The 899,001-nt window shown below is 72.0% G+C and carries 900 protein-coding genes, 18 tRNA genes, 1 other RNA gene and 3 pseudogenes (2 of these 922 only partly in view); 438 read left to right on the top strand and 484 right to left on the bottom strand.

Annotation, left to right across the window (positions count from 1 at the left end; genetic code table 11):
* From nuoL to FHX81_RS23680, 16 genes are all read right to left on the bottom strand, one after another.
* Positions 1–1,820, bottom strand: partial view of an NADH-quinone oxidoreductase subunit L gene (nuoL, locus tag FHX81_RS23755; protein ID WP_425473841.1) — the 5' portion only. It extends 115 nt beyond the left edge of the window; 1,820 of the gene's 1,935 nt are visible here — the first part of the coding sequence; it begins with the start codon at positions 1,818–1,820; the stop codon falls past the left edge of the window.
* A gap of 10 nt (positions 1,821–1,830) precedes the next feature.
* Complete coding sequence (nuoK, locus tag FHX81_RS23750; protein WP_053715303.1) at positions 1,831–2,130, bottom strand: NADH-quinone oxidoreductase subunit NuoK; 300 nt, start codon at positions 2,128–2,130, stop codon at positions 1,831–1,833.
* Positions 2,127–2,969 (bottom strand): NADH-quinone oxidoreductase subunit J, encoded by an 843-nt coding sequence (locus tag FHX81_RS23745; protein ID WP_425473840.1) that lies wholly within the window; start codon positions 2,967–2,969, stop codon positions 2,127–2,129. The genes nuoK and FHX81_RS23745 overlap by 4 nt, the downstream gene beginning before the upstream one ends.
* Entirely contained in the window at positions 2,966–3,532 is a 567-nt protein-coding gene (gene nuoI, locus FHX81_RS23740) for an NADH-quinone oxidoreductase subunit NuoI (RefSeq protein WP_141980237.1), read from the bottom strand. The genes FHX81_RS23745 and nuoI overlap by 4 nt, the downstream gene beginning before the upstream one ends.
* Positions 3,519–4,850 (bottom strand): NADH-quinone oxidoreductase subunit NuoH, encoded by a 1,332-nt coding sequence (gene nuoH, locus FHX81_RS23735; RefSeq protein WP_141980236.1) that lies wholly within the window; start codon positions 4,848–4,850, stop codon positions 3,519–3,521. The genes nuoI and nuoH overlap by 14 nt, the downstream gene beginning before the upstream one ends.
* Positions 4,847–7,297 carry an NADH-quinone oxidoreductase subunit G gene (locus FHX81_RS23730; protein ID WP_141980235.1) on the bottom strand — a complete coding sequence of 817 codons (2,451 nt, stop codon included), beginning with the start codon at positions 7,295–7,297 and terminating at the stop codon, positions 4,847–4,849. Before FHX81_RS23730 ends, nuoH begins: the two co-directional genes overlap by 4 nt.
* Positions 7,294–8,574, bottom strand: coding sequence for an NADH-quinone oxidoreductase subunit NuoF (gene nuoF, locus FHX81_RS23725; protein WP_141980234.1), 1,281 nt, complete (start codon positions 8,572–8,574; stop codon positions 7,294–7,296). The genes FHX81_RS23730 and nuoF overlap by 4 nt, the downstream gene beginning before the upstream one ends.
* Before the next feature lie 14 nt (positions 8,575–8,588).
* Entirely contained in the window at positions 8,589–9,374 is a 786-nt protein-coding gene (nuoE, locus tag FHX81_RS23720; RefSeq protein ID WP_246107949.1) for an NADH-quinone oxidoreductase subunit NuoE, read from the bottom strand.
* Positions 9,371–10,774 (bottom strand): NADH-quinone oxidoreductase subunit D, encoded by a 1,404-nt coding sequence (locus FHX81_RS23715; RefSeq protein ID WP_141980233.1) that lies wholly within the window; start codon positions 10,772–10,774, stop codon positions 9,371–9,373. The genes nuoE and FHX81_RS23715 overlap by 4 nt, the downstream gene beginning before the upstream one ends.
* Complete coding sequence (locus FHX81_RS23710; protein ID WP_246108290.1) at positions 10,771–11,469, bottom strand: NADH-quinone oxidoreductase subunit C; 699 nt, start codon at positions 11,467–11,469, stop codon at positions 10,771–10,773. The genes FHX81_RS23715 and FHX81_RS23710 overlap by 4 nt, the downstream gene beginning before the upstream one ends.
* Before the next feature lie 86 nt (positions 11,470–11,555).
* Entirely contained in the window at positions 11,556–12,104 is a 549-nt protein-coding gene (locus FHX81_RS23705; protein ID WP_141980231.1) for a NuoB/complex I 20 kDa subunit family protein, read from the bottom strand.
* A 14-nt stretch (positions 12,105–12,118) separates the two neighbouring features.
* On the bottom strand, positions 12,119–12,484 hold the full coding sequence (locus tag FHX81_RS23700) for an NADH-quinone oxidoreductase subunit A (protein WP_053715312.1): 366 nt from the start codon (positions 12,482–12,484) through the stop codon (positions 12,119–12,121).
* Positions 12,485–12,829: 345 nt separating this feature from the next.
* Positions 12,830–14,107 (bottom strand): geranylgeranyl reductase family protein, encoded by a 1,278-nt coding sequence (locus FHX81_RS23695; RefSeq protein ID WP_141980230.1) that lies wholly within the window; start codon positions 14,105–14,107, stop codon positions 12,830–12,832.
* A 68-nt stretch (positions 14,108–14,175) separates the two neighbouring features.
* Complete coding sequence (locus tag FHX81_RS23690; protein ID WP_141980229.1) at positions 14,176–14,865, bottom strand: demethylmenaquinone methyltransferase; 690 nt, start codon at positions 14,863–14,865, stop codon at positions 14,176–14,178.
* Between the two features lie 228 nt (positions 14,866–15,093).
* A complete protein-coding gene (locus FHX81_RS23685; protein ID WP_141980228.1) occupies positions 15,094–16,209 on the bottom strand; it encodes a glycosyltransferase family 4 protein in 1,116 nt (371 codons plus the stop codon).
* Between the two features lie 13 nt (positions 16,210–16,222).
* Complete coding sequence (locus FHX81_RS23680) at positions 16,223–17,326, bottom strand: glycosyltransferase family 4 protein (protein WP_141980227.1); 1,104 nt, start codon at positions 17,324–17,326, stop codon at positions 16,223–16,225.
* Between the two features lie 144 nt (positions 17,327–17,470).
* Here FHX81_RS23680 and FHX81_RS23675 point away from each other — a divergent pair, with 144 nt between their 5' ends.
* Entirely contained in the window at positions 17,471–18,295 is an 825-nt protein-coding gene (locus FHX81_RS23675; RefSeq protein ID WP_141980226.1) for an inositol monophosphatase family protein, read from the top strand.
* A gap of 257 nt (positions 18,296–18,552) precedes the next feature.
* Here FHX81_RS23675 and FHX81_RS23670 read toward each other — a convergent pair whose 3' ends face one another.
* From FHX81_RS23670 to FHX81_RS23640, 7 genes are read right to left on the bottom strand one after another with little or no spacing between them, the layout of a single operon-like run.
* Positions 18,553–19,185: a hypothetical protein gene (locus FHX81_RS23670; RefSeq protein ID WP_141980225.1), complete on the bottom strand. Its 633-nt coding sequence runs from the start codon at positions 19,183–19,185 to the stop codon at positions 18,553–18,555.
* A gap of 17 nt (positions 19,186–19,202) precedes the next feature.
* Positions 19,203–20,237, bottom strand: coding sequence for a 1,2-phenylacetyl-CoA epoxidase subunit PaaE (gene paaE, locus FHX81_RS23665; protein ID WP_141980224.1), 1,035 nt, complete (start codon positions 20,235–20,237; stop codon positions 19,203–19,205).
* On the bottom strand, positions 20,237–20,728 hold the full coding sequence (paaD, locus tag FHX81_RS23660; RefSeq protein WP_141980223.1) for a 1,2-phenylacetyl-CoA epoxidase subunit PaaD: 492 nt from the start codon (positions 20,726–20,728) through the stop codon (positions 20,237–20,239). Before paaD ends, paaE begins: the two co-directional genes overlap by 1 nt.
* Complete coding sequence (gene paaC, locus FHX81_RS23655) at positions 20,725–21,615, bottom strand: 1,2-phenylacetyl-CoA epoxidase subunit PaaC (protein ID WP_141980222.1); 891 nt, start codon at positions 21,613–21,615, stop codon at positions 20,725–20,727. The genes paaD and paaC overlap by 4 nt, the downstream gene beginning before the upstream one ends.
* Positions 21,612–21,896, bottom strand: a complete 285-nt coding sequence (paaB, locus tag FHX81_RS23650; protein ID WP_106616896.1) for a 1,2-phenylacetyl-CoA epoxidase subunit PaaB — start codon at positions 21,894–21,896, stop codon at positions 21,612–21,614. Before paaB ends, paaC begins: the two co-directional genes overlap by 4 nt.
* On the bottom strand, positions 21,893–22,825 hold the full coding sequence (gene paaA, locus FHX81_RS23645) for a 1,2-phenylacetyl-CoA epoxidase subunit PaaA (RefSeq protein ID WP_141980221.1): 933 nt from the start codon (positions 22,823–22,825) through the stop codon (positions 21,893–21,895). Before paaA ends, paaB begins: the two co-directional genes overlap by 4 nt.
* A gap of 42 nt (positions 22,826–22,867) precedes the next feature.
* Positions 22,868–23,332: a DUF3592 domain-containing protein gene (locus tag FHX81_RS23640; protein WP_425473839.1), complete on the bottom strand. Its 465-nt coding sequence runs from the start codon at positions 23,330–23,332 to the stop codon at positions 22,868–22,870.
* A gap of 63 nt (positions 23,333–23,395) precedes the next feature.
* Between FHX81_RS23640 and FHX81_RS23635 the strand changes: the two genes are divergently transcribed.
* Genes FHX81_RS23635 through FHX81_RS23625 form a run of 3 tightly spaced genes read left to right on the top strand, consistent with a single transcriptional unit; the run spans position 23,396 to position 26,314 of the window.
* The gene (locus FHX81_RS23635) at positions 23,396–24,637 is read left to right on the top strand and encodes an isochorismate synthase (RefSeq protein ID WP_141980219.1); all 1,242 of its coding nucleotides are present in this window, start codon (positions 23,396–23,398) and stop codon (positions 24,635–24,637) included.
* A gap of 44 nt (positions 24,638–24,681) precedes the next feature.
* Positions 24,682–25,236, top strand: a complete 555-nt coding sequence (locus FHX81_RS23630; protein WP_246107948.1) for an RNA polymerase sigma factor — start codon at positions 24,682–24,684, stop codon at positions 25,234–25,236.
* Positions 25,229–26,314, top strand: a complete 1,086-nt coding sequence (locus FHX81_RS23625) for a CU044_5270 family protein (protein WP_141980217.1) — start codon at positions 25,229–25,231, stop codon at positions 26,312–26,314. The genes FHX81_RS23630 and FHX81_RS23625 overlap by 8 nt, the downstream gene beginning before the upstream one ends.
* Before the next feature lie 48 nt (positions 26,315–26,362).
* Here FHX81_RS23625 and FHX81_RS23620 read toward each other — a convergent pair whose 3' ends face one another.
* Positions 26,363–27,859, bottom strand: coding sequence for a M1 family metallopeptidase (locus tag FHX81_RS23620; protein ID WP_141980216.1), 1,497 nt, complete (start codon positions 27,857–27,859; stop codon positions 26,363–26,365).
* Positions 27,860–27,915: 56 nt separating this feature from the next.
* Positions 27,916–29,538: a 2-succinyl-5-enolpyruvyl-6-hydroxy-3-cyclohexene-1-carboxylic-acid synthase gene (menD, locus tag FHX81_RS23615; RefSeq protein ID WP_141980215.1), complete on the bottom strand. Its 1,623-nt coding sequence runs from the start codon at positions 29,536–29,538 to the stop codon at positions 27,916–27,918.
* A 95-nt stretch (positions 29,539–29,633) separates the two neighbouring features.
* Between menD and FHX81_RS23610 the strand changes: the two genes are divergently transcribed.
* From FHX81_RS23610 to FHX81_RS23595, 4 genes are all read left to right on the top strand, one after another.
* The gene (locus FHX81_RS23610) at positions 29,634–30,545 is read left to right on the top strand and encodes a 1,4-dihydroxy-2-naphthoyl-CoA synthase (RefSeq protein WP_141980214.1); all 912 of its coding nucleotides are present in this window, start codon (positions 29,634–29,636) and stop codon (positions 30,543–30,545) included.
* A complete protein-coding gene (gene menE, locus FHX81_RS23605; protein WP_141980213.1) occupies positions 30,545–31,609 on the top strand; it encodes an o-succinylbenzoate--CoA ligase in 1,065 nt (354 codons plus the stop codon). Before FHX81_RS23610 ends, menE begins: the two co-directional genes overlap by 1 nt.
* A gap of 129 nt (positions 31,610–31,738) precedes the next feature.
* Positions 31,739–32,935 carry a hypothetical protein gene (locus tag FHX81_RS23600; protein WP_141980212.1) on the top strand — a complete coding sequence of 399 codons (1,197 nt, stop codon included), beginning with the start codon at positions 31,739–31,741 and terminating at the stop codon, positions 32,933–32,935.
* A gap of 64 nt (positions 32,936–32,999) precedes the next feature.
* Entirely contained in the window at positions 33,000–33,872 is an 873-nt protein-coding gene (locus FHX81_RS23595; RefSeq protein ID WP_141980211.1) for a 1,4-dihydroxy-2-naphthoate polyprenyltransferase, read from the top strand.
* 271 nt (positions 33,873–34,143) lie between these two features.
* On the opposite strand, the gene FHX81_RS23590 is transcribed toward FHX81_RS23595, so the two are convergent.
* On the bottom strand, positions 34,144–34,542 hold the full coding sequence (locus FHX81_RS23590; protein ID WP_141980210.1) for a hypothetical protein: 399 nt from the start codon (positions 34,540–34,542) through the stop codon (positions 34,144–34,146).
* 73 nt (positions 34,543–34,615) lie between these two features.
* Positions 34,616–35,710, bottom strand: coding sequence for an L-cysteine desulfhydrase Cds1 (gene cds1 / locus FHX81_RS23585; RefSeq protein WP_170232148.1), 1,095 nt, complete (start codon positions 35,708–35,710; stop codon positions 34,616–34,618).
* Positions 35,711–35,733: 23 nt separating this feature from the next.
* Between cds1 and FHX81_RS23580 the strand changes: the two genes are divergently transcribed.
* Positions 35,734–36,726, top strand: a complete 993-nt coding sequence (locus FHX81_RS23580; RefSeq protein WP_141980209.1) for an ADP-ribosylglycohydrolase family protein — start codon at positions 35,734–35,736, stop codon at positions 36,724–36,726.
* A gap of 13 nt (positions 36,727–36,739) precedes the next feature.
* Here the strand turns inward: FHX81_RS23580 and FHX81_RS23575 are convergent, their stop codons facing one another.
* Entirely contained in the window at positions 36,740–37,741 is a 1,002-nt protein-coding gene (locus FHX81_RS23575; protein ID WP_141980208.1) for an aldo/keto reductase, read from the bottom strand.
* A 119-nt stretch (positions 37,742–37,860) separates the two neighbouring features.
* On the opposite strand from FHX81_RS23575, the gene FHX81_RS23570 reads away from it, so the two are divergent.
* Both FHX81_RS23570 and FHX81_RS23565 read left to right on the top strand, forming a co-directional pair.
* Positions 37,861–38,190, top strand: a complete 330-nt coding sequence (locus tag FHX81_RS23570) for a PadR family transcriptional regulator (protein WP_141980207.1) — start codon at positions 37,861–37,863, stop codon at positions 38,188–38,190.
* Positions 38,187–38,498, top strand: coding sequence for a hypothetical protein (locus tag FHX81_RS23565; RefSeq protein WP_141980206.1), 312 nt, complete (start codon positions 38,187–38,189; stop codon positions 38,496–38,498). Before FHX81_RS23570 ends, FHX81_RS23565 begins: the two co-directional genes overlap by 4 nt.
* Here FHX81_RS23565 and FHX81_RS23560 read toward each other — a convergent pair.
* Complete coding sequence (locus FHX81_RS23560) at positions 38,495–38,752, bottom strand: DUF4229 domain-containing protein (RefSeq protein ID WP_281291746.1); 258 nt, start codon at positions 38,750–38,752, stop codon at positions 38,495–38,497. The two genes, FHX81_RS23565 and FHX81_RS23560, sit on opposite strands and share 4 nt — an antisense overlap.
* 11 nt (positions 38,753–38,763) lie before the next feature.
* The gene (locus FHX81_RS23555) at positions 38,764–39,231 is read right to left on the bottom strand and encodes an Lrp/AsnC family transcriptional regulator (protein ID WP_141980205.1); all 468 of its coding nucleotides are present in this window, start codon (positions 39,229–39,231) and stop codon (positions 38,764–38,766) included.
* A gap of 129 nt (positions 39,232–39,360) precedes the next feature.
* Here FHX81_RS23555 and FHX81_RS23550 point away from each other — a divergent pair, with 129 nt between their 5' ends.
* Together FHX81_RS23550 and FHX81_RS23545 are read left to right on the top strand one after the other, a co-directional pair.
* A complete protein-coding gene (locus FHX81_RS23550; RefSeq protein WP_245950114.1) occupies positions 39,361–39,618 on the top strand; it encodes a BldC family transcriptional regulator in 258 nt (85 codons plus the stop codon).
* 52 nt (positions 39,619–39,670) lie between these two features.
* Positions 39,671–39,850 carry a hypothetical protein gene (locus tag FHX81_RS23545; RefSeq protein ID WP_141984098.1) on the top strand — a complete coding sequence of 60 codons (180 nt, stop codon included), beginning with the start codon at positions 39,671–39,673 and terminating at the stop codon, positions 39,848–39,850.
* Between the two features lie 64 nt (positions 39,851–39,914).
* On the opposite strand, the gene FHX81_RS23540 is transcribed toward FHX81_RS23545, so the two are convergent.
* The 4 genes from FHX81_RS23540 to FHX81_RS23525 form a co-directional block, all read right to left on the bottom strand.
* Positions 39,915–41,333, bottom strand: a complete 1,419-nt coding sequence (locus tag FHX81_RS23540) for an AAA family ATPase (RefSeq protein ID WP_141980204.1) — start codon at positions 41,331–41,333, stop codon at positions 39,915–39,917.
* 156 nt (positions 41,334–41,489) lie between these two features.
* Positions 41,490–42,431 (bottom strand): c-type cytochrome biogenesis protein CcsB, encoded by a 942-nt coding sequence (gene ccsB / locus FHX81_RS23535; protein ID WP_141980203.1) that lies wholly within the window; start codon positions 42,429–42,431, stop codon positions 41,490–41,492.
* Positions 42,431–43,942, bottom strand: a complete 1,512-nt coding sequence (gene resB / locus FHX81_RS23530; RefSeq protein ID WP_141984097.1) for a cytochrome c biogenesis protein ResB — start codon at positions 43,940–43,942, stop codon at positions 42,431–42,433. The genes ccsB and resB overlap by 1 nt, the downstream gene beginning before the upstream one ends.
* A 50-nt stretch (positions 43,943–43,992) precedes the next feature.
* Positions 43,993–44,769, bottom strand: coding sequence for a cytochrome c biogenesis CcdA family protein (locus FHX81_RS23525; RefSeq protein ID WP_141980202.1), 777 nt, complete (start codon positions 44,767–44,769; stop codon positions 43,993–43,995).
* A 191-nt stretch (positions 44,770–44,960) separates the two neighbouring features.
* Between FHX81_RS23525 and FHX81_RS23520 the strand changes: the two genes are divergently transcribed.
* Entirely contained in the window at positions 44,961–45,926 is a 966-nt protein-coding gene (locus FHX81_RS23520) for a M64 family metallopeptidase (RefSeq protein WP_141980201.1), read from the top strand.
* A 3-nt stretch (positions 45,927–45,929) separates the two neighbouring features.
* Here FHX81_RS23520 and FHX81_RS23515 read toward each other — a convergent pair whose 3' ends face one another.
* The 19 genes from FHX81_RS23515 to FHX81_RS23425 all read right to left on the bottom strand — a co-directional run bounded on the left by FHX81_RS23515 (position 45,930) and on the right by FHX81_RS23425 (position 61,853).
* Complete coding sequence (locus FHX81_RS23515; protein ID WP_141980200.1) at positions 45,930–46,511, bottom strand: TlpA disulfide reductase family protein; 582 nt, start codon at positions 46,509–46,511, stop codon at positions 45,930–45,932.
* Positions 46,508–47,116, bottom strand: a complete 609-nt coding sequence (locus FHX81_RS23510) for a histidine phosphatase family protein (protein WP_141984096.1) — start codon at positions 47,114–47,116, stop codon at positions 46,508–46,510. The genes FHX81_RS23515 and FHX81_RS23510 overlap by 4 nt, the downstream gene beginning before the upstream one ends.
* Positions 47,117–47,133: 17 nt before the next feature.
* Positions 47,134–48,423, bottom strand: coding sequence for a glutamate-1-semialdehyde 2,1-aminomutase (gene hemL, locus FHX81_RS23505; RefSeq protein WP_141980199.1), 1,290 nt, complete (start codon positions 48,421–48,423; stop codon positions 47,134–47,136).
* An 11-nt stretch (positions 48,424–48,434) separates the two neighbouring features.
* Positions 48,435–48,821 carry a hypothetical protein gene (locus tag FHX81_RS23500; protein WP_141980198.1) on the bottom strand — a complete coding sequence of 129 codons (387 nt, stop codon included), beginning with the start codon at positions 48,819–48,821 and terminating at the stop codon, positions 48,435–48,437.
* Positions 48,814–49,251, bottom strand: a complete 438-nt coding sequence (locus FHX81_RS23495) for a hypothetical protein (RefSeq protein ID WP_141980197.1) — start codon at positions 49,249–49,251, stop codon at positions 48,814–48,816. The genes FHX81_RS23500 and FHX81_RS23495 overlap by 8 nt, the downstream gene beginning before the upstream one ends.
* 3 nt (positions 49,252–49,254) lie before the next feature.
* On the bottom strand, positions 49,255–49,782 hold the full coding sequence (locus FHX81_RS23490) for a hypothetical protein (protein WP_141980196.1): 528 nt from the start codon (positions 49,780–49,782) through the stop codon (positions 49,255–49,257).
* Positions 49,779–50,393, bottom strand: coding sequence for a hypothetical protein (locus tag FHX81_RS23485; RefSeq protein WP_141980195.1), 615 nt, complete (start codon positions 50,391–50,393; stop codon positions 49,779–49,781). The genes FHX81_RS23490 and FHX81_RS23485 overlap by 4 nt, the downstream gene beginning before the upstream one ends.
* A 35-nt stretch (positions 50,394–50,428) precedes the next feature.
* Positions 50,429–50,857, bottom strand: coding sequence for a hypothetical protein (locus FHX81_RS23480; protein ID WP_141980194.1), 429 nt, complete (start codon positions 50,855–50,857; stop codon positions 50,429–50,431).
* A complete protein-coding gene (locus tag FHX81_RS23475) occupies positions 50,854–51,396 on the bottom strand; it encodes a tripartite tricarboxylate transporter TctB family protein (RefSeq protein WP_141980193.1) in 543 nt (180 codons plus the stop codon). Before FHX81_RS23475 ends, FHX81_RS23480 begins: the two co-directional genes overlap by 4 nt.
* 76 nt (positions 51,397–51,472) lie before the next feature.
* Positions 51,473–52,009, bottom strand: coding sequence for a hypothetical protein (locus tag FHX81_RS23470; protein WP_141980192.1), 537 nt, complete (start codon positions 52,007–52,009; stop codon positions 51,473–51,475).
* 43 nt (positions 52,010–52,052) lie between these two features.
* A complete protein-coding gene (locus FHX81_RS23465) occupies positions 52,053–52,610 on the bottom strand; it encodes a hypothetical protein (protein WP_141980191.1) in 558 nt (185 codons plus the stop codon).
* Positions 52,607–53,584: a porphobilinogen synthase gene (gene hemB / locus FHX81_RS23460; protein WP_141980190.1), complete on the bottom strand. Its 978-nt coding sequence runs from the start codon at positions 53,582–53,584 to the stop codon at positions 52,607–52,609. The genes FHX81_RS23465 and hemB overlap by 4 nt, the downstream gene beginning before the upstream one ends.
* Before the next feature lie 225 nt (positions 53,585–53,809).
* Positions 53,810–55,342 carry a bifunctional uroporphyrinogen-III C-methyltransferase/uroporphyrinogen-III synthase gene (locus tag FHX81_RS23455; protein WP_141980189.1) on the bottom strand — a complete coding sequence of 511 codons (1,533 nt, stop codon included), beginning with the start codon at positions 55,340–55,342 and terminating at the stop codon, positions 53,810–53,812.
* Between the two features lie 14 nt (positions 55,343–55,356).
* The gene (hemC, locus tag FHX81_RS23450; protein ID WP_141980188.1) at positions 55,357–56,298 is read right to left on the bottom strand and encodes a hydroxymethylbilane synthase; all 942 of its coding nucleotides are present in this window, start codon (positions 56,296–56,298) and stop codon (positions 55,357–55,359) included.
* On the bottom strand, positions 56,295–57,617 hold the full coding sequence (locus tag FHX81_RS23445; protein ID WP_141980187.1) for a glutamyl-tRNA reductase: 1,323 nt from the start codon (positions 57,615–57,617) through the stop codon (positions 56,295–56,297). Before FHX81_RS23445 ends, hemC begins: the two co-directional genes overlap by 4 nt.
* Before the next feature lie 37 nt (positions 57,618–57,654).
* A complete protein-coding gene (locus FHX81_RS23440) occupies positions 57,655–58,425 on the bottom strand; it encodes a redox-sensing transcriptional repressor Rex (RefSeq protein WP_141980186.1) in 771 nt (256 codons plus the stop codon).
* 153 nt (positions 58,426–58,578) lie between these two features.
* Positions 58,579–60,078 (bottom strand): molybdopterin-dependent oxidoreductase, encoded by a 1,500-nt coding sequence (locus FHX81_RS23435; RefSeq protein ID WP_141980185.1) that lies wholly within the window; start codon positions 60,076–60,078, stop codon positions 58,579–58,581.
* Between the two features lie 63 nt (positions 60,079–60,141).
* Complete coding sequence (locus FHX81_RS23430) at positions 60,142–60,378, bottom strand: glutaredoxin family protein (RefSeq protein ID WP_211363549.1); 237 nt, start codon at positions 60,376–60,378, stop codon at positions 60,142–60,144.
* A 5-nt stretch (positions 60,379–60,383) separates the two neighbouring features.
* A complete protein-coding gene (locus FHX81_RS23425) occupies positions 60,384–61,853 on the bottom strand; it encodes an AMP-binding protein (protein WP_141980184.1) in 1,470 nt (489 codons plus the stop codon).
* Between the two features lie 171 nt (positions 61,854–62,024).
* Between FHX81_RS23425 and FHX81_RS23420 the strand changes: the two genes are divergently transcribed.
* The 3 genes from FHX81_RS23420 (at position 62,025) to FHX81_RS23410 (ending at position 64,797) form a co-directional block, all read left to right on the top strand.
* Positions 62,025–62,678, top strand: coding sequence for a sigma-70 family RNA polymerase sigma factor (locus FHX81_RS23420; RefSeq protein ID WP_141980183.1), 654 nt, complete (start codon positions 62,025–62,027; stop codon positions 62,676–62,678).
* A 103-nt stretch (positions 62,679–62,781) separates the two neighbouring features.
* Positions 62,782–63,870: a DUF5667 domain-containing protein gene (locus FHX81_RS23415; RefSeq protein WP_141980182.1), complete on the top strand. Its 1,089-nt coding sequence runs from the start codon at positions 62,782–62,784 to the stop codon at positions 63,868–63,870.
* Positions 63,871–63,909: 39 nt separating this feature from the next.
* Positions 63,910–64,797 (top strand): HAD family hydrolase, encoded by an 888-nt coding sequence (locus FHX81_RS23410; RefSeq protein ID WP_141980181.1) that lies wholly within the window; start codon positions 63,910–63,912, stop codon positions 64,795–64,797.
* 93 nt (positions 64,798–64,890) lie between these two features.
* Here the strand turns inward: FHX81_RS23410 and FHX81_RS23405 are convergent, their stop codons facing one another.
* The 13 genes from FHX81_RS23405 to FHX81_RS23345 all read right to left on the bottom strand — a co-directional run bounded on the left by FHX81_RS23405 (position 64,891) and on the right by FHX81_RS23345 (position 76,351).
* Entirely contained in the window at positions 64,891–65,892 is a 1,002-nt protein-coding gene (locus FHX81_RS23405) for a lysophospholipid acyltransferase family protein (protein ID WP_211363548.1), read from the bottom strand.
* A gap of 19 nt (positions 65,893–65,911) precedes the next feature.
* Entirely contained in the window at positions 65,912–66,949 is a 1,038-nt protein-coding gene (locus FHX81_RS23400; protein ID WP_141980180.1) for an NAD-dependent epimerase/dehydratase family protein, read from the bottom strand.
* A 231-nt stretch (positions 66,950–67,180) separates the two neighbouring features.
* Positions 67,181–67,282, bottom strand: a complete 102-nt coding sequence (locus FHX81_RS23395; RefSeq protein WP_015105422.1) for a 30S ribosomal protein bS22 — start codon at positions 67,280–67,282, stop codon at positions 67,181–67,183.
* A gap of 121 nt (positions 67,283–67,403) precedes the next feature.
* Entirely contained in the window at positions 67,404–67,607 is a 204-nt protein-coding gene (locus tag FHX81_RS23390) for a helix-turn-helix domain-containing protein (RefSeq protein ID WP_053722699.1), read from the bottom strand.
* A 120-nt stretch (positions 67,608–67,727) separates the two neighbouring features.
* Positions 67,728–68,540 (bottom strand): pyrroline-5-carboxylate reductase, encoded by an 813-nt coding sequence (gene proC / locus FHX81_RS23385; protein ID WP_141980179.1) that lies wholly within the window; start codon positions 68,538–68,540, stop codon positions 67,728–67,730.
* Between the two features lie 49 nt (positions 68,541–68,589).
* A complete protein-coding gene (locus tag FHX81_RS23380; RefSeq protein ID WP_141980178.1) occupies positions 68,590–69,396 on the bottom strand; it encodes a thioesterase family protein in 807 nt (268 codons plus the stop codon).
* 8 nt (positions 69,397–69,404) lie between these two features.
* A complete protein-coding gene (locus FHX81_RS23375; RefSeq protein ID WP_141980177.1) occupies positions 69,405–70,325 on the bottom strand; it encodes a proline dehydrogenase family protein in 921 nt (306 codons plus the stop codon).
* A 149-nt stretch (positions 70,326–70,474) separates the two neighbouring features.
* Complete coding sequence (locus FHX81_RS23370; protein ID WP_141980176.1) at positions 70,475–71,260, bottom strand: sugar phosphate isomerase/epimerase family protein; 786 nt, start codon at positions 71,258–71,260, stop codon at positions 70,475–70,477.
* Entirely contained in the window at positions 71,257–72,495 is a 1,239-nt protein-coding gene (locus FHX81_RS40710; RefSeq protein ID WP_170232146.1) for a hypothetical protein, read from the bottom strand. Before FHX81_RS40710 ends, FHX81_RS23370 begins: the two co-directional genes overlap by 4 nt.
* Positions 72,495–73,505 (bottom strand): Ppx/GppA family phosphatase, encoded by a 1,011-nt coding sequence (locus FHX81_RS23360; protein ID WP_141980175.1) that lies wholly within the window; start codon positions 73,503–73,505, stop codon positions 72,495–72,497. The genes FHX81_RS40710 and FHX81_RS23360 overlap by 1 nt, the downstream gene beginning before the upstream one ends.
* A 27-nt stretch (positions 73,506–73,532) precedes the next feature.
* Positions 73,533–74,213: a response regulator transcription factor gene (locus tag FHX81_RS23355; RefSeq protein ID WP_141980174.1), complete on the bottom strand. Its 681-nt coding sequence runs from the start codon at positions 74,211–74,213 to the stop codon at positions 73,533–73,535.
* Positions 74,210–75,409 carry a sensor histidine kinase gene (locus FHX81_RS23350; RefSeq protein ID WP_141980173.1) on the bottom strand — a complete coding sequence of 400 codons (1,200 nt, stop codon included), beginning with the start codon at positions 75,407–75,409 and terminating at the stop codon, positions 74,210–74,212. The genes FHX81_RS23355 and FHX81_RS23350 overlap by 4 nt, the downstream gene beginning before the upstream one ends.
* Before the next feature lie 108 nt (positions 75,410–75,517).
* Complete coding sequence (locus tag FHX81_RS23345) at positions 75,518–76,351, bottom strand: oxidoreductase (protein ID WP_246107947.1); 834 nt, start codon at positions 76,349–76,351, stop codon at positions 75,518–75,520.
* Positions 76,352–76,388: 37 nt separating this feature from the next.
* Between FHX81_RS23345 and FHX81_RS23340 the strand changes: the two genes are divergently transcribed.
* Entirely contained in the window at positions 76,389–77,036 is a 648-nt protein-coding gene (locus tag FHX81_RS23340) for a helix-turn-helix domain-containing protein (RefSeq protein ID WP_170232145.1), read from the top strand.
* On the opposite strand, the gene FHX81_RS23335 is transcribed toward FHX81_RS23340, so the two are convergent.
* A complete protein-coding gene (locus FHX81_RS23335) occupies positions 77,033–77,779 on the bottom strand; it encodes a phosphoglyceromutase (protein ID WP_141980172.1) in 747 nt (248 codons plus the stop codon). The genes FHX81_RS23340 and FHX81_RS23335 overlap by 4 nt on opposite strands.
* 117 nt (positions 77,780–77,896) lie before the next feature.
* A complete protein-coding gene (locus FHX81_RS23330; RefSeq protein ID WP_141980171.1) occupies positions 77,897–78,133 on the bottom strand; it encodes a hypothetical protein in 237 nt (78 codons plus the stop codon).
* A 274-nt stretch (positions 78,134–78,407) separates the two neighbouring features.
* Between FHX81_RS23330 and fxsT the strand changes: the two genes are divergently transcribed.
* Entirely contained in the window at positions 78,408–80,921 is a 2,514-nt protein-coding gene (fxsT, locus tag FHX81_RS23325; protein WP_211363547.1) for an FxSxx-COOH system tetratricopeptide repeat protein, read from the top strand.
* Between the two features lie 216 nt (positions 80,922–81,137).
* Here fxsT and FHX81_RS23320 read toward each other — a convergent pair whose 3' ends face one another.
* From FHX81_RS23320 to FHX81_RS23295, 6 genes are all read right to left on the bottom strand, one after another.
* Entirely contained in the window at positions 81,138–82,700 is a 1,563-nt protein-coding gene (locus tag FHX81_RS23320; protein ID WP_141980169.1) for a 4-coumarate--CoA ligase family protein, read from the bottom strand.
* Between the two features lie 410 nt (positions 82,701–83,110).
* On the bottom strand, positions 83,111–83,989 hold the full coding sequence (locus tag FHX81_RS23315) for a DUF4349 domain-containing protein (RefSeq protein WP_141980168.1): 879 nt from the start codon (positions 83,987–83,989) through the stop codon (positions 83,111–83,113).
* Between the two features lie 68 nt (positions 83,990–84,057).
* Positions 84,058–84,540 (bottom strand): type III secretion system chaperone family protein, encoded by a 483-nt coding sequence (locus FHX81_RS23310; protein WP_141980167.1) that lies wholly within the window; start codon positions 84,538–84,540, stop codon positions 84,058–84,060.
* Positions 84,537–85,790: a D-inositol-3-phosphate glycosyltransferase gene (gene mshA / locus FHX81_RS23305; protein ID WP_141980166.1), complete on the bottom strand. Its 1,254-nt coding sequence runs from the start codon at positions 85,788–85,790 to the stop codon at positions 84,537–84,539. The genes FHX81_RS23310 and mshA overlap by 4 nt, the downstream gene beginning before the upstream one ends.
* Positions 85,787–86,584, bottom strand: coding sequence for an alpha/beta fold hydrolase (locus tag FHX81_RS23300; RefSeq protein WP_141980165.1), 798 nt, complete (start codon positions 86,582–86,584; stop codon positions 85,787–85,789). Before FHX81_RS23300 ends, mshA begins: the two co-directional genes overlap by 4 nt.
* Positions 86,585–86,707: 123 nt before the next feature.
* Positions 86,708–87,853: a L,D-transpeptidase gene (locus FHX81_RS23295; protein ID WP_141980164.1), complete on the bottom strand. Its 1,146-nt coding sequence runs from the start codon at positions 87,851–87,853 to the stop codon at positions 86,708–86,710.
* Positions 87,854–87,944: 91 nt separating this feature from the next.
* Here FHX81_RS23295 and FHX81_RS23290 point away from each other — a divergent pair, with 91 nt between their 5' ends.
* The gene (locus FHX81_RS23290) at positions 87,945–88,676 is read left to right on the top strand and encodes an SDR family NAD(P)-dependent oxidoreductase (RefSeq protein ID WP_141980163.1); all 732 of its coding nucleotides are present in this window, start codon (positions 87,945–87,947) and stop codon (positions 88,674–88,676) included.
* Here the strand turns inward: FHX81_RS23290 and FHX81_RS23285 are convergent.
* A complete protein-coding gene (locus tag FHX81_RS23285; protein ID WP_141980162.1) occupies positions 88,630–89,625 on the bottom strand; it encodes a trypsin-like peptidase domain-containing protein in 996 nt (331 codons plus the stop codon). The genes FHX81_RS23290 and FHX81_RS23285 overlap by 47 nt on opposite strands.
* 79 nt (positions 89,626–89,704) lie before the next feature.
* Positions 89,705–90,814, bottom strand: coding sequence for a UDP-N-acetylmuramate dehydrogenase (locus tag FHX81_RS23280; RefSeq protein ID WP_246107946.1), 1,110 nt, complete (start codon positions 90,812–90,814; stop codon positions 89,705–89,707).
* On the opposite strand from FHX81_RS23280, the gene FHX81_RS23275 reads away from it, so the two are divergent.
* The 5 genes from FHX81_RS23275 to FHX81_RS42645 are packed head-to-tail and all read left to right on the top strand — an operon-like array spanning position 90,813 to position 94,837.
* Positions 90,813–91,307, top strand: a complete 495-nt coding sequence (locus FHX81_RS23275; RefSeq protein ID WP_170232143.1) for a DUF2505 domain-containing protein — start codon at positions 90,813–90,815, stop codon at positions 91,305–91,307. The genes FHX81_RS23280 and FHX81_RS23275 overlap by 2 nt on opposite strands.
* Positions 91,286–92,089, top strand: coding sequence for a class I SAM-dependent methyltransferase (locus tag FHX81_RS23270; protein WP_141980159.1), 804 nt, complete (start codon positions 91,286–91,288; stop codon positions 92,087–92,089). Before FHX81_RS23275 ends, FHX81_RS23270 begins: the two co-directional genes overlap by 22 nt.
* Positions 92,090–92,099: 10 nt before the next feature.
* Positions 92,100–92,834: a maleylpyruvate isomerase family mycothiol-dependent enzyme gene (locus tag FHX81_RS23265; RefSeq protein WP_141980158.1), complete on the top strand. Its 735-nt coding sequence runs from the start codon at positions 92,100–92,102 to the stop codon at positions 92,832–92,834.
* 12 nt (positions 92,835–92,846) lie between these two features.
* Positions 92,847–93,725, top strand: coding sequence for a formyltetrahydrofolate deformylase (purU, locus tag FHX81_RS23260; protein ID WP_141980157.1), 879 nt, complete (start codon positions 92,847–92,849; stop codon positions 93,723–93,725).
* Between the two features lie 44 nt (positions 93,726–93,769).
* Complete coding sequence (locus FHX81_RS42645; RefSeq protein WP_141980156.1) at positions 93,770–94,837, top strand: LOG family protein; 1,068 nt, start codon at positions 93,770–93,772, stop codon at positions 94,835–94,837.
* A gap of 25 nt (positions 94,838–94,862) precedes the next feature.
* Here the strand turns inward: FHX81_RS42645 and FHX81_RS23250 are convergent, their stop codons facing one another.
* Both FHX81_RS23250 and FHX81_RS23245 read right to left on the bottom strand, forming a co-directional pair.
* Positions 94,863–95,948, bottom strand: a complete 1,086-nt coding sequence (locus tag FHX81_RS23250; RefSeq protein WP_211363546.1) for a hypothetical protein — start codon at positions 95,946–95,948, stop codon at positions 94,863–94,865.
* A 31-nt stretch (positions 95,949–95,979) separates the two neighbouring features.
* Positions 95,980–96,528 (bottom strand): YbaK/EbsC family protein, encoded by a 549-nt coding sequence (locus FHX81_RS23245; protein WP_141980155.1) that lies wholly within the window; start codon positions 96,526–96,528, stop codon positions 95,980–95,982.
* 71 nt (positions 96,529–96,599) lie between these two features.
* On the opposite strand from FHX81_RS23245, the gene FHX81_RS23240 reads away from it, so the two are divergent.
* Complete coding sequence (locus FHX81_RS23240) at positions 96,600–97,358, top strand: MerR family transcriptional regulator (RefSeq protein ID WP_141980154.1); 759 nt, start codon at positions 96,600–96,602, stop codon at positions 97,356–97,358.
* Positions 97,359–97,404: 46 nt separating this feature from the next.
* On the opposite strand, the gene FHX81_RS23235 is transcribed toward FHX81_RS23240, so the two are convergent.
* From FHX81_RS23235 to FHX81_RS23215, 5 genes are all read right to left on the bottom strand, one after another.
* Positions 97,405–97,959 carry a type 1 glutamine amidotransferase domain-containing protein gene (locus FHX81_RS23235; protein ID WP_141980153.1) on the bottom strand — a complete coding sequence of 185 codons (555 nt, stop codon included), beginning with the start codon at positions 97,957–97,959 and terminating at the stop codon, positions 97,405–97,407.
* A gap of 9 nt (positions 97,960–97,968) precedes the next feature.
* Complete coding sequence (locus FHX81_RS23230; protein ID WP_246107945.1) at positions 97,969–98,631, bottom strand: alpha/beta fold hydrolase; 663 nt, start codon at positions 98,629–98,631, stop codon at positions 97,969–97,971.
* Positions 98,625–98,909, bottom strand: a complete 285-nt coding sequence (locus FHX81_RS23225) for a DUF2516 family protein (protein WP_281291785.1) — start codon at positions 98,907–98,909, stop codon at positions 98,625–98,627. The genes FHX81_RS23230 and FHX81_RS23225 overlap by 7 nt, the downstream gene beginning before the upstream one ends.
* A gap of 117 nt (positions 98,910–99,026) precedes the next feature.
* Positions 99,027–99,725 (bottom strand): hypothetical protein, encoded by a 699-nt coding sequence (locus FHX81_RS23220; RefSeq protein ID WP_141980152.1) that lies wholly within the window; start codon positions 99,723–99,725, stop codon positions 99,027–99,029.
* A gap of 5 nt (positions 99,726–99,730) precedes the next feature.
* Positions 99,731–100,114 carry a helix-turn-helix domain-containing protein gene (locus tag FHX81_RS23215; RefSeq protein ID WP_170232142.1) on the bottom strand — a complete coding sequence of 128 codons (384 nt, stop codon included), beginning with the start codon at positions 100,112–100,114 and terminating at the stop codon, positions 99,731–99,733.
* A 112-nt stretch (positions 100,115–100,226) separates the two neighbouring features.
* Here FHX81_RS23215 and FHX81_RS23210 point away from each other — a divergent pair, with 112 nt between their 5' ends.
* The gene (locus FHX81_RS23210; protein ID WP_170232141.1) at positions 100,227–101,351 is read left to right on the top strand and encodes a methyltransferase domain-containing protein; all 1,125 of its coding nucleotides are present in this window, start codon (positions 100,227–100,229) and stop codon (positions 101,349–101,351) included.
* A 40-nt stretch (positions 101,352–101,391) separates the two neighbouring features.
* Here FHX81_RS23210 and FHX81_RS42150 read toward each other — a convergent pair whose 3' ends face one another.
* The gene (locus FHX81_RS42150) at positions 101,392–101,919 is read right to left on the bottom strand and encodes a TFIIB-type zinc ribbon-containing protein (RefSeq protein WP_246107944.1); all 528 of its coding nucleotides are present in this window, start codon (positions 101,917–101,919) and stop codon (positions 101,392–101,394) included.
* Between the two features lie 73 nt (positions 101,920–101,992).
* On the opposite strand from FHX81_RS42150, the gene FHX81_RS23200 reads away from it, so the two are divergent.
* Positions 101,993–103,930, top strand: a complete 1,938-nt coding sequence (locus FHX81_RS23200; RefSeq protein ID WP_246107943.1) for an NACHT domain-containing protein — start codon at positions 101,993–101,995, stop codon at positions 103,928–103,930.
* Here the strand turns inward: FHX81_RS23200 and FHX81_RS23195 are convergent.
* Entirely contained in the window at positions 103,910–105,082 is a 1,173-nt protein-coding gene (locus FHX81_RS23195; RefSeq protein WP_141980150.1) for a pyridoxal phosphate-dependent aminotransferase, read from the bottom strand. The two genes, FHX81_RS23200 and FHX81_RS23195, sit on opposite strands and share 21 nt — an antisense overlap.
* A gap of 29 nt (positions 105,083–105,111) precedes the next feature.
* Between FHX81_RS23195 and FHX81_RS23190 the strand changes: the two genes are divergently transcribed.
* Positions 105,112–106,368, top strand: a complete 1,257-nt coding sequence (locus FHX81_RS23190; protein ID WP_425473838.1) for a DUF445 domain-containing protein — start codon at positions 105,112–105,114, stop codon at positions 106,366–106,368.
* A gap of 99 nt (positions 106,369–106,467) precedes the next feature.
* Here FHX81_RS23190 and FHX81_RS23185 read toward each other — a convergent pair whose 3' ends face one another.
* The gene (locus FHX81_RS23185) at positions 106,468–107,004 is read right to left on the bottom strand and encodes a CGNR zinc finger domain-containing protein (protein ID WP_141980149.1); all 537 of its coding nucleotides are present in this window, start codon (positions 107,002–107,004) and stop codon (positions 106,468–106,470) included.
* 152 nt (positions 107,005–107,156) lie between these two features.
* On the opposite strand from FHX81_RS23185, the gene FHX81_RS23180 reads away from it, so the two are divergent.
* The 7 genes from FHX81_RS23180 (at position 107,157) to FHX81_RS23150 (ending at position 115,579) form a co-directional block, all read left to right on the top strand.
* Entirely contained in the window at positions 107,157–107,681 is a 525-nt protein-coding gene (locus FHX81_RS23180; RefSeq protein ID WP_141980148.1) for a PadR family transcriptional regulator, read from the top strand.
* Entirely contained in the window at positions 107,678–108,376 is a 699-nt protein-coding gene (locus FHX81_RS23175) for an ABC transporter ATP-binding protein (RefSeq protein ID WP_141980147.1), read from the top strand. The genes FHX81_RS23180 and FHX81_RS23175 overlap by 4 nt, the downstream gene beginning before the upstream one ends.
* Positions 108,373–110,667 (top strand): FtsX-like permease family protein, encoded by a 2,295-nt coding sequence (locus FHX81_RS23170; RefSeq protein WP_141980146.1) that lies wholly within the window; start codon positions 108,373–108,375, stop codon positions 110,665–110,667. The genes FHX81_RS23175 and FHX81_RS23170 overlap by 4 nt, the downstream gene beginning before the upstream one ends.
* 171 nt (positions 110,668–110,838) lie before the next feature.
* On the top strand, positions 110,839–113,025 hold the full coding sequence (locus tag FHX81_RS23165) for an FtsX-like permease family protein (protein WP_141980145.1): 2,187 nt from the start codon (positions 110,839–110,841) through the stop codon (positions 113,023–113,025).
* A gap of 88 nt (positions 113,026–113,113) precedes the next feature.
* The gene (locus FHX81_RS23160; RefSeq protein WP_141980144.1) at positions 113,114–113,656 is read left to right on the top strand and encodes an RNA polymerase sigma factor; all 543 of its coding nucleotides are present in this window, start codon (positions 113,114–113,116) and stop codon (positions 113,654–113,656) included.
* A complete protein-coding gene (locus tag FHX81_RS23155) occupies positions 113,653–114,078 on the top strand; it encodes a hypothetical protein (RefSeq protein WP_141980143.1) in 426 nt (141 codons plus the stop codon). The genes FHX81_RS23160 and FHX81_RS23155 overlap by 4 nt, the downstream gene beginning before the upstream one ends.
* A 562-nt stretch (positions 114,079–114,640) precedes the next feature.
* A complete protein-coding gene (locus FHX81_RS23150) occupies positions 114,641–115,579 on the top strand; it encodes a hypothetical protein (RefSeq protein ID WP_141980142.1) in 939 nt (312 codons plus the stop codon).
* Positions 115,580–116,243: 664 nt separating this feature from the next.
* Here the strand turns inward: FHX81_RS23150 and yczR are convergent.
* The gene (yczR, locus tag FHX81_RS23145; protein WP_141980141.1) at positions 116,244–117,704 is read right to left on the bottom strand and encodes a MocR-like transcription factor YczR; all 1,461 of its coding nucleotides are present in this window, start codon (positions 117,702–117,704) and stop codon (positions 116,244–116,246) included.
* 61 nt (positions 117,705–117,765) lie between these two features.
* On the opposite strand from yczR, the gene yczE reads away from it, so the two are divergent.
* Entirely contained in the window at positions 117,766–118,395 is a 630-nt protein-coding gene (gene yczE, locus FHX81_RS23140; protein ID WP_141980140.1) for a membrane protein YczE, read from the top strand.
* Here the strand turns inward: yczE and FHX81_RS23135 are convergent.
* Both FHX81_RS23135 and FHX81_RS23130 read right to left on the bottom strand, forming a co-directional pair.
* Positions 118,364–118,900: a Clp protease N-terminal domain-containing protein gene (locus tag FHX81_RS23135; protein ID WP_141980139.1), complete on the bottom strand. Its 537-nt coding sequence runs from the start codon at positions 118,898–118,900 to the stop codon at positions 118,364–118,366. The two genes, yczE and FHX81_RS23135, sit on opposite strands and share 32 nt — an antisense overlap.
* The gene (locus FHX81_RS23130) at positions 118,897–119,109 is read right to left on the bottom strand and encodes a helix-turn-helix domain-containing protein (RefSeq protein WP_141980138.1); all 213 of its coding nucleotides are present in this window, start codon (positions 119,107–119,109) and stop codon (positions 118,897–118,899) included. The genes FHX81_RS23135 and FHX81_RS23130 overlap by 4 nt, the downstream gene beginning before the upstream one ends.
* 65 nt (positions 119,110–119,174) lie before the next feature.
* Between FHX81_RS23130 and FHX81_RS23125 the strand changes: the two genes are divergently transcribed.
* Positions 119,175–119,918 (top strand): protein phosphatase 2C domain-containing protein, encoded by a 744-nt coding sequence (locus tag FHX81_RS23125; protein WP_141980137.1) that lies wholly within the window; start codon positions 119,175–119,177, stop codon positions 119,916–119,918.
* 42 nt (positions 119,919–119,960) lie between these two features.
* Here FHX81_RS23125 and FHX81_RS23120 read toward each other — a convergent pair.
* The 4 genes from FHX81_RS23120 to FHX81_RS23105 form a co-directional block, all read right to left on the bottom strand.
* Positions 119,961–120,037, bottom strand: a tRNA-Phe gene (locus FHX81_RS23120).
* A 35-nt stretch (positions 120,038–120,072) separates the two neighbouring features.
* Positions 120,073–120,146, bottom strand: a tRNA-Asp gene (locus tag FHX81_RS23115).
* Positions 120,147–120,182: 36 nt separating this feature from the next.
* A tRNA-Glu gene (locus FHX81_RS23110) sits at positions 120,183–120,255 on the bottom strand.
* A 287-nt stretch (positions 120,256–120,542) separates the two neighbouring features.
* Positions 120,543–120,788: a hypothetical protein gene (locus tag FHX81_RS23105; RefSeq protein ID WP_073886083.1), complete on the bottom strand. Its 246-nt coding sequence runs from the start codon at positions 120,786–120,788 to the stop codon at positions 120,543–120,545.
* A gap of 164 nt (positions 120,789–120,952) precedes the next feature.
* On the opposite strand from FHX81_RS23105, the gene FHX81_RS23100 reads away from it, so the two are divergent.
* Positions 120,953–121,390: a hypothetical protein gene (locus FHX81_RS23100; RefSeq protein ID WP_141980136.1), complete on the top strand. Its 438-nt coding sequence runs from the start codon at positions 120,953–120,955 to the stop codon at positions 121,388–121,390.
* A gap of 303 nt (positions 121,391–121,693) precedes the next feature.
* On the top strand, positions 121,694–121,942 hold the full coding sequence (locus FHX81_RS23095) for a hypothetical protein (protein ID WP_246107942.1): 249 nt from the start codon (positions 121,694–121,696) through the stop codon (positions 121,940–121,942).
* A gap of 125 nt (positions 121,943–122,067) precedes the next feature.
* Here the strand turns inward: FHX81_RS23095 and FHX81_RS23090 are convergent, their stop codons facing one another.
* The 3 genes from FHX81_RS23090 to FHX81_RS23080 all read right to left on the bottom strand — a co-directional run bounded on the left by FHX81_RS23090 (position 122,068) and on the right by FHX81_RS23080 (position 124,318).
* Positions 122,068–122,271: a cold-shock protein gene (locus FHX81_RS23090; protein ID WP_015105489.1), complete on the bottom strand. Its 204-nt coding sequence runs from the start codon at positions 122,269–122,271 to the stop codon at positions 122,068–122,070.
* Positions 122,272–122,483: 212 nt separating this feature from the next.
* Positions 122,484–123,311 carry a glutamate ABC transporter substrate-binding protein gene (locus FHX81_RS23085; protein ID WP_141980134.1) on the bottom strand — a complete coding sequence of 276 codons (828 nt, stop codon included), beginning with the start codon at positions 123,309–123,311 and terminating at the stop codon, positions 122,484–122,486.
* 167 nt (positions 123,312–123,478) lie between these two features.
* Positions 123,479–124,318, bottom strand: coding sequence for an oxygenase MpaB family protein (locus FHX81_RS23080; protein ID WP_141980133.1), 840 nt, complete (start codon positions 124,316–124,318; stop codon positions 123,479–123,481).
* Between the two features lie 128 nt (positions 124,319–124,446).
* Between FHX81_RS23080 and FHX81_RS23075 the strand changes: the two genes are divergently transcribed.
* Positions 124,447–124,965 carry an excalibur calcium-binding domain-containing protein gene (locus tag FHX81_RS23075; protein ID WP_141980132.1) on the top strand — a complete coding sequence of 173 codons (519 nt, stop codon included), beginning with the start codon at positions 124,447–124,449 and terminating at the stop codon, positions 124,963–124,965.
* A gap of 10 nt (positions 124,966–124,975) precedes the next feature.
* Here FHX81_RS23075 and FHX81_RS23070 read toward each other — a convergent pair whose 3' ends face one another.
* From FHX81_RS23070 to FHX81_RS23050, 5 genes are all read right to left on the bottom strand, one after another.
* Positions 124,976–129,850 carry a DNA repair ATPase gene (locus FHX81_RS23070; protein ID WP_141980131.1) on the bottom strand — a complete coding sequence of 1,625 codons (4,875 nt, stop codon included), beginning with the start codon at positions 129,848–129,850 and terminating at the stop codon, positions 124,976–124,978.
* Positions 129,847–131,844, bottom strand: a complete 1,998-nt coding sequence (locus FHX81_RS23065; protein ID WP_141980130.1) for an SPFH domain-containing protein — start codon at positions 131,842–131,844, stop codon at positions 129,847–129,849. The genes FHX81_RS23070 and FHX81_RS23065 overlap by 4 nt, the downstream gene beginning before the upstream one ends.
* On the bottom strand, positions 131,844–132,425 hold the full coding sequence (locus tag FHX81_RS23060; protein WP_141980129.1) for a hypothetical protein: 582 nt from the start codon (positions 132,423–132,425) through the stop codon (positions 131,844–131,846). Before FHX81_RS23060 ends, FHX81_RS23065 begins: the two co-directional genes overlap by 1 nt.
* 80 nt (positions 132,426–132,505) lie before the next feature.
* Positions 132,506–133,726: a hypothetical protein gene (locus FHX81_RS23055; protein ID WP_141980128.1), complete on the bottom strand. Its 1,221-nt coding sequence runs from the start codon at positions 133,724–133,726 to the stop codon at positions 132,506–132,508.
* Positions 133,727–133,775: 49 nt separating this feature from the next.
* Positions 133,776–134,324 carry a TetR/AcrR family transcriptional regulator gene (locus FHX81_RS23050; RefSeq protein ID WP_141980127.1) on the bottom strand — a complete coding sequence of 183 codons (549 nt, stop codon included), beginning with the start codon at positions 134,322–134,324 and terminating at the stop codon, positions 133,776–133,778.
* Between the two features lie 57 nt (positions 134,325–134,381).
* Here FHX81_RS23050 and FHX81_RS23045 point away from each other — a divergent pair, with 57 nt between their 5' ends.
* Positions 134,382–135,395: an FAD-dependent monooxygenase gene (locus tag FHX81_RS23045; protein WP_141980126.1), complete on the top strand. Its 1,014-nt coding sequence runs from the start codon at positions 134,382–134,384 to the stop codon at positions 135,393–135,395.
* Between the two features lie 34 nt (positions 135,396–135,429).
* Here FHX81_RS23045 and FHX81_RS23040 read toward each other — a convergent pair whose 3' ends face one another.
* Positions 135,430–136,287: an exodeoxyribonuclease III gene (locus FHX81_RS23040; RefSeq protein WP_141980125.1), complete on the bottom strand. Its 858-nt coding sequence runs from the start codon at positions 136,285–136,287 to the stop codon at positions 135,430–135,432.
* Positions 136,288–136,442: 155 nt separating this feature from the next.
* On the opposite strand from FHX81_RS23040, the gene FHX81_RS23035 reads away from it, so the two are divergent.
* A tRNA-Lys gene (locus FHX81_RS23035) sits at positions 136,443–136,518 on the top strand.
* A 52-nt stretch (positions 136,519–136,570) separates the two neighbouring features.
* Here the strand turns inward: FHX81_RS23035 and FHX81_RS23030 are convergent.
* On the bottom strand, positions 136,571–137,152 hold the full coding sequence (locus FHX81_RS23030; RefSeq protein WP_141980124.1) for a site-specific integrase: 582 nt from the start codon (positions 137,150–137,152) through the stop codon (positions 136,571–136,573).
* 108 nt (positions 137,153–137,260) lie between these two features.
* On the opposite strand from FHX81_RS23030, the gene FHX81_RS23025 reads away from it, so the two are divergent.
* Entirely contained in the window at positions 137,261–137,659 is a 399-nt protein-coding gene (locus tag FHX81_RS23025; RefSeq protein WP_141980123.1) for a GntR family transcriptional regulator, read from the top strand.
* Between the two features lie 120 nt (positions 137,660–137,779).
* Here the strand turns inward: FHX81_RS23025 and FHX81_RS23020 are convergent, their stop codons facing one another.
* Positions 137,780–138,115 carry a hypothetical protein gene (locus tag FHX81_RS23020; protein ID WP_246107941.1) on the bottom strand — a complete coding sequence of 112 codons (336 nt, stop codon included), beginning with the start codon at positions 138,113–138,115 and terminating at the stop codon, positions 137,780–137,782.
* Positions 138,112–138,441, bottom strand: a complete 330-nt coding sequence (locus FHX81_RS23015) for a hypothetical protein (protein ID WP_141980122.1) — start codon at positions 138,439–138,441, stop codon at positions 138,112–138,114. Before FHX81_RS23015 ends, FHX81_RS23020 begins: the two co-directional genes overlap by 4 nt.
* Positions 138,442–138,617: 176 nt before the next feature.
* On the opposite strand from FHX81_RS23015, the gene FHX81_RS23010 reads away from it, so the two are divergent.
* On the top strand, positions 138,618–139,253 hold the full coding sequence (locus FHX81_RS23010; RefSeq protein WP_141980121.1) for a helix-turn-helix domain-containing protein: 636 nt from the start codon (positions 138,618–138,620) through the stop codon (positions 139,251–139,253).
* 126 nt (positions 139,254–139,379) lie between these two features.
* Entirely contained in the window at positions 139,380–140,066 is a 687-nt protein-coding gene (locus FHX81_RS23005) for a hypothetical protein (protein ID WP_141980120.1), read from the top strand.
* Between the two features lie 11 nt (positions 140,067–140,077).
* Here FHX81_RS23005 and FHX81_RS23000 read toward each other — a convergent pair whose 3' ends face one another.
* The 3 genes from FHX81_RS23000 to FHX81_RS22990 all read right to left on the bottom strand — a co-directional run bounded on the left by FHX81_RS23000 (position 140,078) and on the right by FHX81_RS22990 (position 144,654).
* Positions 140,078–140,725 (bottom strand): HAD family hydrolase, encoded by a 648-nt coding sequence (locus tag FHX81_RS23000; RefSeq protein WP_141980119.1) that lies wholly within the window; start codon positions 140,723–140,725, stop codon positions 140,078–140,080.
* Between the two features lie 447 nt (positions 140,726–141,172).
* Positions 141,173–142,231 carry a DNA cytosine methyltransferase gene (locus tag FHX81_RS22995; protein ID WP_141980118.1) on the bottom strand — a complete coding sequence of 353 codons (1,059 nt, stop codon included), beginning with the start codon at positions 142,229–142,231 and terminating at the stop codon, positions 141,173–141,175.
* 56 nt (positions 142,232–142,287) lie between these two features.
* Positions 142,288–144,654, bottom strand: coding sequence for an ATP-binding protein (locus FHX81_RS22990; RefSeq protein ID WP_170232140.1), 2,367 nt, complete (start codon positions 144,652–144,654; stop codon positions 142,288–142,290).
* Between the two features lie 737 nt (positions 144,655–145,391).
* Between FHX81_RS22990 and FHX81_RS22985 the strand changes: the two genes are divergently transcribed.
* The 7 genes from FHX81_RS22985 to phoU all read left to right on the top strand — a co-directional run bounded on the left by FHX81_RS22985 (position 145,392) and on the right by phoU (position 153,664).
* Complete coding sequence (locus FHX81_RS22985) at positions 145,392–145,862, top strand: superoxide dismutase (protein ID WP_141980116.1); 471 nt, start codon at positions 145,392–145,394, stop codon at positions 145,860–145,862.
* Positions 145,863–145,900: 38 nt separating this feature from the next.
* Complete coding sequence (locus FHX81_RS22980) at positions 145,901–146,386, top strand: GNAT family N-acetyltransferase (protein WP_141980115.1); 486 nt, start codon at positions 145,901–145,903, stop codon at positions 146,384–146,386.
* Between the two features lie 228 nt (positions 146,387–146,614).
* Positions 146,615–147,763 carry a tRNA dihydrouridine synthase DusB gene (gene dusB, locus FHX81_RS22975; protein WP_141980114.1) on the top strand — a complete coding sequence of 383 codons (1,149 nt, stop codon included), beginning with the start codon at positions 146,615–146,617 and terminating at the stop codon, positions 147,761–147,763.
* Positions 147,756–148,214 carry a hypothetical protein gene (locus FHX81_RS22970; RefSeq protein WP_141980113.1) on the top strand — a complete coding sequence of 153 codons (459 nt, stop codon included), beginning with the start codon at positions 147,756–147,758 and terminating at the stop codon, positions 148,212–148,214. Before dusB ends, FHX81_RS22970 begins: the two co-directional genes overlap by 8 nt.
* 180 nt (positions 148,215–148,394) lie before the next feature.
* Positions 148,395–149,258: a GGDEF domain-containing protein gene (locus FHX81_RS22965; RefSeq protein WP_141980112.1), complete on the top strand. Its 864-nt coding sequence runs from the start codon at positions 148,395–148,397 to the stop codon at positions 149,256–149,258.
* Positions 149,259–149,468: 210 nt separating this feature from the next.
* Positions 149,469–152,912, top strand: coding sequence for an LCP family protein (locus FHX81_RS22960; protein ID WP_141980111.1), 3,444 nt, complete (start codon positions 149,469–149,471; stop codon positions 152,910–152,912).
* Between the two features lie 80 nt (positions 152,913–152,992).
* Positions 152,993–153,664, top strand: coding sequence for a phosphate signaling complex protein PhoU (gene phoU, locus FHX81_RS22955; protein ID WP_141980110.1), 672 nt, complete (start codon positions 152,993–152,995; stop codon positions 153,662–153,664).
* Between the two features lie 3 nt (positions 153,665–153,667).
* Here the strand turns inward: phoU and FHX81_RS22950 are convergent, their stop codons facing one another.
* The 10 genes from FHX81_RS22950 to FHX81_RS22905 all read right to left on the bottom strand — a co-directional run bounded on the left by FHX81_RS22950 (position 153,668) and on the right by FHX81_RS22905 (position 163,007).
* Positions 153,668–154,465: an ESX secretion-associated protein EspG gene (locus FHX81_RS22950; RefSeq protein ID WP_141980109.1), complete on the bottom strand. Its 798-nt coding sequence runs from the start codon at positions 154,463–154,465 to the stop codon at positions 153,668–153,670.
* Positions 154,462–156,033 (bottom strand): hypothetical protein, encoded by a 1,572-nt coding sequence (locus FHX81_RS22945; protein ID WP_141980108.1) that lies wholly within the window; start codon positions 156,031–156,033, stop codon positions 154,462–154,464. The genes FHX81_RS22950 and FHX81_RS22945 overlap by 4 nt, the downstream gene beginning before the upstream one ends.
* Positions 156,034–156,052: 19 nt before the next feature.
* Positions 156,053–156,595, bottom strand: coding sequence for a DUF3558 domain-containing protein (locus FHX81_RS22940; protein WP_141980107.1), 543 nt, complete (start codon positions 156,593–156,595; stop codon positions 156,053–156,055).
* 12 nt (positions 156,596–156,607) lie between these two features.
* Positions 156,608–156,967 (bottom strand): hypothetical protein, encoded by a 360-nt coding sequence (locus FHX81_RS22935; protein ID WP_246107940.1) that lies wholly within the window; start codon positions 156,965–156,967, stop codon positions 156,608–156,610.
* 206 nt (positions 156,968–157,173) lie between these two features.
* Entirely contained in the window at positions 157,174–157,950 is a 777-nt protein-coding gene (gene pstB, locus FHX81_RS22930) for a phosphate ABC transporter ATP-binding protein PstB (protein WP_141980105.1), read from the bottom strand.
* 10 nt (positions 157,951–157,960) lie between these two features.
* Positions 157,961–158,875, bottom strand: coding sequence for a phosphate ABC transporter permease PstA (gene pstA, locus FHX81_RS22925; RefSeq protein ID WP_141980104.1), 915 nt, complete (start codon positions 158,873–158,875; stop codon positions 157,961–157,963).
* Positions 158,872–159,927 (bottom strand): phosphate ABC transporter permease subunit PstC, encoded by a 1,056-nt coding sequence (pstC, locus tag FHX81_RS22920; protein ID WP_141980103.1) that lies wholly within the window; start codon positions 159,925–159,927, stop codon positions 158,872–158,874. Before pstC ends, pstA begins: the two co-directional genes overlap by 4 nt.
* Positions 159,928–159,961: 34 nt before the next feature.
* Positions 159,962–161,083: a phosphate ABC transporter substrate-binding protein PstS gene (gene pstS / locus FHX81_RS22915; protein ID WP_141980102.1), complete on the bottom strand. Its 1,122-nt coding sequence runs from the start codon at positions 161,081–161,083 to the stop codon at positions 159,962–159,964.
* A gap of 194 nt (positions 161,084–161,277) precedes the next feature.
* Positions 161,278–162,156 (bottom strand): mycothiol synthase, encoded by an 879-nt coding sequence (gene mshD, locus FHX81_RS22910; protein WP_141980101.1) that lies wholly within the window; start codon positions 162,154–162,156, stop codon positions 161,278–161,280.
* 95 nt (positions 162,157–162,251) lie between these two features.
* A complete protein-coding gene (locus tag FHX81_RS22905; RefSeq protein WP_141980100.1) occupies positions 162,252–163,007 on the bottom strand; it encodes a response regulator transcription factor in 756 nt (251 codons plus the stop codon).
* Positions 163,008–163,236: 229 nt separating this feature from the next.
* On the opposite strand from FHX81_RS22905, the gene FHX81_RS22900 reads away from it, so the two are divergent.
* The 11 genes from FHX81_RS22900 to FHX81_RS22855 all read left to right on the top strand — a co-directional run bounded on the left by FHX81_RS22900 (position 163,237) and on the right by FHX81_RS22855 (position 172,221).
* Positions 163,237–163,935 (top strand): alpha/beta hydrolase family protein, encoded by a 699-nt coding sequence (locus FHX81_RS22900; RefSeq protein ID WP_246107939.1) that lies wholly within the window; start codon positions 163,237–163,239, stop codon positions 163,933–163,935.
* Entirely contained in the window at positions 163,932–164,735 is an 804-nt protein-coding gene (locus FHX81_RS22895) for an LmeA family phospholipid-binding protein (RefSeq protein ID WP_246107938.1), read from the top strand. The genes FHX81_RS22900 and FHX81_RS22895 overlap by 4 nt, the downstream gene beginning before the upstream one ends.
* A gap of 1 nt (position 164,736) precedes the next feature.
* Positions 164,737–165,177 carry a TlpA family protein disulfide reductase gene (locus tag FHX81_RS22890; RefSeq protein WP_141980098.1) on the top strand — a complete coding sequence of 147 codons (441 nt, stop codon included), beginning with the start codon at positions 164,737–164,739 and terminating at the stop codon, positions 165,175–165,177.
* A 66-nt stretch (positions 165,178–165,243) separates the two neighbouring features.
* Entirely contained in the window at positions 165,244–165,321 is a 78-nt protein-coding gene (locus FHX81_RS43025) for a putative leader peptide (RefSeq protein WP_360462167.1), read from the top strand.
* Between the two features lie 105 nt (positions 165,322–165,426).
* Positions 165,427–165,882 carry a DUF4395 domain-containing protein gene (locus FHX81_RS22885; protein WP_141980097.1) on the top strand — a complete coding sequence of 152 codons (456 nt, stop codon included), beginning with the start codon at positions 165,427–165,429 and terminating at the stop codon, positions 165,880–165,882.
* A gap of 37 nt (positions 165,883–165,919) precedes the next feature.
* Positions 165,920–166,765: a sulfurtransferase gene (locus tag FHX81_RS22880; RefSeq protein ID WP_141980096.1), complete on the top strand. Its 846-nt coding sequence runs from the start codon at positions 165,920–165,922 to the stop codon at positions 166,763–166,765.
* A 2-nt stretch (positions 166,766–166,767) separates the two neighbouring features.
* Complete coding sequence (locus FHX81_RS22875; protein WP_141980095.1) at positions 166,768–167,070, top strand: DUF1416 domain-containing protein; 303 nt, start codon at positions 166,768–166,770, stop codon at positions 167,068–167,070.
* Between the two features lie 216 nt (positions 167,071–167,286).
* Complete coding sequence (locus FHX81_RS22870) at positions 167,287–167,922, top strand: heme-binding beta-barrel domain-containing protein (protein ID WP_141980094.1); 636 nt, start codon at positions 167,287–167,289, stop codon at positions 167,920–167,922.
* Between the two features lie 71 nt (positions 167,923–167,993).
* Positions 167,994–168,599, top strand: coding sequence for a 5-oxoprolinase subunit B family protein (locus FHX81_RS22865; RefSeq protein ID WP_141980093.1), 606 nt, complete (start codon positions 167,994–167,996; stop codon positions 168,597–168,599).
* Positions 168,600–168,685: 86 nt separating this feature from the next.
* Positions 168,686–169,528: a 5-oxoprolinase subunit C family protein gene (locus tag FHX81_RS22860; RefSeq protein ID WP_246107937.1), complete on the top strand. Its 843-nt coding sequence runs from the start codon at positions 168,686–168,688 to the stop codon at positions 169,526–169,528.
* A gap of 131 nt (positions 169,529–169,659) precedes the next feature.
* On the top strand, positions 169,660–172,221 hold the full coding sequence (locus FHX81_RS22855) for a glycosyl hydrolase family 18 protein (protein ID WP_141980091.1): 2,562 nt from the start codon (positions 169,660–169,662) through the stop codon (positions 172,219–172,221).
* Positions 172,222–172,363: 142 nt separating this feature from the next.
* On the opposite strand, the gene FHX81_RS22850 is transcribed toward FHX81_RS22855, so the two are convergent.
* Complete coding sequence (locus FHX81_RS22850) at positions 172,364–173,206, bottom strand: aminodeoxychorismate lyase (protein ID WP_141980090.1); 843 nt, start codon at positions 173,204–173,206, stop codon at positions 172,364–172,366.
* Positions 173,207–173,240: 34 nt separating this feature from the next.
* Between FHX81_RS22850 and FHX81_RS22845 the strand changes: the two genes are divergently transcribed.
* From FHX81_RS22845 to FHX81_RS22825, 5 genes are all read left to right on the top strand, one after another.
* The gene (locus FHX81_RS22845; protein WP_246107936.1) at positions 173,241–173,690 is read left to right on the top strand and encodes a Fur family transcriptional regulator; all 450 of its coding nucleotides are present in this window, start codon (positions 173,241–173,243) and stop codon (positions 173,688–173,690) included.
* On the top strand, positions 173,687–174,778 hold the full coding sequence (gene ygfZ, locus FHX81_RS22840) for a CAF17-like 4Fe-4S cluster assembly/insertion protein YgfZ (RefSeq protein WP_141980089.1): 1,092 nt from the start codon (positions 173,687–173,689) through the stop codon (positions 174,776–174,778). The genes FHX81_RS22845 and ygfZ overlap by 4 nt, the downstream gene beginning before the upstream one ends.
* 103 nt (positions 174,779–174,881) lie before the next feature.
* On the top strand, positions 174,882–175,730 hold the full coding sequence (locus FHX81_RS22835; protein ID WP_141980088.1) for a beta-keto acid cleavage family enzyme: 849 nt from the start codon (positions 174,882–174,884) through the stop codon (positions 175,728–175,730).
* Between the two features lie 60 nt (positions 175,731–175,790).
* The gene (locus tag FHX81_RS22830; protein ID WP_141980087.1) at positions 175,791–176,372 is read left to right on the top strand and encodes an RsiG family protein; all 582 of its coding nucleotides are present in this window, start codon (positions 175,791–175,793) and stop codon (positions 176,370–176,372) included.
* Positions 176,373–176,418: 46 nt separating this feature from the next.
* On the top strand, positions 176,419–177,615 hold the full coding sequence (locus tag FHX81_RS22825) for an MFS transporter (RefSeq protein WP_246107935.1): 1,197 nt from the start codon (positions 176,419–176,421) through the stop codon (positions 177,613–177,615).
* On the opposite strand, the gene FHX81_RS22820 is transcribed toward FHX81_RS22825, so the two are convergent.
* Entirely contained in the window at positions 177,568–178,449 is an 882-nt protein-coding gene (locus FHX81_RS22820; protein WP_141980086.1) for a DUF8083 family protein, read from the bottom strand. The genes FHX81_RS22825 and FHX81_RS22820 overlap by 48 nt on opposite strands.
* A 162-nt stretch (positions 178,450–178,611) precedes the next feature.
* On the opposite strand from FHX81_RS22820, the gene FHX81_RS22815 reads away from it, so the two are divergent.
* Positions 178,612–178,797 (top strand): DUF3073 domain-containing protein, encoded by a 186-nt coding sequence (locus FHX81_RS22815; RefSeq protein WP_141980085.1) that lies wholly within the window; start codon positions 178,612–178,614, stop codon positions 178,795–178,797.
* 75 nt (positions 178,798–178,872) lie between these two features.
* Here FHX81_RS22815 and FHX81_RS22810 read toward each other — a convergent pair whose 3' ends face one another.
* Positions 178,873–179,934, bottom strand: a complete 1,062-nt coding sequence (locus FHX81_RS22810; RefSeq protein WP_141980084.1) for an NADH:flavin oxidoreductase/NADH oxidase — start codon at positions 179,932–179,934, stop codon at positions 178,873–178,875.
* 346 nt (positions 179,935–180,280) lie between these two features.
* Here FHX81_RS22810 and FHX81_RS22805 point away from each other — a divergent pair, with 346 nt between their 5' ends.
* The 4 genes from FHX81_RS22805 to FHX81_RS22795 all read left to right on the top strand — a co-directional run bounded on the left by FHX81_RS22805 (position 180,281) and on the right by FHX81_RS22795 (position 184,276).
* Positions 180,281–180,967 carry a Crp/Fnr family transcriptional regulator gene (locus FHX81_RS22805; protein WP_246107934.1) on the top strand — a complete coding sequence of 229 codons (687 nt, stop codon included), beginning with the start codon at positions 180,281–180,283 and terminating at the stop codon, positions 180,965–180,967.
* A gap of 108 nt (positions 180,968–181,075) precedes the next feature.
* Entirely contained in the window at positions 181,076–181,918 is an 843-nt protein-coding gene (locus tag FHX81_RS22800; RefSeq protein WP_141980083.1) for a hypothetical protein, read from the top strand.
* A 1-nt stretch (position 181,919) separates the two neighbouring features.
* Positions 181,920–182,279 (top strand): hypothetical protein, encoded by a 360-nt coding sequence (locus FHX81_RS40705; RefSeq protein WP_170232138.1) that lies wholly within the window; start codon positions 181,920–181,922, stop codon positions 182,277–182,279.
* Positions 182,276–184,276 (top strand): ATP-binding protein, encoded by a 2,001-nt coding sequence (locus FHX81_RS22795; protein WP_170232137.1) that lies wholly within the window; start codon positions 182,276–182,278, stop codon positions 184,274–184,276. The genes FHX81_RS40705 and FHX81_RS22795 overlap by 4 nt, the downstream gene beginning before the upstream one ends.
* Here the strand turns inward: FHX81_RS22795 and iolD are convergent.
* From iolD to FHX81_RS22750, 9 genes and pseudogenes are all read right to left on the bottom strand, one after another.
* A complete protein-coding gene (iolD, locus tag FHX81_RS22790) occupies positions 184,267–186,114 on the bottom strand; it encodes a 3D-(3,5/4)-trihydroxycyclohexane-1,2-dione acylhydrolase (decyclizing) (RefSeq protein WP_141980081.1) in 1,848 nt (615 codons plus the stop codon). The two genes, FHX81_RS22795 and iolD, sit on opposite strands and share 10 nt — an antisense overlap.
* Positions 186,111–186,992: a 5-deoxy-glucuronate isomerase gene (iolB, locus tag FHX81_RS22785; protein WP_141980080.1), complete on the bottom strand. Its 882-nt coding sequence runs from the start codon at positions 186,990–186,992 to the stop codon at positions 186,111–186,113. The genes iolD and iolB overlap by 4 nt, the downstream gene beginning before the upstream one ends.
* The gene (locus FHX81_RS22780; protein WP_141980079.1) at positions 186,989–187,921 is read right to left on the bottom strand and encodes a Cgl0159 family (beta/alpha)8-fold protein; all 933 of its coding nucleotides are present in this window, start codon (positions 187,919–187,921) and stop codon (positions 186,989–186,991) included. The genes iolB and FHX81_RS22780 overlap by 4 nt, the downstream gene beginning before the upstream one ends.
* A gap of 103 nt (positions 187,922–188,024) precedes the next feature.
* Positions 188,025–188,954 (bottom strand): 5-dehydro-2-deoxygluconokinase, encoded by a 930-nt coding sequence (iolC, locus tag FHX81_RS22775; RefSeq protein ID WP_141980078.1) that lies wholly within the window; start codon positions 188,952–188,954, stop codon positions 188,025–188,027.
* On the bottom strand, positions 188,951–189,739 hold the full coding sequence (locus FHX81_RS22770) for an ATP-binding cassette domain-containing protein (protein ID WP_141980077.1): 789 nt from the start codon (positions 189,737–189,739) through the stop codon (positions 188,951–188,953). Before FHX81_RS22770 ends, iolC begins: the two co-directional genes overlap by 4 nt.
* Entirely contained in the window at positions 189,736–190,782 is a 1,047-nt protein-coding gene (locus tag FHX81_RS22765; RefSeq protein WP_141980076.1) for an ABC transporter permease, read from the bottom strand. The genes FHX81_RS22770 and FHX81_RS22765 overlap by 4 nt, the downstream gene beginning before the upstream one ends.
* Positions 190,783–190,793: 11 nt before the next feature.
* Complete coding sequence (locus tag FHX81_RS22760; protein ID WP_246107933.1) at positions 190,794–191,780, bottom strand: sugar ABC transporter substrate-binding protein; 987 nt, start codon at positions 191,778–191,780, stop codon at positions 190,794–190,796.
* A gap of 18 nt (positions 191,781–191,798) precedes the next feature.
* Positions 191,799–192,659 (bottom strand): TIM barrel protein, encoded by an 861-nt coding sequence (locus FHX81_RS22755; RefSeq protein ID WP_246107932.1) that lies wholly within the window; start codon positions 192,657–192,659, stop codon positions 191,799–191,801.
* Positions 192,656–193,672: pseudogene (locus tag FHX81_RS22750) on the bottom strand (Gfo/Idh/MocA family protein); the annotation flags it as partial. The gene FHX81_RS22755 and the pseudogene FHX81_RS22750, both read right to left, overlap by 4 nt.
* A 115-nt stretch (positions 193,673–193,787) precedes the next feature.
* Between FHX81_RS22750 and FHX81_RS22745 the strand changes: the two are divergent.
* Positions 193,788–194,777: a LacI family DNA-binding transcriptional regulator gene (locus tag FHX81_RS22745; protein WP_141980074.1), complete on the top strand. Its 990-nt coding sequence runs from the start codon at positions 193,788–193,790 to the stop codon at positions 194,775–194,777.
* Here FHX81_RS22745 and FHX81_RS22740 read toward each other — a convergent pair.
* The gene (locus FHX81_RS22740) at positions 194,770–195,078 is read right to left on the bottom strand and encodes a DMT family transporter (protein WP_141980073.1); all 309 of its coding nucleotides are present in this window, start codon (positions 195,076–195,078) and stop codon (positions 194,770–194,772) included. The two genes, FHX81_RS22745 and FHX81_RS22740, sit on opposite strands and share 8 nt — an antisense overlap.
* Positions 195,079–195,080: 2 nt before the next feature.
* A complete protein-coding gene (locus FHX81_RS22735; protein ID WP_141980072.1) occupies positions 195,081–195,815 on the bottom strand; it encodes an SDR family NAD(P)-dependent oxidoreductase in 735 nt (244 codons plus the stop codon).
* Between the two features lie 86 nt (positions 195,816–195,901).
* On the opposite strand from FHX81_RS22735, the gene FHX81_RS22730 reads away from it, so the two are divergent.
* The gene (locus FHX81_RS22730; protein WP_141980071.1) at positions 195,902–196,453 is read left to right on the top strand and encodes a TetR/AcrR family transcriptional regulator; all 552 of its coding nucleotides are present in this window, start codon (positions 195,902–195,904) and stop codon (positions 196,451–196,453) included.
* 143 nt (positions 196,454–196,596) lie between these two features.
* Here FHX81_RS22730 and FHX81_RS22725 read toward each other — a convergent pair whose 3' ends face one another.
* From FHX81_RS22725 to FHX81_RS22690, 8 genes are all read right to left on the bottom strand, one after another.
* A complete protein-coding gene (locus FHX81_RS22725) occupies positions 196,597–197,253 on the bottom strand; it encodes a class I SAM-dependent methyltransferase (protein ID WP_141980070.1) in 657 nt (218 codons plus the stop codon).
* 11 nt (positions 197,254–197,264) lie between these two features.
* On the bottom strand, positions 197,265–197,693 hold the full coding sequence (gene arfB / locus FHX81_RS22720) for an alternative ribosome rescue aminoacyl-tRNA hydrolase ArfB (RefSeq protein WP_141980069.1): 429 nt from the start codon (positions 197,691–197,693) through the stop codon (positions 197,265–197,267).
* A gap of 9 nt (positions 197,694–197,702) precedes the next feature.
* A complete protein-coding gene (locus FHX81_RS22715; RefSeq protein WP_141980068.1) occupies positions 197,703–198,521 on the bottom strand; it encodes a hypothetical protein in 819 nt (272 codons plus the stop codon).
* The gene (locus tag FHX81_RS22710) at positions 198,518–199,009 is read right to left on the bottom strand and encodes a SigE family RNA polymerase sigma factor (protein ID WP_141980067.1); all 492 of its coding nucleotides are present in this window, start codon (positions 199,007–199,009) and stop codon (positions 198,518–198,520) included. The genes FHX81_RS22715 and FHX81_RS22710 overlap by 4 nt, the downstream gene beginning before the upstream one ends.
* 57 nt (positions 199,010–199,066) lie before the next feature.
* Positions 199,067–200,155: a phosphoribosylformylglycinamidine cyclo-ligase gene (gene purM / locus FHX81_RS22705; protein WP_425473837.1), complete on the bottom strand. Its 1,089-nt coding sequence runs from the start codon at positions 200,153–200,155 to the stop codon at positions 199,067–199,069.
* A 68-nt stretch (positions 200,156–200,223) separates the two neighbouring features.
* On the bottom strand, positions 200,224–201,756 hold the full coding sequence (gene purF, locus FHX81_RS22700) for an amidophosphoribosyltransferase (RefSeq protein ID WP_141980065.1): 1,533 nt from the start codon (positions 201,754–201,756) through the stop codon (positions 200,224–200,226).
* A gap of 117 nt (positions 201,757–201,873) precedes the next feature.
* Positions 201,874–202,605 (bottom strand): maleylpyruvate isomerase N-terminal domain-containing protein, encoded by a 732-nt coding sequence (locus FHX81_RS22695; RefSeq protein ID WP_141980064.1) that lies wholly within the window; start codon positions 202,603–202,605, stop codon positions 201,874–201,876.
* A gap of 138 nt (positions 202,606–202,743) precedes the next feature.
* On the bottom strand, positions 202,744–203,751 hold the full coding sequence (locus FHX81_RS22690) for a hypothetical protein (protein ID WP_141980063.1): 1,008 nt from the start codon (positions 203,749–203,751) through the stop codon (positions 202,744–202,746).
* A 169-nt stretch (positions 203,752–203,920) separates the two neighbouring features.
* Between FHX81_RS22690 and FHX81_RS22685 the strand changes: the two genes are divergently transcribed.
* Positions 203,921–204,226 carry a hypothetical protein gene (locus FHX81_RS22685; RefSeq protein ID WP_246107931.1) on the top strand — a complete coding sequence of 102 codons (306 nt, stop codon included), beginning with the start codon at positions 203,921–203,923 and terminating at the stop codon, positions 204,224–204,226.
* A complete protein-coding gene (locus FHX81_RS22680; RefSeq protein WP_141980061.1) occupies positions 204,223–206,217 on the top strand; it encodes an alpha/beta hydrolase in 1,995 nt (664 codons plus the stop codon). Before FHX81_RS22685 ends, FHX81_RS22680 begins: the two co-directional genes overlap by 4 nt.
* A gap of 28 nt (positions 206,218–206,245) precedes the next feature.
* Here FHX81_RS22680 and FHX81_RS22675 read toward each other — a convergent pair whose 3' ends face one another.
* The 7 genes from FHX81_RS22675 to FHX81_RS22645 form a co-directional block, all read right to left on the bottom strand.
* Complete coding sequence (locus tag FHX81_RS22675) at positions 206,246–206,584, bottom strand: hypothetical protein (protein ID WP_141980060.1); 339 nt, start codon at positions 206,582–206,584, stop codon at positions 206,246–206,248.
* Positions 206,585–206,598: 14 nt separating this feature from the next.
* Positions 206,599–206,976 carry a sterol carrier family protein gene (locus FHX81_RS22670; protein WP_141980059.1) on the bottom strand — a complete coding sequence of 126 codons (378 nt, stop codon included), beginning with the start codon at positions 206,974–206,976 and terminating at the stop codon, positions 206,599–206,601.
* A gap of 44 nt (positions 206,977–207,020) precedes the next feature.
* Positions 207,021–207,833 carry an ESX secretion-associated protein EspG gene (locus FHX81_RS22665; protein WP_170232136.1) on the bottom strand — a complete coding sequence of 271 codons (813 nt, stop codon included), beginning with the start codon at positions 207,831–207,833 and terminating at the stop codon, positions 207,021–207,023.
* A 67-nt stretch (positions 207,834–207,900) separates the two neighbouring features.
* Positions 207,901–209,250, bottom strand: coding sequence for a PPE domain-containing protein (locus FHX81_RS42640; RefSeq protein WP_141980057.1), 1,350 nt, complete (start codon positions 209,248–209,250; stop codon positions 207,901–207,903).
* Positions 209,251–209,285: 35 nt separating this feature from the next.
* The gene (locus FHX81_RS22655; RefSeq protein WP_141980056.1) at positions 209,286–209,678 is read right to left on the bottom strand and encodes a transcriptional regulator; all 393 of its coding nucleotides are present in this window, start codon (positions 209,676–209,678) and stop codon (positions 209,286–209,288) included.
* Between the two features lie 107 nt (positions 209,679–209,785).
* Entirely contained in the window at positions 209,786–210,370 is a 585-nt protein-coding gene (locus FHX81_RS22650) for a DUF3558 domain-containing protein (RefSeq protein WP_141980055.1), read from the bottom strand.
* 71 nt (positions 210,371–210,441) lie between these two features.
* On the bottom strand, positions 210,442–212,358 hold the full coding sequence (locus FHX81_RS22645; RefSeq protein WP_246107930.1) for a glycoside hydrolase family 15 protein: 1,917 nt from the start codon (positions 212,356–212,358) through the stop codon (positions 210,442–210,444).
* 10 nt (positions 212,359–212,368) lie between these two features.
* Here FHX81_RS22645 and FHX81_RS22640 point away from each other — a divergent pair, with 10 nt between their 5' ends.
* Entirely contained in the window at positions 212,369–214,264 is a 1,896-nt protein-coding gene (locus tag FHX81_RS22640) for a glycoside hydrolase family 15 protein (RefSeq protein ID WP_170232450.1), read from the top strand.
* Positions 214,261–215,286, top strand: a complete 1,026-nt coding sequence (locus FHX81_RS22635) for an alcohol dehydrogenase catalytic domain-containing protein (RefSeq protein WP_141980053.1) — start codon at positions 214,261–214,263, stop codon at positions 215,284–215,286. Before FHX81_RS22640 ends, FHX81_RS22635 begins: the two co-directional genes overlap by 4 nt.
* Positions 215,287–215,307: 21 nt before the next feature.
* Here FHX81_RS22635 and FHX81_RS22630 read toward each other — a convergent pair whose 3' ends face one another.
* Together FHX81_RS22630 and FHX81_RS22625 are read right to left on the bottom strand one after the other, a co-directional pair.
* Positions 215,308–217,467 (bottom strand): putative bifunctional diguanylate cyclase/phosphodiesterase, encoded by a 2,160-nt coding sequence (locus tag FHX81_RS22630; protein WP_211363545.1) that lies wholly within the window; start codon positions 217,465–217,467, stop codon positions 215,308–215,310.
* A 96-nt stretch (positions 217,468–217,563) separates the two neighbouring features.
* Entirely contained in the window at positions 217,564–218,385 is an 822-nt protein-coding gene (locus FHX81_RS22625) for an SAM-dependent methyltransferase (protein ID WP_141980052.1), read from the bottom strand.
* A gap of 149 nt (positions 218,386–218,534) precedes the next feature.
* Between FHX81_RS22625 and FHX81_RS22620 the strand changes: the two genes are divergently transcribed.
* Positions 218,535–219,632, top strand: a complete 1,098-nt coding sequence (locus FHX81_RS22620) for a pentapeptide repeat-containing protein (RefSeq protein ID WP_141980051.1) — start codon at positions 218,535–218,537, stop codon at positions 219,630–219,632.
* 1 nt (position 219,633) lies between these two features.
* Entirely contained in the window at positions 219,634–220,596 is a 963-nt protein-coding gene (locus FHX81_RS22615) for a pentapeptide repeat-containing protein (protein ID WP_141980050.1), read from the top strand.
* Here the strand turns inward: FHX81_RS22615 and FHX81_RS22610 are convergent.
* Positions 220,540–221,424 carry a LysR family transcriptional regulator gene (locus FHX81_RS22610; protein WP_141980049.1) on the bottom strand — a complete coding sequence of 295 codons (885 nt, stop codon included), beginning with the start codon at positions 221,422–221,424 and terminating at the stop codon, positions 220,540–220,542. The genes FHX81_RS22615 and FHX81_RS22610 overlap by 57 nt on opposite strands.
* Before the next feature lie 108 nt (positions 221,425–221,532).
* Between FHX81_RS22610 and FHX81_RS22605 the strand changes: the two genes are divergently transcribed.
* The 3 genes from FHX81_RS22605 to FHX81_RS22595 all read left to right on the top strand — a co-directional run bounded on the left by FHX81_RS22605 (position 221,533) and on the right by FHX81_RS22595 (position 223,716).
* A complete protein-coding gene (locus FHX81_RS22605; RefSeq protein WP_141980048.1) occupies positions 221,533–222,378 on the top strand; it encodes an aldo/keto reductase in 846 nt (281 codons plus the stop codon).
* 273 nt (positions 222,379–222,651) lie between these two features.
* Positions 222,652–222,831 (top strand): hypothetical protein, encoded by a 180-nt coding sequence (locus FHX81_RS22600; RefSeq protein ID WP_141980047.1) that lies wholly within the window; start codon positions 222,652–222,654, stop codon positions 222,829–222,831.
* Positions 222,832–222,915: 84 nt separating this feature from the next.
* Positions 222,916–223,716: a lysozyme gene (locus FHX81_RS22595; protein ID WP_141980046.1), complete on the top strand. Its 801-nt coding sequence runs from the start codon at positions 222,916–222,918 to the stop codon at positions 223,714–223,716.
* 49 nt (positions 223,717–223,765) lie between these two features.
* Here the strand turns inward: FHX81_RS22595 and purL are convergent, their stop codons facing one another.
* From purL to FHX81_RS22575, 4 genes are all read right to left on the bottom strand, one after another.
* Positions 223,766–226,027, bottom strand: a complete 2,262-nt coding sequence (gene purL / locus FHX81_RS22590; RefSeq protein ID WP_141980045.1) for a phosphoribosylformylglycinamidine synthase subunit PurL — start codon at positions 226,025–226,027, stop codon at positions 223,766–223,768.
* The gene (purQ, locus tag FHX81_RS22585) at positions 226,027–226,698 is read right to left on the bottom strand and encodes a phosphoribosylformylglycinamidine synthase subunit PurQ (RefSeq protein ID WP_141980044.1); all 672 of its coding nucleotides are present in this window, start codon (positions 226,696–226,698) and stop codon (positions 226,027–226,029) included. Before purQ ends, purL begins: the two co-directional genes overlap by 1 nt.
* Entirely contained in the window at positions 226,695–226,934 is a 240-nt protein-coding gene (gene purS / locus FHX81_RS22580) for a phosphoribosylformylglycinamidine synthase subunit PurS (RefSeq protein ID WP_141984077.1), read from the bottom strand. Before purS ends, purQ begins: the two co-directional genes overlap by 4 nt.
* Positions 226,935–227,162: 228 nt before the next feature.
* Positions 227,163–227,612, bottom strand: a complete 450-nt coding sequence (locus FHX81_RS22575; RefSeq protein ID WP_246107928.1) for a hypothetical protein — start codon at positions 227,610–227,612, stop codon at positions 227,163–227,165.
* Positions 227,613–227,850: 238 nt separating this feature from the next.
* Between FHX81_RS22575 and FHX81_RS22570 the strand changes: the two genes are divergently transcribed.
* Positions 227,851–228,822, top strand: coding sequence for an NAD-dependent epimerase/dehydratase family protein (locus tag FHX81_RS22570; protein WP_141980042.1), 972 nt, complete (start codon positions 227,851–227,853; stop codon positions 228,820–228,822).
* A 28-nt stretch (positions 228,823–228,850) separates the two neighbouring features.
* Positions 228,851–229,462: an MBL fold metallo-hydrolase gene (locus FHX81_RS22565; RefSeq protein WP_141980041.1), complete on the top strand. Its 612-nt coding sequence runs from the start codon at positions 228,851–228,853 to the stop codon at positions 229,460–229,462.
* On the opposite strand, the gene FHX81_RS22560 is transcribed toward FHX81_RS22565, so the two are convergent.
* Both FHX81_RS22560 and FHX81_RS22555 read right to left on the bottom strand, forming a co-directional pair.
* Positions 229,384–230,103 carry a DUF2334 domain-containing protein gene (locus FHX81_RS22560; protein ID WP_141984076.1) on the bottom strand — a complete coding sequence of 240 codons (720 nt, stop codon included), beginning with the start codon at positions 230,101–230,103 and terminating at the stop codon, positions 229,384–229,386. The two genes, FHX81_RS22565 and FHX81_RS22560, sit on opposite strands and share 79 nt — an antisense overlap.
* Before the next feature lie 71 nt (positions 230,104–230,174).
* On the bottom strand, positions 230,175–231,065 hold the full coding sequence (locus tag FHX81_RS22555) for a phosphoribosylaminoimidazolesuccinocarboxamide synthase (protein WP_141980040.1): 891 nt from the start codon (positions 231,063–231,065) through the stop codon (positions 230,175–230,177).
* A gap of 64 nt (positions 231,066–231,129) precedes the next feature.
* Between FHX81_RS22555 and FHX81_RS22550 the strand changes: the two genes are divergently transcribed.
* From FHX81_RS22550 to FHX81_RS22535, 4 genes are read left to right on the top strand one after another with little or no spacing between them, the layout of a single operon-like run.
* The gene (locus FHX81_RS22550) at positions 231,130–231,984 is read left to right on the top strand and encodes an ABC transporter substrate-binding protein (RefSeq protein ID WP_141980039.1); all 855 of its coding nucleotides are present in this window, start codon (positions 231,130–231,132) and stop codon (positions 231,982–231,984) included.
* Positions 231,981–232,811: an amino acid ABC transporter permease gene (locus tag FHX81_RS22545; RefSeq protein WP_246107927.1), complete on the top strand. Its 831-nt coding sequence runs from the start codon at positions 231,981–231,983 to the stop codon at positions 232,809–232,811. Before FHX81_RS22550 ends, FHX81_RS22545 begins: the two co-directional genes overlap by 4 nt.
* A complete protein-coding gene (locus tag FHX81_RS22540; protein ID WP_141980037.1) occupies positions 232,808–233,557 on the top strand; it encodes an amino acid ABC transporter ATP-binding protein in 750 nt (249 codons plus the stop codon). The genes FHX81_RS22545 and FHX81_RS22540 overlap by 4 nt, the downstream gene beginning before the upstream one ends.
* Positions 233,558–233,613: 56 nt before the next feature.
* Positions 233,614–234,051, top strand: a complete 438-nt coding sequence (locus FHX81_RS22535; RefSeq protein WP_141980036.1) for a hypothetical protein — start codon at positions 233,614–233,616, stop codon at positions 234,049–234,051.
* 63 nt (positions 234,052–234,114) lie between these two features.
* On the opposite strand, the gene purB is transcribed toward FHX81_RS22535, so the two are convergent.
* The 7 genes from purB to FHX81_RS22500 all read right to left on the bottom strand — a co-directional run bounded on the left by purB (position 234,115) and on the right by FHX81_RS22500 (position 239,245).
* The gene (purB, locus tag FHX81_RS22530; RefSeq protein WP_141980035.1) at positions 234,115–235,548 is read right to left on the bottom strand and encodes an adenylosuccinate lyase; all 1,434 of its coding nucleotides are present in this window, start codon (positions 235,546–235,548) and stop codon (positions 234,115–234,117) included.
* A gap of 47 nt (positions 235,549–235,595) precedes the next feature.
* On the bottom strand, positions 235,596–236,372 hold the full coding sequence (locus tag FHX81_RS22525; protein WP_141980034.1) for a hypothetical protein: 777 nt from the start codon (positions 236,370–236,372) through the stop codon (positions 235,596–235,598).
* Positions 236,369–236,899: an RNA polymerase sigma factor gene (locus FHX81_RS22520; RefSeq protein ID WP_141980033.1), complete on the bottom strand. Its 531-nt coding sequence runs from the start codon at positions 236,897–236,899 to the stop codon at positions 236,369–236,371. Before FHX81_RS22520 ends, FHX81_RS22525 begins: the two co-directional genes overlap by 4 nt.
* Positions 236,900–236,947: 48 nt before the next feature.
* The gene (locus FHX81_RS22515; protein ID WP_141980032.1) at positions 236,948–237,532 is read right to left on the bottom strand and encodes a TetR/AcrR family transcriptional regulator; all 585 of its coding nucleotides are present in this window, start codon (positions 237,530–237,532) and stop codon (positions 236,948–236,950) included.
* Between the two features lie 13 nt (positions 237,533–237,545).
* On the bottom strand, positions 237,546–237,869 hold the full coding sequence (locus FHX81_RS22510; RefSeq protein WP_141980031.1) for a DMT family transporter: 324 nt from the start codon (positions 237,867–237,869) through the stop codon (positions 237,546–237,548).
* Positions 237,870–237,953: 84 nt separating this feature from the next.
* Positions 237,954–238,709 carry a hypothetical protein gene (locus tag FHX81_RS22505; protein WP_141980030.1) on the bottom strand — a complete coding sequence of 252 codons (756 nt, stop codon included), beginning with the start codon at positions 238,707–238,709 and terminating at the stop codon, positions 237,954–237,956.
* A 17-nt stretch (positions 238,710–238,726) separates the two neighbouring features.
* Complete coding sequence (locus FHX81_RS22500; RefSeq protein ID WP_141980029.1) at positions 238,727–239,245, bottom strand: SigE family RNA polymerase sigma factor; 519 nt, start codon at positions 239,243–239,245, stop codon at positions 238,727–238,729.
* Between the two features lie 152 nt (positions 239,246–239,397).
* Between FHX81_RS22500 and FHX81_RS22495 the strand changes: the two genes are divergently transcribed.
* Positions 239,398–240,417: a threonine aldolase family protein gene (locus FHX81_RS22495; RefSeq protein ID WP_141980028.1), complete on the top strand. Its 1,020-nt coding sequence runs from the start codon at positions 239,398–239,400 to the stop codon at positions 240,415–240,417.
* Between the two features lie 39 nt (positions 240,418–240,456).
* Here FHX81_RS22495 and FHX81_RS22490 read toward each other — a convergent pair whose 3' ends face one another.
* From FHX81_RS22490 to FHX81_RS22435, 13 genes and pseudogenes are all read right to left on the bottom strand, one after another.
* A complete protein-coding gene (locus FHX81_RS22490; protein ID WP_141980027.1) occupies positions 240,457–241,209 on the bottom strand; it encodes a potassium channel family protein in 753 nt (250 codons plus the stop codon).
* A gap of 70 nt (positions 241,210–241,279) precedes the next feature.
* Positions 241,280–241,453: a hypothetical protein gene (locus FHX81_RS40700; RefSeq protein WP_170232135.1), complete on the bottom strand. Its 174-nt coding sequence runs from the start codon at positions 241,451–241,453 to the stop codon at positions 241,280–241,282.
* Positions 241,454–241,520: 67 nt separating this feature from the next.
* Positions 241,521–242,675, bottom strand: a complete 1,155-nt coding sequence (locus FHX81_RS22485) for a pyridoxal phosphate-dependent aminotransferase (RefSeq protein WP_141980026.1) — start codon at positions 242,673–242,675, stop codon at positions 241,521–241,523.
* 268 nt (positions 242,676–242,943) lie between these two features.
* A pseudogene (locus FHX81_RS42135) lies at positions 242,944–243,111 on the bottom strand (transglycosylase); the annotation flags it as partial.
* 163 nt (positions 243,112–243,274) lie between these two features.
* Complete coding sequence (locus FHX81_RS22475) at positions 243,275–243,805, bottom strand: ESX secretion-associated protein EspG (protein WP_141980025.1); 531 nt, start codon at positions 243,803–243,805, stop codon at positions 243,275–243,277.
* A gap of 105 nt (positions 243,806–243,910) precedes the next feature.
* Positions 243,911–244,678, bottom strand: a complete 768-nt coding sequence (locus FHX81_RS22470) for an ESX secretion-associated protein EspG (RefSeq protein ID WP_141980024.1) — start codon at positions 244,676–244,678, stop codon at positions 243,911–243,913.
* Between the two features lies 1 nt (position 244,679).
* Complete coding sequence (locus tag FHX81_RS22465; protein ID WP_141980023.1) at positions 244,680–245,969, bottom strand: PPE domain-containing protein; 1,290 nt, start codon at positions 245,967–245,969, stop codon at positions 244,680–244,682.
* Positions 245,970–245,979: 10 nt separating this feature from the next.
* Positions 245,980–246,549, bottom strand: coding sequence for a DUF3558 domain-containing protein (locus FHX81_RS22460; RefSeq protein WP_246108285.1), 570 nt, complete (start codon positions 246,547–246,549; stop codon positions 245,980–245,982).
* 16 nt (positions 246,550–246,565) lie between these two features.
* Positions 246,566–247,018 carry a hypothetical protein gene (locus tag FHX81_RS22455; RefSeq protein ID WP_141980021.1) on the bottom strand — a complete coding sequence of 151 codons (453 nt, stop codon included), beginning with the start codon at positions 247,016–247,018 and terminating at the stop codon, positions 246,566–246,568.
* Positions 247,019–247,170: 152 nt separating this feature from the next.
* Positions 247,171–248,427 (bottom strand): phosphoribosylamine--glycine ligase, encoded by a 1,257-nt coding sequence (gene purD, locus FHX81_RS22450; RefSeq protein ID WP_141980020.1) that lies wholly within the window; start codon positions 248,425–248,427, stop codon positions 247,171–247,173.
* Positions 248,428–248,455: 28 nt separating this feature from the next.
* Positions 248,456–249,451 (bottom strand): TAXI family TRAP transporter solute-binding subunit, encoded by a 996-nt coding sequence (locus tag FHX81_RS22445; protein WP_141980019.1) that lies wholly within the window; start codon positions 249,449–249,451, stop codon positions 248,456–248,458.
* Entirely contained in the window at positions 249,432–251,429 is a 1,998-nt protein-coding gene (locus tag FHX81_RS22440; RefSeq protein WP_141980018.1) for a TRAP transporter permease, read from the bottom strand. Before FHX81_RS22440 ends, FHX81_RS22445 begins: the two co-directional genes overlap by 20 nt.
* 120 nt (positions 251,430–251,549) lie before the next feature.
* On the bottom strand, positions 251,550–251,810 hold the full coding sequence (locus tag FHX81_RS22435; RefSeq protein ID WP_141980017.1) for a UBP-type zinc finger domain-containing protein: 261 nt from the start codon (positions 251,808–251,810) through the stop codon (positions 251,550–251,552).
* Between the two features lie 28 nt (positions 251,811–251,838).
* Between FHX81_RS22435 and FHX81_RS22430 the strand changes: the two genes are divergently transcribed.
* From FHX81_RS22430 to FHX81_RS22420, 3 genes are all read left to right on the top strand, one after another.
* Entirely contained in the window at positions 251,839–253,392 is a 1,554-nt protein-coding gene (locus FHX81_RS22430) for a Na+/H+ antiporter (RefSeq protein WP_141980016.1), read from the top strand.
* Positions 253,393–253,517: 125 nt separating this feature from the next.
* A complete protein-coding gene (locus FHX81_RS22425) occupies positions 253,518–254,624 on the top strand; it encodes a glycerophosphodiester phosphodiesterase (RefSeq protein ID WP_141980015.1) in 1,107 nt (368 codons plus the stop codon).
* Between the two features lie 94 nt (positions 254,625–254,718).
* Positions 254,719–255,234 (top strand): protein kinase family protein, encoded by a 516-nt coding sequence (locus tag FHX81_RS22420; protein ID WP_170232133.1) that lies wholly within the window; start codon positions 254,719–254,721, stop codon positions 255,232–255,234.
* A 534-nt stretch (positions 255,235–255,768) separates the two neighbouring features.
* Here FHX81_RS22420 and FHX81_RS22415 read toward each other — a convergent pair.
* The 5 genes from FHX81_RS22415 to FHX81_RS22395 form a co-directional block, all read right to left on the bottom strand.
* Complete coding sequence (locus tag FHX81_RS22415) at positions 255,769–256,971, bottom strand: LLM class flavin-dependent oxidoreductase (RefSeq protein WP_141980013.1); 1,203 nt, start codon at positions 256,969–256,971, stop codon at positions 255,769–255,771.
* Positions 256,968–257,918, bottom strand: a complete 951-nt coding sequence (locus tag FHX81_RS22410; RefSeq protein WP_141980012.1) for an ABC transporter substrate-binding protein — start codon at positions 257,916–257,918, stop codon at positions 256,968–256,970. Before FHX81_RS22410 ends, FHX81_RS22415 begins: the two co-directional genes overlap by 4 nt.
* Complete coding sequence (locus FHX81_RS22405; protein WP_141980011.1) at positions 257,902–258,603, bottom strand: ABC transporter ATP-binding protein; 702 nt, start codon at positions 258,601–258,603, stop codon at positions 257,902–257,904. Before FHX81_RS22405 ends, FHX81_RS22410 begins: the two co-directional genes overlap by 17 nt.
* Positions 258,588–259,412, bottom strand: coding sequence for an ABC transporter permease (locus FHX81_RS22400; RefSeq protein ID WP_141980010.1), 825 nt, complete (start codon positions 259,410–259,412; stop codon positions 258,588–258,590). The genes FHX81_RS22405 and FHX81_RS22400 overlap by 16 nt, the downstream gene beginning before the upstream one ends.
* Before the next feature lie 151 nt (positions 259,413–259,563).
* Positions 259,564–260,856, bottom strand: coding sequence for an adenylosuccinate synthase (locus tag FHX81_RS22395; RefSeq protein WP_141980009.1), 1,293 nt, complete (start codon positions 260,854–260,856; stop codon positions 259,564–259,566).
* An 88-nt stretch (positions 260,857–260,944) separates the two neighbouring features.
* On the opposite strand from FHX81_RS22395, the gene FHX81_RS22390 reads away from it, so the two are divergent.
* From FHX81_RS22390 to FHX81_RS22380, 3 genes are all read left to right on the top strand, one after another.
* Positions 260,945–261,622: a hypothetical protein gene (locus FHX81_RS22390; protein WP_141984075.1), complete on the top strand. Its 678-nt coding sequence runs from the start codon at positions 260,945–260,947 to the stop codon at positions 261,620–261,622.
* Between the two features lie 108 nt (positions 261,623–261,730).
* Entirely contained in the window at positions 261,731–262,390 is a 660-nt protein-coding gene (locus FHX81_RS22385; protein WP_141980008.1) for an HNH endonuclease family protein, read from the top strand.
* Positions 262,391–262,396: 6 nt separating this feature from the next.
* Positions 262,397–262,645: a hypothetical protein gene (locus FHX81_RS22380; RefSeq protein ID WP_141980007.1), complete on the top strand. Its 249-nt coding sequence runs from the start codon at positions 262,397–262,399 to the stop codon at positions 262,643–262,645.
* On the opposite strand, the gene FHX81_RS22375 is transcribed toward FHX81_RS22380, so the two are convergent.
* Entirely contained in the window at positions 262,642–263,739 is a 1,098-nt protein-coding gene (locus FHX81_RS22375; protein ID WP_141980006.1) for an FUSC family protein, read from the bottom strand. The two genes, FHX81_RS22380 and FHX81_RS22375, sit on opposite strands and share 4 nt — an antisense overlap.
* A 4-nt stretch (positions 263,740–263,743) precedes the next feature.
* Entirely contained in the window at positions 263,744–264,151 is a 408-nt protein-coding gene (locus FHX81_RS22370; protein ID WP_141980005.1) for a DUF3151 domain-containing protein, read from the bottom strand.
* Positions 264,152–264,445: 294 nt separating this feature from the next.
* Here FHX81_RS22370 and FHX81_RS22365 point away from each other — a divergent pair, with 294 nt between their 5' ends.
* Together FHX81_RS22365 and FHX81_RS22360 are read left to right on the top strand one after the other, a co-directional pair.
* Entirely contained in the window at positions 264,446–265,561 is a 1,116-nt protein-coding gene (locus FHX81_RS22365) for a hypothetical protein (protein ID WP_246108284.1), read from the top strand.
* Positions 265,562–265,626: 65 nt separating this feature from the next.
* Positions 265,627–266,793: a serine hydrolase domain-containing protein gene (locus FHX81_RS22360; protein WP_141980003.1), complete on the top strand. Its 1,167-nt coding sequence runs from the start codon at positions 265,627–265,629 to the stop codon at positions 266,791–266,793.
* A gap of 64 nt (positions 266,794–266,857) precedes the next feature.
* On the opposite strand, the gene fbaA is transcribed toward FHX81_RS22360, so the two are convergent.
* A complete protein-coding gene (gene fbaA, locus FHX81_RS22355; RefSeq protein WP_141980002.1) occupies positions 266,858–267,892 on the bottom strand; it encodes a class II fructose-bisphosphate aldolase in 1,035 nt (344 codons plus the stop codon).
* A 94-nt stretch (positions 267,893–267,986) separates the two neighbouring features.
* Between fbaA and FHX81_RS22350 the strand changes: the two genes are divergently transcribed.
* On the top strand, positions 267,987–268,274 hold the full coding sequence (locus tag FHX81_RS22350) for a DUF427 domain-containing protein (RefSeq protein ID WP_141980001.1): 288 nt from the start codon (positions 267,987–267,989) through the stop codon (positions 268,272–268,274).
* Here the strand turns inward: FHX81_RS22350 and FHX81_RS22345 are convergent.
* Complete coding sequence (locus tag FHX81_RS22345; protein WP_141980000.1) at positions 268,271–269,095, bottom strand: TIGR03620 family F420-dependent LLM class oxidoreductase; 825 nt, start codon at positions 269,093–269,095, stop codon at positions 268,271–268,273. The two genes, FHX81_RS22350 and FHX81_RS22345, sit on opposite strands and share 4 nt — an antisense overlap.
* Before the next feature lie 109 nt (positions 269,096–269,204).
* On the opposite strand from FHX81_RS22345, the gene FHX81_RS22340 reads away from it, so the two are divergent.
* Both FHX81_RS22340 and FHX81_RS22335 read left to right on the top strand, forming a co-directional pair.
* Complete coding sequence (locus FHX81_RS22340; RefSeq protein ID WP_141979999.1) at positions 269,205–270,137, top strand: aldo/keto reductase; 933 nt, start codon at positions 269,205–269,207, stop codon at positions 270,135–270,137.
* Positions 270,138–270,210: 73 nt separating this feature from the next.
* Positions 270,211–271,089, top strand: a complete 879-nt coding sequence (locus tag FHX81_RS22335) for an SDR family oxidoreductase (protein WP_342787224.1) — start codon at positions 270,211–270,213, stop codon at positions 271,087–271,089.
* Here FHX81_RS22335 and FHX81_RS22330 read toward each other — a convergent pair.
* A complete protein-coding gene (locus FHX81_RS22330) occupies positions 271,086–271,364 on the bottom strand; it encodes a YciI family protein (protein ID WP_141979997.1) in 279 nt (92 codons plus the stop codon). The genes FHX81_RS22335 and FHX81_RS22330 overlap by 4 nt on opposite strands.
* Before the next feature lie 66 nt (positions 271,365–271,430).
* Here FHX81_RS22330 and FHX81_RS22325 point away from each other — a divergent pair, with 66 nt between their 5' ends.
* From FHX81_RS22325 to FHX81_RS22305, 5 genes are all read left to right on the top strand, one after another.
* Positions 271,431–272,009 (top strand): SigE family RNA polymerase sigma factor, encoded by a 579-nt coding sequence (locus FHX81_RS22325; RefSeq protein ID WP_141979996.1) that lies wholly within the window; start codon positions 271,431–271,433, stop codon positions 272,007–272,009.
* Between the two features lie 389 nt (positions 272,010–272,398).
* Complete coding sequence (locus tag FHX81_RS22320; RefSeq protein WP_246107926.1) at positions 272,399–273,304, top strand: ROK family protein; 906 nt, start codon at positions 272,399–272,401, stop codon at positions 273,302–273,304.
* Entirely contained in the window at positions 273,301–274,458 is a 1,158-nt protein-coding gene (gene nagA, locus FHX81_RS22315; RefSeq protein ID WP_141979995.1) for an N-acetylglucosamine-6-phosphate deacetylase, read from the top strand. The genes FHX81_RS22320 and nagA overlap by 4 nt, the downstream gene beginning before the upstream one ends.
* 4 nt (positions 274,459–274,462) lie before the next feature.
* The gene (locus FHX81_RS22310; RefSeq protein ID WP_141979994.1) at positions 274,463–274,648 is read left to right on the top strand and encodes a hypothetical protein; all 186 of its coding nucleotides are present in this window, start codon (positions 274,463–274,465) and stop codon (positions 274,646–274,648) included.
* A 10-nt stretch (positions 274,649–274,658) separates the two neighbouring features.
* Positions 274,659–275,411: a DedA family protein gene (locus FHX81_RS22305; RefSeq protein WP_141979993.1), complete on the top strand. Its 753-nt coding sequence runs from the start codon at positions 274,659–274,661 to the stop codon at positions 275,409–275,411.
* Positions 275,412–275,414: 3 nt separating this feature from the next.
* Here FHX81_RS22305 and FHX81_RS22300 read toward each other — a convergent pair whose 3' ends face one another.
* The gene (locus tag FHX81_RS22300) at positions 275,415–276,794 is read right to left on the bottom strand and encodes an FAD-binding oxidoreductase (RefSeq protein ID WP_141979992.1); all 1,380 of its coding nucleotides are present in this window, start codon (positions 276,792–276,794) and stop codon (positions 275,415–275,417) included.
* 200 nt (positions 276,795–276,994) lie between these two features.
* Between FHX81_RS22300 and FHX81_RS22295 the strand changes: the two genes are divergently transcribed.
* Positions 276,995–277,600, top strand: a complete 606-nt coding sequence (locus tag FHX81_RS22295; RefSeq protein ID WP_141979991.1) for a DedA family protein — start codon at positions 276,995–276,997, stop codon at positions 277,598–277,600.
* A gap of 7 nt (positions 277,601–277,607) precedes the next feature.
* On the opposite strand, the gene FHX81_RS22290 is transcribed toward FHX81_RS22295, so the two are convergent.
* A complete protein-coding gene (locus tag FHX81_RS22290) occupies positions 277,608–278,243 on the bottom strand; it encodes a nucleoside/nucleotide kinase family protein (protein ID WP_246107925.1) in 636 nt (211 codons plus the stop codon).
* Positions 278,225–279,049 (bottom strand): PfkB family carbohydrate kinase, encoded by an 825-nt coding sequence (locus FHX81_RS22285; RefSeq protein ID WP_170232131.1) that lies wholly within the window; start codon positions 279,047–279,049, stop codon positions 278,225–278,227. The genes FHX81_RS22290 and FHX81_RS22285 overlap by 19 nt, the downstream gene beginning before the upstream one ends.
* A 77-nt stretch (positions 279,050–279,126) precedes the next feature.
* Here FHX81_RS22285 and FHX81_RS22280 point away from each other — a divergent pair, with 77 nt between their 5' ends.
* Complete coding sequence (locus FHX81_RS22280) at positions 279,127–280,092, top strand: LacI family DNA-binding transcriptional regulator (protein WP_141979989.1); 966 nt, start codon at positions 279,127–279,129, stop codon at positions 280,090–280,092.
* Here FHX81_RS22280 and FHX81_RS22275 read toward each other — a convergent pair.
* On the bottom strand, positions 280,081–281,151 hold the full coding sequence (locus tag FHX81_RS22275) for a glycoside hydrolase family 76 protein (RefSeq protein WP_141979988.1): 1,071 nt from the start codon (positions 281,149–281,151) through the stop codon (positions 280,081–280,083). The genes FHX81_RS22280 and FHX81_RS22275 overlap by 12 nt on opposite strands.
* A gap of 25 nt (positions 281,152–281,176) precedes the next feature.
* Positions 281,177–281,860 carry a TrmH family RNA methyltransferase gene (locus FHX81_RS22270; protein WP_141979987.1) on the bottom strand — a complete coding sequence of 228 codons (684 nt, stop codon included), beginning with the start codon at positions 281,858–281,860 and terminating at the stop codon, positions 281,177–281,179.
* Positions 281,861–281,953: 93 nt separating this feature from the next.
* Between FHX81_RS22270 and FHX81_RS40695 the strand changes: the two genes are divergently transcribed.
* Entirely contained in the window at positions 281,954–282,109 is a 156-nt protein-coding gene (locus FHX81_RS40695) for a hypothetical protein (protein WP_170232130.1), read from the top strand.
* A 43-nt stretch (positions 282,110–282,152) separates the two neighbouring features.
* Here FHX81_RS40695 and FHX81_RS22265 read toward each other — a convergent pair whose 3' ends face one another.
* The 4 genes from FHX81_RS22265 to pyrE all read right to left on the bottom strand — a co-directional run bounded on the left by FHX81_RS22265 (position 282,153) and on the right by pyrE (position 284,901).
* Complete coding sequence (locus tag FHX81_RS22265; protein ID WP_141979986.1) at positions 282,153–282,983, bottom strand: hypothetical protein; 831 nt, start codon at positions 282,981–282,983, stop codon at positions 282,153–282,155.
* Between the two features lie 212 nt (positions 282,984–283,195).
* Entirely contained in the window at positions 283,196–283,585 is a 390-nt protein-coding gene (locus FHX81_RS22260; RefSeq protein WP_141979985.1) for a DUF2784 domain-containing protein, read from the bottom strand.
* A gap of 67 nt (positions 283,586–283,652) precedes the next feature.
* Positions 283,653–284,345, bottom strand: coding sequence for a hypothetical protein (locus tag FHX81_RS22255; protein ID WP_141979984.1), 693 nt, complete (start codon positions 284,343–284,345; stop codon positions 283,653–283,655).
* A 1-nt stretch (position 284,346) separates the two neighbouring features.
* Complete coding sequence (gene pyrE / locus FHX81_RS22250) at positions 284,347–284,901, bottom strand: orotate phosphoribosyltransferase (protein WP_073886212.1); 555 nt, start codon at positions 284,899–284,901, stop codon at positions 284,347–284,349.
* A 53-nt stretch (positions 284,902–284,954) separates the two neighbouring features.
* Here pyrE and FHX81_RS22245 point away from each other — a divergent pair, with 53 nt between their 5' ends.
* Positions 284,955–285,524, top strand: coding sequence for a hypothetical protein (locus tag FHX81_RS22245; protein WP_141979983.1), 570 nt, complete (start codon positions 284,955–284,957; stop codon positions 285,522–285,524).
* A gap of 61 nt (positions 285,525–285,585) precedes the next feature.
* Here FHX81_RS22245 and FHX81_RS22240 read toward each other — a convergent pair whose 3' ends face one another.
* The 6 genes from FHX81_RS22240 to clpB all read right to left on the bottom strand — a co-directional run bounded on the left by FHX81_RS22240 (position 285,586) and on the right by clpB (position 291,812).
* Complete coding sequence (locus FHX81_RS22240) at positions 285,586–286,020, bottom strand: hypothetical protein (RefSeq protein ID WP_141979982.1); 435 nt, start codon at positions 286,018–286,020, stop codon at positions 285,586–285,588.
* Complete coding sequence (locus tag FHX81_RS22235) at positions 286,017–286,958, bottom strand: WXG100 family type VII secretion target (protein ID WP_141979981.1); 942 nt, start codon at positions 286,956–286,958, stop codon at positions 286,017–286,019. The genes FHX81_RS22240 and FHX81_RS22235 overlap by 4 nt, the downstream gene beginning before the upstream one ends.
* On the bottom strand, positions 286,955–287,311 hold the full coding sequence (locus tag FHX81_RS22230; RefSeq protein ID WP_141979980.1) for a hypothetical protein: 357 nt from the start codon (positions 287,309–287,311) through the stop codon (positions 286,955–286,957). The genes FHX81_RS22235 and FHX81_RS22230 overlap by 4 nt, the downstream gene beginning before the upstream one ends.
* A gap of 69 nt (positions 287,312–287,380) precedes the next feature.
* Positions 287,381–288,160 carry an SDR family NAD(P)-dependent oxidoreductase gene (locus tag FHX81_RS22225; RefSeq protein WP_141979979.1) on the bottom strand — a complete coding sequence of 260 codons (780 nt, stop codon included), beginning with the start codon at positions 288,158–288,160 and terminating at the stop codon, positions 287,381–287,383.
* Positions 288,157–288,852, bottom strand: coding sequence for a type III secretion system chaperone family protein (locus FHX81_RS22220; RefSeq protein WP_141979978.1), 696 nt, complete (start codon positions 288,850–288,852; stop codon positions 288,157–288,159). The genes FHX81_RS22225 and FHX81_RS22220 overlap by 4 nt, the downstream gene beginning before the upstream one ends.
* Positions 288,853–289,229: 377 nt before the next feature.
* A complete protein-coding gene (gene clpB / locus FHX81_RS22215; RefSeq protein WP_141979977.1) occupies positions 289,230–291,812 on the bottom strand; it encodes an ATP-dependent chaperone ClpB in 2,583 nt (860 codons plus the stop codon).
* Positions 291,813–291,996: 184 nt separating this feature from the next.
* Here clpB and FHX81_RS40690 point away from each other — a divergent pair, with 184 nt between their 5' ends.
* Positions 291,997–292,377, top strand: a complete 381-nt coding sequence (locus FHX81_RS40690) for a VOC family protein (protein ID WP_170232129.1) — start codon at positions 291,997–291,999, stop codon at positions 292,375–292,377.
* Between the two features lie 510 nt (positions 292,378–292,887).
* On the top strand, positions 292,888–293,991 hold the full coding sequence (locus tag FHX81_RS22205) for an FAD-binding oxidoreductase (protein ID WP_141979975.1): 1,104 nt from the start codon (positions 292,888–292,890) through the stop codon (positions 293,989–293,991).
* 60 nt (positions 293,992–294,051) lie between these two features.
* Here FHX81_RS22205 and FHX81_RS22200 read toward each other — a convergent pair whose 3' ends face one another.
* The 9 genes from FHX81_RS22200 to FHX81_RS22160 all read right to left on the bottom strand — a co-directional run bounded on the left by FHX81_RS22200 (position 294,052) and on the right by FHX81_RS22160 (position 301,741).
* A complete protein-coding gene (locus FHX81_RS22200) occupies positions 294,052–294,729 on the bottom strand; it encodes an alpha/beta fold hydrolase (RefSeq protein ID WP_141979974.1) in 678 nt (225 codons plus the stop codon).
* A 208-nt stretch (positions 294,730–294,937) separates the two neighbouring features.
* Positions 294,938–295,366 carry a heat shock protein transcriptional repressor HspR gene (locus FHX81_RS22195; RefSeq protein ID WP_141979973.1) on the bottom strand — a complete coding sequence of 143 codons (429 nt, stop codon included), beginning with the start codon at positions 295,364–295,366 and terminating at the stop codon, positions 294,938–294,940.
* Positions 295,363–296,532, bottom strand: a complete 1,170-nt coding sequence (dnaJ, locus tag FHX81_RS22190; protein ID WP_141979972.1) for a molecular chaperone DnaJ — start codon at positions 296,530–296,532, stop codon at positions 295,363–295,365. The genes FHX81_RS22195 and dnaJ overlap by 4 nt, the downstream gene beginning before the upstream one ends.
* Before the next feature lie 18 nt (positions 296,533–296,550).
* A complete protein-coding gene (gene grpE / locus FHX81_RS22185; protein WP_141979971.1) occupies positions 296,551–297,270 on the bottom strand; it encodes a nucleotide exchange factor GrpE in 720 nt (239 codons plus the stop codon).
* A complete protein-coding gene (dnaK, locus tag FHX81_RS22180; protein ID WP_141979970.1) occupies positions 297,267–299,120 on the bottom strand; it encodes a molecular chaperone DnaK in 1,854 nt (617 codons plus the stop codon). The genes grpE (FHX81_RS22185) and dnaK overlap by 4 nt, the downstream gene beginning before the upstream one ends.
* A 248-nt stretch (positions 299,121–299,368) precedes the next feature.
* Positions 299,369–300,157: a DUF4097 family beta strand repeat-containing protein gene (locus FHX81_RS22175; RefSeq protein WP_141979969.1), complete on the bottom strand. Its 789-nt coding sequence runs from the start codon at positions 300,155–300,157 to the stop codon at positions 299,369–299,371.
* Positions 300,158–300,295: 138 nt separating this feature from the next.
* Positions 300,296–300,865 carry a hypothetical protein gene (locus FHX81_RS22170; RefSeq protein WP_141979968.1) on the bottom strand — a complete coding sequence of 190 codons (570 nt, stop codon included), beginning with the start codon at positions 300,863–300,865 and terminating at the stop codon, positions 300,296–300,298.
* A gap of 23 nt (positions 300,866–300,888) precedes the next feature.
* Positions 300,889–301,422 (bottom strand): TetR/AcrR family transcriptional regulator, encoded by a 534-nt coding sequence (locus tag FHX81_RS22165; RefSeq protein WP_141979967.1) that lies wholly within the window; start codon positions 301,420–301,422, stop codon positions 300,889–300,891.
* Positions 301,409–301,741: a DMT family transporter gene (locus FHX81_RS22160; protein ID WP_141979966.1), complete on the bottom strand. Its 333-nt coding sequence runs from the start codon at positions 301,739–301,741 to the stop codon at positions 301,409–301,411. Before FHX81_RS22160 ends, FHX81_RS22165 begins: the two co-directional genes overlap by 14 nt.
* A 140-nt stretch (positions 301,742–301,881) precedes the next feature.
* Between FHX81_RS22160 and FHX81_RS22155 the strand changes: the two genes are divergently transcribed.
* Positions 301,882–304,155, top strand: a complete 2,274-nt coding sequence (locus tag FHX81_RS22155; RefSeq protein ID WP_141979965.1) for a (Fe-S)-binding protein — start codon at positions 301,882–301,884, stop codon at positions 304,153–304,155.
* A 59-nt stretch (positions 304,156–304,214) separates the two neighbouring features.
* Here the strand turns inward: FHX81_RS22155 and FHX81_RS22150 are convergent, their stop codons facing one another.
* Together FHX81_RS22150 and FHX81_RS22145 are read right to left on the bottom strand one after the other, a co-directional pair.
* A complete protein-coding gene (locus FHX81_RS22150; protein WP_141979964.1) occupies positions 304,215–304,598 on the bottom strand; it encodes a phage holin family protein in 384 nt (127 codons plus the stop codon).
* Positions 304,599–304,632: 34 nt separating this feature from the next.
* Positions 304,633–305,928, bottom strand: coding sequence for a hypothetical protein (locus FHX81_RS22145; protein ID WP_141979963.1), 1,296 nt, complete (start codon positions 305,926–305,928; stop codon positions 304,633–304,635).
* A gap of 117 nt (positions 305,929–306,045) precedes the next feature.
* On the opposite strand from FHX81_RS22145, the gene FHX81_RS22140 reads away from it, so the two are divergent.
* Entirely contained in the window at positions 306,046–307,029 is a 984-nt protein-coding gene (locus FHX81_RS22140) for a cation diffusion facilitator family transporter (protein WP_141979962.1), read from the top strand.
* Here FHX81_RS22140 and dcd read toward each other — a convergent pair.
* A complete protein-coding gene (gene dcd / locus FHX81_RS22135) occupies positions 307,026–307,607 on the bottom strand; it encodes a dCTP deaminase (RefSeq protein WP_141979961.1) in 582 nt (193 codons plus the stop codon). The genes FHX81_RS22140 and dcd overlap by 4 nt on opposite strands.
* A 74-nt stretch (positions 307,608–307,681) precedes the next feature.
* Between dcd and FHX81_RS22130 the strand changes: the two genes are divergently transcribed.
* Positions 307,682–307,752, top strand: a tRNA-Gly gene (locus FHX81_RS22130).
* A 406-nt stretch (positions 307,753–308,158) separates the two neighbouring features.
* Here FHX81_RS22130 and FHX81_RS22125 read toward each other — a convergent pair.
* The 4 genes from FHX81_RS22125 to FHX81_RS22110 all read right to left on the bottom strand — a co-directional run bounded on the left by FHX81_RS22125 (position 308,159) and on the right by FHX81_RS22110 (position 311,433).
* Positions 308,159–308,557, bottom strand: a complete 399-nt coding sequence (locus FHX81_RS22125) for a DUF5313 family protein (RefSeq protein ID WP_170232128.1) — start codon at positions 308,555–308,557, stop codon at positions 308,159–308,161.
* The gene (locus FHX81_RS22120) at positions 308,554–309,003 is read right to left on the bottom strand and encodes a MarR family winged helix-turn-helix transcriptional regulator (protein ID WP_141979960.1); all 450 of its coding nucleotides are present in this window, start codon (positions 309,001–309,003) and stop codon (positions 308,554–308,556) included. The genes FHX81_RS22125 and FHX81_RS22120 overlap by 4 nt, the downstream gene beginning before the upstream one ends.
* 97 nt (positions 309,004–309,100) lie before the next feature.
* The gene (locus tag FHX81_RS22115) at positions 309,101–309,808 is read right to left on the bottom strand and encodes a class I SAM-dependent methyltransferase (protein WP_211363542.1); all 708 of its coding nucleotides are present in this window, start codon (positions 309,806–309,808) and stop codon (positions 309,101–309,103) included.
* Positions 309,809–309,918: 110 nt separating this feature from the next.
* Positions 309,919–311,433 carry a sodium:solute symporter family protein gene (locus tag FHX81_RS22110; RefSeq protein WP_141979959.1) on the bottom strand — a complete coding sequence of 505 codons (1,515 nt, stop codon included), beginning with the start codon at positions 311,431–311,433 and terminating at the stop codon, positions 309,919–309,921.
* Positions 311,434–311,711: 278 nt separating this feature from the next.
* Here FHX81_RS22110 and FHX81_RS22105 point away from each other — a divergent pair, with 278 nt between their 5' ends.
* Both FHX81_RS22105 and FHX81_RS22100 read left to right on the top strand, forming a co-directional pair.
* Positions 311,712–312,401 (top strand): response regulator transcription factor, encoded by a 690-nt coding sequence (locus tag FHX81_RS22105; RefSeq protein WP_246107924.1) that lies wholly within the window; start codon positions 311,712–311,714, stop codon positions 312,399–312,401.
* A 179-nt stretch (positions 312,402–312,580) separates the two neighbouring features.
* Complete coding sequence (locus FHX81_RS22100; protein ID WP_141979957.1) at positions 312,581–314,419, top strand: acyl-CoA dehydrogenase; 1,839 nt, start codon at positions 312,581–312,583, stop codon at positions 314,417–314,419.
* A gap of 148 nt (positions 314,420–314,567) precedes the next feature.
* Here the strand turns inward: FHX81_RS22100 and FHX81_RS22095 are convergent, their stop codons facing one another.
* The 4 genes from FHX81_RS22095 to FHX81_RS22080 form a co-directional block, all read right to left on the bottom strand.
* Positions 314,568–315,377, bottom strand: coding sequence for a DUF1206 domain-containing protein (locus FHX81_RS22095; RefSeq protein ID WP_246107923.1), 810 nt, complete (start codon positions 315,375–315,377; stop codon positions 314,568–314,570).
* A gap of 46 nt (positions 315,378–315,423) precedes the next feature.
* Positions 315,424–317,670 carry a VanW family protein gene (locus tag FHX81_RS22090; protein ID WP_246107922.1) on the bottom strand — a complete coding sequence of 749 codons (2,247 nt, stop codon included), beginning with the start codon at positions 317,668–317,670 and terminating at the stop codon, positions 315,424–315,426.
* A gap of 99 nt (positions 317,671–317,769) precedes the next feature.
* Entirely contained in the window at positions 317,770–318,063 is a 294-nt protein-coding gene (locus FHX81_RS22085) for a GroES family chaperonin (RefSeq protein ID WP_141984069.1), read from the bottom strand.
* Positions 318,064–318,099: 36 nt separating this feature from the next.
* Positions 318,100–319,935, bottom strand: coding sequence for an NHL domain-containing thioredoxin family protein (locus FHX81_RS22080; protein ID WP_141979956.1), 1,836 nt, complete (start codon positions 319,933–319,935; stop codon positions 318,100–318,102).
* 98 nt (positions 319,936–320,033) lie between these two features.
* On the opposite strand from FHX81_RS22080, the gene FHX81_RS22075 reads away from it, so the two are divergent.
* From FHX81_RS22075 to FHX81_RS43150, 3 genes are read left to right on the top strand one after another with little or no spacing between them, the layout of a single operon-like run.
* Positions 320,034–320,522, top strand: coding sequence for a helix-turn-helix domain-containing protein (locus FHX81_RS22075; RefSeq protein ID WP_170232127.1), 489 nt, complete (start codon positions 320,034–320,036; stop codon positions 320,520–320,522).
* Positions 320,523–320,525: 3 nt separating this feature from the next.
* Positions 320,526–321,002: a PIN domain-containing protein gene (locus FHX81_RS22070; protein ID WP_211363541.1), complete on the top strand. Its 477-nt coding sequence runs from the start codon at positions 320,526–320,528 to the stop codon at positions 321,000–321,002.
* Positions 320,986–321,081 (top strand): hypothetical protein, encoded by a 96-nt coding sequence (locus FHX81_RS43150; protein ID WP_484336715.1) that lies wholly within the window; start codon positions 320,986–320,988, stop codon positions 321,079–321,081. The genes FHX81_RS22070 and FHX81_RS43150 overlap by 17 nt, the downstream gene beginning before the upstream one ends.
* 1 nt (position 321,082) lies before the next feature.
* Here the strand turns inward: FHX81_RS43150 and FHX81_RS40685 are convergent, their stop codons facing one another.
* From FHX81_RS40685 to FHX81_RS22060, 4 genes are all read right to left on the bottom strand, one after another.
* Entirely contained in the window at positions 321,083–321,232 is a 150-nt protein-coding gene (locus tag FHX81_RS40685) for a thioredoxin domain-containing protein (RefSeq protein WP_170231856.1), read from the bottom strand.
* 74 nt (positions 321,233–321,306) lie between these two features.
* Entirely contained in the window at positions 321,307–321,687 is a 381-nt protein-coding gene (locus FHX81_RS22065) for a PIN domain-containing protein (protein WP_141979955.1), read from the bottom strand.
* Between the two features lie 425 nt (positions 321,688–322,112).
* Entirely contained in the window at positions 322,113–322,259 is a 147-nt protein-coding gene (locus tag FHX81_RS40680) for a hypothetical protein (RefSeq protein WP_170191759.1), read from the bottom strand.
* Positions 322,260–322,511: 252 nt separating this feature from the next.
* Entirely contained in the window at positions 322,512–323,705 is a 1,194-nt protein-coding gene (locus FHX81_RS22060; protein ID WP_141979954.1) for an ATP-binding protein, read from the bottom strand.
* Between the two features lie 122 nt (positions 323,706–323,827).
* Between FHX81_RS22060 and FHX81_RS22055 the strand changes: the two genes are divergently transcribed.
* A complete protein-coding gene (locus tag FHX81_RS22055) occupies positions 323,828–324,454 on the top strand; it encodes an SIMPL domain-containing protein (RefSeq protein ID WP_141979953.1) in 627 nt (208 codons plus the stop codon).
* Positions 324,455–324,553: 99 nt separating this feature from the next.
* On the opposite strand, the gene FHX81_RS22050 is transcribed toward FHX81_RS22055, so the two are convergent.
* Together FHX81_RS22050 and FHX81_RS22045 are read right to left on the bottom strand one after the other, a co-directional pair.
* Complete coding sequence (locus tag FHX81_RS22050; protein ID WP_141979952.1) at positions 324,554–325,597, bottom strand: OmpA family protein; 1,044 nt, start codon at positions 325,595–325,597, stop codon at positions 324,554–324,556.
* A 152-nt stretch (positions 325,598–325,749) separates the two neighbouring features.
* Positions 325,750–327,018, bottom strand: coding sequence for an acetyl-CoA C-acetyltransferase (locus FHX81_RS22045; RefSeq protein ID WP_141984067.1), 1,269 nt, complete (start codon positions 327,016–327,018; stop codon positions 325,750–325,752).
* 89 nt (positions 327,019–327,107) lie between these two features.
* Between FHX81_RS22045 and FHX81_RS22040 the strand changes: the two genes are divergently transcribed.
* Positions 327,108–328,424 (top strand): 3-oxoacyl-ACP reductase, encoded by a 1,317-nt coding sequence (locus FHX81_RS22040; RefSeq protein ID WP_141979951.1) that lies wholly within the window; start codon positions 327,108–327,110, stop codon positions 328,422–328,424.
* Entirely contained in the window at positions 328,424–329,224 is an 801-nt protein-coding gene (locus FHX81_RS22035; RefSeq protein ID WP_141979950.1) for a MaoC/PaaZ C-terminal domain-containing protein, read from the top strand. The genes FHX81_RS22040 and FHX81_RS22035 overlap by 1 nt, the downstream gene beginning before the upstream one ends.
* On the opposite strand, the gene FHX81_RS22030 is transcribed toward FHX81_RS22035, so the two are convergent.
* Entirely contained in the window at positions 329,214–329,645 is a 432-nt protein-coding gene (locus FHX81_RS22030) for a MarR family winged helix-turn-helix transcriptional regulator (RefSeq protein ID WP_211363540.1), read from the bottom strand. The genes FHX81_RS22035 and FHX81_RS22030 overlap by 11 nt on opposite strands.
* A gap of 144 nt (positions 329,646–329,789) precedes the next feature.
* Between FHX81_RS22030 and FHX81_RS22025 the strand changes: the two genes are divergently transcribed.
* Positions 329,790–330,716 carry an alpha/beta hydrolase gene (locus tag FHX81_RS22025; RefSeq protein WP_211363539.1) on the top strand — a complete coding sequence of 309 codons (927 nt, stop codon included), beginning with the start codon at positions 329,790–329,792 and terminating at the stop codon, positions 330,714–330,716.
* Here FHX81_RS22025 and FHX81_RS22020 read toward each other — a convergent pair.
* Positions 330,713–331,396 (bottom strand): TetR/AcrR family transcriptional regulator, encoded by a 684-nt coding sequence (locus tag FHX81_RS22020; RefSeq protein ID WP_141979948.1) that lies wholly within the window; start codon positions 331,394–331,396, stop codon positions 330,713–330,715. The genes FHX81_RS22025 and FHX81_RS22020 overlap by 4 nt on opposite strands.
* 101 nt (positions 331,397–331,497) lie before the next feature.
* Here FHX81_RS22020 and FHX81_RS22015 point away from each other — a divergent pair, with 101 nt between their 5' ends.
* On the top strand, positions 331,498–332,142 hold the full coding sequence (locus FHX81_RS22015) for an SCP2 sterol-binding domain-containing protein (RefSeq protein WP_141979947.1): 645 nt from the start codon (positions 331,498–331,500) through the stop codon (positions 332,140–332,142).
* A gap of 7 nt (positions 332,143–332,149) precedes the next feature.
* On the top strand, positions 332,150–333,364 hold the full coding sequence (locus tag FHX81_RS22010) for an acyl-CoA dehydrogenase family protein (RefSeq protein ID WP_141979946.1): 1,215 nt from the start codon (positions 332,150–332,152) through the stop codon (positions 333,362–333,364).
* A gap of 95 nt (positions 333,365–333,459) precedes the next feature.
* Here the strand turns inward: FHX81_RS22010 and FHX81_RS22005 are convergent, their stop codons facing one another.
* Positions 333,460–334,365: a helix-turn-helix domain-containing protein gene (locus FHX81_RS22005; RefSeq protein ID WP_246107921.1), complete on the bottom strand. Its 906-nt coding sequence runs from the start codon at positions 334,363–334,365 to the stop codon at positions 333,460–333,462.
* Between the two features lie 286 nt (positions 334,366–334,651).
* Positions 334,652–335,107: a hypothetical protein gene (locus tag FHX81_RS22000; protein WP_141979945.1), complete on the bottom strand. Its 456-nt coding sequence runs from the start codon at positions 335,105–335,107 to the stop codon at positions 334,652–334,654.
* Between FHX81_RS22000 and FHX81_RS21995 the strand changes: the two genes are divergently transcribed.
* The gene (locus FHX81_RS21995; protein WP_141979944.1) at positions 335,061–335,807 is read left to right on the top strand and encodes a pentapeptide repeat-containing protein; all 747 of its coding nucleotides are present in this window, start codon (positions 335,061–335,063) and stop codon (positions 335,805–335,807) included. The genes FHX81_RS22000 and FHX81_RS21995 overlap by 47 nt on opposite strands.
* 51 nt (positions 335,808–335,858) lie before the next feature.
* Here FHX81_RS21995 and FHX81_RS21990 read toward each other — a convergent pair whose 3' ends face one another.
* From FHX81_RS21990 to pdhA, 3 genes are read right to left on the bottom strand one after another with little or no spacing between them, the layout of a single operon-like run.
* Entirely contained in the window at positions 335,859–337,223 is a 1,365-nt protein-coding gene (locus FHX81_RS21990; protein WP_141979943.1) for a dihydrolipoamide acetyltransferase family protein, read from the bottom strand.
* Positions 337,224–337,233: 10 nt separating this feature from the next.
* A complete protein-coding gene (locus FHX81_RS21985) occupies positions 337,234–338,256 on the bottom strand; it encodes an alpha-ketoacid dehydrogenase subunit beta (protein ID WP_141979942.1) in 1,023 nt (340 codons plus the stop codon).
* Positions 338,256–339,449 carry a pyruvate dehydrogenase (acetyl-transferring) E1 component subunit alpha gene (pdhA, locus tag FHX81_RS21980; protein ID WP_141979941.1) on the bottom strand — a complete coding sequence of 398 codons (1,194 nt, stop codon included), beginning with the start codon at positions 339,447–339,449 and terminating at the stop codon, positions 338,256–338,258. Before pdhA ends, FHX81_RS21985 begins: the two co-directional genes overlap by 1 nt.
* Positions 339,450–339,901: 452 nt before the next feature.
* Here pdhA and FHX81_RS21975 point away from each other — a divergent pair, with 452 nt between their 5' ends.
* From FHX81_RS21975 to FHX81_RS21945, 7 genes are all read left to right on the top strand, one after another.
* Positions 339,902–341,314, top strand: a complete 1,413-nt coding sequence (locus FHX81_RS21975; RefSeq protein ID WP_141979940.1) for a M20/M25/M40 family metallo-hydrolase — start codon at positions 339,902–339,904, stop codon at positions 341,312–341,314.
* A 133-nt stretch (positions 341,315–341,447) separates the two neighbouring features.
* Positions 341,448–344,129 carry an MGH1-like glycoside hydrolase domain-containing protein gene (locus tag FHX81_RS21970; RefSeq protein WP_246107920.1) on the top strand — a complete coding sequence of 894 codons (2,682 nt, stop codon included), beginning with the start codon at positions 341,448–341,450 and terminating at the stop codon, positions 344,127–344,129.
* A gap of 156 nt (positions 344,130–344,285) precedes the next feature.
* Positions 344,286–345,104, top strand: coding sequence for a transporter substrate-binding domain-containing protein (locus tag FHX81_RS21965; RefSeq protein ID WP_141979938.1), 819 nt, complete (start codon positions 344,286–344,288; stop codon positions 345,102–345,104).
* Between the two features lie 74 nt (positions 345,105–345,178).
* A complete protein-coding gene (locus FHX81_RS21960) occupies positions 345,179–346,003 on the top strand; it encodes an amino acid ABC transporter permease (RefSeq protein WP_141979937.1) in 825 nt (274 codons plus the stop codon).
* Positions 346,000–346,764 (top strand): amino acid ABC transporter ATP-binding protein, encoded by a 765-nt coding sequence (locus tag FHX81_RS21955; RefSeq protein WP_141979936.1) that lies wholly within the window; start codon positions 346,000–346,002, stop codon positions 346,762–346,764. Before FHX81_RS21960 ends, FHX81_RS21955 begins: the two co-directional genes overlap by 4 nt.
* A gap of 49 nt (positions 346,765–346,813) precedes the next feature.
* Positions 346,814–348,994, top strand: coding sequence for a hypothetical protein (locus tag FHX81_RS21950; RefSeq protein ID WP_141979935.1), 2,181 nt, complete (start codon positions 346,814–346,816; stop codon positions 348,992–348,994).
* 49 nt (positions 348,995–349,043) lie between these two features.
* Positions 349,044–349,946: an ROK family protein gene (locus tag FHX81_RS21945; RefSeq protein ID WP_141979934.1), complete on the top strand. Its 903-nt coding sequence runs from the start codon at positions 349,044–349,046 to the stop codon at positions 349,944–349,946.
* A gap of 13 nt (positions 349,947–349,959) precedes the next feature.
* Here FHX81_RS21945 and mctP read toward each other — a convergent pair whose 3' ends face one another.
* The 3 genes from mctP to FHX81_RS21930 form a co-directional block, all read right to left on the bottom strand.
* Positions 349,960–351,594, bottom strand: coding sequence for a monocarboxylate uptake permease MctP (gene mctP / locus FHX81_RS21940; protein WP_141979933.1), 1,635 nt, complete (start codon positions 351,592–351,594; stop codon positions 349,960–349,962).
* Positions 351,594–351,860, bottom strand: coding sequence for a DUF3311 domain-containing protein (locus FHX81_RS21935; protein ID WP_141979932.1), 267 nt, complete (start codon positions 351,858–351,860; stop codon positions 351,594–351,596). Before FHX81_RS21935 ends, mctP begins: the two co-directional genes overlap by 1 nt.
* 117 nt (positions 351,861–351,977) lie before the next feature.
* Positions 351,978–352,679 (bottom strand): GntR family transcriptional regulator, encoded by a 702-nt coding sequence (locus FHX81_RS21930; RefSeq protein ID WP_141979931.1) that lies wholly within the window; start codon positions 352,677–352,679, stop codon positions 351,978–351,980.
* A 91-nt stretch (positions 352,680–352,770) separates the two neighbouring features.
* Between FHX81_RS21930 and FHX81_RS21925 the strand changes: the two genes are divergently transcribed.
* The 3 genes from FHX81_RS21925 to FHX81_RS21915 all read left to right on the top strand — a co-directional run bounded on the left by FHX81_RS21925 (position 352,771) and on the right by FHX81_RS21915 (position 355,823).
* On the top strand, positions 352,771–353,544 hold the full coding sequence (locus FHX81_RS21925) for a LamB/YcsF family protein (RefSeq protein WP_141979930.1): 774 nt from the start codon (positions 352,771–352,773) through the stop codon (positions 353,542–353,544).
* A gap of 253 nt (positions 353,545–353,797) precedes the next feature.
* Complete coding sequence (locus tag FHX81_RS21920; RefSeq protein WP_141979929.1) at positions 353,798–354,988, top strand: hypothetical protein; 1,191 nt, start codon at positions 353,798–353,800, stop codon at positions 354,986–354,988.
* Positions 354,989–354,992: 4 nt separating this feature from the next.
* Positions 354,993–355,823, top strand: a complete 831-nt coding sequence (locus tag FHX81_RS21915; RefSeq protein WP_246107919.1) for a septum formation family protein — start codon at positions 354,993–354,995, stop codon at positions 355,821–355,823.
* Positions 355,824–355,874: 51 nt separating this feature from the next.
* Here FHX81_RS21915 and FHX81_RS21910 read toward each other — a convergent pair whose 3' ends face one another.
* From FHX81_RS21910 to FHX81_RS21880, 7 genes are all read right to left on the bottom strand, one after another.
* On the bottom strand, positions 355,875–356,339 hold the full coding sequence (locus FHX81_RS21910) for a hypothetical protein (protein ID WP_141979928.1): 465 nt from the start codon (positions 356,337–356,339) through the stop codon (positions 355,875–355,877).
* 113 nt (positions 356,340–356,452) lie between these two features.
* A complete protein-coding gene (locus FHX81_RS21905) occupies positions 356,453–358,264 on the bottom strand; it encodes a phosphoenolpyruvate carboxykinase (GTP) (protein ID WP_141979927.1) in 1,812 nt (603 codons plus the stop codon).
* A 481-nt stretch (positions 358,265–358,745) separates the two neighbouring features.
* Complete coding sequence (locus FHX81_RS21900) at positions 358,746–359,216, bottom strand: GNAT family N-acetyltransferase (RefSeq protein ID WP_141979926.1); 471 nt, start codon at positions 359,214–359,216, stop codon at positions 358,746–358,748.
* Positions 359,217–359,330: 114 nt separating this feature from the next.
* Positions 359,331–360,014, bottom strand: a complete 684-nt coding sequence (locus FHX81_RS21895) for a putative sodium/potassium/calcium exchanger (RefSeq protein WP_141979925.1) — start codon at positions 360,012–360,014, stop codon at positions 359,331–359,333.
* A gap of 92 nt (positions 360,015–360,106) precedes the next feature.
* A complete protein-coding gene (locus FHX81_RS21890; RefSeq protein WP_141979924.1) occupies positions 360,107–361,924 on the bottom strand; it encodes a dynamin family protein in 1,818 nt (605 codons plus the stop codon).
* Positions 361,921–362,298, bottom strand: coding sequence for a nucleotide exchange factor GrpE (gene grpE / locus FHX81_RS21885; protein WP_141979923.1), 378 nt, complete (start codon positions 362,296–362,298; stop codon positions 361,921–361,923). The genes FHX81_RS21890 and grpE (FHX81_RS21885) overlap by 4 nt, the downstream gene beginning before the upstream one ends.
* Positions 362,295–363,812: a dynamin family protein gene (locus tag FHX81_RS21880; protein ID WP_141979922.1), complete on the bottom strand. Its 1,518-nt coding sequence runs from the start codon at positions 363,810–363,812 to the stop codon at positions 362,295–362,297. Before FHX81_RS21880 ends, grpE (FHX81_RS21885) begins: the two co-directional genes overlap by 4 nt.
* 86 nt (positions 363,813–363,898) lie before the next feature.
* Between FHX81_RS21880 and FHX81_RS21875 the strand changes: the two genes are divergently transcribed.
* From FHX81_RS21875 to FHX81_RS21865, 3 genes are all read left to right on the top strand, one after another.
* Positions 363,899–364,384, top strand: a complete 486-nt coding sequence (locus tag FHX81_RS21875; protein WP_141979921.1) for a hypothetical protein — start codon at positions 363,899–363,901, stop codon at positions 364,382–364,384.
* 120 nt (positions 364,385–364,504) lie between these two features.
* Positions 364,505–365,668 (top strand): sensor histidine kinase, encoded by a 1,164-nt coding sequence (locus FHX81_RS21870; RefSeq protein ID WP_141984063.1) that lies wholly within the window; start codon positions 364,505–364,507, stop codon positions 365,666–365,668.
* 28 nt (positions 365,669–365,696) lie between these two features.
* Positions 365,697–366,353 carry a response regulator gene (locus FHX81_RS21865; RefSeq protein ID WP_141979920.1) on the top strand — a complete coding sequence of 219 codons (657 nt, stop codon included), beginning with the start codon at positions 365,697–365,699 and terminating at the stop codon, positions 366,351–366,353.
* Between the two features lie 33 nt (positions 366,354–366,386).
* Here the strand turns inward: FHX81_RS21865 and FHX81_RS21860 are convergent, their stop codons facing one another.
* Positions 366,387–367,298: an SDR family oxidoreductase gene (locus FHX81_RS21860; protein WP_141979919.1), complete on the bottom strand. Its 912-nt coding sequence runs from the start codon at positions 367,296–367,298 to the stop codon at positions 366,387–366,389.
* On the bottom strand, positions 367,298–367,870 hold the full coding sequence (locus FHX81_RS21855; RefSeq protein WP_141979918.1) for a TetR/AcrR family transcriptional regulator: 573 nt from the start codon (positions 367,868–367,870) through the stop codon (positions 367,298–367,300). The genes FHX81_RS21860 and FHX81_RS21855 overlap by 1 nt, the downstream gene beginning before the upstream one ends.
* Positions 367,871–367,920: 50 nt before the next feature.
* Here FHX81_RS21855 and FHX81_RS21850 point away from each other — a divergent pair, with 50 nt between their 5' ends.
* The 4 genes from FHX81_RS21850 to FHX81_RS21835 all read left to right on the top strand — a co-directional run bounded on the left by FHX81_RS21850 (position 367,921) and on the right by FHX81_RS21835 (position 371,747).
* A complete protein-coding gene (locus tag FHX81_RS21850; protein WP_141979917.1) occupies positions 367,921–368,715 on the top strand; it encodes an HAD family hydrolase in 795 nt (264 codons plus the stop codon).
* 294 nt (positions 368,716–369,009) lie between these two features.
* Positions 369,010–369,930, top strand: coding sequence for an ABC transporter ATP-binding protein (locus FHX81_RS21845; RefSeq protein WP_141979916.1), 921 nt, complete (start codon positions 369,010–369,012; stop codon positions 369,928–369,930).
* A gap of 6 nt (positions 369,931–369,936) precedes the next feature.
* On the top strand, positions 369,937–370,698 hold the full coding sequence (locus FHX81_RS21840; protein ID WP_141979915.1) for a hypothetical protein: 762 nt from the start codon (positions 369,937–369,939) through the stop codon (positions 370,696–370,698).
* Positions 370,699–370,838: 140 nt separating this feature from the next.
* The gene (locus FHX81_RS21835) at positions 370,839–371,747 is read left to right on the top strand and encodes an ABC transporter ATP-binding protein (RefSeq protein ID WP_141979914.1); all 909 of its coding nucleotides are present in this window, start codon (positions 370,839–370,841) and stop codon (positions 371,745–371,747) included.
* Positions 371,748–371,799: 52 nt separating this feature from the next.
* Here the strand turns inward: FHX81_RS21835 and FHX81_RS21830 are convergent, their stop codons facing one another.
* On the bottom strand, positions 371,800–373,002 hold the full coding sequence (locus tag FHX81_RS21830; protein ID WP_246107918.1) for a S8 family serine peptidase: 1,203 nt from the start codon (positions 373,000–373,002) through the stop codon (positions 371,800–371,802).
* A 230-nt stretch (positions 373,003–373,232) separates the two neighbouring features.
* On the opposite strand from FHX81_RS21830, the gene FHX81_RS21825 reads away from it, so the two are divergent.
* The 4 genes from FHX81_RS21825 to FHX81_RS21810 all read left to right on the top strand — a co-directional run bounded on the left by FHX81_RS21825 (position 373,233) and on the right by FHX81_RS21810 (position 377,291).
* Positions 373,233–373,829, top strand: a complete 597-nt coding sequence (locus FHX81_RS21825) for a hypothetical protein (protein ID WP_141979912.1) — start codon at positions 373,233–373,235, stop codon at positions 373,827–373,829.
* A 92-nt stretch (positions 373,830–373,921) separates the two neighbouring features.
* Entirely contained in the window at positions 373,922–374,563 is a 642-nt protein-coding gene (gene trmB / locus FHX81_RS21820; protein ID WP_246108283.1) for a tRNA (guanosine(46)-N7)-methyltransferase TrmB, read from the top strand.
* Positions 374,564–374,708: 145 nt separating this feature from the next.
* A complete protein-coding gene (locus tag FHX81_RS21815) occupies positions 374,709–375,851 on the top strand; it encodes a nitric oxide synthase oxygenase (protein WP_246107917.1) in 1,143 nt (380 codons plus the stop codon).
* Positions 375,852–376,130: 279 nt separating this feature from the next.
* A complete protein-coding gene (locus FHX81_RS21810) occupies positions 376,131–377,291 on the top strand; it encodes a sensor histidine kinase (RefSeq protein WP_141979910.1) in 1,161 nt (386 codons plus the stop codon).
* Positions 377,292–377,294: 3 nt separating this feature from the next.
* Here the strand turns inward: FHX81_RS21810 and FHX81_RS21805 are convergent, their stop codons facing one another.
* Positions 377,295–378,149: a hypothetical protein gene (locus FHX81_RS21805; RefSeq protein WP_141979909.1), complete on the bottom strand. Its 855-nt coding sequence runs from the start codon at positions 378,147–378,149 to the stop codon at positions 377,295–377,297.
* Positions 378,150–378,323: 174 nt separating this feature from the next.
* On the opposite strand from FHX81_RS21805, the gene FHX81_RS21800 reads away from it, so the two are divergent.
* Positions 378,324–379,625 (top strand): amidohydrolase family protein, encoded by a 1,302-nt coding sequence (locus FHX81_RS21800; protein WP_141979908.1) that lies wholly within the window; start codon positions 378,324–378,326, stop codon positions 379,623–379,625.
* A gap of 1 nt (position 379,626) precedes the next feature.
* Here the strand turns inward: FHX81_RS21800 and FHX81_RS21795 are convergent, their stop codons facing one another.
* The 4 genes from FHX81_RS21795 to FHX81_RS21780 form a co-directional block, all read right to left on the bottom strand.
* Positions 379,627–380,307, bottom strand: a complete 681-nt coding sequence (locus FHX81_RS21795) for an SDR family oxidoreductase (protein ID WP_141979907.1) — start codon at positions 380,305–380,307, stop codon at positions 379,627–379,629.
* 222 nt (positions 380,308–380,529) lie between these two features.
* Positions 380,530–382,611, bottom strand: a complete 2,082-nt coding sequence (locus FHX81_RS21790; RefSeq protein WP_141979906.1) for a PhoX family protein — start codon at positions 382,609–382,611, stop codon at positions 380,530–380,532.
* 161 nt (positions 382,612–382,772) lie between these two features.
* Complete coding sequence (locus FHX81_RS21785) at positions 382,773–384,791, bottom strand: PhoX family protein (protein WP_141979905.1); 2,019 nt, start codon at positions 384,789–384,791, stop codon at positions 382,773–382,775.
* A 62-nt stretch (positions 384,792–384,853) separates the two neighbouring features.
* Positions 384,854–386,014 (bottom strand): MFS transporter, encoded by a 1,161-nt coding sequence (locus FHX81_RS21780; protein WP_141979904.1) that lies wholly within the window; start codon positions 386,012–386,014, stop codon positions 384,854–384,856.
* Between the two features lie 65 nt (positions 386,015–386,079).
* Between FHX81_RS21780 and FHX81_RS21775 the strand changes: the two genes are divergently transcribed.
* Both FHX81_RS21775 and FHX81_RS21770 read left to right on the top strand, forming a co-directional pair.
* Positions 386,080–386,730 carry an HAD family hydrolase gene (locus tag FHX81_RS21775; RefSeq protein ID WP_141979903.1) on the top strand — a complete coding sequence of 217 codons (651 nt, stop codon included), beginning with the start codon at positions 386,080–386,082 and terminating at the stop codon, positions 386,728–386,730.
* A 252-nt stretch (positions 386,731–386,982) separates the two neighbouring features.
* On the top strand, positions 386,983–387,711 hold the full coding sequence (locus FHX81_RS21770) for an SDR family NAD(P)-dependent oxidoreductase (RefSeq protein WP_141979902.1): 729 nt from the start codon (positions 386,983–386,985) through the stop codon (positions 387,709–387,711).
* 57 nt (positions 387,712–387,768) lie between these two features.
* Here the strand turns inward: FHX81_RS21770 and FHX81_RS21765 are convergent, their stop codons facing one another.
* Positions 387,769–388,860, bottom strand: coding sequence for an inositol-3-phosphate synthase (locus tag FHX81_RS21765; RefSeq protein WP_141979901.1), 1,092 nt, complete (start codon positions 388,858–388,860; stop codon positions 387,769–387,771).
* A 41-nt stretch (positions 388,861–388,901) separates the two neighbouring features.
* Positions 388,902–389,447 carry a PadR family transcriptional regulator gene (locus tag FHX81_RS21760; protein WP_141979900.1) on the bottom strand — a complete coding sequence of 182 codons (546 nt, stop codon included), beginning with the start codon at positions 389,445–389,447 and terminating at the stop codon, positions 388,902–388,904.
* 167 nt (positions 389,448–389,614) lie between these two features.
* Between FHX81_RS21760 and FHX81_RS21755 the strand changes: the two genes are divergently transcribed.
* The 3 genes from FHX81_RS21755 to FHX81_RS21745 all read left to right on the top strand — a co-directional run bounded on the left by FHX81_RS21755 (position 389,615) and on the right by FHX81_RS21745 (position 394,683).
* Positions 389,615–390,019 (top strand): DUF5318 domain-containing protein, encoded by a 405-nt coding sequence (locus FHX81_RS21755; RefSeq protein WP_211363538.1) that lies wholly within the window; start codon positions 389,615–389,617, stop codon positions 390,017–390,019.
* Positions 390,020–390,113: 94 nt separating this feature from the next.
* Positions 390,114–392,966, top strand: a complete 2,853-nt coding sequence (locus FHX81_RS21750) for a transglycosylase domain-containing protein (RefSeq protein ID WP_281291744.1) — start codon at positions 390,114–390,116, stop codon at positions 392,964–392,966.
* A gap of 151 nt (positions 392,967–393,117) precedes the next feature.
* Entirely contained in the window at positions 393,118–394,683 is a 1,566-nt protein-coding gene (locus tag FHX81_RS21745; protein ID WP_246107916.1) for a glycosyltransferase family 87 protein, read from the top strand.
* Here the strand turns inward: FHX81_RS21745 and FHX81_RS40675 are convergent.
* Genes FHX81_RS40675 through FHX81_RS21730 form a run of 3 tightly spaced genes read right to left on the bottom strand, consistent with a single transcriptional unit; the run spans position 394,680 to position 398,440 of the window.
* On the bottom strand, positions 394,680–396,248 hold the full coding sequence (locus FHX81_RS40675) for a hypothetical protein (RefSeq protein WP_170232125.1): 1,569 nt from the start codon (positions 396,246–396,248) through the stop codon (positions 394,680–394,682). The two genes, FHX81_RS21745 and FHX81_RS40675, sit on opposite strands and share 4 nt — an antisense overlap.
* Positions 396,249–396,260: 12 nt before the next feature.
* A complete protein-coding gene (locus FHX81_RS21735) occupies positions 396,261–397,673 on the bottom strand; it encodes a glycosyltransferase family 87 protein (protein WP_211363840.1) in 1,413 nt (470 codons plus the stop codon).
* Entirely contained in the window at positions 397,670–398,440 is a 771-nt protein-coding gene (locus tag FHX81_RS21730; protein ID WP_141979899.1) for a deoxyribonuclease IV, read from the bottom strand. The genes FHX81_RS21735 and FHX81_RS21730 overlap by 4 nt, the downstream gene beginning before the upstream one ends.
* Before the next feature lie 156 nt (positions 398,441–398,596).
* Here FHX81_RS21730 and FHX81_RS21725 point away from each other — a divergent pair, with 156 nt between their 5' ends.
* The 10 genes from FHX81_RS21725 (at position 398,597) to FHX81_RS21675 (ending at position 407,489) form a co-directional block, all read left to right on the top strand.
* Positions 398,597–399,607 (top strand): hypothetical protein, encoded by a 1,011-nt coding sequence (locus FHX81_RS21725; RefSeq protein WP_141979898.1) that lies wholly within the window; start codon positions 398,597–398,599, stop codon positions 399,605–399,607.
* 129 nt (positions 399,608–399,736) lie between these two features.
* A complete protein-coding gene (rpsF, locus tag FHX81_RS21720) occupies positions 399,737–400,078 on the top strand; it encodes a 30S ribosomal protein S6 (RefSeq protein ID WP_141979897.1) in 342 nt (113 codons plus the stop codon).
* Positions 400,079–400,091: 13 nt separating this feature from the next.
* Positions 400,092–400,589, top strand: coding sequence for a single-stranded DNA-binding protein (locus FHX81_RS21715; RefSeq protein ID WP_141979896.1), 498 nt, complete (start codon positions 400,092–400,094; stop codon positions 400,587–400,589).
* Positions 400,590–400,640: 51 nt separating this feature from the next.
* Positions 400,641–400,880 (top strand): 30S ribosomal protein S18, encoded by a 240-nt coding sequence (gene rpsR / locus FHX81_RS21710; RefSeq protein WP_015805710.1) that lies wholly within the window; start codon positions 400,641–400,643, stop codon positions 400,878–400,880.
* A 13-nt stretch (positions 400,881–400,893) separates the two neighbouring features.
* Positions 400,894–401,352, top strand: coding sequence for a 50S ribosomal protein L9 (gene rplI, locus FHX81_RS21705; protein WP_170232445.1), 459 nt, complete (start codon positions 400,894–400,896; stop codon positions 401,350–401,352).
* A gap of 411 nt (positions 401,353–401,763) precedes the next feature.
* Positions 401,764–404,349, top strand: coding sequence for a replicative DNA helicase (gene dnaB / locus FHX81_RS21700; RefSeq protein ID WP_425473836.1), 2,586 nt, complete (start codon positions 401,764–401,766; stop codon positions 404,347–404,349).
* A gap of 70 nt (positions 404,350–404,419) precedes the next feature.
* Positions 404,420–404,830 carry a VOC family protein gene (locus FHX81_RS21695; protein ID WP_141979894.1) on the top strand — a complete coding sequence of 137 codons (411 nt, stop codon included), beginning with the start codon at positions 404,420–404,422 and terminating at the stop codon, positions 404,828–404,830.
* 342 nt (positions 404,831–405,172) lie between these two features.
* Entirely contained in the window at positions 405,173–405,730 is a 558-nt protein-coding gene (locus FHX81_RS21685) for a TetR/AcrR family transcriptional regulator (protein WP_141979893.1), read from the top strand.
* Between the two features lie 25 nt (positions 405,731–405,755).
* On the top strand, positions 405,756–406,640 hold the full coding sequence (locus FHX81_RS21680) for an exonuclease domain-containing protein (RefSeq protein WP_141979892.1): 885 nt from the start codon (positions 405,756–405,758) through the stop codon (positions 406,638–406,640).
* A 66-nt stretch (positions 406,641–406,706) separates the two neighbouring features.
* Positions 406,707–407,489 (top strand): GGDEF domain-containing protein, encoded by a 783-nt coding sequence (locus tag FHX81_RS21675; RefSeq protein WP_141979891.1) that lies wholly within the window; start codon positions 406,707–406,709, stop codon positions 407,487–407,489.
* Between the two features lie 63 nt (positions 407,490–407,552).
* Here the strand turns inward: FHX81_RS21675 and FHX81_RS21670 are convergent, their stop codons facing one another.
* The 3 genes from FHX81_RS21670 to FHX81_RS21660 form a co-directional block, all read right to left on the bottom strand.
* Positions 407,553–410,960: a hypothetical protein gene (locus tag FHX81_RS21670; RefSeq protein WP_141979890.1), complete on the bottom strand. Its 3,408-nt coding sequence runs from the start codon at positions 410,958–410,960 to the stop codon at positions 407,553–407,555.
* 199 nt (positions 410,961–411,159) lie between these two features.
* Entirely contained in the window at positions 411,160–411,969 is an 810-nt protein-coding gene (locus FHX81_RS21665) for a hypothetical protein (protein ID WP_141979889.1), read from the bottom strand.
* 168 nt (positions 411,970–412,137) lie between these two features.
* Positions 412,138–414,330: a translocation/assembly module TamB domain-containing protein gene (locus tag FHX81_RS21660; RefSeq protein ID WP_141979888.1), complete on the bottom strand. Its 2,193-nt coding sequence runs from the start codon at positions 414,328–414,330 to the stop codon at positions 412,138–412,140.
* 131 nt (positions 414,331–414,461) lie between these two features.
* Between FHX81_RS21660 and FHX81_RS21655 the strand changes: the two genes are divergently transcribed.
* Entirely contained in the window at positions 414,462–415,655 is a 1,194-nt protein-coding gene (locus FHX81_RS21655; protein ID WP_141979887.1) for an AI-2E family transporter, read from the top strand.
* A 3-nt stretch (positions 415,656–415,658) separates the two neighbouring features.
* Here the strand turns inward: FHX81_RS21655 and FHX81_RS21650 are convergent, their stop codons facing one another.
* Positions 415,659–416,855 (bottom strand): GGDEF domain-containing protein, encoded by a 1,197-nt coding sequence (locus tag FHX81_RS21650; protein WP_141979886.1) that lies wholly within the window; start codon positions 416,853–416,855, stop codon positions 415,659–415,661.
* A 222-nt stretch (positions 416,856–417,077) separates the two neighbouring features.
* On the opposite strand from FHX81_RS21650, the gene macS reads away from it, so the two are divergent.
* The 6 genes from macS to FHX81_RS21620 are packed head-to-tail and all read left to right on the top strand — an operon-like array spanning position 417,078 to position 423,171.
* The gene (gene macS / locus FHX81_RS21645; RefSeq protein WP_141984056.1) at positions 417,078–418,184 is read left to right on the top strand and encodes a MacS family sensor histidine kinase; all 1,107 of its coding nucleotides are present in this window, start codon (positions 417,078–417,080) and stop codon (positions 418,182–418,184) included.
* Positions 418,181–418,831, top strand: a complete 651-nt coding sequence (locus FHX81_RS21640; protein WP_141979885.1) for a response regulator — start codon at positions 418,181–418,183, stop codon at positions 418,829–418,831. The genes macS and FHX81_RS21640 overlap by 4 nt, the downstream gene beginning before the upstream one ends.
* Positions 418,832–418,834: 3 nt before the next feature.
* Complete coding sequence (locus FHX81_RS21635; RefSeq protein ID WP_141979884.1) at positions 418,835–419,404, top strand: DUF1707 SHOCT-like domain-containing protein; 570 nt, start codon at positions 418,835–418,837, stop codon at positions 419,402–419,404.
* A 54-nt stretch (positions 419,405–419,458) separates the two neighbouring features.
* Positions 419,459–420,922 (top strand): SDR family oxidoreductase, encoded by a 1,464-nt coding sequence (locus FHX81_RS21630; RefSeq protein WP_141979883.1) that lies wholly within the window; start codon positions 419,459–419,461, stop codon positions 420,920–420,922.
* A gap of 36 nt (positions 420,923–420,958) precedes the next feature.
* The gene (gene tdh / locus FHX81_RS21625; RefSeq protein ID WP_141979882.1) at positions 420,959–421,993 is read left to right on the top strand and encodes an L-threonine 3-dehydrogenase; all 1,035 of its coding nucleotides are present in this window, start codon (positions 420,959–420,961) and stop codon (positions 421,991–421,993) included.
* The gene (locus tag FHX81_RS21620) at positions 421,993–423,171 is read left to right on the top strand and encodes a glycine C-acetyltransferase (RefSeq protein ID WP_141979881.1); all 1,179 of its coding nucleotides are present in this window, start codon (positions 421,993–421,995) and stop codon (positions 423,169–423,171) included. The genes tdh and FHX81_RS21620 overlap by 1 nt, the downstream gene beginning before the upstream one ends.
* A 4-nt stretch (positions 423,172–423,175) precedes the next feature.
* Here the strand turns inward: FHX81_RS21620 and FHX81_RS21615 are convergent, their stop codons facing one another.
* Positions 423,176–423,370: a hypothetical protein gene (locus FHX81_RS21615; protein WP_141979880.1), complete on the bottom strand. Its 195-nt coding sequence runs from the start codon at positions 423,368–423,370 to the stop codon at positions 423,176–423,178.
* Between the two features lie 51 nt (positions 423,371–423,421).
* Here FHX81_RS21615 and FHX81_RS21610 point away from each other — a divergent pair, with 51 nt between their 5' ends.
* Complete coding sequence (locus FHX81_RS21610) at positions 423,422–424,318, top strand: LysR family transcriptional regulator (protein ID WP_141979879.1); 897 nt, start codon at positions 423,422–423,424, stop codon at positions 424,316–424,318.
* On the opposite strand, the gene FHX81_RS40670 is transcribed toward FHX81_RS21610, so the two are convergent.
* Entirely contained in the window at positions 424,288–424,557 is a 270-nt protein-coding gene (locus FHX81_RS40670) for a hypothetical protein (protein WP_170232124.1), read from the bottom strand. The two genes, FHX81_RS21610 and FHX81_RS40670, sit on opposite strands and share 31 nt — an antisense overlap.
* Before the next feature lie 110 nt (positions 424,558–424,667).
* Here FHX81_RS40670 and FHX81_RS21605 point away from each other — a divergent pair, with 110 nt between their 5' ends.
* Together FHX81_RS21605 and FHX81_RS21600 are read left to right on the top strand one after the other, a co-directional pair.
* Complete coding sequence (locus FHX81_RS21605) at positions 424,668–425,504, top strand: helix-turn-helix domain-containing protein (RefSeq protein WP_170232123.1); 837 nt, start codon at positions 424,668–424,670, stop codon at positions 425,502–425,504.
* Positions 425,501–425,680 carry a DUF397 domain-containing protein gene (locus tag FHX81_RS21600; protein ID WP_141979877.1) on the top strand — a complete coding sequence of 60 codons (180 nt, stop codon included), beginning with the start codon at positions 425,501–425,503 and terminating at the stop codon, positions 425,678–425,680. The genes FHX81_RS21605 and FHX81_RS21600 overlap by 4 nt, the downstream gene beginning before the upstream one ends.
* Here the strand turns inward: FHX81_RS21600 and ptsP are convergent.
* The 3 genes from ptsP to FHX81_RS21585 form a co-directional block, all read right to left on the bottom strand.
* The gene (ptsP, locus tag FHX81_RS21595) at positions 425,648–427,279 is read right to left on the bottom strand and encodes a phosphoenolpyruvate--protein phosphotransferase (RefSeq protein WP_141979876.1); all 1,632 of its coding nucleotides are present in this window, start codon (positions 427,277–427,279) and stop codon (positions 425,648–425,650) included. The two genes, FHX81_RS21600 and ptsP, sit on opposite strands and share 33 nt — an antisense overlap.
* A 67-nt stretch (positions 427,280–427,346) precedes the next feature.
* Complete coding sequence (locus FHX81_RS21590; protein WP_141979875.1) at positions 427,347–428,255, bottom strand: phosphotransferase family protein; 909 nt, start codon at positions 428,253–428,255, stop codon at positions 427,347–427,349.
* A 31-nt stretch (positions 428,256–428,286) separates the two neighbouring features.
* Positions 428,287–429,150: a ribokinase gene (locus FHX81_RS21585; RefSeq protein WP_141979874.1), complete on the bottom strand. Its 864-nt coding sequence runs from the start codon at positions 429,148–429,150 to the stop codon at positions 428,287–428,289.
* A 522-nt stretch (positions 429,151–429,672) separates the two neighbouring features.
* Between FHX81_RS21585 and FHX81_RS21580 the strand changes: the two genes are divergently transcribed.
* Together FHX81_RS21580 and FHX81_RS21575 are read left to right on the top strand one after the other, a co-directional pair.
* Positions 429,673–431,313, top strand: coding sequence for a DUF2339 domain-containing protein (locus tag FHX81_RS21580; protein ID WP_246107915.1), 1,641 nt, complete (start codon positions 429,673–429,675; stop codon positions 431,311–431,313).
* A 271-nt stretch (positions 431,314–431,584) separates the two neighbouring features.
* A complete protein-coding gene (locus FHX81_RS21575; protein ID WP_141979872.1) occupies positions 431,585–432,598 on the top strand; it encodes a YncE family protein in 1,014 nt (337 codons plus the stop codon).
* Here the strand turns inward: FHX81_RS21575 and FHX81_RS21570 are convergent.
* Entirely contained in the window at positions 432,595–434,697 is a 2,103-nt protein-coding gene (locus FHX81_RS21570) for an MMPL family transporter (RefSeq protein WP_141979871.1), read from the bottom strand. The genes FHX81_RS21575 and FHX81_RS21570 overlap by 4 nt on opposite strands.
* Before the next feature lie 122 nt (positions 434,698–434,819).
* Here FHX81_RS21570 and FHX81_RS21565 point away from each other — a divergent pair, with 122 nt between their 5' ends.
* Both FHX81_RS21565 and FHX81_RS21560 read left to right on the top strand, forming a co-directional pair.
* Positions 434,820–435,569, top strand: coding sequence for a TetR/AcrR family transcriptional regulator (locus FHX81_RS21565; RefSeq protein WP_141979870.1), 750 nt, complete (start codon positions 434,820–434,822; stop codon positions 435,567–435,569).
* Between the two features lie 162 nt (positions 435,570–435,731).
* Positions 435,732–436,334 carry a hypothetical protein gene (locus FHX81_RS21560; protein ID WP_141979869.1) on the top strand — a complete coding sequence of 201 codons (603 nt, stop codon included), beginning with the start codon at positions 435,732–435,734 and terminating at the stop codon, positions 436,332–436,334.
* A gap of 15 nt (positions 436,335–436,349) precedes the next feature.
* On the opposite strand, the gene leuS is transcribed toward FHX81_RS21560, so the two are convergent.
* Both leuS and FHX81_RS21550 read right to left on the bottom strand, forming a co-directional pair.
* Positions 436,350–439,151, bottom strand: coding sequence for a leucine--tRNA ligase (gene leuS, locus FHX81_RS21555; protein ID WP_141979868.1), 2,802 nt, complete (start codon positions 439,149–439,151; stop codon positions 436,350–436,352).
* 149 nt (positions 439,152–439,300) lie between these two features.
* Positions 439,301–440,416, bottom strand: a complete 1,116-nt coding sequence (locus tag FHX81_RS21550; protein WP_141979867.1) for an esterase-like activity of phytase family protein — start codon at positions 440,414–440,416, stop codon at positions 439,301–439,303.
* Between the two features lie 103 nt (positions 440,417–440,519).
* Here FHX81_RS21550 and FHX81_RS21545 point away from each other — a divergent pair, with 103 nt between their 5' ends.
* On the top strand, positions 440,520–440,927 hold the full coding sequence (locus FHX81_RS21545; RefSeq protein WP_141979866.1) for an SdpI family protein: 408 nt from the start codon (positions 440,520–440,522) through the stop codon (positions 440,925–440,927).
* Between the two features lie 3 nt (positions 440,928–440,930).
* On the opposite strand, the gene FHX81_RS21540 is transcribed toward FHX81_RS21545, so the two are convergent.
* The gene (locus FHX81_RS21540) at positions 440,931–441,512 is read right to left on the bottom strand and encodes a YqgE/AlgH family protein (protein ID WP_141979865.1); all 582 of its coding nucleotides are present in this window, start codon (positions 441,510–441,512) and stop codon (positions 440,931–440,933) included.
* A 273-nt stretch (positions 441,513–441,785) separates the two neighbouring features.
* Here FHX81_RS21540 and FHX81_RS21535 point away from each other — a divergent pair, with 273 nt between their 5' ends.
* Positions 441,786–443,081: an MFS transporter gene (locus FHX81_RS21535; protein ID WP_141979864.1), complete on the top strand. Its 1,296-nt coding sequence runs from the start codon at positions 441,786–441,788 to the stop codon at positions 443,079–443,081.
* On the opposite strand, the gene FHX81_RS21530 is transcribed toward FHX81_RS21535, so the two are convergent.
* Both FHX81_RS21530 and FHX81_RS21525 read right to left on the bottom strand, forming a co-directional pair.
* Entirely contained in the window at positions 443,070–443,327 is a 258-nt protein-coding gene (locus FHX81_RS21530) for a response regulator transcription factor (RefSeq protein WP_073897834.1), read from the bottom strand. The two genes, FHX81_RS21535 and FHX81_RS21530, sit on opposite strands and share 12 nt — an antisense overlap.
* Positions 443,328–443,424: 97 nt before the next feature.
* Entirely contained in the window at positions 443,425–444,897 is a 1,473-nt protein-coding gene (locus FHX81_RS21525; RefSeq protein ID WP_141979863.1) for a CCA tRNA nucleotidyltransferase, read from the bottom strand.
* A gap of 118 nt (positions 444,898–445,015) precedes the next feature.
* Between FHX81_RS21525 and FHX81_RS21520 the strand changes: the two genes are divergently transcribed.
* The 9 genes from FHX81_RS21520 to FHX81_RS21480 all read left to right on the top strand — a co-directional run bounded on the left by FHX81_RS21520 (position 445,016) and on the right by FHX81_RS21480 (position 455,769).
* The gene (locus tag FHX81_RS21520; RefSeq protein WP_141979862.1) at positions 445,016–445,534 is read left to right on the top strand and encodes an NUDIX hydrolase; all 519 of its coding nucleotides are present in this window, start codon (positions 445,016–445,018) and stop codon (positions 445,532–445,534) included.
* Positions 445,531–447,792 (top strand): DUF6049 family protein, encoded by a 2,262-nt coding sequence (locus tag FHX81_RS21515; protein ID WP_141979861.1) that lies wholly within the window; start codon positions 445,531–445,533, stop codon positions 447,790–447,792. The genes FHX81_RS21520 and FHX81_RS21515 overlap by 4 nt, the downstream gene beginning before the upstream one ends.
* A gap of 14 nt (positions 447,793–447,806) precedes the next feature.
* Positions 447,807–449,420, top strand: a complete 1,614-nt coding sequence (murJ, locus tag FHX81_RS21510; RefSeq protein ID WP_246107914.1) for a murein biosynthesis integral membrane protein MurJ — start codon at positions 447,807–447,809, stop codon at positions 449,418–449,420.
* 37 nt (positions 449,421–449,457) lie between these two features.
* Positions 449,458–450,987: a protein kinase family protein gene (locus FHX81_RS21505; protein ID WP_141979860.1), complete on the top strand. Its 1,530-nt coding sequence runs from the start codon at positions 449,458–449,460 to the stop codon at positions 450,985–450,987.
* Between the two features lie 622 nt (positions 450,988–451,609).
* A complete protein-coding gene (sigM, locus tag FHX81_RS21500; protein WP_141979859.1) occupies positions 451,610–452,227 on the top strand; it encodes an RNA polymerase sigma factor SigM in 618 nt (205 codons plus the stop codon).
* Entirely contained in the window at positions 452,224–452,982 is a 759-nt protein-coding gene (locus FHX81_RS21495; protein ID WP_141979858.1) for a hypothetical protein, read from the top strand. Before sigM ends, FHX81_RS21495 begins: the two co-directional genes overlap by 4 nt.
* 117 nt (positions 452,983–453,099) lie before the next feature.
* Positions 453,100–454,098 (top strand): thioredoxin-disulfide reductase, encoded by a 999-nt coding sequence (gene trxB, locus FHX81_RS21490; RefSeq protein ID WP_141979857.1) that lies wholly within the window; start codon positions 453,100–453,102, stop codon positions 454,096–454,098.
* A 31-nt stretch (positions 454,099–454,129) separates the two neighbouring features.
* Entirely contained in the window at positions 454,130–454,456 is a 327-nt protein-coding gene (trxA, locus tag FHX81_RS21485) for a thioredoxin (RefSeq protein ID WP_141979856.1), read from the top strand.
* Positions 454,457–454,626: 170 nt separating this feature from the next.
* Positions 454,627–455,769 carry an N-acetylmuramoyl-L-alanine amidase gene (locus FHX81_RS21480; RefSeq protein WP_141979855.1) on the top strand — a complete coding sequence of 381 codons (1,143 nt, stop codon included), beginning with the start codon at positions 454,627–454,629 and terminating at the stop codon, positions 455,767–455,769.
* Between the two features lie 274 nt (positions 455,770–456,043).
* On the opposite strand, the gene FHX81_RS21475 is transcribed toward FHX81_RS21480, so the two are convergent.
* On the bottom strand, positions 456,044–456,268 hold the full coding sequence (locus FHX81_RS21475; RefSeq protein ID WP_141979854.1) for a hypothetical protein: 225 nt from the start codon (positions 456,266–456,268) through the stop codon (positions 456,044–456,046).
* Positions 456,269–456,309: 41 nt separating this feature from the next.
* On the opposite strand from FHX81_RS21475, the gene FHX81_RS21470 reads away from it, so the two are divergent.
* Positions 456,310–456,729, top strand: a complete 420-nt coding sequence (locus tag FHX81_RS21470) for a hypothetical protein (RefSeq protein WP_141979853.1) — start codon at positions 456,310–456,312, stop codon at positions 456,727–456,729.
* Here the strand turns inward: FHX81_RS21470 and FHX81_RS21465 are convergent.
* Together FHX81_RS21465 and FHX81_RS21460 are read right to left on the bottom strand one after the other, a co-directional pair.
* Complete coding sequence (locus tag FHX81_RS21465; protein ID WP_141979852.1) at positions 456,726–457,484, bottom strand: ArsR/SmtB family transcription factor; 759 nt, start codon at positions 457,482–457,484, stop codon at positions 456,726–456,728. The genes FHX81_RS21470 and FHX81_RS21465 overlap by 4 nt on opposite strands.
* A 69-nt stretch (positions 457,485–457,553) precedes the next feature.
* Complete coding sequence (locus FHX81_RS21460; protein ID WP_141979851.1) at positions 457,554–458,189, bottom strand: GNAT family N-acetyltransferase; 636 nt, start codon at positions 458,187–458,189, stop codon at positions 457,554–457,556.
* A 144-nt stretch (positions 458,190–458,333) separates the two neighbouring features.
* Here FHX81_RS21460 and FHX81_RS21455 point away from each other — a divergent pair, with 144 nt between their 5' ends.
* Together FHX81_RS21455 and FHX81_RS21450 are read left to right on the top strand one after the other, a co-directional pair.
* Positions 458,334–459,650 carry an aminotransferase-like domain-containing protein gene (locus tag FHX81_RS21455; protein WP_141979850.1) on the top strand — a complete coding sequence of 439 codons (1,317 nt, stop codon included), beginning with the start codon at positions 458,334–458,336 and terminating at the stop codon, positions 459,648–459,650.
* A 13-nt stretch (positions 459,651–459,663) separates the two neighbouring features.
* A complete protein-coding gene (locus FHX81_RS21450) occupies positions 459,664–460,608 on the top strand; it encodes a D-alanine--D-alanine ligase family protein (protein ID WP_141979849.1) in 945 nt (314 codons plus the stop codon).
* Between the two features lie 103 nt (positions 460,609–460,711).
* Here FHX81_RS21450 and FHX81_RS21445 read toward each other — a convergent pair whose 3' ends face one another.
* From FHX81_RS21445 to rpmH, 9 genes are all read right to left on the bottom strand, one after another.
* Positions 460,712–461,713, bottom strand: coding sequence for a ParB/RepB/Spo0J family partition protein (locus tag FHX81_RS21445; RefSeq protein WP_141979848.1), 1,002 nt, complete (start codon positions 461,711–461,713; stop codon positions 460,712–460,714).
* Entirely contained in the window at positions 461,710–462,618 is a 909-nt protein-coding gene (locus tag FHX81_RS21440) for a ParA family protein (protein WP_141984054.1), read from the bottom strand. Before FHX81_RS21440 ends, FHX81_RS21445 begins: the two co-directional genes overlap by 4 nt.
* A gap of 116 nt (positions 462,619–462,734) precedes the next feature.
* On the bottom strand, positions 462,735–463,412 hold the full coding sequence (gene rsmG / locus FHX81_RS21435) for a 16S rRNA (guanine(527)-N(7))-methyltransferase RsmG (protein ID WP_141979847.1): 678 nt from the start codon (positions 463,410–463,412) through the stop codon (positions 462,735–462,737).
* A 164-nt stretch (positions 463,413–463,576) separates the two neighbouring features.
* On the bottom strand, positions 463,577–464,035 hold the full coding sequence (locus FHX81_RS21430; protein ID WP_141979846.1) for an NUDIX domain-containing protein: 459 nt from the start codon (positions 464,033–464,035) through the stop codon (positions 463,577–463,579).
* A gap of 299 nt (positions 464,036–464,334) precedes the next feature.
* A complete protein-coding gene (locus tag FHX81_RS21425) occupies positions 464,335–464,877 on the bottom strand; it encodes a Jag family protein (RefSeq protein ID WP_141979845.1) in 543 nt (180 codons plus the stop codon).
* A gap of 18 nt (positions 464,878–464,895) precedes the next feature.
* Entirely contained in the window at positions 464,896–465,936 is a 1,041-nt protein-coding gene (gene yidC / locus FHX81_RS21420; RefSeq protein WP_141979844.1) for a membrane protein insertase YidC, read from the bottom strand.
* A gap of 3 nt (positions 465,937–465,939) precedes the next feature.
* Complete coding sequence (gene yidD / locus FHX81_RS21415; protein WP_073897786.1) at positions 465,940–466,212, bottom strand: membrane protein insertion efficiency factor YidD; 273 nt, start codon at positions 466,210–466,212, stop codon at positions 465,940–465,942.
* Positions 466,209–466,550, bottom strand: coding sequence for a ribonuclease P protein component (gene rnpA, locus FHX81_RS21410; protein WP_141979843.1), 342 nt, complete (start codon positions 466,548–466,550; stop codon positions 466,209–466,211). Before rnpA ends, yidD begins: the two co-directional genes overlap by 4 nt.
* Positions 466,551–466,563: 13 nt before the next feature.
* A complete protein-coding gene (gene rpmH / locus FHX81_RS21405; protein ID WP_073897783.1) occupies positions 466,564–466,707 on the bottom strand; it encodes a 50S ribosomal protein L34 in 144 nt (47 codons plus the stop codon).
* Between the two features lie 475 nt (positions 466,708–467,182).
* On the opposite strand from rpmH, the gene dnaA reads away from it, so the two are divergent.
* The 11 genes and pseudogenes from dnaA (at position 467,183) to FHX81_RS21355 (ending at position 479,876) form a co-directional block, all read left to right on the top strand.
* The gene (gene dnaA / locus FHX81_RS21400) at positions 467,183–468,757 is read left to right on the top strand and encodes a chromosomal replication initiator protein DnaA (RefSeq protein WP_141979842.1); all 1,575 of its coding nucleotides are present in this window, start codon (positions 467,183–467,185) and stop codon (positions 468,755–468,757) included.
* Between the two features lie 1,118 nt (positions 468,758–469,875).
* A complete protein-coding gene (gene dnaN / locus FHX81_RS21395) occupies positions 469,876–471,012 on the top strand; it encodes a DNA polymerase III subunit beta (protein WP_141979841.1) in 1,137 nt (378 codons plus the stop codon).
* A gap of 41 nt (positions 471,013–471,053) precedes the next feature.
* Entirely contained in the window at positions 471,054–471,968 is a 915-nt protein-coding gene (gene gnd, locus FHX81_RS21390) for a phosphogluconate dehydrogenase (NAD(+)-dependent, decarboxylating) (protein WP_141979840.1), read from the top strand.
* Between the two features lie 4 nt (positions 471,969–471,972).
* Complete coding sequence (recF, locus tag FHX81_RS21385; RefSeq protein WP_141979839.1) at positions 471,973–473,115, top strand: DNA replication/repair protein RecF; 1,143 nt, start codon at positions 471,973–471,975, stop codon at positions 473,113–473,115.
* A gap of 118 nt (positions 473,116–473,233) precedes the next feature.
* The gene (locus FHX81_RS21380; protein WP_170232120.1) at positions 473,234–473,734 is read left to right on the top strand and encodes a DciA family protein; all 501 of its coding nucleotides are present in this window, start codon (positions 473,234–473,236) and stop codon (positions 473,732–473,734) included.
* A gap of 236 nt (positions 473,735–473,970) precedes the next feature.
* Positions 473,971–475,941: a DNA topoisomerase (ATP-hydrolyzing) subunit B gene (gene gyrB, locus FHX81_RS21375; RefSeq protein WP_141979837.1), complete on the top strand. Its 1,971-nt coding sequence runs from the start codon at positions 473,971–473,973 to the stop codon at positions 475,939–475,941.
* A gap of 33 nt (positions 475,942–475,974) precedes the next feature.
* Entirely contained in the window at positions 475,975–478,593 is a 2,619-nt protein-coding gene (gyrA, locus tag FHX81_RS21370; protein ID WP_281291743.1) for a DNA gyrase subunit A, read from the top strand.
* Between the two features lie 27 nt (positions 478,594–478,620).
* Positions 478,621–479,478 carry a DUF3566 domain-containing protein gene (locus tag FHX81_RS21365; protein WP_141979836.1) on the top strand — a complete coding sequence of 286 codons (858 nt, stop codon included), beginning with the start codon at positions 478,621–478,623 and terminating at the stop codon, positions 479,476–479,478.
* Between the two features lie 63 nt (positions 479,479–479,541).
* Positions 479,542–479,615: transfer RNA gene (locus tag FHX81_RS21360), tRNA-Ile, on the top strand.
* A 35-nt stretch (positions 479,616–479,650) separates the two neighbouring features.
* Positions 479,651–479,764 (top strand): annotated as a pseudogene (locus FHX81_RS41350) (DLW-39 family protein); the annotation flags it as partial.
* A gap of 39 nt (positions 479,765–479,803) precedes the next feature.
* Positions 479,804–479,876: transfer RNA gene (locus tag FHX81_RS21355), tRNA-Ala, on the top strand.
* Between the two features lie 273 nt (positions 479,877–480,149).
* Here FHX81_RS21355 and FHX81_RS21350 read toward each other — a convergent pair.
* A complete protein-coding gene (locus FHX81_RS21350) occupies positions 480,150–480,566 on the bottom strand; it encodes a DoxX family protein (RefSeq protein ID WP_141979835.1) in 417 nt (138 codons plus the stop codon).
* A gap of 126 nt (positions 480,567–480,692) precedes the next feature.
* Between FHX81_RS21350 and FHX81_RS21345 the strand changes: the two genes are divergently transcribed.
* A complete protein-coding gene (locus tag FHX81_RS21345; protein ID WP_141979834.1) occupies positions 480,693–481,247 on the top strand; it encodes a DUF2020 domain-containing protein in 555 nt (184 codons plus the stop codon).
* 55 nt (positions 481,248–481,302) lie between these two features.
* On the opposite strand, the gene FHX81_RS21340 is transcribed toward FHX81_RS21345, so the two are convergent.
* On the bottom strand, positions 481,303–481,911 hold the full coding sequence (locus FHX81_RS21340; protein WP_141979833.1) for a hypothetical protein: 609 nt from the start codon (positions 481,909–481,911) through the stop codon (positions 481,303–481,305).
* A gap of 86 nt (positions 481,912–481,997) precedes the next feature.
* Here FHX81_RS21340 and FHX81_RS21335 point away from each other — a divergent pair, with 86 nt between their 5' ends.
* Genes FHX81_RS21335 through FHX81_RS21325 form a run of 3 tightly spaced genes read left to right on the top strand, consistent with a single transcriptional unit; the run spans position 481,998 to position 484,162 of the window.
* Entirely contained in the window at positions 481,998–482,555 is a 558-nt protein-coding gene (locus FHX81_RS21335) for a peptidylprolyl isomerase (RefSeq protein WP_141979832.1), read from the top strand.
* Complete coding sequence (locus FHX81_RS21330; RefSeq protein ID WP_141979831.1) at positions 482,556–483,440, top strand: rhomboid family intramembrane serine protease; 885 nt, start codon at positions 482,556–482,558, stop codon at positions 483,438–483,440.
* Between the two features lie 2 nt (positions 483,441–483,442).
* The gene (locus FHX81_RS21325; RefSeq protein ID WP_141979830.1) at positions 483,443–484,162 is read left to right on the top strand and encodes an MBL fold metallo-hydrolase; all 720 of its coding nucleotides are present in this window, start codon (positions 483,443–483,445) and stop codon (positions 484,160–484,162) included.
* Here the strand turns inward: FHX81_RS21325 and FHX81_RS21320 are convergent, their stop codons facing one another.
* Together FHX81_RS21320 and crgA are read right to left on the bottom strand one after the other, a co-directional pair.
* The gene (locus tag FHX81_RS21320) at positions 484,163–484,576 is read right to left on the bottom strand and encodes a PH domain-containing protein (RefSeq protein WP_246107913.1); all 414 of its coding nucleotides are present in this window, start codon (positions 484,574–484,576) and stop codon (positions 484,163–484,165) included.
* A gap of 216 nt (positions 484,577–484,792) precedes the next feature.
* Entirely contained in the window at positions 484,793–485,059 is a 267-nt protein-coding gene (gene crgA / locus FHX81_RS21315; RefSeq protein WP_053714567.1) for a cell division protein CrgA, read from the bottom strand.
* Between the two features lie 596 nt (positions 485,060–485,655).
* On the opposite strand from crgA, the gene FHX81_RS43020 reads away from it, so the two are divergent.
* Positions 485,656–487,134, top strand: a complete 1,479-nt coding sequence (locus tag FHX81_RS43020; protein WP_425473835.1) for a class E sortase — start codon at positions 485,656–485,658, stop codon at positions 487,132–487,134.
* A complete protein-coding gene (locus FHX81_RS40665) occupies positions 487,134–487,292 on the top strand; it encodes a hypothetical protein (RefSeq protein ID WP_170232119.1) in 159 nt (52 codons plus the stop codon). Before FHX81_RS43020 ends, FHX81_RS40665 begins: the two co-directional genes overlap by 1 nt.
* Positions 487,293–487,295: 3 nt before the next feature.
* On the opposite strand, the gene FHX81_RS21305 is transcribed toward FHX81_RS40665, so the two are convergent.
* Positions 487,296–488,651: an FAD-dependent oxidoreductase gene (locus tag FHX81_RS21305; protein ID WP_141979829.1), complete on the bottom strand. Its 1,356-nt coding sequence runs from the start codon at positions 488,649–488,651 to the stop codon at positions 487,296–487,298.
* A 65-nt stretch (positions 488,652–488,716) separates the two neighbouring features.
* Between FHX81_RS21305 and FHX81_RS21300 the strand changes: the two genes are divergently transcribed.
* Positions 488,717–489,361 (top strand): aminodeoxychorismate/anthranilate synthase component II, encoded by a 645-nt coding sequence (locus FHX81_RS21300; protein ID WP_141979828.1) that lies wholly within the window; start codon positions 488,717–488,719, stop codon positions 489,359–489,361.
* 68 nt (positions 489,362–489,429) lie between these two features.
* Here the strand turns inward: FHX81_RS21300 and pknB are convergent, their stop codons facing one another.
* The 7 genes from pknB to FHX81_RS21265 form a co-directional block, all read right to left on the bottom strand.
* Complete coding sequence (pknB, locus tag FHX81_RS21295; protein WP_141979827.1) at positions 489,430–491,436, bottom strand: Stk1 family PASTA domain-containing Ser/Thr kinase; 2,007 nt, start codon at positions 491,434–491,436, stop codon at positions 489,430–489,432.
* Between the two features lie 72 nt (positions 491,437–491,508).
* Entirely contained in the window at positions 491,509–492,951 is a 1,443-nt protein-coding gene (locus FHX81_RS21290) for a serine/threonine-protein kinase (RefSeq protein WP_141979826.1), read from the bottom strand.
* Complete coding sequence (locus FHX81_RS21285; protein WP_141979825.1) at positions 492,951–494,414, bottom strand: peptidoglycan D,D-transpeptidase FtsI family protein; 1,464 nt, start codon at positions 494,412–494,414, stop codon at positions 492,951–492,953. The genes FHX81_RS21290 and FHX81_RS21285 overlap by 1 nt, the downstream gene beginning before the upstream one ends.
* Positions 494,411–495,874, bottom strand: a complete 1,464-nt coding sequence (locus tag FHX81_RS21280) for an FtsW/RodA/SpoVE family cell cycle protein (RefSeq protein WP_141979824.1) — start codon at positions 495,872–495,874, stop codon at positions 494,411–494,413. The genes FHX81_RS21285 and FHX81_RS21280 overlap by 4 nt, the downstream gene beginning before the upstream one ends.
* 4 nt (positions 495,875–495,878) lie before the next feature.
* Complete coding sequence (locus tag FHX81_RS21275; RefSeq protein WP_141979823.1) at positions 495,879–497,264, bottom strand: PP2C family protein-serine/threonine phosphatase; 1,386 nt, start codon at positions 497,262–497,264, stop codon at positions 495,879–495,881.
* Positions 497,261–497,722, bottom strand: a complete 462-nt coding sequence (locus tag FHX81_RS21270; protein WP_141979822.1) for an FHA domain-containing protein FhaB/FipA — start codon at positions 497,720–497,722, stop codon at positions 497,261–497,263. Before FHX81_RS21270 ends, FHX81_RS21275 begins: the two co-directional genes overlap by 4 nt.
* 70 nt (positions 497,723–497,792) lie before the next feature.
* Entirely contained in the window at positions 497,793–498,971 is a 1,179-nt protein-coding gene (locus tag FHX81_RS21265) for an FHA domain-containing protein (protein WP_141979821.1), read from the bottom strand.
* Between the two features lie 116 nt (positions 498,972–499,087).
* Between FHX81_RS21265 and FHX81_RS21260 the strand changes: the two genes are divergently transcribed.
* From FHX81_RS21260 to FHX81_RS21250, 3 genes are all read left to right on the top strand, one after another.
* Positions 499,088–499,170, top strand: a tRNA-Leu gene (locus FHX81_RS21260).
* A gap of 449 nt (positions 499,171–499,619) precedes the next feature.
* Positions 499,620–500,237 carry a hypothetical protein gene (locus tag FHX81_RS21255; RefSeq protein WP_141979820.1) on the top strand — a complete coding sequence of 206 codons (618 nt, stop codon included), beginning with the start codon at positions 499,620–499,622 and terminating at the stop codon, positions 500,235–500,237.
* A 14-nt stretch (positions 500,238–500,251) separates the two neighbouring features.
* Positions 500,252–500,884, top strand: coding sequence for an SDR family oxidoreductase (locus tag FHX81_RS21250; protein WP_141979819.1), 633 nt, complete (start codon positions 500,252–500,254; stop codon positions 500,882–500,884).
* A gap of 12 nt (positions 500,885–500,896) precedes the next feature.
* Here the strand turns inward: FHX81_RS21250 and FHX81_RS21245 are convergent, their stop codons facing one another.
* Positions 500,897–502,174, bottom strand: coding sequence for a D-arabinono-1,4-lactone oxidase (locus FHX81_RS21245; RefSeq protein ID WP_141979818.1), 1,278 nt, complete (start codon positions 502,172–502,174; stop codon positions 500,897–500,899).
* 73 nt (positions 502,175–502,247) lie between these two features.
* Between FHX81_RS21245 and FHX81_RS21240 the strand changes: the two genes are divergently transcribed.
* Positions 502,248–503,435, top strand: a complete 1,188-nt coding sequence (locus tag FHX81_RS21240; RefSeq protein WP_141979817.1) for an amino acid deaminase/aldolase — start codon at positions 502,248–502,250, stop codon at positions 503,433–503,435.
* Between the two features lie 9 nt (positions 503,436–503,444).
* Here FHX81_RS21240 and FHX81_RS21235 read toward each other — a convergent pair whose 3' ends face one another.
* Positions 503,445–504,059 (bottom strand): TetR/AcrR family transcriptional regulator, encoded by a 615-nt coding sequence (locus tag FHX81_RS21235; RefSeq protein ID WP_141979816.1) that lies wholly within the window; start codon positions 504,057–504,059, stop codon positions 503,445–503,447.
* A 117-nt stretch (positions 504,060–504,176) separates the two neighbouring features.
* Here FHX81_RS21235 and FHX81_RS21230 point away from each other — a divergent pair, with 117 nt between their 5' ends.
* From FHX81_RS21230 to FHX81_RS21220, 3 genes are read left to right on the top strand one after another with little or no spacing between them, the layout of a single operon-like run.
* Positions 504,177–505,403, top strand: a complete 1,227-nt coding sequence (locus tag FHX81_RS21230) for a glycoside hydrolase family 1 protein (RefSeq protein WP_141979815.1) — start codon at positions 504,177–504,179, stop codon at positions 505,401–505,403.
* A gap of 47 nt (positions 505,404–505,450) precedes the next feature.
* Complete coding sequence (locus tag FHX81_RS21225; RefSeq protein ID WP_141984051.1) at positions 505,451–506,623, top strand: MFS transporter; 1,173 nt, start codon at positions 505,451–505,453, stop codon at positions 506,621–506,623.
* Between the two features lie 11 nt (positions 506,624–506,634).
* Complete coding sequence (locus tag FHX81_RS21220) at positions 506,635–507,426, top strand: SDR family NAD(P)-dependent oxidoreductase (RefSeq protein WP_141979814.1); 792 nt, start codon at positions 506,635–506,637, stop codon at positions 507,424–507,426.
* A 248-nt stretch (positions 507,427–507,674) separates the two neighbouring features.
* On the opposite strand, the gene FHX81_RS21215 is transcribed toward FHX81_RS21220, so the two are convergent.
* The gene (locus tag FHX81_RS21215; protein WP_141979813.1) at positions 507,675–508,037 is read right to left on the bottom strand and encodes a hypothetical protein; all 363 of its coding nucleotides are present in this window, start codon (positions 508,035–508,037) and stop codon (positions 507,675–507,677) included.
* Positions 508,038–508,050: 13 nt separating this feature from the next.
* On the bottom strand, positions 508,051–508,377 hold the full coding sequence (locus FHX81_RS21210) for a hypothetical protein (protein ID WP_141979812.1): 327 nt from the start codon (positions 508,375–508,377) through the stop codon (positions 508,051–508,053).
* Positions 508,378–508,647: 270 nt separating this feature from the next.
* Here FHX81_RS21210 and FHX81_RS21205 point away from each other — a divergent pair, with 270 nt between their 5' ends.
* The 3 genes from FHX81_RS21205 (at position 508,648) to FHX81_RS21195 (ending at position 511,267) form a co-directional block, all read left to right on the top strand.
* Positions 508,648–509,970, top strand: coding sequence for a helix-turn-helix domain-containing protein (locus FHX81_RS21205; RefSeq protein ID WP_246107912.1), 1,323 nt, complete (start codon positions 508,648–508,650; stop codon positions 509,968–509,970).
* A 20-nt stretch (positions 509,971–509,990) separates the two neighbouring features.
* Positions 509,991–510,881 (top strand): aminoglycoside phosphotransferase family protein, encoded by an 891-nt coding sequence (locus FHX81_RS21200; protein ID WP_141979810.1) that lies wholly within the window; start codon positions 509,991–509,993, stop codon positions 510,879–510,881.
* A gap of 92 nt (positions 510,882–510,973) precedes the next feature.
* Positions 510,974–511,267, top strand: coding sequence for a hypothetical protein (locus FHX81_RS21195; RefSeq protein WP_246107911.1), 294 nt, complete (start codon positions 510,974–510,976; stop codon positions 511,265–511,267).
* 46 nt (positions 511,268–511,313) lie between these two features.
* Here the strand turns inward: FHX81_RS21195 and FHX81_RS21190 are convergent, their stop codons facing one another.
* From FHX81_RS21190 to FHX81_RS21170, 5 genes are all read right to left on the bottom strand, one after another.
* The gene (locus FHX81_RS21190) at positions 511,314–512,108 is read right to left on the bottom strand and encodes an NAD(P)H-binding protein (protein WP_141979809.1); all 795 of its coding nucleotides are present in this window, start codon (positions 512,106–512,108) and stop codon (positions 511,314–511,316) included.
* 61 nt (positions 512,109–512,169) lie between these two features.
* Positions 512,170–513,192: a copper resistance D family protein gene (locus FHX81_RS21185; RefSeq protein ID WP_141979808.1), complete on the bottom strand. Its 1,023-nt coding sequence runs from the start codon at positions 513,190–513,192 to the stop codon at positions 512,170–512,172.
* Positions 513,189–513,740: a copper resistance CopC family protein gene (locus tag FHX81_RS21180; RefSeq protein ID WP_141979807.1), complete on the bottom strand. Its 552-nt coding sequence runs from the start codon at positions 513,738–513,740 to the stop codon at positions 513,189–513,191. Before FHX81_RS21180 ends, FHX81_RS21185 begins: the two co-directional genes overlap by 4 nt.
* Positions 513,737–514,495 carry a YcnI family copper-binding membrane protein gene (locus tag FHX81_RS21175; protein WP_141979806.1) on the bottom strand — a complete coding sequence of 253 codons (759 nt, stop codon included), beginning with the start codon at positions 514,493–514,495 and terminating at the stop codon, positions 513,737–513,739. Before FHX81_RS21175 ends, FHX81_RS21180 begins: the two co-directional genes overlap by 4 nt.
* A gap of 50 nt (positions 514,496–514,545) precedes the next feature.
* Entirely contained in the window at positions 514,546–515,070 is a 525-nt protein-coding gene (locus FHX81_RS21170; protein ID WP_141979805.1) for a hypothetical protein, read from the bottom strand.
* Between the two features lie 125 nt (positions 515,071–515,195).
* Here FHX81_RS21170 and FHX81_RS21165 point away from each other — a divergent pair, with 125 nt between their 5' ends.
* A complete protein-coding gene (locus FHX81_RS21165; RefSeq protein ID WP_246107910.1) occupies positions 515,196–516,845 on the top strand; it encodes a BCCT family transporter in 1,650 nt (549 codons plus the stop codon).
* Here FHX81_RS21165 and FHX81_RS21160 read toward each other — a convergent pair.
* Positions 516,826–517,257: a DUF6474 family protein gene (locus FHX81_RS21160; protein WP_141979803.1), complete on the bottom strand. Its 432-nt coding sequence runs from the start codon at positions 517,255–517,257 to the stop codon at positions 516,826–516,828. The two genes, FHX81_RS21165 and FHX81_RS21160, sit on opposite strands and share 20 nt — an antisense overlap.
* 107 nt (positions 517,258–517,364) lie before the next feature.
* Here FHX81_RS21160 and FHX81_RS21155 point away from each other — a divergent pair, with 107 nt between their 5' ends.
* Positions 517,365–518,999, top strand: a complete 1,635-nt coding sequence (locus tag FHX81_RS21155; protein WP_141979802.1) for a TM0106 family RecB-like putative nuclease — start codon at positions 517,365–517,367, stop codon at positions 518,997–518,999.
* A gap of 87 nt (positions 519,000–519,086) precedes the next feature.
* Here the strand turns inward: FHX81_RS21155 and FHX81_RS21150 are convergent, their stop codons facing one another.
* Positions 519,087–519,839: an SDR family NAD(P)-dependent oxidoreductase gene (locus tag FHX81_RS21150; protein ID WP_141979801.1), complete on the bottom strand. Its 753-nt coding sequence runs from the start codon at positions 519,837–519,839 to the stop codon at positions 519,087–519,089.
* A 282-nt stretch (positions 519,840–520,121) separates the two neighbouring features.
* Between FHX81_RS21150 and FHX81_RS21145 the strand changes: the two genes are divergently transcribed.
* Both FHX81_RS21145 and FHX81_RS21140 read left to right on the top strand, forming a co-directional pair.
* Positions 520,122–521,420: a UDP-glucose dehydrogenase family protein gene (locus FHX81_RS21145; protein WP_141979800.1), complete on the top strand. Its 1,299-nt coding sequence runs from the start codon at positions 520,122–520,124 to the stop codon at positions 521,418–521,420.
* An 85-nt stretch (positions 521,421–521,505) separates the two neighbouring features.
* Entirely contained in the window at positions 521,506–523,302 is a 1,797-nt protein-coding gene (locus FHX81_RS21140; protein WP_141979799.1) for a gamma-glutamyltransferase family protein, read from the top strand.
* A 119-nt stretch (positions 523,303–523,421) separates the two neighbouring features.
* On the opposite strand, the gene FHX81_RS21135 is transcribed toward FHX81_RS21140, so the two are convergent.
* Both FHX81_RS21135 and FHX81_RS21130 read right to left on the bottom strand, forming a co-directional pair.
* A complete protein-coding gene (locus tag FHX81_RS21135) occupies positions 523,422–523,691 on the bottom strand; it encodes a hypothetical protein (RefSeq protein WP_141979798.1) in 270 nt (89 codons plus the stop codon).
* A 60-nt stretch (positions 523,692–523,751) separates the two neighbouring features.
* Positions 523,752–524,030: a hypothetical protein gene (locus FHX81_RS21130; protein WP_141979797.1), complete on the bottom strand. Its 279-nt coding sequence runs from the start codon at positions 524,028–524,030 to the stop codon at positions 523,752–523,754.
* A 136-nt stretch (positions 524,031–524,166) separates the two neighbouring features.
* Here FHX81_RS21130 and FHX81_RS42115 point away from each other — a divergent pair, with 136 nt between their 5' ends.
* The 5 genes from FHX81_RS42115 (at position 524,167) to FHX81_RS21105 (ending at position 527,096) form a co-directional block, all read left to right on the top strand.
* On the top strand, positions 524,167–524,958 hold the full coding sequence (locus tag FHX81_RS42115; RefSeq protein WP_246107909.1) for a helix-turn-helix domain-containing protein: 792 nt from the start codon (positions 524,167–524,169) through the stop codon (positions 524,956–524,958).
* Between the two features lie 10 nt (positions 524,959–524,968).
* Positions 524,969–525,151: a DUF397 domain-containing protein gene (locus tag FHX81_RS42110; protein WP_246107908.1), complete on the top strand. Its 183-nt coding sequence runs from the start codon at positions 524,969–524,971 to the stop codon at positions 525,149–525,151.
* 73 nt (positions 525,152–525,224) lie between these two features.
* The gene (locus FHX81_RS21115; RefSeq protein ID WP_246107907.1) at positions 525,225–525,401 is read left to right on the top strand and encodes a DUF397 domain-containing protein; all 177 of its coding nucleotides are present in this window, start codon (positions 525,225–525,227) and stop codon (positions 525,399–525,401) included.
* Between the two features lie 221 nt (positions 525,402–525,622).
* Positions 525,623–526,540: a sensor histidine kinase gene (locus FHX81_RS21110; RefSeq protein ID WP_141979793.1), complete on the top strand. Its 918-nt coding sequence runs from the start codon at positions 525,623–525,625 to the stop codon at positions 526,538–526,540.
* On the top strand, positions 526,437–527,096 hold the full coding sequence (locus FHX81_RS21105) for a response regulator transcription factor (RefSeq protein WP_141984049.1): 660 nt from the start codon (positions 526,437–526,439) through the stop codon (positions 527,094–527,096). The genes FHX81_RS21110 and FHX81_RS21105 overlap by 104 nt, the downstream gene beginning before the upstream one ends.
* A 142-nt stretch (positions 527,097–527,238) precedes the next feature.
* Here the strand turns inward: FHX81_RS21105 and FHX81_RS21100 are convergent, their stop codons facing one another.
* Positions 527,239–527,613 (bottom strand): hypothetical protein, encoded by a 375-nt coding sequence (locus FHX81_RS21100; RefSeq protein WP_141979792.1) that lies wholly within the window; start codon positions 527,611–527,613, stop codon positions 527,239–527,241.
* Positions 527,614–527,978: 365 nt separating this feature from the next.
* Here FHX81_RS21100 and FHX81_RS21095 point away from each other — a divergent pair, with 365 nt between their 5' ends.
* From FHX81_RS21095 to FHX81_RS21085, 3 genes are read left to right on the top strand one after another with little or no spacing between them, the layout of a single operon-like run.
* Positions 527,979–529,280, top strand: a complete 1,302-nt coding sequence (locus FHX81_RS21095) for an alginate O-acetyltransferase AlgX-related protein (RefSeq protein ID WP_170232118.1) — start codon at positions 527,979–527,981, stop codon at positions 529,278–529,280.
* A 54-nt stretch (positions 529,281–529,334) separates the two neighbouring features.
* Complete coding sequence (locus tag FHX81_RS21090) at positions 529,335–530,819, top strand: polysaccharide pyruvyl transferase family protein (protein ID WP_141979790.1); 1,485 nt, start codon at positions 529,335–529,337, stop codon at positions 530,817–530,819.
* The gene (locus FHX81_RS21085; protein WP_141979789.1) at positions 530,816–532,783 is read left to right on the top strand and encodes a glycosyltransferase; all 1,968 of its coding nucleotides are present in this window, start codon (positions 530,816–530,818) and stop codon (positions 532,781–532,783) included. Before FHX81_RS21090 ends, FHX81_RS21085 begins: the two co-directional genes overlap by 4 nt.
* 37 nt (positions 532,784–532,820) lie before the next feature.
* On the opposite strand, the gene FHX81_RS21080 is transcribed toward FHX81_RS21085, so the two are convergent.
* The 6 genes from FHX81_RS21080 to FHX81_RS21055 all read right to left on the bottom strand — a co-directional run bounded on the left by FHX81_RS21080 (position 532,821) and on the right by FHX81_RS21055 (position 538,665).
* A complete protein-coding gene (locus FHX81_RS21080) occupies positions 532,821–533,927 on the bottom strand; it encodes a hypothetical protein (RefSeq protein WP_141979788.1) in 1,107 nt (368 codons plus the stop codon).
* A 110-nt stretch (positions 533,928–534,037) separates the two neighbouring features.
* A complete protein-coding gene (locus tag FHX81_RS21075; RefSeq protein ID WP_141979787.1) occupies positions 534,038–535,120 on the bottom strand; it encodes a hypothetical protein in 1,083 nt (360 codons plus the stop codon).
* Complete coding sequence (locus FHX81_RS21070; protein WP_141979786.1) at positions 535,104–536,234, bottom strand: acyltransferase family protein; 1,131 nt, start codon at positions 536,232–536,234, stop codon at positions 535,104–535,106. Before FHX81_RS21070 ends, FHX81_RS21075 begins: the two co-directional genes overlap by 17 nt.
* Positions 536,231–537,229: a hypothetical protein gene (locus tag FHX81_RS21065; protein WP_141979785.1), complete on the bottom strand. Its 999-nt coding sequence runs from the start codon at positions 537,227–537,229 to the stop codon at positions 536,231–536,233. Before FHX81_RS21065 ends, FHX81_RS21070 begins: the two co-directional genes overlap by 4 nt.
* A 116-nt stretch (positions 537,230–537,345) precedes the next feature.
* Positions 537,346–537,945 (bottom strand): hypothetical protein, encoded by a 600-nt coding sequence (locus FHX81_RS21060; RefSeq protein WP_141979784.1) that lies wholly within the window; start codon positions 537,943–537,945, stop codon positions 537,346–537,348.
* A gap of 168 nt (positions 537,946–538,113) precedes the next feature.
* Positions 538,114–538,665, bottom strand: coding sequence for a hypothetical protein (locus FHX81_RS21055; RefSeq protein ID WP_170232117.1), 552 nt, complete (start codon positions 538,663–538,665; stop codon positions 538,114–538,116).
* Between FHX81_RS21055 and FHX81_RS21050 the strand changes: the two genes are divergently transcribed.
* Positions 538,640–539,296 (top strand): hypothetical protein, encoded by a 657-nt coding sequence (locus FHX81_RS21050; protein WP_170232116.1) that lies wholly within the window; start codon positions 538,640–538,642, stop codon positions 539,294–539,296. The genes FHX81_RS21055 and FHX81_RS21050 overlap by 26 nt on opposite strands.
* Before the next feature lie 47 nt (positions 539,297–539,343).
* Here FHX81_RS21050 and FHX81_RS21045 read toward each other — a convergent pair whose 3' ends face one another.
* The 3 genes from FHX81_RS21045 to FHX81_RS21035 form a co-directional block, all read right to left on the bottom strand.
* On the bottom strand, positions 539,344–539,772 hold the full coding sequence (locus FHX81_RS21045) for an OsmC family protein (RefSeq protein WP_141979781.1): 429 nt from the start codon (positions 539,770–539,772) through the stop codon (positions 539,344–539,346).
* A gap of 118 nt (positions 539,773–539,890) precedes the next feature.
* Positions 539,891–539,963: transfer RNA gene (locus FHX81_RS21040), tRNA-Gly, on the bottom strand.
* Between the two features lie 26 nt (positions 539,964–539,989).
* Positions 539,990–540,388 (bottom strand): DUF7674 family protein, encoded by a 399-nt coding sequence (locus FHX81_RS21035; RefSeq protein WP_141979780.1) that lies wholly within the window; start codon positions 540,386–540,388, stop codon positions 539,990–539,992.
* 248 nt (positions 540,389–540,636) lie between these two features.
* Between FHX81_RS21035 and FHX81_RS21030 the strand changes: the two genes are divergently transcribed.
* The 5 genes from FHX81_RS21030 to FHX81_RS21010 all read left to right on the top strand — a co-directional run bounded on the left by FHX81_RS21030 (position 540,637) and on the right by FHX81_RS21010 (position 545,232).
* Positions 540,637–542,022, top strand: coding sequence for a sigma-70 family RNA polymerase sigma factor (locus FHX81_RS21030; RefSeq protein ID WP_141979779.1), 1,386 nt, complete (start codon positions 540,637–540,639; stop codon positions 542,020–542,022).
* A gap of 85 nt (positions 542,023–542,107) precedes the next feature.
* A complete protein-coding gene (locus FHX81_RS21025; RefSeq protein WP_141979778.1) occupies positions 542,108–542,542 on the top strand; it encodes a DUF983 domain-containing protein in 435 nt (144 codons plus the stop codon).
* A 27-nt stretch (positions 542,543–542,569) separates the two neighbouring features.
* A complete protein-coding gene (locus tag FHX81_RS21020) occupies positions 542,570–543,433 on the top strand; it encodes an Fpg/Nei family DNA glycosylase (RefSeq protein WP_141979777.1) in 864 nt (287 codons plus the stop codon).
* A gap of 92 nt (positions 543,434–543,525) precedes the next feature.
* Entirely contained in the window at positions 543,526–543,786 is a 261-nt protein-coding gene (locus tag FHX81_RS21015) for a hypothetical protein (RefSeq protein ID WP_141979776.1), read from the top strand.
* A 186-nt stretch (positions 543,787–543,972) separates the two neighbouring features.
* A complete protein-coding gene (locus tag FHX81_RS21010) occupies positions 543,973–545,232 on the top strand; it encodes a histidine kinase (protein ID WP_141979775.1) in 1,260 nt (419 codons plus the stop codon).
* 17 nt (positions 545,233–545,249) lie between these two features.
* Here the strand turns inward: FHX81_RS21010 and FHX81_RS40660 are convergent, their stop codons facing one another.
* Positions 545,250–545,417 carry a hypothetical protein gene (locus tag FHX81_RS40660; RefSeq protein WP_170232115.1) on the bottom strand — a complete coding sequence of 56 codons (168 nt, stop codon included), beginning with the start codon at positions 545,415–545,417 and terminating at the stop codon, positions 545,250–545,252.
* Between the two features lie 53 nt (positions 545,418–545,470).
* On the opposite strand from FHX81_RS40660, the gene FHX81_RS21005 reads away from it, so the two are divergent.
* The 8 genes from FHX81_RS21005 to FHX81_RS20970 all read left to right on the top strand — a co-directional run bounded on the left by FHX81_RS21005 (position 545,471) and on the right by FHX81_RS20970 (position 553,160).
* Complete coding sequence (locus FHX81_RS21005) at positions 545,471–546,337, top strand: S49 family peptidase (RefSeq protein ID WP_141979774.1); 867 nt, start codon at positions 545,471–545,473, stop codon at positions 546,335–546,337.
* A gap of 61 nt (positions 546,338–546,398) precedes the next feature.
* Complete coding sequence (locus tag FHX81_RS21000; protein WP_425473834.1) at positions 546,399–547,274, top strand: LytR/AlgR family response regulator transcription factor; 876 nt, start codon at positions 546,399–546,401, stop codon at positions 547,272–547,274.
* On the top strand, positions 547,271–547,711 hold the full coding sequence (locus FHX81_RS20995) for a hypothetical protein (RefSeq protein ID WP_141979772.1): 441 nt from the start codon (positions 547,271–547,273) through the stop codon (positions 547,709–547,711). The genes FHX81_RS21000 and FHX81_RS20995 overlap by 4 nt, the downstream gene beginning before the upstream one ends.
* A gap of 35 nt (positions 547,712–547,746) precedes the next feature.
* Complete coding sequence (locus FHX81_RS20990; protein ID WP_425473890.1) at positions 547,747–549,495, top strand: sodium/solute symporter; 1,749 nt, start codon at positions 547,747–547,749, stop codon at positions 549,493–549,495.
* Positions 549,496–549,875: 380 nt separating this feature from the next.
* Entirely contained in the window at positions 549,876–550,226 is a 351-nt protein-coding gene (locus FHX81_RS20985) for a DUF485 domain-containing protein (protein WP_141979770.1), read from the top strand.
* Entirely contained in the window at positions 550,223–551,809 is a 1,587-nt protein-coding gene (locus FHX81_RS20980; RefSeq protein ID WP_141979769.1) for a solute symporter family protein, read from the top strand. The genes FHX81_RS20985 and FHX81_RS20980 overlap by 4 nt, the downstream gene beginning before the upstream one ends.
* A gap of 105 nt (positions 551,810–551,914) precedes the next feature.
* Positions 551,915–552,253 (top strand): rhodanese-like domain-containing protein, encoded by a 339-nt coding sequence (locus FHX81_RS20975; protein ID WP_141979768.1) that lies wholly within the window; start codon positions 551,915–551,917, stop codon positions 552,251–552,253.
* A 1-nt stretch (position 552,254) separates the two neighbouring features.
* On the top strand, positions 552,255–553,160 hold the full coding sequence (locus tag FHX81_RS20970; protein WP_141979767.1) for a DUF4328 domain-containing protein: 906 nt from the start codon (positions 552,255–552,257) through the stop codon (positions 553,158–553,160).
* Between the two features lie 31 nt (positions 553,161–553,191).
* Here the strand turns inward: FHX81_RS20970 and FHX81_RS41345 are convergent, their stop codons facing one another.
* Together FHX81_RS41345 and FHX81_RS20960 are read right to left on the bottom strand one after the other, a co-directional pair.
* Positions 553,192–553,407: a hypothetical protein gene (locus FHX81_RS41345; protein WP_211363536.1), complete on the bottom strand. Its 216-nt coding sequence runs from the start codon at positions 553,405–553,407 to the stop codon at positions 553,192–553,194.
* Positions 553,404–553,715, bottom strand: coding sequence for a hypothetical protein (locus tag FHX81_RS20960; RefSeq protein WP_170231855.1), 312 nt, complete (start codon positions 553,713–553,715; stop codon positions 553,404–553,406). The genes FHX81_RS41345 and FHX81_RS20960 overlap by 4 nt, the downstream gene beginning before the upstream one ends.
* Here FHX81_RS20960 and FHX81_RS20955 point away from each other — a divergent pair.
* Positions 553,672–554,634 carry a helix-turn-helix domain-containing protein gene (locus FHX81_RS20955; RefSeq protein WP_425473833.1) on the top strand — a complete coding sequence of 321 codons (963 nt, stop codon included), beginning with the start codon at positions 553,672–553,674 and terminating at the stop codon, positions 554,632–554,634. The genes FHX81_RS20960 and FHX81_RS20955 overlap by 44 nt on opposite strands.
* A gap of 14 nt (positions 554,635–554,648) precedes the next feature.
* On the top strand, positions 554,649–554,861 hold the full coding sequence (locus FHX81_RS20950) for a DUF397 domain-containing protein (protein ID WP_211363535.1): 213 nt from the start codon (positions 554,649–554,651) through the stop codon (positions 554,859–554,861).
* Here FHX81_RS20950 and FHX81_RS20945 read toward each other — a convergent pair whose 3' ends face one another.
* From FHX81_RS20945 to FHX81_RS20935, 3 genes are read right to left on the bottom strand one after another with little or no spacing between them, the layout of a single operon-like run.
* Entirely contained in the window at positions 554,862–557,000 is a 2,139-nt protein-coding gene (locus tag FHX81_RS20945; RefSeq protein WP_141979764.1) for an ATP-binding protein, read from the bottom strand.
* Positions 556,975–557,571, bottom strand: a complete 597-nt coding sequence (locus tag FHX81_RS20940; protein WP_211363534.1) for a DUF6879 family protein — start codon at positions 557,569–557,571, stop codon at positions 556,975–556,977. The genes FHX81_RS20945 and FHX81_RS20940 overlap by 26 nt, the downstream gene beginning before the upstream one ends.
* A complete protein-coding gene (locus tag FHX81_RS20935; RefSeq protein WP_141984047.1) occupies positions 557,558–557,743 on the bottom strand; it encodes a hypothetical protein in 186 nt (61 codons plus the stop codon). Before FHX81_RS20935 ends, FHX81_RS20940 begins: the two co-directional genes overlap by 14 nt.
* A 318-nt stretch (positions 557,744–558,061) precedes the next feature.
* Here FHX81_RS20935 and FHX81_RS20930 point away from each other — a divergent pair, with 318 nt between their 5' ends.
* Both FHX81_RS20930 and FHX81_RS20925 read left to right on the top strand, forming a co-directional pair.
* Positions 558,062–559,078: a glycerophosphodiester phosphodiesterase gene (locus FHX81_RS20930; RefSeq protein ID WP_141979763.1), complete on the top strand. Its 1,017-nt coding sequence runs from the start codon at positions 558,062–558,064 to the stop codon at positions 559,076–559,078.
* Between the two features lie 31 nt (positions 559,079–559,109).
* The gene (locus FHX81_RS20925) at positions 559,110–562,049 is read left to right on the top strand and encodes an NACHT domain-containing protein (RefSeq protein ID WP_141979762.1); all 2,940 of its coding nucleotides are present in this window, start codon (positions 559,110–559,112) and stop codon (positions 562,047–562,049) included.
* Here the strand turns inward: FHX81_RS20925 and FHX81_RS20920 are convergent.
* On the bottom strand, positions 562,009–563,241 hold the full coding sequence (locus FHX81_RS20920) for a cytochrome P450 (protein WP_141979761.1): 1,233 nt from the start codon (positions 563,239–563,241) through the stop codon (positions 562,009–562,011). The genes FHX81_RS20925 and FHX81_RS20920 overlap by 41 nt on opposite strands.
* A gap of 92 nt (positions 563,242–563,333) precedes the next feature.
* On the opposite strand from FHX81_RS20920, the gene FHX81_RS20915 reads away from it, so the two are divergent.
* The 4 genes from FHX81_RS20915 to FHX81_RS20900 all read left to right on the top strand — a co-directional run bounded on the left by FHX81_RS20915 (position 563,334) and on the right by FHX81_RS20900 (position 566,041).
* Positions 563,334–564,041 carry a glycerophosphodiester phosphodiesterase gene (locus FHX81_RS20915; protein ID WP_211363533.1) on the top strand — a complete coding sequence of 236 codons (708 nt, stop codon included), beginning with the start codon at positions 563,334–563,336 and terminating at the stop codon, positions 564,039–564,041.
* Positions 564,042–564,058: 17 nt separating this feature from the next.
* On the top strand, positions 564,059–565,006 hold the full coding sequence (locus tag FHX81_RS20910; RefSeq protein WP_141979759.1) for a DUF5926 family protein: 948 nt from the start codon (positions 564,059–564,061) through the stop codon (positions 565,004–565,006).
* 60 nt (positions 565,007–565,066) lie between these two features.
* Positions 565,067–565,390, top strand: a complete 324-nt coding sequence (locus FHX81_RS20905) for a DUF952 domain-containing protein (RefSeq protein WP_141979758.1) — start codon at positions 565,067–565,069, stop codon at positions 565,388–565,390.
* Positions 565,391–565,537: 147 nt separating this feature from the next.
* On the top strand, positions 565,538–566,041 hold the full coding sequence (locus FHX81_RS20900; protein WP_141979757.1) for a hypothetical protein: 504 nt from the start codon (positions 565,538–565,540) through the stop codon (positions 566,039–566,041).
* 62 nt (positions 566,042–566,103) lie between these two features.
* Here the strand turns inward: FHX81_RS20900 and FHX81_RS20895 are convergent, their stop codons facing one another.
* Entirely contained in the window at positions 566,104–566,664 is a 561-nt protein-coding gene (locus FHX81_RS20895; RefSeq protein WP_141979756.1) for a ferritin, read from the bottom strand.
* Positions 566,665–566,770: 106 nt separating this feature from the next.
* Positions 566,771–568,018, bottom strand: a complete 1,248-nt coding sequence (locus FHX81_RS20890) for an arginine deiminase (protein ID WP_246107905.1) — start codon at positions 568,016–568,018, stop codon at positions 566,771–566,773.
* Between the two features lie 201 nt (positions 568,019–568,219).
* Between FHX81_RS20890 and FHX81_RS20885 the strand changes: the two genes are divergently transcribed.
* Together FHX81_RS20885 and FHX81_RS20880 are read left to right on the top strand one after the other, a co-directional pair.
* Complete coding sequence (locus FHX81_RS20885) at positions 568,220–568,579, top strand: hypothetical protein (protein WP_141979755.1); 360 nt, start codon at positions 568,220–568,222, stop codon at positions 568,577–568,579.
* Between the two features lies 1 nt (position 568,580).
* Positions 568,581–570,623 (top strand): caspase, EACC1-associated type, encoded by a 2,043-nt coding sequence (locus FHX81_RS20880; RefSeq protein ID WP_141979754.1) that lies wholly within the window; start codon positions 568,581–568,583, stop codon positions 570,621–570,623.
* An 18-nt stretch (positions 570,624–570,641) separates the two neighbouring features.
* On the opposite strand, the gene FHX81_RS20875 is transcribed toward FHX81_RS20880, so the two are convergent.
* From FHX81_RS20875 to FHX81_RS20865, 3 genes are all read right to left on the bottom strand, one after another.
* Positions 570,642–571,865, bottom strand: coding sequence for an alpha/beta hydrolase family protein (locus tag FHX81_RS20875; protein ID WP_141979753.1), 1,224 nt, complete (start codon positions 571,863–571,865; stop codon positions 570,642–570,644).
* A 97-nt stretch (positions 571,866–571,962) separates the two neighbouring features.
* On the bottom strand, positions 571,963–572,724 hold the full coding sequence (locus FHX81_RS20870; RefSeq protein WP_141984045.1) for a CPBP family intramembrane glutamic endopeptidase: 762 nt from the start codon (positions 572,722–572,724) through the stop codon (positions 571,963–571,965).
* A 27-nt stretch (positions 572,725–572,751) separates the two neighbouring features.
* Positions 572,752–573,510: a DUF2470 domain-containing protein gene (locus FHX81_RS20865; RefSeq protein WP_141979752.1), complete on the bottom strand. Its 759-nt coding sequence runs from the start codon at positions 573,508–573,510 to the stop codon at positions 572,752–572,754.
* A 165-nt stretch (positions 573,511–573,675) separates the two neighbouring features.
* Between FHX81_RS20865 and FHX81_RS20860 the strand changes: the two genes are divergently transcribed.
* Together FHX81_RS20860 and FHX81_RS20855 are read left to right on the top strand one after the other, a co-directional pair.
* Entirely contained in the window at positions 573,676–574,149 is a 474-nt protein-coding gene (locus tag FHX81_RS20860) for a hypothetical protein (protein WP_246107904.1), read from the top strand.
* Positions 574,150–574,209: 60 nt separating this feature from the next.
* On the top strand, positions 574,210–574,674 hold the full coding sequence (locus tag FHX81_RS20855; protein ID WP_141979751.1) for a hypothetical protein: 465 nt from the start codon (positions 574,210–574,212) through the stop codon (positions 574,672–574,674).
* Between the two features lies 1 nt (position 574,675).
* Here the strand turns inward: FHX81_RS20855 and FHX81_RS20850 are convergent, their stop codons facing one another.
* The 7 genes from FHX81_RS20850 to FHX81_RS20820 all read right to left on the bottom strand — a co-directional run bounded on the left by FHX81_RS20850 (position 574,676) and on the right by FHX81_RS20820 (position 583,937).
* Positions 574,676–575,848, bottom strand: a complete 1,173-nt coding sequence (locus FHX81_RS20850) for a VWA domain-containing protein (protein WP_246107903.1) — start codon at positions 575,846–575,848, stop codon at positions 574,676–574,678.
* Between the two features lie 635 nt (positions 575,849–576,483).
* A complete protein-coding gene (locus FHX81_RS20845; RefSeq protein ID WP_141979750.1) occupies positions 576,484–578,682 on the bottom strand; it encodes a DUF5682 family protein in 2,199 nt (732 codons plus the stop codon).
* Complete coding sequence (locus tag FHX81_RS20840; protein ID WP_141979749.1) at positions 578,682–579,770, bottom strand: ATP-binding protein; 1,089 nt, start codon at positions 579,768–579,770, stop codon at positions 578,682–578,684. Before FHX81_RS20840 ends, FHX81_RS20845 begins: the two co-directional genes overlap by 1 nt.
* On the bottom strand, positions 579,767–581,194 hold the full coding sequence (locus FHX81_RS20835; RefSeq protein ID WP_141979748.1) for a DUF5691 domain-containing protein: 1,428 nt from the start codon (positions 581,192–581,194) through the stop codon (positions 579,767–579,769). Before FHX81_RS20835 ends, FHX81_RS20840 begins: the two co-directional genes overlap by 4 nt.
* Complete coding sequence (locus tag FHX81_RS20830; RefSeq protein WP_141979747.1) at positions 581,191–581,433, bottom strand: hypothetical protein; 243 nt, start codon at positions 581,431–581,433, stop codon at positions 581,191–581,193. The genes FHX81_RS20835 and FHX81_RS20830 overlap by 4 nt, the downstream gene beginning before the upstream one ends.
* Complete coding sequence (locus tag FHX81_RS20825) at positions 581,430–582,719, bottom strand: SWIM zinc finger family protein (RefSeq protein ID WP_141979746.1); 1,290 nt, start codon at positions 582,717–582,719, stop codon at positions 581,430–581,432. Before FHX81_RS20825 ends, FHX81_RS20830 begins: the two co-directional genes overlap by 4 nt.
* 39 nt (positions 582,720–582,758) lie before the next feature.
* On the bottom strand, positions 582,759–583,937 hold the full coding sequence (locus FHX81_RS20820; RefSeq protein WP_141979745.1) for a homogentisate 1,2-dioxygenase: 1,179 nt from the start codon (positions 583,935–583,937) through the stop codon (positions 582,759–582,761).
* A gap of 69 nt (positions 583,938–584,006) precedes the next feature.
* On the opposite strand from FHX81_RS20820, the gene FHX81_RS20815 reads away from it, so the two are divergent.
* From FHX81_RS20815 to FHX81_RS20800, 4 genes are read left to right on the top strand one after another with little or no spacing between them, the layout of a single operon-like run.
* The gene (locus FHX81_RS20815) at positions 584,007–584,873 is read left to right on the top strand and encodes a hypothetical protein (RefSeq protein ID WP_281291742.1); all 867 of its coding nucleotides are present in this window, start codon (positions 584,007–584,009) and stop codon (positions 584,871–584,873) included.
* A complete protein-coding gene (locus FHX81_RS20810; RefSeq protein ID WP_141979744.1) occupies positions 584,870–586,042 on the top strand; it encodes a fumarylacetoacetate hydrolase family protein in 1,173 nt (390 codons plus the stop codon). Before FHX81_RS20815 ends, FHX81_RS20810 begins: the two co-directional genes overlap by 4 nt.
* A gap of 3 nt (positions 586,043–586,045) precedes the next feature.
* Complete coding sequence (locus FHX81_RS20805; RefSeq protein ID WP_141979743.1) at positions 586,046–586,714, top strand: IclR family transcriptional regulator; 669 nt, start codon at positions 586,046–586,048, stop codon at positions 586,712–586,714.
* A 49-nt stretch (positions 586,715–586,763) separates the two neighbouring features.
* On the top strand, positions 586,764–587,366 hold the full coding sequence (locus FHX81_RS20800) for a Uma2 family endonuclease (protein WP_246107902.1): 603 nt from the start codon (positions 586,764–586,766) through the stop codon (positions 587,364–587,366).
* A 39-nt stretch (positions 587,367–587,405) separates the two neighbouring features.
* Here FHX81_RS20800 and FHX81_RS20795 read toward each other — a convergent pair whose 3' ends face one another.
* Together FHX81_RS20795 and FHX81_RS20790 are read right to left on the bottom strand one after the other, a co-directional pair.
* Complete coding sequence (locus FHX81_RS20795) at positions 587,406–588,005, bottom strand: TMEM165/GDT1 family protein (RefSeq protein ID WP_141979742.1); 600 nt, start codon at positions 588,003–588,005, stop codon at positions 587,406–587,408.
* A gap of 249 nt (positions 588,006–588,254) precedes the next feature.
* Positions 588,255–588,593, bottom strand: coding sequence for a hypothetical protein (locus FHX81_RS20790; protein ID WP_141979741.1), 339 nt, complete (start codon positions 588,591–588,593; stop codon positions 588,255–588,257).
* Between the two features lie 151 nt (positions 588,594–588,744).
* On the opposite strand from FHX81_RS20790, the gene FHX81_RS20785 reads away from it, so the two are divergent.
* The 4 genes from FHX81_RS20785 to FHX81_RS20770 are packed head-to-tail and all read left to right on the top strand — an operon-like array spanning position 588,745 to position 595,470.
* A complete protein-coding gene (locus FHX81_RS20785) occupies positions 588,745–590,241 on the top strand; it encodes a cytochrome ubiquinol oxidase subunit I (RefSeq protein ID WP_141979740.1) in 1,497 nt (498 codons plus the stop codon).
* 11 nt (positions 590,242–590,252) lie between these two features.
* Positions 590,253–591,269 carry a cytochrome d ubiquinol oxidase subunit II gene (gene cydB / locus FHX81_RS20780; protein WP_211363532.1) on the top strand — a complete coding sequence of 339 codons (1,017 nt, stop codon included), beginning with the start codon at positions 590,253–590,255 and terminating at the stop codon, positions 591,267–591,269.
* Positions 591,266–594,355 (top strand): thiol reductant ABC exporter subunit CydD, encoded by a 3,090-nt coding sequence (gene cydD / locus FHX81_RS20775; protein WP_141979738.1) that lies wholly within the window; start codon positions 591,266–591,268, stop codon positions 594,353–594,355. Before cydB ends, cydD begins: the two co-directional genes overlap by 4 nt.
* On the top strand, positions 594,352–595,470 hold the full coding sequence (locus FHX81_RS20770; RefSeq protein WP_141979737.1) for a GAF domain-containing sensor histidine kinase: 1,119 nt from the start codon (positions 594,352–594,354) through the stop codon (positions 595,468–595,470). Before cydD ends, FHX81_RS20770 begins: the two co-directional genes overlap by 4 nt.
* On the opposite strand, the gene FHX81_RS20765 is transcribed toward FHX81_RS20770, so the two are convergent.
* Positions 595,462–596,091, bottom strand: a complete 630-nt coding sequence (locus tag FHX81_RS20765; RefSeq protein WP_211363530.1) for a response regulator — start codon at positions 596,089–596,091, stop codon at positions 595,462–595,464. The genes FHX81_RS20770 and FHX81_RS20765 overlap by 9 nt on opposite strands.
* Before the next feature lie 60 nt (positions 596,092–596,151).
* Between FHX81_RS20765 and FHX81_RS20760 the strand changes: the two genes are divergently transcribed.
* On the top strand, positions 596,152–596,634 hold the full coding sequence (locus FHX81_RS20760) for a GNAT family N-acetyltransferase (RefSeq protein WP_141979736.1): 483 nt from the start codon (positions 596,152–596,154) through the stop codon (positions 596,632–596,634).
* Positions 596,635–596,692: 58 nt separating this feature from the next.
* Here the strand turns inward: FHX81_RS20760 and FHX81_RS20755 are convergent, their stop codons facing one another.
* Positions 596,693–597,307, bottom strand: a complete 615-nt coding sequence (locus FHX81_RS20755; protein ID WP_141979735.1) for a macro domain-containing protein — start codon at positions 597,305–597,307, stop codon at positions 596,693–596,695.
* A 103-nt stretch (positions 597,308–597,410) separates the two neighbouring features.
* On the opposite strand from FHX81_RS20755, the gene pheA reads away from it, so the two are divergent.
* Both pheA and FHX81_RS20745 read left to right on the top strand, forming a co-directional pair.
* A complete protein-coding gene (gene pheA, locus FHX81_RS20750) occupies positions 597,411–598,304 on the top strand; it encodes a prephenate dehydratase (protein WP_141979734.1) in 894 nt (297 codons plus the stop codon).
* Positions 598,301–598,915, top strand: coding sequence for a histidine phosphatase family protein (locus tag FHX81_RS20745; protein ID WP_141979733.1), 615 nt, complete (start codon positions 598,301–598,303; stop codon positions 598,913–598,915). The genes pheA and FHX81_RS20745 overlap by 4 nt, the downstream gene beginning before the upstream one ends.
* Here FHX81_RS20745 and FHX81_RS20740 read toward each other — a convergent pair whose 3' ends face one another.
* A complete protein-coding gene (locus FHX81_RS20740) occupies positions 598,916–600,010 on the bottom strand; it encodes a bifunctional NAD(P)H-dependent oxidoreductase/GNAT family N-acetyltransferase (RefSeq protein ID WP_141979732.1) in 1,095 nt (364 codons plus the stop codon).
* A gap of 55 nt (positions 600,011–600,065) precedes the next feature.
* Here FHX81_RS20740 and FHX81_RS20735 point away from each other — a divergent pair, with 55 nt between their 5' ends.
* Complete coding sequence (locus FHX81_RS20735) at positions 600,066–600,515, top strand: MarR family winged helix-turn-helix transcriptional regulator (protein WP_141979731.1); 450 nt, start codon at positions 600,066–600,068, stop codon at positions 600,513–600,515.
* Positions 600,516–600,551: 36 nt separating this feature from the next.
* Here the strand turns inward: FHX81_RS20735 and FHX81_RS20730 are convergent, their stop codons facing one another.
* Together FHX81_RS20730 and FHX81_RS20725 are read right to left on the bottom strand one after the other, a co-directional pair.
* On the bottom strand, positions 600,552–600,902 hold the full coding sequence (locus FHX81_RS20730) for a metallopeptidase family protein (RefSeq protein ID WP_141979730.1): 351 nt from the start codon (positions 600,900–600,902) through the stop codon (positions 600,552–600,554).
* A gap of 4 nt (positions 600,903–600,906) precedes the next feature.
* Positions 600,907–601,974, bottom strand: coding sequence for a septum formation family protein (locus FHX81_RS20725; protein WP_246107901.1), 1,068 nt, complete (start codon positions 601,972–601,974; stop codon positions 600,907–600,909).
* A 120-nt stretch (positions 601,975–602,094) separates the two neighbouring features.
* Here FHX81_RS20725 and FHX81_RS20720 point away from each other — a divergent pair, with 120 nt between their 5' ends.
* The 4 genes from FHX81_RS20720 (at position 602,095) to FHX81_RS20705 (ending at position 605,427) form a co-directional block, all read left to right on the top strand.
* On the top strand, positions 602,095–602,772 hold the full coding sequence (locus FHX81_RS20720) for a hypothetical protein (protein ID WP_342787221.1): 678 nt from the start codon (positions 602,095–602,097) through the stop codon (positions 602,770–602,772).
* Positions 602,773–603,936, top strand: coding sequence for a glutathionylspermidine synthase family protein (locus tag FHX81_RS20715; RefSeq protein ID WP_141979729.1), 1,164 nt, complete (start codon positions 602,773–602,775; stop codon positions 603,934–603,936).
* An 85-nt stretch (positions 603,937–604,021) separates the two neighbouring features.
* Positions 604,022–604,474 (top strand): DUF350 domain-containing protein, encoded by a 453-nt coding sequence (locus FHX81_RS20710; protein WP_141979728.1) that lies wholly within the window; start codon positions 604,022–604,024, stop codon positions 604,472–604,474.
* A 356-nt stretch (positions 604,475–604,830) separates the two neighbouring features.
* Positions 604,831–605,427 (top strand): class I SAM-dependent methyltransferase, encoded by a 597-nt coding sequence (locus tag FHX81_RS20705; RefSeq protein ID WP_141979727.1) that lies wholly within the window; start codon positions 604,831–604,833, stop codon positions 605,425–605,427.
* Positions 605,428–605,465: 38 nt separating this feature from the next.
* Here the strand turns inward: FHX81_RS20705 and FHX81_RS20700 are convergent, their stop codons facing one another.
* Together FHX81_RS20700 and FHX81_RS20695 are read right to left on the bottom strand one after the other, a co-directional pair.
* Positions 605,466–606,719: an MATE family efflux transporter gene (locus FHX81_RS20700; RefSeq protein WP_141979726.1), complete on the bottom strand. Its 1,254-nt coding sequence runs from the start codon at positions 606,717–606,719 to the stop codon at positions 605,466–605,468.
* A gap of 61 nt (positions 606,720–606,780) precedes the next feature.
* The gene (locus tag FHX81_RS20695) at positions 606,781–607,929 is read right to left on the bottom strand and encodes a glycosyltransferase family 4 protein (protein WP_141979725.1); all 1,149 of its coding nucleotides are present in this window, start codon (positions 607,927–607,929) and stop codon (positions 606,781–606,783) included.
* A 172-nt stretch (positions 607,930–608,101) separates the two neighbouring features.
* Between FHX81_RS20695 and serS the strand changes: the two genes are divergently transcribed.
* Positions 608,102–609,352, top strand: a complete 1,251-nt coding sequence (gene serS, locus FHX81_RS20690) for a serine--tRNA ligase (protein ID WP_141979724.1) — start codon at positions 608,102–608,104, stop codon at positions 609,350–609,352.
* A 13-nt stretch (positions 609,353–609,365) separates the two neighbouring features.
* Here the strand turns inward: serS and lhgO are convergent, their stop codons facing one another.
* The 5 genes from lhgO to FHX81_RS20665 form a co-directional block, all read right to left on the bottom strand.
* On the bottom strand, positions 609,366–610,559 hold the full coding sequence (gene lhgO, locus FHX81_RS20685) for an L-2-hydroxyglutarate oxidase (RefSeq protein WP_141979723.1): 1,194 nt from the start codon (positions 610,557–610,559) through the stop codon (positions 609,366–609,368).
* Positions 610,556–611,470: an NAD-dependent epimerase/dehydratase family protein gene (locus FHX81_RS20680; protein WP_141979722.1), complete on the bottom strand. Its 915-nt coding sequence runs from the start codon at positions 611,468–611,470 to the stop codon at positions 610,556–610,558. The genes lhgO and FHX81_RS20680 overlap by 4 nt, the downstream gene beginning before the upstream one ends.
* Positions 611,454–612,488, bottom strand: coding sequence for a GDP-mannose 4,6-dehydratase (gene gmd, locus FHX81_RS20675; RefSeq protein WP_141979721.1), 1,035 nt, complete (start codon positions 612,486–612,488; stop codon positions 611,454–611,456). The genes FHX81_RS20680 and gmd overlap by 17 nt, the downstream gene beginning before the upstream one ends.
* 120 nt (positions 612,489–612,608) lie before the next feature.
* A complete protein-coding gene (locus FHX81_RS20670; protein ID WP_170232112.1) occupies positions 612,609–613,697 on the bottom strand; it encodes a glycosyltransferase family 4 protein in 1,089 nt (362 codons plus the stop codon).
* 45 nt (positions 613,698–613,742) lie between these two features.
* A complete protein-coding gene (locus FHX81_RS20665; RefSeq protein ID WP_141979719.1) occupies positions 613,743–614,627 on the bottom strand; it encodes an LLM class flavin-dependent oxidoreductase in 885 nt (294 codons plus the stop codon).
* A gap of 33 nt (positions 614,628–614,660) precedes the next feature.
* Here FHX81_RS20665 and FHX81_RS20660 point away from each other — a divergent pair, with 33 nt between their 5' ends.
* Together FHX81_RS20660 and FHX81_RS20655 are read left to right on the top strand one after the other, a co-directional pair.
* Positions 614,661–615,479, top strand: a complete 819-nt coding sequence (locus tag FHX81_RS20660; RefSeq protein WP_141979718.1) for an HAD family hydrolase — start codon at positions 614,661–614,663, stop codon at positions 615,477–615,479.
* Between the two features lie 42 nt (positions 615,480–615,521).
* Entirely contained in the window at positions 615,522–616,463 is a 942-nt protein-coding gene (locus FHX81_RS20655; RefSeq protein ID WP_141979717.1) for an NAD-dependent epimerase/dehydratase family protein, read from the top strand.
* 64 nt (positions 616,464–616,527) lie between these two features.
* On the opposite strand, the gene FHX81_RS20650 is transcribed toward FHX81_RS20655, so the two are convergent.
* The 3 genes from FHX81_RS20650 to FHX81_RS20640 form a co-directional block, all read right to left on the bottom strand.
* Positions 616,528–616,893, bottom strand: coding sequence for a DUF2304 domain-containing protein (locus tag FHX81_RS20650; protein ID WP_211363529.1), 366 nt, complete (start codon positions 616,891–616,893; stop codon positions 616,528–616,530).
* A 1-nt stretch (position 616,894) separates the two neighbouring features.
* A complete protein-coding gene (locus FHX81_RS20645) occupies positions 616,895–617,584 on the bottom strand; it encodes a glycosyltransferase family 2 protein (RefSeq protein ID WP_141979716.1) in 690 nt (229 codons plus the stop codon).
* Positions 617,585–617,661: 77 nt separating this feature from the next.
* Positions 617,662–619,632 (bottom strand): DUF6541 family protein, encoded by a 1,971-nt coding sequence (locus FHX81_RS20640; RefSeq protein ID WP_141979715.1) that lies wholly within the window; start codon positions 619,630–619,632, stop codon positions 617,662–617,664.
* A 306-nt stretch (positions 619,633–619,938) separates the two neighbouring features.
* Here FHX81_RS20640 and FHX81_RS20635 point away from each other — a divergent pair, with 306 nt between their 5' ends.
* From FHX81_RS20635 to glf, 3 genes are all read left to right on the top strand, one after another.
* Entirely contained in the window at positions 619,939–621,543 is a 1,605-nt protein-coding gene (locus tag FHX81_RS20635) for a glycosyltransferase (protein ID WP_246107900.1), read from the top strand.
* Positions 621,540–622,439 carry a glycosyltransferase family 2 protein gene (locus tag FHX81_RS20630; RefSeq protein WP_141979713.1) on the top strand — a complete coding sequence of 300 codons (900 nt, stop codon included), beginning with the start codon at positions 621,540–621,542 and terminating at the stop codon, positions 622,437–622,439. The genes FHX81_RS20635 and FHX81_RS20630 overlap by 4 nt, the downstream gene beginning before the upstream one ends.
* Before the next feature lie 109 nt (positions 622,440–622,548).
* Positions 622,549–623,733, top strand: coding sequence for a UDP-galactopyranose mutase (gene glf, locus FHX81_RS20625; RefSeq protein ID WP_141979712.1), 1,185 nt, complete (start codon positions 622,549–622,551; stop codon positions 623,731–623,733).
* A gap of 90 nt (positions 623,734–623,823) precedes the next feature.
* Here the strand turns inward: glf and FHX81_RS40655 are convergent, their stop codons facing one another.
* From FHX81_RS40655 to FHX81_RS20590, 6 genes are all read right to left on the bottom strand, one after another.
* Positions 623,824–624,906, bottom strand: coding sequence for an SdrD B-like domain-containing protein (locus tag FHX81_RS40655; protein WP_170232111.1), 1,083 nt, complete (start codon positions 624,904–624,906; stop codon positions 623,824–623,826).
* Positions 624,907–625,208: 302 nt separating this feature from the next.
* Entirely contained in the window at positions 625,209–625,427 is a 219-nt protein-coding gene (locus tag FHX81_RS20610) for a hypothetical protein (RefSeq protein ID WP_141979711.1), read from the bottom strand.
* 93 nt (positions 625,428–625,520) lie between these two features.
* Positions 625,521–626,432 carry a galactofuranosyltransferase GlfT1 gene (glfT1, locus tag FHX81_RS20605; protein ID WP_141979710.1) on the bottom strand — a complete coding sequence of 304 codons (912 nt, stop codon included), beginning with the start codon at positions 626,430–626,432 and terminating at the stop codon, positions 625,521–625,523.
* 3 nt (positions 626,433–626,435) lie between these two features.
* Complete coding sequence (gene wzt, locus FHX81_RS20600; RefSeq protein WP_141979709.1) at positions 626,436–627,251, bottom strand: galactan export ABC transporter ATP-binding subunit Wzt/RfbE; 816 nt, start codon at positions 627,249–627,251, stop codon at positions 626,436–626,438.
* Between the two features lie 17 nt (positions 627,252–627,268).
* Positions 627,269–628,177 carry a galactan export ABC transporter permease subunit Wzm/RfbD gene (gene wzm / locus FHX81_RS20595; protein ID WP_141979708.1) on the bottom strand — a complete coding sequence of 303 codons (909 nt, stop codon included), beginning with the start codon at positions 628,175–628,177 and terminating at the stop codon, positions 627,269–627,271.
* 223 nt (positions 628,178–628,400) lie between these two features.
* On the bottom strand, positions 628,401–628,952 hold the full coding sequence (locus FHX81_RS20590) for a bacterial proteasome activator family protein (protein ID WP_141979707.1): 552 nt from the start codon (positions 628,950–628,952) through the stop codon (positions 628,401–628,403).
* Between the two features lie 113 nt (positions 628,953–629,065).
* Between FHX81_RS20590 and FHX81_RS20585 the strand changes: the two genes are divergently transcribed.
* Positions 629,066–630,265, top strand: a complete 1,200-nt coding sequence (locus tag FHX81_RS20585) for a cysteine desulfurase-like protein (protein ID WP_053715712.1) — start codon at positions 629,066–629,068, stop codon at positions 630,263–630,265.
* Positions 630,262–630,921, top strand: coding sequence for a class I SAM-dependent methyltransferase (locus tag FHX81_RS20580; protein ID WP_246107899.1), 660 nt, complete (start codon positions 630,262–630,264; stop codon positions 630,919–630,921). Before FHX81_RS20585 ends, FHX81_RS20580 begins: the two co-directional genes overlap by 4 nt.
* Positions 630,922–630,957: 36 nt before the next feature.
* Here the strand turns inward: FHX81_RS20580 and FHX81_RS20575 are convergent, their stop codons facing one another.
* On the bottom strand, positions 630,958–631,926 hold the full coding sequence (locus FHX81_RS20575; protein ID WP_141979706.1) for an NAD(P)H-quinone oxidoreductase: 969 nt from the start codon (positions 631,924–631,926) through the stop codon (positions 630,958–630,960).
* A 56-nt stretch (positions 631,927–631,982) separates the two neighbouring features.
* Here FHX81_RS20575 and FHX81_RS20570 point away from each other — a divergent pair, with 56 nt between their 5' ends.
* From FHX81_RS20570 to FHX81_RS20560, 3 genes are all read left to right on the top strand, one after another.
* Entirely contained in the window at positions 631,983–632,630 is a 648-nt protein-coding gene (locus tag FHX81_RS20570; RefSeq protein WP_141979705.1) for a GNAT family N-acetyltransferase, read from the top strand.
* A 62-nt stretch (positions 632,631–632,692) separates the two neighbouring features.
* Positions 632,693–634,222 carry a M28 family metallopeptidase gene (locus FHX81_RS20565; protein ID WP_141979704.1) on the top strand — a complete coding sequence of 510 codons (1,530 nt, stop codon included), beginning with the start codon at positions 632,693–632,695 and terminating at the stop codon, positions 634,220–634,222.
* Between the two features lie 167 nt (positions 634,223–634,389).
* On the top strand, positions 634,390–636,147 hold the full coding sequence (locus FHX81_RS20560; RefSeq protein ID WP_141979703.1) for an SdrD B-like domain-containing protein: 1,758 nt from the start codon (positions 634,390–634,392) through the stop codon (positions 636,145–636,147).
* A gap of 37 nt (positions 636,148–636,184) precedes the next feature.
* Here FHX81_RS20560 and FHX81_RS20555 read toward each other — a convergent pair whose 3' ends face one another.
* The 3 genes from FHX81_RS20555 to FHX81_RS20545 form a co-directional block, all read right to left on the bottom strand.
* Positions 636,185–636,478 (bottom strand): hypothetical protein, encoded by a 294-nt coding sequence (locus tag FHX81_RS20555; RefSeq protein WP_141979702.1) that lies wholly within the window; start codon positions 636,476–636,478, stop codon positions 636,185–636,187.
* 264 nt (positions 636,479–636,742) lie between these two features.
* Positions 636,743–636,827, bottom strand: a tRNA-Ser gene (locus tag FHX81_RS20550).
* A 17-nt stretch (positions 636,828–636,844) separates the two neighbouring features.
* The gene (locus FHX81_RS20545) at positions 636,845–637,315 is read right to left on the bottom strand and encodes a MarR family winged helix-turn-helix transcriptional regulator (RefSeq protein ID WP_246107898.1); all 471 of its coding nucleotides are present in this window, start codon (positions 637,313–637,315) and stop codon (positions 636,845–636,847) included.
* Positions 637,316–637,448: 133 nt separating this feature from the next.
* On the opposite strand from FHX81_RS20545, the gene FHX81_RS20540 reads away from it, so the two are divergent.
* Together FHX81_RS20540 and ypfJ are read left to right on the top strand one after the other, a co-directional pair.
* On the top strand, positions 637,449–639,182 hold the full coding sequence (locus FHX81_RS20540) for a bifunctional metallophosphatase/5'-nucleotidase (RefSeq protein WP_141979701.1): 1,734 nt from the start codon (positions 637,449–637,451) through the stop codon (positions 639,180–639,182).
* 554 nt (positions 639,183–639,736) lie between these two features.
* The gene (ypfJ, locus tag FHX81_RS20535) at positions 639,737–640,639 is read left to right on the top strand and encodes a KPN_02809 family neutral zinc metallopeptidase (protein ID WP_141979700.1); all 903 of its coding nucleotides are present in this window, start codon (positions 639,737–639,739) and stop codon (positions 640,637–640,639) included.
* A gap of 10 nt (positions 640,640–640,649) precedes the next feature.
* Here the strand turns inward: ypfJ and FHX81_RS20530 are convergent, their stop codons facing one another.
* Positions 640,650–641,084, bottom strand: coding sequence for a MarR family winged helix-turn-helix transcriptional regulator (locus FHX81_RS20530; protein WP_211363528.1), 435 nt, complete (start codon positions 641,082–641,084; stop codon positions 640,650–640,652).
* A gap of 82 nt (positions 641,085–641,166) precedes the next feature.
* On the opposite strand from FHX81_RS20530, the gene FHX81_RS20525 reads away from it, so the two are divergent.
* The 3 genes from FHX81_RS20525 (at position 641,167) to FHX81_RS20515 (ending at position 645,625) form a co-directional block, all read left to right on the top strand.
* Positions 641,167–641,421 carry a hypothetical protein gene (locus tag FHX81_RS20525; RefSeq protein ID WP_141979699.1) on the top strand — a complete coding sequence of 85 codons (255 nt, stop codon included), beginning with the start codon at positions 641,167–641,169 and terminating at the stop codon, positions 641,419–641,421.
* A 106-nt stretch (positions 641,422–641,527) separates the two neighbouring features.
* Positions 641,528–644,767 (top strand): SdrD B-like domain-containing protein, encoded by a 3,240-nt coding sequence (locus FHX81_RS20520; protein WP_141979698.1) that lies wholly within the window; start codon positions 641,528–641,530, stop codon positions 644,765–644,767.
* A 108-nt stretch (positions 644,768–644,875) separates the two neighbouring features.
* On the top strand, positions 644,876–645,625 hold the full coding sequence (locus tag FHX81_RS20515) for a sulfite exporter TauE/SafE family protein (RefSeq protein ID WP_141979697.1): 750 nt from the start codon (positions 644,876–644,878) through the stop codon (positions 645,623–645,625).
* Positions 645,626–645,629: 4 nt separating this feature from the next.
* Here the strand turns inward: FHX81_RS20515 and hisC are convergent, their stop codons facing one another.
* The gene (gene hisC / locus FHX81_RS20510; protein ID WP_141979696.1) at positions 645,630–646,697 is read right to left on the bottom strand and encodes a histidinol-phosphate transaminase; all 1,068 of its coding nucleotides are present in this window, start codon (positions 646,695–646,697) and stop codon (positions 645,630–645,632) included.
* A gap of 121 nt (positions 646,698–646,818) precedes the next feature.
* On the opposite strand from hisC, the gene FHX81_RS20505 reads away from it, so the two are divergent.
* From FHX81_RS20505 to FHX81_RS43015, 10 genes are all read left to right on the top strand, one after another.
* Positions 646,819–647,496: a dienelactone hydrolase family protein gene (locus tag FHX81_RS20505; protein WP_141979695.1), complete on the top strand. Its 678-nt coding sequence runs from the start codon at positions 646,819–646,821 to the stop codon at positions 647,494–647,496.
* 134 nt (positions 647,497–647,630) lie between these two features.
* Positions 647,631–648,263 carry a hypothetical protein gene (locus FHX81_RS20500; protein ID WP_141979694.1) on the top strand — a complete coding sequence of 211 codons (633 nt, stop codon included), beginning with the start codon at positions 647,631–647,633 and terminating at the stop codon, positions 648,261–648,263.
* On the top strand, positions 648,263–649,612 hold the full coding sequence (locus tag FHX81_RS42635; RefSeq protein WP_141979693.1) for a PPE domain-containing protein: 1,350 nt from the start codon (positions 648,263–648,265) through the stop codon (positions 649,610–649,612). The genes FHX81_RS20500 and FHX81_RS42635 overlap by 1 nt, the downstream gene beginning before the upstream one ends.
* Positions 649,609–650,373: an ESX secretion-associated protein EspG gene (locus FHX81_RS20490; protein WP_141979692.1), complete on the top strand. Its 765-nt coding sequence runs from the start codon at positions 649,609–649,611 to the stop codon at positions 650,371–650,373. Before FHX81_RS42635 ends, FHX81_RS20490 begins: the two co-directional genes overlap by 4 nt.
* A 59-nt stretch (positions 650,374–650,432) precedes the next feature.
* Positions 650,433–652,430 carry an acetoacetate--CoA ligase gene (locus FHX81_RS20485; RefSeq protein ID WP_141979691.1) on the top strand — a complete coding sequence of 666 codons (1,998 nt, stop codon included), beginning with the start codon at positions 650,433–650,435 and terminating at the stop codon, positions 652,428–652,430.
* A 117-nt stretch (positions 652,431–652,547) separates the two neighbouring features.
* Positions 652,548–652,637, top strand: a tRNA-Ser gene (locus FHX81_RS20480).
* Positions 652,638–652,676: 39 nt separating this feature from the next.
* Positions 652,677–652,749: transfer RNA gene (locus tag FHX81_RS20475), tRNA-Arg, on the top strand.
* Positions 652,750–653,084: 335 nt separating this feature from the next.
* Entirely contained in the window at positions 653,085–653,927 is an 843-nt protein-coding gene (locus tag FHX81_RS20470; protein ID WP_246107897.1) for a GntR family transcriptional regulator, read from the top strand.
* The gene (locus tag FHX81_RS40650) at positions 653,924–654,088 is read left to right on the top strand and encodes a hypothetical protein (RefSeq protein ID WP_170232110.1); all 165 of its coding nucleotides are present in this window, start codon (positions 653,924–653,926) and stop codon (positions 654,086–654,088) included. The genes FHX81_RS20470 and FHX81_RS40650 overlap by 4 nt, the downstream gene beginning before the upstream one ends.
* 18 nt (positions 654,089–654,106) lie before the next feature.
* Complete coding sequence (locus FHX81_RS43015; protein WP_425473832.1) at positions 654,107–654,538, top strand: HAD family hydrolase; 432 nt, start codon at positions 654,107–654,109, stop codon at positions 654,536–654,538.
* 32 nt (positions 654,539–654,570) lie between these two features.
* Here the strand turns inward: FHX81_RS43015 and FHX81_RS20460 are convergent, their stop codons facing one another.
* Both FHX81_RS20460 and FHX81_RS20455 read right to left on the bottom strand, forming a co-directional pair.
* The gene (locus FHX81_RS20460) at positions 654,571–655,119 is read right to left on the bottom strand and encodes a hypothetical protein (protein ID WP_141979690.1); all 549 of its coding nucleotides are present in this window, start codon (positions 655,117–655,119) and stop codon (positions 654,571–654,573) included.
* Complete coding sequence (locus tag FHX81_RS20455; RefSeq protein WP_141979689.1) at positions 655,109–655,312, bottom strand: hypothetical protein; 204 nt, start codon at positions 655,310–655,312, stop codon at positions 655,109–655,111. Before FHX81_RS20455 ends, FHX81_RS20460 begins: the two co-directional genes overlap by 11 nt.
* Positions 655,313–656,492: 1,180 nt before the next feature.
* Here FHX81_RS20455 and mobC point away from each other — a divergent pair.
* Together mobC and FHX81_RS20445 are read left to right on the top strand one after the other, a co-directional pair.
* On the top strand, positions 656,493–656,930 hold the full coding sequence (gene mobC / locus FHX81_RS43010) for a plasmid mobilization relaxosome protein MobC (RefSeq protein ID WP_141979688.1): 438 nt from the start codon (positions 656,493–656,495) through the stop codon (positions 656,928–656,930).
* 92 nt (positions 656,931–657,022) lie between these two features.
* Entirely contained in the window at positions 657,023–657,376 is a 354-nt protein-coding gene (locus FHX81_RS20445; protein WP_141979687.1) for a hypothetical protein, read from the top strand.
* Here the strand turns inward: FHX81_RS20445 and FHX81_RS20440 are convergent.
* Together FHX81_RS20440 and FHX81_RS20435 are read right to left on the bottom strand one after the other, a co-directional pair.
* Positions 657,322–657,747: a hypothetical protein gene (locus FHX81_RS20440; protein ID WP_141979686.1), complete on the bottom strand. Its 426-nt coding sequence runs from the start codon at positions 657,745–657,747 to the stop codon at positions 657,322–657,324. The two genes, FHX81_RS20445 and FHX81_RS20440, sit on opposite strands and share 55 nt — an antisense overlap.
* A 193-nt stretch (positions 657,748–657,940) precedes the next feature.
* Complete coding sequence (locus FHX81_RS20435; RefSeq protein WP_141979685.1) at positions 657,941–658,498, bottom strand: hypothetical protein; 558 nt, start codon at positions 658,496–658,498, stop codon at positions 657,941–657,943.
* Positions 658,499–658,770: 272 nt separating this feature from the next.
* Between FHX81_RS20435 and FHX81_RS20430 the strand changes: the two genes are divergently transcribed.
* On the top strand, positions 658,771–662,676 hold the full coding sequence (locus FHX81_RS20430) for a WD40 repeat domain-containing protein (RefSeq protein ID WP_170232107.1): 3,906 nt from the start codon (positions 658,771–658,773) through the stop codon (positions 662,674–662,676).
* A 68-nt stretch (positions 662,677–662,744) separates the two neighbouring features.
* On the opposite strand, the gene FHX81_RS20425 is transcribed toward FHX81_RS20430, so the two are convergent.
* The 13 genes from FHX81_RS20425 to FHX81_RS20375 form a co-directional block, all read right to left on the bottom strand.
* Entirely contained in the window at positions 662,745–663,599 is an 855-nt protein-coding gene (locus tag FHX81_RS20425; protein WP_141979683.1) for a hypothetical protein, read from the bottom strand.
* Entirely contained in the window at positions 663,596–664,720 is a 1,125-nt protein-coding gene (locus tag FHX81_RS20420; protein ID WP_141979682.1) for a hypothetical protein, read from the bottom strand. The genes FHX81_RS20425 and FHX81_RS20420 overlap by 4 nt, the downstream gene beginning before the upstream one ends.
* On the bottom strand, positions 664,671–665,003 hold the full coding sequence (locus FHX81_RS20415) for a hypothetical protein (RefSeq protein WP_141979681.1): 333 nt from the start codon (positions 665,001–665,003) through the stop codon (positions 664,671–664,673). The genes FHX81_RS20420 and FHX81_RS20415 overlap by 50 nt, the downstream gene beginning before the upstream one ends.
* A 27-nt stretch (positions 665,004–665,030) precedes the next feature.
* A complete protein-coding gene (locus FHX81_RS40645) occupies positions 665,031–665,207 on the bottom strand; it encodes a hypothetical protein (protein WP_170232106.1) in 177 nt (58 codons plus the stop codon).
* Entirely contained in the window at positions 665,204–665,365 is a 162-nt protein-coding gene (locus FHX81_RS41340) for a hypothetical protein (protein WP_211363527.1), read from the bottom strand. Before FHX81_RS41340 ends, FHX81_RS40645 begins: the two co-directional genes overlap by 4 nt.
* Complete coding sequence (locus tag FHX81_RS41335) at positions 665,362–665,985, bottom strand: AAA family ATPase (RefSeq protein ID WP_211363526.1); 624 nt, start codon at positions 665,983–665,985, stop codon at positions 665,362–665,364. The genes FHX81_RS41340 and FHX81_RS41335 overlap by 4 nt, the downstream gene beginning before the upstream one ends.
* The gene (locus FHX81_RS20405; RefSeq protein WP_141979680.1) at positions 665,982–666,431 is read right to left on the bottom strand and encodes a hypothetical protein; all 450 of its coding nucleotides are present in this window, start codon (positions 666,429–666,431) and stop codon (positions 665,982–665,984) included. The genes FHX81_RS41335 and FHX81_RS20405 overlap by 4 nt, the downstream gene beginning before the upstream one ends.
* Positions 666,432–666,803: 372 nt before the next feature.
* Entirely contained in the window at positions 666,804–667,289 is a 486-nt protein-coding gene (locus FHX81_RS20400; RefSeq protein WP_141979679.1) for a hypothetical protein, read from the bottom strand.
* A gap of 323 nt (positions 667,290–667,612) precedes the next feature.
* Positions 667,613–669,040, bottom strand: a complete 1,428-nt coding sequence (locus FHX81_RS20395) for a DUF4407 domain-containing protein (protein WP_141979678.1) — start codon at positions 669,038–669,040, stop codon at positions 667,613–667,615.
* A complete protein-coding gene (locus tag FHX81_RS20390; protein ID WP_141979677.1) occupies positions 669,037–670,443 on the bottom strand; it encodes a hypothetical protein in 1,407 nt (468 codons plus the stop codon). The genes FHX81_RS20395 and FHX81_RS20390 overlap by 4 nt, the downstream gene beginning before the upstream one ends.
* Positions 670,444–670,459: 16 nt before the next feature.
* Positions 670,460–672,454, bottom strand: a complete 1,995-nt coding sequence (locus FHX81_RS20385) for a hypothetical protein (protein ID WP_141979676.1) — start codon at positions 672,452–672,454, stop codon at positions 670,460–670,462.
* Positions 672,451–673,203 (bottom strand): hypothetical protein, encoded by a 753-nt coding sequence (locus FHX81_RS20380; protein WP_141979675.1) that lies wholly within the window; start codon positions 673,201–673,203, stop codon positions 672,451–672,453. The genes FHX81_RS20385 and FHX81_RS20380 overlap by 4 nt, the downstream gene beginning before the upstream one ends.
* 93 nt (positions 673,204–673,296) lie before the next feature.
* The gene (locus FHX81_RS20375) at positions 673,297–674,013 is read right to left on the bottom strand and encodes a Crp/Fnr family transcriptional regulator (protein ID WP_141979674.1); all 717 of its coding nucleotides are present in this window, start codon (positions 674,011–674,013) and stop codon (positions 673,297–673,299) included.
* A gap of 550 nt (positions 674,014–674,563) precedes the next feature.
* On the opposite strand from FHX81_RS20375, the gene FHX81_RS40640 reads away from it, so the two are divergent.
* Entirely contained in the window at positions 674,564–674,722 is a 159-nt protein-coding gene (locus FHX81_RS40640) for a hypothetical protein (protein ID WP_170232105.1), read from the top strand.
* Between the two features lie 254 nt (positions 674,723–674,976).
* Here FHX81_RS40640 and FHX81_RS20370 read toward each other — a convergent pair whose 3' ends face one another.
* Positions 674,977–676,956 carry a glycosyl hydrolase family 28-related protein gene (locus FHX81_RS20370; protein ID WP_141979673.1) on the bottom strand — a complete coding sequence of 660 codons (1,980 nt, stop codon included), beginning with the start codon at positions 676,954–676,956 and terminating at the stop codon, positions 674,977–674,979.
* A 113-nt stretch (positions 676,957–677,069) separates the two neighbouring features.
* Complete coding sequence (locus tag FHX81_RS20365; RefSeq protein ID WP_141979672.1) at positions 677,070–677,891, bottom strand: serine hydrolase domain-containing protein; 822 nt, start codon at positions 677,889–677,891, stop codon at positions 677,070–677,072.
* A 17-nt stretch (positions 677,892–677,908) separates the two neighbouring features.
* On the opposite strand from FHX81_RS20365, the gene FHX81_RS20360 reads away from it, so the two are divergent.
* Entirely contained in the window at positions 677,909–678,805 is an 897-nt protein-coding gene (locus FHX81_RS20360) for a ribonuclease Z (protein WP_141979671.1), read from the top strand.
* Here FHX81_RS20360 and FHX81_RS20355 read toward each other — a convergent pair.
* A complete protein-coding gene (locus tag FHX81_RS20355) occupies positions 678,796–679,632 on the bottom strand; it encodes an NAD-dependent epimerase/dehydratase family protein (RefSeq protein WP_141979670.1) in 837 nt (278 codons plus the stop codon). The genes FHX81_RS20360 and FHX81_RS20355 overlap by 10 nt on opposite strands.
* 117 nt (positions 679,633–679,749) lie before the next feature.
* On the opposite strand from FHX81_RS20355, the gene FHX81_RS20350 reads away from it, so the two are divergent.
* A complete protein-coding gene (locus FHX81_RS20350; protein WP_141979669.1) occupies positions 679,750–679,962 on the top strand; it encodes a hypothetical protein in 213 nt (70 codons plus the stop codon).
* A 150-nt stretch (positions 679,963–680,112) separates the two neighbouring features.
* On the top strand, positions 680,113–681,546 hold the full coding sequence (locus FHX81_RS20345) for an ATP-grasp domain-containing protein (RefSeq protein ID WP_141979668.1): 1,434 nt from the start codon (positions 680,113–680,115) through the stop codon (positions 681,544–681,546).
* Here FHX81_RS20345 and FHX81_RS20340 read toward each other — a convergent pair.
* Positions 681,536–682,354, bottom strand: coding sequence for a hypothetical protein (locus FHX81_RS20340; RefSeq protein WP_211363525.1), 819 nt, complete (start codon positions 682,352–682,354; stop codon positions 681,536–681,538). The genes FHX81_RS20345 and FHX81_RS20340 overlap by 11 nt on opposite strands.
* 76 nt (positions 682,355–682,430) lie before the next feature.
* Here FHX81_RS20340 and FHX81_RS20335 point away from each other — a divergent pair, with 76 nt between their 5' ends.
* From FHX81_RS20335 to FHX81_RS20315, 5 genes are all read left to right on the top strand, one after another.
* On the top strand, positions 682,431–683,642 hold the full coding sequence (locus tag FHX81_RS20335; RefSeq protein ID WP_141979667.1) for a DNA cytosine methyltransferase: 1,212 nt from the start codon (positions 682,431–682,433) through the stop codon (positions 683,640–683,642).
* Positions 683,643–684,098: 456 nt separating this feature from the next.
* Positions 684,099–685,286: a thioester domain-containing protein gene (locus tag FHX81_RS20330; RefSeq protein WP_170232104.1), complete on the top strand. Its 1,188-nt coding sequence runs from the start codon at positions 684,099–684,101 to the stop codon at positions 685,284–685,286.
* A gap of 143 nt (positions 685,287–685,429) precedes the next feature.
* A complete protein-coding gene (locus FHX81_RS20325) occupies positions 685,430–685,603 on the top strand; it encodes an antitoxin (protein WP_141979665.1) in 174 nt (57 codons plus the stop codon).
* Positions 685,600–686,223 (top strand): putative glycolipid-binding domain-containing protein, encoded by a 624-nt coding sequence (locus FHX81_RS20320; protein WP_141979664.1) that lies wholly within the window; start codon positions 685,600–685,602, stop codon positions 686,221–686,223. The genes FHX81_RS20325 and FHX81_RS20320 overlap by 4 nt, the downstream gene beginning before the upstream one ends.
* A gap of 97 nt (positions 686,224–686,320) precedes the next feature.
* On the top strand, positions 686,321–686,878 hold the full coding sequence (locus FHX81_RS20315) for a GxxExxY protein (protein ID WP_141979663.1): 558 nt from the start codon (positions 686,321–686,323) through the stop codon (positions 686,876–686,878).
* A gap of 129 nt (positions 686,879–687,007) precedes the next feature.
* Here FHX81_RS20315 and FHX81_RS20310 read toward each other — a convergent pair whose 3' ends face one another.
* The 5 genes from FHX81_RS20310 to FHX81_RS20290 form a co-directional block, all read right to left on the bottom strand.
* Positions 687,008–688,192, bottom strand: coding sequence for a thiolase family protein (locus FHX81_RS20310; RefSeq protein ID WP_141979662.1), 1,185 nt, complete (start codon positions 688,190–688,192; stop codon positions 687,008–687,010).
* Positions 688,193–688,205: 13 nt separating this feature from the next.
* Positions 688,206–690,011, bottom strand: a complete 1,806-nt coding sequence (locus FHX81_RS40635; protein WP_170232103.1) for a fibronectin type III domain-containing protein — start codon at positions 690,009–690,011, stop codon at positions 688,206–688,208.
* Between the two features lie 92 nt (positions 690,012–690,103).
* Positions 690,104–691,861 (bottom strand): fibronectin type III domain-containing protein, encoded by a 1,758-nt coding sequence (locus FHX81_RS20300; protein ID WP_141979661.1) that lies wholly within the window; start codon positions 691,859–691,861, stop codon positions 690,104–690,106.
* 9 nt (positions 691,862–691,870) lie between these two features.
* Entirely contained in the window at positions 691,871–692,830 is a 960-nt protein-coding gene (locus tag FHX81_RS20295) for a prephenate dehydrogenase (RefSeq protein ID WP_211363524.1), read from the bottom strand.
* Positions 692,831–693,016: 186 nt separating this feature from the next.
* Positions 693,017–694,252 carry a M20 metallopeptidase family protein gene (locus FHX81_RS20290; RefSeq protein ID WP_141979659.1) on the bottom strand — a complete coding sequence of 412 codons (1,236 nt, stop codon included), beginning with the start codon at positions 694,250–694,252 and terminating at the stop codon, positions 693,017–693,019.
* Between the two features lie 89 nt (positions 694,253–694,341).
* Here FHX81_RS20290 and FHX81_RS20285 point away from each other — a divergent pair, with 89 nt between their 5' ends.
* The 6 genes from FHX81_RS20285 to FHX81_RS20260 all read left to right on the top strand — a co-directional run bounded on the left by FHX81_RS20285 (position 694,342) and on the right by FHX81_RS20260 (position 698,727).
* Positions 694,342–694,830: a tRNA adenosine deaminase-associated protein gene (locus FHX81_RS20285; RefSeq protein WP_141979658.1), complete on the top strand. Its 489-nt coding sequence runs from the start codon at positions 694,342–694,344 to the stop codon at positions 694,828–694,830.
* 213 nt (positions 694,831–695,043) lie between these two features.
* Complete coding sequence (locus tag FHX81_RS20280; RefSeq protein WP_141984031.1) at positions 695,044–695,478, top strand: nucleoside deaminase; 435 nt, start codon at positions 695,044–695,046, stop codon at positions 695,476–695,478.
* Between the two features lie 82 nt (positions 695,479–695,560).
* Positions 695,561–695,645, top strand: a tRNA-Ser gene (locus tag FHX81_RS20275).
* Positions 695,646–695,700: 55 nt separating this feature from the next.
* Positions 695,701–696,702 carry a tyrosine-type recombinase/integrase gene (locus FHX81_RS20270; RefSeq protein WP_141979657.1) on the top strand — a complete coding sequence of 334 codons (1,002 nt, stop codon included), beginning with the start codon at positions 695,701–695,703 and terminating at the stop codon, positions 696,700–696,702.
* A gap of 173 nt (positions 696,703–696,875) precedes the next feature.
* On the top strand, positions 696,876–697,238 hold the full coding sequence (locus tag FHX81_RS20265; protein WP_141979656.1) for a hypothetical protein: 363 nt from the start codon (positions 696,876–696,878) through the stop codon (positions 697,236–697,238).
* Positions 697,231–698,727, top strand: a complete 1,497-nt coding sequence (locus tag FHX81_RS20260) for a DNA primase family protein (RefSeq protein ID WP_141979655.1) — start codon at positions 697,231–697,233, stop codon at positions 698,725–698,727. The genes FHX81_RS20265 and FHX81_RS20260 overlap by 8 nt, the downstream gene beginning before the upstream one ends.
* Before the next feature lie 323 nt (positions 698,728–699,050).
* On the opposite strand, the gene FHX81_RS20255 is transcribed toward FHX81_RS20260, so the two are convergent.
* Both FHX81_RS20255 and FHX81_RS20250 read right to left on the bottom strand, forming a co-directional pair.
* Positions 699,051–699,932 (bottom strand): phosphotransferase, encoded by an 882-nt coding sequence (locus tag FHX81_RS20255; protein WP_141979654.1) that lies wholly within the window; start codon positions 699,930–699,932, stop codon positions 699,051–699,053.
* A 19-nt stretch (positions 699,933–699,951) separates the two neighbouring features.
* Positions 699,952–700,467 (bottom strand): glycine-rich domain-containing protein, encoded by a 516-nt coding sequence (locus FHX81_RS20250; RefSeq protein ID WP_141979653.1) that lies wholly within the window; start codon positions 700,465–700,467, stop codon positions 699,952–699,954.
* 178 nt (positions 700,468–700,645) lie between these two features.
* Between FHX81_RS20250 and FHX81_RS20245 the strand changes: the two genes are divergently transcribed.
* Positions 700,646–701,770 (top strand): helix-turn-helix domain-containing protein, encoded by a 1,125-nt coding sequence (locus tag FHX81_RS20245; protein ID WP_281291783.1) that lies wholly within the window; start codon positions 700,646–700,648, stop codon positions 701,768–701,770.
* A 155-nt stretch (positions 701,771–701,925) separates the two neighbouring features.
* A tRNA-Ser gene (locus FHX81_RS20240) sits at positions 701,926–702,010 on the top strand.
* A 212-nt stretch (positions 702,011–702,222) separates the two neighbouring features.
* Here FHX81_RS20240 and FHX81_RS20235 read toward each other — a convergent pair.
* A complete protein-coding gene (locus FHX81_RS20235; protein WP_141979651.1) occupies positions 702,223–703,353 on the bottom strand; it encodes a toll/interleukin-1 receptor domain-containing protein in 1,131 nt (376 codons plus the stop codon).
* A gap of 257 nt (positions 703,354–703,610) precedes the next feature.
* Between FHX81_RS20235 and FHX81_RS20230 the strand changes: the two genes are divergently transcribed.
* Complete coding sequence (locus FHX81_RS20230; RefSeq protein WP_342787218.1) at positions 703,611–706,061, top strand: endonuclease/exonuclease/phosphatase family protein; 2,451 nt, start codon at positions 703,611–703,613, stop codon at positions 706,059–706,061.
* Positions 706,062–706,122: 61 nt separating this feature from the next.
* Here FHX81_RS20230 and FHX81_RS41330 read toward each other — a convergent pair whose 3' ends face one another.
* A complete protein-coding gene (locus tag FHX81_RS41330) occupies positions 706,123–706,728 on the bottom strand; it encodes a hypothetical protein (protein ID WP_211363523.1) in 606 nt (201 codons plus the stop codon).
* A 118-nt stretch (positions 706,729–706,846) separates the two neighbouring features.
* A tRNA-Ser gene (locus FHX81_RS20220) sits at positions 706,847–706,931 on the bottom strand.
* A gap of 88 nt (positions 706,932–707,019) precedes the next feature.
* Between FHX81_RS20220 and FHX81_RS20215 the strand changes: the two genes are divergently transcribed.
* Positions 707,020–707,937, top strand: a complete 918-nt coding sequence (locus tag FHX81_RS20215) for an iron-siderophore ABC transporter substrate-binding protein (RefSeq protein ID WP_141979649.1) — start codon at positions 707,020–707,022, stop codon at positions 707,935–707,937.
* Here the strand turns inward: FHX81_RS20215 and FHX81_RS20210 are convergent.
* Together FHX81_RS20210 and FHX81_RS20205 are read right to left on the bottom strand one after the other, a co-directional pair.
* Positions 707,934–708,206, bottom strand: a complete 273-nt coding sequence (locus FHX81_RS20210) for a hypothetical protein (protein WP_211363522.1) — start codon at positions 708,204–708,206, stop codon at positions 707,934–707,936. The genes FHX81_RS20215 and FHX81_RS20210 overlap by 4 nt on opposite strands.
* On the bottom strand, positions 708,203–708,499 hold the full coding sequence (locus tag FHX81_RS20205; protein WP_141979647.1) for a hypothetical protein: 297 nt from the start codon (positions 708,497–708,499) through the stop codon (positions 708,203–708,205). The genes FHX81_RS20210 and FHX81_RS20205 overlap by 4 nt, the downstream gene beginning before the upstream one ends.
* Positions 708,500–708,598: 99 nt before the next feature.
* On the opposite strand from FHX81_RS20205, the gene ffs reads away from it, so the two are divergent.
* The 5 genes from ffs (at position 708,599) to FHX81_RS20180 (ending at position 712,450) form a co-directional block, all read left to right on the top strand.
* Positions 708,599–708,693: signal recognition particle sRNA small type (gene ffs / locus FHX81_RS20200), an RNA gene on the top strand.
* Positions 708,694–708,724: 31 nt separating this feature from the next.
* Positions 708,725–710,974 (top strand): DNA polymerase III subunit gamma and tau, encoded by a 2,250-nt coding sequence (locus FHX81_RS20195; protein WP_141979646.1) that lies wholly within the window; start codon positions 708,725–708,727, stop codon positions 710,972–710,974.
* A 74-nt stretch (positions 710,975–711,048) separates the two neighbouring features.
* Positions 711,049–711,375, top strand: a complete 327-nt coding sequence (locus FHX81_RS20190) for a YbaB/EbfC family nucleoid-associated protein (RefSeq protein ID WP_053715665.1) — start codon at positions 711,049–711,051, stop codon at positions 711,373–711,375.
* On the top strand, positions 711,375–711,968 hold the full coding sequence (recR, locus tag FHX81_RS20185) for a recombination mediator RecR (RefSeq protein WP_141979645.1): 594 nt from the start codon (positions 711,375–711,377) through the stop codon (positions 711,966–711,968). The genes FHX81_RS20190 and recR overlap by 1 nt, the downstream gene beginning before the upstream one ends.
* Positions 711,965–712,450 (top strand): uridine kinase family protein, encoded by a 486-nt coding sequence (locus tag FHX81_RS20180; protein ID WP_141979644.1) that lies wholly within the window; start codon positions 711,965–711,967, stop codon positions 712,448–712,450. The genes recR and FHX81_RS20180 overlap by 4 nt, the downstream gene beginning before the upstream one ends.
* 24 nt (positions 712,451–712,474) lie before the next feature.
* On the opposite strand, the gene FHX81_RS20175 is transcribed toward FHX81_RS20180, so the two are convergent.
* The gene (locus FHX81_RS20175; RefSeq protein ID WP_141979643.1) at positions 712,475–715,747 is read right to left on the bottom strand and encodes an AfsR/SARP family transcriptional regulator; all 3,273 of its coding nucleotides are present in this window, start codon (positions 715,745–715,747) and stop codon (positions 712,475–712,477) included.
* Positions 715,748–715,978: 231 nt separating this feature from the next.
* Between FHX81_RS20175 and FHX81_RS20170 the strand changes: the two genes are divergently transcribed.
* From FHX81_RS20170 to FHX81_RS20150, 5 genes are all read left to right on the top strand, one after another.
* Positions 715,979–717,658 (top strand): ABC transporter substrate-binding protein, encoded by a 1,680-nt coding sequence (locus FHX81_RS20170; RefSeq protein ID WP_141979642.1) that lies wholly within the window; start codon positions 715,979–715,981, stop codon positions 717,656–717,658.
* Between the two features lie 72 nt (positions 717,659–717,730).
* On the top strand, positions 717,731–718,735 hold the full coding sequence (locus FHX81_RS20165; RefSeq protein ID WP_141979641.1) for an ABC transporter permease: 1,005 nt from the start codon (positions 717,731–717,733) through the stop codon (positions 718,733–718,735).
* Positions 718,732–719,658 (top strand): ABC transporter permease, encoded by a 927-nt coding sequence (locus FHX81_RS20160; RefSeq protein ID WP_141979640.1) that lies wholly within the window; start codon positions 718,732–718,734, stop codon positions 719,656–719,658. The genes FHX81_RS20165 and FHX81_RS20160 overlap by 4 nt, the downstream gene beginning before the upstream one ends.
* Before the next feature lie 6 nt (positions 719,659–719,664).
* On the top strand, positions 719,665–720,663 hold the full coding sequence (locus FHX81_RS20155) for an ABC transporter ATP-binding protein (protein WP_141979639.1): 999 nt from the start codon (positions 719,665–719,667) through the stop codon (positions 720,661–720,663).
* Positions 720,660–721,802: an ABC transporter ATP-binding protein gene (locus tag FHX81_RS20150; protein ID WP_141979638.1), complete on the top strand. Its 1,143-nt coding sequence runs from the start codon at positions 720,660–720,662 to the stop codon at positions 721,800–721,802. Before FHX81_RS20155 ends, FHX81_RS20150 begins: the two co-directional genes overlap by 4 nt.
* 46 nt (positions 721,803–721,848) lie before the next feature.
* Here FHX81_RS20150 and FHX81_RS20145 read toward each other — a convergent pair whose 3' ends face one another.
* Positions 721,849–722,550: an SDR family oxidoreductase gene (locus tag FHX81_RS20145; RefSeq protein WP_141979637.1), complete on the bottom strand. Its 702-nt coding sequence runs from the start codon at positions 722,548–722,550 to the stop codon at positions 721,849–721,851.
* Positions 722,551–722,632: 82 nt separating this feature from the next.
* Here FHX81_RS20145 and FHX81_RS20140 point away from each other — a divergent pair, with 82 nt between their 5' ends.
* Complete coding sequence (locus tag FHX81_RS20140) at positions 722,633–723,064, top strand: winged helix-turn-helix transcriptional regulator (protein WP_141979636.1); 432 nt, start codon at positions 722,633–722,635, stop codon at positions 723,062–723,064.
* On the opposite strand, the gene FHX81_RS20135 is transcribed toward FHX81_RS20140, so the two are convergent.
* Together FHX81_RS20135 and FHX81_RS20130 are read right to left on the bottom strand one after the other, a co-directional pair.
* On the bottom strand, positions 722,968–723,366 hold the full coding sequence (locus tag FHX81_RS20135; protein WP_141979635.1) for a hypothetical protein: 399 nt from the start codon (positions 723,364–723,366) through the stop codon (positions 722,968–722,970). The two genes, FHX81_RS20140 and FHX81_RS20135, sit on opposite strands and share 97 nt — an antisense overlap.
* Before the next feature lie 109 nt (positions 723,367–723,475).
* Positions 723,476–724,039 (bottom strand): TIGR03086 family metal-binding protein, encoded by a 564-nt coding sequence (locus FHX81_RS20130; protein ID WP_141979634.1) that lies wholly within the window; start codon positions 724,037–724,039, stop codon positions 723,476–723,478.
* 76 nt (positions 724,040–724,115) lie between these two features.
* On the opposite strand from FHX81_RS20130, the gene FHX81_RS20125 reads away from it, so the two are divergent.
* A complete protein-coding gene (locus FHX81_RS20125; RefSeq protein ID WP_211363521.1) occupies positions 724,116–724,724 on the top strand; it encodes a TetR/AcrR family transcriptional regulator in 609 nt (202 codons plus the stop codon).
* Here the strand turns inward: FHX81_RS20125 and FHX81_RS42630 are convergent.
* On the bottom strand, positions 724,688–724,822 hold the full coding sequence (locus FHX81_RS42630) for a hypothetical protein (RefSeq protein WP_281291741.1): 135 nt from the start codon (positions 724,820–724,822) through the stop codon (positions 724,688–724,690). The genes FHX81_RS20125 and FHX81_RS42630 overlap by 37 nt on opposite strands.
* A gap of 7 nt (positions 724,823–724,829) precedes the next feature.
* A complete protein-coding gene (locus tag FHX81_RS20120) occupies positions 724,830–725,297 on the bottom strand; it encodes a helix-turn-helix domain-containing protein (RefSeq protein ID WP_170232101.1) in 468 nt (155 codons plus the stop codon).
* 106 nt (positions 725,298–725,403) lie between these two features.
* Between FHX81_RS20120 and FHX81_RS20115 the strand changes: the two genes are divergently transcribed.
* Both FHX81_RS20115 and FHX81_RS20110 read left to right on the top strand, forming a co-directional pair.
* Positions 725,404–726,237 carry a helix-turn-helix domain-containing protein gene (locus FHX81_RS20115; protein ID WP_170232100.1) on the top strand — a complete coding sequence of 278 codons (834 nt, stop codon included), beginning with the start codon at positions 725,404–725,406 and terminating at the stop codon, positions 726,235–726,237.
* A gap of 15 nt (positions 726,238–726,252) precedes the next feature.
* Complete coding sequence (locus FHX81_RS20110; protein ID WP_211363520.1) at positions 726,253–726,426, top strand: DUF397 domain-containing protein; 174 nt, start codon at positions 726,253–726,255, stop codon at positions 726,424–726,426.
* Here FHX81_RS20110 and FHX81_RS20105 read toward each other — a convergent pair.
* A complete protein-coding gene (locus FHX81_RS20105; RefSeq protein ID WP_170232099.1) occupies positions 726,413–727,372 on the bottom strand; it encodes a helix-turn-helix transcriptional regulator in 960 nt (319 codons plus the stop codon). The two genes, FHX81_RS20110 and FHX81_RS20105, sit on opposite strands and share 14 nt — an antisense overlap.
* A 63-nt stretch (positions 727,373–727,435) precedes the next feature.
* Here FHX81_RS20105 and FHX81_RS20100 point away from each other — a divergent pair, with 63 nt between their 5' ends.
* A complete protein-coding gene (locus FHX81_RS20100; protein WP_141979629.1) occupies positions 727,436–728,563 on the top strand; it encodes an epoxide hydrolase family protein in 1,128 nt (375 codons plus the stop codon).
* A 166-nt stretch (positions 728,564–728,729) separates the two neighbouring features.
* Complete coding sequence (locus FHX81_RS20095) at positions 728,730–729,197, top strand: hypothetical protein (RefSeq protein ID WP_141979628.1); 468 nt, start codon at positions 728,730–728,732, stop codon at positions 729,195–729,197.
* Positions 729,198–729,251: 54 nt separating this feature from the next.
* Here FHX81_RS20095 and leuA read toward each other — a convergent pair whose 3' ends face one another.
* On the bottom strand, positions 729,252–731,042 hold the full coding sequence (leuA, locus tag FHX81_RS20090) for a 2-isopropylmalate synthase (RefSeq protein WP_141979627.1): 1,791 nt from the start codon (positions 731,040–731,042) through the stop codon (positions 729,252–729,254).
* Between the two features lie 229 nt (positions 731,043–731,271).
* Between leuA and FHX81_RS20085 the strand changes: the two genes are divergently transcribed.
* Positions 731,272–731,571, top strand: a complete 300-nt coding sequence (locus FHX81_RS20085) for a hypothetical protein (RefSeq protein WP_141979626.1) — start codon at positions 731,272–731,274, stop codon at positions 731,569–731,571.
* 1 nt (position 731,572) lies between these two features.
* Here the strand turns inward: FHX81_RS20085 and FHX81_RS20080 are convergent, their stop codons facing one another.
* Both FHX81_RS20080 and FHX81_RS20075 read right to left on the bottom strand, forming a co-directional pair.
* A complete protein-coding gene (locus tag FHX81_RS20080; protein ID WP_246107896.1) occupies positions 731,573–732,154 on the bottom strand; it encodes a nitroreductase family protein in 582 nt (193 codons plus the stop codon).
* A gap of 7 nt (positions 732,155–732,161) precedes the next feature.
* Positions 732,162–733,361, bottom strand: coding sequence for a hypothetical protein (locus tag FHX81_RS20075; protein WP_246107895.1), 1,200 nt, complete (start codon positions 733,359–733,361; stop codon positions 732,162–732,164).
* Positions 733,362–733,462: 101 nt separating this feature from the next.
* On the opposite strand from FHX81_RS20075, the gene FHX81_RS20070 reads away from it, so the two are divergent.
* The 3 genes from FHX81_RS20070 to FHX81_RS20060 are packed head-to-tail and all read left to right on the top strand — an operon-like array spanning position 733,463 to position 737,239.
* Positions 733,463–734,728, top strand: a complete 1,266-nt coding sequence (locus FHX81_RS20070) for an aspartate kinase (protein ID WP_141979624.1) — start codon at positions 733,463–733,465, stop codon at positions 734,726–734,728.
* Positions 734,725–735,792: an aspartate-semialdehyde dehydrogenase gene (locus FHX81_RS20065; protein WP_141979623.1), complete on the top strand. Its 1,068-nt coding sequence runs from the start codon at positions 734,725–734,727 to the stop codon at positions 735,790–735,792. Before FHX81_RS20070 ends, FHX81_RS20065 begins: the two co-directional genes overlap by 4 nt.
* Positions 735,793–735,802: 10 nt before the next feature.
* Positions 735,803–737,239 (top strand): gluconokinase, encoded by a 1,437-nt coding sequence (locus FHX81_RS20060; RefSeq protein WP_141979622.1) that lies wholly within the window; start codon positions 735,803–735,805, stop codon positions 737,237–737,239.
* Here FHX81_RS20060 and FHX81_RS20055 read toward each other — a convergent pair.
* Together FHX81_RS20055 and FHX81_RS20050 are read right to left on the bottom strand one after the other, a co-directional pair.
* Positions 737,236–737,880: a class I SAM-dependent methyltransferase gene (locus FHX81_RS20055; RefSeq protein ID WP_141979621.1), complete on the bottom strand. Its 645-nt coding sequence runs from the start codon at positions 737,878–737,880 to the stop codon at positions 737,236–737,238. The genes FHX81_RS20060 and FHX81_RS20055 overlap by 4 nt on opposite strands.
* A 62-nt stretch (positions 737,881–737,942) precedes the next feature.
* The gene (locus FHX81_RS20050; protein WP_141979620.1) at positions 737,943–739,112 is read right to left on the bottom strand and encodes an MFS transporter; all 1,170 of its coding nucleotides are present in this window, start codon (positions 739,110–739,112) and stop codon (positions 737,943–737,945) included.
* A gap of 85 nt (positions 739,113–739,197) precedes the next feature.
* Between FHX81_RS20050 and FHX81_RS20045 the strand changes: the two genes are divergently transcribed.
* Entirely contained in the window at positions 739,198–739,614 is a 417-nt protein-coding gene (locus FHX81_RS20045; protein WP_141979619.1) for a Fur family transcriptional regulator, read from the top strand.
* 31 nt (positions 739,615–739,645) lie between these two features.
* On the top strand, positions 739,646–741,094 hold the full coding sequence (locus FHX81_RS20040; RefSeq protein WP_141979618.1) for a catalase: 1,449 nt from the start codon (positions 739,646–739,648) through the stop codon (positions 741,092–741,094).
* A gap of 85 nt (positions 741,095–741,179) precedes the next feature.
* Here the strand turns inward: FHX81_RS20040 and FHX81_RS20035 are convergent, their stop codons facing one another.
* Complete coding sequence (locus FHX81_RS20035; RefSeq protein WP_342787216.1) at positions 741,180–742,289, bottom strand: cytochrome P450 family protein; 1,110 nt, start codon at positions 742,287–742,289, stop codon at positions 741,180–741,182.
* Between the two features lie 122 nt (positions 742,290–742,411).
* On the opposite strand from FHX81_RS20035, the gene FHX81_RS20030 reads away from it, so the two are divergent.
* Positions 742,412–742,957 carry a MarR family winged helix-turn-helix transcriptional regulator gene (locus FHX81_RS20030; RefSeq protein WP_246107894.1) on the top strand — a complete coding sequence of 182 codons (546 nt, stop codon included), beginning with the start codon at positions 742,412–742,414 and terminating at the stop codon, positions 742,955–742,957.
* A 19-nt stretch (positions 742,958–742,976) separates the two neighbouring features.
* Here the strand turns inward: FHX81_RS20030 and FHX81_RS20025 are convergent, their stop codons facing one another.
* Positions 742,977–744,044, bottom strand: coding sequence for an alpha/beta hydrolase (locus tag FHX81_RS20025; protein WP_141979616.1), 1,068 nt, complete (start codon positions 744,042–744,044; stop codon positions 742,977–742,979).
* A gap of 80 nt (positions 744,045–744,124) precedes the next feature.
* On the opposite strand from FHX81_RS20025, the gene FHX81_RS20020 reads away from it, so the two are divergent.
* The 3 genes from FHX81_RS20020 to FHX81_RS20010 all read left to right on the top strand — a co-directional run bounded on the left by FHX81_RS20020 (position 744,125) and on the right by FHX81_RS20010 (position 745,722).
* Positions 744,125–744,685, top strand: coding sequence for an NADPH-dependent FMN reductase (locus FHX81_RS20020; protein ID WP_141979615.1), 561 nt, complete (start codon positions 744,125–744,127; stop codon positions 744,683–744,685).
* A gap of 114 nt (positions 744,686–744,799) precedes the next feature.
* A complete protein-coding gene (locus FHX81_RS20015) occupies positions 744,800–745,222 on the top strand; it encodes an organic hydroperoxide resistance protein (RefSeq protein ID WP_141984028.1) in 423 nt (140 codons plus the stop codon).
* Positions 745,223–745,236: 14 nt separating this feature from the next.
* Complete coding sequence (locus FHX81_RS20010) at positions 745,237–745,722, top strand: Dps family protein (protein ID WP_141979614.1); 486 nt, start codon at positions 745,237–745,239, stop codon at positions 745,720–745,722.
* Between the two features lie 148 nt (positions 745,723–745,870).
* Here the strand turns inward: FHX81_RS20010 and FHX81_RS20005 are convergent, their stop codons facing one another.
* Both FHX81_RS20005 and FHX81_RS20000 read right to left on the bottom strand, forming a co-directional pair.
* Entirely contained in the window at positions 745,871–747,679 is a 1,809-nt protein-coding gene (locus FHX81_RS20005; protein ID WP_141979613.1) for a S9 family peptidase, read from the bottom strand.
* Positions 747,676–748,467, bottom strand: a complete 792-nt coding sequence (locus FHX81_RS20000) for a class I SAM-dependent methyltransferase (protein ID WP_141979612.1) — start codon at positions 748,465–748,467, stop codon at positions 747,676–747,678. The genes FHX81_RS20005 and FHX81_RS20000 overlap by 4 nt, the downstream gene beginning before the upstream one ends.
* A gap of 36 nt (positions 748,468–748,503) precedes the next feature.
* Here FHX81_RS20000 and FHX81_RS19995 point away from each other — a divergent pair, with 36 nt between their 5' ends.
* Positions 748,504–749,004, top strand: coding sequence for a DUF3291 domain-containing protein (locus FHX81_RS19995; protein ID WP_425473889.1), 501 nt, complete (start codon positions 748,504–748,506; stop codon positions 749,002–749,004).
* Here FHX81_RS19995 and FHX81_RS19990 read toward each other — a convergent pair.
* Positions 749,001–749,213: a hypothetical protein gene (locus tag FHX81_RS19990; RefSeq protein WP_141979610.1), complete on the bottom strand. Its 213-nt coding sequence runs from the start codon at positions 749,211–749,213 to the stop codon at positions 749,001–749,003. The two genes, FHX81_RS19995 and FHX81_RS19990, sit on opposite strands and share 4 nt — an antisense overlap.
* 256 nt (positions 749,214–749,469) lie before the next feature.
* Between FHX81_RS19990 and FHX81_RS19985 the strand changes: the two genes are divergently transcribed.
* The 3 genes from FHX81_RS19985 (at position 749,470) to FHX81_RS19975 (ending at position 751,371) form a co-directional block, all read left to right on the top strand.
* Positions 749,470–749,670, top strand: coding sequence for a hypothetical protein (locus FHX81_RS19985; protein ID WP_073897285.1), 201 nt, complete (start codon positions 749,470–749,472; stop codon positions 749,668–749,670).
* A gap of 92 nt (positions 749,671–749,762) precedes the next feature.
* Complete coding sequence (locus FHX81_RS19980; protein WP_141979609.1) at positions 749,763–750,524, top strand: class I SAM-dependent methyltransferase; 762 nt, start codon at positions 749,763–749,765, stop codon at positions 750,522–750,524.
* A gap of 487 nt (positions 750,525–751,011) precedes the next feature.
* On the top strand, positions 751,012–751,371 hold the full coding sequence (locus tag FHX81_RS19975) for a MerR family transcriptional regulator (protein ID WP_141979608.1): 360 nt from the start codon (positions 751,012–751,014) through the stop codon (positions 751,369–751,371).
* 136 nt (positions 751,372–751,507) lie between these two features.
* Here FHX81_RS19975 and FHX81_RS19970 read toward each other — a convergent pair.
* Both FHX81_RS19970 and FHX81_RS19965 read right to left on the bottom strand, forming a co-directional pair.
* Positions 751,508–751,581, bottom strand: a tRNA-Pro gene (locus tag FHX81_RS19970).
* 25 nt (positions 751,582–751,606) lie between these two features.
* Positions 751,607–752,566 carry a metallophosphoesterase gene (locus FHX81_RS19965; RefSeq protein ID WP_141979607.1) on the bottom strand — a complete coding sequence of 320 codons (960 nt, stop codon included), beginning with the start codon at positions 752,564–752,566 and terminating at the stop codon, positions 751,607–751,609.
* A 64-nt stretch (positions 752,567–752,630) separates the two neighbouring features.
* Between FHX81_RS19965 and FHX81_RS19960 the strand changes: the two genes are divergently transcribed.
* Entirely contained in the window at positions 752,631–753,098 is a 468-nt protein-coding gene (locus tag FHX81_RS19960; protein ID WP_141979606.1) for a GatB/YqeY domain-containing protein, read from the top strand.
* 450 nt (positions 753,099–753,548) lie between these two features.
* Here FHX81_RS19960 and FHX81_RS19955 read toward each other — a convergent pair whose 3' ends face one another.
* Entirely contained in the window at positions 753,549–756,017 is a 2,469-nt protein-coding gene (locus FHX81_RS19955; RefSeq protein WP_141979605.1) for a penicillin-binding protein, read from the bottom strand.
* A 258-nt stretch (positions 756,018–756,275) separates the two neighbouring features.
* On the opposite strand from FHX81_RS19955, the gene FHX81_RS19950 reads away from it, so the two are divergent.
* Complete coding sequence (locus tag FHX81_RS19950) at positions 756,276–756,566, top strand: WhiB family transcriptional regulator (RefSeq protein ID WP_106616446.1); 291 nt, start codon at positions 756,276–756,278, stop codon at positions 756,564–756,566.
* A gap of 14 nt (positions 756,567–756,580) precedes the next feature.
* On the opposite strand, the gene bagB is transcribed toward FHX81_RS19950, so the two are convergent.
* The 4 genes from bagB to FHX81_RS19930 are packed head-to-tail and all read right to left on the bottom strand — an operon-like array spanning position 756,581 to position 759,299.
* The gene (gene bagB, locus FHX81_RS19945) at positions 756,581–757,699 is read right to left on the bottom strand and encodes an ATPase BagB (protein ID WP_141979604.1); all 1,119 of its coding nucleotides are present in this window, start codon (positions 757,697–757,699) and stop codon (positions 756,581–756,583) included.
* Entirely contained in the window at positions 757,696–758,688 is a 993-nt protein-coding gene (bagA, locus tag FHX81_RS19940; protein WP_141979603.1) for an ATPase BagA, read from the bottom strand. The genes bagB and bagA overlap by 4 nt, the downstream gene beginning before the upstream one ends.
* A 55-nt stretch (positions 758,689–758,743) precedes the next feature.
* Entirely contained in the window at positions 758,744–758,995 is a 252-nt protein-coding gene (locus FHX81_RS19935; RefSeq protein WP_141979602.1) for a hypothetical protein, read from the bottom strand.
* A 31-nt stretch (positions 758,996–759,026) separates the two neighbouring features.
* Entirely contained in the window at positions 759,027–759,299 is a 273-nt protein-coding gene (locus FHX81_RS19930; protein ID WP_141979601.1) for a hypothetical protein, read from the bottom strand.
* Between the two features lie 95 nt (positions 759,300–759,394).
* On the opposite strand from FHX81_RS19930, the gene FHX81_RS19925 reads away from it, so the two are divergent.
* The 6 genes from FHX81_RS19925 to FHX81_RS19900 all read left to right on the top strand — a co-directional run bounded on the left by FHX81_RS19925 (position 759,395) and on the right by FHX81_RS19900 (position 763,040).
* The gene (locus tag FHX81_RS19925; protein WP_141979600.1) at positions 759,395–760,252 is read left to right on the top strand and encodes a helix-turn-helix domain-containing protein; all 858 of its coding nucleotides are present in this window, start codon (positions 759,395–759,397) and stop codon (positions 760,250–760,252) included.
* On the top strand, positions 760,249–760,431 hold the full coding sequence (locus FHX81_RS19920; protein ID WP_211363519.1) for a DUF397 domain-containing protein: 183 nt from the start codon (positions 760,249–760,251) through the stop codon (positions 760,429–760,431). Before FHX81_RS19925 ends, FHX81_RS19920 begins: the two co-directional genes overlap by 4 nt.
* Before the next feature lie 69 nt (positions 760,432–760,500).
* Positions 760,501–760,656: a Sp36 family protein gene (gene sp36 / locus FHX81_RS19915; RefSeq protein WP_141979599.1), complete on the top strand. Its 156-nt coding sequence runs from the start codon at positions 760,501–760,503 to the stop codon at positions 760,654–760,656.
* Entirely contained in the window at positions 760,653–761,111 is a 459-nt protein-coding gene (locus FHX81_RS19910; RefSeq protein ID WP_141979598.1) for a RidA family protein, read from the top strand. Before sp36 ends, FHX81_RS19910 begins: the two co-directional genes overlap by 4 nt.
* A 1-nt stretch (position 761,112) precedes the next feature.
* Positions 761,113–761,715: a hypothetical protein gene (locus FHX81_RS19905; protein ID WP_141979597.1), complete on the top strand. Its 603-nt coding sequence runs from the start codon at positions 761,113–761,115 to the stop codon at positions 761,713–761,715.
* A gap of 86 nt (positions 761,716–761,801) precedes the next feature.
* Positions 761,802–763,040 carry a hypothetical protein gene (locus FHX81_RS19900; protein WP_141979596.1) on the top strand — a complete coding sequence of 413 codons (1,239 nt, stop codon included), beginning with the start codon at positions 761,802–761,804 and terminating at the stop codon, positions 763,038–763,040.
* On the opposite strand, the gene FHX81_RS19895 is transcribed toward FHX81_RS19900, so the two are convergent.
* The 3 genes from FHX81_RS19895 to FHX81_RS19885 are packed head-to-tail and all read right to left on the bottom strand — an operon-like array spanning position 763,037 to position 765,341.
* Complete coding sequence (locus FHX81_RS19895; protein WP_141979595.1) at positions 763,037–764,080, bottom strand: tetratricopeptide repeat protein; 1,044 nt, start codon at positions 764,078–764,080, stop codon at positions 763,037–763,039. The two genes, FHX81_RS19900 and FHX81_RS19895, sit on opposite strands and share 4 nt — an antisense overlap.
* Positions 764,077–764,976: a Gfo/Idh/MocA family protein gene (locus tag FHX81_RS19890; protein WP_141979594.1), complete on the bottom strand. Its 900-nt coding sequence runs from the start codon at positions 764,974–764,976 to the stop codon at positions 764,077–764,079. The genes FHX81_RS19895 and FHX81_RS19890 overlap by 4 nt, the downstream gene beginning before the upstream one ends.
* 8 nt (positions 764,977–764,984) lie before the next feature.
* Positions 764,985–765,341 carry a hypothetical protein gene (locus FHX81_RS19885; RefSeq protein WP_141979593.1) on the bottom strand — a complete coding sequence of 119 codons (357 nt, stop codon included), beginning with the start codon at positions 765,339–765,341 and terminating at the stop codon, positions 764,985–764,987.
* 28 nt (positions 765,342–765,369) lie between these two features.
* Between FHX81_RS19885 and FHX81_RS19880 the strand changes: the two genes are divergently transcribed.
* A complete protein-coding gene (locus tag FHX81_RS19880) occupies positions 765,370–766,173 on the top strand; it encodes an NUDIX hydrolase (RefSeq protein ID WP_141979592.1) in 804 nt (267 codons plus the stop codon).
* Positions 766,170–766,943, top strand: coding sequence for an MBL fold metallo-hydrolase (locus tag FHX81_RS19875; RefSeq protein WP_141979591.1), 774 nt, complete (start codon positions 766,170–766,172; stop codon positions 766,941–766,943). The genes FHX81_RS19880 and FHX81_RS19875 overlap by 4 nt, the downstream gene beginning before the upstream one ends.
* Here the strand turns inward: FHX81_RS19875 and FHX81_RS19870 are convergent.
* On the bottom strand, positions 766,929–767,222 hold the full coding sequence (locus FHX81_RS19870; RefSeq protein ID WP_141979590.1) for a YybH family protein: 294 nt from the start codon (positions 767,220–767,222) through the stop codon (positions 766,929–766,931). The two genes, FHX81_RS19875 and FHX81_RS19870, sit on opposite strands and share 15 nt — an antisense overlap.
* 25 nt (positions 767,223–767,247) lie before the next feature.
* On the opposite strand from FHX81_RS19870, the gene FHX81_RS19865 reads away from it, so the two are divergent.
* A complete protein-coding gene (locus tag FHX81_RS19865; protein WP_246107893.1) occupies positions 767,248–767,694 on the top strand; it encodes a winged helix-turn-helix transcriptional regulator in 447 nt (148 codons plus the stop codon).
* Here FHX81_RS19865 and dnaN (FHX81_RS19860) read toward each other — a convergent pair.
* The 4 genes from dnaN (FHX81_RS19860) to FHX81_RS19845 form a co-directional block, all read right to left on the bottom strand.
* Entirely contained in the window at positions 767,691–768,797 is a 1,107-nt protein-coding gene (dnaN, locus tag FHX81_RS19860; RefSeq protein WP_141979588.1) for a DNA polymerase III subunit beta, read from the bottom strand. The two genes, FHX81_RS19865 and dnaN (FHX81_RS19860), sit on opposite strands and share 4 nt — an antisense overlap.
* 31 nt (positions 768,798–768,828) lie before the next feature.
* Positions 768,829–770,064, bottom strand: coding sequence for an MFS transporter (locus FHX81_RS19855; RefSeq protein ID WP_141979587.1), 1,236 nt, complete (start codon positions 770,062–770,064; stop codon positions 768,829–768,831).
* A 432-nt stretch (positions 770,065–770,496) separates the two neighbouring features.
* On the bottom strand, positions 770,497–771,171 hold the full coding sequence (locus FHX81_RS19850) for a Crp/Fnr family transcriptional regulator (RefSeq protein ID WP_033441932.1): 675 nt from the start codon (positions 771,169–771,171) through the stop codon (positions 770,497–770,499).
* Positions 771,172–771,368: 197 nt separating this feature from the next.
* A complete protein-coding gene (locus FHX81_RS19845) occupies positions 771,369–771,620 on the bottom strand; it encodes a hypothetical protein (protein ID WP_015097743.1) in 252 nt (83 codons plus the stop codon).
* 274 nt (positions 771,621–771,894) lie between these two features.
* On the opposite strand from FHX81_RS19845, the gene nth reads away from it, so the two are divergent.
* Genes nth through FHX81_RS19825 form a run of 4 tightly spaced genes read left to right on the top strand, consistent with a single transcriptional unit; the run spans position 771,895 to position 775,114 of the window.
* Positions 771,895–772,662: an endonuclease III gene (gene nth / locus FHX81_RS19840; protein ID WP_141979586.1), complete on the top strand. Its 768-nt coding sequence runs from the start codon at positions 771,895–771,897 to the stop codon at positions 772,660–772,662.
* The gene (locus FHX81_RS19835; protein WP_141979585.1) at positions 772,659–773,261 is read left to right on the top strand and encodes a TlpA family protein disulfide reductase; all 603 of its coding nucleotides are present in this window, start codon (positions 772,659–772,661) and stop codon (positions 773,259–773,261) included. Before nth ends, FHX81_RS19835 begins: the two co-directional genes overlap by 4 nt.
* On the top strand, positions 773,258–773,926 hold the full coding sequence (locus FHX81_RS19830; protein WP_141979584.1) for an NUDIX hydrolase: 669 nt from the start codon (positions 773,258–773,260) through the stop codon (positions 773,924–773,926). Before FHX81_RS19835 ends, FHX81_RS19830 begins: the two co-directional genes overlap by 4 nt.
* Positions 773,927–775,114 (top strand): MarP family serine protease, encoded by a 1,188-nt coding sequence (locus tag FHX81_RS19825; RefSeq protein WP_141979583.1) that lies wholly within the window; start codon positions 773,927–773,929, stop codon positions 775,112–775,114. It abuts the gene before it with no gap.
* A 5-nt stretch (positions 775,115–775,119) separates the two neighbouring features.
* On the opposite strand, the gene FHX81_RS19820 is transcribed toward FHX81_RS19825, so the two are convergent.
* The 7 genes from FHX81_RS19820 to FHX81_RS19790 form a co-directional block, all read right to left on the bottom strand.
* Positions 775,120–775,725 (bottom strand): short chain dehydrogenase, encoded by a 606-nt coding sequence (locus FHX81_RS19820; RefSeq protein WP_141979582.1) that lies wholly within the window; start codon positions 775,723–775,725, stop codon positions 775,120–775,122.
* Positions 775,722–776,573, bottom strand: a complete 852-nt coding sequence (locus FHX81_RS19815; RefSeq protein ID WP_141979581.1) for a helix-turn-helix transcriptional regulator — start codon at positions 776,571–776,573, stop codon at positions 775,722–775,724. Before FHX81_RS19815 ends, FHX81_RS19820 begins: the two co-directional genes overlap by 4 nt.
* Before the next feature lie 79 nt (positions 776,574–776,652).
* Positions 776,653–777,579, bottom strand: a complete 927-nt coding sequence (locus FHX81_RS19810; protein ID WP_141979580.1) for an alpha/beta fold hydrolase — start codon at positions 777,577–777,579, stop codon at positions 776,653–776,655.
* Between the two features lie 8 nt (positions 777,580–777,587).
* Complete coding sequence (locus FHX81_RS19805) at positions 777,588–778,058, bottom strand: phage holin family protein (protein WP_141979579.1); 471 nt, start codon at positions 778,056–778,058, stop codon at positions 777,588–777,590.
* Between the two features lie 59 nt (positions 778,059–778,117).
* Positions 778,118–779,314 carry a Na+/H+ antiporter NhaA gene (gene nhaA, locus FHX81_RS19800; RefSeq protein ID WP_141979578.1) on the bottom strand — a complete coding sequence of 399 codons (1,197 nt, stop codon included), beginning with the start codon at positions 779,312–779,314 and terminating at the stop codon, positions 778,118–778,120.
* A 124-nt stretch (positions 779,315–779,438) separates the two neighbouring features.
* A complete protein-coding gene (gene acs / locus FHX81_RS19795; protein ID WP_141979577.1) occupies positions 779,439–781,415 on the bottom strand; it encodes an acetate--CoA ligase in 1,977 nt (658 codons plus the stop codon).
* A gap of 202 nt (positions 781,416–781,617) precedes the next feature.
* The gene (locus FHX81_RS19790; protein ID WP_141979576.1) at positions 781,618–782,187 is read right to left on the bottom strand and encodes a GNAT family N-acetyltransferase; all 570 of its coding nucleotides are present in this window, start codon (positions 782,185–782,187) and stop codon (positions 781,618–781,620) included.
* Between the two features lie 91 nt (positions 782,188–782,278).
* Between FHX81_RS19790 and FHX81_RS19785 the strand changes: the two genes are divergently transcribed.
* Positions 782,279–783,004: a Fic family protein gene (locus FHX81_RS19785; protein ID WP_141979575.1), complete on the top strand. Its 726-nt coding sequence runs from the start codon at positions 782,279–782,281 to the stop codon at positions 783,002–783,004.
* A gap of 194 nt (positions 783,005–783,198) precedes the next feature.
* Here the strand turns inward: FHX81_RS19785 and kynU are convergent, their stop codons facing one another.
* The gene (gene kynU, locus FHX81_RS19780; RefSeq protein WP_141979574.1) at positions 783,199–784,320 is read right to left on the bottom strand and encodes a kynureninase; all 1,122 of its coding nucleotides are present in this window, start codon (positions 784,318–784,320) and stop codon (positions 783,199–783,201) included.
* The gene (locus FHX81_RS19775; protein ID WP_141979573.1) at positions 784,317–785,135 is read right to left on the bottom strand and encodes a tryptophan 2,3-dioxygenase; all 819 of its coding nucleotides are present in this window, start codon (positions 785,133–785,135) and stop codon (positions 784,317–784,319) included. Before FHX81_RS19775 ends, kynU begins: the two co-directional genes overlap by 4 nt.
* Positions 785,136–785,241: 106 nt before the next feature.
* Here FHX81_RS19775 and FHX81_RS19770 point away from each other — a divergent pair, with 106 nt between their 5' ends.
* Positions 785,242–785,691, top strand: a complete 450-nt coding sequence (locus tag FHX81_RS19770) for an Lrp/AsnC family transcriptional regulator (RefSeq protein WP_211363518.1) — start codon at positions 785,242–785,244, stop codon at positions 785,689–785,691.
* Here FHX81_RS19770 and murQ read toward each other — a convergent pair.
* The 6 genes from murQ to FHX81_RS19740 form a co-directional block, all read right to left on the bottom strand.
* Entirely contained in the window at positions 785,660–786,595 is a 936-nt protein-coding gene (gene murQ / locus FHX81_RS19765) for an N-acetylmuramic acid 6-phosphate etherase (protein ID WP_141979572.1), read from the bottom strand. The two genes, FHX81_RS19770 and murQ, sit on opposite strands and share 32 nt — an antisense overlap.
* Positions 786,592–787,509, bottom strand: coding sequence for a MurR/RpiR family transcriptional regulator (locus FHX81_RS19760; RefSeq protein ID WP_073886864.1), 918 nt, complete (start codon positions 787,507–787,509; stop codon positions 786,592–786,594). The genes murQ and FHX81_RS19760 overlap by 4 nt, the downstream gene beginning before the upstream one ends.
* A 109-nt stretch (positions 787,510–787,618) precedes the next feature.
* Positions 787,619–789,271 carry a serine hydrolase domain-containing protein gene (locus FHX81_RS19755; RefSeq protein ID WP_141979571.1) on the bottom strand — a complete coding sequence of 551 codons (1,653 nt, stop codon included), beginning with the start codon at positions 789,269–789,271 and terminating at the stop codon, positions 787,619–787,621.
* A gap of 12 nt (positions 789,272–789,283) precedes the next feature.
* A complete protein-coding gene (locus tag FHX81_RS19750; RefSeq protein ID WP_141979570.1) occupies positions 789,284–790,534 on the bottom strand; it encodes an exo-beta-N-acetylmuramidase NamZ family protein in 1,251 nt (416 codons plus the stop codon).
* 5 nt (positions 790,535–790,539) lie between these two features.
* The gene (locus FHX81_RS19745; protein ID WP_141979569.1) at positions 790,540–792,255 is read right to left on the bottom strand and encodes a glycoside hydrolase family 3 protein; all 1,716 of its coding nucleotides are present in this window, start codon (positions 792,253–792,255) and stop codon (positions 790,540–790,542) included.
* Positions 792,256–792,845: 590 nt separating this feature from the next.
* Complete coding sequence (locus tag FHX81_RS19740) at positions 792,846–793,658, bottom strand: HAD-IB family hydrolase (protein ID WP_141979568.1); 813 nt, start codon at positions 793,656–793,658, stop codon at positions 792,846–792,848.
* Positions 793,659–794,129: 471 nt separating this feature from the next.
* Here FHX81_RS19740 and ssd point away from each other — a divergent pair, with 471 nt between their 5' ends.
* The 9 genes from ssd to FHX81_RS19700 all read left to right on the top strand — a co-directional run bounded on the left by ssd (position 794,130) and on the right by FHX81_RS19700 (position 800,595).
* Positions 794,130–795,182 (top strand): septum site-determining protein Ssd, encoded by a 1,053-nt coding sequence (gene ssd, locus FHX81_RS19735; protein ID WP_141979567.1) that lies wholly within the window; start codon positions 794,130–794,132, stop codon positions 795,180–795,182.
* Between the two features lie 845 nt (positions 795,183–796,027).
* Positions 796,028–797,158 carry a TadA family conjugal transfer-associated ATPase gene (locus FHX81_RS19730; RefSeq protein WP_246107892.1) on the top strand — a complete coding sequence of 377 codons (1,131 nt, stop codon included), beginning with the start codon at positions 796,028–796,030 and terminating at the stop codon, positions 797,156–797,158.
* Positions 797,155–797,910 carry a type II secretion system F family protein gene (locus tag FHX81_RS19725; RefSeq protein WP_141979565.1) on the top strand — a complete coding sequence of 252 codons (756 nt, stop codon included), beginning with the start codon at positions 797,155–797,157 and terminating at the stop codon, positions 797,908–797,910. Before FHX81_RS19730 ends, FHX81_RS19725 begins: the two co-directional genes overlap by 4 nt.
* Positions 797,907–798,461 (top strand): type II secretion system F family protein, encoded by a 555-nt coding sequence (locus FHX81_RS19720; RefSeq protein WP_141979564.1) that lies wholly within the window; start codon positions 797,907–797,909, stop codon positions 798,459–798,461. Before FHX81_RS19725 ends, FHX81_RS19720 begins: the two co-directional genes overlap by 4 nt.
* 38 nt (positions 798,462–798,499) lie before the next feature.
* On the top strand, positions 798,500–798,667 hold the full coding sequence (locus FHX81_RS19715; RefSeq protein ID WP_425473831.1) for a DUF4244 domain-containing protein: 168 nt from the start codon (positions 798,500–798,502) through the stop codon (positions 798,665–798,667).
* A complete protein-coding gene (locus FHX81_RS19710; protein WP_141979562.1) occupies positions 798,664–799,008 on the top strand; it encodes a TadE family type IV pilus minor pilin in 345 nt (114 codons plus the stop codon). The genes FHX81_RS19715 and FHX81_RS19710 overlap by 4 nt, the downstream gene beginning before the upstream one ends.
* The gene (locus tag FHX81_RS40630; RefSeq protein WP_170232098.1) at positions 799,005–799,151 is read left to right on the top strand and encodes a hypothetical protein; all 147 of its coding nucleotides are present in this window, start codon (positions 799,005–799,007) and stop codon (positions 799,149–799,151) included. The genes FHX81_RS19710 and FHX81_RS40630 overlap by 4 nt, the downstream gene beginning before the upstream one ends.
* Positions 799,152–799,283: 132 nt before the next feature.
* Complete coding sequence (locus FHX81_RS42095) at positions 799,284–799,724, top strand: Rv3654c family TadE-like protein (RefSeq protein WP_141979561.1); 441 nt, start codon at positions 799,284–799,286, stop codon at positions 799,722–799,724.
* A 268-nt stretch (positions 799,725–799,992) separates the two neighbouring features.
* The gene (locus FHX81_RS19700) at positions 799,993–800,595 is read left to right on the top strand and encodes a bifunctional DNA primase/polymerase (protein ID WP_141979560.1); all 603 of its coding nucleotides are present in this window, start codon (positions 799,993–799,995) and stop codon (positions 800,593–800,595) included.
* On the opposite strand, the gene FHX81_RS19695 is transcribed toward FHX81_RS19700, so the two are convergent.
* Positions 800,565–803,003 (bottom strand): DEAD/DEAH box helicase, encoded by a 2,439-nt coding sequence (locus FHX81_RS19695; protein ID WP_141979559.1) that lies wholly within the window; start codon positions 803,001–803,003, stop codon positions 800,565–800,567. The two genes, FHX81_RS19700 and FHX81_RS19695, sit on opposite strands and share 31 nt — an antisense overlap.
* A gap of 204 nt (positions 803,004–803,207) precedes the next feature.
* Between FHX81_RS19695 and FHX81_RS19690 the strand changes: the two genes are divergently transcribed.
* From FHX81_RS19690 to FHX81_RS19650, 8 genes are all read left to right on the top strand, one after another.
* Entirely contained in the window at positions 803,208–805,511 is a 2,304-nt protein-coding gene (locus FHX81_RS19690) for a sodium-translocating pyrophosphatase (RefSeq protein WP_141979558.1), read from the top strand.
* Between the two features lie 131 nt (positions 805,512–805,642).
* On the top strand, positions 805,643–806,227 hold the full coding sequence (locus FHX81_RS19685; protein ID WP_141979557.1) for a hypothetical protein: 585 nt from the start codon (positions 805,643–805,645) through the stop codon (positions 806,225–806,227).
* A gap of 43 nt (positions 806,228–806,270) precedes the next feature.
* Positions 806,271–806,888: a hypothetical protein gene (locus FHX81_RS19680; RefSeq protein ID WP_141979556.1), complete on the top strand. Its 618-nt coding sequence runs from the start codon at positions 806,271–806,273 to the stop codon at positions 806,886–806,888.
* Positions 806,889–806,978: 90 nt separating this feature from the next.
* On the top strand, positions 806,979–807,905 hold the full coding sequence (locus FHX81_RS41325; RefSeq protein ID WP_211363517.1) for a hypothetical protein: 927 nt from the start codon (positions 806,979–806,981) through the stop codon (positions 807,903–807,905).
* Between the two features lie 126 nt (positions 807,906–808,031).
* Positions 808,032–810,794, top strand: coding sequence for a type I DNA topoisomerase (gene topA, locus FHX81_RS19665; RefSeq protein ID WP_141979555.1), 2,763 nt, complete (start codon positions 808,032–808,034; stop codon positions 810,792–810,794).
* Between the two features lie 13 nt (positions 810,795–810,807).
* Positions 810,808–811,245, top strand: coding sequence for a hypothetical protein (locus FHX81_RS19660; protein WP_141979554.1), 438 nt, complete (start codon positions 810,808–810,810; stop codon positions 811,243–811,245).
* An 84-nt stretch (positions 811,246–811,329) separates the two neighbouring features.
* Positions 811,330–813,357, top strand: coding sequence for a bifunctional MFS transporter/dTMP kinase (locus tag FHX81_RS19655; RefSeq protein ID WP_246107891.1), 2,028 nt, complete (start codon positions 811,330–811,332; stop codon positions 813,355–813,357).
* A gap of 20 nt (positions 813,358–813,377) precedes the next feature.
* Complete coding sequence (locus FHX81_RS19650) at positions 813,378–814,577, top strand: DNA polymerase III subunit delta' (protein ID WP_141979552.1); 1,200 nt, start codon at positions 813,378–813,380, stop codon at positions 814,575–814,577.
* Here the strand turns inward: FHX81_RS19650 and FHX81_RS19645 are convergent, their stop codons facing one another.
* Complete coding sequence (locus FHX81_RS19645) at positions 814,578–816,140, bottom strand: hypothetical protein (RefSeq protein WP_141979551.1); 1,563 nt, start codon at positions 816,138–816,140, stop codon at positions 814,578–814,580.
* A gap of 124 nt (positions 816,141–816,264) precedes the next feature.
* Between FHX81_RS19645 and FHX81_RS19640 the strand changes: the two genes are divergently transcribed.
* Both FHX81_RS19640 and FHX81_RS40625 read left to right on the top strand, forming a co-directional pair.
* Positions 816,265–816,338: transfer RNA gene (locus FHX81_RS19640), tRNA-Thr, on the top strand.
* A 174-nt stretch (positions 816,339–816,512) separates the two neighbouring features.
* Entirely contained in the window at positions 816,513–816,683 is a 171-nt protein-coding gene (locus FHX81_RS40625) for a hypothetical protein (RefSeq protein ID WP_170232097.1), read from the top strand.
* Here the strand turns inward: FHX81_RS40625 and FHX81_RS19635 are convergent.
* The 3 genes from FHX81_RS19635 to FHX81_RS19625 form a co-directional block, all read right to left on the bottom strand.
* Positions 816,670–817,620 (bottom strand): TIGR03617 family F420-dependent LLM class oxidoreductase, encoded by a 951-nt coding sequence (locus tag FHX81_RS19635; protein WP_141979550.1) that lies wholly within the window; start codon positions 817,618–817,620, stop codon positions 816,670–816,672. The two genes, FHX81_RS40625 and FHX81_RS19635, sit on opposite strands and share 14 nt — an antisense overlap.
* An 11-nt stretch (positions 817,621–817,631) precedes the next feature.
* Positions 817,632–818,447 carry an excalibur calcium-binding domain-containing protein gene (locus FHX81_RS19630; protein WP_141979549.1) on the bottom strand — a complete coding sequence of 272 codons (816 nt, stop codon included), beginning with the start codon at positions 818,445–818,447 and terminating at the stop codon, positions 817,632–817,634.
* A 72-nt stretch (positions 818,448–818,519) separates the two neighbouring features.
* The gene (locus FHX81_RS19625; RefSeq protein WP_141979548.1) at positions 818,520–818,972 is read right to left on the bottom strand and encodes a DUF4442 domain-containing protein; all 453 of its coding nucleotides are present in this window, start codon (positions 818,970–818,972) and stop codon (positions 818,520–818,522) included.
* Positions 818,973–819,100: 128 nt separating this feature from the next.
* Between FHX81_RS19625 and FHX81_RS19620 the strand changes: the two genes are divergently transcribed.
* Both FHX81_RS19620 and FHX81_RS19615 read left to right on the top strand, forming a co-directional pair.
* Positions 819,101–819,616, top strand: coding sequence for a MarR family winged helix-turn-helix transcriptional regulator (locus tag FHX81_RS19620; RefSeq protein WP_141979547.1), 516 nt, complete (start codon positions 819,101–819,103; stop codon positions 819,614–819,616).
* Positions 819,616–821,289, top strand: coding sequence for an MDR family MFS transporter (locus FHX81_RS19615; RefSeq protein WP_141979546.1), 1,674 nt, complete (start codon positions 819,616–819,618; stop codon positions 821,287–821,289). Before FHX81_RS19620 ends, FHX81_RS19615 begins: the two co-directional genes overlap by 1 nt.
* Positions 821,290–821,352: 63 nt before the next feature.
* Here the strand turns inward: FHX81_RS19615 and FHX81_RS19610 are convergent, their stop codons facing one another.
* Positions 821,353–821,859: an inorganic diphosphatase gene (locus tag FHX81_RS19610; RefSeq protein WP_141979545.1), complete on the bottom strand. Its 507-nt coding sequence runs from the start codon at positions 821,857–821,859 to the stop codon at positions 821,353–821,355.
* A 114-nt stretch (positions 821,860–821,973) separates the two neighbouring features.
* Here FHX81_RS19610 and dacB point away from each other — a divergent pair, with 114 nt between their 5' ends.
* The 4 genes from dacB (at position 821,974) to hpt (ending at position 826,262) form a co-directional block, all read left to right on the top strand.
* On the top strand, positions 821,974–823,593 hold the full coding sequence (gene dacB / locus FHX81_RS19605) for a D-alanyl-D-alanine carboxypeptidase/D-alanyl-D-alanine endopeptidase (protein ID WP_246107890.1): 1,620 nt from the start codon (positions 821,974–821,976) through the stop codon (positions 823,591–823,593).
* A gap of 178 nt (positions 823,594–823,771) precedes the next feature.
* The gene (locus FHX81_RS19600) at positions 823,772–824,785 is read left to right on the top strand and encodes a zinc-dependent metalloprotease (protein ID WP_141979544.1); all 1,014 of its coding nucleotides are present in this window, start codon (positions 823,772–823,774) and stop codon (positions 824,783–824,785) included.
* Positions 824,782–825,693, top strand: coding sequence for a tRNA lysidine(34) synthetase TilS (gene tilS, locus FHX81_RS19595; RefSeq protein ID WP_141979543.1), 912 nt, complete (start codon positions 824,782–824,784; stop codon positions 825,691–825,693). The genes FHX81_RS19600 and tilS overlap by 4 nt, the downstream gene beginning before the upstream one ends.
* 17 nt (positions 825,694–825,710) lie before the next feature.
* The gene (gene hpt / locus FHX81_RS19590; RefSeq protein WP_106616505.1) at positions 825,711–826,262 is read left to right on the top strand and encodes a hypoxanthine phosphoribosyltransferase; all 552 of its coding nucleotides are present in this window, start codon (positions 825,711–825,713) and stop codon (positions 826,260–826,262) included.
* A gap of 54 nt (positions 826,263–826,316) precedes the next feature.
* Here the strand turns inward: hpt and FHX81_RS19585 are convergent, their stop codons facing one another.
* Positions 826,317–828,017 (bottom strand): substrate-binding and VWA domain-containing protein, encoded by a 1,701-nt coding sequence (locus FHX81_RS19585; RefSeq protein ID WP_141979542.1) that lies wholly within the window; start codon positions 828,015–828,017, stop codon positions 826,317–826,319.
* Between the two features lie 419 nt (positions 828,018–828,436).
* Between FHX81_RS19585 and ftsH the strand changes: the two genes are divergently transcribed.
* Genes ftsH through FHX81_RS19545 form a run of 9 tightly spaced genes read left to right on the top strand, consistent with a single transcriptional unit; the run spans position 828,437 to position 835,952 of the window.
* Positions 828,437–830,686, top strand: a complete 2,250-nt coding sequence (ftsH, locus tag FHX81_RS19580; RefSeq protein WP_141979541.1) for an ATP-dependent zinc metalloprotease FtsH — start codon at positions 828,437–828,439, stop codon at positions 830,684–830,686.
* A gap of 17 nt (positions 830,687–830,703) precedes the next feature.
* Positions 830,704–831,327: a GTP cyclohydrolase I FolE gene (gene folE / locus FHX81_RS19575; RefSeq protein ID WP_246108273.1), complete on the top strand. Its 624-nt coding sequence runs from the start codon at positions 830,704–830,706 to the stop codon at positions 831,325–831,327.
* Between the two features lie 29 nt (positions 831,328–831,356).
* Positions 831,357–832,145: a dihydropteroate synthase gene (gene folP / locus FHX81_RS19570; protein WP_141984023.1), complete on the top strand. Its 789-nt coding sequence runs from the start codon at positions 831,357–831,359 to the stop codon at positions 832,143–832,145.
* A gap of 1 nt (position 832,146) precedes the next feature.
* A complete protein-coding gene (folB, locus tag FHX81_RS19565; protein WP_141979540.1) occupies positions 832,147–832,527 on the top strand; it encodes a dihydroneopterin aldolase in 381 nt (126 codons plus the stop codon).
* Positions 832,520–833,002 (top strand): 2-amino-4-hydroxy-6-hydroxymethyldihydropteridine diphosphokinase, encoded by a 483-nt coding sequence (gene folK, locus FHX81_RS19560; RefSeq protein ID WP_141979539.1) that lies wholly within the window; start codon positions 832,520–832,522, stop codon positions 833,000–833,002. Before folB ends, folK begins: the two co-directional genes overlap by 8 nt.
* 54 nt (positions 833,003–833,056) lie before the next feature.
* On the top strand, positions 833,057–833,242 hold the full coding sequence (locus tag FHX81_RS41320; RefSeq protein WP_211363516.1) for a maleylpyruvate isomerase N-terminal domain-containing protein: 186 nt from the start codon (positions 833,057–833,059) through the stop codon (positions 833,240–833,242).
* Between the two features lie 12 nt (positions 833,243–833,254).
* Positions 833,255–833,713 (top strand): hypothetical protein, encoded by a 459-nt coding sequence (locus FHX81_RS19555; protein WP_211363515.1) that lies wholly within the window; start codon positions 833,255–833,257, stop codon positions 833,711–833,713.
* Between the two features lie 17 nt (positions 833,714–833,730).
* Positions 833,731–834,183: a DUF3180 domain-containing protein gene (locus FHX81_RS19550; RefSeq protein ID WP_141979538.1), complete on the top strand. Its 453-nt coding sequence runs from the start codon at positions 833,731–833,733 to the stop codon at positions 834,181–834,183.
* 50 nt (positions 834,184–834,233) lie between these two features.
* Entirely contained in the window at positions 834,234–835,952 is a 1,719-nt protein-coding gene (locus tag FHX81_RS19545; protein WP_141979537.1) for a DUF6779 domain-containing protein, read from the top strand.
* A 3-nt stretch (positions 835,953–835,955) separates the two neighbouring features.
* Here FHX81_RS19545 and FHX81_RS19540 read toward each other — a convergent pair whose 3' ends face one another.
* From FHX81_RS19540 to FHX81_RS19530, 3 genes are read right to left on the bottom strand one after another with little or no spacing between them, the layout of a single operon-like run.
* Positions 835,956–837,029: an NADH-quinone oxidoreductase subunit D gene (locus tag FHX81_RS19540; protein ID WP_141979536.1), complete on the bottom strand. Its 1,074-nt coding sequence runs from the start codon at positions 837,027–837,029 to the stop codon at positions 835,956–835,958.
* Between the two features lie 36 nt (positions 837,030–837,065).
* The gene (locus tag FHX81_RS19535) at positions 837,066–837,512 is read right to left on the bottom strand and encodes a DUF1203 domain-containing protein (protein ID WP_141979535.1); all 447 of its coding nucleotides are present in this window, start codon (positions 837,510–837,512) and stop codon (positions 837,066–837,068) included.
* A gap of 51 nt (positions 837,513–837,563) precedes the next feature.
* The gene (locus tag FHX81_RS19530; protein WP_141979534.1) at positions 837,564–838,481 is read right to left on the bottom strand and encodes an SAM-dependent methyltransferase; all 918 of its coding nucleotides are present in this window, start codon (positions 838,479–838,481) and stop codon (positions 837,564–837,566) included.
* A 30-nt stretch (positions 838,482–838,511) separates the two neighbouring features.
* On the opposite strand from FHX81_RS19530, the gene FHX81_RS19525 reads away from it, so the two are divergent.
* From FHX81_RS19525 to FHX81_RS19505, 5 genes are all read left to right on the top strand, one after another.
* On the top strand, positions 838,512–839,684 hold the full coding sequence (locus FHX81_RS19525) for a PrsW family intramembrane metalloprotease (RefSeq protein ID WP_141979533.1): 1,173 nt from the start codon (positions 838,512–838,514) through the stop codon (positions 839,682–839,684).
* Positions 839,685–839,775: 91 nt separating this feature from the next.
* Positions 839,776–840,666 (top strand): Rossmann-like and DUF2520 domain-containing protein, encoded by an 891-nt coding sequence (locus FHX81_RS19520; protein WP_141979532.1) that lies wholly within the window; start codon positions 839,776–839,778, stop codon positions 840,664–840,666.
* Positions 840,663–841,553, top strand: a complete 891-nt coding sequence (panC, locus tag FHX81_RS19515) for a pantoate--beta-alanine ligase (RefSeq protein WP_141979531.1) — start codon at positions 840,663–840,665, stop codon at positions 841,551–841,553. The genes FHX81_RS19520 and panC overlap by 4 nt, the downstream gene beginning before the upstream one ends.
* 10 nt (positions 841,554–841,563) lie before the next feature.
* Entirely contained in the window at positions 841,564–842,046 is a 483-nt protein-coding gene (panD, locus tag FHX81_RS19510; RefSeq protein WP_141979530.1) for an aspartate 1-decarboxylase, read from the top strand.
* A gap of 59 nt (positions 842,047–842,105) precedes the next feature.
* Positions 842,106–842,891: a type III pantothenate kinase gene (locus FHX81_RS19505; protein WP_141979529.1), complete on the top strand. Its 786-nt coding sequence runs from the start codon at positions 842,106–842,108 to the stop codon at positions 842,889–842,891.
* 7 nt (positions 842,892–842,898) lie between these two features.
* Here FHX81_RS19505 and FHX81_RS19500 read toward each other — a convergent pair whose 3' ends face one another.
* On the bottom strand, positions 842,899–843,654 hold the full coding sequence (locus FHX81_RS19500; RefSeq protein WP_246107889.1) for a class I SAM-dependent methyltransferase: 756 nt from the start codon (positions 843,652–843,654) through the stop codon (positions 842,899–842,901).
* A gap of 62 nt (positions 843,655–843,716) precedes the next feature.
* Here FHX81_RS19500 and lysS point away from each other — a divergent pair, with 62 nt between their 5' ends.
* The 5 genes from lysS to FHX81_RS19475 all read left to right on the top strand — a co-directional run bounded on the left by lysS (position 843,717) and on the right by FHX81_RS19475 (position 848,802).
* A complete protein-coding gene (gene lysS, locus FHX81_RS19495; protein ID WP_141979528.1) occupies positions 843,717–845,228 on the top strand; it encodes a lysine--tRNA ligase in 1,512 nt (503 codons plus the stop codon).
* 114 nt (positions 845,229–845,342) lie between these two features.
* Complete coding sequence (locus FHX81_RS19490; RefSeq protein ID WP_073886911.1) at positions 845,343–845,690, top strand: histone-like nucleoid-structuring protein Lsr2; 348 nt, start codon at positions 845,343–845,345, stop codon at positions 845,688–845,690.
* A 273-nt stretch (positions 845,691–845,963) separates the two neighbouring features.
* Entirely contained in the window at positions 845,964–846,953 is a 990-nt protein-coding gene (locus FHX81_RS19485) for a FecCD family ABC transporter permease (protein ID WP_246107888.1), read from the top strand.
* Positions 846,950–847,999 (top strand): FecCD family ABC transporter permease, encoded by a 1,050-nt coding sequence (locus tag FHX81_RS19480; RefSeq protein WP_141979526.1) that lies wholly within the window; start codon positions 846,950–846,952, stop codon positions 847,997–847,999. The genes FHX81_RS19485 and FHX81_RS19480 overlap by 4 nt, the downstream gene beginning before the upstream one ends.
* Positions 847,996–848,802, top strand: a complete 807-nt coding sequence (locus tag FHX81_RS19475) for an ABC transporter ATP-binding protein (RefSeq protein ID WP_141979525.1) — start codon at positions 847,996–847,998, stop codon at positions 848,800–848,802. The genes FHX81_RS19480 and FHX81_RS19475 overlap by 4 nt, the downstream gene beginning before the upstream one ends.
* Before the next feature lie 145 nt (positions 848,803–848,947).
* Here the strand turns inward: FHX81_RS19475 and FHX81_RS19470 are convergent, their stop codons facing one another.
* Complete coding sequence (locus FHX81_RS19470; RefSeq protein WP_141979524.1) at positions 848,948–849,748, bottom strand: (2Fe-2S)-binding protein; 801 nt, start codon at positions 849,746–849,748, stop codon at positions 848,948–848,950.
* A gap of 365 nt (positions 849,749–850,113) precedes the next feature.
* Between FHX81_RS19470 and FHX81_RS19465 the strand changes: the two genes are divergently transcribed.
* Entirely contained in the window at positions 850,114–852,672 is a 2,559-nt protein-coding gene (locus FHX81_RS19465; protein ID WP_141979523.1) for an ATP-dependent Clp protease ATP-binding subunit, read from the top strand.
* A 91-nt stretch (positions 852,673–852,763) separates the two neighbouring features.
* Here the strand turns inward: FHX81_RS19465 and pcp are convergent, their stop codons facing one another.
* A complete protein-coding gene (gene pcp, locus FHX81_RS19460; RefSeq protein WP_141979522.1) occupies positions 852,764–853,396 on the bottom strand; it encodes a pyroglutamyl-peptidase I in 633 nt (210 codons plus the stop codon).
* Between the two features lie 18 nt (positions 853,397–853,414).
* Between pcp and FHX81_RS19455 the strand changes: the two genes are divergently transcribed.
* On the top strand, positions 853,415–854,392 hold the full coding sequence (locus tag FHX81_RS19455) for an endonuclease/exonuclease/phosphatase family protein (RefSeq protein ID WP_141979521.1): 978 nt from the start codon (positions 853,415–853,417) through the stop codon (positions 854,390–854,392).
* Here FHX81_RS19455 and FHX81_RS19450 read toward each other — a convergent pair.
* The 4 genes from FHX81_RS19450 to FHX81_RS19435 are packed head-to-tail and all read right to left on the bottom strand — an operon-like array spanning position 854,364 to position 857,595.
* On the bottom strand, positions 854,364–855,161 hold the full coding sequence (locus tag FHX81_RS19450) for an SIR2 family NAD-dependent protein deacylase (RefSeq protein WP_211363512.1): 798 nt from the start codon (positions 855,159–855,161) through the stop codon (positions 854,364–854,366). The two genes, FHX81_RS19455 and FHX81_RS19450, sit on opposite strands and share 29 nt — an antisense overlap.
* A gap of 10 nt (positions 855,162–855,171) precedes the next feature.
* Positions 855,172–855,480, bottom strand: a complete 309-nt coding sequence (locus tag FHX81_RS19445; RefSeq protein ID WP_141979520.1) for an antibiotic biosynthesis monooxygenase family protein — start codon at positions 855,478–855,480, stop codon at positions 855,172–855,174.
* Positions 855,481–855,490: 10 nt separating this feature from the next.
* Positions 855,491–856,102 (bottom strand): CGNR zinc finger domain-containing protein, encoded by a 612-nt coding sequence (locus FHX81_RS19440; protein ID WP_141979519.1) that lies wholly within the window; start codon positions 856,100–856,102, stop codon positions 855,491–855,493.
* Between the two features lie 17 nt (positions 856,103–856,119).
* Positions 856,120–857,595, bottom strand: a complete 1,476-nt coding sequence (locus tag FHX81_RS19435; RefSeq protein ID WP_141979518.1) for a M1 family metallopeptidase — start codon at positions 857,593–857,595, stop codon at positions 856,120–856,122.
* A gap of 17 nt (positions 857,596–857,612) precedes the next feature.
* Between FHX81_RS19435 and FHX81_RS19430 the strand changes: the two genes are divergently transcribed.
* Positions 857,613–858,359, top strand: a complete 747-nt coding sequence (locus FHX81_RS19430; protein WP_141979517.1) for an alpha/beta fold hydrolase — start codon at positions 857,613–857,615, stop codon at positions 858,357–858,359.
* Here FHX81_RS19430 and FHX81_RS19425 read toward each other — a convergent pair.
* The 3 genes from FHX81_RS19425 to FHX81_RS19415 are packed head-to-tail and all read right to left on the bottom strand — an operon-like array spanning position 858,308 to position 860,213.
* The gene (locus FHX81_RS19425; RefSeq protein ID WP_141979516.1) at positions 858,308–858,805 is read right to left on the bottom strand and encodes a 2'-5' RNA ligase family protein; all 498 of its coding nucleotides are present in this window, start codon (positions 858,803–858,805) and stop codon (positions 858,308–858,310) included. The genes FHX81_RS19430 and FHX81_RS19425 overlap by 52 nt on opposite strands.
* A gap of 3 nt (positions 858,806–858,808) precedes the next feature.
* Positions 858,809–859,684, bottom strand: coding sequence for an HhH-GPD family protein (locus FHX81_RS19420; RefSeq protein ID WP_141979515.1), 876 nt, complete (start codon positions 859,682–859,684; stop codon positions 858,809–858,811).
* Positions 859,685–859,721: 37 nt separating this feature from the next.
* Entirely contained in the window at positions 859,722–860,213 is a 492-nt protein-coding gene (locus FHX81_RS19415; RefSeq protein ID WP_141979514.1) for a beta-class carbonic anhydrase, read from the bottom strand.
* Between the two features lie 139 nt (positions 860,214–860,352).
* On the opposite strand from FHX81_RS19415, the gene FHX81_RS40620 reads away from it, so the two are divergent.
* A complete protein-coding gene (locus tag FHX81_RS40620) occupies positions 860,353–861,006 on the top strand; it encodes a hypothetical protein (RefSeq protein ID WP_170232096.1) in 654 nt (217 codons plus the stop codon).
* A 226-nt stretch (positions 861,007–861,232) separates the two neighbouring features.
* On the opposite strand, the gene FHX81_RS19400 is transcribed toward FHX81_RS40620, so the two are convergent.
* Both FHX81_RS19400 and FHX81_RS19395 read right to left on the bottom strand, forming a co-directional pair.
* Positions 861,233–862,336, bottom strand: coding sequence for a LacI family DNA-binding transcriptional regulator (locus FHX81_RS19400; RefSeq protein ID WP_141979511.1), 1,104 nt, complete (start codon positions 862,334–862,336; stop codon positions 861,233–861,235).
* Between the two features lie 107 nt (positions 862,337–862,443).
* Positions 862,444–863,493 carry a LacI family DNA-binding transcriptional regulator gene (locus FHX81_RS19395; RefSeq protein ID WP_141979510.1) on the bottom strand — a complete coding sequence of 350 codons (1,050 nt, stop codon included), beginning with the start codon at positions 863,491–863,493 and terminating at the stop codon, positions 862,444–862,446.
* Between the two features lie 238 nt (positions 863,494–863,731).
* Between FHX81_RS19395 and FHX81_RS19390 the strand changes: the two genes are divergently transcribed.
* The 15 genes from FHX81_RS19390 to FHX81_RS19320 all read left to right on the top strand — a co-directional run bounded on the left by FHX81_RS19390 (position 863,732) and on the right by FHX81_RS19320 (position 877,260).
* Positions 863,732–864,988: an extracellular solute-binding protein gene (locus FHX81_RS19390; protein ID WP_141979509.1), complete on the top strand. Its 1,257-nt coding sequence runs from the start codon at positions 863,732–863,734 to the stop codon at positions 864,986–864,988.
* Between the two features lie 65 nt (positions 864,989–865,053).
* Complete coding sequence (locus tag FHX81_RS19385; RefSeq protein WP_425473830.1) at positions 865,054–865,971, top strand: carbohydrate ABC transporter permease; 918 nt, start codon at positions 865,054–865,056, stop codon at positions 865,969–865,971.
* Positions 865,971–866,864, top strand: a complete 894-nt coding sequence (locus tag FHX81_RS19380; RefSeq protein ID WP_141979508.1) for a sugar ABC transporter permease — start codon at positions 865,971–865,973, stop codon at positions 866,862–866,864. The genes FHX81_RS19385 and FHX81_RS19380 overlap by 1 nt, the downstream gene beginning before the upstream one ends.
* Before the next feature lie 162 nt (positions 866,865–867,026).
* Entirely contained in the window at positions 867,027–867,716 is a 690-nt protein-coding gene (locus FHX81_RS19375) for a response regulator transcription factor (protein ID WP_141979507.1), read from the top strand.
* Positions 867,717–867,767: 51 nt separating this feature from the next.
* Entirely contained in the window at positions 867,768–868,238 is a 471-nt protein-coding gene (locus FHX81_RS19370; protein WP_141979506.1) for a hypothetical protein, read from the top strand.
* On the top strand, positions 868,235–868,642 hold the full coding sequence (locus tag FHX81_RS19365; protein WP_141979505.1) for a hypothetical protein: 408 nt from the start codon (positions 868,235–868,237) through the stop codon (positions 868,640–868,642). The genes FHX81_RS19370 and FHX81_RS19365 overlap by 4 nt, the downstream gene beginning before the upstream one ends.
* Positions 868,643–868,671: 29 nt before the next feature.
* Positions 868,672–869,100 carry a hypothetical protein gene (locus FHX81_RS19360; RefSeq protein ID WP_141979504.1) on the top strand — a complete coding sequence of 143 codons (429 nt, stop codon included), beginning with the start codon at positions 868,672–868,674 and terminating at the stop codon, positions 869,098–869,100.
* A gap of 82 nt (positions 869,101–869,182) precedes the next feature.
* Positions 869,183–870,082 carry a hypothetical protein gene (locus tag FHX81_RS19355; RefSeq protein WP_141979503.1) on the top strand — a complete coding sequence of 300 codons (900 nt, stop codon included), beginning with the start codon at positions 869,183–869,185 and terminating at the stop codon, positions 870,080–870,082.
* Between the two features lie 5 nt (positions 870,083–870,087).
* Complete coding sequence (locus FHX81_RS19350; RefSeq protein ID WP_141979502.1) at positions 870,088–871,404, top strand: peptidoglycan-binding protein; 1,317 nt, start codon at positions 870,088–870,090, stop codon at positions 871,402–871,404.
* Complete coding sequence (locus FHX81_RS19345; protein ID WP_141979501.1) at positions 871,401–872,099, top strand: ABC transporter ATP-binding protein; 699 nt, start codon at positions 871,401–871,403, stop codon at positions 872,097–872,099. The genes FHX81_RS19350 and FHX81_RS19345 overlap by 4 nt, the downstream gene beginning before the upstream one ends.
* Entirely contained in the window at positions 872,096–873,322 is a 1,227-nt protein-coding gene (locus tag FHX81_RS19340; RefSeq protein ID WP_141979500.1) for an ABC transporter permease, read from the top strand. The genes FHX81_RS19345 and FHX81_RS19340 overlap by 4 nt, the downstream gene beginning before the upstream one ends.
* A gap of 71 nt (positions 873,323–873,393) precedes the next feature.
* Positions 873,394–874,494 (top strand): ABC transporter ATP-binding protein, encoded by a 1,101-nt coding sequence (locus tag FHX81_RS19335; protein ID WP_141979499.1) that lies wholly within the window; start codon positions 873,394–873,396, stop codon positions 874,492–874,494.
* A gap of 161 nt (positions 874,495–874,655) precedes the next feature.
* Positions 874,656–875,615: a metal ABC transporter solute-binding protein, Zn/Mn family gene (locus tag FHX81_RS19330; RefSeq protein WP_141979498.1), complete on the top strand. Its 960-nt coding sequence runs from the start codon at positions 874,656–874,658 to the stop codon at positions 875,613–875,615.
* Positions 875,612–876,424, top strand: coding sequence for a metal ABC transporter ATP-binding protein (locus FHX81_RS19325; RefSeq protein ID WP_141979497.1), 813 nt, complete (start codon positions 875,612–875,614; stop codon positions 876,422–876,424). The genes FHX81_RS19330 and FHX81_RS19325 overlap by 4 nt, the downstream gene beginning before the upstream one ends.
* 62 nt (positions 876,425–876,486) lie before the next feature.
* Complete coding sequence (locus FHX81_RS19320; RefSeq protein WP_141984019.1) at positions 876,487–877,260, top strand: metal ABC transporter permease; 774 nt, start codon at positions 876,487–876,489, stop codon at positions 877,258–877,260.
* Positions 877,261–877,466: 206 nt separating this feature from the next.
* Here FHX81_RS19320 and FHX81_RS19315 read toward each other — a convergent pair whose 3' ends face one another.
* From FHX81_RS19315 to FHX81_RS19270, 10 genes are all read right to left on the bottom strand, one after another.
* Positions 877,467–878,882: a GGDEF domain-containing protein gene (locus tag FHX81_RS19315; RefSeq protein WP_246107887.1), complete on the bottom strand. Its 1,416-nt coding sequence runs from the start codon at positions 878,880–878,882 to the stop codon at positions 877,467–877,469.
* Positions 878,883–879,175: 293 nt separating this feature from the next.
* A complete protein-coding gene (locus FHX81_RS19310) occupies positions 879,176–880,399 on the bottom strand; it encodes an MFS transporter (protein ID WP_141979495.1) in 1,224 nt (407 codons plus the stop codon).
* A gap of 362 nt (positions 880,400–880,761) precedes the next feature.
* Complete coding sequence (locus tag FHX81_RS19305; RefSeq protein WP_141979494.1) at positions 880,762–882,183, bottom strand: MBOAT family O-acyltransferase; 1,422 nt, start codon at positions 882,181–882,183, stop codon at positions 880,762–880,764.
* A gap of 121 nt (positions 882,184–882,304) precedes the next feature.
* Positions 882,305–883,273 carry a 23S rRNA (guanosine(2251)-2'-O)-methyltransferase RlmB gene (gene rlmB, locus FHX81_RS19300; RefSeq protein WP_141979493.1) on the bottom strand — a complete coding sequence of 323 codons (969 nt, stop codon included), beginning with the start codon at positions 883,271–883,273 and terminating at the stop codon, positions 882,305–882,307.
* A 4-nt stretch (positions 883,274–883,277) separates the two neighbouring features.
* A complete protein-coding gene (cysS, locus tag FHX81_RS19295; RefSeq protein ID WP_141979492.1) occupies positions 883,278–884,669 on the bottom strand; it encodes a cysteine--tRNA ligase in 1,392 nt (463 codons plus the stop codon).
* A 45-nt stretch (positions 884,670–884,714) separates the two neighbouring features.
* Entirely contained in the window at positions 884,715–885,326 is a 612-nt protein-coding gene (locus FHX81_RS19290) for an HAD family hydrolase (protein ID WP_141979491.1), read from the bottom strand.
* An 83-nt stretch (positions 885,327–885,409) separates the two neighbouring features.
* On the bottom strand, positions 885,410–885,805 hold the full coding sequence (locus tag FHX81_RS19285; protein WP_141979490.1) for a PPOX class F420-dependent oxidoreductase: 396 nt from the start codon (positions 885,803–885,805) through the stop codon (positions 885,410–885,412).
* A gap of 5 nt (positions 885,806–885,810) precedes the next feature.
* Positions 885,811–886,284: a 2-C-methyl-D-erythritol 2,4-cyclodiphosphate synthase gene (gene ispF, locus FHX81_RS19280; RefSeq protein WP_246107886.1), complete on the bottom strand. Its 474-nt coding sequence runs from the start codon at positions 886,282–886,284 to the stop codon at positions 885,811–885,813.
* Complete coding sequence (ispD, locus tag FHX81_RS19275) at positions 886,281–886,988, bottom strand: 2-C-methyl-D-erythritol 4-phosphate cytidylyltransferase (RefSeq protein WP_141979489.1); 708 nt, start codon at positions 886,986–886,988, stop codon at positions 886,281–886,283. The genes ispF and ispD overlap by 4 nt, the downstream gene beginning before the upstream one ends.
* 32 nt (positions 886,989–887,020) lie before the next feature.
* The gene (locus tag FHX81_RS19270) at positions 887,021–887,509 is read right to left on the bottom strand and encodes a CarD family transcriptional regulator (protein WP_012782996.1); all 489 of its coding nucleotides are present in this window, start codon (positions 887,507–887,509) and stop codon (positions 887,021–887,023) included.
* 302 nt (positions 887,510–887,811) lie between these two features.
* On the opposite strand from FHX81_RS19270, the gene FHX81_RS19265 reads away from it, so the two are divergent.
* Both FHX81_RS19265 and radA read left to right on the top strand, forming a co-directional pair.
* Entirely contained in the window at positions 887,812–888,591 is a 780-nt protein-coding gene (locus FHX81_RS19265; RefSeq protein WP_141979488.1) for a copper chaperone PCu(A)C domain-containing protein, read from the top strand.
* 123 nt (positions 888,592–888,714) lie between these two features.
* Positions 888,715–890,079 (top strand): DNA repair protein RadA, encoded by a 1,365-nt coding sequence (radA, locus tag FHX81_RS19260; protein ID WP_141979487.1) that lies wholly within the window; start codon positions 888,715–888,717, stop codon positions 890,077–890,079.
* A gap of 51 nt (positions 890,080–890,130) precedes the next feature.
* Here the strand turns inward: radA and otsB are convergent, their stop codons facing one another.
* The 3 genes from otsB to FHX81_RS19245 all read right to left on the bottom strand — a co-directional run bounded on the left by otsB (position 890,131) and on the right by FHX81_RS19245 (position 895,649).
* A complete protein-coding gene (gene otsB / locus FHX81_RS19255) occupies positions 890,131–892,665 on the bottom strand; it encodes a trehalose-phosphatase (protein WP_141979486.1) in 2,535 nt (844 codons plus the stop codon).
* Between the two features lie 66 nt (positions 892,666–892,731).
* Complete coding sequence (locus FHX81_RS19250) at positions 892,732–894,156, bottom strand: alpha,alpha-trehalose-phosphate synthase (UDP-forming) (protein ID WP_141979485.1); 1,425 nt, start codon at positions 894,154–894,156, stop codon at positions 892,732–892,734.
* 155 nt (positions 894,157–894,311) lie between these two features.
* Positions 894,312–895,649, bottom strand: coding sequence for a threonine/serine exporter family protein (locus FHX81_RS19245; protein WP_141979484.1), 1,338 nt, complete (start codon positions 895,647–895,649; stop codon positions 894,312–894,314).
* Positions 895,650–895,927: 278 nt separating this feature from the next.
* Here FHX81_RS19245 and FHX81_RS19240 point away from each other — a divergent pair.
* A tRNA-Thr gene (locus FHX81_RS19240) sits at positions 895,928–896,003 on the top strand.
* Positions 896,004–896,128: 125 nt separating this feature from the next.
* On the opposite strand, the gene FHX81_RS19235 is transcribed toward FHX81_RS19240, so the two are convergent.
* Together FHX81_RS19235 and FHX81_RS19230 are read right to left on the bottom strand one after the other, a co-directional pair.
* Entirely contained in the window at positions 896,129–896,551 is a 423-nt protein-coding gene (locus tag FHX81_RS19235; RefSeq protein WP_141979483.1) for a nuclear transport factor 2 family protein, read from the bottom strand.
* Positions 896,552–896,693: 142 nt separating this feature from the next.
* The gene (locus FHX81_RS19230) at positions 896,694–898,286 is read right to left on the bottom strand and encodes a vWA domain-containing protein (RefSeq protein ID WP_141979482.1); all 1,593 of its coding nucleotides are present in this window, start codon (positions 898,284–898,286) and stop codon (positions 896,694–896,696) included.
* 171 nt (positions 898,287–898,457) lie between these two features.
* Here FHX81_RS19230 and mgrA point away from each other — a divergent pair, with 171 nt between their 5' ends.
* Positions 898,458–899,001 carry the 5' portion of an L-glyceraldehyde 3-phosphate reductase gene (mgrA, locus tag FHX81_RS19225; RefSeq protein WP_141979481.1) on the top strand. It continues 485 nt past the right edge of the window, so the window shows 544 of its 1,029 coding nt (coding positions 1–544); the start codon lies at positions 898,458–898,460; its stop codon lies beyond the right edge, outside the window.

The following is an 899,001-nucleotide window of genomic DNA, read 5'->3' as shown; positions in this document are numbered from 1 at the left end:
CCGCCGAGCAGCGCCGCCGACCCGTTCACCAGGCCGTCGACGCCCTTGTTGTCCACGAACACCAGCGCGCGGGTGAGCCAGGTGCCCGGCCGCGCGAACAGCGCCTCGTTGAGCGCGTTGCCGTACAGGTCGGCACGCGCGGCGCGGACCGGGAACGACACCCGGGCCGGCCGTTCCACCGGCTGCTCCCCGCGCAGGAAGAGCAGGAAGCCGAGCGCGGCGCCGAGCGCCGACAGGGCCAGCACCAGGATGTTCACCACGCCGTGGTCCAGCACGCCGTGCTGCTCCTGCAGCTCGCCCAGCGACGGCGTGAGCCAGCCCGCCAGGTTGTGGCCGGAGGAGAAGAACCAGCCCGCGCCGACCGAGCCGACCGCCAGCACGATCATCGGCAGCGTCATGCTGACCGGCGACTCGTGCGGGTGGTACTCGCGGCCGTCCGCGGAGCGCAGCTCGGTGTAGCGGGGCTTGCCCAGGAAGACCAGGACGAACAGGCGGGTCATGTAGAACGCGGTCAGGCCCGCGCCCAGGGCGGCCACGCCGCCGAAGACCCAGCCGCGCCACCCCTCCATGCTGAACGCCGCCGCGATGATGGCGTCCTTGGAGAAGTAGCCGGACAGGAACGGGAAGCCGATGAGGGCCAGGTAGCCGAGCGTCCAGGTGACGAAGGTGATCGGCATCTTCTTCATCAGCCCGCCCATGCGGCGGATGTTGCCCTCGTCGTTCATGCCGTGCATGACCGAACCGGCGCCGAGGAACAGCCCGGCCTTGAAGAAGCCGTGCGTGAGCAGGTGCATGATGCCCAGCGCGTAACCGATCGGGCCCAGGCCGACGGCCAGGATCATGTAGCCGATCTGGCTGACCGTCGAGTAGGCCAGCACCTTCTTGAAGTCGTCGTACGCGCAGCCGATGATGCAGCCGATCAGCAGCGTGACGCCACCGATGATCATCACGACCAGGCGGCCGTCGGCCGACAGGTTGTAGATCGGGTTGGAGCGGGCGATCAGGTAGACGCCCGCGGTCACCATCGTGGCCGCGTGGATCAGGGCGGACACCGGGGTCGGGCCGGCCATCGCGTCGGGCAACCACGCCTGGAGCGGGAACTGGCCGGACTTGCCGCACGCGCCGAGCAGCAGCAGCAACGTGATGGCCAGCACCTCGGCCGACGAGAGCTCGCCGACGCGGGCGAACACCTCGGTGTACTGGGTGGTGCCCAGTTCCTTGAACATGATGAAGATGGCGATCGCCAGGCCCAGGTCACCGACCCGGTTCATCAGGAACGCCTTCTTCGCGGCCGACGCCGCCTCCGGCTTGTACTGGTACCAGCCGATGAGCAGGTACGACGCCAGGCCGACGCCCTCCCAGCCGAAGTACAGCGTGACGAAGCCGTTGCCGAGCACCAGCAGCAGCATCGCGGCGACGAAGAGGTTCAGGTAGGCGAAGAACTTCCGCCGCCCGGCCTCGTGCGCCATGTAGCCGATCGAGTAGATGTGGATCAGCGACCCGACACCGGTGATCAGCAGCACGAACGTCAGCGACAGCGGGTCCAGGCGCAGGCCGAACTCCACGTCGAGCGCGCCGACCGGGATCCAGTCGAACAGGTGCACCTCGGTGGTGCGCGCGTCCGGCGCCAGCGCGACCGTGTCGAAGAACAGCGCGACCCCGTACGCGAACGCGGCGATCACGGTGGCGCAGCCCAGCAGGTGGCCCCACTTGTCGGTGCGCTTGCCACCCACGAGCAGCACGAGCGCGCCGAAGGCCGGCAGGGCGAGCAACAACCAGGCGAGACTGCCGATCCCGCTGGCGGCAACAGGTTCCGTCACCGTGGACCTCTCAGTACTTCAACAGGTTGGAATCGTCGACCGAGGCCGAGCGACGCGTCTTGAAGATCGCCATGATGATCGTCAGACCGACCACGACCTCGGCCGCCGCGACGACCATCACGAAGAACGCCATCACCTGGCCGTCCAGCCCGCCGTTGATGCGGGCGAACGTGACCAGGCTGAGGTTCACCGCGTTGAGCATCAGCTCCACGCACATGAACACCACGATGGCGTTGCGCCGCACCAGCACGCCGACCGCGCCGAGGCTGAACAGCAGCGCGGACAGCAGCAGGTAGTACGTAGGGGTCACGACGACTCTCCCTTGAGCGCGTGCGCGTCGGGCTGGTGCCCGGTGCCGGACACCTCCGCGACGTCGTCCTCGAGAGTTTCCTTGGCGGTCGTCTCGATCAGCTCGGACAGCGACTCCGGTGCCACCGAGCCGTCCGGCAGCAGGGCGGGCGTGGCCACCGAGTTGGCGGTGGCGAACACGCCGGGGCCGGGCAGCGAGCCGGGGCGGTCGCCGCGGAAGCGCTCCTCGACCAGCTGGCGCTGGGTCTTCTTGGCGTCCTTGCCGGTGCGCGAGGTGAACGCGAGCACCATGGCGCCGACGGCCGCGGTGATCAGCAGCGCCGACGTCAGCTCGAACGGGAACAGGTAGTCGGTGAACAGCGCCTCGCCGAGGTTGGCGACGTTGCCGCCGTTCTGCGTGTTCTGCGCGGCCAGCCCGGCCGGTTCCACGTCGGTCAGCGCGCGGGCGACCGAGGAGACCACGATGCCCGCGAAGCCGACGCCGATCACCGCGGCGGCGAGCCGCTGCCCGCGCAGCACCTCGACCACCGAGTCCGAGCTGTCCCGGCCGACCAGCATCAGCACGAACAGGAACAGCATCATGATCGCGCCGGTGTAGACGATGATCTGCACGAAGCCGAGGAACGGCGCCTGCTGGACCATGTAGAGCACGCCCAGGCTGAGCATGGTGAGCACCAGCCACAGCGCCGAGTGCACGGCGTTGCGCGCGAACAGCATGCCCAGCGCGCCGGCGAGGGCCAGCGGGCCGAGGATCCAGAACGCGACCGCCTCGCCGGTGGTGACGGTGTCGACCACGCGCTGGACCTCGTCGGGCTGCTGGAGCAGGAACGACAGGCTCACTTGCCGGCCTCCTCGGGCCCGGTCTCCACCAGTGCGCCGGCGGGCACGCCCGCCTCGCGGGCCAGCCGCGGGCCGTTCACGTAGTAGTCCTGCTCGTTCTCGCCCAGCCGCATCGGGTGCGGCGGCTGCTCCATGCCGGAGAGCAGGGGCGCGAGCAGGTCCTCCTTGGTGAAGATCAGCTTCTGGCGGTTGTCGTCGGCCAGCTCGTACTCGTTGGTCATGGTGAGCGAGCGGGTCGGGCACGCCTCGATGCACAGGCCGCAGCCGATGCACCGCAGGTAGTTGATCTGGTAGTCCTTGCCGTAGCGCTCGCCCGGGGAGTAGCGCTCCTCCTCGGTGTTGTCGCCGCCCTCGACGAAGATCGCGTCCGCCGGGCACGCCCACGCGCACAGCTCGCAGCCGACGCACTTCTCCAGCCCGTCCGGGTGCCGGTTGAGCTGGTGGCGGCCGTGGAACCGCGGCGCGGTGACCTTCTTGACCTCGGGGTACTCCTCGGTGACGACCTTCTTGAACATCGTGCCGAAGGTGACGCCGAAGCCCTTGACGGGATCAAACACGCCCATCGCTGGCCTCCTTGTGTGAAGCTGCGGGTACCGCTGCCGGTTCCTGCGTCTGGTCGTCGGCGCCGGGCAGCTCGGCCACCCGCACCTGGCGGCGGGGCGGTGCCTTGGGCACCTTGAGGTCCAGCGGCGGCACCGGGAAGCCGCCGCCGGTGATCGGCACGGCGTCGGGGTCCTGCACTTCCCGCTTGTCCGGCAGCAGGAACGCGATCACCAGCACCACCGCGAGGAACGCGCCGATCACGATCAGCGCCGTGCTGGTGTCCAGGCCGCCCGCGGTCTCCCACTCCTGGCGCAGGTAGCGCGCGAACGCCACCGCGACGAACCACACCAGCGCGATCGGGACGAGGAACTTCCAGCCCAGCCGCATGAACTGGTCGTAGCGCAGGCGGGGCAGCGTGCCGCGCAGCCAGATGAACAGGAACAGGAAGCCGAGCGTCTTGATCACGAACCAGAGCAGGCCGAACCAGCCGCTGTTGAGGACGTGGTCGTCGCCGACGAACGGGAACCGCCAGCCGCCCAGGAACAGGGTGGTGGCCAGCGCCGAGACGGTCACCATGTTGACGTACTCGGCGAGGAAGAACAGCGCGAACTTGAGCGAGCTGTACTCGGTGTGGAAGCCGCCGACCAGCTCCGACTCGGCCTCGGGGAGGTCGAACGGCGCGCGGTTGGTCTCGCCGACCATCGAGCACACGTAGATGAGGAAGCTGACCGGCAGCAGGTAGAAGAACCAGCCGTTGCTCTGCGCGTCGACGATGTCCGAGGTGGACAGCGAGTGCGAGTGCATGACGACCGCGATGATCGACAGGCCCATCGCGATCTCGTAGGAGATCACCTGCGCGGCCGAGCGCAGCGCGCCCAGCAGCGGGTACGGCGAGCCGGACGCCCAGCCCGACAGCACGATGCCGTAGACGCCGAGCGAGGAGCAGGCCAGCACGACCAGCACGCCGACCGGCAGGTCGACCAGCTGCAGCGCCGTGCGCTCGCCGAAGATCGAGACCTCACCGCCGATCGGGATCACCGAGAAGGCGACGAACGCGGGGATCGTGGAGATCACCGGCGCGAGGAAGAACACCCACTTGTCGGCCAGGACCGGGCGGATGTCCTCCTTGAACGCGAGCTTCAGGCCGTCGGCGAGCGACTGGAGCCACCCGCCGGGGCCGACCCGGTTCGGTCCCGGGCGCTGCTGCATCCGGGCCACGACCTTGCGCTCCCAGTTGATCATGAACAGCGTCATGACCACGAGGAACGCGAAGATCGCCACGACCTTGACGATGATCAGCCAGAGCGGATCGTCGGCGAGGAGTTCTGCCGTGCTCATGCCTTGCCTCCGCTAGAGACGGCCACCAGGGAACCGTGGCCGGCGACGAGGTTGCGCCGCACGGTGACCGGGCCGGAGTTGCCGGGCAGCCACACGACGCCGTCGGGCAGGTCGGCCGCCTCGACCGGCAGCACCACCTCGCCCCGATCGGTGGAGACGGTGATCTCGCCACCGAGTTCGACACCCAGGTGCGCGGCGGTGGCGACCGACAGCTTGGCCACCACCGGGCGCGCGGTGCCCGCCAGGTTCGGCTCGTCGTCCTGCAACGAGCCGTTGTCCAGCAGCCGCCGCCAGGTCGCCAGCACCGCCTGACCGGCCTTCGGCTGGGTCAGCAGCGGCGTCGGCACGGTGGGCGCGGCCGCCGTGACGGTCACCGAACCGAGGCGCGCCCGGTCGGCCGCCGCGGCGGCCGGGGTCTGCGTGAACAGGTCCGCGTCCATCTCCACGGCCAGCGTGTCGAGCACCCGGCCGTCCGGCAGCGCGCCGGTGCCCTCCAGCGTGGTGACGAAGGGACGCGGGCGGCCCTCCCAGTTCAGGTAGGTGCCCGCCTTCTCCACCGCGGGGGCGACCGGGAGCACCACGTCGGCGTGCGCGGTGACCGCGCTGTGCCGCAGCTCCAGGCTGACCACGAAACCGGCGAACTCGAGCGCCCGCTCGGCCAACCCCGGGTCCGGCAGGTCGAACGGGTCGACCCCGCCGACCACCAGCGCGTCCAGCCCACCGCTCGCGGCGGCGGTCAGGATGCCCGCGGTGTCACGGCCGGCCTTCGCGGGCAGCGCGCCGGCCGCCAGGCCCCAGGCCCGCTCGACCTCGGCCCGTGCCGCCTCGTCGCCCACCAGGCGACCGCCCGGCAGCAGCGTCGGCAGCAGGCCGGCCTCCAGCGCACCCCGCTCACCGGCGCGGCGCGGGATCCAGGCGACCTTGGCGCCGGTCCGCTCGGCCAGCGCGGCGACCGCGGAGAACAGGCCCGGCACCTCGGCGGCGCGCTCGCCGACCAGGATCACCGAACCCGGCTTCGCCAGCTCCTCGACCACGTCGGCGGCGTGCTCGGGCAGCGCGTTGATCGCCGACGGCTCGCCACCGGGCACGCACGCGAGCAGCACGCCGTTGGTCTTCTCCACCGCGGGCGTCGTGTACTGGCCCAGGTGGTAGACCTTCGTCCGGTTCTTGCGGGCCGCCTTGCGCAGCCGCAGGAACACGATCGGCGACTCCTCCTCCGGCTCGAACGCGACCAGCAGCGCGGCGGGCGCGGACTCGATGCCCGCGTACGTGACGCCGCCGTTGTCCGGGTTCGTGCCGAGGACGGCGCTGGTCAGGAACTCCAGCTCCTCCGCCGAGTGGGCGCGGGCGCGGAAGTCGACGTCGTTGGTGCGCAACGCGATCCGGGCGAACTTCGAGTACGCGTAGGCGTCCTCGACGGTGAGCCGGCCGCCGGTCAGCACGCCGACGCCCTTGCCGTCACGCGCCTTCGCCAGGCCCTCGGCGGCGTACTGCAGCGCCTCGGTCCACGACGACTCGCGCAGCTCGCCGCTGTCCTCGTCACGCACCAGCGGCCGGCGGATGCGGTCGGCGGCGGTGGCGTAGGTGAACGCGAAGCGGCCCTTGTCGCAGGTCCACTCCTCGTTGACCTGCGCGTCGTCGCCCGCCAGCCGGCGCTGCACCTTGCCGCGCCGCCAGTCGGTGCGGGTGGCGCAGCCCGACGAGCAGTGCTCGCACACGCCGGGCGTGGACACCAGGTCGAACGGCCGGGCGCGGAACCGGTACGCGGCGCTGGTCAGCGCGCCCACCGGGCAGATCTGGATGGTGTTGCCGGAGAAGTACGACTGGAACGGCTTCTCCTGCGCCACGCCGACCTGCTGCTGCGCGCCGCGCTCCAGCAGCTCGATGAACGGGTCGCCGGCGATCTGCGCGGAGAACCGCGTGCAGCGCTGGCACAGCACGCACCGCTCGCGGTCCAGCAGCACCTGCGTGGAGATCGGGATCGGCTTCGGGAACGTGCGCTTGTGCTCGTGGAACCGCGAGTCCGCGCGGCCGTGCGCCAGCGCCTGGTTCTGCAGGGGGCACTCGCCGCCCTTGTCGCAGATCGGGCAGTCCAGCGGGTGGTTGATGAGCAGCAGCTCCATCACGCCCTGCTGCGCCTTGTCCGCCACCGGCGAGGTCAGCTGGGTCTTGACCACCATGCCGTCGGCGACCGTCATGGTGCAGGAGGCCTGCGGCTTCGGCATCGGCCGGCCGCCCATCTCCACCTCGACCAGGCACTGACGGCAGGCGCCCGCGGGCTCCAGCAGCGGGTGGTCGCAGAAGCGCGGCACGACGATGCCCAGCCGCTCCGCGGTGCGGATCAGCAGCTCGCCCTTGGGTGCGACGACCTCCAGGCCGTCGATGACGAGCTTGACGTGCCCCTCGGGGACCACCAGCTCGGCCTTCTGTTCCGGCGCGATCGTCATGCGCTAGCTCCAGCCAGGACCTGGGAGTTCTGGTCGCACAAGGCCAGGAACTCGTGCTTGAAGTACTTGATGCCGCTGGTGATGGGGCTGACCGCGCCGTCGCCGAGCGCGCAGAACGAGCGGCCCAGGATGTTGTCGCAGACGTCCAGCAGCGTGTCGATGTCGCTCGCCGTGCCCTCGCCGCGCACCATCCGCTGGAGGATCTGCACGAGCCAGTAGGTGCCCTCGCGGCACGGCGTGCACTTGCCACACGACTCGTGCTTGTAGAACTCGGTCCACTTCATGACCGCCCACGGCACGGACACCGTTTCGTTGAAGATCTGCAGCGCGGTGGTGCCCAGCATCGACCCGGCCTCGGCCGCGCCCTCGAAGTCCAGCGGCACGTCCAGGTGGTCGGCGGTGAACAGCGGGGTGGACGAGCCTCCCGGCGTCCAGAACTTCAGCGGGATGCCGTCCTTCATGCCGCCCGCCAGGTCCAGCAGCTCGCGCAGCGTGATGCCCATCGGGGCCTCGTACTGGCCGGGCCGCTCCACGTGGCCGGACAGCGAGAAGATCTTCGGCCCGGGCGAGCGCTCGCGACCCATGGTGCGGAACCAGTCCGCGCCGCCGTTGACGATGTAGGGCACGCTGGCGATCGTCTCGACGTTGTTCACCACGGTCGGCGAGGCGTACAGGCCGGCGGTCGCCGGGAACGGCGGCTTGAGCCGGGGCTGGCCGCGCTTGCCCTCCAGCGAGTCAAGCAGCGCCGTCTCCTCGCCGCAGATGTAGGCGCCGGCGCCCGCGTGCACGACCACGTCCAGGTCGAAGCCCGAACCCAGGATGTCCTTGCCCAGGTAGCCCGCCTCGTACGCCTCGCGCACGGCCGCGTGCAGCCGGCGGATCACGTGCAGCACCTCGCCGCGCACGTAGATCGCGGCGAAGTTCGCCCGGATCGCGTACGAGGTGATGATGATGCCCTCGATCAGCGAGTGCGGGTCCGCCATCATCAGCGGGATGTCCTTGCAGGTGCCCGGCTCGCCCTCGTCGGCGTTGATGACGAGGTAGTGCGGCTTGCCGTCGTTCTGCGGGATGAAGCCCCACTTCATGCCGGTGGGGAAGCCCGCGCCGCCGCGGCCGCGCAGCCCGGAGTCCTTGCACTGCTGGATCAGCTGGTCCGGGTGGGCCTTGAGCGCCTTGCGCAGCGCCGTGTACCCCTCCAGCTGCTCGTAGGTCTTCAGCGTCCACGAGCGCGGCGAGAGCCAGCGCTTCGTCAGGACGGGAGTCAGGTTGTCGACCACGTCAGCTCCCCTACCTACTTCTTCTCCGGCAGCGGCGGGAACTCCGCGTTGTCCGGCATGGCCGGCGCGGTCCAGCCGCGTTCCGCGGCGATCTTGGCCCCGCGCACCGTCTCCGGCGCGGCCGACGGGCCGTCCAGGTCCGCGTCCCGGCCCTCGAAGAACCCGGCCAGCTGGAGCTCGGCCTGGCGGAAGTCGGTCAGCGGCGCGCCCCGCGTCGGGTGGGGCTTCTCCCCCGCCTGCAGGGACTTCACCAGCTCCAGCGCGCCGTCGGGCGTCTGGTTGTCGAAGTACTCGTAGTTCACCTGGAGCACCGGGCCGAGGTCGCAGGCCGCCAGGCACTCGGCGTGCTCCAGCGTGATCGAGCCCGTCGTGCCCGGCTCGCCCGCGGTCTCCTCGTGGCCGACGCCCAGGTGGTCCTTGAGCTTGGCGTAGATCGCGTCACCGCCGAGCGCGGCGCACAGCGTGTTCGTGCAGACGCTGACCAGGTGCTCGCCGCACGGGCGGCGCTTGTACATGGTGTAGAACGTCGCGACCGCGCTGACCTCGGCGTTGGTCAGGTCGAGCTGGTCGGCGCAGAACGTGATGCCCGCCTGGCTGACGTAGCCCTCGACCGACTGCACCAGGTGCAGCATCGGCAGCAGCGCCGACCGGGCCTGCGGGTAGCGCGCGATGATCGCCCGCGCCCGGTCCACGACCGACTGGTCGAACACACCGGTGTCGGCGACGCCTTCGGTCACCAGCCGCTGCGTCTCGATCGGGTCGAGCGCGGAGGCCTCGTAGACCTCTTCCGAAGTGCTCATCGGTCACAACCACCCATCACCGGGTCGATAGAGGCCACCGACGCGATGACGTCGGCGACCATGCCGCCCTCGCACATCGCGGGCATCGACTGGAGGTTCACGAAGCTGGGTTCGCGCACGTGCACGCGCATCGGCCGGGTGCCGCCGTCGGAGACGATGTGGTAGCCCAGCTCGCCGCGCGGCGACTCGATCGGCACGTACACCTGGCCCGGCGGCACCGCGAAGCCCTCGGTCACCAGCTTGAAGTGGTGGATCAGGGACTCCATCGACTGGCCCATGATCTTGCGGACGTGCTCGAGCGAGTTGCCCATGCCGTCCGCGCCGATCGTGAGCTGCGCGGGCCACGCGATCTTGGCGTCTTCGACCATGACCGGGCCGGGCGTGAGGTTGTCCACGGCCTGCCGCACGATCTTGAGCGACTGGTGGATCTCCTCCAGCCGCAGCAGGTACCGGGCGTAGGAGTCGGCGGCGTTCGACGTGGGCACGTCGAACTCGTAGTTCTCGTAGCCGCTGTAGGGCTCGACCTTGCGCAGGTCCCACGGCAGGCCCGCGGACCGGAGGATCGGACCGGTGATGCCCAGCGCGAGGCACGCGTCCACCGGCAGGTAGCCGACGCCCGCGAGGCGGTTGCGCCAGATCGGCTGGCCGGACAGCAGCTTGTCGTAGTCGGGCAGCCGGGAGTCCATCACCTTGATGAAGTCCTTGATGCGCTGCTCCGCGCCCTCGGGCAGGTCCTGCGCCAGGCCGCCGGGCCGGATGAACGCGTGGTTCATCCGCAGGCCGGTCAGGAACTCCAGCAGGTGCAGGACCTCTTCGCGCTCGCGGAAGCCCGCGGTCATGCCGGTCAGCGCGCCCAGCTCCATGCCGCCGGTGGCCAGCGCCACCAGGTGCGAGCTGATCCGGTTGAGCTCCATGAGCAGCACGCGGATCGTCTGCGCCCGCTGCGGGACGGTGACGCCGAGCAGCTTCTCGACCGCCATGCAGTACGCGGCCTCGTTGTGCAGCGGGGCCAGGTAGTCCATCCGCGTCACGAACGTGACGCCCTGGGTCCAGTTGCGGTACTCGACGTTCTTCTCGATGCCGGTGTGCAGGTAGCCGATGACGCTGCGGGCCTGGGTGACCGTCTCGCCCTCCAGCTCCAGCACCAGGCGCAGCACGCCGTGCGTGGAGGGGTGCTGCGGGCCCAGGTTCATGACGATGCGCTCATCACCCGCGGCCTCGGCCAGCACCTCGTCCCAGTCGCCGCCGGTCACCGTGTAGACGGTGCCCTCGGTCGTCTCGCGGGAGCCCGCGTACGCGTCGGGGTTCGCCGTGGTGCGGTTGGCGTCGTGGGAGTCGCTGTCGCGGCCCGGGTCGCTGGTGTCGGTGCCCGTGGTCACGTCGGAAATACGCTCGGTCATGAGTAGGACCGCCTCTGGTCTGGCGGGGGGATCTCCGCGCCCTTGTACTCCACCGGGATGCCGCCGAGCGGGTAGTCCTTGCGCTGCGGGTGGCCGTCCCAGTCGTCCGGCATGAGGATCCGGGTGAGCCCCGGGTGGCCGTCGTAGACGATGCCGAACATGTCCCAGGCCTCGCGCTCCTGCCAGTCCGCGGTCGGGTAGACCGAGACGATGCTGGGGATGTGCGCGTCGTCCACGTCGACCGCGACCTCCAGCCGGATGCGCCGGCGGTAGGTCATCGACGTCAGGTGGTAGACCGAGTGCAGCCGCTGCGGCGCGTCCGCGCCGTAGTCCACACCGGACACCGAGCTGCACAGCTCGAAGCGCAGGGCCGGGTCGTCGCGCAGGATGCGCGCCACGTCGACCAGCCGCTCGCGCCGCAGGAAGAACGTGATCTCGCCGCGGTCCACGGTGATCTGCTGGACCGTGTCGGCGGGCAGGCCGTGCTCCCGGATGGCACCCAGCAGCTCGTCGGCGAGCTCGTCGAACCAGCCGCCGTAGGGCCGCTCGGACGGCGCGGCGACGTGGGCGGGCAGCCGCAGGCCGCCGAAGCCGGACGTGTCGCCGGTGCCGGAGATGCCGAACATGCCCTGGCGTGCCTTGCCCGCCACCACGCCGCCGTGCGCGAGGTGCTCCTCGTGCTCGGCCTGGTTCATGCTCGCCGAGCTGAGCGCCTCGTCGTTGCCGGGCGTGCCGGCGCCGGGCGCCTTGTCGACCTCTTTGCTTTCGTCAGCCATGCCGCTCACTTCTTCGCAAAGCGCTGGGAGGACGGGATCAGGTCCGTGGTGCGGCCCGACTCGGCCAGCGCCGCGGCCCGGTTCGCACCCAGCGGCTCGTCCATGATCTTCGCGTGGATCTTGAGGATCGCGTCGATCAGCATCTCCGGCCGCGGCGGGCAGCCCGGCAGGTACATGTCGACCGGCACGACGTGGTCCACGCCCTGCACGACCGCGTAGTTGTTGAACATGCCGCCGCTGGAGGCGCACACGCCCATGGCGAGCACCCAGCGCGGCTCGGGCATCTGGTCGTAGATCTGCCGCAGCACCGGCGCCATCTTGTTGGTCACCCGGCCCGCGACGATCATCAGGTCGGCCTGGCGCGGCGAGGCGCGGAAGACCTCCATGCCGAACCGCGCGAGGTCGTAGCGCGGGCCGCCGGTGGTCATCATCTCGATCGCGCAGCACGCCAGGCCGAAGGTGGCCGGCCACAGCGAGGACTTGCGGGTCCAGTTGACCAGCTTCTCCACGCTGGCGAGCAGGATGCCGTTCGGGAGCTTCTCTTCGAGACCCACTTCGATCTTCCCCCTCAGTTCCAGTCGAGGCCGCCGCGACGCCACACGTAGGCGTACGCGAAGCCGACCGTCGCGACGAACAGTGCGATCTCCACCAGGCCGAACAGCCCGAGCCGGTCCGCGGAGACCGCGAATGGGTAGAGGAACACCATTTCGATGTCGAACAGGATGAACAGCATCGCCGTGAGGTAGTAGGCGACCGGCATGCGGCCGCCGCCCACCACGGGCTGTGGCGACGGCTCGATGCCGCACTCGTACGCGTCGAGCTTCGCGCGGTTGTAGCGACGGGGACCGATGTACGGCGCGGCCGTCACCGAGAACAGCGCGAAGGCCCCGGCGAGGACGAACATCAATACGAGGGGGAGGTAAGGGTCCAGCACTCTCCGTCGTCCTTTCCTCGCGTCGCGGTGGTGGTGCACCGCCGACCGTTGCGCACCCTAAAGGGTGTTCTTGCGGCCTCCGGAGGTTAGGCGCACCTAACAATCCGCAGGTCGCTTGTGAAACACTTCACAAGCCATCTCAGCCGGTTGTGAAGTGATTCACAAGACCTGAGGGCCAGTGTAGAACGTCACACACAGGCGTGACGAGCACCCCCGGCATAGGCCCTGAGCTGCACTTTCACGGTGCAGATCAACAGTTGGAGTACCCAGCAGTGAACGGGACCACACGGGAAAACGAAACAGCGCCGTCCCGGAGGACGGCGCTGCAACGGTCAGCGGAGGCGGTTAGGCCGTTGGGGCGAGTTTCGTGGCGGCCGTGATGATGCGGTCGAACGAGTCGCCGTCCTTGGGGTCGTAAAGGCCCGCGAGGAGCTTCAGCACCAGCTTCATCAGCGTCTTGCGGGGCAGCCCGTACTTGGTCGCGGTGCGCATGACGGTCGGGTTGCCGATCAGCTTGCTGAAGATGTTGCCGAGCCGGTAGTAGCTGCCCAGGGCCTGCTCGATGCGCACCGGGTAGCCGTGCAGCGCCCGTTCCCGGCTCGCGCCCTGGCGGGCCAGCGCCTGCACCACGGTCTCGGCCGCGATCCGGGCCGACTCCATCGCGTACCCGATGCCCTCGCCGTTGAACGGGTTCACCATGCCGCCCGCGTCACCGACCAGCAGGAGGCCGTCGCGGTAGTGGGGCTTGCGGTTCAGCCCCATCGGCAGGGCCGCGCCGCCGATCTTGCCGGTGGCGTTCTCCTCGCGGAAACCCCACTCCTCCGGGGTGCCGTCCAGCCAGCTCTTGAGCAGCGCGCGGTAGTCCGTGGTGCCGTAGGCCTTGGAGGTGCTGAGGATGCCGAGGCCGACGTTCACCGTGCCGTCGCCCATGCCGAAGATCCAGCCGTAGCCGGGCAGCAGGACGTCGTTGGCGCGGTCCCACAGCTCCAGGTGCGACTCCAGGTAGTCGTCCTTGGTGCGGGGGCTGGCGTAGTAGCGGCGGACCGCGACGCCCATCGGCTTGGCGTCGTCCTTCTGGATGCCGACGCTGAGGGCGAGGCGGGCGCTGACGCCGTCGCAGGCCAGGACGATCGGGGCGCGGTAGGTGACCGGGGTCTTGTCCGGGCCCTGCTTGGCCTCCACGCCGACCACGCGGCCGTGCTCCACGACCGCGCCGGTGACGGTGGTCTGCTGGTGCATCCGCGCGCCCGCCGCGACCGCGGTGTTCGCCAGCATCTCGTCGAAGTCCTGCCTCGGGCGCACCAGGCCGTAGGGCGGGAACGTGGCCAGCTCGGGCCAGTCGAGCTCCAGCGTGACGCCGCCGCCGACCACGCGCAGGCCGCGGTTGTGCAGCCAGCCCGCTTCCTCGCGGGTGTCGACGCCGAGGTCGATCAGCTGCTTGACCCCGCGCGGGGTCAGGCCGTCACCGCACACCTTCTCGCGGGGGAAGGTGCTCTTCTCCAGCAGCACCACGTCCAGGCCCGCGCGTGCCAGGTAGGTGGCCGCGGTGGAGCCGGCCGGCCCCGCCCCGACCACGATCACCTCGGCGTCCTCGCCTGCCTTGCGGCGGCTGGGAGTCGTCATCCCCGCTCCTTGTGCCCGTGTTCACAAAGTCCCGGCCGAGTCTACTTGCGGGTCGCTGAGGGCTCCCGCTACTGGGGCTTGGTGCCCCGGTGCAGCGCGACCACGCCGCCGGTGAGGTTCATCCAGGCGACGTCCTCCCAGCCGGCGCGGGCCACGACCTCGCCGAGTGCGCGCTGGTCGGGCCACGTGCGCATGGACTCGGCGAGGTAGGAGTAGGCCTCCGGGTTGGAGGACACGAACCGGGCGATGAACGGCAGGATGCGCAGCAGGTAGCGCATGTAGACGAAGCGGAACGGGCGGAAGGTGGGCGTGGAGACCTCGCACACCACGAGCCGTCCGCCCGGCTTGACCACGCGGGCCATCTCGCGCAGGGCCGCCTCGGTGTCGTTGAAGTTGCGCAGGCCGAAGGACACCGTGACGGCGTCGAACGAGTTGTCGGCGAACGGCAGGCGCAGGGCGTCGGCGGCGACCTTGGGCACCGGCCGGTGCGCGCCGCCGAGCAGCATGCCGAGCGAGAAGTCGGCCGCCACGCACCACGCGCCGGAGGCCGCGTACTCCACGGTGGACACCGCCGTGCCGGCGGCGAGGTCGAGCACCTTCTCGCCGGGCTTGGCGTCCAGCACCCGCCTGCTCCACTCCCGCCAGCGCCGGTCGAACCCCAGCGTCATGACCGAGTTCGTCCGGTCGTAGCCCCGGGCCACGCCGTCGAACATCTCGGCGACCTCGCGGGGGTTCTTGTCCAGACCTGCACGCGCCATGCCGGAAGCCTAGGTGACGCCCCCACCACCGGCATTCCCTCCCACCCCCGTGAGTCGAACCCTCAGGTCCCGTGAGTCGAACCCTCGAGACCCGCGTGTCGAACGCTCAGGACCGGTGAGTTCGACACTCGGGTTCCGGTGGCGGGTACCTGAACGTTGAATTCACGGGTCCTGAGCGTTCGACACTCGGGTCCTGAGCGTTCGACACGCGGGACCTGGGGGTTCGACTCACGGGGTGGTGGCGCGGAGGGCGGTCAGCATGCCGGTGACGGCGGCGTGCCAGGGGTACTGCTCGGCGCGGGCCCGGGCGGCGGAGCGGCGGGTCGGCTCCGGGTGGTCCAGGAGGGCCGTCACGGCTCCCGCGAACGCCGGGGCGTGGTCGGGGACGGCGGCACCGCAGTCGGGCTCGACGATCTCGCGCAGGGCCGAGGAGGCGGAGACGACGACGGGGGTGCCGGAGGCCAGGGCTTCGAGGGCGGCCAAGCCGAACGTCTCGTGCGGGCCGGGCGCCAGGCAGACGTCGGCGCTGGCCAGGAGGGTGGCCACGTCCGCACGCCGGTCGACGAACCCGAGGAACGTGACCGGCAGCCCGGCGGCACGCCGTTCCAACGCCTCGCGGCGCGGGCCGTCACCGGCGATCACCAGCCGCACGTCCTGCCCGGCCGCGTGCAGCTCCGCCGCCGTGTCGACGCTGCGCTCGACGTGCTTCTCCGGCGACAACCGCCCGCAGTGCACGAGCAGCGCGTCCGCACCCCGCGCCAGCTCCGCCCGCAACGACCGGTCGTGCCGGCTCGGTGTGAACGTGCGCAGGTCCACCCCCAGCGGCACGCGGGCCACGTTGCGCGCCCCGATCCGCTCGAACTCCTCCAGCGCGAACTCCGTCGTGCACACCACCGTGTCGTAGGACGCCGCCATCCGCGCGTTCGCCCGATCGGCACACCGTCGGGCCAGCGGCGCGGGCAGCAGGAACTGCTCCAGCAGCCGGTCCAGCCGCTCGTGCGAGATCACCACGCTCGGCACGCCGCGCGCCGCCGCCCACCGGCCCATCCCGCGCAGCGTCAGCCGGTCCGACACCTCCAGCCGGTCCGGCGCCAGGTGGTCCAGCAACGCCCGCACGCGCCACGGGTCCACCGCCCGGTACCCGCCCGCGCCGGGGATGCGCGGCGCGGGCAGCGTCACCCGCCGCACGCCCGGCGACAGCTCCTCGTCGGCGTGCGCGGGCCCCGGCACGACGAGCGTGACCTGGTGCCCGTTTGCCGCGTAACCGCTGCCGAGGTGGTGCAACGCGGTGCGCAGCCCACCGGAGCGCGGCCCGTAGAAGTTGGCCAGCTGCACGATCCTCATGCGTGCCCGATCCTCATGCGGCCCGCCGCTCCGGCACGTCCAGCACGGCCGCGTAGTGGCCGAGCAGCTCGTCGCACACCGCCGACCACGTCCGCCCGCGCACCCAGCGCCGTGCCGCCAGTCCGAACCGCCGGCGGCGCAACGGGTCGCCCAGCTCCACGACCGCCCGCCTGAGCTGCGCGTCGTCGGAGAACAGGTACCCGGTGTCCGGTCGTACCAGGTCACGCGGCCCGCCCGCGTCCGGTGCGACGACCGGCACACCGCTGGCCAACGCCTCCTGCACGGCCTGGCAGAACGTCTCGTGCGGGCCCGTGTGCACGAACACGTCCAGGCTGGCGTAGGCCGTCGCCAGGTCCGTGCCGCTCTTGAACCCGAGGAACGCCGCGCCGGGCAGGTCCCGCCGCAACCGCGCCTCCTCCGGCCCCTCCCCGACCACGACCAGCCGCACGCCGGGCAGGTCCGCGAGCGCGGCGAGCCGGTCCACCCGCTTCTCCGGCGACAACCGGCCGACGTACCCGACCAGCAGTTCACCGCCCGGCGCGAGCGAGGCGCGCACCCCTTCGTCCCGCCGGGACGGGTGGAACAGCTCCAAGTCCACGCCGCGCGCCCACCGGTGCACGCGCGGCACGCCGTGCTCCCGCAGCGCGTCCACCGCCCACGTGGACGGCGCGAGCGTGCGGTCGGCCTGGGCGTGCAGCCGGCGCGTCCACCGCCAGGCGGCGCGGGCGGTGACGCCGAGGCCGTAGTGCCCGGCGAACCCGGCGACGTCGGTCTGGTAGACCGCGACCGTCGGCACGCCCAGCCTGCGCGCCGCGGACAGGCCCCGCGCGCCCATCACGAACGGGCTGGCCAGGTGCACGACGTCCGGCTCGAAGTCGGCCAGCGCGGTCAGCACCCGGCGCGTGGGCACGCCGACCGGCAGCGAGCTGAACCTGGGCAGGTCCACCGACGGCACGCGCACGACCGGCGTGCCCAGGTGCTCGTCCGCACCCGCCCCGGGCGCTACGACCAACGCCGGGTGACCGTGCGCCCTCAGGTGGTCCAGGATCCGCACCACGGAGTTGGTGACCCCGTTGACCAGGGGCAGAAAGCTCTCGGTGACGATCGCTACGCGCACACCGAGAACCCTCGGGTGCCAAGGACACGGCGGCGTGACACCTCGGCGAACGCCCGCCGAACTCCTCGCGTCGCGGTTGACGTTGGCCCCGGGTTCACCTGGAGTACGCGGCGCGGTCACTCCGTGCGGTGACACTAGGTCGGCATGACCGTCTTGTCGTCCCGACCCGCGCAGCCCGTCGATCCCGGCCTGGTGTCGATCGCGCTGGAGATAGCGGGCCGACTCGCCAACGACGCGTCCGACGTCATCATGGCGACGGCCGGGCGGGGCGCGCGACCCGACGACGAGGCGTCGCCGTTCGACTGGGTGACCGACACCGATCGGACGCTGGAGCGGCACACGCGGCGGGTGCTGACCGCCGAGTTCCCGCACATCCCGGTGTTCTGCGAGGACACCGACCCGGACGTGGCCGACGACGCGGAGTTCCGCTGGGTCGTGGACCCGGTCGACGGGACCGCGAACTACGTCGCCGGGGTGCCGTGGTGCGCGTACAGCCTGGCGCTGGTCGACCGGTGGGGCCCGGTGGTCGGGGTGGTCGCCGACCCCTACCGGGCCCAGATCTACGCGGCCGCGCGGGGGCGGGGCATGCGGGCGAACGGCACGCCGGTGCGGCTGGGCGACCAGGCCCTGAGCCCGATCGTGTGCACGGAGATGACGCGGACGGGGCCGTGGCCGGGCATGGGCGAGTTCATCTCCCGGGCCGCGGCGGCGGGCACGGGCGTACGGGTGCTGGGCTCGAAGGCGCTGGCCGTCGCCCAGGTGGCCCTGGGTCACGCCGCGGCCGCCGTCCTGGACAGCTACCACGAGTGGGACGTGGCCGGCGCGGTCGCCCTGGCCGTCGAATCGGGCGCGGTGGTGCTGGACCGGCGGGGTGAGGACGCCCGGCTGCCGGTCGACGGCCTGCTCGTGGCCGTGCCGGAGGTGGCGGAGGAAGTCCTGGGCTGGTGGCAGGCGTCGACGTCCCGCTAGGCCGTTCGGCGGATCGACGCGTTCTGGGTACCACCAGCCGCGACACACCCAGGTCGACCATCTTCGGCACGACCGCGCTCAGGCACACCTCGCGCGCGATGACGTCGTGGTTGTCCCGGCAGTGCCACACACGTCCGCGAAGACCCAGGTCGGCGATCCGCGCCAAGAGAGCAGGTCGGGCCGCGACGGGATTCGTCGAGGAACGCGTGCCACATGGCGAGGTGATCGCGAAGGGCCGACCCGTTGCCCCGTTCGGCCTAAGCATTGCCCAGGTGCGGCAGTTGTTGTTCCAGGACTTCCAGGTCCGTGCGGACCGCGTCCAGGGAGGACTGGTTCAGCAGGCGCAGGGCGGCGCGGCCCACCTCGTCCTCGAACGACGTGAAGTCGCGGACGGCCGCGTTCAGGCGGTCGGTGACCGGGTGGCGTTGGTCGGCGTCCAGGGCGCGGCCCAGGTCGGCGATGCGGCGGACGTCCGGGAGTTCGGCGGCGAACCGGCCGGCGATGCGTTCCAGCCACTCCCGCGCCGGCGACGGGGGCACGGTGGCCACGGCGGCGTGCACCCGGCGCACGGCCAGCTCGCAGCGGCCCACCATCGCGGACCAGCGGTCGTTCAGCGGAGGCGGAGGAGGGGGCGGGGGCATCGGCGGCGGCCCCATGGGCTGTGGTGGCAGTGCCGGGCGGCGACGGCGGACGGCGCCGACCACCGCGCCGACGATGGTGCCGGGCACGCCACCGAAGACCACGCCGACGATGCCGGCCGCGACCACGCTCGCCAGCACCGGCGAGTCGGCACCGTCGGCCGAGGACGCCGGGAGCGTGATGCCGAACAGGATCAGTACCGTCATCAGCGCCGTGCCGATGAGCAGTCCCCACAGCGCCGAACGTGACATGCCCACAATGTGCCAGATCAGGCGTCGTAATCCACGGTGACGGCGGGAGTCACGGCCACCGACTGGCACGTCAGCACGAAACCCGCCTCCACCTCGCGCGGCTCGAGCGCGTAGTTCCGCCGCATCTCCACCTCCCCGGACACGACCAGCGCACGGCACGTCCCGCACACGCCGCCCTTGCACGCGAACGGCAGGTCGGCGCGCACCCGCTGGGCCGCGTCGAGGATCGGCACGTCGGCCGGCAGCGGCACCTCCGTGCTGCGGCCGTCCAGGACCACGGTCGCGACGCCGGCGGCGGCCGAGGCGGTCTCGGCGCGGCGCGGCGGGGGCGGCGGTTCGTCCACGTAGAACAGCTCGTGGTGCACGGACGACGCGGGCACGCCGAGGGAGCCCAGCACCTCCTGCGCGTCGCGCACCATCCCGTACGGCCCGCACAGCCACCACTGGTCCACGTCGGCCCACGGCACCACGGTCGAGAACAACGCCCGCAGCTTCACCGCGTCCAGCCGGCCGGTGAACAGCTCGACGTCCCGAGGCTCGCGCGACAGCACGTGCACGAGCTGGAACCGCGCCGGGTACCGGTCCTTCAGGTCCGCCAGCTCCTCGGCGAACATCACCGTGTCCGCGCGCCGGTTGCCGTACAGCAGGGTCACCCGCGCACCGCCCGCCAGCGCCGACGCGGCGATGGACAGCGCGGGCGTGATGCCCGACCCGGCGACGACCAGGCCGTGGTGTGACCCGCCGGACGGGGTGAAGGTGCCCTGCGGCGGCAGCACCTCCAGCACGTCGCCGCGCTGCAGCCGGTCGACCAGCAGGGTGGAGAACAGCCCGCCGTCCACCCGCCGCACCCCGATTTGCAGCGGACCGCCGGCGGGCGCGCAGATCGAGTAGGAGCGCCGCTCGTCGCCGTTGCGCAGGGTCAGGTGCTGCCCCGGCGCGAACGCGAACTCGGCGGCCAGCGCGGGGGGCACCTCGAACGTCACCGCGACCGCGTCCGCGCACAGCGGCTCGACCGAGGCGACGGTCAGCTTGCGGAACACCGGCCGCGCCATCAGATCTCCTTCACGTGCTCGAACGGCTCCGCGCAGTCCGCGCACCGGCGCAGCGCCTTGCACGCCGTCGACCCGAACCGCGACACCTCCGATGTGCGCGACGACCCGCAGCGCGGGCACGGCACCCGCCGCGACGGCGGCACCAGGTTCAGCGGCACGGGCCCGACCGCGCGCGGCCCGAGCCGGGACGGCGGCGCGATGCCCGCTTCGCGCAGCTTGCGCAGCCCGTCCTCGCTGATCCAGTCCGTGGTCCACGCGGGCGACAGCGACAGCCGCACGTCCACCTCCGCGTACCCGGCGGCGTGCAACGATCGCCGCAGGTCGGCGGCCATCTCGTCCAGCGCCGGGCAGCCCGAGTAGGTGGGGGTGATCGTCACCGACACCCGCCCGTCGGACTCGGTCACGTCGCGCAGCACGCCGAGGTCGGCCAGCGTCAGCACCGGCAGCTCCGGGTCCCGGACCCGCGCGGCGACGTCGAGTGCGGTGCTCACCACTTCGCCCCCGGCAGCGAGCGGTGCAGGTGCTGCATCTCGGCCAGCAGGTAGCCGAACGCCTCGGTGTGCACGCCGTCACGCCCGGCCAGCCCGTTGACCCGCGCCGCGGGCACGTCCGCCGGCCGGGTCAGCCCCGCCGCCGACAGCACCGCGTCCAGCGCACCGTCCACTTCGGACCTCAGCTCGGCCGGGTCGACCGCGACGCCCGCCAGCCGCAGCTCCACGGCGTGCGGGGTGAACAGCTCGGCCAGGAACGGCCACACCCGCTCCAGCCCGGCCTGCACGCGCCGGTGCGACTCCTCGGTGCCGTCACCGAGCCGCACGACCCACTGGGCCGCGTGGTCGCGGTGGTAGGCCAACTCCTTCACGGCCTTCGCGGCCACGGCCGCCAGCACCGGGTCGGCGCTGCCGCGCAGCCGCGAGTACTGCGCGAGCTTCCAGGACGAGAACACCAGCAGCCGGGCCGTGGTCGTGCCGAAGTCGCCGCCCGCGAACGGGCCGCACTCGATCTCCGCCAGGTGCACGTTGCGGAACTCGCGCTCGGCGCGCAGGTACGCCAGCGCGTCCTCGTCCCGACCCGCGCCCTCGACCTCGCCCGCGCGGGTGAGCAGCATCCGGGCCTGGCCGAGCAGGTCGAGCGCGATGTTGGCCAGCGCGACGTCCTCCTCCAGCTCGGGCGCGCGGGAGCACCACTCGGCCAGGCGCTGGGACAGGACCAGCGCGTCGTCGCCGAGCATCAGGCAGTACGCGGTCAGGTCGGCGCGGTCGACGTCGGGCACCTCGCGGTCCACCCCGGCCAACGCCTCGGAGAACCCGGTGCCGAACGCCCAGTGCGCGTCCTCGTGGCCGTCGACCAGGGATTCGTACGCGTTGTCGAAGCTCATAGGTGCGGCACGTCCTCGGGGATCTCGTAGAACGTCGGGTGCCGGTAGACCTTGTCCCCGCTCGGCTCGAAGAACGGGTCCTTCTCGTCCGGCGATGAGGCGGTGATCGCCGCCGCGGGCACCACCCAGATCGACACGCCCTCGTTGCGCCGGGTGTAGACGTCACGCGCGTTGCGGACGGCCATCTCGGCGTCCGGCGCGTGCAGCGAGCCGACGTGCACGTGGTTCAACCCGCGCTTGCCGCGCACGAACACCTCCCACAACGGCCAGGACGAACTCATGCCACACCCTCCCGAGCCGCGTGCTTCGAAGCGTGCGCCGCGGCCGCGGCGCGCACCCACTCGCCGTCCTCGTGCGCCCGGCGCCGGTGCGCGACGCGCTGGGCGTTCGCCGGCCCGTTGCCGCCGACGACCTGCCAGAACTCGTCCCAGTCCGGCTGACCGAAGTCGTGGTGCCCGCGCTCGGCGTTCCACCGCAGCTCGGGGTCGGGCAGCGTCACGCCGAGCTGCTCGGCCTGCGGCACGGTCATGTCCACGAACTTCTGCCGCAGCTCGTCGTTGGTGTTGCGCTTGATGCGCCACCTCATCGACTGCTCGGTGTTGGACGACTCGGCGTCGGGCGGGCCGAACATCATCAGCGACGGCCACCACCAGCGGTTCACCGACTCCTGCACCATGGCGCGCTGGGCGTCGGTGCCGGACATCATCGTCATCAGCAGCTCGTAGCCCTGCCGCTGGTGGAAGGACTCCTCCTTGCAGATGCGGATCATCGCCCGCGCGTAGGGCCCGTAGGACGTGCGGCACAGCGGCACCTGGTTGCAGATCGCGGCACCGTCCACGAGCCAGCCGATCACGCCCACGTCGGCGTAGGACAGCGTCGGGTAGTTGAAGATCGAGGAGTACTTCTGCCGGCCGGAGATCAGCTTCTCGGTCAGCTCGCCCCGGTCCGCGCCCAGCGTCTCGGTCGCGGCGTACAGGTACAGCCCGTGCCCGGCCTCGTCCTGGACCTTGGCCAGCAGGATCGCCTTGCGGCGCAACGACGGCGCGCGGCTGATCCAGTTGCCCTCGGGCTGCATGCCGATGATCTCGGAGTGCGCGTGCTGGGCGATCTGGCGGATCAGCGTCTTCCGGTAGCCGTCGGGCATCCAGTCACGCGGCTCGACACGCTGCTCGGCCGCGACGGTGCGCTCGAACTGTGCCTCCAGGTCCATGGAGGCGATGTTACACCTGAAGGTCGAATTTGGGCAGAACTGTCACACGGTGCTGGACCTGCGTTGTCGGACCGACCCCTGCCCGCCCAACCACCAGATCAACGGTGCCAGCACCGCCCACACCGCGAGCAGGAACGTGCCGATCGGCAGCAGCGCGAGCACCGCCGTGCGCCCGGCCACCCGGGCCACCTCGGGGTCGGCCGTGTCGTACTCGACGCGCACCAGCTGCCCGGGCTCCAGCCCGTCCGGGTACAGCAGGCCCTGCGACGGGCTGTGCACCGCGCCGTCGGGGGTGGCGAAGCGCACCACGGTCCGCTGGAACGAGACCGACACCACCTCGGCGGTCGCCTTGCCCAGCCGCTGCTCGATCATCAGGTCGTCGCGCCAGCACGCCGCGAGCAGGGTCACCCCGATCAGCGTCACCACCGCGCCCAGCACCGCCAACGCCCGGCTGACCAGGAGCCGAGCCGGGGGGCGGGCACCTGTCCGCACTGCGTCGTCCACCACAACTGAGGAGTCTAGGGCGGCCTCCGCGCCGGATCTCAGCGATGAGTCCATACCCTCGACGCCGTGACCTCAGCTCCTGCCTCGCGGACCCGACAACGGCTGCGCGTGCACACCAGGCGCGTCGCGGGCGACGAACTGCTGGGCAGGCTGCCCCAGCCGACCGGCGCGCTGAGCTGGGTGCGCGACGGAACGGGCCTGGTCGGGTGGGGCGAGGCGGCCCGGTTCGAGGTCTCGGGACCGGACCGGTTCGCCGCCGCCGACCGCTGGTGGCGCGAGTTCACCGACGACCTCGACGTGGACGACGAGCTCGGCGTGCCCGGCACGGGACCGGTCGCGTTCGTCAGCATGGCGTTCTCCGACCGGCCCGGCCACTCGGTGCTCGTGGTGCCGGAGGTCGTCCTGGGCCGCCGCAACGGGCACGCCTGGCTGACCACCATCGGCGACAGCGGCAAGCGGCGGGTCGAGCCGGTGCGCAAGCCGTCGGAGGTGCGCTACAGCGACGGACAGGTGTCCGTCACCGGATACCGGGCGGCCGTGCGCGCGGCGGTGGAGCGGATGCGCGCGGGCGAGCTGGACAAGGTGGTGCTGGCGCACGACCTGCTGGCGGTCGCCGACATCGGCATCGACCACCGGTTCGTGCTGGAGGGCCTGGCCCGCCGGTACCCCGAGTGCTGGGTCTACGCCGTGGACGGCCTGATCGGCGCCACGCCCGAACTGCTGCTGCGGCGCAGCGGTTCGGTGGTCGACTCCCGGGTGCTCGCCGGCACGACGTGGCCGCACGACGGCATGTCGGACGACGAGCTGGCCGCCGCGCTGATGTCGTCGGGCAAGAACCGCGACGAGCACGAGTACGCGGTGGCGTCGCTGGTGCAGACGCTGCGGCCGTTCTGCGACACGATGTCGGTGGAGGGGCCGTCGGTGCTGCGGCTGCCGAACGTGTCGCACCTGTCCAGCGACGTCATCGGCACGCTCGGCGACACCCTCGGCGGCACGCCGTCGCTGCTCGCGCTGGGCGAGGCGCTGCACCCCACGGCGGCCGTCGGCGGCACGCCCCGCGCGGACGCCATCGCGGTGATCGAGGAGCTGGAGGGCATGGACCGCGGCCGCTACTCCGGCCCGGTCGGCTGGATCGACGGCAACGGTGACGGCGAGCTGGGCATCGCGTTGCGCTGCGCGCAGGTCGACGGCCGCACGGCGCGCCTGTTCGCGGGCTGCGGCCTGGTCGCCGAGTCCGACCCGGACTCCGAGGTCCACGAGGCGCACGCCAAGATGCTGCCCTTTCGGGAAGCCCTCGAAGGCATGTGACGCACGTCACCGGGACGCCCGATCGTCCTGCGGCCAACCGGTACGTGACCACAGCACTGGACAAACCACCCGACCTGCGCGGGCCGGACGTCACGGCCGCGTTCGCCGACCTGTTCGACGCGCACGCGCGGCAGTTGCGCGGTTACCTGGCCGGCCGGGTCGGCGACGCGGCGGCCGACGACCTGGTCGCCGAGACGTTCCTGGTGGCGTTGAAGCGACGCCACAGCTACGACCCCGAGCGCGCGCCCGTGAAGGGCTGGCTCTACGGGATCGCCACGAACCTCGTGCGCGAGCACGTCCGCCGGGAGACCCGCGGCCGGCGCGCGGGCCTGCGCGCGGTCGGTCGCCCCGAACCCGACCACGGCGGCGCGGTCGCCGAACGGGTCGACGCCCAGCGCCACACCGAACTGCTCACCCGCGCCCTGGCGGACCTGCGCGACCCCGACCGGGACGCGCTGCTGCTCACGTCGTGGGCCGGGCTCACCCCGGCCGAGGTCGCCGCCGCGCTCGGCGAGAAGGACAGCACCGTCCGCTCCCGGCTGCACCGGGTCCGCACCAGGCTCCAAGCCCTGCTCACCGAGGAGGATCGCGATGCGTGAGCTCGACGACGCGCTCGACCGGCTCCACCACGACGCCCGCACCGCCGACGTGCCGCTGGACGCCGTGCGCGCCCGCGTCCTGAGCGCCGCTGCCGCGTCCGCGGCCCCCAAGCGCAAGCACACCGCGCGATGGCTGGCACCGGTCGCCGTCGCCGCCGCGGCCGCCCTGGTCACCGGTGTGGTCACGACCGGCGGCCGGAACGAGCCCGTCGCCACCGCGTCCTCGGACGCGCCACCGCCGCCGAGCGTGCGGCTGCTGTCCGCCCGGGAGTACCTGACGCGGGCGGCCGACGCCGTCACCGCCGTCGACCAGCCCCTCGCACCCGGCCAGTACCGCTACATCGCGGCGCACGAGTGGAACTCGCGCGGCACGGGGACGGCCACTCCCGTCGGCCAACCGGCGCGGGACCACGGCTACACCTACCTGGTCGAGTCCCGCACCGAGACCTGGATCCCCCACGACGTGACGCAGGAGTGGCTGAACCGGCGCACGCCGCTGGACGGCGTGAAGTGGCTCGGCGGCACGGTGCCGCAGTCCGAGGCACCGCTGGGCGAGCCGGACGTGACGGCGACCGGCGAGCGCCGCGGCAGGTGCGGCGACTTCTTCCCGGACGCCCAGCCGAAGAAGGTGTGCGGCGACCCGGACGACTGGGACAACCCCGAGTTCTACGCGCAGCTCCCGCGTGACCCGCAGGCACTGCTCCAGTGGCTGCGCGACCGCACCGCCCACCGCGGCGGCGGGCCGGCGGTGGTGTTCCACTGGGCCGTGCAACTGCTGCGCACCGGCCTCGTGCCCGCCGACCTGCGCGCCTCGCTCTACCGGGCGCTGGCGCTGCTCGACGGCGTCGCGGTGGCCGACGGCGCGGCCGACCTCGACGGCCGCGCGGGCGTCGCGATCACCGTCGAGGACGTCCACGAGCGGCGCGAGCTGATCGTGGACCCGGCCACCGGCGACTTCATCGGCGAGCGCACCGTCGCCGGGCCGCGGCCGCACGAGTCCTACATCCCGCCGGGCACCGTCACCGGCCACAGCGCGATCACCACGAAGGTCGTCGACCGGCTCGGCCAGACCGGCTGACGCGCGAAGGGCCGCCCCCGGACGTCGGGGGCGGCCCTTCGCGCGCGCTCAGTGCTGGTGACCCGCGAGCAGCTCGCGCGTCTCCTGGATCTTCTTGAACGACTTCGGCTCGCTCACGGTCGCCGCCCGGGCCGAGAACCCGGTCGCACCCGGCGCCGCGGCCGGCTTCTCCGGCGTGAACAGCCAGGTCTGGAACAGCTCGTCGAGCTGCTTGCCGGACAGCCGCTCGGCGAACGCGATGAACTCGTCCGTCGTCGCGTTGCCGTTGCGCTTGGCCGCCGGCCACTCCTGGAGCAGCCGGAAGAACGCCTCGTCGCCGATCTCGCCGCGCAACGCGTGCACGGTCAGCGCGCCCCGGTCGTACACGGCGCCGTGGAACTGGTTGGCCGCGCTCGGGTCACCCGGCAGCACCTGCCAGAACGGGCTGTCGGCCGGGTAGGAGGCGTAGACGAAGTCCGAGTTCTCCTGGACCGTGCCCTCGCCGACGTGCTCCGACCACAACCACTCGGCGTAGCTGGCGAAGCCCTCGTTCAGCCAGATGTCCTTCCAGCCTCGCACCGACACCGAGTCGCCGAACCACTGGTGCGCGACCTCGTGCGCCACGACGTAGGTGTTCGAGCCGCGGCGGAAGAACGCGGCGTCGTAGGTCGAGCGGGTCTGGTTCTCCAGCGCGAAGCCGATGCCCGGCGTCGCCACGCCGCCCTGCGCCTCGAACGGGTAAGGCCCGAACCGCGACTCCAGGAACTCCGTCACCTCGGGCGTGCGCTCGATGCTGGCCACGGCCGCGCCGTAGTCCGCGCCGAGCCGCTCGGAGTAGGCGTTGAGCACCGGCTGGCCGTTCGGCGCGGTCGACTGGCGGACCTCGAACTGGCCGATCGCCAGGAACGCCAGGTAGGTGGCCATGGGCTCGACGTGGCGGTAGCGCCACCTCGTCCAGCCGTTGATCTGCTGGGTGGTGCCGCCGAACGTGCCGTTGGAGATCACCTCGACGCCGGTGGGCACGGCCACCGAGATGTCGAACTTCGCCTTGTCGGTCGGGTGGTTGTTGCTCGGGAACCACCACGGCGCGATGTCGGGCTGGTCGATCGCCAGCGCGCCGTCCGGGGTCCGCTTCCACGACGTGTAGCCGTCCACGGCGTGCGTGGAGGGCACGTCGGAGTACGTGACGACGACCGTCACGTTCGAGCCCCCGCGCAGCGTGCCGCGCGGGTCGACCACGAGCTCGCCGCCGGACTGCGAGAACGCGGCCACCTTGTTGTCGACCCGGACCGAACTGACCTTCAGCAGGAAGTCGAGGTTGAACCGGCTCAAGTCCTGGGTGGTTCTGGCCAGGATCGTCGTGGTGCCGGAAAGCGTGTCGCTCGCCGGTTGGTAGTTGAGCCTGATGTCGTAGTGGGAGACGTCGTACCCGCCGTTGCCCGCGTTCGGGTAGTACGGGTCGCCGATGCCCGGTGCTCCCGGTTGCGCCGCCGTCGCCGTGCCGGCGAGCAGGAGCAGGGACGCCGCGGCGGCGGTACCGAGGGTCAGCTTCGCTCTCAGGGACATGCGGCGAAGCTAGTCGCGGCCCACCCCCCGCTGTACCCCCGTCGGTAGGATTCCGACTAGTGGAACGCGGTGGCCACCGCGGCCTTCAAGCGGCCGTGCAGATCGCGCAGTCCGTGGCGCTCCGCCCGGACTTCCACCACCCGGATTCCGCTCGGCCGGCCGAGCGCGCGTCGCAACTCCTCCGCCGTCCGCGCCTCGGTGTGCGGCACGTGGTGCGCCGCGCACAGCGACTCCAGGTCCACGCCGTGCGGCGTGCCGAACACGCGCTCGAAGGTCCGCTCGTGCTCCTTCGCGCCCTGCTCCAGCAACGCGAAGATGCCGCCGCCGTCGTCGTTGAGCACCACGACGGTCAGGTCGGGCCGCGGCTCGCCGGGGCCGATGAGCAGGCCGTTGGCGTCGTGCAGGAACGTCAGGTCGCCGATCAGGGCGTAGGTCGGGCCGCGGGTCAGCGCGATGCCCGCGGCGGTGGAGACGCTGCCGTCGATGCCCGCCACGCCCCGGTTGGCGTAGGTGCGCACGTCGCGGCGCGGCTCGGCGACCAGGTCGACGTCGCGGACCGGGTTGGACGAGCCGAGGAACAGGTTCGCGCCCGGCGGCAGCGCGGCGACCAGGTCGCGGGCCACGTGCAGGCCGGTCGGCCACGACTCGTGCGCCAGCAGGTCGTCCACCACGTCGGCGACCGCCTTGTCCGCGTGCTGCCAGGCGGTGAGCCAGTCGTCGTCCACGTCGTGCTCGCCCAGGACCAGGTCGGTGGACGTGTGCGTGGCGGTGAACTGGGCGTCCGGCCAGTCCAGGTCGTCGGACAGCACGTGCACGACCGGGGTCCGCGCGAGGAGCCGGGACACGCCCCGGGACAGCGTGGCGCGGCCGACCACGACCACGGCCTGCGGCCGCAGGTGCTCGGGCAGCTCGCCCGCGTTGAGCAGCAGCGCGCCGTGCCGCAGGCCGTTCCCGGTCGGTTCGGCGATCACGGGCCAGCCGGCGCGTTCGGCCAGGTCGGACAGGTCGTGCCCGGTGTCGCCGACGATCACCAGGGTGCGCGGGCCGAGGTGGTCGGCGGCACTGGTCGAGGTGGTCGTGCGGTGGGCGGTGCGGGTCCACGGCATGTCGAACGGGCGGCCGTCCAGGCTCTCCGGCCAGTCGTCGTCGCCGTCGGGCACCAGGGGCTCGCGGAACGGGACGTTGACGTGCACCGGGCCCCGCTCGCGCGCGGTGGACACAGCACGGCACACCAGGGACCGCCACAGGCCGTTCTGGTTGTCCCGGCGCTCGGCGATGGGGAACTGGAGCGTGTCCGTGCCGAAGATGCGCTGCTGGTCCACGGTCTGGCTGGCGCCGGTGCGGTACAGCTCGACCGGGCGGTCCGCGGTCAGCGCGATGACCGGCACGTTCGCGTGCGCGGCCTCCAGCATCGCGGGGTGCAGGTTCGCCACGGCGGTGCCGGACGTGCAGGTGACGGCGGTCACCTCGCCGCCGCCCTTGGCGAGCCCCAGGGCCAGGAACCCCGCGGTGCGCTCGTCGACGCGGACGTGCAGGGTGAGGCGTCCGGCCGCGGCTGCCTCGTGCAGGGCGAACGACAGCGGTGCGTTGCGCGATCCGGGGCTCAGCACGACGTGCCGGACGTCGTTGCGGATCAGCTCGTCGACGAGCACCCTGGCCTGCGCGGTGGACGGGTTCACCCCGACATTGTCGCTCAGCCCGCGACCAGGTGATTCCACGCGCTGAGCCGCACCGGGCCGCCTCTCAGCCGCCGCGCGGGCCTATTGTCGCTGCCGTGGCAGATCAGGACGTTTCCGAGCTGTTCGACCCCGCCCGCTGGAAGCAGGTCGAGGGGTTCGACTTCACCGACATCACCTACCACCGCGCGGTCGACCAGGGCACGGTGCGCATCGCGTTCAACCGGCCGGAGGTGCGCAACGCGTTCCGGCCGCACACCGTGGACGAGCTGTACCGCGCGCTGGACCACGCCCGGATGAGCTCGGACGTCGGCTGCGTGCTGCTCACCGGCAACGGCCCGTCACCGCGCGACGGTGGCTGGGCGTTCTGCTCGGGCGGTGACCAGCGCATCCGCGGCCGCAGCGGCTACCAGTACGCGTCGGGCGAGACGGCCGAGACGATCGACCCGGCGCGGGCGGGCCGGCTGCACATCCTGGAGTGCCAGCGCCTGATCCGGTTCATGCCCAAGGTCGTCGTCGCGGTCGTCCCGGGCTGGGCGGCGGGTGGCGGGCACAGCCTGCACGTGGTGTGCGACCTCACGCTGGCCAGCGCCGAGCACGCCCGGTTCAAGCAGACCGACGCCGACGTCGGCAGCTTCGACGGCGGCTACGGCTCGGCCTACCTGGCCCGCCAGGTAGGCCAGAAGTTCGCCCGCGAGATCTTCTTCCTCGGCCGCGCCTACACCGCCGACGACATGCACAGGATGGGCGCCGTGAACGCGGTCGTGCCGCACGCCGAGCTGGAGTCCACGGCGCTGGAGTGGGCCAAGGAGATCAACGGCAAGTCGCCGACCGCCCAGCGGATGTTGAAGTACGCGTTCAACCTGATCGACGACGGCCTGGTCGGGCAGCAGATCTTCGCGGGCGAGACCACGCGGCTGGCGTACATGACCGACGAGGCGGTGGAAGGCCGGGACGCCTTCCTCGAGAAGCGCCCGCCGGACTGGTCCGACTACCCCTACCACTACTGATGGTCACCCGGGAGCAGGTGCGCGCCGCCCTGGGCGGCCGGGGCGGCCTGGTGGTGGCCCAGGGCGGCGACGTGCCACCGCCGCGCGGCTGGGAGACCGCGGCGGCGCTCGCGGTCACCACGTCCGGCTCCACCGGCGAGCCGAAGACCGTGCTGCTCGGCGCGGACGCGCTCACCGCGTCCGCCGAGCTGACCCACGCCCGCCTCGGCGGGCCCGGCACGTGGCTGCTCGCCCTGCCGACCACGCACATCGCGGGCATCCAGGTGCTGGTGCGGTCGGTCGTGGCGGGCACCGAGCCGGGCGTGATGGACCTGACCCCGGGCTTCCGCGCCGCCGACTTCGCCGTCGCGGCCCGACCGGTCCTGGCCACGCCCGGTCGGCACTACACGGCCCTCGTGCCCACGCAGCTCGCCCGGCTGGTCGCCACCGACGGTCCGGGGCTGGCCGCGGTGCGGCAGTTCGACGCCGTGCTGATCGGCGGCGCGGCCACCCCGCCGAGCCTGCTGGAGCGGTCCCGGCGGCTCGGGGTCCGGGTGGTGACCACGTACGGCATGAGCGAGACCGCCGGCGGCTGCGTCTACGACGGGCTGCCGCTCGACGGCGTGCGCGTGCGGCTGACCGGGGGCCGGATCGAGATCGGCGGCCCGGTGCTGGCGCTGGGCTACTTGGGCGGCGAGCCGTTCGGCGAGTGGTTCCGCACCGGTGACCTCGGGCGCGTCCGGTCCGACGGCACGGTGGAGGTCCTGGGCCGGGCCGACGACGTGATCATCAGCGGTGGGGAGAACATCGCGCCCACCGCGGTCGAACGCGTGCTCGCGGCCCAGCCTGGTGTGCGGGAGGCGTGCGTGGTGGGGCTGACCGACCCGGAGTGGGGTCAAGTGGTGGCCGCGGCCGTGGTGCCGGAGGATCCGGGTGACCCGCCCGACGCGCACGGGCTGTGCGCGGCGGTCGGCGAGGTGGTGGGGCGGTTCGCCATGCCGAAGCGGGTCGTGTTCGTGGCGGAACTGCCCTTGCGCGGGCCCGGCAAGGTGGACCGGAAGGCGGTCGCTAGCTCGTTTGGGTGAGTTTCTGTCTTATTAGCAAGATTGTTGGTTGACAGGTAACCACGCCAGGCGATTGGCTCGGCTGCGCCGGGACGCGCGGCCCTGCCGCGGTCACCACCGCACCGCGCCGTCCGGACGAGGAGTGCTGCGATGACCAGGCGCTACCTGATACCGCTCGCCCTCGCCACCGTCCTCACCGCGGGACTCGCGGCGCCCGCCGCCGCCGCGGGCGAGGTCGAGTGGCGAGCCGACCTGTCCACCGTGGACGCCGACGACAACGGCGTCACCACGCACGACGGCGCGGTGCGGCTCGACCGCGCCGCGCCCACGCCCGCCAGCGCGCGGGCGGCCATCCGCACCGGGTTCCTGCAACTGGCGCCCCGCACGGTCGACGCGCCGGTCAACGCCGTCGCCGCGAGCGTGGCGAGCACCGTGCCCGCCGGCGCGGAAGTCGCCGTCGACGTGCGCGGCGCGGTGGGCGACGAGCAGTGGACCGAGTGGGTCGAGGCGCGGCCCGACGCGCCCGCCGTGCTGCCCACCGCGGTCACGACCGTGCAGGTCCGGCTGGCGCTGACGGCCGAGAAGGCGTCGCCCTCGGTGAGCCGGCTCGACCTGCGGGCGTTCACCACGACCACGTCCTCGGGCGTCGTCGCGGAGGCCGCCGGCCTGTCCTACCGGATCTTCGCCACCCGCGAGGGCCTGGTCGGCGGCACCACGGCGAACGGGCACGTGATCGTCAGCCGCGACCACTTCGTCGCCCTGCCGTCGCGGCGCGGCCTGTCCGCCAAGGGCACCGGCACCTACAGCGTGCGGGTGTGCGCGGCGAACGGCCGGTGCGAGTGGGCGCCGGTTTGGGACGTCGGCCCGTGGAACACCAAGGACGACTACTGGAACCCGTCGTCCACCCGCGAGATGTGGAAGGACCTGCCGCAGGGCAAGCCCGAGGCGCAGGCCGCCTACCAGGACGGCTACAACGGCGGCAAGGACCAGTTCGGCCGCGCCGTGGCCAACCCGGCGGGCATCGACCTGGCCGACGGCACGTTCTGGGACGGCCTGAAGCTGACCGACAACGCGTGGGTCACCGTCACCTACCAGTGGACCGGCTCGGGCCCGGCCGGGTTCATCCGCACGGCGGGCGACCCGCTCAACGTGCGCAGCGGCGCGACCTCCACGGCGTCCCAGGTGGGGCTGGCCGCGAACTACGCGCAGGTGCGGGTCGAGTGCCAGGTCACCGGCCAGTCCGTGACGGGCTCGCAGGGCACGTCGAACATCTGGTACCGGATCGCGGCGGGCAAGTTCGTCGCGCGGGCGTACGTCTCCGGCGTGTCGGGCGCCACCGCCTGCTGATCACCGGCTGATCACGCCGCACCCGGGAGCGGGTCCCCGTTCACCATGTCGGAGGATGTCCGGCATGGCCACAGTCGCCCAGTGGGTATCGGGGACCCGCCCCCGCACGCTGCCGAACTCCATCGCCCCGGTGCTGGTCGGCGCGGGTGCCGCGCACCACATCGACGGCTTCCACCTCACCTGGGCGGTGCTGGCGCTGGTGGTGTCGGTGGCGTTGCAGGTGGGCGTGAACTACGCCAACGACTACTCCGACGGCATCCGGGGCACCGACGCCGACCGCGTCGGCCCGTTCCGCCTGGTCGGGTCGGGCGCGGCCAACCCGAAGGCGGTGCGCACGGCGGCGTTCGCCGCGCTGGGCGTGGCCGCGCTGGCCGGCCTGGTGCTGGTGGTCCTGACCGGCCGGTACTGGATGGTGGCGTTCGGCGCGGTGTGCATCGCGGCCGCCTGGTTCTACACCGGTGGCCGCAAGCCCTACGGGTACTCGGGCCTGGGCGAGCTGGCCGTGTTCCTGTTCTTCGGCCCGGCGGCGGTGCTGGGCACGCTGTACGTGATGACCGGCGAGGTCACCGGCATCGGCATCGGCGGCGCGGTGGCGATGGGCGCGTTCTCCACCGGCGTGATGATCGCGAACAGCCTGCGCGACATCCCGACCGACGTCCGGGCGGGCAAGCGGACCCTGGCGTCCACGCTGGGCGACCGCGACTCGCGCCGGCTGTACCTGGCGCTGGTGTCGATCCCGTTCCTGATCACGCTGGCGATCGGCCTGCGCGTGCCGCTGGCCCTGATCGGCTTCCTGGCCCTTCCGCTCGTGGTCCTGGGCGCGCGCCGCGTGCTGAACGGCAGCAAGGGCCGCGACCTGATCCCGGTGCTGCGCGACACCGGTCTGGCGATGCTCGTGTGGGGCATCGCGGTGCCCGTCGCGCTGGTGCTGGGCTGACGTCCTTCGGCCGTTGGTGGCCGATGTGGGACAAACGGGGTCCGACGCCCGCCCGGAGCGCCGGAACGGTCGGGTGGGTGGACCGAGGCGGTCCGGGTCGCTGTGCGCGGGCGTGGTCGTGCTGGTCGGGTGCTGACCGGCGGCGTTCGCGACGATCGCCGGGTGGGCGCTCCCGGACTCGGGTGGAGTCCTGCCGGCGTCCCCCGTCGTGGTGCCGTTGCTGTTCCTCGGGGCGACGCCGGGAATGGTGCCCGAGGTGGGCCCGAGGTGCTCACCAGGCGTCCTCGGTGAACGAGATCGGCTCGTCGTCGTCACGCGGCTTGGGCTTGGGTGGTTCGACGCGGGGTTCCTCGCCGCGGCACAGGGCGGCCAGGGCTTCGCGGTCGGCTTCCAGGGCCGCCTTCACGCCCCGGTCGTCGGCCGCCTCGCCCATGAGCACCTGCCGCCAGCTCAGGTAGCCGCCCGCGATCCGCCGCTGCAACGCCCGCAGCTCCGGCGACGCCGCGTTCGACTTCGCGTACTGCATCACCCGCCGCACGTCCTCGGCGGAGGGCTCGCGCTGCGGGTACCGCAGCTTCGCCGCCTCGCGCATCGCCCGGTCGGCGTCGGCGACCGACCTGGCCAGCACGTCCTCCGCCGTGAGCACCTCCGCCGTCCGCCACGCGCTCACCGCACACCCCTTCCCACGCGCCGATCCCGCTGCGACGCACGGCACGCGCTCCGCGTTCCCATGAAAGCAGGAATCAACGGCCCCACATACCCGTCGAGCGGAACCTGTCGAGCGCGGCCAGGTGCGGCTCCAGGTCCATGCCCTGCCCGGCCACCCACTCGTCGTCGTAGTAGGTGTGCGCGTAGCGCTCGCCGCCGTCGCACAGCAGCGTCACCACGCTGCCCCGCAGCCGGGACGCCCGCATCTCGGCGATCAACTGGAACGCGCCCCACAGGTTCGTGCCGGTCGACCCGCCGACCCGGCGGCCCAGCACGTGCTCGACGTGCCGGATCGTCGCCACCGAGGCCGCGTCCGGCACCTTGATCATCCGGTCGATCACGTCGCCGATGAACGACGGCTCCACCCGCGGCCGGCCGATGCCCTCGATGCGCGAACCCCGCGTGCCGGTCAGCGTCGCGTCGCGGTCGCACCACGCGTCGAAGAACACCGAGTGCTCGGGGTCCACCACGGCCAGCCGGGTGCGCAGCTTGCGGTAGTGGATGTAGCGGCCGATGGTGGCGCTCGTGCCGCCCGTGCCCGCGCCCACCACGACCCACTCCGGCTCGGGCGCGGCCTCCAGCGCCATCTGCTGGAACACCGACTCGGCGATGTTGTTGTTCCCGCGCCAGTCGGTCGCCCGCTCGGCGTGGGTGAACTGGTCCATGAAGTGCCCGCCGAGCTCGGCCGCGAGCCGCCGGGACTCGTCGTAGATCGCGCCCGGCTCGTCCACGAAGTGGCACTGCCCGCCCTGGCGCTCGATCAGCGCCACCTTCTCCTTGCTGGTGGAACGGGGCATCACCGCGATGAACGGCAACCCGAGCAGCCGCGCGAAGTACGCCTCCGACACGGCCGTCGAGCCGGACGACGCCTCGATCACGGGCGTGCCGCCGACGACCCAGCCGTTGCAGATCGCGTACAGGAACAGCGAGCGCGCGAGCCGGTGCTTGAGCGAGCCGGTGGGGTGGGTCGACTCGTCCTTGAGGTACAGGTCGATGCCCCACTCCGGTGGGAGGGGGAAGTGCAGCAGGTGCGTGTCGGCGCTGCGGTTGGCGTCCGCCTCGATGATGCGGACGGCCTCGCACACCCATTCCCTGGTCCGGGAGCTGCATCGGTCTACCGAAGAGGTCACGCCGGCACGATAACTTCTGCGACGTGAACCCACTTCGGATCGGCTCCCCGCGAGGCAGTCTGCTGGCCGGCGCGGTCGGCGACGCGCTCGGCGGTGCGATCGAGTTCGACCGGATCGACCGCATCCGGGGCCGGTTCGGGCCCGCGGGCCTCACCGACTACGCGCCCGCCTACGGCCGGCTCGGGGCGATCACCGACGACACCCAGATGACGCTGTTCACGCTGGAGGGCCTGCTGCTGGCCCGCAAGCGCGGCAGCGACCCGGTGCACGAGGTGCGCGTGGCGTACGCGCGGTGGCTGCGCACGCAGGGCGGCCCGGAGGTCAGACCGGACGGGTGGCTGCTGGACGTGCCCGAGCTGCACGACCGACGGGCGCCCGGCAACACGTGCCTGACGGCGTTGCGCTCGGGCGTGCTGGGCACGGTCGACGCCCCGATCAACGACTCCAAGGGGTGCGGCGCGGTGATGCGCGCGGCGCCGGTCGCGCTGTGGTCCGACGACGTCCGGGAGGTGTTCGAGCTGGCCGCCGCGACCGGCGCGCTGACCCACGGCCACCCCAGCGGCTACCTGTCCGCGGGCGTGCTGGCGGTGCTGGTCGGGCAGCTCCTGGCGGGTGTCACGCTGCCGGCCGCGATCGAGGTGGCCCGGGCCGAGCTGATCCGGTGGGACGGCCACCAGGAGCAGCTCGCCCTGCTCGACCTGGCCGTGGAGCTGGGCGTGGGCGGCGTGCGGCCGACGCCCGAGGTGATCGAGACGGCGTTGGGCGGCGGGTGGGTCGGCGAGGAGGCGCTGGCCATCGCGGTGCTGACCGCGCTGGCCGCGCGCGACATGGCCGACGGGCTGCTGCTCGCGGTCAACCACTCGGGTGACAGCGACTCGACCGGCGCGCTGTGCGGGAACCTGCTCGGCGCGCGGGACGGCGTGGAGGCCGTCCCGGAGCACTGGCTGGAGGCGTTGGAGCTGCGGGACGTGGTGGAACGCCTGGTCGACGACGCGGAGACCACCTTCGCGCGGTGAGCGACGGGCCCGCTCAGGACGACCGGCGCACGAACCGCGGCAGGCGCTGCAAGGCGTACGGGTAGGGCAACGCCCGCTCGCCGGCCTCGGTCAGGCGCGCCAGTCGGTCGGCGTCGAGCGACCAGCCGGTGGCGCCGAGGTCGTCCCGGAGCTGCTCCGGCGTCCGGACCCCGATGATCGGGGCGGTCACGCCGGGCTGCTGGAGCAGCCAGCGCAGGGCGACCTGGGACGGCGTCCGCCCGACCTCGGCGGCCACGGCCGAGACCGCCTCCACGACCCGCCAGGTGGACTCGGCCGCACCGTCGGGCACCGGCTGCCCCCGGTCGGCCAACCTGGTGCCGGCGGGGGCCTCGACCATGTCCCGGGTGTACTTGCCGGTCAGCAGGCCGCCGCCGAGCGGGCTCCACGGGATCAGGCCGAGGCCCTCGTTGCGGCAGATCGGCAGCAGTTCGAGCTCCACGTCGCGTTCGAGCAGGTTGTAGAGCGGTTGCAGGCTGACGAACGGCTCCCACCCGTGCCGACGGGCGAGGTCGACCGACTTCTGCAACTGCCACCCGGTGTAGTTGCAGGCACCGACGAACCGCACCTTGCCGCTGCCGACCAGCCGGTCGAGGGTGGACAGCGTCTCCTCGATCGGCGTGGCGTCGTCGAAGACGTGGATCTGGTAGAGGTCGATGTAGTCGGTGCCGAGCCGTTCCAGGCTCGCCTCGACGGCCCGCACCAGGTGCTTGCGACCGGCGCCGTTCACCGGCGCCCCGGCGGCCATCTCGCCGTACGCCTTGGTCGCGATCACCAGGTCGTCGCGGTCGTGCGAGCGCAGCCACCGGCCGATGATCCGCTCCGAACCGCCGAACCGGTAGGTGTCGGCGGTGTCGACGAAGGTGCCGCCGGCGGCGGTGAACTCGTCGAGGATCCGGTGGGCGGTCGGCTCGTCGGTCTGGTCGCCGAAGGTCATGGTGCCGAGCGCGATCTCGCTGACCGCGAGGCCGGTGTTGCCGAGGAATCGTCGTCGCACGGGCCGAACGGTAGGCGCGGTCACGGCCGGGGGACCGGGCCAATCCGCCGCGGAGATCCCGGACCGATTCGCCCGCCGAACCGTGGACAGACCTTAATCTACATAGGTAGACTGGGTTCGTGGAACCGCTCGGACGCATCGGAGGGGCCACGGTCGACGTGCTGGAGGTGCTGCTCGGCAGCGACCAGCCGCGCTGGGGCCTGGAGATCATCAAGCTGACCGGACGCCCGTCCGGCAGCGTCTACCCGCTGCTCGACCGCCTGGAACGGGCCGGGTGGGTCACCTCGTCGTGGGACGACGACAGCGAACGCCGCGGCCCGCGCCGCCGGATGTACGTGCTCACGCCGGACGGCGCCCGCGAGGCGGTCAAGGTGTGCGCGAAGGCCGCCGGACGAGCCGGCCGCCGGACGAGATCCACGCCCGCCACCCGACCGGAGGTCGCCCGATGACCGGATTCACGACCCGACTCGCCCTGGCCGTGGTCGCGGTGGCCGCGCTGCGGCTGCCGCGCGGGCAGCGGGACCGCTACCTGGAGCAGTGGCGCGCCGATGTCCGGGGCGCCCGGGAGCTGGGGCTCAGCCCGCTCGGCGTGGCGCTCGGCGCGGCCCGCATCGCGGGTCGGGAGCGCGGACCGGTGCTGCTGCCGATCGGCCCGTTGGCGCTGGCCCTGCGGCTGCGCGAGAGCACGAACCTCGGCGCGGTGCTGGCCGTGATGGTGCTGGCCAACCTCGGCGGGGCGATCCTGCTGGTGATCTAGGCGGCGTCGCCGCGCAACTGGGCGCGCAGCTTCTCGCGCTCGGCGCGGCGCACGGCCTGCTTCTCCTCCAGGCCCTGCGCGACCCGCGTGCGCAGGCCGCGGAACACGAACAACGACAGCGGCAGGGCCACCACCACGCCCACGGCGAGGGCGACCAGCAGCGGCACGTTCACGAGCACGAGCAGCGCGGTGACCGCGGCGACCATGCCCAGGCGCGCGCCGATGTAGAGCGTCACATCACGACCCAGGTGCACGGTTACCCAGGTTACGCGTCGTCCGACGGCCCGGCCGCCGCGGTGTTCGGACGGCCCTCGAACCGGGTGGACAGCACGACCGTGGTGCGCGTGCGCGCGACGCCCTGGATGCGCCGCAGCCTGCCCAGCGAGCGCTCCAGGTCGTCCACCGTGGCGACCCGGACCTTGACGATGAACGACTCGTCGCCCGCCACCCGGTAGCACGACTCCACCTCGACCAGCTCCGCCAGCGCGACGGCCAGCTCGTCGTCGTCCGCGGTGTCGGTGGGGTGGATGCTGACCAGGGCGGTCACGCCCAGGCCGACGGCGCTCGGGTCCACCACCGCGTGGTAGCCGACGATGACCCCGGTGGCTTCGAGCTTGCCGACCCGCTCGTGCACGGCCGAGGCCGACAGGCCCACCTTGCGGCCCAGGTCGGCGTAGGTGGCCCGACCGTTCTCCCGCAGGGCGGCGATGATCTGGCGATCAAGAGCGTCCACCGGGCACAGGGTAGGCCCACCGGCCCGCCCGGGGTGACACGGCGGTGATGTCCGAACCGCACCCTTCGTCCCTTACTACCTCTTTACCATCACCCAAGCGTTCGAGTACCCGATGGGTGAGGTGCCACGATGCGTCCGGTACGTCTGTTCACCATCGGGGAGGATGCCGTGACCGTGACGCAGGGACACCAGGGGGAGCGCCTGCTGACGCCGGGTGAGGTCGCGAACCTGTTCCGGGTCGACCCGAAGACGGTCACCCGCTGGGCCACCGCGGGCCGGATCGGCTCGATCCGCACGCCCGGGGGCCACCGGAGGTTCCGCGAGTCCGAGGTCCAGCAGCTGTTGTCCCAGTTGACCACGGAGGCCACCGAACCCGTTCGGCACTGACGACGCGCATCTCCAAGACACGGGTAATCTCGTGGCAAAGGAGGTGGCGACCATGCTCTACCTGCTCGCGGTGATCGGTGCGCTCACCATCGCCGTGCTGCTGTGGCGTGCGTTCGGACCGGACCGGGTCGATACCGCCCCCAGCCGTCGTTTCGTGGCACCGGACGACGACCCCGACTTCCTGCGCAAGCTCGGCGAGCAGCGCAAGAAGAAGGCGGACGACGAGGAGTGAGCCGAACGAAGGGGCCTCACGTCGAGGCCCCTCGTCCTGTGCCGCTCCGGCTGTTCGGCCCGCCCTAGTTGTTCGGGAAGTCGTCGGCCACGGTCGCGGCCAGCTCCAGCAGGGCGAGCCGGGTGTCCGGGGCGAGCTTGTCCAGCTCGATCTCCGCGCCCTCCTCCAGGTGCGCGTCGAACGGGATCCGCACCACCGCGCGGCAGCGCTGGGCGAAGTGCGCCGCCAGCTTGTCCAGGTCGACCTTGCCCGAGCCCGGCCGCACCGAGTTGATCACCGCGACGGACTTCGCGACCAGGTCGCGGTAGCCGTGGGCGTCGAGCCAGTCCAGCGTCGCCGCCGAGGTCTGCGCGCCGTCCACCGAGCCGGACGAGACGAGCACCAGCGAGTCGGCCTGGTCGAGCACGCCCTTCATGGCCGAGTGCATCAGGCCGGTGCCGCAGTCGGTGAGCACGATGTTGTAGAACAGCTCCAGCAGCGAGATCGTGCGCAGGTAGTCCTGGTCGCTGAACGCCTCCGACACGGCCGGGTCCTGCTCGGACGCCAGCACCTCCAACCGGCTGGGCGACTGCGAGGTGTACGCGCGCACGTCGCTGTACCGGGTGATCTTCGAGGCGTCGCGGAGCAGGTGCCGCACGGTCGCCGTGGTCTCCCGGGGCACCTTCAGCGCCAGCGTGCCGCGGTCGGGGTTGGCGTCCACCGCGATGACCCGGTCGCCGCGCAGCGAGGAGAACGTCGAGCCGAGCGTGGTCGTCGTCGTGGTCTTGCCGACGCCGCCCTTCAGGCTCAGCATCGCGATCTTGTAGCACCCGCGCAGCGGCTGGTTGATCCGGGCGATCAGCTCGCGGCGCCGGACGTCCGCCGGGCTCTCGCCGAGGTTGACCAGGCCACCGGTGACCGAGTGCAGCGTCTTGCGCCAGCCGGACTGGGGCGGGCGCTTCGCGCGCTTGATCAGCTGCTGCGAGGTGACGTCGCCCGCGTTGGCCCGCTGCGGGTGCGGCGGCTGCTGGGGCTGCACGCTCTGCGGGAAGTTGTTGGGGAACCCGCCCTGGTACTGGTGCGGCCCCGACTGCCCCGGACCGGGGTACGGACCGGACTGGCCACCCGAGACCTGGTACGCACCGGACTGGTTGCCCGACACCTGGTACGCGCCGGACTGCCCGCCCGACACCTGGTACGCGCCGGACTGGCCACCGGGGACCTGGTGGGGCCCGGACTGCTGACCGGCCACGGGGTACGGACCCGACTGCTGACCGGGGACCTGGTACGGCCCCGACTGCGCCGGGAAACCGCCCGACGGCGGGCCGGTCACCGGGCCGGACTGCGCCGGGTCCAGGTACACGGTCTGGGGGTCGACGTAGTGGGCTCCCGATCCCGGCTCGACCTGGTAGCCGCCCGACTGGTTCGGGTTGGGCTGCTGCTGCCCCTCCGCTCCGGTCGGCTGCTGCCACGACGGCTCAGGATTCTCGTAGCGACCGGTCACCGCTGGGGTCCTCCCTGAGCGAAGCGGATCGAGACCTCCCCGACCCCACGCGTCCGACGGTAGTCGGCGACGAGTGGTTCCACGACACTGGGTGCGCGCTCCCCACCAGGCATCCGAACAGGTCGCGAACACCGCCCGGCACCGGGTCCGCGCCGATCAGCCGACGCCCGCGTACGAGTGCAACCCAGTCGTTACGAGGTTGATGAAGAACAGGTTGAACACGGTCAGCGCGAAGCCGAGCGAGTTGATCCACGCGGCGGGACGGCCGCGCCAGCCCGCCGTCGCCCGCGCGTGCAGGTACGCGGCGAACACGACCCACGAGACGAACGCCACCGTCTCCTTGGGGTCCCAGCCCCAGAACCGGCCCCACGCCGCCTCGGCCCAGATCGCGCCGCAGATGATGCCGATGGTGAACAGCGGGAACGCGAACACCGTGCTGCGGTAGGCGAGCCGGTCCAGCAGGTCGGCGTCGGGCAGCCGGGTGAACCGCGCGCGGCCCGACGTCTTGAGCAGGTACAGCACGCTGGCCACGCCGGGCACGAGCAGCACGCCGCTGGACACCGAGATGACCGAGACGTGCACCACGAGCCAGTACGACTGCAACGCGGGCTGCACGGGCGCGGCGTCGGCGTAGAGCACCGTGCCGCCGAGGAACATCAGGACCACGATCGGCACGAGCACGAAGCCGCCGAGCTTGCGGACGTCGAACGTGCGCGAGAGCACCAGCCACGTCACGACCGCGGCCAGCGTGAGCAGCGAGCCGTACTCGTACATGTTGCCCCACGGCGCGCGTTCGGCCGCGAAACCGCGCAGCACCAGCGAAGCGGCCTGGAGCAGCGCGCCGAGGACGGTGAGCGCCACGCCCATGCGGCCCAGGCGTTCGGCGCGGGACCGCTCCACCTTGGCGACCAGGCCCGGTGCCCACGTGCCGTCGGCCTGCGTGCCACCCGCCGCGACGGCCCCGGCGAGTTCCCGGGACTTCGCGGGCCGGGCGAACGCGGCCTCGCACAGGTACAGCACGGCGGCGAAGAAGTAGATCGCCACGGCCGCGCCGTAGGTCCAGTCGCTGTAGGTCGCCAGCGTCGTGTTGACCGGCATCAGCCCTCCTCCTTGTGAGCGAGCGGGTCGCGGGAGGGGACCAGCTCGCGGGCCAGCACCGTGAACTCCTCGCCGTACCCCGCCTGATCAGTGCGCGCGAGGCCGCCGACCTCGACCACGGTACGCCCGTCGTCACCGGGGGTCGCCCGCACCCACACGCGGCGGCGCTTGATGCTGAGCGAGACGCCCAGACCCAGGATGACCAGCACCGAGAACACCAGCACCCACACCTGCGTCGGGTCGTGCGAGACCTGCAGCGACACCCAGTCGCGGACGCCGTCGAAGCGGATCACGGTGCCGTCGTCCAGGGTCAGCTGCTCACCCTGCTTCAGGTTCTGCCGGGCGACCTTGGTCAGCTTGCCGTCCTGCACCATCTTCTGGTCGATGGAGAAGATGGACTGGCCGCGCCCGGAGTCGGTGCCGAGGTCGCCGCGGTAGACGTCGACCGCCACCGCCGGGTCGTTCGCGGCGGGGAACGCGGAGTCCAGCAGCTCGCCACGGAAGGCGGCGGTCGGCGCGAGCAGGCCGGTGATCGCGAGCTGGCTCTTGCGGCGCTGCTCGGCGTCCGGCACGTTCGGCGGGTCGAACTTGGTCGCGCCCTCCGAGGCCAGCGTGACCAGGTCGACCGGCCGCCACTGGGTCGCGCCGGTGCGGGTCTCGCCGTTGGGGAAGGTGACCGTGAACACCGGCGTGTAGCCGTGGCCGAGGAGGTAGAGCCGGTCGCCCGCGGTGCGCAGCGGGCTGTTGACCTCCAGCGGGTACGGCCGCCAGGTGCCGGTCTCCAGGTCCGCGCCGGACTGGTACTGGATGGCCGCGCGGAAGCTCTCGGCCTGGCCGTTGTGCAGGAACGTGGCGTCGAAGTCGTCGACCCGGACGCAGAACTGGTTGAGCTGCGTGCCGTCGACGCGCAGGCCGGGGCGGAACGTGTCGTAGTTGTAGACGCCCGAGTTGCAGAACTGGCCGCCGTCGGCCTGCACGATGACCTGGCCCTCGTAGCCGAACATCTTGCCCAGCGCGAACGCGACCAGCAGGCCCAGCAGGGAGAAGTGGAACACCAGGTTGCCGGTCTCGCGCAGGAACCCGCGTTCGGCGCTGATCGTGCGGCCGCCGCCCGGCTCGTCGCGGGTGACCGTGCGCCAGCCCTTGAGCGTGCGTTCGGCGTGCTCGATCACGGCCCGCGGCGTCGCGGAGGTGTCCCCGGACGCGTGGTGCGGCATCCGGGCCAGGTTGCGCGGCGTGAGCACCGGCTTGGCCCGCATCTGCTTGGAGTACTCCCAGGTGCGCGGCAGCAGGCAGCCCACCAGGGACACGAACAGCAGCACGTAGATCGCGGAGAACCAGACGCTGGCGTAGACGTCGAAGAACTGGAGCTCGTCGAGGAACCGGCCCCACCAGCCCTTGTCGGCGATGTACTCGTCGACCTTGACGGCGTTGAGCGAGCGCTGCGGCAGCAGCGCGCCCGGCATCGCGCCGAGGGCGAGCAGGAACAACAGGGTCAACGCGGTGCGCATGGCCGTGAGGCCGCGCCACGTGTTGCGCAGGAAGGCGAGGAAGGCGGCCACTACAACGGCAGTTTCAGGTCGTTGATCACGGCGTCGCGCAGCCAGCCGACGAAGTCGCCCCACAGGCCGGTGACCAGCGCCACGCCGACGGCCATCAGCAGCACACCGCCGAAGACCTGGACCTGGCGGACGTGCGAGCGCAGCCAGCCGGTCGTGCGGACCGCCCAGCGCGCGCCGAGCGCGATGAGGATGAACGGCAGGCCGAGGCCGAGGCAGTAGGCGAGCACCAGCACGCCGCCGCGCAGGGTGATCGAGCCGACCTCCGTGCTGCGGGTCAGCGCCAGCACGCCCATGAGGGTCGGGCCGACGCACGGCGTCCAGCCGAGCGCGAAGACGCCGCCCAGCAGCGGTGCGCCGAACAGGCCGGCCCGGGGCGTGCGGTGCAGGCGGACGTCGCGCTGGAGGGCGGGGACCAGCCCGATGAACACCAGGCCCATGGCGATGGTGATGACGCCGCCGATGCGCTGGAGCAGCTCGCCCTGGAACCAGAACAGGTCGGTCAGGCCGAGCACCACGAACGAGGTCAGGGCGAACACGACGGTGAAGCCGAGCACGAACAGCAGGGCGGCGCCGGCGACCCGCCAGCGACCGGACTTCGCGGCCTCGCCCTCGCTGACGGCCGGCGCGTCCGCGCCCACCAGGCCCGCGAGGTACGCGAGGTAGCCGGGCACGAGGGGGACCACGCACGGCGAAGCGAACGAGATCGCCCCGGCCAGCACCGCCACCCCGGTCGCGAGCAGGATCGGGCCGGAGGTGGCCAGATCGGTCGGGTTCACGGGTTCAGCGTAGGTAGGCGGTCTTGACGCCGTGCACCGGCATCCCTTATGGGCGACTTGCGTCACAGTGTTCGATCGCGCCGCTTCGGCGGCGCGGGCGTCTTAGCAGCTCCGCGTTACCCGTCTCAGCGAAGGACTAAACGCGACCATCAACCCTTGTGGGTGAGCGGGCAACTTCATAGCGTGACCGCATGCGTGCACACCGGCTCACCCTGCCCGTGCTGGCCGTCGCCTTCGCCGTCGTCGCCGCGCCCCTGCCCGGTGGCGCCGCGGAGTCCGACGCCCCCGGCGTGGAGTGGGTGGAGGTCTTCTCCCCGGACGGCACGATCTCGCGGACGCCCGTGCCGATCGCCGTCGAGGCCGCGGCCGCACCGGAGGCGGTGGCCGCCGACGTGGTGGCCGTCCAGGAGACCGGCCCGTCCGACCAGCGGTTCGACCTGGTGTTCGTCGGCGACGGCTACACCTCCGCCGAGCTGGGCGCCTACCACGAGCACGTGGTGAGCAAGTGGACCGAGCTGTCCGCCGTGGAGCCGTTCAAGTCCTACCGCCAGTACTTCAACGTCTGGCAGGTCGACGTCGTGTCGGCCGAGTCCGGTGTGGACCACGACCCGACCCTGGGCACGGACCGCGACACCGCTCTCGACATGGGCTTCTGGTGCCAGGGTCGGGACACCCAGACCGAGCGCCTGCTGTGCGTGAACCAGACCAAGGCCGTCCAGTTCGGCGCCCTCGCGCCGGAGGCGGACCAGGTCGTCGCGCTCGGCAACACGGCCAAGTACGGGGGCGCGGGCGGTGGCGTGGCGACCGCCGCGGGGGCCAACGACCAGGCCGGGCAGATCGCCGTGCACGAGTTGGGCCACTCGATCGGCGGGCTCGCCGACGAGTACGACTACCCGTACGACCGGTTCGGCGGCACCGAGCCGACCGAGGTCAACGTGACCGCGGACCCGACCGGCGCGAAGTGGGCGGCCCACCTGGGCCAGGCGTCGCCGGACGGCGGCGTGGTCGGCGCGTTCGAGGGCGCGCGGTACTACCGGTTCGGCCTGTACCGGCCCACCGACAACTCGATCATGCGCACGCTCGGCCGCGAGTTCAACCTGGTCGGCCGGGACGCGATGGTCGAGGCGTTCGAGGCCAGGGTGCCCGAGCTGCGCTGACGGCTACTCCGCGGCGAGGTCCTCCACCAGCGGGACCAGGTCGGACGCGATCACGCCACCGAGGAACGCCGCCGCCACCCGGTGCTGCTTGTCCAGCACGAACGTGGACGGCACCGTGTTGGGCGGCAGCCCGCGGAACGACAGCATCGCCCGACCGGACTCGTCGTAGATCGACGGGTAGCTCAACTGCCGGTTGGTCATGAAGTCGCGCGGCGACTCGGTCGAGTTCTCCTTGACGTCGACGCCCAGCACCTGCACGCCCAGCGGCCCGGTCTCGTCCTGCACCTTCTGCAGCTCGGGCGCCTCGGTGCGGCACGGCGGGCACCACGCGCCCCAGATGTTGACCACGACGACCTTGCCCGCGTAGTCCTCCAGCGAGATCGTCTTGCCGTCCTCCATCAGGCTCGGGCCGGTCAGGCCCTTGATGCCCTTGCGCTCGTCGCCCTCGTAGCGCAGCTTCGTCTCGCCGTTGGGCGCGACGAGCTGGAACTCCGAGCCGGCCACCACCGCGTCGTCGCCGGTGGTGCAGCCGGTGACGAGCAGCAGCGCCGCGGTGAGGGCCGCCAGTGCCGGTCGCGCCCTCATGCCCCGGTCACCCTCGGGTTCGTCGCGCCGACCGGCTCGGTGTAGACCACCCGCACGAGCTGCTCCCCCTCGAACACCAGGCTCGTCAACGACGCCAGCGAGCACTCGCGGCGGCGCGGGTCGTGCCACATCCGCTTGCCCTCCAGGAACCGCCGCAGCGTCCAGATCGGCAGCTGGTGCGACACGCACACCGCCTCGTGGCCCTCGGCGGCCGACCGGGCCCGCTGCACCGCGCCGAGCATGCGGTGCGCGATCTCCAGGTACGGCTCGCCCCACGACGGCCGGAACGGGTTGACCAGCTTGGGCCAGTGCCGGGGCGAGCGCAGCGCGCCGTCGCCGACGGCCACCTTCAGGCCCTCGAACAAGTTGTCCGCCTCGATCAGCCGCGCGTCGGTGGCCAGTTCCAGGCGGTGCGAGTCGGCGATCGGCGACGCGGTCTGCTGCGCGCGGTCCAGCGGTGACGCGACGACGTGCGCGATGTCGTGGTCGGCGAGGTGCTCGGCCACGGTCAGCGCCTGCTTCTGGCCGCGTTCGGACAGCGTGAAGCCGGGCAGGCGGCCGTAGAGGATGCCGGTCGGGTTGTGCACCTCGCCGTGCCGCAGCATGTGGACGACCGTGCGGCTCACTGGGTCGCCTCCGCGGCGGCACGGGCGGCGTGCGGCAGGGCGTCGGCGATGACCTGGAAGTCGTCGTCGGTCATGGCGGCGTTGACGAACCACGCCTCGAACGCGCTCGGCGGCGCGTACACGCCCCGGTCGAGCAGGGCGTGGAAGAACGGCGGGAAGCGCCACGTCTCGGCGGCCTGCGCGCCCGCGTAGTCGGTGACCTCGGCGTCGGTGAAGAACACGCTGACCAGGTTGCCGGCGAACTGCACGCGGTGCGCGACACCGGCCTCGGTCAGGGCGGCGGTGAACAGCGCGCCCAGGCGCGTGGCGTTGGCGTCCAGGGTGCGGTAGACGTCGTCGGTGGCGGCGCGCAGCGTGGCCAGGCCGGCGGCGACGGCGACCGGGTTGCCGGACAGCGTGCCCGCCTGGTAGACCGGGCCGGCCGGGGCGAGCTTCGACATCACGTCCGTCCGGCCGCCGAACGCCGCCGCGGGCAGGCCGCCGGACATGACCTTGCCGAACGTGTAGAGGTCGCCCTCGACGTTCTCCAGGCCGTACCAGCCGGCGCGCGAGACGCGGAAGCCGGTCATCACCTCGTCCATGATCAGCAGCGCGCCGTTGTCCCGGCAGAGCCGCTTGAGCTCGGCGTTGTGCCGCGGCGCGATCGCGCCCATGTTGCCCGCCGCGGCCTCGGTGATCACGCAGGCGATCTCGTCGGGGTTCTCGGCGAACGCCCGTTCGACGGCCTCGACGTCGTTGTAGGGCAGCACGAGGGTGTCGGCGGCCTGCGCGCCCGTGACACCGGGCGAGGTGGGCAGGCCGAGGGTGGCGACCCCGGAGCCCGCCTGGGCGAGCAGCGCGTCGACGTGACCGTGGTAGCAGCCGGCGAACTTGACGACCTTGCGGCGGCCGGTGAAGCCGCGGGCCAGCCGGATCGCGCTCATGGTGGCCTCGGTGCCCGAGTTGACCAGGCGGACCTGGTGCACCGGGGCGACCCGGTCGATGATCTGTTCGGCCAGCTCGATCTCGCCCTCGGTGGGCGTGCCGAACGACAGGCCGTGCACGGCCGCCTCGCGGACGGCGCGGACCACGTCCGGGTGGGCGTGCCCGAGGATCATCGGGCCCCACGACGACACCAGGTCGACGTACCGGTTGCCGTCGGCGTCCCACAGGTGCGGGCCCTCGCCGCGCACCATGAACCGGGGCGTGCCGCCGACCGAGTGGAAAGCCCGCACCGGTGAGTTCACGCCACCGGGGATCACCGCCGCCGCGCGCTCGAACAGTGCCTGGGATCGCGTCGCTGTCACGCCGTCCAGTCTCACACGCCGGGTTCTTCGACCTGCTTCCGACCACGGGTGCGCACGGCGAGCACGGTCTGGCGCACCGCGTCGAGCAGCAGCACGCCCGCGACGGTGACCACGGCCACGGACGCGCCGATCCAGTTGCCCCTGAACCGGGTGGACTCGAGCGGCGGGCGGTCGGGCACGGGGAAGCTGTAGTGCAGGACACCCCGGTTCCAGCACCACACGGCCAGCGGCACGAGCAGCGCGACGAGCACCACCTCGCCGATCGCGACGAGCGCGCGTCCCGGCTGGTGCAGCGTCGGCGCGCCCGGTCCGGGCTCGGGTTCCGGCACGGTCTCGGTCTCGACGGTGGCCGCAGTCACGCCGGTCAGCTTCTCACGCCCGGGCCGCTCGTCACGCACGCGTGCTCAACAGCTTCCCGATCTCGGCGCGCAGCGCGTCGGCGTCGCGCGCCCAGCCCGTCACCACCGTGCCGTCGGTGAGCCGCAGCGGCACCGCTCCCGTGCCGCGGGGCAGGGTCCAGCCGCCGCCGAGCACCTTCGCGCCGGCTCGCGGCTCGACGCCTTCGACGGCCTCGACGTCGCGCAGCCGCAGCTCCTCGCGGCCCTGGTGCAGGGCGGCGGGGGTGAGTCGGACCCGGTAGAGGCGGCGGCGGGCCTGCACCCAGAGCGCGGTGGGCAGGAGCAGCACCACACCGACGAGGAGCCACAGCAGCGGGCGGGTCGGGCCGGTCAGCGCCTCCACGCCGCACCCGAGCGCGGCGAACACCGGGCCCCACAGCAGGGGCCACCAGGACGTGCCGGGTTCGGCGTAGAGGGTCGGCTGGTCCACCGGTCAGGTCCCCGAGAAGTAGGACCGGGTGCCGGGCAGGAAGGCGGCCACCGAGGCGGCGACGGGCAGCACCAGCCGCAGCACGATCACCACCCAGCCGACGGGCTCGGTGTCGGCGTCCCGGGCGGCGATGATCGCGGCGGCGAGGACGAGCACGCCGATGACCAGCGAGCCGCCGCACAACCCCAACCGGGCGTGGTAGTTGCCGTTGAGCAGCAGGACCGCGCCCCAGACGCACGCGATGGCCAGGCAGGTGCTGGTGAACAGGGCCATGATCGGGCCGAAGCCGGCGAGCGCACCGTCCTCGGCGAGGCTGCGCACGAGCGAGCCGACCGGCCAGGACAGGGCGGTGAGGACCCAGAGCACGAAGGAGGCGGTGACGGCGGCGGGCCGGACGCGCGCGCTGGTGTGCTGGTCGACGGCGCGCATCTGCCCGGGGTACGGGGACTGGTAGTGGGGTTGGGGACCGGCCCGCGGGTACTCGACGGGGTGCATCGGCTGCCCGTACGGGTCGAACGGCGGCTGGGTCATCTCGTCACCGCTCTCGTGTAGGCGTTCGAGGCGGGCAGGTACATCGTCGCGAAGCCGAGCGCGCAGGCGCCCAGGAACGCCCACGACCACGCCACGCCCCACAGCCAGTGCACGTAGGGCACGCCACCGGCGGCGAACACCAGCATCCAGACGAACCCGAACGCCCCGGCGGGCAGTCCGAGCGCGGTGAGCGTGACGCGGGCCCAGTTGCGGCCCGAGCGGAGCTTGGCGGCGGCGATGACGAACGGCACGGACAGCACCGCGAGCGACAGCATGAGCAGGACCGGCGTGAACCGCGCGCTCAGCTCCGCCTCGCCCCTGGTCATCGGGTCGACGTCGGCCGCGGAGTCGCGCACGAGGTCGTCGGTCAGCAGGTCGACGCCGGTGTAGAACAGCGCGGGCAGGGCGATCACCGCGAGCACCGCGCCCGCGATCCAGCTCCAGGACGCGACGGTGGTCGTGACCGGGCGGCGTGGGCCGAGGTCGGCCGGGTGCACCGGCGGCATCGGGGCCGGCAGCTGGAAGCCGGGTGGCAGGGGCGCGTGCGCGTGCCCCTGCCCCGGCAGGTCCACCCGGTGGAAGGGCGAGGCGAACGGGTCCGGTTCGGGCATGGGGTTCTCCGCGGGGTTCAGGGCTGGTCCGCCCTTCAGTGCTGCTTCACCCACTGTGCCGTACCGGGGAGCCAGGTGAACGCCGAACCGACGGCGATCAGCAGGAGCGTGACCAGGTTCGCGGCGCTCGCGCCCGGCAGCACGATCCACAGCACGTGCAGCACGGCCACCCCCGTGAGCACGCCGCGCGCCCACCGCCTGCCGCGCCGCAGCAGCCACCCGAACAGGCCGTAGCCGATCGCGAAGGCCACCGCGACGACGGTGAGCTGACCGAGCAACCCGGTTACCGCGGCCGGGTCGTCGCCGGCGCGCACGGCCGCCTGCTCGAGCTCCGCGCGGCGCAGCCACAGCACGAGGTTCTCCAGCAACAGGAACGCGCCGAGGGCGAACCACACGGCGACCGCGCCGCGCACCACCGGGGGCGGAGCGGGTGGCGCGGGCGCGGCGTGCGGCTGCTCGGTCATCCGACCCGTTTGGCCGAGTCGAAGTAGGCCTTCGACGCGGGCAGGTACATCGTCACCACGGCGGCGGCCACGACCAGCACGATGACCAGGCCGACCAGCGAGAACCCGAACAGGTGGTAGAGGAGCACGGCCACGCCGATCACGGTCAGCGTGACCCGGGCCCAGTTGCGGCCCGCGCGCAGCTTGAACGCGAAGAACGCCATCAGCGCCGCCAGCACGACACCGATGATCACGAGGAACATCAGCACGGCGGTGACGGCCGACTCCAGCTGCTCGGCCGTGACGCCCGGCGTCGGGGGCGCCTTGCGCGCCTCTTCGAGCGCCAGGTCGCGCTGGGTCAGCACCAGCACGGACGACACGACGAGCAGGATCGCGCCGGCCAGCCAGAGGAAGAACGACAGGCGGACTTCCTTCGGCTCCGGCCCGGCGGGCTGCCCGTGGCCGCCGTGCCCGGCCAGCTCCGACTCGCTCAGCGGCGGCGGTGCGGGCGTGTAGGGCTGCTGCGGAGGCCGGTGATCAGGGTCCTGTGGGGTCGTCACGGTTCAGAACGCTAGGGCGGCCGAGGTGTGCTGTCCACCGCGACGAGCGGCGGACAGCACATCTGTTACCTCGTGGTCAGCTGACCTTGAAGTAGTGGTTCGAGTCGGACTTGAACATGAACACGATCGCGCCGACGATCGCGACCAGGGACGCCAGCACCAGCAGGGCCGAGAGCACGCCCAGGAAGCCGAGCGAGAACAGGATCCCGAAGGCGAGCAGGCTGAGCAGGTTGCCGATGACGGCCAGGCCGCCGAGGACGGTCAGCAGGATGCGGGCCCAGTTGGCGCCCTTGCGCATCTGCATCACGACCACGATCCACACCACCACGAGGACGAGGCTGAAGATCGTGGAGCCGTAGCTCGGCTCGGCCGCCGCGCCGGACACCCCGAGCGCCGCCGCGGTCTCCCGGGCCAGGTCACCGGCGATGACCAGGCCGATCAGGTTGCTGAGGATGCTGATACCAGCCGCGACCAGCCACAACAAGTAGGCGGTGTCGACGGACTTCGGACGGGCGGGCTGCCGCAGCTCGCTCTCGTTCAGGGGCGGGGCGGGCGGCGGGTAGCCGGGCTGCTGCGGCTGTCCCTGGTTGCGCGGGTCATGGGGATTGGTCATGCGACGGACCGTAGGAGTGCCGGAGCGATCCGTCGACCGGTAATCACAACCCGTTAGCTACGGGTGGTGGCCGGCGACTGACCGATCGCACTGATCGGAAGTGTCCGGAAACTGATGCCTGGTACATCAGCGCCACGGCGGTCGCGTCGATCAGCATCGTGACCACGCCGAACGCCAGGTCGACGGGGCTGACGGCCAGGCCGAACGCGGCCGTGACGCCGGAGACGGCGGCGACCAGGCGCAGCACGCCCAGGAAGATCCCGGCGGTCGCGATGATCGTGAGCACGACGCGGGCCCAGTTGCGCCCGCCGGCCATCCGGTTCGCGAGCAGCGTGTAGACCAGGACCATGCCGACGCCGATCAGCAGGCCGAACACGATCCCGCCGGTCGCGGCGGCGTCCAGCTCGTCCTGGCTCAGGTTCGGCTGCTGCGAGCGCAGCTCGCGGATCAGCATCTCCCGGTCGGCCAGCTGCACCACGAACCGGACCAGGCCCACGGCCGCGCTGAGGATGAACAACCACCGGGCGATGTCGAGCAGCTTGGGCGGGGTGGGTCTCGGCGGCTTGCCGCGGGTCGACCGGTCGGGGTTCGGCGAGGTCATGAGCGGTCCAGCCACCCGGCGGCCTCGACGGCCCAGTAGGTCAGCACCATGTCCGCGCCGGCCCGGCGGATCGACGTGAGCATCTCCAGCACGGTCCGCTCGCGGTCGATCCAGCCGTTGCGGGCGGCGGCCTCGACCATCGCGTACTCGCCGGAGATCTGGTACGCGGCCACCGGCACGTCGGAGACCTCGGCGACGGCCTTGACCACGTCGAGGTAGGGCAGTGCGGGCTTGACCATGACCATGTCGGCGCCCTCGGCGAGGTCGAGCGCGACCTCGCGGACCGCTTCGCGGGCGTTGGCCGGGTCCTGCTGGTAGGTCTTGCGGTCGCCCTGGAGCTGGGACTCGACGGCGTCGCGGAACGGGCCGTAGAGGGCGGACGCGTACTTGGCGCTGTAGGCGAGGACGGCGGTGTCGGTGTGGCCCGCCTCGTCCAGGGCGTTGCGGATGAACCCGATCTGGCCGTCCATCATGCCGCTGGGCCCGACCACGTGGGCCCCGGCCTCGGCCTGGGCGACGGCCATCTCGCCGTAGACCTCGAGGGTGGCGTCGTTGTCGACGGCACCGTCCGGGGTGAGCACGCCGCAGTGGCCGTGGTCGGTGAACTCGTCCAGGCAGCAGTCGGACATCAGGACGGTCGCGTCGCCGAGCTCCTGGCGCAGGTCGCGCAGGGCCGCGTTGAGGATGCCGTCCGGGTCGGTCGCGCCGGAGCCGACCGCGTCCCGCTCGGCGGGCACGCCGAACAGCATGATCCCGCCGACCCCCGCCTGGACCGCTTCGACGGCGGCTTTGCGCAGCGACTCGCGGGTGTGCTGGAAGACCCCCGGCATGCTCTGGATCTCGGCGGGTGCCGGGGCGCCCTCCTTGACGAACATGGGCAGGATCAGCTGGCGCGGGCGCACGGTGGTTTCGCTGACCAGGCGGCGCATGGCCGGCGTGGTGCGCAGGCGGCGGGGGCGGTGGGCTGGGAACACTGCGGGTACTCCCTGGTGCTGCGTTAGGGCAAGTCCGGCTCGGTGTGACATGGGGCCCTCACGAGCACCCCGGGCTGGTCGGAGCCGGCGGGCTCGGCGGGGAAGAGCGTCCCGCCGAGCCTGCCGGCTACGGCCGGCCCAAGGCACTCGAACCCAGGTCGGATCGGGCCTCGGTGGGTCGGTCCCGGGTCCGTCGTGGTCGGCGTCGGGGCCTGGTGGCTCCGGTCAGGACCGGCGGAGGCGCTTGGTCTTGCGTGGTGGGGGGAGGGCGCCTTCGGCTCGCAGGCGGGCGGCGTGTTGGGCCAGGGCGTCGACCAGGGCCGGGACGTTGGCGTCCTCGGGTTGGACGTCGACGCGGAGGCCGAACTCGCGGGCCGTTTCGGCGGTCTGCGGGCCGATGCACGCCACCAGGGTGCGGGTGTGCGGCTTGCCCGCGATGCCCACCAGGTTGCGGACCGTGGAGGACGAGGTGAAGCAGACGGCGTCGAAGCCGCCCGACTTGATCATCTCGCGCGTGTCCGCGGGCGGCGGGGCGGCGCGGACGGTGCGGTAGGCGGTGACGTCGTCGATCTCCCAGCCGCGTTCCCGCAGGCCCGCGGCGAGGGTTTCGGTGGCGATGTCGGCGCGCGGGAGCAGGACGCGGTCCACCGGGTCCAGGATGTCGTCGTAGGGCGGGAAGTCCGCGAGGAGGCCCTCGGAGGACTGCTCGCCGGACGGCACCAGCTCCGGGATGATGCCGAAGCCGCGGACCTTGGCGGCGGTCGACTCGCCGACGCACGCGATCTTCACGCCGGAGAACGCACGGGCGTCCAGGCCGAACTCGCGGAACTTCTCCCAGACCGCCCGGACGGCGTTGGTGGAGGTGAAGACGACCCACTGGTAGCGGCCGTCGACCAGGCCCTTCACCGAGCGCTCCATCTGGGCCGGGCTGCGCGGCGGCTCGACGGAGATGGTCGGGACCTCGACCGGGATCGCGCCGTGGGAGTGCAGGCGGTCGCTCATCGCGCCGGCCTGCTCCTTGGTGCGCGGGACCAGGACGCGCCAGCCGTACAGGGCGCGGGACTCCCACCAGGACAGCTTGGGGCGGCCGGCGACGGCTTGGCCGACCGTGACGACCAGCGGGCCGCCCAGGTCGCCCGCGTCGGCGGCCAGCGAGGCCAGGGTGGTGTCGACGGTGCGCTGGCCGAAGCCGGTGCCGTCGCAGGTCACCGCGACCGGGGTCTGCGGTGCCACGCCGTTCTCCACCAGGGAGGACGCGGCTTCGGCCAGGTGGCCGCCGGTGGCGTGCAGGACGAGCGTGCCGGGGGCGGCGGCGAGGCCGGCCCAGTCGGTCACGCCGCGGACGTCGGCCTCGGTGTGGACGGCGCCCAGCGCGACGCCCGCGTAGGCGGGCACGGCGGTGCCGGCGGGGACGCCGGGCACCACGTCGAACGCGATCGTGGTCTTGGAGACGGCCTGCGCCTCCTTGACCACGGAGTCCAGGGTCAGCGGGTCGCCGGCCACCAGGCGGACGACGGCGTGGCCGTTCTTCGCCTCGGCGACCAGGTCCTTCGCGACGTCGGCGGGATCGCCCACGGCGGGTCGCACCTCGACGCCGTCGGGTACCAGCGCCACCACCTCGGCCGGGACGTCCGGGTCCGTGACCACGAGCTCCGCCTTGTGGAGCAGGTCGCGGGCCCGGACCGTGAGCAGCCCGGTGTCGCCCGGACCTGAGCCGACGAACGCGACTCGGCCGGGGGTCTTGCGTGCGCGGGTCATCAGGGCACTCCCCATCAACTACGCCCCGCCGGCGACGCGGTGGCGTGGCCGGAGAGGTCGAGCAACTCGGCGGCCAGCGCGCGGCCGAGTTCCTCTGCTGCGGTCAAGTCACCGGTGGCGGACGCACGGAGGAGGTCGCCGTCCTCCGTCGCCATGACCCCGCGCAGGGACAGGCGGAGAACCACGGCCCCTTCATCGCTGAGGTCTTCCACCACATCGGCCAGTGCGCCGACCGGCGCGCTGCAGCCTGCTTCGAGCGCGGCCAACAGGGCACGCTCGGCAGCGACAGCGGCCCTGCTGGCCGAGTCGTCCAGAGTGGACTGGAGGAGGTGCTCGGTGTCGACGTCGTCGACCCGGCACTCCACTGCGAGGGCGCCCTGAGCGGGCGCGGGGAGCATCTGGATGGGCTCCAAGGTCTCGGTGATCTCGGCCGTGCGGCCGAGGCGGGCGATGCCGGCGCGGGCGAGCACGACGGCGTCCAGTTCGCCGTCGGCGACCTTGCGGATGCGGGAGTCGACGTTGCCGCGCAGGGCGACCACCTCGATGCCCAGTCCGAGGGCATTGAGCTGCGCGGCGCGGCGGGGTGAGCCGGTGCCCACCTTCGCGCCGGTGGGCAGCTCGCCGAGGGTCAGGCCGTCACGGGCGACCAGCGCGTCGCGCGGGTCCTCGCGGGGCGGGACGGCGGCCAGCGACAGGCGCGGGTCGCGCGCCGTGGGCAGGTCCTTGTACGAGTGCACGGCGACGTCGATCTCGCCGTTCGCGAGCGCGTCGCGCAGCGCCGAGGTGAACACCCCGATGCCGATCTCGGCGATGGGTGCGGACGAGCGGTCACCGGGCGTGGAGATCGTGACGATCTCCACGGTCGCGCCCGCTTCGCGCAGCGAGTCGGCCACGTGGCCGGTCTGCGCGAGCGCGAGGGCGCTGCCGCGGGTGCCGATCCTCAGGGTGCGGTTCACCGCTTCTCACCTTTGGGTTGCGTCGAATGGAGGGTGCTGACGGCGGACGGCGCCTGCGGGTCGAGCCCGAACAGCTCGCGCAGCGCCTCGGCGTAACCGGCACCGCCGGGCGCCGCGGCCAGCTCCTTCACCCGCACGGTGGGGGTGTGCAGGAGCTTGTCCACCACCCGGCGCACGGTCTTGGCCAGCTCGTCGCGGACCGCGCCGTCCAGCTCGGGCAGCCGCGAGTCCAGGCGCAGCAGCTCGGCGTCCACGACCTCGGCGGCGCGCTTGCGCAGTGCCGTCACGGTGGGGGTGACCCCGGCCGAGCGCTGCCCGGCCAGGTAGGCCCGGACCTCCTCGGCCACGATCTCCGCCGCGCGCAGCGTGCCCTGCCCGGTCGGGGCGTCGGACAGCCTGCGCTGGAGGGTTTCCAGGTCGACCACGCGGACGCCGTCGAGCAGCGTCGCGGCCGGGTCGACGTCCTTGGGCAGGCCGAGGTCGCAGACGACCAGCGGCCGGTCCGGTGCGCGGTCGCCGATGTGCTCGGCACCGACGACCGTGCCGACCGAGCCGGTGCAGGCGAACAGCACGTCCGCCTCGGCGACCGCGTCGGTCAGGGTGTCGAGGCCGGTGGACGTGGCCCGCACGCCGTCCGCGCGCAGGGCCGCGGCCAGGCGTTCGCCGTTGGCGGCGGTGCGGTTGGCGATGACGACCTCGCCGATGCCGGCCCGGCGCAGGTGGGCGGCGGCCAGGCCGCCCATGGAGCCCGCGCCGACGATCAGGGCGGTGCGCCCCTCGAGGCCGCCGAGCGCGTCCGCGGCGTCGGCGAGCGCCTCGGAGACGACGGACGCGCCGGCGTGGTCGATGTCGGTCTCGGTGTGCACGCGCTTGCCGACCCGCAGCGCGTGCTGGACCAGCTCGTGCAGCGTGCGGCCGACCACGCCCCGCTCGTCGGCGGCGTTGTAGGAGTTGCGCAGCTGGCCCAGGATCTGGGCCTCGCCGACCACCATCGAGTCCAGGCCGCCGGCCACGGAGAACAGGTGCTCGACCGCGGCGGCGGAGTAGTGCACGTAGAGGTGCTCGAACAGGTCGGCGGGCTCGGCGCCGGCCTGGCGGGCGAGCACCTCGACGACCTCGTTCATGCCGCCGTGGAACGTCTCGACGACCGCGTACACCTCGACCCGGTTGCAGGTCGACAGCAGCACGGCCTCGGACACGCTCGGCGCCGTCAGCAGCTGGTCGAGGACCTTGCCGCGGTCGGCGTCGGCGACCGCGACGCGCTCCAGCACGGGAACCGGGGTGGTCCGGTGGGACAGACCGACGACGAGCACGCTCATACCGCCGTCACCACCGACCGGCTCACTACCCGCACGATCACGGGCGAATCACCACCCCGTCCACACCGATGCCGTTGACCACGTCACCGGCGGCCTCGTCAGCCCGCCGCGCGACGTGGAACGACAGGATCTGCATCTCGACCGCCAGGTCGACCTTGCGCACTTCGACGTAGTCCGGCACTTGGAGCACGACGGGTGCGAAGTTCAGGATGCACTGGACTCCGGCGGATACCAAACGGTCGCAGACGGCCTGAGCTGCCTGCGGCGGCGTCGCGATGACCCCGATCGAGACCTCGCGCTCGGCGCAGACGGTCGTGATGTCGTCGATGTGGTTGACAGGTATGCCACCTACCGGCACTCCCGTCAGGTCCGGGTCGATGTCGAACAGCGCGGCGACCGGGAAACCCCGGCTGGGGAAACCGCCGTAGTTGGCCAGCGCGTGACCAAGATTACCGATCCCGACCACGGCCACGGAGTGCTTGCGGGTGAGGCCGAGGATCCGCTCGATGTGGCTCACGAGCACCTCGACGTCGTAGCCGACGCCGCGCGTGCCGTACGAGCCGATGTAGGACAGGTCCTTGCGCAGCTTCGCCGAGTTGACGCCGGCCGCGCCGGCCAGCTCCTCGCTGGAGATGGTCGTCACGCCCTGCTCGACCATGCCCGAGAGGACGCGGAGGTAGACCGCGAGCCGCGCCACCGCCGCCTCGGGGATCGCGCGTGCCCGCTCCCGGACGTCGGCGGGCGCTTCGGTACCGGTCTCCCCTGGGCGGGTCACGACACCGTCACCCTCGCCCCGCTGAGCCGCCACGCTGGAACTCCTCGACATCCGTCGCACTGACCCGCCGGGTACCGCCACCAGCGGAGTGATGCACCCACCGTACCGCTTGTGAACGCTTGCACAAAGTTGACGACGGCCCCTGGACCCGTGGGGTGAATTCCGGTTCCAACCCGTTCGGGTGACTCAGGCGACGGTGAAGAAGACGCTGTGCCAGCCGGTCGCGCCGTCCGGGACGGGCGCCACGCGGGCCTGCGGTTGGGTGGCACCGGCCCGGTCCGTGGCACGTGCCTCGATCGTGTGACCGCCCGGCGGCAGGTCGAACTCGGCCCGCCACATGCGCCACGTGGAACCGCTCACGTCGTCGGCGAGGGTCGCGGTCCGCCACGGGCCGTTGTCGACGCGGACCTCGACCTTGTCGACGCCCGTGGGCTGGGCCCAGGCGACGCCGGTGGCGACGACCCGGCCGGGGACCGTCGACCCGCGCTCCGGCCGGTCGATCCGGGACATCACCTTGACCGGTGCCTCCCGCGCCCACCCGCGGTCGAGCCAGTAGCCCCGACGCGCGTCGAACGTGGTCACCTCCAGGTCGACGACCCACTTGGTGGCCGAGACGTAGCCGTAGAGGCCGGGCACGACCAGGCGGGCCGGGAAGCCGTGCTCCAGCGGCAGCGGCTCGCCGTTCATGCCAAGCGCGATGAGCGCGCCCCGGTCGGGCTCCAGCACGACGTCGAGCGGCGAGCCCGCCGTCCAGCGGTCCGCGCTGGTGGAGAACAGCTGGTCGGCCCCGTCGCGGACGCCCGCTTCGAGCAGGACGTCCCGCAGGGGCACGCCGACGAAGTTCGCGGTGGAGATGTGGGGCCCGCCGACCTCGTTGGACACGCAGACCAGCGTGACCGTGCGTTCGACCAGGTCACGGCGGCGCAGGTCGTCGTAGCGGAGCACGAGCTCGCGGTCGACCATGCCGTGCACGCGCAGCACCCAGTCCTCGGCGCGGACGCGCGGCACGCTCAGCGCCGTGTCGATCCGGTAGAAGTCGGCGTTCGGCGTGATGAAGGTGGGCGTGCCCTGGGCGGCGAAGTCGGCGTTCGGCGGCAGGGGCGGCGCGGGCGAGGCGGGCTTGAGCTCGCCGACGGCCCGGCGGGACGCCTCCACGTCGACCCGGGTGCCCGCGAACTGGCCGACCAGGGCGGCCAGGCCCGTCGCGCCCGAGGCGACGAGGAACGCCCGGCGGCTGTCGGCGGGGCCGGCGGGGTCGGCAGCCCCGGCGGCCTTGGCGTGCAGCCACCGGAAGACGGCGACGCCGGCGACCAGCGCGGCGACGGGCGCGAGGATGCCCAGTTGGCCCAGGTCGGGGCGGTAGAGCACGGCGGCCGCGCCGAGCAGGCCGAGGACGACGGCCAGGACCGTGCCCGGCAGCGGCGAGCGGCGGGACAGCAGGCCGGCGGCGACGGCCGCGCCGAGCAGGACCGCGGCCATGCCGAGCAGCAGCACGAGCTTGTCGTGGGTGCCGAACGCGCGGACCGCGAAGTCCTTCAGCGGCCTGGGCGCGAGGTCGATCGCGGTGTTGCCCACGGCCAGGAACGGCGAGGCCGACGGCCCGACGAGCCCGGCCACGAGGTGCCCGGCCGCCAGGGCGGCGGCCACGCCGAGGACTCCGACCAGGGCGGCGGTCACGCGGTTCATGCCGTCGATTCGACACCCCCGACCGCCCGGCCGGCCGATTTCGTAAGCGGCCGGTAATCGTCGTCAGCGCAGGGCCGCGCGCAGGCGGTCCTCCTCGACCGACCAGTACCCGTGCTCCTCGCCGTCGACCAGGATCACCGGCACCCGGTCGCCGTACTCGGCGCGCAGCTCGCGGTCCGAGTCGACGTCCTGGACGTCCCACGGCACGCCCAGCTCGCCGCAGATCCGCTCCAGGTCGGCCTTGGCCTGCTCGCAGGCGTGGCAGTCGACCCGGCTCATCAAGGTGACGTGGTGGCTCACGGCGTTCAGGTTAGGGGCAGGCGCAGCCGGGCCCGCGCGAGCTTGCCGGTCGGCGAATGCGGCAGCGCGTCGGCGAACTCCACCACGGTCGGCACCTTGAACTTCGCCAGCCGTCCCGCGCAGTGGTCCTTCACCGCGTCCTCGGTCAGCTCGGCGCCGGCCGCGGGCACCACGACGACCTTCACCGACTCGCCGGTCCGCTCGTCCGGCACGCCGACCGCCGCCGCCTCGGCCACGCCGGCCAGCTCGGCCAGCACCTGCTCGACCTCGTGCGGGTAGACGTTGAAGCCGTTGACGATGATCAGGTCACCCGCCCGGTCCACCAGGTGCAGGTCGCCGTCGGCGTCGAGGTAGCCGACGTCACCGGTGCGGAACCAGCCCTCGGCGTCCGGGCCGTGCGCGCCGTCGGGCCAGTAGCCGCTGAACAGGTTGTCGCCCTTGGCCGCGACCAGGCCGGTACCCGGCTCGTCCTCGTCCAGGTCCAGCGGCCGGCCGTCGGTGTCGACCAGCCGGACCAGCACGCCGGGCAGCGCGCGGCCGACCGAACCGGGCTTGGGCGCGCCGCCGGCCAGGGTCGTGGTCAGCACGGGCCCGGTCTCGGTCAGGCCGTAGCCCTCGTAGACGGGGAGGCCGACCGCCTCGCGCATGGCGTCGAGCAGCCCGGCGGCCAGCGGCGCGGCGCCGGAGGTGAACAGGCGGACCGTGGCCAGGTCCGCGCGGAGCCGGTCGACGGGCTGGGCCAGGATCGCCGCGTACATCGGCGGCACGCCGACCAGCGTGGTCACCCGGTGCTCGCGGATCGCGGTCAACGCCTGGTCCGGGTCGAACCGCTCCAGCAGCACGGCCGTCGCGCCCGCGCCCGCCACCTGCAGCAGGCCGGGGCCGAGGCCGTAGACGTGGAACAGCGGCAGCGCCAGCAGCACCCGGTCGCCCGCCGTCACCGGCGCGGGGCGCAGCGACGCGCACTGCTCGACGTTGGCCAGCAGCGCCCGGTGCGACAGCATCGCGCCGCGCGGCGAACCGGACGTGCCCGAGGTGTAGCCGAGCACGGCCAGGTCCTCGCCGGAGCCGAGGGCGGGAAACTCCTCGCCCGGTTCCATCGTCGGCGCGGGCAGCACCTCGACGTCCGCGCCGCCGCCGTCGCCGACGAGCAGTTCCGCGCCGCTGTCGGCGACCAGGCGCTGCAGCTCGCGCGTCGGCTGGCCCGGCCCGGCGGGCACCAGCACGCCGCCCGCGCGCAGCACGCCGAACACCGCGACGCAGAACTCGGGACCGGTCGGCAGCCGCACCACCACCCGGTCCCCCGGTCGCACGCCCGCTCGGGCGAGCCGGTGCGCCTCGCCGTCCACGGCGGCGTCGAACTCGGCCCAGGTGTAGCTGTTCGCAGTCGTGACATCGACCAGGGCAGCGTGATTGGGTCCACGGTGCGCGGAGGCGCGAACCAGGTCGGCGATGTTGCTTGCGGAAGCGGTCAACGTGACCTCCTGGTGAACCACAGCGGACCTCAGCGCAGTCTGTCACGGGCGGGCGGCGTCACGCAGTGCCTCCATCCGCGTCGTGATGTCGACACCGGTTGCCGCTACCTACTACGGAGTAACAACACGTATGCTGCCGGCACGGCGACCCTGTGGAGGTGCCGCGAGCCGATGACCGCACGGGCACGCGAGAACTCCGTCCGAACCATCCGGACGCTCCGCTCGAGGTGGAGCGCGGGAGGGCAGTCCAGCACGATCGACAGCGTGGAGAGCAACGCGGCCGACGAGCCGTGGAACCTGGTCCGCGCCGCTCAGGGCGGCGACACGGACGCGTTCGGCGCGCTCTACGACCGGTACGTCGACGTGGTCTACCGGTACGTGCTCTTCCGGGTGGGCGACCGCACGCTGGCCGAGGACGTCACCAGCGAGACGTTCCTCCGCGCGCTGCGCAGCATCGGGTCCATCAGCTACCAGGGCCGCGACGTCGGCGCGTGGTTCGTCACGATCGCGCGGAACATCGTCTTCGACCACGTGAAGTCCAGTCGCTACCGGCTGGAGGTCACCACGGCCGAGCTGGCCGACAACCGCGAGGTCACCGACGGTCCCGAGCAGGAAGTGCTGACCGACGCGACCAACGCCGAGCTGCTCCGCTGCGTCGCCCAACTGGGTGACGACCAGCGGGAATGCATCACCCTGCGCTTCATCCAGGGGTTGTCCGTGGCCGAGACGGCCGCGAGGATGGGCCGCAACGAGGGCGCGATCAAGGCCCTGCAGCACCGAGCGGTGCGCCGGTTGGCCCAGCTGCTGCCCACGTGGCTGCGGTGAGATCACCGTCGCACCACCCGTCGCCCGCGTAACCCCGGGATGCCCCGGTTCGTTGTCCGGGGCAGGATCGCTCGAAACGGTTCGGGATGGTTGGCCACGCGGGATGGTAGGCAGAGGGATCACGCCGCTATGGCGTCACAGGCAGCGCGAGCAGTTCGCCCGCGCCGTCGACGCGCATCCCGACCCCGTCGCGACCGAGGCCGAGGAGTTCGCCGACGAGCTGGCCGTGGTGGCGCTGCTGCGGAAAGCCGCAGTCACCGCGGGCCCCGACGACGAGGCCAGGGCACGGATGCGGGCGCGGATCCTCGGCGCGGCCGAGCCGCCGCCCACCAAGCTCGACCAACCCGTGCGGGAGCGCCGCACCGGGGCGCGCGGGCGATTAGCGGTCGCCCTCGCCGCGGCGCTGTGCCTGTTGTTCTCGCTGGCCGGGATGAGCCTGCTGCTCAGCCGGGACGCGCTGCCGGGCGACGCGCTGTACGGCGTCAAGCGCACCGCCGAGTCGGCTTCGCTCGGCCTCACCTTCGGCGAGGAGTCGAAGGGCAACAAGCGCCTGGAGTTCGCCGCCGCGCGCCTGGCCGAGATCGAGACGCTGGTCGACCGCTACCGCGACTCCGGCGGCGGTCCGCTCGGCGGCTACCTGACCGCGCTGACCGACTTCGACGCCGACGCCGCGGCCGGTTCCCGCGTGCTGGCCGCGCTCGGCTCGAACTCGGATCAGCGCGCCCTCGAGGACCTGCGCGACTGGGCCACCGCGCAGGCGACCCGGCTGACCGACCTGCGCCCCTCGCTGCCCGCCCGGGCCGCCGAGCGCGCGGGCACGTCGCTGGACCTGCTCACCCGGATCGCCGACCGCGCGTCCGCGCTGCACGCCCGGGCCGACTGCGCGTCCGTGACGTCGGGGCAGGTCGACCAGGTCGGCCCGGTGCCCGCGCGGGAGGAGTGCGCGGCACCGCCTGTCGACCCCGGCTCATCGCCCAGCGCCGCGCCGACCCCGACCGCGCCGACCACCACCGTCGCGCCCACCACGGCCGGCAGCGCGCCGGGTGCCACCAGCACGCCGGGCGGCGGCGTGCCGAGCGCCCCGACGCCCTCGGCCCCGCCCGCGCCGACGACCACCACACCCGCCGGCCCGCTGCCGCCGCTGCCCACGTTGACCCTGCCGTCGCTGCCGCTGCCCGGCCTCGGCGGCTGATCGCTACCCTGTCCCCATCGGACCGCGGGAGGCGCTGACGTGGTGAAAAGGCGTGTGGTGGAGGGCTCGGCGGAACGGGAGCGGCGTGCCGCGCTGGCCGGCGAGGCCTCGGCCGAGGCCGCGCTCACGATCGGGCCGTCCGGGAGCGCGCCCACCGATCTCACCGCCGCCGCGTTCTTCGACGTCGACAACACCATGATGATGGGCGCGTCGATCTTCCACTTCGCCCGCGGACTCGCGGCGCGCAAGTTCTTCAAGAACTCGGACCTCGCCGGGTTCGCCTGGCAGCAGCTCAAGTTCCGGGTCGGCGGCCGGGAGGACCCGCAGAGCGTGGCCGCGTCCCGGGAGCAGGCCCTGTCGTTCGTGGCCGGCCGGTCCGTGGCGGAGCTGGTCTCGCTCGGCGAGGAGATCTACGACGAGCTGATGGCCGACCGGATCTGGGCCGGCACGCAGGCGTTGGCGCAGATGCACCTGGACGCGGGCCAACGGGTGTGGCTGGTCACCGCGACACCGGTCGAGCTGGCCCAGATCATCGCGCGGCGACTCGGCCTGACCGGCGCGCTGGGCACGGTGTCCGAGAGCCGCGACGGCATCTACACCGGCCGGTTGGTCGGTGACCTGCTGCACGGCCGGGCGAAGGCCCACGCGGTCCGTGCGCTGGCCGCCAAGGAGGGCTTGGACCTGCGGCGCTGCACGGCGTACTCGGACTCGGTGAACGACGTGCCGATGCTGTCGGTGGTCGGCACGGCGGTCGCCGTGAACCCGGACTCGGGTCTGCGCGAGACGGCGCGCAAGCGCGGCTGGGAGATCCGCGACTTCCGCACGGGCCGCAAGGCGGCGAAGATCGGCGTCCCGTCCGTGCTGGGGGCGGGCGCGTTGGCGGGCGTGGTGGCCGCCACCCTCGCCTATCGCCGCCGCACGCGCTGAACTCCCGGGTGCCGGGACGACAACCGGCGTCCGCGCCGGGCGGGCCGGACCAGCGGGACGACCCCGGCACGCACCGCCCGGCCGTCCGTTCCCTCACCCCAGGAAGACGTTCCGCCGCTGCGTGAGCAACCGGTACAGGGTCTGCTGGATGGTCTCCCGCACCTGGTCCGTCAGGTTGAAGACCAGCATCGGGTCATCAGCCGCGTGCTCGCCGTACACATCCGTCCGGATCGGCTCACCGAACTCGATGTACCACTTCGACGGCAGCGGGATCGCGCCGAGCGGGCCCAACAGCGGGAAGAACGGCGTCACCGGGAAGTAGGGAAAGCCGAACAGCCTGGCCAGCGCCTTGATGTCGCCGATCTTGGGGTAGATCTCCTCGGCGCCCACGATCGAGCACGGGATGATCGGCACGCCGGTGTTCAGCGCCGCCGAGACGAACCCGCCGCGCCCGAACCGCTGCAACTTGTACCGGTCCTTGAACGGCTTGCCGATGCCCTTGAAGCCCTCCGGCCACACGCCGACCAGCTCGCCCGACCGCAGCAGGCGCTCCGCGTCCGGGTTGCAGGCCAGCGTCTGCCCCGACTTGCGCGCCAACGCGCCCAGCACCGGCGTCTTGAACACCAGGTCCGCGCCGAGCATGCGCAGGTGACGGCGCTTCGGGTGGTCGGCGCGCACCGCGAAAGCGGTCATGGTCGCGTCGAGCGGCAGCGTGCCCGAGTGGTTGGCGACGATCAGCGCGCCGCCCTCGCCCGGCACGTTGTGCATGCCGATCGTCTCCACCCGGAACCACTTCTCGTACAGCGGCCGCAACGGCGGCATCAGCACGTTGTCGGTGAGGTCCGGGTCGAAGCCGAACTCGTCCACCTCGTAGTCGCCCTGGATCCGCCGCCGCGCGAACGCCAGCAGCTCCGCCAAGCGGTGCTCCCAACCGACCTGCGCCCCCGGGGTCGCCGCCTCGGCGTCCTCCGGCTCGGGCGCGTGCGACGGCGGTTCGGGCACGGGAACCGGTCCGGGCGCCCGGACCGCCGCGCGCCGTCGTCGCGGAGCCTCCCGGTCCGCGCCGTGCAGCGGGATCACCCGTGCCTCCGCCACGCGTCCACCTCCTCGCCCGTCAGCGGAACCTGGCGGCCAGGTCGAGCACACCCCGCTCGACCGACGTCACCAGCTCCGGGTCGATGAGCGGTCGCAGCGCGCGCCCGCTCACGTAGTCGTCGAAAGCCTGCTGAGTCGTCCACCTCGGCGTGAACCCGAACTCCTCCTTCAGCAGGGTCGTGTCCACCACCCGGCCCCAGTTCAGGAACCTCATCTGGTCCGGGGAGAAGTCCACCAGCCGCGCGCCGCGGAAGAACCGGCCCATCGTCGGCACCGCCGCGCTCGGCACGGGCAGCGCGATCCGACCCGCGCGGCGGATGGCCTGCGACAGCATCAGCACGCCGTCACCGCCCACGTTGTAGACGCCGGGCAGGTCGTGCAGCGTCGCCCGCTCCAGCACCGCCAGCGCGTCCTCGGAGTGCAGCAGCTGCACCCTGGCGTCGTAGCCCATCACCGTCGGCACCACGGGCAGGGCGAAGTACCTGGTCAGCACCGTGTCGATGCGCGGGCCGATGAAGTTGGTGAACCGCAGCGCGGTCACGTCCACGTCCGGCCGGCGGCGGGCGAACCCGCGCACGTAGCCCTCGACCTCGACCGCGTCCTTGGCGTACCCGCTCGACGGCAGGTCCTTCGGGCCCATGTCCTCGGTGAACACGGCCGGGTCGCGCGAGCTGGACCCGTAGACCGCGCTGGTGGACTTCACCACGAGCTTGCGCACGTGCGGCGACTTCTGGCACGCGGCCAGGAGCTGCATCGTGCCGATGACGTTCATCTCCTTCATCACGGTCCGCCCGGCCGGACCGGCCGGGTTCGCCGTCACCGACGCGTGCACGACCGTGTCGACGTGCGCGGTGGCGATGACCTTCGCGATGAGGGGGTTGCGGATGTCGGCGCGCACGAACTCGGCGCGGCCCATGCGGCGCAGCAGGTCGCGTGACGGCGGTTCGGTGTCCACGCCGAGCACGCGCTCGATGTCGGGGTTCGCCGCGAAGCGCGCGGCGAGGTGCCCACCGAGGTACCGGCTGCAGCCGGTGACGAGAACGACCCTGGGCCCCATGCGGCTCCCTGTGCGAGGGGTGCGACTCGGACGATGCTATCCGGGAACCCGCAGCGCCATCGGTCGTGGAACCTCGTCTTGACGCAGGTCACGGAGCCTTTACCGGACAATCACCCGGATGGCGGGATGCGGCGGCGCCCCGGCCCGGCGACGACACCGCCACCCAACGAAGACACCGCCAGTCCCGCGGCCGCGGGGGCCGGGGACTGGCGGTGCGAGAACCCGCAGGGGCTACTTGCCGCGCTTCCTGCGCTGGACCCGCGTCTTGCGCAGCAGCTTGCGGTGCTTCTTCTTCGACATGCGCTTGCGGCGCTTCTTGATGACCGAGCCCATGCGGGTTCCTTCACTACTAGACGTCGGGGTCTCCACGCGCTGGTGGAGACACCCGTCAAGTGGGCGCGCCGACACCAGGCACGAACGGCCTATGAGTTTACCCGCCCGCCCGCACGGGCCCTCACCCGGCGTCGAAGTAGGCGTTCCGCAGGTACTCGTGGACCGCCTTCTCCGGCACTCTGAACGACTTGCCCACGCGCACCGCCGTCAGCTCACCGGAGTGGACCAGGCGGTACACCGTCATCTTCGACACGCGCATCATCAGCGCGACCTCGGCGACCGTCATGAATCTGACTTGACCGAGCGACTTCTCCTCCGCAGGCATGGATCACCGCGTCCTTCGACACGCGTCGTGCCGTCGGCTTCCCCACCGACGGTTCGACACGCACGTGCTCCCCTGAGGGTAACGGGACGGGTGGGGCTGGTGCGACGGCCAATGGCGGTATCAGTCCACCTCGTGGGCGCGTCCCAGTTCCACCGAACGGTCGCGCGCCGCCTCCAGGGCCGCCAGCATGGCCGCGCGCACGCCGTGCCGCTCCAGCTCCCGGATGGCCATGATGGTGGTGCCCGCGGGCGACGTGACGGCTTCGCGCAGGATCGTCGGGTGCTGGCCGCCCTCGCTGAGCATGGTGGCCGCGCCGACGGCGGACTGGATGATCAGGCTGCTGGCCAGGTCGCGCGGGATGCCGAGCAGGATGCCCGCGTCGATCATGGCCTCGACCAGGTAGAAGAAGTAGGCGGGGCCGGAGCCGGACAGCGCGGTGACGGCGTCCTGCTGGTTCTCCGGCACGCGGGCCACCTTGCCGACCGTGGTCAGCAGCTCCTCGACCAGGTTCAGGTGCTCGTCGGTGGCGTACCTGCCCGCCGAGATGGCGCTCATCGCCTCGCCGACGAGCATCGGGGTGTTCGGCATGACCCGGACGACGGGCGTGTGGTCGGGCAGCCTGCGCTCGTACAGCGCCGTCGGCAGGCCCGCGCACAGCGACACCACCAGCGTGCCGGGCTTGAGCACCGGCGACAGCTCGTCCAGCAGCGGCTCGATGTCCTGCGGCTTGACCGCGACCACGAGCACGTCGGCCCGCTGGGCGGCGCCGGGCACGTCCAGGCCCTCCACCCCGTACCGCTCGGTCAGCGCGGCGGCCCGCTCCGGGTGCTTCTCGGTGAACAGCAGCTCGTCGGCCGCGCGCCCGCCCTGCAGCAGCCCCGACAGCAGCGCTTCCCCGATCTTGCCTGCACCCAACACGGCGATCGTCGTCATGCGCCAAGCGTGCCACGGTGGCACAACGGCAATACCGCAGGTCCCCGGCTCAGGTCGCCGGCGTCAGCGCCAACTGCCGCGCCTGGCACACCAGCCGCCCGGCCGAGTCGACCACCACCGCGTCCTCGTCGAACCACTGGCCGTGCACCGCGCTGCACGACACCCGCACGCGCAGCCACCCCGGCGCCGGGTTCGCCCGCAGCAACGCCGTCAGCTGCACCGTCGGCGACCACCCGAACCGGCCCAGGTTGAACGTCACCGGCATCGAGATGTCCCCGACCACCAGCCCGAAGTACGGGTCGGGCCGCTCGCCCAGCGGACGCACCCACAGCCGCAGCACCAGCGGGTCGCCCACCCGCCCGGTCAGGAAGCCCGCGCCCTCCTGGTCCAACCGCACGTCGCACACCGCACCCAGCTTGTAGACGCCGCCCGCGCCCATGGACGCCAGGTCGATCGCGTTCGCGGGCGGCGCGGCGGGCATCTCGGGCAGGTCCACGTAGTCCGGCGCGGCCGTCGGCATCCGCCCGACCGTCACCACCGCCTCCACGCAGCTGCGCCCGCGCTGCTCCAGCGTCGACGTCACCACCGTCGCCGTCCGGCCGGCCTTGCGCACCTGGGTCCGCACCAGCACCGGCCCCACCTCGGGCGCGCGCAGGAACTGGGCGCTCACCGCCAGCGGCGCGAGGTCGTCGGCACCCGGCACGGCCGCCCGCGCGCCGTCCACCGCCGCACGCGCGACCACGGCCAGCAGGAACCCGCCGTGCGGCTTGGGCCCGACCGTCCACTCGGCGGGCAGGGACGCGGTGTACGTGCCGTCGCCGAGGGGGCGGACCGCACTGGCTGCCGAGAACGACACGGGGCTCCTCACGAGCGGGTGACCAGCGAACGCAGGAAGAACGCGACGTTGGCCGGGCGTTCGGCGAGCCGGCGCATCAGGTACCCGTACCACTGGTCGCCGTACGGCACGTAGACGCGCACCACGTGACCTTCCGCCGCGAGGTGGCGCTGCTCGCCGGGCCGCACGCCGTGGAGCAGCTGGAACTCGAAGTCCTCGACCGACTTGCCGTACCAGCGGGCGCGCTCGCCGACGATCTCGATCAGGCGGGGGTCGTGGGTGGCGAACATCGGGTAGCCGGAGCCGGCCAGCAGGGCGTTGGCGCAGCGCACGTAGTTCAGGTCGACCTCGTGCGGGTCGGTGTAGGCGACCGACGGCGGTTCGGCGTACGCGCCCTTGCACAGCCGGACGCGCGTGTCGGCGAGGTCGCGGACGTCGTCCAGCGTGCGGCGCAGGTACGCCTGGAGCACCGCGCCCACCGACGGCCAGTGGCGGCGCAGTTCGGCGAGCACGCGCAGGGTGGCGTCGGTGGTGGTGTGGTCCTCCATGTCGAGCGTGACCGTGGTGCCCGCCTGCTCGGCGGCCGCGCAGACGCGGGAGGCGTTGTCCAGGGCGAGCGTCTCGCCCAGGTGCAGGCCGACGGCGGACAGCTTCACGCTGACCTCGGCGTCCGCGGCGAGGCCGACGGCGTGCAGCTGGTCGAGCAGCTCCAGGTACGCGCGCACGGTGCGTTCGGCGGTGTCGTGGTCGGTCGTGTCCTCGCCGAGGTGGTCGAGGGTGACGCGCAGGCCGTCGCCGATCAGCCGGCCCGCCGCGTCGATCGCGTCGGCGGTGGTCTCCCCGGCCACGAACCGGCGCACCACGTCACGGCTGACGGGTGCGGTCGCGACGACCCGGCGCACCGCGTCGTTGCCCGCGGCGGCGAGGATCAACGTGCGCACCGGGTTCACGATCAAGACCCTAGCCGCTGATCGGCGGATGAGCGGTCGCGAGTTGGCCCACCGTCGACCTGAGCGTTGAATTCAGGGGTCCTGGACGTTCGACTCACGCGCTCTGGACGTTCGACTCACGGGTCCTGGGGGTTCGACACGCGCGGGGGTCAGAGGTGGAGGCGGGCGAAGAGGAGCGATTCGGAGAGCAGTTCGGCGCGTTCGGCGGCGGTGCGGGCGCGGCGGGTGTTGACCTCCAGCACGACCTGTCCGGTGAAGCCCGTGCGGGTCAGGTGGGCCAGCAGCTCGCCGCACGGCTGGGTGCCGCGACCCGGCACCAGGTGCTCGTCCTTGGGCAGGCCGGAGCCGTCGGCCAGGTGCACGTGGGTCAGCCCGTCGCCCATGCGCTTGGCCAGCTCCATCGTGTCCTGGTGCGCGGCGGACGCGTGCGACAGGTCCAGCGTGTAGTTGCGGTGGCCCACGTCGGTCGGGTCGATCGACGGTCGGAACGCCGTGACCTGCACCGATCGCCCCCGGCCCAGGGGACGCCGCACCGGGAACATGTTCTCCACCGCGATGGCGACGCCGCTCTCGTCCTCCAACGACGACACCAGGTCGGCGAACCCCTCGGCGTACCGCCGCTGCCACACGAACGGCGGGTGCAGCACGACCGTGCGCGCGCCCAGGTCGGACGCCGCCCGCACGCTGCGCCGCAGCCGCTCGGCCGGGTCCGGTGACCACACGCGCTGGCTGATCAGCAGGCACGGCGCGTGCACGGCCAGCACCGGCATGCCGTAGCGCTTCGAGAGCCGCTCGACGGCCCGCACGTCCTGGCTCACCGGGTCGGCCCACACCATCAGCTCGACGCCGTCGTACCCCAGCTCAGCCGCCGCTTCGAACGCGGCGCCCGCGGGCTGCGGCCACACGGCCGCGGTGGACAGGCCGACCGGGATCAATTGTTCACCAGCAGCATCGCCGCGGGCGACACCGTCACGATCAGCCCGACCAGCACGGCCAGGACGGTGGTCTGCAGGTCGTCCGCGCGGCGGATCTTGCGCACCATCATGACCAGGCCGACGGTCACCGCCAGGGCCACCACCAGCGCGGCCGGCGCGGCGGTGCGCCACAGGAAGTTGAAGCCGAGCCACAGCGCCGCGCCGCCGACCACGCCGGCCGCGAGCTGGCCGATCATGAGCAGCCACTCCTTGCCGGCGGAGCGGGCGACGGGCCGTTCGTCGTCCTCGTCGTCGAGGTCGGCGAGCCCCGCGGGCTCGTCGTCGTCCAGGTCGCGGCGCTGGAAGTCGCGGCGCGGGTAGTCGTCGTCGTCTTCCTCGTCGAGGTCGACGTACGGGTGGAACGCCGTGCTCTCCTGCTCCACCACCTCTTCGGGCTCGTCGTCGTCGCCGAACCAGTCCTCGGGGGACTGGTCGGGCAGCGGGTCGGGCAGCCGCGGCGGCGCGGGCGGCACGATCAGCACCGACTCGGTCGGCAGCGACTCCAGCGGCACGTTCGGCGTCAGCTTGTCGGTGATGCGCGGCATCACCTCGGTCACCGGCTCGCGGACCGGCGGCTTCACCGCGCCGGGCGGCACGGGCCGCACCAGGTTCGTCCGCGGCGGCTCGGGCGCGACCGGGGGTTTCGGCAGGGTGGGCCGGGACGGCTCGCCCTGGTAGTCGGCCACGATCGGCGGCACGACCCGGGTCTCCTCGGCCGGGTCCACCTCGGGGGCCCGTCTGCGCCCGCTCTCGGCCTTCTTCGGCGGCTCCAGCCGCGACGACGGCGGTTCCAGCCGGGAGGCGGGCGGCTCCAGCCGGGAGAGCGGCGGTTCCGGGCGCGCCGCGGGCGGCTCCGGCCGGGTCAGCGGCGGCGGCGGCTGGTAGGCGGTGCGCTCGGCCTCCACGGCGCGCTGACGCTGCCGCTGGGGCAACGGCGCGGGCGGCGGCGGCGCGGCGGGCGGCGGCGCGGCGGGCGGCGGCGCGGCGGGCGGCGGCTCGGGCTCGTCCCGGATGGCGCGCAGCCGGCCGCTGTCGGAGTTGACGCGGTCGATGATGGCCTGCGGACCGGTCTCCGTGTTCTCCTCGGCCCGCCGCCGTCGCCGACGCGGCGTCACCTCGCCGGAGCCCCCGCCGTACTGGGCGAGCAACTCCGCGACGGTGCGCTGGGTCTGCTCCGACTCGCTCTCTCGACTCATCAACTCCACCGTGCCCCGTGGCGGCCAGTCCGTCCAGTGTCACCCGTCCGGCGGGTGCGGTCCGGCGGGGTGTCCAGGTCCGAACCGTTAGTGTGGTCCAGCCGACGCAGGATGACACCTTCCCGCAGGGCCCAGGGGCAAATCTCCAGCTCGTCCAGTGACAGGGCTCGCATCGTGGCCTCCGCCACCAGAGCACCCGCCACCAGCTGGTGAGCCCGGCTGGCGCTCACCCCTTCGAGCTCGGCCAGGTCGGCCGCGGACATCCGGGAGATGAACGCGATGAGCTGCCGCAGGCCCGCGTCGGTGAGCACGCGCCGCGCGCGCGGACCGGCCGACGACGGCGCCGCGCCGGTCAACCTCGCCAGCGTGCGGAACGTCTTCGACGTCGCGACCACCCGATCGGGGGCCCCCACTCGGCGGATCTTCTTCGCCACCGGCGCAAGCTGCTCGGCCAGCCACTCGGTGGTCTCGCGCACCTCGGACCGGGTCGGCGGGTCGTGGCGGAACCGGGTCCGGGTCAGCCTGCCCGCGCCCAGCGGCACGGAGAACGCCCCCTCCGGCTCCTCGTCCACGCCGACCGCCAGCTCCAGCGACCCGCCGCCGATGTCCAGGCACAGCAGCCGGCCCGCCGACCAGCCGTACCAGCGGCGCACCGCGAGGAACGTGTACCGCGCCTCGTCCTCGCCGGTCAGCACCCGCAGGTCGACGCCGGTCTCGGCGCGCACCCGGTCCAGCACCTCGGCGGCGTTGCCCGCCTCGCGCACCGCCGACGTGGCGAACGCCATGAGGTCCTCGCAGCCCAGCCGCTGCGCCGCCGCCTTGGACGCGGCGACGGCGCGCACGAGCTGGTCGGCACCCTCGCGGCCGAGCGTCCCGGAGCCGTCGAGCTGCTCCGCGAGGCGCAGCACGGACTTCTCCGAGCTCATCGGCGTCGGGTGGGCACCCCGATGAGCGTCCACCACCAAGAGGTGGACGGTGTTGGACCCGACATCAAGCACCCCGAGGCGCACGCGGTGCACCGTACCTGGTCGGGATGATCAGGATTCGAACTTGTATCCCAGTCCGCGCACGGTGACGAGGTAGCGCGGGGTCGACGGGTCGGGCTCGATCTTCGACCGCAGCCGCTTGACGTGCACGTCCAGGGTTTTGGTGTCCCCGACGTAGTCCGCGCCCCACACCCGGTCGATCAGTTGGCCGCGGGTCAACACCCGGCCGACGTTGCGCAGCAGGTACTCCAACAGGTCGAACTCCTTGAGCGGCAGGCTCACCTCGGCGCCGTCCACGGTCACCACGTGCCGCTCGACGTCCATCCGCACCGGCCCGGCCTCCAGGACCTGCGGCAGCAGCTCCTCGGACTCGCCGCCGCGGCGCAGCACGGCGCGGATGCGGGCGATCAGCTCGCGGGCGGAGTACGGCTTGGTGACGTAGTCGTCCGCGCCCAGCTCCAGCCCGACGACCTTGTCGATCTCGCTGTCCCGCGCGGTGACCATGATCACCGGCACGGCCGAGCGCGCGCGGAGCTGCTTGCAGACGTCCGTGCCGCTCATCCCGGGCAGCATGAGGTCGAGCAGCACGATGTCGGCGCCGTTGCGGTCGAACTCCTCCAGCGCGTCCTGGCCGTTGGCCGCGAGCGCCGCGGTGAAACCCTCCTTGCGCAGCAGGAAGGCGAGCGGATCGGAGAAGGACTCCTCGTCCTCCACGATGAGCACCCTGGTCACAGCTCTCCTCCGTGGTTGCCGCCCGTGCCGCTCGGCACGGGGCTCGCCAGCTCCTGCTTGGTCAGGTCCTGGGTGGGCTCGTCCTGATCGGGATGAGCCGGGATGCGCAGCGTGAACGTGGAGCCGGTGCCCGGCAGGCTCCACAGCTTCACCTCGCCGCCGTGGTTGTTGGCGACGTGCTTGACGATGGCGAGGCCGAGCCCGGTACCGCCGGTGGCGCGCGAGCGGGCCTTGTCGACCCGGTAGAAGCGCTCGAACACGCGGGTCTGCTGGTCCTCGGCGATGCCGATGCCGCGGTCGGTGACGGCGATCTCGACGAAGCCGTCCACGAGCTTGCGGCTGACCGACACGGGGCTGCCCGGCGGCGAGTACGCGACCGCGTTGTCGAGCAGGTTGCTCAACGCGGTGACCAGCAGCGTCCGGTCGCCCTCCACCTCGAGGCCGCTCGGCTCGTCGGTGGTGATCCCGATGCCCGCGGACTCGGCGGCCAGCCGCGACCGGCCCATCGCCTCGTCGATGACCACGTCGACCTCGACCCGGCTGAGCTCCGGCAGCTTCTCCGCGCCCTGCAGGCGCGAGAGCGCGATCAGCTCGGTGACCAGGGTGCCCAGCCGGGTGGCCTCCTGCATGATCTTGGCGCTGAACCGGCGGACCTCCTCCTGGTCGTCCGCGGCGTCCAGCACCGCCTCGGCCAGCAGCGCGAGCGCGCCGACCGGGGTCTTCAGCTCGTGGCTGACGTTGGCCACGAAGTCGCGCCGGGTCGCCTCCAGCCGCACCGACTCCGACTCGTCGGAGGCGTCCACCACCACGAAGCCCTCGGTCAGCACCTTGACGGTGGCGTGCACCGCCTGCGGCTGGCGGCCCTTGATGACCTCCAGCGACGACAGGTCGACCGCGATGACGCCGCCGTCGGAGCGGGCCATCTCGGCGGCGCGCCGGGCCCGGTCGTCCACCCGGTTGTTGCGCACCACGCCCAGCTCCTCGGCGCGGGCGTTGTGCAGCACGACGTCCCCGAAGCCGTTGAGCACGACGAGGCCGTCGGGGGACGAGTGGACGACCATGGCCATCAGGTCGGCGACGGTGAGGCCCTTGGGACGCGTTTCGCGGCGGCGGGCGGTGACCCGTCCGACGAGAAACGCGGTGCCGCCGATCAGCAGAGCGCCGATCGACAGGACGAGGTAACCCGTTGCGGTCACGAGCGCATCGTAAGCAGGTCAGCCGGGGTACGGCCTAGAGCTCACGCGTGGTTCGTGACTCCCGCGACACCGTCCGGGACCGATGTTTTCCCGGCAGACGACCGGCGTTCACCCAATCGTGTCCAATTGAGTCAGGTCGTGTTCGGACAGGTGCAGATCCGCCGACGCCAGGTTCTCCTCCAGGTGACGGGTGGAGGACGTGCCGGGGATGAGGAGCACGTTCGGCGCGCGGTGCAGCAGCCACGCCAGGGCGACCTGGCGCTCGGTCGCGCCGTGCCGCGCGGCGACCTCGCCCAGGGTCGCGTGCTGCAGCGGCGTGAAGCCCCCCAGCGGGAAGAACGGCACGTAGGCGATGCCCTCCGCGGTGGTGCGGTCGAGCAGCTCGTCGTCCCGGCGCTCGGCGACGTTGTAGAGGTTCTGCACGCACACCACGGGCGCGATCGACAGGGCCTGGTCCAGGTGGTGCCCGCGGACGTTGCTCAGGCCGAGGTCGCGGACCAGGCCCTGCTCGCGCAGCTCGGCGAGCACGGTGAACGGCTCCTCGACCGACCCGGGGTCGTCCGCGCCGCCGACGCGGAGGTTGACCACGTCCAACCGCTCCAGGCCGAGCCGGCGCAGGTTGTCGTGCACGGCGTCGCGCAACTGCCCCGGCTCCCGGGCGGTCACCCAGTCGCCGTCCGGGGTGCGCCGGTAGCCGACCTTGGTGACGATGGCCAGGTGCTCCGGGTACGGGTGGAGCGCGGCCTTGATCAGCTCGTTGACCACGTGCGGGCCGTAGAAGTCGCTCGTGTCGATGTGGTCCACGCCCAGCTCGACGGCGCGGCGCAGCACGGCCTTGGCGTTCTCCGGGTCGGCGGGCGGCCCGAAGACGTGCTTGCCCGCGAGCTGCATGGCGCCGTACCCGACGCGGTTGAGGTTCAGCATGGTGTCCACGATCGCCATCAGCGATCACGCCCGCGTGGATTGGCAGGTTGCTGCCATGCTCGTGGACGTGGAGACGGTGACCGTGGTGCGCGGCGAGGCGGAGCTGTTCGAGCGGACGGCGCACCTGTTCGCGGCGACCAGGACCGAGCTGCTGTGCGCGGCGAACGCGCTGCGCACCTGGATGGGCACCCACCCCCGCACCGGCATCGCGCAGCACCCGCCGGGACTGCGGGTGCGCAAGCTGTTCCGGTTGAGCACGCTGCTCGACGCGAGGTGGGCCGACCACGCGCGGCACATGGCCGACCACGGCGCGGACGTGCGGGTCAGCGCGCACGACGTGAACGAGACGATCGTGCTGGACGGCCGGGTGGTGATCCTGGCGGGGGACGAGTCGCACGGCGCGCGCAGCTACAGCGTGATCACGCAGCCCGAGGTGGTGCACGGGATCACGTCGCTGTTCGAGGCGGCGTGGCGCGCGGGCACCGAGCTGGCCGTGCACGACGCGGAGATGTCCGAGCTGCGGGCGTTCGCGCCGGGGGTGCTGGACGCGTTGAACGAGGGATGGACGGACGAGACGGCGGCACGCGCGCTGGGCGTGTCCCTGCGCACGTACCGCCGCCGCGTGGCGGAGCTGATGGCCGCTCTGGGCGCGTCCTCCCGGTTCCAGGCCGGAGCGCGCGCCCGCGAGCTGGGGTTGGTCTAGCGACCCTGGTTGGCCACGGCCTTGATGGCGTCCGCGGCCGCCTCGGGGTCGAGGTACTCGCCGCCCGGCTTGATCGGCTTCAGCTCGTCGTCCAGGTCGTAGCGCAGCGGGATGCCGGTGGGGATGTTCAGGCCGGCGATCGCCTCGTCCGAGATGCCGTCGAGGTGCTTGACCAGGGCGCGCAGCGAGTTGCCGTGCGCGGCGACCAGGACGGTCCGGCCCGTGCGCAGGTCCGGCACGATGGCGGACTCCCAGTACGGGATCATCCGCTTGACCACGTCCAGCAGGCACTCGGTGAGCGGCAGGTCGGGCCCCAGGTCGGCGTAGCGCGGGTCGCTGTCCTGGCTGAACTCGGTGCCGGGCTCGATCGGCGGCGGCGGGGTGTCGTAGGAGCGGCGCCAGAGCATGAACTGCTCCTCGCCGAACTCCTCCAGCGTCTGCTTCTTGTTCTTGCCCTGCAGCGCGCCGTAGTGGCGCTCGTTGAGCCGCCAGTCCCGGCGCACCGGGATCCAGTGCCGGTCGGCCGCGTCGAGGGCGAGGTTGGCGGTGCCGATGGCCCGCCGCAGCAGCGACGTGTGCACCACCTCGGGCAGCACACCCGCTTCGCGCAGCAGCACGCCGCCGCGCTTCGCCTCGTGCACGCCCTTCTCCGAGAGGGGGACGTCCACCCAGCCGGTGAACAGGTTCTCCGCGTTCCAGACGCTCTCGCCGTGGCGGAGCAACACCAGGGTTCCGACAGCCATGGGCGTCAGCCTGCCAGATGGTCCGGCGCGCCGAACGCCGGTGGTAGGTGTGATCTTGATCGGTGCAGCCGACGGCGGCCGGGTCGGGCCGCCGAAGGGCCCGACCCGAAGCCTGGATCAGCCGCCGAGACCGCCGAGCGCGCCGCCACCGAGCCCGCCGGTCGCGCCACCGAGCGCGCCACCGCCGAGCCCACTGGTCACGCCGCCGAGCACGCTGCCGACCACCTTCTGCACCGCGGCCAGCGGGCTGGTGCGCGGGACGGCGTCCATCGAGGACGCGTTGGCGGCCGGTGCGGCGAGCAGGATGACGGCGGTGGCGCCGGCCGCGACGGCCAGCTTTCCGAGGATGCGCATGCGTGTGTTCTCCGATGTGTGGTTCCGATTCGCACCCGACATGGTTGTGGAGCGTGACCGGACCGGCTCGCCCAGTAGCCGAGATCAACACGATCGAGGGACACCCGACCGCAGAAAGGCCGCGGCAGCGTGTCCGCCACCGGGACGCGCGTGTTCCGCGCTGGTGCGTTCCGTGCGTGTTCCGCTGTTCGGGTCTTCGAGGTGTGGCTTGTGCTGTAACCAGGTGTCGGGCGGGCACGATGTGTCCGGGTACGCGGCGTGGAGGGTGGTGTCCGTGGCGGACGGGTGGGACTTCTTCGTCTCCTACACGCAGGACGATCGGCAGTGGGCCGAGTGGATCGCGTGGGAGTTGGAGGAGGCCGGTCACCGTGTCCTGATCCAGGCGTGGGACATCGTGCCGGGCAGCAACTGGGTCGCCACGATGCAGGAGGGCGTGCAGAAGGCGGAACGCACGATCGCCGTGCTGTCGGCGGCCTATCTGGAGTCGGCGTTCGGTGCGTCGGAGTGGCAGGCCGCGTGGCGCGACGCCCCGCTCGGTGAGAACCGCAAGCTGCTGGTGCTGCGGGTGCAGGACTGCGACCGGCCGGGCCTGTTGGGCTCGGTGGTGTCGGAGGACCTGTTCGACCTGCCCGCCGATGACGCCCGTGACCGGCTGCTGCGGGTGGTGAAGGGTGCGGTCGAGGGCCGGTTGAAGCCCGCCACCGCGCCCGTCTTCCCGGGCCGGACGAGGGCGGTGACCCGGGAGCCCGCGTTCCCGGGTGCGTTACCGGGCGTGTGGAACGTGCCGGCGCGCAACCCGAACTTCACCGGGCGCGCCGGCTCGCTGTCGCGGTTGCGCGAGGCGATGCGGTCGCCGGGGACGGTGGCGGTGCACTCGCTGCGCGGCCTGGGCGGGGTCGGCAAGTCGCAACTGGCGATCGAGTACGTCCACCGCTGTGCGACCGACTTCGACGTGGTGTGGTGGATCCCCGCCGAGCAGCCCTCGCTGATCCCCGACCACCTGGCCGAGCTGGGTGCCGCGCTGGGCATCGACGGCGGTGCCGACCCCACGGCCACGGCCGCCATGGTCCTGGCCGAGTTGCGCGGACGGCGACGGTGGTTGCTGGTCTTCGACAACGCCGAGGACGTCGACGCCCTGCGGCCCTACCTGCCACCCGGCGACGGCCGGGTGCTGATCACCACCAGGCGCAACGGCTTCCGGTCCCTCGGCCCCGTACTGGACGTGGACGTGCTGGACCGCGACGAGAGCGTGGCGCTGCTGCGACGCCGCCTCCCCCGGATGGACGACGACGCGGCGGATGCGCTGGCCGAGTGGCTGGGCGATCTGCCCCTGGCGCTGGAACAGGCGTCGGCCTACCTGGAGGCCACCGAACTCCCCGCCACCGCGTACCTGGAGCTGCTGCGCACGCGTACCGCCGAGATGATCGGCCGCGGGCGGGTCGCCGGTCGTGGGGAGACGTTGGCGACCCTGTGGGACCTGTCGCTGACCGCCTTGCGGGCACGTGACCGGGCGGCGGTGCAACTGCTCGACCTGCTGGCCTGGATGGCTCCCGAACCCGTCCCCCTGGACCTGTTCACCGCCCACCCGGAGGTGCTGCCCGAACCGCTGGCCGAGGTCGCCGCGGACCCGGTCGGGTTCGCCGAGGCGGTCGGGGCGCTGGCCGGCTGGTTCCTGGTCCGGCGGTCCGGCGACGAGGTGACCATCGCCCATCGGCTGCTCCGACAATCACTCCGCGCCCGCACCGCAACGCCGGCACAGGATCCCGCGTCTCCGGCACTGGTGGTCCAGCAACTGCTCGCAGCGGACCTCCCGAGCGCGATCGTCACCGCACCGCAGAACTGGCCCCGCTGGCGGGCACTGCTCCCCCACGTCCTGACCGTGCACGAGGACAGCTCGAACGCCCCGTCCGCCACCGGCAAGCACACCGCGTGGCTGCTCGACCGCGCCGCCACCTACCTCCGGACACACGGCCGTCCCGGTGACGCCCACCCCCTGTTCGAACGCGCGCTGGGCATCACGGAGGCCACCTACGGACCCGACCACCCCACCGTCGCCACCCGTCTCAACAACCTCGGCGGCGCGTTGCGGGACCTGGGCCGACCCGGCGACGCCCAACCCCTCTACGAACGGGCGCTGGGCATCGACGAGGCCACCTACGGACCCGAGCACCCGACCGTCGCCACCGACCTGAACAACCTCGGCCTCGCGTTGCGGGACCTGGGCCGCCCCGGCGACGCCCAACCCCTGTTCAGACGGGCGCTGGGCATCGACGAGGCCACCTACGGACCCGACCACCCCACCGTCGCCATCCGACTGAACAACCTCGGCCTCGCGTTGCGCGGTCTGGGCCGCCCCGGCGAAGCCCAACCGCTTTATGAACGGGCGATGGGCATCGACGAAGCCATCTACGGCCCCGACCACCCCAACATCGCCATCCGCCTGAACAACCTCGGCCTCGCGTTGCGGGACCTGGGCCGGCCCGACGACGCCCAACCCCTGTTCGAGCGGGCGCTGGCCATCACCGAGGCCACCTACGGACCCGACCACCCCACCGTCGCCATCCGACTGAACAACCTCGCGCTAGTACTGCGAGACCTGGGCCGCACCGACGACGCCCAGAGCCTCTTCGAACGAGCGCTGGGCATCACCGAGGCCACCTACGGACCCGACCACCCCGCCGTCGCCACCCGCTTGAACAACCTCGCGCTCCTGTTGCGAGACCTGGGACGCGTCGACGAGGCGCAACAGCTCGCCGAGCGCGTGAAGCGCATCCGGTCCTCCGAGTAGTCGGAACACCCGATGACGCAGAAGGCGACCGGTTCGCCGTGGCGGAACGAACCCTTCAAGGGTCGTTCCTCATCAGGGACCACCACGGTGCAGCACCACCCTCGGCGCGCTTCCGGCGACCGACAGGGCTCGACCGATGTCCGACCTCGCCAGGGAACCCGTTGGCGCGGGTCGGCCATGGTCCAAGCGGCCGACCCGCACCCACCGGTCACCTGATCAACGCACCTCGCGGGCGCGGAGGTCCTTGCGGAGGATCTTGCCGGAGGCGGACTTCGGGATCGCGTCGATGAACTCCACCACCCGCACCTTCTTGTGCGGTGCGACCTGGGAGGCCACGAACGCCATCACGGCGGACTCGTCCAGTGCCGCGCCCGGCTGGCGGACGACGAAGGCCTTCGGCACCTCCTCGCCCTCGTCGTCGCGCACGCCGACCACCGCCGCGTCGGCGATCTCCGGGTGGGTCAGCAGCAGTGCCTCCAGCTCGGCGGGCGGGACCTGGTAGCCCTTGTACTTGATCAGCTCCTTGACCCGGTCCACGATGCTGACCAGGCCGTTCTCGTCGATCACGGCGACGTCGCCGGTGTGCAGCCAGCCCTCGTCGTCGAGCGTGGCGGCGGTGGCTTCGGGGTTGTTCAGGTAGCCCTTCATCACGTTCGGGCCGCGGCACCACAGCTCGCCGCGCTCGCCGACGCCGACGTCCTCGCCGGTGGCCGGGTCCACGAAGCGGCACTCCATGTTGGGCGCGATGACGCCCACCGTGCCGACGGAGATGTCGTCGCGGCCGTCCGGGATGGCGTGGCTGACCGGGCTCATCTCGGTCATCCCGTAGCCCTGCGAGACGCGGCAGCCCAGGCGCTCGGCCACGGCCGCCGCGAGGTCGACGTCCAGCGGCGCGGCGCCGGAGAAGATCGTGTCGATGCCGGACAGGTCGTACTGGTCGACCAGCGGGTGCTTGGCCAGCGCCACGGCGACCGGCGGCGCGATGTAGACGCGGTCGGTGCGGTGGTCCTGGATCACCCGCAGGAACTCGGGCAGGTCGAACTTCGGCAGCGTCACCACGGTCGCGCCGACGTGCAGGCCGTTGTTCATCAGCACCTGCATGCCGTAGATGTGGAAGAACGGCAGCACGGCGAGGATCTTCGTGCTCTCGCCGATCTTGAGCAGCGGTCCGCACTGGACGATGTTCGCCACCAGGTTGCGGTGCGTCAGCATCACGCCCTTCGCCCGGCCGGTCGTGCCGGACGAGTAGGGCAGCACGGCCACGTCCCGCGCCGGGTCGATCACCACCTCGGGCACCGGCTCGGTGTTCGCCAGCAGCGACGACAGGCTGGGGTAGCCGTCGGCCGCGTCCAGCACGACCACGTCGGAGATGCCCGCCTTCTCCGCGCCCGGCGCGGCGTTGGGCAGCAGCACGGACACCGTGAACAGCATCTTCGCGCCGGCGTCGCGGAGCTGGTGCCCGACCTCGTCCGCCGTGTAGAGGGCGTTGATGGTGGTCGCGGTGGCGCCCGCGCGCAGGATGCCGTGGAACACGACGGCGTAGTACGGGGTGTTCGGGCTGAGGATGCCGACGACGTCGCCCTTGCCGATCCCCCTGGCGGCCAGCGCGGCGGCCAGGCGGTCGACCGCCCCGGCCAGTTGGCGGTACGTCAGCGACGCGCCCGAGGTGCCGTCGACCAGGGCGACCCGGTCGGCGCGCTCGCCGAGGTCGGCGAACAGCAACTCGTGCAGCGTGACGTCCGGGACCGCGACGTCGGGGAACGGACTGCGGAAGACCATGCGGCTGCCTCATTCATCCAGGGGGCCGGGATCCCGCCATCGTGAGTCAAGCCACATCGCTGGTCAAGGACGGTGACCGAGCCGCTACAGCGTTACTTAACTCGGCTAAGAACACTCGAACGGAGTAGCGGCACCCCTTGTGGGGATCACCGGCCATCTGCCAAGTTGGCAGGGCCCTGCGGGTCGGCTCCCACGCACTCCGACCGACCGGCGCGGCACCACCGCGGTTCGCCCTCCCCCCGTCGAACCGCGCCCGCAGGGACACCGGGCTCCCCCCGCCCGAACCCACCGCGGGGATCGACGCGGGGCGGCTTGAACTCGCGACTCCCCCTCTCTCCCAAGCCGCCCCGCGCTCCCGCGCGATGATGCTCTCAGTAGCTTTTTCGTCAGGAAACCGTCCCGACCGGGTGCTACGGCGTGCTCGTCGACGCGGCCGCGACGGTCGCCTTCCGACGCCGCCGCCACCAGAGGTAGCCCACCGTCGGCAGCCCCAGCACCACGGCGAACGGCAGCACGGCGCCCAGCACCACCAGCAGCCACGAGAACGCCTCCACCAGCGCCTTCCAGCCGCCCGCGAACGCGTCGAGGAAGTCGTCCTCCTCCGCCACGGCCACGGGCTCGCCGGTCTCGGAGATCGACACGGTCAGCGTCGCCATCGCGGTCTGGCCCTTGAGCGCCTCGTACCGGCGTTGCAGCGACTCCAGCTCGGACTGCCGCGAGGTCAGCTCGGCCTCGATGTCGGTGATCTCGGCCGTGGTCGTGGCGCGGTCCAGCAACCCGCGCACCCGCTCCACGCTGGCCCGCTGGTTGGCCAGCCGGGCCTCGATGTCCACGACCTGCTCGGTGACGTCCTCGGTCTGCAGCTCCCGGCGGCCGACCTCGACGCCCTCCAGCTCGCCGATCGACTCCATCACGGGGTCGAGCCGGTCGCCGGGCACCTTCACCGTCACCGACGCCCGACCGGTTTGCGACCGCTCCTGCGACGAGTACCCGCCCTCGGCGATCACGAGGTCCTTGACCCGCGCCAGCACCGCGTCGGAGTCCGGCGCGCGCAGCTCGACCGTCGCCGTGCGCACGAGCTGCCGGTTCTGCTGCGCCGACGTGCCCGCCCGCTGCGCCTCACCCGCGGACTCCTGCTTCGGCGGCGCGCCGCCGCGCTGCGCGTTGTCCTGCGCCGGAGCGGGCGCCGCCGCCTGGTCGGCGGACGACCCCGCCGAGCCGCCGGCACCGCACCCCGCCAGTGCCGCCACCGCGAAAGCGGCGACCACCAGCCCCACCCGTCTGCCCATGTGACCCTCCCTGGTCCGCGGTCACCGGTGGGACGGGAGGCGGGGTCAGCCCCGTTGCCCGCGCGCGATCACGATTCGGACACCAGGTGGCGGAACGCCTGGAGGTTGGCCAGCGACTCGCCGCGCGAGACCCGCCAGTCCCACTCCCGCTGGATCGCGCCCGCGAACCCGATCTCCAGCAACGCGTTGAAGTCGCCGTCCGCGGCCTCCACCACCTGCCCCAGCACGCGGTCCAGCTCGTCGGGGGTCACGGCGTGCAACGCGACCCGGCCGACGAGGTAGATGTCACCGGTCGTGTCGATCGTGTAGTGCACGCCGTACAGCCTGGCGTTGCGCCGCAGCAGGAACCGGTAGACGTCCTCGTGCGCCTCGTCCGGCTTGCGGCACACGAACGCCTCGACCACGAGCGCGTGCCGGCCGACCACCAGCCAGCAGTTCGTCTGGAGCTTCTTGGCGCCGGGCAGGGTCACGAAGAACCGGCCCGGTTCCTTGTGCTCGTAGCGCAGCTCGCGGTCGTCCAGCGTCGACCGGATCACGTCGTCCAGGCTCAAGCGAAAACCTCCTCGCGGAACACGTCCCCGGCCTCGGCGTACCCGGCGAGGAGCGAATCAGTCGTCCGGTCCCAGGAGAACCGGCGGGCGTGGCCGACGGCGTTGCTGGCCAGCTCCTCGCGGCGAGCGGGGTTCAGCGCGATGGTCGACAGCACCCGCGCCCACGTCCCGGCCTCGTGGCCGTCCACCAGCGCGCCCGACACGCCGTCGCGCACCGCCACCGGCAGCCCGCCGACCGCCGCCGCGACCACCGGCGTGCCGCAGGCCTGCGCCTCCAGCGCCACCAACCCGAACGACTCGTTGTGGCTGGGCACCGCGACCACGTCGGCCGCCCGGTAGACCCGCGCCAGCGCCTCGCCGCCCTGCGGCGGCAGGAACCGCACCACGTCCGAGATCCGCAGCTCGGCCGCCAACCGCACCAGCTCGTCGGGCGTCTTCATGCCCGACCCGGACGGCCCGCCGACCACCAGCACCACCAGCCGCGACCGCAACCCGGGGTCGCGCGCGACCATCTCCGCCGCCGCCCGCAGCAGCACGTCCGGCGCCTTCAACGGCTGGATGCGCCCCACGAACGCCAGCACGACGGCGTCCCGCGGCAGCCCCAGGGCAGCACGCGCGCCGTCGCGGTCACCGGGCGTGAACCGCTCCAGGTCCACGCCCGGCGGCACGACCAGCACCTTCGCCGGGTCCGCGTCGTAGAGCTTGACCAGCTCGGCGGCCTCGACCTCGGTGTTGGCCACCAGCCGGTCCGCCTCGGCGGCGACCTGCTCCTCGCCGATGACCCGCATCCGGGGCTCCGGCGTGTCGTCGGCCGCCAGCGCCAGGTTCTTCACCTTGGCCAACGTGTGCGCCGTGTGCACCAGCGGCACCGCCCACCGCTCCCGCGCCAGCCACCCGACCTGCCCGGACAGCCAGTAGTGCGAGTGCACGACGTCGTAGTGACCCGGCTCGTGCCGCGCCTCGGCCCGCAGCACGCCGGCCGTGAACGCGCACAGCTGACCGGGCAGCTCCTCCTTTCCGAGCCCCTCGAACGGCCCCGCCACCACGTGCCGCACCTTCACGCCGGGCGCGAGCTCGGCCACCGGCGGCAGATCCGACGACGTGGCCCGCGTGAAGATCTCGACCGCGATGCCCCGCTGCGCCATCCGCGTGGCCGTCTGCACGATGTAGACGTTCATCCCGCCGGCGTCACCGGTGCCCGGCTGCTCCAACGGCGAGGTGTGCACCGACAGCACCGCCACCCGCTTCACCGGGAGACCCCCGCGACGAAGCCGGCCAGGTCGGCCGCGAAGCGCTCGGGTCGTTCCAGGAACGGCGCGTGGGCAACTCCGTCGTAGCGGCGCAAGTCGGCTCCGGGGATCAGGGCCGCCGCGTACTCCCCGGCGGCCGGGTCGACCACCTCGTCGGCGGTGCCGTGCACCACCAGTGTCGGCTTGTCCACCGACTTCAGCACAGCGGCGCTGTCCACGTCACGCCGGAACATCTCCCGCCGGACCCGCGGCGGCACCCGCAACGCCGTGCCCAGCATCCGCTGCACCACGTCACCGGCCACCCCGCGGGCCTGGTCGCGGTAGAACCGCGCCAACGCGGGCACCGCCACCTCCGGGTCGTCCGAGAACGCGTCCGGCAACGCCGCCCGCATGACCTCCCCGATCACCCCGCCGGGCCGCCCGCGCCCGATCTCGGTGACTGCGCCGACCAACACCAGCCCGCTGATACCCACGGTCCCGTGTACCCGCAGGTAGTCCGCGATCACCAACCCGCCGTACGACCACCCGACCACCACCGCCGGCCGGCCGACGTGGTCGAGCACGGCCTCCAGGTCGGCCGCCCAGCACGCCGAGTCCCCGTACCCACCGCTGCCCACCTCCGACCGCCCGTGACCGCGCAGGTCGAGCGCGTACGAGCGCAGGGACGGCTGGGACGGCCACACCTCCCCGGACTGGGCCCAACCGTGCACCAGCACGACCGCCGGGGCATCGACCGGCCCGGACTCGCGGACCGACAGCCGGACGCCCTCGGCGCCGAGGAGAGTGTTTCGCACGACCTACGACAACGCGCGGATCAGCGCATCACTTCCCGGAGCAGGCGATTTTCCGCCACCACCGCCGCGGGATCACCGCGAAGCGGGCTCGGGCCCGACCGGGCACCGGCCCGCGACCACCCCTCACAGGGCCGACATCGTCTGCCACTGCGCCCACGGGATCTGCCAGTCGTACCACTCGTACTGCGCCGGCAACGTCGTGATCGACCCGGTCACCTCCACCGGGTCGCCGACCAACGCGCTGTCGTAGTAGGCCTTCGCGTCGGCCTCCAACAGGTTCGCGCACCCGTGCGACGTGTTGGCCTTCCCGATGTTCCCCGCGTTGTCGTTGTTCTCGTGGATGAACTCACCGTGGTTGGAGATCCGCACGGCCCACTTCTTGACCACGTTCGTGTACCCGTACCGCGGGTTGTCGAAGCTGAACTGCTCGAACTTCTCCATCACCACGAACGTGCCGTTGGGCGTGGTCAGCTCCGGGTCGTCGGGCTTGCCGAACGACGCCGGGTACGTGGCCACGGTCTGCCCGTCGCGCTGCACGACCATCTGGTGCGTCGGGTTGTCGATCTTCACGACCTGGTTCCGGCCGATGGTGAAGTCGCTGGTCACGTCCGCGCGCCCGAACGCACCACCGCCGTAGGGCACCCCGTACAGCTTCGCCTCGACGTGGACCTGCGTGTTCGCGGGCCAGTACGTCTCCGGCCGGTAGTGGACCTCGTGCGAGTTCAGCCACGCCCAACGACCCTGGACGCCCGCCGAGTTGGTCACCGTCAGCGCCTTCTCCACGGTGGCCCGGTCCGAGACGTCGGCGTCGAACTCGACCTTGATCGGCACGGCGACGCCCACGGTCTGGTTGTCGCCGGGGAACAGGGTGGCGCGCACCTGGGACGCCGGGTTGACCGTGGTGAACCCGCCCTTGAGCTCGACCGGGCGCCCGTCGGTCCCGGTCGCCCGCCCGCTGTAGGCGTAGGCCTTGCCGAAGCCGAGCGGCTCGGTGCTGGTCCAGGTCTTCCTGTCCTCGGAGAGCTTGCCGGCGACCGCCTTGCCCTCCGGGTTGGTGACCGCCACCTGGTCGATCGCGCCCTCGGCCACGGTGACCTGGACCGGTTGGTTCACCGGCGCGTCGGCCGCACCGTCCGGGGGCGCGGTGGTGAACTTGGCCACCGGCGGCTTGTCGCCGCCGACCGGCTTCGCCGTGCCCTGTTCCACCTTCACCGAGCAGCCGGCCACCAGGGCCAAGCCGAGCAGCAGAGCCGCCACTGTCCTGTGCACGTTTCACGACCTCCCGATCGAAGGACGTCCCACTCGACGCCCGGTGCGAGTGATCCGCGTCACGCACGGGCCCGCACATAGGATCATCGGTGTGAACCGTCCTATCGCAGTCGTTACCGGAGCCAGCGCGGGGATCGGTGAGGCGACCGCCCGCCGGCTCGCCGCCGAGGGCTTCCACGTGGTGCTGGGCGCCCGGCGGCTCGACCGCCTCCAGGCTATCGCGGACGGGATCGGGGGTACCGCGGTCGAACTGGACGTCACCTCCGCTCCGTCCGTCGAGGCCTTCCTCGACGCGGTGCCCGCGGTGAACGTGCTGGTCAACAACGCGGGCGGCGCGCGCGGCCTGGCCACCGTCGCCGAGGCCGACGAGGAGCACTGGCGGTGGATGTGGGAGACGAACGTGCTGGGCACGTTGCGCGTCACCAAGGGCCTGCTGCCGAAGCTGATCGCCTCGGGTGACGGGCACGTGGTCAGCGTCACCTCGATCGCCGCCTACGAGGCCTACGACAACGGTTCCGGCTACACCTCGGCCAAGCACGCCCAGTCGGCCCTGCACCGCACCCTGCGCGGCGAGCTGCTCGGCCGGCCGGTCCGGGTGACCGAGATCCTGCCGGGCATGGTGGAGACCGACTTCTCGGTGAACCGGTTCGACGGGGACGCCGACCGCGCGGCCGCCGTCTACCAGGGCGTCACGCCGCTGACCGCCGACGACGTGGCGGACGTGATCGCGTTCGCGGTGACCAGGCCACCGCACGTGAACCTGGACCGGATCGTGCTCAAGCCCCGGGCGCAGGCGTCGGCGACCCGCGTCCACCGGGCGTGATCAGCTCCACGTCCAACTGGTCGAGCACCGGGCCGATCGGGTTGGCGAACCCCCGGTCCGGGCTCCCGCCGCAGTAGAGCCCCACCACCCGGTTCGCGTCGTCCAGCAGCACCGCGCCCGAGTCGCCGTGGTCGGCGAAGCCGGGCGTCTCGATCCGGATCTGGTCGTGCAGCGTCCGCACGCCCAGCCCCACGCCGAAGTCCAGCGTGATCGCCGCGTCCGTGGACGCCACCACGCCTTCGGTCACGGCGGTCGTCCGGCCGCGCTTGCGCACCCGGTCGCCCACCCTGGCTCGAGCCCGGCCGGTGACCGGCCCCAGCCCCACCACCTCGGGCCGCGCGCGCGGCGTGGTCAGCACGATCGCGGCGGCGTCCACCTGCGCCGACAGCGCGGCCCGTGCCAGCGCGCCGACCCGGTCGCGCACCGGGTGGCCGCCGTCCACGCGGGACGGGTGCACCATCGGGTCGCCGACCGCCCAGGCGTCGTCCACGCAGGCCACGTGGAAGGCCGTCAACGCCATCACCCCGTGCCTGCGGCGCGGCCGGACCAGCGCGCCGAGCGTCCCGGCCACCACGTAGTCGTCGACCTCGGCGACGTCGGGCGGCACCAGCCGGACCGCCCGGCTCGGACCGATCCCGATGCCGCCCGCCGGCGTCTCGTGCCGCTCCGCGCCGCTCACGCCCTCCGGCGACGCGATGGTGTGGTGCGGCCAGAGCGTGTCCTCGACCACGTCGGTCGGCACGCCGAGCACGTCGGGCGGGATGGCGAACTGGGCGGCGGGCCCCTTGCGGCGGACGAACACGACGATCGCCAGCTCACCGGTCACCCGGCCGCCGACGGTCTTCTCGCCGAGGTCGACACCCACCACGCCGGGCCGGCTCAGGAAATCGTCCTCAACCAGCTTCTTGATCGGCCTGACGGCCGCGCGATCGTCGTCGGGGTAGGCCATGACGACCTCCAACGGGTGCCCCTACCTCCATGAAACGCGTGGAGTGAGGATTCGTCACACCGAGTCACCCGTTCGGCCGTCAACCCAGGTCGCAGCCCACCAGCACGGGCTCCGGGTGCAGCTCCACCCCGAACGCCGCCCGCACCCCGTCGCGCACCTCGCGCGCCAGCTCCAACAAGTCCTCCGTGGACGCCCCGCCCCGGTTCGTCAGCGCCAGCGTGTGCTTGCCCGACAGCGCCACGCGCCCACCGCGCCCCCGGTGGCCGCGCCCGAACCCGGCCCGTTCGATCAGCCACGCCGCCGACAGCTTCGCGAACCCCGCGCCCGCCGGGTACGTCGGCACGTCCACGTGCGGCCCCAGCCGCTCCGCGATCCGGATCAGCACCCCGGCCAGCGTCGAGTCGTCCAGCATCGGGTTGGTGAAGAACGAGCCCGCGCTCCACGTGTCGTGGTCGGCCGCGTCGAGCACCATGCCCTTGCCGCGCCGCAGCTCCAGCACGGCCTTGCGGGCCGCGTCGGCGGGCACCCGGTCACCCGGCGCGACGCCCAGCACGCGGGCCAGCTCGGCGTACCGGATGGGCGCGGACTGGCCGCCCGCGGTCAGCGCGAACCGGGCCCGCAGCACCACCGCGTGGTCGGTGCCCTTCAGCACGCTCGTGCGGTACGCCAGCCCCAGCCCGTCCGCGGGCACCTGGTGCACCCGGCCGGTGCGCCGGTCCAGCAGGTCGACCGACGTCAGCACCTGCGCGACCTCGACGCCGTACGCGCCGACGTTCTGCACCGGCGTCGCCCCGACCAGGCCGGGGATGCCGGACAGGCACTCCAGCCCGCCCAGCCCCTGCGCCACGGCCTCCGCGACGACCGAGTCCCAGTCCTCGCCCGCCTCCACGGTGAGCTGCACGAGACCGTCGCCCAACGGGTCGAGCCGGCGGCCGGACGTGCCGACCGCCACCACCGTGCCGGGGAACCCGGCGTCGGACACGACCAGGTTCGACCCGCCGCCGAGCAGCAGCAGCGGTTCGCCGTCGGCGTCCAGGGAACGCACGGTCTCGACCAGTTCGGCGGCTGTGGTGGCGCGCGTGAACCTCGTCGCAGGGCCACCGAGCCGCAGCGTGGTGCACTCGGCCAGCGGCACACGGGCACTGGAGGGCGGGGTGGTCACGACCGAGAACGGTAGCCTCCGCGACATGGCACGCCGCATCGAGCACCGAACCACGTCCCGCCGGCCCGCGCGGGACGTGTACGCAGCGCTGGTGGACCAGACGTACCTGCGCGACCGGCTCGCCGAGCTGGGTGGCACGAACCCGGAGCTGGTCGCCTTCACCACCACCGACCAGACCACGTCCTACCAGCTCAGGCAGGGTGTGCCCGCGGACAAGCTGCCGTCGGTGGCGCGCGGCCTGCTCGGCGGGGACCTCGTGATCGACCGCGCCGAGTCGTGGACCGAGGCCGGGTACGCGGGCACGGTCGAGGTGACGCTGAACGGCGTCCCGGGCCGGCTGGACGGCACGATCACGCTCGCCGACACCGCGAGTGGGAGCGAACTCACCCTCACCGGTCAGGTCAAGGTGGGCATCCCGATCATGGGCGGCAAGCTGGAGGCGATGATCGCCGAGCAGGTCGCGCTGCTGCTGGACAAGGAAGCCGAGTTCACCACCGAATGGCTCGCGCGCCGCGCCTAGCCGCGGGCCGGGCCCGCGCGCTCGGCCTGCCGACGAGGGGCACCACCAACCCGAACCGCCTGCGCCGGGTCGACCGGTGGGTCGCGCACGCCCACCGCGACCTGTTGACCGCACCCGACGCGCTGGTGGTCGACCTCGGCTACGGCTCGTCCCCGATCACCACCGTCGAGATGGCGGCACGGCTGCGCGCGGTCAACCCGGGTGTGCGCGTCCTCGGCCTGGAGCTGGACGCCGACCGGGTCGCCGCGGGCAAGGAGGTCGCCGACCCGCCGCTGCTGGAGTTCCGGCGCGGCGGGTTCGAGCTGGCGGGCGCGCGCCCCCTGCTGCTGCGGGCGTTCAACGTGCTGCGCCAGTACACCGAGGAGCAGGCCGCCGAGGCGTGGGACACCATGGTCGGCCGGCTCGCGCCCGGCGGTGTGCTGGTCGAGGGCACGTGCGACGAGATCGGCCGCCGCTGCTGCTGGGTGGCGTTGACCGCGGACGGGCCGCGGACGTTCACGCTGTCGTGCCTGCCCGCCGACCTGGAGACACCGGGTGACCTGGCCGAACGGCTGCCCAAGGCGCTCATCCACCACAACGTGCCGGGTGAGCGGGTGCACGCCCTGCTCGGCGAGCTGGACGCGTGCTGGGCCACGTGCGCGCCCTTCGCGCCCTACGGTCCGCGGGCGCGGTGGGTGGAGTCGGTGCGGCTGCTGGCCGAACGCGGCTGGCCCGTGCTGGACGACCGCAAGCGGTGGCGGCTCGGCGAGGTCACCCTGCCCTGGGAGGTCGTGAGTCCCTAGGCTGTGCGGAGTGGACCACGCCGATTTCGTGCAGCACCTCAGGACCGAGTACGCCGCACTGCGCGCCGCGGCGGTCGCCGCCGGGTCGGACGCCCCGGTGCCGACCTGTCCCGGGTGGACGGTGCGTGACCTCGTCGACCACGTCGCGAGCACGCACTCCTGGGCGTTGCGGGCGCTGCGCACGCCGGCGGACGGCGAGCGGCCCAGGCCCGACGACCGCCCCGCCGACTGGGACGAGCTGCTCGACTGGTGGGACAAGGTGGTCACCGAGCTGGCCGACACCCTGGCCTGGACCACGTCGAACACGCCCGCGTGGACGTTCGCCGAGCCTCGGACGTTCGCCTTCTGGTCGCGCCGGCAGGCGCACGAGACCGCGATCCACCGGCTGGACGCCGAGCACGCCCGCCACGGCGCGGACGTGCCGTCGCTGCTGTTCGACGTCGAGTTCGCGGCCGACGGGGTGGACGAGTTCCTGACCCGGATGCTGGTGCGCGTCGCGCGGCGCAAGCCGGTCGAGCGGGCCGGCCGGGTGCTGTTCCACGCCGCCGACGCGGGTCGCGCCTGGGAGGTGCGGCTCACGCCGGGGGAGGCGCCGGAGGTCGGCCCGATCACCGGGTCGGCGACCGACGAGGACGCCACCGTGGCGGGCACGGCCGACGCGCTGTACCGCGCGGCGTGGGGCAGGCCCAGCGGCGCCATCACATCGGGTGACAGGTCTCTGCTGGACGCGCTGCCGCGACCGTAGATACTTCCGGTCGTGCCCCTGCCTGAACGACGCTACGTGATCACCTTCGGCTGCCCCGACCGCACCGGCATCGTGGCGCGGATCTCCTCGTTCCTGGCCGAGCACGGCGGCTGGATCGTCGAGGCGGCCTACCACACCGACCCGACCACCAACTGGTTCTTCACCCGCCAGGAGGTGCGGGCGGACTCGCTGCCGTTCGACGTGGACGAGCTGCGCGCCCGGTTCGCGGAGGTGGCGCGGGACCTGGGCGCGCACCCCGGGTCGTGGCGGGTCTCGGACTCCGGCGAGCGCAGGCGCGTGGTGATCCTGGTGTCCAAGGAGGGGCACTGCCTGTACGACCTGCTGGGCCGGGTGGCGTCGCACGAGCTGGACGTCGACGTGGCCGCGGTCATCGGCAACCACGCCGACCTGGCCGGGATCACCCGGGCGCACGGCATCCCGTTCCACCACGTGCCGTTCCCGACGAACGACCCGGAGGGCAAGGCTGCGGCGTTCGCGCAGCTGCGGCAGCTCGTCGACGGCCACCGGCCGCACGCGGTGGTGCTGGCGCGGTTCATGCAGATCCTGCCCGCGGAGCTGTGCGCGGCCTGGGCCGGGCGGGCGTTGAACATCCACCACAGCTTCCTGCCGTCGTTCGTGGGCGCGCGGCCGTACCACCAGGCGCGCGGCCGGGGCGTGAAGCTGGTCGGCGCGACCTGCCACTACGTGACCGCCGACCTCGACCAGGGCCCGATCGTGGAGCAGGACGTGATCCGGGTCGACCACACCGACTCGATCAACGACATGGTGCGCAAGGGCCGTGACATCGAGAAGGTCGTGCTGGCGCGGGGTCTGCGGTGGCACCTGGAGGACCGCGTCCTCGTGCACGGGAACCAGACCGTCATCTTCTGACGAAACCCCGATCCGGGGCGGGCGCCCGCACGTAGGCTGCGCCGGTGCGCACCGAGTACACCGACCTGGAGCAGGTCCGCGCGGCGACCGAGTTGAGGAACGCCGTGCTCGTCGGGCTCGACCTGGGCGAGGAGGAGCTGCGCGTGCCGATGGACGGCGCGCTGTTCCTCGGCTGCACGCTCTCGCCGCTCGCCCAACGGCGTGCGGCGGCGGCCGGTGCGCTGGTGTTCCCGGCCATCCCCGACCTGCCCTACGACGTGTACCGGTCGCGGCTGTACACGCCCGCGGAGCTGTTCGCCGGGTTCGACCCGGACGACCCGGTCTCCTACGCCGAGACCCCGGACGCCCGGATCTACCGGCACAGCCGCGCCCAGGGCCACAACCCGGACCCGCTGCACGCGCTCGCCGAACGCCTGCACGACCACGCGATCACCGAGGCGCTGGCCGCCGTCCTGCCCGAACGGCCGGTCGCCGTGATGGGCGGGCACGCGCTGGGCCGCGACACGGACGGCTACCGGCGGGCCGTGGAGCTGGGCGCGGCGCTCGGCGCGGCCGGGTTCACCGTGCTGACCGGCGGCGGACCGGGCGTGATGGAGGCCGTGCCGCTGGGTGTGCGGATCGGCGTGGACGAGCCGACGTTGGGGGACCTGGCGAAAGCACCGAAGTTCGGCGGCGACGCCGAGTCGATCGGCCGCTGGATCGCCGCGTGCCCCACCGACCTGCCCACCTCCGGCAGGCCGCGGACGATCGGCATCCCGACCTGGTTCTACGGCCACGAGCCGCCGAACCCGGCGTGCGAGCTGCACGCCAAGTACTTCGCCAACTCGGTGCGCGAGGAAGGCCTGCTCACCGTCGCCACCGGCGGGATCATCTACACGCCGGGCAGCGCGGGCACCGTGCAGGAGGTCTTCCAGGACTACTGCCAGAACCACTACGGCTCGGTCGGCCCGGCCGCGCCGATGGTGTTCCTGGGCGAGGCGTTCTGGGTGGACGAGGTCCCGGCCGCGCCCCTGGTGCGCAGGCTGGCCGCCGGCCGTGAGGCGGAGCGCTGGATCCTGGTCACCGACGACGCCGACGAGGCGGTCGACTTCCTGCGCGGCTACGCGGGCTGACCCGCCGCCCGCGCCCGGTCCGCGCTCACTTCAGCCCGAGCCGGCGCAGCTCCACCGCCGCGCGCCGCTCCACGTGCGCCCGCCCGTACTTGCGGATCAGCGCCAGGTAGAACAGCGGCGGCCCCACCGACGACCACCGGTCGCGCCGCTGCGGCGACAGCAGCATCCGCACGACCGGGGCGACCTCGAACGCCTCGAACTCCATCCGGTCGTGCTCCCACTTGTCCGCCACGCCCTTCGACCGGCGTTCCACCAGGTCGGCGCCGGTCAGGTCGTGCAGGAACGCGACGAACAGCGCACCCCACTGCTGCCGCCGGGTGTCGATGGTGAACGCGAGCAGCTCCAAGTGGTACTCGGTCTCCTCGATCGCCAGCTCCTCGACGATGCCGCGCCGCATCACGTCGTAGAGGTTCGGGGCGGACCTGCCCCGAGAGTCGAGCTGCCGCGACAGCGCCTCGTTCGCCGAGGAGCTCCACGTGCCGGGCTGCGACCCGACGCGCGTGCTGCGCTGCTGCACGACGAGCAGGTTGTCCGCCGTGATCACGGCGACGTTCGTGCCGAAGCTGCAGTTGAGGAAGTCGGGCACGTCCAGCGGCGTCGTCGGGGCCAGGTAGCGCTCGCGCGGGGTGGTGCCGTCGGCGAACTCGCGATCGAGCTGTTGCGCGGTCAGGAAGGTGTAGTAGTCGGCGGGCCGCAGGCGCAGCGCCACCTCCGGCGACTCGTCGAGCGCGGTGCGGCTCACGGTGAACCCGCTCACGGCGTAGTTCGGGCCGTTCCAGAACGCGTGCTCGCCCGCGGCGCGCCTGCGTTCCTGCTCGGCCGCCACCTCGTCGCGCCAGGGGACCATCTCGGCGGGCAGCTCGACCGGGTCGTGGTCGACCACCACGCGCACCGACTGCTCGTTGATGACCTGCTCGCCGTCGCCCTCGACGATCAGCATCGGGCACTTCAGCGGGCCGAGGTGGAACTCCGCCCGCTGTTCGGGCAGGCCGCCCCGGGCCACCAGGCGCCGCACCCGCCTGCCCACCCGGGAACGGCGGTCCTTCAGGTAGTCCTCGAAGAACACGGTCAGCAGCAGACCCATCAGCGCGCCGAGGACCAAACCGGCCACCCCCGAGCTCACGTCCACCGGCTTCCCCCGTTCACCGGGCCAGGCCCTCGACGACTTCCGCGCCCGGCAGCTTCGCCAGCACGTCGCCGGGCACGAGCAGCTTGCTGCCCCGCACGCCGCTGCCGATCACCAGTTCCGGCGCGGCGGCGACCTCCGGTGACAGCAGCACGGGCCAGTCGTCGGGCAGGCCGACGGGTGTGATGCCGCCGTACTCCATGCCGCTGAGCGACACCGCGTCGTCCATCGGCGCGAACGACGCCTTGCGCGCGTCCAGCCTCCGCCGCACGACGCCGTTCACGTCCGCGCGCGTGGTCGCGAGCACGACGCACGCGGCGTACCGGACGGTGTCGCCGCGCTTGCCCGCGACGACGACGCAGTTCGCGGACGCCTCCAGCGGCGAGCCGTAGTGCGCGCAGAACTCGGCGGTGTCCGCCAACGCGGGGTCGATCTCCGCGACCGCGAGCCGGCCGCCGTCCGCCATCGCCCTCAGCGCGGCGGCGACCGGGGCGGCCACCAGGTCCAGCCGGTCGAGGACGGGCAGCGGGGTCAGGGTGCCTGCGATGGTCCACACGCCGACCATCCTGCCGGCTGCGCTTGACCTTGACGTTACGTCAACCTCTACCGTTGTCGGCACAGGGAGGGAGCACGGTCATGGCCTGGTCGATCGCGCAGGTCGCGCGGATGTCGAAGGTGACTTCGCGGACGCTGCGGCACTACGACGCGATCGGCCTGCTCGAACCGGCGTGGGTCGGCGACAACGGCTACCGCTACTACGAGCGGGCGCAGGTGCTCCGGCTCCAGCGGATCCTGCTGCTGCGCGAGCTGGGACTCGGCCTCGACACCGTGGCCGAGGTCCTGGACGGGCGGCACCGGGCGGTCGACGTGCTGCGCAACCACGCGCGGTGGCTGGCCGCCGAGCAGGACCGGCTGGCGAAGCTGGCCCGGACCGTCTCCCGGACGATCGAGGAACTGGAAGGGGGTGACGAGGTGAAGATGGACGAGCTGTTCGACGGCTTCGACGCCGACCGCCAGGCCCGCTACGAGGCGGAGCTGGTGGAGCGCTACGGCGAGCAGGCGCAGGAGCACATCGACGAGGGCAAGCGCCGGATGAAGGACTGGACGAAGGCCGACGCCGACGGTTACCTGGCCGAGTGGAAGGCGATCGTCGAGGCCTACGCGGACGTGTTCCGCGCCGGTGTCGCGGCCGACGCGCCGCGCGCGCTGGAGGTGACCGACCGGCACCACGCCTGGCTGTCCCGCAGCTGGACGCCGAACCGGGAGTCCTACACCGGCCTCGGTGAGCTCTACGCCGACGCGCCGGAGTTCAAGGCGCAGCTCGACGAGCACGCCGAGGGCCTGGCCGAGTACGTGCGCGACGCGATCGCGGCGTACGCGGCGGCCAGGCTCTAGCGAGTCCACGGGGAGGTGCACATCCCCGTGGACCCGGTGCGAGCGGTCAGAGGCCTTGCAGCCCGAAGGCCTTGAGCGCCTCGCGGTTGAACGCGGGCAGGTCGTCGGGCTTGCGGCTGGTCACCAGGGTCCACCCGGCCATGTCGCAGACCCGGACCTCCTCGTCGGACCAGTCGCCGCCCGCGTTGCGGATGTCGGTGGCCAGGCTGGGGAACGAGGTCAGCATCTTGCCCCGCACCACGTCCGCCTCGACCAGCAGCCACGGCCCGTGGCAGATCGCCGCGACCGGCTTGCCCGCGGCCACGTGCTGCTTGACGAACTGCACCGCGTCGCGGTCGAGGCGGAGGTTGTCCGAGTTGGCCACCCCGCCCGGGATCACCACGCCGTCGTAGTCCATGGGGTCGGCGTGCGCGAACGGCACGTCCACGTCGAACGTGTCGGCCGGCGTCAGGTGGTCGAACGCCCGCACCTGCCCCAGCTTGGGCGCGAGCAGCCTCGGCACGGCACCGGCCTTCTCCACGTGCTGCCAGGGCTCGGTCAGCTCGACCTGCTCGATGCCCTCCGTGTCGACCAGGAATGCGATCCTCTTCTGTTCGGCCATGCCCTTCGGCTACCCGCGCAGGAAGTCGGACAACCACCCTCGGACCTCGCCGCGGTGGGTCAGCCACGACGGCACGAGCTCCAGCCTGCCGTTCGGGAACGAGGCCGCGACCTGCTCGGCCACGTCGCCGGGGTGCAGCGGGTCCCGCGTCGCGCCGATCACCAGCACCGGGGCCGTGACCCGCGCCAGCGCCGCCCGGTCGGGCACCGCGACCTGGCCGGGCAGCTCGGCGAGCGCCCCGTCGAGCCGGGCGAACGCCAGCCGCCGTTCCGCCTGGTAGTCCGGCGGCCCGCCGACGGCGGTGATCGCCTCCTCGCGGCCGAGCATCCGCCGGGGCTCGTCCAGCACGGCGGGCAGCAGCAGGGCGACCCGCTCGAACGCGTCGGGTTCCCCGGCCAGCAGGGCGAGCAGCGCTCCCGCGGTCAGCGACACGCCGAGCGCCCGGGTCGCGCCGGTCTCCCGTGCGACGGCGCGCAGGTCGGCGGCGATGCGCCGGTAGGTCCAGTAACCCTCCGGCGCGTCCGGCGCGTCGCCGTGCGAGGGGAGGGTGACCACGACCTTCGTGCCCGGCAGGCCGGACGTGGGCAGCCGTGCCTCACCGGGTGTCGCGCCCAGGCCGTGGCCGACGAGCGTGACGGGTGCGCCGGAGCCGAAGCTCCGGTGCGTCACCACCGCGGGCCGCGCTGGACCTCGATCAGCCGGGGCCGGACGTCGACCACGTACACCGTGACCGCGACCAGCCCGGCGAGCCAGAACATGCCGCCGGCGGAGAACGGGTGGAACAGCAGCAGCGCGAACGCGCCACCACCGGTGATGCCGAGCCACGCGGGCTTGGTCATGCGCTCGGCCGCCGTGTAGGCGTCCGCCCGCTGCGAGAGCGCGTGCGCGAACGCGAACACCCCCATGACCAGCGCGGCGTAGTAGGCCGCGAACATGACCCAGATGTCCAGGTAGAGCGGACTGAACGGGGGGAATGGTGGCAACACGCCTCCAGCGTACGTGCGCGGCGCCGTCGCGGTACAGCCGAAACGGGGCGTCCTCGGTCAGGACGCCCCGTCACGGTCGGGTCACTGGCCGCTGTCGGCCGGCTTCTTCGCCGTGGTCGAGCGGGTGGCCGCGGTCTTGGTCGAGCTCGCGGGCTTGGCCACCGGCTTGGTCGCGGTGACCGGCTTGGTCGCGGCGGGCTTGCGCGGCGCCGCCTTGCGGGTGGTCTCGCGGACCTCGGCGGCGACGTCGCCACCGACCTCGACCACGGTCTCGGCGAGCTTCTCGGTCGCGTCGTCCAGGTCGTCGGCGACCTTCTCGCCGACCGCGCGGGTGCGGCGGGACACCTTGCCGAGCACGTCGTCGGCCAGCACGCGGGCGTCGGCGGCGGCGGCCTCGGTGCGCTTCTGGGCGGTCTCGACGGCCTCCTCGACCTGGTGCAGCGCCTTCTGCAGGCCGGGCTGGGTCTTCAGCTTCTCCAGCGCCTCCTCGCCGTGCTGGGCGAGGAACTGGTAGAGGTTCAGCGCGGACTGCGTGTAGGCGTCGACGACCTTGCGCAGCTCGGCCGGGTCGAGCCGGTCGCGCAGGTCCTTCTTCAGGTCGGCGGACTCGGCGGCGCTCTTCGCCGACTCGGCGCGCTCGCGGGCCTTGTTCAGCGCCTCGATCACGGCCTTGGCGGCCAGGTCACCGGCGCCCAGGGCGGCGAGCAGCGGGGTGCGGGCGGCGGCGACGGCCTGCTCGCCCGCCTTGCGCAGTTCCTCGGTGGTGGGCAGGTTCGGCATGGAGATCACTCCTCCGGCTTGGTCTTGGTGGCGGTGTTCTCCCGCCGGAACGACTCGTAGACGTCGAGCAACACCTGTTTCTGCCGCTCGGTCAGGTCGGGGGCGGTGACGATGGCGTCCGCGAGGGCGCCGCCCTCGCGCTGCTCCAGGATCCCGGCCTCGACGTACAGCGCCTCCGCGGAGATCCTCAGCCCCTTGGCGATCTGCTGCAGGATCTCCGCGCTCGGCTTGCGCAGACCGCGTTCGATCTGGCTCAGGTACGGGTTGGAGACCCCGGCGAGCTTGGCCAGCTGCCGCAACGAGATCTTCGCCGTGTTGCGCTGCTGGCGGATGTACTCGCCGATGTCGCGGCCGAGATCGGCCACCGCCTCGTCGATGGACTTGTCCAACTTCGCGGCACCTCCTCGATCCGCTGTCGACCGTACGCGGAGGTGCTAGCTACTGCAAGCGCTCTGCTAGCGATCGGGACGTGTGCTCGCCCACAGGGCTACCGTGGACCGCGTGGATGTCGCGGCGAACCTGCGGGCTCGGCTGGTCGACGCGCTCGTGGCCGCCGGCGTGCTGCGCGACCCGCGGTGGGTCGACGCGTTTCGGCAGGTGCCGAGGCACGTGTTCCTGCCGGGGTTCTTCGCGCCCCGTCCCGACGGCGCCTGGGAGCCGGTGACCGACGCGCACCCGGACCACCTCGCGCTGGTCTACCGCGACGACGTCCGCGTGACCCAGCTCGACAACGACGACCGAGCGTGGCAGCAAGCACTCGCCACCGGTGCCGCGACCGGGGTACCCACGAGTTCGTCGAGCATGCCGACGATCATGGCGATCATGCTGGAGGCGCTGTCCGTCGCGCCCGGCGACCGGGTGCTGGAGGTCGGCACCGGCACCGGCTACAACGCCGCCCTGCTCGCCCACGTGCTCGGCGACGACCGGGTGACCTCGATCGACGTCGACCCCGGCGTGCTGGCGCGGGCGCGGGCGCGGCTGGCCGTCGCTGGCCACCACCCGACGTGCGTCGCGGGCGACGGTGAGCGGGGTCACGCGCCGCGTGCGCCCTACGACCGCGTCCTCGGCACGTGCGCGGTGTCGCGGATCCCGACGGCGTGGCTGGCGCAGACCGCGCCCGGCGGGGTGGTCGTGACCACGTTGAACCGGGCCATCGGCGCGGGCCTGGTGCGGCTGACCGTGCGGGACGGGCGGGCCACCGGTCGGGTGCTGCCGGAGGACGGCCGGTTCATGCCGTTGCGCGCCCACCGGCAGGCGTGGGCCGACGAGGCGCTGGTAGCGGCCTCGACCGCGGAGCCGACGACGTCACGCACGACCCTGCTGTCCTCGCGCGCGGTGCTCGACCCGGGCGGTGGTTTCGAGTTCTTCGCGGGCCTCGCGCTGGCCGAGGTGGCGGTGGCGGGCGACCCGGTCCGCCTGGTCCACCCGGACGGCTCGTGGGTCCGGCACCGGGGTGCCGTCGTGGACCAGGGCGGGCCGCGGGCGCTGTGGGACGTCGCCGAGGCCGCCTACCGCCAGTGGCGCGCGCTGGGCGAACCCCGCCGGCACCGGTTCACCTTCACCGCGACCCCGACCGCCCAGCACTTCGCCCTGGACGGCACCGCCCTGACCTGGCCCCTCCCGTGAGTCCTGCGTCCGGGGCGCACGAGTCGAACGCTCGGACCGTTCAGTCGAGCAGTTCCTCCAGGAAGCTGCGCCTGCGGCGCGGCGGGTAGTGCGGGTCGTGGTACCCGACCGGGTACACCGCCGGCGGTGGCGCGGCGGGCACGGTGCCGGGCGGTGGCTGGTACGGGGGCGGCGGGCCGGTGTGCGTGCCCGGCGGCGGCTGGTAGGGCGGAGGCGGCCCGGCCGCGGGCGGGACGTCGGCGACCTCGCCTGCTCCCGGCGCCGCGGGCTCGACCGGCGCGGCACCCTCGACCGGCGCGGCCACCGTCGGATCACCGGCGGCCACCGGCCCGGGTGAGACCGGCCCAGGAGCGACGGGCACGGGAGCGACGGGCACGGGTGCGACCGGCGTGTGCACCGGGACGCCCTCCGGCCGGTACGGCTGCGCGTAGTGCGCCCGTTCGGCGGCGATGATCTGCTCCAGCTCGCCGCCGTCCAGGAACACGCCCTTGCAGTTCTCGCACTGCTCGATGTGAACGGAACCACGGCTGATGGTCCGCATCAGGTCCTGGCACTTCGGACAGATCACCTCTTCGAGGGTACGCACGACACAGGGGTGACCGTGTCACCACCACCAGTGATCGGTCCGTCATGATGCGGTGGTGTCCAGATTCCGCCAGCGGGCCGTGCTCACCGGGTGCGTGCTGGCCGCCGTGCTCGCCGCGGCCGGCCTGTTCGTCACCGACTACGGCATCGACCCCGACCTGTGGTTGACCGGCCTCGCCCTCGGGTTCCTGGCGCTGCTCGCCGCGCTGGACCCGTGGCTGCACCGCAAACGCGCCGCCGGACTGGCCACCGACGACAACCTCGACGCCGCCGCGAGCGCCCTGGCCCGCGCCCTGCACGCGCAGTGGAACGAGGAGTGCCACGCCCGCGGCCTGCGGGAACACCTCCTCGACCTGCACTGGAGCGCCGTGCGGGGTGAACCGGGGCACAGCGACGCGGTCGTCCGCGCGTTCCAGCGCACCCCGCGCATGGTGTTCCTCGGCGAGCCCGGCGCGGGCAAGAGCACGACCGCGATGCTGCTCACGATCGGCCTGCTCGACCGCCTCGTGGACGGCCCGGTGCCGTTCCTGCTGCCGCTGTCCACGTGGAACCCGGAGGCGGAGGACGTCCGCACCTGGATGACCCGGCGGCTCTACGAGGACCACCCGGCGCTGCGCAACACCGAGCTGTACGGCAGCTACGCGGGTGACCTGCTGGTCGAGCAGCGCCGGATCTTCCCCGTGCTCGACGGCCTGGACCAGATCCCGGCGGAACGGCGCGCCGACGCGCTCGACCGCATCAACCGCGCGTTCCCCGGCTCGCACCCGCTGGTGCTGACCTGCCGCACCGCCGAGTTCGCCGAGTCGGCCGCCACCGTGCCGAACGCGCAGGTGGTGGAGTTGCAGCCGGTGGACCTGGAGGAGGTCGCGGGCTACCTGCGGTCGGTCTCCGACCCGGTCGGCGCGGCCCGCTGGGAGCCGGTGTTCCTGCACCTGCGCGACGAGCCGGACGGCCGGCTGGCCGAGGCGCTGTCCACGCCCCTCGCGGTGTGGCTGGCGGGCGTCGTCTACGGGTACGGCGAGCCGAGCGAGCTGCTGGACCGCACCCGGTTCCCCGACCGGTTCGCCATCGAGAACCACCTGGCGGACCTGCTGGTCGGCGGCGCGTTCGGTGATCGCGGGGTCGCGCACCAGGCCCGTGCCAGCCAGGTGTGGCCCCGGGAGAAGGCGGCCCGCTGGCTCGCGTTCCTGGCGGGCGAGATGCGTCGGCGCGGTGTGCGCGAACTGGGCTGGTGGGAGCTGCGCCGCTCGGTCGGCAGCACGTGGCTCGCCCTGCTCGGCGCGGTCGCGCTCGGCCTGATCGGCGGGTTCGGCGTGGCCTGGCTGATGGCGTACGCGAGCACGCCGGAGCTGGCCCCGATCACGGGGTTGGCCGCCGGGGTCGCGGTCGCGGTGGCGGCGCTGTACGCGTCCGGGCACCGGGTGCCGAAACCGCGGCTGGGGGTGTGGCGCAGCCTGGTCGTGGTCAGCGGTGTGCTCGGCACGGCCGCCGGCCTGGTGTTCGGCGCGCTGTACGGGCTGTCCGCCGGCTTGGTGGTCGGCCTGGGCATCGCGGTGGCGGTGGCGCTGCGGTTCGGGTTGGGCAGCACGGCCGAGCTGAGCCACCCGTCCAGTCCGAAGTGGACGATGGCGCGGGACCGGATCGCGGTGTGGACGGGGTCGCTGGTGCTGGCCGTGGTGTTCGGCGCGGCGGCCGGACTGGTGTTCGGGCCCAAGCAGTCCGGCATGGTCGGGCTCGGCCTGGCGTGCGGGCTGATGCTCGGCTTCACCCTGTCCGTGCTGCACCTGCGCTGGTGGTGGTTCACCGTGGCGCGGATCTGGCTGGCGCTGCGCGGCAAGCTGCCGTGGGAGCTGATGGTGTTCCTGGAGGACGCGCGCAAGCTCGGCGTGCTGCGGCAGGCCGGGGCCGCCTACCAGTTCCGGCACGCGTTGGTGCAGGACCGGCTGGCGGGCGACCGCGCGGCCCCGGTCCGGTCAGACGCCGAGCTCGCGTAGCCGGGAGATCGCCTCGTCCAGCACCTCGTCGCGCTTGCAGAACGCGAACCGCACCAGGTGCCGCCACTGGTCGGGGTGGTCGGTGAACACCTGCACCGGCACGGCCGCCACGCCGATCCGCTCCGGCAGCTCCCGGCACAGCTGCGCGCCGTCGGTGAAGCCGAGCGGCCGGACGTCCGCGGTGATGAAGTAGGTGCCCTCGCTGGGCCGCACCGCGAACCCGGCCTCGGCCAGGCCGTCGGACAGCCGCGAGCGCTTGTCCTGCAAGGACGTGCGCAAGCCCTCGACCCACTCCAGCTCGTGCCGCAGCGCGTGCGCCACGGCCGGCTGGAACGGCGCGCCGCCCACGAAGGTCAGGAACTGCTTGGCCGCGCGGGTCGCGCCGACCAGCTCCGCCGGGCCGCACGCCCAGCCGATCTTCCAGCCCGTGCAGTTGAACGACTTGCCGGCGCCGGAGATCGTCACGGTCCGCTCGGCCATGCCGGGGAACGTGGCCAGCGGCACGTGCTCGAGCCCGTCGAAGACCAGGTGCTCGTACACCTCGTCGGTGATCGCCACCAGGTCGTGCTCGACGCACAGCGCCGCCACGGCGGCCAGCTCGTCGCGGTTGAGCACGGTGCCGGTCGGGTTGTGCGGCGAGTTGAGCAGCACCGCCCTGGTGCGCGGGCCGACGGCGGCGCGCAGCGCGTCGACGTCCAGCCCGAGCCGACCCGTGCCCGGCTCCTCGACCAGCCCCACCGTGCGCCGGGTCGCCCCGGCCAGCGCCACGGACGCCGCGTAGGAGTCGTAGTAGGGCTCGATGAGCACCACCTCGTCACCGGGCTCCACCAGCGCCAGCAACGTGGCCGCGATGGCCTCCGTGGCGCCGACCGTCACCAGGACCTCGGTGTCCGGGTCGTAGTGCGTGCCGTAGCGCGACCGGTGCTCGGCGATCGCCCGGCGCAGCTCCGGCGTGCCCGGCCCCGGCGGGTACTGGTTGAGGCCCGCGTCGATGGACGCCTTGGCGACGTCGAGCATCCCGGTCGGGCCGTCGGTGTCCGGGAAGCCCTGCCCGAGGTTCACCGCCCCGGTGCGCGTGGCCAATGCCGTCATCTCGGCGAAGATCGTCGAGGTGAACGGCCTCATCCTGGTGACTAGCGCTGGTGCCCGCACAACGCCGAATCTTCACGGACAATGGCGGCGTGGAGCAACTGACCCCCGCTGACCAGCTCAAGCGCCAGGGACTGCGCCGGATGAAGCTCGTGGCGACCGGCTTCTTCCTGGCCGCGACGGCGATCTTCCTGGTGGCCCTGCTGTTCGAGGACGGCGGCCCGGCGTGGGTCGGGTACGTCCGGGCCGCCGCCGAGGCGGGCATGGTCGGCGCGCTGGCCGACTGGTTCGCCGTGACCGCCCTGTTCCGCCGGCCGCTCGGCCTGCCGATCCCGCACACGGCGATCATCCCGACCCGCAAGGACACCTTCGGCGACGCGCTGGGGTCGTTCGTCGGGACGAACTTCCTGTCCGAGGCGGTGGTGCGGGACAAGCTGCGCCGGGCGGGCATCGGGCGGCGGATCGGCGAGTGGCTCGCCCGGCCGGAGCACGCCGAGCGGGTGACGTCGGAGCTGGCCAACGTCGTGAAGGGCGCGGTCACCGTGCTGCGCGACGACGACGTGCAGGCCGTGGTGGAGCAGGCGGTGGTGCGGCGGTTGGTCGACCGGCCGTGGGGTCCGCCGCTGGGCAAGCTGCTGGGCCAGGTGCTCACCGACGGCGCGCACCACAAGCTCGTGGACCTGATGTGCGACCGGGCGTACGACTGGGTGCGGGACAACTACGAGAAGGTCATGGGCGTGGTGTCGGACCGGGCGCCGTCGTGGTCGCCGAAGTTCGTCGACTCGCTGCTGGGCGACAAGGTCTACACCGAGCTGCTGAACTTCGCGTGGGCGGTGAAGACCGACGTCAACCACCCCATGCGGCTGGCGGTGGACCAGTTCCTGATCGAGTTCGCGACCGACCTGCGCACCGACCCGGCGACCATGCAGCGGGCCGAGCAGGTCAAGCAGCAGGTGGTCGAGCACCCGGACGTGCAGCGGGTGATCGGGTCGGCATGGGGCACGGCGAAGAAGATGCTGCTCGACGCGGCCGAGGACCCGTCGTCGGAGCTGCGCAGGCGGGTGCGCGAGGGGCTGGTCGCGTTCGGCCGCCGGCTGGTGGAGGACGAGTCGATGCGCGCGAAGGTCGACGGGTGGCTCGAGGGCGCGGCGGGGTACGTGGTGACCAACTACCGCGACGAGATCACCACGCTGATCACCGACACCGTGGAGCGCTGGGACGCCGAGGAGACCTCGCGCAAGATCGAGCTGCAGGTCGGGCGCGACCTGCAGTTCATCCGCATCAACGGCACGGTCGTGGGCGCGCTGGCCGGCCTGGCGATCTACACCGTCGGCCAGCTCGTGACGTGACCTGAGCGGTGAACCCGGGGTGCCCGCACGTGGGACTCTCGCGAGTGTCGAACGCTCGGGTCCCGAGTGTCGAACGCCCGGGTACCCCGAATTCCACGCTCAGGTCACGCTCAGGGCGCGGCGTTCCCGCCAGTTGCGCGCCTTCTCCCGGTTGCCGCACGTCTGCATCGAGCACCAGGTGCGCGAGCGGTTGCGCGAGCGGTCGAAGAACGCCCACCGGCAGTCGTCCGCCTGGCAGATCTTGAACCGCTCCCACGTCCCGAGCACGGCCAGCCGCGCCGCCGCGCCGAGCACCGCGCCGAGCGCGTCGGTGCTGGACATCGTCGGCACGCCGTGGCTGAGGTCGACGCGGATCAGGCCCGCGACGGGGGTGGGGTCGGGTCCGTCGTGCCGTTCACCCAGCGAGGCCCGCAGCGAGGAGCGGACGGCGCGGACCTCGTGCGGATCACCAGCCCGGCCCAGGCCGCGTTCGGTGACCCACGCGCGCCAGGCGGCGGCGCTGTCCAGGACGTCCGTGCCGAGTTCGAGGTCTCGGGTGTTCAGGAAAGCGAGCAGCAGCTCCACATCGTGTTCCGCATCGCCGGCTCGACCCTGCGTGAAAGCCGCGTGGTCCCAGCCGGCCGCCAGACCAGTCACCCCTCCACTGTAGGCGTCGGAGAGGGCGGATGTGGCGAAGTAACCGTCAATCCACCGTGATCGGTTACGCCGACTGCCTGTTCGGACCAGCGGTCCCGCTGCGCCGATCAGGCTATGAACCGAGTGTATACACCGTGTGTATAGTCGCCCGCATGTCGATCGGACACACCCTGCTGGGCCTGCTCGAAAAGGGCCCCCGGCACGGTTACGACCTGAAGAAGGCCTACGACGAGCGCTTCGGCCACGACCGCCCGCTGCACTACGGGCAGGTCTACACCACGCTGTCGCGCCTGCTCCGCAACGGCCTGGTCGAGGAGGCGGGCGTCGAAGCGGGCGAGGGCCCGGAACGCAAGCGGTACGCCATCACCGACGCCGGCGTCACGGACGTGGAGCACTGGCTGGGCACGCCGGAGAAGCCGGAGCCCTACCTGCAGAACACGCTCTACGCCAAGGTCGTGCTGGCCCTGCTGTCCGGCCGCAGCGCGGACGACGTGCTCGACGTCCAGCGCGCCGCCCACCTGGTCACCATGCGCGAGCTGACCAAGCGCAAGGCGCGCGGCGACCTCGCCGACCAGCTCATCTGCGACCACGCCCTGTTCCACCTGGAAGCCGACCTGCGCTGGCTGGAGCTCACCGCCGCGCGCCTCGGCCGACTCAAGACGGCGGTGACCCGATGACCGGCACGGACTCGACCACCCGACCCCTGCTCGAAGCCGTCGACCTGCACAAGTCGTTCGGCCCCACCCCCGCGTTGGACGGCGCCGGCCTGCGCGTGCTGGCGGGCGAGGTGGTCGCCGTGATGGGCCCGTCGGGCTCCGGCAAGTCGACCCTGCTGCACTGCCTGGCGGGCATCCTCACGCCCGACCGGGGCACCGTCCGCTACCGCGACGTGGAGCTCAGCGCGATGGGCGACGGCGCGCGCAGCGAGCTGCGGCGCACCGACTTCGGCTTCGTGTTCCAGTTCGGCCAGCTCGTGCCGGAGCTGAGCTGCCTGGAGAACGTCGCGCTGCCGCTGCGGCTGGGTTCGGTGAAGCGCAAGGAGGCCGAGTCCCGCGCCCGCGAGTGGCTGGAGCGGCTGGAGGTCGCCGACGTCGCGGACAAGCGCCCCGGCGAGACGTCCGGCGGCCAGGGCCAGCGCGTGGCCGTGGCCCGCGCCCTGGTCACCGGTCCGCGCGTGGTGTTCGCCGACGAGCCGACGGGCGCGCTCGACTCGCTCAACGGCGAGCGCGTGATGCAGCTGCTGGTCACCGCGGCGAAGGAGACCAACGCGGCGGTGGTGCTCGTGACGCACGAGGCCCGGGTGGCGGCCTACTCCGACCGCGAGGTCGTGGTGCGCGACGGCCGGTCCCGCGAGATGGAGCCGGTCACGTGAGGCAGTGGTTCACCGACCTGGCGCTGGGCGTCCGGCTGGCGCTCGGCGGCGGCCGGACCTCGTGGGTGCGCCTGACGCTGACCGGCGCGGGCATCGGCATCGGGGTGGCCGTGCTGCTGGCCGCGTCGTCGGTGACGACGGTGCTGTCCGAACGCGCGGAGCGAGAGGCCGCGGCCTCGCCCGTGACCGACCGCGAGGCGACCGGTGACGTGCTCTACTCGATCTTCTGGAACACCGAGTACCGAGGCGACACGATCACCGGCCGGTTCGTGCACGCCACCGGTCCGAACGCGCCCGTGCCACCGGGTACGTCGAGGGTGCCCGGCGACGGCGAGGTGTTCGTGTCGCCCGCGCTGGCGGAGCTGCTGGCCTCCCCGGACGGCGCGCTGCTGCGCGAGCGGTTCCCCCAGCAGGTGATCGGCACGCTCGGTCAGGCGGGGCTGAACGCGCCGGACGACATGGTGTTCTACGCGGGCGACTCGACCGTGACGCGGGACGCGGGCGAGGTGGTCGTCCGGTACGGCGGCGAGCGGCAGGAGCGCACCCTCGACCCGATCCTGTCCCTGCTGATCATGGTCGGCGTGGTCGCGCTGCTGTTCCCGGTGCTGGTGTTCGTGGGCATCACGACCCGGCTGGCGGGCGCCGAGCGGGACCGCAGGCTGGCCGCGTTGCGGTTGGTCGGCGCGGGCGCGCAGCGGGTGCGGCGGATCGCGGCCGGCGAGGCGTTGCTGGGCGCGGTCGTCGGTCTGGCCGTCGGCGCGGCGCTGTTCTTCGCGGCACGGCAGTTCGTCGAGCACGTCCAGCTCCTCGGCATCAGCGTGTTCGTCAGCGACCTGACCCCGTCGCTGCCGCTCGCGGTGCTGATCGCGGTGCTGGTGCCGGTCATGGCCGTGGTGACGGCGATCGTCGCGATGCGCCGCACGGTGGTCGAGCCGCTGGGCGTGGTGCGGCGGACGAAGCCGGTGCGGCGGGTGCTGTGGTGGCGGCTGGTGCCGATCGCCCTCGGCGCGGCGGCGCTGCTGACCCAGGCCGGCGCGTTCGGCGGCGCGGTGAGCAGCGGGTCCGCCGAGATCGTCATCGGCGGGATCATCCTGCTGCTGCTGGGCATCCCGGTGCTGCTGCCGTGGGTGGTCGAGCGCACGGTGGGCCGGTTGCGCGGTGGCGCGCCGTCGTGGCAGCTCGCGATCCGCCGGCTCCAGCTGGAGAGCGGCACGGCGGCGCGCGTGGTCGGCGGCGTGGCCGTGGTCCTGGCGGGCGGGATCGCGCTGCAGTCGGTGCTGGCCAGCGCGGAGAGCGAGGTCGTGGACCGGCCCCTGCCGCAGGCCGACCAGACCCGGATCTCGGTCGTCCTGCAGGAGTCGACGCCCGAGACGATCGAGCAGACCGTGGGCCTGTTGCAGCGGTCGGTCGGCGTGGAACGGGTGCACCCGCTGCGGACCGTCGCGTTCAAGCTCGGTGAGGACTACTACTCGGCGACGGTCGGCACGTGCGAGGTGCTGCGGACGGTGTCGGCGCTGCCGAGCTGCGCGGACGGCGACTCGTTCCACATCGGCGTCGAGCAGGTGCCCGGCTCCAACCGGCCGGAACCCCAGCCGGGGCAACGAGTTTCGGTGTTCGCGAACGACCAGGAGCAGGAGCCGAGTCTGGAGTGGACGGTGCCCGCGTTCACCGAGGTCGCCGGGCCCGCGGACGATCCGATGAGCGCCTCCGGGCTGCTCGTCACGCCGTCTTTGGTGCGGGACCTGCCGGCGACCGCGGGCCACACCAGGGTGCTCGTGCGGGTGGACCCGGACCGGCCCGACATCGCCGAGCACGTCCGCAACGCCGTGGCGCCGATGACGTGGCGCGCCTACGCGGCCTACTACGGGCAGGTCGACCTGTCCGACCGCATCAAGGAGTTCCAGAGCATCCGGCAGGCGCTGCTGGCGGGCTCGCTGGTCACGTTGCTGCTGGCGGGCGCGAGCCTGCTGGTGCTCGCGCTGGAGCAGGTCCGCGAACGCAGGCGGCCACTGGCCGTGCTGGCGGCGGGCGGTGTCCCGCGCGGCGCGCTGGGCCGGTCGCTGCTGTGGCAGAACGCCGTGCCGCTGCTGCTGGCGCTGGTCGTGGCCGTCGGCGTGGGCGGCGGTCTCGCGGTCCTGCTGCTGCGGATCATCTCCCAGCCGGTCGTGCTCGACTGGCCGGGCATCGGCGTGCTCAGCGCCGCCGCCGCCCTGCTCGTCGTGATCGTGACCCTGCTGTCGCTGCCGTCCCTGTGGCGCGCCACCGGCGCCCTCGGCCTGCGCTCCGAGTAGGTCCTCGGCGGACGTCGCCGTCCCCGGTCGGGGGCGGCGGCGTCACCGGTGGTCGGCACACCGAAGCCACGTTCGGGCGCTCCGAAGCGTCTAAGGAGATGTGACCCCATATCCGCACCACCGTCACCACACCGCCCGCGCGGGCGGCCGGAGCACCCAGGGCGTGTTCCGATGAGGTGGCTCGCCGACCTGGTCCTCGGCGTCCGGCTGGCTGTCGGGGGCAGCCGGACGTCGTGGGCCAGGTTGGCGCTCACCGCCGCGGGCGTCGGCCTCGGCGTCACCGTGCTGCTGCTGGCCGCCTCGGTCGGCCCCGCGCGGGAGGCGAAGTCGCAGCGCGTGCAGGCGGCGTCCCTCGACCCGACGTCGGCGGGCGGGACGCTGAGGGCCCGGCCCGTCAGCGTGTCGTGGCAGGGCCGCCTGATCACCGGCGTGGAACTGGCCGCCACCGCGAGCGGCGCACCCGCGCCGCCCGGCGTCGGCCGCATCCCCGGACCGGGCGAGCTGGTCGTCTCGCCCGAGCTGCTCGACCTGATGCGCACCGACGACTCGGTCCGCGCCCGCTTCCCGGAGAGCGTCATCGGCGTGATCGCCGACGCGGGCCTGCCCAGGCCGAAGTCCTTGATCTTCTACGCGGGCCTGGCCGACGCCAACCTCGCCGCCGCCCACCCTGCCGCCGGGTTCGGCGGCGACCGGCCACCGCCCACACTGCCGCCGGTCTACCGGCTGCTCATGGTCGCCGCGATCAGCGCCCTGCTCGTGCCGCTGGGCATCTTCGTGCTGGTCGCCACCCGCCTCGGCGCGACCGGCCGGGAACAGCGCCTGGCCGCGATCCGGCTGGTCGGCGCGTCCCGCACCCAGCTCCGCTGGATCGCCAGCGGCGAGACCCTGACCGGGGCCGTGCTCGGCCTGTTCGTCGGCGTGGCCCTGTTCTTCGCCGCCCGGCCGCTCGCCCGGTTCATCGAGGTGGAAGGCGTCGGCTTCTTCCCCACGGACCTGCTGCCCGACCCGCTGCTCGGCGCGCTGATCGCGGTGGGCGTGCCGGTGGTGGCCGTCGTGTCGGCCCTGCTGGCCCTGCGCACCGAGGACGTCGGCCCGCTCGGCCTGTCCCGCGCCGTCGAGCTGCCGCGCCGCCGGGCGTGGTGGCGGTTCGCCCTGATCGGCGCGGGCGCGGCGCTGATCGTGGTCATCTCGCTGATCGGCAGCTACTGGCAGGTGGTGGCCGACGCACGGCTGGCGGTCGGGCTCGGCGCGGGCATCGCGCTCGTCCTCGCCGGCACGGGCGCGGTGCTGCCGTGGCTCGTCGGCGAGGTCGCGCACCGCGTGGAGCCGAACGGCATCGCGCCGCTGCTCGCCCTGCGCGCCCTGCGCTTCGACGCGGGCACGCCCCGCGTGCTGTCCGGCGTCGTCGTCGTGCTGACCGGCTCGTTGACGTTGCAGGTGCTGCTCGGCGTCGCGGCCCAGTACACCGCCGCACCACCGACGGACACACCCGACCGCTGGGTGCTCGACCTGCCGCCGCACGCCTCGGTGCGACCGCTGGAGGAGGCGATCGCGCTCGTCGGCGGCGTGCGGCAGGTCAGCGAGGTGCGCACGCACACCGTCGACCGCACCACCGTCGACCGCACCACCGTCACCAGCACCGACTGCGTCGAGATCGCCGAACGCCTCGACGTGCGGGACTGCGTGAACGGCTCGGCGTACCTGGTCGGGTCCGGGCCCGCACCCGGCACCAGGCTGAAGGTCGCCGGTCAGGACTGGGTCGTGCCGCCGCACAAGCGGGCGGAGGGCGCGTTCCGGGGGCTCGTCGTGGCCGGCGGAGCCGATCCGGTGCTGGCCTCCCTGCCGCCGACCGAGCTCGTCGTGCGAGGCGACCCGGACGAGTCGTTCGGCGACCGCCTGCTCGCCGCCACCGGCCGCACCGACCGGGGCGTCACGCTGCGCCGCCAGTTCGCGGCGGGTCAGGTCGAGCTGTTCACGTCGCTGCGCAGCGGCGTCATCGGCGGGTCGGTGCTGCTCACCCTGCTCGCCGTGATCGGTCTCGCGGCGGCGGCCGTGGACCAGGTCTTCGAACGTCGCCGGCCCACCGCGGTGCTGGTCGCGAACGGCGTGCCGGCCAAGGTGCTCGCGATGTCCTCGCTCTGGCAGTCGGCGGTGCCGGCGGCGCTCGGCCTCGCCGTGGCCATCCCGATCGGCCTGGGCACGGCCTGGCTCGTGGCCCCGTCCGGGCGGTTCCGCGTCGACTGGACCGAGATCGCCACCACGGTCGCCGCGGCGGCGGTCGCCGTGCTCGTGGTGTCGCTGTGCACGCTGCCCGCGCTGCGCTCGGCGATCCGCCCGGCGAGCCTGCGAACCGAGTAGCGACGCACCCCGACGATCATCGGTTCCTTCGACCACACCATCGTGCGGCGACGGTATCCCCAGGTCAGAACCCGTGCTCTCAAAGAGCATGCGAGATTGGGAGAACACCGAGCTGCTCGTGCACGCCTGCCGCGGCGACGCCGCCGCGTGGCACGAGATCGTCCGCCGCTACGCGCGCCTCGTGTGGGCGGTGCCGCGCTCGCACCGGCTGAGCCGGGAGGACGCGGCCGACGTCTGCCAGGCCACCTGGCTCGCGCTGGCCGAGAACCTGGCCCGCATCCGCCGGCCCGACCGGCTGGGCGCGTGGCTGGTCACCACCACCCGGCGCGAGACGCTCGCCGTGCTGCGGTCGCGCGGCCGGGAAGTGCCGCTGGAGCTGGCGAAACCCGTCGACCGCGCCGACGGCGGGCCGACGCCGGAGGAGGTGGCGCTGGCCCGTGACGCCGGGTTGTGGCGGGCGTACGCGACGCTGACCGACCGGTGCCGGGAGATCCTGCGGCTGGCCGCGTTCGCGCCCGAGCTGTCGTTCACCCAGGTCGCCGCGGCGGTCGGGGTGCCGGTGAACAGCCTGGGCGCCACCCGCGGCCGGTGCCTGGACCTGCTGCGCCGCCGCCTCGGGGTGGCGCGGTGATCGGCGTGGAGCGGGCGTGCGGCGACCGGGCGCTGCTCGACGCCCTGGCCGCGGTGGTGGACCGCTTCGACCCGATGCCGCGGCGCGTGGCCGTCCGGGCGCGCGCCGCGTTGCGTGAGCGCACCGAAGCCCTGCCGCTGCGGTTGCTGTCGGATTCGGTCCTCGTGGACCCGCCGGGTGGGTCGCGGAGGGTGACGTTCAGCGGGCTTGACCTGCGTCTTGCGCGTGACGGCGGTGGGGTGCGGGTCAGCGGGTCGGCCCGGGTCGGTGCGTTCGCGGTGGTGCGGTGGCCGGGCGGGTCGGTGACGTCGGCGCTGGACGCGGCCGGGTGGTTCTACGTCGAGCGGGTGCCGTTCGGGCCGGTGCGGTGCGTGCTGCGGGGCGGCGGTCCGGACCACGCCACGCCCTGGTTCGTCGCGTGACGGCGCGGGGGGACGTGGTGGACGCGTCGGGCATGTGGGCGAATTCTTTTCGCATTTATCGTCGGCGGACGAACTGCCGCGCGGGCACGACTTGGCCGAATGGGTGCGAGAGCCTTTGGTGTTGTCGGCAGTGCGGCCGGATTGGTGCTGCTGTTGTCGCGACCGACTCGGCGCAAACGCTTGCGGACGCGCGGTCCGAGCCGGGTGGCCTGTGCTTCGCCTGCTTCGGAGCGGGGCGACTATGCGTTCACTGTCACCCATCCGAGGGACGCCCAATCGGGCGTCATGGGCCGTGGTGGCCGAAGTGGCCGGTCAGGCGTCCACAGCGGACACCACCCGCCAGTCCACAACGGACATTTCCCGCCATCACCCCATCAGGTGGACACGACGGACTGTGTTCGCGCACCGGTGGAACAACACGGACAGCCGCACCGCACCGCCCTTCCGAGCGGTTTCCGCCGGAGAACGTTCGAAAATGCGGTTCCCAGTGCTAGACATAGCAGAACGTCGACCTCGAACGGTCCGTCCCGTTCGCTTCAGCCCGGAACGGTGGTGATCCACGGTGGCCACTCCCTACGCGGTGCGCCGCGGAGGATCGCTGCTGCTCCGGACCCTCACCGTGGGCGGGTTGGCGGCGGCGGCGTGGTTCGTGTGCGCCGGGGTGGCGTCCGCGGGCGAGGACCACTCGGACGAGGCGGTGAAGACGCTCGACGCGGTGAACGCGGCGTTCGGCGGACCGCAGACCGCGATCGTCGACCAGGCCGTCGCCGAGGCCGTGCCGGAGAAGCTCGCGCCGTTCGCGACCGTCACGCACGAGCCTCAGCCGATCGAGTCGGCTCAGTCGTTCGAGTCGTTCCCCGCGGTCGCGCTGTTCACCGCCGACCTGACCGGGGCCGACGTACTCGCCCCCGCCGCGCCGGCCGTGATGAGCGGCCCGGTCGAGCCCGAGGTCTACCGCTACCCGGACGCCGACCCGTACTCGGACAGCACCGGCGAGGAGAGCTACGAGTACGCGGGCAGTGCCGGGAGCCACGGCGGGTACAGCCACTCGGGCGCGGTGTCGAACACGATGCCGGTGCCGCTGTTCGAGGCGAAGGTGGCCGCGAAGGCCGCCGCCCGTGCAGCGGAGGCCCAGGCCCGGACGGCCGTGACGCCGACCGCGGTGCCCGCGGCCACGCCGGTCCCCGTGACCGTGCCGCTGTTCGCACCTCTGACCCCGCCCGCGCCGGCCGTGCCGCCGGCCACCCCGGACGCCGAGGTGGTCTGGGAAGCGCCGCAACCGAGCGCTCCCGCGCCCGCGCCGAAGCAGGCGCCCGCGCCGAGCGCGCCGACGGCGTCCTCGGGCAGCGCGGACAGCGGCGGCGGCCACCGGGGCGGCGTGCTCGTGTCGCTCACCGGCCAGTCCGACCCCAAGCCGTTGGCCGCGTGGTCGGCCGAGCGCTGGGACGACGGCCGCACCCCCGGCAGCGTGCCGGGGCTGCCGAGCACGTCACCCGACTGAGTCAGACGGGACCCGTGTGCCCTGAGCACACGCGATCACACACCGTTTGACTTGGTCTTTTCTCACACATCACACCTGTTCGCGCATCAACCGCGAGGCTCCCCGTCCTGCCAACCGCGCCCTGGCAGGAACGGGTGAGGTCCCGTCGCCGCGCTGCCCCCGCGAGCGCCGGGACCGCACGGGAACCTGCGGCAGGGGACGCCAATCCCTGGAGCGTCCCCGCCGCAGGTCCACGAACCGCCGTCGGGCTCCGGCACACCGAGGGGCTGCGCCGGACCCGACGGCCGGGAAACACAATCGGGTGATCATCACCCGAAAATGTACGGAAACACTGTTACCACCCCTCGGTTAGAACATGAGGACCCCCTGCCAACCACACCCCCGCCCACACCCCGCCACCGGCACCACCCAGCCCGGTGGCGAGACGGTCGGACGGGCCACCGACCAGAAGACGGCCGCCCGGACTTCCCGGAGCGCCACTGGCGAGACCACCACCCGGACCACCGGCCGCGGCATCAGCCGCAGCTCCGGCCAAGCCACCGGCCGGCCTGGTGGTCGAGCCTCCAGCCCGGCCTTCCGTCCGCGCTGACCGCCGAGCTGCCCGCCGAGCGGGGCGTCGCGCGGACCGTCGCGCGAACGGGCCACCAGCCGAACAGCGGACCCGTCAGGCGACCGGCACGGTGAGCTCGGCATCGGCGGGGACCGCCGGACCCGCCACCGACGCGGCGACCAGCCCCAGCCGGCGGACCGCGTCGCGCAGGACCTCCGGCGGCTGCACGAACGGCAGGCGCAACCAGCGCTCGAACCCGCCGTGCACCCCGAAGCGCGACCCCGGTGCCAGGCGGATGCCGTGGTTCTGGGCCACGACCGCGATGCGGGTGCTCACCGGACCGTCCAGCTCGCACCACAGGCTCAGCCCGCCCCCCGGCCTGCGGACGCGCCAGGTCGGGCAGTGCTCGCGCAGCCCCGCCAGCAGCACGTCCCGCTGGGCCGCCAACTGCGCCCGCCGGTCGCGCAGGGCCGGTTCGGGGTCGGCGAGGAGCTCGGCCAGCACCAGCTGCTCGACCACCGCGGAGCCCAGGTCGAGCGCGGTGCGGGTGGAGATCAGGCGGTGGACCACCTCGGGTGACGCCCGGATCCAGCCGATCCGCAGGCCGCCCCAGTGCGATTTGCTGGCCGAGCCCAGGGTCACGACGAGGTCGTCGGCGAACTTCGCCATCGGCGGCGGGCCGTCCAGCGGGTCGCCGTCCAGGTCCAGTTCGACGACGGTCTCGTCCACCACCAGCGGGGTGCGGGCGCGGCGGGCCGTGTCGGCCAGTTCGGCCCGACCCTCGGCGTCCAGGCGGTGGGCGGTGGGGTTGTGGAAGTCGACCACGACGTACGCCATGCGCGGTGCGGCTTGGCGGAGGGCGGCGGCGATGCCGGGCAGGTCCCAGCCGGTGTCGGTCATCGCGACCGGCACCGGGATGGCGGAGACGGCCTTGATCGCGTCCAGCGCGTTCGGGTAGCTCGGCTGCTCCACCAGCACCCGGTCACCCGGTCCGGTGAACAGTCGCAGGGTCAGGGCGAGGGCGTGCTGCGCGCCGCTGGTCACCACGATCTGGTCGGGTGACGTCGGCAGGCCGCGCGCGGTGTACCGGTCGGCGATGCGCCGGCGCAGCTCGGGCAGGCCGTGCTCGTAGTACCCGTGGTCGGCCAGGTGCTCCGGCAGGACCCGTCTGACCTGGTCGAACGCCGCCAGCACGCCCGGCAGCGCCGGTGGTGCGGCCCGCGCGAAGTCGACCATGCTGTGCCCCACCAGCGGGGTGTCCGGCTCGACCCCGAGCGTCCCCGTCGGCAGGCTGATCCACGTCCCGGCCCCGCGCCGGCTCGCGACCAGCCCCTCCGACCGCAACTGGTCCAGCGCCGCGGTGATCATCGTGCGGCTCACCGGCAGCACCTCGGCCAGTTCGCGCTCCGCCGGCAGCCGCGTCCCCGCGGGCAGCCGACCGTCGAGCACGAGCATCCGGATCGCCGCGGCCAGGTCAGCCGAGCCGTGGCGTGCGCCACGGCGACGCCACTCACCGAGCAGTCGGGCCAGTCGGAAGCCGGATATGCGTCCACCTGGCGGGACATCGGGGTTCATAAGGCCAATTATTGCGGATTGGCTCTGGAATACAAGGCCAATCGGAACGAAGGATGGCCACATGCTCGCCGCCCTCACCCCGGTCCCGGTCACCGTCTCCCCCGTCCGCCGCGTCCCCCAGCTCCTCGCGGGCCTGTGGCTCTACGGCGCGAGCATGGCGCTGCAGATCCGCGCCACCCTCGGCCTCGACCCGTGGGACGTGCTGCACGAGGGCCTGACCAAGCTCACCGGCCTGTCGTTCGGCCTGATCACGGCTCTTGTCGGCGTGGTGGTCCTGCTCTGCTGGATCCCGCTGCGGCAGAGACCCGGGGTCGGCACGGTCAGCAACGTGGTCGTCATCGGTGTCGCCGTCGACGTCACGCTCGCGATCCTGCCGAACCCCACCGACCTGCTGCCGCGCATCGTGTTCCTCGCCGCCGGCATCGTGCTGAACGGCCTGGCCGCCGCCGTCTACATCGGCGCCCGCCTCGGTCCCGGTCCGCGGGACGGCCTCACGACCGGTTTCTGCGCGCGGACCGGGACCTCGTTGCGCCTGGTGCGCACGGTGGTCGAGGTGACCGTGCTGGCGGTCGGCTGGCTGCTCGGCGGCACGATCGGCGTGGGCACGGTGCTCTACGCCGTCACCATCGGCCCGCTGACCCAGGCGTTCCTCCCCCTGGTCACCTGGGTGAGCGAGCGACCCGCTTCCTGACCTCCACGTAGCTCACGCCCCGCGCGCCCAGCACCTCGGCCACCAACCCGCGCTCGGCCAGCAGCGCCAACAGCAGGTGCTCCTGGCCGAGCGAGCCGTGGCCCAGGTCGCGTGCTTCGACCAGGCTGCGCTCCAGCGTCTTCTTCGCCGCCGCGGTGAACGGCAGGTGGTTGCCGAAGAACCGCCGGCGGCGCCGGATCGGCGCACCGGCCAGCGCGCCTTCGCCGTGCGTGCGCTCGACCGACGCCACGATCTCGTCGACGTCGATGCCGAGCCGCCGCAGCGCTTCGGTGTCGGCGTCGCTGAGGCCGCCCTTGCGCCGGGCGGCGGCGAACGCGTCGACGACCTCGTCGCGCGCCAGCTCGAACTCGGCCAGCACCGGCGCGTCGAGCAGGGCCAGCGCCAGGTGCTCGGGCCCGATCTCCGGCGCGTCGAGGCGTTCGGCCTGCACGACGGCTTCGTGGACGGCTTGGCGGGCCGCCCTGGTGAACCGTTCCCCGATCATCGGTCTCCCCCGTGCTTCTTGTGGACGGCCTGTCGGGTGACCCCGAGTTCGGCCGCGATCTCCTGCCATGACCAGCCGCGGGCACGGGCGTTGCGCACCTGCACGGTTTCGAGCGTTTCCAGCAGTCGGCGCAGTGCGCTCACCGCCCGCAGCCCGACCCTGGGGTCCTGGTCGCCCGCCGCCGAGGCGAGCTCGGTTGCCTCCGTCATGCCGTCAACTTTGGTTGACACACGCCCGGTTGTCAACCCAAGTTGACGCACTAGGCTCGGCCGTGATGCCGGAGATCACCACCGCCGAACGGGCCGGGGTGGGCCGCGACGGCCTGCCGCGCCCCACCGAGGACCGCGTCGTAGTCCTGCCGAACGCCGTGGTGCTGCTGGACGGCGCCACCTCGCCGACCCCGCGGGAACGCGACGGCGGCTGGCACTCCCGCCACCTCGCCGAGGAGCTGACCGACCTGGACGGCGACCTGGCCGACGACCTCGCGCGGGCCATCGCCCGGCTGGCCGCCCGGCACGGCCTGACGCCGGGCGACTCGCCGTCGAGCACGGTCGCGATCACGCGCTGGACCGACACCGCGGTCGACGTCCTGGTGCTGGCGGACAGCCCGGTCGTGGTGTTCACCCGGGACGGCGCGGAGGTCGTCGCCGACAACCGGTTGCGGGACCTGCGCGGCCGGGTCGACCGGATCACGGACTGGCGCAACCGCGAGCACGGCTGGTGGGTGGCGGAGGCGGAGCCGGCCGCCGCGCACCGGGCGGTGCGGGCGAGCTGGCCGCGCCACCGGGTCCGGGCCGTGCTGATGGCGACCGACGGCGTGTCCTGCGGCGTGGACGACTACGGCTTGTTCGCGGACTGGCAAACCGTGTTGGACATCACGTCGGAAAAAGGTCCGGAAGCCGTGCTGGACGAGATCCGCGCGGCCGAAGAGGCTGACGGTGGTCGTGCGAAGTGGCCGCGGCCGAAAGTGCACGACGATCAAGCGCTGGCGGTCATCCGATTCGCCGCCGCGAAATGAAAAAGCCCCTCCCGGCAATGGGAGGGGCTTTTTCGAGCGATCTGGTGGCCAGGGGCGGGGTCGAACCGCCGACCTACCGCTTTTCAGGCGGTCGCTCGTACCAACTGAGCTACCTGGCCAGGTAGCGGCTCGACCAACCGGCCGAACTGCCTTGCGACCCAGACGGGACTCGAACCCGCGACCTTCGCCGTGACAGGGCGACGCGCTAACCAACTGCGCCACTGGGCCTTGCTCACTTCTGCCTTGCTGTCTCACTGTACTACGTGCCCCCAACGGGATTCGAACCCGCGCTACCGCCTTGAAAGGGCGGGGTCCTAGGCCGCTAGACGATGGGGACCTGGTTTCCTCCGGCAGCCCTTGGGCCACCTTCTTTCCCAGGCCCTCCACGCTGTCCGGTGGAAGCATCGTAAGCATAGGGCACGAGGCACCACACTTCCAAAACGGGGGTCGAACAAGGTGTTGACCTGCGATTCCAGCCCGGTCGGCACGGCGCGCGCGTCGCCGAACCGCTCGTCGGTCGACCGCTCGGCCCGCCGCCACCGCTCGTGGCGGACCGCCGTGCCACCGCGACAGGACGGCCCCTCCGGATCGAGCCGTCCCGGAGGGGCCGTGACCCGTGACGTCCTACCGCTGCACCGGCGGCACGCCCCCGTCCTCACCCGGTGACAGCCCGAGCATGTCGAGCAGCAACCGGCAGTCCTCGGCACTGGTGGCACCGCGCGCCACCGACAACCGAGCCCGGTGCACCTGCTCGTCCGAGATCCGCGACGGCTCACCGGTGCGCTGGGCGGGCACCCCACCGCCGCCCGGCCTGGACATCGTGTCGTCCTGGTTCCACAGGAACTGACGCACTTCAAGGGACCCGCTCATGACGCCTCCCCGACTTGAGGTTGGCGTGAGGCTAAGCGAGCCCATCGAACCGCAGCAGCCCCCCGGAGAGTGATTCAGGCACAACAGAGCGTCACTTTCCGTGTAGGCCACTTGGTGTCAAGCGTCGCGTGATGTGCTTGTCGCGAACGAGGAGGGTGCAACCCATGACCGAACCGGTACCGGGGCAGACGCCGGAACCAGCGGCGGCGGACGGCGCGACCACGACGCCACCGCCGGCGCGCGAGCCCGAACCCGATCCCGCCGAGCGGGCCGTGCCCGAGCCGGCCGCCGCCGAGCCGACCGACGCCGAGCCGGGGACCGCCGAGGCCGACGCCGCCCAGCCGGACACCGAGGCCGACGGCGCACCGGCGGCCGGGAGCCCGGCCGCCGGTGGACCCGGGTCCGCCGCGGCGAACCCGCAGGAGTTGTTCGGCAGCCTGTCGCTGTCGGCGATCGAAGCGGACATCGACCGGCTGATGAGCGACAAGATGAGCCAGCTCGACGGGATGCTCGCGGGCTTGGAGGACCTGGTGCAGCGACTGGAGGGCGAGATCACCGACCTGGAGACGCCGCCCGACGAGCCGCACACCCCTCAGGGGTAGCTCCACCGGCGCACCGGAACGGGTCGGCGCCGTCGACTACCTGAAGATTTCGGGTCAACCCACTCCCCAGGTCCACGTGCGCGTGCAAGAATCCGAATTGCTGACACACCCCCGGTCAGCGCCTGTGGAGATCCCCTCCGGCCCCCGCGTTCCTCCCCCTGGCGCGGGGGCCTCTCCATGCACACATCTGTGACCCAGGCCACACTTCGGCCGCCTCCGCAATCCAACCGTTATCGTGTCGCCGTGCCTCTTGGATCCCTTGGACGGTCGAAGTCCGGCCGGCATCGCCCGCCCTCGCGCGAAGTGGAAGAACCGTTGCCCGACGAGGAGCTGGAGTCCTACCTGGCCGCCCTCGCCCCGGAGACGACGGCCGCGGAGACGACGGCCGGCACCAGCTTCGGCAACGCGCAGGTCTACCAGCTCCGCCTCCAGCTGATGGCGAACGAGCAGCTGAAGGAGCTGGCCGCCGAGCGGCAGACGTCACCCCAGGCGCTGGCCACCGAGTGGGTCATGCAGCGACTGGAGTGGGAAGCCCGCCAGCGCGGCTTCTAGCCCACCCGCACCGCCCCGGCCCCGAAGCCGGGCCCGAACCCGAAGCGCGAGCGGGCCCCCGACCATCCCGGTCGGGGGCCCGCTTCGTGATCGCCGAGACGTGCAGTTGTGACGACCGGCCGTGATCAGACCTTGCGCACGTTCTGGGCCTGCGGACCCTTGGTGCCCTGGCCGATCTCGAACTCGACCCGCTGGTTCTCCTCCAGGGTGCGGAATCCCTGGCCCTGGATCTCCGAGTAGTGCACGAAGACGTCCGGCCCGCCGTTCTCCTGGGCGATGAAGCCGAAGCCCTTCTCGGAGTTGAACCACTTGACAGTGCCCAGTGCCATGTACCTGCCTCCATCGCAGGAAAGCTTGGGGCTGCACCGTGCAGCCCCGGCCGTCCCGGGGCGTTTCCCCCACCGCTGGGGTGGGGACGGCACGCCCGCGTGTCGTTCCGCGAGCGTGAGACACGAACACAGAAACCACGGCCTGCGTGGCTGAGCGTATCGGTTGGTGACGCCCAGCACTACACCCCCGAAGTCATTGGTCCACCGGACAGCTACTTCTCCGTCACCTTGGGTGGTTCCGGGAGTTCCACGCCGGCCTGGCCGATGTTGCGCTCCAGCGCGGACCGCCACTCGCCGGAGCCGACCATCTTCTCGATGGCCGAGCTGACCACCGCCCGGCCCGCGGCGTCCTCCTTGGGCAGGCCGATGCCGTACCGCTCGGTGGTGAACGGCGTGCCGACCAGCTTGAGCAGCTCGGGGTTCTCGGCCACGTACCCGGCGAGGATCACCTCGTCGGTGGTCACCGCGTCGACGTTGCCCGCGAGCAGCGCGATGACGCAGTCGGAGTACTGGCCGTACTCGACGAGCTGCACGTCCTGGGCGAACTGGTCCTTCACCTTCTGCGCCGAGGTGGAACCGGTGACCGAGCACAGCTTCTTGCCGTTCAACGTCTCCGGGCCGGTGATGTCGTCCTCGGTGAAGCGGACGAGCACGCCCTGGCCGGTCTCGAAGTACGGCCCGGCGAAGGCGACCTGCTCCTTGCGCTTGTCGGTGATCGAGTAGGTGGCGACGACGAAGTCCACCTCGCCGGAGGCGAGCAGCTTCTCGCGGTCGGCGGAACGGGCTTCGCGCCAGGTGATGCCCTTCTCGTCGACGCCGAGCTGGGCGGCCACGTACTTGGCCACGTCCACGTCGAAGCCGACGTACTTGCCGTCGAGGCGGCGCTGGCCCAGGCCCGGTTGGTCGAACCGGATGCCGATGGTCAGCTCGCCGTCGTCGGCCTTGCCGGCGAGGGTGTCGTCGCTCGCGCCGCCGCAGGCGGCGGTCAGGGACAGGGCCGCGGCCAGCGCGGTCGCGGGCAGCAGTCGTCGGAACAGCATGAGGTGCGAACCTCTCGGGGTGCTCGGGGACGTCGGCGCGGGTCGGCGCGCCGGACGTTGGCCATGCTAAGCAAACCGAGCGTTCCTCCAAGTGCGATAAAGGTCGCAGTGGTCCACTCCACTGCGCCGTTCGGAGCAGTGGCGGCTGTGAGTCCGCCGACTCCGCCCTAGGACGGCAGGAGTGCTCGCCTGGGCGCCACCCGCAGGCCGAGTCGCCGTATCGCCTTGTTCACGTGGCCTTCGGGCACGCCCCAGCGGATCGGCGCGGGCACCAGCAGCGCGGCGGCGCGGACGGCGCGCAGCAGTGCGGTGGCGGCGGGTTCCGGGTAGGGCCGGTGGCCGTGCAGGGCGATGGCCCACTCGGGCAGCACGGAGTACGCGAGGTGGCCGAGCAGCGGCTCGTAGGCGTCCAGGCCGAGGCGCAGCAGGCCGGTCACGGGCGGGCGGTGCAGGAACCGGTACACGACCTCGGAGTCCGCGGTGCGCTTGAGCTCCGGGAGCACGGCGGCGAAGTAGTCGGCCACCTCGGCGGCGCTGCCGGGCACCTCGTCGGCGTGCAGGCCGACGAGGGCGGCGGTGCGGCGCTGCTCGGCGTAGTAGCGGTCGACCTGGGCGTCGGTGAGGCGGTAGCCGGCGCGGCGCAGCACGGTGAGGAAGGAGTGGACCTCGGCGCAGTGCACCCACAGCAGCAGTTCCGGGTCGTCGATGCGGAAGCCGCGGCCCGTCGTCGAGTCCTTGGCGCGCAGGGTGCGGTGCACGCCGCGGACGCGTGCGGCGGCTCGTTCGACCTCGTCGGTGGAGCCGTAGCTGACCGTGCCGACGAAGTCCGCGGTGCGCAGCAACCGGCCCAGCGGGTCCTGCTGGAAGGTGGAGTTCTGCACCACGGCGGCGACCGCGCGGGGGTGCAGCGCCTGGAGGTAGAGGCTCGCGATGCCGGCGACCCACATGGCGGGATCGGCGTGCAGCTGCCACGTGACGGTTCCCGGTCCGAGCAACCCGACGTCCACCACCCGATCGTGTCACGTGGTGCGGTTCTCGTCACCCCCCGCGACCTGCCGGAACGACTGGGGCGTAACGCCTCCCGCGGCACGAGCGATTCCACGTGACAGCTTGGAGCCTCGGAGCGGGTGCTGGGATGAGCAGTGGCAGGAGTGTCGCGTTCGCCGGAGTGGTGCTGTTACTGGCGACCGGCACGCTCGTGGCGCTGGCGATCACGGTGGACGAGCCGCGCCCGGTCGACGTGCGGCAGGTGCAGCAGAGCCCGGTGGAACCCGGCGTGCTCAGCGCCACCTACACCACCACCCTGGAAGTCGCGCGGCCGACGACCGTGCCCGTGGTCGTCCTGCCGCCCGCGCCCCGGCCCACGCCGCCGGTCACCACCACCGAAGTCGCCGTGACGACGACCACGACCGAGCCGCCCCCGTCGTCGAGCGCCCCGGAGAGCACCCCGTCCACGAGCCCGTCGTGGGGCGAGGACTGCGACCGCTCGTACCTGACCGAGGGGCCGTGCGTGCCCTGGCGGTTCCCGCGCGGCGTGCGGCGGCTGTGCGACTGGCTGAACGAGCAGGGCACCACGCGCGTCGAGGTGGTCGGCTGGGACCGCCACCACCTCGACCGCGACGGCGACGGCATCGCCTGCGAACGGGCCGACTGACGGCCGGCGGTCAGCGGTCGGCCAGGCGGTCCAGCGCCGACCCCACCCGGTCGGTGAGCAGGGACAGCGCGCCGACCGTGCGGGACGTCGGGTCGTCGTCCGCGCCGCCGAGAGCCTGGGCCCGGACGTAGGCGGCCTTCACCGCGGCCCACCGCGCGGCCTGCTCCTCGGTCAGCGTGCCGCGCAACTCGGCCAGCTTCAGCAGGTTCGCCTCCGCGCCGGAGGTCAGGGTCTGCGCCTCGCCCGCGTAGTGGTCGTCGATCACCGCCGCCAGCTCCGCGTCGTCCATCACCGGCACCACCTTCTCCGCCAGCTTGTTCATGTTCCGGTAGGAGCCCTGCAACCTGAACGGCGGCTCGACGCGCGACGCGTCGGACTGGGCGGCCGAGGCGATGTACGCCTGGTTGTTCGCCAGCACGACCTCCTGCACCCGCACCAGCTTGCGCAGCACGGACAGCACCTGCTCCAGCTCCACCGGCGAGTACGGGTGCGCGAGCCGGTCGGCCCGCACGTCCTCGCCGCGCGCCATCCGCACGAGCAGCTCCACGTCGCCGCGGTCGCGGGTGGACAGCGGCGCCAGCACCGGGTTGGACGTGAGCGCGTTCTCGACGTAGCTCAACGCGAACAGCTCTTCGCGCCCGGACAGCACGTCGCCCAGGTTCCACACGTCGGCGCGGTTGGCGAGCATGTCGGGGATGCGGAAGCGCTGCCCCGTCTCGGTGTAGGGGTTGCCGGCCATGCACACCGCGAACCGCTTGCCGCGCAGGTCGTAGGTGCGCGTGCCGCCGTCCCACACGCCTTCCATCCGCCGCTGCGCGTCGCACAGCGAGATGAACTTCTGGAGCAGCTCCGGCGACGTGTGCTGGATGTCGTCCAGGTACAGCAGCACGTTGTTGCCCGCCTCCAGCGCGAACGAGATCTTCTCGACCTCCTGCCGCGCGGTGGCGTTCGGCGCGTCCGCCGGGTCGACCGACGTCACCTCGTGGCCCAGCGACGGGCCGTTGACCTTGACGAACACCAGGCCGAGCCGGTTGGCCACGTACTCCATCAGCGTGGTCTTGCCGTAGCCGGGCGGTGAGATGAGCAGCAGCAGGCCCATCTGGTCGGTGCGCTTGCCGTCACCCGCCGCGCCGAGCTGCTTGGCCAGGTTGTCGCCGATCAGCGGCAGGTACACCTCGTCCAGCAGCCGGTTGCGCACGAACGCGCTCATCACCTTCGGCTGGTACTCGTCCAGCCGCAGCCGCGCCCGTTCGGCGGCCACGACCTCGTTGCGCCGCCGCTGGTAGGCCCGGTAGGCGGGCACGCGCTGCTCGCGGAACGCCCGCGTGCGGGCCAGCAGCTCGTCCAGCCGGAACGCCAACGACCGGTCGACGACGCGCGGGTGCGTGCCGAGCAGGCCGTCCACGGTCGCCGTGAGCTGGGCCGAGGACTCGTGCCGCGGCAGGTCGCGGCACAGCTCCAGCGCCACCGCCTCCGGCAGGTCCGGCAGGTACCGGTCCCGGTCGGGCGAGCCGGTCAGGAACGCCTCGTACCAGCCCTCCACCAACCGGCGCCGCGAGGACGGGTCCGCCACCGCGCGCAGGTCGTCGTCGAACTCCTTCCGCCCGCCCAGCGCGCGGTGGAACGCGTCCACCAGGGCACGCGCCCCGGCGCTCGTGGCGAACCCGGACGGGGCGCCGCACAGCTCCTCGAACAGGTACTCGCCCGCCAACGGGTCACCGGCCGCCTCGGCCAGCTCCGCGCACAGCTCGTCGATGGCCGTCGTGTGCCCGAACGCCGCCCGTGCCCGCCCCAACGACACCGCGCGCCGTTCGAGCACCGCCCGCACGTCCTCGTCGGCCGAAGCCCAGAACAGCTGCGCCGCCGCCCGCGCCGAGGGCGGGTACCGCAGCACCCCCGCGCCCGCGTGCACCCGCAGCAGGACGTCGAGGATGCGTGCCGCGTCGTGGTCGTGCACGCCGCGCTCGTAACCCTCGTCCAGCCTGGACTCGGCCACCTGCCGCACCAGCCCGGGCAGCCGCTCCTCGGTGACGGCGACGTGCAGCGCGTCCACCGGGTGCGTCGCCAGGATCGAGGTGGCCAGGTGCTCGGCCCGGTACACCTCGGCCGTCTCCGACACCAGCAGCTGGTCCCAGAACGGCTTGGTGTCGGCGAACGCGGGGTCGCGCACCGGCGAGCGGAAGTCCGTGCCGGTGATGGCGAACGACAGCGCGCCGTCCTTCGGCACCAGCGTCAGGTCCACCGGCTGGGTGTTCACCGCGAACCGGTGCCGGCCGAGCCGGATCGTGTCGCCGTCGAACAGGTCCAGCCGGTCGCGCAGCGCGCGGCCCGCCTCCTGCCGCGCGGCCAGCACCCGCCCGTCCAGCTCCTCGGCCCGCACCTGGTCGCCCAGCGACCGCAGCTCGTCGGCCACCGAGCGGAGCTTGCCCACCATCGGGTCGGACGCGAAGTAGGTGTTGACCTCGTCCACCGACGCCAGCGACGCCACCCGCCTGGTCACGCTCGCCAGGATCCGGTCGGCCGACGACGAGAGCCGGTCCGCGCGCCGCGCCCGGTCGTCCAGCAACGCCTGCTTGCGCGACGAGAACGCCTCGTACACGTCGGTCCGCTTGCCGCCCAGCCGCGCCAGGAAGTCGTCGAACTCGCCGAACCGCGACTCCAGGTTCTCCACCTGGAGCAGCAGCCGGCCCAACTGCTCGTCGCACCGCTGCGGGGTGTCCGCGACCGCCAACGCGGCGGTGATCGCCTGGCCCAGCAGCGCGAACTCGGCGGCGAACTCGGCCCGGCCCTCGGTGGCCGCCAGGGCGCGCCTGCGACCGTCCACCGTGGCCCGCGCCCGGTTCAGCCCGCCCAGCACCTCGCCGATCCGCTCCAGGATCGACGTGCGCACGGTGGCGTCGGCGATGTCCAGCGACCCGACGACCTCGGTCAGCACCTCCAGGCCGCGCTGCTGCTCGGCGAGCTCCGCCACCACCGGCTCGGCCTCGGCGACCGTGCCGATCGCATCCGCCTTGCCGACCAGCGCCTCGACCTGCTCGTGGTAGCCCGCGAACGCGTCGTCGCGGCGCAGGTGCTCGACCGCGCGCTGCGCCGTGCCGCCCAGCTCCTCGCGCAGCGACGCCGTCAGCGAGTCGATGCGCGCCACGTCGGCGTACCGCATCTCCCGCAACGTCACCAGGTGGCCCTGCGCCTGCCGCAGGTCGGCCAACTGCCGCACCCACGCGTCCGCGGTCCTCGGCACCTCGCCGCGCACCCGGCGCACCAGCGACGCGATCCGCTCGTCCGCCTCGACCACCGCGGCCGCCGCCTGGTCGGTCAGCGCCTGCACGGTCTCGAACTCGTCCAGCACCTGCTCGGCCGTCGCACGCACCTGCGTCAACGGCGCGCGCAGGTCCTCCAGCTCCGGGTCGCCCAGCCAGTGGTAGGCGTCGAACACCCTGGTGCACGAGGCGATCAGGTCCTCGAACACCGCCACCGACGGCGCCATCTCGCCGACCACTCGGGTCACCGACAGGCAGTCGGAGATGCCGCGCACCAGGTCGGCGTTCCCGACCCGGGCCAACGGGCCCGTGCCCGCGGGCTGCGCGGCGGCGTACGCGTCGGACAGGTACGGCGTCTGCCACACCTGCATCGGGTGCACGCGGGTCGGCTCGTCGCTCATCGCGCGGAACACGACCAGCGTGCCGTCGTCGAACAGCGAGTACCCGTGGCACGACAGCGGGTTCGCCACTTCCTTGCGGATCACGTTGTACGGCAGCAGCAGCGACCGGCCGTCGCGGCGGGCGTGGAAGACGTACAGCACGTCCTCGCCGTTGGTGGAGCGGATGACCCGCTCGAACTCCAGCTCGTCCACCGGGGTGTCGAACGTCTTGCTGACGCCCGTGGCCAGGTAGTAGCCGCCGGGGAAGATCAGCCCCTGGTCCTCGGGCAGCCGCTGGCACGCCTGGCCGATGCCGTCGAGCCGCACCACGGACCGGGTGCGGGTGTTGAACACCAGGTGCCGCCACGCGGTCTCGTTGTACGGGCGGATGCGCAGCAGGATCAGCGAGCCGACCCGCGCGTACTGCACGTCGCCGTCGGCCAGCGACTGCAGCGGCTCGTCCACCGGCTCGGTGTACACGCCCTCGCCGGTCTCGGTGTTGTCCTCCACCTTGATGGTGAGGTCGCCGCCGATGGTCTCGACGAACACCTCGTCCTCGATCGAGATGTGCGGGTGGCGGCCGAGCACGTGGTGCTCGCGGCCGGTCACGACCCACTCGAAGTCGTGCGACGGCGGGAACACGTGGTCGCGCTCGCCCCGGTTGTCCAGGTACTCCACCGCGCCGTCCACGCCGACCCGCCAGCGCAGCACCCGGATGTCCCCGATGCGCGCGCCGGTCTGGAACACCGCCAGCAACCGGCCCTCGACCCGGCGCAGCTGGATCAGGCGCGTGTCGCGGTAGTACCGGTACAGCTCGGCGAAGTCCCGCTCGAACCGCGGGTCGCGCAGCAGGCCGGGCAGCTCGTCGTCCGCCGCGTCCTCGAACCGGAACGCGTCACCGTCGCGGGCGAACCGGTGCAGCGAGAACACGTCGTCGACCGTCGTCTCCGGCTTCAGGCCGATGAACACGTTGTAGCCGAACAGCATCAGCCCGGCCACCGGGGATCCCCGCCCCTCGGCGACGGAAAGGGAAACGCAGTCCCGCGGCACGCAGTTGTGCTCGGTGCGGATGCGCTCGGTGCCCAGCAACGTCAGCTCGGCGCTGCCGAACGCCTCCAGCCGACGCGCGTTCAGCGCTTCCGCCCGGCGGGCGAGCCCGGCCGCCTGCTCGGCCAGCCGGGCCCGCAGCACCTCGTAGGTGCCCGCCTCCAACGCCGCGCCCGAAGGCTCCACCGCCGCGGTCACGACAGCGAGGCGACCGGCCGCTCGGCCACGCCCAGGCGCTGCGCGGCGGCCAGCAGCTCGCGCAGCTTGCCCTCGTCCGGCCCGCCGGAGTTGATCAGCTTGAGCAGCAGCGCGGACACCGTCAGGTTCTTCACGTCACCGGTGCCGATCGAGCCGAGCAGCCTGCCGATGTCGTCGGTGAAGCTCGCCGTCCCGTTCAGCCACGGCCCGGCGAGGGTCTGCGCGACGTCGGAGTGCTCCACGAACCCGTCGACCTGCTTGCCCATCGTGATGGCGCCGACGATCCGGTCGAAGAACATGCTGTCGCCGCCGACGATGTCGATGTCGGCCTTCTCCAGGCCCGCCGCCAGCACCAGCGCCTGCGACTCGGCCACCTGCCGCTGCACGTCGATCCCGGCGAGCCGGACCTCCTTGTCCGCCTCCAGCCGCAGCCGGTACTCCTCGTGCTCGCGGGTCACCTCGTCCAGCGCGGCCATCGCGCCCGCCTTGTCCGCCAGGCCCTCCGCCTCGCCCTTCAGCTTCTCGCGGATCGCGAGCGCGGCCACCAGCGCCTTCTCCTTCTCCACCACGGCCTCGGCGCGACCGACCTTCTCGATCGCCTCCGCGTCCCGCTCGCGCACCTGCACGTCGGCGAGACCGGACGCCGCCGCCTCGGCCTGCTTGCCCTCGGCCAGCCGGATCATCGCGCGGGTGTCGAGCTCCGCGGCCTGCTGCCGCGCCTCGGCCAGCAGCAGCTCCTCGCGCGCCTTGAACTTCGCGGCCTGCTCGGCGGCCTCGGCCGCCTTGATGTCCTTGACCAGGCCTTCCTGCGCCTGCGCCTCGGCCTTGATCACCACGGTCTGCCGCTCCCGCTCGGCCTCCTCGACCGCGCGCAGCCGCTTGATGATCTCCTCCTGCTCGGCCACGGTCTTCTCCACCGCGATGCGCTCGCGCACCACCTCGGCGATGGACCGCTTCTCGGCCTCCAGCTCCTTGTCCGCGGCGATCCGGGTCAGCTCGGTCTCCCGCTCCCGGCCGATGACCTCCAGCATCCGGTCCTTCTCGATGCGCTCGGTCTCGATCGCGATCACGCGCTCGCGGTTCTTCTCCGCCACCGCGATCTCCCGCGCCTTGTTCTCGGTCTGGATGCCCAGCTGCTCGTCCGTGCGGATGTGCGCGGTGTTGGCCTTGAGGCGCTCCTCGGCCTGCACCTTGGCGATCTCGGCCTCCTCGCGGGCGCGCATCGTCTCGACCTCGCGCTTCTGCTTGATCTCCGCGTCCGCCTGGCGGCGCTCCAGCTCCAGGATCGCCTCGCGCGCCTCGACGTTCTGGCGCGTGATCTCCTTCTCCTCGTGCCGGGTGAACTCGTTCGTGCGCACGTGCTCGATCGCGGTCAGCTCGGTGATCTTGCGGATGCCCTGGGCGTCGAGGATGTTCGACGGGTTGAGCTGCGCCATCGGCGTCTGCTCCAGGTAGTCGATCGCCGCGTCCTCCAGGCTGTAGCCGTTGAGGTCGGTGCCGATGACCTGGATGATCCGGTCGCGGAACTCGTCGCGCTTGGTGTAGAGGTCGATGAAGTCGAGCTGCTTGCCGACCGTCTTCAACGCCTCGGAGAACTTGGCGTTGAACAGCTCCTGCAACGTCTGCTCGTCGCTCGCCCGGGCGGTGCCGATCGCCTGGGCGACCTTGATGACGTCCTCGACGGTCTTGTTCACCCGCACGAAGAACGTGATCCGGATGTCGGCCCGGATGTTGTCCTGGCAGATCAGGCCTTCCTGCCCGGCGCGGCGGATCTCGATCGTCTTCACCGAGATGTCCATGATCTCCGCGCGGTGCAGCACCGGCAGCACCACGGCGCCGGTGAACGTCACGTCCACCTTGCGCACCTTGGAGATGATCAGCGCCTTGCCCTGGTCGATCTTGCGGAACAGGCGGCTGATCAGGATCAGCAGGCCGATGACGACGACCAGGACGACGGCGACGAGAATGCCGAACCCGGTGGTGATGACGTCCATCAGTGGTCCCCCCGTGTGAGAGTCGGGTCGTGTCCGAAGTCGAGGGACGCGACCCAGAAGAACTCGCCGTCCACGTCGTAGTCGAAGATCAGCGCGGTGGTGCCGGCCGTCAGCGGGTCCTCGCCCGGCTGCCGCACCTGCACGACCGCCGACGAGCCGTCCGCGGCGGTGACCTCCGCCTGGCCGAACGTGCGCGTCACCCGACCCGTGCGGATGACGCACGGGCGGCCGACGAAGTCCAGGCGCGACGCGGGCGGGTCCTCCGGGAACAGCCGCTTCAACGGCGTCATGGCGAACCGGGTCAGCACCAGGCCGACGACCAGCGACCCGCCCAGCACGCCCAGGCGCGCGGGCGTCGAGGTCGGACCGAGCAGCTCGACGCCCGCCAGGCACGCGAACCACGACACGGCGATCAGCAGGGAGAGCCCCAGGGTCGCGGGCACGCCGCCGATGTCCAGCTCGACCCAGTCCGCGTCCGCCGCGCCGAAGGCCACCAGCAGCCAGTAAGCCACCACGACGACCAGCAGCACGCTCAGCACCGCGACCGGGAATCCCAGCGACGCCGCGAAGAACTCCCCCATGTACCCCCCTTTCACGGGACCCTAACCCGTTTTCGGCGGTGATCCGGGGGAAATGACGCAACGCGGTCGGACCGCGCCGGTCAGTGCACGAGCAGGCCGGAGACCTTCGTCGCCGGGTTGCCGGCGTAGCTGACCACGGCGCCGTCGGCGAACGGCATGGACCGGATGCTCATGCCCGCGAAGCCCTGGTCGGTCACGAACCAGCCCCACGTCGTCAACCACGGCCGGTCGTCGCCGGGCACGACGTCGGGCGTGGGCCGCACTCGTTCCTGCACGACGTACGGCTGCCCCGCGACGTCGTCCAGCACCCGCGCCCACTCCCGGTCCGTCAGCAGCCAACCGGGGTGCACGCCCGCGCCCGCGAACCCGCCCGCCGCCTTGACGATCAGGTTCTCCCGGTCCGCGCGCAGCCGGTCGCGCGGCACGTCGCGCACGTACCGGGTCCACGGCACCAGCCGGTCCACCAACGCCTTCTCGTCGTCGGTCAGCACCTCGCGGTGCTCGGACAACAGCGCGATGGTCGACTTGCTGCCGTAGTAGTAACTCGACAACGGCGTGTAGAGCTCGGTCTTGTGGCCCTTGGCGAGCAGCTCGGCGTAACCGACGGCCTGGGCGGCGTTGAAGTACCGGACCGCCACGTCGAGCTTCGTGCCGTGCAGGTGGAGGTGGCCGTTGCGCTCGGTCAGCTCGTGCAGCTCGCCCAGCAGCACGTCCACGCCCGACCGCGCGCAGGTCTCCCGGAAGCTCTCGAACCCCTTGGCGAACCTGGTCAGCATCCCGCCCTCTTCGAGGAACGCGATGGTGCGGTCGCGGCCAACGGCGTCCAGCAGCTTCTCGACCGGGTTGACGTGGCGCAGGTCGTGCTCCCGCACGAACGGCTCGAAGCCGGCGTCCTGCTGGATGACGCGGGCCAACTCGCCGAGGTCGGGGCCGCCGAGCTGCGAGCCCGCGTTGATCTCCAGCAGCCGGAACGCGTCGCCGACCCGGTAGATGTCCGCGCGACCGTGCGTCGGCGGGCGCTCGGAACCCATGATCGCGGCTTCGGCGGGCGGGATGCCCAGCGCTTCGGCGAACCGCGTGAAGCTGCCGTCGAACATCCTGCGCGGTAAGGAGAAGAGGAGTTCGAAGAAGTCCATGACGTCCGCCGCGACGTCGTGCGCGGTGTACTCGTCCAGGAAGAACGGCCGGTTCACCAGCCGGTGGCCGTACGCGGCGCGCAGGGCGGGCGGCAGGTCGAGCCCCGCCATCACCCCGTGCAGGCTCTCGTCGTCCAGGTACGCCTGCGTCACGTGGTCGGTCACCGTCGCCGCTCCTCCGGGTCGTGGGTCGGCGCACATGATGGCCGAGCGCTCAGCCCGGGAGCATCCCCCGAAGCACCGTGCGGACGGCCGCCGCGGGGTCGAAGCGCGGGCTCGGGTCGGCCAGCTGGTTGGTCAGCAAGCCGTCGATCACGGCGAGGAGCAGGGCCAGGTCGGCGGGCGGGTCGGCCGAGCCGAGCTCCGCGACCAGGGGCACGGCCCAGCGCGCGATCTCGCGGTGCGCCCGGTCGACCGCGCCGCGCAGTCCGGGGCGCTGGGCCACTTCGACCAGCAGCGCGTGACGGGCCAGCGTGAGGACGCGGTCCTGCTCGGCCAGCCGCCGGACCAGCGCGCCGACCGCGTCCGCGAGGGCTTCGGGGGTGGTGACGTCGCCGGCCACCCCCCGCCACACCGCGGTCTCGCGTTCCAGGAGTCGGGCGAGGACCGCACCGACCAGGGCATCCCGGGTGCGGAAGTGGTTGGACGTCGAGCCCTGCGGCAGGCCGGCTTCGGTGTCGACGGCGCGGTGGGTGAGCTGCCGCATGCCGCCGGTGCCGAGGACGCGGATCGCGGCGTCGAGCACCTGCTGCTGCCTGGTCATCGATCGTGATACTACACCCGTAGTGCGGTACACTACAGCTGTAGTACGGTGGCCGGCGTGGGAGCGCGACGTGCGGCGGTGGTGGGTGGAGGGGTCGGCGGCCTGGCCGCGGCCGTCGGCTTGCGGCGCAGGGGGTGGGAGGTCGACGTCTTCGAGCGCTCGGCGGCGTTGCCGGACGCGGGCACCGGGCTGGGGATCTGGCCCGACGCCCTGGCCGCGCTGGACCGGCTCGGGGTCGGCGACGCCGCGCGGCGGGCCGGGCGGCGGCAGACCGACGGGACCGTGCGCAAGCCGGACGGGACGGTGCTCGGGACCATCCCGGCGAGCTCCGTGCACCTGCTCACGCGGCCCGCGCTGCTCGGCGTGCTCGCGGAGGCGTTGCCGGACGGGGTGGTCCGGTTCGGCGCGGCGGCGACCCTGGCCGACTGCGCCGGGTACGACGTCGTGGTCGGCGCGGACGGCGTCCACAGCGCCGTGCGCGGCGAGCTGTTCGACGCGCGGGTCCTGCGGTCCGGGGCGGTCGGGTGGCGCGGCACCGTGGACGTCGAGGTGGGCGCGGGCGGCGAGACCTGGGGCCGCGGCGGCAAGTTCGGCCTCACACCGCAGGCCGACGGGCGCACCAACTGGTACGCGATGGGCCGGGACCTCTCGGTGTTCGCCGACTGGCACGACCCGATCCCGCGCGTGCTCGCCGCCGCGACCGACGTGCTGCGGCACGACCTGCTGCACCTGTCGCCGTTGCGCCGGTACGTGTCGGGGCGGGTGGCGCTGCTCGGTGACGCCGCGCACGCCATGACACCGGACCTCGGGCAGGGCGCGTGCCAGGCGATCATCGACGGCGTGGTGCTGGCCGAGTGCCTGACCGGCGACGTCGAGGAGGGGCTGCGGGCGTACGACTCGAAGCGGCGGCGGGTGACGCAGCGGCTGGCCGCGCGGTCGTTGTGGCTCAACCGCTTGGCCAGGGTGCGCCGGTTCACCGGGGTGCGCGACGCGGGCCTGCGGGTGGCACTGGCGCTGGCGCCGCAGCCGTCGTGGAGCGCGGACCTGGAGCGCGACGAGCTGGCGGGCTGAGGGACGTCAGGACCGGGCGCTCAGGACCGGGCGCTCAGGACTGGGGCAGCTTCACGGACTTGCGGGCGCGCGGTGCCGACGGCGGCGGCACGACCGGCCCGATGTCGCCGTCCGGCGCCACGTCCAGGTCGACGATCACCGGCGCGTGGTCGCTGGGCCCGGTGCCCTTGCGCGCCTGCCGGTCGACCCACGCGGCCCTCACGCGCGCCGCCACCGGGGTCGACGCCAGCACCAGGTCGATGCGCATGCCGAGGTCCTGGTGGAACATGCCGGCGCGGTAGTCCCAGTAGGTGAAGACCCGCTCGTCCGGCCACCGGTCGCGGACCACGTCGTGCAGCCCGACCGCCTGGAGCGCCGCCAGCGCCTCCCGTTCGGGCGCGGTCACGTGCGTGTGACCGACGTAGGCCGCCGGGTCGAACACGTCCGCGTCGGCGGGCGCGATGTTGACGTCACCGCACACCACCGCGTCCTCCGGCCCGGCCGCCACCACGTCGCGCAACGCCGCCAACCACGCCAGCTTGTAGCGGTAGTGGTCGGAGTCCGGCGCGCGCCCGTTCGGCACGTACACGGAGTGCACCCGCACCCCACCGCACGTCGCCGCCACCGCCCGCGCCTCGGGGTGCGGGAACCCCGGCCCGTCCGCGAGCCCGTTCACCACGTCGTCCAACCCGACCCGGGACAGGATCGCCACCCCGTTCCAGCGCCCCTCCCCGTGCGCCGCCACCTCGTACCCGCGAGCGGCCAACTCGTCACCGAGCAACGCCGCGAAGGCGTCGTCGGCGAGCTTCGTCTCCTGCAGGCAGACCACGTCGGGCCGCCGCTGCTCGAGCCACGGCAACAACCGCGGCACCCGCTGCTTCACCGAGTTCACGTTCCACGTCGCCACCCGCACCACGCCACGGTAGTCCGAACGCCCGCCGTCGACTCGTCACCAACCCCTGACCTGCCCCGCACCGCTCCGCGCCACCCAGAACGTGACCGCACCCACACCACGCCGTCGACCACCCGGCTCGTCGGGCACGCCGACCTCGGTAAGCTGTCGAGCACGGGCTGCTAGCTCAATTGGCAGAGCAGGAGACTTTTAATCTTCGGGTTCAGGGTTCGAGTCCCTGGCGGCCCACCAAACTCGCTGGTCCAGCGGTTGGACCAGGGTTCAGCGGAGTCGGATCCCCCGTTTACCCCTCACTTACGGTGATGACTGCTCCCAGCGCGTCCGCCGCCGCCCGACCGGGTGACCTGCGGCCCATGTACACGTCCTGCGTCATCGACGGCCGCGAGTGACCGAGCAGGTCGGCGATCTGCCGGGCCGTCAGACCCGCCTCGTCCAGCAGCGTGGCGACGGTCCTCCGAAAGGTTCGGAAAGTCACCCATTCGTACCCGGCCCGGGTGATGAACGGCTTCCACGCGCGATTGCGGACGTTCGTAGCCTCACGAATCGTGCCGGTCGAGCTGGGGAAGATCGGGCCGTCGAGGTCCGAAGCCTTCGAGCGCCTCCCCACCAGCATGACGACGCACCAGTCCGGCAGCGGGATCGGTCGTTCAGCATTCTCCGTCTTGCCCCGATTCACGACCCGGCCTCGACCGCGTGCGCGGATGACGTTGCCAGACATGGCCAGTTCCCGCGCCTCTTCGTTGAAGTCAGGCCAGTACGCGCCCAGTGCCTCCTCGGTCCGTTCTCCGGTGCCCAGGAAGAACCGGACGAGGTCCGGCAGGTCGTCCTTGACGGCCTGCTCGTCCTGGTCCCGCTTCTTGAGCAGGTCGACAACCTCAACCGCGGTCGAAGCACATAGCTAGTAAAGGCATTAGAGACACTAGGCCGATCGAGTGACTTCCAGCGGTGCTAGCTCCATCGCTGCAGCCTGTGCATGCGCCCAGACGCAACCGATCGCCGACCTGCGTACCAGCAGATCGCAGACGACCTGCGCCACTACATCGCGTCCGACGAGGTCGAGGTCGGCGACAAGCTCCCGTCCCTGACCGAGCTTCAGACCAAGTACGGCCGCGCCGTGATGACGTTGCAGAAGGCACTGGACCAGCTCCGCAACGAAGGACTGGTCATCTCCCGCCAGGGCGAAGGCACGATCGTGGTGAAGAAGCCCGAAGCCCATGCGGGGGACGACGTGCCCTCACCGCATGAGCTTCGGCAGATGTTCGACCGCATCAACACGGTCCTGGACGACCTCAGCCGGCGCGTCGCCGCTGTCGAGGCTGAGATTCTCGGGACCACGCCAGCCGAGCCTCAACCCGACTCAGCCGATCACTGAGTTCCTCCAGGCGCACCAGGAGTTCGGAGGCCTGGGGAGATCCCGCCAGTGCTCCGCCGTCCACTCGTCCTCTTCAGACATCACGCCCCCTTGCCGGCGCCGAACCCCGGACCTCGACCGCTACACCGAGCAGGTAGCCACCTCCGAGACGTCCGGTCGTTCGCCGACGTCGGGCAGCCACACCAGCCGCGCCGTCAACTGATTGCGCGCGCTGCTGAACAGGTGCAACGCGTTCTCCGGCTTGCCCAGACTCATGCGGGAGTGGTCATGGACCGAGAAGACCTCCGCGCGGTCCTCGAAGGCGAAGCCCCACCCAGCGACCCAGCCGTCGAGGCGTTCACCGAACTCCTGCACCACCGCAAACACCCGCGGCGCAGAGGTCACCACCATCGTCTCCAACAGGGCCGCGAACTCCGTCTCGTCGCACAACGGCTTCAAGCCGTCGACCTCACTCACCGCTCGACTTCCTTCACGTCATCACCGGCAGGGACCGTCAGCGCGTTCACCTCGTCCGGCGTCGCGCCCACCAGAGCGCTCAAGTGCTCGAAGTCGAGCGGTGCGAGCTTGGTGAGGGCTTCGCACCGGTCGGCGAACTGCGCAGCCGACTCGGCCAGCTCACGCGCGAACCTGATCGCGAGCTGCGCCCCACCTTCACGACCAGCGATCTGCACCGTCAGCCGCGCGTCACCGGACGCGATCACCAGGGACGGATGCCCCTGTGCCCGTTCCACCAACGCCGACTCGGCGTCCTCCTCCGGCTGGAAGAGCAAGTACATCCCCATGGGTTCGACCTCCGTGTACACCTGGGACTTGCTCGACCAGATTCACTCGGACGCAACGCCGATCCCATACCAATGACTGATCGAAGATCGCCGTCACCACTAACCGCAGCTCAGCACCGTAATCGGCGAGTTACACTCCGAAGTAGGCACAGCTCGACCAAGGGGTGAACGACCACGTGACCACGTCCAAGCGACGCTGCCGCACGTGTGACACCTTGCTGGCCAAGGACAACCGGGGCGAACTTTGTGGCCGCTGCACCGCGGCTTCTACGCTCCACGCCCCGACGCTGCCGCCGGAGTTCTGGGCCAAGCCCACCATCCGCGAGGCGTTCGAGTCCCGCAACATCGGCCAGGTCTTCCGCGCCTACCGCCAGGCCCAGAACCCGACCGTCCCCCAAGCCACCCTCGCCGTCTGGCTCGACCTCACCCAAGGCCGCGTCAGCGAAGTCGAACGCTCCCGCCGCCCGGTCACCGACCTCGAACGCCTCGAACGCTGGTGCGACGCCCTCCACGTCCCGCGCCACCTCCGATGGTTCGACGGCACCGCGCGCGAAGTCCACGACGTCCGCAACCTCTACGCCGGCCGCACCGTCGACCCGAGCCCGGCCTACTCGCCCCACCAGTCGTGGGCACCGGCCGATCAGCCACCACCCCAACCAGCTCAAGAGCTGGACATCGTGCAGGTCGGCATCCCACGCCTACGCCGCGCGCTCGACATCCTCGACCTACCCGACGACGGCCCGACGCGAAGCCTTCCCGAGCTGGCCGCCGACGTCGCCCGCATGAACAACCACCGGCTCGAAGCCCGCTAAGGCGAACTCGTCCGCCACCTACCCGCCCTAATCGGCGAACTTGCCCGAGCCCGCCAACTCCTCGACCCAGCCGACCGCCGCCACGTCGCATCCCTGCTGACCCTGGCCCTACGCGCCGCCGATGGCGTGGCCTACAAGTACCGCTACTTCGACCTGTCGGCCCGCCTCATCGACCTCATGCGCACAACAGCAACCGAGGCCGACAACCCACTACTGTTCGCCGCAGTCGCCTACGTGCGCACCGAAACGTTCTTCGCCAGCGGCGACCTCCACACCGCCGCCCGCGCCCTGGACCACGCCGCCGACCAACTCCCGACCCGCGACCTGAAACAGGCACCCACCGCAGCCGCCTTCGGCGCACTCCACATGCGAGCCGCGGTCGTCGCCGCCCGAGCAGGCAAAGCCGACATCGCCGCCGACCACCTGCTCACCGCCCGCTACGCCGCCCACGCCGCACCCGAAGGCATCTACCACGGCACCGCCTTCGGCCCCGCGTCTCTGCGCATCCACGAGCTGGCCGTTGCCGCCGAGCTACGAGACGCCGCAGGCATCCAACGAGCCTCCACCTGGCACCCGCCCGCCGAACTACCCGCCGAACGCCGCTCGCACTACTACATCGACTTGGCCCGCGCCCAACTCGACCTCGGCCGCCACGAAGACGCCTACATGTGCTTGCAGGCCGCCCGCCAAGCCGCACCTGAACACGTGCGCGCCCATCCACAGGTCCGCCAAGCCCTGTCCGTGCTGCTACGCACCCACCCGTCACTCAGTTCCGGCCTACTCGACCTGGCCGCCTGGGCAGGCGCTCGCTGAGCGGCTACGCCTCAGCCGTTCGCCAGCAGCTCCGGCAGGTCGTGCAGTGAGTCGATGACCCAGTCGGCGTCCCGACGCACCAACGGGTCATCCGCCCACAGGTATCCCCAAGGTCCACGCCGGATCAGCGCCGTACGCAACCCAGCCGCCTTCGCCGCCACAACATCGTTGTCCCGGTGATCACCGACGTAGAGCACATCACCAGCCACCACCGCAGGCGTCATCCCCACCACCCGCTCGAAGAACTCCGCCGCAGGCTTGGCCACACCCCACTCACCAGACGTCGCCAACCCATCCACCGGCAACCTCAACCCCCGCAGCAACTCCGCCGCCCGAGCAGTCTGGTTCCCCGCCACCCCAACCCATAGCCCGACCTCCCGCAGCCGAGCCAGCCCGATCCGCACATCCGGGTACAAGTCCCGATCCTCGATGCGCTCACCCACCCCAGCCCGCTCCCGAAGCTGCCGCTCTTGAGCCACATCGAACCCAGGCCGGAAGTACTGGAACGTCTCCGCGTTATCCCGCCCTGCCGCTGTCACCGCCCCGAGCACCGTCGAGAACGTGTGCCGAGACACCCCGATCCAATCCGCCCATGCCCCCCACTCCCGCGAGTCATCCAGCAACGTCTCACCCACGTCAAACACCACGGCAGCGACCATGCCCTACTCCTACGCCATCACCGCCCACCACGCGACAGTGGCATCAACTCCAGCGGACACCGAGGCAGCCTGACCACGGTGTTCAGAGTTTCTTTTCTTCATCAAGGCGGCCCCCTCCGGGGCCGCTGGCCGTTCGTGCCCTTGCGGGCTGTTGTGGGCAGGCTCCGGCGATGTCTTCGGTCGCGCCAAGTGGGCCTGGCGGCCCACGGGCGCGACACGCGAGGCACCGAAACCTGCCCACAACAGCCGGAGGCCACGGCCAGTGCCCCCAGAGAACCGCTTGAACAGATCTACCCATCTGCTCGACGACGATACTTCCGGCCTCAGGGCTTGAGACGAGCGCGCGGTGGTCGACTCGGCCGCGTGGTTATGGCGCTCGGCTGCCGCGCCTGTGGACAGCTCGACGCCTGACGGCATCGACCAGCCCACAGCCTTGCCAACGTGCAATTAGAGCAACCGAGCCCTACGTACTGACTTAAGCACAGCAATCCCGAGATATTTAGCCATTTCAACTGGGACAGCATTTCCTATCTGGCGCTCGATCGACTCGTAAGAGCCCAGAAAGTCATACGTTACGGGAAAAGTTTGGAAGTATGCCGCTTCGCGCAAGGTCAGGCCGCGATTTTCAATAGGGTGAATGAAAGAACCACATGCAGGCGTCGTACAGCGCGTCGTCATAGTAGGTGCTGGTAGGTCGAGCTTTACTCGACCGTATGAGGCTGTTGCTCGATGCCCCCCCTTACTGTCCACTTCGTTATGGCAGCGGAGACGATGCTCCGGAGGCAGGTCAAATCGCGTACCACCGACTGGAATCGCCTTCACTCGTTCGGCAGTAGATTTCGACAGTGAACGATGACGATTGAGCGGGTCATTCTTGCGAGCCAAGCTGTACAAATTTTGCAAAGCCTCGCCTGCAGTAAGAGCGACAGGCGCATAACCCTGACCCAGAATCTCCCAAATATCGGAAGAGATAACCGCCTTCCGGCTTCTAATGCCGAGAACAACCAATCGGTTTCGGCGCTGAGGAACACCGAAGACTGTGGCATTCAATTTGTAACTACCGAACGAGTATCCAAGCTTGCTCAGCTTCTCGGTCAATTCAGTAAACCGTCTATCACGCGCCAAACCTGGAACATTTTCTAGCAGAATAGCCTTAGGCATGAAAGCCCTAGTGAACCGCACCACTTGGTGAACTAGATCATTACGCGTTTCATCCATGCTTCGCCCACCCGCAAGGGATGAAAATCCCTGACACGGCGGGCATGCCTTCAAGAGAGTCAGTTCACGAATGCGCAAGCCTAGTTCAATGCGCATCCGTTCTGCTGGCAACGATCGTATATCAGATTGCCAAAGCCGAGTTCTTGGGTGATTCAGACGGTAAGACCGAGACGCTTCTGGATCGAACTCCACAGCTCCTACTACGTTGAAGCCAGCATCTCGGAGTCCTTGAGTTGCCCCTCCGGCTCCGGCGAACAAGTCAACTGCGGTAGGCGCTGTAGCGGTCACTACGTGATCTTATCGTCATCGTCACGCAGTCCACCACATAGGTGGCAACAGATGTATCACGACTTCTTATCCGGATTTCCTTCGACAGAAGCAGCGATCCTTGCCGCGACTAGATCTGGTGCTTGCAGCAGATTCACCGTGTGCTGAGACGTTGTAACCTTCAGTAGGCCACCTGACAGAGAGTCAAGGCCAACTAGCACTTGGTCAAAAGACTCCCGGGACATTGCTTTCCACTCAGGCCGTGCTTGTCGAAGTGCCAAGGTAGAGACCGGCTCTCTACTAGCCGTTCCCTGCTGCATGCTCCATAGTTCATCGAAGACGTCACGCCAATCAAAGTTGGCTGTAAGCGGGTTACGCATTTCCGCTATGCGACGCCTTTTTTCTTCAGGGGAGCATATTTCGGCCAACGTATCAGAAATCATAGGTAGAGGGTATTGGTGACGCTTGACCGCCTCATATAGATCAACCAGCGCGTCTACCGTGATGATTGATACATCGACTTTCTGCGCTCTGCACTCCTTCAGGATGGCTGGCTCCTCGCCTTCGGGTAGCCGCGCAAATCCCGCGAATTCACGAGCAACAACGACGCTAAAAAGAGCGTCTACCTCTATAGCATGAGCGGCTGCGCCACTGATTTCAGCGTCGTCGTTCGCCAATGACTTCTTCGAGCCTTTGGCTTCTACGGTGAATCGCTTCTCTTCTTCACCGACAGGTGCAATAACCAAGACATCTTTTTTGCCCGATGCGCCATCGATTTCAGCGTAGAAACCCATCAGTTGGAACAACTTAGCCAAAGCCTGTTCGAATGGCTTGTGACCTTTGTAGCTTGTGTCGATAACTTCCTTAATAATTACATCCGGGCTCTGCTTGAAGCCCGCTTGCAACGAACGCAATTGCGCTTCACGCCATTTCATTACATTGTCGACGATGTCGATGTCGACACCGAGGTCGAGGAGCCTGCCTTTGAGCAAAAGGTCTGCCACCGCGAACATCTCTACAAGCTTCTGTGCCTCTTGACTCCTTCTACTGCGACCAAAAGTCTCCAGCATTGTCACGTACATCGGATGGTCGATATTAGTAACGATGCGATTTTCCGCTACGTCTAGGCTAGACAAAGGGGATTTCGAACCTCTTGCTTCAATTGTCATGCGAGTTTCACTAGGGTTAACGGCAGTCAGATCACCCCCCGGCTCGTTCATAATCAGCGCTGTAAGTGGATCCCTAAGGTACTCCCGAGCAATAATGGGGAGTTCCGCTACACGTGACTCAAGCCTGGCGTGAGATTCTGTCGCAGTTAGCTTATTGCGGCCGGCTCGATATAGGGCAACTTGTAATATTTCAAGTTCTACCCCAGTTGGTGCCAAACGATGCAAACGTTCACGGTCGGCGAGAAGGTCACTATCTAGGCCATCAGCCCAAATGAAAATCTGCATCCGGTTGAACGCGCCGTACGACGGGTCGTGCAAGAAAAGCTTCGGATCGTCCGGGTTCAGCAGACGGTCTCGAACCATCACGAAGAAGCCTTCACTTCTTCCGGATTCGGATCGGTCCTTCTGAAACAGAGATCTATCGAATAGCTTAACTCGCAAACGGACATCGCCAAGGTGTGGCATTACCACAACAGGGTGATCGCCCTTCTTGGTAAATTCTATATCGCCCGTGACACGTCCTGCCTTCTTTGCCTCATCCCACTCAGCTTTAAGTCGCTCCTTGATTCCTTTATCAGAGGCGTCCCATGTGGCTAGAGCTCCCTGCTCAATTTTGGGCGTAACCTCTACCTGGTTAACAAACGCCTTGAAATCTGGCCTGCTCGGCATGCCGTTGCCCAGCACCCAGCGCAAACGGCCAGGAGTAAGATTGACTTCTTCCTTAAGTTCGTCGATAATAGCCAGCGTCCATGACGGTTGAGACCACAGCTCATTAAAGTTGCTAGGAACCGTCCTATACAGACTCTTGGTGAAAGTCTTAGCGCTTTCCTCGGACAGCTCCAGGACTGGGACTTCGAACCCCTTCCTGGGGGACGCATCGCCAGGGTCGGTCTTCGGCGCCTGCCCATACGACACTGCGATAAGGTAGTATCGGCCTTCTCGGTGGCAAAGGTGCGATATTCTGTCCCCGAGAGCGTAGCTTGCGAGCTTGCCGATGCCGAACTTGCCGATCATTGCTCTTTCGATTCCCCGAGCAGCAGATCGTGCGACCCTCGCAGTTCCATCGTTTTTTGGGCTGCGCGCAATCCACCACAACTGACGTATTCCGTCGAGATCCATGGAGTCGCCGTCATCCCACACAAGAACGCAATCCCGAGCAGAGGATCCCGGAAGGAAGACGTTCACCTTCATGGCCAATGCGTCGTAGCCATTAGTGACTAGCTCTTCGACGGCCTTGTTTGGCGACGAGTACAGGTGCTGCGAGAAGTGCTGCAAGATTGCATAATCAATCTCTACCTGTACGTAGGCTACGGGACTTCCGGGCTCTGATACTTGGGTCAACGGCGTTCCCCTGGTTGTGCTTTCATTGACCTTTAATGATAGATCGCCACACAGATGCACACATGTCATCACATCGGGTGTAGCACGTTACCCGTATTCGAACGTGTGTTCGGCAAGACGCTTGAACTGTCAACAACTCATAACAATTCGCCCGCCTGGTAACGAACTGTCGAGACTTGTCGATAGAGATCCACGGTCTTCAACTTGAGGACGATTCATATCCACTGCGCGCCTACGCTAGACCATCACAGGTCAGTGGTTCACAAGCTACCTTCATCGTCGTTTGATCACAAAACGGATAGCGATAACCTTGCTATCTAAGAGGTCGAGACGAAGGTGGACGACACGTCAAAGGGTAGGCAGTGGACGCGACGGACGATGTCCGCAGCAGGGTTAGGCCCCTCAGTTACCCCTAACTAACGACGATAGAGCACCGCATCGATCTATACACAGTGGCGGTTCACGATTGAAAATTCTGCAGGTGGCAGCAGACGACGGACAATATTGGCAGACGTCAAGCGAGCAAGATTTACAACCTTCGGGTTCAGGGTTCGAGTCCCTGGCGGCCCACCAAACTCGACCGCGCATCCCCCATCGCCGACCGGTGCGAATTCCACCGGAACGGGTGATCGCGGTGGCGGGTGGGGGTGGGCGGCGATAAGCAGAGAGCCATGCACTTCGCTGTGGCACTCGCCCTCACCGCTTCGTTCACCGTCGTGTCCGGGGACCTCATCAGTTACGACCCGCGGGTGCCCGCCGGGGCGCGGGCCGATGTGGCGGCCGCGCCCGTGAACGGCGGCACGGTCGTGTTGTTGCGCGCCCGCGGTCTGCTGCCGGACCGTGCCTACGGCGCGCACGCGCACGTGAACCCCTGCGGGCCGGCGCCCGCCGACTCCGGGCCGCACTACCAGCACGTCCAGGGTGGAGCGACGGATCCCGCGTTCGCCAACCCGGACAACGAGATCTGGCTCGACTTCACCACCGACGCGAACGGGTGGGGTGAGGCGCGGGCGCGGGTGGAGTGGCGGTTCGGGGAACGGCGGCCCCGGTCGATCGTGCTGCACGAGGAGCACACGCACACCGAGCCGGGGCACGCGGGCACGGCGGGTGCGCGGGTCGGCTGCATCACCGTCCCGTTCTGACACCGGGGACTGTCGTACCCCGCCGGCACCCTGCCCCCATGACCCCGCACATCGACCTGCGGCCGTGGTCCGAGGGCGACCTCGGGTTGTTGCGCCGGCTGAACGCGCCGGAGCTGACCGACCACCTCGGCGGCCCGGAACCCGACGACCGGGTGACCGACCGGCACCGGCGCTACCTCCTGCTCGGCGACGGTCGGATGTTCCGGGTCGAGGTCGACGGGGTTCCCGCGGGCAGCATCGGGTACTGGGGCCGGACGTGGCGCGACGAGGAGGTCTGGGAGGTCGGGTGGAGCGTGCTGCCGGAGTTCCAGGGTCGCGGGGTGGCCTCGGTGGCGGCACGGGCGACGGTGGCGGCCGCGCCGGTCGAGGGCGGTCGGCGGTCGGTGCACGCGTTCCCGTCGGTGGACCACCCGGCGTCCAACGCGGTGTGCCGCAAGGCGGGCTTCACGCTGCTCGGCGAAGTCGACTTCGAGTACCCGCCGGGCCGCTGGATGCGCTGCCACGACTGGGTGGTGCGGCGCTGACCCGGGCTGGTCGACCTCCAGCGCGCTCCCCAGGTGGACCGCCTGTGACGTGCGAAGCGCCACGTGCGGGCGCCGGCCATGGCGGACGCGGCCGTGCTCGGGGGTCTCGTCGCCCACCTCGCCCCGGACCGCGTGCTCGCGGCCACGAGCCGGAGCCGGCGTGGCGGGTGCGGTCCGTTCGGTGATGTGGCGCCCACCACTACCGGGGCTGGGCGACAATGGACGGCGATGTCCACCGCCCTGCACGCCACCAAGCCCCTGACGATCGGCCGGTACCCGGTCGATCCCGCCGTCGTGCTCGCCCCCATGGCCGGCATCACGAACGTGGCCTTCCGGCAGCTGTGCCGCGAGTTCGGCAGCCCGACCTCGCTCTACGTCTGCGAGATGATCACGGCCCGCGCCATCGTCGAACGCGACGCCAAGACGATGCAGATGATCACCTTCGGCGAGGGCGAGAACCCCCGCTCGATGCAGCTCTACGGCGTGGACCCGAAGTCCATGGCCGAAGCCGCGAGGATCATCGTCGCCGAGGACCGGGCCGACCACATCGACATGAACTTCGGCTGCCCCGTGCCCAAGGTGACGCGCAAGGGCGGCGGCGCGGCCCTGCCGTACAAGCGCCAGCTGTTCCGGCAGATCGTCCGGGCCGCGGTACGGGCCGCCGAGCCCGCCGGGGTGCCGGTGACGGTCAAGTTCCGCATCGGCATCGACGACGACCACCTCACCTACCTGGACGCGGGCCGCATCGCCGAGGACGAGGGCGCGCGAGCCGTCGCCCTGCACGCGCGCACCGCCGCCCAGCGCTACTCCGGCCAGGCCGACTGGTCCGCCATCGCCCGCCTGAAGGAGGCCGTGACCAGCATCCCCGTGCTCGGCAACGGCGACATCTTCAGCGCCCGCGACGCCCTAAACATGGTCGCGAGGACCGGGTGCGACGGCGTGGTCGTCGGGCGCGGCTGCCTGGGGCGGCCGTGGCTGTTCGGCGAGCTGCAGGCCGCGTTCCGGGGCGAGCCCATCCCGGAGGGGCCGCGGCTGGGTCAGGTCGGGGAGGTGCTGCGCCGCCACGGTGCCCTGCTCGCCGACTTCCTGGGCGAGGACAAAGGGCTGCGTGACCTGCGCAAGCACGTGTCCTGGTACCTGAAGGGCTTCCCGGTCGGCGCGGAGCTGCGGCGCGCGCTGGCCATGGTCTCCACGCTCGCCGAGCTGGACGACCTGGTCGGCCGGCTCGACCCGGACCTCCCGTTCCCGGACAACGCCGACGAACCGCGCGGCCGGCAGGGCTCGCCCGGCAAGGTCGTGCTGCCCGACGGCTGGCTGGACGACCCGGAGGACGCCACCGTGCCGGTGGGCGCCGACGAGCTGCACTCGGGTGGCTGAGGTGCTCGCGCGCGCCGCGATCGCGCTGGCGTGCGCCCTCGTGCTGACCGGGTGCGGCTCGACGATCACCGGCGTGGCCCGTCCGCTGCGGGTCACCGACGTGGAGCGCGAGCTGGTGTCCGGCTACTTCGCCGACCTCAACGAGGCGGGCGGGCAGGGCACGTCCGAGCAGCACGAGCTGCTCGACGACACCCAGCACCCCGACTTCCGCGACGAGGACTGCGAGCTGCCCGCGGGCACCATCAAGGTGCAGCCGACCATGTCGACGCTGCGCCTGGACCCGGCGTGGACGCCGCCCGGCGCGGACGAGCACCCGCGCGGCGTGGTGCTGGTCGTCGCGGTGACGTTGACCGTGGTGCAGGAGGGCACGGAGGTCGGCAGCCAGATCGGCTCGCAGCACGTCGTCCTGCTCAACGGCAAGGCCTACGGCTTCGCCCCGTGCGTCAATTGAGGTGACGCGGAGCCCGTTGACCACGCTCGGCAAGTTTTTGGGTCGTTGGATCACCGAATGTCACTGGTTCGGAGCAGTGCACGGTCAACCAGTCGAGGGAAATCCCTCTGTGACGCGTCCCGCCGGCTCAAGCGTCGCCTCGTATCAGACGACACCTTGGCAAGGAGGGAGGTGAGCGCGATGACCGCACTGCGACCCGAAGTGGCCGGGTCCGACCACGACGGCCGGCCCGCAGGAGGCGTGCCCGCGTCCGAGCACGAGGGCACCGGCCTGGTGCAGCTGCACGAGTCGATCGCCGCGCTGCTCGCCTCCAGGGGCCAGTGGCGGCAGGCCTACCAGCACCTGCGGTCCGCGTTCGACCTGGTCTACGCCGACCAGGACGACCCGCCGCAGGTGCCCGAGCAGCTGCGGCGGGAGGTCGACCGGCTGCGCCGCGAGCACGCCGAGGCGCGCGAGCAGAGCCTGCGCGACAGCCTCACCGACAGCTACAACCGCCGGTACCTGGACGAGCGGCTGCTGGGCATGGTCGCCGAGCGCGGGTCGACCGCGTCGGGGCTGGCCATCGCGTTGATCGACCTGGACTGGTTCAAACAGGTGAATGACACTTTTGGTCACCTCCTGGGCGACCGGGTGTTGCAGCGCGTGGTCGAGCTGTTGCAGGAGGAGCTGCCGGAGGGCGGGTTCTGCGCCCGCTACGGCGGCGAGGAGTTCGTCCTCGTGCTGCCGGGCGTGGAGCCCGCGCCGGCGGTGGAGATCGCCGAGGCGGCCCGGTTGCGTGTCGAGCGTCACGCCTGGGCTTCGCTCGCGCCGGGTTTGCGAGTGACCGTCAGCATCGGCCTGGCCTACGAGCCGCCCGCCGCGGGGTCGCCGACGCGCCCGCCGGTCACCCCGGAGCAGCAGCTCCTGCTCGCGGACAGCCTGCTCTACACCGCCAAGCAGTCAGGACGCAACGCCGTCGCCTACCGGGAGAACGGTCGCGTCCGCCTCGCGGGTGCCGCTTCCGGGCGACGAGGCATAGCCGAATCGAGGGTCGTCGGTTACTGACACCGACCAGCAACTCACCCTTTCGGTCGTAGTCTGCTGCGCGCAACCGAGTACTGCCGACCCCTGTATCACCGGGAGTGGTCGTCAGGACTGGCGGTCATCCGTAGTATCGCCAAGGCAAGTGACACGCCGTTGGTGCAACCACTGTGTCCTTGCTGTCGTCAACTCGTGATGACGACCTACTAATGACCGACGCTGAAGGGAGACCGGGTGCCCGACGAGCCCCGCCGTGGCGGCCCCGGACCCGGAGGTGACCAGGCCCCGCAGGACGACCAGCCGACCGGCCGTCGCCGCAGGTCGCTGGACGGTGGCGGGCTGAGCGTGTCCGACCTGCTGGAGCAGCACAGCCGCACGAACATCCCCCGCCCGGTCCCACCCGGTCCGTCGGACACCGGCCGGCGCGCCGCGCCCGAGCCCGAGCCGCCACGCAGACCCGCGCCGCCCCAGAACGGCCGCCAGGCCCCCGAGGGCACCGGCCGCCGCGCCGCGCCGGAACCGCCGCGCCGCCAGGCCCCGCCGCCGGCCGCGCCGCCCTCCAACGACTTCTTCGCCCCGGCGGGCGAGGGCACCGGGACCAGGACGCCGCGCCCCGTACCGGAGGACACCGGCGCGCGCCGCCGTCCCGACGAGCCCGGCCCGGCACGTCCCGGCCGCACCGCGCCCCCGCCGAACGGTCACCCCGGCCGCCCGGACGACCTCGCACCGCGGCCGGGCGAGCCGAGCAGGCGCATCCCCGCCAACGGCCGCCCCGGCCCGGACGTCCCGCGCGCACCGCAGGACCCGGCCGCACCGCCCCGGCCCGCCGACGGCACCGGCCGGCGTCCGCACCCCGGCCGACGGCACCCCGACCCCGCCGCGCCCCGCCCGGAAGGCCTCGCCCCCGACGCGTCCCGGCGCGTGCCCGACGGCAGCGGACCGCGCCGCCGGCCCGAAGACCTCACACCGGATGGCCCCGGCCGGGTCGCCGAGAGCACCGGGCAACGCCGTCGTCCCGACGACCTGGCTCCCGACGCGCCACGGCGCGTGCCGGACGGCAGCGGACCCCGTCAACGGCCCGAGAACGCGCCCCGCCGCCCGGCGGAAGGCCCGCAGGCCCTCGCCCCGGACGCGTCCCGGCGCGTGCCCGACGGCAGCGGACCGCGCCGCCGGCCGGACGACCTCGCACCGCCCGGACGCCGGGTCGCCGAAGGCGCGCCGGCCGACGGCACCGGGCGGCGGCTCGCGGACGGGCCGCGTCCCGGTGAGCACACCGGCCGACGGCCCCACCCCGGCCCGCCGGCCACCGGCAGCGGCCCGCACGACCTGACCGGCGGACCCGGCACCGGCCGCCGACCGCGCCCCGAAGCACCCGCCGACCCGCGCCGCCCGGCACCCGGTGCGCCCGGTGAGGACCCGGTCGGCCGCCGTCCCGACGGCAGCGGCCCGCGTCGGCTCGCCGACGGACCCCCGGCCCCCCCGATCGCGCCGCCCGACGGCCCGCGCCGCCTCGCCGACGGACCTCCCGCACCCCCGGTCGACGGCCCGCGCCGCCTGGCCGACGGCCCACCGGTGGACGGCCCTCGGCGGCTCGCCGACGGCCCACCCGCGGTCGACGGTCCCCGTCGCCTGGCGGACGGACCACCCGCACCCCCGGTCGACGGCCCACGTCGCCTGGCCGACGGACCCCCCGCACCCCCGGTGGACGGTCCCCGCCGCCTCGCCGACGGCCCGCCGGTGCCCCCGGTGGACGGCAGCGGCCCGCGTCGCCTCGCGGACGGTCCCGCGGACGGCAGCGGCCCGCGGCCCGTCGGTGACGTGACCGGTCGCAGGTTCGCCGACGACGGCGACGTCGTCGTGCCCGACGCGGCACCCGTCATCGCCGACCGCCTCGGCGGCGGCGCGAGCCCCGAGCCGCGCGAGGCCATCGACCCGGCCAGCCTCACCACGGAGATGGAGGCCATCAGCGACGACGTCAAGAAACGTCGCGAGGTCGACCACACCCTGGCCCGCTTCTCCGCCGTCCACGACGAGCTGGCCGAGCAGGAACGCCTGCGCAAGGAACGCCGCCAGAAGCTCATGCCGTGGAAGGCCGACCACGACGAGGACGCCACCGAGTACGCCTCACCGGTCGACGCCCCCGACGACGAAGGCCCGCGCCGCCGCGGCCGCACCGCCAAGCACAGCAAGATCGTGCGCACGGTCAAGGTCGTGTCGCTGGCCGCCGCGGTGCTGGTGTTCGTGTCCACCGGCCTCGGCTGGGGCGCGATGTTCTACATCGACAGCAAGTTCACCGAGATCGACGCGCTGAACACCAACTCCGCCGCGGTGCACGAGGCGGAGAAGCAGCTCGGCGACGAGAACTTCCTCATCGTCGGCTCGGACACCCGGGCGGGCGCCAAGCCGCAGGACGGCGTCGGCGACGCCAACTTCGAGCCGGGCGCGCGCTCGGACGTGCTGATGCTCGCGCACATCCCCGCCGACCGTAAGCGCATGGTCGTCGTCTCCGTGCCGCGCGACCTGCTCATCAAGCGCCCGCAGTGCGAGCGGTGGGATCCCTCCACCGGCCAGTACACCGGCGAGCAGCTCGACGCCGAAGAGGACGTGAAGGCCAACGAGCCGTACGCGGTCGGCGGGCCCAAGTGCGTCAGCAAGTTCATGACCGAGCTGACCGGCCTGGAGATCAACCACTTCATCAGCGTCGACTTCAACGGCTTCAAGGGCATGGTCGACGCCATCGGCACCGTTCCGGTGTGCGTGCCGAAGCCGATGAAGGACGACGAGCTCGGCGTGATCTTCGACCAGGCGGGCCGGTTCGAGGTCAACGGCACCAAGGCGCTGGATTACGTGCGCGCCCGCAAGGTCTCGGGCGAGGACAAGACCGACTACGACCGGGTCAACCGGCAGCAGCAGTTCCTGTCCTCGTTGCTGCGCAAGGCGTTGTCGTCGGAGATCCTGCTGAACCCGGGCAAGCTCAACGCGTTCCTCAACGCGTTCGCCTCCTCGACCGTCGGCCAGAACATCGGCGTGAACGACATGCTGACGCTGGCGCAGTCGTTGCGCAGCCTCGAAGCGGGCCGGGTCACCTTCATCACCATCCCGCACGAGACGTCCGAGGGCGAGACGCTGTCCAACGACGACAACCTGGAGCTGTTGAAGGAAGCGGACACCAAGGCGTTGTTCCAGGCGATCATCGACGGCACGCCGCTGCCCGAGGAGACGCCGGACAACACCCCGGCCGACCCGAACCAGGCCCAGCCGACGCAGGCGTCCGCGCCGCCGCCGGGTCCGAAGCAGGGCAGGATCATCGACCACAAGGGCATCAAGATCCAGGTGCGCAACGGTGACCCGGACAACGGCGGCGCGGCCCGTCGGGCCACGGACGCGTTGCGGGAACTCGGTTACGACGTCGTCATCCCCGGTGACGCGCCGCCCGCCGAGAAGACCGTGATCCTGTACGGCATCGGCGCGGAGGACGCGGCGGCGACGCTGCAGTCCTCGGTGCCCGGCGCGACGCTGCAGTTCCAGGCGAACATGGGCGGCGCGGTGCAGTTGCTGATCGGGCCCGGCTGGGACGAGGAGACCCGCGCACCGCAGGCGGCGGGCGGCGAGCCGGGCAAGACGTCGCCGCCGGAGGACCTGGCCGTCGTCAACGCCGGGAAGGACCCCTGCGCCTAGTCGGACTGGACGTCTCGGGTTCATCCGCGGTTCACCGGGGTGGGTCGCTACCGCGATGACCTGGCCGTAGGCTGACGGCCATGCGTGAGGCCTACCACGACCAGCTCGGACAACTCGCCGACCAGCTCGCCGACATGTGCGGCATGGCCGGTGACGCGATGGAGCGCGCGACCGCTTCCCTGCTCGGGGCCGACCTGGCCCTGGCCGAGCAGGTGATCGGCGACGACGCCAAGATCGACGACGTGCGCGCCGACATCGAGGAGCAGGCCTACGCGCTGCTGGCGCTGCAGGCGCCGGTCGCGACCGACCTGCGCATCGTGCTCGCGGTGATCCACGCGGCCGAGAGCGTGGAGCGGATGGGCGACCTGGCGCTGCACGTGGCCAAGGCCGCGCGCCGCAGGCACCCCAACCCGGTGCTGCCGGACACGGTGCGGCCGTACTTCGCCGAGATGGGCCGCATCGCGGTCGAGCTGGCGCGTGAGGCGACCGACATCATCCGCACGCAGGACGTGCAGCGGGCCCGGTCGTTGGAGGACGCCGACGACGCGATGGACGACCTGCACCGGCACCTGTTCACCGTGATCATGGACAAGGACTGGCAGCACGGCGTGCCGTCCGCCGTCGACACCACGCTGCTGGGCCGGTTCTACGAGCGGTTCGCCGACCACGCCGTGTCGGTCGCCAAGCGCACCGTCTTCGTGGTCACCGGGCGGATGCCCGGCTACCACCCCGACACCGCGGACGGCTCCTGAGGTTCAGGCGAGCAGGCCGTTCAGCTCCTGCGAGAGCTGGGCGGCGATGCGCGCGTTGTCGGCGGGGGCGTGGGTGAGCCACTTCTGGCCGTCCGGCCCCTGCCGCGTCTGCGACAGGTAGCGACCCTGGTCGTTGTCGAACCAGGCGACCTGCGGCGCGCGCTGCTCCCGGCCGTGCCTGCCGCGGACCGTGACGCCGAACTGGCCGGCCCGCAGGCGCGGCCGTTCGAACACCGCCTCCAACGCGCGGACCTGCGTGGACGTCGACGAGCGCGGTGCCATGGCCTGGGTGAACGTGGCATTGCCGAAGTCGTCGTCCCGGCGCGGTGGCGGCGGTGGCGCGGACGACGGCACCGGCACGGTGATCGACTGACCGGGACCGGGCCGTGACGGCGGGACCAGGTCCACGATCGCGCGCAGCAGGCCGGGCGCGCGCAGCACGTCGACCTTGATCTGCCGGTCGTCCATCACGGCGAGCGCCGCGTTCTCCCCGGCCGCGCCGCCGCGCGCCAGCATCTGGCGCTCGACGTTGCGCGCGTCCAGGGACGCGATCGCGGTGAGGCAGTAGTCGAAGCGGACCAGCAGGGTGAGCGCTTCCGCCACTTCGGGCGCGACCCGGCCGCGGTGGGCCAGGCCGCGCGACTCCAGGTCGCGGTAGACGGCGTTGCGGATGCCGCGCCGCTCGTCGAACGTCTGCCCGAGGTAGGGGAATTCGAACGGGTAGGGGCGGCTGCCGAGCTTGAGGTCTTCCCAGAGCATGTCGGCCGCCGCGAAGGACAGGGCGAACGAGAACACGCTCACCCGCCGATGACCGGCGGAGCGACCATCGTGCCGTCGCCGAAGACGTCCTCGGTCTCCACCAGGTAGGACGCGGCCTTGTGCTCCTTGTCCTCCTCGCCCTGACCACGTCCGGCGCCGGCGCCCATGCCGCCGGCGCCCATGCCGCCCACACCGCCGCGACCCGCCGCGCCCGCGCCACCGAGGCCGCCGCTGCCGCCCGGCCCGAAGCCGCCCGCGCCGGACCGGCCCGCCTCGCCGAGCGTGCCCGCGCTGCCGCCGGGCCCGAAACCACCCAGGCCACCGCGACCGGCCGCCGCCATGCCACCGGGACCGCCACCGGGCACACCGCCCGGGCCGCCGCCGAAGCCGCGGCCACCGGGGCCACCGCCGGGGCCCCGGCCGGGACCGTTCGGCATGCCCGGGGGACGTCCGCCGGGCGGGGTCGTCGGCCGCTGGTTGGGCCCGGTGCCCGGCGGGTAGATGCCGGGCGGGTAGGGGCCGCCGCCGGGACCGGGGATGGTCGTGTTGCCGCCACCACCGCCGCCACCGCCACCGGGGCCGGGCAGGGTCGAGATGCCGCCGGGACCGTTCAAGCCGGACTGGTTGGTGTTGCCACCGCCGCTGCCGCTGCCCGTGCCGCCGCCACCGCCGGGCACGCCGAGGTCGCCGAACCCGCTGCCGCTGCCCGTGCCGTTCCCGTTGCCGCTGGGCACGGTCGGCCGGCTGCCGATCTGGCCGGTGCCGGGCTGCCCCGGGTCACCGCTGCCACCGGAGCCCTCCATGGGCGGGGGCGGCGAGAAGGCGGGCATGGTGGAGCCCGACTCCTGGAAGCTCGTGGACATGGTCGTCATGACCTCGGCCGCACGTTCGTGGGCCTGCTGCTTCTCCTCGAACTTCTGCTCGATCTGGTCGATCGTCTCGGCCCACTTGAACGGGTTGGGCTCGGAGAAGAACATCTTGTAGGCGTCGGCGGTGCTGAACTCGACCGGCTCGGGCATCGCGTTCTTCGCCTGCTCGGCCGCCGTGCTCTGGGCGTACAGCTTGTTGCCGGTGAGCTGCGCGCCCTGGGCCGCGTTGCCCGACCAGGTGGCGACGTTGGTGAAGTACCCCTGCGCCGACTCCGCCGCCGCGCCCTGCCAGGCGCCCTTGCTGGCCGCCGTGGCGCTGGTCAGGTTGGCCTGCAGCTCGGCCAGCGTGTTGCCGATCTTGGTCCAGGCCTCGCCCTGCTCGTTGGCGGTGGTCGGGGCCATGTTCGTGGTGACCATGTCCTTGAGCGCCTTGTGGTCCCAGGACAGGTAGTGCGAGCCGGGCGCGGACAGCGGCGGGCGGTAGTTCTCGACCACCTGCTCCAGCTGCTGCTCCTGCGTGGCCTGGTACTGCGCCGACTGCTGCTTGTAGCGCAGGTAGTCGTCGAGCGTCGTGATGGCGCCGAAGATGCCCGGGTTGGCGGCGCGCTCGCGCTCGTACTCGGCACGCAACTCGGCCTCGGTCTGCCCCGCGTAGGTGACCTGGGTCGCCTGGTTGCTGCTCTGCGGCGGCAGCGAGTTGGACGGCGGCCCGTACGGCGGCTGCGTGTTCGGCGGCGTCACGACGTTCTCCCCCCTCGGGTTACTTCGGCAGCTTCGGCTCGATGGCGGTGGCCACATTGGTGGCCAACTCGCACGAGGATTCCAGCGAGCGGGTGGAAGCGATGACGTCGACCCTGGACGTCGGACTGACTTCAACCGCGACCAGGCACGATGTGTTGGTTCCCGGCGCCTCCACGAGCCGGGCCTTGCGCGGACCGATGGAGGTATCGGACTTCTTGCCATCGCCGACCGCGTCGGCGATGGCGAGCTCGGGTTGAGCCTTGATCGACACGCCACCGGCAGGTGAGGTCGCTGCACCGCACGCGCCGCGACTCTCCTCCTCGACTTCGGTCAGGTTGAGCTGTGCCGCGACAGAGTTGAGAACCTCGCACGAGTCGAAGTCCGCGAGCGAGTCACCACCACCGGAAGGCTTCGTCGTGGTGGTGCCCTTCCCCGTCTGCTCAGTCGTGCCCGATGTGGTGGTCGACCCCGGCGTGGCCGTTCCGCCGGTGGTGCAGCCGGTGACAACGGCGCCGAGCACCGTCAGCGACAAGACGATGCGGACCGACAATCCCTTGATCAACTGCTTCCACCCTCAGTAGCGCTTATAGGTGCTTGCGTTCGAGCTGTCGACCTCACGATAGTTCTCGATCGCCTTCTGCAACGCCTCACGTGCCTCGCTCAACGCGGACCGCAACTGCTCGATCGCTGGCACTATCCCGGACGTGCCTGCTCCACCCTCGACGTTCTCACGGTTGTAGCTCGTCAGCGCAGTAGCGTCGGGACTGGTGCCGAGCTTGACGTCCTGGCGCAGCAGACCCACCTGGCGGTCAAGCTTGAAGAGGTCCTGCTCGGCGCGGTCGATCGCCTTCAGGTACGCCTCCGCACCGTCCTGGCTGATGGCGAACGAACCGGACTCGGCGGCCTGCTTCAAGCCCACCATGCCGGCCGTCATAGCTTGCATGGACTGTGCGCTCCACGCACCTTCCGCCGCCACGGTTACCCCCTGCGAGTCTGCCGATCCCAACCGTCACGGTACCTCCGAAAGGAGGACCGTGTCTCGATTTTGACGGTAGGGGCGGCGCCTCGGTTCCCCCTGTCACCCGAACGCGTAGAAGCCCTCCCACTGCAGGTGGGAGGGCTTCCGGGGTCGGGGCGCGATCAGCCGAAACGGCCCGAGATGTAGTCCTCGGTCGCCTTCTGGCTCGGGTTGGAGAAGATCTTCTCCGTGTCGTCCACCTCGATCAGCCGACCGGGCTGGCCGACACCCAACAGGTTGAAGAACGCGGTCTGGTCGCTGACCCGCGCCGCCTGCTGCATGTTGTGGGTCACGATGACGATCGTGTACTCCTTCTTCAGCTCGGTGATCAGGTCCTCGATCGCGAGCGTGGAGATGGGGTCCAGCGCCGAGCACGGCTCGTCCATCAGCAGCACGTCCGGCTGCACGGCGATCGCCCGCGCGATGCACAGCCGCTGCTGCTGACCGCCGGACAGGCCGCCGCCGGGGCGGTCGAGGCGGTCCTTGACCTCGTTCCACAGGTTCGCCCCGCGCAACGACCGCTCGGCCACCTCGTCGAGCTTCTTCTTGTTCCGCTCGCCCGCGAGCTTCAGGCCCGCCACCACGTTGTCCCGGATGGACATCGTCGGGAACGGGTTGGGGCGCTGGAACACCATGCCGATGGTCCGGCGCACCTGCACCGGGTCGACGGAGGACGCGTAGATGTCCTCGCCGTCGAGCAGCACGGTGCCCTCCACCCGCGCCCCGGGCGCCACCTCGTGCATGCGGTTCAACGACCGCAGCACGGTGGACTTCCCGCAGCCGGACGGGCCGATGAACGCCGTCACGTTCTTCGGCGGCACGGCGAGCGAGACACCGTCCACGGCGTGGAACTTGCCGTAGTACAGGTTCAGGTCTTTCACGTCGATGCGCTTGGCCATGACCGCCCGCTCACTTCGTCTTCGGAGCCAGCCACCGCGAGATCACGGTCGCCAGCAGGTTGAACAGCGTGATGATGATGACCAGGGTGATCGCCGCACCCCAGATCCGCTCGAAACCGGCCTGCGTCGGGTTGTTCCGCTCCGACGTCATGAGCAGCGGCAGCGACGCCATCGGCCCTTCGAACAGGTTGTAGTTGATGTAGGGCGCGTACGCGGCCAGCACGAGCACCGGCGCGGTCTCGCCCATGACGCGGGCCAGGGCCAGCATGATGCCGGTGATGATGCCGGACAGCGCGGTCGGGATGACGACCTTCACGATCGTCTTCCACTTGGGGATGCCGAGCGCGTAGGACGCCTCGCGCAACTCGTCCGGCACGATCTTCAGCATCTCCTCGGTGGTCCGCACGATCACCGGCACCATCAGCAGCACCAGCGCGAGGGACACCGCGAACCCGCTGCGGCCGAAGCCGAAGTAGGTGATCCACAGCGTGTAGATGAACAGCGCGGCCACGATGGACGGCACACCGGTCAGGATGTCGACCATGAACGTGGTGGCCTTGGACAGCTTGGACCGGCCGCCGTACTCCACCAGGTACACGCCGACGAACAGGCCGATCGGCACGGACAGCAAGCCGCACACCAGGCCCTGGACCAGGGTGCCGTAGATCGCGTGGTAGACGCCGCCGCCCTGCTGGCGGCCCAGCAGGCCGGACAGCGACTTCTGCCACCAGTCGCCGTCGAGCACGACCGGGAAGCCGCGCTGGATGACGACCCACAGCACCCAGATCAGGGGCACGATCGCGACGAGGAACGCCCCGTAGACCAGCGCGGTGGCGATGCCGTTCTTGAGCTTGCGCGTGCCGCTGACGCTCTGGAACGTCGGCGGCGTGGCGAGGCGGTTCAGGTCCGCCGTGTCGGTCGTCATTCGTACTCCTTGTGACCGGCGACGATGGACCGGGCGAGGGCGTTGACGCCGAAGGTGAGGACGAACAGCACCAGGCCGGCGGCGATGTAGGCGCCCGCCGTGCGCGGGTCGTTGAACTCGGGCGCGGCCAGCGCGATCTTGGACGCGAACGTCGCGCCGCCGTCGAACAGGCTCCACGCGAACGCGGCGCCCGTGCCGCTGAGGATGATCGTCAAGGCGATCGTCTCGCCCAGGGCGCGGCCGAGGCCGAGCATGGAGGCGCTGACGTAGCCCGCCTTGCCGAACGGCAGCACGGTGGTGCGCACGACCTCCCACTTGGTGGCGCCGAGCGCGATGGCGCCCTCCACGTGGGTGACCGGCGTGCGGTCGAACACCTCGCGGCTGACGGCGGTGATGATCGGCAGGATCATCACGGCCAGCACGATGCCGGCGGTGAAGATGGTGCCGCCGAGCTCGATGCTGACGTTGCCCTTGGCGAACAGCGGGATCCAGCCGAGCGACGAGGTCAGCCACTCGCCGATCGGGGTGAGCACCGGGCCGAGCACGAGCAGGCCCCACAGGCCGAAGATGATCGACGGCACGGCGGCCAGCAGGTCGATGATGTAGGCGAACGGCCGGGCGAGCCGGCGCGGCGCGTACTGGGTGAGGAACAGCGCGATGCCCAGGGCGATCGGCATCGCGATGACCAGCGCGAACGCGGACGACACCACGGTGACCAGGAGCAGGTCGAGGATGCCGTAGCGCATGTTGTTGACGTCGCTGGTGGACCACTCGCGGCTGGTCAGGAAGTTGACCTTGTCCAGCGCGAGCGAGGGGATGGCCTGGAGCAGCAGGAAGACGCCGATCGCCGCGATCAGGACCACGATGAAGATGCCCGACCCCGTGGCCAGGCCTGCGAAGATCCGGTCACCCGGCCGGACGTGGGTCTTCTGGTCGGCTTCCGTGGTCGGGGGAATCGGAGCCTCCGAGTCGGGTCGAGCAGCCGGAACGCCCCCGCGGGCACCGGTCGTGCCGGTGCCCGCGGGGCGCGGGGCCACAGTGCGGTCGTTCATCGCGATGGCGTTCCCGGGACGCGTGTCGGCCTGGTCAGGCGATGGCCTTGACGGCGGTCAGCAGCTTGTCCTGGAAGGCCTTCGGCAGCGGAGCGTAGCCCGCGTCCGCCAGGCCGTCCTGGCCAGTCGTCGCCGCGACGGTCAGGAACGCCTTCACGGCCTTCGCGGTGTCGGCGTCGTAGCCCTTGGAGCAGACGATCTCGTAGGTGGCCAGCAGCAGCGGGTAGGCGCCCGCGGTGGTGGAGCCGTAGATCGAGTTCAGGTCGAGGACCAGGTCGTTGCCGGTGCCCTTGATGGTGGCGCCGTCGATGGCCTTGCCGACCGTCTCGTTGGTCAGCTCGACCGGGCCGGAGCCGTTGTCGATCTTGGCCAGGGACAGCTTGTTGTCCTGCGCGAACGACAGCTCGACGTAGGTGATGGCGCCGTCGACCGAACCCGCGGCCTGCGCGACACCGGCGGACTTCTCCTTGGCCTCGCCGACGCCGCCCTTGAACTGCTTGCCGTCACCCTGGGTCCACGCGCCCTTGGAGGCGGCGGTCAGGTACTTCTGGAAGTTGTCGGTCGTGCCGGACTCGTCCGAGCGGTAGACGACCTTGATGTCCTTGTCGGGCAGCGACGCGCCGCTGTTCAGCGCCGCGATGGCCGGGTCGTTCCACTTCTTGATGCCGCCGTTGAAGATCTTGGCGGTCACCTCGCCGTTGAGGACCAGGTCGTTGACGCCCTCGAGCTTGTAGCCCAGCGCGACCGGGCCGAAGACCAGCGGCAGGTTCCACGCGGGGTTGCCCTTGCAGCGCTCGGCAGCCGCGGCGACCTCGCCCTTGCTCTCCGACAGCGGCGAGTCGGAGCCACCGAAGTCGACCTGGCCCGCGTTGAACTGCTTGACGCCCGCGCCGGAGCCGGAGGCGTTGTAGGCGAGGTCCGAGCCCGGGCACTTCGCCTGGTAGGCCTGGATGAACGTGGCGATCGCGTTCTGCTGCGCGGAAGAGCCCTCTGCGCTGAGCTTCGACTTGCCACCGCACTCGACGGGGACCGACGAGTCGCCGGCCGCCGACGTGGAACCGGCGCTGGGGGCGTTGTTGTCGCTGCCACACGCGGTGAGCAGAAGCGCACCGGCCGCGATCAGGCCGAGTACGGCGCCGTGTCGCTTGGTCTTCACCTGGGAGTCCTCCAGCTACGGAAGCGGGTTTCGCGGCGAAGCCCCGCCGCTCGACACGGACGGTAGGTAGCGATGGTGGACAGGCACCCAGGAGTAGGTGAACGGCGGGTGAACATGACACGGGAAGTGACCGAGTACACCGCCTTTTGGGTGTCCCGTGACCAGCGCGTTTGCAGCGCGTGATGGGTTTGTCACTACCGGGCGTACTGGACGTCCGAGTCCCAGCGGGTGAAGCCCAACCGGTCGTACACGGCCAGTGCCGCGGCGTTGTCGGACTCGACGTACAGCATCACCTCGGTGAGCCCGGCGTCGCGCAGGTGCGCGAGACCGGCCAGGGTGATCGCCTTGCCGAGGCCGCCGCCCTGCGCGTCCGGGTCGACGCCCACCACGTACACCTCGCCCAGCTCGGCGGTGTGCGCCTTGGTCCAGTGGAAGCCCAGCAGCCGCCCGTCGCCGTCGACGGCCAGGAGGAACCCGGCCGGGTCGAACCACGGCTGCTCCTCCTTCTGCCGCACGTCCTCGATGCTCATCGCGCTCTGCTCGGGGTGCCACGAGAACGCGCGGTGGTTGACGTAGACCACCGCCGCCTCGTCCCGGCCGGGCACGAACGGGCGCAGCGTCACGCCGTCGGGCAGCACGGGCGCGGGCAGGTCGGCGTCCAGGGGGCGGCGCAGGCGCAGCAGCTCGCGGACCTTGCGGTAACCGAGCTTGACGGCCAGCGCCCCGGCGCCGGGGTGGCCGCCGTGCGACCAGACCCGCAGGGGCTTGGCGCGGTCGGCCACCGCTTCGACCAGCGCAGCGCCGTGACCGCGGCGGCGGTGGTCGGGGTGCACGGCCAGCTCCGCGACCTCGTTGCCGTCGGAGTCGCCGAAGACGTCGAGGTGCAGGTAGCCGACCAGCGTTCCGCCATCACGGGCCAGCAGGTGCCGGCTGCCGTGCGCGTCGGGGCGCAGGCGCAGGATCACCGCCTCGCCGACGGGGGCGACGCCGTCGGCGGCTTGGGCGGCTCCGAGCAGGCCGGAGACCTCGTCGGCCTGCTCGGGGGACAACACGTCGAACCAGGTCAAGTCCACGGTGTTGGATTGTCCACGCTCCGCGTGGACGGGCGAGGCCGCCCCGGAAGTCGGTCATCCGTTGGCGGCCTCGCGGGCCGGTGGGGGTGGCCCCGTCAGGCCCTGAAGATGAGCTCGGCGTCGTCGATCGTGGTCTCGGGGGCGTCGATCGCGTGGTCCACGCGGCGGGCGCTGCCCGGGCGCGGGGGGCGCACGAACTTGTAGCCCACGTTGCGCACGGTGCCGATGAGGGACTCGTGCTCGGGGCCCAGCTTGGCGCGCAGGCGTCGGACGTGCACGTCGACCGTGCGCGTGCCGCCGAAGAAGTCGTAGCCCCAGACCTCCTGCAGCAGCTGCGCGCGGGTGAACACGCGGCCGGCGTGCTGGGCCAGGTACTTGAGGAGCTCGAACTCCTTGTAGGTCAGGTCGAGCGGGCGGCCGCGCAGGCGGGCGGTGTAGGTGGCCTCGTCGATGACCAGCTCACCGAGCTGCAGCGAGCCGTCGCCGCCGGGCTGCGTGGTGCCGCGCCGGGAGCGCACCAGGCGCAGCCGGGCGTCCACCTCCGCCGGCCCGGACGTCGGCAGCAGGATCTCGTCCACGCTCCAGTCGGAGTTGACCGCGACCAGGCCGCCCTCGGTGACGACGGCCACCACGGGCACGTCCACGCCGCTGGAGTCGAGCAGCCGGCACAGGCTGCGCGCGGCCACCAGGTCCGTCCTCGCGTCGACCAGCACGATGTCGTGCGGGCCGGCTTCCAGCAGCGCCGAGACCTCCGGGCGCAGCGGGCGCACCTCGTGCGGGAGGAGCGACAGCGCGGGCAGGACCGCCTCGGGGTCGGCGTCCGTGGTCAGCAGCAGCACATCGATACTCATCGCGGCGCCCTCTCGTTCGGCCGGTGCTTGGTCACCGACCGAGCACAGGCGAAGTACGGTGACCGGGCCCCGTTGCCTGCGGATGACGGAGACAATACCGGTGCACACGACGAAAGACCCAGGTCAGCAGGTCAGAGTCACAGTTGTTTCCACAAGCGTCACGCGTGTTACATCGACGTCACATGACGCCGTCCGCCTGCACGGCGTGCATGTGAGGTCGGCACCCGCTGTGACCGACCTCGCATTCGTGGTGGGTCACGGCTTCACCAACCACGTCCGCAAGCCGTTCGTGGCGCGGGTGCTGCACCGCTTCGCCAGGCACGGCGGGGTCGTCGCGCTGGACTTCCGCGGCCACGGCCGCTCCGGCGGGCGGTCCACCGTCGGCGGCGACGAGATCCACGACCTCGCCGCGGGTGTCGCGCTCGCCCGCGACCTCGGGTACCGGCGGGTGGCGACCGTCGGCTTCTCCATGGGCGCGTCCGTCGCCCTGCGCCACGCGGGCCTGCACGAGGACCGCCCGGACGCGGTGGCGGCGGTCAGCGCGCCGTCGCGCTGGTGGGTCCGCGACACGGTGGCCATGCGCCGGGTGCACTGGCTGCTCGAACAGCCTCACGGCAGGCTGGCCGCCCGCGCGCTCGGCGTGCGCCTCGCCCCGCCGTGGGAGACCGTGCCGGAGAGCCCGCTGGAGGTGGTGCACCGCATCACCCCGACCCCACTGCTCATCGTCCACGGTGAGCAGGACCACTACTTCGGCCCCGCGCACGCCGTCGCGCTGCACCGCGCGGCGGGCGGCGACGCGGAGCTGTGGCTGGAACCCGGTGTGCGGCACGCCGAGTCGTCGATGACCCCCGCGCTGGTGGACCGCATCGCGACCTGGCTGGACGACCGCGCGCAGCACCCGACCGACCGGACAGAGAGCAGGCGATGACCGCGATGACCGAGACCGACCGCCGCCGTCCCGCGCGCGGCCGCAAGCTGATCATCGTCGCGCTCGTGGTGGGCGGGCTGCTGGTCGCCGCCGACTTCGCGCTGGCCGCGATCGGCGAGTACCAGGTCGCGCAGAAGATGCGGGAGAAGTTCGGGCTCAGCGAGGACCCGTCGGTCCGGATCAACGGCTTCCCGTTCATCACCCAGGCGATCGGCGGCGACTACCGCGACATCGAGATCAGCGCGACCGGTGTGCCCGTGCGCGACCAGCTGCGCGACCTGGAGATCCGGGCGAACCTCAAGCACACCCGCATCGGCCTGTCCGACCTGCTGGCGGGCAACACCCGCGGCGCGAAGATCGACCAGGTGCTGGGCAGCGTCAAGATCAAGGCCAACGACCTGAACCGGGTGGTCAACCAGGTCACGCCGTTCACCGACATGACGATCGAGCCGGACAAGCGCACCAGGGTGACCGACGGGCAGCCCGACCCCACGGTCGCGGCGGTGAAGCTGTCCGGCAAGACCAAGGTCGCGGGCCGCGACCTGCGCATCACCGCCTACGGCACGGTGTCGCTGGTCAACGGCCAGGTGATGATCGCGGTGAACGACGTCGAGCTGGACGACGTGGCGCTGGACGGCTTGGACGCGGTGCTCGGCGTGGTGCGCGAGGCGTTGAGCGTGACCATCGACCCGGGCGCGCTGCCGTTCACCGTGACGCCGACCGCGGTGAAGGTGGAGAGCGGCGCGTTCACGCTGGAAGGCGCGATCAACGACATCCTCCTCGACCAGGGCGGCAGCTGAGATGACCGGTGCGTGGGCGCTGCTCGGCGCGATCGCGGTGGTGGCGGTGGTCGCCGTGGTGCTGCGGGCGCGGGACGGCCGCGTCCGCCCAGCCGGGGCGCACGCCGCCGAGGCGCACGCCGACCTGCCCGCGCCCGTGCGCGCGCTGCTGGACCCCGGCACCCCCGTGACGCTGGTGCAGCTCTCCACGACCTTCTGCGCGAACTGCCGGCGGACCCGGACCGTGCTCGAAGAGCTCGCCGACCGCACCGAGGGGCTGCGGCACGTCGAACTCGACGTGACGGACCTGCCGGAGGTCGCCGCGACGCTCGGGGTGCTGCGCGCGCCGACGACGCTGGCGCTGGCGCCGTCCGGCGCGGAACTCCTGCGCGTCGGCGGGATCCCGAAGCCCGACGCGTTGGTCGCGGCTCTGCGACCGCACCTGCCTGGACCGATCGGGTGAACCTGGGCATTCCCACGACTTGGACGCCACTCCCGACAGCAGGGACGAGCGGCTAGGCTCGGACCCATGACCACGCTGCTGACCAAGCGACTCGCGGTGGATCTGTGCCGCGTGCGCAGCAGCCTGTGTCGCGCGGCGCGCTGACCGGGCGGTCCCCGGCGGCCCACGTGCCCCTTGACGGGCGGGTGCGCCTGCCCCTAACACCGCCTGAGACGGACTGCCAGTCTTGTCCACCGTCAGGAGGTCGCCGTGCCTTTAGATGCCACCGCCACCAAGGACGCGCCGGTCGATCCCCGCGGGCCCCGGTTCAGCGCCTGGATCACCTCCGCCATCCTCGCGGTCGTCCTGCTGACCGGGTCGTGGCGGCTGCTGGCCGCCCAGACCCTGCTGTTCGCGATGTGCGCGTTCATCTCGCTCAAGCTCAACCCGTGGGGCCACGTCTACCGGTTCGCCGTGCAGCCGAGGCTCGAACCGACGGCCGAGCGCGAGGAGGCCGCCCCGCTGCGGTTCGCGCAGGGCGTCGGGTTCGTCTTCGCGCTGACCGGCACGATCGGCTACGCCACCGGCCTCACCGCGCTCGGGGTCGTCGCGACGTCCGCCGCCCTGGTCGCCGCACTGCTCAACGCGGCGGTCGGCCTGTGCCTGGGCTGCGAGATGTTCCTGCTCCTGCGCCGCTACGCACCCGCCCTCGCCCGACCCCAGTGACACCACCGTCGCACAGAAAAGAAATTGGAGCAGCTCGATGAGCCGTGAAGACGTCCTGGTCTCGGCCGCGTGGTCCGAGGAGAACCTCAACGCGCCCGGCGTGGTGTTCGTGGAGGTGGACGAGGACACCACCGCCTACGACGGGGGTCACATCCCGGGTGCGGTCCGGATCGACTGGAGGACCGAGCTGCAGGACCCGGTGCGGCGCGACTTCGTCGACCGCGAGGGCTTCGAGAAGCTGCTGTCCGCCAAGGGCATCGCCAACGACGACACGGTCATCCTCTACGGCGGCAACAACAACTGGTTCGCGGCCTACGCGTACTGGTACTTCAAGCTGTACGGGCACGACTCGGTGAAGCTGCTCGACGGCGGCCGCAAGAAGTGGGAGCTCGACGGCCGCCCGCTGGACAAGGAGCAGGTCGAGCGCCCGGCGACCGAGTACAAGGCCCAGGAGCAGAACCTGGCGCTGCGCGCGTTCCGCGACGAGGTCGTGGACGCGATCGGCAACAAGAACCTGGTCGACGTGCGCTCGCCCGACGAGTTCTCCGGCAAGCTGCTCGCGCCCGCCCACCTGCCGCAGGAGCAGGCGCAGCGCGCCGGCCACATCCCCAGCGCGATCAACGTGCCGTGGAGCAAGGCCGCCAACGAGGACGGCACGTTCAAGTCGAACGAGGAGCTGGCGGAGATCTACGGCGAGGCCGGCTTCGACGGTTCCCGCAAGACGATCGCCTACTGCCGCATCGGCGAGCGCTCGTCGCACACGTGGTTCGCGCTGCACGAGCTGCTCGGCCACGAGGACGTGAAGAACTACGACGGTTCCTGGACCGAGTACGGCTCGCTGGTCGGCGTGCCGGTCGAGCTCGGCAGCGGCAAGGAGGCCTGATCATGAGCTTGGACGGTTGCGGCGCGCCCCAGCAGGGCGTGGACGTCCAGGTCGGCGCGAACGAGGTCGTGCTGACCGGCAAGGTCAAGAGCGAGGGCGCACCGGTCGGCGGCGCGTTCGTGCGCCTGCTGGACGCCTCGGGCGAGTTCACCGCCGAGGTCGTGTCCTCGCCCGACGGCGACTTCCGGTTCTTCGCCGCGCCGGGCACGTGGACCATCCGCGCGCTGCACCGGTCCGGCAACGGGCAGGCGTCGGTCAGCGCGGAGGGGCCGGGCGTGCACCCGGTCGAGGTCGCGGTGGCCTGACACCACGTCCCCCGAGACACGGGGAGCGCACGGGCTGCCCCCGGCGCTACCCCTCGCCGACCCCGGTGGCGTTCGCCACCGGGGTCGGCGGCTCCCGGGGTCGGCCGCCTAGACTGGGCGGGTGGAACACTTCTTCACAGGACTGCTGGTGCTCGTGTCCCTGCTGGTCGTGTGGTTCGCCGGGTACGTGGTGTACCGCCTGTTCTCCGACCAGCGGTGAGCGGCGACGGGCCCGTTCCGGGCAGTGGTGACGCGGCCGTGCAGGCCGCCGCGGCGCGCGCCGAGGTGACCGGCACGCGCAACCTGCCGCAGTTCAACGACCTGCCGATCCCGGCGGACACGGCGAACCTGCGCTCCGGACCCTCGCTGCACGACGCGTGCCTGGCCCTGCTGCCGCTGGTCGGCGTGTGGCGCGGCGAGGGCGAGGTCGTGTACCCGACGATCGACGGCCCGTTCCGCTACGGGCAGCAGGTCACGTTCGCGCACGACGGCCGGCCGTTCCTCTACTACGAGGCGCGGGCGTGGCTGCTGGACGAGAACGGCGGCGTGATCCGCCAGGCGGCGCGCGAGACGGGGTTCTGGCGGCCCCAGCCGGACGACACGATCGAGGTGCTGCTCACGCACAACACCGGGATCGTGGAGCTGTACTACGGCAAGCCGCGCAACCAGACCTCGTGGGAGTTCGTGACGGACGCGGTGGTGCGCACGGCGACCGCCAAGGAGGTCACGGGCGCGCAGCGGCTGTACGGCATCGTCAACCACGGCGACCTGGCGTACGTCGAGGAGCGGGCCATGGTCGGCCGGCCGCTCCAGACGCACATCTCGGCGCAGCTGAAGCGCATCGTCGGCTGAACGGGTCGGCGACGGTCCGGCGACCGCCGCTGCCGGTGGATTGTTCAACAATCCTCATCTAGGCTGTCCCCATGCAGCTGCGGCGTTGCGGCACGGACGGCGTGCTCGTCGAGGTGGACTCGCTGGGCGAGGTGGAGGCCGTGCGCGCGGCGCTCGCGGCGGCGCGGCTGCCGGACGTGGTCGAGCTGGTGCCGGCGGCCCGCACCGTGCTGGTCGTGACCAGGCCGGGCGGCGTGCCCGCCGTGCGCGCGGCCCTGGCCGGGGTCGACCCGGTCGACCACCCCGCGGCGGCCGGTGACGAGGTCGTGCTCGAAGTCCGCTACGACGGCCCCGACCTGGACCTGGTCGCCGAGACCGCGGGGCTGACCGCGGCCGAGGTGGTCGCCCTGCACACCGGCGCGGACTACCGGGTCGCGTTCTGCGGCTTCGCGCCCGGCTTCGCCTACCTGACCGGGCTGCCCGAGCCGCTGCGCCAACCGCGCCTGGACTCGCCGCGCACGAAGGTCCCGGCGGGTTCGGTGGGCGTGGCGGGCGAGTTCACCGCCGCCTACCCCCGCGCCACGCCGGGCGGCTGGCGGCTGATCGGCCGGACCGACGCGCCGCTGTTCGACCCGCGCCGCCCGACCCCGGCCCTGCTGACGCCGGGCGCCCGCGTCCGCTTCGAGGCCGCCCGATGACCACCGGCACCCCCGGGAGCCCTACGTCCAGCGCCCGGGAGTCCTGCGTCCAGGAGCCCCGAGTCCACCGCTCGCGGACGCTCACCGTGCTCCGCACCGGCCCGCAGACCCTCGTCCAGGACCTCGGCCGACCCGGTCACGCCCACCTGGGCGTCCCGCCTTCGGGCGCGCTGGACACCCGCTCGGCCACCCTGGCCAACCGCCTGGTCGGCAACCCCGAGGACGCCGCCTGCCTCGAAGTCCTCCTCGGCGGCCTGGCCCTGCGCGCCAACGCCTCCTGCACCGTCGCCGTCACCGGTCCGTCGACGTCCGTGCTGGTCAACGGCCTCACCCGGGACTCGCCGCTGCACCTGGCCCCCGGCGACACCCTCACCCTCGGCACGCCGCGGCACGGCCTGCGCAACTACGTCGCGGTCTCCGGCGGCATCACCGTCCCCGCCGACCTGGGCAGCCGGTCCACCGACCTGCTCTCCGGCCTCGGCCCCGCCCCGCTGCGCCCGGACGACGAACTGCCGCTCGGCGACCCGACCGGCGTCCCCGTGGGCGTGGACGTGCTGGTCCCGGCGCACGTCCCGGACGACCTCGTGGTGCCCGTCCTCCTCGGCCCCCGGGACGACTGGTTCGCCGACCCGGCCCGCGCGCTGCGGGCGGGCCGCTGGACGGTGTCCGACCGGAGCAACCGCGTCGGCGTCCGCCTCACCGGCACCGCCCTCGACCGGACCGCGGACCGGGTGGGCCGGGAGCTGCCGAGCGAGGGTCTGGTCACGGGCGCGGTGCAGGTCCCGGCCGACGGGCGGCCCGTCGTGTTCCTCGCCGACCACCCGACGACCGGCGGTTACCCGGTGATCGGCGTGGTCGCGGCGCACGCCCTGCCGCTGCTCGGCCAGGCCCGGCCGGGCACCCGGCTCCGCTTCGACCCGCAGGGCTGAACGGACGCAATTGGTCTAGACCCATTGTCAAGGTCGCGCGCGCGACCTACGTTCGGAGGAGTTCCGGTAAAGACCGGCACGACCAGGCCGCCGTGGTTCTCGACCGTCCCTGTATCGAGAGGCACACCCTGATGCGCCGACCAGTCATCGCGCTCGTGGCCTTCCTCCTGGCCACCGCAGCGCTGTCCGCACCGGCCGCCGCGGCGACCGGCCTGACCGCCACGTTCGGCAGGTCCGGTACGACCGGCACGTTCGTGGTCACCAACCCGACGACCGCCGCCATCTCCGGCTGGACGATCAAGTTCGACCTGCCCGCGGGCGTCACCGTCAGCGGCGCGCAGCACGCCACCACCACGCAGAGCGGCACGCGGGTGACCCTGACGCCCGCGTTCTACATCGGCACGATCCAGGCGGGCCGCACCACCGACCCGTACAGCCCGACGATCACGCTCAGCCAGGCCGCCGACCCGACGGCGTGCACGATCAACGGCGCGAACTGCGACGGCAGCGGCCCACCGCCACCACCGCCCGCGCCGATCACGGCCGACTTCAGCGTCACCGGCTCGACCGGCAAGTTCGTGGTCAACAACAACACCGACGCGGTGCTCGCCGACTGGTCGATCACGTTCACCCTGCCCGCCGGCGTCACGGCGAGCGGCGCGCAGCACGCCACGCTCAGCCAGACCGGGGCCACCGTCACGCTCAACCCGGTGCACTACAACCGCAGCGTGGGCGCCCGCCGCTCCACCGAGCCGTACAGCCCGACGTTCACGCTGAGCCGGGCCGCCGAGCCGGTCACGTGCCGGGTGAACAACGCCAACTGCGACGGCACGCCCGACACGCCGCCCACCCCGCCCACCACCCTCCACTCGCCGGTGAAGACCACCAGGACCGTCTCGCTGGCGTGGACCGCCTCCACCCCCGGCTCGCTGCCGATCGCCGGGTACGAGGTCTACCACGGCTCGACCCTGGCCACGACGGTCACGTCCACCGGCGCGACCGTCACCGGCCTCGCCCCGAACACCGCCTACAGCTTCACGGTGAGGGCCAAGGACACCAAGGGCACGTCGTCCGCGGCGTCCAACACCCTGGCGGTGACCACCAACAACCCCGCCGACGACGCCCAGCCGCCGACCGCCCCGGCCAACCTGCGCGCCACCGCGAAGGACGCGGGCAGCGTCACGCTCGGCTGGGACGCGTCCACGGACAACCGGGGCGTGGCCAACTACGACGTCTACCAGGGCACGACGGTGAGGGCGACGGTCACCGGCACCACGGCCCGCGTCGACGGCCTGTCACCGTCCACGGCGTACACGTTCACCGTCCGCGCCCGCGACCTCTACGACAACGTCTCGGCCGCGAGCACCCCGATCACCGCCTCCACCGGCGACCTCGTCGACGGCTACGCGCGGGTCGGGTACTTCGTGCAGTGGGGCATCTACGGCCGCCAGTACTTCGTGAAGAACCTGGACACCAGCGGCACGGCGGCCAAGCTGACCCACCTCAACTACGCGTTCGGCAACATCGACCCGGTCAACCTGACGTGCCTGCACGGCGTCACCAAGGGCACCTCGCCGAACCCGCAGGACCCCAACCAGGGTGACGGCGCGGGTGACGCGGAAGCCGACTACAGCAGGCCCTTCAGCGCGGCCCAGTCCGTCGACGGCGTCGGCGACACCGGCTGGGAGCCGTTGCGCGGCAACTACAACCAGCTGCGCAAGCTCAAGGCCAAGCACCCGCACCTGAAGGTGCTGATCTCGCTGGGCGGCTGGACCTACTCCAAGTACTTCTCCGACGTGGCGGCCACGGACGCGGCGCGCAAGAAGTTCGTCAAGTCCTGCCTGGACGTCTACATCAAGGGCAACCTGCCCGTTTACAACGCGGCCGGCGGGCCGGGCACGGCGGCGGGCATCTTCGACGGCATCGACCTGGACTGGGAGTGGCCGGGCGCGGAGGGCCACCCGGGCAACCACATCGGTCCGGACGACAAGCGGAACAACACGCTGCTGATCGAGGAGTTCCGGCGGCAGCTCGACGAGCTGAGCCGGGAGACGGGCAAGCGCTACGACCTGACCGCGTTCACCCCGGCCGACCCGGCGAAGATCGAGGCCGGCTGGGACCTGCCCGAGGTGGCGAAGTCGCTGGACGTGTTCAACGTGCAGGGCTACGACTTCCACGGCGCGGGCAGCGACAACTCGTGGGAGCCCCACCGCACCGGCCACCAGGGCAACCTGTACGCCGACGCGGACGACCCGTACTCGTTCCACTTCAGCGTGGAGAACGCGGTGGACGCGTACACGTCGGCGGGCGTGAACCCGCGCAAGATCACCATCGGGTTGGCGTTCTACGGTCGCGGCTGGCAGGGCGTGCAGGCGGGCGCGAAGAACGGCGAGTGGCAGTCGGCCACCGGCGCCGCACCCGGCCAGTTCGCCGAGGAGGCCGGCACGCGCGGCTACTCGAACCTGCTGGCGAGCGTGCCGGGCTGCACGGTCCACCACGACGAGGTCGCCGTGGCGACGTCCTGCTTCACCGGCAACGGTGGGCAGTGGTGGACGTTCGACGACGTGTGGGCGATCCAGAAGAAGACCGCGTGGCTCAAGCAGCGCGGCCTGCTCGGCGCGATGATCTGGGAGATGTCCGGTGACACCGCCAACGGCACCCTGATCAACGCCGTGGACGCCGGCCTGAGGTAGGGCCGCCGCCCCGCGAGGTCGCATCGGTCGTCCGCTCCCTCGTCCCCCGGCGATCACGCTCTTCGATCGTCGGGGGATCAGGGGGCGGACGACCGACTTCCGGGCGACCTCGCGGCCGTCTGCGGAGCAGCGGCCACCGGGCTCAGTACTCCGACTCGTACAGCTCGGCCAGCCGCGCGTGCAGCTCGGCGGAGTCCGGCAGCGTCTTGCCGTCCAACGTGTGCACGCGGGTGATCTTGCGGACGCTCGACACCAGGAACACGCCGTCCGCCGGGTACAGCTCCTCCACCGCGATCGGCCGCACCTCGACGGTCCAGCCCTCCCGCTCGGCGGCCCGGAACAGCGCCGCCTGCGTCGTGCCGGGCAGGATGCCCAGCTCGGCGGGCGGCGTGGTCAGCGTCCGGCCGCGCGCCATGATCAGCGTGGACGTCGGGCCCTCCAGCACCGAGCCGGACGACGTGGTGAACACGACCTCGGCCGCGCCACGCCGTTCGGCCTCGCGGATCGCCGCCATGTTCACCGCGTACGACAGCGACTTGGCGCCCAGCAGCAGCCACGGCGCGCGCTCCATCAGGCCCGGCTCGATGCCCCGGTCCAGGGTGACCGCGGCGATGCCGTCGGCGCGCTGCGCCATGACCTTCGGCGAGATGTCCATGCCCAGCGCGAAGCCGGTCGGCGTGCCGTCACCGCCCTCGACGCCCCGGGTGTGGACGAGCTTGAGCGCGATCTCCGCGCCGCCCGTCCAGTTGTCCAGCACGAGGTCCACGGCCCGCTCGAACGCGGCCCGGTCCGGCTCGGGCAGGTCGAGCATGGCCGCCGAGCGGGCCAGCCGGTCCAGGTGCGGACCGAGTTCCCGGGGCTTGCCGCCGACGACGAGGATGGTCTCGAAGACACCGTCGCCGCGCATCAGGCCGAAGTCGTCGACCCGGATCAGCGGGGCGTCGGGGTCGGCCAGCGTTCCGTCCAGTAGAGCGAGCACGCGCATACGGTGAGACTACTCACGGCCTACCATCGGTCCCGTGGACACCGCCGGCGCTCCGAAGGCCCTGCGCAAGACGCTGCACGAACGCGGCATGCGGATGACACCCCAGCGCCAGCTCGTGCTCGACGCGGTGCGCGACCTGGGCCACGCCACGCCCGAGCAGATCTGCCAGCGCGTCCAGGTCACCGCCCCCACGGTCAACATCACCACGGTCTACCGCACGCTGGACCTGCTGGACCGGCTCGGCCTGGTCCGGCACACCCACCTCGGGCACGGCGCGCCCAACTACTCGATCCACGCCCACGAGCACGTCCACCTGGTGTGCCACCGGTGCGGCCGGGTGGACGAGGTGCCGTGCGAGCTGCTGTCCCCGCTCGGGGGAACACTGAGGGACGCGTACGGGTTCGAACTGGATGCGAGCCACCTCGCGCTGTCCGGCACGTGCCGCGAGTGCCTGACCCCGAGCGCCCCGAAGGAGTCCGAGTGAACTCACCGCTGTTGACCGCCCCCGGTGCGGTCGCCCCGTTCGCGGGCGCCCCCGACCAGGGCGTGCCGTGGCACTTCGGCGACCCGTTCGCCGAGCAGCGCTCGGCCGCGCGGTCGGTGGCGGTGGTCGACCGGTCGCACCGGGCCGTGCTCGCCGTGCCCGGCGACGACCGGCTGACCTGGCTGCACTCGCTGACCAGCCAGCACCTCACCGCGCTCGGCGAGGGCGAGGGCACCGAGGCGCTGATCCTGGACGTGCAGGGGCGGGTCGAGCACCACGCCGTGGTGGCGAACGTCGGCGGTGTCGCCTACCTGGACACGGAAGCGGACCGGGCGGCCGAGCTGCTGGCGTACCTGACCAAGATGGTGTTCTGGTCGAAGGTGGAGCCGCGCGACGCCACGGCGGAGCTGGCCGTGCTGACCGTCGTCGGCCCGGAGGTCACCGACCTGTTCGCCAAGCTGGACGTGCCGCTGCCCGCCGGTCCGAACGGCGTGGTCGCGCTGGGGGGCGGGTTCGCCCGCCGCATGCCGTGGCCCGGTCACGACGCGGTGGACCTGGTCGTGCCGCGCGGCGAGCTCGCCGACTGGTGGGCCCGGCTCACCGACGCGGGCGCGCGGCCGGCCGGCAGCTGGGCGTTCGAGGCGCTGCGGGTGGAGTCGCTGCGGCCCAGGCTCGGCGTGGACACCGACGAGAAGACCATCCCGCACGAGGTGAACTGGATCGGCTCGGCCGTGCACCTGGACAAGGGCTGCTACCGGGGCCAGGAGACGGTGTCGAAGGTGCACAACGTCGGCCGCCCGCCGCGCCGGATGCTGCTGCTGCACCTGGACGGGTCGCGCGAGGTGCAGCCGGAGACCGGCGACCCGGTGCTCGTGGACGACCGCGTGGTCGGTCGGGTCGGCAGCGTCGCCCTGCACCACGAGCTGGGCACGATCGTGCTGGCGCTGGTCAAGCGGTCGGTGTCGCCGGAGACGGAGCTGCTGGTCGGCGCGGAGGACCGGCGGGTGCAGGCGCGGGTCGACCCCGACTCGGTGCCGCCGGACACCCCCGGGCTGGGCCGCGAGGCGGCGCGCGGCCTCGGCCGCTGATCATCCGGACCGGAAAACCGGCCACCGCCCCCGCCTGCGGTTCCGGGTCGTCCGGGCACCGCTGAGGCGCTAGCCCGAACGGGTTCTGTGCCAGGATCACGACATGTCCCGACCCGGATCCCACGGCACGCTGCTCACCGTCGCCCCCACCGGGGCCGAGCACGCGAAGGCCGACGTCCCCCAGCTGCCGGTCACCCTGGAGGAGCTGGTCCGCACCGCGCAGGCCTGCGAGCAGGTCGGCGCGGCGATGGTGCACGTGCACATCCGCGGCGCCGACACCAGGCCGACGTTGGACCTCGGCCGGCTCAAGGAGGCGGTCGCCGCCCTGCGCGAGCACACGAGCCTGGTCGTGCAGCTGTCCACGGGCGGCGCGGTGACCGACCCGGAGGCCGACCGGCTCCGGGTGCTCGACGCCCTGCCCGACTCGGCGTCCTGCACCATGGGCACGGTGAACTTCGGCGACGACGTGTTCCTGAACCGCTGGGAGTTCGTCGTGGCGTTGCACAAGGGGATGCAGGAGCGGGGCATCGTCCCGGAGTACGAGATCTTCGACATCGGCCAGTTGGCGTCGCTGCGGCGGCTGCTGGACCAGCACGGGCTGCCCGCGGGCGGCAAGGTGCACGTCGACCTGGTGATGGGCGTGCCGGGCGGCATGCCGGGCGACGCGGAGACGCTGGTGGCGGCGTTGCGGCTGCTGCCGGAGGGCGCGTCGTTCTCGGCGACGGGCATCGGGCGGACCACGCTGCCGGTGATGCTGACGGCGCTGGCCGCCGGCGGTCACCTGCGGGTGGGCATGGAAGACACCATTTCGTACGCCAAGGGCCAGCCGGTCCGCGACAACGCGCAACTGGTCGCTCGCGCGGCGGGACTGGCGAAGATCGCCCAGCGCCCACCGCTGTCGCCCGCGGACGCGCGTGCACTGCTGGGCGTGCGCAGTCCGGTACAGGTTTGAGACAACTTTGGAAGCAGGTTTGTGTTGGCGGGTGGACACGAACTACCTCAGGATGAGTACGTGATCGAGGTGCGTCCCGGCGGGCGCCGCCGTATCGACCGGGTGCTCGCCCCCGACTACGCGGAGGGGGTCGAGCGGCTCCCGCTCGCCGAGGTGCGCGCGTTGCGCGACGAGGCGGCGCAGGAGGAGACCGACCTGTCGTACCTGCGGCGGCTGCTCCACGCGCGCATCGACATCGTGCGGGCCGAGCAGGAGCGCCGGACGTCGGGCGGTTCGGCGGTGGTCGACCAGCTCGCGACGATCCTCGCGTCGAACGCCGTGGGGCCGGCGACCGGTCACGGGCGCTACCAGACGCAGGAGCCGTCCCGGGCCGAGGCGCACCGGCGGCACGTCGAGGCGCTGGTCTCCGACGTGGACCTGTCGGACGTGAGCGCGCTCTCGGACGACAAGCTGGACCTGGCGCTGCGGGTGTTCATCGGCGAGGAGGCGTCGGTCTCGGCGCGGCGGCGCGAGGTGCAGGCCGTGGTCGACCTGCTCAACGCCGAGATCGCCGGGCGGTACCAGAGCGGCAGCGCCTCGGTGGACGAGCTGCTGGCCGCCGAGCGCGGCTGGCCGGCCAACCCCGGTCGTTCCAAGGAGTAGGAACACACTCCCGTCATGTGAACCGGCCGCCTAACGTGGCAGGTCGATGGCACAACGACGCTCGACCTCGCCCGGGCACCGCTGGGTGGTGCTCGCGGTCGGCGCGGTCGCCCAGGGCACCAACGCCGCGGTGTTCCTCGGGCTGCCCGCGATCACGCCGCAGCTGCGCGCCCACTTCGACCTGTCGTTGCCGCAGGTCGGGATGCTGCTCGGCGCGGTCAACCTGGGCACCGCGCTCACCCTCGTGCTGTGGGGCGCGGCGGCCGACCGGCGCGGCGAGCGGCTGGTCATGGCCATCGGCGGCTTCGGCGCGGCCGGGTGCCTGGCCCTGGCCGCGGTCGACGGGCCCGTGGTGGCGGGGTTGGCGCTGGTGGGCGTGGGGTTGTTCGGCGCGAGCGTGAACGCGGCCAGCGGTCGGGCGGTGCTGACCTGGTTCCCCGCGCAGCGGCGCGGGTTCGCCATGGGCATCCGGCAGACCGCCACGCCGCTCGGCGCGGCCCTGGCCGCCGCGGTGCTGCCGGTGGTCGCGCTGCACGCGGGCGTGCCGGTGGCGTTCCTGGTGCTCGCGGGCTGCACCGGGTTCGTCGCGATCGCCGTGGTGCTGTGGGTCCGGGAGCCGCCGTGGGCCGTGCGGTCCGGCCGGGGTCGGCACGGGGTCGTGCTCAAGGACCCGGACCTGATCCGGCTCAGCACGGCCGGCGGCCTGCTGGTCGTGCCCCAGTTCACCGCCGCCGCGCTCATGGTCGAGCTGCTGCACGACCACCGCGGCGTGGCCGTCGGGGCGGCCGCCGGGCTGTTCGCCGCCGCCCAGGTCAGCGGCGGTGTCGGCCGGCTGGTCGTGGGCGTCTGGTCGGACCGGTCGGCCACCCGGGTCGGGCCGCTGAAGGTGCTGAGCGTGCTGATCGCGGTCGGGTTCGCGCTGTGCGCGGCGCTGGACCGGGCCCCGGTCTGGCTGCTGGCCGCCGTGCTGGTCCCGACCGCCGCGCTGGGGCTGTGCTGGAACGGCGTCGCGATCACCGCCGCGGGCGAGCTGGCGCCTCCCGGCCGCACCGGCACCGCCCTGGGCATGCAGAACACCGCCAACTACGTCAGCGCCACCGTCACGCCCCCGCTGGCCGGGTGGGTCGCGGTGGCCGTCGGGTGGCCCGCCGCCCTGCTGCTGGCCGCCGCGGCGGCCGTGGGGGCCCGCGTGCTGCTAGCCGTGCCGTTCGCGGCGCGCCAGCTCGCCCCAGAACTCCCGTAGCCGCTCGTACCGGAGGGCGACCTCCTCGGCGTCACCGGTCTCCAGCGCGTCCACGATCGCGTTGACGTCCGTCGCCGAGCTGTCCTCAAGCAGGTCCTGGTCCTCGATGAGCTGCACCAGGCCGCCGTAGTCGAGCTCGACGGCCGAGTCCGGCGCGAAGTGGTCGAGCCAGCGCCCGGTGTCGGCGAGCACCTTGGCCGGGCCCGCGTCGCCCAGCGAGCCGGACACCACCCGGTGCGCCCTGGCCACCCGCTCGCGGGCGTCCGCCATGGACACCCGCCACGACACCTGCCGCTCGGGGTCGTCCCTGGGTGCCAGCACCACCCGCCGCGCCTCCGGCTCGACCAGCGCGAACCACGGCAGCGGCACCGTCCAGGTGGTCGAGATGACGTGCACCGCGCCCGCGGTCAGCTCGGCCATCACCGCCGACGCCCGCGACCGGATCGCCTCCGGCTCCACCGCCAGCGCCTCCTCGCGCAGCGGCCCGGTGGCCGTGGCGAGGAAGCCGACCAGCGCGGCGGCCGACCGGGCGCGCAGGTCCAGCGGGCAGACCAGCGGACCGGGGCCGACCTCTCCCGGCACCTCGGCGGGGCTGATGGTCATCACGTCGAACGGCGCGTCGGGGGCGACGCTGCCGTCCGACCGCTCACCGGGCAGGAGGCGGCGCGGCCGGGCCAGCTGTGATCGCAACCACAGCTCCCGTTCGCGCGCGCCGACGTCCGCACGGCTCAACGCCCCGTCTTCCAGGGCTTTCCGCACCTGATCCGCCAACGGTGCGTCAAGAGCCGACAGCGGTTCGTACACCCTGAGGTAGGCGACGAACGGTCGAGGCACCCGCGCATCCTCCCACGCGGAGATTTGGCGGTACGTGTCACGCCTACCGCGTCGCGGGGAACCCCTTCGACACGGTACGGTAGTTACCAGGAACTAGTTGTCGAGACGAGTGGGGCCGCCGTTCCCCCGGCCGCCCCCGTCCCTGTGCGAGGGGGTCGAGCCATGGGGCGCGGCCGAGCGAAGGCCAAGCAGACCAAGGTGGCGCGGGAGCTCAAATACAGCTCTCACAACATCGACGTCGACGCCTTGCAACGCGAGCTGTCCGGCGGCGAGTCCGCTGGTGGTCGCCGAAGCGAAGAACGCTTCGACGACCCGTCGGACGACGAATACGACGACTACCGTCGCTGACAGACACAACACCCGCTGCTGAGGTTGGGCTGCCGGTTGTCCAGACCGGCAGCCCGACCTTTGCAGCGGCCCCTACTACGCCCTGGCGTACTGCCTCGGCGGGTTGACCTGCACCCCCAGCTCCTGAGCCGCGCGCTGCGGCCAGTACGGGTCGCGCAGGAACTCCCGGCCGAGCAGCACCAGGTCGGCCGAGCCATCGGCGAGGACCTGCTCGGCCTGCCGGGCGTCGGTGATCATGCCGACCGCCCCGGTGGGCACGTCGGCCTTCCGCCGCACGGCCTCGGCGAACGGCACCTGGTAGCCGGGTCCGATCGGGATGTCGGCCGTGGGCGTGTTGCCCCCGGTGGACACGTCGATCACGTCGGCACCCAGGGCCGCGAGGTCGCGTGCCAGCACGACGCTGTCCTCGCCGGTCCAGCCGCCCTCGACCCAGTCGGTGGCGGAGATGCGCACGAACACCGGCACCCCCGTGCCCACGGCTTCCCGGACGGCGGCGGTGACCTCGCGCACCAGCCGGGTGCGGTTCTCGAAGGAGCCGCCGTAGGCGTCGGTGCGGTGGTTGCCGAGCGGCGACAGGAACTCGTGCAGGAGGTAGCCGTGGGCCGCGTGCACCTCGACCACCCGGAAGCCGGCCGCCAGCGCGCGCTTCGCCGCGGCGGCGAAGTCGGCGACCACCCGGGCGATGCCGTCGGCGTCCAGCTCGGCCGGCGTGCGGTAGCTGTCGTGGAACGGCACGGCGCTGGGCGCGACGGGCGTCCACCCGCCGTCGGCGTCGGCGACCCCGCCGCGGCGCTCCGCGAACGGGGCGTAGGTCGACCCCTTGCGCCCGGCGTGGGCGAGCTGGACCCCGGCGACGGAGCCCTGCTCGTGGATGAAGTCGACGACCCGCCGCCACGACTCGACGTGCGCGTCGTCCCACAGGCCCGTGTCCTCGGGCGAGATGCGGCCGACCGCCTGGACCGCGGTCGCCTCGGTGAACACCAGGCCCGCGCCGCCGACGGCACGCGAGCCGAGGTGGACCAGGTGCCACTCGTTCGGGTGGCCGTCCTGGGCGGAGTACTGGCACATGGGGCTGACCGCGATGCGGTTGGGCAGCGTGACGGCGCGGACGGTCAGCGGGCTGAAGAGCAAGCTCACGTGCGGCTCCTGGGTACGTTCCGGTATGGCAACGGCCTCTCGGCGCGTCACCTGGTCCAAGGTCGCCGCGACGGCCCCTTGTTCCCCGGTGTGGCGGCCGTCCCACCTCACGGGAGCTGCGCAATTCCATTCGATTCGGTATTGCGCGTGCATTCGCACGTGATCTTCAATGGGAGGTCGGTCGGCAAAACGCCGAACAAGAGGACACCAGTTACGCCCATTCGGGTGTACTGTCCGCAGCACGTTCGGGGAGACCATCACTTGCCGCCCGACGCAGGTCGGCCCATTGGAAGTTCCCGCCGGTCACGACAGTAACAGGATCCACATGCTGCCCATGCCGACCACGATGACACAGGATCCAGGGTGGCCCAGCAACAGCCTCCTGGGTCGCCTCCGAGACAACACCCGACAAGAGCTGTTGAACATCGGCACGGTCGTGCGGTACACGGCCGACCGCGAAGTCATCGAGCAGGACGCGAAGGACACTCATGTCCTTCTGCTGCTCGACGGCGTGGTCAAGGTGCAGACCACGGACGAGACCGGTGACACGGCGCTGCTCGCGATCCGGGTCGCGGGCGACCTGGTCGGCGAGATGGCCGCGCTGGACCAGAAACCGCGCTCGGCCACCGTCGTCACGTGCGGTGACGTGGTCGCGAAGCTGATCACCAGCGGTGAGCTGATGGGCTTCCTGCACCGGCGCAACGACGTGTTCGTCGAATTGATCGGGATGATCAACGACCGGCTGCGCTGGGCGAACCAGCGCCGGCGCGATTTCCTGTCCCACCCGGCCGCCGAACGGGTGGCCCGGGTGCTGGCCGAATTGGTGCAGACCTACGGCCGGGAAGAGGCCCACGGGTGGACGCTGGGAATTCCGCTGACGAAGGTGGAACTCGCCTCGATCGCCGGGATGAAGCCCCGAACGGCCGAGAAGGCGTTCTCCGATCTGCGAAAAGCGGGGGTGGTGGTGAGTCACCTGAGGCGTGACGTGCTGGTGCCGGATCTGGCCGGGCTGCGCAAATTCGCCGGCTTCTGACGCGAGACCGCACTTCTGCGGTATTCGCGCCGATGTCGTAGTCCACAGTGACTCTGCGCAGTCGTGTGCCCGCAGTGCGTCAACACCCTCCGTCGAAAGGCCTGGCCGATGAGCTTCCAGCGCAGCTTGCTGGTGTGTTGTGACCTGAAGAGCTACGGGTCGGCGGACGACCTGCTGCAACGCGAGCTCCAGGAGCTGCTGGTGCGCAGCCTGGACCGGGCGGGCGAGGAGGCCGGCCTGGACCGGGCGTCCTGGCGGCGGCAGGCCAAGGGCGACGAGGAGTGGGCGGTGCTGCCCGCCTCGACGCCGGAGGGCGACGTCGTGGACCGGTACGTGCGCGCGCTGGACGCGGAGCTGGCCAAGACCAACCGCTACCGGGTGCCGGAGGCCAAGCTCCGGATGCGGATGGCGATCCACTTCGGCACCACGGTCGAGGGCGCCAACGGCTACCCCGGTCAGGACGCCGTGCTGGTCAGCAGGCTGCTCAACAGCGAGCCGCCGCACGCGGCGCTGGAGCAGTCACCGGGCTCCGACCTCGTCGTGGTGCTGTCGGACACGCTGTTCACGTCGCTGGTCGCGGCCCGGTACACCACGCTGCGGCCGGAGGACTTCCGCCGCGTGGACGTGCGGGTGAAGGACTTCCGCGGCCACGGGTGGATGTGGCTGCCCAGCGGTGACGTGCACGCGCTGGTGCTGGACGACGGCACCGCCGAGCCGGGCCCGGCGGCCGAACCGGGCGTGGGCGTCACCGAGCCGGTGTCGCCGGTCGTCAACCCCGCCCCGGTCAACCAGCACGCGGTCGCCACCGGCGGGTCGACCGTGATCCAGGCCGGGCGCGACGCGCGCGTGTCCACCCAGAACGCCGACGTGATCCAGCACTTCGACCGCAACGACCAGCGGGGCTCGCACTTCGGCCCGGTCTACCGCCGGGACACCGACGAGAGGGCGTGAGATGCGCGAGGAACCGCTGAGACTCCTCGCCGGCGCCGCGGCGGGGGCGCTGGCGGCGGTCGCGGACACCGAGCAGTGGCCCGACCTGCGGACGCGGGTGGCCGCGGTCCTCGCGCCCGACCACGTCGACCTGGTCAGCGCCCGGTTGGACGAGGCGCGCCGCAGGCTGGTCGCCGTGCCGCGGGTGCGGCTGGAGCCGGCGCGGGCCGAGTTCACCACGGAGTGGCGCGGTTCGATCCACACCATGCTGTGGGAACGCCCCGAGGCCGCCGCTCCGCTGCGCGCCGTGCTGCACGACGTGAGCCCCGCCCTGCCGCGCGTGGTCGGGGACTTCGCGGCCGGTGCCACCGCGCGGCGGTGACGGACGACGCGGCCGGACCGCCGGCCGCCGTGGGCAACCACGTCAGCGGTGCCGTGAGCGGGCCCGTGGTGCAGGCGGGGCACATCGGGCACCTCCACCTGCGGCCGGACGCGCCCGTCGCGCTGGCCGGGCTGCCGCCGTCCGAGCCCGCGTTCACCGGGCGCGCCCGGGACCTGGCGACGCTGGCGCAGGCGTTGACCTCCCCGCGTCCGGTGCTGGTCACGGCGGTGGCCGGGGTCGCGGGCGTCGGCAAGACGACGCTCGCCGTGCGGGCCGCGAGCCGGTTCGCGGGCGGCGTGCTGTTCATCGACCTGCGCGGCTACTCGGCCAACCCGGTCCAGCCCGCCGAGGCGCTGTCGGTGTTCCTGCACGCGCTGGGCGTTCCGGGCGAGCACGTGCCACCGGACGCGGCGGCCCGCGCCAACCTCTACCGGTCCGTGCTGGCGGGCCGCGCCGAGCCGGTGCTGGTGCTCGCGGACAACGCCTCGTCCGCCGACCAGGTCCGCCCGCTGCTGCCCGGCGGCGGCGCGCACCGGGTGCTGATCACCAGCCGCGAGGTGCTGGGCGAGCTGAGCGCGCACCAGGTCCGGGTGGACGTGCTGCCGCCCGCCGAGGCGGAGGAGCTGATCAGGGCCGCCGTCCGCACCCGCAACCCCGACCGCGTCCTGGACGGCCCGGTGGCCGAGCTGGCCCGGCTGTGCGGGCACCTGCCGCTGGCGCTGGGCATCGTGGCGGCGCTGCTGGCCGAGGACGCCGACCTGTCCGTGCCCGACCTGGTCGGCCTGGTGGCCACCGCGACGAACCGCCTGGACGAGCTGGCGTACGCCGGGAACTACGCCGTGCGCGCCGCGTTCGAGCTGTCCTACCAGCGGCTGGGCGGCGCGGAGCGGCGGATGTTCCGGCTGCTGTCGCTCAACCCGGGCGCGCGGACGAGCGCCGAGGCGGCGGCCGCGCTGGTCGGTGAGCCGGTCGGCCGGGCGAAGCGCCTGCTGGCGGGCCTCAAGCGGGCGCACATGGTGGAACCGGTCGGTCCGGGCCGGGTCCGGTTCCACGACCTGCTGCGGATCTTCGCCGAGGAGTGCCTGGCCCGGGACGAACCCGACCCCCGAGCGGCGTTCGACCGCCTGCTGGACCACTACGTGACCGCCACCCGCCGGGCCACCCCGCGGTGGATCGAGGTGGAGCGCTCGAACCTCGTCGCGGCGGTGGAGCTGGCCGACGACGACCGCGCCGTCGACCTGGCCCTGGCGATCGGCCGGACGTTCGCGCCCCAGGAGAGGTGGGACGACTGGGAGTCCACCTACCGGGCGGCCGTCGCCGCCGCCCGCCGGCGGGAGCGGACGGCCGACGAGGGCACCCTGCTCAACCGGCTGGCCATGCTGGTGCTGGAACAGCGCCGCTTCACCGAGGCGCGCGAGCTGTGCGACCGGGCGATGGCCGCCCACCGGACCGTCGGCAACCGGCACGGGGTGGCCGTGACCTGGAACAACCTGGGCGACCTCGCGCTCGACCGGCACGACTTCGGCGAGGCCGAGCACCACTACACCGCCGCCGAGGCGTTGTTCCGCGAACTGGGCGACTCCCACTGGCAGGCGATCGTGCTCAACCACCTCGGCACGCTCCAGGCGTGGCGGCGGGACCTCGACGGTGCTCGGGACCTCTTCCGGCACGCCATGCTGCTCTACCGGTCGCTCGGCGAGGAGCGCGGTGGCGCGCGGGCGCTCACCAACCTGGGCAACGTCGCCCTGCAAACCGGTGACCTGGCCGAAGCGCGCTCGTCGTCGTTGCGGGCGCTGGCCACCTTCCGCGCCCTCGGTGACCGGTTGGGCGCGGCGAAGGTGCTGGTGAACCTCGGGATCGTGCACGAGCGCGCGCGGATGCCGGACAAGGCGCGCGAGTACTGGGCCGAGGCCCGGGACGTGTTCCGCGGGTTCGGTGACCTGGAGTCCGCGAGCCACGTCGAGCGGTGGCTCGCGGAACTCGACCGTCAAAGGTAGCGAATTTGTTTCGCTTTACCGGCGGCCACGTCGTCGTGGGCGGCGGTGATTTCCGGGCGGTGCGCCACGTCCGGCACGCCGACTTCCCACCACGCGCCCGCTTCGGTCCACGCGGACGGGTGAGTGCGGATCACGACCACGGCCGGGCGGTGCTCGGTCTTCGCGACTTCCCTCGCCCGCCGATAAGCGGCACGCAGGCCGCCGAGGTCGTCCACCGGGAACGTCGCGCACCCCATCGCGGCGGCGTGCGCGGCGAAGTCGGTGCGCGGCGGACGGGCGTGCGCCGTGCGGACGTCGTCGTAGAGGTTGTTGAACCCCGCGCCGCCGTTGCCGGTCTGGAGGCGGTGGATCACCGCGTAACCGTCGTTGTCGCACACGACCGCCACGAAACCGTGCCCGGCGAACGCCGCCGAGAACAGCTCCGAGTTCAACATCAGGTACGAGCCGTCGCCCAGCAGCGAGGTGACCACGCCGTCCGGTCGGGCGATCGCCGCGCCCCACGCGCCCGCCAGCTCGTAGCCCATGCAGGAGAAGCCGTACTCGACGTCCATGGTCGCCTCGCCGAGCGCCCGCCAACCGCCGATCAGCTCGCCGGGCAGGCCGCCGGACGCCGTCAGCACGTAGTCCTCCGGCGTCGACTCCTCGTTCACCACGCCCACGACCTGCGCGTACGTCGGCGTGCCCGCGGGGGTGCGCAGGCCGTCGACGTGCGCGTCCCACTTGCCGCGCTCCTCCGCCGCGCGGGCCGCCCAGTCCGCGTCGGCCCGCCAGTCGCCGAGTGCGTCGGTCAGCTCGCGGAGGCCTTCGTCGGCGTCGGCGACCAGCGCCAGGGCGCCGTGCTTCACGGCGTCGAACCGGGCCGTGTTGAGGGAGACGATCCGGACGTCCGGCGCGAAGACCGTCCACGACGCGGTGGTGAAGTCCTGCAGGCGGGTGCCGACGGCGAGGACCACGTCGGCCCGCGCGGCCAGGGCGTTGGCCGAGGCGGAACCGGTGATGCCCAGCGGGCCGGCGTGCAGCGGGTGGTCGTGCGGCACCTCCGTGCGGCCGGCCGTCGTCTCGGTGACGGGGACGGCGTGCTGCTCGGCGAAGCGGATCGCGCGGCCGGCGGCGCGCGAGTAGCGGACGCCGCCGCCCAGGACGAGCAGCGGTCTGCGCGCACCGCGCAGGGCGGTGGTGGCTTCGGCGAGGGCCCGGGTGTCGGGGCGGGGGCGTTGCGGGCGGTGGACGACCGGGGCGAACAGGGCGTCGGGGAAGTCGAACGACTCGGCCTGCACGTCCTGCGGCAGGGCCAGCACGACCGGGCCGCAGTCGGCCGGGTCGGTGAGTACGCGGGCCGCCTGCGGCAGGGTGTTGAGCAGCTGCTCCGGGCGCGTGACGCGGTCGAAGTAGCGGCTGACCGCGCGGAACGCGTCGTTCACCGTGGTCGACGGGTCGCCGAAGTGCTCGACCTGCTGCAGCACGGGGTCGGGCGCGCGGCTGGTGAACGTGTCGCCGGGGAGCAGCAGCAGGGGCAGGCGGTTGGCGTGGGCGACGCCGGCGGCGGTGACCATGTTCAACGCGCCCGGCCCGATGGACGAGGTGGCGACGCCGACCTGCCGGCGGTGGGTGGCCTTGGCGACGCCGACCGCGGCCAGCGCCATGCCCTGCTCGTTGTGGCCGCGCCAGACCGGGAGCGCCCGCCGGGACTCCTCCAGGGCGTTGCCGAGGGCGAGGACGTTGCCGTGGCCGAAGATCGCGAAGACGCCGGGGAACAGCGGTGCCTCGCGGCCGTCGGGCAGTTCGGTGCGCTGCGCGGTGAGCCAGCGGACCAGTGCCTGCGCGGTGGTGAGCCTCATCCCACCCGTCCTTCCGCGGTCGTGACGGGGCAGCGGGGGTCGAGGTCCTGGCTCGCCCAGGTGTCCCGGATCCAGGTGTGCGCGGGGTCGTCGCAGAACGCCATGGAGCGCTCGGGGTTCGGGCCGGCGAGGACGTTCAGGTAGTACATCGGGTAGCCGGGCGCCGCGACGCACGGGCCGTGGTAGCCGCGGGGGATGAGGAAGACGTCACCGTCGCGGACGAGCACGTCCTCGTCAACGTCGCCGTCGTCGGTGTAGGTGCGGTGGAAGCCGAAGCCCTCACGCGAAGGGGTGATCTTGTCGCGGCCGGCGATGCGGAAGTAGTAGATCTCCTCGTTGGCCACGTCGCAGGTCCGGTCGTGCTTGTGCGGCGGGTAGGAGGACCAGTTGCCGTCCGGGGTGATCAGCTCGCAGGCGATCAGCTTGTCGGCGTGGTCCCAGACGCCCGGCACGCCGAAGTTGGTGACCTGGCGGGTGGCGTTGCCCGCACCCCTGACCTCGACCGGGACGTCCTCGGCCGGGCCGTACCCTGGGTCGAGCCTGCGGTCGCACCGGGCCATCGGCAGCGCCACCTCGACACCGTCCTTCGTGGACAGGCGGACGGTGGCGTCCCGGGGGACGTAGGCGAAGTCGGAGACGCGGGTGAAGACGGAATCCCGGCCCCGCAGCACGAACCGCTCCCCGTCGACTTCCACCACGCAGCCACCGGAGAGGGGGAGCACGAACGCTTCGCAGTCGCCGGTCTCGAACGTGGTCACCCCACCGGGGTGCAGCAGGAGGACGCGCAACCCGGCGTGATCCCACCCGGCGACGTCGGGGGTGAGCTCGACGGCGTTCTCGCCGCGCGCCACCGTGCCCAGCGGTCGATGCCAGCTCATCCCCGCACACCACCCTCTCCGGCCGCCTGCCCCGTCGCGGACTCCCGCGCCGTGCGCAACACCCTCGCCGCCGCGTCGACGGCCGCCGCCACGTCACCGTCCGGCGGGTAGAGCAGCGCCCGCCCGACCACCAGCCCCCGCACGGTCGGGTGACGCAACGATCGCCCCCACGACTCCAAGTCTTCACTCAACCGGGCGGACGGCACCCCGCCGAGCACGAGCGCGGGCAACGTCGTCGCACCAAGCACCTCATCGGGTGACGGCGGCAGCTTCAACCAGGTGAACGCCGACGTCACCCCCAACCCCGCCGCGACACTCCCCGCCCGCGCCAACGCCGCGGCGTCCTTCTGCAGCACCAGTTCCCCGGCCGCGTCACGCGCGTAGGGCAGCGGCTCGACCATCGCCATCAGCCCGCGCTCGGCCAACGCCGACACCGCCGCCGCGCAGCTCTCCAACGTGGGCGCGGTGCCGGGATCGGAGTCGACCAGCCGCAACAACATCTTGCCGCCGTCCAACCCGCCGCCCGCGATCGACGTGGGGTCGTACGCCGTGAACCGGTCGTCGATCTCCCACTCCGCCCCCGCCAGCCCGCCGCGGTTCATCGAGCCGATGACGACCTTGTCGTGCAGGCCGTCCAGCAGCAGCAACTCCTCGATCACGTCCGGCGCGCCGAGCACCCCGTCCACGGCCGGGTTCGCCAGCGCGGTCAGCAGCCGGTCCAGCAGCGAGCGGCGGTCGGCCATGGCCAGCGGGTCGCCGCCGACGCCGAGCGCGCCGCGGGCCGGGTGGTCGGCCGCGACCAGGAACAGGGTGCCCCGGTCGGACAACACCTGCGTCCGCCGCCGTCGTGCCTGGTAGGCGCGGCGGATGGCGGCCGGGTCGGTGGCCCTGGTGTCCAGCAACCCCGTCCACTGCGCGTCGGTGATCACCGCGCACCTCCGGCTGCGGCCACCGCTGCGGCCATCCCTGCGGCCACCGTTGCGGCGGGTAATGGGCAGGAGGGGTGGTCGTCGGGCGCTCGGTGCGGTGTTCTCACAGGTGGGCCTCGATCTCCGGACCCGTCGGCATGGCGTCGGCGCAGGCCAGGCGGCCCGCGACCAGGGCGCCGGCGACGTTGGCGTAACGGGCGATCCGGTCCGGCGACCAGCCCGACAACAGCCCGTGCGCCAGTGCGCCGCCGAACGCGTCACCCGCACCCAGCCCGCAGACGACGTCCACCGGGTGCGGGGGGACGGTCCAGGAGTCGGTGGCCGTGGCGAAGAGGACGCCGTCGCCGCCCAGCTTCACCACGGCCAGCTCGACGCCGCGGGCCAGCAGGCGGGTGGCGGCTTCGGCGGGGTCCGGGGTGCCCACCGCCACCTCCACCTCCGCCCGGTTGCCCACGGCCACCGTCACGTGGTCCAGCATCCAGGCGATCTCGCGGCGCGCGGTGGTCGCGTCGGGCCAGAACATCGGCCGGTAGTCGAGGTCCAGGACGGTCCAGCGGCGGTGGGCGCGGTGTTCCAGGATCCGGCGTTGGGTTTCCCGGGCCGGTGAGGCCGAGACGCCCGTTCCGGTCACCCACAGCAGGGGGACGTCGGCCACCAGGTCCCACGGCACGTCCTCCGGCGTGAGGGACAGGTCGGGGGCGAGGGGCGCGCGGTAGAACAGCAGCGGTGGGTCCTCGGGCGGGTCCAGGGCGCAGAACACGACCGGGGTCTGGAGGTCGGGGGCGGTGCCGACGTGGGACGACGACACGCCGAACGACTCGAGCGCCGAGCGCACGTACGGGCCGAAGCCGTCCGGCCCGACCTTCGTCAGCACGGCGGCGGAACGGCCCAGTCGCGCCGCCGCCACGGCCACGTTCGTCGCCGTCCCCCCGAGCGACTTGGCGAACGTCCGCACCCGCGCCAGCGGCACGCCGCTCTGCTCCGGGTACAGGTCGACCCCGACCCGGCCGACGGTCAGCACGTCGACCGTCATCCGGCCACACCGCGCAGCTCGTGCGCCAACGCCTCCAGCTCCGCCCCGCCGGCCATCTGCCTGGTCAGCTCCTGCAGGTCGATCCCCGCCTTCTCGTACGACCCCAGCGCGCGTCCCCGCTTGAGCAGCAGGAACCGGTCGCCGACCGGGTAGGCGTGGTGCGGGTTGTGGGTGACCAGCACGACGCCGAGTCCTCGGTCCCGCGCCTGGGCCACGTACTTGAGCACCACCCCGGCCTGCTTGACGCCGAGCGCGGCGGTGGGCTCGTCCAGGATCAGCACCTTCGCCCCGAAGTGCACGGCACGGGCGATGGCGACGCACTGCCGCTCACCGCCGGACAGCGTGCCCACCGGCTGTTCGACGTCCCGCAGGTCGATGCCCATCTCGGCCAACGCCGTCCGCGTCACGTCCCGCGCCCGCCGCCGGTCGAGGAAGCCGAACCGGGTGGTCGGCTCGGACCCGAGGAAGAAGTTGCGCCACACGCTCATCAGCGGCACCACGGCCAGGTCCTGGTAGACGGTGGCGATGCCCCGGTCGAGCGCTTCGCGGGGCGACGTGAACCGCACCGGCGAGCCGTCGACCAGGAACTCGCCGGTGTCGTGCTGGTGGACCCCGGCCAGGATCTTGATCAACGTGGACTTGCCCGCGCCGTTGTCGCCCAGCACGCACGTCACCTCGCCCGCGTGCACCGCGGTCGACACGTCCCGCAGGGCGATCACGCTGCCGTGCGTCTTGCCGATCCCGCGCACCTCCAGCAGTGCCCGCCCACCACGTGGCCGCTTCATCGCCGCACCCTCTCCGCCCGCCGCCGCAGGGCGTTGTTGACGAGCACGGCGGCCAGCAGCATCACGCCGAGGAAGAGCTGGAACCAGTCCGAGTTCCAGTTGGCGTAGACGATGCCCTGCCGCGCCATGCCGAAGATCAGCGCGCCGATCGCCGCGCCGACGGCCGAGCCGAACCCGCCGGTCAGCAGGCACCCGCCGATCACGGCGGCGATGATGAACTGGAACTCCAGCCCGATGCCCTGGTTGGCCTGCACGCTGGTGAACCGCAGGATGTTGATCGAGCCGACGAGCCAGGCCGCGCCGGCCGTGGTCATGAACAGCAGCACCTTCGTGCGCACCACGGGCACGCCGACCGCCCTCGAGGACAGCGGCGACCCGCCGACGGCGAAGATCCAGTTGCCGAACCGGGTCCGCAGCAGCACCACCGCGGCGAGGATCGCGCACAGCACCCACCACACGATGGACACGTGGAACCCCGTGCCGCCGAGCGTGAACGTCGAGGCGAACACGAAGCCGGCCGACGAGTAGCCTTCCGCCGACCGCATGCCGGACACCTGCACGGTGCCGGTCACCAACCGCGTGACGCCGAGGTTCAAGCCCTGCAACGCCAGGAACGTCCCCAGCGTCACGATGAAGCTGGGCAGCCCGGTGCGCAGCACCAGCCAGCCGTTCAGCGCGCCGACCCCCAGGGCGAACGCCAGCGAGACCAGCAGCGCGAGCCACACGTTCCAGCCGAGGCGGGTCGCCAGGACCGCCGTGACCAGGGCGGTGGACGCGGTCATCACGCCGGCCGACAGGTCGAACTCGCCGCCGATCATGAGCAGCGCCACCGCGACCGCCATGATGCCGAGCGTGGACGCGTCGTCCAGCCACGTCGCCACCCCGCCCGCGCTGAGGAACCGCTCGGTCGCGACCGAGAAGAACGCGAAGACCAGCACCGCGCCGAGCAGCGCGCCGATCTCGGGTCGCAGCACCAGCCGGTCGAGCAGCCGGGCGGAGCCGACCCGTTCGTCCGCGGGTGCGGCCACAGGCGCTGATGTCACCGGCGTCCTCCTCAGCGGGTGCCGCGGGCGGCGTACTCGGCCACCTTGTCCACGTTGGACTCGTCGACGAACCCGGGTCCGGTGAGGACCGGCTTGCCGCCGCCGACGGTGTTGGCGTTGTCGCGGTAGAGCTTGAGCATCACGACCGGCAGGTAGCCCTGCTCGTACTGCTGCTGGTCGACGGCGAACAGCACGTCACCGGCCTTGATCGCGGCGGTGACGTCGGCGTTGAGGTCGAACGTGGCCACGGCCGCCTTCGCGGACGCGCCCTTGACCGCGCTCACGGACGACACGGCGACCTGCGGGTTCAGCGCGAGCACCGCGTCGACGGACGGGTCGGTCTGCAACGCGCCCTTGATGCGGGACTCGACGTCGGTCGGGTTGTTGATGTCGACCTGGAGGTTGGTGACCGTGCCGCCGAACCCGGCGCGCGCGCCGTCGCAGCGCTGGTTGAGGCCGACGTTGCCGGCTTCGTGGATGACGCACAGCAGCTTGGTCCGGCCGGTTTCGCGGAGCTTGCGCCCGGCCTGTTCGCCGGCGACGCTCTCCTCCTGGCCGACGTGCGCCAGCGCGCCGAACGCCGCGCTCTTGTCCGAGCCGGAGTTGATGGTGATGACCGGGATGCCGGCCTTGACCGCGTTCTCGATCGAGGTGCGCAGCGCGTCCGGATTGGCCATGGAGACGACGATGCCGCCGACCTCCTGCGACACGGCGTTGTCGATCAGCGTGGACTGCCGGCCGGGGTCGCCGTCGGAGTTGTAGTCGACCGTGACGCCGAGCTGCTCGCCCGCGTCGGTGGCCCCGTTCTTGACCACGTTCCAGAACGCGTCACCGGGGGTGCCGTGGGTGACGACGGCGACGCGCAGGTCACCGGTGGGCGCCGGGGCGGCGGTGGTGTCGCCGGTCGTGTCCTGCGCGCCCGGGCCGCTGCACGCGGCCAGCAGCGCGAGCCCGGTCAGGGCCAGGCCCGCTCGCAGGGCCGTTCGAGTGGACGTCACTGTCTCTCCTCGCTGGGTTCAGGCGGTGATCCGGGTGAGGTGCGCGAGGCTGCGCGCGGTGTCCCGCACCGGTGTGTCGAGCGGGCTGTCGGCGCCGAGCGCGGTGTCCTGCTCCAGGACGTACCAGCCGGTGTAGCCGGCGTCCCGGAGGAACGCCACCAGCGCCGCCACGTCCACGTCGCCGTCGCCGAGCGGCACGTACATGCGCTGCTGGACGGCGGCCGTGTAGCCGATGCGCCCTTCGCGGACGGTGGCCGCGATGTCGGCGCGCACGTCCTTCAGGTGGACGTGCCCGATCCGCGAGGGGTGGCGGCGGGCCAGGTCGACCGGGTCCGTGCCGCCGATGAGCAGGTGGCCGGTGTCCAGGCAGAGGTCGAGGTCGGAGTCGGCGAGGAACCGCTCGACCTCGGCGGCGCGCTCGACGTGCGTGCCGACGTGCGGGTGCAGCGCGGTGCGCAGGCCGTGGTCGGCGGCCCGGTCGCGGACGAGCAAGGCCGTGCCGACCAGGGTGCGCCACTCGTCGTCGGTGAGCGCGGGGCGCTCGTCGTAGCCGTCGAGGCCGGTGGCGGCGGCCAGCACGAGGACTTCCGCGCCCGCGGCGGCGAGGAGCGCGGCGACCCGGCCGGCCTCGTCCACGGTGGACCGCGCACCGGTGTGCAGCGGAACGGCCAGGAAGCCGCCGACGAGCGCGAGCCCGTGCTCGTCCAACAGGGACTTCAACGACGACGGTTCGGCGGGCAGGTAGTCGGGCGGACCGAGTTCGGTGGCCCGCAACCCGAGGGACGCCATCTCGGCCAGCACCGACGCCGGTTCGCGGACCTCGCCCCAGCCGGGTACCTCGCAGACACCCCACGAGATGGGCGCTCCGGCGATCTTCACGCGGCGACCTCCGTCCCGATCCGGACCGGCGCGCCCGAACGCCGCGACCGCTCGCACGCCTCGGCGAGCCGCAGGCTGACCAGGCTCTCCCGCGCGGGCGACGGGTTCGCCACCGCGCCCGCCACGACCTGCGTGAACACCGCCACCTCGGCGAGGTAGGCGCGGTGGAAGCGCTCGGGGAAGCCGGGATAGGCGTCGACCGCGGCCTTCGGGCCGTCGGGTTCCAGCGACGTCAGCGGCGTGCGCGGGTCCAGGCCCGCGGCCAGGGAGTCGCGGCTGCCCAGCACCTCGATGCGGTGGTCGTAGCCGAGCGGGTCGTGCCGACCACCCGCCAGCACGGCGTGCGCGCCGCCCGCGAACCTGAGCACCACCACGGCGTTGTCCACGTCGTCGGCGTCCGCGAACGCCCGGTCCACCAGCACGGACCCCGACGCGTACACCTCGACCACCGGTTCGCCGACCAGCCACGGCACCGCGTCCAGGTCGTGGATCAGCAGGTCGCGGAACAGGCCGCCGGACTGGGGCAGGTAGGAGGAGTCGGGTGGTCGGGCGTCGTTGCCGAGCGCGCGGACGAGGTAGACGTCGCCGACCTCCCCGGCGCGGACGCGCCGGTGCAGTTCGGACACCGCCGGGTCGAACCGGCGCTGGAAGCCGACCAGGACGTCCACGCCGGACGCCTCCACGTCGTCCACCAGTGCGCGCATCTCGTCCAGGTGGCTCGCGATCGGCTTCTCGCACAGCGTCGGCACGCCCGCCGCGATGGCCGCGCGCAGCAGCGCCGGGTGCGTGGTGGTGGGCGTGGCGAGCAGGACGCCGTCACTGGCGGTGAGCAGCGCGTCGAGGTCCGGCACGCTCCGGGTGCCGGGCAGCAGGGCCGACGCCTGCGCCGCGCGGCCGGGCACGGGGTCGAACAGGAGGACTTCGTCGACCTCGTCGAGGGCGGCCAGGTTGGTGGCGTGCATGGTGCCGATCCGACCCACTCCGGCTACTCCGATGCGCATGCCGCAGGTCTCCGTCCTGGTAGAGGCGCTCCGGCGTTAGAGCGCTCTATTTGTTGGAGCGCTCTTAGGCTGTAGCGTCCGTCACACGGGTGTCAAGGGCGCGTTTCTTTCCGGAGGAGAGGCACCGGTGGCCAGACCCACGATGGACGACGTCGCGGCCCGCGCCGGGGTGTCCCGCGCCCTGGTGTCGCTGGTCATGCGGGGGTCACCCAAGGTGAGCGACCAGCGGCGGGCGGCCGTGCTCGAGGCGGCCGAGGAACTGGGGTACTCGCCGCACGCGATGGCCCGTTCGTTGGCCAGCCGCACGTCCCACGTGCTCGGCGTGATGGTGTCCGACCTGCACAACGCGTTCTTCGCGGAGGTGGTGGACGGGCTCGACGCGGTCGCGGCCGAGCAGGGCTTCGACCTGATCCTCAACACCGGCGGCCGCAGCCCGGCGCGGGAGCGGCGGGCGTTGCGCAGCCTGCTGTCGTTCCGGCCGGCGGGCCTGGCGCTGCTCTCGCCCGTGGTGCCGTCGGCGGACATCGGCCGCGCGGCGGAGCAGACACCCGTGGTGCTGGTGGCGCGGTCGTCCCGACTGGCCACTGTGGACACGGTGAACGACGACGGCGAGCGCGGCATCAAGCTCGCCGTGGACCACCTGGTGTCGTTGGGGCACAAGCGGATCGCGCACCTCGACGGTGGCGGCGGCGCGCAGGCCGCGCCACGCCGGCGCGGGTACCTGGCCGCGATGGCGGCGCACGGCCTCACGCCCCGGGTGGTGGCCAGCGAGTACACCGACGCGGCCGGCGCGCGTGCCGTGCGCGGCATGTCGGCCGACATGCCGACCGCGATCGTCTCGTGCAACGACTTCAACGCCGTCGGCGCGATCTCGGCGTTGGAGGAGGCCGGGTTCCGCGTGCCGCGTGACGTGTCGGTGGTCGGTTACGACAACACGTCGCCGGCCGCCCTGCGGCACGTCTCGCTGACCACGATCGACCAGCCGCGCAACGAGTTCGGCCGGCTCGCCGCGGCGGCCCTGCTGCAACGGGTGCGCGGCGAGCGGGACGAGCCCGTGCGCCACCTGCTGCACCCGTCGCTGGTCGTCCGCTCGACCACGGCCCCGCCCGTCAGGTGAGCTTGAGGCCCGCCACGCCGAGCACGATCAGCGCCAGGCACGCCAACCGCGGCGGCGACGCGCTCTCGCCCGCGGTGATGCCCACCAGGACCACGCCCACCGCGCCGAGCCCGACCCACACCGCGTAGGCCGTGCCCACGGGCAGGTCGCGCATGGCGATCGCGAGCATCACGAAGCTCGCCGCCGCCGCGGCGATGCCGATCACCGTCGGCCACGGGCGGGTGAAACCGTCCGACCGGCCCAACGCCGTGGCCCACACGGCCTCCAACAACGCCGCGCCGAGCAGCAGCACCCAGGCCACGGCTACGCCACCGCGCCCGCGTCGACCACGAACGCCGCGCCCGTGACGTTGCGCCCGCCGTCGCCGACGAGGTGCGCGACCGTCGCGGCCACGTCCTCCGGGTCGCAGTACCGGCCGAGCGCGGTGAAGCGGCGCTCCTCGTCGGCGTCCGGCCCGCCTGCCGGGTTCATCCCGGTGTCGGTCGAGCCGGGGTGGACGAGGTTGACCGTGATGCCGCGCGGGCCGAGGTCGCGGGCCAGGGCCTTGGTCAGCCCGGTCAACGCCGACTTGCTCATCGCGTAGAGCGCCCAGCCCGGGTACGGCACCCGTTCGACCAGGCTGCTGCCGATGTTGACGATCCGGCCGCCCGCCACCATGTGCGGGACGACCGCTTGGGCCGGCACGAACGCCGCCCGTGCGTGGATCGCGAGGACCCGGTCGACCTCGTCGGCGGTGACGTCCTCGAACGGGCCGCACGGGGCGATGCCCGCGTTGTTGACCAGGACGTCCAGGCCGCCGAACGCGGCCGCGGCGCGGGCCGCGGCGTCACGCAGGGCGTCGACGTCGGTCGCCTCGGCCCGCACCGCGAGCGCGCGTACGCCCGTCGCGGTCATCTCCTCGACCACCGCTCCCGCGCGGTCGGCCGAGCGCGCGTACGTGATCGCGACGTTCACGCCGTCCCGTGCCGGCCGCTTGGCGATCGCCGCCCCGATACCCCGACTGCCGCCCGTCACGAGCGCGGACCTGCTTGTGCGCATGCGCTTCCCCCATTAAACGGAACTGGTTCCGCTTCAGCCTGAGCGGAACGAGTTCCGGTTGTCGAGGGGCGGGATAAGCTGCCGGCGTGACGCGGGAACGGGCCGACGCCGCCAAGAACCGGGCGAAGATCCTGGCCGCCGCCGACATCGTGGCCGAGCGCGGCATCGAAGGCCTCGCGATGGCCGAGGTGGCCGCCGCGTCCGGCGTCGGCGTCGGCACCCTGTACCGCCGCTTCGGCGACCGCTCCGGCCTGGCCCACGCGCTGATCGACGCCTCGGAGCGCGAGTTCCAGGCCGCCTTCCTCACCGGCCCGCCCCCGGTCGGCCCCGGCGCGCCACCCGCCGACCGCGTCCGCGCGTTCCTGCACGCCCTGGTCGACCGGACGCTCGCCCAGCTCGACCTGCTGCTGATGGCCGAGACCGCCGGCCCGCCGGCCCGCTTCGGCGGCGCCTACGACGCCCACCACCGCCACCTGACCGTGCTGATCGCCCGGGCCGCGCCGGACCTCGACGCCGCGTTCACCGCCGACGCCCTGCTCGCACCCCTGGCCGCGAACCTGGTCACGCACCGGGGTGTCGGGGCCGCCCGGCTCAAGCGCGGCCTCGACACCCTGGTGGACGGTCTGCTGCCGCGCTAGGCGTCGGCCTCCGGCCGTTCCGGCTCCGGTGCGGCCCCCGTCGGCGGGGCGCGGACGCCCGGTTCCGAGGTCGTCGGCGTGGCGCACGCCGGCGCGGGCGCCGTGCGGCTGGAGCACGACGGCACCGGGCGACCCGAGCGCCTCTACGCGTGGCTGGGCTGACCGGCCTTGCGCACGAGCAGGTAGCCCTGCGGTGTCTTCTCCCACTTCGGGTCGGCTGCCTCCCGCTCCACGCGGGTGTGCGGCTCGAAGCCCGCGTCGGCGAGCTGCCCGAGCAGCTTGTCCGGGTCGAGCCGGTAGGCGTCCGCCTCGATGTCGTGCCCGTAGGCGTGCTCGATCCGGCGGACCTCGTCCCCGACCTGGAACGCCAGGAGCAGCAGGCCGCCGGGCGCGAGGACGCGGTGGAACTCGGCGAACACCACCGGGTGCAGGTCCCACGGCACGTGGATCAGCGAGTACCAGGCGAGTGCGCCGCCGAGCGAGGCGTCCGGCAGGTCCAGGTCGAGCATCGAGCCGACCTCGAAGCCGATCCCCGGGTGGTCGCGGCGGGCGACGGCGACCATCTCCGGCGACAGGTCGACACCGAACACGTCCACGCCGAGGCCGCGCAGGTGGCCGGAGATCCGGCCGGGTCCGCAGCCGACGTCCGCGACCCGGCCGTCGACCAGCTCGGCGAACAGGCCGAGCACCGCCCGGTCCGCCGGGCTCTCGGCCAGGTGGTCGCGCAGGGCGTCGGCGTAGTCGTGGGCGACGGTGTCGTAAGCGGTGCGGGTCGTGGTCAGGAACTCGGGCTCGGTCACGACCCGGGACGCTAGTCCCAACCGCCGCCGCGCCGGCCCTGTTTCGTCTCGGCGCGGCGCTTCTTCTCCGCGATGCGGCGTTCCTTCGAGCCCTTGGTCGGCTTCGTCGGACGGCGCACCGGCGGCGGCGCGGCGGCCGCGTCACGCAGCAACCGGGCCAGCCGCTCCCGGGCAGCCTGGCGGTTCTGCAACTGGGCCCGGTGCTCGCTCGCGGTCACCGTGAGCACACCGTCGACCAGGCGCTTCTCCAGGCGGCCGAGCATCCGGGAGCGCAACCAGCCGGGCACCGCCGACGACGCAGCCAGGTCGAAGCTCAGCTCGACCCGGCTGTCCGCCGTGTTCACGCCCTGGCCTCCGGGGCCGGACGACCGGGAGAACCGCTCGCTCAACTCGGCCGCCGGGATCACCAGCGTCCGCGTCACGGTCAGGTCGTCGGCCACCGCCACAGGTTAGAAGACGAGCCCCGGCACGGTCACGATCTTTGCCAGCTGCTCCCAGGTCAGCGGCGGCGGCGTGCCGTTGCTGGTCGCCTTGTCGCTGCTGTTGGACGTCTGCGCCGACATCACCGCGCCGTCGGGCGTGGCCGTCCGGACCGTGAGCAGGGTGATCCCGTTGTGCTCCGACACCGACACCGACACCGACCGGCCGTCGTACTGCCGCTCCTGGCACGTCGGGTCGGTGGCCTCGCACCGCGCGTCACCCGGGTACAGGTGCAGCAGCACCGAACCCCGGCCCGTCGCGGTGGTGACGTCGGTGAGCGACAGGTACGCGTTGGAGTTGCTGATGCGGAACGTCCACGGGTCCATCGGGTCCTGCGGCACCGGCTTGGCCTGCACGACCGCCGGGAACGCCTCGGCGGCGGCGATCAGCGCGCCCAGCTCGCCCGCGCGTTCGGGCGTGACCGGCCTGGGCGGCGGCGGCAGCAGCGCCGACCCCGGCACGCCCGACGAGCCCGGCTTGGTGGTGAACCCCGTTTCGGGTACGGACGTGGTGGTGGCGGCGGGCGCGCTCGTGGTCGTCAGCGTCGGCCCGGTGGTCGAGGCCTGACCCGCCACGTCGAGCCGCTCACCCCCGCTGCCACCCCCGGCCCCGGACCAGAGCAACGCCGGGACGGCCACGGCGGCGACCGTGGCGAGCACGGCGGCGCCGGTGTAGCCGCGGCGGAAGGTCGCCTTGCGCCGGCCGCTCCTGAGGATCGCCGCCTTGTCGATCCGCAGCGGCGGCTCGTCGTCGAACGCGGTGGACAGGGTCTGCTTGATGTCGGTCATCGCTGCTCCTCGAATACGTGGCGCCCGAGAAGTTCGCGCAGCGCGGCGAGGCCCTTCGCCGCCTGGCTCTTCACGGTGCCTTCGGTCCGACCGAGCAGTCGGGCGGTTTCGGTGACGCTCAGGTCCTCCCAGTAGCGGAGCACCACGACGGTGCGCTGGCCCGGCGGCAGCAGGGCCAGCGCCCGGCGGACGTCCAGGTCGCCGGGCGCCGTCCCGGCCACCGCGGTGTCCGGGACGGTGTCGACCACGGTCTCCCGGCTGCGGAACCCGCGCCGGCCCTCGTCGATGGCCGCGCGCACCAGCACCTTGCGGGCGTAGGCGTCGACGCTGCCGCGCCGCACCCTCGGCCAGGCGACGTACAGCTTGGTCAACGCCGTCTGCACCAGGTCCTCGGCGCGGTGCCAGTCACCGCACAGCAGGTACGCGGTCCTCCGCATCACCAACGCGCGGGCATCGACGAACTCACCGAACTCGCGATCGCGTTCCACTCACCCTCCTCGGTCGCCGCTTAGTACGGAACGACGACCGCAGGAGGTTGCCGGTGACTAGAAACGCGGGTGCTCGCCCGTCAGCGCGGCGCCCGGCTCGTCGGAGCGGACCACGTCGCCGAGCACCCACGCGGGCACGTGACGGGCCGTCAGCACGGCCAGGGCGCGGTCCACGTCCTCCGGGGCGACCACGGCGACCATGCCGACGCCCATGTTGAACGTCTTCTCCATCTCCTCGCGCTCCACCCGGCCGCGCTGGGCGATCAGGGCGAACACCGGAGCGGGCGTCCAGGTGCCGCGGTTGAGGTTGGCGCGCAGGCCCTCGGGCAGCACGCGGGCCAGGTTCGCGGCCAGGCCACCGCCGGTGACGTGCGCGAACGTGCGGACCTCGGCCTCGGCGGCCAGCGCCAGGCAGTCCTTGGCGTAGATGCGGGTCGGTTCCAGCATCTCCTCGCCGAGGGTGCGGCCGAACTCCTCGACGTGGCCCTCCAGCGGCATGCGGGCGATGTCCAGCAGCACGTGCCGGGCCAGCGAGTACCCGTTGGAGTGCAGGCCGGACGAGCCCATGGCGATCACCACGTCACCCGCGCGCACCCGGTCCGGGCCGAGCATCGCGGACGCCTCGACCACGCCGACGCCCGTGCCGGAGATGTCGTAGTCGTCCTCGCCCATCAGGCCCGGGTGCTCGGCGGTCTCGCCGCCCAGCAACGCGCACCCCGCCAGCACGCAGCCCTCGGAGATGCCCTTGACCAGCGCCGCCACCTTGTCCGGCACGACCCGGCCGATCGCGATGTAGTCCTGCAGGAACAGCGGCTCCGCGCCGCACACCACCAGGTCGTCCACGACCATCGCGACCAGGTCGATGCCGACCGTGTCGTGCTTGTCCAACGCCTGCGCGACCGCGATCTTGGTGCCGACGCCGTCGGTCGAGGACGCGAGCACCGGCTCCTTCCAGCGGTCCAGCTTGAGCTGGAACAACCCGGCGAAGCCGCCGATGCCGCCGAGCACCTCGGGACGCTGCGCCTTCGCCGCCCACGGCTTGAGCTTCTCCACCGCCTCGTCACCGGCTTCGATGCTTACTCCAGCTGCGGCGTAGGTCGCCTTGGCGCTGTCCGTCACGTCTCTGTGCTCCACACTTCCGGGCATCCACATTTCCGGGCATCCACATTTCCGGGCACTGCGTTTCCTCCGGGCGCGCCCGGCTCTGCCGACACTCAGGGGCGTTGCAGGGCGTCCTCGGCACCGTACCCGTTCGTCAGCACGGGGGTGGCCGAGCCCGCGACGCCCCGGATGCCCTCGAGCAGGTGCTTGCCGATCAGCGCGTCGTCGGGCAGCGGGATCGGGTAGTCGCCGTCGAAGCACGCGCAGCACAGCCGCGTCTTCGGCTGCTCGCTGGCCGCGATCAGCTCCTCCAGCGACACGTAGCCCAGCGAGTCGGCGCCCACCGAGCGGCGGATGCCGTCGGTGTCCAGGCCGTTGGCGATCAGCTCGGCGCGGGAGGCGAAGTCGATGCCGTAGAAGCACGGCCACTTGACCGGCGGCGACGCGATCCGCACGTGCACCTCGACCGCACCCGCCTCGCGCAGCATCCGCACCAGGGCGCGCTGCGTGTTGCCGCGCACGATCGAGTCGTCCACGACGACCAGGCGCTTGCCCCGGATCACGTCGCGCAGCGGGTTCAGCTTGAGCCGGATGCCGAGCTGGCGGATGGTCTGCGACGGCTGGATGAACGTGCGTCCGACGTAGGCGTTCTTGACCAGGCCCGAGCCGTACGGGATGCCGCTGGCCTGGGCGTACCCGATGGCGGCGGGCGTGCCGGACTCGGGCACCGGGATCACCAGGTCGGCCTCGACCGGGTGCTCCGCGGCCAGCCGGCGACCGATCTCGACGCGGGTGGCGTGCACCGAGCGGCCGGCGATCGTGGTGTCCGGGCGGGCCAGGTAGACGTACTCGAAGATGCAGCCCTTGGGCTCGGGGTTGGCGAACCGGCTCGACCGCAGGCCGTTCTCGTCGATCGCGATCAGCTCGCCCGGCTCGACCTCGCGGACGAACGACGCGCCGACGATGTCCAGCGCCGCCGTCTCGCTGGCCACGACCCAGCCGCGCTCCAGCCGGCCCAGCACCAGCGGGCGCACGCCCTGCGGGTCGCGGGCCGCGTAGAGGGTGGACTCGTCGGAGAACGCGAGGCAGAACGCGCCGCGCAGCGTCGGCAGCAGCTGCATGGCCGCCTGCTCGATGCCGATGTCGGCGGCCTGGGCGGCGAGCAGGCCGCACACCAGGTCGGAGTCGGTGGTGGCGCCGTGGCTGGTGTCCACGCCCACCTCGCGGGCCTTGGCCAGCAGCTCGGCGGTGTTCACCAGGTTGCCGTTGTGGCCGAGCGACAGGCCCGAGCCGGTGGCCGTGGTGCGGAACGTCGGCTGCGCGTTCTCCCACGTGGTGGAGCCGGTGGTGGAGTAGCGGCAGTGGCCGACGGCGACGTGGCCGCGCAGCGACTGCAGCACCTGCTCGTCGAACACCTGGCTGACCAGGCCGAGGTCCTTGAAGACCACCACCTGGCTGCCGTCGCCCACCGAGATGCCCGCGGCTTCCTGGCCGCGGTGCTGCAGGGCGTACAGGCCGTAGTAGGTGAGCTTGGCGACCTCTTCGCCGGGAGCCCACACGCCGAACACGCCGCATTCTTCGCGGGGTTCGCGTTCTTCCTGGGTTTCGGGGTCAATGCGGCCGGTTGCTGAATGGTCGGTGACCACCGGGTTGCTCCCTAGCGACGAGGGTCGGGGCTGCACCGTCGAGTGTAAGGCTGATGGGGGCGGTACCACCCCCCTCGGACCCCCTCCGACGTGACCAAACGCACCCTCGGCCGCTGGTCAGTCCAGCTTGAGCGCGTACCAGACCCGTTCGTCACCGGTGTGCTTGAGCGGCAGGCGACCCCACAGGCCGTAGTGCACGAGTTGCGCCTCGCCGCTGACCTGGAGGTCCGTCTCCTCGCCCGGCCACGCCGCCCGCACCTCCGGCACGACGCCCGGCGCGAACGTCACCACCCACGCCTCCGGCACGTCGGTGAGCTGCACCAGGGCGGTGCCCTCGGCGGTCGGCGGCACGTCGGTGGCGTACTTGGCGGCCAGCAGGGTGGTGAGCGCCTCGTCGATGCCGTCGACGGCGAAGTCCGCGTCGCCCACCACCAGCTCCCGCAGCGCCGCCTGGGCGTCCCAGCGGCGCAGGTCCAGCTCGTGCGCGATGCGCCGGTGCCAGACCCACGCCAGGTCGGGCGAGGACGGGGAGAACGTCCACGCCGTCCGGTTGCCCGGGGTGGACGGCAGCAGCTCGGCGGCTTTGGCGAGCTGCTCGTCCAGGTAGTCCAGCGGCGCCACCCCGGCGGGCGGGCTCGGCAGGCGGAGCTGCACGGTGCTGCCGGTGCGCAGGTACTCCAGGGACGTCTCCAGGAACCTGCCGACGTGCAGCGCCAGGTCGGTGAACGTCCAGCCTGGGCAGCTGGGCACCGCGGCGGCGGGATCGGCCTTCCCGACCGCCGCCCGGAACATCGCCGCCTGCGCGGTGAAGACCTCGGTCCACCGCTGGGTGGTCCAACCTCCAGGCACGTCCAGCCTCCGCTCGAGTCGATCGCTGCGCGGCCATCGTGCCGCACGGACGTCCGTCGCGGCGGCGGATGGCCGACCTTCACCCCTACCGACGCGGGGACGCGGCCGGCGGTGCCCTCGGATCCCGGGCGGTCGCGCTCACCACAGCCGGTCGCGACCCTCGCCCCGGGCCACCGCGTCGAGCCGCGCGATGGCCTCGTCCCACCACCGGGCCAGGTCGCCGACCTGGAACTCCCACTCCTCCTCGGGCTCGGGCTCGGCGGGCGCGGTGTCGACGGGTGCGGTGCCGGTGGACGTGGTGTCGGTGGACGCCGTGTCGGCGTGACCGGGCTCGACGGCGGCGGGCCAGTCCGTGACGGGGTCGAAGGACGTGGTCTCCTCGGCGGACCACTCGGCGGCGCAGCCGGCGGTGGCGGGATCACCGGTGGCCGCCCACGTGGCGGCGAACTCGACGACGGGGTCGACGTGCGCGGAGCGGGCGGCCCGGTCGACGTACTCGCGCGGGGTGAAGAACTGCGCCACGCGAGGTCGCTCGAAGTCGGGGTTCTCGACGTGGCCGGCGAAACCCGCCTCGGCTCGCCCGGTCCACGGCTCGGCCCGGGCCCCGGTCTCCGGCTCGGCCCAGGACTCGGCCCAGGGCTCGGTCAGCGGTGCGGCCGACGCCTCGGACCACCCCCCGGGCTCCGCCGACAGCGGGCCGTGCGCACCGAAGCCCGGCTCGAACCCGGGCTCGAAGTCGGGCCCGAACCCCACCTCCCGGCCGGGCCCGGTGTTCGGCATGGCGTACGCGGCGGCCGACGTGCCGGGGTCGGTCGAGCAGTCGTCGTCGTGCTCGGCGACGGCCGGGGATTGGGCCGTTCGGGGCGGTGGGTGCAGGGCGCTCCACGGGGTCGGCCGCAACGAGAAGCCGTTCCCGCGGGGGTGCTTGAGCCGGTAGGGCGAGACACCCGGCCCCAGGCTCTCGTCGAGGCGGACGGCGAGCTCCACCTTCCAGCGCTGCCAGCGGATTTGCCGGGGCGAGCGCAGGCGGTGGCGCGGACCGGAGCGGCGCATCAGGAGGGCGCCGAGCATTTCCCGGAACCGCCACACCAGTTCCTGGGCGATGTGGACGACCACGGATCTGGGTGCGGGGAGCAAAAATGTCATGTGTCAATGGTCGAACTGGCGTTCGACGTGGGCAAGATCACCTTCGAGTGATCACCAACGGGCGGTTTTTTCACCTCCTTGGCCCATGGGGGCGAGGGAACCGAAGATGGGGGACGCGCGTCGCATTTCCGGTGGTTAGCGGCACGAAGGGTGGGCAATCGTGTTCGGGGTGCAACCAGAGACGTTGCGCGAGGCGTCCAAGCAGTTCCACGAGGGCGCGGACGCGACCGGCGACGGCGCCGAGATGATCTCCATGCTCAGGCTCGACGCCGACGCGCTGGGGCAGGTGCCCGCGGCGGCGGAGTTCGTCGACGCGCTGGCCAGGTGGTCCGGCGAGCAGTCCGACGACCTGCGCCGGGGCAGCGCCTGGTACCGCGACGCCGGTGACGGCCTCAACGAGAACGCCGACGCCTACCAGCGCGCGGACGACGACTCGAACTCCTCGTTCCGCGGCATCGAAGGGGGCATGGCGTGAGCTTCACCGACCCCGAGGTCCTGTACGGGCAGTTGGCCGCGGGTGACGCGGGCCGCGTCGCCGCCGCCGCCGACCCGATCACCGGCGCGATGAGCGCCGTCGGCCGCGCGGGCCAGGCCGTCTCCGCGGGCGGCAGCACCGCCACCTCGACCTGGAAGGGCGACGCCGCGTCGTCCTTCGGCGCGCGTGCCGAGCTGTCCGCGAAGTCCGCGACCGTGGCCGGCGAGCGGCTGGGCGCCGGCGCGGACATCGTCCAGGCCGCCTCCCGCGCGTACGCGCAGATGCGCGGCAGCGCCGACCAGCTCATCGACTTCTGGCGCGGCCGCTCACCCGCCCTCGACGAGGCGCAGACCCGGGAGCTCGCCAATCGGGTGAACGAGCAGCTGACCAACGTCAAGACGGGTTACGAACGGGTCCTCCGCTCCTACGCCGACGCCCTCGCCAAGGTCCGCCCCGGCTTCGGGGAGACGGCGGCCAAGGACGCCGGCTGGCAGACCGCCGTCACGGCCCTGCGCACCACCGCCACCGTGCCCGGCCCCGGCACGGACCCCAAGCAGGTCGCCTCCTGGTGGAAGTCGCTGACCAAGGAGCAGCAGGACGAGCTGCTGCGCACGAAGTTCCAGGAACTGGGCCGGTTGCGCGGCCTGCCGTCGGAGGTCCTGGACCAGGCCAACCGGATGCGCATCGAGGACGACGCCCAGCGCTTCGGCGCGCAGCGCGACCAGCTCGACGCGCAGATGGCCGAACGGGCACGGGAGCTGGGGCTCGACCCGGGCAAGTCCGAGGACATGACCAAGCTCCTGAACGACGAGCAGTACGCGTCGTTGACCGAGCAGCGCCAGGAAGCCGCCACCAAGGCCGAGAACGCCGAGAAGGTGCAGGAGAGCATCGAGCGGGCCGAGGAACTCGCCAGGGACAACGGCTGGCTCAACGCCGAGGGGAAGCCGGACGTGCGGATCCTGGCGTGGGACCCCTACGGCCCGCGCGGCGACGGCGGCACCGCCATCGCCTACGGCAACCCCGACACCGCCACGAACCTCGCGATCAGCGTGCCGGGCACCGGTTCGACGCTGGACGGCTTCTCCGTGGACCAGGCGGGCAACCTGCGGGCGGCCATGGGCGCGGAGGGCAACGCCACCATCCAGTGGCTCGGCTACGACGCGCCCGGCTGGGCGCCCGGCGAGGTCGACAACCCCGCGCAGGCCCGTGAGGGCGGCGCGAACCTCGTCGCCGACGTCAACGGCTACCGCGCCGCCGCCGAAGCCGCGGGCAACAACCCGCACGTCACCGTGATCGGCCACTCCTACGGCTCGACCACGGTCGGCTACGCGGGCATGAACGGCCTGGCCGCGGATGACATCGCGTTCGTCGGCTCCCCCGGTGTGGGCGCGTCGAACGTCAACCAGCTCTCCGCGGGCCCCGGTCACGTCTACGTCGGCGCGACCGAGCACGACCCCGTCGTGCAGGGCACGAGCCAGACCTGGTTCACCGAGGACGGCTCCTCCATCGGCCCCTACGACGACCGGTTCGGCGCCAGGACCTTCGGCACCACGGACGGCACGTCCGCGCTCGGCGCGCACTCGCAGTACTACGCCCCGGGCTCCGAGTCGGTGCAGAACCTGGCCCGGATCGCGACCGGCGACGGCGGTTCGGTGACCGCCCAGGACTGGGACGAGAACCCGCTCGGCCCGTCGCTGCCGGGCTCGCACATCCCGGGTGTCGGACCGGTGGTCGACTTCGTGGGCGGCACGGCCGTCGGCGCGGCCGACCTCGCGAAGGACGCGGGCACCGGGCTGTGGAACGCCGGTCGGGAAGCGGTGAACGGCAACTGGTCCGAGGCGGGCACCGGCTTGCTCGACACGGGCAGGGAGATCGTCAACGACACCGTGGACGTGGTCGTCGGCGGTGTCGGTGACGTGGTCGAACTCGGTCGTGACGCGGTGGAGGGCGTCGGCAGGGCCTGGGACAAGACCGTCGGGTCCTGGTTCTAGGCCAACCGCCACGGGCGTGGTGAACGGTTCAGCGCAGGCGGCAGGGCCCGACCTCGGTCTGGACGCCTTCCTGGTCGAAGCCGCCCCGGTCGGACTGCCGCACCGTGCACACGACGCGGTCGCCGACCTCGATCCCCTCCGGGAACCGGTCCAGGTCGGCGGACTTCTTGTCGATCCGCTCGATCCCGCCGGGCTGGTCCTGGTCGAGCTCGAGGTTCACGTACGACGGCTTGGTCTCGCCCATCGACTCGTACGGTGGGTTGATCTTCACGACCTTGAAGTCGACCTCACCCGTCCACTCGCTGCCGCACCCCCCGAGGAAGGTTCCGACCGCGAGAACGGCGACACACGCCTTGAGCGCCTTCACGCGGTCGAGCTTAGCTAGAAGCGGAGCACCGGGAGCAGGGTCGAGAGATCGGCCCGGCTGCCCGACGCGGTGACTCTGGCGTCCGCCAACGCCTGCGCCCACCCGAGCCGGCCCACCGCCAGTTCCAGCCACGTGCGCGGGTCGGTCTCGACCACGTTCGGCGGCGTGCCGCGGGTGTGGCGAGGGCCCGCCACGCACTGCACGGCGGCGAACGGCGGCACGCGCACCTCCACGCTGCGCCCGGGCGCGAGGAGTTCCAGCGTGCGCAGGCTCAGCCGCACGGCCGCGGCCAGGACCGGGCGGGCGGGCTGGTCCGCGTCACCGGTGAGCCAGGGCAGCACGGCCTCGACCGCGGCGCGCACTTCGTGGGGGTCGACGGGCTTGGACGGCACCCGCCCAGGCTATCGCCGCCGGTGCGGCGACCGGCCGGGCGTGGTCAGATCCGCGCGGCGCGCACCGCTTCGGCGAGCAGTTCGTCGACCTGGTGGGCGAGCCGGCGCGAGTCGGTCGGGCTGAACGTGCTCCACGGCGCGGTCCCGTTCGACGCCCGCCGCTGCTGGAGGTAGCGGCCGTCCTCGGTGTCGAAGAACGCGACCACCCGGTCCGGGCGGCACCGCTTGCCGTACTTGTCCCGCGCCGCCGCGCCGAAGTTGCCGGTGTGCACGAGCCCCGTGAACATCTTCACCAGCGTGGCCGCGTCCTCCTGCCGCACGCCGTGCGCGCGCAGGGAGTTCTCCAGGCTCTTGGGCGAGCCGTCGGACTTCTTGACCGCGGCCTCCAGGTCGGCGCTGGGCATGGTGACCGAGTGCCCGGTGCCGGCCGGGTGCGCGGGCAGCGCGCCGAGCACCGCCGACGGCAGGCCGCTGCCCGCCGCGCGGCGGAACGCGAGCCGGTTGTCGGTCAGGGTGGCCACCGCGCCGTCGTCGCCGTTGGCCACGGCCAGCACCCGCACGCTCCTGCCGATCCAGACCCGGCCGTCGACCTCGCGCTCGGGCCTGCTGAACAGCCGCAGCAGGTGGTCGAGCTCCGGGTGCAGCCCGGTCGGGTCGCCCAGGCCGCGGGCCCCGATCGACTGCCACACGCGCCGCTCCAGGTCGGCGCGCTCCGCGTGGGTCTTGCCCGGCGAGGGCACCTTGATCACCAACGGCATCTGGCCGAGGTCGAGGCGCTCCCAGAGCACGTCGAACTCCTCGGCCGAGAGCTCGATCGGCTCCCGCTCCGCGGACCCCCCGAAATACGTCACCGACATCCCCGTCCCCTGGACACCGGACACGGGCCCGCGCCGTGACGACGCGGACCCGTGCACCGGAGACTCGCTACTGCGGCATCTCGCCGATCACCGGCGGCGCGACGAGCCGGTCGTCGCCGAACACGTCGTTCGTCTCGACCAGGTAGTCGGCTGCCTTGTGCTCGATGTCGTCCTCGCCGTTGCCGCCCTGCGCACCGGGCACGCCACCGGCCATGCCGGGACCGCCCGCACCCGGACGACCCGCACCGCCGGGGCCACCCGCACCCGGGCCGAAACCCGCGCCGGGCACGCCACCGCGACCGGGCACGCCGGCCGGGTTGCTACCGCCGGGCATCCCCGCACCGGGCATCCCCGCGCCGGGCACGCCACCCGCACCGGGCATGCCGGGGCGCAGCGCGTTGGGACCGCCGGGACCACCCGGGCCGTGGGGACCGTTCGGGCCACCGGGCATGCCGGGCACCCCCGGCACCCGGCTGGTCGGCAGGCCGGGACGCGGACCGCCGGTGGGACCGGTCGGCACCTTCGGCGCGACCGGCGGGCCGCTGGTCGGCGGCTTCGGCGGCGTCCACATCGGAGGCGGCGTGCCGACGGGCGGACGGACCGGCGGGTTCACCGGCGGGTTGACCACCGGCGGGGTCGGCGTCGGCGTGCCGTTCGTCGGCGGTGCCCACGAGGGGTTCGTGGTGCCGCCGGAGCCGGGCAGCTGGCCGGGCGTCGGCACGACCGAGCCGGTCGAAGGCGGTGCCCACGACGTGTTCGTGGTGCCGCCGCCCCCGCTCGGCGCGGTCCAGGTCGGGGTGGAGTTGTAGTTCGCGCTCGAGTTGTTGAACTCGCCCGCGCCCGCGGGCGGCGGCGTGTCGATGACGACCTTCGGCGGCGGGACGAACCTGCCCAGCGTGTCGGCGTTCCACTCGCTGCTGGACTGGTAGTTGTTCATCACCTCGACGGCCTTGGCCTCGGCGTTGTCCTGCGCCGCTTCCTGCCGCTCGTGGTCCTGCTGCTGCTGGATGACGTGCATCATGCCGACCGGGCCGGTCAGCCCGCCCAGGATCTTGTCGCCCAGCGACGGCGCCTCGGTGGTCACCGGCACCGGCTCGGGCATCTCCTTGCGGGCGTTCGCGATGTAGTCCGCCTGCAACTGGGCGGAGGTCTCCATCGTGCTCGAACCCTGCTGGGCGTCCTGGGCCCACGCGGCCAGCGGCGACAGCGCGGCCGTCGTCGTGTCGGCGGTCTCGCCCTCCCAGCTCGCGCCGAGCTTGGCCAGGCCTTCCTGGATCGACGTGTCGATCTCGCCCAGTGCCTCGGACAGCGACTTCCAGGAGTCCTCGAGCGGCCGGGACGCGGCGACGCCCGGCCCCTCGTTGATCATCCGGTAGAGATCGGGGTGGGCATACCCGCGCCAGCGGTGGTCACCCATCGTGCTCGCCCCCCTCGGGTGCGTAGGTCAGCAGGTCAGCCGTTGTTGATGCGTCCCCAGGACGCGGTGTTGTCGCCTTCGACGCGCCGGTAGTCGGCCTCGATCGCGGTGAGCTGCTCGACGACGCCCTTGAGCTGCTCGCGGTAGGCCTTGAGCGCGACCAGGCCGGCCGAGTCACCCGCCTGGAACGTGTCCCGGTTGAACCGGTCGGCGGTCTCGCTGCTCACCGGGTCGCCCGCCCAGGGCCGTGCCTCGAGCTGCGTCATCGCGTCGGCGAGCCTCGTGTCGAGCTGGTCCAACGCCCGGGCGAACACCTCGCGCGCGGCCGGGATCGCCGAGGGCTCGATGCTGAGCTTCCGCTGCGCACCGGCGTAGTCGGGCAGCGTCGTCGGCGTCGTTCCCCCGCCACCACCATCCGCGATGAACACGGCACACCCCTCCTCAGTGCTGCACATACCCCAGCGTGTGCATGTGTGACGACTTTAGCTCTGATGCATGACGCGGATGGGCGGTTCCCTCCGCAAAGGGAGTAGTTCTACTCGTTCAAGGTGGTGACGACGGCCGCGGCGACCGGTTGCACGATCTGGCACAGCGCCGGCATGTCGGTCTCGCCCACGCTGCTCGCGCGCACGTCGACCACCTGGCCGTCGGAGACGTCCACCGGGACGGAGCAGGTGACGCCGAGGTCGGTGGTCGACTCGACCAGCAGCGCGGGGAAGCCGCCGACCTCCAGCTTCGTCACCTTGCCCTTCGACTTGGCGTAGTCGTCGATGCCCGCGGTGGAGTCGGTGACGAGGGCGACGAAGTACTTCCGGTCCTCGCGGCTCATCGTGCAGCTCTCCTTGTCCGGCGCGCCGCCCTGCTGCGGCGGCCGGTCCAGGCCGAACTCCGAGCGCTGCGGCCCGGTCAGCAGCGTGCACGGGTCGACGTCCCCGATGTTGATCGTCTTCGGGCGCTTCGCCCGCTCCTCCGAGGTCGCGGTCGGCTTGGTCGACGTGGGGCCGTCGGCCGCGGTGGTCGTCGTCGGCGTCGCACCACCGGGGTTCGCGGACCCGTCCGTGGATTGCGAGCAGCCCGCGAGCAGGGCCAGGGCGGCGAGGAGCGGCACGACACGGCGCATGAGCACCAACGTATCGGATCGACGTCACCCGGAAGACGCATTGCCGACAACGCGACCGGGTGACCGCGTCGTCAGCAACCCGCGTACCGGCACGCCACCGCGGCGGGCCGCTCCACCGGCCGCCCCGCGTCGATCGACCACGCCAGCCGCACGTACTGGGCGTGCGTCCAGGCCAACGGCGTCGCCGACGTCGTCCCCCGACCGGCCCAGACCTGCTCCGGCAGCATCCGGCCGTCGTTCGCGGTGGACGCGATGTCGGCCAGCCGGCGGCGGGCCGCGGCCACGTCGCCGGCCAGCAGCTCGTACTCCCCGCGCTCGCCCGCGAAGATCGGCCAGAGCCGGCCGTACGTGCGGCCGTGGCCGATGTTCCACGGCCCGCCGTCGGCGCGCTCGCCGTAGCCGTCGCCGTTGTACCGGTGCCAGAACCGGTCCACCTCCAGCTGCTCGTCCACCACCCGCACGGTGGTGCGGACGACCGGGTCGTCGTGCGGCCGCACGCCCAGCCGCACCAGTTCCAGGAAGCTCGGGTCGACGACGGCACGCTGGTCGACGTTGGTCGGGTGGTTGTCGCCGGGGTTGTAGGCGGTGCCCGCGTCGGGCCGGCCGTCCTTCGTCAGCCGCAGGTAGTACGGGTCGGGCGAGAACGGGCCGGTGCGCGTGACCGTCCAGCCCTCCAGGCGGCGCTCCCAGTCGTCGGCGACGGCCAGGTACCGCGCCGCGCGCGGGTCGCCCGACCGCCGCAACAGGTCGGCCAGGCACACCAGGCCGGCGATCTCGTGGGCGATCGTGCCGGGCGAGTAGCCGCTCTGGTTCTCCCACCGCTCCTGCTGCGTGGCCGGCGCGTCCGGCCGGCCGATCATGAACTCCGCCGCCGCCACCAGTGAGTCCACAGTGGACTTGTCGGCGCGGTCGAGCAGCCAGGCCAGCAGCATCGGCGCGGCCTGCTCGTCCTGCTGGATGTTCGTCCAGTACGGCTCGCCGTCCACCCTGGTGTTCTGCGGCAGGTGCCCGTCGGGCTGCTGCTGCACGTCGAGCATGAAGTCGAGCGCGCGCTCGGCCGCCGCACGGTCGCCGGCCGCGAGCATCGCGCTCGCCACCTGGTACAGGTCGCGCGGCCAGACCAGGGCGTACGAGCCGAACTCCGGCGCGATCGTGCGGTCGAACCCGAACGCCCAAGGGAAGCTCGGCGACGCGATGAACGCGCCGGGGTGTCCTTTGTCCTCGGTCGCCGCCAGCACCATCATCGACGTGTCGTAGAGGTCCCGGTCGGCGCTCTTCGGCCGCTCGAGGCCTGCCAAGTACTCGTCCCAGCCCTGGTCGTACCGGCGGGCGTGCCGGGGGAAGCCTTCGAGCAAGGACCTCTTCGCGCTGCTCAACGCCTGCTCGACGTGCGCGCCGAAGCCGATCGCCAGCGTGGTCGCGCGGTCGCGCACACCGTCCAGGCCCAGCGTCCCGGTCTGGATGACGTTGCCCTCGGTGGAGCTCCGCGACGTGATCGGCTCGTCGGCGACCAACGCGCTCGCGGACCGGTCGTCCCGGGCCACCAGCGCCCCGGGGTGCTCGACCGCCCGGTCGTCGTCACCGTCCCGGGACAGGTTCGGGTCGAAGACCACCCGCACGTCCACCGGCCGGTCGGCGCGCAGCCGCACGTCGGCCAGGACGGTCGGGCGGGACGGGTCGGTGGTGTAGGCGACCTCGGCCTGCCAGCCGTCGCCCCGGAACACCTGCCGGTAGCGGAGCCTGCCGACCGGTTCGGTGCGGCCCTCGGCCGTGCGGCCGTCGACCACCAGCCGCAGGTCGCGCGTCGCGGGCGTGCTCAGGTCGGGGTAGAAGACCTCGGTGAGGCCGGTGCGGCCGAGGGTGAACCAGACCGGGCTCGTCGCCTGGCGGGCCGTGCCGAACCCCTGCTTGTCGGCGGGTGCGTAGGAGGCCGGGGGACCGGGGACGGTCAACGCGCTCGCCAGCAGCACCGCGACTAAGGGGGTCATGTCCTTCTGGATGCGCAACGACGCGCGATGTCAAACGCGGGTACGTAGGGTCGGCGGGGTGGGAGACACGGGACCTGGACGGATCGAGGACTACGCGCTGCTGTCCGACCTCAGGACGGCGGCCCTGGTGGGACGGGACGGGTCGATCGACTGGCTGTGCATGCCGCGGTTCGACTCGCCGTCCTGCTTCTCGCGGCTGCTCGGCACCGAGGACGACGGGCACTGGCGGATCGCGCCGGTCGCCGAGGCGCTGTCGGTGCGGCGGTCCTACCGGGACGGCGGCCTGGTGCTGGAGACCGAGTTCGAGACGGTGGACGGCGTGGTGCGGCTGATCGACACCATGCCGCCCGAGCAGGACGACTGGGACGCCGACACGCGGGTCGTGCGCGTGCTGGAAGGCGTGTCGGGGCAGGTCGAGATGTCGTTGCGGTGGGTGCTGCGGTTCGCCTACGCCGACTCGGTGCCGTGGGTGCGCCGCGGCGAGCGCGACGGGCAGGAGTGCATCGTGGCGCTGGCCGGGCCGTCGGCCGTCGCGCTGTACGGCGACCGGCTGCCGTACCGGGTGCACGGCGAGCGCGCGCACGAGGCCGAGTTCACCATCTCGGCGGGCGAGCGGCTGTCGTGGGTGATGGAGTTCGCGTACTCGCCCGACGAGCCGCCCGCGCCGGTGGACGCGCTGGCCGAGGTGGCGCGGTCGGAGGCGTTCTGGCTGGCCTGGTCGTCCCGGATCGGCTACGACGGGCCGCACGCGCAGGCCGTGCGGCGGTCGCTGGTCACGTTGAAGGGCCTGTCCTACGCGCCGACCGGCGGGATCGTGGCCGCGCCGACGACGTCGCTGCCGGAGACGTTCGGCGGCGAGCGCAACTGGGACTACCGGTACTGCTGGCTGCGCGACGCCACGTTCACGTTGCTGGCGCTGGACAACTTCGGCTGCACGGACGAGGCGGCGGCGTGGCGCAAGTGGCTGCTGCGCGCCGTCGCGGGCGACCCGGCGGACCTGCAGATCATGTACGGCCTGGGCGGCGAGCGGCACCTGGTGGAGTGGGAGGTCGACTGGCTGCCCGGCTACCGGGGCGCGCGGCCGGTGCGGGTCGGCAACGCGGCCTACCGGCAGTTGCAGCTCGACGTGTACGGCGAGGTGATGGACGCGCTGCACCTGGCCCGGGAACGCGGGCTCGGCGAGACGCCCGACTCGTGGGCGATGCAGCGCGGCATGATGCGGCACCTGGAGAAGGTGTGGGAGCGGCCGGACAAGGGCCTGTGGGAGGTGCGCGGGCCGGACCGGCACTTCACCCACTCGCGGGTGATGCTGTGGGTGGCGTTCGACCGGGCGGTGCGGGCGGTGGAGGAGTTCGGCCTGCCCGGTCCGGTGGAGCGGTGGCGCGAGCTGCGCGCCACCGTGCACGCGGAGGTGCTGGCCAAGGGCTGGAACGAGGAGCTGGGCTCGTTCACCCAGTACTACGGCGGCACGGAGCTGGACGCGGCCACCTTGCTCATCCCGGCGGTCGGCTTCCTGCCCGGTGACGACCCGAGGGTGGTCGGCACTCTGGACGCGGTCGCGCGGGTGCTCAAGCGCGGCGACCTGGTCGACCGGTACGAGACGTCGCACGGCGAGTCCGAAGTGGACGGCCTGGCCGGTGTCGAGGGAAGCTTCCTGGCGTGCTCGTTCTGGTACGTCGACGCGCTCGCGTTGGCCGGGCGACGCGAGGAGGCGCTGGCGATGTACGACCGGCTGGTCGACCTGTGCAACGACGTGGGCCTGTTGGCGGAGGAGTACGACGCGGGCAGCGGGCGGATGCTCGGCAACTTCCCGCAGGCGTTCAGCCACCTGGCGCTGGTGAACAGCGCGGCGGTGCTGTTCGGCGGCCACACCCGCGACGAGCGCCACCGCGGCGGTGCGGCGTGAGGGCGGCGGAGGTCGTGCCCGGGAAGCCGTCGGCGTCGCGGGTGGTGGAGCGCGAGGTCGTGCCGGTCGACGGCGAGCTGGTGGTGGAGGGCCTGCTGGCGGGCGTGTGCGGCACCGACGTGGAGATCGTCCGCGACGGCTTCGGCTGGTTGCCGCCCGGCCGCGAGCACATCGTGCCGTTCCACGAGTCGCTGGGCCGGGTGCTGTCCGCGCCGGAGGACTGCGGGTTCTACGAGGGCGACCTGATCGCCGGGGTGGTGCGCCGGCCGGACCCCGAGCCGTGCCCGGCGTGCGCGGTGGACGCGTGGGACTTCTGCCGCAACGGCAAGTACACCGAGCGCGGCATCAAGGAGCTCGACGGGTACGGGGTGCAGCGCTGGACCGTGCCGCCGAAGTTCGCGGTGAAGCTCGACCCCACGCTGGGCGACGCGGGCGTGCTGACCGAACCCGCGTCGGTGGTGGCCAAGGCGTGGGCGCAGGCGTCGGCGGTGGCCGCGCGGTCGCACCTGCCGGTGCGGTCGGCGCTGATCACGGGCGCCGGCCCGATCGGCCTGCTGGCCGCGTTGCTGGGCGTGCAGCGCGGCCTGGCGGTGCACGTGGTCGACCGCGTCACCGACGGCCGCAAACCCGACCTGGTGACCGCGTTGGGCGCGACCTACCACCCGGACCTGGCGGAGGTCACCGCCGAGGTCGACGTGGCGATCGAGTGCACCGGCGCCGCACCGCTGATCTGGGAGTGCGCCCGCCGCGCCTCGATCACCGTGCTCGCGGGCCTGAGCGGCGACCACGCCCCCGTGCCGCTGGACCCGGGCGTGTTCGACGGCATGGTGCTGGGCAACAAGACGATCGTGGGCACGGTCAACGCGGGGCTGCCGGACTACCTGGCGGCCGCCGAGGCGCTGTCCGCCGCGAGCCGCCCCTGGCTGAACGGCCTGATCACCCGCCGCGTCCCGCTGGAGCGGTTCACCGACGCCCTGGAGAAGGAACCCGACGACGTGAAGGTGGTCGTGGACCTGACCTGACGGTGCCGGCCGTGAACCGGACTAGCGGCGCAGGAGTTCGTCGATGTCCTCCGGCTTCATCGGCTTGGCGAAGAACCAGCCCTGGCCCGTGTCGCAGCCGATCCGGTGCAGGCGCTTGGCCTGCGCCGGGGTCTCGACGCCCTCCGCGGTGACGCCCAGTTGCAGCGCGTGGGCCAGTTGCACGAGCGTCGAGACGATCTGGGCGTCCACCGCGTCCTCCTCGTCCGCCGCCCGCAGGCCCTCCATGAACGAGCCCGCGATCTTCAGCTCGTGCACCGGCAGGTGCTTGAGGTAGGCCAGGTTCGAGTAGCCCGTGCCGAAGTCGTCGATCGCGATCCGCACGCCCATCTCCGACAACGCCCGCAGCGCCTCCAGCGGCTCGTCGGCGGTGCCCATGATCGCGCTCTCGGTCAGCTCCAGCTGCAGGTGGTGCGGCGGCAGGGCGCACTCGTCCAGGATCCGCTTCACGTCCCGCACCAGCTCCGGGTCGCGGGACTGGCGCACGGCCAGGTTCACCGACACGAACGGCGCGGAGTCGCCGAACTCCTGCCGCCACCGCCGTGCCTGCTCGCACGCCCGCCGCAGCACCCACCGGCCCAGCGGGACGATCAGCCCGGTCTCCTCGGCCAGCTCGATGAACCGGTCCGGCGCGAGCCGCCCGAACTCCGGGTGCTGCCAGCGCACCAGCGCCTCGACGCCGACCACCGTGCTGTCCTCCAGCCGCACCAGCGGCTGGTAGTCCACGTAGAACTCGTCGCGCTCCAACGCCGCCGGCATCGTCGCCGACAGGGTGAAGCGGGCGACCTCCTTGGCGTTGCGCTCCGGGTTGTAGAGCGCCCACCGCGACTTGCCGTCCGCCTTCGCCCAGTACAGCGTGATGTCCGCGTCGCGCATCAGGTCGGCCGCCGTGGTGCCGGACAGCGCGCGCTCGACGATGCCGATCGACGCCGACACGGTCAGCTCGTGCCCGCCGATCCGGATCGGCGACTCCAGCTCGCGCAGCACCCGGTCGGCGACGTCGACGATGTCCTGCGTGTCGCGCGAGCCCTCCACCAGGATGACGAACTCGTCACCACCCATCCGGGCGACGAGCTTGCCCTCGCCGGACACCGAGTGGTCCAGCCGCCGCCCGACCTCGACCAGCAACTGGTCGCCGATGTCGTGACCGAGGCTGTCGTTGATCACCTTGAACCCGTCCAGGTCCAGGTAGCACAGGCCGGCGCGGTGGCGCGCCCGGTTGTTGAACACCCGGCCGAGGCGTTCCAGGAACAGCGCCCGGTTGGGCAGGCCGGTCAACGGGTCGTGCAGCGCCTGGTAGCGCAGCCGGTTCTGCAGCAGGTGGCGGTCGGTGACGTCCTCGATCATCGCCACCTGGTACTGCGGGTCGCCGTGGTCGTCGCGCACCAGCGACAGCGTCAGGTGCGTCCACACCTGCTCGCCGTCGGCGCGGCGGAACCGCTTCTCCGCCCGGTAGTGGTCGCACTCGCCCGCGGTGAGCTGGTCGTACAGCCGCCAGACGTTGCCGCCGTCCTCGGGGTGCATCAGGTCGCGGATGTTGTACTGCCGCATCTCCTCGACGCTGAACCCGAGCATGTCCTGCAACGCCTGGTTCACGTCCAGGATGCGGCCCTCGATGTCGGCGATGCCGATGCCGATCGCGGCCTCGGTGAACATGGCCCGGAACCGCGCCTCGGACGCGCGCAACGCGGCTTCGGCCTGGTCGCGGGCGTCCAGCACGGCCGCGCGGATCGCCTCCTGCTCGGCCAGCGTGCGCTCGCGCAGCGCACGGGCGTACCCGGCGGCCAACGCGCCCTGCAACGCCGCCAGGCGCGAACGCATCAGCTCGTCGGGCTGGATGCCCAGCTCGCCGAGCAGGTCGTCGCCGAGCAGCTGCACGGTGCGGCCCAGCGTGTCGGTGCCGGTGAAGTGCGCCTCGACCAGGCGGGCACCGATCTCGTAGCCCGGCGCGGTGCGGAACGGGCTGGCGTGCAGCGCGTGCACCAGCACCTCGGTCAACGCCTGGAGGTGCTCGGCGACCTCGGCCCGCGTCATGGGGACGTAGCTGCTGCCGATGACCGCGGTGGCCCAGGTGCGGGCGAAGGACTCCGCCCCGGCCAGTACGGCGGGGTCGAGGTTCGATCGGCCCGGTGCTGCCACCAGATGGTCAACCTGTTCCGTCATGTCCGCCGGCCTACCGCCACAACCCAGAGGATACGGCCGGTCGCGGGGCGCGGTCGACAACCGCGCCGGGTCCGCGACCGGCGCCGCGGCCGTTCATCAGGCCTTCCGCCCGACGCCGCCGAAGCTGATGAAGTGCGCCGCGCCCTCGTCCACGTCGTCCGGCGACTCGGGCCGCCACAGCGGCAGCCGCGCCACGCCCGGCTCGACCAGCTCGAACCCGTCGAACATGACCTCGACCTCGTGTTTCGGGCGGAAGCACATCTCGCTGACGCCCCGGTTGTAGACGACCTTCGCCTCGTCCCACGCCGGGTCCCACTCGCCCTCCTCGAACCCGGCGTGCGAGATCGCCAGGTAGCTGCCGCCGGGCAGGGCGTCGCGGTAGTCGGCCACGATCCCGCGCGGGTCCTCGTCGTCCGGCACGAAGTGCAGCAGGGCGATCATCAGCACGCCGATCGGCTCGTCGAAGTCCAGCAGCCCCTGCACCTCGGGCGAGGACAGCACCTGCTTGGCGTCGCGCACGTCGGTCTGCAGCACGTTGACCAGCTCGTTGCCGGTGAGGATGGCCCGGCTGTGCGCGACCGCGACGGCGTCCACGTCGACGTAGACGACCCGCGCGGCCGGGTCGGCGGCCTGCGCGATCTCGTGCACGTTGCCGACCGTGGGGATGCCGGAGCCCAGGTCCAGGAACTGGCGGATGCCCCGCGACAGCATGAACCGCACCGCGCGGCGCAGGAAAGCCCGGTGGTTGAGCACGATGCTCTTGATGATCGGCACGTCGGCCAGGACCTTGTCGGCCACGGCCCGGTCGACGGCGAAGTTGTGCGCGCCGCCGAGCCAGTAGTCGTAGACCCGCGCGATGCTCGGGCGGGCCAGGTCGATGTCGCCCGGCGCCCAGTTGGGCCGATCCACGCTGTCCACCCGAGATCTTCTCCTCTGACGTGCTCGTGTTCCCACCGTTGCGGTGACACCCACATCATGGGCCAATCCGGTGAGTTAGCACACCGTCGGTTTGCCGGAGTTCTCCAATCACCCACCACCGAGGTGATCACCGGGAAGAATGACGGCTCGTGAGGCACCTGTGGATCGCGGGCGCGGTCGTCTCGGCGGTGGCGGTCGTGCTGCTGGTCGTGCGGCACCGGCGCGGGCACAGCTTGCTGGTGCCGACCCTGACCGGCTCGATCGGCGCGTTCCTGCTGGTCGCGGGCTGGCTGTTCGTCGTCGACCCCGGCGCGCCGAAGAACGAGGCGATCAAGACCGGCGGCCTGGCGGGCGGCGCGCTGGTGGCGCTCTACGCGCTGTGGCTGAACGACCGGCGGCGTCGCACGGACGAGGAAAGGCAGCAGGTCGAGTCCGCGCGGCAGGAGCTGGAGAACGCGCGGGCCGAACACGATCGGTCGCGGGTCGCGGACGAGCGGTTCGCCCGATCGGTGGAACTGCTGGGTCACGACGCGGAGCAGGTGCGGGTGGGCGCGATGCACGCCCTGGCCGGCCTGGCGCGGTCCCGCCCGGAGTACACCCAGACCGTGCTCGACGTGCTGTGCGCCTACCTGCGGCGGCCGTTCGAGGGCCGGCCGGAGGACCGGGAGGAGCTGGAGGTCCGGCTCACCGCGCAGCGGCTGGTCGCCGACCTCCTGCCGCGCGCCGACGTCGAGGGCGGCCCGTCCTACAACCTCGACCTGACCAGGGCCTACCTGGAGTACTTCGACCTCTCGCACCGCCGGGTGGGTGAGCTGGTCCTGCGGGCGGCCCGGCTGAGGCGGTCGAACTCCTTCCACCACGCCGTCGTGCGCGGCGGCGCGTGGTTCACCGACGCCGAGAGCACCGGCCGGCTGTACCTGCACCACATGGCCTTCCACGACAAGGCCTGGTTCAGCCGGTTCTCGTGCGCGGACCGGGTCGACTGCACCGGGACGAGGTTCCTCGGCGCGAACAAGTTCGCCGGCGCGTCGTTCACCGGTGCGGTGAGCTTCGAGGGCTGCGAGTTCGCCGAGCCCATCGACTTCACCGACACGAGGTTCACCGGTGGCCTGAACCTGGCCCTGGGCAGGCCTTCGGTGGCCCGCACGCACGCGATGCACATCTCGCTGGCGCACGAGAACACCCTGCCCGACGGCTGGGTGGTGGAGCGCCGCGAGGACCGCGGCCTCGGACTGGTCAGGAGCTGACGTGCGGGGACGCTGGTTGCTGGTGGTGAGCGTGCTCGCGGCCGTCGTGGTGGCGGTCGCGACGACCGCGGTGCTGCTCCTGGTCGACCCGAAGCAGCCGAAGGCGGAGGCGATCAAGACCGGTGGGCTGGCGGGCGGCGCGATCGTCGCGCTGTACGCGCTGTGGCTCAACGACCGGCGCCGGCGCGTCGAGGAGGCGCGGCACGACCTGGAGAGCGAGAAGGCCGCCGACGAGCGGTTCGCGCGGGCGGTCGAGCTGCTGGGCAACGAGGCCGACCAGGTCAGGGTGGGTGCGATGCACGTGCTCGCCGGCCTGGCCCACACCACGCCCCGGTACAAGCAGACCGTGCTGAGCGTGCTGTGCGCGTACCTGCGGCGGCCGTTCGAGCACGCGGCGATCACCGCGAAGCCCGAGGACCCCGAGCAGGCGTTCTCCGGGAAGAAGCGCGCCGTCTCGCCCGAGGAGGACCGCGAGATGACCGTCCGGATGACCGCGCAGCGGCTCATCACGGACATGCTGCCCTGGGGCGAGGACGCGGACGACGCGCCGTACCAGCTCGACCTGACCGGGGCGAAGCTCGTGCACTTCCGGCTGGAGGGCCGCCGCTTCGGCCGGCTCGTCGCCCGCCGGGCGCACTTCTACGGCATCACGCAGTTCGGCGCGGCCGAGCTGAGCAAGCCCGCGCTGTTCTCCGGCGCCACGTTCCACGGCCGGCTGAACCTCCGCGACGCCCGGCTCGACGGCGGCCTGTCGTTCCAGGACGCCGCGTTCAAGGGCGAGGTCAACGTGACCGGTGCGAAGGTCGGCACGTTCCTGCACGTCGCGCCGCAGCCGCCGGACGAGCAGGTCGGCGAGCTGGAGGTGCTGCCGGGCACCGCGATGCGCACCGACCCGGCCGGCTGGCGGCTAACCGGCGACGGGCAGCCCCCGGCCCGCCTCCAGGACCATGTCCAGCAGGACTGACGCGGCGGCGCTCACCGTGGGCGTGGTGACCACGGCCGTCTCGGCGGTCGGCGCGTCGACCAGGTCCACGAACCGCGCCCGGGTCGACTTGCCCGCGAACGACGCGGGCACCAGCGCGACGCCGAGGCCGAAGCCGACGAAGTCGAGCAACGAGTGCACGTCGTTGACCTCGACCGCGACCTTGCGGTCCACGCCGGCGGTGGCCAGCGCGCGGTCCACGTCGTCCCGCGTGCCCCAGTCGCGGTTGAAGTCCACGAACGGCTGACCGGCCAGCTCGGCGAGCCGCACCGACTCCCGCTCGGCGAACGGCAGCTCCGGCGCGCACGCCAGCACCAGCGGCTCGCTGGACAGGGTCGACACCTTCAGGTCCTCGACCGCCCGGCCCGCGGTGACGAACGCGAGGTCCAGCCGCCCGGCCCGGACCAGGTCGACCAGCTCGCCCGAGCCCGCCTGCCGCAGCCGCAGCTCCACGCCGGGGTGCAGCTCGTGGAACCGGGCCAGCACCGCGGGCAGGTGGACGGCGTGCAGGCACTGGACGCTGCCGACGGCCAGCGTGCCGCGCAGCAGGCCCTGCACGGCGGCCACCGCGTCGCGCGCCGCGTCGATCGTGCCCAGCACGCGCCGCGCCTCGACCAGCAGCGCGCGTCCGGCCTGGGTCAGCTCCACCTGGCGGGTGCTGCGCACGAACAGCGGCGCGCCCAGCTCGACTTCCAGCGCCCGGATCGACGCGGAAAGACCCGATTGGGCGACGTGCATGCGCCGGGCGGCACGCGTGAAGTGGCACTCCTCGGCCACGGCGACGAAGTACTCGAGCTGCCGGAGTTCCACGATTCATCACCCGTACTGCTGAATTGCATCAGCTTCTTCTGTTGGACAGCTTAATGAGTACCGCCCAAGCTGGAGGAGCACAACCGCGACAGACGGAGGTACTGCCAGATGCTGACTCGCCGAATCGGAGGGGTCGAGGTCAGCGCCATCGGCCTGGGCGCGATGCCGATGTCGCTGGAAGGCCGTCCCGACCGCGCCCAGGCGATCGGGACGATCCGCACCGCCCTGGACAAGGGCGTGACGCTGATCGACACGGCGGACGCGTACTCGGCCGACGACAGCGACTTCGGGCACAACGAGGAGCTGATCGCCGAGGCGCTGAAGGGCGTCGACGGCGTCGTGGTCGCGACCAAGGGCGGCCACACCCGCGTTCCCGGCGGCGGCTGGGACGTCGACGGCCGGCCGGAGTACCTGAAGGCCGCGTGCGAGGCGTCGTTGCGCCGGCTCGGCGTGGACGCCATCGACCTCTACCAGTTCCACCGGCCCGACCCGAAGGTGCCGACGGCCGAGTCCGTCGGCGCGCTGGCCGAGCTGCTCGACGCGGGCAAGATCAAGCTCGCGGGCGTGTCCAACTTCAACCCCGCGCAGATCCGCGAGGCGAACGACGTCCTCGGCGGCCGGCTGGCGAGCGTGCAGAACCAGTTCTCGCCCGCCTTCCGGTCCAGCGAGCCGGAGCTGGAGCTGTGCGCCGAGCTGGACATCGCGTTCCTGCCCTGGAGCCCGCTGGGCGGCATGAGCGCGGCCGGGCAGCTGGGCGAGCGGTTCGGCGCGTTCGCCGAGGTCGGCCGGGAGCACGGGGTCAGCCCGCAGCAGGTGTGCCTGGCGTGGATGCTCGCCAAGGCGCCGCAGGTCGTGCCGATCCCGGGCTCCTCGCGGCCCGCCAGCATCTCCGACTCGGCCGACGCGGTGCACCTGCGGTTGTCGGAGGAGGAGCTGAAGCGCCTGGACGGGTGACGTCCTGCGGATGCGGCGGTGGGCGTCCGGCCTGACGATCCAGGTCGGACGTACCGGCACTGCCGACCGAATGGGGGCGCGGATGGCGACGCACACCCGGCTGCGCACGGTGATCGCCCGACCGGGTGCGCTCACGATCACGCTCGCGACCGTCCCGGCACCCGGCGCGGAAGCGCGGCCGGGGGTGCCGCGGACCACTTCGCGGGATCGCAGATCGCGAAGCACGAGGGCCGGGGCCGCACCGCGCGGCACCGGCCCCGCGCCGGGGCCTCCGTGCCCGTCCATCCACACGCCGACGAGCTCGGGCCGCTGCCGCACGGGTGGGACTACGAGACGATCCGGCAGTGGCGGGCGGCGGGGCGGTTCCCCGGCGACCGGAACCTCGTCAACGGCGACGACGGGCAGTTGCGCAGGATCGCGCTCGGCCGAGCGTTGCTCCGTTTTCGTGACTAATTAACACGAACCCTGGTGAATTGGTTAGAGGTGCCGCACACTGCCCAACGAGTCAACTCCCTGCACTGGCTCGAGGAGTCCCTGATGAACAACCTCGCACGCTCCGCAACCGCCTTGCTCGCCGCGGTCGGACTGGCCGTGCTCGGCCTGGCCGCGCCCGGATCGGCCAACGCCGCGCCCGTCGTCGAAGACCACGCCATGGGTTCCCAGATCGCCAAGCACGAAGGCCGCGGCGACCGGCGCGTCGTCATCCCGACCGACCCGAGCGCCCAGGCCGTCGTCTACGGCATCGACGTCAGCGGGCACCAGGGCAACGTCGACTGGAACTACTGGTGGGGCCAGGGCAAGCGGTTCGCCTACGTCAAGGCGACCGAGAGCACCACCTACCGCAACCCGTACTTCGCGCAGCAGTACAACGGCTCCTACAACGTCGGCATGATCCGCGGCGCGTACCACTTCGCGCTGCCGGACCGCTCCGCCGGCGCCACCCAGGCCGACTACTTCGTCAACAACGGCGGCGGCTGGTCCCGGGACGGCAAGACCCTGCCCGGCGCGCTGGACATGGAGTACAACCCGTACGGCTCCACCTGCTACGGGCTGTCCAAGGCGAGCATGACGGCCTGGATCAAGTCGTTCAGCGACCGCTACCAGGCCCGCACCGGCCGCTGGCCGGTCATCTACACGTCCACGAGCTGGTGGTCCCAGTGCGTGAGCGGCGACTTCAGCTCCACCAACCCGCTGTGGGTCGCCCGCTACTCGTCCACCGTCGGCACCCTGCCCTACGCGTGGCCGTTCTACACGTTCTGGCAGTACTCGTCGTCACCGATCGACCAGAACCAGTTCAACGGCGCCTACGACCGGCTCCAAGCGCTCGCCAACGGCTGACCGCCGGGTGGTCGGCCGGGGCGTTCCCCCGGCCGACCACCCTGCCGGATCAGTCGAACAACGCCGGGAGGGTGCCCTCCCAGGCTTCGCGCAGCTCGGCCAGCGGCAGCGAGCCCAGCTCCTGGACCTCCAGCGCGTCGGACTCCGGGTCCACCACGCCGACCTTGCGCCACGGCAGGCCGCGCGCGGTGCACATGTCGGTGAACCGCAGTTCCTCGGTGCGCGGCACGGCCACCAGCACGCGGGCCGTCGACTCGCTGAACAGCTCGGTGAACAGGTCGCCCTCGAGGAACACCCGCGCACCGACCTCGCCGATCAGGCAGGTCTCCACCAGCGCCTGCGCCAGGCCGCCGTCGGACAGGTCGTGCGCGGCGGACAGCATGCCGTCGCGCGAACCCGCCACCAGCACCTCGCCCAGCAGCTTCTCCCGCGCCAGGTCCACCTTCGGCGGCAGACCGCCCAGGTGCCCGTGCACGACGTGCGCCCACTCCGAGCCGCCGAACTCGGCGCGCGTCTCACCCAGCAGCAGCAGCGTCTCGCCCGCCTCCGCGCCGATCCCGGTCGGGATGCGGCGGCGGACGTCGTCGATCACGCCCAGCACGCCCACCACCGGCGTCGGCAGGATCGCCGTCGAACCGGTCTGGTTGTAGAAGCTGACGTTGCCGCCGGTCACCGGGATGCCCAGCTCGACGCACCCGTCCGCGAGGCCCTTCACGGCCTGCTCGAACTGCCACATCACCGCCGGGTCCTCCGGCGAGCCGAAGTTCAGGCAGTTCGTGACCGCGACCGGCGTCGCGCCCGTCGTCGCCACGTTCCGGTACGCCTCGGCCAGCGCCAACTGCGCGCCCGCGTACGGGTCCAGCCTGGCGTAGCGGCCGTTGCAGTCCGTGGACAGCGCCACGCCCCGGTTGGTCGACTCGTCAATGCGGATCATGCCCGAGTCAGCGGGCTGCGCGAGCACCGTGCCGCCGCGCACGTACCGGTCGTACTGCTGGGTCACCCACCGCTTCGACGCCAGGTTCGGCGACGCGGCCATGGTCTTCACCAGGTCGAGCAGCTCGTCCTTCGCCGGCTTCGGCAGCCGGTCCGGCGTGTCGGCCTGCACGGCGTCCTGGTCCGCGGGCCGCTCGATCGGCCGGTCGTAGACCGGGCCCTCGTGCGCGACCGTGCGCGGCGGCACGTCCAGCACGACCTCGTCGTGCCACGTGATCACCAGCCGGTCGCCCTCGGTGACCTCGCCGATCTCGGTCGCGATGACGTCCCACTTCGCGCAGACCGCCATGAACGCGTCCAGGTCCTCCGGCCGCACGACCGCGCACATGCGCTCCTGCGACTCGCTGGACAGGATCTCCGCGGGCGTCATGCCCGACGCGCGCAGCGGCACCCGGTCCAGGTAGACGTGCATGCCGCCGTCACCGGCGCTGGCCAGCTCCGACGTCGCGCACGCCAGGCCCGCGCCGCCCAGGTCCTGGATGCCGACGACGATCCGCTCGGCGAACAGCTCCAGGCAGCACTCGATCAGCACCTTCTCGGTGAACGGGTCGCCCACCTGCACGCTGGGCAGCTTCTTGCGCTTGCCCGCCGTGTCGTCGAACGTCTCGGAGGCCAGCACGGACACGCCACCGATGCCGTCCAGGCCCGTGCGGGCACCGAACAGGATCACCTTGTTGCCGGTGCCCGAGGCGTGCGCCAGGTGCAGGTCCTCGACCCGCATCGCACCCACGCACAGGGCGTTGACCAGCGGGTTGCCCGCGTAGGTCGCGTCGAACACGACCTCGCCACCGATGTTGGGCAGGCCCAGGCAGTTGCCGTAGCCGCCGACGCCCGCCACGATGCCCGGCAGCACCCGGCGGGTGTCCGGCGCGTCGGCCGGGCCGAACCGCAGCGGGTCCATCACGGCCAGCGGGCGGGCGCCCATCGCCAGGATGTCGCGCACGATGCCGCCCACACCCGTCGCCGCGCCCTGGTACGGCTCGACGTAGGACGGGTGGTTGTGGCTCTCGGCCTTGAACGTGATCGCCCAGCCGTCGCCGATGTCGACCACGCCCGCGTTCTCGCCGATGCCCGCGAGCATCTTCGCGCGCATCTCGTCCGTGGTCGTCTCGGAGAAGTACTTCAGGTGCACCTTGGACGACTTGTAGGAGCAGTGCTCGCTCCACATCACCGAGTACATGGCCAGCTCGGCGTCCGTGGGGCGGCGGCCCAGGATCTCCTTGATGCGGGCGTACTCGTCGTCCTTGAGGCCCAGCTCCTTGTAGGGCTGCTCCTGGTCCGGCGTGCTCTCCGCGTTCTTGACGGTGTCGACGGTCATCAGGCCTTCACCACCGAGTCGACGAGGGACAGGAACATGCCCAGGCCGTCGTCGGTCGGGCCGGTGAGCGCGTCGATCGCGTGCTCGGGGTGCGGCATCAGGCCGACCACCCGGCCGTTGGCGCTGGTGATGCCCGCGATGTCGTTGCGCGAGCCGTTCGGGTTCTCGCCGACGTAGCGGAACACCACGCGGCCCTCGCCCTCCAGCTCGTCCAGGGTGGACTGGTCGGCCTGGTAGCCGCCCTCACCGGACTTGAGCGGCACGAGGATCTCCGCGCCCTGGTCGTACCGGCTCGTCCAGGCGGTGGAGTTGTTCTCGACCTTCAGCCACTGGTCGCGGCACACGAAGTGCAGCTTGTGGTTGCGGACGAGCGCGCCGGGCAGCAGGTGCGCCTCGCAGAGGATCTGGAAGCCGTTGCAGATGCCGAGGACCGGCATGCCCTTCTTGGCCGCGTCGACGACCTCGGTCATGACGGGCGCGAACCGGGCGATCGCGCCGCAGCGCAGGTAGTCGCCGTAGGAGAACCCACCGGGCACGATGACCGCGTCGACGCCCTTGAGGTCGTGATCGGCGTGCCAGAGCTTGACCGCCTCCCCGCCCGCGTACCGGACCGCGCGCTCGGCGTCGACGTCGTCCAGCGTGCCGGGGAACGTGATGACCCCGACCCTCATGCCTCCACCCGCCTCACGACCCAGTCCTCGATGACGGGGTTGGCGAGGAACGTCTCGGCGATCTTGGCGAGCGTGGCGTCGTCGACGTCTTCGGCGACCTCCAGCTCGAAGTGCTTGCCCTGGCGGACAGAGGTGATTCCGTCGAACCCGAGACGGGGCAGCGCGTTGGCCACCGCCTGTCCTTGCGGGTCGAGGATTTCGGGCTTCGGCATGACGTCGACGACGACTCGGGCCACGACAGGCTGCTCCAAGGTAGGAGGGCTGGCGGTACTGCCAAAGCCTACCTGACCAGGGTGTTCATCAACTTCACCGGTGGCGGACGGCACACGTTCACCGGAGATCACCCGATCGTGATGCGGCGTTCGGCGCCCGGTTCCTGCTAACCTGATCACAGCCGAGGCTGTTGAGCCGAGGAAGTGAGCGCGGTCTCCCTCCGGACGGTGGGCGGCCGCGCTTCGCGCTGTCTACGGCCAGTCGAGCCGGATCACGGAACCGATCACCGGCGCGGCACGACGAGCCCACTCACCGCCCGCGCCGGTGCACCAGGCGGCGATGTCCGCCAGCCAGAGGAGCGGTTCGTCGAAACTGGCGCAGTGCTCGTAGACGAGTCGACTCTGCTCGGGGTACTTGTCCAGCACGCGGCGAATGGTGTGCGCGTCCAGGAAATCCCGGTCCTGGCGGCTGTCGAGGACCAGCCGATGTCCCTTCAGGTCGAGCAGGTCTTCCGCCAGCCTCGCCAGGCACTCCTGTCGAGCGCGTTCCTCACCCTGGCGGCAGTTCGACCGGTAGACGTCGACCCGGGCACCCAGCTCGACCACTTTCGCCAGCAGCAGCTTGCGCCGAGCCTGCTTCTCCTTGCAGAAGTGCAGTTCCCGCTGGCCGGGGAAGAGCAGGCGGCGAAGCCCCGACCGCAAGCTCCTGAGGTCTCCGGGTCGCACTACCGCCGCCGCCAGGTAGTACGTGTCATTTCGCCGGGACTCGTCCACAAATGCGTGCACACTCACGGTCGGGTATCGGCACCGCGCCGGTCGTTCCGAAGCGCTTCAGCCCGAACGTGCGTTCGCTGGACCACTGGTACCACCGGCCAAGCGGCCCGTTCGCTATCGGCTGATGTGGTGGCAGCACGGCCGGGTCGGCCGCAGGGTGGGGATCATGCGGATCCTGGTGCTCGGTGGGACGGTGTTCCTCAGCAAGGCGACGGCGGCCGAGGCGGTGCGGCGGGGGCACGAGGTGGTCTGCGCGGCGCGTGGGGAGTCCGGGCGGGTGCCCGACGGGGCGGTGCTCGTGCCCGTCGACCGGGACGTCGACCTGGGGCCGTTGGAGGGCGCGCACTTCGACGCGGTGGTGGACGTGGCCAAGATGTCGGTCACGTGGGTGCGGCGGGCGTTGAGGGCGGTGACGGCGGACCACTGGACGTTCGTCTCCAGTTGCTCGGTCTACGCCGACCACTCCGTCCCCGGCACGACCGCCACGCTGGAGCCGCTGGAGGACGACCCGGCCGCGCCGATGTCGTCCGAGCGCTACGGCGCGATCAAGGTCGCGAGCGAGCACGCCGTCCTGGACGCCGTCGGCGACCGCGCGTTCATTGTCCGCGCCGGCCTCATCACCGGCCCCGGCGACCCGAGCGACCGGTTCGGGTACTGGCCCAACCGGCTGTCCCGGGGTGGCCGGGTCGCCGTGCCGGACGCGCCCGACCAGCCGGCTCAGCACGTCGACGCGCGCGACCTCGCCACGTGGATCGTGGACGCCGCCGAGCGGCGCACCGCCGGCACGTACGACGCGGTCGGCCCGGCCAACCCGTTGTCGCTGGTCCTGGGCGAGGTCGCGGGCGCGGTGGCGCCACCCGGAACGGTGCTGGTCCGCATCCCGGAGCCGGTCCTCCAGCGGCACGGCGTGGAGCCGTGGACGGGGCCGAAGTCGCTGCCGCTGTGGCTGCCGCCGTCGCACCGGGCGATGATGTTCCGCGACGCGGGCCCCGCGCTGGCCGCGGGCCTGCGGGTCCGGCCCACGGCCGAGACGGCGGTGGACGCGTTGGCGCACGAACGAGCCCTCGGCCCGGACCGCACCCGGCGGGCGGGCCTGCCGCCGGACGTGGAGGACGCCCTGCTGCTCGAGGTGGGGTGAACCGGCCACGCCAGAGAGGAGCACCCGGATGCTGATCGCCCACTTCGGGCACTCGTGCCTGCTGGTCGACACAGGCGCGGCGCGGCTGCTGTTCGACCCCGGCGTCTACTCGTCGGGCTTCGAGCAGGTCGAGGGCCTGGACGCGATCCTGATCACCCACGAGCACCGCGACCACGTCGACCTCGACAAGCTGCCCGCGGTCCGCGCGGCGAACCCGGGCGCACGGCTGTTCGCCCCGTTCGCCCTGGACGGCGCGGAGGTCGTCGGGCCCGGTGCGGTGCTGGAGGTCGGCGGCTCGGTCGTCACCGTCCTCGACGCGCCGCACGAGGTCATCCACGAACGGGTCGAGCTGCCGGTGAACGTGGGCTACCTGGTCGACCACGGCGCGTTCTACCACCCCGGCGACTCGCTGACCGTGCCCGGGCAGCGCGTCGACGTGCTCGGGCTGCCCACGGCCGCGCCCTGGCTGAAGGTCTCCGAGGCGGCGGACTTCCTGGCCCGGGTCGGCCCGCGCAAGGCCGTGCCGATCCACGAGGCGGTCCTGGCGCAGACCGAGATCTTCTACCGCGTCCTGGTCGGCACCGCACCCGACGGCGTCGAGGTGGTCGTGCTGCCGCGCGGCGAGGCGGTCGAGCTGTAGGTCGTGGCCGACGCGCCGTGGTGCAGGGCCAGGTCCACGGCCTCCAGCACCGCCTCCCGCAGCGCGAGCCGGTCCAGGTCCGCCGCGTCCACGCCGATCCGGACGAGCCCGCCGCGCCGCGCGGCCCGGCCGACGCCGAGCAGGTGGCTCCAGTGCTCGCCGACCACCCGCACGCGCCCCGGCCGCACGTCGCCGGTGCGCAGGTCGCGCACGCCCGCCATGTCCGCGCACACCGCGAACCGGTGCCGCCGCAGCGCCACCACCGTGCCCGGCGACGCGAGCCACCGCGGTGGCGCGAACAGGTCCGTGGCCAGCCCCAACCGCCCGAGCGCGGCCCGTGCCGCGACCAGCCGCAGTCCCGCTTCGTGCGCGGGCAGGGCGGCGAACTCCGCACGGCGGCCCAGCGCCGAGGCCCGGCGCGCCGGGTCCGGCTGGTGGTCGAAGCCGTGGAGAACCAGCGCGTCACCGGCCGACACCCGCCGCCGCACCCAGGCCAGCGCCTCACCGGGCACGGCCTTGCGCGGCGCGAGGAGCAGCGACAGCGGCACCCGTCGCCGGTCGAGCTCGGCGGCGAGGTCGGCGCACCGGGCGAGCGTGCTCGGCCCGACGCCGGACAGCGAGACCACGAGTTCGGCGACCACGGCTCCAGTGCGCACCACCGGCGTGTCGCCCGCCTCAAGACGAGGTGACGCCGGGGTGCGCAGCCGGCGAACTATTCGGGGCTGGGCCAGTCCGCGAACGACCGCCCGGTGATCCGCTCGTACGCCTCCACGTACCGCGACCGGGTGGCGGCGACGACGTCGTCGGGCAGCGGTGGCGGCGGGGTGTCGGACGCCCGGTCCCAGCCGGAGGCGGGCGAGGTCAGCCAGTCGCGCACGTACTGCTTGTCGAACGACGGCTGCACGTGACCCGGCGCGTACCCGTCCAGCGGCCAGTACCGCGACGAGTCCGGCGTCAGCACCTCGTCGCCGAGCACCAGCGCGCCGGACCGGTCCAGCCCGAACTCGAACTTCGTGTCCGCCAGGATCACGCCGCGCGAGCGGGCGAACTCCCGCGCCGCGCCGTAGACCTCCAGCGTGACGTCGCGCAGCCGGGCCGCGAGCGACGCGCCGAGCTGCGCTTCGACGTGCTCGAACGACACGTTCTCGTCGTGCGCGCCGAGCTCCGCCTTGGTCGCGGGCGTGAAGATCGGCGGCGTCAGCTCCGACGCCTCCACCAGCCCGGACGGCAGTTCCACCCCGCACACCGACCCGGTCCGCCGGTACTCGGCCATGCCGGACCCGGTCAGGTAGCCGCGGGCCACGCACTCGACCTGGACCATGTCCAGCCGCCGCACCAGCAGCGCGCGGCCGCGCACCTCGGCGGGGATGCGCGGGTCGTCCCACGCCACCAGGTGGTTGGGCGTCAAGTCCGCGAACTCCTCGAACCAGAACACGCTCATCGCGGTGAGCACCCGTCCCTTGTCGGGGATCGGGGTGGTCAGCACGTGGTCGTAGGCGGAGATCCGGTCGGAGGCCACGAACAGCAGCAGGTCGTCGTCCACTTCGTGGACCTGACGGACCTTGCCTGCGGCGACCTGCTGGTAGTCAGCGAGCTTGGGCACGGGCCGAAGCGTACTTCGTCCCAGCTCATGGGCGGGCCTTCCCACCTGCGGCAAGATTCCTCCCATGCGTGCACCCGGACTGATACTCGCCGTGACCGCCGCCGTCCTCGCGGTCGCCTGCGCCCCCGCGGACCAGACCGCGCCGCCGACCAACCAGGTGGACGGCGTGACCTGCACGAAGGACAAGCTGCCCACCCTGACCCCGGGCAAGATCACCTTCGGCACGGACCAGCCGGTGTACGAGCCGTGGTTCGTCGACGACGACCCGGCCAACGGCAAGGGCTTCGAGTCCGCGATCGCCTACGCGCTGGCCGAGGAGCTCGGCTACGCCAAGACCGACGTGGTGTGGACGCGGGTGCCGTTCAACGCGGCGATCCAGCCGGGCAAGAAGACCTACGACATGGACCTCAACGAGTTCTCCATCACCGAGGAGCGCAGGCAGGCCGTGGACTTCTCCGCGCCGTACTACGACGTGGACCAGGCCGTGATCACGCTGAAGTCGTCCAAGGCCGCGTCGGTCAAGACGCTGGCCGAGCTCAAGCAGGTCAAGATCGGCGCGCAGGTCGGCACGACCAGCTTCGACGCCGCCGAGCGCCTGCAGCCCGAGCAGGACGTCGCGGTCTACAACACCAACGACGACGGCAAGGCCGCGTTGCGCGCCGGGCAGATCGACGCCCTGGTGGTGGACCTGCCGACCGCGTTCTACATCACGTCCGCGGAGCTGGAGGACGGCCTGATCATCGGCCAGGTCCCGGCGGGCGACGGCAAGCCCGAGCAGTTCGGCGTCGTGCTGGACAAGGGCAGCCCGCTCACCGCGTGCGTCTCGACGGCGGTGGAGAACCTGCGCGCCGACGGCACGCTGGGCCGGATCGAGCAGGAGTGGCTGTCGTCCGCGGGCACCGCACCCGAGCTGAAGTGACGAGCGAGCTGCAGCGGGAGCGCCTGGCCTACAAGCGCTCCCGCTCGCGGCGGTCCACCCTGGTCGCCCTGCTGTCGACCGCCGTGTTCGCCGTCGCGGTCGGGGTCACCGTCTCCCGCGCGCCGGGCTGGCCGCGGGTGCGGCAGTCGTTCTTCAACGTGGAGATCGCGTGGCGCTCGCTGCCCGCGGTGCTGGAAGGGCTCTGGCTGAACCTGCGCGTGCTGGCGGTGTGCGGCGCGCTGATCCTGGTGCTGGCGCTGGTCGTGGCCACGCTGCGCACGCTGCGGGGCCCGGTGTGGTTCCCGCTGCGCGTGCTGGCCACGGCGTACGTGGACCTGTTCCGCGGCCTGCCGCTGATCATCCTGCTGTACCTGATCGGGTTCGGGCTGCCCGCGCTGCGGCTGACCGGCGTGCCGAACGACTTCGTGGTGCTCGGTGGCGCGGCGCTCGTGCTCGCGTACACGGCGTACGTGGCGGAGGTGTTCCGGGCCGGGATCGAGTCGGTCCACCCGTCGCAGGTCGCGGCGGCCCGGTCGCTGGGCCTGGGCCCGCGCAAGACGTTGCGGCTGGTCGTGCTGCCGCAGGCGGTGCGGCGGGTGATGCCCGCCCTGCTGAACGACTTCGTGGCGCTGCAGAAGGACTGCGGGCTGATCTCCGTGCTGGGCGCGGTGGACGCGGTGCGCGCGGCGCAGATCGAGCACGCGCGGGCGTTCAACTTCACGCCGTACGTGGTGGCGGGCCTGCTGTTCGTGCTGCTGGCCGTGCCCACGGCGCGGTTCGCCGACGCGCTGGCCCGCCGGGCGCGACGCCGTCAGGGGGGACGATGACCGAGCCGGTGCTGAGCGTGCGGGGCGTGGTCAAGCGGTACGGCGACCACACCGTGCTGGACGGGGTCAGCCTCGACGTGCGCGAGCACGAGGTGGTGACCGTGATCGGGTCGTCGGGGTCGGGCAAGTCGACCCTGCTGCGGTGCGTGAACCTGCTGGAGGAGCTGGACGACGGTCAGGTCCTGCTCGACGGGGCGGACGTGTCCGACCCGCGGGTGAACGCCGACGTGGCGCGGCGTGCGATGGGGATCGTGTTCCAGGCGTTCAACCTGTTCCCGCACATGAGCGTGCTGGACAACATCACCCTCGCGCCGCGCGTGGTGCACGGCGTGCCGCGCGCGGAGGCCGAGCGCAACGCGCTGGAGCTGCTCGACCGGGTCGGCCTCGCGGACCGCGCGGGCGGCTACCCGGAGCAGTTGTCCGGTGGGCAGCAGCAGCGGGTGGCCATCGCCCGGGCGCTGGCCTACTCGCCGCGGCTGCTGCTGCTGGACGAGATCACCAGCGCGTTGGACCCGGAGCTGGTCGGCGAGGTGTTGGCGCTGGTCAGGGAGCTGGCCGAGGCAGGTCGGACGATCCTGATGGCCACCCACGAGATGGGGTTCGCCCGGCGGGTCGCCGACCGGGTGGTGTTCCTCGACGGGGGTCGGCTGGTCGAGTCGGGACCGCCCGAGCAGGTGCTCGGCGAGCCGGTGCACCCGCGCACCCGGCAGTTCCTGCGCCGGATCATCGAAGCGGGCCGCCTTTAGGCCGCTCGGGAGACGCCACTTGGGGTATCGGACGGGTGAGCCCTACTCTGCTGGGCGTGGTCCATCGGAAGGCATTCGCAGCACCGGTCGCGGCGAGCGGCGGGGTGCTCCTGCTGCTGCTCACGGGTGCCTGCGCGAAGCCGTCGGCGAGCCCGGAGCCGGTGGTGCTCCCGACGACGTCCAGCTCGGCGCCGGTGACCTCGATCCCGGCGGTGGCCGAGATCTCGGTGCGCCCGACGACGACCACCACCACGCCGCCACCGCCGCCGACGGTGGCCGGTACGACCGAACCGCCCCCGCCTCCACCTCCACCGCAGGTCCAGCCGCAGCCCGCACCACCGGCCGAGTCGACGACGACACCGCCCCGGTTCGACGAGGTGGCCCTGGAGGGCTTCCCGTGCGAGGAGGAGGGCGCGACGGCGGTCGACCCGGCGGGGCGCGACCTGGTGTGCGAGAAGACCCGCCGGGGCCGCCTGGTTTGGGACCGTGTTTGACGGCCGCTGCTCCGCGGACGGCGGCTCGGTCGCCGGGAAGTCGACCGTTCGCGACCGCGCGGGCTACAGGATGGGCTCGGGCACGTAGCCGGCGGCGGCCGGGTACTGCGCCAGCAGCTCCTCCACCTGCCGCACCACCTCCGCGACCTGCTGCTCGGCCACGCCGGTGAACGACAGCCGGTCGGCCAGCAGGGCGTCCAGGGCGGCCCGGTCCAGCGGGAGCCGGTCGTCGGCGGCGAACCGGTCCAGCAGGTCGTTGCCCGCCAGCCCCTCCTCGCGCATGGCCAGCGCCACCGCCACCGAGTGCTCCTTGATGACCTCGTGCGCGGTCTCCCGGCCGACGCCCGCGCGGACCGCCGCCATCAGCACCTTCGTGGTCGCCAGGAACGGCAGGTAGCGGTCCAGCTCGCGGGCCACGACCGCCGGGTACGCACCGAACTCGTCCAGCACCGTGATGAACGTCTCCAGCAGCCCGTCGAAGGCGAAGAACGCGTCCGGCAGCGCGACCCGCCGCACCACCGAGCACGACACGTCGCCCTCGTTCCACTGGTCGCCCGACAGCTCGCCGACCATGGACAGGTAGCCGCGCAGGATGACCGCGAAGCCGTTGACCCGCTCGCACGACCGGGTGTTCATCTTGTGCGGCATCGCGCTGGAACCGACCTGGCCCGCCTTGAAGCCCTCGGTCACCAGCTCGTGGCCCGCCATCAGCCGGATCGTCTTGGCCAGCGACGACGGACCCGCCGCCAGCTGCACGAGCGCGGAGACGACGTCGAAGTCCAACGACCGCGGGTAGACCTGGCCGACGCTGGTCAGCACGCTGGTGAAGCCGAGGTGCCCCGCGACGCGGCGCTCCAGCTCCACCAGCTTGTCCCGGTCGCCGCCGAGCAGGTCGAGCATGTCCTGCGCGGTGCCGACCGGGCCCTTCACCCCGCGCAACGGGTAGCGGGCGATCAGCTCGTCCAGCCGGCGGAACGCGACCAGCAGCTCGTCCGCCGCGGTGGCGAACCGCTTGCCCAGCGTGGTGGCCTGGGCGGCGACGTTGTGCGAGCGGCCCGCCATCACCAGGTCGGTGTGCTCCGCGGCACGGCGGGCCAGGCGGGCCAGGACGGCGGCGGTCTTGCCGCGCACGTGCTCCAGCGACCGCAGCACCTGGAGCTGCTCGACGTTCTCGGTGAGGTCGCGCGAGGTCATGCCCTTGTGCACGTGCTCGTGCCCGGCCAGCGCGTTGAACTCCTCGATGCGCGCCTTCACGTCGTGCCGGGTGACGCGCTCGCGTTCGGCGATGGACGCCAGGTCGACCTGCTCGACCACGCGCTCGTAGTCCGCGACGGCCGCCGCGGGCACGTCGATGCCGAGCTCTGCCTGCGCCTTCAGCACGGCGAGCCACAGCCGCCGCTCCAGCACGATCTTGTGCTCGGCGGACCACAGCGTGGCCAGCTCGGTGGAGGCGTAGCGACCGGCGAGGACATTGGCGATGCGGGGCTTGACCGTCACGTGACCAGCTTATTTCGCCCGGACGGGCGGCCGGACGCCGGGGAGCGTCACGGCAGGTTCAGGTTCGGGTCGGTGGCCAGCCGCACGAGCTGGTCGACCGTCAGCACCACGTGCCCCAGCTCGGACCCCATACCCGGGTCGTACCCGTAGGTGGTGACCTGCACGACCGATCCGTTCGCGCGCTGGTGCGCCACCGCGCGCGACACCACGACCTTCGTGCGGGGGTCACCGGTCATGCCGGTCGCGAGCCGCGTGCCGTCCTCGCGCCGCTGCGGTTCGTCGCACTCGAACTCGTCGCAGAACCGGTCGAAGTACTCCTGCCCCGACGGCGCGGTCAACCGCACCACCACCCCGCTCGGACCGATCCCGTCGATGAACCGCACCACCGCGCCGTAGTGCACCGGATCGGCGTCGAGCACCTCGCTGATCTGGACGGCCGTCACCTTCGACCCCGGCACCACCTCGGGGAACCGCCCGGTCAGGTAGCCCGAGAGGAACGACGTGACGCCGGCCGCGGACTTCGGCGCGGTGGTCGCCGGCGCCACGGTGGTGGGCGGCGGTCCGGGTCGGGCGGACGGCGCCGGGGACACCGTGGTCGTCAGCACCGACCCGCTCGCCGCGTCGACCGTCCGCCGCTCCAGCACGCCGGGCAGGCTCAGCACGGTGCCGGTGAGCGCGACCGTCACCAGCGCCACGGCGACCAGCGCGCGCCGCCGCCGGCGCTCGTGCTGGGCGCGTTGGATCAGCTCGTCGGGGTCGAAGCGCAACGGCGGCTCGTCACCGACCGCGGCCCGGAGACCCTCTCGCAGGTCTGCCTCGCTCATGACGCCACCACCGCCCCTCGCTCCAGCTCCTCGACCGCCGCGCGCAACGCCACGAGACCACGCGCCGTCTGGCTCTTCACCGTGCCCTCGGTGCACCCCATCGCCACCGCGACCTCGCTGACCGGGAGGTCTTCGAAGTACCGCAGGACCAGCACGGCCCGCTGGCCCGGCGGCACCCGCAGCAGCGCCGCGTGGATCAGGTCGCGCGCCCACAACTGCTCACCCGCCCGTTCCGGGTCGGCGGTCGCGTCGGCGACGTCGGGCAGCTCGCCGTCCCGCTGCTCGACCCGCCGCCACGGCCTGCGCTTCTCGTCCAGCCACGTGCGCAGCAGCACCTTGCGGGCGTAGGCCGAGGCGTTGTCGCGCCACTCGATCCGGTGCCACGCCTGGTACAGCTTGAGCAGGCTGGCCTGCATCAGGTCCTCGGCCATGTGCCAGTCACCGCAGAACAGGTACGCGGTGCGCCGCAACGACGCGGCGTGGCTCACCGCGAACTCGCGGAAGCCCTGCTCCTCGGCTTTGCGCATGCGTTCAAGTCCCCTTCCGCGCCCCCACCCCGTTCCACGCGGCCGGGGTCAGCGGGGTTGCACGGACTTGCGCAGCATCCGGCGGGCGGCGGCCCTCGGGTCCGGGCTGATCTCGATGAGCGCGTTCACCACGGCACCGTCGACGAGCGCGATCAGCTCCTCCACGCGCTCGCGGCTGACTCGCTGACCGGCCCGGGTGAAGATGTCGAACAGCAGGGAGTGCAGCTCGCCGGACATCCGGCGCATCAGCGGCCGCAGGTAGGGCCGCCTGCCGGTGGCGACGAGGCGTTCGTAGCGCAGCAGCACGGCTTCGGCGTCGCGGTCGCCGGACGGGCCGAGCAGCAGGTCGAGCACCAGCTCGACGAACGCGTCCCCGCCGCACTCGGCCGGGTCCAGCTCGTCGAGCCTGGCCTTGCCGTAGGCCAGCTCGGCGTTGCCGTGGAACTCCAGGGCCGCCGTCACCAGCTCGTCCAGCGAGTCGAAGTAGTACGTCGTGGAGGCCAGCGGCAGGCCCGCGCGTTCGGCGACGGCGCGGTGCCGGATCGCGTCGAAGCCGCCGTCGGCCAGGAGGCTCGCGGCGGCTTCGACCAGCGCCTGGCGCCGGCGTTCGCCCTTCGGCGTTGCGGCTGTCATTGCAGAAAAGGTACTAGTGCCCGCCACCGGCCAGGTTGAGACCGATGACACCGCTGACGATCAGGCCGAGGGAGACCAGCTTGAGGGTGCTGACGCCGTCGCCGAGCCAGACCATGCCGATCACGGCGGTGAGCGCCGCCCCGATCCCGGTCCACACCGCGTACGCCGGTCCGGCGGGCAACTGCTTCATCGCCCAGGCCAGTCCCGCGAAGCTGACCAGCGCGAACACCGCGAACGCCACCGTCCACCACAGCCTGCTGAAGCCGTCGGAGAGCTTCAACGCGACCGCCCAACCGGCCTCGAAGAAGCCGGACACGATGAGCACGGCCCATGCCATGACGACCACCTCCCAATCTGGTACGACCGTACCAAAATTAGTGGTACACCAGTACTGGAATGGTGGGTGATCCCGCTTTCCCGGTCAGAACCGGTCGGCCAGCCTCGACGCCAACCCCGGCAGCTCCCCCTGGAACGGGTCGTCCGCGCCCACGTCCGACCGGCTGATCACGAACAGCTCGTCGCCGCCGGCGGTCCTGGCCGACGCGTAGGCGTACGAGCGGTCGGGCAGCAGGCCCGTCGTGCCACCGGGCGCGATGACCACCGAGAGCGTGCCGCCGACGTCGCCGTCGCGCACGGGCAGGCTCGCGCCGCGCACGGCGCCCGGGCAGAAGGCGGTGGGGGCGAAGGCGTCGTCGGCGTTGGCGACCGGGAGCTCGTCGGCGAGGGCGACGGCGAGCTCCCGGTCCACCTCAACGCACCCGCGTTGGGCGCTGCCGGCCGACGTGCGGCCGGCACTCCCCGGCGGATCGTCCCCCTGCGTAGACGAGTCCTCGGGGATGCTCTCGGGCGACACCTCTCCGCTGCGGTCCGGTGACGCGTCCTTCGGCACCATCTCCGGCTCATCAGCGGTGAAAGGTGTGACGTTAGGGGACGAGGCGTCCTGAGCGGAACCCGCCGAGGCCAGTTCGCCGCCGGACGTGCTCCGCACGAGGTCGGCGCCGACGACCAGGCCGCCGAACACGAGCACGACCGCCATGACGGAGCCGACCGCGACGGCCGACCTGCGCCGCGCGCTCGCCCGCGCCGACGCCGACCGCACGGCGTCCACGTCGAAGGACGGCGGCGGCGCGTCGCGGGCCGCGTCGCGGAACAGCTCGCCCAGCTTCTGCTCGTCCACCTACCTCCTCCTCCCGCTCACGATGCCGGCCGCAAGTCCTCGATCGAGTCGCCCAACGCTTCGCGCAGGGCCTCCAGACCCCGGGAGGTCTGGCTCTTCACCGTGCCCTCGGAGCACCCGAGCGCCTCGGCCGCCGCCGCCACGTCCAGACCCTCCAGGAACCTCAGCACGAGCACCGCCCGCTGCCTCGGCGGCACCCGCCGCAACCCGGCGACCAGCGCCTGCCGCGTGGCCACCGAGTCGCCGAGCTCGCCGTCGCCCGAGGGCGTCTCCGGGACCTCGTCCACGAAGCGCTCCCTCCGCCACGGCCGCCGTGACTCGTCGATCACCGCGCGCACCAGGGTCCGGCGGACGTAGGCGTCCAGGGCCTGCTTGTCCCGGACCTTGCGCCACCTGCGGTGCAACGCGACGAACGCGGTCTGCGCGAGGTCGTCCGCCCGGTGCCAGTCACCACAGAGCAGGAACGCCGTTCGGCGCACGGCCTCCCGGCGAGCTGCGAAGTACTCCGCGAACTCCTGCTCGTCGCGCTGATCCACGCGGACTCTCTCCGCTCGTCGTGCTTGCACTTACCGGACGGAACCGGGGGCGGCAACGGTTGCACGCCGGTTCACCGAGACTTGCGTCACCCCCATCGTGGTACCGCCGACGCGACTGGGTCAGGGCTTGCCCGGTGTGATGTGATCCATTCGTGACCCAGCTCTCGCCGCTCGACTTCCGCTCCGACACCGTCACCCAGCCGGACGAGGCCATGAGACTGGCCATGTCCCGGGCCGAGGTCGCCGACGACGTGCTCGACCACGACCCCACCATGCGGCGGCTCGAGGACCGCGTCGCGGAACTGCTGGGCGTGGAAGCGGCGCTGTGGGTGCCGTCGGGGTCGATGGGCAACCTGATCGCGCTGACCGTGCACCTGCGGCCCGGCGACCGGTTCCTCGCGCCGCGCGGCGCGCACGTGCTGGACAACGAACTGGGCACGGCCGCGTGGATCGCGGGCGGGATGCCGCACCCGCTGGACTGCGACGCCGGCCCCGGCCGGGCCACGCCCGACGCGGTGCGCGCGGCGGCGGGGACGTCCGGGCCGTACTACACGCTGCGCACGACGTTGCTGTGCCTGGAGAACACGCACAACGCCGCCGGTGGGGCGGTGACGCAGCCCGACGAGCACGCGCTGCTGGTGTCGGCGGCGCGGGAGACCGGGCTGCGGGTGCACCTGGACGGCGCGCGGTTGTGGAACGCGGCCGTGGCGCTCGGACTGCCGCCCGCGGCGTTGACGGTCGGCGTGGACACCGTGCAGGTGTGCCTGTCCAAGGGGCTCGGCGCACCGGTCGGGTCGGTGGTGGCCGGGTCGTCGTCCTTCGTCGCCGAGGCGCGGCGGGTGCGCAAGATGCTCGGGGGCGGCGTCCGGCAGGGTGGCGTGCTGGCCGCCGCGGGGCTGGTGGGGCTGGAGCGCGTCGACGACCTGGCCCAAGACCACGCGAACGCGCGTGCGCTGGCCCGCGGGTTGGCGGAGCTGGGCTGGCTGGTGGACGAGCCGGAGACCAACATCGTGCTGGCGGGCGTGCCGGACCTGGAGGTGACGTTGACCGGGCTGCGGCACCTGGGCGTGTTCGCCGGTCCGATGGCGGGCAAGGTGCGCTTCGTGCTGCACCGCGACGTGGGGGCGGAGGACGTGGCGGAGGCGTTGCGCCGGATCGGGTCGGCGAGCTGACGTGCCGGGTGGTGCTCGGCACCGCGGGCACCCGTCGCCCTAGCCGCCGCTCCGGGTTCGGGCGGCGCGCAGTTCCTCGCGCAGCTCGGCCAGCTCCGCCCGCACCAGGCGGAGCTCGGCGGCCGTCGCCTGCTCGGCCTCGGCGACCGAGTCCTCGACCCCGCTGAGGCGTTCGACCAGCCAGGACGCGATCGTGCCGGTGATGACACCCAGCAGCGCGATCCCGCCGATCATCAGCAGCGCGGCGACCAGGCGCCCCTCCCACGTGACGGGGTAGCGGTCGCCGTAGCCGACGGTCGAGATCGTGGTGAGCGTCCACCACGCGGCGTCGCCGAACGTGGTGATGGAAGCGTCCGGGTGGTGGCGCTCGGCGTCCAGCACGGCCAGCGAAGCGCACAGCCCGACCAGGACCGTGACGCCCGCGGCGTACACGCCGACCTGTTGCCGGAACCGGCCCGCGAACCGCTTGTTCAGCACCTTGAGCACGGTGATCAGCCGCAGCACGCGCAGTTGGCGCACCATCGGCAGCAGGACCGCCAGCAGGTCGAACAGGTGCGTGGCGAAGAACCTGCGCTTGTCGACGGCGAGCTTGAAGCGCGCGACGTAGTCCACCGCGAAGATCAGCCAGATGATCCAGAGGACGGCCTCCAGCACCACGTCCAGTCCGGCGGTCGAGCGGTTGTCCAGGACCTGCCACGCGTAGACCACCACGAACAGGACGGCCAGGCCCGTCAGGGGCCACTCGCCGCGGCGCTCCCACCGGGCGAGGCGGCGTTCATCGGTCTCGAACACCGACCCATGGTGCGGGTCGGTTCGACGTTTTTCCAGCTCGTGAGGACGAACGGGCGGGTATCAGGGCGTGTCAGGGCCCTTTGATGCCCTTCGGGCGCTTGGAGCTCTTGATGGCGCCGTACGCGGCCGTGCCGAGGAACAGCACGCCACCGATCACCGCGAGCCAGAACACGCCCTTGATCACGGCGCCGAGCACGGTGATCACGAGCCAGGCCGCGAGCAGCCACAGGATTATCCGGACCATGTCACCCGAACGAATGGATCACCGGTTCGGTTCCCCCGCCGAAGCTCCGATCGGAGTACTACTGTCATCATGATGACGACAGCCAAGCGCCCAGCCGCCGCAGAGCCTCTTCGATGTCGTGGCCGGCCCCCGCGAAGGACATCCGGATGAACTCGTGCCCGCGCACGGGGTCGAAGTCGACGCCCGGCACGATCGCGACCCCCGTGTCGTCCAGGAGGCGGCGGCAGAAGGCCATCGAGTCGTCGGTGAGGTGGGAGACGTCGGCGTAGGCGTAGAAGGCACCGTCGGCGGGGGCCACCTTGTCGATGCCGAGGTCGGCCAGGCCCTTGAGCAGCACGTCCCGGTTGAGGCGGTACCCCTCGACCAGGCGCTCGGTCTGCGCGTACGACTCGGGCTCGAACGCGGCGACGGCCGCGTGCTGGGCCAGGGCGGGCGGGCAGAGCGTGAAGTTGCCCGTCAACCGGTCCACCGCCCGGCGCAGGTCGGGTGGCAGCAGCATCCACCCCAGCCGCCAGCCGGTCATGGCGAACGCCTTGGAGAAGGAGTTGACCACGACGGCGTCACGGGAGGTCTGCCAGGCGCACGCGAGCGGCGTGCCGTAGCTGATGCCGTGGTAGATCTCGTCGCTGACCAGCCGCACGTCGTGCTCGGCGCACCAGCCGGCCAGGGCGGCCAGCTCGTCCGGTGACAGCACGGTGCCGGTCGGGTTCGCCGGGCTGGCCACCACGAGCCCGTCGAGCGGACCGGCGTCGTCCAGCATCGCCACCGTGGGCTGGAACCGCGTCTCCGGCCCGCAAGCCAGCTCGACCACCTCGCAGCCCAGCGCGGTGAGGATGTTGCGGTAGGCGGGGTAGCCGGGCCGGGCCAGCGCGACGCGGGCCCCCGCCTCGAACGACGCGAGGAACGCCAGCAGGAACCCACCCGACGACCCGGTGGTCACCACGACGTCGTCCGCCGAGACCGCCAGCCCGTACTGCCGGTCGTAGTGCCCCGCGAGGGCTTCCCGCAGCTCGACGATGCCCAGCTGCTCGGTGTAGCCCAACGTCTGCCGGCGCAGCGCGCGGTGCGCGGCCTCCAACACGGGCGTGGGCGCGGGGCTCGACGGCTGGCCCGCCGCCAACGACACGACGTCACCCACGACCCGCTGCCGCCGCGCCGTGGCGGACAGCACCTCCATGACGTGGAACGGAGGCACATCGGCACGACCGGCGACACCTGGCATGCCGGCCAGGTTAATCGACGGTCCGGGAGGATCCGCAGGTCACCACCACTGCCTCCGGCACGCACCGGAGCCGGGTACGCACTGCTGATCGACACGCCGGAAGCCGGAGCCGACCAGGCCGCGGCATCCTGGGCGGCGGCCCTCGGCGCGACCGCGCGCCCTGCCCGGCCTCGTCACCTCCGTGCAGTCGGTGGCCGACGCCCCTCGCTTCCACCCGGACATCGGAACCGTCGACGTCGGAGCCGGAACCGCCCGACCGCAGCCGGCAGCCCTGGTAACCGCCTCCACCCGCCATCGACCTCAGACCCGCGTGTCCGTCGAACCCGCCGTAGCGCGAGGACGTGTAGCGGACGCCGGCGATGACGTTGTCGACCGGGTTCCGGATGTCGTCGTGCCCGGGCAGCTCGTGCGCCTGGAACGTCGGGTCGATGCACCGCGTCGGTGAGTGCGTTCCCGCTCTTGGTGGAATCCCCGCCAGGTAGGCCGCGGCGAACCCGGCACCCGCCTCCCGGTCGTGCTCCGGCGCTGTTCCATCGCCTCGTTGACCTTCGCGACCGCCATTTCCCGGCCGTGGGGCGGAACCGGTGACCACCGGGGCGTTATCCGGTGACTTCGTCCACCAGGGCGGTGATCCCCTTCCGCAGCACGTCCGGATCGGTCGGTCCGTGGAAGTCGACCACGTCCGCCGCGCGCCGCCGCCGACCGCTCCGGTCGATGGCCGCCGCGCCGAACTGGCCGCGCAGGTCCGGTCCGCCCACCAGGCCGTCCGGGAGCTTCGGCAGCAGCCCGACCAGCGCGGTGGCGAGGTCGACCTCCACCTCCCGCACGGTGATCAGGTCGCGGGTCAGCACGGCCAGCACCGAGCCCGAGCCGGTGGACGCGGCCAGCGCGCGCACCGCGGCTCTGCCGATGCCCAGCCGCAGGTCCGCCGACCGGGGTGGGTGGGCGATGAGCTTGAACGCCGCGCCGAGCCACGGGTCGAGTTCGCCGCCGCGGGCCAGCCCCTGGGCGGTGAGGTGGCTCCACGGCGCGGGTTCGTCCGGCACGTGCAGCACGATCGGCATGGCGCCGAGGTCGAGGTGTTCCCAGGCGGTGCGGAACGCGGTGGCGCTGAGCGTCGCAGTGGTCACCAGACGTCACTCCCGAATGACGGCGGGCATTGCTCCGGCCCCCCAGGCCCGCACCGGAACTGACGCCGTGGAGCACGGTCGGGTTCCGCTCGGCCGCGCGGGAACTCAGACCTCCTGCACCAGCTCCCACACGCACCCGGCGAGCCGGGCGTTGTCGATCGGGGTGATCGTGCTCCAGTTGCGACCGTCCGAGCTGGGCCGCACCTGGTGCAGGTACCGGCCGGACGGCGTGTCGTGCCAGGCGACCACGCGGTTGGCGCGCACCGGCGGCGCGCCGTGGCGGGCGCGTTCGACGCCGAACTGGCCGCGGGTGCTCATCCCGTCGCACATGCCGGCCAGTTCCTGCGCCTCGTGCAGCGGCAGGCCGTGCCGCTCCAACGCCAGCACCAGCTTCTCCGCGTCCAACCCGGCTTCGCTGCCCGCCGCGCGCAGCACGTCGTTCGGCAGGCTGATCGACCGGCCGTGCCCGGCGGGCATCTCACCGGCCACCGACACGGCCGACTCGGCCAGCGCACTGGCCCGTGACTCGATCAGCCACACCTCGTCGCCGTCGACCACGGCGAGGACGGCCTCCTCACCGGCCGCCGCCGCCAGACCTCTGATCTTGCGGCGGTCGACCCAGATCCACAGGTCGATCGACAGCAGCGGGTTGGCCAGCAGCGCGAACGCGTCGGCCAGCTCGGGCGTCAGCCGCCGGTTGGCGGCCAGCCCGCGCTCGGCGAGAGACGCCCACGCCTGCTCCACGAACACGGCCCGCTCGGTGTGCGTGACGCCCGGGCTCGGCACGTCCAGCGCCACGTTGCGGCGGGTCAGCCGCTCGCCCTCCCAGGCGACGTCGAACTCGAGCGTGGACAGGACAACCGTGCCGGTCACTTCACTTCTTCTCGGTCTCGTCGCCGATGACCGACTGCACGACCATCCGCTCGTCACCGAACACGTCGTCGGAGTCGACGCCGTACTTGCGCACGTGCTCGCCGTCCTCCTCGCCCGGACCGCCCTTGGCGCTGGCCGCCGGCTGCAACATCGAACCGCCGGCACCCGCCTTGCCGGCCGCGGCGCCCGCCGCGCCACGACCGGGCACGCGCTCGTCGGGGTCGATCGCACCGATCGTCGCGGAGATGCCGGGCTTGCCGGTCAGCGTGCCGGGCATCCCGGGCACACCGCCCTTGCCCGCCGGACCACCGCCACCGCCACCGGTGCCCTTGCCACCGGCCGGGCCCTCGGGCACCTTGCCACCGCCGGGCATCGCCGGTGCCGGGTTGCGCACGACCCGCCCACCCCGCGCCTGCGTGGCCGCGAGCCCCAACCCGAGCCCGCCGGCCAGCCCGAGCCCGAGCCCCAACCCGAAGTTCGACCCACCGGGCTTCACCCCGCCCAACGCCGCCGGCGGCAACACCGTCGACCCACCGGGCGTGGGCGGCAGCAACCCCGTGGAGCCACCGGGCATGCCGGGCACCTGCGGCGGCACACCGACCGTGCCACCGGGCACACCGCCCGGCACACCACCGGGGAAACCACCGGGCACGCCACCGCCGGGGATGGAGGGCGCCGGCACACCGGGCTGCCCCACGGCCGCGACCGGCGTGCTGACGCTGGACGCGGTCGTCACCTCGAACTGCGGGGGCTTGTTCATGCCCTGGTACTGGTTCAACGCGTCCCGGCTGGCCTCGGTGTACTGGTCGAGCCCGCGGATGGCCTGCTCACGCGCCGCCTGGGTCTCCTTGACCTCTTTCGCGTGATCCGTCTCGTGCCCGAAGAACCCGAGGAACTCATCCCCGATGTTGGTCTCCGTGTCACCCCGCAACTTCTGCGGCTCGGGCATGCCGTTGCGGGTCTGGCTGTACGTCGCCCCCTGCACCGCCGTGGCCTTGGAGTTCCGCTGCGCCGCCTCATCCGCCTCGGACGCGTAGTCGGCCATGACCGTGGTCTTCTGCCCGGCCTGCTCGCCCGCCGCACCCTGCCAGTCGATGCCGAGCTTCTTGAGCTCCGTGCGCAGGGTCTCGTCCACCTCGATCAGGCTGGCGGACAGCTCGCGCAGCGCGTGCGACGCGTCGCTGAACTTCTGGGCCGCGTCACCCGCCTGGAACTGCTGGACGAGGGTCGCCAACGCCTGGTTGTCGTAACCCTGGAACCGGAAATCCGGAATGTCTCGATGCCCGCTCATGACTTCCCCCTCACGCCAATGTCGGCAAGGTGACGAGCGCCAGCTCGGCCGCCTTCTTCGCGTTGTCGCACATCTGCTCCTGGGACGGCGTCTGCCCGATGGACGAGAAGTCCACGTACAGCTGCTGGCCCTCGGCAACGTCGACGGAGACACCGCAATCCACGGTCGACGTGCCCTTGAAGGTGAGTTGCACGGCGGGGTAGCCGCCCACCTCGATCCGCTCCACCGCGACGTTTCCGGTGCCGCGCCAGTACTCGATGCCCTTGCTCGTCACCAGGCCGACCTCATAGGTGACGCGAGGCGAGTCGTTGTTGTCGTACGCGCAAACCGGCTCATCGCCGGCCTTCACGATGTCACCGTCGTTCCGCTCGGCTTCGACCACCGCGAGCTCTTTCATCTGCTCGGCGGTGAGAACCTTGCAGGGGTCGATCCCGTCGAGCTTCACCTCGCGCGGTCGCGACTTCTCCGGGGCCGCGGACGTCGCGCTGGACGTCATCGGCGTTTCCCCGGCCGGGGTGGCGTCACCGGGCTCGCGATTCGTGCAGCCGACGGCCACCAGTCCCAGGGTGACCGCGACCATCACGACGCGAAGAACGCTAGTGGACACTCTTCGCCCCGAACGCCGTGGTGACCTCTTCTTCGGTGAACCCGTACTGCTCGGCCACCGAGCGCAACTGCTTGACCAGGCTGTCAAGGCTCTCGATGTACTGCCGAACGCGTTCCGCGTACGAATCGTCGGCTTCCGTCAGCCGGCTGTTCCACGCCTCGGCGACACCGGCGTTCACCGGGTCGGCGCCTTCCCCGAGTTCGACCCTGAGGTCCTTGGTGGCCCGCTCCCAGGCCTTGCTCAACCGGTCCGCCTGGTCGTCGATGATCTTGCCCGCCTGGAGCACGGTGTCACGACTGACCTCGAACCTCTGGCCCGACATCGGACCCGCGGACAGTGCGTCGCCCAGTTGCTTCTCCGCCGCGAACATCGCGCCGACCGCCTTGCCGACGGCTCCCCCTGCCGCGGCGACGGCTCCTAGTAGGCCGGTCTCCGGTTCCACGACGTCCTACCCCCGTACGGTCGGTAACGGTTTGAACCCGGTTCGAGGCTACCAACGACCGCGTGAGCCGGGTCTGAGGTTGGACGAAGAAACCTCCGACCCGGTTCCGCCGGGGCGGTGGTCGGAGGTTCTCGTGGTCGGGCGGGTCGGGCTCAGGGGACGGTGATCTCGTCGTGCGCGGCGCGCAGGGCGATGTCCGAGCGGTGGTGGGAGCCGGTCAGGTGGACGCCCGACACGCGGCGGTAGGCGTCGGCGCGGGCGTCGGACAGGGTGGGGCCCGTGCCGACGACGGACAGCACGCGGCCGCCGGTGGAGACGACTGCGCCGTCCTCGCGGCGGCGGGTGCCCGCGTGCAGGACGCCCTCGGCTTCGGCGCCGCCGATCACGTCACCCGTGCGCGGGCGCCCCGGGTAGCCCTCGGCGGCGACCACGACGGTCACCGCGTAGCCCTCGGCCCACTCCAGCGGCGGCACGGTGGCCAGGACGCCGGTGGCGGCGGCGTGGAACAGGGCCGCGGGCGGGGTGCGGAGCAGGGCCAGCACGGCCTGGGTCTCCGGGTCGCCGAACCGGCAGTTGAACTCGATGACCTGCGGGCCGGTGGAGGTCAGGGCCAGGCCCGCGTACAGCAGGCCGGTGAACGGGGTGTCGCGGCGCGCCAGCTCGTCCACGACCGGCTGGACGCAGGTGGCGACGATCTTGTCCACGAGGTCGGCGGGTGCCCAGGGCAGCGGCGAGTAGGCGCCCATGCCGCCGGTGTTGGGACCGGAGTCGCCGTCGCCGACGCGCTTGAAGTCCTGCGCGGGCAGCAGCGGCACCACGGTGGCGCCGTCCACCAGGCAGAACAGCGACACCTCGGGACCGTCCAGGAACGACTCCAGCAGCACCGGGTGGCCGTGGTCGAGCAGCGTCATGGCGTGCGCGCGGGCCACGGCGCGGTCGGCGGTGACGACCACGCCCTTGCCGGCGGCCAGGCCGTCGTCCTTCACGACCCAGGTCGGGCCGAACCGGGTCAGCGCCGAGTCGAGCCGGGCCGGGTTGTCCACGACCTCCGACACGGCGGTCGGCACGCCCGCGGCGGCCATGACGTCCTTCGCGAACGCCTTGGAGCCCTCGATGCGGGCCGCCGCGGCCGACGGGCCGAAGCAGGGGATCCCGATCGCGCGCACGGCGTCCGCCGCACCCGCCACCAGGGGCTGCTCCGGCCCGACTACGACCAGGTCGGCGTTCCACTCCTCGGCCAGCGCCGCGACGGCGCCGCCGTCGGTGACGTCGACCCCGTAGGTCTCCGCCACCCCGGCGATGCCGGCGTTGCCCGGCGCGCAGGCCAACGCGATCACCGAAGGGTCCCGCGACAAGGCGAGGACTAGGGCATGTTCACGGGCGCCAGACCCGATGACCAGGACACGCACGGTGCGGAAGCCTAGATGACCCGGCCGGTCAGCCGCCCAGTGCGTCCAGCGAGCCGGGGTGCAGCGGCACCGGGTCGGTCATGCCGGCCTTCTCCTCGACGATGTCCTTGGCCGCCGGGTGCACGGCCTCCAGGTCGGACTTCTTCTCGAAGATGAGCTTGGTCACGGCGCACGCGTCGCCGTCCGGGAAGTCCGCGCGCACGAGCAGCACGTTCGGCACCGCCACGGTCGGCACGTCGGCCGGCTGCCCGTAGGTCGCGGCCGGGATGACGCCCCGGTCGTAGACCTCGTTGACCTCCTTCAACGCGTCCAGCTGCGGCGTGATGTCGATGAACTTGACCTGGTCCTTCAACGAGGTGGTGATGTCGGTGATCTGCGCGGTGGGCAGGCCGCCGGACCAGACGAGGCCGTCGATGCTGCCGTCCTTCATCCCGTCCGCGGTCTTGGCCAGGTCGAGCCGCTGCGCCTGCACGTCGGTCTCGGGGTTCAGCCCGGCCGCGGTGAGCAGGCGGTTCGCGATCACCTCGGTGCCCGACTTGGGCGATCCGGTGGAGATCCGCTTGCCGCGCATGTCCGCGACCGACTCGATCCCGGAGTCGGCCCGGACCAGCACCTGCGTGTAGTTCGGGTACAGCCTGGTCAGCGCCTTGACCTGCTGCGGCTTGCCGTCGAACGCGCCCTTGCCCGCGACCGCGTCGGCCGCCGTGTCGGCCAGCGAGAACGCCACGTCGTAGTCGCCCGCGACGAGCTGCTGGATGTTCTGCACGGACGCGCCGGTCTCGGCGGCGGTGGCCTTGAGCTTGGTGTTGTCGCTGATCAGCTTCGCCAGCCCGCCGCCCATGACGTAGTACACGCCGCCGGAGTTGCCGGTCGCGATGGTGATCCGGCCGTCCGCGGCCTCGCAGGCGGCTCCGCCCGCGTTGCCGTCGGACGACGCGTCCGGGGTCCGCTTCCCGCCGCACCCGGCGGCGACGAGGCCGACCGAGAGCACGCCCACGGCGACCTTAAGCGTCCAGCTGCGCATGCTGTTCCTTTCCCGAGGGGGTCTTCCGGCGTAGGACGACGTGCACCGCCACCGCGGCCAGCAGGAACGCCGAGCCGACGGCGATGGTGACGGGTTGCAGGTAGAGCAGGGCCACGGCGGCGGGCGCGCACAGCACGCGCTCCGGCCACCGGGCCGGTCCGAACAGCCAGCCGCCGGTGAGCACGGCCAGCGCCGCCACGCCCAGCGCGGACGCGGCGAACGCCCACACCCCGTCGAGGAACGACGTGCGCAGCAGCAGCCCGGAGCCGTTGTCCGTCAGCACGAACGCCAGCGGCACGAGGAACGCGGGCAGCGTGTACTTCCACGTCCGCCACATCGTCTTCATCACGTCGCCGCCGGTGATCGCGGCGGCGGCCACGGCGGCGAGCGCCGTCGGGGGCGTCACCTCCGACAGCACCGCGTAGTAGAAGATGAACATGGCCGCTTCCTCGCGCGCCACGCCCAGCTCGATCAGCGCGGGTCCGATGACGACCCACGAGATGATGAACGACGCCGTCACGGGCACGGCCAGGCCGAGCAGGCTGACCGCGAACGCCGCGAGCACGACCGTGGCGAACAGGACCACCGCCGGGTTGGACGAGATCGCGCCCGCGACGTCCACCAGCGTCGACGCCAGCACCAGGCCGAGCCCGGTCTTGGTGATGGTGGACGTGATCACGCCCGCCGCCGCGCACACCGCGATGACCGGCAGCGCCGACCGCACGCCCTGCGAGAGCGAGTCGACCATGGCCCGCAGCCACCCGCGCACGTCGCCGCGCCGGGCGATCAGCGCGAACACCGCCGCGACGCCGGTCGCGTAGACCACGGCGGAGAACACCGGGATGTCCATCGCCAGGAACACCACGATCACCGCGAGCGACAGGAAGTGGTAGCCGCCGCGCTTGAGCAGCACCCACGGGCTCGGCGAGTCGATGTCCACCGGCTTCGCGCCGAACTTGCGCGCGTCGATCTCCACGGCCAGCGCGATGCCCAGGTAGTACAGCAGGGTCGGCAGGATCGCCCAGATCAGCACCTGGAGGTAGGACGTCTCGAGGTACTCGGCGATGATGAACGCCGCCGCGCCCAGGGTCGGCGGCGACAGGATCGCGCCGATGCCGGACGCGGCGAGCAGCCCGCCCGCGTTCTCCTTGGGGTAGCCCGCCTTCTTCAGCATCGGCCACGTCACCGCGCCCAGCGACACGGTGGTCGCGGTGCCGGAGCCGGACACGGTGCCGAGCAGGAACCCGGCGGTGGCCGCGGTGCGGCCGGGCGCGGTGCGGGACTTGCGGAACGCGGCGAAGCTGATGTCCACGAAGAACGTGCCCGCGCCGGACGCGTTGAGCACCGCGCCGTAGATCGTGAACAGCACGATGTAGGTGGCGGCGACGTCCAGCGGCGTCCCGTAGAACCCGGTCGCGTCGTTGTAGCAGCCGTTGACGATCTGGGAGAAGTCGACGCCGGCGTGCGAGATGTCCCAGGACGGCGGCAGGAACCCGCCGTAGTAGGCGTACGCGATGAACCCGACGCAGACGATCGGCAGCACCCAGCCGGTGGTCCGCCGGCACGCCTCCAGGATCAGCACCAGCAGCACGGTCCCGGCGACGACGTCGAGGGTGGTGAGCTGCCCCTGGCGGTCGAGGAACGCGTCGAACCCGCCGAACAGCGGGTACGCGCCGACCAGGAGTGCCAGGACCGCCGCGACCCAGTCGACGACACCGGGGTCGTCGGCGTCACCACGCCTGCCGCGCGGCCGGTAGCAGAGGAAGACCAGCGGCAGCGTGACCGCCAGGAAGATCACCAGGTAGTACTGGCCGCCCTTGCTGAACGGCCAGAACACCTGCTTGAGCACGAGCAGCGCGATGGCGAGGCCCGCCACCCACACGCCCAGCTCCCACCGCCGGGACAAGGCGCGCGACGGGCGCTCCTCGTCGTACTCGGCGAGCAGTTCATCGACTTCGACCTGCGGCTTGGTCGTCACGCGCACCCCTTCGTGTCGCGCCTGGTGAAGCGCTCACGAAGCTACTTGTGTCGCGGGTCACAGCCATAGACCGACCGGCTAAAGGGACTGTAAAGACAGCCCGGCCGGGTCCCGCCGGGATCACACGATCCGGGCGTCCAGGTAGCACCAGCGCCAGTCCTCGCCCGGCTCGAACGACCGCATCACGGGGTGTTCCGAGGCGTGGAAGTGCGCGGTCGCGTGCCGGCGCGGGCTGGAGTCGCAGCAGGCGACGTGACCGCACGACAGGCAGATGCGCAGGTGGGCCCAGTTGTGCTCGTCGTTGGCGAGGCAGTCGGCGCAGCCCTCGGGGTTGTCCGGGGCGACGGAGTCCGGGAGCTCTGAGACGTGAGGACAGGTCATACCGGCCATCATCACGCAAGATTGCGCCATGCACGGACCGGAACTGCTCCTGTTGCTCGTCGGCGCGCTGCTCGTCACGGCCGCGGCGAAGCGCCTCAACTGGTCGGCCCCGCTGGTGCTGGTGGGCGTCGGGCTCGCGGTGTCGTTCATCCCGGGCCTGCCCGAGTTCGCGCTGGAACCGGAGCTGATCCTGGTCCTGGTGCTGCCGCCGCTGCTGTACTCGGCCGCGCTGGACAGCTCGTACCACAACATCCGGGCCAACCTCCGGCCGATCGGGCTGCTCGCGGTGGGGCTGGTGCTGGCGACCACGATCGCGGTGGGGCTGGTCGCGCACCTCGTGCTGCCCGCCCTGTCGCTGCCCGCGGCGCTCGTGCTGGGCGCGGTGGTGGCGCCGCCGGACGCGGTCGCCGCGGTCGCGATCGGGCGGCGGCTCAACCTGCCCCGCCGGACGATGACGCTGCTCACGGGCGAGAGCCTGATCAACGACGCGACCGCGCTGACGGCGTACAAGGTGGCCGTCGCGGCGGCCGCGGGCGTCACCGCGACCTGGGTGGACGGCACCCGCACGTTCGTGATCAGCGCCGGTGGCGGCGTGCTGGTCGGGTTGGCGATCGGTTGGGGCGTGCGGTGGATCCGGGACCGGCTCGACGACGGCGTGCTGGAGAGCGCGCTCGGCATGCTGGTGCCGTTCGGCGCGTACATCTTCGCCGAGGAGCTGCACGCGTCCGGCGTGCTCGCGGTCGTCATCGCCGGGCTCTACATCGGGCACTACGCGCCGCGCAGCTCCTACTACACGCGCTTGCAGGACACCGCGGTGTGGCGGTCGGTAAACACGTTGCTGGAGTCGTTCGTGTTCGCGTTGATCGGCTTGCAGCTCAACAGCGTGGTGCGGGACGTGGACATCACCGCCGGGCTGCTGTGGGCGGCGGCGACCGTGCTGGCGGCGACGATCGTGGTGCGGTTCGTGTGGATGTACCCGGCCGCGTACCTCCCCCGGCTGCTGTCGAAGCGGATCCGGGAGCGCGAGGGCGCGCCGGGGTGGCGTGGCGTGACCGTGCTGTCGTGGGCCGGGATGCGGGGCGTGGTGTCGCTGGCCGCGGCCAGCGCGTTGCCGCTGGACCTGCCCGGGCGCGAGGTGATCGTGTTCTGCGCGTTCGTGGTCACCGTGGGCACGCTGCTCATCCAGGGGCTGTCGCTGCCGTTCGTGATCCGCAAGCTCGGGTTCCGCGGTGACGAGGAGCGGACCGACGCGCTGGCCGAGGCGCAGGTGCAGCACGCCGCCGCGCAGGCCGCCGTGCGCAAGCTGGACGAGCTGGTCGGGGACGACCGCGACACGCCGGAGCACGTCGTGGACCGGCTGCGGGTGATGGCCGAGCACCGGGGCAACGCGGCGTGGGAGCGCCTGGGCCGGCAGGAGGAGGAGAGCCCGGCGGCGTCGTACCGGCGGTTGCGCCGCACGATGCTGGAGGCCGAGCGCCAGGTGTTCATCGAGGCGCGCGACGAGGGCCGGATCGACGACGAGGTGTTGGTCCGGGTGCTGCGCGAGCTCGACCTGGAGGAAGCGGCCATATCCAGGGAGTGACGACACCCGAAGCGCCCACCACGCGTTCACCGTGACGTGTCCTGCACTTCGCCCTAGCGTGACCGGGACGTCGCGGTGCGCGACGAGGCTGCCGCGCGTCAGAGGTGGAGTCGAGGAGGTCGGCGATGGTGCGGACGAGGATCGTGGGGGCGGCGCTCGCGGCGCTCGCGGTGGCGGGGGCGGTGGTGCTGCCCTCGGCGTCGGCGAGCGGTGACGCGGAGGTGGCGTCACCCCGCAGGGGCCCGCTGGTGATCGGCCACCGCGGGGCGTCGGGCTACCGGCCGGAGCACACGCTGGCCGCGTACGAGCTGGCCGCGCGGATGGGTGCCGACTACATCGAGCCGGACCTGGTGGTGACCAAGGACGGCAAGCTGGTCGCCCGGCACGAGAACGAGATCGGCGGCACCACGGACGTCTCGACGAAGCCGGAGTTCGCCGGGCGCCGGACCACCAAGGTCATCGACGGCGCGTCGGTCACCGGCTGGTTCACCGAGGACTTCACGCTGGCCGAGCTGAAGACCCTGCGGGCCGGGGAGCGCATCCCGGAGGTGCGGCCGCGCAACACCCTCTACGACGGCCGGTTCGAGGTGCCGACGCTGGAGGAGGTCATCGACCTGTCCCGCCGGCTGAGCCGCGAGCTGGGCCGCGACATCGGCCTGTACCCGGAGACCAAGCACCCGACGTACTTCCAGGACATCGGCCTGCCGCTGGAGCCGCGCCTGGTCGACGTGCTGACCCGGGCGGGCCTGAACCGGCACGGCGCGAAGGTGTACGTGCAGTCGTTCGAGGTGGCGAACCTCAAGCAGCTCAAGGGGAAGCTGCGGGTGCCGCTGGTGCAGCTGGTCAACTCGTCGGGCGCGCCGTACGACTTCGTCAAGGCGGGCGACAAGCGCACCTACAGCGACCTCGTGACGCCGGAGGGGCTGCGCGAGATCCGCACGTACGCCCACGGCGTCGGCGCGGCGAAGGACCGGATCATCCCGCGTGACGCGGCGGGTTTCCTGCGCGAGCCGACCACCCTGGTGCGCGACGCCCACACCCGCGGCCTGATCGTGCACGCGTGGACGTTCCGCAACGAGAACACGTTCCTGCCGGCGGACTTCCGCACGTCCACCGACCCGGCCGCGTACGGCGACGCGTTCGGCGAGTACGCGAAGTTCTACGCGACCGGGCTGGACGGCGTGTTCGCCGACAACCCCGACACGGCCGTGGAAGCCCGCAACAGCCGCTGACCCGCACCCGATGAGGTTCGGCCGGGGTTACGACCCGGCCGGACCTCATCGTCCGGGCCGACGACCGATCGGCCCCGACCTCCAACCTCCCGGTGTGGCCATCGAGACGCTCATCGCCGACGACACGCTGATGGACCGACGAGTCGCGCTCGGGGTCGTCGGAGAGCGGCAGCTGCGCGGGACCCCGGGAGCGGCCGAGATCCTGGGGGACGAAGCCAGGACCGGCGGAAAGCTCCTGGGCCACCCCCGGGTCGTCGCCGTGCTCGATCTCCTCGACGTCGGCAGCGGTCTCCACCGCGGCCCGGCCGTCGTCATGGAGCACGTCGACGGCTGCGACGTGGCTGAGTGGATCTCGGAGCACAGCCTCCGGGTGGACGCCGCCACGCGGCAGCGCCTCGGCCTCTACATCGCTCCCGAAGCCACTGAAGCGCTCAGCGAGGCGCACAAGATCGGCGTCCTGCACCGGGACTCGAAGCCGCAGAACACCTTGTGTGCGACCTCGGGCAGGGTCGAAGTCGCCGACTCGGCTTGGCACGGGTCGTGGAGGCCATCACCCGCTCCCGCACCGTCCGGGCGCACCACACTCCCCCCGAGCAGTGGAACGACGTGACCACGGGCGTCCACCGGCTCTGCGCCACGATTTACCACGTGCCGGCCGGACAGCCGCCGAACCAGGGGAAGAACGTCGCGGGGTCGTTCCACTGGCCCGAGAAGGGGGAGGCAATCCCTCCGACGGACCTGGTGCCGGGTGTGGACCACGCCGTTTCCGACCTCGTCATGCAGGGGTTGGGCAAGAACCGCGAGGACCGGCCGGAGCCGTGGTGGATCTTCGACGCCCGGTCCGCCGCGCTGATGCGCCGGATGAACCTGAGCGTCGACGTGACCGGCTGTGCGGACGACGTCGTCCACGACGTCGCGAAGCTGACGGAGTACGACCACGCGCGACCGGTGGAGAAGAAGCACGGGGAAGCCGACTTCACCACTCCGCTCGAAGCTCTCCGGGAGGCCTTGGGAGTGGTCGTGCTCGGCGTCGTGGCGGCCGTCCGGGATTCCGAACCGGAACCCGAGGCGGTGTCCCGGCCCCATCGACGACCTGATCGTCGGGGACGCCCGAACCTCTCGCGCGGCCGGACGTCCCCGGTGATCAGGACCCGCCGTGAACGGCTTCGCGCGGGTCCCCGCCAAGGGGAACCCTTGCTGCGATTCTACCGACGGGGTCCGACAGTTCCGGGCCGTCGAGGGCCGGTGAACCGGCCAGCAGGCCGCGCCGCGCCAGGATCGGGAGGACGCCCTCGCCGAACCAGTAGGCCTCCTCCAGGTGCGGGTGGCCGGAGAGCACGAACTCCTCCACGCCGAGCGCGTGGTACTCCCCGATCAGGTCCGCCACCTCCTCGTGGCTGCCGACCAGCGCCGTGCCCGCGCCGCCGCGCACCAGGCCGATGCCCGCCCACAGCCCGGGGTGGACCTCCAGGCCGCGCACGCCCCGGCTGAGGTCGCCGCCGTGCAGCGCCACCATCCGCTGCTGCCCCACCGACTGCGACGTCCGCAGCTGCTCCTGCGCCTTGGCCACCTGCGCCGGGTCCAGCGCCTCCAGGAGCTTCTCCGCCTCGCGCCACGCCTCGGCCGACGTGTCACGGCTGATCGTGTGCAGCCGCACGCCGAACCGGATCGGCCGGTCACCCGCGAGCGCCCGCACCCGGCCGATCTTCTCCGCCACCTGCGCCGGCGGTTCGCCCCACGTCAGGTACACGTCGGCCCGCCGCGCCGCGACCGGCAGCGCCGCGTCCGACGACCCGCCGAAGTAGATCGGCGGCACCGGGTCCGGCGCGGCCGACAGCGTCGCACCCGACACCCGGTAGTGCTCACCGGTGAAGTCGACCGGCCGCCCCGACCACACCGCCCGCACCACGTGCAGGAACTCGTCGGTCCGCGCGTACCGCTGGTCGTGGTCGAGCCAGTCGCCGAACCGGCGCTGCTCCACCTCGTCCCCGCCGGTCACCACGTTCAGCAGCAGCCGACCGCGCGAGATCCGCTGGTAGGTCGCGGCCATCTGCGCGGCCAGCGTCGGCGAGATCACGCCCGGCCGGAACGCCACCAGGAACTTCAGCGTCGACGTGCGCGCCAGCAGCGCCGCCGTGGTCAGCCACGCGTCCTCGCACCACGTGCCGGTCGGCGTCAGCACGCCCGCGAACCCGTTGTGCTCGGCCGCCCGCGCGACCTGGGCCAGGTAGTCGATGTCCGGCTCGCGCGACGCGGCCGCGCCGAGCGACCGGTTGGCGTGGAAGCGCTCCACGACGGTCCGCCCGTCGCCGGAGGTGGGCAGGAACCAGTGCGGCACGACGGTCACGACAGCTCCCCTTGGAAACGGGTGTCCACGAACTTCCGGAAGTCCACCTTGCCGGGCAGCGCGCCGTCCGCGGTGAACGCGTCGGCCAACTCCTGCTCGGACGCGATCACCGCGTCGTCCAGCGGCACGGGCAGGTCACCGCCGCGCTCCACGGCCGCGCGCGCCACCTCGAGCTTCAACCCGGTCTCCGCCGCCCACACGCGCGCCCACTCCTCGCGGTGCGTGTCGGCCCACCGCTGCGCCTGCCCGATCCGCTTCACGAACTCCCCGACCGCGGCGCTCTTGCCCGGCGAGTCCAGCGCCGCCCGCCCGGCCACCTGGAACGTGTAGCCGTTGGACTTGCCGCGCCCGTCGGTCAGCACCCGCGCGCCCGCCTCCTGCTGCGCCTGTGCCGTGTAGGGGTCCCAGACCGCCCACGCGTCCACGCGCTTCTGCGTGAACGCCGAGTACGCGTCCGACGGCTGCAGGAAGTTCAGCGTCACGTCCCTGGTCGTCAGCCCGGCCGCGGCGAGGGTCAGCAGCACCTGGCCGTGCGCGGAACTGCCCTTGGCCACCGCGATGCTGCGCCCCTCGAGGTCCGGCACCGCCCGCAACGCCGAGTCGGCGGGCACGAGCAGGGCGTCGCTCTCCACGTTGCCCTTCGCCGAGTACACCGCGGCGATCTTGGCGTTCGCCGCCGCGGCGAAGATCGGCGGTGTGTTGCCGACCCCGCCGACGTCGATCGCGCCCGCGGACGCGGCCTCCAGCAACGGCGGTCCGGACGTGAACGTGGACCACTCGATCGGGTAGGGGAAGTCGTCCAGCAGGCCGGCGGCCGTCAGCAGCGCCTTCGAGCCGCCCTTCTGGTCGCCCACCTTGAGCACCACCGGGCCGTCGGACGACCCGGCCGTGCCGCAGCCCGCCAGCACCAGCACCGCGACCGCGACCGCGCTAAGCAGCTTCGACATCGTCCACCCCCAGGTTCGACAGCACGTGCGAGCGCAGGTCCGCGAACGACGCGCGGCGGCGCGGTCGCGGCAGGTCGACGCGGTGCTCGGCCACGATCCGACCTTCGTCCAGCACCACGACGCGGTCGGCCAGCAGCAGTGCCTCGTCCACGTCGTGGGTCACGAACAGCACGGCGGGCCGGTGCTCCCGCCACAGCTGCTCCACCAGGTGGTGCATGGCCAGCCGGGTCAACGCGTCCAGCGCGCCGAACGGCTCGTCCAGCAGCAGCAGTTCCGGCTCGCGCACCAGCGCCCGCGCCAACGACACGCGCTGCGCCTCGCCGCCGGACAACGTCAACGGCCACGCGTCGGCGTGATCGGCGAGCCGCACCTCCGCCAAGGCCCGCTCCGCGACCTCACGGCCGTCGACGCCGCGCAGCCCGAGCGTGATGTTGCGCCACACCCGCCGCCACGGCAGCAGCCGCGGCTGCTGGAACGCGACGGACACCCGTTCGGGCACCGTGAACGTCCCCTCGACGTCCGGGTCGAGCCCGGCCAGGATCCTCAGCAACGTCGACTTGCCGCACCCGCTGCGCCCCAGCAGCGCCACGAACTCGCCGTCCGCCACGTCGAGGTCCAGCCCGGCCAGCACCCGCCGCGGCCCGAAGTCCTTGACCAGCCCCCGGATCCTCACCGCGCCCGCCACCGCAGCACCCTCCTCTCCAGCGCGCGCACCAGGGCGTCCGTGGTCAGCCCGAGCAGCGCGTAGACCAGCAGGCCGACCACGACGACGTCGGTGCGCAGGAACTCGCGGGCGTTGTTGATCAGGTAGCCGATGCCCGCGTCCGCGTTGATCTGCTCGCCCACGATCAGCGACAACCACGCCGTGCCGAGCGCGATCCGCAGCCCGACCAGCGTCTGCGGCACCGCCGACGGCAGCACGACGTGCGCGATCCGCTCGAACCTCGTGTAGCCGAGGACGCGTGCGGCCTCCAGCAGCGCCGGGTCGGTCTGCCGGATGCCCGAGTGCAGGTTGAGGTACAGCGGGAACGCGACACCCGCCGCGACCAGTGCGAGCTTCGGCTCCTCGCCGATGCCGAACCACAGGATGAACAGCGGGATCAGGCCCAGGTGCGGCAACGTGCGCAGCATCTGCACCGGCGGGTCGAGCAGCCGTTCACCCCACCGGGACAGCCCGGACGCCAGGCCCAGCGCCCCACCGACGACCGCTCCGAGGGCGAACCCGACCGCGACCCGGCCGGCCGACACCAGGAACGCCTCCACCAGCTGCCCGTTCGCGACCAGCTCGTACGCGGACCGGAACACGGTCACCGGCGACGCGAGCTTGTCCGGCGGCAGCACGCCCGTGCTGCTCGCGACCTGCCACAGCACGACCAGCCCGACGGGGCTCAGCCAGCGGCGCAGATCGGGCCACTTGCGTTGTTTTGCTGCGGGCGCACGCGCGGGCACCACGGATTCGGGACGCGCGACAACACCCGCGGTGGAAACCGACACGGATTTCTCCCAGCGGATTTCGGAACAGGGACGCGCTGATCAGCGAGTCACAGTGTCGATATCCGACCGGAAGCAGTCAACGCCTCCCGAATTGTGAAAATGCCTCCGGCACCGATTGCGTCGGTGCCGGAGGCATTGTCGATCCGGGGTGTCAGCCGCCCAGCATGTCGTGGCGCACGATGGTCTGGTCGCGGCCCGGGCCGACGCCGATCGCGGACATGCGGGCACCGGAGATGTCCTCCAGGTGCTCGACGTACGCGCGGGCGTTCGCGGGCAGCTCCTCGAACGTGCGGCAGTGGCTGATGTCCTCGAACCAGCCCGGCAGCTCCTCGTACACCGGCACGGCGTGGTGCACGTCGGTCTGCGTCATCGGCATCTCGTCGACCCGCTCGCCGTCGATCGTGTAGCCGACGCAGACCGGCACCTTCTCCAGGCCGGACAGCACGTCCAGCTTGGTCAGGAAGTAGTCGGTGATGCCGTTGACCCGCGCCGCGTACCGGGCGATCACGGCGTCGAACCAGCCGGTGCGCCGCGAGCGCCCGGTCGTGACGCCGAACTCGCCGCCGGTCTTGCGCAGGTGCTCGCCCATCTCGTCGTTCAGCTCGGTCGGGAACGGGCCCGAGCCCACGCGGGTGGTGTACGCCTTGAGGATGCCGATGACCGTGGTGATCCGCGTCGGTCCGATGCCGGAGCCCGCGCTGGCGCCGCCGGAGGTCGGGTTGGACGACGTCACGAACGGGTAGGTGCCGTGGTCGACGTCGAGCAGCGTGCCCTGCGAGCCCTCCAGCAGCACGGTCTCGCCGCGCTCCAGCGCCTGGTTGAGCAGCAGGCGGGTGTCGGCGATCCGGGAGGTGAACTTGGTGCCGTGCTCCAGCACGCTGTCCACGACCTGCTCGGGGTCGAGCGCCTTGCGGTTGTAGACCTTGACCAGCACCTGGTTCTTGAAGTCCAGGGCGGCTTCGACCTTCTGCCGGAGGATCTTCTCGTCCAGCAGGTCCTGGGCGCGCACGCCGACGCGGGCGATCTTGTCCTGGTAGCACGGGCCGATGCCGCGGCCGGTGGTGCCGATCTTGGCCTTGCCCAGGTACCGCTCGGTGACCTTATCGATCGCCACGTGGTAGGGCATGATCAAGTGCGCGTCCGCCGAGATGAGCAGCTTGCTGGTGTCGACGCCCTGCTCGTCCAGGCCCGCCAGCTCTTCGAGCAGCACGCCGGGGTCGACCACGACACCGTTGCCGATGACGCTGGTCACGCCAGGGGTGAGGATGCCGGAGGGGATCAGGTGCAAGGCGAACTTCTGGCCGTCGGGCAGCACCACGGTGTGCCCGGCGTTGTTGCCGCCCTGGTACCGGACCACCCACTGCACGCGGTCACCGAGCAGGTCGGTTGCCTTGCCCTTGCCCTCATCGCCCCACTGGGCACCGATCAGCACGACGGCCGGCATGTGAAACTCCAAGCGGTTGGACGGGTAAGAGCCGAATGCCTGCGACGGCCGAGCCGTCAGTGGACGGCTGTTGAGGGTAGACCAGGAGATGAAGGTGCGCGGAATCGTGCTGGCCTGCGGAAACTCGCAGTCGCCAATGATCACGGACGGTGACCGTTTCGAGGTACGCCGAGTGGCGGAACGGCCGGGAAAGGCCGAGGTGGACGCCGTGCTGGCGGATTCGGGTGACAAACGTCTCGTCGTGCACGGCACCGACGCCGACCTCAACGCGGTCGTCCTGCGGCTGCTGCGCACCGAACGGCTCGCCGACGTGCCGATCGGGTTCGTCCCGGCGGACCCGCGGTCCGAGGTGGCCAGGCTGTGGGGCCTGCCCACCGACCAGGGCCGCGCGCTCGACCTCGCCCTGTCCGGTGATCCCGATCGGGTGCCGCTGGTGCGGGACGACGTCGGCGGCGTGCTCGTCGGCCTCGGGTCGCTCGGTCCGGTGCGCGGCGTCGGCTACGGGGACGACACCGTGGTGCTTCGGGGTCAGGCGTCCCGGCTGGAGGTCACGCCCGACCCGGAGGGCGGGCCGGGCCTGGTCGTGCACGTGATCCACAAGCGCCTGTTCGGCAAGAAGGTGACCAGCACGGCGGCGCGCGCGTTCCAGCTCGGCTGCCTGCCGGTGCAGGTGAATTTGGACGGCGTCGCGCACCCGCGGCCGATGGGCAAGTGGACCTGGTACCGCCACACGGAGGATTTGCGGCTGATCCGCGGGGTGCAGTGACGGAGGATTTTTCCCGCGCGCCATTCAGGCGTCACTCGAAAGCGTTGTAACGGAAGGAGAATTGACCCAAGGTAATTCCGACAGCTTCCAACTAGGAAGGTCGGAATTATGTCAACGGTCAACAAAACCGCACGGTTCACCGCAGCACTGCGACTTCCGGCTTTTTCCCTGCTCCTGGCTGGTGTGCTGGCAGTCGGCCTGGTCACCCCCGCCCAGGCGACGCCGCCGAGCATCCCGAGCACCAGCACCGCGCTCGCGGAGCTGGCCGCGCTGAGGGTCGCGACCGAGGGCTCCACCAGCGGCTACTCGCGGGACCTGTTCCCGCACTGGACCACCGTCTCGGGCGCCTGCAACACCCGGGAGACGGTCCTCAAGCGCGACGGCACGAACGTGGTCACCGACTCCGCCTGCGCGGCCACCTCCGGCCGCTGGTACAGCCCCTACGACGGGGCGACGTGGAGCGCGGCGTCCGACGTGGACATCGACCACGTCGTGCCGCTGGCCGAGGCGTGGCGCTCCGGGGCGTCGTCGTGGACCACGTCGCGGCGGCAGTCGTTCGCCAACGACCTGGGCGGCCCGCAGCTCATCGCCGTCACCGACAACGTCAACCAGGCCAAGGGCGACCAGGACCCGGCGCTGTGGAAGCCGCCGCTGACCTCCTACTGGTGCACGTACGCCAAGATGTGGACGCGCTCGAAGTACAAGTGGGGTTTGAGCGTGAACTCGGCGGAGAAGACTGCACTGCAGAGCATGCTCGGGAGGTGCTGACCACCGATGGCTGACCTGTCTTCCGCGTTCGTGGCCGGACCCGGCGGCGTCATGACCGACGAAGTCGGCGTGGTGACCGGCGACTTGGAGCTGCGCACCACGCTGGACAACGGCGAGCTGCGCGCGCTGGTGCGCTACGAGGGCGCGGAGGAGTGGTACGCCGTCACCGGCGCGTCGTGCCGCCTGGCCGACGAGAAGGACCACGAGGCGGTGCACGCCGTCCTGCTCGGCGTGCTGAACCGTCCCGAGGGTTAGACGTCGTCGCCGCCCTTCCTCGTGAGGGGCGGCAACGAGGACGCCGCCTCGTTCCGCGACAGACCGGTGGCCTGCAACAGGTCCACGGCCACCGAGCGCACCTGCGCCAGCACCACCTTCGTGGAGAACCCCTCGCCGCCCAGGTGCCGCGCCGTGGCGCACGCCGCCGCCGAGCAGATCGCCGCACGCGCCTTCTTCGGCTCGTCACCGCGCCCCAGCTCTGCCCGCAGCACGTCCACCGCGTCCGCGTACCGCCGCAGCACGTCGGGCAGCACGTCCGGCATCCGCTCGCCGTCGCGCAACGCCGCCAGCGCCCGCCGGGCCAGCACCCTGGTGTTGCGCAGCGCGTAGTCCACCGGCACCGCGGCCGTCTCGTACCGGCCCAGCTCGTGCCGCCGCCGGCGGCGGATCGGCGCGATGGTCGCGATCTCGCCGCCGGTCCTCAACGCCGACGCGAACTCGTCCACCGCCTCCTGGCTGTCGCGCAGCCGCGCCAGCACGCCCGCGGCCTGCACGGCGTCGTGCTCGGACACCGCCGTCGCCACACCGCGCAACGCCTCGGTCAGCTCGCCCAGCACCACCTTCGCCTGCCGGTGCGCCACGGTCAGCGGGTTGGCCGGCAGCAGCGCCGTCACCGCCAGCCCCACCAGCCCGCCGACCAGGGCGTCCACCATCCGGTCCAGCCCGCCGCCCGCGCTGGGCGGCAGCAGCGTCGCGACCAGCACCGCCGACGACCCGGACTGCAGCGCGATCACCGCGCCACCGTCGAGCAGCACGGCCGTCGACATCGCCAGCGCCACGACCAGCGCGATCTGCCACGGCCCCGAGCCGATCAGCGAGATCAGCACGTCGCCGACGCCGACACCCACGGACACGCCGACGACGAGCTCCACGACGCGCCGCAGCCGCTGCCCCAGCGACACGCCGAGGCAGACGACGGCGGCGATCGGCGCGAAGAACGGGTGCGCGTGGCCCACCACCTCGGTGGCGACGAACCAGGACAGGCCGGCGGCGAGCGCGGCCTGGCCGATCGGCAAGGCCGTGCTCCGCCACCGCTTCAGCCTGCGCGCCACCTCGTCGCGCACGGCCACCACGAGGTCAGCTCAGGCCGAGCGCGGCGGGCGCCGCCGGGTCGCTGTCGGCGAGGAACTTCCGGCAGCGCTCGTACTCCTCGGTCTCGCCGATCTCGTCGGCGGCCCGGGCCAGGGCCGCCAGCGCGCGCAGGAAGCCCTGGTTGCCGCGGTGCGACCACGGCACCGGGCCGTGGCCCTTCCACCCCGAGCGGCGCAGCTGGTCCAGGCCGCGGTGGTAGCCGGTGCGCGCGTACGCGTACCCGGCGACCGGGTCGCCGGTCTGCAACGCCCGCTCGGCGAGCAGCGCCCACGCCTCGCTGAAGTCGGGGTAGGCGCGGACGATCTTGGCCGGGTCGGTGCCCGCCTCGGCGGCGGCCTGCGCCTCCGGGCGGTCGGGCAGCAACGTGGGTTCGGGACCGAGCAGGTTCTCCATGCCGTCAGCTTAGGAATACCCGGGCCACCGCAGCGACCAGTGCCAGCACCAACGCGGTGACGACGACGCCGGCCACGACCTTCTTGCCCATGCACGCGCTCCTCGGTCCTCAGTGAACTCTCAGGGCGCACCTTTCCCGGTCGCGGCCATTCGGAGCAACGCCGATCACCTGTTAGCATGAGCCGAACCGGGAATCCACTGGTCACGACCACCCCCTAGGGGAGATCCCGGGAAATACCAGGGCGGGGCACCCTTCCAGCCACCCCCACCGGGACGCATCATGGGCGGGTGAACATGGGGGTAACCAACCGCGTCGCGCGTTTCCGCGACCAGTACTGGGAGCGCGGCGAGCCGGGGCGCGAGACGCCACCGGCGCTCGTCGCCGGGCTCTACAAGCTCTGGCTGGTCGGTCTGCTGCTCAAGCTGATCGGCTCCTCGTGGGACGTGGCCTGGCACTTCAAGTGGCTGCGCGACGAGCTGGCGCCACCGCACCTGATCAACACCGTGGGCACGGTGATCGTGGTCGGGTTGACGCTGTTCCACACCTACACCGGTTACGGCGCGGACAGGACCGCGCTGCGGCTGATGCAGTGGGGCACCGGGATCTTCCTGGTCGCGCTGCCCATCGACCTGATCAACCACCGGATCAACGGCCTCGACATCACGTCGTGGAGCGGGTCGCACGCCCTGCTGTACCTGGGCACCGCGATCATGCTGGCCGGTGCGATCCGCGGCTGGATCAAGCTCTACCCGGACGGTGGCCGGTGGCGGCGGTTCGGGCTGGCCGGGCTGTGGTTCTTCTTCCTGGAGAACATGTGGTTCCCCAACCAGCACCAGGAGTACGGCGTGCTGGAGATCGCCTCGTGGGACCGCGGCGACCCGTACGCCGAGCCGAGCCTGCTGCAGTTCGCCGCCGACCAGATCGGCCGCCCGGTCGACCGCGAGTCGATCGTGCAGTTCTCGCTGCCCATCGCCGACTGGGTGTACCCGGTGTGGGGCCTGGTCGCGGCGGCCCTGGTGCTGGTCTTCGCCCGCCGCACGATCGGCACGCCGTGGGCCGCGACGGCGGTGGCGGGCGGCTACGTCGCCTACCGCCTGCTGATCTGGCCGCTGCTGGGCGTCGCCGACTTCCCGCTGTCGACCGTGCCGGTGTTCCTGCTGCTCATCGGCCTGGCCGTGGACGCGGCGCACCTGGGCGGGCTGCCCGCGCCGCTGGCCGCGGTGCTCGGCTCGGCGGCCGTCACAGGTCTGGGCTACGGCGGCATCTGGGCGCAGCAGGAGCTGGACGCCGCGCCGCCGATCCTCTACCCGTCCGCCGCGGCGACGTTCGTCGTGCTGGCCGTGCTGTGGTTGGTGGTGGACCGGGTGAAGGTGGGGCAGACCCCCCGACGATCACTGGTGACCGCCTGATCCCGCTCGACCCCGCTCCCCCCGAGGATTGACCGGGCAAGTCCCGATCCCGAGGGGGGAGTCCCATGCGGACACTTCTGCGCACCACGACCGCGGCCGTCCTGGCCGCCGCGCTGGTGGGCACCGCGGCCGGCCCGGCGTCCGCCACCGACCGCCTCACCGACCTGGCCGAGGAGCTCGTCGCGGCGGGCGCGCCGGGCGTGATCGTCCGGGTCGACGACGGCCGCCGCGTCACCGAGTTCGCCAGCCAGGCGCCCTGGACGCGCCGCGACCACCGCCTGCGCCCGGACGACCGGTTCCGGGTCGCGTCCAACACCAAGACGGTGACCGCGACCATCGCGCTCCAGCTCGTCGCCGAGGGCCGGCTGGCCCTGGCCGACCCGGTCGAGCGGTGGCTGCCCGGTGTCGTGCCGAACGGCGGCGCCATCACGGTGGAGATGCTGCTCAAGCAGACCAGCGGCCTGTACGACTTCCTCGACGACCCGCGGCTGGTCGGCCTGATCACCGGTCAGGAGCCGCGCCGGTGGCGGCCCGCCGAGCTGGTCGCCGTCGCCGTCGAGCACCCGCCGCTGTTCGCGCCCGGCGAGCGCTGGGACTACAGCAACACCAACTACACGCTCGCCGGCATGGTGCTGGAGAGCGCGTCCGGCGTGACCTACGGCGAGCTGGTCGCGCGCCGCGTCACCGGCCCGCTGCGGCTCACCGACACCCACCTGCCCACCGACGCGACGTTCCCCGGCCGGCACGCCCACGGCTACGAGCCGGACGCCGAGCACCTCGCGCCGCACCTGCCGCCGGGCACCCCGCCCGGCCTCGGGTTCGCGGGCCCCGAGCACCACGACCACGTGGACGTCACCGGCATCGACGTCAGCCCCGCGTGGGCGGCGGGCGGCATGACGTCCACGGCCCGCGACTGGCAGCGCTTCCAGTCCGCCCTGCTCTCCGGCCGGCTGCTGCCGCGCGAGCAGCTGCGGGCCATGCTCGCGACCGTCCCGCAGGACGCGGGGACCGACCGCTACGGCCTCGGCGTGATGGAGGTCGGCACCCCGTGCGGCACGGTCTGGGGCCACACCGGCGGCCTGCCCGGCTACTCCACCCACGCCTTCGCCGACCGCACCGGCACGCGGACCGTCACGGTCCTCACCACCCGGATGGAGCGGTTCGCCCCGGAGAACACCGCGGTCGAGCAGGCCCTGTTCCACGCCGCCGTCTGCCGCATGTACGGCCGGTAGGACCTGCGCGAACGGCCCCCTTCCGGAAAACCCGGAGGGGGCCGTTCGGACGTGCGGGGGACCGTCAGCCGGCGATCATGCGGCCGGACGACTTCAGGTGCTCGCACGCCTGGGCGATGCGGGCGGCCATGCCCTGCTCGGCGGCCTTGAGGTAGGACCGCGGGTCGTAGGCCTTCTTGTTGCCGACCTCGCCGTCCACCTTCAGCACGCCGTCGTAGTTGGCGAACATGTGGCCCACGATCGGCCGGGTGAACGCGTACTGCGTGTCCGTGTCGATGTTCATCTTGATCACGCCGTACGTCACGGCCTCGTGGATCTCCTCCAGCAGCGAGCCGGAGCCGCCGTGGAAGACCAGGTCGAACGGCTTGGAGCCGGCCGGCAGGCCCAGCTTCTCGGCCACCACGTCCTGACCCTGCTTGAGGATCTCCGGGCGCAGCTTCACGTTGCCCGGCTTGTAGACGCCGTGCACGTTGCCGAACGTCGCCGCGACCAGGTAGCGGCCCTTCTCACCGGCGCCGAGGGCGTCCACCGTCTTCAGGTAGTCCTCGGGCGAGGTGTAGAGCTTCTCGTTGATCTCGTGCGCGACGCCGTCCTCCTCGCCGCCGACGACGCCCACCTCGATCTCGAGGATGATCTTCGCCTTGACGGTGAGGTCGAGCAGCTCCGAGGCGATCTTCAGGTTCTCGTCCAGCGGCACGGCCGAGCCGTCCCACATGTGCGACTGGAACAGCGGGTTGAGCCCGCGGTCCACCCGCTCCTGGCTGATCGCGACGAGCGGCCGGACGTAGCCGTCCAGCTTGTCCTTCGGGCAGTGGTCGGTGTGCAGCGCGATGTTCACCGGGTACTTCTCGGCGACCACGTGCGCGAACTCCGCCAGCGCAACCGCGCCGGTCACCATGTCCTTGACCTTGGTGCCCGAGGCGAACTCGGCACCACCGGTCGAGACCTGGATGATCCCGTCGCTCTCGGCTTCCGCGAATCCACGGAGGGCCGCGTTGAGGGTCTCGGACGAGGTGACGTTGATCGCGGGGTAGGCGAACTCGTTCGCCTTCGCGCGGTCGAGCATCTCGGCGTAGACCTCGGGGGTTGCGATGGGCATCTGTGGGTCCTCCTCGGGTGCCCGGAACGCGGTGTCGGCAGCATCCTACGGCCACCACCCGGCGGACGAAGATGATCAACGGCATAGTGGTGTCATGGCGATCGCACGGTGGAACGGCGAGATCATCGCCGAGAGTGAGAAGACCGAGATGGTGGAGGGGAACCACTACTTCCCCCCGGAGTCCGTGCACACCCAGTACTTCAGGCCGTCGGACACCACGTCGGTCTGCCCCTGGAAGGGCACGGCGAGCTACTACACGCTGCACGTCAACGGCGCGGAGAACCCCGACGCCGCCTGGTACTACCCGGAACCCAAGGCGGCCGCGGCCAACATCAAGGGCCACGTCGCGTTCTGGAACGGCGTCGAGGTCACCGCGAGCTAGTCGGCCAGCGCGGCGGCGATGTCGCGCAGCGCCCGCCGGGCGTCGGAGGCGCCGACCACCCGCACGGCGACGTGGTCGGCGCCCGCCTCGTGGTGCTCGCGCAGGCGTGCCGCGACCCGCTCGACCCCGCCCCAGGCGACCAGGGCGTCCACCAGGCGGTCGCTGCCGCCGCCCGCCAGGTCCTCCTCGGTGAACCCGTCGCGCAGCCAGTCGGGGGTGTGGTCGGCGCGCGCCAGGTACTCGGCCAGCGCCTCCCGTCCCAGGTCACGGGCTCGTGACGGGTCGCTCTCCAGCACCACGTGCTGCCCCGGGGCGAGCAGGACGCCGGCGCCGACGGTCTCCCGCGCCCGCGCCGTGCAGTCGGGCGTCACCATGTAGGGGTGGGCGACGCTGGTGCGCGCGGCGGCGAGCCGGAGCAGCCGCGGTCCGAGCGCGGCCAGCGCGAGGCGGTCGCGCGGCACGTCCAGCTCGTCCAGGTAGTGGATCAGCTTCTGGTAAGGGCTGTGACGCACCTCACCCGCCGGCTCGCCATGGCCGGTGCCGATGCCGACCAGGAACCGGTCGGTCCACGCCAGCGCCCGGTAGCCGTCGTTGACCTCGCCTGCGGGTGTCGTCCAGACGTTCACCGCGGCGGTGGCCACGGCGATCTTCTCCGTGGCGTCGAGCAGCTCGGAGGCCGTGGTCAGGACGCTGCCGTCGGGCGATCCGCCCAGCCACAGCGCGCCGTAGCCGAGCTCCTCCAGCTCCGCGGCGTCCGACCCGCGGCCCACCCAGCGCGCGGCCCGGTCCCACACGCCGTACCTGCCCAACTCGACCGTCATTTCGTCTCCCCGCGAACTAGACTCCGTCGACTGGCAACCGCGCCGTCCCGGGATTTAGTCCTGGCTGCGCCATTCGGCACGACCGGACCACCCGGCTTAGCTTCGCGACATGACGAAACTCGGAACCAGCGACCTCGACGTGTCGCGCCTGTGCCTGGGTGGCAACGTGTTCGGCTGGACGGCCGACGAGGAGACCTCGTTCGCCGTGCTGGACGCGTTCGCGGCGGCCGGCGGCACGTTCGTGGACACCGCGGACGCGTACTCGGCGTGGGCCGAGGGCCACGTCGGCGGCGAGTCGGAGACGATCATCGGCAGGTGGCTGCGCCGCCGCGGTGACCGGGACTCGATCGTCGTCGCGACCAAGGTCGGCATGCTGCGCGGCTTGGACGACCTCAAGGCCGACACGGTCGAGCGCGCCGCGGAGGACTCGCTGCGCCGCCTCGGCGTGGACCACATCGACCTGTACTACGCGCACCAGGACGACCCGGGCACGCCGCAGGAGGAGACGCTGGCCGCGTTCGACCGGCTGATCCGCAGCGGCAAGGTCCGCCACGTCGCCGCGTCCAACTACACCGCCGAGCGGCTCACGTCCGCGCTGGCCGTGTCCGAGCGCGAGGGCTTCGCGAAGTTCGTGGCGCTCCAGCAGGCGTACAACCTGGTGGACCGCTCCTACGAGGGTGAGCTGTCGCGCGCGGTGGCCGACCACGGGCTGTCGTCCGCGCCGTACTGGGGCCTGGCGAAGGGCTTCCTGACCGGCAAGTACCGGCCGGGCGTCACGGTGGAGAGCGCGCGGGCCGCGGCCGCCTCGAAGTACCTCGACGAACGCGGGCTGCGCATCCTCGCGGCGTTGGACGAGGTCGCCGGGAACCACGGCACCACCCAGGCGGCGGTCGCCCTGGCGTGGCTGGCCGAGCAGCCGACGGTGGCCGCGCCCATCGCGTCGGCCCGCACGACGGAGCAGCTCGCGGACCTGCTCCCGGCCCTGCACCTGGAGCTGGAGGCGGACGAGGTGGCGGCGCTGACCGAGGCCAGCGCCGTTTAACTCTCCAGTAGCTTACTGGCGGTAAGTTGCGTTACGGTGGCTTCCCTGGCTGGTACTCGCTGAGGAGGTCACCGTGGACGTTGCGGGCAAGGTTGTCCTGATCACTGGCGCGGCCAGGGGCATCGGCGCGGAGGTGGCGCGGCGGTTGGCCGCGAAGGGCGCGAAGCTCGCGCTGGTCGGCCTGGAGGGCGAGCAGCTGCGGCAGGTGGCCGAGCAGTGCGGCGGCAGGGCGTGGGAGGCCGACGTCACCGACTGGGAGGCGCTGGAGACCGCGGTGAACGGCGTGGTCGACCACTACGGCGGCATCGACGTGGTGGTGGCGAACGCGGGCATCGCGGCCACCGGGTTCATCCGGTCGATGGACCCGGCCGCGTTCGAGCGGGTCATCGAGGTGAACCTGCTCGGGGTGTGGCGCACGGTCCGCACCTGCCTGCCGCACCTGATCGCGAGCCGGGGCTACTGCCTGGTCGTGTCGTCGTTGGCGGCGATCGTGCACATCCCGGGCAACGGGGCGTACTCCGCGGCGAAGGCGGGCTGCGAGGCGTTCGCCGACAGCCTGCGGGCCGAGGTGCGGCACCTGGGCGTGGACGTGGGCGTGGCGTACTTCTCGTGGATCTCCACGGACATGGTGAACAGCGCCGACGAGCACCCGGTGTTCGGGCCGCTGCGCAGCGGCATGCCGGGTCTGGCGGGCAAGAAGTACCCGGTGTCGGACGTGGGCAAGGCCGTGGTCCGGGCGATCACGCGGCGGTCGAAGGCCGTGCACGTGCCCGGCTGGGTCGGCGGCCTGAAGCTGTTCCGCGCGTTCACGCCCAAGGTGGTCGACCGGCAGGCGCCGAAGTCGGTGCCCGCCGCCGACCGCGAGATGGCGGCCAACGACCTGTCCGGTCTGGTCGGGCCGGGCGGTACCGCGGCCGCCACCTCCGCTCGGACCTCGGCGAAGAAGGGCTAGAGCCAGGCACCCAGCACCGTCTGCCACTCGTGCACGCGCGTCTCCTTCGCGACGCCGGCGTGCGTGTACGGGTCGGCGGCGATGACCGCGCGCAACTCCGCCTCGTCGGCGACCTCGTAGACCAGCAGCGCGCCGGTCTGGTCCGCGTAGGGGCCGGACACGAGCAGCACACCCCGTTCGACCAGCGTCGCCAGGTACTCGCGGTGCGCGGGTCGGACCGCCAGCCGCTCCTCCGTGTTGTCGCCGTACACCAGTTCGACCGCGAACCGTGCCATCGAAAGCCCACCTCCGTTGTGCAGCGCCGCGCCGAAGCTACCGGGTGAGGAGGTAACGTCTTTTCCGTGGTCGGTCCCGATCGGAACAGCGGCGGCATCGCGCGTGTGCAGGACACGCTGACGAACCTGCGGATCCAGGACGGCGCGGCTCCGGCCTCGACCGGCCCGCTGACCCTGGAGGACCTGTACCGCCAGCACCGGATGCGGCTGGTCCGGCTGGCGCTGCTGCTGGTCGACGAGCCCGCCACGGCGGAGGACGTGGTCCAGGAGGCGTTCACCGGCCTGCACCGCAACTGGTCGAACCTGCGGGACGCGCAGGCGGCCGTGGGTTACCTGCGGACGGCGGTCGTCAACGGCTCGCGCAGCGTGCTCCGCCGCCGCAAGACGGCCCGCGACTACACCCCGCCGCACGTGGCGAACGCGCGTTCGGCCGAGAGCCTGGCCATGCTCACCGCCGAGCACCAGGCGGTCGTCCGGGCCCTGTCCCAACTGCCGCCGCGGCAGCGGGAGGTGCTCGTGCTGCGGTACTACGGCGACCTGTCGGAGGCCGAGATCGCCGACGCCACCGGCATCAGCAAGGGCACGGTGAAGAGCACCGCGAGCCGGGCGCTGGACGCGTTGCAGAAGATCATGGCCGGCAACTAGCCGCAGCCCGGCCCGCTCCGCACGACCACCACACGCCTGCCGCGCCTGTTCCGCCACCCGGGCCCGCTTCGCCCGGCACGGCTCCCGGGCCTGGCCCACCGGCCGCCCCCGGCCCTGGCTTCGGCGACCGCGCCTCCCGGACCGGTTCGGCCGGACGGGCCGCTCCCACCCACGCCTCGCCGTGCCATGCGCGTGCTGCGCAGGGGTCCCCGCCCAGGGGGAACCCCTGTTCTTGATCCTGCCGGCTGACACCGACGAATCCCGCCCGCCGGACGCGCCCTGTGGACAACTCGGCGCCGGGGTCGCACGAGGTCCCGGTGACGCCGGAAGAGCCCAATCGGACACTTGGTATAGACCAATGGCGGTCGGATGCCGCAGTATCGGTCCTCGTGGCGCGCACAAGACACGTGATAGCCGTCGATGTCGGCGGGACCGGGACGAAGGCCGCGGTGGTCGCCGGCGACCACCGCGGGGTGCGGGCGGTGGCGCAGCGGCGTCGGCCGACCCGGCCCGGTGGGGACGCGGTGGTCGCGGACGTCACCGCTCTGATCAGCGAGTTGCGCGCCGAGTCCGGGCAACCGGTCGACGCCGTCGGGGTGGTCGTGCCGGGCATCGTGGACGAGGTGGCCGGCACCGGCGTCTACTCGGCCAACCTCGGCTGGGCCGACTTCCCGTTCCGCGACGAGATCCGGGCCGCGACCGGGCTGCCCACCGCGTTCGGCCACGACGTCCGCGCCGGTGGCCTGGCCGAGCTCCGCCAGGGCAACGCCCGCGGCCTCGCCGACGCGGTCATCATGCCGATCGGCACGGGCATCGCGGCCGCCCTCGTGCTGGACGGGCGGGTGTCGTCCGCGCCGGGCGAGATCGGGCACGTCGACGTCGGCCACGGCGACCCGTGCGGGTGCGGGCAGACCGGGTGCGTCGAGGCGCGGGCGAGCAGCGCCGCCATCGCCCGCCGCTACGCGGAACGCACGAACCGCCACGTCGACGGCGCGGCGGACGTCGCGGCACGGCTCACCGCGGGCGACACCGACGCGGCGGCGGTGTGGCAGGAGGCCGTCGACGCGCTCGCGAAGGGCATCCTGCTGCTGGCCGCACTGCTGGGGCCGCGAGCCGTGGTGCTGGGCGGCGGCCTGGCGCTGGCGGGTCCGAAGCTGACGGATCCGCTGGGCGGACGACTGGACGAGCTGATCACGTTCCAGCGACGCCCGGAACTGCGGCTGGCGGCGTTGGGCGACGAGGCCGGGTGCCTCGGAGCCGCGCTGCTGGCCATCGACATGCTGGAGGAGAGATGAGCACGTGGGGTGGACCCGTGGACGTGACCCTGACCGGTGGTCGGGTCGTCACGCCCGACGGGGTGCTCGAACAGGGGTGGGTGGCGGTGCGGGACGGCCTGATCGCGGCCGTCGGCGAGGGGGCGCCGCCGGACGGCCCGACCTCGGACGTCGGCGGCGGCTGGCTGGTGCCGGGCTTCGTGGACATCCACTGCCACGGTGGCGGCGGTGAGGCGTTCACCAGCGCCGACCCGGCCCGGGTGATCAAGGCGGCGAACGCCCACCGCAGGCACGGCACCACCACGATGCTGGCCAGCCTCGTGTCCCGGCCGATCCCCGAGCTGGCCGACCAGGTCAAGGCGCTGGCCGAGCTGGTGCGGGACGAAGTGGTCGCGGGCATCCACCTGGAGGGCCCGTTCCTGTCCGCCGCGCGCTGCGGCGCGCACGACCCCGCGATCCTCCGCCCACCGGACCGGGCGTCGATCGACAAGCTGCTCGGCGCGGGCGGCGGCGCGGTCCGCATGATCACCGTCGCGCCCGAGCTGGAGCACGGCGTGGACGCGGTGCGCCACCTCGTCGACAACGATGTCCTGGCCGCGATCGGGCACACCGACGCCACGGAGGCGCAGATCCGCCCCGCCGTGGAGGCGGGCGCGACGGTCGCCACGCACCTGTTCAACGGCATGCGCCCGCTGCACCACCGCGAGCCCGGCCCGATCGGCGCGCTGCTGGACGACGAGCGCGTCACCGTGGAGCTGATCTGCGACCTGGTGCACCTGCACCCCACGGCGGTGCGCCTCGCCGCGCGGCACGCGGGCGTGGACCGGACCGTGCTGGTCACGGACGCGATCGCGGCGGCGGGCGTGGGTGACGGCGTCTACGACGTGGGCGGTCTCGAGGTGCGGGTGGTGGACGGCGTGCCGACGCTCGCCGGTGGCGCGTCGCTGGCGGGGAGCACGCTGACCATGGACGCCGCGTTCCGCAACGCGGTGCAGTCGTGCGGCCTGACGGTGGAGGAGGCCGTGCGCGCCACGTCGACCCGGCCGGCCCGGTTGCTCGGCCTGCAGGACCGCACGGGTGAGCTGCGCGCCGGTCTCGCGGCCGACGTCGTGGTGCTGGACGGCGAGCTGAAGCCGCGCGAGGTGATGGTCCGGGGCGCGTGGGTGAAAGACTGACCGGGTGCCCGAAGACCACGAGAAGCTGGTGGCCGACGCGTTGCGCGCCCAGGCCACCAGCACCGGCGCGCACCCGCACGTGCCCCTCCGGCGGACCCGGCCGTCGTTGGGCGCGGGGTGGGTCTTGTTGTTGGCGGTGCTGCTCGGGCTGGCGGCGGGCACGGTCGTGGCGGTCATGACGCTCAGGTGATGCCTGTACCGTGGTCGCCGTGACGGTCGCGCCCACCTCCACGGTTGCCCTCGGTCCGGACTGGTTGGACCCGCAGATCCTGCTCCAAGGACTCGGCCCCTACATGCTGGTCGGGCTGTGCTTCATCGTCTTCGCGGAGTGCGGCCTGCTGGTGGGCTTCTTCCTGCCCGGCGACTCGCTGCTGTTCACCGCGGGCCTGTTCGTGGCCTCGGGGCTGCTGGACTACCCGTTGTGGCTGGTGTGCGTGCTGCTCACGGCGTGCGCGCTGCTGGGCAACGTGGTCGGCTACTGGATCGGCCACCGGGCCGGACCGGCGCTGTTCAACAAGCCCGAGTCGAAGATCTTCAAGAAGGAGTACGTCGACAAGACGCACGAGTTCTTCGACAAGTACGGCGCGCGCGCGATCGTGATGGCGCGGTTCGTGCCGATCGTGCGCACGTTCATCACCGCGATGGCGGGCGTGGGCCGGATGGACCCGCGCAAGTACTTCACGTACTCGCTGATCGGCGGCATCGCGTGGGCCGCGGGCCTGACGGTGCTGGGCTACTTCCTCGGCCAGATCCAGTTCGTGCGCGACAACCTCGAGATGATGCTGATCCTGATCGTGCTGCTCTCGGTCGTGCCGATCATCATCGAGGTCGTCAAGGCGCGGCGGGAGAAGAAGTCGCTGCTCGCGCAGGAGGCGGCCGACATCACGCAGGTCATCGACCGGGTGGACGACCGGATGGACGAGACCCAGCGGATCAAGCGCGTCGTCGACTAGGCACTACCCGAGGGCGTCGAACATCGAGCCCGGGTTGAACAGGTTCCCGGGGTCCAGTGCGTGCTTGATCTCGCGGTGGACCCGCAGGCCGACGGGGCCGATCTCGCGGGCCAGCCACTCGCGCTTGATCTTGCCGACGCCGTGCTCGCCGGTGATCGTGCCGCCCAGGGCCAGCCCGAGCTCCAGGATCTCGTCGAACGCCCGCCGCGCCCGGGCGAACTCGTCGGCCGACGTCGGGTCGTAGACGATCGTCGGGTGCATGTTGCCGTCGCCGGCGTGGCCGACCACGGCGATCCGCAGCCCGGCCGCGGCGCTGATCCGCTCGCAGCCGGCGATCAGGTCGGCGATCTTCGTCCGCGGCACGCACACGTCATCGGTCAGCCAGGCGCCGTAGACCTCCAGCGCGGTCAGCACGGCCCGCCGCGCGGCGAGCAGGTCGCGGCCCTCACCGAGGTCCTCGGTGGCGTAGACGAGTTCCGCGCCCGCCGCGACGCACGCCTGCTCGATCGCGGCCAGTTCGCGCCGCCCCGCCTCGCCGCCCGAGTCGGACTGGCACAGCAGCAGCGCGGCGCCGGCGTTCAGGTCGGTCTTCAGGTACTGCTCGACGGCCCGGATGGTCGTGCGGTCCATGATCTCCATCAACGACGGCACGATGCCCTCGGTGACCACGCGGCTCACCGCCGCGCCCGCGTCGGCCGTGCGGGCGAACGCGGCCACCAGCGTCGCGGGCGCCTGGGGCAGCGGCCGCAGCGCCAGGGTCGCCCTGGTGATCACGCCGAGGGTGCCCTCGCTGCCGACGAACAGCTTGGTCAGGTCGTACCCGGCCACGCCCTTCACGGTCCGCCGGCCGGTGCGCAGCAGCTCGCCGTCGGCCAGCACCACGTCCAGCCCGAGCACGGAGTCCGTGGTCACGCCGTACTTCACGCAGCACAGCCCGCCCGCGTTGGTGGACAGGTTGCCGCCGATCGTGCACCAGTCGTAGCTGGACGGGTCGGGCGGGTAGAACAGCCCGTGCTTCTCCACCGCGCCGCGCAGGTCGAGGTTCACCACGCCCGGCTCGACCACGGCCAGCCGGTTGTCCGGGTCGATCTCCACGATGGCGTTCATCTTCGTGGTCACGAGCACCACGCAGCCGTCGACGGCGTTGGCCGCGCCGGACAGGCCGCTGCCCGCGCCGCGCGGCACGATCGGCGTCCCGGTCGCGGCGCACGCCCGCACGACGGCCTGCACCTGCTCGGCGGACGTCGGCAGCACCACCGCCAGCGGCTGCCCGTAGGGCGCGAGCGGCATCATGTCGCGCTGGTAGCTCGCGGTGACGTCGACGTCGGTCAGCACCGCGTCGGGGCCGACCGCGGAGCGGAGTTCGGCGAGCAAGGCCTCCATCCGTCCACGCTAACCCCCGTGACGCCGATCACTCCAGTGCGTGTTCGCCCCCGCACGCACCGCAGCGACGCCGCGGCTTCGGCAAGGCGTTATCCCCATGTCGCCCAGTCGACGCCGCGGTCCCACGTAGGCTGCATGGCGTGGTGTTGTCCGCAACGTCCGAGACTGTCGCATTCGTTCAGCTCGATTCCGCAGGCCCGATGGCCGTGTGGCTCATCACGCTGAGCTTCATCTTCTTCGAGTGCGCCTTCATCTTCGGCCTGTTCCTGCCCGGCGACTCGCTGCTGTTCGCCGCCGGTGTGGTGCTCGCGTCCCACGACGCCGAGCTGTCCGCCTGGCTGCTCTCGGGGGCCGCGCTCGCCGTGGCCGTCGTGGGCAACCAGATCGGCTACTACATCGGCCGGCACACCGGCACGCGCCTGCTGGCCCGCCGCGGCGGCAAGGTCCTCAACAAGCAGAACCTCGCCAAGGCCCGCGACTTCCTCGACCGCCGGGGCTTCTGGGCGATCGTGCTGGCCCGGTGGATCCCGTGGGTCCGCACGCTGGCGCCGATGATCGCGGGCGCGGCGCGGATGGACCCGAAGCGGTTCATGCTCGCCACGACGATCGGCGCGATCGCGTGGGTGCCGACGCTGGTGCTGGCCGGCTACTACGGCGCGGGGCTGCTGCAGGCCGTGCCGTGGCTGGAGACGGTCGCGGTGGTGGTCAGCATCGCGTTCTTCGTCGGCGGCACCGCCTACGGCCTGTACCGGTACCGGCAGGAGATGAAGAAGCCGGTGGACGAAGAGGTCGCGGCCGCGTCGTAGCGCCGTCTCACAGCACCTCGGTGATCACGAGGTCCGCGACGGACTTGGAGGCGTTCACCATGAGCGCGTTCACGTGGTCGGTGCCGTGCAGGACGCGGTCGCGCGCGGCCTCCGGCGACCGGCCGTACCGGACGTGCCGGTCGATCAGCCGCGCCACCCGCAGGTCCTCGTCGATCATCAGGAACCACGCCTCGTCCAGCACGACCCGCACGCGCTTCCACTTGTCGTACTGCAGCAGCAGGTAGTTGCCCTCGGTGACGACCAGCGGCACGGACGGGTCGACCGGCACCGCGCAGGCGATCGGCTCCTCGATCTCGCGGCGGAACTCCGGCGCGTACACCACGTCGGGCCCGCACGCCTTCAGCCGGCCGAGCAGGTCGACGTAGCCGGGGACGTCGAACGTGTCCGGCGCGCCCTTGCGGTCGGCCACGCCGAGCCGTTCGAGCTCCTGCCGGGCCAGGTGGAAGCCGTCCATGCCGACCAGGGCGGCGTCGTCGCCCAGCGCGTCGACCAGCCGCCGCGCCAACGTCGACTTGCCCGAGCCCGGCGCGCCGCCGATGCCCAGGAGCCTGCGCTCGCCGGTGTCCACCAGCAGCCGCGCCCGGTCGACCAGCTCGTCGAACCTCACCCGCTGTCCCGCCACCGTCCCAGCTCCTCCACCCAGTCCCACGCGGTGTGGCGCACCCGCACCGCGGCGACCTCGTTCGCCCACCGGACGGCGTCGTCCACCGCCAGGCCCCGGGCGACCGCGACCGCCAGCGCACCGTGCCACACGTCGCCCGCGCCGTTGGTGTCGCGCGCTTCGACAACAGGTACCGGTTGCGCGCCGGTGGCACCACCACGCGACCAGGTGACGGGACGCGGGCCGTGGGTGCGGATGACCAGCGGCACGCCGCGGGCGTGCACCTCGGCCTCGGACAGCTCGAACGCGGCCGAGCACGCGGCGACGTCCACCAGCGGCAGCAGGTCGTCCAGCACCGGCTTCCAGCTACCCGCGTCCAGCACGACGGGCACGCCCAGGCGCTTCGCGTGCCGTGCGGCCCCCAGCGCGAGCGGACCGAGGTGGCCGTCCACCAGCACCACGTCGGCCGCCTCGACCAGCGCCGGGTCGACGGCCACGTCCACCGCGGACCCGGCGGCGTTGCGGGAGATCACGGTCCGCTCGCCGTCGCGCTCGCGCACCGCGACCATGCTCAGCGCCGGTCCACCCGCCCCGACCGAGTGCACCTCGACCGGGTGCAGCCGGGACCGGGCGAGGTCGCCGAGCTCGCCGCCCACCGCGGTCAGCAGCACGGCCCGGTGCCCGAGGGCGGCCACCGCGCGTGCCGCGTTGGCCGCCGGACCGCCCGGCGCGAGGTGCACGCCGAGCGACTGCACCTTCTGCCCCGGCACCGGGAACTCGGCCACCCGCTGGCTCACGTCCACGGTCGTCAGCCCGACACACAGCACCGAAACCACGGCACGCCCCTCCTACCCGGTAAAGTCCCCACGCAATCGCTTGCGCAAGCCCGAACGGGGACGAGTCCATGGTCACCATGCGGGAGGTCGCCAGTCTCGCCGGCGTCTCCATCACCACGGTCTCACACGTGATCAACGAGACCAGGTCGGTCGCGCCGGCCACCAGGGAACGGGTGCTCAAGGCGATCGAGGAGACCGGCTACACCGGTGACGCCATCGCCCGCTCCCTCGTCACGGGCGGCACGAAGTCCCTCGGTCTCGCGGTGTCGCTGGTGTCGCACCCGTACTTCGCCGAGCTCATCGCGGCGATCGAGAGCGAGGCCACCAGGGCGGGCTACACGCTGGTGCTGATCGACACCCGCGACACCGCCGAGTCCGAGCAGGCCGCGGTGCGGATGCTGCGCTCGCGGCGGGTGGACGGGGTGCTGCTCACGCCGACGTCCGGTTCGGCCGCGTTGCCCGAGCTGCGCCGGCTGGGCGTGCCGACGGTGCTGGTGGACCGGCTGACCGTGGCGCGCGACGTCGACCAGGTCGGCCCGGAGAACGTGCAGGCCACGTCCACGCTGGTCAGGCACCTGGCGGAGCTGGGGCACCGGCGGATCGGCCTGGTGTCGGGCCAGCCGGGGCTCGCGACCACCGACGAGCGGGTGCTGGGCTACCGGCTCGGCCTCGGCCGGGCGGGGCTGGCGTGGGACGAGGACCTGGTGCGGCCGTCGTTGGGCCCGCTGCTCGGGCTGGTCTCGGGTGTCGTGGTGAGCGACCACCAGGTGCTCGTGGACGTGCTGCGCACGGCCCGCGCGCGAGGTGTGCGGGTCGGGTCGGAGCTGGCCCTGGTGACCTACGACGAGGTGGAGTGGGCCGAGCTGGTCGACCCGCCGTTGACGTCGATGGCGCAGCCGGTGGAGGAGATCGGCCGCACCGCGGTGCGGCTGCTGCTGTCCCGCATCGAGGACCCGGTACGGGAGCCGGAGACGATCCGGCTGCCGCCCGAGCTGCGGCACCGCGGGTCGTGCGGCTGCCACTCAGCGGCGTGACGGCACGACGTCGTGGCGCTCCAGCAGGGCGGCGGCCTCCAGCGCCATCCACCCGCCGAGCTGCACGGACAGGTCCCGTTCCGGCTCGCCGTCCCTGTCGGCGGGCCGTGACCAGTCGGGGCCGAACAGCGGCCCGCTGACCACCGCGGTCCGGTTCGCCCACACCGCGTCGGCCGAGGCGAGCACGATGTCCGCCGCCCGGGCCGCCTGCGGCCGGTCCAGCCGCAACGCGGCCTGCGCCAGGTAGCGGGTGAGGATGCCGCCGAACAGGCCGCCGTCGCCGCCGCCGTGCCCGCGCAGGACGCCGCCGACGGCCAGGTGCCGGTCGACGCCGTCGATGATCCGCGCCGCCACGTCCTGGTAGCGGCCGCCCAGCTCCACGCACGCGCCGAGCAGCACGCCCTGGCAGTAGGTGTAGAGGTTCTTCTCGATCTCGCGGATCGTGCCGTCGGGGTGCACGTGCAGCCCGTCCCACGCCAGCCCCGTCCCGGGGTCGACCAGGTTGTCCTCGATCCAGTCCACCGTGGACCGGGCGCGGACGAGGTCGGCCCGCGCGCCGAGGCGGGCGAAGAAGATCGCGGCCGGGCCGTTGGCCGGGACGTTCTTGAAGTCGTCGTCGCGCTTCCACCAGATCCCGCCGCCGGCGTGGTCGGTCCACCCGGAGCGGAGCCGGTCGGCGATGGTGGCGACGGCCTTCGGCCGGGCGATGCCGACCTCCCGCTCGGCGCGCAGCAGCGCCAGCCCGAGCCAGGCTACGTCGTCGTAGTAGTCGTTGGTCCACCCGGTCAGGTTGCGCACCCGGATGCCCCGCACGAGCCGCCGCACCAGCGCCACGCGGGTCTGCCGGGGCGAGCGGAGCTGGGCGTCGAGGACGCAGTCGAGCAGGTGCGCCTGCCACCAGTAGCCGAACCGGACGTGCGCCCGGCCGGACCAGTCGAGCGGCCAGGAGACCGCGCCGAGGACCGTGCCCGGCACGCCCCAGACCCGGCGCAGGTGCCGCGACTCGACCGCGCGTTCGGCGACACCGGCGCGCGCGGCGAGGATCTTCGTCGTGGTCACCCCACCAGCCTGCGCACTGAACCGGTCAAGAAGCTCGTCGGAACAGTTCCCAGTGGTAGAGCCCCATGGCGACGCTGGTGGTGAGGTTGTAGCTCGACACCTTCGGCCGCATGGGCAGCGAGACGACGAGGTCGGCCCGCGCCCGCACGCCGGCCGACAGTCCGTGCCGCTCCGAGCCGAACGCCAGCACCGCGTCGTCCGGTATCCGCAGGTCCCGCAGGTCCCGCCCGCCCGCGTCGAACGCGATCACCGTGCCGCGGACCTCGTCGAGCCCGTCCAACCGACCCACGGGCAGCGCGAAGTGCAACCCGGCACTGCCCCGCAGCACGGTCGGGTGCCACGGGTCGACGTCGCCGAGGGACACCACCCCGCCGGCCCCGAGCCCGGCCGCCACCCGGATCACCGCGCCGAAGTTGCCCAGGTTGCGCGGGTTGTCCAGCAGCACCAGGGGCGCACCGTGTTCCCGCACCCCCACCGCCGGCCGTTCCGCGAGCCCGCCGACCCCCGTCGGGTGCGACCGCCCGACCACCCGCTCGAACTCGGCGACCGACACCACCTCGGCCCGTTCGAAGACCTCCACCAGGTCCGGCGCGTGGGACCGGGCCAGCGCCACCGCCTCGTCCCGGTCGAGCACCACCACGGTCCCCACGGCCGCGCCGAACCGAACCGCGTGCTTGACCGCGTGAAACCCCTCGAGGACCACTCGCATGCGGCGATCATGACCGACCCGGCCGGGCCCGACCAAGTCAGTCGGGACACCGGGTAGCCTGATGCGTCCGACCTACCGGGATGCCATTACGAGATGAACTCGCATTTTGCCGATCTCCCTCTTTGCGGCATGATTCCGGCTCGGCAGGAATACTCGGTCCGGCGGCTTCACGCGGTCGGCGAGCAGAACAGGAAAAACCTCGTGTTCGCAGGTGGGGAAAGCGGCAGCGGCGGCAGCACCGACAAGTGAGGTCGGATCGCCGGTGACGGGCCCACTCCGCGATACGGGCCCGTCATGCCAAGTCCAACCGCACACCGAACTTCCGGTAGGCGGGCAGGTCCCGGACCGTCAACGTCGTTTCCAGGTGCCCCGACTGGTTCAGCTCCCGGGTGAGCGAGCAGTCGTCCTGCTCGGTCAGCATCCCGACCTTCTCGAACGAGGCGCGTTCACCGACCGGGAGTCGGATCACGTACTGCGCGAACGGCACCGGCTCGGCGAACGAGGCCAGGAACTCGTCCGCCCGGTCGCCGCGCATCAGCGGCAGGCACTTCGCCGGCCAGAACATGTCCACCGACAGGCTCACCTCACCGCCGAGCGGCACTCCCCCGTGGAGGTGGACGACCATCTTCAGCACTCCGTTGTCCAGCCAGGACGTGGTGAAGTCGTACCGGGTCCCGCCCTCACCGCGGACCTCGACGCTGCGCACGTGCGCCTGCACCCGGCGGCGGTGGCGGCGGGGCCATTCCCAGTTGGCCCGGTCGTGGAACGTGCAGAAGTACAGCACCTCGCACAGCGCCACAACGGTGAACGAGATGCGCTGCCGGACATCGCCGTTGGGTTGGACGTCGACTTCCTGCACCCAACTCCGGACCGACCATTTCTGACCGTGGACGTTTTCCAGTCGGTCGCAGTACGCCAACAGCAGGCGGCGTTCCACGACGTCCCGATCGCGCCACACCACCCGGTTGACGACGAGCATCGCGAACACCGCCACCCCGGCGCAGGCCACCAATCCCAAACCGAACACCCGCAGGTGCCCGTGGCCCACCAGAGCAGCCGTGAAACCGCCGGCCAAGGCGAGCGCCGCGCCGCCCTCCACCGGCCCCACCACCGGCGTGTACACCACGTAATCCCGCAACCGCGAACCGACCGCCGACCTGCGCCTGCCGCGGTGCACCGGTTCGCGAACGTCAAGACCTGCCCGAGCCACCCCCATCGCCGCCCACCCTTCCCCGACCCACAGCTGAAGGGTAAGGCACCGGACAGCTCCGGAAATGAGATTGGTACGGACGGGTCCGGCGATTACGCCACCCCGGTGAGGGACGAATGGTGACTTTATCGCTGATTGGTGAACTGCACTGAATTACAGGCCCGTTCATCGCGGCGTCTGAGGTAGTAGCCGGTCCACGAGGTCAGCACGACCAGGGCCACCAGGACCTGCACCAGGCGGGCCGCGGAATCCGGGTAGAGGACGCCGTCGATGTAGGTGTCGATGAAGCCGCTCGCCAGCTCGGGCTGGCCGGCGGCGGCGCGGAACTCGTTCTCCAGCCAGGTCAGCGGGCACGCCAGCGGGAACAGGACGATCAGCAGGCCCCAGGTGGCCATGGCCAGGTGGGCGTACAGCACCTTCGGCCAGCGCCAGGCCAGGAATCCCCCCACGACCAGGAACACCAGAACGCCGAAGTGCACCACCATGACCAGCTCGGCGAACGCGCGCGCGACCATAGCGACCTCCCTGTCAGCCAGAGTAGGCCGCCCGGCGATCACGTGCCCGTCAATTCCGGGCCGGGCTTCAGCCGCGGGGCAGCGCCTGCCACGGCACCCGGCCCGCCACGTCCAGCAGCAGGTCGGCCAGGTGCGCCAGCGGTGCCTGCAACAAGGGGCCCGGCACGGCGGCGGCGAGGTTGTGCTCGTCGAACGCGATCGCCACGCCGTTGGCCCGCGGGTCCTGCAGGAGCGCCTGCGTGAGGCCGGAGCCGAGCAGCGCCGAGGCGAACGCCGGGTTGCGGCGGCGCACCTCGTAGCGGGCGTCGAACACCGGGTCGCCGCTCGCCACGAACTGCTCGAACAACCCCCACACGCGGTCGTCGCGCGGGCTGATCAGCACCCACGGACCCGGCATCGGGCGCGGCACGACGACCACCGCGTACGTGCGGTACTCCGACGTGGCCACGTTGTCCGCGCGGAGCACCACCTCGACGGCCAGCACGGGCACGCCGCGCCAGTGGCCGACGAGCTGGAACTTCACCCGGCTCCGGTCGGCCTCCAGCATCCGACCGACCTGCGGCACGCGTTCGGCGAAGCCCTGGTCCTCGGCGACGAACCGCCACCCGAGCGAGGCCTCCAGCGCCCGCATCCGCTGCTCCCACTGGCTCACGAACTGCTGGTTCGTGAACGGGTTGCGCTTGCGGCGCGACAACCCCACGGCCACCCCGACGCCCAGGATCGCCACGATCACCAGCAGCAGGACCAGCGCGCTCGCCATGTCAGGCCAGGCCCAGGTCGGCCAGATCCAGCAGGTACCGGTACGGCAGGCCGGCTTCTTCGATCACCTCGCGCGCGCCCGTGCCGCGGTCCACGACCGTCGCGACGCCGACCACCGTGGCGCCGTGCGCGCGCAGCGCCTCCACGGCGGTCAGCACGCTGCCGCCGGTGGTGGAGGTGTCCTCGACGGCCAGCACCCGCTGCCCGGCGACCTCGATGCCCTCGATCTGCCGCTGCATGCCGTGCTGCTTGGCGGACTTGCGCACGACGAACGCGTCCAGCACCTCGCCCGCGCCCGCGGCGGCGTGCATCATCGCGCAGGCCACCGGGTCGGCGCCCAGCGTCAACCCGCCCGCCGCGACGTAGTCCCAGTCGGCCGTGAGCTGCCGCAGCAGCTTGCCGATGAGCGGGGACGCGGCGTGGTGCAGCGTCGCCCGGCGCAGGTCGATGTAGTAGTCGGCCTCGGCGCCCGAGGACAGCGTCACCTTGCCGTGCACCACGGCCAACTCGCTCACCAAACGCGCCAGCTCGGCCTTCGCCGCGGCGTCCAGGACCACTTCAGTTCGCACGGGTGCCAAGAGTGTCATACCGGGCCGTACGCTGGCACACCGTGACCCTTCCCGGCACCGACACGTTGATCATCGAGCAGCCCTGGGGCGTGCTGCGGCACCTGCTCGGCACCCGGTACCGCAACGACGTCTACGACCAGCACGGCACGCTGCTCGCGTCGGTGTCGGAACGCCGGTTCCTCGGACCGCTGCGGAAGTTGTTGCGCGCCACCGCGTTCTCCGGTCGGACGACGTTCGACCTGGTCCTGGCCGACCGGGGGCGGCAGGTGCTGCTGATCCGGAAGGGCTCCGGCAAGCCGCCGACACGCGTGACGTGGCCGAACGGCGCCGCGGTCGGGTCGGTCCGGCACGAGGGGCACGGCGCGTACGGGCTGCTCGACGCGACCGGGCAGCGGCTGTGCCTGCTGCACGAGGTGGCGTCGTTCCGGCCCGGTGAGATCGCGAAGCGGGACGGCCGGCGGGTGCGGCGCGACGTGCTGACCCTGCGGCCGGGCACCCCGGACCCGGTCCGTTCCCTGGCGATCGCCGCCGCCGCGGCCTACGACGTGGTGCGCGGCGTGGGCACGAACCACACCAGCCCGGGCGGCTTCGACTTCCCCACCCTGACCTGAGCGCGGACGGGGTGGTCGGGCCGGCGGACGACTCCGCGCGGCCGGCCCGACCCCACCCCGCCTACCAGGCGTCCTCGGTGAACTGGCTCGGCTCGTCGCCGTCGTCGTCGCGGCGCCCGCCGGGCCGCGAGGAACCCGCCGACACGACGTCCTCGGGGTCGTTGCCCTCCTGGATCGCCGTGTACGCACGCTGGAGGTCCGGGACACCGGTCTGCAGGGCGCGCTGCACGCCCTCGTCGTTCACGGCCTTCCCGGTCGCGATGTCCTCCCAGGACATCTCGCCCGCGTCGACCCGCCGGGCCAGCTCCTTCAGCTCCTTGGGCGCGCCGGGGCTGTGGGCGAACCGCGAGATCTCGGCGAAGTCGGCCTGCGTCAGCCCGCGCGACCGCAGCTGCACCTGGCTCGCCGCCCGCGCGGTCTGCTCGACGTTCGCCAGCCGCTGCTCGACGTCGGCGACCAGCGCGTCCAGCCGCGCCTTGTCGTAGGGGAACGTCACTGCCCGTCACCTCCGCCCGCACCGGAGCCCGAACCGCCACCGGATCCGCCGCCGCCACCCGAACTCGCGCCGGCCGGAGCGGGCGCGGGCGCTGTGGGCGGCGGCTGGGTGTAGCGGCCGTGCGCCGCGACACCGGCCTTGCCCAGGCTGTACCCGCCCAGCGCGGCCCCGAGCGCGCCGGACTTCGCCGCCGACATGCCGTTGTCGAACTTCTCCCTGCCGTCCTGGTACCCGTCGACCACGTCGAGCAGGTCACCGACGTCGCGCACGTCCTTCAGCTTGGACAGCGCGGTGCCCATGGCGACGATGCCGTCGATCATGCCCTGGACGCCCTCGATCAGCGTCTGGATCGAGATGATGATCTTGCGGATGGCGTCCACGATCTGGATCGCGTCGTAGACCATCCACACCGCGCGGCCCCAGCCGACGACCGGGATCCACGCCGTCATCGCGGCTTCCATCAGCTTGCCGACCAGCATGTCCAGCAGCGTCAGCGCCAGGCCGCACGCCGTGCGGCAGGTGCTGGCCGTCGAGCGGAACTTGTTGCCGATGATCCGCGCGATCTGCGAGTCCGCCTCGATGGCGATCACCCACATGGTGCCCATGCGCGTCTCGAACGCCTTCGCCGCGTCACCGTCCCAGTGCGACGACAGCTGCTCCGCGCCCGAGTCCACGTTGTGCCGCACGGAGTCCAGCGCCTTGGCGACCCGGTCCCACGCGTTGGCGTTCTCGTCGATCTTCTCGAAGTCGCCGAGCAGCGGCTTGATCAGCGCGTCCAGCAGGTTCTCGCCGGTGACCTTCTCGTAGATCCAGTTGACGCCCTGGATCTTCCAGCCGGCCTTCTCGATGAGCTCCTTGGTCGTCTGCCGACCGGGGCGGTTCTCCGCCGCCGCGCCGAGCGCGACCGACGGGTCCTCGACGTCTGCGTACGCGGTCATCGCCCGCCACCCCCGAGGGACGGCGCCTCGGCGACGGCGTGGAGCTGGGCGAGCACCCGGTCCAGGGCGCTCATGACCATCTCCTCGTTCTTCTCGTACATGTCGGCGGCCTTGTTGAGGGCCTCCGCCTCCTTGACCATCATCTGGTTCGCGAAGTCGAGGGTCTCCCCGTACAGGGACGCCACGCCGGTGACGATGGGCTGGAGCAGCGAGAGCAGGCCGGTGAACCCGGAGGTGTCGCCGCCCTTGGAGATCGCGTGGTCCTTGATCGTCATGAAGTGCTGCGCGTTGCGCGTCAGCAACTCGCCGTAACCGCGGAGCTCCGGCGGCTCCACTCTGAACTGCTCGCCCATCGACGGTTCCTCCCTGTTCCAACTAGTGGAGTGGGACGGACCGGACCGGGTTCAGGTTCCCGGCAGTTCTCAGGTGCGACCCCGTCCGCCCGCGACGCGCGAGGCTATCCGCCTGACCAGCGCACGCGGAACCAGTCGGGCGAACACCGTGATGGCTTTGTACTGCGGGCCCGGCACGGACAGCACCTTGCCCGCGCGCAGGTCGGCCAGGCACTCGTGCACGACCCGGTCGGCGTCGAGGTAGAGCAGGTCGGGTGTCCGGGACATGTCGATCCGCGCCCGCTGGTGGAACTCGGTGCGCACGAAGCCTGGGCACAGCGCCAGCACGCGCACACCCGTGCCCGCGGTGGCCATCGCCATGCCCTCGGAGAACGACGTCACCCACGCCTTGTCCGCGCTGTAGGTCGTGCCGCGGCCCGGCAGGAAACCCGCGACGCTGGACACGTTGACCACCGCGCCGCGCCCGCGCGCCACCATCCCGGGCAGCGCCGCGCGGGTCAGCCGCAGCACGCTCGTCACGTTCACGTCGAGCTGGGACTGCAGGTCGAGCGGGTCGGCCGTGGAGAACTCGGACGAGATCGCGAAGCCCGCGTTGTTGACCAGCAGGTCGACCTCGCGCTCGGCGAGGAAGTCGGCCACCTTGGCCCGGCCCGCGTCGGTGGCCAGGTCGGCGGGCAGCACCTCGGCCGTGATGCCGTGGGCGGCGCGCAGCTTGGCCGCCGTCTCCTCCAGCCGCCGCTCGTCGCGGGCGACGAGCACCAGGTCGTGGCCCTCGGCGGCGAGCCTGCGGGCGAACGCGGCGCCGATGCCCGACGAGGCGCCCGTCACCAGGGCGGTCGGCGGCGTCACGGCTTGCGCCCGAACTGCGGGCGGTGGACCTCGCCACCGGCGTCGGCCTCGGGGTCGGCCTCGAACGGGTCGATCACGTCGGCCAGCTCGCCGAGGTCGCGCAGCAGCCGTTCCAGGCGCGCGGGGGTCGAGTTGGGCGGTGCGGCGGCGAGCACCCAGTCCTCCTCCAGCCAGACGACGGTGACGTCGCCGCCGATCTCCTCGGCCGCGTCGACCAGGTCGGGGGTGATGAGCTTGCGGGCGGCGGGCAGCTCGCTGACGAACGCGTACCGCGAGCCGACCGGTCCGAGCAGGTCGGGCATCTGGTCGCGCTGGAACGGCACGCTGGGCAGCCACAGCTCGACGACCACCGGCAGCGCCCGGCGGCAGCGCACGCCGACCAGGACGGAGTTGACCTTGCCGTTGGTCTCGTGGTCGAGCACGTAGACCTGGCGGCGGCCGTCGGCGGTGAAGGTGGAGCCCGCGACGACGTCCTTGGCGACGCCCGCGCCGTAGTAGGCGATCGCGCCGCTCTCCCAGCGGGTGGGCAGCACGTGGTCGGTCTCCTCGAACTGCCAGCCGCGCAACGCCGCCCAGCGGCGACGTTCGCGGTTACGCGCGGTTCGCTGTGCCCGGTCGGTCGCGAGCAGGGCGAACCCCGCGACGCCCGCTACCGCGGCGACGGTGAACCAGACCCACGCCGGTATGCCCACGGTGCGAGAGTAGCGGGCGGCGGTGAACAAACGAAGATCACTTGGGGCGTGGTTCGCGCAAACGGATCAAGCTGTTACCCGGATCGCGGACCGCGCCCGCGGGCGACCGCGACCCATCGGACGACCGCGTGGCCGGACTTATCCACAGGCCACAGCGTTGTCCACAGGCCGGGCCCGGCCCCACCCCCGCTGTCGGTCCTCGCCGGCAGAGTAAAAACAGGGGTCCCCCGGTCGGGGACCCCTGCGTAGCCGGCTCGACCCGCGGGGCGGGACGCCGGCGGCGCCGCCCCGTGGGGGGTGACGACACCGACGGGCGGCGTGCGCTCGGAGCCCGGAGGTCGCCGAGCGCAAGCCGCGCGGTCAGGCGGGGCCGGCGGTCAGGACCGGCCGACGATCAAGCCCGAGTGGTCGTCCAGCACCTCGACCTTCACCGTGTCGCCGTCCCGCACCTCGCCCGCCAGCAGCTCCTTCGCCAACTGGTCCCCGATCGACGACTGCACCAGCCGCCGCAGCGGCCGGGCGCCGTACACCGGGTCGAAGCCGTTCAACGCCAGCCACTCGCGCGCCGCCGGCGTGACCTCCAGGGTCAGCCGCCGCTGCGCCAACCGCCGCCCGAGCCGGTCCACCTGGATGTCCACGATGGACGTCAGCTCCTCCGTCGCCAGCGAGTGGAACACCACGACGTCGTCCAACCGGTTGAGGAACTCCGGCTTGAAGTGCGTCCGCACGACCGCCATCACGGCGTCCCTGCGCTGGAGCTCGTCCAGGGTCGCGTCCGCGATGACGTGCGACCCGAGGTTCGAGGTGAGCACCAGGATCGTGTTGCGGAAGTCCACCGTGCGGCCCTGGCCGTCGGTCAGCCTGCCGTCGTCGAGCACCTGCAGCAGCACGTCGAACACGTCCGGGTGGGCCTTCTCGACCTCGTCCAGCAGCACCACCGAGTACGGCCGGCGCCGGACCGACTCGGTGAGCTGGCCGCCCTGGTCGTAGCCGACGTAGCCGGGGGGAGCGCCGACCAGGCGGGCCACCGAGTGCTTCTCGGAGTACTCGCTCATGTCGATGCGGATCATCGCCCGCTCGTCGTCGAACAGGAACTCCGCCAGCGCTTTGGCAAGCTCGGTCTTGCCGACGCCGGTCGGGCCGAGGAACAGGAACGAGCCGGTCGGCCGGTCCGGGTCGGCCACGCCCGCGCGGGTGCGCCGGACCGCGTCCGACACGACCCGCACCGCCTCGGCCTGCCCGACCACGCGCTTGCCCAGCTCGTCCTCCATGCGCAGCAGCTTCGCCGTCTCGCCCTCGAGCAGCCGGCCCGCCGGGATGCCCGTCCACGCGGAGACCACGTCGGCCACGTCGTCCGGCCCGACCTCCTCCTTCAGCATCACGGCGGCGTCCTGCGTGGTGCGGGTCGCCTCCTCCAGCTCCTTCTCCAACGCCGGGATGCGCCCGTACCGCAGCTCGGCGGCCCGGCCCAGGTCACCGTCCCGCTCGGCCCGCTCCGACTCGCCGCGCAGCTGTTCGAGCTGCTCCTTGAGGTCGCGGACCTTCTCGATCGAGCCCTTCTCGTTCTGCCACCGCGCGGTCAGCCCGGCCAGGTCCTCCCGCTGCTCGGCCAGCTCGGCGCGCAGCGCGGCGAGCCGTTCCACCGAGGCCGCGTCCGACTCCTTGGCCAGCGCCATCTCCTCGATCTCCAGCCGGCGCACCGCGCGCTCGACCTCGTCGATCTCGACCGGGCGCGAGTCGATCTCCATGCGCAGCCGGGACGCGGACTCGTCCACCAGGTCGATGGCCTTGTCCGGGAGGAAGCGGGCGGTGATGTACCGGTCGGACAGGGTGGCGGCGGCGACCAGGGCCGCGTCGGTGATCCGCACGCCGTGGTGCACCTCGTAGCGGTCCTTGAGGCCGCGCAGGATGCCGATCGTGTCCTCGACCGACGGCTCGCCGACGAACACCTGCTGGAAGCGGCGTTCCAGGGCGGGGTCCTTCTCCACGTGCTCGCGGTACTCGTCCAGCGTGGTCGCGCCGACCATGCGCAGCTCGCCGCGCGCCAGCATCGGCTTGATCATGTTGCCCGCGTCCATGGCGGACTCGCCGGTCGCGCCCGCGCCCACGATCGTGTGCAGCTCGTCGATGAACGTGATGACCTGGCCCGCGGAGTCGGTGATCTCCTTGAGCACGGCCTTCAGCCGCTCCTCGAACTCGCCCCGGTACTTCGCGCCCGCGACCATCGCGCCCAGGTCGAGCGCGACGACCTTCTTGCCGCGCAGGCTCTCGGGCACGTCACCGGCCACGATCCGCTGGGCCAGGCCCTCCACGATGGCGGTCTTGCCGACGCCGGGCTCACCGATCAGCACCGGGTTGTTCTTCGTGCGGCGGGACAGCACCTGCACCACGCGGCGGATCTCGGTGTTGCGGCCGATGACCGGGTCCAGCTCGCCCTTGCGGGCGCGTTCGGTCAGGTCGACGCCGTACTTCTCCAACGCCTGGTAGGTGCCCTCCGGGTCCGGGCTGGTGACCCGGGCCGAACCGCGGACCTTGCCGAACGCCTCCTTGAGCGCCTCGGGGTGCGCGCCGTGGCGGCGCAGCAGGTCGGCGACCTGGCCGCCGTGGTGGGCGAGGCCGACCAGCAGGTGCTCGGTCGACACGTACTCGTCGCCCATCTCCGTGGCGAGCTCCTGCGCCTTGGCCAGCACGCGGGCCGCGTCCCGGGAGAACCCGGGCGCCGACACGGACGACCCGCTGGCCGCGGGCAGCGCCCTGGCCAGCTGTTCCAGCTCCTTGTGCACCTGCTTCGGGTCCGCGCCGACCGCGGACAGCAGGGGCGCGGTGAGGCCGTCGCCCTGGGCCAGGAGCGCGCCGAGGAGGTGGACCGGGCCGACGTCGGGGTTGCCCGCGATGGTCGCCGCCTGCACTGCGGCGGACACGGCCTGTTGCGTCTTCGTGGTCGGGTTGAAAGCGTCCATTCCTCACCTCGGTCGGGTGTTCGTGCGCAGCGGCCGGCGTTCCGCACAGCCATCATCCAGGACAACGTCAGAAAAGTTGAGCCAGTTCCGCTCAACCCAGGGGAAGTCGTGTGGTGTGGGCCACCGTCGTCGCCGGGCCGGAAACCCGGGTGCGCCGATCGTCCCCGGTCGAGACGATCACCGCATGACCTCACTCGTGCACCACATCACCGTCGACTGCAAGGACGCCTACGCGCTGGCCGGCTTCTGGAGCCGGGTCACCGGTCAGCCGATCTCCGAGCACGACCACCCCGGCGACCCCGAAGCGCTGGTCGCGCTGCCCGAAGGACCGGGGCTGCTGTTCATCCAGGTACCGGAGCCCAAGTCGGTGAAGAACCGGGTGCACCTCGACCTCCAGCCGGACACCACCCGCGACGCGGAGGTGGAGCGGCTGCTCGGGATCGGGGCCGCGCTGGTGTCCGACATGCGCCGCCCCGACGGCACGGGCTGGGTCGTGCTGGCCGACCCGGAGGGCAACGAGTTCTGCGTTGAACGCAGCGCAGCGGAGCGCGCCCAGCAGGGCTGAGCCCCGTCACCCACATGTCGCAGCCGGTTGTCCACACCGACAGCCGAGTTGTCCACAATCCGCAGGTGGGAATCCACAGGCGATTGCGGCCCACCGCACCGGGGCGGTCGGCCGGCCGCCACCAGGGTGAACGTCGTCCGGGGAAACCCGGCGGGACGCCGCGGGGGCGTCGCCGGCGTGTCAGGTTGCGCACGTCTTGGAGGGGACGCGCGCCTGACGGTGGGCCGCGAGCGGCGGATTCGGTATATGTGGAAGGGAATGTCCACCCGTTCGTTGCAACGCCGTGCGACCATCCGTAACCGCACTGCACTCGAAGGTGGCATCAAGGAGTCGACCGGCCAGTTGGCGGGTTAGTGTCCCCTCGTCGGGGATGGAAGCTTGACGAGGACGTAGCGCCCTTGCTGGCGCCGCCAGAAACGTGGAGACTGCGCCCGGACCATGACTGCGAACGCCGTGTTGAGCCCCATCCCGAGCCCGCCACACCGCGAACCTCCTCCTGGTGTCACCGCTATGGTGCGGATGATCCGGGAGAGCTTCGCGGTGGTGGAGCCGCGCGCCGAAGAGGTAGCCAAGTTCTTCTACGGCATGCTCTTCAGCCTCGCGCCGGCGACCCGTGAGATGTTCCCCGTGAACATGGAGGTCCAGCGCAGCCGACTGCTGCGCGCCCTGGTCCACGTCGTGCAGATGGTGGACAGACCCGACGACCTCATCCCGTTCCTGCGGCAGCTCGGGCGCGACCACCGCAAGTTCGGCGTGGTGAACGTGCACTACGAGTCCGTCGGCACGGCGCTGCTGGCGGCGGTGAAGAAGTTCGCCGGGCCCGCGTGGACGCCGAAGGTCGAGATGGCCTGGGCCGAGGCGTACACGATCATGGCGCGGGCGATGCAGGAGGCGGCGGCGGCCGACGACGGACCGGCCTACTGGCACGCCACCGTGCTGGAGCACCAGCGGGTGAGCTGGGACCTGGCGGTCGTGCGGTTGCAGCCGGACCACCCGGTCGGGTACCGGGCGGGGCAGTACGTGAGCGTCGAGACGCCGCAGCGCGCACGGCTGTGGCGGTACTACTCGCCCGCGAACGCGCCGCGCGACGACGGCATCATCGAGTTCCACATCCGTTCGGTCGAGGGCGGGTGGGTCAGCCGCTCGGTCGTCGGGCACACCCAGCCGGGTGACGTGTGGCGCATCGGGCCGCCGATGGGGCGGTTGGGCGTCGACCGGAAGTCCGGGCGGGACGTGCTGATGGTCGCCGGTGGGACCGGGGTGGCGCCGATGCACGCGATCATCGACGAGATGGCGCAGTGGGGCGAGAACCCGCGGGTGCACCTGTTCCTGGGCGGGCGGACCCGTGAGGACCTGTACGACCTGGACAACCTTCAGCGGTTCGCGATGACCAACCCCTGGCTGACCGTCGTGCCGGTGCTGGAGTCGGATCCCGGTGCGCGCGGCGTCGAGCAGGGCACGCTGGCCGACGTGGTCACCCGCTACGGGGCGTGGGAGGACCGGGACGTGCTGGTGTGCGGCTCGCCGTCCATGATCCGGGCGACCGTGTCCCGGATGCTGGTCGCCGGCACCCCGCTGGACCGGATCAAGTACGACCCGTTCACCCTGGACTGACCCTCTTATTGAAATTTTTTCACGTTCGCCGCTCGCACGTCGGGGTGACATCCGGCCCCGTCACGGCCGAGCGGGCCGCACCGCCCCCAACACCCCCGCCAGCGTGCTCGGCCGGCTGGTCTGCGGGCAGTGCCCACCGTCGACCTCGATCGCCTCGACCCCGAGCCGTTCCCGCGCGGCCTGCCGCATCCACGACGGCCGCAGCGTCCGGTCCTCGCGCGGCAGCACGTAGGTCGACGGCAGGTCCGGCAGCTCGTGCACCTCGCGGTACGTCGCCGCGGGGTAGAACAGGCGCAACGTCCGCAGTCCGGCCCGCACGCCGGCCAGGTCGCAGTCGTGGAACAGGAAGTACGCCGCCACCACCGGGTCCGCGGTGGGCGGCTCGGTGAGGGACCGCCACTCCGGGTTGAACATCTCGCCGGTGTCCACGGTCAGCTCGTCGGCCAGCGACACGGGCCCGGGGATCATCGCGGCCACCCAGACCAGGTGCGACGCAGCGACGGCCCGCGCGATGGCGGGCATCAGCAGGCCCGCGCCGGAGTGGCCCACCAGGACCGGGGCCAGCGCGTCGCCCGCTTGGGCGCGGACGATCGCGGCGTAGTCGACGGCTCGCAGGTCGGGCCGGTCGGTCGGCAGGTCCACGGCCACGGTCCGGTGGCCGCGGTGGCGGAGCAGCTCCTCCACCGGCCGCCACGACGCCGGCGACTGGGTGGTGCCGTGCACGAAGACGTAGTCCACGGGGTCCAGTCTGGCCCGAGTCCGGCCTGGCCTGGCCCGAGTCCGGTTGGCGGGTCCGGTCCGGCCGGTGTGGCGGCGGGGGTCGGGGGGCGGGTGGGAGCGGATCGGGGTGGTTGGCGGGGCTCCTCATGGTTTAACCGAGGAGCGGTAACAGTGTTTCCGTACATTTTCGCACCATGATCACCCTATTGGGCGACCTGAGGTGGCCTCAGCGCTTGGAGTTCGGCTTCCAGACGACCAGGGCCGTTTCGTGGCGCACGGGGACCAGGTCGCGGCGGTAGGAGGCGTGCACGGAGGCGGCGGCGTGTTCGGCGGCGGCCATGGCGGAGGACAGTTGTTCGGTCAGTTCCTGCACCTTGGCGCGCAGGGCGCCGACCTCGTTCTCCAGCTCGATGATCCGCTTGATGCCCGCGAGGTTCACGCCTTCCTCCTGCGAGAGGCGTTGCACCTCGCGCAGCAGCACGATGTCGCGCATCGAGTACCGGCGCCCGCCGCCGGACGTGCGGCCCGGCGACACCAGGCCGAGGCGGTCGTAGGCGCGGAGGGTCTGCGCGTGCAGACCGGACAGCTGGGCCGCCACGGAGATGACGAAGAACGGGGTGTCCTCGTCGGTGCCGGGCGGGAACGGGAAGCTCACACCGACCTCTTCTCCAACAGGGCGTTGAGCTCCGCGCGCGGGTCGTGCTTCGCCGTCACCGACGCGTAGTTCTCCAACGCCTCCCTGGCTGCGGCGTCCATGTTGTTCGGCACCGCCACGGTCAGCGTGATCAGCAGGTCGCCGACCTGGCCGTCACGCCGGGCGATGCCCTTGCCCTTGGCCCGGAGGACACGACCGCTGGCCGTGCCCGCGGGCACCTTCAAGGTCACCTTGCCCTCCAGCGTGGGCACGGTCAACGTGGTGCCCAGCGCCAGCTCGGGGAAGGTCACCGGCACGGTCACGGTCAGGTCGTTGCCCGACCGCCCGAAGATCGGGTGCGGGTTGACGTGCACGCGCACGAACAGGTCGCCCGCGGGTCCGTTGTTGCGGCCCGGCTCGCCCTGGCCGGCCAGCCTGATCCGCTGGCCGTCGTCCACGCCCGCCGGGATGCGGATGGTCAACGTCCGGGTCTTCGTGCTCACGCCGTCGCCGTCGCACTCCGGGCACGGGTCGTCCACGATCCGGCCGGTGCCGCGGCAGTCCGCGCACGGCTCGGAGAACGCGAACGCGCCCTGGCTGCGGGTCACCAGGCCGGCGCCGTTGCAGTTCGGGCAGGTCCGCGGCGACGTGCCGGGGCGCGCGCCGGAGCCCGCGCACGTGCCGCAGGTCGCGGGGCTGGACAGGCGCATGGGCACGGTCGCGCCCTTGACGGCTTCGGTGAAGTCGATGCGGACGTCGGTTTCGACGTCCTCGCCGCGGCGCGGCCTGGTCGCGGAGGCGGACGTGCCGCCCCGGCGGTTGAACAGGCCGCCGAGCAGGTCGCCGAGGCCGCCCATGCCGCCGGGCTGCGCGCCCTGGCGGCCGAACAGGTCGCCGACGTCGAACCCGCCGCCGCCCGTGCCGAACCCGCCGGGGAACCCGCCGCCTCCGGAGAAGAGGCGGCGGGCCTCGTCGTACTGCTTGCGCTTCGCGGTGTCCGACAGCACGCCGTACGCCTCGGACACCGCCTTGAACCGCGCCTCGGCCTTGGCGTCACCGGGGTTGGCGTCGGGGTGCAGTTCCCGCGCCAACTTCCGGTACGCCTTCTTGATGTCGTCGGCCGAAGCGTCGGAGGTGACGCCCAGCTCGCGGTAGAAGTCCTTCTCGATCCAGTCGCGAGCGCTCAACGGACGCCGCCCCCTTTCTCAGTCCTGCTGCTGCTCTTCGACCGGCTTGTCGGCGGCCTCGTCGACGACCGGCTGCGCGGCGGCCGGTTCGTGGTCGGTCACGGCGACCAGCGCGGGCCGCAGCACGCGCTCGCCGAACCGGTAGCCGCGGCGGAGCACGGCGGTGACGGTCGGCCCGCTGACGTCCGGCGAGGTGCCGTGCTGCACGGCCTCGTGGACGGACGGGTCGAACTCCTCGCCCTCGTGCCCGAACGGCTCGAGCCCGGTGCCGTGCAGGGCGGCGACGAGCTTGTCGGCCACCGCCTTGAACGCGCCGGTGAGGTCGCCGTGCGCGCCGGCCCGCTCGATGTCGTCCAGCACGGCCAGCAGCTCGCCGGCCACCTGCGCCTTGGCCGTGGTGATCACCAGTTCCCGGTCGCGCTCGACGCGCTTGCGGTAGTTGGCGTACTCCGCGGTCAGCCGCTGCAGGTCGGCGGTCCGCTCGTCGAGCTGCGCCTTGAGCTCGACGGACGGGTCGACGGACACGACCGACGCCTCTTCGGGCGACCCGGGCGTCCCGGGCGACTCGGGCGCGGCGTGCTTGCCGCCGCTCTCGGACTCGGTGGCGCCGGTCGGGGCGCCGGCCGACGACGCCTCGGCGTGCTCGTCGGCCGGTTCCTGGCGCACCTGACCCGTCTCCGGGTCGACGCGCCTGCGGTCGCGCACCACCACGTGGGGCTGTTCCTCGGGCTGGGTCACTTCTTCTCGTCCTCGTCGACGATCTCCGCGTCCACCACGTCGTCGGCCTTGGGGGCGTCACCGGCGGACGTGCCGCCGGCGGCGCCCGCGGCGTCGGCCGTGGGTGCGGAGTTGGCGTACAGGGACTGGCCGATGGCCTGGGACTCCGTGGCGAGCTTCTCCACGGCGGCGCGGATCTTGGCGATGTCCTCGCCCTTGAGCGCCTCGGTGGTCTCGGCGACGGCCGCGGTGACCTTGTCCTTGACCTCGGCCGGGATCTTGTCCTCGTTCTCCTTGAGGACCTTCTCCGTCTGGTAGACCAGCGTCTCGGCCTGGTTGCGGACCTCGGCCTCGTCGCGGCGGCGCTTGTCCTCCTCGGCGTGCGCCTCGGCGTCCTTGATCATCCGCTCGATGTCGTCCTTCGGCAGCGCGGAGCCGCCGGTGATCGTCATCCGCTGCTCCTTGCCCGTGCCCATGTCCTTGGCGGACACGTGCACGATGCCGTTCGCGTCGATGTCGAAGGTGACCTCGATCTGCGGGACGCCGCGCGGGGCCGGGGGCAGGCCGGTCAGCTCGAACATGCCGAGCTTCTTGTTGTCCCGGGCGAACTCGCGCTCGCCCTGGAACACCTGGATCTGCACGGACGGCTGGTTGTCGTCGGCGGTGGTGAAGATCTCCGAGCGCTTGGTCGGGATCGTCGTGTTGCGCTCGATGAGCTTGGTCATCACGCCGCCCTTGGTCTCGATGCCCAGGGACAGCGGGGTGACGTCGAGCAGCAGGACGTCCTTGACCTCGCCCTTCAGCACACCGGCCTGCAGGGCCGCGCCGACCGCGACGACCTCGTCCGGGTTCACGCCCTTGTTCGGCTCACGGCCGCCGGTCAGCTCCTTGACCAGCTCGGCCACCGCGGGCATGCGGGTGGAACCGCCGACCAGCACCACGTGGTCGATGTCGCCGACGCTGATGCCGGCGTCCTTGATCACGTTGTTGAACGGCGCGCGGGTGCGCTCCAGCAGGTCGTTGGTGATGCGCTGGAACTCGGCGCGCGACAGCGTCTCGTCCATGAACAGCGGGTTCTTGTCCGAGTCCACGGTGATGTAGGGCAGGTTGATGGAGGCGTTGTTCGAGCTGGACAGCTCGATCTTGGCCTTCTCGGCGGCCTCGCGGATGCGCTGCAGCGCCATCTTGTCCTTGGTCAGGTCGATGCCGTTGCTCTGCTTGAACCGCTCGACCAGCCAGTCCACGATCCGCTGGTCCCAGTCGTCGCCGCCGAGGTGGTTGTCACCGGAGGTCGCCTTGACCTCGACGACGCCCTCGGCGAGCTCCAGCAGCGAGACGTCGAACGTGCCGCCACCGAGGTCGAAGACCAGGATGGTCTGCTCCTTGTCGCCCTTGTCGAGGCCGTAGGCCAGGGCGGCGGAGGTCGGCTCGTTGACGATGCGCAGCACGTTGAGGCCCGCGATCTGGCCGGCCTCCTTGGTGGCCTGCCGCTGGGCGTCCTCGAAGTAGGCGGGGACGGTGATGACCGCGTCGGTGATCTCCTCGCCCAGGTAGGCCTCGGCGTCGCGCTTGAGCTTCATCAGCACGCGCGCGCTGATCTCCTGCGGCGTGTACTGCTTGCCGTCGATGTCGGCGGTCTTCCAGTCCGTGCCGATGTGGCGCTTGACGGACCGGATCGTCCGGTCGACGTTGGTCACCGCCTGGTTCTTGGCGGGCTGACCGGTGAGCACCTCGCCGTTCTTGGCGAAGGCCACGATGGACGGGGTGGTGCGCGACCCCTCGGAGTTGGCGATGACCGTCGGCTCGCCACCCTCGAGAACCGCGACGACGGAGTTGGTCGTCCCCAGGTCGATGCCGACCGCTCGCGCCATTGGATTCCTCCTGGTAGTGCGTCTGTGAGAGCCCCGCGTTGAGCGGTACCGACTCAAGTTTAGCCGGCTCGGCCGGACTTGAGTCCACCCGGCTCAATCTTTCTGCCTGTCCAACGGACGGGCCGGTCCCGGTGTTCCCGGGCCGGGGTGATCCGGGACACCTCACCCGCCGGACGAGCGCGTCGGCCCCGGCCGGGCGACGCGCGGGGCGTCACCGACCGGGGCCGACGATCAGGGGGAGGAGCCGCCTAGGCGGCCGTCCGCACGGTGACGTCACCGCTGCTCGAGCGCAGGGTGAGCGTGGCGGCGGCGTTCGGGTCGTGCTTGACCTTGATGTCCTTCTCGCCGCTGCCCGTCTCGACGTCGATCTTGAAGGCGCCCTCCGGCACGTCCACCGTCACGCTGCCGCTGCCGACGTCGGCCCGCACGGAGTTGACCGCGGCCAGCCGCACGTCCACGTCGCCGGACGTGCTGTCGATGGTCACCGGGCCGCGCATGCCGGTCAGCTTGGAGCTGCCCGAGCCGACCTTGCCGGTGAACTCGCCACCCACGTCGGACACGGTCAGGTCGCCCGAGCTGGTGTCGACCCGCACCACGCCCGCCACGTCGCGGACCGTGGTGTCACCCGAGCCGACCTCGACCTCGACGCTCGCGACGCTCTCCAGCCGGACCGTGCCGGACGTGTTCTCGCCGGTGATCCGGACGTCCTTGGACGGGACGGTGACCTCGTAGTTCACCGTGCAGCGGCTGCCGCAACCGTCCAGCACGAGGGTGGAGCCCTCCACGCGGTGGGAGACGCCGCTGGGCTTCTCGGCGTCCTTGGGGTACTCGACGTGCCGGCGGACCTCGGTCTCGGTCGCGCCCTCCTTGCTGCGGACCACCACGTCGCCCGAGCCGTTCTGCAGCCGCACCTCGGTCACCTGGTCGGTCACCGAGTGCCGGTCGTCGAAGCCGTTCTGCACCAGTCGCACGCACGACGACAGCGCCAGTGCGGCGGCCACCGCCACCCCGGCCACCAACGCGATCCGCTTAACCACCGCTGCCCCCCTCGGACGTCAAGGTCTGTCGACGTTCAAGTTAGGGGTACCCGGCGGCCCGGCCCACCAGGAAGACCCCCGACCGGATACGGGGGTTGTCCCTACCCCCGCGGTCAGCGATCCGTCAGCGGGGAGGGGTCAGGCCAGGGACTCGACGACGGCGCGCAGGGCGGGCGCGGAGCGGGCCGGGTCGACCAGGAAGCGCTGCGAGGCGATGACGTGCGTCTCCGTCATCCGCTCCCACACCAGGCCCTGCACCGGCACCTCGGTGATCACCAGCCGGAACGGCCGCACGTACCGCCCGATCCGGCCCTCGACGCCGCGCACCACCTCGCCGATCGGCAACGCGCCCCGCGACGTCACGTACCGGTGGTCGAACTCGGCCGCCGCCGGGCCCAGCGCCAGCACCGCCGCCCGCAGCGCGGGCCGCACCTGCAACGACTGGCCGGACGGGTCGGTGGGCGTGCCGCCGGGCAGCTCGACACGGGCGTAGTCGAGCACGTCGGCCCACCAGCCGAGCCACTCCTCGGCCGCACCCGCCCGGTCGACCCCCGGCGGCACGACGACCGGCACCGACGGGTCCAGGCCCGGCAGCTCGGGCACGGTCTCGACCGAGAGCGCGAGCGTGTCACGGATGAACAGAGCGGTGTTGACCGTCTGATTCGTCCCGTGCGACACCTGCCACGACTCACGACCGGCGAACCTCATGCCACCAGTGTCCCGCGCGAAGGTCATCCGCCGGGCATCAGAAGGGACACGACCGGTTCCAAATCCTCCGCCATTGGGGGGAATTCCGCGATCAACGCCTGGATCAGCAGCCCGTCGAGGCCCGCGAGGGCCGCCCGCAGCGCCACCGGGTCGCCCGGGCCGGCCACGTCGGCCATGAGCGAGATCCACCGCCGCGCGGCCGGGCGCAGCTCCGGGCGGCGTGCCGCCAGCAGGTACAGCTCGTACTCGGCGAGCGTGCGCCCCCGGTGCGCGCCCGCGGCGTCGGCGATGAACCGGGCCACGGCCGCGGGCGTCGGGGGCACGTCGCGGAAGCTCGCGGCCATCTCCTCCGCCGACCAGGTGAGCGTGGCGATCAGCAGGTCGTCCAACGTCGCGTAGTAGTAGGTCGTCGAGGTCGTGGGCACGCCCGCCTCACGGGCCACGGACCGGTGGCTGACGCCCGCCACGCCGTCCCGCTCCACGACCCGGAGCGCGGCCTCCAGGATGGCCCGCCGGCGCCGGTCGCCGCGGGCCCGGCGGCCGTCAGGCGGCGGCACCGCTGCCCACCTCGATGGCCACCACGCCCGCGATCACGAGCACCAGCCCGACCACCATCGTGGCGTTCAGCGGCTCGCCGAACACCAGCACGCCGACGCTCGCGACCGCGGCGATCCCGAAGGCGCACCAGATCGCGTACGCCACGCCGATCGGCATGCCCAGTTGCAGCACCTTGCTCAAGGCCCCGAACGCGATCAGGTACCCCACGACGACCACGACCGACGGGAGCGGCTTCGAGAAGCCCTCGGACAGCTTGAGGAACACGGTGGCGGTGACCTCGCCGACGATCGCCACGGCCAGCGCCAGGTACACGAGCACGTCCCGCCCCCAGAAAAGTTGAACGATTGTTCCACTAGTCTACCGACCGTATGCGATCTGCCACGTCCAAGTGGTTACCGGCCAGTAATCGGGCGTAGGCTGCCCAGCCAGGAGAACGGACGAGAAAGGCCGCCACCACAATGGGAGCCCTCCAGCTCACCCTCGGCGCCATCGGCGTCGCCGTCAGCGTGTTCGCCTGGGGTCTGTTCGTCGCCGGTGTCATGCGGATGATCAAGATAATCCGCCTCGGCCAGCCCGACGCCACCCGCAACGGGCCGTTCGTGCCACGCCTGCGCACGCTGATCGTGGAGTTCGTCGCGCACACCCGGATGGCCAAGTTCCGCAAGGTCGCGCCCTGGCACTGGATGGTGATGTGGGGCTTCCTGATCGGCTCCGCGGTGCTGTTCGAGGCCTACGGCGAGGTGTTCGACCCCGGCTTCCACTGGCCGGTCATCGGCACCTGGTCGCTGTGGCTGCTGCTGGTCGAGCTGCTCGGCATCGGCACCGTGGTCGGCGGCGTCGCGCTCGCGATCATCCGCCAGCTCAACCACCCGCGCCGCGCCGACCGGGTGTCGCGGTTCGCGGGCTCGGACTTCAAGTCCGCGTACTTCGTCGAAGCGGTCGTGATCATCGAGGGCCTCGGCATCCTCGGCGTCAAGGCGTTCAAGCAGGCCTCCGGCCTGGAGGACCCGCCGCTGTGGACGTCGTTCGTCACCGCGCCGCTGGCGGACATCCTGCCCGCGAGCCCCGACTGGGTCTCGATCATGGCGATCACGAAGCTGCTGTCCGGCATGGTCTGGCTGATCGTGGTGTCGAAGAACCTCACCATGGGTGTGGCCTGGCACCGGTTCAGCGCGTTCTTCAACATCTACTTCAAGCGCGAGGACGACGGCGGCGTCGCGCTCGGCGCGCTCAAGCCGATGATGAGCGGCGGCAAGGTCCTCGACCTGGAGGAGGCCGACCCCGACAAGGACGTGTTCGGCGTCGGCAAGGTCGAGGACTTCTCCTGGAAGGGCTGGCTGGACTTCAGCACCTGCACCGAGTGCGGCCGCTGCCAGTCCCAGTGCCCGGCGTGGAACACCGGCAAGCCGCTGTCGCCGAAGCTCGTCATCACGCAGCTGCGCGACCACGCGTTCGCCAAGGCGCCGTACCTGCTGGCCGGTGGCTCGCGCGACATGGCGGGCGACGAGGTCGGCCTGGTCGAGGACAAGTACGAGGACTACAAGAAGCGCCTGGAGTCCATCGACGTGCTGGCGATGGCCGAGTCCGAGCGCCCGCTGGTCGGCGGCGCGGACGAGCTGGGCGTGATCGACCCCGAGGTGCTGTGGTCGTGCACGACCTGCGGCGCGTGCGTCGAGCAGTGCCCGGTCGACATCGAGCACGTCGACCACATCGTCGACATGCGCCGCTACCAGGTGCTGATCGAGTCGAACTTCCCGTCCGAGCTCGGCGGCATGTTCAAGAACCTGGAGAACAAGGGCAACCCGTGGGGGCAGAACGCCAAGGACCGCCTCGCGTGGACCGACGGCCTCGACTTCGAGGTGCCCGTGTTCGACGGCGAGCTGGGTGACGCCGAGTACCTGTTCTGGGTCGGCTGCGCGGGTGCGTTCGAGGACCGGGCCAAGAAGACCACGCGGGCCGTGGCCGAGCTGCTGCACACCGCGGGCGTCAAGTACACCGTCCTCGGGCCGGAGGAGAGCTGCACCGGCGACCCGGCGCGGCGCGCGGGCAACGAGTTCCTGTTCCAGATGCTGGCGCAGCAGAACGTCGAGGTGCTCAACACCGTGTTCGACGGTCGCGAGCCCGGTCAGCGCAAGATCGTCGTGACGTGCGCGCACTGCTTCAACACCCTGGCCAACGAGTACCCGCAGGTCGGCGGCCAGTTCGAGGTCGTGCACCACACGCAGCTGCTCAACCGGCTGGTGCGCGAGCGCAGGCTGGTGCCGGTGGCCGAGGTCGCCGAGGACGTCACCTACCACGACCCGTGCTACCTGGGCCGGCACAACAAGGTCTACGAGGCGCCGCGCGAGCTGGTCGGCGCGTCCGGGGCGACGCTGCGCGAGATGCCGCGCCACGAGGAGCGCTCCATGTGCTGCGGCGCCGGCGGCGCGCGCATGTGGATGGAGGAGCGCATCGGCAAGCGCATCAACCTCGACCGCGTGGACGAGGCGCTGGGCACGGCGCCGTCGAAGATCGCGACGGGCTGCCCGTTCTGCCGCGTGATGCTGACCGACGGCGTCACGGCCCGGCAGAACGAGGGCACGGCGGGCTCGCACGTCGAGGTCGTGGACGTGGCCCAGTTGCTGCTGACGTCCGTGCGCCGGGGCCTGGCCCTGGAACGCGGCGACGTCCCGACGGACGAGACCCCGACCGGCACGCCGCTGCCGGACGAGGACAAGGCCTCCTCGAACTAGTCGGTCGTGGACGGACGCCCCCGGTCCTGTTCGGACCGGGGGCGTTCGTCGTGTCGAGGTCAGTCGCGATCGGTGACGCGGTCGTAGACGATGTTCAGGACCCAGCCCGCGAGGGCGACGATGATCGCGCCCCAGAACGCGGGCCAGAAGCCGGTGACGTCGAACGGCAGGCCCAGCTCGTTCGCCAGCCAGCCGGTGAGCCAGAACAGCAGGGCGTTCACCACCAGGCCGATCAAGCCGAGCGTGACCAGGTAGAACAGGCAGCCGAAGAACTTCACCAGCGGCTTGACCACCGCGTTGACCAGGCCGAAGAGCAGCGCGACGCCGATCAGCGTGCCGATCTTCGCGGGCGTCGACGCGCCCTCCTCCAGGTCGATGCCCGGGATGAGCGTGGCGACCCAGACCGCCACCGCCGTCAGCAGTACCTGCACCAAAATGCCCATGCCGCAGGCTAACGGCAGCGGTCGTCCGAACGGGTCAGGCGCGACGACGCCCGCGTGCCGCCAAGAAGGCCAACGCGCCGCCGCCGATCAGCAGGCCGCCGACGACCAGCAACGGCAACGGCGCCGCGCCCGTGCGCGCCAACCCGCTGGTGCCGCTCGACACCCGCACCACGGCCGGAGCGGTCGTGGTGGTCGAGGTCGTGGGCGTGGGCGCCGTCGTCGTCGGAGGCGTGGTCGTGGTCGGCTGTTCCCCGGTCGTGTACTTCAACGGCACGATCGCGTGGTTGTCCGCGAAGTTCGTCTCCTTGTGCCCCAACACCGACACCGGTCGGATGAGCAGGTGGAACCGGTCGAACGCCGGATCGCCCAACCGGTAGGTCAACCGCACGTCGACGGTCTCGCCCACCGCGATCGGGTCACGCAGGCTGAACTCCTGACCCGGCGTGATCACCCGGACGTGGTCGGCCGCGCCGACGAACTCCGGCGTCGACCCGAACACCACCATCTCCGGGTTGTCCCGCGCCTCGCCCCGGTTGGTCACCGGCACGACCAGCGTGACGACGTCACCCGGCCGGTAGGCGTCCTCGGCGGGCTCCAGCCGCGGCGCGCCGGCCACGAAGTCGGCGTCCAGGTGCGTGTAGCGGACGTCCACGCGCGTCGTCTCACCCGCCCGCACCACGATGTCCTTCCGGCGGGTGGCGGGGTCGACGTCGTGCTCGCTCACCGGCGCCGCCACCTTCATCTCCGGCACGGTGTCGGCGACGACCGACGTGTGGACTCCGACGGGCACGTCGGTGAACTCGTACTCGCCCCGCACACCGCGCGTGGCCGGCGGGACCTTCGTCTTGGGGTGCTCCAGCCGCACCGTCGGCCCACCCGGCACGTCGGCCTCGTGCGTCTGCCGCACGCCGTCGCGGTTGGCGTCGTCGAACGAGAACCCGCGCACGGTCCCGCCGCGGAAGCCGAAGTCCAGCGTGCCGCCACCGCTGTGCGGGTTGACCGTCGACGGCGTCGTGGCCTGGTAGAACTCGGTGTTGTAGTTGTAGATCGCCAACGGCACGTCCGGCAGGCCCTCGGCCCGGTACCGGCCGCTCGCGTCGGTGCCGTACTCGCCGATCAACGCCTTGGTCCTGGCGTCGAAGACGGACACCCCGAGCCCGTCGGCCAGCGGCGGCTCGCCCGCGTCGACCACGCCGTCGGCGTCGCGGTCGAACCACACCAGGCCCTCGATCGTGACGGTGTTCTCCGCCGCCACCGCGAGCGGGCCCACGAGCGTCGCCACTCCCACGGCCGCGAACGAGGCCGCGAGACGGCCGGTCAGGTTGCGCACCTGGATTTCCCCCCGGAAGAAAGACCCTGTCACCTCGACGTCGTCCCGGTGATCGCGATCGTTTCGTGAGGGCGGTCACACCCGGCGGAACGCGCCGGTCGCGCCTAACGTCGGGGCATGGCAGCCGATCAGTCGAAGGGCGGCGGGAGCACCCTCACCGTCCTGCTCGCCCTGGCCGTGAACTTCGCCATCGCGGTGATGAAGGCGATCGCCGGGGTGATCACCGGGTCGGCGGCGATGATGGCCGAGGCGGCGCACTCCGTCGCCGACACGATCACCGAGGCACTGCTGCTGACCGCGTTGCGCAGGTCGGCGCGGCCCGCGGACCGCAGGCACCCGTTCGGCTACGGCAAGGACCGGTACTTCTGGTCGCTGCTCGCCGCCGTGTCCATCTTCGTGTCCGGTGCGGTGTTCGCGTTCTACGAGGGGTTCCGGACCGTGTTCGGCGCGCCGGAGGAGCAGGGCAACCCCGTCGTCGGGTACGTGGTGCTGGCGTTGGCGTTCGCGCTGGAGTCGGTGTCGTGGACGCAGGCCGTGCGGCAGGTGCGGCGGGAGGCGCGGGCCGAGGGGCGGTCGATGCTCGCGTTCCTGCGCGTGTCGGACGACCCGACGGTGAAGACGGTGTTCCTGGAGGACTCGGCCGCGCTGGTCGGGTTGTTGCTGGCGTTCGGCGGGCTGGGGCTGCACCACCTGACCGGGTCGTCGGTGTGGGACGGCGTGGCGTCGTTGGCGATCGGCGTGCTGCTCGCGTTCGCCGCGTACACGTTGGCGTCCACCAACCGGGGGCTGCTGATCGGCAGGCAGGCCGACCCGGTGCTGGTGCGGGCGGTGTGGTCGCAGCTGCGGGAGGCACCGGAGGTCGAGCAGGTGGTGGACCTGCTGACGATGGCCGTCGGCACCGACCGGGTGCTGGTGTGCGCGCGGCTCGACTTCGACGACACCCTGGGCGCGGCCGACCTGGAACGGGCGTGCGTGCGGATCGACGCCGAGCTGCGGGCCGCGCACGCCGAGCTGGACGAGGTGTTCCTGGAACCCGTGCCGCGCACCGATCCCGAGCTGAGGTCGCGGGTGCTGGCCCGGTACGGCGACCTGGAGCTCTAGCGCCGCGTGTCCGTGCGGTGGAAGTTCAGGTACGCGCGCGACGGCGTGGGACCGCGCTGCCCCTGGTACCGCGAGCCCGCCTGGGTCGAGCCGTACGGGAACTCGGCCGAGCTGCTCAGCCGGAACAGGCAGAGCTGGCCGATCTTCATGCCCGGCCACAGCGTGATGGGCAGGTTGGCGACGTTCGACAGCTCCAGCGTGATGTGGCCGGAGAAGCCGGGGTCGATGAAGCCCGCCGTCGAGTGCGTGAGCAGGCCGAGGCGGCCGAGCGACGACTTGCCCTCCAGCCGTCCCGCCAGGTCGTCGGGCAGGGTGACCAGCTCGAACGTCGAGCCGAGCACGAACTCGCCGGGGTGCAGCACGAACGGCTCGTCGTCGACCGGCTCGACCAGCGACGTCAGGTCGTCCTGCTGCATCGCGGGATCGATGTGCGTGTACCGGGTGTTGTTGAAGACGCGGAAGAACCGGTCCAGCCGGACGTCGATGCTGGACGGCTGCACCATGACGTCGTCGAACGGCTCCAGCACCAACCGGCCGGACTCGACCTCTTTGCGCAGATCACGGTCACTCAGCAGCACGGGCACAGCCTAGGTGACGCCCCACCCGCCCCCGCGCCCACCGCCTTTGTGTGTATGATCGGTGCCGCACGCACGCGGGTGTAGTTCATTGGTAGAACGACAGCTTCCCAAGCTGTAGAGGCGGGTTCGATTCCCGTCACCCGCTCAGCGCGCGAAGGGCCCGGGTCGAGACCGACCCGGGCCCTTCGTCTGCGAGCCGCGCGGCACCGGGCGCCCCGGACGGCCGTCTCCTCCGCCCGATCTCCCCGGATGCGTTGCCGTCGGCGCCTCGGAGGCCGGAGCTCTCGAAGGAATGCGCGAAGCGGTGCGGCTGCACCTCGAGTTGCGTCGAGAGCGCGGTGAACCGCTTCCGTCCGGTTCCACCGCCGAGGCACCGGCACTCGACGGCAGCACGTTCGATCTCGAGGACCGCATCCCTTGGTCGGCCGCACCGACGGGGCGTCCGGTGCCTCGCGGTCAGCGGAGGCGGGTGGTCCGGGTGACACCGAGACCGAACGCGGCCGCCGTCCGCCACTCCACACCACCGCACGCCAGGGCACCGGCCCGCGAACTCAGGACCCGTTCTCCGGCGAACGCCAAGCCCGCTCGTAGCGCTCCTGGTCCCGCGCCGCCCGCTCCTTGCGCACGGCCGCCGCCGCGCCCGCCGGGTAGCCGTACTTCGTCATCCGGTGGTCGGTGCTCTCGATCGCGTACGACACGCCGAAGTACACGCCGACCACCAACCCCAGCGACCCGCACGCGAGGGCCAGCGGCCACGGCGAGCCCAGGCCCAGCACCAACGCCAGCGCGATGACCACCGTCAGCGGCAGGACCTGGAGGAACATCCGCACGCCGAACCACGCCAGCCACGTCGGCTTGGTCGCCTGCCGGAACACCCACTCCCGGTGCCGCATCGGCAGCCGGCCGCCGAGCAGGTACCACACCCGCAGCGGTGCGGACGGCCCCTTCACGACCGCTCCGTCGCGGCGATCACCCTGGTCAGCACGGCGTGCAGGTCGCGCAGCTCGTCCAGCGACATGCCCAACCGCTCCACCACCGCCGGCGGGATGGCCAGCGCCTGCTCGCGCAGCGCCGCACCCTCCTCCGTCAGCGTCACGGCGAGCTGGCGCTCGTCGGCCGCGTCCCGCGAGCGGGTCACGTACCCGATCGCCTCCAGCCGCTTGAGCAGCGGCGACAGCGTCGCGGGCTCCAACGCGAGCAACCGGCTCAGCTCCTTCACCGACAACGGCGCACGACCCCACAGGGCCAGCATCACCAGGTACTGCGGGTGGGTGAGCCCCATGGGCTCCAGCAGCGGCCGGTAGACGGCGACCACGTTCCTGGACGCGATGGACAGCGCGAAGCAGACCTGCCGTTCCAGGGCCAGCGGGTCCTCGACGTTTTGTGCACTAATCATTAGCACCCACACTACATCGGGCGCGCGGCCGCCGTGATGAGGTGTGACGAGGCGCCCAGCACCGACTCCTCCTGCTCGACCTGGCGCAACGCCCACATCAGGTAGTCCAGGACCGGGGGTCGGCGAAGGCGTCGTCCAGGTCGGCGTCGGACCGCAGCCAGGCCACGCCCTCCAGCGCGAACGTGCCGACCACGTCCAGCCCGGCCTCCCGCGCCTCCTCCGCCGCCTCCGCGGGGTGGTGCAGGTACGCGGTGGTGAACCAGGGCGTGTCGGTCGGCGGCAGGTGCCGCCCCGTCCGGATCCCCCGCGCCACGACGTCCCGGTACCGCGGGTCGAGCACGAAGTCCCTGCGCAACCCGTCGAGCAGCGCCGCGAACCGCCCGATCACCGCGCCCAGCACCACCCCGCCGGGCCGCACCACCCGCAGCGCCTCCCGCCACGCCCGCAGCCGGTCCGCCCGCTCGGGCAGGTGGTAGAGCGGCCCGAACAGCAGCACCACGTCGAACGGCCCGTCGACCGGCAGGTCGCGCGCGTCGCCCACGACCGCCGACACCCCGGGCAGCGCGCCGGCCACCTCGACGTGCGACGGCATGGCGTCCACCAGCACCACGTCGTGCCCGTCCCGCGCCAGCCACTCCGCGTGCACGCCGGTCGCCCCGCCGACGTCCAGCACACGACTGCGCTCACCGACGAACCGCCGCACGACGTCCTGCGTGCGCAGGAACTCCAACCGGCCGTTCCCGCCGACGCGCAGCCGCTCGTCCTCGTAGCCCAGCTCGTAGAACTGCCTGATCCCCTGGTCCATCTCCCGACGGTATGACCGGGGGCAATCGGTTTAGCGGGCATCCGGCTCCGCCGACCGCTGCGCGGGCGCACGACGGCGCCCGCACAGCGGGAACGACCCGAGGACGGTGATCAGGCGCGCGTGGGCACCTTCTCCTCGTCGGGGTCCGTGCGCAGCGACTCGACCAGCGCCTCCCGCTCGGCCGACGGCTCCGGCTTGATCAGCAGGCCGACCACCAGGTACAGCACCAGCGACACCAGCAGCGGCCAGGACACGATCACCGCCTGGGTGACGAACTCGACCTTGTTCTGCTGCAGCACGTACAGCACGGCCCACGTGCCGAGGCCGCCGATCACCGAGCTCGTCGCGGCGGTCGGGCCGACCTTCTTGAACCACGGCAGCATGCCGAGCATCAGCGGGATCGCGATCGGGCCCATCGTGGCCGCCACCAGGGCGATCACCACCTTGAGCACGAAGCCCTTGGTGTCGGCGGTCAACGCGATCGTCATGCTCAGCCCGATGAACAGGAACGTGGTGACGCGGGCCAGTTGCAGCTGGGCCGCCTCACCCAGCCGCGTCACGCCCTTCCACAGCTTGGGCAGCATGTCCCGGGTGATGACCGCGGAGATCACGTTGGCGTCCGACGACACCATCGCCATGGTGTGCGAGAAGAATCCCGCCAGCACCAGGCCGACCATGCCCGCGGGCAGCATGGCCTTGCCCATCTCGACGTAGGCCTGCTCGGCGTTGGCCTCCATGCCCGGCACGATCAGCGGCGCGGCCCACATCGGGAAGAACAGGATCAGCGGCCACACCAGCCACAGCACGCTCGACAGCAGCGCCGACCGCTTGGCCGCGGCACCGGACGGCGCGGCCATGTAGCGCTGCGCCAGGTTCCACATGCCGCCGTTGTACTCGAGCGTCTTGATCAGGAACAGCGCCATGAAGAAGATCAGCGTGTACTGGCCCGACAGCGGGTCGGAGTGCGACTCGGGCAGCTCGTCCCAGATGGTCCACATGAAGTCGAGGCCGCCGAAGTGCGCGGCGACCGCGACGAACATGGCCACGCCCGCGAGGCCCTGGATGATGAACTGGCCGAAGTCGGTCAGCGCGTCGGCCCACAGGCCGCCCATCACCGAGTAGACCATGGTGACGACGCCGACCAGCGTGATGCCGAGCCACACCGGCACACCCGCGAAGCCCTGCAGCAGCAGCGCGACCGCGACCCACTTGGCCGCGATGTCGACGACCTTCAGCGCCGCGCCGGCCCACGCCATGATCTGCTGGGTCGGCACGTTGTAGCGCCGGGCCAGGTACTCCAGCGGCGACTTGACGCCGTGCTTGGAGCGCAGCCGGTTCCACGTGCCCGCCCACAGGAACGCGCCGATGCCGACACCGACACCGATCGTCAGCGCCCACCAGATGTAGACGGTCAGCCCGAGGCGGTAGGCCTCGGCGGCGAAGGCCACGAACATGACGGCGCTGTAACCGGACATGTGGTGCGAGATGCCGGACAGCCACCAGGGCATCTTGCCGCCCGCGGTGAAGAAGTCGGCGATGTTCTTGATCCGCCCGCGTGACCAGTAGCCGATCGCCACCATCACGAAGAAGTACCCACCGACGACGACCCAGTCGAGGGTTTCCATGAGGCCTCCACGAGTGTTCGGCCCATGGGTGGCTGCGCGTGTTGGGAGCGGCGGCGGTGCGCGGCGCCCCACATGGGTGTGTGACGTACGTCTTACGAGGCCGTTGCGCCGCGCGGAAGGCTACGAACAGTCATTGAGTCACACTTGTGATCGTTGTTCATATACATGACCAGCAGGGAACCGCGTTTCTACGGAAAGAAGTTGGGCGGAATCGCGTCATGGCTGGTCGCGGACGTGGTCGCACCCTCATGCGAACCGGTGTCAACGTGCGTCCGCTCGTGCCAGGCGGGGATCGGCGCACCCCCGCTCCCGTCCCCGGCCCGGGGGTCGCGCTCGTCGACCCCGTGCCCCTGTTCCGCGAGGGGCTCGCCGCCGTGGTCCGGCGCACGCCCGCCATGCACTGGCTGGGCGCGACCGGGCACCTGCACACCGCCGTCCGGCTGCACGAGCGGCTGCGGCCCGACGTGCTGCTGGTCGACTCCGTCCTGGACCCGCAAGGCCACCTGGCCACGCTGCTGACCGGCAGCGACCCGTCGCTCGTCGTGGTGTCACTGGTGCGCGAGCCGCACCGGACCGCGAAGTACGTGCGCTCGGCCTTGACCGCGGGCGTGTGCGGGATGGTGCCGCGGGAGGGCGGGATCACCGAGGTGCTGCAGGCCATCTCCCGCACGCACGCCGAGCGGACGTACCTGGACCCGACGCTCGCACCCCTGGCCGTCGGCTTCACCCCGACCGCCGAGGCCGGCACCCGCCGCTCCCTGTCCCGTCGCGAGTACGAGGTGCTGCAACTCATCGCGGACGGCATGGAGAACCAGGCGGTCGCGAACGAGCTGTACGTCTCCGTGGAGACCGTGCGCACCCACGTCAAGAACATCCTGCGCAAGCTCCGCGCCCGCGACCGGACGCACGCCGTCTCCCTGGCCTACCAGGCCGGCCTGCTGTCGGGTGGCACCGTTCGCCTGGTGTGACGTCCCGCGCTCGGCGGCACCGAAGGAACAAGTCGATCTCCGGCACGAAAACCGCAGCTCAGTGACGTCTGGTTCGCCACACCCCGCTCCTCGGCCTTGCCGGGGTTACTGACAGGTAATACCCTGTTGTTACCGGTCAGTAGGGGGACCGCCCCGACCAGCATGGAGTGAGCGACGAGATGGGTCACTACAAGAGCAACGTCCGGGACCTCGAGTTCAACCTGTTCGAGGTCTTCAACGTGCAGGACCACCTCGGCACGGGGCCGTTCGAGCAGTCCGACGAGGACACCGCGCGCGGCGTGCTTGCCGAGCTCAACAACCTGGCGGTCGGGCCGCTGGCGGAGTCCTTCGCCGACGCCGACCGCAACCCCCCGGTCTTCGACCCGAAGACCCACTCGGCCACGCTGCCGGAGTCGTTCAAGAAGTCCTACCAGGCCGTCTGGGACGGCGAGTGGTACCGGCTGTCGCTGCCGAACGAGCTGGGCGGCTTCGGCATCCCGCCGTCGGTCCAGTGGGCGGCCTCCGAGCTGATCCTGGGCGCGAACCCGGCCATCTACATGTACCTGGCCGGCCCGAACTTCGCCTCGGTCGTCTACCGCAACGGCACCGAGCAGCAGAAGCGCTGGGCCGAGATCATGATCGAGCGCGGCTGGGGCGCCACCATGGTGCTGACCGAGCCGGACGCCGGTTCCGACGTGGGCGCGGGCCGCGCCAAGGCCACCCTGCAGGACGACGGCACCTGGCACATCGACGGCGTGAAGCGGTTCATCACCTCCGCCGACCAGGACATGACCGAGAACATCATGCACCTGGTGCTGGCCCGTCCCGAGGGCCCCGGCATCGAGCCGAAGCCGGGCACCAAGGGCCTGTCGCTGTTCCTCGTGCCGAAGTGGCACTTCGACCCGGAGACCGGTGAGTCGACCGGCGAGCGCAACGGCGCCTTCGTCACCAACGTCGAGCACAAGATGGGCCTCAAGGTCTCGACCACGTGCGAGCTGACGTTCGGCCAGCACGGCGTCCCGGCCAAGGGCTGGCTGCTCGGCGAGGTGCACGACGGCATCGCGCAGATGTTCCAGGTCATCGAGTACGCGCGGATGATGGTCGGCACGAAGGCCATCGGCACCCTGTCGACCGGCTACCTCAACGCCCTGTCCTACGCCAAGGAGCGGGTGCAGAGCGCCGACCTGACCCGGATGACGGACAAGACCGCGCCGCGCGTCACCATCACCAACCACCCGGACGTGCGCCGCCTGCTGATGCTGCAGAAGGCCTACGCCGAGGGCCTGCGCGCCGTCTACCTCTACACCGCCACGCAGCAGGACAAGATCGCCCTGGGCGGGGCGGACAAGGAGCTGGCGGAGAAGGTCAACGACCTGCTGCTGCCGATCGTCAAGGGCGTCGGCTCGGAGCGCGCGTACGAGCAGTTGGCACAGTCGTTGCAGGTCCTGGGCGGTTCCGGCTTCCTGCAGGAGTACCCGATCGAGCAGTACATCCGGGACTCCAAGATCGACTCGCTGTACGAGGGCACCACCGCGATCCAGTCGCTGGACTTCTTCTTCCGCAAGATCATCCGCGACAAGGGCCAGGCGCTGGGCTTCCTCAACGGCGAGATCCAGCAGTTCCTCGACAACGAGGGCGGCAACGGCCGGCTGAAGGAGGAGCGGGCGCTGCTCAAGCGGGCGCTCGAAGACCTCCAGGGCATGCTCGGCGCGATGATCGGCTTCCTGACCAGCTCGCAGGAGGACGTCCGCAACCTCTACAAGGTCGGCCAGAACACCGTCCGCCTGCTGATGACCGCCGGTGACGTGCTCGTGGGCTGGCTGCTGCTGCGCCAGGCCGACGTGGCGCTGGCCAAGCTCGACGGCCCGGTGTCGGCCAAGGACAAGGCGTTCTACGAGGGCAAGATCGCGGTGGCGTCGTTCTTCGCCAAGACCGTGCTGCCGGAGCTCACCGCCCGCCGCAAGATCGCCGAGGCCACCGACAACGCCCTCATGGACGTGGACGAGGCCTCCTTCTGACCCGGCCGGACAGCCGGAATTGTCAGACCCCTCGGGCAGGATGAAAGCAGGGGTCCCCCTGGGCGGGGACCCCTGCGCGTGCTTCGACAGGTGAAAGGGCGGCACCCCGCGGGGTGCCGCCCTTCCGCTGTTGCCGTTCGCGCGCGGCTCAGCCCTTGTGCGCCTTGGCGGCCGCGAAGCAGTACGCGCCGAAGCCCAGGAAGCCGACCGCGATCACCGCCAGCGCGATCACGCCGTACGGCTGCGCGGCCAGCGTGTGCAGCGCCTTGTCCATGCCGCCGGACTCCGACGGGTCGGCGTTGATCGCGGCGAACGCGACCAGGACGCCGATGAGCGCGTACGACGCGCCCTTGCCGATCCAGCCGATCCGACCCAGCCGCTCCACCCACGAGCGCGTCGCCGGCGGCAGCTCCGACATGTTCAGGTCGTCCTCGAAGGACTTCTTCACGCCCTTGCGGGCCACCATGACACCGAGGCCGATGACGAACAACGCCACCAGACCCACCAGGACCTGACCGAACGGCAGCGCCAGCAGCCGCGCGGTCCACGTCTGGGACTGCTCGGTGCCGCTCTTCTGGGACGTGCCGGTCGCGTAGTTGATCGCGGCGATGCCGATCACCGTGCCGGTGATGGCACGGCCGACGGACCCGCACCGCCGGTAGATCCGCTTGCGCTTCTTCGTGACCCACCCGTACCCGCCGGCGGCCATGGCGAGCTGCCACACGGCGAACGCGAACAGGCCGAGGGCCAGGACCCACAGCAGGACCGGGCCGAGCGACGTCTCGGCGAGGGTGGCGACCGCACCCTTCTGGTCGGTCTTCTCCCCGGTGTCACCGAGGACGACCTGTGCCGTCAACGCCGCCAAGAGGACGTGGACGAGCCCGTAGCACACCATCCCGGCGCGGCCGAAGGCCTGGACCGCGGGATGTCTCCGCACCTCTTGCACGTTGGTAGCCACGACCGGGTGATACCCAATCGTGGCTACCGTGAACCGTCGTGCCTGCTCAGCCGCCCGGGGGCGGCGGCTCGCACACGATCTTGTACTGCGGGTCGTACCGGACCGTCCGGCTCTCCTGCCGGCTCTGGCCCGTGCGGCGGTCGGTGATCGTGCGGGTGTCGGTCACCGAGAAGCCCGGCGAGCCGGCGCTGGCCTGGCAGTCCGGCTTGTCGACCTTGCGCTCCTGCGGCTGCGTGTGGTTGAACTCGGCGCTGGTCGAGCCCGTCACGTCGTAGTTCTTGGTGCCCCACAGCACGATCTTGATCGAGGACGGGGTCCAGATCGTCTGGATCGCCACCCCGGTCTCGTCCGGGTTGGTGAACTTGATGTCGATCAGGCTGTTGCCCGCGCCGTCCATGAACACGGTGGCCTCGCGCCCCTTCGGGTACCGCGAGATCCAGTAGCTGTGCTCCTTGTGGCCCGCGTCCTTCATGCCCGCGTGGTAGGCCGCGTTGTAGAGCGTGGTGGCGAACTGCGAGATGCCGCCGCCCACCGCCTTGCCGGGCACGCCGTTCTCGATGATGCCCGCCTCGACGTAGCCCTGCGCGGTGCCGCGCGGGCCGGTGTAGCCGTTCAGGCTGAACGTCTCGCCCGGCTTCACGATCGCGCCGTTCACCTTCTCGGCCACGACGCGGATGTTGGTGCCGGACGCGGCCACGAAGCCACCGGTCTGGAACTCGCCGATGACCTCCTTGATGCCCATCTTGTTCGCCTGCTCGGTGGTCACCTTCGCGGGCGTGTGCTTGTACTCGGCCTTGATGGCGCGCTCGTTGTCGCGCTTGAGCACCTCGAGCGCCGTGGCCAGGGACTTGTCCCAGTCGATGCCGAGGCCGTCGACGGACTCCTTGACCACCGGCCGGCCGCCCTCGAACACGATCTGGGCGTCCTTGCCCTCCTTCTCCGTGTCCTTGAGCTGCGGACCGGCGTGCTCGACGACCTTGCCGTTGTCGACCTTCGCGGTCAGGCTGCCGTCGTCGGCGGGCTCGAACACCAGCACGGTGGCCAGCTGCTCGGGCGTGAGCGTCGCGTCCTTGCCCTCGCCCTGGATGATCAGCGGCGCGGCGGTGGCGGGCTTGGCGACCTCCTCCAGCGCCTTCGCCACGCCCTCCTTGGTCGTCTTGACCGGGGTGGTGGCCACCGGCAGCTCGACCGTGCCGCCGTCGGCCCAGTCGGCCAGCAGCTTGTCCGTCGCGCCCGGCACGTCCAGCTTCTGGCCCTGCTTCGGGTCGACCGCGACCGGCGTGGCGCCCTCGAAGCGGATGGTGCCCTCGGCCGGGTCGTGGTCGGTCTCGGCGCGCAGCGCCTCCAGCGCGGCGGTCAGCTTGCCCGGGTCGCCCGCGGTGGCGAAGCCGACCTCGCGGGAGGTGAAGAACGAGGTGATGCGGGTGACGGGGGACAGCGGCTGGCTGCCCGCGCGGTCCAGCGTGGCGGTCCAGTCCAGCTCCAGGCCGGCCGCCTTCGGGTCCACCGCGGTCTCCACGTCGCCCGCGCGCGCCTTCACCGGCGCGGCCAGGCGGGGACCGATCTCGTCCCGCAGCTTCTGCTCGGCGTCGGGGCGGCTCAGGCCGCCGACGTCCACGCCCGCCACGGTCACGCCGCGCGGCACGTCACCGCCGGAGATGACCAGGTCCAGGCCGTAGAGCACGACCAGCACGCCGAGCACGGCGGCGGCGATCAGCCCGCCCTTGCGCAGCCGCTTGCGGCGGGCGTCCGCCTCGTCGGCCGCCTCGTCGCCGTCGACCATCACCGGGCCGTGGACGGTCGCCTGCGGCTCCGGGCCCGGGGGCACGGACACCGGCGCGGCGAAGACCGTGGTGGCCTCCGACGGCGACGGCGGCCGGTCGAAGCCACCAGGCGGGGTGTTGATCATCTGGGTCCGCTCGGCGGACGGCGGGGGTGCGAGGGCGCGCGTCCGGTCGCCGGCCGGCGGGATCGCCTGGGTGGCGTCCGGGCCCCTCGACGGGTTCTGCTGCGCGTTGCGCGGCGGGTGCTGCTGCGTCACATGAGGAGAGACGCTCGGCGGGGCCGTCGCGTTGTCGCCGGCGGTCGACGGCGGCGTCACGTTGCGGACCGTGGCCGAGGAGTCCTCGCGGGTGTCCGGTTCGGTGTCCGGCTCCTCCTGGGGCCACTCGGCCTCGGCCGCCGACCCGGCGGTGATCTTCGTCGTCCGCTCCGAAGCGGTGCCCGACGGGCGGACCGGCTCCATCGCCTTGGTCCGCTCAGCGTCGTACTCCGGTCGCTGGTTCTCCGGCACCGCTCCCCCTCTTGCCTCTCGCAAGGTCCTGGGACTGCTTACCCGACCGTCGTCACGCGTCGATCACGGTCGGGTGGTTCACAGGTCTCACCGCGAATCTCACAGGTAGAGCCCGGTCCCGTGGTCGGTCCGCTCGGTCGCGGTCGCGTGCACGTCCCGTTCCCTCATGACGAGGTAGGTGTTGCCCTGCACCTCGACCTCGAACTGGTCCTCGGGGTTGAACAGCACCCGGTCGCCGACCTTGACGTGCCGCACGTTCGTGCCGACGCCGAGCACGTCCCCCCAGGCCAGGCGCTTCGCCATCTGGGCGGTCGCCGGGATCACGATGCCACCGCTGCTGCGGCGTTCTCCGTCCTCCGGCGATATCCGCACCATCACGCGGTCGTGCAGCATCTGGATTTCGAGCTTGACATCGGGCACTCGCAGAGTCTAGATGCCTTCGTCGAGGCCGCCCATCATGAGGGGTAGCCGCCGGGGCCCGTCCTCCACCACCCGGACCGGCACGCCCCAGTCCTGCCGGGCCAGCTTGCACACCGGGTGCTCGACGCTCGGGTCGTCCGTGCAGCTCGCGGCCTGGGCGACGATGTGCAGGACGCCCTCGGTGAAGCCCTCGGCGACGCGCAGCGCCCGCACCAGGTCCGTGCCGACGCCCGCGCCCTCGGCCAGCAGCTCCGGCGGGGAGCTGGTGATCTCCAGCCGCGTGGACGGGCCGAACCGGTCGTCCAGCTTCTGCCCGGTCGGCGGGGTGAACACGACCGCGATCTCCACGTCGCCGGACGCGATCACCGACGGCGGCCGGCGCACCTGGTGCGCCTCGCCGCTGACCAGCTTCGCGCCGGGCGCGACCGGGCGTTCCAGGCGGTGGGCGGCGGAGGCCACGACGACCAGCTCGCCGTCGACCAGGACCGCGTCGGACGGCTCGGCGACGTCCGTGGCCAGGGTGGACACCTCGCCGGTGGCCGGGTCGTAGCGGCGGATGGCGCCGTTGTAGGTGTCGGCGACGGCGACCTGGCCGCCGGGCAGGACGGTGACGCCCAGCGGGTGCTGGAGCAGCGCCTGGTCGGCCGGGCCGTCGCGGTGGCCGAAGTCGAACAGGCCCTTGCCGATCGCGGTGTGCACGGTGCGGTCGGCGTCCAGCCAGCGCAGCGCGGACGTCTCGGAGTCGACCAGCCACAGCCGGTCGCCGTCGGCGGCCAGGCCCGAGGTCTGGGCGAAGAACGCCTCCGCGGCCGGGCCGTCGTGCAGGCCTTCGACGGTGGTGCCGGCGAGCCGCTCGACGCGGCGCTCCCGCGGCCGGAACAGGCCGAGCGTGTGGTTGCCCGCCATCGCGATGGCCACGCCGCCCGCGGGCTCCCACCAGGCCACGTCCCACGGGCTGGTGAGGTCGACGGCCTCGGCGGGGCCGTCGGTGTCGCCGTCGCGCCACTGCTCGCCGGTGCCCGCGACGGTGGTGACCTCGCCGGTGTCGAGGTTCAGGCCGCGCAGCAGGTGGTTGACCGTGTCGGCGACGACCGCGTGGTAGCCGACCCCGGCGGCGACGTCGGCGGGCAGCAGCGCGATGCCGGCGGGTTCGGAGAAGGTGGGCTCCAGGCCGTCGCGGCGGCCGCGTTCCCCGGTGCCGATGCGCCGGAGGACGGTCTCGCCGTCGAGGTCGAGCTCGACCAGGCTGTGGTGCGCGGAGTCGCTGACCAGCAACGTGTGGTTCGGCGTGAGGACCGCCTTGGCGGGGAACCGGAGCTCGGTCTCGCGGGGCGGCGGGGCGACGTACGGGCCGTCGCCGCGGTGCAGGGTGCCCTTCGCGTCGTGCTCGGCGACGATCTCGGACACGATCTGGCGCAGCGCGTCGAGGTGGCCCTCGCCGGAGGCCACGTGCACGACGTAGCCCTCGGGGTCGACCAGGACGAGCGTGGGCCACGCCTTCACCGCGTAGTTCTGCCACGTGGTCAGCTCGGGGTCGTCCAGCACGGGGTGCTCCACCTCGTACCGCTCGACGGCCGCTTCGAGCGCGGCGGGCTCCGCCTCGTGCGCGAACTTGGGCGAGTGGACGCCGACCGTGACCAGGACGTCGGCGAACTCGGCTTCGAGCGGGCGCAGCTCGTCGAGCACGTGCAGGCAGTTGATGCAGCAGAACGACCAGAAGTCGAGCAGCACCACCTTGCCGCGCAGGTCGGCCAGCCTGATGTCGCGCCCACCCGTGTTGAGCCACCCGCGACCCACCAGCTCGGGGGCGCGGACACGGGCACGGCGTCGTTGTGCGGTCGTCACGTCCCGATCCAACACGACTCGCGCACTGGCTTATTTCAGACGTCCACCATGTGGATGAACGATCTTTCGTTCTGTTCGTTTCGCGCTACTGTAGCTACATGACAGCGACCATGGGAGAACGCACGCTGCTGCCGCCTGCGAGTTCGGAAGCGCTGTCGTCCTGGGTCGCGGCATTGGCCCGCCCAGGTGGCGGAACCGCCGCACTGCTCGCCCCGGACGGCACTCGACTGGAACTGCCCGCTGAAGTGTTCGACGTGCTCCGCAGCGTCGTGGCCGCCATGTCCCAAGGCTTGGCGATCACCGTCGCACCCCAGCACACCGTCCTGACCACGAGCGAGGCCGCGCAACTGCTCGGTGTTTCGCGGCCGACCCTGGTGCGCCTGCTCGAAGCGGGAGAGATCCCGTACGAGCAACCGAACCGGCATCGCCGGGTCCGACTGGCCGACCTGCTCGCGTACCGGGAACGCGCCCGCCGGGCACGGGCGGTCGGTCTGGACGAGATGGTGCGGGCCGGTGAGGAAGGCGGCTTGTACGACCTGCCTCTGGACACGCCGTTCGAGCGGATGCCGACTGACGAGCACAGGTGATTCTTGTTCCCCGTCTTCCTCGACACCTGCGTGCTGCTCAAGCCATACCTGTGCGACACGCTTCTGAGCGTCGCCGAGAGCGGAGTCTACCGACCGCTCTGGTCTGAGGGCGTGCTCACCGAACTCGACCGCAACATGCTCAAGCGCGGTGCGACAGCAGAACAGGTGGCCCACCGCGTCGACCAGATGACCTGCCACTTCCCCGATGCGCGAGTTCTGGGCTACGAGCACCTGATCGACTCGATGGAGAACCACCCGAAGGACCGGCACGTCCTCGCCGCCGCTGTTCGAGGGGGAGCCGAAGTCCTGGTGACCGAGAACTTGAAGGACTTCCCGGACAGCGTGCTCCAGGAGTACGACGTGGTAGCGGTGCACCAGGACGACTTCCTACAGGACCAGCTCGACCTGTTCCCGGACGCCGCTGCGGCGGCAGGTTTCCCGTTACCGCCGTGCTCCGCGGTCAGTGGACGACCTGCTTGACGTGCTGGGCAACGAAGGACATGGTTGTCCAGGCTTTGCGGAGGTCTGTCGGCGACACCGCAGCACTTGGAGAAGTTGACCTACTGGCAGCAGAACGACCAGAAGTCGAGCAGCACCACCTTGCCGCGCAGGTCGGCCGGCCTGATGTCCCGCCCACCCGTGTTGAGCCACCCGCGACCCACCAGCTCGGGGGCGCGGACCCGGGCACGGCGTCGTTGTGCGGTCGTCACGTCCCGATCCGACACGACTCGCGGTCCGAGCCATTTCCCCGTCCACCGATTGGGACGGTGCGGGTTCGGGGCCACTACGGGCGGCGGCGGACCGTGCGCGGGCCGAGGACGGTGGCGTGCAGGGCCGTCACCCGATCGCGCAGCGCGCGGTCGGCGGTGATGACGGTGCACGGGCGGTCGGGTGGGGTGGCGCGGACGACCTCCACGATCGCGTCATCGCCCGAGGCGGGCGCGGAGACGACCCGGACGCCCGGGACCGACTCGACGTGCCGGGCCCTGCCCTCCACCACGAGGACGACCTCCAGCGGGCCGGGCAGGTCCGGCAGGCCGTGCTCGGCCACCTCCACCAGGTCGTCGCGGAGGCGGGCGGTGGCGCCGGCGCGGTCGCGCCACCAGCCGTCCGGGACCGAGCCCACGACGTTGGCCGCGTCGACGACCAGCAGCGGGTGCGTCATCGGGTCATGCTCTCAGCAAACCCTCAAGAAATTGTCGTACCCCGATGGCACCATGGAGTGGTCCATTGGGGGACAGCAATGAACACGCAGGGGGACATAGTGATGATCAGGCGCGCCCGCCGGACGACGGACGACGACTGGAACGGTTCGGCCACGGCCGAGTAGCCGGACACGGGAAACCCCGCGGTGCTGCCAGGTCGGGGGTCCGACAGCACCGCGGGGTCATCTGGAACATCGATACACGATCGGGGTCCGTTACATTCCCTATCGGGTGTGACGGAGATCACGTTTTGACAGAACGAAGCCCTGCCGCGCGGGAGGTGCGGCAGGGCTTCGTCGTTCCCCCTTCGCCGGAGCGCGGACGACGGGGCGCGCACCCGGTGTCGATCGGGTGGTCGTCACGCGCGCCGGAGGAAGGCCTTCCCTCAGCGGAGGGAGCTGACCTGAGCCTGGGCGATCGCCATCAGCTCGTGCCGCATGGCCGGGGTGGGCGCCATGTCGATCGCACGGGCGACGGCCTTGCGGTTGCGAGCCTCGACACGACGAGCGCGGAGCTTCGCAGTGAAGTTCATCGGGGGTTCATCCCTCTCAAAGGTGTTCCTCGGTGTGTGCCTCAAGTATGCACCCTCGCGCGTCCGAACGCACCCGATTATCCGGTGAGGTGCCGCACATGCCGGCGAATCATCGGCGTACACCCCGTGACCCCCGATGATTCGCCTGGGGGACACCTGCCGGACCGGATGCGGGTGACCCGACTCCAGAGCGTGGGCGCCGGAACGCACAACGCGACCGGAGCACCCGGAAAGCCGCGGCCCAGCGGGTCGTCAGTCCTCGCGGCCGAGCAGGAACCGGCCGAAGTGGGGCACGGTGAACGCGATCTGCCCGCGTTCCGCCGAGTACACGAGCCCCTTCTTGATCAGGCTGTCCCGGGCGGGCGACAACGAGGACGGCTTGCGGCCCAGGTGGTCGGCCACCTGCGCGGTGTTCACGCCCGCGTCCTTGCCGTCGGTCAGCTCCGCCATCGCGCGCAGGTACTCCCGCTCGGCCGGCGTCGCCCGCTCGTAGCGCGACCCGAAGAACCCGACCGCCAGCTCGGCGTCGGCCTCCGGCGCGGCCACCGCCACGTCCGTCGCCGTGATCGGGTCGTCGGGCGCCGCGTCCCACGCCGCCTTGCCGTAGGCCTGGATGAAGTACGGGTAGCCGCCCGAGGCGTCGAACAGCGCGTCCAGCGCCTCCGGCTCGATGCCCGCCTCCTCGCGGTCGACCGGGGCCAGCACGGCGCGGTCGGCGTCCTCCCGCGACAGCCGGTCGATCCGCACGTACCGGAACAGGCGCTCGGAGTACGACTTCGACGCCGACAGCACGGCGGGCAGGTGCGGCAGTCCCGCGCCGACCACGACCAGCGGCGCGCCCGACTGCGACAGCTCGTGGCACGCCGCGCACAGCGCCGAGACGTCGTCCGCCGGCACGTCCTGCATCTCGTCGATCAGCAGCGCGACACCCGTGCCGACGTCCTGCGCCAGCTCGGCGACCTCGGTGAACAGCTCCACCAGGTCGATCTCGATGTCACCGGAGTCGGCCCGGCCGACCGCCGCGGGCACGTCGATGCCCGGCTGCCACCGGTCGCGCAGCTTCGCGTCCTCGGGGTTGGACCGCAGCGCGAACGCCTTGAGCACGCCGAGCACGGACTCCACCCGGTCCGGCGCGCGGTGCCGCACGGCCAGGTCGCGGACGGCCCGGTGCAGCGCGGCCGACAGCGGGCGGCGCAACCCGGCGTCCGGCCGTGCCTCGATCTTCCCTGCGCCCCAGCCGCGCTTCACCGCCATCGACCGCAGCTCGCCCAGCAGCACGGTCTTGCCCACGCCGCGGAGCCCGGTGAGCACGAGGCTGCGTTCCGGCCGGCCGCGGGCGACCCGTTCCAGCACGACCTCGAACGCGCTCAGCTCCTTGTCGCGCCCGGCCAGCTCGGGCGGCCGTTGGCCCGCACCGGGGGCGAACGGGTTGCGCACCGGGTCCATCCTCGGAAGGTATCGAGGTGTCTACGGCCGATCCAATACTCGGACCGTGTCGCGGATTATTAGGCAATCTAGCTGTGCAGCTATATAGGGCTATCGACTGACATCACCGGTAGCGTCGAGCCATGGCTGAGGTGGTGACGAAGGGCGTCGGCAGGGTCGAGCGGACCGCCGACCGCGCCGAGGTGCAGGCGAGCTTCGAGACGGTGGGCTCGACGCGCGACGAAGCGGTGGAGCGGCTGACCGCGCGAATCGCCGCGGTGGAGCCCGCGCTGGGGCGGTCGGGCGTGGAAGTGCGGTCGCGGCAGCTGAACGTGCACGACAACTGGGACGGCAAGCGCCGTTCCGGCAGCCGGGCCGCGCAGAACTACGTGCTGCGGGTGGACGACCCGGCGGAGCTCGACGGTCTGCTCGGCGCGCTCGTGACGGCCGAGCCGACCTGGCTGAACGGGCCGACGTGGCAGCTCAAGGAGGACGCGGAGGCCGTGCGCGAGGCGCAGCGGGAGGCCGTGCGGGACGCGCGCCGACGTGCCGAGGGGTACGCGCAGGCGCTCGGCGTGCGACTGGGGCCGTTGCTGCGGCTGACCGACGGTGACGCCGAGGGGTGGGCGGTCGAGTCGTCGCACCGGATGCTCGCGGCCGGGTACGGCGGCTCGCCGGGCGTGCCGCCGCAGGTGGACCAGCTCAACCTGGAAGCCCAGCAGATCACGGTCACGGTCCGCTGCACGGCCTCGTGGACGCTGCTGGACTGACGCCCCGCGTGTTCCGAGCGTTGAACTCGGGGGTCCTGGACGTAGGACTCCCGGGTCCTGGGCGTGGGACACGCGGGGCCTGGGGGTTCGACTCGCGGGTCAGCCGCTGGTGCGCGGGTCGGCCAGGTCGACGACGACCGAGCGGTTGCGGGCGGCGGCACCGGGGATCAGGTCGCCCGAGCCGTCCAGGTCGGGTTCGAGCGGTGAGGCGAAGCCCGCGCCGAGCACCTCGGTGAACGCCGCCCGGCTCACGCCCAGCTCCACCAGCGTCGACACCACCCGCTGGCTGCGCCGCTGGGTCAGGTTCACCGCGGCAGGCGCCGACGCCGAGGTCGCCGTGCGGGCGACCACCCGCGCGGTGGTGCGGTTGTCGAACTTCTCCGCCACCTCCGCCAGCACCTCGCGCGCACCCGGTGCCAGCTCGTCGGTGCCCGCCTTGAACAGCACCGAGTTCGGCAGGTGCACCGACGCGTCCTCGTGCACGACCCCGCCGACGTCCACCACCGGCACCTCGGCCCGGCCGATCGACGCGCCGCCGGCCACCGGCTCCGCGTCGTGCGCGCAGCTCTTCGCGTGGAACCTCGCGCAGATCCCCAGCCACACCGCGACCAGCGCGTCCCGCGCGGCGGGCGGCAGCGGCGGCTGGTCGCCGAACACCTGGCCCAGCCCGGAGAAGATCACGTCCTTGCCGGTCAGCTCGGGCAGCGCGTCGTCGGGCACCGACGCCACCACGGCGGGGACGTCGAGGTCCAGCCCGAGCCGGGTCAGGTCGAGCGGGTCGGTGGTCTGCAGCCCGCTGGTCTGCAGCACGAGCACCGCCGGTCCCGGCGCGGACGCCATGTCGCTCAGCACGGCCAGCGGGTCGAGGTCGTCGTCGTCCCCGGCGAGCCCGCCGAGCTGACCGGTCAGCCGGTTCAGGTTCTGCTCGAAGCCCAGTTCGCGCAGCGCCCCGTCGCTCTCCACCTCGTTGCCGTCGCGGACGGTGAAGTCCTGGTCCGAGTACGCGCCGCCGGAGTCCTCGCCCTGGCGGTACACGACGACCCGGGTCACGCCCTGCTCGACCGCCTCCGACAACCGGTCGACGACGGTCCTGGTGAGCGCGACCCGGGGCTCGTTGGCCGACGCGGTCACCCCAATGCGCACGGTGGTGGTTTCGCGGGACGCTTCCCCGCAGGCAGCACAAGACGCCGCCACCAGCACGACTGCGGCGAAGAGCCGTGAGTGGTTCATGCCTGAAAAACGGAACGGGAACGCATTGTGTTACCAATAACACCCGTTCGGCCTAATCTCAGGCATCAGCGCTCCACGATCGCCGTAACTCCCTGACCACCCGCCGCACAGATCGAGATGAGCCCGCGACCCGAGCCGCGCTCGGCCAGCAGCTTCGCCAGGGTGGCCACGATCCGCGCGCCGGTCGCCGCGAACGGGTGCCCGACGGCCAGCGACGAGCCGTTGACGTTGAGCTTCGCCCGGTCGACCGCGCCCAGCGGCGCGTCCAGCCCGAGCCTGCCCTTGCAGAAGTCCGCGTCCTCCCACGCCTTCAGCGTCGCCAGCACCTGGGACGCGAACGCCTCGTGGATCTCGTAGAAGTCGAAGTCCTGCAACGTCAGCCCCGCCCGCGCCAGCATCCGCGGCACCGCGTACGCGGGCGCCATCAGCAAGCCCTCGCCGCCGTGGACGTAGTCGACCGCCGCCGTCTCGGTGAACGTCAGGTACGCCAGCACGGGCAGGTTGCGCGCCGCGGCCCACTCCTCCGACGCCAGCAGCACGGCCGACGCGCCGTCGCTGAGCGGCGTGGAGTTGCCCGCGGTCATCGTCGCCCCCTCGCCCCGGCCGAACACGGGCTTGAGCTTCGCGAGCTTGTCCACCGACGAGTCCGGCCGCAGGTTCTGGTCGCGGGTCAGGCCGAGGTACGGGGTGACCAGGTCGTCGAAGAACCCCCGGTCGTAGGCGGCGGCGAGGTTGCGGTGGCTGGCGGCGGCCAGCTCGTCCTGGTCCTCGCGCGCGATGCCCCACTCGCGGGCGGTGATCGCCGCGTGCTCGCCCATGGACAGGCCGGTGCGCGGCTCGCCGTTGCGCGGCACGTCCGGCACGACGTGCTTGGGCCGCAGCTTCAGCGCCGCCCTGAGCTTCGCGCCCGCGCTCCGGGCCCGGTTGAACTCCAGCAGCACGCCGCGCAGGTCCTCGTTCACGCCGATCGGCGCGTCGCTGGTGGTGTCCACGCCGCCGGCCACGCCCACCTCGACCTGACCGAGCGCGATCTTGTTGGCCACCGCGATCACCGCCTGCAGGCCGGTGCCGCACGCCTGCTGCACGTCGTAGGCGGGCGTCTCGGCGGACAGCCTGCTGCCCAGCACGGCCTCGCGGACCAGGTTGAAGTCGCGGCTGTGCTTGAGCACCGCGCCCGCGACGACCTCGCCGAGCCGTTCACCCTGCAGGCCGAACCGGCTGACCAGGCCGTCCAGGGTGGCGGTGAGCATGTCCTGGTTCGACGCCGTGGCGTAGGGGCCGTTCGAGCGGGCGAACGGGATGCGGTTGCCGCCGAGGATGGCTACTCGGGCCATGTCGTCCTCCAGGGTGGTGGGCACGGTGATGACCAATGTTACCTACTCATCAGTAGACTTACTAGCGAGTAGGGAGTGTGATGGTGGGCATGGATCGTTACCAGTCGTTCGCGAGGTCCGGCCTCGGGCGGTTCGTCGTGGGCAAGCTCGGCTTGCCCGACCCGTACCCGCTGCGCCGCCACTCACCCGGAACACCCCCGCTAAACGGGCCCGTGCTGATCGGTGGCGGCGGTCGGCTGGCCGACCCGCTCCGGGCGGCGGTGACGTCGACGGGCCTGACCCCCGCCACCGGCGCGGCCGACGGCGAGCGGTACGGCGCGCTGGTGTTCGACGCGTCCGGCATCGACTCGGTCGAGCGGCTGCGCGAGCTGCACGCGTTCTTCCAGCCGGTGATCCGGTCGCTCCGGCCGTGCGGCCGGGTGGTCGTCTTCGGCACCCCTCCCGAGCAGGCCGAGTCACACGTCGCGCAGCGCGCGCTGGAGGGGTTCACGCGCAGCGTCGGCAAGGAGCTCAAGCGCGGCGGCACGGCCCAACTGGTGTACGTCGCGCCCGGTGGTGAGGACGCGATCGGGTCGACGGTGCGGTTCCTGCTGTCGGGCCGGTCGGCGTACGTGTCCGGGCAGGTGATCCGGATCGGGCCGGCCGACGTCGAGCAGCCGGTGGACCCGGACCGGCCGCTGGCCGGGAAGGTCGCCCTGGTCACCGGCGCGGCCCGCGGCATCGGCGCGGCGATCGCCGAGGTGCTCGGCCGGGACGGGGCGAGCGTGGTGTGCCTGGACGTGCCCGCGCAGGGCGACGAGCTGTCCGCGGTGGCCAACCGGGTCGGCGGCACGGCGATCCAGCTCGACATCACCGCGGCCGACGCGCCCGCCCGGATCGTGGAGCACCTCACCCGACGGCACGGCGGGGTCGACGTCGTCGTGCACAACGCGGGCATCACCCGCGACCGCACGCTGGGCAGGATGGACGCGGACCGGTGGGACGCGGTGGTCGCGGTGAACCTGGCGTCGCAGGAACGGGTCAACGAGGCACTGCTCGCGGCCGACGCGCTGCGGCCCAACGGGCGGATCGTCGGCGTGTCGTCCATCGCGGGCATCGCCGGGAACGTCGGCCAGACCAACTACGCCACCACCAAGGCGGGCGTGATCGGCATGGTCGACTCCCTCTCGCGGCGGCTCGCGGGCCGCGCCACGGTCAACGCGGTCGCGCCGGGGTTCATCGAGACCAGGATGACGGCCGCGGTGCCGTTGTTCATCCGGGAGGCCGGGCGGCGGATGAACAGCATGTCGCAGGGCGGCCTGCCGGTGGACGTCGCCGAGGCCATCGCGTGGTTCGCGCACCCGGCGTCGGCCGGCGTGAACGGCAACGTCGTGCGGGTGTGCGGGCAGAGCCTGTTGGGGGCGTGATGGCGAACCTGACCCTGCTCTACGCCAAGGCCGCGCTGACCGGGTTCACCCGGCGCGGCGACGTGCTCCCGGAGTCCTCGCTGGACGCGGAGGTGACCGTCGACCCCGAGCACCTGGCGCGGTACGACAAGGTCTGCGGGTTCGGCGTGCGCGACGAGCTGCCGATCACCTACCCGCACGTGCTCGGGTTCGGGCTCCAGATCCGGCTGATGACCGGGCCCGGCTTCCCGTTCCCGCTGCCCGGCCTGGTGCACGTGGCCAACCGGATCAGGCAGCACCGGCCGCTGCGGGCGACCGAGCCGCTGTCGCTGCACGTGGCGCTGACCGACCTGCGGCCGCACGAGCGCGGGCGGCAGTTCGACGTGGTCACGACGGTGGCCGTGGACGGCGAAGAGGTGTGGGTCGACGTGTCGACTTACCTCCGCAGGGAGGGTGCCGCCGCGAAGGAGCCGTCGCCACGCGCCGAACCGCCCGAGCCGACGGCCCGGTGGCGGCTGCCGGCCGACCTCGGCCGCCGGTACGCCGACGCGTCCGGCGACCGCAACCCCATCCACCTGCACCCGCTGACCGCCAAGGCGTTCGGCTTCCCGAGGGCCATCGCGCACGGGATGTGGTCGAAGGCCCGGTGCGTGGCCGCGTTCGAGGGGCGCCTGCCCGACGCCTACGAGGTGGACGTGCGGTTCAAGGCCCCGATCCTGCTGCCCGGCGAGGTCGGCTTCTCGTCCGCGCCCACCGGTGACGGGTGGCGGTTCGCGCTGTGGTCGAGCCGGCCGCACCTGGAAGGCGTGATCAGCGGCTGACGTTGTCGGCCAACGTGCGCAGGAGGGCACGCAGCCGAGCCGTGTCCTCCTCGTCCAGGTTCATCGCGTCGCCCATCGCGGGCGGCACGTCCTTGGCGCGTTCCCGCAGCTCTTCGCCCGGTCCGGTGAGCACGAGCCGGACCGAGCGCTCGTCGTCGGGGCGGCGCTCGCGGCGGATCAGGCCACCGGCCTCCAGCCGCTTGAGCAGCGGGGAGAGCGTGCCGTAGTCGAGCTGGAGCGCCGCCGCGACGTCCTTGACCGGGACCGCGTCGCGCTCCCACAGCACCAGCATCACCAGGTACTGCGGGTAGGTCAGCCCCAGCTCGTCCAGCAGCGGCCGGTACCGCGCGGTGACGGCCCGGGAGGCCGCGTAGAGCGCGAAGCAGAGCTGGTCGTCCAGTTCCAGGCTGAAGTCCCGCATGGCCGACTTCCCTCCGGTGGTGACGGCGTGCTCCCGGCTGTGACGGAACCCACGATACACCTGCGCCCATTTAGATTGTGCACGATGTAATCGCGGCCTATGTTTCTTGGTGACAGGTTCGACCGCCACACCGAGGAGTCCGAGATGACCGTGCTGGAACCGGCCGCCGCCGAGTTCGCCGCCGCGACCGCCAACCCGCCCTACCTGTTCGACCTCGGCCCGGTCGAAGGACGGCAGGCCGTGGACGGCGTGCAGGCGGGCGAGGTGTTCAAGCCCGAGGTGGACGAGGAGTGGGTGACCGTCGGCGAGGTGCCCGTCCGGGTCGTCCGCCCGGCCGGCTCGACCGGGCCGCTGCCCGTCGTCCTCTACGTCCACGGCGCCGGATGGGTGTTCGGCAACGCGAAGACGCACGACCGGCTGGTGCGCGAGCTGGCCGTCGGCGCGGGCGCGGCCGTGGTGTTCCCCGACTACAGCCTCTCGCCCGAGGCGCACTACCCCGTGGCGCTGGAGGAGAGCTACGCCGTGGCCCGGTGGATCGTCGCCGAGGGCGCGGCCCGCGGGCTCGACGCGTCGCGGCTGGCCGTGGCGGGTGACTCGGTCGGCGGGAACATGGCGATCGCGCTGACGCTGCTGGCCAAGGCGCGCGGCGACGTGGCGTTCAAGCAGCAGGTGCTGTTCTACCCGGTGACCGACGCGTCGTTCGACACGCCGTCCTACCACGAGTTCGCCGAGGGCTACTTCCTGCGGCGTGACGCGATGCAGTGGTTCTGGGACCAGTACACGACGTCGGAGGCGGAGCGCGCGGAGATCACCGCGTCACCGCTGCGGGCCACCACCGAGGAGCTGACCGGCCTGCCGCCGGCGCTCGTGATCACGGCCGAGGCCGACGTGCTGCGGGACGAGGGCGAGGCCTACGCCGACAAGCTGCGTGAAGCGGGCGTGCCGGTGACCGCCGTGCGCTACCAGGGCGTGATCCACGACTTCGTCATGCTGAACGCGCTGCGCGGGACCCACGCCGCCGAAGCCGCGATCAGCCAGGCGGCGGCCGTGCTCAAGGGCGCGTTGGCCTAGGAGCCCTCCTCGGCGCCGGACCGCCGCGACGGCGGGTGCCACACGTCGCCCGCCACCAGGTCCCCGAAACCCATCCACACCAGGTTCATGAGCCGGGCGGCGACGACGCCGGCCGGCTCCTGGGGGTTGTCGAGCCACCAGTCGGCCAGCGACTCGCCCGCCCCGACCAGGGCGGCGGCCAGCGACTCGGCCTCCTTGTCGCCCGCCCGCGGCACGTCGCCGAAGTCCGACGAGTGCACCAGCAGCGCCGCCACCAGGCTGATCGCCCGGCCGCGCATGTCGGCCAGCTCCTCGGCGAACGGCCCGCCCTGCGAGGACGCCTGCCGGTGCAGCACCTGCCAGCTCGCGCGGTTCTCGCCGACGAACCCGAAGAACGCCCGCAACCCGCTCCACAGCTGGACGTCCGGCGGTTCCTCGGCCTCGACGCCGTTCGCGATCGCCTCCATCATCCGGGTCGCCTCACGGCGGATGCAGGTGGCGAACAGCTCTTCCTTCGAGCCCAGGTAGGCGTACAGCATGGGCTTGGAGATGCCCGCGACCTCGGAGATCTCGTCCATGGACGCGGCGTGGAAACCCAAGCGCGAGAAGACGTCCACCGCGGCGTCCATGATCTGCCGCTCGCGCACCGCGCGTGGCAGCCTCTTGGCCCGACCGGAGCGAACCGGTTGCTCTGCGTGCATCGCACCCCCTGGATGGCTGCGACAAGATTACTCCGCGCCCCTTGCCGCCTTACCTACTCACCAGTAGGCTTACCTGCCAGTAGGTAGCGGAGGTGTCACACATGACCATCGACCTCACCACCGAGGCGATCGCGAAGCTCGGCCCGCAGGAGCTGATCTCGACGCTCAGGCAGGTCGACCCGGCCGACCCGGCGCTCAAGGACGTCGACATCGACGTCATCGCGCGCGGCATCGACCCGAAGAAGCTCGGCCGCGACGAGTTCGCCGACCTGCTGGACGCCCTGGGCGCGCTGGCCGACGGCGGCGCCGACCTCGACCTGGCCAAGATGGACCCGCAGAACTTCGCGCGGATCATCTCGCGCGCGTCCAAGGACCAGATCGAGGCCGTGACGTCACGGCCCGGCCTGCGCGAACGCGTGCTGGACGAGGTGTTCCGGCGCATGGAGGTGCACTTCCGCAGCGAACGCGCGGGCGCCACGCGCGCCGTCGTGCACTTCCGGCTGACCGGCGGGTTCGACGGCGACGACGTGTACGAGGCGATCATCGAGAACGCGGCGTGCACGATCAACAAGGGCGAGACCCGTGACCCCAGGGCCGTCGTCACGTTGGGACCGGTGGAGTTCCTGAAGCTCGCGACCGGCAACGCGTCGGCCCCGGTGCTGTTCATGACCGGCAAGCTGAAGGTCAAGGGTGATCTGGGCTTCGCGGCCGGGTTCATGAGCTTGTTCAACATTCCGAAGGCGTGAGGGGACCATGGGCGGCTTTTCGCTGGAGCTCAACGAGGACCAGCTTGACCTGCGCGAGTGGGTGCACGGCTTCGCGAAGGACGTGATCCGGCCCGCGGCGTCCGAGTGGGACGAGCGCGAGGAGACGCCGTGGCCGGTGATCCAGGAGGCGGCGAAGATCGGCCTGTACGGGTTCGAGTCGCTGGCCACCTGGTTCGCCGACCCCATCGGCCTGTCGCTGCCGATCGCCACCGAGGAGCTGTTCTGGGGTGACGCCGGGATCGCGTTGGCGTTGATGGGCACGGGCCTGGCCGCGGCGGGCATCTTCGCCTCCGGCGAGCCCGAGCAGTTGGCCGAGTGGGTGCCCGAGTGCTTCGGCACGGAGGACGACCCGAAGCTCGCGGCGTTCTGCGCGTCCGAGCCGCAGGCCGGGTCGGACGTGGCCGGGTACCGGACGCGGGCGGTGTACGACGAGGCCACCGACGAGTGGGTGCTCAACGGGCAGAAGGCGTGGGCCACCAACGGCGGCATCGCCAACGTGCACGTCGTGACGGCGGTCGTGGACGGATCGCTGGGCGCGCGCGGTCAGGCGGCCTTCGTCGTGCCGCCGGGGACGCGCGGGCTGTCGTCGCCGGGGAAGATCCGCAAGCACGGGATGCGGGCGTCGCACACGGCCGACGTGTTCCTGGACGACGTGCGCGTGCCCGGCCGGTGCCTGCTGGGCGGCAAGGAGAGGCTGGACGCCCGGCTGGCGCGTGCGCGCGAGGGCCAGAAGGCCGGCGGGCAGGCGGCGATGGCCACGTTCGAGACGACCCGCCCGACCGTCGGCGCGATGGCCGTGGGCGTGGCGCGCGCGGCTTACGAGTACTCGCTGGAGTACGCGAAGGACCGTTCGGCGTTCGGCCGCAAGATCATCGAGAACCAGTCGATCGCGTTCGACCTGGCGAACATGAAGATGGAGATCGACGCGGCCCGCCTGCTGGTGTGGCGAGCGGCCTGGATGGGCCGCAACAACGTCCCGTTCACGGCGGGCGAGGGTTCGATGTCCAAGCTGAAGGCCGGTGAGGTCTCGGTGTGGGCGACCGAACGCGCGATCCACATCCTGGGCGGTGCGGGGTACACGCGCGAGCACCCGGTGGAGCGCATGCACCGCGACGCCAAGATCTTCACCATCTTCGAGGGGACGTCGGAGATCCAGCGGTTGGTGGTGGCCCGGGCCATTTCCGGCATGCACATCAAGTGAGTTGATCGTCCCAGGCCGTCCTCAGGCCGCCTGGGAAGCGGACGGGGTCTTCGGGACGCGGAAGACCCCGTCCACTGCTCCGTGGCCCGGCGCCGTCAGCGGCAGGCCTCGGTGAGCCACGCCCGTTCAGCGGTGGTGTCGGGGATCTGCGTTTCCCAGCCGTTGACCTTGGCGATCAGCTGCCAGTAGCGCTCGGCCCGCGGGTCGCCGAACTCCTCCAGACGGCGGGACAGCTCCGGTCCGGCCGGGGCGTCCACGACCGACGCCCACTTGTCGTTGATCGCTGCGACGATGGTGGCCGCTTCCGGTGAACGCGGGTCCACGCCCGCGTCCAACGCCTCACGCGCCCGCGTGAACGCGTACTGGAACGCCTCCACCTGCGCCGGTGAGCTCGGGCCCAGGTCGGCGCCCTCGGCCCGCATCTCCTGGTGCCGTTCCGACATCCGCCGGATCGACGCCCGGAAGTCCGGGTCGCGCACCAGGTTCGCCAGCTCGATCCACGCTTCCAGCTGCTCCGCCGACGGGTCGTCCGGCAGCTCCACCCGGACCGACCGCATCCGCTGCTCGAAGGTCGGTTCCAGGTCGAGGCCGCCGAACACCTCCTCGAAGAAGTCGTCCAGGATCGCCTGCCGCTCCTCCTCCGACAGCCGCGCCAACTCGTGCACCATCTCCACCTCCCCGTTCCGCGCCACGACCCGCAGCACGGCCCGGCGCAGCCGGAGCGTGCGCATCTGCGCGTCGATGGCTTCCGCGTGCGCCCGCGCCACCTCGGCGACGGACAACTCCCGTGCCAGCACCCGTTGCGCCGTGGGCAGGTCGACGCCCAGGGCACGCAGGGTCCGCACGAGCTTCAGCCGCGCCAACCCGTCGACGTCGTAGGTGCGGAACCCGCCCGCCGTGCGCCCCGCCACGGGGATCACGCCGGAGTCGGAGTAGAACCGGATCGTCCGCGTGGACAGCCCGGTCATCCGCGCCAGTTCGCCGATCGAGTAGTGCGTCACGGGGACCACCCTGAACTCTCCAGTCACTGGAACTTCAACCGATTAACGCACGGCCGCGCGGAGAGCGGGAACCGCGACCGCCGCCTCTCCCGATCCGGCACGATGACTGCTCGTGCCTTCCGCCGTCTTCCCGTACCTGCCCGCCGCGGTGGCGTCGGGCGTCCTGTTGACGGCGTGGTGGGTGGCCAAGCGCAGGCCGAGGTTCCGCCTCTCCCGGCGGCGCCGCCGGGAGGACGGGCACCAGGGCCCGGTGTGGCGCTCGGTGCTGGCGTGGTTCGCGGTCGCGCTAGTCGTCGGTGGCGCGGCGGGCGCGGGGCTGCTGTGGCTGCTCGGCTGGCCGAAGCTGCCGCGGGGCGTCGCCTTCAGCACCACCGAGGCGCTCGACGTGCTCAAGATCGGGCTCGCGGTCGTCGCGGGCTTCGGCGGTGTCGTGGCGCTCGCGGTCAACTACCGCAGGCAGCGGGTCACCGAGGCGGCGCACGTGCTGACGATCAGCCAGGAGGAACGCGAGCGGACCAAGCTCTTCAACGAGCGCTTCGCCACCACGACCGCCCAGCTCGGCCACGACCAGGCGGCCGTCCGGATCGCGGGCGCGTACGCGCTGGCCGGCCTGGCCGACGACTGGGCCGCGCAGCGGCAGACCTGCGTGGACGTCCTGTGCGCGTACCTGCGGCTGCCCCGCGAGCGCGACGAGGGTGAGAAGGAGGTCATCGCCACGATCTTCCGCGTGCTGCGCGCCCACCTCGGCAGCCCGCACGACGGGACCGTGGTCCGGCCTGGACCTCGACTTCACCGGGGTCGAGTTCCACGAGGCCGACTTCAGCGAGATCACCTTCGAGGGCAAGGTGGTGTTCGACGGCGCGGTGTTCCGCGGTCCGCACACGTCGTTCGAGCGGACCGTCTTCCGGGACATGACGCTGAGCTGCCACGGCACCACGTTCACGTCCGACCAGGTCAGCTTCCGGCACGCCCTGTTCGACCACGCGACCGTCGAGTTCGTCGGCACCGACTTCACCGGGACCTCGATCGACTTCGCCGCCAGTGGGATCCGGGGCCGGACGATCGACTTCTACCGCGCGACGCTGACCGACGCCCTGATCGGCTTCCGCAGCAGCGAGGTCGCGGGCACGACCATCCGCTTCGAGCGGTGCGCCGTGACCGGGAGCCGCCTCGACTTCTCCTACCTCTACCCGGACTCGGAGGCCAGCAGGTCGGTCAGCAGGCTCGTGCTGGAGGGGTGCGCGGTGCGGCGGTCGGAGGTCGACCTGCGCGGCATGGCGCCCGACGGGACCGACGTGTGGTTCACGGACAGCAGCTTCGACGACGTGCACGTGTTCGCCGACAAGCGGTCCGACGGCAAGGGCTTGAAGGTCCGCCGGGTGGAGTCGGTGGGCAGCATCCTGCCGGTCGCGGCGACCGAGCGGAATCGGCCGTCCGCGTGACGGAACGGGCCGGCGCCCGAGGTGGGCGCCGGCCCGTTCGCGGTCGACCGGTCAGTACGTCATCGCCACGCCGGGGTCGGCCAGGAGCGCGCCGACGTCGGCGAGGAACTGCGAGCCCTGCTGGCCGTCGACCACGCGGTGGTCGAAGCTGAGGGCCAGTTGGCACACCTTGCGCGGGACGACCTGGCCGTCCACCACCCACGGCATGTCGCGGATCGCGCCGAGGGCCAGGATCGCGGACTCGCCCGGGTTGATGATCGGGGTGCCCGTGTCCACGCCGAAGACGCCCACGTTGGTGATGGTGATCGTGCCGCCCATCATGTCCGCCGGGGACGTCTTGCCGTCGCGGGCGGTCGTGGCCAGGTCGTCCAGGGCGACGGCCAGCTCGCGCAGCGACATGCGGTCGGCGTCGCGGACCTTCGGCACCACCAGGCCGCGCGGGGTCGCGGCGGCGATGCCCAGGTGCACGTAGTCCTTGTAGACGATCTCCTGCGCCGCCTCGTCCCACGTCGCGTTGACGTCGGGCGTGCGGCGGACGGCCAGGGTGACCGCCTTCGCGGCGAACGCCAGCGGCGTGAGCTTCACGTCGCGGAACTGCGGCGCGGTCTTCAGCCGGGCCCGCAGCTCCATCATCGGCGTCACGTCCACGGTCAGGAACTCCGTGACGTGCGGCGCGGTGAACGCGCTGTCCACCATCGCCTGCGCGGTCGCCTTGCGGACGCCCTTGATCGGCACCCGGCGTTCCCGCGACCCGCTGTCCACCGCGGTGGGCGCGGCCTGCGCCGGGGACGCCACGGCCTGCTCGACGTCCTCCCGCGTGATCACGCCACCCGGGCCGGAACCCGCCAGCGCGTACAGGTCGACGCCCAGGTCCTTGGCCAGCTTGCGCACCGGCGGCTTGGCCAGCGGCACGTAACCGCCCCGCGGTGCCACCGGTTCCGCGACCACCGGAGCGGGCGCAGGCGCGGGCGCGGGCGCGGGCACAGGAGCGGGAGCGGGCGCGGGTGCCGCGGCGACGGGAGCCGGGGCGTCCTTGCGCGCACGGCGCTTCGCCGCACCGGCCCGCGGCCCGTAGCCGACCAGCGTGGCGATCCGGCCGCCCGGCATCTCCTCGCCGATCTTGCCGTTCGACGCCGCCGGGGCGGGCGCGGGCGCCGGCGCCGAGCCGGACGGGTCCACGTCGATCGTGATGATCGGGACGCCGACCTCGACCGTCTGCCCGACCTCGACCAGCAGCTCGGTCACCACGCCGTCCCACGGGCACGGCAGCTCGACGGCGGCCTTGGCGGTCTCGATCTCGACGATGACCTGGTTGACCTTCACCGCGTCACCCGGCTGGACGTGCCAGGTGAGGATCTCGGCCTCGGTCAGCCCCTCTGCCGTGTCGGGCAGGGGGAATTGCTTGTACTGCGGCACAGCTATCCCCTTACCAGGCCAGCGAGCGGTCGACGGCGTGCAGCACCCGGTCGAGGTCGGGGAGGAACTCCTCCTCCAACTTCGACGGCGGGTACGGGGTGTCGAACCCGGTCACCCGCAGCACCGGCGCCTGCAGGGAGTAGAAGCACTCCTGCTGCACCTTGGCGGCGATCTCGCTGGAGATGGAGGACTCGCTGGGCGCCTCGGTCACCACGACCAGCCGGCCGGTGCGCCGCACCGACTCGTACACGGGCGCGAGGTCGAGCGGGGACAGCGTGCGCAGGTCGATGACCTCCAGCGAGCGCCCCTCCTCCTCGGCCGCCGCGGCGGCGTCCAGCGACGTGCGCACCATCGGCCCGTACGTCACGAGCGTGACGTCCGTGCCGGTGCGCAGGGTGCGCGACTCGAACAGCGGTCCGGGCGCGGCGGTGGTGTCGACCTGGCCCTTCTCGTAGTAGCGCCGCTTCGGCTCGAAGAACAGCACCGGGTCGTCGCAGTCGATGGCCTGCTGGATCATCCAGTAGGCGTCGGCCGGGTTCGAGCACGAGACGACCTTGAGGCCGGCGGTGTGCGCGAAGTACGACTCGGGCGACTCGGAGTGGTGCTCCACCGCGCCGATGCCGCCGCCGAACGGCACCCGGATCACCATGGGCACCTTGAGCCGGCCCTGGGTGCGGAAGTGCAGCTTGGCGACCTGCGACACGATCTGGTCGAAGCCGGGGAAGATGAACCCGTCGAACTGGATCTCGCACACCGGCCGGTAGCCGCGGATGGCCAGGCCCACGGCGGTGCCGATGATGCCCGACTCGGCCAGCGGGGTGTCCAGCACGCGCTGCTCGCCGAAGTCCTTCTGCAGGCCGTCGGTGATGCGGAAGACGCCGCCGAGCTTGCCGACGTCCTCGCCCATCACGATGACCTTGGGGTTGGCCTCCATCGACGCGCGCAGGCCGTTGTTCAGCGCCTTCGCGATGGTCAGCGTCTGCACCGCGGCGGGCGCGGCGGACGTCGAGCGGTCCATGGTCGGAGCGGCCATCAGTGCTCACCTCCCGCGAACCCGGCGTGGTAGGCCAGGAACTCGTCGCGTTGCGCCTCCAGGACGGGGTTGCCCTCGGCGTACACCTCGCTGAAGATCCGCCCGGCCGGCGGGTCGGGCAGGTTCACGCAGTAGTCCCGCAGCTCGATCGCGATCTGCTCGGCCTCGGCCTCGATCGACTCGAAGAACGCCTGGTCGGCCCACTGCTGCTTGACCAGGTGCACCTTGACGCGCTCGATCGGGTCCTTGAGCTTCCACAGCTCCAGCTCGTCGGACAACCGGTAGCGCGACGGGTCGTCGGACGTGGTGTGGGCGTCCATCCGGTAGGTGAACGCCTCGATCAGGATCGGGCCGTTGCCCTGGCGGCACTCCTCCAGCGCCCAGCGGGTGACCGCGAGGGTGGCCAGCACGTCGTTGCCGTCGACCCGGATGCCGGGGAAGCCGTAGCCGCGCGCCCGCTGGTAGAGCGGGAGGCGGGACTGGCGCTCGGTCGGCTCGGAGATCGCCCACTGGTTGTTCTGGCAGAAGAACACCAGCGGCGCGTCGTAGACCGCGGCCCACACGAAGCCCTCGTGCACGTCGCCCTGGCTGGTCGCACCGTCGCCGAAGAAGCAGATGGTGGCCTCGCCGTCGGCGTCGCCGACCTTGCCGTCGAACTTCTGCCCCATGGCGTACCCGGCGGCGTTGAGCACCTGGTTGCCGATGACGATCGTGTACGGGTGGAAGCGGTGCTCCACCGGGTCCCACGTGCCGTTGTCGGTGCCGCGGAAGATGCCGAGCAGCTCGGTCGGCTTGACCCCGCGCGTCCACGCGATGCCGTGCTCGCGGTAGCTGGGGAACGCCATGTCCTCGGGCCGCAGCGCCCGGCCCGCGCCGATCTGCGCGGCCTCCTGGCCGAGCAGCGGCACCCAGATGCCGAGCTCGCCCTTGCGCTGCAGCGCGTTGGCCTCGCGGTCGACCCGGCGGACCAGGACCATGTCGCGGTACAGCCCGCGCAGCTCCTCGGCCGTGATGTCGATGTCGAAGTCCGGGTGCTGGACGCGCTCGCCCTCGGGGGTGAGCAGCTGCACCAGGTCGGCGCCGCCCTCGTCTGTCGCTCGCAAGCCTGCGATCACCTGTTCCGCTGTCGGTTTGGCAGCAGTGGCCGGCGCGGCATCCGGCCCTGGGTGCGTCCATTTCTCGGGGGACGACATGCGCCTTGTCTCCTCGTCTACGAGGCCGCCCGGTCGCTTGTGGCGACCGTGCGCGGCTGCACCGCCAGTCGCCGCCGCCCCCGGGGTGTGGGGGCCGGGCAACCGTCGGCGCTGACGGTGTTCTCATCCACATCCTGACATGGCGTCACCCGTCATGGTGAGCCCCGTCCCAGTTCGTAATCTCCGACGCAACGTTCTGACGTGCGGTAACGGTTGGACGGCCAATCTTCGGCAGTCCGAGTAGCGCGTTCGACCATCGAACGTCCGTGTCCCGGTTACCGATCGTTAACCACCTTCCGTAGGGCTTCGGACACGCCCGGTGGCCCGGAATCGCCCACGTCGGCCCGTCCGCGTTGGATGGACTACCGACCATCGGCCGCCCAGCCCATTTCCACCACGCGAAACCCGCGCGCGGCCCGGTTCACGGCGCGCGGCCGTGACAGGATCGGGGCGTGGACCGTTCAGCGCTGACCCGTACCGTTCGCGGGCTCTGGGACGACGACATCCTCCCGAGCCTGTCCGCCTTGGTCGCGGTACCCGCGATCTCCCCGATCTTCGACCCGGCGTGGGCCGCGCACGGCCACCTGGCCGCCGCGGTGGAGCACGTCCGCGCCTGGCTCGCCGACCGCGACCTGCCCGGCACGACCGTCGAGGTCGTCGCACTGCCCGACCGCACGCCGCTGCTGCTGGTCGACGTGCCCGGCACCGCGCCGACCTCCGACACGGTGCTGATGTACGGCCACCTGGACAAGCAGCCGCCGGTCGGCGGCTGGGGCGAGGGGCTCGGGCCGTGGACGCCGGTCGTGCGCGACGGGCGGCTCTACGGGCGCGGCGCGGCCGACGACGGCTACTCCGGGTACGCGGCGATCGCCGCGATCGAGGGCGTCCGGCGGGCGGGCGGCACGCACTCGCGGTGCGTCGTGCTGCTGGAGACCGGTGAGGAGTCCGGCAGCCCCGACCTGCCCGCCTACCTGGAGCACCTGCGGCCGCGGCTGGGCGACGTGTCGCTGGTGGTGTGCCTGGACTCGGGCGGCAACGACTACGACCGGATGTGGCTGACCACGTCCCTGCGGGGGCTGGCCCAGGCCACCATGACGGTGCGGGTGCTGGAGAGCGGGCTGCACTCGGGCATGGCGAGCGGGATCGTGCCGTCGTCGTTCCGGATCGCCCGGCAGCTGCTGGACCGGCTGGAGGACTCCGCGACCGGCGAGGTGCTGGTGCGCGAGATGCACGTGGACGTCCCCGAGCACCGGGTGGCGGAGGTCCGCGACGCGGTGGCCAGCACGCCCGGTGTGCTGGTGGGCAGCGTGCCGTGGGCGGCGGGGACGCGGCCGATGGGCGAGGACGAGGTGGAACTCGCGCTCAACGCCGGGTGGCGGCCGACGCTGTCGGTCACCGGCGCGTCCGGCCTGCCCGAGCCGGACGACGCGGGCAACGTGCTGCGGCCGTTCACCACGCTGGTGCTGAGCTTCCGGCTGCCGCCGACGGCCGACTCGGCGGCGGCGATCGAGGCGGTGCGGCGGGCGTTGACGACCGACGTGCCGTACGGCGCCTCGGTGGAGCTGTCGCGCGTCGAGTTCGCCGACGGCTGGAACGCGCCGGAGCTGGCACCGTGGCTGCGCGAGACGCTGGACCGGGTCGGCGAGGAGGTGTTCGACGCGCCGTGGCGGACGGTGGCGCTGGGCGGGTCGATCCCGTTCATGGGCCTGCTGCACGAGGCGTACCCGCGGGCGCAGTTCCTGGTCACGGGCGCGGTCGGGCCGGACTCCAACTGCCACGTGCCCGACGAGTGGCTGCACCTGGCGCACGCCGCCCGGATCACCGAGGCCGTGGCCGTGGTGCTGGACGCGCACGCCCGCCGCTGACCGGGACGCAGGTGGGGCGTTGTCCACGGAGCGTGACGACGCCCCCACCTGACAGGGTTTGCAAACACCGCTCAGGGCTGTGACCTAACCCGTCGGTAACCGGTTTACTGAACCGATGCCGCACACTGGCCGAGTGAACGAGCACAGCCGGCAAGCCGAGCGGACGCGGTTGGCGGAGTCCGACTCCCCGACCGCGCCCTGGCGTCTCTGGGGCCCCTACCTGGCCGGACGGCAGTGGGGGACGGTCCGGGAGGACTACTCGGCAGGCGGCGACGCGTGGACGTCCTTCCCGTTCGACCACGCCCGCTCCCGTGCCTACCGGTGGGGCGAGGACGGCATCGCGGGCATCTGCGACGTGCACGGCTTCCTCAACCTCGGCGTCGCTCTCTGGAACGGCCGCGACCCGATCCTCAAGGAGCGCTACTTCGGGCTCACCAACAACGAGGGCAACCACGGCGAGGACGTCAAAGAGCACTGGTGGGTGACCGACGGCACGCCGACGCACTCGTGGATGCAGGTCGTCTACCGGTACCCGCAGCGCGAGTTCCCCTACGCCGAGCTGCGCGAGATGGCCGAGCGCGCCGGCCGCAACGAGCGCGAGCCCGAGCTCTCCGACACCGGCGCGCTGGACGGCAACCGGTTCTTCGACGTGCGGGTGAGCTACGCGAAGGCGGGCCCGAAGGACGTCTGCGTCGAGCTCACCGCCACCAACCACGGCCCGGACCCGGCGCCGCTGCACCTGCTGCCCCAGTTCTGGTTCCGCAACACGTGGGCGTGGGGCCGGGACGACCGCAAACCGGGCCTGCGCGCCTGCACGCGGGACGGCTGGCGCCGGATCACCGCCGAGCACGGCGCGCTGGGCCGCTACACGCTGCACGTCGAGGGCACCCCGACGCTGCTGGTCACCGACAACGAGACCAACGAGGTCGAGCTGTTCGGCACCGGGCGCAACCCGACCCGCTACACCAAGGACGGCATCGACCGGTACGTGGTGGGCAACGACGCGACGGCGTGCCAGGTCGTCGGGCCGGAAGACACCAGCGAGCCGGGCACGAAGGTCGCCGCCTGGTACTCGTTCGACCCGGTCGAGCCGGGCGAGGAGGTGACCGTGCGGCTGCGGCTGGTGGAGGGCGACGGGCACCTCGACGCGTTCGGGCCGTCGTTCCAGGACACGCTCGACCAGCGCAAGGCCGAAGCCGACGAGTTCCACCACACCGACCTCGACCCCAAGCGCGCCGCCGTGGTGCGGCGGGCGCTGGCCGGCCTGATGTGGACCAAGCAGCACTACCGGTTCCGCACCGCCGAGTGGCTGGACGGCGACCCGGCGCAGCCCGCCGCGCCCACGTCGCGCAAGAACATGCACGCCCGCAACGCGCACTGGCGGCACTTCGACGTGGCCGACGTGATCTCCATGCCGGACGAGTGGGAGTACCCCTGGTTCGCCGCGTGGGACCTCGCGTTCCACACCGTGCCGTTCGCGAAGGTCGACCCGGCGTTCGCCAAGGAGCAACTGCTCCTGCTGTGCCGCGAGTGGCTGATGCACCCCAACGGCCAGCTCCCGGCCTACGAGTGGGAGTTCGGCGACGTGAACCCGCCGGTGCACGCGTGGGCGGCGTTGCAGGTCTACCGGTCCGAGGAGGTCAAGGACCGCAAGTTCCTGGCCAAGGTCTTCCACAAGCTGCTGCTGAACTTCTCCTGGTGGGTCAACCGCAAGGACGCCGACGGCAGCTACCTGTTCGAGGGTGGCTTCCTCGGCATGGACAACATCGGCCCGGTGAACCGGTCGGAGCCGATGCTGGGCCAGTGGCGGCTGGAGCAGTCCGACGCCACGTCGTGGATGGCGGCCTACAGCCTGCACCTGATGCAGATCGCGTTGGAGCTGGCGCGGCACGACGAGTCGTACGAGGACGTGGCCACGAAGTTCGTGGAGCACTTCCTCAGCATCGCCGAGGCGTCCACCCAGTTCGGTTCCGGCGGGCGCGGCATCTGGGACGAGACCGACGGCTTCTGCTACGACGTGGTGTCGCGGCGGCTGCCGGACGGGCACGTCGAGTCGAAGCCGGTGCGGGTGCGGTCGATGGTGGGCCTGATCCCGGTGCTGGCGTGCGCGGTGCTGGAGCCGTGGGTGTTCGAGGAGCTGCCCGACTTCGCCCGGCGGCTGGAGCACCTGCTGGCCAAGCGGCCGGAGTTGCAGCAGTTCCTGAGCCGCAGCGGCGGCGGCGCCCTGCTCAGCCTGCTGGACGAGCGCAAGCTGCGGCGGGTGCTGAGCCGGATGCTGGACGAGGGCGAGTTCCTCTCGCCGCACGGCATCCGCAGCCTGTCCGCGGCGCACCGCGAGGGCCTGGAGGTGCAGGTCGCCGACCAGGAGCACCGCATGGGCTACGAGCCCGGCGAGTCGCGCACGCCGATGTTCGGCGGCAACTCGAACTGGCGCGGCCCGGTGTGGTTCCCGACGAACGCGCTGCTGGTGGAAGCGCTGCGCACGATCGAGGAGTTCCACGGTGGAAGGTTCCACGTGGAACTTCCCACCCGCAGCACGCGGCAGGTGACGGCGGGCCAGGCGGCGGACGAGCTGGTCAGACGGCTGGTGTCGTTGTTCCTGCCCGACCACGACGGCCGTCGGCCCGCGGACGGCAAGAGGGTCGAGGCGACCGATTCACCCTTGTGGCGGGAGCACGTCACCTTCAGCGAGTACTTCGACGGCGACACGGGGGAAGGATTGGGCGCGACTCACCAGACCGGGTGGACCGCGCTGGTCGCGAGCCTGTTGACGGATCGTCGCCGAACCGGCGCTCTGGGTGAATCAACTGTGTGATTAAGGCCAAACGGCTGAACGATTTGCGGCTGTTCAGGTCCTGTGACGCAAGATTGATGCACACCGAAGTTCTGTAACACGCACGTGCTGTGCACCCAGTCACCCAAGTGGCAGTATGCCGAACACTCGACCGACACAGTTACGAGGAGTGACGCCGTGGCCCGTCGTACCAGGCACGCTGCGCTCGCCCTGTTCCCCGTGCTCGCCCTGGCGGCCACGATGACGGCGTGCGCGACCAAGGTCAACACCGGCTCGCAGGACAACGGGTCGGGCATCTCCCTGGTCCAGAGCGGCAAGCTGGTCACCTGCACCCACCTGTCCTACAAGCCCTTCCAGTTCTCCGAGGGCGACAAGACCGTCGGCTTCGACGTCGACCTGGTCGATCTGGTGGCCAAGGAACTGAACGTCACTCAGGAGATCTTCGACACGCCGTTCGAGACCATCACCTCCGGTGAGGTCTTCAACACGGGCAAGTGCGACCTGGCCGCGGCCGGCATGACGATCAAGCCGGACCGCGCCGAGGTCATCGACTTCTCCGAGCCCTACTTCGACGCGTCGCAGGCGCTGCTGGTCAAGAAGGACTCGCCGGTCAAGACCCTGGACGACCTCAAGGGCAAGAAGATCGGCGTGCAGCTCGAGACCACCGGCGAGATCTACGCCAACGAGAACGCCGCGAAGTACGGCTACACGGTCGTGCAGTTCGAGGACCTGCCGCTGATGGAGACCGCCGTGCGCACCGGCGCGGTGGACGCGGCCATCAACGACAACGGCGTGCTCCTCGACTACGTCAAGGAGTTCCCGGACACCGCCGTGGTCGCGGAGTTCGACACGCAGGAGAAGTACGGCATCGGCATGAAGAAGGGCAACACCGCCCTGAAGGCCAAGGTCGACGAGGTCCTGAAGAAGGCCAAGGACAGCGGCAAGTACGACGAGATCTACGAGAAGTGGTTCGGCAAGAAGCCGGAGTCGAAGTAACCGGCTGACCCGGGGCCGGTGCTCACGAAGCACCGGCCCCGCGCCTTGTCCACCCCACCCACGAGGTAATCCACATGGCACTCTCCAAGCGACAACGGGCCAAGGCGTTCCGCGTCAGCCAGTACGCGCTGCTGGTCGTGGTGGCCGCCGTCCTCGCGGTCGTCGCCGACTGGAGCGAGATCCAGCGCAGCTTCTTCAACCTCGAGATCGCCGCGGAGATGTTCCCCAACGCCATCACCGTGGCGTTGAAGAACACGCTCGTCTACACCGCCCTCGGCTTCGCGTTCGGCCTGGCGCTGGGCCTGGTGCTGGCGCTGATGAAGCTGTCGCCGGTCGCGCCGTACCGCTGGCTCGCCACCATCTACATCGAGTTCTTCCGCGGCGTGCCCGCGCTGCTGGTGTTCATCGCGCTGAGCTTCGGCGTGCCGCTGGCGTTCGGCCTGCAGTTCGACATCTACTCGACGGTGATGCTGGCGCTGGGCATCGTCGGCGCCGCCTACATGGCCGAGACGATCCGCGCGGGCATCCAGGCGGTGCCCAAGGGGCAGATCGAGGCGGCCCGCTCGCTGGGCATGTCGCCGGGCCGCACGCTGCTGACCGTGGTGATCCCGCAGGCGTTCCGGATCATCCTGCCGCCGCTGACCAACGAGCTGATCCTGCTCACCAAGGACTCGTCGCTGATCTACATCATCGGCCTGGCCCGCGACCAGTACGAGCTGACCAAGTTCGGCCGCGAGACGCTGAGCCGGTCGCCGTCGCTGACCCCGATCCTGGTGGTCGGCCTGTGCTACCTGCTGATCACGCTGCCGCTGGGCCACCTGTCGCGGTACCTGGAGCGGCGCACGGGCGGCAAGAAGGTCAGCACGCCGGAATCGACCGGGTTGGGGGTGTCCGCGTGAGCGAGCCGGCAGTCGAGATCACCGGGCTGAAGAAGTCGTTCGGCACGCTGGACGTGCTCAAGGGCATCGACGTCCGGGTGGACCGCGGTGATGTCGTGTGCATCATCGGGCCGTCCGGCTCGGGCAAGTCCACGCTGCTGCGCTGCGTGAACCTGCTGGAGGAGCCGACCGCCGGGCGGATCGTGGTCAACGGGGTCGAGCTGACCGACCCGGACGTGGACATCGACGCCGCGCGAACGAAGATCGGCATGGTGTTCCAGTCGTTCAACCTGTTCTCGCACCTGAGCGTGCTGAACAACCTGACCGTGGCGCAGCGCAAGGTGCTCAAGCGCGACGCCAGGCAGGCGCAGGAGGTCGCGCTGCGCAACCTGGAGCGGGTCGGGTTGTCCGACAAGGTCAACGCCATGCCCGGCCAGCTGTCCGGTGGCCAGCAGCAGCGCGTGGCCATCGCGCGGGCGCTGTCGATGGACCCGGACGTGATGCTGTTCGACGAGCCGACCTCGGCGCTGGACCCCGAGCTGGTCGGCGACGTGCTCGGCGTGATGCGGCAGCTCGCCGACGAGGGCATGACGATGCTCGTGGTGACGCACGAGATGCAGTTCGCCCGCGAGGTGGCCGACCGGGTGCTGTTCATGGACGGCGGGTACGTCGTCGAGGAGGGCCCGGCCGAGCAGGTCATCGGCGCGCCGCAGCACGAGCGCACGCAGTCGTTCCTCGCCCGCGTGCTCGACCCGACGCACCAGGGACCGCGCGGGGCCTGATCGGCGAACCCGCCACGGGGGACCCGTCGGGGCCCCTATTGTCGGTCGCATGGCTGAGGTGGGGGCGCGGGGGCTGGACGTGTTCGACCCCAGCCCGCCGCGCTCCGCCCGGATGGCGGCGGCCGAGGTGCTGCGCGGGGTGGGCGAGGCGGACGGGACGTGGCGGTTACCCCGGCGGCGGGCCGGGATGCCGCCCGTGGTGCGGGTGGCGGACCGGTTCCTGACCGGTGTGCTCGACCTGCGGGCGGTGGAGTTCCCCTACCTGCTGGAGTTCGTGCGCTGCCGGTTCGAGGAGCCGCCGGACCTGCGGCAGGGCAAGCTGGCCGGCATCGAGTTCGCCGAGTGTTGGCTGCCGGGCCTCTCGGCGCGCAACCTCAGCTGCGCCAACGAGGTCTCGCTGGCGGGCAGCACGGTCGAGGGCCTGGTCGACCTGGTCGACGCGGACGTGGCCGGGTCGCTGTCGTTGCGCGACAGCGCGTTGGTCGTGCCGGACGGGATCGCGCTGCACGCCGACCGGTTGAAGCTCGCGGGCGGGTTGCTGGCGCAACGGGTGCGCGTCACCGGCGAGCTGCGGATGGCGGGCGCGCACGTCGGCGGCTACTGCAACCTCAGCGGCGGCACGCTCACCAACCCGCTGGGCCACTCGGTCAACGGCACCGGGCTGCACGTGGGCGGCAACCTGCTGATGAACGACTGCGCACTGCGCGGCACCGTGCTGCTCGCCGCCGCGCGGGTCGACTCGGCGCTGACGTTGCGCGGCACGTCCGCCGCCGACGGCCGGGCCGACGACGACGCGCTGGACCCGCACTCCGACCCGGACGCCACGCTCGTGTTCGACCGCATCGCGGTGGGCGGCGACGTGCAGCTCGACCGGGGCTTCACCAGCGCGGGAGCGGTGCGCATGGTCAACGCCACGCTCGGCGGCACGCTGTCGCTGTCCGGCGGGACGTTCGACGCGATGGGCGAGGCGGACAGCGAGCCGACCGGCTACGGCCGCGCCCTGGCCACCGACACCGCCGAGCCCACCGGCTACGGGCGGGCGCTGCACCTGGACGGCACGACGATCGGCGGCGACGTCATCGGCAGGCAGGCTTCCGTGCGCGGCCAGCTCCGGATGGTCGACCTCCAGGCCAAGGGCAGCCTGATCCTGGACGGGTCCACGTTGGACAACCCGCGGGCGGACGCCGTGCTGGGCAACCGGTCCCGCATCGGCAGCAACTTCGCCGCCCGCGAGGTCGAGGTGACCGGCGGGCTGGAGCTGCGCGGCGTGCACGTGGGCGCGAACCTCGACCTGCGCGGCAGCCGGATCACCAAGCCGGGCCGGTACCGGCACCAGCCGGCGGGCAAGCCGTCGCTGGACGTCGGCGGCGCGGTCATCGGCCGCGACCTGATCTGCGCGCGCGGCGCGAAGGAGTTCGTCGCGCACGGCGGCGTGCGGGCCAGGCGAGCGCAGGTCGGCCGGATGGCCACGTTCACCGGCGCGGTGCTGGGCGACAAGCTGGACGCGCACGCGGTGAACCTGCTCGGCATGCAGGTGCCGGAGCTGGAGCTGAAGCCGATCGGCCCGCCGCGCGGCGACGTGACGCTGCGGCAGGTGCGCTGCACCGTGCTGGACGACAACGAGCACTTCTGGGGCGCGACCGGCTGGATCGACCTGGAGGAGTTCCGCTACGACTCGCTGCGGCACCCGATCGACCTGCGTGACGACGGCGAGGTGGAACGGCGGCTGCGCTGGCTGCGGCAGGCCATGCGGCGCACCTACCGGCCGGGGCCCTACGACCAGTTCGCCGAGATGCTGCGGGCGGGCGGCAACGACGAGCACGCGGCGATCGTGCTGGTGGAGAAGCAGCGGCTGCGGTACCGGGCGGTCGCCGAGGGCCGCCGCTGGCTGCGGCCGCTGGTGCTGCTGTGGAGCTGGCTGCAACGCGCCATGGTCGGCTACGGCTACCGCCCGGCCCGCGCGTTGGCGTGGCTGGTGGTGGCGTGGCTGCTGGGCAGCACCTGGTTCGCCGCCGGGCCGGAGCTGGCCGAGATCAACGCCGACGACGAGCTGTCGTGGAACGCGTGGCTCTACACCATCGACCTGGTGGTGCCGATCGTCGACTTCGGCAACAAGAACCGGTGGAACCCGCCCGGTGTGTCGCAGTGGATCGCGTCCGGGCTGATCGTGACGGGGTGGGTCCTGGCCACGACGGTCGCGGCGGGCGTCACGCGGCTGTTGAAGCGCTGACCCGCACTGGTCGGCGGGTGCCGGCGCGGCGGGTTCTAAGGTTGCCGGCATGACGGACTTGGTGCTGGCACTGGACGTCGGCGGCACCAAGATCGCAGGCGCGCTGGTGGACCGGGGTGGCGCGGTGCGGCGGGCGGTGCGGGTGGCGACGCCGCTCGGGTCGGCGGAGGACACCTGGGGTGCGGTGGTGTCCGTGGTCGACGAGGTCGTGCGGGGCGAGGACGTGGCCGGGGTCGGCATCGCGTCGGCCGGCCCGGTGGACGCCGGCGCGGGCACGGTCAGCCCCATCAACGTGCGCGGGTGGCGGGGGTTCCCGCTGCGGGAGCGGGTGTCGGAGCTGCTGCCGGGCGTGCCGGTGGAGCTGGCGGGCGACGGGCCGTGCATGGCGCTGGGCGAGCACTGGCTCGGCGCGGGGCGCGACAGCCGGTTCCTGCTCGGGCTGGTGGTCAGCACCGGTGTCGGCGGCGGGCTGGTGCTCGGCGGGCGGCCGTTCGGCGGGCGCACCGGCAACGCCGGCCACATCGGGCACGTGGTGGTCGAGCCGGACGGCGAGGCGTGCGCGTGCGGTGGGCGCGGCTGCGCGGAGACGGTGGCGGGCGGGCCGCGGATGGTGGCGTGGGCGCGCCGCCAGGGCTGGCAGGCGCCGGACGGCGCGGACGCGGCGCTGCTGGCCGCGGCGGCCAACGCGGGCGAGGAGGTCCCGCGGGCGGCGTTCGAGCGGGCCGGGCGGGCGGTCGGCCTGGCGATCGCGGCGACGGCCGCGGTGGTCGACCTGGACCTGGCCGTGGTCGGCGGCGGGGTGGCGCAGGCGGGCGAGCTGCTGTTCGACCCGGTCCGCCGGGCCGTCGCCGAGCACTGCGGACTGTCCTACCTGGACGCGTTGCGCGTCGAGCCCGCCCGGCTCGGTGGCCGGGCGGGACTCGTCGGAGCCGCGCGGTTGGTGCTCGGCTAGCCGGTGCGGCCGGCTAGTGGACGGCGATGGGCTTGACCCGGTCGCTGTCCTCGTCCACGTGGTAGTCGTCGCCCTGCGTCTCGTCGGTGCCGTTGGACAGCTTGGCCCGCTTCGCGATCAGCGTGACGACGACGGCGACCACCAGGTTCGCCACGACGGCCACCGCGCCGACGTAGATCTGCACGGTGGAGCCGTCGAACGGGTGCCAGCCGAACAGCGACAGCTTGCCCAGCGGCAGCGCGGAGCCCGCGAAGTGCGCCTTGCCGACGGCCGGGTTGCCGATGTTGTACAGCAGCCACATGCCGTAGCCCATGCCCACGACCCAGCCGGCGACGAGGCCCCACAGGTGGAACCACCGGGTGTAGAGGGCGATCGCCACGGCGGGCAGCGTCTGCAGGATCATCACGCCGCCGATGAGCTGGAGGTCGATGGAGAACTGCGGGTCGATGAACACGATGAACGCGACCGCGCCGAACTTCACCACCAGCGACGCCAGCTTGGCCTGCTTGGCCTCCTGGGCGGGGGTGGCGTCCTTCTTCAGGTACTCCTTGTAGATGTTGCGGGTCCACAGGTTCGCCGCCGCGATCGACATGATCGCCGCGGGCACCAGGGCGCCGATCGCGATGGCCGCGAACGCCACGCCCGCGAACCAGGCCGGGAACTCCTGGCCGAACAGCACCGGGACGATGGTGTTGGTGTCCGGGCGGCCGGTGGCCTGGTTGGTGATCGGCTTGGCGCCCGCCGTGATGGCCACGAAGCCGAGCATCGCGAGCAGGCCCAGCAGCAGCGAGTACGCGGGCAGCGCGACCATGTTCCGCTTGATCACGTTGCGGCCGCGCGAGGCGAGGATGCCGGTCAGCGAGTGCGGGTACAGGAACAGCGCCAGCGCCGAGCCCAGCGCCAGCGTCGCGTACTGGAGCTGGTTGGTCCCGGTCAGGACGATCCCGTCGGCCTTGCTCTCGGTCGCGGCGAACTTGGCCTGGGCGCTGTCGAAGATCGCGCCCCAGCCGCCGAACTTCGACGGCAGGTAGATGACCGCGACCAGGATCACGATGTAGATCAGCGTGTCCTTGACGAACGCGATCAGCGCGGGCGCGCGCAGGCCCGACTGGTAGGTGTACAGCGCCAGGATCACGAACGCGATGAACAGCGGCAGGTGGCCGAGGATGCCGGAGCCGTTGAGGCCCATCGTGCGCAGCACGGCCTCCAGGCCGACGAGCTGCAACGCGATGTACGGCATCGTGGCCACGATGCCGGTGATGGCGACCAGCAGGGCCAGCCAGTGCGACCCGTAGCGGCCGCGGACGAAGTCCGCCGGCGTCACGTAGCCGTGCACGCGGGACACCGACCACATGCGCACCAGCGGCAGGAACACGATCGGATAGAGGATCACCGTGTAGGGCAGCGCGAAGAAGCCCATCGCGCCCGCGCCGAAGACCAGGGCGGGCACGGCCACGAACGTGTACGCGGTGTAGAGGTCACCGCCGACCAGGAACCAGGTGATCCAGGAACCGAACTTGCGCCCGCCCAGGCCCCACTCGTCCAGGTGGTCGAGGGTGTCGCCGGCCTTCCACTTCGCCGCGATGAAGCCCAGGACGGTGACCAGCAGGAACAGCGCGCTGAACACCGTCAACTCGATCCACTGCATTACTTGGCCCCCTCGTCCAGGTCGTCCACGCCGAGCAGGTCGGGCTTGCCCTTGACCACGGGTTCGTCCTTGGTCTTGACGTAGACCAGGCCCACGCAGAGGACGCCCACCGGCACCCAGGCGAACTGGTACCAGTAGAAGAACGGCAGCCCCAGGACCCTCGGCTCATCGGAGTTGAACCAGGGCGTGACGAGCATGAGCAGTGGAATCAGCAGCAGCAGGTTCCAGTTGCTCCAGCGGAGGCTGGATTTTCGAGCAGACGGCATGTGCCCCTCCGTACGGCGGCCCGGTAACGCGGTGTCGCGCATGGTAGGTCGGACGGGGGATGGTAGTCACCATGTCGGGTGGGTTACCGACGAATGACGTAGTTGGATCGTGACCAATTACCGCTCGGACCGCAGGCCGGTGACCAAGTGCTTCTCTGCGCGGTCGAAGTAGGTGAGCAACGCTTCTTCGGCCTGCCGAACCTCGCCGGCGTCGAGCCGGTCCACGATGGACTGGTTCAGCGGCAGGTAGTCGCGGTGGAATTCCTCGGGGTCGCCCATCACGTGGAACGCCAGGCGCACCTCGGCGAGCAGCCGCTCCATCTCCTCGTCCAGCCGGGCGCTGCCGGCCAGCGCCGTGACGGCCTGGTGGAACTTGACGTTCGCGGTGCCGACGCCGGTCCAGTCGGCCCGCTCGCGGCAGGCCAGGCCGAGGGCGACGGCGTCGCGGACGGCCCGCCGGGCGTCCTCGTCCACGTGCGGCCAGCGGCGGATCGCGCCGCACTCGATCACCCGCCGCGCGGCGTAGAGGTCCACGATGTCGGGCACGTCGGGGCGGCGGACGAACACGCCCTTGCTGTACTCGTGCACGAGCAGGCGTTCGTGGGTGAGCAGGCGGAACGCCTCGCGCAGCGTGTTGCGCGAGACGCGGAGGGCTTCGCCCAGCGCCTTCTCGTTGAGCTGCTGGCCGGGCGTGATGTCGCCGTCGAGGACCCTCGTGCGCAGCTTGTCCGCCACGCGCTCGGCGGTGCTGGAGCGGTCGAGGTCGTCGCGGTCCTTCGCGAGGGCGTTCAGCCAACCGTCCGCCTGAGCCGTGGTCATGGGGAAAGTCTAGTTGTCGCACGAGTCAAATGGAGTATTGAAGGATTGTTGAACAATCCCTACATTGAGCAGTGGTACGAGGGGAGGGCTCATGGACCTCAACGCGGATCTGGGCGAAGGCTTCGGCCGCTGGGCGCTAAGTGACGACCGGGCCCTGCTGGACGTCGTGACCAGCGCGAACATCGCCTGCGGCTTCCACGCGGGCGACCCGGAGACGATGCGGCGGACGTGCGAGCTGGCGGCGGCGCGCGGCGTGGCGGTGGGTGCGCACGTCGGGTACCGCGACCTGAACGGCTTCGGCCGGCGGTTCGTCGACGTGCCACCGGAGACCCTGACCGCCGAGGTGCTCTACCAGGTCGGCGGGCTCGACGCGTGCGCCCGTTCCGCCGGGACGCGGGTCGGGTACGTCAAGCCGCACGGCGCGCTCTACAACGCGCTGGTGACGCACGAGGCGCAGGCCGACGCCGTGGTGGACGCCGTGCGCGCGTTCGACCCGACGCTGCCGGTGCTCGGGCTGCCGGGGGCGGTGTGGTTGAAGCGGGCGGAGGTGGCCGGCCTGCCGGTCCGGTACGAGGCCTTCGCCGACCGGGCGTACACGGCGGCGGGGACGCTGGTGGACCGGCGCCGGCCGGGTGCCGTGCTGCACGACGTGGGCGCGATCGCGGCGCGGTGCGTCGTCCTGGCGACGGAGGGCCGCGTGCGGGCCGTGGACGGCCAGGTGCTGCGGATGCCGGTGGACTCGATCTGCGTGCACGGCGACAGCCCCGGCGCGGTGGCCGTCGCGCGGGCGGTGCGGTCGGCGTTGACCGACGCGGGCGTGGCGCTCGGGCCGTTCCCGGGCGGACGGGACCGGCTGAGCGCCTGAGCCCGCGTCAGCGCGGCGGGCGGCCCGGCGCGCCGCCCATCCGGTCGCGCGGCGTGCCTTCGAGTGGCACTCGCGGTGGCAAGGGGACAGCCCACTTCGTGCCCGAACGAGTGAGAAAGGTGGACGGACGAACCGAGGGCCGTTCGGCGGGTTCCTCGACCCGACCGCGGTTGGGCAGCATCGGCGGGTGACCAGACGACTCCGCGCAGTGATGACACTCACACTCGGTCTGTCCCTCCTCACCCTCCCCGCCGTGGCGCACGCGCAGCCCGCGCCGTGCTTCGACCCGAACGCTCCCCTCACCGTCGAGGAGCAGCGGCTGGACGACCGGCTCACGCCGACCGGGCCGGAAGTCGGTCCCGAGCTGGTGCGGCTGGCCGGGTTCGACGACGACATCAGCCGGTTCACCGCCCGGCTGTGCGAGCCGATCTCCCGCGCGCAGGCGCTGTACCACGTGGTCGGGCGCGGCGCGGAGCTGTGGCGGGCGGCGGTGCAGCGGGCGCAGTCGGCCCAGGCCTGGGACTCCTACGACGACCGGCCGCTGTACTGGGCCCGGTTGCAGGCGACGAAGGCGCTGCGGCAGTGGCAGCCGCGCGACTGGCGGCCCGACGCCGCCGAGCGGGCGCGGCTGGTCGAGCTGTTCGACCGGACCTCGCGCGGCGTGGAGGACGTGCGCTTCGCCGACGGCGTGCGGCGGATCGCGGTCACCGGGTTCGACCCGTTCCAGCTCAGCGGCACGTCCGTGCGGCGCAGCAACCCGGCGGGCGCGGCGGCGCTGCGGCTGGACGGGAAGGTGGTCGACACGCCGTCCGGGCCCGCCGTGGTGGAGGCGGCCGTGCTGCCCGTGCTGTGGGGCGCGTTCGACCGGGGCGTGGTGGAGCGGTTCTACGGCACGGCGCTCAACTCGCGGGCGAACGCGCTGGTCACGGTCAGCCAGGGGCGGCCGGGGCAGTTCGACGTCGAGCGGTGGGCCGGGCGGTGGCGCGGCGGCTTCCCGGACAACGACGACGTCTCGTCGCGCGGCGTGGTGCCGGACGCGGCCGGGTGGCCCCAGCCCGCGCTGGAGTTCATCGAGACGACGTTGCCGCACGAGCGCCTGGTCGCCGCGACCACCGGGCCGTTCCCGGTCCGCTACAACCGCGAGTTCTGCGAGTGGCCGCTCGGCACGGTGCCCGGCACGGGCACGCCGAGCTGCCGCACCGACGAGCCGACGCCGGGCGCGGCCGCGGCGAGCGGCAGCGGCGGTGACTACCTGTCCAACGAGTCGATGTACCGGGCGAACCGGCTGCGGCTGGGCCTGTCGGCCACCGCGGTCCTCGGCGGTCACCTGCACACGCCGGTGCTGGGCCAGCCCGTCGACCCGACCGCGCTGACCGACGCGGCGTTCGAGCGGGACCGCCGGGTGATCGCCGACCAGGTCGCCGCACTGGTGTCAGTAATCTGACCGCGTGACGGGCTGGCGGGCGGCGGTGGTGGCTCTGGCCGCGCTGTCGCTCGCCGCCTGCACGGCGCCGGTCCAGGGCGTGCCGGACGCCGAGGTCGTCCGCCCGTCCATCACCCCGTCACCCGACCGGCTGCCCAAGGCGGGCCAGTGCACGGACACCGGCCTGGAGGTGCTCGACTGCGCGGCCGAGCACGAGGCCGAGGTGACCGAGGTCGGGGTGCTGGAGGGCCTGGGCGCGGGGTACCCGGACGACCGCGACCTGCGCCGTGCCGCGCTGCCCGCGTGCCGCGCCGCCCTCACCGCGTACCTGGGCAGCCCGGACCACGACGCCACCCGGTTGCAGGCGCACGCGTTGTGGCCGAGCCGGGACGGGTGGGCGAAGGGCGACCGCTGGCGCGTGTGCACGGTGGTGGAGCTGAAGCCGGACGGCAGCCGCGTGCGCCGCAAGACCAGCGCCAAGGACCTCCTCAAGGCGGCCGGGTTCGGCACGGTGCAGTTGTGCGCCGCCGCCTCGCCGGGTGAGGCGAAGGACGCCGCGATCACTGCGTGCGACCAACCGCACCGGGCCGAAGCCGTCCCCGGAGTGCTCGCCCTGGGTAGCCCGCAGGACCCCGCGCCGTCCGTCGACCAGGTGAACGCCAAGGCGGCGGAGCACTGCGCGCGAGCCGTCAGGAACTACGTCGGCGCGGCCCGGGACGACGTGTTCGCGTCCTGGCGGGCGTTCGGCAGCCAGGCGTGGTCCGAGGGCTACACGTCCGCCGTCTGCTACGCCGAGGCGACGCGACCGTTCACCGGCCGGCTGTGGGGACTGGGCCGCAACCCGCTGCCCGCCTGAGGACAACCGACCCACAGGCTGTGCACAGCTCTGTCCACAAGCTGTGGACAACTAGCGCCGTCGCCAGGACAACACCACCAGCAGCACGCCGACCAGGACCGGGCCACCGCTCTCGAACACCGGCCTGAGCACGGGCAAGAAGGGAAAGGTACCCAGTTCGAACAGCACTGAACCCCCCAGTGCGGCCAGGCCGGCGGCCAGGGGCGCGGCTGGGGACAGCTTCCCCAGCGACACCAGACCCACCAGCAGCCCCGCGAGTCCCAACGCCACCAGCCCGCGCAGCCGCACCTCGTCGAGCTGGTCCAGCGCGTAGCCCCACGCGAGGGCACCGAGCGCCGCGGCGACCGCGCCGAGCACGAAGCCGGCCACGTGCCACCACGCCGACACCCGCGGCCGCGCCGACCCGGAGCGCACCCCGGCCGGGGGATACCGCACGACGCCGGGAGCCGGTCCGACCTCCGCCTCCGGCACGCGGTCGTAGTGCAGGCCGCCCAGGAAATCGTCCCGCTGGGTCACTCCTCCTTGGTACCTCCGGACGAGCCGGAAATCACCCGGAGCAACCAAAAAGAGACCCGGTGGACGCCGTTGGCCACCGGGTCTCACGCCGAGAACGTCTCGGGGGTGCGGGCTCAGCCGAGGCGGAGCTTCAACGCCTCCAGCTCGTCGCGCAGCGAGGTCGGCACCTTCTCACCGATCTTGGCGAACCACTCCTCGATCATCGGGATCTCGGCCCGCCACTCGTCGGCGTCGAACTCCAGCGCCGCCTCGATGTCCGCGCGGGGCGCGTCCAGGCCCTCCAGGTCCAGCTCGGCGGCCGTCGGCACGTGCCCGATCGGCGTCTCCACCGCGGCGGCCCTGCCCTCGATGCGCTCGACGGCCCACTTCAGCACGCGCGAGTTCTCGCCGAACCCGGGCCAGAGGAACCGCTTGTCCTCGCCCCGGCGGAACCAGTTGACGTAGAAGATCTTCGGCAGCTTGTCCGCGTCGGCCGACTTGCCGGTGTCGATCCAGTGCTGGAAGTAGTCACCGGCGTGGTAGCCGATGAACGGCAGCATGGCCATCGGGTCGCGCCGCACGACACCGGTCTTGCCGACGGCCGCGGCGGTCGTCTCGCTGGACAGCGTCGCGCCCATGAAGACGCCGTGCTGCCAGTCGCGCGACTCGGTGATCAGCGGGATCGTGGTGGCGCGGCGACCGCCGAAGAAGATCGCCGAGATCGGCACGCCCTTCGGGTCCTCCCACTCCGGCGCCTTGATGTCGCACTGGGCGATCGGCGTGCAGTAGCGCGAGTTCGGGTGCGACGACAGCTCGTCGCCGCCGGGCGTCCAGTCCTGCTTCTTCCACGAGGTCAGGTGCGCGGGCGGCTCGCCCATGCCCTCCCACCACACGTCGCCGTCGTCGGTCAGCGCCACGTTGGTGAACAGCGAGTTCCCCTTCGCGATGGTGCGCATCGCGTTCGGGTTGGTGTGGTAGTCGGTACCGGGCGCGACGCCGAAGAAGCCGTTCTCCGGGTTGACCGCGTACAGCCGGCCGTCGTCGCCGAACCGCATCCAGGCGATGTCGTCGCCCAGCGTCTCGACCTTCCAGCCGGGGATGGTCGGCTCCAGCATGGCGAGGTTGGTCTTGCCGCAGGCGCTCGGGAACGCGGCCGCGATGTAGTAGGCCTTCTGCTCCGGCGAGGTGAGCTTGAGGATCAGCATGTGCTCGGCGAGCCAGCCCTCGTCGCGCGCCATCACCGAGGCGATGCGCAGCGAGTAGCACTTCTTGCCCAGCAGCGCGTTGCCGCCGTAGCCCGAGCCGAACGACCAGATCATCCGCTCTTCGGGGAACTGCGTGATGTACTTCGTCTCGTTGCACGGCCACGGGACGTCGTCCTGGCCCGGCTCCAGCGGCGCGCCGATCGAGTGCAGCGCCTGCACGAAGTCGGCGTCGTCGCCGAATCGCGCCAGCGCCTTCGTGCCCATGCGGGTCATGATGTGCATCGAGACGACGACGTACTCGGAGTCGGTGATCTCCACGCCCAGCATCGGCTTCTCGGCGTCGAGCGGGCCCATGCAGAACGGGATCACGTACATCGTCCGACCGCGCATGCACCCGCGGTACAGCTCGGTCATGATCCCCTTCATCTCGGCGGGATCCATCCAGTTGTTCGTCGGGCCCGCGTCCTGCGGGTCCACCGAACAGATGAAGGTGCGCTCCTCGACCCGCGCCACGTCGGTCGGATCCGAGGCCGCCCAGAACGAGTTGGGCTTCTTCTTCAGCGGGACGAAGGTGCCCGCGTCCACGAGCTTGGCGGTGAGCCGGTCCCACTCGTCCTGGGAGCCGTCGGCCCACACCACTTCATCGGGGCAGGTCAGCTCGGCGACCTCGCGCACCCAGGACACCAGGCGCGCGTGGTTGGTCGGTGCGTGGTCGAGACCGGGAATGGTCACTGCCGTCATCTCGTCTCGTCTCCTAGCTGAGCGCCAGCCCACGGTGGACGCCGTTGTCCTGGTGGGACGTCCTCGGGAATGGCTCCGCCCGCCCGGTGGAGGGCGTGCCGATTAAGGGGATAGACGGAGGTTAGCCGGGTTAATCCCGGGTAACGCACATCTGACCTGTCGGCTGGCTCACAAAACCGATTCTGTAATCGATTCAGCACCCGATCACCACAAATCGGCCTGTGACCTGGGCTTTAGTCGGCGGAATGCAAGGGCGCCCCGGTGCGTCGATCGCCACACCGTCGAGTGGCCCGACCGAAGGCTGTGAGAGCGCTCTCACGCTCACCCGGAAAATTCACTCATGTGAAATGTCCGGATTTCTCAACCGTTCCAGAAAGGGCGCGCGGGTCGTTCCCGCTAATACCGGGAGCGACTCTTCCGGTTGCCCCACAAGGGATTCACGAACCCGACCGGCACCGGTTCCACCGGCAGGTCCGCGAGGTCACCGGTCGAGCCGCCGGTAGTACTGCACGTGGGGGAACGGGGTGAAGCCCGCGCGCTCGTAGGTGCGGCGCGCCGGTGCGTGGCCCGGGTCGCCGCCCGTGCCGACGACGGCCAGCGTGACGCCCGCTTCGCGGAGGCGCTCGACGGCGAACGAGGTGAGCGCGGAGCCGATGCCCTGCCGCTGGTGGTCGGGGTCGACGGCCAGCATGTGGATCTCGCCGTCACCCACCCGGACCGCCACGAAACCCACGGCGCGGCCCTGCCGGTCGGCCACCCACACGGCCGTCGCGTCGTCCCGGCAGACGTCCTCGACGGCGCGGGCTTGCGTCGACTCCCAGTCCGGGAACAGCGCGGTGTAGACCGGAACGCCCAGGACGGCGCGGAACGAGTCGAACACCGGAGCCCACGCGCGCAGCGAGAACTCCACGACGGTGCCGACGTCGTCGGCCGTCAGCGGGCGGATGACCATGCGGCCATCATCACGACAGGAGCCCGACACCGCACCCGGATTCGCGGTCGGGTGCGGTTCCGCGAGCGTTCGCGGCCCGGTGGACGGCGTTCGTGGAGCAGGTCGACCCGGCGGTCAGTTGGGGCTGATCCACTGGCCGGTGACGGAGTCGATGCGGACCACGCCCGACACGGTGACCTTGTCCTCCGAGCCGTCCGACCAGGCCTCGTCGCCGTCCGGCGCGTACTTGCCGTCCTCGCCGATGCGGCCGTGCTCGACCTGGGTCCACTCGTCGTCGCCGGTGTGCTTGGACACCGTGACCTCGCCGTCCTGGGTGATCTCGGTGGCCAGGTCGGCGCTCCCGTCGCCGTCGGCGTCGGTGAACAGCCAGGTGTCGCCGTCCTCGTCCTTCACCACCGCGGTGTCGGCGCGGCCGTCGCCGTCCGTGTCCTCGGTCGCGGGGCCGACGTTCTGGTCGGCGCCGTCCTCCATGTCGACCACGATGGCCTTGCCGGCGTTCGTGTTGGTCTGCTCGGCGCGGTCGTCCCCCGGGTCCACGGCGACCCACTCGCCGGAGTCCTCGTCGAACTCGGCCTGGCTCGTGAGCTCCCCGTCCGCGTCGAACGTGCTCATCAGGTCGGCTTCGCCGTCACCGTCGGTGTCGCTGAACGCGAGGTGCCCGCCGTCGTCGGTCTCCACGACCGCGCTCTCGTCGACACCGTCCTGGTCGAGGTCGTAGGTCGCCTCGGCGGTGTACTCCTCGTCGCCGACCGTGACCTTCAGCTCGCCGTCGGCCGCGCCTGTCTCGTCGATGTACACCGTTCCCACCCTCCTGCGTCCTGTACCGGTTGGACTCACGTTATGCCCGTTCGGTTCCGCCGGGGAAGCTCCCACGCGGGGTCACAGGGGGTTCACGCACGGTCGCGGACGGCGCGGATGCGGGCCAGCAGCTCGTCGACCTTGGTGCGGCCGGCGGTCAGCTCGGCCAGGCGGCGGGTCACGGCCTGCAGCGCCTTCGCCCGTTCGCCCGCCTCCATCCGCAGCGCCTTGTCCACCTCGCGCAGTTCCGCCTCGATCGCCTCGACCCGCTTGCCCAGCGCGTCGTCCAGTACCAGCGACAGCTGCTGCTCGGCCTCGATCAGCTGCTCGGCCACCAACTGGTCCACAGTGGACCGGGCGTCCGCGATGGCGTCCGACAGCCACTGCTTGAGGTGCTGCTTGTCGGCCGAGTGCTTCCTGGTCCGGGCCATCCACCAGCCCGCGCCCAGCCCCAGGGCGATGGTCACCGGCAGCACGATCGGGTTCAGCGCCGCCACCCCGAGCCCGGCCAGCGGCAACGCGGCCAGCCGGCCCGCGCCCAGGCCGCCGGACACGCCCATGAAGACCAGCAGCTTGTCCTCGGCGGTCGGCGCGCGCTTCTCCGGCGGGCGCAGCACGACCGGCGGCGTCGCGCCGCGCGCGAACTGACCCCGGATCACGGCCAGCTCCTCGGGCGAGAACAGGTCGGCCAGCGCCGAGTCGGCCACCCGGGACAGCCGCACCGCCAGCCCGGCGCTGATCCGGCCCGACACGAGCTGCAACGCCGTGTCGACCTCCTGCGGCAACGCCGCCAGCCGCTCCCGGTCGGCCGAGTCGATGGCCGTGCGGAACCACGTCTGCACGTCCCGCATCTGCCGGCTGACCTCGTGCGCGCCCTCCACCCGGGCCCGCTGCACCTCACCCCGCAGCCGCACCTGCCAACTGCGCGTCGACGAGCGGCGCTGCGAGTTCAGCTCGTCCCGCCGGTCCCGCAGCGTCTCGGCTTCCTCCTCGCCCGACGACAGCGCCCGCTTGTCCGCCTCGTTGCGCGCGATCAGCTCGTCCAGCACGGTCGCCAGCGCGCGCAGCCCGTTGGCCTCGCCGAGCATCGCCGCCCGGCCGACCACCAGCTCCTGCAACGCCTCCTGCAACGCCCCGATCCCCGACCGGTCGCGCAGCATCGCCGCCGCGTCCGGGTTGGGCGCCTTGGCCGCGAGCTCGAACATCCGCGACGACACCGGGTGGAACGTCGCGCCGCGGAACCGGGGCGCGTGCTCGGCCAGCAGCGCCTGGTCGGCCTCCAGCACCTGCCGCCAGCCGCGGTACTGGTCGACCTTGGTCAGCGCGAACACGACGGTCTCGACGCGTTCGCCGACCGTGCGCAGGAACTCCAGCTCACCACGCGTGAACGGGGCCGAGGCGTCGACCACGAACAGCAGCGCGGTCGCGGTCGCGGCGGCCTCGGCGGCCAGCTCGCCGTGCGCGGAGTCGAGCCCGCCGACGCCGGGCGTGTCCACCACCGACAGCCGCTCCAGCAGCGGGATCGGTGCCTCGACCTCGACGTAGCGGGGTGGCAGCATGCCCTCGGGCAGCTCGTGGGCCGCCGACACCCAGTTCACGATCTCCGACCGCTCGAACGGCACCGGCGACATCGACCCGGCGTAGCAGGCCCGCCCCGACCACTGCTCGCCGTGCCGGAACACCAGGTAGGTCGCGGTGGCCACCTCGGCGTCCACCGGTGACAGGTCCGGCGTCGCCAGCAGGGCGTTGACCAGCGAGCTCTTGCCCCGGTTCGTCTCGCCGACCACCACCACCGACGCGGGGCCGGCCTTGCGGGTCTCGACGAACGACGCGGCCGACGGGTCGAGCGAGCGGACCAGGGCGGTCAGCTTCTCCCTGGTCTGCCGGACCGTCTGCGGCAGGCCGCTCATCGCGCGGTGTAGACGGTGACGACGGGCGCGCGCAGCGTTCGGCCGCGGTCGGCGAAGCCGACCACCTCGGTCTCGGCGACCACGCCGTCCAGCGACGCGTCCGGCGTCGGCAGGGTGCCGCCCGCTTCGTGCCGCGACGGGTCGAACCGCTCGCCGTCCGGCCGCAACGCGGTCACGCCGATGGCCGCCAGGCCCTCTTCGAGCCGTTCCACCACCCCGGCGCTGCGGGCGCGGTCCAGCGCGTACAGGCAGAGCTGCACGAGAGCGCGCCGCTCGGCCAACGCCTGGTCGAGCAGCTCGTCGGCGATGGTGGTCTCCAGCGTCGTCTCCACAGCGTGGTCGGACGCCGCGCCGCCCTGTTCCGTTCCGCTCATCGCCGTCCCCGCAGTTGTTGCCAGATCAGGAAGTACGCCCGGTGCACCACGTGGGCCACGCGGCTCTGCGCGGGCGTCGCGCCGAACGACGCGAAGGAACGCCACCAGCCGGCGCGTTCCAGCGCGTACGCCATGAGCTCGTGCGGCGGTCTGCCGCGCAGGCCGAGCTGCTCGGACACCTCCGGCGAGCTGCCGAACCGCAGCACCTCTTCCACCAGGTCGTTCGGCATCGCCACGGCCCCCGACGCGACCAGCGTCAACGCCTCCAGCAGCCGTAGCTGGTGCGCCTCCGGCTTGGCCAGCAGCACCTCGATCGCGTCGTGCACGCGCTGCCGCTCGTTCGGGTCGCCGGAGGCGGCGGCCAGCGACGTCACCGACGCCAGCGCGGCGGCGGCCTTGATGCCGTCGGCCCGCGACCGGAACACCGCGTTCAGCTTGGCCCGCACGCCGTCCAGCCCGGAGGCGTCGAGCAGCTTGCGGCGCAGCGCGCCCGCGGTGATGGTCGGCTCGGCGTCCACGGCCTCCAGCGCCTTGCGGATGCCGTAGAGGTCCAGCTTCTCCAGCAGCCGGGTGCGGGTGCCGACCGGTACGTCGCACTCCCAGCCCACGAACAGGTCGGCCGAGATCAGCATGGTCTCGCGGGTCGCGTCGTCCAGCTCGGCCAGCTTGCGCAGCGCGTCGGCGTCGGCCGAGGTGAAGCCGCCGGTCTCGGTCGACTCGGCGACCAGGCCGATCACCGGCAGCACGTCCGCGACGCGCGGCTTGAGGGTCCGCGCCTGCCGCTCGGCCAGCAGCACGGCCGCCTGCCACGTGTCGCCGTTCGCGCCCTCGACGGTCTCCGCGGCGATCGTGTCGGCTTTGTTCAGCACCGCGATGGCGTTCACCGGGCCCGCTTCACGGCTCGCGGTGGCGGCGGTGAACGCGGCCAGCGCCTGCTGGTCGTCCGACCGCACGCCCTGCGTGACGACGTACAGCACGGCTTCCGCGCCGGCCACGGCGTTGCGCGACACCGGGTCCAGCTCCCCGCTCAGCAGCGCCTCGGTGCGCGCCACCGACGCCGCGTCGAGCGAGCCGAGGCCCGGCGTGTCGATCACGGTCAGGTCCCGCAGCACCGCGTTGGTCAGGTAGGCCTCGACGTGCGACACCCGCTCGACGTCCACGCCCAGGTCCGGCGGGATCGAGCCGTTCGCCTCGAACGGCAGCACCTGCTTGCGGCCGTCGGTGAACACCACCTCGATCCGGTCCACCGTGCCGTACTGGAAGCGGGTCACCAACCGGGTGCACTCGCCGACGTCCGTGGGCGCGACACGACGCCCGATCAGCGCGTTGACCAGCGTCGACTTGCCGGACTTGATCCGGCCCGCGACGGCGACCTGCAACGGCGCGGACAGCCGCCGCAGCACCTCGCGGAACCCGGCCGCGGTCGCCGGCGAGACCTGCGGCTGCAGACCGACGCAGAGGTTCGCGACCGCCGCCGAGAGCGGACCGGCGAGCTGCTTGGCCTGCGTCGTCACGCCGGAGATCGTGCCACGTGCGGGTGGCGCCCGGTTTGCGAACGCGGTGACCGGGGTATTTCCGCGACCGACGAGGGAGGTCCGCCATGGAACAGGGATATGCGGTGTTCCTGCTGCTCGGCGTGGTGCTGGTGCTGATCGACGGTCAACTGATCTATCGCAGCGGCAAGGGGTACATGAGCCGGGCGTACGGGGACCCGGAAGCGGCCAGGTCGATGACCCGCCTGGCGACCGTGCTGTTCCACCTCGTGGTGCTCGGGCTGCTCGCCATCGTGTCGATCATCTCGGTCGACACCGGCGACCCGGTCAAGGACGTCGTGGTCAAGCTCGGCGTGATGCTGCTGGTCCTGGCGCTGGTGCACGCGGTCACCATGATGATCCTGGGTCGCATCCGCGACCGGCAGCTCCAGCAGCAGCTGGCCGACGAGATGGCCGAGGAGCACCGCCAGTACGAGCAGCAGCGGTCCGTGCCGCCGCAGACGCGGGTCGAAGCGGTGCACGGCGCGCCCGCGCCGCGCGTGGAGCCCGCCGAGCAGAAGATCGACCCGACGCAGATCAAGACGATCAGGTAGGACGCGGGCGGCGACGTCCGGTCATCCGCCTGGAGGATTAGGCGGGGGTCAGCCCGTGGCGCGACGCGCGCCCGCCGGACCGGTACCTAACCTGGTCACGTGCGGCGGCTGAGCCTGTGGATGCGAGCGCACCCGGTCTTCGGGGACTCCCTGATGGCCGGGTTGCTGCTCGTGTTCGACCTGGGCGTGCTGGGCGCCAACCAGTCGACGGTCCCGGGGTCCACGCTGCTGTTCGTCGGCGCGATGATGATCGTGCCGGTGGTGTTCCGCCGCAAGCACCCGCTGGGCTCGTCCTACGTGATCCTGTTCGGCGGGGCGGTCCAGCTGCTCACCCACGGCGACCTCCAGACCGGGATGCCGATCCGGCTGGCGGACTTCTCGCTGGCCATCGCGCTCTACACGGTGGTCGCCTACGTCGGCAGGCGGCAAGGCCTGCTCTACTCGATCTGGCTCGCGGTCGGCACTTTCGTGTGGGCGCTGTGGCCCATGGGCGCGGGCGTCGAGGCCGCGTTCATCGTGTTCGTGATCGCGGTGATCTTCGGGTTCAGCTGGGCGATGGGCGAGTTCGTCGGCGCCCGCCGCGCCTACAACCGGGAGCTGGAGCAGCGGCTCAAGCTGCTGGAGACCGAACGCGACCAGCAGGCCCGCATCGCGGTGGGCGAGGAGCGGTCGCGGATCGCGCGGGAGCTGCACGACGTGGTCGCGCACGCGGTGAGCGTGATGGTGGTGCAGGCCGACGGCGCGAGCTACGCGATCAGGACCAACCCGGACCTCGCCGAGGCCGCCGTGCGAACCATCGCCGACACCGGCCGGCAGGCGTTGACCGAGCTGCGGCGGTTGCTGGGCGTGCTGCGGTCGGAGGACCAGTCCGGCACGCAGTGGGTGCCCCAGCCGGACGCGGGCGACCTGCACGAACTGGCCGAGAACTGCCGGGCCGCCGGGCTGCCCGTGCGGCTGGAGACCGCCGGCGAGCTGTCCGCGCTGCCCGCGGGCCTCGGGCTCGGCGTCTACCGGATCGTGCAGGAGGCGTTGACCAACACGCTCAAGCACGCGGGCTCCGGCGCCACCGCGACCGTCCGCGTCACCCAGGCGGCCGACCAGGTGGAGGTGGAGGTGGCCGACGACGGGTTCGGCACGCCCCACGACCTGGTCGCGGTGTCCGGCGGCAACGGGCTGATCGGCATGCGCGAACGCGCGGGCGTGCTCGGCGGCACGCTGGAGGCGGGGCCCAACCCGGGCGGTGGCTGGCGGGTCCGCGCCGTGCTGCCGCTGGTCCCGTCGTAGGGTGCGGGAGTCTTACGGAAGGGACGGCGTGATCCGCGTACTGCTAGTGGACGACCAGGAGCTCATGCGCATGGGCTTCCGCATGGTGCTCGGCGCGCAGGAGGACGTCGACGTGGTCGGCGAGGCCGCCAACGGGCTCGACGCCGTGCAGCTCGCCGACCGCCTGCGACCCGACGTGGTGCTGATGGACGTGCGCATGCCCGTGCTCGACGGGGTCGAGGCGACCAAGCGGATCGCCGAGGCGGGCACCGCGAAGGTGCTCGTGATGACCACGTTCGACCTGGACGAGTACGCGTTGTCGGCGCTGCGCAACGGCGCGTCCGGGTTCCTGCTCAAGGACACGCCGCCGGGTGACCTGGTGTCCGCGTTGCGGGCGGTGGCCAGCGGTGACGCGGTGGTGTCGCCTTCGGTGACCAAGCGGCTGCTGAGCCGGTTCCTCGGCGAGGGCGGCGGCGAGCTGCGGGACGCGGCGGTGCTGGAGGCGCTGACCGAGCGGGAGCGCGAGGTGCTGGTGCTGATCGCCAAGGGGCTGTCGAACACCGAGATCGCGCGCAAGCTGTTCCTGTCGGAGGCCACGGTGAAGACGCACGTGGGGCGCATCCTGGCCAAGCTCGACCTGCGCGACCGCGTGCAGGCCGTGGTGCTGGCGTACGAGACGGGGCTGGTCCGGCCCGGCGACGTCTGACCTGCGACGCCCGACCGGGCCGGACCGCCCGCGTCAGCGGTACTGCGACGCGTCCGCCGTGGTCGGGTCCACGCCCGCCTTGAAGACCTCCTCGTACCAGCGGCCCCAGTCCGGCCGTGACCCGTCCAGGTCGGTGAAGCCGTACTCCCGCATCAGGGTCCAGGACGCGAGCGCCTTGCCGGTGAACCGGTGGCGGTCGGGGTCGGCGGCCAGTGCCGCGACGCCGCGCCCGACGTAGTGCGGCGTCTCGGACATCGCGTAGTGCGGCTCCTTGGCGATCGCGTCGCGCCAGTTCTCCTCCGTCACGCCGAAGTGCTCCAGCATCTGCTCCGACCGCAGGAACCCGGGCGTGACGGCGACCGACGTGCCGCCGAACGCCTCCAGCTCCTTCGCCATCACGGTGCCGAACCGCCGGATCGCGACCTTCACCGAGTCGTAGGCCAGCGACCCGCTGTAGAACTCGTCGCTGTCGCCGTCGGTCACCTCGACCAGCAGGCCGCCCGGCTTGGCGACCAGCAGCGGCAGCAGCCGGTGCAGCGCGACGAAGTGCGCCTCCAAGCTGTTGCGCCACATCCGCAGCTGGCGGTCCAGGTCCTGCTCCCAGAACACCTTGAACTCGGTGTCCGCCTCACCGCCCCACACGTCGTCCACCAGGACGTCCAGCCGGCCGTCCACTTCGGACTCGATGCGGGCGCGGAACGCGTCCACGTCCGATGGCGCGGTGAAGTCGCACCGCACCGGGATGCCCCGGCCACCCGCCGCCGTGACGAGCTCCGCGGTCTCCTCGATCGTCTCGTCCCGGCCGATCGGCGACTTGTGCCCGCGCGTCGACCGGCCGCCGACGAACACCGTCGCACCCGCCGCGCCCAGCTCGACCGCGATGGCACGCCCCGCGCCCCGCGTCGCCCCCGTGACCGCCGCGACCTTGCCCTCCAACGACGCCATCATCTCCCCTTCCAAGCGTCCAACACCGCGTCCACGTCCTCCGCCAGCCGGTCGGCCAGCTCGCCGCGCGGCCGCACCGACCAGTCCATCGACCCGCCGTAGAGCAGCCCGGTGAGCACCCGCGCCGCGCGTTCCGGCCCGGGACCGCGCGGGAGGTCCACCCGGCGGGTGAGCTCCAGCACGGTCCGCTCGGTCACCTCGTAGAGGTCGGCGAGCAGCGCGCGCAGCTCCGGGTCGATCAGGTCGACACCGAGCTGGGCCAGGTGGTTCTGCGCCTCGGCCGGGTCCACCATGCCCTCGAACCAGGTCAGCAGCGCCGCCCGCAGCCCCTCGGCCGGGTCGACCGCCGCATCGGCCGCCGCGCGCATCCGCCGCACGTTCTCCGCGCTGGTCTGCCTGGTCAACGCCTGGAGCAGACCGCTCTTCGAGCCGAACCGGCCGGCCACCGTGCCCACCGAGACGCCCGCCCGCTCGGCCACGTCCGCGACGGTGAACCCCGGTCCCTTGTGGGCGATCACCTCGCCCGCGGCGGTCAGCAACCGCTCGTCCGTGATCGTCTTCGGTCGGGCCACGGCGTTATTGAACCACGGTTCAGTAATGCTCGCCCAGTAGGGTGACACCAGTGACCTGGAGACCACGCCTGATCGCCCTGGACATCGACGGCACCATCACCCCGGTCGGCCGCGAGGACGTCGCCCCCGCCGTGCGCGCGGCCATCGGCCGAGCCGTCGACCACGGCGCCCACGTCGTCCTCTCCACCGGCCGCAGCCTCGTCGGCACCCGGCCGATCGTCGACGACCTCGGCCTGCGCGGCACCACCGCGATCTGCTCGAACGGCGCGGTCTGGTGGGACACGACCACCCGCGAGGTGATCCGCAAGGTCGAGTTCGACCCCGGGCCGTCGGTCGAGCGGCTGCGCGCCCTGCTGCCCGACGCGGTGTTCGCGGTCGAGCTGACCGGCGTGGGCAACCTGGCGTTCGGCCGGTTCCCGGACGGCGACCTGTGGGGCGAGGTGCGGGAGGTGCCCTACGAGGAGCTGGTGGCCACGCCGACGTCCCGGCTGGTCATGCGGTGGGTCGGCCGCACGCCCGAGGAGCTGGCGCTGCGGATGCTGGACATCGAGCTGCCCGGCGTGACGGCGTCGTGCGACCACAACGAGCCGTGGCTGACGTTGACGCCTCCCGGCGTGACCAAGGGCGCGGCGCTGGAGGTCCTGCGGTCCGAGCTCGGCGTGCCCGAGCAGGACACGCTGGCCATCGGCGACGGCTCCAACGACGTGGCGATGCTGCGCTGGGCCGCGCACGGCGTGGCGATGGGCCAGGCGCCGGTCGCCGTCCAGGAGGTCGCCGACGCGGTCACCGGCACCGTCCTCGACGACGGCGCGGCCATCGTGCTGGACCGGTACTTCGGGGCGTAGGCGATCCGACCTCGGCGGGCGCGGGGTCCTGAGCGTTGAACTCAGGGGTCCTGGACGTTCGACACTCGAGGCCTGGGCGTTCGACTCGCGTGGTTTGTCGGGTTTGGACCCTGAGGTGGGGGCGTGACGACCTAGGGGACGACTCAGGGTGAACACGGATTACTACAACCGAGGTAGCGACGACGATAAGACTGAAGTCGCACGGATGAGTCAACTACAGACCGATGTGCGAGACCCGGTGGACCGGGCAGAGTTCACCCTGGTCCGGGGGATGTGTCGTCCAGGGGAGAAACCATGATCGAGGCTATCGGCCTCACCAAGCGCTACGGGAAGACGGTGGCGGTGGACAACTTGTCGTTCACCGTCGAGCCCGGTCGGGTCACCGGCTTCCTCGGCCCGAACGGGGCGGGCAAGTCCACCACCATGCGCATGATCCTCGGCCTCGACCGGCCGAGCGCGGGGCAGGTGCTGATCGACGGCAAGCCGTACGCGCGGCTCGACCGCCCGCTGCGCACCGTCGGCGCGCTGCTCGACGCCAAGTGGGTGCACCCGAACCGGTCCGCCCGCGCGCACCTGCAGTGGCTGGCCAAGTCCAACGGCCTGCCCGACCGCCGGGTGGACGAGGTGCTGGAGATGGTCGGCCTGACCAAGGTCGCCAAGCGCCGCGCCGGCGGCTTCTCCCTGGGCATGTCCCAGCGGCTCGGCATCGCGGGCGCCCTGCTGGGCGACCCGAAGGTGCTGCTGTTCGACGAGCCGGTCAACGGCCTGGACCCCGAGGGCATCCTCTGGATCCGCCAGTTCATGCAGGGCCTGGCCGCCGAGGGCCGCACCGTGCTGGTGTCGAGCCACCTGCTGTCGGAGATGGCGCTGACCGCGCAGGACCTCGTGGTGATCGGCCGCGGCAAGCTCATCTCGCAGTCCAGCACCACCGAGTTCGTCGAGCGGTCCACCGAGAACACCGTGCGGGTGCGCAGCCCGCACGCGGACAAGCTGGGCGCGATGCTGGTCGACAAGGGCTTCACCGTCCGTGAGGACGCCGACGGTTCGCTCACCGTGTCGGGTGCGCTCAGCGACGAGATCGGGGACATCGCGGCGAGCGGCGGCGTGGTGCTGCACGAGCTGAGCCCGCAACGCGGTTCGCTCGAACAGGCATTCATGCAGCTCACCGGCGATTCTGTCGAGTACCACGCCGAACTCGCCGAGACGGGGAAGTGACCACCGATGACTCTGCTCGCCGTTGAACGGATCAAGCTCTTCTCCACCCGCTCGCCGTGGTGGTGCATGCTGCTCGCGCTCGGGTTGACCGTCGGCATCACCGCGATCATCGCGGCGAACTGGTCGGGCTCGCCGATGCCCGTGCTGGGCGCGGTGTTCACCCACACGTTCGGGCTCTACGTGATCATGGTGATGGCCGCGCTCGCGGTCACCACCGAGTACCGCTTCGGCACGATCAAGTCGACGTTCCAGGCGGTGCCGGACCGGATCTCGCCGATGATCGCCAAGGCGGTCGTCGTGGTGCTGCTGTCCGGCCTGGTCGGCCTCGCCTCCGCGTTCGGGTCGTGGGGCCTGAGCTGGTTGCTCGCCGAGGACACTTCGGACCTGGCCCTGACCACCGCCAACGACTGGCGGCACGTCGCGGGCGTCGGCCTGGTGTTCGCGGCGGGCGCGCTGCTCGCCCTCGGCGTCGGCGCGCTGGTGCGGCAGACCGCGGGCGCGGTGTCGATCATCCTGGTGTTCGCGCTGGTGGTCGAGAGCGTGGTCGGGTTCATCCCGAACATCGGCGACGACATCCAGAAGTGGATGCCGTTCACCGTGGTCAGCAAGTTCATCTTCGGCGACCCGGACCCGAGCGCGATCCCGGAGGGCGCCGGGCCGCCCGCGATCGGCGAGCTGAGCCCGTGGGGCTCGTTCGGGTACTTCGCCGCCATCGCGCTGGCCGTCTACATCATCTCGCTCGTCGTGGTGAAGCGGCGGGACGCGTAACGGGGAGCCCACACCGCCGGCGTTCGGGCGCCGGCCGCGGGCAGCCGGGGGAAAGGGGGAGCTCGGGTCACCTTCGGGGGGTGGCCCGAGCTCTTCTGCTCTAGGTTTCGCCACAAGCGTTAGATCGGACGGGAGATGTCATGATCGAAGCGACCGGCCTCACCAAGCACTACGGCAGGACCGTGGCCGTGGACGACCTGGCGTTCCGCGTGGAGCCGGGCCGGGTCACCGGGTTCCTCGGGCCCAACGGGGCGGGCAAGTCCACCACCATGCGGATGATCCTGGGCCTGGACCGCCCCACCCGCGGCCGCGTCACCGTGAAGGGGCAGGACTACCGGTCGCTGCGGGAGCCGTTGCGGGTCGTCGGCGCGCTGCTGGACGCGAAGTGGGTGCACCCGAACCGGTCCGCCCGCGCGCACCTGCTGTGGCTGGCCCGGTCGAACCGCATCCCCGCCGCGCGCGTGGACGAGGTGCTCGACATGGTCGGCCTCACCCAGGTCGCCAAGCGCCGCGCCGGCGGCTTCTCCCTGGGCATGTCCCAGCGCCTGGGCATCGCGGGCGCGTTGCTGGGCGACCCCGAGGTGCTGCTGTTCGACGAGCCGGTCAACGGCCTGGACCCGGAGGGCATCCTCTGGATCCGCCAGTTCATGCACCGGCTCGCCGACGAGGGCCGCACCGTCTTCGTCTCCAGCCACCTGCTGTCGGAGATGGCGCAGACCGCGCAGGACCTGATCGTGATCGGGCGCGGCCGGCTCATCGCGCAGACCAGCACCGAGCGGTTCATCGCCGACGCCACCGAGGACACCGTCCGCGTCCGCTCGCCGCAGCTGGACCGGCTGCGCGAGCTGCTGGACGGGCGGGCCCGGGTGGCCGAGGCCGCCGCGCCGGACGGCGCGCTCGTCGTGCACGGCGTCGAGCCCGCGTTCATCGGCGAGCTGGCCGCGTCGAACGGCATCACGTTGCACGAGTTGAGCCCGCAACTCGGTTCCCTGGAGGAGGCCTTCATGCAACTCACGAAGGAATCCGTGGAATACCACGCGGCCGACTGACCGACGTTCCCGCGCCGTTCGGGGTAAACGGATTCGCCGACTCGCGCGGACGTCAGAACCGGTCGCCGCGCCAGAAGTCGTCGGACGGCGGCGGGATTTCGGTGACGACCGGCACCGGCACCCGCCGGATTCGACTGCGCCGGGCCAGCAGCAGGCTCACCACGGCCACCACGACGCCGACCGCGGTCAATCCGCCGAACGCCACCAACAACCTGGTGCCGCCGTCCGCGACGGGCGGTGGCGCGGCCAGTTCGCCTTCCGCCGTCGTCGGTGGCGGTTCGGCCGACGACGTGCGCGGCGGCGGCGCGAGCGGGTTGCGCTCCACCCGCGGGACGTCGGCGGTCAGCGCGGCCACCGGGTCGACCTGCCCGAAGCCGGTCGCGTTGTCCCGGCCCGGCGCGAGCAGGTCGGTCGCGGTGGCGATGAGCCGGTTCACCACGTTGCCCGCGTCCAGGTCGGGGTAGCGGGCGCGCACCAGCGCCGCCGCGCCGGAGACCAGGGCCGTCGCCGCGCTCGTGCCGTCCACCTCGGCGTAGCCGGTGTCCACCACCTTCACCGGCACCGCGGTGACGATCCGCTGGGCGGGCGCGGCCAGCACCGTCTCGGGGCCGGTGTTGGACTCCGGCCACGGTCCGTTGCCCTCGACCGTGCCCGAGACCGCGATGACGCCTTTGATGTTGGCCGGCGCGCCCACGTGCTCGTCGCCGTCGTTGCCGGTGCCCGCGACCACCACGGCGTCGTGGTCGAACGCGTAGTTGACCGCGCGCAGCAGGTCCGGGGTGAGCGTGGCGAGCGAGGTCAGCGACAGGTTGATCACGTCGGCGCCGTGGTCGACGGCCCAGGTCACGCCCTCGGCGACGGACGCGGTGGTGAACTTGTCGCCGTCCGCGCCGACCGAGACCGGCAGGATCATCGCGCCCGGCGCCACACCCAGCGCGCCGCCGTCCACCGCCCGGCCGGCGATCAGCGTCGCCATCGCGGTGCCGTGGCCGTCGTTGTCCTCCGTGCCGTCGGTGCCGGCCGCCGAGCCGAACCCGGTGCCCGGCAGCAGCGCGCCCGCGAGGTCGGGCCGCGTGTCGTCCACGCCCGAGTCGACCACCGCGACGACCACCCCGTCACCGCGCGTGGTGGCGTGCGCGGCCGGGACGCCCAGGGCGGCCAGGTGCCACTGCTGCTCCTCGATCGTCTGCGCGCGGGCAACCCCCGGGCACACCAGCGCGATCAAGACGGCGGCGACCACCGCTCTCCCCGTCACCCAATTCCCCCTGTGCTCGGGATCACACATATTCCATGTCGATGATGTTTCACAGTTCCGGATTCGGGCAAGCGGAGTAAGCCGTTCGTTAAGACGTCGTGAACTCCGGCACAGCCCCATGACAAGCGCTTCTGAACCGGGTCAGATGGAAAGCGCGAATCGTGAGGCAGGCGCCTGCCCGCACGCGAATTCGGATACCCCCCGTCAAGGAACCCCCCGGAGGTGAACCCGTGACGGTGCTTGATCCGGACCTGAACGCCGACCGCTCGGTGACCCGGTCCCAGGAACCGCCCAGGAAGGTGTTGCCCAGTCAACGCGACCACGCCCTTCGCGTCGAACCGATGTTGGCGCTGGAATGGTCGCACGCCATCGAGGCCGCGGGCGCGGTCGGTGTCGCCGACTCACCCGCCCAGACCCGTCGGGCTTGGATCCACAAGGCCGACGAGCAGCAAGTGCTCGCCATGTTCCGCGCGGTGGGCCCGGACGCACCCGCACCGTGGTGGCTCCGAGCCCTGGACCGGGGCCGGATCGCCTCGCGCGCGGCGGCGTTCGCCCTGGAGGACGAGGTGACCCGGTTGCTGGGCAGCCGACCGGGTTGGGTGTTCGTCCCCTGGACGACCGAGGGCGAGGTCGGTTACTGGGAGTTCGTGCCGTCCGAGAGCGGCGTGTACGGCCCCGCCGAGCCGACCACCGTGCAGTTCACCGACCGGCACCCCGGTTTCGTGGACCTGCTCCCCGCGCACCGGGGCCCCGGTCAGCGCCACCCCATCGAGTTCACCCCCGCCGAGCTGCGCGAGCAGATCGAGGACCTGGAGAACATCGCTTAGCGCACCACCTAGGCTGTACGCCCGTGACGTCCAGCCACCAGCGACCGCCGCACCACCGATCCGTCGTCAGCTACGTGCAACGCGGCGAACGGATGACCGTGGGGCAGCAGCGCGCATGGGACCGCCACTGGGAGCGCTTGGGCCGCGAGGTCAAGGCGCTCCCGGCCGGTCCCGTGCACTTCGACGAGTGGTTCGGGCGCGAGGCCCCGGTCGTCCTCGAGATCGGCTCCGGGATGGGCGAGACCACCGCCCGGCTCGTCGCCGCCGCGCCCGACGTCAACTACGTGGCCGTCGAGGTCTACAAGCCCGGCCTGGCGCAGCTGCTGCTGCGGGCCGAGGCGCTCGACGTGACCAACCTGCGGGTCCTGCGCGGTGACGCGGTCGACCTGCTCACCGAGCACGTGGAGCCCGGCGCGCTGGCCGAGGTGCGGATCTACTTCCCCGACCCGTGGCCGAAGAAGAAGCACCACAAGCGCCGGCTCGTGCAGCCCGCGTTCGTGCACCTGGTCGCGACCCGGCTCGAGCCCGGCGGCGTGCTGCACCTGGCGACGGACTGGGAGGAGTACGCCGAGCAGATGCTGGAGGTGTGCTCGGCCGAGCCGCTGCTGCGCAACCGGCACGACCGCTGGGCACCTCGCCCGGACTGGCGGCCGGTGACGAAGTTCGAGCAGCGGGCCGTCGAGGAGGACCGGGTCAGCCACGACCTGATGTTCGAGCGGGTGGAACTCACCTGACCGTGGCATAAAGGCAGGCCCTCGGCCGGACGACGCGGCGACTCCGCGTGGATTCGTCACCGGATCGAGTGGGTTTTGTCGATCACCCGATGTGCCCCGTCTGGCAGTGACGCGTGACAACGATCGGCAACTACGGTTGCCGCCCGTGACCGCAGTGGACAACGAACCGATAACGCTCGACGTGGACGCGGCGGAGGGCTTCCTCCGCATGTTCCACATCGCCCACCCCGAAGCCGGCCCCGTCGGACCACGCCTCGCCGAGGTCCGCGAGGAGGTCGCCGAGACCGGCACCTACCGGCACACCACCCACGAGCTGGCCTACGGCGCGCGGATCGCGCTGCGCGACTCCGGCTGGTGCACCAGCGGCGTGCCGTGGCGCCGGCTCAAGGTCCGCGACCTGCGCGGGTTCCGCAACGCGGGCGCGGTGGCCGCCGAGTGCGTCGAGCACCTGCGCCTGGCCACCAACGGCGGCGAGATCCGCCCGCTGGTCACCGTGTTCGCGCCGGACACCCCGACCGCGCCCGGCCCGTGCGTCTGGAACGAGCAGCTGGTCCGGTACGCGGGCCACGGCGACGGCTCCGGCGACCGCCGCTACCGCGAGTTCACCGACGCCGTGCGGGGGATGGGCTGGCGACCGCCCGCCCCGCCCGGCCGCTTCGACCTGCTGCCGCTGGTCGTGGAGACCGCGCACGAGGGCGTGCGGCTGTTCGACGTGCCGCCCGACGTGGTGCACGAGGTGCTGCTGGAACACCCCGACCTGCCGTGGTTCGGCCGGCTCGGCCTGCGCTGGCACGCGGTGCCCGTGATCACCAACATGCGGCTGGTGATCGGCGGCGTCACCTACCCCGCCGCACCGTTCAACTCGTGGTTCGTCGGCTCCGAGATCGGCGCGCGCAGCCTCGCCGACGAGCACGCCTACGGCGCGGCCCGACCCGTCGCCGAGGCACTGGGTCTGGACACGTCCACCGAGCGCTCCCTGTGGCGCGACCGCGCCGTGGTGGAGCTGAACCGGGCCGTGCTGCACTCGTTCGACCTCGCCGCGGTGACCATCACCGACCACCACGCCGAGTCCCGGCACCGGCTGTCCTGGCTGCGCTCCCGGCAGCGCCACTCCGGCAACCGGCCCGCGTTCCGGCTCGACCCGGCGGCGGCCCGCCGCGCCCGGGCGGGCGGACCCGCCCGCTTCTCCCCCGCACCCGAGGAGACGACGCAGCCGCAGTCACCCGGCCGCCTCGCCGAACTGCTCCGGCGACGCGTCGAAGGCGTCGGCGGAGCAGTCGGCGGTTGACCCCCGAGCGCTCAGCGCTCCGAGTCGACCAGCACGCCCGACAACGCCATCAGCACCAGCACCAGCAGGCCCAGCACCGCACCCGCCCACGTCGCGACCACTCCGAACATGGTGTTCCTCCCGTTCCCCGACTCGCCACTCAAGAGTCACCCCGGGATTCGTCATCCGACATCGGCCACTGGTGTGTTTCGTCAGGCGTTCGGGTCAGCCTCGCGGCTGACGGCCCACCCGACCGGGGTCGGACGCGCCCTCCGCCGCGACCACCTAACGTGAGGCCCCGTGGAGAGCACTCACCTCGGGTGGCGGACCCTGCTGCGCCGCCAGTGGCCGCTGGCGTGCGCCCTGCTCTTCTTCCTCGGCGGCGAGGTGCTCGGTGAGGCCGGGTGGTGGCAGCTCCCCGGCTCGGTCGTGGTGTGCGCGCTGGCCGTGCTCGCGCCCCGCCGCCCGTTCGACGCCGCGCTGGCCGCCGCCACGGCCGTGGCCGCGAACTCGGTCGTGCTGCGGGTGCTGGACGTCGCGCCGGTGGTGCCCGCGATCAGCGGCCTGGTCGTCTCCGAGACCGCGGCGGTGATGGCGATCACCGCCGTGGTGGTGCGGCAGGCGCCGCTGCCGCGGGCCGCCGTCGCGGTGGTCGTGCTGATCGCGGTGGCCGCCGGCTCGCAGGCCGTGCGGCCGGACTACTGGTCGCGGTACTGGCCGGACGACTACAGCGGGCCCGGACCGTGGCAGCAGGTGGTCGGCGGCGCGGTGCTGCTGGCGCTGTCGCTGGGCACCGGGCTGTACTTCCGGGCCCGCGACCGGGAACGCGCGACCGCCGTGCGGGCCGAGGTGGCGGCGGCGCAGCACGCCGAGCGGATGGCGCTGGCCCGCGAGCTGCACGACGTGATCGCGCACTACGTGACCGGGATGGTGGTGCACGCGCAGGCGGCGCAGGCCGTGCCGTCGGCGGCGGGCGAGGCGCTGCCGATCATCGTGCGCAGCGGCAACGAGGCGTTGACCGAGATGCGTCGCCTGGTCGGCACGCTGCGCGGCACCGACGCCGACGCGCCGACCGCGTCCAGCGACCTCGCCGACGACGTGCGCGGCGTGGTCGAGCGGTCCGGCCAGCCCGTGCGGCTGCACGTCGACCTGCCGGTGTCCGTGCCGCCGTCGTTGGGCCGCTCGGTGCTGCGGTTGGTGCAGGAGTCGTTGACCAACGCGCGCAAGCACGCCGAGGCCGTGTCCGCCGTGGACGTCTCGGTGTCCGTTTCGGACGGTGTGGTGCACGTGCTGGTGGCCGACGACGGGCGGCCGCGCAAGGCCGCGCCGGTCGGCGGGTCCGGTGGCTACGGGTTGGTGGGCATGCGGGAGCGGGTCGAGCTGCTGGGCGGGCGGTTCAGCGCGGGCGCGCGCGCCGGTGGGGGCTGGGAAGTGCGCGCCGCCCTGCCCGTGACGGGGTGAGGCTCACCCCGCCGTGGGGCGTGTCGCGGGCAGCTCGGCGGGCAGCGGGTAGGTGAAGGTGCGCGCCGGGTCCTCCACCGCGAGGTGCCGGTCGGCGACGGCGGGACGGCGGCTGCGCGGGCCGCGGTCCTGGTCGGGGATCGCCGGCCGGTAGTCGCCGAGCCAGGTGGTGACGTCGCCGGAGAGCCGGGCGTTCTCCGCGTGCAGCAGGCGCACCTGGTGCTCCAGCTCGGCGATGCGCGCTTCGGCGTCGCGGTGCACCCGGACCACCGTCCACAGCAGCTCGTACGCCATCGATCCGGGGTCGCGGGCCTCGGCCGGCTGCGGCTCGTCGCTCGCGGGTGCGGCCAGACCGTACTTGCGCGCCCACTCCGGGCCGCCGATCATCGCCGTCGTGACGTTGTCGACCTCCGGGTCCAGCCAGCGCGGACGCGGTTCGTCGGTCGGCCCGCCGGTCACCAGGGCGTGCAGGTAGCGGGCCGTCGACAGCACCTCCGGCACGTCCTTGGGGTGCACGGCGGCGTGCACCAGGCTCGCCACCCGCTCCCACGGCGGCACGCTGTCGGGCCGCGCCTGCGGGCCGATCCAGCGGGTCACCTCGGCCCGGACCGCGCCCAGGGACCGGCCGTGCGCCCAGTGCCCCGGTGTTCGCGCCGCGCGCCGCAGCACGCGCCGGTACGCGGTGCTCATCCGACCCTGGTCGTCCACCAGGTGCACCAGCAGGAACAACGCGAGCCAGCGGCGTTCCCGGGACAGGTCCGGTTCGGAGAAGTCAGACTCCGATCGCAGGACCGCCGCCGCGGGCTCACCCCTCCCGCGCCGCTCGCCGGGTTGACCACTTCCACCGTTACGAGCCACTGTCACTCCTTCGCCGGATCAGCGGGACCACCACCTCTCCCAACGTTTCGGAGATTACGTCCACCTGGCGGGTGAACACCGCCCGAGAAGGTCAAACCCACTGTTCGGGTTACGGCGTGAGGCGTGCACCGCCACGTTGTGTGTAGCTCGATCGAGTGCGGCAGGATCGTGGGCATGTCGCTGCGCCTGCACGCCCCCGTGGTCCTGCCCTGCGATCCCGCCTGCACCGTCCTGCGCGACGCCGTGGTCGACGTCGTCGACGGGCGGGTCTCGTTCGTCGGGGCGGAGGCCGACGCGCCGGAGTTCACCGGCGAGGTCCGCCGGTTGACCGGGATCCTGCTCCCCGGCCTGGTGAACACCCACGCGCACAGCCCGATGGTGCTGCTGCGGGGGATGGGCGGCGACCTGCCGCTGCTGCGCTGGCTGCGTGAGGCGATGTGGCCCGCCGAGGCGAAGATGCAGCCAGCGGACATCCGGGTCGGCATGCTGCTCGGCGCGGTGGAGATGCTGCGCAACGGCGTGACCACGAGCGCGGAGATGTACTTCCACGGCGAGCAGCTCGCGGACGCGGTGCTGGCCGCCGGGTCGCGGGTGCTGTTCGGCGCGGCGATCATGGACCTGCCCGGGATGCCGTGGCGGCCGATGACCGACGAGATCACCCGGTGGATCGACGCCGACGGGCTGCGGTTCGGGCCGGACGAGCGGGTCGAACTGAGCTACGGGCCGCACTCGGCGTACATCCTGTCGCCCGAAGCGTTGGGCGAGATCGCGGGCCAGGCGCGTGATCGCGGGGCGTTGGTGCAGGTGCACGTGGCCGAGTCGCCCGAGGAGGACGTCGAGCAGCGGGCGTCGCACGGTTCCGTGCCGCGGCTGCTGGAGCAGGCGGGCGTGCTGGGCGGGCGGGTGCTGTCGGCGCACTCCGTGCACCTGTCGCCGGAGGACGTGGCGATCTACGCCAGGCACGGCGTCGGGATCGCGCACTGCCCCGGGTCGAACACCAAGCTCGCGTCCGGCATCGCGCCGCTGCGGTCCTACCTGGACGCCGGGGTCGCGGTCGGGCTGGGCACGGACGGGCCCGCGTCCAACGACGACCTGGACCTGTTCGAGGAGGCCAGGCTGGCGGCGCTGCTGGCGCGCGTGACCACCGGTGACGCGACGGCGATGCGTGCGGCGGACGCGTTGCTGCTGGCGACGCGCGGCGGTGCGGCGGCGTTGGGGCGGGACGACCTCGGGGCGTTGGAGCCCGGCCGGTGGGGCGACGTGGTGCACGTGGACGTGGACGACCCGGCGTTCGCCACCGGCTTGGACGCGCCGGACGAGCAGGTGCTGGCGAACCTCGTGTGGGCGTCGGGCACGCGGCGGGTCAAGGACGTGTGGGTGGCCGGCAAGCAGGTCGTGGCCGACGGCGAGACGACGCGCGTGGACCGGCGGGAGGCGCAGGCGGGCGTGCGGGAGGTCGCCGCCCGGCTGCGGTAGGTCAGCGGGGGCGCGGGCGGACGACGACCTCGGTGACGTGGGCGTCGTCGCCCGCGTGGACGGCGGTGGCGACGGCCCGGGCGACGGAGTCCGGGGTCAGGTAGAGGTTCGGCTGGTAGTCGCCGCTCTCCTGCTCGCGGACGCCGCGCTGCATGTCGGTGTCGACGCGTCCGGGGTGGACGGACGTGACGCGGAGGTCGTCCTCTTCGGCGCGCAGGGCGTCGGCGAAGGCCCGGAGGGCGAACTTCGAGGCCGCGTAGACGCCCCAGCCGGGGTTGGCGCGCAGGCCCGCGCCGGAGTTGATCAGCACGACGTGGCCGCGGGCGGCGCGCAGCAGGGGCAGGGTCAGCCGGGTCAGCTCGGCCACCGCGACCACGTTCACGTCGAGGGTGCGGCGCCACACGTCGGCGTCGGCGTCGGCGAGCGGGCCGAGTTCGGCGATGCCCGCGCTGTGCACGAGGACGTCCAGGCGGGTGAGGCGGGCGGTGGCGGCGGCCAGGGCGTCCGGGTCGGTCAGCTCGACGGGCCAGGGCCGTGCCGACTCCAGCGACCCGGCGAGCTCCCCCAACGCTCCCTCGTCACGCCCGCCGAGCAGCAGGTCGTGCGTGGGCGCGAGGACCCGTGCCACCGCCGCACCGATCCCCCTCGACGCACCGGTCACCAACGCCACGGGTCGACTCATACCAGCACCCTAAACCGCGCGAGTCGAACGCTCAGGTCCCGAGTGTCGAACGCTCAGGACCCCCGAGTTCTACGTCCAGGTCGGCGGCGATCGTCCTGAGCGTTGAACTCGGGGGTCCTGGAGGTTCGACACTCGGGACGCGAGGGTTCGACACTCGGGACCCGGAGGTTCGACACTCGCGGGGGTGGAGGGCTCGGGGTGAGCGAGCCCCCCACCGCGGGGTCAGCCGCAGATGCGGCCCTTGTCCTTCTTCCACACGGCCACCACGGACGGGCGCGGCTGGGAGGTGCCGCCGTCCGGCCAGTGCGACAGCGGGTTGGCGGCCGACGCGCCGTCGACCTCGCCGGGGTGCTGCACGGCCACGAGCACGAAGTCGTCCTCGATCACCGGGCCGCACGTCTCCGCGCCCTTCGGCACGGTCAGGAACTGCTTCACCCGACCGCGGTACGGGCCCTCGACCGGCACGGCGAACAGGCCGTCGTTGGACTTCAGGGCGTTGCCGTCGGTGGAGATCCACAGGTTGCCCTGGTTGTCGAACGCGACGTTGTCCGGGCACGAGATCGGCGAGACCTGGGTCTTGTCGTAACCGCCGAAGTACGTGTCGGGCGAGGTCGGGTCACCGCAGACCAGCAGCAGCTTCCACGAGAACGACGTGGCGGTGTTGTCGCCGCGCCGCTCCTCCAGCTCCAGCACGTGCCCGTGCCGGTTGTTCAGCCGCGGGTTCGGCTCGGTCGCGCCTTCCTTGCCCGCCTTGCCGCGGTCGGTGTTGTTGGTCAGCGCCGCGTACACCCGGCGGTTGCGCGGGTTCGGCTCGACGTCCTCGGGGCGGTCCATCTTGGTCGGCCCGACGGCGTCCGCCGCGAGCCGCGTGAAGACGTAGACCTCCTCGGCGGTGAAGCCGGGCACGAACGACCGCGTGCCGCTCGCCAGCGGGATCCACTCGCCGGTGCCGTCGAACTCGCCGTCGGCGGGCAGCTTGCCGGAGCCGTCGATCTCGGCGACCGGGCTGTCACCGGTGAACCGGGCGACGTACAGCGTTCCCTTGTCCAGCAGCTTCTTGTTGTGCTCACGGGCGTGCTTGCTGTTGCCCGGCTTGTACTTCTCGTCGGACACGAACTTGTACATGTAGTCGAAGCGCTCGTCGTCGCCCATGTACGCGACCACGCGGCCGTCGCGGGCGATGATCACGTTCGCGCCCTCGTGCTTGAAGCGGCCGAGCGCGGTGTGCTTGACCGGGGTCGAGTCCGGGTCGAGCGGGTCGATCTCGACGACCCAGCCGAACCGGTTGACCTCGTTGGGCTCCTGCGCCACGTCGAACCGCTTGTCGAACCGCTCCCACTTGCGGGTGGACGCCGCGCCGGACAGGCCGTACCGGGCCAGCCGCGCCTTGGTGACGGGGTCGGTGACCGAGCCCGCGTTGGCGAAGTACTGGTTGAAGTTCTCCTCCCCGGACAGGATCGTGCCCCACGGCGTCACGCCGCCCGCGCAGTTGTTCAACGTGCCCAGCACCTTCGTGCCGGTCGGGTCGGCCGAGGTCTTGAGCAGCTTCGAGCCCGCCGCCGGGCCGGTGACCTTGAACTCGGAGGTCGCGGTGATGCGGCGGTTGTAGCGCCGGTCCAGCTTGGGCACGAGCTTGCCGCTGCGCCGGTCGCGCTCGACCCGCACGACGGACAGGCCGTGCGCGGCCCACGCGATCTCGGTCTGCTCGCGGGTGGGGTTGTCCGCGTCCCAGTTCTTGAACAGGAACTCCTCGCTGGTGTACTCGTGGTTGGCCACCAGCACCCACTCGTCGTGCCGGCCGACCGGCACCAAGCCGAGGAAGTCGCAGTTGTAGCCGAACTGCTTCGCCTGCGCCGCCGCGGTCTGGCGGTCGAAGTCGAACGCGGGCGCGCCGGGCACCACCGGGTCGCCCCAGCGCAGCACGACGCCCTGGTCGTAGCCCTCGGGCGTGACGACGCGGTCCTCGGTGTTGGGCGCGACGGCGGCGAAGTTCAGGCCGTCGCGGCGACGACCGCCGCCCAGGTCGGCGTCCCGCTCGACCTCGGGCTTCGCGGCGGCGCTGCCGGCACCGACCAGCCCGACACCCGCGCCCGCGACGGCGAGCACCGCGCCGGCCTTCAGCAGGCCGCGACGGCGCACGACTTCGCCGACGACGTCACCGAAGTAGGCGTTGCCGGACGTGTTGGGCGCTTCGTGCGCGCACGCGTCACCGCAGCGGTACTTGCAGGTGACCGCCGAACGCCCGAGGGGGTGGTTGGGCAGCAGGGGCAGCAGGCGCCGCCCCCGATCGGTGGATGAGGACACGCGGACCTCCGAGATCGCTCAGTGGGAACCGGGCGACCGTAAGAGGGCAAGTCCTCCGGCAGCGGACTTCGAGGTGAACGCGAGGCGAACACCTGGGTCGAAACCCGCAGCTCACACGCGGTGTGGTCGCCCGATCGCACCGGGCGACCACACCGGTGGCCTCACTCGCCGACGCGACGTCCTTCCCGCCACACCGCCACGACCGACGGCCGCGGTTGCGAGTCGCCGCCGTCGGGCCAGTGCGAGGCGGGGTTGTCCGCGCTCGCGCCGTCGACCTCGCCGGGGTGCTGCACGCACACCGTGACGACGCGTTCGCCGATCACCGGGCCGCACGTCTCCGCGCCGCGCGGCACGGTGAGGAACGCCTTGAGGTGGCCGCGCCGCGACCCGGACACGGGCACCGCGTACAGGCCGTCGTTGTAGCCGTTGAGCGCGCCGCCCGAGTCGCTGGAGATCCACAGGTTGCCGTGCCGGTCGAACGCCACGTTGTCGGGGCTGGAGATCGGCGACACCCGGCTCTTGTCGTAGCCCGCGAAGTAGGTGTCCGGCGCCGCCGGGTCGCCGCACACCAGCATGAGGTTCCAGGAGAACGCGAGCGCGAGGGCGTCGCCGCCGCGCTCGGTCAGCTCCAGCACCTGGCCGTGCTTGTTGTCCACCCGCGGGTTCGGCTCGGTCGCGCCTTCCTTGCCCGCCTTGCCCCGGTCGACGTTGTTGCTCAGGGCGCAGTAGACGACGCCGGTGTGCGGGTGGGTCTGGATGTCCTCGGGACGGTCCATCCTGGTCGCGCCGACCTTGTCGGCCGCGAGCCGGGTGAACACGTAGACCTCCTCGGCGGTCATGCCCGGCACGAACGAGCGGTTGCCGGACGCGAGCGGCACCCACTCGCCGCGGCCGTCGAACCTGCCGTCGGACGGCAGGCGGCCCGTGCCGTCGATCTCGGCGGGCGGGCTGTCGCCGGTGAAGCGGGCGACGTAGAGGGTGCCGTCGTCCAGCAGGGTCATGTTGTGCCGGCGGGCGGCCTTGCCGTTGCCCTTGCGGACCTTGCCGGTGGAGATGAACTTGTAGATGTACTCGAACCGCTCGTCGTCACCGGAGTAGGCGACCACTCGTCCGTCGGCGGCGAGGCGGACGTTGGCGCACTCGTGCTTGAAGCGGCCCAGCGCGGTGTGCTTGACGGGGGTGGAGTCGGGGTCGGTCGGGTCGAGCTCGACCACGTAGCCGAACCGGTTGACCTCGTTCGGCTCGCGGGCGAGGTCGAACCGCTCGTCGAACCGCTCCCACTTGCGGGTGGTGGCCGTGCCGGTGACGCCGTAGCGGGTCAGGCGCGGGTCGGCGAGCGCCTCGGCGTTGGCGAAGTACTGGTTGAAGTTCTCCTCGCCGGACAGGATGGTGCCCCACGGCGTCACGCCGCCCGCGCAGTTGTTCAACGTGCCGAGGACCCTCGTGCCGGTCGGGTCGGCCGAGGTCTTGAGCAGGTCCGAGCCCGCCGCCGGACCGGTGAGCTCGAACGGCGTGGTGGCGGTGATGCGGCGGTTGTAGCGGGAGAACCGGGTGGTGAGGCGGCCGTTGCGGGCCTGTTCGACCTGCACCACGGACAGCCCGTGCGCGGCCCACGCGATCTCGACCTGCTCGCGGGTGGGGTCGGCCTCGTCGTAGCCGCGGAACATGAACGGCTCGCCGGTGTACTCGTGGTTGGTGACGAGCAGGTTCGTCCGGCCCGTCGCGTCCAGCGGCAGCAGCGCGGCGAAGTCGCAGTTGTAGCCGAACTGCCTGGCCTGGGCGGCGGCGGTCTGGTGGTCGAAGTCGAACCGGGGCGCGTCCGGGAACAGCGGGTCGCCCCAGCGGATCACGACCTCGTGGCGGTAGCCCTCGGGGACGACGACGGCGTCGAGCGTGTTCGGCGCGACGGGTGCGAAGTCCAGCCCGAGGGGGTGCCGCCCCGCCGACTCGGGCTCGGCGGCAGCGGTGGCGGTGGCGGTGGCCGCTCCGCTCATCGCGCCGCCGAGGGCTCCGACGACCACGGCCGCCTTGATGGCGGTGCGCCGGTCGACCAGGTCGCCGAAGTAGGGGTTGCCCGAGGTGTTGGGCACGTCGTGGAAGCACGCGTCACCGCAGCGGTACTGGCAGGTGACGGCCGCGCGTCCGGGGGAGTGGTTGGCCAGCAGTGGAAGGTGTCTCACCACTAGAACGCCTCCTGGGTCAGTTGGGGACCAACGGACCGTAGGCCGGCGTTCACTTCTTGTTAACCCACCAGGTCCTCTCCGACGAGGATGCCTTCGGTCGGCACGGCGTGCCGGGACGGGCGGCCGACGGCCGTCAGGCAGGCCGCGAGCACGCAGCAGCAGGCGGCGACGACGAACGGCTGGGCGAGGTGCCCGACGAACGTCGCGGCCAGCGCGCCGCCGAGCCAGCGCAGGAGGTTGTAGCCCGCGCCGGCCACCGGTCGCGGCGCCGGGCTGACGCTCATCGCGGCACTGGTGAACAGCGTGTTGAGCAGGCCGGACACCACGCCGCTGACGATCACCGCGACGACCAGCAACGGCTTGCTCGGCACCGCCATGACCAGCATCAGCACCGCGAACGCGAGCACCGCGACGACGGTCGTGCGGCGGTCGCCGAAGCGGTCGGCCAAGCGCGGCGCGAGCCAGACGCTGGAGACCGCGACGCACGCGCCCCAGCCGAAGAACACGAGCCCGATCTCCACCGCTCCCCAGCCCAGCACGAACGGCGACCAGGCCAGCACGGCGAAGAACGCGGCGGTGTAGAGCGCGGAACCGATCGCCGTGCGCAGCAGGCCGGGGTGGCGCAGCGCGCGCAGCGGGTCGAGGAGGCGGACCGAGTGCCGCGGCTCGTCGTCGGTGAGGAAGACCGAGCAGAGCACGAACGCGACGGCCATGAGCACCGCCGTGCCGATGAACGGGCCGCGCCACGAGAAGCCGCCGAGCAGCGCGCCGAGCAGGGGCCCGACGGACAGGCCCAGGCCGAGCGCGGCTTCGTAGAGCAGGATCGCGCCCCTCTGGCCACCGGTGGCCGCGCCGACGATCACCGACAGCGCGGTCGCGATGAAGAAGGCGTTGCCCAGGCCCCAGACGGCGCGCAGGCCGACGAGTTGGCCGATGTCGCTCGCGAGGGCGCAGAGGGCCGCGGCGAGGACGATCAGCGCCAGGCCGCCGACGAGCGTGCGCTTCGCGCCGAAGCGGGCCGACGCGACACCGGTGAACAGCATGGCCGCGACCTGGACACCCAGGTACGAGGAGAACAGCAGGGTGACCTGCGACGGCGTGGCGTGCAGGCCTTCGGCGATGGACAGCAGGATGGGGTCGACGAGCCCGATGCCCATGAACGCGATGACCGCGGCGAACGCCGTGACCCACACCTGCCGGGGTTGGTCGGGGAATTTCACTTAGCCAGGCTAACTTATTTCGTTTAGCATGGCGAAGTAAGTGCGCTCACACTACGGTCTGGGGTGTGGATGCGGTGGTGTTCGACCTCGACGGCGTGCTGGTGGACTCCGAGCGGATGTGGGACGAGGTGCGCCAGGCCTTCGCCGCCCGGCACGGCGGTACCTGGACACCCGCCGCGACCAGGGCGATGCAGGGCATGAGCACACCCGAGTGGGCGACGTACCTGGTGACCGAGGTGGGCGTGCGCCTGACGCCGGCCGAGGTGGCCTCCGGCGTGATCGGCGAGATGGCCGAGCGCTACGCCGAGGGGCCGCCCGTGCTGCCCGGGGCGGTGGACGTCGTGCGCGAGGTGGCGTCCCGCTACCCGGTGGCCATCGCCAGCTCGTCCCCGCCGGTGCTGATCAAGTCGTTCCTCGCCGCCACCGACCTGACCGACGTGGTGCCGGTGGCGATCTCCAGCGAGCAGGCGGGCGCGGGCAAGCCGGCCCCGGACGTCTACCTCCTGGCCACCTCGAAGCTGGGCGCCGACCCCACCCGCAGCGCCGCCGTGGAGGACTCGACCAACGGCCTGCGCGCCGCCCTGTCGGCCGGCATGACCGTCTACGCCGTCCCGAACCCCCACTTTCCCCCTGATCCGACCGTGCTGGCCCGCGTCACGGTGCTGCGCGACCTCTCCGCCCTGCCCGCCGCACTCGCCTCCCGCACCTCCGGGTGAACACCCGTCCCGGTCGACCAGAAGTGTGGCCGGAGCCCCTCGCCGAGGTGCCGAGCCGCCAGGTCGGTCGACCCCGGGACCGCTTCGCCACCGTCCTCCGGGCGGAGGCACCGAACCACGACGGACTCGCCCCCACGACCGTCTCGGCGAGCCTCAAGTCGGCGGCGGTGGCGCTCGAGCGCGCGGGGAGGTGTTCGCGGCCGTTCGACCGGGACGTGTGCGTGCCGTGCCGGACCGCCTAGCGTTCAGGCCATGGAGCGACGAGTTGCGGTGGTCACCGGGGCGGCGCAGGGGATCGGGGCGCGGGTGGCCGAGGTGTTGCGCGGTGACGGGTACGAGGTGGTCGGGTTCGACCTCGTCGAGACCGAGGGCGGGGTGGTGGGGGACGTGTCGTCACCGGCCGACGTGGCCCGGGTGGCGGAACGGGTCGGTGAACGGGTCGACGTGCTGGTCAACAACGCCGGCATCGCGGGGATCGTGCCGTTCGAGGACACGTCGCTGGAGCAGTGGGAGCGGATGGTGGCGGTCAACCTGACCGGGCCGTTCCTGCTCACGCAGGCGCTGGGGCGGGTGATGCTGGCCCGCGGGCGGGGCGCGGTGGTGAACATCGCGTCCGTGGCCGGGTTGCGCGGTGTCGCGGACCGGGCCGCCTACAACACCACCAAGCACGGGCTGATCGGGATGACGCGCACGCTCGCGGTGGAGTGGGGCGGGCGCGGGGTGCGGGTCAACGCGGTGTGCCCCGGCTGGGTGAAGACCGAGATGGACGTCGAGTCGCAGGCGGGCGGGCACTACGGCGACCACGACATCACCGACCACGTGCCCATGGGCCGGTTCGCGGTCCCGGACGACATCGCGCAGGCGGTCGCCTTCCTGGCCGACCCGGACCGCAGCGGGTTCGTCAACGGCGTGGCGCTGCCCGTGGACGGCGGCTGGACGGCCGACGGGTCGTGGCAGTCGTTGCGGCTGTCCAAGCGCTGACCTGCGAGAAGACCCCCTGCACCGGGTGCAGGGGGTCCGTCACGAACGCGGGAGGACTCAGCGCTCCACGTCGCCGCGGATGAACGCCTCGACCGCCTCGTGCGCCTCGGAGTCCGAGTACTGCACCGGCGGCGACTTCATGAAGTACGACGACGCCGACAGGATCGGGCCGCCGATGCCCCGGTCCAGCGCGATCTTCGCGGCGCGCACCGCGTCGATGATGATGCCCGCCGAGTTCGGCGAGTCCCACACCTCGAGCTTGTACTCCAGGTTCAGCGGCACGTCGCCGAACGCCCGGCCCTCCAGCCGCACGTAGGCCCACTTGCGGTCGTCCAGCCACGCGACGTAGTCGGACGGGCCGATGTGCACGTTGCGCTTGCCCAGGTCCCGGTCGACCTGCGAGGTCACGGCCTGCGTCTTGGAGACCTTCTTGGACTCCAGCCGCTCCAGCTCCTTCATGTTCAGGAAGTCCATGTTCCCGCCCACGTTGAGCTGCATCGTGCGGTCCAGCTGCACGCCGCGGTCCTCGAACAGCTTGGCCAGCACGCGGTGCGTGATGGTGGCGCCGACCTGCGACTTGATGTCGTCGCCGACGATCGGCACGCCCGCCGCGCGGAACTTCTCCGCCCACTCCGGGTCGGAGGCGATGAACACCGGCAGCGCGTTGACGAACGCCACACCGGCGTCGATGGCGGCCTGCGCGTAGAAGCGGTCCGCCTCCTCCGAGCCGACCGGCAGGTACGACACCAGCACGTCGACCTCGGCGTCGCGCAGCGCCTGCGCCACGTCCACCGGCTGCTCGTCGGACTCCTCGATGGTCTCGCGGTAGAACCGGCCGAGGCCGTCGAGCGTGTGCCCGCGCTGCACGGTGACGCCGAGCGGCGGCACGTCGGCGATCTTGATCGTGTTGTTCTCACTCGCCCCGATGGCCTCGGACAGGTCCGTGCCGACCTTCTTGGCGTCCACGTCGAACGCGGCGACGAACTCGACGTCGCGCACGTGGTAGTCACCGAACCGGACGTGCATCAGACCCGGCACGCGGGTGCTCGGGTCGGCGTCGCGGTAGTAGTGGACGCCCTGCACCAGCGACGCCGCGCAGTTGCCGACCCCGACAATGGCCACTCGAACAGTGCGGCGGTTGTCGCCCATGCCGAGTCCTCCTTAGTTCTTCCGTGCTCGTATTCGGGGGGTTATTGGTCCCGCTCGCGCTGTTCGGCCTGCTCATGGGCGATCAGCTCGTTCAACCACCGCACTTCGCGCTCGGTGCTCTCCAGCCCGAGCCGGTGCAGCTCCCGGGTGTACCGGTCGATGCGCTCGCTGGTGGCCGATAACGAGGTGCGCAGCCCTTCCCGGCGCTCTTCGACGCGGCGCCTGCGGCCCTCCAGGATGCGCATCCTGATCTCGGCCGGGGTGCGGGAGAAGAACGCCAGGTGGACGCCGAACGAGTCGTCGTCCCAGGTCTGGGGTCCGGCGTTGGCCAGCAGTTCGGCGAACCTCTCCTTGCCCTCCGCGGTGAGCTTGTAGACCTTGCGCGCCCGCCGGCCCCACCGGGCCGAGTCGTCCTCGGGCACTTCCTCGACGATGAGGCCGCCGCGTTGCAACTTCCGCAACGTGGGGTACAGCGTCCCGTAGGAGAACGCGCGGAACGCACCCAGCAACTCGTGCAAGCGCTTGCGCAGCTCGTAGCCGTGCATGGGCGCTTCGTGCAGCAGGCCGAGGACCGCGAACTCCAGCACGGAGCACCTCCCGCTCGAGTGAGCGCCGATGGGTGCGGTCAGTATATCGGTGCGATACATCCACGCACGCCGACGACGTGTCGCGTGGCACACAGCCACCCCTGCGTTCGGGGCACTGCCCTGAACGGCCCATCGGCGGGGTCGGGGCGGCACGTACTCTGGTCGTCGTGTCGACCCAACGCCAGGTCGTGGACTACGCCCTGCAGCGCCGTGCGCTGCTGGCGGAGGTCTACGCGGGTCGAGTGGGCACGATGGAGGTCTGCGACGCCAGCCCGTACCTGCTGCGAGCTGCGAAGTTCCACGGCCGACCGAGCGAGGTGACCTGCCCGGTCTGCCGGAAGGAACCGCTCACCCTCGTGTCCTGGGTCTACGGCGACGAGCTCAAGCACGCGGCCGGATCGGCCCGCACCGCCGACGAGCTGGCCCGCATGGCGACCCTCTTCGAGGAGTTCACCGTGTACGTGGTCGAAGTTTGCCGCACATGTAGTTGGAACCACCTGGTGCAGTCATACGTCCTGGGAACGCGCGGCCTGAACTCTCGCAAGCCGCGCAGGAGGACCGCGGCGGAGTGAACCTGCTCCGACCACGGGCGCCGCTCCGGCGAGGAGCAGCGGCGTACGACCACCGAACCGCGTGCACCGGCACGCCGGTCTGGGAGGCCTTTTCGTGAACGACCAGCATGACGACAGGCATCGTGGCGCGGAGCCGCAGTGGCCGACCGGGGAGGACCCGGACGGCGGCGGTCACCCACCGCGCCGCGGCGCCGGGGATCAGCCGGCGCGTCCGAACACCCCACCAGGTGGTTTCGCGCGCTCGCCGGCCGATGGCCCCGGGCACGGCACGCCGCCGGGCGGCTTCGCCCGGCCGCGCACGCCACCCGGTGGCTTCCCGCAGGCGGGTGGCACCCCGCCCGGCGGCATCCCCCGCGGCGGTCCCCCGCCGCGCAGGCCTGCCGGTCCCGGCGGTCCCGTCCCGGGCGGCAGGCCCGGCGGCCCGCCACCACCACCCGGCGCGCGTCCCGACGGCCCGCGGCCCGACGGCCAGGCCGCCGCGGGCGGCGTGCCCGGCCGGCCGAGCACGCCTCCCGGCGGCCTGCGCCGACCCGGTGCCCCCGGCGGTCCCGTGCCGCCCGGCGGGCGTCCCCCGGTCGCCGGCCCCGGCGGCCCGCGCAGGCCGGCGGGCCCCGGCGGGCCCCAGCGGCGTCCCGGCGAGGAGCCGACGGACCTGCTGCCGCCCGTCTACCAGAGCACGCCCCGCGAGCCCGAGCTCCTCACGCACCGCGAGGACGAGGTCGAGCTGGAGCCGTTCTACGACGACGACTACGACGTGGAGCTGACCGCTGAGGAGGCCCGCGTCGTGCGTCGCAAGAAGGTCTGGCGCCGCGTGCGCCGCACCAGCTACGTGACCCTCGGCCTGATGCTGCTGGCCCCGGTCGTCGCGTTCGCCGTCGCCTACCAGGTCGTCGAGGTGCCGAACCCGGAGGCCGTCGCGGCCTCGCAGGGCAAGGCGATCACCGTCCTCTACGCCGACGGCACGGAGATGACCAAGATCGCCCCCGGCGACGCGAACCGCAGCATGGTCAAGTACGAGGAACTCCCGGAGACGCTCAAGCAGGCCGTCTTCGCGGCGGAGGACCCGACGTTCGAGACGAACGTCGGCTTCGACCTGACCGCCATCGCCCGCGCGGGCTGGTACCAGCTCAAGGGCGAGCAGAGCGGTGGCTCCGGCCTGACGCAGCAGTACGTCAAGGAAGCCACCGACCAGGACGACATGACGCTGACCCGGAAGTTCACCGAGGCCGTCACCGCGTACAAGATGTCCCAGCAGCAGGACAAGCGGGACATCCTGACCGCGTACATGAACACGATCTACTTCGGTCGTGGCGGTTACGGCATCAAGACCGCGGTGAAGGCGTACTTCGGCGACGTGCAGCTCAAGGACCTCACCCACTCGCAGGCCGCCCTGCTGGCGGGGCTGATCCAGAACCCGGGCCGGTCGGAGCAGCAGGCGTACCGGGATGAGCGCTGGAACTACGTGATGGACCAGATGCTCAAGCACGGCTGGATCGACCAGACATACCGGACGACCGAGCCGATGCCGGTGCCGGTGGAGCTGACCGACCAGTCCGGCCTGAGCGGGCCGCGCCTGCACATCCGCGAGCAGGTCATCCAGGAGATGGCCAAGGTCGAGTGGGACGTGGAGAAGGCGCAGAAGGTCGGCGTCACCGTCCACACCACCATCGAGCCGCCGAAGCAGGCGGCAGCCGAGCAGGCGGTGGCGGACGTCATGGGTCCGCAGCCCAAGGAGCTGCGGTCGTCGCTCACCGCGATCGACCCGCAGACGGGCGCGGTGCGGGCGTACTACGCGGGCGCGGACGGCACGGGTCTGGACTACGCGACCAACACGCTGCAGGAAGCGGGGTCGTCGTTCAAGCCGTTCGACCTGGTCGCCGCGCTGAAGGCGGGTAAGGGCCTCGGCTCGACCTACGACGGCCGGTCGCCGAAGAAGTTCGACCTCGGCGGCACCAGCATCACGATCCGCAACGCGTCGGACCCGACCAACAAGTGCGGCGAGAAGTGCTCCATCCGCAAGGCCATGGAGCTGTCGCTGAACACCGTGTTCTACGAGATGGTGATCGACATCGGCACCCAGCCGGTCGCCGACGCCGCGCGTGCCGCGGGCATCCCGCCGTCGGTCGAGGTGCAGGGCGTGAAGAAGGACCTGCTGGTCGGCGAGAACGGCGGCCCGCCGAACGTCGGTATCGCGCTGGGCGGCGGTGAGGCGCAGGTGCGGCCGTTCGACATGGCCTCCGCCTACGCCACGTTCGCCGCGCGCGGCACCTACCACGAGCCGTTCTTCATCTCGAAGATCACCAACGCCGAGGGCAAGGCCGTCTACCAGCACGTCGACGTGTCCCGGCAGGCGTTCGACCCGGACCCGAAGAAGAACCAGGACATCGCCGACAACGTCACCGAGGCGCTCCGGCCCATCCCGAAGTCCTCGAGCATCCCGTGCGCGGGGCGCGAGTGCGCGGGCAAGACCGGTACGCACGAGCTCCCCGACGACGCCACGCAGAACTCCAAGGCGTGGATGGTCGGCTACACCCCCTCGCTGTCCGCGGCGGTCTGGGTCGGCCGCGACGAGGGCAACGTGGCGCTGAAGAACGCCGAGGGCAAGCCGGTCTTCGGCAGCGGCCTGCCGGGTCAGATCTGGAAGAGGTTCATGGACAAGGCGCTCGAGGGCACGCCCGCCGAGCCCTTCCCGAAGCCCGCGAAGCTGAACACCTTCGACGACCCGAAGCCGACCACCACGACGACGACCACCACCACGACGACGGACAAGAAGGACGAGGACAACCGGCCGACGACGACGGACCCGACGACGACCCGGCAGTCCACTCCGACGACGACCCGCACCGGCCGGCCGTGCCAGGGCCTGGTCTGCCCGACCGAGCCGACCACGACGACCAACGACCAGCCCGATCCGGGAATCGGCAACGGGGCCGCGCCCACGGGTTAGCGCCCGGGGCGCGCACGGAGGGAGAGGGGTCCGGCCGGGTGCCGGGCCCCTCTTCGCGTGCCGGGCGCGGCTCGTCGGGCGCGGCTCGTCGGGCGCGGCTTCGCGGCGACCTCACATCTTCCGTTGACCCGTGCCCGTAGCATCCGTCCCCGTGGCCAGCCCCTCGCAGCCCTCGCAGGCGAACGCCGACGACACCGACTCGCTCGGCCCCGAAGAGCGGATCAACCCCACGTGGACCGAGCCGATGGCGCGGGCGGCGAGCAGGCCGCTGGGCGGGCCGGTCGGCGTGCACGCGGCGGTGGGCCGCCAGTGGTTCTGGACGCCGCTGCGGGTCGTGCTGCTGTTCGCGGTGGTGACGCTGGCGCTGGCGTGGTTCCAGAAGTCGCCGTGCGTGCAGCAGTACGTGGACGACAACGGCGTGGTGCAGCTGGACTGGCGGGGCAGCAAGCAGTTCACCGCGATGTGCTACTCCGACACCGTGCCGCTCTACACGGCGGAGCGGTTGGACAAGCCGGACACGTTCCCCTACAAGACGTCGTGGGTGGACGACGAGGGCAAGCCCACCGCGCACGTCCGGTACATGGAGTACCCCGTGCTGACGGGCATGTTCCAGCTGCTCAACGCGCGCATGGCGCAGGGCTGGACGGCGATCGCCGCGTCCGGGTGGCTGCCGAACCCGATGACCGTGATCGTGTACTTCAACATCACCGCGCTGTGGCTGGCGCTGGCGTGGCTGGTGACCGCCTACGCGGTGGCGCAGCTCGCGAGGCGACGGCCGTACGACGCGGTGCTGGTGGCGGTGTCGCCGCTGGTGGTCGTGCACGCGTTCACCAACTTCGACACGCTCGCGACGGCGTTCGCGACCGCGGGCATGCTGGCGTGGGCGCGCAAGAAGCCCGTGCTGGCGGGCGTGCTGCTGGGGCTCGGCGGCGCGGCGAAGCTGTACCCCCTGTTCCTGCTCGGACCGTTGCTGCTGCTGTGCTGGCGGGCGGGCAAGCTGCGGGCCGGGTGGACCACGCTCGGGGCCACGCTGGCGACGTGGGCGGTGGTGAACGCGCCGATCGCGTGGCTCTACCCGAACGGTTGGCGGGAGTTCTTCCGGCTGAACACCGAGCGGGGCGTCGACCCGGACTCGATCTACAACGTGATCGCGCAGTGGACCGGGTGGCCGGGCTTCGACCCCGGTCTGGCGCACGGGCAGGCGCCCGAGGTGTTGAACACGGTCAGCGCGGTGCTGTTCCTGGTGTGCTGCGCGGCGGTCGGGTTCGTGGCGCTGTCCGCGCCGCGCCGGCCCCGGTTCGCGCAGCTGGCGTTCCTCGTGGTGGCCGCGTTCCTGCTGACGAACAAGGTGTGGAGCCCGCAGTACTCGCTGTGGCTCGTGCCGCTGGCGGTGCTGGCCCTGCCGCGGTGGAAGCTGCTGCTGGGGTGGATGGTGGTCGATGCGCTGGTGTGGGTGCCGCGGATGTTCTTCTACCTGGGCGTGGACAACAAGGGCCTGCCGATCGACTGGTTCCTGGGCGCGGTGGTGGCGCGGGACGTCGCGGTGCTGGTGCTGTGCGGGCTGATCCTCCGCGAGATCTACCGGCCCGGCCTGGACAAGGTGCGCCAGGCCGGTGACGACGACCCGTGCGGTGGCTTCATCGACGGCGCGCCGGACCGGTTCGTGCTGCGGTTCGGCCGGTCGCGCAGGCCCGCCGAGGTCGAGCAGCCCGCTTAGCGGGCGGTGAGCCGGGCGAGGCGCTGCTCGACCGGCACCCGGCGGGCGGCGTCCAGCCCGTCGAGCACGCGGGCCAGCGGCGGACTGCCCGGCACGTCCAGCTCGTCCGCGGCCACCACGTGCGGGAACGCGGCGAGCGCCGGGTGCTCCCGGGTCAGCGGCTCACCGCCGGTCCGGGGCAGCACCGCGCCGGGCACGGGGTCCGACAGCGAGGCGTCGAGCACCACCAGCGTGTCGTCGGTGCGGCCCTCGGCGGTCAGGGCGTCGAGCTCGCGCGCGAGCCCGGGGCTCAGCTCGGCGGCCCAGACGATCACCTGGTCGGCGACCGCGATCAGCGTGGACACGGTGTCGAACCACGTCTCGTCCGGCAGGTACAGCCGCACGGGGGCGGTGAACTGGCCGAAGTCCGGACCCAGCTCCAACTCGCCCGCGGTCGTCGAGGCGACCACGACCAGCGGCACGGCGGCGGCCAGCTCGCCCAGCACCCGCCCGCCGCGGCTGAGGTTGATCACCTGGACGTGGTCGGCCGGGTCCTCCGGGTCCTGCCACCACCCGTCCCGGGCGATCCCCGACCGCTCGGTGAGGTCGAAGTTGCGCAGCAGCAGGACGAACGGCTCCCCGGCGCACAGCCACGCCCGGACCTGGCCCGCGGACTTGCGGTGCCGGTCCCGGGCGCGGCGGACGAGCTCGCGCAGGTGGTTGCGGGGCGCACCGCCGAGCAGCCACCGCGCGAAGCCGAGCCCGGTGAACCGCCTGCGCCGGTCCCAGTGCCGCTGGCGTTCGAGGTAGTCGAGCTTCAACTCGGCCTCGCCCACGGAGAACCGGTCCAGCACGGTGGGAGCGAGCCGCGCGCGGACCACCCACACGTCGACGTCCGGCGACACGCCCGGCCGGTCCGCGCCGAACTCGGCGGTGATCACGGCGAACAGGCGGCGCGCGTGGTCCTCGCGGTCGGCCTGGAGCCACAGCAGTGCCTCGTTGCCCACCGCGTGCGCCCGCCAGTCGCGCAGCTCCGGGTCGGCGCTGCCGCGGCACCGCTCGGCCAGCTCGCGCCACAGCGCGGCCAGTTCACGGGTCTTGGCGCGGTCGAACGTCACGCCCCCGCCGGTCAGGTGCGCCACGCTGGACAACGCCCGGCACACCGCCCGTTCGACCCGCACGTCCTCCGGCGCGCGGGCGGCGTCCACCACCTCGCGCAGCACGCCGATCGCGGCGACCTCCGCCTCCTGGTCGACCGCACGCCCGACGCACGTGTCCGTCAGCGCCATGATCGCCCGGACGCGCGTGTCCGCCCGGACGCCGGCACCCGTGAAGTGCCGCCCCAACCAGCGCAGCACCAGGAACGCGTCACCGGCGCGACCGCGGTCGAACAGCTCGGTCGCCACCTCGAACGACAGGAACGCGTGCGTGTCGGTGTCGTCCCCCAGGCCCGCCAGCACCGGCACCTCCTCGAAGAACCACGTGCGGAACCGCTCGTCACCGGCCCGCGGAGCGGCCTCCCGCACCTCGTCCCACCGGTCGAGCGCCGCGGCCACGATCCCGGCGGTGGACATGTCGTCGGTCACCGGCGTCACCCCCTAGGTGGGGCCATCCTCCCGAACCCGCGCCACCGCGGTCGAGGACTCGCGCCCACCGAACGAGACCTCCGACTTCAGGAACACCAGGAACAACGCCGCCAACAGCGCCGCCCGGCCCCACACCCCGATCACCACCGCCTGCGCCGAGAAACCGTCGTAGATCCCGGACGGCTCGCCGAACTCGATGGCGTAGTACCAGCGGAAGATGCCGACACCCATGGCGAGGTCGGCGGCGAAGTACGCCGCCACCCAGCCCCAGTCCACCCGCAGCAGCACGAACATCGGCACCAGCCACAGCGTGTACTGCGGCGAGTGCACCTTGTGCAGCAGCAGGAACCCGCAGAGCATCGCGGCCGACACCGGCACCCACGGGTAGGTGCCCTCCCGCAGGTACCGCCGCCACCCGAGCCAGGCCGCCAGCCCGAACGACGCCAGGATGCCCATCGGCGACAGCACGCCCACCACGGCCTGCATGGTCTCGTCGGCCATGAACGGCCGCATCGACCAGAACCAGATCGAGTTCGTGGTGATGTCGACCCGGCGCAGCCCCTGGAACGTGAACGACGCCGCCCAGCCCTCCGGCCCGGCCACCGCGAACGGCAGGTTGACCACCACCACGGTGACCACGGACGCCACCGCGACCTTCACCGCGCCCGCGACGTCGTACCGGTCGGCGCGCGGCCGCCACCGCCCACCCGGACCGCCGGTCAGCACGTACAGGCACAGCGGCAGCACGAAGATCATCGGGTAGAGCTTGAACGCGCACCCGATGCCCAGCAGCACGGACGCGACCACGCCGCGCTCGACCAACGACCGCTCGCGCCCGCCCCGACCGCGGTGCACCACGTACACCGCGGCGACCGCGCAGAACACGACCGGCAGGTCCCAGTTGTGGAACGCGTACAGCACCACCGGCGGTCCCAGCGCCCAGATCAGCGCCCGCCACCGGCTCAACCTGCCCAGCAGCCACCCGGCGGCCAGCCCGAACGGCGCCATCAGCAGCGCCGAGTACAGCAGGAACGCCGCGTCGGTCCGCGCCGGGATCGCGCCCGCCCAGATCAGCAGCCCGGTCAGCACCGGGTACTCGACCACGCCGCCGACCAGCACCCCGTTCTCGGTGATGCCGCCGTCGACGTACGGGAACACGTGCCGGTCGACGTCGCGGCCGATCCACAGGTGCTGGATGTCGGAGTAGCAGACGTCGGCCTTGTTGCGCTTCTCGTAGTCCGGCGCGCTGCGGCCCCACTGGTCGAACTCCGGGCCGGTGCAGCGGTCCTTGTTGAGGAAGCCGAGGAGCATCGTCAACCCGCTCAGCAGCACGATCGCGGCGAGCGCGCCCGCGCCGAACCGGCGCGACCGCGACCGGGCGCCCGCGCGCTGCCGCACGGCCACCACCTCCCGCGTCACCCTCAGCGGCCCAGGTGCTCGCGGAGGAAGGCGATGTCCTCGGCTTGCCCCTCGTCCGGCGTCTCGACCAGCACCGGCGAGCCCGCCGCGGCGGCCACCGCGACCAGCTGCTCGGGGTCGATGGTGCCGGACGCGATGTTGGCGTGCCGGTCGCGCGAGGAGCCGAACCCGTCGCGGGAGCTGTTGAGGTGGACCAGGTCGATGCGCCCGGTGATGGCCTTGACCCGGTCGACGATGCCGACCAGGTCCTCGCCGGAGGCGAACGCGTGGCAGGTGTCCAGGCAGAACCCGGCGTCGAACTCGCCGACCGCGTCCCACAGCCTGCCGAGCATGTCGAACGTGCGCGCCATGGCGTTCTCGCCACCCGCGGTGTTCTCGATCAGGATCGGGACGGCGAAACCACCGCTCTCGGCCTGCCGCTCGAACATCTTGCGCCAGTTCGCGATGCCCTCGTTCGGGTCCTCGCCCTTGGTGACGTGCCCGCCGTGCACGATCAGGCCCTTGGCGCCCACCTTGGCCGCCGCCTCGGCGTGCTGCAGCACGATCTTGCGCGACGGGATGCGGATGCGGTTGTTGAGCGACGCGACGTTGGCCAGGTACGGCGCGTGAACGAAGACGTCCAGGTCGGAGGCCAGCAACCCGTCGGTCTGGGGGTGCGGCTTCGGCGCCTTCCAGCCCTGCGGGTCGGCCAGGAAGAACTGCACGACGTCGGCGTCGCGCTCGGCGGCGGCGCCGAGCGGGTCGTCGTCGCGGACGTGGGCCCCGATGCGCATGGGTGTGGAGGGTAGTCGGGCGCTGCAACGCCCCGCCGACCGCCGCCGATAGGAAATTTGTCATCGCGGGGGATGGTCCGCGTCACTATCAGCACCTACGCTCGTTACTTGTAAGTAGGAAACGGGAAGCGCGTGCGGTACGCCAGGAGGCCAGACATGCGGATCCGGCTCACTCGACTGGTGGGCGCGGCGGCCGTCGTGCTCGCGGTCGGCACGGCCGGTGCCGCGGCGGGCTCCGGTTCGGCCGTCGCCGCCGAACCCGTCGTCGTGGGGAGCTGCGCGACCACCGTGCAGGGCGCGCCGGGCACACCGGTGGCGCTGAGCCCGGCCGCGGTGCTCGACCCGGTCGTCCAGCTCATCCGGGCGGTCCCGCTGCTCGGGCCGCCGCTGGCGGAGCCGTTCCGCCAGGCGTTCACGGCCCTGCCGCCCATCCCGATCGGCGCGATCGGAACCGGCACCGGCGTCATCACCGGCGGCGACATCGCGAACAAGGTCAACGCCGAGCTGGTCAAGCTGCCCCTGCTCGGGCCGATCATCGTCACCCTGTCCAACGGCGTGCGCACGGAGCTGACGAAGCTGTGCGGCGTCACCGTGCAGGCGGTCAACACCGCCGCCGCGCCCGTCCAGGACGGGTCGCGGGCGCTCGCGGACGCCTCCGGGCAGGCCACCGGCCAACTCCCGGGGCTGCCCACCCTGCCCGGGACCAGGCCGTCGCCGAACCAGCCTCCGCAGACCGGCCAACCCGGCGGCACCCCCGGCACGTCGCAGCCCGGGACCAGCCCGACCGGCTCGAACCCGGCCACCAGCCCGGTCGGCGGCGTCGACGCGCCCGACGTGCCGCTGTACGGCGCGAACCCGTGGGGCGGCAACTTCGGCCGCGTGCCGCTGTTCAGCTACGGCTCGCTGCCGTTCGCCGTGGCCGGGGAGTTCGCGCCGTCACCCGGCGTGCGCTACGGCGGCGGCGTCAGCGGCTACCGGCCCGGCTACGGCGTGCCCGGCGCGGACGACTCCGACAGCGTGCAGACCGCGGGCCGCGCGCAGGCCCTGCCCGGCTCCGGTCGGATGGGCGGCGGCGTGGCGGCTCCCGTGCTGCTGGCCGTGCTGCTGCTGTCGTGCGTGACCGGCGCGCTGGTGCGCACCTGGGTGCTGCGCCGGGCCGTCGCCTGACACCCGGCGCCGGAGACCTGGTCAAAGGCACCGTTCACCACCTGTTACCCTTCTCGGGTTGCTGACGCGACGACCCTCCTGCCACGGAACGTCCGTGGCCGCCGAGTCCACAGGAGGTGAGTGGTCTTCATGCGTCATTACGAAGTGATGATCATCCTCGACCCCAGTCTCGACGAGCGCACGATCGCGCCGTCCCTTGACACGTTCCTCAACGTCATCCGCACCACGGGTGGCAACGTGGAGAAGGTCGAGGTGTGGGGCAAGCGCCGGCTGAGCTTCGAGATCAACAAGAACGCCGAGGGCATCTACGCCGTCCTCGACCTGATCTCGACCCCCGACGCGGTGAAGGAGCTGGACCGCCAGCTCGGCCTGCAGGAGACGGTGCTCCGGACGAAGGTCATCCGGCGCGAGCCCGCCAAGGCCGCGAAGACCGCGGCGCGGATCGCCGCCAAGGCCGCGGCCAAGGCCTAGGAGCGCCCTCGACATGGCAGGCGAGACGACGATCACGGTGGTCGGGAACCTGACCGCTGATCCCGAACTCCGCTTCACCCAGTCCGGCGCCGCGGTGGCGAGCTTCACCGTGGCCTCCACCCCCCGCACGTTCGACCGGGCGAGCGGCGAGTGGAAGGACGGCGAAGCGCTGTTCCTGCGGTGCAACGTGTGGCGGCAGGTCGCGGAGAACGTGGCCGAGTCCCTCACCCGCGGTTCGCGCGTGCTCGTGACCGGGCGGCTGCGCCAGCGTTCCTTCGAGACGAAGGAAGGCGAGAAGCGCACCGTCATCGAGCTTGAGGTCGACGAGATCGGCCCCTCGCTGCGCTACGCGACCGCGAAGGTCAACAAGGTGAGCCGCGGGGACGGCGGCGGCGGCTTCGGCGGCGGCGGTCAGTCCCGTGGCGGCGGCGGTGGCGCCCCGGCCGACGACCCGTGGGGCTCCGCGCCCCCGGCCGGCTCCGGTGGCTTCGCCGACGAGCCCCCCTTCTAGACCGGCACCGGTCCACTCCACACTTCACTGCGTAATACCAGGAGTCCACACATGGCCAAGCCGCCTGTGCGCAAGCCCAAGAAGAAGGTCTGCGCGTTCTGCAAGGACAAGAACGCCAACCTGATCGACTACAAGGACACCACCCTGCTCCGGAAGTACATCTCGGACCGGGGCAAGATCCGCGCCCGCCGGGTCACCGGCAACTGCTCCCAGCACCAGCGCGACGTCGCGGTCGCCGTCAAGAACGCCCGCGAGATGGCGCTGCTGCCCTACACCTCGACCGCTCGCTGAGAAGGGGGACGGCATCGTGAAGCTCATCCTCACCGCTGACGTGACCGGCCTCGGCGGCCCCGGCGACATCGTCGAGGTCAAGGACGGCTATGGCCGCAACTACCTGCTGCCCCGCGGCCTGGCGATCCTCGCCACCAAGGGCGCGGCCAAGCAGGTCGAGGTCATCCGCCGGGCGCAGGAGACCCGCCGGGTCCGCGACCTGGACCACGCCAAGGAGATCAAGGCCTCGCTCGAGGGCCTGGGCTCCGTGACGCTGAAGGCCAAGGCCGCGGCGGGCTCGAAGAAGCTGTTCGGCTCCGTCACCTCGTCCGACGTCGTGTCGGCCGTGCGTGCGGCCGGCGGCCCCACGCTGGACAAGCGGGCCGTCGAGATCGCGGGTCACATCAAGACCCTCGGCAAGCACTCGGTGAACGTCCGGCTCCACCCGGAGGTCACCGTGGCGCTCTCGGTCGAGGTCGCGAACGCGCTCTGACGCTGTCCGGAAGCGCCGTTCGACCAGGTGTTCTGGTCGGGCGGCGCTTTCGCGCGTCCGGCTGTGGACAACTCCTGTGACACGTCGTGCGCGACACGCCGTGGACCCGGTTACACACGACACGCCGAAGGTGTGACGAACGACTTTTCCACAAACTTATCCACAGGCCTTGACCTGCGCTGACTTTCGTCTGGGCCCGAGTTGTACCCAGGTTGTCCACAGCTTTCCCCAGCCCTGTGGTCAGCTCGACCCGCCCATCCCCAAGCTGTCCACCGCGTTGTCCACAGGTGGGTTTGCCTACGCCATCCAGGTGGCTCTAGCGTCGCTGGACCACGGGGCGTGGCGTGGCGGACATTGTCGGACCCACGAGGTACAACAAACCGCACGGCAGCAGATTGGGGTGAGCTCACGGTGGCGCTGGTGGACGACCGGGGCATGGCCGAGCCCGGCTTCGAACGGCAGCCGCCGCAGGACCTCGCCGCCGAGCAGTCGGTGCTGGGCGGGATGCTGCTGAGCAAGGACGCGATCGCCGACGTGGTCGAGGTCCTGGCGCCCAACGACTTCTACCGACCCGCGCACCAGGCCGTGTACGACTGCATCCTCGACCTGTACGGGCGGGGCGAGCCGGCCGACCCGATCACGGTGTCCGCCGAGCTCGAACGCCGGGGCGAGCTGCTGCGCGTGGGTGGCGCGCCGTACCTGCACACCCTGATCGCGACCGTGCCGACGGCCGCCAACGCCTCGTACTACGCCGAGATCGTGGCGGAGAAGGCGGTGCTGCGGCGGCTGGTCGAGGCGGGCACGCGGATCGTCCAGCTCGGCTACAACGGGGCCGAGGGCGCCGACGTGGACGAGGTCGTCGACCGCGCGCAGGCCGCGATCTACGAGGTCACCGAGCGCCGCACCACCGAGGACTACGTGGTGCTGGAGGAGCTGCTCCAGCCGACGATGGACGAGATCGACGCCATCGCCTCGCGCGGCGGCTCGTCACTGGGCATCCCCACCGGCTTCGCCGACCTGGACGAGCTGACCAACGGCCTGCACCCCGGCCAGATGATCATCGTCGCGGCCCGCCCCGGCGTGGGCAAGGCGCTCGCGCTGGACACCCCGCTCGCCACGCCCACCGGGTGGACGACCATGGGCGAGGTCACCGTGGGCGACCGGCTCATCGGCGCGGACGGCCGGCCCACCAGGGTGGTGGCGGCGACCGACGTGATGCTCGGCCGACCGTGCTACGAGGTGGAGTTCTCGGATGGCTCCGTGCTCGTGGCCGACGCCGAGCACCAGTGGCTCACCGAGACGCGGGCAGCACGCCGCTCGGCGTCGGAGGTCGGGTCCGAGCGCGCCCGTGGCGGCATCCGCACCACCCGGGAGATCGCCGCCACCCTGCGCTGCGAGACGGCGGAGCGACGGCTGAACCACTCGGTGCCGAACGCCCGAGCACTGGACCTGCCCGAAGCACCGCTGCCGGTCGGTCCGTACACGCTCGGCGCGTGGCTGGGCGACGGGCACTCCGCCTCCGCCAGGATCACGACGGCGGACCCCGAGATCGCCTGGAACATCGAAGCCGAGGGCTACGACGTCGTGCCCGAGAGCGGCTTGGTGCACAGCATCCGGCTACCCGCGGCGGATGCGCCCGAGACCCGCGCGTGCGTCGTCTGCGGCACCCTCTTCACTCCGGCGACCGCGCAGGTCGAGACGTGTGGCCGCAGCTGCGGTGGCACGTCGCGCTTCACGTCGGCCCCCGTGCCGGCGTCGACCTGCCCGGACTGCGGTGCTCGTTCCTCCGGCCTGCGACGCTGCCAGGCCTGCCACCACGACCACGGCACCGTTCAGGCACTCCTGCGCAGCCTCGGCGTGCTGGGTGACAAGCACATCCCCGCGTCCTACCTCCGGGCATCCGTCACGCAGCGGCGTGCGCTGCTCGCGGGGTTGCTCGACACCGACGGCACGGTGACGGCAGGCGGGTCGGTGCAGTTCTGCGTGACGAACCGCCGCCTGGCCGAGGACGTCCGTGAACTCGTGGTCAGCCTCGGCTACCGGTGTTCGACCGGCAGCAAGTCGGTGCGCGGGCGCAACGAGCAGACGTCCACCGCCTACACCCTGACCTTCGGCACGGACGACGACGTGTTCGGCATCGAGAGCAAGCGGCTGGTGTTGAAGGAACGGCGCCGCAGCCGGAGCTCCGTCCGCACGGGGTCGCGGTTCATCGTCGACGTGCGCCCGGTCCCGAGTGTTCCGGTGCGGTGCGTCGAGGTGGACAACGAGGACCACCTCTACCTCGCGGGACGCTCCATGATCCCGACCCACAACTCGACGCTGGGACTGGATTTCGCCCGGTCCTGCTCGGTGAAGCACGGGTTGACCAGCGCGATCTTCTCGCTGGAGATGTCGCGCACGGAGATCGTCATGCGCATGCTGTCAGCCGAGGCGCGCATCCGGCTCGGCGACATGCGCGGTGGGCGGATGAGCGACGACGACTGGACCCGGTTGGCGCGGCGGATGAGCGAGATCTCCGAGGCGCCGCTGTTCGTGGACGACTCGCCGAACCTGACCATGATGGAGATCCGGGCCAAGGCGCGGCGGTTGAAGCAGCGCCACGACCTGCGGTTGGTGGTGGTCGACTACCTCCAGCTGATGTCGTCGGGCAAGCGCAGCGAGTCCCGCCAGCAGGAGGTCTCGGAGTTCTCCCGGAACCTGAAGCTGATCGCCAAGGAGCTCGAGGTCCCGGTGATCGCGATCAGCCAGCTCAACCGAGGTCCGGAACAGCGCACCGACAAGCGCCCGCAGCTGTCCGACCTGCGCGAGTCCGGCTCGCTGGAGCAGGACGCGGACATGGTGATCCTGATCAACCGCCCGGACGCCTGGGAGCGCGACGACCCGCGCGCCGGCGAGGCGGACCTGATCATCGCCAAGCACCGCGCCGGCCCGACCGCCACCATCACCGTGGCCCACCAGCTCCACTACAGCCGCTTCGCCGACCTCGCCCAGGGCTGACACCGCCCGCCGCGCGGGGCGGTCAGGAATCGAGAAGCGCAGGTCAGCGTGCCGATCTAGGCTCACCGCCATGGACCTGACGATTCACACGACCGTCCTGCCGCACGACGACCCGGACGCCTCGGTGGCGTTCTACCGCGACGTCCTCGGCTTCGAGGTCCGCAGTGACGTCGGGCAGGGCTCGATGCGGTGGATCACGGTCGGTCCGGTCGGGCAGCCGGGCACGTCCATCCTGCTGGCGCCGCCCGCCGCCGATCCGAACATCACCGAGGACGAGCGGCGCACCATCACCGAGATGATGGCCAAGGGCACCTACGGCTGGATCCTGCTCGCGACGCCCGACCTCGACGGGGCGTTCGCGAAGGTGCTGGGAGGTGACGCCGAGGTGGTCCAGGAGCCGACCGTGCAGCCGTACGGGGTCCGCGACTGCGCGTTCCGCGACCCGGCGGGCAACCTGGTCCGCATCCAGGAACTCCGCTGACCCGAGGAGCCACCACCATGTGCCACCCCGCGTGGGCACGTGCCCGCACCGCGGCGAAGCGCCGGGAAGACCTGGCGCGGTTGTGCCGCGTGCGCGACCGGATCGACCGCGACCACGCGCTGCCGCTGGACGTCGAGGCGCTCGGCCGCATGGTGGAGCTGCCCGGCCGGGTGCTCAGCCTCGCGTTCCGCCGCGCTTATGGTCGATCGCCTTACTCCTACCTGCTGGCACGGCGCGCCGAGCGGGCGATGGCGCTGCTGCTCCGCGGTGACCGCGCCGGGCAACCGGTCACGTCGGTTGTGGGTCATTCCCGCACCGCAGAACTGCGCATACGATCGAAAGATGCCACCCGACGCGGCGCGGCGCAGCGACCGTTCGAGGCGGGCGATCCTCGTGGCCGCGTTGGAGTTGCTCGAGGCGCTCGGCCACTCCCGGTTGACCATCGAGGCGGTGGCGGCGCGGGCGGGGGTCGGCAAGCAGACGATCTACCGGTGGTGGCCGTCGAAGGGGCCGCTGCTGTTCGACGCGTTCCTGGAGTACGGGCCGGCCGGAGCTGACGCGCTGCCCAGCGGCGTGCCGGTGGTCGACCTGAAGCGGGAACTGCGCGCGGCGGCCGAGGAGTTGGCCGAACGGCGGTTCGACCAGGTGTGCCGGGTGCTGGTGCACGAGGAGCGCACGGACCTGGTGACATTGCTGCTGATGCCGCGCCGGATGGCGCTGGAGGAGCGATTACGCACCGCCCAGCGGCTGGGTGAGGTGCGGGCCGACGTCGACGTGTCGGCGGCGGCGGAGTTGTTGTTGGGGCCCGTCTACCAGCGGTGGTTCCTGCGGACGGCGCCGTTGACCGGGGAGTTCGCCGACGCCGTGGTCGATCTCGTGCTCCGCGCGCTGACCGGGTGACCATGATCGGTAAGGTCCGTCGATCATGGGGTACGCCGTGGTCGACGTGGAGACGACCGGGTTCGCCGCGCGCGGTTCGGACCGGGTGGTCGAGGTGGCCGTCGTCGGGTTGGACGACGCGGGTCGGGTGACCGACGAGTGGTGCACCCTGCTCAACCCCGGGCGCGACCTCGGACCGCAGCACGTGCACCGGATCCGCGCGGCCGACGTGTGGCACGCGCCGACGTTCGCGCGGGCCGCGGGCGCGGTGGCGGCACGCCTCGCCGGACGCGTGGTCGTCGCGCACAACCTGTCCTTCGACGCCCGGTTCCTGACCGCCGAGTTCGCCCGCGCCGGGGTGGACCTGCCGGTGACCGGCCTGTGCACGATGCGCCTGGCCGACCGGTACCTGCCGAACCGGGTCGGGCGGTCGTTGGCCGCGTGCTGCGAGGCAGCCGGGGTGGTGCTCGACTCGGCGCACTCCGCGTTGCACGACGCCCGCGCCACGGCCCGGTTGTTCGCCCACTACCTGGGGTTCGGCGTGCCCGACGCCCAGCCCGTGCCGCGGCTCGCGCTGGACGACGACGTGACCGAGGTGCGGCGCGGCGCGGCCACCTCGGCGCCGCGTCGGTCGGACCCGGTGGCGTTGACCCCCGGTGACCGGGTGGTGTTCACCGGTCGGACGCGCGCGCCGCGCGAGGAGTGGCTCGACCGGGCCGCGTCCGCCGGGCTGGTCAGCCAGGGTTACGTGACCAGGTCGACCCGCGTGCTCGTGGCCGCGGACCCGTTCACGCTGTCGAGCAAGGCGCGTCGGGCGCGGGCGTACGAGGTGCCCATCGTGTCCGAGGAGGACTTCGCCGCGATGCTGGCCCGGCTCGGCGTTACACCGCCCGCCAAAGATCACCGGACCGGGTGGCGTCGGGGCTATTGAAAAGCCCGCTACCCGCAGGGAGGCTCTTCACGGACAGGCCATGCCTCAGCGGAGGGCACGAGTCCTATGAGTACCGTGCAGACAACGGCTTCCCGTGCGGTGTGGGACGAGTTCGTCTCGGAACTGCCGGTCGGGGTGCTGCTCCAGGACGAGCACGGCGTGGTGCTCGCCGCGAACGCGATGGCGTCCTCGCTGCTCGGTGACGCCCGCGCCCGCGACGACTCCGGGGCGCCGCTGCCCAGTCGCGCCGAGCTCGCCGCCCAGGTGCTGCGCACCGGGTCACCGCTGACGATCCCGGTGGTGCTGCCGCACGCCCAGGTGTGGGCCGAGTACTACCCGATCGTCGTGCGCGGACAGGTGCTGGTGCTGCTGCGGCCGGTGCAGGCCGACGTGCCGCACAGCGCCGGGCTGCTCGACGCGCTGACCGGGTTGCCGGGGCGGGCGCTGCTGCTCGACCGGCTGGACCAGGCGTTGATCCGGGCCCGCACCCGGGGCACGTTGGCGACCCTGGTCCTGGCCGACGTGCACCGCATGGCGGCGGTGAACGCGGCGCACGGCTTCAAGCGCGGCGACGAGCTGCTGACCGTGCTGGCGAAGCGGCTGCGGCAGGGTCTACGAGCCGACTACACGGTGGCGCGCTACGGCGGCGACTCGTTCGCCGTGGTCGCGGAGCACCCGAACGGCAGCGGCGAGGAGGTGGCGGCCCGGGTGCGCGAGCTGGCGGGACGCGCGGTGCGGCTCGGCGGTGAACGGGTGCGGACCGGGGTGCGGGTGTGCTGGGTGACCAGCGACGGCGAGGCGGCCGTGCACTCGGTGATCGCGCACGTCGAGGAACGCCTGCGCCGCTGACCCCCGGACGCGGACCGGGCCCCTGGCACGTGAGGTGCCAGGGGCCCGGTCGTCGGGGGTGCGTCAGATGCGCGGGATCACCGTGGTGTCCTCGATCGAGTTGAACACCGTGCGCGCGTCCATCGCGGCCAGGGCGGGAGCCTGGGTCTCGGTGAACCGCGTCGGGCCGACGCCACCCTGCAGCGGGCTGACGTTCATGCCGGTGAGCGCCATCGGGGGCACGACCGGGGACTGGGTGCGCGGCTGCGCGACCCCCGGCACCGGCAGCACGAACGGCAGGCCGGCCGGCGCCGCGACGGGCAGCGACGACACGGTGCGACCGCCCTCGGCCAGGCCGTCGACCGGCAGGCCGTCCACGGCCGGGAGGGGCTGGGTCGGGGCGAGGTCGCCGAGCACCGGCAGGGTGCCGCCGAACGAGCGCTCCTCGTCGTCCGACCGCACGGCGCGGACCAGCGTCGACGCGACGGGCACCGTGCGCAGCGCGGCACGCGCGGCCTCACCGATGGCCGGCAGGCCCTGCCGGACCTGCTCCAGGTTCGCCAGCCGCGGCAACTGCTGGGTCGGCAGCTCCGCCTGGGACAGCGCGCCCAGCGGCCCTTCCGACGGCAGCTTCGCCTGGGACAGCGCGCCGACCGGCGCGGCCGGCGACGGCAGCTCGGCCTGCGACAGCGCGCCGACCGGGCCCTCGGCGGTGGGCAGCTTCGCCTGCGACACCGCGCCGACCGGGTTGCCGGCCTTCGGCTTCGCCGCGTTGATCGCGTCCACGTCCGGCCTCGGCACCGTCCGGCCCAGCAGGGCGCTGCCCGGGAGCTGCGCCTGGCGCAGGCCCTGGATCGGCAGGCCGCGCAGCTCGTCGAGACCCGGCGTGCCCAGCGGCACGGTGTACTGCGACAACCGGCTCACCAGACCCAGGTTCGGCAGCTCGGTGACGCGCAGCAGGCTGTCGACACCGGCCGGGAGCTGGATGCCCCGGCTCGCGTCGGTGACCCGCGTGTCGTCGCCCTTGTCGTCACCGGTGCGCACGTCGTTGCGGTCCTGCGCGTTCGCGGTGGCCGTGCCGAGCACGTCCACCGGGATGCCGAACACGCGGGCGAACGCCTCGGTCGGCACCTCGAGGTCGTGCGTGCTGACCGGGCCGCGGCCCGTGGTGGCCGTCTTGCCACCGGACTGGCTGGTCGACCGGCTCGCCGTCGCGGCGTCCGCGAGACCCGCGACGGTCACCGCGTCACCGTGCACCGACGGCGTGACGCCGGCGGGGGCGGTGAGCAGGTTGCCCGACCACGCGCTGTCCTCGGCGGAGGTCAGGTGCTCGCCGCCGGCGATCAGGCCGGTCCGGTTGTCCGTGACCGAGGAGCCGTTGCCCGCGGCGGTGACGGCGTCGCCGAACACCTGCAGCGGGACCGACGGCTGCGCGCCGATGCCGTTGCCGGAGAACGACCCGTCGTCGCCGGAGGTCTGCACGTCGCCGCCGGAGTAGGAGCCGAACTGGTTGCGGCTCTCCGACTCCACGTTGCTGCCGGCGCCGACCGCGCTGCCGAACACCTGCGGCGAGGACGCCTCGGGCAGCGACAGCACGTTGCCCGACAGCGAGCCCTCGTCGCCGGTGGTGATGGCGGTGCCGCCGGAGCGGGAGTCGAGCTTGCTGTCGGTGTCGGACGAGCCGTTGCCGACCGCGACGACCGAGTCGCCGAAGACCTGGGCCGGGTTGGAGGTGGGCACGTGCACGATGTTGCCGGAGACCGAACCGTGCTTGCCGTTGGCCTTCGGCGGGTTGCCGAGGTCGATCTCGGTGTCGCTGTCGGTGGTCGACGTCGGGTTGGCGACCGCGCCGCCCGAGTTGCCGAACACCTGGCCGCCCAGCGCGGTCGGGGCGGACACGACGTTGCTGGACACGGTGCCGTTGTCGTCGATGCTGTTCGCGTACCGACCGGAGCGCACGGTCTTGTTCTCGGTGGCCCGGCCGGTGGGCGTGCCCGCCGCGCCGACGCCGTTGCCGAACGCCTCGGCGGGCGCGCCGAGCGGCACCTGGCCGATGTTGCCCGACCCGACCGCGTCGTTGCCGGTCGTGCCGTTGTAGCCGCCGGAGTCCGCGGCGACGTCGTTGCGGCACTCCGCGTCGGCGATGCCGCCGCCCGCCAGGCCGTTGCCGCACAGGTCGACCGCCCCGGCGGGGGGCAGGTTCGCCGAGTTCGCCGCCAGCACCGACCGGTCGCCGGTGGTGAAGGTGTCGCCGCCGGCGACCGCGGTGGCCTCGTTCGAGTGCCGGGCCGAGGTGGTGCCCACGCCGGACAGCGCGTTGCCCGCGCCGGAGACCGGCAGGGCGACGGGCGCGTCGGCGAAGGTGCCGGACAGCACCGCGTCCTGGCCCGAGGTGTAGCTGTTGCCGCCCGCTTCGGCGTCGTGCGCCATGGCGTTGGCGACCTGCGCGTTGCCGCTGCCCGCGAGGGCGTTGTCGCCCGCGGCGACGGGGCCCGCGAACGCCGGCTGGACCACGTTGCCCGCGAGGGTGCCGTCGTCGCCGCTGGTCTCCGACCACATCGTGGTGCCGAGCCGGTCGCGGTGGGTGGTGCCGGCGTCGGACGAGGCGCGGTTCTCGGTGGAGGTGTCCGCGTTGCCCACGGCGCCGACGCCGTTGCCGGTGACCGCGAGGACCGGTGCGGCCGGCACGCCGAGGACGTTGCCGCCGCCGGTGCCGCGCCGGCCGGTGGTGCTCAGCGACCCGGCGGCCTGGGCGTCGTTGGCCGTCGCGGCCCCGCTGCGGGAGTTGCCGCCGGCGGCGACCGCGTTGTTGGTCACCTGGGCGGGCAGCGCGCCTTGGACGGCGGCGATGTTGCCCGACAGCGAGCCGTCCTCGCCCGACGTCCGGATCTCGTCGCCCGCGACGGCGCGCTGGTAGGACGTGGCGCGGGACTCGGCGTTGGCCACGGCCGCGACGGCGTTGCCGTTGACCTGCGGCGAGACGGCGGCGGCGGCGTGGGCCACGTTGCCGGCCAGGGTGCCGCGCGAGCCGTCGGTCCTGATCCGGCCCGTGCTGGACGCGGACTGGGCGCAGACGCCCTCGGTGTAGGCGTCGCCGCCGGCCGCGACGGCGTTGCCGCAGGCGCTCACCGGCACGACCACGTCCGCGTCGGCGGTGTTGCCGCGGGCCAGGCCGACGGTGTCGACGCCGGTCAGCCGCTCCTGGGTGGCGCGGACCAGGGGGTTGTCCGGCAGCGTGAGGTCGCGCACCGGCCGGCTGGTCGCGCTCGGCGTGCCGATCTCCTGGTGCACGGCCGGCAGCTCGTGGCTGCCGACCGGGGTGCCCAGGGTGTTGTGGTCGACGTCGACCGGAACGCGCACCTTCGCGTCGAGCGGGTTCGGCTTCGCGTCGGGGTTGACGTTCTCCTGGGCTGAAGCGATGCCCGTACCGAGCATCAGCAAACCACCCGTGACAAGTGCGGTCTTCAGACCGCGCTTGGCCCAGGTTTGCATGGGTTCTCCTTCTTCCAATGTCCCTTGCGGGAGGTGAGGGGTGGTCGGACGCGGCTACCGCGTCGGAGACGACGACCACCCGGGTCATCTGGAGGGGTGGGAAGCGCGGCATCGACCGGGAGGGGAGCGCACGCGGAGCGGCGCGACGGTCGATCACCGGGTCAGCTCGACGATGAGCTGCCGCGGACCGCGCGCTGGGTCAGTCGGGCGTGATGCCGGGCTGCTTGCCCGGCATCACGACGTTCCGCTCGGTGGCGGGGAACAGAGCCCGGGCCACCGCGGCGTCGATGTGGTCGGCGGAGACGACCGAGAACGGGCCGTTGCCGCCACTCGAGGAACCGGAGCCGTCGCCACCGCAGGAGCAGTGGACCGGCGCGCCGAGGGGCGCGAACGGCATCGACGGCAGCCCGGACGGGTCGCCCGGCAGGGACGACCCGTTGTCGCCCGGCGGCGCGACGACCGGCCGCCGGGGCGCGTCCAGCCAGGTTCGGCTGAGCTTGGCGAACACCCCGTGCACCACCGGGGTGCCGGCGGAAACCGGCACGGCGGTGGCGGCCGGGGTGGTTTCGGTGGCGTCCCGCGTCACGACGCCACCGACGACCACGTCGGCGGGCGCCTGCACGGACGCGGGGTGCCGGAGCCAGTCGCGCACGCCTCCGACGGCACCGCGGATGTCCTCCGCGACCTGCCGCAGGCGGGGCGGGCTCGGCTCGGGCACGCGCGGGGTGCGCAGCGCCGTGTCGAGCTCCTGCACCGCTCGGCCGACCTCGCTCGCGCGGACCGGGGCCAGCGCGGTCTCGACCCGGCTCGGCGCCGCGTCGGGCGACAGCGCGTCGTGCGCGACCTCGGCGACCTGGTCGACCGGGACCTGCGCGGACGCCGGTGCCGTCGACAGCGCCCAGGCCGCGGCGGTGCCCGCCAGCGTGCCGCCGACGACCAGCAGGGCCCGGGAGAGCAGCCGCCGAACGCGGCTCGCCCCCGTTCCCGCTCGCTGGTCAACGCACGACATCGCTGGAACCTCCGCCGAAAGCACTGGGATTCGCCGGCGACGCGATCGAGGTGATCAAGCCGACGACGAGAGACTGCCAGTCGCGGGGCGCGCGGCGCACTCCATTCACACCTGGTTCGCCGGATCGTGTGACGAACACGCTGTGTTCTCGAGCGTTACTGGCAGTGATCAGACGCGCTTGAGGACCCTGGCCGCGCCGGCGGCGGCCGTGGACGCCAGGATCCAGCCGACCGCGATGAGCGTGCTGGAGATCCACTGCGAAGCACCGCTGAACTTCCACTTGCCGTCCTGGCCGAGGTCCACGATCGGGATCAGCAGGTCCATCGACAGCAGCCACGCGTTCCACGACGGCGACTCGTCGTCGTTCAGCTTCGGCATCTCGTGGCCCAGGAACCACAGCGCGCCGAGCAGCCAGAACGCGGTCAGCCAGGCGATCGCGAGCCACGGCCGGTAGCCGTAGCCGACCGTCCAGCGCTGGAGGAACCCCCAGACCCGGCCCGCGACGCCCAGCTCGGAGTAGCGCCGGTGCTGCTTCTCCACCTGCACGAGCTGCGCCAGCTCTTCCTCGCCCCCGTCCCGGTACACGGCGGCCAGCTGCTCGTACGGGCCGGGCGCGAAGTCCGGCTGCACCTCGCGCAGCCAGCGCAACCGGGTGCGCACGTCCACGTGCGGCGTGGCGGAGATCGAGCGGAACGTGAAGTCCTCGACGTCGACGCCGCCGGTGGCGGCCCACAGGCCCGGCCCGTCCACCACCGTCGTCGCGGCGACCCGGGTCAGCACGACCCGGCCCACCGGGGTCCGGTCCTCCGACAGCCGCAGCACGAGCTGGCTCACCGTGAGGCCGTAGGCGTTCAGCGCGATGTCGCTGCCCGGACCGCCCAGCCGGGCGCCCGCGAACGTGGCCATCTTGCCCACCTCGGCCAGCCTCAGCCGCACGCCGCCCGCGGCGGTGAAGCCGTGGCTGCACAGCAGGTCCTTGCCGATCCCGGCCACGCGGGCGTCCAGCGACGGCTTCACCGTGCCGTCCGGGCGGCGGCGCGGCGAGAGCAGGGACGCGCCGGAGCAGTCGAGGGTGGAGCCGATCTCGGCGTTCTGCAGGCGCAGCGAGCCCTCGGCGCGCAGGTCGCGGAGGAACAGCGTGCCGCCGACGCGGAGCCGGTCGGCGAACAGGACGTCGATGCCGGGTCCGTGCAGTCGCACGCCGGAGAGCGAGGCGCTGCCCCGCACGTGCGCGTCCACCAGGCGCACCTGGCCGTAGGCGCGCAGCGCCGCGTCACGCTCGCCGTGGCCGTGGAACCCGCCGTTGACCGCGCCGCGCGCTTCGAGGTCGCCGCGCACCTGGATGCCGTCCGCGTGCAGGGCCACCGGGATGCGCTGGACGTCCTCGCCGGTGTGGCCGGCCAGCTCGTCCACCACGTCCCGCCGGCCGATCACCGCCCCGGACAGCCGCAGGTAGCCGCCGATCTCGGCGTTGGGCAGGCGGACCGTGCCGGAGGAGGTGAAGCCGTCGTCCAGCTCGACGTTGCCCTCCACCCGCATCCGGTCGGCGACCAGCGCGGCGGCCTCGTCGGCGGTGCCGCGCGGGATCACCAGGACCGGGCGGTCGACCACGCTGGCGTGCAGCCGGGCGCCGGAGAAGACGACGCTGCCGCCGACCCGCGCGCCGTCGAGCAGGATGCGGCCCTCGGCGGTGAACCGGCCGCCCTCGGCGTCGCAGAACAGGGTGCCCGCGATGGTGACGCCGGTGGCGTCGAGTGCGTTCTGGCCCGCGTTGAGCAGGCGCGCGCCGCCGAGGTGCACGTTCCCGCCGACGTTCGCGCCGCGCAGCCGCACCTCGCCGCCCGCGCGCAGCGCGATGGCCTGCAACGAGCCGGACAGCCGGATGCGGGCGGCGAGCAGGGCGTGGTCGCCGCCCTTGTTGCGCAGCACGGCGCCCGCCAGCCGGCACGTGCCGTCGACCGAGGCGTCGGTCAGGTCGACCACGCCGTCGCTGGTGAACCCGGCCTCCAGCACCAGGTCGCTGCCCACGCGCAGGTTGCGGCCCCACAGGCCGGGCACCTTGCAGCCGCGCAGCCGAAGGCCGACCAGCCGGGCCATGCGCAGGTCCGGTGGCCGTTCGAAGGTGCAGTCCTGGAGGTCGACCACGTGGTCGACCTGCGCGCCTTCGAGCGCGAAGGAGCCGACGACGTTCGCGCCGACCAGTCGCAGCGCGGCGGTCCGCGGCCCGCCGAGGAGCAGGTCGGACAGCAGCTCGCCGCGGACCGTGCGCTCCCGCTGGGGCGTCCTGGGGTCGAAGCGCAGCGTGCGCCCGGCGGCGAACGCGGCCCGGACGGCGTCCTCGACGGTGCTCTCGGCGGTCACGCCCGCGATCCGATCACCCGGCGCGCCGGTCGCGCCGGCGTTTGACCGAATCCGAAACGTGGGGTCCGCCATGCCGCCGGCCGTGCCCGACCGACCCGCCCGCGGGTCCGCGGCCGACTAGCGTGGTGCGCGTGACGGGGACGGAACGGAAGATCACCGACAACGTGCCGGCGCTGCTGCGCGTGTCCGCTGCGCTGAGCTGGCGGTTCGTCGCCGTGGTGGCGGCCCTCTACGTGGTGTTCCACGTGGTCGGGTTCCTGGCCACCATCGTCATCCCCGTGGGGGTGGCGCTGCTGCTGGCCGCGTTGCTGTCGCCCGCGGTGTCGCAGCTGGCCAGGGCGGGCATCCCGCGCGGGCTGTCCACGGGCGTGGTGCTGGTCGGCGGCATCGCGCTGGTCGGCGGCGTGCTCACGTTCGTGATCAACGAGTTCTCCAAGGGCTTGCCGCAGCTGCAGGTGCAGGTCGGCAAGAGCCTGGAGCAGATCCGCGACTGGCTGCGCGACGGCCCGCTGCACCTGAGCGACGTCCAGCTCCAGGAGTACCTGGACGAGATGGTGAGGACCATCCAGGACAACCAGGCCGACATCACCTCGGGCGCGCTGACCACGGCGGCGACGCTGGGCGAGATCCTGACCGGTCTCATCCTGGCGCTGTTCACGCTCATCTTCTTCCTGCACGACGGCGACGGGATCTGGCGGTTCCTGGTCCGGATCGTGCCGCGCGACGTGCGCGACCGGGCCGACGTGGCGGGGCGGCGGGGTTTCGCCTCGCTGGTGTCGTACGTGCGGGCGACCGCCCTGGTGGCCGTGGTGGACGCGGTCGGCGTCGGCATCGGCCTGTGGATCGTGGACGTGCCGCTGGTGGTGCCGCTGTCGGCGCTGGTGTTCCTCGGTGCCTTCATCCCGATCGTGGGCGCGGTGATCACCGGCGCGGTGGCGGTGCTGGTGGCGCTGGTGGCGGTGAGCCCGGTGGCGGCCCTGATCGTGCTCGCCATCCTGATCGGCGTGATGCAGCTGGAGAGCCACGTGCTCCAGCCCCTGCTGCTGGGTCGCGCGGTGAAGCTGCACCCGCTGGCCGTGGTGCTGGCGATCACCGCCGGGTTGGTGGTGAGCGGCATCGCGGGTGCGCTGCTGGCCGTGCCGCTGCTGGCGGTGCTGAACTCGGGGATCAGGTCGTTGCTGTCGGAGTCGGACCGCGACGTCGCGCCGCGCCAGGTCGACGTGCTGGAACCGCAGGAGAGCGGACCCGTCGACACCGGCGGGGATCGGATCGAGGACATCGACGACACCCAGGGGCCGACCGCGGACCACAGCGGGCGGCAGTAGCGGTCAGGCCATCTCGACCAGGTTGCGGCCGTAGCCCTTGGCGGCTAGCAGGGCGGCGTCGGCGGCCACCAGCAGGTCCGGCAGCTCGTAGCCGAACCGCTGGGTGGTCGCCACGCCGATGCTGACGGTCAGGCCGGTCAGCAGGTGCTCGCGGCCGTCCGTGCGGACGGTCGGCACGGCCAGGTCGGCGACCGCGTGCCGGACCCGTTGCGCCACGGACCGGGCGACGGCCGGTTCGGCGTCGGGCAGCAGCACGACGAACTCCTCGCCGCCGAAGCGGCCGACCAGGTCGCCGCGCCGGACCGTGCCGGTGAGCAGGAGCGCGACCGCGCTGAGCGCCGAGTCGCCCGCCAGGTGGCCGACCTCGTCGTTGACCCGCTTGAAGTGGTCGAGGTCGAGCAGCATCACGGCCATCGGCCGGTCGCGGCCCCGCGCCTTGGCCAGCTCGTAGCGGGCGCGGCTGTCCCAGTGCACGGCGTTGGCCAGGCCGGTCTTCGCGTCGCGCTGGGCGGAGCGCCGCCACTGCGGCAGCTGCGCCGCCCGTTCCAGCAGGGCCAGGGGCGGTCCGGCCATCAGGGCGTGCACCGGGGTGGTCACCGCGACGAAGCCCATCAGGCCGCCGATGCTGACCGCGACGATGCCCAGCACGACGTCGATCGGCTCGCCGATGACCTCCTCGCCCTTGGCGCGCGGGCTGCGCAGCTTCAGGCCGACCGCGATCAAGGCCGCGCGGACCACCAGCAGCACGGTCGCGCCGAGCACCATGACGACCAGGTCGGTGCTCGGCTCGGCCCAGCCGATGACGTAGCGGGTGGTGAACACGGCCAGCGTGGTCGCGGACAGGGTGAACACCCAGCGGTGCGATTCCGGGCGCTGGGTCAGCACGCCGTGCAGCGCGGGGCCGAACAGCAGCAGGACGAGCAGGTTGCACGGCAGCGCGACCAGGCCCGCGGTGAGGTAGCACAGGTGGGCGGCCCACGGGTTGCGCGCGGCCTCTCCCACCCGGTGGCTGTGGATGGAGCTGCCGACGATCACCGCGCCCGCGGTGCCCGCGATGGCCGCGAACCGGCCGATCTGCCCCGGTGTGGGCTGCGGTGACGTCACGATGGAGTAGGCGACGGCCGCCAGCGCCAGGGCGTCCACGAGCAGCCAGTAGACCAGCGCGGAGCGCTTCAGCGTCCACATCGGCCAGTGGCGCACGCTCGGCCCTCCCTCGCCACAGCGGTCCGCGGACGTGATCTCCACCCCCGGAGGTGAGCAGTCCACGAGATCACGCTCGGTGACTCCGGCCAGCCTTCCACAGGTGTCGGTATCGGAACAGACGGCCACCTGGGGGTTAGCTGCGCCACTCCGACACGGCAAGATTGCGCGTGAAGGGAGCACACCGTGCACACGAAACCAGCCGACCAGGGGACAGCGGTCATGGAGGACCCGGTCGCGCACCTCTGGCGGGGAACGGTAGCGCTACGCGTAGTGACGTTCCTGTTCGCCCTGGGCAACGCGATCGACCAGCACGGTGAGTACGAGCGCCCGTGGCTGGCGTGGTGCGCCATCGCCGCGATGGCCCTGTGGTCGGTGTTCACCATCCAGGCCTACAGCCGGGAGAACGGCCGGCGGACGTGGGTCGTGGTGGCGGACGTGCTGATCACGTGCGGCCTGATGTCGCTCTCGCGGCTGATCATGACCGATGCCCAGTTCCTGTTCGACGTCCCGCTGATCACCACGATCTGGGCGGCCGGCCCGCCGGTGGCGGCGGGTGCGCTCGGCGGTCAGGTCGCGGGCGCGGTGTCCGGGTTCGCGGTCGGGTTGAGCACCTACCTCACCCGCGGCGAGCTCAGCGTCGACATGGTGCGGGACGTGGTGCTGCTGTCCTGCGCCGGGTTCGTGGTCGGCATGGCGTCGACCACGGCGCGCCGCTCGGCGGTGCGGCTGGCGCAGGCGTTGCGGACCGAGGCCGCCACGGCGGAGCGCGAGCGGCTGGCGCGGTCCATCCACGACGGCGTGCTCCAGGTGCTGGCCCGGGTGCGCAAGCGCGGCACGGAGCTGGGCGGCGAGGCGGCGGAGCTCGCGGAGCTGGCCGGCGAGCAGGAGGTCGCGCTGCGGTCCCTGGTGGCCGCCGCGCCGACGGAGTCCACCGTGGACGGTGACGCCGACCTGCGGCCCGCGCTGCAACTGCTGGCCACGTCCCGGTTCCAGGTGTCCACCCCGGCCACGCAGGTGATGCTGCCGGCCGCCACGGCGTTCGAGCTGACCGCCGTGGTGCGCGAGGCGCTGTCCAACGTGGACAAGCACGCGGGCCCGGACGCGCGGGCGTGGGTGCTGCTGGAGGACCTCGGCGAGGAGGTCGTGATCAGCGTCCGCGACGACGGCCCCGGCATCGCCGAGGGCCGGCTGGCCTCGGCCGAGGCGGAGGGCCGGATGGGCGTCGCCCAGTCGATCCGGGGCCGGGTCGAGGCGCTGCGTGGGACCCTTGAGCTGCAGACGGGGCCGGGGGAGGGCACCGAGTGGGAGGTGCGGGTCTACAGATGAGCGTGTCCGTGATGGTGGTGGACGACCACCCGCTGTGGCGTGACGGTGTCGCGCGCGACCTGTCCGAGCGCGGCTTCGAGGTGGTCGCGACGGCCGGTGACGCCGCGTCGGCGGTGCGGATCGCCCGCGCGGTGCGGCCGGACGTGGTGCTGATGGACCTCAACCTCGGCGAGACGACGGGGGTCGAGGCGACCACGATGATCACCGGGTCGCTGGCGGGCACCCGGGTGCTGGTGCTGTCCGCGAGCGGCGAGCACAGCGACGTGCTGGAGGCGGTGAAGGCGGGCGCGTCCGGTTACCTGGTGAAGTCGGCGTCGGCCGAGGAGCTGGTGGAGGCGGTGACCCGGACCGCGGCGGGCGACGCGGTGTTCACCGCCGGGCTCGCGGGCCTGGTGCTCGGGGAGTACCGGCGGATGGCCGCCACGCCGGACGAGGACAAGCCGCAGCTCACCGAGCGGGAGACGGAGGTGCTGCGGCTCGTGGCCAAGGGGTTGACCGCGCGGCAGATCGCGAACCGGCTGGTCATCTCGCACCGCACGGTGGAGAACCACGTGCAGTCCACCCTGCGCAAGCTGCAACTGCACAACCGCGTCGAGCTGGCGCGGTACGCGATCGAGCACGGGCTCGACGTCGAGCCGGAGGGCTGAGCCATGACCGACCCCAGGGACTTCCGGGTGTCCGACGCCGAGCGCGAGCACGTCGTCGGCCTGCTGCAGAAGGCGATCGGCCGCGGGCTGATCACGCTGGACGAGTTCACCGAGCGCACCGACACCGCGCTGGCCGCCCGCACCCGCGGCGAGCTGAACGCGGTGCTGCTGGACCTGCCGGGCATGGTGCACAACGAGCAGGTGCTCGCGATGCCCGCGGACCGGCAGGAGCTCAAGGCCACCATGTCGACGGTCAACCGCAAGGGCAACTGGGCGGTGCCGCGGCAGCTCGTGGTGCGCAACCGGATGGGGTCGACGGACCTGGACTTCCGCGAGGCGTCCATCCCGCACGCGGTGGTGGACATCGAGCTGGACGTGACCGCCGGGTCGGTGAAGCTGGTGCTGCCGGAGGGCGCGACGGTCGACGCCGACGGCGTGGAGCTGGCCGCGAGCAACCTGAAGGACAAGGTCGGCACGGGCGTGAACGGCCGGCCGCACTTCGTGGTGCACGGCCACGTGCGCGCGGGCAACGTGGAGATCAAGAAGAAGGCGCGCTGGTTCCGGCACGCGTGACGGCGTCGTGCGCGCCGTCGTGCGCGCGGGCCGGTGCCCGGTGAGGATTGCGGTGTGCACTGCCTCGTCACCGGCGCGACCGGCTACCTCGGCGGACGGCTCGTGCCCCGGTTGGTCGCGGCGGGCCACCGGGTCAGGTGCCTGGTCCGCGACCCGCGCAAGCTGCGGGACGTGCCGTGGGCCGGGCAGGTCGAGGTGGTGCGCGGCGACGTGCTCGACCCGGCGTCGCTGGGTGCGGCGATGCGCGACGTCGACGTGGTGCACTACCTCGTCCACTCGTTGAGCGACCCGGACTTCGCCGACGCGGACCGGCGCGCGGCGGCGAACACGGCCCGCGCGGCGGCGGACGCGGGGGTGCGGCGGATCGTCTACCTGGGCGGGCTGCACCCACCCGGGGTGGCGCTGTCACCCCACCTGGCCTCCCGCGAGGAGGTCGGTGACGTGTTCCTGCGCGGCCCCGTGCCCGCGGTGGTGCTGCAGGCGGCGGTGGTCATCGGGTCCGGGTCGGCGAGCTTCGAGATGCTGCGCTACCTCACCGAACGCCTGCCGGTCATGGTCACGCCCCGCTGGGTGGGCAACCGGGTCCAGCCGATCGCGGTGCGGGACGTGCTGCGCTACCTGGTGGACGCGGTGGGGCTGCCCGCCGGGGTGAACCGGACGTTCGACATCGGCGGCCCGGACGTGCTCACCTACCTGGAGATGATGCTGCGGTACGCGCGGGTGGCGGGGTTGCGCCGCCGACGCGTCCTGCCGGTGCCGTTGCTGACGCCGCGCCTGTCCGCGCACTGGGTCAACCTGGTCACGCCCGTGCCGCGGTCGATCGCCTCGCCGTTGATCGACTCGCTCGTGCACGAGGTGGTGTGCCGGGAGCACGACATCGAGCACTACCTGCCGGGGGAGAACACCGGCTACGACCAGGCGGTGGCGCTCGCGCTGGCGAGGGTCCGCGACGCCGAGGTGGAGACCCGCTGGTCGGGCGCGTCGGTGCCGGGCGCGCCCGCCGACCCGCTGCCGACCGACCCGGATTGGTCCGGCGGCTCGTCCTACGTCGACGTGCGGGAACGGCGGACCGCCGCGTCGCCGGACCGGCTGTGGCAGGTCGTGGAGGGCATCGGCGGCGAGCACGGTTGGTACTCGTTCCCGCTGGCCTGGGCGGTGCGGGGGTGGCTGGACCGGCTGGTCGGCGGGGTGGGGCTGCGGCGCGGCCGGCGTGACCCGAGGCGGCTGCACGTCGGCGAGGCGCTGGACTTCTGGCGGGTGGAGGAGCTCGACCGCGGGCGGCTGCTGCGGCTGCGCGCGGAGATGCGGGTGCCCGGCCGGGCCTGGTTGGAGCTGCGGGTCGCGGCGGCGGACGGCGGCGGGTCGACCTACCGGCAACGCGCGGTGTTCGTCCCGCGCGGGTTGGCCGGGCACGTCTACTGGTGGCTGGTGTGGCCGTTCCACGGCGTGGTGTTCGGCGGCATGGCGCGCAACATCGCCACTGAAGCTGAACTTACGAGTGAATTCAGAAAGTCCTGATGGACTGCACAACGGGCCGGGGGCACACTCGCCCGCATGAAGGCACTGGTCAAGGCGACCGCCGGGCCGGGGCTGTCGTTGACCGACGTCCCGGATCCCACCCCCGGCCCCGGTGACGTCGTCGTCCGCGTGCTGCGGACCGGCATCTGCGGCACGGACCTGCACATCGACTCGTGGGACGAGTGGGCCGCGCACAACATCCACGCGCCGCTCGTGCTCGGGCACGAGTTCGTCGGCGAGGTGGTGGAGACCGGCGCCGCGGTGACCGGGGTCGAGGTCGGCGACCTGGTCAGCGGCGAGGGCCACCTGGTGTGCGGCACGTGCCGCAACTGCAAGGCGGGCCGGCGGCACCTGTGCGCCAACACGCGCGGCCTCGGCGTGCACAGCGACGGCGCGTTCGCGCAGTACGTGGTGCTGCCCGAGGAGAACGCCTGGGTGCACCGCGCGCCCGTCGACCTGGACGTGGCGGCGGTCTTCGACCCCTTCGGCAACGCCGTGCACACCGCGCTGTCGTTCCCGGTCATCGGCGAGGACGTGCTGATCACCGGCGCGGGCCCGATCGGGATCATGGCGGCGGCGGTGGCCAAGCACGCGGGCGCGCGCAACGTCGTCATCACCGACATCAGCGAGCACCGGCTGGCGCTGGCCCGGGAGGTCGGCGTCGACCTCGCGCTCAACGTCGCCGAGCGCACCATCTCCGAGGCGCAGTCCGAGCTGGGCATGTCCGAGGGCTTCGACGTCGGCATGGAGATGTCCGGCAAGCCGATCGCGCTGCAGGAGATGATCGGCAACATGGCCCACGGCGGCCGGATCGCCATGCTCGGGCTGCCCGCCGAGGAGTTCGCCGTCGACTGGAGCAGCGTCGTGCTGAAGATGCTGCACATCAAGGGCATCTACGGCCGGGAGATGTTCGAGACCTGGTACTCGATGTCGGTGCTCCTGCAACGCGGCCTGGACCTCACGCCGGTGATCACGCACCGGTTCGACTACACGGCGTTCGACGAGGCGTTCGCGACGGCGCGCGAGGGCAAGTGCGGCAAGGTCATCCTCGACTGGACGGGAGCTCACTGATGTACGGCGCGATGCGCGAGGACCTGCGGGCCGGGCTGGACGAGATCCGCGCGGCCGGCCTCTACAAGGCCGAACGGGTGATCGGCACGCCGCAGAACGCGGCCGTCCGGGTCGGCTCGGGCGCGGAGGTGCTCAACTTCTGCGCCAACAACTACTTGGGCCTGGCCGACCACCCCAGGCTGGTCGAGGCCGCGCACGAGGCGCTGGACCGGTGGGGCTTCGGCATGGCCTCGGTGCGGTTCATCTGCGGCACGCAGGAACCCCACAAGGAGCTGGAGCGGCGGCTCTCGGAGTTCCTGGGCACCGACGACACGATCCTGTACAGCTCGTGCTTCGACGCCAACGGCGGCCTGTTCGAGACGCTGCTCGGCGCGGAGGACGCGATCATCTCCGACGAGCTGAACCACGCGTCGATCATCGACGGCGTGCGGCTGTCGAAGGCGCGCCGCTACCGCTACCGCAACCGGGACGTGGAGGACTTGGAGCGGCAGCTCAAGGACGCCGCCGACGCCCGCTACCGGCTGATCGCCACCGACGGCGTGTTCTCCATGGACGGCTACCTCGCGCCGCTGGACGAGATCTGCGACCTGGCCGAGCGGTACGACGCGCTGGTCATGGTGGACGACTCGCACGCGGTCGGCTTCACCGGGCCGACCGGCCGCGGCACGCCCGAGCTGTTCGGCGTGCGGGACCGGGTGGACGTCGTCACCGGCACGCTCGGCAAGGCGCTGGGCGGCGCGTCCGGCGGCTACACGTCCGGGCGCGCGGAGATCGTGGAGATGCTGCGGCAGCGGTCGCGGCCCTACCTGTTCTCCAACTCCCTGGCGCCGTCGATCACGGCCGCCGCGATCGCCGCGCTGGACCTGCTCAGCTCGTCCGGCGAGCTGCTGACCAGGTTGCGCGAGAACACCGCGCTGTTCCGGTCCCGGATGACCGAGGCGGGCTTCGACCTGCTGCCCGGCGAGCACCCGATCATCCCGGTGATGATCGGCGACGCGGCGGAGGCGTCCCGGATGGCCGACCTGCTGCTGGAGCAGGGCATCTACGTGATCGGCTTCTCCTACCCGGTCGTGCCGCACGGCAAGGCGCGCATCCGCACGCAGATGTCGGCGGCCCACTCGACCGACGACGTGAACCGCGCGGTGGACGCGTTCATCGCCGCCCGCGACCGGATGTGAGGTCTCACCTCTTCCCGCTGCCGCCCCAGATGCCCGCGAACACGAGCAGGATCGCGGTCACCAGGATCGAGAGGATCACCACGACGCCGTTCACCTCGAACCCGCCCGCCCGGGCGCTGGGCACGACGAAGCCGAACACGACCAGCACGATCAGACCGACACCGGCGATGACCGATTCGGTGGTGCGGAGCGAGCGCATGGCCCTTGGTACCGCACGCGCGACCGGCGTGCACGTCGTGACAATGGGCTCGTGATAGACCCACGGCGTCTGCGGGTGCTGCGCGCGCTGGCCGACCACGGCACCGTGACGGCGGCGGCCCAGGCGCTGCACCTCACGCCGTCCGCGGTGTCGCAGCAGTTGGCCGCCTTGGAGTCGGAGGTGGGGCACGAGCTGCTGCGGCGTCGCGGGCGGCGGGTGTCGTTGACGGCGGCGGGCGAGCTGCTGGTCCGGCACGCCAACGCGGTGGCCGCCGAGCTGGAGCGGGCGCAGGCGACGCTGGCGGCGTTCGGCTCCGGCGCCACCGGCCGGGTCGAGGTGGGCAGCTTCGCGTCGGCGATCACGCAGGTCGTCGCGCCCGCGCTGGCCGCCCTGCGGGTGTCCGCGCCGGACGTGACGCTGCGGGTGCGCGACGTGGAGGGGCACGCCAGCGTGCCGCTGCTGCTCGACGGCGAGATCGACCTGGCGATCACCGAGGAGTACCGGCTGCGCACCGACGACCGGCGGTTGACCCGGTTCCCGCTCTACACCGAGCCGTTCGACGTGCTGCTGCCGCCGGTGCACCCGCTGGCCGGCCGGGCGGAGGTCGACCTGGCCGACCTCGCGGACGACGACTGGGTGGTGACGCTGCCGGGCAACCCGGTGCGCGACGTCGTGCAGCTCGCCTGCGAGCAGGCCGGGTTCGCACCGCGGATCACGCACACGTCCGACGACTTCCGGGCCACCGGCGCGCTGGTGCGGGCGGGCGCGGGCGTGGCGCTGGTGCCGCGCAACGCCGTGCGCGGTGTGCCGGTCCGCGGCACGGCGCCGCTGCGGCGCGTGGTCGCGGCCGTGCGCCGGGGCAGCGAGGACCACCCGTTGATCGGGCTGGTCCGGAATGCCCTGCTGGCCGCCGTGGGTCAGCCCGCCAGGACGTACTCGGAGTCGTAGAACCAGACGAGGTCCTCGACGTGGGTCGAGTGGTAGGTGTCGAACTCGCCGTCCTCGTCAGCTTCGACCAGGAACGCGTGGTAGAAGCCGTCCCGGTGCTCGCCGCCGCGGAGCAGCCTCGACGCCCACGGCCGCAGCCCGGCGACGGACTCCTCGACCGTCGCGCCGGGCTCCACCGCCTCGGTCGCCACCGTCTCGCACCACTGCCAGGTCCGGCCCGGGTTGCGCACTTCGCTCAACACGTACAGGTTCGCCAGGTCGTAAGGCTTACAAATTAACCTTGTGGCGTCCAGTCCCGATCAGGTGGCCCCGGTCGGCTGAGAGACTGCCCACGAGCAGAAGGAGGGCCGTGACGGACACCGATCCGCTCGTGCTGAGCCCCACCGTGGGACGGCGCTGGCTCGCCCAGGAGATCCGCCGGCTGAGGGAAGCCGCAGGACTGAAACAAGCCGACGTCGCGAGACGCCTGCGCTGCAACCCGACCAAGATCACGCACTTGGAGAGCATGCGCACGCCGGTCAACGGGCCGGACCTCGAAGTGATGCTGCCGTTCCTCGGCGTCCCGGCCGAGCGGATCGACTGGTACCTGAAGGTGTGCGACCTCTCGCGGGAGAAGGGCTGGTGGGACGGTGACCGCTCGATCCCCAGCTGGTTCTCCCTCTACGTGGGACTCGAAGCGGGGGCGAGCGAGATCCACTGCTGGGACGCGGGCTACGTCACCGGACTGTTCCAGACCACGGCCTACGCCACGGCGATGTTGGCCGACGACGACGCGGCCGGAATCCGGCTCCGCCGCCAGGAGGCACTTCGGCGCGACGACCCGGTCCGCGTGCACGCGATCCTGGACGAGGCGGTGCTCCACCGCCGCATCGGGGACGCCAGGCTGATGCGCGAGCAGCTCGACCACTTGGGGACGCTCGCCGCGATGCCTAACATCACCATTCAGGTGATGTCCTTCAGCGCTGCGGACCACCGGGGCCATCTCGGGTCGTTCAGGTGGCTGGGCTTCCCCCAAGAGGGCGATCCCGGCGCGGTGTACCTGGAGAACCAGCTCGGGGGTTGGTTCCTGGAGAAGCCCGAGGAGTTGGCGGTCTTCGGCGCCGACTTCGCCGATCTGGGCGCACGCGCGCTCGCACCGGAGGACAGCGCCGCCCTGATCGCCCGGCGAGCGGAGGAAGTGCGATGAACTGGCGCAGGAGCAGCCACAGCGGGCCAAACGGCGGCGAGTGCGTCGAGGTCGCGCACACCGTCGAGATCACGGGTGTGCGCGACTCCAAGAACGCCGAAGGCCCCGTGCTGCGGTTCGGCGCGGCGGCGTGGGCTCGCTTCCTAGTGCGGGGCGCGGGCGGCGAGCTTCGCTGATGCCGGGTCGGCCGCCGCCACCGCGCCGCGCGCCGCCAGTTGGCACAGGTCGAAGCTGGTCGTGGCGAGCTTCGCGCCGACGCCCGCCAGCGCCGTGTGGTTCATCGACAGGCTCGTCACGCCCAGCCCGGTCAGCACGCACGCCAGCAGCGGGTCGGCGGCGGATTCACCGCACACGCCCACCGGCTTGCCCGCGGCCGTGCCCGCGTCGCCGACCAGCTTGACCAGCCGCAGCAGCGCCGGCTGCCACGGGTCGTTGAGCGCCGCCACCGCGCCCACCTGCCGGTCCGCCGCGAACACGTACTGGGCCAGGTCGTTCGTGCCGATGGAGACGAAGTCGACCGCGGCCAGCACCTCGGCGGCGACCAGCGCCGCCGCCGGGACCTCGATCATCACGCCCGCCCGCCGGATGCCCGCGGCACGCGCCCGTTCGACGAACCACGCGGCCTCGGCGGCGGTGGCGACCATGGGCGCCATCACCGACACCTCGGCGTCGGTGTCGGCGGCGGCCAGGGCGATCGCTTCGAGCTGGCGTTCCAGCACGTCGGGGCGGTCGAAGGCGACGCGCAGGCCGCGCACGCCCAGCGCCGGGTTCGGCTCGGGCTCGGGCGCGAGGAACGGCAGCGGCTTGTCCGCGCCCGCGTCCAGCGTGCGGACCACCACGGGCTTGCCCGCGAACGGCGCGAGCACCGCCGCGTACGCCGCGCGCTGCTCGGCCACGGACGGCTCGGTCGCGGCGGACAGGAAGCAGAACTCGGTGCGGAACAGGCCGACGCCCTCCGCGCCGCCGGCGGCCGCCGCGACCGCGTCGGCGGGCGAGCCGACGTTGCCGAGCACCTTCACCCGGTAGCCGTCGCGCAGCGCGCCGACGCCGTTCCACTCGGCCCGCCCGGCGACGTGCGCCGCGCGGACCGTGCCGTCGGACGCCTGCACCACGCCGGTGTCGCCGTCCACCAGCAGGGCGGGCACGTCGAGGTCCAGGACGCCGCGGCACGCGACCACGGCCGGGATGCCCAGCGACCGGGCCAGGATCGCGGTGTGCGAGGTGGGGCCGCCCTCCTCGGTGACCAGCGCGAGCACCTTCGCCGGGTCGAGGCCCGCGGTGTCGGCGGGCGCGAGGTCGCGGGCCACCAGCACGGACGGCGAGGTCAGCGACGGCACGCCGGGCGCGGCCACGCCGAGCAGCTCGGCGACCAGCCGGTCGCGCACGTCGCGCACGTCGCGGGCCCGTTCGGCCATGTACCCGCCGGCCGCCTCGAGGGCGGTGATGAACCCGGCCGCGGCCTGGTGCACGGCCCGTGCGGCGGGCAGGGCGTCGGCCGTCACGAGCTTCTCGGCCTGGGACAGCAGCGCGGGGTCGGCCGCCATCGCCGCCGTCGTCTCCAGCACGTCCTTCGCGTCACCGCTCGCCGCCGCGGCCCGCTCGTGCAACCGGGCCACGACCACGTCCGCCGCCGGCCTGATCCGCGCGGCCTCGGCCGCCGGGTCGCTCGGCGCGGGCCCGGCCGGGGGCTCCCCCAGGGGTTCCGCGACCCGGACCACCGGCCCGGACGCCCGCCCGGAACTGACCCCGACACCGCTCAGCCGCGCACTCGACATGGTCTAGACCATACCCTCAGGTCGATCGGACGTGGAAGACAAGCCAACGCCACCCGGCCCGGGCGCGCTACCCCAGCAGGTGCCGCAACCACCGCAGCGCGGGTCCGGCCTGCGCCGCCTGGAACGCGCGCACCGTCGGCAGGCCGGGCGGTGGCGGCAGCAGGGACGAGTGGACGAAGTACCCGGCGCTCGCCGCGGCGACCGCGATCACCGCGTCCGGGTCGGCTCCCCGCGCCAGCGGTGACGAGCGCCAGACGTCCTCGGGATCCGGCCCGCCCTGCATCGCCAGCGACGGCAGCAGCAGCGCCAGGTCGACCCAGGGCGCGCCCGCGCCCGCCTGCGGCCAGTCGACGAACACGACACCGGACGAGGTCAGCAGCACGTTGTCCGCGCGCACGTCGCCGTGCACCAGCGCCGTGCCGGTCGCGGCCTCGGCCCACCGCTCCTCCCACGCCGCCAGCTCGTCCAACCGGGCCAGCGCCCACGGGTCGACCCCCGGCAGCGGCGCGGCCGCCAGCGACCGCCACCCGGACAGCGCGGCCGGGTCGGCCGAGATCGACCCGAGCTCCGCCGGGGCGGGCACCGAAGCCAGCGCGACCAGGGCCGCGTGCACCCGTTCCCACTCGCGGGCGACCCACGGCAGCGCGGGGGTGCGACCGTCCACCTGCTCGAAGACCAGGGCCACCCAGTCGCCCTCGGCGCCGGACCAGAGCAGCCGCGGACCCGGCACGAGCGAGGCGATCCCGGCTTCCCGCCGGTGCGCGGCCGCGCTGCGCGGGTTCGCGGCGGCGCTCACCGCCTTGGCGAACACCGACCGCCCGTCGGCCAGCCGGAGCCGTGACGCGAGCCCCGGCGAGAACCCGCCCGCGCAGCTCACCGCCCGGACGACCGGCGACCCGAGCCCGTCCTCCACGGCCGCGCGCACGGACTCGGGCAGCTCCGCCCACCCGACCCGGTTGCCCCCGATGCCCTCCACGCCACGATGGTGCCGGTTCCACCGTCCGCGATCACCCGGATTTCCGCACCTGCTCCAGGGTCGGGTACGACGGTTGCGCGCCGGCCGAGGTCACCGACACGGCGGCCACGCGGGCGGCGAAACGGGCGGCTCCCGGCAGGGACGAGCCGGACGACAGCCCGAACGCCAGCGCGCCCGCGAACGCGTCGCCGGCACCCGTGGTGTCCACAACGGACACGTCCGGCGCGTCGACCTCCACCACACCGGACGGCGTGACGACGGCCGCGCCGCGCGCGCCCAGCGTGACCACGGCGGACCGCGGGCCCAGCGCCAGCAGCCCCTCGAACGACGACGCCAGCGACGCGGCCTCGTGCTCGTTCACGATCAGCGGGTCCAGCAGGGCCAGCGCGTCCGCGGGCACCTCGACCACCGGCGACAGGTTCAGCACCGGCCGCACGCCGCGGGAGGCCGCCGTCCGCACGGCGTGCGCCACGGTCGGCACCGGCACCTCCAGCGAGCACACCAGCACCGAAACGTCGTCCCAGGTCAGGGCGTCCACATCGGACACGCCCAGGTCGGAGTTCGCGCCGGGTGCCACGACGATCGAGTTCTCGCCGTCCGGTGTCACGGTGATGTACGCCAGGCCCGTGGGTCGGGACGACGTGCGCACGAAGTCGGTCCGCACACCCGACGACGACAACGACTCCAGCAGCAGCCGCCCGTACTGGTCGCCGCCCACCGCGCCGACGAACGCCACCGACGCGCCGAGCCGGGCGGCGGCGACGGCGGTGTTCGCGCCCTTGCCGCCGGGCAGGACGACCGTGTCGCCACCGAGCACCGTCTCACCGCCGGCGGGACGGCGGGGCACCGGCACCACGAGGTCCGCGTTGGCCGAACCGAGCACGAGAACAGTCACGGTGGAACTCTGCCAGGTCCGGCCGTGACCCGTTCGGTACCCGGTTGAGTAGTGGTACGGATTCCGGATACACCGATTCGAGGCGACCCTGGTCACATGACCGGTACCGGGCAGGACCCGCTGACGAGGCTGGCTGACGAACTCGGGCACCTGGGTCGCCGCTTGGAGGCGGTCGGCCTGGAGCTGCACCGGGTCGGCAGCGCGCAGCCGGTGGCGACGGCCTCCGCGCCACCCACCACGACCACGGCCGCCACCACTGCCACGGCCACAGCCGCAGCGCCGACCACCGCAGCGCCCGCCTCCGCAGCGCCCACTTCCGCAGCGCCCACTTCCGCAGCGCCCACTTCCGCAGCGCCCACTTCCGCAGCGCCCACTTCCGCGGCAGCACCGACCACCGCTGCCGTTCAACCGGGTGCGTCGACCGCCCCGCAGGCCGAACCCCTTCGGCCTGCGCAGTCCCAACCGGTCCGGTCCGCACCGGCGCAGCCGAGGCCGCAGCCGCCGGTACCGCCGCAAGCCACCGTGCCACCCCACGCGTACCCGGCCGCTCCGCCCCCGCCGACCGCCGGCGGCTGGGGTCCGCCGCCCGTCCCCCACTGGACGCCCGCCCCTCCGCCGCCGCCCGGCCCCACCCTCTTCGACCGCCTCGCCAAGGACGGCGCGGGCAGCAAGCTCCTCGCCTGGGTCGGCGGCGCGGTGACGCTGCTCGGCGTCGTGCTGCTCCTCGTCCTGGCCGTGCAGCGCGGCTACCTCGGGCCGCTGCCGCGCGTGCTCGGCGGCGCCGCGCTCGGTGGCGCGCTGGTCGGCCTCGGCCTGTGGCTGCACCGCACCCCGGCCGGCCGGACCGGCGCGTTCGCCCTCGCCGCCACCGGCATCGCCGTGCTCTACCTCGACGTCATCGCGGCCACCTCGATCTACGAGTACCTGCCCGGGGGCGGTGGCCTGGCCGCCGGCCTGCTCATCGCGGGCGGTGGGCTGCTGCTCGCGCTGCGCTGGGACTCCGCGGCCCTCGCCATCGGCGTGGTCGCGGCCTGCGCCCTGTGCGCCCCCGTCCTCACCCAGGGCTTCACGCCGCTGCTGGTCGCGTTCCTGCTGGTCCTGAAGATCGCGGCGAGCCCGGTGCACCTCAAGCGCGACTGGCCGTGGCTCGCGGTCACCGCCGGCGTGCCGCCGCTGATCGCCTCGGTCCTGGTGATCAACCGCGCGGACGAGCTCACCCTGGCCGGGATCTCCCTGCTGGCCGCCGTGATCGGCGTCGCGGCCGCGGTGCTCACGGTCAAGGTCCGCCCCGACGACGTCACCGCGCTCGCACTCGCCGTCGGCTCGCCGTTGCCGGCCCTGCTCACCACCGCGGTGCTCGACCGCCGCCTGGGCGCGGGAGTCGCGGGCGCGGTCGCGGTGCTGATGCTCGCGTTGTGGGCGGCGGGTCGGCGGTCGTTGCCGGGGAACTTCGCCGCGGCGGTCGGCGGGGTCGGCGTGTTCGCGCTGTTCCAGGCGACGGCGCTGGCCCTCGACGGCGGCACGCGCGCCGCGGTGGTGCTGGCCGAGGCGTTGGTGCTGGCGTTCCTGGCGAAGGTCCTGGCGTCACGCGGTCCGCTGCTCGGCTCGCTCGTGTTCGGCGTCATCGGCACCCTGCTCACCCTCGGCACCGCCGTGCCGCCGCGACTGCTGCTGGACGAACCGTGGCGCGCGGACACCGCGGGGTTCCTGGTGTCCGGCGTGCTGACCGCACTGGTCCTCGGTGTGCTCGCGGTCGTGCTGCCGTGGGTCGCGTCGGGCCTGGGCGTGCTGGGCAGGCACCCGTTCCCGTGGGTGGTGGCCGGTGTCGTGCTGCTGTACGCGGCGGCCGGGGTCGTGCTGTGCGGCGCGCTGCTGGTGTCGCAGGACGTGACCGGATTCCTCTTCGGTCACTCGATCGTGACCGTGTCGTGGACGGTCGCCGCGCTGGTGCTGCTGGTGCGCGGCATCGACCGGAAGTCACTGCGGGTGGCCGGATTGGTGCTGGTCGGGGCCGCGGTGGCGAAGCTGCTGCTGTTCGACATGGCCGCGCTGGACGGCATCGCGCGCGTGCTCGCGTTCATCGGCGCGGGCCTCGTCCTCCTGACGGCGGGCACCCGTTACGCCAAGCTGGTGGCAACTCGACGAATTTCGGCTGATTCGTAGCTCTCGGGATCCAAAACGGCCCGCACTGCGTCAACCTGGTGGTAGAGGTCTACGTCGTCGGGGTACGACCACCGGTGCTCCGGCACCGGCAGGGGTCCGGCGTCGGTCGTTTCGCCCCCCGAGCGACCGGCGCCGGGCGCACCGCCGCCGTTGCCGCCCGCCCCGCCGCCGCGGGCGGCAGCCAGGACCTCATCACCCGGTCCGGCACAAATGGCACCCGTCCGTAGGACCAGGGTGGAAGCCGACCGCGCGGCGGTGTTCCCATCCAGCCATGTGGGGACGACGACGCACCGCAGCCCTCGGCACCGCCGCTGTCCTCCTCGCCGCCGCGCTCTCCGCCGCGGGCCAGGAGCGGTCGCACGTCGTCACGGCCGCCGGCACGCCCGCGCCGAGGGCGTACGTGGTCGCGCACGGCGGTCAGGTCCAGGTGCTGGACACCTCCGACGGACGGGTCGTGGCGGGCGCGAACACCGGCGCGTGGACCACGGGCGCGGCGGTCGGGCCGGGTGGCCGCCGGGTGTACGTGGTCAACGGCTGGGCGGGCGTCATCACCGCGGTCGACCCGGTGGCGGGCAAGGTGGTCGGCCGCATCGACACCCGCGCGCAACTGGCGCAGGCGGTGCTGCGCCCCGACGGCGGGCGCCTCTACGTCACCGGCAGCGGCGCGGTCGCGGTGGTGGACCCGGTGACGTTCCGCCTGGTCGCCGCGATCAAGGCGGGCGGTCAGCCGCAGGGCATCGCGGTCACGCCGGACGGGCAGCGGCTGTACGTGGCCAACGCGCAGGACGGCACGGTGAGCGTGCTCGACACCCGGACCGCCGGCCCGCGGACCACCATCGACGTCGAGGGCATGCCGCAGCACGTGGCGATCAGCCCGGACGGCAAGGCCGTCTACGTCAGCTCGCTCGACCTCGGCGAGGGCGCGGGCACGGTCTCGATGATCGACCCGAACGCCGACGAGGTGCGCTGGTCGGCGCCGGTCGGCAAGGGCGCGGGCAGCATCGCGGTGACCCCGGACGGGCGGCGCGTCTACGTCGCGCTGGACCGCCGCGTGGCCGTCCTGGACACCACCACCCGGACGGCGAGGACGTTGCGGCTCAGGGCGAAGACGTTGGCCATCGCGCCCGGCGACCGCCGCGTGTTCCTGTCCACCGGCGACACCGCGACCGTGCTGGACAGCGCCGACAACCGGGTGCTGAACACGTTCCAGCTCAGCGGTCTGCGCGGCGATGGCCGCGGCTTCCAGGCCACGGCCATCGCGTTCGAACCCCTCGAGCAGCCCTAGGCGGGTTGCGCCACCTTCGCTTCGTCGCCCGGCACTTCCTCGTGGATCGCCATCCGCTCCTGGATCCGGCGCAGCGGGCCCGGAGCCCACCACGCGGCGTCGCCGAGCAGCTTCATCACCGCGGGCACGAGCAGCATCCGCACCACGGTGGCGTCCAGCGCGAGCGCCAGGATCATGCCGACGCCGACGAACCGCATCATGGTGATCTGCGAGAACGCGAACGCGCCCGTCACCACGATCAGCAGCAGCGCCGCCGCCGTGATCACCCGCCCGGTCTTGGCCAGGCCCGCCGTCACCGCTTCCTCGGTCGACGCGCCACGACCGCGCGCCTCGACCATCCGCGACAGCAGGAACACCTCGTAGTCCGTGGACAACCCGAAGACCACGGCCGCCATCAGCACCACGATCCCGGACTCCAGCGGCGCGGGCGTGACGCCGAGCAGCGAGGCGCCGTGCCCGTCCTGGAACACCCACACCAGCACGCCGAACGTGGCCGACAGGCTCAGCGCGCTCATCACCACGGCCTTGATGGGCAGCAGCACGGACCCGAACGCCAGGAACATCAGCACGAACGTCGCGCCGACCAGCAGCACCACCATCAGCGGCAGCTTGTCGCCGATGGCGTCGAGGCTGTCGGACACCATGGCCGTGGTGCCGCCGACGAGCACCTCGTCGCCCGGCCCGGCCAACGCGCGCACGTCCCGCAGCGCCTGCTTGGACTCGTCGCTCAAGGCGTCCTGGTCCAACCCGGCGTTGACCAGCCACACGCCGTTGGCGGGCTCGGCCGCCACCTGGGCCTCGCCGACACCGGGCACCGCGGCGACCTCGCCGACGAACGCCTGCACGTCCGCGGGCGACGGGTCGCCGGTGATCACGACCTTGAAGCCGGAGTTGGACAGCGCGGCGAAGTCGCGGTTGACCGTCTCGGCGGCGACCCGGGCCGGGTTGCCCTCGGGCAGCACCTTCTCGGTGACCTCGCCGAACTTCACGCCCAGGAACGGAGAACCGAGCGCGAGCAGCACGAGCACGATCGGCAGCGCGAACAGCACCGGGCGCTTCATCACGCGACCGGCGAGCCGCCGCCAGCCGCCCTCGGACGGCTCCTTCTTCTTGCGCCACGGCACGGCGAGCTTGTCCACGCGGTGACCGAGGACGGCCAGCAGCGCGGGCAGCAGCGTGAGCGACACGACCGCGGCGATGGCCACCGCGGACATGCCGCCGTAGCTGAGGGACTTCAGGAAGCCGTGGGGGAACAGCAGCAACCCGGCCAGCGCGATCACCAGCAGCGTCGCGGAGAACAGCACGGTGCGGCCCGCCGACATGACCGTCCGGCGCACGGCGTCCGGGGTGTCGCGGCCCGCGGCCAGCTCCTCGCGGAACCGGCCGACCATGAACAGGCCGTAGTCGATCGCCATGCCGAGGCCGAGCAGGCTGGCCACGTTGACCGCGAACGAGTTCACGTCGGCGACCAGCGAGACGGCGTGCAGCACGCCGAGCGAGCCGGCGATGGCCAGGCCGCCGACCAGCACCGGCAGCGACGCGGCGACCAGGCCGCCGAAGATGATGATCAGCAGGATGAGCACGATCGGCAGCGACACCGCCTCGGCCTTGGTGAGGTCGGAGGCGGACATGTCGCTGATCGCCTTCTGGGTCGGTACCAGGCCGCCGACCTGCGGGTCCAGCCCGTCGACCACGAGCTCGCCCGCGATCTGCTCGTACTGCTTGAGCTGCGTGTTGGAGTCGCCCGAGCGCAGCGTGACCACCACGAGCGACTTGCCGCTCTCCGGCGACGGGAACGGCGGCTGCACCTTCAGCACGGCGTCGGTCGGGAGGTCGGCCAGCTCGGCGGCGATCCGCTGGAGCTTCGCCGGGTCGGTGGTGTCGTAGACCGCGAGGACGTCACCGCCCTGCCGGCCGAACGCGTCCTGCGCGACCTCGTTGGCGCGGGCGGCCTCGCTGGTGGGCGCTTCGTAGCCGCCCTGGCTGAGCCGGTCGAACACGCCGAGCCCCCAGATGCCGCCGACCACCGCGAGGGCCGCCGTCGCGATCAGCACCACCCACCTGCGGCGGTACGCCAGCGATCCCCACTTCGCGAACACGCGTCCTCCCGGGCAAATGGGCTACCGTTGCGTGAATGGCGTGAACTACGTAAACAGCGTTCACTGACCGACGCCGAAGTTATACCCGGGTGAACAGTGTTTACAACCTGATTGGGTGACATATGACCGAGGCCACTCGCCGTGAGCGACTCCGCGCCGAGACAGAGCGCGACATTCGGCGACAGGCCCGTGCCCTGCTCGTGGAGCGCGGCCGGGACGCCGTCACTCTGCGTGCCATCGCCCGTGAGGTCGGCATCACCGCTCCGGCGCTGTACCGGTACTACGACTCACGCGAGGACCTGCTCCGCCGGCTCGCCGAGGACATCTGCGCCGACCTCGCCGCGCAGCTCGAAGCCGACCTCGACCGGATCGACCCGGGCGACGTCACCGCCCAGGTCCACGCGGTGTGCCGGGGCTTCCGGCGCTGGGCCCTCGCGCACCCGCAGGAGTTCGCCCTGGTGTTCGCGTCCACGGAGGACGCCCTCGGCTCGTGCGTGCCGAACGAGGACCGCAGCCAGGTCGGCGACCAGTTCGGCCGGGTGTTCCTCGAGGTCGCGGGCCGGTTGATCGCGAGCCACCCGCTGCCCGAAGACCTCGGCGGCGACGACGTGCCGGTGAACCTGCACGGTGACCTGGCCGCGTTCCAGAAGGTCCTGCTGGCCACCGTCGCCGAGCGCGGCGTCGAGGTGGACGAGCACGTGCTGCCGCTCGGCGCGGTCTACCACATCACGCAGTCGTGGGTCCGCATCTACGGCCACGTGGCCCTGGAGGTCTTCGGCCGCTTCCCGTTCGCCGTCACCGACCTGGAGCCCATGTTCGACTCGATGCTGGCGCAGATCCTCGGCGAGATGGGTTTCCCTCCGCAACGGTGAAGTGCGACTTCCGGGCATACCTGCTGGGCCGTTCGAGCGCTTTTCGTCCCCGCGCCGCAACCAGGGGCACCCGGCGGGGTTGCATGGGTTGGCCGCACGGCGAGAACGTCTCGGGGCGGGGGGATGGTGGCGAGGAAGAGTTCCGACAAGGGATCCGGCGGCGTGGCGTTGGTGGCCGCGGTGCTCGTCGTCCTCGCGGGCGCGGGCGGCGCCGGCGGCGCCGCGCTCAACTCCGGCGCGAGCGGTGGCGGCGGCGCGGCCCCGGTGGAGAGCATCGGGGTGCGCAAGTGGGACGCCAAGCGCGCCGCGCGCGGCGGTGACGCCGCGGGCGCGATGGGCCACCTCGGCGTCGGGATCAGCAAGCAGGCGGTCAAGCAGGAACTCGACTGCGTGGCCAACGCCTTCGGCCAGGTGCGCGACTTCCTCGCCCGCACGCCGTGCACGTCCCTGGACCGCCTGCTGCTCGCCGTCGGCGACCAGGCGGGCAACGCGGCCGTGGTGTCCGTGGTCTGGGTGACCTTCCCCGGCCGCAACCAGGCCAGGCAGTTCGACCGGGTGATCGACGTCGCGGGTTCCGGCGACGTGCAGCCGTTGAGCGGCGGGGTCGTCGGCCTGCCGGACGTGCGGTTCACGGCCGAGCACTACTACTCGGAGATCAAGGACACGACGATCACCATCGCCGAGTCCGAACCGGCAACCGGGCACGTCGAGCCGGACCTGCTCGACGCGATGACCGAAGTGGCCGCCCAGTTGCCCCGTCCGTGACCCCCGTCCGTCCCGCTACAGCACCACGTTGACCAGCCGGCCCGGCACCACGATCACCTTGCGCGGCGTGCCGCCGTTCAGCAGCTCGGCCACCTTCCCGTCGGCCAGCGCCGCCGCCTCGACCTCACCGGGCGACGCCGACGCGGGCACGACCACGCGGGCCTTCACCTTGCCGTTGACCTGGATCGGGTACTCGACCGTGTCCTCGACCAGGTACTTCTCGTCCGCGGCCGGGAACGGGCCGTGCGCCAGCGAGCCGGAGTGGCCCAGCTTCGACCACAGCTCCTCGGCGACGTGCGGGCTCAACGGCGCCAGCATCAGCACCAGCGGCTCGGCCACCGCGCGGGGCGCGCCGGCCGGGAAGTGCTTGGTGACGTGGTTGTTCAGCTCGATCAGCTTCGCGCCCGCCGTGTTGTAGCGCAGGTTCGCGAAGTCGTCGTGCACGCCCGCGATCGTCTTGTGCAGCAGCCGCAGCGCGTCCTCGCCCGGGTCCTCGTCGGTGACCCGCGGCTCGCCCGTGGTCTCGTCGACCAGGTTGCGCCACAGCCGCTGCAGGAACCGCTGCGCGCCCACGACGTCCTTGGTCGCCCACGGCCGCGAGACGTCCATCGGGCCCATCGACATCTCGTACAGCCGGAACGTGTCGGCGCCGTACTTCTCGCACATCTCGTCCGGCGTGACGACGTTCTTCAGGCTCTTGCCCATCTTGCCGTACTCGCGCTTGACCTCTTCGCCGTCGAAGAAGTACTTGCCGTCGCGCTCCTCCACCTCCTCGGCGGGCACGGGGGTGCCGCGCGAGTCGCGGTAGGCGTACGCCTCGATGTAGCCCTGGTTGAACAGCCGCCGGTACGGCTCGTCGCCGGACACGTGGCCCAGGTCGAACAGCACCTTCTGCCAGAACCGCGCGTACAGCAGGTGCAGCACCGCGTGCTCCACGCCGCCGATGTACAGGTCCACGCCGCCGGGGTCGGACGCGCCGTGCTCGGCCGGGCGCGGGCCCAGCCAGTACCGCTCGTTCTCCGCGTCGACGAACCGGTCCGGCTCCGTCGGGTCCACGTACCGCAGCTGGTACCAGCACGAACCGGCCCAGTTGGGCATGGTGTTGGTCTCGCGCCGGTACCGCTTCGGCCCGTCGCCCAGGTCCAGCTCGACCGTGACCCAGTCCTCGGCGCGCGACAGCGGTGGCGACGGCTCGGAGTTCGCGTCGTCCGGGTCGAACGTGCGGGGCGAGTAGTCGTCCACGTCGGGCAGCTCGATCGGCAGCATCGACTCCGGCACCGCGATCGGCGTGCCGTCGGCGTCGTACACGATGGGGAACGGCTCGCCCCAGTACCGCTGCCGGGAGAACAGCCAGTCGCGCAGCTTGAACTGCACGGTGCCCTCGCCGCGGCCCTGCTGCTCCAACCAGGCGATGATCCTGGTCTTGGCCTCGTCGACGCCCAGCCCGTCCAGGCTCACGCTGCTCTCGTGGCTGGAGTTCACCGCCGGACCGGATCCCGTGTACGCCTCGCCGTCGAAGTCGTCCGGCGGCTGCACGGTCCGGATGATCGGCAGGTCGAACGCCTTGGCGAAGTCCCAGTCGCGCTGGTCCTGGCCGGGCACCGCCATGATCGCGCCGGTGCCGTAGCCCATCAGCACGTAGTCGGCGACGTACACCGGGATCCGCGCGCCGTTGACCGGGTTGACCGCGTGGGCGCCGGTGAAGACGCCGGTCTTCTCCTTGTTCTCCTGCCGGTCCAGCTCGGACTTGCGGGCCACCTCGGCGCGGTAGGCGGCGATCGCGTCGGCCCGCTCGGCGGACGCGATCACGTCGACCAGCGGGTGCTCGGGCGCCAGCACCATGTACGTCGCACCGAACAGCGTGTCGGGCCGGGTGGTGAACACCTCGACGTCGACGCCGTCGTGCCCGGCCACGGCGAACTTGACCCGGGCGCCGTGCGAGCGCCCGATCCAGTTGCGCTGCATCGCCTTGATCTTGTCCGGCCAGTCCAGCCGGTCCAGGTCGTCGATCAGCCGGTCGGAGTACGCGGTGATCCGCATCATCCACTGGCGCAGCGAGCGCCGGAACACCGGGAAGTTGCCGCGCTCGCTGCGGCCGTCCGCGGTGACCTCCTCGTTCGCCAGCACGGTGCCCAGGCCGGGGCACCAGTTCACCGGCGCCTCGGACAGGTACACCAGGCGGTGCTGCCCCAGCAGCTTCTCCCGCTCCGGGCGGGACAGCTCGGCCCACGGCCGGTCCGGCGTGGCCCGCTCACCCGAGGCGAACTGCGCCTCCAGCTCGGCGATCGGCCGCGCCCGGCCCGCCGCCGGGTCGTACCAGGAGTTGAAGATCTGCAGGAAGATCCACTGGGTCCACTTGTAGTAGCCCGGGTCGATGGTGGAGATCCGGCGGCGCTCGTCGTGGCCCAGGCCCAGCCGGCGGATCTGCCGCAGGTAGGTCTGGATGTTGTCCTCGGTGGTCTTGCGCGGGTGCTGCCCGGTCTGCACGGCGTACTGCTCGGCGGGCAGGCCGAACGCGTCGAAGCCCATCGTGTGCAGCACGTTGCGGCCGTTCATCCGGTGGTACCGGGCGAACACGTCGGTGCCGATGAAGCCCAGCGGGTGGCCGACGTGCAGTCCGGCGCCCGACGGGTACGGGAACATGTCCTGCACGAACAGCTTGTCGGCGGGCACGTCGCCCTTGAGCGGCCCGACCGGGTTCGGCGCGTGGAAGGTGCCCTGCTCCTCCCAGTGCTGCTGCCAGCGCCGCTCGATCTCGCCCGCCAGCTCGGCGGTGTAGCGGAAGGCGGGCGTCGCGTCCGCCGCGTCGGTGCTCATCGGGATGTCCCTCTCCATCGGTACCTGCCCCTGACATGACGAAACCCCCCAGCCCGGAAGGGCGTGAGGGGTTGCCGCGCGGACCCGGTTGTCGAGGTCTGCGCGGCTAGCTAAGGAGCAGGCGGGCCTTGCTCATGCCGTCAACGGTATCAGCGCAGCGCAAGCGCGATGAACCGGGTGAACTCCTCGGCCGCGAAGTTGTCGTCGCTGACCAGCAGGAGCGTGCGCTCGCCGGACGGCAGGCGCGGGCCCCAGGTGAGCCCCTCGACGTTGTCGATCACGGGCAGCGGGAAGTCGTGCAGGTCGGCGAGCTGCTTCTTGCGGACCGGGCGCACGTCGTCGGCGAGCACGTCCTGGTCGCGCACGTCGGTCGCACCCGCGATGTCGACCTGGAACAAGCGCACCTTGTAGTCCGCGCCGGGCACCCAGCTCCGTTCCAGCGCGTAGTAGCGACCGGGGACCTTCGGGTCGGCCAGGATCGCGGGCACGCCGGTGTCCGGACCCCACGGGCCCGGCTCGGGCTCGGCGAACAGCGGCTCCAGCGGGTAGGCGTGCTGGCGGACCACCGCGCCGTCGCGGGTCTGCACGGTGAGGCGGGTGAGCGCGCCCCGCTCGGCGGTCGGCTCGTCGCCGTCCTGGAGCAGCGGGCCCTCGACCACGCTGGTGACGAGCGCGCCGTCGGCGGAGAACGCGATGGCCTCCAGCGCGAGGTTGCGGCGCGGGCCGCGGTCGGCGGTGTAGGCGTAGTTCGCGGGCAGCGGCAGGGCATCCACGTAGGCGCCGTCGCGGGTGGCCCGCTGGATGGACGGCTGCACCACGACCGGCCCCTCGGTCTTGGGCCGCTCGCCCTCCTGGCTCCACCAGTAGTCGCCGGTGACCGGGTCGACCCGGATCTCCTCCGGGTCGACGGTGCGGCCGTCGTTCGCGGGCGGCGACGAGTAGGTGCCGCCGTCGGGGTGGCGCAGGGCGTGGGCCCCGGTGATGCGGACGTCGTGCACGCCGGAGCCGTCCAGCCGCAGGTCGGCGGTGTAGAAGCGGGCCGGGTTCGTGTACGAGCGGTCGTCGCTGATCAGCACGTACTCGCCGGTGGCGGGATCGCGGTCGACGCCGGACAGGCCGCCGACCGTGGTGCCCTCGAACTGCCACGCGTGCGGCAGCGTGGTCTGGCCCAGGAAGCGCACGGTGGGCGCGGCGGAGGCGGTGGGTGCGGCCGTGACGAGCACGGCGACGACACCCGCCGCGGCCACGCAAGATCGAATCCTCATGGTGGTGAGCCTCCCGAGCCGGCGGGCCCGTCCATAAGGACACCTTCGGGTGAAGTCGGGGCTGGTTCGACCAAGATCGAAGGACCGGCCTACCCTCGGACGCGTGAACATCGTGCTGCCTGTGGTGCTGGGTCTGATCGGTGTCGCTTTCGCGACGATCGGCTTCCTCGGCGTGCGGGGCGGACTGCACCGCAACCGGTTCTTCGGCGTGCGCACCAAGGCCACGCTGCGTGACGACGACGCGTTCGCGCTGGCCAACAAGATCGCCGGCGTGCCGAACGTGGCCGCGGGCGCGATCGCCGTGGTCGCGGCCGTCGCGGCGGCCGTCAACCCGGCGTTGGCGCTGCTCATCGGCCTGATCGGGCTGGTCGGCAGCATCGTGGTCGCGGGCGCGGGCGGCGTGCTGGGCCACCGGGCCGCCGAGGCGATGCCCGAGCCGGCCCCCGCCGGGTGCGGCGGCTGCGCGTGCTCCGGCGCGGGCGGCGGTTGCGGCGTGCTGACGCGCGCCTGAGCTTCAGTTGCGGCGGATGTCCGTCGGGAACGTCGCCAGCAGCGCCGTCGGCATCCCCTGGCGGCGCAGCACCCGACCCCACAGGTCGACGTTCGGCGGCGTGAGCACGTCGTCGGGCAGGCCCTTGACCACGATCCAGTCGCCGCGCGCGATCTCGCCGGCCAACTGGCCCTCGCCCCAGCCCGAGTAGCCCGCGAACACGCGCATGCCGCGCACCTTCGCCACCAGCGCGTCCGGGTCGGCGTCCAGGTCGACCAGCGCCACCGGGCCGTGCACGCCGACCACCCCGTCGAGCGACGCGAGGTCCTCCCCGGTGCGCAGCGCGGCCAGGCACAGCGCCGTCTTCTGCTCCACCGGCCCGCCGATGTAGACGGCCTGCGGTCGGCTCACGTGCGGGCCCCACGCGGGCAGCACGTCGTGGACGGCGACCTCGCTCGGGCGGTTCAGCACCACGCCGAGGCTGCCCTCGTCCCGGTGGTCGATGACGTAGACCACCGTCCGGCGGAAGTTGGAGTCGGTCAGAGTCGGTGCCGCGACCAGCAGGGAACCCGGTTCGACGTCGGCATCAGGGCGCACACCACGCATGATCCCAGACGACGGCCGCGGGCCAGGCGACGCAGCGCACACACCGCACGTCCGCGCAGGCGGAACATCCGGGCTACCGTGTTCGTTGCAGTGAACGTCAGGCGCCATCGAGTCCCCCGGGCCCACTTGAACGCCTACGCGGAATACCGTCCGGCTGGAGCCGCGTAGTGCCACCCGCCGAGAGGCGACCGGGCGCCTGGCGCCAGGGAGGCCGGACCCCACGCGGGTCCGGCCTTCGTGGCTCCCGGCCCGGGAAGGCATAGGCTCACCACCGTGACCACTGCCGGCACCACTGCGGCGAAGCACCACCTCGGGGTCCGGAAACTCCTCGCGCTCGCGGACTTCCGCAGGTTGCTGGCCTCCCGGCTGGCGGCCCAGTGGGGCGACGGCCTCTTCCAGGCGGGTCTCGCGGGCGCGGTGCTGTTCAACCCCGAGCGCCACGCCGACCCGCTCGCCGTCGCGGCCGGGTTCGCCGTGCTGCTGCTGCCGTACTCGGTGGTCGGCCCGTTCGCGGGCGCCCTGCTGGACCGGTGGGACCGCCGTCGGGTGCTGGTGGTGGCGAACCTCACCCGCGCCGTCTTCGTGCTGCTCACCGCGGCGGCCGTCGGGTTCGGCCTGGACGGGGTGCCGCTGTACGCCTCGGCGCTGTTCGTCACGGGGGTGAGCCGGTTCGTCGGCTCGGGCCTGTCCGCGTCCCTGCCGCACGTGGTCGACGGGGACCACCTGGTGGAGGCCAACGCGTTCGTCACCACGCTGGGCGCGTTGACCGCGGTGCTCGGCGCGGGGTGCGCGGTGGTGCTGCGGGCGGTGTTCGGCTCGGGTGACGGCGGCTCGGCGTGGACGACGGCGTTCGCGGTCGTGGGGTCGCTGGGCGCCGCTTTCCTGGCCTCCCGCTTCGCGCGTGGGGCCCTGGGGCCCGACGAGGTGGACGAGCCCAGCGGGACGCTCACCGCGGTCGCCCTGGGTCTGCTGGACGGCGCACGGGCCGCGTGGCGCGCGCCCAGCGTCGCCGCCGCCCTGGTGGCGCTGCTCGCGCACCGGCTGGCGTTCGGCGCGTCGCTGCTGCTGACGTTGCTGCTGATGCGCAACTCGTTCACCGACTACGGGCCGTTCCGGGCGGGCATGGCGGGGCTCGGCGAGGTCGCCGTCGCCGGTGGTGCGGGCATCCTGCTGGCGGGGCTGGTGACCGACCGGGTGGTGGACCTGCTGGGCCGGCGCGGCACGGTCAGCTGCGCGCTGCTGCTGGCCGCCGCCACCCAGCTCGGCCTCGGGCTGCCCATGCTGCTGCCCACCATCCTGGCCGCGTCGTTCGTGCTCACGTTCGCGGGCCAGGTCGTGAAGCTGTGCGTGGACGCGGCCGTGCAGGGCGACATCGGCGACGAGGTCCGCGGCCGGGTGTTCGCCCTGTACGACACGCTGTTCAACGTCACGCAGGTGGCGGCCATCACCGCCGCGGCGGCCGTGGTGCCCTTGGACGGGCGGTCGCCGGGCCTCGTGCTCGCCGCGACGGCCGCCTACCTGCTGGGCCTGCTCGGCTACCTGCTGCTGGTCAAGAGGTCAGCGCGGTAGGGGCAGGCGGATGATCCCCGTCTCGTGGGCGTAGACCACCGCCGCCATCCGGTCCCGCAGGTTCAACGCGCGCAGGATCTCCGACACCACCGCCCCCACCTGGTGCTGGCTCAACGCCAGCACCCGCGCTATCTCGTGGTCCGCGAGCCCCCTGGCCAGGCAGCGGAGCACGGCCCGTTGCCGGTCGGACAGCTCATCCAGCCCTTGCGCCCGGGTGCCCCCCTCGGACAGTCCCCAAGCGTTCATACGACACCACCCCCAGTGCGCGGTTGACGCACACAGTCATGGTCTCGCAACAGGCTGTCACTGGCCAGGCCAAAAGTACGAGATTGGTCACTTGGTGTCAGTCGCCCGGCGGCTGGACACCCTCCGCACGCGCCCACGCCAGCAGCTCGGCGACCGCCTCGTCGTGGTCCAGCGGGCCGCGGTCCAGGCGCAGCTCCTTGAGGAACTTCCACGCCTTGCCGACCATCGGCCCGGGTGGCAGGCCCAGCAGCCGCATGATCTCGTTGCCGTCCAGGTCCGGTCGGACCCGCTTGAGGTCCTCCTCGGCGGCGATCCGCTCGATGCGGCGCTCCAGGTCGTCGTACGTGCGCTGCAGCGCGTTGGCCTTGCGCCGGTTGCGCGTCGTGCAGTCGGCGCGGACCAGCTTGTGCAGGCGGGGGAGCAGGTGACCCGCGTCGGTGACGTACCGGCGGACCGCCGAGTCGGTCCACTCGCCGCTCCCGTAGCCGTGGAAGCGCAGGTGGAGGTACACGAGCTGGGCGACGTCCTCGACGATCTCCTTCGAGTACTTCAACGCGCGCAAACGCTTGCGGACCATCTTCGCCCCGACCACCTCGTGGTGGTGGAACGACACGCCGCCGCCCTCCTCGAACCGCCGGGTGTCCGGCTTGCCGATGTCGTGCAGCAACGCGGCCAGCCGCAGCACCAGGTCCGGCTCGGCGCCGCCGTCCGGGTCCGCCGCCTCCAGGTCGATGGCCTGGTCGAGCACGACCAGCGAGTGGTGGAACACGTCCTTGTGCTGGTGGTGCTCGTCGATCTCCAGCTTCATCGCGGGCAGCTCGGGCAGCACCACGTCGGCCAGCTTCGCCTCGACCATCAGCTCCACGCCCGCGCGCGGGTGCGCGCCGGTGAGCAGCTTGGACAGCTCGACCTGCACGCGCTCGGCGGTGATGCGGGTCAGCTCGCCGGCCATGGCCGCCATCGCCTCCAGCACCCGGGGCGCGACGGCGAAGCCGAGCTGGGAGGTGAACCGGGCCGCGCGCAGCATCCGCAGCGGGTCGTCGGAGAACGACTCCTGCGGGGTCGCCGGGGTGTCCAGGACACCCGCCCGCAGCGCCTCGCGGCCGCCGGTCGGGTCGATGAGCTGCCGGTTCACCACGTCGTAGGCCATCGCGTTGACGGTGAAGTCGCGCCGGACCAGGTCGCCCTCGATGCTGTCGCCGAAGGTCACCTCGGGGTTGCGGGTGACGCCGTCGTAGCTGTCGGCGCGGAACGTGGTGATCTCCACGGTCTGACCGTGCTTGGTCGCGCCGACCGTGCCGAACGCGATGCCGGTGTCCCAGATCGCGTCCGCCCAGCCCTTGAGCAGCGCCATGATCCGCGGCGGCCGGGCGTCGGTGGTGAAGTCGAGGTCGCCGGACAGCCGCCCGATCATGGCGTCCCGCACGCTGCCGCCCACCAGGTACAGGCGGTGACCGGCCGCGGCGAAGCGGGCGGCCAGTTCCTCGGCGACGGGGAGGGCGCTCAGCAGTTCCACCACGGCATTGTCCTGCTCAGGCGGAGTGGCGGCGGAGGCGAGGGGTCCGGACACGAGGAGCCAGCCTACTGGTCCGCGGCCGCCGCTCCGAACGACTTGACCACCTTGTTGATCACCTCCCGCCACCGGGCTGTCACGTCCGGTGAACGCTGGTCGCCACTACCATCAGGGCATGCCCCAGTCGTCCGGTCGCTCCGGCGGTCCCAAGCCGAGGCGCCGGAACCGGCGTCGCGGCCGAAGGCTGAAGACCGTCGACGAGACCTCGGCGGGCGGACTGGTGCTGGACTTCGAGCAGCACGTCGCCGCGATCATCGGGCGGCTGGACCGGCGCGGGCGGTTGCTGTGGTCGCTGCCGAAGGGCCACATCGAGGCGGGCGAGACCGCGGAACAGACCGCGGTGCGCGAGGTCGCCGAGGAGACCGGTATTCATAGCAGGGTCCTGCGCCCGCTCGGCTCGATCGACTACTGGTTCGTCGCCGAGGACCGGCGGGTGCACAAGACCGTCCACCACTTCCTGCTGGAAGCGCTGGGCGGCGAGCTTTCCGACGAAGACGTGGAGGTCACCGAGGTGGCGTGGGTGCCCCTGGGCGAACTGGACGACCGGCTCGCCTACGCGGACGAGCGTCGACTGGTGCGCCGAGCCGCCGAACTGCTCGCCGAGTTCCAGGCGGACGGGGCGGAGTCGGCGTGAAACGGCTGCTGTCCGCTCTGGCGGCGGCGGGGGTCCTCCTCGTGACCACCGCGTCCGCCGCGCCCGCCGCGCCCGTCGACGGGGGGCGCCTGCCCGTCCGGCCCGCGCCCGCGACCCAGGTGTGGGCGACCCGGGCGCTGTCGAGCCAACCGGGCCAGCAGTCGCAGGTGTGGCTGCGCCTGGACGTCGAGGAGATGACCCCCCGGGTGGTCACCGCCGACGGCCCGGACTCGATCACCATCTCCGGCAAGGTCGTCAACGTCGGCGACCGGGCCCTGGAGGACATCGAGCTGCGCCTGGAGCGCGGCCAGCCGCTGACCAGCGAGGAGCAGGTCCGCAAGGCGCTGCGCGAGCCGACCGACGCCGAGGTCGTGCAGCCGAACTTCACCCCGGTCACCGACCGCCTCGAGCAGAACGAGTCCAAGCCGTTCCGGCTCACCGTGCCGTTGCGCGGCACGGACCCGACCTCGCTGCGGATCACCGAGCCCGGCATCTACCCGATCCTGGCCAACATCAACGGCGTCCCCGACTACGGCGGCCGCGCCCGCCTGGCCGCGCTGAGCACCCTGCTGCCGGTGCTCGCGATGCCCGGCGGGCAGGCGCCGACCCCGCCCGCCAACCCCGCGAAGCTCACCCTGCTCTGGCCGCTGGCCGACCGGCCGCGCCTGGTCAACGAGAACCCGCCCGTCCTCGCCGACGACGAGCTGGCCGGCTCGCTGGCCATGGGCGGGCGGCTGTACGGGCTGCTCATGGCCTACGAGTCCGCCTTGACCAGCCCGCTGGGCACCGGCGTGTGCCTGGCCGTCGACCCGGACCTGCTGCGCACGGTCGAGGCGATGAGCCAGGGCTACGAGGTCAGCGGCCAGGGCGCGGGCAAGGGCAAGAGCGCCGCCGGGATGTGGCGCGACCGGTTGCGGCTGCTGGCCGCCGGCCGGTGCGTGATCGCGCTGCCGGACGCGGACGCCGACCTCGTCGCGCTGTCCCGCGCCGAGCTCACCGGACTGCTCGACCTCTCGCTGGCGGGCGCCGAGGTGGTCCGCCGGGTGCTGGGCGTGCAGCCGACGTCGGGGCTGGTCTGGCCCGAGGACGGCGTGCTCGACCAGCCGACGCTGGCGAACCTGACCGCCCGCGGCGTCACGTCCCTGGTGCTCGACCAGTCGGCCGTGGCGGGCACCCCCGGCACCGGTCCGGTGCGGTTCGACGTCGCCGAGGGCAAGCCGGTCACCGCCGTGCGCGTCGACGGCATGGTGTCCGACGCGTTGCAGGGCGCGGCGACGACCCGGCCGGTCGCGGGCGTGACCACGCCCAGCGAGACCCGGCCGGTGTCGGTGCAGAACGCGCTGGCCGCGCTCACGTTCCGGGCCGGGTTCCAGAGCACGGGCCAGCACGTGGTCGTCACGCCGCCGCGCCGGTGGAACGCGCCGACCGGCGAGGTCGACCTGCTGCTGCGCACGGCGAAGTCCCTGGTCGGAGGCGGGTTCGCGACGCCGGTCGCGCTGGAGTCGCTGCTCGCGTCACCGCCGGAGCAGACCGCCGCGCTGAGCTACCCGGTCGACGCGGGCGCCCGCGAGGTGCCGCCGACCGTGACCGCGTCGGTCGCCGAGTCGTGGAGCCGGCTGCACCAGCTCGCGGAGTCGATGAGCCAGCCGGACGCGGAGTCCGCCGAGCCGGCCGACCTGGTCGACCCGCTGCGGTTGGCACTGCTGCGCGCGGTGTCGGGCGCGTGGCGCGGCAACGAGGACGGTGCGCGCGCCGCGCTGGCGGTGGGCCGCACGCAGCTCGACGGGCTGCGGGACCAGGTCACCGTGACCGAGCCGAACAGCCCGATCCTGCTCGGTTCGGGCGACAGCCCGATCCCGCTGTCCATCAAGAACCGGCTCGACGTGCGGGTCACGGTCCGGATCGTGATCGAGGACACACCGGGCATCGTGGCCAAGGACCTCACCGACATCGAGCTGCCCGCGCGTGGCGACCGCCTGGTGCGGGTACCGGTGGAGGTGCAGCGGTCCGGGCGGTTCCCGGTGCACGTCCGCCTGGTCACCACCAGTGGTGTCGAGCTGGGCGAACGGGCCCGGTTGGAGGTGTCGTCCTCCGCGTACGGGACGATCACGGTCGTCATCACCGGCCTGGCGGGCGCCGCGCTGGTGCTGCTGTCCGCCCGGCGCATCTACCGCCGGGTGCGCGCCGCGCGGGCCGCGTCCGCGCAGGTGCCGAACGACGCGAGCGAGGTCACGCCGGAGAGGTCGAGCACGAGTTGAGCGGAACAACCACGGTGACGCAGGAACAGCCGCAGGGCCCGTCGCTGGCGCGCGCCAGCGGCTCGATGGCCGTCGCCACGATCGTCAGCCGCGCCTCCGGGCTGCTGTCCAAGCTGCTGCTGATCGCGATCCTCGGCGTCGACGCCCTGAACGACTCCTACCAGGTCGCCACCACGCTGCCGACGATGATCAACGAGTTGCTGCTCGGCGGCGTGCTGACCAGCGTGGCCATCCCGCTGCTGGTGCGCGCCGAGAAGGAGGACGGCGACCGCGGCGAGTCCTACGCCCAGTGGATGATCACCATGTCGGCGGTGGTCCTCGGCATCGGCACGCTCATCGCGGTCGCGTGCGCGCCGCTGCTGACGGCGCTGTTCATCGACTCGTCCGACGCCGAGCCCGAGCTGGTCACCGCGTTCGCGTACCTGGTGCTGCCGGGCATCGTGTTCTACGGGCTGTCCGCGCTGATCGGCGCGATCCTCAACACCCGGCACGTGTTCGGCCTGCCCACGTGGGCACCGGTGCTGAACAACGTCGTGGTGATCATCACGCTGGGCGTCTACTGGCTGATGCCGGGCGAGATCTCCCTCGACCCGGTGCGGATGGGCGAGCCGAAGCTGCTCGTCCTCGGCCTGGGCACGATGCTGGGCGTGGCCGTGCAGGCGTCCGTGCTGGTCCCCGCGCTGCGCCGGACCGGGTTCCGGTTCCGCTGGCGGTGGGGCTGGGACCGGCGGCTGTCGGAGTTCGGCGGCCTGGCGTTCTGGGTGCTGCTGTACGTGGCGCTCGGCTTCGTCAGCATGGTCGTGCTGACCAAGGTCGCCACGCACGACCGCGGCGCGATCACCGTCTACAACATGCAGTGGCTGATCGCCCAGGTGCCCTACGGCGTGCTCGGCGTGTCGCTGCTGACCGCGCTGATGCCGAAGATGAGCCGCGCGGCGGCGGCGCACGACACCGACGCGCTGGTCGGCGACCTGGCGTTCGGCAACCGGATGTCGTCGATCCTGCTGATGCCGTTCAGCGCGCTGATGACGGTGTCGGGCGTGTCGATCGGCCTGGCGGTGTTCTCGCTCGGCGCGTCCGGCGTCGAGGGCGGCGAGGCGATCGGCACGGCGCTGGCGCTGTCGGCGTTCGGGCTGGTGCCCTACGCCATCACGCTGCTGCAACTGCGGGTGTTCTACGCCTTGAAGGACGCCCGGACGCCGACGATCATCCAGGCGATCATCGTGGTGGTGCGGATCGGCCTGCTGTACGGGTTCCTGGCGTTCTCGCCACCGGACAAGCTGGCGGTCGGCGTGTCGATCGCGATGTCGCTGAGCTTCGTGGTCGGCGCCCTGGTGGGCCAGCTGTGGCTGCGGTTGCGGCTCGGCCGGCTGCGCACCGGTTACACGGCGTGGACGATCTGCCTCACGGTCGTGGCGTCCGCGATCGCGTTCGGCGCGGCGACCGGGCTCGCGTGGGCGGTCGTCGGAGGCCTGGGGATCGAGTCCCCCGTCGCGGGTGCCTGGGTCGAGGTGGCGATCCAGACGATCGTCGGGTTGCCGGGCAGCTTCCTGCTGCTGGCGCTGTTCCGAGTACCCGAGGTGAAGCCGGCCGTCGCCAAGATCAGTCGTTTGGTGGGTCGCCGATGACCCCTGCGACCCGACCCGGTCACGTACCCTCGGCCCCGTGAGCAGCGGTCCGATCCAGAACACCTCGCTGGTGCCCGGCGGGGTGATCGGCGACGGCCGGTACCGGCTGCTGGCGCAGTCGGGTGTGGACCGGCGGTGCGACGCGCACCTGTGGCGAGCCCGGGACGGGCAGCTCAACCGGGACGTCGCGCTGACCGTGCTGGTGGGCGACCCCGCCGACCACGCCGCCGCGGGCCGCGCCAAGCGGACCGCCGAACGCGCGATGCACGCCGCCAGCTTCACCCACCCGGGTGTTTCGCGGGTGATCGACGTGCTGACCCCCGGCGCGGGGATCCGGCTCGACGAGGGCATCCTCGCGGTGATCGTGGCCGAGTGGACCCAGGGCACCGACCTGCTCGACCTGGTGGCCGAGGGCCCGCTGCCGGCGGGCGCGGCGACCCGGCTGCTGGAGCCGCTGGGCGCGGCGATCGAGGGCGCGCACCACGCGGGTCTCGTGCTCGGCGCGGACCACCCGCAGCGCATCCGCGTGACGTCGGACGGCAGGCTGCGGCTCGCGTTCCCGGGGCCCCGGCCGGAGGCCATCGCCCGCGACGACGTCAAGGGCCTGGGCGCGATCCTGTACCTGCTGCTGACCGGGAAGTGGGCGCTGCCCAACGGCCCGGACGGCGTGCCCGTCGCGCCCACGGGACCGGACGGCTCCGTGCTCGCGCCGAGCGCGCTGCACCCGTACGTGCCGCACGAGCTGTCGTCGGTCGCCGTGCGCAGCCTGGAGGACACCAGCGTCGGCGGCATCCGCACCAGCGCGGCGATCCTGCAGGTGCTGGACCAGATCGCCCAGTCGGAGGCGCAGACCGCGCTGATCCAGCCGGTCCAGGACGACCCGGCGGACGACGGCGCGGTGTGGACCACGCAGCGCCCGGTCCGGGACAAGGACCACAAGCGCAAGCTGATGATCAGCGTGGCCGTGCTCGCGGTGGCGACCCTGGCCGTGGTCGTCTGGCTCGGCGTGCAGATCGTGAGCTTCTTCAGCGACGAGCCCTCCCGCGGCGGCGGGCCGACGGTGGTGATCGGCCAGTCGACCACGCCGGGGCAGAGCGGCCAGCCCGCGCCGCCCCCGCCCCAGCCGGCCGGTCCCGTGCAGCCCGCGTCCGTCGGCGTGTACGACGTGACCAACCAGCCCGACAACGCGACCCGGGCCAACCGCGCGGTCGACAACAACCCGACCACGGTGTGGCAGACCGAGAACTACTTCCAGCCGTTCCCGGCGCTCAAGCCCGGCATCGGGCTGATGGCCGGCTTCGCCGAGCCGGTGAAGCTGTCGTCGGTGACGATCACGTCGCCCAGCGAGGGCACGGTGGTGGAGATCCGCGTGGCGGGCGCGCCCAACGCGCCGCTGCCGGAGACGAAGGTCATCGCGACGGCGACGCTGTCGGCGGGGCAGACCCAGATCCAGCTCGGCGACCACGAGCCCACCCAGCACGTGCTGGTGTGGATCACCAAGCTCGGCGGCAGCGGCAAGAACAACCGCTCCGAGGTCGCGGAACTGGTCTACACCCGCGCCCAGTAGCCCTCACGCGCGGCGGGCGTAGCCGCCCAGCGCGGGTCCGAGCAGGGCGAAGACGCGCTCGGCGGACGTCGTCGCGGTGGCCGCGAGTGCGCGCGTCGTCGTGCCCCTCGACGGTCAGCCGCGGCACTTCGCCGAACAGCAGCCGGTGCGCGCCGCCGAGCTGCGTGGCGACGGCTCGGGGCGTGATGTCCACCGGTTCGGCGGCGGTCCCGGCGGCGAGGGTGGCGGCCGGTGCTCCCTCGCGGGAGCCGTGGAGCTCGCGCAGGCGCGCGGTGAGGGTGGGGCTCCCGATCACCGGGTCGTGCCGGGCGGCGGCGGCCACGAACGCGGTGCGGGGCGCGGTCGGCGCCGACTGGCCGACCTCCCGTGCGGCGACCGTGCGGGCGAGTCCCGCGGTGGACTCCTCGTGCTGGTCGAGGGCCGGGTCCTCCTCGCGCCGACGGGCTGTGGAAGCCGGCCGAGTCCGGGCCGGGCGTCGACACCGGCTGCTCCATCAGCTGGATCCAGCTCCACTACTGACCCCCGGAGTGACGGGTGGTGGGCGTCGCGGTGCCCACCACCCGTGCCCGTCCACCTCGCAGGTGATCGGAGTGGTGTCGTCCCAGCCCGATAGGCTCCCCGCGTGACCGCCGCAGCCAGCTCGGACGCAGACCTCATCACGGCGCACGCCGCGGGTGACCCGCACGCCTTCTCCGAGCTCGTGCGCAGGCACCGGGATCGCATGTGGGCCGTCGCGCTGCGCACGTTGCGCGACCCCGAAGAGGCCGCGGACGCGTTGCAGGAGGCGTTCATCTCCGCCTTCCGCGCCGCCGCGAGCTTCCGGGCCGAGTCCCAGGTCACGACCTGGCTGCACCGAATAGTCGTCAACGCCTGCCTGGACCGGATGCGCAGGCGACAAACCAGGCCGACCGTGCCGCTGCCCGAAGCGGGCCCCGGCGAGCCGGTCGCGCCGCGCGACGCGATGGCCGAGCGCGAGACCCGCCTGGTGGTCCAGGCCGCCCTCAACGAGCTGCCCGAGGAGCAGCGCGCCCCGATCGTGCTGGTCGACGTGGAGGGCTACTCGGTGGCGGAAACGGCCCAGCTCCTGGGCATCGCGGAGGGCACCGTCAAGTCGCGGTGCGCCCGCGGACGGGCCAAGCTCGCCAAAGTTCTGGGGCACCTCCGGAACCAGGGTGCAGAAGCGAACGTCCCACTGAACGATGTGCAGGTGCAACAGGGACGTCAGTTGGAGGAACGATGACCGGCAATGCGCGGCGTTCAGGGCCGCCGTGGTCCGTCGACCTGCTGGCTGATCTGCACGCGGGGGCCCTGGACCCGCGGACCGAGGCCGAGCTGCGGCCGCTGGTCGAGAACGACCCCGAGGCGCAGGCGATCCTGGCCGCCCTCGACGCGACGCTCGACGACCTGCACGACCTGCCGCCCATCCCGATGCCGCGCCACGTGGCCGAGCGGATCGACGCGGCGCTGGCCGAGGAAGCGCGCCCGAGCGCGCCGGTCATCGACTTCGCGCAGGCCAAGGCCAGGCGCGCCAAGCGGCTCGGCTGGGGCGCGGGACTCCTCGCGGCGGCCGCGGTCGCCGTCGGCGTCGCCGTGATGACGATCCCGCGGGACACCACCGCGGGTGACGGCGGGCTCGCCCAGGAGGACACGACCCAGAACGCCCCGGTCACGGGCAGCGCCCAGCCGCCCGGCGGCGCCGACCTGCCCGCGGTGCGCGGCGAGAACTTCGGCCCGGTCGTCGGCGACGTGCTCAAGGCGCAGAACTACGGCCCGCTGGAGAACCAGGAGAAGCTGGCCGACTGCCTGCGCGGCGCGAACATCACGGCGGGCAAGCCGCTCGGGGTCAGCCCCATCACGCTGGACGACAAGCCGGCCGTGATGGCCATCCTGCCCGCGGGCGCTCCCGGCGCGTACCGGATCGTGGTCGTCGACCCGCGCACGTGCGGTCCGGACAACCCCGACGGGGTCCTGGCGAACAGCACGATCGAGCCGTAGCCGAGGGGCGTTGCCCAGCTCACCGTGAAGGCGTGGAATTACCGCGCCCTACGATCCGTTGTGCGAAGTGCCGGGCCTGGTGATCCAGGTCCGTCAAGCGACTAACGGAGGTCGAGGGTGTCGGACGTTCGGAACCTGATCGTCGTGGGATCGGGGCCCGCCGGGTACACCGCGGCGGTCTACGCGGCGCGTGCCCAGCTCGAACCGCTGGTGTTCGAGGGCTCGCAGTACGGCGGCGCGCTGATGACCACGACCGAAGTCGAGAACTACCCCGGTTTCCGCGACGGCATCATGGGCCCCGACCTCATGGAGCAGATGCGGGAGCAGGCCAAGCGCTTCGGCGCCGAGCTGCGCGCGGAGGACGTCGAGGCCGTCGAGCTGGACGGCCCGGTCAAGTACGTGACCGCGAACGGCAAGCGCTACGCCGCCCGCGCGGTCATCCTGGCCATGGGCGCGGCGGCCCGCTACCTGCACGTCCCCGGCGAGCAGGAGCTGCTCGGCCGCGGCGTGTCGGCCTGCGCCACGTGCGACGGCTTCTTCTTCCGCGACCAGGACATCGCGGTGATCGGCGGCGGCGACTCGGCGATGGAGGAGGCGACGTTCCTGACCAGGTTCGCCCGGTCCGTCACGGTCATCCACCGCCGCGAGGAGTTCCGCGCCTCCAAGATCATGCTGGAGCGCGCGCGGAGCAACGAGAAGATCAAGTGGCTGCTCAACGCCGAGGTGGTCGAGGTGCTGGGCCAGGACTCCGGCACGGTGGCCGGCGTGAAGACCCGCGACACCCGCACCGGTGAGGTCACCGAGCACCCGTTCACCGGCTTCTTCGTCGCGATCGGCCACGACCCCCGCAGCGAGCTGGTCAAGGGCCAGGTCGAGCTGGACGGCGAGGGTTACGTCCAGGTCATCGGCCGCACGACTCACACGAACGTGGACGGGGTGTTCGCCGCGGGCGACCTCGTCGACCACACCTACCGCCAGGCGATCACCGCCGCCGGCTCGGGCTGCGCCGCCGCGATCGACGCGGAGCGCTGGCTCGCCGAGCACGGGACCACGGAGGCCGCCGTCACCGCCGAGCACGTCGGCGGCGGCTACGGCGAGCCCGTCACCACCAGCTGAACCCCACCTTTCTTCGAGGGAGAGAAACGACATGGCAGGCACCCCCGTGGTCACGTCCGCTCAGACGTTCACCGATGACGTGCTGACCAGCGACAAGCCGGTACTGGTCGACTTCTGGGCGACCTGGTGCGGCCCGTGCAAGATGGTCGCCCCGGTGCTCGAGGAGATCGCCGCCGAGCACCCCGACAAGATCACCATCGCGAAGCTCGACATCGACGCCAACCCGTCGATCGCGCGGGACTACCAGATCATGTCGGTGCCGACCATGATCCTGTTCCAGGGCGGCAAGCCGGTGAAGCAGATCGTGGGCGCGAAGCCGAAGGCCGCGCTGCTCAAGGACCTGTCCGACGTGCTCTGAGTGCAACCAACCGGGTGACCCGTCCGTCTTCACGGAAGATGGACGGGTCACCCTTTTGTGGAGCCGTCACCACTCGCAGTAGCCCCATCCGTGGCATCGCCGCGAGCAAGGCACAATAGGGCGTCAAGTTCGCGTCGACGGATGTCGGCGCCTTAGTGAGCGAGGGGTGCATGCTGCTACTCCGCCGCGGGGATTTCGGTCCGGACGTCGCCGAGGTCAGGGCAACGCTGACGAAGCTCGGTCTGCTGTCCGATCCGCAGCCGTCCCAGGTGTTCGACCTGCCGGTCGAGCACGCGGTGCGCGCCTTCCAGCAGCAGCGGGGCCTGATCACCGACGGTGTCGTGGGTCCCGCCACCTACCGCGCGCTGCGCGACGCGACGTACCGCCTGGGCGACCGCCCGCTCGCGTTCCTCATGGCGCAGCCGGTGACCGGCGACGACGTGTTCGCGCTGCAGGAGCGGCTGCTGGAGCTGGGCTACGACGCCGGACGGGCCAACGGCGAGTTCGGTCAGCAGACCGAGCAGGCGCTGCGCAGCTTCCAGCGCGACTACGGCTTGATCGTGGACGGCATGTGCGGCCCCGACACGGTCCGCGCGCTGCGCCAGTTGCAGCCCAAGGTGCGCGGCGGCCGGCCGGTCTTCCTGCGCGAGCAGGAACGGGTGCGCCGGGCCGGGCCGAGGCTGTCCGGCAAGCGGATCATCATCGACCCCGGTCACGGCGGCGAGGACCGCGGTGTCGTGGTCGACGGCGTGTCCGAGGCCGACGTGATGCTGGACCTGGCCAGGCTGCTCGAGGGCAAGATGGCGGCCACCGGCATGGAGGCGCTGCTCACGCGCGGCCCGAACCACAACCCGGACGAGGGTGAACGGGCCCGGTTCGCCAACGAGGCGGGCGCGGACCTGATCCTGTCCCTGCACGCCGACCGCAACGCCTCACCGCTGGCGTCGGGTGTGGCGACGTTCCACTTCGGGACGGGCAACGGCACGTCGTCCACGGTTGGCGAGGCGCTGGCCGGGTTCATCCAGCGGGAGATCGTGGCGCGGACGGGCATGCTCGACTGCCGCACCCACCCCAAGACGTGGGACATGCTGCGGATGACCCGCTGCACGGCCGTCCGGGTCGAGGTGGGCTACCTGACCAACACGGGCGACCGCCAGCGCCTGGCGAACCCGTCGTTCCGCGACGTGGTCGCCGAGGGCATCCTGGTCGCGGTGAAGCGCCTGTACCTGCTCGGCAAGGACGACCAGCCGACCGGCACGTTCACCATGGACGACCTGCTGCGGCACGAGGTGGCCACCGGCAAGCTCCGCTGATCCCGGAGTCACCGGCTCGCCGGGGGTCCGCCGCCGTGACGGCGCGGACGTGCTCGTGACCCGCGAGGACCGGGTGCGGTCCGCCTCGGAGGGCTCGGTTGCGGCGGCAACGTCGTGCGGAACGTGCCGGCCCGGGAGATCGCCGGGCGAACGCTCGTCCAGTGGCAGTACGAGGTCACGGCCGGCCGCACCCGGTTCTGTCCCGACCCGGACAAGCGGGTCGTCCGGGTGGTGTCGGCGAGCACGGATCACCCGAAGGCGACCGGACGGGCGACTAGTGGCCCGTCAGCACGTCCACCACCCGGGCGACGGCGTCCTCGTCGTCCGCCCGGTTCTGGGCGCGCAGGTCCAGCATCAGGTCGGTGAGCTCGTCCACCAGTTGTCCGGCCGCGATGCCCTGGTCCTGCCAGCCGTCGAGCAGTGTGCGAATCTTCACGAAGTCCCGCGAGCCCTCGATGATCGCGAGCACCTCGCGCTGGATCTCCACCCCCACGTCCACGAGTCGATCTTATTGGCCGGCCACCGCCGGTGAGGAGCACGATGGAGTTCTACCGCCTCGAACCCGAGGTCGCCGGTGTGCTGGACGAGGGGACCGTGATCGACGCCGCGGCCCAGCCGCCGCGCGTCGAAGCGGTGCACTACGAGATCACCGACTGGACGGGTGACGACCTGGTCGAGGCGTTCCCCGTCTACCTGGTGACCGACGACCTGGCCGACACGCTGGTCGACAGCGGCCTGGACGCGTTCCGCGTCCGCCGCGCCACGGTGACCCTGTCGGACGAGGCGCAGGAGCTGCTGGACGGCCGGGAGCTGCCCACCTTCCACTGGCTGGAGGTGACCGGCCAGGCCGGGGTGGACGACCTCGGCGTGACCGACCAGGGCCAGCTCGTGGTGAGCGAGCAGGCGCTCGACCTCCTCCAGGGCGGCACGCTGGAGAACTGCGAGATCGACCGCTTCTAGCCGGAGTGGGCGGGCATCTCCCACGGGATGCCCGGCAGCACGTGCCCGGTCTCCAGCAGCGACTTCAGGTTCGACAGCACGGCCGCCCAGCCGGACGCCGCCTGCGCGCGCTCGGCCTCGTCGGCCAGCCCCTCGTGCGTCACGGTCAGCCGCACGATCGCGCCGTACGCCTCGATGCGGAACGTGACGGTGGAGGTCACCGCGGGCTCCGCCGGGTCGGCCCACGTCGTCACCAGGCGCCGCGGCGGGTCGGCCTCGACCACCTGGCCCACGACGTCGTCCACGTCCGACCCGTCCGCGCGCCGGTGCGCCCACGGCGACCCCGGCTGCCAGTCGGAGACGTTGCGGTGGCCCCAGTACTGCGCGGTGACGTCCGCGTCGGTGAGCGCCTCCCACACCCGTTCGGGCGTGCTCTCGATGTACGTCACGTACACGAACTCCGGCTTCACGGGTTCCTCCGCTCGTCGTTTCACGTCGCCGAGCAGCCGCAACCGGGGCCGCTCGAACTTGTCCACCCACCGCTCCTGCACCTCGTGCAGCGGCACGGGGTTGAGGTAGTGCAGCTTCTCCCGGCCGCGGCGCACGGTGCTGACGAGGTTCGCCGCCTCCAGCACGGCCAGGTGCTGGGTGACGGACTGCCGGGCCATGCCCAGCCGGGCGCACAGCTCGCCGAGGGTCTGGCCGTTCTCCTCGTGCAGCCGGTCCAGCAGGTAGCGGCGGGTCTCGTCGGCCAGGGCCTTGAACACCTTGTCCACACGGCACGTTATGCAGGCATTTACCTGCATGTCAACCCGAGCGAAGAAAACCCCGGCTCAGGAGGCACATCACACGGGCTTGAAGCTCGGTTCCGCCGCGGTCGACACGGTCACCGAGCTGAGCAGGCGCTCCAGCGCCGCCTCGACGTCTTCCTTCCACGACGACGCGCTGCGCAGCTCCAGCCGCAGCCGCGGCCACCGGGGGTGGGGGCGCACCGTCTTGAAGCCCACCTGGAGCAGGAAGTCGGCCGGCGTCACGCAGCTCGGCCCGTCGACCTCCGGCCGGTTGTCGCCGAACGCCTCGATCGCCTTCACCCCGCGACGGGTGAGGTCCTTGGCCACGGCCTGCACCAGCACCCGCCCGAGACCGCCGCCGCGGAACTCCGGCAGCACCTCGAGGCCGGTCATCAGCACGGCGTCGGGGCTGGCGGGGGAGGTGGGGAAGGCCAACGACCTGGGCACCGCCGCCGGGGGCGCGTAGAACACCGAGCCGGCGGGAATCCCGTCCAGGTAGATGATCCGACCGCAGGAACCCCACTCCAGCAGCACGCTGGAGACCCAGGCCTCCTTCTCGAACTCGGTGTCCCCGAACTCCTCGGCCTGCTCCTTCAGATGGGGCGCGAGCTCCCAGAACACGCAGGTCCGGCTGTGCTTGGAGAGGTGCTCCAGGTTGTCCAAGGTGACGCCCACGACACGACGCGACACCCGGACCTCCAAGCCCCCGAACACATCCCACCACGAGGATAGGCGGATGTGACCCCCGCCCGGAAGCCGGATGCCCCGAACGGGACGGCCGTTACACTCGGGCGGGAACAAACCCGCCGGTAACGCCCACCTACGGAGTTTCCCGTGAACCTACCCGGACAGCCTCCCAAGCAGGGAGCCAGAAGCCTCGACCCCCACCTGCGCCGGTACGCGGCGCGGACGGCGGGCATGACGGCATCGGAGATCCGGGCGCTCTTCGCGGTGGCGAGCAGGCCTGAGGTGGTGTCCCTGGCGGGAGGGATGCCCCACCTGGCAGCACTGCCGCTGGACTCCCTCAGCGCGGAAGTGGCCGACGTCGTCGCCACGGAAGGGCTCGTCGCGCTCCAGTACGGCAGCGCGCACGGCGTGCCCGAACTGCGTGAGCAGATCTGCGACGTGATGGCCCTGGAGGGCATCAACGCCCACCCGGACGACGTGGTGGTGACCGTCGGCTCCCAGATGGGCCTGGACATGGTCACCCGCATCTTCTGCGACCCCGGTGACGTCGTGCTGGCCGAGGGCCCGTCGTACGTGGGCGCGCTCGGTTCCTTCGCCGCCTACCAGGCCCAGGTCGTCCACGTCGGCATGGACGCCGACGGGTTGGTGCCGGAGGCCTTGCGCGAGGCCATCGCCTCGGTGGAGCGCTCCGGCCGCCGGATCAAGTTCCTCTACACGATCCCGAACTTCCACAACCCGGCCGGCGTCACGCTCGCCGTGCAGCGCCGCGCCGAGGTGCTGGACATCTGCCGCGCGCACGGCATCCTCGTGGTCGAGGACAACCCGTACGGCCTGCTGGGCTTCGACGGCGTCACCTACCCGGCGCTGCGCTCGACCGACCCGGACAACGTGGTCTACCTCGGCTCGTTCTCCAAGACCTTCGCCGCCGGTCTGCGCGTGGGCTGGGTGCTGGCGCCGCACGCCGTCCGGGAGAAGCTCGTCCTGGCCGCCGAGTCGGCCACCCTGTGCCCGCCGACCCTCAACCAGCTGATCGTGTCGCGCTACCTGTCGACGCACGACTGGAAGGGTCAGATCAAGACCTACCGCGAGGCCTACCGGGAGCGCCGGGACGCGGCGATCTCGTCGCTCGAGCAGCACATGCCGCTTGGTTCCACGTGGAACAAGCCCACCGGCGGCTTCTACGTCTGGGTGACCGTGCCCGAGGGCATCGACACCAAGGCCATGCTGCCGCGCGCCATCACCCAGCGCGTGGCGTACGCGTCGGGCACCGGCTTCTACGCCGACGGCCTCGGCAGCCGCCAGTTGCGCATCTCCTACTGCTACCCCACGCCCGAACGCATCCGCGAGGGCGTGCGACGGCTCGCGAACGTCCTCAAGGACGAGATCGAGCTGCACGAGACGTTCGGCCCGACCGTGGGCCGCGCCGTCTCGGGCCCGCACAGCCCGTCGCCCGACACCGCTTGATCAGGAGCACACGTTGTCCAACCGCTGGGTCGCAGTCCTGTCCGGGGGCCTTTCGCACGAGCGGGAGGTGTCCTTGCGATCCGGTCGCAGGCTGTCCGCCGCGCTGCGCTCGGCGGGCCTGGTCGTGGAGGAGTGGGACGCCGACGGCAGCCTCCTCACCCGCCTGAAGGAGCACCGCCCCGACGCCGTCGTGGTGGCGCTGCACGGCGGCGAGGGGGAGAACGGCTCGGTCCAGACGATCCTGGAGCTGATGGACGTCCCGTTCGTCGGCACGGACTCCCGCGCCTGCCGCCGGGCCTGGGACAAGCCGACCGCGAAGGCCGAGCTGGCCCGAGCCGGCCTGGCCACCCCCGAGTGGGCCGTCCTGCCGCACGCCACGTTCCGGGAACTCGGCGCGCAGCCCGTGCTGGACGCCATGGTCGACCGCCTGGGCCTGCCGCTGATGCTCAAGCCGGACCAGGGCGGCTCGGCGCTCGGCGCGCACGTGGTCCGGGACGCGGCCCAGCTACCCGCCGCCATGGTCGGCTGCCTGGCCTACGGCAACACCGTCCTGGCCGAGCGGTTCGTGGCGGGGGTGGAGGTCGCGGTGGCGGTGGTCGACGGTCCGGACGGGCCGTACGCCCTCCCGCCGGTCGAGATCGTCCCGGAGAACGGGGTCTACGACTACACCGCCCGCTACACCGCGGGGCTCACCGACTTCCACGCCCCGGCCCGGCTCGACGACAAGGCGGCGCAGGCGGTCGGTGAGCTGGCGGTGGCCGCGCACCGGCTGCTGGGGCTGCGGGACGTGTCGCGGACCGACGCGATCGTCGCGCCGGACGGGACGGTCCACTTCCTGGAGGTGAACGTCTCGCCCGGCCTGACCGAGACCTCGCTGCTGCCGATGGCGGTCGAGGCGGCCGGCGAGTCGCTGGGGGAGATCTACGCGGGGCTGATCGAGCGCGCGGTGAACCGTTAGACCCCCTCACTCAAGAATGACGGCCCGTGTCCTATTGGACACGGGCCGTCATCGTCACCGTGACAAAAGACCCCTGGGTGATCCCTTGCACCCCGAACGAATCCTAAATGTCCGTTTTTTGCGCCCGGTGGGCTGCTTCCGGTGACATGAGCTGGATGATGCGTTCGAGGTCGTCGACGGACCCGAACTCGACCACGATCCGGCCCTTCCGCTGCCCCAACTCGACCTTCACGCGAGTGTCGAAGTTGTCCGACAGCCGCTCGGCCAGTTCCTGCAACCCGGGTGCCTGCATCGGCTTGCGCCGAGCGGCCTTCGCCTTGGCGGGCTCGGCCCCCTTGGCGAGGGTGACGGCTTCCTCGGTGGCCCGGACCGACATCCCCTCGGCGACGATCCGGGTGGCCAGCTCCTCCTGCACCCCCGGGTCCTCGATCCCCAGCAACGCCCGCGCGTGCCCGGCCGAGAGCACGCCCGCCGCGACCCTGCGCTGCACCGGCAGCGGCAACTTCAGCAACCGGATCGTGTTGGTCACCACCGGCCGGCTGCGCCCGATCCGGTCGGCCAGCTCCTCGTGCGTCACGCCGAACTCCTCCAGCAGCTGCTGGTAGGCCGACGCCTCTTCCAACGGGTTGAGTTGCACGCGGTGGATGTTCTCCAGCAGCGCGTCCCGCAGCATCACGTCGTCGGCGGTGTGCCGGACGATCGCCGGGATCGTCTTCAACCCGGCCAGCTGGGTGGCCCGCCACCGCCGCTCGCCCATGACGAGCTCGTAGGTGTCGGTCCCGGTCGCGCGCACCACGATGGGCTGCATCAGCCCGAACTCGCGGATCGAGTGCTCCAGCTCCCGCAGCGCCTCTTCGTCGAACACCTGCCGCGGCTGCTTCGGGTTCGTGCGAATGGCCGTGACCGGCAGCTCCTGGTACACCGCGCCGGCCACCTCCCCGGTGGGGTCAGGGGAGGGCGCAGGGATGGACGTGCCGTTGGACGACCCGTTGGCCACGCCCCGGGCCGGTGACGACGACGGCGTCGCCGGCGTGCCGGGCGGCGGGCCGCTCGGGATCAGGGCCGCGAGCCCACGACCCAGGCCACCCTTGCGCTGTTCCGTCATGCCGACCTCATCTCCGCGCCGTACTCGGCGATCTCCCGTGCCGCGTCGAGGTAGCTCATCGCGCCCCGTGAGCCGGGATCGTAGGTGAGCACCGTCTGACCGAATCCTGGTGCCTCGGAGACCTTCACGCTGCGCGGGATCACCGTTCGGAGGACCGTGTCGCCGAAGTGGCCGCGCACTTCGCTGGTCACCTGGTCGGCCAGCTTCGTGCGGCCGTCGTACATCGTGAGCAGGATCGTGGACACGTTCAACGTCGGGTTCAGGTGCGCCTGCACCAGCTCGATGTTGCGCAGCAGCTGGCCCAACCCCTCCAACGCGTAGTACTCGCACTGGATCGGGATCAGCACCTCCTGCGCGGCCACCATCGCGTTGACGGTCAGCAGACCGAGCGAGGGCGGGCAGTCGATGAACACGTAGTCCGGCTTGATCGGGTCCAGCGCCTCCGGGCTCAGCGCCTCCTTCAACCGCGACTCACGGGCCACCATCGACACCAGCTCGATCTCCGCGCCCGCCAAGTCGATGGTGGCGGGCACGCAGTAGAGGTTGGGGGACTGGTTGCTGACCTGAGCGGCTTCCGCCACGGACAGCTCACCGATCAGCACCTCGTACACCGACGGCGTGCCGGACCGGTGCTCGACGGCCAGCGCCGTGCTCGCGTTGCCCTGCGGGTCGAGGTCGATGACGAGCACCTTGAGCCCGTGGATGGCGAGCGCGGCGGCCAGGTTCACCGTGCTGGTCGTCTTGCCGACGCCACCCTTCTGGTTCGCGACCACCATGACGCGCCGACGGTCCGGGCGGGGGAGTTGGAGGGAGTCGGGGTGCAGGACGCGGGTGGCGCGTGCCGCTTCTTCCGCGATGGGGGTCCACACGGTGCTGTCTCCTGCCGGTTCCACGTTGTTGGCCAGATCTGGGCTGGGTCCAGGACGGAGCACTTCGCCCGCGCCCACCACACCTTCAGGTTCGGTTTCACGTGGAACACCGGCCGCTTGGAACACCGGGTGCAGGGGGTCGGGGTACACGTTCACCGATCCTTCCTCTTGCGACGCGCGCCTTCACGGCGGCTCGCCTGCTCATCGCGCTCCACGAGCACGACCGTCGTCGGCAGTTCGAGTACTTCACCACCGCAGGTGGTGACGCGCGGTCGGATCCCTCCGGCCCGACGCACCGCCTCGGCGTCGCGTTCCAGTTCTTCCGCGGCGCTCTCGCCCTTGAGAGCGACCAGGCGTCCACCGGGCCGCAGCAGTGGCAGGCACCACCGCGTCAGCCGTTCCAACGGAGCCACCGCGCGGGCCGTCACGACATCGCTGTCGGATAGCTGCTCCCGCACAGGACCTTCTTCGGCCCGGCCGCGCACCACGGTGACGTCCAGCCCGAGCGCCTCGACGCACTCGGTCAGCCACGCCACCCGCCGGGCCATCGGCTCCAGCAGGGTGAGGTCGAGGTCCGGGCGCGCGATCGCCAGGGGGATGCCCGGCAGTCCCGCGCCCGAGCCGACGTCCACGACGCGGGCGCCTTCGGGCAGCAACTCCGCCACGACGGCCGAGTTGAGGATGTGCCGCTCCCAGAGCCGGTCGACCTCCCGCGGACCGATGAGCCCGCGTTCGACGCCGTGCTCGGTGAGCAGTGCCGTGAAGGCGACCGCCTTGTCGTAGTGGTCACCGAAGACCTTCTTCGCGCGGTCTTCCACCTCTGCGGCCATGTCTCCGTCCGGGACGTTTCACGTGAAACCACACCGGACGCCGGCAGCGGCCGGGTGTGGGCGATGGGGTTGGGCGTCTCGCCAAGAGGCGCTGAGCCCCACGAGATGTGCCGGCCCCCACTATGACGGATCACCCCGGCGACACGCCAAATCCGAGTCGCGTTTCACGTGAAACTTTCAATCCGACCGTCCTTCGGCAACACGCGGAGGAGCTCCAACGCGTAGTCGACCGACTCGACGTGGTCCAACGCGGGCACGTCGGCGAGCGGGAACCACGCCGCCTGGTCCGTGCTCCCGTCGACCTCGAACGTCAGCTCGCCGCCGACCACGTGCGCCTCGTACATGATCCGGATGCGGTGGTAGTCGACCTCCACCCCGTCCCGCACCATCGGCCCGTACACGTTCTGGATGCCGAGCAGCCGGTCGACCTCCGCCCGGTAGCCGGTCTCCTCGAACACCTCGCGGACGACCGCGTCGTACGGGTCCTCACCGTGGTCGAGCCCGCCACCCGGCAGGATCCACCGCGGCCGGTCCGGACCGAGCCAGCGGGAGAGCAGCATCCGATCGTCTTCGATGATCACGGCGTAGGCGGCGACCCGGAGGTTGCGGACGTTCCCAGTCATGCCGCGACCGTTTCACGTGAAACGCGACGAAGGGAAGGGATCGGATGTACAAGATCGGACCGGGGTGCTCGGCACGATGGGGCACCCGTACGGCTTGGAGCACGCCACGCCTGGTCTGTGCCGGTCCCTCCGCGGCCTGCGGGCAGCGGGACGTCTGGCGCACGGCCGGGACGTCCCGGAGAACGACGAGCAGCGGACGTGGCTGACCACGTGCACCGGATCCGGCCGCGACTTCCCGGTGAAGCGGAACGGCCCCGACCCCCACGGCGGGGGATCGGGGCCGTTCCGGCAGAACCCGTTCAGGGCTTCGGCAGCACCACCACGCGACGCTGCGGCTCCTCGCCCTCGCTCTCGCTGTGCACGCCCGCCACCGCGGCGACGGCGTCGTGCACGACCTTCCGCTCGAACGGCGTCATCGGGTGCAGCCGCACCTTCTCGCCCGTCGCCACCACCTTCTCGGCCGTGGTGCGGCCGAGGTCGGCGAGCTCGGCGCGCCGACCGGCGCGCCAGCCGGCGATGTCCAGCATGAGGCGGCTGCGCACACCCGTCTCCTGCTGCACGGCGAGCCGGGTCAGCTCCTGCAACGACTCCAGGACCGTGCCGCGGGGACCGACCAGCTTCTCCAGGTCGTCACCGCCGTCGATGCTCACGATCGCCCGACCCGCCTCGACGTCGAGGTCGATGTCGCCGTCGTAGTCGAGCAGGTCCAACAGTCGCTCGAGGTAGTCCCCGGCGATGTCGCCCTCCTGGACGAGCAGGTCCTCCGAACTCCCCGACCGCGCCGGGGGGACCTGGTCGGCCTCCGGTGCGTCCACGTCGGCCGCCTGCAACGTCTCCGACACGATGTCTCCTCTCCAGGGTCAACGACGCTTCTTGTTGCCCTGCTTCTTGCTTGGGGATCGGTCTGGGCTCAGACCGGGAACCTCGGTGGACGGCTTCGCGTCCGGTGCGGACCCACTCGCGTCCGGTGCCGACGTGTCGTCGGCGGCGGGCTGCGTCGACTGGTTACCCGCGGGCTTGCGCTGCGGTTGCGGCTTCTGGCCGGGCTTCGGCTTGGTCACCGGCTTGGCGCCCGGCTTGGGCGCGAGCGCGGACCGCTGCGCGGTCGCCTCGACCTTCTTCGCCTCTTCCTCGCGGTCGATGCGGTGGTACACGACGTACTGCTGACCCAGCGTCCACGCGTTGTTGCTCAGCCAGTACAGCAGGATCGCGATGGGGAAGAACAGGCCACCGACGAGCACACCCAGCGGGAAGATGTAGAGCGTCAGCTTGTTCATGATCGCGGTCTGCGGGTTGTCCGTCGCGGCCTGCGTCTGCCGGGCCACCGAGTGGCGCGCGGTGAAGTGGGTCGCGATCGAGGCGACGATCATCAGCGGGATGGCCACCAGCAGCACCGCGTTGCGGTCGGTGGCGAAGTTCGCCAGCTCGTTCGCGGGCATCGTGATGAACGTCGACAGGTTCGCGCCGAACAGCTTCGCCTGGACGAACGACTCCACGCCCTGGGCGTCGAAGAAGTAGACCTCGCCCCAGCCGGGCCGGAACGAGCGCAGCACGTGGAACAGGCCGATGAACACCGGGATCTGCACCAGCATCGGCAGGCAGCCGCCCAGCGGGTTGACGCCGTGCTCCGACTGGAGCTTCTGCATCTCCTGCGCCTGGCGCTGCTTGTCGTTCGCGTACTTCTTCTTGATCTTCTGCAGCTCGGGCGCGAACTCCTGCATCTTGCGCATCGAGCGGACCTGGCCGACGAACGGCTTGAACAGGATCGCGCGCAGGGTGAAGACGAGGAACACCACGGCCAGGGCCCACGCGAACCCGCTCGACTCGCCGAAGACGTGGCCGAACACCCAGTGCCAACACCACAGGATGAAGGACACCGGGTAGTAGATGAAGTTGAGCACTAGCTACTCCTCGGCAGGAAGGTCGGGGACCGCGTTTCGCCTCGGCGGAACCGGGTCCAGGCCACCAGGGTGCCAGGGTCCGCAGCGACCCAGCCGGCGCAGGGTCAGCCAGGAACCGCGCAGCGCACCGTGGACGGTCAACGCCTCCACCGCGTACGCACTGCAACTCGGGTGGAAACGGCAGGTCGGGGGCAGCGCCGGCGAGATGAACTTCCGGTAGAAGCGCACGGGCAGGAGCAGGACCCGCACGACGGGGTTCACCTGGACGGTCGTCATCGCAGCACCTTGTGCAGCGCCGCGTCGAGGTCACGGCCGAGCTCGGCGCTGTCCGCATCGGCTGACGGTGCCAACGCGCGCACGACCAGCGAAGTTCCGGGCGGCAGCGCGTCGAGGCGGTCCCGCACCACGTGGCGGAGCTTGCGGCTCACCCGGTGGCGGACCACGGAGTTGCCCACGGCCTTGCTCACGACGAAGCCCACCTTGGACGGGTCCAAGGTGGGCTGCGCCGACGTCAGGACGTGCACGACCAGCCGGGGCCGGCCGGCCCGGCGGCCTCGGCGGACCACCAGGCCGAAGTCCTGGCTGCGGGTCAGCCGGTTGGCCGCGGGTAGCACGGCGCTGCGGCGATCAGGCGGACAGCTGCTTGCGGCCCTTGCCACGGCGCGCGGCCAGGATGGCGCGACCGGCACGGGTGCGCATGCGCAGCCGGAACCCATGGGTCTTGGCACGGCGGCGGTTGTTGGGCTGGAAAGTGCGCTTACCCTTGCTCACGGTCGGACTCCCGGTGCTTAACTGCCAAGCAGGTCTGTGGTTGTCCCCAGCGAACAAGCCTTAGGCGCGCGAAAAGCACCCCACGCAAGCGGGAGACGGTTACGAGGGTACGCAGCCCCGGGGGCGCGGTTCAAATCGGGGTCGCACCCAGGTGCGGGGACGGCGGCCGGCCGCCGTCCACCGGGCGGAAAGGGGTTGCGCCCCCGTACGCCTTGTGGCAGGGCCCGCACCTTGTTAGCGTGCTGCCTTCGCGGGTGGATGCGCGTCGAAGCGGGCCCGTCCCACGAGGGACGGCAGCCGCCGCCACGGCCGGCCGCAGGTGCTCGGGAGCAACGGCGGGATCCGCTGCGCCCCGGGCCTCGTTCGTGCACAGTTGTGGATAACTCTGTGGATGCCTCTATTCTCCGTGTCCACGTCGTGGAAGTTCCCCGGGGGACTGACCGCGGAGCCGTCACGAGGGGAGGGGAGCGCGGAGGTGTCCGACCACCAGGCCGATCTGGGTCTCGTGTGGGAGCAGGTCGTGCAGGAGCTCGCTGCCAGCACGTTGTCTCCCCAGCAGCGCGCCTGGATGCGCGTGACCCGACCCATCGGGCTGCTCGACGGGACCGCGCTGCTCGCCGCGCCGAGCGACTTCGCCAAGGAAGCGATCGAGCGCGCGCTGCGCGAGCCCATCACCGCCGCCCTGTCCCGCCGCCTCGGCCGGGCCGTCTCGCTGGCCGTGAAGGTCGACTCGCCCGATCCCGGTCCGGCGACCATCCCGATCCCCGTGCCCGGTCCGCCGCCCATCGGCGCGCCCGTACCCCTGCCCGGCCCGCCGCCCGGCGCGGTCCCGATCAACGGCCTGGCCGTCGAGGCGGAGACCGAGGGTGACGCGGAGGGCGAGGGCGAGGAGGTCGACGAGGAGGGCGAGGCGCTCGCCGCCGTCACCGAGATCTGGCCGACGTTCAGCGGTGGTCACGCCGCGCCGAGCGGCACGCCGTACACGCGGCCCGCCAACCCGGCGTCCTCGCAGACCAGGCTGAACGAGAAGTACAACTTCGACACGTTCGTCATCGGCGCGTCCAACCGCTTCGCGCACGCCGCCGCGGTCGCCGTCGCCGAGGCGCCGGCCCGCGCGTACAACCCGCTGTTCATCTGGGGTGAGTCCGGGCTCGGCAAGACGCACCTGCTGCACGCCGTGGGGCACTACGCGCAGCGGCTGTTCCCGGGCATGCGGGTGCGGTACGTGTCGACCGAGGAGTTCACCAACGACTTCATCAACTCGCTGCGCGACGACCGGAAGGTCGCCTTCCAACGCCGGTACCGGGACATCGACGTGCTGCTCGTCGACGACATCCAGTTCCTGGAGGGCAAGGAAGGGACGCAGGAGGAGTTCTTCCACACGTTCAACACCCTGCACAACGCGAACAAGCAGATCGTGGTGTCCTCCGACCGGCCGCCCAAGCGGCTGGAGACGCTGGAGGACCGGCTGCGGACCCGGTTCGAGTGGGGTCTGATCACCGACATCCAGCCGCCCGAGCTGGAGACCCGGATCGCCATCCTGCGCAAGAAGGCCGCCCAGGACCGCCTGGCCGCGCCCGCCGAGGTGCTGGAGTTCATCGCGGCGCGGATCGAGCGGAACATCCGCGAGCTCGAAGGGGCGCTGATCCGGGTGACGGCGTTCGCGTCGCTGAACCGGCAGCCGGTCGACGTGCAGCTGGCGGAGATAGTGCTGCGCGACCTGATCCCGGACTCGCACGCGCCGGAGATCACCGCGCCGACCATCATGGCCGTGACGGCCGAGTTCTTCAGCGTGTCGATCGACGACCTGTGCGGGCCGGGCAAGACCAAGGTCCTGGCGCAGGCCAGGCAGATCTCCATGTACCTGTGCCGCGAGCTGACGGACCTGTCGCTGCCGAAGATCGGCCAGACCTTCGGCGGCCGCGACCACACCACGGTCATGCACGCGGACAAGAAGATCCGCAAGGAGATGGCCGAGCGCCGCCGGGTCTACGAGCAGGTCCAGGAGCTGACGTCGCGCATCAAGCAGCGCGCCCGCCACACCCCCTGACCTCCCGCAAACGCTTGCCACCCCGTTTCCCGGGGTGCTGACGCGCGCCTGCCCGCGCCGCCGCGACCACCCGCGCCCCGCCTCACCGACCCCTGCGTGCCGGCGGAACGACTCGGGGGGTGGGGGAGTCCGCCGCGATCCGCTCGCGCCTGCGGCACGCCTTGGCACGGGGACCGCCGGCTCCCGGCTCCCGCGCGCGGACCCCGGTGGTGCCGAGCCCGCACCCGAGGATGGTCCCCCGCTCCGCCCGACCGCCTCGTGCAGCCGCCGCCCACGGAGCCCCACCGCCCGCGACCGACTCCCGTACGGACGGGCGGCACCCGGCCCTTCCCGCACCCGGGTGCCGCCCGTCGCACCCGGGGACGACCCGCTCCGCACCCGGGTGCGATCCGGACCCGCCGCCGGCACCCGGGTGCGGCAGCCGTCGCACGCCGCCCGGAGGCACTTCGCAGGCATGAACACCCGGGCGTGGGGGTAGGGACCAGTGGGGGTCATTTCGTGTCCCCCGTGTGAGGTACCTCCGCCCCACCGGGGCCGGGTCCAGGGCGTTCCCGAGGCGCCCCAACGGCCCGGCCCCGCACGACGGCGCTGGTGAACGGCGGGCCACGAGTTGTCCACAGGCCCGGAAAAGTGCCCCATGGGGGGAGATTCGCCCCACCTTCACCCTGTGCAACACCCGGGTACAACTCGGCCCACACCCGGGGATCAACCCGGGGACAACTCGGCCTTCCTGTGGACCGAACGGACGAGCTCCGGAGTTCTCCCCGGGGACGCCGACTTGTCCCCGGGTGACACCCCGTGTCCGTCCACACCTCCAAGCGGGCGACGAGCTGCGAGAACGGCGGTTGTCCACACAATCCACAGCCCTTACTGCTGTTGCTGTTGTCTTCCCTTGAAGAGAAGAACAAAGAAAAAACAGCTGGGGGTCGAGCCCGGGGACGAGCGCTCGGCGAGCGCCTTCCCCCGGGGCAGCCCCGAGGTGACGAAGTCGGCCCCGACGCTCTACGGTGGGGAGCCTCCGCGCCGAGGGTCGGAAGATCCGGCGAGGGCCGCGGCTCCCCAACCCCCACCGCAACGCATGCTGTTGTTGGTCATGCCGACTTGAGGAAGGACGCCTCATGAAGATCCGCGTCGAGCGCGACGGCCTGGCCGACGCCGTCGCCTGGGTCGCCCGCAGCCTGCCGTCCAGGCCGCCTGTCGCGGTGCTCGGCGGAATCCTGCTCGACGCCGGGGCGGAGGACGGCTCCGGCGAGGCGCTGACCGTCTCCGGGTTCGACTACGAGGTGTCCGCCCAGTGCGGCGTCCCGGCCACGATCGCCGACGGCGGCAAGGCGCTCGTCAGCGGGCGGCTGCTGGCCGACATCACCAAGGCGCTGCCCAATCACCCGGTCGAGATCGCGGTCGACGGCTCCCGGATGACGATCTCCTGCGGCAGCGCCCGCTTCAGCCTGCCGACCATGCCGGTCGAGGACTACCCGCAGCTGCCGTCCATGCCGCAGCTCGCCGGGGAGCTCCCGGGCGAGGTCTTCGGCGAGGCCGTGGCCCAGGTCGCCGTCGCGGCGGGCAAGGACGACACGCTCCCGATGCTGACCGGCGTCCGGCTGGAGATCGGCGAGGGCAAGGTGACGCTGGTCGCCACCGACCGCTTCCGGCTCGCCATGCGCGAGTTCCCCTGGGAGCCGAACGAGTCCCTCGGCGAGGTCGCCGTGCTCGTCCCGGCCAAGACCCTGAACGACTCGGCGAAGACGCTCGGCGCGTCCGGCGCGAAGATCGAGTTGTCCCTGGCCGCGAACGACGGCCTGCTCGGCCTGTCCGGCACGGGCCGCCGCACGACCACCCGGCTGCTCGACGCCGACTTCCCGAAGTACCGCCAGCTGCTGCCCACCGAGCACTCGGCCGCCGCGATCATCGAGGTCGACGCGCTGGTGCAGGCGATCAAGCGCGTGTCGCTCGTCGCCGAGCGCGGCACGCAGGTGCGGCTGGAGTTCGTGGACAGCGGCCTGCGCCTGTCCGCGGGCGGTGACGACGAGGGCAGCGCCGAGGAGGAGCTGCCGGTCGAGTACACCGGCGACCCGGTGACCATCGCGTTCAACCCGACGTACCTCCTGGAGGGCCTGCAGGCCGTCCGCACGCCGAGGGCGCACTTGTCCTTCACCACACCCAGTCGGCCCGCATTGCTCAAGCCGGTGGACGAGGATGGGAACGTGGCGCCGGGCTACCTCTACCTGCTGATGCCCGTGCGCCTGCCCGGCTGATCCACAACGCCATCCACAGACGCTAGGGAAGAGGAACGACCGTGCAGCTCGGACTCGTCGGCCTCGGCAAGATGGGCTTCAACATGCGCGAGCGGATCCGCCGCGCGGGGCACGAGGTGGTCGGCTACGACCGCAACCCCGAAGTCTCCGACGCCGACTCGCTCGCCGACATGGTCGGCAAGCTCGCCGCACCCCGCGTGGTGTGGGTCATGGTGCCCGCCGGTGACATCACCCGGCAGACGATCGCCGAGCTCGGCGACCTGCTGGAGCCGGGCGACCTGGTGATCGACGGCGGCAACTCGCGCTTCACCGACGACGAGGTCAACGCCGAGGCGTTGGGCGGCAAGGGCATCGGCTACGTCGACGCGGGCGTGTCCGGTGGCGTGTGGGGCCTGGAGAACGGCTACGGCCTGATGGTCGGCGGCGACGCGGAGCACGTCGAGCGCGCGATGCCGATCTTCGACGCGCTGCGCCCGGAGGGCCCGCGCGAGGAGGGCTTCGCGCACGCGGGCTCCGTCGGCGCGGGCCACTTCGCCAAGATGGTCCACAACGGCATCGAGTACGGCTTGATGCAGGCCTACGCCGAGGGCTTCGAGCTGCTCGAGGCCTCGAAGCTGGTGCAGGACGTGCCCGCCACGATCAAGGCGTGGCAGCGCGGCACGGTGGTCCGCTCGTGGCTGCTCGACCTGCTGGTCCGCGCGCTGGAGTCCGACCCGGAGCTGGACGACCTGCGCGGTCACGTCGAGGACTCCGGCGAGGGCCGGTGGACCGTCGAGGAGGCCATCAAGCACGCGGTGCCCGCGCCGGTGATCTCCGCCGCGCTGTTCGCCAGGTTCGCCTCGCGCCAGGAGGACTCGCCCGCGATGCGCGCGGTCGCGGCGCTGCGCAACCAGTTCGGCGGCCACGCCGTGCAGACCGCCGGTCCCTCGTCCGGTTCCGGCACGACCCAGAGCTGACGAGTTGTACGTCCGGCACCTGCAAGTCACCGACTTCAGGTCGTGGGAGCACGCGGACCTGGCGTTCGAGCCGGGCGTGAGCGTGCTGGTCGGGCGCAACGGCCAGGGCAAGACGAACCTGGTCGAGGCGCTGGGGTACGTGGCCACCCTCGGTTCGCACCGGGTGGCCACGGACGCCCCGCTGATCCGGCACGGCGCACCGCGCGCGGTGGTCCGTGCGGCGGTGGTCAACGAGGGGCGCGAGCTGCTGGTCGAGCTGGAGATCACGGCGGGCAAGGCGAACCGGGCGCGGATCAACCGCGGCCCGGTGCCGCGCCCGCGCGACGTGCTCGGCATCCTGCGCACCGTGCTGTTCGCGCCGGAGGACCTGGCGCTGGTGCGCGGCGACCCCGGTGAGCGCCGCCGGTTCCTGGACGAGCTGCTGACGACCCGCGCGCCGCGGTACGCGGGGGTGCGCGGCGACTACGAACGCGTGCTCAAGCAGCGCGGCGCGTTGCTCAAGAGCGTGCGCGCGGCGCGCAACGCCGACATCGGCACGCTCGACGTGTGGGACGGGCACCTGGCCCGGCACGGCGCGGAGCTGCTGGCCGCGCGGCTGGACCTGGTCGCGGACATCGCGCCGCACGTGGCCGCGGCGTACGCGGAGGTGGCGCCGGAGTCGCGGCCCGCGCGGATCGCCTACCGGTCGAGCCTGGGCGAGGCGTTCCCGTACCCGGTCGCCGGTCCCGACGGTGGCGGTCGCCACGACCGGGACGTGCTGGAGGACGCGTTGCTCGCCGAGCTGCACCGGGTGCGCTCGCAGGAGCTCGAACGGGGCGTGTGCCTGGTGGGGCCGCACCGCGACGACCTCGACCTGGCGCTCGGCGACCTGCCCGCGAAGGGCTACGCCAGTCACGGTGAGTCATGGTCGTTCGCGTTGGCCCTGCGTCTCGGCGGGTACGAGTTGCTGCGTGTCGAGGGGGCCGAACCGGTGCTCGTGCTGGACGATGTGTTCGCCGAACTGGACCGCGGCAGGCGTCGCCAGTTGGCGAAGGTGGCCGCCGGCGCGGAGCAGGTGCTGATCACGGCGGCGGTCGCGGAGGACGTGCCCGAGGAGTTGGACGGGCTGCGGTTCGACGTTCGCCACGGGGAGGTGCGCCGTGTCTGACGAGTTGCCCCGAACGGGTGTGACGGGCCGCACATCTGGGGACAACCCTGTGGATGGTGTGGATAACTCACCGCCCGAAACGGACATATCCACAGTCGGGGTCCCACCAGAGGGTGGTTTGCGGGGTTCGGACCTCGCCCGCGCCGCCTTGGAGGCCGCCCGTGCGTCGGCCAAGGAGCGCGGTGCGCGGGGTGCGCGCAAGGGTGTCGCGGGTGCGGCCGGCCGTCGTCGGCGCCGCCGCTGGTCCGGTCCCGGCCCGGACGACCGCGACCCGCAGCCGCTCGGCCGGATCGCCTCCCGCATCGCCGCCGACCGCGGCTGGGCGGAGCGGCTGGCGGGCGGCCAGGTGTTCGCGCGGTGGCCGAAGCTGGTCGGCGAGGACGTGGCCGAGCACGCGCAGCCGGTAGCGCTGAGTGACGGTGAGCTGACCGTGCAGGCCGACTCGACGGCGTGGGCCACGCAGTTGCGCCTGCTCCAGCGCGACCTCCTCAAGCGCATCGCCGCCGGCGTCGGCAACGGCGTCGTGCAGAAGCTGAAGGTGCAGGGACCGGCGGCCCCCAGTTGGCGGTACGGCCCCAGGCACGTTCCGGGCCGCGGACCACGTGACACCTACGGGTGACCGACGACAGGGCCGCAGCGGCGATCCTGTGGCGCGGTGAGCGCTCATCAGTCGATTCGGACCCCGTGAGCGGCGGTCGGCACCCATCGACGTTCACTTCGGGCCGCCTGTGAGCGAACCAGGGGTGTCCTAAGTGGGTTTCTGTCGGTCCGCCCCGGTAGAATCGTGGGGTAGCGCAACCCAGCGTCGCCCGGCGACGGTCCCAGTCGCGTGAAGTCCGAGGAGACACCAGGCCCGTGGCAGTCAAGAAGAATGAGTACAACGCGTCCTCGATCACCGTCCTGGAGGGCCTGGAAGCGGTCCGCAAGCGCCCCGGCATGTACATCGGGTCCACCGGCGAGCGCGGTCTGCACCACCTGATCTGGGAGGTCGTGGACAACTCGGTCGACGAGGCGATGGCGGGCCACGCCACCGTCGTCGACGTGACGCTGCTGGCCAACGGCGGGGTCCGGGTCATCGACGACGGCCGCGGCATCCCGGTCGGCATGCACCCCGTCGAGAAGAAGCCGACGCTGGAGGTGGTGCTCACCAAGCTCCACGCGGGCGGCAAGTTCGACAGCGACTCCTACGCGGTGTCCGGCGGTCTGCACGGCGTCGGCATCTCCGTGGTGAACGCGCTGTCCAGCGCGGTCGACGTCGAGGTCAGGACCGACGGTTTCACGTGGAACCAGCGGTTCGAGGCCACCAAGCCCGCGCACGAGCTGCGCAAGGGCGAGCCGACCGACGCCACCGGCACCTCGATCACCTTCTGGGCGGACCCGGAGATCTTCGAGACCACCGAGTACAACATCGAGACGATCTCGCGCCGCCTGCAGGAGATGGCGTTCCTCAACAAGGGGCTCACGATCATCCTGCGCGACGAGCGCGTGCAGGCGGGGGACGAGGAGGCCGACGCCGAGGGCCACGTCGCGGCCGTGCGCGAGCGCACGTTCCACTACCCCGGCGGCCTGGAGGACTTCGTCCGCCACATCAACCACACCCGCGAGGCCGTGCACCAGAAGGTCGTCTCGTTCGAGGCCAAGGGCGAGGACCTCGAGGTCGAGGTGGCGATGCAGTGGAACACCGGCTACACGCCGTCGGTCTACACGTTCGCCAACACGATCAACACCCACGAGGGCGGCACGCACGAGGAGGGCTTCCGCGCCGCGCTGACCCGCGTGGTCAACGAGTACGCGCGCGACAAGAAGCTGCTCAAGGAGAAGGACTCGAACCTCACCGGCGACGACATCCGCGAGGGCCTGGCCGCGATCGTGTCGGTCAAGCTCAAGGAGCCGCAGTTCGAGGGCCAGACCAAGACCAAGCTGGGCAACAGCGAGGCCAAGTCGTTCGTGCAGAAGTCGACCAACGAGCACCTGGCCGACTGGTTCGAGCGCCACCCGAACGAGGCGAAGACGATCGTCACCAAGGCGGTGTCGTCGGCGCAGGCCCGCATCGCCGCCCGCAAGGCGCGCGAGCTGGTGCGCCGCAAGGGCGCGCTGGACATCGGCGGCCTGCCGGGCAAGCTGAAGGACTGCCGCTCCACCAACCCGGAGGAGTGCGAGATCTACGTCGTGGAGGGCGACTCCGCGGGCGGCTCGGCCAAGGAGGGCCGCGACTCCATGTTCCAGGCGATCCTGCCGATCCGCGGCAAGATCATCAACGTGGAGAAGGCGCGCATCGACCGCGTGCTGAAGAACAACGAGGTCCAGGCGCTCATCACGGCGTTCGGCACGGGCATCCACGAGGACTTCGACATCTCGAAGCTGCGCTACCACAAGATCGTGCTGATGGCCGACGCCGACGTGGACGGCCAGCACATCCGGACGCTGCTGCTGACCCTGCTGTTCCGCTTCATGCGGCCGCTGATCGAGCACGGCCACGTGTACCTGGCGAACCCGCCGCTCTACAAGATCAAGTGGCAGCGGGCCGAGCCGGAGTACGCCTACTCCGACCGCGAGCGCGACGGCATCATCCAGGCCGGTCTCGCCGCGGGCAAGAAGATCGGCAAGGACGACAACATCCAGCGCTACAAGGGCCTCGGTGAGATGAACTCCTCCGAGCTGTGGGAGACGACGATGGACCCGGCCAACCGGGTGCTGACGCAGGTGACCATGGACGACGCCGCGACCGCCGACGAGCTGTTCAGCGTGCTCATGGGCGAGGACGTGGAAGCCCGCCGCGCGTTCATCACCCGCAACGCCAAGGGCGTGCGGTTCCTCGACGTCTGATCCTCCCCGGCCCCTGTTGAAGGAAGTAGAACCTTGAGCGAGACGACGCTGCCCCCCGCCGGTGGAGACCGCACCGAGCCGCGCGACATCCAGCAGGAGATGCAGAACTCGTACATCGACTACGCGATGAGCGTGATCGTGGGACGAGCGCTTCCCGACGTGCGCGACGGCCTCAAGCCCGTGCACGTCCGCGTGCTGTACTCGATGTTCGACTCGGGCTTCCGCCCGGACCGCAGCTACAACAAGTGCGCCCGCGTGGTCGGCGACGTGATGGGCAACTACCACCCGCACGGCGACTCGGCGATCTACGACGCGCTGGTCCGCCTCGCCCAGCCGTGGGCGCTGCGCTACCCGCTGATCGACGGCCAGGGCAACTTCGGCTCCCAGGGCAACGACCCGGCCGCCGCCATGAGGTACACCGAGTGCCGGCTCACGCCGTTGGCCATGCACATGCTGGCCGACATCGAGGAAGACACGGTCGACTTCCGGGACAACTACGACGGCCGGATCCAGGAGCCGACGGTCCTGCCGTCGCGCGTGCCGAACCTGCTCATCAACGGCAGCTCGGGCATCGCGGTCGGCATGGCGACCAACATCCCGCCGCACAACCTGCGCGAGGTCGCCGACGGCGTGGTGTGGGCGCTGGACAACCCCGACGCCTCCGACGAGGAGACGTTGGAGGCCATGATCGCGCGGATCAAGGGCCCCGACTTCCCGACCTACGGCCAGATCCTGGGCACCGCGGGCATCGAGGACGCCTACCGCACCGGCCGCGGCTCGGTGAAGATGCGCGCGGTCGTCGAGATCGACGAGGACGCCAAGGGGCGCGTGATCCTGGTCGTCACGGAGCTGCCGTACCAGGTCAACCCGGACAACCTGGTGGAGAACATCGCCACCCTGGTCCGCGACCAGAAGCTCACCGGCATCGCGAACATCGCCGACGAGTCCAACCGCCGCTCCGGCATGCGCATCGTGATCACGCTCAAGCGCGACGCGGTGGCCAAGGTCGTGCTGAACAACCTCTACAAGCACACCCAGCTGCAGTACTCGTTCGGCGTGAACATGCTGTCGCTGGTCGACGGCGTGCCGCGCACGTTGCGCCTGGACCAGATGATCCGGCACTACGTGAAGCACCAGGTCGAGGTCATCGTCCGGCGCACGCGCTTCCGGCTGCGCAAGGCCGAGGAGCGGGCCCACGTCCTGCGCGGCCTGGTCAAGGCGCTCGACCAGCTCGACGCGGTGATCGCGCTGATCCGCCGGTCGGACACGCCCGAGGTGGCGCGCACCGGCCTGATGGAGCTGCTCGACGTCGACGAGATCCAGGCCAACGCGATCCTGGAGATGCAGCTGCGCCGCCTGGCCGCCCTGGAGCGGCAGAAGATCGTCGACCAGTTGGCCGAGATCGAGCTCGAGATCGCCGACTACAAGGACATCCTCGCCAAGCCCGAGCGGCAGCGCGCGATCGTGCGCGAGGAGCTGCTGGCGATCGTGGAGAAGCACGGTGACGACCGGCGCACCCGGATCGTGCCGTTCGACGGCGACGTGTCGATGGAAGACCTCATCGCGGTCGAGGACGTCGTCGTCACGATCACCCGCACGGGGTACGCGAAGCGCACCAAGACCGACCTGTACCGCTCGCAGAAGCGCGGCGGCAAGGGCGTGCAGGGCGCCCAGCTCAAGCAGGACGACATCGTCCAGCACTTCTTCGTGTGCTCCACGCACGACTGGATCCTGTTCTTCACGAACAAGGGCCGGGTGTACCGGGCGAAGGCCTACGAGCTGCCCGAGGCCAACCGCAACGCGCGCGGCCAGCACGTGGCGAACCTCCTGGCGTTCCAGCCGGAGGAGGAGATCGCCCAGGTCATCCAGATCAAGAACTACGACGTCGCGCCGTACCTGGTGCTGGCCACCAAGAAGGGCCTGGTCAAGAAGTCGAAGCTGTCCGACTTCGACTCGAACCGGTCCGGCGGTCTGATCGGCATCAACCTGCGGGACGACGACGAGCTGGTCGGCGCGGTGCTGTGCGCGGCGACCGACGACCTGCTGCTGGTGTCGGCGGACGGCCAGTCCATCCGGTTCCACGCCAGCGACGAGGCGCTGCGGCCGATGGGCCGGGCCACGTCCGGTGTGCTGGGCATGCGGTTCAACACCGGGGACGAGCTGCTGTCGGTGGGCGTCGTCCAAGAGGGTCTGTTTGTTTTGGTCGCCACCGACGGTGGGTACGCCAAGCGCACGCCGATCGAGGACTACCCCGTCCAGGGTCGCGGTGGCAAGGGTGTGCTCACCATCCAGCACGACCGCAGGCGTGGGAGGCTGGTCGGCGCGCTCATCGTCGACGTCGACGACGAGCTGTACGCGATCACCTCCTCGGGCGGGGTCATCAGGACCAGCGCCAAGGAGGTGCGCAAGGCAGGGCGGCAGACGAAGGGCGTCCGGTTGATGAACCTCGGTGAAGGGACCACCCTGATCGCGGTGGCACGCAACGCCGATGAGCCGGCGGACGTCACCAGTGGTGACGGCGGTTCGGTCGTCGACTCCGCGGACGCGGGCCGGACGGTCGACCCCGCCGAGGCGAGTCCGGTCGTCGACCCCGCCGACGGTGATCCGATCGTCGGCTCCGCCGACGGTGACCAGGCCGAGCCTGCCAACTAGCGCGAACGAGAGGTTGAGGGACTGCTCGTGACTCCACCCGAGAAGCCAGAGGACAAGACCGCGGTGATCACCCGGCCCGGTGCCGAGCCGACACCGGCGGCCGGGGCCGACACCGGCGCCGACAAGCCTGCGGTCGACGCCTCGGGGGCGTCCGAGCAGCCCGAGACGCCCGCGGCCGGCGCCACGCCGGCCGACAGCAAGACCGAGAAGGTCGACCGGTCGGCCTTGGCGGACGACAGCCACCACGCCGCGGCGCCCCCGCCCTGGCAACGTGTGACGAGCGACACGCAGTACGGCGAGGCGCAGCAGGTGGGCCCGGCCGACCTGATGTCCCCGCCGGAGCAGCCGTCGGGCGAGCCGGCGCAGCCCGCCTACCCGGCCAGCGACCCGGACACGGTGGCCGTGGCCAGGCCCGTGGTGACGGGCTCGGCCGCCGCCGGTTCGGCCCGCACGCAGGTCAACCTGGGCGCGGCGAACGGCAGGCCGGCCGCGTCGGCCCCGACCGCCCGTCGTCCCGGGCGCGGGCCGCGGCGGGCGAGCCTGCAGGTCAAGCGGGTCGACCCGTGGTCGGTGCTGAAACTGGCCCTGGTGCTCAGCGTGGCGCTGTTCTTCGTGTGGCTGGTGGCGGTCGGCGTGCTGTACGGCGTGCTGAACGGCATGGGCGTGTGGGACAAGATCAACAGCACCGCGAACGACCTGCTGCAGGGCAACGAGCCCAGCGGCGACCCGCTGATCAGCGCCGGTCGCGTGTTCGGCGTGGCGGCGATCGTGGGCGCGGTGAACATCGTGCTGTTCACCGCGCTGGCGACCGTGGCCTCGTTCGTCTACAACGTCTCGGCTGATCTTGCCGGGGGTCTGGAAGTGACCCTGTCCGAGCGGGAGTGATCTACGACCACCCGATTTGGGGCGGCGACGGGGGGTGCTGTAGTCTTGCCGTCGTTGCCCCGAGGGCCTATAGCTCAGACGGTTAGAGCGCTTCGCTGATAACGAAGAGGTCGGAGGTTCGAGTCCTCCTAGGCCCACCGGAAGTTCACAGGTGTTGCAGAGGGGAATCGCCGTGAAGAAGATCATCGCACTTGTCGCCGTCGCCGGTGCGGTCCTGTTCTTCGTCAAGCGCAGCCGCTCGGCCAAGGCCGACGCGGACCTGTGGCGCGAGGCCACGGCTCCCACCAGCTGACCCGCGAGGGCGGTTCGCCTGCCGCCCCCGTACGGGGACGTAGCTCAATTGGCAGAGCACCGCCTTTGCAAGGCGGGGGTTAGGGGTTCGATTCCCCTCGTCTCCATCCTCTCGCTCGGGCGAGGTGGATCGCGAACCACGCGAACCACCTCGCCCGGAGTGCTTTGTGGGGGGTGTGAACCCCCGAACGCCGTGACGATCCGGCGGTCGGCGCCGCAGAACGTGAAAGTCTCGTCGGCGCCGGGGGACGCGAAAGTTTCGGGTTTCGTGTTTTACTGGGAGAGCCCCGGACATCGGATGGCTGGGGTTCTCGCGGTTAGGCGACAAGTGAGGGCCCGCACCCAATGCCGCTGGGTGCGGGCCCTCGGTTTGCCCGCTGCTATGCGGTGACGAGCGCCTGTTCCTGCTTGCGGGAGGCGATCACCTTGTCGACGGCCCATGCGCCCGGGCCGGTGAACGCCAGCAGCAGGAACACCCACGCGTACACGGCGGCCAGCTCGCCCTTGTTCTGGATGGGCAGGAGCCCGGCGTGCTGGTGCACCACGAAGTACGCGTAGGCCATCGCACCGGACGAGATCAGCGCGGCGATCCGGGTGCCGAGGCCGATGACGATCAACGCGCCACCGACGAACTCGATCAGACCGGCTGGGCCGGACGGCCAGTCGGTGATCGACACGGCACCCTTGGAGCCCAGCACGCCGAACAGCTTCTGCGCGCCGTGGCACATGAACAACACGCCGACGACAATCCGGAACACAGCGATGGCTTGCTCGCGGCCGCGGTCAAAGATGTTCATCTTGACTCAGTCCTCACATTGCAGGGGCGGCCGGCAGGGTAAGGACACCCTAATGCGGTTGACCGTGCGTGCCTAGGTGGTCACCGTGTCGATTGGCTGTCGGCCATCTGATTGACTGGCGCCCCTATGAACCGAGTGCTGCTGACCGCCCTGCCCTCCCTGCTGGTCCTCGGCGCGCTGGCTGCCTGCGCCACCGCCGAACCCTCCTCGGCCCCCACCGCCGGGACCACGACCAGCGCAGTGGCGAAGACGACCACGACCGCGCCCGCCGGGCCGCCTCCCGTGCCGGAGCCGGCCGCCGACGGCCAGTGCCCCTACCTGGCCTCTTCCGTCGTGCAAGAGGCGAACGGACAGTTGGTGAGGAAGGTTCGGCTTTCCGCCGACCCGTCACGACCGGCCTGTTTCTTCTACGCGAACGCCACGGACGTGCAGCTGTCCGTGTGGGTGTTCGAGGGTGAGCCCGCGACCGCGGAAGCGGTGGTCGACCGTGCCGCGCCGGTCGCCGACTCCAGCCCGGCGTCGGCGCCCGCGGGGTGGGCCGGCGGCTCGCTGACCACCGACACGGGCGCGGTCTACGCCGTGGCCAAGGGTGGCCGCGCGGTGGTCGTGACCAGCAACCAGAAGCAGACGATCAAGGCGCGCCGGATCGCCGAGACCGTGGTCGGCAACCTCGGGCTGTGAGCGGGCACGACTCCGCGCCCGTCCCGGGCCGGGACGGGCGCGGAGGTACCTGCGGTCAGCTGCGGCTGTGCTGGTCGGAGACCTGCCCGTTGCGGGCCGCGTGCGGGCGCACGGACTCGGCGGCGGCGGGGGTCGTGGTGGTGTCGGACGTGATGTCCACGTCCTCCTCCGCCAAGCGCACCTCCTGCGGCCGCTTGGTCAGCGCGAGGTACCCCGCCACCGCGGCGGCGGCGAACACACCCAGGACCCACGGCCAACGGCGGCGCTGGGGGTGCTTGGCCGCGGCCAGCTCCTTGCGCGCCTGCTTCGCGGCCTTGCGCACGTCCTTCGCGCGCACCTTGGCCTCCCTGCGGGCCCGCTCGGCGGCCTTCGCCACGTCCTTGCGGACGCCCTTCGCCTTCTTCGCGAGCTCCTTGCGACCGCGCCGGGTGGACTTCTCGTACGCCTCGGCCTTCTCCACCAGCACGCCCGCCTTGTCGGCGACGACACTCCGGACGTAGTCCTTGGTCACACCGCGCTCGGCGAGCTTGCCCTCGGCGCGCTGCGCGAGTTGAACAGCCGCGTCCGCGCCGACGTGACCAGCGCGGACGGCGTTGCGGCGCACGGTCCGCACCGCCTTGCCGACCGACTCCCCGGCCCGGGTCATGGCGTCTACCTCATCCATATCTCGCTCCAGAAGCTGTCGGTCAGTCACGTCCAGGCAATACCCATCGTGCCCCTTCCCCAACCACGTCGCCCGGTGATGGCACGATGGGGTGCGTGGCAGACAGCAACGAATCGTTCGTCGGGACCAAGGTGACGGCGACCCTGCACACCTCGCAGGGCGACATCCGCATCAACCTCTTCCCCGACCACGCCCCCAAGACGGTGGCCAACTTCGTCGGCCTGGCCGAGGGCACGAAGAGCTACACCGAGCCCAACGCGAAGGGCGAGCCGTCCGGTCCGTTCTACGACGGTGCGATCTTCCACCGGGTGATCGCGGGCTTCATGCTCCAGGGCGGTGACCCAACCGGCACCGGTCGCGGTGGTCCGGGCTACAAGTTCGGCGACGAGTTCCACCCGGAGCTGCAGTTCAACAAGCCCTACCTGCTGGCGATGGCGAACGCCGGGCCCAACACCAACGGCTCCCAGTTCTTCATCACGGTCGCGCCGACCACGTGGCTGAACTTCAAGCACACGATCTTCGGCGAGGTCGCGGACCAGGACTCGCGCAACGTGGTGGACGCGATCGGTCGCACGCCGACCGGTTCGGGCGACCGCCCGGTCACCGACGTGGTGATCGAGAAGGTCTCGGTCGAGCGGGCCTGAGTGGCCGACTCGCCGATCTCCCCGCCGCCCGGTGAGCCGGTCGGGGCGCAGCAAGGCCTGCCGGCCTGCGTGCGCCACCCCGATCGGCCCACCGGGCTGCGGTGCGTCCGCTGCGACCGGCCGTCGTGCCCGGACTGCCTCCGCGAGGCGTCGGTCGGCTACCAGTGCGTCGACTGCGTGAACGAGGCGCGCGCCACCGTGCGGCGGCCGCGCACGTTCGTCGGTGCGGAGTTCTCCCGGCGCATGGTCGTCACGCCGGTGCTGATCGCGGTGAACGTGCTGCTGTTCGCCGTCACCGCGGTCCAGGCGGGCAGCGCCTCGGCCAACCAGCGGTCGGCGCTGTTCGAGCACCTGGTCATGTACACGCCCGCGGTCGCCGCGAACGGCGAGTGGTGGCGGCTGCTGACGTCCGGGTTCCTGCACTTCGGGCCGCTGCACCTGGCGTTGAACATGATCGCGCTGTACGTGCTCGGCCGTGACCTGGAACCGGTGTTCGGCAAGCTGCGGTTCTCCGCGGTGTACGGGGTGTCGCTGCTCGGCGGCGGCATCGCGGTGTACCTGTTCGGCGGCGTGTTCACGGTGGTCGCCGGTGCGTCCGGCGCGGTGTACGGCCTGATGGGCGCGATGCTGGTGGCCGTGCTGCGGCTCAAGCTCAACCCGGGGCCCGCGCTGGGCGTGATCGGGTTGAACGTCGTGCTCAGCTTCACGCTGCCGGGCATCTCGCTGCTCGGGCACATCGGCGGGCTGGTGGTCGGCGCGGCGCTGACCGCCGGGCTGGTCTACGCGCCCGCCGCGAAGCGGAACAACTGGCAGGTGGCGGCCGTCGTGGCGGCGGTCGTGCTGCTGGTGGTGCTCGCGGTCGTGCGGACCGGTCAGCTGGTCTGACGGTGCGGCTGACCGTCCTGGGCGGCGTCGGCGCCTGGCCGACCGCCGACCAGGCGTGCGGCGGTTACCTCGTGGAACACGACGGGTTCACGCTGCTGGTCGACCCGGGTTACGCGACGTTCCCGGCGATGCAGGCGCTGGTGCCCGCGGCGGCGGTGGACGCGGTGCTCGTCAGCCACGGGCACCCGGACCACTGCGCGGACCTCAACCCGTTGCTTCGGGCCCGCGCGCTCGGGCCTTCGGTCCCGGTGCTCCCGGTGCACGCGCCGGAGGGCGCGCTGGACCGCGTGCTGGCGCTGGACCAGGTGCGGGTCGACCACGCGTGCGTGGTGCACGTGGTGGAGCGGTCGTTCGAGGTCGGGCCGTTCCGGGTGGACACCTGGGACCTGCCGCACTTCGTGCCCAACGCGGGCCTGCGGCTGACGGCCGGCGGCCGGGTCATCGCCTACACGGGTGACACCGGGCCGAGCCCGGCGCTGGTGGACCTGGCGCGGGACGCGGACGTGTTCGTGGCGGAGGCGACGTTCGCGCGGCACGTGCTGCCGGCGGACAACGCGCCGTACCTGTCGACGGCCGAGCAGGCGGGCGCGAACGCCCACCGGGCCGGCGTGGGCCGGCTGCTGCTCACCCACCTGTGGCCGGGCGTCGACCCCGCCGAGCACCTCGAGGCGGCGGGGCACCCGTCGGAGGTCGCCGTGCGCGGGCTGGTCGTCGAGCTGTAGTCAGGGGCGCAGGGCGTGCAGGACGTCCGCCACGTCCCGCGGGTCCGTGCCCAGGTCGAGGGTGGTGAGCACGAACAGCTGCTCGTCCTCGCCGTGCCGCCAGTCGAGCTCCAGGGTGGGCGTCTCGCGGCCGAGCCTGCGGGTGCGGGTGATGCGCACCTTCACCTCGTGCCACGGCAGCCGGTGCGTGCCGTTCAGGGTGCGGACGGTGAGCCCTGAGTCGTCCACCAGGAGCCTGGGGCGCACCAAGGTGCCGTACGCGCCGAGCCCGATCTGGATGAGCGCGGCGAGACCGAGGAAGACCCGGCTCATCGGGTCCGGGCTGAGGATCGTGACCAGCAGGAACACGGCGGCCAGCCCCCAGGCGAGGCCGACCATGCCGGGTTGGGGCGACCAGGTGCGCGGTGGGTTCACGCCTTCGAGTCTGCCGCACTTGTGGACAACTGGGGGCTCCGACCGGCGCTTGTGCAATTTGGCGCAAAGTTGTCCACAGGAGTTGTCCCCATTGGGGATGACTTACACCTGTGTGCTTCGGTGACCGTCCGGTGAACCCGGTGAACTACCGGGTAACGCGGAACGGCCCGGACGTGGTGCACGTCCGGGCCGTCGGCCACTTGGCGTAGCGCGTGGTCAGCGCCATTTCATGGTCATCAGCAAGCCGACGATCATCAGGGCGAACCCGATGCCGAAGTTCCAGGACCCGAGGTCCATCATCACCGGGACCTTCTCGCCCGCGATGTAGTTGACCACCAGCCACGCCAGCCCCAACAGCATCATGCCGAGCATCACGGCGACGTAGACGGGGTGCGACGGCCCCGCTGCCTTGACCTTCACCGGGGTGCGGCGATCGGCAGGCGCCGTGTAGACGGCCTTCTTGCGGACCTTGGACTTGGGCATGCTGTCCTCGCCTGACGGGTGGATAGGCCTCCAGTGGCGCGAGTTCACGTCCACTGCTGGATGAACACGTTAACGTAACCGAGCAGGTCCCTGAAGCACCGTGTAGTCCTGGAACGTTCGGCTTGGGAGGTTTTCCGGTGAGCTACGACCCGCCTCCGCCGCGAGGCGGCCCGCCGGGCCGACCGCCGCGACCCGGGCCACGGCAACCCCACGTCCCGGGCGAACCTCCGCTCCCCGGCCACCGCCCGCCCACGCCCCCGGGCGGTTTTTCCAGGCCATCGACCCCTCCGGGCGGTGTCGACCGCCCCGCCGCCCCGAACCGCCCGCCCACCCCGCCGGGTGGCTTCGACCGGCCGCCGACGCCGCCGGGCGGTGTCGACCGCTCCGCCGACCGTCCCGGCGACCCGGACCGGCCCGCGACGCCGCCGGGAGGTTTCAGCCGTCCGGGGGAGCCGTTCACACCCCCCACCGACCCGCCGCCGACCGGCCGCCGGGCCAGGCGGGACGATCCCGAGCCACCGGCCGGCCGCCGTGCGCGTCGGGACGAGGTCGAACCGGTCGAGCAACCCGGCGCGCGCCGTGCGCGTCGTGACGACATGCCTCCGGTCGAGCCGCCCGCCGCCCGCCGCGCGCGTCGCGACGACGCCACGCCACCGCCGGCGGAGTCGCCGTACGGCGAGCCGCCTGCCGCCCCCCGCCGCGCGCGCCGCGACGACGCCGTGCCGCCGGTCGAGCCGCCGTACGGCGAGGCACCCCAGTTCGAGGCACCCCGGTTCGAGGCACCCCGGTTCGAGGCACCCCAGGTCGACCCACCGCCTGCCGGCCGTCGGGCGCGCCGCGACGAGATGGGTCCGCGCGCCGAACCGCCCGGTGGTCGCCGGGCACGGCCGAACGTGCCCCCGGTGGCTCCCGACGCCCAAGAGACCTCGTACGTCGAACCGGTCCGCGTCGAGCCGCCCGGTGGCCGGCGCGCGCCCTCCGAAGTGGCCGCACGGCTCGGTGGGCCCGCACCCGCCGCTACCGCCTCACCGCGTCCCCGGCCGGCACCGCCGGAAGCCGACGCCACCCGCTACACCAACGCGTTCTCCGGCAGCCTCCCGCCGCCCCCCGGCGGCCACCCGCCCGCGCCCCCCGGTCGACCCCGCCCGCGTCCCCGCCCCGTCGACCCGCCGACCGAGGTCATCGCACCCGTCGACGACTACGACGACGAGTACGAGGACTACGACGACGAGTACTACGAGGACGACGACTACTACGACGACGAGGACGACCAGCCGCCACCGCCGCCGGACAGCGCGGCGCGCAAGACCGTCCGCACGGTCGGCGAGCTGCTGATCACGGCCGGCCTGGTCATCCTGCTGTTCGTGGTCTACGAGGTGTACGTCACCGACCTGATCTCGGCGGGCAAGCAGGACGACGCCACCCAGGCGCTGGACGACCAGTGGAACGCCAACACCGTCGAGGCGGACCCGGAGCGCCAGGTCAAGTACGACCTGCTGGACGGCCAGGCGTTCGCCAAGATGTACATCCCGGTGTTCGGCCCGGACTACAAGTTCTCCATCGTCGAGGGCACCACCGACAAGGACCTGGAGATCGGCCCCGGCCACTACAAGGGCACGGCGCTGCCCGGCGACCCCGGCAACTTCTCCGTCGCCGGTCACCGGGTCGGCAAGGGCGCGCCCTTCAACGACCTCGACCTGCTGAACTCGTGCGACGCGATCGTGGTCGAGACGCAGACCCACTGGTTCGTCTACCGGGTGCTGCCCAAGTCCGGTGAGGCGGCGAACTGGGCGCCGCGGCAGTCCGACCCGAAGTGCGAGAAGGTCTCACCGCTGGGCGCGCCGTACGACAAGACGGTCGGCCAGGAGATCGTGCTGCCCACGCAGGGCGAGGTGATCAGCCCCGTGCCGCACTTCGAGGGTGAGCTCCCCGCGGCGCAGCAGGCGGCGCTGATGACGCTGACCACCTGCCACCCGCGGTTCTCCGACAAGCAGCGGCTGATCGTGCACTCGGTGCTGACGATGAGCTACCCGAAGGCCCCCGGTTTCGTGCCCGAAGAGATGAAGGAGCAGTGATGTACGGGTGGATCTGGCGGCACCTCCCCGGCCCGCTGCCCGTGCGCATCCTCGAAGCGCTGGTGCTCGTGGCCGGGGTGGTGGCGCTGCTGATGTTCGTGGTGTTCCCCTGGGCGGAGCCGAAGCTGCCGTTCAACAACGTGACGACGCCGCAGTAGCCCTCACGGCCGGCAGATGCCGGTCATCTCCGCCCGGTCCACGACCTTCACCCGGTCGCGGCCGCGCGCGGCGCCGAGGGCGATCTCGTGCGCGTCCAGCCTGCGCCACCCGTCCACGGTGGTGAACGGCACGGCGCGCTGCTCCAGGAACCGGACCACCGCGTCGGGTTCGCGGGCGGGCGCGGCGGGCAGCAGCGGCGCGTCGGCGAGCAGGCTCGTCACGGTCTCCAGCGCGTCGCCCTTGGTGTGCCCGATGAGCCCCACCGGGCCGCGCTTGATCCAGCCGGTGACGTAGACGCCGGGCATCGCCTGCTCGTCCAGGTCGAGCACCCGGCCCGCCTGGTGCGGCACGGTGCCGGACGTGTGGTCGAACGGCAGGTCGACCAGGTGCGTGGACAGGTAGCCGACGGCCCGGTACACCGCCTGCACCGGCCAGTCGGTGAACTGACCGGTGCCGCGCACGCCGCCGTCGCCGTCCAGCTCCATCCGCTCGGTGCGCAGCCCGGTGACCTCCGACGACCCCAGCACCCGCACGGGGGCTTCGAGGAAGTGCAGGTGCAGCCGGCGCGGGCGCGAGCCGACGTCGCGGATCGCCCACTCCTGCAGCGTCTTGACCACCATCTCGACCTGCTTGTTCGACCGGATCGCCGCCATGCTGGCCGCGTCGAAGTCGATGCCCTCGGGGTGGACGACGACCTCGACGTTCGGCGAGTGGTCGAGCTCGCGCAGCTCCAGCGGCGTGAACTTGGCCTGCGCCGGGCCGCGGCGGCCGAACACGTGCACGTCGGTGACCGGGCTCGCCTTCAACCCGTCGTGGACGTTGTCCGGGATGTCGGTGCTCAGCAGCTCGTCGGCGGTCTTGGCCAGCACCCGGGCGACGTCGAGCGCGACGTTGCCGACGCCCAGGACGGCGACCTCACGAGCCCGCAGCGGCCAGGTGCGCGGCACGTCCGGGTGGCCGTCGTACCAGGAGACGAACTCGGCCGCGCCGTACGAGCCGTCGAGGTCGATGCCGGGGATGTCCAGCGGGCGGTCCTTCTCCGCGCCGGTGGAGAAGACCACCGCGTCGTAGAAGTGCCGCAGGTCGTCGAGCTTGAGGTCGACGCCGTACTCGACGTTGCCGAAGAACCTGATCCCCGGCCGGTCCAGCACGCGTTGCAGGGCGTTGACGATCCCCTTGATGCGGGGGTGGTCCGGCGCCACGCCGTACCTGATCAAGCCGTACGGCGCGGGCATCCGCTCGAAGAGGTCGATGCCCACGTCGGTCCCCGACTCGGCGGCGGACTTGGTCAGGATGTCGGCGGCGTAGATGCCGGCGGGGCCGGCGCCGACGACGGCGACGCGCAGGGGTCGGGTCATACCTCAAGGTTAGGTGAGCCTAAGCTCACTTCTGGCGAGAGGTTCGTCACGGCTACGCTGGTGGCATGCGCGTGCTCGTGGTCGACAACTACGACAGCTTCGTCTACAACCTCGTCCAGTACCTGGCCCAGCTCGGGGTCGAGTGCGTGGTCCGCCGCAACGACGCCGTCGAGCTGGACGAGGTCGACGAGGTCGGTGGCGTCCTCGTCAGCCCCGGACCCAGCACGCCGGACAAGGCGGGCAAGAGCATGGACGTCATCCGCCACTGCGCGGACCGCGGCGTCCCGGTGTTCGGGGTGTGCCTGGGCCACCAGGCGATCGGCGCGGTGTGGGGCGGCACGGTCGACCTCGCGCCGGAGCTCCTGCACGGCAAGACCAGCGTGGTGCACCACAACGGCGCGGGTGTGCTGAAGGGCGTGCCCAGCCCGTTCACCGCGACCCGCTACCACTCCCTGACCGTGCTGCCGGACACCATCCCGGCCGAGTTCGAGGTGACCGGCCGCACCGAGTCCGGCGTGGTGATGGCCATGCGGCACCGCGAGCTGCCGGTCGAGGGCGTCCAGTTCCACCCGGAGTCCGTGCTGACCGAGGGCGGCCACCGGATGCTGGCCAACTGGCTCGCCGTGTGCGGCTTCGAGGTGCCCGAGGCCACGGTCGGGCAGTTGGAGAACGGCATGCGCGAACTGGCCGCGGCCGCCAACCGGAAGTAGCCCGAACCCCCGCAACGGCGAAAGCCCCTCCGGAACGTGGAGGGGCTTTCGCACGGCCTGCGGTCCGGCTACCTCGTGGACGTGGGTCCGCCGATCTTGAAGTCGGACACGATCACCGAGATCCGGGCGTTCTTGCCCACCGGCTCGTTCGGCTTGATCTCCTGGTCCAGGATCTTCTTGTCCTGGCTGATATCGGTGGTGGGTTCCTTGGTGGTGGTCAGGTCGTTGCCCGTCCAACCCGCCTGGTTGAGCTTGGTCCGCGCCTGGTTCTCGGTCAGGCCGCGCAGGTCGGGCATGAGGAACTGGTTGTTCTTGGACACGCTCAGCGTGATGAGCGAGCCCTTCTCCGCGCGTCCCGGACCGGGGTTCTGGGCCACGACCTCGTTGAGCGGCTCGGCGCTGTCGACGTCCTTGGTCTGCACCTTGAACCCGTTGCCCTCGAGGGTGGCGCGCGCGTTCTCCAGCGTCTGGCCCGTCACGTCCGGCAGCTGCACGGTGTCCGGGGCCTTGCCCAGCGTCACCGTGATCGCACTGCCCTTCGGGGCGTTGATGCCCGCGTCCGGGTTCTGCCGGACGACCTTGCCGACCAGGTTCGGGTCCTCGGTCTCGATGGTCTCCGTGGCCTGCTGGTAGACCCACTTCTCGGCTTCGAGCTTCTTCTGCGCGTCCTGCGGGGACAGCCCGGTGACGCTCGGCACCGGCGCGGGTTCCGGCTGGGTGCCGATCACCAGCTTGACCTCGGAGCGCTTGTCCACCTCTTCGTTCGCCGGCGGGTCGGTCTCGACGACCTTGCCGATCTGGTCGGCGGTGCAGGTCGGCTCCGAGCCGGGCTGGCAGGCCCTCATCTCGACCGTCCAGCGCAGTTCCTTGGACTCCAGCTCGGCCAGCGCCGCCGACTGCTCCTTGCCGATGAGCGACGGCACCGACACCTTCTCGGTGCCCGCGCTCTTCTCACCCTCGCTGAGCAGCGTCGTGGTGATCCACGCGGCGAGCGCGAGCACGGCGATGCACAGCAGGACGACCAGGGTGACCATGAGCGCCTTCTTGCGCCGGGCGCGCCGCTCCTCCTCTTCCTCGGCCAGCGGGTCGTACTCGGCGGGCTCCTCGCGCTGCGCCGACGGCCGGTGCCGACCGCCCGTCGAGGGCGCGATCTCGGTCCGCGGCGACGCCGCCTGGCTGCTGAGCACGGCCGTGCGGTGGTCCTCCGCCGTCATCACGGCGGGCGCGGACGGCCGCTGGCCGGACAGCACGCGCACCAGGTCCGCGCGCATCTCCGCGGCCGACTGGTAGCGGTTGGCCGGGCCCTTGGCCATCGCCTTGAGCACGATCGCGTCGAGCGCGGGCGTCACCTTCGGGTTCAGCGACGACGGCGGCTTCGGGTCCTCCCGCACGTGCTGGTAGGCCACCGCCACGGGCGAGTCGCCGGTGAACGGCGGCTCGCCGGTCAGCAGCTCGAACAGCACGCAGCCCGACGCGTACACGTCCGACCGGCCGTCCACGGCCTCGCCGCGCGCCTGCTCGGGCGACAGGTACTGGGCGGTCCCTATCACGGCGGCGGTCTGCGTCACCGCGGCCTGGCCGTCGTGCACCGCGCGCGCGATGCCGAAGTCCATCACCTTCACCGCGCCCGACCGGGTGATCATCACGTTGGCCGGCTTCACGTCCCGGTGCACGATGCCGTGCCGGTGGCTGAAGTCCAGCGCGGCCGACACGTCGGCCATGACCTCCATCGCCCGCTTGCCCGACAGCGGTCCCTGCGTCTTGACGATGTCGCGCAGCGTGCGGCCGTCGACGAACTCCATGACGATGTAGGGCAGCGGACCGTACTCGGTCTGGGTCTCACCGGTGTCGTAGACCGCGACGATCGCGGGGTGGTTCAGCGCCGCCGAGTTCTGCGCCTCCCGGCGGAACCGCTCCTGGAACTGGGCGTCACGGGCGAGGTCAGCGCGCAGCACCTTGATGGCGACGTCGCGGCCGAGCCGGACGTCCCGGCCCTTGTGCACCTCCGACATACCGCCGTAGCCGAGCGTCTCACCCAGTTCGTAGCGGTTGGAGAGCAGTCGCGGAGTGCTCATCAGTGCTTCGTCCCGCTCCTCGTCAACGGTCTCACCATCAAGCCTTGCGTTCGCCTTCGTACCGTTCGGGCATCAAGTCGGTACACACGTCACCGTGACCCGTGAGCCGATCGCAACCTCACCGGTCGGCGCCAGGTCCGACACCAGGCACCGCTCGGGGTCCCGCGGCGCGCCCCCGTCCTCGGAGTGCACCTCGGGTTCCAAGCCGTGCCCGGAGAGCTGTTTCGCGACTTCGTCCACCGGGAGGTCGACGTAGTCGGACTTCGTGATCGTCACCTTCGGTTTGCCGGGGAGACGATCGGTCGAGTGGTCCAACGGGCGGGCGCTCGTGGTGCCCTGCTGGTTCGCCCCTCCGGGCACCTCGTCGTCCTTCAGCACCCAGCGCAGGACGACCACGCCGAGCACCAGCAGCGCGACCACCAGCACAGCGACCATAACCCACAGCACGGCGCGGTTGCGCCCCGGTGGCCGTGCGCCCGGTGGCAACGGACGGAAAGCGCCCGTGTGCGGAGTGTTCATCGCTGGTGGGACCGGTTGCATGCCCGGGCGCGACCCGGGATGGCTCACCGGGTTGCCCAAATGGGGGTGCTGGGGGTGGGTGCGCTGAGCGGGCGGTGGCGTGAGGGGAGCGGCCATCGGCGCGCCGACCGCCATCGCCAGCCCGGACGGCGCGGGCAGCGGCTGGCCCGCCCGCACCGCGCTCACCGCGGACGCGAACTCGCCGCCGTTGCGGTAGCGCTGCCGGGGGTCCTTGACGAGGGTCGCCTCGATCAGCGCCCGCGGGCCCGGCGGCACGTCCGGCGGCAGCGGCGGCGCGATGTCGCGGATGTGCATCATCGCGACCGTCACCGCGTTCTCCGACAGGAACGGCCGGTGCCCCGTCAGGCACTCGTAGCCGCACACCGCCAGCGCGTACACGTCCGACGCGGGCTCGGCGGCGTGGCCGAGCGCCTGCTCCGGCGCGATGTAGTGGGCCGTGCCCATGACCATGCCGCTGTGCGTGACCGGCGCCGCGTCGGCGGCCTTCGCGATGCCGAAGTCGGTGATCTTCACCTTGCCGGTCGGCGTCACCAGGATGTTGCCCGGCTTCACGTCCCGGTGCACCAGCCCGCGCTCGTGCGCGGCCTGCAACGCGTTGCCCGCCTGCTCCAGCACGTCCAGCGTGCGGTCGGCGTTCAGCCTGCCGCGGGCGATGATCGCGGCCAGCGGCTCGCCCTCGACCAGCTCCATCACCAGGTAGGCGGTGTCCTCCGGCCCGTCCGGGATCGACGCGGTCTCGCCGTAGTCGTGCACCGCGGCGATGCCGGGGTGGTTGAGCGAGGCGGTGGTGCGCGCCTCGATGCGGAACCGGTTGAGGAACTCGGCGTCGCCGCTGAGCTCCGCCTTCAGCACCTTCACCGCGACCTTGCGGTCGAGGCGGGTGTCGTCGGCCTCCCAGACCTCGCCCATGCCGCCGACCGCGATCCGCTTGGTGAGGCGGTACCGCTCGGCGAGCAACTGGCCGGAGGTCAGCATCAGCGTCCCCCGAGGTAGGCGCCGATGACCGCGCGGCCGATCGGCGCGGCGACCCGGCCGCCGGTGGCGGACAGGCCCTGCTGGCCGCCGTTCTCGACGATGACCGCGATCGCGATCTCCGGCTTCTCGGCCGGGGCGAACGCCACGTACCAGGCGTGCGGGTTGGTCGACTTCACGTCGTCGCCGTGCTCGGCGGTGCCGGTCTTGGACGCGATGGTCACGCCGCTGAGCTTGCCGCCGCCACCGGTGTTGTTCTCCGAGGCGATCATCATGTCGCGCAGCGCCTTGGCCTCGTCGGGCTCCATGGCCTCGTCGACCTCGTCCGGCTTGGTCTCGCTGATCGCCTGCAGGTCCGGCGCCAGGATCTTGCCGACCAGGTGCGGCTGCATCCGCACGCCACCGTTGGCGATGGTCGCCGCCATCACCGCGTTGACCAGCGGCGTCACCCGGACGTCCTTCTGGCCGATGCCGGTCTGGTAGATCGCCGGCTTCTCCGACATGGGGCCCAGCGTCGAGGGCACGACGGACAGCGGGATCGCCAGGTCCGGCTCGCCGATGCCGAACTTCGCGGCCTGGTCGCGCAGCTTGTCCGCGCCCAGCTCGGCGGCCAGCACCGCGAACGCCGTGTTGCACGACTTGGCCAGCGCCTCCTGGAGCGAGGCGGTCACGCCGTTGCCGCAGATGGTGTCGTTGAAGTTCGGCAGCGGGGTGTCGGTGCCGGGCAACGTGATCACCGGGCGGCCGTCGACCTGGGTGTCCTTGTTCTTGCCCTCGGCCAGCGCCGCCGCCGTCACCACCAGCTTGAACGTCGAGCCGGGCGGGTAGTTCTCGTGGATCGCGCGGTTGAGCATCGGCTTGGACTTGTCCGCGTCGTAGCCGGTCCAGGCCTCTTCCTGCGTGTCCACGTCGTGGCTGGCCAGCACGTTCGGGTCGTAGGACGGGGTGCTGGCCATGGCCAGGATCTCCCCGGTCTGCGGCCGGATCGCGACCACCGTGCCGGTCACGCCCTGCAGCCGGTCGAACGCCGCCTGCTGGAGCTTCGCGTCGATGGTGAGCTGGAGGCTGCCGCCCTTGGGGTCGCGGCCGGTGATCAGGTCCGACACCCGGCGGGCGAACAGCCGGTCGTCCGAGCCGTTGAGCAGGTCGTCCTCGGCGCGCTCCATGCCGCCCGCGCCGTACAGGGTGGAGAAGTAGCCGGTCACCGGCGCGAACACCGGGCCGTTGGCGTAGGTGCGCAGGTACTTGAGCCGGTCGTCGACCCGCTGCACGCTGGCCAGCGGCGTGCCGTCGGCGGCGATGATCTGGCCGCGCTCCCGCGAGTACTGGTCCAGGACCACCCGCCGGTTCAGCGGGTCCTTGCGGTAGTCGTCGGCCTTGATCACCTGCACGTAGGTCGCGTTGCCCAGCAGCAGGAGCATCATCGCCATCATGGCGAGCCCGACCCGGCGGAGCGGTGTGTTCATTTCGGACGCTCCACCATGACTGTGAACTGGTCGGCGATGGCCGGTTGCTGCGGGCGCGGCTTCGGGGTGGTCTTCGGCGCGCGTGCCGCGTCCGAGATCCGCAGCAGCAACGCGACCAGGATGTAGTTGGCCAGCAGCGACGAACCGCCCTTGGACAGGAACGGCGCGGTGATGCCCGTCATCGGGATCAGCTTCGTCACGCCGCCGACGACGATGAAGATCTGGAACGCCACGGCGAACGCCAGGCCGCCGCCGAGCAGCTTGCCGAACGTGTCCCGGACCGACAGGGCGGTGCGCAGGCCCCGCATCGCGAACACGGTGTAGATCAGCAGCACCGCGGCCAGCCCGACGAAGCCCAGCTCCTCGCCGATCACGGCGGTGATGAAGTCGGTGTTGGCCTCCGGGATCTGGTCCGGCCGCCCGCCGCCCAGGCCCGCGCCGAACAGCCCGCCCGTGCCGAGCCCGAACAACGACTGCACGATCTGGTAGCCCGTGCCCGTCGGGTCGGCGAAGGGGTCCAGCCAGTTCTGCACCCGGATCTGGACGTGCCCGAACAGCTTCCACGCCACGACCGCGCCGACGCAGAACATCATCACGCCCAGCACGACCCACGCGGCCCGCTCGGTCGCCACGTACAGCAGCACCAGCACGATGCCGAAGAACAGCAGCGAGCTGCCCAGGTCCTTCTGCAGGACCATGATGCTCACGCCGACCGCCCACGCGGCGATCAACGGACCCAGGTCGCGGGCGCGCGGCAGGTCCAGGCCGACGACCCGGCGGCCCGCGATGGTGAACAGGTCCCGCTTCGACACCAGGAACGCGGCGAAGAACACCATCAGCAGGATCTTCGCGAACTCGCCCGGCTGGATGGAGAACGCGCCGAAGCTCAGCCAGATCTTCGCGCCGTTGATCTCCGGCGCGATGAAGCTCGGCAGCACGCCGGGCAGCACCAGCGCGACCAGGCCGAGCAGGCCCGCGGTGTAGCCGTAGCGCGCCAGCGTGCGGTGGTCGGACAGCACCTTCAGCACGATGCAGAACAGCGCCAGCGCGATCGCCGTCCACAGCACCTGCTTGGGCGCGGCGGGCGACCACACCTGGTTGCCCGGCAGCTTCACGTCCGCCATGGCCAGGTCGATCCGGTGGATCATGACCAGGCCCAGGCCGTTGAGCAGCGCCACGCACGGCATGATCACGGGGTCGGCGTAGGGCGCCCACTTGCGCACCGCGAGGTGCGCCACGGTGAGCAGGCCCAGGTAGGCCAGGCCGAGCCACAGGATCTGGAGGCTCAGCTCCTGCTCCTGGTTGGCCTCCACCAGGATCAGCGCGCCGGTCACCAGCGTGGCGGCGAACGCGAGCATGAACAGTTCGGTGCTGCGTCGTGTGGGCGGCCTCAACCCGGGCGACGTGCTGCTCGCCGCCGCGAGCGGTGTGCCCTCAGCGCCGGTGACCGGCGAACCCATGCGACTACTGACCCTTTCGGCAATCCGTGCCCGGCTTCTGCACGGGCGTGGTGAGGGGTGTCCCCTCCACGGTGGTGGACGTCGTCGCCTCGGTCGAGGTTGCGGTCGGCGGCGCGGCGGTGGTGGACGTCCCCGTGGTGCTCTCGGCGGTGTCCTTCGGGCAGAACGGCAGCGTCTGCTCGGTGCGCAGCCTGCGGATCGCCTCCCGGGCGCCCTCCAGGCCGTCCACGTCGGTGATGCCGTTGCGCACCACGTCCCGGGTGGCGACCTTCAGGTCGTCCACCGTGATCGGCTCGCACGCCTGCGCCCCGGGCGGGCAGGAGCCCTCCACCTCGCGGTGCAGGTCGAAGCCGAACACGCTGCCGGTGACGCCGCGGAACACCGACACCTCGCCGTTCTCGCCCGCGCCGACGTAGTACTGGCGCAGCACGTACCAGCGGGTGCCCAGGCCGGCCGCGACGACCAGCAGGAGCAGGAAGACCACCAGGGCCAGCGCCTTGAGCCGGTTGCCGCGCGAGCGCCGGGGGTCCGGCGGCGGCATCGGCTCGACCCGCTGCGGGATCGGGCGGGGCCCGGTGATGGAACTCGCCCGCGAGGCGGGCGAGTCGGGGGGTGGTGGGTCTTCGCTGCCGTCTCCGGCCGCGCCGCCCACTATGGGCGCGTCCTCCCCGAAGTCGACGTCGACCACGTCGGCGACGACGACCGTCACGTTGTCGGGGCCGCCGCCCTTGAGCGCCAGCTCGATCATCCGGTCCGCGCACGCCTGCGGGTCCGGGATCCGGATCGCCTCTTCCAGCGTCTCCATGCTGACCACGCCGGACAGGCCGTCCGAGCACAGCAGGTAGCGGTCGCCCGGACGGGCTTCCCGCACCATCAGCCTCGGCTCCACCTCGTGGCCGGTCAACGCGCGCAGCAGCAGCGACCGCTGCGGGTGCGTGGCCGCTTCCTCTTCGGTGATCCGTCCCTCGTCGATCAACGACTGCACGAACGTGTCGTCGTGCGTGATCTGCGTGAACGTGCCGTTGCGCAGCATGTAGGCGCGGGAGTCGCCGATGTGCACCATGCCCAGCCGCGAGCCCGCGAACAGCACGGCGGTGAGCGTGGTGCCCATGCCGTCGAGGTCGGGGTCGCTCTGCACGAGCTCGGAGATTGCGCCGTTGCCGGCGATCACCGCGTCGCGCAGCTGGCCGAGCAGGTCGTCGCCCGGCTCGTCGTCGTCGAGCGGGGCCAGGGCCGCGATGACGACCTTGCTGGCGACCTCGCCCGCGGCGTGGCCGCCCATGCCGTCGGCGAGGGCGAGCAGGCGTGGGCCCGCGTACACGGAGTCCTGGTTGTTCGAACGGACCAGGCCCCGGTCGCTGCGGGCCGCGTATCGGAGGACGAGGGTCATGAGCGCAGCTCGATCACCGTTTTGCCAATTCGGATCGGGGAGCCGAGCGGGACCCGGAGTGGGGCCGTGACCTTCGCCCGGTCGAGATAGGTGCCGTTCGTGGAGCCCAGGTCCTCCACGTACCAGTCGGTGCCGCGCATCGACAGCCGCGCGTGCCGGGTCGACGCGAAGTCGTCGTCCAGCACGAGCGTCGAGTCGTCGGCGCGGCCGATCATGATCGGCCTGCCGTCCAGGGAGATGCGCGTGCCCGCCAGCGCGCCGTGCGTCACGACGAGCTGCCGGGCCGCCTTCGCCCCCCTGGCGGCCTTGCTAGCGCCTCTGCCGAACTTCGGCGTCGGGACGCGGAGCCCCGACGCCGCGTACAGGTCGGAGCGGACCACTCGAAGCGCAGCCAACACGAACAACCAGAGCAGGACGAGGAAACCCGCTCTGGTCAGCTGCATCACCAGCTCTGGCACCGGTTGTAACCGCTCCTGACTTGAGTGCCGTCACGCCTTCGCCCGAATCGACGCGCCCAGAATGTACTGGTCAGCCCTGGGTGCGGTAGACCAGCGAGGAGTGGCCGATGCGGACGACGTCGCCTTCCGCGAGCTGCCAAGTCTGCACTGGGGTGCCGTTCACCGTGGTGCCGTTTGTCGAACCGAGATCAGCGAGCATGGCACTGTGCCCGTCCCAGGTGATCTCCAGGTGCCTCCTGGAGACCCCGGTGTCGGGGAGCCGGAAGTCCGCTTCCTGCCCGCGGCCGACCACGTTGCCGCCCTGCTTGAGGTTGTAGGTGCGGTTGGAGCCGTCGTCCAGGTGCAGCGTCGCGTTCAGCTGACGCGGGCCGGACTGGACCGCCGGCGGCGCGTAACCCGCGGCCGGGTCGCCGTAGCCCTGCTGGCCGTAGCCCTGGTCGTAGCCGGGCTGCTGGCCGTAGCCCTGCTGCCCGTAGCCCTGGTCGTACCCGGGCTGGGCGTAGCCCTGGTCGTAGCCCTGCTGGCCGTAGCCGGGCTGCTGCTGGCCGTACCCCTGGTCGTAACCGGGTTGGCCGTAGCCCTGGTCGTAGCCCTGCTGCTGCTGGCCGTAGCCCTGGTCGTAGCCGGGCTGCTGCTGGCCGTAACCCTGGTCGTAGCCCTGCTGCTGCTGGCCGTAGCCCTGGTCGTACCCGGGCTGCTGCTGACCGTAACCCTGCTGGTCGTAGCCCTGCTGCTGCTGGCCGTAGCCGCCCTGTGCATAGGGGTCGTAGGCGGGCTGGCCCTGTCCTTGTCCGTAGCCGGGAGGCTGGCTCATGGATCCGTCTCCTGCAGTGCGAGGTGGTGCTGACCGTCGGCTGGCAACTTTCACGTCGGGGTCGACGGACGAGCTGGTTCGGAACTGTCCCGTGTGCAGCGCGTCGGAGCGCTCCAGGGAGACTACGACGTCACCATAGGTATCCCATCCGCTCTCTTCGAGGTGCTCCCGGATGGAGTCCCCCAGAAGCTGGGTGATGCGTAGTTCATCCTGACCGTCCCCGGCAAGCCGATCGTGGTCCTGCGGACCCAGCAGGACCTTGAAGTGGTTCGGAGCGAGCAACCTGCCACCCGCCAACTCGCGGATGCTGCTCTCCGCCTCCCGTTGCAGTGCCTGGGCCACTTCCTGCGGGACGACGTTGCCACCGAACACACGCGCGAAGGTGTTGCCCACGATGCCTTCGAGACGGCGCTCGAAGCGCTGTACGAGGCCCACGGCAACCCTCCGACCCGGTCGACTTCTTGCTCCGATCGTATCCGGGCTGACGTGGCGGGACACGGGGCAATTGGTAACCCGGACGGGGACCGTGCTAGTGTTCTCCACGTCGCTCCGGGCGAGTGGCGGAATGGCAGACGCGCACGGTTCAGGTCCGTGTGTCCGAAAGGACGTGGGGGTTCAACTCCCCCCTCGCCCACAAACGAGAAGCCCCATCCACACCGGTGGATGGGGCTTCTTCGTTTTCCACTCCCTTTCCACCGCCGGCGTCGGCGTGATGTCTGTCACCCGTCCGGCCGCGGCCGAACGTGGTGGCCGCCGGGGCGGTCGGTCGGTTTCGCGCGGCGAGCGGTCGGCGTGCGGTCGGCGACGGGGGCGGCGGATCCGGTTCGGCGGTCGTTCCAGGCGAGCGACGCACACGCTGAGCAGTCTTCCGGGGCTCGCGGAGCACCGGGGTCACCCAGACGGCAGCACCGCCGGACCGAAGTCGCCCCGCCCGCCGCCGACCGGTTACCGACCGCTCGGCGCCGTCGATCGCAGGACGCCTTCTGCCCCGGGGGTGCGACCGGTCCCACCTGGTACGCCTTACCCAGAGCACGAGTCGAAACGCGGCGGACAGCCCGCCGTGGTTGCCGAGGAGGCCCTGGCGTGAGCAGCACACCAGCACGGATCGCGGACACCGACGACGCCAGGGCGCTGTCGGCCACCGCCGTTCCGGTTCCCGAACTGCCCGGTTCCGTCGAGGAGCTGGCCGCGTCGGCGGCCGTGCGCCTCGGCTGGCACGGCGTGGTGCTGCCCGAGATGGTCCTCATGGGGCGCAGGGTGATCGTGGTGGCGGAGCTGCTGGCCGACGCGCACGCCGAGCGGTTGTGCCTGGGCGCGGGTCCGGAGCCGGACCGCACCACGGTGTCGACCTGGGTGTGGCCGGAGATGGACGGCCGGGTGCCGCCCGCCGCGGTGCGGATCGTCGGCGTGCTGGCGGTCGCCCGCCACTGGCGCACCGCGCTGGCCTCGGCGGTGCCGTTCGCCCGCTTCGGCAACGCGGCCGCCGTGCTGCCGACGTCGGTCGTCTTCACGCACGACTACCTGGCGAACTGCCTGCCGCGGGTGCGCCGCTACGGCGTCTCGGTGCTGCTGGCCGACGAGGAGCTGCAGCTGAGCACGGACGTCGCGGGCCGCAACGAGACCGTGCCGGTCGAGGACACCGCGACCACCCGCTGGGTGAACGAACTCGTGTACGAGCAGGTGCTGGCGACCGCGTCCTGACCTACGGTCGGACCATGCGGGTAGTGATCGCGGGCGGACACGGCAAGATCGCGTTGCGGGTGGAGCGGCTGCTGGCCGCGCGGGGCGACAGCGCCACGGCGCTGGTGCGCAACCCCGACCACCACGCGGACGTGCTGGACGCGGGCGGTGTCCCGGTCCACTGCGACCTGGAGGCGACGGACGTCGCTTCGGTCGCGGACGTGATGACCGGCGCGGGAGCGGCGCTCTTCGCCGCGGGCGCCGGGCCGGGCAGCGGGGTGGCGCGCAAGGACACCGTGGACCGGGCGGCGGCGGCGCTGTTCGCCGAGGCGGCGGAACGGGCGGGCGTGCGCCGGTTCATCCAGATCAGCACCACCGGCATCGGCCGCACCACCGGTGACGAGGTGTTCGACGCCTACCTGGCGGCCAAGGGCGCCGCGGAGGACGACCTGCGGGAACGGGACCTGGACTGGACGATCGTGCGGCCGGGCAGGCTGACCGACGACGAGCCGACCGGCCTGGTCGAGCTGTCCGAGAAGCCGCTACGGGGTTCCGTACCCCGCGGTGACGTGGCGGCGGTCGTGGTGGCCCTGCTGGACCGCCCCGGGACGGTCCGCCGGACCTACGAGCTCATCAGCGGCGACACCCCGATCGCCGACGCGTTCTGACGTCGCGCCTCGTCAGCCGAGCACCCGGTCGAGGTAGGCGTTGGTGAACTTGCCGGTCGGGTCCACGTCGGCGCGGACCCTGCGGAAGTCGTCGAAGCGCGGGTAGCGGTCGCGCAGGGTCTGCGCCGTGAGGGTGTGCATCTTGCCCCAGTGGGGCCGGCCGCCGACCGCGCCCGCGATCCGCTCGAACGCGTCGAAGTAACGCCGGTACGGCATCCCGAGGTACTGGTGCACGGCGATGTAAGCCGTGTCACGTCCGTGCGCCGTGGACAGCCAGATGTCGTCGCCCTGGGCCACCCGCACCTCGACCGGCACGATCACGCCGTGGTCCAGGCCCGCGACGGCCGCGCGCAGCTCGCGCAGCACGTCGTGCAGCGCGGCCCGCGGCACCGCGTACTCGGTCTCCACGAACCGCACCCGCCTGGGTGTGACGAAGACGCGGTGCGAGACGTCGCGGTAGTCGCGCTCGGAGATGAGCGACCCGCAGACCCGGTTGAGCGTCCTGGTGGTCGCCGGCACGGCCTTCGCCAGCTTGCAGACCAGCCCGAACGCGCCGTTCTCCACCACCTCGTACTCGTAGAACCGGCGCGCGGCCGACAGCGGCGCGGCCGGGTGGTCGACCCGGTTGTTCCGCTTCACGATCACCCGGTCGGAGTGCGGGAACCAGTGGAACTCCACGTGGTCCTCGACCGCGGTGAGGTGGTCGAACTCCTCCAGCACCGCGTCGAGCCGGCCGGGGTACTCGCGGGCGTGCAGCACGAACGACGGCACGCACCGCAGCGTGACCGTGCTGATCACGCCCAGCGCGCCGAGCCCGACCCCGGCCGCGTGGAACAGCTCGGGCCGCTCGGCGGCCGAGCAGCGGACCAGCGACCCGTCCGCGAGCACGAGCTCCAGCGCGACCACCTGCGTGGCCAGGCCGCCGAGCTTCGCGCCGGTGCCGTGCGTGCCGGTGGAGATCGCGCCCGCCACCGTCTGGGCGTCGATGTCGCCGAGGTTGGCCAGGGCCAGCCCGAGCACGTCCAGCAGCGCGTTGAGCTGCCGCAACGTGGTGCCGGAGCGGACCGTGACCAGCGTGCCGGACACCTCCACGATGCCCGTCCAGGCGTCCAGGTCGATGGCCACGCCGGGTGCGACGGCGATGTCGGTGAACGAGTGCCCGCTGCCGCGCGGGCGGACACTGGAGGCGCCCGCGACCGCCGAGGCGAGTTCGTCGACGCTCGCCGGGCGTTCCACCCGGTGCGGGTTCGCGGACGCCGTGCGTGCCCAGTTCGTCCACGGGGTCCCCATGCCCACCTCCGGGTGTGACGCGTTCCACGAACCGTAGGTGAAAGCTATTCACCTTTCAAGTACGGTGAGGCCCATGCAGCACCGCACGCGCCTGGACGTCGCGACGGAGGAGCACGACCCGCCGTTCGCGATCGTCGACCTGGACGCCTTCGACAGCAACGCGGCCGACCTCGTGCGGCGCGCGGGCGGGCGGCCGATCCGGGTGGCGAGCAAGTCCGTCCGGGTGCGGGCGCTGCTGGAACGGGTGCTCGCGCGGCCCGGCTTCGCGGGCGTCATGTGCTACTCGCTGGCCGAGGCGCTGTGGCTGTCGTCGGTCGACCTGTCCGACGACCTGCTGGTCGCGTACCCGACCGTGGACCTGGCGGCGCTGTCCGAGCTGGCCGAGGACGACAAGGCGCGCGAGCGGATCAGCATCGTGGTCGACTCGACCGCCCACCTCGACCTGGTGCAGGCCGCGCTCGGCGCCGCGCACCCGGAGATCCGCGTGTGCCTGGAGCTGGACGTGTCCTGGCGACCGGTGCCCGGTCTGCACATCGGCCCGCGCCGCTCACCCGTGCACACGGCGCGCGAAGCCCGCGCCCTGGCCGAGGAGATCGCGCGCCGGCCGGGGTTCCGGCTGGTCGGCGTGATGGCCTACGAGGGTCAGATCGCGGGGCTCGGCGACCGGCCGCCCGGCAAGCCGGTGCGCGGCGCGGCGCTGCGCTGGATGCAGCGCCACTCCGCCGCCGAGCTGGTCGAGCGCCGGGCGGCGGCCGTCTCGGCCGTGCGCGGGGTCGCCGAGCTGGAGTTCGTCAACGGCGGCGGCACCGGCAGCCTGGAGGTCACCGCGGCCGACCCGTCGGTCACCGAGCTGGCCGCTGGCTCCGGCCTCATCGGCCCGACCCTGTTCGACGGCTACCGCGGCTTCCGTCCCAGGCCCGCCGTGCTGTTCGCGCTGCCGGTCGTGCGCCGGCCGACGCGGCGGGTGGCCACGCTGTTCTCCGGCGGCTACATCGCCTCCGGCACCGCGACCGCCGACCGCCAGCCCACCCCGTACCTGCCGGTCGGGCTGAAGCTGCTGCCGCTGGAGGGCGCGGGCGAGGTGCAGACCCCGGTGGTGGGCCGGGCCGCCGACTCGCTGCGCCTGGGCGACCGGGTGTGGCTGCGGCACGCCAAGGCGGGCGAGCTGGCCGAGCGGTTCACCCACTACCACGTCGTGCGGGGCGACGTGGTGGAGCGGACCGTGCCCACCTACCGGGGCGAAGGTCGCTCGTTCGGCTGAGAAAGGGCGCTAGTCCGGGAGCCTGGTCGACAGGTAGCCCCGCACCAGCGCCTTGGCCTCGTCCAGGATCCGCTGGTCGCCGGCCGGGTCACGGCGGAACGCGAGGTTCAGCACGCCGTCCGCCGCCTCGACCGCGATCGAGATCGGGAGCTGGATCTCGGTGAACGGGATGTCGAACTTGGCCGAGATCATCTCGGCGATGCGGTCGGAGATGACCGTGTTGTTGTCGCGCCGGTCGTCGAGCAGCCGCATGTCGACCACGTCGCCGAAGTGCAGCTTCGAGAACGCGGGCACCTCGCGGTGCATCGAGACGTACACGTCGAAGATCGAGTCGACGGCGTCCCACCAGTGCTCGAGGGTGGTCGAGGTGAACCGGCCGTCCACCGTCTGGATGAACTTCTCCAGGTTGCGCAGGGTCAGCGCCTGCACGACCGCCCTCTTGTCGGGGAAGAACTGGTAGAGCGAGCCGACCGCGACGCCCGCGCGTTCGGCGATGAGTGTCGTGGTGACTCCGTCGTAGCCGACCTCCTCGATGAGCTGGGCGCAGGCTTCGAGCATCCGCTCGACGCGCTTGGCGCTGCGCTGCTGCACCGGCTGGCGGCGCAGTGGGGTCGTACTGGTCACGGCGACTCCTGCTGACTGGGTGGCGGGTCTCCATAGTGCCCGGTCCTGGACCTTTCCACTTCACTTCACGGCGCAACACGCCTACGATCCGAATCACTTTCATGTTTGGAGGCCGGTGTGAGCGCGTCCGAGGAATTCCTGTGGGGTGTGTCGACCTCCGCGTTCCAGATCGAGGGGGCGTTCACCGCCGCCGGGAGGCGACCGTCCGTGTGGGACGCGTTCCCGGCGTTCGAGGGGCAGGACGCGTCGGTGGCCTGCGACCACTACCACCGCTACCGCGAGGACGTCGGCCTGATGCGGTCGCTGGGCGTGAACGCCTACCGGTTCTCCGTGTCGTGGCCGCGGGTGCTCGCGGGCGACCTGGTGTTCTACGACCGGCTGGTCGACGAGCTGCTCGAATCCGGCATCGCGCCCGTCGTCACGCTGTACCACTGGGACACCCCGCTGGAGGTCGAGGAGCCCGGCGGCTGGCTCCACCGCGACACCGCCTTCCGCTTCGCCGACTACGCCGCGCGGGTCGCGGACCGCCTGGCTGACCGGGTCGCGCTGTGGATCCCGATCAACGAGCCCGCGATGGTGACGCTGCTCGGGTACGCCACCGGGCAGCACGCGCCGGGCCAGGCGCTGCTGTTCGACGCGCTGCCCACCGCCCACCACCTCAACCTCGCGCACGGGCTCGCCGTGCAGGCGCTGCGTTCCGCCGGAGCGCGCGCTGTGGGCACGGCCAACAACCACACACCCGTGTGGCCCGCGGACCCCGCCGACCAGCCGGCCGCGCAGGCGTACTCCGAACTGCACAACTGGCTCTACGCCGACGCGCAGCTGGCCGGCCGCTACCCCGACGCGCTGGCCGACCGCTTGCCGATCGTGGACGGCGACCTGGCGATCACCTCCGCGCCGCTCGACTTCTACGGCGTCAACTACTACAACCCGACCCGCGTGCGGCGGCCGTCCGAAGGCAACCCGCTGCCGTTCGAGCTGGTGGAGATCGACGAGTACCCGAAGACCGGTTTCGGCTGGCCGGTCGTGCCGTCCGGGCTGTCGGAGATGATCTCCCTGTTGCGAGATCGATTTGTCGACTTGCCTCCGGTGTACGTGACCGAGAGCGGGTGCAGCTACCCGCACTCCCTGGACGACACCGAGCGGATCGAGTACCTGGACGGGCACATCGAGGAAGCCTTGAAAGCGGACGTGCGCGGGTACTTCGTGTGGTCCTTGATGGACAACTTCGAGTGGGACTCGGGGTACTCGCAGCGGTTCGGCCTGGTCCACGTCGACTACGAGACGCAGCAACGCACCCCGCGCGCCTCCTACGAGTGGTACCGCGATCGGATCAGGAGGTGACCGCCGAGGCACTGGCGGAACCGGTCGTCCCCGTCCGCCGGTCGTGGATGACGTGGCTGTTCCTGGCCAACCTCGGCTTGTGGCTGGCGATCTACGCGCCCATCCAGGTACTGCTCCCGCACCAGGCCGAACTGCTCGACGCCACCGCCAAGGAAGCGGTGTTCGGGCTGGTCACCGGCGTGGGAGCGCTCGTGGCGCTGGTGGCGAACCCGCTGATCGGGCTGTCGTCGGACCGCACCACGTCACGCTTCGGGCGGCGGCACCCGTGGACCCTGGCGGGCGCGTCGACCGGGGCGGTCGGCCTGGCGGTGCTGTCGTCCGCGTCCTCCGTCGGGGTGATGGTGCTCGGCTGGTGCCTGGTGCAGGCGGGGCTGAACGGGATGCTCGCCAGCCTCACCTCCGCCGTGCCCGACCGGGTGCCCGTGCGGCAGCGGGCCAAGGTCGGCGGGCTCGTCGGCGTGTCCCAGATGCTCGGCACCGTGCTGGGCGCGGTGGTGGTGACGGTGCTGGTCAGCGGCCTGGCCCAGGGGTACCTGGCGTGCGCGGCGCTGGTCGTGGCGGGCGCGCTCGCGTTCGTGCTGATCACCCCGGACGTCCGGCTGCCGCGAGCCGACCGCCCGCCGCTGCGGTGGCGCGAGCTGTGGGTCTCGCCCCGGCTGCACCCGGACTTCGCCTGGGCCTGGTCCGCCCACTTCATGATCAACCTCGGCAACGCGTTCGGCACGCTGTACCTGCTGTACTTCCTCGACGACGTGGTCCGGCACCCCTCGCCCGAGGACGGCCTGCTGGTGCTGATGCTGCTCTACGGCGTGGCGCTGGCGATCGGCGCGTTCGCCGTCGGCGCCCGCTCCGACCGGACCGGCCGGCGCAAGCCCTACGTGCTCCTGGCCGCCGGCGTGATGGCGGCGGCGGCGCTGCTGCTCGTCGCCTGGCCCACCTGGACGGCCGCGCTGATCGCCGCGCCGCTGCTCGGCGTCGGCTTCGGCGGCTACTGGGCGGTGGCGCTGGCCCTGCTGACCCAGGTGCTGCCCGCCGCGTCCGACCGGGCCAAGGACCTCGGCGTGGTCAACATCGCCAACTCGCTGCCCCAGGTGGTCGCGCCGCTGCTGACGACGTTCGTGCTGGCGTCACTCGGCGGGTACCGGGGGTTGTTCGCCGTCTCGGCGGCCGCCACGCTGTGCGCGGCGGCGCTCGTGATCAAGGTCCGTTCGGTGGCGTAGGGGGAGTCCAGGTGCGGTTGGCGGGTAGGACGGTCGTGGTGACCGGCGCGTCCCAGGGCATCGGCGCGGCGACCGCCCTGACGCTCGCGGGGCGCGGTTCGGTTGTCGTGCTCGTGGCACGCAGCGGTGAAGCGCTCGACGAGCACGTCGAACGGATCAGGGCGACCGGTGGGCGTGCGCTCGCGGTACCGGCCGACCTCGCGGACGTCGATCAGATCCACGCGCTCGCCGAACGGGTGATCGCCGAGGTCGGCGTGCCGGACGTGCTGGTCAACAACGCGGGCGTGGGCCGCTGGCTGTTCCTGGACGACACCCCGACGCCCGAGCTGGCCGGCATGATCGCCCTGCCGTTCACCGCGGCGCTGCACCTGACCAGGGAGTTCCTGCCCGGCATGCGGGCGCGCGGCACGGGCCGGGTGGTCAACGTCAACTCGCCGGTGTCCCGCCTGCCCATCCCCGGCGCGACCGGCTACGCGGCGGCCCGCTACGCGCTGCGCGGGCTGACCGCGGCCCTGCGGCTGGACCTGCGCGGCACCGGGATCGGGGTGAGCGAGGTCGTGCCGGGCAAGGTGAGCAGCCGGTACTTCGTCAACAACCCCGGCGCGGAGGCGCGGATCCCGGCGCTGGCCAGGGTGATCCCGACCGTGACACCGCAGGACGTGGCCGCGCGGATCGCCGAGGCGGTGGAGCGGGAGCGCGACGAGGTGGTGTTCCCGTGGCAGCTGCGGGCGTTCGACCTCGCGGGCCGGCTGTTCCCCGGGCTGACCGGCTACCTGACCTGGCGCACCGGCACGCACCGCTGACCTCGTGAAACGGCCCCGATGCCCGCGCGGGAGGTGCGGACATCGGGGCCGGGTTGGTGCCCGCGGACCGGTGCCGGTCGGGGAGGGAAGGTGTGCACGACACCGGCCCGCGGATGTCTGTGGAGTTGTCTTTCAGCTGGCCGGCGGTCCGTTCGTCGCGGTCGGGGGTTCGCACGTCCCGGACCGCCGGCCAGTAGGCGGGTGCTCGACCTGGTCGCGTCGGGGGAACGACAGGTCGGGGCCGCCCGTCAGTGGGCTCGCATCACCATTCCCCGGCGCGACCGGGTGACGGGAGGCGTCACCGGCGCCGATCGGAGGTGCCGAGCCGGACGCGGGGCCAAACCGCCCGCGACCAGGTGTTCGTACGCGGCGCGCCACACCGAGCAGGGGCTCTTCTGCTGCCGCCACCGCCCGGAGCACTCGGGGCAGTTGCCCTTCTCGTCCGGTTCGTGCGCGGCGAGCAGGGCCCGCCACCCCTCGGTCAGCCGAGGGAGCTCGGAACGCGCCACCGACAGCAGGGACGGGGCGTCGGCTTCGTTGGCCAGCTCCGTGAGCAGGTCGAGCCGCTCCCACACCGCGTTGCGAAGAACTTGTCCGAGGATCTCGTCCACCGAAACGTCACCGTCACCTTTCCGCCTGCTCGGCGGCCTCACGTAGCGCGGCCCTGAGTTGTACGAGTTGGTCGGCCGAGAGGACCGCCGTCTCCCCGGGAGGCCCGACCAGGACCACGCGGCCCCGGTCGACCATCACGGTGAGGCAGCGCTCCCGGTCGACCACGTCGCTGCAGCGGATGCGCCACCAGCGACGGTGCCCGGTCGTGCCGCGCCATCCGGAGTCGAGGTCGGTCGACTCCCGGACGGACATCGATGAAGGGGAGGAGGCCGTCGCGACGGCAGGCGCGGCCGACCCACCAGGGGTGGTCACCGCCCGCTCGATCAGGTCCACGACCATGTTCCTCTCCGTGCTCGCTCGCTTACCGGAACCCAGATTGCGATGATTCATGCCGGATCGGGACGTCACAGCGCTGGCCGGTGGCCGTTCCACGGTAAGCGGTCAGCGGAGTTCGGCAGGGCCGATCAGCCTCGCCGATCGGTACTTCTCGCAGTCGGGGGAGTGCCCCTACTCTGCCGTTGACGCCCAAAGGACTGTGAGGGGGCGCAATTGAACACCATCGGTTCGCCGAGCTCTCCTGTTACACCAGACGTCTGGGACCAGCAGGAGATGCGTGACGCCCTGGCCAGACGAGAGATCAGCGCGGTCTACCGGCTGCTGCGGCGGCACGGTGTGTCGCAGCGCCAGATCGCGGCGTTGACGGGCCAGTCGCAGTCCGAAGTCTCGGAGATCCTCAAGGGACGTCAGGTCATGGCCTACGACGTCCTCGCGCGGATCGCCCAGGGCTTGGGTGTCCCAAGGGGGTACATGGGCCTCGCTTACGACGAGGCCACGGCAGTGAGGGTGGCCGCCACGGCGGAGTCACCCCATTCTGAGGAGGACGAGTCGGTGAAGCGAAGGAAGTTCCTCGCGCACGCCGCCGCCATCACCGTCGGCGCGGCCGTGTTCGGTACGGACTCCGGGTCTTGGGCTTCATCGCCCGCGCAGACTCCGGCCCCTGGCCGCATCGGCATGACCGACATCCGACAGGTCGAGGCGGCCACCAGGGCGTTGCGCACGCTCGACTACCAGTACGGCGGCGGCTCGTGCCGCGACGCCGTCGTCGCCCAGCTGTCGTGGGGCCAGCAGATGCTCGGCGCGAACGCGACCGACCTGGTCAAGGAACGCCTCTACGTCGCGCTCGCCGACCTGCACAACCTGGCCGGCTGGACCTCGTTCGACACCGGCCTGTACGACTCGGCCCGCAACCACTTCGGCCAGGCGCTCGGCCTCGCCAAGCAGGGCCGCAAGGAAGAGCTCGTGGCCAACATCCTGTACCGGATGGGCCGCGTCTACCTGCACCAGAACGCGCCGGACGACGCGCTGAAGGTGTTCCAGCTCGGCCAGTTGGCCGCCCAGAACTCCGGTTCGGAGCTCGCGGTCGGCATCCTGTGCGCCAACGAGGCGTGGGCCTACGCGAAGATGGGCTCCGACGACCAGGCGCTCAAGCTCCTCGGCCGCGCGCGCGACGAGTTCGCCCGCGCCAACATCGCCGAGTCGCCCGCGTGGGCCAAGTTCTTCGACGCCAACGACCTGTCCGCGATGATCGGGACGGTGCACACGGAGCTGGCGCAGACCGTGGACGCGAAGTACACGCGCACCGCGGTGCCCGCGCTGACCAAGGCCATCAGCGGCTACGGCGACGAGATGGCTCGCAGCAGGTCGTTCAACCTCACGTCGCTGTCGATCAACCACCTGCTCGACGGCGACATCGACCACGGCGCCCGGCTCGGCCGGCAGGCGATCGAGCTGTCCGAGGGCTTGAAGTCGGTCCGCACGAAGGACCGGATGAAGCCGCTGCAGCACGAGGCGGAGAAGCGCCGCAACAACCCCGATGCCCGTGAGCTGGCCGAACGCCTGGCGAAGTTCACCGGCAACGACAGCGCGGCCTGAGCCGCGGGGAGTCGGGGTCGGTGGACGGCAGGTTCACCTCCGCCGCGTTGACGGCCGTGCTGGCACGGCTGTGCGCCCAACTGGGGTTGGCGCACCGCGGCGCGAGGCTCGTGAAGTTCACCAGCAACGCCGTGTTCGACCTGCCCGAGGACCGGGTGGTGGTCCGCATCGTCGGTTCCACGACGCTGCGCCACCGGGCGCGCAAGGTGGTCGACGTCGCGCGGTGGCTGGCGTCGCACGGCGTGCCGGCGGTGCGGCTGGTCGAGGACGTGCCGCAGCCGTTGGCGGTGGGGGAGCACCTGGCCACGGTGTGGCACGCGGTGCCGTCCGGCGGCCGGCCGGTCGACGGCCGCGACCTGGGGCGGGTGCTGCGCCAGGTGCACGCGCTGCCCGCGCCGGAGTTCGAGCTGCCGCGCTGGACGCCGCTGGACGACGTGCGCCGCCGCATCGCCGACGCCGAGGAGCTGTCCGCGCCGGACCGCCGGTTCCTGGAGGACCGGTGCGCCGAGGCCGACCACCGGCTGGCCGAGCTGCGGACCGTGCTGCCGCAGGGCGTGCTGCACGGGGACGCGCACCTGGGCAACCTGATCCCCAGCCCCGACGGGCCGGTGATCTGTGACTTCGACTCGACCAGCGTCGGGCCGCGCGAATGGGACCTGAGCACCCTGCCGGTCGGCGTGGCCCGCTTCGGCCACCCCGCCGAGTGGTACCGGCAGTTGGCCGACGAGTACGGCTTCGACGTGGTCAGGTGGGCCGGTTTCCCGGTGTTGCGCGAGGTCCGGGAGTTGAAGCTGACCACGAGCGTGCTGCCGATCATGCGCAGCCACCCCGGCGTGCGGGACGAGCTGCACAGCCGGCTGAAGGCGTTGCGCGTGGGCGACACCACGACACCCTGGACGCCCTACCGCTGAAACCGGGGTCGTGGGGGAACGAACCGGTAACACTCGCCGCGCGTCCTACGACTGAGGCATCGAGAGTGCGGTCCGGGGTCGGCGAGGTGTGCGTGGTCGGGAATCTGCCGGTGTTGCGGCGTCGGAGGGCCAGGCGTGCCCTGCGCGCGGCCCGGATGTTGGACGAGGTCGTGGACACCCAGCTGCCGTTCCTGGCGCAGTTCGACCAGCAGCGCCGCGAGCGCTCGGCGAACTACCTGGCCGAACTGGTGAAGCTCGCGCAGGACTACCGGTACTTCGCCAACGGCTGGATCGACGCCAAGGAGCTCGAACGGCGCGGCCAGGACGCGATGGCGGCGCTGAACCGCCTCCGCGAGGACACTTCCGCCCGACCGGTCACCGACTAGCGCGTTCGGCGCAGTTCGCCGCACCGAACAGACCACTCACCGACGCTCAGCCGCGCCATGCGCCTCCTTCCCACGCCCGCAGGGCGTAGTCGTGGAAGCTCTTGGGCTCTTGTCCCGTGATCCGGGCGACCACGTCGGTCGGCTCGCCGTCACGCAGCGCGTCCCACGCCCGGATCTGCGCCTCGGCGAGCTCGACGGGCATGACGGCCCGGTAGTCGTCCGGCGTGCCGCGGAACGCGATCCGCCGGCCGGTGATCCGGGCCAGCACGTCCAGCGCCTGCGGGAACGACAGCGACTCGGGCCCCGTCACCTCGTAGGTCTCGCCCTCGTGCCCGTCCTCGGTGAGCGCGGCCGCGGCCACCGCCGCGATGTCGTCCGCGTCGACGAACGCCTGCTTCTTCCCGCCGAGGGGCAGCACCAGCTCGCCCGCGAGCACCGACGGCCGGAAGAACCCCTCGTCGAAGTTCTGGTCGAACCAGTCCGGCCGCAGCACGGTCCACCCGACGCCCGACTCGCGGACCAGCCGCTCGGCGGCGAGCAGCCGCTCGTCGCCCATCTCCACCACACCGCGCGTGGACAGCAGCACGAGCCGCCGCACGCCCCGCGCCACGGCGTCGTGCACGAAGTCCGGGTCGACCGGCAGCTCGTGCGGCGCCATCAGGTAGACCCGTTCGACGCCGTCGAGCGCACCCGCCCACGTGCCGCGGTCGGACCAGTCGAAGCGCACGTCGCCACGGCGTGACGCCCGGCGCACGCCGTGGCCCGCCGCGGTGAGTCGCGCGGCCACCCGCCTGCCCGTCGAGCCGGTGGCACCCAGCACCAGGATCGGTAGATCAGCCATGGACGCACCCCACCACAGGGGTCCGACAATCCCGCGCGACCCGGCGGCGCGTCCGAGCGGGTCAGGCGACCGGTGCGCGGGAGAGCACGACCGCCAGGCCGAAGGCGATGCCCATGATGGCCAGTTCCACCGCGGCCCAGCCGACGATCGCCGTCGTCTTGTGCTGCGCGATGTGCGGCAGGAACCGCCAGCGGATGTTCGCGCCCAGCAGCGCGAGCAGGCCGGCGCACACGATCTTGCCGACCAGCACCACCCCGTACGAGGTGGTGAAGAGCGAGCCCGGCAGGCCGATCACCGGGTTGAGGGCGAGTTCCAGCAACCCGTTGAACAACCCGGTGACCGACACCAGGACCAACGCGATCGTGGCCAGCTTCGAGAATTTCGGCAGCGCCTCGGCCAACAACCCGCGGCGGTGCGCGACCAGCACCACCAGAGCCGCCAGGCCGCCGGTCCACGCGGCCGCGCCGAGCACGTGCAGCTCCATCGAGATCATGGAGTAGTCGTGGTACTTCCAGTTCGACGCGTGCCCGGTCACCGGCAGCGGCAGCAGGCCGAACATGGCGATCAGGATGCGCAGTTCCGCCGGCACCGATTCGCCGCGGCGCACCGCCATCACGCCGATCCACAGGTACACCAGCGCGCACACCGCGCTGAACAACAATCCCTGCCCCGCGCCGACGCGTTGCACGTAGTCCACGACCATCGGCATGGTCAGTTCCGCGTCCGGTCGCGTTTCGTACGCGCGGATCACGATCGACAGCAACGCGGTGAACGCCCACACCGCCGCGGCGACCACGGCGGCCGGCCGGGCCACGCGCAGGACCGGCTCGGTGAGGGCGGGCCGGCTGAACCCGAGCAGCTTCGGCAGCAGGGACAGGCCGACGACGACGGTCGCGGCGAGGTCCAGCAGCGTGCGCACCAACGGGTGCGCGAACCGGACCACCACGCCCGGCTCGGCCACGCCCACCGCTTCCGGTGTGGTGGACAGGCCCAGGCCCAGGAACACGCCGACGGCCCCGCCTGCCAGCAGGCCGCCGACGACCCAGTACCTGTTCGCGATCGTGGTGGTCCGGTTCACGGTCATCGCTTGCCGTTCTCCCCGGTGCCGCCGCCGCGCAGCGCGAGGAACGCGCCACCGGCCAGCAGCACGGCCGCGCCGACGATCCACACCCAGATGGGCACGCCGCCGTCGGACGACGCGGAGCCGGGGTCCTCGCCGTTCGCCGCGGCGGGCGCGGGCGTGCCGCTGCCCGCCTTGGTCAGGGTGAACTTGAGCGAGCCGGTCACCGGGTGCCCGTCCGCGGACAGCACCCGGTAGCCCACCGCGTACTCGGCGGCCGGACCGAGGGGGCGGACACCGAAGACGACGCTGTTGTTCTTGACCGTCGGCTCGCCGTCCGCTTCCCAGCGCGTGCCCTCGGGCCCGGTGACGGTGACCGTGTTGAACTTCTCCCCGGCCTGCACGGGCTGGTCGAAGGTCAGCGTGATGGTCGCCGGCCCGGCCTCCAGCTGCGCCCCGTCCTTGGGGTCGCTGCTGATCAGCACGTTGTGCGCGGACGCCGGTGCGGCCGTGCCGAGCGCGACGGCACCCGCGACCAGGCCGGTCAGCAGCAGCGAGACGACGCGCCTCATGCCGTCGGCTTGCCCGCGCGGCGGGACCGCAGCACGGCTCCCGCGCCCAACCCGAGCCCGAGCGCGCCCACGACCAGCCCGGCGCCGCCCAGCCAGCGGGCGGTGTCGTCGGTCGCCGCGGCGGCGGCCGTGTCGTGGCCGTCGTCGGCGACCGCCGTCGTCGTGGTGGCCGTGCCGTGGTCGTCGCCGCCGGTCTTGGCGACCAGCTTCAGCACGGGCGCGGGGCGTTCCGGCTCGTCCGCGCCCTCGGCGGGCGGCGCGTTCCAGTCCACGACCTCGCCGCTGTCGTAGGTCTGCTTGGCGGGCATGACCAGTTGGTCGGTGTTGTCCGGCAGCGGCCCGATGGACAGGTCGAACTCGTTGAACTGGCCGGGCTCGATGCGGGTGCCCGGGTCGGCGGTCCACGTCACCGTGCGGACGGCCTCGGTGACCTCGCGGCCGTGGCTCTTGACCGGCGTGGCCAGCTTCTCCTTGACCGCCTCGACCTTCCAGCCGGGCGTCGGCCTGGTGCTCACCGAGGCCAGCGGGTACTCGGCGGGCAGGGTCACCTCGAGCTTGACCGTGCCCGCGTCGGGGCGCTCGTTGGGCACGCGGAACGTGACCTTGGTGTAGCCGCCCTGGACGGCGTCCTTCGGGGTGGACGCGGTGACGTGCGCGGACGCCGCGCCGGCGGTGGTCAGCGCGAGGATCGCGGCGGCGGCGAGCACGGCGCCGCCGCGGGCGAGCGTGCGCACGCCGAAGTGATTTGTCGACATGTAGTCGTGGCTCCTGGGCCTGAGTTGCGTGGGTACGGGGACTCTGGTGATCAGGAGCGAGGAGGGCCGCGACGGCCGTGCACCCGCCGCAGCAGCACGTCGACCAGCGCGTTCCGCGACGACGACGGGGTCGGCGACCACAGCGCCCCGGCCGGTGCGACCGGCGCGGGAGGCAGGGGCAGCAGCCGGGTGACGGCGACGGCGAGCGCGTGCAGCACCGCGTCGGCACGGGCCAGCAGCAAGCCGGTGAGCAGTGCGGCGACCACGTGCGCGGCGGCCATGGCGGTCGGGCCGAACCCGAGCCCCGGTCCGTCGGCGGTGTGGTGGCCGAGGGTGAGCAGCGCGTGCTGCCCGAGCTGCGCGACACCCAGCGTGGCCAGCACCGACCACGGCCGCCGGCCGCGCTCGGCGAGCGCCGTGCCCGCGAACGCGACGAGCAGCGTCAGCGGCAGCGCGGGCGCGAACTCGGTGACCGAGCCGCCCGCCGCACCGTGCGCGGTGACGCTGAGTGCGGCCGAGGTGACGGCCAGCAGCACGGCCCGCGCGAGGCGGGTCGGAGCGGGCCGGCTGGTCACACCACAGAGAGTAGGAGGTGACGGGGTGCGGGCGTGAGTCCCCACCCGCACCCGCGGGTTTTCCCTAGGCCGAACGGGGGTATGGGTTACCCGTGACGACCGAGAACAAACCTGTCAACGAGCCTTTGCCCGGAGATCCGAAAGCGGATCGACCGGGTCGCACGGACCGTGTGGTCTTCGGTGTCGCCGCCGTCGTCACGCTCGCGTTCGTGGCCTGGGGCATCTTCGGTACGGCGTCCCTCGCCACGGCGTCGAAAGCGGCCCTGACCTGGGTCATCACCAACCTCGGCTGGGCGTTCGTGCTCACCGCGTCGGGCTTCGTGCTGTTCGCCCTGTGGCTCGCGGTGAGCCGCTACGGCCGCATCCCGCTCGGCCGCGACGACGAGCAGCCGGAGTTCCGCACGATCTCGTGGGTCGCGATGATGTTCAGCGCGGGCATGGGCATCGGGTTGATGTTCTACGGGGTCAACGAGCCGCTGTCGCACTTCGTGCAACCGCCGCCCGGCACCGTCCAGGGCGGCACGGACCAGGCCGTGCAGACCGCGATGGCCACCACCCTGTTCCACTGGACGCTGCACCCGTGGGCGATCTACGCCGTGGTCGGCCTGGCCATCGCCTACGGCAGCTTCCGCCGCGGCCGCAGCCAGTTGATCAGCGCCGCGTTCGCGCCCCTGCTCGGCCGCCGCCGCGCGGAGGGACCGGCGGGCCGGGCCATCGACGTGCTGGCGATCTTCGCGACCCTGTTCGGGTCGGCCACCTCGCTCGGGCTGGGCGCGTTGCAGATCGGCAGCGGCCTGCGGGTCGCGGGCTGGCTGGGCGAGGTCGGCAACGGGGTCGTGGTGGGCGTCATCGCCGTGCTGACCGTGGCGTTCGTCGCGTCGGCGGTGTCCGGCGTGGCCAAGGGCATCCAGTGGCTGTCGAACACCAACATGGTGCTGGCCCTGGTGCTGGCCGCGTTCGTGTTCGTGGTCGGGCCGACGGTGTTCGTGCTGAACCTCGTGCCCACCGCGATCGGCGACTACTTCCGCGAGCTGGCCGACATGGCGGGCCGCACCGCCGCGTCCGGCGGCGACGCGACCGAGACGTGGCTGTCCGGCTGGACGATCTTCTACTGGGCGTGGTGGATCTCGTGGACGCCGTTCGTCGGCATGTTCATCGCCCGCATCAGCCGCGGCCGCACGATCCGCCAGTTCGTGGCGGGTGTCATCGGCGTGCCCAGCCTGGTGAGCCTCGCGTGGTTCTGCGTGTTCGGCGGCACGGCGATCTTCGTGCAGCGGTCCGGCATCGACCTCGCGGGCACGGCCTCGCCGGAGGGGCAGCTGTTCGGGCTGCTCGACCGGTTCCCGCTGGCCGGCGTCGCCGGTGTCGTCGTGATGGTGCTCGTGGCGATCTTCTTCGTGTCCGGCGCGGACGCCGCGTCCGTCGTGATGGGCACGCTGTCGCAGCGCGGCTCCATCCGACCGGCCAAGGCCGTCGTCGTGTTCTGGGGCGTGCTCACCGGCCTGGTCGCGGCGGTGATGCTGCTGGTCGGCGGGTCGAGCGGGCTGACCGGCCTGCAGAACCTGACGATCATCGCCGCGCTGCCGTTCCTGGTCGTCATGGTCGGGCTGTGCGTGTCGCTGGCCCGGGACCTGCGCAGCGACCCGCTCATCCGGCGCGAGGAACGGGTCGCCGAGGTGATGGAGGAGGTCACCGCCCAGTTCGACCCGGCCGACCCCAACCCGGAGGAGACCGCCTACCGGACCGTGGAGGAGCTCACACGCCGAGGCGTTTGAGCAGGTCCGCTTCCATCGCGTCCAGGTCGACCGAGATCGCGCGGTGCGCCGCCTTGCGCCGCGGTGCGGGCATCCGCTCCGACGCCCGCACCGCGGCCAGCAGCTGCGCCAGCCGCCTCTCGGTGTCCTGGACGTAGGTCCGCTCGGAGTCACCGAGCTGGGCGAGCGCGTCGGAGAACCCGGCGATCCGGGCGTGCAGCCGCGCGCCCTTCCCCGAGTACCTGGTCAGCTGGTCGACCGGCACCCCGAGCCGCGAGGCCCGGTAGTGGTCGTAGCGGTCGCCCAGGAGCGCGGCGGCACGAGCCGCGACCGGCGCCATCACCGGGATCAACGCGGGCGCCAGCACCTTGGCCACGCCCACGAGGTTCTTCGCCCGGCTCGGGGTGAACCCCTTGCCCTTCTCACGTGCCACGGCCGCACCTCCTCAACCGCAAACCCTAGGCCGGTTCCGGCAAAAGATCGACTCGACTCGGCGAGGTTGCCGGTACAACCGCCCGCCCGTCGTCATACGCTGCACCGGTGACTTCCCAGGTGCAGCTCGACGCCGGCGTGGTCACTCGTTGCCGGCGGCGGGTGCACCTCGAACACGACCCGATCATGCGCGACGTGCCCACGTTGCCACCGGACCCCACCGGCCAGCAGCGCAAAGCCGACGCGACCGAGCACCGGCACGCGGTCGCCGCCGCCCTCGGCCGGGTCGTCGGGTCCGACCTGATCGAGGTACCGCAGGACGTGCCGTCGGCCGACCGCGAACGCGTCACGGCCGCCGCGATGCAGGCCGGTGTGCCCTTCATCTGGGGCGCGGCGCTGCCCCGCGACCCCCTGGGCGGGCGGCGCGGCGGCATCGACCTGCTCGTGAAGGAGAAGACCGGGTACGTGCCCGTCCTCGTGGTCCGGCACAAGGTCAGCGACCCCGGTCAGGGCGCGCGCACGTCACCGCTGACGCACCCGCTGCCCGGCGGCGCCCGGGTCGACCCGCTGCGCAAGGTCCGGCCCCAGCCGCGCGACCAGCTCCGCCTCGCGCACGCCCAGCGCCAGCTCCAGGCGTCCGGGTTCGCCGCGCACGGCCGGTCGACCGGCGGCGTGATCGGCATGGACGCCGACGTCGTCGTCTGGCACGACCTGGAGGCGCCGACCTGGCCGGGCGGCCGCAACGCCCTCGCCGAGTACGACGCCCGGTTCGCCGACCGGCTGGCCGTCGCCACCGCCGCCGCGACCGGAGCCGACCCGATGGCCCGCCCCTCCCGGATCGTCGAGTGCCGCAGCTGCCCGTGGTGGCCGGTGTGCGAGACCGACCTGAAGGCCGTGCGGGACGTCAGCCTCGTCGTGCGCGGCGAGGACGCCGTGGCGCTGCGCAAGGTCGGCGTGCACACGGTCGACCAGCTCGCCGCCCTCGACCCGGACGAGCAGGTCATCCCCCTGGTCGGGATGCTGCACTCGGACGCGGTGATCCTGGCCCGCGCCTGGCTGCGCGACCTCACCGTGGTGCGCCGCGTGTCCCGGATGGACGTGCCGCGCGCGGACGTCGAGGTCGACGTCGACATGGAGAGCTTCGGCGACCTCGGCGCGTACATGTGGGGCTGCTGGCTGTCCGGCCAGGACGTCGGCGAGGAGCACGGCTACCGCGCGTTCGCCACCTGGGACCCGCTGCCGTGCGCCGACGAGGCCCGGTCGTTCGCCGAGTTCTGGGGCTGGCTGACCGGCGTGCGGCTGAGGGCACGCGCCCGCGGGCTGTCGTTCAAGGCCTACTGCTACAACGAGCTGGCCGAGAACCGCTGGCTGCTCGGGTCGGCCGAGCGGTTCAAGGGGCAGCCCGGCATCCCCACCGTGGCGCAGGTGCGCGAGTTCATCACGTCCGACGCGTGGGTCGACCTGTTCGGCATCGTGCAGGACCAGTTCCTGTGCGCCCACGGCAAGGGCCTGAAGACCATCGCCCCGGTCGCCGGGTTCCGCTGGCGCGACCCCGAGGCGGGCGGCGAGAACTCCATGCGCTGGTACCGCGACGCCGTCGGCATGGACGGCAAGCCGGCGGACCCCGCCCAGCGCCGCCGGCTGCTCGAGTACAACGAGGACGACGTCCGCGCCACCCACACCCTGAGGCTGTGGATGACGTCGGACGCCATGGACGACCTCCCCTTCGCGGGAGATCTGTGACATCGCCGCCCTACCGGACCACCGCGCGAGGTCGCGAACGATCGCCTTCCAGGCGACCGAGCCCGCCGTCCGCGGAGCAGCGGCAGTTCAACGCGGTGCCATGCGGAGAGCGCCGTCCATGCGGATGACCTCGCCGTTCAGGTAGTCGTGCTCGACGATCGACACGGCCAGCCGCGCGTACTCCTCCGGCTGCGCCAACCGCTTCGGGAACGGCACGCCCGCCGCCAGACCCGCCCGGAACTCGTCCGACACGGTCGCGAGCATCGGCGTGTCCACGATGCCCGGCGCGATCGTCATCACCCGCACCCCGACCGACGACAGGTCACGCGCGGCCGGCAGCGTCATCCCGACCACCGCGGCCTTCGACGCCGCGTACGCCACCTGCCCGATCTGCCCGTCGAACGCCGCGATCGACGCCGTGTTGATCACCACGCCCCGCTGCCCGTGCTCCAGCGGCTCGGTCGTGCCCATCGCCGCCGCCGCCAGCCGCAGCACGTTGAACGTGCCGACCAGGTTGACGTCGATGACCTTGCGGTACAGGTCCAGCGGGTGCGGACCGCTCTTGCCGACCGTCCGCGTCGACGGGCCGATGCCCGCGCAGTTCACCACGACCCGCAGCGGCGCACCCGAACCGGCGGCCGTGTCGACGGCGGCCTGGACGTCCTCCTCCGAGGTCACGTCCGCCGCCAGGTACGTGACGCCCTCGACGTCGGGCGCGTTGTCGGTCGAGAGGTCCAGCGCGAACACCGACGCACCCCGTGCCGCCAGCGCCCGCGCGGTCGCGAGGCCCAGACCGGACGCGCCGCCGGTGACGATCGCCGCGGTACCCGAGATCTCCATACATCCTCCTGTCCCTGCGGACAGGAGGTTAACGGTCGTTCAGCCCGCGGCGCTCGGAGAAGTGGAGCAATGCGACCAACGGCACGGCCGCCAGCACCGCCAACCCCACGAAGAGCAGGGAGAAGAGGACGAGTTCCATACCCACGACTGTGCCCGCGTCCGAGCGGAACCGCGTCCGCCGCGAGGGGTGTTTCCCCGTACACCCAGGGGACTACCCACCTCACTCTCCGCATACGCCTGGTGTTTGACCCACGGCCAACTTCGGGTGCCACCGTCAGCACCATGTTCGTCCGACGGATCGCGGTCGTGGGAACGGGTTACGTGGGCCTGACGACGGGGGCGTGCCTGGCCTCCCTCGGACATCGGGTCGTGTGCGCCGACGTGGACGCGCTGAAGGTCGCGCGGCTGCGCGCCGGGCAGGTCGACATCCTCGAACCGGACCTCGCCGACCTCGTCGTGGCGGGCCGGTCCGCCGGGCGGCTGGAGTTCGTCGAAGGCGCGCGGCACGCCGTGGCGGACGCCGAAGTGGTGTTCCTGTGCCTGCCGACACCCATGGGCGCGGGCGGCGCGGCCGACCTCGGCGCGGTCGAGGCCGTGGCTCGGGAGGTCCGCGACGTCCTCCCCTACGGCGCGGTCGTCGTGTGCAAGTCGACCGTCCCCGTCGGCACGTCGACCCGGATCGCCGCCCTCCTCGGCCGCGAGGACGTCGCCGTGGTCTCCAACCCCGAGTTCCTGCGCGAGGGCAGCGCCGTCCGCGACTTCCTGCACCCCGACCGGATCGTGGTCGGCGCCGACTCGCCCCAGGCCGCCGAACGCGTCGGCGCGCTGTTCACCCGCCTCGGCGCGCCCACCGTGCTCATGGACGCGGCCAGCGCCGAGATGGTCAAGTACGCGGCCAACTGCTTCCTGGCGATGAAGCTGTCCTACGTCAACGCGGTCGCCGAGCTGTGCGAACGCGTCGGCGCGGACGTCACCTCCGTCACCGAGGGCATGGGCTACGACAAGCGCATCGGCCAGTCGTTCCTGAAGCCCGGACCCGGCTGGGGCGGGTCGTGCCTGCCCAAGGACACGCATGCCATGGTGCGCATCGCCGACGCCGTAGGGGTGGACTTCTCGCTGGTCAGGGCCACCATCGAGACGAACGGGCGGCAGCAGCGCCGGGTGGTGGAGAAGCTGCGCCGGGCCATCGGGCCGCTGGCCGGTGCGCGCATCGGCGTGCTCGGGCTCGCGTTCAAGGCGGGCACGAACGACCTGCGCGACTCGCCCGCCCTGGCGGTGGCGGAGCTGCTCGCGTTCGAGGGCGCGGAGCTGGTCGCGCACGACCCGGAGATCAGCCGACCGCTGGTGGGCATGACCGTGGTCGACTCGCCGTACGAGGCGGCGCGCGACGCCGACGCGGTCGTGCTGCTGACCGAGTGGCCGCAGTTCCGCGCGCTGGACTGGGCGCTGGTGGCATCGGTGATGGCGGGGTCGGCGGTGCTCGACACGCGCAACCACCTGGACGCGGACGCGGTGGCGCGGGCCGGGCTCGTGCTGCACGGGCTGGGACGGGAGCTGCGCGTCCCCGACCAGGCGATGTGAGAGCGATTCAGGTTCAGAAGATCTTCAGGGAACGGTTTCGTTAGCCGGGGTAACAAAACGGGCCGGGCGCACGTACGTTGTCGAAATGTTCACCACCCGTCCCGAGCTCGTCGGCACCCACGGCATGGTCGCCTCCACGCACTGGCTCGCCTCCACCGCGGGCATGGCCGTCCTCGAGGACGGCGGCAACGCCTTCGACGCCGCGGTCGCGGTCGGCTTCGTGCTGCAAGTGGTGGAACCGCACCTCAACGGCCCCGGCGGCGAGGTGCCCGTCGTGTTCGCCGCGGCCGGCGAGACGTCACCGCGCGTGCTGTGCGGCCAGGGCGTGGCCCCCGCCGGCGCGACCACCTCGCACTACCGGGGCCTGGGCCTGGACCTCGTACCCGGCAGCGGGCTGCTCGCCGCGACCGTGCCGGGCGCGTGGGACGGCTGGCTGACGCTGCTGCGCGACTACGGCACCAAGTCGCTGCGCGACGTCCTCGGCTACGCGATCGGCTACGCGCGCGACGGGTTCCCGCTGCTGGAGCGGGTGTCGTTCACCATCTCGACGGTCGCCGACCTGTTCCGCGAGCACTGGACGTCGTCCGCGGCGCTGTGGCTGCCGGGCGGCACCCCGCCGGAGGCCGGGTCGCGGTTCCGCAACCCCAAGCTGGCCGACACGTGGGAGTGGCTGCTCGCCGCCGCCGAAGCCGCCGGGTCGGACCGGGAGGCGCAGATCGAGGCGGCGCGGCGGGCCTGGTCGCAGGGGTTCGTGGCCGCGCAGGTGGACGAGTTCTTCCGCATCGCGCACCGCGACGACTCGGGCGCGGACCACGCGGGCGTGCTGACCGGCGAGGACATGGCGTCGTGGGAGGCGTCGTACGAGGACGCCGTGTCGGTGGACTTCGGCTCGTGGAGCGTGGTGAAGCCCGGGGCGTGGACCCAGGGGCCCGTGCTGCTGCAGCAGTTGTTGCTGCTGGAGGGGTTCGGCGACCGGCTGGCGTACGCGGACGGCGTGCCGACCGCGGAGACCGTGCACCTGGCGGTGGAGTGCGCGAAGCTGGCGTTCGCCGACCGTGAGGCCTGGTACGGGGACAGCGGCGACGTGCCCTTGGACGTACTTCTTTCGAGGGACTACGCCGGGCAGCGCCGGCAACTCGTCGGTGATCGCGCTTCACTCGATCTACGGCCCGGATCACCCGGTCCGGTCGAAGCACGCCTTCCCGGGCACGTTCTGCGAGGCCCGCGCGTTGCGAGCCGACAAGACAGCGGCGGCGCGCTCGGCGAACCCACCGTGTCCCGCGCCGGCACGGTCAAGGGCGACACGGTCCACGTCGACGTCGTCGACCGCTGGGGGAACGTCGTGTCGGCCACCCCGTCCGGCGGCTGGTTGCAGTCCTCGCCGACCATCCCGTCGCTCGGGTTCTGCCTCGGCAGCCGGGCCCAGATGTTCTGGCTGGACGAAGGACTGCCGAACTCCCTGGCCCCCGGCAAGCGCCCCCGGATCACCCTGTCGCCGACCCTGGCCCTGCGCGACGGCCTGCCCGCCATGGCCTTCGGCACCCCCGGCGGCGACCAGCAGGACCAGTGGCAGCTCGGGTTCTGGCTCGCGCACACCGTCGGCGGGATGAACCTGCAGCAGGCCATCGACTCGCCGATGTGGCACACCAACGCGTTCCCGAGCTCGTTCTACCCGCGGCCGTGGACGCCCGGCGAGCTCGTGATCGAGTCGCGGATCGGCGACGCCGCCCTGGCCGAACTGCGCGAGCGGGGCCACTCGGTGGTCGACGCGGGGCCGTGGACCCTGGGCCGGATGTCGGCCGTGGCGCGGGATTCGCGTGACGGCCTGCTGCGTGCCGCCGCCAACGCGCGCGGAGCGCAGGGCTACGCCGTCGGCCGCTGAAGCACCGCCCGACCCGACGCGGACCGTGGTTGGAGCGGCCCCCGGCCCGAGGGGGGAGGGGGCGAGGGGCCGCTCCGGTCCCTGGGAGGGATCGTGGCCGTCGGCGGTGGCGCGGTGCGTCAGCGGCCCAGGCCGATCCTCAGGTCCAGCGGGGCGTCGGTGGTGCCGTTGCCCAGGATCAGCGGGCCCGTGACGACCGGGCCGGTCGGGTTCGCGGTGTCGACGCGGACGATGTCACCGATGTTCGCGACCTTGCCCAGCTCGCCGTCGAGCTCGGGGCTGGTGTGCGCGCCGAGGTCGACGGCCTGCGCGGTGCCGCCCAGGCCGAGCATGACGGCCGTGCTGCCGACCGCGACCGCTGCCCCGGCGATGGTCTTCCTGAGGTTCATGGGCGGGAAAGTGGCGCAACGCGGGTGCCGGCTTCAAGCTCGCTAATCCGACGGGGTGGACTACTTCACCCGGTCGGCTGGGAGACCCGGCCAGTGCAACCCCACCGTGCAGACCCGCGTCCCACCACGCCACACCGCCACCGAGTAGACCCCTCGCGGCGCGCCCGTCCGCGCAAGGAAGTCCTCCGCGCACGCCCGCGTGTACCGGTCCCGCCACGCTGCCCCGCGCTCGATGTACCAACCATGGTCATCGGCGGTCTCCACGTGCTCGCGCACGAGCGAACCGTTGTCCTGCCGCCGGAAGTACTCGACCCGGTGCAGGTAGGCCGTCTCCGTCATGGAGCAACGGTCACCGTCGGAAGCCCCCGGTGGGATTCCCACCCGCTGTTTCCGCCGCCGTAGCGTTGCGCGGTCGGATGATCACCGGCTGAACGGGAGGTGGATGCGCATGACCCGGAATGAGCCGACCCATCGCATGCGCAGGTTGGGTGAGACCCTCCGGGAGCTGCGCAAGCGCGCGGGCATGTCGCAGCAGGAGGCGGCGGACAGGCTCAACTACAACCACCGGAAGATCAGCCGGATAGAGAAGGGCCAGCGACCCGACTACCACGGCATGCGGGCCATGCTCGACCAGTACGGGGTGCCGGTTTCGGAGTGGGACCGGTACATGGACTTGTACGCGTGGTCTCTGGAGAAGGGCTGGTGGACCAAGTACGACATCGGTGACCACGGCTACATCAGCCTGGAGCACGATGCCCTCCGCATGAGGACTTTCGAACTGGCCTACGTACCGGGGCTGCTGCAACTGGAGAGCTACATCCGGCAGATCACCGCCGCCGCGCGGGTGCAGCGGTCGCGCAAGTCGATCGACAACCAGGTGACGGTCCGCCTGCGGAGGCAGGAGAGGTTGTGCGGCGATGATCCGCTCGTGCTGCACGCGGTGGTGGCCGAGCCGGCGCTGGCGAAGGCAGACAGGCGGCAGTTGACCCACATCATCGAGCGGGGACGGCTGCCCAACGTGACCGTACAGGTGCTGCTCGACAGCGTCGGGTCGCATGACGGGGACAACGGCGCGTTCACGGTGCTTGACCTGGCGGGCAAGGAGAGGCGGTCGGTGCTCTACGTGGAGCACGCGGCCGGATCGCTGCACATCGAGAACCCGGCAGAGGTCAGGATCGCTACACTCACCTTCACCCACCTGTCGAAGCTGGCGTTGCCCCCTCACGAGTCCGCCGAGTGGATCGAGGCGCTGGCCGCTGAGCGGTAGAGATCGAGGTGTGACTGTGTGGCGCAAGAGCAGCCGCAGCAACAACGGGAACAACTCCAACTGCGTCGAGGTCTCGCTGGTGGGCCGTTCGGCTCGGGTCCGGGACTCGAAGAACCCGACAGGGCCGACCGTGGCGCTGCCCGACTGGCAGGCGTTCCTGGACGCGGCCAAGCGCGGACGGTTCGGGGCCTGAGCCGCGTAGTGACGACGAAGGCCGACCAGTCGGTGCTGTGCGTCGAGCGCCGCTGAACGATAGGGGTGTCGCCGTGTGGCGCAAAAGCAGCCGTAGCAACAACGGTGGGAACGGCAACTGCGTCGAGGTCTCGCTGGCGGGCCGTTCGGCACGGGTGCGTGATTCGAAGAACCCGGCCGGTCCGACCGTGGCGCTGCCCGACTGGGTGGCCTTCGCGCAGGCGGTCAAGTGCGGGAAGTTCAACGCCTGAGCGAGTTGGTGGTAGCCGGTCACGTGATCGCGCCGGTTCGCACCGGTCCGGTTGCGATGCCGCCGGCCGTGGAAGACCCGGCGATCGATGTCGCCGCCGAACTCGTCGCGGCTCGCGATGCGGAGCGCTGCTGATCACGGCGCGTACGACGCCTGACGTACGGGCGCGTGCCGCCTCCGGCACGACGCTGACCTGCGTCGAGGTCCCGTACCGTCGTCGGCATGGCGTGGTTGGCGTGGGTCTGGTTCGCGGCGACGTTCGTGCCGCTGATCTGGCGCAAGCGCTTCCCCGTCGCGGTCATCGCGATCACCGGCGGGTCGACCTGGCTCTACTACGTCACCGGCCACTGGGGTCCGCTGATCGCCGCACCGGCCGTCGCCGTGCTCTCCCTGCGCCGCACGCGTGTCCTCGAACAGCGGAGCCGCCAGGTGGAAGAAGAACGGCTGCGGATCGCGCGGGAGGTGCACGACGTGGTCGCGCACAGCCTCGCCATGATCAACGTGCAGGCCGGGGTCGCCGCGCACGTCGCCGACCGCCGTCCCGACGAGGCGGTGAAGGCGCTCAAGGCGATCAAGGAAGCCAGTGGTCGCGCGTTGGACGACCTGCGGGCGACCCTCGGCGTGCTGCGGACCGGGCAGGGCACGACGCCGGCGCCCAGCCTCGACCGGCTGGACGAGCTGGTGCGGCCGGTGCCGATCGCGCGGGTCGTCGGCACACCGGGGGCACTGCCCGCCCCGGTCGACGCCGCCGCGTACCGGGTGGTGCAGGAGTCGCTGACCAACGCGCTGCGGTACGCGCCGGACGCGTCCGAGATCGTCATCTCGTTCGAGCACACCGGGGACGCCCTGGTCCTCACCGTCACCGACGACGGCCGTGCCCGGTCCGACCAGCCGCCGCAGGGCGCGGGCTCCGGCATCCGCGGCATGCGGGAACGGGTGGAGGCGCTCGGCGGCACGCTGGACGCGGGCCCGTCGACCGGTGTCGGGCGGGACCGGGGCTTCACCGTCAGGGCGGTCCTACCGTGGGAGGTTCGTGGTGATCAGGGTGGTGCTGGCCGACGACCAGGCGTTGGTGCGCGCGGGGTTCCGCCTGCTGCTCGACACCGAGGACGGGTTCGAGGTCGTCGGCGAGGCCGGTGACGGCGCGGAGGCGGTGCGGCAGGCGCACGAGCACCGGCCGGACGTCGTGGTGATGGACATCCGGATGCCGGGCACCGACGGCCTGGCCGCCACCCGGCAGGTCTGCGCCGAGCTGCCGGACGTGAAGGTGCTGGTGCTGACGACCTTCAACGTGGACGAGTACGTGTTCGAGGCGCTGCGCGCGGGCGCGTCCGGGTTCCTGCTCAAGGACACCGACCCGGTCGAGCTGCTGCACGCCCTCAAGGTGGTCGCGGAGGGTGACGCACTCCTCGCACCGAGTGTCACCCGTAAGTTGATCGAGGAGTTCGCGAACCGCCCGGAGCACCGCCGTCCCGACCCGAAGGCGCTGCGCGAGCTGACCGCGCGGGAGCGGGAGGTGCTGGCGCTCGTCGCGGCCGGCATGTCCAACGAGGAGATCGCCGAGCACCTCGTGATCAGCCCCGCCACCTCCCGGACCCACGTCAGCCGGGTGCTGACCAAACTGGGTGCGCGGGACCGCGCGCAACTCGTCGTGCTCGCCTACGAATCAGGTTTGGTGTCCCCGCGCCGAGGGTGAATATTCATTGTTGGGAACGTGCTGGATGCACATGGACCGGCCACGAAACTTCTGCGTTAATCGCACAAAAATCACGGACAGTGACCGAAACGCCGGTACCCGCCGCATTGTGTGTGCGGCGGGTGACGTTAACCGGGGATGACTAGGCGATAGCGCCGGGCGGCAGCTTCAGCTTGAACGGCAGCGTGGTCACGACCGCGAGGTCGGACGCCGTCTTCTTCATCAGCGTCGGTGCGTTGCGCGAGCCGGGCTCGGGCAGGTCGAGCAGCCGGTCCACGGCCTCGACCAGCGGACCCTCGTAAATCCAGACGGCCTGGGCGGCGCGCTGGCTGTCCCGGACGGCCGGCAGCCTGCCCGCGCGGGCCTCGGTCTCCGACCAGAACAGGATGGAGTCGATGAACCCTCTGCGCTGCTTGAACGCCATGATGCGGTCGAGCTGTCCGTCCTCGTCCCGGAGGTGGAGGAACTGGAACCCGCTTTCGCGCAGCTCGATGACCTTACTCAGTGCGAGATCCATGACGCACCTACCTCTGTTCTGAGGTCCCCTAGCAGGCACAGGTCGTACGACCCGGAAATGATCGTACGGCAAGTGGACAAGCCGCCATAGGGACTAGGCCGGCGGGGCGGTCTCAATACGGGGTTGCCCAGCTTCCGATTTCGATGCGGATCGCAGGACCCGGACGGTTCGCACTAAAAAAGCCAACGCCCCTGAAGTGACCAGCATCACAGTGGGCCACATGTCGTTCCTCCGCCGCATCGGCTGTCCGGTCACCCGAAGAGACGTCTGCCATGGCCGGTGGGTTGCACGCGCCGCCGTTCGTCAATCCGCTCCTTGAGGTGAACCCCGAACAGGTGATCCGTCCGCCGGCTACGCTGTTCGGCGTGAGCACCGAGCCGCCCAAGCCTCTGAGCCTCCCGCCGGTGCCCGAGTCGCTGCTGCCCCGCGAGCACGTTCTCTACCGGCCCCGGCACAGCAGCCGCCAGCGCACCGCGCTGACCCTCGCGATCATCTTCTTCTGCACTCCCGCGTTCCTCCTGCTCGCGGGCGTCCGCCCCGGTGAGTTCGAGAACCGCAAGCTCGCCGAGTTCCCGTCGGTCACCGACGGCTGGGCCTTCTTCACCGGCCTGGACGCCTGGGCGACCGACCACCTGCCGCTGCGGCAGCAGGCCGTGATCGCGGCCGACGGGATCAGCCGCGGCGTGTTCGGCGAGCCGCCCAAGCTCCAGCGGGAGACGACCGTCGCCGGTCCGGTGCAGGCGCCCGCGCCGCCGACCCCCGAACCCGAGGACCGCGACACCCCGATGCCCTCGGACTTCCCCGACGTGATCGAGGGCAGGCGCGGCTGGCTGTACTTCGGCGAGGACATGCGCGGCGCGTGCAACCCGACCCGCTCGCTGGACGAGGTGCTCGGCAGGCTGCGCGACCTGCGCACGGCCGTGGAGTCGTCCGGTCGGCAGTTCGTCCTCGTCGTCGCGCCCAACAAGTCGACCGCGGTGCCCGAGCACCTGCCCACCCGGTACTACGGCGCGGACTGCGCGGCGCGGACCCGCGAGGAGTTCTGGCGCAGGCTCTCGACCGAGACCGGCGCGCTGGACCTGCGGTCGGGGCTGGACGCCGCCGCCCGGCGGACCGGCGAACCGGTCTACTCGCGACTGGACACCCACTGGACCTACCGGGGCGGCCTGGTGGCGGTCCGCGCGATCGTCGAGCGGATCCGCCCCGGCGCCACCAAGACCTGGAAGGTCGAGGACGGCGACGTCGTTGAGGTGCCCGGCGACCTGTCCAGGCTGCTCGGCCGGACGGAGAACGTCCAGCTCACGACCCACAAGCTGGCGCCGGACGGCAAGCGCTCACGCTCCCGCGCGGTGGCCAAGCCGCAGGAGGAGCCCAAGCGGTACGTGCAGCTGCCCGGCACCGGCATGGTGAACACGTCGGTCGGCATGCTCGGCGACTCGTTCAGCCTCTACGTGCTCCGGGACCTGGTCGCGCCGTTCTCCGACCTCACCCTCCAGAACACCGACAAGGTGCCGCAGAACCCGCAGCGGGTCGCCGACATGCTCGCCGGGAGGAACGTCGTGGTGCTGGAGGCGTCCGAGCGCAGCCTGGTCAGCGGCGTCAACCCGATGCTGGACCAGGACGTGATCGGTGTGATCGGCGCTACTCTCGCCGCCCGGCCAAAGTAACGACATGGCCGACCGACCCGTCCGCCCCGAACGCCCTCACTACAGTCTCGACGTGTGAGCAACAGCCAGGACACGACCCGGCCGGTCGGCACGGTCGCGGTGTGGGGGACGTTCGACCTCGACAACTTCGGCGACCACCTGTTCCCGCGGGTGACCGAGCACGAGATCACCCGGCGCTTGGCGGGGTGGCGGGTCCGCCCGTACTCGCCCTACGGGCACGAGCACCCGTGCCGGATGGACGGCGGGTTCGTGGCCGACTCGTTGGGTGACTGGAGCCCGCGGCGGGTGGCGGAGCTGTCGACCGAGGTCGACCTCACCCTCATCGGCGGCGGCGAGATCATCCACTTCCGCGACGACCTGCTGGCCGACGCCTACCACACGACCGCCGAGGCACTGGCCGCCCGTGCGCCCAGCCGGTACTTCGTCGACGGCCTCGGCGCCTACGAGGCCGAGCACCCGGTGGTGTGGAACGCGGTCGGGATCCCGTTCGTGCCCTCCGCCGAGCACGCGGGCATGATCAAGGACGCCACCGCCCGCCGCGAGTACGTGGCGGTGCGGGACGAGCTGTCGCTGGAGCGGTTGCGGGCCTGCGGCGTGGAGCGGGACGTGGCCGTGGTGCCCGACCTCGGCTTCCTGCTCGACCGCCTGGTCGAGCCCGCCGTGCTGGAGGAGCGCCTGCGGTACCTGCGGTTCATGGGCTGGTACCCGACCGATCGGCCGGCGCTGATCGTGCAGGCCAACCGGTCCGCGGTACACCGCGCCGCCGACATCGCCAAGGTCCTGGACTGGACGCTGGCCGAGGCGGTGAACGCCGACGTCGTGCTGCTGGAGACCGGACCGTGCCACGGTGACGACCGGTTCGCCGACGCGCTCGCGGCCCGCCTGCCGCACCGCACCGTCTACCGGATGCCCGGCGGCCAGCCGCCCGAGGACATCCTGGCCGCCATCAAGGGCTCGGCCGGTGTGGTCGCGATGAGCTTCCACGCCAACATCGCCGCGTTCGTCTTCGGCAAGCCCTGGGTGGTGCTCGACCTCTCCGACCAGAGCAAGCTGCGCGCCCTCGCCGAGACCATGGGCGCACCGGACCAGCGGGCCGTCGACCCCGACACCCTGGCCAACGCCATCCGGGCCGCGTTCGGCCGCGAGGCCGACCCGGAGCGCCTTCGCCGCCTGCAGGCCGCCGTGGACGCGCACTTCGACCGCGTCGCCGAGCTGGCGCTCGCGTCGTGGGAGAAGCGCGGCGGTGACCCCGCCGCCCGGATCGCCGAGCTGGCCAGGGAGAACGAGCTGCTGCGCCGCGCGTACCGGCAGCTGCGCAAGCGCCAGGCCGCCGAGCGCGTCGCACTGGTGGAACGGTTGGAGCAGGCCGAGAACGAACGCGACGACGTGCACGTCCAGTGGCGTGCGGCGATCGACGAGCTGACGGCGAGGTACGAGCACGACAGCAGGGAACTGGCCGCCCTGCGCGGCACCAAGCTGCTGCGCTGGAGCGACCCGCTGCGGTCGGTGTACGGGCGCGTCCGGAAGGCGGGCTCGTGACCGACGCCGCCTACGAGGTCGAGACCCCTCCGCTGGTGTCGATCGTCCTGGTGTCCTACGGCGGTCGCGCCATGCTCAACCACTGCCTGTACCTGGTCGAGCAGCACACCACCGTGCCGCACGAGGTGATCGTGGTCGACAGCGGTTCGCCCGACGGCACCGACCGGTGGGTGCGCGACCACCTGCGCAACGCCCGGGGTCACGTGGTGAACCGCAACATCGGGTTCGGCGCCGGGTGCAACCTGGGTGTCCTGGACGCCCGCGCTCCCTACATCTGCTTCCTCAACGCCGACGTCGAGGTGGGCCCGCGCTGGCTGGAGCCGCTGATCGAGGTGCTGGACCGGCAGCCGTCGGTCGGCGCGGTGGCACCGCTGATGCGGGACCAGTCCGGCGCCGTGCAGGAGTTCGGCTCCGTCGTGGACGCCGACGGCTGGTGCCGCGCGTGGGGTGACGGCGCACCGCTCGGACCGGAGGAGGCGTTGTTCCCGCACGCCGTGGACTACGCGTCGGCGGCCTGCCTGCTGGTCCGCCGCCGGGCGTTCCACCAGGTCGGCGGGTTCTCCACCGACTACGACACGGCGTACTTCGAGGACGTCGACCTGGCGTTCGGCCTGCGCGCCGCCGGGTGGTCCACCGTGGTGGAGCCCAAGTCGACGGTGGTGCACCAGCGGCACGGGTCGTCGAACTCCGAGGTCGCGAACGACCTGATGAAGGTCAACCACAGCACGTTCCTGCGGCGCTGGGGCGCGGAGCTGGCCGGGCGTCCCGCGCTGCCCGCGCCGGACCGGCCCTCGCCGCGGTTCTACCTGGCCCGCGACGTGCTGGTGGACGAGCGGGTGCTGGTCGTGGACGACCGGGTGCCCAACGCCGACCGGGGCAGCGGTGACCCGCGCACCCAGCGGATGCTGGAGGCGCTGGCCGCGCCCAACCGGCGGATCACCCTGCTGGCCCGCGACCTCATGCGTGCCGCGGAGTACGCGCCCGCGTTGCTGGAGCAGGGCATCGAGGTGGTGTGGGTGCACGCCAACCCGTTCCAGGTGCTGCGGGAACGCGCCGGGCTCTACGACGTGGTCATCGCGGCCCGGCCGCACAACTTCCAGTGGATCGCCGACGCGGTGGCCGAGAGCCAGCCCCAGGCGGTCAAGGTCTACGACTCCGAGTCGCTGTTCCACCGGCGCATGGACCAGTACGTGGAGCACGCGGAGTCACCGGTCGAGCGGACCCGCCTCGCCGTCGAGGCGGCCGAGCAGCGGGCGGTCGAGGAGGCCGCGTTCCGCTGGGCCGACATCGGCATCTGCGTCACCGAGCAGGAAGCCGAGTGGGCCCGGGGTGTCGCACCGGACACGGCGGTCAAGGTGGTCGGCTACCCGGCGGACCGCCCGGGACACGTGCCGGGGGTGGAGTCCCGCACGGGCATCGCCTACTTCGGCGGCTTCATGGCCGGACCCGGCAGCCCCAACGAGATCGCCGTGCTGGACCTGGTGCGCGACGTGCTGCCGCCACTGCTGGCCAGGCACCCCGACCTGCGGCTCGGCGTCGTCGGCGCGGACCCGACACCCGCCGTCAAGGCGCTCGCGTCGCCGCACGTGGAGATCGTCGGTCGGGTGCCGAACCCGGCGTGGGTGCTCGGCCGCTACCGCCTCCAGGTGGTGCCGATGCGGCTGGGCACCGGGATCAAGCTGAAGTTCCTCGACTCGATGGCCGCCGGGCTGCCGTTCGTGACCACGAGCGTCGGTGCGGAGGGGCTGCACCTCGGCGACCTCGCCAAGTACCTGGTGGCGGACTCGACCGCGGAGCTGGCCGACCGGGTGGACGCCCTGCTGACCGACGACGAGCTGTGGTTGGACGTGCAGCGGGAGCTGCTGCGCATCGCCGACGAGCGGTTCTCGTGGTCCGCGTTCCGGCGCGAGCTGGACGAGGTGCTCGCCGAGGCCGGGATCGCGCCGCCGCCGCGGGAACGCTGACCGGGGAGGGGCCCGGACCGGGCCCCTCCCACCGGTGTCAGGACGTCGGCGGGTGCTCTTCCAGCTGGCGCGCGAGCAGCTCGTCGAACGCCGCCTTGGCCGCGGCCTCGTCCGGGCCGTACGCCTCGACGCGGACCACGAAGTCGTCCACCGCGTAGTGCGCGCGGTAGATCGCGGTCGGGTTCTGCGGCGTCAGCGCCAGGTTGCGGGCGATCACACCGGTCGGCGCACCCGGCACGACCTGGAAGTTCGCCGCCGCGTACAGGTTGTCCACGGTGCTGAGCAGCGCGTCGGGCCGGTCGGTCTGGAACGCCCAGATGCCCTGCACCAGCTTGGTCGCCTCGTCCCTGGACACCACGTACCGGACCTCGGTGGCGCCGCCGCTCTGGACGAGCTGCGCCTCCTCCAGCGTGGGCAGCTTCGCCGCGAGCGCGTCCTCGATGGACAGGGTCTTGAACTGGCTGAGCTTGCCGGGCACCTCGACGAACGGGCCGTCCGGTGTCCGCTTGGGCGGGGTCGTGGTGGTCACCGTGGTGGTGGAGGGCGTCTGCGAGCTGGTGCCGCCCGCGCCGGTCGTGCCCGAACCGCGGCCCCAGATCATGTAGGCGCCGAAACCGAGGCCGACGACCAGCACCACGACCAGCACGACCGCGATGATCCGGCCCTTGCCGCCGGACTCCTCCTCGAAGACCTCCGGACCCGCCGTGCCCCACGGGGAGCCGCCGCCGAAGTCCCCGCCGCCCCACGGCGGGGTCGACGCGCCACCGGACCAGTCGGGCTGGGGCTGGGCCGGGAAGCCACCGCTGGTCGGGCCCTGCGGCACGACCTGCGTGCGGTCGACGTCCGGGCGGGGGACGGCCACCGGCTGCACGTACTGCGTGCGGTCGGCGTCACCGGGCTGCTGCTGCGGGACGTCCGGGCGCACCACCTGCGTGCGGTCCGCCTGGCCGGGCTGCACCACCTGCGTGGCGTCCGGTCCGCTGTTCCACTTGAACGGCTCGGGGAACGGCGAGGGCGGCTGCTGCGGCTGCGGGCCGGACGCGTTCGCCAGCACCTGGTCACGCCGCACGCGGTACTCGTCGGCCGTGATCTTCCCGCTGGCCAGCGCGTTGTCCAGCTCCTGCAAGTCCTCTTGCCAGGACATGTACCGCCCCTCCCGGTGTGCTCAGGCGGGAGCCATTGTCACCGATGACGCGATACCGCCTCATCGCGCATGGCACTTCGCAACCTTGCCGTGTCCTACTCCGTGCGGTGCTACTTCGCCGGCACGGCTTCCAGCACCTGCTTGAGGAACTTGTCGAACGCCTCGGTCACCTTCGGCTCGGCGAGCTTGGCCGACCCGAGCAGGCCGACGCGGACCGTGGTGTCACCCGTGACGTACACCGCGCGCAGCAGGTACTGGTTCGAGTCGGGCAGGCGCACCTGCATCACCGACACGTTCTCCGGCACACCGGACAGCTTCAGCGGCGCCATGCCGATGGAGGTGTTCTGGCGGACCAGCGCGTCGCCGAGTTCGGTGGCCGCGCCGTCGTCCTTGGTGGGGAACGCGCTCACCGCGTAGCCCAGGCCGTTGTCGCTGGACGACTTGTGCGGGAACTTCCCGGTGCCCGCCGCGGCGACCGCCTTCTGCTCGTTCGCGCCGACGATCTTCTTGGTCTTGGCCTCGTCCAGGGTGAACTCGCCGGTGTTGGCCTCGTTGGCCTGGCCCGGCGGGTTCGGCAGCCGGTCGAGCTTGATCGGCTCGGGCTTCGGCGTGCTGGCCGCGGTCGAGGTCGTGCCCGCCTGGTCGGAACCGCCGCCGTTGAACCCGAAGTACCAGACCGCGCCGCCCGCGAGCAGCAGCACGACCACCAGACCGACCAGCAGCCACTTCTTGCCGCCGCCGGACGCGGTGTCCTCGAACACCTCCGGTCCCTGCCGGGCGTAGCCCCAGTTCTGGCCCGTGCTGCCGAACCCGGCGTCCGGGCTCGCCCACGGCGGGGCGACCGGTTGGGCCGGCGCGAACTGCTGGCCCGGCTGCTGACCCGGCTGCCGGCCGGGCTGCGGGGGCTGGGGCGCCTGCTGGTTGGGCGGCGGGAAACCGCCGCGCGGCACCTGCACGTACGCCGTCTTGTTCGGGTCGCCGCCGGGCACCACCTGGGTGCGGTCGGCGTCGCCCGCGGGCGCGCCCTGACCGGCCGCCGTCGGGTTGCTCGCCTGCCACTTGAGCGCACCCGCCGCCGGCGCGCTGGACACCGCGGCCAGGATGCGGTCGCGCTCGGACCGGTGCTGGTCGGCAGTAATCCGGCCCTGGGCCAAGGCTTCGTCCAGAGCGGCCAACTCATCCTGCCAGGCCATCGCGGTCCCTCTTCTCCTCAGGTGCAGCAGCAGTGCGTGCCCGCCGGGCGCGGCGGGCGAGCCGGCGCTCGAGCGGTTTCTCGACCAACCGGTAGAAGCCCTCGGTCGCCAGCACCATGGCGGCGAACGCGACGACCATGGCCCACCCCACGCCGATCACCTTGTGCAGCAAGGTCATCACCGCGAAGCTGACCGGCATGTGGACCAGGTAGGAGCTGTAGGTCCGCTTGGCGAGCGCCTTGATGACGGGGGACCGCACGAGCGGGCCGTCGGCCGTCATGCAGAGCGACACCACCATGATCATGATCAGCAGCGTGATCGGGTATCCACCACCCGGGCGGAAGATACCGGTGCTGACCAGGTCCGCGCGGACGAACAGCATGAAGTGGACGGCGCCGAGCAGCAGCGCGGTGCCGAACGAGACCTTCTTCGAGTGCGCCAGCGAGATCATCTGGCCGATGAAGACGATCGGGATGAACGCGACCATGGTCCGCAGCGGCCCGGCGGCGGCCTGCGGCACGAGCGACGTGATGGTCGAGATCAACGCGGCGGCCAGCGCCGAGGGCAGCCACGGCCACCGGCGCAACAGCGGGATCGTGGCGGCCGTGTAGCAGTAGAAGATCATCTGGAGCAGCAGGGTCCAGATGACCGGCAGCAGCAGCGCCGAGCCGGGGATGAAGTACGCGCCGAACCACAGGGTCTTGAAGAAGTTCGAGAACGTGGCGGCGTTCGAGCGCACCATCTCCGGCACCAGACCGGTGGAGGCGATCAGGAACGCCAGCAGCACTCCGGCCCACAGCGGCGGCATGATCCGCACGGCGCGCCGGCGCACGAACTCCAGCGGGCTCTCGCGGAACGAGACCTTCGTCACGACCAGGCCGGAGATGAGCAGCAGCAGCGGCACGCCGATGAAGCCGAGGTCCGGGCGGGTGTGCAACGACCCGGTGACGAGGTTGAGGAAGTCGCCGACCGGTGTGTGCATCTTCTTGCCGGTGACCCACCGGCCGAGGTGGGTGTAGACGATGATCACCGCGCCGACCACGCGCAGCAGGTCGAGCCCGTGCAGGTAGCCGGTCTTGGCGGTCGGGGTGGCGCGCGTCTCGGTGGCGGTCACGCGGGCACCCTCGCGAGGGCGCGGGCGGTCCCGACGCGGTGGGCGGCCTCGGCGGCGCCCGCGGTGGCCGCGGTGGCCAGGGCGGCCGAGACGGCGAACGGCGCGGCGGCGGACACGTGCAGCACGGCCCAGCCGACCGTGCCGGTGGCGGCCAGCAGCCAGCGGGCGCGGGTGGCGAGCCACAGCACGGCGCGGTGGGTCGTGCCGACCCGCAGGAGCAGGGCGAACAACAGCACGGCGTAGCAGGCGGCCAGCGGGTACCACCAGCCGTTGACCAGGTCGGACCGCGTCTCGGCCCAGGCCACGATCACCCACGCGGCGATCCCGAGCGCACCGGGCACGACGGCGTTCGGGACGCGGCCACGGCTGCCCATGAGCTGGCCGATCACCGCGACCGGCAGGAACGACAGCCACAGGCCCTCGGTGAACGGGACCAGGGCGGCGACCACGGCGAGCTGGGCGGCCGGGACCAGCCAGCAGGCGTGCCGGTGCAGCTTGGTGAGCGCGCCGGTGACCACGGTGATCAGCTCCACGGTGAGCACCCAGCCGAGCGCCAGCACCGCCGGCGCGCCGGGCGCGAGGTGGGCGACCAGCGTGAGGTCCCACAGCACGTCGGTCGGCACGGGGACGGCGCCGGTGCGGTTGGGCAGCACCTCCACGTGCAGCGCGATCAACGCGGCCGCGAGCACCGCGCCGGCGACGAGCGGCACGTAGACGCGGACCAGCCGGTGCACCACGTCCGCGTCGCGGCTCGTGCCGAGGTAGCCGGAGACCAGGAGCAGGAGCATCACGCCCAGCGGCCCGAAGTCCTCGCCGAGGCCCACCGGCCGGTTGAACCACTCGCGCACCTCGACCACCGGGTCGAACAGCTCGCCGTGCACGTCCGGCCACAGACCCCAGAGGAAGCTGTAGGCGACCATGACGATGCCGATGGCACGGGCGACCGCTGTCGTGCTCGACGGCCCGTGCGGCGGCCCGACGTGCTGCTCTGACATGCGGCCTTCCTTGCTGTAAGTGCTCGTTCGCCTGGCGTGCGGCGATCGGCCGCGGTGGTGCGCTGTGTGTCCCCCCGGACCCCGATGCAGGCTATGTCAGGGACCGGGCGGCCCGGTCACGAGAGCTGAGGAGTGTTGTCAAGCTGGGATTTGAGCAGGTCGGTGAACGCGACCCGGGTGGCCTCCGGGTCCGGTCCGTAGGCCTCGACCCGGATCAGGCCGTGCCTGCTCAGGTAGTGCGCCCGGTAGGTCGTGGTACCGGTCGGCGGCGTTACCGCCTGCACGATCGGGTTCACGGACAGGGTCTCGAACCCCGAGTCGGTGTAGAGCCCGGTGACGGCGTCCAGCGCGGCCGCGGGCTCCTGCCCGGACTTGAGCTCGAACAGCCAGATCCCGGTGGTGACGCCGGTGTTGTCGGTGACCAGCAGGGTCACCTTCGACACGTGCGGTTCGAGGACTTCGAGGTCGCGCGGCGCCAGCACCTGCGCCTTCTCGACGTTGCGGAACGTGTCCGCGGTGTCCAGCAGCACCGTGCCCCCGGGCTGGACCAGCGGCGGGTTGGGCTTCGGCGTGGCCGGCCGCCGCGGATCCCCCTGCACCTGGTCGGTCCGGGGTCGGCTCGGGTCCCCGCCGTCCCCGCCGAAGACCCACGCGATCCCGGCGCCCACGACGAGCACCAGGGCGACCGCCACCTGGGCGAATCGGGACGTGCGCATGGCGTTGGCTCCGGCAGGGATCAGCAGCCGACCAGGCGGCTCGGTTCGAGGATTGGTCAGATGGTGACACAGGTCGACACTCTTATGGGTGACGACGGCGCGCTTGGTGGCCGCCGACACGCTGTGCCACCGGACCGACCGCCCGGGCGGTCGCCGGCCGGAGGAGCCCTAGCTCCTCTTCGTGAGCAGGGTGGGGCCGACGATGCGGCGCGCGATCCGGCGCAACCGGCTGCGCGGTGCGGGTGGCGGCGTCGGCTTGGCGGTGGGGGCCGGCTGGGCGGGCGTCGGCTGGGCGGCGGTCGGCTGGGCGGGGGTCACCGGGGCGGGCTCGGCCGCGGGTGGCGCGTCGGCGGCGGGTGCCGGGGTGCCGGGCGCGGGGGCGTTGGGCGGGGAGGCCGGCAGCGCGGTTCCCGGTGCGGCGGGTGCCGGGGCCGGGGTGAAGGCCGCTGCGGGGTCGACGCCGGGTGCGGCGGGCGCGGGCGGGAGCACGGACCCGTTGGTGGCCGGTGCGGGCGCGAAGAGCGAGCCGTTGGTGGCCGGTGCGGCGGGGGATCCGTTGGCGGCCGGGGTGAGGGCGGGGGTGCCGTTGGCCGAGCCGTTCAGCCTGCCGTTGAACGCGCCGCCGAACGCGCCGTTGGACAGGCCGGTCACCGGCTCGAACTTCGTGGTGGCAGCGGCGGCGGGGGAGGTGGGGATGGGCGGGAGGTTGGTCGCGGTCATCGGCTCGGTGGTCGGCCAAGCCGGTTCCGGCGCGGGGGCGACGGGCTGCACGCGGACCGTGGGCGTGTCGTTGGTTCGCTGGGGCTGGGTGGGCACCTGGCTGGACGTCACGCCTCGATCTTGCCAAAACACGTTCGGTGATCCGGTGCCGGGCGATCAGCAGAAGATGATCCCGCAGGGTCTGCGAGTCGTCGTCGTAGTGGTCGTAGTGGTGGTGGGACGCCGTGTGGTGGTCGTGGTCGGCCGCACGGTCGTGGTGGTCGTCACACTCGTCGTCGTGGTGGTGACGCCGGAGGTGGTCGTCGTCGTGGTCGTGCTGCTGCCCGACGTCGTCGTGGTGGTGGTCGTGCCGGACGTGCTGCTCCTGGGCCCGGTGGTGGCGGTCGCCGTGACCGTGCGGCTCGGCTGCTCGCTGCGCTTGACGACCACGACCTCGCCGGCGTCGGTCGGCTCCAGGCCGCGTGGCGCCCGGGCGATGCTGCCGTGCGCCGCCAAGAGGGCGGCGACCGCCGCGCCGATCAAGGCGCCGAAGGCGAACCGGCCGGAACCACCCAACGCCGTGAGCATCCCCAACGACTACCGGCCTCACCCGTGGGGGTCAAATCCTCCCGGACGACTGGTACCGGCCTGACACTTCGGGTATCAGGCCGGTACCAAGAGGTCAGCCGTCGGCCGGGGTCACTGCTGGAGGGTGGCCGTCAACGTGATCTCGGTGCCCGCGAGCGCCTTGCTCACCGGGCAGTTCTGCTTGGCGTTCTCGGCGGCCGCCGCGAAGCCCTCGGCGTCCAGGCCGGGCACGACCGCGGTGACGGTCAGGTGGATGCCGGTGATGCCGGTGCCGGGCTGGAACGTCACCTCCGCCGAGGTGTCGACCTGCTGCGGCGGGGTGCCCGCCTGCGCGAGGCCGTGCGAGAGGGCCATCGAGTAGCAGGACGAGTGGGCCGCCGCGATCAGCTCCTCCGGGCTGGTCTTGCCGTTCGCGGCCTCGGCGCGGGAGGGCCAGCTGACGTCGAACGCGCCGACGCCCGACGACTCGAGGGCGACGTTGCCCTTGCCCTCGAGCAGGTTGCCTTCCCAGTGCGTGGTCGCCTTGCGGGTGGTGGCCATGTGCGCAACTCCGTCTTCGACGAGGAAACCTTCGACGCCAACCTAACGGTGATCACCGGGACGTGCCGTCACCGGACATGCGAAAGGGCCCCGGTGGGTTACCGGGGCCCTTTCGAAGAGCGGATGACGAGACTCGAACTCGCGACCCTCACCTTGGCAAGGTGATGCGCTACCAACTGCGCTACATCCGCCTGTTGGTGACAACTATAGACCACCCTCAAACCGCGTTTCGACCGGGGGGTCCCGACTGCGCCAGCAGCCGGTCCACCTCGGTCAACCGCTCCTTCGGCCAGCGCCACTCCCACAGCGGCCGGACCCGGTCCACGACCTCCGCGGGCAGCCACGGCGCCACCTCGTCGCGCAGCTCCCACTCGTCGAACACGTGCTCGTAGAAGCTGACCACCGAGGCGTCGGACAGGAACCGCTCGGGCTGGCGGAAGCACCAGTGCGCGAAGCCGTACACGCGGCCGAGCACCTCGCGGTCGCCGTCGCGGTGCGCGTCCAGCGCGAGCTGCCACAGCTCGGACAGGAACACGTGGCAGGACCACGACTCGCGCTCGACAACGGCGCTCAGCTCGGGGAGGAGGGCGGAAGCCCTTGCGCGCCAATCGACCACGCGGCAGGAGCGTACTCGTCACCGGTGGTCCCGCAGCGCGGTCGGCGACCAGCCGACGCCCACCCGTGACCGCCCCGTCACCGGCAGCGAGCGTCGCCGCCGGACCGCGCGGGTGCCCTGATTAGGCCGAACGGCCGACGTCGTCCGTCGGGTGTTCGGTATCGGCTCGCTATCGCTTCGGGCCGGAACCAGCCGACTGTGGCATCTTGACCACTGGACCAGGTGCAGGGCGGGAGGTGCCGGGCGGGATGGCCGGAGATGCCGATTTCGACCGGGAACTGCTCGCCAGGGTCAGGGTGGGCGACGACGGCGCGTTCGGCGAGCTGTTCACCCGCCACGCCGACGCCGTCCGCCGGTTCGCCCTCCGGCACGTGCGCGAGCACGCCGAGGCCGACGACCTGACCGCGGAGGCGTTCTTCCGGGTCCTCCAGGCGATCCGCCGGGGCAACGGCCCGACCGACCACGTCCGCACCTACCTGCTGACCGTCGCGCGCCGGGTGGCGTGGGAGTGGAGCGGGCGGCGGCGGGACGTGCCGGTGGACGACGAGGAGCTCAGCCAGCGGGTCGAGCCGTTCCCGGACGTCACCGCGAACCGACCGGAGCACGCGCTGATCTCCCGCGCGTTCACCAGCCTGCCCGAGCGGTGGCGCACGGTGCTGTGGCAGGTCGAGGTGGAGGGCGAGCGGCCCGCCGCCGTCGCGCCCAGCTTCGGCCTGAGCCCGAACGCGATGGCGGCGCTGGCCCGTCGGGCCCGCGAAGGGCTGCGGGCGGCGTACCTCCAGGCGCACCTGGCCGCGGACACCGGGCCGCGCGCGTGCAACTCGGTGGTCGCGAAGCTCGGCTCCTACACGGCCGGCGGCGCGCAGGGCGCGGAGCGCAAGCGCATCCGCAAGCACCTGCAGACCTGCTCCTCCTGCAACGCGCTGCACGCCGAGCTGGTCGAGGTGTGCTCGACGCTGCGGGCGCACGCGGCGAGCATCGCGGTGCCGGTGGCGGCGACCGCGCTGCTGGGCCCGGCGGTGGTGGGTCCGGCGGTGGTGGGCCCGGTGGTGGCGGGCAAGGCCGCGTGGCTGACCGGGCGGGTGAAGCTCGCGCTGGCGGCGACCGCCTCGGCGGCGGCCGTCGGCCTGTTCGGGGTGGTGGCCGGGACGTTCACCGGCGCGCCCGGGCCGGCGCTGGTCCAGTCGGGTCCGGAGGGCGCGCCCGGTGAGCACGTGCTGGCGCTGTGCTCCCCGACCCCGACCGCGACCGGCACGGCGACCAGCGCGACGTCCCCGGAACCGCCGGTCGACGCGCGGCAGGTCGTGCACACGAAGGCGGCCCGGGCGCAGCCCCCGGCGCCGACGACGACGGCGACCGCGGCCACCCCGCCCCCGGTGGAGCCGACCGGCTCGACCCCGCCCGCCGCAGCGCGCTCGCTCGACGACGTGACCACGACGTCGTCGCCGGACCCGACGCCGGATCCGACCCGCACGGTGCTGCTGGCCACCACGACGACCGGCACCACGGCGGTGACCAGCACCGAGCCGCCCAAGTCGGCGGGCACGACCACGTCGACCGAGCCGTCGAAGCGGACGCTCACGCCGACGACCGTGACGCTGCGGCCGACACCGGGCCGCCTCGGGCCCCGGTGACGGCGGGTTTCACCCACGAGGTGCAAGACTTTGCCGGTAGCGTGGGGAACGCTGAGTGATCGCTCGACGTCTTGAGGAGACGGTGATGACGCGGCTGGTGCGCGGGGCCGACGGCCGGATGTGGACGGTGCGCAGCCAGATCGAGTGGCGCAACCCGTCGACCGACGCCGACTTCGAGCACGACGTGAGCGGCGGCCACGGTCCGGGCGTGCTGATGCTCGCCATCGTCATCGGGATGGGCGTCATCCTGGTGGCGTGGACGCCGCCGGACGTCGTCGTGCCGGCGTGGCTGATCGTGGCGCTGATCCTGGTGTTCCTGTTCTTCCCGGTGCGCTGGGCGGTGCGGCGGCCGTGGCTGGTGGCGGCGGAGTCGAAGAAGACCGAGGAGCTGCCGCCGGAGCGGTGGGTCGGCTCGGTGCGCGGCTTCCTGACCGTGCGCAACGAGGTCGCCAACGTGGCCCGCAAGATCGAGATGTACTCGTTGCCCGACCTGGACGGTCCGCTGCAACCGGTCGACTGACGGCCGTTCGCGGGTGACACTGTCGGGGTGCCGGAACTGCCCGAGGTCGAGGCGCTCGCCCACCACCTGCGCGAGCACGCCGTTGGACGGCGCGTGCACCGGGTGGACGTCGCGTCGTTGCAGGTGTTGAAGACGTTCACGCCACCGTGGACCGAGCTCCAGGGACGCGAGGTGACCGGCGCGGGCCGGTTCGGCAAGCACCTGGACCTCGACTGCGGCGGCCTGCACCTGGTGGTGCACCTGGCGCGGGCCGGGTGGCTGCGCTGGTCGGAGCACCTGTCGGCGGCACCGCCCAAGCCGGGCCGGGGTCCGCTGGCGCTGCGCCTGCACCTGGGCCCGCCGGGCGAGGGGCCGGGGTTCGACCTGACCGAGGCGGGCACGAAGAAGGGCCTGGCCGCGTGGGTGGTCGAGGACCCCGCGGACGTGCCGGGCATCGCGCGGCTGGGACCGGACGCGCTGTCCGTGACGCGCACCCAGCTCGAAGACCTGTTCTCCGGTCGGACCGAGCGGCTGAAGACGGCGTTGACCGACCAGGCGGTGCTGGCGGGCGTCGGCAACGCCTACTCCGACGAGATCATGCACACCGCGCGGCTGTCGCCGTACGCGACGGCGGGGAAGCTGTCGGCGGAGGCGCTGGACCGGCTGCACGAGGCGTTGGTCTCCGTGCTGAACGACGCCGTGGCGCGGTCCGTCGGCCAGTCCGCGGCGACACTGAAGGGTGAGAAGCGGTCGGGGCTGCGGGTGCACGCGCGGACCGGTCTGCCGTGCCCGGTGTGCGGTGATGTCGTGCGCGAGGTCTCGTTCGCGGACAGGGCTTTCCAGTACTGCCCGACGTGCCAGACGGGCGGGAAGCCGCTGGCCGACCGGCGCATGTCGCGGCTGCTCAAGTAGGTCACACGGACGAGTGGCTTGCGCCGTTCGTCGGCTGAGCGCCGCCGTGGCGGGAACTTCCTCCAGGAGTCCGCACGACAACTGGAGGAGCTGTGAACCAGCGCATCGCCGCCGCGTTGATCGGTACCACCATGGGACTGGCCACGTTCGCCGGTTCGACCATCGCCGTCTCGGCCGCCTCCCCGGAGCCCGCGCCGCCGCAGTTGCAGCAGGACCAGGTGTCGGAGGTGATCTGCCAGGTGCTCGAGCGGCTCGAGCTCCTCGACCACCCGGCGCTGGAGGACCTGGTGACGGGGTTGAAGTGCAAGGAGTCGGAGAAGCCCACCACGACCACGACGACCGGTGCGCGTTGACCGGGGGACGGGACGCCTCGATCGAGGGGTGCGGCCCGAGTGATCGGGTCGCACCCACGCTCCGTGAGCGCAAGTCCTGGTGATCACCCGATCGGGTAAGCGTTCCGCCACGGTTGCCGCCAATTCATCGGATGTGCACGTCTCGCCCCGCCGCGCCCCTTGCCTATACCGGCCCCACGGCACAGCATGGACGCCGTGCGGGACCTCCTGACCGAGCGCGCTGTGCTCGGACTCATCGCGACCCTGGCCGTTCTCGGCCTCTTCGTGATGCTGTGCCGTGCCCGCCGCGTGAGCACGTCGGTCGAGGACGCCGTGATGGACATGCTGCACCGCATGTCCAAGGCGTCCGCCGACCTCCGCGAGGGCCTGACCGAGGACGCGGCGAACAAGGCGACCCCGCACCTGCGGGAGATGCTGCGGTGCGTCGCGGTCGGCATCACCGACCACGAGGGCACGCTGCTGTCCTGGGACGGCGGCGCCAACGACCACTACGAGTTCCTGCGCGCGTTCATCGAGCGCGCCATCGGCGAGGGCCACAAGGAGCACGTCGAGCACCGGAAGCTGGAGTGCGAGCTGCCCGGTCCGTGCTCGCTGCACAGCGCCGTGATCGTGCCGCTGGTGGTGGAGGGTGACGTCGCCGGCACGTTGATCGTGGTCAGCGGGGTGGCGAACAAGCGGCAGATCCGGATGGCGGAGGAGACCGCGCGGTTCGTCTCCACGCAGCTCGAGCTGGAGGTGCTGCAGAAGTCGCGGCAGGCGCTCGCGCAGGCCGAGGTGCGGGCGCTGCGGGCGCAGATCTCGCCCCACTTCGTCTACAACGCGCTGAACACGATCTCGTCGCTGATCCGCACCGACCCGGGGCACGCGCGGGAGCTGCTGCAGGAGTTCGCCGAGTTCACCCGGTACTCGTTCCGCACCGACGGCTTCTTCACCACGCTGGCCGACGAGCTGACCAACATCCACCGCTACCTGACCATCGAGCAGGCGCGGTACGGGTCGCGGCTCAACGTGCGGCTGAAGATCGCGCCCGAGGTGCTCCAGGTCGTGCTGCCGTTCCTGGTGCTGCAACCGCTGGTGGAGAACGCCGTGCGGCACGGCCTGGCGAAGAAGCCCGGCGGCGGCGAGCTGACGATCATCGCCGAGGACAACGGCGCGGAAGCGCTGATCTCGGTCGAGGACGACGGCGTCGGCATGGACCCGGACCGCCTCTTCGACGACCTGAAGGACGCCCACCAGACCGGCGCGCACGTCGGCCTGGGCAACATCAACCACCGGATGCGGGCCGTGTTCGGCGACGACTACGCGCTGGTCGTGGAGACCGCGCCGGACGCCGGCATGAAGATCATCCTCAAGATCCCGAAGTACCGGCCGGGCGTGCAGACCAACCTGCCGCTGGTGCCGCCGCGGCTGGAGGACACCACCGAGCAGCCCGTCGTGAACGCCTGATCAGCGGCCCGGCCGGGTCACGCGGCGGCGATCGCGAGCACCGTCACCGTCATGACCGCGCACACGCTCCACGTGATCCACATCCAGTAGACGTGCATGGCGGTGGGACCGTCCGCATTCTTGCGGCCCCGGTCGTCCCACCACTCGACGTAGCGTTCGAGCCACCGGAACGGGTTGAACGTCACCGGTCGATGTTAGCCGTGTCACCACCCTCGCGTTGACACGTAAGGTCGGAGCCATGAGCGTGACGGACAAGATCGCGGCCCGGCTGCCCAGGATCGTCGCCGAGCGGACCGAGCGCGGACCCGTGGTGGCCGCCGTCCGACTGCACGGCGTGATCACGCCGACGCCGACACCCATGGCCCGCAACACCATCAGCATGCAGACCGTGGAGAGCGCGCTGACCCGCGCGTTCGAGCACGACCGGCTGGTCGCCGTCGCCCTGCTGATCAACTCGCCCGGTGGCGCGCCGACCCAGTCCGCGCTGGTCGCCGAGCGCGTCCGCGAGCTGGCCGCGAAGAAGAAGGTGCCGGTCCTGGCGTTCTGCGAGGACCTGGCGGCCTCCGGCGGCTACTGGCTCGCGTGCGCGGGCGACGAGGTCTACGCGCACGGCACGTCCCTGGTCGGCTCGATCGGCGTGGTGAGCGCGGGGTTCGGCCTCAACGGGCTGATCGAGCGCTACGGCGTCGAGCGGCGCGTGCACACCGCCGGGGAGAACAAGGTGCGGCTCGACCCGTTCAGCCCGGAGAAGCCCGAGGACGTCGAGTGGCTCAAGGGCCTCCAGGCGCAGCTGCACGAGCAGTTCGTGGCGTGGGTCCGGGAGCGCCGCGGCGCGAAGCTGACGGCGACGGACGACGAGCTGTTCAACGGCGAGGTGTGGACGGGCGCGAAGGCGGTCGAACTCGGGCTGGTCGACGGCCTCGGCACGCTGCGCAGCGTCGTCGCCAAGCGCTACCCGGACGCGGAGATCGCGATCGCCGAGCCGCGCCGGCCGCTCCTGGCCCGCCTCGGACTCGCCGGCGCGACCACCCGATCGGGGGACTTCCTGGCAGAGGGGTTGGCGGCGCTGGAAGAGCGGGCGCGCTGGTCGCGATTCGGGTTGTGAGGTCACGCCCCGGTGGCCGTCCGGCAACCGGCGTAGACAGCGACCCCGCCGGGTCGGCAAGATGCGCGGCACAGTGAGCACCCCAGTGATGAGTAGCGCAGTGAACAATCGCACGGACAGCACCGGCCTCCTCGTTCTGGCGGTGGACGACGAGGCGCCCGGTCTGAGCGAGATCAAGTACCTGCTCGAGAGCAGCCCGCACATTCGACGTGTGCTCACGGCCTTCGACGCGGCCGAGGCACTGCGCATCCTCCGGGGTGACTACGACGTCGAGGTGATGGACCGCACCCGGGCGGGGCTGCCGCCGGTCGACGCCGTGTTCGCCGACATCAACATGCCCGGCCTGAGCGGGACGGACCTCGCGCGCGTGCTGGGCGCGTTCCGCCAGCCGCCCGCGCTGGTGTTCGTCACGGGCGTCGAGCACTCGGAGGCCGTGGTGGCGTTCGAGGTGGGCGCGCTGGACTTCGTGACCAAGCCGATCAACTCCGACCGGGTCAACAAGGCGATCTCGCGGGTCGTCGACCGGGTCGCCGCGACTCCGGCGGCCACCCCGGAGCCGACCGCGGCGGAACCGCAGGACGACGAGGTGATCCCGGTCGAGCTGGGCGGCACCATCAAGCTCGTGCCCCGGGCGACCGTCCGCTACGTGGAGGCGCAGGGCGACTACGCCCGCCTGCACACCAACGACGGCGCGAGCCACCTGGTGCGCATCCCGTTGGCGCAGCTCGAGGAGCGCTGGGAGAACGCCGGGTTCGTCCGCATCCACCGGTCCTACCTGGTGGCGCTGCCACTGGTGACCGAGCTGCGGATGACGTCGAACGGCTACGCGGTGGTGATCGGCTCCGGCGAGGGCGCGAAGGAGCTGCCGGTCAGCCGGCGGCACACGCGTGAGCTGAAGGAGAGGATCGTGCGCCCCCCCAAGAGCAGTTGGGGATGACCAAGCACTCCGGCCCACCCGGGCAACCGGACCAGCCGCAGCCGGCCGAGCGCGACGCCTGGCTGTCGGTCTCGGCGCGCAAGAACCGCCGCCGGCGGGTGGTGCTGGCGGACCCGCGCGGCCGCGGGCGGGTGCTGCGCACGATCATCGAGCTGGAGGAGCAGACCAGCGTCGGCGAGAAGCTGATCCGCGACCTGATCCGCACCCAGTTGCGCACGGGCCTGGCCCTGGGCGGTACCACGTTGCTCCTGCTGGCGACGTTGCCGGTGGTGTTCTACGCGGTGCCGTGGCTGGCGGAGGTCGAGTTCGTGGGCGTGCGGCTGCCGTGGCTGCTGCTGGGCCTGCTGCCGTTCCCGCTGTGCTACGGCGTCGGCTACGCGTACCGGAGACTGGCCGAGCGGCACGAGCAGGACTTCGTGAGTTCGGTGGACCGGTGATCGACAACCCGTGGAGCCTGGTGCTCGTCGGCGTGATGGCGGTGCTGACGTTCTCGTTGGGCTACGTGGGTTCCCGCCGCGCGAACACGACCCCGGACTTCCTGGTGGCCCGCCGCGCCGTGCCGGCCACCCGCAACGCCGCCGCGATCTCCGGCGAGTACCTGTCGGCCGCGTCGTTCCTGGGCGTGGCGGGGCTGGTGCTCAAGGACGGCGTGGACGCGCTGTGGTACCCGATCGGCTTCACCGCGGGGTACCTGGCGATGATGCTGTTCGTGGCCGCGCCGCTGCGGCGGTCGGGCGCGTACACGTTGCCGGACTTCGCCGAGGCGCGGCTGGGACCGTCGAACCTGCGGAAGTTCTGCACGTTCTTCGTGATCTGCATCGGCGTGCTGTACCTGGTGCCGCAGTTGCAGTCGGCCGGGTTGACGCTGAACACGATCACCGGCCTGCCCGCGTGGCTGGGCGGTGTGGTCGTGACCGTGATCGTGGTGGTGAACGTGCTCGGCGGCGGGATGCGCGCGATCACACTGGTGCAGGCGTTCCAGTACTGGGGCAAGCTGTTCGCCATCGCCGCGCCGACGTTCGTGCTGTTCACGTTGTTCCTGGCCGGGCCGGGCAACGGGGCGCAGCCGGTGGACGCCTCGGGCGTGCTGCGGTTCCCGGAGCGGGTCGAGGTGACCACGGTCGACCCGGTGCGGGTGCGCGTCGACGTGCCCATGGAGCTGTCCGCGACCGGGCTGGTGGACGGCTACCCGACCGACGGCCGGGTGTACTGGACGCCCGGCCTGTACGAAGTGGGCCCGGACACCGAGCTGCGGTTCGCGGCGGGTTCGCCGGTGCCGGTGGTGGAGGGCTCGCCGACTTCGAACCACGACTGGCTGCGGCCGCAGACCGAGGGCCTGTCCGGGCTGTTCGAGACGTACTCGCTGATCTTCGCCACGTTCCTGGGCACGATGGGGCTGCCGCACGTGCTGGTGCGGTTCTACACCAACCCGGACGGTCGGGCGGCGCGGCGCACGGCGCTGCACGTGCTGTACCTGCTGGGGCTGTTCTACCTGTTCCCGACGGTGCTGGGCGTGATCTCGCGCCAGTACCTGCCGCAGTTGCTGGTGACGGGGAAGACGGACGCGGCGGTGCTGCTGCTGCCGACCACGATGCAGCCGAACCTGCTCGGCCAGGTGCTCGGCGCGGTGGTGGCGGCGGGGGCGTTCGCGGCGTTCCTGTCCACGTCGTCGGGTCTGCTGGTGTCGGTGGCGGGGGTGGTGTCGACGGACATCCTGCCGGGCAAGGTGCGCGACTTCCGGTGGGCGACGGTGCTGACGGGCGCGGTGGCGATCGGGTTGGCGCTGGTGCTGCCGCGGGCGGACGCGTCGTTGACGGTGGCGATGTCGTTCGCGTTGGCCGCGTCGACGTTCTGCCCGTTGTTGTTGTTGGGCATCTGGTGGCGCGGGTTGACGTGGGTCGGCGCGATGGCCGGTCTCGTGGTCGGCGGCGGGCTGGTGATCGCCTCGCAGGTGGTCACGGTGGTCAGCTCCTACACCGGGCAGTGGGCGCCGTCGGTGTTCTCGCAGCCGGCGCTGGTGACCGTGCCGGTGGCGTTCCTGACCATGGTGATGATCAGCAAGCTGACCGCGCGCCGCAAGCCCGAGGACGTGAACCAGATCCTGCTGCGGTTCCACGCCCCGGATCCGCTGGGTTTCATGCGCGACCGGGAGTCGCGCTTCGGCGGAACCGAGGAGAACTCGCGAGCGGCGCGCGGCGACGACGTGAGCCCTTCTTCCTGATTTGTGAACTGCCTCACAGCGGTGTTTGAGGTGGCGGCACGCGGCTAGGCCTGGTGCGGAGCCTCCCGGACCCGCGTCACCCCGTGATGACCTGCGATGTCCCCGCTCGGCCTAACTGGTCAGTGGCCGAGAGTGGGCATAGGTCTCGATCGGGTGAAGATAACCACACCGATCCGGTTATCGGTGACTTCGATCACCCGAGTGGCAGTTCGTCTCAGCATTACTACCGCTCATCGCATCACTCGACTGTTGAGCGCAAGGTCACACGAAAGGTCTTTCAGGCGTGAGCCAGGTCTCCCTACGGTGCACGGCGTATCAGGAACGCACCAGGAGGCCTTACGTGCCGTTCACACCGTCGTCAAGTACGCGAGGAGGGGACCGTGAGCACCTCTGAGCAGCACTCCCCAACCGACGCCCAGGGCAACCACGACTGGGTGGAGGTGCAGAACAGCCCCGACTTCCGCGAGCTCCGCCGGCGGCTGCGCACCTTCGTCTTCCCCATGGCCGGCCTGTTCCTGGCCTGGTACCTGCTGTACGTCCTGCTCGCCGACTACGCCCACGGGTTCATGTCGACGAAGGTCTTCGGCAACATCAACGTCGGCCTGATCCTCGGGCTGCTGCAGTTCGTGTCGACGTTCGTCATCACGACGCTGTACGTGCGCCACGCGAACAAGAAACTCGACCCCCTGGCGGAGAAGCTCCGCAACGAGCTCGAAGGGGGGCAGGCGTGAACGGCAACGCACTGCTCAACATCGGCATCTTCGGCATCTTCGTCGCCGCGACCCTGGTCGTCGTCATCCGGGCCAGTCGCAACACCAAGACGGCCGCCGACTACCTGGCCGCGGGTCGGTCGTTCACCGGCCCCCAGAACGGTGTCGCCATCGCGGGCGACTACCTGTCCGCCGCGTCGTTCCTCGGCATCGCGGGCGCGATCGCGCTCAACGGCTACGACGGCTTCCTGTACTCCATCGGCTTCCTGGTCGCGTGGCTGATCGCGCTGCTGCTGGTCGCCGAGCTGCTGCGCAACACCGGCAAGTACACGATGGGCGACGTGCTGAGCTTCCGCATGCGGCAGCGCCCGGTGCGCGCGGCGGCGGCGACCTCCACCATGGCCGTGTCGTTCTTCTACCTGCTGGCGCAGATGGCGGGCGCGGGCGGCCTGGTCGCGCTGCTGCTCAACATCACCGGCAAGCTCGGCCAGGCGATCGTGATCGCGGTGGTCGGCGCGCTGATGATCGCCTACGTGCTCATCGGCGGCATGAAGGGCACGACCTGGGTGCAGATCATCAAGGCGGTGCTGCTGATCGTCGGCGCCGGCGTGATGACGCTGTGGGTGCTGGCCAAGTTCGGCCTGAACCTGTCCAGCCTGCTCGGCTCGGCCGTGGAGAACGCGCCGAAGGCCGGCGAGAAGCTGCTCGGCCCCGGCCTGCAGTACGGCGCGACCGGCACGTCGAAGCTGGACTTCCTGTCGCTGGCCCTCGCGCTGGTGCTCGGCACCGCGGGCCTGCCGCACATCCTGATGCGCTTCTACACCGTGCCGACCGCGAAGGAAGCCCGCCGCTCGGTGGTCTGGGCGATCTGGCTGATCGGCCTGTTCTACCTGTTCACGCTGGTCCTGGGCTACGGCGCGGCGGCGTTGGTCGGTCCGGACAAGATCAGGTCGGCCCCGGGTGGGGCGAACTCGGCGGCTCCGCTGCTCGCCGAGGCGCTCGGCGGGCCGCTGCTGCTCGGCCTGATCGCGGCGGTCGCGTTCGCCACGATCCTCGCCGTGGTGGCGGGTCTGACCATCACCGCGTCGGCGTCGTTCGCGCACGACATCTACGCCAACATCATCAAGAAGGGTGAGGCGGAGGACAAGGACGCCGAGGTGAAGGTCGCGCGGCGGACCGCCATCGTGATCGGCATCGTGTCGATCCTCGGCGGCATCGCGGCCAACGGCCAGAACATCGCGTTCCTGGTGGCGCTGGCGTTCGCGGTGGCGGCGTCGGCGAACCTGCCGACCATCCTCTACTCGCTGTTCTGGAAGCGGTTCAACACCTCCGGCGCGCTGTGGAGCATCTACGGCGGCCTGGCGGTGACGATCACGCTGATCGTGCTGTCGCCGGCGGTGTCGGGCAAGCCGACCTCGATGTTCAAGAACGTCGACTTCGCGCTGTTCCCGCTGTCCAACCCCGGCATCGTGTCGATCCCGGTGGCGTTCCTGCTCGGCTACCTCGGCACCGTGCTGTCGAAGGAGGACGACAAGAAGAAGTACGCGGAGATGGAGGTGCGCGCCCTCACCGGCGTCGGCGCCGAGAAGGCGGTCGCGCACTAGTCGCCGCCCGTCCCCGCTGGAATCCGCGCCGGCCATCATCCCTTCGAGGGAAGGTGGCCGGCGCTCCTTATCCCCGGCTTATGGGCGCCGTGGCAGCATGGTCGCGTGACCGTTCCCAGCGTTGAAGTGTCCGAGGTGCCGGCGCAGCTGCCGGAGGGCAAGGTGCTGCTCGACGTGCGCGAGGCCGACGAGTGGCAGGCCGGCCACGCACCCGGCGCGCTGCACATCCCGATGAGCGAGCTGGCGGGCAGGCTCGACGAGCTGCCCGGCGACGCCGAGTTCTACGTCGTGTGCCGCGCCGGCGGCCGGTCCGCCCGGGTCACGCAGTACCTGAACGCCAACGGCTGGGAGGCGACCAACGTCGACGGCGGCATGCAGGTGTGGGCCGCCAACGGTCGTCCGCTGGTCGGCGAGGTCGACGGCGCGGAGCCCGAGGTCATCTGACATGGCGCTGCGACCGCTGCGGGTGGACTGGGTGGCGACCCCGCCACCCGGCGCCTACCCGCACCGTCGCCAGGGCGCGCCCCGGCGGGCCTACACCGGCCCGCCGTCGTACCCGGTACCGCCGCGCTGGGGCTTCCCGCTGCTGGCGTGGCGCTGGCCGACGTCCGTGGCCATCGACGACGACCGGCCGGCCGGCTCGATCGACCAGGCGCAGCGGGCGGCCCGCACGGCGTCCCACGCCCTCGGCCTGGCCGCGTTGACCGCGGTGTGGGCGGCGGGCAGCGAGCTCTGGCGTTACGTGTTGTTGCTGCTCAGCCGCTACGGCGCGATGTCGGAGACCACGGTCGGCGTGTCCGACGCGATGGTCGTGTCGTCGTCGGTGGTGACGGTCGTGGCGTCCGCGCTCGCGCTGGTCTTCACGCTGCTGTGGCTGCGCCGCGCCCGCAACGCCGCCGCCGCGGAGGCGGGCTACGGCCCGTCCCGGTCCGACCGCGAGGTGCTGGTCGGTCTGGTGGTCCCCGGCGTGAACCTCGTGGTCCCGGGATCGGTGCTGGCCGAGCTGGAGCACGCGGCGCTGCGCGAACCCGCCACCACCCGCCCCGTGCCGTCCAAGCTGCTGCGCTGGTGGTGGGGCCTGTGGGCGGCCACCGGCCTGTTCGTCGGGTTCACCCTGGTGTGGGACCTGCGCGACAGCGTGCAGGCGATGGCGGACGGCGTGCTGCTGCACGCGGTCGCCGACCTGCTCGCGGCGGCCGTGGCGATCGTGACGGCGGTCGTGGTCCGCCACATCACCACGCTCCTGCTGCCGGTGGACGCCGGTGCCATCCGCCGGATGAGGGTGGTCGACGTCAAGGACGCGCCCACCCCCGTCCTGCGCCCGGTCCGGCCTTCGGGCTCGCCCCGCTGACGGTGGGTTCGCTGACGCCGCACCCGCGTGGTCACGGGGGTGCGACCACCCGATCGGCGGGGAAGTCCACCCAGGCCCGGGTGCCCTTCGCGGCACCCGCGCCCGACGGGTTCTCGCCCGCGCGGTAGGCGCGGCCCGCCTTCCCCGGCATCCGCACCGGCAGCAGCGGGCGCTGCCGGCCACGGGCGGTGAGGTAGCTCCGGACCAGGTCGGCCGGTGCGCCGGGGGTCGGCTCCACCACGGTCACCGACGGTCCGCCGCGTCATGGTGTTCACCGTCACGGCCGGCCGGATCGCCGCCGTCGACGTCCTGGCCGGCGCCGAACGCCTCCAGCGGGTCCTCGTACTCCCAGACCAGCGCGAGGGGGATGCGCCTGCCGTACCGGTTGAGGGCTGATTCGGCGGACGAGTGCTGGCCGAGGAAGGTCCGGCCGGTCTCCGGGTCACGTCGGTAGACGATCGCGTCCGTGCGGTCGTCGTCCAGGACCTCCATGCCCCAGGCGAAGATCCGGGTGCGGTCGGTCGCGTCCACCAGGCTGAAGAGGTTCGCTTCCACGCCGACGACTGTGCGACCGGGAGATCCGCCCGATGCGGTGAAGCACAACGGGAATCCCGCATCCGCGATTCCCGCCGGATCATGCTGCCCTGTGCCCACCCCGCCACCGTTCCGCCGCCGTCGGCTGGGGCGCAAGCTCACCCGGATGCGGACGCGAGCCAAGCTGACCCTCGAAGAGGCCGCCAAAGCCCTGTACCGCAGCAAGTCCACGCTGCACCGACTGGAGAACGGGGAGACGATCCTGGACGTCCACCTGGCCAAGTCGATGATGGACCTCTACGACCAGTACGACCCCGACCTGGTCGACCAGGTGCTGCGCGCCCGCGAGCCCGGCTGGTGGACCACCTACGGCATCGAGAACCAGGGCTACATCGACGTCGAGACCGAGGCCTCCCACGTGCGGGACCTCTCACCGCTGATCATCCCCGGCCTGCTCCAGACCACCGGTTACATGCGGGCGATGTTCGAGGCGCACCGACTCAAGCGCACCAAGCGGTGGCTCGAGAACGACATCCGCGTCCGCCAGATCCGGCAGCAGCGACTGGTCGAGCCCGAGGACCCGCTGAGCCTGCACGCGATCCTCGAAGAGGCCGCGCTCCGCAAGGTGGTCGGCAGCCGCGAGGTCATGAACGAGCAGTTGGTACACCTGCTGGACATGGCGGAGCGGCCGAACGTGAACCTCCAGTTGGTGTCGAGCGAGCAGGGCGTGGTCGATGGGATGGCGACGGCGTTCACGCTGCTGGGCTTCGCCAGGCCGGACGAGCCGGAGGTGCTCTACATCGAGTACCTGACCGGAGCGCTGCACATCGAGGAGGAGCGAGAGCTGCAAGAGGCTAGACTGACGTTCGGTTTCGTGGCCTCCCGGGCGTTGAGCCCGCAGGATTCGGTGGCCTTGATCGAACGGGTTCTGGCCGAGTGAAAGAGGCGGTGGACGTGTCCACAGTGGACCTCTCCGACGTGTCGTGGCGCAAGAGCGGCCGGAGCAACGGCGCGAGCAATGCCAACTGCGTCGAGGTGGGGTTCGCGGGACCGGAAGTGGTGGCCGTGCGGGACTCGAAGAACCCGGACGCCGCAGCGCTCGTTTTCCCCGTCGTCGGTTGGTCCTCGTTCCTGCGCGCCGTCGACTCGCCGCGGTCCACCGCCTGATCAGCTCGTCCCCAAGCGTGCGCGTGCCACCTCGACCTCCGGCGCGCCGACGCGCTCCAGCACCACCAGGGCTTCGGACCACTGCCTGCGGGCGTCCGCCGCATCGCCCAGCGCCGCCAGCACGTCCCCGAGGTTGAGCAGGCTCAACCCCTCTTTGTGCGGGTGGTCGAACCGGCGGAACACGGACAGCGCCTCCCGGTGGCATGCCAGCGCTTGCGGGTACTCGCCCGCTCCCAGGTGCGAGAGCCCGAGGGAGTTGAGCGCCAGTCCCACGGACAGCCGGTCCTCGGTCTCCCGGAACACCGCCGACGCCTGCCTCCCGTAGTCGATCGCCTCCCCGAACCTGGCCATGGCGCGGTGGCAGTCGCCGAGGCTGAGCAGGCACATCCCCTCGCCGCGCCGTGCGCCGGCGCGTCGCAGCGTGACCAGCGCACGTCGGTAGTGCTCGGCGGCGACCTCGAACCGCCCGACCTTCTCCTGCACCAGCCCGATCCCGCGCATCGCGAAGCCCTCGGCGCGGCTGTTGCCGATCCGCCCCGCCAGGGCGGCGGCTTCCCGGTAGTGCGCCAACGCCTGGTCCGACTCGCCCAGGATGTGGTGGGCGTCTCCGAGCCCGACCAGGTTGGCCACGGTCCACGGGGCCGAGCCGATCTCCTTCGCCGAGCGAAGACCCGTGGCGTAGACGTTGCGGTAGTCCGACCAGTGGGCACGGACCTCGAAGAAGCCCGCCATCGCCTTCGGCATCGTGGCGGCGATGTCGTGGTGTCCGAGCGCGGACGCCTGGTCGAGGGCGTCGAGCAGGTTGAACCGCTCTGCTTCGAACCACCGCAGCGCGGCGTCCGCGTCGGCGAACACGAGCGGGGTGACCTCGTCCGCCGGGTCGGCGGCGGCGACGTCGAGGACCAGGTCCGGGAGGAAAGCCCGGCGGGCGTTCGCGGACGACAGGAGGTACCAGCGCAGGCTCCGGCGAACGGCGCGACGCCGTTCGGCCCCGGTCTCGTCCACCACCGCGCGATCAGCGGCGTAGGTGCGCAGGAGGTCGTGCAGCCGCCAGCGGTCGGTGGCCGTCTGCTGGAGGAGGTTCGCGGTGGTCAACAAGCCGAGCAGGCGGCGCACCGGGGTCGGGTCGGAACCGGTGAGGGCGGCCGCGACGGCCGTGCCGAAGTCGGCTCCGGCGTGCAGGCCGAGCAGCCGGAACAGCCGTGCTGCGTCAGGCGGCAAGCGGTGGTAGGACCATGAGAAGACCGTGCGCACGTCGGCGGGTTCGTCGTCCGACGCGAGGGCGTCCAGCCTGCGGTACTCGTCCGCCAGCTCGTCGGCGAGGTCGGCCAGGGACAGGTACTCCTGCTCGATCAGGCGTTCGGCGACGATCCGCAGCGCGAGCGGCAGGTGGCTGCACCACCGTGCGATCCGTCCGGCCGCCTCGGGTTCGGCGTCCACCCGGCGGGCGTCAACCAGGCGGCGCAGCATCTCCAACGACTCGGCCGGCGTCAGCACGTCCAACACGACCGGTTCAGCTCCCTCCACGGCGATGAGACTGGACAGCCGGCTGCGGCTCGTGATGACGGTCATGCAGGTCGGCGAGGCGGGCAGCAGAGGCCGGGCCTGAGCGGCGCTGACCGCGTTGTCGATCAGGATCAGCACCCGCTTGCCGTCGAGCAGGGAGCGGTAGAGGGCAGCGGCGGATTCGAGGTCCGCCGGCACGCGCTCGGCCGGCACGCCCAACGCGTGCAGGAAGAACTCGACGCCCTGCAACGCGGTCAACGGCGGACCGGCCCCGTAACCCCGCAGGTTCAGGTAGAGGTCGCCGTCCGGGAAGCGGTCACGGACGCGGTGCGCCCAGTGCAGCGCCAACGACGTCTTGCCGATCCCCGGCGCGCCGGCGACCGCGGTCAGCACCACCGTCCCGACGCCCTCGGCCGGTCGGCCGGCCATGAGGGCGTCGAGTGAGGCGAGCTGGGCCTCCCGGTTGACGAATTTCGCCGGAGCCATCGGCAGCTGGCGGAGGGAGGCGGGGCCGGCGTCACCGGACCGGTGGACGGTGACGCCGCCGTGGACGGTTCCGGCCTGCACCACGGCGGCCACCGGACCGGAGACCGCGTTGCTCGTCCCCTCAGGTCGCTGTTCGACCATCTTCATCGGTCCTGACGAGGCTACCGCTTTCTCGTCGGAGGTATCGGTGGAATGGCGTGCTGTGCGCCAGGGCTGATTCTTTGTAGCGCACGTAGTTCGCGGGATCGGTGTCCGCGAGTAATTCGCGACCGATCTGCAGGCCGTCCTGGTAGTGCATGAGGACCACCACCCGGTCGTCGAAAAGCCAGAAATCCTGCGCCGGCAGTTCCCGCACCACGTCGTCGTCCTGGTCCAAGACGCGAATGTCCTCGCCGGCCGAGGAGTTGCCGGGGTAACCCCATTCGAACTGGCTGCGCTGGTAATCGGTCGGCGGTCGCGTCACGACCCGGACGCGTTGCACCACCCGGCCGGAACTGCGGTAGGAGCGCAGGCGCTCGTGCCAGGCCGAGTTGAACCCGCTGGGCATCGGCAGGCCGGACCGGAAGCGCTCCAGGAGCCCGTCCTCGCCGGCGACCCGGTACTCGGGCAGCGTCTCCAGCCTGAACGCCGATGTCGTGAACTCGCGCCACACGCGCGCCCAATCGTCGCCCGCCAGCCAGTTCCCGCCGGCGCGCAGGTGGGGTTCACCCGGCCGCACGAGCGGCCTCCCGCAACAGGTCGACCGAAATCTCGACCAACGCCTCGCCCGGGGAGAGTCGGACCCGGCCGGGGTCGGTCACGATGACGCCTTGGACGGCGATGGTGCCGCGATCGGTGGCGTACACGGTGGGGCAGTCGTCGTACTGGCAGTCACCCGCCAATCGGATCATTTCCACTCGAACCCCCTTCGGATAGCCTGGGAGTTACACCGTACCCACACGTTCTGTTAAGGCTCCAGCGCTGAACGGGTACTTCCGCTGCCATCATCCGCAAAAGTGGGGAGATCCAGATTCCGGTGGTGTGAAGAATTTCTCCTGAAAGGGTGCCCGGTTGACGCTGCGTGTCATCCGTGGGGAGAAATGCCAAGCGATGTCGACTGGAATGGGGCGGTGTTCACGCTTTGCGGTGAACCGCCGCGCGGTCCGGTGTTCACCGTCCGGACTCCCGTGCTTCGCGCTCCCGCGACGTCCGCGTGCCACCGTGGCCACATGCGGGTACTCGCGGCGGCACTGGTCCTGTCCCTGCTCACCTCCGGTGTGGCGAGCGCGGGCAACGCCAAGGAGTTCGACCTCCAAGCCCACCGGGGTGGGATCGGGCTGACGGTCGAGAGCACGTTGGCGGCGTTCGGCAAGGCGCTCGAAGTGGGCGTCACGACGTTGGAGCTGGACGTCCAGATCACCAAGGACGGCCGTGAGGTCGTCACGCACGACCGCAGGACCAACCCGGCCAAGTGCGTCGACACCGCTCCCGCGTTCCCCGGCGACCCGGCGTTCCCGTACGCGGGCAAGTACGTCAAGGACCTGACGTTCGCGCAGGTCCGGACGCTGGACTGCGGTTCGCGGCGGTGGGCGCAGTACCCGGACCAGGAGCTGTCGCCGGGCGCGCGGATGCCGACCCTGGCCGAGGTCTTCGCCCTGGCGCGCCGCTACCGGGCGTTCCACGTGCGGTTCAACATCGAGACCAAGGTCGAAGCCGCCGCCCCGCACGAGACCGCGCCGCGCGAGCAGTTCGTGCAGGTCACGGCCCGTGAGATCCGCAAGTCCGGCTTCTACCGCAACGTCACGATCCAGTCGTTCGACTGGGGCACGCTCATGCTGTGGCGGCAGGCCGAGCCGCGCATCCCGCTGGTGGCGCTGACCCAACCGGAGTTCCTGCGCCCCGGCTCGCCGTGGACGGGCGGCCTGGACCTGGCCGACTTCGGCGGCAGCGTGGTCAAGGCGGTGCGGAGCTTCGGCGCGTCCGCCCTCTCCCCGGTGCACGGCAACCCGCAGGGCGGCAAGGTGGGGGACCCCGACTACGTCCCGTTCACCACCAGAGCCCTGGTGGACGAGGCGCACGCGCACGGCCTGGAGGTCGTCCCGTGGACGGTGAACGACCCGGCGACCATGCACAAGCTGATCGACGACGGCGTGGACGGCATCATCACCGACTACCCGGACCGCCTGCGCGCGGTGATGGCCGAGCGCGGCTTCAAGCTGCCGAAACAGCACCGCCCGCACCGGTAACGGCGTCCGCCGGACGGCGGATAGCACCGGTATGGCGTTAGCCCAGGAGTCACCCAAGAGCCTGATCGACCAACTGCGGGAGCTGGTGCCGTTCCTGCCCGACTGGTTGCTCAAGGCGCTGCTCCTGGTTCTGGTGCTCGGGCTCGTGATGGCCGGTCTGATGCACTGGCTGCCGACGATGCGCTTCGTCGGGCGCTTGGTGAGGCGCTTGTCCGGTGGGGCGAACCGCCGCCGCGCGCACCGGCGGGCGCGGTTCGCCGACCACGTCGAGAGCCAGATGCGGCGGCTCGGTGAGAAGGAGGAGTGGCGCGACTCGCGGTACGCGGAGCTGGAAGCCGAGCTCGAGATCAGCGGGGGCGGGAAGCGCTTGTTCCGCAAGCGCCCGTTGCGGGCGCTGCGCCGGGTTCCGTCGCTGTCGGTCGCCCTGGAGGAGAGCGACGAGCGGATCGTGCTGCTGGAAGGTGAACCGGGCGCGGGCAAGAGCGTGGCGATGCGGCACCTCGCGCAGCGCATGGCCGCGAGCGTCCTGCGACACCCCAGCGAGGACGGCGTCATCCCGATCTACGTCAACCTCAAGACGTTCACGCCGGCCGCGTGGCCGCCGAGCGCCGACGACGTCCGCGAGTTCGTGCTGCGCGCCGTCAACCAGGTCCGTGACCGGGACGTCGAGCGATTCCTGGCGGACGAGTTCCAGCCGGGTGTCGAAGCGGGCACGTGGCTGTTCCTGTTCGACTCCTTCGACGAGATCCCGGCGATCCTGAGCGCCACCGAGGCGGACGAGGTCATCACCGGGTACGCCGACGCGGTGCACGGCTTCCTGCACGGCATGAACAAGTGCCGCGGCGTGGTCGCGAGCCGGGAGTTCCGCGGCCCGGGGAGGTCCGAGTGGCCCCGGTTCCGCGTCGTGCCGCTGTCGCGGAAGCGGAAGATCGACCTGATCGAGAAGGCCGAGCTGCCCGTCGACGTCGAGCGGATGCTGATCGCGGACCTGCCCACGGCCGACATCGGTGTGCAGCAGATGTCGGACAACCCGCTGTTCCTCGGGCTGCTGTGCGAGCACATGCGGGAGGGCAACGTCTTCCCCACGAACGTGCACTCGGTGCTGGAGACCTACGTGGAGCACCGGCTGCGCCGCGACGAGGCGCAGGTGTCCAGCCACTACCGCGTGAGCCGGGAGGAGCTGCGCGAGGTGGCGGAGGAGCTGGCGTTCACCATCGCCGAGCAGGAGTCGATGGGCCTCGACGTGGACAAGGCGGTGGCCGTGGCGGTGGTGAGCGCCAACCTGCAGCGGTCCGCGGACGAGGTGGCGCGTGCGGTCGAAGCGCTGATCTACACGAAACTGGCGCGGACCGGGGACTCCGAGTCGAGCGTGACGTTCTCGCACCGCAGGTTGCAGGAGTACTTCGCGACGTGCGTCGCGATCCGGGATTCGGCACGGGTGGACGTGCGCCTGCTGCTGACCGACGGGCGGTGGCGCGAGACGGCCGTGACCATCCTGCAGACCCAGGACCCGAGGGAGTACGGGGAGCTGCTGGTCGCGGTGCGCGCGGTGGTGGCCGAGGGCTCCGACGACGCCCTCTGGCCGCCGCGCGTGCTCTACGTGCTGCACCTGCTGGCCGAAGGCGGGAACAGGCCGGGTCCGGACGTCGCCGAGCGGGCGGGGCGGATCCTGCGGCGGGCCTGGCGGGACGGGCAGCGCTACGACCGGAAGTGGGCGTTGGAGGTGGTCGCCGCAGCGGATCGCGACACGGTGGTGGAGTTGCTCCGGGAGGCGTTCAAGAGCCCGAGCGAGTGGCTCCGGCAAGAGGCGTACAAGCAGGTGCGCAAGGTGCCGGACGTCGCGGGCGAGGTGACCGCGGGCATCCGGCAGACGCTGCTGGACCTCAGCGTCGGCGGGGTCCTGTGGCGCAACCGCCGGTCGGTGCTGAGCCAGGTGAGCCGCCTGCCGGACTCCGCCGGGGTCGTGCGGTACTTCCGGTCCCTGCTGCTCGCGCCATTCCTCCACGTGGTCACGTTGGTGCTGAACCTGGTGTTGCTGACCCGCCGCGGGGGTCACCCGTCCGTCCTGGACCTGTCCAGCAGCCTCGCCGTGGGCCTGATGGTGTTCTACGCGTTGCGGCTGTCGCTCGCCTCCGCGTCGGTTCGCGCGAGCAGGCTCCGCTACCTGCACTGGCTGATCGCGCCGCGGGACGACTCGAACTTCACGGCGGTGTTGCGAGTGGTCGGGATGAGCCTCTACCTCACGATCCTGGGTGGCTTCCTGGTCGGTGCGGTGTTCGCCGGCTCCCTGCTGGACGCCGCCCTGAGCCTGGCGGCCGCGGCCAACGTGCTGTTGGTCGCGGTCCTGCTGACCGGGCTGCACGTCGGCGGGAACGTGTGGTCCGAAGCCAGGAGGCTGGCCGGGGTCGCCTGGAGAGGGCTGCTCGGCAGCGTGCGACCGGTGCTCGCGGGATGTGCGTCGGTCGCGGGCCTGGGTGCCATCGCGCTCGTCTCCCGAGACACGTTCTTGATCGTCGTGGGAGGGCTCGTGTTGACGTCCCTGCTGGGAGCGGTGGTGATGTTCACCGCTGGATTCGTGCGGGGGCGGGTCGAGTCCGTCACGGTGCGAAGGTACCTGCGCTCCGCCGAGAGCGAGCCGGTGACGAGGGCCGGGCTGGTGCGCTTCCTGACCGGTGTGCGGAGCGAGGCTTCGGTGCTCCGGCTGCTCGCCGTCATCGGTCGGTCCGAAGGCGCGGTCGACGGTGAACTCGGTGACGCGCTCGACGAGCTGGCCGCCGCCATGGGGAAGCCGGGCGAGGTGCGGGCCCTGCTCCACCCCGGTCAGCCGGAGGCTGCCTGGTCCGAGCAACGGGGTTGGGTGCGCAGCACCACCGTCCTGGACGAGATCAACGTGCTGCTCGAACGATCGCGACGGAAGGCGGAGTTCGGTGTCACCCCGCCGTCAGCGGCAGGTCGTGCAGGCCGCGGATGACGAACTCGGCGCGGCGGCGGGGTTGCGCGGCCAGGGTGGCGGTCGGGAGCTTGCGGGCCAGGGAGGACAGGGCGGCCTGGACCTCGATGCGGGCCAGGGGCGCGCCCAGGCAGTAGTGGATGCCCATGCCGAAGCCCAGGTGGGGGTTGGGGTCGCGGGTGATGTCGAACCGGTCCGGGTCGGTGAAGACCTCCGGGTCGCGAGCGGCCGCGCCGAGCAGGGCGGCGATCTTCTGGCCCGGTTCGACGCGGTGCCCGGCGATGGTGACGGGCTCGGTGGCGGTGCGTTCGAACAGTTGCAGCGGCGAGTCGTAGCGGATCAGCTCCTCCACCGCGGTCGGCAGCAGGGCGGGGTCGTCCACCAGGCGGCGCCACTCGTGCGGGTGGTTCATGAGCGCTTGGACGCCGTTGCCGATGACGTTGACCGTGGCCTCGTGGCCGGCCATGAGCAGCAGCACGGCGGTCGCGACCAGTTCGTCCTCGGTCAGCCTGGCCCCGTCGGTGTCGGTGACGGCCACCAGGTCGGACACCAGGTCGTCACCGGGTGAGCGCCGCCGCAGCGCGACCAGGTCCCGCAGGTAGGCGACGAACTCGGTGGCCGCGTGCTCGGCCGCCGCCTGCTTGTCGTCGGCCAGGTCGTACTCGTACATCTTCACGATGGCGTTCGACCACGGCTGGAGCAGCGCGCGGTCCCCGGCGGGCACGCCCAGCAGTTCGGCGATCACCTCGACCGGCAGCGGCGCGGCCACGTGCGACAGCAGGTCGGCCTGACCCTCCGACGAGACCTTGGCCGCCAGCTCGTCCACCAGCCGGTCGGCCAGCTCGGCGATCCACGGCCGCAGCCGCTCCACGTGACCGCGGCCGAACGCGGCGGCCACCAGCCGGCGCAGCCTGCCGTGCGTGGGCGGCTCGTTCTCCAGCAGCGAGTTGCGGTGCAGCAGGTTGAACGACGTGAACCGCTCGACCGGCTTCGCGTCGGTCCAGATCCGGCCGAGCGACCGGTGCCGGAGCACGGCGGACGCGGCCGCGTGCGACACCGCGACCGCGACGCCCATGTCCTCGTGCCAGTGCACCCCGCCCTGAGCGCGCATCTCGGCGAACGCGGGGTACGGATCCGCGATGAAAGCGGGATCGTGCTGGTCGAAGGGTGCCACGGTCACGGACGGTAGGTCTTGAGCACCACTCGCGTCCATCGGAGTGTGGTTGTTGTGGCAAACATTCAGCGAGCTGTGACATGGAGTAGTCGAGTTGACCTCGTACGTACTCCGCCAGGAGCATCCCTGTCGTGTCACCTGAAGTCGTCGCCCACCGCGGTGCGTCCACCAGACGACCCGAGCACACGCTCGCCGCCTACGAGCTGGCCCTGGCGCAGGGCGCGGACGGGCTGGAGTGCGACGTCCGGCTCACCAAGGACGAGCACCTCGTCTGCGTGCACGACCGCACGATCGACCGCACCAGCAGCGGCACGGGGCTCGTCGGCGCGATGACCTTGGAGGAGCTGCGCCGCCACGACTTCGGCAGTTGGCACGGCGGCGAACCGGCCGAGGTGCTGACCCTGGACGCGCTGCTCGCGCTGGCCGCCGACCACGGCAAGCGGGTGTTCGTCGAGACCAAGCACCCCGTGCGGCACGGCGGCCGGGTCGAGCGCAGGCTCGCCGAGCGGCTGGGCCGCCACAAGCTCGACGTGGTGATGATGTCGTTCTCGGTCTTCGCGGTGCACCGGTTCAAGGCGCTCAAGCCCGAGGTGCCGACCCTCCTGCTCTACGACCGGCTGTGGCCGAAGGTGAAACCGCACTTCGCGGACTTCGCCGGGCCGGGCGTTCACCTGCTCAGGCGTCACCCGGGCAGGGGGCGGGACGCCTACGTGTGGACGGTCGACGATCCGGCGGACGTCGCGTTGTGCCGCGAACGCGGTGTCCGGTTCCTCGCGACCAACAACCCGGAGGAGACGCGCGAGCTGCTTGCGGATAACTTGACGCCCGACCAGCCCTGAGACCGAGGAGGCGCGCGGTGGCGAAGCGGACAGCCGTGAAGGACAAGCCGGCGGACGGCGTCAACCCGCGGCAGCCGTGCCCGTGCGGCTCCGGTAAGCGCTACAAGGCGTGCCACGGCTCGGCCGGTGGCGCGGCGGACGTCATCGTCTCGCGCCCGTTCCAGGGCCTGGCCGCCGAGGCGGAGCTGATCGCGCTGCGCGAGTTCGTGCCCTCGGCGACGGTGAAGCTGCCGCTGAAGGACGACTCCGGCCGCGAGATCGTGCTGGCCACCGTGCTGCCGATGGCGGCGGCGGGCCTGGTCCGCGCGGACGGCACCGCGTTCGTCGGCCTCCAGGTGCAGACCCGGTCCGGCGACCTGAGCCGCGACCTGGCCCGTGCCGTCCAGTGGGCGCGGGCCGCGAAGACCGGTGACGCCCTCGCGGTCGTCGGCCCGGACGACGGCTCGAACCCCGGCCGGCTCCAGGACCTGCTCGACCCGGAGGCCACGCTGAGCCCCGAGCTGCACGCCGACTTCGCGTGGTGGCTGCCGCCGGACAACGAGCCCGCCGGCGAGGTCGCCCTGTCCCTGGAGCGCGCCAACGCCGCGATCCTGCCCACCGAGCGCCTCGACGCGCCCGGCGTGCAGGCCGCCTACTGGGTCGACGCGGGCGACAAGGCGCACCTGCGCTGGGTCCGCCCCGAGCCGGAGGAGACGCTGCTCGCGGCGCTCGCCCGGCTGTCCGTGCGTGGCGAACTGGACCTCGGCGAGGGTTCCCGGTACGCCGGGTCGTTCCGCGCGCACGGCCTGCTCGTGCCCGTGTGGGACCTCGACCGCGAGCTGCACTCCAGCGAGTGGGCACCGGGCGCCGAGGCGTTGGGCAAGCGTTTGCAGGAGGCTCTGACCAGCGTGGACGCCGAACCGCTCACCGAGCAGGAACGGCGGGCGCGCGACGGTCTGCGCGGCAGGCAGATCACCCTGCGCTGAACCTGTCCACAGGTATCCCCAGCTTTGTCCACAGTTCCTGTGGACAGGTGAGGAGGCGGAGTGATCCTGCGGATCAGTTCGAAGGCGGACTGGCGGCGGGCCCGCGAGGACGGTGCGATCCCGCTCGACCCCGACGGCTTCGTGCACTGCTCGGACCCGGGCACGGTGCACCTGCCCGCCAACCGCCTGTACCCGAACCGGCACGACCTCGTGCTGCTGGTGATCGACCCCGGTGGCCTGCCCGTGCTGTGGGAGCCGGGCGAGACCGAGGACGGTCCGTGGTTCCCGCACGTCTACGGGCCGGTCCCGGCCGACGCGGTGGTGGCCGTGCACGAGTTCACCCCGGACGCCGACGGCGCGTTCCGGCCGTTGCCCGTCCTGTGACCCGGGGCTGAGGCGACCGGCGCCCTCCTCGAACGCGCCCTCTCCGACGGTGGTCGAGGTCCACCCGGGTGGCGTGCCGTGCCCGCGGGGCTCCAGGGTGTGGGTGGACGAGGTGAACCGCGCGTCCCGGGGCGGGAGGATGGACCGATGAAGCTGGTCGTGCTGGCGGCGGTCCTGCTGCTCACCGCCTGCGACGCGTCCGCCCCGGAGTCCGGCGCGCCGACGGCGGACGTCGGCGTGACGTCGGAGGCGGGCGGTACGGCCGTGCTCGGCCCGCGCGGCGTCGGCGCGGTGCGGCTGGGCATGACGTCGGCCGAGCTGGAGGCGACCGGCGAGATCGGCGCCGACGTCACCACGCCGGAGTTCGCCTGCGTGATCCGGGAGTTGACGGCCGCGGACGGCTGGGTCGGCCTCCAGGACGGCGTGGCGGTGGAGATCCGGGTCGACGGCGCCGCCCGCACGCCGGAGGGTCTGCGCATCGGCGACTCGCGGGCGCGCATGCACGAGGTGTACCCAGGCGTGGAGCAGTACCCGCACGGCTTCATCCGGCCGCTGGACGCCGAGACCGGCTACAAGTTCTTCTTCGAGAACGCGGGCGACACGCTGACCGGCATCGGTCTGGTCCGGGCCGATCGGGGCTGCCTGACCTGAGCACGCGACGACGCCCGCCACCGGGGAGGTGACGGGCGTCGTCCGCTGTCGTCGGTGGCTGCTTACAGGGCGCCGCCCGCGGCCCGGGGCGCGCCGCCGTCGGCTTCCTCGCCCACGGACTCGCGGGTCAGGAAGTTCTCCACGTGGAACAGGTTGCCGTCGGCGCGGTCGATCACGGTGAGCAGCGTGCTCATCGACGCGACCTCCTCCACCTGCTCCTTGAGGAACCACTGGAGGAACTGCTCGCCGATGTAGTCGCCCTCGTCGCGGGCCGTCTTGGCCAGCGCCACGATCTGCTCGGTGACCGTCTTCTCCTGCTCCAGCGCGAGCGCGACCGGCTCGCGCGGCGCGGTGAAGTCGTTGCGCACGTCGTCCACACCGGGAATGGCCACCGGCAGTCCGTTGTCCATCAGGTACTGCACGATCATCATCGCGTGGTTGCGCTCTTCCAGCGCCTGCTTGTAGAAGTGCGACGCGAGGCGCGGCAGGTCGTTGGCGTCGAACCAGACCGCGATGGCCACGTACTGCTGCGAGGCCGTGAACTCGTTGCGCACCTGCTCCTGCAGCAGGCCGTGGAACTTCGAGGAACGCGCGGAAGCAATCTTCTTCAGGTTGACAGCCATACTCGAAGAATACCCGGAAGTGGGGTTTAAAGCATTTCAGGTAAGGCTTACGAGGGTAAGGAAAGGGTGCCCGAAGAAAGCTTAGGCAAACCTTTCCGGGATGTCCTCAGACAAGGGGTGCGCGGTCGATCGGGCACGACATGCAGCGCGGTCCGCCGCGGCCGGAGCCCAGCTCGGAGCCGCTGATCCGGATCACCTCGACGCCCGCGTCCTCCAGCCGCGCGTTGGTCTCCACGTTCCGCTCGTAGGCCACGACCAGGCCCGGTCCGACGGCCAGCGTGTTGTTGCCGTCGTCCCACTGCTCGCGTTCCGCGGTCACCGGGTCGAGTCCCGTGTCGATCACGCGCAGCTTCTCGATGCCCATCGCCTCGGCCGCCGCCTCCAGGAACGGCCGCCGGTCGTCGACCACGACACCGCCCGCGCCGTCGGACCGCACGGGGTAGGCGAACAGGTTGTCCCGCACCGCCGGGTACATCACCACGGCGTCCCGGTCGACCATCGTGCACACCGTGTCCAGGTGCATGGTCGCCCGCTCTTGAGTGATCGGCACGGCCAGCACGGTGTGCGCGAGGCCGTCGGCCAGCGCGGACCGGGCGAACGACTCCGCGCCCGCCGGCGTGGTCCGCTCGCCGACGCCGATCGCCAGCACGCCCGGCGCGAGCAGCAGCACGTCACCGCCCTCGACCGGCGCGGAGTGCGCCCCGTAGGCGCGGCCGGTCCGGCGGAACCGCGGGTGGTAGGCGTAGATCAGGTCGGTCAGCGCGGTCTCCCGGTCGCGCGCGGGCAGCGCCAGCGACGTGATCGCGACCCGGTCGCCGACCCACACCGACGAGTCGCGGGTGAACAGCAGGTTCGGCAGCGGGTCGACGGCGAAGTCGATCGGGTGGTGCATCTTGCGCACCAGTGACGCGCCCTCGGCCGCGGGCAGCTCCTCGAACGTCATGCCGGTCATCAGCGCGGTGGCGAGCTGGTCCGGGCCGATCGAGGCCAGGTGCGAGCGCAGCGCGTCCGCCAGGTCGATGCCGAGCCGCCGCTCGTTGACCGCGCTGTGGATGCCCGCGATCCGGGCCCGGTCGTCGTGCAGCGCGTCGACCAGCAGGTCCGCCAGCAGCAGCACCTCGACGCCGCGTCCGCGCAGCAGCTCGGCGAACGCGTCGTGCTCCTCCTGGGCCCGGTCGACCCACGGCACGCCGTCGAAGAGGAGCTGGTCGTTGTTGCGGGGGGTGAGCCGCTTGAGCTCGGCGCCGGGACGGTGCAGCAGCACCGTGCGCAGGGGGCCGACTTCGCTGTCGACGCGGGGCGCCGCTGCCGGCTCGCCGTCGGTGGACGCGGTCTGGGCGATGTGCGCAGTCACGCCAACGAGGGTAACCCGTGGTCGGTCGGATCAGCAGCTTTGAGTGGCCCATTCCGGCGTAACTCGATCGTATGTCGGGCTTGTATCGGCGATTCGTTGCGCCTTGAGCCCTTTCTGCTTAATGATCGTTGCTTTGTCGCGTGGACTGGCGGTCCGACGGCGCGGTTGCGGGATGATCGTGTTCTGACCGGGGGAGGACCAGTGGCGGAGTTCCGCTTGTTCGTCGACGCGCCGGGCCGGGCCGCCTCGGCGACGAGCCAGTTGTCGCAGGAGCTGATCAGGGGCGCGAGGGTCGACGCGCGGCCCGCGCCGGCCGAGGCGCCGGAGGGCGCGAAGAGCGGCGCCGGGGCGACCGTGGCCGAGCTCGTGCTCAACGGCGCGCTGCCCGCCGCGGTGGCCGCCGCCGTCGCGTCCGTCGTCACGTCGTTCGTGCAGCGCGGCAGCGCCCGCAAGGTGACGATCAAGGAAGGCGACGACGAGATCACCGTCGAGGGCGTGGACGCCCGCTCGCAGAAGGCACTGCTGGAGGCGTGGCTGCGCGAGCACGAGAGCGAGGGGTGAGGTGGGTCGGTACGCCCTCCTGGTCGCGACCGGCCAGTACGAGGACGTCCGGCTGAGCGGGCTGCGCGCGCCCGACCAGGAGGTGGGCCGGCTCGCCGCCGTGCTGGAGGACCCCGATGTCGGCGGCTTCACCTCGGTCGAGGTGCTGCGGGACCGGACCGATCACGAGATCCGCCGCGCCGTCGAGGACCTGCTCGCGCCGCGCGAGGCCGACGACCTGGTCCTGCTGTACTTCTCGTGCCACGGCCTGACCACGGCCGCGCGGCGGCTGTACTTCGCCGCGTCGAACACCGTGCAGGACCGGCCCGCGGGCACCGCGATCCCCCGGTCGTTCCTCAACGAGCAGCTGGAGGACTGCCGGGCGGCCGGGCGGGTCCTGCTGCTGGACTGCTGCTTCAGCGGCGCGTTCGTCGAGGGCTTCAAGGCGGCCGGGACGGCGGTGCTGGACGACGTCGGCGAGGGCTACGTGGTGATGACCGCGTCCAACGCCTACGAGTACGCGTTCGAGCAGGACTCGCTGTCGCTGGACGCGCCGGTCGCGTCGCTGTTCACCGACGTGCTGATCGAGGGATTGGCCGGCGGTGCCGCCGACCTCGACGGCGACGGCTGGATCGACGTGGACGAACTGTTCAAGTACACGCGGGGCGAGGTGCGGGCGCGACGGCCCGACCAGACACCGCAGTACTTCGCGCACGGCTCGTCGCAGCCGCTGCGGATCGCGCGGGCCGGTGGCGCGTCGGACCGCCGGCCGCGGGGCAAGGCGTCGTACACGTCCGGGCAGTGGCTGGTGGCGCGCGGCTTCCGGGCCGCGGCCGAGCCGGTGTGCCGGACGTTGGGTCCGATGGGCCGCCGCGCCGTGGTGTTCGTGGACCGGCGGCCGGTGGAGCTGGCCGACGCGGCGGCCATCGCGGCCGCGTTCCGGCCGGACGACCCGCGCGACTCGCTCGGCGCGGAGTACGTGCGCGACCTGGTGGTCCAGGTGCGGCGGGAGGCCGGTGACGGCGCGGCGTCGGCGGTGGCGGTGGCGCGCGGGGCGATCGGCGGGCTGATCGACGCGATGCGTGACGGCCACAACCCGGTGCGGCTGATGCGCGGCGTCACGGCCGCCGCTGCCCGTGCGACCGAGCTGCTGGCGAGGGTGGCTCCGCCGCTGGCGGCCGAGCAGGTGTCGGCGCTGGCCACGGCGGCGTCCGGTGACGCCGAGATCGGCGCGCTGCTCGGCGAGGTGGTCGCGGTGACCGGTCCGGGTGGGGCCGTGCTGGTGGAGGAGGGCCGGGGCCGCCTGCTGGAGCACGAGGTCGGCCGCGGGTTGCGGTTCGACAGCGGGTACGCCTCGGCCCTGTTCGTGACCGACGCGGCCCGGGACGAGGCGGTGCTGGCGGACGCCCGCGTGCTGCTGGTCAGCGGGCCGCTGACCAGGGCCGTCGACCGGATGGTCGAGCAGGCGGGCGGGCCCTTGTTCGTGGTGTGCGAGGCGTTGCCGCACGACGCGCTCACGGCGTTGACGAGGTCGGCCACCCCGATCGCGGCGGTGGTGGCCGACCAGGAGCGGTTGACCGAGCTCCGGGACGTGGTCGGCGGCACCGTCCTGGACGCGGACTTCCTGCCCACGGCGGACGAGCGCTCGCTCGGCCGGGCGAGGAAGGTCGTGGTCACGTCCCGCGAAACCCTGGTCCACGGCGACCGGTCCGCGACCGGTCCCTCGGCAGCCGTGATCCGCGCGCCCGCCTCGACCGCGCCGATCGTGGAACGGGCCGTGCGCGCCGTCCGCGGCGCCGCCGCCGAGGGCGTGATCCGGGGCGGCGGCGTGGGCCTGTCCGAGCTCGGCGCGCTCCTGGCCGAGGATGCCACGGGCACCCCGGAGGAGATCGCCGGCTGGCAGGCCTTCGCCGCCGCCCTCGCCGAACCGGCCCGGCGGATCGCCGAGAACGCCGCCGTGCCCGTCACCGACCTCGACCCGACCCTGCTCGACTCGGCCGGCACCGCCCGCACCGTCGTCGTCGCCGCCGCCCGCACCACGTCCCGCTTCCTGCTGGTCGGCTGATCGGGCCGGGACCTCGGCTCAGCCGATGAACCGGACGTCCGGGTGCCGAGGCGAGCTGCCCCGGAACAACCCGGTGTCCCGCCCCTTGAGGTGCAGGTCGAAGAACCCGGCGAAGTAGTCGTGCTGCGCCGCCAGCGACCGGGCCGCGTCGATCTCGCCCACCACCTCACGCTGCTTCCCGGGTGTCACCACACCACCGAGCTGCGGCACGGCGAACTGGAGGTCGGTGAAGCCGTAGTGGGTGGCCCGGTCGAAGTGCAGGTCCCGCTTCCACCCGCGCTGGTTGGGCCAGAACCGCGCCCACGTCGGGTCGAACTCGGGCGTGCGGTGCGAGTGCTCGACCCGCTCGCCCGTCACCGGGTCCACGAAGTCCGCGCCGACCAGCATGAACGGCCGGTCCAGACCGCGCGTCACGACCTCACCCGGACCGGAGCCGTGCGCCATGGCCCCGTCCACGTTGATCCCCGCGTCGATCCGCCGGTCGCGGACCATCGTCTCGCCCGCGGTGAACCCGCCGTACGAGTGGCCGAACATGCCCACCCGCGACAGGTCCAGCGCACGGCCCAGCCCGCGCGGCAACGGGTCCCGCCGCGCGTCCGGGTTCTCCCCCCGGGCGATCCGCTCCAACTGGTCGAGCACGAACCGCGTGTCACCCACCCGCGCGTCCAGCGCGGTCGTGAGCTGGGTCGGGTCGGACGGGTCGACCGCGGGCGGCACGACCCGGCCGTCCGGGAACTCCACCGCCATCGACTCGTGCGTGTGCGACATCGACACGACCACGTACCCGCGGCTCGCCAGGTCGTCGTCGAGACCCGCGTTCAACTCCCGCGCCGACCCGAAACCGGGTGAGAACAGCACGACCGGCCACCGGCCGAGCACGGGTGCGCCGGTGCGGGCGTGCCGCCGGGTCGCGGCCCAGGCGACCGAGCCGGACGGCGCGCCGAGCACCTCCGGCTTCGCCGCCTCCGCCTCGACGACCGCCGCCACCCCCGGGGTCATCCACGGCGCGCGTGCGCCGTTCGAGCGGTGCGCCGGGTAGGTGACGGTGACCATCACCTCGCGCTCGACGTCGGGCCGCCACGGGTCCGGCCGCCGGTCGACCAGGTGCAGCTCGACCGTGCCGACCGCGTGGTGCCCGCTCAGCCCGGGCATGGAGATCGCCACGCCCGTCGTCGCGGCGGCCGGTGCCGCCACACCGACGGCCACGACCGCCGCGACCGCTAACGCTGTGGTGCGCCTCATCAGGGTCCCCCTTCATCGGATCACCCGATGCTGTCGCGCCGAGCGTGCGACCCGCGTCCACCTCACGACTGACCGCCACGTACTCCCCGCGGAGGACTCAGGGCAACCAGGACACGTGACCGCGCAGCAGCGTGTAGCCGACGAACGCGACCACGTCGAGCAGCGCGTGCGCCACCACCAACACCCACAACCGGTTCGTGCGCTGCCACACCTTGCCGAACACCAACCCCATCACCACGTTGCCGACGAACCCGCCGAACCCCTGGTACAGGTGGTACGAGCCGCGCAGCACCGCGCTGGCCAGCAACGCCGTGTTCTCCCGCCACCCCAACTGCCGCAGCCGGGTGATGAAGTACCCGACGACCAGCACCTCCTCCGCCCACGCGTTCCCGATCGCGGACAGCACCAGCACCGCGGCGCGCCACCACGACGAGTCCAACGTGGACGGCAGCACCGCCAGGTTCAACCCCAGGTTCCACGCGACCAGGTAGAAGACCAGCCCCGGGATGCCGATCACCGCCGCCAACCCCAGGCTGCCCAGCGCGTCCGGCCCGATCCGCGTCCGGTCCAGGCCCAGCGCCCCCAGCTTGATCCCGCCCTGCCACAGCAGGTACAGGCCCAACCCGCCCCACGCCGCCAACTGCGCGACGCCCAACAGCTGAGCGACCAGGTCCAGCAGGTCGAACCGCGCCCGCGGGACGTTGATCGCGACCTTCTGCTCGTTCAGCGGCACCGGGTCCAGCAGGCTGTCCAGCAACCGCACCAGGCTGCGCGCCCCGGACAACCCGAGCGTCACGGCGAAGACGAGCAGCAGTTCGAGCCGGTAGCCGCGGCGCGTCCGGGCGTCGAGGTCCTCCATCACCCCCCTACGCTAACCGCGCCGCCGTCAGCGCCGTTGCGCCAGGAACGGACACCCCATCAACCGGCGCAGCTCGGCGGCCAGCTCCTGCGCCGTGCCGACCGGCCGGGAGAACGCGATCCGCACGTCGTGGTCCTCGTCGGCCATCTCCACCCGCAGCCGCAACCCGAACCGGTCCAGGCCCAGCGGGCGGACGTGACCGCCCTTCAAGTCCGCCGGGAGGTGCTGCGCGAGCAGACCCACCACGTCCCGGTGCGACAGCTCCAGGTGACGCAGCCAGTGGTCCTCGTGCGCCGCGAACGGGTCCGGCTCCGCCTGTGCGAACAACTCCGGCCGCAACGACGTCGTGCCCTCCGCGTCCGCCACCACCAGCGACGCGGGCGACAACCGCAACACCGACGCGCCGTGCCCCACGTCCAGCAACCGCGGGTCCGGCCGTGCCTCGGCCACCAGGACGCTCGCCACCCGCGCCTGCTCGGCGGAGAGCGTGCGCAACCACCCCGTGATCCACAGCAGGCCGCGCACCGGCTCCCGCAACGCCACCGGCGCCTGGTCGGCCACCTCCAGCATCGCCGTCAGCTCGGACCGGCGCGCCGCCTCGACCAGCGGGTGCTCGTCCGGCAGCACGATCGTCGCCTCGCCGTCCGGGTGCACGTGGTGCAGCACCGGCGTGATCCGGGTCTCCGCGCCGTCCGACGGCAACAGGGCCGCGCGCCCACCCCGGGCGGCGATCGTGCGGGCCCGCTCCGCCGGGTGCGGCGTCGGCGGTCGCCGTGTCTCGTTCACCCGCCCACCTCCCAACTTAGGCGAGCCTAACTTGATTCGCCGTGATGACGGTAGTCCCACGACCGGCTTACCGCCGACGACGGGTCCGGTTGGCCGATTCGGCGGCGGGCGCACCCGTCGTAACCTTGGCTCGATCTCCGGCTCGCCTCGCGGAGGTGGTGGCCCGTGACCGTGCCGAACGCGCCGACCAGCCGCGGCGCCGCCCTCGACGACCGGTGGACCCGGTACTGCATCGAGATCGCCGGCCGACGGGCCCTCGGCTGGGTCCTCGTCGGCGCGCTCGCGTTCGTCCTGCAACTCGCGTTGATCTTCGTGTTCGCCGTGTCGTCCGCCCTGCCGCTCGTCCTGCTGCTGTTCTCCGTCCTCGTCCTCGGGTTCGGCCTGACCCGACGCCAACCCTCCACCGCCGTCCTGGGCGACCACGCCTGGGTCCACGTCCGCGTCCACTGGCGCGGCGGCCTGCTCGTCGTCCACGGCACCCGCCCGCTCGTCCTCGACGTCAACGCCGGACCCGTCACCCGCGGCCGGATCAACCGGCACCGCCGCGCCTGGGTCGTCGCACCCGACCGCGCCGGGAACACCGTGGTCACGTTCCGCGGCGTCCCGAAGCTGTTCCCCGCGAAGGTCGTGCGCCGCTGAGTTTGTTGATCGGCTAATCGGCTACCCCCGGAGGGGACTTCTGGTTTGCTGGGAGCAGTGGTGGGCGAGGCTTGGGTGGACAAGTGCCTGACCAGCGCGGATCGACGCGCCGTCGGGTTCGTCGGGCTGGGCTTGTTCGCCTTGCTGACGCTGTGGGTCGTCTCGGAGTGGATCGGCTCCCGCTGGGTGTTCCTGCTCACGCCCCTGTGCGTCGAGTTCGCCGTGCCCGGCCTGCGGCACTTCTTCTCCCGGCGCTCGCTGCGCCGCCTCCTCGACACCTACCCGCGCCACGCCGTGGCGGTGCACTTCGTCCCGGGGCGCACCCGCGTGGGCCGGCAGACGTACCTCGAGACCGCGGGCTCCGACCGCACGTTCCTGCGCCTGGCCGAGATCCCCGAACGCGTCCGCGAGAACATCCGCCGCGGCGGCCGCGTGTGGCTCGCCGGGCCCGACCCGCGCGGCCGGACCGTCGTGCTGACCCGCGGCGCCCCGTTCATGACCCTCGGCCGGGTCGTCATCCGCTGACCTACCGGCCCACCGGGATACCGCTCTGCTCCGCCCACGCCGCCACGTCCTCGCGGCGCAACGCCGTCGCCAGCAGGTCCGGGAACCGGTCCGGCGTGCAGGCGAACGCGGGCGCGCCCAACTCCGACAGCTTCGCCGCCAGCTCGTGGTCGTAGGCGGGCGTGCCGCTGTCGGACAACGCCAACAGCACCACCACCGTGACGCCGCTCTGCACCAGCTCCCGCACCCGCCGCTGCAACTCCCGCGCCACCCCACCCTCGTACAGGTCGCTGATCAGCACCATCACCGTGTCCGTCGGCCGGCGCACCAACGACTGCCCGTACGCGACCGCGCGGTTGATGTCCGTGCCGCCGCCGAGCTGCGTGGAGAACAGCAGGTCGACCGGGTCCTTCAGCTCCTCGGTCAGGTCGACCACCTCGGTGTCGAAGACGACCAGCTTCGTGTCGACGGCCTTCAGCGACGCCAGCGAGGCACCCAGGACGGCGGAGTACACGACGGACTCGGCCATCGAACCGGACTGGTCGACCAGCAGGATGACGTCGCGGAGCGAGGCCTGGCGGCTGCGCCGGCTGTTGCCGACCAGGTCCTGCACGATCACCGTGCCCTGGTCGGGCTGGTAGTGGCGCAGGTTCTTGCGGATCGTGCGGTTCCAGTCCACATCGGACAGCCGCGGGCGGCTGGTGCGCCGTGACCGGTCGATCGCCCCGTGCACGGCGGCCAGGAGGCGGTCGGCGAGCTTGCGCTCGATGTCCTCGACCACCTTCCGCACCACCGCCCGCGCCGTTTCCCGGGTGCGTTCGGGAATGGCGCGGGACAGGGAGACCAGGGTGCCGACCAGGCTCACGTCCGGCTCCACGCTCGAAAGCAACTCGGGTTCCAACAACAACTGCCGCAATCCCAGCCGTTCCACCGCGTCCTTCTGCATCACCTGGACGACCGAACTGGGGAAGTACGTGCGGACGTCCCCGAGCCACCGGTGCAGCACGGGCGACGACCCGCCCAACCCGGCACTCCGCTTCCCGCCCGCGTCCACCGGCTCCCCGCCACCGTAAAGCCCGGTCAACGCCGCATCGCGCCGCTGGTCGTCCTCCCCCAGAGCCCCGAGCTCCCCGGCAGCCCCGCCGAGCAACAACCGCCACCGCCGCTGCCGCTCAACCGCGATATCCTGCGTCACGCGAACCCCGCCCTCCGGGCCACCGCAGGCCCTTGTCACACAATCGGGTGATCATCGCCCGACAATGTACGGAAACACTGTTACCGCCCCTCGGTTAAAACATGAGGAGCCCCGCCAACCACCCCCCACTGCCCACCCCCCGAACCCCCACCCCCGCCACCCCGACCCGCCTACCGTCCCCCCGCCGACCCACCCACCAACCCCGCCCGCCACCTCGGTGCGACCACCCGGGTCCCCGGTCCCCGGGCCTCCCGGCCGGCGCCGGTCGGCACCCCGCCCCGTGCGCCCGTCGTGCCCACAAGGCCGCCGGACCTCCGGCCCGCCCGAGCCGCGGACCCCGCCGACCCGTCACCGGAAGCCAGTTCGGCCCCGTGACACCCGGCTCCCCCGTGACGTCCGGCTCGCCCCGTGACGTCCGGTCGCCCCCACCGGCCCCAGCCGCGCCACCCGACTGCCCTGCCCCAGCTCACGGGCCGCGTTCGCCGTGCCCGTGAACCAGCCCCACCGGCCCCGACCACGCATCGCCTCGCCCGCGCCCCGGCGCGCCGCACATCGGCACACGCCGCGCTGCGCGTGCATCGCCCGCACCGGCCCATCTCGCGCACTCGCCCTCGCTCGCGCCGCGTCCGCGCGCGTCACGCGCCCACTCCCAGCAACTCGCGCACGTGGCCCACGAGCCGGGTCGCGAGTTCTTCGTCCCAGTCGCTCGCCGCCGCCGCACCACCCGCCGTCGTGCCCTTGACCCGGTCGCCCAACATGCGGCGCTCGGCCGGGCTGAAATCGCCCACCGCGCGGCGCAACAGCGGCAGGGCGGCGGCGAAGTCGGGGCCCGACAGGCCGGTCAGCCACTCGTCCACGACGCCGAACAGGCGCGGGTCGGCGGTGAGCAGGGCGGCTGAGCCGCGCAGGAAGCCCGCCACGAACGCGGTCGCGCCGGCGGCCAGGGAGACGGCGCGGTGCAGGCGGGTGGCGACTTCGTCGGAGTCCAGGGCACCCGCCTCCCACAGCAGACGGGTCGCGCGGCCGGTGGGCAGCCCGTGGGCGTCGGGCATCGCGACCAGCGATCTCAGCGCACGCTGCCACGTGTCGCGGTGCTCGTCGTCGGCGGCCAGCCGGACCGCGTCGTCCGCGCCCTCGACCGCCCGGACGGCGCGTTCCGCCGTGTCCTCATCCACCCCGCGGCACGCCAGCGGCAAGCCGACGGCACCGCGCGCGAGCAACCCGTGCAGCGCAACGCGGAGCAGCTCCGGGTCCGTGCCGCGCACCGAGCCGTAACGCACGGTCGTGGCCAGGTCCGGCAGGGCGGACAACAGCTCCAGCGCATCGGTCGCGGCGGCGGCGCAGCGGTCCAGGGCCTGGCGGGACGCGGCGACGGCATCCGGGATCTCGCAACCCACGGCCTGGCTGAGGGTTTCGGCGGCGTCGACCACGCGGGTGGCCGCCGCCGCACGGCCGATCAGCACGGTGCCCGCCGCGGCTTCGACGGTCGTGCCGTGCCGGGCCGCCACGGCCAGCGCCACCGCGAACTCCGGCCGCCAGTGCAACTGCCACGCCTCGGCGAACGTGCCCAACGTCCGCGTCGTGTCCGGCGTGCCCCAAGGAACGTCGAGAACCCGCAAGCGCCGCAACAACTTCGAGCGCTCGCGGTCGGTGTCCTTGCGCAGGTCGAACCGCACCTGCTTGATCGCCGCACCGGCCGGCATCCGCAACCTGCGCTGCAACCGCGCCAGGTCCGCGGCCAGCGGCGACGTCGGCACGTCGTCACCGACCTCGCCCAACCGCTCACCGACGACCAACTGCTCGTGCACCAACCGCAGCGGCGTCGCGTCACCGCCGCACAGCACCGCCAGCGACGCCTCCATCACCTCCGACAACCCAGGCGACGGCCGCCCCCGCATCGCCGCCAGCGCGTCCGCCAGCCGCACCGCCTCCACCGCGCTCGCCGTCGACGCGGGCAAGTCCTCCGCCCGCAACACCGCGGACGCCTTCGCGAACCACCGCGGCACGGCGTCACCACGTCCGGCGCACTCCCACAAGTGCGCGTACCACCCCGGCGAAGCGACCCCCGCGCCGTAACCCGACGACGACGCCAGCCGACCGTGGCTCCACGGCACCCACGTGCCGGAAACCTTCCTGCGCGGCAACCCCTTCAGCGCGGCGGCATCGACCGACGCGGGCGGCAGCGCGCGCAGCGCGGGCACGTGCCACGCACCGGCGACCACCGCGATCGGACCCTCGACGTCCTTCAACGCCTGCCGGACGTTCTGCCGCATCGCGGCCTCCCGCCGCAACGTGCGCGCGTCCACCTGATCGGCGAACTCCTCCCGCAACGCGCCCATCGCCTCCGCGACCGCCTCGGCCAGGTCACGCGGGTCGGTGTGGTGCTCGACCACGTCCTCCCACCAGCGCTCCGGGTCGTCGAACCCCGCCGCCTCGGCCAACGTGCCCAGCGGGTCGACCGCCGCCTTCGGCTCGTCATCGGGGGACTCCGGCTCCGGATCACCCAGGGACGCGCCCGCGGGCAAGTCGAAGAACCGCACCGGCACGCCGTTCGCGTGCGCCCACGTCATCGCCCGCCACTCCGGCGAGAACTCGGCGAACGGCCAGAACGCCGCCCGCGCCGGTTCCGCCTCGTCGTGCAGCAGCAACGCCACCGGCGGCGTCAGGTGCGGCACGTGCGGCAGCAGGGCGTCACCCTCCGGCGGACCCTCGATCAGCACCACCTCCGGCCGCACCGCCGCCAACGCCGCCGCGACCATCCGCGCCGACCCCGGGCCGTGGTGCCGGATCCCGAGCAGCGTCACCCGCTCGGGCAACGGCTGTTCCCGCGCCATCAGCCCACCATGTCCTGGCACGCCCGGTACAGGTCACGCCACTCGGCGCGCTCCTTCACCACCGCCTCCAGGTACTCCTGCCACGCCGCCGTGTCCGACACGCGGTCCTTCACCACCGCCCCGAGCAGCCCCGACGCCAGCTCGTCCGCGGTCATCGACCCGGTGCCGAAGTGCCCGGCCAACGCCATCCCGCTGGTCACCACCGAGATCGCCTCGGCCGTGGACAGGCTGCCGCTCGGCTTCTTCAACTGCGTGCGGCCGTCCACAGTGGACCCGTTGCGCAGTTCGCGGAAGATCCGCACCACCCGGCGCACCTCCTCCAACGCGGGCGGCTCGGCGGGCAGCTGCAACGCCCGGCCGAGCTGGGCGGCCCGCGCCGACACGATCTCCACCTCGTCGTCCTCGGTCGCGGGCGGCGGCAGCACTACCGTGTTGAAGCGTCGGGCGAGCGCCGACGACATCTGGTTCACGCCCCGGTCCCGGTCGTTCGCCGTCGCGATCACGGTGAACCCCGGCACGGCCTGCACCTGCACGCCCAGCTCCGGGATCGGCAACGTCTTCTCGGACAGGATCGTGATGAACGAGTCCTGCACCTCCGCGGGCATCCGGGTGAGCTCCTCGACGCGGACCACCGCGCCCTCCCGCATCCCCGTCATGATCGGGCTCGGCACCACGGCGGCCTCGGACGGGCCCTCGGCGATCAGCCGCGCGTAGTTCCAGCCGTAGCGGACCTGGTCCTCGCCCGTGCCCGCGGTGCCCTGCACGACCAGCGTCGAGTTGCCGCTGACGGCCGCCGCGATGTGCTCCGACAGCCACGACTTGGCCGTGCCCGGCACGCCGACCAGCAACAACGCCCGGTCGGTGACCAGCGTGCCGACGGCGACCTCCACCAACCGCCGGTCGCCGACGTACTTCGGCGTGATCACCGTGCCGTCGGCGAGCGTGCCGCCGAGCACGTAGGTGACCACCGCCTGCGGCGACATCCGCCACCGCGGCGGGCGGGGCCGGTCGTCCGCCGCCGCCAGGGCCGCGAGCTCGGCGGCGTACTGCTGTTCCGCGGCGGGCCGCAGCACGGATTCGGTGGTCACTGGCTTTCCTCCCGGTGGTTGAACGCCTCGCGCAGCTGCATGCGCAGGCGCAGGACGTCGAGTTCGACGGTGTGCTCGGGCCAGCGCTCGGTGATGCGGGCCCAGCCCGCGCCGAGCACCTCGGCGTCACCCCTGGCCAGCAGCACCGCGGGCGGCCGGCCGGCGCGCCACCTCGGGTCGCGCATCCCGGCGTAGCGGTCGAGCAGGTCCGCGGTCGCCTGCGCGCTCCACGGCGCCGGCAACTGCGAGCACGCGTGGTCGAGCAGGTCGTAGTTCCACTGCCGCGACACCTCGACGACGGTGCGCGCGGCCAGCTCGGCGGGCAGGCCGCCGAGCATCTCCAGCTGTTCCATGCCGGTCAGCGACCGGGTCGCCGCGACCGCCCACGGCCGGGCGTCGTCGGCGAGCCTCAGGTTCTGCGCCACCCCGCGCAACAACGAACTCGCCCACGGACCGCGCGCCAACTCGGTCGCCGCGCCCTCGTCGTCGGTGTCGAGGCGACTGGTCCAGTGCTGCGGCGGCACGCTCGCCGCCGCACCCCGCAACCGACCCGCGACCCCCGCCTCGGAACCGTCTTTCAGCAGGTCACGGGCCTCGTCCGGCTCGGGCGCGGTTTCGGCCCACAACTCGTCGGTCTGCACGTCGAACCCGTCCGCGGTCAGCCACAGGCCGCGGTGCAGGCGTTCGGCGGCGCGGGCGGCGAGGGCCGACGTGGGCAGGGTGCGCAGCAGGCGCAGCGCCTCGTCGTGCACGCCGATCGCGCGGTCGTCCAGGGCGCGTTCGAGCAGCGGCTCGTCGTCCGGGCCGAGGCCGGCTTCCAGGGCGCTGATCAGCACCTGGCGGTCGGTGGCGCGGCGTTGGACGTCGAACTGGGCGGCCAGGAACGCGCGGGCCTTCGCCGGGTCCTGGAGCCGCGCGCGGCGCAGCGCGGCGAGGCGGGACGTGCCGGGCAGGTCGAGGGCCTGGTCGAGGTCGACCTCCTCGGTGACCGTGCCGGCCGCCGCCCAGGACCAGGCCGGGCGGATGCCCGCCAGCCACCGGCCGCGGGCGCCGAGGACGGCGGAGACGGCCGGGCGCAGGCCGGGGTGGGCGGTGCCCAGACCCAGCAGCGCGGGCAGCGCGCGGTGGTCGGCGACGACGCGTGCGGCCTTCGCCATGCCGCACCACTCCGTGAGCAGCATCTGGTCGTCCAGGGCCAGGATCTGGACCAGCACGGACCTCGCGGCCGGGTGGGCGCGCACGTCGTCGGACGCGGGGGCGCTGGGCAGCGGTGGGGTGTCGACGGGGGGTGGGAGTTGCGCGCCGTGGGCGGCGACGCCCAGGGCCGCGACGCGGTCGAGCAGGGCGGTCGGGCTGGTGCCGGCGCGGTGTGCGCCCACCAGGGCGGCTTGGACGGCCTCGTCCCATTCGGCTTGGAGGGTCATCGGCGGCCGTCCGCGGTGGCCGGGGTGAGAGCCGGGGTCGGGTCGGCGGTGATGGGGTGGGTGGGCTTCCGGTGGTGGCCGGTCGGGTCGGTCGGGTCGGTCAAGCTGACCGGTGGGTGGGGTTGGTGGGTCGCGGTTCCTCGTTCGCAACCGAGGTACGGGAACAGTGTTTCCGTACATTGTCGGGCGATGATCACCCGATCGAGCGATGGGACGGTGTGCTTGACCTGCGTGATCATCCCACGACCTCCGGTGCTCCGCCTGCCGTGGCCACGGCGCCCAGGCGCAGTTCGCGGCCGTTCCACAGCGCCCACGCGTCGAACGGTTCGCCGCCGGTCAGGGCCAGGGCTTGGTCCAGGGCCAGGTCGCCGCGGACCGGCAAGCCGCGACCCGTGCGGTCGACCACGTGACGGCAGTCCTCGGTGACCCGCACCGACGCGCAGCCCAACGGGTGCAGGCGCTGCCACGGGTCGGCCTTCAGGTGCTCCTCCAGGCCGGCCAGCGCCGCGCGCCACGACTCCGGCGCGGGTATCGGCTCGGGTTGCCGCTCCACCAGCAGCTCGCCCACCGCCACCCGGTGCGGCGGGACGCCGGGATAGGGGTGCAGCACCCCCTGGACCTGCACCCCGTGCGTCAACGGCGGCGCGGGGCGGCCGCCGCCGCCCAGGTGGCGCACCGCCACCACCCACCCGTGCGCGCGCCCCCACGCCCACTGCCGCACGGTCCGCACCAAGCCGTCGTCGGACTCCAGCTTCAGCAGCGGCGCCCACAGGTCGGACCAGCCCGGACCGGCGCGCACCTCCTCCTCCGCCACGGAGAACCCCAACCGGCGGCGCACCACGGCATCCACGGCACCGGGTGACGACGACAGCCGCGCCAACAGGTGCAGCCCGCCCAACCGGTCCGCCGCGTCGTGCGCCCAGCGCGGACCACCGGCCGCGACGATCCCGCGCACCTCGTCCACCGCCGACGCCAGCCCCTTGGCCTGCGCGTCGACCATCCGCGCCTGGATCGAGTGCCACCACGCCGCGTCCCGCGCGGGCAACCCGGCCAGCCCCGCGCCCGCCACGTCGCCCAGCCAGTCGGTCAGCCCCGCGACGCCGGCCCGCACCGCGTCCTCCCGCGCCCGGGCCGTCTTCTCCTTCGCCTTGGCGCGCCGCGCCACCGCTTCCGGCGACTCGTCCGAGGAGGCGGAGGAGGGCGCGGCGGCGCGGTTGCGGCGCGCCAGCCACTCCGTCACCCAGTCGGGCGCCTCCGCGACGGGCAACGGCTCGCGCACGTCCCGCAGCTGCAACGCCAACGCGTGCTTGCACGGGAACTTCCGCGACGGGCACGAGCACTTCGTCGCCCGGTCACCCAGGTCGACGCACACCTGGTACGGGTTCTTCCCGCTGCCCTTGCACAGACCCCACAGGGCGGTGTCGCTGCGACCCGTCCCCTGCCAGCCGGAGGACCCCGCCAGCCGGGTGGCGCTGCTCGCCACCCGGCCGTCCGGGGCCTGCTCCAGAAGCGCTTGTGCGTCCATGTCGGCAGACGGTAGAGGCACCCACCGACAAAGAGTCGATCAACCCAGGTCAGGACCCCGACGTGCCCAGGACCAGGCGTACTTCGGGTCCTCCGACGCCAGCGCGGCCTCGCCCAGGTCCAGCGGCCGGAACGTGTCGACCATGACCGCGGTCTCGTCGAAGTAGTCGATCCCCAGGGACGCCTCGACCGCGCCCGGCTGGGGTCCGTGGGTGCAGCCCGACGGGTGCAGCGACAGCGAGCCGAGGCCGATGCCGGAGCCCTTGCGCGCCTCGTAGTTGCCGCCGACGTAGAACAGCAGCTCGTCGGAGTCCACGTTCGCGTGGTTGTACGGCACGGGGATCGACAGCGGGTGGTAGTCGACCTTGCGCGGCACGAACGAGCACACCACGAAGTTCGGTCCCTCGAACGTCTGGTGCACCGGCGGCGGCTGGTGCACGCGGCCCGTGATCGGCTCGAAGTCGCGGATGTTGAACACCCACGGGTACAGGCAGCCGTCCCAGCCGACGACGTCGAACGGGTGGTTGGCGTAGGTGAACCGGGTGAGGCCCGCGCGGTGCCGCACGAGCACCTCGACGTCCTCGCCGTCGACCAGCAACGGCTCCGCCGGCCCGCGCACGTCCCGTTCGCAGTACGGCGAGTGCTCCAGGAACTGGCCCTTCGCCGACAGGTACCGCTTCGGCGGTCCGATGTGCCCGGTCGCCTCCAGCACCAGGATGTTCATGGGCTCGGACGGCACGACGCGGTACGTGCACGACGTCGGCAGCACCACGTAGTCGCCCTCGGCGACCGGCAACGCGCCGTAGATCGTCTCCACGACGCCCTCGCCGGACTGCACGTACAGCAGCTCGTCGCCGGCCGCGTTGCGGTACAGCGGGCTGGGTGCGGTGGCGGTCACGAACCCGATCACCACGTCTGCGTTGCCGAACAGCGTGCGCCGGCCGGTGACCGCGTCCACCTCGGGGTTCTCCCAGGTCAACGCGGGTGTCTTGAAGTGCCGGGGCTTGAGCGGGAGGTTCGGCGCCAACGCGCCGCGCGTCTCCTCGACGGTGACCGCGTCGACGATCGCGGTCGGCAGGTGGCGGTGGTAGAGCAGCGCCGAGTCGGCGGAGAAACCCTCGACCCCCATGAGCTCTTCCGCGTACAGCCCGCCCTCCGGCGTGCGGAACTGCGTGTGGCGCTTTCGGGGGATCTCACCCACCTGGCGGTAGTACGCCATGGTTCACTCCGGGCGTTCGATAGTCGGACATCTTTGTTCATTGACCGGTACGCCACTAGCGTGTCAGCCGTGTCAAGCGCCTTCGAACTCCGTGCGCCCGGTCCACGCGGCACTCCGCCCCTGCTCGCGAGGCTTGTCGACGACGCCGCACTGTTCCCGCCGGGCAACGCCTCCATGCCCGACGCGGTCCGCGGCCACCTCGACGCACGTGCCGGGGAATGGGCCGGTGCGGTGGGCCTGTTCCTGTGCCCCGCCTCGCGGCTGGCCGAGCTGATCACCGAGCTGATCAAGGTCAAGCCGGTGAAGCCGGTCGCCCTGTCGCTGGTCATCGACACGGGCCTGGGAGGTGTGCCCAAGGCCGTGTCGATCGTCGAGTCCCGCAGTGAGCTCCTCGCGCTGCGGATGGTCGAGATGCCCGCACCGTCCGACGTGGACGAGGTGTGGCTCGAACGCGTGTCGGAGTTCGTGCCCGAGGACGTCATCCGGGTGGTCGAGCCCCGCCGGGGCGGCGCCGAGTGGCTCGACGGCGTGCGCCGCGTCATCGAGCACGGCAGCTGGCCCAAGCTGCGGTGCGGCGGGGTGAGCAAGGAGAACTTCCCCAGCGTCGACGAGGTCGCCGACTTCCTGTCCGTGGTCAGCGGCGGCGGCGTCGCCTTCAAGGCGACCGCCGGCCTGCACCACGCCGTGCGGCACACCGACGAGGACACCGGGTTCACCCACCACGGGTTCCTCAACCTGCTCGTGGCAACCGCGCGTTCGCTCTCCGGTGGAGATGTGCGGGAGGCGCTGTCCAGCACGGACGCGGTCGCGCTCGGCGAGGAGGCGTCCGGGCTGTCCGACCAGGCCGCGCACGCCGTCCGCGGCGTGTTCGCCTCCTACGGGTCGTGCTCGCTGGACGAGCCGATCGCCGACCTGGAGGAGCTGGGGCTGCTGTGAGCTGGATCGACGACCCCGCGTTCACCGCCGACGAGCCGTTCGGGCCGCAGACGCTGCCCTACGGCGTCGTGCCCGGCGGTGTCGCGGTGCGCGTGGGCGACCGGGCTCTGCTGCTGCGCGGGCTGGCCCTGGGTGAGCGGCTGGAGCCGCTGATCGCCACCGGCGCGCTCGACGCCCTGCTGGCGGCCGGGCGGCCCGCGTGGAGCGAGCTGCGGGCGCGGCTGGTCGAGATCGTCTCGGCCGCCTCCGCGCCGCGCGGCGCCGAGCTGGTCGGGCTGGACGACGCCGTGCTGCCGTTCGCCGTGGCCGACTACGTGGACTTCTACTCCTCGCGCCACCACGCGGAGAACGTCGGCCGGATCTTCCGCCCCGACGGCGAGGCGCTGCTGCCGAACTGGACGCACCTGCCCATCGGCTACCACGGCCGGGCCGGGACGGTTGTCGTGTCCGGCACGCCGGTCGTGCGGCCGCACGGGCAGCGCCGCACGTCCGCCGGTCCCGTGTTCGGGCCGACGGGCCGGCTGGACATCGAGGCCGAGGTCGGGTTCGTGTGCGGCGGGCCGGTCGCGTCCCGGCTGACGCCGTCGCAGGCCGTCGACCACGTGTTCGGCGTGGCGCTGGTCAACGACTGGTCCGCGCGCGACGTGCAGGCGTGGGAGTACCAGCCGCTCGGCCCGTTCCTGGGCAAGTCGTTCGCCACGTCGATCTCGGCGTGGATCACGCCGCTGGAGGCGTTCGCGGTGGCCCGCGTGTCGCCGCCGCCGCTGGGCAACGACGTGCTGCCGTACCTGGCCGAGGAACGGCCGTGGGGCCTGGACATCGACCTCCAGGTCGAGTGGAACGGCGTGGTGGTGTCCCGGCCGCCGTTCCGCGAGATGTCGTGGACGTTCGCGCAACAACTCGCGCACCTGTCGGCGAACGGCGCTACCGTTCGGCCGGGCGACCTGATCGCGTCGGGCACCGTGTCCGGCCCGGCCCGCGACGAGCGCGGCTCCTTCCTGGAGCTGAGCTGGGGCGGGAAGGAGCCGGTGGTGCTCGACGGCGACGAGCGGACGTTCCTGGAGGACGGCGACACGGTGCGGATCACCGCGACGGCCCCGGGTGAAGGCGGTTCGGTCGTCGGGCTGGCCGAGGTGGTCGGCACGGTCGCGCCCGCCGACGAGAGGTAGAGCGTGGTCAGACCCGATCCCCGCGGCCGGCTGCCGGCGCCCGCGTCCAAGGAGAGCTCGCTGACCCTGGAGCGGGGCCTGGCCCTGCTCCAGGCGGTCGCCGACGCCGAGTCGGAGGCGCCGTCGATCAGCGAGCTGGCGTCGGCCATCGGCGCGTCGCGGGCGGCCGTGTACCGGCTGCTGGTGCCGTTGCAGTCGCGCGGCCTGGTGCGGCGCGAGGGGTCGAAGGTGCGGCTCGGGCTCGGGGTGCTGCGGCTGGCGTCGAACGTGCTGCCGCAGTTGCGGCTGGCCGCGCAGCCCGCGCTGCGGACGTTGGCCGAGACCGTGGGCGCGACCGCGCACCTGACCGTGGCCGACGGGAGCGAGGCGCAGGCGGTGGCCGTGGTCGAGCCGTCGTGGACGGCGTACCACGTGGCGTACCGGGTCGGGTCGCGCCACCCCGTGCACCGGGGCGCGGCGGGCAAGGCGATCGGGCTGTCGCCCGAGGGGCGGCAGTGGGTCCACTCGACGGGCGAGCTGCAGCCGGGTGCGTTCGGGGTGGCGGCGCCGGTGCGGGGCGTGCCCGGGTTGCGGGCCAGCGTGGGCGTGGTGGCCTTGGAGAAGCTGGACGGTGACGTGGTGGGGCCCCAGGTGGTGCGGGCGGCTCAGGAGGTCGCTGACGCGTTGCGCTGACGCACAGTGACGGTGTGCAACTCTCTCGGTGAGAGGCAAGGAGAACGAAGTGACCGCTCTGCCTGAGGACATGACGAACTCGGCCGGCGAGCCGCACTTGTTCACGGTCGCCGAATACGCCGAGCTCGGGGAACCCGGGTCCGGGTACACCGAGTTGCAAGAAGGTCGCATCCTGATGTCGCCGAGTCCTTCGCCGAACCACAACCACGCGTCGTTGCGACTCGCGATGCAGTTCGTGGACCAATTGCCCGCCGACTTGGAAGTCATCCAGGACGTCGACGTCGACGTCGACCTCGAACTCGTCCCCGACGGTGATCCCGGCTTCTCGCGCCGGCCCGACATGGTGGTGATCCCACGCAGCGCGCGGGATCGCGTTCCCGATGAAGGCGGAATGCTGAAGGCATCCGAGGTGCTGGTCGTCATGGAGATCGTGTCGCCCGGCTCGAAGAGGATGGACCGGGTGGTCAAGCGCGGGGAGTACGAGGACGCCGGCATCCCCCACTACTGGATCGTCGACCTCAACCACCCGGTTTCGTTGGTCGCCTGCCACCTCGCGGGCGAATTCGGGTACCAGGACGCCGGTGACGTCGTCGGCGAGTTCACCACCTCCGTGCCGTTCCCGGTGACGCTCAAGCTCGACGGGCTCGTCTGAACGTCACCGGGGCGGGAAGGGCCGGTCGGTGATCCGTGGTCAGCCGCTGATCGCCTGCCACAGCGCGACCGCGGCGAACGCGGCGAAGACGAAGCCGCTCACCCGCTGGATCAGGTGCGTCGGGATGCGGGTGGCGATCTTGCGGCCCACCAGGACCGCGATGGCGGCGACGGTGGTCAGGGCCAGGAACGCGCCCAGGCCCACGAACACCGGGCTGGCGTAGCGGGCCGACAGGGCGGCGGTGGCCAGTTGGGAGGCGTCGCCCCACTCGGCGGCGAACAGCACGCCGAACGAGGTCAGCGCGGCGCGCACGAACGTCACCCGGTCGGCACCGGCGGAGGTCGCGTCCGCCTCGTCGCCGTCCTTCGAGAAGCCTTCCTTGAGCAGCAGGAACGCGCCCACGCCGAACAGCACGGCGACCACGCCCGCGACCACCCGGTCCGGCAGCAGGGTGAGCACGCCGCCGAACGTGGCGGCCACCACGCACTGGATCGCGAACGCGGCCGTGACGCCGACGAACACCGGCCACGCCCGGTACCTCGTGGTCAGCACGAGGGTGGCGACCATGGTCTTGTCCGGCAGTTCGGCCAGGAAGACGATCGCGAAAGCCGTCGCCAGGGCGATGAGTTCGGGTGCCACGGGTACCTCCGACGTCCGATGTGAACCCGGACGGAGGCAGCACGACCCCGACCGGGCGTGGTGCGCTGCCCGGCCGGAGGTCTCGTTCGCCCGCTCCTCGACGAGGAACGGGTGAGGGACCGGATCCGCGCGCGGCGGATCAGTGTGTCGATCTCCTCGCCCCGGTCGTGGTGACCCGGGGGAACTACTCCCCTCTGGCGTGACTCATCGTAACCCGTCGGGTGAGCCGGAGGGGTGTGACGACGACCATCACGGCCAGGGGCCGGCGTTGCAGATCACGCCGCCGGTGCCGGTGACCGAGCCGGTGGCGTCGGAGACCACGGCCTGGGCGGTGACGTACGAGCCGGCCGAGCAGCCGCGCTGCCCGGTGAACGTGCGGTTGTCCAGGAACGGGATGTAGTTGCCGTTGACGTACCAGCGGATGGTCGAGGGCGCTTGGGCGTCATGGAAGGCGAAGCACATGTACTTCGAGCCGCCGCTTTCGCACTGCACGTCGACGCTCGTCACGGCGTTCGCCGTCGGGGTCAGGGCCAGGGCCGCCGCGGCGGCCGTGAGTAACGCCGCCAGGCTGGGCGCGGTTCGTCTCATGATCTCCTCCAGAACAGGGGGTCCTCGACGTTAGCGGTCGGCGTCCGGCCTGCTCAACGGCCGTTCGGGGGCCAGGACGGGACCTTGGTCCCGGGTACCGGGGGACCCTCGTACCTGAGGGAGGGACCCCTCCCCGACCTACGTTCGACCCGTGGACGTCCTCGACCTGGCACGGTGGCAGTTCGGCATCACCACCGTCTACCACTTCCTGATGGTGCCGCTGACCATCGGGCTCTCGCTCCTCGTGGCGGTGATGCAGACCGCGTGGGTGCGCACGGGCAACCGCAAGTACCTGGCGATGACCAAGTTCTGGGGCAAGCTGCTGCTGATCAACTTCGCCATGGGCGTGGTGACCGGCATCGTGCAGGAGTTCCAGTTCGGCATGACCTGGAGCGCCTACTCGCGGTTCGTCGGCGACGTGTTCGGCGCGCCGTTGGCGATGGAGGGCCTGGTCGCGTTCTTCGTCGAGTCGACGTTCCTCGGCCTGTGGATCTTCGGCTGGGACCGGCTGCCGAAGAAGGTCCACCTGGCGTGCGTGTGGGCGTTCTCGCTGGCCACGATCGCGTCGGCCTACTTCATCCTGGCCGCGAACTCGTGGATGCAGCACCCGGTCGGCGTGGAGCTGGTCGACGGCAGGCCGCGGCTGACCTCGATCTGGGCGGTGCTGGGCAACAACACGACGCTGGCCGCGTTCCCGCACACGATCTTCGGCGCGTTCGCGGTCGCCGGGACGTTCCTGGTGGGCATCGCCGCGTGGCACCTGTGGCGGCGCGGTGACGACGGGCCGGTGTGGCGCGCGTCGGTCAAGCTCGGCACGTGGGTGGGCGTCGCCGCGTTCACCGGCCTCGCCATCAGCGGTGACGTGCAGGGCAAGCTGATGTTCGAGCAGCAGCCGATGAAGATGGCCGCGGCCGAGGCGCTGTGCCACACCGAGCAGCCCGCCGCGTTCTCGGTCTTCGCGATCGGCGACGTGTCGCGGCCCGACTGCGAGAACGTCAAGAGCGTCACGGTGCCCGCGCTGCTGTCGTTCCTGGCGCACAACGACTTCACCACCGAGGTGAAGGGCATCGAGGACCTGGTGCCGATGTACCAGGAGAAGTACGGCACCAACTACCCGGTCGACCCGAAGCTCGGCGAGCTGTCCGGCAAGCCGATCGACTACGTGCCCAACCTGCCCGTCACCTACTGGGGTTTCCGGCTGATGATCGGCTTCGGTGGCCTCGCGGTCGGCGCGGGCCTGCTGATCCTGTGGCTGACGCGGGGCGGCCGGACGCCGGGCGGCCGGTGGTTCAAGTGGCTGGCGCTGGGCAGCATCGCGACGCCGTTCCTGGCCAACAGCTTCGGCTGGATCTTCACCGAGATGGGGCGGCAGCCGTTCGTGGTGGTGCCGAACCCGAGCGGGGTGGACGGTGTGTGGATGTTCACCGCCCGCGCCGTGTCGTCGTCGACACCGGGGGAGGTGTTGACGTCGCTGATCGCCTTGACGCTGGTCTACGGGGTGCTGGCCTGCGTCGAGGTGTTCCTGATCCGGCGGTACGTCCGCGCCGGAGTCGCGGGCGTGCTGCCGGCTCGGGCGCCGGACGACGACACCGGGAAGCGTGACGACACCGAGAAGCGTGACGACGACGTCCTGTCGTTCGCGTACTGAGGGGGACGGACGTGGAGACGTTCTGGTTCTGCGTGATCGCCCTGCTGTGGCTGGGCTACCTGTTCCTGGAGGGGTTCGACTTCGGCGTCGGCATGCTGCTGCCCGTGCTCGGCCGGTCCGAGCGCGAGCGGCGGGTGCTGATCAACACGATCGGGCCGGTGTGGGACGGCAACGAGGTGTGGCTGCTGGTCGCGGGCGGCGCCACGTTCGCCGCGTTCCCCGACTGGTATGCGTCGCTGTTCAGCTCGGTGTACCTGCCACTGGTGCTGTTCCTGCTGGCGCTGATCGGGCGCGGCGTGGCGTTCGAGTACCGGGGCAAGGTCGACTCGGCGCGGTGGCGGCGCACGTGGGACGCCGTGATCGTCGCCGGGTCGTGGGTGGCGCCGCTGGGGGTCGGGCTGCTGCTCGCGACGACCGTGTTCGGGATGCCGCTGGACGCCGCGGGCGACCGGGTCGGCTCGCCGTTCGCGTCGGTCCGGTGGGAGACGCTGCTCGGCGCGGCGGCCGTGGCCGGGTACGCGCTGGTGCACGGCGCGGTGTTCCTGTCGCTGAAGACCGAGGGCGAGGTGCGGGAACGGGCCCGCGCGCTGGCGTTGAAGGTCGCGCCGTTCGCGCTGCTGCCGTTGGTGGTGCTGCTGCTGACCGTGCAGCTGCGGTTCGGGTCGGTGTGGACGTGGGCCGCCTCGATCGTGGTGGGGCTGGCAGCCTTCGGCGCGTACGCGCGGCTCGTGCTGCGGCGCGAGGGGCAGGCGTTCGCGCTGATGGGCGTCGCGGTGGCGGCGACCGTGGCGGCGTTGTTCGGCGCGCTGTACCCGAACGTGCTGCCGTCCACCCTGGACCCGGCGTGGTCGCTCACCGTGGCGGGCGCCGCGTCGAGCCCTTACACGCTGACCGTGATGACCTGGGTGGCCGCGTTCGGCACGCCCGCCGTGCTCGTCTACCAGGGGTGGACGTACTGGGTGTTCCGCAAGCGGATCGGCACCCGGCACATCCCGGATGTCCACGTGCCCACCGGGTCGAGCCGGTGAACTTCCCCGGAGCCCCTTCCGCCAAGAAGCCGGGGACGGGCCCGCTCGGCGCGCTGCCATCGCTCTCGCGGTCGGCGCGCCGGGCGTTGGCCTGGTGCGCGGTGCTGGCCGCGCTGACCGCCGTCGCCCTGGTCTGGCAGGCCGTGGCGCTGGCGTCGGCGTTGGTGGGCGGCGGGTCGTTGGCGGTGCTGGCGGTCGCGGTGGTGGCGCGGGCCGGGCTGGCGTGGGCGACCGAGTCGGTGGCGGCGCGCGCGGCGGCGGGCGCGAAGGAGGAGCTGCGGGCGGCGGTGCTCGACCGGGCGCTCGGGCTGGGGCCGTCGTGGATCGTGGCGCGCGGCCCGGCGTCGCTGGCGGTGGTGGCGACCAAGGGGCTGGACGCGCTGGACGCGTACTTCACCCGGTACCTGCCCGCGCTGGTGACGACGGCCGTGGTGCCGGTGGCGGTGGGCGGCTGGATCCTGGTCACCGACCCCACGTCGGCGGTGCTGGTCGCGGTGACGCTGCCGTTGATCCCGGTGTTCGCGATCCTGATCGGCCGGTTCACGTCGGCGCGGGTGGAGGCGGCCGCGTCGGCGCTGGAGCGGTTGTCGGGGCGGCTCGCGGAGCTGGTGCGGGCGCTGCCGGTGCTGACCGCGTTCGGCCGGGCGGCGGCCCAGGCGTCGGCCGTGCGCGAGGTCGGCGAGCGGTACCGGCGGGCCACCATGGGCACGTTGCGGGTGGCGTTCCTGTCGGCGCTGGTGTTGGAGGTCGTGGCGTCGCTGTCGGTGGCGCTGATCGCGGTGGGCATCGGCCTGCGGCTGGTGTCGGGGGAGATGACGCTGCTCACGGGCCTGGTCGTGCTGATCCTCGCGCCCGAGTGCTACCTGCCGCTGCGGGCCGCCGGCGCCGCGCACCACGCCTCGGAGGACGGTGTGGAGGCGGTGCGGCGGGTCGCCGAGATCCCCACGCCCCAGCCCCGCGCGCACCGCGCGGAGTCGGTCGAGGGCGTCGAGGTCCGCGACCTGCGGGTGCGGCGGCGGGGGCGGTTCGCGCCCGACGGGGTCGGGTTCCGGGTGCGTCCGGGCGAGGTGCACCGGCTGGACGCGCCCAGCGGCGCGGGCAAGTCGACGCTGTTCGGGGTGCTGCTCGGCTTCGTGGAGCCGGACGGCGGGTCGGTGGCCGTCGACCGGTCGGCCATCGCCTGGGTGCCGCAGCGGCCCGCGTTCGCGGGGCGGACCGTGGCCGACGAGCTGGAGCTCACCACCGGCCGGGTCGACCACGACGTGCTGGCGTCCGTGGCCGCGGACCACCTGGTGGCGCGGCCGATCACCGAGCTGTCGACCGGGGAGCGGCAGCGGGTCGCGGTCGCCCGCGCGCTGACGCGGGTGCGGGACGGCGCGACCGTGCTGCTGCTCGACGAACCCACCGCGCACCTCGACCGGGCGACGGCCGCGAAGGTGATGGCCGCCGTGCACCGGGCCGCCGACGAGGGCGCGGCCGTCGTGCTGGCCACGCACCGGCTGGTGGGCGAGCCGGCCGGGGACGTGGCCGCCGCACGGGCGGTCCGCGTCGTGGACGACCGGCCGGCCGCGCCGCGGACACCGCGCCCCACCCGCCGGCTGCTGGCCGGTGCGGCGCTGGGCGCGGCGGCGTCGTTGAGCGGCGTGGCGCTGACCGCGCTGGCCGCGCACCTGATCGCGAAGGCGGCGACCCAGCCGCCGATCCTGACGCTGTCCGTGCTGGTGGTGGGCGTGCGCACGTTCGCGCTGGCCAAGGGCGTGCTGCGGTACCTGGAGCGGCTGGTGTCGCACGACGCCGCGTTCCGGCACGCCGAGTCGTTGCGGGTCCGGCTCTGGCGGAGCCTGCGACCCGGGCGGGCCGAGCTCACCCGCCTGGTCGACGACGTCGACACCGTCCGCGACCTGGTCCCGCGGGTGCTGCAACCGCCGTTGATCGCGGTGGGGGTGTCGGTGGCGGCGGTCGTGCTGTTCACCGCCATCGAACCGGTGGCCGGTCTCGCGCTGGCCGTGGCGCTGGCCGTCGGCGGCACGCTCGCGCCGCTCGTCGCGGTCCTCACCGAACGCCGCGCCACGGCCGTGCTCGCCCGCGGTCGGCGGCACGTGTCGGAGCAGGTGCTGACCCTGCTCACCGCCGCACCGGACCTGATCGCGTTCGGCGCGGACGGCCGGGTGCGCGCCGAGCTGGCCCGCCGGGACGCCGCGCTCGCCCGGCTGGCCCGCCGCCAGGCGCTCGGCGCGGGCGCGGCGATCGGCATCGTGCACCTGACCACCGGGCTGGCGTCGGCGGTGTGCATCGGCCTGGCCGGCGGCGTCGACCCGCTGCTGCTGCCGGTCCTGGGGCTGGCTCCGCTGGCGCTGGCCGAGGTGCTGAGCGCGCTGCCCGCCGCCGCCCAGCACTGCGCGGCGCTGCGCGAGGCGTACGGCCGGATCGTCGAGCAGCCACCGGTCACGTCGGCGGCCCGGGTCGAAGTGGGCTCGGTCGGCGGCGCGGTCTCGCTCGAAGGCGTGACGGCGCGGTGGCCGGGCAGTGCGGACCCCGTGCTGGAACGGGTGTCGGTCGACCTGCCCGCCGGGGCGAAGGTGGCCGTCGTCGGCCCGTCCGGCGCGGGCAAGTCGAGCCTGTTCGCGCTGCTCCTGGGGTTCCTCGAACCCGAGCGAGGGCTGGTGTGGAGGCCCGACCGGGTGGCGTGGTGCCCGCAGGAACCCCTGCTGGTCACGACCACCGTCCGGGAGAACCTCCGGCTGGGCGACCCCCGGGCGGACGACGACCGGCTGCGGTGGGCGCTCGACGTGGCCGGCGTCCGGCTCGACCTGGACGCGGTGATCGGCCCGACGCTGCTGTCGGGCGGGGAGGCGCAACGGGTCGCGCTGGCCCGCGCCCTGCTCCACGACGCCGACCTCGTGCTGCTCGACGAGCCGACCGCCCACCTGGACGAGCCGACCGCCGCCGCGCTGCTGGCGCGCCTCGACGACGTGCTGCGGGACAAGACCGTCATCCACATCACCCACCGGCCGGGCGAAGCCGACCGCGCCGACCTGGTGCTGGACGTCGCCGACGGGCGGGTGCGGGCCAGGGCCTACCGTTGACCGCCGTGGACCCCGCACGCGTGCTCGCCGCGTCGACCGAGATCACCTCGGCGGCCCTGGCCGGTGACGACCCCGACGCCGTGCTGCCGCTCGTGGTGCGCAGCGCCGTCGAGCTCGCCGGCGCGGACCTCGGGCTCGCCATGGCCACCGCCGACGACGGCACGCTCACCGTCGAGGCCTCCTCCGGCGACGACGACCCGGTGGGCGTGGTGCTGTCGAGCCGTTCGTCGGCCGCACGGGCGGCCAGGACCGGCGTGCCCGTGGTCGCCGACGACTTCACCACCGACCCCCGCACCGCGCCGTTCGTGCCCAAGGCGCTGCGCGGCTACGGGCCGTTCGCGGTCGCGCCGTTCGGCACGAAGGAACGCCGGATCGGCGCGCTGGCCGTGTACCGGCGCAAGGGCGCGCAGCCGTTCAGCCCGGACACCGTCGAGGTGCTGACCGCGTTCGCCGCGCAGGCCGGGCTCGCCGTCGTGCTGGCCGAGGGCTCGACCGCGCGCCAGCGGGTCGCGGTCTACCAGGAGCGCGAGCGCATCGCGCGCGACCTGCACGACGTGATCATCCAGCGGCTGTACGCGACGGGCGTGCAGCTCGACCTCCTGGACCGGCGGCTGAAGCTCGAAGGCCGGGAGGCGCGCCGGCTGGCCGAGTGCGTGGACCAGCTCGACCGGACCATGGCCGAGGTCCGCGCCACCGTGCGGGCGCTGCGCAGCGCCGACCCCGGCCACCCCGGCGACGTCGACCTGAAGGGCTCGGTGCTGGCCGAGGCGCGGACCGCGGGCGAACTGCTCGGGCACGAGCCGGACGTCCGCATCGAGGGCGACGTGGCGTCCGTGCCGACCGACCTGGCCGACCACGCCCGTGCGGCGCTGCGCGAGGCGCTGTCGAACGTGGTGCGGCACTCGGGCGCCCGGCACGTCGGCATCGAGCTGCGCCGCACCGCCGACCGGCTGGACCTGCGGGTCACCGACGACGGCTGCGGCATCCCGCGCGGCGTCGCCCGGCGCGGTCTGCGGCACCTGGAGGAACGCGCCCTGGCCGCCGGCGGGGGCTGCGAGATCACGTCCTCCCCCCGCACCGGCACCACGATCACCTGGCACGTGCCCCTAGCGTGAGCGGCGGGCGACCCAGGCGGCGGCTTGGGTGCGGCGTTCCATGCCCAGCTTCGACAGCACCGCGGTGACGTAGTTCTTCACCGTCTTCTCCGCCAGGAACAGCCGTTCGGCGATCTGGCGGTTCGTCAGACCCTCGCCGATCAGGTCCAGCACCCGCCGCTCCTGCTCGGTCAACGCGTCCAGCACGTCCACCTCGGCCGGGCGGCGCAGGCGGTCCAGGACGCGGGCGGTGGTCTGCGGGTCCAGCAGCGAGCGGCCGGCCGCCACCTCGCGCACCGCGGTCACCAGGTCCTGCCCGCGCACCTGCTTGAGCAGGTAGCCCGACGCGCCCGCCATGATCGCGCCGACCAGCGCCTCCTCGTCGTCGAACGCGGTCAGCACCAGGCACCGCGGACCGTCCGCCGACGCGCGCAGCCGACGGCACAGCTCGACCCCGCCGCCGTCGGGCAGCCGCACGTCCACCACGGCCACGTCCGGCCGGGTCGCCGCGGCCCGGACCACGGCCTCGCCCACCCCGCCCGCCTCGGCCACCACCGAGATGTCGTCCTCGTCCTCCAGCAACTCGCGCAGGCCCCTGCGCACCACCTCGTGGTCGTCTACGAGCAACACTCGCACCGGCACGAACCAACCATAGGTCGAATGCCGGTACCCACCGCGCCCGCCCGCCAAGACAGTGCAGGAATGCTCGTACGCGCGATCGAGGAAGCCGACCGGATCGTCGTCGGCAGGCTGGTGCTGGAGCTGTGGGGCGCGCACACCGCCGTCGCCCACGGCCAGGTGTTCTTCCCCGCGAGCCTGCCCGGGTTCCTGGTCGAACAGCAGGACACCGTGGTCGGGCTGCTCACCTACGCCGCCGCCGACGGCCACCTGGAGATCGTCACCATCGACGCGTTGCGAAGGGGCAGGGGTGTCGGCAGCTCGCTGGTCGACGCCGCCGTGCACCGGGCCCGCCAGCTCGGCTGCAACCGCGTCCGGCTCACCACGACCAACGACAACCTCGACGCCCTGCGCTTCTACCAGCGGCGCGGCTTCCGGCTGGCCGCGCTGCGGCCCGACGCGGTGCGCGAAGCCCGCCGCCTCAAGCCGGAGATCCCCAGCGTCGGCGAGTACGGCATCCCCATCACCGACGAACTGGACCTGGAGCGTTGGGTCGCCCCGCGCTAGTTGTCCACAGGCCCCAGCCGGGCTGTCCACAGGTTGTGCACAACCGAAGCGGGTCCCGTCACCGGCTGGGCAGCGGGCTGAACACCTCGTCCCACGCCGCGGCGACCTGCCGGGCGCACGTCGCGGGCGCGACGCCGCCGACACCCGTGCCCAGGCCCGGCATGGCGATCGTGCGGACGACCGAGCGCAGCGGGCGGCCGTCGTCCAGCCGACCCACCGACCACAGCCGCAGCACGGCGCGGGCGGCCAGGTACGGGTGCACGGTGTCGCCGGGCAGCAGCTCACCGGGTTGCCGCATGGTCGGCGCGCTGATCAACCACTCCGGCTCGGGCTCGCCGGTCGGCACGACCAGCGCCTCGCCCACCGGCAGCTCGCCGCCGTGCAACCCGAGCACGGCACTGCGCACGTTGCCCTCGACCTGCGGGAACGCCCGCGCGTACACCGCGTCGATGCCCCCGCGCATCCAGCCGGACGAGTTCGCGGGGCTCACCACGGCCTCGGCGACGATGTCGAGCACCGAGCCCCGGTGCACCTCGACGCCGGTCCGGCCGTCGGCCACCGCGAGCCAGGCGCGGGCCAGCGGTTCGTCGACGGCGCACAACACCAGACGGGGAACTGCTACCGGAGCGTTGATCTCACCCTCCGTATCGGCGGCGGACACATCGCCCAGCATTCCAGGAGAACCCAGTAGTGCGGAACGGGGGCCCGCACCCACCGGGCGGGTGATCCTCGCCTCAACGACGGTCACCGGCCGTGGTCCTCGTATCGTTGCGGCCGTGCTCGCCTACTTCGGACCGCAGGGAACCTTCACCGAGCAGGCCGCACGCGGCTTCGCCTCTCCGCAGCAGGAGCTGGTCCCGTTCGACACGGTGCCCGCCGCGCTGGCCGCCACCCGACGCGGTGAGACGCAGGCGGCGTGCGTGCCGGTGGAGAACTCCGTCGAAGGCGCGGTGCCCGCGACGATGGACGCGCTGACCGAGGGCGAGCCGCTGGTCGCGGTCGCCGAGGCGGTGCTGCCGGTGCGGTTCAGCGTGCTCGTGCGGCCCGGCGGCGCCCCGGTGCGCACGGTCGCGAGCCACCCGCACGCCCTGGCCCAGGTCCGGCACTGGCTCGCCGAGCACCTGCCGGCCGCCGACGTGGTCGCCACGACGTCCACCGCCGCCGCGGCGCGGGCCGTGCTCAACGGCGAGTTCGACGCGGCGGTCAGCGCCCCGGTGGCCGTGCGCCACTACCCGCTGGAGGTGCTGGCCACCGATGTCGCCGACGTCCGCGACGCGAAGACCCGGTTCCTGCTGGTCCGCCCGCCCGGCGAGCTGCCCGAGCCGACCGGCCACGACCGCACGTCCGTGGTCTGCACGGCGGCCGACCGGATCGGCGCGCTGTCGGAGCTGCTGACCGAGCTGGCGCTGCGCGGCATCAACCTGACCCGGATCGAGTCGCGGCCCACCAAGGGCAGGCTCGGCGAGTACCGGTTCTACATCGACTTCGACGGCCACGTGACCGAGCCCAGGGTGGGCGACGCGCTGGCCGCGCTGCACCGGCACTGCCCGCAGACCCGGTTCCTCGGCTCGTACCCGAAGGCCGAGCCGGGCGGGGCGGTCGCGGGCAACGAGCAGTTCGTGGCGGCGGCCGAGTGGGTCGAGACGGTCCGGAGGGGGCACGGCGCGTGAGGTTGATCCTGGTCAGACACGGCGAGACGGCGTCGAACGTGAAGATGGCGCTGGACTCGCTGCCACCCGGCCCGCCGCTGACCGACGCGGGCGTCGCCCAGGCCGCCGCGCTGGCCGAGCAGCTGACCGCCGAGCCGGTGTCGGCCGTGTACGCCAGCACGGCGGTGCGCGCGCAGCAGACGGCCGCGCCCGTGGCGGCCGCGCACGGCCTGGAGGTCGAGGTCGTGGACGGCGTCCAGGAGATCTTCTGCGGCGACCTCGAGGGGCGGCACGACCGCGAGGCGTTCGAGGTCTTCATCGCCACGGTGAAGCGGTGGGCCGAGGGCGACCTGGACGTGCCGCTGCCCGGCGGCGAGAGCGGCCGGCAGGTGCTGGACCGCTACCTGGCCGCGGTGGACAAGATCGCCGCGAAGCACGACGACGGCGACACCGTGGTCCTGGTCAGCCACGGCGCGTCGCTGCGCATGGGCGCGCTCGCGCTGGCCCGGAACGTGAGCCCCGCGCTGGCCGAGGCGGGCCTGCTGCCCAACACCGGCCGGGTGGTGCTGGACCGCTCCGGGACCGGGTGGCGCTGCACGTCGTGGACCGGCGTGGACGTGGTCGAGGGCTGATCAGCACACCGCGGTGACCGGCTTGGTCAACAGCACGGCGTCATCGCGCACGGGGCCGCGCCGGTAACCGGAGCGCTCGTAGAGGGCGATGTTGCGGTGGCTGCGCGCGCCGGTGTGGAGCCGCAGCGTGCCGACCCCGGCCGGCACCTGCCGCTCGGCGAAGCGGAGCAGCCAGGTGCCGAGCCCCCGGCCCGCGAGGTCGGGGGCGACCATCAGCCGCCCGATCTCCCACGTGTCACCGTCGCGGCGGGCGCGGACGGCGCCCACCAGCCGGCCTTCGAGCCGCGCGCACCACACCGCCCAGTCGTCCGCCCAGGCGCGGACGTCGTCGCCGGTCTCGTGCAGGGGGCCGAGGTCGAACGTCTCGTTGGCCACCGCCTCGGCCACCCAGCAACAGCGCTGCAGGACGACGAGCTCGGCCGCGTCGGAGGCTTCGGCGGGCCGCACGCGCACGCCGGGCAGCGGCGGCCGGGAGCCGTCGGGCGTGGCCGGCTCGGCGTCCGGTCCGGCTTCCGGCCGGTACAGCGGGCGCAGGACGCGGGCCAGGCGGACGAGCTCGCGGAGGGTGCCGCGTGCGGCGTCGTCCCGGGCGGGGTCGTCGAGCATCCGGCCCTCGGCGACGTGGTCGCCGATGCGCAGCGCCACGGTGGCACCCGTGGGCATCATGCGCAGGGTGGTGGCGACCTGCTTGGCCATGTGGACGGCGCGGGTGCCCGCCGAGGTGTGGCCGTACCCGACGAACGACACCGGCTTGCAGGCCCACTCCGCGGACAGGTGGTCCAGGGCGTTCTTCAGCGCCGCCGGCATCCCGTGGTTGTGCTCCGGGGTGACGATCACGAACGCGTCGGCGTCGGCGACCAGGCGGCTCCACGCACGGGTGTGCTCGTGCTGGTAGATGCCGGTGGAGGGGTGCTCGGGCTCGTCCAGCAGGGGCAGCCCGATCTCCCGGAGGTCGGCGACCTCGACCCGGGCGCGGCTGTCGACCGCGACCGCCGCGGTGACCCGGGTGAACCACTCGGCGACGGTGGCGCCCAGCCGACCGGGTCGGGTGCCGGCGATGATCAGGAGGACGCGGACCGCATCGTTCTTTGACATGTCAATGAGCGTAGCCCCAGTTTCTTTGACATGTCAAAGGTGGCAGGATGGTGGCATGTCCGACGTGCCGTGGTTGACCCCCGACGAAGAGCGGGCGTGGCGGGCGTTCCGCCGACTGCTCACCGTCCTGCCCGCGCGCACCGCCCGCGACCTCACCGCCCTCGGCCTGTCCGCGACCGACTACGAGGTGCTGAGCACGCTGTCGGAGAAACCGGACCGGCGCTGGGGGCTGCGGGACCTCGCCGCGAAGATGCAGTGGTCGCGCAGCCGGCTCTCCCACCACGCCGCCCGGATGGAAGCCCGCGGGCTGCTCGACCGCGAAGAGGACGTCAACGACGGCCGCGGCAGCATCTACCACCTCACCGACCACGGCTTCGCCGTGCTGGAACAGGCCGCGCCCGGGCACGTGCGATCGGTGCGGAGGCGGTTCGTCGACCACCTGTCCGCCGACGAGCTGAAGACCCTGGAGGCCATCGCCACCCGCATCGCCGACCTGCCGGACTGAACGGGCGGGAAGCCGGGGCGGGCACCCGGCCGGCCCCTAGCCCCAGCCCAGCTCGTGCAGCTTGGCGTCGTCGATGCCGAAGTGGTGCGCGATCTCGTGCACCACGGTCACGACGACTTCCTCCACCACGTCGTCCTCGTCGTGGCAGATGTCCAGGATCGCCTCGCGGTAGATCGAGATCCGGTCCGGCAGCACGCCGCCGTAGTCGGTGGTCCGGCTGGTCAGCGCGATGCCGTGGTACAGCCCGAGCAGGCTCGGCACGTCGGCGTTGCGGTCCTCGACCAGCACGACCACGTTGTTCATCGCCGCCGCGAACTCCGGTGGGATGAGGTCGAGCGCCTCGGCGACCAGCTCCTCGAACCGCTGGCGGGTCATCTCCACCGGCATGCCGTCACCTCGTGGTCGTGGTCGTGGGCGTGGTGGTCGTCTCGTTCGACTTCGGCGGTTCGGAGTCCGACGACGACGGCGGTGCGGCGGAACTCGAGTTGGACTGGGAGTGCAGCGGCGCGCCGGTCGGCTCGTCCTGCTCCACGGCGGTCGTCTGCGGCGGGTTCGACGTGGTCAGCGGCGGCGCGTTCGGGTTGCGCACGCTGCCCTCCCACGCGACCAGGACGTTGTCCGCGGGCAGCGCGCCGACCTTGCAGTTCACCAGCCGGGAGCCGGCCGCCCAGCTCTCCGCGACCCGGGTGTCCCAGGCGACGATCAGGCCGCGGGCCTTGAGGTCCGCGCCGCCGCTGTACTCGGCGGTGATCCGGGTGCACTCGCCGACCAGCAGCTGGTCCTGCTGCTCGGGCGACGGGAACTCGCCCGGCGGCATCGCCACCACGCCGGTCATCTCGAACGTGTGGGGCTTCGCGCAGTCCACCGGGTCGGCCACGGACTTGGTCTCGGTGATGCCCAGGCAGACGCCCGGGTCGTAGACGTCGGACTGGTCCTGGGTCCGGGCGGTGCCGTAGGCCGGGAGCAGGCCGCCCGCCGGACCGGCCACCTGCAGGCCGCAGCGCAGCGTCCGCTGACCCTCGCCCCACAGCCGCTCGCCCGGGTTGAGCGGGCCGACCGTGTACTTGCCGAACGGGTCGAACTTGCCGCCGAGGTAGTCCAGCGACGTCTGCGCGCACCGCTCCTGGCTGATCTGCTGCCACTGCGCGTCGTCCGGGAACGGCGCACCGGGTCCGTGATCAGCGGAGATGTCCGCCACGCCGGTAACCTCGAACAGGTGCTGGGCCGCGCAGTCGACCTTCTGGACGTCCGACAGGTCCTTCTTCGTCCAGTTCAGGCAGTCGCCGGCCTGGGCGGCCATCACGGGGTTCACCGTGGTCGTGGGGGTGCTGCCGAGACCGCCGGCGCCCACCGGCCAGCCGGTGAGCGTGCTCAGGGCGAGCAGGACGAGCGCGCCGGCGAACGCGCCGAGCATGACCATGTGGTCACCCCGACGAAACCAGCGCAAGGTCGCGGACATCTACTCCATGATGCCTGTGTAGGCCGAGGAACCGTTCGGGCGGGTGGAGAGTGTTGCTTTTGGGACACTCGTCACCCATTCGGCGGCCGATCTCTGTACCGTCCCCGCCGGGAGTGGCTGATGACTGAGAACGACAACACCGGTAACGCGGCGCCCGGTCAGGGCGGGGCGAGCGGACCGAGCGGACCGGGTGCGCCGGGACCGCAGAGCGGTGGCGCGTCGCCGCCGCCGTACGTGCCGCCGACGCCCCAAGGCGCGCCGGACGGCCCGCCCGCGGGTGGGCGCGGCCAGATCCGCCAACAGGAGGCCGGGCGGACCAAGCCGCGGCCGCCGACCCTGGCCGAGCAGCGGGCCCGCGCCGCGGCGATCGAGGAGCAGCGCGAGCAGCAGCTCGCCGTCGCGGCCGAGGAGGCCCGCCGCAAGAAGCTGCGCAAGCGGCTGCTCATCGGCGGTGGCGTCGCCGTCGGCGTGGCCGGCGTGGTGGCCATCTGGTACGCCGCGTCCAGCCCCGACGACGTGGTCGCCCAGTGCACCCAGGACGACGTGGTGGTCGAGGACCAGTACTGCGACGAGAACTACGCCCGCTCGCACGGCGGGTACGTCAGCGGCGGGTTCATCTACATCGGCGGCAGCTCCTACCGGTACAACTACGGCGCCCCGAGCACCCCCGTCGGCCAGAAGATCAGCGGCGGCACCTACACCATGCCCAAGGGCGCGAACATCTCCACCAAGTCGGGCACGGTCGTGCAGCGCGGTGGGTTCGGCGTGTCCGGCGGCAGCAAGAGCGGGGGCAGCTGAGTGCGTCGGGAGACCTCCACGCCCCGGCCCGACTGGCAGCGCACCGTCTCCGAGCAGGGACTGGTGTTCGGTGCGCCCGCCAGGGCCGCGGACGGCAGCCCGCGCCCGTACTGGGACGAGTCGGCGCACTACGTGTTCGACATGAGCGACGTGCTGTCGCTCGAAGCCGACGTCGAGCTGCTGCACAACATGTGCCTGGAGGCCGTCGACAACGTGGTGCTCACCGAGCGCTACCGGGACTTCGGCATCAACGAGTGGCTGTGGCCCGCGATCGCCGAGTCGTGGAAGCGGCGCGACCCGCACGTGTACGGGCGGTTCGACCTGCGCTACGACGGCAGCGGCCCGGCCAAGCTGCTCGAGTACAACGCCGACACGCCCACGTCGCTGCTCGAGGCGTCGGTCGTGCAGTGGAACTGGAAGACCGACGTCTTCCCCGAGGACGACCAGTGGAACTCCATCCACGAGAAGCTGGTCGAGCGCTGGGCCGAGATCGGCGGCCGGCTGCCGTCCAACGAGCTGCACTTCACCTGGTCGGGCGCCGACCCGTCCGGTGAGGACCACGTCACCGTGGCGTACCTGCAGGAGACCGCGGCCGAGGCGGGCATGGACACCGTCGGGCTGGCGATCGAGGAGATCGGCTGGGACGCGCTGCTGCGGCGGTTCGTCGACCTGGAAGACGCCCCGATGGGCACGGTCGTGAAGCTCTACCCGTGGGAGTGGGTGGTCGACGAGCAGTTCGGCCGCTACGCGGTGGAGAGCCTGCCGGGCACGCTGTGGGTCGAGCCGCTGTGGAAGATGCTGCTGTCCAACAAGGCGCTGCTCGCCGTGCTGTGGGAGATGTACCCCGGCCACCCCAACCTGCTGCCCGCGTTCCTGGACGACCCGGGCCTGCTCACCGAGTACGTGCGCAAGCCGAGGCTCGGCCGGGAGGGGCAGAACATCCAGATCGTCGCCCCCGGCTACGAGACCCAGACCGGCGGGGTCTACGGCAAGGAGGGGTTCGTCTACCAGCTGTTCGACCCGCTGCCCGAGTTCGACGGCTACCGGCCCGCCCTCGGCGCGTGGGTCGTCGGCGACGCCTCGGCGGGCCTCGGCATCCGGGAGACGGTCGGCCTGGTCACCGACGACGGCGCGGCCTTCGTGCCGCACAGGATCGTCGAATGAGCTCCTCGCCCGTCCCCGCACCGAACACGTCACCGGATCCTTCACCGGCGGCACAACCGATCAACCTGCACATCATGGAGGGTCTGTGATTCCCCCACTCGCCTTGGACCCCGGCTTCGGGTCCGCCATCGGCACCGGCGTCGGTGCGATCGCGCTGTACGCGATCGTCGGCCTGATCCTGATGGTCGTCGGCTTCTACGCCATCGACTGGACCACGCCGGGCAAGCTGAGCGCGCTGGTCCGCGGCGGCGCGCCGAACGCCGTCATCGTCACCTCGGCGGGCCTGGTGAGCATGGCGCTGATCGTGGTCGTGGCGATCTACAGCTCGGCGGGCAAGCTGGCCGAGGGCCTGCTGTCGGCCCTGATCTTCGGCTTCGTCGGCATCATCGTCCAGGTGCTCGCGGTCCGGCTGCTGGAGTGGGTGACCCGCCTCGACATCGGCTCGCTGATCGAGTCCGACCGCTTCGCCCCGGCCAGCGTCGTCGTCGCCTCGGCGCACGTCGCCCTCGGCCTCGTGGTGGCCGTCGCCATCTCCTGATCCGGGCGCCCGGCGGGCCGGTTCCGTCCGGCCCGCCGAAGCCGCGCGGCGGCCACCGGTATGGTGGTCGCCAAGGTCGGCAGCAGACACCGGGGGGCGTCCGCGACGTTCTCTCGGGGTACCTGCCGCGCGCCACGGAAGCGAACCACGGACGGGGGTCGTCGTGCTGATCGATGCCGCCGGCCGCCGCCGCGCACCCGGCAGGACGGGTGGCGCCACCCGCGCTGCCCCGGCACCGCGGCCGACCAGCCCCAGCTCCACCTGCCAGCGCCGCCGCGACCGGCGGGTCGAACGGCGTTGCGCACCGGTGGACGACCGGTCCTCACCCTATGGCCGAAAGTCGGTTGAATCTTCCCATGGGTTACCACGAGTGGCATGCCAAGCCCGGCACTTACAACGATGTCGTCCGGCACTTCAGGCCGGGCTCGCGCATCCTCGACGTGGGGTGCGGCACGGCCTGGGTCGCCGAGTTCTTCCCCGACTACGTGGGGCTGGACAACTTCGAGTCGACCGTGCTCAAGGCCAAGGAGCAGGGCATCGACGTCCGCCTGGCCGACCTGGAGCGCGAACTGCCCGTCGGTGACGCCGAGTTCGACGGTGTGATCCTGAAGGACGTCCTGGAGCACCTGCTCGACCCGGTGTCCCTGGTGCAGCAGGTGTACCGGGCGGTCAAGCCGGGCGGCCGGGTGTTCGCCTCGTCGCCGGACGCGCAGCGGTGGGTGTGGAACGACTACACGCACCGCCGCCCCTGGACCCGCGCGTCGATGCGCCGGCTGTTCGAGGACCAGGGCTTCGACGTCCGGGCCGTGTCCTACGAGTCGGTCATGCCGGGCACCGGCATCGTGTCCGGCATGCTGCCCGGCAAGCGCCGTCCCGCGGTGCTCCAGGCGGCCGCGTGGCTGCCGGGCTGGCGCCGCAACGTCTGGACGCTGGCCGTGCGCCCGAAGGACTGACCCCGCGGCGATCCGGTGCCCGCGTCGAGGGCACCGGATCAGCCGATCGCGGCCCGCTGCGACTTCGCGGCGCGCAGCAGCATCCGCAGCGAACCGGAGTGCGACGCGGTCTCCACGACCACCAGGGCCGAGCCGATCGCGATGCCCGAGGCCGTGATCACCTGCCACGGCGAGCCGTGCAGCAGGCCCAGCAGCACCCAGTGCGCGACCGCCGCCGCCACCAGGCCGACCACCATCCGCTTGCTCTTGCGCGCGATGGCGAACGTCAGGTGCACCCACAGCACCGCCGCGGCCGTCATGACCAGCGCCAGCGCCGGCAGCAGCGGCTTGGACTCGGCGTACTCGGGGCCGAACGTCACGGTCAGCACCCACGTCGGCATCAACCACAGCACCAGCGCCACGGCGAGCCCGGCCGCACCGGTCAGGGCCAGCGTCCGCAGGACCGCGCCCTCGGCCGACTCGCCGCGCTCCAACGCCGCCGCCGCCCTCGGCAGCAGCACCATGGCCAACGCCGACGGCGCGAACAGCGCCACCTTGCCCAGCAGCACCGCCCCCGCGTACAGGGCGCGGTCGTGCTCCGGCAGCATCGCCTGCGCGACCAGCAGGTCGACGTTGGTCAGGGACGAGAACGCCAGCAGCCCGATCATCGTGACCAGCGTGTTCGTCGACGCGGGCACCGTCGTCGGCGCGGGCTTCGCGGCCCGCGCCACCGGCCTGACCAGCACCGCCAGGCCGACGAGGGTCGCACCGAGCATCGCCCACATGCTGCCCGACATGCCCGCGACCAGCAGGCACAGCGGCAGCAGCAGCGGGCGCAGCGCGCCCAGCGGCCCGGCCAGCGCGAACGCCACGTACCCGAACCGCTCCATGCCCTGCACCGCGCCGGTCATGACGAGCAGCACGCACGTCGTGGCGATCCACATCGCCGCCAGGATCACCGGCTGCGCCGAGCCCAGGTGCAGCCGGTGGGCCAGCACCGTGCTCAACCCGGCGATCACCGCCGCGAGGACCAGCGCGACCACACCCATCCGTCGACCCTGTTGCCGCAGGTAGGCGGACAGCTCACCGGGTGTGCCGGAGGTGCGCAGGACGGCCACGTTCCGGGTCACCGACATCTGCACGCCGTTCACCGGCATCCAGGTCATCGTGCCGAACGCGATCAACGCCGAGATCGCGGCGAACTCCGGCGGCGTGACCATGCGCGCCGCCACCACGTAGAACAGGTAGTTGCCCCCGTGCCCGGCGAAGCTCGCGATCAGCACCAGCAGCCCGGCCCGCCTCCCGTCGCTCATCGGCGGACCCGGGCGGGCGAGAACGGCGGACAGGTGGCGGTGATGGGGAGGGGCACGGCGCTCATCGTAGGCGGGCGGCCTTGACCAGCCGTTCCAGGATCTGCCGGGCCGCCGCCTGCACGGTGTTCGTGCTGCTCACCCGGACGTACCAGTCGTGGGTCGACTTGCGCATGGTCTCGCCCGCCGTGACGGCGTCCACGATCGCCGCGCCGATGCCCGCGGGTGACCGGGCCACGTACCCGTTGACGCCCGGCTCGATCAGCTCGACGGCCGCGTTGTCCTCGGCCCGGACCACCACGACGGGCGTGCCGACGGCGCACGACTCGACCACGACCAGGCCGTAGCCCTCCCGCTGCGACGGGTTGACCAGCACCGCGGCCGTGCGGATGCCCTCGTCCAACTCCTCCTGGGAGACGAACCCCGGCGTGTCGATCACGTCCCGCAGGCCGAGGCGGTCGATCTCGGCCAGCACCGCGGGCTTGGACGGCCCTTCGCCGTAGATCGTGGCGGTCAGGTCCGGGATCTGCCGGCGCGCCTCCGCGATGGCCGCGGGCAGCGTCTCGACCCGCTTGTCCGGGATGTGCCTGCCGACGTAGACGACCCGCGGCGGGGCCGTCACGGCCAGGGTGGGCTCCACCTCCTTCGGGTCGATCAGGCCGGGGCTGACGATCGGCTCGCCGCGGAAGCCGCACGCCCGCAGCCGGCGGGCGCTGAACCGGGAGTGGCAGGAGGCCAGCGGGCTGAGCTTCAACCCGAGCCACTGCAGGACGCTCGCCACCGTGCCGACGACCGGACCGGAGTACTCGCGCCACTGGTCGGCCCGCCACACCTCCAGCCAGTCGACGTCGACCACGGTCCGGGAACCGAGCAGCGCCGCGCGCACGGCCAGCACGTTCGTGCTCGGCTGGCCGGCCACCACCACGGCGTCGTAGCGCCGGCGGTTCGCCCGGAGGTGCTTGGCCAGGCCGGCGGCGTAGCGGAGCGCGGGCCCGAGCCTGCGGACGCCGTTGGCGTCGTACATCTCGCGGTCGTTGCTGACGGCCTTGACGGTGATGCCCTCGATCACCGGTTCCTCGTCCCACTGCAGGCGGGTCAGGTAGGTGACCTCGTGGCCCGCGGCGACGAACTCCTCGGCGAACTGCCGGTACTGGCGCTCGCCACCGCCTTTGGTCCACGGGAACAGGAAGTCGTAGGCAATGGCGATACGCACTAGCGCTCCTCGGTCGTCACTGGGGGCGGTGCGATGGTATCGACGGCCGTCCGCTGACGTGGCCGGGGAGCCACCCGGGTGCGGCAGGGGCCCGCCGGTGAGCGCGGTCCACGGGCGTCGGGCCGGCGGACGTCCCGGAAATCGCGTGGACGGCGAGTACTACCCTTCCCCTGTGATTGACCTCAAGGCACTGCGCGAGAACCCGGAAGCCGTCCGCGCGTCGCAACGCGCGCGTGGCGAGGACGAGACCGTGGTCGACGCGCTGCTGTCCGCCGACGAGCGCCGCCGGGCCGCCATCGCCCGCGCCGACGCGCTGCGCGGCGAGCAGAAGGCGTTCGGCAAGCAGGTCGGCCGCGCCAAGGGCGAGGAGCGGGACGCGCTGCTGGCCAAGGGCAAGGAGCTGGCCGCCGAGGTCAAGACCGCCGAGGCCGAGCAGTCCGCGGCCGAGGCCGAGTTGGCCGAGCTGCACCGCGCCGTGCCGAACGTGGTCCACCCCGACGCGCCCGAAGGCGGCGAGGACGACTACGTCGTGCTCAAGCACGTCGGCGAGCAGCGGGAGTTCGACTTCGAGCCCGCCGACCACCTCGACATCGGGCTCAGGCTCGGCGCCATCGACATGGAACGCGGCGCGAAGGTGTCCGGCTCGCGCTTCTACTTCCTCACCGGCATCGGCGCGCAGCTGGAGCTGGCGCTGCTGAACATGGCCGTCGCCCAGGCCACCGCCGCCGGGTTCAAGCTGATGATCACGCCGACCCTGGTCCGGCCGGAGATCATGGCGGGCACCGGGTTCCTCGGCGCGCACGCGAGCGAGATCTACCGCCTCGAAGCCGACGACCTGTACCTGGTCGGCACGTCGGAGGTGCCGCTGGCGGGCTACCACGCCGACGAGATCCTGGACGGGCCGAAGCGGTACGCGGGCTGGTCGTCGTGCTACCGCAGGGAAGCGGGCTCGTACGGCAAGGACACCCGCGGCATCATCCGGGTGCACCAGTTCAACAAGGTCGAGATGTTCTCCTACGTCAAGCCGGAGGACGCCGAGGCCGAGCACGCCCGGTTGCTGGCCTGGGAAGAGGAGATGCTGGCCAAGATCGAGGTCCCGTACCGGGTCATCGACACGGCGGCGGGCGACCTGGGCACCTCGGCGGCGCGCAAGTTCGACTGCGAGGCGTGGATCCCGACGCAGCGGGCGTACCGGGAGCTGACGTCGACCTCCAACTGCACCACGTTCCAGGCCCGCCGGCTGAACGTCCGCTACCGCGACGAGAACGGCAAACCGCAGATCGCCGCCACGCTCAACGGCACCCTGGCCACCACCCGCTGGATCGTCGCGATCCTGGAGAACCACCAGCGGGCGGACGGTTCGGTGGTCGTGCCCCAGGCCCTGCGCCCGTTCCTCGGCCTGGACGTCCTCGAGGCCGGCTGACCGCGGCGGCGGGTCAGCTCCAGCTGAGCTCGACCCGGCCGGCGACGTGCCCGCCGATCTCCAGCGCCGAGGTCGCGGCGGGCGAGGGGGCGTTGAGGACGTGCACCTGGCGTGGCGCGGTGTCGATGAGGAAGTCGTCGACGAGTGAGCCGTCGGCGCGCATCGCCTGGGCGCGCACCCCGGCCGCGGCGGGCACCAGGTCGTCCTCGGTGATCGCGGGCACGAGGCGGGCCAGGCTGCGGGCGAAGCGCTTGCGGGACAGGGAGCGCAGGACCTCGTCCACGCCGGTCCGGGCGAACCGGCGGGCGAGCCGCCACGTGCCGGGGAACCGGGCCACGTCGGCGACGTCGGCGGGGGAGACGTCCCGTCGCCGGTAGCCCTCGCGGTGCAGGGCGAGCACGGCGTTGGGCCCCGCGTGCACGCTGCCGTCCAGCATCCGGGTCAGGTGGACGCCGAGGAACGGCAGCGCCGGGTCCGGCACCGGGTAGATCAGGCCGCGCACCAGGTGCCGCCGGTCGGGGCGCAGCTCGTGGTACTCGCCGCGGAACGGCACGATCACCGCCGACGGCGTCACGCCCGCCAGCCGGGCGATCCGGTCGCTGTGCAGCCCCGCGCAGTTCACCAGTGCGTCCGCCCGCACCACGCCGTCCGGCGTGGCCACCTCCACGCCACCGCCGCCGAGCGCACGCCGGATCGCCACCGCGCGCGTGCCCAGCCGCAGGTCGTGGCCGTCCAGCTCGCGGACGAGGGCCGCGCACACGGCCGGGAAGTCGATGATGCCGGTGCTCTCCACCCGCAGCGCCGCGACCGCCGCGACCTCCGGCTCGTGCTCCCGCGCCTCGTCCGCGCCGATCCGCCGGGCCGGCACGCCGTTCGCCGCGGCGCGCTCGGCCAGGGCGTCCAACCGCGGCACCTCGTCCGGCGAGGCGGCGACGACGAGCTTGCCGCACACGTCCACCGGCACGCCGTGCTCCCGCGCGTACGCGACGATCGAGGCGTTGCCGGCGACCGACATCCGCGCCTTCAGCGACCCCGGCTTGTAGTACAGGCCGGCGTGCACCACGTTGCTGTTGTGCCCGGTCTGGTGAGCCGCCCAGCGCGACTCCTTCTCCAGCACGATCGGCTCGTGACCGCGCCGCGCCAGCTCCCGCGCGGTCGCCAGGCCGACGATCCCGCCACCGATCACCACGACCCGTCGCGCGGTCACGCGGAGTACATCCACTCCAGCGTCTGCGCCAACGGGATGACCGGCTCGTCGCCGAGGGTCCGCACGAGCCGCTCCCGGCTGCCGACCAGCCGCACGACCTCGTTGGCCCGCACGAACGCCGGGTTCACCTCGACCTCGATCTCGTACCCGGCGATGCGCGCCATCATGGCCAGCACCTCCGAGAGGGAGTGCGCGACCCCCGAGCACAGGTTCACGGTGACGCCCGCCGGAGCGACCTCGACCAGCCTGCGGTAGTAGCGGGCCACGGTCCGCACGTCGCCGAAGTCCCGCCAGACCTCGGTGTTGCCCAGCTCGATCTTCCGCTCGCCCCGCCGGAAGTGGTCCACGATCTTCGGGATCAGGAACTTGGGGTCCTGGCCCGCGCCCGTGTAGTTGAACGGCCGGGTGATCGCGATCGGCAGCCGGTCGGCCCACAACCCGGCCACGTACTCCATGGCGAGCTTGCTGACCGCGTAGTCGTTCACCGGCGCGGGCGGCACGTCCTCGTGGATCGGCTCGACGGTCGCGTTGCCGTAGACGTTCGCGCTGCTGGCCAGCGCCACGATGCGCGGCTGCCGCGGCGCGTCGCCGAGCACGTCGAGCAAGTTGCGGGTGCCGACCACGTTGGCCCGGTACAGCTCGTCGGCGTCACCGTGCGCGACGAACGCGACGGCCGCCAGGTGCACCACGGCGTCCGGTTCGACCGCGGCCACCACCGACCGCAGACCCTCCCGGTCGAGCAGGTCGGCCCGGTGCACCTCGACCCCCGGCACCGGCGCGGCCGACGAGGCGGCGTGCGCCAGCCCGACCACCCGGTGACCCGCCTCGACCAGCTCGGCGGCCACGTGGCGCCCGGTGAACCCGGAGACACCCGTGACCAGGACCCGAGCCGGATCAGAAGGAGAACCCACGCTCGTTCCTCTCGACGTCGGCCTCGACCATCATCCGGGCCAGCTCCTCGAGGGTCGTCCGGGCTTCCCAGCCGAGCACGTCGCGGGCCTTCGCCGCGTCGCCGATGAGCAGGTCGACCTCGGCGGGGCGGTAGAACCTCGGGTTGACCCGGACCAGCTCCCGGCCCGACCCGGCGTCCAGGCCGCGCTCGGCCTCGCCGGAGCCCTCCCAGCGCAGCTCGATGCCCGCCGCGGCGAACGACAGCGTGACGAAGTCGCGCACGGTCACCGTGCGGTTGGTCGACAGCACGAACGTGTCCGGCTCGTCGGCCTGGAGCATCCGCCACATGCCGTCGACGTACTCCTTGGCGTAACCCCAGTCGCGCTTGGCGTCCAGGTTGCCCAGCTCCAGCACGTCCAGCTTGCCGAGCTTGATCTTGGCGACCGAGTCGGTGACCTTGCGGGTGACGAACTCCTGGCCGCGCAGCGGCGATTCGTGGTTGAACAGGATGCCGCTGGAGGCGAACAGGTCGTAGGACTCGCGGTAGTTCACCGTGGTCCAGTGCGCGAACAGCTTGGCCACGCCGTACGGGCTGCGCGGGTAGAACGAGGTCGTCTCGGTCTGCGGCACCGCCTGCACCTTGCCGAACATCTCCGACGTCGACGCCTGGTAGAACCGCGCCTGCGGGCGGACCGCGCGCATCGCCTCGAGCAGGTTCAGCGCGCCGATGCCGGTGATCTGCGCGGTCGTCGCGGGCTGGTCGAAGGACACGCTGACGAAGCTCTGCGCGGCCAGGTTGTAGATCTCGTCGGCGCCGGTGCTCTCCAGTAGCCGGATGCTGTTGCCCAGGTCGGTGAGGTCGTACTCGACCAGGTGCAGGTTCGGGTGCTGCTCGATGCCCAGCTCGGCGATCCGCCAGAAGTTGATGGAGCTCGTGCGCCGGTACGCGCCGTAGACCTGGTAGTCCTTCTCCAGCAGCAGCTGGGCGAGATAGGCGCCGTCCTGACCGGAAATACCGGTGACGAGTGCGGTTCGCATGACGGTGCTGACTCCTCGTTCTCCAATGCATCAAGCGACGCACGAAAGGTGTTTTCCGAACATCCGACGCGCGGGAGTCTAACGGTGGCGGGCCGAGCCCTCCGGTCGGCCGCAACCGGGTCAGACCAGGCGGCGGTAGACCTCGGCGGTCGCGTCGGCGGCGCGCTGCCAGGTGAAGGTCGCGGCGCGCTTGCGGCCGGCGGCGGCCAACGCGTGCTGCGCGTCGACGTCGTTGACGACCTTGCGGACGGCGGCGGCGATCGACGCGTGGTCGTACGGGTCGAAGTAGACCATGTCGTCGCCGCCGACCTCGTGCAGCACCGGGAGGTCCGAGCCGATCACCGGGCAGCCGCGGGCCATGGCCTCCAGCACCGGCAGCCCGAAACCCTCGAACAAGGTCGGGAACACGTACGCGCTCGCCCGGTCGTAGAGGGCGGCCAGCTCCTCCGAGCTCACCCACTCGCGCAGTTCGACGTCCTCGGTCAGGCCGAGGCGCCGCACGACCGGGCGCAGCGGGTCGTCGCCGTGGCTGCCGGTGATGACGAGCTTCGGGCGCTCGGCGGCGGGGATGAGCGCCCACGCCTCCAGCAGCCCGTCGAAGTTCTTGTGCGCCATCCGGTTGCCCCCGGACAGCACGAACGGCCGGCCGGTCCGCTCACCGGAGCGCTCCAGCACGTCCACCGGCTTGACGCCGAGCTGGATGACGTCGATGTCGGCCCGCGACCGGCCGAGCAGCTCGTGCACGTCGGTGGCGGAGGCCTCGCTGTCGGTGATGATCCGGCTGGCCGCGCGCACGGTCGCCCGGCTCATCGCCTGCACGCCCCGGGCCAGGCTGCCCTGGACCCACTCGGGGTGCCGGATGCCCAGGATGTCGTGCACCGTGACCACCGTCGGCAGCAGGCGCACGACGGGGCCGAAGTTCGACGGGCAGTGCAGGACGTCGGCGCCGATGGCACGCGCCCGCGGACCGACCGCGAGCGCCACGGCCGCCGCCCACGCCGCGCGGTTCTCGCCGGACACCGGCAGCGCCACGATCTCGCCGGGGAACCAGTCCGGCGGCTGCTCGGCCAGCTCGCGGTTGCCGATGCCGACGAACCGGAAGTCGTCGTTCGCGGCGGCCAGGGCCGGGAACAGCCCCCGGGCGTAGCTCTCGGTGCCGCCCTTGCGGCCGGTGAAGTAGACGAGGTCGACCGCGATCCGGAGTGACACGGCGCTCATCGTAGGCCGGCGGCCGGTCACCGCCCGGAGGGGCCGTCAGGCCGCCGGGCCGGCGACCAGCTCCGGCAGCACGTCGGCCGCGACGCGTTCCAGCACGGCCTCGCTGCCCGCGTAGACACCGTTCTCCCGCGGCCAGTGCACGACCAGATCGGTGAAGCCCAGCTCCCGCGCCCGGCCCGCGACCTCGCGGAACCGGTCGACGCTGGTCAGCGAGTACACCGGGCACGAGTCGGCGTTGAGGTGGAAGTCGATCGACTCCGCGGCCCGCCCGATCCCGGCCAGCACCTCGCGGAACCGCGCCGCCATCGCGGCCACGCCGTCCCACCAGGCGTGCTCGTCGTCGGTCTCCGGCCCGGTGGTGACCCAGCCGGTGCCGTACTTCGCCGCGACGCCCATGGCCTTCGGCCCGTTCGCCGCGACCACGAACGGCAACCTGGGTCGCTGCACGCACCCCGGCGCGCTGCGGGCGTCCCGGATCTCGTAGTGCTCGCCGCGGAACGTGGTGCGGTCCTGCGCGAGCAGCATGTCGAGCGCGGCCACGAACTCCTCGAACCGGCCCTGCCTGCTGCCCGGTGGCGGGCCGCCCATCACCTGCGTGTCGTACCCCACACCGCCCGCGCCGACCCCGAGGGTGAAGCGGCCGTCGGAGACGTCGTCGAGGGCGAGCAGGTCCCGGGCGAACGGCACCGGGTGGCGGAAGTTCGGGGACGCGACCAGCGTGCCGAGCCGGATCGTCCTGGTCACCGACGCGGCCGCGGCCAGCGTCGGTACCGCGCCGAACCACGGTCCGTCGACCAGCGAGCGCCAGCCCATGTGGTCGTAGGTCCACGCGTGGTGGAAGCCGTACTCCTCGGCCGCCTTCCACTTGTGCTCGGCCATCCACCAGCGGTGTTCGGGCAGGATCACAATCCCAGTGCGCACCCGGCGACGGTATCCGAGAGGCACGATGGACGGGTGCAGAGACCTTCCCTTGTGGCATCCGACGTCGACGGCACCCTGCTCACACCCCTCGGGCGGGTCAGCCCGCGCACGGCGGGCACGGTGGGCCGCGTGCTGGCGGCCGACGTCCCGTTCGTGCTGGCCACCGGCCGCCCGCCGCGCTGGGTGCCCGACGTGGCCGCCGCGGCCGGGCTGTCCGGCTACGCCGTGTGCTCCAACGGCGCGGTGATCTACGACATCGGCGCGGACCGCGTCGTCTCGGCCGAGCTGCTCACCCCCGAGCAGCTGACGACCCTGGCGGCCGTGCTGGACGAGGCGCTCCCCGGTTGCGCGATGGCCTCGGAGCGGGTCGGCGAGACCGCGCGCGGCTCGGCGGAGCCCGAGTTCATCGCCGACGAGCACTACCTGCACCCGTGGGACGAGGGCGCGCAGCCGCTGCCGGGGCACCAGCGGGCCCAGGTGCTCGGCAAGCCGGCGGTGAAGCTGCTGGTCCGGCACCCGAACCTGAGTTCGGACGAGATGGCGCGGGCGGCCGGGCCGCTGGTCGGCGACTCGGTGGCGATGACCTGGTCGACCGACGAGGGCCTGCTGGAGTTCGCCGCGCCCGGTGTGACCAAGGCGACCGGCCTGGCCTCGGTGGCCGACCTGCTCGGGGTGCCCGCGAGCGGCGTGCTGGCGTTCGGCGACATGCCCAACGACGTGCCGATGCTCACGTGGGCCGGGCACGGCGTGGCGATGGCCAACGCCCACCGCGACGCCCTGGCCGCCGCCGACGAGGTCACCGCGGCCAACTCCGAGGACGGGGTGGCGCTGGTGCTCGAACGGTGGTTCTAGGCTGCCCGTGACGACTCCCCGACCCATCCTGGAGACACACCCGTGCGCGCACTCGTGACCGGCGGTGCCGGCTTCATCGGTTCGACCCTGGTCGACAGGCTCCTGAGGGACGGGCACGAGGTCCACGTCGTCGACGACCTGAGCCGCGGCAAGCGGACCGCGCCCGCCGACCCGGCGCACGCCGACCGCTACTCGTTCTCCCGGGTCGACATCACCTCGCCGGAGCTGGCCGACGTGGTGTCCTCGTTCGGTCCCGAGGTGGTGTTCCACCTGGCCGCGCAGATCGACGTCCGGGTGTCGGTGGCCGACCCGCTGCTCGACGCCACCAAGAACGTGCTGGGCACGGTGAACCTGGCCGAGGCCGCCCGCCGCGCGGGCGTGCGCAAGGTGCTGTTCGCCTCGTCCGGCGGGTCGATCTACGGCACGCCCGACGAGCTGCCGGTGGCGGAGACCACGCCGATCAACCCGAAGTCGCCCTACGCGGCGTCCAAGGTGTCCGGCGAGGTGTACCTGAACACCTACCGGCAGCTGTACGGCCTGGAGTGCACGCACCTGGCGCTGGCCAACGTGTACGGGCCGCGGCAGGACCCGCACGGCGAGGCGGGCGTGGTGGCCATCTTCGCGTCCGCGCTGCTCGCGGGCCGTCCGACGAAGGTGTTCGGCGACGGCGGCAACACCCGCGACTACGTGTTCGTGGAGGACGTCGTGTCGGCGTTCGTCGCGGCGTCGGGCGAGGCGGGCGGCGGCAAGCGCTACAACATCGGCACGGCGCACCAGGTGTCCGACCGCGAGCTGCACACCCTGGTCGCCCGGGCGGCGGGCGTGGCCGACGACCCCGAGTTCGCCCCGGCCCGCCTGGGCGACCTGCGCGCGTCGGCGATCGACCCGTCGCTCGCGCGGGCCGAGCTGGGCTGGAAGCCCGAGGTGGACATCGCCACCGGCGTGCGGCTGACCGTGGACTACTTCCGCTCGCCGCAGTCCTGACCGAACGCGAACGGGCCGGTCCGCCCCCGCCGGGGGCGGACCGGCCCGTTCGCGTTCGTCCGGGTCAGGCGCTGTGCGCCGGGTCCTCGGCGTCCTTGGGCGCGGGGGCTTCCGCGTTGCGCAGCGCGATCGCGCGGGCCAGGCGCGCGTAGCGCAGCTCCAGCTCCTTGAACCGCAGGTAGGTGTTGATGGTCTGGAAGCCGAACGCCACCACCAGCGCGTAGAGCAGCAGGTCGGTGCCGCGGCCGACGCCGACGAGCTCGGCGACCTTGGACACCTCGACCGGCCTGATGACGGCGACCACCGCGAGCACCAGGAACAGCAGGAAGCCGATCTTGACGCCGGCCGCGGTCTTGGTCGTGCCGTGGTTCTTCAGGAAGAACACCAGCAGCACGACGACCGCGGCGATGAGCAGGAACTGGATCAGCATGTCAGCGCCTGGACCCCGTCTTGAGAGCCGAGTCGAACAGGATGTTCACGCCGTTGATCAGCGACTGGCCCTTGGACATCGAGTACTCCGTGTAGAGGATCTCGACCTGTTCCTCGGTGACCCGCCACCCGCGCTGCGCGATCATGTCGACGATCTGCGACGCGTGGCCCATCCCGTTCAGCGTGATGCGGAGCTCGTCCGCCACCTTCTTGTTGAACACCCGCAGCCCGTTGTGGGCGTCGGACAGCTTGAGCTTGCGCAGCTTGGGGCTGACCGCCACCACGGTCTTGAGCACCACGCGCTTGATCAGCGGGATGTGCGAGTCGTCGCCCTTGAACCGGGTGCCGACGATGATGTCGACCGGTTCGGCGCGCAGCCGCTCCAGCATCCGCAGCACGTCGGCGACCTGGTGCTGGCCGTCCGCGTCGAACGTCACGAAGTACTCGGCGCCCGGCTGCGACCGGGCGTACTCGACCCCGGTCTGGATCGCCGCGCCCTGCCCCAGGTTGACCGGGTGCTGCACCAGGTGGGCGCCGGACCCGCGGATCGCCTCGGCCGAGCCGTCCCGACTGCCGTCGTCGACGCACACGATGTTCGGGAACGTCTCCAGCGCGTTGCGCACGACGTCGGCGATCACCTGTGCCTCGTTGTAGACGGGCACGACCAGCCACACGTCAGACTGGTCCGCCACAGCGGCCTCCTTAGCCGAGCTTGCACGAGCTGGTTGGGGTGTTCTGCCGGATAAGGCTAGCGTGCCCGCCCGCCCGCCTACTGCGTGGCGGTCGTGGGCGCCATCTTCGACCAGTCGACCTCGTACAGCGCGATGTCGGCGTTGGCGTACTTCAAGGTCAACTGGGGTAGTCCGTCCAGGTTGGTCAGACCGGGCGCGCGCCGGAACTGGCCCATGTAGCCGGTGCCGACCAGCACGTAGTGCACGTTGAGGTCGCGGACGGCCTGGGCCACCGACGGGTTGGTGCCGAGCTCGTCGAAGTCGTCCAGCAGGAGCTGCCGCCGGGGGCTCGGCTTCTGCGAGATGTAGTGGCCGACGACCGGCTCCACGCCGGTGAGCGCGTAGGTCCACACCGTGCCGTCGCCGCCGTCGTTCATCACCCGCTCGCCCGGCTTGGCCAGCGCGGCCAGCTCCCGCAGCCCGTCCTGCTCCAGCTTGGACAGGATCGGGCTGTTGAACGCCCAGTACAGCCGGACGGCGTTGCGCTTCACGTACCCCTTGGTCTCGCCGACGTAGGCCGCGGCGAACAGCACCGCCACCACGCCGAGCAGCGCCACGGCCGCGCGCCCGGTGCCGAGCCTCGGGTCGACCTTGGCGGGCAGCCCCGCGACCGCCTTCACCGCCGCCTGCAGCCCCCAGCCGGCGGCGATGGTGGCGGGCAGGATGAGCGCGGCGCCGAGGCGGAACCGGTCGTTCCACCACGGCGAGGTGACCGCGGTGGCCCACGGGAAGTCGATCGCGGAGGCGGCCACGAACAGCACGAGGAAGATGCCGTAGGCGGTCGCGAGCCAGCGCACCACGCCGTCGCGCAGCATCAGGAACAGGCCGAGCAGCACGAACCCGGCCAGCAGCCACTGCGGCCAGTCCGCGTCGCTGCCCAGCAGCACCCCGTCGCCCAGCGCCTTGGACGGCGACGTCACCGCCGGCCAGTCGAACGCGGCCGTCGAGCCCGCCGACGCGCCGGCGCCCACCAGGTAGGGCCAGCCGAGCAGGCCGACCGCGATGCCGACCCCGGCCAGCCGCGGCAGGTCGTGCCGCACCCACGCGCGGGGGCCGGTGGCGATGCGGTGCACGGTGTAGCAGAGGCCGAGGATCGCGGCCACGAAGACCATCGCGGAGTGCGTGCCCGCCAGGCCGACGCCGACGACCGCCACCAGCACCACGACCCGGTCGAACCCGGAACCCAGCCAGTGCGCCATCAGCGCGAGGAAGGGCAGCACCAGCGACAGGCCCGCCGCGTACGGGAACAGCTGGCCCCACTGGTAGAGGTCCCAGGGGTAGTTGGCGAACGACGTGGACACCAGTGCCGCCGCCGCCGCGAACCCGGCGTTGCCGCCGACCGCGCGGACCAGCGCGACCGTGCCCAGCGGCACCACCAGCGAGGTGGTGACCAGCATCCCGGTGTTCATCACGCGGGGCACGCCCGCGTCGGTGAGCTGGTAGATCAGCGCTTCGAAGCAGTGGTAGACGTGCGGGTAGAAGGCGCCGGCCGGGCTGTCGGGCTGGTCGATCCAGCCGAGCACCCTGGTGCCGGACTGGCCGGTCTCGGCGATCCGGCGGATGGCGTTGCCGTGGAACGGCGCGTCCCAGGCCTGCGGGACCGAGCCGATGCCCTTCGTGGCCTCGTGCACCAGCACCACCGCGATGCCGAAGCCCACCACGACGCCCGCGAGCACGCTCAGCGAGCCCAGCCGCGACCACGGGATCAGCGGGGTCGAGAGCGGCAGGCCGCGTCGGCGCAGGAGTACCAGGCCGCCCGCGGCGAGCACGACGACGAGGGCGGTGAACGACAGGAAGTACAGCGTGTTCCAGCGCAGGCCCAGCCCGGAGGCGAGCGGCGCGGCGAGCGCGACCAGGCCCATCGTCACGGCGGGGGCGACACCCGCGAGCAGCCAGCCGCGCAGCCCGACCAGCGCGGCGAGCACCGCGCCGGGCAGCCACAGCAGTGCTGCCGTCACCGCGGTGGCCACGAGCGTGACCTGGGCGGTGTCGGTCACGATGTCGAGCATCAAGCCCCCTTGTGCGGCGTACGGCCTCGGGTTGCCCCGGGGCAACATACTTGAGCGCTCACGCGGCCTTCTCCTCAGCCGGTCGACCGGCAAGCACTCGAACGAGTGAAATGCCACCGGGGATTTCCGCAGCCCGGACGGGCCGCCCCCCTGCGGCCGCCGAGTCGCACCAGGCGGTGGCCGCCGCCGGGACTTCGGTAGCATCATCACTGTTCCAGACCGTGTCCGAGCACGTCCGCGTGCGTTACCCCTTCGAGAGCTGTGACTGAGCCGACGCGTAACGCGAACCCGAGCACTCCTTTCGAGGTGCTCGACGAGACCGGTGTCGGCCTCGTCGAGGGCCGCGGTCTCCTGGACGAGCGGGAACGCCGCCTGGTCATCGGAGCCGCCAACTTCCACGCGCTGGCCGGACCGGGTGACACCTTCCGCCTGACCGTCCTGCGCGGTCCGAAGGGCACGATGCCCTCCCTGACCGACGAGGAGGTGCGCTCCATCGAGTGGGAGGACGACCGCGAGGTCGTCGGTTCCATCGTGGTGCGCAGCACGGTGCACACCACCGCGACCTCCACCGGCGCCAAGGGCCTGATCGACCTCGCCATCGACCTCGGCGGCGAGCCGGAGACCGCGTCCGCCTACCACCAGCTGACCGGCCTGCTCGGCAAGGTGCGCCGCTCGGTGCGCTTCGTCGCGCCCGTGCAGTTCGACGTGCTGCGGCAGTACCGCACGGACGTCACCGAGCGCCGCTACCGCAGCCGCGAGGTGCCGCGCAAGGCGCCGGTCCGGCTGGCCAGGGGCGCCGAGGCCACCCCGCACGGCACCGAGCCCGCCATCCTGTTCGGCGTCCACTGGCTGGAGCTCGGCGGCGCGGAGCGGTTCGCGCTCGAGACGATCAAGATCGCCCGCGAGGCGGGGTTCACCCCGATCGTGGTGACCGACCGGCCGTCGACGCACCCGTGGATCACCCGGCCCGAGCTCGACGGCGCGGTGGTCGTGCCGCTGACCCTGCCGACCGCTCCGGAGCAGGAGTCGGCGTTCCTCAACGGTGTGCTGTCGGCCTACGACGTGCGCGGGATCCACCTGCACCACAGCACGTGGCTCGCGCAGCGGCTGCCGTGGATCAAGTCGATCCGCCCGGACATCCCGGTGGTCGACTCGCTGCACATCCTGGAGTGGCGGACCGGCGGCTTCGTCGACATCTCGGTGCGCATGACGAACGTGATCGACACCCACCACGTCATCTCGCCGATGCTGCGCGACTACCTGGTCGGCAAGCAGGGCATCGACCCCGCCCGGGTGAAGCTCGCCACGCTGGCGAACCTCACCACCGGCGGCCTCGACCGGACCACCCCGGTGAGCAAGCCGCAGGACGGCACGTTCACGGTGGCGTTCGTCGGCCGGTTCACCCAGCAGAAGCGCCCCTACCTGTTCCTGCAGCTCGCCGCCGCGCTCAAGGAGTCCTCGCCCGGCGACATGCGGTTCATCGTGCACGGCGACGGCGAGCTGTCGGGCGAGGTGCACGGCCTCGTCGCCCGGCTCGGCCTGGCGCCGGTGCTGGAGCTGCGCGGCTCGGACCAGCCGGTGTCGCGGACGCTGTCGGACGCGGACGTGCTGGTCATCTCGTCGGACAACGAGGGCCTGACGCTGACCACCTTCGAGGCGACCGCCGCGGGCGTGCCGGTCGTCTCGACCGACGTGGGCTCACAGGCGTCCCTCATCGCCGAGGACCTGCTGGTGCCCAGGCACCCCTACCCGTTCATCTCCACCGCCGCCGAGCGGATCCGCACCATGATCACCTCGCCGGAGCAGCGGAAGGTCTGGTTGGACGAACAGGCAGGCAAGGCCGCCGCGTTCGCCGCGCTGCCCGACGCCCGGACCTGGGTCCGCGAAACCTACCAAGGATGGCTCTCGTGAGCACCGTTGCCGCCGTTGTCGTCACCTACAACCGCAAGGACAAGCTCCGCAAGGTCCTCGACCACGTCCTCGCGCAGAGCCTGAAGCCCGAGTGGGTGGTCGTCGTCGACAACGCGTCGACCGACGGCACCGACGAGGTGCTCCGGGACTACGAGTCCGTCGACGGCGTGGTGATCGTGCGGCTGACCGAGAACACCGGTGGCGCGGGCGGCTTCGCGACCGGCATGAACAAGGGCTACGAGCTCGGCGCCGACTTCGTCTGGATCATGGACGACGACTGCTACGCCAACGCCGACGCGCTGGAGGAGCTGGTCAACGGCCTCACCAAGGCCGAGGAGTCCATGGGCATGCAGTTGCCGTTCGCGTGCTCGCTGGTCAAGTGGGTCGACGGCAGCATCTGCGAGATGAACAACCCGGTCACCACCTGGGACTGGGGCCGGCTGATCTCCAAGGGCCAGGAGGCGGTGCTCGTCCAGCACTGCTCGTTCGTCTCGGTGCTGTTCCCGCGCTGGGCGCTGACCAGGCACGGCCTGCCGCTGCGCGAGTACTTCATCTGGTTCGACGACCAGGAGTACACCCTGCGGCTGAACAAGTCCGGCCCCGGCGTGCAGGTGCTGTCCAGCGTCGTGGTGCACGACCTCGGCGTGAACCGCGGCGTGAACTTCAGCGACGTCAACGGGTCGAACCTGTGGAAGTTCGAGTACGGCGCGCGCAACGAGGCGTCGTTCCGGCTGCACCACGAGAACCCGGTCGCGTTCGCCAAGTTCGTGCAGCGGGTGTTCTCGGCCACCCGGGCGGGCGGTGTCCCGTGGAGCCTGCGGGTGAAGCTGTTCCGCAAGATCGTCGAAGGCGTGAAGTTCAACCCGAAGCCGGAGATGCCGCGCTCGGTGCTCTGACCGCGTTCCCCCGAAGGGCCGCCCGACTCCGGACCGGAGCACGGGCGGCCCTTCGCGCATGTCCGGGGCGAGCCGGTCACGGGCGGTAACTGCCGTAGGCTTGCTCGGCGTGAGCCTCGCTGGATTTGACCTGGTCGTCGTCGGTTCCGGTTTCTACGGCCTGACCGTCGCGGAACGCACCGCCTCCCAGTTGGACAAGCGCGTGCTGGTGCTGGAACGCCGCCACCACATCGGCGGCAACGCCTATTCGGAACCCGAACCCGAGACCGGCATCGAGGTCCACCGCTACGGCGCCCACCTGTTCCACACCTCGAACAAGCGGGTGTGGGACTACGTCAACCAGTTCACCGAGTTCACCGGCTACCAGCACCGCGTGTTCGCCATGCACGCCGGCCAGGCCTACCAGTTCCCGATGGGCCTCGGCCTGATCTCGCAGTTCGTCGGGCGCTACCTGTCGCCCGACGAGGCCAGGGCGTGGGTCGCCGAGCACGCCGCCGAGATCGACTCCAGCGAGGCGCGCAACCTCGAGGAGAAGGCGATCTCGCTCATCGGCCGCCCGCTGTACGAGGCGTTCGTGCGCGACTACACGGCCAAGCAGTGGCAGACCGACCCGAAGGAGCTGCCCGCGGCGGTCATCAGCCGCCTGCCGGTGCGCTACACCTTCGACAACCGCTACTTCAACGACACCTACGAGGGCCTGCCCGTCGACGGGTACACCGCGTGGCTGGAGCGGATGGCCGACCACCCGAACATCGAGGTGCGGCTGGACACCGACTTCTTCGACGTGCGGGACGAGATCCCGGCCGGCACGCCGATCGTCTACACCGGCCCGGTCGACCGCTACTTCGACTACAGCGAGGGCTGGCTGGGGTGGCGCACCCTCGACTTCGAGCAGGAAGTGCTGCCGACGGGTGACTTCCAGGGCACGCCGGTGATGAACTACAACGACGCGGACGTGCCCTACACCCGCATCCACGAGTTCCGGCACTTCCACCCGGAGCGGGAGTACCCGGCCGACAAGACGGTCATCGTCCGCGAGTTCTCCCGGGCGGCGGACAAGGACGACGAGCCGTACTACCCGATCAACACCGCCGAGGACCGCGCCAAGCTGGAGCGCTACCGCGAGCTGGCCAAGCGCGAGGCGGCGGAGCGCAACGTGCTGTTCGGCGGTCGCCTGGGCACGTACAAGTACCTCGACATGCACATGGCCATCGGGTCGGCGCTGACCGCGTTCGACAACCGGATCGCCCCGCACCTGACCGGGGGCGCGCCCCTGGACGGCTCGCTCGACTGACGTACCGCCCCCCACCGCGCACGCGAACGCCCGGCCGGATCACCGGCCGGGCGTTCGCGTCACGTCCCCCTTGTCAGCCCTGCGCCGGGGTCAGGCCTTCTTGCGCCGGCCGGACCACAGGACCGCGCCGCCACCGGCGGCGAGCAGGCCGCTGCCCATGCCGACCAGGCCGAGCGCCGACGCGCCCGTGTTGGCCAGCGGCGTGGTGTTCTGCGAGATCGGCACGACGACGGGCGCGGTCGTGGTGGTGGTCGGCGCGGTCGTGGTCGGCTCCGCGGTCGGCTCGGTCGTCGGCTCCGTGGTCGGCTCCGTGGTCACCGGCGCGGCCTCGGCGCTGAACGGGCGGCTCATCGTGTCGTTGGCCAGGTCCGGGTCGGACTTGCCGAACACGCCCTTGTACACCTCCAGCTTGATGTCGGCCGCGGAGATGGGCTGCTCCACGACCACCCGGGCGCCGAGGAACTCGACCAGGCCGGAGTAGCGGCGGTCGTAGAAGAAGCCCGTGACCTCGTTGGGCTTGTGATCGCCGACGTACGAGGGCATCCCGCCGATCCGCTCGAGCTTGCGCACCCCGTCCGGCAGGACGAGCCTGGCGCCGAACTGGTCGTTGGCGTTGCCGGTGAAGTACGCGCTGCCCACGATGTCCACCACGTCGCCGACCTGGTAGACGGGCTTCGTGGTGTGGTCGGGCAGCGAGACGATGATCTGCGACGTGCGGTAGTCGTTGACGGTCAGGACCAGACCGGTGTCCGCGTTCTGCTCACCGGCCACGAAGCTCGCCTTGCCGTCGGTCGGGGAGAAGTCCGAGCCGTTGGGCGACAGGGACCGCAGCGGCGACCAGCCGTGGCCGTCGAGCATCGACCGGTCCATCGAGCCGACCCGGTAGCTGTGGCCCGGCTTGAGGCCGGTGAAGGTGTAGCGCCCGCTCTCGTCGGTCTTGACGGCGATGTCGGTGTCCACCAGGTACATCGTGTGGCCGGCGAATCCGGGCTCCCCCGCGTCCCGGAACCCGTCGCTGTTCTGGTCGAGCCACGCCACGCCGGAGATGCTGTTGCCCTGCCCCCGGGCGGCGGCATCGTCCTCGGCGAGCGCGGGAGCGGCCGCGATGAGGGCGAGCGGAGCGGCGACCGCCGCGGCGGTGGCGACCCGGCGAGTGGTGGTCCGGATGTTCATTTCTTTCCCCCTGGGTGGTGTTCCCCCTGCTGACAAGAATGAGTCTGCCGGGGAATCGGGGGTAATGCCAGCGAATGTGCTTTCAATCCGACTTTGCCATTCAGGCGCAACCGCGGTGCCGGATCGGACGTCCTTCAGAGATTTGGATAATTCGAATGTATCGTCCTGGCATCCACGGGCAACCTCGCCGTGCCCCGCGCGTCTACCAGGGGTTTAGCCTCGATTCGAAGGTATCGCAACCGCATCTGCGACGTCCCTGGGAGCAACCTTACCGGACCGCGCGCGTCCACGGTGGATTTGGGTTATGCGAAATGGGCGGCGACCACGTGGGCGAAGTTCACCACGAACTCGTGGCCGTCGACGGTGGCCACCGCATGGGTGTGCCCGTTCCGCACGACCTGCACCAGGCGTGGCTCCAGGTCCGCCGCGGCGTCCGGGGTGAGCCGGATCGAGATCGGGTTGGGGTTGGCCGCGAGGTGCAGCACGAGGGTCCGCGTCTTACGCGCTTCAGAAGAGGTCATGCGCACAGTCCACCGCTGTGCCGGGGTGGGGGCAACACCGGTTCGCCGACGGCGATTCCCCCGTCGGCGAACCGGTGCGGCCGCACCGGGGTGTCACTTGCGGAAGAAGCGCTCCCGCCGGCCGAGGCGCACCAGGCGGACCCACTCGACGAAGGCCTTCGGGTCGCGGCGCACGCCGAGGAAGTACAGCCCGAACCGGACCGCCTCCAGCAGCCCCAGCTTCCGCATGCCCGGCTGGGAGAGCAGGTAGCCGCGGTTGCGGTAGGTGTAGTACCGCTTCACCGCGTTCTCCGGGTCCTGCGCGTGGAACCGGCCGCCCAGCATCGGCTTGAACTCGTCCGAGCCGTCCGGGTGCAGGTAGGCGGCCTTGAGCGAGGTGCCGAACGGCAGGCCGGTGCGCACCATCCGGCGGTGGATCTCGACCTCGTCGCCGCGGAAGAACAGCCGGTAGTCCGGCACGCCGATGACGTCGACCGTCGAGGCGCGGAACAGGGCACCGTTGAACAGCGACGCGATGCCGGGCAGGAAGTCCGTACCCCCCTCCCCGGCGCCCAGCTCCTCGGTGCGCCGCTTCCAGGTCAGGCCGCGCCGCAGCGGGAACGCGAGCTTCTCCGGCCGGTCGATGTTGGCCACCACGGGGGAGACGGCCGCGAGCCGGCGTCGCTCGGCCACGTCGAGCAGGGTGGCGAGCACCGTCTCGTCGGCGGGACGTCCGTCGTCGTCGGCCAGCCACAGCCAGTCCGCGCCCAGTGACAGCGCGTGCAGCATGCCGAGGGCGAACCCGCCCGCGCCGCCGAGGTTGCGGTGCGACGCGAGGTAGGTCGTCGGGATGGGGCACTGCGCGACGAGGTCGTCCACGGGCTGGTCCGGCCCGTTGTCCACGACCACCAGGTGGTCCAGCGGCCGGGTCTGCGAGGCCAGGACCTTGAGCGAGTGCGCCAGCAGCTCGCGGCGGTGCCGGGTCACCACGACACCGACCACGGAGCCCTTCGGCAGTGCGCTCATGAGTTACTCGCCACCGTTCCCGCTCATGACGTTCGACTGGCCGAGCCGTGCCAGCGTCTCCTCGCTCAGGTGCTCGAAGGGGTCGCGCCCCTTGTAGGTGGTCAGCACCTCGCGCAGCCCGCCGTGCATCTTCACCCGGCCCTCGTCCATCCAGATGGCCGAGTCGCAGAACTCCACCAGGAACTCGTCGGAGTGGCTGGCGAACACCAGCAGGCCGGACCGCTTGACCAGGTCCTTGAGCCGGTCCCGGGCCTTGGCCATGAACGCCGCGTCGACCGCGCCGATGCCCTCGTCCAGCAGCAGGATCTCCGGGTTGATCGAGGTGACCACGCCCAGCGCCAGCCGCACCCGCATACCCGTCGAGTAGGTGCGCAGCGGCATGGACAGGTAGTCGCCGAGCTCGGTGAACTCGGCGATGTCGTCGACCCGCTTCTCCATCTCCTTGCGGCCCATGCCGAGGAACAGACCGCGGATCATGATGTTCTCGTACCCGGAGATCTCCGGGTCCATGCCGACGCCGAGGTCGAACACGGGCGCGACCTTGCCGACGATGCGCGAGCTGCCCCGGGTCGGCTCGTAGATGCCGGACAGCAGCCGCAGCAGCGTCGACTTGCCCGCGCCGTTGTGGCCCACGAGGCCGACGCGGTCGCCGTGGCGCAGGGAGATGGTGATGTCGTGCAGGGCCTCGATGATCGGGACCTTGCCCTCGGAGCCGATCTTGCCGCCGACCTTGCCGAGGGCGAGCTTCTTCAGCGACCTCGACTTGGCGTCGAAGATCGGGAAGTCGACCGAGGCGTTCCAGACGTCGATGCTGACCATGTTGCTTCTGGCCTCACTCAGACCCAGTAGGAGACGCGGGCACGGTAGTTGCGCAGCGCCACGAGCGCCACCGTCCAGCCGACGACGGTGAACGCGCCGACGACGACCCAGTGGTGCCAGCTCTGCTCGTGGCCGAGCAGCGGGGCGCGCACGATCTCCAGGAAGTGGTAGAGCGGGTTGAGCTCCGCGATCAGCATGCGCCAGTCACCGCCCGCGCCGACCTTCTCGAGCACACCCGTGTGCCACACGATCGGTGTCATGAAGAACACCAGGTTGATGAAGCTGTGCACGACCGGGGGGATGTCGCGGAACCGGGTGCTGATGATGCCGAACAGCAGGGCGACCCACACCGCGTTGACCGCCACCAGCGCGAACGCGGGGATGGCCAGCAGGATCGCCCAGCTGACGCCGGGGTGCCCCTGCGTTTCGCCCGCCATGTGGTACGGCTCGGTGAGGTCCGGGAAGAAGATCGCCAGCACGATCAGGTAGACCACGAGGTTGTGCACGAAGAACAGCACCTGCCGCCACACCAGCCGCAGCACGTGCACGGTGATCGGCGCCGGCAGGTGCTTGATCAGCCCCTCGTTGGCGATGAACACGTCGGTGCCCTCGGTGACGCAGCCGACGATGAAGTTCCAGATCACGAAGCCGGCCGTCACGTACGGCAGGAACGTGTTGATCTCCTGGCCGAACAGCGCCGAGTACAGCAGGCCCAGCGCGAGCGCCGTGGTGCCCATGGAGATGGTGATCCACAGCGGGCCGATGACCGACCGGCGGTAGCGCTGCTTGATGTCCTGCCAACCGAGGTGCCCCCACAGCTCCCGGTGCTGCCACGCCTCGCGCACGTCGCCGAAGGCGCGCTGGAACGTGCGGGAGTTGGACTCGACGGGAGCTGGGGGTCGGTCGACCGTCTCGGTGGGCTGCACGAGTGGTGAGCCTACCGGCGCGGCGCCGACGGCCCGACGCTGGCTGGTCACGTTGCGATTACCGGGTCGGCGACGTTTCGGCAACACGGGGTACGTGCGCGATCACCTGTTCATGGTCGGGTGTGCACCCCCGGTAATCGGCCTCGTGCGCGGCGTGGGTGGGGTGGTCGCGGACGGTGAGCGTGGTGGAGGGGTCCTCCCCGAACCGGCTCCACCACGCGCCTCAGAGGTACTGACCGGTGCCCCGGATGTGGGGCGTCTCGGAGCCGTCACCGGCGCCCGTGCCGGCGGGCAGCGCGCGGCCGCGCATCTGCTCGAGCTGGACGCGTGCCGCCATCTGCTGGGCGAACAGGGCCGTCTGGATGCCGTGGAACAGGCCCTCCAGCCAGCCCACGAGCTGCGCCTGGGCGATCCGCAGCTCCGCGTCGGAGGGGGTGCCCTCCTCGGTGAACGGCAGGGACAGCCGCTCCAGCTCGTCGCGCAGCTCCGGCGCGAGGCCGTCCTCCAGCTCGTCGATCGACCGCTTGTGGATCTCCTTGAGCCGGTTGCGGCTGGCCTCGTCGAGGGGCGCCGCCCGCACCTCCTCCAGCAGCTGCTTGATCATCGTGCCGATGCGCATGACCTTCGCCGGCTGCTCGACCAGGTCGGTCACGTCCTGGCCGCCCGCGTCGTCGCCGGCCGGCACCCTGGCGGCACCCACCGGGGTGCCGTCCGGGCCGACCACGACCACGTGCCGCTCGTTCTCCACCTGATCACCTCGGGGTGCCTCGCTCATGCCTCCCATCCTGGCCCGATCGGGTGGCGAGCGCCGAACCGGGTCACGGATCGGGTGGCAAACCCGCCGCCCCTGCTGTCGCTCCCGCCGACGTCCTCCGTACGGTGTGCGGCATGGCGTTCGACGTCGCCCGGGTCCGTGGGCTGTTCCCCGCGCTCGGCGACGGCTGGGTTCACCTGGACGCTCCCGCGGGGATGCAAGTACCCGAACAGGTGGCCACGGCCGTCTCCACCGCGCTGCGCGCACCCGTCTCCGGGCCGGGTGGCATCTTCCCGGCTTCGCAACGCGCCGAGGCCATCGTCGACGCGGCCAGGCGGGCGGTGGCCGACCTCGTCGGCGCCGACCCGGCGGGCGTCGTGCTCGGCCCGAGCTCCGCGGTGCTGCTGCAACGGCTGGCCGACGCGCTGTCGGAGGGCTGGTTCCTCGGCGACGAGGTCGTGGTGTCGCGGCTGGACCACCCCGGCAACATCGCGCCGTGGCAGCGGGCCGCGCAGCGCACCGGCAGCGTGGTGCGGTGGGCCGAGGTCGACATCGAGACGTGCGAGCTGCCCGCCTGGCAGTACGACGACCTGGTCACGCCCAAGTGCAAGCTGGTCGCGGTGACGGCCGCGTCCGGCTCCGTGGGTACCCGCCCGGACCTGCGCAAGATCGCCGAGGCCGCCCGCCGCACGGACGCGCTGGTCGTGGTGGACGCCTCCTCGGCCGCGCCGTTCGTGCCGCTCGACATCACGGCCATGGACGCCGACGTGGTGGCCGTGTCGGCGAACAACTGGGGTGGCCCCCCGGTCGGCGCGCTGGTGTTCCGCGACCCGTCGATGCTCGACCTGCTGCCCTCGGTGGCCGTGGAGCCCGGCGCGCGGGGTCCCGAACGCCTGGAACTGGGCCCGCACGCCTACCCGTTGCTGGCCGGTCTGGTGGCATCGGTGGAGTACCTGGCCGGTCTGGACGACGCCGCCGTGGGTCCGCGACGCGAGCGCGTGCTCACGTCGCTGGGTTCGGTGAAGGCCTACCAGGCCGGACTTCTGGCTAATCTCATCAACGAACTGCGATCGCTCCGTCACGTCATGGTGATCGGCGACGCCATGCGCCGGGTGCCGGCGCTGGCGTTCACGGTGGCCGGCGTGAAGGCGACCGACGGCGTCGAGCACCTGTCCGAGCGCGGCGTCTGCGCGTTCGCCGACTCGGGGCAGCACGGCGTGTTCTCGGTGCTGGGCGTGGGCGAGGTCGGCGGGGCGATCCGCGTCGGCCTGGCGCACTACACGAACGCGGTCGAAGTGGACGAGCTCGTGCGGGCGGTCGCCGAGCTGGGGTGAGTTCGGGGGGTTGGGTGGACGACCTGCTGTCACGGGAGCTCGCCGACCTCGCCGCACTGCACCGGCTGGCGCCCCTGATGTCGGAGTACCTGCCCAACACGGCCCACGAGCTGCGCCCCGCCGCGCTGGCGGCGGTGGTGGACGAGGTGCTGCTGGGTTCGCGGACGGTGCTGGTCGAGTGCGGGTGCGGCGCGTCGTCGGTCGTGCTGGCGCGGTTGCTGGCCCGGCGCGGGTTCGGGCACCTGCTGTCCGTCGAGCACGACGAGCGCACGGCGGCTTTCGTGGCCAGCCAGCTGCGGCGGGAGGGCTTGGGGCACGTGGCGCGGGTCGTGCACGCGCCCCTGACGCCCCATCCCGCGGCGCTCGGGAACGCGCAGTGGTACCACCCCCAGCTCGTGCACGACGAGGTGTCGGCGTACGTGGAGCGGTACGGGTTGGTGGACCTGCTGCTGGTGGACGGTCCGTTGCTGGGGGACGCGCGGTACCCGGCGCTGCCCGTGCTGCGGGGCGTGCTCGCGCCCGGCGCGGCGGTGTTGGTCGACGACGCCGAACGGCCCGGTGAGCAGACCGTGCTGGTGCGGTGGGCGGAGGAGTTCGCGTTGCGCTTCCGGACGACGCCTCGGACGTTCCTGGCCACGGCGACGGCGTTGGAGTAGAGGAGGCGCGTCGCCGGGGCCGTCCGGACGCGCTCCTCACACCTTCAGGACGAGCTTCCCGAAGACGTCGCCGTCCTCCAGCGCCCGGTGGGCGTCCCCGGCCCGTTCGATCGGCAGCACGTCGTGCACGACGGGCTTGACCCGACCGGAGGAGACGAGGGGCCACAGGTGCTCGCGCACCTCGGCCACGATGCGGCCCTTGCCGTTCGGGCCGTCGACCGGCCGGAACCGCAGCCCGGTGCCGGTCACGCTCGCCCGCTTGGACAGCAGCTTGCCGATGTTCAGCGGACCCTTCACGCCGCCCTGCAGGCCGATGACCACCAACCGGCCGTCCGGCGCGAGGACGTCGACGTTCCGGTCGAGGTAGGCCGCGCCCATGTTGTCCAGGACGACGTCCGCCTGCCCGACCTCGGCCACGAAGTCCTGCTCCCGGTAGTTCACCAGCACGTCCGCGCCCAGCTCGGCGCAGCGCCGCAGCCGCTCCGCCGAGCCCGCGGTCACGGCGACGCGGGCGCCGAGCGCCTTGGCGACCTGGATGGCGTGCGTGCCGATGCCGCCGGCCCCGCCGTGCACGAGGAACGTCTCGCCCTCGCGCAGGCCGGCGACCATGACCACGTTCGACCACACCGTGCACGCGACCTCGGGCAGCGAGGCGGCCGTCACCAGGTCGACGCCGTCGGGCAGCGGCAGGAGTTGCGCGGCCGGGACGACGACACGTTCCGCGTAACCACCGCCGGCCAGCAGCGCGCACACCTCGTCGCCGACGTTCCACCCCGTGACGCCGTCGCCGAGCGCCGCGACGGTCCCGGAGCACTCCAGGCCGGGCGACTCCGACGTGCCCTTCGGCGGTGGGTAGTGGCCCTGGCGTTGCAGCAGGTCGGCCCGGTTCACGGCGGTCGCGGCGACGTCCAGGAGCACCTCGCCCGGCCCCGGTTCGGGGTCCCGAACCTCCGTCCACGCCAGCACGTCCGGTCCGCCGGGTTCACGAATGGTGATCGCGCGCATGGGCTCGACGGTAATCCGGTCGCACGACGGGCGCGCGGTCGCCACCATCGACGGGCATGGACCACTGGCCGCTCCACGACCTGGTGCTGCGCACGCCGCGCCTCGACCTGCGCCCCGACGACGACGCGGGCCTGGCCGAACTGGCGGACGTGGCGCTCGACGGCGTCCACCCGCCCGACCGGATGCCGTTCGGGGTGGAGTGGACCGACGCGCCGCGCGACCGGTTGGGCCGCAACACGCTCCAGCACTTCTGGCAGGTGCGTTCGACCTTGTCGCCGCGGCGGTGGACGGTGAACTTCATCGTGCGCGTCGACGGCCGCGTGGTCGGCATGCAGTCGCTGGGCGCCGACGACTTCCCCGTGCTGCGGGAGGTGGTCAGCGGGTCGTGGCTCGGGCTGCGGCACCAGGGCCGGGGGATCGGCACGGAGATGCGGGCGGCCGTCCTGCTGTTCGCGTTCGACCACCTCGGCGCGGTGGCGGCGCGGTCGAGCGCGTTCGGCGACAACCTCGCCTCGCACGGCGTGAGCCGCAAGCTCGGCTACCGGCCGGACGGCACGTTCCAGCAGGTCAGAAGGGGTGAACCGGCCGAGCAGACCCGGCTTCTGGTGACGCCGGGGACGCTGCGCCGGCCGGAGTGGGAGCTGGGGGTGAGCGGTGTCACACGGTGCTTGCCCCTGCTCACAGCGCGAGAACCCACCGAGTGACGGATTGCGCTCCTCCCCGTGACTTGTGAGGGTTCGGCATCCGAGTGAAGGGGAACTCGATCATGTCAGGTAGAACCGGGATCCGACGCGCGGCGATCCTCGCGGCGTCCGCATCCCTCGCACTGGTCGCCGTTCCGGCCGTCAACGTCGCGTCGGCCTCGACGCTCGACGGGCCGAAGCTGGCCAGGAACCTCACCAAGAACGTCACCGCGGACGGGGTGAACCGCCACCTGATCGCCTTCCAGCGCATCGCCGACCGCAACGACGGCAACCGCGCCGCGGGCACGTCCGGCTACGACGCCAGCGTGGAGTACGTGGCGGGCAAGCTGCGCGGCGCGGGCTTCGACGTCACCACGCCGGAGTTCACCTACCCGGTGCAGATCACCGACGCGGCGATCGCCAAGGTCGGCACGACCACCTACGAGAACATCCCGCTGGAGTTCTCGCCGCAGACGCCGGTCGGCGGCGTCACCGGCCCGCTGCGCGTCGTGCCCGAGGACACGACCCCGGGCTGCGAGGCGTCCGACTTCGCCGGGCAGGACTTCACCGGCGGCATCGCGCTGATCCGCCGCGGCTCCTGCACGTTCGACGTCAAGCACCGCAACGCGGCCGCCGCGGGCGCCATCGCGGTGATCATCTCCAACAACCGCGAGGGCACCCTGGCGGGCGTCACGCTCGGCGCGCCGGGCGTCGTGCCGACCGGTGGCGTGACCCAGGCGGACGGCGACGCGCTGGCCCAGCTCGGCGGCCAGTCCGTCACCGTGGACCTGCGCTACCACGAGGAGGACCGCGTCTCGCGCAACGTGATCGCGCAGACGAAGACCGGTCGCAAGGACAACGTCGTGATGGCGGGCGCGCACCTCGACAGCGTCGAGAACGGCGCGGGCATCAACGACAACGGCACCGGTTCGGCCGGCCTGCTGGAGACCGCGCTGAAGCTGGGCGGCTCGCCGAAGGTCAACAACGCGGTGCGGTTCGGCTGGTGGGGCGCCGAGGAGCTCGGCCTGGTCGGCTCGACGAAGTACGTGCAGTCGCTGACGTTCGAGCAGCAGTTGGACATCGCGCTGTACCTGAACTTCGACATGATCGGCTCGCCCAACGCGGCGTACTTCGTCTACGACGGCGACGACTCCGACGCGGTCGGCGCGGGTGCCGGCCCGTACGGCTCCGGCCAGATCGAGCAGGCGTTCGTCGAGTACCTGACGGTGGAGAAGGGCGTGCAGACCGAGGGCACCGACTTCACGGGCCGCTCGGACTACGGCGAGTTCATCCTCCAGGGCATTCCGGCCGGTGGTCTGTTCACCGGCGCGGAGGGCATCAAGACCGAGGCGCAGGCGGCGAAGTGGGGCGGCACGGCGGGTGTCGCCTACGACCCCAACTACCACGGCTCCGGTGACAACCTGGGCAACGTCGACCGCGTCGCCCTGGACCGCAACGCCGACGCGTTGGCCTGGGTGACGGCGTCGTACGCGATCAGCACGGAAAGCGTGAACGGCGTGCCGGCGCGGACCGAGCGCGCTTCGGCGCGGGCGGCTTCGATGCGTTCGATGCACGTCGAGGCGCACCACCACTCGCACGCCGACGTGGCGTAAAGCACGTCCGAACGAGTAACGGAGGCCGGTTTCCCGAGGGGAACCGGCCTCCGGTGCGTCCTGGCGACATATGCGGCCGGTCGCATTGTTATCGAATTCCCCTCGGAGCGCCGCGTGGTGGTGGGTTAGCTTTCGGCGACCTTTCACCACAAAGGGGGGACTTCTCCATGTCCATGTCCGTGCGCCCTGCCGCGCGAAGATTGCTCGCCCTCGGCGCGGCCGTGGCGCTCGCCGCCACGCTGTCCGCGACGGCGCGAGCCCAGGACGCCGGGTCCGCGGCGGAGGTGACGACCACCGACGCGCCGGCGACCACCACCACCACCACCACCGAGGCTCCGGTCACGACGACGACCGGCGCGTCCACCACCGCGACGTCGGAGTCGGCCGCCGCGCAGGCCGCCAAGCTCGCCATCTCCGCCGCGGTCGTGGGCGGGCCGTTCCTGGTCGGCGAGCGCGTCCCGGTCGAGGTGACCATCACCAACACCGGTGACGCCGACGCCACCACCGTGAAGGCGGGCGAGTACACCCTCTCGGGCTCGTACTTCTCCATCGACTCCGCGGAGTGGGGCGACCTGCACACCTGGCAGGGCAAGGGCATCACCGTGCCCGCCGGCGAGAGCGTGACGGTCACCGTCCACGGCGAGGCTCAGCGGTGGACCGGCGCCGTCCCGGTGGCCCGGTTCCACCTCCAGCTCGTCAACGGCTGGGCCGACAGCTTCGACCTGACGATCCCGCTCGTCGACCCGGCCTCCGCCACGGACGACGCGGCCGGTCTGGTCTACGGCGACCGGAACGCCAACGGCGCGCCCGACGCCGGTGAGGGCATCGCGGGCGTCAACGTGAACGTCTACGCGTCGGGTGGCGAAGTCCTCCGGACGAGGACCGACGCCGAGGGCCGGTTCCGCTTCGCCGGCCTGCCGGTGTCGACCTACACGCTGTCGATCTACGAGGCGCCGGACGGCTGGGTCGTCGAGGGCGGCAACACCGAGCTGACCGTGGACGGTTCCGGTTCCGCCGCGAACCTGGTGCTGCGGGCCGTGCGGCCGTTGAGCGACCGGCTGACGGCGGCCATGCGCTTCACGCAGGACACGTACCGGGTCGGCGACCAGGCCGAGGTCGAGGTGACGCTGACCAACCGCGGCACCGAGGACGTCACCGGCATCAAGGCGGGCTGCGACCGCAGCGGCGGCGAGGGCCCGGAGCTGCGTGACGTCGACCTGGGCGACATGGCGTGGAACGCGAGCGGCGTGACGGTGCCGGCGGGTGAGACCCGGACGTTCACCTTCACCGGCAGCATCTCGGAGGAGACCGCCGAGCACGGCGCCGTGAGCTGGCCGTGCGACTTCGGCCCCGGCGACGGCGGCCCGTGGGGCTACCCGTCGGCCAACGCGTGGGCGAGGGTGGTCGGCGCCGGTCCCGGCGACTCGGCGATGCACTTCTTCCACGACCGCAACGACGACTACACCAGCCAGCCCGGCGAGCAGGTCGGGGACCTGGTGGTCGGCCTGGCGGACGCCATCAGCGGCAAGCTGGTGGCCAAGGCCCGCACCGACGCCGACGGCCGGCTGAAGTTCGTGGACATCCCCGCCGGTCCGTACGAGGTCCGCGTGTACGGCGCCTGGAAGCACTACTCCAACTGGCCGTTCGTCATCTACGTCGGCACGTGCCGCCACTGCCAGTCGGAGCTGGCGGTCCGGGTGGTCCCGTCCGACGTCGTGACGCCGGAGGAGGTCGCGCCGGGCGAGCCGGGGACCGGCGGCGGCGTCCCGACGACGACCACCGCACCGGCCGCCGCCGGCGCTGCCGGCGGCGGCGGCCTGGCGGACACGGGCGCGAGCGTGCTCGGCCTGGCCGGACTGGGCGCACTGGCCCTCCTGGGCGGACTGGGCGCCGTCCTCTGGAGCCGCAGGCGCACGGCAGGCTAGCGGCCGACCAATCGCAGAACGGGGGTGCGGCCGGTCCTCAACGGACGGTCGCACCCCCGTTCGGCTGCGCGAGCGGAGGGGTGGGAGCCCTCGGACGGTCGTCGGCCTCCGAACCTCCGGCGGCTCGCTGCTCGGCGGCCAACGCCTCCTCCACCCAGGCGAGGAACGCGGGCAAGCGCCGGTCGACGCTGAAGCAGTCCCTCTCCGTGCCCGCGATCTGCTCGTGGAGGTGCGGCCAGCCCCGACACAGGGCGACGTAGTGCGCCTGCCCTTCGCGCATCTCCGGGTCACGCCGCATCTCGGCCTCGACCAGGTCGAGGTACCTGCCCACCAAGTCCACAGCTCCTCCTGACCCGATGCCGACCGCGCGCGGACGGCGGTGCGTGGCGGCGTGCGCGTGCGGCCGTTCACGATGGCGGTCGAGGACCGGGCCACCTGCGAAGTCCGCTACCTCCCGGTGCCGTTGCGGGTCGACGGTCGCAGGCGTGTGTGCGCCGTGCGCCCCGGAGGCTGTGCGACCAGCGCCCCTCCCCGGTTGCTGCACGGAGGGAGTGCGACCAGGTGCCGGAACCGGGTCGCACCCCCCTTGGACCTGCGGAAGCGGAGGGATTTGAACCCCCGGACGGTTGCCCGTCTCCCGCTTTCAAGGCGGGTGCATTCGGCCGCTCTGCCACGCTTCCCGGTGTGCCGGAGCAGGTTACCCGTCCAGCTCGCGCAGGTGCGTGATGACCCGGTCGAACACCCTGGCCACGACCTCCTGCTCGTCCCGCGACAGCAGGTCGATCATGTGCTCGCGCACGCCCTCGACGTGGGTCGGCGCGGACGTCTCCAGCAGGGCCATGCCCTGGTCGGTCAGCTCGGCGAACACGCCGCGGCCGTCCTCCCGGCACTCCTCGCGGCGCAGCAGGCCCTCCCGCTCCATCCGCGCCACCTGGTGCGACACCCGGCTCTTGGACGACGCCACCTCGTCGGCGAGCTGCGACATCCGCATCCGCCGCCCCGGCTGCTCCGACAGCCGCACGAGCACCTCGTAGTCGGCCAACGACACGCCGTGCCCGTCCTGCAGCTCCCGGTGCAGCCGGTCGGCGAGCATCGACGCCCCGACCACGTAGTTGCGCCAGGCGCGCATCTCCCCATCGTCGAGCCAACGCGGCTCCTGCTCAGTCACGTGACCAGGTTAGGCCGCACATATCCGTTAACGGACGATCCACCGCCATGTCTGGTGCCGGTCAGCTCCGCCAGGCAAACTCCTGCGCCGTACCGCGCCCTCCTACCGGGGCGCCGCAGGGAGGACCCACCCCATGACCTCGTTCAGACGCACCGCGCAGCGCTCCGCCGCGCTCGCGGTCACCGCGGCGGCGGCGCTGGCGGTCACGCTGGTGCAGAACCCGGCGATGGCCGACAAGGACAACCGCCCGGCGCGCACCGTCGACGTCCGCCTGATCGGCATCAACGACCTCCACGGCAACATCGAGCCGCCCACGGGCTCCTCCGGCCGCGTCACGCTGGCCGACGGCTCGCAGGTCGAAGCGGGCGGCGCGGCGTACAACGCCACCCACATCCGCGCCCTGCAGGCCGAGGTGCGCAACTCGGTCATCGTCGGCCAGGGCGACCTGATCGGCGCGTCCCCGATCGTGTCCGCGCTGTTCCACGACGAGCCGACGATCGAGGTTCTCAACCGGGTCGGCATGGACACCACGGCCGCGGGCAACCACGAGTTCGACGAGGGCTACCGGGAGCTGCTGCGCATGCAGCGCGGCGGCTGCCACCCGACCGACGGCTGCCAGTTCCGCGAGGACTACGAGGGCGCGGACTTCCCGATCCTCGGCGCGAACGTCACCCTCGCCGCGAACGACCGGCCGGCGCTGCCGCCGTTCTGGGTGGAGTTCCGCGACGGCGTCCCGATCGGGTTCATCGGCATGCCCCTGAAGGACGTGCCGATCCTGGTCGACCCGAACGGCATCAAGGAGCTGGAGTTCGGCGACGAGATCGCCGCCGCGAACCGGTACGCCGACCTGCTCAACTGGCTCGGCGTGAAGTCGATCGTGCTGCTGGTCCACCAGGGCGACAACACCGCCGGCGGCGGCCCGGACGACTGCCGCACGGTCGCGGGCGGCCCCGGCCGCAAGATCGCCGAGCAGGTCAGCCCGAAGATCGACGCGGTGTTCTCCGGCCACAGCCACCAGCACTACAACTGCACGGTCACCGACCCGGCGGGCAACCCCCGGCCGTTCATCGAGGGCCTGGCGTTCGGTCGCGAGCTGTCCGTGGTCGACCTCAAGATCGACAAGCGGACCCGCGAGGTCATCCGCTCGGCCACGGTCGCGCGCAACCACGTGGTCACCAAGAACGTCACCCCGGACCCGGAGGTCCAGGCGATCATCGACCTGGCCAAGTCGAAGTCGGGCCCGATCGCGAACCGCCAGGTCGGCACCATCGCGCAGGACGTCCTGCGGGCGCAGAACCCGGCGGGCGAGTCCGCGCTGGGCAACCTGATCGCCGACTCGCAGCTCGCCGCCACCGCCGGCAACGGCGCGGTGCTGGCGCTGATGAACCCGGGCGGCGTGCGCGCCGACCTCACCCACGCCTCCTCGCCCGCGGGTGAGGGCAACGGCGTGGTGACCTACGGCGAGGCGTTCACCGTGCAGCCGTTCGGCAACATCCTGCAGACGGTCACGTTGACCGGCACGCAGATCAAGGCGGCGCTGGAGCAGCAGTGGCAGGTGGTCAACAACCAGCCGAGGCAGATCATCCTCCAGCCGTCGGCCGGCCTGACCTACTCGTGGTCGGCGTCCGCGCCGATCGGCTCGAAGGTCTCGGGCATCGTCCTCAATGGCGCGCCGTTGGACCCGAACGCGAACTACCGCGTGACGATCAACAGCTTCCTGCAGGGCGGTGGTGACGGCTTCAGCGCGTTCACCGGTGGCACGGAGATCACCGGCGGCGGCATCGACCTCGACGCCTTCACCGCCTACCTGGCCGCCCACCCGAACACCGCGCCGCCGGCGCTCGGCCGCATCACCACGACCCCGTGACGTCACGCGTGGTGAGCGGGCTCCCCCCGGGTCCGCTCACCGCGCGTGCACGGGTCGCCACCACCGCCCCACCGAGCCGGATGAATCTCGTTTCACCAGTTCAGGGGCCTGCGCTCGGGTTGTGCGCCGGGCCGGAAAGGCGCATGCTCGTGACAGGACCTGCCACCGGCGGAACCCGAGCCGACCCGCCGGCGGCACGCCCGGAAGGGGTAGGTGGTGCGGTGCAGGTAAGTCCTCGCGGTGACGAACCGCGGTCGAACCGCAACCCCGCGGGCGGAGCGGTCTCCAGACCGGCCCGATCGCGAACGTGAGCGGTTCCGACGAGGTTTCGAGCGCACGGCGCCACCGGCGCCATCGCCGCGCTTGACGATGTTGACCCGGGTTAGAGTCAGGGCGCCGTCTCCACCGTCGGCGCCGACCGTGGTCCACGCCGACCTCGTCACGCAGGTTTCGTCACTTCCACATGGGAAATCCCGGGTGCGGTGCCCCGACGTCGGGCCCCGCACCCGGGGCTTGTCCTGTCCGGGTTCGGTGCGCAGCTGGGAGGACACGCGGTGCAGTTCAACGAGAACGCCGAGCTGGACACGTCGCAGGTCAGCGATCAACGCGGGGTCGGGGGCCGGGTCGCCCTGGGCGGCGGCGGGCTGGGCATCGTCGGCCTGATCCTGTACTTCGTGCTCTCGCAGATCGGCGGCGGCGTGCAACTGCCGACCGGCTCCGGGTTCAACGACGTCGGCCAGGGGCAGCAGGTCGGCTCGGAGGCCATCAAGGAGAAGTGCCGGACGGGCGCGGACGCCAACCGCGAGTCGGACTGCCGCGCGGTCGCGTTCATCAACTCGATCCAGGGCTACTGGACCGACCAGTTCGCCCGCTCGGGCAAGACCTACCAGCCCGCGCAGACCAACTTCTTCTCCGGCAGCGTGTCGACCCGCTGCGGCAACGCGTCGTCCGCGGTGGGGCCGTTCTACTGCCCGGCGGACGCGCAGGTCTACATCGACCTGGGCTTCTTCCAGGAGATGCAGCAGAAGTTCGGCGCGACCGGCGGGCCGTTCGTCGAGGCCTACATCCTGGCCCACGAGTACGGCCACCACGTGCAGAACCTGCTGGGCACGTCCGACCGGGTGAACCACGACTCCGGGCCGACGTCGGGCTCGGTGCGGCTGGAGCTGCAGGCCGACTGCTACGCGGGCGCCTGGGCCAACCACGCGGAGACCGTGCCGACCGCGTCCGGCCAGCCGCTGATCACCGGCGTGACGCAGGACGACGTGAACGCGGCGCTGGACGCGGCGTCCCGCATCGGCGACGACTTCATCCAGGGCGAGCTGGGCGGCGGCCGGGTCGACACGACCAAGTTCACCCACGGCACGTCGGCGCAGCGGCAGAAGTGGTACACGACCGGCTACGAGACCGGCGACCCGGCGCGCTGCAACACGTTCGACACGAACAACCTCGGCTGAGCCGGCCCGGTCACGGCCGACCCGTCAGGGCCTGCGAGCACCGCGCCAGCAGTGCCCGCAGGGTCTCCCGCTCGTCCGCGCTGAACTCGTCGGCCAGCCGGCGTTCCACGGCCGACGCCCGCTCGTCGGCCACCTCGAACGCCGCGCGCCCGGCCTCGGTCAGGCGCGTCTCCAGCACGTTGCGGTGCACCTCGTGCGGCACGCGGGCGATCAGGTCGGCGGCTTCCAGGTTGCGCAGGATCGTGGTCATCGTCTGCGGCGTCACGCGGCAGCGCCGGGCCAGCTCGGCGGCCGACACGCCGGGGCGTTCGTTGAGCACCAGCAGCGCGGCGTGCTGGGCCACGGTCAGCCCGGCGGGCCGCACGGCCTGCTGCTTGACCAGCGTCAGCTCGTGCTCGACCCGCTTGATGTCGCCGCCCAGGCGCTCCTCGAACGGCATTCCCATGCCGCTGATCGTAAAGCGCGTTGACGTCCATCAGAGTTCTGATCCAGCTCCGTGCACGTACTCCGGCAAGCGGCGGAGTGGCATGCGACGCCTGATCGCTCTCGTGCTGGTCGTCCTCACCGCCACCCCGGCCGCGGTCCCGCGCTCGTCCGACGACCGGGGGACCGCCCGCACCACCCACGGCACCGCGCCGTGGGGCGACGACGAGCCGACCACCATCGTCCGGTCACCGCGCGGCGGCTACGTCGTCGACGGCGAACTCGGTGCGCTGGTCGGTGGCACGGGCACGTCGGACGCGTACTCCTCGCGCCGGTTCCGGGAAACCGCTGTGCGCTGACCACCCGGCGAGGTAGTTTCCGCGGGATCACAGGCCCTGCCCGGCGGCGGCTCGGGGGACGTCGGCATCCCGCGGTGGGCGAGGACCTAGCTATGGGGGGACATCCTTGTCCAGCAGTGCTGTCGCGCGCCCGAACGGCGCGAGACGATTCCCGCGCGCGGCGACGGCGGGCGTGCTCGCGCTCGCCGTCGCGCTGAGCGGTCCGGTCGCGTGGGCCCAGGAGACCGGACCCGCGACGACCACCACGACCGAACCGGCCGCGCCGGCGGAGCCGACCACGCCCGCCGAGCCGACCACTCCGACCGGGACACCGGCGGACACCCCGGCCGGGACGCCGCCCGTGACGACCGCGCAGCCACCGGCCGACCCGACCACCCCGGCCGGACAACCCGTCGAACCCGAGACGGAACCCGAGACCGAGACCGAACCCGAGACCGAGACCGAGACCGAGACCGAGGTCGGCACCCGGGCGCTGCCGCCCGCCACCCGGCCGGACCTCCAGGTGTCGGTCTCCTTCGACCAGGCCGAGTACGCGCCCGCGTCCGACATCGGCGTCACGGTGACCGTCCGCAACGTCGGCACCGCGCCCGCCGTCGACGTCCGCTGGCGGGAGGCCGGCGAGCTGACGCTCAAGTCGGGCGGCACGGACCTGCGCCGCATCCCCGGCCCCACCCTCGCACCGGGCGAGAGCAAGACCTACCGGCTGGTGGGCAGGCAGAACAGCGCGCTCGCCGACAGGGTCGGCTACACGGTGGAAGCCCGCACCGGCTTGCAGGAGGGCGGGCCGACGACGGACCCGACGCCCGCCGACAACCGGGCCACCGCCACCGCCACCGTGCGGCAGGGCCGCGGTTCCGCCGCCGGCGTGGTCTACCGCGACACCAACGGCAACGGCCGGTTCGACGCGGGCGAGGGCGTGGCGAACCTGCCGGTGTACGCCACCGGCGGCGCGCCGGACACGTGGCTGAACGGCCGCACGGACGCCACCGGCCGGTTCACGTTCGGCGGCGACATCCCCACCGGCACCTACCGCGCCTACCTGCAGAGCTACCCGGACCCGGGCGGCGTCATCGCCGCCGGCCGCGCCTGGTTCACCATCGAGCACGGCGTCGCCGCGACCCTGGAGTTCCCGCTGGCCGCGCCGGTGCTGGAGGTGCTGCGCCCGCGCCTGCGGTTCGACCGCGACACCTACCGGGCGAACGACCCGGTCGGCATCGAGATCACCCTCACCAACTCCGGCACGGACCCGCTGACCGGTGTGGTCGCGGTGTGCGACGAATCCTGGTCCGACGGCAGCCTGGACGGCCGCTCGCCCGCCTGGGCGCAGTTGAGCCCCGAAGGGCCCGGCGTCTCCCTCGCCGCCGGTGAGACCAAGGTCGTCACGATCACCGAGGCCGTGCCGGAGGCGGCCGTGCTCTCCGGCCGGATCTCCGTGGCCTGCAACTTCGGCAACAGCGGCCGCGCCACCGCGGGGTACATCGGCTCGTCGGACTCCGCCGAGGTCGGCGCGTTCGGCGCGGTCGAGGGCACGCTGGAGCTGGACGCGGGCGACGGCGAGCAGCCGCTGGACGGCGCCCGGCTGATCGCGCTGAGCCGGCGCACCGGGCTGAAGGTCGCCGAGGCCGTGTCGCACGACGGCGGCGCGTTCGCGTTCGGCCGGCTCCCGGAGGGTGCCACCAGGGTGCTGGTGCTCGGCGACTACCGCGACAAGGCCACCGGCAACGGCTGGTTCACCGCGGACGTCGTCGCCGACGGCACGGTCCGGGTCGCCTTCGTCGCCACGGCGGGTCCCACCGTGACCGAGCCGATCGCGCACGAGGAGCTGGAGGTCACCGCCTCCTTCGACAAGGCGCACTACACCGGTTACGAGCCGGTGACCGCCAAGGTCAAGGTCACCAACGCGGGCGCGGGCCACCGGACCGAGCTGCGGTTCGAGCCCTCGTCCGACTACCACACCGGCCTGCGCTACGACCCGACCCAGTGGGGCCTGCTCGACCGGAGCTACCGCCCGGGCGGCTACCCGCCGACCCTGTACCTGTGGCCCGGCGAGTCGTACGAGGTCACGCTGGTCGGTCACGCGCCGACGTGGTCGCGGCACGACGTCGTCACGCTCAAGGGCAGCATCGTCACCGGGTACGGCACCTCCGCGCCGATCGACCTCAGCGCCTCGGTCGCGTACCCGACCGGTGACGCCACCGTCCTGGTCTTCGCCGACACCGACCGCGACGGCGTGCGCGACGCGGGCGAGCAGCCGTTGCCGGACGTGGCGGTCACCCTCAGCGGCGGCCTGGCGAGCAACGGGTGGCACACCGGTCGCACGGACGCCGACGGCCGGTTCCGGGTCGAGGACATCGGCCTCGGCGACTACTGGGTCTACACCGAGCACGAGGGCGGCTGGATCGAGGCGGACAACTCCTACCAGGGCCTCACCATCACGGCGGACGGCGACACGACGTACGAGACCGGGCTCGTCCGGCCGATCTCCGACGACCTGACGGCCGAGGTGTCGTTCGACCGGGACACCTACCTGCCGACCGACTCGCCGACGGTCCGGGTCACGATCACCAACCGGACCGGCCGCGACCTGACCGTGCACGCGTTCTGCGGCGGGGCCGGCGACGGCCACGAGATCGACAACTCCACCGAGGCGTGGGGCCCGTTGCGCTACGGCGGTGCCGGTCTGGCGATCGCGGACGGCGCGACGTGGACGGCGGACGTGACGACGCCGATGCCGGCGTGGGCGGCCGACCACGGTCGCGTCACCGCGCACTGCTCGATCGGCCCGCTCGGCGTGGACGGCGGCATCGTCGACGGCGCGCCGACGGCCGTCGACCGGGCGGAGGTGCCCGGCGCGGTGTGGACCACGACCGGCCAGGTGCTGGCCGGCGACCGGCCCTACCAGCCGGTGCCGAACGTGAAGGTCGTGCTGTTCGACCGGGACACCGAGGAGTTCGCGACCGCGACGACGACCGACGAGTCGGGCACGTTCACGTTCGTCGACCTGCCGGTGGGGGACTACACGCCGGTGGTGGTGGGTCCGTGGAAGCTCCGCACGACCATGCAGTACCCGTTCCTCCGCGTGATCCGGAACAACCCGTGGACGCAGAACATCCACGTGGAGCCGGGCCCGGACGTCGCGGACCCGACCCCGGTGGCGCCCGGTGAGGCGCCCGGTGGGGCGCCCGGTGGGGGGAACGCCGCGCCGCCCGCCGGTCACTCCGGCGGTGGTTCGGTGCAGGACGCCCTGGCCAAGACCGGGGTGAGCGTGCTCGGGCTGGGGCTGGTCGGCGCGCTGCTGCTGGCGTTCGGCATCGGGGCGCGCACGATCGGGCGTCGCCCCGCCTGATGGACGAACCCCTGATCGGCGGGGCGCGGTGTCGCACGTGCCACACCGCGCCCCGCCGATCGCGGTGTTAGCGTCGCTAACCAACTGCGACACCAGGGGAGCGTGGCCGTGACGGCGTTGGAGGCGATCGTCGTCGTCCTGGCCGGTGTGTTCGCCGGTGGGATCAACACCGTGGTGGGCTCGGGCACCCTGGTGACGTTCCCGGTGCTGCTGGCCGTCGGGTACCCGCCGGTGGTGGCCAACGTGTCCAACAGCCTCGGCCTGGTGCCGGGCTCGCTCAGCGGCGCGTTCGGCTACCGGCGCGAGCTGACCGGGCAGGCGGACCGGGTGAAGCGGCTGCTGCCCGCGTCCGTGCTGGGCGGCATCGGCGGCGCGATCCTGCTGGTCGTGCTGCCGGAGGACGCGTTCTCCGCGATCGTGCCGGTGCTGATCGCCATCGCGCTGGTGCTGGTGGTCGCCCAGCCGTGGCTCAACCGCAAGCTCGCCGAACGGGAGCGGCACGAGCACGGCGGGGTGGCGCTGTGGATCGGCGTGTTCCTCGCGGGCATCTACGGCGGCTACTTCGGCGCGGCCCAGGGCGTGCTGGTCATGGGCCTGATGGGCGTGCTGATGAACGAGCACATCCAGCGGATGAACGCCCTGAAGAACGTGCTGACCGCGTTCGTGAACCTGGTCGCGGGCGTGCTGTTCATCTTCATCGCCGACGTGGCGTGGCTCGCCGTGCTGCTGCTGGCGGTCGGCTCGGTCGTCGGCGGTCAGCTCGGCGCGAAGGTCGGCCGCCGACTCCCACCCACCGCGCTGCGCGCGGTGATCGTCGTGGTGGGAGTCGTGGCCATCGCTCAGATCCTCACCCGCTGACCGCTCAGCCGCCGAAGGACCGGGCCGCCGCCAGGAACGCGTCGTTCTCCTCCGGCTCGCCGATCGTGACGCGCGCGCCGTCGCCCGCGAACGCCCGCACGACCACCTTGTGCGCCAGGCAGTGCTCGTTGAACGCCGCGGTCCGCTCGCCCAGCGGCAGCCACACGAAGTTCGCCTGCGACTCGGGCACCTCGAACCCGGCGGCCAGCAGCTCGCCGCGCACCCGCGCCCGTTCGGCCACGATCGCCCGGCACCGCGCCATCAGCTCGTCCTCGGCGTCCAGCGACGCCAGCGCGGCGGCCTGCGCCAGCGCGTTCACGCTGAACGGCACGTAGACCTTGCGCAGCGTCTCGGCCACCGCGGGCGAGGCCACCGCGTACCCCACGCGCAGCCCGGCCAACCCGTAGGCCTTGGAGAACGTGCGCAGCACGGCAACGTTGTCCCGACCCGCCGCCCACTGCCGCTTGGCGAGCTCGACGCCGTCCGGCACGTCCGGGTCGTCCACGAACTCCTTGTAGGCCTCGTCGATGACGACGAGCACGTCCGACGGCACCCGCTCGACGAACCGCTCGATCTCCGCCGCGCGCAACGCCGTCCCGGTCGGGTTGTTGGGGTTGCACACGAACACCAGGCGGGTCTTCGGCGTGATGGCCGCGGCCATCGCGTCGAGGTCGAGGCCGTGGCCCGGCGTCAGCGGCACCCGCTGCTGCCCGGCGCCGACGACCGCGGTGACGAGCGGGTACGCCTCGAACGAGCGCCACGCGAACACCACCTCGTCGGCCTCGGTGCAGGTCGCCTGCACGAGCTGCTGGCACAGCGTCACCGAGCCGCAGCCCACGGCCACCTGCTCCGCCGGCACGCCGAGCTTGTCCGCCAGTCGCGCCACGAGGTCGGTGGCGGCGGTGTCGGGGTAGCGGTTCACGGCGGTGGCCGCGTCCGCGATCGCCCGCACCACGCTGGGCAGCGGTCCGGCCGACACCTCGTTGCTGGCCAGCTTGATCGCGCCGGGGATCGTCTTGCCGGGCACGTATCCGGGCAGCGCGACGAGGTCGGCGCGGGTTCGCACGGTCATCCAAGGACTCCCTTCGGGGTTCTGAGCTGGACGTTATCCGGTGAAAGACCCGGATGGGGCATACCCGCCGTACGGATGCTCACGTTGACTGCCGTTCACCCCCACGTGGAAGGGTTGGCCCATGACTGCTACCCGCACCGAGACGCTCTCCCTCACCGACGGCCGCGAGCTGCGGTTGACCGTCGCCGAGCCGGAGAACGCCGTCCGCGGCGGCTTGGTCGTGCTGCACGAGGCGCGCGGCGTGACCGACACCGTCCGCGGGTTGGTGGGCTCGCTCGCGGCCGAGGGGTGGCTCGCGGTCGCGCCGCACCTGTACGACGAGGTGTCCGGCGACGAGGCGCCCGCCATGGTGAGCGGGCTGTCCGGCGAGGACGTGCTGGCCGACACCGACGTCGCGTTCGTCTGGCTGGGGCAGCGGGGCGTGAGCCAGGACCGGATGGGTGTCATGGGCTTCGACCTGGGCGGATCGGTCGCGATGGTGGTTGCGGGAAGCCGAACCGTCGGTGCGGCGGTGACCGTCGGGGGCGGTGGGATCCTCCAGCCGCTGGCCGAGGGGCTGCCGTCGCTGGTGGAGGTGGCGGAGGAGCTGACCTGCCCGTGGCTCGGCCTGTACGGCGACGACGACGCCGAGATCCCGTTCGATGACGTGGAGAAGTTGCGCGACGCGGCGGCGGCGGCGCCCGTGGCGACCGACGTGGTCCGGTTCGCCCGCACGAGCCACCGGTTCGACACCACGCCGGAGGTCAGCGCGGAGGCCTGGCAGCGGGCGTTGAACTGGTTCGACTCACATCTTCGCTAAGCCTCTGGTCGGCGGCTTGGAACCGAACGGGCTTCCCGGTACATCTAAGGAGGGCGTCCGGAACGCCTGATTTTCCGATCGTCGCCGGCTAACGCGCGGAGAGCTCGCGGCGAATCGCAGTGCAGGGGGTAGTGATGAGCGACGGGAACACGGTCCCACTCGCGGGCTCGCAGACGGTGCGGATCCCGCCTGGCTTCACGCCGTCCGCGGCGCCGCAGCCCGCGGTCGTGGCGGACGCGCCGGCCGCTGCCGCGCCCGCCGTCGCGCCACCACCGGCCGCGGCACCAGCCGCGCCACCGCCCGCCGACGCGACCGTGACGCTGCCGGCCGCGGCCGTGGCCGAGGCGGTCAAGCCCGCCCCGGAGAGCTTCGCGAAGGCCGCGCAGACCGACCTGGACAAGGCCACCACCGCGTTGGGCGCGGTGGACAAGGAGTCGGTCCAGCTCGACCTGGACAAGCAGGGCGTCGACGACCTGCTCAAGCTGATCTCGCAGGCGCGCAGCCTGGTCGACACCGTGCACGGCCGGGCGGTGAACAACCTCGACGTCGAGCTCAAGTTCGGCAACAACTGGGTGAGCGACGCGATCAGCAGGCGGCTGCGCGAGGTGGCCGTGGGCAACGAGGAGTCGGCGGTCAAGGTGATCGGCGACTTCATGCAGGTGCTCTTCGAGGTCGAGGAGACCATCCGCGACGCGGCGCGGAACCTGGAACGGGCCGACGACGAAGCTGCGGACGCCTTCGGAGCCGCAGGGGAGGCCAAGGGCTGATGGGCGACAACAAGCACGGCGGCAACCACGGCGGTGGCCAGGGCCACGGCGGCGGTCACGGTCACGGTGGCGGTCACGGTCACGGTGGCGGTGGTCACGGCGGCAACCACGGCAACGGGTACGGCGGCGGCCAGGGCGGTGGCCAGGGCCACGACAAGCCCACCGACCTCGGCCAGAAGGTCGACTGGATGACCTACAGCCACCAGCAGCTGTGGGAGATGATCAACACCGGCGTCGACCTGAAGGTCGCGAGCAGCGCCCAGGCCGACTGGGCCGCCGTGGGCAAGGCCCTCGGCGAGGTGCAGGAGTTCCTGGCCAAGGCGATCAGCCAGTCCAGCCAGGCCTGGACCGGCGAGTCGGCCGAACGCGCCCGCGAAGCCCTGGAGTCGGTGGAGAAGTGGGCCCTCAACACCAGTGAGCACGCCGACAACGTGGCCAAGTGCATCGCCACCGAGATCGAGCACGTGCAGACGGCGCGCGAGATGATGCCGCCGCCCGCGCCCGCGCCGCCGGTCGTCACGCCGGTCGCCGACGCGCCGGTCGCGGTCGCCACGCCGACCCCGGTCGCCGTGCCGCGCTCGCCGCTGGTCCGCAACCAGCCCGTCGACGACGCGGGGTTCCGCACGCTGTCCCCCACGACCCGGGACAGCCTGGTCGACAGCACCACGCGCACGCCCGGCGCGTTCACCGGCCTGGAGACCGTCGGCGCGCCCGCGCTCGACTCGGTCGCCACCGCGGACGCGACGCACCGCCAGGCCGCCGAGGTCATGGCGATGTTCCAGCTGAACTCCTACGAGGTCGACCGGACCGTGCCGTCGTTCGCCCCGCCGACCAACCCGCTCGCCCCGCCCCCGCCGCCGCCCGTGGTCGTCACGCCCACCCCGCCCGTCCCCGACGGCGGTGGCACCGGTGGTGGCGGCCAGGTCGTGGTCAACAACCCCGGTGGTGGCACGCCGAACCAGCGTCCCGGCAGCACCCCCGCCCAGTTCGGTCGCGGCGGGTTCGCCGGCGGTCGCGGCGGGTTCGCCGGTCGCGGGGTCGTGCCCACGCCCGTCGGCGCGGCCGGCGGTGGTGGTGGCGGCGGTGGTCCGGTCGCGGGCCCCGGCGGCACCACGGGCGCGCTCGGCGGCGACCGCGGCGGTGCCAACCCCGGCAGCGTGACCAGCCAGTTCCAGGCGCCCAAGTCGGTGACCCCGCAGTCCGGCATGATCGGCGCCGCGCCGATGGCCGCCCCGCCGCCCGTCGCGTCCGGCGGCGAGAAGGACCGCAACCGACCCGGTTACCTGGAGGACGACGACAACGTCTTCGGCGTCGACCGCAAGGCCGCACCACCGGTGATCGGGCTGTGACCGATCGCGTCTTCCGGCTCAGCGAGACCGAGTTCTTCCTGCTCTGGCAGGCGGTCCACCGCGACGCCCACCCGGTGCCGCTCGGGACCAGGCACTTCGGGCACACCCAGCGGGAGCGGGACGCGCTGGTCGAGACCGCGTCCCGCGACCTGGCCGCCCGCGGCCTCGGCACCGTGCGGCGACCGGACGAGGAGCTGTACGGGCTGCTGCGCGGCCTGGCCGAGTTCGAGGTCGGCCTGGAGGTGTTCTTCACCGTGCGCGGCGCCCAGGCGCGCGGCCTGGCCACCGCCGCGTGGCACGGCGCGTTCGCGGGCCGGCTCGGCAACCAGGTCCAGGTGGCCGGGTTCCGGCCGACCGCCCTGGCCGCCACCACGGTCAACACCCTGCCGCCCGCGCCGCCCGGCAGCGGCCGGTCGGTGAACGTGCGCTGGGACGACTACCTGGCCGCGGGCCAGGCCGGGCAGGACGACGGCAGCGAGGGGTTCCTCGACGCGCTGCGGTCCGCCGGCCTGCGCGAGCCGGAGGCGAACACGCTGATGCGCGCCGTGACCACGCGCAGCGGCGGCGGCCAGGTCGGCGTGATCGCCCGCAACCGGGCGGGCTACCTGCACCCGACCGGCGCGGTCGTGTCGTGGCTGGACACCGAGGAGGGGCGCTACCTCGTGCGGCGGGACGACGGGTGGCTCGTCGTCGCGCCCGCGGACGCCCCCCGGCTGATCTCCGCGGTCGAGGGACTGGTGGCGGGCGCCGGCCGGAACTGACCCGGTGTGTGGATGCCAACTGTGGTTCCGGGCCGTCCCATCGGCTAGGAACTTCAGGTATGACCGAGATGCGTGCCGGCACCGCCGCCGGCGAGGCGGAAGTCCTGTGGCGCCCTGACCCCGACCGGGTCGAGGACAGCAGGATGACCGCGTTCCGCTCCTGGCTGGCCTCGACCAAGGGCCTGGACCTGCCCGACTACGAGTCGCTGTGGGAGTGGTCCACCTCCGACCTGGAGGGGTTCTGGGGCGCGATCGCGGAGTTCTTCGAGGTGGTGTTCCACAGCGCGCCCACGCGCGTGCTGGAGGCGCCCGTGATGCCCGGCGCGTCCTGGTTCCCCGGCGCGACGCTCAACTACGCCGAGCACGCCCTCAGGGGCCCGGACGACGACCTGGCGGTCGTGTTCCACCGCGAGGACGGGCTGTCCTCCCGACTCACGTACGGCGAGCTGCGCCGCAAGGTGGCCGCCGTGCGCGCCGGGTTCCAGGCGCTGGGCGTGCGGCGGGGCGACCGGGTGGTGGCGCTGGTGCCGAACTCGCCGGAGGCGCTGATCGCGTTCCTGGCGGCGGCCTCGCTCGGCGCGACCTGGTCGTCGTGCTCGCCGGACTTCGGCGCGCGGGCCATCGCCGACCGGTTCACCCAGATCTCGCCGACCGTGCTGGTGGCCGTCGACGGGTACCGGTACAACGGGCGGGCGTTCGACGTGCGGGCGACGGTGGAGAAGCTGCGGTCGGAGATCCCCTCCCTGCGCGCCACCGTGGTGGTCGACTACGTGGGCGGCACCCCGCTGCCCGGTGCCGTGACGTGGGACTCGCTGCTGGCCGAGCACGCCGAAGCGCCCCTGGCGTTCGAGCCGGTGCCGTTCGACCACCCGTTGTGGGTCCTGTACTCGTCGGGCACGACCGGGTTGCCCAAGGGCATCGTCCAGGGGCACGGCGGGATCGTGCTGGAGCACCTGAAGATGCTGGCGCTGCACAGCGACCTCGGTCCCGGCGACCGGTTCTTCTGGTTCACCACCACCGGCTGGATGATGTGGAACTTCCTCGTCTCCGGCCTGCTCGTCGGCTCGACGATCGTGCTGTTCGACGGCAGCCCCGCGCACCCCGACCTGAACGTGCTGTGGCACCTGGCCGAACAGCACCGCGTGACGTACTTCGGCACGTCCGCCCCGTACATCCAGTCGTGCCTGAAGGAGGGCGTCCACCCGGCCGAGCGCTACGACCTGACGGGCCTGCGCGTCGTCGGCTCCACCGGCGCGCCCCTGACGCCGGAGGGCTTCCGCTGGATCGCGTCGGCCGTCGGTGCCGAGGTCCAGATCGCCTCGGTCTCCGGCGGCACCGACCTGTGCACCGCCTTCGTCGCCGCCGCGCCCGACCTGCCGGTCTGGCTGGGCGAGCTGTCGTGCCGGGCGCTGGGCGCCGCCGTGGAGTCGTACTCGGAGTCCGGCCAGCCCGTCGTCGAGCAGGTCGGCGAACTGGTGATCACCAAGCCGATGCCGTCCATGCCGGTGTTCTTCTGGGGCGACGAGGACGGCTCGAAGCTGAGGGATGCCTACTTCTCCACCTTCGAGGGGGTGTGGCGGCACGGCGACTGGATCCGCATCACCGAGCGGGGCTCGGCCGTCATCTACGGCCGCAGCGACTCCACCCTGAACCGCGGCGGCGTGCGCATGGGCACCAGCGAGTTCTACCGGGTCGTCGAGGGCATGCCGGGCGTCGCCGACTCCCTGGTGATCGACACGTCGGGCGCCGGTCGGACCGACGGCGAACTGCTGTGCTTCCTGGTCCTGGACGACGACGTGACCCTCCCGGACCTCGAACCGAAGCTGAGGTCCGAACTGCGCACCAACCTGTCACCGCGCCACGTCCCGAACCGGTTCGTCGCCGTGGCCGAGATCCCCAGGACCCTCAACGGCAAGAAGTGCGAGGTGCCGGTGAAGAAGATCCTGGCCGGCACCCCACCTGAGCGCGCCGTGAGCCTGGACGCCCTGCGCAACCCGGCCGCCCTGGACCCATTCCTCGACTTGGCACGAGACCTACCTCACGTCAGCAGCCCCTGAGCCTGCTCCAACGCCCCCCTCGACCCCTTCTGACCAGCGCGGATGCGGTTAAGAGGGGGGCGTTTTGCTAGAGCACGGGGGGCATGTGTAATCTATGCGTCGTAGCCGAGGGCTCCGGGAGGCTTCGCCTAGTCTGGTCTATGGCGCCGCACTGCTAATGCGGTTTGGGTTTATCGCCCATCCCGGGTTCAAATCCCGGAGCCTCCGCAACACCCGGCTTCGGCCGGGTGACAACTGAAGAACGATGCGCTCGTAGCTCAACGGATAGAGCATCTGACTACGGATCAGAAGGTTGCAGGTTCGAATCCTGCCGAGCGCGCACTGGTCAGAGCCCCTGTGGAGAATCTTCCACAGGGGCTCTGACCGCATTGGTGACCGCAGTTCACTTCTCGGTGGCCTCATCGAACAGCACGCCCATCCGGTTGACCGCATCCTGCTGGACGCTCTCGATCACCTCGATGTACGTGCCGGTCGTCACACTGATCGAGCTGTGCCGCAAGATCCGCTGGACGCCAGCTTGGCTAGACAGATCAAGCAAGTGCCGCCCGTTGGGCTGCCTGGCCAGCTCTCTAGGCGAGCTAGCTAGGCTGCCCTACCCTGATTTCCGAAGTTGAGGAGAACTTGGTTGAGGTTGATCAACCCAGGGGAGATGAGATGGCGCTGGACCCGGACGACCCACGACCGCCGTACATGCAGGTGGCGAACGCCCTCCGAGCCGCGATCCTGACCAAGGTCTTCAAGGCCGGAGACAAGCTGCCGTCACGCGCCGAACTGGCGAAGAAGTACGACGTCGCACCGATGACCGTGCAAAACGCCCTGCGCGAGCTGCGAGACGAAGGCTTGATCGTCTCCCGACAGGGCAGCGGCGTCTTCGTCCGCGAGCGCACCGAGCGCCCGGTGGGTCTGCGCCCTCACATCGAACAAGCCTTCGAGTCCGACCGCGTCACCATCGACTTCTCAGGCTTCTCCGGCGAAACCCTCCACGGCATCCTTCAAGAGCCATTGGACAAGATCCGCATCGGCCGCCTGACCCCCGAGGCGATCCACGTGCGCATCCTGGTCCCGGACCCCACCGTCCCGTGGTCGGTCCCCTGCACGGTCGAGGACCAGGCCGACAACCCAGCCTTCCGCGAACACGCCGCCGAGATCATGCGCCGCCACACCCTGGCCATCGTGGACAACATCACCGAGTTGGGCGCACTCGGCCTGGTCAAGGACGCCACCGCAGAAGTCCGCGTCCACCGAACCGCCCCACTGTTCAAGCTCTTCCTGATCAACAACGACGAAGCCTTCTTCGGCTTCTATCCCGTCCGCGAACACGTCCTATCCCTAGACGGCCAACCCCAAGCCATCTACGACCTCATGAGCAAAGACGCCATCCTCTTCCACCACAGCACCACCGACGACGACACCAGCACCGGCAGTCAATACGTCGCGCAAGCTCGCACATGGTTTGACAGTCTTTGGGACTCTATTGCTGCGGAGTACAAGCGATGAGCACGATCAAGGTGCCAGTCGATGATCGAACGACACTAAGAACGATCCTTGATAACACCGATGCCCTGTTGTTGGATTTCGATCGTCCGGTCTGCTCTGAGTTTGCTCACGTGTCAGCTGGTCGGATCGTCGTTACGCAGCAGCATTTGGTAACGGCATGAATCGTACTATCGAGTCGCTTGTTCAGGGCTCGTGAAGTCGAAGCTGTCGATACCGCTGTTCCAACGGGTAGGGCGCACGAGTTGATCATCGAGTGGCACCGGAGTGGTAGGATTGTTGGAATAGTTAGCAACAATTCCGCAGCGGCTGTCAGGAAATATCAGAAGCTCCACAGATTGGAGAGCGCCGTCCAGGTGGTGGCCGCTCGCACCTCGTCTGATCCCAATTTCCTTAAGCCTTCAGCCCATCTCGTTCGCCGTGGAGTTGGCGAAGCGGGCGTCGACTCTGCTCGGAGTACGCTGATAGGCGATTCGCCAGCGGACATTCAAGCCGCTCAACGTGCGGGTGTCACGGCCATCGGCTATGTGAATAAGCCGGTAAATCTGAAGATCCTGAGTGACCTTCATTCGAATGCACTAATGCGATCTGTGTCCATCCTTCGGAGACTTTGATGCAGGATAGCTATGGCCTATTTCCCTGGGTGTTAGCCCCAGGTCCTGTGCTCAAGGAAGGGGGCTTCAGTCTTGTTCAGTCTGTCAGCCCAATCGGGGATTATTGGCTGCACCCCCAGTTCAATGGCAGCCCTGAGTACCTGTTCCACTGACACGCGTCCGGTCGGGACGTGAATCTTGTTCGTTAGAACAGAGTCGTTGGCTAGCTCGTTGGTGCCAACGTGGATATGTGGCTGCTTGTTGTGAGACTTACCGCTTGGATGCCAATGAAAGTTGAGGACGGCCTCGCCACTTTTTCGCGCCAGCAGGTAGTCATAAGCCAAGGTCGTCACCCGAAACGGGCCTTTCTCGAGCGATTCATCACGAATTATCTTGTAGCGCATTCGGATGCCTAGTTCGAGACGTGCGGGTCCTTTGAGTTCTACGGCTGTCGCACGGTTGAGATAAAGCGAATGTTCTTCATCTACAACCGTGCGACCACCATGAGTGACATTGATCTTGGCATGAGCAAGGCAAGACAGTGCTTCCTTGAGTGGATCAACGAAGGCATCGAAGGCTTCGCTCGGAGTCCTACCAGGCACGGGGGTAGAGCATAGCCAGGCGCGCAACGCGCGGGTCGTCGGCGTCATCGAACTTGCCTGCGCGAACTTGCTCCTCAAACTCCACGCCAGACATGTTGAACTCGCGACGCGCCTCAGCGTCAAAGATGCTCCAAGCTTCCGTCTCGCTGAGCTCTTCGACCGCAATGTGCGCCGTTGCGTAGTCAGTGGCCATCGTGCTGCCTCCCCGTCGACAGGTCGAGCCAGAGTCTTGCCTGGCTCGAAAACTGTGTCCACCCCTCAGTACAGCGTAGACGCGTGTGCGTGTGTTACAGATCCACTGATGGTGTGGTTCCGCAGCGACGAAGCGTGACCTACCGGTTACCGTCAGTAGGATTGCTGTACCTGTATGTAGTTTTCTGTTGATGATTAGTGACTAGTCGGAGTGGCATGTCCACCGGGTGGGTTCCCTGGTCGTACCAGTGTCATGCCTGGTGGCATGATCGAAATTAGCCCGATCGGGTGAAAAATCTCACTACCTTCCAGGCCGCGCCACGCGCCTTCCCTTAAGAGTCATGTTTGCCGAGCTTAGCTCTATTGGATCAAGGCGCGCCGCCGTCGGCGGCGCGCACGGTGCCTGTCGTGCTGGCACCGAGGCAGCATCCATCCCGGCACGCCGGGCTCCCGCTTCGCTCACGCCCGGCGGCCGGACGGCGCGGCCCGAGCTGCACCAGGCAGCGCGCCACCGACGGCGGCGGGTTGCACAGAGCTTCCAGCGACCACGACTCGGGACGATCGCGCGGTGGGTCACCGCGGAGTAGTGGGCACGGCGATCGACGCCCCGCCGACGCTCCGCGCCAGCGGCCAACGGGAGATGTGTGCCGCTCCGGAGCCAGCTCACCACGGACTCAACGCAGGTGACAGGAGAGGTGGTAGCCCGAGGCCGACCGCAGTTGTGACCGCAACGGGATGCCATCGAGGGCTACTTGTGCACCATCTGCACCGAAGACCGATGAGGAGGAATGCCTGGCCAGTGCGTTGACCGGTTCCTACGGATCAGAAGGTTGCAGGTTCGAATCCTGCCGAGCGCGCAAGAGTAAGTCCAGGTCAGGGCCTTGTTCCGGTTAACGGAACGGGGTCCTGATTTGTTGTGTGGGGCTGCTGTCTCGCATCTTCACACGAACGCCCGTACTGCTGCTCAGCCGTAGAGCTCGCCGAGCGCCTCGGTGCCGCTGTGGAGATCCTCCACTCGCGTGGACGTAGGTCGAGTACGTGAACGCGGTGTCGTAGTGCCCGGCCGTCCCTGTCGCCAGTCGAGGCAGCTTTGGCAACCACGCTGAGAGGCGGCCACACCACAGCGGTCGTGCGCGTCCGGCGAGGACAGGGCGCCTTCCGCAGCCGCCTGCTGAAGGAGTATGGCGACACCTGCGCGTTCACCGGCCCCAGCCCGCATCGGCCACGGCGGGCACTTAGCACCCATTCCCGGTGGACGTCGACGGCAACTGCTGCTGCGGTTCACCGCCGCTGAGCTAGCCGAGGTGACAGGCCGCGCCGCCGTCTACGGGGTGGCTCCGGCGGCGTTCGCGCACATCACCGCAAGGTTCTTCGAGCCCACCGCCCGCGCGCTGCGGCGGCTGCGCCCGCCGATGAGTCGGCAGGACGCGGTCGCCTTGGCGGCGGACCTGGTACCGCTGCGCCGGACGCTGTCGGGGATCGGCGCCAACCTCAACCAGCTCGCCCGCGCCGCCAACGCCAGCGACCAGGGTCAGCGCGGTGCAGCTCACGGCCGCGGTCGAGTACCTGGCACACGTGCTCTCACGGATCGAGGACCGGCTGGACCGGCTCGACCCTAATTGGGCCGTGCACCGGCGCGGCCCGCGGTGAGCCGGCGATGCTGGCCAAGCTGCTGCCGCGCCACTCCAACCTGCGCGAGACCGTCTCGTAATTGTTCGCCGTCGGTGGCCGCACGGTGCACACCGACCCGCACATCGTCGCGGCGTGGGACGACGACTTGCTGCACTCCGATGTTGCCCGACCCAACGACCAGGGCGAGGACCGGGAGATTGTGCTGCGGGAGATCATTACGCAGCTCGACGCACCGCGCCGTCTGCGGCACAAGACGGTGGCGGCCGGGCACGTGCTGCACGTGCCGATCTCCGCGCACCACGACGACGGGCTGCTCGGCGACCAGCCGGTGTCCCGGCCCCCGCGGGGGCCGGGACACCGGCGTTCCTCCTGGGTGGGTCAGCCGCAGTGGCCGACGGCGGCCTGGGCCTCGACGAGCGAGGAGTGGACGTAGGCCTTGTAGACCCCGACGCTGGGGACGTCGACCTTGAACCAGCGGTTGGAGGAGTAGTCGGAGTTCGGCGGGTGGACCCACTGGGTGTCGATCCAGCAGACCATCGTCACGGAGGTGCCGTTGCCGACGTACTTGACCTTGTACTGGTCGCCGAGGTAGGCGGCGTTGCGCAGCCAGGCGCCGCCGGAGTTGGAGCCGATGTAGGGGCCGGCGGCGATGGCCGGCCCGGTGTCGGTGGACGGGGCGGTGGGCTCGACGGCCAGGGCGGGCACGGTACCGAGGGCACCCAACGCGATGGCGGCGGCGGTGGTGGCTGCGCCGCGGCCCAGGCGCCGCAGCGCCCGACTGGGCTTGATGGTGTCGGTGGACATGGTGGGACCTTTCTTCTCGTGGTGGGAGCACCGGTGATCGCCGACGGGCCCGGGTGGGCGCACCGACGTAACCGGATGTGTGAGCGCAGAGAGGTCTGTGCGGATGCCTGCCCGGCTGCCGAGTGCGTGGTCGGGTGCCGGGGAACGGGCGAGTCGGTGAGGGGGCGGCCGGGACACCGCCCCCTCACCAAGATCAGCCGATGTTGCTGTTCGCGCCGTGCAGGTCCAGCGCACCGGGGATGAGCTTGCCGGTGCCCTTCCAGTGGTTGGTCTGGGTGTTGAGGCACTTCGAGGTGCCGTAGTTGAGCCAGTTGGGGTCGGGCAGGGGGGCGTGCCAGCTCTCGAAGTCGAAGGTAGGACCGGTGAGGCCGTTGGCGCGGCCGTAGTAGACGTGGCACTCCAGCTGCTGCCACACGCTGTCGGCCAACTGGTGGTAGAGGCCGGGCACGCAGCCCTGCACGGCGTGCCACATCGACACGGTGGCGTCCCACGCCTTGCGGTGGAGGGTGGCGTTGCGCGCCGCCTCGGTGGGCTTGAGCTTGATGGTGAAGTCCGGCCCGGGCCCCTGGGTGACCGTGATGTTGTGGACGTAGGTGTTGGCGCCGCACCGTTGCTCGGCCTGCGCTGTCCCGGTGAACACCGCCGACGTCATCGCGGCGGTGAACAACGCCCCCGCGGCGATCATCGCGACGCGGCGGTGTGGCCGGGTCGTGGCGGTGCCGCTGTGGTGCGCGGCGTGGTCGACGGACATGAACCGCTCCCTTCCTGCCCACCGCCGCAGATGTGCCGCGACGGCGAATCGGTGTGGGTCGTGATGGTGACGCACTGTCTGCGCCTGCCGGTGAAGTTGTAGCTCGCCTCTCCGCCGGCAACACCAGAATGCCTGGTCAGACAGGGCGAGAAAGGGTCGAAGCCGACTTTGGACGGGACTTGGACAGCCCTCCGCCGAGCCTTGGACATCGAGCACTCTGTAGCGTGTCCGGCACCGCACGTGACCGGTCGCCGCCCACCGCAGGAGTCGTCGTGGAGCCGCAGAACCCCGCGTTACCCTTCCCCGAGATCACCACCCGCGAGGCATTCGGCCAAGCCTTGCAAGCGCTGAACACGACCGGCTGGACCTACCGCGACCTGATGGACAAGTGCCGAGCCTCGGGAGCGGGACTCGATCACCGGACCATCGGTACCTGGTTCACCGGCAGCAACCTTCCCTCCCGCAAGCTGTGGGACGATTTCCGCATCCTGCTCGGCCATCTGGGGGTCTATGACGAGCAGGCCGAGCGGTGGATCGCCACGGCACGAAAGGTGAGCAAGGCCCGCAACTCCGGCGACGTCGTGCCCTACCGGGGCCTGGACAGCTACGGTACCCAGGACGCGCCGTACTTCTTCGGCCGCGACACCCTGGTGCGCTCCGTGCTGTCCAACCTGCGGGAGCTGCACGAAACCGGCGGCGGTGCACTGCTGGTCGTGGGCTCCTCCGGGGCGGGCAAGACCTCCCTGCTGCAAGCCGGGGTGCGGCCCGCCCTGGCCGCAGGGGACATCGAGGGCAGCGCCGAGTGGTCGGTGTTGTCGTTCGCGGCCACACCGGCCCCGCTGACCGGACTGGCCCGGACGCTCGCCGACCGGTCCGACCAGTCACCCGAGGACGTCGCCGCCGACCTGCGTGCCAACCCGAACCGCGCCGCGTACCACCTCGACCGCATTCACCCGCTCACCCCCGCGCCCGTACCTCGTGGACGCGGTGTGCTGGTGATCGTCGATCAGGTCGAACAGGCGCTCATCGCCGACCGAGAGCAGCCCACCAGGGAACTGACCGGCTTTCTTACGGCACTGGAGGCCATCACCGCCGGGCCCGGCGGCGCGATCGTGGTGCTCGGACTGCGTGCCGATCAGTACGGGGCGGCCCAGGACAACCTGCGGCTGCAGGCGTTGACCCGCGGGCGGCAGGTCTCGGTCACGCCGATGGACGACCACGAGCTGAGAGCGGTCATCGCGGAGCCCGCTGTCAGAAACGGCGTCGTCCCCGAAGCGGGGTTCGTGGAACTGGTGATGCGCGAGGTCACCGCCCGCACAGACCGCACCGGCCACCACACGGTGCTGCTGCCCCAGCTGTCGCACGCGCTGCGCACGACCTGGCTGGCCGGCGGCGGCAGCCGCATGACCGTACAGGACTACCGCGACGCCGGCGGCCTGGACCGCGCGATCACCGACACGGCGGAATCGGTGTTCACCAGGCTGAACGAGGTGCAGCGCTCGATCGCGCGCAAGCTGTTCTGCCGACTGGTGCTGCTGCACCCGGCCGCCGCCGACACCCGAAGACAGGCGAGACTGGGCGAGTTGTCCGACGAGGGCCATGACGCCGACCTCTACGAGGTCCTCTACCGCTTTGCCAGCCCCGGCCTGCTCACCGTCGAGGCCGAGACCGTCGAGATCACCCACGAGTCGCTGATCTTCACCTGGAAGCGGCTGCGTCGGTGGCTCGACACCGACCGGGCCGGACGCCTGCTGGCCCAGCGGCTGGCCGAGGACGCCGCAGAATGGGAAGACCACGGCCGCGATCCCGATCGTCTCTACCAGGGCACCCGCCTGCACAGCGCACGCGAATGGGTGGACGAGCACCCCGACGAATCATCCAGACCCGTTCAAGCGTTCCTGCAGGCTGGCGTGCACCGCTCCCGCAGACGCACTCGCCGCCTCCAGCAGGTCATCGGCCTGCTCACCGTGCTGCTGCTCGCCGTGGCCGGCCTGGCCGGCGTGGTCGTCGCCCAGGAACGCGCCGCCTCCCGTGAACGCGACGAAGCCGTCTCCCGGATGATCGCAAGCCGGACCGTCAACCTGCGCGGCGTGGACGTCTCCCTGTCCAGGCAACTGGCCCTGGCCGCCTATCGGATCTCCCCCACCGTCGAGGCCCGCTCCGCGCTGATCGACGCCACCGCCCTGCGCCCGGCCATCCGGATGCGGGTCGACGGCGACACCAAGACCATGTACGCCGTCGCCCACCACCCGACGGCACCGGTCGTCGCAGTCGGCCTGAACGACAGCCTGCTGCTGTGGTCGGTCGAGGACCCCGGCCATCCCTCACCACTGCCCCCACCCCCGTCCGCGACCTGCGCCCGCATCAACGCCCTGGCCTTCCACCCCGACGGCGATCTGCTCGTCGCCGGCTGCCGCGACCAGCGCCTGCTGATCTGGGACACCACCGCCACGCCGCCCGTCGCCGTGCCCGCACCCGACGGGCTGGGCGGCAACGTCCGCAGCGTCGCGTTCAACACCGACGGCACACTGCTGGCCGCCGCGATCAGCGAAACCACCGCCGACCAGCGGAGTCGCGGCACGATAAGACTGTGGCGCGTCACCGCCGACACCCTCACCCCCCTCGGCGAGGCCCTCACCGTCGACCAGGCACCGGCCAAATCCGTGGCCTTCCACCCCGACGGGCACCACCTCGCCGTCGGCACCGCGAGCGGCGCCGTGCAGATCTGGGACATCCGTGACCCCGCCCGACCGACCGACCCGGTGACCGCCACCGGCCCCACCAAGGAGATCGGCCAGCTAGCCTTCAGCTCCGACGGCCACCACCTGGCCGCAAGCGGCGCCGACGCCCGCGTCCACCTGTGGGACAGCACCGATCCACGCAACGTCGTTGCCGCGGGCGACCCCATCGACGGCGCTGAATCGTGGACCAACGCCGTGGCCTTCAGCCCCGACAGCACCAAGTTCGCCGTGGCCAGCTCCGACGCCAGCGTCGGCGCCCGGGTCTACGACACCACTACACGCGCACTGCTGGCAACCATGCCGCACCCCTCCGCGGTCACCTCGGTCAAGTTCACCCCCGACGGCCGCGACATTCTCACCGGCGCCAACGACGGCGTCACCCGGCTGTGGCCCGTCGACGCGCCCGCTCTGCCCCCGACCTCCTACCTCGTCAGCTCCACCCGCTTCAGCCCCGACAGCCGCATCCTCGCCGTGGGCAGCGCCGACCTGCGCCTATACGACCTCGCGGATCCCCAACGACCACGACTGCTCGGGCCCGCGATCACCAACACCGACGGCTTCGCCGGCGCACTCGCGTTCAGCCCCGACAGCCGCGTCCTGGCCGAAAGCCACGGCAGATCCGGCACCGTCCAACTCCACGACCTCACCGACCCCGCCCAACCCAAAACCCTGGGGCCGCCGCTGGTCGCACACCAAGGCCAAGTCGAACACCTGTCGTTCAACCCCGCCGGCACCGTCATGGCCACCGGAGGACGCGACGGCGCGGTGCACCTGTGGAACATCAGCCGACCCGAGGCCCCGACCCGCCTGTCCACCCCCGGCACCTTCGGTGGCTACGTCCACTGGACCGCCTTCAGCCACGACGGCACCATGCTGGTCGCCGGCAGCTCGGACCGCACCCTGCGCATCTGGGACATCACCCACCCCGACGCACCCCGGCAACTGGGCACACCGCCGCCCGCCAACCACTACGTCTACTCCACCGTCTTCAGCCCCGACGGCACGATCCTGGCCGTCAGCCTCGGCGACAGCACGGTGCACCTCTACGACATGACTGACCCCACCCACCCCGCCCGGATCGGGACACCGCTGACCGGCCCGATCGACTACGCCTACTCCGTGGCCTTCACCGACGACGGCACCACCCTCGCCGGCGCCTACAACGACGGCACCATCTGGATCTGGGACATCCGTGACCGCACCACGCCCCTACACCTGGCCACACTGACCCTGCCCGCCAAACAGGTCTTCACCATCCAGTTCCGACCCGGTCACACCACACTGGCCGCAGGCGGCGGCGACAAGATCCCCCGGGTCTGGACCACCGACATCGACCAGGCCGCGGCACAGGTCTGCCGGAGCACCGGCACCCCCATCACCCCCGAGGAGTGGGCACGCTACGTGCCAGACCACGACTACCAGCCACCCTGCGACTGACCATGACCCTCAAGACCGCAGCCGCACCGACACTGCGCAGCCGCCGATGCGGTCTCCGGGGCCGGTGGTCACAAGCTGGGCCCGTCTGGCGCGGGTACGTCGGTGAGTCCGAGGGCGAACAGGACGCCGGGGTGGATCTCGACGTCCGGGTCGCCGGTGGGGTTGGCCGCGGCGACGGCGACGCGGCGGCCGACGAGGTCGACGGCGTCGAAGGACTTGGTGCGGCCTTCCCCGCGTTCCTCCTCGTGGTCGGGGAAGGGTTGCAGGATCTTCTCCCGCACCAGCCGCACCACCTCCACCGCGGTGGTGGGGTCCAGCGTGTGGGCGCGGGTGTCGTGGTGCTCGAAGCGGTCCAGCAGGTAGGCAGGCACGATGCTGGGACGCAGCATGAGCAGCAGCCTGTTGTCGGTGGCCACCACGCGCAGCGCGGTGGGCGCCAGGTGCTCGCCGAGCACGGCCAGGGCGGCGTCCAGGCGCTCGTGGCTCCAGCCCAGCAGGTACAGCACGCGGCCGACGGACAGGCCGTTGTAGCTGGACACCAGCCCGAGCAGCAGGTGGTCGTCGCCCGGCAGGTCCGGCTCGTCGTGGCTGGCCGGGTCGTGACCGGCGGTGTCCAGGGCTTGCGGCGTCGGTGGGCGCGTGTGCGGGTCGATGGTGACGACGAGGTCGTCCAGGCGAAGGTCGAGCAGCCGGGACAGGCGCACGAGCATGGTCAGCGAGACCGTGCGGTGATAGGGGTCGCCGGACAGGTGGCGCAGGGTGACCCCGAGCCGGGCTTCCAGCCCGTCCGTCCCCAGGCCGAGTTCGGCCAGGCGGGCCCGGATGCGCGGCATGTCCAGCGCCGCGCGGGTGACGACCCCGCCGGAGCCGAGCCCGTCGGTGTCCGTCGGCGCGGCCCGGGCCGGGTCGGGACGGCCGGTCACGGAGCCGCCTCGCCGTGCTCGCCGGAGTGGTGCAGGTGGCTGCCGACCCGCCAGGCGCTGGAGCGGGCTGGCCACGCGGAGATCATCTGTTGGTCGGTGACCGGCAGCGGCAGTCCGGCCGCCTCGGCGCTGGCACGTACCACCTGCCCGTCGTGGCCGATGCCGGTCGAGAACAGCCGCTTGGTCGAGGGCGTGCCGCGCAGCACCAGGAACCGGCGGGCGGCATCGAGCAGCGGCCGGGCCGGCGTCGGGACGACGAACACCGCGACGTCGGCCAGGTCGCGGCGGGCCTTGACGCCGGGAATGGTGAAGGTCGCCGCGTCCGGCGCGAGTTCGCCGATGCGCACGTCGGCCAGGTCGGTGGGGCGGCAGCCGGTGAACAGCGCCGCGGCCAGCGCGGCGGTGTGCACGGGCCCGGCGATGCGGACGCGGATGCGGTCGGCGGTGTCGTAGTCGAACGGGACCGCAGTCAGCCCGGGTCCGTCGGCGTGCGCCAGGTCCTCGGGCAGGGCCAGCAGCAGCCCGTGCAGCAGCGCCCCGGCCTGGGCGCCGCGCAGCAGGGCGATCGCGTGGCGGCGGCTGAGCGCCTCCACGGCCAGTCCGCCGAGGAAGGTCTGCACGCCGGTCTCGTCGGCGAAGCGGTGCGGGAAGGAGCCGCCGTCACGCCCCCGGCCCGCGCACAGCAGCCTGGCGGCCAGCGAGCGCAGCATCGTGTCGGGGTAGTGCTGCTCCAGCAACGCCGCCCCGGCGTCGGCCTCGGCCAGCGTGCGAGGAAGCAGCCTGCGCAGGTAGTGGGCCGACCCGAGCGCGGTCGTGTGGCGGTGCATCTCGGGGTGGGACGACAGCCACCGGCAGGCCGCCTCCAAACCGGCCCGGTAGACCGCGTCGACGGCGTGGAACTGGCAGGAGGTGAGCCGTCGGTAGCACTCGGCGCGGAAAGCGAGCACGTCGCCCTCGGGCAGCGGTGGCAGCGTCCACCGCGGACCGTCCGTCTCCACCGGGTCTCCGCCGTCGGCTGGATCCGGGTCCACGCCGTCCTCGCCGGATTCCTCGTCGTCGGGGTCCTCGTCGTCAGGCGGCAGCGTGGCGGGGTCGACAACCTGTGCGAGGTCGGTGACCACCCGGTACTCGACGCTGCGCTCGCAGCACCGTGACCTGCTCGACCTCGTCGGCGGCCACCCACGCCGCGATGGCCTGCCAGGCCGGGACGATGCCGCTGATCTTCTCCTCGCCCAGCCGGGTCACCGGCCGTCCCAGCGCCGCCAGCACGTCGTAGGCCAGCGAGTTCGCGCCGGTCGCCGACGGGGTCGGGTGCACGGTGATCCGACCGGCAGCCGGCCGGTGCGCCGCCAGCAGCGCACGGGTGACCACGACGTCGTCGGCACCGTCGAGCAGCACGCTCACCGGCGCCGGACCCGGTCGCGGGCCGTCCTAGTCCTCCCAATCGTCCAGCAGCGCCCGCGACGCCGCCAACGCCGCGCTCCTGCCGTCGCGCCCGCCGCGTGCCAGGACCGCCAGGTGACCGGGTACGCGCCCCTCGGTGACGACGTGTCCCGGCTGCCCGGGGCCGGGATACGTGTCGACGGCGGGCTCGCGGTCGGCGCTCATCCCGCACGTCCGGACAGCTTGGAGAGCACCCAGCCCAGCACCTCGCGGTCCACCGCAGGCCTGTCCAGCCGCGCCAGCGCGCGGGCGGCGTGCGCGGTGATCTTCGCCCAGGCCCGGAAGTTGTCGTGCCCGGCGTGGGCGTCGGCGAAGCCGATCACCTCCGCATCGGCGCCCGCCAGATCGAGTGGTAGGCCGGGATCACCCGCAGCACCTGCTCGCGCGGCATCCGCCGGAACTCCTGCCACACGTACACCCGGCTGGACAGCATCGGCTCGCGGCGCAGCACCTGGTAGCAGTCGCCGCCGACGAACACGATCGCGATGTCGGTGGCCCGGTCGTGCCACAGGTGCCGCCAGTACTCGAGGCACTCCCGCGACAGCCACCGCGCTTCGTCGCACACCAGCACCCGGAACCGCTGCCCCAACACGTCCTTGAGCACCGCGTCGAACTCGATCTGCTCGCTCGGCGGCTCCCCACCGATCCCCAGCGCCCGGAACAGCTCGTGACGGATGTCGCGCGGCGTGGGCCGGGCCCGGAACTGCACCCGGCACACCGTCCCGTCCGCCAGCTCGCGCAACGAGGCGTTCACCGACAACGTCTTGCCCAGCCCTGCGTCGCCGTGCACGTACATCATCGCCTCTGCCGCCAGCACGTCGGCCAGGTTGTCGCGCACCGTCAGCAACGCGTCGGTGGCCACGATGTGCGCGCCGGGCAGACCCAGGTAGTGGTCGGCGCGGTCCTCGGCGATCTCCAGGTCGGGGTTGCGTGCTCCGGTCACACCGACTCCTTCCCGCGACTGCCCGCGCTGTCCCCGACACCGCTGTCCCCGACACCGTCGGCGGCGTCGCCGGGGCCGTGCCCGAAGGTGTGCCCGGCGGGCTCGGCGGCGAGCCGGTCCAGGTCGACCGGCAGCACCCAGCCCGCCGGCGGCGGCGCGTGCGGCAGCAGATCCGGCCGCGACAACCGCGTCAGCTCCTCCAGGCCGTGCCCGCCCAACTCCGACTCGGCCTCGGCCGCGGTGACCGCCCCCAGCCGCTTCGCGGGCGCCGCAGTGGTCACCGCGGCATAGCGGGCACGGCGCGACCGCTCGGCCGCCGCCAGATTCGTCCGCAGCCGCTGCGCCTTACGCGCCCAGGTCCGCAGCAACGCCGCGACCTGCTCCCGCGTGGCCTGGTCGGCCGGCGTCGCCGACCCCAGATGCGCGCTGGTGGCGGCGTCGAACACCTCGACCTCGTGCTCGTGGTGGGCATGTACCGCAACCGCACCGCCGTGCCCAGCCGGCCGAACACCCACTCCGCCACGTAGTGACGGCCCCGCCCACGGGCCACGCCCTTGCCGGTGATCTTCCGGGTCTTGCGGTCGTCCTCCAGGGTGGACATCCACAACAGGGCGGGATCGACGTCCTCCACCGGCGCCGAATCGGCCAGCCACGAGCGGGCCGGGGTCGCGCCGCCCAGCTCGTCCATTGTGTGGTCGCCGTTCCACCACGCCACCCACGCCAGCACCTCGGCGGTGAACGCCTCGAACGTCAACGCTGGGCTCTGACCGCATTGGTGACCGTAGCCGCGGCGCATGACCCGGTGGATCGTCACCGGGTCAGCGGGCGAGTGTGGTGGCCTCGGTTGCCGCGGCTTTGAGGACGGGGTCGGCCAGGGTGCTGCCGGGGGCCCGTTCGGCTTGGGCGAGGACGATGGTGGTGCCGTCGATCCCGGAGGCGTAGCGCAGTCCGGTGAAGCGGATCCCGTCCTTGGTGAGCTCGGTGATGTTGCCGGTCCCGTGGCGGTCGACGAGGGCTTTCAGCTCTGCGGCTTGGCCGGCGTCGGGCATGGTGACCCAGGCCACGGCGACACGCGCGGTGCCCGTGCCGTCGGAGGCGTCGTAGAGGACACGGGTGAGGCTGGTGCAGGGGTGGGCGGCGAGGTAGTCGCGGACCTGGCCGTAGGACGACTCGGCGCACGAGCCGCCCTCGACGCGGTTCAGGTGGGTGTGCGTGAAGTCCGCCGGCGACGAGGCACCGAAGCCCGCGGTGGAGCCGAGCCCGCCGCCCAGGGCCGCGAGGCCGACGAGGACCGTGAAGAACACCGCAGCCGGATTGTCGGAACGACCGCCGGTACGGGTGGGAGCGGATCGGTGATGGCCCTTGACGTTGACGCCACCGCGGACGTGAGGCCGAACTCGAACCATGTACCACTCCTTCGGTAGTGGGGCGGAACCCGCGTCATCCCCGGAATTCGGTGGTGCGTCGGAGTCGCCGCTACGTGGCGGTGCTTCATCCGGCGGCACGGCCGTTGCTCGCGAATCCGTGGCGAATCACGACACGGGATTCCGGCGGCTCGGTGCGGGCCGTGCGGCAGTTGTCGGCGGGAGGGTCGGTCCGGTGCTCGAAGACCGGACCGACCCGTGCGCTACCGGGGTTGCGGCGTGCGGGCCTGCTCCAGCGTCGCCGCGAGGCGGTCGATCTGGGCGTCCACCTCCATGCGACGGCGCGCCTTGGCGGTCCGGTCCTCGCCGCCGATCTCCTCGATGCCCGTCCTCAGCTTCTGCCGGAAGCGGAGCTCCTGGAGCTCGAAGTCGACCGAGTCGCGCTTCTCACTGGCCCTCATCTGCAGGTCGTGGAGCCGGCCTGAGACGTCGAGCTGCCGGCGCACCCGGGAGTCGTACTCGGTGCTCGCGCTCATCATCTTGCTCAGCACCGGCAGGCAGTCGAGCACGATGAGGAGCAGTGCCAGGAACACGTGCGCCATCAACACCGAGAAGTGCTTGGAGGACAGGCTGCCCAGCGCCTCGAACTCGTCGAGCAGACCGCGCTCGGTCAAGTTCCCGCGCTTCTCGTCGATCTTGGCGTTGATGGCGGCGTTGACTTCGCGCTCCGCCTGGCTCGAGGCGTTCGAGACCTTCGTCGTCAGCTCCGACACCTGCCGATCGGCGGTCACGAGGTCCGCGTTCAGCTGGTCGACCTGGCTGTCGCGGCGGAACTGGTCGGCCTTCTCGCGGTTGCGGGTGCACTCCGGTCCCTCACCCGGCACGGCGGTCAGGCCGGGACCGCCACGACCCGCGCACTCGTCGCGGGCCAGGCGCTCCAGCTCGTTCAGCTGAGCGTTGACCTCGCCGATCCGGGTGGCCAGCTGGTCGCGGTGCGCGGTGGCCCGCCCCAACTCCTCCACCGCGCTCTGCGGCCGTTCGCTGATCACCACGAGGAAGCCCGCGCAGGACGGGTCGGTCGAGATCTCACCGGTCGGCGGGTTGCACCGCTTCACCGCACTCCCGTAGGCGTCGATGTCCGCCTTGCGCGTCTCGCTGATCTCGTTGTCGATCGACTGGTGGAACACCGCCAGCACCAGCGGTTCGGCGATCACCGCGCCCAGCAGCACGGAGAGCAGCAGTCGGGGCAGGTAGGTGCCGAACAGCGACGTCCGCGCCGCGCCGTGGGTGCTGGCGATCAGCCAGCTGTCGGCGGTCACGATGATCATCGCCCACACGAGGTCGGCGAACACCAGCCACCAGTGGGAGCCCAGCACGCTCACGAGCGCCATGTGCATCGACACCGCCGCCAGCAAGCCCGTGTTCAGCACGATCAGGCCGAGGCGGGTGTAACGGGGGCGTTCCTCCGGCACCCAGTCGAGCACGTCCTCGTTGACGCCGATGATGCGCCGCAGCAACCGGGGTACGCCCCGCTGCGGCATCACCGGGCGCAGGGCGCCGATCGCGACGTCGTTCGGCAGCGACGCCCGGACGGGGCGCTCGACCGGCGGAGTCCCGACCGGTGGCGGGCCCGCCCGGCCCCGCAGCGGCGGCTGCTCGTCGACGGACGGACGGTCGTCGAGTGCCGTCATGCCTCCACCTTCGTGCTGCGGTCGTCGTCCACGATGTCGTCGTCCGCCGGCGCGTCCGGTTGTGCCGGCGGCGCGGGGATCGCCCGCTCCTCATCGGGGGAAGCAGTCGCGTCGACCGCCCTCGTGCGGCTGCCGAGCAGGTTGGTGACGAGCTGGTGCACGCCGGGCCCGAGGTTGGCGGTGTCGAGGTGGCCGCTCGCGGCCAGCGCCTTGACCGCGTCCAGTTGCGCGTTCAGCTTCTGCAACGCCTCCGCCCGCGCCAGGTGCCGGTCCTCGCGCTCCCACTCGGCCCGGCGCAACTCGTCGGCGCGCTCGGCCTCCCGCCTCACGCGGGACTGCTCCAGGCCGAACTGCCGCTCGGCGTCCCGCCGCCTGGCGGTCGCCTCGATCTCGAACCGGTGGTCCTCGTGCGCCCACGTCTCGAGCCGCAGCTCGCTCTCCTGCCGGTGCCGCACGTCGGCCCGCTCCGCCTCCCACCGCAGCTGGTCCCGCGCCCGCTCGTTCGCGATCGCCTCCCGCAGGTCCTCGCGGTCCTGCTCGACCTCGCGCTCGCGCAGCCGGCGCAGCTCGTCGGCGACCTCCCGCGTGCTGATCTCGCCCGCGGCGTGGGCGAGGTAGAGCGCGGCGACCGGGTCCGAGCCCACCGCCCGCGTGGTGCGGTCCAGCTCCCGGCGCGCGTGCGCACGCCTCAGCGCGTCGAGCGAGCTCGCGTGCTCGGTGTCCTGCACCTCGGCGGACTGCCGGTGGATCTGCTCCAGGTCGTGCAGCCGGTGGTCGTGGCCGAGTTGCGTGGTCTTCACCACGTGCGTCCCCTCGGCCTCCCGCAGCCTCGCCCTCAGCTCGGCGACCTGCTCGGGCGTCATGACCTCGACGCTGGCGAGCGTGACGGCGAGGCCGGCGAACTCCGGCGGCTCGATCGTGTGGTACGCCCGGACCTGCGCGTCGAGCTTGCGGCGCAGGTCGTTGATGTCCGCGAGGTCGTAGTCCAAGCCGAGCTGGAAGATCCGCTGGTGCCCCTTGAGGTAGCCGGTCAGCAGTGCGACCGCGTCACTCCCGCCGGCGCCGACGACCGCGACCGGATCCACGACGGTGCACAGGAACGCCACGCGGAGCGTGAAGTTCGCCGCGTCACGCGACGGGATGACCAGCTCGGCGACCACCTCGGTGTCCGCGGTGACGTCCACGACCGAGACGTGGGAGGCGTCCACCACGGTCGGCGAGTCGAGCGGCAGGTCGGTCGTGTCCAGGACGAGCTGGTTGCGAGTGCGGTACACGAGCTGGTGCCCGGCGAGCACGAGCGGCACCTCCTCCCGCAGGCGACCGCGGCTGCGGCTGAACAGCCGCTTCGGCGGCAGCGGTTCGAGCACGCGTTCGGTGATCACCGGGTACGGCTGCTTCTCCATGCGTCGTCGCTCCAAGTCAGGAGACGCGTCCCTTGAGCGCGTCGAGAACGGCGTCCACGAGGGACTTGATGTCGGTGTCGGGCCGGCGCGCGACCACGACGCGGAAGTCCGCGTCCAGGGCCGCGTGCTCCCCGGCGGGCAGGGCGGAGTGCAGTGACACGCCCAGGTCGCGTGCGCTCGTCCTGGCGCGGGGGTCGTTCTCGGCCATGTCTTCCAGCAGGGCACGCAGCGCCTTGATCGCCCGCAGGCGCAGCGGTCGGAAGACCAGCACGCGCGCGAGCAGACGAGCGACCACGTCGCGGTGCTCCGGGTGTTCTTCGAGGTGCAGGAGCACGGCGGACCGCTTGGCGTCCGGCTTCCGCGCCTCCAGCAACGCGAGCGCGGTGCGCATGGCGACCGCACGGCTCGCCGGTCGCACACCCGGCGCGGTGAAGTGCTCCACCTTGCCCCACAAGTAGTGCAGGACCAGGTGGGCGTTGTCGGTGTCGCGAACCAGCGTGGCGAACAGCTCACCGAAGACGTGCTCGACGTCACCGTCCACCGCGTGCGACTGGGTGCACACGCGCCAGAGGCGGCGACGCGCGTCGTGCGGGTAGCGGGCGCCGAGCCCGCCGATGAACGCCATCGCCGCGACCCACCGCTGCTGCGGCTTGCCCTGCTCGACCCAGCCCGTCGCGATCTTCAGCGCCGCGGGCGCCAGCACCTCGTCGTAGGCCATCAGGTGCAGGACGTAGACCGCCACCCGTCGACCCGCCGCACGCCGGGCGCCACGTGCCCACCGGTCGAGCACGCGCACCACCTCGTCCAGGGCGATGGCGGCGAGTTCGGCCAGGCCCACCGCGATCGGCACCTCGTACTCCGGCTTGGTGACGACCTCGTCCAGCCACTCGACGACCGCATCCCAGAACACGACGTCCATGCGCTGCCACAGCTGCGCCAGCACGTGTCGGTGGTGCTCGGGCCGGGCGAACCGCAACGCGCCGCGCGTGCCCAGGTCGGTGTGCAACGTCGAGGTGGCCACCAGCTCGTTGGTCAGCAGACCCCGGCGCAGCTGCGGGAGGCGGTCGTGCTCCTGCGCCTCGTCCGCGGCCGGTGGCACGTCGCGTTCCAGGACCTGCTGCAACAACCCCAGCGCGGCCTCGAACGTCCTCTCGTCCACACCGGCGCCGAACGCGAGCGCGGTGACCTCCAGCACCCGGCGCCGGTCGGCCTCCTCGAACCACTCCTCCACCTCGAGCCGGATGCGCGCGTCGAGGTGCTCGAGCGCCTGGTCGAGAGGCAGTCCCCGGCCGAGTCGCTCGGCGAGCCCGACCACGTCGCGGACGCTGTCGATCGATTCCAGCGCCTCGTGCAGCACCGGTTCCTCGTCGGCAGGCAGCGTGCCGTCCCAGTACGCCCGCAGCACGCGCTCGGCCGCCGGCGGGTGCCAGACGACGTGGCAGGCACGGTCGACGGCGGGGGTCGGCGGCTCGGTGATGACGAGGTAGCACTTCCGGTCCCGGACGCGGTCGCGCACGACGCGCCACTCGAAGTCGGGGTCACCGCCGTACTCGGTGACGCGGTCGACCACGAGGTAGCCGCACCCCGACTCGTACTCGTACTCGGCCAACTCGGTCGGTGACACGTGCGGCGACATCAGGTAGAGCGGCTGGTCGGTGACCTGGCGCAGCAGCGACAGCGCCGACGACCGCTTGCCCGTGCCCGGCGCGCCGCACAGGACCAGGAGGTGGTCGACGGCGAGCCGTTCGACCGCCGTGCCGAAGCCCTCCGGGCTGACGAACCGGCTGAGCGCGGAGATGTCGCCGTCGTCGACGCGACCCGTGGCCCGGGTGAGCGGCCGCCCGGACCACCCGGCCACCGTCTGCGCACCGAGCACCGCGCGCTCGAACCGAGGGCTGTAGAGGTTGACCTGGACCTCGTTCAGCGTTGCCCGGTCGTACCGCGGTGCCGGGTTCTCCACGGATTCGTCGGTCGGAGTCGGAGCGTGCTCCTGCGTCTGCTGCCCGGTCATCGCCCGACCCGGTTCTGCACGCCGATGACGACGTTGTGGCCGTGCACGCCACCGTGCACCGTCGTGTTGTGCCCATTCGGCGCGAGCGGTGCTCCCGGCGTGGACGCGGGTCCGGGTCCGGGTTCGGGTCCGGCGGCGGGCCGCCGGACCGTGTCCAGGGCCAGTGACCGCACGTCGGCGCCCGGCACGTGCAGCCAGGCCGTGCTGTCGAACGTCTTGGCGACCACCGGCACCTCGCGGAAGTCCCGCGGTGACAGCCTGGTGTGGCCCTGCACCACCAGGTCCGCGTAGAGCAGCGGCGACAGCAGGAGCACCAGGTCGGCCGCGGGGCACTCGCGCAACGCGAGCCGACCGGGGTCGCTGTCCAGGATGCGGCTCACCATCGTCACGCCCGCACCGGCGTGGCCGTACGGCGTCTCGCGCACGAGTCCTTGGTGCACCGCCACGCGCAGCCGCAGCTTCAGCTCGTGCGGCGCACCGCCGTTGTGCGCGGCGAGCGACTCGGCCAACGCCCGGGGCAGGTCGTCGATGACGCGTTTCTCGGGGGTGTCCGCGGGCAGCACGGAGAGCTCACCGTCACCGGTGCCCTGGACCGACCACCGGGACCGGTCGAAGCCCGCCCGCTCGGCGGTGTCCCGCATGACGTCCGCCAGGGCGTGCTGCACACGTTCCTGCTCGACGTCGGTGCGCGCGCTGTAGTTCTCCACGTCCAAGCTGAGCAGGACGCGCCGGGTGAAGTCGTCGTCCACGGTGGCTTCCTCCGCGTGTGGTGGTGTGCGAAGAGTCTGCGTGGCGGTCGTGCCGCACACTTCGGAAAAATCCGGGATCCAGCGAAGTCGGGATCAGTCGTCATCCGCGGTGCGGCGCAACGCCTCGAGGTCCCGGATGCGGACACCCCGGTAGCGCGCCGTCACCAATCCCTTGGCCTTGAGCGCTTTCAGCGCGATGCCGACCGCATCCGGCTTGGCGCCGATCAGCCGACCCAGCTCCTCCTGCGAGACGTCGACGCCGAGGTCGATCCCGAGTGGACCCGGTACGCCGTGTGCCTCGGCCAAGTCCAGCAGCACGCGCACCAACCGCACCTTGACGTCATACGAGGCGAACTCGGCGCGTCTGCGGTTGGCCCACTCGAGGCGATCGGTGATCAGCCCGCACAACGCTTGCCACGCCTCGGGGTTGCGGTCGAGGTAGGCCAGGAACTGCCGTCGTTCGACGACTTGCACGAGGAGGTCGGTGCAGGCCGTCACGGTGGCCGAGCGGGTCCGGTCCTGTCGCAGCGCGGCACCCTCGCCGATCACGTCACCGGTGACGCGGACGCCGAGCAGCGCTTCGGAGCCGTTGGGTGCCAGCCGGGTGACCTTCGCGCACACCGCGCCTCCGGAGGCCGCCGACCGGAGGAGGAACACGCCCGTCTCGCGGTCGCCCTGCCGGGTCAAGTGCTCGTTGGTCCGCACGACGCGCTGGCCGCCGAGAGAAAGCAGGCCGTTCCGCACGTCACCGCTGAGGCGGAAGAGGTACGTTCCGGGCAGCCAGGCGTGGTGGTCTGATGCTTGGGACAATGCGATCTCCCGTCGCGGTTCCCCAGCGAGAACCGCACCTTGATCGACTCTGTGCGTGACGGTTCATGCCTTCAGTTGCCCACCGATACGTCCGATTCGGTGCTTATCGGGGTGATGTTTCTGTCGTGGGTGAAGCGGAAGGTTACATGGTCGCCGGAGGTGCGCACGTGGGGGTGGCGCTTTGGTTCTTAACGGTGAAGATCCACTTGTTAGTGATCTTGAACTACTGGCGTGAAGTCCGCATTTATGCAGGTAGCTCTCCTGGTGGGAGTCCGTGAAAACTATTTGTATTCCCGTCGACTGCGAATTCCGAGTGGTCGGTGCCGATTCGACACCCTGTCGATGAACGATGTTCGGAATGGGGTCGCGGTGCCCGGTTTTCCCTGCGTGCGCTCAGTGCGTCGGTGCGGTCGCGGAATCGTCGAGGCAAGCGATCGCCCGGCGGTCGGTGTGCGATGTCGTACGAGGAGAAGAGGATCCTGGTGTACCCGGGTACGGCGTGGTCGTCCTGGGCCGTGCCGGTGACGGGCTACCGGCGGAAGAACCGCACGTGTCACCCCTGGACGCGTACGGCGTCCCCGAAGAAGTGCTGCGGCTGCGCGCCGCCGCGGTCCCCGGCTCGGACCGGCACATCCTGCGCGGCCTGCCCTGCGCGGCACGGCCGGTGGCCGGGGTGCGGCAGCCGCGCAACGAGGTGCCCGGCTCGTAGCTCGCCGGCACGGTGGAGGCGGTCGGCGCCGGTGTGACCACGACGGAGGTGATGGGGCCCGAGCGGTGGTTCCGGGCGCTGCCGGCCGCGCCGTTCCCGGGCACCGGGGCCCGGCCGCTCGTGCCCGAGGACCGGCTGGACGACCTGGTGCCGCTCCGCGACCTGGTCGAAGCCGGCGCGGTCACGCCCGTGCTGGACCGCACCTATCCGCCGGACGAGGCCGCGAGCGCGGCCACGCCGTCGTCACGCCCTGGTCACCACCGCGAGGGCGCGGGCGGCGGCACGACCACCGGCCGGTCGTCGCACGTGATCGTGTTCGGCAGCAGCCACGGCGCGAGCCAGCCGTCGTTGCCGCCCCGGTCGGTCAGCGCGAACTCCGACCCGGTGGCCGGGAAGTGGAACGACCCGCAGTTGTTCACCGGCACCGCGCCGACGTTGCGGGCGTCGACGTTCTCGAACGACGCCGACCCGGCCGCCCGCGCGCTCACCACCGACGTGCCCGTCCCGTCCACCCGCACGTCCCGGAAGTGCACGTTGGTGATCGAGTGCAGGTCCTTCACCGACCACTCGCTCACGAACATGATCGCGTTGTAGGTGTTGTCCAGGAAGTGGTTGCCGACCACCCGCACGTCCGCGTCGAGGTCCCGCTCCAGCGCGTAGAACCAGATCGCGCCGAGCCCGATCCGCCAGTTGAGCTCGAACGTCCCGGCCCGCGCGGTCGTGTTGTCGGTGATCAGGACCTGCCCGGTGAACGGTTGCGCGCCGAACCGCGACCCGAGCTGGATGCCGCTGCCCTCGCGCACGGGGTCGGCGACCAGGTTGCCGACCACCGCGTTGTCCGTGCCGCCGTACAACGCGATCCCGTTGGCCAGCACGGGCGACTGCACGGTGTTGCGCTCGAACCGGTTGCGGGCGTTCTGCCGGTGCTCCGACCACATGGCCAGGCCGTCGTCACCGGTGTTGCGGATGAAGTTGTTGCGCACCACCGAGTCCGTGACACCGGTGTGGAAGTTCAGCGCGTCGGCGACCTGGTCGACCACGATGGTGTCGGTGATCGACACGTTCGACATCGGACCGTCGAACCACAGGCCGACCTTGGTGTGGCGGATGTGCAGGCCGCTGATGGTGGAGTCGCGGAAAGCCCCGCCGATCCCGTTGACCTGGTCGGTGTCGATCCGCTCGCGCACGTCCCCCTCGATGGCGAACCCGCGCAGGTGGACGTCGCGGCTGCCGCCCTCGGCCGCGGGCTTGCCGTAGAAGCCGACTCCGGTGTGGACGGAGCCGTCCGGCGCGGGTGCCGGGAGGGCGACCTCCCGGCCCTTGACCGCGGTGTGCCAGTTGCCCGCGCCTTCGATGGTCACGTCGTCCACGACGATGTGCCGGTTGACCTGGAACGTGCCGGGCGGCAGGTACACCGGGAGCCGGTGGCGCCGGGCGAACGCGATGGCGCGGTCGAGGGCGTCGGCCGAGTCGCGCCGGCCGGTCGGGTCCGCGCCGAACAGCAGCACGTTCGCCGCGTACGGGTTGACGTGCGGCGGGGCCACCAGCTCGGTGTCCAGCAAGTCGATCACGGTCCACTCGGCGTTCGTGCCCGAGGGTGCGGTGAGGCGGACGCGGTCGCCGGCGCGGAAGGTCCGGCCGAGCTTCAGGCGCTGCTCGTCGTAGAAGTGGCTGGGGCGGAACGGCTTGTGGATGACGGGCGCGGGCGTGGTCCGGGACGGCACGCACGCGCACTCGGTGATCCACCAGTCCGGGTGCAGCAGGTCGGCGTTCGGGTCGTTGGTGAAGGGGTACTGGTTGTAGAGCCACGCGTACTGCGAGGTCAGCGTCATCGTGCGGCGGTGCTTGCCGTTCACCGTCACGTCCAGGGGCGCGGTGATGCCACCGCCGGTCGGCGCGTCCGGGATGCTGTAGCGGACGGTGATCGCGTTGGCGGCCGCGGGCAGGGTGAACTCGACGTGCTCGCCGGGCGCGAGCCGGACCGCCATCCGCCCCGACGCCTCCGACGGCAGCGTGTAGGCCGTGCGGTCGGGTCCGATGACCGTGCCGGTCGTGGCCGCGTTCTCGGCTTCCTGCTCGACGAACGCGACGTCCGCGCCCCGGCCCGCGACGAGCGCGGGGTCCAGTGCGGCCCGGGTGGCGACGGGCGCGGGCGCGGCCTGGGCGGCGGGCGTCGCGAGCCCGGCCGCCACCACGGCCACGACCAAGCCGAACCTGGCAGACATCCGCGGCATCGGGATCTCGTTTCTCTCGCGATGGCAGGGCGACGTGACCCTAGGCGGGTTGTGCGCTGCATCACAAGAGGTTGTCGAGAAATTGCGCGAATCAGTCGGCTACTTGCGTAGGCTCACCGCGCGTGGCCGAGTTCCGCCAGCACGCCGTCGGTGAACGCGGGCCACGCCGACACGGCCCACTCGCCGAACGCGCGGTCGGTCAGCGTCACGCACGCCACGCCGGCGTCCGGGTCGACCCACAGGAACGTGCCGCTCTGCCCGAAGTGCCCGGCCGTGCGCGGTGAGCTGGCCGACCCCGTCCAGTGCGGCGACTTCGCCGCCCGGACCTCGAACCCGAGGCCCCAGTCGTTCTCCTTCTGCAGCCCGAACCCCGGCAGCACGCCGCGCAGCCCCGGGAACGCGACCGTCGTCGCCTCGGCCACCAGCTCCGCCGACACCAGCTTCGGCGCCTGCACCTCCGCCGCGAACCGCACCAGGTCCGACACCGTGGACACCCCGCCCGCGCCCGCCGAACCGGTCAGCTCCGACGACGCCATGCCCAGCGGCTCGAACACCGCCTCCGCCAGGTACCGCGCGAACGGGATCTCCGTCGCCGCCGCCACGAAGTCCGCGAGCACCTGGAAGCCGGTGTTGGAGTAGATCCGCTTGGACCCCGGCGCGGCCTGGACGTCGGCCGAGTCGAACGCCAACCCGGACGTGTGCGCGATCAGGTGCCGCACCGTCGACCCCTCGGGCCCGGCCGGCTGGTCCCACTCGACCGCGCCCTCCTCCACCGCCACCAGCACCGCGTACGACGTCAGCAGCTTGGTCACCGACGCCAACGGGAACCGGTGGTCGACCGGCCCGTGCGTGCCCAGCACCTCGCCCCGCGCGTCCACCACGGCCGTCGCCGCGGTGTCCACCGGCCACGACGACACCGCCTGCAAGCTCTCCATGCCGCAGACTCTGCCACGTGTCACCACGAGAGCTGGTCGTGCTCGGCACCTCGAGCCAGGTGCCCACCCGGACCCGCAACCACAACGGCTACCTGCTGCGCTGGGACGCGGAGGGCTTCCTGTTCGACCCCGGCGACGGCACGCAGCGGCAGATGGTGCGCGCGGGCGTGGCGGCCACCGACGTCACCCGGCTGTTCATCACGCACTTCCACGGCGACCACTGCCTCGGCGTGCCGGGTGTCGTGCAGCGCATGTCCCTCGACCGCGTGCCGCACGCCGTGCACGCGCACTTCCCGGCCGAGGGCGCGGAGTACTTCGACCGGCTGCGGCACGCCAGCTCGTTCCACGACGTCGCGGACGTGCGCGCGCACCCCGTCACCGGGCCGGGTGTGCTCGCCGAGGGGCCGTTCGGCCGGGTGGAGGCGCGCCGGCTCGACCACAGCCTGCCCGCCTACGGCTACCGCCTGGTCGAACCGGACGGCCGCACGATGATCCCCGAACGGCTGGCCGCGCGCGGCATCCGCGGCGCCGCGATCCGCGACCTCCGGCCGCCGCTGCTGGACGAGGTGAGCGTGCCGCGCCGGGGTCAGCGGTTCGCCTTCGTCATGGACACCCGGCTGTGCGACGGCGTCTTCGAGCTCGCCGACGGCGCGGACATGCTGGTCATCGAGTCCACCTTCCTGCACGGGGACGAGGCGCTGGCGGTGGAGTACGGCCACCTCACCGCGCGCCAGGCGGCGACGGTCGCGGCCCGGTGCGGTGTGCGCAAGCTCGTCCTCACCCACTTCTCGCAGCGCTACACCGACCCCCGGCTGTTCCACGACGAGGCCGCCGAGGTGTTCGACGGCGAGGTCGTGGTGGCCGCCGACCTCGACCGCGTGCCGCTGCCCAAGCGGCGCGACGCTCAGGTCTGAGCGGCCTCGGCCGCCCACTGGTCGCCGACCAGGACGTCCAGGTCCGAGCAGGTCGGCCGCCAGCCCCACGCGCGCAACCGGGTCGTGTCCGCCCGCAGCTCGCGCGCCTCGCCGGGGTGCGCGGGCCGCCGCACGACCGGGACCTCCCGGCCGCTCACCCGGCCCGCGGCGGCCAGCACGTCGGCCACGCTCGCGGGCGTCGCGCCCACGTTGACCGCCGCGTAACCCTCCTCCGCGCGCTCCACCGCCGTCACGAACGCCCGCGCCACGTCCCGCACGTGCACGAAGTCCCGCACCGCCGACCCGTCGCCGAACACCTCCATCGACGGCAGCCGGCCGGACGCCGCCCCGCACGCCCTGGTGATCACGCGCGTGTCATCGGAGTCGCCGCCGCCCGCGACGTTGAACAACCGCAGCGCCACCCCGCGCACCCGGCCCGCCGCGGCGGCCCACGCCAGCACGTCCTCGGCGGCGGCTTTCGAAGCCGCATAAGGGTTGGCCGGTGCGCGCGGGCAGTCCTCGCCGATCGCGGCGACCCCCGGCGACCCGTACACGCCCGCCGTGGACGCCAGCACGAACCGCGACGGCGGCGACCGCAGCAGGTTCACCGTGCCGCCGACGTTCACGTCGTAGTACCGCACGGGGTCGTCGAACGACTCCCGCACCCGGGTGAGCCCGGCGAGGTGCACGACCGCGTCCACCGGCCCGGCGATCGAGCCGGCCCGGACATCACCCGAAAAGGGGACAGGCACGTGGCCCGCGGCGGCCAACTCGGCCAAGACCACTCGTCCGACGTACCCGGTTGACCCGGTGACCAGAACGCGCATGGCGACATCCCAGCACGTCCGGCCGGTCGATCACGTCCCTGAACTCGGTGCAAATTCACCCTAAAGGTCGGGACCGGTGGGGCCGATACAACCCAAGTGAGTTACCCGCATCCAGCCATGCACACGAGCATCGAGGGCGTTCTCGCCGAGTACGCCGTGCAGGAGGCCAAGCGGCAGCGGTTCCTGGAGACCGCCGCCGAGATCGTGGCCGCCGCGCCGCCGTCGGTGGACGACACGCTGCTGGGCCTGCTGCTCCCGTTCCCCAAGGCCCGGGGACCGCGTGCCTTCCTGAACCGGGTTGACCAGGTCCTTCGCGACGCCGCTCGATGATCTCGCGCACGCGCCGCTGAGCCCATCGGCAAGTTTCATGCGGTCGTTGCCGGACCGTGCTGGGCCGATCCCATCGCCTGCCTCTACAGTGCGTGACACCCGGCGCTCGCCGGCTGTCTCGTCTGCTTCTCATAAAGCGAGTTCTCGGCGATGGATGACGTCCTTTCCGCGCTTCAAGCGCGCCTCGGCACCCTGTTCGGCGACCGGTTGGTCGTGCTCGCGGGCGGCACTCGGCTGAGTAGTCGCGCCGGCGAGCTGCACCAACTCGGTGCCCGCCATACGCTCGTGCTGTCGACGGACGACCACGCGCCGCTGCACGACTCGGACGTGGCCCGCTGGGTGCCGCTCGGCATCGCGGGCGGTTTCGTCGCGGTCGAGCAGAACCGGCTCACCAAGCTGCTCACCTCGCCCAACCGCCGGGTCCGCGCGGTGCTGGAGGAGTTCGACCCGCGCGGCGAGGCGCTGGTGATCAGCACCCCGTACGTGCACACGCCCGAGTTCGCGGGCCGCCCGGTGCTCAACGCGCGCCGCCCCGAGTGGGTGGAGCTGGAGAACAAGACCACGATCGACGGCCTGTGGGACGAGCTGTCCGCGCCCCGCGCGCCCGCCGTCGTGCTCGGCCTGGACTTCGACGGCCTGTGGGCCGCGACCCAGCAGCTGGACCGCGGCGCGGGTGTCGTCTGGTCCGGTGACGGCCCGGCGATCAACGGCGGCGCGAACTTCGTCCGCCGCGTCCGCGACCGGCAGGAGGCGCAGGACGCGTTCGACGTGCTCGCGGCCAAGTGCGACTTCGTCCGGGTGATGCCGTTCCTGGAGGGCATCCCGGTGAGCGTGCACGGGATCGTGTTCCCGGACGGCACCGCCGTGCTGCGGCCGATCGAGATGGTCGTGCCGCGCCGCGCGGGCCAGGCCCGGTTCCTGTACGCGGGCTGCGCGTCCTACTACGACCCGCCCGCGTGGATCCGCGAGGAGATGCGCAACCTGGCCCGCCGGGTCGGCGAGCGGCTGCGCGAGACCGTGGACTACCGCGGCACGTTCACCCTCGACGGCATCGCCACCGCCGACGGCTTCCTGCCCACCGAGATCAACACCCGCTACGGCGGGGCGATGGTGTGCTTCGAGGACGCCCTGCCGCAGCTCCCGCTGGCGCTGGTGCAGGTCGCCCTGGTCGCGGGCCACGACCTCGGCGTGTCGTCCATCCAGTTCGAGGAGCTGCTGGTCTCGGCCGCGGACGACTACCGGCACGGCTCGGTCGGCGCGAACGTGCGCGCGGTTCACCCGACCGAGGTGGTGGAACGCTCGATCGTGTTCACCGAGTGGTCGTGCCGGTTCGCGCACCCCGACGAGACGCCGCACGGCGTGCTGCGGCTGCGCCCGTCGCCGCTGGGCGCGCGGCTGGAGCTGGACTTCTACGCGGACCAGCTACCGCCCGCCCGCCCGGTCGTGGCGCTGACCGTGGCCGCGTTCGCCCTGGCCGACCAGGAGTGGGGCACCGCGCTCGGCCCGCTGGAGCCGGCGGTGCCGGTCACCGACGTCGAGGCCGCCACGGTCGCGGTCGTGGAGCCGACCGCCGTCACGGCGTGATCGTCACGCCTTCCTCGCCGCTGGAGGGATCGCAGTCCCCGTACGAGGGTCCTTCATATGCGGCGAGGAAGGCGTACCGGTACCCCATCAGCTGCAACGTGACAGCGGGCGGCTGGTGGGGCGGGTAGGCCTTGTCCCGGTAGGCGCGCATCAGGTCCGGGTTGCACTGCGCCGTGGCGCGCAGCAGCGCCGGGGTGACCGGGCTGTCGCACACCAGGTGCAGCGCGACCCGCGCGGCCAGCGCGAGCAGCCGCGGCGACCGGTCGGCGGAGGACAGGTCCTCGGCCACCGCCACCACGTGCCGCGGCACGACCTCGGGCACCGCGATGGCCAGCGCCATCGAGCACGCCACCTCCGCGCCCGCGAGCGCCTCGAAGACCTTCGGCGCCCCCTTGGCCACCTCGTACCGCGTCTGCGTGATCCAGTCCGGTGGCCGGCGCGGCAGCTCGCGGCCCAGCGCGTTCCACCGGCGCCGGGTGCGCTTGCCGTCGTCGGTGAAGCCCCAGCTCGCCAGCGCCAGCGCGGCCAGCAGGAAGATCACCCGATCGCGGCTGTCCGCGGGGACCCGGTAGCTCGCGCCCATCTCCACCAGGAACGGCACGGCCCAGACGCTCGCCTCGGACACCGTGTCGTCGACCAGCAACCGGTCGGCGAGGGCTTGGCAGGCGACCTCCCGCGTCACGCGCTCGCCGTGCACGACGCGGCGCATCAGGTCGTCCACGCCTGCCCCGTGGGCGAGCACCGACCAGGGCATGTCCTCCAGTCCACGCAACGGGTCCGGCCGTTGCCACGCAGGTGGGAGCTCCATGGCGGGCAACGTACGCGATCGCGGCGATCGGTACCGGCGGGATCACTCGCCTGTGCGTTCACCGTACGATCACGCGGTGCGCGGACCCACCTTCAAAGTCGTCGACCTGTTCTCGGGCGCCGGTGGCATGAGCCTCGGCTTCCAAGCGCACCGCGACTTCACCATCGTGGGCGCGGCCGACGCGCAGATCGGCAAGCCGTCGTCCCGGTTGGGGTCGTTGCGCTGCAACGGGATCTACCGGGACAACATCGGCGTCGACCCGCTGCAGGTCGACCTGGGCCGGCTGGACCCGGCCGTGCTGCGGCAGGTGTGGAACCTGCGGCGCGGCGAGCTGGACGTGCTGGTGGCGTGCCCGCCGTGCTCGGGCTTCACCCGGATCGCGCCCGCCAACCACCTGCGCGACGACCCGCGCAACTCGTTGGTCGGCCGGGTCGCCGCGTACGTGGCCGAGTTCCGGCCGCGCGTGCTGGTGCTGGAGAACGCGCGCGAGCTGGTGAAGGGCAAGCAGCGGCACCACCTGGACGGGTTGGCCGAGCAGCTGCTGGAGATCGGGTACGAAGTGGACGCGAGCACGCACATGCTGTCGCGCTTCGGGCTGCCGCAGCTGCGCGAGCGCGCGATGGTGGTGGCGGTGGACGCGGGCGTGCCGCTGCGGACGCTGGAGGACCTGTGGCAGGGCTGGGAGGTCCGGCCCGGCGCGGTGACCGTGCGGCGGGCGATCGGCAAGCTGCCGCCGGTGGCGGCGGGTGAGGCGCACCCGGAGGACGCGATGCACGTCTCGCCGTCGTTCCGCCGCGACCGCTCGCTGGACCGGATGCGCGCCATCCCGGCCGACGGCGGGTCGTGGGGCGACCTGGTGGGCTCGGCCGCGGAGCTGCTGCTGAACCCGGCCCAGCGCAAGATCATCGAAGAGGGCAAGTGGGGCTCCCACCCGGACGTGTACGGGCGCATGTGGTGGGACGAGCCGGCGCGCACGATCAAGCGGGAGTGCGGCCACGTCGGCAACGGGCGGTACGCGCACCCCGAGCAGCACCGGCTGTGCACGGTGCGGGAGATGGCGCTGCTGCAGGGCTTCCCGCGCCGGTTCCGGTTCGACGTGTCGGTGATCGGCAACGCCTACCGGCACCTGGGCGACGCCGTGCCGCCGTTGATCTCGTTCCAGCTCGCGGCCCTGGTGAAGTGGATGCTGACCGGGGAGCCGCCGACGGCCCGCGACCTGTGCCTGCCGGGCACGTCGCTGCGGGTCGGTGACATCCGCCCGGTCACTCCGTCCGCCCTGGTGGCGTAGATCACCGTTTGACAACGGTGTGGCGTCGAAACCGGGTCGGCGCGGATTACGTGCAATCCACTGTGGACCGTGTGAGCTGCGCGAACGTCATCGCTGCGGTATCGCGCACCCGGTTCGCGGACCGTCGAAACAGGGGCCCGGAGTCCGCTCCCGACAGGCCGTCGAATATCATTCGATCATCCATTGTGGAGGGAGCACGGGTGTTCGCGCTGCTGGCAGGTGGTGCTGCACGCGGTATCGTCCTTTTTCGACCGGATGAACACCATCGGCTAATGTTCGGCTGATTCCTGTCGCCTCGGTGTCGGAGCGCTCTGCCAAGTAGCTCCCCGGGCGACACGGACCGCCGCCTTGAACCACACCAACGGGCTTCCCTCGCGAGCCTCAAGGAGACAAATGGCTTCCCGGTCGACTGTGAAGCGCCTCGGCGCTGCGATCCTCGGTGCCGGCCTCGTCCTGATGTCGGCCCTCCCGGCGGCCGCCGCCGACAAGGTGAAGGTCGAGCCGGACAAGGGCGCCGACCAGCCCGGCATGGGCATCTACCTGGAGCGCGACGGCAAGCCCGTCGAGCTGCCCAACCACAAGACCGGCAACCCGGTCAACGCGGAGCTCATCGGGCTCAAGATCGTGGAGGGCGGCCAGGGCCAGACCGCGCGGGCGTACTGCGTCGAGCTGCCCACGCCGCTCTACGACGGCAAGAAGCTGGAAGAAGTGCCGTGGGACCAGCACCCGAACCCGAACACCAAGTTCAAGGTGAACGCCGCCAAGGTCAACTGGGTGCTGCAGAACAGCTACCCGGCCCTGGAGGAGAAGGACGCGGAGGCCCTGTACGGCCTCGGCGACCTCCGCCGCAGCACCTTGATCGCCGCCACGCAGGCCGCCGTGTGGCACTTCAGCGACGGCGTCGACCTGCGCAAGGGTGACTCCACCGCCGAGGACGAGAGCACCGAGAACGGCACGATCGACGAGCTCGTCTACAAGGTCTACGAGTACCTGATCACCAAGGCCGTGGACATCAAGGACGTGAAGCCGAACCTCGGCATCGAGCCGGGCTCGCTCAAGGGCGAGGTCGGCAAGACCTTCGGTCCGTTCACCATCACCACCACGGCCGAAGAGGTCGTGCTCTCCGTCTCCCTGCCCGCCGGCGTCACGCTGGTCGACAAGGACGGCAAGCCGTTGGTGGTCGCGAAGTCCGACGAGATGGGTGCCGCCCAGACGACCAAGGCCGCCGAGGTGTGGGTCAAGGTCGACGAGGGCGTGGAGCCCGGCGAGCTGGAGCTCGTGGTCAAGGCGGGCGCCAAGCTGCGGTCCGGTCGCCTGTTCGTCTCGGCGAACCCCAAGCAGGAGACCCAGTCGCTGGTCATCGCGACCTCCGAGCCGGTGAACGTCGAGGTCAAGGCGAAGGCCGAGTGGGTCCGGTCCACCGTCGTGACCACCACTACCGAGGCGACCACGACCACGGCGCCGACCACCACCACCACGACCACCGCACCGACGACGACCACCACGGCCGTCGCGTCCGGTGGCGGTGACGACGACCTGGCCAACACCGGTGCGTCGATCTTCGTGCCGCTGCTGATCGGCGTCGGCCTGCTGGGCGCGGGCGCCGGGGCGCTGCTGTTCGTGCGCCGCAAGCGCACCGCCTGAGCGGAGCGGACCGACCGGAACGGCCCCCTGGGACTCGCCCAGGGGGCCGTTCCGGCGTGCGGGGCGGACCCGGGGGTACGGTTTTGCCGCTGGGGAGGCCGGGTCGATTCAGGTAGCCTGCGTCAGGAGTGCGAAGGAGCACGATGAACTTCGACGAGATCAAGAACAAGGCGTCCGAACTGCTCGAGCAGCACCACGAGCAGGTCGATGCGGGCATCGACCAGGCCGCCGAGTTCATCGCAGGCAGGTTCGGCCACGAAGAGCAGGTCAAATCGGTGGCCGAGAAGGCCAAGGACATCCTTCCGGGTGGAGAGTGAACTCGTTCAACACGGCTGAGCGGGCCACCCCCTCCGGGGAGTCCCGCGCCGCGGCCGCGCAGATGGTGACCTGGCAGGGCTACGACGTGCCCCGGCTGGAGCAGGTGCGGTTCCTGCTCTCGGAGCGCAAGCTCCGCGCCTCGGGCAGGTTGGTGACCGCCGGTCCGTCCGAGCAGTTCAGCGGGTCGTTCGAGGTGTCGGTCGGTGAGGCCGGCGCGGTCACCCGGCTGCTGCTGCGGACGGCCACGGTGTCGGAGGAGCGGCAGATCTCGGTCAGCCGCTCGTCGGAGGGCATCTGGCTGGTCGATTACGGCCAGGGCGCCGAGCGGGCCGACTTCGACGGCGCGGTGGACGTGGACGTGCAGTTCGCGGTCCTGTTCAACGCCATCCCGATCCGCCGCCTCAACCTCCAGCGGGAAGAGGGCGAGCACGAGATCCCGGTGGTCTACGTGACGCTGCCCGACCTGTCGGTCCAACTGGTCCGCCAGCGCTACCGCACGGTCTCGATCGGCGAGGACCGCTCGGTCGTCTCGTTCACGCACGGCGAGTTCGAGCAGGACATCACCGTCGACCGGACCGGCCTGGTCGTCGACTACCCCCGCATCGCCTACCGGATCTGACCGCGGCCGGGGGGCAACGTCGCCCCAGCCGGACACTCGATCATCAGATCGGGCGAGCAATCGTTTGCCCGGCGTGCGAGCGCGCAACGATCGTGGGGTGCACACCCACGTCTTCGTCGACGAGTCCCGTCGATCCAGCTACCTGCTCGTGGCCGCGTTCGTGGAAACGCGGCAGCTCCCGGCGGTTCGCAGCCTCATGCGCCGGCTCCGCGTGGCCGGCGAGCGCAGGCTGCACTTCGAGAGCGAGAGCGACACCGTCCGCGAGGACGTCATCGGGCGCTTGGTCGACGCCGGTTTCCGCATCCGCACCTACCTCGGTCACGGGCTCTCGGAGGCGGTTCGGCAGCGGTGCCTGGCGGGGTTGGTGGCGGACCTGGTCGACGAACGCGCCACGCGCCTGGTGCTCGACGGGCGTGGACCGGTGGAGGACCGCATCGACCGCCGTGTCATCACCCGTTCGCTGCGGGAGAGCGGTGTGCCGGACGACTCGATCTTGTACGAGCACCTGAGCTCGCACGGCGACCCGGCGTTGTGGGTGCCCGATGCGATCGCCTGGTGCCACGGTGCCGGGGGTGAGTGGCGCAAGCGCGTCGCGCCGCTAGTGGAAGCAGTGGTCGACATCGGTGTCGTCACCCGACGCGAACAAGTGCGGTGAAAAGCGCGAAGCCCTGGCTCCCGCCGTCCGACGGGCCTACCAGGGCTCACTTCCTCGGTCGAGCGACCTCGGCTGTGGCCAAGCTTAGCGAGCCGTCGATCGCGGTGACGTCCCTCGATCAGGCGATCTTCACACCCGGACCGCGATGGCCATGCCCTGGCCGACGCCCACGCACGCCGCCGCCACGCCCACGCCCCCACCGCGCGCCCGCAGGTGCCGGCACACGTCCACGATCACGCGCGGGAACGAAGCGCCCAGCGGGTGGCCGTACGCGATCGCGCCCCCGTGCACGTTGACCTTCTCCCGGTCCACCTCGGGCAGGTGGTGCAGGACCGACAGGGCCATCGCCGCGAACGCCTCGTTGATCTCCCACAGGTCGACCTGCGACACCTCGATCCGCAGCCGCCCCAGCAGCTTCCGGATCGCCGACACCGGCGCCAGGGTGAACCGCTGCGGGTCCTCCGCCGTCACGGCCGAGCCGAGGAACTCGCCCAGCGGCGCGACCCCCAACGACGACGCCACCTCCTCCGACCCCATCAGCACGGCCGCCGCGCCGTCGTTCAACGGCGACGAGTTGCCCGCCGTCACCGGCCCGGCCTCGGAGAACGCCGACTTCAGCTTGCCCAGCTTGTCCGCCGACGTCTCCGGCCGCACGGACTCGTCCCGCCGCACCGGCGCGCCGTCCCGCAGCTGCACGGGGAACGCGAACCCGTCGTGCACCCCGGCGTCCCAGGCCGCCGACGCCCGCCGGTGCGACCGCAGCGCGAACAGGTCCATCTGCTCCCGCGTGATCCCCAGCTCCACCGCGACGTCCTCCGCCGCACGCCCCAGCGGCACGGTCCACTCGGTCTTCATCCGCGGGTTCACCAGCCGCCACCCGAGCGCCGTCGACACCGACTCCAGCCGGTCGGCGAACGGCTTGTCCGGCCGCGGCACGACGAACGGTGCCCGCGTCATCCCCTCGACACCACCGGCGACCAGCAGCGAAGCGTCCCCGAGCGCCAACGCCCGCGCCGCCTGCACGATCGCCTCGCCGCCGGACGCGCACAGCCGGTTGACCGCGACACCGGGCACCGACGTGGGCAGCCCGGCCAGCAGCGCCGCCATCCGCCCGATGTTCCGGTTCTCCTCGCCCGCGCCGTTGGTGTTGCCCAGCAGCACGTCGTCGATCGACGCCGGGTCGAGCGAGGGGTGCCGCCGCAGCAGCTCCACGATCGGCAGCGCGGCCAGGTCGTCCACGCGCACACCGGACAGCCCACCGCGGTAGCGGCCGAACGGGGTGCGGGCGGCGTCGAGGATGAGGGGGCGCGACATGCGCCCCATCCTCTCACCGGCCGACGAAGAACGGGATGTAAGCCGAGGTGGGACGGGTCTCACCGGACGTGCCGAACAGCCGCACCTCGATCATGTGCGGTCCGAGCGACAAGCCGCCGGTGTTCAGCGCGAACCGGTACCGCCCGGCGATCCCGGGCCCGCCGGACGCGGTGGGCACGACGGCCACCCGCTCGTCGTCCACGCGCAGGCTGAACCCGGCCAGCCCGGCCTGCGCCAGCCCGGGCCGCCCCTCCAGCGCCAGGTCGAACACCATCCGCCCGCGCTGCACCGCCGCGCCCTCGGGCACGGCCTGGCCGCTCGCGTCGAGCACCGTGCCGTTGATCCGCGCCAACTCCGGCTCCAGCCCGATCAACGGTGCCTTCTCGGTGCTCGGCGGCGCGCCGGCGGCCGAGCCGGTCAGCTCCAGGTCCACGTGGGTGGCCTGCACGCGCAGCCCGGTCACCAGCGTGACGGCCAGCTTCCCGGACGCGCCGACCCGCAGCGCCTCCGCCGGCAGGTCCGCCACCACGGGGTAGGCGACACCGGCCCGCCACGGGGCACCGTCCAGCGCCGGCCGCAGCGGCACCGTCACCCCGGCCACCGACACGCTGAACGGCGGCGCTTCCGGGGACGCGTCGGTGTGCAGCAACGCCATCCGCAACTGCCCGCCGGTCACGCCCGGCAACGCCCGCACCGGCCCGGCCGCGGGCGGCTCCACGGCCACCGCCACGTCGACCTGGGGCCCCGGCACCCACTTGGGCGCGGACGCCTCGGCCGCGTCGAACGCGATCAGGCTGACCCCCGCGCGCTGCCCCGTCGGCCCGGCCACGGACACCAGCGCCGTCGCCTCGCGCCACGCGGGCACCGCCGGGCTGGTCGCGACCACGTCGCCGTCGAACAGCACCAGGACCCCGTCGCGGCGCAGCGCCAGCTCCCACCGGTGGCTCATCCCGGTCTCCAACGCGGGCACCGCGCGCACGGTCGTGGTCGGCGTCCCGGCGGGCACGACCACCTGCACGGACGTCGTCCCGGCGCTCGTCGCCACCCGCAGCCGGACCGCCTCCGGCGGCAGCGCGTCACCGCTGACCAGCGACACCGGCCCCGGCACGAGGTCCAGCACGAGCTCGCCGTCACCGCCGGGCGCGTCGGTCTCCACCACCAACCGACCCAGGTCGTCGGCGTCGCGCAGCACGAACGGCGTGCGCGAGCGCAACGTCGCGGGCGCGGCCGCGCAGTTGCTGCTGAGCACCAGCCGCCGTCCGTCATCGCCCTGGCCGGGGGTGGCGCGGGCGCAGTTGCCCCGCGACGCCAACCGCCACCGGGTCGGGTCGGGCGCGTCGGGCTGGTCGAACCGGTCTGCCAGGGCGTAGTCGTCGGAGGAAGGCGCGTGCGGCGTGCCGGTGGCCCGCGCGGGCGACGACCGCTGCCCGAACGCGTCCACGGCGTGCACCACGACCTCGTACATGCGCTCGTCCTCGAGCCCGTCGATCTGGATCGCGGAGTCGGTGGTCAACCGCGAGCGGTCGAGCCGGCCGGGCTCGCCCCACCGCACCTCGTACCCGGGCGCGTCCCCCGTCCACCGCACCTGCAGCCGGCGGGGTCCGGACGTCACGGTCAACCGGCGCGGCTCCGCCGGCAGCGGGCCCGCAGCCGGGACGATCACGCCCTCGGCGGCGTAGGGCGACAGGGAGGTGGGCGGCGGCGTGGACGTGCTCGTCGCGGTGGCGGGTTCGCCGACACCGGTCGTGCGCAGCACCGCGACCACCCCGGCGAACAGCACCACACCGGCGGCGATGAGGGCGACCCGGCGACGTTCCATTGAGTCAAGCTAGGTGCCGAGGTGACCGCGATCACCCGGTCGTTGCCGACCCGAGACCAAGAACGGCCGGTTGCGGACCACCCGGTCGCGGACTACAGGGGGCGGATCTCGAACGTCTGCTCGTACGACTGCACGCCCCGCCGCTCGTCCACCGGGAGCACGCGCACGTCCAGTTCGTGCCGTCCGCCGGTCAGCCCGGAGACGTCGACCAGGAACTCGTGCCGCCCGCCGGCGGAGCCGTTCGTGGGCAGGACGACGAGCCGCTCGCCGTCGAGGTCCACCTCCACGCCCTTGACGGCGGCGACCTCGCGCGCCCGCGTGTCGGCGAGCTCGACCGCGAGCCGCACCTTGCCCCGGTTCGGGAAGCGGGGGAACTCGGAGTCGTTCACCGACTCGTGCACGATCGAGACCGACGGCGGCGGCACGAGCGGTGCGGGCAGCTCGCGGTCGGTGAGCCGGGGCAGCGGGTGGCGGGCGTCCTGGCCGTCGGCGATGACGGCGTGCGCCAGGTAGGCGGTGATGCCGCCGTCGGAACGCAGCCTGACCTTGGGGTTCGGGTCCGGTGCGGGCAGCGGGAAGTCGGCGTAGACGACGGTGGGGCGGTTCGGGTCGAGACCGCGGTCCGGCGGCATGACCACGGCGGGCGCGGACCGCGTGCCCAGCTCCACCGTGATCGGCGCGGTGCGCTGGGAGACCACGGAGGCCACGACGCGCACCGAGGACGCGCCCGCCAACCGCGAGTCGGCGACGTTGCCCAGCGCCGCCGCGCCGTTCTCCGTGGTGCTCGGACCCAGCGGCACGACGGACGCGGCCACCGGCGTGCCCGGTACGCCGCCGACGCCGAACACGTCCAGGTGCGTGCCCTGGGCCTGCCGGAACGCCATGCGCGCCCGTGCGGACGTCCACGGCAGGTCGGCGGTCGCGGTCGCCACCTCGACCCCGTCGCGCAACGCCGCCACCGAGCCGGCGCGCACGCGCAGCTCCCAGCGGTGGCGCACGCCCGGCGCCGGGGGCGCGTAGGTCGCGCCCATCGGGTTCTCCGCGTCGCCCACGAAGAACTGCGCGCCGAACGGCGTGACGCGCAGGACCACGGCGTCCGGCGGGAACGGGCGGGCCAGGTGGCCCAGGTCCTGCGCCGGGTCGGGCAGCAGGGCGATCAGCAGCTCGCTCTCGCCGGGCCGGTTGCCGACCGGGCCGTCGGTGGTGAGCGACACGCGGGCGGTCGTGCCGTCGGGCGCGGGCGTGCCGAACCGCACCGGCACGTTGGACTGGAGGTCGACGATGTCGCAGGTGACCTCCAGGCGCTTGCCGTTGAGCGGGCGCAGGCCGAGGCAGTCGGTGTTGCCGCCGTCCAGCACGCGCCACCGACGGGTGGTGAGCGACTCGGGTCCGTCGAACACGTCGACGGGCTGCACCAGGCCGTCCTGCCAGGTCTCGTCGTACGCGAGGCGGGGCACGGCGGTCGCGGTGACCGCGTCGGAGCGGCGGCCCGTCGCGTCGAGCGCACGCACCTCGACGTGGACGTCGGCGTTGGCGTCCAGCTCGGTCAGCTCGGTCCCGGTGCCGCGGACCAGGCGCGTGCGACCGTTCCAGCGCACTTCGAAGCCGCCGTGGCCGATGCCGTCGGTGGCCGTCCAGGTGGCGCGGAGGCTGGTGCGGTCGAGCGCGGTCAGCTCCAGGTCGGTGGGCGCGGCCAGGCGTTCGGTGTCGGGGACGTGCTCGACGGTGTCGGCGAGGAACCGCTCGAAGGTCCGCGGGGGCGGGGGAGCGGACTCGTTGCGCAGCACCACCACCGCGCCGCCGAGGAGCGCCAGGCCCCCGACCGCGGCGATGATTCTGCGACGCTCCACCGCTGCACCCTATGGGGTGAGCGCGAGCGCGGTCGTGCCGTTCAGCGCAACGATCCGGCCGCCGCGCGCGCCCAGGTCGCGCAGGGTCCGCGGCGCGTCGGGGGCGGTCAGGTCGATGGTCAGGTCGGTGAGGGTCGGCTTGTCCACCAGCGCGCGGCGGGCGGCGTGACCGGCCTCGATGGTCTTGGCCAGGCCGCCGGTCGAGGCGAGCGAGCCGCGGGCCGCGCCCAGCCTGCCCAGCGCGTCGTCCACGGCGTCGAGCAGCGCGCCGCGGTTGCCCTCGCACATCGCGCGGACGAGTTCGGGGCGGCTGCCCGCGACGCGGGTGCCGTCGCCGAACGAGCCGGCGGCCAGGGAGAGGGCCAGCGGTCCGCCGTCCGCGCCGACGCTGGCGAGGACGGCGGCGAGCAGGTGCGGCAGGTGGGAGATGCGGGCCACCGCGGCGTCGTGCTCGGTGGCGGTGGTGGGGACGACGTGCGCTTTCGCGGCCAGGGCCAGGTCGACCACGTCGGTGAGGACGTCCCGGTCGGCGTCGTCCTCGGTGGTGACGACCCAGGCGGCGTCGTGGAAGAGGTCCGCGCGGCCCGCGGTCCAGCCGGAGGAGGAGGTGCCCGCCATCGGGTGGCCGCCGACGTAGCGGGCGTGCGGCGCGACCCGGCGGACCAGGTCGGCGACCGGGCCCTTGACGCTGACGACGTCGGTGAGGCGGACGTTCGCGGGGAGCGCGCGGAGCACTTCTTCCACAGCCGGCAGCGGGACCGCGACGACGACGAGCGCGTCCTCCGAGTGCGCGCGGTCGAGTGCCGAGGCGAGGTCGAGGACGTCGTGGCCGTCCTGCCGGGCCGCCTCCGCGTCGGCTGTCGAAGCGGTCGCGCCCCAGGTCACGCGCCCTGCGGCGGCTGCCGCGCGCAACACCGAACCGCCGATCAACCCGAGCCCGACCACGCAGACGCTTCGCACGGCGCCCATCCTGCCGGCGCGGGCCGCTGCCCCCTACTTGTCCACAGGACAGGAGTTGTCCACAGATCCCGGGTCGGCCATCGCCGACCCCCGCGATCGAGGGCAGGGTCGAAGCCATGAACACCACCACAGCCCGGACCGTGCCCCCGATCCCGTCCCCGTCCCCGTCCCGCGGTCGGCTCGGCCGGCTTCGGGCTACCGCAGGGCGTCCAGGGCGAACGCCGTGTAGACGACGACCCCGTGCTCCATGGCGGCTTCGTCGAAGAGCACGCGGTTGGAGTGGTTCGGCTCCGCCCGTTCCAGCTCGACCCCACGCGGGCAGGCGCCCAGGAAGGCCATCGCGCCGGGCACCCGTTGCAGCACGTAGGAGAAGTCCTCGGCGCCCATCAGGGGGTCGTCCATGGGCGCGGCCCACCGCGAGCCGAGGGCCGCCGCGGTGATGTCGACGACGTGCGGGCCGACCACGTCGTCGTTCACCGTGACCGGGTAGCCGGGGACGATCCTCACCTCGGCCGTGCAGCCGTGCGCGGCGGCCACGTGCGTGACGACCTGCTGGAGCTCGCGGTGCACCAGGGCCCTGGTGTCCTCCGAGAGCGTCCGGATGGTGCCCTCGACCAGCGCGGTCTCCGGGATGATGTTGGTCGTCGTGCCCGCGGCGATGCGCCCGATGGTGACCACGGCCGGCTGGTGGACGCTGACCCGCCGGGCGACCATCGTCTGCAGCGCGCCGACCATGGCGGCGGCGGGCGGCACGGGGTCGAGCGCGTCGTGCGGCATGCCGCCGTGCCCGCCGCGGCCCTTGACCGTGATGTGGAAGGTGTCCGCGGAGGCCATCGTCGGGCCGGGGCGGCAGATGACGACGCCGGACTGGAGCGTGGAGGTGATGTGCAGGGCGAAGGCCTTCTCCACCGGCGTGCCCGCCGCGTCGAGCACGCCCTCGTCGAGCATGTGCCGCGCGCCGTGCTGGCCCTCCTCGCCCGGCTGGAACATGAACACGACCTGGCCGGCCAGCGCGTCGCGGCGTGACGAGAGCAGGCGTGCGGCGGAGGCGAGCATGGCGACGTGCGTGTCGTGGCCGCAGGCGTGCATGGAGCCGTCGATCTCCGAGGCGTAGGCCAGGCCGGTCTCCTCTTGGAGCGGCAGCGCGTCCATGTCGCCGCGCAGCAGCACGGTCGGCCCCGGCTTGCCGCCGCGCAGCACGGCGGTGACCGAGCTGCTGGACGTCCCGGTGGTCACCTCGAGCGGGAGGCCGGACAGCGCGTGCTGGATCGCGGCCTGGGTCGCGGGCAGGTCCAACCCCTGCTCCGGGTGCCGGTGCACCTGCCGTCGCAACGCCACTGTCCTGGGCTGGAGGGCTCGGGCGGCCTCCACGAGCCCGGTGAACCGGGGCTCGGGGGCGGTCGTCTGTGCGTTCGGCAGAGTTGTGCTCATCCCACGATAGTGGCACCGCCAGGCCCCCCGTGCCCGTGGCCGAGGCCCCCGTGCTACCGGGTGCGTCGGTGTGGCCCTACGGTGTGCACATGGCACACCAGGAGCCGGTCAACGGCTTCGCTGTCGCGGTGGTTCGTGAGGACGGCCGATGGCGGTGCAGCAAGATGGACAGCTCGGCGCTGTCCGAGCTCGACGCGGCGATCACGGAGCTGCGCCAACTGCGCTCGACGGGTGCCGTCTTCGGGCTGCTGGCGGTGGACGACGAGTTCTTCATCGTCCTGCGCCCGGTGCCCGGCGGGGTGTCCCTCCTGCTCTCCGACGCGGCGGCGGCGCTGGACTACGACATCGCCGCCGACGTGCTCGACCTGCTCCGGGTGGACCCACCGGACGAGGAGGACGACGAGCTGTGGCCGGAGGGCGACCTGGCCGTCCTCGCCGACCTCGGCATGCCGCAGCACGAGTTGCAGGTGATCGTGGACGAGGTCGACCTGTACCCGGACGAGCAGCTGCAGATGATCGCGCAGCGCTGCGGCTTCGGCGACGAGTTCACCAAGATCCTGGACAGCCTGCAAGCGTGACCCGCGCACCCGGCCCGACGAGCCCACCGCGGTCCCACCCGCCCTCGACGAGCACCCCTCCGCGTCCGACGGCGGTACCCCCGACGCCCGCCTGGGGTCCGACCGCCGCGACGGGGGCGTCCGCGGTGGACCGGTCGGGACCCGGCGGCGCCGACCGGAGTCGGCCGCTGTGACGGAGGGGGCAGCGTGATCAGCCAGGCGTCCGACGAGGCGATGGTCGAGGCCGCCCTGGAAGTCGCCGCGCGCGCCCCCGGTACCGGCGACATCCCGATCGGCGCGGTCGTCTACGGGCCGGACGGGGGCGAACTGGCACGGGCCTGCAACGCGCGCGAAGCGCTGGGCGACCCGACCGCGCACGCCGAGGTCCTGGCCCTGCGCGCCGCCGCCGCGGTCCACGGTGATGGTTGGCGGCTCACCGGTTGCACCCTCGCGGTGACCGTGGAGCCCTGCACGATGTGCGCGGGCGCGTTGGTGCTGGCCCGGGTCGACCGGGTGGTCTTCGGTTGCTGGGAACCGCGCACCGGTGCCGTCGGCTCGCTGTGGGACGTGGTGCGTGACCGTCGTCTCAACCACCGGCCGGAGGTGGTCGGTGGGGTCCTGGCCGGGCGCTGCGCCGCCCTGATGGAGTCGTTCTTCGCCGACCTCTGACCGCCCACCGTCCTGACCAGCGTGGACACCACAAGAGCCCCCCGGTTGGGTGTCACCGCACCGGTCTTGTATTGTTCTCGGCGGTGGCGTGTCCGAGCGGCCGAAGGAGCACGCCTCGAAAGCGTGTGAGGTGAAAGCCTCCGTGGGTTCAAATCCCACCGCCACCGCTCAGAACGGGGTCTAGCTGCGACAACGCAGCCGGACCCCGTTCCTGTTTCTGGTGTGCCACCACCGGGACGGGTTCGCAGCGAACACAACTGCGCACCTCGAACCGGAGCACCTGTGGGTACGAAGGCCCTGCTGGAATGGGATCTCGGTCACTCCCTCCACCGCCACTGGCACGCGCTCGCCCGCGACTGGCGACGCTCCCTCCGAGCGGACGGCAAGAGCGACGCCACCATCCGGATCTACCTGACAGCGGTCCGGCACCTCGTCGCGTGGCTCATCGCGGAGGACGATCTCTGCACCGCTGATGAGGTCACTCGGAGTCGGATTCGGGGCTGGGTGGCGCACATGATCGAGACGCGCTCCGCCGCCACCGCGAACACCAACTACCGGGCGATCCGGCCGTTCTTCGCGTGGCTGATCGGTGAAGGCGTCATCCCGCGTTCGCCGATGGAGGGCACGCGGCAACCCAAGACGCCCGACAAGCCGATTCCCGTCATCCGCGACCGGGAGATGACCAAGCTCCTGAACGCCTGCGCCGGACGCGGGTTCCTGGCGTTGCGCGATCGGGCGATCATCCGCCTGCTCGCGGACACGGGTGTGCGTCGAGGCGAGATCGCCGGTCTGGACGTGGTGGACGTGGACTTGGACTACGACTTCATCCGGGTGACGGGCAAGGGTGGCCACGTGCGGACCGTGCCGTTCGGCGCGAAGACCGGCAGGGCGCTCACGCAATACCTCCGGACGCGGGAGACGCACAAGCTCGCGACTCTGCCCGCACTCTGGCTGGGCGCGTCGAGCAGGGGACGGCTGAGCCCGGTCGCGCTCGGGCACATGCTCACCAGACGCGGGACCGCAGCGGGCGTCGAAGGACTCCACACCCATCAGTTCCGGCACACGTTCGCGCACACCTTCCGCAAGCTCGGTGGCAACGACTCCGACCTCAAGCGGCTGGGCGGGTGGAAGTCGGACGCCATGCTGGAGCGCTACGGCAGGAGCGCAGCCGATGAACGCGCGCACGAGGCGCATCGGCGATTGGCCATCGGCGACCGCTACTAGCTGCGACTTCAGCCACCTGGAACGGCAACTCCCAGCAGGGACGCGATCGTCTTCGGATTCGATCCAGCCAGTGACTTGCATCACTCCAGGTTGTAGGAGGGTCTTCCACGTGGGGTGTACCCGGTGACAGGCACATCTGTCGCTCGCTCGCAGCAGAACCCAGGAGAAGGCACGTGCCTATCAACCTCGGTGGCCTGACGTGCGCAGCCGTCGCCTACACGCCGCCGGATGAACCACCCCGTCCCGATCCGATCCACGAGGCCGCGACGCTCATGAGGGAGGCCATCGAACACGACAGATCAACAGGCATGACCCGAGAACTTGAGGTGAGCACGCCCGACTACTGCGCAGGAGCGCTCGAAGCCCTGGCAGGTATCCGAATGGTGGCCATCGCGCAAGCACGAACGCGCGCCAACGCCCGGGCGGCAGATGCGGTATTCGCCGTGTCGCACCACTACCGGTGCAACGCCGAGTTCAGGGCCGCGTTCGAGGCCCGTACCGCGGAGCTGTTGAAGGAGGCTCGATCGGGTGAGTGAGACCGGACGCAAGATCACGAAGCAGCTCGGATCGACCGATCTGAGCTTGGCGCTCGACCTGGCGCGGCGGATGAACCACCTCGTTCACCACGTGCCGGAACTGGGCTTCCTCGTCTGGGACGACACGCGGGGGCACTGGCGGTTGGACAAGCTCGGTGGCACGTCCCGCGCTGCCAACGCGATGGCATCCGATCTCGCCGCGGCCGCGCTGGCCGTGGGCACCCGAGCGGAGGAAGCCGCCGAGCGCGACCCGAGGGCACAGGGGACCCTGGAGCTGAAGGAGGTTGCCGCACTCGCGTTGCAGCAGGCTCGCCGTGCGTCGTCCTACCAGGGCATCACAGCGGTGCTCCGGACTCTGAAGACCTTGGAGGGGAGTACCGAAGGCGGAACGCGGTTCGTCGTGCCTCGCGACTTGGAGGACTTCGACGCGAGCCCGGAGCTGTTGACCGTCTCCAACGGCACCGTCGACCTCACCACGGGCGAGCTGTTCGAGTCCGATCCCGCCGAGTTGATCACTCGGGGGCTGGCCGTGCCGTACGACCCGGACGCGGGGGCTCCGCGCTGGACTCGGTTCCTCGCGGAGTGCCACCCGGACCGGCCGGAGGTGCCTGCCTTCCTGCAACGCCTGTACGGCTACGGGTTGTTCGGCCACACCGATGAGCACGTGTTCGCGGTGCACTACGGCAAGGGGCGCAACGGCAAGAGCGTGTTCGCCGAAACCCTGAAGCACGTCACCGAAGGGCACACGTTCACCGCGCCGTTCACGACCTTCGTCGCGGGGGAGCGGAAAGCCGGCGGACCGTCCAGCGACCTCGCGGCCATGCGGGGTGCGCGGTACGTGTGGGCGTCCGAGGGGCCGAAGCGCGCGGAACTCGCAGAAGCTCAGATCAAGGAACTGACCGGAGGTGACAGCGTGTCCGCGCGGTTCCTGCACCGCGAGTTCTCCACGTTCAAGCCGCAGGCGTTGATCTCGTTGGTGTCGAACTACCGACCGACGATCGCGGGCACCGATGACGGGATCTGCGAACGGGTCCTCCTCGTCAGGTGGGCACGGAAGTTCGAGGCGCACGAGCGCGACCCGAAGTTGGCGGAGGCGTTGCGCGCGGAGGCTCCGGGCATCCTGGCGTGGTTGGTGCGCGGAGCGGTCGAGTACGCCCGTGACGGGCTTCAGGTCCCTGCGTGCATCCGACGTGATCGGGACGGCTACCGAGCCGATCAGGACACCCTGGACGGGTTCTACGGCCCGGACATGATCCTCGCGCGGGCGGAGTCCGGCAGCGTGCCGCTCAAGGAGGTGCACGAGGCGTACTTCGACTGGGCGGAGGAGGAAGGCCACGCTGAGCGGTACCGCTACACCCTGCGCAACCTGAAGACCGAACTGGAGAACCGTGGGTTCACCTTCGGTCGAACCGGCGGGCGGCAGATGATCCGCAACGCCCGGTTGAACCGTCCGGGCACCCACCCGTCATTGCCGGTCGCCGGCGTCTGATTGACGCGGTGAGGTGCGCAGGTGCGTACCCGGGCTTCATCGGCAATTTATGATTAGCGTTCTGACCTGACCCTACAACTCCTTGAGTGCAAGAGAGGATCTATTTGCACCTGCCCACCTCCGCGTGAATGCGGCGGTTTGGTCGGCGGCAGGTTGATCCGACGGGGAGGGCGGTCCGAAAGTTCAGGGCTGCTCTCCTCGTCGGACACCCCGGTCCCTCTTCTCGCACACCCTGAGTGAGGTGGCATTTTTTCGACAGAAGGCGCTGGTCACAAAGCTGTCCGGCCTGTATCAGCAGGTCGCTAGATGCTCTTGAGCGGGTGTTAACAGGTGTTGAGTGCGTGATAGCGGCTCATTCGGTGCCGCGTCCACATGCGTGCGGCTGTGGTGGTCGCGGTGCTCGGAAATCGGCGTTCCCAGATTCGGACTGCAGACGCGGCCAACGCGGTAAGAACATCGGGTGGTGTCGTGGCGAAATCCGGCGACTGCTGTGCCGCCCAGTGTTCGGCCGCGTCGGGTTGGTGTCCGGCGGCGATGAGGCGGATGACGAGCAGTGCGGGATCGATCCACGTTGCCCCGGTTCGCCACCAGGCCCAGTCGATCACCTTCGCGGTGTCGGTGATGAGGAAGTTCGCCGGGTTGAGGTCGGAGTGGACCAGGTGGTCGCCGTGCATGTGGTCGGGGGCTTTCGCGGCCCAGTCGGTGATCAGGTCGGCGTTGGTCGCGGACCACGGGTCGGTGTTCGGGGGTGGCGTGGCGAGTTCGGCCTTGAGGGCGTGCGCCCACTGGTTCGCCATCGGGCGTCGCGGGGTTGGCGGTGGTGCGATTCGCCGGATCCGGGTCACCGCGTCGGCCACCGCGGGGAGGTCGTCGGAGTCGGGGGAGAGGTCGGCGTGGTGACCGGCCGCGTGCTCGAAGCCGAGGATCAGCCAGTCGTCCTGCTCGACGTGCCACAGCAGCCGCGGGGCGAGGTCAGCGGGTAGGTACGGGCTGATCGCGAGTTCGTTGCGGTGCATGGCGGCCAACGGCGAACCCGTCGTGATCCCCTTGCAGAACACCGGCCCGGACGGCGTGGTCAGCGTGACGGCGAGTTCGGAGTTCCGGCCACCATCCGGTGACGTCGCCTCCGACACTGGACCGGTGTGCTGCTCCACGGCCTGCCGCACCCCTTCGGGCAGGCCGTGCCAATCACGACGGGTCGCCATCCCTGTTCCTGTTCCGGGGCTAACGCCCCATCGTCACAAGCGTCCGGCGTTGTGCCGCCGCACCGTCGCCGTCACCGCCTTGACCGCAGTTGGTGCACCCCGCGTGGCACTGGGAGCACTGGGCGGACTCCGCGGTGGCCCACAGCTCCGGATCGACCGTGAAGCCGGCGGCACGCATCGCGTCCACCGTAGGTGCGAGCACCTTCGCGGTGTCGGAGCGCGTCGCACGCGGTGGGGTGAACTCCTCGGGCACGTGGTGCAGGAACCGACCCGCCACCCGCTCGCAGAACTCCGCGTAGTCGACGGTGTTCAGGATGAACTGGTGCCACCCGAGGTCGACTCGCAGGCTCGGGCGGAAGTGACCGTCCGGATTGTCGGCGCACACCTTCAGGAAGGCCACGGTCGCGTCCACGATGCGAACCGCCTCATCCCCGGTCATTCCCGCATGCTCGTTGATGAGTTGTCGGATCAGACGATTGCGGACGTCGTCGGAAATCAACGCCTCGGTTGGTGGCTTGACCACGGAAAGTGTCATCGCTCCCTCATTCCCCACGTGAGCCATCCGGGTGGCGGGACCGGGGATTCCTGTCGGGGAAGCAATTCCCGGTCCCGCTGTTGGGGCTTGTGCCCTACGAGTAGCGTGGCTGTAGCGGAGCGTCATTGGAACGGTTCCGGCGTCCACAGCCGTCCACAGCGCGGGGGAGACGGTCTTGATGTTCGAAACGGCGAGAGCACTGCGGGCGGCTCGGCAAGCCGCAGGGATGAGTCTGGGGGTGTTGGCGCAACGCACTCACTACAGCAAGTCGTTGCTCGGGATGGTGGAAAATGGTCAGCGCACGGCGACACCTGAACTGGTAGCGGCCTACGAGCGTGCGCTTGGCGCACAGGGGTTGGGTGAGGACGTGAACAGGCGTGAACTGTTGGCGGCAGCCGCTGCGGTGCTTGCCGGGACCGCCACCCCCGATCCGCTGGTCCGACTGCTCGACGGGCTCGGTGCGTCCGGTGTGCCGGGGAGGGTGGGTCGGTCCGAAGTGGAGGCCGTGCAGCAGGCCACGACGGTGTACACGACGATGGACCTCCGGTATGGGGGTGAGGTCGCGGCGGACGTGTCCAGCGGCGCACTCAGGTGGGCCGTGAGCCTCCTGGACGCTCCGATGCGTGCCGACACCCGCGTGGAACTGTGCGAAGCGGTGGGCGCACTTGCGGACCGGACCGCGTGGACGCACTTCGATTCCGGCCGGACCTACTCCGCGCGGAGGCTGTCCACGCTCGCGCTTCGCACTGCGGACGAGGGCACCGATCCGGACCTTCGTGCGCACGTGCTGCTGAACATGGCTGCCCAGGTCGGCGACGCCCTCCCCGATGAAGCCGTCCGCCTGGTCGAGTCCGCGCTGTCGGACCAACGGGTCTGCGGCTTGGAACGCGCGAACCTGCACGCGGGCCTTGCCGGTCACCTCGCGAAGACCGGCGGGCACGACGACGCGCTTCGCCACATCACGCAGGCGGAGAAGCTCGCCGAACGCGGTGGCGATCGACCCGAGTGGGCGGGCTTCCTCACCACCGAGCACTTGGACTCGATCATCACCCTTGCCCTGGCGTCGGCGGGCGAGGACGACGAGGCGATCCGCCGCTTCGAAGACCTGATCCCGCGCATGGGCGCGGACCGGCTGCGCGGGAAGGCGGGACGGATGATCGACCTGGCGGGGCTCTACGCGAAGACCGGTCGGCTGGACGAGGCGCGGGACTTGGCGGATCAAGCAGGCGCGGCGCTGAGCGACGTGCGCTCCACACGGGTGACCGATCGGCTCGCGACGTTGCGTCGGAGCATCGCCGCCTGATGGCGGGAAGGCTTGCCGGAGCGACACACAACTTGGCAAGATCGTGAGCAGTGGGGCTGCGACCAGCCCCGGCGATCTCGTCCTGATGGCGCCGGTCGTGCGGATCGAAACCGCTGGTCAGAGCGGCACCCGGCAAGGTGCTCGTTGTTCTCGGCGGTGGCGTGTCCGAGCGGCCGAAGGAGCACGCCTCGAAAGCGTGTGAGGTGAAAGCCTCCGTGGGTTCAAATCCCACCGCCACCGCTGCTCAGAGCCCCGGTTGCCGATCACGGCAGCCGGGGCTCCGACGTTCGGTGGCGTTCCTGGTGGCAGTCGACGCCGGCGGAACGGCCTCGCGGCCGCTTCTCGGGACGTGCGGTACCACTTCGGAGCGGTTCGCAGCGCGTGCAGCACGCTCGCGGACTTCCGCCGGGGTCAGGTCCCACGGCCACCGCTCCGCAGCGCCCCGAGTGCCATCACGGCACCTGGGACCCCTGCTTCGCCGCCTCCCGCACCTCGGCCAACCGCGCCGCCCACCGCATGACGATCTGGTTGCCGTCACCCACGAGTCGCTTGTACTCCTGCTCCAGACCGACGAGCTCCCGGAAGGTCCGGCTGAGCTTGACGTGCTTGGCGTAGAAGTCCACGACGTCGATCCGGTCCGGCCGGAGCTCTTTCCCGGCCTCGATGTTGACCACCGCGTCATCGATCGCGTGACCGATCGACTCGATCAACTCCACGCCCGCGGGGTGTTCGGACGCGTCGCGCAGCAACTTGGTCATCACCGGGTCGAGTTCGATCGAGCGCGCGGAGTACCGAGCCGCCTCGCTGGTGTGGCGGAGACTCAGCGGCAGGCTGTCGTTCGCGAACCGGATCAGGTTGGCGATGTGGGCGGACTGCTTCGCGCGGCGGGCCCGCAGTCGTATGTCGTTGTCGTAGTACGTGTCGGCGGTGGCCAGGCGCTGGGCGACCGTCGTCCGGGCTCCCACGACCGCGTCGTGCCAATCCGGCAGCAGCGCCTCGACCTTCGCGATCAAGCCGAGCAGGTCGTCCTCTTCGTCTTCCGGTGCCGCCGGCCGCTCGTTGTCCCGCTGCACCTCGGCCAAGCGGGTCTCGATGTCGGTCAGGCGCGTCACCAACCGGTTCACCGACAGCCGGTACTCGCTCGAGTCGGGGCCGAGCAGGCGCAGCGAGGACCAGTCCTCGTACTGGGTCCGCGCGACGCTGGCCACCAACTCGTCGGTGCTGTCCACGTCCAGGCCCGCGACCGGTACGTAGAGGACCGGCAGGATGAACTCCTGCAAGCCCAGGCTGGTGGCCTGCGCGGAGAACTCGATGAACTCCCGCCGGCACTCGGGGCGGCTGAAGTACCTCGGCGTGATGATCGGGATGAAGAAGGTCGCCGCCGACAAGCCCGTGTCGATGCGTTCCTTCCAGTTGTCACCCCACTGCAGCGCGGTTCGGTCGACGAACAGTTCCAGCGTTCGGCCGGTGAGCAGGTCGTATTCCTCGGCGATGCTCTCGGCGAGCTTCAGGATGCCACCTCGCGCCGAGCGGTCGTCGTCGTGCGCGTAGCTCCAGAAGCCGATCGCGTCACTGGTCGTCATCCCCGCGAGGGTAGTCGGCGCGCCGCACGCGCACGGGCGCCGAGCCGGACCTCGTCAGGTCCGGGTCGGCGCCCCTGTCGTGCCTGTCGTGCCCGTGCCGGCGCTGGGAGGGCCACCGGGGAGGGCACGGCCGTGACCCTACCCTACGTTCGAACACACGTTCGATAGCGGGTAATGGTCAACCGTTAGTGATGGCGTCTTCCGTCGTTCACTCGATACGGGGAGGATGCGCGCAGCCGCCAACTACGGAGGACCCGTTGAGACCTACCCCGCTCCGCGTCGGGCTGGCGGTCACCGCCGCCTCGGCCGTGACGTTCGCCCTCGCCACGCCGATCCTCGCGGCACCGAGCCAGGACGCCCTCGTCGCCGAGGTCTACGGAGGCGGCGGCAACTCCGGTGCCACGTTGACCCGGGACTTCGTCGAACTCGGCAACGCGGGCGCCACGCCGCTCGCCGTCGACGGCTGGAGCGTGCAGTACCTCCCGGCGAGCGCGAGCGCCTCCAGCCAGTGGCAGGTCACCCCGCTGACCGGCTCGATCCCCGCCGGCGGGCGGTTCCTGGTCGCCGAGGCCAAGGGTGCGGGCGGCACGGTGGAGCTGCCGACGCCGGACGTCACCGGCACGATCGCCATGGGCGGCAGCGGCGGCACGATCGCCCTGGTCACCGCGACCACCCCGTTGACCTGCAAGACCGCCGCCGACTGCGCCGCCGACACCCGTGTGCGCGACCTGGTCGGCTACGGCTCGTCCACCGTGGTCCGGGAGACCTCGCCGACGGCCAACCCCGGCAACACCACGTCGGCCGCCCGGCCCGCGTTGACCGACACCGACGACAACGCGGCGGACTTCGCCGTCGGCGCGCCGACCCCGGTCAACTCGCGGGGCCAGGGCCCCGGCACCCCGGATCCGGACCCGGAGCCCGAGCCCGGCGACAAGCGCATCCGCGACATCCAGGGCACGACCCGCGTCTCGCCGCTGCTGGGCCAGAAGGTCAGCGGCGTGCCCGGCGTCGTCACGGCGACCCGCGCGATCGGCGACCGCGGATTCTGGATCCAGGACACCGCCCCGGACACCGACCCGCGCACCAGCGAGGGCGTGTTCGTCTACACGGCGGGCCTCGCCCCGACCGTCGAGCCCGGCGACGCGGTGCTGGTCTCCGGCACGGTCGCGGAGTACCGGCCGGGCGGTGACGCGGCGAGCAACTCCAACCAGACGCTCACCGAGATCACCGGCGCGACGGTCACCGTCACGTCCCGGGGCAACGCCCTGCCGACGCCTGAGGAGCTGACCCCGCCGCCGGGCTACCTGCCCACCGCGAACGGCGGCAGCATCGAGGCGCTCCCGCTCGACCCGGCGACCTACGGCCAGGACTACTACGAGTCCCGCGAGGGCATGTACGTCCAGGTGGACGACGCCCGCGTGGTCGGACCCACGAACAGCTTCGGCGAGACGTGGATCACCACCCTCCCCGACCAGAACCCGACCGCCCGCGGCGGCACGATCTACCTCGGCTACGACCAGCCCAACAGCGGCCGGATCAAGGTCAAGCCGGGTGCGGCGACGCCGCAGGCCAGCAACGTCGGCGACGTGTGGCGCGGCGCGACGGTCGGCAACGTCGAGTACACCAACTTCGGCGGCTACACCCTGGCCGCGAAGACCGTCGGCGAGCACGTGTCCGGCGGCACCACGCCCGAGGTCACCGACGCGCAGCGCGCGTACGAGCTGTCGGTGGCCACCTACAACGTGGAGAACCTGGCCGCCACGAACGACCAGGCCAAGTTCGACCGCCTCGCCGCGGCCGTGGTGGACAACCTGCGGAACCCCGATGTCGTCGTGCTGGAGGAGATCCAGGACGACAACGGCGCGACCGACGACGGCACGGTGGCGGCGGACGCGACGTTCACCAGGTTCACCGACGCCATCGTGGCCGCGGGCGGCCCGCGCTACCAGTGGCGCCAGATCGACCCGGTCAACAAGGCCGACGGCGGCGAGCCGGGCGGCAACATCCGGGTGGCGTTCCTGTTCAACGCGGCGCGGGTGTCCTTCGTGGACCGCGCGGGCGGCGACGCGACCACGCCGGTGTCCGTCGTGCGGCAGCACGGCCGCGCCGCGCTGTCGGTGTCGCCGGGCCGCATCGCGCCCGCCGACCCGGCGTGGACCAGCAGCCGCAAGCCGCTGGCCGGCGAGTTCACGTTCCGCGGCCGCAAGGTGTTCGTGGTCGCGAACCACTTCAACTCCAAGGGCGGCGACCAGGCCATGCACGGCCGCTACCAGGAGCCGGTGCGCGGCTCGGAGGTGCAGCGCGCTCAGCAGGCCGCGCTGCTGCGCGGTTTCGTGGACCAGGTCAAGGCCGTCGACAAGGGCGCCAACGTGGTCCTCGCGGGTGACATCAACGACTACCAGTTCTCGCCCGCGGTCCGCACGCTGACCGGCAACGGCGACGTGGTGGCCCTGATCGACACCCTGCCCGCGGCCGAGCGCTACAGCTACGTGTTCGAGGGCAACTCGCAGACCCTCGACCACATCCTGATCAGCGCCAACATCACCCGGTACCGCTACGACGTGGTGCACATCAACGCGGAGTTCGCCGACCAGGCCAGCGACCACGACCCGCAGGTCGTGAAGCTGCGCCCGAGCTCCGGCAACGCGCACGTCGACCAGCTGCTGTTCCTGCTGGAGGACATCGCGGCGCACCTGCCCCGGCCGTAGCGGCACGCGAGGACGAGGCACCCTCGGACGCGGAGTCCGGGGGTGCCTTTCCCTGCCCCGGTCAGCTACCGGCGGGCGCGACCCTCGTGGTCGTGGGCCTCTCCGTGGTCGTGGGATTCCCCGTGGTGGGGTAGGTCGTCGTGGTCGGCGGCAATGCCGTCGTGGTGGGCCGCGGCGTGGTGGTGGGTGCCTGCGTGGTGGTGGTCGGCCTCTCCGTGGTGGTCGGGGGCTGCGTGGTGGTCGGGGGTTGCGTCGTCGTGGTGGGTCGCGGGGTGGTGGTGGGCGGCTGGGGCGCGTCGGCGCAGTACGCGTCCTTCGGCAGGTTGGCGAGCGCGTCGCCCTTGAAGTAGATGGCGCTGGACCACTGCGAGCCACCGTCCTGCCTGCCGACGTTGAGCCACACGTCGTTGGTGTAGCCGAAGTCCGTGACCGACTCGCCGTGCACCCAGCAGTAGACCCCCACCGTCCAGCCGACCAGGATCGGGCTGCCCGGCGCCGTCGTGCACGACGTCGAAGGGCAGTGCCGGACGTTGACGTCGTGCCACGCCGTGGCGCTGTACTGCGGCGGCCCGCTCGCCCCCACCTCGGCCGCCGCCGTGGCCACACCACCGGCGATCAGGCCGGCCGCGGCAGCGGCCACCGCGGCGGCCGTCGTGACGATCCTCATGCGTTCCTCCCCGTAATCGGTCGATCACTGGTTTAAACGCGGTCGGGGGCCCGGAACGTTGCATCGGGTTCACGAGAAGGAGCCCCGGTCACCTGGTGGTGACCGGGGCTCCGGTGTGCGGAGGATACGGGATTTGAACCCGTGAGGGGGTTAACCCAACACGATTTCCAGTCGTGCGCACTAGGCCGCTATGCGAATCCTCCGTGGCGGAGTCTAACGGAGGGTCCGCGCGGCTCCCAAAACGGGTGGTCGGTCGCATCGGTCGTCGATGGGTTCGGTTAGGCTTGCCTAATGAAGCGTGGACTCGTGGTCGTCCTGTCCGCCCTGCTCCTGGCCGCTTGCGGTGGTGGTGGCGGCGGGTCCGAGCCGGCGTCGTCCGGGGTGACGGTCGACACGCGGTTCGGTCCGGTGACGGTCGAGGAGCCGCCGACCCGCGTCGTGGCGTTGGGCTGGTCGGACGCGGAGACGGCGCTCGCGCTCGGTGTGCGGCCCGTGGGCGCGAGCGACTGGCTGGCGTTCGGCGGCAAGGGCGTCGGGCCGTGGGCGGAAGGGCTCTACCAGCAGGCGCCGACGCTGCTCGGCACCACCGAGATCGACTACGAGGCCGTCGCCGCGCTCCAGCCCGACCTGATCCTCAACACCCGGTCGGACAACGACCCGAAGAAGCACGAGACGCTGTCCAGGATCGCGCCGACGATCGGCGCGCCGAAGGACGTGATCCCGTACGGCACGTCGTGGCGGCAGCAGGTCGCCCTGGTCGCGAAGGCGCTGGGCAAGGTGTCCGAGGGCGAGGCGATCGTCGCCGACCTGGACGCGAAGTTCGCCGCGAACAAGAAGTTCGAGGGCAAGACCGCCGTGGTCGGCGCGTACTTCGACGGCAAGTTCGGCGCGTACGTCTCCGGCGACCCCCGTGCCGACTTCATGAAGGCCATCGGCTTCACGCTCCGCGAGGACGTCGAGGACCTGGCCTCGGGCACCTTCTACGTCGACATCTCCGCCGAGCGGCTGGACCTGCTCGCCGCCGACCTGAGCGTGCTGTTCCCCATCGGCGGTGACGCGTCCGCGCTCAAGGCCAACCCGCTGGTGCCGGAGAAGGCGTTGGTCCTGGAGGACAAGAACCTCGTCAACGCCTTCTCCAGCGGTTCGTCGCTCGGCATGGCCTACGCGCTGGACCACGCCGTGCCGCGGTTCACCGCGGCGCTCGGCTAGCAGAACCAGCCGTCGGCCACCCAACCGTTGGCGTTGATGTGGCCGTAGGCGAAGCCGTAGACGTAGTTGCCCGACTTCGGGCCCTTCACCAGGAACGTCTGGCCCCGGTAGAGGGTGCCCATCCACGGGCCGTCGTGCGGGGCGGTGCGGACGTAGAGGTCGTTGGCGCACACGGTCTCGCGTTCGCCGACCGTGCCGTTGGCGGCCCGGGCGGGTGTCGCGGTGACGACGAGCGCGACCGCGGCGACCAGGGCTGCTGCTGCCTTCACCACGAGTCGTACCCCCCGATGCACTCGATCCGGATGTACCCCCAGTCGTTGGGGCCGAAGTCCATGCTCGCCGCCCACCCGTTGTAGACGGGGTGCGCGCCGGGTGTGTGGCCGATCTTGTTGCCGTAGGTGAGGGTGCGCTTGAACTGGACCGGGCCGACGGCGTGGTCGTAGTTGCCGTAGAAGCTCGCGGTCTGGCAGACCACGACGGCGTGCCGGGGCGGTACCGGGTCGGCCGCCGCGGTGGTGGCTCCGAGCAGCAGGGCGGTGCACGCGAGGACGAGCGCCCTCATATGGTTCCTCCTTCACCGGGTAGTGCCACTGGCCGGTGAAATTCTCCCGTGCGCGGGGTGGGTGGGGACAGGTCCGGTGGGGCGACCGGCTACACTGGTCCCGGACCTCGTGCGGCACACATCTCGCGAACCTCCCCAGGGCCGGAAGGCAGCAAGGATAAGCGGGCTCTGGTGGGTGCACGGGGTCCCCTTTCGTTGTCGGACCCTCCCGGTAAGGTCGCCGACGTGGCGCTCGCCCTCTACCGCAAGTACCGTCCGGCGACCTTCGGCGAGGTCGTCGGTCAGGAGCACGTCACCGAACCGCTGCGCACCGCCCTGGCGGCCGGTCGGGTCAACCACGCGTACCTGTTCTCCGGGCCGCGCGGCTGCGGCAAGACGTCCAGCGCCCGGATCATGGCCCGCTCCCTGAACTGCGTGCAGGGCCCGACCCCCGACCCGTGCGGCGAGTGCAACTCGTGCGTCGGCCTCGCGCCCAACGGTCCCGGCAGCGTGGACGTGGTGGAGCTCGACGCGGCCAGCCACGGCGGCGTGGACGACGCCCGCGAGCTGCGGGACAAGGCGTTCTACGCGCCCGCCGAGTCGCGGTACCGGGTGTTCATCATCGACGAGGCGCACATGGTCACCACGCAGGGCTTCAACGCCCTGCTGAAGATCGTGGAGGAGCCGCCCGAGCACCTGATCTTCATCTTCGCCACCACCGAGCCGGACAAGGTGCTGCCCACCATCCGCTCGCGCACGCACCACTACCCGTTCCGGCTGATCCCGCCGAGCTCGATGCGGGCGCTGCTGGAGCGCAACTGCGCCGCCGAGGGCGTGGCGGTCGAGCCGTCGGTGTTCCCGCTGGTCATCCGCGCGGGCGGTGGGTCGGCGCGGGACACGCAGTCGGTGATGGACCAGCTGCTGTCCGGCGCGGGCCCCGAGGGCGTGCGCTACGAGCGGGCGATCGCGCTGCTCGGCGTGACCGACGTGGCGCTGATCGACGACGTGGTGGACGGCCTCGCGCAGGGCGACGGTTCGGCGGTGTTCGGCACGATCGACCGCCTGGTCGACGCCGGGCACGACCCGCGCCGCTTCGCGTCCGACCTGCTCGACCGGCTGCGCGACCTGGTGCTGCTGCACGCCGTGCCGGACGCGGCGGAGCGCGGCCTGGTGTCCGCGCCGGACGACGAGCTGGCCAAGATGATCGCGCAACGCGACGCGACCCGGCCCGCGACGGTCACGCGTTGGGCGGAGATCCTGCACCAGGGCTTGACCGAGATGCGCGGCTCGACCGCGCCCCGCCTGCTGCTCGAGCTGGTGAGCGCGCGGATGCTGCTGCCGTCGGTCGGCGACGCCGAGTCGGGCCTGCTGCAACGCCTGGAACAGCTCGAACGCCACGGTCCACCGGCCGGTGGCGCGTCGGCGGGGCCCGCGCCGGAGACCCGCTTCCAGCGCCCCTCGCAACGCGCCGCGGACCCCGCGCCGGCCCAGGCCGCCGCACCGGCCGCACCCGCGACGAGCACCGCTCCGGCCTCGCCCCCGGTCGCCGCGCCCGCACCGAGTGCCGGCCCGCCCGGGCTGCCCCCGCCCCCGGTGCTGCGGTCGGCCGCCATGAGGTCGGCGGGCAGCACTCCGAGCGCCGGCGAAGGCACTCCCGCCGCACCGCACGCCGCCGGGTCACCCGCCGCCGCGCCGCAGGCCGGTGGGCCGTCCGCGGTCGCGCCCCAAGCCGGCCCACCGCACGCCGCCGTGCCGCACCCGGGTGCGGACGAGCGCGGCCAAGGTGCCGGTCCGCACGCCGCGCCGCCGTCCGGTGCGCCGGGCGAGTGGCCGGCCGCCACGCCGCCCGCCGGCGTGCCCGCGGCCCCCGCACCGGCGGCCCAGGCCGCACCCGCGCCGTCCGCCGGCGGCATCGACGCGGCCGAGGTGCGTCGGCGCTGGTCGGAGCTGTTGGGCGTGGTCCGCGGCGCCAGTCGCAGCACCGAGGCGATGCTCACCAACGCCACCGTCGCCGACGTGGACGGCACCACCGTCACCCTCGCCCACACCTCCGCGCCGCTGGCCCGCCGGCTCGCCGAACCGCGCAACGCCGACGCCATCGCCGCCGCGTTCGCGCAGGTCCTCGGCGGCACCTGGCAGGTGAAGTGCGTGCACGGCGACGCGAGCGCCGCCGCACCGACCCGCCAGGCGCCGCAGAAGCCGCAACGGCCCGCGCCGACCAGGCCGAGCCAGGCGCAGCAGCCGGGGCAGGACCAGGGCCGGCGAGCCGAGCCGAGCCGGTCCGCGCCGTCGGGCCGCCCGCCCGTGGACGACGTGCCGCCGCCGCCCGAGCCGCCGGAGCCCGATGAGCCCCTCCCGCCGGAGCCGGTGGACGAGGAGGAGATGCTGGCCGAGGCCGCCCTCCCCGGCGACGCGGACGACCAGCGGCTCGACCCGGAGGCCGTGGTGCTCAAGCTCCTCGCCGACGAGCTTGGCGCTCGGCCGTTGAAGGGCTGATCGACGCGACTACGCTGGTGAACGGCGGCAGACCCCGAAGAGAGGAACCCGCGGTGCAACCCGGTGGGCCCAACATGCAGCAAATCCTCCAGCAGGCGCAGAAGATGCAGCAGCAGCTCGCTGAAGCCCAGCAGGAGCTGGCCGAGGCCGAGGTGACCGGCACCGCCGGTGGCGGTCTGGTCACCGCCGTCGTGTCCGGCGGTGGCGAGCTCAAGAGCCTGGACATCGATCCGAAGGCGGTCGACCCGGACGACGTCGAGACGCTGTCCGACCTGGTCGTCGCGGCCGTGCGGGACGCCAACCGCGCGGCGCAGGAGTTGGCGGCCCAGAAGATGGGCCCGCTGGCCAGCGGCATGGGCGGGATGGACGACCTGGGCGGTCTCGGGAAGCTGTTCGGCTGATGTACGAGGGGCCCGTCCAGGACTTGATCGACGAGCTCGGCAGGCTGCCGGGCGTCGGTCCGAAGAGCGCGCAGCGCATCGCCTTCCACCTGCTCGCCGCGGACCCGGCCGACATCGGCCGGCTCCAGGACGCGCTGCAGAAGGTCAAGGACGGCGTGGTGTTCTGCGACGTGTGCGGCAACGTCTCGGCCGAGACGACCTGCCGCATCTGTCGCGACCCGCGCCGCGACCTGACCCTGATCTGCGTGGTGGAGGAGCCGAAGGACGTGCTCGCGGTCGAGCGGACCCGGGAGTTCAAGGGCCGCTACCACGTCCTGGGCGGCGCGCTCGACCCGTTGTCGGGCGTCGGGCCGGACCAGCTGCGGATCAGGCAGCTGCTCACCCGGATCGGCACGGAGGTGTCGGAGATCATCATCGCCACGGACCCGAACACGGAGGGCGAGGCCACGGCCACCTACCTGGTGCGGATGCTGCGGGACTTCCCCGGCCTCACCGTGACCAGGCTCGCGTCGGGCCTGCCGATGGGCGGGGACCTGGAGTTCGCCGACGAGCTCACCCTGGGCCGGGCCCTGTCGGGCCGGCGCAGCATGTGAGGCTCGTCGCGGTCGACGGGCCGTCGGGCTCGGGCAAGTCGACGTTCGCCGCGCGCCTGGCGTTGAAGCTGGGCGCGACCGTGGTGCCGACGGACCACTTCGCCACCTGGACGGACCCGGTGTCGTGGTGGCCGCGCCTGGTCGCCGAGGTCCTCGACCCGCTCCGGCACGGCCGCGCGGCCCGCTACCGGCGCATGGAGTGGGCCGGGGGCTGGGCGCGCCCCGGCCCGTGGGTGGACGTGCCGGTGCCGGACGTGCTGATCATCGAGGGCGTGTCGGCGGCCAGGCGCTCGATCGCCCCGTGCCTGGACGAGGTGATCTGGGTCGAGGTGCCCGACCCGGAGGAGCGGCTGCGCCGTGCCGTCGAACGGGACGGCGAGGCCAACCGCGCGCACCTGCGGCGCTGGCAGGCGTTCGAGCGCGGCTGGTTCGCCGTGGACGGCACGAAGGCGCGCGCCGACCGGTTCGTGACGCCGGACTGAGCGACCGGGCGACCCCGGCCCGCGTCAGTCCCGGTCGCCTCCGTCCAGCGCCGCCCGCACCGCGTCCGCGTCGGGCGACCCGATCGCGGTGAACCACTCCAGAGCCGTCTCCCAGTGCTGTCGTGCGCCCGCGCCGTCGCCCCTGGCGGCCAGGACGTCACCCGCCAGGTGGGCGGCCCGTGCGTGCACGCACCGCTGCCCCGTGGCGCGGCTCAGCTCCAGGCACCGCAGCGCCAGGTCGAGCGCCTGGGCCAGGTCGCCCTGGTCGAGCCGGACCCGCCCGAGCACGGCCAGCACATCCGCCTCGGCGATGCGCAGCCGGTAGCGGGCGGCGCTGTCCAGCGCCTGGGTCGCCGAGTACCGCGCCTCGTCCAGCCTGCCCGCCGCCCGGTGGGTCAGCGCGAGGCTGCGCCGCGCCGCGACGATGCCCAGCGGGTAGCCGGTCTCCTCGGCGATGCGCAGCGCCTCCGTGGTGCGCTCGACCGCCTCCGCCAGCCTGCCCAACCCGCACAGCGCCTCACCCAGGGCGTTCTTCGCGTCGCACAGCCCCTTGAGGTTGCCCAGCTCCTCGGCGATGCCGACCGCCCACTCGGCTTCGCGCGCGGCCTCGGCCCAGCTGCCCCGCATGACGTGCGCCAACGCCAGACCCTCGTGCGAGAAGTGCGCGAACCGGCGTGCGCCGGCCCGTTCGTACAGCTCACCGCACCTCTCGTACAGCTCGGCGGCCCGCTGCGGTCGACCGAGGAACAGGTGCGCCTCGGCCAGCGCCCGGTGGCTGTCGGCCTGCGTCATCCACGCGCCGAGCCGGTTGCCGACGTCCAGCGCGCCCTCGAACGACGACACGGCCCGGTCGAGCTGCCCGAGCTGCATGTAGACCCCGCCCAGGTTGAGCTGGGCGATGCCCTCCTGCTGCAACGCCCCGATGGCCCGCGTGATCACGAGAGCCCGCTCCAGGTGTTCCGCGGCCTGCTCCAGGTCGCCCACCTCGATGTAGACGGTGCCGAGGTTGGACAGCACGGCCGCCTCGACGGCGGGCGCGGCGCCGGTGCGCTGCTGGATCGGGATCGCCCGGCGGAAGTAGTCGACGGCCACCCGGTGCTGCCCGATCGCCCAGTACAGCGTGCCCAGCGACGACAGCATCGCCACCTCGCCGACCGCGTCCTGTGAGCCCTGCGCGACCGCGAGCCCCGCCTTGGCCGTCGCCAGCCACTCGGCGGGTAGCCCGATCGTGTAGAAGTAGCGCCGCAACGCGTCGGCCAGCTGCCACACGTCCCGGTCGGGCTGGCGGTCGGCGGCGTGCACGACGAGGCCCACCAGGTTGCTCCGCTCGGCGTCCAACCAGGCCAGGGCGTCGGCCGAGGTGGAGAACAGGCGCGGGGTGACGCCCGCCACCACGTCGTTGCGCGGCAGTCGCAGCAGCGTGCTCTTGAACGCGTCGGTGGCGTTGTCGACCGTCCGGATCGACCAGTCCAGCAGCCGCCGCGACGCCTGCGCGCTCTCCGCCGCGTCGTCCTCGACCTCGCGCCGCTCGGTGGCGTAGTCGCGCAGCAGGTCGTGGAACTGGTAGCGGCCGGGCGCGTGGTTGTCGACGAGGTTCGCGGTGGCCAGCCGGTCCAGCCGCCGCCGCGCGTCCTGAGTGGTCAGCCCGCCCAACGCCGCCGCCACGTCCGGCGTGATGTCGCCCGGCGCGAGCGACAGCAGCCGGAACAGCGACGCCAGCTCCGGCTTGAGCGCCGTGTACGACAGGTCGAACGCCGCGTGCACGGCGGCCCGCTCGTCGCCCTCCACGGCCAGCGCCGCCAGCCGGTTGCCCGCGCGCAGCTCCTCCACGTACGAGGCGATGGTGATCTCCGGCCGGGACAGCAGGTTGGCCGCCGCGATCCGCAGCGCCAGCGGCAGGTGCGCGCACAGCTCGGCCAGCTCGTCGGCCGCGTCGGACTGCGACGCGACCACCTCCTCGCCGAGCATCCCGGCCAGCAGCGCCCGCGTCTCGGACCGGTCGAGCACGTCGAGCCGCACGTTGGACGCGGCGTGGCTGACCGCCAGCCCGCGCAGCGTGTCACGGCTGGTCACGAGCACCGCGCAGCCCGGCGAGCCGGGCAGCAGCGGCCGGATCTGCTCGGCGTTGGCCGCGTTGTCGAGCACCAGCAGCACCTGCTGGTCGGTCAGCCGGGACCGGAACATGGCCTCCTGCTCGTCCTGGTCCAGCGGCACGGACTCGGGCGGCACGCCCTGGGCCCGCAGGAACCGGGGCAGCACGTCCACCGCGCTCAACGGCGGGCCCTGGGCGTAGCCGCGCAGGTTGACGTAGAGCTGCCCGTCGGGGAAGAAGTGGCGCAGCTTGTGCGCCGCGTGCACGGCCAGCGCCGTCTTGCCCACGCCGGGCGGACCGGCCAGCGTCACCACCGGCACGCCCTGCGCGGTCCGCAGCAGCGCCTCGATCAGCTGGACGGCCTGCTCGCGGCCCACGAAGTCGCCGATGTCGGCGGGGAGCTGCGAGGGCACGACCCGGTCGCGCCGCGCGGTGGGCGCGTTCTGCCCGTGGTCGAGCGCGGGCGACCCGCCGAGCACCTGCTGGTGCACGCGCCGCAGCTCGTCGCCGGGGTCGATGCCGAGCTGCTCGGCCAGCAGCCCGCTGACCCGCCGGTACGCGCCGAGCGCGTCGGCCTGCCGCCCGGACCGGTACAGCGCGACCATGAGCTGCGCCCACAGCCGCTCCCGCAGCGGGTGCTCGCTGGTCAGCCGGGACAGCTCGGGGATCAGCTCGGCGTGGCGGCCCAGCTCCAGGTCGACCTCGACCCGCCGCTCCTCCACGTGCAGCCGGCGTTCACCCAGGCGGGGGACTTCGTCGCGGTGCAGGACCTCCGACGGCACGTCCACCATCGCCGGGCCGCGCCACAGCGCCAGCGCCGCGGTGAAGATCGCCGACGCCGACTCCAGCCTGCCCGCGGCCCGCTCCCGCTCGCCCTCCTCGACGAGCTGCTCGAACCGCATCACGTCGATCGTGCGCTCGTCGACGTCGATCAGGTAACCGTCGGGGACGGTCCGGATCGGCACGGCCGGGCCGAGCACCTGCCGCAGCCGCATCACGTAGGTCTGCAGCGTGCCGCGTGCCCGCGCGGGAGGCTCGGCGCCCCAGATGTGCTCCGCCAACTCGTCCACCGAGACACCGGCCCCGGCGCGCATGAGCAGCGACACCAGCAGCGACCGCTGCCGACCCGCCCGCACCACGACCTGCTCGCCGTCGACCAGCACCTGCAACGGGCCGAGGACGCGGAACTCGACCACTGGGCTCACCGGCGACCTCCCTCCGCACCTGTGCGGGTTTCTGTTGTCCGTTGTACAGCGTAGGAGGACGTTTGCCCGATCGTCCGTGGTCACGTTGGGTCAGCGGAGCTGTGCCGCCCGTGTGTTAATGCTGATTCACGTGGCCGGATCGTGACCTGGGCCGAGTCGGAAGGGTGTTGGTGACCGGTTAGGGTCCGTGACCACACCGTGAGATCCCGGATTTCCCTAGGGGTGTGTCAAATGCTTCAATTTCGAACGGCCCGGCGCCGATGGTTGGCCGCGATCGGCCTGACCGGCGTCGCGGCACTGGCACTGTCGGCCTGTGCCCAATCCGAGCGCACGGACGACTCGGGGTCCGGCAAGGTCGGCGGCACGATGGTCTTCGGCGCCGCGGGCGAGCCCAAGAACTTCGACCCGATCTTCAACGACGACGGCGAGAGCTTCCGCCCCATCCGCCAGATGTTCGACACGCTGGTCACCTACAAGCGTGGCACCGCCGACCTCGCTCCGGGTCTCGCGGAGAAGTGGACGCCCAGCGAAGACGGCACGTCCTGGACGTTCGACCTGCGCAAGAACGTCAAGTTCCACGACGGCACGCCGTTCAACGCCGAGGCCGTGTGCTTCAACTTCGACCGCTGGTTCAACATGAAGGGCGCCGCCGCCCAGAGCCAGATGATCTACTACGGCGACGTCTTCGAGGGCTTCGCCAAGAACGAGGGCGACGCGGCCGGTGACCCGGTCTACAAGTCCTGCGAGGCCAAGGACGAGCACACCGCGGTCCTGAACCTGAACAAGTACAAGGGCGCCTTCCCGGCCGCGTTCGGTTTGACCGCGCTGTCCATCTCCAGCCCCGAGGCGCTGACGAAGTACGACGCGGACAACGTCGCGCAGTCCGGCGACTCGTTCACCTACCCGGCTTACGCCACCGAGCACCCGACCGGGACCGGCGCGTTCAAGCTGGAGAAGTTCGACAAGGCCAACAAGACCATCACCCTGGTCCGCAACGACGACTACTGGGGCGAGAAGGCCAAGCTCGACAAGCTGATCTTCAAGATCATTCCGGACGAGAACGCGCGCAAGCAGGAGCTCAAGGCCGGCACGATCGACGGCTACGACTTCCCGAGCCCGGCCGACTACAACTCGCTGAAGTCCGACGGCTTCAACGTCACGCCGCGGCCCGCGTTCAACATCCTGTACCTGGGCATCAACGGCGCGAACAACCCGGCGCTGAAGGACCTGCGGGTCCGCCAGGCCATCGCCCACGCGGTCAACCGCGACCAGCTGGTGAAGACCAAGCTGCCGCTGGGCGCCGAGGTGGCGACGCAGTTCATGCCGAAGACGGTCGCGGGCTACGCCGACGACGTGCAGCAGTACCCGCACGACGTGGCCAAGGCCAAGGAGCTGCTGACGCAGGCGGGCGTGTCGGACCTGACGCTGAACTTCTACGTGCCCACCGAGGTCAGCCGGCCGTACATGCCGAACCCGTCCGAGATCGCGGCCGTGATCGCGGACGACCTGAAGGCCGCGGGCATCAACGCCCAGATCGTGTCCCGCCCGTGGAACGGCGGCTACAAGGACGACGTGCAGAAGCTCGGCAAGCACGACCTGCACCTGCTCGGCTGGACCGGTGACTACAACGACGCCGGCAACTTCGTCGGCACGTTCTTCGGTCGCGAGAAGAAGGAGTTCGGCTTCGCCGACCAGGGCATGTTCGACGCGATCGCCGCGGCCGACGCGGTGGTCGACCAGGACAAGCACGCGGACGCCTACAAGCAGGTGAACCGCGACATCATGAGCAAGTACCTGCCCGCGATCCCGGTGTCCCACTCGCCGCCGGCGATCGTGGTCAGCAGCAAGATCACGGGCCTCGTCCCGAGCCCGCTGACCGACGAGCGCTTCGACACGGTGAGCAAGGGCTGAACCGAACGGTAGGCGGGTGGTGGCGTCCGTGACCCGGACGTCACCACCCGTGCTGTCCAGAGGGTTTCCATCATGCTGCGATTCATAGTCCGACGCCTGCTGCAGGCGATCCCCACACTGCTGATCCTGTCGCTGCTGGTCTTCGTCTGGTTGCGGTCGCTGCCCGGGGGACCCTCGGGTGCCCTGCTCGGCGACAAGGCGACCCCGGAGAAGATCGAGGCGCTCAACAAGGTCCTCGGTCTCGACCAGCCGATCTACATCCAGTACTTCAAGTTCCTGGGCCGCATCCTCAGCGGCGACTTCGGCAGCTCGCTGATCAGCGGCGAGCCGGTGGTGGCCGAGATCAGCCGCGCGCTGCCCGCCACCATCGAGCTGTCGCTGGCCGCGCTGCTGTTCGCCGTGGTGCTGGGCATCCCGCTCGGCTACCTGGCGGCCAGCAACCGGGGCCGGTTCCTGGACAACTCCACCGTCATCGGCACGCTGGTCGGCGTGGCCGTGCCGGTGTTCTTCCTCGGCATCCTGCTCAAGCAGCTCTTCGCGCAGGACCTGGCGCTGTTCCCGCCGTCGGGCCGGCAGGACGTCACGATCGACCCGACGCACGTGACGAACTTCGCCGTGCTGGACGGCCTGCTCACCCAGGAGTGGGACGCCGCGGCCGACGCGCTGTGGCACCTGGTGCTGCCCGCCATCGCGCTGGGCACCATCCCGCTCGCGGTGATCGTGCGCATCACCCGCGCCTCGGTGCTCGACGTGCTGAACGAGGACTTCGTCCGCACGGCGAACGCCAAGGGCCTGCAGGCGACGCTGATCCGGCGCCGGCACGTGCTGCGCAACGCGATGCTGCCGGTGTCCACGACGATCGGCCTGCAGACCGGCCTGCTGCTGGGCGGCGCGGTGCTCACCGAGCGGGTGTTCGTGTGGGGCGGGCTGGGGTCGCTGCTGGCCCAGGGGATCGAGCGCCGGGACTACCCGCGGTTGCAGGCGTTGCTGCTGCTCGCGGCCGTGGTCTACGTCCTCGTGAACCTGCTGGTCGACATCTCCTACGCGATCATCGACCCGAGGGTGCGGGCATCATGACCAGTCTCCTCAAGCGCAAGCAGGCGCGGGTCGACGCGCTGGCCGAGTCGGCGGGCACGAGCCTCGCGGCGGACGCCCTGCGGCGGATGCTGCGCAGCCCGGTCGCGCTGCTGGGCGCGTTCATCGTGCTGGTGTTCCTGGCGCTGGCGGTCGTGGCGCCGTTCATCGCGCCGAAGGACCCGTACCAGCGGTACCCGGAGCTGCTGGAGGACCTGCGGCCGGACTTCATCCCCGGCGCGCAGCCGGGGTTCCTGCTCGGCGGTGACGAGCTGGGCCGCGACTTCTTCAGCCGGCTGCTGGTCGGCGCGCAGCAGTCGTTGATCGTGGGCGTCGGCGCGACGTTGATCGGCCTGGTCCTGGGCATGATCATCGGCGGCCTGGCGGGCGCGTTCGGCGGCTGGGTGGACAGCTGGCTGATGCGGTTCACCGACATCATGCTGTCGATCCCGAGCCTGCTGCTGGCGATCTCGATCGCCGCGCTGGCCAGCCGGGGCAGCCAGACCACGGTGATCATCGCGGTCGCGGTGACCACGGTGCCGATCTTCGCCCGGCTGCTGCGCGGCGCGATGCTCGCGCAGCGGCACAGCGACCACGTGCTCGCGGCGACGGCGCTGGGCGTGCGGCGGCGGACGGTCGTGTTCCGGCACATGCTGCCGAACTCGCTGGGCCCGGTCATCGTGCAGGCGACGCTGACGCTGGCGACCGCGATCATCGAGGCCGCGTCGCTGTCGTTCCTCGGCCTGGGCGACCCGGACCCGTCGCGGGCCGAGTGGGGCCTGATGCTCGGCAACTCGCAGCGCTACATCGACGTCAAGCCGGAGCTGGCGTTCTACCCGGCCATCGCCATCATCATCGTCGCGCTGGGCTTCACCCTGCTCGGCGAGTCGTTGCGCGAGGCGCTCGACCCGAAGAACCGGAGGTGAACCGCCATGGCGTTGCTCGAAGTGCGTGACCTGCGGGTGGTCTTCCAGCGCAGGGGCACCGAGCCCTTCACCGCCGTGGACGGCGTCTCCTTCGACGTCGACCCCGGGCAGACGGTGGGCCTGGTGGGCGAGTCGGGCTGCGGCAAGTCCGTGACGTCGCTGGCGATCATGGGTTTGCTGCCGTCGCGCGGCAACAAGGTCACCGGCGAGGTCCGGTTCGAGGGCACCGACCTGCTGACCCTGAGCGACAAGGAGATGCGCAACCGGCGTGGCCGCGACCTGGGCATGGTGTTCCAGGACCCGCTGTCGTCGCTCAACCCGGTGATCCCGATCGGGCTGCAGGTCACGGAGGTGCTGGAACGGCACCGCGGCATGGCCCGCAAGACCGCGATGGTGGAGGCGGCCGAGCTGCTGGGCCGGGTCGGCATCCCGGACCCGCAGCGCCGGTTGAGCGAGTACCCGCACCAGCTCTCCGGCGGGATGCGGCAGCGCGCGCTGATCGCGATCGCGCTGGCGTGCCGGCCGCGGCTGCTCATCGCCGACGAGCCGACCACCGCGCTGGACGTGACGATCCAGGCGCAGATCCTGGCGCTGCTCAAGGAGCTGGTGCAGGACACGGGCACGGCGCTGATCATGATCACGCACGACCTGGGCGTCGTGGCCGGGCTGTGCGACGAGGTCAACGTGCTCTACGGCGGCCGGGTGGTGGAGAAGGCGGCGCGGTACCCGCTGTTCACCGAGCCGCGGCACCCGTACACGCACGGCCTGCTGGCGTCGATCCCGCGACTGGACGGCGCGCGCGGCGAGAAGCTGGTGCCCATCAAGGGCTCGGTCGCCGACAACATCCCGTGGGACCACGGGTGCGCGTTCGCACCCCGCTGCCCCAACGCGCTGCCGGTGTGCCGCGAGGTCACGCCCGCGCTGGAGGCCGAGGACGTGCGGTCGCTGCGCTGCCACAACCCGGTGCTGCCGGGTACGCCCGCCGCCCAGGAGGTGTCCGCATGACCGCCGCCGTCGAACCGGCAGCCACCGACGCCCCCGTGGGCGACGCGCTGGTGTCGGTCGAGGACCTGAAGATCCACTTTCCGATCAAGCGGGGACTGCTGGTCGACCGCACGGTCGGCCACGTGTACGCCGTCGACGGCGTCGACCTGCGGATCAACCGCGGCGAGACCTACGGCCTGGTCGGCGAGTCCGGGTGCGGCAAGTCGACGCTGGGCCGCGGCATGCTGCGGCTGGTCGAGCCGACGGGCGGCCGGGTGCTGTTCGACGGCACGGACCTGGTCGGCCTGAAGGGCGAGGAGCTGCGGCGGATGCGCCGCCGGATGCAGATGGTGTTCCAGGACCCCATGTCGTCCCTGGACCCGCGGCAGTCGGTGGAGTCGCTGCTGGTGGAGGGCCTGCGGGCGCACGGCCTGGACAAGGGGCGCGAGGCGACGGGCAAGCGCCTGCGCGAGCTGCTGTCGGCGGTCGGGCTGCCGTCCACGTCGCTGCGCAAGTACCCGCACGAGTTCTCCGGCGGCCAGCGGCAGCGCATCGGCATCGCGCGGGCGCTGGCGGTCGAGCCGGACCTGATCATCGCCGACGAGCCGGTGTCCGCGCTGGACGTGTCGGTGCAGGCGCAGGTCGTCAACCTGCTGGAGGACCTGCAGGCCGAGTTCGGGCTCACCTACCTGGTGATCGCGCACGACCTGGCCGTGGTGCGGCACATCTCCGACCGGGTCGGCGTGATGTACCTGGGCGGCCTGGTGGAGGAGGCGAGCTCGGACGACCTCTACGCCGAGCCGCTGCACCCGTACACCAAGGCGCTGCTGTCGGCGATCCCCGTGCCGGACCCGGCGGTGGAGGACCGGCGCGAGCGGATCCTGCTCACCGGTGACCTGCCGTCGCCGGCCAACCCGCCGCAGGGCTGCCGGTTCCACACCCGCTGCCCGTGGAAGCAGGCGACCCGCTGCGACACCGAGCGGCCCGCGCTGCGCGAGGTGCTGCCGGGGCACAAGGTGGCGTGCCACTGGGCGGAGGACATCCGGGCCGGGAAGATCCGGCCGCACGCGGTGGAGGCCGAGCTGGTCGAGGAGAGTGGCATCTCGCCCGACATGCCGCTGGTCGGCCCGGCCTCGATGACCGAGGTGCTCAACCCGTAGTGCCGGGTCCGGGGGACGCCGCCGTGCGTCCCCCGGACCCGTTCCGTCAGACCACCTGCGGGTAGAGGGTGCGCGGGTCGGCGGACAGCGCGGCCTTCAGGGCGACCACGCCCTGGTCGGCCAGCACCTCGACGAGGTCGGCCTCGACGCCGTCCAGGGCGGCGCGCACGACGTCGGCCGGGTCGTTCTTCGGCACGTCGACGCCCGCGGTCATGTCGGTGTCGGTCGGGCCCAGGAGCAGGCCGGTGACCAGCGTGCCCTGGCCCGCGAGCTCGACCCGGACGCCGTTGGTGAGGCTCCACTGGGCGGCCTTGGCGGCGCTGTACGCGGTCGCGCGGTCGTAGGACACCCAGGACATCGAGGACAGCACGTTCAGGATCGCGCCGCCGCCGTTGGCCGCGAGGACGGGCGCGAAGGCGCGGATCACCTCCAGCGTGCCGTAGAAGTGCGTGTCCATCTCCCGCCGGATCGCGGCCGGGTCGCCGGTGACCAGGTTCTCCCCGGTGATGATGCCCGCGTTGTTGACCAGCAGCGTGACGTCGCCGGCGGCGGAGGCCGCCGTGGCGACGGAGGCCGGGTCGGTGATGTCCAGTGGCAGCGCCTCGACGCCCGGCAGGTCGACCGAGGTCGCGTCACGCGCGGTCGCGTAGACCTTCGCCGCGCCCCGCTCCAGCAACTGCCGCGCGAAGTGCCGGCCGAGGCCGCGGTTGGACCCGGTGACCAGGGCGACCGAGTTGGCGATCTTCATCGGAGTCTTCTCCCAGGGGTGAGTTGGCTTTGCCAACCTAGCCCTGCTGGCTTGGAATGCACAACCGAGCCATACTGAACGGGTGACGGACCCCGACGAGGCGACCTGCTCCCTGATCAAGGCGGTGGACCTCGTCGGCGAGCGCTGGACGTTCCTCGTGCTGCGGGAGGCGCTGGCCGGCGCCTACCGCTTCTCGGAGTTCCGCGCGCGCCTGGGCATCGCGTCCGACGTGCTCGCCGCGCGGCTCGCGAAGCTGGTCGACAGCGGGTTGATGACCCGGCGGACCTACCGGGAGCCCGGGCAGCGGCCGCGTGACGGCTACTGCCTCACCGAGGCGGGCCGGCAGTTCAACGTGGTGCTGTGCGCGTTGCAGCAGTGGGGTGACGAGCACCTGCCGCGGACGACGTCCACGGTCGTCTACCGGGCGGCCGACGGGCGGCCGGTTCGGTTGCGGTTCGTGGACGACGGTGGTGTCGTGGTCCCGGCGGGTGACGTGCGCCCCGGGCCGGGCTGACGGGGTCGGTGCTGACGGGGCCGGTAGAGCGCGCGGACGACGGCGAAGCAGGCGGCCTGGAGGCCGAGCGCGATCAGGGCGTGCACGGCCCACGCGCCGGCGAGCGTCGGCCCGCCCCACGCGCCGCCGAGGCCGGGGTCGGCGGTGAACGGGTGGCCGACGGCGCCGACGGTGTCCGGCCACAGCGGGTACAGCCAGCCGCGTGCCACCAGGTAGAGGGCGAGCAGCGCGGGCACGGCGGCGACGAGGGCACGCGCGACTCCGGGCCGCGGGTGGATGCCCCAACGGGTGAGCGTCTTCATGCGGGTGACGCTAGGTGCGCGCGGGGCGCGGGTCGTCACACCGGGGAGCCAGTACCGGGGTAGCGGGTCGGGGGCGCCTCCCCCTGTGGCGGCGCCCCCGACCCGGTGGTCACGCGGGCCAGCGCGGCGAGCGGCCGAGCAGGCCCACCAGGCGGTCGGTGATCGGCGCGTCCTCCGGCACGTCGACCGGGAGGGCGAACGCCTTGCCCGGACCGCGGACGTCGGGCGTGTTCGGGAAGTGCCGCGCCATCCGGTAGGCGGCGGTGGCCAGCTCCGGGTCGAGGGTGCTGTCGACGCCGAGCGCGCGGCACAGGTCCCAGAGGTGCACCAGGTTGTCCACGAAGTGCCCGACCACCAGCTCGCGGCCCCGGCGCAGGCCGTAACCGGGGAACTCGGCCTCGCGCTCCAGCGCGCCGTCCTCGCGGAACGCCTCGGTGGCCGCGTCGGTCGCGACCCGGTAGGCGACGGTCAGGTCGTCGCTCGCGGGTGCTTCGACGTCCTCGTGCCGGATCGACGCGGTGAACGCCAGCGTGGACTCGACCTGGTGGCGCAGCAGTTCGTAGACGGTCCAGCCGGCGCACGGCGTGGGCAGGTCGAGGTGCGCCTCGTCCAGGTCGGCCATGAGCTTCAGGTTCAGGTCGAGCGACGACCGGTTCAGGTCCAGGAGATCCATGGTGTTCCGCCCCTCAAGTTGTACGAACGATCGTACAATTAGTTTGCGAGCGGTCAAGGGGGCTAGCGTGGAGACCGTGAAGGTCGACGGACGGGTGGAGCGCGGCGAGCAGACGCGCCGGCAGATCCTGCGGCGCGCGGCCGAGATCGCCTCGGTCGAGGGCCTGGAGGGCTTGTCGATCGGGCGGCTGGCCACCGAGCTGGAGGTCAGCAAGAGCGGCGTGTTCGCGCACTTCGGGTCGAAGGAGGAGCTGCAACTGGCGACCGTGCGCGCGGCGGCGGCGATCTTCGCGCGCGAGGTCGTGGAGCCGGTGGCGGAGGCTCCGGGCGCGGCCCGGCTGGCGGCGCTGCTGGACCGGTGGCTGGCGTACTCGGAGGGCCGCACGTTCCCCGGCGGGTGCTTCTTCTACGCCGTGCAGGCCGAGTTCGACGCCCGGCCGGGACGGGTGCGTGACGCGATCGCCGGGTACGGGCGCGAGTGGAACGCCTACGTGCGCGAGACGGCCGCCGCCGTCCCGGGGATCGCCGACCCGGACCAGGTGGCCTTCGAGCTGATCGCGTTCCTGGAGATGGCCAACGCCCAGTCGGTCCTGCACGACGACCCGCACGCCTACGAACGGGCCCGCGTCGCCGTGCGGGCGCGCCTGGCTCAGGCGGGCACGGCGGCGTCCACGACCCCGCGCTGAGCGGCCTTGACGGCCATCCCGACCGGCACGCTGGTCACCGAGGCCACGCCGAACGAGATCAGCGTCGCCACCACCGGGTCGCGGAAGAGCTCCGTCACCTCCGGCCTACGAATCCGCCGGCAGGGCGTCCACGATGTGACGTGCAGCACTGGTCTCGCCGTCGTCCTCGGTGAAGAACGCCGCGGTCAGGTGCGCGTGGAAGACGATGTCGGGGCCTTCCGGCATCAGGAACAACGTGAACGGCCGCGTGCCGTGCGCGACGGTGTGAACCCCGGTGGCCGTCGCGTGCAGGAGGTCGAGGACCCGCGTCGCCTCCACACCCCACGTGCACCGCAGTTCGGCCAGGTGCGCCTCCTGCGAGGCCTGGAACAACCGTTGGTACCGGTCCCCGAGGACTGGCGCGCACGCCACCATGTCGGGGAACCGGATGGGCACGTGACCGGCTTCGACGCGCTCGATCTGCCGCACGCCCCCGCGGGACCGGGCCGCCAACTCGGCCACGGTGAGCCCGGCCAACTCCCGCATCGCCCGGACCTCCTGGCCCACCAACCGGCCTCGCAACGTCGGTGGCACCCGGCCGCCTCCCCGCTCGTCGTCATCGAAGGCCAAAGCTAGGCAAAAAGACTTTGGACCGATAGTCGCCTGATCGGGTACACCGGGCCACGGCAGGATGGCGGTCATGTCCCGACGCGACACCGTCGCACTCAAGTGGCTCCTCGGCGCGACCCTCCGCAACCACCGCAAGGCGGTGCGGAAGACGTTGGAGCACAGCGCCGCGCACCTCGGCGTCTCCGAGAGCAAGATCAGCAACATGGAGTCCGGGCGGTACGGACAGCCGCCCGACGAGGTCGCGAAGCTGCTCGCCTTCTACGGCGCCGACCCGGACCGCGTCGAGCGGATCGCGGCGTTGGCCCGGGAGGAGGACCCGGGGAGCTGGTGGGCTCCCTGGTCCGGTGTCATCCCGAACTGGCTGCGGCTCTTCGCCGGCCTGGAAGGCATGGCCCACTCGGCGTTCGTGTACTCGCCCCTCTTCGTGCACGCCCTGCTGCAGACCGAGGAGTACGCCACCGCGGTGGCGAGTTCGGCACGTCGGGTGCGACCGGTGGACATGGACCGGATGGTGGCGTTCCGCCTGGAGCGGCAACGGCGGCTCGTCGACGACCAGAGCCCGCTGAGGCTGCACTTCGTGATCGAGGAGACGGCGCTGCGCCGCCCGATCGGGGGCAAGGACGTGCTGAGGCGGCAGGCGGAGCACCTGCTGGCGGCGGCCGAGCTGCCCACTGTGGACATTCAGGTGATCAGGGCCGAGGTCGGCATGCACCCCGGTCTGACCGGTGAGTTCACCTTGTTCGGGTTCGAGGAGTTCGACGAGACGGTGTACGTGGAGCTCCAGGAGGACGCCGTCTATCTCCACGACTCGGCGAAGGTCAGGGCCTATAGCATGACTGCGAATACCCTTCGCGATGTCGCCTTGGACCGGCAGGAGTCCGTTTCCCTGATCCGGGCGCTGTAGCAACTGGAGGTCGCCTTGACCACCTCGGTCCGCTGGGTCAAGTCCAGCTACTCGATGGAGAACGGCAGTTGCGTCGAGGTGGCCGTCACCGACACCGTGACCGGGGTGCGGGACTCCAAGAACGCCGACGGCCCGGTGCTGACCTTCCCCACCCACCGCTGGGCCGCGTTCCTCGCTAGGACCTCCTGACCGCGCGCAGGCACCGGTCACCGTAGGCGCGCAGGGCGTCCACCAACCCCTGCGGCCCGTCGACCACGGTGAAGTCGACGTCCACCGACGTGATCATCCACGCCAGGTCGCGGGCGGTGTCGGCGCCGACGTGCAGCAGGCAGCTCCCCTCGTCCACCGGTTCGACGACGCCCGTGCCCGGCCACAGCCGGTCGGCCACGGCGGGCGCCGAGGCGTGCAGCGCCACGGTCGCCCGCACCGGCCAGGCGTGGGACGAGAGCCGTTGTTCCAGGTAGGCGGCCACGTCGCCGTCGGGTGGGTCGCGGGGCGCGAAGCGGGGGCCGTTCGGGGTCCGCAGCACCAGCCGGTCGACGCGGAAGCTGCGCCAGTCGTCGCGGTCGGTGTCCCAGGCGACCAGGTACCAGTGGCGGGTGAAGCTGACCAGCCGGTGCGGCTGCGCGGACCGGGTCGTCGTGCCGCCGCGCGGGCTGGTGTAGTCGAACCGCAGCGACTCGTGCCGGCGGCAGGCGTCGGCGATGGCCACGAGCACGTCGGCGTCCACGCGCGGCCCGCCCTCGCCGACGCGGACGGTGGCCGAGTGCAGCGTGCCGACCCGGTGCCGCAGCCGGGCGGGCAGCACCTGCTCCAGCTTGGCCAGGGCCCGCAGCGACGTCTCCTCGATCCCGGCCACCGACCCGCCCGCCGCCGTGCGCAGCCCCACCGCCACGGCCACGGCCTCGTCGTCCTCCAGCAGCAACGGCGGCAGCGCGGCTCCCGCGCCGAGCCGGTAGCCGGCCGTGCCCCGGGCCGAGTGCACCGGGTAGCCCAGGCCGCGCAGCCGTTCGACGTCACGGCGGACCGTGCGGGTCGTGACGCCCAAGCGTTCGGCCAGCTCGGCCCCGGACCGGTCGTGCCGGGCCTGCAACAGCGACAGCAGTCGGAGCAGCCGCGCGGACGTGTCCACCATGCCGTGCAGCCTGCCCGACCGTTAGGACCGGACCTGTCCGCACGTCTCCCTAGCGTCGCCGCCATGACAGACATCCGCCCGTTCCGCATCGACGTGCCGCAGGCGCAGCTCGACGACCTGAACGCCCGCCTGGCCGGCACCCGCTGGCCGGCCGAGCTGCCCGGCGTCGGCTGGAGCCGGGGCGTGCCGGTGGCCTACCTGAAGGACCTCGCCGAGCACTGGCGCACGACCTACGACTGGCGGGCGCACGAGGCCGAGCTCAACGCGCACCCGCAGTTCACCGCCACCGTCGACGGCCAGAACGTGCACTTCCTGCACGTCCGCTCACCCGAGCCCGACGCCCTTCCGCTCGTGCTGCTGCACGGCTGGCCGGGTGGCGTCACGGACTTCCTCGACGTCATCGGCCCCCTGTCCGACCCGCGCGCGCACGGCGGCGACCCGGCCCGCGCGTTCCACCTGGTCGTGCCGTCCCTGCCGGGCTTCGGGTTCTCCACGCCGCTCGCCGGGCCGGGCATGGGGGCGGCGCGGATGGCGGGCGTGCTGGTCGGGTTGATGGACGCGCTGGGCTACGACCGGTACGGCGTGCAGGGCTACGACACCGGCGCGTGGGTGGCGCCGGAGCTGGGCAGGCAGGCACCCGACCGGGTGGTGGGCGTCCACCTGAACGCCCTGCTGGCGTTCCCGGACGGCGAGGTCGAAGGGCTCACCGAGGTGGAGCAGCGGCGGTGGGCGGCGATGCAGGACTTGAACGACGGCTACCTGCAGTGCAACGCGAAACGGCCGCAGACCGTGGCCTACGGGTTGCACGACTCGCCGGTGGGGCAGCTGGCGTGGATCGTGGAGAAGTTCAAGGAGCTCACCGACCCGGTGGACGGCCTGCCCGAGGACAGCGTCGACCGGGACCGCATCCTCACCGACGTGACGCTGTACTGGCTGACGGGCACGGCCGCGTCGGCGGCGCAGGTCTACTACGAGGAGATCAGCGCCAAGGGGTGGGGCGAGCAGGCCCGGACGACCGTGCCGACCGGTGTGCTGGTGTCGGCGCACGACGTGACGATCCGGCGGTGGGCCGAGCGCGACCACGACGTCGTCCACTGGACCGAGCTGGACCGCGGCGGCCACTTCCTCGCCCTGGAACAGCCCGACCTGCTGGTCGCGGACGTGCGCGAGTTCTTCGCCGGTCTGCGCTGAACGAGTCGTCCCTTCACCCCTCCGTGTGACTGGCTCGGTATTCGATCCGGCGGTAGCGTCGCATTGTCGGCGTATTCGGGGAAGGAATTCCGGTTACCTCGGCGAGTGGTGCGCCCGGCTGATCGCAGACCTTTCGGAGGTAATTGTGAGAACGAGCCGTCCACGCGTGTTCGCGACCATTCTGGGGTTTTTCACGACGGTGGCCTTCGTCGGCTTCTCGGTGGCGGTGCCCGGCACCGCCGCCGCCCGCTGCGCGGGGTCCACCGTCGTCCGCAGCAACCTGGTCATCGACCAGAACGGCAAGAAGGTGGAGGTCGCTGCGGAAAAACCCCTGTCCGGGACGTGCAACGGGAACAACGTCTACCAGGGCACGGCCGTGAGCCAGTGGCCCGGCTGGCGGCCGACCGTGTGGATCTCCGAATACCCGGGCGACAAGTGGGTCCCTTACCGGGGCTCTTACAGCAGCCCGTCGTTCAGCTACGTCCACCACGACAGCGACAAGAATTCTTCCTCCCGCATGATCCTGTGCATCGACAAGGACGGCTTGGACATCTGCGGGTGGGGGAACGACTGGGGCTGGTCGGACGAGGGCGTCATGTACAACGGCGCTTTCGGCACCAATCACGGCTACTGATCCCGGCGCGTGGTCGCCCCGCCGTCGTGGAACGGCGGGGCGACCACCGCCCCACTACCTGTTGGCGCGGTTGATGGCCGAGACCAGGGCGCGCAGCGACGCGGCCACCGTGGAGCTGTCGATGCCGACGCCCCACAGCACGCGGTCGGAGACGGCGCACTCCAGGTAGGCGGCGGCGCGGGCGTCGTCGCCCGAGGACATCGCGTGCTCGAAGTAGTCCAGCACCCGCACGTCGTAGCCGACGGTGGCCAGGGCGTCGACGAACGCGGCGATCGGGCCGTTGCCGGTGCCGGTGACCTCCTGCGTCTCGCCGTCCACCACGACCACGGCCTTGATCGTCTCGTGGCCGCTGCCGTCGCCGGACACCTTCTGCCGCAGCAGCTTCAGCGGCGCGGTGCCGTCCAGGTACTCCTCGGAGAACGCGTCCCACATGTCCTTGGGGCCGATCTCGCCGCCCCTGGTGTCGGTGACCTCCTGGATGACCCTGGAGAACTCCACCTGCAACCGGCGCGGCAGGTCCAGGTGGTGCTCGGTCTTCATCAGGTACGCCACGCCGCCCTTGCCGGACTGCGAGTTCACCCGGATCACGGCCTCGTAGTTGCGGCCGACGTCCTTCGGGTCGATCGGCAGGTACGGGACGTCCCACTGGAACTCGTCCACGTGCTGCCCGGCGGCCTTGGCGGCGTCCTCCAGGGCCTCGAAGCCCTTCTTGATCGCGTCCTGGTGGGAGCCGGAGAACGCGGTGAACACCAGGTCGCCGCCGTACGGGTGCCGTTCGGGCACGGGCAGCTGGTTGCAGTACTCGACCGTGCGGCGGATCTCGTCGATGTCGGAGAAGTCGATCTGCGGGTCGACGCCCTGGCTGAACATGTTCATGCCCAGCGTCACCAGGCACACGTTGCCGGTGCGCTCGCCGTTGCCGAACAGGCAGCCCTCGATCCGGTCCGCGCCCGCCAGGTAGCCCAGCTCGGCCGCGGCCACGCCGGTGCCGCGGTCGTTGTGCGGGTGCAGCGACAGGATGATCGACTCCCGCCGGGCCAGGTTGCGCGACATCCACTCGATCGAGTCGGCGTAGACGTTCGGCGTGGCCATCTCCACGGTGGCCGGCAGGTTGATGATCAGCGGCTTGTCCGGCGTCGGCTGGATGATCGCCGAGACCGCGTCGCAGACCTCCAGCGCGTACGACAGCTCGGTCCCGGTGTAGGACTCGGGGGAGTACTCGTAGCGGAACTCGGTCTCCGGGTAGTGCTTCTCCTGCTCCAGCGCGAACGCGGCGGCGTCGGTGGCGATCTTCTTGATGCCCTCGCGGTCGGACTTGAACACGACCCGGCGCTGCAGGATGGACGTCGAGTTGTAGAAGTGCACGATGGCCTTGGTCGCGCCGCGCAGCGCCTCGAACGTGCGGGTGATCAGCTCGGGCCGGCACTGGGTCAGCACCTGGATGGTCACGTCGGGCGGGATCGCGCCGTCCTCGATGATCTCGCGGACGAAGTCGAAGTCGGTCTGCGAGGCGGCGGGGAAGCCGACCTCGATCTCCTTGTAGCCCATGCGCACCAGCAGGTCGAACATCTTGCGCTTGCGCGCGGGCGACATGGGGTCGATCAGGGCCTGGTTGCCGTCGCGCAGGTCGACCGCGCACCACAGGGGCGCCTTGGTGATCCGCTTGGTCGGCCACGTGCGGTCGGGTACGTCGACGGTCTCCACCTGTTCGTGGAACGGCCGGTAGCGGTGCACCGGCATCGAGGTGCCGCGCTGCGGGTTCCACGCGGGCTGGCCGGGCACGGGACGGGCCGGGGGCCGGATGCGACTGGTGCCGGAGACGTACGCGTCGTGACTCGGGCTCATCTTTGAACAGCTCCTGCTGATGCCGGTGGTGGGAGACGACCGGCGGCAACGCTCGATCCCGCGACGGGGGGCCGGTCTGATCAGACCCCGTCACGGCGGCGAAGCAGGAGGGCACGTGCCACGCCGGACAGGTTAACCGCATTCCGCGCCGAGGTGGAACCGAGCGCCCAGATGGTGGAACTTCACCCACACGAGTTTCACTCGATCGTGGGGCGGGCATCTTCTTGACATGTCCAGATGGCGAACCTCAACGCGCAGCGGGAGCTACACCGCTGCCCGAGTGATCCGCGGTGTCGGTGCCGTGTTCGCGGCCATCGAGGTGCTGTACATCCTGATGCTCCTCATCGGGGTGAACACGGCCAACGCGTTCTTCCGCTTCATCCAGCAGCTCGCCGAGCCGTTGGCGCTGTTCTTCCCGGGTTTGTTCCAGACGGGCAACGGGAGCGTCGACGTGATCTTGAACTACGGGCTCGCGGCGGTCTTCTGGCTCGTCGTGACGGGTGTGCTGGCCCGTCTGGTCGCCCGCTAGCTCACGAGTCGGGAAACGCGGGTTCACCCCAACGACCTGCGAAGGCGGTTTCACCCAACGGCTTGCGCACCCGCGCCCGCTGTTCCCGCCTTCGCAGGTCGTCCGGCAGTTCCGCGGCGTCACCGAGCACGCCGACCGCGATCACCACGACCGGCCGCACGTGGTCGGGCATCCCGAACGACTCCCGGATCACGTCCGGGGAGAACCCGCCGATCTGGTGCGTGACCAGGTCCAGCTCCACGGCCCGCAGCACCAGGTTCTGCACCGCGAGACCCAGCCCGAACTCGGTGTTCGGCATCGGCCCGCGCTCGTCGACCTCGGCGGCCGCGGCCACGAGCAGCACCGACGCCCGACCCGCCCACGTCCGGTTCCCCGGTCGGAGCGCGGCGAAGATGCGCTCGAACGTGTCATCGCCGCGGTAGCCGACGAGGAACCGGGCGGGTTGCGTGTTGCCGTGCGAGGCCGCCCACCGGGCCGCTTCGAGGAGCACGCGCACGGTGTCCGGCGACACCTCCGCCGTGCCGTCGAACGACCGCGGGCTCCAGCGCCGCATGATCGGGTCGTGGCCGTCCATCACCCTCATACTGTCATCAGATCGCGTACTGCCAAGCCGTGATGGCGTACGCGCCGAACCACGCGCTGAACACCGAGACGCCCACCAGCACGCCCACCACCGTGCCGGTCCGCCGCCGGGCCAGCGCCAGCGCCACCGGCACGAGCAGCGTGAACGCGGGCAGCAGCAGCCGCGCCTTGGAGTTCATCAGCCCGTTCGACCCGAGGTCCATGGCGAGCACGCCGACGCCGTAGACGATCAGCGGCCACTCCAACCCGCGCCGGAAGCTCAGCACGACCAGCGCCAGCGCCACCACCAGCAGCCACACCGTGGCCAGCTCCAGCACCGACCTCGGCTCGCCGAGGATGAGCAGCGCGAACTTCCAGGTCGCCGCCCCGCCGTCGAACCGCGAGTCCCAGCCGTGCTGCTGCACCGCGAACCAGCCGTCCCACCGGCCGGTGCGCAGCGCCACGTACGCGAGGTAGCCGAGCAGGCCGAGCGGCGCGACCAGCGCCCCCACCCACGGCCGCCAGTCGTCCCGCCGCTGCCAGATCGCCACGGCCGCCGCCGCGCACACCGCCAGGACCAGCGCCGCCGCCGTCGGCCGCACCAGCCCGGCCGCCGCGCAGCACACCCCGGCCAGGATCCAGCGCCGTTCCACCACGCCGACCAGCGACCAGGCGGCCAGCGCGCAGAACGTCGCCTCGGAGTACGTCATCGACAGCACCACGGCCATCGGCGACGCGGCGAACAGCACCACCAGCACCAGCCCGGCCCGCCCCGACCCGCCGAACACCCGCGACCCGAGCCGCGCCAGCCCGTACGCGCAGAACACGCCGCTGACCAGGCTCACCGCGAACGCGGCACCGACGGCGGGCACGCCGGGCAGCCCGTCGGCCCACCGCACGAGCGTCGGGTAGCCGGGGAAGAACGCCAGCGGCGTCTCCGCCGTGCGCCGCCCGAACGCGTCCACCAGCGACCGGGGCACGTCGGCGTAGCCGCCCTCGGCGATGCCCAGGAACCACTGCCCGTCCCACGACGTGAGCGCCCGCGTGACGTCCTTGTCCCAGCGCGCCGCCATCAGCTGCAGCACGAGCAGCCCGAGCTCGCGGACGGCCAGGTAGAGCAGTCCGGGCGCCAGCACGACGACGACCCGGTGTCTGGCCAAGCCCGCCAGCCGCTCACGCGCGCCGGGCGCGTCCTCGGGGTCCACGCGAACGGCCTCCAGGGTCGACACGGGGTCGAGAGTAGTGGGCGTCACGGCGACCGCTGTCCACTCCTTGGGCCAGGTAGTCTCCCCGATGAGCTGGGCTTGAAGCACCTGGGAGGAGTGGGTCTGTGGCGCTCGTCGTCCAGAAGTACGGCGGTTCCTCGGTCGGGAGCGCCGAGCGGATCAAACGGGTGGCCGAGCGCATCGTCGCGACCCGCAAAGCGGGCAACGAGGTCGTCGTCGCCGTCTCGGCGATGGGCGACACGACCGACGAGCTGCTCGACCTCGCCCGCCAGGTGTCCCCGGTGCCGCCCGCCCGCGAGATGGACATGCTGCTCACGTCCGGTGAGCGCATCTCCATGTCGTTGCTGGCGATGGCGATCAGCTCGCTGGGCGCCGAGGCGCGGTCCTACACCGGCTCGCAGGCCGGCGTGATCACCACGTCCGTGCACGGCAAGGCGCGCATCATCGACGTGACGCCCAGCCGCATCCAGGACGCCCTGGCCGAGGGCGCGATCGCGATCGTCGCGGGCTTCCAGGGCGTCAGCCAGGACAGCAAGGAGATCACCACGCTCGGCCGCGGCGGCACCGACACCACCGCGGTGGCGTTGGCGGCCGCGCTGAAGGCCGACGTCTGCGAGATCTACACCGATGTCGACGGCGTGTTCACCGCCGACCCGCGCATCGTGCCGAACGCCAAGCGGCTGGAGACCATCACCTACGAGGAGATGCTCGAGATGGCGGCGAGCGGGGCCAAGGTGCTCATGCTGCGCTGCGTCGAGTACGCCCGCCGCTACGGCGTCCCGGTGCACGTCCGATCTTCGTTCAGCAACAAGCCCGGGACCATCGTGTCCGGGTCAGTGGAGGACCTTCCCGTGGAACAGGCGATGATCACCGGCGTCGCGCACGACCGGTCCGAGGCCAAGGTGACCGTGACCGCGGTGCCCGACCTGCCCGGCATGGCGGCGCGCATCTTCCGCGTCGTGGCCGAGGCGGAGCTCGACATCGACATGGTCGTGCAGAACGTCTCGCAGGCCGTGTCCGGCCGCACCGACGTGACGTTCACCCTGCCGAAGGACGACGGGCCGCGCGCGGTCGCCGCGTTGGAGAAGGCGCGCGAGGAGATCGGCTTCGACCAGGTGCTCTACGACGAGCACGTGGGCAAGGTGTCGCTGGTCGGCGCGGGCATGCGCTCGCACCCCGGCGTGACCGCCCAGTTCTGCGAGGCGCTGGCCGCGGCCGGCGTCAACATCGAGATCATCTCCACCTCGGAGATCCGGATCTCGGTCATCTGCCGCGACACGCAGCTCGACGACGCCGTGCGCGCGCTGCACGACGCGTTCGAGCTCGGCGGCGACGAAGAAGCCGTGGTGTACGCGGGGAGTGGACGATGAGCACCGGTCCTGTGCTGGCCCTGGTGGGTGCCACCGGTGCCGTCGGCACCGTCATGATCGACATCATCAACGGCCGCGAGTCCGTGCCGTGGGGTGAGATCCGGCTGATCGCGTCACCGCGCTCGGCGGGCAAGAAGATCACCGTGCGCGGTGAGGAGCTGACCGTCGTCGCGCTGTCGCCGGAGGCGTTCGACGGCGTCGACATCGCGATGTTCGACGTGCCGGACGAGGTGTCGGCCGAGTGGGCGCCGGTCGCCGCGGCCAAGGGCGCGGTCGCGGTGGACAACTCGGGCGCGTTCCGGATGGACCCCGAGGTGCCGCTGGTGGTGCCCGAGGTGAACGCCGACAAGATCGGCGAGCGCCCCAAGGGGATCATCGCGAACCCGAACTGCACGACGTTGTCGATGATGGCCGCGCTGGGCGCCCTGCACCGGGAGTTCGAGCTGCGCGAGCTGGTCGTGGCGTCCTACCAGGCGGCGTCGGGTGGCGGCCAGGCGGCGATCGACCGCCTCTACGCCGAGACCGCGGCGCTGGCGGGCAAGGAGGTCGGCGTCCGCGCGGGCGACGTCCGCGAGACGCTGGAGGCCGCCGGCCTGCCGGTGTCGGACTCGCCGTTCCCCGCGCCGCTGGCGTTCAACGTGGTGCCGTGGGCCGGGTCGCTGAAGGACGAGGGGTGGACCAGCGAGGAGCTGAAGGTCCGCAACGAGTCCCGCAAGATCCTGGGCATCCCGGAGCTGAAGGTGTCGGCGACCTGCGTGCGCGTGCCCGTCGTGACGACCCACTCGCTGGCCGTGCACGCGACGTTCGCCCGCGAGGTGACCGTCGAGCAGGCGCACAAGATCTTCGCGGCGCAGCCGTCCATCGTGCTGGTGGACGACCCGGCGGCCAAGGAGTTCCCGACGCCCGCGGACGTCGTCGGCGGCGACCCGACCTACGTGGGCCGGGTGCGGCAGGCGCTGGACTTCCCGAACACGCTGGACTTCTTCGTGTGCGGGGACAACCTGCGCAAGGGCGCGGCGCTGAACACGTACGAGATCGCCGAGGAGCTGGCCGGCCGCCTGTAGGTTCACTCCTATGGCGGACGTAGTGCTCGCGATCGACCTGGGGACGACGTCGACCAAGGTCATCGCGGTGGACCGGGACGCGGGCGTGGTGGCATCGGCGGAGCACGGCTACCCGATGCGCACCACGCCCTCCGGTGAGGCGACGCACGACCCGGTCGAGGTGTGGGACGCGGCGCTGCGGGCGTTGCGGGAGGTGGCGGCGCAGGGGCACGCGGTGCGTGCGCTGTCGTTGACCGGCGCCATGCACACCCTGGTGGGGCTGGACGCGGACGGCACGCCCGTCACGCCGTCGCTGTCGTGGGCGGACAACCGGGCCCAGGAGCAGACGGCGCGGCTGCGCGGCACGGCCGACGGCGGCGCGCTGCACCGGGCCACCGGCACCCCGATCCACACCATGTCGCCGCTGGTGAAGCTGGCGTGGTTCCACGACCAGGGGTTCTCCGCCGCCCGGTGGTGCGGCCTCAAGGACTTCGTCGCGCTCCAGCTGACCGGTGTGCTCGCGACCGAGCACTCGTCGGCGTCCGCGACCGGCCTGATGGACCTCGTGTCGCTGGACTGGCACCCGGACGCGCTGGCGTTCGCGGGGGTGCGCGCCGAGCAGCTGCCCGCCCTGCACGCGCCGGTGGACTCGCTGCCGCTGACGCTGGACGTCCCCGGCCTGCCCACCGGCCTGCCGGTCGTGCTGGGCGGCGGTGACGGGCCGATGGCGAACCTCGGCGTGGGCGCGGTCGTGCCGGGCGTGGCGGCGGTGTCGCTGGGCACGAGCGGCGCGCTGCGCGTGGTGCGCTCGTCGCCGGCGGTCGACGAGCAGGGGCGGGTGTTCTGCTACGCCGTCGCCGAGGACCTGTGGGTGCTCGGCGGGGCGGTCAGCAACGGCGGGGTGGCCGCGCAGTGGGCCGCGGAGGCGTTCGGCGTCGACGTGCGGGACCTCCTGGAGGAGGCCGCCGCCGTGCCGGTGGGCGCGGCGGGCGTGGTCGCGCTGCCGTACCTGCTGGGCGAGCGCGCCCCGTGGTGGGACGCGGACGCGACGTCGGCGGTGGTCGGGCTGCGGCGCGAGCACGGGCGCGCGGAGGTCACCCGTGCCCTGGTGGAGGGCGTGGCGCAGCAGTTGGCGCTGGTGCTGGACGCGGTGCGGTCGGTGGCGGACGTGCACGCGGTCCGCGTGACCGGCGGCGCGTTCCGCAGCGACCTGTGGGCGACCGTCCTGGCGTCCGCGCTCGGCCTGGAGCTGGAACTGGCCGACGACAGCGAGGGCTCGGGCGTCGGCGCGGCCCTGGTCGCCTGGCGCGCCCTGGGCGGCATCCCGTCCCTCACCGTCGCCGCCGACCTGATCACACCGGTCAAGACGATCGCCCCGGACCCCGACGCGGTGCGCCACTACGCCGCGGCCCGCCCCGCCGTCGAACGCCTCTACCGGGCGCTGCACGAGCTGGGGCGGCAGGCTTAGCGCGCGCGGAGCAGGAAACCGTGCTCCACGAGGCTCGCCAGGCCGAACTTCTCCACCATCCGGTGGTCCGGCCTCGGCTCCGCCGCCAGGTGCTCGACGTCGAACGCGTGGCCGAAGCGCTCGACGACCTCCGCCGGCCCCACGGAGAACGGCGGTGACGGCAGCCTGGGCGCGTACTCCAGGGTGTTGATGAAGTACCGCGTGCCCGGCCGCACCAGCCGGGTGATCGTCTCGGCGTAGCGCTGCCGCATGTCGTCCGGGAACGCGATCAGCGACGCCCGGTCGTAGACGAGGTCCACCGGGCCGATCTCGTCGGGGCCGAGCCGGAAGATGTCCTGGCGGCGGATGACGAGGTTGCCGCAGCGGAACACGTCGGGCTCCTCCTCGACCGGGTCCAGGCCGTTCTCGGCGAAGAACTCGGCGACGGCCCTGGGCACCAGCTCGACCCCGACGACCTCCGCCGCCGTCTCGGCGAAGAACCGCAGGTCAGTGGTCTTGCCGCACAGCGGCACCAGGACCCGGGCACCGGCCACCAGGCCGAGCCGGTCAAGCATGCGCGCGTGCTCGTGCACGTCCCTCAGGTGGAAGCTGGTCTTCGTGCCGCCCTGCTCCCAGGAGTCGAACCAGAACTCGGATTCCATGTTGGAGTAGAGGTGCGCGGAGCGTGCTGGAGACGGGTCCGAACGGGTGATGTTCTTCCCGGTCAGCTCACCGGGACCGCCGACGTGCGGCGACCGAGCGCGACCGTGGCCGCCGCGATCGCCACCGCGCCCAGGCCCGCCACCGCGAAGCCCCACGCCGGCGACGAGTGGTCGATCACGAACCCGGTGACCGGCTGCCCCAGCGCCACGCCCAGCGTGAACGCCGACCCCTGCAACCCCATCGCCACCCCGCGCGCCGACGCCGGCGTGTGCCTGGTGATCAGCTCGCCGGTCGCGGTGATCGTCGGGGCGCACAGGAAGTTGGTCGGCACCAGGGCCAGCGCCAGCCACCACGGCGACCCGCCGAACAGCCCGATCGGCACGGCCAACACCCCCATGCCGCCCATCAACGCCCACAACGGCGGCACGCGCGTGAGCCCGCCGTAGACGAAACCGCCCGCCAACGACGCCACGCACATCACCGCGACCATCGCGCCGGTCCACCCGGTCAGCCCGAGCCCGCGCATCGACGCCACCACCGACACCTCGACGCCCGACAGCACGAACGTCGCACCGCCCGCGCTGATCAGCACGCCGAGCAGCCGCCCGTCCAGCCACTCCCGCCGCGGCACCCGCGCGCCGGTCTCGCCCTCGTGCCGCACGGGCGGGTTCACCGCGTACAGGATCGCGCCGATCACGACCATCGACGTGCCGACCGCCCACATCGCCGTGCGGCTCGACGCCTGCGTGGTGAGCGCCACGCCCAGCGCGGGCCCGGCCATGAACGACAGCTCCACGGCCATCGAGTCCATCGCCAGCGCGGTGCGCCTGCGGTCGTCCGGCACGAGCGCGGTCAGGATCTGGCGGCCCAGCGACATCACCGGCATCACGGTGATCCCGGTGACGAAGCACGTCACCAGCAGCACCTCGTACGACAGCAGCGGCGCGACGAACCAGAAGACCCCTTCGGTGGCCATCGACAGGGCCAGCATCGCGCGCAGGCCGCGCCGGTCCACCAGGTGGCCCATCAGCGGCGAACCGACCGCGATGCCGACCGTGCTGACCGCCCCGACCAGGCCCGCCGCGCCGTAACCTCGTTCCAGGCCGAGCAGGACGTGCATGGTGACCGTCATGCCCGCGGCCGTCGCCGGCACGCGCGCCACCAGCATCAGCAGCATGAAGCCGGGCACGCGCGGCGTTCGGAGGACGGCCAGGTAAGGGGAGACGTTCACCCGCTCATCTTCACTCGGGACGGCAACAGGTTTAACCGTTCGTTTTCTTGACCAGTTCCAGAAAGCGTGATGGAGTGGTGGAGCCATGACCCCAGGACCCCGCGAGCTGCTCAAGAACGCCGGACTGCGCGTCACCGCCCCGCGCGTCGCGGTGCTCGACTGGCTCGCCGAACACCCCCACGCCACGGCCGACGCGGTCGCCGAGGGCGTGCGGGCCCGGTTGGGGTCCGTGTCCACGCAGGCCGTCTACGACGTGCTGCACGCGTGCGCGCGGACCGGGTTGCTGCGCCGGATCGAACCCGCCGGGCACCCGGCGCGGTACGAGACGCGGACCGGCGACAACCACCACCACCTCGTGTGCCGGGTCTGCGGCCGCACCGAGGACGTCGACTGCGTCCACGGCGCCGCGCCCTGCCTCGAACCCTCCGACACGGCCGGCTTCTCCGTGGACGAGGCGGAAGTCCTGTTCTGGGGTCGGTGCCCGGACTGCCAGGGGCCCTGACTGCCGAACCCCACGCGAAGGAGCTGACCACGTGACCGAAGCGCGTCACACCACCAACAACGCGGGCATCCCGGTGGCGAGCGACGACCACTCGCTCACCCTCGGCGCCAACGGCCCGATCCTGCTCCAGGACCACTACCTGATCGAGAAGAACGCCCAGTTCAACCGCGAACGGGTGCCCGAGCGGGTCGTGCACGCCAAGGGCGGCGGCGCGTTCGGCCACTTCGAGACGACCCAGGACGTCAGCCGCTACACCAGGGCGGCGCTGTTCCAGCCCGGCGTGAAGACCGAGGTGCTGCTGCGCTTCTCCACCGTCGCCGGTGAGCTCGGCTCACCCGACACCTGGCGCGACCCGCGCGGGTTCGCGGTGAAGTTCTACACGACCCAGGGCAACTACGACATCGTCGGCAACAACACCCCGGTGTTCTTCCTGCGCGACCCGATCAAGTTCCCCGACTTCATCCGCTCGCAGAAGCGCCGCGCCGACACCGGCCGCCGCGACCACGACATGCAGTGGGACTTCTGGACGCTGCAGCCGCAGACCGCGCACCAGGTGACGTGGCTGATGGGCGACCGGGGCATCCCCCGCACGTGGCGGCACCAGAACGGCTACGGCTCGCACACGTACCTGTGGGAGAACGCCGCCGGTGAGCGCTTCTGGGTGAAGTACCACTTCAAGACCGACCAGGGCATCGAGAACCTGACCTCCGAGGACGCGGCCCGGATCGCCGGCGAGGACGCCGACGCCCACCGCGCCGACCTGTGGCACGCCATCGAACGCGGCGAGTTCCCGTCGTGGACGCTGCACGTCCAGGTCATGCCCTACGAGGACGCGGCGGGCTACCGCTTCAACCCGTTCGACCTGACCAAGGTGTGGCCGCACGCCGACTACCCGCTGGTCGAGGTGGGGAAGCTGGTGCTCGACCGCAACCCGTCGGACTACTTCGCCGAGATCGAGCAGGCCGCGTTCGAGCCGACGAACCTGGTGCCGGGCATCGGCACGTCACCCGACCGGATGCTGATCGGCCGGATCTTCGCCTACCCCGACGCCCACCGGTACCGCATCGGCGCGAACTACCACGAGCTGCCGGTGAACCGGCCGAAATCGCCGGTCCACTCCTACGCCAAGGACGGCGCGATGCGGTTCACCAACGCCGCCGACCCGGTGTACGCGCCGAACTCCTACGGCGGCCCGCACGCGTCCGCGGCGGCGGCCGGCGAGGTGGCGTCGTCGTACGGGGTCGAGGACGCGGTCACCCGTTCGGCTTACAAGCTGCACGCGGAGGACGACGATTTCGGCCAGGCGGGCACCCTGATCCGCGAGGTGATGGACGAGGCGCAGCGCGAACGCCTCGTGCGGACCGTGATCGCGCACGCGTCCAACGGCGTGTCCGAACCGGTGCTGGAGCGCGTGTTCGAGTACTGGCGCAACATCGACAAGGAAACGGGCGACAAGATCGCCGCCGCGTTCGGCAAGTGACCGGTGCACCCCTGATAGTGCACCTCCCGCAGGGCCGCCCGAGTCCTCACGGGCGGCCCTGCCTTGCCGTCGGTCGCGGTGCCGGTCAGCCGTGCAGCCGGACGGGCAGCGCGGTCAGCCGCCGACCCTGGATGCCGCCGATGCCGTGCTGCCGCAGGTCGGCGTAGGGGATCGCGAGGCGGGCGTCCGGGAAGTCGGCGCGCAGCACGGTGACGGCCGCGCGCAGTTCCAGCTGGGCGAGCCGTGCCCCGACGCAGAAGTGCGGCCCGGCCCCGAAGGCCAGGTCGGGACCGTGCGCGTGGGCGTTGACGGTCTCGATGTCGACCAGCACGGGGGCCCGCGCGGGCAGCCGCACGCCGCCCACCTCGACCTCGGTGGCGGTGAAGCGCCAGAGCGTGAACGGCGCGGGCGGGTGGCTGCGCAGGCTCTGCCGGACCAGCTCGTCCACGGGGGTTTCGCGGTCCACGAGGGCGCGGGCGAGCACGAACCCCAGCGAGGCGTCGGTGGTGAGCTGCCCGGCGAAGATCAACGCGAACAGGTGGTAGTTCACCTCGTCCGCGGTCGTCCCCGGTGGCACGCGCTCGCGCAACTCGTCGGACAGCCCACCCCGGCCCGCCGCGCCCAGCTCCACGAGGGCGGCGATGGCGGCGCCCTGGTCCGCCGGGTCGGCGCCGAACATCAGCCGGCACGCCGCCGCGGCCCGGTCGACGTGGTCGAGCGGCACCCCGGGCAGGTCCAGCAGCACGGTGATCGGGTAGCGGGTGGTGAAGTCGGCCGCCAGGTCGACCTCCGGCGGTGACCCGTGCAGCAGCTCGCGGGCGAGCGCGTGGACCCGTTCGGACTGCCCGCGGATGCGCTTGCCGGTCAGCAGCGGCACGTGCGCCCGCCGCAGCCGTGCGTGCTCCGGCCCGTCGAGGGTGGTCAACGACGGCTGCTCGGCCGCGGTCCGCTCCAGGCCGGCGGTCCGCCGGTCCCAGCTCGGGGGCGCCAACGCCGGGTCCTTGACGATCCGCGGATCACCGAGCACCTGCCGGGCGAGGTCTTCGTCGGTGACGATCCACACCCGACCGCCGGCCGGCGCGTCCACCTGCACGACCGGCCCGGCCGCCCGCAGCGCGTCCCCGGTGCCGTCCCGTTCGTCGATCCCCCGAGCCGTCGGGCCGAACGGATCGACCCCGACATGCGGTGCCTCCACCACGTCACCCCCAGCTTCACCATGAAATAGCTTCACCGTGAAGCTATTCAGGTCGCGGGTAGGTTGTCAACACACCGCGCGCTCACCCGACAACCGGGCGCGCCGCACCGGAACGAACGGCGGTGACCGTGGACCAGCAGGTGGACGACGAACGCCCGGCCGACTACCCACCGCCGGCCGACCTCGCCGCCCGAACCGCGCGCCTCCTCGACGGCCTGCGCGCCTTCGGCGCCCTCTACACCGACTTCACCGCCCGCTTCGCCGCGTGGCTGGGCCTGCACTCGACCGACGCCACCGCCCTGGTCGAGATCCTGTACGCGGAGGACCGGGGCGCCCCGCTCTCCCCGACCCGCCTCAGCGAACGCCTGGGCCTGACCACGGGCGCCACCACGAACCTGCTGAACCGCCTGGAATCCCTGGGCCACATCACCCGGACCCGCGAACACCCCGACCGCCGCCTCGTGACGCTGCGCAGCAGCCCGACCATCGAACAACCGGCCCGCGAGTTCTTCGGCCCCCTCAACCACCACCTGCAAGCCCTGGTCGCCCACCAGGAACCCCGTCGACTGGCCGACTTCGAGGGCTTCCTCCACGACCTGCGCGCCACCATGGACGACGTCCTGACCGGCCCACCACCACCCCCGCCACCCGCAGACCCGCGGCACTGAGCCCACGCGGCCCGTGAGGTCAGGCCGTTTCGGGGATGTCCTGCCGGGTGTTCGCCAGCGCCAACCCGGTGCGCAGCGACCCCACCGCCTCCGCCACCGCCTCCCGGAACACGCCGCCGACACCGAGGATGTTCGCGTAACCGTGGAACAGCCCCTCGTGCCGACGCAGCACCACGGGCACGCCCTGCTCCGCGAGCTTCTCCGCGAACGCCTCGCCCTCGTCCCGCAGCGGGTCGAACCCGGCCGTCGCCACGTACGTCGGCGGCATCCCGCTCAGGTCCTCCGCCAGCAGCACCGACAGCCGCGGGTCGGTGTGCGTCTCGCGGGACGGCGCGTAGTGGTCCAGGAACCAGTCCATCTTCTCGTCGGTGAGGAAGAACCCCTTGCCGAACAGCTCCCGCGACCGCCGCCGCACGGACGCGTCCACCGCCGGGTAGAACAGCAGCAGGAACACCGGCTTCACCCCGCCCGCGTGCAGCGCGGTCACCGCCGCCAGGTTCCCGCCCGCGCTGTCACCGCCCAGCGCGATGCGCCGCGGGTCGATCCGCAGCTCCCCGGCGTGCGCGACGGCGTACTCGAACGCGGTCCGCGCGTCGTCCGCGGCGGCCGGGAACGGGTGTTCCGGCGCGAGCCGGTAGTCCGCCGACAGCACCCGCACCCCGCCCTGCACGGCCAGGAACCGGCACAGGTTGTCGTGGCTGTCCAGGTCGCCGCTGACCCACCCGCCGCCGTGGTAGAAGACCAGCAGCGGCGAGCCCGCGGCCAGCCCGGTCGGCTCGTAGAACCGCGCGCCGACGCCGTCCAGCGACAGCGGGCGGACCGCGACGCCGCCGATGACCGGGCCGCCGACCAGCGTGCTGCTGCGGGTCAGGGCCAGGCGGTTGGCGGCGGGCGTGGTCGTGCGCCAGTCCTCACCGCTGAGCTGCTGCAACCGCAGCAGCAGCTGGGCTTCGGGGTGGAGCCGCTGGCCGTCCACCGTGATGGGACGGCCCGAGATCAGCCGGCGCAGCGGCGCGGGCAGGCCGAACGCGAAGCGCAGGGCACCGGCCAGGACAGCGGGAGGGATCGACTCGGCGAGCTTCGACATGAGACGTATGTTACTCGTCGGTAGGGGTCTGCACGAGCGACTGGACCTCCATTTAGCTGGAGGTGGCAGGATCGGACACCATGACGGTCACCGTGGTGGGCATCGGCGGGTCCCTGCGCCCCAACTCGCAGTCCGAGCGGGCGATGAGGATCGCCCTGGAGGGCGCCGCGGACGCGGGCGCGAAGGTGGTCGAGGTCTCCGGGCCCGACCTGGTGCTGCCGTTCTACGACCCCGCCATCCCCGAGCGCACCGAGAACGCCCACCGGCTGGTCGAGGCGCTGCGCGGCGCGGACGGCGTGGTGCTCGTCTCGCCCGGCTACCACGGCACGGTGTCCGGCCTGGTGAAGAACGCCCTGGACTACGTCGAGGACCTGCGCGGCGACGCGCGTCCCTACCTGGACGGCCGCGCGGTCGGCTGCGTGGCCACGGCCCGGGGCTGGCAGGCGTCGGTGACCACGCTGACCGCGTTGCGCTCCATCGTGCACGCGTTGCGCGGCTGGCCCACGCCGTTGGGCGCGGCGGTGAACTCGGGCGAGGTCGAGTTCGACCTGGAGGGTGGCTGCACGGTGCCGTCGGTGGCCGACCAACTCCGCACGATCGGGCGACAGGTGGCCGAGTTCGCCGTGTCGAGGTCCCGCTGAGCGGGTAAGTGTTGGTGGGGCGTGAGCTGCCGCACGACCGGGTGTGGTTCGGCTTCGGCCGGGTGTTGGGCTGATCGAAGGGCCCGTTCACCAGCTCGAAGGAGAGCGTTGAAGATGCAGGTGCTCTACACCGCGGAAGCCATCGCCGTCGGGGACGGCCGCAACGGGGAGGTCCGCTCCTCCGACGGCGTGATCGACGAGCAGCTCTCCACGCCCAAGGAGCTGGGCGGCCCCGGCGGCGACCGGACCAACCCGGAGCAGCTGTTCGCGGCGGGGTACGCGGCGTGCTTCCACAGCGCGCTCAAGGTCGCCGCACGTCAGGCCAAGGTCAAGATCGGCGAGACGTCGGTGACGGCGAAGGTCGACCTCGGCGCCGACGGCGGCGGCGGCTTCCAGCTCGCGGTGCGGCTGGCGGCGCACATCCCGGGCGTCGAGCACGACGTGGCCGAGCGACTGGCGGCCGCCGCGCACCGGATCTGCCCCTACTCCAACGCCACGCGAGGCAACATCGACGTGGCTGTCACGACCACCGTTTAGGAGGCGTCAGACCCATGAGCAAGCCTCAGAAGTCTCCGATCACCAGCCCCCTGTCCGACGCGGACAAGGCGTCGGTCGGGGCGGTGCTCCAGGCCACCCTGGTGGACTTGGTCGACCTGTCCCTGGTGGCCAAGCAGGCGCACTGGAACGTGGTCGGCAAGAACTTCCGCAGCGTCCACCTCCAGCTCGACGAACTGGTCACGACCGCCCGCACGTACACCGACGAGGTGGCCGAACGGGCCGCCGCGCTCGGCATCTCGCCCGACGGCAAGGCCAAGACGGTCGCCGCGGGCTCGGGCGTGCCGGACTTCCCCGGCGGCTGGCTGAAGGAGGACCAGGTCGTCACCGCCGTCGTGACCGCGCTGGGCGAGCTGATCGGCCGGCTGCGCGACCGCATCGACGAGACCGACAAGTCCGACCTGGTCACCCAGGACCTGCTGATCGAGATCACGAAGAACCTGGAGCAGGCCCACTGGATGTGGCAGGCCCAGCAGGCCTGACCCGACCTTCGGGAGCCGCCGGACATCCGGCGGCCCCGAAAATGTCGGACCCCACCGGTAAAGTGAAGAACAGGGGTCCCCCGGGCGGGGACCCCTGCTCGTCGTCGTTCGGTGAACGGGTCCGCTCAGAGCACGCGCCGTGCGAACGTCAGAGCACGCGCCGCACGAACGCGACCTCCGCCGCCGTCTGCCGGATCGTCTCCGCCACCACGAGCGAACCGTGCCCCGCGTCGTACCGGTACACCTCGTACGCCGCACCCCGCGCCGCCAGCCGGTCCAGGTAGTTGTCGATCTGCCGGATCGGGCAGCGCGGGTCGTTCTCGCCCGCCAGCACCAGCACCGGCGCGCGCACCGCGTCCACGTACGTCAACGGCGAGCACTCGCGGTACCGGTCGGGCAGCTCCTCCGGCGACCCGCCGAACAGCGCCCGGTCGAACGCCCGCAGCGGCTCCATCTCGTCCTCGTACGCGGCCAGGTAGTCGGCCACCGGCACGCCCGCGACACCGGCCGCCCACCGCTCCGGCTGCGTGCCCAGCGCCAGCAGCGACAGGTACCCGCCCCACGACGCGCCGTTGACCACGCACTTCGCCGGGTCGGCGAACCCGGACCCGACGGCCCAGTCGTGCACCGCCGCCACGTCCTCCAGCTCGGTCAACCCGGGCCGGCCCTCGATCGCGTCACGCCACTTCGACCCGTACCCGGTGGACCCCCGGTAGTTCACGTGCACCACCGCGTACCCGGCGTCCAGCCACACCGCCCGGTACGCGGAGAACCGGTCCTCGTCGGCCGAGTGCGGCCCGCCGTGCAGGTGGAACACCGTCGGCAGCGGCCCGTCGGGCGCACCGGCCGGCCGCGCCACCAGCGCGTGCACGTCACCCACGAACACGTCGGTCAGGTCCACCGACGGCGGAGCCTCGTGCCCGGCCGGCGCCAGCAGCACCCGCTCGTCCCCGTCGACGTCCAGCACCCGCACCACACCCGGCCGCGCCGCCGACGACCACGAGTACTCCACCGCGCCGTCCGGCCGCACGCTCGCGCCGCCCACCGACCCGTGCGGGGTGTCCAGCGCGTGCAGCACCCCGGTCTCCAGGTCGTAGCGGTGCAGGGTGTTGCGCGCCTGGAACGTGTGCACGACCAGCAGCGACTTCGCGTCCGGGTACCAGTCGGCGCTGATCTCACCCGGCAGGTCGACCACGACCTCGGTCTCGGTGTCCGCCGCGACGTCCCAGATCAGCAGCTCGTCCTTGCCGCGCCGCTCGTGCCCGACCAGCAGCCGGTTGTCGCCGCGCACCGGGCTGAACGCGATCGCGTCCAACCCCTTGCCCGGCCCGTCCCACTTCTCCGCCACCTTGTCACCCGACGGGGTGATGACGCGCAGCGCCGCGTGCCGGTTGTCGCCGTGCTCGGAGTGGGACAGCACCACCAGCGTCTCGTCCTTCGACAACGCCGACACGCCGCCGTCGTTCTCGTGCGCGTAGACCACCTCGGCCGGACCGCCGTCCCGCGCGACGTACACCGTGGTGCCGTCGTCGGTGGACGTGCCGACCGCCACCACCCGGTGCCCGATCTCCAACCCGGCCGGGTAACCCGCCTGCACGCCGTCCACGGCGGGCTTCGGGTCGCCGCCGGGGTGGAACGGCTCGCTGACCCACGTGCCGAACTCGTCGCCGTCGGTGTCGGCGAACCACCAGATCGTCGCGCCGTCCGGGCTGAGCGCGCCGTGCGACGTGCCGTTCGGGCGGTCGGTGACCTTGCGGTGCGTGTCGCTCGCCCGGTCCCAGGCGTAGATCTCCCACACGCCGCTGGAGTTCGACAGGTACAGGCTGCGGTCGGGCGCGTCGTCGGCCCACCCGGGCAGGCTCACGCGCGGGGCCGTGAAGCGGGCCCGCCAGCGGGCTTCGGCCTCGGCGTCGGCGAACAGCGGGTCGGGCACTTCGGCGGTCGGGTGCGTCGTCACACCCCCGATCCTGCCGGCTTCCGCGCGGTGACCAGGTAGTAGTCGAGCAGACCCCGCTCGAACGCGGGTAACCAGTTGCGGTCCCAGCCGTCGGGCCGCGGCCCCTGCGCGAGCCACCGGTCCAGGCCGCGCCACACGTGCTCGCCGATGCCGTCGGCCCGCACGTCGGCGAGACCGGCCGCCCGCAGGTCACGCACCACGTCGTCGACCCGGTGGGCCTGGTCCAGGCCGGTGGCGAACGTCTCCAGCACCCCGGCCAGCCGCGCGCCCGCGTCCCCGGTCCTGGTGAAGAACGTGGTCACGGCCAACCGGCCGCCCGGCCCGAGCACACGGGCGCTCTCCCGCGTGAACGCCGCCACGTCCTCGAAGTGCTGGGCCGCCTCCACCGACAGCAGGGCGTCGAACGAGCCGTCCGGGAACGGCAGGTCGTCGCACGAGCCCCGCACGAACGCCACCCGCGGGTCGTCGTTGGCCCGCGCCGCCCGCGCCACCTGCTCCGGCATCAGGTCCACGCCCCGCACCAGCGCGGGCCCCCGGAGCAGCACCCGACGCGCGCCCACGCCGCGCCCCGAGCCGACTTCGAGCACCCGGTCGCCCGGCCCGACGCCGAGCGCGTCGACGACCAGGTCGTACAGGGCCCGCTGCGAGGCGACCCGCTGCTCGACGGTCAGCTCGCCGTCCAGCGGGATGCCCGCCCAGTAGCCGAAGTTGATGAAGCCGCCGGCGAACACCGGCAGCGCCGCCAGGTCACCCTCGCCGTAGGCCCGTCGCAGTTCGAGGTCTCCCATGACCTCGATGTTCCCGGTTAGCGTCCGGGTATGACGGTGGAGAGCTTCGACTTGGCGCAGGTGAACGTCGGCCGCATGCGCGCGCCGCTGGACAGCCCGGTGATGGCGGGTTTCGTGGCGGCGCTGGAGCCGGTGAACGCGGTGGCCGACCGCGCGCCGGGCTTCCGGTGGCGGTTGCAGACCGAGGACGGCGACGCGACCGCGTTGCGGGTCTTCGACGACGAGTGGCTGCTGGTGAACATGTCGACGTGGGCGTCGCACCGGGCGCTGGTCGACTACGTGTACGGGCCGGAGCACGTGGCCGTGCTGCGGGAGCGCCGGCAGTACTTCGAGCGGCCGGTGGAGGCGATGACCGCGCTGTGGTGGGTGCCCGCCGGCCACCGGCCGACCGTGTCGGAGGCGCAGGAGCGGCTGGTGAACCTGCGCGAGCACGGCCCGACGCCGTTCGCGTTCACGTTGCGTGAGGCGTTCCCGGCGCCGGGCGCGACGGAGGGTGACGTGGTGGTGCGCGACCTGGCGGGGTGCGGGGTCGACTAGCGGTCGAGCTCCTCGGCCAGGATCCGGTCCAGCCCGGCCGACGCGCGGCGCAACGCGCGGTGGGCCAGGGCGATGAGCGCGACGGCCGTGCCGACGAGGACGGCCGCGACGGGCGAACCCAGAACCGCGGCCACACCGGCTAAACCGAGCGCGACCTGGGTCCACGCGACGACGGGGACCCAGCTCTTGGGGGCGGTGGTGGTGGTCATGGTGCATCTCCCTGCTGGCGGTGGCGGGCGCCGGAGCGGACGCGTCGACTCGTCGTCGTTCCGAGCCCCCTCGCTCGTTACGCAACGTCACATGAATCGTCAACCTTCACTCGATCGGGTTAACAGAACGTGACCGGGCCTCGCACCGCTAGGCCATTCGCCAATTAGGCAACAGCGAGGAGTAGTTCGTAACGCTCACGTTGGTCCGAACGAATCACGGGTTACACGGTGGTGGGAGCGCAGGGAGGTCTGACCGATGATCGAGAACACGGTTCGGCAGGGCGGTCGCGTCGGGTGCGTCGACGCCCTGGGTCGTCGGCGCACGCTGGAGGTGTCGCTCACCGAAGAGGGCAACGTCTGCATCCACACCCCGCCCGGCGAGTCCGCGAAGCTCGACTGGAACGAGGTCGGCGAACTCCTCCGACGCCTCGCGGAACTGCGACCGCACGTGAAGTGACGCCGGGTCGACCCGGCCGGGAGGACCCGGCGGACCTCCCGGCCCGGTGAAATCCGCTCGCCCGCCCCCGGCCACGCCGGTCCAATGGGCGGATGATCGACCACACGGAACTCAACCGCCGCCACTGGGAAGAGCACGCTGCCGCCGCGCACGGACCACTGGCCCGCGAGCACTGGTCGCGGACCGAGCCGTGCTGGGGCCTGTGGGCCACCCCGGAGTCGGAGCTCTCCGTCCTGCCGCCCGACCTGTCCGGCATGGACGTCGTCGAACTCGGTTGCGGCACCGCCTACGTCTCGGCCTGGCTGGCCCGCCTCGGCGCACGTCCCGTCGGCATCGACATCTCCGCCCGCCAACTCGACACCGCCCGCGAGATGCAGGCCGAGTTCGGCCTCGACTTCCCCCTGATCCGGGGCGACGCCGAACAGGTCCCCCGCGACGACGCCAGCTTCGACCTCGCCATCAGCGAGTACGGCGCCTCCCTCTGGTGCGACCCGCACCGCTGGATCCCCGAAGCCGCCCGCCTGCTGCGCCCCGGCGGCCACCTGGTCTTCCTCACCCGGTCCCCGCTGTTCGCCCTCTGCGCCCGCCCCGGCACGACCGCGTCCACCGCGCTCCAACGCCCGCAATTCGGCCTGCGGCGCGTCGACCACGGCACCTCCGCCGAGTTCACCCTCCCGCACGGCGACATGCTCCGGCTGCTGCGCTCGTCCGGCTTCACCGTGGACGACCTGATCGAGATCCAGGCACCCGAACCGGCCCACCGCGAGTACTTCGAGGTGTCGTCGTCCTGGGCCCACCAGTGGCCCAGCGAGGAGATCTGGAAGGCGCGTCTGACGTCCCGGCAGGTGAGGTAGTCGGAGTCACCCGAACGAGGAAATCTATGATCGTTGGAGTAGACATTCGCACACAGCCGCGGGTAGTGTGGTCGTTGTAGGAGAGAGAACGTCGATCGGCACGGGAGATGACGAACTACCCGTGATGCAGGAGGGCGGGCCGGCACAAGCAATACCGGGAACGCAACCGATTTAAGTCGGACAGCAGTGCGCGACCCCGCGACCGACCGCCGAACCACGACCGGAAGTCAGGCAATCAAGAGGAGAAGGGACGGGTTGCACACCATCGGATCGCCTGCCTCGGGCTGAAGTCGAGCCGGGCGGGTACCGCAGTCCAGCACGATTGGAAGGTGGTCTCCGGTTACACGAATGCGATCCTCGCGGTCTCCGCAGCCCGTGCGGATGACGCGGACACAGTGAGCCGGCCTCACGGCCGGTTGGTGGAAACCCATAACCCTGGGGCCCCGGCGCCGAGCGGCGCCGGGGCCCCTCGCGACGCGGAGGTGCGATGCCCCCAGGACCGAACGAGCCGCGACCCGCGGCCGACAAGTTGGACGACGACCACTACCCCGCCTACACCATGGGCAGAGCCGCGGAGATGCTCGGCACCACGCCCGGCTTCCTGCGCAGCCTGGACGAGGCGAAGCTGATCGAGCCCCAGCGCTCATCCGGCGGACACCGCCGCTACTCCCGCAACCAACTCCGCCTGGCCGCCCGGGTCCGGAAACTGGTCGACCAGGGCACCGGCCTCGACGCCGCCTGCCGCATCGTCACCCTGGAGGACCAACTCCAGGAAGCCAGGGCCCTCAACCAGCAGAACCGCCCACCGACACCGGACCAGGCCTACCCGCCCCTGCGCGGCGTCTGACCCGCCACCACGCACGAGAGCCGTCGCCGACCCACCATCCGTGACGAGCCCGGCGAGTGCCCCGAAACACACCCGGGGCCCGCACCCCGCACACCAAAAGACCCGGCCCACCTGACGGTGGACCGGGTCTGACCGGTCGGGGTGACAGGATTTGAACCTGCGACCTCTTCGTCCCGAACGAAGCGCGCTACCAAACTGCGCCACACCCCGGTCTTGCTCTCGAACGAGGAGAACTCTACCTGACGTTCCCGCCCACTCCGAACCGGGTATCCCTTTCCGCGTCCGACACGTCCTGACCTGCGTCGACAGGCCGCGGCACCAAGGTCAGCAGGCTCGCTTCCGGCGGGCACGCGAAGCGCACCGGCGCGTACGGCGACGTGCCCAGGCCCGCCGAGACGTTGAGCCACATGTGCGCACCCCACCGCGAGACGCCCCGAGCGCGCGACCGGTCCAGTTCGCAGTTCGTCACGATCGCCCCGTAGCCCGGGATGCGCAGTTGGCCGCCGTGCGTGTGACCCGCCAGCACCAGGTCGTACCCCTCGGCCGCGAACGGGTCCAGGACCCGGGGCTCCGGGGAGTGCGTGACGCCCAGGCGCAGCGGCACGTCCGGCAGCGGACCGCTGATCTCCTCGAACCGGTCCCGCTTGAGGTGCGGGTCGTCCAGGCCCGCCGCGAAGACCTCCAGGCCGTTCACCGCGAACCGGCGACGGGCGTGGGTCAGGTCCAGCCAGCCGTGCTCGATCATCGCCGCGCGCAGGTCCCGCCACGGCAGCGGGATGCCGTGGATGCGCTTCGTCTTGGCCGAGGGCAGCAGGTAGCGGGCCGGGTTCTTCGGGCGCGGCGCGTAGTAGTCGTTGCTGCCGAACACGAACACACCCGGACGGTTCAGCAACGGGCCCAACGCGCGCACCACCGCCGGCACGGCCTGCTTGTGCGCCAGGTTGTCCCCGGTGTTCACGACCAGGTCCGGCTCCAGCTCGTCCAGCGCGGCGACCCACCGCTGCTTGGACTTCTGCCCCGGCATCATGTGCAGGTCCGACAGGTGCAGCACCCGCAGCGGCGCGGAACCGGGCGCGAGCACCGGCACCGTCGCCTCGCGCAACGTCCACCGCCTCCGCTCGATGCCCGCCGCGTAGGCGAGCGTGGCGGCGCCGAGGGTGGTCGTGGCAAGCAGCGTTCGGCCGAGCGTCTTCACGTGGTCGAGGGTAGGGGGTTAACCGATTCGGGGTGCGACGGGCTTCCCGGTACCGTTCCGGCCCATGGCGGAGTTGAAGGCGCGGTTGCAGGCGGACCTGACGGCGGCGATCAAGAACCGGGAGACGGTCCGGGCGGGCGCGCTGCGGATGACGCTGGCCGCCCTGACCACCGAAGAGGTCTCCGGCAAGAGCGCTCGCGAGCTCAGCGACGACGAGGTGCTCAAGGTCATCACCCGCGAGGTGAAGAAGCGCAAGGAGGCGGCGGACGCCTTCGCCGGCGCCGGTCGCACCGAGCAGGCCGAGCTGGAGCAGGCCGAGTCCACGGTGCTGGAGGCCTACCTGCCCGCCCAGCTGGACGACGCCGAACTGGCCACGCTCGTCGACGCCGCCGTCGCCCAGGTCGCGGAGCAGCTCGGCGAACGACCGGGCCAGCGCCAGATGGGCCAGGTCATGAAGGCCGTCAACGCGCAGGTGGCGGGCCGCGCCGACGGCGGCCGCGTCGCCGCTGCGGTCAAGGCCAAGTTGATCTGAGGTCGACGACGCCGAAAGGCGCTCCGCCCGGCCGCGGGCGGAGAACGGTCAGCCCAAACACGATCGGGTGAACATCGCCCGACAATGTACGGAAACACTGTTCTCGTACCTCGGTTGAAAGACCAGCGGAGCGCCTCGACCACCACCACCCGACCCCCGACCCCTCGACCCCCAGGACCAGCCCTCGACTCTCGGGCCCTGGGACCCGGCCATCGGCCCACCAGCCGGGCAAGGACCGAAAGCGGGCCGGACGGAGGACCCGGACACCAGCCGGCCGGGCGGTGCGCTCGAGCCGGCTGGGTGGAGTCCGCGCGGCGGGGACCTGCTCGCCCGGGCAAGGCGCTAGGGGTGCGGGATCCCCGGCCCGCGCGGCGGGGACCTGCTCGCCGCACTCGCGCCTGCCCGCGTCAGTCCTGCCCACGAGCCGAGGTGCGACGGGCCGGGGCGGTGTCAGCGGCGCGGTGGGTCGGTGGGGATGGTGATCTGCGGTGGCCCTGTGGGGCGGCCTGGGTCGGGGTTGCCGGGGTTGCCTTGGCCCGGGGCCGGGGATTCGGTGGACGGTGGGGGGTCGGTCGGTTGGGGTGGGGGGACGTAGCCCGTCGAGACCAGGAGGGTGATCACGGTGCCCTTCAGGGCGCTGCCGCGCGGTGTCTGGCTGACGACCTGGCCCTTCGGCTGCTCCGAGTTCCGGTTCTGGGCGGAGACCTTGTAGCCCGCCTGCTCGAGGATCCGGGTGGCGTCGTTGACGTTCCGGCCGACCACGTCGGGCACGCGGATCTCGTTGCCGCCCTTCAGGTAGCGCTCCTCGACGGCCGGGAGGCCGCGCACCGGCAGTCCTTCGTGGACCTTCGTCATCGTGTCGAACCACGTCCGCGCGGGCACCGTGCCGCCGTAGATGTCACCCTTGCCGCACAACCGCGGCGGGCCGCCGTTGACGCAGATGCCGCGCGGTTCCACGCCGTCGTTGAACGTCTGCACCGCACCCGCGAAGTCCGGCGTCGCGCCGATGAACGCGGCCGACTTGTAGTCCTCCGTCGTCCCCGTCTTGCCCATCATCGGCCGCGTCCACTTGAACTGCCGGGCCGCGGCCGCGGCGGTTCCGCTGCCCTGGTCGTCCTTCGACATCCCCGCGGCCAGGCCGTTGGCCAGCGGCTCGGCCACGACCTGCTCGCACGGCGCCTCGTTGATCGGCACGGGCTGGCCGTTGCGGTCCACGATCTGGCTGATCGGGGACGGCGGGCACCACACGCCGCCGCTCATGATCGTCGCCGCCACGTTCGCCAGCTCCAGCGTGCTCACCGGCGCGGGGCTCAGCGTGAACGACGCGTTGCCGCCGTTGGACTTGTAGAACTCGGTCTGCGAGATCCGCAGCTCCTTGTTCTTCGCCTTCGGGTCCGGCCGCACGCCCGCGATGTTCGTCGCCATGGTCTCGCGCATCCCCAACCGGGACGCCATGTCCACCACCGGGTCCATGCCCAGCCGCTCTTCCAGGATCACGAAGCCGGTGTTCGGCGACGTCTGCAACGCCGTCTGCAACGACATCTGCGCCGGGTACGTGGACGACGCGTTGCCCAGGCAGTACCACCGCGTGTTCGGCTCACCGGTCGGCGGGCACTTGTCCCCACCGCCCTTGAACACCCGCGACACGTACGAGTTCGGCGTGGCGATCGTGTTCTCGATCCCCATGCCCTTCTCCAACGCCGCCGCGGCCGTGAACACCTTGTAGACAGACCCCGCGCCGAACTTGTTCTCCACCCCGGACGGCAGGTCGAACTGGGTCTGGAACTGGTCGGCCTTCAACCCGTAGTCCCGGTTCGCGACCAGCGCCACGACCTCGTGCCGCTCCTTGCCCGGCCGCACGACCGCCATCGTGTTCGCGATCCCGTCGGTGGACTTCGCGACCTGCCCCTCCGCCGACCGCTTCGCCTGATCGGTGATCGTGCGGTCCAAAGTGGTCCGGATCGTGTACCCGCCGGTCTTCAACTGCTCCAGGCTGAACCCGTTGCGCTCCAAGTAGGTCAGCGCGTACGAGCAGAAGAACCCGTGCTCCGGCCCCGCCCCGATGCACCCGTTGGGCGGCGTCCGCACCGGCGTCGCCAACCCCAGCGGTTCGGCCTTCGCCGCCTCCGCCGCGTCACGCGACAGCTTGTCGTTCTCGACCATCTTGTCGATCACCTGGTTGCGCCGCTCCAACGCCTTCTCCGGGAACACCTCCGGGTTCAGCGCCGACGGGCTGTTGACCATGCCCGCGAGCATCGCCGACTGCGACACGGTCAACGCGTCGGGCGTGGTGTTGAAGTAAGCCTGCGACGCCGCCGCGATGCCGTAGATCGTCGACCCGAACGGCACCACGTTCAGGTACCGGGCCAGGATTTCCTCCTTGCCCAGCTGGCTTTCCAGTTGCAGCGAGATCCGCCATTCACGCGCCTTGCGGGCGACCGTCTGCTCCTGCGCCTTCTGCTGCTCCACCTGGTTGTTGCGCGCGACGACGTGCACCAGGTAGTTCTTCACGTACTGCTGGGTGAGGGTGGAAGCACCCTGCGTGACCGAGCCGCTGAACTGGTTGGTCAGCCCGGCCCGGATCGTGCCCCGCCAGTCGACGCCCTGGTGCTCGTAGAACCGGCGATCCTCGACGGAGACCAGCGCGGCCTTCATCGTCGGCGAGATCTTGTCCGGCGGGACCAGCACCCGGTACTGGTCGTACAGGTACGCGATCGGCGCGCCGTCCTTGTCGGTGACCGTGGAGATCAACGGCGGGTCGGTCGTGACCAGGTCCGCGGAGATGCTGTCGACCGTGTCGCTGGCTCTGTTCGACACCATGCCCAGCGAGCCCACGACAGGGAACAACATGCCTGCCAGCAGCACCCCGGCCAGCAGACACAGTCCGAGCAGTTTCAGCACGCCGTTCCTGGCTCGCATGCAGGTCAGCGTACGCGGCACCTGAAGAGGTGATCGAGATCGCGCACAGTTGATTACCCAGGATGAGTACTCGTACTCAAGACAGGTAACAGGTGGGCAACCCAGGGTTGGAGGTGGAACCGGAAGGCTCTACAGTCCGTCACTGTCCAAGACAGCAGCCCACGGCATGACCACTCGTTGGTGAGCCTACGGCATCCGCGGCAGGGGTGTGGCGGATTTAGGAAGTCTGGACACTGTGTGAACTGAGGTGGGGGAGATATGCAGCAGGGGGATTGGCGGATCAAGGCGTCGTGCCGTGATGAGGAGCCGGACCAGCTCTTCGTCCGCGGTGCGGAGCAGCGCAAGGCCAAGGTGGTGTGCCTGGGTTGCCCGGTGCGCACCGAGTGCCTGGCCGAGGCACTGGACAACCGGATCGAGTTCGGTGTCTGGGGCGGTATGACCGAGCGTGAACGGCGGGCGCTGCTGCGGCGTCGCCCGGACGTCACCTCATGGCACGAGCTCCTCGACACCGCACGTCAGGAGCACCACGAGGAGTCCAAGGTCGGGTAGCCGACCGGGCTCCGCTACTCGCCCGCCAACCTCCGACCGATCTCGTGCAGGCCGTCCAGGTCGTGCACGTCGGTGGGGAGCGCGGGTACTCCGATCAGCGGAACACCAGGGTGCGCACGGGTGAATCGCGCGAGCAGTCGCTTCTCCCGATCGGCGACGGCCACGCGGTCCGCGTGCACCCGCAACACCGCGGCAGCCAGCGGGGCGTCCCCAGTGCGCTCGAGCCGGTCCGCCGCCGCCAACGCACCGGGTGCCGGCAAGGGGGCCAGCACCGGGTGCGTCCGGTTCGCGACCAGGCCGGTCAACGGCATCCGTTCCGCGCTCAACCGCTCGACGAAGTAGCTGGCCTCGCGCAACGCGTCCGGTTCCGCCGCCGCGACCACCAGAAAACCGGTTCCGGGTGATCGCAGCAGCTCATAGGTGGCCTGGGCGCGTTGCCGGAAGCCACCGAACATGCTGTCGAACGCCTGCACGAACGTCGACGCGTCCTGCAGGAGTTGGCCGCCGACGATGGTGGACACGGCTTTGGTGAACAGGCCGAAGCCCGCGCCCACGATCTTGCGGATGCCGCGCCCGCCCGCCCGGGCGGGCGCCGACAGCATCCGGATCAGCTTGCCGTCGAGCACCGTCGACAGTCGCTGCGGCGCGTCCAGGAAGTCCAGCGCCGACCGGCTCGGCGGCGTGTCCACGACGATCAGGTCCCACTCGTCGCGTTCGACCAGTTGGCCCAGCTTCTCCATCGCCATGTACTCCTGCGTGCCGGAGAACGACGTGGAGATCGTCTGGTAGAACGGGTTCGCCAGAATCTGCTCGGCCCGCTCCCGACCGGCGTGCTGCCACACCATGTCGTCGAACGTGCGGCGCATGTCCAGCATCATCGCGTGCAGCTCGCCCCGGTCGGCCCGCAACGCGTCGACCCGCCGTGGCTGGTTGTCCAGCTCCCCGAGGCCCAGCGACTGCGCCAGCCGCCGTGCCGGGTCGATGGTGAGCACGACGGCGCGCCGGCCGCGTTCGGCGGCGCGCACGGCCAGCGCCGCCGCCGTGGTCGTCTTCCCGACGCCACCGGATCCGCAGCACACCAGCACCCGGGTCTCCGGGTTGTCCAGCAGCGCGTCGACGTCCAGCCGGTTCACCGCACACCTCGCGCGACCAGCACCTCGGCCAGCTCGTAGAGCGCGGCCACGTCCACCCCGTCGGTCAGCTCGGGCAGCTCCAGCGTCGGCAGGTCCGACTCGGCGAGCTTGTCCTTCGCCCGTTCCTCCATGCGGATGCGCAACGCGTGCTCCACGGTCTGCTCGACCAGCCCGTCCAGCACGTCGACGTCCACGTCGAGGCCCGCCGCCGCCAGCCCGGCACGCACCCGCCCGGCGTCGACCCGCCCCTCGGACGCCGACGTGACCGACCGCGCGGGCAGCCGCGGCGGGCTGACCCGGTTCACGAACACCGCGCCGGGCCGCAGGTCCGCGGCGTCCAGCTCGGCCACCGCGTCCAACGTCTCGCGCACCGGCATCTCCTCCAGCAGCGCCACCAGGTGCACCGCCGTGTCGCCGGAGTGCAGCAGCTTCACCACGCCCTCGCTCTGGCCCTTGATCGGCCCGACCTTGGCGAGGTCGGCCATGGCCCTGGTGACGTCCAGGAACCGGACCACCCGGCCGGTCGGCGGCGCGTCGAGCACGACGGCGTCGTACTCGTGCCGCCCGGTCTTGCCCGCGCGGCGCACGCACTCCTTGACCTTGCCGGTGAGCAGCACGTCCCGCAGGCCGGGGGCGAGGGTGGTGGCGAACTCGATCGCGCCCATCTTCTTCAACGTCCGGCCGGCGAAGCCGAGGTTGTAGAACATGTCGAGGTACTCGAGCAGCGCCGCCTCGGGGTCCACGGCGAGCGCGCGCACCTCGCCGCCACCGGGCGCGGACGCGATCCGCTCCTCGGAGTAGGGCAGCGGCGGCCGGTCGAACAGCTGCGCGATGCCCTGCCGGTTCTCCACCTCCACCAGCAGCACGCGCCGTCCGCCGGTGGCCAGCGCCAGCGCGAGCGCGGCGGCGACCGTGGTCTTGCCGGTCCCGCCCTTGCCCGTCACCACGTGCAACCGCGCACGCGCGAGTTCGTCGGTCCAGCCGTTCACCGGATCAGCCTATGCGCGCCGGCCTGAGAACCGCTGGCCACGCCGCCCGCCACGGTCAGTCCCACATGGTGACGAACACCACCGCGATGGCGGTCGCCGCGACGACGCCCCAGGCCAGGACCGACGGCAGCACGTACGCGATCAGCACCGCCACGACCGCGACGGTCACCGCTCCGACCAGCAACGCCCGCCTCACGTCGGACCGCCTGGCCCCCTTGCGATCCCGCGCCTGCGCCATGCCGACGAGGATCATCACCAGCCCGCCCAGCAGGAACGCGCCGGTGGCGACGAGCCGCCACGTTTCCACGTGATCAAGCTAGCCCGGAGTGACCGGCCAGTCACGTCACGCTTTGGTGCTCCCGCATCACCTCCTCGGCCCGCTCCACCCACACCAGGCGCGCCCGCGCCGTCTTGTCGATCGCGAAGTACCACAGCGCCCGCTCCGCGCTCGTGGTCGAGATCCGCAGGCCCGGACCGCCCTCGGGTCCCGTGACCTCCGCCGTGCCGTCCCCGAAGTCCAGGCCCCACGCCGCGACCCACCCGTCCTCGGCGTCCTCCTGGACGATCGCGAACAGCTTCGGTGCCTCCGCGACCACTTCTGCGTCTTCCATGGCTGAATGCTAGCGTTCGAGCAGTTCAAATCCCCGAAATCGAACGAGTGAAGTTCGGGCGATCAATCGTCACTGACAGTGGTTAAGGTGATCGAATGGCTATCGGCTCGACGCGGGGCAAGCGCCGCCTCGGACGTCACATCCGCCCGATCCTGGACAGGTCCGGCCTGAAGGTGGACGAGGTGGTCAAGCAGTCGCGCGTGTCCCGCCCGACGATCACCCGGATGCTGTCCGGCGAGGCCTTGGCGCGCTGGCCCGCGCTGTCGATGGTGCTCGACGTCATCGGCGCGACCCCGGAGGAGAAGACGCGGGCGCTCCAGCTCTGGGAGGTCGCCGACGTCGACCCGTACGCCATCGAGCACGCCCGCGACCTGCCCGCCGGCTACAAGCGCCTGCGGATGGACGAGTTGGAGGCGGTGCGGGAACGCACCCTCGACTCGGCGTTGGTCCCCGGGCTGCTCCAGACCGCCGGCTACGCCGAGGCCCTCGCGCGTGCCGCGCGTCGGCGGATCGTCGGCGAGGGCTGGGACTCGCACGCGGCGGCCGAGCGATTCGACCGACAGGCGGCTCTGACGAGGGACAACCCGGTCGAGTACCACGCCCTGATCGACGAAGCCGCGCTCCGCCGCCTGGTCGGTGGCCCCGGGGTGATGGCCGAGCAGTTGGACCACCTCGTGGCCATGGCGGGGCGGCCGAACGTGACGATCCAGGTCCTGCCCTACGCGGCCGGGGCTTACGGAGCCCAGGTCGGGGCGATGTTCCTGCTCGACTTCGACCAGTCGGACGAGCCGCGCGCCGCCTATGTGGAAGCCCTGACCGGGATGGTGCCCGTAGAAGATGAAGAGGCCGAGGTGCTGTCAGCGGTCTGGGACGACGCTGCGCGCCTCGCGCTCACGGCGCAGGACTCCGTGAGCCTCATCGGGGCAGTACGGCAGAGGCTGGGAGACAGATGATCGGCCAGACATGGCGCAAGAGCAGCAGGAGCGGTTCCGACGCCCAGTGCGTCGAGTTGGCGGTGACGGACCGGGTCACCGGGGTGCGGGACACCAAGAACCGGGACGGCGGGACGCTGGTGTTCGGGGCGAAGGCGTTCGCCGCGTTCCTCGCGGACGTGAAGCAGGCTCGTATCTGAGCACGGCGTGACACGAATGGGGGTACTCGGAAGGGTGCCCCTGTTCGCCGTCCCGCTAGGCTGCGGCCCATGCAGAAGTGGGAGTACGCGACCGTCCCGCTGTTGATCCACGCCACCAAGGCGATCCTGGACCAGTGGGGTGCGGACGGCTGGGAGCTGGTCACCGTGCTGCCGAACCCGAGCGGTGAGCAGCACGTCGCCTACCTGAAGCGGCCCAAGGCATGAGTTGGACGGCACGTCTGGCCGAGTTGGGTGTCGAACTGCCCCCGGTCGCGGCGCCGGTCGCGGCCTACGTGCCCGCCGTGCGCACCGGGCAGCTCGTCTACACCTCCGGGCAGCTGCCCTTCGTCCAGGGCTCCCTCGCGGCCACCGGCAAGGTCGGCGGCGACATCAGCCCCGAGGAGGCCAAGGCCCACGCCCGCACGTGCGCGCTGAACGCGTTGGCCGCCATCGACGCGCTGGTCGGGCTGGACTCCGTGACCCGCGTGGTCAAGCTGACCGGCTTCGTCGCCTCCGCCGACGGCTTCACCGGCCAGCCCGCCGTGGTCAACGGCGCGTCCGACCTGCTCGGCGAGGTGTTCGGCGAGGCCGGGCAGCACGCTCGGGCCGCGGTCGGCGTCGCCGAGCTGCCGCTGGGCGCGCCGGTCGAGGTGGATCTGATCGTCGAGATCGGGGAGTGAGATGTCGGACACGTGCCACGAGCTGTTGCTGAGGCTGGCCGGGCGGCTGCCGGACGACCTGCTGTGGAGGTTCCGGGACTGGGCCGCCACGGACGCCGTCGCGGTGCTCGCCCGGGCGCTGCCGCGCACGTTGCTGCACGACCGGATCGGGCTGACGGACCACGAGCAGCGCCTGCTGGCCGACGCCCTCGTGCCGCACGGGGCCGACCGGTCCACGATCAGTTCTGTCAAAGGGCTGGACGAACTGCCCGAATCCGGCTACACCTTCTCCCCGGAATCACCCGATCGGGTGTCGATGGGTGATTCCGCGACCGTGGTGCTCGGAGCGACCCTGCGGGGACGCCTCGGGGTCGGCGAAGTCCGGTCCTCGTGGCGGCTGGGCGGGGGCGAACCCAGGAGGCTGATCCTGGTCACCGCCACGACCGGCGCAGCCCGGTTGACCGGTGAGCTCCAGCGCGTGCTGCGGGCGCTCGGCGAGCACGACCCCTGCGTGGAGGTCCTGCCCGCCGGACTGGACCTGCCGCCCTACCACCGGGCGGCGTTGGCGGCATCGGAGCTGGTGTGCACCGGCGCTGAGGCCGACGGGCACCTGGTGCCCGTATAGAGCTCGGCGCTCCCGCGCGAGCCGGAAGGAGAACAGGCGTGACGAACGACGGAGTGGGACTCCCCGTCCGTTTACACGACCTCCTGTTGGCGTTGGCCGGCCGTGTCGACGACGACGCGTTGACCCAGGCCCGGGAGCTGCTGGCGGTCGCCGAGCTGGACAGAGCCGTGGAGCTGGTCGTCGGCTGCCTGCTGGCCGGTCGCATCCCGGTGTCGTCGGACGAGCGCCACGAGCTGGGCTGGCTGCTGACCGAGGTCCGCTCCGACCGGTCGCTGGCCGACAAGCTGTTCGCGGTGGAGCGGGTGCCGGTGGCCAAGCACCGGTTCAGCGTGGACTCCGACCCGGCCGAAGGCCTCGGCGAGGTGCTGGGCAAGACCGTGTCGGTGCTGCCCGACGTGCGCGGTGTCCGCGCCACGTGGCGGTCCAGCCCGGCCGGCGCGACGCCCGGGCCGCTGCCGCAGCGCGTCGTCCTGGTGGACATCGGCCCGTCGGGCTTCGCGCCCGCGACCGCGTACCGGGTGGACACCGTGCTGCGCAAGGCGGGCATCCGCGCGGCGGTCGAGGTGCTGACCGTGGGCACGCAGCTCGGCGAGTACCACGCGGCGGCCGTGACGACCGCGCGCGAGGTGTTCTTCCCGTCCGGGTCCACCAGCCCCCAGCCACCACCGGACTCGGCCACGTGGTTCGACGGTGAACCTCGGGACCAGGCACCGGTGGTCGAGCCGGAACCGGTGCCGGTGGAACCCCAGAACGGCTCCAAGTCACGTCGGGCGCGCGTCGAGTCGTACGAGGGCGCGCAGCCGTTCCCGCCCAAGCCGGTGAAGCGGTTGCCGGTGCGGGAGCCGGTCGAGGACGTCCGCGTCGAGGACGTCCACGTGGAGGAAGTCCGCGCGGAGGAGATCCGGGTGGACGACGTCCACGTGGAGGAGATCCGCGTCGAGGAGGTCCGCGAGCCCGAGGTACGGGTCGAGGAGGTTCCCGTCGTCCAGGAGGCACCCGCCGAGGTGCCGCCCGTGGTCGAGGAGCGGCCGCCCGCGCCGGTGTTCGCGTTCCCGGACGACCACCCGCTGTCCCGGGCCGAGGTCACCACGGAGCTCGGGCCGGACGACCTGGCCGCGTTGCAGGCCGCGTTGGCGGACGGGCAGCCGCCCACCTCCGTTCCGCTCCCGCCGACCGTGGACGCGAAGCTCAGCGACCGGGAACGAGCGTTGTTGCAGCAGCTGCACGAGGAACTGGCGCAGCGGGAGCAGCAGTCGTGGCCGGGCGGCGGCCCCGAGTTCGTCAACGGGATGCCGAAGCCGACGAACGGGAAGTACCCCGGCTAGAGGTTCTTCAGGTCGTCCCGCAGCTCGGCCCTGTCGTCCCTGGTGAGGGGGCGGTAGGGCCGAGCTGCTCTGCGGTCCGTGGCGGCTTCGACCCGGCGGCGGACCGGGTCGTCGGCGGGCAGGTCCCGGACCTCGATGCCCTCGTCGGCCCACGCGGCGGCATGCGCGTCGCCCCGGTGCTGCCGCAAGGCCCTGAGCTGGTCGAACAGGCGTGCTCCGGGCGTGTCGCCGGTGTGGGCGGCGCTCATCGGGTGGTCCACCGGTGGGACCTTGATCGCCGGCGGTGACGGCCACAGGTCGGCGGCGGCCCTCGTGTGCGCCTCGTTGACCATCTCCAGGAACGCGCGGCACCGCGGCGTGGCGATGACCTTGCCGTCCTCGACCACCAGCCAGTCCGCGTCGGCCAGCGCGGCGTCCAGGTGCGGGTGGTAGCGGTGCACGTCCTGCACGGCTCGCAACGGCATCGGGCCGTGGGCGAGGACGCTCGCCAGGTCGGCCAGGACCGGCGCGTGCGGCGGGCGTTCGCCGTGCAGGTAGCGCACGCCGTGCCGGTGTACGGGCGGGATCAGCCGGTGCAGCTCCACGGCGACCTCGGCGGCCGTGGCGCAAGCGTTTGCCGCGTCCAGCGCCAGCTCGCTCGACGCCCGCAGCTCCGGATCCCCACGCAGGTCGAGGGCGGCTTGGAAGTGCCGTTCGGCGGCACGCCAGTCGCCCTGGTCGTAGCGCGACTTGCCCGCGTGCTGGTGGGCGAAGTGGCCGAGGACCGGGTGGTCGAGCAGGTCGGCGAACGCCCGGTCGGCCTCGGTGAACCGGCCCTGCCACTGGTGCACGTGCGCCAACCGCAGCCGCGTCGCCGGGGTGTCGTCGGCCTGCCGGAACGCGTGCTCCGCCTCGTCCAGGCGGTGGAGGAGACGTGCGGCCTGGCCGACCTCGGTCCACTCCGCGTGCGTGGTCGGGCGTTGCCGGTCCAGCCAGGCCGTCAAGCCGTCCGGGTCTTCGGGGACCTCGCGCAACGTCTCCGGGTCCGTCCGGTACCTCACGCCTCCGCCTTCCTGCGCGCCAAGTCGATGATCCGCTGCAGGTGCAGGCCGCGGCGGACGTCCAGCGGGTGCTCGGTCGTGCCGCTGTCCACCATGGCCACGAAGTCGTCCAGCAGGTTCGTGAACGCCTGCAACGCCGTCGTACCCCGGTCGGCCAGCACCCGGTGGCCGTGCTCGCCGTAGACGATCACCTCGGCGATGCTCGGGTTGAGCGGCAACGTCATGGTCATCGTGGCCACGCTCGTCGCCCCGCCCTCGTGCCGGAACACGATCTGCCACACCCCGCGCTCGGACTCGTTCGCCGCGACGACGTCCGTGATCGTGCCCAGGGTCGCGTCGAGCAGGTCGAACGCGTGCGGACCGATGTCGTCCAACGGACCCCGCTCGTGCCGCCACGGCGAGTTCGAGAACGGACCGCCGAGGAGCGCTCCGTTGAGCCAGCGCGCGCTGCCGCCGACCCAACCGCCCTGTTGTTCGAGCTGGGCAAGCTGTTCCCGGGTCTCCGGGGTGTAGCGCTTGGTGAGGACCACCAGGGACGCGACACCGTTCGCCTTGACGGCGTCGGCGAGCCGTTCGGCGTCCTCCAGGGTGCCCGCGATCGGCTTCTCCAGGACCAGGTGCCTGCCCTGCTCGGCGGCCCGGGTCGCGATCTCGGCCTGCACCTCCGGCGGCACGGCGAACGCGACCGCGTCGACCTCCGAGATCAGGTCCTGAGGGGTCTTGGCGACGGTCGCGCCGTGCGCCCCGGCCAGCTCGGCGGCCGCCTCCTCCCGGCGAGCCCAGACGGTCGTCAGGCGGGTGCCCGGGTGGTCGGCGATGCCCGGTGCGTGCACCGCGGTCGCCCACGGGCCGGCACCGATGAGTCCTACGCGCAGCTGTTCGTCCACTCGGTCCATCCTGCCTTTCATCGGCCGCCGACGTAACTCGACTCGGGCACGAAGATCCGGCCGCCGTGGTCGAACCCCAACTCCACGCCTCCCGGTCGGCGGTCGACCTCCGGGGTGGCGTCCCAGCCGTTCGGGATGGTGACGACATGGCCGTGGTCGGGGGACCGGCCGAGCCACACCTCGTGGTCCGTGCCGCCGACCAGGCTGGAGCGCTCCTTGGTGTAGACGTTCGGTGAGCCTTCGTTCGTGCTGGTCACCGTGGTGCTGGGGAGGAAGAGGAGGACGGCGGCCGTCGCCGTGAGGCCCGTGCCGACGATCGCGCCGACGACGAACAGCAGGACGTTGATCAGGCAGCCTTTGCGCGTGGTGTCCACATGCGGATGATCCTCGTAGGCTCGGGTCGTGCGCGAACTCCCCGAGGATCTGGTGCTGCCCGGTCACCTGGCGCCCGTGGACTTCACCGGGCCGCCCGTGCAGCCGCGTGACGCGGCGACCGTGGTGCTGGTGCGTGACGGCGCGGCCGGGCTGGAGGCGTTCCTGCTGCGGCGGGTCGCCGGGATGGCCTTCGCCGGGGGGATGACGGTGTTCCCCGGTGGCGGGGTCGACCGGCGTGACGCGGACACGTCCGTGGCGTGGAGCGGGCCGCCGCCGTCGTGGTGGGCGTCCCGGTTCGGGTGCTCGGTGGAGCTGGCGACGGCGTTGGTGTGCGCGGCGGTGCGGGAGACGTTCGAGGAGTCCGGGGTGCTGCTGGCCGGGCCGTCGTCGTCCACGGTGGTCGGTGACACCGGCGTGTTCGCCGCGGCGCGGGCGGCGTTGGTGGCGCGGGAGCTGTCGTTGGCGCAGTTCCTGGCGGCGGAGGGGTTGGTGCTGCGGGCCGACCTGCTGCGGCCGTGGGCGAACTGGTTGACGCCCGTGGAGGAGCCGCGGCGGTACGACACGTACTTCTTCGTCGCCGTGCTGCCGTCGGGGCAGCGGGCCGACGGGGCGACCACGGAGGCGTCGGACGCGGCGTGGCAGCGGCCGGCCGACGCGATGGCGGAGTGGAAGGCCGGGCGGCGGGCGTTGATGCCGCCCACTTGGGTGACGTTGGCGGAGTTGGACGAGCTGGGGACGGTGGCGGCGGTGCTCGCGGAGCCGCGGACGGTGTCGAAGGTGATCCCGAAGCTGGTGCGGGAGGGTGACGTGCTGCGGGTGGTCGTGCCGTGAGCGGGTTGGCGTACGGGGTGTTGCGGGAGGTCACGCCCACGGCTTCGGTGCTGTTGGCGGAGAACCCCGGCGTGATGACGTTGGACGGGACGAACACGTGGGTCCTGCGGGCGCCCGGGTCGGCGTCGTGCGTGGTCGTCGATCCGGGGCCGGCGGATCCGGTGCACCTCGGGCGGATCGCGTCGCAGGCGCCGGTGGAGGTCGTGCTGTTGACGCACGGTCATCCCGATCATTCGGAAGGGGCACGTTCGTTCGGGCGACAGGTCGATGCGCCCGTGCGGTCGGTCGACCCGGCGTTCCGGTTGGGTGGGGAGGGGCTGGCGGAGGGGGACGTGATCTCGGCGGCCGGGTTGTCGATCCGGGTGTTGCCGACACCGGGGCACACGGCGGACTCGGTGTGCTTCTTGTTGGACGACGCGGTGTTGACCGGGGACACGGTGCTCGGGCGGGGGACGACGGTGGTGGCCCACCCGGACGGGCGGCTCGGTGACTACCTGGAGTCGTTGCGGCTGTTGACCACGCTTCCGGCGGGCACGATCGGGTTGCCGGGGCATGGGCCGGAACTGCCGGACGTGGTGGCGGCGGCCGGCGGGTACCTGGTGCACCGGGAGCAGCGGTTGGCGCAGGTCCGGGCGGCGGTGGCGGCGTTGGGCGGTGCGCCGACGGCACGTGAGGTGGTCGAGGTGGTGTACGCCGACGTGGACCGTTCGCTGTGGCCGGCGGCCGAGTGGTCCGTGCGGGCGCAGCTCGAGTACCTACGCGACGCCTGACGGGTTGTCGATCGCATACCGCCAACCACCATCGGGGCCGCGGCGGGCGACGTCGGTGGCGGTGCCGGTGACGTCGCCGATGCTCCAGTCGACGATCAGCAAGGCCAAGTCACCTCTTGTGATCACCTTCCGGGTGACGACAGTCATTCGATCGCGGAGCTCGAGGTGCCCGTCCAGCTCATCCGGCCGGGCACCGGGCTCGTGGAGGCCACTCGGGTCACCCTCGTTGAAGGCCTCGGCGAACAGGGCGGGCAACTCTTCGGGGGTACGCGCGATCATGCGCAGGACGCTAGGAGGACGCCGCGTGACCAACCAAACGGTGAGTGCCGGCCTTCGCACCGCACCTCGCCCACCCGCCTCCGCCACCGCGTGGTCGGGCGACCCCCACGGCGAAGTCGACCACCCGGTGCCGACCTGCCCGGTCGAGGTGACGTTGCGGGCGTTGCGGGGGCGGTGGACGACGTTGGTGGTGCGGGAGCTGTTCGCGGGCGAGCGGACGTTCGGCGACCTGGCCACCGCGCTGCCGGCGTTGTCGGACAAGGTGCTCGCCGACCGGCTCGCGCAGCTCGTCACGACCGGCGTCGTGGTGCGGGTGCGCGAGCCGGGATGGCCCACCCGGGTCCGGTACTCCCTCACCGCCCGCGGGCGGGCGCTGCGTGAGGTCCTGGAAGCCATGTGGGCCTGGGGTCTCGGGGCGACGGGGGCCGCTGCGCCCCCGGGCGGCGCAGACCCCGTCGCGCTCCGGGGCTAGGAGACGGTTCGGAGGGGCACGACCAGGTAGGTGAGTGCCACACCGTCCTCGCCCGGTCGGCTCGTCAGCACGGTCGAGCGCAGGCCGTCCTGGATGCGCAGCTCCACGCGGCGGCCGCCGAAGGCGCGCAGGGCGTCGGACAGGTACCTCGCCTGGAAGGTCTTGGTGATCCGGTTGCCGTCGATCGTGGCCTTGACGGACTCCTCGGACTCGCCGCTCTGCGGGTCGCTGCCCCGCACCCGCAGCTCGCCGTCGTCCACCTGGATGGTGACCGAACCGTGCGGCCCGGCGTACGGGACCGCCCGGCGCACCGCGCCGGCCAGCACATCGGCCTCCACCACCACCGTGCTCTCGATGACCGCCTCCAACAACTTCCGCACTCGGTCGTCGGGGAACGGCGCCGCCAGCAGCGCCGTGCTCACGCTCCCGCCCGCCCACGACAGGGCGATCCGGTCCGCGTCCGCGTGCACCGTGACCTCCGCCGCACGGTCCGGTTGCCGGGACGCCTCGGCCAGCACCACCGCCGGCGCCAGCACGTCCAGCTCCCCCGCCGGCGCCCACGGCAGCGAGGCGAACGCCATCCGGTAGCGGTCGGTGGCGATCAGTTCCAGGCGACCGCCCGGGGCGCTGTGCAACCGCACCCCGGTGAACATCGGCAGCGCGTCGTCCTTCGACGCGGCCGACGAGACCGGGGTGAGGGCGGCGGTCAGGGTGCGGGCCGGGAGCACGCCCGCGGCGGGCGGGAGGGGCGGGATGCCCGGGTGGGACGCCAGGTCCAGGAGCGGCAGGGCGAAGCGGGCCGTGGACGTGCGCACGGCCAGGCGGGAACCCTCGACCACCAGGCGCACCTGCGGGTCTTCCAGGCTGCGCAGCGTCTCGGCCAGCGGGCGGGCGGGGACGACCACCGCACCGTCGGTGTGGACGGTCGCGGCGCGGGTCAGGCGGACCGCGTGCTCGCGGTCGCTGCCCGCCAGCTCGACCTCGCCGCCGGCGGCGCGCAGCACCAACCCCGCCAGCACCGGGTCGTAGACCCTGGTCGGGAGCAGGCGGGCGACGTCGGCAGCGGCGGCGGCGAGGTCGGTGGTGGTGGCGGTCAGGTCCATGCCGGACAAGCTAGACCCGACCACCGACAATTCACGGTGCGACGAGGGCGAGGTCGTCCTGGCGCGCGGGGACGCCGGCCGCGACCGTGCCGCGGAAGACCCACACGAGCGCCGCGATCACCAGGCCGGAGGCCGCCGCCGCGACGAACGCCACGCCGGTGCCGTAGACCTCGACGAGCTGACCGCTGGCCGACTGGCCGATCGCCAACCCGACCGTCACCGCCGTCACCACCCAGCCGAACGCCTCGGTGGCCGTCCCGGCGGGCGCGACCTGCTCGATCGCGGCCGAGTGGGTGGTGGCCTGCGGCGTGATCAGGGTGCCGACCACGAACAGCGCGACACCCAGGCCGACCAGCGTCGCGGGCACGGCGAGCAGCAGCGACAGCAGCGCGAACCCGCCCAGCAGCACGGGCAGCCGCAGGTGCATCGCCCGCGGGAACGGCCTCATCGAGTACAGGATGCCGAACAGCACCGAGCTCACCGACCACAGGCTCAGCAGCAGACCGCCCATGCCGACGTGACCGGCCTGCGCCGCCGCGGCGGGCACGGCCACCTCGATGAACCCGATGGTCACGCCGAAGCCCAACGCCGCCAACGCGACCGTGCGCATCCCGGGTGACGCCAGCGCCCCGAGCAGGTTGCGGCTCATCGCCACCGGGCGGACGCCGCGCACCGTCGGGTTCAACGCGAACCACAGCGCGCCGACCGCCATCGACACCGCGCCGATCACCACGCCGGTCCCCGCCCACGGCGCCGTGACCAGCAGCCCGGCCAGGCCGGGGCCGAGGATGAAGAACACCTCCATGCTGATCGCCTCGTAGGCGTACCCGGCCAGCCGCGCGGACCCGGCGGGCAGCACGTGCGACCACAGGGCGCGCGACGCGGAGCCGACCATCGGCTCGGTGAGCCCGACCAGGAACGCGACCGGCACCAGCACGGCCAGCGTCGCGCCCGCCTCGACCGCGCTGATCGCCAGCGCCACGAACACCGCGAACAGCGCCACCGCGCCGAGCAGCGGCCGGGTGGGCCCCAACCGGTCCATCAGCCTGCCCTGCACGATCGACCCGACCGCGACGCCCACCAGGGACGACGCCGACACCAGGCCCGCCGCGGCGAACGAGCCGGTCTCCCGCTGCACGTACAGCAGCAGCGACAGGCCGACCATCGCGATCGGGAGGCGGGCGAGCAGGGACGCGACGACGGGGCCGCGCATACCGGGCGTGGTGAGGGCGGTGCGGTAGTCGGAGAGGCGGGCAGAGTGGGACATGCGTACCAGTATGCCCCGCAGTGGTACGCCCGTACCAGTCATTACCCGGTGTGATCCGTCACCGGCGCCGAAAACGGTCTTGGGGCGTCCACCGGCTGGGAGTTCGTTGCAGTTCGATCACAACAATGGGATGACCGGGTGAAACCACGCGGAGAAACCGCTGAACAGAGGGTCCTTGAGGGTGAACGGGCTTGAGTTGCGGGGGAGGTGGCGTGCGATCGTGGAAGCAGCCACCCAAGCCACCCCCACCGGCGTTTCGGGTGTGGTCGCAGCGGGTAACCAAGCCTCCTTCCGGCGCCACGAGGGTCGGGGCCTGCGGGTGCCGGAGGTGTGGAAGGCGCGGTCTGTCGGGGGATGGGCCGTGCGGCAACAAGACCGGTGCGCCGCGTCGGGGGCGGCGCCCGGTCTTGTTGTTCTTCCCGGGGTTCTCGCTCAGCGAGCGCGGCGGGCCAGCCGCTCCGGGTCCAGGATCAGCACGCTCTTGCCCTCCAGCCGCAGCCAACCGCGGTGGGCGAAGTCGGCCAGGGCCTTGTTCACCGTCTCGCGCGAGGCGCCCACGAACTGGGCGATCTCCTCCTGCGTCAGGTCGTGCGTGACCCGCAGCAGACCGGCTTCCTGGCTGCCGAAGCGCTGCGCGAGCTGCAGCAACGCCTTGGCCACGCGGCCGGGCACGTCGGTGAAGATCAGGTCGGCCAGCATGGAGTTCGTCCGGCGCAGCCTGCGGGCCAGCGCCCGCAGCAGCTGCTCGGCGATCTCCGGCCGGTTGGTGATCCACTGCCGCAGTGCTGGGCGGTCCATGCTGACCGCGCGCACTTCGGTCACCGTGGTGGCGGTGGACGTGCGCGGACCGGGGTCGAAGATCGACAGCTCGCCGAACATGTCGGACGGGCCGAAGATCCCCAACAGGTTCTCCCGGCCGTCCGGCGACTTGCGGCCGATCTTCACCTTGCCGGACTGGATGATGTAGAGCCGGTCGCCCGGCTCGCCTTCCGCGAAGATCACGTGGCCACGCGGGAATTCAACAGACTCCAGCGTCTGCGCCAGCGCCTCCGCCGCGGCCTGTTCAACCCCCTGGAAAATGCCCGCGCGGGCCAGGGTCTCGTCCACCTCGTCCCTCCTGTCGAGACGCGGCGGCATGGTTGAGCGCGTTCCGCCTTCTGGCGGATCAGCGCCTGCCGCCGATCACTGAGTGCAGTCTAAGGGCTGTGGTCGGGATCGCCTTTCGGCGCGCCGTCCACGCAGCCCGGACAGCCCGATAAGGCCCGCGGGGGTTGACCCCGTGGGCCTCGCCGGTCCTTGCCCCGCTAGCGGCGGGTGCGCCGCTGACGCAGGTTCCTGGCACGACCGCCCAGCCTGCGCAGCCGGAACAGTTCCAGCGCGCGGCCGATGCCGTGCCCGTAGAGCGCCCTGACCTCGTCGGGGCGGGCCGACTCCAGGAACTCCTCGACCTCGTCCTCCTGCACGGCGACGTGCCGAAGACGAGCTTCAACGCGCTCCATGAAGAGCGCGAAGAACATGATCACGATCGGAACGGCGATGACGAACCAGGCAGTCATGATGGCTCCGATCCTTGCGCATCCGGTTCGGCGCGCGGTCAAGGGGGGTCACTCCGGCGTGTCGGTTCGAGGTCCCTCGGTCGTGTATCCGGTTGGTCGAAGGACGTGCGCGGTCGGCCGGTGGTTGCTTGCCCACGATCGTCGCGGTTCAAACGGAGAGCCGCCCGCCGGAGCGCATCCCCCGCGAGGGTGGGATTCCGCCCGGCGACCGGGTCGGGGGGAGAGCCCGCGACCGAGCCTCCGCCCACGCGCCGTCGGCCAGTAATCTCGTCGCATGGCCAAGAGCGCGGTGAAGCAGCCGGAGACGAGGCTGGGGTTGGTCCGCCGCGCGCGTCGGATGGTCCGGGTCCTTCATCAGGGCTACCCGGACGCGCACTGCGAGCTGGACTTCGCCGACCCGTTGCAGCTCCTGGTGGCGGTCGTGCTGTCGGCGCAGACGACGGACGTCCGCGTGAACCAGGTCACGCCCGCGCTGTTCCGGCGGTACCGCGCGGCGGCCGACTACGCCTCCGCCGACCGAGCCGAGCTCGAGGAGCTGATCAGGCCGACCGGCTTCTACCGCAACAAGGCGACCTCGTTGATCGGGCTGGGTTCCGCCCTGGTGGAGCGGTTCGGCGGCGAGGTCCCCGGCCGGCTGGAAGACCTCGTCACGCTGCCCGGTGTGGGGCGCAAGACCGCGAACGTGGTGCTGGGTGACGCTTTCGGTGTGCCCGGGATCACGGTCGACACCCACTTCGGCCGGCTGGTCCGCCGCTGGGGCTGGACGCGGGAGGAGGACCCGGTCAAGGTCGAGCACGCGATCGGCGCGCTGGTCGAGCGCAAGGAGTGGACCTTGCTCTCCCACCGCACGATCTTCCACGGCCGCCGCGTGTGCCACGCCCGCACCCCCGCGTGCGGCGCGTGCCTGCTGGCACCGCTGTGCCCGTCCTACGGCATCGGCCAGGTCGACCCGGTCAAGGCGCAGAAGCTGGTCAAGGGTGACGAGGCACCGCACCTGATCGAGCTCGCCGAACGCGTGCGGGCGGGGGAGAAGCTGGCGTGAGCGCGGGAGCGCGGTGGGCCGTCGTCGTCCTGGTGGTGGCGGTGGCGGCTGTCGTCGCGTTGTGGCCCCGCTCACCCGATCCGGCCGAGCCGGGTGCGATCCCGACCCGGACCGCGCCCACCGTGGACCTCGACGCGGCACGCGGCAAGGCGGCGTTGCGGCCGTGCCCCCCGGGCTCGCCGGACGCGCCGGGACCGCAGCCGCTGCGCGGCGTCACGGTGACGTGCCTGGGCGACGGTCGTCCGGTCGACGTGGCGTCCACCGCCTCGGGCCCGGCTGTGGTGAACTTCTGGGCCACCTGGTGCGTTCCCTGCCAGGAGGAGCTCAGGGTCCTCGACGCCTACGCGCGGGAGCCCGGTGCGGTCCCGGTGGTGGCGGTGCTGGTGGAGAGCGAGGAGGCGGACGGCCTGGAGCTGCTGGCGAAACTCGGCGTGCGCCTGCCGGCGGTCGCGGACCCGGCCGACGGGGTGCGCCGGGCCGCCCGGGCGCCCCGGACGCTGCCCCTGAGCTACGTCGTCGGTGCGGACGGCTCGCTGACCCAGGTCACCGATCCCGTCGTGTTCAAGTCGGTCGAGCAGGTGCGCGAGGTGGTCGGATGACGGCCCTGGTCACTCCGGACGACGTCCCGGCGTGGATGGGCGGGCTGGTCGAGGCCACCGCGGGGATCGACGCCCGCGCGTTCACCCGGATCAAGCCGCCGCCCGACGGCAGCGGACGTCCCGCGGCCGTGCTGATGCTGTTCGGCGAAGGCCACGACGGGCCGGACGTGCTGCTGCTGCGGCGCGCCGACACGCTCGGCTCGCACCCCGGCCAGGTCGCGTTCCCCGGCGGCGCGGCCGACCCGACCGACGACGGGCCGGTCGACACGGCGCTGCGCGAGGCGTTCGAGGAGACCGGTGTGCTGCGCGAGGGCGTGCGACCGGTCGTCACGCTGCCGCAGCTGTACGTGCCGGTGTCCGGGTTCGTCGTCACGCCGGTGCTGGCGCACTGGGACGCGCCGTCGCCGGTCGCGCCGGTGGACCCGGCCGAGACCGCCGCCGTGGCGCGGGTGCCGATCGCGCACCTGTCCGACCCGGCGAACCGGTTCCGGGTGAGCCACCCGTCCGGCTACGTCGGGCCCGCGTTCTCCGCGCCCGGCATGCTGGTGTGGGGCTTCACGGCCGGCCTGCTGGACGGCCTGCTCACCCTGGGCGGGTGGGCCAGGCCGTGGGACACCTCGGACGTGCGGGACCTCGACCTGGCCCTGCGAGCGGTGGAGGTCTGAGTGAACTGGGTCGACCTGCTCGTGCTGGCGCTGGCCGCCTTCGCCGCGGTCTCCGGTGCCCGGCAGGGCATGGTCGTGGCGCTGCCCGCGTTCGTCGGGGTGCTCATCGGCCTGGTGCTGGGCACGCAGCTCGCGCCGCTGGTCGTCAGCCAGTTCGACAACGTGGTGACCAAGGTCGTGTTCGCGGTCGGCATCGTGGTGCTGCTGGTGGCGCTGGGCGAGACGCTGGGCGTCTACATCGGCCGCGGCATCAAGCCCAAGGTCAACTCGACCCCGCTGCGGGGCGTGGACAACGCGCTGGGCGCGATCGTGCAGAGCGCGGTGGTGTTCGTGGTGGCGTGGATGATCGCGCTGCCGCTGACCATGGTCGCGGGCCTGCCGGCGCTGGCGAAGACGCTCAACCAGTCGGTGATCCTGTCCACCGTCGACGACACCATGCCGCCCGCCGCCCGGACGCTGGCCGACGACCTGCAGAACCTGTTCGACGTGTCCGGCTTCCCGGCCGCGATGAACCCGTTCGACCGGACCCCGCTGCGGGAGGTCGGCCCGCCGGACCCGGCGCTGAGCGCCAACCCGGTCGTGCGCAAGCTGGAACCCAGCGTGCTGAAGGTGCGCGGGCGCGCGCCGTCGTGCTCACGGGCGTTGGAGGGCACGGGTTTCGTCATCGCACCGGAACGGATCATGACGAACGCGCACGTGGTCGCCGGCACGACGGACGTGACGGTGGAGGTCGGCGTCGGCGAGTTCGACGCCACGGTCGTGCACTACGACGCGCAGACCGACATCGCGATCCTGGCCGTGCCGGACCTGGAGGCCACGCCGCTGGAGTTCCGCACCGACGAGATCGCGCCGGGCGAGGACGGGATCGTGCTCGGCTACCCGCTGGACGGGCCGTACACGGCGTCCGAGGCGCGGGTGCGCGAGCGGATCAGGATGCTGCGGGGACCGGACATCTACGACGCGCAGACCGTGACGCGGGACGTGTACACGGTCCGGGCGAAGGTGCGCAGCGGCAACTCCGGCGGGCCGTTGGTCGACCCGCAGGGCCGGGTGATGGGCGTGGTGTTCGGCGCGGCCGTGGACGACCAGGAGACCGGGTTCGTGCTGACGGCCGACGAGGTCGCGGCGGAAGTGGCGAAGGCGCCGACGATGGTGCGCCGGGCGTCCACCCAGACCTGCGCGTCGTGACGCGGTCAGCGGTACGCGCGGATGACCTGCCCGGTGCCCGTGCCCTCGACGCAGCGCAGGTAGTGGTCCACGAGTTCGCCCATCGGCACCGGGCGCAGGCCGGGGAAGTGCTCGCCGAAGGCGTCGACGGAGTCGCCGACGAGGGTGGGGCTCACCACGTTGATCCGCATGCCGCGAGGCAGCTCGACCGCCGCCGACCGGGTGAAGCTGTGCAGGGCGCCGCTGATCACGCCACCGCCGGTGACGTGCGGCCACGGCCGGTCGGCGAAGATGCCGGACGTCAGGGTGAACGACGCGCCGTCGGCGCAGTGGTGCTGACCGGTGAGGACCAGGTCGACCTGCCCGAAGAACTTGGCCCGCATGTTCTCGCGCAGCGCGTCCGACGTCAGCGTGCCGAACTCGTCGAGCGCGCCGTGGGCCGCGACGCTCACGACGCCGTCGACCGGCCCGACCTCCCGGTACAGGGCCTCGACCGTCGCCGGTGAGGTCAGGTCGACGTGGACGTCGCCCGAGGTGCGTGCGGCCACGACGACGTCGTGGCCCCGTGAGCGCAGTGCGGGCACCAACCGTCGTCCGATGGTGCCGCCGCCACCGACGACGATGATCCTCATCGCGCGTTCTCCCCGTGTGCCAGCAAGGTGAGCGCGTCGGCGTCAGGGGTGCCGGGACGCGCGTAGAACAGCCCGATCCGGTGGTCGTCGTCGGGCAGGGTGACCGTCTCGTTCGCCAGGGTCACCCGCCCGACCACGGGGTGGTCGAGCTCGCGCACGTAGTACGAGCAGGTCCGGACCGGACGCCGCGCCCACATCCGCGCGAACTCCGGGCTGTCGACGGCGAGTCGGCCCACGACCTGCGCCAGCAGGGGATCGGCCGGGTGCCGCGCGACCGCGTGGTGCAGCGCGGCGACGGTGACCTGGGCCTTGGCCGGCCAGTCGCGGTACAGCGCGCGGTGGTGCGGGTCGAGGAACAGCATCCGGGCGATGTTCGGCCGGGTCCGCGCGTCCGGGCCGTGGAAGTCGACGTGAGAGGCCAGGAGGGCGTGACCGAGGCGGTTCCAGGCGAGGACGTCGGCGCGGTGGTCGATCACGATCGCGGGCGTCGCGGGGAGGGCGGCGAGCAGGTCGCGGACCGACGGCCTCAGCTCGCCGCGGCGGGCCCGGGGACGGGTCGGTCGCCGTGGCGCGGCGAGGAGCCGCAGGTGCTCGTGCTCGGCCGGGTCGAGTCGCAACGCGGCGGCCAGCGCGTCGACGACAGCGGCGGAAGCGCTGCCGCTGACGCCCTGTTCGAGCCGCGTGTAGTAGCCGACGCTGACGCCGGCGAGCTCGGCCAGTTCCTCCCTGCGCAGCCCGGGTACCCGCCGGCGGGTGGTGCCGGACCCGATGCCCGCCGCGGCCGGCGTCAGGCGCTCGCGCCGGCTGCGCAGGAATCCCCCGAGGTCGTTCGCCGCTGTCCTGGTCACCCGACCATGGTCGCGCCGATCGCCGGGCCGAGCCTGCCCCGAACAGGGATACCCTGCGGCGCCGCCGCAACCGGCGTGGTCAGACCTTGGCCAGGAAGTCGGTGATCAGCCGGCTCGTCGTGTTCGGGGCCTCCTGGTGCGGGAAGTGGCCCAGTTCCGGCAGCACGCGGTAGGCCGAGCGGGCCCCGGTCCACATCGTCGAGTCCGCCGCGGTCGACTCCAGCACGACCGGGTCGAGCGCGCCGTGCAGTTGCAGGACCGGGACGTCGAGCGTGCGGTCCACGGCTTCGGCGAAGCGGCGGCCGTCACCGCGCAGTTGCGACCGCACGGCCCAGCGGTGGTACTCCATCGAGCTGTGCGCGACGCCGGGCACCAGGAACGCCTCCCGGTTGCGGCGCACCACCTCGTCGAACTCCGGCGACACCCTCCACTTCGGACCGCCCCACGCGTGCAGCATCCCGGCGACGGCCGCGCCCCGGTCGCGGGTCAGCCACCGCTCCGGGTAGACCGGGAGCTGGGAGCGGAACAGGTGCGCGCTGGCCCGGCCCTGGTGGCGCGGGTGGCGGCGGATCGCGCGGCGCAGCGCCAGCGGGTGCGGCGCGGCGACCGCCGTCACCGAGTAGACCAGGCGCGAGTGCATGGCGGCGACCGTCCACGCCAGCATGCCGCCCCACGCGTGGCCGACGAGGTGCGCCCGCGGTTCGCCCAGGGCCTTGACCAGCCCCGCGACGTCACCCGCGAGCGTGAAGCCGTCGTAGCCGCGCGGCGGCTTGTCCGAGTCGCCGTAGCCGCGCAGGTCCACGGCCACGGCCCGGTAGCCCGCCTCGGCGATCGTGACGAGCTGGTGCCGCCACGTCCACCAGAACTCCGGGAAACCGTGCAGCAGCAGCACGAGCGGGCCCTCGCCGAGTTCGGCGACGTGCAGGCGGATGCCGTTCGCGGACACGTCGCGGTGCGCCCACGGGCCGGGCACCCGGGCGGTCGACGGGTCCGGTGGCAGCCGCACGGCGCGGCTCAGTGTCCTTCGCCGCGGTGTCGGAGTGCCGCGACGGTGTCCCTGGCCGAGTCGATGGTCCGCTGCGGCGCGCGCAGCTTCTTCACCTTCCGGTAGCCCAGCAGCGCGAACAGCACCGCGGTCAGGAGCATCAGCCCGAACACGATGAGGAACGCCGACCAGCGGGGCAGCCACACGTCGAGCAGCTCGGCGCCGAAGAAGAAAAAGAAGAACGAGCTGAACAGCAGCACCGTCAGCGCGACGATGAAGTAGACGCTGCCCTTGAGCCCCTTCTTGACCTCGCCCGCGACCTCCGACTTGGCGAGCTCGACCTCCGCCCTGACCAACGTGGACAGGTGGGCCGTGGCGTCGCGCACCAGGCCGCCGATGGACGTTTCCTCCGCGATCTTCGCCGCGCTCTCCGCGGTCAACGGGATCGACGGAACAGGTGGCAGTCCGCTGCCGTTGGTGTTCTCCCGAGCGCTGGTCACCGGCTCATCGTGCCATGCACGCCGCACCGGGGCCGCTCGACCGGCTGATCCGCTCCGGTTCACTCGTCTTCGTCGCCGAGTCGGTGCGCCCGACTGCGCCGGACCAACAGGACCGCGGCGAGCGACGACGCCGCCAGCGAGGCCAGCAGCACCGCCGCCTTGGCCTGCTCGGCGGCCGCTCCCTCCAGCGCGAGGTCGGCGATCAGCAGGCTCACGGTGAACCCGACGCCGCCCAGCATGGCCACCGCGACGATGTCCCGCGGCCCCGCGCCGCTGGGCCACCGCGCGGCCTTGAACAGCACCGCCAACGCCGACGCGCCCACGATCCCGACCACCTTGCCCACCACCAGGCCCAGCATCACGCCCAGCGCCAACCGGTCGGTGAACAGCGAACCCAGCGCCTCGCCGTTCACCGGCACGCCGGCCGCGAACAACGCGAACACCGGCACCGCCACGGCCGCCGACCACGGCTGCAACCGGTGTTCGAGCCGCAGCGCCGGCGCTTCGTGCTCGTAGCGGTCCTTGCGCACCCGGGTCAGCAGCGCCAGCGCCACGCCCGCGATCGTGGCGTGCACGCCCGCCGCGTGCACGGCGACCCACGTGCCCACCGCGATCGGCACGTACAACCACGGCGTGGTCACCCGCTTGTGCTGGAGGAACGCGTACAGCGCCAGCAGCGCGACGGCCGCCGCCGCCGCGACCAGGTCGAACGACGCGGTGAACAGCACCGCGATCAGCACGATCGCGCCCAGGTCGTCCACCACGGCCAGGCTCAGCAGGAACAGCCGCAGGCTGTTCGGCAGCCCCGACGCGGTGACCGCCAGCACGCCCAGCGCGAACGCGATGTCCGTGGCCACCGGGATCGCCCACGCCCGCTCGACCCCCGGCTCGCCCCAGCCGACGCCCAGCGCGATCGCCGCGGGCACGACCATGCCGCCGACCGCGGCCACCACCGGCAGGATCGCCGCCTTGAAGTCGTTCAGCTCACCGACGACCAGCTCGCGCTTGAGCTCCAGACCGGCGACGAAGAAGAAGATCGCGAGCAGCCCGTCCTTGGCCCAGTCGCCGACGCTCAGGCTCAGGTGCAACGACTCCGGGCCGAGGTGGAAGTCCCGCACGGCGGTGTAGGCACCGGAGAACGGCGAGTTGGCCCACACCAGCGCGACGGCGGTGGCGGCCAGGAGGATCATCCCGCCGACGGTCTCGGTGCGCAGGTAACGCGCGAACTCGACGGCGGCGCCACGCTTGCTGATCAAGATCCACTCCGGTGGTTCGGCAACGACTCATCCTCGTGCCGACCAGGCTTCCCGGCTCACCGGGAACGACCCTAACCCACGGAAGGGCCCGCCGACGAACGGCGAGCCCCTCCGGGTGGGAATCTCAGTCTTCGGACGCGCCCGACTTCAGGCCGTTGGAGATGAGGTCCATCACCGACGAGTCCGCGAGCGTGGTCACGTCGCCGACCTGCCGGTTCTCCGCCACGTCGCGCAGCAGGCGGCGCATGATCTTGCCCGAGCGGGTCTTCGGCAGCTCCGGCACGACCATGATCTGCCGCGGCTTCGCGATCGGGCCGATCTCCTTGGCCACGTGGTCGCGCAGCGCCTTGATCGCCTCCGCGCCGTCCGAGCCCTCGGCCACGCCGCCGCGCAGGATCACGAACGCCACGATGCCCTGGCCCGTGGTCGGGTCGGTCGCGCCGACCACCGCAGCCTCGGCCACCGTCGGGTGCGAGACCAGCGCGGACTCGACCTCGGTGGTGGAGATGCGGTGCCCGGACACGTTCATCACGTCGTCCACCCGGCCCAGCAGCCAGATGTCGCCGTCGGCGTCGTACTTCGCGCCGTCACCGGCGAAGTAGTAGCCCTGCTCGGCGAACCGCGACCAGTACGTGTCGCGGTAGCGCTCGTCGTCGCCCCAGATGCCGCGCAGCATGCCCGGCCACGGCTGGTCGAGCACCAGGTAGCCGCCGCCACCGTGCGGCACCTCGTTGCCCTGGTCGTCCACGACCTTCGCGCCGATGCCGGGCAGCGGGCGCTGCGCCGAACCGGGCTTGGTGGACGTCGCGCCGGGCAGCGGCGAGATCATGATCGCGCCGGTCTCGGTCTGCCACCAGGTGTCCACGACGGGCGTCTTGCCCGCGCCGATGGTCTCCCGGTACCAGATCCACGCCTCCGGGTTGATGGGCTCGCCGACGCTGCCCAGCACGCGCAGGCTGGACAGGTCGTACTTCGCGGGGATGTCGGCGCCCCACTTCATGAACGTGCGGATCAGCGTCGGCGCGGTGTAGTAGATCGACACGCCGTACTTCTGCACGATCTCCCAGTGCCGGCCCTCGTGCGGGGTGTTGGGCGTGCCCTCGTAGACGACCTGCGTGACCCGGTTGGACAGCGGGCCGTACACGATGTAGCTGTGCCCGGTCACCCAGCCGATGTCGGCGGTGCACCAGTACACGTCGGTGTCCGGCTTGAGGTCGAACACGTTGTGGTGCGTGTACGACGCCTGGGTCAGGTAGCCGCCGGACGTGTGCAGGATGCCCTTGGGGCGGCCCGTGGTGCCCGACGTGTAGAGGATGAACAGCGGGTGCTCGGAGTCGAACGCCTCCGGCGTGTGCCGGTCGGACTGGCGGTCCACCACGTCGTGCCACCAGACGTCGCGGCCCTCGGTCCACTCGACGTCGGTGTTCGTCCGCTTGACCACCAGCACGTGCTCGACGCTCCCGGCGTTGGCGACGGCCTCGTCCACGGCGGGCTTGAGCGCCGCCGGGTTGCCGCGCCGGTACTGGCCGTCGGTGGTGATCACGAGCTTGGCCCGCGAGTCCTCGATGCGGGTGCGCAGGGCCTCGGCGGAGAAGCCGCCGAACACCACGCTGTGCATCGCGCCGAGCCGCGCGCAGGCGAGCATGGCGAAGATGGCCTCGGGGACCATCGGCATGTAGATGGCGACCCGGTCCTCCGCGCCGACACCCAGCTCGATCAGCGCGTTCGCGGCCTTGGAGACCTCGCGCTGCAGGTCGGCGTAGGTGATGGCGCGGCTGTCGCCGGGCTCGCCCTCCCAGTGGATCGCGACCTGGTCGCCGTGGCCGGACTCGACGTGCCGGTCGACGCAGTTGTAGGCGACGTTGAGCTTGCCGCCGACGAACCACTTCGCGAACGGGGCGTTCGACCAGTCGAGGACCCGGTCCCACTTGGTGTCCCAGGACAGCCGCTCGGCCTGCGCCGCCCAGAACGCCTCGCGGTCGGCGTCCGCCTCCTCGTACAGCGCGGCGGTGGCGTTGGCCTGCGCGGCGAACTCCTCGCTGGGCGGGAACGTCCTGTTCTCCGTCAACAGGTTGTCCAGGGCGGCTTGCGGCTCTGTCATGGTGGGCGGACCTCCTGAATCCGTGGGGGTGCGCACTGACCGTAGTGCGATTCAGCTCACTGCGCACCCAAAAGGTTCAGACCAATTTCGGCCGAGTTCGAAACGCGTGGGTAACTGTGTAACCCGGTCCGAGCCCCGTGACCACCGCGATTGAGCCGAACGACACCTAGGCTGCGACCAGCGGCACGCGGGGTGACTCGCGTCACGTCGTGAGCTTGGCCTTCAGGTCCGGCCACTCGTCCGCGGTCATCGAGTACACCACCGTGTCGCGCAGCGTGCCGTCCGGTCGGATGCGGTGCACCCGAAGCACGCCCTCGCGGGTCGCGCCCAGCCGTTCGATCGCCTGCTGCGAGCGCTCGTTGCGCAGGTCGGTGTGCCAGCCGACGCGCAGCGCCCCGAGGTCCTCGAACGCGCGGTGCAGGAGCAGGTACTTGGCGTTGGTGTTGAGGGCGGTGCGCTGCCAGCGCGTGCCGATCCAGGTGTGGCCGATGTAGAGGCCCCGGTTCGCCGGGTCGATCTCGTAGTACGACGTGGTGCCGGCGACCTCGTTGGTCCGCGGGTCGATCTGCGCCCAGGCCAGCCGCGTGGGGTCGGCCAGGCTGCGCTCGATGTACGCGCGGGTCTCGTCCACCGTGGCCGGCTGGTGGGAGCTCAGCCACCGCCACACCTCCGGGTCCTTGCCCGCCTCGTGCAGGCCCTCGGCGTGGTCGGGGGACAGCGGTTCGAGGCGGACGTGGTCGCCGGTGAGCACGGGGCGGTCGTACCAGTTCATGCTTCGACGATAAATCGGTGAGTGGCTACTTTGCATAGCCATTTTCGATCCATTTCAGATGACCACTTACCGGCGGGTAGTGTGCTGCGGCGTGACCGATCCGCTTGCCCCGCTGCTGGACCTGCCCGGTGTGGCCGACGCCGTCGCCGCGGCGCGTGACGCCGTGTTCCAGGTGCACCGGCACCGGGTGAACCTGCGCGGCTGGGCGACCACCGCGGCCGAGGCGTCCGTGCGCGCCGCCCGTGCGTCGGCGGCGTTGGACGGCGGGCCGACCGCCATCCCGACGGACGGGACCGTCAGCGACCCGGTGCTGGCGGGCGCGCTGCGGGTGGCCGAGTCGTTGGGCGTGGTGTTCCCGACGTGGCAGCGGGCGCCGTTGCAGGCGTTGGCGCGCTTGCACGTGCTGGCGGGCGCGGACCTGGGCGGCGAGCTGGGCCGGCCCCGGTCCGCTCCGGGCGTGTCGTCGCGGTTGGACCTGCTGGCGCAGCTCGTCACGGGCGGCACGTCCGCGCCGGGTCCGCTGCTGGTGGCGGTGGTGCACGGCGAGCTGATGTCGCTGGCCCCGTTCGACACGGCCAACGGCGTGGTGGCGCGTGCGGCGTCCCGGCTGGCGTCCATCGCCACCGGCCTGGACCCCAAGTCGCTGGGCGTGCCGGAGGTCTTCTGCCTGCGCCGCCAGAACGACTACGCCGCCGCCCTGCACGGCTTCTCCACCGGCGACCCCGAGGGCATCACCCGCTGGCTGCTGTTCTGCTGCGAAGCCCTCGAAGCCGGCTCCCGCGAAGCGCGGAGCATCGCCGACGCCGCCGCTTCCTGACCCCCGCGCGTGAGTCGAACGCCCAGGTCCCGAGTGTCGAACCTTCGAGTCCACCGTGTCCTACGTTCAGGACCCCCGAATTCAACGTTCGGAACGGCGAGGGCCGTCCTGAGTGTTGAACTCGGGGGTCCTGGAGGTTCGACTCTCGGGTCTTGAGCGTTCGACACGCGGGACCCGGGGGTTCGACACGCGGGTCAGAGGAGTTCTTTCAGGGTCGTGGCGGCGCGGTCGGCGTCGGTGAAGGTGTTGTAGAGCGGGGCGAAGCCGAAGCGCAGCAGGTCCGGTGGGCGGTGGTCGCCGATGACGTTGCGCTCGATCAGCTCGTCCATGATCCGCGACGCCTCCGGGTGGCGGAGGGTGACCTGGTGGCCGCGCCACTCGTCGGCCGGGGTGATGACCTCGACGCCCGGCAGGTCCTCGACCAGCGACCGGAAGTGGGCGGTCAGGGCCAGGCCCTTCGCCCGCACGTCGGCGAGGTCCACCTGGTCCCAGACGTCCAGGGCGGCGTCCAGCGCGAGCATCGAGATGATGTCCGGCGTGCCCACCCGCGCCCGGGAGACGCCCGGGTCCGGCGTGTACTCCGGCGACATCGCGAACGGCACCTCGTGGCCCGTCCACCCCGTCAACGGCTGGTCGAACGTCGCCTGCGCGTGCTTCGGCACGTAGAGGAACGCGGGCGACCCCGGCCCCCCGTTGAGGAACTTGTACGTGCACCCTACGGCCAGGTCGACGTTCACCGCGTCCAGCTCGATCGGCAGCACGCCCGCGCTGTGGCACAGGTCCCAGACGACCTTCGCGCCCACCGCGTGCGCCTGCTCGGTCAGCTTCGCCATGTCCAGCAGCCGGCCGGTGCGGTAGTCGACGTGGTTGAGCAGCACGACCGCCGTCGTGTCCCGCAGGTCCAGCTCCTCCGGCGGCGCGGGCCGCAGCGCCAGGCCCGTCAGCTCCGCCACCGACCGGGCGATGTACCCGTCGGTCGGGAACGTCCCCTCGTCCACGACGATCTCCATGCGGTCGGTGTTGCGCACCGCCGCCATCAACGCCTTGAACAGGTTCACGCTGGTCGAGTCCCCGACCACGACCTGCCCGGGCTTCGCCCCGATCAGCCGGCCGATCCGGTTGCCGACCCGTTCCGGCGCCTCCCACCAGCCCTCCGACCAGCTGCGGATGAGCCGTCGGCCCCACTGCTCCCGCACGACGTGCCGCACGCGTTCGGCGACGGCCTTCGGCGGTGCGCCCAGGGAGTTCCCGTCCAGGTACACCACGTCGTCGTCGAGGTCGAACAGGTCGCGGATGTGCGCCAACCGGTCGTTCATACGTAGCTCCTGGCCGTCCACAGTTCGGGGAAGACGGAGCGTTGCGTGCGCTTCTCCAACCACGCAACCCCCGCGGAGCCACCGGTTCCGGTTTTCGCGCCCATCGAACGGCGGGTGGCCAGCAGGTGGTCGTAGCGCCAGCGGGCGAACTCCTCGGCGATGTCGGTCAACGCCTCGCCCAGTTCCAGCAGGTCACGCGACCCGCCGCGGTAGATGTCCGCCCACACGGCCTCCACCTCGGCGTTCGGCTCGTACGGCCCGCTGACGTCGCGGTCGAGCACCTCCGCCGGGATCGGCAGGCCCTGGCGGTGCAGCGCGGCGAGCACGTCGTCGTACAGGCTCGGCTCGTTCAGCAACCGCTCCAGCGCGTCGTGCTGCTCCGGCACGGCGCGGTGCGGCACGAGCATCGACCGCGACTTCTCGCCGAGCAGGAACTCCACCTCGCGGTACCGGCCGGACTGGAAGCCGGAGCCCTCGCCGAGGGCGTCGCGGAACGAGTTGAACTCGGCGGGCGTCATCCGGGCGATCGGTCGCCACGCCGCGTTGAGCGCCTGCATGTGCAGGTCGCTGCGGCGCAGGGTGCGGACCGCGGCACGCAGGTCGTCGGCGCGCAGCTCGGCCTTGGCCTGCCGCCACTCGAAGCACAGCAGACCGAAGTACAGCTCCATGACCTGCGTGATCACCAGGAACGACATCTCACGCGGGTCCTTGGACCACTGCTGCTGCAGCGAGTGCAGCACGGAGGCGTGCACGTAGTCCTCGTAGGGCGTCGTGCCGCCGAAGTCGAGTTTGGGTGATGAGACCGGGCAAGTCATGTTTCCATGATGACCGCGCGTTCGGCGTAGTTGAATGGGCAGCGGGTGCTGATCGGCGGCGAAGTTCTCACGATCGAAAGGCGTCGACCGGAGTAGCTTTGGGTTCGTGAGCATCGAGCTGGACAGCGTGGACTGGGCCTTGCTGGAGGCCCTCCAGGAGGACGCGCGGCTGTCGTACAACGAGCTGGCACGACGTGTGCACGTGTCGCCGCCGACCGTCGCGCAACGCGTGCGCAGGCTGGAGAACGCGGGCGTCATCACGGGCTACCGCGCCACGGTGGACCCGACGGCGGTGGGACGTCCGGTGATCGCCCTGGTGCGGATGAAGTGCTACGGCCCGCGGTGCATCACGGTGCACCCGGAGCTGCTCGACGACTGCCCCGAGGTGGTGGAGGTGGTGCGGCTGACCGGTGACATCTGCTCGGTGGTCAAGGTCGTGACCACGTCGATCAGCGAGTTGGAGCGGTTGCTGGTGCGGCTGGGCGGCTACGGCGAGACGTCCAGCGCGATGGTGCTCTCGACGCCTATCCCGTGGCGCCCGGTGCAAGCTGGCTGAGCGCCATGCGGACGTGCCCCTCGGTGCGTTCCAAGGCCTCCGCGGCGAGCGCGGCGGGTGCGCCGGACAGCAGGTGCACCAGCGCGACCTTCAGGTCGCCGCCCGAGTCGGCCAGCGCCGTCGTGCACTCCTGCTCGCCCAGGCCGGTCGCCTCGCGCAGGATGCGCACCGTGCGGCCGCGCAGCTTGGCGTTGGTGGCGCGCATCGACACCATCAGGTTCGAGTACGTGCGGCCGAGCCGGACCATCACCGCGGTCGAGAACGACGTGAGCACCAGCTTCTGCGACGTGCCCGCCTTCATCCGGGTGGACCCGGCGATCGCCTCCGGGCCGGTGTCGACCGCGATCAGCACGTCCACGTCGACCGGGGCGGGCGCGGTCGGGTTGTTCGACACCAGCACGGTGCGCGCGCCCAGCGCGCGGGCTTCCTCCAACGCGGCCACCACGAACGGCGTGCGGCCCGACGCCGTGACGCCGACGACCAGGTCGCCCGCGGCCGCGTGCGCGCGGATCTCGGCGGCACCGTCGGACGCCTGGTCCTCCACGTCCTCCACGGCGTTGACCAGGGCGTCCCGGCCGCCGGCGTGGTGGGCGAGGAACCAGTCCGGCGGCGCGTTGAACGTCGGCACCAGCTCGGCGGCGTCGAGCGTGGCGAGCCGGCCCGACGTGCCCGCGCCGACGTAGTGCACGCGCCCGCCGGAGCGCAGCGCGCTCACGGCGAGGTCCGCGGCACGGGCCAGCTCGGGCAGCACCGCGGCCACCGCGTCGGGGACCAGGTGGTCCTCGGTGTTGATCAGGCGCAGCACGTCCAGCGTGGAGAGCCGGTCGATGTCCTGCGTCCGCGGGTTCCTGGCTTCGGTGGGGGAGTCCACGCGGACCGCGACACCGTCCCGGGGCGGCGTCATTTACCGGACTCCCGGCGCCGCCTGCCGTCCGGTCGGGCGCCGAGGCGGTGGCCCGACACCGCGTCGTACGTCGCCTCCAGCGCGGTCTTGGCGCTGTCCACGTGCCGTTGCGCGACCCCGATGAACAGGCAGTCGATGACGGTGAGCTGGGCGATGCGGCTGGCCATCGCGCCCGAGCGGAACGTGGTCTCGCGCGCCGCCGTGGTCAGCACGTGGTCGGCGACCTCGCTGATCGGGGATCGCGGGAAGTTCGTCAGCGCCACCGTGGTCGCGCCGTGCTCCTTGGCCACCCGCAGCGCCTCGACGGTCTCGGAGGTGGAGCCGGTGTGCGATATCCCGACCGCCACGTCCGCGCCGGTGAGCACGGCGGCCGACGTGAGCGCGATGTGCGTGTCGTTCCAGGCGAAGCAGGTCCGCCCGATCCGGTGCAGCTTCTGCTGGAGGTCGAACGCCACGAACGCGCTCGCCCCGAACCCGTAGACGTCCACCCGGCCCGCGCCGGCGACCGCCTCGACCACCGCTTCGAGCGTCTCCACGTTCAGCTGCTCGGCGGTCTCCTCGACCGCCCGCGCGTCGGCGAACGCCACCTTGCCGACCACCTGGCGCAGGTCGTCGCCGGGGCCGATGTCGCCGCCGAGGTCCCGGTCGGTGCGCATGGACGTGCGGGCCGTGTCGGCGGCCAGCGCTATGCGCAGCTCCGGGTACCCGCCGACGCCGATGGCCTTGCAGAACCGGGTCACCGTGGTCTCGCTGGTGCCGGCGGCCTCGGCGACCTCGGTGATGCTGCGGTGGGCGACGGTCGCCGGGTTGTCCAGCACGACCTTGGCGACCCGCTGCTCGGCGCGGGCCAGGCCCGGCAGGAGGGAGCGGATCTTGACCAGGGGACTGGAGTCGGCGGTACTTTCGGTGGACACGTGGGAAACTTACTAACCGCTCCAACGATGGTCAACGCAGGGTTGGGGTAACTCACCCCAACCGTGACCCAAACACACCTCTTGGCGGGATCGGACGGCTCGGATGTCACTAACGGTCCGCGGCCCGCCACCCTTCGGGGTGCAAGCCGGCCGGCTCGCGTTCCGCGTCGAGTGCCACACCACGCCCGTCGATTACGCGTACGGCGTCCACGTACACGCCCCGACCGCCGTAGCCGGTGCCCTGGGCGTACCGCCAGCGGACCTTCGTCGCCGACGCCAGGTCCAGCTCGACCTTCTGCCACCGCCGCTGCCCGTACCCGGCCAGCACGTGCACCTCGCGCCACGTCGACCCGTCGTCGGTCGCCTCGACCACGACCCGGTCGCCCGGGTCCAGGTCCACGAACGCCCGGAACGACAGCTGCTGCCGCTCACCGCGTCGCGGCAGGTCACGCGTGGTCAGCGTGCCGCCGTCCGCCTCCGGGGTCCACGCCGTGCCGTGCCGGGGCCGCACCGCCAGCGCCTGCGCCAGGCCGTTGGCCGCCACCCGCCGGGCCGGGTTGATCGAGCCCCAGTTCCGGCTCGGGTGCACGCGGTTGGTCAGCAGGATCGCGATCGACCGCGACAACGGGTCCAGCACGAGCGTGGTGCCCGTGTAGCCGGTGTGCCCGGCGGCCCGGGGCGAGGTCAGCGCGCCCATGTACCAGCGCTGGTCCAGCTCGAAGCCCAGGCCGTGCGAGTTGCCCGGGAAGCCCTGGTTGAAGTCGGTGAGCATCAGCTCGACCGTCTCCTCGCGCAGGATCCGGCCGCCCGCGTACCCGCCGCCGTTGAGGATCGCCTGGCCGAGCACGGCCAGTTCCCGCGCGGTGGAGAACACGCCCGCGTGGCCCGCGACGCCGCCCAGCGACCAGGCGTTCTCGTCGTGCACGCTGCCGCGGATGATGCCCCGGCCCGCCTGGTACTCGGTCGCCGCGACGCGGTCCAGCTTGGCCGCCGGCGGGTTGTAGCCGGTGTCCACCAGGCCCAGCGGGTCGGTGATGTCGTCGCGGACCAGCTCGTCCAGCTTCTTGCCCGACCACTTCTCGGCCAGCACGCCGAGCGTGATCAGGTTCAGGTCCGAGTACAGGTAGGTGGTGCCGGGCGCGCTGCGGGGCGTCGTCTCCATCACGGCCTTGAGCCGGGACGGGACGTCCGGGTACTGCGACCACAGCGGGAGCCACGCGACCAGGCCCGACGTGTGGGTCAGCAGCTGCCGGACGGTGATCGACTCCTTGCCGTTCACGCCGAACGCGGGCAGGTGGCGCGCGACCGGGTCGTCCAGGCCGAAGCGGCCCAGCTCGTGCTGCCGCATCACCACGATCGAGGTGAACAGCTTCGAGATCGAAGCCAGGTCGAAGATCGTGTCCTGGGCCATCGGCACCCGCTGCGCCTCGGGCAGCTCGGTGCCGGCGGCGTCGGCGTAGCGGACCGCCCAGCCCGTCGGCTGGTGCGTGACCACCACGCCGTCGTGCGCGAACAGCGTGACGGCGCCCGCGTAGAGCGGGTGGCCGGTCGCGTCGGGCACGGTGTACCGCTCGATCTGCGCCAGTGCGGCGTCCAGCGGCGCCGGGTCGAGTCCCACGCGCTGCGGGGTACCCGGTCGCAGCACGCTGCTCGCCCAGCCTTCGTGCGGCTGGTCGAAGCGCGCGTCGCGGCGGTCCGCGTGCGCCGGCGAGGTGACGGTCAGGGCCATGGTGGCCGCGATCAGCAGGGCGGGGATGCGCATCGCTGTCTCCCTCTACCGGTAGCGCAGGTAAGGCCGGCGGGTGCGGTCGAACGCGGCCAGCTCGTCGGCCCACGCCCCGACCACCTCGTCGGTGCCCGCGCCCGCGTCGACCATGCGGCGCAGCCGGTCCGAGCCGCTGAGCTTGTCGATGTAGAGGTCCGGCCGCCACGCGAAGACCTCCGGGTAGCGGGTCCTCGCCGTGACGATCATCGCGACCGCGGTGCGCGGCGCGTCGAACCGGTGCGGGTCGGTGAGGTGCAGGGTCACCCCGCCGCACAGCTTGTTGGCGTGCTTGTTGAACGTGGGCGTGAAGTAGGTCTCGCGGAACCGGACGCCGGGCAGGTCCAGCGCGTTCAGGTCCTCGGCCCACCGCCAGTCCAGGCCGGGCGCGCCGATCGTCTCGAACGGGCGGGTGGTGCCGCGGCCCTCGGAGAACACCAGCCCTTCGAACAGGCACGTGCCCGGGTAGACCAGCGCGGTGTCCTGCGTCGGCACGTTCGGGCTCGGCGGCACCCAGGGCAGGCCGGAGTCCAGCTCGTCGCGCTTCCAGCCCTTCAGTTCCACCACTTCCAGGCTGCTGACCCGGCCGCCGTCGGTGGGCAGGAACTCGCCGTCGAACAGGCGCGCCAGCTCGCCGATCGTCATGCCGTGCTGCTGCGCGATCGGCTTGCGGCCGACGAACGTCGCGTAGGCCGGGTCGAGCTGCGGGCCGCGGGCCGTGCCGCCGACCGGGTTCGGCCGGTCGAGCACGACGAACCGGGCGCCCGTCGCGGCGGCGGCCTGCATGACCGCGTACATGGTCCAGATGTAGGTGTAGAACCGCGCGCCGATGTCGGCGATGTCGAACACCAGCGTGTCGACACCCGACTTGGTGATCATCGAGGCGATCTTGGCGACGCTCGCGCCGTAGGTGTCGTAGACCGGGATGCCGGTGCGCGGGTCGAGGTAGTCGCCCTCCGAGCCGCCCGCCTGGGCCGTGCCGCGGAAGCCGTGCTCGGGGCCGAACGCCGCCTGCGGCCGCAGGCCGGCGGCCACCATCGAGTCGACGATGTGGGTCTGGTCGCGCAGGACGCCGGTCGGGTTGGTGACCACACCGATCCGGTGGCCCGCGAACCGCCGCCAGCCGTCCTCGGCCAGCTGCTCCGCGCCGGTCCTGACGACCTGCGGCCGGTCCGGGTGGTGCCGGTCCTCGTCGTCCGCGCCCAACGCGGTGAGCGCGGGCACGGCGAGCGCGCCGGCGGTGAGGAAGTGCCTGCGGTCCATGGCGGTCACCACTCCAGTCCGTGGCCGAACGGGTAGGGCGTCGGGCCGGGCACCTCGACGGGCAGCTTGCCGACCGGCGTGACCTCGCCGGTGATCACCCGGGTCAGCGCCTCCATCGACACCGCGCCGTAGGAGTAGGTCGCCAGCCACGTCGGCGCGGTCGTGTGCGCCACGTCGTACGGGTTCTGCACGGCGACCGCGACGACCGGCTTGCCGGTGGCCAGGAGGCTGGTCAGGAGGGTCTGCTGCGCCGGTTGGCGCGACAGCGCGTTGGTGAGCACGACGACCACGTCCGCGTTGGCCGCGGCTCGCACCGCGGTGGTGACCTGGGCCTGCGTCGGCGCGGTGCCGGTGGGCAGGGCCGTGCCGCCGAGGAAGCCCGCCAGCGTGCGGGTCGTCGTCTCGCCCCAGCCCGTGACCAGGGCGGCGGTGGGCTTGGTGGCCAGCGGCAGGACGCCCGCGTCGTTGCGCACGGCGGTGATGGTGCGGTCGGTGATCCGCCGGGCGGCGGCGAGGTGCTCGGCCGGGCCGACCGCCGAGTCGACCTTCGCCACGTCCACGAGCGGGCCGGTGAGCATGCCGCGCAGGAACTTCATCCGCAGGATCCGCAGCACGCTGCGGTCGATGCGCTGCTCGCTCAGCTCGCCGCTGCGCACCGCCGCGAGGACGCTGTTCACGGCCAGCTCCAGGTCCACCGGCATGAGCAGCTGGTCCACGCCCGCCTTCAGGGCCAGCACCGGGATCTCGGCGTCGCTGTGCAACTGCCGCACGCCCGCCATGGCCAGCGAGTCGGTGATGACCACGCCGTCGTAGCCCAGGTTCTTCCGCAGCAGGTCGATCGACGGCTTGGACAGCGTCGCCGGCTCGCCCGAGGGGTCGATCTTCGGCATTTGGATGTGCGCGGTCATGATCGAGTCGATGCCCGCGGCGATGGCCGCGCGGAACGGCGGCGCGTCCACCTCCGCCCACTCGGCCTCGGTGCGGTCGACCTTCGGCAGCGTGGTGTGGCTGTCCTGGTCGGTGTCGCCGTGGCCGGGGAAGTGCTTGGCGGTCGCGCTCACGGTGTGCTTGGCCAGGAAGCGGCCCTGGTAGCCGCGCACCTGGGCGGCGGTCAGCTCGGCCGCCAGCGCCGGGTCGCCGGAGTAGGAGCGCACGCCGATGACGGGGTTGGCCGGGTTGGAGTTGACGTCCGCGTCCGGCGCGAAGTTCTGCGTGATGCCCATGGCGCGCAGCTCGGCGGCGGTGATGCGGGCGGCCTGCTCGGCGTCCTCCGCGCTGCGGCCCGCGCCGAGGGCCATGTTGCCGGGGAACTGGGTGGCGGGCGCGCCGATGCGGGTGACGATGCCCATCTCCTGGTCCGTGGCGATGGCCAGGGGGACGCGACTGGCCCGTTGCAGGCCGTTGGAGAGGGTGGCGATCTGGCGCGGGGTGTCGACGTTGTCGTAGCTCGAGTTGTTGAAGTAGACGACACCGCCGGGCTGGAACCTGGCCACCACCTCGGCCGGGGTCGCCACGCCGAAGTCGCGGAGGTTGCCGGGGTGCGCCTCGTCCGGCGCCTGGCCGTGCAGGTAGGTGACGAACAGCTGGCCGACCTTCTGCTCCAGCGACATGCCGCGGACCAGGGCGGCGACGTGCTGCGCCTGGTCCGGGGAGGCGTGCGCGGCCGGGACGGTCACTGCGGAAGCCGCGGCCACGGCGACGGCGACGAGCGGACGGAGCACTGCGGCCTCCCCTCTGGGAATCTTCCACCACAACGTGGTGCGTTTGGCAAGTTACCCACGTCACAGAGGTGGGTCAACGGGTTGCGCTGTGTGGTCATTGTGCGGAGGGGCACCGACAGAACCAGGGGTTTGGCGAGTCACCCGTTCGGGCATTTGTTCGGGGAGTCGCGCTTTCGGGGCAGGAAGCAGTGGCGCACAAAGACGGTGGGGCCCCTCGGTCGAGGGGCCCCACCGTCGTCAGCGCGGGCTTCTGAGTTACCAAGCGTGCAACTCGTGTCGTACCGACCTGGCCTCGGCGTCCGGCGTCCCGGTACGCAGGCCCTAGACGACAAGCCTCCCGCGGCGTGCTGCGCGTGGGTGTCTCGAAGTCCGCGCACGGAGCTCCGTCGGGGTGGACGCCGCTTCTCTTCCGCTTCGTCCCTGGCCGACCCGAGGTCCGCACTTCCTTTGTAGTGCGTGTCCGGCGTCACAGCAAGGGCTCGATGGGGTGCACCGGTCAAGCGACCGTCCGTAGTGCAAAGCGTTCTGTGACAGTGATTCCGCGCCGGTCGCGGCGGTCGGTACCGCTGACCGGGGCACGCCGGGGTGAATCAGCTCCGGCGACGCCTGCGCAGGCCGTACCAGGCCACGCCGGCGGCCGTCGCCGCGCCCAACCCGATCGCGGTCACGGCGACCGCGGTGCCCGACGGGCGGGGGATGCGGGCGCGCAGCGACACGGGGTCGGAGAACGTCAGCACCGGCCAGCCGCGCTGGATCGCGACCCGGCGCAGGGCGCGGTCCGGGTTCACCGCCGTGGGGTGGCCGACGGCCTCCAGCAGCGGCAGGTCGCTGATCGAGTCGGAGTAGGCGTAGCAGCGGCTGAGGTCGTAGTCGTGCTGCTCGGCGAGCTGCTTGACGGCGATCGCCTTGTTCTCGCCGGCGCAGTAGAAGTCGACCTCGCCGGAGTAGCGGCCCTGTGCGACGACCATCCGGGTGCCGACGCTGTGCGTGGCGCCGACCATGGTGGAGATGGGGGCGACCAGTTCCTCGCCCGAAGCGGACACGACCACGACGTCGTGGCCCTCGCCCTTGTGGTCGGTGATGAGCTGGGTGGCCTCCTTGTAGACGAGGGGGTCGACGATGTCGTGCAGGGTCTCCTCGACGATCGAGCGGACCTGTTCGACGTCCCAGCCGTTGCAGAGCGCGGTGATGTGCGAGCGCATCCGGTCCATCTGGTCGGCGTCCGCGCCGGCCAGCATGAAGACGAACTGCGCATAGGCGCTTTTGAGCACCGCACGCCGGTTGATCAGGCCTTCTTGGAAGAAGGGGCGGCTGAACGCCAGCGTGCTCGACTTGGCGATGACGGTCTTGTCCAGGTCGAAGAACGCGGCGACCCGCTGGCCTTCGGTGGCGTGCTCGGTCACCGGTCAAGCTTATGCGGGGTGGGGCCGGAGAGCCGCCGATACTGGTTCGCCACTTTACGAAGTAGGTGTGCGGTCCATCGAAATTTGGTCTCCCTCTAACGGAAGACACGCAAGACACTGTCCCGTGGGGATACAGTAGACGGGTCCGGCTCGACCGGACGGGTTCAGTCCGACCCCCCGGGACTGAACCAATGACGACCCCCGTCCCTCCCCCCTGGCGGGGGTCGTCCCATGTCCGGGGTCGGTTCCCGGACCGGTCGCGCTGGACCTCCGCGCACTTGCACCTCTTCTTGCATCGTCCCCTGATCTTTCGCCCGTCGCGGGTGGCGGCTGCCGTTCTCCGGGGCCGCGGCGCTCCGAGTTGTCCACAGCCCGTCCGGTTGTCCACATGTTGATCATGTGTCGTTGTGTCGTTCCTCACCGCCCGCCACCGTGGAACCCGCAGATCCACAACGGGAACGGGAGGGTGTCGTGAAGCGACCGGTGGCGCTGGTGACGGACACGGGGCTGGTGGACGAGGTGCTGCACGCGGCGGCGGTCGCGGGCTGCGAGCTGGAGCGCGTGGTCGACGCGACGGCGTTGCGCGGGCGTTGGCACGGCGCGGCGGCGCTGGTGCTGGACTTCGAGGCGGTCGTCGCGTGCGCCGGGTTCCCGCGCAGACCGGGTGTCCACGTGGTCGGGGCCGGTCCACCCGGTCCCGAGGTGTGGCGGCGGGCGTTGGCGTTGGGCGCGGAGCAGGTGCTGGAGCTGCCCGCCGAGCAGGAGCGGCTGCGGGCCGTGCTGGCGGACGCGTCGGAGGAGCGGCCGGACGGCGAGGGGCGGGTGCTGGCGATCCTGGGTGCGCGTGGCGGTGCCGGGGCGTCCGTGCTGGCGGTGGCGGTCGGGCAGGCCGTGCTGGCGGCAGGGGGCGACGGCCTGCTCGTCGACTGCGACCCGTGGGGCGGCGGTCTCGACCTGACGTTGGGCGCCGAGCGGCAGGAGGGCCTGCGGTGGTCCACGGTGCAGCTGAAGGGCGGCCGGGTGCCGGCTTCGGCGCTGCGCTCGGCGTTACCGGGCCGTGCGGGGAACCGGGGCAGCCTGACCGTGCTGTCCTGCGGCCGGACGGGTCCGGGCCCGGAGCCGGATGCCGTGGCGGCCGTGGTCGAGGCGGGCAGGCGCGCCGGCGGCACCGTGGTGTGCGACGTGCCGCGCCACCTGACCACCGCCGGCTGCGCGGCCCTCGACCGGGCCGACCTGGCGGTGCTGGTGGTGCCGGCGGACGTGAAGGCGTGCATGGCGGCCAAGACGTTGGTCGACCGGACCGCCGAACGGGGCGTGCGGCTGAAGGCCGTCGTCCGGGGTCCGGCACCGGGCGGCCTGACCACCGCCCAGGTGGTGGAAGCGGTCAACATCCCCCTGCTGGCCACCATGCGCCCGGAACCCCGCCTGGCCAGGGCCCTGGACAACGGCCAGTTCCCCAAACCGTCCCGCGGCCCACTGGCCAGAGCCGCCCGAACCGTCCTGGCAGCCCTGAACACCTCCTAGCCCACCCGTGTCCCACGACCGATCCCTCACCTCACCGATCCCCTGCCGCACCGACGACGGCTGACGACCCGCCTGCCACACCGGCCCCGGTCGCCGCCCTCGCGGCGGATGGCCCACCGGCGGTCCCGGCCTCCCCGTCGCGGACGATGCCCGGCTGCACTCCGGGTCGCCGGTGAGGTCCGGCCGTCTTCCGGCGGTGGCTCGCGGTGACCTCGTCCACCGCCTCGGTCTTCGGTGGTTGTCGCAGTGGATGGTGCGCCGGTGATCCCGGCTCCTCCCAGCCCACTGTGGATGTCTGCCATGCCCGACCGGCCGGTGACCTTGTCGGCTTCCGTCGGTGGCTCGTGATCGGTCATCGCACTCGACGGGCAGTGGAAGACCAGCGTGCCCTGCCGAGACCCGGTTGCCCTGGCAGCGAAGGGATGGCCGGCAGGTCCGGCCACTGTCGACAACGGCCGGCGACCGATTCGCTCGGCGAAGCCGCGAGCTCACCGACCCCAACCGTTCCCCCACGTCACCCCAACCTCTGGAGGTGCTTCATGACGACTGATCTCAACCACCCAGGCCGTGCCCCGACGCCCTCAGCGCCAGTCCACCGCCGTGCCGGTGCGGGTTGCGGAGGTGGGGCGTGACGTGTGAGCGCGGGCCCCACGTGAGGCGGCATCCCGCGTTCCGGGAGCCCGTCGGGTTCCGGCGATGTCGGCCGGAGTTGTTGTCGACGCTCGTCCTCGCCGAGTTGGCCGCGGCACTTCCGGCGGGGGCGGGTGATGGGCGGCAGGGCTTGGTCGACGCGGCTCGGGAAGTCGTGGGACGGCGGCCTCGACCGTCGCGGGAGGAGGGTGGTCGTGAACGATCTCGTTGACCGCGTCCGGCTGAGGTTGGCCAGTGGGCGCGTGGATCTCACCTCGGCGGCCGTGGCGGCGGCGGTGCGCGGCGAGGCCGGTGGGGTGCTCGGTGACGAGGACGTCCAGCGGGCGCTCGCGGTGCTGCGGCAGGAGTTCGTCGGTGCCGGGCCGCTCGAGGCGTTGTTGCGGGACCCGGACACCACCGATGTCCTGGTCACCCGGTCGGATCAGGTGTGGGTGGACGGGGCCGGCGGGTTGCGCCGCACCGACGTCTCCTTCCCCGACGAGGCCGCCGTCCGCAGGTTGGCGCAGCGGCTCGCGGTGGCGGCGGGGCGGCGGTTGGACGACGCGGCACCGTACGTCGACGGGTGGCTGCCCGGCTCGGTGCGGTTGCACGCGGTGTTGCCGCCGATCTCGCCGTTCACCTGCCTGTCATTGCGGGTCCTCCGCCCGGCGGTGCACGACCTGGCGACGTTGGCGGCGTGCGGCACGTTCGACCAGGCGACCGCGGACCTCCTGCGGGACATCGTGGTCGCCCGGCTGGCCTTCCTGGTCGTCGGCGGCACGGGTTCGGGCAAGACGACGCTCCTCGCCGCCCTCCTGGGGTGCGTCCCGCACGGCGAACGGGTGGTCTGCGTGGAAGACGCGGGCGAACTCCAGCCCGACCACCCGCAGGTCGTCCGGCTGCTGGCGCGCGGCCCGAACGTCGAAGGCGCGGGCGAGGTGACGATGCGGGAGCTGGTCCGGCAGGCGTTGCGGATGAGGCCCGACCGGATCGTGGTCGGCGAGGTGCGGGGTGCGGAGGTCTGCGAGCTGTTGTCCTCCCTGAACACCGGGCACGACGGCGGCGCGGGGACGTTGCACGCCAACTCGCCGGCCGAGGTGCCCGCGCGGCTGGAGGCGTTGGCCGCGCTCGGCGGGCTCGACCGGCACGCCCTGCACAGCCAACTGGCCGCGGCGGTGAAGGTGGTGCTGCACATGCGCCGCGCCCGTGACGGCACCCGGTACCTGGCCGAGATCGGCGTGCTGGAACGGCGTTCCGGCCACCTCGTCGTCCGACCCGCCTGGCGCCGTGACGGCGGTTGGCAGGAAGCCGGAGCGGTGCTCAGGGTCCTGGTGGGAGCGCGATGAGCCTGGTGTTGCTGGCCGTGGCGCTGCTGGTGGTGCCGTCGGCGCGGGCGCGACGACGCCTGGCCGGGACCAGGCGCAGGTGGGAACCGCCGAAGCCGAACCGGGCGGTGGCCGTGGTCGTGGGGATCGCGCTGGGTGCGTTGGTGGGCGTCGGCGGGGCGATGGCGGGCGGGTTGCTGGCGGCGACGGTGTGGCGCACGTACCGCGAGACGACGCGGCAACGTGACCGGCTCGCGGCGTCCGTCGCGTTGGCCGACGGGGTGCAGGCGTTCGTCGCCGAGTTGAGGTCGGGCGCGCACCCGGCCAAGGCGGCGATGGGCGCGGCGGAGGACGCGCAGCGGCCGGCGACGGACGTGCTGCGGGCCATCGCGGCGACGTCGTCGCGGGGCGGCGACGTGGAGGCGGCGCTCGCCGACTTCCCGGACGCGCACCAGTTGGCCCGCGCGTGGCGGCTGTCGGCGGTGCACGGCGTGCCGCTGGCCGATGTGGTGGACGCGGTCCGCCGCGACCTCGACCGGCGCGTGGCCTTCGCCGGGCAGGTCCACGCACGCATGGCCGGTCCGCGGGCGGGTGCGGCGGTGCTGGCCGGGCTGCCGCTGTTCGGCGTGGTGCTGGGCGAACTCGGCGGCGCGGGGCCGTTGGCGGTCCTGTCCGGCACCCCGCCCGGACAGGTGCTGCTGGTCGTCGGGGTGGTCCTGATCTGCGCGGGCCTGCGGTGGAGCGGCCGGTTGACCAGGCAGGTGATCGCGTGAGCGTGCTGCTGCTCGCGCTGGCGGTCGTCCTGTTCCCCGGGCCGACCAAGGCTGCGGCCAGGGTGAGACCGAGGGCCACGCGACAACCCGAGCCGAAGGCCCGGCCGCCTGACCCGTTCGCCGCGGCGGCGACCTGGGACCTGCTCGCCGCCGCGTTGCGGGCGGGTCTGCCGGTGGCGGGAGCGGTGCGCGCCGTGCTGCCGGGCGTGCCACCGGGGCCGGCCGAGCGCTTGCGCGAGGTGGTCGACCTGCTGGCCTTGGGCGCGGACCCGGTGCGGGCGTGGGCCGGCGCCCTCGCACACCCGGAGACCGCGCCGCTGGCCCGCGCGGCACGCCGGACCGCGCGGTCGGGCGCGGCGTTGGCCGGTGCGGCGTCCGACCTGGCCGCGGAGGCGCGCGCAAGGGTGTCCGACCAGGCCGAAGCCCGGGCGCAACGCGCCTCGGTGCTCGTCGCCGGGCCGCTGGCGCTGTGCTTCCTGCCCGCGTTCCTGTGCCTTGGTGTCGTTCCGGTGGTGCTCGGCATCGTCGCCGGTGTCGGCGACGACTGGTAACTGTCCACAGTGGATGATCGGAGTGGAAGATGGTTGTGGTGGGGCGAACCTTGTCGGACGACCGCGGTATGTCGACGGTGGAGTACGCGATCGGCACGCTCGCCGCCGCCGCGCTCGGCCTGCTCCTGTACTCGCTGATCAGCGGTGACTGGATGCAAGTGCTGCTGAAGGCGTTGCTGCAACGTGCCTTCACGGTGGATGCGTGAGACGGGGTGTGCTCGGTGACGACCGGGGCGGGGTGACGGTCGAGGCAGCGGTGGCGGTGTGCGGGTTGGTCGCCGTGCTCGTGCTCGGCATGGCCGCCGTGATGGCGGTCGTGGAGCAGCTCCGGTGCACGGACGCGGCCCGGGAAGCGGCCCGGTTGGTGGCCCGGGGTGACGACGCGCGCGTCGCCGGGGTCGTCGAGGCGCTGGCGCCGGAAGGGGCGCGGTGGACGGTGTGGCGTGAGGAGGACACGGCCTCGGTCGAGGTCGTCTTCTCACGGCTGGGCGTCGAGCTGCGGGCCAAGGCCTACGCGGTGGTGGAACCGGGGGTGGTCGCCGGGTGAGGGCGGTGCGGTCGGTGGGGGAAGGCGGGAGGTGGCGGACCGGACGAGCGGCGGAGGAGCGGGTGGCGGCGCCCGGCTGGTGGGTGACGGCGGGTGGCGGGCCGGGCGGCGAGGTGGTGGTGGGTGCGGTCGGCGGGCGGTGAGCGGAACGGCGGCGCGGCCGGTGCCGGCGGGAGGTAGCGGCGCGTTGGCCGCTCCTGGAGGAGGCGGGCTGGTCCGGGCTGAGCGGAGGAGCGGCGGTCCTGGATGGGGTGCCGGGTGGTGCAGGTGCGGCGATGAGTGGGTGGTGGGCGGCGGACGGTGGTGGCAGGCGGCGGTCGGGAGAGGAGACAGGGGGTGAGCGGGCGGTGAGGGGGAGTCGGAGGTGGTGGTTGCGATCGGGTGGGGATGACCGTGGGGCGGCGTCGGTGGTGGCGGTCGCGGTGGTGGGCGTCTGGTTCGCGTTGGTGGTGGGGGCGGTGCAGGTGGGGGAGGCGGTGGTTGGTCGGCATCGGGCCAGTGCGGCGGCGGACTTGGCGGCGGTGGCGGCGGCGGGGCAGTTGGGCGGCGGGGTGGCGCACGCCTGTGCGCGGGCTCGGTGGGTGGTCGAGCGGATGGGTGGTCGGTTGGTCGAGTGCCTGGTGGAGGGGTGGGAGGTGGAGGTCCGCGTGTCGGGTGGAAGCACGGTGTTCGGCGCGCCCAGCGCGCGGGCGCGGGCCGGTCCGGCCGAACGGTGACCCCTGGTCGGCGCGACGAACGGTCGCCCGTCGGCGGTGAGCGGACTCACACGACCGCAGATCCGCGGGTTGGGCGGGGGTGAGCGGCCGGCACGCCGTTCTGCCGCACGCCCCCGCCGGCTGCGCTCGCCGTGCCACAACGACCAGTTGCCGACAAGCGCTTACCAAAGCCGCCGGTCATGGCGTTAGTTCAAGTGGTGGCACCGACACGGTGTCGAACAACACGCGACACGGTGTCGTGGACGCAGACGCAGGAGGCGAACGAAAGATGGAGTGGTCGGATAGCTGGCGCGGGGCCTTCCGCATCGAGCTGCGCGCAGAGGCGGTCAACCTCGCGTGGCACGGGTGGCCTGTGCTGCCGGGCACCTATCCGGCGGGTGACCGGTGGGCCGGGCGTGACGGCGTCGAGGACAGCGGCCCGGTGCCGGTGCACGGCGACTGGCAGGAGCGCATCGGCACGAAGGCGGAGCAGGTCGCCACCTGGTGGGCGGGCCACTCCTACAGCATCCTGCTCGCCACCGGCCACGGCGTGGACGCCGTCGAGGTGGGCACCGACCTCGGCCGCCGGGCCGCGGTGGAGCTGCGCGCCGCCGGCATCCCGGTGCCGATCGTGGCCACCCCCGAAGGCCGCTGGATGTTCCTGGTCGCCTCCGGCGGCACGCCGGTCGCCCACCCGGACGTCAAGCACTACGGCCAGGGCGAGTACGTCCCGCTGCCGCCGAGCCCCGGCCAGGTCGGTGTCGTGCACTGGCGGGTCAAGCCGCAGATCTGCGCGTGGCGCCTGCCGCACGTGGACGTGGTCCGCGAGGCCCTGGTGCAGGCCGCCGAGCGCACCTCCGACTACGGCCTGGTCGCCGCCGACCGGTCGTGACCGACGTGGCCGTGCCGGACGTCGTGGTGTCTCTCCCCGACCACCCCGAGCACGACGTCCAGCACGGCCACACCGCCCGCCTTGTCCAGCGGATCGTTGCCATTCCCGCACTTCGGCGACTGCACGCAGGACGGGCACCCGGCCGGACACGCGCAAGCCGCGATGGCCTCCCTAGTAGCGACCAACCACGGGACTACCGCGTTGAACCCGCGGTCGGCGAACCCGGCTCCCCCGGGATGACCGTCGTGCACGAACACCGTCGCCTCCCCGGTGTCCTCGTGCAGTGCGGTCGAGACTCCGCCGATGTCCCAGCGGTCACAGGTCGCGAAGAGCGGTAGCAGGCCGATCGCCGCGTGTTCGGCGGCATGCAGTGCGCCGGGGACGCGCGCCGGAGTCAGACCGGCGCCCCCCGGCGCACTGCCCGACGACCCGGTGCCCGGCACTTCGGTGCCCAGCAACTCGGCCGACACCGTGTACCAGACGGCCCGCGTCACCAGCGTCTGCGCGGGCAGCGACAACGGCACCGAGTCGATCACCCGGCCGGACGGCAGCTTGCGCAGGTAGCCGACGACCTGCGAGGTCACCTCCACCTCGCCCAGGCACACCGTCACCCCGTCGTACTCGCGCTTCTCCAGCACCCGCACCACCGAGATGTCCTTGGTGTCACGGGCGGTCGTCGTCCAGTCCGGCTTCTCCGCGTGCACCATCGCCAGGCCGGCGTCGAGGTCCAGCTCGTCCACCACGTACGACTCGCCCTGGTGCAGGTACACCGCGCCGGAGTGCACCTGCCAGCACGCCGAACCGGGGTCGACCGTGCCGAGCATCCGCCCCGAGTCGGCCTCCACCACCACGACCTGCTCGCCACCGGACCCTCGGATGTCCACGGCGCCGTGCGGCCGGTCGTGGGACGTCCAGTACCAGCCGTTCGGCCGCCGCCGCAGCACCCGCCGCGCGGTCATGTCCTCCACCACGGCCAGCGCCGCGTCACCGCCGAACGAGGCCAGCGACTCCGGCGTCAGCGGCAGCTCGGCCGCCGCGCACGCCAGTTGCGGCTCCAGCACGTACGGGTTCGTCGGGTCCAGCACCGTCGCCTCGACCGGTTTCTCCAGCACCGCCGCCGGGTTGTGCACCAGGTAGGTGTCCAACGGGTCGTCCCGCGCCACGAACACCACCAGGGCGTCGGAGTCCCCGGTCCGCCCCGCCCGCCCGGCCTGCTGCCAGAACGACGCCAGCGTGCCCGGGAACCCCGCCACCACCACCGCGTCCAACCCGACGATGTCGACGCCCAGCTCCAACGCGTTCGTCGTGGCCACGCCCAGCAGCTCACCCGACGACACGGCCCGCTCCAACGCCCGCCGCTCCTCCGGCAGGTACCCGCCCCGGTAGGCGGCCACCCGCGGCGCCAGCGACGGGTCGACCTCCGACAGCACCCGCCGCGCGCCCAGGGCGGTCAGCTCAGCGCCCACCCGCGACCGCACGAACGCCAACGACCGCGCGCCCTCCACCACCAGGTCCGCCAGGATGCGCGCGGTCTCCGCGCCCGCCGACCGCCGCACCGGCGCGCCGTTCTCGCCCTCCAGGTCGTCCAGCAGCGGCGGCTCCCACAACGCCACCGTCCGCCCGGCGCGCGGCGACCCGTCCTCCGTCACCGCCACCACGTCCGCGCCGAGCAGCGCCGAGGCCGACGCCGCCGGATCCGCCACCGTCGCCGACGCCAGCACGAACACGGGGTCCGCGCCGTACCGCTGCGCGACCCGCCGCAACCGCCGCAGCAACAACGCCACGTGCGAGCCGAAAACACCGCGGTACGTGTGGCACTCGTCGACCACCACGTACGACAGCCGGCGCAGGAACCTGATCCACCGGGCGTGGTTGGGCAGCACGCCCCGGTGCAGCATGTCGGGGTTGCTGAACACCCAGTTGGCGTGGGCGCGCACCCAATCGCGTTCCGCCATCGGCGTGTCGCCGTCGAACGACGCGGCGCGCACGCCCGACACGCCCAAACCGGTGACCGATCTCAACTGGTCCGCGCCCAACGCCTTGGTCGGCGACAGGTAGAGCGCGGTCGCCCGCGGATCAACGGTCAACGCGCTCAACACCGGCAATTGGTACGCCAGCGATTTCCCCGAAGCGGTACCGGTCGCCACCACTACGTGTGATCCCGACCACGCCCGCGTCGCTGCTTCCACCTGGTGCCGCCACGGCTGGGCCACACCCCGCTCCACCAGCGCGGACACCACCGGTTCCGGCGTCCACGACGGCCACGCGACGGGCTGTGCGGGCCGTGCGGGCTGCTCTTCGGTGTGCGTCAACGGCGATTCGCCGGCCGGAACCCCGGCGAGGACCCGGTCCAGCAAACGTCGTCCCTGGTTCGCCACGAAGCGCAGCTTCGCACACCGGACCGACATCCCAACCCTGCCTGTGCGGATAACGGTGTGTGTACGGATCGGGACTGATCGTTGCCTCCTTGCGCACTATGAATAGACTCCGCCGCTATCGCATCCAATGAGGGGTGCATCACGTTGTGTCGGGGCTGACAGTCGCGTGAGTGACCCGCCTCACATCAGCGGGATGGCCTGGCATTGGGCTTGGAAAACTCACCAGGAGGACGGATGTCCCGGCAATTCCTCGCGGAGGGCCTCGAGCTCTCCGGAGGTGATCGCGGCCTCGTCGCCGTGGTCGCCGTGGTCGCCCTGGCTGCCCTGGCCGTGGGCTACGTGCTGCTCCGGGAGGTGCTGGCCGCGGGCCAGGGCACCTCCAAGATGCAGGACATCGCCAAAGCGGTCCAAGAGGGCGCAGCGGCCTACCTCAACCGGCAGTTCCGAACGCTCGGCATCTTCGTCGTCGTCGTGTTCGTGCTGCTGTTCGCGCTTCCCGCCGAGGACATCGGCGAGCGGATCGGCAGGTCGCTGTTCTTCCTCGTCGGCGCCGGCTTCTCCGCCGTCATCGGCTACCTCGGCATGTGGCTGTCGACCCGCGCGAACGTGCGCGTCGCCGCCGCGGCCAAGGAGGCGGGCGGCCGGGAGAAGGCCATGCGGATCGCGTTCCGCACCGGCGGCGTGGTCGGCATGTTCACCGTCGGTCTCGGCCTGTTCGGCGCGGCCCTGGTCGTGTTCGTCTACGTGGGCCAGGCGCCGCGCGTGCTGGAGGGCTTCGGCTTCGGCGCGGCCCTGCTCGCCATGTTCATGCGGGTCGGCGGCGGCATCTTCACCAAGGCCGCCGACGTCGGCGCGGACCTGGTCGGCAAGGTCGAGCAGGGCATCCCCGAGGACGACCCGCGCAACGCCGCGACCATCGCCGACAACGTGGGCGACAACGTCGGCGACTGCGCCGGCATGGCGGCGGACCTGTTCGAGTCCTACGCCGTCACCCTGGTGGCGTCGCTGATCCTCGGCACGGCCGCGTTCGGCGCGAAGGGCCTGCTGTTCCCGCTGATCGTGCCCGCGATCGGTGTGCTCACGGCGGTCATCGGCGTCTACATCACCAGCGCCCGCACCGGCGAGAACGGCCTCACCGCGATCAACCGCTCGTTCTACATCTCGGCGGTCATCTCGGCCGTGCTGTGCACGGTGGCGGCGTTCGTCTTCCTGCCCAGCTCGTTCGCGGGCCTGGCGGGCGTGTCCGAGGACATCGCGCGCACCTCCGGCAACCCGGCCCTGATCGCCGCCATCGCGGTGATCATCGGCATCGTGCTGGCGGGCGTCATCCTGTGGCTGACCGGCTACTTCACCGGCACCGAGCACAAGCCGGTCAAGGAGGTCGGCCGCACCTCGCTCACCGGCGCGGCGACCGTCATCCTGTCCGGCATCTCGGTCGGCTTCGAGTCGGCGGTCTACACGGCGCTGGTCATCGGCGGCGCGGTGTACGGCGCGTTCCTGCTGTCCGGCTCGGTGGTCGTGTCGCTGTTCGCGGTCGCGCTGGCCGGCTGCGGCCTGCTGACCACGGTCGGCGTCATCGTGGCCATGGACACCTTCGGCCCGGTCTCCGACAACGCGCAGGGCATCGCCGAGATGTCCGGCGACGTCGACGGCGAGGGCGCGCAGATCCTCACCGAGCTCGACGCGGTCGGCAACACGACCAAGGCGATCACCAAGGGCATCGCGATCGCCACCGCCGTGCTGGCGGCGACCGCGCTGTTCGGCTCCTACAAGGACGCCATCGACCAGGCGCTGCGGGACGTCCAGGTGGGCCTGGGCGAGGTGCCGGTGTCGTTCAGCAACGTGGTGTTCAGCCCGAACGTGCTGGTCGGCGTGCTGATCGGTGCGGCCGTGGTGTTCATGTTCTCCGGTCTCGCGGTCAACGCGGTGACCCGCGCGGCGGGCGCGATCGTGTTCGAGGTGCGCCGCCAGTTCCGCGACAACCCCGGGATCATGGACGGCACGGTCAAGCCGGAGTACGGCAAGGTCGTCGACATCTGCACGAAGGACTCGCTGCGCGAGCTGGCCACCCCCGGCCTGCTGGCCGTGCTGGCGCCCATCGCGGTCGGCTTCGGCCTCGGCGTGGGCCCGCTGGCCGGGTACCTGGCCGGCGCGATCGCGACCGGCACGCTGATGGCGGTGTTCCTGGCCAACTCCGGTGGCGCCTGGGACAACGCGAAGAAGCTGGTCGAGGACGGCAACCACGGCGGCAAGGGCTCCGACGCCCACGCCGCGACCGTCATCGGCGACACGGTCGGCGACCCGTTCAAGGACACCGCCGGCCCGGCCATCAACCCGCTGATCAAGGTGATGAACCTGGTCTCGGTGCTGATCGCGCCCGCCATCGTCGGCTTCACCGTCGGCTCGGGCGAGTCGGCGGGCGTCCGGTACGCCATCGCGATCGTCGCGGCGGTGGTCATCGTGGCGGCCGTGGTCGTGTCCAAGCGGCGCGGCACGGCGATCGCCGACACCCCCGCGGAGGCGACGACCTCCGCGTGACGCGTGGGTAGGGGGCGGGGTGCCGCGGTCGGAGGCACCCCGCCCTCGCGCATCACGGGTGGGCCGGGTGGCCGCGCCCGGATGGGGGCACACTGTTCGGTGGAACGCCGAGACGGAGGGGGAGCACCCTGATGAGACTTCTTCCGCTGGTCGCCACGACCGCCCTGGTCGTGGTGGTCGCCGGGTGCGGGTCCGGGGGTGACTCCACCGCGCCCACGTCGTCGTCCGCCACACCGTCCGACACCGCGGCGGTGGCGTACATGGACAAGGTGTGCACGGCGACGACGACGTTCGTCGCGGGGCCGAGGAAGCCGCCGCAGGTCGACCCGAACGACCCCGCGAAGGGCAAGGCCGAGATGGCCGCGTACATGGGCCAGCTGGCCGACGCGTCCGCCCGGACCGCGGCCAGGCTGCGCGAGGTCGGGCCGTCGCCGGTGCCGGGCGGTGACGAGTACGTGGAGAAGATGGCGGTGACCTTCACCGACCTCGCGAAGAACTTCACCGACGCCAAGGCCGCCACCGAGGCGGCGGACGCGAACGACCCCGTGGGCGGGCTTCAGGCCGCTGGTGAGGCGATCACCCGGATGGATGCGTTCTTCGCGCCGCTGAAGGAGCTGGAGTCGGTGCCGGAGCTGGCGTCGGCCGCCGAGAAGGCCGCGGCCTGCCAGGACCTGCGGACGTTGAGGCCGTCGGAGACCGCCACACCGACTTCGTAGTAGGTTGCCCCCTCACCTTTTTCACCGATTTGGGGGGCATTTCGTGAAGCACCGTGTTGCGCTGGCCGGCGCGTTCGCCGCCGTTCTGGTCACGGCGGCGTGCGGCGGTGGCGGCTCTTCGTCGTCCTCGACCGGCGGTTCGTCGGCCACCACCACGACCACGACCGCGACCGCGGCGGCCAACGCCGACCCGGTCAAGTGGACCGGCACGTTCTGCGAGGGCATCGGGCCCACGATCGAGGGCGTGATGACCCTGCTCAAGACGATGTTCGAGGGCGGCGCGGAGGACCCGGCCGTGCAGAAGGCCGCGCTGCTGGACTACAGCTCCAAGGCGGGCAAGTCGCTCACCGAGGCGGGCGGGAAGCTGGACGACCTCGGCGCGCCGTCGGCCGAGAGCCAGGAGCTGCACGACGAGCTGGTGAAGTTCTTCACCGACTCCGGCAAGACGCTGACCGAGGTCAACACCGAGCTGGCCGCGCTGGACCCGGCCGACCCGGAGTTCGCCACCAAGCTGGAGCAGCTGGGCGGCGACCAGGCCGACCCGTCCAAGCTCCAGGAGCAGATCAAGAAGCTCCAGGACGACCCGAAGCTGGGCGAGGCGTTCAAGCAGGCGCCGGAGTGCGTGGCGATGACGGAGACGCTGAAGAGCCTGGGCGGCTGACACCGCTGTGACTCGTGAGGCCGATGGGGTCGGTGGTTCAGCCCTTCGGAGACTGGCCGTGGTCGAACGTGTGTTCTACGCTGCGTCTTCGTGGGGCAACTGTCCTTCTACTCGGCCGAGGCGAGACAGCCTTGCGTCGGTGACCTGGCGGGCCTGCTGTGCGGGCCCGGCCGGGCGCTGGGCTTCGCCCGCGGACGTGCGGCCCGGGTGTCGATCGCCCTCGACACCCGGGACCGGGCCGCCGCGGTCGTGGCGGCGCTGGCCGAGCGGGGCGTGCAGGCGCGGTTCGAGCTGGTCAGGACGCCGGTGCGGGTCGAGGCCGGGGACGAGCCGGTGACTGGGTGCGGCGCCCCGGACGGCATCCACCCGGACGAGGTACCCCCGGACGGGCTCCCCCAGGACGGGGACGTTCCCGACGGCACCGCACCGGACGAGCCGCTGGACGAGGTGCTCGACGCCCCGGTCGACGACGAGCAGGACGGCTTCGCACCCGTGGTGATCGGTTCGGGCCGGAGCCGACCGGCGGCACCCGAGCCCGAGCCGGACGCCGAACCCGCGGCCGGCGCCGGGGCGGCCGAACCCGGGGCGGCCGAACCCGGGGCGGCCGAACCCGAGGCGGTGGGGCCGGAGCCCGAGTTCACCGAGTCGTGGCAGGTCGTGACGGCTTTCCGCACCGACCTGGCCGGGCTGGCGGCCCGGTGGCTCGACGGCGACCGCAAGGTCGTCCCACCCGACTTCGCCCTCGACGGCGCGGCGCTGCGGCTGTGGGCGCTCGCGTCCGGCCGATGGGTCGAGTCCGGCTCCGGGTACCTCCTCGGCCTCGACCCGGAAGCCCCCGACACGCACGAACCGTTGCGAAAAGCATTGGCCACGTCGGGCCTGCCCTCGACACTCTTGACCGGGAGAGCCGGCGGGCCGGCGCTGCGCGTGGCCGGCAGGCGACGGCTCGAACGGCTCGCCGAGCTGGTCGGACGGGCCCCGCGGGGCGTCGCTGAACGCACCTGGCCGGCCGCGTAGCGCGTCGGGTTGGCGGAGGATCCGGCACAGTTGTGTCACCCTGTCCCGACCAGGGCTGCCCAGCGGCGACAAAGGACAGTGCACACTGGCGGGTCGGGACACAGTGTTCGAAGAGAGCGGGACGGCGTGGCTGGATCGACACGGGCGAGGAAGACAAACGGGGGATCAGCGAGCGGCAACCGGCGGTTGGTGATCGTCGAGTCGCCCGCGAAGGCGCGGAAGATCGCGTCCTACCTCGGCAACGACTTCGTCGTGGAGTCATCCAAGGGGCACATCAGGGACCTGCCCCGCGGCGCGGCCGACGTGCCCGCCAAGTACAAGGGCATGTCGTGGGCCCGGCTCGGCGTGGACGTGGACCACGGCTTCGAGCCGCTCTACGTCGTCACGCCGGACAAGAAGTCGACCGTCGCCGAGCTGAAGGAGCTGCTCAAGGACGTCGACGAGCTGTACCTGGCGACAGACGGCGACCGCGAGGGCGAGGCCATCGCCTGGCACCTGCTGGACACGCTGAAGCCGAAGGTCCCGGTCCGGCGGATGGTGTTCCACGAGATCACCGAGCCCGCGATCCTCGCCGCCGCCGCGAACCCGCGCGACCTGGACCAGGACCTGGTGGACGCGCAGGAGACCCGCCGCATCCTCGACCGCCTCTACGGCTACGAGGTCAGCCCGGTGCTGTGGAAGAAGGTCATGCCGAAGCTCTCGGCGGGCCGCGTGCAGTCCGTGGCGACCCGGATCGTGGTCGAGCGCGAGCGCGAGCGGATGAAGTTCGTCACCGCCTCGTACTGGGACGTCTCGGCGACCATGGACGCGGGCGAGGACGCCGCGCCGCGCACGTTCGGCGCCCGGCTGATCGCGGTCGACGGCACCCGCTTGGCCGCGGGCCGCGACTTCGGCTCCGACGGCAGGCTGAAGGCCGGCTCCGACGTCCGCGTGCTGGACGAGGCGCAGGCCAGGGCCATCGCGGACGGCCTGGTCAACGCCACCATGACGGTCTCGTCGGTGGAGGAGAAGCCGTACACGCGCAAGCCGTACGCGCCGTTCATGACCTCCACGCTGCAGCAGGAGGCGGGCCGCAAGCTGCGCTTCTCCGCGGACCGCACCATGCGCACCGCGCAGAAGCTCTACGAGAACGGCTACATCACCTACATGCGCACCGACAGCACGACGCTGTCGGAGACCGCGATCGCGGCGGCCCGGGCGCAGGCCACCGAGCTGTACGGCGCGCAGTTCGTGTCCAAGGAGCCGCGCCAGTACACCCGCAAGGTCAAGAACGCGCAGGAGGCGCACGAGGCCATCCGCCCGGCCGGCGAGGTGTTCCGCACGCCCGGCCAGGTGGCCCGTGAGCTGGAGTCCGACGAGTTCAAGCTCTACGAGCTGATCTGGCAGCGCACGATCGCCTCCCAGATGGCCGACGCCCGGGGCAACACGACCTCGGTGCGCATCTCCGGCACCACGGCGGGCGGCGAGGACGTCACGTTCGCCGCGTCCGGCCGCACGATCACCTTCGCGGGCTTCCTCAAGGCCTACGTGGAGACGGTCGACTCGGAGGCGGGCGGCGAGTCCGACGACGCCGAGTCGCGCCTGCCGCAGCTCGTCAAGGACCAGTCGCTGCTGGCCGCCGAGCTGTCCGCGGACGGCCACTCGACGTCACCGCCGCCCCGCTTCACCGAGGCGAGCCTGATCAAGACGATGGAGGAGCTGGGCATCGGCCGGCCCTCCACCTACGCCTCGATCATCAGCACCGTCCAGGACCGCGGCTACGTGTGGAAGAAGGGCTCCGCCCTGGTCCCGTCGTGGGTGGCGTTCGCCGTGGTCGGGCTGCTGGAGCAGCACTTCGGCCGGCTGGTCGACTACGACTTCACCGCCGCGCTGGAGGACGAGCTCGACGGCATCGCCGCGGGCCGCCAGGAGCGCACCACGTGGCTGTCCGGGTTCTACTTCGGCGGCAACGTCGGCCCCGAGTCGTCGGTCGGCCGGTCCGGCGGGTTGAAGAAGCTGGTCGGGTCGAGCGTCGAGGAGATCGACGCCCGCGAGGTCAACTCGATCCCGCTGTTCCCCGACCTGGAGGGCCGCACGGTCTACGTCCGGGTCGGCCGCTACGGGCCGTACCTGGAGCGCGAGGTCGAGGGCCCGGACGGCGCGGTCAGCGCGCAGCGGGCGAACCTGCCCGACGACCTGCCGCCGGACGAGCTGAACCGCGACATCGCGGAGAAGCTGTTCGCCACCCCGCAGGAGGGCCGCTCGCTGGGCACCGACCCGGTCACCGGGCACGAGATCGTGGCCAAGGAGGGCCGGTTCGGGCCGTACGTGACGGAGGTGCTGCCCGAGGCGGCCGAGGGCGCGAAGAAGGCGCCGAAGCCGCGCACCGGCTCGCTGTTCAAGTCGATGTCGCTGGACTCGGTGACGCTGGACGACGCGCTCAAGCTGCTCTCGCTGCCGCGCGTGGTCGGCAAGGACCCGGAGACCGGCGCGGAGATCACCGCGCAGAACGGCCGGTACGGGCCCTACCTGAAGAAGGGCACCGACTCGCGGTCGCTGACCAGCGAGGACCAGCTCTTCACGGTCACCCTCGACGAGGCGCTGAAGATCTACGCCGAGCCGAAGAAGCGGGGCCGGGCCGCGGCCGCGCCGCCGTTGAAGGAACTGGGCGCGGACCCGGTCTCCGGCAAGCCGATGGTGGTCAAGGAGGGCCGGTTCGGCCCGTACGTGACCGACGGCGAGACCAACGCGTCGCTGCGCAAGTCCGACAGCGTCGAGGGCCTGTCCGACGAGCGGGCGGCCGAGCTGCTGGCCGAGAAGCGGGCCAAGGGGCCGACGACGAAGAAGAAGGCACCGGCGGCCAAGAAGGCGCCCGCGCGCAAGAAGGCTCCGGCGAAGTCGAAGAGCTAGGGGAGGCGGGGCGGTGGACGACTCGGGTACCGGTCGGACCGGTCACGACGGGACGCAGCCGCCCCCGCCCCCGCCCGTGTTCCCGGACCCGCTCGCGGGCCTGGTGACGGGCGAGCAGCCCTACCGGGCACCCGACCAGGTGGTTCCGGTCGTCGTGCCGCCTCCAGCGCCCGACCCGGAGGGCGTTGCGCCGCCCCGGGCGACGGCCCGACGGTCGGCCCCACCCCGGCCCGTCCAGCACGTCCAGGGGCAGCCCGCCGTGCCCGGGTCGCGCGCGCGGCCGGCACCTCGTCAGGCACAGCAGCCGGTCGTCCCGCCGACCGCGCCACCGGGGCCGAAGAAGGGCAAGGCCGGGCTGATCGGGTGCCTGGTCGTGCTGGCCGCGCTCAGCGGGCTGCTCTTCAACGTGGTGCGTGAGATCATCGAGGCAGTGGTCGACCTACTGCGATGATCTCGCTTCGGTCACCCGAACGGCGGATGTGGTCAGGCGGGTGAACCGGTCCGGCTACCCTGACTGCCTGCACCATCGGCGGGGGTGAGCACCATCCAAGACGGCGGCACAGCGGCCTCGACCAGCCACCGGATTCGCAGCGTGTTGGCGATCCGGCCGTTCCGCAGGCTCTGGGGTGTCACCTATCTGTGCAGCGTTGGTGACTGGCTGTCATTGCTGGCCTTGACGGGCCTGGTCACCAAGATGATGGACAGCTACCAGTGGCAGAGCTTCTCGCTCAGCCTGGTGGTCCTGACCCAGCTGCTGCCCGGAATCCTGTTCGCGCCCCTCGGCGGCGTGCTCGCGGACCGGTTCGACCGCCGCAAGATCATGGTGGTCTGCGACCTGCTGCGCGGCGGCCTGTTCATCTCGATCGCGCTGGTCGGCACGGCGTGGTGGTTGTTCATCGCGAACTTCCTGGTCGGCTGCTGCGCGATGCTGTGGATCCCGGCCAAGGACTCGGCGGTGCCGAACCTGCTGCGCCGGCCCGACCAGGTGGAGACGGCCAACCAGCTCGGCTTGGTGATGACCTACGGCATCTCGGTCATCTCCGGCGCGGGCCTGTACTCGATCATCTCCGGCATCCCCGGCTACCTCGGCCTGCAGAACAGCGACCTCGAGTTCCGCATCGCGACCATCGCGGTCATGGTCAACGGCGCGCTGTACGTGACGTCGGCCATCATCGTGGCCACCCGCATCCCGGAGCTGTCCGGCCGGATCGCCGCGGTCAAGCGCACCCGGGAGAACGGCGAGGCGCCGGGCTTCTTCGCCATGCTGCGCGACGGCATGAAGTACGCCGCCCGCACGCCGCTGGTCCGCGGCCTGGTCATCGGCATGATCGGCGCGTTCGCCGCGGCCGGCGCGGTGATCGGCACGGCCACCCCCTACTCGCTGTCGCTGCTGGGCGGCGACTCCACGTTCGGCCTGCTGTTCGTGGCCGTGTTCGCGGGCCTGGCGCTGGGCATGGCGACCGCGCCGCGGATGGCCCGGCGGCTGCCCTACGACCGGCTGTTCGGCGTGACGATCCTGGTCGCCGGCGTGAGCCTGCTGTTCGTGGCGTTCGCGCCGCACCTGTGGGTGGCGCTGGTCGCGGTGGCGTGCGTCGGCGCGTCGGCGGGCATGGCGTTCCTGACCGGCCTGACCATCGTCGGCTCGCAGGTCGAGGACGCGATGCGCGGCCGGACCGTGGCGCTGCTCCAGTCGCTGCTCAAGGTGGTGCTGTTCGCGGCGTCCGCCGCCGCGCCGCTGCTGGTCACGCTGGTGCAGAAGCGGACGGTCACGATCTTCGGTCACCCGATGGTGGTGGACGGCACGCGGCCGGTGATGTTCGGCGCGGGCGTGATCGCCGCCCTGCTCGGGCTGATCGCCTACCGGCAGATGGACAACCGGCGGTCCGAGCCGATCCTGTCCGACCTGCTCGCCGCGCTGCGCCGCCGGGCCCGGCGGACCGCCGGCGTGCTCATCGCCGTCGAGGGTGACACCCGGCAGGACACGTCCGTGCAGGCCAGACGGCTGGCCGAGGCGTTGCGCGAGAGCGGCCGCGAGGTCGTGCTGGCCTCCGACCCGGACCTGGACGAGCAGCGGCTGCGCAACCTGCTGTCCACCGCGGACCTGGCGGGCGTGCGGGCGCACGCGCTGGTGGCCGCCGCCGTGCGGGCCGACGTGGTGGAGCGCGAGGTGCGGCCCGCGCTGGACAACGGCGCGCTGGTCGTGATGGAGCGGTACGTGGACAGCCCGTTGGCGCACTTCAGCGCGGCGGGCAGCGTGGAGCCGCGCGAGGTCGAGGGCCTGGTCGACTGGGCCACCGGGCGGCTGCGCCCGGACATGACCGTGCTGCTGGACCGCACGCCGTCGCAGGTGCGGGCCTCCGGCGGCACGCTGGACACCGTCGAGCACCACTGGCGGGTGCAGAAGCTGCTGACCGACATGGCCTCGGCCGACCCGGAGCGCTACGTCGTGGTCGACGCCGACGGCACCGAGGACGAGGTCGCCGAACGGGTGCGCTCCGCCGTGCTCCCGCTGCTCGCGCGGCGGACCCGGATGCCCGCCGAGCCGGTGGCGGAGACGTCCTGACGGATCGGTACGGTCGCCTCGTGAACCGTGGTGTGTGGGGCGACGTCGTCGGCCAGCCCGAGGCGGTCGAGGTGCTGTCGGCGGCGGCGGAGGCGGCCGCGTCGATCGTGGCGGGCGGGTCGCCCGCGCCGGGTGCGATGACCCACGCGTGGCTGTTCACCGGGCCGCCCGGCTCGGGTCGCTCGGTGGCGGCACGGGCGTTCGCCGCCGCGTTGCAGTGCACCGCCGTGGACGACCGGCCGGGCTGCGGCTCGTGCGCCGGGTGCCACACGACCCTGGCGGGGACGCACGCCGACGTGCGGGTGGTCGCGCCCGAGGGCCTGTCGATCTCGGTGGCCGAGATGCGGTCGCTGGTGCAGGTGTCGGCCCGGCGGCCGACGTCCGGGCGCTGGCAGGTGGTGATCATCGCCGACGCCGACCGGCTCACCGAGGGTGCGGCGAACGCGCTGCTCAAAGCGGTGGAGGAACCCCCCGCGCGGACCGTGTTCCTGCTGTGCGCGCCGTCGGACCACCCCGACGACGTGTCGGTGACCATCCGGTCGCGGTGCCGGATCGTGTCGCTGGCCACCCCCCGGACCGCGTCGATCGCGGCGGCGCTGGAGGTCGAGGGCGTGGCGCCGGAGGTGGCGTCGTGGGCGGCCTCGGTGTGCGGCGGGCACGTGGGCCGGGCGCGGCGGCTGGCCACCGACGAGCAGTCGCGGGCCCGGCGCGAGGCCGTGCTGCGCATCCCGATGGCGCTGCGCCGGCCCGCGGACATCTTCACCTGCGCCGACCAGCTCGTGTCGGCCGCCGAGGGTGACGCGCAGACCGCGAACGAGGGCCGCGACCAGGCCGAGCGCGAGGCGTTGGAGACCGCGATGGGCGCGGGCGGCACGGGCAAGGGCACGGCCGCCGCGACCCGCGGGGCCAAGGGCGCGCTGAAGGACCTGGAGAAGCGGCAGAAGTCGCGGGCCACCCGCACCCAGCGCGACTCGCTGGACCAGGCGCTGGTCGACCTGGCCGCGTTCTACCGGGACGTGCTGGTGACCGCGACCGGCGCGCCCGCTGTGCTCAACCACCCGGACCGGGCCGAGGACGCGCGCGCGGCGGCCTCCTCGTGGACGCCGGAGTCGGCGTTGCGCCGGCTGGAGGCCGTGCTGGACTGCCGGACCGCGCTGGAGCTGAACGTGAAGCCGCGGATCGCCATCGAGGCCATGCTCACCACGCTCCAGCGGGGCTGATCACGGCGTCAGCGGGCGGCGGCGGGCCGGCAGGGCGGCGACCAGCACCACGCCGACCAGCAGCAGCGCCGTGCCGGTCCAGAAGATCGGCACCGTCTTGTAGGCGGCGTTCGTGTAGGCCAGCGGTTGGCCCTTCTTGGGTGGGGCCGCCTGGCCGCCACCACCCGGCGGCGCCTGCGCCGGTGCGCACACCACGCCGCCGTTCGGGGCCGCCGCGCGCACGATCTGCTCGCCCAGGGACACCTGCGCCAACGCCGACGGCAGGTTCGGCAGGCCGAGCGCGTCGGTCGGCAGGAGCTGGAGGTCGAGCAGGCGTGCGGTGGCGCCGAGCATGTACCCGTTGACGGTAGGTCCGCCCTGCTGGAGCGGGCCGTCGAGCACCATGTCCTTCCGGTTGAGCTGCGCCACCTGCAACCGCAGCACGCCGATGTCCAGCTTGGGCAGGCCTTCCGCCAACGCGCCCACGAGCGGCAGCTCCTGACCGGCGGTGACGCCGATCGGGACGTCCAGCTTCGGGTTGGCCGCGTCGAGCGTGCCCAGTTCCCTGCCGCCCTGGCCGACCCGCAGCACGGGAGCGGTGTACGTGATCCCGGACGTGGCCTGGTCACCGGTCGACAGCGCGGTCAGGGTCGGCCGGCTCACCACGTCGACGCGGATCTCGGCGGGCGTGCCGGCCAGGAGCCGGATGCTCGCGGCCTGGAGCGTCGACGTCGACCGCACGGCCTTGTTCGGGCTGCCCGGCAGGTCGACCAGCTCGACGGTGGAGTGGGCGGCGAGCGTCTCGGGCAGGCTCAGCAGCGAGCCGTTCGCGCCCGTGTCGGGTGTGCCGGAGAGCAGGCCGCCGAGTTGGCTCAGCGGCGCGGTGAGCTGCTTGACGTCGTCGATCAGTGCCTGCTTGGCGGCCGCGTCGAGCTTCGGCGTGTCCTGGGTGAGCAGGCCGGTGAGGTCCGGGGTGCTCGGCAGGGTCGGGATGGCGTTGAGGACGCTCAGGGACGCGACGGAGGTCTTGGCGTCGGCGAGCGGCGACACGCACGGACCGAGTTCGTCGTCCCAGCGGGCGTGCGCGCTGCCGTTGAGCAGGCCGACCTTGAGCAGGGCGTCCAGCGGGGTGGCGGGCGGCGTGAGGCCGCCGGTGACGGGCTCGGCGTTGTCCGGCGAAGCGGTCTGCACCAGCGTGCCCGGCGTCTGCGGCGCGCGGCCCTGCACCGCGAAGCCCAGCGGTGACGCCTGCGCGACCGCCCGTTCATAGGACAGGTACGCCTCGGTGTTCGCCTGGGCGGAGGCGAGGCCGACGCCGATCTCGGCCGCCGACTGCCGGGGCAGTTGCTCGCCGAAGCCGGGCAGGATCGTGCCGGTGGGCGACGAGTCCGGCGCGAGCCGGACCACGGCCAGCCCGGTGCCCGCGTCACCGACCGCGTGCGCGCTCAGCGGCGGCCCCGAGGACACCGGCGGCTGGTTCGGGTCGCGCGGTCCCGGCACCGGCGTCGTCGTCGGCTGGGCGAGGGCGGGTGCGGCGCAGAGCGCGACCAGCACGGCGGCGGCGGGCACAGCCATCAGGCGCATCGGGTCGGACCTCCCTGACAGCGGCGTCATCGGGCGACGCGCGCGTGAGCGGCGTCACCTTTGCTCTAACGAAGCACCCCCGGTTCGGTGACGCCGGGGAGTTCGGCTATAGTTGTCGCGTCTCGCCGCCTTAGCTCAGTCGGCCAGAGCGGCTCACTCGTAATGAGCAGGTCATCGGTTCGATTCCGATAGGCGGCTCGCGGGATGGAGGACAGGACCAAGCCGGGGTACCGGCTTGGTCCTTCTTCTTTACCCGGCACCTTCCCGGCCCTTGTCGACTACGGGGTGAGTCGGCGATGCTGCTCCATCAGGGTGACCTTTTCACCGTTGGCGTCAGGTGTGGGCGACGGTGTCGTTGCCACCGTGGAGGTGATGGCGATGGTCACGATGGTCGTGCTGACGGTCTTGGCGCTGCCGCTGGCCGTGCTGGCGGCGCGCGTCGGTCGGCGGCGCTGGGTGCGGCGGGCCGTGGCGCGGGCCGAGCTGTTCCGGCACTGGGTGCCGCGCGACGAGCCGAGCGGGCACCACCTCATCCGGTCCTGAGCACCGGCGCGGCGATCCGGGTGACCACGTCGCCGTAGCGGCGGTCGACCTCGGCCCGCACCTGCGCCGGCGTGCCGACGACGGCGAACGCGGCCAGGACCTCGTCGGTGATCGCGGCGGCCATGTCGTCCCACATCCGCCGCCGGGAGAGCTGGTGCAGCTCCTCGTGCAGCTCGCCCCAGCCGTGCAGGTCCAGCACCTTGCGGTAGGCGGGCGTCGAGCCGTAGAACGCGATCTGCCGCTTCACGTCGGCCACGCCCCGCTCGTCGCACGCCACCAGCGACGGCCCGCACACCTCCAGCCCGGCCACCGGCTTGCGGGCCTTGGCCCGGCCGCGCGCCAACGCGGGCAGCGTCACCTCGCGCAGGTACCGCTCGGTGGTGAAGGTGTGGCACAGGAAGCCGTCCGCCACCTCGCCCGCGACCTCGGTCATCAGCTCGCCGACGCCCGCCAGCCACACCCTCGGCGGGCCGTGCGGGTTCGGGCCGGGGTCGAAGAACGGCGTCATCAGCGTGTGGGTGTAGAACTCGCCGCGGAACCTCAGCCGCTCGCCGGTCTCCCACGCGTGCCAGATGGCGCGCAGGGCCAGCACGAACTCGCGCATCCGCGCGGCGGGCCGGGACCACGGCATGCCGAACCGCTTGGTGACGTGCGGCTCCACCTGCGAGCCCAGGCCGAGGTTGAACCGGCCGCCCGACAGCAGTTGCAGGTCGTTGGCCTGCACCGCGGTGCTCATCGGGTTGCGCGCGAACGCCACCGCGACCGCCGTGCCCAGCTCGACCCGCTCCACCTGCCCGGCCACGCGGCCCAGCGCCAGGAACGGGTCGTGCCGGGTCTCGGCCACCCAGAAGCCGTCACACCCGTCGGCCTCGGCCACCCGGGCCGCGGCCACCACGGTGCGCGGGTCGTACTCGATCTCCAGCCGGTCCACCTTCACGCCGCTGGAACCTACTCGCAGGCCACGCCGTCCTTGTCCCGGTCCAGGGCGGCGCGGTAGCCGGGCTGTCCGGCGTACAGGGGCGCCTTGCCCGCAGCGCGGACGGCGTCGCAGTTGGCGTAGTAGGCCTCGACCGGAGCCGGTTGCACCGGTTGCGGTGCCGGTTGCACCGGTTGCGGTGCCGGTCGCGGCGGCGGTGGGTTGTAGGTCGGCTTCGGCGCGGGCGGCGGGGGTGGCGGCGGTGCGACCGTGTCGGCGCCGGCGCACGGCGCGCCCCAAAGGCCGAGGCCGGCGGCCTTCGCCGCGTCCTGGGCGGCGACCAGCGCGGCGGTCGCGGTCGCCTCGGCGCGGGCCATGCCCTTGCCCGCCGCGTGCAGGGCCAGGTCGACGCCGTCGGGCAGCAGCACGGTCGCGCCGACCACCCGCAGGTCCTTGCCGGCCAACGAGGTCTTCAGGAAGTCCACCGCGGCGGCCGACCAGCACTCGCCGGGCTGGGCGAGGCCGGCCAGCTGCACGCGCCCGCCACCCGACACGGTGATCGTGCGCCCGTCGACCACTTCGGCGACCGTGACGGGCGGGGGCGTGGTGGTGGTGGTCGTCGTGCTCGTGGTGGTCGTGGTGGACGTCGACGTGGTGGTGGTCGTCGTCGTTCCCGTCGCGTTGAGGGCGCGCGGGGTGCCGTCTTCGGGCGTCGGGTTGGTGATGCCGACGATGAACAAGAACAGCACCACGACACCGACGGTGATGAGGATGCGGCGCTTGCGGGGGAGCTTGCGCCAGGAAGCTAACGGCCCTGAATCCGCGGAGCCTGCGGTTCTACCTGCCATGTCCGCCTCATCGCCCGGACCCCTCCCGCTTGTTACCCACGTCACATGGCATGTCCGGCTGGTTACGCTCGGTCAGCGGTTCGGGCGCAGGGTCCAGACGACGGCCATCTCGCCGGTCGTCACGCCCTGCGCGTCGGTGATCGTCACGGTGACCGGGAACTCCGGCCGGACGCCCGACTCCAACTCGGCCACGACCTCCGCCGCCGGTCGGCCCAGCACGGCCTCGGCGCGCAGCGGGCCCAGGGCCAGCTTCTTGTAGGCGATGTCGGACCGCGCCACCAGCGGCGTGGCCTTGTCCAGGTGCGGCGCGAAGGCGGCCATCACGACGGCGCCGGAGGCGGTCTCCCCGACGCCGAACACCATCGCGGCGTGCGGCCCGCCGACGTGGTTGCGCAGGTCCTCGCGGTCGGGCAGTTCGGCGACCACGCGATCGCCGGAGACCTCGGTGAACTCGACGCCCATGGTCTTCACCCACGGCACGGCCTGCTTCATCGCCTCGGCGACGAACGAGTGGTCAGCGCTCATGGGCGCCGATGCTACCGGCCGGTAACCGTGAGACCGGGGTCACGGGTATTTCGTTTGCGATGTCACCCGTTTGAGCGCATGCTTGTACCCAGCAACTAGTTGGTTGATGCAAGCAAACGGAGTGTGCGATGACGACCCCGGTGGGTGACGAAGTGCGGGCCGACGAGCTCGTCCTGGCCGACCGGCTCGGCATGGCGCTGGTGCGGATGAACAAGATGCATGCCTGCGTCGCCGCGCACATGAGCAAGTCGGGCTTGGACAAGGCCTCCTTCGTGCTGCTGGCCAACCTCGACCAGCTCGGCCCCTCCCGGTCGAGCGCCCTGGCCGAGGCGGTGTTCTCCGACCCGTCCACGGTCAGCCGCCAGGTGGCGACGCTGGTCAAGGACGGCCTGGTGGAACGCCGGGCCGACCCGGAGGACGGCCGGGCGAGCGTGCTCGCGGTGACCGAGGTGGGCACGCGCCTGCTCGCCGAGCGCCGCGCCCAGCGCAACGTCGCACTGGCCCGGCTGTTCACGGACTGGTCCCCGCGGGAGTGGACCGAGTTCATCGAGTACTTCGAGCGCTTCGTGGGGGACTACGAGAAGGCGCTACCGGACTTCATCGCTGAGAGCGGACTGGGGCCGCGCTCAGAAGAGGAGAAGTGATGTCGGAAACGACAACCCGAGCGGACGCGCCGCCACCCGGCGCCGCCCTGCTCACCCACCGGCAGATCCTGACGATCCTGTCGGGCCTGCTGCTCGGGCTGTTCCTGGCCGCGCTCGACCAGATGATCGTGGCGACCGCCATGAAGACCATCGCGGACGAGCTGCACGGCCAGACCCTGCAGGCGTGGGCGACCACCGCCTACCTGATCACCGCGACGATCTCCACGCCGCTGTACGGCAAGCTGTCCGACATCTACGGCCGCAAGCCGATGTACCTGACCGCGATCTCGCTGTTCCTCGCGGGCTCGCTGCTGTCCGGCATCGCGAACTCGATGTACGAGCTGGCCGCGTTCCGCGCGGTGCAGGGCCTGGGCGCCGGTGGCCTGATGTCGCTGGCCATGGCGATCCTGGCGGACATCACGTCGCCGCGTGAGCGCAGCCGCTACACGGGCTACTTCATGGCGGTGTTCGGCATCTCCAGCGTCGCGGGCCCGGTCGTCGGCGGCCTGTTCGCGGGCATGGAGTCGTTCCTGGGCACGGCCGGCTGGCGCTGGGTGTTCCTGATCAACGTGCCGATCGCGCTGGTCGCGCTGGTCGTGGTGGCCAAGGTGCTCAACATCCCGCACAAGCGGGTGAACCACCGGATCGACTTCGTCGGCGCGGGACTGCTCACCATCGGCCTGGTGCCGCTGCTGATCGTGGCCGAGCAGGGCCGCGAGTGGGGCTGGGCGTCGGGCACGGCGATCGCCATGTACGTCGTCGGCGTGCTGGGCCTGGTCGGCTTCGTCTTCGTCGAGCGCCGGATGGGCGACGAGGCGCTGCTGCCGCTGCGGCTGTTCCGGCGGCAGACGTTCTCGCTGGGCAACCTGATCAACTTCATCCTCGGCATCGGCATGTTCGGCGGCATGGTCTCGCTGCCGCTGTACCTGCAGATCGTGAAGGGCTACTCGGCCACCGAGTCCGGCCTGATGATGCTGCCGCTGACGTTCGGCATCATGATGGCGGCGGGCACGAGCGGCAACATCACCGCCAAGACCGGCCGCTACAAGGTGTTCCCGGTCGTCGGGTTCGGCGTGATGACGGTCTCGCTGTTCCTGTTCAGCACGGTCGGCACGGACACGCCGATCTTCCAGCCGCTGGTGCTGATGTTCTTCCTGGGCGCCGGTCTCGGCCTGTGCATGCAGACCCTGCTGGTGGCCATCCAGAACGACGCCGAGCCGCGGGACATGGGCGTGGCGACCTCGTCGGCCACGTTCTTCCGCCAGATCGGCGGCACGGTCGGCACCGCGGTGTTCCTGTCGATCCTGTTCAGCACGGTCGCCGACAAGATCGGCTCCGCGCTGCGCACGGCGGCCGGCACGCCCGACTTCCAGGCCGTGCTGGCCCGGCCGGAGAACCGCGAGTTCGCCGTCGGCCTGCAGAGCGGCACGGGCTTCGACCTGGACAACACCGAGTTCCTGGCCAAGCTCGACCCGGTGCTGGCGCGGCCGTTCCTGGACGGCTTCTCCGACTCCATCGGCCTGGTGTTCCTGGTCGGCTCGCTGGTGACGCTGATCGGCTTCGCGCTGATCTGGTTCCTGCGCGAGGTGCCGCTGTCCAACCGGTCCGGTCTGGAGCGGGTGCAGGACGAGAAGGCGGCGGGCGAGCAGCCCGCGCCCATCGCGATGCACTGACCCGCCGAACGCGAAGCGGCCCGCTCCCAGACACCCCGGGGGCGGGCCGCTTCGGCGTTCAGGTCAGTGGTGCTCCTCGCCGCGCGCCACCGCGTCCTTCAGGCGCTGGTACGAGCGCACGATCTCGGCCTCGGCCTCGGTGCGGCCGACCCACGTCGCGCCCTCGACGCTCTTGCCCGGCTCCAGGTCCTTGTAGACCTCGAAGAAGTGCTGGATCTCCAGCCGGTAGAACTCGTTGAGGTGGTGGATGTCGCGCAGGTGCTCCGAGCGCGGGTCCTCCGCCGGGACGCAGAGCAGCTTGTCGTCGCCGCCCTTCTCGTCGGTCATGCGGAACATGCCGATCGCGCGGGCCCGGATCAGGCAGCCGGGGAACGTCGGTTCCTGGACCAGCACGAGCGCGTCGAGCGGGTCGCCGTCCTCGCCCAGGGTGTCGTCGACGAACCCGTAGTCCGCCGGGTACTGAGTGGCCGTGAACAGGGTCCGGTCCAGCCGGATGCGCCCCGTCTTGTGGTCCATCTCGTACTTGTTGCGGACCCCCTTGGGGATCTCGATGGTGACGTCGAACTCCACTGCGCGGTCCTCGCTCGTCTTCGCCGTTCGTTACGCCACTAGTGTGGACTACGACGTCTCGTCAACCCCTTGCCGAGGGTGTGACGTTGCCCGTACTCGACCGCGGAGGACTGCGTGCCCGACGAGCCATCGTGGCCGACCGTTGACGGCGACGAGGTCGACCGCGAGCCGCCAACGGTGCAGGTCAGGCGGCCCGATCCGCCCACGATGCGGATCAAGGCGCCGGTGCCGGCCAAGCCGGTCCGGGTGCCACCCAAGCCCGCCTCCCCGCCCCCTCCGGCCCCGCCGACCGAGATCAAGTCGGAACCTGAACCGGTCCCTGAACCGATCACGGAACGTGAAGAGCCGGCGCCGCCGACCCGGCGGCGCAAGCGCCCGTTCGTGGTCGGCGCGGTGGTGCTGCTGGTGCTCGCGCTCGCCGGCACGGCGGTGGTGGGGACGCAGCGCGGCTGGTTCGACGCCACGCCCGCGCCGACGACCGCCGCGCCGACGCCGCCCGCGCCCGTGACGCTGTCGATGAAGGGCGTCGGCGGGGAGGGCGTGCCACCGACGGCCGCGGGGGTGCGGGCGGTGCTGGCCGGTCCGGCGGCGAACCCGCTGCTGACGCCGTTGGCGGGCCTGGTGGTGGACCCGGTGACCGGCTCGGCGCTGTGGAACCAGGGCGAGACCACGCCGCAGACGCCCGCGTCCACGATCAAGGTGCTGACCGCGGCGGCGGCGCTGCTGGCGCTCGACCACACGTCCCAGTTCTCGACCAAGGTGGTGCGCGGCGCGCAGCCGGGGTCGGTCGTGCTGGTGGGCGGCGGCGACCCGACGTTGTCGTCCCTGCCCGCGGGCGAGACCACCGTGTACCCGGGCGCGCCGACGCTGGACGACCTGGTGGGGCAGGTGCGGACCAAGGGCGGTCAGATCACGCAGGTGCAGTACGACGTGTCGCGGTACGCCGGTCCGGGCACCGCGCTCGGCTGGCACCCCGACGACGTGCCGGGCGGGTACGTCGCGCCGATCGAGCCCGTGATGCTGGACGGCGGGCGTGGCGACCCGAAGAAGTCGGACACCCCGCGCACGGCCACGCCCGCCGAGACGGCCGCGCGGGCGCTGGCGCAGCGGCTGGGCGTGCCCGCGGTGGCGGCGGGCGTGGCGTCGCCGGGCGCGGAGGTGCTCGGCGAGGTGAAGTCCGTGCCGGTGGACCAGCTCGTCGAGAACCTGATGCAGATCTCGGACAACGTGCTGGCCGAGACGATGGCGCGGGAGGTGGCCAAGGCACGCGGGCTGGAGCCGTCGTTCGCGGGCGCGGCGCAGGCGGTGCGGGACGTGCTGACCGAGCACGGGTTCGACCTGTCGACGTCCACGATCGTGGACGGCAGCGGGTTGTCGCCGAACGACAAGGTGCCCGCGAAGCTGCTGGCGGACGTGCTGGTGGCGGCGGCGAAGCCGGACGCCTCCGACGCGCGGACGGCCAAGCTGCGGCCGTTGCTGACGGCCCTCCCGGTGGCGGGTGGCAGCGGCACGCTGGCGACCCGGTACGCGCAGTGGGGCGCGGGTGGGCGCGGCTGGGTGCGGGCCAAGACGGGCACGCTGACCGCCGTGAACACGCTCGCGGGCGTCGTGGTGGACGTGGACGGCCGGCTGCTGGTGTTCGCGTTCATGTCGTCGAGCCCCGAGAGCGACTTCGACCGGGTGCGCGGCGCGTTGGACGAGATGGCGGCGGCCCTGCGCGGTTGCGGCTGCTGACCCGTCCCGAACGCGGAACACCGGTACCCGAACGTTGAACACCCGGTACCTGAGCGTTCGACACTCGGGACCTGAGTGTTCGACACACGCGCGAGTCGAACACTCAGGTCCCGAGTGTCGAACGTTCGGGACCCCCGAGTTCTACGTTCAGGCGGTCGGCGCAGGTAGCGTCAGGGGCGTGAACCCGGCGACGCAGGACCGCAGTGCCCCGGTCGATTGGGCCCTGGCCGTCACCACCGCGACCAGGCTCGTCCGCCCCGGCCCGATCGTGCCCAGAGCCGAGGCCGACGTCGCCGTGCACCGCCTGCGGGAACTCGCCGTGGACGCCGAGGTGCACGTGCGCGAGCTCACCGGCCTCGGCCACGGCCTGCCGCTCGCGCAGGGCGAGGTGGTCGACCGGCCGGGCTGGGTGCGCGCCGCCGTGCAGGGCCTCGCCGCCCTCACCGACGGCGCCCTGCCCAAGCAGTCCGGCGCGTTCGGCGGCGTCCTCGCGGGCACGGCGGGCGTCCAGGCGGGCGTCGTGGTCGCGTTCCTCAGCGGCCGGGTGCTCGGCCAGTACGACCCGTTCTCCGACGGCGGCAGGCTGCTGCTGGTCGCGCCGAACATCGTGGGCGCCCAGCGCGCCCTCGACGTGCCCGGCGAGGACTTCAGCATGTGGGTGTGCCTGCACGAGGGCACCCACCGCCTCCAGTTCACCGCCGTGCCGTGGCTCGCCGACCACTTCGCGGGCCTGGTCGCCACCCTGCTCGGCAGCATGGACGAGGGCATCGCGCCCCGCCTGCGCGACCTGCCGAAGCGGCTGCGCGAGGCGGGCGGGCTGGTGGAGCTGCTGCAGAGCCCCGGCCAGCGCGAGGTGCTGGACCGGCTCATCGCCCTGTCGACCCTGCTGGAGGGCCACGCGGACCACGTGATGGACGCCGTCGGCCCGGACGTCGTGCCGTCGGTCCGCACCATCCGCGAGCGCTTCACCGCCCGGCGCCAGGGCGGCGGCGTGCTCGACCGCGTGCTGCGCACCCTCCTCGGCGTCGAGGCCAAGGTGCGCCAGTACGCCGAGGGCGCGGCGTTCACCGGGCACGTCGTCGACGCGGTCGGCATGGACCGCTTCAACGCCGTCTGGACCAGCCCCGACACGCTGCCGACCCGCGCCGAGATCGCGGACCCGGCGGGCTGGCTGCGTCGCGTCCAACCGTGAACGGACCGCTCGCCGAGGTGCGCACGGCCGTCAAGCGCTTCCTCGCCGACCACCGGCCCGACCGGGTCGCGGTGGCCGTCAGCGGCGGCGCGGACTCGCTCGCCCTGGCCGCCGTCACGGCGGGGCTGACCGAGGCGTCCGCCGTCGTCGTGGACCACGGCTTGCAACCCGGCTCGGCGGACGTCGCCGAACGGGCCGCGCGGACGTGCCGCGACCTGGGCCTGACCGCCGAGGTGCGCCGGGTGGAGGTCGCTGGATCGGGTGGACCCGAGGCCGCCGCCCGCAGGGCCAGGTACGCCGCGCTGAGACCGGAGCGCGGCCTGGTCCTGCTCGGCCACACCCGTGACGACCAGGCCGAGACGGTCCTGCTGGGCCTCGGCCGCGGCTCCGGCCCGCGCAGCATCGCCGGCATGCGCCCGCACGACCCGCCGTGGGGCCGCCCGCTGCTGCGGGTCTCCCGGGCGACGACCAGGGCCGCGTGCGACGAGCTCGGCATCACCCCGTGGGACGACCCGCACAACGAAGACCCCCGCTACACGCGCGTCCGCCTGCGCCGCGAGGTCCTGCCGCTGCTGGAAGAGGTGCTCCAGGGCGGTGTGGCCGACGCCCTCGCCCGCACCGCCGCCCACCTGCGCGAGGACAACGACGCGCTGGACGAGCTGGCCGGGGCGTTCGCGGGCGACCGCTGCTCGGTGGCCGAGGTCGAACGGCTGCCGACGGCGCTGCGGCGGCGCGTGCTGCGGCGGTGGCTGCTGGAGGAGAACGTGCCCGAGTTGTCCGACTCGCACCTGCGCCGGGTGGACGCGCTGGTGAGCGAGTGGCGCGGGCAGGGCGGCGTGTGGCTGCCCGGCGGCTTTGTGGCGCGGCGTGCGCATGGCAGGCTGCGAGTGGAACCAGTGCAGTCATGACAAAAGGGGAACCGTCCGTGTACGACGGCGACATCAGTTCCGTGCTCATCAGCGAGCAGGAGATCAGCGACAAGGTCACCGAGCTGGCCAACAAGGTCGCGGCTGACTACCCGGCCGACGGCGGGAACGACCTGGTGCTGATCACCGTGCTCAAGGGCGCGGTGATGTTCATGACCGACCTGGCCCGGGCGTTGCCGGTGCCGGTGCAGCTGGAGTTCATGGCGGTGAGCTCCTACGGCTCGTCGACCTCGTCCTCCGGGGTGGTGCGCATCCTCAAGGACCTCGACCGGGACATCGCGGACCGCGACGTGATCATCGTCGAGGACATCATCGACTCCGGCCTGACGCTGTCGTGGCTGCTGAAGAACCTGGCGTCGCGCAAGCCGCGGTCGCTGGAGGTCTGCACGCTGCTGCGCAAGCCGGACGCGGTCAAGGTCGAGGTGCCGGTGAAGTACGTCGGCTTCGAGATCCCGAACGAGTTCGTGGTGGGCTACGGCCTGGACTACGCCGAGCGCTACCGCGACCTGCCCTACATCGGCGCGCTGGACCCGAAGGTGTACTCGAGCTGAGAACGCGGAACGGGGGCGGCCTCGCGAAGAGACCGCCCCCGTTCCTCGTCCGGCTCAGCAGTTCGGCCGGCAGCGCCTCTGCGAGATGCCGTCCAGCAGGACGCCGCGGATGTCCTCCGGCTCCATCGCCTGGTAGGCCTTCCCGCCGGTGGCCTCGGCGATCTGCCGCAGCGCGTTCATGTCCGCGTCCGCGCCCAGCCCGACCATGATCATCGGCACCGGGCGGGCCGGGTCGACCTCCTGCTTCAGCGTGGCCACCAGGGCGGGCAGGTCGATGCTGGAGATGTCGTCGTTGCTGCCGTCGGTGATCAGCGTGACCGAGTTGATCTTCGACGGGTCGTAGGTCCGCTGCACTTGCCGGAACGCGGCCAGCGCCGTCTCGTGCAGCGCCGTGCCGCCGCCGACCAGGGCGGGCAGGCCACCCGCGCCCTTCTGCAGCTGCACCCGTCGCGGCGCGCCGCCGATCGGCTCGCCCAGCGGCCCCATCGGCACCAGCTCGATCCAGTCGTTCGGCGGCTTCTTGTTCGTCGAGAACGCCCACAGGCCGATCTCCGAGGTGTCCGGCAGCATGCCCAGCGCGGTCAGCGCCGCCTCGCGAGCCGCCTCGACCCGGGTCTGGCCGTTGCTCATCTTCTCGGCCATCGAGCCGGACACGTCCAGCACCGCCAGCAGCCGGGTGTCCAGGCTCACCGCGCCCCACGTGCGCAGCAGCTCCGAGACCTGGTCCGGGTCCGGCGTCCTGAGCACGGCCACGTCGTCGCCGCGCACGCCGTCCTCCTCGTTGGTCCACCCGCCGGGCGCCTTGCCGTCGGGCGTGCGGAAGCCCGCCTCGGCGAACCGCTGGGCGGTCCGGCCCGCGCGCAGCGCCTTCGCGAAGCCGTCCGCGGCCTGCGCGGTGCCCGCCTGCTCGCCCGACCGGGTGACCCGCACCAACGGGTAGTCGAACGAGACCGTGCCCTCCTTGGGGTAGGAGGCGACGACGCGGCGCGACCCGGCCGTGCGGTTGGCCGCCAGCACCGACTGCTCCGAAGCGGTGAACACGGGCGCGTTCTCGTCGCCCTGCACGACCTTGCCGAACGCGTCGCGCACGGACGGCAGCGCGTTGCGGCCGACCCGCAGCAGCGCGCCGATCAGCTCCGGCTTCGGCGTGCCGTCCGGGTTGCCGAGCTGCGCCCGGATGACCGCCAGCGTGGCCAGGCCCTCGGTGGACGTGGTCGGGTCGCTCAACGTCACCGGCACCTTCGGGTCGACGACCTTCGCCCAGGTCACGGGCGTGATCGGCCACCCCAGCGCGGACATCGAGGCCTCCGAGCCCGCGATCACCAGCGGCGAGCTCGCCAGCGGGTCGAGGATGTCGAGCCGCGGCGCCTCCTCGCCCTCGTCGCCGGCCTGCCGCTGGGTCTCGGCGGCCCACATGGACGAGTCCGGCACCCACAGCGCGGGCGGGTTGATCTGCGCGGTCGGCAGCTCGTTGGCCACGTCGGCCGCGCCGCGCGCCTCGACCTGCACCTGGACGCACTTGCCTTCCACCATCGGCTGGGTGGCCTGGTAGTCGTCGGCGGCACCCCGCACGACTTCCTCGATCGCCGGCGTGACGGCGATCTTGAGCGGTAGGGTGCCCTTGCACTCCGGCCCGCTGGTGGCCCGCAGCGCCACGACGGTGATGCCCGCGGCGGCGACGACGCCGATCAGGGCGCCGACGGGCAGGAGGACGCGGCGGAAGCGGCCGGGGTCGTCCGGGTTGCGCGCTGTCATGCTTCGTACCTTCGGTCGGGGTTCACCCTTTCGGGTGGGCGAAGAGCACTCGGTGGTTGCCGAGGATGACACGGCTCACTCACATGACAAACTCTCGTGTTCTACGTCACGTGAGTGACGCTCAGGTGGTCGCTACCTGCTAGTAACGCATGACCCCCGGTAAGTGTTACGGGGTTGATCCCCACCCGGTTCACCATCGGATCGTTCGACCGGGTGAACCCCGCTGACCTGGGACGCGTGTTCACCGTCACCACGGGAACCCGGAGCCGCCCTCGCCCGTTGGTCCGGCAAGACGCGACAGGGCCCGCACGCGGAGCGCTTCGCCCGAGCCATGGGCGGTAGTCTGGTCGGACGGGTGTGCCCGTCTGCGCCCGTCGACAAGTCAGGGAGGGTCGAGGCCGCCCGCCGGCCGTAAGTGCATGGACCGCAAGCGCCTGCTTCGCAACCCGCTGCTGTGGATCGTGGCGGTGTTGCTGCTCTTTTACGCCTTCAACGTGCTCTTCGACGACAACCGGGGCTACACCCCGATCAAGACGTCCCAGGCACTGCAACAGATCCGGGACGGCCAGGTCAAGGAAGCCACGATCGAGGACAAGGAGCAGCTTCTCAAGCTCACCCTCAACGACGGGGTGACCGTCGAGGGCAGCAACCGCGTGCGCGCCCAGTTCCCGGCGAGCTCCACGGACGAGATCTTCACCATCCTCGACCAAGCGGGCAACAAGCCGGTCGTCGAGACCAAGGTCACGCAGGACTCGTTCCTGATGCAGATGCTGCTGTACCTGGTCCCGCTGGGCCTGCTGCTGCTCCTGCTCATGTGGATGATGAACAACGCCCAGGGCGGCGGCAACCGCGTCCTGAACTTCGGCAAGTCCAAGGCCAAGCAGTTGTCCAAGGACATGCCCAAGACGACGTTCGCCGACGTCGCGGGCGCCGAAGAGGCCGTCGAAGAGCTCTACGAGATCAAGGACTTCCTGCAGAACCCGGGCCGCTACCAGGCCCTGGGCGCGAAGATCCCCAAGGGCGTGCTGCTGTACGGCCCGCCCGGCACCGGCAAGACGCTGCTCGCGCGCGCCGTGGCCGGCGAGGCCGGCGTGCCGTTCTACTCGATCTCCGGCTCGGACTTCGTGGAGATGTTCGTCGGCGTCGGCGCCTCGCGGGTGCGCGACCTGTTCGAACAGGCCAAGCAGAACGCGCCGTGCATCATCTTCGTCGACGAGATCGACGCGGTCGGCCGCCACCGCGGCGCCGGCCTCGGCGGTGGCCACGACGAGCGCGAGCAGACGCTCAACCAGCTGCTGGTGGAGATGGACGGCTTCGACTCGCGCGGCGGGATCATCCTGATCGCGGCGACGAACCGGCCCGACATCCTCGACCCGGCGCTGCTGCGCCCCGGCCGGTTCGACCGGCAGATCCCGGTGTCCGCGCCGGACCTGAAGGGCCGCAAGCAGATCCTGCGCGTGCACGCCAAGGGCAAGCCGTTGGCCCCGGAGACGGACCTGGACGGCCTGGCCAAGCGCACCGTCGGCTTCTCCGGCGCCGACCTGGCCAACGTGATCAACGAGGCCGCGCTGCTCACCGCGCGCCAGAACGGCACGGTCATCACCGGCGCCGCGCTGGAGGAGTCGGTGGACCGCGTGATCGGCGGCCCGGCCCGCAAGAGCCGGATCATCTCCGAGAAGGAGAAGAAGATCACCGCCTACCACGAGGCCGGGCACGCCCTGGCCGCGTGGGCCATGCCGGACATCGACCCGGTCTACAAGGTCACGATCCTGGCCCGCGGCCGGACGGGTGGTCACACCCTGTCCGTGCCCGAGGAGGACAAGGACCTGATGACCAGGTCCGAGATGATCGCCCGGCTCGTGTTCGCGCTGGGCGGCCGCTCCGCCGAGGAGTTGGTCTTCCACGAGCCGACCACGGGCGCGTCCAACGACATCGAGCAGGCGACCAAGATCGCCCGCGCGATGGTCACCGAGTACGGCATGTCCGCCCGGCTCGGCGCGGTCAAGTACGGCCAGGAGCAGGGCGAGCCGTTCCTCGGCCGCACCGCGGGCCGGCAGGCCGACTACTCGCTCGAGGTCGCGCACGAGATCGACGAGGAAGTCCGCGAGCTGATCGAGGCCGCGCACACCGAGGCGTACGAGGTGCTCAACACCTACCGCGACGTGCTCGACGCGCTCACGCTGGAGCTGATCGAGAAGGAGACGCTGCACCAGAAGGACCTGGAGCGGATCTTCGCCGAGGTCGAGAAGCGGCCGCGGATCACGAAGTTCAACGACTTCGGCCACCGCACCCCGTCGGACAAGCCGCCGGTCAAGACGCCGGCGGAACTGGCCAAGGAGCGCGGCGAGCCGTGGCCGCCCGCGATCGAGGACACGATCGACTCCGACCCGCGGATCCCGGACCCGGTGCCCACGCCGCCGAACGGCCGCCACGGGGCGCAGCCCCAGCCGTACCAGGCGCCGCAGCCGCAGCAGCAGCCCTACCCGCCGCAGCCGCAGCACCCGTCGTCCGGCCCGCCGAACTACGGCGCGCCGCCCGGGTGGACGCCCGCGACGGTGCCCGGCGGGGCCCACTCGCACGGCGCGCAGCCGCCGCAGTGGCAGCCGGAGCCGACGGACGCGGAAGCCGGGAAGCGGTCCTTCGACACGGACCCGGACAACCGCACGTGACCGAGCACGGCACCGCGATCGACCAGACCGGCCTCTCCGTCAACGGGGGGGCCGGTTTGGCGCGCCGGCCCTTCGACCAGAAGCGGGCCGAGGCCGCCGTGCGCGAGCTGCTGCTCGCGTGCGGTGAGGACCCCGAGCGCGAAGGGCTGCGCGACACCCCCGCCCGGGTGGCGCGGGCGTACCGGGAGCTGTTCGCCGGGCTGCACACCGACCCGGACGGCGTGCTGGCCCGGACGTTCGACGAGAGCCACGAGGAACTGGTGCTGGTCACCGACATCCCGATGTTCTCGTTCTGCGAGCACCACCTGCTGCCGTTCCACGGCGTCGCGCACGTCGGGTACATCCCGAACGAGCACGGCCGGGTGACCGGGTTGTCGAAGCTGGCCCGGCTGGTCGACCTGTACGCCAAGCGGCCACAGGTGCAGGAGCGGCTGACCTCGCAGGTGGCGGACGCGCTGATGCGCCGGCTCGAACCGCGCGGCGTGATCGTCGTGGTCGAGGCCGAGCACCTGTGCATGGCCATGCGCGGCGTGCGCAAGCCCGGCTCGCGGACCACGACGTCGGCGGTGCGCGGGCTGCTGCGCAACTCGGCGTCGACCCGGTCGGAGGCGATCGAGCTGATCAAGGGACGACTGCGGTGAGCGTGCCCAGGCCGGGGCACTGCGTGGTGATGGGCGTGCTGAACGTCACCCCCGACTCGTTCTCCGACGGCGGCCGGTACCTCGACCTGGACGACGCCGTGGCGCACGGCGTGGCCATGTTCCGGCGCGGCGCGGACCTGGTGGACGTCGGCGGCGAGTCGACCCGCCCCGGCGCGGACCGGGTGTCGCCGGAGGTGGAGGCGGCCCGGGTCGCGCCGGTGATCCGGGCGCTGGTCGCCGAGGGCGTGCCGGTCAGCGTGGACACCACGCGGGCCGAGGTCGCGCGGGCGGCGCTGGACGCGGGCGCGTCGATCGTGAACGACGTGTCCGGCGGGCTCGCCGACCCGCACATGGCGCCGCTGGTGGCGTCGGCGGGCGTGCCGTACGTGCTGATGCACTGGCGCGGGCACAGCAGGGGGATGGACCGCCTCGCCGTGTACGACGACGTCGTGCGCGAGGTGCGCGAGGAGCTGTGCCGCCGGGTGGACGCGGCCCTGGCCGCCGGGGTGGCGTCGGACGACATCGTGCTGGACCCCGGTCTGGGGTTCGCGAAGGACGCCACGCACAACTGGCAACTGCTGCACGGGCTGGACTCGTTGCTGGAGCTGGGGTTCCCGGTGCTGGTCGGCGCGTCGCGCAAGCGGTTCCTGGGTTCGCTGCTCGGCGACCGCGCCCCGGACGGCCGGGAGGACGCGACCGCGGCGGTGTCGGCGCTGGCGGCGTTCGCCGGCGCGTGGGGCGTGCGGGTGCACGACGTCGACCGGTCGTTGGACGCGGTCGCGGTGGCTCGGGCTTGGAGGCGTGGAGGTGCCCACTGACGTGAGCGACCCAGCGGAGGTTTCCGACCGGATCTCGTTGCGGGGCCTGCGGGTGCGCGGCTTCCACGGCGTGTTCGACCACGAGAAGCGCGACGGGCAGGACTTCCTGGTCGACATCACCGCGTGGCTGGACCTGTCGCGCGCGGCGGCCACCGACGACCTGCGGGAGACGCTGCACTACGGCGAGCTCGCCGAACGGGCGGCGGCGATCGTGGCGGGCGGGCCGTACGACCTGATCGAGACGGTGGCGGGCAAGGTCGCCGACGAGGTGATGACCGACCTGCGGGTGCGGGCGACCGAGGTGACCGTGCACAAGCCGGCCGCGCCGATCCCGCTGGCGTTCGAGGACGTCGCGGTGACGATCCGGCGCACCCGTGACTAGGGCGGTGCTGTCGCTCGGCTCGAACCTGGGCGACCGGCTGGCCCACCTGCGGCTGGCGGTGGCCGGGTTCGCCGACGTGCTGGTGGCCGCGTCGCCGGTGTACGAGACCGCGCCGTGGGGCGTGACGGACCAGGGCGACTTCCTCAACGCGGTGCTGGTCGTGTCCGGTGACGTGGACGAGTGGGGCTGGCTGCGGCGGGGGCAGGCGCTGGAGCGGGCCGCCGGGCGGGCCCGGGAGCTGCGGTGGGGACCGCGGACGCTGGACGTGGACGTCGTCACGGTGGACGGCGTGCGGTCCTCGGACCCGGAGCTGCTGCTGCCGCACCCCGGCACGCACGAGCGGGCGTCCGTGCTGGTGCCGTGGCTGGACGTGGAGCCGGACGCGGTCGTGCCGGGGCACGGTCGCGCGCGCGACCTGCTGGCCGGGCTGGACCTCGGCGGCGTCACCCGGCGGGATGACCTCCGCCTGGTCTGAAGCGGCGCTGCGGCGCGCGTGCGGCGGGGTTAGCGTGACCGCGGAGGTGGCGCGATGAGCAACGCGGTCACTTACGACGCCGCACGGCGGCGGATCATCAGCCTGGCCACCGGCGGTGACCCCGACGCGCCGGTCGCCGCCTGTCCCGGCTGGGCGGTCCGGGACGTGCTGGCGCACCTGGCGGCCGGGTTGGGCGACTTCGCCGAGCAGCGGTTCGAGGGCGTCGAGGACGGCTCGTAAGGCGAGCGGCACGTGACCGAGCGGCGCGGGCGCAGCGTGGGTGAGCTGCTGGTCGAGTGGGAGCGGAACTTCCAGGTCGCCGAGGGGCTGTTCGACTCGCCGACGGGCGCGGTGCTGATCGCGGAGATCGTCTCGCACGAGCACGACATCCGCACCGCCCTGGGACGGCCGGGCGAGCGCGACGGCGTGGCCGTGCGCGCGGCGCTGACGCGGCCGTTGCAGGAGCTGGACAAGCGGCTGCGGGCGCGGCACCTGCCGGCGCTGCGGATCACGCTGGAGCACGGCGACCGGGTCGTGGGCGAGGGCGAGCCGGCGGGCGGGCTGCGCACGTCGTCGTTCGAGCTGCTGCGGGTGCTGGGCGGGCGGCGCGACGACGAGCAGGTGCGCGCGCTGGACTGGGACACCGACCCCGGGCCGTGGCTGCCCGTGCTGTCGTCGTTCGGCAGGCGCGAGACCGCGCTGGTCGAGTAGTCGGGGACGATGGTGGGGTGAGGTTCACCAAGCCCCGTGACCTGCTCGCCGCCGGACTCGTCGCGGGCCTGCTCGCGCACCTGCTGACCAGGCTCGCCTACGACACGCTGCCGCCGCTGCCGACGTTCGCCGGCTTCACCCTGCTGGTGATCGCGATCGTGAACGCGTGGCTGGCGTTCTCGCTGCGCGCCCGCATCCTGCGCAAGCCCGGCGCGCGGCCCGTCGAGCCGTTGACCGCGGCGCGTGCGGTGGCGTTCGCCAAGGCGTCGTCGCTACTGGGAGCGATCATGCTGGGGGCGTGGGCGGGGGTGCTCGCGTACGTGCTCCCGGTCCGCGGCGAGTTCGAGGCGGCCGACCACGACACGGTCAGCGGGGTCGTCGGCGCGGTGTGCGCGGCGGTGCTGATCGCGGCCGCGTTGTGGCTGGAACGCTGCTGCAAGACGCCCGAAGACCCGCGCCCGGACCAGTAGATGCGGACGCGGAGGTCTCAATCGGGTAACTGACCGGTACGGTAGACGCCATGACCGGGCGAGGCGCGTCGGCAGATGACGAGCAGCAGGATCACGGTCGTGGCTTCGGGCGACTACTGCTGGTAGCGGCACTGGCGCTCGCCCTGGGTGCCGCGGCGGTGCTGGTGCTGAGCGACAACGCCCGCTGGCTGCGGTTGGCCGTGGTCGCCGCGCTGTGGGCGGCGCTGACCGGAGCGTTCCTCGCGGCCCGCTACCGCAGGCAGGTGGCCGACCGCGAGGACGAGGTGGCCGACCTGCAGTCGGTCTACGAGCTCGAGCTGGAACGCGAGATCGCGGCACGGCGCGAGTACGAGCTGGAGGTCGAGGCCGAGACCCGCAAGCGCGTGCAGGAGGAGGCCAAGGACGACCTGGAGGCGCTGCGCGGCGAGCTGCGCGCCCTGCGGGAGAACCTGGAGGCCCTGCTCGGCGGCGAGGTGCTGGTCGAGCGGGTGGCGCTGCGCGCCGAGTCGACCCGGATGCGCGCGCTGTCGGACCAGTCGCGGCTGATGGCGGTGGGTGACAAGCGGATCATCAACGCCGGGCCCGCCGTGCCGGTGACGAAGAAGGCCCCGGAGAAGCCGCAGGCGGACCGGACCGAGCTGATCGAGCGCGTCGGTGTGGACACCGGCCGCAAGGACCAGGTTCGGCGACCCGAACCGACGCGGCCCGAGCCCGCGCGGCGCGAGCAGGCCCAGCCCGCGCGCCGTGAGCCGGCCCGTGCGGCGGCCCAGCCCCGACCCGCGCCGCCGGTGGTCGTGCGGCGGGAGGCGGCGGCGAAGGCGGAGCCGACCGAGCGGGTGGGCCGGGACGTGGCGGCGCGGTTGTCGCCGCCCGCGGCCGGCCGGCCGGCCGAGCCGTCGAAGACCGAGCACACCGTGCAGCGGCGCAGCCGGGTGGCCGAGCGGACCGAGATGATCAGCCGGGACGCGGTGGCGGACGCCCCGGTGCGGCGGACGGGCGAGCAGCGGGCCGGAGCGACCGGCGACCAGCGCCCCGCGGCCGCCGACGTGCGCCGACCGTCGACGGCGCGGGCCGAGCTGACCGGCGAGCACCGACCGGTCGACCCCGGTCGTCGACCCACCGCGCAGCCGGCCGCCGAGCACCAGCCGGGTGGCCGGCGGGCGGACCTGACGGGTGAGCACCGACCGGTCGGCGAGCCGGTCCGCCGACCCGGGGCGCGGCCGGACGCGGCCGGTGAGCACCCGGCCGGTGAGCGCCGTCCCGCCGCGCAGCCGACGGGTGAGCCCCAGCCGGGTGGCCGACCGGCGGCGCGGGCCGAGCTGACGGGCGAGCACCGCCCGGCGGAGGCGCGCCGGCCGCGAGCCGACCTCACCGGTGAGCACCGGCCGGTCGGCCGTCCCGAACCGGCCGCCGAGCACGTGCCGGTGGCCGAACCCGCGCGGCGGGCGTCGGTCGACGACGAGGCACGCCGCCGCCGCGCGGCCGAGCCCGAGTCGCTCGGCGGGCGCGCGGCGGAGTCGGTGTCGGCCGCCGTGACGCCCGAGGGCCGGCGCCGGGCCGCCGAGCCCGCGGCCGACCCGGGTGGTCGTCGTCGGGCCGAAGAGCGCTGGGACTCGTGGGAGGACGCGCCGAAGCCGGCCGGCAGGCGCAGCGCGCCGGAGCCGGTCGAGCCCGCGGGCGCCCACGCGGACGGCAAGTCGGTCAGCGAGCTGCTGGCCGCGTTCGGCGGAGGGGACTCGCCGCGCCGCCGCCGTCGCCGCGAGGACTGAGCCTCACTTGTCGATGTCGCCGACGACCACGGCGAACGACCCGAGCACCGCGGGCAGGTCGGCCACCTTCGTGCCGGGCAGCAACGCGGACAGCGCCTGGACGTTGTTGAACGACGGGGTGCGCAGCTTCAACCGCCACGGCGTCTTCTCGCCGCGTGACGCGAGGTGCACGCCGGACGTGCCCAGCGGCGCCTCGACCCACGTGTAGACCGAGCCCTCGGGCGCCTTGACCGCCTTGGGCAGCCGCAGGTTGACCGGGCCGGTCGGCAGGTCGTCCAGGCACCGGTTCGCCAGCGCCACGGACAGGCGCACCTCGTCCACGAGGCACCGGACGCGGGCCAGCGCGTCGCCCTCGGCGCGGACCACCGGGCGCACGTCGAGGTTCCGGTAGCCGGGCAGCGGGTCGTCGCGGCGCAGGTCGAAGTCCACTCCGGACGCCCGCCCGATCGGACCGGTGACGCCGAACGCGAGCGCGGCGTCGCGGTCGAGCACCCCGAGACCCGCCAGGCCCGTCGGTACCTCACCGGGGTCCACCGCGGACAGCACTTCGCGCACCCGGTCGGTCCACCCCGCCGGCACGTCCTCGCGCAGGCCGCCGATCCGGTTGGCCATGAAGTGGATCCGGCCCCCCGACGCCTCCTCCAGCACGGCCTGCACGGCGTCCCGGTCGCGCGTGCCGGTCAGCGGCGCGAGGAACACGAGGTGCGCCATGATCCGGTTCAGCTCGCACAGCAGCACCCGCAGCACCTGGGCGCGGGGCGGGACGTCCATGCCGGTCATGCGCTCCACGGCGAGCGCGACGGCCAGCTCGTTGCAGAAGGCGGCCAGCCAGTCGTGCCGGTTGGCCAGGGTGAGCACCTGCCGGTAGTCGCGGACCTCGAACAGCTTCTCCGCGCCCCGGTGCAGGTGCCCGACCAGCGGGGACGCCGCGGTGATGACCTCGTCGTCGCGGACGGTGAGCCGCAGCCGGTACGCGCCGTGCGCCGACGGGTGCAGGGGGCCGAGGTCGACCACCCGGTCCACGCCCAGGTGGCGGGCGCCGGCGCCCACGCCCACGGTGATCTCCACGCCGGCCATCGTCGCACGGCACGTGCCGCGGTCGCCGGTCCAGGGCTAGTCGCGGGTGATCGCGAACAGGAAGCAGCCGTGGGAGGCGCTGCGGACCTGGACCTCGGCGACGGCCGGGTCGTCGAGCAGCGCGGTGACGCGGTCGGCGAGGACGTCCGGCTCGGCGACCTCGCCCCCGTGGATGCGGCCCGCGGCGGTGTAGGCGCGCAGGGTCCGCGGTGCGTGGCGGAACGCCTCCGGGAACTCCGCGGCGGTCGCCGGCCCGTCGCACGGCTCGGTGTGCGCGAACACCGGTCCCAGCTCCTCGTACGGCCCCCGGCCCGCGGCGGGCGTGTGGCGGAACAGGATCACCGGCTCACCGGGCCCGGCCTTGCGCAGGCAGCAGCGCAGTGGCGCGCCGGGCGACTCGTCGTGCAGCTCGTGGTGCTCGTCGGTGCCGGCGAGCGCGCGCGCCCGGTCCAGCACGTCGTTCGGCAGCGCGTGGATCCTCATGCCCCCGACTCTCCCCGGGACCGGGTCGGCCGTGCCGGCGGTTCCCGGCCGTCAAGGTCGCCACGGGGGCAGGGGCGGGAGCAAGGCCGGCACGGGCACGCCGACGCCGTGCAGCAGCCACCCGAACGACCCCAGGCCGCCTTCGGCCCGCAGCTCGGCCACGCGGGACGCCCGCTCCGCCGCCGCCAACCACGCCGACCCGTCGCCCGTCCGCGGCACCTCGCCGCTCAAGCCCAGCGCGGCCAGCGCGTCCCGTTGCGAGACCAGCACCCACTCGCCACCGGCGGCCTCGGCGCACGCGTCCAGCGCCACGTGCGCCGTCAGGTCGCACGTGCCGTCGAACACCGGCTCCACCCGCCGCCCGCCCCGGTACGCGGCGAACGTCCCGCGCGCGTACCGACCCGCCACCCGGTCGTCTCGCAGGTGCCCGTAGTCCACCGCCAGCGCCGCCCCGCGCGCCACCCGTGACACGGCGCCCGCCCACGCCGAGTCCCGCGGCTCGCCGATCTCCGCCCGTTCCCCCTCGCGCACCGGCCACCACCGGTCCAGCCAGGGGTGTGCGCACGGCCCCGTCACCACCGGGCACGGCACCGCGTCCAGCCACTCGTGCCCGACCAGCAGCCCGTGCACCGACGACGGCAGGTCCGACCGCCACCGCACCCCCGGCACCGACCGCGCCGGCCCGACGTCCACCGCCGTCACCACCAGCCGCGCGCCCAGCGACCCCGAGGCCAGCGACCGCACCGCGCCCGCCAGCTCACCGCCGCCGGCACCCACGTCGACGAAGTCCAGCCGCGCCGGCCGACCCAGCGCCAAGTCCACCCGATCGAGCAGCACGAGCAGGGCTTCGGCCAGCTCAGGACCCACCAGCGGCGCGGTGCGGAAGTGGTCCGCCGGGACCTCGCCACGCGCGAAGAACCCCGACGGCCCGTACAGCGCCTCCCGCCACAGGGCTTCCGAGTCCACCATCGGTCAAGTGTCCCTTTAAGGTTTCCCACCGTGACCACTCCCGCCCGCACGCGCGTCGACCGGCAACGCTGGACCGTCCTGCTCCCGGTCCTGGGCCTGGTCGCGCTGGGCGTGTCCGGACTGGTCCTGTTCGGCCTCGGCACGTCGCAGACCGGCCTGCTGCCGATCCTGGTCGGCGCGGTGGCCGCGCTGCTGCCCGTCCTCGCGGTGATCGGCGCCTACCTGTGGATCGACCGCTGGGAGCCGGAGCCGGCGAAGATCCTGCTGCTGGCGTTCTTCTGGGGCGCGTGCGGCGCGACGATCACCTCTTTGGTGTTCAACCAGACCGCGCACGTGCTCGGCCAGCTCATCAACGACGGCGACGGCAGCACGTTCGCCGCCGTGGTCGGCGCGCCGATCACCGAGGAGGCCGCGAAGGCGGCGTTCATCGTGGCGCTGTTCCTGCGCCGGCGGCAGGAGTTCGACGGCGTGGTGGACGGCGTGGTCTACGCGGGCGTGACGGCCGCGGGTTTCGCGTTCACCGAGAACATCTGGTACTTCGCCCGCGTCTTCTCCGACAGCGGGTTCGGCGACCTGGGCAGCGGCGTGATCGCGCTGTTCATCCTGCGCGGCGTGCTCTCGCCGTTCGCGCACCCGCTGTTCACGTCGATGACCGGCATCGGGATCGGCGTCGCGGCCATGACCGCGAGCCGCCGGGTGCGGGTCGTCGCGCCCGTCCTGGGCTACCTCGGCGCGGCGGGCCTGCACTCGCTGTGGAACTTCTCCACCACGGTCGGCACCGGCTCCACGTTCATCAACCTGTACTTCCTGATCATGGTGCCGATCTTCGCCGGCATGGTGCTCATGGTCGTCTGGCAGCGCCGCCGCGAGCAGCGGATCGTCGCGGGCCAGCTGCCCGCCATGGCCGCCAACAAGTGGATCGCCTCCAGCGAGGTCACCCTGCTGGCCAGCCTCCAGGGCCGCAGCCGGTGGCGGCGCACGGTCAAGCGCAAGGTCGGCGACCAGGCGGCCAAGGCCGTGGCGGGCTACCAGGTCGCGGCCACCGAACTGGCGTTCCTGCGGCACCGCATGGCCAACGGCACGGCGGGCCACGACGCGGAGGAACGTCACGCCAAGCTGCTCGCCGCGCTCGTCGCCGCACGTCAAGCCGCCGTGGACGCGCCGGGCGCGCTGAAGGCCGCGGGTGGCGTTCGTCGCAGTTGACGGCTCGCCGCACCGCACCGGATTACGCTCGCGGCCGTCGTCCGGTACCCGAGCATCGGGACTGGAACGCCGCCTTGAAGGAGTACGTCGCATGGACGCGACCCCCCGCCCCGCGCGGTTGGCCGTGGGAGTGATCTCGGCCGGCCGGGTGGGTTCGGTGCTGGGCGCCGCGCTGGCCCGGGCCGGGCACGTCGTGAGCGCCGTCTCCGCCGTTTCCCGCGACTCCCTGCGCCGCGCCGAAGAGCTGCTGCCCGACGTGCCCGTGCTGCCGCCGCCGGACGTCGCCGCCTCCGCCGACCTGGTGCTGCTGGCCGTGCCCGACGACGAGCTGGCCGGCCTGGTCCGCGGTCTCGTGGCCACCGGCTCGCTGCGCGCCGGGCAGATCGTCGTGCACACCAGCGGCGCGCAGGGCGTCGAGGTGCTGCGGCCCGCGGCCGCGTTGGGCGCGCTGTGCGTGGCGCTGCACCCCGTGATGACGTTCACCGGCCGGGCCGAGGACGTGCAGCGGATGAACGCCTGCTCGGTCGGCGTCACCGCGGCCGACGGCGACGACATCGCCCGGCACGTCGGCGAGGCGCTGGTGGTGGAGATGTCCGCCGAACCGGTGCGGGTGCCCGAAGCCGCCCGCCCGCTCTACCACGCCGCGCTCGCGCACGGCGCGAACCACCTGATCACGCTGGTCGCCGACTGCGCGGACCTGCTGCGCGGCGCGGGCATCGCCGACGCCGAGCGGATGCTCGGCCCGCTGCTGTCCGCCGCGCTGGACAACGCCCTGCGGCACGGCGACCGCGCCCTCACCGGCCCGGTCGCGCGCGGCGACGCCGGCACCGTGGCCAAGCACCTGGAAGAGCTGGCGGGAACCGACGCGCTCCCCGCCTACCGCGTTCTGGCGCTCCGCACCGCGGCACGCGCCGAGGCCGCCGGGCTGCTCAAGCCCGAACTCGCGGCCGAAGTCCGCACCACCCTAGAGGGACAGGCATGACCAAGCCGCTCACCAAGGACGACTACCAGCCGGGCGACGTGACGGTGCACCGCGACCCCGACCGGTTGCGCCGCGTCACCAAGGCGTTGAAGGCGGCCGGTCGCAACATCGCGCTGGTGCCGACCATGGGCGCGCTGCACGAGGGCCACCGCAAGCTGATCCGCGAGGCGCAGGTCCTGCAGAACACCGTGGTCGTCGTCTCCATCTTCGTGAACCCGACCCAGTTCGGGCCGAACGAGGACTTCGACCGCTACCCGCGCAGCTTCGAGTCCGATGTGGACATCTGCCGCGAGGAGCGCGTCGGGCTGGTGTTCGCGCCGTCCGCGGACGACATGTACCTGCCCGGCAGCACGGTCACGGTGGACCCGGGCCCGCTCGGCGACGAGCTGGAGGGCCGGACCCGGCCCGGCCACTTCGCCGGCGTGCTGTCCGTGGTCGCCAAGCTGTTCAACATCGTGCAGCCGACCTACGCGGTGTTCGGCGAGAAGGACTACCAGCAGCTGACGCTGATCCACCGGATGGCGCGGGACCTGAACTTCGGCCTGGACGTGGTCGGCGTGCCGACCGTGCGGGAACCCGACGGCCTGGCGCTGTCGTCCCGCAACCGCTACCTGTCCGCCGAGGAGCGCTCCGCCGCGACCGCGTTGTCCGCCGCGCTGGTGGCGGGCGCGCACGTCAGCGGCCGGGGCGCGGACGCCGTGCTCGAGGCCGCGCGCACCACGCTCGCCGCCGCGCCCGGCGTCGACCTCGACTACCTGGAGCTGCGCGCGCCCGACCTCGGCCCCGCGCCGGAGAACGGCGACGCCCGCCTGCTGGTGGCCGCCCGCGTCGGCTCCACCCGACTGATCGACAACACCGCCGTGCTGCTCGGCACCGGTGACGAGTAAGGGGACCGCCATGTTCCGCACCATGCTCAAGTCGAAGATCCACCGGGCCACCGTCACCCAGGCCGACCTGCACTACGTCGGCTCGGTGACGGTGGACGAGGACCTGATGGAGGCCGCGGACCTGCTGGCGGGCGAGCAGGTCGCGATCGTGGACGTGACCAACGGCGCCCGGCTGGAGACCTACGTCATCCCGGGCGCGCGCGGCACCGGCGTGATCGGGATCAACGGCGCGGCGGCGCACCTGGTCAAGCCGGGCGACCTGGTGATCCTCATCGCCTACGGGCAGATGGACGACGCCGAGGCGCGGGTGTACGAACCGAAGGTGGTCTTCGTCGACGCCGACAACAAGGTGGTCGAACTGGGCGCGGACCCGGCGCACGCGCCGGCGGGTTCGGGGTTGGTGAACGGCTCCACCACCGCGCTGCCGGAGCCGGTGGCGGCGGAGACCGAGGACGCGGCGGCGCTGGACGCGTTGATCCAGGCCGAGGACTAGCAAGCCGAGGACCAGCAGGCCGAGAAGCAGTAGGCCGAGAAAACAGGGGGAGACCCGCAGTGCTGCTCGCCATCGACGTCGGCAACACCAACATCGTGCTGGGCCTGTACGACGGCACGGGGGACTCCGCCGCGCTGATCCGGGACTGGCGGATGCGCACCGACGCCCGGATGACCGCCGACGAGCTGGCGCTGACCATGCGCGGCCTGCTCGGCGAGTACGCCGACAAGATCACCGGCATCTCGGCGCTGTCCACCGTGCCCGCGGTGCTGCGGGAGCTGCGCGTGATGCTCGGGCGGTACTACGCGGGCGTGCCGAAGGTGCTGGTGGAGCCGGGCGTGCGCACCGGCGTGCCGCTGCTGGTGGACAACCCCAAGGAGGTCGGCTCCGACCGGGTGATCAACACGCTGGCCGCGCACCACCTGCACAGCACGGCGTGCGTGGTGGTCGACTTCGGCACGTCCACGAACCTCGACGTGATCTCGGCCAAGGGCGAATTCCTGGGCGGCGCGCTCGCGCCGGGCATCGAGATCTCCGTGGACGCGCTCGCCGCCCGCGCCGCGCAGCTGCGCAAGGTCGAGCTGGTGCGGCCCCGGTCGGTGATCGGCAAGAACACCGTGGAGTGCCTCCAGTCGGGCATCGTCTACGGGTTCGTCGGCCAGGTCGACGGGCTGGTGCGCCGGATCGTGGACGAGCTCCAGCAGAGCGAGCCGGGTCCGGTGGCGGTGATCGCGACCGGCGGCCTCGCGCCCCTGGTGGTGTCCGAGTCGGCCACCATCCAGTCGCACGTGCCGGACCTGACCCTGCTGGGCCTGCGGCTGGTGTTCGAGCGCAACCGGGCGTGAGCCGCGGTCAGACCCGGCGCAGCCGCTTCACGTGCACGGTCAGCGGCAGCTCGAACTCGCCCTCGGCGGTTTCCGGGCGGGACTTGAGGAACGCGAGCATCCGCGCGTTCAGCTCGGCCCGCTCCTCCTCCGCGATCACCAGCGCGTGCGAGTGGGTGTTGACCATGGCCACCAGGGACTCGGCGGTGCGGCGGTGCGCGTGGGGGAAGTCCCGCTTCACCGGGTCGGCGAACAGCTCGTGCTCCGTCATCGGGTCGAAGGCCAGGTCGTCCTGCTTGCTGACGCTGGAGTGGGTCGCCCGGACGAACTCCGCGACCCACGGCGCCGAGGTGTCGTAGTCGTTCCACAGCGCGGCCAGCACCCCGCCCGGCCGCAGCACGCGGGCGATCTCCGGCATCGCGCGCGCCGGGTCGAACCAGTGGAACGCCTGGCCGACCACGACCGCGTCCACCGTGTGGTCCGGCAGCGGGATCCGCTCCGCGGTGCCGGGCAGCGCGCGTGCCGCGCCGTGGTGGCGCACCAGCTCCGACAGCATCCCCTCGTCCGGCTCGACGGCCGTCACGTGGTGGCCCAGGGCGAGCAGTCCGCCGGTCAGCTTGCCGGTGCCCGCCGCCAGGTCCAGCACGTCGCGCGGCCCGTCGCCCAGTGGTTCCAGCACCCAGCGGATGGCCTCGGCGGGGTAGTCCGGTCGGTGTTGCGCGTATGCCGGGGCGTGCGCTCCGAAGGAGTTCGCCCGTCGTGCCCGCAAGTCGTCTCCCGTCACCACACCGAGCCTAGTGAGATCCGGTTCGATTTCCCGAGAGGTCTTTCCGTACTCTTCGTCGTGTGAGTGAGCAGCCAGCGACCGGTTCCGCGACCAGCGACGACGATCTCCCCGAGCAGCTGAGGGTGCGCCGGGAGAAGCGGGCGCGACTGCTGGAACGCGGTGTCGATCCGTATCCGGTCGAAGTACCGCGGACGCACGCGTTGCGCGAGGTCCGCGAAGCGCATCAGGGCCTGGAACCCGACACGTCGACCGGTGATGTGGTCGGGGTGACCGGCCGGGTCATGTTCATCCGCAACACCGGCAAGTTGTGCTTCGCGACGCTGCGCGAGGGCGACGGCACCGAACTGCAGGCCATGCTGAGCCTGAACGGCGTGGGCGAGCAGGCGCTCGCCGAATGGAAGTCCGACGTCGACTTGGGCGACCACGTATTCGTGCACGGCGAGGTCATCACGTCCCGCCGCGGCGAACTGTCCGTGATGGCGGACGGCTGGTCCATGACGGCGAAGGCGTTGCGCCCGTTGCCGGTCGCGCACAAGGAACTCGCCGAGGAAACCCGCATTCGGCAGCGGTACGTGGATCTGATCCTGCGCGAGCAGGCCAGGAACACGGTGCGCAACCGGGCCGCGGTGGTGCGGTCGTTGCGGGAGTCGTTCCACCGGCGCGGTTTCATCGAAGTCGAGACCCCGATGTTGCAGACGTTGCAGGGCGGCGCGAGCGCCCGGCCGTTCGTGACCCGGTCGAACGCGCTCGACATCGACCTGTTCCTGCGCATCGCGCCGGAGCTGTACCTCAAGCGGTGCGTGGTCGGCGGTATCGAGAAGGTCTTCGAGATCAACCGCAACTTCCGCAACGAGGGCATGGACTCGTCCCATTCGCCCGAGTTCTCCATGCTGGAGTACTACGAGGCGTACGCCACCTACGACACCAACGCGGTGCTGACCCGCGAGCTGATCCAGGAAGCCGCGATGGCGGTCGCCGGTTCGCACGTGGTGACGCTGGCCGACGGTTCCGAGTACGACCTCGGCGGCGAGTGGACGACGTTGAGCATGTACGACTCGTTGTCCGAGGCGGCCGGTGAAGAAGTCACGCCCGAAACTTCTTCGGAGCGGCTGCGCGAGCTCGCCGACAAGCACGGCCTGGAGACCGACCCGAAGCTCGGGCACGGCAAGCTGGTCGAAGAGCTGTGGGAGCACCTGGTCGGCGACTCCTTGCACGCGCCGACTTTTGTGCGTGATTTCCCGGTGGAGACCTCGCCGCTCACCCGCCAGCACCGCACCCGACCGGGGGTGGCCGAAAAGTGGGACCTCTACGTGCGCGGTTTCGAGTTGGCCACGGGATACTCCGAACTGGTGGACCCGGTGGTGGAGCGGGAGCGGTTGGAAGCCCAGGCCCGGCTCGGCGCGACCGGTGACGTCGAGGCGATGCCGGTCGACGAAGACTTTCTGCGATCACTGGAGTACGGAATGCCACCGAGCGGTGGTGTGGGAATGGGCATCGACCGGCTGCTGATGGCGCTCACCGGTCTCGGTATCCGGGAGACGATCCTGTTCCCCCTCGTGCGCCCGGAATGAGTAACTTCTCGGACTCCAGGCGGCGCATTCCCGCAGTTGTGCGCTAACCTGCACTCGCCAATGCTTTAGGTCGCGGTCGGGGAACACCGCGCATTCGAGTCCAGGAGGATACGCATGGCGCAGAAGGTCACCGTGACCCTGGTCGATGACCTGGACGGTGGGAAGGCCGAGGAGACGGTCGGCTTCGGATTGGACGGTGTGTCCTACGAGATCGACCTTTCTGCGGACAATGCGTCCAGGCTCCGCGACGCTCTCGCCGACTTCGTCGCCAGCGCCCGCAAGGCGGGTGGCCGCAAGCGCGGCCCGGGTCGTCCGGCCGGTGTGAAGGCGGCTCGTCCCGCTTCGGCGGATCGCGAGCAGAACCAGGCCATTCGGGAGTGGGCCCGCAAGCAGGGCATGAAGGTGTCCGATCGCGGTCGCATCCCGGCCGAGGTGCTGGAGGCTTACCACCAGCAGGGCTGACGCGGGTTGCGGACGTGGCGCAGGCCACCGCAATTACGTCGATCGACGAAGGGGCGCCGGATTCCTCCGGCGCCCCTTCGGTTGTTTTCCGCGACTCACCGGCCGCGCCGAAGATCCATTCCGCCGGCCCGTTGTGCGGAACGCGTGCCGGTGCGCTCAGGTGATCTTCGGCTCGGCCGTTCGGCGGCACGCGGCGTTCCCGGTCGTGTTCAGGCCGTGTTCGGTTAGGCTCACCTCACCGAAGGTCGGGTCGCGGTGGGAGGAGCGAGCGCGTTGGCCCTCCGCAGCACCCGCCTGGTCCTGCTCGTCGGGCTCCTCGCCGCCGTCGCGCTCGCCAGCGTCGCCATCGGCGCGAAGGACGTCCCGCCGGCCGACGTCTGGCACGCGCTGACCGCGCCGACCGGCCTGGAGAACGACCTCGTGGTCCGCGAGCTGCGGGTGCCGCGCACCCTGCTCGGCATCGCGGTCGGGGTGGCGCTGGGCGTCGGCGGCGCGCTGATGCAGGGCCACACCCGCAACCCGCTGGCCGACCCCGGCATCCTCGGCGTCACGCAGGGCGCGGCGTTCGCGGTCGTGCTCTCGATCTTCACGCTCGGCGTGACCGGCCTGCACGGGTACGTGTGGTTCGCGTTCGGCGGCGCGCTGGTGGCCAGCGTCGTGGTGTTCCTGCTCGGCTCGGGCCGCGACGGGCCCACACCGGTCACGCTGGCGCTGGCGGGCGCGGCGGTCAGCGCGCTCATGCACGGCCTGGTGTCCGCGCTGGTGCTGCTGGACCGGCAGAGCCTCGACGCGTTCCGGTTCTGGCAGGTCGGCGGCATCGCCGGGCGCGAGCTCGACCTGCTGTGGGAGGTGCTGCCGTTCCTGGTGCTCGGGCTGGTGCTGGCGGGTGCCAACGCGGCCGGGCTGAACGCGCTGGCGCTCGGTGACGACGTGGCCAGGTCGCTGGGGCAGCGGGTGGCGCTGACCAGGGTCGTCGGGGTGGTCGCGACGACGTTGCTGGTCGGCGGCGCGGTGGCGGTGTGCGGGCCGATCGGGTTCCTCGGGCTGGTCGTGCCGCACGCGGCCCGGGCGCTGACCGGGCCGGACCACCGGTGGCTGCTGCCGTTCGCGGGCGTGCTCGGGGCGATCGTGCTGCTGGTGGCCGACATCGTCGGCCGGGTGGTGGCGAGGCCGGGGGAGCTGGAGGTCGGGGTCGTCCTGGCCCTGGTCGGCGCGCCGTTCTTCATCGCCCTGGTGCGGCGGCGGAAGCTGGTGAGGCTGTGAACGGCTTCCGGCTCGGGCCGGTGTCCGGTCCGCTGCGGTGGCGGCCGGTGGCCGTGGTGGTCGCGGGGCTGGTGCTGGTGGTGCTCGCGGGCGCGGTGAGCGTGGCCCGCGGCGACTTCCCCATCCCGCTGGGCCAGGTGTTCGACGTGCTGCTGGGCGGCGGGCAGCGCGGCCAGCGGTTCATCGTGCTCGACCTGCGGCTGCCGCGGGCGTTGACCGGGGTGTTCGTCGGCGCGGCGCTCGGCGTGGCGGGCGCGGTGTTCCAGTCGATCGCGCGCAACCCGCTGGCCAGCCCCGACATCCTCGGCGTCACGTGGGGTGCGGGCGTCGGCGCGGTCACCGTGATCACGTTCGCCGGGTCGATGGGCGCGGTCGGCGGGACGGTGGCGACGGTCGGCGTGCCGGTGGCGGCGCTGGTCGGCGGCCTGCTGGCCGGCCTGCTGGTCTACGGGCTGGCGTGGCGGCGGGGGATCGAGGGGTTCCGGCTGGTGCTCGTCGGCATCGGCATCTCGGCGGTGACCGGCAACTTCACCCACTACCTGCTGACCGTCGGCGACGTCACCGACGCGGCGCGGGTGATGGTGTGGATCACCGGCAGCCTGAACGGGCGCGGGTGGGAGCACGTCGTGCCGGTCGGGCTGGCGCTGGCGGTGCTGGTGCCGGCCGCCCTGGTCGGCTCGCGGCTGCTCGGCGCGCTGCGGTTCGACGACGACACCGTGCGCGGGTTGGGCGTGCGGGTCAACGGGGCGCGCAGCGTGATGCTGCTGCTCGCGGTCGTGCTGGCGGCCGTGGCGACGGCCGCGGCCGGGCCGGTGGCGTTCGTGGCGCTGGCGTCACCGCAGATCGCGCTGCGGCTCGCGGGGACCGCCACGCCGCCGTTGCTCGGGTCGGCCGTGGTCGGCGGGGTGCTGGTGGTGGTGTCGGACCTGGTCGCGCGGCTGGCGTTCGGCGGGTTCGAGCTGCCGGTGGGCGTGGTGACCGCGGTGCTCGGCGCTCCTTATCTGATGTACCTGCTCGTCCGCAGTCGCCGGGAGGCACGGGTATGACCGCTGTTCGGCTGCGGGCGCAGTCGCTGTCCGTCGGGTACGGGGAGCGGCTGGTGGTGTCGGAGCTGGACCTGGACGTGCTGTCCGGTTCGGTGACGGCGGTGATCGGGCCCAACGGGTGCGGCAAGTCGACGTTGCTGCGGGCGCTGGGGCGGTTGCTGCCCGCCCGCGCCGGGGCGGTGCTGCTGGACGGCAAGCGGATCGACCGGACGCCGACCCGTGAGGTGGCGAAGGTGCTGGCGATGCTGCCGCAGTCGCCGCAGGCGCCCGAGGGGCTGACCGTGGCCGAGCTGGTCGCGCGGGGCCGGCACCCGCACCAGGCGTGGTACCGGCAGTGGTCGCCCGAGGACGAGGCGGCGGTGGCGTCGGCCCTGGAGATGACGGGCATGGCGGACCTGGCCGAGCGGACCGTGGACGAGCTGTCGGGCGGTCAGCGGCAGCGGGCGTGGATCTCGATGGCGCTGGCGCAGGGCACCGACCTGCTGCTGCTGGACGAGCCGACCACGTACCTGGACCTGGCGCACCAGATCGACGTGCTCGACCTCGTGCAGCGGCTGCACCGGGAGTTCGGCCGGACCGTGGTGATGGTGCTGCACGACCTGAACCTGGCCGCCCGGTACGCCGACCGCCTGGTCGCGATGAAGGACGGCCGGATCGCGGTCGCGGGCGCGCCCGCCGACGTGCTGACCGAGTCGACCCTGCTGGAGGTCTTCGGCCTGGACGCCCGCGTGGTACCCGACCCGGTCACCGGCACCCCGCTGGTGATCCCGATCGGCCACCGCCACCGCACCCCCGAACCCTGACCGGTGTGTCGAACGCCCAGGTCTCGCGTGTCGAACGCCCAGGACCCCCGAGTTCAACGCTCAGGACCCGCGTGACCGGACCTGAGCGTTGAACTCAGGAGTCCTGGAGGTTCGACACGCGGGACCTGAGCGTTCGACTCGCGGGTCAGCAGACGCGGGGGCAGGTGGTGCAGGCTTCGGCGTTCGGCAGCACGTAGTGGAAGCAGCAGCTCTCGCGGCGGCGGGTCCAGCCGGTCTCGGTGGCCCTCAGCGTCGACGCGGAGGTGAACGGGTCCAGCTTGGCCGGCAGCAGCAGCGCCGAGTCCACCACGCCGCCGGTCTCGTCGCCGCACAGCTGCCCCGCCGTCCACGCCGCGCTGTCCAGCGCGTCCGTGGCCGCCGCCCACAGCATCCGCCGCCCCAGCCGCACGGTCGGCCCGAACGCGGCCACGAACCGCGCGCTGTGCGCCGCGAACCGGGCCCGCATCAACGCCGCCAGCGCCGTCTCGTCGGCCACCACGGTCGCCGCCGGGTGGTTGCCCTCCGGGTCGTCCGGCAGGCACGCGAAGTCGTCGGTCAGCAGCGCCACGCCGACCACGTGCGGCCGGCCCTCCGCCGCCACCTTGACCGCCACGTCCTCGGGCCGCAGCGACGGCACCCGCCGCGCGGTGTGGAACAGCAGCCCGCCCAGCACGCCCACGACGTTGAGGTACCAGCTCATGACGTACCCGGCCGTGGTGCGGTCGGGTGCCTCGCCGTACTGCTCGCGCAGCCACTCGGCCAGCGCCTTGCGCCACCCGTCGAACCGCTCCGGCTCGCCCATGAGCTCCGAGCACAGCACCCAGTCGCCGCGCTCGGCCGGCAGGCCGAAGCGCAGCTCGAAACCCTCGTACAACGACACCCGCGCCAACGACCGCGCGACGGGCGTCGTCACGTCGCACGCGGTCGTCCTCACCGGTACGGTCATGTCCAGAAGGTCCTCGTCGGTTCGAGCGGGCCGAGTGGGTTCAGCGGAGCGTGGTTGAGGCTTGCCTAACCTTACCGAGGTTCACCTAACTTGCACCACGGCGGTGACACCGGTCACCCCTGTCGTCGCCCGACGGTGGAATGTTCGCGCTCAGCGGACAACACCCGTTCCGTGGAATCTGCCTGGCAGATCACGCGTTGATACCGATGTCAGAGATCCCCGAAGACGGCTGCCTGCGATCGGGAACTGAGAGTGTCGGGGCTGACGACTACAGTGGTCCCACGGTGCCGCGCTCTCCACGGTCAGCCAGACGGTCGGCCAGGGGTGAGCCCGAGGACCGCCGGCGCAGCAGTCAGGGAGTGCGAATGTTCGAAAGGTTCACCGACCGCGCGAGGCGGGTGGTTGTCCTGGCCCAGGAAGAGGCCAGGATGCTCAACCACAACTACATCGGCACCGAGCACATCCTCCTGGGGTTGATCCACGAGGGTGAAGGTGTCGCCGCCAAGGCGCTGGAGTCGTTGGGGATCGCGCTGGAGGGCGTCCGCCAGCAGGTCGAGGAGATCATCGGCCAGGGTCAGCAGGCCCCGTCCGGCCACATCCCCTTCACCCCGCGCGCCAAGAAGGTGCTGGAGCTGTCGCTGCGCGAGGCGCTGCAGCTCGGGCACAACTACATCGGCACGGAGCACATCCTGCTCGGCCTGATCCGCGAGGGCGAGGGCGTCGCCGCGCAGGTGCTGGTCAAGCTCGGCGCGGACCTCAACCGGGTGCGCCAGCAGGTCCTGCAGCTCCTGTCCGGCTACTCCGGCGGCAAGGAGCCCGCGGAGTCCGGCGGCCGCGGTGAGGGCACCCCGTCCTCGTCCCTGGTCCTCGACCAGTTCGGGCGCAACCTGACCGCCAGCGCGCGGGAGGGCAAGCTCGACCCGGTGATCGGGCGCACCAAGGAGATCGAGCGGGTCATGCAGGTGCTGTCCCGCCGCACCAAGAACAACCCGGTCCTGATCGGCGAGCCCGGCGTGGGCAAGACCGCCGTGGTCGAGGGCTTGGCCCAGATGGTGGTCAAGGGCGAGGTGCCCGAGACGCTGAAGGACAAGCAGCTCTACACGCTGGACCTGGGTTCGCTGGTCGCGGGCTCGCGCTACCGCGGTGACTTCGAGGAGCGCCTGAAGAAGGTGCTCAAGGAGATCCGCACGCGCGGCGACATCATCCTGTTCATCGACGAGATCCACACCCTGGTGGGCGCCGGCGCGGCCGAGGGCGCGATCGACGCCGCGTCGATCCTCAAGCCCATGCTGGCCCGCGGCGAGCTGCAGACCATCGGCGCGACCACGCTCGACGAGTACCGCAAGTACGTCGAGAAGGACCCCGCCCTGGAGCGCCGGTTCCAGCCGATCCAGGTCGGCGAGCCGTCGCTGGAGCACACGATCGAGATCCTCAAGGGTCTGCGGGACCGGTACGAGGCGCACCACCGCGTCTCGATCACCGACTCCGCGCTGGTCGCCGCGGCGACGCTGGCCGACCGGTACATCAACGACCGGTTCCTGCCGGACAAGGCGATCGACCTGATCGACGAGGCGGGCGCGCGGATGCGCATCCGCCGGATGACCGCGCCGCCGGACCTGCGCGAGTTCGACGAGAAGATCGCCGACGTGCGCCGGGACAAGGAGTCCGCGATCGACGCGCAGGACTTCGAGCGCGCCGCGAAGCTCCGCGACCAGGAGAAGACGCTGCTGGGCCAGAAGGCCGAGCGGGAGAAGCAGTGGAAGGACGGCGACCTCGACGTCGTCGCCGAGGTGGACGACGAGCAGATCGCCGAGGTGCTGGCGAACTGGACCGGCATCCCCGTGTTCAAGCTCACCGAGGAGGAGACCACGCGTCTGCTCCGCATGGAGGACGAGCTGCACAAGCGGATCATCGGCCAGGTCGACGCGGTCAAGGCCGTGTCGCAGGCGATCCGCCGCACGCGGGCCGGCCTGAAGGACCCGAAGCGGCCTTCCGGCTCGTTCATCTTCGCCGGCCCGTCCGGTGTGGGTAAGACCGAGCTGTCCAAGGCGCTGGCGAACTTCCTGTTCGGCGAGGACGACGCCCTGATCCAGATCGACATGGGCGAGTTCCACGACCGCTACACGGCGTCGCGCCTGTTCGGTGCCCCTCCCGGCTACGTCGGCTACGAAGAGGGCGGCCAGCTCACCGAGAAGGTGCGTCGCAAGCCGTTCTCCGTGGTGCTGTTCGACGAGATCGAGAAGGCGCACCAGGAGGTCTACAACACGCTGCTCCAGGTGCTGGAGGACGGCCGCCTGACCGACGGTCAGGGCCGGACGGTGGACTTCAAGAACACCGTCATCATCTTCACGTCCAACCTGGGCACGTCGGACATCAGCAAGGCCGTCGGCCTCGGCTTCACCTCGGGTCAGGACACCGCGTCCAACTACGAGCGCATGAAGAACAAGGTCAACGACGAGCTGAAGAAGCACTTCCGGCCCGAGTTCCTCAACCGCATCGACGACATCATCGTCTTCCACCAGCTCACGCAGGACGAGATCATCAAGATGGTGGACCTGATGATCGCCCGCGTCGAGACGCAGTTGAAGAACAAGGACATGGCGATCGAGCTCACGGACCGCGCGAAGAAGCTGCTGGCCAAGCGCGGGTTCGACCCCGTGCTGGGCGCCCGGCCGCTGCGCCGCACGATCCAGCGGGAGATCGAGGACCAGCTGTCGGAGAAGATCCTGTTCGGGGAGATCCAGCCCGGCCAGATCATCATCACCGACGTCGAGGGCTGGGACGGCGAGTCCGAGGCCGACGACAAGGCGCACTTCACCTTCCGCGGCGAGACCAAGCCGCTGCGGGTGCCGGACGCCCCGCCGGTCGACCTGGCCGCCTCCGGTGGCGACTCGGGCGGCGACGCGGACTCCGAGTCCGCCTGACGCACGGCAGACGCAACGCCCCTCGGGTTCGCCCGGGGGGCGTTTCGCCTGTTCAGCGGTTCAGCCTGTGCGGCGGTGCGGCGGTACGGGATCAGTGCAGGGTGCCGGCGGTGGTGCGCAGGTCGGTCGACGTGGTCAGCGCCGTGTGGACGATCAGCTCCAGCGCCCTGGCCGTGGTGGCCACGGGCAGGCTCGGGTGGCCGCCGGCCTCGGCCTGCGCGGGCGAGAACGGCACGTGCACGAACCCGCCGCGCACGCCCGGGTGCTCGGTCGCGATCAGGTGCATGAGCCCGTAGAACACGTGGTTGCACACGAACGTGCCCGCCGTGTGCGACACCGACGCCGGGATGCCCTCGGCCTCCAGCGCGGCCACGCACGCCTTCACCGGCAGCCCGGTGAAGTACGCCGCGGGCCCGCCCGGCACCACCGGTTCGTCGACGGGCTGCGCGCCCGCGTTGTCCGGGATGCGGGCGTCGTCCAGGTTCACCGCGACGCGCTCCGGCGTGATCCCGGCCCGTCCGCCCGCCTGCCCCACGCACACCACCAGGTCGTGGCGGCGGGCGGCCAGCGCTCCGCGAACGGCGGCGATCGCGTCGCCGAACACGCACGGCAGGCGCAGCCGCGTCAGCCGGTAGCCGTCCGGTCGCACCGCGTCGACCGCGTCCCACGACGGGTTGGTGTCCTCGCCGGCGAACGGTTCGAAGCCGGTCAGCAAAACGTCCACTCGGGCAGACTAGATCGTGTGGTCGACATCGAGGAACGCCGCACCAGGCACAGGGGGACGACGTTCCTGCTGGTAGTGGCGGCCATCGCGTTCCTGCTCGCGGCGTTCACCCGCCTGCTCGGCATCGACGGCGGCCGGTACATGGTCGCCACGACGGCGCTCACGCCCTACTTCACCGCCGCCGGCGTGCTGCTGGGCGCCCTGGCGCTGCTGCTGCGGCGCTGGGCGGTCGGCACGGTCACCCTGCTGGTCGCCGTGGTGCTGGTGGCGGCGGTCGCGCCGCGGGCGTTCCCCGACTCGCGGCCGGTCGGCGTGGGCCGCGAGGTGACCGTGATGGCGGCCAACCTGCTGGTGGGCAAGGCCGAGGCGGAAGCGGTCGTGGCGGCGGTGCGGGCGCACGACGTGGACGTGCTCGCCCTGCAGGAGCTGACCCCGGCGATGGTCCGCGACTTCGAGCGGGCCGGACTGGACGACGTGCTGCCCTACCGGCACTTCCTGGACGAGCCGGGCGGCTCGGGGTCCGGCATCGCGTCCCGCTACCCGGTGCTCCCGCGCACGCTCACGCCGCCGAGCACGTTGCGCCAGGCGGGCGCGCTGGTCGACCTGCCCGGCGCGGAAGACCTGGAGGTGCTGTCCGTGCACCCGCTGCCGCCCGTGGTGGACGAGGGGCCGCGGAACTGGCAGCGCGACCTGGCGGGCCTGCCCAGGAGGGCGCTGGACGGGCCGGTGCGGGTGCTCGGGGGCGACTTCAACGCCACCCTGGACCACGTCGGGCTGCGCCGGCTGCTCAACACCGGCTACGTGGACGCGGCCGACGAGGTCGGCGCGGGCCTGCACGCGACCTGGCCGTCCGGCGGCGCGCTGTGGCCGCCGCCGGTGGCCATCGACCACGTGCTGGTGGACGACCGGTGCCCGGTGGAGGACTTCGCCGTGGTCGACATCGCGGGCTCGGACCACCGGGCCGTGGTCAGCCGATTCGTCGTGCCAACCCGGTGAGCGCGGCCAGCGCGCCCAACGGCAACGACACCCCGCGCCCGTGGCGGACCTCCGGCTCCCGCGGGTTGATCCTGATCAACGCCCCGGACGCGGCACTGGCCAGCTCGGCCTGACGCCGCACGGTCGGCACCGCGACGCCCGCGCCGACTTCGAGCACAACCAGGTTCCGGTGCCCGCGCCGCCACTGGGCGAGCGCGTCCAGCGCCTTCTGCGACGGCCCGCCGATCCACGACCAGTCGCCGAACATGAGGATGTTCGGCCGAGCCAGGCCGCCGCAGTTGCGGCACGACGGCAGCGGGCCGACCGCGCGCATCGACTCGGGGTCCACCTCCACCACGACGTCGTAGGCGGGCCACACGTCGTCCGTGCACGGCTCCACGCACTGGAGGTGGTGGATCGACCCGTGCACCTCCGCCACGTCGGTGAACCCGGCCCGCTGGAACTGGCCGTCCACGTTCGACGTGAACACGCGTGCGCCCCACTCGCGCAGCACGCGGAACCCGTCGTGCGGCACGGTGCGCCGGTACAGGTCGAGCCGGTGCCCGTAGAAGCCCCACGCGAGCGCGGGGTCCTCCGCGAAGTGCACCGGGTCGGCCAGCTCCTCGAACCGCAGCCCGAGCCGTTCGTAGGGCGGGTACGCCTGCCAGAAGCCGGTGGCGCCGCGGAAGTCGGGCAGGCCGGAGTCGACGCCCATGCCCGCGCCCGCGCACACCAGCACCGCGTCGGCGGAGGAGATCAGCTCCGCCGCGCGGTCGAGCGCCTCGTTCACCCCCGCGAGGTCACTTCTTCGCTTCGGAGCTGAGCACGACCTCGAACTCCAGCAGGTCCGACCCGGTGCCGACGGGCTTGGCGCGCTCGCCGGAGTGCGCCTCCTTGGCCTTGCCGCCCATCCAGTTCCGGAAGTCCTCTTCGGTCTCCCACTGCGTCACCACGAAGTACCGGTCGTCGCCCTTGACCGGCCGCAGGAGCTGGAAGCCGAGGAAGCCGGGTTCGGAGTCGACCGCGCCGAGCCGCGCGGCGAACCGCTTCTCCAGCTCGGGGCCGGAGCCGTCGGGCACGTGGATCGCGTTGATCTTCACAACCGCCATGCCCCCGACGTTACTGCGCGTCGGCGGGTTCCGTCTCGTGGCGGGCCCGGTGGGCGCGGACCTTGTGGCGGTTGCCGCACCGCTCCATCGAGCACCAGCGGCGGTTGCCGGACCGGGAGGTGTCCACGAACAGCAGGCCGCAGTTCGACGCCGAGCACTCGCGCACGCCGCCCCGGGCCACCAGCTCGACCGCGTCCCGGGCCGCCGCGCCGAGCACCTGCGTGCCGGTGATGGGCTTGGCCCAGGTCAACGCGCGCGTCACCGGGTCGACGACCGGCCGCGGTGTCTCGGCGGTGGCCGCGTTGAGCGCGTCCACGCCGACCGGCGGCAGGTCGTCGCCGTGCGCCAACGCCCGCGCCACCCCCCAGAACGCGTCGCGCAGCTCCTTCACCGCGTGCAGCTCGGCTTCGGTGACCCGCACGTCGGCCGCGGTGAACGGCGCGGTCGCGGTCAGGCGCGAGTCGGCCAGCCACGCCGCCAGGTCGTCCGGCGCGTGCAGCTCCTCGAACACCCGCAGCTCGCCGGGACCGCCGCTGACCAGCAGTTCCATCGCGAAGCTGCCGGGGTCGAAGCGGAAGCCCTGCCCGTCCGGGCGGGTCAGCGTCCTCGTCCACGTCGCCATGTAACCACTCTAACCAGTTACCGGCGGAGCGGTCCGGGGTAGAGGAACTCGTCGGCGGGCACCTCGGCGCCGCGGAACCAGGCACCGAAGAACGCGTCCAGGTCCTGACCCGACACCCGCTCCACGTGCGCCTCGAACTCCGGCCACGACGCGTTGCCGTCGCGGTGCGCGGCCGTCCACTCCTTGACCAGGCGGTCGAACGCGGGGTCGCCGACCTGGCGGCGCAACGCGTGCAGCGCGAGCTGGCCCTTGTCGTAGACGCCCCGGAACTCGTTGCCCCGGCCCATGTCGTAGAGCTTGCGGTTCCAGTACGTCTCCCGGTCGTCGACCCGCTCGACCTCGGCGCGGTACCGCTCGTCCAGGTCGACGCCCTCCTTGGCCTCGGCCCACAGCCACTGGGCGTAGGAGGCGAAGCACTCGTTCAGGCAGATGTCGGCCCAGTTCTCCAGGCTCACCGAGTCGCCGAACCACTGGTGGGCGTTCTCGTGCACGACGGTGTCCAGGTCGGCCCACCCGGCGTAGATCGGCCGGGTCTGGGTCTCCAGCGAGAAGCCGATGTCGTCGGCCAGGAAGATCCCGCCCGCCGAGGAGAACGGGTAGGGCCCGAACTTCTCCGCCAGGAACCCGAGCACCTCGGGCAGCCGCTCCTGGTGCTGCCTGCCGTTCTCCGCGCCCGGCGCGTAGGCGTCCACGACCGGCGTGCCGTCGGGCAGGGTGGACCGCTCGACGATCCACTTGTCGATCGCGATCGTGGTCAGGTAGGTGGCCATCGGCTGGTCGGCGACCCAGCGGAACGACGTCCAGCCGTCGGTGGTGGTGGCGCCCGCCTCGACGCCGTTGGAGATCACCGACCAACCCTCCGGCACGCGGGCGGTCAGGGCGAACGTGGCCTTGTCGCGCGGGGTGTCGTTGGCCGGGAACCACGTGGTCGCCGAGTGCGGCTCGCCCGCCGCGAACGCGCCGCCGCCGGCCGAGACCTGCCAGCCGCTGCGCCCCAGCGCCCGGTCCTCGAACAGGGTCGGCTCGCCGCCGTACCGCACGGTGGTGGTGAACTCCTCGCCGGCGGTCAGGGGCGTGGCGGGCGTGACGACCAGTTCGTGGTCGCCCTCCTGGCGGTGCTCGGCGGCCTGGTCGCGCACGTCCACGCCGGTCACCTCCAGCGCGTACAGGTCGAGGTTGAACCTGGTGAGGTCGGTGGTCGCCCTGGCGGTGATCGTCGCGACGCCGTCGAGCCGCTTGGTCGCCGGGTCGTAGCTGACCGACACGTCGTAGCCGCTGACGTCGTAGCCGGTGTTGCCGTCCTGCGGGTAGTAGGCGTCACCCGCGCCGTCGCCGCCCTCGGCGTCCACCACCGGGGGCGTGGTGGTCGTCGTCCGCGCGGCGCTCGGCGCGCCTTCCTCGTCCCGGGGCAGCTTCGCCACCACGATCCCGGCCACCACCAGCACCACGATGATGACGATGAGGTACGGGCGCGCCCCGGGACTGATGGCCATGCCGACATGATGCACGCATGAGCGTTGCGGAGTTCGGGGGATCGGGGCAGGGCATCCTGCTGCTCCACGGCCTGATGAGCCGGGCCAGCACGTGGTGGACGGTGGCGCAGTGGCTCGAGCCGTACGGGCGGGTGGTGGCGCCGGACGCGCGCGGCCACGGCCGCAACCCGGTGCGCGGGCCGTTCCGGACGGAGGACTTCGTCGCCGACGCGGCCGAGGTGATCGAGCGGTTCGACCTCGCGCCCGCCGTGGTGATCGGGCACTCGATGGGCGGGCTGCACGCGTGGGCGCTCGCCGCGACCCGGCCCGACCTGGTGCGGGCGGTCGTCGCCGAGGACGTGGTGCCGGACAACCGGGGCCGCACGGTCGACGAGTGGAAGTGGTACTTCGACGCGTGGCCGCCCGCGTTCGAGTCGTTGGCGCACGTGCGGACGGTCGTGGACGTGCCGCGGGTGGAGGAGATGTTCGAGGAGCGCGAGGACGGCTGGCACCTCATCGCGCACCTGCCCGACCTGTACGAGATCGCCTCCGAGTGGGGCGAGCGGGCGTACTGGGACTACGTGGACGCGGTCCGGTGCCCGATGCTGGTGGTCGAGGCCGGGCTGGGCGGGCTGCGCGCCGGGCAGATGGCCGAGGTGGCGCGCCGGACGGGCGCGACGCACCTGGTGGTGCCGGAGTCCGGGCACGTCGTGCACGACGAGGCGCCGGAGGTCTACCGGGGCGCGGTGGAGGCGTTCCTGAGCGGGTCGATCGACCCGGTCTGAGTGTCCACGATCGCCATCTCGCGGGTCTTGGCGCGGATCGGCGTGATCGGGTGCAGCTCGGCGAACGCCGCCTTCACCTCGGCGTCCTCGCCGGTGAGCAGCGGGCAGTGGGGCACCCAGCTACCGGGCAGGTGCTGGGCGTGCGGGTGCTTCACCCGGCCCGCGAGGACGTCGTGCACGGCCGAGTGCACGGCCAGCAGCTCGGCGTCCACGACCGCGCCGAGCCGGAGGGCGTTCTCCGTGGCGCAGAGCGTGTGCAGCCAGACGTCGGGCAGCCACAGCCGGGACAGGTCCTCGCGCAGCTCGGCCCGCACCTTCGGCCCGATCGTGCCCGCCGCCGCGTAGGTCAGGTGGGGCGGCAGCTCGGACTTCGCGCCGATCCGCCGCCACAGCGTCCGCACGGCCCGCTCGGCCTCGGCGTCGAAGAAGACCACCAGGGCGTGCACGGGTCAGTGCTCCCCGGGCAGTGCGAACAGGCCCTCGCGCGTCTGCTCGACCAGGCCGTCCACGAGCAGGGAGTGCAGGCAGCGGTCCCGCTGGCCCGCGTCCGACCAGACCACGTCCAGCCGCGCCTTCGCGACCGGTTCGCTGGTGCCGCGCAGCACGTCCAGCAGCAGGCCGCGCACCTGCCGGTCGGTGCCCGCGAACTTCTGCACCGCCTTGGCCGGGCCGTCGTACGCGGGCCGGCCGTTGAGCTGCCACGCGCACCCGTCGAACACCGGGCAGTCGGCGCACTTGGGCGCGCGGGCCGTGCAGACGACCGCGCCCAGCTCCATGAGCGCGGCCGAGTAGACGGCGGCGCGCCCGTCCTCCTCCGGCAGGAGCGCTTCGACGTCCTTCATGTCCTTGGTGGTGGACGGCGGGCCCGCGTCGCCCGCGCCGTGCACGGCCCGCGCCACGACCCGGCGGACGTTCGTGTCGACCACCGGGCACCGCTGCCCGTACGCGAACGCCGCCACCGCCCGCGCGGTGTACGCGCCGATGCCGGGCAGGGCCAGCAAGGTGTCCACGTCGCTCGGGACGACGTCGTCGTGGTGCTCGGCGACGGCCTGCGCGGCGGCGTGCAGCCGGAGGGCGCGACGGGGGTAGCCGAGCTTGCCCCAGGCCCGCAGGACCTCGCCCTGGCTCGCCTTCGCCATCGCCGACGGCGTGGGCCACCGGGCCAGCCACTCGCGCCAGATCGGCTCGACCCGGGCCACCGGGGTCTGCTGCAGCATGATCTCGCTGACCAGCACGCCCCAGGCCGTGCACTCCGGCCGGCGCCAGGGCAGGTCGCGGGCGGTGTCGGCGAACCAGTCGAGGAGGAGCTCGGCGTCCAGGCTCATAGCGCCGCACAGTCTCCCAGACCGGTTCGCCGACCGGTCACACGACTTCGGTCAACCGGCCCGTGTGCACGTCGTAGACGAAGCCGCGCACGTTGTCGCGGTGCGGCAGGTAGGGGCTGTGGCGGACCCGGTTCATCGAGCCGCGGACGCTGTCCTTCACCTCGCGGAACGCCTCCACCGACCAGGGCGGGCGCATGCCGGAGGCCTGTTCCAGCTCGTCCTTGAACTCGTCCTCGGTGACCAGCTGCAAGCCGCAGTCCGTGTGGTGCACCAGCAGCACCTCGCGGGTGCCGAGCTTGCGCTGGCTCAACGCGAGCGAGCGGATCATGTCGTCGGTCACCACGCCGCCCGCGTTGCGCAGCACGTGCGCCTCACCCTGCTCGAGGCCGAAGATCTCGAACACCCGGATGCGGGAGTCCATGCAGGTCAGGATCGTCACCTGCATCGAGGGCTTCGGCGAGGACCGGTCGCCGGGGACGACGTCGCCCAGCTCGGCGTTGCGGCGCAGCAGCTCGTCGATCGCGGTCATCGCGCACCTCCCGTTGTCCCCCGGATTGGAACCCGCCTCCCGCATGGCGGGCAAGGGGATCGGGCGCACCTCACGTTCACCACATCGGGCGACCGAGGCCTACCGGGGAATTCCACGTGACCCGGCTACGTTCGACCGCGTGACCGAGCCCACAGGCCCGCACCCGCGGTCGGTGTACTGGCGACGTCGCGCGCTCGCCGTCGCCGGGTCACTGGTCGCGCTGATCGGCGTGGTGTGGCTGGTCGGCGCGCTGATCGGCCGGGGTGACCCGGCTCCGGTGGTCGTGCGGCCGTCCAGCCCGCCCTCGCCCGCCGCCACGCCGGTGGTCGCCCCGTCGTCCGCGACCACCCCGCCGCCCACGCCGGTTCCCCCGCCGTCACCGACCCCGCCCCCGGGCCCGCCGCCGCCGTGCGACGACGCGCAGGTGGCCGTGGCGGCGGAGGTGGGCGAGCCGACGATCCCGGCCGGCCAACCCGTCCGGTTCACGATCGTCGTGTCCAACACCGGCCCGCTGCCGTGCGCCAAGGAGATCGGGCGCGCGGTGCGGGAGTTGGTGGTGACGAGCGCGGACGGCGTGACGCGGCTGTGGTCGAGCAACGACTGCTTCGTCACCGACGGCTCGGAGGTGCGCGTGATGCGGCCGGGCGAGCGGTTCACCTACGGCGTGCGGTGGCCGGGCAGCACCTCGGAACCGGGGTGCCGCCGGAGCTCCCGGCTCGGCGCGGGTGACTACCTGCTGACGGCGGTCGTCGGGGGCAAGGCGGGCAACCCGGTGATCTTCCGCGTGACGTGAGGCCCACGGCTCCCGGCCGGGCACGGGACCGAGGACGGCGCAGCGGGCGGAGGCGGAGCTGCCGCCGCCGTACCGGAGGCGGTCGGCGAGGCCGGGTGGGTGCGGTCGGACGCGGTCGGGGCACACCTCGACGCCCTCCGCGCAGCGGTCCACGTGGTGGAACGACCGCGGGGGCCCCCTTCCGGGGACCCCCGCGGAGGGTCGGGACGTCGTCAGGCGGATCGGGTCACGGGCCGAACCAGCGTTCCTCGGCCGTGCCGCGCGGTGGGGCGGCGGTCGTGCCGTGGACCAGTTCGGTGGACAGGGTGACGGCGCGGGGGCGGGTGCGTTCGGCCGAGTCGAGGAGCAGCTTGCCGGCCGCGCGGCCCTTCTCCAGGACCGGTTGGCGCACCGTCGTCAGGCCCGCCTGCTCCGCCTCGCGGATGCCGTCGAAGCCGGTCACGGTGATGTCCGCGGGCACCCGCAGGCCGCGCCGCCGGAGTTCCGCCATGGCGCCGAGGGCCAGTATGTCCGACGTGCAGATCAGCGCGGTGATCTGCGGGTCGCGCTCCAGCACCTGCGCCGCCGCCGACGCGCCCGACGCCATGGTGTGGTCGAACCGCTCGGCCACCGGCACGGTCGCCCAGTCCACGCCGACCGACGCGAACGCCTGCGCCAGCCCCGCCAGCCGGGACCGCTGCACGTGGAAGTGCGCCGCCTGCTGCCGCTCCGGCGTCACGAAGTCGTCGTTGCGGTCGCGGGCCAGGCGCATGCACACCACGCCGACCCGCCGGTGCCCCAACGAGATCAGGTGCTGCGCCAGCGCGTGCATGGCCGCCTGGTCGTCGATGCCGACGCGGTCGACGTTGCCGAGGTCGGGCTGGTCGCACACGACGGTCGGCACGGGCCGCTCCAGCACGGCCGCGAGGTGCGGGTCGTCGTCGGGCACCGAGTACACGACGAAACCGTCCACACCGGCCCGGTGCACGGCCGCCACGTCCTCGCGCTCGGGGTTCGCCGGTACGAGCAGCAGCCCGGTCCCGGCGTCCTCGCAGGCCAGGGCCAACCCCTCCAGGAACCCGATCGCCGCCGGGTCGCGGAACGCGTAGGACAGGTTCTCGGTGAGCAGCAGGCCCACCGCACCGGCCTTCCTGGTCCGCAGTGAACGGGCCACCGGGTCGGGCCCCGGGTACCCGAGTCGTCTAGCTGTCTCCAACACCCGGCGTCGCAGCTCTGGCGAGAGCTGGTCGGGACGGTTGTACGCGTTGGACACCGTTGTCCGGGAAACACCCAGCTCCGCCGCCAGTGAGGCGAGCGTCGCGGGGCGTCGCACATGCATCGACCGCGCCATGAAGTGACCGTAACGGTTCAGAACCAATTACAGAAGTGGGGGTGACCGGCGTCCCTCCAGATTGTCATCAGTGCAGATGGTAACTGGTTACCTCCGAGTACAGTGGTCTAAACCAATAGGGGTGCGGCGGACGACTCGCGCACCACCAGGCGCGGTCGGAAAACGCGCGTGTAATTGCCCGCCGGGCGTCTGCGCCGATCGGGGTCGAGCCGGTGCACCAACTCGTCCACGGCCGCCGACGCCATCTCCTCGATCGGCTGCGCGAGCGTGGTCAACGACGGCGAGCAGTACGACGCCAGCGGGATGTCGTCGAACCCCACCACGGACAGGTCGCGCGGCACGGTCAACCCGCGCCGGTGCGCCTCCCGCAGCACGCCGATCGCCATGTGGTCGGACGAGCAGATCACCGCCGTCGGCCGCACGGTGTCCAGCAGCACCGACACCGCCTCCGCGCCGCCCTCCGGCCCGAACGGCCCGTGCGCGACGAAGTCCGAGGTCGCCGGCAACCCGTCCTCCTCCAGCGCCGCCGCCCACCCGGCCCGCTTGAGCCGCGACGGCAACGACCGCGCCGGACCCGACACGAACCCGATCCGCCGGTGCCCCAGCTCCACCAGGTGCCGGGTCGCCGCGTAACCCGCGTGCTGCTCGTCCACCGTCACGTCCGGCACGTCCAGCGACGGCGTGGCCCCGTTCAGGAACACCATGTGCACGCCGTCGGCCAGCAGCTTCGCGTAGTACGACGGCCGCGGCGCCTGGCCGAGCGGCACCTCGACGTTGGTGATCTCCGGCGACACGAACACCATGCCCTCCACGCCGCGCGCGAGGAGCATCCGCACGTACTCCTCCTCGCCCATCGCGCCCGCGCCGGTGGCCCGCGTGTTGCACAGCAGCGACGAGTACCCCAGCCGCGCGGCCCGCACCTCCAGCGCCTCGGCGAACGCCGGGAACACCGGGTTCGACAGCTCCGGCACCAGCAGCCCGATCACACCGGTCCGCTGCAACGCGCCCAACCCGCGTGGCGTGTAAGGCATTTCCGCAAGCACCGCGAGCACGCGCTGGCGCGTCTCGTCGTTCACGCCCGCCCGGCGGTTGAGCACCCGGCTGACCGTGGAGATGCTCACCCCGGCTGCCCTGGCGATCTCGGACAGACCGGACACCCTGCCTCCTCGCTGCTCACTGGCGCTGACCCGTTGGTGACGTGCAGCCTGCCGTCAGCGGCAAATTTTTGCAACGCCCACCTCGGTTTCCGCTGCCCGCCCGCTGCCGTTACGGCTTGGTTACGTCAAGACCCTTGACCCGGACCTGGTCGGCGGGTTGAAATCCGCGTCAACAATTTCGCAAGTTCTTGCAAGAGCCTTCATCCCGGTGGAGGCCGCAGGAGGGACGACAGCAACGATGCGACGTACCACCCTCGTGACCGCAGCGGCGGCCGTCTCCGCCCTCGTCCTCACCGCGTGCGGTGGTGGCGACGGCGGATCGGCGTCCGGCGACTCCGGCGAGATCACCTTCTGGGACACCAGCGGCCCGAACGAGAGCCCGGTGTTCACCACGATCGCGCAGGAGTGCGCGACCAAGGGCGGCTACAAGGTCAAGACCGAGACGGTCGCGTTCGACCAGGCGCTCAACAACTACCGCACCGCCGCGCAGGGCGGTCAGGGCCCGGACGTCTTCCGCGCCGAGGTCGCGTGGGTGTCGCAGCTGGCCAAGCTCGGCTACGTCGTCGACCTGACCGGCACCGAGCTGGCGAGCGACACGTCCGACTTCCTGGAGACCCCGCTGGGCTCCACCAAGTTCGACGGCAAGCCCTACGGCGTCCCCCAGGTCACCGACTCGCTGGCGCTGTTCTACAACAAGAAGCTGCTGGCCGACGCCGGTGTCGAGCCGCCGAAGACGTGGGACGACGTGAAGGCCGCCGCGGCCAAGCTCGGCGGTGAGAAGACGATCTTCATCAACAACGACGCCTACTACGCGCTGCCGTTCATCTACGGCGAGGGCGGCGACCTGGTCGACGCCGACGCGAAGAAGATCGTGGTCAACTCGGCGGAGAACGTGAAGGCGCTGGAGACCGCCAAGGGCCTGCTGGACGCCAAGGCCGCGTCCACCGCGCTCGACCCGGCGAACTCCTACAACAACATGCAGGCCGCGTTCACCTCCGGCGAGGTCGCCATGGTGGTCAACGGCCCGTGGTCGGTCGCCGACTACCTCAAGGGCGCCGCGTTCACCGACGCCGCGAACCTGGGCATCGCGCCCGTCCCCGGCGCCACCGCGGGCAAGGGCTCCGCGCCGGTCGGCGGCCACGACTACGTGATCCGCCAGGGCACCAAGGCCAAGGACTCGTCGGTCAAGTTCATCGCCTGCATGAGCAGCACCGAGTCGCAGGCGCGCATCGCCAAGGAACTGGGCCTGCTGCCCACCCGCAAGTCGGCCTACGACAACGCCGACGTGAAGGCGAACGCGGTCGTGTCCGCGTTCGAGCCGGTCGTCACCTCCGCCCACCCGCGCGCGTGGATCCCCGAGGGCGGCCAGCTGTTCGACCCGCTGAAGATCGCCTACGCCGACGTGCTGGCCGGCAAGAAGGACGCCAAGGCGGCGCTGGACGACGTGGCCAAGGCCTACAAGGACACCGTCGTCACCGAGTACACCGTCGGCTGACCATCCCCCTCGGCGCCCGGCCCGCACGTGGGCCGGGCGCCGAGGGGCGGCGAAGGGAGACTTCGGTGCGCAGGTTCCTGGACCGGCACTGGTACGCGTACGCGATGGTGCTGCCGGTCGTGGTGGTCATCGCGGTGTTGGTGCTGTTCCCGCTCGCCCAGGGCGTGTTCTTCACCTTCACCAACATCAACGAGGGCAACATCGCCAACCCGATCCTGGACCGACCGGCGACCTACGTCTCCGTTGGCCTGGACAACTACCTGAACATCCTGTCCGGCGACGCGAGCTACGGCGCGTTCTGGGGCACGCTGGTCCGCACGCTGATCTGGACGTTCGGCTGCGTGTTCTTCCACTACACGATCGGCCTCGGCCTCGCGCTGCTGCTCAACCGCGAGGTGCGCGGCCGGGCGGTGTACCGGGTGCTGCTGATCCTGCCGTGGGCCGTGCCCGCGTTCATCAGCGCGTTCGCCTGGAAGTACATGTTCAACGCGCAGTACGGGATCATCAACCAGGTCCTGCGCTTCTTCGGCCTGCCCGACCCGGTGTGGCTCGGCCAGTCGGACTGGGCGCTGGTCGCGGTGATGATCGTGAACACCTGGCTCGGCGTGCCGTTCATGATGGTGGCGCTGCTGGGCGGGCTGCAGTCGATCCCCGGTGACCTCTACGAGGCCGCCGAGGTCGACGGCGCGACGGCGTGGCAGCGGTTCCGCAACGTGACGCTGCCCGGCCTGCGGTCGGTGTCCAGCACCGTGGTGCTGCTGGGCATCATCTGGACGTTCAACATGTTCGCGATCATCTACCTGATCACCGGGCCGAACCCGAACACCCGGATCCTGGTGACCTACGCGTTCGAGCGGTTCTTCTCCGGCGCGTCCCGCGACTTCGCGGTGGCGTCGACCTACGGCGTGCTGATCCTGTCCGTGCTGCTCGTGTTCGCGGGCGTGTACCGGCGTGCGCTGCGCAAGCAAGGCGAGGTGTGGTGATGACGGTCGAAGCCGCGTCGTTGAAGGCGGTCCCGCGGGCTCGCGCGCCGAAGCGCTCGCAGCGGTCGCTGCCGGCCGGCGTCGGTCTGCACGCCGCGCTGGTGGTGGCGTCGCTGATCGCGGTGTTCCCGGTGTTCTGGGTGCTGGTGACGTCGTTCAAGCCCGATGCCAAGGCCGTGGAGACCACGCCGAAGCTGCTCAACGACTCCAGCCTGGACAACTACGGGCGCATCCTGGCGGGGGAGAAGGGCGACTTCCTCGCGTGGTTCGGCAACTCGGTGCTGATCGCGCTGATGACCACGGTGCTGGCGGTGTTCCTGTCGGCGACGACGGGCTACGCGGCGTCGCGGTTCCGGTTCCCGGGCAAGCGGTCGCTGATGCTGTCCTTCCTGGTCGTGCAGATGTTCCCGTTCGCGGTGCTGATCGTGCCGCTGTACAACATCCTGCTGGCGCTGGGGTTGCAGGGCACGTCGCTCGGCCTGGTGCTGGTGTACTGCACGACCGCGGTGCCGTTCTGCACGTACATGCTGAAGGGCTACTTCGACACCATCCCGACCGACATCGACGAGGCGGGCCGGGTGGACGGCCTGTCGCCGTTCGGCGTGTTCTGGCGGCTGGTGCTGCCCCTGGCCCGGCCGGGGCTGGCCGTGACGGCGTTCTACGCGTTCCTGACGGCGTGGGGCGAGGTGGCGTTCGCGTCGGCGTTCCTGTCGGCGGCGGACGAGTCGAAGACGCTGGCCGTGGGGCTGCAGGTGTTCGTGCAGCAGAACCGGACCGAGTGGGGCCACCTGGCGGCGGCCTCGATCCTGGTCGCGATCCCCGCGATCGTGGTGTTCTACCTGGTGCAGCGGTTCCTGGTGACCGGTCTGTCCTCGGGCGCGGTCAAGGGGTAGCCGGGCGCGCCCTTCGGGGGCGGTGGCCGCTCCGGCCGCCGCCCCCGACGACTTCCCGGCCGGTCGCGACCACCGGTCACCGTCGCGGTCGACCGGTCGGGACACCCGGCAAGTGCCTTGTCCGCTTTGCCCGGGCTGGGTAGCGTCCCCACCGTTTGCTGAATGCGGATCGCGCTCGCGTTCGGGGCTGTGAAACGGGGGGATCGGATGTTTCGGGATGTTCCGGCGCACAGGACCGGCAAAGATGGCGCCGCAACGGTCGGCGTGGTGTTGGGGATAAGCGATCCCGTCCCGCTGGCGGGACTCGTTTCGGTGTTGAAGTCCGCTTCCGGTGTGCGAGTGGTCGGCACGGCCGACACCGTGCCGGCGGTCGAGCGGTTGATCCGGGTCGAAAGACCCGAGGTGGCGGTGTTGGACATCTCCATGGGTGAGCCGCTCGACCTCCTCCGGCGCGTGGTCGAATTGCGCGGGCAGCACGCCGGCACGGTGTTCACCCTGTTCACGTCGGATGCGCCTTCATCGGAACTGTTGTCGGCGGCGAACGCGGCAGGTGTCCGCTCGTTCCTGTCGAACCGGGACGTGGCCTCGGATGTGATCGGCGTGGTGCGCTCCCCGTTGCGGCTGGCGGTCGGCGGACGCGTCCCCGAACCGAGCCTCACGCCGCGGGAGAGCGACGTCCTGCCACTGGTGGCCGACGGGTGGACCGATCGCGAGATCGGTGAGCGGCTGCGGTTGGCGGAGCGCTCGGTCAAGTTCCACATCTCCAACATGCTGGCCAAGTTCAACGCCCGCAACCGGGCGCACCTGGTGTACCTGTCCTATCGGACAAGGTCCTTCGACCTGTCCCGGTGAGAAAACCTGTCCGAACGACACGGGACATTCCGCTCGTTTTTCTCCAGGCTGGTGGTAGTCGCGATCCGCGACTGTCGCGAACTCTGGAGAATGATGAGAAGGATATTCGAGGGATTTGCCTCCCTGATCGCCGGTATCGGTGTGCTGCTGGCGTTGAGCGCGCTTGTCGCGCCGGCCGCCATGGCGAACCCGAGAACCTGTGACCCGGGTGAGGTGTGTCTCTGGACAGCGGACCTCGGCGGGATCTACAGCACGCCGATCGATGAAGCCGACTACTCGGTCCGGTATTTCGTGGACGTGGGCAACACGTCGCACTACAAGTACATCAAGCTGAACGACAAGGTGCGCAAGGCGTACAACAACGGTTGCTCGGCGCCGGAATGCGGCGCTTACATCGTGGCGTTCTTCCGGGACAGCTTCGGCGGTGGCGGGCGCGTCTCGACCATCGTGCCCGGCCAAGAGGCGTGGATGACGACCAACACCGACGCCGGCGCCAGCTCGCACTACTGGGTGTGGGCGTGAGGAGGGCCGCCGCCGCGGTCGGGCTGCTCGGCGCCGGCATCCTCTCGGCCCTCGTGCTCGCCCCGTCGGCGCAGGCCGACCCGAAGACCTGCGACAGCGGCGAGGTGTGCCTCTACACCTACGACGCGCTCGCGACCTACACCACCGCGGGCAACGTCGACAACTACGTCAACGCGTACTGGACGGACCGCGGCGACGCCATCGTGCACCGCTTCACCAGCTTGAACGACAAGGCGGCCACCGCGGTCAACAACGGGTGCCAGTGCGGCCCGTCCGTCGTCGCCCTGTACCGCGACAGCTTCGGTGGCGGCGGCGTGATCGCCAAGGTCGGCATCGGTGGACGCGCGACCGCGCCCACCGGATCCGACGCCGGCGCCAGCTCGCACAGCTGGGTCTGGTCCTGATCCGGCACTCACCTCTCGGAGGCAACGAAATGAACACGATCAAGCGCAAGCTGCTCGCCTTCGCCATGGGCGTCGTCGCGACCCTCGGGTTGCTGCTGGTCGCCGTCCCGTCGGCGCAGGCGCAACCCCATGTCTGCGACCCGGGCGAAGCCTGCCTGAAGACCTGGGACCTGCGAGGCATCTGGACGAGCGCCGGTGTCGCGGGGGACTACACGAACGAGGCGTTCCGGTGCATCGACTACACCGGGGCGGGCGGCTGCCTCGTGTGGGGCGAGCTGAACGACCGGGTCCGCGAGGGCACGAACGCCGGTTGCTACTGCGGTCCCCACGTCCTCTCGTTCTACCGCGACACCTGGTACGGCGGTGGCCGGATCGCCGCGCCGATCCCCGGTCAGACGGCGTACATGCCGGTCGACGTGGCCGCCGGGGCCAGCTCCCACAACTGGCAGTACAGCTAGGCGACACCGCCTGACCACCGCTGCTCGCCGCGCGGGCGGGCCCTTCACCCGCCCGCGCGGCGCCTCCGAGGAGCCAAGGACCATGACGAGATCGAAGCTTCTGCTCGCTGTCTGCTCCCTGCTGGCGGTCGCCGCGTGCACCGGTGGGCCGGTCGCGCCGACCGGGCCCGTCGACCCGGCGGCGACCGCGGCCGAGGAGCCGCCGGTCGCCGAGGTGCCGGACGTGGCCGGTGCCCGCCAGTACGACCTCCCGCTGGACCGCTACCAGATGACGCACGAAGAAGGCCTGGCCATCGCCTCGGCGACCCAGACCTTGACCGCGGAGTGCCTGAGGCGCTTCGGCTTCACCCCCAAGACGTTCCCCGTGCCGCGGGACCCGGCGGCCACGGACCGCCGGTACGGCATCAACGTCCACGAGGAGGTCGACCGGTTCGGCTACCACCCGCCACCCGAGCAGTTGGTCGAGAAGCCCGACTACCGCCCGTCCGAGGCGGAGCACAGGGTGGCGCTCGGCCAGGACGTCGATCACCACAACGGGCAGGACGTGCCGGAGGGCGGCTGCATGGGCGAGGCGCGTCGCAAGCTCTACGGCGATGACGGTGTGCCGTCCGGGCAGGACCCGGCATCCGCGGCGGCGCTCGACGCCGAATCGGGCGCGCGCTACCGGCAGGACTCCAGGGTGCTCGAGGTCTACCGCAAGTGGAGCGGGTGCATGGAGGAGTCGGGCTACGACTACGCCGACCCGTGGGCGGCCAACAACGACCGGCGGTGGACCGAGAGCGACAGCACGACCACCACCGAGATCGCGGTCGCCAAGGCCGACCTGGCGTGCCGGGACGAACACCGCGTGGTCTCGGTGAGCCTCGCCGTCGAAGCGGCCTACCAGACCAGGATGGTGGAGCAGAACTCCGTGCGGCTCGATGCCGAACGCGACCGCAACCAGACCGCGGTCCGCCGCGCCGTCGAGCTCGTGGGGCGCTGAGGCCGGTGGCGGACAGCACCTTGCGCACGCGCCGCCGCACGCTGCTGGCCTGCGCCGCGGTGGCGGTCGTGCTGGTGGCGGCCGGCTTCGTCGCGGCGCGGTTCGTGAAGTCACCGCAGCAGGTCGCCGCCGAGGCGGCCGGGCCGGGACCGACCACGTTGACCGCGGTGGTGGAGCGCCGTCCGCTGACCTCCACGGTCGTGGTCCGCGGACAGGTCGCCGCGAGTCGGCAGGTGGAGGTGACGCCCTCCGGCGACTCCTCCGGTGGCCAACCCGTGGTGACCGGTGTCCGGGTGAAGCGCGGTGACGAACTCGCGGCCGGTCAGTTGCTGCTGGAGGTCTCGGGCCGCCCGTTGGTGGCGTTGACGGGGACGAAGCCCGCGTATCGGGATCTCCGGCCGGGCTACGAGGGGGAGGACGTGAAGCAGTTGCAGTCGGCGCTCGCTGCCGCCGGTCACGACCCCGGGGAACTCGACGGGGTGTTCGGCTCCGGCACCAAGGCGGCGCTCACCCGCTTCTACGACACGCTCGGCTACCCGGTGGAGCAGACCGGGGAGGACGACGACCGGCGACTGCGTGACGCGGACCGCTCGGTCACCGCGGCACAGCGCGCGCTGACCGACGCCCGTGCCCTGACACCACCCTCGCCGCAAGCCGTGGCACGGGCGCAGGAGGACCTGGCGTCGGCCGAGGAGCAGCGCGACGAGGTGGAGCGGAGCACCGGCGCGATGCTGCCGCTGTCGGAGTACGCGTTCCTGCCCAGCTTCCCCGCTCGCGTGGCCGACTCGAAGGCGGTGCTCGGCAAGCAGGTCGAAGCACCGCTGATCACGTTGTCCGCGGGTGCGCTGGGGGTCACCGGGCTGCTCGACCCGGGGCGGGCCGGCCTGGTGCAGCCGGGCCGTGACGTGGAGATCAGGTCCGAGGCACTGGGCCTGACCGCGCGTGGCGTCGTCGAGTCGGTGGGCGAACTGGTCTCCGATCCCGAGACCGGGGACGCCGGTGCCGGTGCCGCGGGGCACCCGCTCGTGGTGACGCCGTCCGGTGAGCTGGACCCGCGCTTGGCGGGCGCGGACGTGCGGCTCACGGTCGTCGAGGCGTCCTCCGGTGGTCCGGTGCTGGTGGTGCCGGTGTCGGCGCTGTTCTCGTCGGCCGGTGATCGGGTCGAGGTCGTCAAGCAGCGCGCCGACCTGACCGAGGAGCGGATCGCGGTCACCATCGGTGTGCACGGCGACGGGTTCGCGGCTGTCGTGCCGGTCGACGGCGCACTCGCGGAGGGGGACCGGGTCGTGGTGTCGGCGGTCAACGCGGAGGTGGCCGGGTGAGCACACCCGTCGTCGAGTTCTCCGGGGTGGAGTTGACCTACCCGGGTCCGCCGCCGGTCCGCGCGGTCAAGGCGTGCGACCTGACCATCCACCGCGGTGAGCACGTCGCGATCGTCGGCGCCTCCGGCTCGGGCAAGTCGAGCCTGCTGAACCTCGCCGGACTGCTGGACTCCCCGACGGCGGGCGCCTACCGGCTGGACGGCGTGGAGGTGTCGGGGCTGTCCGACGTCGAGCGCACCGGGCTGCGGGCGCGGCGGATCGGCTTCGTCTTCCAGTCGTTCCACCTGCTCCCGCACCGCAGCGCGGTGGAGAACGTGGTGCTGGGGCTGTTGTACGCCGGCACGCCGCGCGCGCGGCGCCGTGCCCTCGCGGTCGAGGCGCTGGACCGCGTCGGTCTCGGCCACCGGGTCGACGCGCAGCCCTCCCACCTGTCCGGGGGTGAGCGGCAGCGGGTCGCGATCGCCCGTGCCCTGGCGCCGCGGCCGTCACTGCTGCTGTGCGACGAGCCGACGGGCAACCTCGACTCGGCGAACGCCGCCGCGGTGCTGGAGCTGATCGACGGCATGGGTCGCGACGGCGTCACGACCCTGCTGATCACCCACGACCGCGCCGTCGCCGACCGCGCGCACCGGGTGGTGCGCATGCTGGACGGCGTGCTGGGCCCGCTGCGCGCGAATGACCCGGTGCCGCTGTGAAGCCGCCCCGGTTCACCCTGCGCGACCTCGTCGCCGAAGCGCTCGCCGGGGTCCTCCAGCGCCCCAGCCGGACGCTGCTCACCATGCTGGGAGTGGTGCTCGGGGTCGGCACGGTGGTGGCCGTGCTGGGGTTGACGGCGACCGCCACCGGGCAGATCTCCACCCGGTTCACCGCCCTGGCGGCCACCGAGGTCTCGGTCGAGCAGGAGCCTTCCCGGTCGGGAGCCGCGGCCTCGGAGCCGTCCGAGGCGTTCCCGGACGACTCCGACGAGCGGGCGGCGCGCGTGCGCGGTGTGGTGTCCGCCGGCGTGTGGCAGGTGGTACCCGAACAGGGTGTCGGCCCGGTCACCGGGGTCGCGTTGCCGGGCGCGCCGGCTCAGCAGGTGACCGTCTACGCGGCCTCGTCCGGGTTGGCGCCGGCGCTGCGCGCCCGCTTGGCGCAGGGGCGCTCGTTCGACCGGGGTATGGAGGACCGCGCCGACCGCGTGGCCGTGCTCGGCGCGGGTGCGGCCCGGCGGCTGGGCGTGCGCCGGCTCGACACGCAGCCGGTCGTCCACCTCGGCGGCGTGCCGTTCACGGTGATCGGCGTGATCGCCGATGTGGAGCGCCGGGCAGAGGTGCTGTCCGGGGTGGTGGTGCCCCGCACCACCGCGCGGGAGCTCTGGTCCGACGCGTTGTCCGGCGGCGGCAGCGAGCCCAAGATGGTGGTCGACACGGAGTTGGGCGCCGCGCGCGTGGTGGCCGAGCAGTTGGCTCTGGCGCTGCGCCCGGACGCCCCTGGCCTGTTCAGCGTCGTCGCACCGCCCGACCCCCGGTCCCTGCGGGACTCCGTCGCCGACGACCTCGGTTCGCTCTTCCTCGTCCTCGCGATGGTGTGCCTGATCATCGGCACGGTCGGGATCGCCAACACCACGCTGGTGTCCGTGTTGGAGCGCACCGGGGAGATCGGCCTGCGTCGCGCGCTCGGCGCGCGGCGCAGGCACGTGGCCGCGCAGTTCCTCACCGAGTCGGCCCTCGTCGGCGCCCTCGGAGGGCTGGTCGGCACCAGCGGCGGGGTGATCGCGATCGTGCTCGTGGCGGTGGTCAACGACTGGACACCGGTCCTGCCGACCGCCGTGGTCCTCGGCGCGCCGCTCCTCGGCGCGGTGACCGGCCTGGGCGCGGGACTGCACCCGGCGGCGAGGGCCGCCGGGATCCCGCCGGTGGAGGCGTTCCGGAGGTGAGATCCGGGTGTTCCCGTAAGCGCTTGCAATCTCTAGCGTGGCGGCAAAGCTCGATGTGAGAGGTGTGTGGCATGGCTGAGGTCGCCTACGTCAAGGCTTCGCGGATCTTCTCCGGCAACCCGCCGGTCCGCGCGGTCGACGAGCTGTCGTTGGACGTCGCCGACGGCGAGTTCCTGGTCCTGGTCGGTCCGTCCGGCTCCGGCAAGTCCACCGCGCTGCGGATGCTCGCGGGTCTGGAGGACGTGGACGAGGGCGCGATCCACATCGGTGGCAAGGACGTCACCAACGTGCCGCCCAAGGGCCGCGACATCGCGATGGTGTTCCAGTCCTACGCGTTGTACCCGCACATGACGGTCGCGGAGAACATGGGCTTCGCGCTCAAGCTGCGCGGCGTCAACAAGACCGAGATCCGGGAGAAGGTCGCCGAGGCGGCCAAGATGCTGGACCTCGAGAAGTACCTCGACCGCAAGCCGAAGGCGCTGTCCGGCGGTCAGCGCCAGCGCGTCGCGATGGGTCGCGCGATCGTCCGCGAGCCCTCCGTGTTCCTCATGGACGAGCCGCTGTCCAACCTGGACGCGAAGCTGCGCGTGGAGACCCGCGCGAACATCGCCGCACTCCAGGCGCGGCTGGGCACCACCACGATCTACGTCACGCACGACCAGGTCGAGGCCATGACCATGGGCCACCGGGTCGCCGTGCTCAAGGACGGCCTGCTCCAGCAGTGCGACACCCCGCGCGCGCTGTACGACAAGCCGGCCAACGCGTTCGTCGCGGGCTTCATGGGCTCGCCGGCCATGAACCTCAAGACCGTGCCGCTGACGTCGGAGGGCGCGAAGCTCGACGGCATCGTGGTGCCGCTGGACCGCCGCGCGCTGGACCGGGCGGCGGGCGAGGGCCTGTCCGAGGTCACCTTCGGCGTCCGGCCGGAGTCGCTGGCGCTGGTCAGCTCCTCCGAGCAGGGCATGGACATGACCGTCGAGCTGGTCGAGGAGCTGGGCGCGGACGCGCTCATGCACGGCTCGGTCCGCATCGGCGGCGTGCCGGAGCGGTTCGTGGTCCGCGTCGACGGCCGCACGCCGCCCACCCTGGGCCAGACGGTCAAGGTCGCCGTGCGCGACGCCGGCGAGGTCCACCTGTTCCACCCCGAGTCGGGCCACCGCCTGTCCGACTGACGTCCCGCGTACCCCGAGGGGCCACCTCCCGTGCCGCGGGAGGTGGCCCCTCTGGTGTGTGGAAACACCCGGTCGGTGGGCCTGTCGGTGGCGGAGCGTTCTAAACTGAACTCGACAACGGTTTCCATTGCCTGTGCGTACGCCTGTCGAGGAGTGTTCTGATGACCGTCCGCAACGTGTTGCTCGGCGCGGTTGCCGCCGCGACCGCCGTCGTCCTCACCGCCTGCGGTGCCCAGGACACCCCCGCCGCGAACGGCGACGGCAAGATCAAGGTCGTCGCCTCCACCAACGTGTGGGGCAGCGTGGTCGAGGCCGTCGGCGGTGACGCGGTGCAGGTCAGCGCCATCATCTCGGACCCGTCCGGTGACCCGCACTCCTACGAGAGCAAGCCGTCGGACCTGGCCGCGGTCCGCGACGCGAAGCTCGTGATCTTCAACGGCGGCGGCTACGACGACTTCTTCGCCAAGCTGCTCGGCCCCGAGACCGAGGCCGCCAGGAAGATCGAGGCCTTCCCGATCTCCGGCAAGGCATCCGGTCACGACGAGCCCGAGGCCTCCGCCGAGCCGGACGGCCACGCCGAGGGCGAAGAGGAGCACGACCACTCCGTCAACGAGCACGTCTGGTACGACTTCGAGACCGTTCGCAAGGTCGCCGACCAGGCCGCCGTCGACCTCGGCGCGATCGCGCCGGACAAGAAGTCGACCTTCGAGGCCAACGCCAAGGCGTTCACCGACGGCGTCCAGGCCCTGGAGGACAAGGTCAAGGGCCGGGGCGCGGGCAAGAAGGTGCTGGCCACCGAGGCCGTTGCCCACTACCTGCTCGATGCCGCCGGCGTGGCGGACGCGACGCCCGAGGCGTTCGGCGAGGCGGTGGAGAACGAGACCGACGTGCCCGCCGCGGCCCTCGCGGAGGTGCTCACCCTGGTCGAGGGCAAGCAGGTCGCCGCCGTCGTCAACAACGCCCAGACCGGCAACGCGGCCACCGGCAAGGTGCTGGACACCGCCCGCTCGGCGGGTGTCGTCGTCGTAGAGGTGACCGAGACGCTGCCCGAAGGCGCGACCGGCTACCTTGAGTGGATGACCAAGCAGGTGGACGCCCTGGTGGGAGCGCTCGGCGCATGACCGCTCAGCTCACGGACACGCCGGTCGCGGTGTCCCTCCGCGGCGCGCGGCTCGCGTACGGCGACCGCGTGCTGTGGGACGGGCTGGACCTGGACGTCGCACCCGGCGAGTTCGTCGCGGTGCTCGGCCCGAACGGCTCCGGCAAGACGTCCCTGATCCGGGTGTTGCTGGGGCTCCAGAAGCTGTCCGGCGGGACCGTGCGGGTATCCGGGGGCAACCGCCGCATCGGCTACATCCCGCAGCAGCGGGCCGTCGACGACACGCTGACCCTCCGCGGGCGTGACCTGGTGGGCCTCGGCTTGGACGGCCACAACTGGGGCTTGGGCGTGCGCGGACGCCGTCCGCGCCGCGAGCGGGTCGACGCGGCGCTGGCGGCGGTGGGCGCCACCCGGTACGCGGACGAGCCGGTCGGGCTGCTGTCCGGCGGCGAGCAGCAGCGGTTGCGGGTGGCGCAGGCACTGGTCGGCGACCCCGAGGTGCTGCTGTGCGACGAGCCGCTGCTCTCGCTCGACCTGCACCACCAGCGCGTGGTGAGCGACCTGATCGACGCCCGGCGCCGGACCGCGCGCACGGCCGTGCTGTTCGTGACCCACGAGATCAACCCCATCCTCCCGCTGGTCGACCGGGTGCTGTACCTGGTCGAGGGGCGGTTCAGGATCGGCACGCCCGCCGAGGTGATGACCTCGCGCACGCTGAGCGAGTTGTACGGCACGAACGTCGAGGTGGTGCGCGTGCGCGACCAGATCCACGTGGTCGGGGCGCAGCACGTGTGCGAGGACGAACCGCACCACGTCGTGGCTGAGAGCTGACCGTGGACGTGCTGACCTGGCAGCAGGTCGTCGAACTGCTGCGATACGACTTCGTGCGGGACATGCTCGTGGCCGGGGCCGTCCTCGGCCTGCTCGCCGGGGTGCTGGGTCCGCTGGTGGTCACCCGCAAGATGGCGTTCGCCGTGCACGGCACGAGCGAACTCGCGTTCACCGGTGGTGCGGCGGCCCTGCTGATCGGCGTCGGGGTCGGGTACGGCGCGTTGGTGGGCTCGCTGGTCGCCGCGCTGTTGCTGGGGCTGCTGAGCAGGCGCGACTCCGACCGCGACTCGGTGATCGGAGCGATCCTCGCCTTCGGGCTCGGGCTGGGTGTGCTGTTCCTCCACCTGAACACGGAGCGGACGGCCAACAAGTTCGGCCTGCTCGTGGGCCAGGTCGTCAGCATCGGTTCCACGGACCTGTGGCTGCTGGTCAGCGCGTCGGTCGCGGTGCTGGCCGTGCTGGCGTTCACCTGGCGGCCGCTGCTGTTCGCCAGCGTCGACCCGGCCGTGGCCGTCGCGCGCGGTGTCCCGGTGCGCGGACTGGCCGTCGTCTTCGCCGTCCTGGTGGGCGTGGCCACGGCGTTGAGCGTGCAGATCGTCGGCGCGCTCCTCGTCCTGTCGCTGATGATCACCCCGGGCGCGGCGGCCGTGCGGATCACCGCGAGCCCGGTGCGGGCGACCGTGCTCGCCGTCGTGTTCGCCGAGGTGTCCGCTCTGGTCGGCATGGCGTTGTCGCTGGTCCTGGGCATGCCTGTCAGCGTGTTCGTGACCGCCGTGTCCTTCCTGATCTACCTGGTGTGCCGCCTGGTGGGCGGCAAGCGGCAAAGGGTCCAGTAGCACGTTTAGAGCCTGCCGAAACTGGGTATATGGCCAGGAGGGGTGCCGAAGGCCCGGCCACGGGCCGCGTGGAGACGACAGGTGCCATGGACAGCAGGGCCACGCTGGTCGACCACCGCGGTAGCGGTAGGGCGGCCGGTCGCGCCCGGGGCCGTCGCGCGCGTGCCGCGACCTCGCGCCGTGGCCGCGGAGGCGCCCTGCCCGGTTTACGCGGTGCGAGTGGCTCCGGCGGCTTCCTGCTGCTCGGTCGCCCCGTCCGCGACCGGCTGGTCGACCCTAGGCGCGGGCAGCAGCCGGATCTCGCCGCCGGCGACCCGCACCTGGTTGCGCCCGTTCTCCTTGGCCGCGTACAGCGCCGCGTCCGCGCAGTGCTGCGCGTCCTGCAGGCAGTCGCCGTTGTCCGGCAGCACGGCCACGCCGATGGACGCCGAGATGGCGCGCACCTCCGGCCCCTCCGGCGTCAGCGGCAGGTTCCGCCCGCGCAGCGTCACCGTGTTGCGGTGCTTGTCGGTGGTCACCACGGACATCTCGCCGATCGCCTCGCGCACCCGCTCCGCGATGGCCGTGCCCTGCGCGAGGCCCGTGTCGGCGAGCACCACGACGAACTCCTCGCCGCCGTCGCGCCCGGCCACGTCGCCCGGCCGCAGCTTCTCCCGCAGGATCCGGCCCACCTCGGCCAGCACGGCGTTGCCCGCCGGGTGCCCCCAGGTGTCGTTGATCCGCTTGAAGTGGTCCAGGTCGATGGCCAGCACGGTCACCGGCTGGTTGTCGTGGCGGCACCGGTCGGTGAGCCTGCCCGCGTACTCGGCCAGGCCGTTGGTGTTGAGCAGCCCGGTCCGGTAGTCGGTGTGCGCGTCCTCGGCCAGCCGCGCCTGGAGCTGCTCCTGCTCGCGCAGCAGCCGCTCGAGGTGCGCCCGCCGCTGCGCCGCGTGGTAGAGCAGCGCGTTCACCAGGATCACCGGGAACACCAGCAGCAGCGGGCCCACCCAGTGCGTGGTCATCAGCATGCCGAGCATGGCGCCCGCGCCGAGCGTGCTCAGCTCCAGCATGTTGTCCGCCCGCGAGCCCAGGAACTCCTGGATGCGGGTGTGCGGCGTGACGATCTTCAACGCGATCGCGATGTTCATGCCCTGCGCGCCCCAGTTGACCACCCCGGCCACGATGAGCACGAGCACGAGGCCCAGGTCGGTGGGGATGCTGCCGGTCGCGAGCAGCGACGTCCCGGACAGGTGCACCACGGCCCACGCCAGCATGGTGCCGCCGAGGATGCTCGCGGAGCTGAACACGAACCGGTACGGCTGCCGTCGCGCGATCGGCTGGATCAGGATGCGCATCCAGACCGTGGCGAGCACGGCCAGCGCGCCCGGCAGGGCGATGGCGGCGGCGAACGTCCAGACCGACGTCAGGTCGATGTGCGGACCGGCGGACTCGTTGCGGCGCGACTCCTCGGCCCGCCGAACGATCATGAGGTGGACGGTGATGGCGAACATCACCGCGCCGAACCGCTGCCAGTCCGCGTCGGAAACCGAACCGAGTCCGGTGAGCAGCCAAATGGCGGCAGCCGCTACCGCCGATTCGATGAAGAAGAAGTACACCAGGGCGGCCGGTCGCAACGTCCACACATCCCAGTTGCGAATCGAGGGCCGGCCGACTGCCGCAGAGGCCTCCTGGTCAGTCAAACTGTTCTTCACCACGACCCCCTACCCTCTGCCCGGCGCCGCGTGGCGAACGCCGTTCGCAGCGGCACGTCCGTGCCCGAGATGCGCACTGAGGAGGTGTTCGCCATGCGCAACCGCGACATGTGAGCCGCTCCCTCCATCCCGGACCGAATGTTCACCGTACGTGCCCGCGGGCTAGCGGGCCGCAGCCGAGGGGTCCTTCATGTTTGACAATCGCGATATGTGATGAGTCCGTTTCAGATCGCCACCGCCTTCGGATCGTTCCGGGTGCGGGCCCGTCGCCAGGCTACGGTCGCCTGGGTGGCGAGCAGTAGCCCGATGCCGCCTGCACCCGCGATGGTCGCGGTCACCGAGCCGATCGAGTGGGCCACGACACCGGCCAGCGCCATCCCGCCGCCCTGCGACGAGCGCAGCGCGGCACGGCCGATGCCGTACGCCCGACCGCGGTAGGCGTCCGGCAGGATGCGCATCCACGCCGAGCGTGCGGGCGTGTGGTACGCGCCGGCCATCCCGGCGATCACCAGCAGTGCGATGGTCCAGGTCAGGTTCGGGTTCAGCGCGAACATGACCAGTGGGGCCAAGGACAGTATGGCGAGCGGGCCGATCAGCCGCTCGCGTTTCGCGGGATCGCGCACCACCCGGAACAGCACGGCCACGCCGAGGACGTTGGCGGCGGGCTCGATGGCCAGGATCAGGCCGACGGCCCACACCGCGTCCAGACTCGCCGCCAGGGGCACGGCGAGTCCCTCGGGGACCATGGCGAGGCCGGCCAGCAGGCGCATGCCCATCAGGCTGCGCAGCCGGGGTTCGGTCACCAGGAGCGTGAACGCGCCCTTGGGGCCTTCGGGGTCCCGCTTCGTGCCGCGCGGGTCGGCCGCGGGCCGGTGCTTGACCGACAGCTGCACCAGGACCGCCACCCACACGAACGAGGCCGCGTCGATGGCGAGCGCGATGTTGGCGCTCGTGTTGGTGACCAGGAAGCCCGCGGCGGCGAGACCGACCATCTGGGCGACGTCCACCGACGTGCCGAACAGGGCCACGCCGTCGTCGTAGCGCTTGTCCGGCAGCACGTGCGGCAGGCTCGCCTCCTGGGCGGCCAGGAACGGCGACGAGATCATCAGCACGACGACCAGCAGCACGATCATCAGCCACAGCGGCGCGCCGGGGATGGCCATCAGCGCCACCAGGGCGGCCTGGAGCCACGCGCACCACACCATCACCGTCCGGCGGGGGAACCGGTCCGCCAGCCAGCCGAGCAACGGCCCGGAGACCAGCGGCGGGAACAGCGTCAACGACCACGTCAGGGCGGTCCACGCGGCGGACTGGGTGCGCTCGAACACCAGCAGCGAGAGCGCCACCGCCGCGAGCTGGTCGCCCACGGTGGACACCGTCGAGCCGATCCACATGCCGCGGAACTCGCGGTTGCCCACGAGCGCGCGGACGGTCCCCCCGGAAGTCACAACTCCCCCAGGTTGGTCGGCCCCGATGAGTGAGTCACGTTACCCCCACCCGAAGTAACAATTCCCTCGGTTAGCACGGTAGAAGCTGCCGGATCTGCAATCTCTGTCCTACCACACTGTGTACCCGAACGGAGCAGGTCGGTTACATAAAGTAGTTACAACGGCGAAAAACCGGCCACTTATTCTTGACAGTTGACGGTAGGTGACACGGCGTGAGCAATCCTCGCCTACCCTACGTCGACCAGGGGCCCCATTGGGCACGGCAGGGCTGGTCCGACCGGGCCAGTGCGTTCCTGCGGTCGCCGACGCGCCTCCGGACCGGGTCAAGCGTCAATTGTGGAACGTGACCCGCGGATCGATCTTCAGAACTGGTAGTACAGGAACGGGCTGAACGTGCCGCTCGCCACCAGGATCGCCGCGTAGCCGACACCGATGGTCATCAACGAGACCCGGGCCGCGGTGGCGATCTTGTCCCGGGAGGCTTCCAGGTAAGGCCCGCTCACCGGGTGGTCCGGCAGCACGACAATCCCCAGCGCGAGCACCAGCAGCACAATGCGTTGATTGGTCGCCGCGGCGGCCACCGTTTCAGTCAACCCGCCGAAATCCGGCGACAGCAGGTGGCCGATGATTGTGAACGCCGTACCGAGGTCGGCGGACCGGAAGAACACCCAGCCGATTACCACCAGCAGCATGGTCAGGACGCGCCGGGCAATTCGGGCACGCGTGGTCGCCGGCGCGGAATCCCAGCCGAAACGGCGCTCCAGCACGAGCAGCCCGCCGTGGAACAAACCCCACACCAGGAACGTCCAGTTGGCGCCGTGCCAGAAACCGGTGAGCACGAAGACGATCGACAGGTTCCGGTAGGTCTGCCACACGCCGCCCCGGTTGCCGCCGAGCGGGATGTAGACGTAGTCGCGGAACCAGCGCGACAGCGACATGTGCCAGCGGCGCCAGAACTCGGTGATGGTGACCGACGAGTACGGCCGGGCGAAGTTCTCCGGCAGCCGGAAGCCCAGCATCCGGCCGAGCCCGATCGCCATGTCGGAGTAGCCGGAGAAGTCGAAGTAGAGCTGCAGCGCGTAGCCGATCGCGCCGACCCAGGCGATGGACGTCGTCATCTCGTCGGCCGGGGTGGCGAAGCAGGCGTCGACCAGCGGCGCGATCGAGTCGGCGATGATGACCTTCTTGCACAGCCCGAGCGCGAACCGGGGGAAGCCCGCCGCGATGTCGTCCCAGCGGTGCACGCGCGGCTGCGGCAGCTGGTCGGCGATCTCCCGGAACCGCACGATCGGGCCGGCCACGAGCTGCGGGAACATCGCGATGTAGGTGACGAACGCGACCGGTTCGCGCAGCGCGGGCCGTTCACCGCGGTAGACGTCGACCACGTACGAGATGTGGTGGAACGTGTAGAACGAGATGCCGATGGGCAGCGCGAGCTCGACCACCGGCAGGTCCGCGCCGACGACGGCGGCGATGTCGTGCAGCTGCCTGGTGGCGAACCCGGCGTACTTCCAGACGACCAGCACGGCCAGGTTGAGCGCGATTGCGCCGACCAGCACCAGCCTGCGGTCGCCCGGTGCGCCCGGCTCCAGCCGCCGCCCGGCCAGGTAGTTGCCCACCATGCAGACCAGCAGCAGCACCGTCGTGCCGCCCGCGCCGGAGACGTAGAACAGCAGGCTCGCCACGGCGACCACGCCGTTGCGCCAGTTCCTGGGCGTGACGAGGACGGTCGCGAGCACGACCGGCAGGAAGAACCAGAGGAACAGCGGGCTGGCGAAGGACATCGCCGCGAACCTTATCCGCCGCCCACCCGCCCGCGGACCGGATCACCGACAAACCGGTCCACCTCACACCCGCGGGGGCCTCCTCGGCGGCCCCCGCGGAGCGCGGATCGGTGGGGGCGGGTCAGCCGCGGATCTCCAGGCGACGGCGGCGGGCCACCTCGGCCAGCACGACGCCCGCGGCGACGGAGGCGTTCAACGACTCCACGCCCGCGGCCATCGGGATCGACACCGTCTGGTCGCACGTCTCCTTCACCAGGCGCGACAGACCCCGGCCCTCCGAGCCGACCACGACCACCAGCGGGCCGGTGGCCAGGTCGAGCCCGTCCACGTCCACGTCGCCGTCCGCGTCCAGGCCGATGATCATCAGCCCGGCCTCGGCCCACTCCTTGAGCTGGCGCGTCAGGTTCGTGGCCACCGCGATCGGCATCCGCGCCGCCGTGCCCGCGCTGGTCCGCCACGCCACCGCCGTGATCCCCGCCGAACGGCGCTGCGGCAGCACGATCCCGTGCGCGCCGAACGCCGCCGCCGACCGCACCACCGCGCCGAGGTTGCGCGGGTCGGTCACCCCGTCCAGCGCCACCAGCAGCGGCGGCGTCCCGGACTGGTTCGCGATCTTGAGCAGCTCGCGCGGCTCGGCGTACTCGTAGGGCGGCACCTGCAGGCCGAGCCCCTGGTGCATGGCGCCACCGGTGATCCGGTCCAGCTCGCCGCGCTGCACCTCCAGCACCGAGATGCCGCGGGTGGCCGCCAGCTGCACCGCCTCGGCGACCCGGTCGTCCGCGTCGATGCCCAGCGCCACGTACAGCGCCGTCGCCGGGATGCCCGCCCGCAGGCACTCGACCACCGGGTTGCGCCCGGCCACCGTCTCCGGCCCGTTCTCGGCGGCCTTGCGCCGCTGCGCGCGAACCTGCTCGGCCTTCGCCGCGGCGTTCGCGCGCTTGTACGCGGGGTGGTTCGGCCGCTCGGACGCCTTGGGCGTCGGGCCCTTGCCCTGCAAGCCCTTCGACTTCTGCCCGCCGGAACCGACGACCGCGCCCTTCTTGGAGCCGGGGTTGCGCATGGCGCCCCGGCGCTTGGAGTTACCAGCCACGAGCTCAGTCGTCCTTCAACGTCCACAACGGACCGTCGGGGGTGTCCTCGACGGCGATACCGGCCAGCAGCAGGTGGTCGCGCAGCGCGTCCGCGCGCGCGAAGTCCCTGTCCTTGCGGGCCTGCGACCGCTCTTCCAGCAGCCGCTCCACCAGCACGCCCAGCGCGTGCCTGCCCGCGCCGCCCGCCGCGGCCTCGTGCCACTGCGGCGACAGCGGGTCCAGGCCGAGCACGCCGGTCATCGCCCGCACCGACCCGGCGGCCGCCCGCGCGCCCGCGTCGTCACCGGACTCCAGGGCCGTGTTGCCCTCGCGCAGCCGCTTGTGGATCGCGGCCAACGCGCCGGGCGTGCCCATGTCGTCGTCCATCGACGTGACGAACGCGGGCGACAGCTCGCCCTCCGCGCCGACCGCGCCGGTGCGCTCGACCACGCGCCGCAGGAACGACTCGATCCGCCGGTAGGCCGACACCGACTCGTCCAACGCCTCGGGCGAGTACTCGATCGCCGACCGGTAGTGCGGCCCGACCAGGTAGTACCGCAGCTCGGGGGCGCGGACCCGCTCCAGCATCGCCGGGATCGACACCGTGTTGCCCAGCGACTTCGACATCTTCTCGCCGCTGAGCGTCACCCACGCGTTGTGCATCCAGTACCGGGCGAACCCGTCGCCCGCCGCGCGCGACTGCGCCTGCTCGTTCTCGTGGTGCGGGAAGATCAGGTCGATGCCGCCGCCGTGGATGTCGAACGTCCCGCCCAGGTACGCGGTCGCCATCGCCGAGCACTCCAGGTGCCAGCCCGGCCGGCCCGGACCCCACGGCGTCGGCCACGACGGCTCGCCCGGCTTCGCCGCCTTCCACAGCGTGAAGTCGCGCGCGTCGCGCTTGCCGGTCGCGGCGGACTCGCCCTGGTGCACCTCGTCCAGCTTCTGCCCGGACAGCTCGCCGTACTCGGGGAACGACGTCACCGAGAAGTACACGTCGCCGTCGGAGGCGTACGCGTGACCCTTCTCGATCAGCCGCTCCATCAGGTCGACCATCTGCGTGACGTGGCCGGTGGCGCGCGGCGAGTACGAGGCGGGCAGGCAGCCCAGCGCGTCGTAGGCCGCATCGAACGCACGCTCGTGCCGGTAGGCCCACTCCCACCACCGCGCGCCGTGCTCGGTCGCCTTGGCGAGGATCTTGTCGTCGATGTCCGTGACGTTGCGCACCAGCCGCACGGTCGAGCCGTCCCGGGCCAGCCAGCGCCGCAGCACGTCGAAGTTCAGGCCGCTGCGCACGTGGCCGATGTGGGGAACCCCCTGCACCGTGGCCCCACAGACGTAGATCGACGCCGTTCCGCTGACCTGCGGGACGAACTCCCGCATGGACCGGGTCGCGGTGTCGAACAGGTGGAGGCTCACGTGAAGATGGTACGGGCGGTGACCGGACGGGGTTGAATCGCCCGGTCAGATGTGCTTGCGCAGGACCTGCAGCAGAGCGTCCGGGCGGCTGCCGGTCGGCAGCGGCTCGACGATCTCGACCGAGCAGCCGATCGCCGCCGCGCCGCCGTCGGCCTCCGCGCTGTCGCCGATCATGAGCGCCTCGGTGGGGTGCACGCCCAGGCGGTCGCAGGCGATGCGGAACAGCTTCGGGTCCGGCTTGGCGAAGCCCTCCCGGTAGGACAGGACGAACTCGTCCACCCGGTTCTCGACGCCGTGGCGTGCGAAGACGGCGGAGATGTCCCAGGCGATGTTGCTGACCACCGCGGTCGGCAGCTCGGTGCCCAGCGCCTGCGCGGTGTCCGGGTACGGCTGCCAGAACGGAGGGCTGCACAGGTCGGCGTAGAACCGCGCCGGGTCCTTCGCGCCCGCCTTCGCCAGCACGGCGAGGTGCAGCTCGCGGTGCGAGTCGGGGTCGAGGTCGCGGCGTTCCCACTGCTCGGGGTCGACGTCCAGGCCGTCGGCGACGCCGACCGGCGCGGTGAGCGCGCGCATCAGCTCGGCGTGGGCGGCCAGCGAGTCGTGCTCCAAGCGGAACAGGGTGCCGGAGAAGTCGAAGAGCACGGCGCGGATCGTCACATAACGCACGTTACGGGATCCGAACATCGGAGGTGTGGGGCATCCCGCAGACCGGGAAGCACCGCGGCCCGGCGGGCGCGGGGTCAGGCGGCGTTGCCGGTGGCCTTCGTCGGCGTGAGGCGCAGCACCACGCGGACCCGACCGGGCGCGTCAGCCGGGAAGTCCTCGCCCGTGTACTTGAGCGACAGGGCGTTCGCGAGAGCACGCCCCGTGTCCTCGGTGATCGTCACGGTGCCGCGGATCTCGGCGTACACCTCCGGGTCGGTGCCGCTCCACACGCTCACGCCGGCCCGCGGGTCGCGGCGGAGGTTGCGCTCCTTCGCGCGGTCGCGCAGCGTCGAGAACAGCAGGTCGTCGCCGTCCCGCGTCACCCACACCACCGATGTCTGAGGGCTGCCGTCCGGATTGACCGCGGCCAGGACGCAGTAATTGCGCTCGTCGACCAAGGCGCGCGTGGCCGCGCTGAGGGTGACCGCCATGCGGCTCAGGCCAGCGGGACGACCAACGCCGTCGCCACGGCGGCGATGCCCTCGCCGCGCCCGGTCAGGCCCAGGCCGTCGGTGGTCGTGCCGCTGACCGACACCGGGCCGCCGACCGCCGCCGACAGCACCCCCTGCGCCTCGTCCCGGCGCTTGCCGATCTTGGGCGCGTTGCCGATGACCTGCACGGCGGCGTTGCCCACCCGGTAGCCGGCCTCCTCGACCAGCCGGCGCACCTCGGCCAGGAACTCCACGCCGTGCCGACCGGACCAGCGCGGGTCGCTCGTGCCGAACACCGCGCCCAGGTCGCCCAGGCCCGCGGCGGACAGCAGCGCGTCGCACAGCGCGTGGGCGGCCACGTCACCGTCCGAGTGCCCGGCGCAGCCGTCCGCGTCGTCCCAGCGCAGGCCCGCCAACCAGCACTCGCGGCCCGCTTCGACCTGGTGGACGTCCGTGCCGATGCCCACCCTGGGTATCACGGTGCTCCTCCGCCGACCAGCAGCGCCTCGGCCACCGCCAGGTCGAACTTCGTGGTGATCTTCATGGCGTCGGGGTGACCCGGCACGGTGACGACCGGCACACCCAGCCGCTCGACCAGGCCCGCGTCGTCCGTCGCGCCGAGACCGGCCCGGCGGGCGGCGTCGTGCGCGCGCAGCAGGACGGCCGGGTCGAAGCCCTGGGGCGTCTGCACGACCCGCAGCGCCGCGCGGTCCGGTGTGGCGAGCACCACGCCGTCCGCGTCGACCTGCTTGACCGTGTCGGCGACCGGCAGCACCGGGATGACGGCCGGGTGACCTGCGGCGACGGCGTCCACGACGGCTTCGACCACGGCCGGCGGGGTGAACGCGCGGGCCGCGTCGTGGACGAGCACGATCGAAGTGTCGCCGATCTCACGCAGGGCGTACGTCAGGGCCAGGCGCACCGAGTCCGACCGCTCGGCGCCACCGGCCACGACGTGCACCGCCCCGCCGGCTGGGGCCGACGGGGCGGTGACAGTACTCACAACGTCCACATCGGACGGCGGCGCGGCGATCACGACGTGCTGGACGCGACCCGAGGCGAACAGGCCGCGCACCGCACGCACGAGCAGCGGAACGCCGTCGACCGGCACGAGCGCCTTGGGCATGCCATAGCCCAAGCGCTCACCCCGGCCCGCCGCGGGCACGAGCGCGACCACACCCATGTTCGCGGTTTCCGGTTTGTCGGGTGGAACGATCAGGACGCGGTAGCCAGGACCTCGTCGAGGAGGACCTCAGCCTTGTCCTCGTCGGTGCCCTCGGCCAGCGCCAGTTCGCTAACCAGTATCTGTCGAGCCTTCGCCAGCATCCGCTTCTCACCAGCGGACAGACCGCGATCCTTCTCGCGCCGCCAGAGGTCGCGCACCACTTCGGCCACCTTGTTCACGTCACCGGACGCGAGCTTCTCGAGGTTGGCCTTGTACCGCCGGGACCAGTTGGTCGGCTCCTCCGTGTGGGGAGCACGCAAGACCTCGAAGACCTTGTCAAGACCCTCCTGGCCGACGACGTCACGAACGCCCACGATCTCGGCGTTGTCGGCGGGGACGCGAACCGTGAGGTCGCCCTGGGCAACCTTGAGGACGAGGTACTTCTTCTCCTCGCCCTTGATCACACGGGTCTCGATTGCTTCGATGAGAGCGGCACCGTGGTGCGGGTAGACGACGGTCTCTCCGACCTTGAAAACCATGTGTCCTCTGCCCCTTTCGCTAACCCCATCCTAACACGCCGAGCAATCCCCTCTTCGGCCCGTTGAGATCAGTTAGCGCTGGTCAGGGCCGCGTGGGGGGTTGACAAATCACCCGGTCGCATGCAACGCCCGAGGTCGATCTTGCTCCACTGTGGACGCGCGCGGCGGGCTCCCGGGGTGGTGTGGGGCACCACGTGCCGCAGGTCCCGGCGCGCCCCGTTAGGCTCCTGGACTGGTGGTCGGACCCGTTACTACCGGGTACGACCCGCCTCGTCAGCACACCGGGAAGGATCCGAGCAGCCGTGGGTCGCGCACTCCAGAAGTACCCAGCGCCGCGCCGCCTGGCCGTCGTGGCCGCCCTGGCGACGGGCCTCGGCTTGGCCGCCGCAGGTTGCAGCGCAGGTCAGGTCACGCAGACGGACACGCAGGTGGCCGCCGTCAACGGGGCCAGCGGGCAGGTGGGAGACGTGGCCGTCCGCGACGCGCAGTTCCTGTTCCCGGTGGCGCACGGCTCCTACGAGCAGGGTGACGACGCCCCGATCATCGTCGTGATCGCCAACAACGGCACCGAGGCGGACACGCTGATCGGCGTGACCAGCGAGGGCTCGGCGCCCGCCGGGATCACCGGCGACTCGCGGCTGGAGCCCGGTTCGGTGATCATCTCCGGCGCGGACCAGGACGACGCGGGCAGCCACGCGTCGACGACGACCAAGCCGACGTCGTCCTCCTCGCCGTCCGGCTCCCAGGCGCCGTCCGACTCGCACGGCACGGCGACGACGACCACCACCCCCACGCCGGCCGGCTCGGGCACGGCCACCACGACCACGGGGACGGTCACGCCCACCTCGGGCAGCGGCACGTCCATCTCGGCCCCGCCGACCACGGGCACGAAGCTGCCGTCCTCGGTGGACCCGACGGAGCCGGGCGTGGTGAAGATCGTGCTGAAGGGCCTGAAGAAGCCGCTGCGGCCCGGCGAGACGATCCGGGTCACGTTCCTGTTCGAGAAGGCAGGCGAGCTGACCCTGGACCTGCCGATCGGCGCCACCCCGGAGCCGCGCCAGGACGCACCCTCGGAGCACTGAGCGCTCCGCGCACCACCACGCGACGCCGAGCAGGGGTCCCCGACCGGGGGCCCCTGCTTCTCGTTCCGCCGGTGGGCACCGGCGGTCCGGGCGTTGTCGGGGGTGCCGGATAGCCTCCCGGGCGTGGCGAAGACAGCACGGGTGGCCAGGCCGACGTACCGCTGCGCCGAGTGCGGGCACGAGGTGGCGAAGTGGGTCGGGCGGTGCCCGGAGTGCCAGGCCTGGGGCACGGTGGAGGAGCGGGGGGTGTCGGCCGCGCCGCGCTTCCTCGCCGGCACGCCGAGCTCCGAGGCGCGGCCCATCGCGCAGGTCGACATCGAGTCCGCGCGGGCCGTGTCGACCGGGGTCCTCGAACTCGACCGGGTCCTCGGCGGCGGCCTGGTGCCGGGCGCGGTGGTGCTCCTGGCCGGTGAGCCCGGGGTCGGGAAGTCGACGCTGCTGCTGGAGGTCGCGCACCAGTGGGCGTTGTCGGTCGGCCGCTGCCTCTACGTCACCGGCGAGGAGTCGGCGGGGCAGGTGCGGTTGCGGGCGGACCGGACCGGGAACCTGCACGACGAGATCTACCTGGCCGCCGAGAGCGACATCTCCGCCGTCCTCGGCCAGGTGGACGCCGTCAAGCCGAGCATGCTCATCGTGGACTCGGTGCAGACCATGTCCTCGCCGGCGGTGGACGGCGCGCCGGGCGGGGTCAGCCAGGTCCGGGCGGTCACCGCGGGCCTGATCGCGGTCGCCAAGGAGCGCGGGCTGCCGGTCGTGCTGGTCGGCCACGTCACCAAGGAGGGCTCGGTCGCCGGGCCGCGCGTGCTGGAGCACCTGGTGGACGTGGTGCTGCAGTTCGAGGGCGACCGGCACTCCACCCTGCGCCTGCTGCGCGGCGTGAAGAACCGGTTCGGGCCGGCCGACGAGGTCGGCTGCTTCGAGCTGCGCGACGACGGCATCGCGGGCGTGCCCGACCCGTCCGGGCTGTTCCTGCACCGCCGCGAGCAGGCGGTGTCCGGCACGGCCGTCACGGTCGTCGTGGAGGGCAAGCGGCCGATGCTGGGCGAGGTGCAGGCGCTGGTCACGCCGACCGCGCTGCCCGCGCCGCGCCGCGCGGTGAGCGGCCTGGACTCGGCGCGCCTGGCCATGGTCCTCGCGGTGCTGGAGAAGCGCGGCAAGGTCGGCCTGGGCAACAAGGACGTGTTCACCGCCACCGTCGGCGGCATGCGGCTGGTCGAGCCCGCGGTGGACCTGGCGGTGGCGCTGGCCGTCGCCTCGGCGGCCACGGACCTGCCCCTGCCGCACGACCTCGTCGTGGTCGGCGAGGTCGGCCTGTCCGGCGAGCTGCGCCGCGTCGGCGGTGTCGGCCGCCGCCTCACCGAGGCCGCGCGGCTCGGGTTCACCAAGGCGCTGGTGCCGCCGGACGCAGGCCCGCTGCCGCAGGGCACGCGGGCGCTCGTCGCCCAGGACCTGCACGAAGCGCTGAACCTGCTCAAGCTGAAGAAGTAGCGCAACCGGCGCCCCCCTTGACCAGGGGGACGCCGGTTGCGCGACGAGCGACTAGCGCCCGGCCGCCAGCAGCTGGGCGCAGCGGATCAGGCCCAGGTGGCTGTAGGCCTGCGGGTGGTTGCCCAGGGAGCGCTCCGCGATCGGGTCGTACTCCTCGGGCAGCAGACCGGTCGGCCCGGCCGCGTCCACCATCTGCGCGAACAGCTCCTCGGCCTCGGTGCGCCGCCCGGTGAGCAGGTAGGCCTCGATCATCCACGCCGCGCACAGGTGGAAGCCGCCCTCGTCACCCGGGAGGCCGTCGTCCCGCCGGTACCGGTACACCGTGGACCCGGACCGCAGCTCCGCCTCGATCGCGGTCACGGTGGCCTGGAACCGGTCGTCCGCCGGGTCGATCAACCCCGACAGCCCGACGTGCAGCGACGCCGCGTCCAGGTCGTCGCCGTCGTAGGCGGTGGTGAACGACTGCGCCTCCTCGCTCCACCCGTGCTTGAGCACGTCGTTGGAGATGGTGTCGCGCAGCACCGGCCACGACGGGTCGATCTCCCGGCCGTACACCTCGGCCAGCTTCACCGCCCGGTCCAGCGTCACCCAGCACATGACCTTCGAGTACACGTGGTGGCGCGGCGCGTGCCGCTCCTCCCAGATGCCGTGGTCGGGCTCGTGCCAGCGGCGGGCGACCGCCTCCGCCATCGCCTGCACCATCAGCCAGTCCTGGTCGGTCAACGAGCCGCGCGCGTCGGCGAGCTGCACGACCAGGTCCACCACCGGGCCGAACACGTCCAGCTGCACCTGCTGGTTGGCCAGGTTGCCGACGCGCACCGGCCGCGACCCGGCGTACCCGGGCAGCGTGTCGATGACCGCCTCGGCGCCGAGCATGGTGCCCTGCAACGTGTAGAGCGGGTGCAGGCGCTCCGGGCCGGGCAGGGTCGACAGCACCCCGTGCACCCACCCCAGGAACGACTCCGCCTCGCCCAGCGACCCGACCGACACCAGCGCCTGGGCGGTCAGCGCCGCGTCGCGCAGCCAGCAGTACCGGTAGTCCCAGTTGCGGATGCCGCCCAGCTCCTCGGGCAGCGAGGTGGTGGCGGCGGCCATGATCGCGCCGGTGTCGTGGTGCACCAGGCCCTTCAACGTCAACGCCGACCGCAGCACCAGGTCCGACTCGACCGGGGGCAGCTTCAGCGTCGCCGCCCAGTCCGACCAGAACGCACCGGCCCGCGCCCGCCGCTCCGGCTCGCCGAGCGTGGCCTCGGACAGGTCGTCCGTGCCGCAGCGCAGCTCCAGCAGGATCGGCGCGCCCTCGCGGGGCCGCACCACGGCCGTCGCGGTCTCCTGGATGCCGTCGGAGGTGATCTGCCAGTCCACGCCGGGGGAGCGCAGGACCATCGGGTCCGACGTGCCGACGACGCGCAGGCCGTCGCGCTCGCGCAGCAGCCGCACCGGCACCTGGCCGAACTCCGGCCGGGGCGCGAACGTGATCACCGCGTTGGTCGAGCCGGAGATGCGCCGCACCAGGTCGGTGCGGTGCGAGGCCAGGTCGTGGTCGAGGTAGTCCGTGACCAGCAGCCGCGACCAGCGGGTCTCCACGATCATGGTGCCCGGCACGTACCGCTGGCCCAGGGGCAGCGAGCCGTGCTCCGGCTTGATCGAGAAGTGGCCCGCGGCGGGCCCGCCGAGCAGGTCGGCGAACACCGCCGCCGAGTCCGGCTCCGGGTGGCACAGCCAGTTCAGCCGGGCGTCCGGGGTGAGCAGCGCGACGGACCGCTCGTTGGCGAGCATGGTCAGCCGCTCGATCGGCACGGCCTGGTCGCCGTGCAGCCACGCCCGGCGCTCCTCCAGCAGGAACGCCAGCACGGTGGCCACGTCGAGGGTGTCGCCGACGGAGTACTCGGCCAGCGACTCGCCGTCGCCGACCTTGATGCCGACGTCCGGCCCGGACAGCCGGGCAAACGCTTTCTCGTCGGTCACGTCGTCACCGACGAACACGGCCGCGGTCGCCGACGCGCGGTGCCGCAGGACGTCCAGGGCGTGGCCCTTGTCCGTCTGCACCACGGCCAGCTCGATCACGGCCTTGCCCTCGGTGACCTGCACGCCGTCCCAGGTGGCCGGGCCGGTGCGCACGGCGTCGAGGACGCGCTCGCCCACGGCCTGGTCGGCGCGGCGCACGTGCACCGCGATGCTCGCGGGCTTCACCTCCAGGCCGACGCCCTCGTGGCCGGCGACGACGCCTTCCAGCTCGGTTTCCAGGCGGCGGTGCAGTTGTTTGGCGTCGGCGTCCAGCGCGTGCACGAAACCGACGTCGAACTCGGATCCGTGCGAACCCACCAGGTGCACCTCGGACGGCAGGCGCGACAGCGTCGCCAGGTCGCGCAGGGCGCGCCCGGAGATCACCGCGGTCGTCGTCTCGTGCAGTCCGGCCAGGGAGCGCAGGGCGCCCACCGACTCGGGCAGCGGACGGGCGTCCTCTGGGTTGGCCACGATCGGAGCCAATGTCCCGTCGTAGTCGCAGGCGACCAGCAGGCGCGGTGTGCGTGCCAACTGCACGATCGCACGACGAAGTTCGGCGGGGAGGGCCTCGGCGGTCAACGCCCCTCCTCAATGCTCGGTGGGACAAGGTCGGTGGATGGGATCTGAACTGATTCAGATCGCGAACTACGCGCCCAAGGCATCAAGAAACGATCGAGCCCATCGGTCGACGTCGTGCGTGAGGACTTGGCGGCGCAGCGCGCGCATCCTACGGCGGCCTTCGGCCGGATCCAGCGTGAGGGCGGCTTCGAGAGCGTTCTTCACACCGTCCAGGTCGTGGGGGTTGACGAGGAACGCGCTCGTGAGTTCGGCCGCCGCGCCGGCGAACTCCGAGAGCACCAGCGCGCCGCCGAGGTCGTAGCGCGTGGCGACGTACTCCTTGCAGACGAGGTTCATCCCGTCACGCACCGGGGTCACGACCATGACGTCGGCGGCCGTCATGAACGCGGTCAGCTCCCGCCGGTTGACCGATTGGTGCAGGTAGTGGACCACGGGGTGGCCCACGGTGGAGAACTCGCCGTTGATCCGGCCGACCGCCTGCTCGATCTCGCCCCGCATCTGCTTGTAGTGCTCGACGCGCTCGCGGCTGGGCGTGGCGAGCTGCACCATGGTGACCTCGCCGGGGTCGACGCGGCCGTCGGCGAGCAGTTCGTACAGCGCACGCAGGCGCACGTCGATGCCCTTGGTGTAGTCCAGGCGGTCCACACCGAGCAGGATCTTCTTCGGGTTCCCGAGGTCTTCGCGGATTTGCTTCGCGTGTTTCTGGACTTCCTTGTCCCGCGCGAGCGCGTCCAGTCCCGCCGAGTCGATGGAGATCGGGAACGCCCCGACCCGGACCGTGCGGTCGCCGACCTGGACGACACCGGGCCGCGTGCGCACGCCGACCGCGCCGCGGCTCGGCTCCAGGCCGACCAGCCGCCGCGCCAGCCAGAGGAAGTTCTGCGCGCCGCCGGGCCGGTGGAAGCCGACCAGGTCCGCGCCGAGCAGCCCGCGGATGATCTCCGTGCGCCACGGCAGCTGCATGAACAGCTCGACCGGCGGGAACGGGATGTGCAGGAAGAAGCCGATGCGCAGGTCCGGGCGCAGCTCGCGCAGCATCGCGGGCACCAGTTGGAGCTGGTAGTCCTGCACCCACACCGTCGCGCCCTGGGCGGCGACCTTCGCGGTCACGTCGGCGAACCGCTGGTTGACCCGCACGTAGGCGTTCCACCAGCGCCGGTGGAAGGCGGGCGGCGCGACCACGTCGTGGTAGAGCGGCCACAACGTGCCGTTGGAGAAGCCCTCGTAGTAGTCGGCGACCTCGGCGGCGCTCAACGCCACGGGGTGCAGTTGGAGGCCGTCCTCCTCGAACGCGTCCACCTCGGCGTCCGCGATGCCGGGCCAGCCCACCCACGCGCCGCTGTGCGTGCGCAGGAACGGCTCCAGGGCGGTGACCAGGCCGCCGGGGCTGTGCTTCCACCGCTGCGTGCCGTCGGGCAGGCGCTCCAGGTCAACCGGCAGGCGGTTGGCCACGACCAGGAAATCCGCGCCGTTCTCGCCAATGCTGCTCACCGGGTAGCGCCTCCTAAGGGATTCGTCTCGCCCACTGTCGAGGTTAGTGGGAACGCGCAGGTTGGATGCCCTCTCGTCACTCCCGTCACACTGTGTTGACTTGACGAAAGAGCGTCAGGTGGGCGATCTCACGTGGAAACGCGGTGTTCAGGCGATCACCGCCGGGAACGGGCCGCGAGCCGGCCGAGGCCGGTGCGGACCGGACGCCCCAAATGTTCACCCAGGACGACGCCGCTCGCGAGCGCGAGCGCCGTGCCGGCGGCCAGCACGAGGGTCGACAGGCCGGCGGCGTCACCCTCGGCGGTGAGCTGGTACAGGCCCCGGTAGGTGGTCCAGCCGGGCAGCAGCGGCACCATGCCGGCCACCGCGACCAGCAGCGGCGGCATGCGCAACCGGCGGGACACGATCTTGCCGCCAAAGCCGACCACGGTGGCCGCGACGGCGGCGCACGCGATGGCGTTCGTGCCGGTGAGGGTGAGCAGGCCGTAGCTGGTCGTGCCCACCGCGCCCGCCGCGGCGGCCATCGGCAGCGCGCGGACCGGCGCGTAGCTCGCCAGGGCGAAGAACGCCGAGGTGGCCGCGCCCGCCGCGAACTGCATCGGCACGTCCGAGATCAGCGGTGGCAGCGGGTCGGAGACGCTGGTCCGCACACCGAGCTGCACGCCGGCGCGCAGGGTCAGCACGATGCCCGCGATGAGGCCCGCGGTGAGCAGCGCGACCTCCACCGTGCGGCCGGCGGCGGTGACGTTGTAGCCGGTGATGGCGTCCTGCACGGTGCCGACCAGCGACAACCCGGACAGCAGCACCACGATCCCGGTGGCGATCAGCAACGACGGCCGCACGGTCGGCAGCAGGTCCGTCGCGTACATCGCCAGCGCGACCGACGTGGCCAGCGCGCCGCCGACCACCTGCTGGAAGAAGAACGGCAGCGAGCGCCGGTTGAGCACCCGCCCGACCCGGTCGATCGTCGCCGTCACCAGCGCCGCCGTCGCCGCCAGCAGCGGACCGCCGCCGACCAGGAACGCCACCGCGCCCGCCATGCCCGCCCACGCGACCGTGGCCACCCAGCGGGGGTACGGGTGGTCGGCGCGGCTGATCCGCTCGATCTCCGCGACCGCGTCCGCGGCCGTGACGCCGTCGGAGGTGATCCGCCGGATCAGGTTCTCCACGGCGGCGAGCCGGGTGTAGTCGACGCTGCGCCCGCGCACCACCCGCATGGACGTCACGGGCGCGGCCTCCGTGCCGCGGTGGCAGGACACGGTGATCGACGTGTAGATCACGTCCACCTCGGTGTGCGGCAGGCCGTACGCGGTGGTGACCGCCAGGATGGTGGCCGTCACGTCGGCCGCGCCCGCACCGCCCGCCATCTGCGCCTCGCCCACCCGCAGCGCGAGGTCGAGCACCAGGTGGACGGTCGAGTCGTCCGGAAGGGACGGTCCCTCCACGGGCCGCGCCCGCTCGGTGCCCGGCACCCGCCGACGCCACAGCCGCACCCGGCGCCACCTCCCTCGATCGCCCCGCCACGCCCGACCGTGCCGGATCCGTGGCTGTGTCCCTCGCCACCCCTGGAAGGGCTACCTGGACCAGGTGAGTCGATCACTGTCCGTCGAATACTGTTGACGTCGCTGGCCAGGGGTTTTGCGGTGCCCCGGGGCCACCCGGACGGTACCGCGACCTCCGGATGGACCAACGCGGGCCCACCGTGAGCAGACCGTTCGCCGCAGGTGGCACCCCGTGCGGGCGCTTACGATGTTCCCGGCCTCCGGGCCGCGCCGGTGTAGCTCAATTGGCAGAGCACTCGCCTTGTAAGCGAAAGGTTGCGGGTTCAAGTCCCGCCACCGGCTCCATTCCATGGGCAGTGACCTGGGGAAACCCGGGATCGTGGTGAAGTTTCATGATCATACCGGGTCTCGGTCGGTGCCTCGTCCGCCCGCCCGGGGGTGACCACCGACCAGCGGGGTGGCCGACGGACCTAGCGGTCGGGCTCGAAGGCTCGCGCGACCGCGAGGCTGTCCTCGTAGACGTGGTGCCGCGTCACGAGCCCGTTCTCGACGGTCAGGTGCAGGGCGAACCGCGCCCGGTACCCGCGACCGGTGGGCTTGGCCGTCTGGCGGATCTCGCCCAGGACCACCGCGTGCTCACCGTCCACCAGGATGCGCTCGACCACCGTCGCCGCCCGGTCCGCGACGTGGTGCTCGGCGATCTCGCGGTAGTGGGCCGCGGCGTCGGCGCGCGTGGACCGGTGGCGGATCCACGGCGTGGCGGCACGGCCGTGCTCCCGCTCCGGCCAGTCCAGCTTCCAGTCCGCCCCGTCGGCGTACAGCTCGGCGATGCGGTCGGCATCCCCTTCGCCGATCCTGCGCAACAACTCCTCCACGGCGGCACGCGTCGACATGCGGTCCCTCCCCCGGCTGTGCATGGCGTTGCCCACTGTTCCACACGCATTCGGGGGAGCGGGTCGGAGCCGCCGGGCCCGTCATCGCCGCCGGAACGGGACGCGGCCCGCGCCCCCCCAGGGACACGGGCCGCGTCGTGCGTCACCCCCGGTCGGTGATGACCCGGTAGGCCACGCCGCCGTGGTCCTCGCCCTCGACGAACTGGACCAGCGTGGTCAGGTAGTCACCCGGCGCCTCGGGCGTGAAGGTGAGCTCCGCGGTGTACCGCTCGCCCGGTTGCAGCGGCACGCCGAGCAGCGCCGACCGCTTCGAGTCGAACTGGAACGCGGTCTCGCCGACCTGCTTCACGCCCTCGGCCTGGCCGCCACCGGCGCGCCAGCGCTCGAACAGGCGCGGCCCGAGGTCGATCACCACGGCGCCCGCCACCGGCTTCTCACCGGTCAGCACCAGGTCGGTCTTGGCCTCCCGGCCGGTCGCGTTGCCCAGGGTGAACCACGACTTCACCGGCTCGAACACCTTGCCGCGCACGGTCTGCAGGTTCTTCCACGCGATGTTGTTGTTGTTCTTGGTGTTCAGCGCGGTGTTCGGCCCCTCGGCGAACGTCATCGGGTCGGTCGCCGACACCCAGCGCGCCAGCAGGCAGAAGTGGCCCGGCCCCGGGACGTTCGTCCACGGGATCTTCGCCACCGCGCCGCCCGTGGGCACGGACAGCGCCTGCTCACCGATGTAGACCCAGTCGCCGTTGGTGGCGTTGTTCCACGTCGTGCCGCCGCCCGCGGGCGTGCGGTAGACCTTCAGCGTGCCGGTGCTCGCGGCCGAGGCGTTGTTCAGCTTCACGTGGATGAAGTTCGTCCCGCCGACGACCGGCTGGATGCCCGCGCAGTCCCCCAGGGACGGGCAGACCTTGATGTCCGGGCTGTTCCACACCGTGCCGTTGGGGTTGGGCTCCGCGCCGGTGTCGGTCACCTGGTCGCGGATGACCACGTCGGTCTGCCGGCAGTCCGACAGGAGCTTGCGGATCGCGTCCGCCGTGCCCGCGCCGGTGGACGTCGTCTGCGTGGACACGCCGCCGGTCGTCGTGGCGTAGTTCTGCATGATCGGCGTGATCGTGGCGGTGAAGGCCGACGACGTCGGCACGTACACGGGCGAGATCTTGATGCCCTTGCCGAGCGCGTCGTTCGCCCGCTGCCCGGCGTTGGTGACGTCCGCGGCGGTGTGCGCGTCGTCGAACCCGCCGGGCCGCGCGTCGGTCACGAGCACGACGAACTTCGTCGCGTTCGACCGCCAGGCGCCGTTGAAGTCGACGTTCTGCGGTCGGCCGGCCGCGGGCAGGTTGTTCACGACGGTGTTCAGCGCCTCGTCGGACGCCTCCGGCTCGCCGCCGCCCCCGCCCGCCGCGAGGGTGTTGGTGACGTAGTTCGTCACCGCCGCCGCGTTGCCGGACGCGAAGTTGGCGTGCACGGTGACGTTGTCCTTGAACGTCACCAGGCCGAGCCGGTAGTCGCCGCCCGAGGCGGCGACGACGTCGTTGACGATGGCGTTGATGCCGGTCTTCAGGTTGGCGATGGCCCCGCCCATGCTGCCGGTGTCGTCGAGGACGAACGCGACGTCGAGGGGACCGCACGGCGCGGCCGCGGGAGCAGGGGCGGCGACCGCGGGCGAGGTGAACTGCACGGCCGAGGCGGTCAGGGCGGCGACCGCCAACAGCGTGCCGCGTCTGAGTGAGGGACGCATCTGATCTCTTTCCGCTCGCACGTCCGGACGCAGGGGCCCGGGCGCCCGGACACCGATGTCCGGACACACCTGGCGGATGATCGGGCGATCGACCGAATACGGTCCGAAAAGAGCAACTTCGTCCCGTTCCCCTACCCGGCAAACGGCAGCCGCGCGTGCCAAGGTGGGGAGGTGTCCTACCTCCCTGACGCCTCGCGGTACGACCGGATGACCTATCGGCGGTGCGGGCGCAGCGGGCTCAAGCTGCCCGCCGTGTCGCTCGGCCTCTGGCACAACTTCGGCGACGACCGGCCCTACGAGACGGGTCGGGCGATCGTGCGCCGGGCGTTCGACCTCGGCGTGACGCACTTCGACCTGGCCAACAACTACGGGCCGCCCTACGGTTCGGCCGAGGTCAACTTCGGCCGGATGGTGGCCGACGACCTGCGGCCGTTCCGCGACGAGCTGGTGATCTCCACCAAGGCGGGCTACGACATGTGGCCCGGACCGTACGGCGAGTGGGGATCGCGCAAGTACCTGCTGTCCTCGCTGGACCAGTCGCTGTCCCGGCTCGGCCTCGACTACGTCGACATCTTCTACTCGCACCGGTTCGACCCCGACACGCCCCTGGAGGAGACGGTCGGCGCGCTGGTCAGCGCGGTGCAGCAGGGCAAGGCGCTCTACGTCGGCATCTCGTCCTACTCGGCGACCAAGACCCGGGAGGCGGCGGAACTGC

The organism is Saccharothrix saharensis, assembly GCF_006716745.1.
GTDB classification, from domain to species: Bacteria; Actinomycetota; Actinomycetes; order Mycobacteriales; family Pseudonocardiaceae; genus Actinosynnema; species Actinosynnema saharense.
Note: the sequence above shows the minus strand (reverse complement) of the source record. Positions and strands in the feature narration are given on the sequence as shown.

Excerpts from the sequence above, each read along its gene's own strand:
- nuoI (WP_141980237.1), bottom strand. The coding sequence starts at position 3,532 with ATGGGCGTGTTTGATCCCGTCAAGGGCTTCGGCGTCACCTTCGGCACG.
- nuoH (WP_141980236.1), bottom strand. The coding sequence starts at position 4,850 with ATGAGCACGGCAGAACTCCTCGCCGACGATCCGCTCTGGCTGATCATC.
- FHX81_RS23730 (WP_141980235.1), bottom strand. The coding sequence starts at position 7,297 with ATGACGATCGCGCCGGAACAGAAGGCCGAGCTGGTGGTCCCCGAGGGG.
- nuoE (WP_246107949.1), bottom strand. The coding sequence starts at position 9,374 with ATGAGCACTTCGGAAGAGGTCTACGAGGCCTCCGCGCTCGACCCGATC.
- FHX81_RS23715 (WP_141980233.1), bottom strand. The coding sequence starts at position 10,774 with ATGACCGAGCGTATTTCCGACGTGACCACGGGCACCGACACCAGCGAC.
- FHX81_RS23710 (WP_246108290.1), bottom strand. The coding sequence starts at position 11,469 with ATGAACCAGGCCGAGCACGAGGAGCACCTCGCGCACGGCGGCGTGGTG.
- FHX81_RS23695 (WP_141980230.1), bottom strand. The coding sequence starts at position 14,107 with ATGACGACTCCCAGCCGCCGCAAGGCAGGCGAGGACGCCGAGGTGATC.
- FHX81_RS23690 (WP_141980229.1), bottom strand. The coding sequence starts at position 14,865 with ATGGCGCGTGCAGGTCTGGACAAGAACCCCCGCGAGGTCGCCGAGATG.
- FHX81_RS23685 (WP_141980228.1), bottom strand. The coding sequence starts at position 16,209 with ATGAGGATCGTGCAGCTGGCCAACTTCTACGGGCCGCGCTCCGGTGGG.
- FHX81_RS23675 (WP_141980226.1), top strand. The coding sequence starts at position 17,471 with ATGACCGTCTTGTCGTCCCGACCCGCGCAGCCCGTCGATCCCGGCCTG.
- FHX81_RS23670 (WP_141980225.1), bottom strand. The coding sequence starts at position 19,185 with ATGTCACGTTCGGCGCTGTGGGGACTGCTCATCGGCACGGCGCTGATG.
- paaE (WP_141980224.1), bottom strand. The coding sequence starts at position 20,237 with ATGGCGCGGCCGGTGTTCCGCAAGCTGACCGTCGCCTCGGTCGAGCCG.
- paaC (WP_141980222.1), bottom strand. The coding sequence starts at position 21,615 with ATGAGCTTCGACAACGCGTACGAATCCCTGGTCGACGGCCACGAGGAC.
- paaB (WP_106616896.1), bottom strand. The coding sequence starts at position 21,896 with ATGAGTTCGTCCTGGCCGTTGTGGGAGGTGTTCGTGCGCGGCAAGCGC.
- paaA (WP_141980221.1), bottom strand. The coding sequence starts at position 22,825 with ATGGACCTGGAGGCACAGTTCGAGCGCACCGTCGCGGCCGAGCAGCGT.
- FHX81_RS23625 (WP_141980217.1), top strand. The coding sequence starts at position 25,229 with ATGCGTGAGCTCGACGACGCGCTCGACCGGCTCCACCACGACGCCCGC.
- FHX81_RS23620 (WP_141980216.1), bottom strand. The coding sequence starts at position 27,859 with ATGTCCCTGAGAGCGAAGCTGACCCTCGGTACCGCCGCCGCGGCGTCC.
- menE (WP_141980213.1), top strand. The coding sequence starts at position 30,545 with ATGGTCACCCGGGAGCAGGTGCGCGCCGCCCTGGGCGGCCGGGGCGGC.
- FHX81_RS23600 (WP_141980212.1), top strand. The coding sequence starts at position 31,739 with ATGACCAGGCGCTACCTGATACCGCTCGCCCTCGCCACCGTCCTCACC.
- FHX81_RS23595 (WP_141980211.1), top strand. The coding sequence starts at position 33,000 with ATGGCCACAGTCGCCCAGTGGGTATCGGGGACCCGCCCCCGCACGCTG.
- FHX81_RS23565 (WP_141980206.1), top strand. The coding sequence starts at position 38,187 with ATGACCGGATTCACGACCCGACTCGCCCTGGCCGTGGTCGCGGTGGCC.
- FHX81_RS23550 (WP_245950114.1), top strand. The coding sequence starts at position 39,361 with ATGCGTCCGGTACGTCTGTTCACCATCGGGGAGGATGCCGTGACCGTG.
- FHX81_RS23545 (WP_141984098.1), top strand. The coding sequence starts at position 39,671 with ATGCTCTACCTGCTCGCGGTGATCGGTGCGCTCACCATCGCCGTGCTG.
- ccsB (WP_141980203.1), bottom strand. The coding sequence starts at position 42,431 with ATGCCGGTCAACACGACGCTGGCGACCTACAGCGACTGGACCTACGGC.
- resB (WP_141984097.1), bottom strand. The coding sequence starts at position 43,942 with ATGCGCACCGCGTTGACCCTGTTGTTCCTGCTCGCCCTCGGCGCGATG.
- FHX81_RS23520 (WP_141980201.1), top strand. The coding sequence starts at position 44,961 with ATGCGTGCACACCGGCTCACCCTGCCCGTGCTGGCCGTCGCCTTCGCC.
- FHX81_RS23515 (WP_141980200.1), bottom strand. The coding sequence starts at position 46,511 with ATGAGGGCGCGACCGGCACTGGCGGCCCTCACCGCGGCGCTGCTGCTC.
- FHX81_RS23510 (WP_141984096.1), bottom strand. The coding sequence starts at position 47,116 with ATGCTGCGGCACGGCGAGGTGCACAACCCGACCGGCATCCTCTACGGC.
- FHX81_RS23490 (WP_141980196.1), bottom strand. The coding sequence starts at position 49,782 with ATGACCCAGCCGCCGTTCGACCCGTACGGGCAGCCGATGCACCCCGTC.
- FHX81_RS23485 (WP_141980195.1), bottom strand. The coding sequence starts at position 50,393 with ATGCCCGAACCGGACCCGTTCGCCTCGCCCTTCCACCGGGTGGACCTG.
- FHX81_RS23480 (WP_141980194.1), bottom strand. The coding sequence starts at position 50,857 with ATGACCGAGCAGCCGCACGCCGCGCCCGCGCCACCCGCTCCGCCCCCG.
- FHX81_RS23470 (WP_141980192.1), bottom strand. The coding sequence starts at position 52,009 with ATGACCAATCCCCATGACCCGCGCAACCAGGGACAGCCGCAGCAGCCC.
- FHX81_RS23465 (WP_141980191.1), bottom strand. The coding sequence starts at position 52,610 with ATGACCTCGCCGAACCCCGACCGGTCGACCCGCGGCAAGCCGCCGAGA.
- FHX81_RS23455 (WP_141980189.1), bottom strand. The coding sequence starts at position 55,342 with ATGACCCGCGCACGCAAGACCCCCGGCCGAGTCGCGTTCGTCGGCTCA.
- FHX81_RS23445 (WP_141980187.1), bottom strand. The coding sequence starts at position 57,617 with ATGAGCGTGCTCGTCGTCGGTCTGTCCCACCGGACCACCCCGGTTCCC.
- FHX81_RS23435 (WP_141980185.1), bottom strand. The coding sequence starts at position 60,078 with ATGAACCGCGTGACCGCCGCCCTGGTCGGAGTCCTCGGCGTGGCCGCC.
- FHX81_RS23420 (WP_141980183.1), top strand. The coding sequence starts at position 62,025 with ATGACCGCACGGGCACGCGAGAACTCCGTCCGAACCATCCGGACGCTC.
- FHX81_RS23415 (WP_141980182.1), top strand. The coding sequence starts at position 62,782 with ATGGTAGGCAGAGGGATCACGCCGCTATGGCGTCACAGGCAGCGCGAG.
- FHX81_RS23400 (WP_141980180.1), bottom strand. The coding sequence starts at position 66,949 with ATGGGGCCCAGGGTCGTTCTCGTCACCGGCTGCAGCCGGTACCTCGGT.
- FHX81_RS23395 (WP_015105422.1), bottom strand. The coding sequence starts at position 67,282 with ATGGGCTCGGTCATCAAGAAGCGCCGCAAGCGCATGTCGAAGAAGAAG.
- FHX81_RS23390 (WP_053722699.1), bottom strand. The coding sequence starts at position 67,607 with ATGCCTGCGGAGGAGAAGTCGCTCGGTCAAGTCAGATTCATGACGGTC.
- proC (WP_141980179.1), bottom strand. The coding sequence starts at position 68,540 with ATGACGACGATCGCCGTGTTGGGTGCAGGCAAGATCGGGGAAGCGCTG.
- FHX81_RS40710 (WP_170232146.1), bottom strand. The coding sequence starts at position 72,495 with ATGAGTCGAGAGAGCGAGTCGGAGCAGACCCAGCGCACCGTCGCGGAG.
- FHX81_RS23345 (WP_246107947.1), bottom strand. The coding sequence starts at position 76,351 with ATGGCGATCGTGGACACCATGCTGAACCTCAACCGCGTCGGGTACGGC.
- FHX81_RS23340 (WP_170232145.1), top strand. The coding sequence starts at position 76,389 with ATGCTCGTGGACGTGGAGACGGTGACCGTGGTGCGCGGCGAGGCGGAG.
- FHX81_RS23335 (WP_141980172.1), bottom strand. The coding sequence starts at position 77,779 with ATGGCTGTCGGAACCCTGGTGTTGCTCCGCCACGGCGAGAGCGTCTGG.
- FHX81_RS23330 (WP_141980171.1), bottom strand. The coding sequence starts at position 78,133 with ATGCGCATCCTCGGAAAGCTGGCCGTCGCGGCCGGCGCCACCGCCGTC.
- FHX81_RS23320 (WP_141980169.1), bottom strand. The coding sequence starts at position 82,700 with ATGGTCTTCCGCAGTCCGTTCCCCGACGTCGCGGTCCCGGACGTCACG.
- FHX81_RS23315 (WP_141980168.1), bottom strand. The coding sequence starts at position 83,989 with ATGGGCAGACGGGTGGGGCTGGTGGTCGCCGCTTTCGCGGTGGCGGCA.
- FHX81_RS23285 (WP_141980162.1), bottom strand. The coding sequence starts at position 89,625 with ATGGCCTACCCCGACGACGATCGCGCGGCCGTCAGGCCGATCAAGAAG.
- FHX81_RS23275 (WP_170232143.1), top strand. The coding sequence starts at position 90,813 with ATGGCACGCCGCATCGAGCACCGAACCACGTCCCGCCGGCCCGCGCGG.
- FHX81_RS23280 (WP_246107946.1), bottom strand. The coding sequence starts at position 90,814 with ATGTCGCGGAGGCTACCGTTCTCGGTCGTGACCACCCCGCCCTCCAGT.
- FHX81_RS23270 (WP_141980159.1), top strand. The coding sequence starts at position 91,286 with ATGGCTCGCGCGCCGCGCCTAGCCGCGGGCCGGGCCCGCGCGCTCGGC.
- FHX81_RS23245 (WP_141980155.1), bottom strand. The coding sequence starts at position 96,528 with ATGGTCGGCGTGTGGACCATCGCAGGCACCCTGACCCCGCTGCCCGTC.
- FHX81_RS23240 (WP_141980154.1), top strand. The coding sequence starts at position 96,600 with ATGGCCTGGTCGATCGCGCAGGTCGCGCGGATGTCGAAGGTGACTTCG.
- FHX81_RS23235 (WP_141980153.1), bottom strand. The coding sequence starts at position 97,959 with ATGGCCGAACAGAAGAGGATCGCATTCCTGGTCGACACGGAGGGCATC.
- FHX81_RS23220 (WP_141980152.1), bottom strand. The coding sequence starts at position 99,725 with ATGCCGAACCTGCCCACCACCGAGGAACTGCGCAAGGCGGGCGAGCAG.
- FHX81_RS23180 (WP_141980148.1), top strand. The coding sequence starts at position 107,157 with ATGTCGATCGGACACACCCTGCTGGGCCTGCTCGAAAAGGGCCCCCGG.
- FHX81_RS23175 (WP_141980147.1), top strand. The coding sequence starts at position 107,678 with ATGACCGGCACGGACTCGACCACCCGACCCCTGCTCGAAGCCGTCGAC.
- FHX81_RS23165 (WP_141980145.1), top strand. The coding sequence starts at position 110,839 with ATGAGGTGGCTCGCCGACCTGGTCCTCGGCGTCCGGCTGGCTGTCGGG.
- FHX81_RS23160 (WP_141980144.1), top strand. The coding sequence starts at position 113,114 with ATGCGAGATTGGGAGAACACCGAGCTGCTCGTGCACGCCTGCCGCGGC.
- yczR (WP_141980141.1), bottom strand. The coding sequence starts at position 117,704 with ATGAACCCCGATGTCCCGCCAGGTGGACGCATATCCGGCTTCCGACTG.
- yczE (WP_141980140.1), top strand. The coding sequence starts at position 117,766 with ATGCTCGCCGCCCTCACCCCGGTCCCGGTCACCGTCTCCCCCGTCCGC.
- FHX81_RS23135 (WP_141980139.1), bottom strand. The coding sequence starts at position 118,900 with ATGATCGGGGAACGGTTCACCAGGGCGGCCCGCCAAGCCGTCCACGAA.
- FHX81_RS23130 (WP_141980138.1), bottom strand. The coding sequence starts at position 119,109 with ATGACGGAGGCAACCGAGCTCGCCTCGGCGGCGGGCGACCAGGACCCC.
- FHX81_RS23125 (WP_141980137.1), top strand. The coding sequence starts at position 119,175 with ATGCCGGAGATCACCACCGCCGAACGGGCCGGGGTGGGCCGCGACGGC.
- FHX81_RS23105 (WP_073886083.1), bottom strand. The coding sequence starts at position 120,788 with ATGAGCGGGTCCCTTGAAGTGCGTCAGTTCCTGTGGAACCAGGACGAC.
- FHX81_RS23100 (WP_141980136.1), top strand. The coding sequence starts at position 120,953 with ATGACCGAACCGGTACCGGGGCAGACGCCGGAACCAGCGGCGGCGGAC.
- FHX81_RS23090 (WP_015105489.1), bottom strand. The coding sequence starts at position 122,271 with ATGGCACTGGGCACTGTCAAGTGGTTCAACTCCGAGAAGGGCTTCGGC.
- FHX81_RS23085 (WP_141980134.1), bottom strand. The coding sequence starts at position 123,311 with ATGCTGTTCCGACGACTGCTGCCCGCGACCGCGCTGGCCGCGGCCCTG.
- FHX81_RS23075 (WP_141980132.1), top strand. The coding sequence starts at position 124,447 with ATGAGCAGTGGCAGGAGTGTCGCGTTCGCCGGAGTGGTGCTGTTACTG.
- FHX81_RS23065 (WP_141980130.1), bottom strand. The coding sequence starts at position 131,844 with ATGGACGTCATCACCACCGGGTTCGGCATTCTCGTCGCCGTCGTCCTG.
- FHX81_RS23060 (WP_141980129.1), bottom strand. The coding sequence starts at position 132,425 with ATGGGGGAGTTCTTCGCGGCGTCGCTGGGATTCCCGGTCGCGGTGCTG.
- FHX81_RS23050 (WP_141980127.1), bottom strand. The coding sequence starts at position 134,324 with ATGACCAGGCAGCAGCAGGTGCTCGACGCCGCGATCCGCGTCCTCGGC.
- FHX81_RS23025 (WP_141980123.1), top strand. The coding sequence starts at position 137,261 with ATGCGCCCAGACGCAACCGATCGCCGACCTGCGTACCAGCAGATCGCA.
- FHX81_RS23015 (WP_141980122.1), bottom strand. The coding sequence starts at position 138,441 with ATGGGGATGTACTTGCTCTTCCAGCCGGAGGAGGACGCCGAGTCGGCG.
- FHX81_RS23000 (WP_141980119.1), bottom strand. The coding sequence starts at position 140,725 with ATGGTCGCTGCCGTGGTGTTTGACGTGGGTGAGACGTTGCTGGATGAC.
- FHX81_RS22985 (WP_141980116.1), top strand. The coding sequence starts at position 145,392 with ATGCACTTCGCTGTGGCACTCGCCCTCACCGCTTCGTTCACCGTCGTG.
- FHX81_RS22980 (WP_141980115.1), top strand. The coding sequence starts at position 145,901 with ATGACCCCGCACATCGACCTGCGGCCGTGGTCCGAGGGCGACCTCGGG.
- dusB (WP_141980114.1), top strand. The coding sequence starts at position 146,615 with ATGTCCACCGCCCTGCACGCCACCAAGCCCCTGACGATCGGCCGGTAC.
- FHX81_RS22965 (WP_141980112.1), top strand. The coding sequence starts at position 148,395 with ATGACCGCACTGCGACCCGAAGTGGCCGGGTCCGACCACGACGGCCGG.
- phoU (WP_141980110.1), top strand. The coding sequence starts at position 152,993 with ATGCGTGAGGCCTACCACGACCAGCTCGGACAACTCGCCGACCAGCTC.
- FHX81_RS22935 (WP_246107940.1), bottom strand. The coding sequence starts at position 156,967 with ATGACGGCCGGCATGGTGGGCTTGAAGCAGGCCGCCGAGTCCGGTTCG.
- pstB (WP_141980105.1), bottom strand. The coding sequence starts at position 157,950 with ATGGCCAAGCGCATCGACGTGAAAGACCTGAACCTGTACTACGGCAAG.
- pstA (WP_141980104.1), bottom strand. The coding sequence starts at position 158,875 with ATGACGACCGACACGGCGGACCTGAACCGCCTCGCCACGCCGCCGACG.
- pstC (WP_141980103.1), bottom strand. The coding sequence starts at position 159,927 with ATGAACGACCGCACTGTGGCCCCGCGCCCCGCGGGCACCGGCACGACC.
- FHX81_RS22905 (WP_141980100.1), bottom strand. The coding sequence starts at position 163,007 with ATGAGTATCGATGTGCTGCTGCTGACCACGGACGCCGACCCCGAGGCG.
- FHX81_RS22895 (WP_246107938.1), top strand. The coding sequence starts at position 163,932 with ATGACCGCGATGACCGAGACCGACCGCCGCCGTCCCGCGCGCGGCCGC.
- FHX81_RS22890 (WP_141980098.1), top strand. The coding sequence starts at position 164,737 with ATGACCGGTGCGTGGGCGCTGCTCGGCGCGATCGCGGTGGTGGCGGTG.
- FHX81_RS43025 (WP_360462167.1), top strand. The coding sequence starts at position 165,244 with ATGACCACGCTGCTGACCAAGCGACTCGCGGTGGATCTGTGCCGCGTG.
- FHX81_RS22880 (WP_141980096.1), top strand. The coding sequence starts at position 165,920 with ATGAGCCGTGAAGACGTCCTGGTCTCGGCCGCGTGGTCCGAGGAGAAC.
- FHX81_RS22875 (WP_141980095.1), top strand. The coding sequence starts at position 166,768 with ATGAGCTTGGACGGTTGCGGCGCGCCCCAGCAGGGCGTGGACGTCCAG.
- FHX81_RS22865 (WP_141980093.1), top strand. The coding sequence starts at position 167,994 with ATGCAGCTGCGGCGTTGCGGCACGGACGGCGTGCTCGTCGAGGTGGAC.
- FHX81_RS22855 (WP_141980091.1), top strand. The coding sequence starts at position 169,660 with ATGCGCCGACCAGTCATCGCGCTCGTGGCCTTCCTCCTGGCCACCGCA.
- FHX81_RS22850 (WP_141980090.1), bottom strand. The coding sequence starts at position 173,206 with ATGCGCGTGCTCGCTCTACTGGACGGAACGCTGGCCGACCCCGACGCC.
- FHX81_RS22835 (WP_141980088.1), top strand. The coding sequence starts at position 174,882 with ATGTCCCGACCCGGATCCCACGGCACGCTGCTCACCGTCGCCCCCACC.
- FHX81_RS22825 (WP_246107935.1), top strand. The coding sequence starts at position 176,419 with ATGGCACAACGACGCTCGACCTCGCCCGGGCACCGCTGGGTGGTGCTC.
- FHX81_RS22815 (WP_141980085.1), top strand. The coding sequence starts at position 178,612 with ATGGGGCGCGGCCGAGCGAAGGCCAAGCAGACCAAGGTGGCGCGGGAG.
- FHX81_RS22805 (WP_246107934.1), top strand. The coding sequence starts at position 180,281 with ATGACACAGGATCCAGGGTGGCCCAGCAACAGCCTCCTGGGTCGCCTC.
- FHX81_RS22800 (WP_141980083.1), top strand. The coding sequence starts at position 181,076 with ATGAGCTTCCAGCGCAGCTTGCTGGTGTGTTGTGACCTGAAGAGCTAC.
- FHX81_RS40705 (WP_170232138.1), top strand. The coding sequence starts at position 181,920 with ATGCGCGAGGAACCGCTGAGACTCCTCGCCGGCGCCGCGGCGGGGGCG.
- iolD (WP_141980081.1), bottom strand. The coding sequence starts at position 186,114 with ATGAGGCTCACCACCGCGCAGGCACTGGTCCGCTGGCTCACCGCGCAG.
- iolB (WP_141980080.1), bottom strand. The coding sequence starts at position 186,992 with ATGAGCTGGCATCGACCGCTGGGCACGGTGGCGCGCGGCGAGAACGCC.
- iolC (WP_141980078.1), bottom strand. The coding sequence starts at position 188,954 with ATGACGGTCGACGTGCTGACCGTCGGCCGGGTCGGGGTCGACCTGTAC.
- FHX81_RS22770 (WP_141980077.1), bottom strand. The coding sequence starts at position 189,739 with ATGAAGCGGCCACGTGGTGGGCGGGCACTGCTGGAGGTGCGCGGGATC.
- FHX81_RS22735 (WP_141980072.1), bottom strand. The coding sequence starts at position 195,815 with ATGCGCACAAGCAGGTCCGCGCTCGTGACGGGCGGCAGTCGGGGTATC.
- FHX81_RS22715 (WP_141980068.1), bottom strand. The coding sequence starts at position 198,521 with ATGACCGACATCAAGCAGACCCTGTCCACCGCGTTCGACGACGAGCCG.
- purM (WP_425473837.1), bottom strand. The coding sequence starts at position 200,155 with ATGCCCGGAAGTGTGGAGCACAGAGACGTGACGGACAGCGCCAAGGCG.
- FHX81_RS22690 (WP_141980063.1), bottom strand. The coding sequence starts at position 203,751 with ATGACATTTTTGCTCCCCGCACCCAGATCCGTGGTCGTCCACATCGCC.
- FHX81_RS22665 (WP_170232136.1), bottom strand. The coding sequence starts at position 207,833 with ATGTCGGTGACGTATTTCGGGGGGTCCGCGGAGCGGGAGCCGATCGAG.
- FHX81_RS42640 (WP_141980057.1), bottom strand. The coding sequence starts at position 209,250 with ATGGGTGACCACCGCTGGCGCGGGTATGCCCACCCCGATCTCTACCGG.
- FHX81_RS22650 (WP_141980055.1), bottom strand. The coding sequence starts at position 210,370 with ATGCGCCGTGTCGTGCCGCTCCTCGCCGCCCTGGCCCTGCTCGCGGGC.
- FHX81_RS22645 (WP_246107930.1), bottom strand. The coding sequence starts at position 212,358 with ATGACCCCCTTAGTCGCGGTGCTGCTGGCGAGCGCGTTGACCGTCCCC.
- FHX81_RS22640 (WP_170232450.1), top strand. The coding sequence starts at position 212,369 with ATGCGCAACGACGCGCGATGTCAAACGCGGGTACGTAGGGTCGGCGGG.
- FHX81_RS22630 (WP_211363545.1), bottom strand. The coding sequence starts at position 217,467 with ATGACGGAACAGGTTGACCATCTGGTGGCAGCACCGGGCCGATCGAAC.
- FHX81_RS22605 (WP_141980048.1), top strand. The coding sequence starts at position 221,533 with ATGCTGACTCGCCGAATCGGAGGGGTCGAGGTCAGCGCCATCGGCCTG.
- FHX81_RS22595 (WP_141980046.1), top strand. The coding sequence starts at position 222,916 with ATGAACAACCTCGCACGCTCCGCAACCGCCTTGCTCGCCGCGGTCGGA.
- purL (WP_141980045.1), bottom strand. The coding sequence starts at position 226,027 with ATGACCGTCGACACCGTCAAGAACGCGGAGAGCACGCCGGACCAGGAG.
- purQ (WP_141980044.1), bottom strand. The coding sequence starts at position 226,698 with ATGAGGGTCGGGGTCATCACGTTCCCCGGCACGCTGGACGACGTCGAC.
- FHX81_RS22570 (WP_141980042.1), top strand. The coding sequence starts at position 227,851 with ATGCGGATCCTGGTGCTCGGTGGGACGGTGTTCCTCAGCAAGGCGACG.
- FHX81_RS22565 (WP_141980041.1), top strand. The coding sequence starts at position 228,851 with ATGCTGATCGCCCACTTCGGGCACTCGTGCCTGCTGGTCGACACAGGC.
- FHX81_RS22550 (WP_141980039.1), top strand. The coding sequence starts at position 231,130 with ATGCGTGCACCCGGACTGATACTCGCCGTGACCGCCGCCGTCCTCGCG.
- FHX81_RS22540 (WP_141980037.1), top strand. The coding sequence starts at position 232,808 with ATGACCGAGCCGGTGCTGAGCGTGCGGGGCGTGGTCAAGCGGTACGGC.
- FHX81_RS22525 (WP_141980034.1), bottom strand. The coding sequence starts at position 236,372 with ATGAGCGAGGCAGACCTGCGAGAGGGTCTCCGGGCCGCGGTCGGTGAC.
- FHX81_RS22520 (WP_141980033.1), bottom strand. The coding sequence starts at position 236,899 with ATGCGCAAAGCCGAGGAGCAGGGCTTCCGCGAGTTCGCGGTGAGCCAC.
- FHX81_RS22515 (WP_141980032.1), bottom strand. The coding sequence starts at position 237,532 with ATGACAGCCGCAACGCCGAAGGGCGAACGCCGGCGCCAGGCGCTGGTC.
- FHX81_RS22510 (WP_141980031.1), bottom strand. The coding sequence starts at position 237,869 with ATGGCATGGGCCGTGCTCATCGTGTCCGGCTTCTTCGAGGCCGGTTGG.
- FHX81_RS40700 (WP_170232135.1), bottom strand. The coding sequence starts at position 241,453 with ATGGTCCGGATAATCCTGTGGCTGCTCGCGGCCTGGCTCGTGATCACC.
- FHX81_RS22485 (WP_141980026.1), bottom strand. The coding sequence starts at position 242,675 with ATGCCAGGTGTCGCCGGTCGTGCCGATGTGCCTCCGTTCCACGTCATG.
- FHX81_RS22465 (WP_141980023.1), bottom strand. The coding sequence starts at position 245,969 with ATGAGCGGGCATCGAGACATTCCGGATTTCCGGTTCCAGGGTTACGAC.
- FHX81_RS22460 (WP_246108285.1), bottom strand. The coding sequence starts at position 246,549 with ATGGTCGCGGTCACCCTGGGACTGGTGGCCGTCGGCTGCACGAATCGC.
- FHX81_RS22445 (WP_141980019.1), bottom strand. The coding sequence starts at position 249,451 with ATGCGCAGCTGGACGCTTAAGGTCGCCGTGGGCGTGCTCTCGGTCGGC.
- FHX81_RS22435 (WP_141980017.1), bottom strand. The coding sequence starts at position 251,810 with ATGACCTGTCCTCACGTCTCAGAGCTCCCGGACTCCGTCGCCCCGGAC.
- FHX81_RS22430 (WP_141980016.1), top strand. The coding sequence starts at position 251,839 with ATGCACGGACCGGAACTGCTCCTGTTGCTCGTCGGCGCGCTGCTCGTC.
- FHX81_RS22425 (WP_141980015.1), top strand. The coding sequence starts at position 253,518 with ATGGTGCGGACGAGGATCGTGGGGGCGGCGCTCGCGGCGCTCGCGGTG.
- FHX81_RS22410 (WP_141980012.1), bottom strand. The coding sequence starts at position 257,918 with ATGTCGAAGCTGCTTAGCGCGGTCGCGGTCGCGGTGCTGGTGCTGGCG.
- FHX81_RS22395 (WP_141980009.1), bottom strand. The coding sequence starts at position 260,856 with ATGCCGGCCGTCGTGCTGATCGGTGCCCAGTGGGGCGATGAGGGCAAG.
- FHX81_RS22390 (WP_141984075.1), top strand. The coding sequence starts at position 260,945 with ATGAAGGTGCGCGGAATCGTGCTGGCCTGCGGAAACTCGCAGTCGCCA.
- FHX81_RS22385 (WP_141980008.1), top strand. The coding sequence starts at position 261,731 with ATGTCAACGGTCAACAAAACCGCACGGTTCACCGCAGCACTGCGACTT.
- FHX81_RS22380 (WP_141980007.1), top strand. The coding sequence starts at position 262,397 with ATGGCTGACCTGTCTTCCGCGTTCGTGGCCGGACCCGGCGGCGTCATG.
- FHX81_RS22370 (WP_141980005.1), bottom strand. The coding sequence starts at position 264,151 with ATGGAGAACCTGCTCGGTCCCGAACCCACGTTGCTGCCCGACCGCCCG.
- FHX81_RS22365 (WP_246108284.1), top strand. The coding sequence starts at position 264,446 with ATGGGGGTAACCAACCGCGTCGCGCGTTTCCGCGACCAGTACTGGGAG.
- FHX81_RS22360 (WP_141980003.1), top strand. The coding sequence starts at position 265,627 with ATGCGGACACTTCTGCGCACCACGACCGCGGCCGTCCTGGCCGCCGCG.
- fbaA (WP_141980002.1), bottom strand. The coding sequence starts at position 267,892 with ATGCCCATCGCAACCCCCGAGGTCTACGCCGAGATGCTCGACCGCGCG.
- FHX81_RS22350 (WP_141980001.1), top strand. The coding sequence starts at position 267,987 with ATGGCGATCGCACGGTGGAACGGCGAGATCATCGCCGAGAGTGAGAAG.
- FHX81_RS22345 (WP_141980000.1), bottom strand. The coding sequence starts at position 269,095 with ATGACGGTCGAGTTGGGCAGGTACGGCGTGTGGGACCGGGCCGCGCGC.
- FHX81_RS22340 (WP_141979999.1), top strand. The coding sequence starts at position 269,205 with ATGACGAAACTCGGAACCAGCGACCTCGACGTGTCGCGCCTGTGCCTG.
- FHX81_RS22330 (WP_141979997.1), bottom strand. The coding sequence starts at position 271,364 with ATGGCACGGTTCGCGGTCGAACTGGTGTACGGCGACAACACGGAGGAG.
- nagA (WP_141979995.1), top strand. The coding sequence starts at position 273,301 with ATGAGCACGTGGGGTGGACCCGTGGACGTGACCCTGACCGGTGGTCGG.
- FHX81_RS22300 (WP_141979992.1), bottom strand. The coding sequence starts at position 276,794 with ATGGAGGCCTTGCTCGCCGAACTCCGCTCCGCGGTCGGCCCCGACGCG.
- FHX81_RS22295 (WP_141979991.1), top strand. The coding sequence starts at position 276,995 with ATGGCCGTGTGGCTCATCACGCTGAGCTTCATCTTCTTCGAGTGCGCC.
- FHX81_RS22280 (WP_141979989.1), top strand. The coding sequence starts at position 279,127 with ATGGTCACCATGCGGGAGGTCGCCAGTCTCGCCGGCGTCTCCATCACC.
- FHX81_RS22270 (WP_141979987.1), bottom strand. The coding sequence starts at position 281,860 with ATGCGAGTGGTCCTCGAGGGGTTTCACGCGGTCAAGCACGCGGTTCGG.
- FHX81_RS40695 (WP_170232130.1), top strand. The coding sequence starts at position 281,954 with ATGAACTCGCATTTTGCCGATCTCCCTCTTTGCGGCATGATTCCGGCT.
- FHX81_RS22260 (WP_141979985.1), bottom strand. The coding sequence starts at position 283,585 with ATGGTCGCGCGCGCGTTCGCCGAGCTGGTCATGGTGGTGCACTTCGGC.
- FHX81_RS22255 (WP_141979984.1), bottom strand. The coding sequence starts at position 284,345 with ATGGCGAGCGCGCTGGTCCTGCTGCTGGTGATCGTGGCGATCCTGGGC.
- FHX81_RS22235 (WP_141979981.1), bottom strand. The coding sequence starts at position 286,958 with ATGACCGCGTACGCAGACGTCGAGGACCCGTCGGTCGCGCTCGGCGCG.
- FHX81_RS22230 (WP_141979980.1), bottom strand. The coding sequence starts at position 287,311 with ATGGGCGAGCAGTTCAGAGTGGAGCCGCCGGAGCTCCGCGGTTACGGC.
- clpB (WP_141979977.1), bottom strand. The coding sequence starts at position 291,812 with ATGGACGCTTTCAACCCGACCACGAAGACGCAACAGGCCGTGTCCGCC.
- FHX81_RS40690 (WP_170232129.1), top strand. The coding sequence starts at position 291,997 with ATGACCTCACTCGTGCACCACATCACCGTCGACTGCAAGGACGCCTAC.
- FHX81_RS22205 (WP_141979975.1), top strand. The coding sequence starts at position 292,888 with ATGGTGCGGATGATCCGGGAGAGCTTCGCGGTGGTGGAGCCGCGCGCC.
- dnaK (WP_141979970.1), bottom strand. The coding sequence starts at position 299,120 with ATGGCGCGAGCGGTCGGCATCGACCTGGGGACGACCAACTCCGTCGTC.
- FHX81_RS22170 (WP_141979968.1), bottom strand. The coding sequence starts at position 300,865 with ATGAGGTTCGCCGGTCGTGAGTCGTGGCAGGTGTCGCACGGGACGAAT.
- FHX81_RS22155 (WP_141979965.1), top strand. The coding sequence starts at position 301,882 with ATGGGAGCCCTCCAGCTCACCCTCGGCGCCATCGGCGTCGCCGTCAGC.
- FHX81_RS22150 (WP_141979964.1), bottom strand. The coding sequence starts at position 304,598 with ATGGGCATTTTGGTGCAGGTACTGCTGACGGCGGTGGCGGTCTGGGTC.
- FHX81_RS22140 (WP_141979962.1), top strand. The coding sequence starts at position 306,046 with ATGGCAGCCGATCAGTCGAAGGGCGGCGGGAGCACCCTCACCGTCCTG.
- FHX81_RS22120 (WP_141979960.1), bottom strand. The coding sequence starts at position 309,003 with ATGATTAGTGCACAAAACGTCGAGGACCCGCTGGCCCTGGAACGGCAG.
- FHX81_RS22115 (WP_211363542.1), bottom strand. The coding sequence starts at position 309,808 with ATGGACCAGGGGATCAGGCAGTTCTACGAGCTGGGCTACGAGGACGAG.
- FHX81_RS22110 (WP_141979959.1), bottom strand. The coding sequence starts at position 311,433 with ATGGAAACCCTCGACTGGGTCGTCGTCGGTGGGTACTTCTTCGTGATG.
- FHX81_RS22100 (WP_141979957.1), top strand. The coding sequence starts at position 312,581 with ATGGGTCACTACAAGAGCAACGTCCGGGACCTCGAGTTCAACCTGTTC.
- FHX81_RS22085 (WP_141984069.1), bottom strand. The coding sequence starts at position 318,063 with ATGCTGCACGACCGCGTGATGGTGCGGATATCGCCGGAGGACGGAGAA.
- FHX81_RS22075 (WP_170232127.1), top strand. The coding sequence starts at position 320,034 with ATGACAGCGACCATGGGAGAACGCACGCTGCTGCCGCCTGCGAGTTCG.
- FHX81_RS22065 (WP_141979955.1), bottom strand. The coding sequence starts at position 321,687 with ATGACGCACCCGCTGCTGGTCGTCGACGCGGCCAACGTCGTGGGCTCG.
- FHX81_RS40680 (WP_170191759.1), bottom strand. The coding sequence starts at position 322,259 with ATGAACTTCACTGCGAAGCTCCGCGCTCGTCGTGTCGAGGCTCGCAAC.
- FHX81_RS22060 (WP_141979954.1), bottom strand. The coding sequence starts at position 323,705 with ATGGACCCGGTGCGCAACCCGTTCGCCCCCGGTGCGGGCCAACGGCCG.
- FHX81_RS22055 (WP_141979953.1), top strand. The coding sequence starts at position 323,828 with ATGGCTGAGGTGGTGACGAAGGGCGTCGGCAGGGTCGAGCGGACCGCC.
- FHX81_RS22045 (WP_141984067.1), bottom strand. The coding sequence starts at position 327,018 with ATGGCCCGAGTAGCCATCCTCGGCGGCAACCGCATCCCGTTCGCCCGC.
- FHX81_RS22040 (WP_141979951.1), top strand. The coding sequence starts at position 327,108 with ATGGATCGTTACCAGTCGTTCGCGAGGTCCGGCCTCGGGCGGTTCGTC.
- FHX81_RS22035 (WP_141979950.1), top strand. The coding sequence starts at position 328,424 with ATGGCGAACCTGACCCTGCTCTACGCCAAGGCCGCGCTGACCGGGTTC.
- FHX81_RS22030 (WP_211363540.1), bottom strand. The coding sequence starts at position 329,645 with ATGCGGGACTTCAGCCTGGAACTGGACGACCAGCTCTGCTTCGCGCTC.
- FHX81_RS22025 (WP_211363539.1), top strand. The coding sequence starts at position 329,790 with ATGACCGTGCTGGAACCGGCCGCCGCCGAGTTCGCCGCCGCGACCGCC.
- FHX81_RS22020 (WP_141979948.1), bottom strand. The coding sequence starts at position 331,396 with ATGCACGCAGAGCAACCGGTTCGCTCCGGTCGGGCCAAGAGGCTGCCA.
- FHX81_RS22015 (WP_141979947.1), top strand. The coding sequence starts at position 331,498 with ATGACCATCGACCTCACCACCGAGGCGATCGCGAAGCTCGGCCCGCAG.
- FHX81_RS22010 (WP_141979946.1), top strand. The coding sequence starts at position 332,150 with ATGGGCGGCTTTTCGCTGGAGCTCAACGAGGACCAGCTTGACCTGCGC.
- FHX81_RS21985 (WP_141979942.1), bottom strand. The coding sequence starts at position 338,256 with ATGGCCGCTCCGACCATGGACCGCTCGACGTCCGCCGCGCCCGCCGCG.
- pdhA (WP_141979941.1), bottom strand. The coding sequence starts at position 339,449 with ATGTCGTCCCCCGAGAAATGGACGCACCCAGGGCCGGATGCCGCGCCG.
- FHX81_RS21960 (WP_141979937.1), top strand. The coding sequence starts at position 345,179 with ATGGCACTCTCCAAGCGACAACGGGCCAAGGCGTTCCGCGTCAGCCAG.
- FHX81_RS21950 (WP_141979935.1), top strand. The coding sequence starts at position 346,814 with ATGGCTGAGGTGGGGGCGCGGGGGCTGGACGTGTTCGACCCCAGCCCG.
- FHX81_RS21945 (WP_141979934.1), top strand. The coding sequence starts at position 349,044 with ATGACGGACTTGGTGCTGGCACTGGACGTCGGCGGCACCAAGATCGCA.
- mctP (WP_141979933.1), bottom strand. The coding sequence starts at position 351,594 with ATGCAGTGGATCGAGTTGACGGTGTTCAGCGCGCTGTTCCTGCTGGTC.
- FHX81_RS21935 (WP_141979932.1), bottom strand. The coding sequence starts at position 351,860 with ATGCCGTCTGCTCGAAAATCCAGCCTCCGCTGGAGCAACTGGAACCTG.
- FHX81_RS21930 (WP_141979931.1), bottom strand. The coding sequence starts at position 352,679 with ATGACCACGGCTCAGGCGGACGGTTGGCTGAACGCCCTCGCGAAGGAC.
- FHX81_RS21925 (WP_141979930.1), top strand. The coding sequence starts at position 352,771 with ATGGACCTCAACGCGGATCTGGGCGAAGGCTTCGGCCGCTGGGCGCTA.
- FHX81_RS21905 (WP_141979927.1), bottom strand. The coding sequence starts at position 358,264 with ATGACGGCAGTGACCATTCCCGGTCTCGACCACGCACCGACCAACCAC.
- FHX81_RS21900 (WP_141979926.1), bottom strand. The coding sequence starts at position 359,216 with ATGGTCATCCGCCCGCTGACGGCCGACGACGTCGGCACCGTCGTGGAG.
- FHX81_RS21890 (WP_141979924.1), bottom strand. The coding sequence starts at position 361,924 with ATGAGCGGCCTGCCGCAGACGGTCCGGCAGACCAGGGAGAAGCTGACC.
- grpE (WP_141979923.1), bottom strand. The coding sequence starts at position 362,298 with ATGAGCGGAACGGAACAGGGCGGCGCGGCGTCCGACCACGCTGTGGAG.
- FHX81_RS21875 (WP_141979921.1), top strand. The coding sequence starts at position 363,899 with ATGGAACAGGGATATGCGGTGTTCCTGCTGCTCGGCGTGGTGCTGGTG.
- FHX81_RS21870 (WP_141984063.1), top strand. The coding sequence starts at position 364,505 with ATGCGAGCGCACCCGGTCTTCGGGGACTCCCTGATGGCCGGGTTGCTG.
- FHX81_RS21860 (WP_141979919.1), bottom strand. The coding sequence starts at position 367,298 with ATGGCGTCGTTGGAGGGCAAGGTCGCGGCGGTCACGGGGGCGACGCGG.
- FHX81_RS21845 (WP_141979916.1), top strand. The coding sequence starts at position 369,010 with ATGATCGAGGCTATCGGCCTCACCAAGCGCTACGGGAAGACGGTGGCG.
- FHX81_RS21840 (WP_141979915.1), top strand. The coding sequence starts at position 369,937 with ATGACTCTGCTCGCCGTTGAACGGATCAAGCTCTTCTCCACCCGCTCG.
- FHX81_RS21835 (WP_141979914.1), top strand. The coding sequence starts at position 370,839 with ATGATCGAAGCGACCGGCCTCACCAAGCACTACGGCAGGACCGTGGCC.
- trmB (WP_246108283.1), top strand. The coding sequence starts at position 373,922 with ATGACCGTGGGGCAGCAGCGCGCATGGGACCGCCACTGGGAGCGCTTG.
- FHX81_RS21800 (WP_141979908.1), top strand. The coding sequence starts at position 378,324 with ATGTCGCTGCGCCTGCACGCCCCCGTGGTCCTGCCCTGCGATCCCGCC.
- FHX81_RS21795 (WP_141979907.1), bottom strand. The coding sequence starts at position 380,307 with ATGAGTCGACCCGTGGCGTTGGTGACCGGTGCGTCGAGGGGGATCGGT.
- FHX81_RS21770 (WP_141979902.1), top strand. The coding sequence starts at position 386,983 with ATGGAGCGACGAGTTGCGGTGGTCACCGGGGCGGCGCAGGGGATCGGG.
- FHX81_RS21765 (WP_141979901.1), bottom strand. The coding sequence starts at position 388,860 with ATGGGCGACAACCGCCGCACTGTTCGAGTGGCCATTGTCGGGGTCGGC.
- FHX81_RS21730 (WP_141979899.1), bottom strand. The coding sequence starts at position 398,440 with ATGCGCATCGGGGCCCACGTCCGCGACGACGACCCGCTCGGCGCCGCC.
- FHX81_RS21725 (WP_141979898.1), top strand. The coding sequence starts at position 398,597 with ATGCGGATCCGGCTCACTCGACTGGTGGGCGCGGCGGCCGTCGTGCTC.
- rpsF (WP_141979897.1), top strand. The coding sequence starts at position 399,737 with ATGCGTCATTACGAAGTGATGATCATCCTCGACCCCAGTCTCGACGAG.
- FHX81_RS21715 (WP_141979896.1), top strand. The coding sequence starts at position 400,092 with ATGGCAGGCGAGACGACGATCACGGTGGTCGGGAACCTGACCGCTGAT.
- rpsR (WP_015805710.1), top strand. The coding sequence starts at position 400,641 with ATGGCCAAGCCGCCTGTGCGCAAGCCCAAGAAGAAGGTCTGCGCGTTC.
- FHX81_RS21695 (WP_141979894.1), top strand. The coding sequence starts at position 404,420 with ATGGACCTGACGATTCACACGACCGTCCTGCCGCACGACGACCCGGAC.
- FHX81_RS21685 (WP_141979893.1), top strand. The coding sequence starts at position 405,173 with ATGCCACCCGACGCGGCGCGGCGCAGCGACCGTTCGAGGCGGGCGATC.
- FHX81_RS21680 (WP_141979892.1), top strand. The coding sequence starts at position 405,756 with ATGGGGTACGCCGTGGTCGACGTGGAGACGACCGGGTTCGCCGCGCGC.
- FHX81_RS21675 (WP_141979891.1), top strand. The coding sequence starts at position 406,707 with ATGAGTACCGTGCAGACAACGGCTTCCCGTGCGGTGTGGGACGAGTTC.
- FHX81_RS21670 (WP_141979890.1), bottom strand. The coding sequence starts at position 410,960 with ATGCAAACCTGGGCCAAGCGCGGTCTGAAGACCGCACTTGTCACGGGT.
- FHX81_RS21665 (WP_141979889.1), bottom strand. The coding sequence starts at position 411,969 with ATGTCGTGCGTTGACCAGCGAGCGGGAACGGGGGCGAGCCGCGTTCGG.
- macS (WP_141984056.1), top strand. The coding sequence starts at position 417,078 with ATGGAGGACCCGGTCGCGCACCTCTGGCGGGGAACGGTAGCGCTACGC.
- FHX81_RS21640 (WP_141979885.1), top strand. The coding sequence starts at position 418,181 with ATGAGCGTGTCCGTGATGGTGGTGGACGACCACCCGCTGTGGCGTGAC.
- FHX81_RS21635 (WP_141979884.1), top strand. The coding sequence starts at position 418,835 with ATGACCGACCCCAGGGACTTCCGGGTGTCCGACGCCGAGCGCGAGCAC.
- tdh (WP_141979882.1), top strand. The coding sequence starts at position 420,959 with ATGAAGGCACTGGTCAAGGCGACCGCCGGGCCGGGGCTGTCGTTGACC.
- FHX81_RS21620 (WP_141979881.1), top strand. The coding sequence starts at position 421,993 with ATGTACGGCGCGATGCGCGAGGACCTGCGGGCCGGGCTGGACGAGATC.
- FHX81_RS21615 (WP_141979880.1), bottom strand. The coding sequence starts at position 423,370 with ATGCGCTCGCTCCGCACCACCGAATCGGTCATCGCCGGTGTCGGTCTG.
- FHX81_RS21600 (WP_141979877.1), top strand. The coding sequence starts at position 425,501 with ATGAACTGGCGCAGGAGCAGCCACAGCGGGCCAAACGGCGGCGAGTGC.
- ptsP (WP_141979876.1), bottom strand. The coding sequence starts at position 427,279 with ATGTCGAGTGCGCGGCTGAGCGGTGTCGGGGTCAGTTCCGGGCGGGCG.
- FHX81_RS21575 (WP_141979872.1), top strand. The coding sequence starts at position 431,585 with ATGTGGGGACGACGACGCACCGCAGCCCTCGGCACCGCCGCTGTCCTC.
- FHX81_RS21565 (WP_141979870.1), top strand. The coding sequence starts at position 434,820 with ATGACCGAGGCCACTCGCCGTGAGCGACTCCGCGCCGAGACAGAGCGC.
- leuS (WP_141979868.1), bottom strand. The coding sequence starts at position 439,151 with ATGAGCACCGACGCGGCGGACGCGACGCCCGCCTTCCGCTACACCGCC.
- FHX81_RS21550 (WP_141979867.1), bottom strand. The coding sequence starts at position 440,416 with ATGAGGATTCGATCTTGCGTGGCCGCGGCGGGTGTCGTCGCCGTGCTC.
- FHX81_RS21540 (WP_141979865.1), bottom strand. The coding sequence starts at position 441,512 with ATGCGTGGTGTGCGCCCTGATGCCGACGTCGAACCGGGTTCCCTGCTG.
- FHX81_RS21530 (WP_073897834.1), bottom strand. The coding sequence starts at position 443,327 with ATGAACGCTTGGGGACTGTCCGAGGGGGGCACCCGGGCGCAAGGGCTG.
- FHX81_RS21520 (WP_141979862.1), top strand. The coding sequence starts at position 445,016 with ATGCCCCAGTCGTCCGGTCGCTCCGGCGGTCCCAAGCCGAGGCGCCGG.
- FHX81_RS21495 (WP_141979858.1), top strand. The coding sequence starts at position 452,224 with ATGACCGGCAATGCGCGGCGTTCAGGGCCGCCGTGGTCCGTCGACCTG.
- trxA (WP_141979856.1), top strand. The coding sequence starts at position 454,130 with ATGGCAGGCACCCCCGTGGTCACGTCCGCTCAGACGTTCACCGATGAC.
- FHX81_RS21480 (WP_141979855.1), top strand. The coding sequence starts at position 454,627 with ATGCTGCTACTCCGCCGCGGGGATTTCGGTCCGGACGTCGCCGAGGTC.
- FHX81_RS21470 (WP_141979853.1), top strand. The coding sequence starts at position 456,310 with ATGGAGTTCTACCGCCTCGAACCCGAGGTCGCCGGTGTGCTGGACGAG.
- FHX81_RS21445 (WP_141979848.1), bottom strand. The coding sequence starts at position 461,713 with ATGACGGAACAGCGCAAGGGTGGCCTGGGTCGTGGGCTCGCGGCCCTG.
- rsmG (WP_141979847.1), bottom strand. The coding sequence starts at position 463,412 with ATGGCCGCAGAGGTGGAAGACCGCGCGAAGAAGGTCTTCGGTGACCAC.
- FHX81_RS21430 (WP_141979846.1), bottom strand. The coding sequence starts at position 464,035 with ATGACTGGGAACGTCCGCAACCTCCGGGTCGCCGCCTACGCCGTGATC.
- yidD (WP_073897786.1), bottom strand. The coding sequence starts at position 466,212 with ATGACGACCGTCCAGGTGAACCCCGTCGTGCGGGTCCTGCTCCTGCCC.
- dnaN (WP_141979841.1), top strand. The coding sequence starts at position 469,876 with ATGAAGATCCGCGTCGAGCGCGACGGCCTGGCCGACGCCGTCGCCTGG.
- FHX81_RS21350 (WP_141979835.1), bottom strand. The coding sequence starts at position 480,566 with ATGAACATCTTTGACCGCGGCCGCGAGCAAGCCATCGCTGTGTTCCGG.
- FHX81_RS21345 (WP_141979834.1), top strand. The coding sequence starts at position 480,693 with ATGAACCGAGTGCTGCTGACCGCCCTGCCCTCCCTGCTGGTCCTCGGC.
- FHX81_RS21340 (WP_141979833.1), bottom strand. The coding sequence starts at position 481,911 with ATGGATGAGGTAGACGCCATGACCCGGGCCGGGGAGTCGGTCGGCAAG.
- FHX81_RS21335 (WP_141979832.1), top strand. The coding sequence starts at position 481,998 with ATGGGGTGCGTGGCAGACAGCAACGAATCGTTCGTCGGGACCAAGGTG.
- crgA (WP_053714567.1), bottom strand. The coding sequence starts at position 485,059 with ATGCCCAAGTCCAAGGTCCGCAAGAAGGCCGTCTACACGGCGCCTGCC.
- FHX81_RS43020 (WP_425473835.1), top strand. The coding sequence starts at position 485,656 with ATGCCTCCGGTCGAGCCGCCCGCCGCCCGCCGCGCGCGTCGCGACGAC.
- FHX81_RS40665 (WP_170232119.1), top strand. The coding sequence starts at position 487,134 with ATGTACGGGTGGATCTGGCGGCACCTCCCCGGCCCGCTGCCCGTGCGC.
- FHX81_RS21305 (WP_141979829.1), bottom strand. The coding sequence starts at position 488,651 with ATGACCCGACCCCTGCGCGTCGCCGTCGTCGGCGCCGGCCCCGCCGGC.
- FHX81_RS21300 (WP_141979828.1), top strand. The coding sequence starts at position 488,717 with ATGCGCGTGCTCGTGGTCGACAACTACGACAGCTTCGTCTACAACCTC.
- pknB (WP_141979827.1), bottom strand. The coding sequence starts at position 491,436 with ATGAGCACTCCGCGACTGCTCTCCAACCGCTACGAACTGGGTGAGACG.
- FHX81_RS21290 (WP_141979826.1), bottom strand. The coding sequence starts at position 492,951 with ATGCTGACCTCCGGCCAGTTGCTCGCCGAGCGGTACCGCCTCACCAAG.
- FHX81_RS21285 (WP_141979825.1), bottom strand. The coding sequence starts at position 494,414 with ATGAACACACCGCTCCGCCGGGTCGGGCTCGCCATGATGGCGATGATG.
- FHX81_RS21280 (WP_141979824.1), bottom strand. The coding sequence starts at position 495,874 with ATGGGTTCGCCGGTCACCGGCGCTGAGGGCACACCGCTCGCGGCGGCG.
- FHX81_RS21275 (WP_141979823.1), bottom strand. The coding sequence starts at position 497,264 with ATGACCCTCGTCCTCCGATACGCGGCCCGCAGCGACCGGGGCCTGGTC.
- FHX81_RS21250 (WP_141979819.1), top strand. The coding sequence starts at position 500,252 with ATGCGGGTAGTGATCGCGGGCGGACACGGCAAGATCGCGTTGCGGGTG.
- FHX81_RS21245 (WP_141979818.1), bottom strand. The coding sequence starts at position 502,174 with ATGGGGACCCCGTGGACGAACTGGGCACGCACGGCGTCCGCGAACCCG.
- FHX81_RS21240 (WP_141979817.1), top strand. The coding sequence starts at position 502,248 with ATGCAGCACCGCACGCGCCTGGACGTCGCGACGGAGGAGCACGACCCG.
- FHX81_RS21225 (WP_141984051.1), top strand. The coding sequence starts at position 505,451 with ATGACGTGGCTGTTCCTGGCCAACCTCGGCTTGTGGCTGGCGATCTAC.
- FHX81_RS21210 (WP_141979812.1), bottom strand. The coding sequence starts at position 508,377 with ATGGTCGTGGACCTGATCGAGCGGGCGGTGACCACCCCTGGTGGGTCG.
- FHX81_RS21205 (WP_246107912.1), top strand. The coding sequence starts at position 508,648 with ATGCGTGACGCCCTGGCCAGACGAGAGATCAGCGCGGTCTACCGGCTG.
- FHX81_RS21190 (WP_141979809.1), bottom strand. The coding sequence starts at position 512,108 with ATGGCTGATCTACCGATCCTGGTGCTGGGTGCCACCGGCTCGACGGGC.
- FHX81_RS21185 (WP_141979808.1), bottom strand. The coding sequence starts at position 513,192 with ATGACCGTGAACCGGACCACCACGATCGCGAACAGGTACTGGGTCGTC.
- FHX81_RS21180 (WP_141979807.1), bottom strand. The coding sequence starts at position 513,740 with ATGAGGCGCGTCGTCTCGCTGCTGCTGACCGGCCTGGTCGCGGGTGCC.
- FHX81_RS21175 (WP_141979806.1), bottom strand. The coding sequence starts at position 514,495 with ATGTCGACAAATCACTTCGGCGTGCGCACGCTCGCCCGCGGCGGCGCC.
- FHX81_RS21150 (WP_141979801.1), bottom strand. The coding sequence starts at position 519,839 with ATGGAGATCTCGGGTACCGCGGCGATCGTCACCGGCGGCGCGTCCGGT.
- FHX81_RS21145 (WP_141979800.1), top strand. The coding sequence starts at position 520,122 with ATGTTCGTCCGACGGATCGCGGTCGTGGGAACGGGTTACGTGGGCCTG.
- FHX81_RS21140 (WP_141979799.1), top strand. The coding sequence starts at position 521,506 with ATGTTCACCACCCGTCCCGAGCTCGTCGGCACCCACGGCATGGTCGCC.
- FHX81_RS21135 (WP_141979798.1), bottom strand. The coding sequence starts at position 523,691 with ATGAACCTCAGGAAGACCATCGCCGGGGCAGCGGTCGCGGTCGGCAGC.
- FHX81_RS21130 (WP_141979797.1), bottom strand. The coding sequence starts at position 524,030 with ATGACGGAGACGGCCTACCTGCACCGGGTCGAGTACTTCCGGCGGCAG.
- FHX81_RS42115 (WP_246107909.1), top strand. The coding sequence starts at position 524,167 with ATGCGCAGGTTGGGTGAGACCCTCCGGGAGCTGCGCAAGCGCGCGGGC.
- FHX81_RS21110 (WP_141979793.1), top strand. The coding sequence starts at position 525,623 with ATGGCGTGGTTGGCGTGGGTCTGGTTCGCGGCGACGTTCGTGCCGCTG.
- FHX81_RS21100 (WP_141979792.1), bottom strand. The coding sequence starts at position 527,613 with ATGGATCTCGCACTGAGTAAGGTCATCGAGCTGCGCGAAAGCGGGTTC.
- FHX81_RS21080 (WP_141979788.1), bottom strand. The coding sequence starts at position 533,927 with ATGTCCTGGCAAGAGGACTTGCAGGAGCTGGACAACGCGCTGGCCAGC.
- FHX81_RS21075 (WP_141979787.1), bottom strand. The coding sequence starts at position 535,120 with ATGGCCTGGCAGGATGAGTTGGCCGCTCTGGACGAAGCCTTGGCCCAG.
- FHX81_RS21065 (WP_141979785.1), bottom strand. The coding sequence starts at position 537,229 with ATGTCAGAGCAGCACGTCGGGCCGCCGCACGGGCCGTCGAGCACGACA.
- FHX81_RS21060 (WP_141979784.1), bottom strand. The coding sequence starts at position 537,945 with ATGCGCACGTCCCGATTCGCCCAGGTGGCGGTCGCCCTGGTGCTCGTC.
- FHX81_RS21050 (WP_170232116.1), top strand. The coding sequence starts at position 538,640 with ATGGGCGGGAGGTTGGTCGCGGTCATCGGCTCGGTGGTCGGCCAAGCC.
- FHX81_RS21055 (WP_170232117.1), bottom strand. The coding sequence starts at position 538,665 with ATGACCGCGACCAACCTCCCGCCCATCCCCACCTCCCCCGCCGCCGCT.
- FHX81_RS21045 (WP_141979781.1), bottom strand. The coding sequence starts at position 539,772 with ATGGCCACCACCCGCAAGGCGACCACGCACTGGGAAGGCAACCTGCTC.
- FHX81_RS21030 (WP_141979779.1), top strand. The coding sequence starts at position 540,637 with ATGGCCGGAGATGCCGATTTCGACCGGGAACTGCTCGCCAGGGTCAGG.
- FHX81_RS21025 (WP_141979778.1), top strand. The coding sequence starts at position 542,108 with ATGACGCGGCTGGTGCGCGGGGCCGACGGCCGGATGTGGACGGTGCGC.
- FHX81_RS21010 (WP_141979775.1), top strand. The coding sequence starts at position 543,973 with ATGGACGCCGTGCGGGACCTCCTGACCGAGCGCGCTGTGCTCGGACTC.
- FHX81_RS21005 (WP_141979774.1), top strand. The coding sequence starts at position 545,471 with ATGAGCGTGACGGACAAGATCGCGGCCCGGCTGCCCAGGATCGTCGCC.
- FHX81_RS21000 (WP_425473834.1), top strand. The coding sequence starts at position 546,399 with ATGCGCGGCACAGTGAGCACCCCAGTGATGAGTAGCGCAGTGAACAAT.
- FHX81_RS20995 (WP_141979772.1), top strand. The coding sequence starts at position 547,271 with ATGACCAAGCACTCCGGCCCACCCGGGCAACCGGACCAGCCGCAGCCG.
- FHX81_RS20990 (WP_425473890.1), top strand. The coding sequence starts at position 547,747 with ATGGCGGTGCTGACGTTCTCGTTGGGCTACGTGGGTTCCCGCCGCGCG.
- FHX81_RS20970 (WP_141979767.1), top strand. The coding sequence starts at position 552,255 with ATGGCGCTGCGACCGCTGCGGGTGGACTGGGTGGCGACCCCGCCACCC.
- FHX81_RS20945 (WP_141979764.1), bottom strand. The coding sequence starts at position 557,000 with ATGAAGATGGTCGAACAGCGACCTGAGGGGACGAGCAACGCGGTCTCC.
- FHX81_RS20935 (WP_141984047.1), bottom strand. The coding sequence starts at position 557,743 with ATGATCCGATTGGCGGGTGACTGCCAGTACGACGACTGCCCCACCGTG.
- FHX81_RS20930 (WP_141979763.1), top strand. The coding sequence starts at position 558,062 with ATGCGGGTACTCGCGGCGGCACTGGTCCTGTCCCTGCTCACCTCCGGT.
- FHX81_RS20925 (WP_141979762.1), top strand. The coding sequence starts at position 559,110 with ATGGCGTTAGCCCAGGAGTCACCCAAGAGCCTGATCGACCAACTGCGG.
- FHX81_RS20920 (WP_141979761.1), bottom strand. The coding sequence starts at position 563,241 with ATGGACGCGAGTGGTGCTCAAGACCTACCGTCCGTGACCGTGGCACCC.
- FHX81_RS20900 (WP_141979757.1), top strand. The coding sequence starts at position 565,538 with ATGAAGCTGGTCGTGCTGGCGGCGGTCCTGCTGCTCACCGCCTGCGAC.
- FHX81_RS20895 (WP_141979756.1), bottom strand. The coding sequence starts at position 566,664 with ATGGCTGTCAACCTGAAGAAGATTGCTTCCGCGCGTTCCTCGAAGTTC.
- FHX81_RS20875 (WP_141979753.1), bottom strand. The coding sequence starts at position 571,865 with ATGAGGCGCACCACAGCGTTAGCGGTCGCGGCGGTCGTGGCCGTCGGT.
- FHX81_RS20870 (WP_141984045.1), bottom strand. The coding sequence starts at position 572,724 with ATGGAGGACCTCGACGCCCGGACGCGCCGCGGCTACCGGCTCGAACTG.
- FHX81_RS20845 (WP_141979750.1), bottom strand. The coding sequence starts at position 578,682 with ATGGCGCGGGAACAGCCGTTGCCCGAGCGGGTGACGCTGCTCGGGATC.
- FHX81_RS20835 (WP_141979748.1), bottom strand. The coding sequence starts at position 581,194 with ATGACCCTCCAAGCCGAATGGGACGAGGCCGTCCAAGCCGCCCTGGTG.
- FHX81_RS20830 (WP_141979747.1), bottom strand. The coding sequence starts at position 581,433 with ATGATCACGCAGGTCAAGCACACCGTCCCATCGCTCGATCGGGTGATC.
- FHX81_RS20825 (WP_141979746.1), bottom strand. The coding sequence starts at position 582,719 with ATGGACGCACAAGCGCTTCTGGAGCAGGCCCCGGACGGCCGGGTGGCG.
- FHX81_RS20820 (WP_141979745.1), bottom strand. The coding sequence starts at position 583,937 with ATGGCGTACTACCGCCAGGTGGGTGAGATCCCCCGAAAGCGCCACACG.
- FHX81_RS20790 (WP_141979741.1), bottom strand. The coding sequence starts at position 588,593 with ATGAGACGAACCGCGCCCAGCCTGGCGGCGTTACTCACGGCCGCCGCG.
- FHX81_RS20760 (WP_141979736.1), top strand. The coding sequence starts at position 596,152 with ATGCTCGTACGCGCGATCGAGGAAGCCGACCGGATCGTCGTCGGCAGG.
- FHX81_RS20755 (WP_141979735.1), bottom strand. The coding sequence starts at position 597,307 with ATGCTGGGCGATGTGTCCGCCGCCGATACGGAGGGTGAGATCAACGCT.
- FHX81_RS20740 (WP_141979732.1), bottom strand. The coding sequence starts at position 600,010 with ATGTCAAAGAACGATGCGGTCCGCGTCCTCCTGATCATCGCCGGCACC.
- FHX81_RS20735 (WP_141979731.1), top strand. The coding sequence starts at position 600,066 with ATGTCCGACGTGCCGTGGTTGACCCCCGACGAAGAGCGGGCGTGGCGG.
- FHX81_RS20730 (WP_141979730.1), bottom strand. The coding sequence starts at position 600,902 with ATGCCGGTGGAGATGACCCGCCAGCGGTTCGAGGAGCTGGTCGCCGAG.
- FHX81_RS20725 (WP_246107901.1), bottom strand. The coding sequence starts at position 601,974 with ATGTCCGCGACCTTGCGCTGGTTTCGTCGGGGTGACCACATGGTCATG.
- FHX81_RS20720 (WP_342787221.1), top strand. The coding sequence starts at position 602,095 with ATGACTGAGAACGACAACACCGGTAACGCGGCGCCCGGTCAGGGCGGG.
- FHX81_RS20705 (WP_141979727.1), top strand. The coding sequence starts at position 604,831 with ATGGGTTACCACGAGTGGCATGCCAAGCCCGGCACTTACAACGATGTC.
- FHX81_RS20700 (WP_141979726.1), bottom strand. The coding sequence starts at position 606,719 with ATGAGCGACGGGAGGCGGGCCGGGCTGCTGGTGCTGATCGCGAGCTTC.
- gmd (WP_141979721.1), bottom strand. The coding sequence starts at position 612,488 with ATGCGAACCGCACTCGTCACCGGTATTTCCGGTCAGGACGGCGCCTAT.
- FHX81_RS20650 (WP_211363529.1), bottom strand. The coding sequence starts at position 616,893 with ATGCTGATCCAGTTCCTGCTCATCGCCGCGGTCGTCGTGCTGCTGGTG.
- FHX81_RS20640 (WP_141979715.1), bottom strand. The coding sequence starts at position 619,632 with ATGCTCGACATCGTGACCGACACCGCCCAGGTCACGCTCGTGGCCACC.
- FHX81_RS40655 (WP_170232111.1), bottom strand. The coding sequence starts at position 624,906 with ATGAACATCCGGACCACCACTCGCCGGGTCGCCACCGCCGCGGCGGTC.
- FHX81_RS20610 (WP_141979711.1), bottom strand. The coding sequence starts at position 625,427 with ATGACCTCTTCTGAAGCGCGTAAGACGCGGACCCTCGTGCTGCACCTC.
- glfT1 (WP_141979710.1), bottom strand. The coding sequence starts at position 626,432 with ATGAGCGCACTGCCGAAGGGCTCCGTGGTCGGTGTCGTGGTGACCCGG.
- wzt (WP_141979709.1), bottom strand. The coding sequence starts at position 627,251 with ATGGTCAGCATCGACGTCTGGAACGCCTCGGTCGACTTCCCGATCTTC.
- FHX81_RS20590 (WP_141979707.1), bottom strand. The coding sequence starts at position 628,952 with ATGAGCGAGGCACCCCGAGGTGATCAGGTGGAGAACGAGCGGCACGTG.
- FHX81_RS20585 (WP_053715712.1), top strand. The coding sequence starts at position 629,066 with ATGGCGTTCGACGTCGCCCGGGTCCGTGGGCTGTTCCCCGCGCTCGGC.
- FHX81_RS20575 (WP_141979706.1), bottom strand. The coding sequence starts at position 631,926 with ATGCGCGCGATCACCATTCGTGAACCCGGCGGACCGGACGTGCTGGCG.
- FHX81_RS20570 (WP_141979705.1), top strand. The coding sequence starts at position 631,983 with ATGGACCACTGGCCGCTCCACGACCTGGTGCTGCGCACGCCGCGCCTC.
- FHX81_RS20565 (WP_141979704.1), top strand. The coding sequence starts at position 632,693 with ATGTCAGGTAGAACCGGGATCCGACGCGCGGCGATCCTCGCGGCGTCC.
- FHX81_RS20560 (WP_141979703.1), top strand. The coding sequence starts at position 634,390 with ATGTCCATGTCCGTGCGCCCTGCCGCGCGAAGATTGCTCGCCCTCGGC.
- FHX81_RS20540 (WP_141979701.1), top strand. The coding sequence starts at position 637,449 with ATGACCTCGTTCAGACGCACCGCGCAGCGCTCCGCCGCGCTCGCGGTC.
- FHX81_RS20530 (WP_211363528.1), bottom strand. The coding sequence starts at position 641,084 with ATGGGAATGCCGTTCGAGGAGCGCCTGGGCGGCGACATCAAGCGGGTC.
- FHX81_RS20525 (WP_141979699.1), top strand. The coding sequence starts at position 641,167 with ATGCGACGCCTGATCGCTCTCGTGCTGGTCGTCCTCACCGCCACCCCG.
- hisC (WP_141979696.1), bottom strand. The coding sequence starts at position 646,697 with ATGACCGTGCGAACCCGCGCCGACCTCGTCGCGCTGCCCGGATACGTG.
- FHX81_RS20505 (WP_141979695.1), top strand. The coding sequence starts at position 646,819 with ATGACTGCTACCCGCACCGAGACGCTCTCCCTCACCGACGGCCGCGAG.
- FHX81_RS20500 (WP_141979694.1), top strand. The coding sequence starts at position 647,631 with ATGAGCGACGGGAACACGGTCCCACTCGCGGGCTCGCAGACGGTGCGG.
- FHX81_RS42635 (WP_141979693.1), top strand. The coding sequence starts at position 648,263 with ATGGGCGACAACAAGCACGGCGGCAACCACGGCGGTGGCCAGGGCCAC.
- FHX81_RS20485 (WP_141979691.1), top strand. The coding sequence starts at position 650,433 with ATGACCGAGATGCGTGCCGGCACCGCCGCCGGCGAGGCGGAAGTCCTG.
- FHX81_RS20470 (WP_246107897.1), top strand. The coding sequence starts at position 653,085 with ATGGCGCTGGACCCGGACGACCCACGACCGCCGTACATGCAGGTGGCG.
- FHX81_RS40650 (WP_170232110.1), top strand. The coding sequence starts at position 653,924 with ATGAGCACGATCAAGGTGCCAGTCGATGATCGAACGACACTAAGAACG.
- FHX81_RS20455 (WP_141979689.1), bottom strand. The coding sequence starts at position 655,312 with ATGGCCACTGACTACGCAACGGCGCACATTGCGGTCGAAGAGCTCAGC.
- mobC (WP_141979688.1), top strand. The coding sequence starts at position 656,493 with ATGGCGACACCTGCGCGTTCACCGGCCCCAGCCCGCATCGGCCACGGC.
- FHX81_RS20440 (WP_141979686.1), bottom strand. The coding sequence starts at position 657,747 with ATGTCCACCGACACCATCAAGCCCAGTCGGGCGCTGCGGCGCCTGGGC.
- FHX81_RS20435 (WP_141979685.1), bottom strand. The coding sequence starts at position 658,498 with ATGTCCGTCGACCACGCCGCGCACCACAGCGGCACCGCCACGACCCGG.
- FHX81_RS40645 (WP_170232106.1), bottom strand. The coding sequence starts at position 665,207 with ATGAGCGCCGACCGCGAGCCCGCCGTCGACACGTATCCCGGCCCCGGG.
- FHX81_RS20395 (WP_141979678.1), bottom strand. The coding sequence starts at position 669,040 with ATGACGGCACTCGACGACCGTCCGTCCGTCGACGAGCAGCCGCCGCTG.
- FHX81_RS20390 (WP_141979677.1), bottom strand. The coding sequence starts at position 670,443 with ATGGAGAAGCAGCCGTACCCGGTGATCACCGAACGCGTGCTCGAACCG.
- FHX81_RS20385 (WP_141979676.1), bottom strand. The coding sequence starts at position 672,454 with ATGACCGGGCAGCAGACGCAGGAGCACGCTCCGACTCCGACCGACGAA.
- FHX81_RS20370 (WP_141979673.1), bottom strand. The coding sequence starts at position 676,956 with ATGCCGCGGATGTCTGCCAGGTTCGGCTTGGTCGTGGCCGTGGTGGCG.
- FHX81_RS20365 (WP_141979672.1), bottom strand. The coding sequence starts at position 677,891 with ATGGAGAGCTTGCAGGCGGTGTCGTCGTGGCCGGTGGACACCGCGGCG.
- FHX81_RS20355 (WP_141979670.1), bottom strand. The coding sequence starts at position 679,632 with ATGCGCGTTCTGGTCACCGGGTCAACCGGGTACGTCGGACGAGTGGTC.
- FHX81_RS20350 (WP_141979669.1), top strand. The coding sequence starts at position 679,750 with ATGCACACGAGCATCGAGGGCGTTCTCGCCGAGTACGCCGTGCAGGAG.
- FHX81_RS20345 (WP_141979668.1), top strand. The coding sequence starts at position 680,113 with ATGGATGACGTCCTTTCCGCGCTTCAAGCGCGCCTCGGCACCCTGTTC.
- FHX81_RS20340 (WP_211363525.1), bottom strand. The coding sequence starts at position 682,354 with ATGGAGCTCCCACCTGCGTGGCAACGGCCGGACCCGTTGCGTGGACTG.
- FHX81_RS20330 (WP_170232104.1), top strand. The coding sequence starts at position 684,099 with ATGTCGGCCCTCCCGGCGGCCGCCGCCGACAAGGTGAAGGTCGAGCCG.
- FHX81_RS20325 (WP_141979665.1), top strand. The coding sequence starts at position 685,430 with ATGAACTTCGACGAGATCAAGAACAAGGCGTCCGAACTGCTCGAGCAG.
- FHX81_RS20310 (WP_141979662.1), bottom strand. The coding sequence starts at position 688,192 with ATGTCGCGCCCCCTCATCCTCGACGCCGCCCGCACCCCGTTCGGCCGC.
- FHX81_RS40635 (WP_170232103.1), bottom strand. The coding sequence starts at position 690,011 with ATGGAACGTCGCCGGGTCGCCCTCATCGCCGCCGGTGTGGTGCTGTTC.
- FHX81_RS20295 (WP_211363524.1), bottom strand. The coding sequence starts at position 692,830 with ATGGGCGCCGTGCGAAGCGTCTGCGTGGTCGGGCTCGGGTTGATCGGC.
- FHX81_RS20290 (WP_141979659.1), bottom strand. The coding sequence starts at position 694,252 with ATGAGCACAACTCTGCCGAACGCACAGACGACCGCCCCCGAGCCCCGG.
- FHX81_RS20285 (WP_141979658.1), top strand. The coding sequence starts at position 694,342 with ATGGCACACCAGGAGCCGGTCAACGGCTTCGCTGTCGCGGTGGTTCGT.
- FHX81_RS20280 (WP_141984031.1), top strand. The coding sequence starts at position 695,044 with ATGGTCGAGGCCGCCCTGGAAGTCGCCGCGCGCGCCCCCGGTACCGGC.
- FHX81_RS20255 (WP_141979654.1), bottom strand. The coding sequence starts at position 699,932 with ATGGCGACCCGTCGTGATTGGCACGGCCTGCCCGAAGGGGTGCGGCAG.
- FHX81_RS20250 (WP_141979653.1), bottom strand. The coding sequence starts at position 700,467 with ATGACACTTTCCGTGGTCAAGCCACCAACCGAGGCGTTGATTTCCGAC.
- FHX81_RS20245 (WP_281291783.1), top strand. The coding sequence starts at position 700,646 with ATGTTCGAAACGGCGAGAGCACTGCGGGCGGCTCGGCAAGCCGCAGGG.
- FHX81_RS20235 (WP_141979651.1), bottom strand. The coding sequence starts at position 703,353 with ATGACGACCAGTGACGCGATCGGCTTCTGGAGCTACGCGCACGACGAC.
- FHX81_RS41330 (WP_211363523.1), bottom strand. The coding sequence starts at position 706,728 with ATGAGGATCGTCACGACGGCCGCCGCGGTGGCCGCTGCCGCGGCCGGC.
- FHX81_RS20215 (WP_141979649.1), top strand. The coding sequence starts at position 707,020 with ATGAAGCGTGGACTCGTGGTCGTCCTGTCCGCCCTGCTCCTGGCCGCT.
- FHX81_RS20205 (WP_141979647.1), bottom strand. The coding sequence starts at position 708,499 with ATGAGGGCGCTCGTCCTCGCGTGCACCGCCCTGCTGCTCGGAGCCACC.
- FHX81_RS20190 (WP_053715665.1), top strand. The coding sequence starts at position 711,049 with ATGCAGCAAATCCTCCAGCAGGCGCAGAAGATGCAGCAGCAGCTCGCT.
- recR (WP_141979645.1), top strand. The coding sequence starts at position 711,375 with ATGTACGAGGGGCCCGTCCAGGACTTGATCGACGAGCTCGGCAGGCTG.
- FHX81_RS20170 (WP_141979642.1), top strand. The coding sequence starts at position 715,979 with ATGCTTCAATTTCGAACGGCCCGGCGCCGATGGTTGGCCGCGATCGGC.
- FHX81_RS20165 (WP_141979641.1), top strand. The coding sequence starts at position 717,731 with ATGCTGCGATTCATAGTCCGACGCCTGCTGCAGGCGATCCCCACACTG.
- FHX81_RS20160 (WP_141979640.1), top strand. The coding sequence starts at position 718,732 with ATGACCAGTCTCCTCAAGCGCAAGCAGGCGCGGGTCGACGCGCTGGCC.
- FHX81_RS20155 (WP_141979639.1), top strand. The coding sequence starts at position 719,665 with ATGGCGTTGCTCGAAGTGCGTGACCTGCGGGTGGTCTTCCAGCGCAGG.
- FHX81_RS20150 (WP_141979638.1), top strand. The coding sequence starts at position 720,660 with ATGACCGCCGCCGTCGAACCGGCAGCCACCGACGCCCCCGTGGGCGAC.
- FHX81_RS20145 (WP_141979637.1), bottom strand. The coding sequence starts at position 722,550 with ATGAAGATCGCCAACTCGGTCGCCCTGGTCACCGGGTCCAACCGCGGC.
- FHX81_RS20135 (WP_141979635.1), bottom strand. The coding sequence starts at position 723,366 with ATGAAGACGCTCACCCGTTGGGGCATCCACCCGCGGCCCGGAGTCGCG.
- FHX81_RS20130 (WP_141979634.1), bottom strand. The coding sequence starts at position 724,039 with ATGGATCTCCTGGACCTGAACCGGTCGTCGCTCGACCTGAACCTGAAG.
- FHX81_RS20115 (WP_170232100.1), top strand. The coding sequence starts at position 725,404 with ATGTCCCGACGCGACACCGTCGCACTCAAGTGGCTCCTCGGCGCGACC.
- FHX81_RS20105 (WP_170232099.1), bottom strand. The coding sequence starts at position 727,372 with ATGGTGGACACGTCCGCGCGGCTGCTCCGACTGCTGTCGCTGTTGCAG.
- FHX81_RS20100 (WP_141979629.1), top strand. The coding sequence starts at position 727,436 with ATGACAGACATCCGCCCGTTCCGCATCGACGTGCCGCAGGCGCAGCTC.
- leuA (WP_141979627.1), bottom strand. The coding sequence starts at position 731,042 with ATGAGCCCGAGTCACGACGCGTACGTCTCCGGCACCAGTCGCATCCGG.
- FHX81_RS20085 (WP_141979626.1), top strand. The coding sequence starts at position 731,272 with ATGTCCAGATGGCGAACCTCAACGCGCAGCGGGAGCTACACCGCTGCC.
- FHX81_RS20080 (WP_246107896.1), bottom strand. The coding sequence starts at position 732,154 with ATGAGGGTGATGGACGGCCACGACCCGATCATGCGGCGCTGGAGCCCG.
- FHX81_RS20065 (WP_141979623.1), top strand. The coding sequence starts at position 734,725 with ATGAGCACCGGTCCTGTGCTGGCCCTGGTGGGTGCCACCGGTGCCGTC.
- FHX81_RS20060 (WP_141979622.1), top strand. The coding sequence starts at position 735,803 with ATGGCGGACGTAGTGCTCGCGATCGACCTGGGGACGACGTCGACCAAG.
- FHX81_RS20055 (WP_141979621.1), bottom strand. The coding sequence starts at position 737,880 with ATGGAATCCGAGTTCTGGTTCGACTCCTGGGAGCAGGGCGGCACGAAG.
- FHX81_RS20045 (WP_141979619.1), top strand. The coding sequence starts at position 739,198 with ATGACCCCAGGACCCCGCGAGCTGCTCAAGAACGCCGGACTGCGCGTC.
- FHX81_RS20025 (WP_141979616.1), bottom strand. The coding sequence starts at position 744,044 with ATGTCGAAGCTCGCCGAGTCGATCCCTCCCGCTGTCCTGGCCGGTGCC.
- FHX81_RS20020 (WP_141979615.1), top strand. The coding sequence starts at position 744,125 with ATGACGGTCACCGTGGTGGGCATCGGCGGGTCCCTGCGCCCCAACTCG.
- FHX81_RS20015 (WP_141984028.1), top strand. The coding sequence starts at position 744,800 with ATGCAGGTGCTCTACACCGCGGAAGCCATCGCCGTCGGGGACGGCCGC.
- FHX81_RS20010 (WP_141979614.1), top strand. The coding sequence starts at position 745,237 with ATGAGCAAGCCTCAGAAGTCTCCGATCACCAGCCCCCTGTCCGACGCG.
- FHX81_RS20000 (WP_141979612.1), bottom strand. The coding sequence starts at position 748,467 with ATGGGAGACCTCGAACTGCGACGGGCCTACGGCGAGGGTGACCTGGCG.
- FHX81_RS19990 (WP_141979610.1), bottom strand. The coding sequence starts at position 749,213 with ATGACCACCACCACCGCCCCCAAGAGCTGGGTCCCCGTCGTCGCGTGG.
- FHX81_RS19985 (WP_073897285.1), top strand. The coding sequence starts at position 749,470 with ATGATCGAGAACACGGTTCGGCAGGGCGGTCGCGTCGGGTGCGTCGAC.
- FHX81_RS19980 (WP_141979609.1), top strand. The coding sequence starts at position 749,763 with ATGATCGACCACACGGAACTCAACCGCCGCCACTGGGAAGAGCACGCT.
- FHX81_RS19975 (WP_141979608.1), top strand. The coding sequence starts at position 751,012 with ATGCCCCCAGGACCGAACGAGCCGCGACCCGCGGCCGACAAGTTGGAC.
- FHX81_RS19960 (WP_141979606.1), top strand. The coding sequence starts at position 752,631 with ATGGCGGAGTTGAAGGCGCGGTTGCAGGCGGACCTGACGGCGGCGATC.
- FHX81_RS19955 (WP_141979605.1), bottom strand. The coding sequence starts at position 756,017 with ATGCGAGCCAGGAACGGCGTGCTGAAACTGCTCGGACTGTGTCTGCTG.
- FHX81_RS19950 (WP_106616446.1), top strand. The coding sequence starts at position 756,276 with ATGCAGCAGGGGGATTGGCGGATCAAGGCGTCGTGCCGTGATGAGGAG.
- FHX81_RS19930 (WP_141979601.1), bottom strand. The coding sequence starts at position 759,299 with ATGGAAGACGCAGAAGTGGTCGCGGAGGCACCGAAGCTGTTCGCGATC.
- FHX81_RS19925 (WP_141979600.1), top strand. The coding sequence starts at position 759,395 with ATGGCTATCGGCTCGACGCGGGGCAAGCGCCGCCTCGGACGTCACATC.
- FHX81_RS19920 (WP_211363519.1), top strand. The coding sequence starts at position 760,249 with ATGATCGGCCAGACATGGCGCAAGAGCAGCAGGAGCGGTTCCGACGCC.
- sp36 (WP_141979599.1), top strand. The coding sequence starts at position 760,501 with ATGCAGAAGTGGGAGTACGCGACCGTCCCGCTGTTGATCCACGCCACC.
- FHX81_RS19910 (WP_141979598.1), top strand. The coding sequence starts at position 760,653 with ATGAGTTGGACGGCACGTCTGGCCGAGTTGGGTGTCGAACTGCCCCCG.
- FHX81_RS19905 (WP_141979597.1), top strand. The coding sequence starts at position 761,113 with ATGTCGGACACGTGCCACGAGCTGTTGCTGAGGCTGGCCGGGCGGCTG.
- FHX81_RS19890 (WP_141979594.1), bottom strand. The coding sequence starts at position 764,976 with ATGGACCGAGTGGACGAACAGCTGCGCGTAGGACTCATCGGTGCCGGC.
- FHX81_RS19870 (WP_141979590.1), bottom strand. The coding sequence starts at position 767,222 with ATGATCGCGCGTACCCCCGAAGAGTTGCCCGCCCTGTTCGCCGAGGCC.
- dnaN (WP_141979588.1), bottom strand. The coding sequence starts at position 768,797 with ATGGACCTGACCGCCACCACCACCGACCTCGCCGCCGCCGCTGCCGAC.
- FHX81_RS19855 (WP_141979587.1), bottom strand. The coding sequence starts at position 770,064 with ATGTCCCACTCTGCCCGCCTCTCCGACTACCGCACCGCCCTCACCACG.
- FHX81_RS19845 (WP_015097743.1), bottom strand. The coding sequence starts at position 771,620 with ATGACTGCCTGGTTCGTCATCGCCGTTCCGATCGTGATCATGTTCTTC.
- nth (WP_141979586.1), top strand. The coding sequence starts at position 771,895 with ATGGCCAAGAGCGCGGTGAAGCAGCCGGAGACGAGGCTGGGGTTGGTC.
- FHX81_RS19830 (WP_141979584.1), top strand. The coding sequence starts at position 773,258 with ATGACGGCCCTGGTCACTCCGGACGACGTCCCGGCGTGGATGGGCGGG.
- FHX81_RS19820 (WP_141979582.1), bottom strand. The coding sequence starts at position 775,725 with ATGAGGATCATCGTCGTCGGTGGCGGCGGCACCATCGGACGACGGTTG.
- acs (WP_141979577.1), bottom strand. The coding sequence starts at position 781,415 with ATGACAGAGCCGCAAGCCGCCCTGGACAACCTGTTGACGGAGAACAGG.
- FHX81_RS19790 (WP_141979576.1), bottom strand. The coding sequence starts at position 782,187 with ATGAACTGGTACGACCGCCCCGTGCTCACCGGCGACCACGTCCGCCTC.
- kynU (WP_141979574.1), bottom strand. The coding sequence starts at position 784,320 with ATGAACGACCGGTTGGCGCACATCCGCGACCTGTTCGACCTCGACGAC.
- FHX81_RS19775 (WP_141979573.1), bottom strand. The coding sequence starts at position 785,135 with ATGACTTGCCCGGTCTCATCACCCAAACTCGACTTCGGCGGCACGACG.
- murQ (WP_141979572.1), bottom strand. The coding sequence starts at position 786,595 with ATGACGCCGCCCCGGGACGGTGTCGCGGTCCGCGTGGACTCCCCCACC.
- FHX81_RS19755 (WP_141979571.1), bottom strand. The coding sequence starts at position 789,271 with ATGCGCATCCCCGCCCTGCTGATCGCGGCCACCATGGCCCTGACCGTC.
- FHX81_RS19750 (WP_141979570.1), bottom strand. The coding sequence starts at position 790,534 with ATGGACCGCAGGCACTTCCTCACCGCCGGCGCGCTCGCCGTGCCCGCG.
- FHX81_RS19725 (WP_141979565.1), top strand. The coding sequence starts at position 797,155 with ATGAGCCTGGTGTTGCTGGCCGTGGCGCTGCTGGTGGTGCCGTCGGCG.
- FHX81_RS42095 (WP_141979561.1), top strand. The coding sequence starts at position 799,284 with ATGAGTGGGTGGTGGGCGGCGGACGGTGGTGGCAGGCGGCGGTCGGGA.
- FHX81_RS19700 (WP_141979560.1), top strand. The coding sequence starts at position 799,993 with ATGGAGTGGTCGGATAGCTGGCGCGGGGCCTTCCGCATCGAGCTGCGC.
- FHX81_RS19695 (WP_141979559.1), bottom strand. The coding sequence starts at position 803,003 with ATGTCGGTCCGGTGTGCGAAGCTGCGCTTCGTGGCGAACCAGGGACGA.
- FHX81_RS19690 (WP_141979558.1), top strand. The coding sequence starts at position 803,208 with ATGTCCCGGCAATTCCTCGCGGAGGGCCTCGAGCTCTCCGGAGGTGAT.
- FHX81_RS19685 (WP_141979557.1), top strand. The coding sequence starts at position 805,643 with ATGAGACTTCTTCCGCTGGTCGCCACGACCGCCCTGGTCGTGGTGGTC.
- FHX81_RS19645 (WP_141979551.1), bottom strand. The coding sequence starts at position 816,140 with ATGCGCCTGATGGCTGTGCCCGCCGCCGCCGTGCTGGTCGCGCTCTGC.
- FHX81_RS40625 (WP_170232097.1), top strand. The coding sequence starts at position 816,513 with ATGGCGATGGTCACGATGGTCGTGCTGACGGTCTTGGCGCTGCCGCTG.
- FHX81_RS19630 (WP_141979549.1), bottom strand. The coding sequence starts at position 818,447 with ATGGCAGGTAGAACCGCAGGCTCCGCGGATTCAGGGCCGTTAGCTTCC.
- FHX81_RS19625 (WP_141979548.1), bottom strand. The coding sequence starts at position 818,972 with ATGAGCGCTGACCACTCGTTCGTCGCCGAGGCGATGAAGCAGGCCGTG.
- FHX81_RS19620 (WP_141979547.1), top strand. The coding sequence starts at position 819,101 with ATGACGACCCCGGTGGGTGACGAAGTGCGGGCCGACGAGCTCGTCCTG.
- FHX81_RS19615 (WP_141979546.1), top strand. The coding sequence starts at position 819,616 with ATGTCGGAAACGACAACCCGAGCGGACGCGCCGCCACCCGGCGCCGCC.
- FHX81_RS19585 (WP_141979542.1), bottom strand. The coding sequence starts at position 828,017 with ATGACAGCGCGCAACCCGGACGACCCCGGCCGCTTCCGCCGCGTCCTC.
- ftsH (WP_141979541.1), top strand. The coding sequence starts at position 828,437 with ATGGACCGCAAGCGCCTGCTTCGCAACCCGCTGCTGTGGATCGTGGCG.
- folP (WP_141984023.1), top strand. The coding sequence starts at position 831,357 with ATGGGCGTGCTGAACGTCACCCCCGACTCGTTCTCCGACGGCGGCCGG.
- FHX81_RS41320 (WP_211363516.1), top strand. The coding sequence starts at position 833,057 with ATGAGCAACGCGGTCACTTACGACGCCGCACGGCGGCGGATCATCAGC.
- FHX81_RS19545 (WP_141979537.1), top strand. The coding sequence starts at position 834,234 with ATGACCGGGCGAGGCGCGTCGGCAGATGACGAGCAGCAGGATCACGGT.
- FHX81_RS19540 (WP_141979536.1), bottom strand. The coding sequence starts at position 837,029 with ATGGCCGGCGTGGAGATCACCGTGGGCGTGGGCGCCGGCGCCCGCCAC.
- FHX81_RS19535 (WP_141979535.1), bottom strand. The coding sequence starts at position 837,512 with ATGAGGATCCACGCGCTGCCGAACGACGTGCTGGACCGGGCGCGCGCG.
- FHX81_RS19530 (WP_141979534.1), bottom strand. The coding sequence starts at position 838,481 with ATGGTGGACTCGGAAGCCCTGTGGCGGGAGGCGCTGTACGGGCCGTCG.
- FHX81_RS19520 (WP_141979532.1), top strand. The coding sequence starts at position 839,776 with ATGGACGCGACCCCCCGCCCCGCGCGGTTGGCCGTGGGAGTGATCTCG.
- panC (WP_141979531.1), top strand. The coding sequence starts at position 840,663 with ATGACCAAGCCGCTCACCAAGGACGACTACCAGCCGGGCGACGTGACG.
- panD (WP_141979530.1), top strand. The coding sequence starts at position 841,564 with ATGTTCCGCACCATGCTCAAGTCGAAGATCCACCGGGCCACCGTCACC.
- FHX81_RS19490 (WP_073886911.1), top strand. The coding sequence starts at position 845,343 with ATGGCGCAGAAGGTCACCGTGACCCTGGTCGATGACCTGGACGGTGGG.
- FHX81_RS19475 (WP_141979525.1), top strand. The coding sequence starts at position 847,996 with ATGACCGCTGTTCGGCTGCGGGCGCAGTCGCTGTCCGTCGGGTACGGG.
- FHX81_RS19470 (WP_141979524.1), bottom strand. The coding sequence starts at position 849,748 with ATGACCGTACCGGTGAGGACGACCGCGTGCGACGTGACGACGCCCGTC.
- FHX81_RS19465 (WP_141979523.1), top strand. The coding sequence starts at position 850,114 with ATGTTCGAAAGGTTCACCGACCGCGCGAGGCGGGTGGTTGTCCTGGCC.
- FHX81_RS19445 (WP_141979520.1), bottom strand. The coding sequence starts at position 855,480 with ATGGCGGTTGTGAAGATCAACGCGATCCACGTGCCCGACGGCTCCGGC.
- FHX81_RS19440 (WP_141979519.1), bottom strand. The coding sequence starts at position 856,102 with ATGGCGACGTGGACGAGGACGCTGACCCGCCCGGACGGGCAGGGCTTC.
- FHX81_RS19435 (WP_141979518.1), bottom strand. The coding sequence starts at position 857,595 with ATGGCCATCAGTCCCGGGGCGCGCCCGTACCTCATCGTCATCATCGTG.
- FHX81_RS19430 (WP_141979517.1), top strand. The coding sequence starts at position 857,613 with ATGAGCGTTGCGGAGTTCGGGGGATCGGGGCAGGGCATCCTGCTGCTC.
- FHX81_RS19420 (WP_141979515.1), bottom strand. The coding sequence starts at position 859,684 with ATGAGCCTGGACGCCGAGCTCCTCCTCGACTGGTTCGCCGACACCGCC.
- FHX81_RS19415 (WP_141979514.1), bottom strand. The coding sequence starts at position 860,213 with ATGACCGCGATCGACGAGCTGCTGCGCCGCAACGCCGAGCTGGGCGAC.
- FHX81_RS19400 (WP_141979511.1), bottom strand. The coding sequence starts at position 862,336 with ATGGCGCGGTCGATGCATGTGCGACGCCCCGCGACGCTCGCCTCACTG.
- FHX81_RS19390 (WP_141979509.1), top strand. The coding sequence starts at position 863,732 with ATGCGACGTACCACCCTCGTGACCGCAGCGGCGGCCGTCTCCGCCCTC.
- FHX81_RS19380 (WP_141979508.1), top strand. The coding sequence starts at position 865,971 with ATGACGGTCGAAGCCGCGTCGTTGAAGGCGGTCCCGCGGGCTCGCGCG.
- FHX81_RS19375 (WP_141979507.1), top strand. The coding sequence starts at position 867,027 with ATGCGGATCGCGCTCGCGTTCGGGGCTGTGAAACGGGGGGATCGGATG.
- FHX81_RS19360 (WP_141979504.1), top strand. The coding sequence starts at position 868,672 with ATGAACACGATCAAGCGCAAGCTGCTCGCCTTCGCCATGGGCGTCGTC.
- FHX81_RS19355 (WP_141979503.1), top strand. The coding sequence starts at position 869,183 with ATGACGAGATCGAAGCTTCTGCTCGCTGTCTGCTCCCTGCTGGCGGTC.
- FHX81_RS19335 (WP_141979499.1), top strand. The coding sequence starts at position 873,394 with ATGGCTGAGGTCGCCTACGTCAAGGCTTCGCGGATCTTCTCCGGCAAC.
- FHX81_RS19330 (WP_141979498.1), top strand. The coding sequence starts at position 874,656 with ATGACCGTCCGCAACGTGTTGCTCGGCGCGGTTGCCGCCGCGACCGCC.
- FHX81_RS19325 (WP_141979497.1), top strand. The coding sequence starts at position 875,612 with ATGACCGCTCAGCTCACGGACACGCCGGTCGCGGTGTCCCTCCGCGGC.
- FHX81_RS19320 (WP_141984019.1), top strand. The coding sequence starts at position 876,487 with ATGCTCGTGGCCGGGGCCGTCCTCGGCCTGCTCGCCGGGGTGCTGGGT.
- FHX81_RS19305 (WP_141979494.1), bottom strand. The coding sequence starts at position 882,183 with ATGTCCTTCGCCAGCCCGCTGTTCCTCTGGTTCTTCCTGCCGGTCGTG.
- FHX81_RS19285 (WP_141979490.1), bottom strand. The coding sequence starts at position 885,805 with ATGGCGGTCACCCTCAGCGCGGCCACGCGCGCCTTGGTCGACGAGCGC.
- ispD (WP_141979489.1), bottom strand. The coding sequence starts at position 886,988 with ATGGGTGTGGTCGCGCTCGTGCCCGCGGCGGGCCGGGGTGAGCGCTTG.
- FHX81_RS19270 (WP_012782996.1), bottom strand. The coding sequence starts at position 887,509 with ATGGTTTTCAAGGTCGGAGAGACCGTCGTCTACCCGCACCACGGTGCC.
- FHX81_RS19235 (WP_141979483.1), bottom strand. The coding sequence starts at position 896,551 with ATGTCGACGCGTGCCGCCGTGGAGGAGTTGTTGCGCAGGATCGGCGAA.
- FHX81_RS19230 (WP_141979482.1), bottom strand. The coding sequence starts at position 898,286 with ATGCGTCCCTCACTCAGACGCGGCACGCTGTTGGCGGTCGCCGCCCTG.